We start from the raw sequence: 892,046 nt of genomic DNA, 5'->3' as shown, positions 1-892,046 counted from the left end.
CCAGTCACCGATGATGGTCAGGCCGAAGGCCGCGTAGCGAAGGCTGGTGCCTATCGGCAGGTTGTGGCCATCGCTGACACCGTAACCATTGGTAAAACCCGACAACACAGCACTGTGACAAGGCGTTATTACGGCAAATTGTCCGGTAGCCAGGGCACACAGCATTACGTGAGTGATGCCAGTCACCGATGATGGTCAGGCCGAAGGCCGCGTAGCGAAGGCTGGTGCCTATCGGCAGGTTGTGGCCATCGCTCGCTGTTGGCTACGAGTAGTTTCAATATGCCTATGGCAATTGTACGGGGCGCTTTCAAGTAAGGGTTCTCAGAGGCTTGGAGCAGACTTTTTCCTATGTCATTTATGCCGAGTCTGAATATTTCGTCGGCGGCAATAGCGATGCTGTCGTTTCCGTTTATGTAATCAATGACTCTATGTTTTTCTAGCGAAGCATCAGCTGAGGCCCATTTTTTAATACTTTTGAGGCTGCTGGTTAGCCGAGAGCTATTGGTAGATGTCATGTCGTCACCACGTGTTTATCTGAATTCCGGTTGAGCTGCCTGCGAGCGTACTTAACTGTCCATCATGTGAAAAAAACACTTGAGCGTGCAGGTGTGAGATCTTTCCACTACTCATCGCATTGCGCAGGTGTGCTGCTTTAGCGGCTATATCAGGGGTTACTGTTTTTAGGTCGTCGATATTCCAGCCGCCCTTTTTTCTCGCAATCAGTTTCTGTATTCGCTCGACATTCGCATTGCCGCCAGCCATTTGTGTCTTCAAAAAACCAGGCGTCTTGCTCTTCCCCAACGTCGTCTTCACCTCAATCACCAACAGCGTCCCAGCCTCGAACTTCAGTTCCTCCAGCGGCGCCGTCCCCTTCAGCCCATCAATGTGATGCCGCATTTCCTGTGTCGTCGGATTACGCACCGTCATCGAGGGCGGTGGTGGTACGTACACCAGCATGTCGATGCCCTGGTCGCTCTTGTTCTTCAAACCGAACTGGCTGGGCCGGGAAGGGTGGGTGCTCAGGCCGAGGATGTTCTCCGGCTTGACCTTCCAGTGGCTGACCAGGGCAGCCGCCAGGGCTTCTTCGCCGGCATCGGCGACGACCCGGGTCAGGCTGCCGCCCATGCGCACCGGCCCGATGCTGTGCTGGATCATGGCCACCAGCCGGTCGCGCAGGGTGGTGGCCATGTAGGCGTAGTCGGCCTTGCCGCCGACCACATCGAGCGCGACCAGGCTGGCATTGCGCTCCACCGAGTGCAGTTCATGCGCTGTGACCGGCAGCTCACCCTCGCGGCTGCGTCGCTGGATGCGGGTTTCCAGTACGGTGACTTCGCCGGCGCTGCGGTTGCCAAGGCGCCGGACTTCCTCTTGCGACAGCGCGGCGTTGTCGAGGCGTACGGTGGTCATGCTGCCGGGCTGCAACTTGTGCATCAGCCAACGGGCGCCGCCGATGGCGGCCGGCAGCAGCAGGGCCAGGTTGATGGCCATGAATACCTGCTTGCCACGTGCCTCGGCAGTGTCGGGGTTGGCCAGGCGCGCCAGGTCGGTGAAGAACTGCTCGCCGATACTCAGGCCTTCGCCAGTGATCATGCGGCTGCTGCCGTCGACCATGGCATCGGCGGCCAGCGCGGCTTCCAGGGCGACGAAGGCATAGCGGCCGAGGGTTGCGGCGCCTTTGATACCACGGACCACTGGCACCATCGCCAGCACCCCGAAGGCGAATTCGCCCGCGCCAATGACACCTTGCCAGAAGCGAGCACGGGCCTTGGCTTCGGCGTAGTGCCGGGCCAGCTGTCCACAGGCCTGTTCGATCGGGTACAGACCAGTGGGCGTATGCCAGGTGTAGGGCGGGCTGATGCGCTGGGTGCCGTGTTCGTCGACGTACTCTTCCCGTTGCGCTTCGGCCCACTGCACATGGGTGAAGGTGGCGAAATAGATCTTGTGGTCGGTGAAGAAGAAGTTGCTGTGCAGGGTGAAGCCATAACCGTGCTGGCTGCGCTCGCCCATGTGGTCGAGTACGGGCGGGGGGAGTTCGTCGAGGCGGATCTCGTCGTCGATGCACACCAGCTGCAGCTTTTCGCTGGCGGCAAAGGCATGAAACTCAGCCAGCCAGGCATTGCCCAGCGTGTCGCTGGCATGCTCCAGGACCTGCTGGAGGAAGGTATCGCGGTGGTTGCGTTCCTGGTCGCGAATCCAGGGGTTGTTGCGAAACCAGGCAGGGCCGACGCCGTTCTGGGAGGGGATGCCTAGCAACTGGTCGCAACCGTCGCCGCCGTCGAGGGAGAACAGCGCGCCGGGCAGGGAGCAGGGCACGCAAATGTCGACGGGGATGGGCAGTGCGCCATTGCGGGTATTTTCGAGCAGCGCCTGCAAGCCGGCCATGATCAATTGGCCGAGTTTGTTTGTAGAACGGCTTCATAAAGGCCGTCTGGCATTGCAGCCGGGTCGTGCTTACATACGGCGGCTAAGAACTGCACCAACAGCTCATCAGGTTCGAAACGCATGCCAGGCGGGCAGGTCAGCCTTGCATAGGGCGTTTGCATCAACGGGTGTTCGATGGGCGAGGGGTTGGTTAGCCCCAACGACCGACGCAGGTTGAGGATGGCCAGGATTTCGGCAGGGTAGACGGCCTCGAAGGGGGAGCCGAATTCGAAATTGCCGGAGTCGAGTTCGCGGGATGTCAGCGCGATGCGTTCGACATGGGTGTCGCAGGCGGCCACCAGGATCGGCGCCAGTTTATCGGGATCAGGTTCGCGCCAATGAGCGACCAATTGACCCCAGGCAGGGTCGCGAGGCAGGGCGTGCTTGTCGAGGTCGAGCGGTTTGCCGAGCCAGTCACCGATGATGGTCAGGCCGAAGGCGGCGTAGCGTAGGGTGGTACCTATCGGCAGGTTGTTTCCATCCTCGACGCCATACCCACCCTCCAAAGCGGAGAGTACGGTTTGATGAAAGGGGGCTACGAGTCGGAGTTGCCCTGTTGCAATTGTACATAGTATTACAAGAGTTAAACCATCTTGAATCGCCCCTGGTTTCGTAGACACCTCCAAGCCTCATAATGAGGCCCAAATAGGAGGTGCCATGAGTCGTCAGCGTTACCCCGAAGAATTCAAGATCGAAGCGGTCAAGCAAGTGACCGAGAAAGGCAAACCTGTCGCCGATGTCGCCCAGCGCCTGGGCATGTCCGTGCACAGTCTTTACGCCTGGATCAAGGTCTACAGCAAGCCCCAAGAGCAGCGTCAGCAAGACGACGATCAGCAGGCCGAACTGCGCAAGCTACGCGCTGAACTCAAGCGCGTGACGGAAGAGCGAGACATCTTAAAAAAGGCCGCCGCGTACTTTGCCAAGGAGTGCGGCTGAAGTACGCCTTCATCAAGAAGCACTCGACTGATTACCCGGTGCGGCGCCTTTGCCAAACCCTCAAGGTGCACCCCAGCGGCTATTACGCCTGGCTGGCCGAGCCTCAATCTGCCCGAGCAAAAGAAGATCAACGTCTGCTTGGCTTGATCAAACACGCTTGGCTGGAAAGCGGAGGTGTATACGGCTACCGCAAAATTCACGATGACCTGCGTGAGCTGGGAGAGGAATGCGGCCGAAATCGAGTCAGGCGCTTGATGCAGGCGGAGGGGCTGCGTTCTCAAACGGGCTATCGGCGGCGTCCAGGGTTCTATGGTGGAAAACCAACAGTGGCCTCGCCCAACCACCTCGCGCGGCAGTTCAAGGTAAGTGAGCCGAACAAGGTCTGGGTGACAGATATCACTTACATCCGCACCTATGAAGGGTGGCTCTACCTCGCGGTAGTGCTGGATCTGTTCTCACGCCAAGTAATTGGTTGGTCAATGAAGCCAAGGATGTGCAGCGACCTGGCTATCGACGCGATGTTGATGGCTGTTTGGCGACGCAAGCCTCAGCAGCAAGTTATGATTCACTCAGATCAAGGCAGTCAGTTCAGTAGCTCGGATTGGAAAAGCTTTTTGAAGGCCAACAATGTAATCAGCAGCATGAGCCGGCGGGGAAACTGCCACGACAATGCCGTAGCCGAGAGCTTTTTCCAGCTTTTGAAGCGAGAGCGAATCCGACGAAAGATCTACACAACCCGTGAAGAAGCCCGAAGTGATATTTTCGATTACATCGAGATGTTCTATAACCCTAAACGCCGACACAGCAGTGCTATGCAGCTGTCTCCAGTAGAGTATGAGAAACGCTATTTCCTGAGCTTGGAGAGTGTCTAGAAAACCAGGGGCGATTCATCTAGATCCTCAATGGCCATCTGTCGAGATTTTTCAAGATTCCTGATCAGTATTAGATCGGCGACGAGTCTCTTGGCGATTCCGGAAATGAAATCCAATGATGCGCAGTTGTAAGTGTGCTTGGTCGCATATTGTAACCCGTTGCCAATGCTGTTCATCCCAAACCGGTGTAGTTCGCCGCAAGCAAGGTCAAGTGAACCGCCATTTTCGATGTAGGAGGTTAGGGTTTCGCTCCTTACGATCAAATCGTCAGAAGCCCATAGCTGGATTTGGTTAAGGCTGACTGGTAGCCTGTTTTTCGGTTTTTTGCTCATTTCTAATTCCACAGGTTTATTTGTATTCCCGCGCTATTGCCCGTAAGAGCGCTTGGAACGCCGTTAGGGTCAAAAAATACTTGAGCGTGCAGGTAGGCTGTTTTCCCTGAACTTGTGCTTTCTTTGATGGCTTGTAGTTTTTGTGAAAAATTTGGATCTGCTGTTGATAAGATTTTTTCATTCCATCCTTGTCTCTTGTTTTCAATTAATCTTCGTATGCGTGCAAGGCTGCTTTCGCCTCCTGATTTTTGGGTGTTGATGAAACCAGGCGTCTTGCTTTTCCCTAAAGTCGTCTTCACTTCGATCACCAACAACGTACCCGCCTCGAACTTCAGCTCTTCCACGGGTGCCGTCCCCTTCAGCCCATCAATGTGGTGCCGCATTTGCTGCGTCGTCGGATTACGCACCGTCATCGAGGGCGGTGGCGGCACGTACACCAGCATGTCAATTCCCTGGTCGCTCTTGTTCTTCAAACCGAACTGGCTGGGCCGGGAAGGGTGGGTGCTCAGGCCGAGGATGTTCTCCGGCTTGACCTTCCAGTGGCTGACCAGGGCAGCCGCCAGGGCTTCTTCGCCGGCATCGGCGACGACCCGGGTCAGGCTGCCGCCCATGCGCACCGGCCCGATGCTGTGCTGGATCATGGCCACCAGCCGGTCGCGCAGGGTGGTGGCCATGTAGGCGTAGTCGGCCTTGCCGCCGACCACATCGAGCGCGACCAGGCTGGCATTGCGCTCCACCGAGTGCAGTTCATGTGCTGTGACCGGCAGCTCACCCTCGCGGGGACGTCGCTGGATGCGGGTTTCCAGTACGGTGACTTCGCCGGCGCTACGGTTGCCAAGGCGCCGGACTTCCTCTTGCGACAGCGCGGCGTTGTCGAGGCGTACGGTGGTCATGCTGCCGGGCTGCAACTTGTGCATCAGCCAACGGGCGCCGCCGATGGCGGCCGGCAGCAGCAGGGCCAGGTTGATGGCCATGAATACCTGCTTGCCACGTGCCTCGGCAGTGTCGGGGTTGGCCAGGCGCGCCAGGTCGGTGAAGAACTGCTCGCCGATACTCAGGCCTTCGCCAGTGATCATGCGGCTGCTGCCGTCGACCATGGCATCGGCGGCCAGCGCGGCTTCCAGGGCGACGAAGGCATAGCGGCCGAGGGTTGCGGCGCCTTTGATACCACGGACCACTGGCACCATCGCCAGCACCCCGAAGGCGAATTCGCCCGCGCCAATGACGCCTTGCCAGAAGCGAGCGCGGGCCTTGGCTTCGGCGTAGTGCCGGGCCAGCTGTTCACAGGCCTGTTCGATCGGGTACAGACCAGTGGGCGTATGCCAGGTGTAGGGCGGGCTGATGCGCTGGGTGCCGTGTTCGTCGACGTACTCTTCCCGTTGCGCTTCGGCCCACTGCACATGGGTGAAGGTGGCGAAATAGATCTTGTGGTCGGTGAAGAAGAAGTTGCTGTGCAGGGTGAAGCCATAACCGTGCTGGCTACGCTCGCCCATGTGGTCGAGTACGGGCGGGGGGAGTTCGCCAAGGCGGATCTCGTCGTCGATGCACACCAGCTGCAGCTTTTCGCTGGCGGCAAAGGCATGAAACTCAGCCAGCCAGGCATTGCCCAGCGTGTCGCCGGCATGCTCCAGGACCTGCTGGAGGAAGGTATCGCGGTGGTTGCGTTCCTGGTCGCGAATCCAGGGGTTGTTGCGAAACCAGGCAGGGCCGACGCCGTTCTGGGAGGGGATGCCTAGCAACTGGTCGCAACCGTCGCCGCCGTCGAGGGAGAACAGCGCGCCGGGCAGGGAGCAGGGCACGCAAATGTCGACGGGGATGGGCAGTGCGCCATTGCGGGTATTTTCGAGCAGCGCCTGCAAGCCGGCCATGATCAATTGGCCGAGTTTGTTTGTAGAACGGCTTCATAAAGGCCGTCTGGCATTGCAGCCGGGTCGTGTTTACATACGGCGGCTAAGAACTGCAACAACAGCTCATCAGGTTCGAAACGCATGCCAGGCGGGCAGGTCAGCCTTGCATAGGGCGTTTGCATCAACGGGTGTTCGATGGGCGAGGGGTTGGTTAGCCCCAACGACCGACGCAGGTTGAGGATGGCCAGGATTTCGGCAGGGTAGACGGCCTCGAAGGGGGAGCCGAATTCGAAATTGCCGGAGTCGAGTTCGCGGGATGTCAGCGCGATGCGTTCGACATGGGTGTCGCAGGCGGCCACCAGGATCGGCGCCAGTTTATCGGGATCAGGTTCGCGCCAATGAGCGACCAATTGACCCCAGGCAGGGTCGCGAGGCAGGGCGTGCTTGTCGAGGTCAAGCGGTTTGCCGAGCCAGTCGCCGATAATGGTCAGGCCGAAAGCGGCGTAGCGAAAGGTGGTACCGATTGGCAAATTGTGGCCATCGCTGACACCGTAGCCATTATGAATACCTGTGAAAATAGCTTGGTGAAAGGGCTCAACCAGTTCAAACCGGCCAGTAGCCAGTGCACACAACATTAGGTGAGTGGTCCCATCTAAATTGCTTATGCTACTTTCTTTAGTGTGCGCAAGTTTTTGTATTAAGATTGCTTCAGCGATTAACATCTGTGTAATGCCAGAGACGAAATCCAATGACGCTGGCCCGTATGGGTGCTGTGTTGCAAGCTGTAAACCTTTTCCAATATTGTTCATGCCAGCTTTGAATATCTGATTGCAAGCGATGCCTATGGTTTCGCCAGTCACGATGTAAGACGTCAGCATGTCGCACCTCACGAGTAGGTCCTCTCTCGCCCATTCGTGTATTTTTTTCAAGCTGACTTTGAGTCGATCTTTTGCCTGTCTATTCATGTTGGTTCCAGAGATTAATTTGTATTCCGCTTCGGTCACCGACAATGCTATTAGGGTGACCTTTCGAGTCAAAGAATACTTGTGCATGAAGAAATGAGACTTTTCGCGAATCCAAGCTGTCCTCTACTGCTTGGTACTTTGTAATAAAGGCGGGGTCAGTTTTTGTAAGGGCTTCTCCCCAACCTTGTCTTTTCCTACGAATCAAGTCCTGTATGCGCTGAAGGTTGGCTTTGCCTCCTGCTTTCTGGGTGTTGATAAAAGCAGGCGTCTTGCTTTTCCCTAAAGTCGTCTTCACTTCGATCACCAACAACGTACCCGCCTCGAACTTCAGCTCTTCCACGGGTGCCGTCCCCTTCAGCCCATCAATGTGGTGCCGCATTTGCTGCGTCGTCGGATTACGCACCGTCATCGAGGGCGGTGGCGGCACGTACACCAGCATGTCAATTCCCTGGTCGCTCTTGTTCTTCAAACCGAACTGGCTGGGCCGGGAAGGGTGGGTGCTCAGGCCGAGGATGTTCTCCGGCTTGACCTTCCAGTGGCTGACCAGGGCAGCCGCCAGGGCTTCTTCGCCGGCATCGGCGACGACCCGGGTCAGGCTGCCGCCCATGCGCACCGGCCCGATGCTGTGCTGGATCATGGCCACCAGCCGGTCGCGCAGGGTGGTGGCCATGTAGGCGTAGTCGGCCTTGCCGCCGACCACATCGAGCGCGACCAGGCTGGCATTGCGCTCCACCGAGTGCAGTTCATGCGCTGTGACCGGCAGCTCACCCTCGCGGCTGCGTCGCTGGATGCGGGTTTCCAGTACGGTGACTTCGCCGGCGCTGCGGTTGCCAAGGCGCCGGACTTCCTCTTGCGACAGCGCGGCGTTGTCGAGGCGTACGGTGGTCATGCTGCCGGGCTGCAACTTGTGCATCAGCCAACGGGCGCCGCCGATGGCGGCCGGCAGCAGCAGGGCCAGGTTGATGGCCATGAATACCTGCTTGCCACGTGCCTCGGCAGTGTCGGGGTTGGCCAGGCGCGCCAGGTCGGTGAAGAACTGCTCGCCGATACTCAGGCCTTCGCCAGTGATCATGCGGCTGCTGCCGTCGACCATGGCATCGGCGGCCAGCGCGGCTTCCAGGGCGACGAAGGCATAGCGGCCGAGGGTTGCGGCGCCTTTGATACCACGGACCACTGGCACCATCGCCAGCACCCCGAAGGCGAATTCGCCCGCGCCAATGACACCTTGCCAGAAGCGAGCACGGGCCTTGGCTTCGGCGTAGTGGCGGACCAGCTGTCCACAGGCCTGTTCGATCGGGTACAGACCAGTGGGCGTATGCCAGGTGTAGGGCGGGCTGATACGCTGGGTGCCGTGCTCGTCGACGTACTCTTCCCGTTGCGCCTCGGCCCACTGCACATGGGTGAAGGTGGCGAAATAGATCTTGTGGTCGGTGAAGAAGAAATTGCTGTGCAGGGCAAAGCCATAACCGTGCTGGCTGCGCTCGCCCATGTGGTCGAGTACGGGCGGGGGGAGTTCGTTGAGGCGGATCTCGTCGTCGATGCACACCAGCTGCAGCTTTTCGCTGGCGGCAAAGGCATAGAACTCAGCCAGCCAGGCATTACCCAGCGTGTCGCCGGCATGCTCCAGCACCTGCTGGAGGAAGGTATCGCGGTGGTTGCGCGCTTGGTCGCGGATCCACGGGTTGTTGCGAAACCAGGCAGGGCCGACGCCGTTCTGGGAGGGGATGCCTAGCAACTGGTCGCAACCGTCGTCGCCGTCGAGGGAGAACAGCGCGCCGGGCAGGGAGCAGGGTACGCAAATGTCGGGTGGAACAGGCAGCGCCCCGCTGAGTGCGGCTTGCCCCAGCGTTTGTAAAGCAGATGCTTCAACCATGCGGACTCGGCTCCTTGAGTGCTTGTTGGTGGGCTGCCAGTTGATCTGCCAACACCCTGCAGCGCTCTCGGGGAGAGTCGGTGGCTTCAAGCAACTTCACCCAAGGGGTGAACAATGGGTTGAGGTAAAAGTGTCGACCGAACGCGATCGCCAGGAGCACATGCACCAGCACTTGGCTGCGGGGCAACGGGGGCAGCTTGTACAGGTCATCCGACGGCTGAGGTAGCCGTTTTCCGTAATAGCGGTAGGCGAGGATCTCGTTCCCGTTCAGCTCTTTGTGGTTGATGGCGGGCAGCGCATAGCGGCGGCTGGCATCCGACTCATAGCAGCAATAGCAAGACTGCTGCGCGTCAGCTGGTATGCCGCGCAGGGTCATCAGTTGCTCCAGTGATCGCCACTGCCGGTCGTGGTCGCAATCGTCATCGGGCAGGCGCAAAATCTGCCGTGTGACGTCATGCATAAGGGTAAGTTGCCCCTCCCACTGCATACGGTGGGCTACTGCCCGCACGGTCAGCATGTCGAGTCGCTCATCCTGGGTAAGGCCGGGAACCTGGTGGATTGACCACACCGATACGCTTGCGGGGTCGTTCCACCAGCCCAGACCCAGCAAGAAGTGGCTCAGCACCAGCAAGCTGTATTCCTTGCCGCAGGTGTAGCCCCTGTTGCTGACCAGAGCCCCCGCATTGGCTACCAGCAGGGGAACATCCTCGGGACGGGTATGAAAACGCGCAAGCGAACCGTCCAACGTCCCCAGCAGGAATCGGGACAGTCGACGGTTGGTGGACCGTAGCGAGGCAGCTTGCAGCGCACCCAGATTCAGACTCGGCAGGCTCATGCAGGGACCTCGTGGCGCAATGGCAGCCAGGCCAGGCAGCCTTCCCGTTCGATGCTGCTTTCTGTTTGCTCGAACAGCGGCTGTGCGCCAAGTGCAAGCCCGGTTCGTGAATCGTGGAAGTAGAGCCTGCGTATGCGTCCGTGATCGAACAGCCGGGCCAGGGTGTCTGGCTGCTGCGTCAGTGAGCCGACGTAGAAGCTTAACGACCGAGGATCACCAAGCCTCATGAAGTAACGACGTCGTCCTTCCTGGATTTTGCCAAAGCGGCGCAGGTGCCGCGCGAGGGCTTCGAGGGGCAGTGTGGTCTCGGCGACAGTACAGGCGAAGGCCCCGTCCAGGCCGCCAAGCCAGGCATCCAGTTCGCTGCCTGCTGTCAGCTGGAACAGTAATGGCGCATGCTTCTCCAGCCCGGTGTGATGGTCCAGGTGCCACAGGCATTGGTGTCGGGTGGAATGAAACTCGAGCCTGCCCAGCAGGCCCGGATTGGCCGACGCTTCGGCAAGCACGAACAGGCTTGCACTGACGACACCCGTGTACAGGCTGCCTTCGCTTAATTGCTGGTGCAGGCTCATGCGTCGTCCCTCCCGGCAAAGGGGCATTCTTCGATTAGCGGTGAGCCTTCTCGAATAGCGGCCTCGATGGCTTCGACCTGGGCCTGCACAGGTGTCTGGTAGGTGACATTGCCTTTGAAGCGGATGTTGGGGGCTTCGATGGTTATGCCGTCGGCATCGAAGATGATCTTGCCGCTCGGGCCACGGATGTGAATACGTTCCGTGCCCTGAAGCATGTAGGACCGTGTCAGCAGACGCTGAGCGGTACGGGCTTCAATGGCGCGCGTACCTTCGATGACGAGCGACTGATTGCCGCCGATACTCAGGCTGTGGTCGGCGGCAATGGTGATGCGGCTTGTGTTGCCAATGGAGTGGATATCGTTGCGGTCGATGCTGGTGAATCGGTCCTGGTGAACATGATCGCGGCGATCACGTCCCGTATCGATAGTCTCGTCACGCGCAATGCTGGTGTTTTGGTCGCGGCCTGTCGCAGTGGCGCGATCATTGCCGACGTTCAGGGTCTGGTCATGTTTGACCTTGGTATTCATGTTCCTTTCGGCATGCACGTACACTTCCTGCCGACCCAGTTCATCTTCGAAACGCAGTTCGTTGAAGCCATTACCCTTGTGGGTCTGACTCTTGATGGTCATGCGCGTCTTGTGTTCCGGCAGCTCGTAGGGCGGCAGTTGATCGCCGCAGTAGGTGCGCCCGGTGATCATCGGCTGGTCGGGGTCGGCGTTGACGTACTGGATGATCACATCCTGGCCTATGCGTGGAATAGCCATCGAGCCCCAGCTGCCGCCTGCCCAACCCTGCGATACGCGCACCCAGCAGGAGCTGAACTCGTTGTTTCTGCTCTCGCGATCCCAGGGGAAGCTGACCTTGACCCGTCCCCATTCGTCACAATAGATCTCCTCGCCGGGTGGACCGACGACGGTGGCCATGTGCGGGCCGTCAATGCGCGGTTTGTCCAGCGGCGCAGGTCGCCATTCGATCCGGCCGGGCACCAGCACGGCTTCCTGCGAGTAGCGCGTTCCTTGCTCGGTCCCGGCAGCTTCTTCTTGCAGGCTGGTGAATTGGCTGCCCTCGTGATGCACGCGCATCACGCGCCAGTGTGCGTTGAGGTCTTTGCGCGGGTGTTCGATGAGGTTGAAGCTCAGGCCTGGTTGCAGCCGCACATCGTCGCCCTCTACCTTGGCAATACGGGCGTCATGGCGCAGGGCCGTGAGGCGGGTGGCGGTGAAGGGCACGCCGACCACATCGCGCTTGTAGCGGCCGGGGTAGTCGAAGCGCTCATAGTCCTGGGACTGATGGGTGATGCCACTGTCATCTGCGCGGTGTTCCTGCCGGTACTGCGGGTTGGTGAAGGTGTAGTCCCGCTGTACCTGGCGAGCAGTGCGTACCTGCTCGCTGTAACGCAGGCGGCGCAGGCAAGGCCTCGCCTGATCACCACCGCTGTTGGCGCGGTACAGCACCTGGTCGGGGCCGACGTCGTCCTCTTCAGGAAGCCCTTCATCGTCGTCTTCGGTCTTGATCGCGCCTCGGCTGATCTGCCCCAGCGCCAGCAGCCGGTCGGTGATGACCAGCAGGTGGTGTTTCGGTGTGTGCTCGAAGCGATAGACAAAACCCTCTTCACCCGCCAGGCGGGCGATGAAGTCGAGGTCCGTTTCACCGGCCTGTACGCAGAACTCGCGCACCTGGTGCTCGCCAAAAATGTGCAACTCGAAATGAAGGATGCACTGGCGCTTGAGCATGATTTCGAGAATCTGCGGCACGGTTTTCTGCTGGAAGATTCGCCAGTTCGAACGCAGCCCGCCGCGGGCCAGGAGGGGCTCGACCAGGGCATGGTAACGGGTGCGATAAAAGCCCGTTTCACCTTGGCTGAAGCTGCTTGTCACGCCGTGTACGTAGCGCAGTGGGCGTTCATGCTGCCAGATCGTGAACAGTACCGGCTTGTCGAGCAATTGACCGAAGTCCACTTCATCTTCGTGACTGATCAGCTCCAGCTTCAACTGGAATGGTGCGCTGATGGCTTCGTCGAGTTCGAATGAAAGCACCTCGAATTGAATGTCGCCAGCCAAGGGTTGAAAGCTGAAGCGCAGATCAGATTGTCGGTACATGGCGGGTTTTTCCTTGTGAAGAATTGCTCCGGTATCAGCTGTGGTCTTGGTGCAAAGAGGGCCTGGGGTAAGGTTGATGGTTATGGCGGAGTTGCAGGGTAGGCGGGCTGCGGCGGGATTTAAATAAACAGGGTGTCGTTGTTTTTGGATATAAGTAAGAACTTTCTGAAACTTGTAACTTAGTGTTTTTCTTAGTTGTTGGTTTGGCCATTTGGTTGAGAACAAGTTGTGCTCTGCTTCTGCAGGAGCGGCCTTATGTCCGGTGGGCCGGTGCCGAGTGTCTGGCGGGCGTCTGGGCTTTGTTGAAATCAAGCGACAGCCGTGATTGACCTCAAGGGCCTCTTCGCGGGTGAACCCGCTCCCACAGGTTCAGCGCCAACTCAAAGCCCGCGCCGTCCCTGTGGGAGCGGGCGCGCCCGCGAAGCAGACGACGCGGTGGATGGCACCGGCTTTGCCGGTGTTCGCGGGCATGCCCGCTCCCACAAAGCTCGCGCAAGCTTTCAAACCTTGGGCAAGGCGGTGCTCCTGCGTGTCCCTTTACGTAAACGTCACCATATGCCACCTTCTACCTCAGCCTGATGACGGCCAGGGATTTCTCCCGCACACTGCGGAAAATTCCCAAGCCCGTTCCCCGCCATCTTGCGGGGCACAGCCGGAGTAGAAAATGGCGCGACAACTAATAACAAACGCCCACGACCCGCTGCACGAATCCCGCCAGGCCCGCCTCAAGCTGGCCAGTGAAGGCGAGCTGCCGCTGGGCATGCTGCGCGACGAGATCGACGCCTCCTGGCGCCGCAGCCTGGGCCATGGCCTGGACTGCCTGCAGGGCGAACAAGTCGGCCTGGGCCTGGAACAGGGCCACGACCTGCGCATGCTGCTGGAGCGCAACCGGCTCTTGGTCGACGCCGTTACCCCGGAACTGGACTACCTGGTCGCGCGCCAGGGCAAGGCCGGCATCGTCATCCTCGGCGATGCCCAGGCCAACGTGCTGGCCATCGAAGGGCAGAAGCACGTGCTGCAACGCGAAGGCCTGCGCGACCTGCACCCAGGCAGTTGCTGGAGCGAGTCATTGCGTGGCACCAACGCGATCGGCACGGCAGTGGTGGAAGGCCGGCCGACGCTGATCAACTGCGGCGAACATTACCTCGACCGCCTCAGCCCGTTCTCCTGCACTTCGGTACCTCTACGCGACCCGCGCGGCGAGGTGATCGGCGTGCTCGACATCACCCGTGAAGGGGTGATGGCGCAACCACAGGACAGCCTGTCGACGCTGATGCTGGCGGCCGGCAACATCGAAAGCCGCATGTTCGGCCTGTGCCACCCGGAGCAATTGGTGCTGGCCTTCCATAGCCGCCCGCAATACCTCAACAGCGCCTGGCATGGCCTGCTGGCGCTGAGCCTGGACGGTGAAGTGCTGGCTGCCAACGACGGTGCCTGCCAGCTGTTGCAGGTGCCGCGCCATGAGCTGTTGGGCCGGCGCAGCAGCGACCTGCTGGGTGAACGGTCACCGGCCTTCATCGCCCGCCTGTGGCAGGGCGGGGTGAGCAGTGTGCAGACGGCCAAGGGCGAGTTCTACTTCCGCGCCCTGCAGCTGCCGCGCCATGGCCGGGTCAACGGCAGCACGCCGGTGAGCAAGCCGGCGCCGGGCAAGCAGTCACCCGCCCTCGACGCCCTGGCCGGTGGCGACCCGCGCCTGGCGCGCAACCTGCGCATGGCCCGCCAGGGGCTGGGCAATGGCCTGCCGGTGCTGTTGCTGGGCGAGACCGGTACCGGCAAGGAAGTCGTCGCCCGGGCCCTGCACCAGGCCAGCCCGCGTGCCGACAAACCGTTCGTGGCCGTCAACTGCGCGGCCATCCCCGAAGGGCTGATCGAGTCCGAACTGTTCGGCTACCGTGAAGGTGCGTTCACCGGCTCGCGCCGGGGCGGCATGGTCGGCCGGCTGATGCAGGCCCACGGCGGCACGCTGTTCCTCGACGAAATCGGCGACATGCCGCTAGCGCTGCAGGCGCGCTTGTTGCGGGTACTGCAGGAACGGCGCGTGGCACCGCTGGGGGCGGGCGACGAGCAGGAGATCGACGTGGCATTGATCTGTGCCACGCACCGTGACCTCAAGCGCCTGGTGCAGGAGCAGCACTTCCGTGAAGACCTTTACTACCGGGTCAACGGCGTGTCGCTGCGCCTGCCGGCATTGCGCGAGCGTGATGACCTGGCGGCGATCATCCAGGGGCTGCTGGACAAGTCCGATGCCCGGGGCGTGACCTTGGACCCGGCCCTGACCGCGTTGCTCGAAGGCTTCGACTGGCCGGGCAACATCCGCCAGCTGGAAATGGTCGTGCGCACCGCGCTGGCCATGCGCGAGGACGGCGAGCAGGTGCTGACCCTGGACCACCTCACCGACTGCCTGCTGGACGAACTGGCCAGCGGCACCGCGCCTTCCGGCAGCCTCAAGGACAACGAGCTGGAGCTGATCCGTGGCGCCTTGGCGCGCCATCAGGGCAACGTGTCCGCGGCAGCCGAGGCGCTGGGTATCAGCCGGGCCACGCTGTACCGCAAGCTCAAACAGTTGCGCGGCTGACGTGGGCGGCCTGTTCGCCCGGCTGGTGGAGTCCAGCGACCCTGTACTCATGCGCCAGGCGTTGGCCTGGCTGTATGGTTTCGTGCGCCCCCATCGACGCGCCATCGGCCTGTTGCTCGGTTTGTCGCTGGGCGCCTCATTGCTGGCGCTGGCGCAACCCTGGCTGGTCAAGACGCTGATCGACGAGGGGCTGCTGGCCAAGGACTACCAGACCCTCTGGCACATGGCCGCGACCATGATCGCCGCGGGCCTGCTGGGTACCGTGCTGGCCGGGGTCAACCGCTACCTGCACACGCGCTTGTCGGGGCGCATCCTGTTTGCCCTGCGCGACGACCTTTACCGCCACCTGCAGCAGCTGTCGCCGACGTTCTACGGGCGGCGGCGCATCGGCGACATCCTTTCGCGGCTGGATGGCGATGTGGCGGAAATCCAGCGCTTTGCCGTGGACTCGCTGTTTTCGGCGGTGTCGGCGATGATCGGCCTGGTGGGCGCGGTGGTGTTGATGCTGATGCTGTCGTGGCAACTGTCACTGCTGCTGGCGCTGCTGGTGCCGATAGAAGTGCTGTGGCTGCGCTGGATGCGGCGCAAGGTGGAGCGGGAAGTACGCAACCTGCGCGAACGCTCGGCAGATGTGTCGTCATTCCTGGTCGAAACCCTGCCGGCGATGAAGTTCATCCAGGCCGCCGGCCAGCAAGGCCGCGAGGCGGGGCGCCTGGACCAGCTGGGCCAGGGCTACATGCGCCAGCTGCTCAAGGTGCAGGTGACCGAATTCTTCACCCAGGCCATCCCCGGCACGCTGACCTCCTGGTGCCGCGCTTGCGCGTTCCTGGTCGGCGGTTGGTGGGTAATCCAGGGCACTTGGCAACTAGGTGCGCTGATCGCCTTTTCCACCTACATGGGCATGGCAGTAGGGCCGGTGCAGAGCCTGCTGGGCTTGTACGTGGCGGTGCAGCGAATGGCGGTGAGCCTGGGGCGGGTGATGGAACTGAAGCAGGAGGCCGTGGCCGTGCGCCCGGCAGCCAACCCGCAGCCGGTGCCCGACGGCCCGGGCGAATTGCGTCTCGAGGGGGTGAGTTTTGCCCATGAAGGGCGCCAGGGCGCGGTGCTGAACGACGTGCAGGTGTGCGTGCCGGGTGGCCTGAAGGTGGCCATCAGCGGTGCCTCGGGAGTGGGCAAGTCGACCCTGATCGATCTGCTGCAGCGCTTCTACGACCCGGACGCTGGGCGCATCCTGCTGGACGGCATCGACCTGCGCGAACTGGACCTGGCTGCGCTGCGCCGGCGCATTGCGGTGGTCAGCCAGGATATCGTGCTGTTCCGCGGCACCCTGGCACAGAACCTGGCCTACGGCGTGCCCGAGGCCAGCCGTGAGGAGCTGGAACGGGTGGTGCGCCTGGCGCGGCTGGACAGCCTGGTCGACAGCCTGCCGCTGGGCCTGGACGGCCTGCTGGGTGAGCGTGGCCAGCAGTTGTCCGGTGGGCAGAAACAACGCATTGCCATCGCCCGCGCGGTGCTGCAGGCGCCGGCGATCCTGGTGCTGGACGAGGCCACCTCGGCGGTGGACGAAGCCACCGAGCGCGAAGTGATCGCGGCCATCGACCAGCTGTTCGCCGGCCGCACGCGCATCCTGATCAGCCATCGCGCTTCGACCCTGGCCGATGCCGACCTGCACCTGCAGTTGCACGCTGGCCAGTTGCAGGTGCTGCCCGAGGAGGTGATCAGGCATGGGCACTGACGTGCGTGTTGGCGTGATCGACAGTGGTTGCACGCCGGAGCAGGCCAGCGCCTTGCTGGGCGCGCGCCGTTTCTGGCTGGAGGACGGCCAATTGCGCGAAGGTGACATGCTGCCCGACCAGCTTGGGCACGGTAGCGCGGTGCTCGCCGGCTTGCAGCGGGAGGCCGGGCCGGTGCCCGTGCTGCTGGCCCAGGTTTTCGGCGCCCAGGCCAGCACCAGTGCCTTGCAGGTGGCGGCCGCGCTGCTGTGGCTGGTGGAGGCGGGGGTCACGCTGGTCAACCTCAGCCTTGGCCTGCAGCAGGACCGGCCTGTGCTGCACCAGGCCTGTGCCGAGGCTTTGGCTGCGGGTGTGCTGTTGTGCGCCTCCAGCCCGGCCCAGGGCGGGCCAGTGTATCCGGCCAGCTACCCCGGGGTGATACGGGTCACAGGCGACGCCCGCTGTGCGCCTGGCCAGTGGTCCTGGCTGGGTACCCGGCAGGCGGACTTTGGTGGTTATGTGGGGGCGGGCGGCAGGGCGGGCGCGAGCCTGGGCTGTGCGGCCCTGAGTGGCAGGATCGCTGCGTTGCTGCGTGACGAGCCGGGCATGGGCCAGCAGCAGGTTCATGACTGGTTGCGCCACCACGCGGCGTTTACCGGCCCCGAGCGACGAGGTGTCGGCCATGGCTGAACCGCGCATTGTGGTGTTGGGGGCAGGCCCTGCGGGTGCGGCCACGGCCATTGGCCTGCGGCGGCTGGGTTATGCGGTGACGGTGGTGTCCGAGTGGCGCCGGTTCGCGGCGGTCGAAGGGGTTTCGCAGCGGGTGCTGGACGGGCTGCGCCATGCCGGCCTTGGCGGGGCGTTGCGCCAGGCGGCGATGCCGGCGACTCGGCAAGTGCACTGGAACGGCCAGCAACTGCACCTGAACCAAGAGTTTCTGCTGGATCGGCAAAGGTTTGACCGGGCGCTGCGCGACGACCTTCAGTGCGCGGGTGTGAGCGTGGTCGAGGGACGGGTGCGTGAGGTGGTTCGCGAAGTCGGTCATGGTATTCGCCTGGACGACGGGCAGATACTGCAGGCCGATTTCCTGGTCGAAGCCCGAGGCCGCCAAGCCCCGTTGGCCGCCGACCGCCTGCGCGGGCCGGAGACGGTCAGCTTGCTGAATGCCTGGCAGGCCGCCCCCGGGGGGCCCGCGTCGGCGGTGGAGAGCCTGGCGGATGGCTGGGCGTGGATGGCGCGCCTGGAAGACGGCCGCTGCTACTGGCAAGTCACCTTGGACGCGGCCGGGCTGCCGGGCAAGGCCGGCTTGGCGGATTACTGTGCGGCGCGGCGAGCCGGCAGCGTGCTGGTGGCCGAGCTGTTCGATGCCAGGGCCTTGGCGCCGGCAGAGGTGCATGCGCGCAGCAGCACCGCGATTCTGGCCGGTGAGTGCGTCGGGCAGGACTGGATACGCGTGGGCGATGCTGCGATGGCCGTTGACCCACTATCGGGTAACGGGATCTTCCAGTCGTTGTCTTCGGCGCTGCAGGCACCGGTGGTGATCAATACCTTGCTGCGCAGGCCCGAGCGGGCCGGGTTGGCGCGGCAGTTTCACCAGCAGCGGATCGAACAGCTGTTTTTGCGTTTTGCCCGGATCGGGCGGGATTTTTATGGGCAAGAACAGGGGCGGGTGGGGCAGCCGTTCTGGGCGCGGCGGCAGGGTTGGCCGGACATGCAGGCATTGCACGTGGCGGCGGACTGGAGCGCGGTGAAGGTCGAGCGGCGACCGGTGTTGCGTGACGGGCTGGTGGATGAGGCCGAGGTGGTGGTGACGGCGGATCAGCCGTTGGGGGTGTGGCATTTGCAGGGGGTGGAGCTGGCGCCGGTGGTGCGGGCGCTGCGTAGCGGCCGACCTCTCGAGGCAGTGTTGTCAGGCCTGCCAGGGGAGCAGCAGATGATGGTGCGGCGGTGGTTGTTGGAGCAGGGCTTGGTTTGAGATTGCCGGGGCCGCTTTGCGGCCTTTCGCGACACAAGGCCGCTCCCACAGGTCTGCACAAACCTTGATGGGAGCGCTGTACCTGTGGGAGCAGCCTTGTGTCGCGATGGGCTGCGCAGCAGCCCCAGGATTTCGAATCAGAAGAAAGTCCCGACGATCAGCTGCATATAGGTGCCGGTATCCCGCCCACCCAGCTGCGTCCCGCCATTGGCTGCGCTGCGTTCCGGTTTGTAGAACCCTACCAGCGGGCTGATCAGCAGGTGGTCGTTGACCATCCATTCCACATACAGGTCCAGCTCCCGCCCGCCCAGGTTGCCCTGGTCGGTGTCCAGCGTATCGAAGTCGAAGTACAGCGCGCCGACGGTCAGGTTGTCCCGTGGCTTGCCCTTCAGTGCCACGTGGTGCACCTGGCTGTTGCTGTTGAACGGCCCGGCATAGTTGGCTGCCACTTCACCCTGGAACCAGGTGCCATAGCCACGGCTCAGGCCATAGAACAGCGGGTCGAAGTCTTCGGAAAAGCGGCTGTAGCGGTAGGTAGCGGTGGGTGACCAGGGCAGTTCGGAGAAGGTCCAGTTGCCTTCCAGGTACCAGGCGTTCTCCCGCCCGCCGGTTTTGTCCTGGGTCACGTACTCGGCGGCCAGCTCCAGGTCTTTCACCCCCAGGTTGCCACGCCCGCGCAGGCTGGCGGTGTCCATGCCGTCGCGATGTTCCAGGCCCATGATCTGCGCGTAGCGGTGGTCCACGTCGAGGCCGCGGATCCAGCTCAGGCCGACGGTGCCGGCGTCGGCGACGTGCTCCAGGTTGGCCACCGCCAGTGAGGTGTCGGCCTGGTAGTGGTTGTCGGACTTCAGCCACATCAGGTCGCTGCGCCAGCCTTGCTTGCCGCCAAGGCGCAGCACGGCGGTGCGGTCGAAGGCCTTGCGTGCGGCCAGGTAGTAGGCGCCGCCGCGGTCGAAGTTGGCGCCCAGGTCGACCTTGCCCAGGTTCACCGGGTCGCCCTGGATCAGGAAGCCGTCGCCCAGGGTCACCACCTGGCGGCCGCCGGAAATGTCCACGCCGTCTTCGCCCAGCGCCGGGAACAGGTTGGCCGAGCGCCAGCCCAGGTACAGGTCTTCGATGGCGGTGCGGCGCTCGTCACCCAGGGTCAGGCCGGCGGCATCGCCGTCGCCCCAGGTGGCGGAACTGAGCAGGTTGAAGGCGCCGTAGAGCGCACCGCTGTCGGCCAGGGCCTGGCTGCCGCTGAGGCCATACTTGACGTAGCCTTCCTGCCAGGCGGTACTGCCGGGCTTGCGGTTGCCGGCCAGGTTGAAGCTTTCGTCGCTGTGGAAGGCGCCGAACAGGGCTTCGAGGTCGGCGTTGAGGGTGGTGCCGTCGTGGTTGTACAGCTCGTAGGCCTGGGTGATGGGGGCGGCGAACAGCAGGGCCAATGTGCAGGCGAGTTTGTGCCTCATGGTGTGCTCCATGTTTTTGTTGTTGTTCTCGGGTTGCCTGTGCCGGCCTCTTCGCGGGTGAACCCGCTCCCACAAGGACCCCACAGTGTTCAGGCCTGTGATGATCCTGTAGGAGCGGGTTTACCCGCGAAAGGGCCGGTACAGGAAAATGATCAGAGCTTGATCAACACCGATTTCAGCTCGGTGTAGTGCTCAATGGCAGCCGCCCCCATCTCACGGCCGACGCCGGACATCTTGTAGCCGCCAAACGGCAAGGCAGGGTCGAGGGCGCTGTGGCAGTTGACCCACACCGACCCCGACTTGATGCGCGGGATCATCCGGTGCACGGCGGCCAGGTCGTTGGACCAGATGCTCGCACCCAGGCCATAGGGGTTGTCGTTGGCCATGCCGACCACTTCGTCGATGTCATCGAATGGCATCGCCACCAGCACCGGCCCGAAGATCTCTTCCTGTACCAGGCGGTGGCGCTGGTCGACATCGACGATCACCGTCGGCTTGACGAAGTAGCCAGGCCCGAAGCCTTCGCCACCACAGGCGATGGTCGCGCCCAGCTCGCGGCCAAGCTCGATGTAGCCGGTGACGCGGTCCTGCTGCTTGGCCGAGATCAGCGGGCCCATCTGCACCGCAGGGTCCAGGCCGCTGCCCAGCTTCATGCCGTTGGCGATGCCGGCGATGTCGGCCACCACGTTGTCGAAGTGCTTGCGGTGCACGTACAGGCGGGACCCGGCGCAGCACACCTGGCCCTGGTTGAAGAAGATCGCCGTGGCGGCGCCGGCGGCGGCTTCCTGCAGGTTGGCGTCGGGCATGACGATGGTCGGCGACTTGCCGCCGAGTTCCAAGGTGACGCGGGTCATGTTGTCCATGGCCGCCTTGCCGATCAGCTTGCCAACCTCGGTGGAGCCGGTGAAGGTCAGCTTGTCCACGCCGGGGTGGCGGCTGAGTGCGGCGCCGGCGTTCAGGCCGGTGCCGGTGACCACGTTGAACACGCCCGCCGGGTAGCCGGCTTCGTCCACCAGTTCAGCCAGCCTGAGCACGCTCAGCGGTGTTTCGTCTGCGGGCTTGAGCACGACGGTGCAACCGGTAGCCAGGGCCGGGCCGAGCTTCCAGCAGGCCAGCAGCAACGGGAAGTTCCAGGCGACGATGGCGCCGACCACGCCCACTGCCTCGCGCCGCACGAAACCATGGAACTGGTCGTTGGGCATCAACGGCATCGAGGCTTCGACGGTGCTACCCTCGATCTTGGTGGCCCAGCCGGCCATGTAGCGCAGGAAGTCGATGGCCAGTTGCACGTCCATTACCTGGGCAACGGCGGCACTCTTGCCGTTGTTCAGGCATTCCAGTTCGGCCAGCTGTCGGGCATCGCGCTCCATCAGGTCGGCCAGGCGCCACAGCAGGTTCTGCCGTTCGCGCGGGCGCAGACGGCTCCACGGCGAATCATCGAAGGCCTGGCGAGCGGCGCGCACCGCGCGGTCGACATCTTCGGCCTCGGCGGCGGGCACTTCACCCAGTACCTCGCCAGTGGCCGGGTTGCGGAACGACAGGGTGCGACCGCTGGCGGCGTCCTGCCAGTCGGCGCCGATGCGCATCTTCAGCTTGCGTTCGAGAAAGGCGCGGGTGGCGGGCAGGATGGGCAGTTCGGAAAGCATGGGACGGTGCCTCTTGTCATTGGATGTGACGGGTAGAGGCGCAATGGGCGTGCCAAGGTCGGTAGATGGCCGCAAGCCGTTGAACGGGTTGGGTTTTGTCCTGCTGCAAGGTTGAGCTTGCAGGGTTGCGCTGTTGCACATTGAGACGGTGTGAGACGTTGGTGAAACAGTGGGTTCAAGGGCCTCTTCGCGGGTAAACCCGCTCCCACAGATATAGTCTTGCCTGTGAGCTGGCACCGTCCTTGTGGGAGCGGGTTTACCCGCGAATGACCTGCATGGCAGGCGCTGTCTCAGGATGAAACACCCTGTCGCGAAATGGCACGCTGCAATTGGCCATACCTGCTGCTGCCCAAAGCCCGAAAACCGGCTAAAAGGTTGAAAGAAAACGCTTTTACAGCACCTGGCACAGTTCCTGTATCGCAACCGTCACATGCACACCTGCTGTACCAAAGCGTGCGAAAACGATAAGAACAACAACCGTGGAGGTCTGACCTTGAAGACGACTCGACTCCGGCGGCATGCGGGCAAACTGGCGCTGGTCGCCGCCGCGCTGCTGAGCACCCAGGCCATGGCGGCCGAGCAGGGCCCGAGCCTGTTGCAGAACAAGTGCATGGGGTGCCATATCCCCGAAGGCAACGACACCTACAGCCGTATCAGCCACCAGCGCAAGACGCCGGAAGGCTGGCTGATGAGCATCGCCCGCATGCAGGTGATGCACGGCCTGCAGATCAGCGACGACGATCGCCGCACCTTGGTCAAGTACCTGGCCGACAAGCAGGGCCTGGCGCCTAGCGAGACCGATGGCGTGCGTTATGCCATGGAACGCCGGCTGAACACCGTCGAGCAGTTCGACACCCAGCTCAGCGAAACCTGTGGCCGTTGCCACTCCGGTGCCCGCGTCGCCTTGCAGCGGCGCCCGGCCAAGGAATGGGAGCACCTGGTCAACTTCCATCTTGGCCAGTGGCCGTCCCTCGAATACCAGGCCCAGGCGCGTGACCGCGACTGGCTGCCGATCGCCCTGCAACAAGTGGTGCCGGACCTGGCCAAGCGTTACCCGCTGGAAAGCGCGGCGTGGGCCGAATGGCAGAAGGCCAGGCCCAAGGCCGATGCGCTGCCGGGTCAGTGGGCATTCAGCGGCCACATGCTGGCCAAGGGCGATGTGCGCGGGGTGATGAGCGTCACGCCTGACCAGGGCGACACCTTCAAGGTCGAGGTCAAGGGCGCTTATGCCGACGGCACACCGTTCAATGGCAGCGGTTCGGCGATCCTTTACAACGGCTATGAATGGCGTGGCAACGTCAAGGTCGGCGACGCCAACCTGCGCCAGGTGTTCGCCGCGCTGGATGGCGAAATGAAGGGCCGCATGTTCGAGGCCGAGCACGACGAGCGTGGCCTGGACTTCACCGCGGTGAAGGAGGGCAAGGCGCGCCTGCTGGCGGTACAGCCGGCATTCATCAAGGCCGGTGGCGAAAGCGAGATCACCCTGGTCGGCAGCGGCCTGGCCGGCAAACCGGACCTGGGCGCTGGCGTGGAAGTGACCGAGGTGCTGGAGCAGACCCCGACCCTGGTACGGGTGAAGGCCCGCGCCGCGGCCGATGCCAAGCCTGGCCAGCGCGAAGTCGCCGTAGGGACGCTCAAGGGCGTCAACCTGGCGGTGTACGACAAGGTCGAGGAAGTGAAAGTGGTGCCGGCGTTCTCCATCGCCCGCATCGGCGAAAACGGCGCCTCGGTGCCCAAGGTGCAGGGCCGCTTCGAGGCCGAAGCCTGGGGCAAGGACGCCAATGGCCAGCCGCTGCGCATCGGCTACCTGCCGGCCAGCTGGAAGGTCGAGCCGTTCAACGAGCGTGCGGTCGAGGACGAAGACGTCAAGTTCGCCGGGAAAATGCAGGCCGATGGCGTGTTCGTGCCAGGCGGTGCTGGCCCCAACCCCGAGCGCAAGATGATGACCAACAACGCCGGCAACCTGAAGGTCGTCGCCACGCTGGCCGACGGTGGCCAGACTGGCGAAGGGCACATGATCGTCACCGTACAGCGCTGGAACAACCCGCCGCTGCCGTAACGGCAGGTGGCTTACGGTTTTCCAACGCATCGATTATCGGGAGGTCGCCATGGGCGCGCTACTGAACCTGGTCGAACGCAACCTGCATGAAGTGCAGGTCGACGCCGACCGCATGCTGTTCCATATCCCCAGCAGTTCGCTGTTCACCGCCGACGCGGTGACCGGCGGCATCATCGACACCCTGCGCCAGCAAGGCTGCTCGGCCGAGGAGCTGATGCAGCGCCTTGGCCAGCAGTTTGCCGGCAGCGATATCCAGGACACCCTGCGCGAGCTGATCGCGCTGGAGCTGGTCAGCGACGGCTCGCCGCTGACCCCGGAAATCGCCCTCAAGCAGGTTGAGCGCACGGCGCTGAACACCGTGGTGCTCAACGTCAACACCGGCTGTAACCTCAGCTGCACCTACTGCTACAAGGAAGACCTGGACAAACCGTCCGCGGGCAAGAAGATGAGTACCGCCACTGCCGAGGCTTCGGTGGAGATGCTGCTCAAGGAGTCGCCCGACGAGCAGCGTTACAGCGTGGTGTTCTTCGGTGGCGAGCCGCTGTCCAATCGCCCATTGATCGAGCACATGGTCGCCTACTGCGAGCGGCGCTTCGCCGAGGCGGGCAAGCAGGTGGAGTTCATCATGACCACCAATGCCACCTTGCTCACCGAAGAGATCATCGACTGGCTCAATGCCCACCGCTTCGGCCTGTCGATCAGCATCGACGGCCCCAAGACCGTGCACGACCGCAACCGCATCACCGTGGGCGGGCAGGGCACCTATGACGTGGTGCGGCGCAAGGTCGACATGCTGCTGTCGCGCTACCACAGCCGCCCGGTGGGCGCGCGGGTCACGCTGACCCGTGGCATCACCGACGTCGAGACCATCTGGAACCACCTGTTCAATGAACTGGGCTTCGCTGAAGTCGGCTTTGCCCCGGTCACCTCCGGTGACATGGCCAACTTCAACCTCACCGGCGAAGAACTGGTGCAGGTGTTCGCCAACATGAAGGCGCTGGGTCGCAAATACCTGGAGGCGGCGCTGGAGCACCGCAACATTGGCTTCTCCAACCTGCACCAGCTGATCACCGACATCCACGAAGGCCACAAGAAGGCCCTGCCGTGCGGCGCCGGGCTGAAAATGCTGGCAGTGGACCACGAGGGCGAGCTGAACCTGTGCCACCGCTTCACCGGCTCCAGCCTGCCGACCTTCGGCAATGTGCACCAGGGCGTGAAGCAGGCACAGCTCAACGACTTCCTGTCGCAGCGCCTGGACCGCAGCAACACCGGCTGCGAGAGCTGCCGCATCCGCAACCTGTGCTCCGGCGGCTGCTACCACGAAAGCTATGCCCGCTATGGCGACCCGCAGCACCCGACCTACCACTATTGCGAACTGATGCGCGACTGGGTCGACTTCGGCATCGAAGTCTACAGCCGCATCATGGCCGCCAACCCGGCCTTCATCGATCGCTACATCACCCCGCGGAAGGCGCACTGACATGAAGCACTTGAAGCCCCTGAACAACAAGGCGCGCATCCTCGAGCAGGCCGCCGCCGAAGACCGCGTCGAAGAAGTCATGGCCATGAGCGCAGTGGCGGGCTGCACCGCCACTACCGACCCGGGCTGGGAAGTGGACGCCTTTGGTGGCGTGAGCTCGCTGTGCCAGCCGATGGAGGCCGACCTGTATGGCTGCTCCGACCCTTGCTGGTGGCCGGCCCAGGTGCCGGACATGATGAGCACCTACCAGGACTGGAACGCCCAGGCGAGCAACTCTGCTGAAGACTGGCGCAACCTCGGCACCGTGTTCCCGAAAGACAAGTGACCGGCCCAACAAGAATGACAAGGGGAAACCGCATGAAAGCTGGACGCTGCGCGTCACTCGCGCTCACCATCGCCGCCACGGCCTGTGCCGGGCTGGTACACGCCGCCGCCACCGGGCCGGCGCTGAAGGCTGGCCACGAATACATGATCGTGACCAACTACCCGAACAACCTGCACGTGGTCGATGTGGCCAGTGACACGGTGTACAAGAGCTGCGTGATGCCCGACAAGTTCGGCCCAGGCACCGCGATGATGGCGCCCGACAACCGCACCGCCTACGTGCTCAACAACCACTACGGTGATATCTACGGCATCGACCTGGACACCTGCAAGAACACCTTCCACGCCAACCTGTCGAGTGTGCCGGGTGAGGTGGGCCGGTCGATGTACTCGTTCGCCATCAGCCCGGACGGCAAGGAAGTGTACGCCACGGTCAACCCGACCCAGCGCCTGAACGACCACTACGTGGTCAAGCCACCGCGGCTGGAAGTGTTCAGCACCGCCGATGGCCTTGAGGCCAAGCCGGTGCGCACCTTCCCGATGCCGCGCCAGGTGTACCTGATGCGTGCGGCGGACGATGGCAGCCTGTACGTCGCCGGGCCGGACATCTACAAGATGGATGTGAACACCGGCAAGTACACGGTGGCCTTGCCGCTGCGCAACTGGAACCGCAAAGGCTACAGCGCCCCGGACGTGCTGTACTTCTGGCCGCACCAGAGCGCGCGCCATGAATTCTCGATGCTGTACACCATTGCCAGGTTCAAGGATGACAAGCAGGACCCGGCCACCGCCGATCTGCTGTATGGCTACCTGAGCGTCGACCTTAAGACCGGCAAGACCCACACCCAGGAATTTGCCGACCTGACCGAGCTGTACTTCACCGGGCTGCGTTCGCCGAAAGACCCCAACCAGATCTACGGCGTGCTCAACCGCCTGGCCAAGTACGACCTGAAACAGCGCAAGCTGATCAAGGCGGCGAATCTGGACCACACTTACTACTGCGTGGCCTTCGACAAGAAGGGCGACAAGTTGTACCTGGGCGGCACCTTCAACGACCTGGCGGTGTTCAACCCGGATACGCTGGAGAAGGTGAAGAACATCAAGTTGCCGGGTGGCGACATGTCCACCACTACGCCGCAGGTGTTCATCCGTTAAACCGGTGTTGCTTTCTTCGCGGGTAAACCCGCTCCCACAAGGACCTCCACAGGGGCTGAATGTGGTGCGGTCCCTGTGGGAGCGGGTTTACCCGCGAAGAGGCCCGCTCAATCAACACAAGAACAACAAGAGACCGCCATGCCCCAGCCAAGCTACTCCCAGGGCAACCAGGACAAACCCCTGCTTACCCAGTGCATCGGCGACGCTTTCGACACCACCGTCGCTCGCTTCCCTGCCCGTGACGCCCTGGTGGTCCGCCACCAGGCCCTGCGCTACACCTGGCAGCAACTGGCCGAAGCCGTCGACCAGCACGCCTGTGCGCTGATGGCCCTGGGCGTACAGCCCGGTGATCGCCTCGGCATCTGGGCGCCCAACTGCGCAGAGTGGTGCATCACCCAGTTCGCCAGCGCCAAGGTGGGCGCGATCCTGGTCAATATCAACCCGGCCTACCGCTCCAGCGAACTGGACTACGCCCTCGGTCAGTCCGGCTGCCGCTGGGTGATCTGCGCCGACGCGTTCAAGACCTCCGACTACCACGCCATGCTGCTGGGCCTGGTCCCGGGCCTGGCCGGTGGCCAGCCGGGCGCCCTGATCTGCGAACGCTTCCCCGAACTGCGCGGTGTGGTCAGCCTGGCCGCCGCGCCACCGCCGGGCTTTCTCGCCTGGCACGACCTGCAGGCCCGTGCCGTGGCCATCAGCCGCGAGGCCCTGGCCGAGCGCCAGGCGCAGCTGCACTGCGACGACCCGATCAATATCCAGTACACCTCGGGCACCACCGGTTTCCCGAAAGGCGCGACCCTCAGCCACAGCAACATCCTCAACAACGGCTACATGGTCGGTGAAAGCCTGGGCCTGACCGAGCATGACCGGCTGGTGGTGCCGGTGCCGCTGTACCACTGCTTTGGCATGGTCATGGCCAACCTCGGCTGCATGACCCACGGCAGCACCCTGATCTACCCCAACGACGCCTTCGACCCGCTGGCCACCCTGCGCGCCGTGGCGGAAGAAAAGGCCACTGCGTTGTATGGCGTGCCAACCATGTTCATCGCCGAGCTGGACCACCCCCAGCGTGGCGAGTTCGACCTCTCGAGCCTGCGCACCGGGATCATGGCCGGCGCCACCTGCCCGATCGAAGTGATGCGCCGGGTGATCGGCGAGATGCACATGGCCGAGGTGCAGATTGCCTACGGCATGACCGAAACCAGCCCGGTGTCGCTGCAGACCGGTGCCAGCGACGACCTGGAGCGCCGCGTGACCAGCGTCGGGCGCACCCAGCCGCGGCTGGAGAACAAGGTGATCGATGCCGACGGCAACACCCTGCCACGTGGCGAGATCGGCGAGCTGTGCACGCGGGGTTACAGCGTGATGCTGGGCTACTGGAACAACCCCAAGGCCACGGCCGAGAGCATCGATGAGGACGGCTGGATGCACACTGGCGACCTGGCGGTGATGGACGAGCAGGGCTATGTGCGTATTGTCGGGCGCAGCAAGGACATGATCATTCGTGGCGGCGAGAACATCTACCCGCGCGAGCTGGAGGAGTTCTTCTTCACCCACCCGGCGGTGGCCGATGTGCAGGTGATTGGCGTGCCGTGCAGCAAGTACGGCGAAGCGATCGTGGCCTGGGTGCGGTTGCATCCGGGGCATACGGCCAGTGCGGAGGAACTGCGCGATTGGGCGAAGGCGCGGATCGCGCACTTCAAGGTGCCGCGGTACTTCCGCTTTGTCGATGAGTTCCCGATGACGGTGACCGGCAAGGTGCAGAAGTTCCGCATGCGCGAGATCAGTGTCGAGGAGCTGTCTGCCGGGTGATGTGTCGCCTGTGCTGGCCTCTTCGCGGGTAAACCCGCTCCCACAGGTTCTTCACTGCCCTTGAGACCTGTGTAGTACCTGTGGGAGCGGGTTTACCCGCGAAGAGGCCGGCACAGGCAGTAGATGATTTCAGCCTTGCAGCAACTCCGGGCTGTTGAAGTTGCTCAACCTGCGATCATCGTCGGCACATTCCAGCCCCTGCACCGCCACGCGCAGCAGGGCCTTCTGCAAACTCCGCTCACCCGCCGCCCAGGCTTGTTCCAGCACCGGCAACACCCGGCGTGGCAGCACGCTGAACATCGGCTGCCAGTACCCACCCTGGCGCACCATGGCCGCACTGTCACTGGTCACCGCCAGCCGCAGCAGGTCCTCGATCAACCCCCGGTCGACCAGCGGCGCATCACAGGCCAGCAGCAACACCCATTCATGCCGCGCCACCTTGAGCCCGGCAATCACCCCCGCCAACGGCCCGGGGTAGTCCGCCTCGGCATCGCCCACCAACTGGTCGGCATAGGCCCGGTAGGCATCCTGGTTGCGGTTGCAGGAAATCACCAAATCATCGCTGAGCGGCCGTGCCACGCGCTGCACATGCGCCACCAGCGGTTCGCCCTGCCAGTCGACCAGGCCCTTGTCACGGCCGCCCATGCGCTGGCCGCGGCCACCGGCCAGAATGAGGATGGAGCACGAGGGAAGGGCGTCAGGCATGAAAAAGGGTTCCGGGCAGTCATTGCCGGGAACCCTCCCATTTCACGCGGGGCTTGTCCAGTCAGCTGTCGCTGGTCACGGCCTGCGTGTCGGCATTACCCGCCTGGCGCCGCCCTGCAAGGCGCATCACCACCACGAAGAACACCGGCACGAACACCACCGCCAGGGTGGCGCTGAGCATGCCGCCGATCACCCCGGTGCCGATTGCCTGCTGGCTGGCCGAACTGGCGCCGCTGGCAATGGCCAGCGGTACCACGCCCAGGATGAACGCCAGCGAGGTCATCACGATCGGCCGCAAGCGCAGGCGCGCAGCCTGCACGGCAGCGTCCGCGGCATCGACGCCCTGGTCGACCAGGCTCTTGGCGAACTCGATGATCAGAATGGCATTCTTCGCCGACAGGCCGATCAGGGTGATCAGGCCGACCTTGAAGAACACGTCGTTGGGCATGCCGCGCAGGGTCACCGCCAGCACCGCACCGAGCACGCCCAGCGGTACTACCAGCAGTACTGCGGTGGGGATCGACCAGCTTTCGTACAGCGCTGCCAGGCACAGGAACACCACCAGCAATGACAGCGCCATCAGCATCGGAGCCTGGCTGCCGGACAGCCGCTCCTGCAGCGACAGGCCAGTCCATTCCAGGCCGGCGCCGGCCGGCAGCTGGGCCACCAGGCGTTCGATTTCGGCCATGGCTTCGCCCGAACTGTAGCCGGCCGCCGGCTCGCCCGAGATCGACACCGCCGGGTAGCCGTTGTAGCGGGTCAGCTGCACCGGGCCGCTGACCCACCTGGCCTGGACGAAGGCGCCCAGCGGCACCATCTTGCCGCTGTCGTTGCGCACGTGGATCTTCAGCAGGTCTTCGACCTGGCTGCGCTGGTCGCCTTCGGCCTGCACCACCACCCGCTGCATGCGGCCCTGGTTGGGGAAGTCGTTGACGTAGCTGGAGCCCACGGCCACGTCCAGCACAGAGCCGATATCGGCAAACGATACGCCCAGGGCATTGGCCTGGCGGCGGTCGATTTCCAGCTGCACCTGCGGGCTTTCCGCCAGCGAAGCTTCGCGCACGTTGGTCAGCACCTTGCTCTTGCCGGCGTTGGCCAGCAGTTCGTCGCGCGCGGCCATCAGCTCGGCGTGGCCCATGCCGCCGCGGTCCTGCAGGCGGAACTCGAAGCCGGTCGACTCGCCAAGGCCGTCGATCGGCGGTGGCAGCACGGCGTAGGCCACGGCGTCCTTGAGCTGGGTGAAAGCCATGGTCGCGCGGTCGGCGATCGACTGGGCGCTGTCGTCGGCGCCGCGTTCGGACCAGTCCTTGAGCGTGGTAAAGGCCAGCGCCGCGTTCTGCCCGCTGCCCGAGAAGCTGAAACCCAGGATCAAGGTGGTGTTACCCACGCCCGGCTCTTCGGCGTTGTGCGCCTCGATCTGTGCCGCCACCTGTTCGGTGCGCATGCGGCTGGCCCCGGGCGGCAGCTGGATGTCGGTGATGGTGTAGCCCTGGTCTTCGGTGGGCAGGAACGCGGTGGGCAGTTGGCTGAAGCCGTAGCCCAGCACCGCCAGCAGCACCGCATATACCAGCAGGTAGCGGCCGCTGCGCTTGAGCGCCTGCACGACCCAGCGCTGGTAGCTGTTGCTCATGCCTTCGAAGCGGCGGTTGAACCAGCCGAAGAAGCCCTTGCGTTCGTGGTGCTCGCCCTTGGCTACCGGCTTGAGCAGGGTGGCGCATAGCGCCGGGGTCAGGCTGAGGGCCAGGAACGCCGAGAACAGGATCGACACTGCCATCGACAGCGAGAACTGCTGGTAGATCACCCCTACCGAGCCTTGCATGAAGGCCATGGGCAAGAATACCGCCACCAGCACCAGGGTAATACCGACGATCGCGCCGCTGATCTGGCCCATGGCCTTGCGCGTGGCCTCCTTGGGCGGCAGGCCTTCCTCGGCCATGATCCGCTCGACGTTTTCCACCACCACGATGGCATCGTCGACCAGGATGCCGATGGCCAGCACCATGCCGAACAGGGTCAGCACGTTGACCGAGAAGCCCATGGCCAGCATCACGGCGAAGGTGCCCATCAGGGCCACCGGTACCACCAGGGTCGGGATCAGGGTGTAGCGCAGGTTCTGCAGGAACAGGAACATCACCGCGAACACCAGCAGCATGGCTTCGAACAGGGTGTTGATGACCTGCTCGATCGACACCTTGACGAATGGCGAGGTGTCGTAGGGGATGTCGTACTTGACGCCTTCGGGGAAGTAGCGCGCCAGCTCCTGCATCTTCGCCCGCACCAGGGTGGCGGTTTCCATGGCGTTGGCGCCCGGCGACAGCTGCACGCTGAAGGCGGTGGCCGGCTTGCCGTTCAGGCGCGTGCCGTATTGGTATTCCTGGGCACCGATCTCGACCCGTGCCACATCGCCGATGGTCACCGTGGAACCGTCCGGGTTGGCGCGCAGGACTATCCCGGCGAACTCCTCGGGGGTGCTCAGTTGGCCCTTGACCACCACGTTGGCGGTGATTTCCTGGGTGCCACGGCTGGGCAGGTCACCAATGCTGCCGGGCGCCACCTGGGCGTTCTGCGCGGCGATGGCCTCAGCCACATCGTTGGGCGTTAGGTTGAAGCCGATCAGCTTGCGCGGGTCGATCCAGATGCGCATGGCGCGCTCCGAACCGTACAGCTGGGCCTTGCCGACGCCCTTGAGGCGGCGGATTTCGTCCATCACGTTGCGGGCGAGGATGTCCGACAGGGCGGTTTCGTCGAGCTTGCCGTCTTCGGAGGTGAGGGTGGCCAGCAGCAGGAAGCCGGTGGAGACCTTTTCCACCTGCAGGCCTTGCTGGGTCACCGGGCGCGGCAGGCGCGACTCGACCACCTTCAGGCGGTTCTGCACATCGACCTGGGCCAGGTCCGGGTTGGTACCCGGGGCGAAGGTGGCGGTGATGGTGGCGCTGCCCAGGCTGCTCTGCGATTCGAAGTACAGCAGGTTGTCGGCGCCGTTGAGCTCCTGCTCGATCAGGCTGACCACGCTCTCGTCCATGGTCGCCGCCGAAGCGCCCGGGTACACGGCGTAGATTTCCACCTGCGGCGGGGCCACGTTGGGGTACTGGGCCACCGGCAGCTGCGGGATCGCCAGGGCACCGGCCAGCAGGATGAACAGGGCGACCACCCAGGCGAATACCGGGCGGTCGATGAAGAATTGCGGCATGAATCAGGCCCTCACTGGCCAGTGTGCTGTGCGATGGGCGATGCCCCTGGTGCGTTGTCGACCTGCACCTGGTCACCGGCCTTGACGTGTTGCAGGCCCTCGACCACCACCCGTTCGCCGGGGGCCAGGCCTTCGCTGACGATCCAGCGGTCGCCCTGGGCGCTGCCCAGGACCACCTGGCGGTCGCTGACCCGGGCCTGCGCATCGACCACCAGCACCTTGGGTACGCCGGCGCTGTCGCGCAGGATGGCACGCTGCGGCACGCTCAGGCCCTTGGGTTGCACGGCCTGTTCCAGGCGTACGCGCACGTAGCTGCCGGGCAGCAGGTCGAGGTCCGGGTTGGGGAACTCGCTGCGCAGGGTGATCTGGTTGGTGCTGGGGTCGACGCTGATGTCGGAGAACAGCAGTTTGCCTGGCAGCGGGTAGGTGCTGCCATCGTCCTGGATCAGCGTGGCCCGGGCCTGGCCGTCGCCGACCTGCTGCAGCTCGCCGGCACGCAGGGCGCGGCGCAGGGCGTTGAGCTCGCGGGTCGACTGGGTGACATCGGCGTGGATCGGGTCCAGCTGCTGGATGGTCGCCAGTGGCGTGGTCTCGTTCTGCCCGACCAGCGCACCTTCGGTGACTTGGGCGCGGCCGATACGGCCGGAAATCGGCGCGGTCACGGTGGCGTAGCCGAGGTTGAGCCGGGCGCGCTCCAGCGCGGCCCTGGCCTCGGCCACTGCGGCATCGGCCTGCAGGTAGCTGGCCTTGGCGTTGTCGTATTCCTGGCGGCTGACGGCCTTGTCGTCGACCAGCTCGCGGTAGCGCTGTTCCTGCAGGCGCGCCTGGTACAAGGTGGCCTCGGCCTTGGCCAAGGTGGCGCGGGCGCTGTCATGGTCGGCCTTGAACGGTGCCGGGTCGATCAGGAACAGCACATCGCCCTGCCTGACGTCGCTGCCTTCACGATACACCCGCTTGAGCACCACGCCCGCGACCCGCGCGCGCACTTCGGCGGTGCGCGGCGCCAGGATGCGGCCGCTGAGCTCACTGCTGATGGCCAGTGGCTGCAATTGCAGGGTTTCCACCCGCACTTGCGGGGTGGGGGCCTGTTCTTCCTGTTCGGCGCTGTCGTCGCAGCCGGCCAGGGATAGGCCCAGGAACGCCAGAAGCGCCAATGGGCGCAGGCGTGGGGGGAGGGTAGTAGGCATACGGATCTTCCGATGATGACCCCGGTATGCTACGGCAGGCGTTCCTTGGGTGGCTGTTAATACCTGTAGGACGAGTGTGAAAAAGTGTTAAGAACAATCCTTTCGATCTGTAGGGTTCTATATTCTGCGTATACCTGTACCGACCTCTTCGCGGGTAAACCCGCTCCCACAGGGACCGCACAGCATCTGGAACCTGTGCAGTCCCTGTGGGAGCGGGTTTACCCGCGAAGAGGCCGGCAAGGCCTACCACAACCCAGACTTCCAAGCGCCTATGCCGAATATTTTCCTGGTCGAAGACGACAGCGCCCTGTCCGAGCTGATCGCCAGCTACCTGCAACGCAACGACTTCCATGTCCAGGTGATCGCCCGTGGCGATCATGTGCTGGACGAGTACCGCCGGCAAAAGCCCGACCTTGTCATCCTTGACCTGATGCTGCCGGGCATCGATGGCCTGCAGCTGTGCCGCCTGCTGCGCCAGGAGTCGCAGAGCCTGCCAATCCTGATGCTGACTGCCCGCGACGACAGCCACGACCAGGTCCTGGGCCTGGAAATGGGCGCCGACGACTACGTGACCAAACCCTGCGAGCCGCGTGTGCTGCTGGCCCGCGTGCGCACCTTGCTGCGCCGCAGCAGCGTCAACGAGCCGCGCCTGGACAACGACCTGATCCTGATCGGTGGCCTGCGCATCGACCTGGCCGAGCGCACCGTGAGCTGGCGCGGCGATGAGGTGGAGCTGTCCAGCGGCGAGTACAACCTGCTGGTGGTACTGGCGCGCAATGCCGGCGAGGTGCTGAACCGCGACCGCATCCTGCAGCAACTGCGCGGTATCGAATTCAACGGTACCGACCGCTCGGTGGATGTGGCCATCTCCAAGCTGCGGCGCAAGTTCGACGATAACGCCGGCGAAGCGCGCAAGATCAAGACCGTGTGGGGCAAGGGCTACCTGTTCAGCCGCGTCGAGTGGGAGTGCTGACCGGCCATGCTGAAGATTCTGGTGCGGCTGTACCTGGTGATCATCGTTGCCTATGCCGGTGCGCTGTTGTTCATCCCCGACACCATCGTCGGCCTGTTCCAGGACCGCTTCATGGCCTACAACCTGGACCAGGCCAAGGGCGTGCAGTCGCTGATCGTGCGCCAGTTCCGCCAGGCCCCGCGCGAGCAGTGGCCGGCGGTGGAGCAAGAGCTGGCCAGTGATTTCGCGCCGCTGGAACTGCAGCTGCTGCGCATGGACCAGGCCGACCTGAGCGAGGACGAGCAGGCGCGCCTGGAGCATGGCCTGTACGCCGTGCGCATCGCCGAATGGGGCTACTACGAGACCGTGCTGGCGCCGCTGGACGGGGAATGGCTGGTGCGCCTGCATTCACCACCAGACCCGCTGGATATCAACGTGCTGTCGTGGGGCGTGACCGTACTGATCGGTGCAGCCATGCTCGGTTGCCTGCTGCTGTGGGTTTGGCCGCACTGGCGCGACCTGGAGCGCCTGAAGGAAACCGCCCGGCGCCTTGGCCAGGGGCAGATGTCTGAGCGTACGCACATCTCGCCGCACTCCAACATCGGTGAGCTGGCCGGGGTGTTCGACACCATGGCCAGTGACCTGGAGCGCCATGTCAACCAGCAGCGCGAGCTGCTCAATGCGGTGTCGCACGAGTTGCGCACGCCGCTGACCCGTCTGGATTTCGGCCTGGTGCTGCTGTTCGACGAGGTACCGCCGGCCAGCCGCAAGCGCTTGCTGGAGCTGGTGGGGCATGTGCGTGAGCTGGATGAGCTGGTGCTGGAGCTGTTGTCCTACAGCCGGTTGTACAACGCCGACCAGGCACGCGAGCGGGTCGAGGTGTCGTTGCTGGAGCTGGTCGATAGCGTGCTCGGCGGCTTTGCCGAGGAACTCGATGGCCGGGGTATCCAGTGGGAGGTGCGCGCCGAGGGAGACTTGCCGCGTTTTGTACTGGACCCACGGCTGACGGCACGGGCGGTGCAGAACCTGGTGCGCAATGCCATGCGTTACTGCGACGAGAGCCTGTTGCTGCGCTTGCGCCTGGAGGACGATGGCGCCTGCCTGTTGACAGTGGAGGATGACGGGATCGGTATTCCGGTGGAGGAGCGCGAGCGGATTTTCCAGCCGTTCTACCGCCTGGACCGTAGCCGTGACCGCAATACCGGCGGGTTTGGCCTGGGCCTGGCGATCAGTCGGCGGGCGATCGAGGGGCAAGGTGGGACCTTGACCGTGGCGCAGTCAGCGCTGGGTGGGGCGCAGTTCCGCATTCGTTTGCCTGCCGGTTGATGGATTGCCTGTGCCGGCCTCTTCGCGGGTAAACCCGCTCCCACAAGGACCGCACAGATTTCAAACACTGTAGAGAACCTGTGGGAGCGGGTTTACCCGCGAAAGGGCCGGGCCTGCTAACCCTGGTCCTCCACAGGGACCGCACAGATTTCAAACACTGTGGAGCACTTGTGGGAGCGGGCGAGCCCGCGAAGAGGCCGGGCCTGCTAACCCTGGTCTGCCAGCCGGGCTGACCACAGCACAAACCGGTCCTTGCCACTGTGCTTGGCCGCGTACAACGCCTGGTCGGCACGCACCAGCGCCGTGGTCAGGCTGTCGCCCTGGCCCACCCGGGCCAGGCCGATGCTGACAGTCACCGGGTGCTCGCCAACGTCTTCGCGCACCCGTTGGCACAGCGCCGCCACCCGTTGCTCGGCGCCTTGCTGGTCCAGCCCCTGGAAAAAGATCGCGAATTCCTCACCGCCCAGGCGGGCAAACGTGTAATCGGCCATGCTCGCCTTGATATGCAGGGCCACGCGCTTGAGCACTTCATCGCCCACGTCATGGCCGAAACGGTCATTCACCCGTTTGAAGTTGTCGATGTCGACCATCGCCAGGTACTGCTCGGCGTTGGCCAGGCGCAGTTGGCGGTCGGCCTGGGCCATGAACGAACGGCGGTTGGGAATTTCGGTCAGGGCATCGACATAGGCCTGGTCCAGCAGCACCTTGGAAAGATAGAAGTTATGCAGCTTGGCCTTGCGCATCTGCAGGTAGCTGTAGATGACCAGGCCGCTGAGGAATACTGCATAGCTGATCAGCATGGCGCCTTCGAGTTCGTCCGGCCCGATACGGGTGTGGTAGAACGGATTGAGCACCACCCAGGTGATGGCCATGGCGCAGAAGAACGACCAGCGCCGCACCGGTAGCACCGACACGGCATACAGCACGGTGGAGACCCCGAGCACCAGCCACACCGGGCGCAGGGCTACCGGAATGCCTTCGATCACCAGTCGCATACCCAAGGTGATGGCGGTGATGAACAGCAGGTTGAGCACATCGAAGTGATGGCTGCGCCGGGTGAACCGCAGCACCACGGTGAGGCTGCCGAGCAGGGCGATGAACAGGCCGGACAGCCAGGTGATACCCTGGCCGCCGAGGAAGCTGACGATCAGGTCGAAGACCAGCCAGATCAGGATGCTGAGGCAGAACACCAGCAGGCAGAACGGGCGCATGGCCTCGAATTCGTGCTGGCGAAACTCGGCGCGCAGGGCGGCGGGGGCGACCTGCTTGCGCACGTGGGTTTCGATGGTCTTGAACATCGGGGGGCTCCTGGGAGTACAGCATGACCAGGCCCGGCCCATTCGCGGGTGAACCCGCTCCCACAGAGACCGCACAGATTTTCAACCCTGTGGGGGACCTGTGGGAGCGGGTTTACCCGCGAAGAGGCCGGTACTGGAGACTCAATTCTTGGGCAGAACACCCAGGGCCCAAGGCCGGTAACGCAGGTCGAACACCGCCTCGGCATGGCACCCGCCGCCCAGCTTCGGCTGGGCAGGCTCGGCCCGAAACGCCTGCCCTGGCGCGCTCACCTGGCGGAACGCCTCGCGCACCACGCCCACCCAGCACGGCAAGGCCTGCTCGTAGCCCTGGCGCACCAGCGCGGGCAAGCGCCCGGTCCCGGTGCCATCCTGCCACCACACAGTCAAGCCCAACCCGGCCAGTTGATCCAGCCATGCGGCATTGGCCCGCGGTGAAAGTTTTCCGGCGCTGAAAGCGCTGATATGCAAAGGCTTGTCCAGTTGCCGGTTGAAGGCCTGCAGCTGGCTGTTCAGGGCATCACGGCGCTCGGTCTCGCGAAAATGATGATCGTCCAGTTCCAGGGGCAGGTACCAGCCGTCCACCGGCAACTGCCACGCCTGGCGCAGTTGCCGGTACTGGCTGAGCGAGCGCCCCAACTGCGCCTTCCAGTAACTGTTCAGGCCTTCACCATCCAGTTCGTCGAGACGTTGGTAATAGGCCGGGTCCATGTACAGCCCCAGCACCAGTTGCAGGCCCTGGGCGCGCGCGCTGCGCAGGCTGTCGGCCAGCCAGCCCTGGGCACCGCCGAAATCGCTGTCGCCATAGGCGCTCCACTGCACGATCAGGGTCTTGCCGCCCTGGGCCACGGTGGCGCGCCACAGTTGCTGCCACTGGGCGGGGGTGACATTGGCGTCGCGGTTCAGGGGTTGGTAGAACAGGCGCTGGTCGGCGCTGGCTGGCAGCCACAGGGCAAGCAGGCAGAGGGCCAGGAACGTACGCATCAGAAGGTCATCTCCGCACCGACCAGCACGCCGTTGGCGCGCTCGTATAGATTGCCGCCCAGCGACTGCTGGTATTCGGCACGCACTTTCAGCGAACCGCGGTAGGCGTTGTAGCGGTCGTCATCGAACCACCATTGCCAGCGCACACCAACCCCGGCCCGGGCGTCCTGGCGCCAGTCGTTGCTCGGGTCCTGGCTGGAAAACTCGACAAAGCCATAGGGCATGATGGTTTGCGGCGAGCTGCCCGGCAGTTTCCAGGCGTGGCCCTGCTGGTAGCGCGACAGCCAGGCGTGGTCGCCGGCACGGGTCCACCAGGCGGCGTCGAGGTAGAGGAAGCGCTCGTTCCAGTCGTCTTCATCGACCCGCCAGTCGTTGCGCCAGTCGCCCTGGTCGAGGAACGAGGCGGTGGCACGCAACAGCAGGTCGTTGCTCGATTCGGCGTGGTGACGCAGGTCGCCCCAGTTGCCGCCGACCTTGGCCGGGCTCAGCAGCTGGCCCAGGCTCAGCCCGCGGTAGTGTTCCTCGTCGATCTGGCGCTGGTGGTACAGCTCGGCATACAGGTTGAGGTTGGCCTGGCCGAATGGCTTGTAGCGCAAGCCGACACCGGTGCCCATGCTTTGCGCGTAGTCGGTGCGGCTTTGGCCACCGAACAGCACCCGGCCATACACCGACAGGGTGCTGCCGTTGCGGCTGGGTTCTTCGCCCAGGGCATGGTCCCACATGGCCAGTTGCACGTTCTGCGATTGCGCGCGGCGTGAAGTGCCGGTGCGCTGGCCATTGTCGAGGAACTTGTCGTTGGTCGAGGTGCCGGCCGGCGACCAGGTGCTGGCCAGGGTGATGGTGTCGCGCCGTGACAGTGTTTCGTGGGCGCGGCGCTGGCGGTACTTGCGGGCTTCCAGGCTGCCGTATTCGTCGTCGCCGTCGACCAGGTCCTGCTCCACATCGAGAATGCGGCGCAGTTCGCGGCGCGCCGAAGCGCTGTCTTCAGCTTCGTCGTAGCGCAGGGCCAGGGTTTCGCCGAGGCGGTAGTCCTCGGGGAAGTCGCGGGTGGCGCGCTCCAGGTAGGGAATTGACTGGCGGCGCTGGGCCTTGTCCGTCGAGCCGGCCAGGCGCATGCCGTAGTCGGCGCGGTAGCGTGGCTGGTCGGGGGCCAGGCGCACGGCTTCGGCCAGCCAGGCGCTGCTCTGGGCGCTGTCGCCAGCCAGTTGCGCGGTGCTGGAGGCGGCATAGTAATGGTCTGCCCGCGGGTTGTGCGCCAGGGCCTGGCGCTGGAAGCCCAGCGCCGCTTGGTAATCGCCTTGGCGCTGGGCGATGGCAGCACCGAGGGCCCAGTCGTCGGCGCTGTCGTGCGCGGCGGCGTCCCAGTAGCGCCGGGCTGCTTGTGCGTCGCCAGCGTTCAGCGCGCCACGGGCGGCGGTGAGGCGGGCGTTGTCGGTCCAGGCGCTGTCCGGCTGGGTGCGCCAGATGGGCAGGGCCGCTTCGGAGTCGCCTGCGGCTTCCAGGGCATAGGCCAGGGGCAAGCGACTGCCGCTGTCGCCCAGGCGCTCGGCAGCCTGGTAGTAGACCACCGCTGCGCCTGGCTGGTCGGGCATGGCGCAACGGCCCAGGGCGCGGTACTGGCCAGGCTCGCTCGGGGTGGCCGGTACGGCCTGGCGCACGGCATCGCATTGGCCAGCCTCGGCCAGGCGGCCGAGCAGCTGGGCACGAGTACCGGCATCGACGCGGGGCATCAGGCCGAGCATGCGGCGGCTGTCCAGCGGCCCGTCGTTACGCGCATAGAGGTTGCCAAGGCGCTGCAGCAGCGACGGTGCAAGGCGGCCCTGGTGGCGGTCGTAGGCCTGCTCCAGCAGTTGCCGGGCGTGTTCGCCATGGCCCTGTTGGGCCAGCAGGAAGGTGGCTTGCTCCAGTGCGGCCATATCGCCGCTCTGCCGATAGCGTTGCTCCCATTCGGCAGCGGTGCGTGGTTGCGGCGGCTGGGGCGGGTCGCCGTACAGACGTTGCTTGAGCACGGCGTAGGCCCTGGGGTCGCTGCTGGCGGTGCAGCCTTTGAACTGCTCACGCGCCAGCTCTGGGTCGCGACGCGACAGCCAGTCGACGGTTTCCAGGCAGGGCCGTTGCAGTTCGTTGCTCAGGCGCTGTACCAGCGGCGCGTCGTCGCCTTCGCGGGCCAGTTCCCACAGTTGCTGGCGCTGGTCGGGCTGGTTCAACTGCTCATCCGGCAGTGCTTGCAGCCAACGCTTTGCCTGTTGATTGTGGCCGACGGCGATGGCGCGGTTGGCCATGGCCAAGCGAGCCTGGTTGGCCGCTTCGGGGGACGGGGCGCTGGGCAGCAGCGCGTTCAGCCCTTGTTCATCCACCTGCTGGATGTAGGCATTGGCCAGGCGCTGCCAGTCTTGCGCAGGCAGTTGGCCTTGGTCGGCCAGGGGCTGCAGCTGTTCGATGGTTTCCTTCCAGTTGCGCAGCTGTTCGGCGAAGTTGGCCCGGGCCAGGCGCAGCACTTGGCCATCGCCCTTTGGCGGCAGCTGGTTGAGCCAGTCCAGCGCCTTGGCGGCGCCGCCGAACTTGGCCAGGCTCAGGCTGTAGGCCTGCCACAGGCGCACCCGGTGAGTGCCGTCGCTGCTGGCCAGCCATTGTTCCACCTGGCTGGCCGGCGGCGGGTCCTGTTCGATCCAGGCCAGGCGCAGTTCAAGCAGGGCGTTGGCGTATTCGGGGCTGTCGCCCAACTGTTCGGCAACGGCTTCGGCTTCTTTATAGCGGCGCTGGTGAGCCAGTGCCTCCACCAGCAGCGCACGGGCTTCGTCGTTGTTCGGCACCCGGCCCAGCACGTGGCGGGTCAGGCGTTCGACCTCGGCCCAGTTGTCCTTCTTCGCTTCGCGGTAGCTGCGTTCCAGGAACGGGTAGCTGGTGAACCGCTGAAAGTCGGTCATCGGTGCCGAAGCGGCGCAGGGCAGGGCGGCGGAGCACAACAACAGGCCAGTGAAAGTGAGGGAAAAGCGCGGCTTCATGCCACCTCCCGGATCAGGTCAAAGGCGGCCTGCTGTTCGCTGGCCTGTTCGATCAGGGCCTGCTGCAGCACCTGCTCGGTAATGATGCCGCGGGCAATCAGGTGCTCGCCAAGGCTCTGGTGTTCCGGATCGAAATCGATCAGCGCCTGGTTGAACAGGGTGACCGGGACCATGCCGCGCACCTGCAGCAGGGCACCGAGCATTACCTGGTGGTGGCTGACCCGTTCCAGCAGCGCTTCGTCGTCCTGATGGCGTTCGAGGATGGCCAGCATCTCGCGGGTTTCCGGCTTTTGCCAGGGGCTTGGGTAGTGGTAGCGCAGGCCCAGGGTCACCCGGCCCTGGGGCGCCAGGCGGGCGCTGACCGGGCGCTTCAGTTGGCGACTGATCACCCCGAGCGACACCTGGCTGACCGGGCTTTCGCTGGCCAGGACCAGGGTGTCGCCGTCTTCGCCCACCGGCAGTACGCCGTAGTGCGTCGCCAGCTTGCGCGGCAGTTTGGCGATCAGCTGCGGGTCGAGCTTGAACGGGTTCAATGGTGCCCAGGGCAGGTCCAGTTGCTCGGCCAGGGTGGCGACCAGCTGTTCGCTGTTCAGCCAGCCGCGCAGCAGCAGCTCGCGGCCCAGGCGCCGGCGTACCGGGCTGGTGATCGCCTGTTGCAGCTGTTCGTCGCTGATCAGGCCCTTGGCCACCAAGCGCTGGCCCAGCGGTGTGCGTGCGGGGGCGGCGATGGCGGGGAATTCGTGCGTGGTCTTGTCCCAGGCTACGCGCCGCGAGTCACCCATTTCCATGACCTGGCGCAGCGCACGCAGGTTGGCGAAGAAGTTGACGAAGTTGCTCCACATCATCCGCGGTGCCGACAGCAGCCCTTCGCCGATGCCATAGAAGCGGGTGACGAACCAGGCGCGCTGGAACAGGCGGTTGAACAGCGTCAGCCCGTTCAGCCACAGCAAGGTGGTCAGCAACCAGCTGTCACTGAGGATAGACATGAAGCGCCACGACTCTGGCGCAATCACCGTGACCAGCCACATGGCCAGCAATACCAGCAGCAACAGGTTGACCAGGAAACTCAGCAGGTAGGCGAACAGGCCGCGGCGGTCACGCCAGAGGAAGTAGTTGAGTGCACCTTTGCGGCTCCAGCCGAGGTTGCTGGTGCCCTGGAACACGATGCCCACGATCCATCGCGATTTCTGCCGGATGGCATGCTGCCAGTCGCGCGGGAAATGCTCGCGCACGCAGATCACCTGGGAAAATTCGCGGCTCATGCCTGGGCGCCACTCCTGCTTCAGGGTCAGTGCCGGGTCGGTGATGGAGTAGCGCGCGAAAATGCACTTCATGCCCTTCTGTTTCAGGCGGAAACCGATGTCGTAGTCTTCGGTGAGGCTCTGTACGTCGAAGGCGATGCCGTCGCCGTCCTCGAGCAGCGCGCTGATGGCGCGGCGGCTGAAGCAGGTGCCGACCCCGGCGCTGGGCACCTGGCCGGTCAGGGCCTCGCGCACGATCACGTCCTTGCCGTGGTTTTCGGCGAACTCGTCGACATAGTGGCCTGCCGTGAAGCCTTTCCATTCCGGTGCGTAGGGGTACACCGGGATCTGGATCATGTCCTTGTTCGGCAGCAGGTAGTTGAACAGGCGCAGTTCCATGGGCGAGATCACGTCTTCGGCATCGTGCAGGATGAAACCTGCGAACTGGATGCCGGCGTCCTGCTGGAAGCGCAGCAGCGCGTCGATGATGTTGTTCAGGCAGTCGGCCTTGCTGGTGGGGCCGGGGCGCGCGCAGACCACCTTGTGCACGTTGGGGTAGTGCAGGCACACCGCGTCGACGTCGGCCTGGGTTTGTGGGTCGTTGGGGTAGGTGCCGACGAAGATCTGGTAGTTCTCGTAGTCGATGGTCGAAGCTGCCAGGCGGGCCATCTCACCGACCACGCCCACTTCGTTCCAGGCCGGGACCATGATCGCCAGGGGTTTCTCCGGTACCTCGAACAGGCGTTTCTCGTCGGCTTTTTCGTACTTGTCGTAGATGCGAAAGCGCCGGATCAGCTTGCGGCCCCAGTAGCACAGGTCGATGAACAGGTCATCCAGGCCCAGCAGGAACATCAGCGAGGCCAACGCGATCGCCAGGATCTTCAGGCCGAACAGCACATAGGTGAGAAAATCGATGAATGCCAGGCTCATGTGGCGGTCACCGGCAGGAAGGGGTGGGCCATCGTCTATATCCTCGTTCGATTCCCTGGACGAAGTTGTACGACTTGTCGCCGTTTGTACTGGATAGATACAAGCAGCCGAACGCGGGGTTGTCCAAATTTCAGGCTTTTTCTTGTGGGCCACTTCTTGTAGCTTTACAGGTCGTTTACCCAGGGAGCTGAACATGCAAGGCAAGGCACGCAAGATCGTCCAGGCCATTCTTTACGAAGCCATCGCTGTCGCCTGCGTGGCGCCCGCGCTGGAGCTGGCGTTCGGTGCCGGCATGGCGCAGTCGACCGTGCTGTCGGTGCTGATGTCGGGCATCGCGATGAGCTGGAACATGGCCTACAACTGGGTGTTCGAACGCTGGGAAGCGCGCCAGCACCGGCGTGAGCGCACGTTCCTGCGGCGCCTGCTGCATGCGCTGGGCTTCGAGGGCGGGCTGGTGCTGATCCTGCTGCCGCTGGTGGCGTACTGGCTGGACGTCAGCCTGTGGGCGGCGTTGCTGACCAACCTGGCGTTGTTCGTGTTCTTCTTCGTTTACGCGTTCGTCTTCCAGTGGGGCTTCGACAAGGTGTTCGATGTGCCGCTTTCGGCGCAGCAGGCGAAGTGTTGACTTTGTGCCGCACTAGCGGCTAAGTTGCTACCCATGAATACTTTCCAGCACGTCAACGCCATTATTATTACCGCCATTATCAGCTTGGCGGGCTAGCGCGTACGTGCACCGAACCCGCCCTGGAGGCGGGTTTCTTCTCTCTGACTCCTGGGCAACGTGAATACAGCCAAGGAGTCATCGATGACCAGCTTCGTCAGCCCTCGTTCTACCGTCACCCCCCAGCAACTGCTGTCGGAGCAGGTGCGTCGCATTCTTGCCGCCCCGGTATACGACCTGGCCATCGAAACGCCCTTGCAAGCTGCGCCTGCGTTGTCCGCCAGCCTGGGCAACCAGGTGCTGCTCAAGCGCGAAGACCTGCAGCCTACCTTCTCGTTCAAGATCCGCGGTGCGTACACCCGCCTGTCACGCCTGAGCAACCTGCAGCGCGAGCGCGGGGTGATCACCGCCTCCGCAGGCAACCATGCCCAGGGTGTGGCCCTGGCGGCATCGCACCTGGGCATGAAGGCCACCATCGTCATGCCTACCACCACGCCGTCGCTGAAGGTGGAAGGAGTACGTTCGCGCGGTGGCCATGTAGTGCTGCACGGCGAGAGTTTCCCCCATGCCCTGGCCCACGCGCTGAAACTGGCCGAAAGCGAAGGTGCGACCTTCGTGCCACCGTTCGACGACCCGGATGTGATCGCCGGGCAGGGCACCGTGGCCATGGAGATCCTTCGCCAGCGCCCGGGTGCGCTGGATGCCATCTTCGTGCCGGTGGGTGGCGGTGGGTTGATCGCTGGCATTGCCGCCTATGTGAAGTACCTGCGCCCTGAGGTGAAGGTGATCGGTGTCGAGCCAGAGGACTCCAACTGCCTGCAGGCTGCCATGGTAGCCGGTGAGCGGGTGATCCTGCCGCAGGTCGGCACCTTCGCCGATGGTGTGGCGGTGGCGCAGATCGGCGCCCATTGCTTCGAGCTGTGCCGGCACTTCGTTGACGAAGTGGTGACCGTGAGCAGCGACGAGCTGTGCGCGGCGATCAAGGACATCTATGACGACACCCGCTCGATCACCGAGCCGTCCGGCGCCCTGGCCGTGGCGGGGATCAAGAAGTACGTGGCGCGCGACGGCGTGCAGGGGCAGACCCTGGTGGCCATCGACTCCGGGGCCAATGTCAATTTCGACCGCCTGCGCCATGTGGCCGAGCGTGCCGAACTGGGCGAGCAGCGCGAGGCGATCATCGCAGTCACCATCCCGGAACAACCGGGCAGCTTCCGCGCCTTCTGCCAGGCCCTGGGCAAGCGGCAGATCACCGAGTTCAACTACCGCTATTACCCTGGCAAGGAGGCGCGGCTGTTCGTTGGGGTGCAGACACACCCGCTGCACGACCCACGCGACCAGTTGTTGGCCAGCCTGCGCGAGCAGGGCTACAGCGTACTGGACCTGACCGACAACGAACTGGCCAAGCTGCATGTGCGCCATACCGTTGGCGGCCATGCCGCGCCCGGGGCTGACGAGCGGGTGCTGCGCTTCGAATTCCCCGAGCGCCCGGGGGCTTTGCTGGGCTTTCTGGAGCGGCTGGGCAAGCGCTGGAATATCAGCCTGTTCCATTACCGCAACCATGGTGCGGCGGAGGCACGGGTATTTGCGGCGCTGGAAGTACCGGGGGATGAGTTGGCGGGGTTGCCGCTGGCGCTGGAGGAGATGGGGTACCGTTACTGGGATGAGACCGACAACCCGGCGTACAAGCTGTTCCTGGGTTGATACGCAAACTTCATGATTAGGCCGCTCTCGCAGAACTGCACAAACTCATTGAATTAGCAGGGACCCTGTGGGAGCGGCTTTAGCCGCGAACACCGGCGCAGCCGGTGCCATGCACCGCGTTGGCTTCTTCGCGGCTAAAGCCGCTCCCACAAGGTTTTGTGTGTGCCGGTAGATGGTGCTCAGCGCTCACGCATGAAGAAGCCGGCAACGAATTTGCGGAAGGTTTCCAGGCTCTTGAAGTCGGCGTAGCGCTTGAAATTCTCGGTATCCGGTTCGGGCCCGATTGGCTGTTCCAGCAACGATACCGACAACACCCGGTCCTGGTCCGAGGTCATTACCAGTTCATCCATCACCTGGCCGCCAATCACCGGGCGGCGCATCTGCACTTTCACGCCTTTGCCGGCCATCCAGTCGACCAGCGATACCAGGGCCTTGAGCGGTTCGCGTTCTTCATCGCGATACACCGGGAACAGATGAGCGCGGGACAGCACCGGAACGCTGGCCACATGGATCAACTCGTAGAAATGGCTGCCGGCACTGGTCGGCGAGTACAGTGCCAAGGCCAGCAATGGCCCGGCGGTGCGGTTGCCACCCCAATACAGGTGGTGCCCCTGGAAGTCGAAGCCGTCTTCACTGCGGTTGTTGAACAGCTTGCGCCCTTTTATCTGGTCTACGCAGTCCAGCAGCAGGCCGTGCCGGCGGTGGTTGCCGAACACCGTGGCTTCGCGCAGGCGGGACTTGAGCATCATCATGTGCTTCATGTCCAGGCGGGTTTCCAGGTAGTTGCTGGCGGGCACCCGTTCCAGCAGCGGATAGCGGCTGGCCACGCTGCGCAACTCGGCAAACTGCCCGGTCAGGTCCTTTTTCAGGTGCGTGGCATACAGGTTCAGGCCGCTGGTCTCGATCCAGGTCAGCAACAATGACAGCAGGCGCTGTTGGTCGCGCCGCTCGCTGCCATCACCACCGGCACCAGCGGTGCCGCTGCGGAAATCGCCGATCAGGCGCAACGGTGTGTCGGGCGGTAGCCAGGCAGCAGGTGGCGCGGGGTCGTTCTCGCGCTCGGCCGCTTCCCGCTCGTCCTTGGTGAACGGGCAGCCGAGCGCATGTTCGGCGGTACCCGGGTTGTTCTTGAGAAACAGCGTGCCGGTGTTGCCGTTGAGGGTGACATTGAGCACCGGCAAGGCATCGTTGCGGCAGTCGCAGGCCAGCCAATAGTTGGCGTTGCGCACCTTCATCAGTAACTGGTTGGCCTGCAGCAGGCGCGGGCCGGCGAGGCTGCCGGTGGCAAAGCCGACCAGCAGCTCCTCTTCTGCAGGGGTCAGGCTACGGACCTGTGCGGCGGTTTTGTCGATGATTCGCATGAAGCAGCTCCCAGCTACGAGCCCCAAGCTTCAAGCAAAGTCGCGCCGCTTTCAACTTACTGGGCAGTGCCACCGAACATCTTCGCCGCGCGGGCGCGAATTTCGTCGGGGGTCAGGTCCTCCTTGTGGGTGGACACGAACCAGATGTTGCCGAACGGGTCTTTCAGGGTGCCGCTGCGGTCGCCGTAGAACTGGTCCGTCACCGCATGCAGTTGGGTGGCGCCGGCCGCCAGGGCCTGGGCATAGACCTTGTCGCAGTCCTCGACATACAGGTGCAGTCCTACGCCTGCGCCGTTGAGCTTCTGGCTGGCGGTGAGGCCGCCCTCCATGTCGCAAGGGTCGCCCAGCATCAGCGACGAGTCGCCGATCTTCAGCTCGGCATGGCCGACGCGGCCGCCCGGGGCATCGAGGCGGAACATCTCGACGGCGGAGAAGGCCTTCTTGTAGAACTCGATAGCTTTGGCGGCGTCGTTGATGGCCAGGTAGGGCGTGATGCTGTGCTGGCCTTCGGGGATGGGTTTGGCTGCCATGTTCGACTCTCCTTGGAAGTGGGCGCCGGTTGGCGCCCTGTTGCTTAGAGTCGTTTGCGCGGATGGAAAATCGACAGGGGGGATAGATCGATTCTCTATAAGCGTGGTGGTCAGAAGATGTAGTCGGTGGTCAGGAAACTCGACTGCCGGTTGCGAATGATCTCGCTGATCAATTCCTTGTTGGCTTCCTGGAAGCGCGTGGCGACCAGCGTGCGGATCGAGAACACACGCAGGGCGTCGTGTACCGACAGGGTGCCTTCGGCGCTGTTCTTGCGGCCGTTGAACGGGTAAGTGTCGGGGCCGCGCTGGCATTGCGCATTGATGTTGATGCGCCCGACCTGGTTGGCAAAGATGTCGACCAGGCTGCCGATGGTCGCCGGGTCATTGCCGAACAGGCTCAATTGCTGGCCGTAGTCGGAGTCCAGTACATAGTCGATCACCGTCTGCAGGTCGCGGTAGGGCACAACCGGTACCAGCGGGCCGAACTGTTCCTCGTGGTAGACGCGCATGTCACTCTTCACCGGGTACAGCACGGCCGGGTAGAAGAACGAGCCACGGCTTTGCCCACCGCCTTCGTTGAGCACGCGTGCGCCCTTGACGGTGGCATCGGCGACCAGGCCGTCGAGGTAGTCGACCTTGCCGGGTTCGGGCAAAGGTGTCAGCGCCACGCCTGGCTCCCAGGGCATGCCAGGCTTGAGCGCGGCCAGCTTGCGCTGGAACTTGTCGAGGAAGGCATCGACCACGTCCTCGTGGACGTACAGGATCTTCAGCGCCGTGCAGCGCTGGCCATTGAACGACAGCGCACCGGTGACTGCCTCTTCGACGGCGTTGTCGAGGTCCACCTGGGGCAGCACGATGCCCGGGTTCTTGGCATCCAGCCCCAGCGCGGCGCGCAGCCGGTGCGGGCGCGGGTGCAGTTTTTTCAGGTCGCTGGCGGCCTTGTGCGTGCCGATGAAGGCGAACACATCGATTTTGCCGCTGGCCATCAGCGCACTCACCGTTTCCCGGCCGCGGCCGTAGATGACGTTGATCACCCCCGGCGGGAAGCTGTCACGGAAGGCTTCGAGCAACGGCCGAATCAGCAGTACACCGAATTTGGCCGGCTTGAACACCACGGTGTTGCCCATGATCAGCGCCGGGATCAGCGTGGTGAAGGTTTCGTTCAGCGGGTAGTTGTATGGCCCCATGCACAGGGCCACGCCCAGCGGTGCACGGCGGATCTGGCCCAGCGTGCCCTGTTCCAGCTCGAAGCGGCTGGAGCGGCGGTCGAGGTCCTTGAGGGCATTGATGGTGTCGACGATGTAGTCGCAGGTGCGGTCGAATTCCTTTTCCGAATCCTTGAGGTTCTTGCCGATTTCCCACATCAGCAGCTTGACCACGGCCTGGCGCTGCTCACGCATGCGTGCCAGGAAGGTCTCGACGTGCTGGATGCGCTCGGCCACGCGCATGTTCGGCCAGGTACCGCGGCCTTTGTCGTAGGCCTGCACGGCGGCATCGAGGGCGGTGAGCGCGGTGTCGGCATCGAGCAGCGGGGCGCTGCCCAGTACCACCTGGTGCTCATCGTTACCCTCCTTGAGCCAGACCGGGCTGCGCACCGTGGCCAAGGGGCCGTCCCAGCGCCTCAGCTCGCCGTTCACCAGATAGTCGCGTTGTTCCAGGGGGGCTTCCAGGCGCCAGGCTTGCGGGATGTTCTCGGCGCTGGGGAAGAGTGAATCGAGCAGACGGTCCATGGGTACTGCACCTCACATTGCTGGGCTGATTTCGAGCCAGGTGAATCGCTTCAGCTTGGAGCATGCACCGGCTGCCGGAAAAACACCAGTCTGGCTTAACATGACCGTAAATGCCTGCCTGTTGCGCAGGCAGGCACCTGGGGACTGTCAAAGCGGGAGGTTGAACAGGTCGTACGGTGGGTGCGTCAGCCATTGCTGACGCAGGGCGGGGTTTGCATCGATCAGGGCCAGGCGCCGCCAGAACTCTTCACGCGCGTACCGCGGGTGAGACAAGAACGGTTCCAGATCCAGCAATGGCCTGAGGTCGCGCCGGTACTGCAGCGGTAATCGCTGCCACAGGGCCATTTCGGCCGGGCCGGTCTGTTCAAAGAATTCCAGGTAGTCGCCTTCGCACACCAACAGGTCAACCTGATGCACGGTATTGTAGGCCTCGATCTGCGCAAGCACAGGTGCGCCCAGCCACTCGCTTTCCAGGCGCAGGGCGTTCGCGACTGGCCGTGGTACGTTGAAACCATCTGGCAGCCGCAGCAACTGGTTGTCGCCAATATCCACGATGTTGGGCTCGATCATCTGGCTCAGGCCTTGTGGCAATTCGCTTAGCGCACAGTCATTCAGGAACAACGTCCTCAGGTAGGCCAGTTCGCGCAGGTCCGGGGCCTGCAGCAGCGGGTTGCCCGAAAGGTCCAGCACCACAAGCCCGGAGCAGCGGTTCAATGCCTGCTGGGCCTGGGTACTCCAGGTAATGCGGTTGCCTTCCAGGTCCAGCCAGGCGAGGTGTTCAGGTCTGCCAAGGCGAGGCACGCTGTCGAACCGGCAGTCGGCCAGCAGCAAGCGATTGAGGTTGGGGAAGCGCTCGTAGAACTCGGCCGGCAACTGGCTGAGCGAACGGTTATAGCTGAGTGACAGGTGTTGCACATGGGGGAAGTCGTCTGGCAAGGCCAGGCTGGCCAGGGCCTGGTTGTCCAGTTCCAGGCCGGACAGGTCCAGGCTGTGCAGGCGGCCACCCCCTTCAAGCGCTATGGTCGACAGCCGCCGCCAGGCGTTGATGATGGGGCGGATGGCCAGGTGCCGCTGGTGAGGGCGCTGAGGATCGGGCCTGGCCCATTCATGCAGGTCGCGGCGCAAAGTATCCAGACGCTGCTGCAGGTCGTGCAGCCGCTGTGTGGGTGAGCGAATATCATCGGCGTAGAGGTTGTCCTCATCGTTGCCGAGCCAGTTTTCGAACTCCTGATCGGTGGCGTCCGGGAACAAGCGGCGATAGGCCCCGGCCAGCGAGCCTGCCAGGCGTGGCTGAGGCGGTTCGGGGGCCAACGGCCGCCCGCCGCGCAAGCCCCCCATGGGCTTGCGCAGTGCCGTTCGGTGCCCCCAGAGGCGCTGGGCCAGTGTCTCCCTGTGCTTGTCGACCCAATCCAGTACGTGCTGGCGTAGCGAACTGCCATCGGCGCTCGGAATACCCAGCATGTCGCGGTGCGAGCGTGACAGTGCCTGCTCTACGGCGCGGCAGAGGTCCGGATCACGCAGCGCAGGTGCAGGGCGCTCGCCCTGGTCGACCTCATAGCCTTCGACCGATTTGATCACCCGACGCAGGTGGGTGGCCTGGTCGCTGCCGACCTGCTCCAGCCGCGGGCCTTCAGGGCTGGCGCCGCGCAGCTCCAGGCGCACGTCCCCAGGCCAGTCGGGCATCGCATCCAGTGCGCTGAACAGCAGGCGTTCGCTGTCGCTGCTGGCCCGGGCAGGCTGAAGCACGCCTTCCAGCGCGCGTACCAGGGGCAGCTCGCTGTGCACCTGCTCTAATGTCTGGCGGACCTGAATGGGCAGCTGACCCTGTTGTTGCCATGCCAGTGATTCAGTCTCGCCCAGTGGTGCCAGCAAACGCGTGGCCAAGGCAGGGGATAGCCGCGGATAGGCATCGAGCAGTTTCTGCGATGACGGGGTGATGGTCGCGCTGCCGTCGTAGAGCTGCTGGAACAGGCCCGGCGAGGCCTCGTCGGCCAACGCCTCTACCTCGGCCTGTGCCGCCATGCGTTGCAGAACATCCAGTAACAGGGGCGGCGTTGGCTGGCCTTCCAGGTGCACCCGGCGCAAGCGCGCGGCGTCGACGCCACAGAGGCGGCCGGCCTGCGTCAGCTGTTCTGGGGTGAACGCCGCATATGGCTGGCCAAGACGGCGTACCAGCTTCGCGAATGGCCACTGGCCGGGCTGTTCATGCTGACCACGCCAGGCGCCTTGGCTGTTGTGCGCCAGCGGTGGCTGCCAGGCATCGGGCACCTCGGGGTGAATGGCCCGCCATTGCTGCAAATGGCTGTCGAAGCGTTGCTCGAAGAGTTGGCCGTCCATGCGGATGAAGTACCGGCCCTCGTACAGGTACTGGCCAAGTGCATTGGGCTGCAGGTTTTCGGGCAGTGTGACGGCACTGCGGTAGGGGGGGAGGTCTTCATTCCAGAGCCGGTAGCGGCCGTCGTTGCGGCGTACTTGCTGAAGGTTTTCCATCAACGGGCTGTTGAACAGCTTGGGTACCACCTTGCCCGCTGCCACGAAGGCACCGACAAGGGCCAGGTTCAGGCCTACCGCCTCCAGGTGGCGCAGCGCCAGGTGACGATCGCCTTCATGCCAGGCCTCGTAGCCTTCGAAGGCCTCGCCGAGCAGTTGGCAGGCGGTGACGGCCAGCATCAGGGTGCCTGCACCTGGAATGAAGAACGCGGCGATATTGAGCGCATCCAGGCCAAGGCTTTCCCATTCCTCCAGGCGCCTGGCCCGTGCATTGGCATCGGCCGCCGCTGTCGGCACCGCCAGCAGGCTGGCTTCATGCTTGAGGCGGGCCAGGTGCAGGTCCTGGTAGTGGCCGAATGGCTCGGCCGTGATGGCCACGCGCGTGGGGCGCAGGTCGGCATGCGCTGCGCGCTGCCAAGGGCGGTCGTAGGCAGTGTTGCCTGTGACGTCAAGGTTTTGCCGCAGCAGGTCGAGAAAATGCGTCCGCTCGTCCTGCCTGATGTAGGGCATGAAGGCCTGGCGGGCATCGGGCTCCAGCAGCAAGGTCGCCAGTGTGTCGTGTACCGCGTCCAGGTTGTTGCATTGGCGCAGGGCCGGGTCATGGCCGGGCAAGTACAGCGCCAGCCCCGCACTGCCGGCATCGATCAGCATGACTTCTTGCAGCTCGGTGCCGAACAGCGCCAGTTGCCAGCATCTCACCGCGCCACCCTGTAGCAACTGTTCGACCTGATCGCGCGTGCTGCCGTCAAGCAGGTGCCGCAGATAGGCAAGGTCGGCCGCCAGGCGCAGGCGGTCTTGCTGCACCCTGATGGCCAAGGCTCGGGTAGCGGGTCGGGCGAAGTGCTGCTCCAGGTGGGCCTGGTAAGCGCTACCCAGGTCCAGGTCGCGGCACATTGTGGCAAAGGTGGCCGGGGCAAGTGGCAGGCGGTCAACCTGGTAGCGCTCGGATGTAAGCGCAAAGTGCGCTACCGGTACTTGCATGCCAAGTGGGGCCGAGCCTTGTACTTGGACCGCTGTTACCTGAATGCTGCGGCTTGGGGCAATGGCACTTTCGGAAGTGAAGACCTCATCGTCGGCGAAGTTCTGCAGGGCGGCCTGTAGCAGGTTGTCGCGACGATGGCGGTACAGATAACGCAGGCCAATCCAGTGCCAGTCGCGTTCGACCCGCAGCAGCTCGGTGGAGCGCAACGGCGCATGAAAGCCTAGTGCGGCAAGACTGCCCTGCAGCAATGGTTCTGCGAACTCGGCGATCTGTTTCAGCCCTTTGAGCGCGCGGGCCAAGGCCGCTTGCGAATGTATCAGGCGCGCCTGGCTGGCATGCACCGCCTGGCGCAGGTCGGGAGCTGCATTGGCAAACCAGTCCTGCGTCTGCCATGGGGCGGTCTGGGTTTGCTTCAGCGCGGCCCACTGGTCGGGGGCTGCCTGGCGGGCCCAGTATGGCAGCTGCGCCTCGAGCAAGGGTTGATGGGGGTTGTTGGCCGGCATGACGATGCTCCTTTATGAAAAGGAGGCATCAAACGCTATTCCTTTGAAGCCAAGTGGTAATGGGATAACGCGACTTGCAGATATTGAGGACCTGTTACGGCGATAGGACGTGTACTATCCAGGCGCAGGACAGCGGCGAGCGGGGTGAGGGATGATCGAGGTATCACGGTTCTGGCGCGACCCGGCGTTGCCTTTCGTCGAAGCCCGGCGGGTAGGGGACGGGCGCCAGGTGTGCTACGCCGCGCATTCCCACGAGAGCTTTTCCATCGGGGTGATAACGGGTGGGCGCAGCTCCTACCTGTACGGTGACCGGTGCATCGAGGTGGCGGCTGGTTCCACGGTGCTGATGAACCCGGGTGTGGTGCATGCTTGCAATCCCATCGACGGGGAGCCTTGGTCTTACCTGATGTTGTTCGTCGATATGCCCTGGTTGCAGGCGCTGGGGTTTACCTTGCCGGCCGAGGCCTGGAGCAGCTCGCCGGTGTTGTACCAGGGCCTGTTGCAGGCCTTTGCCGACCTGTTCGACGCCAGCGTGCCAGACCGGGAAGGGCGCCTGGCGGCGCTGTTTGGTGCCTTGCCGGGGTTGCTTGGCGGTAATGCCAGCGTCAACGATGATGGCAACCCGCGGCTGGATGCGGCGGCAGCGTTCATACGCGCCCATCGTGGCGACCCGCTGAGCCTGGACGACATCTGCGCGGCATGCGGGCTGTCGCGTTCCTACCTGATTCGCGCGTTCCGCCAACGCTTCGGGCTGACGCCACATGGCTACCTGCTCGACCAGCGCGTGCAGCTGGCCAGGGCGCAACTGCGCCAGGGCCGGGCAATTGCCGAGGTGGCGCAGGAGGCCGGGTTTGCCGACCAGGCGCACCTGCAGCGGGCCTTCAAGCGGCACCTGGCGACGACGCCGGGGCATTACCGCAATGCACTTGGCTGAGTGGCCATGTTGGCGTCACTGTACCTGTGGGAGCGCCAACTTTTAGAATTTGAGCAAGACAGTTGCTCCCCCCAGGTACTGCGCAGGTCTTGAGGCCAGCGACAGGGTCGGTGCAGCTAGCCTTGAATGACCAGATAAACCGCACTGCCCACGAGCAGCAGCGCCAAGCTCCGATTCAGCAGGCGCATGTGCCGTGGGTTGCCCAGGTACTGGCGAACCACGCTTCCGGCCCACGCCCAGCTGGCCACCGAAATGAAGCAGATCGGTCCGTAGATCCAGGCAAACAGCCACAGCAACTGCTGCTCACCGCCGGTGTAGGCACCGACCCCGGCCACCGCCGCCAGCCATGCCTTGGGGTTGAGCCATTGCATCGCCGCGCCGTGCCAGGCCGAGGGGGCCTGGGAGTGATGTGCAGCAACCAGCTGACCGTCATCGCTGGCCAGCTTCCATGCCATGTACAGCAGGAACGCCACGCCGCCCCAGTGCAACAGCAGGCCAAGCAAAGGCCAGCGCAGCAACAACTGATGCAGGCCCAGCCCGACCAGCACCAGCAACAGGCAGAAACCCAGCGTGGCGCCAGCCACATGCGCAAGGCTCGCACGCAGGCCATGGCGGGCACCGCTGCCCAGCGCGACGATGTTGACCGGGCCGGGGGAGATCGAAGCCGCCAGTGCGAAAGCGGCCATGGATAGAGACAGGCTCATGAGGATGATCCGTTTGGGTGAAGGTGGCCTCAATGTTCGGCCAGCGACAGCCTGCGGTATTGAAGGAAAGTACCCATTGCGGACTGATGCATCTCTTGTGGAGGCAACTGTCTTGTTCAAAAACTAGAAGCTTGCGCAGGCTTTGTGGGAGCGGGCGAGCCCGCGAACACCGGCAAAGCCGGTGGCCATCACTGCGTCGCCTGTTTCGCGGGCACGCCCGCTCCCACAGGGATGCGTGGCTCTGGAGACGTTGTTACAGGTTTTGTAATAGTTTTGCACTATTACGAATAGCTGCTGTGCTTGTAGGATCATTTTCCCAATTTGCAATCAAGGTCTATATGAGCACCTTCGCGGAGCCCCCCAGTCCCCAGCCTTCAAGGCCTTCCTTCTTCCGTCCTCGTGACGCTGCACTCGTGAGTACCCGCTAATGGAATGGCTAGCCGACCCCACGGCCTGGCTGGGCCTGCTGACGCTTATCGTCCTCGAACTGGTGCTGGGTATTGACAACCTGGTGTTCATCGCCATTCTCGCCGACAAGCTGCCACCGCATCAGCGCGACCGCGCGCGGGTCATTGGCCTGAGTCTGGCGTTGATCATGCGCCTGGGCCTGTTGGCCAGTATCTCGTGGATGGTCACCCTGACCGCGCCGTTGTTCGAGGTGTTCGACAAGAGCTTCTCGGGCCGCGACCTGATCATGCTGTTCGGTGGCGTGTTCCTGCTGTTCAAGGCCACCATGGAGCTGCACGAACGGCTGGAAGGCCACGTGGCCCAGGCCAGCGGCGCAGTGCGCCATGCTGCGTTCTGGCCGATCGTCGCGCAGATCGTGGTGCTCGATGCGGTGTTCTCGCTAGACGCGGTAATTACCGCGGTGGGCATGGTCGAACATTTGTCGGTGATGATGATCGCGGTGATCTTCTCGATCGGTATCATGATCGTTGCCAGCAAGCCGCTGACCCGCTTCGTCAACGCCCACCCCACGGTGATCATGCTGTGCCTGGGCTTCCTGATGATGATCGGCTTCAGCCTCACCGCCGAAGGCCTGGGCTTCCATATCCCGAAAGGTTACCTGTACGCGGCCATCGGCTTCTCGATCCTGATCGAGCTGTTCAACCAGTTGGCCCGTGCCCGCCGCAAGCGCAGCCTGCAGCAGCACCGGCCGCTGCGTGAGCGCACCGCGCATGCCGTGCTGCGCCTGCTGGGTGGCCGCCGGGTCGAGGCCGACGAGGTGGGCGAGGAAATCGCCGACCTGGTCGAAGGTGGTGAGGAGCAGGTGCTGTTCGACCGCCGTGAACGCGTGATGATCAGTGGCGTGCTGAACCTGGCCGAGCGGCCGATCCGCACGGTGATGACTGCCCGCACCGAGGTCGATGTGATCGACCTGGCGCAGCCGGCCGACGCCATTGCACAGGCCCTGGCCAATTCGCCGTACTCGCGCCTGCCAGTGATTCGCGACGGGCGCGTGGACGAGCCACTGGGCTTCGTGCACAAGAAGGAGCTGCTCAAGGAGCTGCTGTCGGGCAGCCAGCCTGACCTGGAAGGCATGGCCCGGGTACCGCTGAACCTGCTGGAAAGCTTCAGCATCCTCAATGCCCTGGAGCAGATGCGAAGCCAGTCGACGCACATTGCCTTCGTGGTCAACGAATTCGGTGACTTCACCGGCCTGCTGACCATGACCGATATCCTCGAGTCGATTGCCGGCGAGTTGCCGGATGCCAGCGAGGTCGAAGGCCCGGGCATCGTCCAGGAAGGTGAAGGTTTTGTGGTCAGCGGTGCATTGAACCTGAGCCAGGTGCAGGCCCGTACCGGCTTCAGCGCCCGCGCCACCGAGGACTACCAGACCCTCGCGGGCCTGGTGATGAGCCTGCTCGACCGCTTGCCCATGGTCGGTGACCGCCTGGCCTGGAATGGCTGGACGCTGACCGTGGAGGCGGTCGAGGAGCGGCGGGTGCGCCAGGTTCGGCTTACACCGACCGGCGACGTTGACGCAGCAGGTGCTTGAAGCCCTCGATCACCAGCACCAGCACCGCGGCCCAGATCGGCAGGTAGGTCAGCCACTGATCCGGGCCGATGGTTTCGCCAAGCAGCAGCGCCACGCCTACCAGCAGCACCGGCTCGACGTAGCTGAGCAGGCCGAACAGGCTGAACGGCAGCAGGCGGCTGGCAAGCACGTAGGCGATCAAGGCCGAGGCGCTGATCGCCCCCAGGATCGGGATCAACGCATACAGCCCGGGGTGTGCCTGTAGGTCGGCAGGGGAGAGTGGGCCCTGGATCACGAAGTACAACGCCCAGGGCAACAGCAGGCACATGTCGCACCACAGGCCGCCAAGGTGGTCGGTGCGGCAGCGCTTGCGCAACACGAAATAGATCGGGTAGCCGATCGTTACCAACAGGGTTTCCCAGGCGAAACTGCCATTCTGGTACAGCTCGTGGCCCACGCCCAGCGCGGCGCAGGCCACGGCCACCTTCTGCAGGCGTGACAGGCGCTCGCCATACACCAGCCGGCCGGTCAGGACCATGGCCAGCGGCAGCAGGAAGTAACCCATCGACACTTCCAGGCTGCGCCCGTGCAGGGGCGCCCAGAGAAACAGCCACAGCTGCACGCCCATCAGCCACGATGTGCCGAGCATGCCCAGCAACAGCAGCGGCGTGCGTTTTACCCGGGTGAGCAGTTCGCCCACTCGTTTCCAGTCTTTCGAGACAAGCATGAACAGGGTCAGGCAGGGTAGCGTCAACAGGGTGCGCCAGCCAAAGATCTCTTCGCCATCGAGTGGCGTGAGCAGAGAGGTATAGAAGTACATCACGGCGAACAGACAGGACGCCATGACCGACGAAAGAATGCCTTTTGACACGAATGCCTCGAATAGGAAATTGAGCGGGTGGATCAGCCGCGCATGATCTCAGGGGGCGCGGCTTGCGGCAACCGCGACGCAGCCGGGCGTGCCGCCAGTGCTTCGAGGAACTGGGCAGCCGGCATTGGCCGGGCGAACAGGTAGCCCTGCTGGAAGTCCACCTCGTGACGGGCCAGGTAGTCGCGCTGGGCTTCTGTTTCCACGCCCTCGGCAACGATGCCCAGGCCCAGCTTGGCGGACAGCTCGATGATGGTCTCGAGGATGTGCACCGACAGCGCGTCACCACCGATCATGGCGACGAAGCTCTGGTCGATCTTCAGGTAGTCGACCTTGAACTGGCGCAGGTAGTTGAGGCTTGACTGGCCGGTGCCGAAGTCGTCCAGGGCGATCTTCACACCCATGGCGTCGAGCTTCTCGAACAGTTCCAGAGTCACCGGCGTGGCCTCGATCAGCTTGCGCTCGGTCAGCTCCAGGGTCAGCACCACCCGGCCTGGCGGGAAGTGCTGGAGAAAGGTGCGGCAGTCGTCCAGCAGGCTGAAGTCGCGACAGTGGTCGGCAGTGATGTTGATGCCGATATGGAAACCGTCCTCCAGCAGCCCGGCATAGGGTGCCAGGTTCTGGGCAGTGTGCATCATCAGCGCACGGGTCATGGCAACGATCTGCCCGCTGTGTTCGGCGTAGGGGATGAACAGGTCGGGGCGTACCAGGCCTTCGCGCGGGTGGTTCCAGCGCATCAGCACTTCGGCGCCGGCCCAGCGGTAATCGCCCTTGCGCACCACCGGCTGGAAGTACGGCAGGAACTCGTCGGCCTCCAGCGCCCGGCGCAGTTCGGCACGCGGCGAGTTGGCGCGGCGAACCTGCCAGCGGCACACCAGGGCGGCTACCGCGCCCAGTACCAGCAGCAAGGCGAACAGGGCGGGGTAGTGGCTGCGCCACAGCTGGCCCTGCCTGTCGGCGCCATAGCCGCCCTGCACGCTGAACGGGTAACGGGTCGAGCCCAGCAGTACATTTGCGCTGGCCGCGGCCGGCGGCAAGCCTTTGTGCACGATGCCATCCTTGCCCAGCCAGGCATCGCCCACGCGGATGTGCAGATCTTCATCGGGGCCGATCAGGCGCAGCGCCGTCAGCAGGTGGTCGCCATCCACCGTACTGATTGCGCCGCGGTCGCCGTCGCTGGCTCGATACACCAGCAGCGGGTGGCCGGGGGTGACCGAGTTGCCGTCCATCAGCCACAGCTTGCCGTCAATATAGTCGCCGGGGTTGACCGGCTCGTCGAACGCGCCGAACAGCGAGGTGCAATAAAGGGCGTTGTGCCGGAACAGGTTGGTCGAGCGGACGAAGGCGTTGCGCGTGACCTGGGCGCGCAGCATGAGCTGGGCCTCGTCGCACGGGCTGTCGGCAAGCGGCAGCAGGGCATTGGCAGCGCTGGACAGGTTGTCGAGAATGCGCTCGACATGCTCCACCACTTGGCGCGCGGTGGCCTGGCTGCTGGCCTGCATTTCGCGCTCGATCTGCCAGTTCATCACGGCCAGGCCGCACGCCACCGGCAGCACGCCGACGACCCAAGGCAACAGGGTGCGCCAGCTGAGGCGAGCGCGGCGTTTTACGGAAAGGGGCATGCTGACCTGATCTGTAGGAGGATTACGAGAGGATAGCCGCTTGTCGGAACCCGTGAGCAACTAAAGCGCGACAAACCATTTTACGCAATGTAGAATCGATTTACGAATACAACAATAAGGTCCTTCGATACCGGAGGATCAAGCCCGCCGAGAATGGGTCCATATGACATACCATGGGTTCAAGCTGTTAATAGGTGATTTCCTCGCCCGCAGCGTGCGGGGTATCCCTTGCTCACCACCGTTTCCGTGCCACATCCCGCGCAATCAATAATTTTTCGCTGCAGATGAGGACACGAACATGGCTGATATATTCGACAATCCAATGGGCCTGATGGGCTTCGAGTTCATCGAACTGGCTTCGCCTACCCCTGGCGTACTCGAGCCGGTATTCCAGATGCTGGGCTTCACCAAGGTGGCAACCCACCGTTCCAAGGATGTGCACCTGTATCGGCAGGGTGGCATCAACCTGATCCTGAACAACGAACCCAAGAGCATCGCCTCGTACTTCGCCGCCGAACACGGCCCGTCGGTATGCGGCATGGCGTTCCGTGTGCGAAACGCCCATGAGGCCTATGCCCGCGCCCTGGAACTGGGCGCCCAGCCGGTGGAAATCGAGACCGGCCCGATGGAGCTGCGCCTGCCGGCGATCAAGGGCATCGGCGGTGCGCCGCTGTACCTGATCGACCGTTTCGAGGAAGGCAGCTCGATCTACGATATCGACTTCAAGTTCATCGAAGGTGTGGACCGCAACCCGGTGGGTGCCGGCCTGAAAATTATCGACCACCTCACCCACAACGTCTATCGCGGGCGCATGTCGTACTGGGCCGGCTTCTACGAGAAGCTGTTCAACTTCCGTGAAATCCGCTATTTCGATATCAAAGGTGAGTACACCGGGCTGACTTCGCGTGCCATGACCGCACCGGATGGCATGATCCGCATTCCGCTGAACGAAGAATCGTCCAAGGGCTCCGGGCAGATCGAAGAGTTCCTGATGCAGTTCAACGGTGAAGGCATCCAGCATGTCGCCTTCCTGACCGATGACCTGCTCAAGACCTGGGACGCCCTCAAGGGCTTCGGCATGCGCTTCATGACTGCACCGCCGCAAACCTACTACGAGATGCTCGAAGAGCGCCTGCCGGGTCACGGCGAGCCGGTAGACCAGTTGCAGGCACGTGGCATCCTCCTCGATGGCGCCTCCCAGTCTGACGACAAGCGCCTGCTGCTGCAGATCTTCTCCGAGACCCTGCTCGGCCCGGTGTTCTTCGAGTTCATCCAGCGCAAGGGTGATGACGGCTTTGGCGAGGGCAACTTCAAGGCCTTGTTCGAGTCCATCGAGCGCGACCAGGTACGCCGTGGTGTGCTGAGCACCGACTGAACCAAGGGTACCGCCGTCACGCTCGATGGCGGCGGTATCAACCCTTCTTCTTGCGCGAACTGGTCAGGCCCAGGTACATGATGAACATGCTGGCCACCCCGACCAGTACCAGCGAAGGCAGTACCTGATGCAGGGAGACGCGAAACTCCTGGGCGGCGTACCCTTTGGGGTAGCCACCGATCACCACGTAGCCATATTTCTCGGATACCGTCTGCTCGGTGAATTCGACCTGGGAGGGGCGTTGTGCATCGCGGCTGTCTCCCTCGCTCCAGATATACAGGTCGTTGAATTCCAGCAGCAATGTCAGGCCGTCCTGGAAGGCACGCAGTTCGTCACGCAACTGCCGACCGTACGCTGTTGCGATTATTCCGGGGTCGCTGTCTGGTTTCTGGATCTTTATGATCGCCGCGTTAGGCGATGATGGTGCGTCGAATGCCAGTTGCGTTTGCCGTCCGGACAGGGAAAAAGCCGAGATATGCGCCAAAGGGTCCATGTCCGTCGCACAATACGCTTGTTGGCCGCGGGTGAGTATCAATGAGCGAAGATGCGGGTTGTTGGCAACTCTCTGCTCCAGGATGGCGAGCACTTCCTCACATGGCTTGCCTGCCAATGGCAGGATCGAGTCCAGATCGGCTTCCATGCGGCCCAGTGCCTGATCGATGCTGAAAACAGCCTCTTGAACGGAAACCTTGGCATTTTCCTCAAGTTTTTTGTCCAGCTGATAGTCCATTACCAGTAACCCGGATAGCACCGGTATTGCGCCGATGGACAATATCAACAGTAATTTTCGCCAGTTGATGCCGACACTCGGTATTGCTGCCATAGGACCGCCGCTCCGTTGAACCTTGCTGTTCGGGTTGAACAGGTCAGCGCTGATCCTATGTACTTGATGAAGCTTCGGCTGTAGGCCAAAAGTGTTGCGGTTTTACAGAAAAGCAGAACCTGGTTGTCAGCCTCGCTTCAATCTATCGAGCACTTTTTCCGCCAGCAGGGCCGTGGAAGCCGGGTTCTGCCCGGTGATCAGCCGATCATCGGCCACCACGAACGGCTGCCAGGGGTCATCATGCTTGCTGTAGGTACCGCCGCGGGCGCGCAGCTCGTTTTCGGTCAGGAAGGGGACCACCTTGTCCAGCTCGGCCAATTTCTCCTCGGTATTGGAGAAGCCGGTCACCTGACGGCCCTTGAGCAACAGGCTGTTGTCGCTGAGCTTGATGTTCAGCAGGCCGACAACGCCATGGCAGACCGCTGCGACTATGCCCTTGTGCTCGTAGACCCGACGGGCCAGCTCTTGCAGCGGCTGGTTGTCGGGAAAGTCATACATTACGCCGTGCCCACCGGTGTAGTAGATGACGCTGTACTCCTCGGCCTTCACCTGGCCAGGGCTCGAGGTGTTGCCCAGACGGGCCATGAAGCGCTTGTCGTCATACCACTGCCAATCCAGGTCGGGGGCCATCTGCAGGCTATGCGGGTCGACAGGCACGTAGCCGCCCAGCGGGCTGACGTAATCGACCGAGTAACCGGCTTTTTCGACTTGTTCGACAAAATGCGCAGCTTCCCCCAGCCATAACCCGGTCGCCCGCTTGAGGGCCGGATACTTGGCTGTATTGGTCAGCACCACCAGCATCTTCTTGCTCATGACCATGCTCCCGTCGGCAACCTGAATGGGCCGTTGCTCCGTGGCCCGAGGGAAAACCTAATGAGCATAGCTCTCAGGTGCCAGTACGCCATATTGCGCGGCGTGTGTTGTGCTAACGTGAATCACATCCACGGGGCGCCCGTACTTTCCCTGAACCATGCTGGAGTCACGATAGTGGTCGCAAATGGTACGCCGCCCGAGCCTGCGTCGAAGGTCATCCTGCAGCCGCCTGTGCCGGCACCCGTCGACCTCATGGGCGAACGGATCGTTCGGTTCGATTGGGGCAGCACATCGCTCGGGCCGCTGCCGCGCTGGTCGGCCTCGCTGCGCATTGCCGTCGACGTGATGCACTTGTCGCCGTTACCGTGCGCCGTGGTCTGGGGGCCAGACCTGTGCGTGGTCCACAATGAAGGCTACCGGGCATTGCGGCCGGTTGCCCCGGACGCATTGGGCATGGCCTTCGATGCGCTGTGGAGCGATGTATGGCCGGCGATGGGCCCCTGGGTTTTCAAGGCACTCGATGGGCACTCCAGCTTTGTCGAGGACCCACCACTGCGTATTGTCAGCGGCGAGGGCGGGGAGCCGTTGTGGTGTGCGTTCGGCTTCACACCGTTGCACGATGAGTTGGGCAACGTGGCAGGGTTTCTGCACGCGGTGATCGAGACCACGGCCAGCGTCGAGGCGCACCGCCGCTGGCGGGAGCAGGCGCAAGGCTTCGAGCGGCAGGTCGAGCGACACCAGCTAGAGCGCGAGCAGTTCTGGCAGTTGTCGCGTGATGCGATGATCACGGTTACACCCGAGCTTAAGGTGCATGCCGCCAACCCCGCCTTGTACCGTACTCTGGGCTGGGCCGAGGAGCAGATACGGGGCATACCGGTGCTGGACTTGGTACATCCGGCGGATCGCGCCGAGGTTCAGGTGGCGATTTCCGGGTGCCTGCAATACCGCAATGCCGAGCAGATAGAGACGCGCCTGCGCCACCTCGATGGCCATTACCATTGTTTTCGCTGGAGTGCACGGTTCGATGGCAGCCTGCTGACTGCCGTAGGCCGGGACATTACCGAGGAACGTGAGGAGGCCGCTCGTCAATCCGAAGCCCTGATGCGCAACAACGAACGCCTGGAGTTGGTCGGCCAGTTGGCCGGGGGCATGGGACATGAGCTGAACAACTTGTTGTCCGGCATCGGCGGCAGCCTCGAGTTGCTGCAACTGCGCCTGCAGGAAGGCCGGCTGGAGCGGGTAGAGGCCTATGTCGAGGTGGCGCATGATTCGGTGCAGCGTGCCATGGAGCTGACCCATCGCTTGCTGGCGTTTTCACGTCATCAACCTTTGGCGCCCAGGCCGTTGGACTTCAACCGGCAATTGCGCCTGAGCGAACCACTGCTGCGGAGCACGCTGGGCGCGGAGATGCGTTTGCACTGGCAGCTGGATGTCACGCCGTGGGCGGTGAACCTTGATGTTTGCCAGCTTGAAAATGCCTTGATCAATCTTTGCGCCAATGCCCGCGAAGCGTGCCTGGAACGCGGTAATGTCACGCTGCGCAGCTTCAACCAGCGGCTGACGACGTGGTTCCCGGATGAGGGTGGCCTGCCGCCAGGCGACTACGTTGCCTTGCATGTGGAGGATGATGGCCATGGCATGTCGCCGGTGGACATTGCCAGGGCCTTCGAACCGTTCTTCACCACCAAGCCGATCGGGCATGGCTCAGGCCTTGGCTTGTCGATGGTGTATGGTTTTGTCGGCCAGTCGGGGGGCTACGCCTGGATCGAGTCGGCGCCGAACCAGGGCACCAAGGTCTGCATGCTTTTTCCAAGGTGCCTTGATTCGGTACCTGAGGCGCCCGCGGTGGTGCAGCGCTCGCAGCGCATGGCCGGCGGGCAGCGCCTGTTGCTGGTGGATGACGAACTCGGTTTGCGTGCGGTAATGCGCGAATACCTGACCGAGCGTGGTTTCGAAGTCATTGATGTGGGCGACGCCAATAGTGCACTGGAGCGCTTTCACCATGACGGCCGGTACGACCTGGTGGTTACCGATGTCGGCTTGCCGGGTGGTTTCAGTGGCCATCAGATGGCCAAGGCCATGCGCATGCAGTCGCCGCTGCAGAAGATCCTGTTCATCACCGGTTACGCGGGCCAGCCGATCGATGCGCAGCTGCTCGAACAGCCGGGCACGGCATTGATGAACAAGCCGTTCCCGCTGGCGGACCTTTTTGATGAGGCGCTACGTTTGCTCGAGGCGTGATGTGGTTCAGTGCTTGCCCAGTATCTGGGTCACCTGGGCCTGCAGCTGCTTCAGCTCGAAGGGCTTGCAGATCAAATGCATCCCCGCCTCCAGGAAACCCTCGCGGGCCATGGCCGTTTCCGCATAGCCGGTGATGAACAAGACCGGCAGGCGTGGGCGCAGGCTGCGTGCGATTTCGGCCAACTGGCGGCCATTCATGCCGGGCAAACCGACATCGCTGACCAACAGATCCACCGGTTGGGTCGAGCGCAGTACCTTCAGGCCCTCATTGGCATCGGCGGCACTGTGGCAGGCGAAGCCATCCTCGCGCAGAGCCTGGCACAGCAATTGGCGTACATGCGGGTCGTCCTCGACAACCAGCACGTGATGGCCCTGATAACCTCGCACGGGCTGTACGGGTTTGACCGGTGCCTGGCCCTGGTCGACATGGCGCGGAAGGTACAAGTCCACCCGGGTCCCTTGGCCGATCTGGCTGTGCAGGGTGACATGGCCACGGGATTGCTTGCTGAAGCCGTACACCATCGACAGGCCCAGGCCAATGCCCTGGCCGATCGCCTTGGTGCTGAAGAACGGCTCGAAGGCATGCTCCAGCGTGCTTTGCGCCATGCCCTGGCCGTCATCGATGATGCGCAGGCGTATATAGTCGCCGGCGCACAGGGCACCGCCGGGGAATTGCCCAGCGCCGATGTGCTGGTTACTTGCCTCGATGCGCAATTGGCCACCATTGGGCATGGCTTCGCAGGCATTGAGCAGCAGGTTTTCGAGGGCTTCGTGCAACTGCTGGTCATCGGCTTCTACGGACCACAGGCCCTTGTCGATTTGCACCTGCAGGGTCACGGCCGCGGTAAGGCAAGCCATCAGGCGCTTTGTCTGGAGCAGATCGTGCAGGTCTATCTGCTGGCTGTGCAGCGATTGCCGAGAAGAGAAGGCCAGCAGGCGGTGGGTCAGACGGGCTGCGCGGGACACCGCCTCGCGGCCCATGCGCAGCACGTTCTCCAGGCCATCGCTACGGCCCTGGCGCAAGCGCCGGTCGATCAGCTCGAAGCTGCCGCCAATGCTGGTGAGCAGGTTGTTGAAGTCATGGGCGACCCCACCGGCCAGTTGGCCGATGGCCTCCATCTTGCGCGTCTGGTGGCGGGCAAACTCGCTGCGCTGCTGCGCTTCGCCGGGAGGTGCGGCCTGGGCGTCAAGCCGTTGCTGCAGGGTCTGCAACTGGTCGCGCGCCAGATACTGGCGGCGCCGGTTGCGCAGGGCGGACTGGGTCACGTGCAGCAGCTGGGTGTTTTCGAACGGTGCGGCCAGCAGGACCAGATTGCCCACCGGGTGGTTGGTCGAGCCCTTGGCTGCTGGGTCCCCTTGACCGAGCAGTACGACGGGCAGGTCCGACCAGCACGGTTGCTGGTCGATGAATGCCTGCAGCAATGCGCTTGGGCCCTGCTCGAATACCTGCTCGGCAATGATCGCCAGGCCCGCGCCTTCGGCCAGGCGGGCTTGCAGGTTGGCCAGGTCGACCGCGCACAGGCTGTCTATGCCCGCGCAAGCGAGCAGGCGCGCAATATCCGCGGCTATCGGCGGGGGCGCCAGGATCAATGCACGTTCGTCCAGCGCCAACGAACTGGCCAAAACGACTCTCCTGTAGGGTAGCCCGATATCCACTGGACCTCGGGCATAGCCCCAGGGTTCAACAATTTTCGGATATTGCCTACAGGCCCTGTTGCAGGACGGGGTCGTCCGGGTTCTGCCGCTCCAGCTCGGCCAGCAGCACCTGTACGTTCTGCAACTGGCCGGTTTCCTTCCAGTACTGGATCAGCAGCACCCGTGCGCGGCGATTGGCCGGCTGACGGCTGAGCACGGTTTCCAGTTGCTTTTGCGCGGCGTCGATTTGTTCCAGCTCATGCAGGGTTACCGCCAGTGTATAGCGGTAGTCGGCGTTGTCCGGGTCCAGTTCGACGGCGCGGGACAATGCCAGCAGTGCATACTCGCGCTGTTCGTGGCGGTTCAGCCAGAGCCCCAGTTCGTGCTGCAGAAAAGCCGAGTCGGGGCTCAGCGCCAGGGCTTTGCCTAGTACCTGACGCGAGGCATCGTGGTGGCCCTGGCGTTCCAGCAGGCGTACCTGGGTCGCCAGTGCGTCGAGGTTGCCTGGTGCTACCGTCAGGGCACGTTGCAGGGCAGTGGCGGCCAGGGTGTAGTCGTTTTCGTGCAGGTACAGGCGCGCCAGGTGGACTTGCGCGTCGGCGTCTTCGGGCTGTTGCTCCAGGGCCTGCTGGTATTGCTCCAGGGCGACCTGTAGCGGGCCGAAATACAGGCCGATGTCATCCGGATCGAGGCCGAGCAGGGCATCTACTGCGGCGAAGCGCACGCTTTGTTCGTCGTCGTCCAGCAGTGGGCCGAGCACCAGGCTGCGCTGCGCCGCTGGCAGCAGGCGGCGGATACCGGCAATGGCTGCGCGGCGCACCAGCGGGTCGGCATGCTCGAGGTCCTGGCGGGCGAGTTTCAATGCCTGGGGCGAAGGGTAGTTGGGCAGTTCGGCATACAAGGCCGCACGGCGGATGGGTGGCAGGTCGGTGCGCTGCAGTTGCTGGTACAGCACCCGTGCAGCGCCGGGTTGGCCCTCATGGGCCTGGCGCAGGGCCTTGGCGTAGCTGTGGGCCGGGAGGGTTGGCGGGGCTGGTGGGGTGTCCCGCCACAGGTAGCCGAACAGGGCCGATACCAAGATCAACAGCAGCAGGGCGATCAGGTAGCGGTTGCGTCTGGGCATCGGACGATCCGTGGCGGCGGGAAGGGCAGAGCTTGGGCTAGCTGGGGGGTAAATGCAACCGAGTGAGGGCTGACAGGTGCCTGGCTCGGATTTTTTGGGGGGGGCACAAATCGAGCGCCGCCCGCGCGGCGCTTCGCGGGACAAGCCCGCTCCCACATCTGTTTCGGGCCAGTCACTCCTGCAAGGTCACCTCTGTCCGCCTTGTTTGTTCTATTACATATCGAAGATTGGTTTGCTGCTTTTCATCCATCTCCAGTCATGCACCAAAGCTGCAACCCACCATGCACAGGAGTAATTGGCCCGAAACAGATGTGGGAGCGGGCTTGTCCCGCGAAGCGCCGCGCGGGCGGCGCTCGATCTCACAGGCGCTGAAGATTCAGAGGCATGCACCCTGCACACACCCTCAACAGCATAAAAAAGCCCCGCAAACCAAGGCCTGCGGGGCAAACGGTTGGGGGAGGAGCCAACCAAAGGAGTCGTTGAAACGGGTGTATCAGCGCGCGCTGGCTACAGTCTCCGGTTGCCAGCCGCCGCCCAGGGCCTTGTAGATGGAGACGATGCCGCGGTACAGCTCGACCTCACCCTGGGCCTGGGCATCTTCAGCGCTCAGCCGCTCACGTTCGGCATCGAGCAGCACCAGGTAGTCCACCGTACCCTCGCGATAACGAATCGAGGCCAGTTCCGCCGCCTTGCGGCTGGCGTCGCTCTGGCGCATCAGCGACAACAGCCGCTGCTGGGTCTTGTCGTAGTCGCTGAAGGCGTTGGCCGATTCTTCCAGGGCCAGCAACACCTGCTGTTCATAGTTGGCCAGCGCCCCTTCGGCATCGGCCTTGGCACCGCGCAGGCGGGCGCGCACGCTGCCCAGGTCGAAGGCAGCCCAGGTGATGCTCGGGCCCAGCGCCCAGGCATTGGCTGCCGAGGAGCCTATTTGCGAGCCACGGGCGGCAGTAAAGCCGAGGAAGCCGCTGAGGCTGACACGCGGGAACAGGTCGGCCGTCGCTACGCCAACGTTGGCGGTGGCAGCCGCCAGCTGGCGTTCGGCGCTGCGGATGTCCGGGCGGCGGCGCAGCAGTTCTCCCGGGTCTCCCACCGGTAGCGCCTTGGCAATGGCCGGCAGGGCCTTGGGCGACAGGTCGACGCTGAGCGCCTCGGGGCGCTGCCCGAGCAGGGTGGCGATGCGATGCCGGGCCCGCGCCTGTTCCGCCTGCAGTTGCGGCACGGTGGCTTCGACCCCGGCCAGGCGCGCGTCGGCCCGCACCACGTCAAGGTCGTTGCCCACGCCGGCATCGCGCAGGGTTTCGGTGATGGCCCGCGATTCCTGCTGGGTCTTGAGGTTGGCCAGGGCGATCTTCTCGCGCAATTGCGCGCCGCGCAGCTGGCCGTAGGCATCGACCAGCTCGGCGATCAGGCTGACCTGCAACTGCTGCAGGTCGGCCGCGGCTACCGCTTCCTGGGCTTCGCTGGCCTCGATCTGGCGCTGGATGCGGCCGAACAGGTCAAGCTCCCAGGCCATGTCCAGGCCCAGGTCGTAGCGCTCGCTGTTCACCCGTTGCGTGGTCTGGCCGGGGACCTGGCCCTTGCCGATGTCGCTGCTGGCGCGGCTGGTGACCACCGGGAACTGATCGTTTTCTGCGTCTTCGCGGATCGAACGGGCCGACTTCAGGCGGGCAAAGGCCACGCGCAGGTCACGGTTGCCGTCCAGCGAAGCCTGCACCAGCTGGTTCAGCACCGGGTCGTCGAACTGCTTCCACCACAGGCCTTCGAAACGGCTACGGTCGTAAGCCTTGGCCTGTACATCGCTGGCCAGTTGCGCGGGCTCGGTGGCCGGCGCCTGGTAGTCCGGGCCTACCGCGCAGGCCGCCAGGGCCAGCGCCAGCAGGCTCGGGGTCAAGGGTTTGAGCAGGTTCATGCATGGCTCTCCAGCGAGTGGGCGCGTTCGGCCTTGCGGGCTTGGCGACGCTCGACGAAACGGCGAATCAGGAAGAAGAACACCGGGGTCAGGAACAGGCCGAACACGGTCACACCGATCATTCCCGAGAACACCGCCACACCCATGGCATGGCGCATTTCAGAACCTGCACCGGAGCTGAACACCAGTGGTACCACACCCATGATGAAGGCGATCGAGGTCATCAGGATCGGCCGCAGACGCAGGCGGCAGGCTTCCAGTACCGCTGCCAGCGGGTCGAGACCCTTGGCTTGTTCGTCCTTGGCGAATTCGACGATCAGGATCGCGTTCTTGCACGCCAGGCCCACCAGTACGATAAGGCCGATCTGGGTGAAGATGTTGTTGTCACCCCCCGACACGATCACCCCAGTGATGGCCGACAGCAGGGTCATCGGCACGATCAGGATTACCGCCAGCGGCAGGCTCCAGCTTTCGTACTGGGCCGCAAGCACGAGGAAGGCCAGCAGCACGCACAGCGGGAAGACGAACAGTGCAGTGTTACCCGAGAGGATCTGCTGATAGGTCAGGTCGGTCCACTCGAAGGTCATGCCGTTGGGCAGTTCCTCTTTCAGCAGCTTCTCGATCGCTGCCTCGGCCTGGCCGGAGCTGTAGCCTGGGGCAGCGGCGCCGTTGATTTCGGCGGTGATGAAGCCGTTGTAGTGCATCACACGGTCAGGCCCGGAGGTGTCGCTGACCTTGAGGAAGGTCGCCAGCGGGATCATCTCGCCGAGGTTGTTGCGCACCTTCAGCTGGCCGATCTGCTCGGCATCGAGGCGGAACTGCTGTTCAGCCTGGACATTGACCTGGTAGGTACGGCCAAAGCGGTTGAAGTCGTTGGTGTACAGAGAGCCCAGGTAGACCTGTAGGGTGTCGAAGATGTCGGTGATCGCCACGCCGTGGGTCTTGGCCTTTTCCCGGTCGATGGCGGCATCCACCTGCGGCACGTTGACCTGGTAGCTGGTGAACAGGCCCGCCAGTTCCGGCACGTTGTGGCTCTTGGCGATGATGTTCTGGGTTTCCTTGTACAACGCCTCGTAGCCCAGGTTGCCACGGTCTTCGATCTGCAGGCGGAAGCCGCCGATGGTGCCCAGGCCTTGTACCGGCGGTGGCGGGAAGATCGCGATGTAGGCGTCCTGGATATCGGCGAACTGGGCATTGAGCGCAGCAGCGATGGCTGCAGCCGACTGGCTTGGGTCCTTGCGCTCGTCGAAAGGCTTGAGCGGGGTGAACACGATGCCGCTGTTGGGGCTGTTGGTGAAACCGTTGATCGACAGGCCAGGGAAGGCCACCGAGTCGGCCACGCCAGGCTGCTTCAGGGCAATTTCGCTCATGCGCTTGATGACTGCCTCGGTACGGTCGAGGCTGGCGGCGTCAGGCAGCTGCGCGAAGGCTACCAGGTACTGCTTGTCCTGGGCCGGCACGAAACCGGTCGGGGTGGACGAGAAGCCCAGGTAGGTCAGGCCCATCAGGCCGGCATACACGAACAGCGCGATACCGCTGGAGCGGATGACCCGGCGCACACCGCCGACATAGCCGTGGCTGGCGCGGTCGAAGAAGCGGTTGAACGGTGCGAACAACCAGCTGCCCAGCAGTTTTTCCAGGAACCGCGAGAAACGGTCCTTGGGCGCGTGGTGGTCCTTCAGCAGCACGGCAGCCAGGGCCGGCGACAGGGTCAGCGAGTTGAACGCCGAGATCACCGTGGAAATGGCGATGGTCAGGGCGAACTGCTTATAGAACTGCCCGGTCAGGCCGGAAATGAACGCAGCAGGTACGAACACGGCGCACAGCACCAGCGCGGTGGCGATGATCGGCCCGGTGACTTCGCCCATGGCCTTTTGCGTGGCTTCCAGCGGTTTCAGGCCAAGCCCGATATTACGTTCGACGTTCTCCACCACAACGATGGCGTCGTCCACCACGATACCGATGGCCAGGACCAGGCCGAACAAGGACAGCGCGTTGAGCGAGAAGCCGAACAGGTGCATTACCGCAAAGGTACCGATCAGCGATACCGGCACGGCCATCAGCGGGATGATCGAGGCACGCCAGGTCTGCAGGAACAGGATGACGACCAGTACGACCAGCACCAGCGCTTCGAACAGGGTGTGTACCACGGCTTCGATGGAGCCACGGACGAACACGGTCGGGTCATAGACGATGCTGTAGTCCATGCCCTCGGGGAAATCCTTCTTCAGCTCGGCCATCTTCGCCCGCACTTCGTCGGAGATCTCGATGGCGTTGGAGCCTGGGCGCTGGAAGATCGGGATGGCCACCGCCGGCTGGTTGTTCAGCAGCGAACGCAGGGCATACTGGCTGGAGCCGAGTTCGACCCGGGCGATGTCCTTCAGGCGAGTGATTTCGCCATCGGCACCGGCGCGGATGATGATGTTCTCGAACTCTTCCTCATTGACCAGGCGGCCCTGGGTGTTGATCGACAGCTGGAAGCTGGTCGAGCCCGGGGCGGGTGGGGCGCCCAGCTGGCCGGCGGCCACCTGGCGGTTCTGCTCGCGGATCGCAGCCACCACATCACTGGCGGTGAGGTTGCGCGAAGCGGTCTTGTTCGGGTCCAGCCACACGCGCAGCGAGTAGTCGCCCATGCCGAACAGCTGCACATCGCCCACGCCGCCCAGGCGCGCCAGCTCATCCTTGATGTTGAGGATGGCGTAGTTGGACAGGTAGAGCATGTCGTAGCGGTTGTCTGGCGAGGTCAGGTGCACGACCATGGTCAGGTCGGGCGAGGCCTTGTCGACGGTGATACCGATGCGGGTCACTTCTTCGGGCAGCTTGGGCTGGGTGCGGGTGACGCGGTTCTGCACCTGCACCTGTGCGTTGTCCAGGTCGGTGCCCAGGGCGAAGGTGATGGTCAGCGTCAGCTTGCCATCAGCGGTGGACTGGGAAGACATGTAGAGCATGTTCTCCACGCCGGTAATCGCCTGCTCCAGTGGCGCGGCGACGGTTTCGCCGATGACCTTGGGGTTGGCGCCGGGGAAGTTGGCGCGCACCACCACGGTGGGTGGCACCACTTCGGGGTATTCGCTGATCGGCAGCTGGAACAGCGAGATCGAACCCGCGATCAGCAGCACCAGCGACAGCACCGCGGCGAAGATTGGCCGGGTAATGAAGAATTTCGAGAAGTTCATCGGTGTGGTCCCTTAACCGCGTGGCGCCTGGGCGCTGGCGACTTTCACGTTGTTGCCCGCCACCTTTGGCGCCGGGTTGCTGGCCTCCAGGGCCTGGCGCTGCTGGGCGAGGGCGGCGAGGGTCTGCTCGCTGGCCATCGGTGTCTCTTGCGGGGTGACCGGTGAGCCAGGGCGCACGCGCTGCAGGCCCTTGACCACGATGCGGTCGTCCTTGCCCAGGCCGCTGCGCACGATGCGCAGGCCTTCCAGCTTCGGCCCCAGCTCGACAGCGCGGTAGGCGGCCTTGTTGTCCTTGTCCATGACCAGCACGAACTTCTTGCCAAGGTCGGTGCCCACGGCTTCGTCGTTGATCAGCACGGCCTGGTACTGGGCGCTGCCCACCAGCTTCAGGCGTGCATACAGGCCCGGGGTGAACTGGCCGTCGCTGTTGTCGAACACCGCACGGCCACGGATGGTGCCGGTGCGCGGGTTGACCTGGTTGTCGACGAAGTTCATCTGGCCCAGGTGCGGGTTGCCGGTTTCGTTGGTCAGGCCCAGGTATACCGGGGTGCTTTGGCCACGCTGGCCTTCGCGGGCCAGCTGGGTGTACTTGAGGTACACGCGCTCGTCGGCGTCGAAATAGGCGTACACCTTGTCGGTGGAGACCACGCTGGTCAGCGGCGTGACATCGGCGGTGACGATGTTGCCGGCGGTGAACTGGGCGCGGCTGACGCGGCCGCTGATGGGCGCGGTGACACGGGTGAAGCTGAGGTTCAGGCGTGCCAGGTCGAGCTGCGCCTGGATCGCGTCGACCCCGGCGCGGGCTTCGGCGGCGGCGCTGCTACGCGATTCGGCCAGCTCTGCGGAAATGGCATTGCTGTCACGCAGGCGTTCGCCACGGCGGGCTTCGTTGGCGCTGCGGATGGCGGTGGCCTTGGCTTGCTGTAGCTGGGCTTCGAGGCGGCGGACCTCTGCCTGGAACGGGCGAGGGTCGATCTGGAACAGCAGATCGCCTTTCTTGACCTGGGCGCCTTCAGTGAAGGCCACCAGGTCGATCTGGCCGGAGACCCGTGGGCGTACCTCGACGGTTTCCGGGGCTTCGAGGCGGCCGGTGAACTCGTCCCATTCGTTGATCGGTTGCTCGATCACCTTGGCCACACTGACCTTCGGCGCGGCGGGAGCCTGCACCGCGTCGGGGGTTCGACCGCAAGCGCTGATCACCACCACTGCCAGGGCAGCGAGGGGGAAGCGCAAGGGTTTGAGTGATTGTTCCATGGAGAACTCCGCCAATGTATTAGTAGTGGGCGGATTGTGAGTGTCTTGCGCGTGATGCACGAATCGAACGGGCCGAAGGTTATTATCACGATGAATGATATGTGTGAATCAGTCATCGATCTTGGGCATGTTCGCCGGCGATCCGCTTACCCTGTGGGAGCGGCTTCAGCCGCGAAGAATCCAGCGCGGTGCATGGCCCCGGCTGCGCCGGGGTTCGCGGCTGAAGCCGCTCCCACAGGGTCGCTGCTGATTCAACAAGTCGCATGCAGTTCCGTGACAGCGGCGCGCCTGGTCCCGCAGTGGCTACTCAGTGAATGCTCGAGGCCAGTTCGAAGATCGGCATGTACATCAGGATCACGATCAGGCCGATCAGCAGGCCGATGAAGGTCATCAGCAGTGGTTCGAACAGCTTGACGAACCATTCCACCCAGCGGCCGATTTCCTGGTCATGGAAGTCGGCGCAGCGCTCCAGCATCTCGCCCAGGTTGCCGGACTGCTCGCCAGCCCGCAGCAGGCGCAACGATACCGGCGTGACCAGTTGCCCCGCTTCCAGGGCGTCGGACAGCGGCAGCCCTTCGCCGACCCGCTGGCTGGCGTGCTCCAGGCCTTGGGCCGCCGCGCTGCCGAGCAGGCCGCGGGCCATGCCCATGGCAGTGAGGATGGGGATGCCGCCTTGCAGCAGGATGCCCAGCGAGCGGTAGAAGCGCGCCAGTTCATACATCATCAGGCGTTGGTGCAATGCAGGCAGGCGCCGCAGCTGGCACGCTGCCCAGCGCCGCACCCGTGGCTGGCGACGCAGCAGCCACAGCGTCGCGACCACGCCGACGGTGCCCAGCGCCAGCGGCAATTGCTGGGCATGCAGGAACAGGCCGATCTGCATCAGTAGCCGAGACAGCCAGGGCAGCTCGGTGCCCATGCCCTCGAATACCTGGCTGAAACGCGGCACCACGTAGCCAAGCAGGAACAGCACCACGCCACCGCCCACCAACAACAGCAGCAACGGGTACACCGAGGCGCCCACCAGCTTCTGCCGTACCAGGTCCAGGCGCTGGCGGTAGCTGATGTAGCGGGCAAGGGCGTCGCCCAGCGCGCCGGTTCGCTCGCTGGATTGCACCAGCGCCACGTACAGTGGCGGGAACACCCGTGGCTGCTGGCCCAGGGCCTGGGACAGCGAGCGGCCTTCGTACAGTTGGCGGACCAGTTCGCCGAGCACTTTGCGCGTTGCGGCAGCGGGGGCCTTTTCGGCCAGGCTTTCCAGTGCGTCGATCAGCGGCAGGCCAGCGTTGAGCAGGGTCGAAAGTTCCTGGCTGAACAGCACCAGGTCGAAGCTTGCTTCACGGCGCCAGGCCATGCCGCGCAAGGCGCCGCCGTGGCCACGCAGGGTGAGCACGCGCAGGCCCTGGTCCTCGGCCTGGCGGCGAGCCTGGTCGGCGTCCTCGGCGTCGATCTGCAACTGCACCACACCCTGCCTGCCCAGGGCCTTGAGGCTGTAGCGCATGGCCGTTCTCCCTACTGCCAACTGGTGATTTCGGCGTTTTCCCCGTCGCCACCGGGCTGGCCATCCTTGCCCATCGACAGCAGGTCGTACTCGCCGCCGTTTTCGCCAGGTTGCCGGTAAATGTACGCGCGGCCCCACGGGTCCTGCGGCACGGCCTTCTGCAGGTACGGGCCAGTCCAGCGCGCTTCGCCACTGGGGGCGACCACCAGGGCCTGCAGGCCTTGCTCGCTGCTGGGGTAGTGGCCGACTTCCAGGCGGTACAGGTCCAGCGCCTTGCTCAGGCCCTCTATCTGCGCCCGCGCTACCTTGGCCTCGGAGCGGCCGAGCTGGCTGAAGTACTTGGGCGCGACGATACCGGCCAACAGGCCGAGCACCACCAGGACTACCAGGAGTTCGAGCAGGGTGAAGCCACGTTGGGGGTTGGTTCTGCGCTGCATGGTGAAGCCCTCCGCTGCATGGGGACAAGCTTTTCGCAAGCCCCATGCAACAGCCGTGCACGCCTGCCCTCGCGCCTTGCATCATGCGGCACGCAAAGCGGCACAGTGCTTGCGTCGTGGTCATCGACCTCGGGTTTTCCGGGGTATATCCCCCAACATCGGGGGTACCACGAAGAGGCGACCGACATGCGTGGACTCATTCTCGGTTTGATCTGGCTGGTGGCAGGTGCTGCCCAGGCCGATGTGTACATTTCCATCGACGCCAAGGGCAGCTACATACTGACCAACGTCCATCGACCGGGGCGCCTCTATGAAACGGTGATCAGCGAGCCGAAGGCCCAGGCCGGCCCGGCCAACGCGCAGCTTATCACCGGCCGCCCCTATGCCAAGCTGGTCGCCGCCGCGGCGCGTACCCATGACGTCCCCCCGGCGTTGCTGCATGCGGTGATCAAGGCCGAGTCCGGCTACAACCCCAAGGCCCGTTCGCCGGCGGGCGCGGTGGGGCTGATGCAATTGATGCCGGATACCGCCCGCGAGATGGGCGTGGAAAACCGCCTGGACCCGGAAGACAATGTGCAGGGCGGGGCCCGCTACCTCAAGCGCATGCTCGACTTGTTCGACAATGACATTACCCTGGCCGTGGCGGCCTACAATGCCGGCCCCGACGCGGTACTGCGCCGTGGTGCGGTACCGCCATTCGCCGAGACCCGGCGCTATGTGCCCAATGTGCTGCGCGAGTACCGCAGGTTGCAGGGATTGGTGGGGGATTAGCCTTTATAACTGCCTTTAAATGCTGGCGCGGTCGCTGTGGGAGCGGGTTTACCCGCGAAGAATGCGACGCGGTGGATGGCACCGGCTGCGCCGGTGTTCGCGGGTAAACCCGCTCCCACAGGGGGCGTGGGGGCATTTGGATTTTTGAAGGCAGGTGCATTCACCGCAATGACAGAAACAATACCCTTCGGCGGATGCCACCAAGCCGACCCGATGGTTTCCCCAACTCTGGGCTATAACCTTCTGAAGGTGCCCAGTTGTGGAGTCCGTCATGGACATCGCCCCTCGTTCCGACGCTATTGACGTACCCGCCGGTAACGAACTGGCCACCCCACGCAAGCCGTTCAACCTGCTGCGCTGGTACGCCTGGGTCAGCCTGGCCATCATCCTCTCGGTAGCGGTAGGGCTGGGGTTGATTTCCAGCCGTTTCATCATCGACGAGAGCATCGAACGCGATGCCTTGCTCACCGCACAGTTCATCACCTCCATCGCCGATGCCGAAGTGCGCCATGTGTCGATCCCCAATGTGCGCACCATGGGTGAACTGCTCGACCCGCGCATCGACCGCGCCAACCTGCTCGACGTCGACCCGGACGCCCGGCGCAGGGCGCGTGGCGAGTTTCTCGACCACATCGCCCACCTGCCCGACATGCTGCTGGCCAACATCTATGCCCCGGACCGTACGGTGATCTGGTCCAGCAACCCCGCACTGGTCGGCAAGCTGATCGAAGGTGATGACGACCTGGAGCAGGCCTTCGAGTACAAGATGCGAGTCTCGGCCAGCTACCACAACTTCGAGCAGGCCCGCGCCGAACAGAAGTTCGTCACCCCACCCGAGCAGTTGTTCATCGAGAACTACATTCCACTGTTCGATGCCGATGGCGAGCAGGTCACGGCGATGGTCGAGATCTACAAGGAGCCCCATGACCTGATCGTGCGCATCGAGCATGGCCTGATCCTGATCTGGCTGGCGATCACCGTCGGCGCCGGGCTGGTCTATATCGGCCTGTACGGCATCATGCACCGCGCCGCACGCCTGCTGTCGGTGCAGCAGAAGCGACTGATCAGCAATGAAACCTACGTGGCACTGGGTGAGGTGTCTTCGGCGGTGGCCCACAGCCTGCGCAACCCGCTGGCCAGCATCCGCTCCAGTGCCGAGCTGGCCCAGGCATTCGACGATGGCCCGGCGCAGCGCAATGTCAACGATATCATCAGCCAGGTCGACCGCATGTCGCAGTGGATCCGCCAGATGTTGCAGTCGTTGCGCCCGCTCAACGATGAGGCAGTGGCAGTGGATTTGCCGCTGGCATTGCAGGAAAGCCTGCAGACCTACTCGGTGCCGCTGGCGCGCGGCGGAGTGAGCCTGGACCTGCAACCTGTACCGGCGGTTCAGGTGTTGGGGCACCCGGTGTTGCTGCGGCAGATTTTCAGCAGCCTTATCGCCAACGCCCTGGAGTCGATGGAGCATGGGGGGCGGTTGCGTGTCGAGGTGGTGCGTCATGACCGGCGTAACCTGACCCTGCGCCTGTCCGACAATGGCAAAGGCATGAACGAAGAGCAGCAGCGCATGGCCTTCCGGCCTTTCTTCACCACCAAGCAGGGTGGGCTGGGCGTGGGCCTGGTGTTGGTGAAACGCATCATGGAGCGCTTCGGTGGTGGCGTGCGGCTCAGTAGCAGTGAAGGCCATGGCACCAGGGTTTCGCTGAGTTTCCGGCTGGTCAAATGATGCTATTTTGGATTAGAAAGATGAGTTAACTCATTGTTTATAAAGGGTGTTGTCTTGGTTTGGGTGTAAATCCCCAAATGTGGGGGATTAACCTCCATAACGATTCAAGAAGATTCGGTAACTACATGATTTATAAGAATTAGTTAGATAGGGCGGTTGGCTGGTAGGGTTCTTGCAACGTGGGAGATGGAGCGCAATACACGACAAGTGGCAGCTGCGGCTGCACGGGTGGAGTGCTATCAATTGGCTACTGTTCGTCGCCTTGAGGCTTTTCTGAACGGACGTCCTGCGCGGGAAGCACGCGATGCAGATGCTGGATAATGAAGTTGCCGACAAGGCCAGTACTAGCGCCAGCGGTGTGGCGGTGCCATTGCGCGAATTCAATCTGCTGCGCTGGTTTTCGGTTATCAGCCTGCTGATCATCGCCTCGGTGGCGGGCGGGCTGGGTTATGTGTCGACGCGTTTCGTGGTGCGTGACAGCGTCGAGCGCGATGCCATGCTCACCGCCCAGTTCATCCAGGCCATGGCCCAGGCCGAAGTGCGCCATTCGCAGTTGCCACCCGGCACAACCATGGGCGAGTTGCTTGACCCGCGGCTGGACCAGCAGCATTTGCAATTCACCCCGGAGCTGGCTGAATCGACCCGGGTCGAGTTCCTCGACCATGTCGACCACCTGCCCGACACCTTGCTGGCCAACGTCTATGCACGTGACCGAACCATCGTCTGGTCGACCAACCCGGAGCTGATCGGCAAGCGCATCGAGGCCGATGGCGACCTCGACCGCGCCTTCCACTCGCGCAAGGCAGTGTCGGCCAGCTACCACCAGGCCGATGATGACCGTGAAGAGCAGAAGTTTCAGCGTGAACCGCGCTACCTGTTCATCGAGAACTACATCCCGCTGTTCGACAGCCAGGGCGAGCAGGTGCTGGCCATGGTGGAAATCTACAAGGAACCGCAGGATCTGGTTCGGCGCATCCAGCGCGGCTACGTGTTGATATGGGCATCGACCCTGGTAGGCGGGGCGCTGGTCTACTTCGGCCTGTTCTGGATAGTGCGCCGCGCGGCGCAGCTGCTGCACCTGCAGCAGGACCGGCTGGTTGCCAGTGAAACCTATGTGGCCCTGGGCGAGATGTCCTCGGCGGTGGCCCATAGCTTGCGCAACCCGCTGGCGAACATTCGCTCCAGCGCCGAACTGGCCCAGGAAATCGCCAACCCCGCAGCCCAGAAGAACATCACCGACATCATCAGCCAGGTCGACCGCATGTCGCGCTGGGTGCGTGACCTGCTGGTTTCGCTGCGCCCGACCAGTGACGAAGCCGAGGCCGTGGACTTGGTGACCGCCATCGAGGACACCCATTTGGCCTTCGCCCAGCAGATCGAACGCAACGGTGTACGCTTTTGCTACGAAGGCCCCGGGTCACAATGGGTGGCCAGCCAGCCCCTGCAGCTCACGCAGATTCTCAATACCCTGTTCTCCAATGCCCTGGAAGCCATGCCTGAAGGCGGCATGCTGCGCGCCCAGGTCAATGTGCAGGATGGGCAGCGTGCCGAGTTCGTCCTCAGCGATACCGGCAAGGGCATGAGCAACCAGCAGGAGCGGATGGTATTCAAGCCGTTCTACACCACCAAGCAGGGTGGCCTTGGCGTAGGCCTGGCCCTGGTCAAACGCATCATGGAGCGTTTTGGCGGCTCGGTCAGCCTGAGCAGCCGCGAAGAGGAAGGAACCCGCGTCAGCCTCATATTCAATATCGCAGCGGGAGGGGACCATGGAGCACAGCATCCTGGTAGTCGAGGATGATGAAATTCTCGCCGACAACATTCGCACCTACCTTGGCCTCAAGGGCTTCGAGGTCACCGTGTGCCACAGTGCGGAGCTGGCGCTGGAGCAGATCAAGCGGGGCCAGCCCGATGCGGTGCTGACCGACAACTCGCTGCCGGGCATGAGCGGGCACGACCTGCTGCGTACCTTGGTGGCGCAGGTGCCGGACCTGAAAGTGATCATGATGACCGGCTACGGCAATGTGGAAGATGCCGTGCAGGCAATGAAGGAAGGCGCCTTCCATTACCTGACCAAGCCGGTGGTGCTGGCCGAGCTCAAGCTGACCCTGGACAAGGCGCTGGCTGCCGAGCGCATGGAGCGCACGTTGTCGTTCTACCAGGAGCGCGAGGCGCAGAAGTCCGGGTTGCAGGCGTTGATCGGCGAATCACCGACGATGCTCACGCTCAAGCACACCCTGCGCCAGGTGCTGGATGCCGAGCGGCGCATGGCCAGTGACGACTTGCCACCGGTGCTGATCGAAGGCGAGACCGGTACCGGCAAGGAGTTGGTCGCCCGCGCCCTGCATTTCGACGGTTCGCGCAGCAAGGGGCCGTTCATCGAATTCAACTGCGCCTCGATCCCGGCCAACCTGCTGGAGGCCGAGCTGTTCGGCCACGAGAAAGGCGCCTTTACCGATGCCAAGGAGCGCCGGGTGGGCCTGGTGGAGGCTGCCGATGGCGGCACCTTGTTCCTCGACGAGATTGGCGAGATGGACCTGGTGCTGCAGGCCAAGCTGCTCAAGTTGCTGGAAGACCGCAGTATCCGCCGGATCGGCGCGGTGAAGGAGCGCAAGGTCGACCTGCGGGTGATCAGCGCTACCAACTGCAACCTGGAACAGATGGTGCAACAGGGCAAGTTCCGCCGCGACCTGTTCTTCCGCCTGCGCATCATAGCCCTGAAGGTACCGCGCCTGTACGCCCGCGGGCAGGACGTGCTGCTGCTGGCGCGGCATTTCCTGGCTCATCATGGGCGGCGTTATGGCAAGCCGAACCTGCGCTTTTCCGCCGAGGCGGAAAACCTGATGCTCGGTTACAGCTGGCCAGGCAATGTGCGCGAACTGCGCAACATGCTGGAGCAGACCGTGCTGCTGGCACCGAACGAGGTGGTGCAGGCGCACCAGCTCAACCTGTGCATGACCCTGATCGACGAGCCGCTCGTGCAGCAGGCGACGCCTGCAGTGTTCGAAATGCCCCGGCACGAACCCGAGCCCGGCACCAGCCTGCCGGACATGGAGCGCGACCTGGTATGCAAGACCCTGGATCGCACGGACTGGAACGTGACCAAGTCGGCTCGCATGCTCGGGCTGTCGCGGGACATGCTGCGGTACCGGATCGAGAAGCTGGGGCTGACCCGGCCGGACAAACGCCAGTGGTGAGCAAGGGGCTTGCGGGAGCGGTATTGCCTCGAGGTTGTCGCTGTACCTGTAGGAGCGGCCTTGTGTCGCGAAAGGGCTGCAAAGCAGCCCCAGCAATTTCAACTGTTGCGCATCAATCCTGGGGCCGCGTTGCGGCCCTTTCGCGACACAAGGCCGCTCCTACAGGGATTGCGGCAACTTTTAGAATTTGAGGGCATTGATCAACGCTGATTATCGGCTTCCCCCTGCCGCCCGGTACCTTCCGAACCACTGCCATCCATCCCCGGCAAATCCCGGTTGTCATTCTGTTCAGCTGGCGGGCTGTCCGGGTCGTTGCCTTGTATGCGCGGGTCGGTGTCCCGCGGCATGGGCTTTTCGATCGGGTTGAGGGTACTGTCCGCACCCGGCTTGGGCGCTGGGTTGTGCGGGTCGTCGGGGTAGGTGGGGCCGGTGCCGGCAGCCATGGCAAATGGCGCGGCGAGCAGGGCAATCAGCAGGATGCTTGAACGGGGCATGGCAGACTCCTTTGCTTCGGGCAGGGCTGATACTTCCCTTCGGCCCTACCCGAAGCTTCAAGGTGCCATTACCCCGATCAACGGTTACACCACCAGCGACAGCAACATGATGAAGATGATGCCGACGATCGACAGGATGGTCTCCATCATGCTCCAGGTCTTGAACGTTTCCGCCACGGTCATGTTGAAGTACTGCTTCACCAGCCAGAAGCCGGCGTCGTTGACATGGGACAGGATCAACGAACCGGCGCCGGTGGCCAGCACCAGCAGTTCACGGTTGACCCCCGGCACCAGGTCGATCACCGGTGCCACGATGCCCGCGCCGGTGATGGTGGCAACCGTGGCGGAGCCGGTGGCGATGCGGATTACCGCCGCGACCAGCCAGGCCAGCATGATGGGCGAAATCTCCGCCTGCACGGCCATCTGCCCGATCACGTTGCCCACCCCGGTGTCTACCAGCATCTGCTTGAAGCCGCCACCTGCACCCACGATCAGCACGATCGCCGCAGTCGGTGCCAGGCTCTGGTCGAGCATCTTCATGATCTGCTGGCGGTTGAAGCCACGGGCCGAGCCAAAGGTATAGAAGGCCAGCAGCAGGGCAGCGAGCAAGGCGGTGATGGGGTGGCCGATCAGGTCCATCCACTGGCGCACGATATGCTCGGCCGGCAGTACCACGTCGGCGAAGGTCTTCAGCAGCATCAGCACCACCGGCAGCAGCACGGTGATCAGAGTGATGGTGAAGCTCGGCAAATTGCCCTGGTCGGACTCCTTGGCGATCTGATCCATCAACTCCTGGGACGGGGTGCCCGGGATGTAGCGGGAAATGAAGTTACCGAACAGCGGACCGGCGATGATGGCGGTAGGCAGCGCCACGATCAGGCCATAGAAGATGGTCTTGCCGATGTCGGCGTGGAAGATGCCGATCGCCAGCAGCGGGCCCGGGTGCGGGGGTACCAGGCCGTGCACCACCGACAGGCCGGCCAGCAGCGGAATGCCGATCTTGATCAGCGACACGCCTGAGCGCCGGGCGACGATGAACACCAGCGGAATCAGCAGCACGAAGCCGATCTCGAAGAACAGCGGGATGCCGACCAGGAAAGCGGCGAACATCATCGCCCAGTGCACGTTCTTCTTGCCGAAGGCTCGAATGAGCGTTTGCGCGATCTGGTCGGCCCCTCCGGAGTCGGCCATCAGCTTGCCAAGCATGGTGCCCAGGGCGAGCACGATGCCGACGAAGCCCAGAACGCCGCCGAAACCGTCCTGGAACGACTTCATGACCTTGGCCACCGGCATGCCGGAGGTCAGACCAAGGAAGCCGGCCGCGATGGTCAGGGCGACGAAGGGGTGGACTTTGAAATGGGTGATCAGCAGGATCAGCCCGACGATGGTAACCAGCGCGTCGAGCAGCAGGAAGGTATCAGTAGCCAGTCCGAACATGGTTTGAAGGCCTCGGTCTTATCGTTGTTTTGGCGTAGCTTTTTTGCAACTTTGCTTGCGCTTGCGGGGCAGGGTAGCGCTGTCTTGGGTGAGCCGAGAAAGCCGCCGGGGTCAGGCGGTTTGTGCCAGGCCCGGCTCACCGCGGCCCTTTAGCCAGCGGTCCACCTCATCAGCAAGCGCTTCGATGGGCTTGGTGGCGTCAAGCGCGATAGTCAGCGGTTCGCCGTGTGGCGGCTCCAGGGCAGCGAACTGGCTGTCGATGAGGCTCGCCGGCATGAAATGCCCTGGGCGGGCCAGCACGCGTTTTTCCGCCTCGGCGGGTGACAGCTCGAGGAACACGAACACCAGCCCGGGCATGGCACCGCGCAGGGAGTCGCGATAGCGGCGCTTGAGGGCCGAACAGGTCAGGATTGGACGTTCCCCGGCCTGGGTCGTGGCTTGCAGCTCCTCACCAAGACGCACCAGCCAGCCAGCACGGTCGCTGTCGTCCAGGGGGATGCCAGCGCTCATCTTGCGGATGTTTTCGGCAGGGTGGAAAGCGTCGCCTTCGATCAGGCGACCGCCGCTTCGGGCGGCGATGGCAGCGCCGATGCAGCTTTTGCCGCATCCGGCCACGCCCATCACCACGATGGCGGACAGGGGAGAATTCATCAGTACCTCCTGCGGGGGAGATAGCGCTGTCTCGTCGTCGACGAACAGCCTCCTCCCCGGTGTTATTGATCTTGTCCTTACGCAGTATGGACGCTTGGCGGCGAGCGCGCGGTGGCTGCTACCAAAGATTACATTGCCTGCGTCCTGAGACAGCGCTACCTTAGTGGCCGTTCCCTCTCCTTGCAAGTAGTAAAATTACAACATCCATGTCTCGCACCGGCTCCCGTACCACAGGTCGTCCCACCCTGGCAGAAGTCGCCAGGCTTTCCGGGGTTTCCCCGATTACCGCCTCGCGCGCCCTGCGTGGGGTGAGCACGGTTGCGCCGGCGCTGGTGGAAAAGGTCGTTGCTGCCGCGGCCAGCCTCGGCTATGTGGCCAACCCGGCAGCTCGCGCCCTGGCGTCGGCGCGCAGCCAGTCGGTGGTGGTATTGATCCCGTCGCTGTCCAACCAGTTGTTCATCGACACCCTGGAAGCCATTCATGAGGTCATGCGCCCACGCGGGCTCGAGGTGCTGATTGGCAACTATCACTACGATCTTGCCGAAGAAGAGAACCTCATCCGCAATTACCTGGCCTACCAGCCCTGCGGCATGCTGTTGACCGGTTTCGAGCGCAGCGAGGCATCGCGGCAGATGCTGGCGGCCAGTGGCGTACCCTGTGTGCACATGATGGAACTGAATGGCGAGGCCGGGGCGTTGTCGGTCGGCTTCTCGCAGCAGCAGGCCGGGCGTGCCGCGGCCCGCCACCTGATCGAGCGCGGGCGCAAGCGCCTGGCGTTCATTGCCGCCCAGCTCGACCCTCGGGTGATGCAGCGTGCCGAAGGGTTCCGCCAGGCGTTGGCCGAGGCCGGCTTGCAGGCGGCCGAGCTGGAAGTGCTGGCGCCGGAGCCGTCTTCGATTGCCTTGGGCAGCGCGTTGTTCAGCCAGCTGTTGCAGCAGGCGCCGGATGTGGACGGTATCTTCTTCTGCAACGACGACCTGGCCCAGGGCGCGGTGCTGCAGGCATTGCGCCAAGGGGTGGAGGTGCCTCGGCAGGTGGCGATGGTCGGTTTCAACGACCTGCCAGCTTCGGCGCACATGGTGCCGCGGCTGACCTCGATTCGCACGCCTCGGGCCGCCGTAGGGCGCGGTGCGGCGCAGGCGCTGCTGGCGTTGCTCGATGGCAAGCGGGTACCGAATGCGCAGCAGGACCTGGGCTTCGAGTTGATGGTGCGGGAGAGTTCCTGAGCCCGGGCGCTTGCCCATCCCGGTCAAGAAGCGCGCTCCGTACTACGAATGCAATAATTACAAGGTGATAGCACTGTGCTTGCATGGCGCTAACGGCGATCTATGCTCAGGACACCGCGCATACAGGAGCCCGGCGTCATGTTCGATTTCCACCGCAAGTCCGATCTGGTCGAAATCCAGCGCAGTCATGAGGCCTTGGCCAGCTTGCAGGCCAAGCTGGCGGCGATCAGCCGCTCCATGGCAATGATCGAGTTCACCCCCGACGGCACGATCCTCGATGCCAATGAGCGCTTCTGCCAGGCCATGGGCTACAGCGCCGAGGAGTTGCGCGGCAAGCACCATCGGCTGTTCTGCGATCCGGGCTACGCGAAGAGCGCCGAATACCAGCAACTGTGGCGTGAACTGGGGCAGGGCAAGGCCATCAGCGGTACCTTCGAGCGCATCGACAAGGCCGGCCGCGAGGTCTGGCTGGAAGCCAGCTACATGCCGGTAATGGACGAACAGCGCCAGGTCACCAGCGTGATCAAGGTGGCATCCGACATCAGCCAGCGAGTGATGGAGGAGCACGAGAGCGAAAGCCTGCTCAAAGCCATCAGCCGCTCCATGGCGGTGATCGAATTCACCCCGCAAGGCCGGGTGATCAAGGCCAACCAGAACTTCCTCGACACTATGGGCTATCGTCTGGAGGAGGTGGTTGGCCGCCATCATGGGCTGTTCTGCCTCGCGCATGAGCGCGAATCAGCCGACTACCGCGAATTCTGGGCTTCGCTCAACCGCGGCGAATACCATTCGCACCGTTTCGAGCGCGTCGACAAACATGGCCGGACGGTCTATCTGGAGGCTTCCTACAACCCGATCTTCGACAGCAAGGGCCGCTTGTACAAGGTAGTGAAGTTCGCCAGCGACATCACCCGCCAGGTCAGCACCCAGCAAAGCGCTGCCGATGCCGCCCATGCCAGTTCGGTGCAGACCGATGCCTGCGCGCGCAAGGGCACCGAGGTGGTACAGCAGGCGGTACAGGTGATCGAGCAGATTTCCCATGAGCTCAACGACGCGGCACGCAGCATCGATGCGGTGAGCAAGCAGTCGGATGTGATCGGGCAGATCGTGCTGACCATCCGTGGCATTGCCGACCAGACCAACTTGCTGGCTTTGAACGCGGCCATCGAGGCGGCTCGCGCTGGCGAGCACGGGCGCGGTTTTGCCGTTGTGGCCGACGAGGTGCGCAACCTGGCGGCGCGAACCAGCAAGGCCACCCTGGAGATCGTCGATGTGGTGCGACAGAACCACGACCTGTCGCTGCTGGCCGTGGCCAGCATGCAGTCGAGCCTGAAGCGTACCGGCCATGGTGTGGCGCTGGCCAACGAGGCCGGCACGGTCATCATGGAAATTCAGCAGGGTTCACGGCACGTGGTAAACGCCATCAGCCAGATCAGTTCGACGCTGCAATTGCATTGAGCGCATCGCCCAACTCGTCCAACAGGGTCTGAAGGCTGGCCTGCAATTGCAGGCGCAGGTCAACCGTCGGCAGACCTTGCTCGTGGGCCTGCTCGATGGCTTCGCAATCGTTGACCAGCGTGCGTACCTTGAGCATCTTCGCACCGCCCTTGATCCGGTGAGCCAGGGCACGCACCGCCTCGTCGGGGGCGTCTGCCGCCAGTGCACGCAGGGTGCCCAGGTCTTCGCTGACGCTTTGTGACAACTGTTCCAGCAAATGTCGAGTCAGTTGTTCGTCGTCCTGGGTCAGGTGGCGCAACTCGCCCAGGTTGAACCCGGTGGCGCGCCGCGCTGGCGGCTGTTGCCGGGGGTTAGCGTGGGGAAGGTGGGTCTTGAGCGTACGCAGGCTAATCGGTTTGAACAGGCATTCGTCCATGCCACTGGCCAGGCAGCGGGCACGCTCCTCGGCTTGGGCGTTGGCGGTGACGCCGAGAATGTGGCAGGCCGCCAGGCCGCGTTCGCCCTCCAGGCTGCGGATGCGGCGGGTCAGTTCGTGGCCGTCCATGACCGGCATGCTGCAGTCGGTGATCACCAGGTCGAAGCGCGCGGCCTGCCAGCGTGCCAGGGCGATTTCCCCGTTCTCTGCCAGCGTAACCCGATGCCCAAGGTTATGCAGTTGCCGCTCCAGTAGCAGCAGGTTGGCGGGGTAGTCGTCGACTACCAGTATGTTCAGCGGGCTGTCGCTGTTCTCCAGCACCGGGTCGTGCTGTTCGGCCTGTTCCGGTGCTGAGCAGGCGGGCAGTTGCAGGCTGACTTGCACCTTGGTGCCAACCCCTTCGACGCTCTGCAAGCTCAAGGTACCGCCCATCAATTCGGCCAGGGTGCGGCTGATGACCAGGCCCAGGCCGGCGCCCTGGCGTGCCCGGGGGCCGTCGGCCTGGACGAAGGCGTTGAACAGCCGGGCCTGGTCGGCAGGGCTGATGCCGATGCCGGTGTCTCGCACATTCAGTTCCACTGCCAGGCTGTCAGTGTCGCTGGGCGAGGGCAGCAGCAGGCTGGCCTGGACTTCACCGCGCTCGGTGAACTTGATGGCGTTGCTGATCAGGTTGGACAAGACCTGCTTGAGCCGCAGCGGATCAGCCAGCACCCAGACCGGCGCAGCGGGCAGCTCGCTGTGCAAGTGCAGGCCTTTGGCCCGTGCGTTGCCTTCGAACACCCGCACGGTGGCGCGTAGCAGTTCGACCAGGTTGGTGGGCACCGGCTGCAGGGTGATGTGTCCGGATTCGATACGGGAAATGTCGAGAATGTCGCCAATCAGCTCAAGCAGGCCGATGGCCGAATCGTGGGCGGTCTGCAAGGTCTGGGTGTCGCAGCGGCCGCTGCGGCTGTCTTCCAGGGCCAATTCCAGCAGGCCGATCACGGCATTCATCGGGGTTCGGATTTCATGGCTCATGGTGGCCAGGAAGGTGCTTTTGGTCTGGCTGGCCTGTTCGGCGTCATCCTTGGCCTGGCGCAACTGCTCGAGCAGGCCGCGGCTAAGCGCCAGCTGCGCTTGCAAGGCATGCTGGGCTTCGGTGCGCTGGTTGATCAGCTTGCGCAGGTAGCTGTTCCAGAACACCACCCCGGCCAGCAGCAAGGCCGACAGCACCAGTACCTGCAAGGCCAGGGTACGGTAGTCGCGCCAGGGGCTGTCACTGACCAGGGTGGTGGTGCGCCAGCGGTTGATCAACTGGTCCAGCTCTTCGGGTGGGATGCTCAGCAGCGCCTTGTCGAGGATTGCCTGCAACTGCGGCTGGTCCGCGGCCACGGCGAAGGCGGCGATGGCCGGGTCGTCGTCGAGCACGCTGGCAATGCGCAGGCGGTCCTTGAACACATGGCTGATGTAGTAGGCGGCATTGATATGGCTGCTCAGGGCGACGTCGGCGGCACCGTTGGCCACGGCCTCCATCAGGCCGAGCGGGTTGTCCACCTCGACCATCCTGGCCTGCGGGTAGCGTTGTTGCAGCACGGCCCGTTGCGGCGAACCGCGTACCACGGCGATGCGCATGCCATCCAGCGCCATGGCCTGCGGCGGTGATGCATTGTCGCCACGGGTGACCAGCACTCGCGGGCTGACCAGGTAGGGGCGGGTATAGCGCAGTTGTTTCGAACGGTCTGTGCTGTAACCCAATGCGCCGATCATCTGCGCATCCCCGCGCGCCAGGCGCTCGATCATTGCCTGCGCCGACGGGCTTTCAACCGGCTTGAAATGCAGCCCCGTGCGCAGCGAGATCTGCTTGAGCAGCTCGAGGGTGATGCCGCTGGGGCGGTGCTTGGTGTCGTTGAAGGTCAGTGGCGCCAGCGAAGTGTTGACCAGCACGCTGACGTTGGGGTTGGCAGCTATCCAGGCTTCTTCTTCGGCGGTCAGGGCGGTGAGGTGGCGCTGCAGCAGCAGGCTGGTGTTGCCACTGCTCCAGCGGCGCAGGATATTCAGGCGTTCGCTTTCGCTGATACGCGCCAGCGCCTTGTTGACCAACTGTTGCAGGCGCGGGTTGTCACTGGCCATGGCAAAGGCAAACGCGCCAGGGGCAACCTGACAGAAGTGGTCGATCTTCAGTGTGCCCTGATAACTCTTGCCAATCGCGAAGTCGGTACTGATGGCATCGCCCAGGTAGGCGTCGGCCTCGCCCAGTTCGACGGCGGCCAACCCGGCCAGGGTCGAGCGATACAGGCTCAATTGTGCCTTGGGGTACAGGCTGCGCACGCTGCTGGCCGGCAGGTAATGATCGACCATGGCCAGGCGCAGGCCGGCGAGGTCGGGGGTGTTCTTCAGGCTGCGCCCCTCGCGGGTGACGATGACTGGCAGATCGTCGGCGTAGCTTGAACTGAGGCTGAGCTGGGCATCCGCTGCCTCGAAGGCGTTGGAGCTGCCCAGCAGGTCGATACGGCCGTCGCGTAGCGCAGCGATGGCTTCGTGGCGGCTGTCGAAGCGTCGTACTTCGATGGTGGTACCCAGCTGTTCTGCGATGATGCCAGCGTAATCGGCGCTGAGGCCTTCGTAGTCGTGCTGGCTGACATTGATCTCCAGCGGCGGGTAGTCGGGGCGCGAACTGCCAAGTACCAGGTGCTGGCGTTGCTGTAGCCAATGCCGCTCTTCGCTGGACAGCGCAAGCGGGGCCGCGGCGCTGACCGAGCGTGCCAGCAATTGGCGAGGTTCGCTGTTTGCCAGCAGCGCGCCGGAACCGGCCAGGCCGATGACCAGCAGGGCGCTTGCCAGCAGGCGCTTCATTGTCATCGAGCGCTCAGTAGACGCTGTTGCGCTTGGCCAGGTCGACCATTTCAACCAGTGATTCGGTCTTGAGCTTTTCCATGATGCGGCCCCGGTAGGTGCTTATGGTCTTGGCGCTGAGGTTCATGCAGGTGCCGATATTCTTGTTGTTCTCGCCGCGCGCCAGGCGCCGCAGCACCTCCATTTCCCGGTTGGACAGGCTGGACAGGCGCACTGGCTCGCTTTCCAGCGAGTTGCTATTGACCGACATCTGCGGGAAGGTCGAGTAGCCCTTGACGAGCGCTTTAAGGGCAAACAGCAACGCCTCGTGGTCTTCTTCCTTGGTGACAAAAGCGCCGATGCCAGCATCCAGGCAGCGCCGCACATACAGATCGGTGGCCTGGCCGGTCAGCACCATGATCTTGGGCGCCGGCTCCAGGCATTGCAGGCGCTTTATCACTTCCATGCCATCCAGGCCGGGCAGGCCGATGTCGAGAATTACCACATCCGGTCGCAGGTCGCGGGCCACCTGCGCCACCTCGCTGCCATTGCCGACCTCGCCGACAACACGGAAGCGCTCGCGTTCGAGCAACATGCGCAAGGACAGCCGGACGATGGGGTGGTCGTCGACGATCAGCACGGTAGTCATGAAGAAAACTCCTGTGAGGATGTGGTCCGCTTCCTGGATCACTCAGGAATACGTCTGCAAGTGGGGTTATCGGAAGCGCTGCACGATACGACCATTCCCGAAATTTGGTAATGCCGAGTATAGAAGTGTTGAAAGTCCACGTGCTTGCTGTTGAAAAGTCCTACAAAAAGTGGGAAAGACATCACCCTGGCAAAGCGGCGATGCCTGTTTTTGTAGTCGTCATGCGCAGGCGGAGTGTGATTTGCTCACGCGCTGGGTTGAGGCGGGGTTGTTGGCCAGTGCCTGGCCGACCCGTGTCGGGCGTGCCACCAGCTGGCCGGTGCAGTTCGGGCAGCGGCCCTGGAAACGTGTTTCCGCGCAGGTGCGGCAGAAGGTGCATTCGAAGGAGCAGATCAGCGCATCGGGGCTGTCACCCGGCAGGTCGGTATCGCAGCACTCGCAGTTTGGGCGTAGGTCCAGCATGGGCATGACTCCTGTTTGCAGGCGGGAAACCGGAGTCTGCTACGCCTGCGGCGAACCTGGCAATGCTCAGTCGCCAGGCCGATACAGGTGGGCGTGCCCGGCGCGATACAAGGCCGACTCGGCAAACGGTGTGTCGCCCAGCACATGGCCCACTAGGATCAGCGCCGTGCGCCGGAAATCCTTGGCCGCGACGCGTTCCACGATATCGCCGAGGGTACCGCGCACCCAGTCCTGGTCCGGCCAGGTGGCACGATGCACCACCGCCACCGGGCAGTGCGTGCCGTAGTGCGGCAGCAGTTCTTCGACGATACGCGACAGGTGCTTGACCCCCAAGTGAATCGCCAGGGTGCTGCCATGGCGCGCCAGGTCGCCCAGCTGCTCGCCGGGCGGCATCGGCGAGCTGTCACCATAGCGGGTGAGGATCACGGTCTGAGCTACTTGGGGCAGGGTCAGTTCGCAGCCGAGCAGGGCGGCGCTGGCCGCTGTAGCGGTGACCCCGGGGATGATCTGGTAATCGATGCCCAGCGCTTGCAGATGGCGGATCTGCTCGCCGATGGCGCCGTACAGGCTGGGGTCGCCACTGTGTACCCGAGCCACATCCTGGCCTTGCTCATGCGCACTGCGCATGGCGGCGATGATTTGCTCCAGGTGCAGTTCGGCGCTGTTGATCACGGTCTCGGCCTGGTGGCCCTCGAGCACGGCGGCCGGCACCAGCGAGCCGGCATAGATGATCACCGGGCACTGGCGGATCAGCCGTTGGCCCTTGACCGTGATCAGTTCCGGGTCGCCGGGGCCGGCGCCGATGAAGTAGACCGTCATGGAAAGTCCTTGCAGGAAAGAGGGGGAAACGTTCAACAGGCCAGGGCGAGGGTAGCCGGGCCCAGTACCTGGCGCGTCAGCAGCAACCTGGCGGTGCCAACCCGCTGGCTGGCCAGGGCCAGTGCCGCACTCTCCGCCACGCCCCAGCAGCCACAGTGGGCATGGGCAGCGGCGGAACGGTGGCTGAGTCGGGGTTCGTAGGGTTGCAACTGCGCGGTATCGTACAACACCAAAGGCAGACCGAGGCGTTCGGCCAGTTGCTGCAAGCCGGGTTCGTCGGCCTTCAGGCTGATGCTGGCGATGCCTTGCAGGTCGGCCAACGCCAGGCCCTGGTTGGCCAGGGCCTGGCGTAGCAATGTTTCCAGCGTATCCGCCGGGCAACCCCGGCGGCAGCCGAAGCCAGCGTAAAAGGCAGGCATCAGGCCTGATTGGAGCGCCGGAACAGCCAGGCGCTGAGCAGGCCCAGGGCCAGCCAGAAGGCGGCGTTGGTCAGCCAGGAGGCCACTTTGAACTGGGTTTCCAACGCTGCGGGGGCAAGGCTTTCGTGCACCTCGGGTTGCGGCGCACCGATCACATGAGGAATGACCAGCAACACGGCGCCAAATGCCTTGAGCAACCAGTGGCGGGCGAACACCAGCAGGGCCAGGCCCAGCGCGGTGGCGCTGGCGGTGCCGACCCACCAGGCCTGGCGTTGCCCCAGGTCGGCGGCGGCAGTACCTGGCAATTCCGGCGGCAGGCCCAGGGTCGGGGCCAGGCAGAACACTGCGAAGCCGGCCAGGCCCCATAGTGCACCGGTGCCGGCACGCTTGGGTTCGCGCAGGCTGTACAGGGCGGTGAGGATCAGGGCGAAGCCGACCGCGACCACCAGGTTGCCGCCAGTGGTGGACAGCACCCGCTGCCAGCCGTCTTCCGGCGACCAGGCTTCGGCGCTGTGTTCATGGGCTGCCACTTCGCCGGCATGCTCGTGCTGGCCGACCGGGGCTGCGGACTCGTAGGTTTCTGCCTCGAGAATCAGCGGGGCGACCCAGAAGCTTTGCAGCAGGGTCAGCAGCAAGGCCGCCAGCAACCCGCTGAAGCCCGCGGTACGGGCAATGCGTGTGATCATCGGGCGTACTCAGTGGCAGGGGAAGGCGGCGCTGTGGCGGGTGTCGTGGGCGGCGTTGTGCACGGCCTCGATGTGCGAGAAGCCAGCGAAGTACACCAGGCACAAGCCCAGCAGGCTGGCGCCGACGGCGATGACGACACGCTGGCTGAGGGTAACGGGGGTAGTAATGCTGTGTTGCTTGGTGCTGGTGACGGGCATGACGCGTTCCTCTGCTTTTTGTGGGCAACGGGCAAGCGCGGCAGCCCCGAGCGTGGCAGCCCAGGGGAATGCAACAGCGCCCGCCCACCGCGGGGTGTTCATGAACGCCAGGCCGGTCTCCGGGCTTGCGAGGAGGAGCCAGGCTCCTGGAAGGCGTCACCTTCCCATGCCGGGTGATCGGGCACAGTGGTACAGACGCTTCGCTCGCTTACCGTTGCGGGGGCAGCACCGGCCTTGTCCGGCCCTGCTGGAGGGCCTGGGACGCACCGGTTTCCCGTTTCACCCCCATTGGGGGCACCTGAACGCGAGGCATAAGGAGACCATGGGGCGGGGCTGCCGTCAATTGCCAGAATCGAGTTTGCCGGCGCCTCGGCTACTCCGCACCCACAGGGATTGTGAAGCGGACGCAAAGCGCTCCCGGTCAGCCCCGGGCAAACGCCGCCAGCTTGTCCCCATCCAGCCGGTAACGCACCCACTCATCCTGCGGCTCGGCACCCAGCTTCTGGTAAAAGCCGATCGCCGGCTCGTTCCAGTCCAGCACGCTCCATTCCAGCCGCCCACACTTGTTCGCCACCGCCTCGCGGGCAATGTGCTGCAGCAACTGCCGGCCGGCGCCGTCGCCGCGTTGCTCAGGAGTGATGTACAGGTCTTCCAGGTAGATACCGTTGCGGCCTAGCCAGGTCGAGTAGCTATAGAAATACACGGCGAATCCGATTGCCCGGCCATCGCGTTCGCAAATCAGGCTGTGCACGGTGCTGCCCTCGTCGAAAAGGCTGTGCTCGATATCGGCAACGCTGGCGATTACCTCGTGGCGGGCGCGTTCGTACTCAGCCAGTTCGGTGATGAAGGCCAGGATCTGCTCGGCATCGTTGCGAACGGCAGGGCGAATGGTGAGGCTCATGGTGACGGCTTCCTTGGTCTGGGAGTAGCGGTACAGCGATGTGTATCTACACAATTTAGTGAAACTGTACCGGTTGTAGAGGAGGGGACTCCGTTAGTGTGACAGCACCCATAACGAAAGTGGAATGCCTGCCATGCTTGCCTCTGCCGACCTGCTGACCGCCTTCGTGCTGTTCGCCTTCGTGTCTTCCATCACTCCTGGCCCCAACAACACCATGCTGTTGGCCTCGGGTGTCAATTTCGGCGTGCGCCGCTCCATTCCCCACGCCATGGGTATCAGCGTCGGTTTCATGGTCATGGTGCTGGCCGTTGGCCTGGGCCTGGGGGAGGTGTTCAAGGCCTGGCCGGTGCTGTACACGGTATTGCGCTACACCGGCGCCGCCTACCTGCTGTACCTGGCCTGGAAAATCGCCACCTCCGGGCCGGTCGGCACCGCTTCGTCCAGTGCCCGCAAACCGCTGGGCTTCTGGGGCGCGGCGGCATTCCAGTGGGTCAACCCCAAGGCTTGGGTGATGGCAGTGGGGGCAATCACCACCTACACGCCGGCGCAAGGCTATGTGACCAACGTCATTGTCATTGCCGCCTTGTTCGCCCTGGTCAACCTGCCGAGCGTTGGGGTATGGGTGATGTTTGGCAGTGCCCTGCGCAACCTGTTGCAGAACCCGCGTTGGCTGATGCTGTTCAATGTCCTGATGGCCTTGTTGCTGGTGATTTCACTGTACCCGCTGCTGTTTGTAGAATCGGCATTTTCCTGACCCCGCGAGTACAGTAAGCCGATGCAGTTGATCCCCTGGTCCCACGAATGCGCCGAAGGTTTCACCCTGCGGGGCTGGCGAACCCCGGCCAGTGGCAAGCCGTTGCTGCATTTCCTGCACGGCAACGGCTTCTGCTGCCTGGCCTACCAGCCATTGCTGATGCGGCTGGGCGAACATTTCGACCTGTGGCTCAGCGATGTCCAGGGCCATGGTGACAGCGACCATGGTGGGGTGTTTCGTGGCTGGAACCGGACCGCTGCGCTGGCGGTGGACGCTTTCGCAGCCGGGCGAGGCGAGTATGGCGACGTGCCGCGCTTTGCCGTCGGGCACAGCTTCGGTGGCGTGCTCACCGGCCTGATCCTGGCCAGTGAGCCGCAACTGTTCACGCGTGCCGTGCTGCTTGACCCGGTACTGTTCAGCCGGCGCATGCTGGGTGTGATGGGCGTGGCGGCTCTGGTCGGCTTGCACCAGCGTCATACGCTGGCGCGCAAGGCTGCCACCCGTCGCAGCCACTGGCCCGACCGCGAGGCAGCCCTGGCTTCGCTGCATGGGCGGGGTATCTTCAAGGGCTGGACCGATGAGGCGTTGCGGGCCTACGTAGAGCATGCCATCGGCGACTGTGGCGAAGCGGTGGTGCTCAAGTGCCGGCCCAGCCGCGAAGTGGAAATCTTCAGTTCGTTCCCCAAACGCATGTGGGCGAGCCTGGCGGCGATCCGCACGCCCACGCGGGTGCTTTACGGCGAGCACACTTACCCCTTCGTGCCCCATTCGGTGAACCGCCTGGCGGCGCTCAACCCTCATGTCAGCGGCAGGCAGGTTGCCGGCGGGCATTGTTTCATGCAGGAAGACCCGGTCATGGCTGCCGAACAGGTGCTCGGTTTCTTGCAAGGCTGACTGTTCCATGGGTGGAACGATGAATGCCAAACAAGCCTGCTACCGCCTGATTGGCATCATTGATAAGGTTATCTCAACCAAGAGAGGAGCCTTCTCATGAAAACGATTCTGGGTATTCACCGCAGCCCTCACGCCCACTGGGTAGGTGATGGGTTTCCGGTGCGCAGCCTGTTCACCTACGACAACCTGGCCAGCAAGATCAGCCCGTTCCTGCTGCTGGACTATGCCGGCCCTCACGACTTCACCCCCACCAGTGCGCGGCGTGGCGTTGGCCAGCATCCGCACCGCGGTTTCGAAACCGTGACCATCGTTTACCAGGGCGAACTGGAGCACCGTGACTCCACCGGCGCTGGCGGCTTGATCGGCCCAGGTGACGTGCAGTGGATGACTGCTGCCAATGGCATCATCCATGAAGAGTTCCATTCCCCAGGCTTCGCCCGCACTGGCGGTACCCTGGAGATGGTGCAGCTGTGGGTCAACCTGCCGGCCCGGGACAAGCGCGCAGCGGCTGGCTACCAGACGCTGCTGGCCGAGGACATCCCGGTGGTGGCGCTGGAGGGCGAGGGCGGCAGCCTGCGAGTGATTGCCGGTGACTATCGTGGGCATTCAGGGCCGGCGCAGACCTTTACCGCCATGGATGTCTGGGACCTGCGCCTGAATGCCGGTGCAGCCTTGCAGTTGCCGGTTGCCGCCGGGCGCAATGCGGCGCTGGTGGTGTTGCGCGGCAACGTGCGGATCAACGGCGAGCGCGAAGCCGGCCCATCGAGCCTGGTGCTACTTGACCGCGCCGGTGAGGATGTAGCCGTCGAAGCACTGGAAGGCGCCAGCCTGCTGTTGCTCAGCGGTGAACCGATCGACGAGCCGATCGTGGGTTATGGCCCGTTCGTGATGAACAGCCAGGCAGAAATTGCCGAGTCGTTCGACGACTTCCATGCCGGGCGGTTCGGGCAGATGCAGGATGCACGGGACGGTGCGGCGCATTGATCCTGGTTGATTGAATGGCTTGTCCGGCCTTATCGCCGGCAAGCCAGCTCCCACAGGCACAGCATTGCTCTCTAGGGTGTCGCTGTACCCAGCTCCCAGGCACAGCTTTGCTCTCGAGGTTGTCGCTGTACCCAGCTCCCACAGGTACAGCATTGCTCTCGAGGTTTTCGCTGTACCTGTGGGAGCTGGCTTGCCGGCGATAGGGCCGGTACAGGTACTACATTTGCTGGCATGATGCAGCCATGCCCAAGCTTACAGCCCTGCACGCCGTGCGCCGATCATTGCCCACCCCTGGCCGCCACACCCTGTGGCTGCGCTACCATGCCCCTTACCACTGGCCCTCGACCCTGGCCTTCCTCTCTGCCCGCTGCATCCCCGGCATCGAGACCTGTCTCGACGGCACCTACCGCCGTACCTTGGTAACTGCCGGCCGCCACGCCGTGTTGCACGCTACCCCTTCGGGCAGCCAGTACCTGCGGGTCTGCCTTGAAGGCGTCCCGACCCGCGCGCTGCCCGGCCTGATCGCAAGGCTGAGGCGGTTCTTCGACCTCGATGCCGACCCCGCGCGCATCACTGCCGAACTGTCTCGCGATCCACTGATGGCCCGCCTGCTACAGGAACGCCCCGGCCTGCGCGTGCCGCAAGGCTGGGACGCTTGCGAGCAGGCCATGCGCACTGTGCTGGGCCAGCAGGTCAGTGTGGCCGGGGCCATTACCTTGGCCGGCCGCCTGGTGCACCGCTATGGCGTGCCCTTGCGTTTGCCCGCACCGGGCCTGAGCCACGTGTTCCCGGCGTTACCGGTATTGGCGGCTGCGCAGTTCGTTGGCATGGGCATGCCGCGGGCGCGCGCCGCCACTCTGGGTACGCTGGCCAATGCATTGCTCGCCGAGCCGGGGTTGCTCCGCCGCGGGCAAGTGCTGGATGAACTGCTGCGCAACCTGTGCCAGATCAAAGGTATCGGCCCGTGGAGCGCGCATTACCTGGCGTTGCGCCAGGCCGGCGCGGCCGATGCCTTGCCGCTGGGCGACGTGGCGCTGATCAAGGCGTTGCGCCTGCTCGAAGGCGACGACGCCCAACTGGCGCAACGATCCCTGGCCTGGCGACCGTGGCGGGCCTATGCGGCGCAGCATCTTTGGGCATCGCTGGGGCCTGTCGGGACCGCTCGTCGCTAAGTCTGCCAGTGCGTTCGAACGCGCGGCCTGCCCAGGCAATCTTCCACTAAGGTGCTAGAGGATTCGCTGCATGCTCATTGCCCAGGCGCATGGATGCCTGCCCCGGCATGCGCAATATCAATTGGCGCCTCGCCCGACAAAGGCGTACTCACACAACAGGCCATCCCAAAGAGAGGGTCGTACCATGTCGTTGATAGGAGTTTCGATGCTAGAAATGCGGCAGATGATCGAGCAGGCCTGCCTGCCCGACCGTTGTGAAGTCAGCTGCACGGACGGCGCCAACCTGACCATCCGCCTGGGTCAGGGCCAGAGTCTCGAGGAGGGCGTGACCCTGAGCGGGGTCCCCCTGCAAAGCCTCAACAGTTGCCGCGACCTGGTCAACCTGGTGGGGCAGCTGCATGCGCTGCGTGACAGCCACCCGGCGCCACTCAAGGCGATCGCCTGAGGCGTCTGCCGCGCCCCGGTCAGCCCAGGCTGGCCGGGCGCACATATTCCGGCATCAGGCCGTTGAACCAGAACAGGATCATCGCCACCAGGATGGTCACCAGCAGCAGTAACCCCACCCCCCACACGCAGGTTGCGAACAGCATGGCCTGTTCCTTCTTCAGTCTCAGGAAGGTCTGCAACCCACCATACAGCAACACGCTGGCATACGCCGAGGCTGCCAGCAGGGCCGCCAGCGCCAGCCAGCGGATCGGCAGCAGGCCGACCACCCCGGCAAAGAACCAAGGCGTGGCGCAGTAGGCGGCAAAGCCGATGCACTGGTTGAGGCTGGGCTGTGCATCGAAACCGCGCGACATCCAGCGGATCATCATGCCCATCAACATCACCCCGACGACCGTGGTGGCATACAGCAGGCCCGCCAGTTGCGCTGCGCTGGCCATGCTCAGGCGTACGCGTTCCTCGGCCGCCAGGCTCCAGCCAAAGGTGGTGGTGCCGACGAACAGGCACACCGCGGGGATCAAGGCCAGGGCCAGCAGGCGCGGCAGATATTGCTGCGGGTGGTCTTCCTCGGCCCGACGAATTTCCAGCCAGGCGTCGGCGGGGTGAGTGAAGAGCTTGAGCAACGGGCTGTTCATTGGCGTTCTCCGTTTTCCGGCAGGTCTGGGCCCTTTTGCTATGGAGACATGCCGCGCCGTGCGGGTTCAGCCGGGTTGATCGCCGTTGATCGTCTTACAGCAGTTCCAGCAGCAGGTTCAGGCCGCCATCACCGCATTTGCCTTGATCGCGGACCACACCGTGGTAGCTGCGCCCGTCCCAGACGAAGGCCACGCTGTGGGCACGGTCGACCTTGTCGGGCAGCGGCGGGCAAATGTGCAGGCGCAGGCCTGGGCGGCCTTGCAGGTTGAGGGCCGCGAGCTGGCATTGGCACTCCACGCTTTGTGCCACCGGGCCGAACAGGGTATCGCGTACGTAATCGAGTTGTACTGAGGCATTGGGCGCGCGGCAGGGCATTTTCATCGGCGCGCGGCTCCGCTGTGAGGGGGCGGGAAACAGGGCTGGCAGGGCATGGCGAGCTCCAGGCTGAAGAAGGCGTGGCTTATCGTTTGAAGCTTGCCTGGCCAAGATGTTCAACGCGTTTCATGCGCGTTCATCATTTTTTGCGCCGGGTGGCCGGCCGTTGGTCCGGTTCAGCCACCGGCCTTGCGCAAGGTCAGGTTGATCCGCCGTTCACCCAGGCGCGGATGCACGCCAGGCTTGATCGGGAGCACGCCGTGAAAGCGCAAGCGGTCTTCGCCGCCCCAGACCAGCACATCGCCATGGTTCAGCGGGATGCGCTGGGTCTTGTCGGCGCGCTGCAATCCACCGAACAGGAACACCGCCGGCAAGCCCAGCGAAACCGACACGATCGGCTGGCCGAAGTCCTGCTCGTCACGGTCCTGGTGCAGGCTCAGGCGGGTGCCCGGCAGGTAGTGGTTGACCAGGCAGGCATCCGGTACGAAACCGTCGAACCCGGCCATGGCAGCGGCGCGGGCGGCCAGCTCGAGCAACACCGGGGGCAGGGCGGGCCAGGGTTTGCCACTGAGCGGGTCGCTGGGGCTGTAGCGGTAGCCGTGTTCATCACTGACCCAACCCAACGTGCCGCAGTTGGTCAGCCCTACCGCCATGCGCAGGCCACCCGGGGTATGCATGTGCCGGAACGGCGCGGCACGCAGCACCGGGCGCAGGGCATCGAGCACGGCCTCGATCTCGGCCAGGGCGAAGCCGGGCAGCAGCACGGTGTGGCTGGCCAGGCGTTGCGGCTGGGAGCCGAACAGGTCGAGGTCGGACTGGATCATGGGATTGGGTATCGGCTTTGGCTGGGGACCATTGTAATGCGCTTGGCAGGTTTGGCCTATTCGCGGGCATGCCCGCTCCCACAGGGTTGGCGCAGGCTTTGATGGCAGTGGGGTACCTGTGGGAGCGGGCGTGCCCGCGAACAGGTCGGCAAGAAAACGCCGTTCTGACAGGAATAAAAAGGAACCGCGGCACCAGGGAGAGGAGCACCGCGGTTCAAGGGGGGAGCGATCTATTGCTGGGTCACAGTGGCCACGTTCGCGCTACCCAGCTGGGTAATGGTCGCGGTCTGGGTGACACCGCTCTGGTCGACATACGCCTTGTTGCCCTGGCCTCCCTGGGTCACGTAGGCGATGTTGTAGCTGTCAACCTGCTTGATATTGGCTTCGTTGCCGCCACCGTACAGCTGATTGGTGTAGCTCTGGTTGCTGTAGCCGGACTGGTCCAGGTTGATGACGTTGCCGTTGCCCTGGCTGTTGCCATAGGCATAGTTTTCGGTGCCACGCTGGTCGGCGATCAGGATGTTGTCAGTGCCGTTCTGCTCGAAGTACAGCTCGTTGTTCATGTCGGCCTGCTTGGTCTCCATCTGGTTGCCGGTGCCTTTCTGGGTCAGCGTCGCCAGTTGGTTGTCACCGTTCTGGGTCAGGTTGACGCCGTTGCCATTGCCGTTCTGGTTGATGGTGGCGTTCTGGTTGGTACCGAACTGGCCGCCCATCTTGGCGCCTTTCCAGTTGCTGGCGGTGACGCTGTTGCCATTGCCCTTGGTGTTGATGGTCAGGTTGAGGTTTTCACCGTTCTGGTAGGTGAAATGCAGGTTGTTGCTACCGGTCTGGGTGATGGTGGTGGTCGAGTTGTTGGTTTCGAACTGGTCCGACCAGCTGGCGTTGGCCGTGCCCTGTTGCGACAGGCTGACCGTGTTGTTGGTGCCGAAGCTCTGGTCGATATAGCCTTCGTTCAGCTGGCCGGACTGGGTCACCGATGCCTGGCTGGCGGTCTGGTTGTCCTGCCACACTTCCACCGAGTTGCCGCCACCGTACTGGCCAATGCCGATGGCGCCGCCGGTGCCGTCGCGCTGGTCGCCATACGCCCAGTTGCCCTTGCCCTCCTGGTAGACCTGGATATCGCCATCGACGTAGTTCAGGTGCTCGGCGGCGGCGTAGTTGTCCTGGCCGACCTGGTTGATGCTGCTGCGGTTGTTGCTGCCACCAAAGGTCTGCTCGATGAAGGCTTCGTTGCGCTGGCCGGATTGCCAGGTGGTGGCCTTGCTGCCTTCCTGGCTGTCCTGCCACACGGTCGAGGCGTTTTCGGCGCCTTGCTGGGTTTGCAACGCTTGGTTGCCCAGGCCCAGCGACTGGCTGGCGAATGCATCGTTGTAGCTGCCACCGGCATGCTGGGTGATCTGGCTGCCGTTCTCGAACAGCTGGTCGGCGTAGCCTGCGTTGTACTGGCCGTTGGCGCTCTGCTGGATATCGCTGGTGCTCTCCGACTGCACCGCAAGGTGGTTGTTGCCCTTGCCGGTCTGGGTCTGGGTGGCCGAGGCGAATGGCGCCAGTGACTGGCTGACCTCGGCGATGTTTTCCTTGCCGTCCTGGGTCTGCGACGAGGTGCTGTCAGCAGCCATGGCCTGACCTGCAAGGGCCAGGACGATGGCGGCACTTAACGGAGCGAGCTTGTACATGGGGGTGCCTCCAGGTCTATCGGTATTGGGTGATCTGAACGTGCTGGCCATTGCCGGCCTGGGTCACGGAGCTGGTGAGGCCTGTGCCCGCCTGCACGATGCTGGCGCTGTTGTCGTTGCCGATCTGCTCGATGGCCGCGCTGTTGCTGCTGCCGGTCTGGCGGATCGACGCGGTGTTGCCATTTCCCTGTTGGCTGATGATGGCCATCAGGTCACTACCTTCCTGCAAGATGTACGCTTCTTGCGCGCCACCGGCCTGGACGATGCGGCCCAGCAGGGCCTGGCCGTTCTGGTCGAGGGCGGCGCGGTTGCCCGCGCCTTGCTGCTCGACCACCGCAGCCTGGCCGGCGCCGGCCGGCAGCAGGCGGATGATCACCGGTTCGCCGAGGTCGTTGCCGGGCGCGAGGTCGGCATTGTCCAGCAGGTCCTCGGCCCAGCAGGCCTGGCCCGCCAGGGCCAGGCCGAGCAGCAGGGAATACAGGCATTTCATTGCAACCTCCGGCCTTTACTGCACGGTTACGTTGACGGTGCGTGTGGTGCCCTGGCTGGTGGTGATCGTCGCCGTCGGTGCCGCAGTCGGGATGATCGTGGTGCTATTGCTCACCGCCAGTCGCCAGCGGCCGGTCAGCGCTACCGTGGCAGTGCCAAGGGTCTGCACGCCGGTAGTGGTGGTTACCCGCACGGTGACGGTGTTGCCGGTGGTGACCGACGAGGTGCCGCTGAGGTCCCAGTTGTAACGGTTGTTGGAGCGTGCCGTGACCGTGGCAGCCGTGACCGTGAAGGTTTCGGCGGCAGGCCGTGGTGACACGTTGACGGTAACCGTGCCGGAGTTGGACAGGGCCCCCAGCGAGTCACGAGCCTGGTAGGTGAAGGTGGTAGTGAAGGCCGAGGTCACCGTGGCCGGTGGGGTGTAGGTCACTGCGGTGCCGTCGGTGCTGACGGTGCCCCGGCCGGCAGCCGGCTGGGTGAGGGAGGCAGCGGGGACAGTCAGCGGCAGGTTGCCTTCCGGATCGGTGTCGTTGGCCAGCACGTTGATGGTCAATGGCACGCCCAGGGTAGCGACGGTTTCCGGGTTGGCGGTTGGGGCCCGGTTAGGTGCTACGTTGACGGTGACCGTGGCCGGTTCCGACTTCAGGCCCTTGGCGTCCACCGCCCGGTAACTGAAGGTGGCCACCACGGGTTGCGTGGCCCCGGCTGGCGGGGTGTAGGTGACCGAGGTGGTGCCGTTCATCACCACGCCGCCAAGGCCTGTACCGGGCTGGGTCAGGTCGCTGATGGTCAGCGGCACGTTGCCATCCGGGTCGCTGTCGTTCTGCAGCAGGTTGAGGGTGATCGGGATGCCGACGCTGGTGCTGCCGATATCGGCCTGGGCCAGCGGTGGCTGGTTGGCCGCCTCGACCGGCGCGTTGCCGACCACGACCACCGGTTCGACATCGCTGCCACCACGTGCCGATTTGACCGTGATGGTGGCTGGTGGCTGCGGCACGTCGTTGACGGTCAGGCTCTGCAGCGTGCCCGCCTTGGACAGGCGACCATAGCCCTGGGCGAGCAGGTCGGGGACCGCTACCTCGTCACTGGAACTGGCCTCGATCAGCAGGCGCTTGTTGGCCCAGTCGTAGCGTGCGGTGCTGACCTTGACCACGTCGGTGAGCTTGCTCGACAGCGCGGTCGGCTGGGTTCCGCCGGCGTTGTCGCTGGCGGTGACCACCACCACCGCAGGCGGTGCTTCCTGGCTGAGCTGCTGGTGGAAGAACAGCCCGTTGTTGTCGGTGGTGAGGGTGTACTGGCACGGCGAAGGCGGGGTGCCGACCAGGGCGATGCCATTGCGCATGCACAAGCTGGCTGCGCTAGGCGCCTTTGCGAATACTTCCGTACGGGTGCCGGTGGCATTGCGCGAATAGGTGGCGCGCTCCAGGCTGACCGGGGTCTGGGCACGTTGGTCCAGTACCTTGCCGGAAACGGTGAAGGTGTTGGTCTGGATGATGCCAGCGGGGCCTTGGATGCGCACGAAGTTGGTGTTGAAGGGGCTGCCGGTCACCGCTTCGGTGATATTGGGGTCGCCGATGTAGGTTTCGATGGCGCCGGTATCGGGGTTGACCGCGGTATAAGGCCCACCAACACCCTTCAGCCAGGGGCCGATCGCCCCCGCCAGCGCGCCCCGGAAGTTGCCCGGTGCGCCGATGCCGATGTCGCGGGTGATGTTGATTGCCCGTCGGCCTGGCGTGGTGACGTTGACCGTCTCCACCCCGTAAGGGTGGGTGATGGTGTAGGTACCGGTGCTTGGGACCGAAGCACGGATACGGATCCGGGCGAAGCTTTGCTGGTCACCATCGACCGGGTTTTCGGCGGCGAAGGCTGCCTCCACCCCGGCTACATAAACCTCCAGCTCATAGCCGCTGTTGCCCACCTGTGGGATGTCGGTTTCGGCCAGGAACCAGAACATCTCTGGCGGCCAGTTGTCCGGGAACACCAGCGGCAGGGCATCGTCATAGATGCCAGGCTCGGGTAGCAGGGTACACATGTAGGCTGGTGCCCCTGGCGCGCCCGGCGCACGTGTACTGGTGGCACGGGACTGGCACAGCTCCAGGGACTGGTCGAGGCTGTCCTTGTACCACATCGGATAGCCACCGGTGGCGAAGGTGTAGGGCCCCGGGTCGACATCGGACAGCGCGGCAAACGCGGCGCTGGTAACGGTAAGGGAGAGACCGGCGGCCAACAGCGCACGGCGCGACCAAGTGTTCATGCTGCCTCCTTGAAGGCTGAGCCTTTGTCTGTTCATGGCACCAGCACCACGTCTTCGGTGTCGCTACCGCCGTTGGTACTGGTGACCTGCACCTTGGCCGGCGGGATGGGTGACAGGCTGGTGCTCAGCGTCTTCACGGCGCCAGTGCCGCTCAGATTGCCGATCAGCGCGCCGTTGCCGGTATGTGCGGTGAGCACTGGCGGCGTGGTTTCGTCGCTGGTGCTGGCCACCAGGGTCAGCTCGCCGGTGGACAGGCGGTACTGAGCCTGGGTGATGGTAACCAGGTCGGTCAGCGGCACGTTGGCGGTGGTCAGGCTGCTGGTAGGGATCGCCACGCTGTTGTCGGCGGTCAGCGTCAGGATCGACCCGGCGGCCGGGTCGAGCACCGACTGGGCGTACCAGGCACCGGTACCGTTGGCCTCGGTGAGGTTCAGGTTTGGTGTCTGGCTGGTCAGGGCGACGCTGGCCGGTGGCGGTGGGGCCATCACGAAGATGTCCTGCTGCGCGTGCACGTCGCCGTTCTCGGTATGCCGCGAGTAGGTACTGCGTTGCGGCATCAGCGGGGTTGGCAGGGCCACTTCGGAAAGCTTGCCCGAGACCGCGAACAGCTCGGTGCGCAGGTCGATGCCACCGGGGCCTTCGATGCGTACGTAGTTGGTATTGAACGGGCTGCCGGTCACCCGTTCTTCCAGGTTCGGGTCGCCGATGAAGCGCTCGCTGCCTTCGGTGTAGGGGCCGTTGACGCTGCGCAGGAATGGCCCGACATCGCCTTTCAGGGCGCCAGTGAAGTCGCCAGCGCCGGCAATGCCGATGTCGCGAGTCATGTTGATTGCCCGGCGCCCGCCCGCAGGTACGTCGAACACGTCAACGCCGTATGGGTGAGTGACCACATAGGTGCCGGCGGTTGGTACATCGACCCGGATACGCACCCGGGCGAAGCTGACCTGGTCGCCGTCGACCGGTTCTTCAGCGGCAAAGGCCGCTTCGATGGCGGTGCCGTAGCTGAGGTCGATGCCGCGGGTGGCGTCGACGATGGCGGCATCGGCGGTGAACCAGAACGCCTCGTCAGGGAAGTTGGTGGGGAAGACGATGGGTTGGGTATCGTCGAACACGCCGGGGGTAGGCAGCAGCGTGCACATGTACGACGGTGCGCCGGGCGCGCCAGGCACCCGCGAGCTGACGGCCTTGGTCAGGCACAGGTCGAGGGTACGACCATGGCTGTCCTGGTACCAGGCGGGGAACCCGCCGTTGGCGGGAACATAGGCGCCAGGGTCGACAGCGTTCAAGGCAGCCTGCGCCGGGAGCTGGAGCATGCCGGCGAAAATCGCCACTGCCAGCGGGTGGGGTATCGGTCGGTGCATGAGTCATTTCCTCCTGCAAACGGGCCCATGGACTTGGGGCGTCTGGCAGGAGATCGGCAATAGGCGTGCCAAGCCGGGAAAAACATGCTGTAGCCCTTACAGGGCAAGGGATCCAATTCTCTTGCGAAGGCCTTGGCAAGTATTTGCCGTTGGGCACCGTGCCCCCAAGGTTGGGGACTGGGGCAGGTGGTGCCGACCCATTCGTAGCATCAGCTACTCGGTCGCTACACCTTCGATCTCGGCGTACGTAATTTGCGTGGCTTTTTCTCTGAACGCTTGCCGGGTTTGAGATGCCAGCGATCGGCATTGGCGAGCAGGCGCTCCTGGATCGCAGGTGGGTAGTCGCTCAGCGTTGTCACCGCTGGAACGGGCTTGCCGGGCATTCCAGCTTCGCGGATCACCTTCGGCCAGCGCGGTCGCCAGCACAACAGCAGGCTCAGCCAATGGCCGGTTCCGATGATGACGAAGGCGGGACAAACCAAGAGCAGGACGACTTTGAACAGCCAGCTGCTTTTCCGGAAGAAGCGACCCAATCCTTCGAACTGGGCACCGAATGCCTGGACGAGCGAGGGGAGTTGGGTGCTCAGACGGGGACGGGGGACGGCATGTGGGCCATCTTCCATATAGCGGCGAATGAATTCCCACTCGTCCCGAAGTTCACTACCGCCTTGGCCTTGCTTGCCGAGTAGGGCCATTTCCATGTGAGGGAGGCCGGTGTGGCTGGGGTGCCAGACCAGGCACAGCCTCATGCCCGCGCTGAGGGAGTCGTCTTCGGGTTTGACGCCTGTGCTTCCGGTTGTTCTCCAGGGGAATGTAGCTATACCGCCGCAGCAGCTTGGTCTATGGAGGTGAACTTGCTGGGTTTTTCGATTGAAGCGAATGAGCAAGTGGCGACTGGTAAGCATTTCTAGTCGCGTAAAACGAAATCCGTATTTGGCATAAAAATAATAAACGGCTCCGCCTATTGATAGCATGTATGTGCTGAAAAGGACCGAGAACACAGAAAGGAAGTCGGGTTGAGTTATGTTGGTGTAGACGGAGCTCAATGTTATCTTCAGCCATGCGTAAGTCATCGGAACTAAACTGCCAAGCGTCATTATAGTGATGATGCCGCGTTTTTCTTCTGACCCGCCACAGCGCATTTCCATATATGTATCGTTAAAAGAAAATATCGGGCCGCGTGCATTGGGTTTTTCGCTGACACTGTTGAAGTGTATTTGTTTGCTCATGTCATTTTCATTGGAATCCTTGTCAGCTCGCTTTTCAATCAAGCTTCTCTGCGCGTCAAATACCTTACGCTTCGCTTTTGATTCAATTGCCATCTCCCACAGCCCCCGCTCGATAAGATACATCAAAGGACCTCGCTGAAAGCTGAGTGCAGGGCTGCTAACTCTTCTCGTTCATCGTAAGGTTTAGAGCTTTTATCCAAACGATAGCTGCTTCGCTTGCACCACTTTTCCAGCGCATCGTCCTCGAGCAAGAAAATGATGGTAGTTAGGAGCAAGCCTACCCAGAACGCTCCTAAAATTAATTTGGTTAACAGCAAACGAGCCGCCTGCGTGCCCAGTCTAGTAGCCAGGCTGCTTAATGATCGCCCTACAAGACGTATGAGTTTGCTCTGGTTATTGATCGTGAGGCGATCGAAGAGGGGCTTAGCTATTCCTATGGCAGTTCCCAATTCTCCGACAGATAAAGCGAGTGTAGCCAGTGCGCGCGTAAAATAGGCCCCACTCAATGTCCACGATTTCGTTGAGGCACTAGGTTGAGTGTGACTTTTTACCCCGTCGGCGAAGTCCCACCAAGCCAGTACGAACCCACCCATCCCCGCTAATCCGGCGCCCCAGAGTTTCAGCCTCCCCAAGGTCGCAACTGCACCTCTACCGGTCACGCTATTTGCGCCGTAACGCGTCACCACCTGTTCCACATAGCTGGCCCCAATCTCGAAACCCGCCGCAGCCGTGGTCATGGCGGCTGCCATGAGTTCGGTCTTAATCCGTACATCACTGCCAGGCAGTTCGCGGGCCTTGAACGCCATCAGCATCCCTTCCAGCAGGCATACAAGACTGGAGACACGTACTTTGTAGAAGTCGCTCTTATTGGCTTGCATCAATCCTTCGGCCCAGGCCTGGTCCAAGTAACGTCCTGCCTGGCCAGCGCTGCGCTGCGGATTCAATGGCTGCCCGCTACGAGCCGCATCACTTAGGCGTATGTCGACAGCTGTCTCATGTACCGAAGCAAACAGCGTCAGGCGCAGGCCATGGTGCAGGGCACGGTCCATACTGTTGGGGGCTCCGGTACGCAGTACCTGTCGGCCCAGTGCCACGTACCAGGCGTATAGACCGATGCTAGCGTGGCTGTTTCTGTTCTGCAGTTCTTCATATAAAGCGTTGGCGCGCCCGAAAGCATTCGCCGCAATGTGTGCTTGCCGGACAAGTGACTCACGCAGCACAAACCATGATTCCGACGGTGGTTTGGCCATGGCCGCTTCCCGCAGCGTCGCGAGCGCATCACGAATGTCATCCTGGTTGTACGTGATACCCCGTATCGCCAGGTTGCTCCGATCAGCAACGTCACTGCGCCACCAGTGGTCCAGCACGGTCGTTCCCCATTCACTGAGCTCCATGCCGATCACGCACTGGCCGGTCTGTTCGGCAAAGGCTAGGCCATTGATCAGGTCGGCATTGTCGTAACGGTCCAAGGCCTGTAGCAGGCGTTCACTGATCAACCAGCGGGCATGATCCTTGGCCCGATCCTCTGTCTCCTGTTGGGCCTGTTGCATGGCCTGCTCGAAACTTTCCAGCTGATCGTGCATCGCCTGCCGATCGACCAGATGGCCGTATTTCTGGTCGAACTTCTTGCTGAATTCACCGCTATCCTGACGGGACTGGACCTTGGCGCGGACGTCGCGCTCGAACTTCTCAAGCTGTGGTCTCATCCTCTCATCATGCGCATCGGCCTGTTGCCTAGCCCGATCAGAAAATGCATAGAACTCCACCGGCGTAGCCGGCTGGTTGCGAATGGTCTCGGCCATGACTTCGCGCTTGACGATCCGGTCGGCCATCATCTGCGGGTAGAGCTTTTCGATCTCCAGGAACGATTGTGCGATTAGCAGTCTTCGCTCGTTGTCCACGCCTGGTTCTACGGAGTGCCGCAGCCACTTGGTCTTTACGTCGTCGACGGCAGCATTGCGCCAGGCATTGAGCTCCTGGGTGATACCGATGGCGTCTTCGATGACGATTGCGGCGCCGCGGGGTTTGGTTTGGTTAACCAACGGTGCCAAGGCTTGTCGTGACGCGTGTGGCGAGACGATCTGATCGTTGTTGAAGGGCTGCATGTCCAGCAGCGCTTTCAGGTCTGAATCCTCCTGGGCTTTGAAGTCGGCGACCCAACCAAGCTGATCGTGCTTGAGTACATGGTTTTGCGGCGGCGCATCGGAGGGCTGGATGAATTGGGCGATATCGATGGCCGGTAGACTACTGCGATACTCGTCCTCAAGTAGGCGATAGTTGTCGAGCATGCGTGGGGTCAGTGGGGAAGGGCTGAACAAAGGGCGCAGTTCTTGGATGTCATCCAGATCGTAAAGAGTGATAGTCCAGCCAAAGCCGCGAATGATCTCCTCTAGGTTGGCGGCGTTGGGAGCGGATTCCCAAGGCGCGTCGGCGCGGATGTACAGCAGCGAGCCGTTGGGTGCAACGCGGTACTGGCTGTGCCATTGATAGGCCGGTTCGCTGTGACGCTTGATCAGCAGGTAGAGAAAGCCTTCGCGCAAAGGGCGGATGGCATAGTCAGAATGGGTCAGATCGCCGACATCTTGAAAGGGGCTGAGGTAGCCCGGCAATTTGGGCAAGCGGGCGCGTTGTGCCGGGTTGCCACCGACGGCGGCGTAGCGCAGGGGCAGCAGTTCGAAACGGCGGGTGCAATCCGCGACAGGGCTGTTGCGCAGTGCAGGGCGGTAGCCGGTGGTGATGCGTCTGCAAAGTTCGAGGGTTTCGGTGACCGAGTCCATGGCTGTGTACCTCAATTATTGGCGTGCAGGCGTCGCTGCACGTTGTCCATCAGGGATGTCTGCTGTTCGCGCGTTGCAACAATCGCGTCCTGCCAGGCTTGTGAGCTACTGAGTTGTTCGCCGTGGCGAGCCAGTATGAGCACATAGCTGATGAGGTCTTCCTCACGGTCCAAACCTTGCTCGCGCGCCTGATCTAGGTAGTGCTGGATGAGACCAACCCGTGTTCCATGGCAAGCAGTGGCCAAGGCTGCACAGGACGGCTCGTCCTTGATCAGCTCGGCAAGTTGATAGCTCAGCGGGTCTCCCGCCAATTCAGCCCAACAGTCTTCGTTTAGCGTGATTTGTGGGAGGTGCAGGGACGGAGGCTGATCAGCACCGGATACTTGTAGCCACAACCGCTTGTTCGGGTGCGCTACAGGTGACCACCAGTGATGGATGGGAGCCAACCATTCGCTTATCCCTGGCAGCTCACGATATGTATCCAGCACTCGCAAAGCTGCAGCGTTGTGGAAGCGCAGGAGGTACAAATGGCCGTCAGCTCCCGTCACGATGTTGGCGTGGCTCAGATGCCGGGCAAGTTGGGCAGTTGGTAACGCGCTGACGATCCAGCCGCAAACCGCGCCCGAAGCAAGCTGTTCGAGTTGCCATTGAAAATCGTACTGGGCCGACACATCGGAGCCTGGCCGCGATCCGAATAGCCAAGGGCCTGCTGTTCGCAGATTGTGGAGCTGGGTTTGTTGCAGCAGCGGCCAGCAGCGGTCCTCATAGTGCCGGGTCAACTTTTCCTGCACGCCGGGTGACAGGCTGGCCATTTCCACGATCGCGCTCAGACGATAGCGGTCGGAGGTGCGCAGCACCTCCACCACAGTCCTGATAAATGGGCTTGGCATCAGCTTGTTCCTTCCATGCGAATCATGTTGTGGCCGTCCGCAATCGCTTTCAGCAAGCAGCTCAAGCAAATGGGCTCGCCAGGCTCTGGTACGCCGAAGGTCGATGTCATGCGCTGGCTGCATTTGGCCTGCTGACTGACAGGACCCTTTAAGGCCAGTGCTAGTCCGTCCAACGTGATACCGGCACCATCTATGCGCAGCAACCCGGCCGGACTCCTGATAGTCAGGCTTTCGCTGACCTGGATGTCATAGACCTTGGTTGTGTGGCGGATGGCTTCCCCGGCCTGCAAGGTATTGTGACCGGCCACGCTCTGTTCCAAGTGACCACCGATTTCTATCGTGTGATTGGCTTTGGTGACGTCCTGGCGGTGGTTGCCGACCTGTTCGATGCGGTCCTGGCCAGTGATAATGGTATGGTTCCGGCCAATGGTCAGGGTATCGTCATTGCCGATTTCGTGGGCCCGGTCCTGGCCGATATTGACGGACTCGTCCCGGGCAATCTCTTCCCGACGGTCCTGGCCAATCGAAAGGGTCTCATCCTTCTCGACACGCTCGGTGCGGTCGTTCCCGACTTGCGTGGTTTCATCGTGTTTGACGATGTTGTTCTGGTCTCTTTCTGCGTGGATGAAGACTTCCTGTCGTCCCAGTTCGTCCTCGAAGCGCAGCTCGTTGAAGCCATCGCCCTTGTGGGTCTGGCTCTTGATGGTCATGCGGGTCTTGTGTTCGGGCAGGTCGTACGGCGGCAGCTGGTTTCCGCAATAGGTACGCCCGGTGATCATCGGCTGGTCGGGGTCGGCGTTGACGTACTGGATGATCACGTCCTGGCCGATGCGTGGGATAGCCATCGAGCCCCAGCTACCGCCGGCCCAGCCCTGTGACACACGCACCCAGCAGGAGCTGAACTCGTTGTTCTCGCTCTCCCGGTCCCAGGGGAAGCTCACCTTGACCCGGCCCCACTCGTCGCAGTAGATCTCTTCCCCGGGCGGCCCGACGACCGTGGCCATGTGCGGGCCGTCGATGCGTGGTTTGGGCAATGGCGCCGGACGCCATTCGATCCGACCGGGCACCAGCACGGCTTCCTGTGAGTAGCGCGTTCCTTGTTCGGCCCCGGCAGCTTCTTCTTGCAGGCTGGTGAACTGGCTGCCCTCGTGATGAACACGCATTACACGCCAATGGGCGTTTAGGTCTTTGCGCGGATGCTCGATGAGGGTAAAGCTCAGCCCCGGTTGCAGGCGTACATCGTCACCCTCGACTTCGGCAATACGGGCGTCATGGCGCAGGGCCGTCAGGCGGGTAGCGGTGAAGGGCACACCGACCGCATCGCGCTTGTAGCGGCCGGGGTAGTCGAAGCGCTCATAGTCCCGGGACTGATGGGTGATGCCACTGTCACTTGCGCGGTGTTCCTGCCGGTATTGCGGGTTGGTGAAGGTGTAGTCCCGCTGCACCTGGCGTGCGGTGCGCACCTGTTCGCTGTAACGCAGGCGGCGCAGGCAAGGCCTGGCCTGGTCACCACCGCTGTTGGCGCGGTACAGCACCTGGTCGGGGCCGATGTCGTCTTCATCGAAGAAGTCTTCATCCTCGTCGTCGGCCTTGATCGCGCCTCGGCTGATCTGCCCCAGCGCCAGCAGCCGGTCGGTGATGACCAGCAGGTGGTGTTTCGGTGTGTGCTCGAAGCGATAGACAAAACCCTCTTCACCCGCCAGGCGGGCGATGAAGTCGAGGTCCGTTTCACCGGCCTGTACGCAGAACTCGCGCACCTGGTGCTCGCCCATGCTCTTGATTTCGAAACGGGCAATGCCCTGGCGCCTGAGCATCAGTTCGAGAATCTGCGGTACGGTTTTCTGCTGGAAGATGCGCCAGTTCGAGCGCAAGCCGGCACGGGCCAGCACGGGCTCGACCAGGGCGCGGTAACGGGTGCGATAAAACCCCGTCTCGCCCTGGCTGAAGCTGCTGACCAGGCCATGCACGTAGCGCAGGGGGCGCTCACCGCGCCAGATCGTGAACAGCACAGGTTTGTCGAGCAACTGGCCGAAGTCGACCTCGTCTTCAAAACTGATCAATTCCAGCTTCAGCTGGAACGGTGAGCTGATCATTTCGTCGAGTTCGAACGAAACCACTTCGAAGTCACTCTGGCCAGCCAGCGGCTGGAAGGTGAAGCGCAAATCGGATTGGCCAGGCATGCGGATCCCCCCTGCTACTGCTGCAGAATGCCGTTGAGCGACTCCAGCACTTCGGCGGTAATCAAGCTCAGGCGGTAGCTGTAGTAGCAGTAGGCGCAGACCATGGCGATGGCGGAGATCACCAACGGGCTCCACCAGGGCCATTCCCGGCGCAGCATGCGGTGGGGACGGTGGACCACGTTGGTATACGGATCGCCCGCGAATTGCGGCGTGGGGCCGCGCAGTTCACGAATGACCTTGTGCATTCGCGAGATCAGGGCATTGATGATTTCATCGCACTTCGGGTCCAGGGCGTACTTGCCCTTCAGGCCCAGGCAAAAGCAGAAGTACAGGAACTCCAGCACATCCTGGAACTCCTTGGGCGACTGCATCAAGCGCTCCAGCAACACGAAGATCTTCTCGCCACCCTGGGTTTCGTCATGGAAGATGCTGAGCAGCGGTTCGTGGCTCCAGCATGAATTGTTCCCCCAGGGGCGGCTCATCACGGTCTCGTCCAGATAAAGACACAAGGCATAGGAATAAGCTTCGAGGTGCACAGTGGAGTAACCGTGCTGCTGTATTTCGTCGCGGATGGCGCTGACCTGGATCTGCAGGGCCTTGTGCACCTGTTCGATGTTGGGTAGGTCATCCAGCGTTTGCAGGCGAATGGCCAGGCCGAACAGCGGGTTGGCCGCGTCAAGCATCAGGTTGGCGAAGCCGCCGCGAAGCTGGAAGCCGGGGTCGGCCGGGTAGCCAGGAAGATCCATAGCGTGCCCAGGTCCGGTGCTGGAGCGAGGTTGCTGGCTCCCTTGGATATCCTCCAGCAGGACCGGTTTTTTCTTCCTGTGTACTGCTTTTACAGATACATCGGGCTCATTGGACATCCGTAATCCTCGTTTGTCGGCGCGCCATTGCTGCGTAGTGGCATGAAGTATCCATGCGGATGTCGCAGGCATTTGGCTGAAGCCCGAACCTAAACCAGGAATCAATCTATCGGGAATCCCGAAACGTCCGATGCGATCGTAGGAATTTTCTTCTTTTGTGCATTTAGAATCTGAAGATGCAGCTCAAGGCGTGCTGAGTGTGAAAAATACCTTGGCTGGATGCAAAGGCTTAGGGGCATCCTTAATGACAGGCAAGTACGGCATGAAACCGGTTTCAAAACATTTCTGAACACGCTAGATTATCCGGCTGTTTTCTTGATGGCCCATCAAGACCACCCCCGTATTGAAAACCAGATGGCGCTTTTCAAGGCCGCACACCGCCGATGAGGATTCGCAATGCCTGAGCATGCCCCAGACAACCCGCGCAGGGATTTTCTGCGCAAGACCTTGACCCTGATCCCCGTGGTCACCGTGGCCAGCACGGGGCTTGGCGTGGGTGCCGGTCAGCTGCTTGCGGCCCCGCAACATGAACCCAAAGTGCCGGCAACGCCACCAGCGGGCAACTACCAGCCGACATTCTTCACTGCCGAGGAGTGGGCTTTCGTGCAGGCAGCCGTCTCGCGCATCATCCCGGCCGACGAGCTTGGCCCTGGCGCACTTGAAGCCGGCGCTGCGGAATTCATCGACCGGCAGATGAATACCCCCTACGCAACCGGCGCGCAGTGGTACATGCAAGGCCCGTTCAAGGCCGACGCCGCGCCTGAACTGGGTTACCAGCTGCAACTCAGCCCGCAACAGATCTACCGCCTGGGCATCGCCGCCGTGGACGGCTGGTGCAAGGCCAATTCCGGGAAAGTTTTTGCTGCGCAAGATAGCGCTACCCGGGACCACGTTCTCAGCAAGGTCGAGTCTGGAGAGCTGGTTTTCGACACCGTGCCGGCCAAGGTGTTCTTCAGCTTGCTGGTGCAGAACACCCGTGAAGGGTTCTTCTGCGACCCGATCCATGGCGGCAACAAAGGCATGGTCGGCTGGACCCAGATCGGCTTCCCCGGCGCCCGCGCCGATTTCATGGATTGGGTCGAGCGCAACGAGCCTTACCCGTTCCCGGCTGTTTCGATCCGTGGCGAGAGGGCCTGAGGCATGGCGACCGTGATGAAGAAAGTGGACGCGGTAATCGTGGGCTTTGGCTGGGCCGGGGCGATCATGGCCAAGGAACTGACCGAAGCCGGGCTACAGGTAGTGGCCCTGGAGCGGGGGCCGATGCAGGACACCTACCCGGAAGGCAGCTACCCGCAGGTGATCGACGAGCTGACCTACAGCGTGCGCAAGAAGCTGTTCGTCGATGTGTCGAAGGAAACCGTCACCATCCGCCATGGCATGAACGACGTGGCACTGCCCAATCGCCAGCTCGGTGCCTTCCTGCCGGGCAAAGGTGTAGGTGGCGCAGGCCTGCACTGGTCTGGCGTGCACTTCCGGGTGGACCCGATGGAGCTGCGCATGCGCAGCCACTACGAAGAACGCTACGGGCGCAAGTTCATCCCTGAAGACATGACTATCCAGGACTTCGGGGTCAGCTACGAAGAACTGGAACCGCATTTCGACTTCGCCGAAAAGGTATTCGGTACCTCTGGCCAGGCGTGGACCGTCAATGGCCAGGTCGTTGGCGAAGGGAAGGGCGGCAACCCCTATGCGCCGGACCGTTCCAGCCCGTTCCCGCTGCCTTCGCAGAAAAACGTGGTGTCGGCCAGGCTGTTCGAAAAGGCGGCGGCCAGCCTGGGCTACAAGCCCTACAACTTGCCCTCGGCCAACACCTCCGGCTCTTACACCAACCCCTACGGGGCGCAGATGGGGCCGTGCAACTTCTGCGGCTTCTGCAGTGGCTACGTGTGTTACATGTATTCCAAGGCCTCGCCCAACGTGAACATCCTGCCGGCGCTGCGCCAGGTGCCGAACTTCGAATTGCGGCCCAACGCCCATGTGCTGCGGGTGAACCTGGATGACAGCAAGCGCAAGGCCACCGGGGTGACCTACATCGACGCCCAGGGGCGGGAAGTGGAGCAGCCGGCGGACCTGGTGATCCTGGCGGCGTTCCAGTTCAACAACGTGCGCCTGATGCTGCTGTCCGGCATCGGCAAACCCTACGACCCCATCAAGAACGAAGGTGTGGTCGGGCGTAACTTCGCCTACCAGAACATGGGCACGGTCAAGGCGTTCTTCGACAAGGACACCTACACCAACAACTTCATCGGCGCCGGTGGCAACGGTATCGCCATCGATGATTTCAACGCCGACAACTTCGACCATGGCCCGCACGGTTTCGTCGGCGGTTCGCCGATGTGGGTGAACCAGGCCGGCACGCGGCCGATTGCCGGTGGCGCGACCCCGCCGGGCACACCGGCCTGGGGCAGCGCCTGGAAGAAGGCCACCGCCGACTACTACACCCACCAGGTGTCGATGGACGCCCACGGCGCTCACCAGTCCTACCGCGGCAACTACCTGGACCTCGACCCGACCTACCGCGACGCCTACGGCCAGCCGCTGTTGCGCATGACCTTCGACTGGCAGGAAAACGACATCAGGATGAACCAGTTCATGGTCGACAAGCTCAGCAAGATCGCCCAGGCGATGAACCCCAAGGCTATTGCCGTGCTGGGCAAGAAGGTCAAGGACCACTTCAACACTGCCAGCTACCAGACCACCCACCTGAACGGTGGCGCGATCATGGGCACCGACCCGAAAACCAGTGCGTTGAACCGCTATCTGCAGAGCTGGGACGTGCACAACGTGTTCGTTCCAGGGGCTTCGGCGTTCCCTCAGGGGCTGGGTTACAACCCGACCGGGCTGGTGGCTGCGCTGACTTACTGGTCGGCCCGCGCCATCCGCGAGCAATACCTGAAAAACCCTGGTCCGCTGGTTCAGGCTTGAGGAGCGATGCGCATGAAGACAATGTTGATCGCAACCCTGCTGGGTGCCAGCGTGGCTGCACAGGCTGCGCCAAATGACGATGCGCAGGTGCGTCAGGGCGAGTACCTGGCCCGCGCCGGCGACTGCGTCGCCTGCCATACCGCCGAAGGCGGCAAGCCATTCGCCGGTGGGCTGCCGATGGAAACACCGATCGGCACGGTGTACTCAACCAACATTACGCCGGCGGCCAGTGGTATCGGCCAGTACAGCTTCGAAGACTTCGACCAGGCGGTGCGCAAGGGCATCGGCAAGGACGGCAGCACCCTGTATCCGGCCATGCCATACCCGTCCTATGCGCGTGTCAGCGAGCAGGACATGCAGGCGCTGTATGCCTACTTCATGAAGGGCGTGGAACCGGTCGAACAGCCGAACAAGGCCAGCGACATCCCCTGGCCATTGAGCATGCGCTGGCCGCTGGCGATCTGGCGCGGGTTGTTCGCGCCAGAGGCCAAGCCCTGGCAGGCATCGGCGGCGGCCGACCCGGTGGTCAACCGCGGTGCCTACCTGGTCGAGGGCCTGGGGCACTGTGGTGCGTGCCATACGCCGCGGGCGCTGACCATGCAGGAAAAGGCACTGAGCCCACAGGATGGCGAGCAGTTTCTGGCTGGCAGTGCACCGCTGGAAGGCTGGATTGCCAAGAACCTGCGTGGTGACCACAAGGACGGCCTCGGTAGCTGGAGCGAAGAGCAGCTGGTGCAGTTTCTGAAGACTGGTCGTAGCGACCGCAGCGCCGTGTTTGGTGGCATGAGCGACGTGGTCGAGCACAGCATGCAACACCTGAGCGATGCCGACCTGACTGCTATCGCCCGCTATTTGAAGACGCTGCCGCCAAGCAACCCTGACGACCGGCCGCACGTGTACGACAAACAGGTGGCGGATGCCCTGTGGAAGGGCGACGACAGCAAGCCCGGGGCGGCGGTGTATATCGACAACTGCGCAGCCTGCCACCGTACCGATGGCCAGGGCTATACCCGCGTGTTCCCGGCCCTGGCCGGTAACCCGGTGGTGCAGACGACGAATGCCACATCGCTTATCCACGTGGTATTGGCGGGGGGCACAGTGCCGGCGACGCACGCGGCACCGTCGAACTTCACCATGCCGGCGTTCGGCTGGCGGCTGAGTGACCAAGAGGTTGCCGAGGTGGTGAACTTCATTCGCACCAGTTGGGGTAACCAAGGGGATGCCGTCACCGCCGATGATGTGAAATCCCTCCGTTAACTGCATCCCTCTGTCTGCAACCCCCAATCCACTGTGGGAGCGGGTTTACCCGCGAATGCGTCGGCACATTCGCCATCGCATTCGCGGGTGAACCCGCTCCCACAGGGTTTCTCGTTTACTTTCTATATTTATCAGTTAGTTAAAGCGTATTTTTACTGCATTTACTACGCATGAATATCGCACTCCCGACCAACGGCATGTTGACGAACGCGTGTGATTTTGCTGTATTGAAACCGGTTTCATCGCTATCACAACAATCATAAGGACAGCCCATGACCGACGCGCCTGCCCATGCCCGCGAACGGGTCACCATCAGCGAAGTAGCGCGTGTCGCTGGCGTTTCCAAGGCCACCGTCTCCCGTTACATCGGGGGTGATCGCCAGTTGCTCGCCGAAGCCACAGCCAAGCGCCTGGAAGAGGTCATCGAGCGCCTCGGTTACCGCCCCAACCAGATGGCCCGTGGTCTGAAGCGCGGCCAGACGCGCCTGATCGGCATGCTGGTAGCCGATATCCTCAACCCCTATTCAGTGGCCGTGATGCATGGCGTGGAAACTGCCTGCCGCCAGCACGGCTACAGCCTGGTGGTGTGCAACACCAACCGCGACGACGAGCAGGAGCGTCACCACCTGGTGGCCCTGCAGTCCTACAACGTCGAAGGGCTGATCGTGAACACGCTTGGCCATCACCCCGGCGAATTGCTCCACCTGCAGCGCGACATTCCCATGGTGCTGGTCGATCGCCAGTTGCCCGAACTGAATGTCGACCTGGTGGGCCTGGACAATGCCGACGCGGTCGAGCAGGCCCTGGACCACCTGCAGGCGCAAGGCTACCGCGACATCATGGCGGTCACCGAGCCGCTCGATGGCACCAGCTCGCGCCTGGAGCGGGTACAGGCGTTCGGCACGTCGGTCAGCCGTCGCCATGGCATGCGCCAGCAGGTGCTGGAAGTCGGCCCCGGGCTGGATGACCAGCTGGCTTCGTTCCTCGCCGGCAGGGGCCATGGCCCGCAGGCCATCTTCACCTTCAACGGTGTCGCCACCCTGGCCGTGAGCCGGGCCCTGCACCAGACAGGGTGCAATCTGTTCGCGGACGTCGGGCTGATCGCCCTCGACGACCTCGACTGGTACCCCTTGGTCGGCACTGGCATCACTGCACTGGCCCAGCCCACCGAGCGAATCGGCGTGGCAGCATTCGAGAGCCTGCTTGGCCGCCTGCGCGGCGACAGCGGGGCAGCCCGGCGCATCGACTTCAAGGCCGAGCTGATCATCCGAGGTTCAACCCAGCCACAGTAATCACAGGCAGGCACCTCCCTGCCTGCCTGTTGTCAGCAAAAATGAAACCGGTTTCAAAAGGACAACAACAATGCACTCGAACCCCGTTTCCATCAGCCTCTCCAGCTACGGCGCCGACTTTGTCCGGCAGCGTGGCCAGGAGCACTTCCTTGGCCTGCTGGCTGCCGCCGGCGTCACCCGCGTGGAACTGCGCGAAGAGCTGTTCACCCAGGCGCCGGACACCGCGGTGCTGGCTGCAGCCATTGCCGCACAGGGACTGGAGTGCCTGTACTCCACGCCCCTCGAATTGTGGACCGCACAAGGCGTGCCTGACCCGCAATTGGCGCACAAACTGCAAACCGCCCGAGCCCTTGGCGCGGTAGCGCTCAAGGTTTCCCTGGGCCACTACCACGCCGGCTGTGACGTCGCGGCCTTGGCGACGCTGTTACCGGTGCACGGGCCGTTGCTGCTGGTGGAGAACGACCAGACCACCCAAGGTGGGCGAATTGAACCCCTGCAGCAGTTTTTCCAGCGCGCCGACGAGCTCGGGCTGACCCTGGGCATGACCTTCGACATCGGTAACTGGCAGTGGCAGGGCGAGCCTGCCCGGCACGCCGCACGCCAGCTTGGCCGCTGGGTGCGCTATGTGCACTGCAAGGCCGTGCAGCGCCGGCCCGATGGCCGCCTGGTAGCCGTCCCGCCAGCGACCGCGGACCTGCAGGAATGGGCTGAGCTGATGGCCGAGTTCACCCCCGGCGTGGCGCGTGCTGTCGAGTACCCGTTGGTGAGCGACGATCTGCTGGCGCTGACCCGTGACCAGGTGCGCGACCTGGCGGCGCTGGGGCAGGGCGTATCGAGTGAGGAGCTGAGCCATGCATGAACATGACGTGTTGTGTTTCGGCGAGACCATGGCCATGTTCGTCGCCGAGCAGGCCGGCGACCTGGCCAGTGTCGGCCAGTTCGGCAAGCGCATTGCCGGCGCCGACAGTAACGTGGCCATCGGCCTGGCGCGGCTGGGCTTCAAGGTTCGCTGGCTGAGCCGGGTGGGCGACGATTCGCTGGGCCGTTTCGTGCTCGATAGCCTGCGCCGCGAAGGCCTGGACTGCTCCGGTGTCGAGGTGGATGCCAGCTACCCCACCGGCTTCCAGCTCAAGGCCCGCTGCGATGACGGCAGCGACCCGGCGGTGGAGTACTTCCGCCGTGGTTCGGCAGCCAGCCAGCTGTCGCCGGCGCTGCTGCGCCCGGGCTTTGTGCAAGCCCGCCACTTGCACGCCACCGGCATCCCGCCGGCGCTGTCGGAGGGCTGCCGGGCGCTGTCCCATGCGTTGATGGATGCAATGCGTGCCGCCGGGCGCAGCATCTCCTTCGACCCCAACCTGCGCCCCTCGCTGTGGCCTGACCAAAGCAGCATGGTGCGCGAAGTCAATGCCCTGGCGGCCAAGGCCGACTGGGTGCTGCCAGGCCTGGAAGAGGGCCGCCTGCTGACCGGCCAGCACACCCCGGCAGACATCGCCGCGTTCTACCTCGACCAAGGGGTGGAACTGGTGGTGATCAAGCTGGGCGACGCCGGTGCCTACTTCCGCAGCGCCAAGGGCGAGGGCCAGGTGGCATCAGTACCGGTCAGCCGGGTAGTAGACACCGTTGGCGCCGGCGATGCCTTTGCCGTCGGCGTGCTCAGTGCGCTGCTGGAGGGCCACCCGGTAGCCGAGGCAGTGGCGCGTGGCAACTGGTGCGGCAGCCGCGCCGTGCAGTCGCGTGGCGACATGGAAGGGCTGCCGCTGCGCCATGAGCTGCAAGCCCACGACCTGCGCAGAAGCGCGTGAAAACTTGATCCCGAAACACCTGTTGCAACAAAAACAACAAGCTCAGGAGAAACGAACCATGCAAAGCCAAGGCCTGGCACCTCGCCGCTGGTGGTACATCATCCCGATCGTGTTCTTCACCTATAGCCTGGCGTACCTGGACCGCGCCAACTACGGGTTCGCCGCCGCTTCCGGCATGGCTGAAGACCTGCACATCACCCCCGCACTGTCTTCGCTGCTGGGGGCACTGTTCTTCCTTGGTTACTTCTTCTTCCAGGTGCCTGGCGCCATCTACGCCGAAAAGCGCAGCGTGAAGAAGCTGATCTTTGTCTGCCTGATCCTCTGGGGTGGCCTTGCCACGCTCACTGGCGTGGTCAGCAACGTCTACATGCTGATCGGCATCCGCTTCCTGCTCGGGGTGGTGGAGGCGGCGGTGATGCCGGCCATGCTGGTGTACCTGTGCCACTGGTTCACCCGCGCCGAACGTTCGCGCGCCAATACCTTCCTGATCCTCGGCAACCCGGTGACCATCCTGTGGATGTCGGTGGTGTCGGGTTACCTCGTCAAGCATTACGACTGGCGCTGGATGTTCATCATCGAAGGCCTGCCCGCCGTCATCTGGGCGTTCTTCTGGTGGCGCCTGGTGGATGACCGCCCGGCCCAGGTGAACTGGCTGAGCGAGCAGGAAAAGGCCGCCCTGGAGCAGGCGCTGGCTGCCGAGCAGCAAGGCATAAAGCCAGTGAAGAACTACCGCGAGGCGTTCCGCTCGCCGCAGGTGATCATCCTTTCGCTGCAGTATTTCTGCTGGAGCATTGGTGTGTATGGCTTCGTGCTGTGGTTGCCGTCGATTCTCAAGCAGGCGGCCAACCTCGACATCGTGCAGGCCGGCTGGCTGTCGTCGGTCCCTTACCTGGCGGCGGTGCTGGGCATGGTCGGTGTGTCGTGGGCATCTGACCGACTGCAGAAGCGCAAGCGCTTCGTCTGGCCGCCACTGCTGATCGCCGCCGTTGCGTTCTATGGCTCCTACGCCCTGGGCAGCGAGCACTTCTGGCTGTCGTACGCGTTGCTGGTAGTCGCCGGCGCCTGCATGTATGCCCCCTATGGCCCGTTCTTCGCGATCGTGCCCGAGATCCTGCCGGCCAACGTCGCGGGCGGTGCCATGGCGCTGATCAACAGCATGGGTGCGCTGGGCTCGTTCGGTGGCTCGTGGCTGGTGGGTTACCTCAATGGCGTCACTGGCGGGCCCGGTGCCTCCTACCTGTTCATGTGCGGTGCGCTGCTGACCGCAGTGGCGCTTACCGCCGCACTCAATACTTCCCAGACATCTGGCCGGGCCAAGCGCGGCAACTCGCGTCTGGCCATGAACCATTAGGAGCCTGTGCAATGAAGAAGCGAATCGTGCTGTACAAACGCCTGTCCGACGACTTGATGGCACGCCTGCAAGAACGCGTCGAGGTGACCTGGGTGGATACCTCCGGGCCCGATGGCCTGGCCCGCCTGCGCGATGCTTTGCCCGGCGCGCACGGGCTGCTGGGGGCCAGCCTGCGCCTGGACGCCAGCCTGCTCGACCTGGCGCCACAGCTTGAAGTGGTGTCCAGCGTTTCGGTCGGGGTGGACAACTACGACATCGCCGAACTCAGCCGGCGCGGCGTGATGTTGACCAATACGCCGGATGTGCTGACCGAAACCACCGCCGATACCGGCTTTGCCTTGATCCTGGCCACCGCCAGACGGGTTGTGGAACTGGCGAACTGGGTGCGAGACGGCCACTGGCAGGCCAACCTTGGCCCAGCGCATTTCGGTAGCGATGTGCACGGCAAGACACTGGGCATCGTCGGCATGGGCCGTATCGGCGAGGCCTTGGCCCGACGCGCCGCGGCCGGCTTCGGCATGCGTGTGCTGTATCACAGCCAGCGTGCCAAGCCTGAGGTGGAGGCGCGCCATGCTGCGCGTCAGTGCAGCCTGGACGAGCTGTTGCAGCAGGCAGATTTCGTTTGCCTGACCGTGCCGCTCAGTGCCAGCACCGAAGGCCTGATCGGCGCGCGGGAGCTGGCGCTGATGAAACCACAGGCAATCCTGGTGAACATTTCCCGCGGGCGCGTGGTGGATGAGCCGGCGCTGATCGAAGCGTTGCGTGCCCGACGCATACGCGGCGCCGGCCTGGATGTATTCGCGCAGGAGCCGTTGTCGGCGCAGTCGCCGTTGTTGCAACTGGACAACGTGGTGGCGACCCCGCATATCGGCTCTGCGACCGAAGAAACCCGCCAGGCCATGGCGCGCTGTGCGGTGGACAACCTGCTCAGTGCCCTGGCTGGTGAGCGCCCGGCCAACCTGGTGAATGGCTGACGCCAGATTCACAGGCCTGCGGGGCCCCTGTGGGGAGTGGGCATGCCCGCGAAGCAGGCGACGCGGTGGATGGCACCGGCTGCGCCGGTGTTCGCGGCTAAAGCCGCTCCCACAGATACGGCGCATTCCTTCAGCTGATGGGGAGCTCTGTGGGAGCGGGCATGCCCGCGAAGCAGGCGACGCGGTAGACACCGGCTGCGCCGGTGTTCGCGGCTAAAGCCGCTCCCACAGATACGGCGCATTCCTTCAGCTGATGGGGGAGCTCTGTGGGAGCGGGTCTACCCGCGAAGAATCCAACACGGCGCATGGCACCGGCTGCGCCGGTGTTCGCGGCTAAAGCCGCTCCCACAGATACGGCGCATTCCTTCAGCTGATGGGGGAGCTCTGTGGGAGCGGGCATGCCCGCGAAGCAGGCGACGCGGTAGACACCGGCTGCGCCGGTGTTCGCGGCTAAAGCCGCTCCCACAGGTACGGTGCATCCCTTCAGCTGACGGGGGACTCTGTGGGAGCGGGTTTACCCGCGAAGAATCCAACACGGCGCATGGCACCGGCTGCGCCGGTGTTCGCGGCTAAAGCCGCTCCCACAGATACGGCGCATTCCTTCAGCTGATGGGGGAGCTCTGTGGGAGCGGGTTTACCCGCGAAGAATCCAACACGGCGCATGGCACCGGCTGCGCCGGTGTTCGCGGCTAAAGCCGCTCCCACAGATACGGCGCATTCCTTCAGCTGATGGGGGAGCTCTGTGGGAGCGGGCATGCCCGCGAAGCAGGCGACGCGGTAGACACCGGCTGCGCCGGTGTTCGCGGCTAAAGCCGCTCCCACAGATACGGCGCATTCCTTCAGCTGATGGGGGACTCTGTGGGAGCGGGTTTACCCGCGAAGAATCCAACACGGCGCATGGCACCGGCTGCGCCGGTGTTCGCGGCTAAAGCCGCTCCCACAGATACGGCGCATTCCTTCAGCTGATGGGGGAGCTCTGTGGGAGCGGGCATGCCCGCGAAGCAGGCGACGCGGTAGACACCGGCTGCGCCGGTGTTCGCGGCTAAAGCCGCTCCCACAGGTACGGTGCATCCCTTCAGCTGACGGGGGACTCTGTGGGAGCGGGTTTACCCGCGAAGAATCCAACACGGCGCATGGCACCGGCTGCGCCGGTGTTCGCGGCTAAAGCCGCTCCCACAGATACGGCGCATTCCTTCAGCTGATGGGGGAGCTCTGTGGGAGCGGGCATGCCCGCGAAGCAGGCGACGCGGTAGACACCGGCTGCGCCGGTGTTCGCGGGCGCGCCCGCTCCCACAGGCACGGTGCATTTCTTCAGATGGTGGGGGCGCTGTGGGAGCGGCCTTGCCGGGGCGCCGGACCGGTCGGAAAGGGCTGCAAGGCAGCCCCCGGAGTCAATGCGATTCTGAACGCTGCGCCTGCACTGGCGCAGCAGCCTCCAGCGGCTCCAGCGGCGGGTGCTCCTGCGCCGCATGCATCAGGTCTTCGGTCACACGCAGCTCGGCACCAGTCGGCGAGAAGGTGGTCGAAGCGGTGAACGGCGCCGGGTGTTCTGCCGCCGGGCGCTTGCCACGGCGCCACATGAAGAAGCACACCATGGCCAGATTGACCACGGCAAAGGCCCAGAACAACCCGGCCTCGCCAAACTCGGTCATCATCGGCGAAATCGCCACCGGCGCCATGGCCGAACCCAGCGAGTTGATCAGCAGCAGGCCCTGGATCATTGGCACCAGTGCATCCGATGGTGCCCGATCGGCAGCATGGCTGACCGCCACCGGGTACAGGGTGAACACGCCACCGCCCAGCAGGAACAGCATCGCCGGCAGCAGGATCGAGTCCGACGGCAGGAACACCGTGACCAGCGACAGAAGCACGCACAGCGCGGCCAGGGCGATCAGCACATCCTGGCGGTCCTTGCGGTCGGACCAGCGCCCGACCGGGTATTGCAGCAGCATGGCACCCAGAATCACCCAGGCCATCATGTTGCCGACCTCACCCACATCCAGGCCGATGCGCTGCAGGTACAGCGGCAACAGGGCGTAGATGCCGGCAATGGCCACACCCGAACCGAAGCAGCCGACCAGGCCTGATGGCGCAACGCCCAGCAACTGGCGCGGCTTGAGCGGTTCGACCTGATCCAGCAGCGGTGACACCCGTGGCAGGATCACGATGGGCAGTACCGACAGGGCGGCGAGCACGCCGGCCAGCATGAACGGTGCGGTGTCACCCATGTGGGTGATTTCGCCAAGGCCGGCCTGGGCGATGACCCCGGCGCCATAGAAGGCGATCATGTACAGCGCCAGCAGGCGGCCGCGGATCTTGGCGTCACCGGCCAGCAGCAGCCAGCTTTCGATCACCAGGAACACGCCCACCGCCGCCCAGCCGTTGATCAGGCGCAGCACCGACCACCAGGTGACGTCGTAGAACAGGCCTTGCAGCAGGATGGTCACGGCGATCAGCGAGGCGAAGCTGGTGTAGGCGCGGATATGGCCGATGCGCAGGATCAGCCGGTCGTTGAAGATGGCACCCAGGGTCAGGCCGATGAAGTAGGTCGAGGAGACCACACCGATGGTGGTGGCTGACTCGCCGGCAGCGCCCAGGCGCAGGGTGGTAAGGGAAGACATGAAGCCGTTGCCCAAGGCAATGATGAACAGCCCGAGCAGGGGCGCCAGCGCCATGGCCAGCAAACGCGGAGACATATGTACCTCTAGTTGGATGAGCGGAATGAGCGCCTTTTCGGACGCGCACGCCGGCTCGACCCGAACGGGGCCGAGGGGCTGCACGGATGTGCCTGGGCTGGATGCGACGCTGCCGGTTGCCACCGTTCAAGGCGACGGGCGAAAAGGAAGCGCGATTCTACGGGCTTGCGCGGTTTTGCCCAAGGGGCCTGGGTGTGCGACGAGACGCCGCAGTCTGCGGCATAATGCGGGGCCCACCCCCAAGGAAGGCCCCCATGTTCGCTTCGCTGTTCGCCGTCCTGGCCCCGGTTTTCATCGTCGCCGGCATTGGCTATGCCTGGGCCCGCAAGGGCCTGGACTACCCCACCGAATTCATCGCCCGGGTGGTGATGACTGTCGGAACCCCGTCGCTGGTGCTGTCCACGCTCAGCCGCACCGAACTGGACCCGACCGCCTTCACCAGCATGGCCATGGCCTGCCTGCTGTGCACCCTGGGCATGGCCCTGGCCGGCTTGCTGGTATGCCGCGCCTCGGGCCAGCACTGGCGTGTGCTGCTGCCGGCGTTCATGTTCCCCAACACCGGCAACATGGGCCTGCCAATCAGCCTGTATGCCTTTGGCGAGCACGGCCTGGCCCTGGCGGTGGCGTTCTTCCTGACCCTGTCGATCGTGCAGTTCACCCTCGGCATGGCCATTTCCGGTACTGCGGCTTCGTTCAAGGCATTGCTGCGCAACCCCATCGTGATCAGCCTCGCCGGCGCCATGCCGATCATCTTTCTCGATTTCGAGTTGCCGCGCTGGCTGGCCAATACGGCAGACCTGCTGGGCGGCATGACCATCCCGCTGATGTTGCTGACACTGGGCGTGTCGCTGGCCAGCATTCGCCTGCGCCATGTGGGCAGCGGCATGCTGCTGGGCGGTTTGCGCATTGGCCTGGGGGCTGCCGTGGGCTGGGCGGTGGGGGCGGCGCTGGGCATGGCCAGCCTGGAGCGTGCGGTGCTGGTGGTGCAGTCGGCGATGCCGGTGGCGGTGTTCAACTACCTGATGGCGGTGCGCGCCAACCGCGAGCCGGAGCAAGTGGCGAACCTGGTGATGTGTTCCACGGTGCTGTCGTTTGCCTGGTTGCCGGTGGTGCTCGCCTGGTGGATGTAAGCCATTGCCAGCCTCCTTGCATCAACTTCTGACCTGCGCGGACTAGTGTAGGAGCGGCCTTGTGTCGCGAAAGGGCTGCAAAGCAGCCCCAAGGCATCAGCACAGATGCACAAATTGCTGGGGCTGCCTTGCAGCCCTTTCGCGACACAAGGCCGCTCCTTGTATGTTGTGTCTGGCCTAGCGGGAGAGGTTATTCTCGTCGGGCTGAAGAAGCACTTCCGGGGAGGCCGATCGCTCCTGAAGGCAGGCATTGCCCCTGACCTTGTATGTAGAGAGGCCCCCCGCCTCATTGCCCACTGCGAAGAGTATCGAGAAGCCGACAAGTCGGACTTCGCATTACAAGGTTGCAGCAGCATGAAGTTCGAGGTCGGGGAACCGGAGGCCATTGTTACCTAACTCGCTTGGAGAGGGAAGAAATGAGTGTCTGGGTTGGCGTCGATATCGGCTCACGTACTTCGGTCGTTGCGGTGCGTAAAGATGGGCGTCCGGCCGGACAGTGGGATATCGCTCAAACCCCTGCAGGCCGTAAGGCTGCGGTGAAAAAGCTGCTGGCACTCAAACCCAAGTCGATCGTGATGGAGGCGACCGGAATCTATTACCTGGACTTGGCCCTTGAGCTACATGCGGCTGACCTCCCTGTATCCGTGATCAACCCCAAGAGCTTCCACAATTTCGCCAAACTAATGCTGGTGAACAGCAAGACCGATGCAATAGATGCTCAACTGCTGTCCGAGTACGGCGAGCGTATGACACCGCGCTTGTGGACACCTCCAAGCCTTGTGCAGCTTGAGCTGAGGGCTCTGGGGCGACACATCAATCGTTTGGTGGGGCATCGTACAAGGGCGAAGAACGAACTGCATGCATTGCAGGCGACCGCTACAACCGTGTCGATGCTGATCGAGGATCAGGAGGAAGCGATTGCTTCACTGGATAATCGAATTGAGCGCTTTCGTAAGGCGGGCCGCGAGCTGGTCGCCCAGTGTCCGACGCTTACTCGGCAGTACAAGCAGCTGCTCGCAGGGCCTGGGATGGGAGAAGTCTCGGCACTTGCGGCATTGGCTGAACTGACCATCCTTCCTCAAATACTCAAGTCCTCGCAGGTAGCTCGCCACGCGGGTCTCGATGTTCGACAGACCCAATCGGGAACGAGCATTGATAAGCCCGGCAGACTCGGCAAAAGTGGGAATGCTTATCTACGGGCAGCCATGTACATGCCTGCCTTGACCGCAGTGCGCTGCGACCCTTATGCGAAGGCTTTTTACGAGTCGTTGGTCAACAGGGGCAAGAAGAAAATGCAGGCTATCGCTGCTGTCATGCGCAAGTACCTGACAGGCATCTGGGCATGCATGCGCGGGGATGAGCCATTTGATACGGCCAAGCTTTTCAGCTCTGAACACCTCAGAAAAGCTTGACCGCCAACAGAGTATCTACAAGGTCCAGCATCAACCAACCCGGTGGGGAGGCATGCCCGGCAAACGGCTATTTCTCCTGCAACCGCCACCCCTGGCTGGTCAGCACCATCGCTCGGGTTTCCTTGAGCGGCGCGTCATTGCTGGCCACCGCCTTGCCCAGTTCGGCAATGCTGGCCTTCACTTGTTCATTGGCCGCCCACGCCGGTAACCCGGTGATCTTGTAGGCATAGGTCACATTCGACATCTTCTGCCCGGTCACCTCGCTCGGCTCACTGAACTGCTCGATCGCGGTGACCTGAGCCTTGCCGAAGCACAGCCCGTTATCTGCCTTGTAATACTTTCGGCCTTCGTCGGTGAGGTCATAGGCGTAATAGATGTCCGTGCGTGCCGCTTGCCACAGGCGGGCGGGCACTTCGGTACGCGAGATCTCCTTTTCGCTGACCACACCTACCTGGGCCAGGGCATGCAACGCCTTGTTGGTGCCATGGACGTCGAAGTCCTGGGTTCTGGTGGGGAATGAACTGATGACGAAGCAGTGCGGGTACTGGGTATCGAGGTAGGCCTGGGCGGCCTTCTGGAAACTGGCCTCGCTGATGTCCTCGCTGTTCGAGCAACCGGCCAGGGTTGCCAACAGCGCCAGCGGCACGATCTTCCTGTACATGGTGACACTTCCTTGAGTGGCAAAGGCAAACGGGGTCGTGCGCGATTAGAACCTACGGGCTAGAGCGGCGCAATCATGGCAAGACGGCATCTCTGCATGTGCTTCGCTGGCCTCTTCGCGGGTAAACCCGCTCTCACAGGCATGCACAGCTTTCAAGACCTGTGCTGAACCTGTGGGAGCGGGTTTACCCGCGAAGAGGCCAGTGGCAACAACATCAATCCTGGCTGTGCGTATCGATACTGACCACCACCGACATCCCTGGCCGCAAGTGCTTGGCCTCTGGCTGCCCGGCATCCACGGTGATCCGCACCGGTATGCGCTGGGCAATCTTGACGAAGTTGCCGGTGGCGTTGTCCGCCTGCAGCAAGGCGAACTCCGAGCCGGTGGCCGGCGAGATCTGCTGCACGTGCCCATGTAGCTTCAGGTGGTTCAGCGCATCCACGGTGAAACTTGCCGGTTGGCCAATGCGCACATTCGCCATCTGGGTTTCCTTCATGTTGGCGATCACCCACAGGGTGTCGGGCACCAGCGCCATCAACTGCGCGCCAGAATTGACATAGGCCCCAAGGCGCGTGCCGATCTGCCCCAGCTGGCCGTCGCGCGGGGCGGTGACGCGGGTGTTGTCGAGGTCGATGCGGGCCAGCTCCACGGCGGCCTTGGCGTTTTCCACCGAGGCCTCCAGCGCGGCCCGGTTGACCACCACGGTTTCGCGGTCCTGGCGGGCGATTTCCAGCGCCGCCTTGGCCTGGGCCAGGCTGGCGACCGCTGCGGCTTCGCTGGCTCGGGCCAGGTCCAGGTCGCGGCGCGACACCGAGCCATCGCTGACCAGCGCCTGGTTGCGGCTGAAGTCGGCCCTGGCCTTGGCTGCCTGGGCAGTGGCATCGCCAATGGCGGCCTGGCGCTGGGCAATGGTGGCTTCGGCACTTTTACGCTGTTGCAGGTTGTTGGCCAGGGCCGCCTGTTGTTGCTGCAGTTGTGCGATGGCCTGGGCCAGGCGTTGCTTGTAGATGCGGTCGTCCAGTTGCACCAGCAGGTCGCCGGCCTTGACGAACTGGAAGTCATGCACCGGCACATCGACAATATAGCCGCTCAGCTGCGGCCCGATGATGGTCACCTGGCCGCGCACCAGGGCGTTTTCGGTGCTTTCGATGGCACTGCCGAATGGCGGCAGGCGCCAGGCATACAGCACCAGCAGGATGCCGGCCAGGGCTACGCAGGCGAAGCTGATCGACGACAGGATACGCACCCGCCGCGAGCGCACCGGGCTGGTCGGCTCGCTGGGCGGCGTGGCGCCTTCCGGGGTTTCGGCGATGGCAGTGGTGGTCGTGGTGCGGGTGTCGTCGGTCATCGGGTGGGCGCGCCGGGGTTGGATTCAGGGGAAACGGCCCGGCGTCTGGTGTGCCAGAGCCAGGTGCTGCGGATGCAGATCCAGACCATGGTCAGGATAGCGATGCTGCCGATCAGTACGAACACATCGTTGTAGGCCATGATATTCGCCTCGCGGGTGGCGGCACTGGCCAGCAGGCGCATGCCGGCTTCGCTGCGCAGGGCTGGGTCGGCAATGATGCCGCCGTAGCCGGCACCGCCACTTTGCACGCGGGCCGTGACCAACGGTTCCAGGTAGCTGAGGCGGTCCATCAGGTGACTGGAATGGAATTTTTCCCGCCAGGTCTGGAAGGTGCCCAGCAGCGCCGCGCCAATCAGGCCGCCGAGGTTGTTGCAGATGCCGAACAGCACCGAGAAACTCACCAGGTTGCGCGGGTTGGCGCGCACATGGCTGATGCCAAGGGCCATGGACGGGCCGAGGAAGAAGGTGCTGCCGAACGCCAGCAGGAACTGGCTGAGGTACATCTGCGCCGGGCGGGTGAGGTTGCTCGAACTGCTGTCCATGAAGGCGCCTGTGGCCATGGCCAGCAGCGAGATCAACAGCGGAATCACCAGATGATTGGGGTTGATGGTGAGGGCACTGCTGGCCAGGCCGGCCACCGCGCCCAGCAGCATGACCGCGTACAGCGTACGCATCTGCTCGCTGCCCAGGTTAAGCGCCTGCAGGAAGCCGACCGCCCCGGTGGACTGCTCCGAGGTGACCATGCGGATCAGCACCACGCACAGGGCCAGGCGAATGATCGCGCCGCTACCCAGCCAGCGGGTCATCAGCAACGGGTTCTGGCGGTTGTGCTCGATGGCCAGGCCGCTGAAGATCAGCCCGATCGAGGCCGCCAGGGCCATGCCGATCCAGGGCGCCTCCAGCCACCAGTCGATACGCCCGAGTGACAGCACGGCGCAAAGCAGTGCAGTGCCGCTGGCCATCAGCGAGAAGGTGAGGAAGTCCAGCGGCTCGAAGGTCTTGAAGCGGTCACCGGGGGGCAGCTTGAGCAGCAGCACGCAGCCCAACGCGGCCAGCGCCAGGCCCAGTTCGAACAGGTACAGGCCGCGCCATTCGGCGATCTGCAGCAGGTCTTCGGAGAAGATCCGCGCCAGCGGCAACGCCAGTTGCGAGGCGCCCAGGCCAAGCACCATCGCCTTCAGCCGCCATTGCGCCGGGAACGCCTGGATCATGTAGTACAGCCCCAGCGAGCTGAGCGCGGCGCCGACCATGCCGTGGGCCGCCCGTACGGCGATGGCCGAGTTGAGGTCGTTGACCAGCAGGTGGGCGAAGGTGACCAGGGCATAGAGCACCAGGAACACCTCGGTGAACGCGCGCAGGCCGAACTGCTGGCGAAACTTCACCAGCAGCAGGTTGATGGACACATTGGTCATTACGTAGGCGGCCGGCAGCCAGGCCATCTCCGCCGTGGTTGCGCCCAACGCACCTTGCAGGAACACAAGGTTGGCGGTGACCAGCGCGTTGCCCAGGCCACCGGTGATAGCCACCAGCAGCCCGACCACGCCGTAGGCCAGGCGTTTGGCGGGCGTGTGCAGGGGCGTGGAGGGGGAGCCCGGCAGGCTGGGTTTTTCGTGGGGAAGCCACTGGCGTGGGGCGTATTTGTCCATGGGGCAGACTGTACTTCAGCGGCCATTGCAAAAAAACAATTTACAGCCCGCACCGGCCTCTTCGCGGGTAAACCCGCTCCCACAGCGTCACCACAGATCTTGCAGGCTGTGCGGTACCTGTGGTTGCCAGAGGTTCACCACTGATCTTGCAGCTGTGCAATACCTGTGGGAGCGGGTTTACCCGCGAAGGGGCCAGTGCAGGCGCTACAAGGCCTTCGCCAGAAACTCCGCAGTGCGGCTTTCCGCACACCCGGCCACCACCTGCGGCGTCCCGCTGACCACCACCTGGCCCCCGGCATCGCCGGCCCCAGGCCCGATGTCGATCACCCAGTCGCTCTGCGCCACCACTCGCATGTCATGCTCGACCACCACCACGCTGTGCCCGCCATCGACCAGGCGGTTGAGCTGCACCAGCAGCCGGTCGATGTCCTGCGGGTGCAACCCGTTGGTAGGCTCGTCCAGTACATACAGTGTTGCCCCGCGGGCCATGCGCTGCAGCTCGGTGGCCAGCTTGATGCGCTGCGCCTCGCCGCCGGACAGTTCGGTGGCCGGCTGGCCCAGACGCAGATAGCCCAGGCCGATGTCTTGCAGTACCTGCAGGCAGCGCCGCGCCGCTGGCTGTTCGGCGAACACCTTCAGGGCCTGGTCGACCGTCAACTGCAGCACCTGCGCAATGTTCATGCCTTGCCAGCTCACCGCCAGGGTTGCCGGGTTGTAGCGGGCGCCATGGCAGGTCGGGCAGGGCGCATAGACGCTGGGCATGAACAGCAACTCGACACTGACGAAGCCTTCGCCCTCGCAGTTCTCGCAGCGCCCCTTGGCAACGTTGAAGGAGAAACGCCCGGCATCGAAGCCTTGTGCCTTGGCCTGTTCGGTGGCGGCGAACAGCTTGCGCACATGGTCGAACAGGCCGGTGTAGGTGGCCAGGTTGGAGCGTGGTGTTCGGCCGATCGGCTTCTGGTCGACCTGCACCAGGCGCCTGATGCTGCCAAGGCCAGCGCTCACATGCCCGCCGCTGGCCTGTTCTGGCTCATCTTCCAGGCTCTGTTCTTCGGGCTCGTTGCGCTGTGCGGCATGGCCCAGGTGTGCACCCACCAGGTCCAGCAGCGCCTGGCTGACCAGGCTCGACTTGCCCGAACCGGAAATGCCGGTAACGGCGGTAAAGCAGCCCAGCGGGAATTCGGCACTCAGGTTGTTCAGGTTGTTGCGGCTGATGCCTTCGAGCTTCAGCCAGTCGTGGGCCTGGCGTGGCGTGCGCGTGGTCTGGGCCGGGGCACTGAACAGGTAGGCCCGGGTGCTCGACTGCTCGACCTGGGCCAGCCCGTCGGGCGGCCCGCTGTAGAGGATGGTGCCGCCATGCTCGCCAGCGGCAGGCCCTACATCCACCAGCCAGTCGGCGCGGCGCATGGTGTCCAGGTCGTGTTCCACCACATAGACCGAATTGCCAGCATGCTTCAGGCGCTGCAGCGCCTCGAACAGGGCTTCGCTGTCGGCCGGGTGCAAACCGGCCGAAGGTTCGTCGAGCACGTAGATCACGCCGAACAGTTGCGAGTTCAGCTGGGTGGCCAGGCGCAGGCGCTGAAGCTCGCCGGAGGACAGGGTCGGGGTGCTGCGCTCCAGTGCCAGGTAGCCCAGGCCCAAGTCCAGCAGGGTGTCTATGCGTTCGAGCAGCTCGTTGGCGATGCGTTGGGCAGCCAGGCGCTTTTCCAGGGTCAGGTCGTCCTGCTGTTGTGCCAGGTAGTCTGCTGCCGCCACCTTGCGCAATACCTCGGCCAGCGCCTGCAGCGACAGGTGCGACAGCTCGGCGATATCAAGGCCGGCGAAGGTCACCCCCAGGGCCTCGCGCTTCAGGCGCTTGCCCTGGCACAGCGGGCACGGGCTTGGGCGCATGAACTGGGCAACGCGCTTGCGCATCTGCGCACTTTGCGAGTGCATGAAGGTGTGCAGCACGTAACGCCGGGCACCCATGAATGTGCCTTGGTAGCTGGGCTCCTGCTTGCGCTTGAGGGCGGTGCGGGTCTGCGCCGGGGTCAGCCCGGCGTATACCGGCGCGGTGGGTGTTTCTTCGGTGAACAGGATCCAGTCGCGCTGCGCCTGTGGCAGGTCGCGCCAGGGAGTATCGACGTCATAGCCTAGCGTCACCAGGATGTCGCGCAGGTTCTGCCCCTGCCAGGCCATCGGCCACGCCGCCACGGCGCGCTCGCGGATGGTCAGCGACGGGTCGGGGACCATGGTCGCTTCGTTCACTTCGTAGACCCGGCCCATGCCATGGCATTCCGGGCAGGCGCCCTGGGGCGTGTTGGGCGAGAAGTCTTCGGCATACAGCATCGGCTGGCCGGCCGGGTAGTGGCCGGCGCGGGAGTAGAGCATGCGAATGGAACTGGACAGGGTGGTCACGCTGCCCACCGAGGAACGTGCACTCGGCGTGCCGCGTTGCTGCTGCAGGGCCACGGCTGGGGGCAGGCCTTCGATGGCGTCGACGTCCGGCACCCCGACCTGGTCGATCAGGCGCCGGGCATAGGGCGCGACCGACTCGAAATAACGCCGCTGGGCTTCGGCGTAGAGGGTGGAGAAGGCCAGCGAGGACTTGCCCGAGCCGGACACGCCGGTGAACACCACCAGTGCGTCACGAGGAATATCGACATCGATGTTCTTGAGGTTGTGCTCGCGGGCGCCACGGACGCGGACGAAGCCGGCTGGGGGCGTATGGCGTGGAGGCATTGGGCGGTCCTTGGCTGGGGTCGGTGATGAAGGTAGCAGTAAAGCGCTGTGGGGTCGCCAGGGTATGGCTTGGGTTTTTTGGTGCTCGATCTCACAGCACTGGAGCTTCCAAACCCTGCACTAGTTCCACCCAGCGGAACCACATTCAATTGTGCTCCCCCGTCACTCGCGCTTATCTGTCAGCCAAGCACGACCTGCCTCACCCGTCGTGACCTCAAGGCGAACAACAAGAACGGGAAACCACCCGCGCGAGGAGGCTCTACATGTCCCGACATCAGCACATCCTGGCCTGGCTGAACGATGTGGCCAGCGACCTGCACGCAATCCGTCACGATATCCACGCTCACCCGGAACTGGGTTTCGAAGAAAGCCGCACTTCGGCACTGGTTGCCCAACTGCTCGAAACGTGGGGCTATGAAGTGCACACCGGTATCGGCAAGACCGGCGTGGTCGGCGTACTGCGCAATGGCAACAGCCCACGCCGCCTGGGCCTGCGCGCCGACATGGACGCGCTGCCCATACACGAGGCCACCGGCGCCGCCTACAGCAGCCAGCACCAAGGCTGCATGCACGCCTGCGGCCATGACGGGCATACCACCATGCTGCTCGGCGCAGCGCGCTACCTGGCGGCGACCCGGCAGTTCGACGGCACGCTGACGCTGATCTTCCAGCCGGCCGAGGAGGGCCAGGGTGGCGCCGAGGCGATGCTGGCCGAAGGTTTGCTGGAGCGCTTCCCTTGCGATGCACTGTTCGGCATGCACAACCTGCCCGGGCTGCCGGCCGGGCACCTGGGCTTTCGCGAGGGGCCGATGATGGCTTCGCAAGACCTGCTCACGGTGACCCTGGACGGGGTTGGCGGCCATGGCTCGATGCCGCACCTGACTGTCGACCCGCTGGTGGCGGCGGCCAGTGTGGTGATGGCCCTGCAAACCGTGGTGGCGCGCAATATCGATGCGCAGGAGGCGGCCGTGGTCACCGTCGGCGCCTTGCAGGCCGGCGAAGCGGCCAACGTGATCCCGCAGCAGGCGCTGCTGCGCCTGAGCCTGCGCGCGCTGAACGCCGAGGTACGGGCGCAGACCCTGGAGCGGGTACGGGACATTATCGTCGGCCAGGCCGAGAGCTTTGGCTGCCGCGCCACCATCGAACACCGCCCGGCCTATCCGGTGTTGGTCAACCACGCTGCGGAAAACGCCTTCGCCCGGCAGGTGGGGGTGGAGTTGCTCGGTGCCGAGGCAGTAGATGGCAACACCCGCAAGCTGATGGGCAGCGAAGACTTCGCCTGGATGCTGCAACGCTGCCCGGGCGCCTACCTGTTCATCGGCAATGGCGTATCGCGGCCGATGGTGCACAACCCGGCCTACGACTTCAACGACGACATCCTGCTGACCGGCGCCGCCTACTGGGGCGCGCTGGCAGAGCGCTGGCTCGCGCCCGCCTGACCTTTCCTTTTGACGACTGCCGCTGGAACCCGGGCGCGACCGCGCCTGGGCGATCACCCAATCATTGTGTGGAGTGTTTCCTATGCAGACTTCGAGCACCGGCGTGTCGCGTACCCGGCAAGTGGTCGCCGCCGTCATCGGCAACGCCCTGGAGTGGTATGACTTCATCGTCTACGGCTTTCTGGCCAGCATCATCGCCCGGCAGTTCTTCCCCTCCGACGACGAATACGCCTCGCTGCTGATGGCCCTGGCCACCTTCGGCGTCGGCTTTTTCATGCGCCCGGTGGGCGGCGTGCTGCTGGGCATGTATTCCGACCGCAAGGGCCGCAAGGCGGCGATGCAGATGATCATCCGGCTGATGACCGTGTCCATTGCCATGATCGCCTTTGCCCCCGACTACCTGGCCATCGGCATGGCCGCGCCGATGCTGATCGTGGTGGCGCGCATGCTGCAGGGTTTTGCCACCGGCGGCGAGTACGCCAGCGCCACGGCCTTCCTGGTGGAGAGCGCGCCGGCCCACCGCAAGGGCCTGTATGGCTCGTGGCAGTTGGTGGGGCAGTGCCTGGCGGTGTTCTCCGGGGCGGCGATGGTGGCCCTGGTCACCCACCTGTGCACGCCTGCGGCGCTGGACAGCTGGGGCTGGCGTATCCCGTTCGTGCTTGGCCTGCTGATCGGCCCGGTGGGGCTGTGGATTCGCAAGCACATGGAGGAGCCCGAGGAATTCATCGAGGCGCGCCGCCAGGCCAAGGGCCAGTCGCCCAGCCTGTGGCAGGTGCTGCGTGAGCATCGGCGCAGCCTGTTGGTATCGATGGGCCTGGCCTGTGGCGCGACGGTGTCGTTCTACGTGGTGCTGGTGAACATGCCGACCTTCGCCCACAAGAACCTCGGCCTGCCGCTGGACCAGGTGCTGCTGGTGCAGATGTTTGCGGTTGGGCTGATGACCTTGGTGATCCCGTTGTCCGGGGCGTTGTCTGACCGGCTGGGGCGGCGCCCGGTGCTGATGGCCTTCACCCTGGCGTTCTTCGTCATGGTCTACCCGTTGTATGTGTGGGTGGCTGCCGCGCCGTCGCTGGAGCGCCTGCTGGTGATGCAACTGCTGCTGTGCACCGCCATCGGTGGCTTCTTCGGGCCGGCGCCCACGGCCCTGGCCGAGCAGTTCCCGGTCGAGGTGCGTTCTACCGGTGTGTCGGTGGCCTATAACGTGGCGGTGATGGTGTTCGGCGGCTTCGCCCCGTTGATCGTCACCTGGCTGAGCAAGGTGCTCGGCACCCCGGTGGCGCCGTCGTTCTACGTGCTGTTCGCCTGCCTGCTGACACTGCTGGGCACCTATTGCCTGAAAGAAGCCCCACGTGCGGGCAAGCCTGCCGCTTTCAACCTTGGAGTGAAACCGTGATGCCGCTAGCCATCGACCCCATCGTTGCCCTCGATGCCGAGGCATTGTCCCGGGCCATCCATGCGCGCCAGATGTCGTGCCGGGAGGTGATGCAGGCTTATCTGACGCATATCGAACGCTTCAACCCGCAGGTCAATGCGCTGGTGTCGCTGCGCCCGGCCGAGGCGTTGCTGGCCGAGGCCGATGAGCGTGACCGCGAGCTGGGCCGTGGCCACTCGCGCGGCTGGATGCATGGCATGCCCCAGGCTATCAAGGACCTGGCCGCCACTGCCGGGCTGCGCACCACCTTGGGCTCGCCGCTGTTCGCCGAGCAGGTGCCCGAGCAGGATGCGATCAGTGTGGCGCGTGTGCGGGCCAGTGGTGCGCTGATCGTGGGCAAGAGCAATGTGCCGGAATTCGGCCTTGGTTCGCAGACCTACAACACCCTGTTCGGCACCACCACCAATGCCTACGACCCGGGCAAGGTGGCCGGAGGCAGCAGCGGCGGAGCGGCGGCGGCGCTGGCCATGCGCCTGCTGCCGGTCGCCGACGGCAGCGACATGATGGGCTCGCTACGCAACCCGGCGGCGTTCAACAACGTGTATGGCCTGCGCCCGTCGCAGGGCCGCGTACCACACGGGCCGGCGCCGGAACTGTTCGTGCAGCAACTGGCCACCGAGGGGCCGATGGGCCGCAGCGTGGTGGATGTGGCGCGGTTATTGTCGACCCAGGCAGGCTTCGATGCGCGGGCGCCGCTGTCGCTGAGCGAGGGCCGGCGCGATTTTGCCGCCGGTTTGCAGCGCGATTTCCGCGGCGTGCGGGTCGGCTGGTTGGGCGACTACGACGGTTACCTGGCGATGGATGACGGGGTGCTGAGCCTGTGCGAAGCGGCCCTGGCGGACTTCATCGAATTGGGCTGCCGGGTCGAGGCCTGCCAGCCGGAGTTCGATCTGGCACGTTTGTGGCAGTGCTGGCTGACCCATCGCCACTTCCTGGTGCACGGCAACCTCGCTGCGGCCTATGCCGACCCCGGCAAGCGCGCGCTGCTCAAGCCCGAGGCGCAGTGGGAGGTGGAGGGTGGCCTGCAACTGAGCGCGGCGGCGGTGTACCAGGCATCAGTGGTACGCAGCGACTGGTACCGGGCGCTGGGCAAGCTGTTCGAGCGTTACGATTACCTGCTGTTGCCATCGGCCCAGGTGTTCCCTTTCGATGCACGGCAACCTTGGCCAACGGTGGTCGGGGGGCGGACGATGGACACCTATCACCGCTGGATGGAAGTGGTGATAGGGCCGACCCTGGCCGGCTTGCCGAGCATCAGCGTACCGGTCGGTTTCAATGCTGCAGGGTTGCCCACGGGCCTGCAGATCATCGGCCCGGCCCAGGCCGACCATGCGGTGCTGCAGCTGGCCCATGCCCATGAACAGCTCACCCGTTGGGTAGCGCGGCGCCCACCCGGGAGCCTGCAAGCGCCATGAAACTGCTGGGCAGGCGCGGATCTTGCTGGCTATCCTGACCATCCAGCTACAGGGAGGTCACACTCATGGGCATCACGGCAGACAGTGGCGGCGTGCGTTCGGTGGAGCGGGCGCTGGCCATCGTCGACCTGCTGGGAGAACACCAGGCCCTGGGCCTGGAAGAACTGCATTACCTGACGGCGCTGCCCAAGGCCACGGTGTCGCGCATGCTCGCCACCTTGCAGGAGCAGGGCTGGGTCTACCGCGGCCTCAGCGACCGGCGTTACCGGCTGTGCGCGCGGCGCCTGTTCGGTGACCGCCAGCTGCGTTTCAAGCGGCGCCTGGTGGAACATGCCGCGCCCATGTTGCTGGAGTTGAGCGAGCGCACCGGGCTGGTGGCCGACCTGTCGTGTTTCGACGGCGAGCGGCTGGAGGTGATGGAAAGCGCCATTCCCCAGGTCTTGCGCAAGCGCTATCCGCACACCTGCCAGATCGTCGGCCATCATGCCAGCCTGTTCCATTCGGCGATGGGGCGGGCGTGCCTGGGTGAGTTGGCGGTCGATGAAGTGCAGCGCCTGGCGGCCCATGAGCGGGTGGGCGACGAGACGGTGCTGCGCGATATCGAGGCGGAAGCGAACCAGGGATTCGGCCAGCGCACCGAAGGGCACTGGGAGTACCCGGTGCGCTTGCCGTTCCTGATCCGAGCGATTGCCCTGCCGGTGCATGCCGAAGGGCGCCTGGCCGGGAGCATTGCCTTGCACTGGCCGCTGGACCAGGCACCGGTGGAACGGGTGTTGAACCTGCACCTGAACAGCCTGGCGACCACGGTGGGGGAGGTGCAGCGGGCCTTGGTGGTTTGAGTCAGACTGTACCGGCCTCTTCGCGGGTGAACCCGCTCCCACAGTGAAAGTGGATTGCCCGAGGCTGGCTCGGTACCTGTGGGAGCGGGTTTACCCGCGAAGAAGCCAGTGCAGCAAACAGTTCCGAGGCCCCTCAACGCTCCAGGCTGTACATCCGGCACTCAGCCAGCAACGCCAGCAAATTCGGTTCCCGCTCCCGCGCCTTGAGGAACACCACACCGATATGCTGCTGCAAGCGATATTGCGGCTTCAGGGCAATCAGCCTGACCCGGTTTTCGTACACCGCCGCGATACGCCCTGGCAGCAGGGCAAAGCCCACGCCCGAGCTGACCATGCTCAGCAGGGTGAAGATATCGTTCACCTGCATGGCCACCTTGGGTTCGAAGCCGGCCTGCTGGAACACCCGGGCGCCATCGCGGTGGGTGGCGAAGCCCTGGGTCAGGGTGATGAAGGTGGAGTCGGCCAGGTCGGCCAGGTCCACCTCGGCCTGCTCGGCGAAGGGCGAATCGATGGGCACGGCGAGGAAGATGTCGTCGGAGAACAGCGGCAGCTGCTCGCAGGCCGGGTCGCTGACGCTTTCGTCGAGCGACACGAGGATGGCCTCCAGCTCATGGTTCTTCAGGCGCTGCAGCAAGTCGACGTTGGAGCCCAGGGTCAGGTCGATGTTGAGTTCGCTGCGACGCAGCTTCAGGCCCATGACCAGCTTGGGCACGGTTTTCACCGTCAGCGAGTAGAGCGCGCCCAGGCGGAAGCGCTCGGCATAGAAACCGGCGGCCTCGCGGGTCTGACGGACCATCTGCTCGGCGTCCTGGATCAGCTGGCGGGCTTTCTTTTCCAGCACGTAGGCGCTTTCCAGCGGGATCAACTGGCGGCCTTCATGCTTGAATAGCGGGCAGCGTAGTGCGCTTTCCAGCGAGTGGATGGCGCGGTGCACGCTGACGGCGCTGGTGGCCAGCTCGACAGCGGCGCGGCCGAGGTTGCCGGTGCGCATGAAGGCAAGGAAGGTTTCCAGCTTCTTGAGGGTCAGTTCTTCGTCGATCAGCATGGGTTACCTGGGTGTGCACAATGGCAGGGGCATGCATATTGCCTTGAAATTTTGGGGCCGCTTCGCAGCCCATAGCCGGCAAGCCAGCTCCCACAGGGATGGCGCATGGCTTGAGGCCGATGCGGTCGAGGTGGGAGCTGGCTTGCCGGCGATGGGGCGCGAAGCGGCCCCGTATGCTCATTGCATGGATCCGATCAACGTCCACAACGCTGGGTCGTTGAAATCATCGATCACCAACCCGGCCCCCGCCGCCAGCAATCTCTCCGGCGTCTGCGTAGTGGCCACGCCCACGGTAAAGATCCCCGCGCCACGCGCTGCCGTCACCCCCGGCAGCGAATCCTCGAAGGCCAGTGCCTGCCCGGCCTCGGCACCTAGCCGCTGCAACCCGGTCAGGTAGGGCAACGGGTCTGGCTTGGGCCGTGCCAGTTCCTCGGCCACCAGCACATGCGCGAAGCGCTGGCCCAGGCCCATGGCGTTCAACATGTGCTCGGCGTTCAGCCGCGGCGCATTGGTCACCACGCACATGCCGATGTCGCGAGCCCGGGCATGTTCCAGCAGGCGCACAAGGCCCGGCATCGGCTCCAGAGACGGCGACATGTCGCGGAACAGCGCCTCCTTGCGGTCGGCCAGCACCCGGCACTGCTCGGCGCTGGCACCGGCAAACAGCTCGGCGAACAGCTCGCCATTGGCGCGGCCGCTGACCTGGGCATCGAACTGCGCCTGGCTCAGCTCGCGGCCGTCATGCTCGTGCAGCAGTTGGCGAAAGGCCTGCAGGTGCAAGGTGTCAGTGTCGGTGAGGGTTCCGTCCAGGTCGAACAGCAGGGCAGTCAGCATTGGGTATCCAGGTCCAGAAATCGTGGGCGGGCCAGAAGGAAGATTCTTTTGCCGTTGGCGTCACGTGAACTTCGCGACCTCCCAAGTGTACTGGAGTACGGCAGCCTTGGCAGAGCTGTGCTCGAACTCGGAATAGGCGTCTGCGCGCCATATAGCCTTCGGCATCATTGCGGTAGTTTCGCGATCACCTTGATCTCGAAATCGAAGCCGGACAGCCAGGTCACGCCGATGGCGGTCACCGTCGGATAGGGCGCCTCACCCCAGTATTCGGCCGCCACCTCCCAGATGGTTTCGAATTTCGAGTCGGGGTCGACCATGAAGATAGTGGTGTCAACCACATCCTCGAAACTGCTGCCGGCTTCGGCCAGGATCGCGTTGAGGTTGGTGAAGGCCATGCGAACCTGCGCCGCGAGGTCCGGCTCGGCCGAGCCGTCCTTGCGGCTACCGACCTGGCCGGATACGAACAGAAAACCGTTGGAGCGAATCGCCGGCGAGTAGCGGTGGAGCTCATACAATGCATGGCGGTCAGGCGGGAAAACGACATCACGTTTGCTGGACATTGCATACCTCGTTTGGGGCCCTGGCGGCCCGGTGTTTATGGTGAAGCCACTATAAGAAAGGCCACCGACCTGAATAAACGGGCAGCGCTGGTCATGACTGTTTGTATAATTCAAACAATCCAGGCACGAGCGAGGCGTGGGATGGACCGTTTCGATGCAATGCAGGCATTTGTCCGCGTGGTGGAAACAGGCAGCTTCACCAAGGCGGCAGCCACACTGCACATGAGCAAGACCACCGTGACGCAGCTCGTTCAGCAACTGGAAGCGAGGCTGCGTGTGCGACTGCTCAACCGCACCACACGCAAGGTCAACGTCACCGCCGACGGTGCGGCCTATTACGAACGCGTCGTCCGGCTACTTGGCGACATTGACGACGCCGAGACCAGCTTGTCCAGCGCGTCGATGGCACCGCGAGGGCGGCTGCGAGTGGATGTACCCAGCCCACTGGCGCGGATGCTGCTCATACCGGCCTTGCCGGGGTTCTTTGCACGTTATCCAGAAATTCAGCTGACCGTGGGCGCCAGCGATCGCATTGTCGACATCATTGGTGAGAACGTCGACTGCGTGGTGCGTGGCGGCGAGATCACCGATCAATCCCTGGTGGCAAGGCATGTGGGCGATCTGGAGCTTGGCATCTATGCCGCGCCCGGCTATTTGCACCGCTTCGGTACGCCGCTGCACCCCCGTGAGCTCGAGGAAAGCCGACACACCACCGTCGGCTTCCTCTGGTTCCGTACAGGCAAGGCCTTGCCCTACGCGATGCAGCGGGGTGAGGAGCGCATGGAAGCCCAGGGCCGCTCGCAGCTGACGGTCGACGACGGTAATGCGTACCTTGCCGCCGGCCTGGCTGGCCTGGGTGTAATCTGGCTACCGCAATACATGGCCAAGCCGCACCTGGCCAACGGCGAGCTGCTGCCGCTGTTTGAAGACTGGCGGATGGCGCCAATGCCGATGTATCTGGCATTCCCGCCGAATCGCCATGTCAGTGCAAAGGTGCGGGTGTTTATCGACTGGATAATCGAGTTGATTGCCGAGCATGCGCCTGTGGTTGGGTGAGGCTGGAGTAAAACTCGTTTCAGCACCAGACACTCCTGGGCCGCTTCGGCAAAGCACTGATGGCGTGCGGCTGTTTCGAGGCAAGCAGCACGGAGGTTCTGGGCAGGCGTCGGGGCCTGGATGGCATCCATGGATCAAGGCGGCTACAGGTGACGCATGCGCAAGCTGTTTTGCAAGAAAATCGATGGCGCATCGGCCGGCGGCCCCTCTAGAATCAGGCATTTCGTGAGAGACGGATCGATCACTGCCATGACCAAGGAGAGCTGTGCCGTGGATACCACTGACCAGAGATTGCTGAGCTTGGGGCTACTGATTCCATTCTGGCTCTTCGCTGGAGTGTTGCTTACCTCGTTTGGCTACCCCGGTTACAGCCACTTCGAACAGGCGATGAGCCAGCTAGGAGCGGTTGGGGCTCCCACCCACAGCTATTCTGCATGGGTGAACAATTTTCCCTTGGGGGTACTGTTCGGGCTTTTCGCTTTGGGTCTGGCGCGGCGGTACGCAGGTTCGCGTTTGGCTCTGGTCAGCGCCGCGTTCATATTGCTCCACGGCTTGGCTAGTTTCGCCACAGGTTTCTTCTCCTGTGATGCGGGATGCGTACCTGCGCAGCCTTCACTTTCTCAACAGCTACACAACATTGCCGGAATGGTGATGTTTCTTTCGCTGACGATGGCTAGCGGTCTGTGGTTTTTCTTGAGCAAGAGACTGCTGTCATCGACCGGGTTCAAATGGTTCTCGGCACTCTGTGTAATCCTTGCTCTCGCGACTGTTGCATTGATGGCCAAGGCATTCAGTGACGGTCACGGGTTTGGCCTGTACCAGCGACTCAATTACGGCGTTTCCGTCGCCTGGATCGCCGCTCTGGCCTGGACCGCACTTCGCAGTGAGCCAGCAAGGGGCAGCGTCAACTAGTGGCCGATTGCTATCTTTCCTGAGGGGCCGCAAGGGCGCAAGCAGTCATTCGCGACGGGCTGCTTTCGACCCATTGCGGCCATTCGCGGAGGGCAATGAACGGCCTATAGCGCCCCTTCGACCATACCGCTCGATGGGTGTTCATGGCGTACTTCGATACAGACATGGCCTAGTTCGAAGCTACCATCTTGGCCCTGTGGGGCTATTCCAAGCGTTGCTACAGTGGGCTCCAACAAACTCCACCCACTGCGAGCAACTACCCATGAACAACCGCCTTGATTACTTCAAGCTGTCTCCCCAAGCGTCCAACAAACTGGTGGAACTCACCCTACAACTGAGCAAGAAACCGCCACTGGCCGATCTTGCCCACCTGATCATGTTGCGCGCTTCGCAGCTCAACGGCTGTGCGTTCTGCGTGGATATGCATGTGAAAGAGGCCAAGATCCATGGCGAGCGCGAGCTGCGTCTTCACCACGTGGCCGTATGGCGTGAGTCAGGGCTGTTTTCGCCAGTAGAGCGGGCGGCGCTGGAGTGGACTGAAGCCCTAACCCAACTGCCGCCTCATGGTATCTCCAACAGCCTGTATGCGAGTGCGCTTGAGCAGTTTTCCGAGCAGGAGCTGTCGGATTTGTCGTTCCTAATCGTCGCCATCAATGGCTGGAATCGCCTCAATGTGGCCTTCCAGGCGATCCCCGGCTCGTCCGATGAGCTGTTCGGCCTGAACAAGGCCAACCTCAACTGAGTAACTTGCTGATCAACGCGCCAAGCTGCTCGCCTGGAGCCGTCGTGGCGCAGTTGGTAAAACTCAGGAGCAGACCTGACTGACGCTGCGATGACGCAGCCCAGCGCGACAACGCTTGTACCGACATACCCCTGGCCAGCACCTGCTCGGCCAGGGCGGTGTCGCTTACGTCCTCCGGCAAACGCAGTACTAAGTGCATGCCGCCTGGCGAGCGTTCCACCTGCAGACCCTTCGGCAAACTCCGGTCCAGTGCTTCGATGGTCAATGCCCGTCGCTCGTTGTAGAGGCGGCGCATGCGTTGGATATGCCGAGCGAAGTGTCCCTCGGCAACGAACTCCGCCACCAAAGCCTGGGTAATTGACGGTGACCCGGCAGCAAACAAGGCCCGGCCGACGCGCTCGAACGCTGCCACCTGCGCCTGCGGCACCACCAGATAAGCCAGGCGAATACCGGGAAACAGCACCTTGCTGAAGGTGCCGGCATACAGCACGCGCCCATGGCGATCCAAGCTGGCCAGCGCTGGAAGTGGACGGCTGACGTAGCGGTACTCGCCGTCGTAATCGTCCTCGACAATCCAGCCACCGGTGCGGGCAGCCCAATCGAGTAGCAGTTGCCGGCGTGGCAGCGACAGTGCCATCGACAGCGGGCTCTGATGCCCTGGTGTCACCATGACGACCTGAGCAGTCCGAGAACCCGCGATGGCGTGTTCTACGTTCATGCCTTCGGCATCAACCGGCACCGCTTCCAGGTCCAGGCCGAACTGGCGAAGCACCTGGCGCGTAGTGGGATAGCCCGGGTCTTCCACCCAGGCGCACTCGCCTGGCTGCAACAGGGTATGTGCGACTAAGGACAGGCTATTGCGCCAACCGCTGGTGATAAACACCTGATGGGCACCGCAATCGATACCTCGGGACACCTGCAGATACGAAGCAATGGCGCTGCGCAACGCTGCCAGGCCGTGGGGTGCCGGATAGTCCAGATCTCCAAGACGCATCCCACGGAGATACCGAGCACCGAGACGCGCCCATATCTTGCGCGGAAATGCATCCAGCGCCGGTACCCCCATCTGGAACGGCAACAGCTGCGGTGGACGCCAGAGCGAATCAGGTGCGTCTTCGATCACTTGGCTGCTGACTGGTAATGCGGTGGCCTCCGACACGGGCTTCTGCAGTTCAGGATTGATTACGGTGCCTTTCTGCCCGAGCGCCAGCAGGTAACCCTCGCTGGCCAGCAGCGAATAGGCCAATTCGACGGTGCCACGGGCCACCCCCAGCTCCTTGGCCATGGCGCGCGCCGACGGCAAGCGGTCACCGGGGGACAACGTGCCTGCGGCAACGGCGGCCAGTACGCGGTCGTACAGTTGACGATACAGAGGCAAGGCAGACTGCTCTTCCAAGGGAGCAAAAGGCGGCTTGGGGGAGGTCATCATGGCCTAGTTCATATCCCATTTCTTGGCTCAATCAAGTGGGTCAATGGTAGTCCAATATAGCGCCATCACCTACTCATGAGGGCAACTCCCATGACATCCCCTTTGCACAACTTCATACCCAGCGTGCTCGACCTGGCCGACACGTCCCTGCGCCCCCTGGACAGCACCCATGACCTCTGCAGCGCATTCCCGGTAATGCAGCAATTGCGCCCTCATCTGACGAGCGAAGCTGACTTCGTCAGCCGCATCGAGCGTATGCGCGTTGAAGGCTATCGCCTGATTGGTGCTTATGACTTAGGCGTTCTTGTGGCACTGGCTGGTTACCGCTTACAGGAAAACCTGGTCTACGGCGCATTCCTGTATGTCGATGACCTTGTAACCGCCGAGGCTCAGCGGGGAGGTCAGTGGGGCTCGCGCTTATTGCAAGCCTTGGAGCGACTGGCCCGCGCCAGCGGTTGTGCACGCCTGGTGCTCGACACGGGTTTGGCCAACGCCCGCGCGCAACGCTTCTACTTCCGTGAAGGCCTGTTGACGGGTGCACTGCGCTTTCAGAAACAGTTCGATACGCCATAACCCGCACGCACATCCAAGGAGGCGAACCTCATGACATCGTCACAACAGCCACTTGCTCCTTTGCGCATTCTTCGCCTGGTCGCCAGCCCCAATGCAGAGGATTCGGAAAGTCTGAAACTGTCCCAGCAGATCCTGTTTGCCTTGGCCAGTCAGGCCGGCAGAAGGGGTATCCAGTTGACCGATTTAGACCTCAACTCCTTGGCCCCAGTCGATGCGCCTTACGCCCAGGCGTTAGCCAATCAGCGCGTAGTCATAGCAAGCGGTCAGGAGGGTACGTTGAGCCGTTCCGACGAGTTGATCGACCAACTGCAGGCATGCGACGTACTGCTGATTGCCACGCCGATGCACAACTACAGCGTGCCCGCCCCACTCAAGATGTGGATCGACCAGGTGGTACGCGTGGGCAAAACGTTTCTGGGCACCGCCAAAGGCAAAGTCGGATCGCTGACGGATCGTCCGGTTTACGTCGCAATAGCTTGCGGAGGCTACATCAGCGGCCAGCATGCCCGTCAACCCGACTTTCTGCGACCCTACCTGTCCGCCGTCCTCGCCACCATCGGTCTCAATCACGTGTACTACTTCACCGTTGAAGGTACCGCCAAGGGTGTGGAGTCACTGAATACTGGGAGGGAAACAGGGTACGGTGAGGTGCAGACGTTCTTTGGTAGGGATAGCCATGGTGTGGATCAAGTCTGCAGCCCGCTTTAAGAACATCATCGAATTCAAGCGTATAGGTTTGCACATTAGCTGGGCGGTGTGCCGTCAAGCGGCAATCCGCATGTCACCCTCTTCATTGCTCAAAGACAGGAAAAGAAATCATGAGTCGACTCAATTGGTTTGAAGCTTCGCCTGGTGCAGCCAAGGCCCTTGGCGGGCTGCATCATTTCGTGACCACCGCGACAAATTTGCCAGCCCCGTTGATTCACCTCGTGTTTCTCAGGGTGTCTCAAATCAACGGCTGCGCCCATTGCATCGATCTGCACTCACGCGATCTGATCAAAGCAGGTATTTCAGTGGACAAAGTGCTGTTAGTACCAGTATGGCATGAAGCGCACTATTTGTTCTCGGATCAGGAGCGCTCAGCATTGGCCTGGGCAGAAGAAGTCACGCGGGTAAGCGAGACACATGTATCCGACGAAGCTTACGCAGCAGCATCGGCAATGTTTGCCGAAAAGGACCTTGTCGACCTGACAGCGGCCATTGCCGCAATGAACGCTTTTAACCGTATGGGCGTCAGCTTCCGACTCAAACCTGCCGCTAAAACGTGATGACCTATGACTCAACATGCAAACGCAGTACTTCAGAGACCGCCCTAGTATTGCCTACAGTCTGTTTCAGGCCTTTGCGGCCCCTTCTGAACGACGGGTATGAGCCGAAAGCAGTCTCTGACGGACGTCCGCAATGGGTCGAAAACAGCCGGTCTCGACTGAACGCGATCGCTCATAAACACCATTTGTCCTCGACCGCGCGTAACGTTAGCTGGGGGCGGGATAGCTACCTAACCGCTGACTCTCTTATTCTCTGGATTAACTACGCTGCTGCCATTAATTAGCTGCTTAGCAGAGTCAGCAATCATTAACACGCTTCCTGCCAGCATCAACACATCCTTCAAGACCAGGCGTCCAGCTCCAGAAAGGTATGGGAAGCCGAATTGAGCATCTCCTAGATTCGCCACCCACGCTTCAGGCGTTGTGATCAGGAACGACAGCGTCACGACGGGTGTGAGGAAAGCGAGCACAGCTCCCGCGAGTCCCAGCTTCGGTGAGATAAGGTAAGCCAATACCAACACCCCTATGCTGATCTCGACCACGCCCAGTCCATTGGAGAAGGCATAGGTATGGTTCGCAACTTGCCAAGCACGCTGCGCCAGGTCGAGCTGGCCTTCATGGGTGAAGTGCTCACGATAGGCCTCTGGATGTGCGTAGAGGAACGAGAAAAACGGGCTGTTTGCCACAAATGGAGTGATGCTGTCAGCCTCGTAGGGCACGAATTTCAACGCACCAATCCACAGGAAAACTATGGCCACGCCAAAGCGTACGAGATGAATTCCAAGCTTATCCAGGCGGCTTGCAGTAACCAGCAGTTGATAGGGACTCATGGTGTGATTCCTTGTGGTTTCAAGATGAGTCCATCCTAAGAAGATTCCGCTTCGCGCTTTTGCCGGATGCGCTCCGCCTTTTTGCCAATCGTCTCAAATCATCGCCTCTGGCGACTGCGCTTTCCCTTGGGTTGGTTTAAATTGCGCCCGGATAGCCTTCTGAAGAGATGACCATGACGACGTTAGACAAACTCATCACGCTTGCTGATGTGCGCGGCAGCATGGATCTGCGTTGCCATTTTGCGGGGCGTTGGTCGATTGACCATCAGCCGGATGAGCTCGGTACTGCGCGTTACCACATCGTCCTCTCAGGCCGCTGCCAATTACGCTTGCCTGACCACAGCCTTATTGAACTCAACGCGGGCGACATCCTGTTGCTCCCACACGGTACCGACCACTTGCTTCAAAGTGATTCGGGTGTCGATCAGCCAAATCGTCCTTTGGTCGTTCGCGAGGGGCTTTTACCTTTGCATCGGTTAAAAGGCGAAGGCGAGCCCTTGGATTTGCTATGCGGCAGGTTTATCTACCAGCCAGGCTCATCACTTTTCGAAGCGCTACCTGAGTACATCCATGTCAGCTTGAGTTCGACACAGTCCGCTTCTGCGCTCTCTGCAATGATTGGGCTGATTCGTAGCGAAGCCGAAGCCAACCATCACGGTGCTCGGTCCATAGTCGATGGCCTGACTACCGCTCTGTTCACTATGGTTCTGCGGTCATGGCTGGATACCAGCCCACCTGTTGAAAGTAGCATTGGTCTTCTGGCCGACCGCCGTCTTTCCAAGGTATGGCATGCGTTGTTAGAGGATCCCTCAGATGCCTGGACCGTTGAGCGCATGGCAGAAATGGCCAACATGTCGCGAGCCAGCTTTATGAGAGCCTTTACGCGCATAGCAGGTTGTCCGCCGGGAACCTTACTGGTTCGAATCAGGATGGAAATCGCATGCTTGCTGTTGGCGAAGACGGACTCTGGTTTGAGTGATATCGCTTTGGAAGTGGGGTACCAAACGCAGGCGTCATTCAGCAAAGTCTTCAAGGATGTTCTGGGGCAGACCCCTGGACAATATCGGCGAGAGCGAAAGCTGGGTGAAGTGGAGGCTAGGCTAGCTAAGGATGCGGATTGACTTCGCGGTGGGCCCGGCGCATTGCGACGGGCCAGTCACCAAATCGTATATCAGCTGTCTTGATGAGTTTCAGCGACGCGCTTGTAGTAAAGGTCGTGCTCTACTCCCGCGTGATCACGGTACACCAGCTTCACCGTTTCCAGCGCCTGTGAAGTTTCGGACTGAACCACAACGTCCTGCGAGATTACTTTATCCACGTCAATCACATCACCGTAGCGGTACTGGTGAGCGTCTGCGTCCGGATTGTTGTCTTGTGCCGCCGCGAAAGCGGCTGGGGTCACTAAGGCGAGTGCAACAATGAATTTTTTCATGATCATCTCCAATTTGCATTGAGCGGCGTGTCGCTCGTTTGGTGGCGGGATCTATTCGACTCCCTTGATGACCATGCTATTGGCGAAGCTGCACGAGCTCTTTCGCTTTCGGCTCAGGTTCTTGTCCAATCATCTCAGGTAGGTCAGCACACCGCTTTGTCGATAAGTCCGACCTTACGGAGTGTCTGAAAACACGCCCTTTTTTGTCATTTTTGGATCAATCGATGAGCGGCACGATGTCGGCTCATTTTTGACGCAGCGAAAATTGAGACTATCTAGCCATGCATAGACGATTCATTGAAGTAGACGGTGCCAAGATGAGCTACGTTGACGTAGGCCAAGGTTTTCCGGTTGTACTTGGCCATAGCTTTCTCTGGTCTGCTGACATGTGGCAGCCCCAGATTGAGGCTCTTTCCCAACATTTTCGGGTGATCGTCCCGGAGCTCTGGGGACACGGCTGCTCGGACGCTCCTCCTACTCAAACAGTAGACATGAGCTCTTTGGTTCGTCAGCACGTCGCCCTGCTTGATGCCTTGGACATTGAACAATGTCACCTGGTCGGCTTGTCAGTCGGAGGCATGTGGGGCGCTCAGTTGGCCCTTGAGCATCCCGAGCGCGTCGACCGCCTGGTACTGATGGATACCTTTCTTGGTGCAGAGCCCGAAGAGACTCGATTGAAATACTTCGGCTTGCTGGATGCTGCCAGTGCGGCAGGGGTCTTTCCCGACGCCTTGCTAGATGTGGTTGTACCGATCTTCTTCCACGCAGGCGGAGAGACAGTGCCGGATGTTCGCGAGGATTTCCGTGCATCCCTCAAGGCCAGCAGCGCCGAGCGTATTCGCGATAGCCTTGATCCAATGGGACGGATAATTTTCGGACGACCAGATCTTCTATCGGCAATTGCCGACTTGGAGAGCGATCGAACGATCGTCCTTTGTGGTGATCAGGACATACCTCGTCCGCCAGAAGAAGCAAATCTCATGGCGCGCACCATCAGTTGCTTAGCAGCACAAATACCTGGCGCCGGCCACATCTCCAACCTGGAGAGTCCACAAGTAGTCACTGACTTTCTCCTCAACTGGCTGCCAACCAAGCATTAAGTCGCTAGGGCTGCTACGCAGCCCTTAACCGACCTGCGCTTCAATGATCTGCTGACGGTTGCGCCGGTGGGGCGATTTTGCGCATGAGTGGTACGAGAGTGACCGCGACAATGAAGCAAAGCATTATTGCCAAGAACGCGTCGGCGTATGACAGCGTTTGGGCCTCACGCCAGGTCAGTGCCCAGAGCTGGTGCAGTACGTACGGGGTGGAATCGGAGCTGTTCTGGCCATAAGCCTGGGCATTTTCCTGAAGTTGCCCCAACCAGATGTTCAGGTTTTCATTGCGTACGTTCAGGTGCTCCGCAAGACGCAGGAAGTGAAGGTTGGTCCGGTCGTTGAGCAGGGTGGCGCAGGCCGCAATGCCAATTGCGCCTCCCAGGTTTCTCATCAGGTTGAATAGCCCCGCCGCGAGCTTGAGCCGTGCGGGCGGCAATGCTCCAAGCGTCAACGTTACCGTGGGCGGCACCGTCAGTTGCTGAGCGAAGCCGCGAATGGCTTGTGGTAGCAGCAGTTCCTTGGCCCCCCAGTCATGGGTGATGGGCGAGAAGTCCCACATGGAGATGGCGAACAGCGCGAGCCCCAGCATCATTACCCAGCGCAGGTCGATTCGGTTAGCCAGGAAGGCGTAAACGGGTATAGCCAGTAGCTGAACAACGCCAGTGGAAAAAATTGCCAGTCCGATATCCAACGCGCCATAACCGCGGACCCGTCCAAGGAACAAAGGGGTCAGATAGACCGTAGCGAAAATCCCTATCCCTGTGATGAAGGAGAACAAGCACCCCAAAGCGAAGTTTCGATCCCGTAGCGCTCGCAGGTCAACGATCGGAGCCTGGATTGTCAGGCAACGCCACACAAACAAGGCACCGCTGATGCAAGCAATCCAGGACGTCAACAGAATGGTGCGATCACTAAACCAATTCCATCGCGCTCCTTCTTCGAGCGTGTACTCGAGGCACCCGAGGAACAGTGCCATCAACACAATTCCCACGTAATCGGCACCTTTCAACAAACCTGGATTGGGGCGGTCCACATTGACCAGCAACGGCACGGCGATGGTGACAAAGATGCCCGGAAGCAAATTTAGGTAGAAGAGCCAATGCCACGATAGGGCGTCGGTAATCCAGCCTCCCACTGCGGGCCCAAGAGTGGGAGCCAATGATGCCACCGCTCCAATCACTGAGGCGGCGATCACGCGCTGCTTACCTGTGAAGTAAATGAATGCCGTGGTGAACACCAGCGGAATCATCGAACCGCCCAAAAAGCCTTGCAGGGCTCTAAAGACGATCATGCTCTGGATGTCCCAAGCCAGAGCGCACAAAAGGCTGGTAATCGTAAAACCGGCGGCCGAAGCGGCGAACAACCACCGTGTGCTCATTACTTGAGACAACCACCCTGATAGCGGGATGACGATGATCTCAGCGATCAGGTAAGCCGTCTGTAACCAAGCGGTGTCATCCGCACCTGCCGATAAGCCTCCGCCAATATCCTTGAGCGAGGCCGAGACTATCTGGATGTCAATCAAGGCAATGAACATACCTACGCACATGCACGCAAAAGCAGCGACCTTTTGTGGCGTGCTTAACGCTGGCAGCCCGCTGCTCACAGGGAGCCTACTGATTCGCGTCCGGAGTCAGCCGCCGCAGGTGCGAAGCTGTTGGCGTTGGTGTTGACTTCGGTGATCACCGACAAACCGGGACGGAGTACACCGAACTCTGCATCGCTATCCTGAAGAAGAATTCTTACTGGCACACGTTGAACGATTTTGGTGAAGTTGCCAGTCGCGTTTTCTGGTGGAAGGATGCTGAACTGCGCCCCAGTGGCGGGGGCAATGCTCTCAACACGCCCATGGAACACTCGCCCAGGTAGAATATCGGCCTGAATGCGTGCCGGCTGTCCTACGCGCAAGCTTGATAGCTGATCTTCCTTGAAATTTGCATCCACCCACAAACCTCGGGCTGGTACCACCGACACCACCTGGCTGCCGGCTGCGGCATAGGCCCCCACTTTGGCTCTGCGATTGCCGATGTAACCATCTACAGGCGAGCGTAGTTCGGTGTAGCCAACATCCAGTTGGGCCTGCTCGCGGGCCGCCTCAGCCTGTACAAGAGCAGCTCTGGCCTGCTCGCGCTGGGTCTCGATGACAATGAGTTGCTTCTGCGCAGCCACTACGCCGGCTACGGCATGGTTCTGTTCGGCCTGGGCCGTCTTCCAGATGGCATCGGCATGCTGAGCATTCTCCAGTGAAACCGCATGGCTGTTCAGCAGGACTTGAGCCCGGGATTTGTCCTGCAGAGCTCGTTCAGTTTCCGCCTGGCGCGCCTGAAGCTGCGCCTTGGCTTGGCTAATCAATGAGTGCTGGAGCTGTTCCGTAGCGTTCAAATTGGCCAGGCTGGCACGCTGTGCTGCAACTGCACCCTCGGCCTTTGCCAGAGCAGCTCTGAAATCGCTGGCATCGATACGAACCAGCAGATCTCCGGCTTTCACGAACTGGTTGTCCGCTACAGCTACGTCCTTGATGTAGCCCGGTACCTTTGCACTGATCACTGTCACGTCCGCGCCGACGTAGGCATCGTCAGTACTTTGAAGGAAGCGGCTTATCGTCCACCAATGGAACAAGAACGCTGTTGCTACAGCAATGGCAAACAGCAAAGCGGCCAGCTTGAGCAGCTTTTTGCTGAGTTTTGGTCTCACGCGAGTGGGGGGCGCGGCCTGCGCGTTCTCGATTGGGGATTCGACGGAAGCGTTCATTGCTGTTCGCTCCTGGTCGAGTTTGGTTGCGGGAAAGGACTGACCCAAAGCTTCTCGTGTCGATAACCTTCACCGGCCTCCACGCGCCAGTGAGTCAGGGGGTCTGCATCGGGCGCGATATGCAGACGGTGGTCTTCAACGGTAATCGACTTACCAGTGTTGCTGTCCATCAAAGTCAGTGCGACAGGCTCGCCAGTTTCTACATCGGCCAGATAGACCTTTTTCGAACCCTCGGCATGTTTGGCACCCCACATCATCAAGGTCAGGAGTACCGGGCGAAGATCGCGCCCCGCTTCTGTTAGAAGGTACTCAAAGCGGGGTGGATTGTTTTGATAAGGCCGGCGCTCCATCAAGCCAGCGGCGACCAGATCGCTTAGTCGTCGGGTTAGCGTGTTGCTGGCAATCCCCAGGCTGTGCTGGAACTCATCGAAGCGACGCAATCCATAAAACGCGTCTCTGAGTACCAACAGGCTCCAACCGTCGCCGATGAGTTCAAGTGCGCGTGCCACTGGGCATGGCATCGACTGGAAGCTGGCTTTTTTCATGGTTCGCCCCGAGCGTGGACCGGATGTATGAAATCACTATTCCACTATGACTTTCATTATGCAAGTCACTTTGATTGAAATGTGATCCGGCTTTGGTACCTCCTTGCTTAGGAGCCTGTGATTAAAGCGGCACTGAGCCGCTTTCGCTCCTGGGAGTGTTCGCTTTCACTGCTCTAGAGCGGCCATGGCGATTCTGATGTCATGCTCAGGTGTGTCGCCGCTAACGCCTATAGCACCTACGACGACTCCATTGGATTTAACTGGTAGACCTCCCTTCATCATGACGAAACCTGAGGTGATCGCTGCCGCCCGACCGCTATTCACGCTGGTTTCCAAGTCACCTGAAGAGCGCTTGAAGATTGCCGCAGTCTTTGCCTTTCCTTGGGCCAGTTCTATCCCGGCTACTACTGGAGCACCATCCATTCTTGCGGTGAGGATCGGCCATCCACCGTCGTCAACAATCGCGATGGAACACGGCCATCCATGCTGGGCGGCATAGGCCTGGGCTGCGGCAGATAGCTGCTTGGCTTCCGTTAAGCTAAAGGTCGGCTTTGTAGTGGGGGCTGTTGTCGGTTCTGCAAGCACGCCGGAAGCTGCAAGAGCTGCAGCAACCACAGTCAGTCTCCGGATCATTTTTGATAGTCCTTTTGCTCTCGGTCGAGAAATCAGCTGTCGGAGGAGATGATTGGAATCATTGGTTTGGTTTCATGTTCAGAGTTGGCATGACGCCAGAGTTTGGCAGCGGCCGGCGTAGGTAGATGCCAACGATCAACGCAGCAAGCATTCCCAGAATTCCGGCCACGAATAGCATCTGGGAAAAGCCTTGCATGAAAGCGAGTTCGGCAGCGACGCGGACAACTGCCTTGGATGCTTCCGGAATGGTTTCTAAGGCACTGTGCAAATCACCTGCTGCGGTGCTCAACGCAAGCCTTTCTGCTTCAAAGGACAGTTGAGGGGCTATCGTCCTGAGCGAGTCCTTGAGTGCATCCCTCGTGAACACCACGAGCAGTGCTCCATAGACCCCGATGGCAAGACTGATGGCCGAGAATCGCATTGTTGTGCTCATGCCTGAACCCATGCCTAGGCGATCTGGAGGGATACAAGCCATGATGTTTTTCTGAGTGTCGCCGTTCAACAACCCAGCACCGGCACCAAGCACCGTGCTTGCCATCGCGAAGAGCAGATAGCTACCGGAGGTGGCTACCATGGCGCAAAGAACGTTACCCAGGCCCACCAGCAGCAGGCCTATGCTCATGATCGTGGCGGGGTGAATTTTCTTCGGCAAATAGGCACCGACTCGCGGCATCAGGAACATGGCCAGAGCAAATGGCAGCATCCCGAGTCCCGAGTTTATGGCCGAAAAGCCTAGGCCAGCCTGCAGGTAGAATGGCAGGAGGGTCATCATGACCTGCGCACACGCGGCATACGAAAACATGCCCAGCAGCGCAGCGTTAAAGCGGGCATGCTTCATCAGGTCGAAGTCGACCATGGGGCGTGGATGACGCTTCTCGAAAATTACGAACAGCACCATCAGCAGTAGCCCTGCAGTCAAGCGCAGGGTAGTTGCTGTTGATTGCCACCCCGCGCGGTTGGCTTCAATGAGGCCCCACATGATGCAAGCCAAGGAGGCGCTGAACAGCAACGCTCCAACTGGATCAAGTCGTGACGCCTTTTTGTTGCCAGACTCTGGAATCAGGCGATGCACTGCCCACATGAGCAACAAGCTCACCGGAACGTTCAGCCAGAAAATCCATCGCCATCCGATCGTAGTGGTGATGAGCCCACCAAGGAGCGGAGCGCTAGTAATGACGATCCCCATTGTGGTTCCCCAAAATGCCCATGCTTTGGCACGAGCTGGTTCGTTGGGGAAGCAATGGCCGATGCTTGCCAGTGCAGACGTTAGGAGTAAGGCTGCTCCTACACCCTTGAAAGCGCGGGCTACATCCAGGAGCAACAAAGTCGGAGCAGCTGCACACGCAGCCGATGCCGCGGCGAAAATTGTCAGACCAATCTGAAGCGTTCGTTTTCTACCGAACCTGTCGGCCAGGCTTCCTGCAGGCAACAAAAGAGCTGCGAAGCTCAGTAGGTACGCGCTTACAACCCATTCAATATCGGTAAGGGTGGCATTCAGCTCGCGAGCAATGGTCGGTAAGCTCACTGCGACAATGTTCGTGTCGAGGATGATAAGAGCACATACTGCGGATGCCGTTGCGAGGATCAATCCTGGATGTTTGTAGGTCGGTTCGCTAGCCAATTTTCGCACTCCTGGATGGTCAGTCCTCGATTTTATCTGGCAGTAATCGATCAAGATCTCTCATCGTTGAACGATTTCGTTAGCTAAAAACTAACGTAGGTATGACGGCTGTGGGCTGGCCCGCGATAGAAGGGTTTCCGGGACTTTCGTCAATTTGTTGAAACTGTTTCACTACCCTTTGGGTTTCACGTGCTAGTGGAATTGATCAAGCTAAGGCACCAACAAACTGAGTGCTCGCCATGACTAGTACGATTACCGTTGTAGCGCATATCACCGCAGATCCATCATCAGTAGCAGAGGTTCACAGCGCCCTGCTAATAGCTGTCGAAGCGACGCAGTCAGAGCACGGGTGTCTTCATTATCGTCTTTTTGAAAACATGGACACTCAAGGCCACTGGACCATGCTTGAGCTTTGGCAAAATGATGATGCGCTGACTCAACATACACTCGGTGAGGCGTTTAAAAATTTAAGTGCGGCTATCGACGGCAAAGCGAGTGTACAGGTTTACCGCTTGGCTCCAGCTGCTTCTGCTGTACAGGTGGATTCTGTTGTAAACCCAAACTTCTGGCTTGGAAACGGTTTGCCATGAGCTTTAAGCTAACGTAACGGCTAAGTTTGGTTTCGGACTTGTTTGGTTCTCAGGTGAGACATAAAGTAGTGGAAATCAGACATTTTAAGTATTTTTTGGCGGTCGCTGAAGCCAGTCATTTTACTAGGGCCGCCTTTCGCCTGAATATCGCCGTCCCAACGCTGAGTCGACAGATCAAGGAAATGGAGGAAGCGTTAGGGGTTCAACTTTTCGTCCGCGCGCAGCGCCAAGCGACTTTGACCGAAGCGGGTAAGGCATTGCTTACAGAGGCCCGTGATGTTGTCTATCGATTTGATATCGCTCAAGAGCAAGCGCAACGCGCCGGGCGGGGTGAAAATGGGCATATCGAAATAGGGTATGTTGCCTCGGCAGTCTTCAACGGAGCATTGCAGAGGCATACGACGACGTTTAAGAAGGCTTTCCCCGGCGTGCAATTGTCCTTGCGCGAATATCCTATGGTAGAGCTTCCTCGGCTAGTGGCGGAGGGGCGCATTGATCTCGCCTACGTGCGAGCGCCCATGGTACTTCCGGCTGAGTTGAAGGTCGGGCATCTAGATGAAGAAGGTTATGTGCTTGCGTTACCTTGCTCGCATCCGCTCACCTCTCGTCATTGCATCGATCCTGGTGATCTGGGTGATGAGTTGTTCATATTGCCAGAGCAGGTCTCCGGGACGATCACAGCCGGCAGTTTGGGCGCGTTCGTCCCAAAGCTTGGGCCCCAGCCCGGGAGCTTAGTCGCGGTATTGGCTCTGGTGGCACTGGGCCAAGGGGTCTCTATCGTGCCGAAATCGGCAGCCGTCGCAGTGAGTCTACCTGGAGTTACCTTCCGCCCCGTTAATGGTTTGGAGGAAGTGTCTTGGCTAGGCTTGGTGAGCAGGCGGCACGAGCAAGCTCAGCCAATCAGAAACTACCTTTCACTCCTCGGTTGAGGAGTGAAAGAAAGGATGAACGTTAGTTGTTGCCCGCTGAAGCGCGCCCTCTCAAATGATTCGTGGGCAGTGCAGTCGTATATTTAACTTGGCTAAGTGCGAAACTCGACTTGATGCTTGCCACAACGGGTATGGTGGTCAAACAGTCAAGGAGTAGCGCCTGATACTTTGTCAGGTCTTCGCTTACCACCCTCAGCATAAAGTCCGCCTCGCCGCTCATCAAATAGCACTCCATCACCTCTGGGCGCTCCCTGATTGCGTTCGTAAATACTTCTAGAGACTGCTTGTCCTGGAGTTTGAGCGACACGTGTACGAATACATTTATTGCAAGACCGAGCGCTGCAGGATCAACTAGCGTTACGGCGCCTCGTAAGACCCCACTTTCCTTCATCTCTGAGACACGTCGCCAGCACGGCGAAGTTGAAAGCCCTACAATTTCAGCGAGTTCTGCATTGCTTAACTCCGCATTTTCTTGGAGTGCATCAAGGATGCGCAGGCTAGCGTCATCGAGCTTCGAGCGGCTCATGGTAAATTTTTCCTCTGCATGAGAGCTTTCCAATGAAATGTACCGGTATTTCTACTTCTGAGGAAGAGATAGGTACGTTTTTTCGCTTGCCCAAAAATATCATGGTGCTACGTAACTAGATTGCAACGAGGTGGCACCATGCGCGCTTCAACTGAGCCAGTGTTTAAGACTCGCTCCAAAAATTTCGGGATATCTTCGACTTACGTCTGGCTTGGTGTCATGGTGCTTCTGTGGGGAAGTAGCTGGCCGGTTACCAAGCTTGCATTGCATGACGTGCCTCCGCTCTGGCTGGCTACCATTCGTTTCGCCAGTGCCGCGGTTTGTCTTTTTGCCTATCTGGTCGCGAGAGGACAGCTCAAGCTTCCCGTTAGAGGGGATGTGCCAATCATCGCAAGCGTGGGTTTGTTGCAGATGATGGCTTTCACAGGTCTGGGTATGGTGGCGATGGTTCATGTCGACACTAGCCGCGCTGTGCTCTTGGCATACACAACGCCACTGTGGTGTGTGGTTGTCGCCTGGGTCATGTTCCGTGAAATGCCCTCTAGGTTGCAGATTGCAGGGCTTGTCATAGGAATGTCAGGGGTCGCGGCTGTGTGCTCCCCAGGAGAGCTCGAATGGACAAATCAGGAAACAGTGTTGGGGGCAATATTCCTGCTTCTTGCAGCGGTCAGCTGGGCGATTGTCATCCTTCATGTGAAACGTCATCGGTGGGTGACCCCGCCACTGGCGCTTGCCCCGTGGCAGATGCTCTTGGCTACCATACCGTTGGCGATTGCAGCATATGTCAGCGAAGGCTCACCAACATCCCTTGTCTTGGATAGGAAACTGGCTGAGGAATTGTTTTTCATTGGTCCAATTGCGACATCGGCGTGCTTCGTGATTTCTGCGGAATACGGACGGCGAATTTCGACGTTTGGCATGTCAAATTTCACCCTTGGGGTACCCCTGATTGGAACAGTGTTCTCTTGCTTGGCTTTTGGTGCGACCGTTTCCACCATGTTCCTTGCCGGGCTCGGCCTGGTGGTTTTGGGGGTCGTGGTCTCTGCATTAGCTTCGCGCTCCCGCCGGACCTAAACCATAAAGTTTGGCGGAGGCTTTTCGATAAACCCGTTTCAGAGCTCGGAATGCGTAAGGCATTAGCTCTGAAACGGGTGCAATGAGGTTATTTAGGGTCTATGCGATAGATGCTCAGTGGTCGCTCGACCTTCGATGCGCCATCGTTGAACAAGCCTACTCGATCGACTTGCGCTGCCGGCAAGTACAATCTGCCCTGGTTGTCGAACGCAGGTGCATCGACCCAGTGCAGGCGAGTGTCCTTTGCAATGGTCTGAATGGTGCCGTCAGTGGCGATTCGCTTGACGCTATCTTCAGCTAGGTCACTGAAGTAGAAATTGCCCTTGCTGTCCATGGCTGTCCCACCGACCGGCGGCAGATCTCGCCAGTGCTCGACATGTTTGATGAGCTCAACTTCAGGCAAGTTGGCATCATCCAGCCAGCGCGTTTCAATCTTGTGCCAAGGGCCTTCCAACGGTGCGAAGTAGAGCCATTTCCCGTCCGGGGATACCTCAAGGGGATCGGAATGCACCTTCAATGCTGTCCCATCTGGCGCTCTGACTACTTTGCCGCTCAGGATAATGTCGCGGTTTTTGGGCGCGCGTACAGCAGGACTGGTCGTTAAGACGCGCCGGGCTTTGTTGGTTTCGAAGTCCAAGACAACGATGCCAGGAACGCCAGCGTCCGTCAGGTAGGCATGCTTGCCATTGAGGCGGATATCGTCGATGTAGCTATGTTCTTGAGCGATGCTGCTGTCGAATGGGATGACCTTGATCACTTCGCCGCTTTTTAGGTCAACGACCACGACCTTTGCACCACCTGGAATGACTTTGCCGCCGAAGTCAGTTACGCCTGCATCGACAATCCACAGCCGGCTATTGTCATCAACGCGCATGGCATTGACATTGACGAAGCGCTGTTCGGCTGGAATGGTCGCGTCATTGCTATTCCATCGCTCATTTGGAAAGGGATGGGGCTGGCCAGCTTGGTCTAGCTTCGATACGGATGGCCCCGCTGAGCCAGTCCATTTTGGGCCCGATACGTATAGGCTTCCGGCGCTGTCCACGGCCACCGCATTCCATACAGCATTTGCCGATTGGGCTACCACGTGAAGGGTTGGCGGCAGCTCGGCGTGGGCTACACCGATAAAGCCTGCCATCAGAGCTGTTAGTACAAATCGTTTAGGGAAGGTCATTGCAAGTTCCTGTTTGAAGGGCTGGGCAATGATCATTTTTCCCATTACGCTGAAAAACCTCGCCACCACGTAAAGAATTTCGTCAAAGTGAAGAAAATCATACGAATCGATGATCTGCAGGTCTTCGTATCGACGGCTGCTGCGGGTAGTTTCTCCGCCGCGGCGCGGTTGCTTGACATCTCGCCCGCCTTGGCGAGCGGTGCCATTCAGCGTCTGGAAAGCAACTTGGGCGCGAGATTGTTTGTTCGCTCGACGCGTCGATTGAGATTATCCGATGATGGCGAGCGCTACTTGCCGCACGCGCGGCAAGCCTTGGAAGCACTTGATAATGGCGAGGTAGCGTTGACCCAGGGCCGTGACGAAATCGCTGGCACTATTCGCTTGTCGATGCCATCTGATATCGGCAGGAATGTGTTGCTCCCATGGCTTGATGAGTTTCAGCAAACGCACCCCATGGTACGTCTGCAATTGCGGGTTAGTGATCAGGTGGCCGATCTGGTGGGAGAACATCTGGACGCTAGTATCAGGTATGGACAGTTGAGTGACTCGGGCCTGGTGTCCTTAGCACTCGCACCGATGAACCGCAGAACAGTCTGCGCCTCGCCGGCGTATCTCGCGCGTCATGGTATGCCGGAATCTCCTGAGGCGTTGAGTGGGCATAATTGCCTTAGATATGTAATGGGCGAGCAAACCTACGAGCGTTGGAGCTTCAATTTCCCACAGGGAGTGCGGACGGTTCAGGTGACAGGTGATCGAATCAGCGATGATGCCGATATTGTTCGACGCTGGGCTGTCGCCGGATTGGGGATCGTTTACAAGTCCAGGCTCGATGTTGCTGAGGATCTTCGTAGCGGCCGCCTGGTTGAGCTATTCCCGGAAAGCTATGGGCAGCCGGCACCGCTTCAGCTGGTATGTGCCCATCGCACATCGCTCACGCCGGCCATCCAATCGCTTAGAGCCTTTCTAGCAAAACGTTTCGAAAGCTAGTCGGGGCTCAGTGGCGGGGCACGGGGCCCCGCTACTGATTCAAGCTTCCGCCGGTGCCGACTGACGTGAGAGCCAAATGTCTGCAGCTTCCAAGGCTGAAAGCTTTTTGTGACGGATAAGAAAATCAAGCTCACTGACCGCGGCATTGCCAGGTTGTAGCGAGATTAGGTCCTCAATCAGTTCTTTCGGCATCTCTTGCACAATGTCACTGGCGGCAATGAGCGTTGCTTGATCTTCACCACCCAACAGCCCGAGCGGTTCATCTAGGGCTCGGATTTTGTAGGCATGGTGCAAATATTGAGGATGCCACAGCGGCACGACAAACCATTCCCGTTCGGCATAGGATTGCTCATAACGATTGAAGCAATCAGCCTCGGTGCCATGCGCAAAAAAGTAGCCTTCAGCATCCAACTCGTATTGCGTCACCATGGCTTTGGAAAAGCGACTGATACCAGCACCAGGGTTTATGCCTTGGATGCGGCGGCTCATCCGCTGGGCAACATCCGGCCTCAGCAGGTCTGCAATCGTAGCGACCTGATCCTCCGGTACATAATCAGGCACACCCCAAATGCAGAATGGGTTGTAAAGAACTCCAAGAGAAGTGCTCGGTTTCTTGCAAGCTGCCAGGTAGGCACCGTGGCTGGCTGGCAGCCAGGCAGATACGAGCATCTCTACCTTTCCTTCGCTGTACAACCGGAACATTTCCTCATGAGGAGCTGTGCTGACTTCCACCAGATAACCATGTCGCTCTAGCGTGCGCTGCACAAGCGCTGCGCTAGCGGCATGGAAGCTGAGGTCGATGTAGCCCAAGCGAATGTGCTTTTGCATGTCATTTCCTTATCAATGCGTTTGCGCAGGCTTGGCGTCGATCTTGACGCGCATCAGGCTGTAAGGCTTCACCCGTTTGTCTTGGCCATCGTTGAAGCCAGGTGAGCGGTGCAGCTGGTTGGCAGTGAAATACAGATATCCGTCTGGGCCGATCGACAAGGTATCAGGCCAAAGGACTCGCGAATCCTCAACCACGGTTTGCCAAGTGCCATCGGCAAGGCGTTTGCGGATGGAGTTGTGCTCATAATCCCCCGCATAGACTGCACCGTTAGCATCAGCCTCAAGACCGTCGGAGGCGCCTTTTTCACCAAGGTCTACAACTGCTTGTTCAAGTTCGGCTTCGCTTACATTGGGGTCTCGCAACAAAGCCGTTGGAACCGAATACAGGTGTCGACTCGAAAGCGGACAGAAGTACAGCGTCTTACCATCGCTCGACAGGGCGATGCCGTCCGAGGCTACGGTCAGCAGTCCTGATTTACCCTGCGCGTCGCGGGTGATGAGTGCTGGTTTCCCTTCGATGACAGGTCGGAACTCAGGGTCTACGGAAGTTGATTTGGCCCCGCTAAGGCGACGGGTTGCCGTACCGCTGGCCAGGTCCAGGACGATGATTCCGCCTGGCCCTTTTACCGACGAATCGGTGACGTAAGCGGTACCTTCTTTTCCTACGCGAAAATCAAAACGTACGTCATTCACATAGGTAGTTGGCAGAATCACTTCACGCGGGAACACAACAGTTTTCACGATCTTGTTGGTGTTCAAGTCGATTGCGATCAGCTTGGCTCCACCTGCCTTAGGCTCGGAGAAGGCGGGAGCGGCTGTATCCAATACCCAGACACGTCCTTGACCGTCAGCTACGACGCTCTGCACGCTGATGAACCCGGCGGCCGGATCCTTGGCGTTTTCCACATTCGTTTTCAGGTCCGGGTAAGGAACCAAATGGCCCTGTTTGATCTCCGCCACGGTGTAGGGTACGTCATCTCCCCAACGAGGGAAGTTGATGAAGATCCGACCCGTTTCGGTGACGGTCACGCCTGTAGGCATGGCGCCATTGAAAGCGAAAACACGTTCGGGGTTGGTGCCTGTGCCCGAGGCGGTATCGGCCATGGCCATTGCACTGAGCGAGACCGCGACAGCCAGGCCAGTGGCTTGGAAGAAAGCTTTCATATGCTTGTCCTTGAGCGTATCAGCGGGTTAGAAGCCTTCGAGAACGATCTTGCCTTTGGCTTTGCCGCTCTCGATCAGAGCATGGGCGCGCTTCAGGTTATCTGAGCCGATTTTGCCGAAGTGTTCCCCAATGGTGGTCTGGATGACGCCGTTATCGACCAGCTCGGAAATTCTGTTCAGCAACTCATGCTGTTTGATCATGTCTGCGGTTTGATACAGAGAACGCGTGAACATGAGTTCCCAATGCAGCGAAAGCGATTTGCGTTTGAGTGGCATGACGTCCAGTTGTGCTGGGTCATCAATCAGCGCCAGTTTGCCTTGTGGGCGAAGCACTTCAACGATCTGGGGCAGGTAGGTTTCGGTATGGGTCAGGCTGATAACGTAGTCGACCGGGTTGAGTTTCAGGTTTTCAAGCTGCAGCGGGATCGAGGCGGAGTGATCAATCACATGGTGGGCGCCCAGTTCTTGTACCCAAGACTGAGTCTCTGGCCGCGACGCTGTACCGATGACGGTGAGTTGGGTAAGTTTGCGGGCCAGCTGGACCAGGATGGAGCCAACCCCACCACCGGCGCCGATGACCAGCAGGCTTTGTCCTTTACCACCGTTCTCCTGAACGCCCAGTCGATCGAACAACAGCTCCCAGGCAGTAATGGAGGTCAGCGGCAAGGCTGCGGCACTGGCATTGTCCAGGCTACGTGGTTTTTGGCCGACGATGCGCTCATCCACCAAGTGAAATTCGCTGTAGCTACCAGGGCGATCGATCGCGCCGGCGTAAAATACTTCGTCGCCAACTTTGAACAATGAAACGTCGCTGCCCACTTCACGGACGATACCAACGGTATCCCAACCCAGCACTTGGACCTCTTGGCTGGTACTGCGGGCTCGCACCTTCGTATCTACCGGGTTTACCGCAATCGCCTTCACTTCGACAAGCAGATCTCGAGCACCTGGGGTGGGCTTCGGCAGGTCCGTTTCGAACAGGGAACGAGCGTTTTGGATTGGCAAACCAGCTTCTTGGAAAACTACGGCTTTCATATGAGGTTGTCCTTTACAGGTCAGAGAGTGATGTCAGGCTAACTCCCTTCGTGAGCCTCAAAAACTAGCTAACCCGAGGAAGACTTTCGCCGTTTCGCTGAAGGTTGAGGCGATCAGCCATTCAAGGAATGGCTGATCGTCTTAGAAGGAGCGCACACGTCGCTCAAAGTTAGGCGTCGGATCAGATCGCTTTCGGTGGGAAGTCGATGTCTGTTTTCGCCACGTTGTTCAGGTAGTTCGTCAAGGTCAGCAGGGAGACCTGCGCGATGACGTCGACGATTTTTGCATCGTCCAACCCTGCTTCCCGTGCGATTGAGAGATGCTCGTCACTCACTTGGCCGCGGCTGAGCGTGACAGCCCGAGCCAGTGCAGCGACTCCATTCAGCGTGCCAGCGCGCGCTGCCAGCAAATCATCAGCGTTCAGTCCGGTCTTCCCACCGAAGAAGCTGTGAGCCGCGACGCAATAATCGCATCCGTTAACTTCCGAGGCCGCTAGTGCCGCTACTTCACGTTCGGCAGGTGTCAGGCTGTTCTTGCTAAGCGCCTGTGCCAGAGCGAGATATCCTCCCAAGGCTGCTGGAGAGTGAGCCAGGGTAGCGAAGGCGTTAGGGATAAAACCCAAGCCTTTTTCAATGCCCTGAAGGGCAGTGCGCGCAGCGGCTGGAGCTTGGTCAAGGGTCAAAGCAGCAATTCGGGTCATGATTTTGCTTCCTTCTAGATTGTCCAATGCGTTTCTGTTCAGGCGACAGGGATAGGGTTTTCGGCCAGTGCCTCGTTGAACTGGTTGATCAGTTCATGCTCGTTTGGCCCTTGGTTGGCTCGTACTGGTACGACGCGGTCAACCAGGACTTCGGTTGTCGCTGTTTCCAGTTTTTCCAGGGTCTCTTGGATGAATTCGTCCAGCGGCATGGCGCGTTCATCACCACTTTTGTGGATCAGATCGGTGTCTACCCATGGCGGTGCGATTTCCAGAACCTTGACGCTGGTATCGCGCAGGGCAAAACGTTGCGACAGCGAGTAGGAGTGAATCGCAGCTTTGGTCGCCGAATAGAGGGCTGTCGCGGCCAGTGGCAGATAGGCCAGTACCGAGCTGTTGTTGATGATGTAGGCATCGGGTTGGCGCTTGAGATGCTCTACAAACGCTGCGCTAACACGCACCGGGCCCAGCAGGTTGGTTTGCAGCAGCCCTACAGCCTGCTCATCGTCATAATCGCCAGAGCCTGGGTTGTCGAAAGGCATGATGCCGGCATTGTTGATGATGACGTTCAGCGAGGGATGGCGACGGATAACCTCTTGTGCGACATCCGTGATCTGCTGGTGATCATTGATATCAAGTTGAACGGTGTCGATGCCTGGATTGGAGCTGGCGATTTCATCCAGCAGCGATTGGCGTCGGCCCGCGATGATGACTTTGTTTCCACGCTGGTGGAACGCTTCGGCCAGAGCGCGGCCGATGCCCGAGGTGCCGCCAGTAATGAAGATGGTGTTTGCGCTAGTTTTCATGATTTGTATCCTTTCAATTGATTGATTAAACGTCGTAACGCGGAGCGAGTTTGTTGCTGGAAAGATGTCCGAACAGCGCCTTGCGGCTGCTTTCGTACAGCTCGAAATGCTGTATGTCCTGCATGGAAGGGATGGAGATCAGGACACCGTTGTCGAAGTCTTGAAGGGCGCCATCCACTAGGTCGCTTGCTGACATCACGATGTTGGGATCAAGGTTCTCGACGGGCAGCCCACCGATCTCCCAGAAATCGGTAGCCGTAGCTCCTGGCAGTACCGCCTGAATCTTGATGCCCTGTTCTGCCAGCTCTTTGTGCAGCGACTGAGTGAAGGCTGTGACGTAGGCTTTGCTTCCGCCATACACGCCATTCAGAATTTCCGGTGCCAGGCTGACGATTGATGAGATATTGATGATTGCGCCCTGTTGGCGAGCGATGAAGCCTGGAACTGCGGCGTAGGTCAGTCGAGTGAGTGCCGTGACGTTGAGGCTAATCATCTCGGCCATTCGCTCCACGTCGCTGTCCAGCAAACTGGTGTGAGTACCGATGCCTGCGTTGTTAACCAACAGATTGATGCTGGCGTCTTCGCGCAATTTGCGTTCCACTCGCGCCAGGTCCGCTGCGTTGGCCAGGTCTCCGGGGAAGACTTCAACGCTCTGCTGAGTCTCGTTGGTGATGCGGCTAGCAAGAGCGTTCAGGCGATCACGATTGCGGGCGACCAGAATCAGGTCATAACCACGTTGAGCCAGGCGGTTTGCGAAAATTGCGCCGATGCCTGTGGATGCGCCTGTGATCAGGGCGGTGCCTTTGTATTCATGAGTCATGGTCCAGCTCCGTTGTTTGGGTGTGGAGCCATGATGCAAAAAAACAGATTTGTCTTAAACGACGCATATAGTCATGTTTTAGGACATCACAATCGGAGCACGGTTATGCATCGAATCGGCTACTTGGTCACGGATGGATTTCAGGTGATGTCTCTGGCCACCCAGGCGGTTTTTGAATTCGCGAACATGGTCGCGGGCGAGCCTGTGTACCGGATTCAGAACTACTCGGTGTTAGGAGGGACCATTCGATCATCCTTGGGAATGCACATCGATACGCTGGCTTTGGATGATCCAGGACTTGCAGATAGCTGGATGATCACAGGGACACTCACTCCGCTTACGCCTCCCGCTGCTGAGGTTCTGTCCAGCGTGCGGGGATTTGCCCAGAGCTCTAGGCGCATCGCTGGCATCTGCACAGGAGCGTTCGTCTTAGCTCAAGCGGGTGTCCTCGATAACCGGCGTGCGACTACTCACTGGGCATATGCCAAGACTCTTCAAAGCATGCACCCGAGCATTGAGGTGGAAGAGGATCGAATCTTCATTGTGGACGGCCCTGTTTGGACCTCTGCGGGAATGACCGCAGGCCTCGACATGGCATTGGGGATGGTGGAGAAGGATTTGGGAACGGAGCTTGCCAAATCGGTTGCTCATAAGCTCGTAATGCATCAACGCCGATCGGGAGGGCAGTCTCAGCACTCTGAGTTGCTTGCTCTGGCGCCCAAGTCTGATCGCATTCAGAGCGCTTTGGATTATGCACGTAAGCATTTGAACAGGGCATTGAGTGTTGAAGAGCTCGCGGAGGTTGTTCATCTGAGCCCAAGGCAATTCACGCGCGTCTTCACTGCTGAAACCGGTCAATCACCTGCTAAAGCGGTGGAGAGCTTACGACTAGAGGCAGCTCGGCTAATGATCGAGCAGAGTCGCCATAGCCTGGACACGGTAGCAAGGGAAACCGGGTTCAGGGATCGTCGACACATGCGCGAGGTATTCATCCGAGGTTTTGGGGTTCCCCCGCAAGCAGTTCGCCGCGATGCGAGGCGAGTCGGATAGAAAACGCTTTCCTATTAAACCGAACGGTTCGATACTGGGGTCATGTCGATCGTTTAGGTACCGAAAATGGGACGCCCTCGAAAATTCAATCGTGAGACGGTTCTGGAGAAGGCACTGCCCGTGTTTTGGCAGTACGGCTACTCCGGCACCTCTCTTCATCATCTTGAGCAGGCTACGGGTGTGAATAAGTCAGGCCTGTATTCAGAATTCAAGGATAAGGATGATCTGTTTCTGAGCGCTTTGGCGTATTACTACGCAAACCGCGGAGCACCAGAAATCCTGACTGCTCAGCCGCAAGGATGGGCAAATATCCAGCGTTTTCTTCGGCTTGGCGACCCTCAAGATAACGGGTGTATGGGCTGTTTTTCGGTCAATGCTTTACGGGAGTTTCCCGTGCTTTCCGACCAGGTCCGTCAACTGCTCGTGAATTGTCATCGTCGCTTGCTCCCGGAAATCGCTGACAACGTAAGGGCTGAGAAGACACGACTGGCTCCAGAGGTTGTTGCGGACATCATCATGGTGTTTTTCTCTGGTGTGTGCGTTGAAAGCTGCTTGCCTGCTGATGGGACTGGCGATCGGGTCGACCATTTCATGGCCGCGTTGCGGGCTCTCTAAACGAATTCCATCACCTTTTTGAACTGAATGGTTTTTTTCTCTTGCGCCTGCGTCTGGGTCGCCCTATATTGAACCGATCGGTTCTTAACGGAGCAGAGCGAGACGGCACTTACCCGTTCTGACGCTCTGTCTTAACCCAAGCGTCGCCCCGCAAGGAGAATCACCATGGCACTGAAGATCCATCCTATTAACCTCGGAAACATGCAGATGGATTCGAGTGGTCTGGTCATGTTCCGGAACCCCGGCGAGCAAGTCACCATCCCGGTTCTGGGTTTTCTTATTACTGGAGGGGAGGAACCGATCCTGGTCGATACGGGGTCACGCAATGCCCAGCAGTATGAAGAATATGGACTGACGTACGAAGTGACGCCGCAAATGACGCTTGAATACCATCTGGCCCAGCATGGGTTGCGGATGAAAGACATCCGGCACATCGTCCACACGCATGCTCATATCGATCACGTCGGCATGACTGATCTCTTCCCGATGGCGACTACAGTCGGCATCTCCCGTCGTGAGCTGGAGTTCGCTGCTTCCGGCATCATGGGACCGCTCATGTACACCGCGGCTGATACCAAGCATTTGATTGATCGTCTCCACACTCGAGGCGCAATTCGCCTCTTCGATGTCGACGGTACGTTCGAAGAAGAGGTTATCCCTGGCGTAGCAGTTCGACTGTCAGGGGGACACACGCCAGGCTCGATATCGGTCTTGGTCGAAACTGACGAAGGAATGGCGAATATCTGCGGCGACATCGCCTATGACATCCACGACCAATTGATTGAGCCCATTCTCGATCAAGCGTCCCATGAACCGACGATCACAGCGAACCGGGCCATGTCCACACTGGATGAAAAGAAAGCTCTCAAAAGGGCGCTTGCAGATAGCAAATTTCTGCTTCCAAGTCACGACGCGCCTGCCTTGATCAAGGGCGGAAAAGTCGTAGGGCGTATGCTCGATGCCATTTCTAATCCACAAGCTGACGCTACAAAAGCGATTAACTATTCGCTTGTGGCCTCAGTGTGACGCATGGCTTTCATAACCTTTGCACGCGCTCGCCCTTGGCGAGCCGTGCGCTTCGGGACTGGAACACTGGTATTTGCGATGGGCGTATGCCTGTTGATCAACCGCTTACTGTGAGCACAAGTCATGAACCAGATTGTGATAAACCCTGGAGTAAGCGTTGCCAATGACGACAAGCAGCGTCTTGGCCCGCGGACTCGTTTTGGGCTGCTTGCCTCCATCACAGTGACTTTCCTGGCTGGATCCAGCGTACCTACACCGTTGTATCCGATCTATCAGGACCAGTGGCATTTCACTGCGATGGGCATCAGCTTTATCTTCAGTATTTATGCCATATCAGTACTCGCCGGACTGCTAGTGTTCGGACGGCTGTCCGACTACGTCGGTCGTCGATCAGTACTGTTGTGGACGACTGTTTTGCAATTGGTGGCCATGTACATGTTGGGTGTAGCTGATGGCTTCACGGATCTAGTGCTTGGTAGGCTGATTCAAGGCGTGTCGACAGGGGCTGCAGTTCCAGCGGTAGGCGCAGCCCTGATTGATCTCAACCACAAGCGCGGAGCGGTCGTGAATGCCCTCACTCCCGCCATCGGCAGCGCTGTTGGCGCTCTGATGGGTAGCGTATTCGCACAGGCATTACCGTACCCCACTCATACCGTGTTCGCGGCGCTAGCTTTTATTTTGGTCATTCAGGGCGTTGGTCTACTCATCATGAGGGATGTCCGCGCAAGAATACCTGGGGCTGCTCGGTCACTGATGCCTCAATTCCGCATACCCGTGCATGTGCGCGGACCAATGATCATTGCATCGTCGCTATTCGTTGCTGGCTGGGCTGTCGCCGGTTTTTTTGCTTCGATGGGACCACGGTTAATTGAGCAGCTCTTTGCGCTACCCGCGTCATGGGCAGGAGGATTGGTGTTGGCGGCTTTCGCTGGAAGTGGGGTAGCTGCGATCGGGACATTCGTTAATCGGTCAATGCATACCCTCTCCTGGATTGGTGCGCTGGGGCTGTTGACCGGTATGGCTATGGTCTTAGCCTCATTGATCACCGGTTCGCTCACACCCTTTTTCTTTGGCGTTGTGATTTCAGGAGCTGGCTTTGGTGCTGGTTTTCAAGGTGGCATCCGACTGGTTTTATCCAAGTCACGCGCCGAAGAGGTCGCGGGTGTGTTGTCCGTTGCCTTCCTCTGTTGCTACCTCGGTATGGGTGTTCCGGCGATGATCGCTGGGTACGCGGTAGCTAGCGGATACGGCATCTTCGATACCGCGATAGTTTTTGCCGTTCTGGTAATGAGTCTCTCATTCGTAGCGGTTTACAGGATGATGAGCGGCGGCAGTAAGGTATGACGCTAGTAGAAGAGTAGAAAAGGCCACATAAAGTGGCCTTTTCTGTGTGCGGCTTCTGGTCAGCTACTCCGCGACGAATGCCCCGATGTGCCGGGCAGTGGCGATGGGGTATTGCATGTGAGGGCCATGCCCGGCATTCGGCAAGCTGAGTTGGGTCAGCGATGGAAGTTGCTTGGTCAGCGCCTGCCAGTTCTCTACAGGGAACACGATGTCGTGATCGCCGCCTATGTGAAGAACTGGGATGTTGGTGGTCTTGAGGACCTGCAGTACCGCTTCTACGGGGAATACCGGGTTCTTGGGAGCGTCGCCGAGTTGCTGTGCAGCCCAGGCAACTGGCACCTGCGGACTACGATTTTGGGTTCTAGACGCCAGTCGCGACCAGGCGAGCTCAGCCGCTGTTCGACTCTGATCTGAGGTTGGCTCGAAGAACAGTTTCACAAAATCTTCGAAGTCATTTTCACGTCGTGCAAGCTCATAAAACAGAGGCTCGCCCGTTTTCACCAACTGGCCAGGAGGCGTTGTGCCCAGCAGTACCGCGTGGCTCACCAGCTGCGGGGCTTGCGCCAGAACAATTTGTGCAGCAATACCGCCAAGGGACCACCCTCCAATTACGACGCGGCCCAGGCCAAGGGCGTGAATCAGCTCGATGGCATCCTTTGCCAGAGAGCCTGGGTTATAGCTCGGGTCACCTGTTGACTGGCCCAGACCGCTGTAGTCGAAGACTGTTACCTGGAAGCCTTGCGTGACCAGATTATCGAGGAACAGAGGGTCCCAATCATCCATGGTACCTCTGTAGCGAACGAGCAAAACCAGAGGCTTTCCGTCGCCGATGGTACGGTAAGCAATCCGGCGGTTGCTGACATCAACGAAACGAGTTTCTGCTTGAGCGCTTTTGATCGAGGTGGTCATCGGGGCCTGCTCCTTGGTTTGGTGTCATCCAATCCTGAAGGTTCGTTGTCCGAGGCGGTACGTCGTTTATGGTTGTTTTTCAGGACATAGTGGCATTGTACGCGCATGCGAAAAGCTTGATTTGTCTGACCGCATAGGGTCGTTAGCGGTCAGTCGCGAATGGCTGCTAACGCCCCATGGCGGACGTTAGCGCCATGTAGTCTGATGCCCGGCCATAGCACACTTGCAGTTGACCGCGTTGCCCATTGCCGTAGAATCGCGCGCCCGAAATTCAGCAGGCATGGCTAGAGGGAGCTTCAATGCAACGGGTGATGATCATTGGTCAGCCAGGGTCTGGGAAAAGTACCCTGGCGCGCAAGCTTGGCGAGCGCACAGGCCTGCCAGTTGTGCATATCGACACGATTCATTGGCAGCCAGGGTGGGTGGAGCGGAGCCGGGACGAGAAAACGCGTCTTTGTCATGAGATTGAGGCCCGTGAGCGCTGGATCTTCGAAGGCGGGCATTCGACGACCTGGAACAACCGGCTCGCCCGCGCTGACATGTTGATATGGATTGATCGCTCGGCGCCGCTTCGCTTCTGGCGCGTTCTCCTCAGAACGATGTTGAACCGCGGTCGACCCCGGCCTGACTTGCCGGACAACTGCCCGGAATTACTGGCCAACTTGCCGGAGTTTTTCAGGTTCATGTGGCGGACGAAAACCTCGTCTCGCGAGGCGATGAAGCGACTCGTGGCGACGGCCCCATCGGGCTGTCGCGTGGTCTGCCTGCGGACCAATCAGGATACCGATGTTTTTCTCGCGAGTATGGGCATGCAGCCTGATCAGGTTGTGCAAGATCATTAGATACGAGATCGCGCTTGATTGGCGGCAGGCGCCTGCTGTGAGGGCGCATTTACGCCGCACTGTTGGCGAGATGCTGAACCACAAGATTCACACTTGCAGGCGTGGTCACCATTCAGTCATCCAGATGCACACCTCAAAATCTATGCAATGCCATCAAATATCTGTACATAATGATAATATCGTACAGTATTTAGCGGCGCTTGAGGGTCTGTATGGCGCGTCTTGCTCGTTGGACCGGCCTATGCCTGCTACTGACTGCCCTGTCGACCACGGCGGGCTGGCGAACCGAGCTGCCGGGGGCACAACGGCTGGGTGTCGGTGAGTTCACCTGGTTTGGCCTGCGGCTTTACACCGCCCAGTTATGGGCAGCGGGCCCGGTTCAGGACTGGAACCGACCTTTTGCCTTGGAGCTCGTCTATCACCGGGCATTGTCCAAGGACATGCTGGTACAGACCAGCCTCGAGGAAATGCGCCGCCTGGATGCCGATAGCGTGACGCCGCAGCGGCGCGCGGCGTGGAGCGCGGCAATGGAGCAGGCATTTGTGGATGTGCGTCCTGGCATGCACATCACCGGCTTGTACCTGCCGGGGCAGGGCTGCCGCTTCTATGTCGATGGCAAACTCAGCCGCGCAATCGCCGACCCGGTGTTTGCCCGGGCATTCTTTGCCATCTGGCTTGATCCGCGAGCCAGGGATCCACAACTGCGCCAGCGTCTGCTAGAGGGTAAACCATGAATCTGATCGCGCGTGTCCAACTGGTCTCGACCGGCGAAGCAAAGGAACCTGAACGGCTGGTACCGCAGGTGGTGCAGGATGAAATATGCGTGCACCGTGACGGCCCTGATGCGCCGCTGCGTGTGACGCTGACTCGCGAGTGGTAGCACGAGCGATGCGCCTGGGCCTGGTGCTGGGTGACCAGCTGTCGTTCGACCTGGCAAGCCTGGCCGCTCTCGACCCTGCCCGCGATGCGGTGCTGATGGCGGAAGTTCAGGAGGAAGCCCGGTATGTGCCGCATCATCCGCTGAAGATCGTACTGATATTCAGCGCCATGCGTCACTTCGCCCAGGCACTGCGTGAGCGCGGTTGGCGAGTGCATTATGTGGAGCTCGACGCTGACGGCAACAGCGGTAGCATCGTTGGCGAATTGCAGCGCTGGCATCACGCCTTGGGGGCCACGCACATCCACCTCACCGAGTGCGGTGAGTGGCGCCTGGAGCAGGCGTTGCGCGATGCTGCATTACCGCTTGTATGGCATCGGGACACACGTTTTCTGTGCTCTCGCGAAGCCTTCGCGCGCTGGGCTCGGGAGCGTCGCCAGCTGCGTATGGAGCACTTCTACCGTGGCATGCGCAAGCGAACCGGCCTGCTTATGGAAACTGACGGCCGGCCGGCGGGTGGCGCCTGGAATTTTGATGGCGACAATCGCAAGGCGTTACCCCGCAAGCTGCGTGGGCCGTTTGCTGCGCATTTCGCGCAGGACGGGATCACCGCAGCGGTGGTAGCCCTGGTGCGCCAGCGCTTTCGCGACCACTACGGGGCCATCGACGGCTTCGACTACCCCGTGACGCATGCCGAGGCGCAACAACTCTGGCAGCATTTTCTGGATTTCGGCCTGGCGGCTTTTGGTGACTACCAGGACGCGATGGCGGAGGGCGAGCCGTATCTGTTCCATGCGCGTATCAGTGCGGCACTCAATATCGGCCTTCTGGACGTGCGTTGTCTGTGCAATGAGGTCGACCAGGCCTGGCGCGAGGGGCGGGTGCCGCTCAATGCTGCGGAGGGCTTCATCCGCCAGTTGATCGGCTGGCGCGAGTATGTGCGAGGCATCTATTGGTTGCGCATGCCGGCGTACGCCGGGCTCAATCATCTGGGCAACGAGCGGGCGTTGCCGGCGTTCTACTGGACCGGGCGCACCCGCATGCGCTGCATGGAACAAGCCATCGGACAGACCCTGCGACTGGGCTATGCGCACCATATCCAGCGACTGATGGTTACCGGCAACTTCGCCTTGCTCGCCGGCGTCGTGCCTTCGGCGATTTGCGAGTGGTACCTGGCGGTGTACATGGATGCCTTCGACTGGGTCGAGTTGCCCAACACGCTTGGCATGGTGATGCACGCCGATGGCGGCTATCTGGGCTCCAAACCCTATTGCGCCAGTGGTCGTTACATCCAGCGCATGTCCGATCACTGCAAGGCTTGCAGTTACAGGGTCGATCAGCTGGTCGAGGAGAATGCCTGCCCGTTCAATGCCTTGTACTGGCATTTTCTCATTCGCCATCGCACCCTGCTTTCGGCCAACCCGCGTCTGGCGCTGGTCTATCGTAGTCTCGACAGCATGTCGGCCAGCCGTCGCGATGCGGTATGGCAGCGTGGCCAGTCACTTCTGGCACTGCTCGATGCGGCGCAGGAGGTATAAAAAACCGTTTGCCAGTGCTGGGGCAGCTTCGCGGCCATCGCCGGCAAGCCAGGCTCCCACCTCGACCGCATCGTCCTCACGTCTTCGCTGTCCCTGTGGCAGCCGTGTGCTGCCAGCCAGGGCCTCATCGCTGGCATGGTTTGCGGCCGGCGCGGTGGAAGTGGGAGAGCAGCTGTCTTGAATATCTCTTCAGCCAGTACTGGCCCTTGTAGGAGCGGCCTTGTGTCGCGATGGGCCGCGCAGCGGCCCCGACAATCTTTGGTGCAAAGCTGAAAACCTGGGGCCACTTCGCGCCCCATCGCGACACAAGGCCGCTCCTACAGATATTTGCACATGGCTTGAGGCCGGCGCGGTCGAGGTGGGAGCCAGGCTTGCCGGCGATGGGCTGCGCAGCCGCCCCCGTTCACTATCTGGCAGGCATCAGCCTTTTGCCGCCAGGCGCACAAGCAGCGGCAGGGCGCAGGCCCAAATCGGCACCAGTAGCAGGCCGGTTTCCATCGGGCCCAAAGGCAAGGCGACATCCGTCAGCCTGGCGCCGCCTATATAGGCCAGTGGTCCGCCCAGGGCGCCCAGCAGTGCACCACGGCGCCAATGCCTGCCGGCCCATGCCAGGCTGTGGCGCATGCCGCTGGCCAGCACCAGCCACAGCAGTGCGAGCCAAGGCGGCAGTGGCCAGGTGTCGAAGCCGAACACGCCCAGCGTGCCCAGCACGCTATCGAGCACGCATCCAGCCAACGTTACCCGCAACTGCGCCTTGGCCTCGGTATTGGCGTCCGGGCACAGGCGCAGGTGCATGACCAGGCCCGGAATCACCAGCAGCAACAGCCAGGGGCGTTCGGCGCCCAGCACGCAGGCCCACCAGCCGGCCTGTAACCAGAGGGCATTGGCGACCAGCCAGCGGCCGGGCATCAGGCACTGTCAGGCAAGGGCGAGCGCCGTGCCTGGGGCGCTGCCCAGAGCAGGTGGGCAACGCCGATGGTGCGCTCCTCGAAACCACCTTGGCAGTAACACAGGTAGAATTCCCACAAGCGCTGGAACCTGTCGTCATAGCCAAGGTCGGCCAGCTCTGAGCGTGCCTGGCGCAGGTTTTTCCGCCAGTGCCGCAGCGTGTGGGCATAGTCCAGGCCAAAATCTTCCATGTGCATGAGATTGAGTGCGGTGTGCCGGCTGGCGGTGTCGAGCAATACGCTCAGCGAAGGCAGGGCGCCACCCGGGAAAATGTAGCGCTGAATGAAGTCGACTGACCGCCGTGCCTGGGCATAGCGCTGGTCACGGATGGTGATCGCTTGCAACAGCATCAGGCCTTCGGGCTTGAGTAGCGAGGCACACCGGCGGAAGTACACCGGCAGGTAACGATGGCCGACAGCTTCGATCATCTCGATCGAAACCAGTTTGTCGAAGCTGCCGCGAAGGTCGCGGTAGTCTTCGCGAAGCACTTTCACACGGTGCTCCAGCCCCAGGGCCTGAACGCGTTCCAGGGTATGGCAGTACTGCGCCGCCGAGAGCGTCGTAGTGGTGACCCTGCAGCCATACTGGGTAGCGGCGTGGATTGCCAGGCTGCCCCATCCGCAGCCAACCTCCAGCAAGTGGTCGTCAGGGCGCAGTTCGAGCTTCTGGCAGATGCGCTCCAGCTTGTGCAACTGGGCCTGCTCCAGGCTCTGCCCGGGGTGCTCGAATTGCGCTGCCGAATACATCATGGTCGGGTCCAGCAGCCGTTCGAACAGGGCATTGCCCAAGTCGTAATGCGCCAGGATATTGCGCCGGGCGCCGCGCCGGCTGTTCCTGTTGAGCCGGTGCAGCAGGCGCAGGGCAGGCCGGCCGAAGCGGGCCAGGCCACCTTCAAGCGCATCGAGTGCTTCAAGGTTGGCAGCGAACAGGCGAGTCACCAACGCCAGCTCGGGGCTTCGCCAATAGCCGTGGATGTAAGCTTCGCCAGCACCGATCGAGCCGTTGCCGGCGATCAGGCCCCAGGCGGCGTCATCGAGGATCTCCATCTCGGCCTGCAAGGGGCTGTCGGCATCGCCGAAACTCCATTGCTGCCCGTGGCTGAGCAGGCGCAGATGGCCCTGGCGCAGCTTGCCCAGCTGGGCAAGCACAGCGCTTCGCGCCAGCCCGCCAAGCAATGGCGCAAGGCCTGCGAACTTGCTAACGCTCAAGGTGGGATTCGGCATCATCAAGATCCTCGCAGGTTTGGCCGAGCGCCAGGTTCCCCTGGCTGGCGGTGTGGTCATGAATGGGGGTGCGTTTGCACAACAGGCGTAGCGCTTGCCAGTAAATGGCCGAGAGGGTGCGCAGGCTCATCCAGGGGAAGGCCAGGATGTATCGGTTCAGGGCCGCCCTGTTCAGCGGCTGGCGGTGCAAGGCCAGGTTGGCCTCGAACAGCTTGCGACCGCCTTGCCAGTTCTCCATGTGGATGCGTACATGGTCCGCGTCCAGGCAGAAGTTCAAGCGGTAGTCCATGTCCAGTGGCATGAACGGCGATACATGGAAGGCCTTGGCGACGCTGAAGGGCCTGGCCAGGTTTCCCTGTACCGGCAGCACGTAGTGGTAGCGCTCACGCCACGGGGTGTTTCGCACCTCCAGGAGAATCGCCGTCAGGTGGCCGTCGCGGTCATGGCAGAAATAGAAGCTCACCGGGTTGAACGACAGCCCCCAGCAGCGCAGTTGCGTGAGCAGGTGCACCGGGCCTTCAGGTAACTGGCCCGTGGCCTTGCGCACCAGCAAGCGTGCAGCCTGGGCCAGCGTCTCGCCCCGGCGGGTCTGCGCTGGCAGGTAGTCGGTCTGGCGCCAGCTCAGCGGCGCCAGGCGCCAGCGCCCCAGCCAGCGTGACAGGCCCATCAGCCACGTTTGCTCGTCCAGGTCCAGGTAGAACATACCGATGCGGTAGCGGAACGCGTGGGGCCGCGGCGCCACGCGCCGGTGGCTGACCCAGCCCAGGCACAGGCTGCTGTTCACAGTCGTTCTCCGAAATGCGCGGCCACCTTCAGCGCACTGACCACCCCGTCCTCGTGGAAGCCATTGCCCCAATAGGCGCCACAGAAGTAACTGTGTTGACGGCCTTGCAGTTGCGCCTGGCGCGCCTGCGCAGCGGACGCGGCAAGGCTGTACTGCGGGTGGTCGTAGCGGAAGCGGGCGATGACCTGCGCCGGATCCACCAGCGCGGTCTGGTTGAGGCTCACGCAGAAGGTTGTCGACGACTGGATACCTTGCAGGATGTTCATGTTGTAGGTCAGCGCGGCAGGGGCCTGCTCCGGGCCGCCGAGGCGGTAGTTCCAGCTGGCCCAGGCGTTCCTGCGGCGGGGTAGCAGACGGGTATCGGTATGCAGCACCACGTCGTTGCTGGCATAGCCGATGGCGCCAAGCACGGCCCGCTCCTGCATGCTCGGGCTTTCCAGCAGTGCCAGGGCCTGGTCGCTGTGGCAGGCGAACACTACATTGTCGAAACGTTCGGTGCCGGCAGCACTCACCAGGGTGACGCCACCTTCGTCGCGGCGGACCTGGTAAACCTTGCAGTTGAGGCGGATGCGTTCAACGAATGGTTGGCACAGCGGCCCGACATAGCTGCGCGAACCGCCTTCAAGCACGCGCCACTGTGGGCGCTGGTTGACCGACAACAAACCGTGGTTACGACAAAACCGCACAAAGAACGCGAGGGGGAAACCGAGCATGTCGGCGCGCGACATCGACCAGATCGCTGACCCCATCGGCACGATGTAATGGTCGATGAAGCGCTGCCCATAGCGCTGCGCCTGAAGGTAGGCACCCAAGGTAGCGTTGGCATCGATACGCTGGTTATCCAGGTCGGTGAGCACCTGGCGATTGAAACGCAGAATGTCCCGAAGCATGCCCCAGAAGCCTGGGGACACCAGGTTGCGACGTTGCGCGAACAGCGTGTTCAGGTCGTGACCGTTGTATTCCAGGCCAGTGACCGGGTCATGCACGGAGAAACTCATCTCGGTCGGCCGCGAGGCGACCTGCAGTTGGTCGAGCAAGCGGATGAAGTGTGGGTAGGTCCAGTCGTTGAAAACGATGAAGCCGGTGTCTATCGCATGGTGTTCGCCCTGCCAGGCCACATCGACGGTATGCGTATGGCCGCCGATCCATTGCTCGGCCTCGAACACTGTGATTTCGTGCTTGCGTGACAGCAGGTAAGCGCAGGACAGACCTGCGATGCCGCTGCCGATAATGGCTATGCGCATGGGTCATCATTCCTGTTCATGACGGGCAAGGCGTTGCCCCAGCGCCAGGCGAAATCGCGCCGGCAGTGCGCCGAGCAGGCGCAGTACCAGGGTGAAAAGCCAAGGGAAACTGATTTCCAGCGGGCGTTCGGGCAGGCGCTTGGCAATGTGCCTGGCGGCGCGCTGCGCCGACCAGAGCTGTGGCATGGGGAAATCGTTGCGGCGGGTCAGTGGTGTGTCGACAAAGCCTGGGTTGACGAGGGTGACAGCGATGCCCTCGCGGGCCAGGTCGATGCGCTGTGACTCCACCAGGTAACGCAGAGCTGCCTTGGATGCGCCATAGGCGCCGGCGCGGGGCAAGGCCAGCCAGGTCACCGAACTGCCCATCACCACAAGATGCGGGCGATGGCCGGCGCGGAGCAAGGGCAGGGCGGCGGCCATGCAGTGGCTGACACTCAGGACGTTGGTACGGATCACGCGCTCGACCAAGGCCGGGTCGAAATGGCCAGGCTCCAGGTACTCGCAGGTGCCCGCATTTAGAATCACCCTGTCCAGTGCTCCCCAGGCCTGCTCGATACGGGTTGCGATGGCGGCTACCTGCACAGGGTCGTCAAGATCGCCAACGGCCAGCATTACCTGCCCGGGAAAGCGCTCAGCCAGCGGCGCAAGACGATCTGCATGCCTTGCGCCCAGAGCAACCTGATGGCCTTGTTCCAGCAGGTGTTGCGCAAGTGCGGCGCCGATACCGCTGCTTGCGCCAGTCAGCCAGCAGCGGCTCATGCGAGCCTGCCTTTGAGCCAGCGGATGGCACCGCCCATGAGCGGGACATGTTCGTAAAGCAGGGCTGCAGCGTCGAAATAGTCCTGGTGAAAATGGACCCGGTCATGCCATTGCAAGTAACTGCACCCTTGCAGGGTGAGCTGCTGGCCGCGGGACAGGCGTGGGTGCCGGAACTGCAGGGTCCAACGCAGGTAACCCTGGCCAGGCATCACTTCGTCGATGCTGGAGAAGGCATAGCGGATATCGTGTGAGTTGGCGTACAACTGCGCGAAGTACGCCCGCAGGGCTGGCAGCCCCTGTATCTGGTGCAGCGGATCGCGGAACGTGATGTCCTCGCTGTACAGCTTTTCAAGGGTGTCGAGGTTACTCCCGTCGAGGCTGGCGAAGCATTCGGCGAATTGCTGTAAGTACGCGGACATGCTGAGCTCCAGAAAATCCTGTACAAAAATGACTTGCTGTACAGGTATAACTGAAGCCTAAGCGTAAATCTATACAAGTCAACATTCTTGTACAGGTTTTTTCAGCGCCCGGCCTGGCCCAGTTGCCGGCGCAGTTCCGCCACTTCGGCCTCCAGCTCGCGGACCTTTTCTTCGGCAAAGACCTGCGCTGTGACGTCGCGCTGGATACCGATGTAGTAGGTCAGCTGGTCGGCCTCGTTACGCACCGGCGTAATGGATAACTCGTTCCAGAACAGGCTGCCGTCCTTGCGGTAGTTGCGCAGCACCTGGCAGCAAGGGCGGCCTTCACGGATCGCCTCGCGGATGGTTGCGAGGGCTGCTTGGTCATGATCCTCGCCCTGGAGAAAACGGCAGTCCTGATAGAGGATGTCCTCGGCGCTGTAGCCAGTCAGTCGCTCGAAGGCAGGGTTGACGTAGATAAGGATGCTGTCATTGCCTTCCTGCTCGGCGACGACGATGCCCTCGTTGGAATGCTCGACCATCAGTTGCAGGAGTTTTGCGTTGATCATAGGGCCACCTACAGGCATTTCGTATGCGATGTGCGCAGCTTGGCCTCCGGGCAGAAGGTTTCGGCGCCGTTTGTTGCATGATGAACCAAGCAGGCTCGCCGCAGAAGGTGCCGATGGGTTTAGAATGTGCAACCACCTGGATAAACCCTTGTTATGACTGACGCCACCCCAGCCGATTTGCTCCCCATGCGCGATGTGGTCAGCCTGACCGGCATCAATCCGGTGACCTTGCGTGCCTGGGAGCGGCGCCATGGGTTGATCAGCCCGCAGCGCACCGAGGGTGGCCATCGCCTGTATACGGCCTGGGATGTCCAGCGCATACGCGACATCCTGCGCTGGACCGCCAGCGGCGTGCCCATCAGCAAGGTGGGCGATATTCTCGCAGGCCAGCCAGAGGCATCCGGGCAGCAGCACTCGGCCTTTGACGATTGGCGCGCCGCCGTGGTGCGCGCAACCAAGGCATTTGATACGCAAGCGCTGGAAAGCATCCATGGGCAGTTGTTCACGATCTTGCCCAAGGGCACCGCGCTGCGTGAAGTGTTGATGCCGGTCTGGCATGACCTGGCTGCAGGCACTGCGCCAGGCCAGCGGAGCCAATGGTTGTTTCTGGACATGTTCCTGCGCGCCCGCCTGCTGCTGCGCCTGCAGATGAACCAGGCCGATGCTCCGCGCGTACTGCTGGCAGGCAGCGAGGGGCAAGCCGAACTGCAGCTGTTGTGCGCCGGGCTGCTGTTGAGCGGCGAGCAGCAACGCATCGAAGTGCTTGGTTGCGGGCAGCCGCTGGAAGAGCTGCCCATACTGTGTGCGGCGATGCAGCCTGCGGCACTGGTGATCAAGGTTCAGGCGCAGGTGAGCCCCGCCTTGGCCAAGCGCCTGCGTTTGTTGCAGATGGGCATCACGTGTCCGCTGGCCTTGATGGGCGAGGGGCTGACCGCATCGCAGCTGGCCTGGCAAGGCCTCCCGCTGTGTCTGCTGGACGAGCAACGCGCTGATGCTGCAGCCATGCTCGGCGCCTTGCTCGGTGGTGCCCTGGACCTTTAATCGCTGCCTGTCACTTCGCCTTATAGCCGACGACGAAGGGGGCTGTTCAGCGTGCTCCGAAAAGAGTACAAATGTACCCCATGGACAATCTCACCCCAAAACGTCGCGCCATCTTCGAGTTCATCCGTGAGCGCATCGCCGACCAAGGCCAGCCGCCGAGCCTGGCCGATATCGCCACGCGCTTCGGGTTTGCCTCGCGCAGCGTGGCGCGCAAGCACATCACCGCCCTGTGCCAGGCCGGCTACATCGATGTCACGCCGAACCAGGCGCGCGGCATTCGCCTGGCCGAGCCGCTGCGCCGCCCGGAAATCCTCGAAGTGCCGGTGCTGGGCCAGGTGGCGGCAGGCGCCCCCATCGGCCCGGACCTCGACATTCACGAGCAGTTGCTGCTCGACCCCAGCCTGTTCCGTCGTACCCCCGACTACCTGCTGAAGGTGCGTGGCGACTCGATGATCGACGATGGCATTTTCGACGGCGACCTGGTCGGCATCCTCCAGCAGGCCGACGCTCGCGATGGCCAGATCGTGGTCGCGCGCCTGGACGGCGAGGTGACCATCAAGCGCCTGCAGCGCCAAGGTGGCAATTACCGGCTGTTGCCACGCAACCCGGCCTATGCGCCCATCGATGTGCGGCCTGAACAGGAGTTCTTCATCGAAGGCGTGTTCTGCGGCTTGCTGAGGCGTGACTGATGGGCGCGGTGGTCGACCTCGACAGGTTGCTCGACCAGCGCCGGGTATGGCGCGGTCGGCAGGCCCAGGCGCGGCCGCTCGGCCTGCAGCCCACCGGCCATGCAGCCCTTGATCAATGCCTGCCGGAAGGCGGCTGGCCGGCGGCGGCCCTCAGCGAACTGTTGCTGGCCAGCCCCGGCTGTGGCGAATTGCAATTGCTGTGGCCAACCCTGGCCCGCTTGAGCGCTGAAACCAGTCGAATCGTGCTGGTGGCACCGCCATTCATTCCTTACGCCCCGGCCTGGCAGGCCGCGGGGGTGGACCTGCGCTGGCTGGTACAGGTGGACGCCGAACCTGCCGATGCCCTGTGGGCCGCCGAGCAGTGCCTGCGCTCCGGCAGTTGTGCGGCGGTGCTGTGCTGGCCGGAACGTGCCGATGACCGCGCCCTGCGGCGCCTGCAGGTGGCTGCCGAAACAGGCCAGGCGCTGGCCTTCGCCTGCCGTCCGCAACAGGCGGCGCACAACCCTTCACCCGCAGCCTTGCGCATTGCCGTCGACACCCGTCCGGCACAATGGCGCGTGCTGAAAAGCCGTGGCGGCATGCCACCGGCGCTGCCCATCGCCTGCCCGGGGCGGGGTTGATGCAACATGCTCTGGGCCTGCATCCTGTTCCCTCAGCTGGCGCTGGACACGGTCCTGCGTGAGCGTGACGACCCCGATAGCCCTCTGGTGCTGCTTGCCGGGCCGACCCAGCGACGCGTACTGCAGGCGGTCAACCCGGCGGCGGCCGCGCTCGGCCTGCGGGCCGGGCAAACCCTGACAGCGGCGCGTGCGCTGGCCGATGGCTTCAGCTGCGTCGAAGCCGACCCCAGGCGCATCGACCAGGTGCAACAGTTGCTGGCAGCCTGGGCCTACCGCTTCAGTGCCCAGGTCAGCCTGCACTATCCACGGGCGCTGTTGCTGGAGGTGGGCTCCAGCCTGCAACTGTTCGGCCCCTGGCCGCTGTTCGAGGCACGCCTGCGCCAGGAACTGGCGGAACTGGGCTTGCGCCAACGCATCGTCCTGGCCAGCAACCCGGTGGCGGCGCGCATGCTTGCCAACGCTCACGATGGCCTGGCCGTGAGTGACGCCGATGCCACCCGTGCGGCGCTGCTGGGCATGCCCATCGAGCGTATCGGCCTGCCTGCGCAGGCTGCCGAGGCCTTTGCCCGCATGGGCCTGCGCCAGTTGGGCCAGGTGCTGGCCTTGCCCCGCGACAGCCTGGCCAGGCGCTTTGCGGCCCAGGTGCAGCTGCACCTTGACCAGTTGCTCGGCCTGCGCAACCTGGGGCTGGGCTTCTACCAGCCACCGGACCGGTTCGAGACCCGGCTGGAGCTGAATTTCGATGTCGAATCACACCAGGCCCTGCTGTTCCCGCTGCGGCGCATGCTCAACGACCTTGCCGCGTTCCTCGCCGGGCGTGACTGTGGCGTGCAGCGTTTCTGCCTGTACCTGGAGCACGCCGAAGGGCCGGATACCGTGCTGAAGGTAGGCCTGCTGGCCGCCGAACGCGATGCCGCGATGCTGTTCGAACTGGCGCGCGGGCGCCTGGAGCCGCTGCGCATTGCCGCACCGGTGCGCAACCTGCGGCTGGTTGCCGAGGACCTGCCACCCTTCGTGCCGCAACACCAGGCATTGTTCGACCCGCGTGCGCAACAGGCGCAACCCTGGGAACAATTGCGCGAACGGCTGCGCGCTCGCTTGGGCGATGAGGCGGTCAAGGGCCTGAGCGCGGCAGCCGATCATCGTCCCGAACATGCCTGGCAAGCGGGAGAGCAGGGCGCCCAGGGCAACATGCCGGTCGCCCCAGGCAGCCGCCCTGGCTGGCTGCTGTCGGCCCCTGTGGCACTGGACGAGACCGGCTATCGCGTGCAAGGCCATGCCGAGCGCATCGAATCGGGCTGGTGGGATGGCGGCGATGTGCGCCGCGACTATTACCGCATCGAAACCCGTGACGGCCTGCGCGGCTGGGCCTACCGCGACCTGGGCAAGGCCGGCCCGTTGTGGCTGCAGGGCTGGTTCGCATGAATACCCCGGGTTATGCCGAGCTGCATTGCCTGTCCAACTTCAGCTTCCAGCGCGGCGCGTCGAGCGCCGACGAGCTGTTCCGGCGCGCGCGGGAACAGGGTTACCAGGCTCTGGCGATCACCGACGAATGCACCCTGGCCGGCATCGTCCGTGCCTGGCAGGCGGCAAAGGAACACCAGCTGCGGCTGATCGTGGGCAGTGAAGTGCAGTTGCAGGACGGCCCCAGGCTGGTGCTGCTGGTGCAGGACCTGGCCGGCTACCAGAACCTGTGCGCGCTGATCACCCGGGCCCGGCGGCGGGCGCCGAAGGGCGACTACCAACTGTTTCGCGATGACCTGCAGCAGCACCATCAGGGCCTGCTGGCATTGTGGGTGGCCGATGACAGCGGTGATGCCACTCCCGGGCAATGGCTGCATGGCCTGTTCGGCGAGCGCCTGTGGCTGGCCGTGCACCTGCACCGCGGCAGTGACGATACCTTGCGCCTTGAACGCTTGCGCGGCCTGGCGGCCAGGGTCGGCATCCGCGCCGTGGCCTGTGGTGACGTGCACATGCACGTGCGCGGTCGCCGCGCCTTGCAGGATTGCATGACCGCCATTCGCCAGCACTGCCGGGTGGCCGAGGCCGGGCGCTTCCTGTTTGCCAATGGCGAGCGGCACCTGCGCAGCCAGGCGCAACTGGGCGAACTCTATCCTGCCGACCTGCTGGCCGAGACCCTGGCCATCGCTGCGCGCTGCCAGTTCGAACTGAGCGAATTGAAATATCAGTATCCATGCGAACTGGTGCCCCAGGGGCATACCCCGGCAAGCTGGTTGCGCGAATTGTGCCAGCAGGGTTTGCCGTTGCGCTGGCCAGGCGGGCCGAGCAGCAAGGTGCGGGATGTGCTGGCCAGGGAGCTGGCGCTGATCGAGGAGCTGGGCTACGAAAGCTACTTCCTGACGGTGCATGACATCGTCGCCTTCGCCCGCAGCCAGCGCATTCTGTGCCAGGGGCGGGGGTCGGCTGCCAACTCGGTGGTGTGCTTCGTGCTGGGCATCACCGAGCTCGACCCCATGGAACACCACCTGTTGTTCGAGCGCTTCCTGTCGCGCGAGCGCAACGAGCCGCCGGACATCGACGTGGACTTCGAGCACGACCGGCGCGAGGAGGTGATCCAGTATGTATTCCGTCGCTATGGCCGGCACCGGGCGGCGCTCACGGCGGTGGTCAATACCTACCATGCCGCCGGTGCGGTGCGGGATGTGGCACGGGTGCTGGGGCTGCCCGCCGACCAGGTGGACGCTCTGGCCAAATGCTGTGGCCGCTGGAGCGATCGCATACCCGATGACCAGCGCCTGGCCGAGGCCGGTTTCGAGGCGAGCAGCCCTTCGCTGCGCCGGGTGCTGGTGCTGGCCGGTGAACTGATCGGCTTCCCTCGGCACCTGTCACAGCACCCGGGCGGTTTCGTCATCTCGCAGCAACCCCTGGACGAACTGGTACCGGTGGAGAATGCCGCGATGCCGGAGCGCACGGTGATCCAGTGGGACAAGGACGACCTGGACATGCTCGGCCTGCTCAAGGTCGATGTACTGGCGCTGGGCATGCTCAGCGCCTTGCGCCGTTGCTTCGATCTGCTGCAACGCCACCGTGGTCGTCACCTGACCCTGGCAACCATTCCCGGCGAAGATCGGGCCACCTACGAAATGATCAGCCGTGCCGAGACCATGGGCGTGTTCCAGATCGAGTCCCGCGCGCAAATGGCCATGTTGCCGCGGCTGCAGCCCACAAAGTTCTACGACCTGGTCATCGAGGTGGCCATCGTCCGCCCCGGGCCGATCCAGGGCGACATGGTCCACCCTTACCTGCGCCGGCGGCTGAAGCAGGAGCCGGTGACGTACCCCTCGCCGCAACTGAAGGCAGTGTTCGAGCGCACCTTGGGCGTGCCGCTGTTCCAGGAGCAAGTGATGGAACTGGCAATGGTCGCGGCCGACTACACCCCGGGCGAGGCCGACCAGTTGCGCCGCAGCATGGCCGCCTGGAAGCGCCACGGCGGCCTGGAGCCGCACCGCGAGCGGCTGGTGCAGGGCATGTTGCGCAATGGTTACGACCTGGCGTTTGCCGAGCGCATCTTCGAGCAGATCAAGGGCTTTGGCAGCTATGGCTTTCCGGAATCGCACGCGGCCAGCTTTGCCTTGTTGTGTTATGCCAGCAGCTGGCTCAAGTGCCATGAACCGGCGATTTTCACCTGCGCGCTGGTCAACAGCTGGCCCATGGGCTTCTATAGCCCTGACCAGTTGCTGCAAGAGGCCCGGCGCCAGGGCATCGAGGTCAGGCCGGTCGATGTATGCCACAGTGACTGGGACTGCACGCTCGAGCCTGAGCCTGGAGAGGCCCTGGCCATTCGCATGGGCTTGCGCCTGGTGCGCGGCCTTGCTGAGGCCGACGTCAGGCGCCTGGAGCAGGCGAGGGCGCAGCGGCCATGGCGCGATGTCGAAGACCTGTGCCTGCGTGCCGGGCTCGATCCACGTGCCCGCGCCCACCTGGCCGATGCCGGCGCGCTGCGCGCCTTGGCCAGCGACCGGCACCAGGCGCGCTGGCAGGTGGCGGCGGTGCAGCCGCAACTGCCTTTGTTCGCCGATGTGGATGCTTTGCCGGAAAGCACCGTTGCACTGCCTGTCCCCAGCGTGGCCGAGGACCTGATGGCCGATTACCAGACCCTGGGTACCACGCTTGGGCCGCATCCCTTGACCTTGTTGCGCCCACGCCTGCGGGCGCTGGGCTGTCGCAGTTCGCGCGAGCTGCAGGATGTCGGGCATGGTGACAACATTGCCGTGGCCGGGCTGGTGGTGGGCCGCCAGCGGCCTCAGACCGCCAGTGGGGTGACCTTCGTCACCCTGGAGGACGAGCACGGCATGGTCAATGTAGTGGTGTGGCGGGAGCTTGCCGAACGGCAGCGGCGGGCGCTGGTGGGATCGCAGTTGCTAAAGGTCAGCGGGCGGCTGGAGCAGGAGAAGGGCGTGCGTCATCTGATAGCACGGCGGCTGGAGGATGTGAGCCCGTTGTTGCAAGGGCTGGACGTACGCAGCCGGGATTTCCATTGATCACTGGCACCTCACGCAAAATCCTGGTTTTTGCGCGGGCCCTTGTGGGAGCGGGCAAGCCCGCGAAGCAGCCCACGCGGTGCATGGCACCGGCTTTGCCGGTGTTCGCGGGCACGCCCGCTCCCACAAAAAAGCGATTTCGTGCCAGTCGCTACACCATCGCCAACCGCTGCTTGCGTGTCGGCGCCGGGAACGCCCGGTCGATTGCCCGCAGGTCTTCGCTGGTCAAGGTCAGCGTACCTGCAGCCGCATTCAACCGCACATGCTCGGGCGTCACGGCCTTGGGGATGGCTATCACCCCGTCATCACGGGTCACCCAGGCCAGGCAGACCTGAGCCGCCGTGGCGCCATGGCGCTCGGCGATTTCCGCCAGCACCGGGTGCTGCAGCAGGCGCCCGGCCTGGGCCAGCGGGCAGTAGGCCATGGTCGGCAGCGCGCGCTTTTCGCACCACGGCAACAGGTCGAACTCGATGCCACGCTGGGCCGGGTTGTACAGCACCTGGTTGGTGGCGCAATCGGGGTTGTGCAGTTCGCGCAGGTCGTCGACGTCGAAATTGGAAACACCCCAGCGCTTGATCTTGCCTTGCTCGCGCAAGCGCTCGAAGGCCTCGACGGTTTCCTCCAGTGGGTGCTGGCCACGCCAGTGCAGCAGGTACAGGTCGATGCAGTCGGTGCCCAGGCGAGCGAGGCTGCGCTCGCAGGCCGTCGCCATACCGCGCCGGCTGGCATTGTGCGGGTACACCTTGCTGACCAGGAACACCTGGTCGCGGCGCCCTGCAATGGCCTGGCCGACCACTTGTTCGGCACCACCTTCGCCATACATCTCGGCGGTATCGATCAAGTTCAGGCCAAGCTCGATACCCTGTTGCAGGGCCGCCACCTCGGCCGCCTTGCGGGCCGGATCCTCCCCCATGTACCAGGTGCCCTGGCCAATGGCCGGAACGCTCGAACCTGCCAGTTTCACGTAACGCATGTCACCTCCGGGATGCGGGTATTGGAAAGCAGTACCTCGAGCAGCGCTTGCGCCGCCGTGGAAAGCTTGTGTTCGCTGAGGGCGATCACGCCGATGCGCCGCTCGACCGTGGGCTCGACCAGGGTTACGCAGCGAGCGCCCAGCTCTTGCATCTGGTTGATGCACAGCGCAGGCACGGCACTGACCCCCAAGCCACTGGCAACCATGCGGCCGATGGTCGTCAGCTGGTGGCTTTCGAAAGCCACCGCCAGTTTGCCGTGGCGGGCGGCCACGTTCTGCTCCATCAGCAGGCGCACCGCCGAAGGCCGCTGCAGGGCCACGAAGTCTTCGGCCAGCAACTGGGCCCAGCTGACCTGGGGCAGCCGCGCCAAGGACGAATCGGCGGGCACCACGGCGACGAAGCGGTCCATGTACAACGGGTGGAAATCCAGGCCATCGATGTTGTCCGGTTCGAAGCCGATGCCCAGTTCGACGCGGCGATGGCGCACCAGTTCCTGTACCTGTTCGTTGATCACATCGTGCACCGTGACGTTGACCTTCGGGTAACGCTGGCGAAAGACCTTCAGCGAATGGGGCAGCAGGTTGCCGGCAAAGGCCGGCATGGCAGCCACCGAAACCCGGCCCAGTTGCAGGGTGAAACGCTGGCGCAGCATTTCTTCGGTGTCGTCCCAGTCAGCCAGCAGGCGCCGCGCCAGCGGCAACAGCACCTCGCCCTCGGCAGTCAGGCTGACGCTGCGTGTGGTGCGGCTCAGCAGGGCGCCGCCAAGGTTTTCTTCCAGGGCCTTGATGGTCAGGCTCAGGGCCGGTTGCGAGACATGCAGGTGTTCACCGGCCTGGGCGAAGCTCTGGTACTTGGCCACAGCGACAAAGGCGCGCAGTTGCTTGACGTTCATGACAGGCCTTCTGGTTATTTTGCAAAAGTTATCAATCGATGATGAAAACAAAATTAACAAATCAGTCGCTTGCGGTGAAGATGTCCCCACACGCTCACCGACAGCCTCGTCGGTTCAACAACTACAAAAGGCGGATCAGCATGGCCGGACTGGACAAGCGCGTTGCAACCTATGAACAGGCTCTCGAAGGCCTGACCGACAACATGACGGTACTGGCTGGTGGTTTCGGCCTGTGCGGCATCCCTGAAAACCTTATCAGCGAAATCAAGCGCCGTGGCGTCAAAGGCCTGACCGTGGTCTCCAACAACTGCGGTGTCGATGGCTTTGGCCTGGGCGTGCTGCTCGAAGACCGGCAGATTCGCAAGATGGTCGCTTCCTACGTGGGCGAGAACGCCGAGTTCGAGCGCCAGTTGCTGAGCGGCGAGCTGGAAGTTGAACTGACCCCGCAAGGCACCCTCGCCGAGAAAATGCGCGCCGGTGGCGCCGGCATCCCGGCCTTCTACACGGCCACTGGCTACGGCACCCCGGTTGCCGACGGCAAGGAAGTGCGCGAATTCAACGGCCGCAAGTACATCCTCGAAGAATCCATCACCGGCGACTTCGCCATCGTCAAGGGCTGGAAGGCTGACCACTACGGCAACGTGGTGTACCGCAACACCGCGCAAAACTTCAACCCGCTGGCGGCCACCGCCGGCAAGATCACCGTGGTCGAAGTGGAAGAGATCGTCGAACCTGGCGTGCTGCTGCCCAGCGAGATCCACACCCCGGGCATCTATGTGGACCGCGTCATCGTCGGCACCTTCGAAAAGCGTATCGAAAAGCGCACCGTCAAGGCCTGAGCGCCATCTACCAGAACAACAAAGAGATCCTGACCATGGCACTGACCCGCGAACAGATGGCACAACGCGTTGCCCGTGAACTGAAGGACGGCTACTACGTCAACCTGGGTATCGGCATTCCGACCCTGGTGGCCAACTACGTACCCGCCGACATGGATGTGATGCTGCAATCGGAAAACGGCCTGCTCGGCATGGGCGAATTCCCCACCGAAAGCACCATCGATGCCGACATGATCAACGCCGGCAAGCAGACCGTCACCGCGCGCCGCGGTGCTTCTATCTTCGATTCGGCACAGTCGTTCGCCATGATCCGTGGCGGCCATGTCGACCTGACCGTGCTCGGCGCATTCGAAGTGGATGTGCAAGGCAACATCGCCTCGTGGATGATCCCGGGCAAGCTGGTGAAGGGGATGGGTGGTGCCATGGACCTGGTGGCCGGCGCCGAGAACATCATCGTTACCATGACCCACGCGTCCAAGGACGGCGAGTCCAAGCTGCTGCCACAGTGCAGCCTGCCATTGACCGGCGCTGGCTGCATCCGCAAGGTGCTGACCGACCTGGCCTACCTGGAAATCGAAGACGGCGCCTTCATCCTGCGCGAGACCGCGCCCGGGGTGAGCGTCGAGGAAATCATCGAGAAAACCGCCGGCAAACTGATCGTGCCGGATGATGTGAAGGAAATGACTTTCTAAGGCATTACCACAATCCCTGTGGGAGCGGGTTCACCCGCGAATGCGTCGGTACATTCACCGCCGCATTCGCGGGTAAACCCGCTCCCACAGGGTTTTTGCGTTATCTGGCAGTACTGCTTCCCCCCATAAAACCAATAAAAGGAATTGAACTGTGGCCGCTGAAATCCAAGACAGCCGCTCCGCCCGCTTTGCCTTGCGCTGCTCCAACTGGGCCGAACGCTGGTTCCCCGATTCCTGGGTGTTTGCCGCCCTGGCGGTGCTGCTGGTGTGCATCGGCGCCCTGGCCATGGGCGCCAAGCCGACCGACACCGCCAAGGCCTTTGGCGATGGCTTCTGGAGCCTGATCCCGTTCACCATGCAGATGGCCTTCGTGGTCATCGGTGGCTATGTGGTGGCCAGCTCGCCGCCCGCCGCGCGTCTGATCGACCGCTTGGCGCGCATCCCCGGCAATGGCCGTTCGGCAGTGTGCTGGGTGGCGCTGATCTCGATGCTGGCATCGCTGCTCAACTGGGGCCTGTCGCTGGTGTTCGGCGGCCTGCTGGTGCGGGCCCTGGCTCGGCGCACCGAACTGAAGATGGACTACCGCGCAGCCGGCGCTGCCGCCTACCTGGGCCTGGGCGCGGTGTGGGCGCTGGGCCTGTCTTCATCGGCCGCGCAACTGCAGGCCAACCCGGCGAGCCTGCCACCGTCGATCCTGTCGATTACCGGGGTAATCCCGTTCACCGAAACCATCTTTCTCTGGCAGTCCGGCGTGATGCTGGCGGCATTGGTAGTGGTCTCGCTGGTGATCGCCTACGCCACGGCCCCGGGGCCGAACAGCGCGCGCAGCGCCCAGGACTGCGGGGTAGACCCCAGCTTCACCGCGCCACCGGCACCCCAGCGCACCCGCCCGGGCGAGTGGCTGGAACACAGCCCCATCCTGATCCTGCTGCTGGTGGCCCTGGCCGCCGGCTGGCTGTACCAGGAGTTCGCCACCAAACCGGCGATTACTGCCATTTCCGGGCTGAACACTTACAACCTGTTGTTCATCATGCTCGGTGCCTTGCTGCACTGGCGCCCGCGCAGCTTCCTCGATGCAGTGGCGCGCGCGGTTCCGACCACCACCGGGGTGCTGATCCAGTTCCCGCTGTATGGTTCGATCGCTGCCATTCTCACCCAGGTTAAGGGCGTCGACGAGCAGACCCTGGCCCACCACATTTCACTGTTCTTCACCCAGATCGCCACTCATGACACCTATGCCGTGCTGATGGGCGTGTATTCAGCGGTGCTGGGCTTCTTCATCCCGTCGGGTGGTGGCAAGTGGATCATCGAGGCACCTTACGTGATGCTGGTGGCCAATGACCTGCAATACCACCTGGGCTGGGCCGTGCAGATCTACAACGCCGCCGAAGCCTTGCCGAACCTGATCAACCCGTTCTACATGCTGCCGCTGCTGGGGGTGCTGGGGCTCAAGGCGCGCGACCTGATCGGCTTCTCGTTCGTGCAGTTGCTGGTGCACGTGCCGCTGGTGCTGGTGTTGCTGTGGGCATTGGGTACGACGTTGCAGTACCTGCCACCGGTGATGCCGTAACCCTGGGCCTGCCTGGCTTTTTTTGTAGGAGCGGCCTTGTGTCGCGATAGGGCCGCAAAGCGGCCCCAGGATTTCAGCAATAGTGCACAAATTGCCGGGGCTGCTCTGCAGCCCTATCGCGACACAAGGCCGCTCCTACAAGACTCAGCGCAGCAGCCCCAGCATTTCCTGAGCAGTCCACGTATCATTACCAGGCTGCCTTCGCCTGGGAAACCCGCGTCACATGTCTATCCGATTGAAACTGCTGCGAAAGAAACTGGGGATGACCCTGGAGCTGCTGGCCGACAAGACCGGCATGACCAAGAGTTACCTGTCCAAGGTCGAACGCGGCCTGAATACCCCCTCGATCGCCGCCGCGCTGAAGCTGGCGCGGGCACTGAATGTCAATGTCGAAGAACTGTTCGCCGAAGAGCAGACCGGCAAGAGCCGCTACAGCCTGGTGCGCCATGGCGAGCGCCAGGCCCTGGTGGGGGATGGGGCAGGGCCGGGGTACGCTGCCCTCACCAGCCAGGTCGGGCAGCGCAGCCTGCTGCCGTTCCTGATCCAGCCGCCCACCGAATTCAGCGACCCCACATTCAAGGAACACCTGGGTGAAGAATTCCTGTTCGTCCATGTCGGCCAGGTGGAAGTGGACTTCATGAGCGAGCGGGTGCTGCTGGAGCAAGGTGATGCCTTGCATTTCAATGCCCAGACACCACACCGGCTAAGGTCGGTGGGGCCGCTGCCGGCGCAGTTGCTGGTCGTGGTACACCACGCAGACGAATAAGGCGCCGGGGCGCTGAAGTGCCCCGCAGCCTTGCTTTTCTCAGCGATGAAACTTTGGCGCCACCAAGGCAGCGGGCTATGCTCGACATGTGCGTCGATATTTTGACGATGCTGCCCGATGCTCATTGAATTTTATTATAGTGTCGAATCATTGACGCGATGTCATTGTGTTCATAAGCTCAATTCAACAGTGAAACAACTCCCGAACACCACGCCAACAAATAGTTGATCTTCCTCTTTAAAGGAGGGCGTATGCGCACGGCTCTGATTATCAAGTCGATGACTTTGCTGGCGCTGTTGAGTGGCGCGGCGCGTGCGGCGGATTTGTATATCAATCAGAACAGTATCATCCCTGTTTCAACCGCAGGGTGGTTTTTTGCATTTGCTGTGGTTGGCTTTGTGGCAGTCGCCAACAGGAGAAATATCTAAGTCCGCCAGCCTGGGTTTTTACCCTTGACGCCAGCGGCCCGGGGCCTGGCTTGTCAATTCCCCAGCCGTTGCTATATTGCCAGTAGCCCGTGCAGGTCCACGGTTGCAGGCAGCACAACCCAGGCTGCAAAGCGTCAAGGCAAGGCCTTCGGAAGATCGAGGCCAGCGCGGTTGGCGTATGCCGCGAAGCGGAGCGAGAGTTGGTGTGCTGTTCTCATTCAGTGCTCTTTGTCGGGCCTTTACGGCCGGAGGGACCCTCATGGTGCGTTCAATGTTTGCCGCGTTCTGCATGCTGATGGTGTGGTCTGGTGCCGGTAAGGCCGACCCGAACAGTGCTACCTACCTGCTCAGCCCCGGCGATGTAGTGATGGTTTCGGTGTGGCAGGAAGATAGCCTGCGCCAGGAAGCTACCGTACTTCCCGATGGCAGTATCACTTTCCCCCTGGCCGGGCGCATAGATGTGGCCGGGCTGGATGTAACGGCCGTTGAAAAACAGGTAGCTGCCAAACTCGAGAAGTTTCTCCCCGACCCGAACGTCAGCGTTGTCGTCAAGAGCATCGCCGGCAACCTGGTCTATGTACAAGGCAAAGTGATCAAGCCCGGGCCGGTACAGATGGCAGGCCCCACCGCAGTGCTGCAGGCCCTGAGCATGTCGGGCGGCCTGGACAAGTTTGCCGATGAAAGCGAAATCAAAGTGGTGCGTGGCACCGGCGCTTCCCAAAAAATCCTGCCCGTGCGATATAGAGACCTGGTGTCTGGCCGGGATATGTCCACCAACATCCAACTGCAGGCTGGCGATACGCTGGTCGTTCCTTGATCTTGCCTTTAATAAGAACACTTAATGCCTCTTCTCAGAACAACTAGCATTGCAACGGCAATCTTGGTGTTGCCGTTTGCGGACACAGTCCTGGCAGCAAATTGGCAGTCTACGGTGGTAGTACCGACTTCCGTCGAACATGACAGCAATCCCTTGCTGTTGTCGTCGGGTGAAAAGGGCATAACGCGCACGATCATCGCGCCGGATTACACCCTGATCGGTACCTTCGATCGGGACGAACTGAGGTTGGGGCTGGGCATGAATGTATTGCGCTCGTCCGACACCGCGGTGGTCGACAACCGTGAGGACCCCGACGTAAGCCTGGGCTGGCAGCGCCAGACAGAGCGCGGGCGGTTTGGCCTGCTGGCGCGTTACAACGAAAGTTCGACGTTGTCGGGAACGGTGCTGGATACCGGCGTGGTTACCACCGATGGCACGCAAAAGCTGTATACGCTGACCGGCAACTGGAGCCAGGCGGTTTCCGAACGCAGCACCTTGAGCAACGAAACCACCTACAACCGTGCCCGTTATGACATCAGTACGCTGACGGGTTACGAAGAACTGGGCAACGTGTTCACCTGGACCTACGCCTGGAGCGAGCGGGCTGATCTGTACAGCCGCTTCGGCGCCCGGCGTTATGAGCCCGAGCAGGACCAGACGGCGACGGCGTCCAACAGCTACAGCCCGGCGGTCGGGGTCAAGTACCAGTTCTCCGAACGCCTCAGCGCCGATGCGCATGTGGGGGTTACCGAGGTTTCCGGCGACGAGGGTGGCCGACGCGGGGAGGGTGGAGTTGCGCTGCTGTACACCGGTGCGCGTGCCGACGCCAGCTTCACCGCCGAACGCAGCACTGTGGCCAGCGCCGAGGGCGGCTTCGCCGAGCTGGACCAGGTGCGCGGTGTGTGGAGTTACGCCGTCAGCGAACTGACCCGGGTGGGTACGGACGCTGCCTGGCAAGACAGCAAAGGGCAGACCCCCAACACCCTGCAGACCTACAGCGTGTGGGCCAGCCGCCAGTTTTCGCCGTACTGGGACCTGCGCCTGTCGCTGATGTACAAAGAACGGCAGCAGGATCACGAAGCCGATGCGAACGCTACTATCGTGGGTTTGACGTTGACGTACAGGTACCCCGACATCTGAACTTCAGGCAGGTGGCCCCATGAAGTCCGACTACGAGCTCTCCCTCAGAGATTACATCGCCATAATCAAGGACCGGGCCCTGTTATTGGGGGTGAGCATCGTAGTCATCCTGGCCGCGACCGTCGCAGTCGCAGTGATGGTGCCGCCGATCTACCAGTCGACCGGTACCATCCTGGTGGAGTCGCAGCAGATTTCCCCCGAACTGGTATCGACCAACAACACCAGCTTTGCCGATGAACGCATCGAAGTGATTCGCCAGCGGGTGATGACCCGCGAGAACCTGCTGCGCATCATCGACAAGTACAACCTGTTCCCCGACAAGCGTTTCAGCGATAGTGACAAGATCGACCACATGCGCAGTGCCGTCGTGGTCGAGACCCTCACCACCTATGTACGCGGGCGCGGCGAGGCGACCGTGGCGTTCAATGTGTCCTTCGAGCACAAGCAGCCAGAGGTGGCCAAGGAAGTCGCCGACGAGTTGGTGACGCTGTTCCTCAACGAGAACCTCAAGCAGCGTACCGAGCGGGCCAATGAAACCACCGAGTTCCTCACCCAGGAGGCGAACAAACTGGGGGCGGAGCTTGCCAGCCTGGAAAACCAGCTGGCGGATTTCAAGCAGGCCCACGCCAATGCCTTGCCCGAGCACCAGACCCTGCGCATGAACATGCTGTCACGCTCGGAGCTGGAGTTCCGCGAGGTTGACCGTGACTACAAGGCCGCCCAGGAAGAATTGCGTTACCTTGAGCTGGAACTGTCCGCGGCCAGTGCCGGGCTGGCCACCAAGGTCGGCGAAGGGCCCAGGGCGGCCAGTGCCGACCAGCCCCAGGACCTGCCCAGCTTGAAGGCCGAGTATGCCCGGCTGCTGAGCCGCTACAAGGAAGCCCACCCTGATGTGGTGGCGGTCAAGCGCAGGATTCAGGCGCTCGAAGCCAGTGGCAACCGCACGGCGGCGGCTTCCACGGTCGGCCTCGATGTCGCTCGCGTGCGCGCCAAGATGAGCGCGACGCAGGAGCGCATCGCTTCGCTGGCCGAGCAGAAGCGCGAGTTGACCCGCAAGATGGAAGGCTACGAGGCCGAGATCCTCGAGGCGCCGCAGGTCGAGCGTGGCCTGGTGACCTTGATGCGTGACCACGACAACGCGCGCAAGAAGTACGAGGAAATCCGCGCCAAGGAAATGGGCGCGAAGATTACCGAGAGCCTGGAGCAGGAGAACAAGGCCGAGCGCTTCGTACTGCTGGAGCCACCGCTGATGCCCGAGAAACCGATCAAGCCCAACCGCAAGAAAATCGCGGCGCTGGGCCTGGTGCTGGCACCGGCAGGTGGCGGTGCGCTGGTGATGCTGATGGAAATGTTCAACCAGCGCATTCGCGGCGTCGGTGCCCTAGAAAACCTGCTGGGCAGGCGGGTGCTGGTGGCGCTGCCATACATCGATACCAAGGCCGATGTGGCCAGGCGCAAGCGTTGGCGCAACTGGCTGATCCTGGCGGCACTGGCGCTGGCGGCTATCATGGTGGTGCTGGTGCACGTGTTCTACATGCCACTGGATGTGCTGTTGTTCAAAGTCATGTCTCGGTTTGCATAGGTAAGCAGTGATGGACAGGACCACGTCGGCTGTTGGCAATAATCTTCACCAGGTTACCCCGGGTACCCCGCAGGCCTTGTCACCCGCCCCAGGTACGGCGCTGGCGGAAGTGCCTGGCCAGTTCGATTACGTGAACACCAAGGTGGTGCCGCTACGCGCGGAGCACCTGGAGCGTCACCGTATCGTCGCCTACAACAAGAACTCCAACATGAACGGGCCGATCGACCTGCTGCGCACGCAAGTGCTCAGGACCATGGACGAGAATGGCTGGCGAACCTTGGCCATTACCTCGCCAACCCCTGAAGCGGGCAAGACGGTGCTGTCGATCAACCTGGCCATGAGCATCGCCCACCACACCACCAAGACCGCGTTGCTGGTGGACTTCGACCTGCGTCGGCCCAAGGTCGGCAGCAGCCTGGGCCTGCCAATGGACCAGGCGTTGAACGAGTTTCTGACGGACAAGGCCGAGCTGCAGGACTGCCTGGTCAACCCGACCTTGCCTCGGTTCGTGGTGCTGCCCACGCGGGTACCGGTGCCGTTGTCTACCGAAATGCTGTCGTCGCCCAAAGTGAACAACCTGATAAGCGAACTGCGCAACCGCTACGAGTCGCGCATCTGCATATTCGATTTGCCGCCGTTGCTCAGTTCTGACGATGCGATCACTGTGATACCCAAGTTCGACTGTGTGCTGCTGGTGGTGGCCAACGGTATGAACAACAGGAAGGAAATTGAGGATTGCCTTCATCACCTGGCAAGGGTGAACCTGGTGGGGACGGTATTGAACAAGGCTGATGAGCAACCCCGGACCTATTATTGAGGCTCTTTTGGGGCTGATGGGCACCCTGTGGGAGCGGGCATGCCCGCGAAGCAGGCGACACGGTGGCTGGCACCGGCTACGCCGGTGTTCGCGGGCGCGCCCGCTCCCACAGGTATTGCGCATTCTTTCGGCGGGAGGGGTTCCCTGTGGGAGCGGGTTCACCCGCGAAGCAGGCGACGCGTTGGTTGGCACCGGCTACGCACAATTGCCTGAGCAAGAAAGCGGATGCAAGCAGGGCTGTGGATGCGTACAGTAGGTTGATCGCAACCTGGCAGGAGCCTGCTTATGTCCAGCGCATTCACTTTCATGCAGTCGCCCGTCGGCACCTTGACCCTGGTGGCACGTGGCGAATGCCTGGCCGCCGTACTCTGGGAAGAGGAGCGGGAAAACCGTGTGCGCCTTGGCGCCCTGCACCGTGATGACCAGTGCCCGGTACTGCGGGAAGCCGCCAGCCAGCTCGGCGAGTACTTTGCTGGCAAACGCCAGTGCTTCGACCTGGCGCTGGATTTTGCCGGCACCGAGTTCCAGCGTCAGGTGTGGGCCGCGCTGTTGGCGATACCGTTCGGTGAAACCCGCAGCTACAGCGACATTGCCCGGCAGATCGGCAACCCCAGTGCAGTGCGTGCGGTAGGCGCCGCCAATGGCCGCAACCCGATCTCGATCATCGCCCCGTGTCATCGGGTGATCGGTGCTTCGGGCAGCCTGACCGGCTTTGCCGGCGGCCTGGCGGCAAAGCAGTACCTGCTGGCGCTGGAGGGCCGGCAAAGCCTGGCACTGGACCTGTAAGCGTCAACAGAACCAGCTGGCAGCCAGGCAGACCAGCACGGCCAACGCCGAGCCAGCCAGCAGGGCGTACTGCCGATGGGCCCGGCGTGCATGGGGCCTCACTGTGCGCAGGTATTCGCCGGGTGTCGGCGCATCAGGCCGGTGGCGCAATCCCTCGGCCACATCGGCCAGTTGCCCCTGGATGAGCAGCCCCGTCAGGTAGTAGGTACAGGCATAGCTCAGCAACGCCAGAAACAGATAGATCATGCCGGCTGCAGGGCCAACGGCACCGCCATGGCAGTGCCGTTGGCGGTATCCAGCACGATCAGCCCTTCGCTGTGGTCGTCCAGGCTGGCGAGCAAGCGCCCCTGGCTGTCCCAGGCCGCCGAACCTCCGGCGCCGATGAAGGTGTCAGCCGGCCCCACGCAGTTGGCCAGCAACACCATCATGCCCAGCTCACGAGCCACCTCGGAGTAGTGCTGGTAACCCTCACGGATGCCCTTGGCGGTTTTCGCCACGCTGATCAAGTACAGGTCGGCGCCATGTCCCCGCGCGGCTGCGGCATGGGCCATGAACATCGATTCGTAGCAGATCGCAGGCGCTACCCGGTGCGCACCCACCTGCAGCAGCAAGGCTTGATCGCCTGGGGTGAACCAGGGCAGTTCATCATCATGCAGGCGCTGCTTGGCATAGGCCTGGCGCGGTGCCCCGGGGCTGAGAATTGGCATGCCGATACGGATGCCGTCAGGTGTCGGCAGTGGCAGGCCCACGGCGACAGTGATACCAAGCCGGTCGCAGGCTGCCTGCAGCGGGTCCAGCCGCGCCGCACCGACTGGCAGGGCGGCCTGGCGCGCGAGGGTTGGCTCATAGCCGGTCAGCGACAGTTCGGGAAACACTACCAGTTCGGCGCCAAGGGCTGCGGCCTGTTCGATGCAGGCCAGGTGGCGTTCGAGGTTGGCTTGCACATCGCCCTTGAGCGATGCCAGTTGCACGGCACACGACTTCATGAATGACCCTTCCCTGGTACAGGTTGAAGGGCCGAGCATACTACCGGCACCATCGCCTGTTCCAGTGAAGGGATATTCAGGAAGCCGAGTGGACGGCGAAGCGCTGGCGGAACCAGTCGTCGAGCATGGCCTTTTCGGCATACAACCGGTCGCTGCTGCTCGTGACCCGGCCCGGGCGGCTGAGATACATCTTGTCGCTGACCCGCTCCTGCGCCTGCTGGTCGGGTTTGCCCGGTTGGCTGAGGGTGTAGCTGAGGTCGATGGTCGGCCAGGTGATTTCACGCATGAAACGCACATCGTAGGCCTGGCCGTGCCAGGGCTCGAAACGCCCGGCCAGGTCGATGTCGCGGATATCGATGACCAGTTGCTGGCCGGGTTGCAGGTAGCGTTGGCCAAGCTTCTGCAGGTACTGGGTCAGGGTTTTCATCACATAGGCATCGGCCCCACGCTCGTACCCGTGGCTGTCGAGGCTGGCATCGCGGAATTTTTCCGGATGGTCGAAACGTACCTCGACCTGCGCGGCCGGGGTACCTTGTGCCATGCTGTCCAGTGACAGCGCCATGAGCACGGCACACACTAGGGTGGTACGCATGATGCACCTCCGGGGCAGATTGCGCATGCCTCCATTTTACCCTTGGCATGGCGCTACGGCAGAGGAAGATTGTAATGGCACGGTTTCGGCGTCTGATTGCCAACCTGCGGGGGCGTGACCTTGCGGTTGGCGATATCCATGGTCATTTCCAGCGCCTGCAGCAATGCCTGGATGCGGTGGGGTTCGATCCGGCCGTGGACCGGCTGTTCAGCGTGGGTGACCTGGTCGACCGTGGCCCAGACAGCGAGGCGGCGCTGGAATGGCTGGCGCAGCCCTGGTTCCATGCCGTGCAAGGTAACCACGAGGCCCTGGCAATCACCCGCGTTCGCGGCGGGCGGCTCGACCTGGAAATGTATCGCGCCGCTGGCGGCGGCTGGTTTCTGGACCTGCCGCGGGCCCGGCAGTTGGGTTTCGTGGAGCGCTTCGAGCAACTGCCGATTGCGATAGAAGTTGAAAGTGCGGCGGGCCTGGTAGGCCTGCTGCATGCCGACAGCCCGTATGCCGATTGGACGGTGCTGAGGACTTGGCTGGAGCTGGATGACGACCCCAAGGTACGGGAAGTATGCCAATGGTCACGGCGGCGGCTGAAGGTAGGCGATACCCAGCCCGTGCAGGGGCTGCGTGCCTTGTTGGTGGGCCACACGCCGGTACTGGAGGCCAAGCTGCTGGGCAACGTCTGGCACCTGGACACCGGGGGCTGGGCCAGTGGCCATTTCACCTTGATGGACATGCGGACCCTGCAACTGGTCAGCCCCAGGCCAGATGAAACAACAGTGCCACAGCCAATAGCACCAGCATGACCCCGGAGGCCCGCTCCAGCCTCGGCAGGCAGCGGGCGAAGCGCCGCAGCACCAGCGGGTTGCCGATGGCTATCGCAACCAGCAGGTCCCATAGCAGCACGATGCCGAACATCCACAGGGCACAGGTTGCTTTCCAGGCAACGCTGGCAGTGGCCACCATGCTGACCAGGCTGGCATAGAACAGCGCATTCTTGGGATTGAGAATGCCGGACAGGAACCCCATGCCCAATCCCCGCCACCACCCTTGAACTGTTTGCTTGCCAGCGACTGCGCCCAAGCTGGTTTGCCCGGCATGGCGCAGGAACAGGGTGCCGATGTACAGCAGGTAGCCGGCGCCGGCCAGTTGCAGGATGGTGAACAGCAGACTGCCTTCCTGCAGTACTGAGAGGCCGGTGAAAGCCATGGCGATGAACACGCCATTGGCCAGGGCGATACCCAGGCAGGCACCGCTCGCGATGCGCCAGCCGGCGTTGACCGAGGTGCGTGCGACCAGGAAGAAGTCCGGGCCGGGAGAGAGCAGGGCAAGGAAGTGGGCGAGGGCGATGATCAGGAATTGTTGCATTGGGTGAGGTTGCTCTGGCGTAAAGCCTGACTCTGCCCCTCGGCGCTCATGCCGTATTGAACAATATTGCAGGCCCCTGTAGGAGCGGCCTTGTGTCGCGATGGGGCGCGAAGCGGCCCCAGGTTTTCAGCTCCGCAGCACAGATTGCCGGGGCTGCTGCGCAGCCCTTTCGCGACACAAGGCCGCTCCTACAGAGGCCGCGCAGGCCTTCAATCTCCCCGATACTGCCCCGGCGTCACCCCCACGTGGGCCTTGAACACCCGCTGGAAATGGCTTTGGTCGGCAAACCCGAGCTTATAGGCCACCTCCGCCAGGGCCTGCCCTTCCCCCAGCAACTGGCGCCCACGGTTGACCCGGGCATTGAGCAGGTAGGCATGCGGCGTAAACCCGGTGGCCGCGCGAAATGCGCGAATCAACTGGTAGCGCCCAAGCCCGGCCTGCCGGGCCAGTACCGCCAGGCTCAACTGCGCCGGATCCTGCTCTTCGATGAGCGCGATCAGCCCACTCAGCTCGCTCGCCCCCAGGGCCGGTGCCGGCGCCAGCGGCGCGAGCCTGGCGCAGTCCAGGTCACCCAGAAAGGCAATCAGCGCCGCATCCTTCTCACCATGGCTGGCGTTGGAGAACAGCAGACTGTTCAGTTCGCAGAACAGCCGGTACACCTCCGGCACCTGGCAGATGCGTGCCGGCTCGCCGGGCCCGGCACCCTCCAGCCCGGACTCCAGGTGCAGCTGTGCCAGCCAGTCGGCATTCACATGCAACATCTGGTAGCTCCACGCTTGCCCGGGCTCGGGGTTGCAGGCATGTACCCGGCGGGCCGGGACCAGTACCAGCGAGCCGGGTGTCAAGCGTTGCTGGCCGTTGCCGGCACCGGTGAAATGACTGTGGCCGGCGTCCACCACACCGATTGAAAACGTCGGGTGGCTGTGGGCCTTGTAGCAGGCGCGGCTATGGCAGGCGCGGCGGCTTTCGACATGCGGCAGGGCCGGGTCGCGCCACAGCGCGGCATGGGAACGGGGCATCACAGGGTCCTCGATATGCCCGGCAGCTTATCAGGCGCCGCGCAACCATACAGTTTTTTCCGCTGGCTGTAACTTGACCGCAAGGCCCGCTACCCGCCGAAATAGACGCCTGTTGCCAAAGGAAAACAATAATGGACCTTTCAAGCCTGCTGCTTTTCATCCCCGCCTGTTTCGCCCTGAACATGGCACCGGGGCCGAACAACCTGCTGTCGCTGCACAATGCCAGCCGTTACGGCCTGCGCACGGCCTGCGTGGCCGGTGGCGGGCGCATCGTCGCCTTCAGCGGCATGATCGCCCTGGCGGCCATGGGCCTGGCAGTGGTGCTGCACACCAGCGAATACCTGTTCCTGGCCATCAAGGTAGTGGGGGCGGCGTATCTATTCTATATCGCCTGGCAACTGTGGCGGGCACCGGTGGGCGAGGCGGTGGTGGCAAGTGATCACCCCCGCGGCACCTGGCGCCTGGTACGCCAGGAGTTCTGGGTGGCTGCCGGCAACCCGAAGGCGATCCTGATCTTCACCGCCTTCCTGCCGCAGTTCGTCTCGGTCGGCAGCGCCACCCCGGTGAGCGAGCAGTTCCTCTGGCTGGGTGTGCTGTTCATTTTGCTGGAATGGGCCGCCATCGCCATCTACGCCGGCCTGGGGGCGTACCTGCAGCGCTGGTTCAGCCAGCCCGGCCCACGCCGGCTGTTCAACCGGGTCAGCGCCTCCCTACTGGGCTGCGCCGGCCTCGGGCTGCTGGCTGCGCGCCGCGCTTAGTCGCGGTAGAAGGTCTGCACCAGGTGATAGCCGAACTTGCTCTTGATCGGCCCGTGAACCACGCGCAGAGGTTTTTTGAAGATCACCTGGTCGATGGCGCCGACCATCTGGCCGGGGCGGATTTCACCCAGGTCGCCGCCGCGCTTGCCCGAAGGGCAGATCGAGAACTTTTTTGCGAGCACGTCGAAAGCCTCGCCATTGGCGATGCGCTGCTTGAGCTTTTCGGCTTCGTCAGCGGTCTTGACCAGGATGTGGCGGGCTTGGGCTTTCATGGGGTACCTGTGCTTCGGGAGAGAAAATGGCGGCATTATGCCCAATGCCTGCCAAATAAGCACTTGGGGCTGCTATGCAGCCCATCGCCGGCAAGCCGGCTCCCACATGGACGGCGAAAATCTCGAAATCTGCGCTGTACCTGTGGGAGCTGGCTTGCCGGCGATGGGCCACAAAGTGGCCCCTTGCGACTACGCTGGCCCGCGCAATTCGACACGATCCCGGAACTGCTCCAGCGCCTCGGGGTTGGCCAGGGCATCGGTATTCTTCACCGGCAAGCCATGCACCACATTGCGAATCGCCAATTCCACCAGCTTGCCGCTGATGGTACGCGGGATGTCATCGACCTGGGCGATCACCGCCGGTACATGGCGGGGCGTGGTGTACTGGCGGATCACCTGGCGGATGTGCTGGCGCAGGGCCTCATCCAGCTGCAGGCCGTCACGCAGGCGAACGAACAGCACCACCCGCACGTCGCCTTGCCAGTCCTGGCCGATGGCCACGCTTTCCAGCACCTGCTCGACCTTTTCCACCTGGCGGTAGATCTCCGCCGTGCCAATGCGCACCCCGCCGGGGTTGAGCACGGCATCGGAGCGGCCATGAATCACCAGCCCGCCGTCGGCACGCTGTTCGGCATAGTCGCCCTGGGCCCACACCCCCGGGAATTGGCTGAAGTAGGCATCGTGATAGCGGCTGCCGTCCGTATCCTTCCAGAACCCCAGCGGCATCGACGGGAAGTTGCGCGTGCACACCAGCTCGCCTTTTTCGCCCTGCACCGGCTGGCCATGCTCGTTCCACACTTCCACCGCCATGCCCAGGCCCTTGCACTGGATCTCGCCACGGTGCACTGGCAGGGTCGGGTTGCCCAGCACGAAGCAGGAGACGATATCGGTGCCGCCGGACATCGACGCCAGGCACAGGTCGGCCTTGATCTTGCGGTACACGTAGTCGTAGCTGTGTGGCGACAGCGGCGAGCCGGTGGACAGTAGCAGGCGCAAGCGCGCCAGGCGATGGCTTGCCGCAGGTTCGAGGCCCGCCTGCTCCAGCGCCGCCAGGTACTTGGCGCTGGTGCCGAAGGCCTGGATGCCTTCGGCGTCGATCAGGTCCAGCAGCCGCTCGGGGCCGGGATGGAAGGGCGAGCCGTCGTACAGTACCAGCGTGGCGCCCACCGCCAGGCCGCTGGCCAGCCAGTTCCACATCATCCAGCCGCAGGTGGTGTAGTAGAACAGCACGTCATCGGCCTTCAGGTCGTTGTGCAGGCCATGTTCCTTCAGGTGTTGCAACAACACGCCGCCAGCGCGGTGGACGATGCACTTGGGTACGCCGGTGGTGCCACTGGAATACAGGATGTACAGCGGGTGATCGAAGGGCAGCGGGGTGAAGCGGGGTTCACCGCCGGGCTGAAAGAACTCGTCCCACAGGCTGACGTTGGCGGCCTGGAACTCGTCGGCGCGCGTCCCGCTGCGGGTATGGGGCACCACGATCAGCCGTTCCAGCCCGGGCAGTTGCGCGCACACCTGGTTGACCTTTTCCACCTGGTCGATGGCCTTGCCGGCGTACTGGTATCCGGCGCAGGCGATCAGCAGCTTGGGCTCGATCTGACCGAAGCGGTCGATGATGCCATGTACGCCAAACTCGGGCGAGGAGCTGGACCACACCGCACCGAGGCTGGTGCAGGCAAGCATGGCCACCAGCGTCTGCCAGGTATTGGGCATGACGGCGGCTACCCGGTCGCCGGGGACGATGCCGGCGGCCTTGAAGGCTGTTTGCAGGCCAGCTACCTGGGCGGCCAGCTGGGCATGGGTGAACAGCTGGCGTTGGCCGTCTTCGCGCACTGCGACCAGGGCCGGGCGGTCGTCGCGGCGGCGCAGCAGGTGTTCGGCGAAGTTGAGGGTGGCGTTGGTGAACCACCGGGCATCGGGCATCTGCGGCCCTTCGCTGAGCACCTGGCTCGGCGGGGTATGCCAGTGAACGTGGAAATAGTCGGCAAGGGTTTGCCAAAAGGCAGGGCGCTGCTCGATGCTCCAGCGGTGCAGCGCCTGGTAGTCGTCGAGTTGCAGGTTGTAGCGCAGGTTGACCCGGCGGCGGAAGGCATCCATCCGGCTGGCCTCGATCTGCGCCGTGGAGAGGCGCCAGAGCACATCGTTCATGCCGAACCTCCTGTTGCTGCCGGATGTAGGCCTTCCTCTGTAGGAGCGGCCTTGTGTCGCGATCGGGCTGCAAAGCAGCCCCGGCAATTTCTGCTGTAACGCTGAAATCCTGGGGCCGCGCTGCGGCCCTATCGCGACACAAGGCCGCTCCTACAAGAATCGCGAACGGCTCTGCGCGGCACAGAATGCCGCGCCGTTTACTCTACTTTAGCCTTTTGCACGTCCTGCGACGCGGTCCAGACGCGATAGCGCACTTCGACATCCTTGGGCACATACACCACCACCGGCAGCTTGCTGTTGTAGCGCAGCATGAAGCCTTCACCGACCACCGGCACGAAGGCCTCGGTCTTCTTGGCATCGGGGCAGGCCATCAGTGTGCTGGCCGGGCCGCTGACCTTGTCCAGGCGGTAGTAGCTGTAGCCCCAGCCTTCCAGGGTACGTTCCTCCAGGCTGCCGCCCAGGCGCTGGCGATTGCAGTCCACCTTCAGGGTCTTGCCGGCGAGGATTTCCAGTTGATAGGCCGATTCATCAGCCTGGGCCGGCAGGTGGATGACCTGCCGGATGAAGCCTTTTTCCGCCTCGGGGTAGGGCGCGACGTCCTTCAGGCTGGCTGCCATCGCGGGTGCGGCGGCAGCCAGGGTCAGGGCCAGGATCGCGGTCATCGGGGTTGGGCGCATAGGGCCTCCTTGCAGATAAACGAATGCAAGACCGTCGCCAGGCCCAGGCCGCCCGTCACTGGGCCAACCAGCCACCATCGACGTTCCAGGCGGCACCGCGAACCTGGCTACCGGCCTCGCTGCACAGGAATAGTACCAGCTCACCCAGGTGTTCGGGGGTGACGAAGGCCAGCGATGGCTGTTTTTCTGCCAGCAGATCGTGCTGTGCTTGCAGCGGATCGCCACCGTTGGCAGCACGATCGGCGATCTGCTTCTGCACCAGCGGGGTCAACACCCAGCCAGGGCAGATGGCATTGCAGGTGACGTTGCTGGTGGCGGTTTCCAGGCCTACCACCTTGGTCAGGCCGACCACGCCGTGCTTGGCCGCCACATAGGCCGCCTTGCCGGTGGAGCCGACCAGGCCATGCACCGAGGCGATGTTGATGATGCGCCCCCAGTTGCGCGCGCGCATGCCGGGCAGGGCCAGGCGCGTACCGTGGAACACGGCCGACAGGTTGAGGGCGATGATCTTGTCCCAGCTCTCCAGCGGAAACTGCTCCACCGGCGCCACGTGCTGGATCCCGGCGTTGTTGACCAGGATGTCGACGCCGCCGAACTCGCGCTCGGCCAGGGCGAACAGCGCTTCGATCTGGGCCACGTCCGACAGGTCGGCCGGGTGATGGACTGCCTTCCCCCCGTGCCGGGCGATCTCGGCCAGCGCCGGGGCTGGGTCGCCGAAGCCGTTGAGCACGATGTTGGCGCCTGCGCGGGCCAGCACCTGGGCAATGCCCAGGCCAATGCCGCTGGTGGAACCGGTGACGAGTGCGGTCTTACCTTTGAGGGTCATGCAAAGCTCCTTAGACGATGCCGGTGGCGTAGAACGTGGCAATGACCACGAACACCGCCAGGGTCTTGATCAGGGTAATACCGAAAATGTCCTTGTAGGCCTCGCGGTGGGTCAGCCCGGTCACGGCCAGCAGGGTGATGACCGCACCGTTGTGTGGCAGGGTGTCCATGCCACCGCTGGCCATCGCGGCCACCCGGTGCAGCACTTCGAGCGGGATGTTGGCGGCGTTGGCGGCGGCGATGAAGCTGTCGCCCATGGCCGCCAGGGCGATGCTCATGCCGCCCGAGGCCGAGCCGGTGATACCAGCCAGCAGGGTCACAGTGATGGCTTCGTTGACCAGTGGGTTGGGGATGCCGCGCAGGGCGTCGGCCAATACCAGAAAGCCCGGCAGCGATGCGATCACCGCGCCAAAACCGTATTCCGAGGCGGTGTTCATGGCCGCCAGCAAGGCACCGCCCACGGCGCTCTTGGTGCCTTCGGCCAGGCGGGTACGGATGGCGCCGAAGGCACACACCAGCACCATCAGGATGCCCACCAGCAACGCCGCCTGCACAGCCCAGATGGCCGTGAGCTTGGCCACATCGCTTTGCACCGGCGTGCTCATGCCGGGCAGTTGCAGGCTGTGGCTGGGGCCATACCATTGCGGGATCCAGTGGGTGAACAGCAAGTTCATCACCCCCACCAGCAGCAGCGGCGACAGGGCCAGCCACGGGTTGGGCAGCGCCAGGTCGGCAGCGGTTTCCGGTTCGTTGCGCAAGTCGCTGCCATAGCCTTCGCCGGCGCGCTGGGCCTTGTTGCGCTGGCGCTGCAGGTAGGCCATGCCGGCGCAGAACACGAACAGCGTGCCGATCAGGCCCAGCCAGGGCGCGGCCCAGGCGGTGGTGTTGAAGAAGGTGCTGGGGATGATGTTCTGGATCTGCGGTGTGCCGGGCAAGGCGTCCATGGTGAACGAGAAGGCGCCCAGGGCAATGGTTGCCGGGATCAGGCGCTTGGGGATGTTGCTCTGGCGGAACATTTCGGCGGCGAACGGGTACACCGCGAACACCACCACGAACAGCGACACGCCGCCGTAGGTGAGCAGGGCACAGACCAGCACGATAACCAGCATCGCCTGGCGGGTGCCGAGCACGCGAATGGCGGCAGCGACGATCGAGCGCGAGAAGCCGGACAGTTCGATCAGTTTGCCGAACACGGCCCCCAGCAGGAACACCGGGAAGTAGAGCTTGATGAAACCGACCATTTTCTCCATGAACACCCCGGTGAATGCGGGGGCCACGGCGGACGGGTCGGTGAGCAGTACCGCACCGAGGGCGGCGATGGGGGCGAAGAGGATTACGCTGTAGCCGCGGTAGGCAGCCAGCATCAGCAGGGCCAGAGCGGCGAGGGCGATGAGCACGGTCATCGGGTGGGTCTCCTGGGTGAGTCTTGTTTTTATCGGTGAGCAGGAGATAGCGGGAATCGTGCCAGATCTGTAAGTTGATGATTTTAAATGATTAATTTTGTTTTTCTAAGAATCCTGTCTACATTTTGAGACTGTAGGGGGCTGCTTTGCAGCCCATCGCCGGCAAGCCAGCTCCCACAGGGTTATCCAAAAGTTCTGAAAGCGGTGCGTTACCTTGTGGGAGCTGGCTTGCCAGCGATCGAGGGCGAAGACCTCGCAGCGATCTCAAATCAGAAACATAAGTCTCAAGTTAGAGACGAAATACCCAGCGCTACCATCTTCTTGTACAAGGTCGACCGCCCCAACCCCAATGCCTGCGCGGCCTGCGGCACATTTCCCGCATACTCGGCCAATGCCCCAACAATCAGCTTACGCTCAAACTCTTCACACGCCTCACGGTAAGTCTGGCGAGCAGGCGCAGCCGCTACCGGACTCAACGGCCCCAATGCCGCCCGTAGATCCGCCACCCCCAGCCGCGGCTGATCCGCCAGCAGCGTGGCCCGCTCCAGCACATTGCGCAGTTCGCGAATGTTCCCCGGCCATGCATGCCGCGCCAATAGCTGCTGCGCTTCGGCCTCAAGCTCATACTGGCTGCCCAGTTCGCCCAGGATGGCCTCGCACAGCGCCGGCAGGTCTTCCAGCCGCTGCCGCAGGGGCGGCACCTCGATCGGCAGCACATTCAGCCGGTAATACAGGTCGGCGCGGAATGCCCCGCGGGCGATGGCCGCCTGCAGGTCCATGGAGGTGGCGGCAATGATGCGCACATCACTGCGCAGCATCTGGTTCGAGCCTACCGGCTCGTACTCCTTCTCCTGCAACACCCGCAGCAGCTTGCTCTGCAGGGCCAGCGGCATGTCGCCGATCTCGTCGAGGAACAGCGTGCCGCCTTCGGCCAGCTGCAGCTTGCCGCTGCGGCCCTTGCGGTCGGCGCCGGTAAAGGCGCCGGGGGCGGTGCCGAAGAACTCGGCTTCCAGCAGTGTCTCGGGAATTGCCGCACTGTTGATGCTGACAAACGCCTTGTGGGCCCGCGCCGACGCCGCATGGATGGCATGGGCCAGCAGCTCCTTGCCGGTGCCGGTTTCGCCCAGCAGCAACACCGGCGAATCACTGCTTGCACCACGCCGGGCGCGGCGCTTGGCCTCCAGGCTGGTGGCGCTACTGCCGACAAACTGGGCGAAGCTGTACTTGGCCTGGCGGGCGCGCAACTGCGAGCGGGTCGAGGCCAGTTCCTGCTGCATGCTGGAGTAGCGCTTGAGCAGCGGCGACAGGCTGCGCAACTCATCGAACAGGGCAAAGCCGATGGCGCCGATCAGCGCACCCTGGTCGTCGTGGATGGGCAGGCGCATTACCACCAGCGGCTCGTTCGGGGTGTCGAGCATGTCCAGCAGGATCGGCCGACCATTGCTCACCACCTCGCGCATCAGGCTGCCCGGGATCACCGCCTCGCACGGCTGGCCGATGGCACTGGCGGCGTCGGCCAGGCCAAAGCGCCGGGCGTAGCGTTCGTTCATCCAGACGATGCGCGCCTGGCGGTCGACGATCACCGTGCCTTCGCTGGACTGTTCGATGATCTCGAACAGCGAGCGAATGGCCAGTTGCCGTACCTGGGGGTAGTCCTTGAGGCTGTCGCTGTCGTGCATGGGTAGAAATCCTGAAATCTGTAAAAGCAGGGCCGGCCTCTTCGCGGGCTTGCCCGCTCCCACAGGGTCACCACAAATCCTGAGGACTGCGGGGTACCTGTGGGAGCGGGCAAGCCCGCGAAGAGGCCAGACCTGAAAACCTATCCCCTGGGGTCGAACGCCTCGCGCAAGGCATCCCCGATAAACACCAGCAGCGACAGGATCACCGCCAGCGCAAAGAACGCGGTAAAGCCCAGCCATGGCGCCTCCAGGTGCTGTTTGCCCTGGGTCACCAGCTCACCCAGCGAAGCACTCCCGGCCGGCATGCCGAAACCGAGAAAATCCAGTGCAGTCAGGGTGGTGATCGCCCCGGTCAGCATGAACGGCACATAGGTCAGCGTTGCGTTCATGGCATTGGGCAGGATGTGCCGCAGCATCACCTGGCTGTCTGGCAACCCCAGCGCCCTTGCGGCCTTCACGTACTCCAGGTTGCGACCGCGCAGGAACTCGGCGCGTACCACATCGACCAGGGTCAGCCAGGAGAACAGCGCCATGATCCCCAGCAGCCACCAGAAGTCCGGCTCGACGAAGCCGCTGAGGATGATCAGCAGGTACAGCACCGGCAACCCCGACCACACTTCCAGCAGGCGCTGGCCGACCAGATCGACCCAGCCGCCGTGATAGCCTTGCAGGGCACCGGCCACCACCCCGATCAGCACGCTGACCACGGTCAGGGCGAAGGCGAACAGCAAGGATACCCGCATGCCATACAGCACCCGGGCCAGCACGTCGCGGCCCTGGTCGTCGGTGCCCAGCCAGTTGCTTGCGCTCGGCGGGCTGGGGGTGGGCACCTGCAGGTCGTAGTTGGGGGTATCGGCGCTGAACGGGATCGGTGCGAACAGCATCCAGCCATCTTGCTGCTCGATCAGCTGGCGTACGTAGGCGCTGCGGTAATCAGGCTGGAACGGCAGCTGGCCGCCGAACTGCTGCTCGGTGTAGCGCTTGAGCGCCGGCACGTACAGGTCGCCCTTGTAGCCCAGCAGCAGCGGTTTGTCGTTGGCCACCAGCTCGGCACACAGGCTCAGCAGCAGCAGGGCGGCGAACAGCCACAGCGAAACCCAGCCAAGGCGGTTGCGGCGAAAGCGTTGCAGGCGGCGACGCGAGATCGGCGAAAGCATCAGTGTGCCCTCGTGTCGAAGTCGATACGCGGGTCGAGCAGGGTGTACGACAGGTCACCGATCAGGCGGATCAGCAGGCCCGCCAGGGTGAAGATGAACAGCGTGCCGAACACCACCGGGTAATCCCGCGACACGGCCGCCTCGTAACTCATGCGGCCCAGGCCATCGAGCGAGAAGATCACCTCGATCAGCAACGAGCCGGCGAAGAACACCGTGATCAACGCCTGCGGCAACCCGGCCACCACCAGCAGCATGGCATTGCGCAGCACGTGGCCATACAGCACCCGGCGCTCGCTCAGGCCCTTGGCGCGGGCGGTAACCACGTATTGCCGGGAAATCTCGTCGAGGAAGGCGTTCTTGGTCAGCAGCGTCAGGGTGGCGAAGCCGCCGATCACCAGGGCGCCGACCGGCAGCACCAGGTGCCAGAAGTAGTCGGCGACCTTGCCCAGCAGGCTGAGCTCGTCGAAGTTGTCCGAGACCAGGCCGCGCACCGGGAACCAGCTGAGCGAGGTGCCGCCGGCGAACAGCACGATCAGCAACAGGGCGAACAGGAACGAGGGCAGGGCATAGCCGACCACGATCAGCGCGCTGCTCCAGGCATCGAAGCGGCTGCCATGGCGCACCGCCTTGCGGATGCCCAGCGGGATCGACACCAGGTAGGTGATCAGCGTGGCCCAGAAGCCCAGCGACAGGGTGACCGGCAACTTGTCGAGGATCAGGTCGGTGACCTTGGCGCCGCGGAAGAAGCTGTTGCCGAAGTCCAGCCGGGCGTACTGGCCCAGCATCAACCACAGGCGCTCGGGGGCGGACTTGTCGAAGCCGTACTGGCGCTTGATTTCCTCGATCAGTTTCGGGTCCAGGCCACGGGTGGCTCGTGACTCGCCGTGCACCACCTCGGCCCGGGCACCAGGAGCGCCGCCGCCGATGCCTTGCAGGCGTGCCACCGCCTGTTCCACCGGGCCGCCCGGTGCAGCCTGGACTATGGCGAAGTTGACCAGCAGGATCGCCAGCAGGGTCGGGATGATCAGCAACAGGCGGCGCAGGATGTAGGTGGTCATGGCGAGGACTTCCGGCGTTCGGCCATTTGCGCGTTGGTCAGCGCGGTGGGGCTGACTTCCCACCAGGTGTCCAGGCCTTCGTCATAGGCAGCCTGGACCTTGGGCAGGCCGAAGCGGTTCCACCAGGCGGTGGAGCTGCCGGGTGGGTAGTAGTTGGGGATCCAGTAGTAGTTCCATTGCAGCACCCGGTCCAGGGCATGGGCGTGGTGCAGCATGTCGGCCTGGCTGTCGGCGCGCACCAGGCCGTCGATCAGGTGGTCCACGGCGGGGTCCTGCAGCACCATCAGGTTGTTCGAACCAGGGTCGTGGGCTGCTGCCGAGCCAAAATAGTTGTACAGCTCGGCGCCGGGCGACAGGGTGACCGGGTAGCCGGTCACGATCATGTCGTAGTCACGTGCCATCAGGCGGTTGACGTACTGGGCCGAATCGACGTTGCGGATGTCCAGTGTCACGCCAATCTGTGCCAGGTTGCGCTTCCACGGCAGCAACAGGCGCTCCATGCCTGCCTGGCCGTTGAGGAAGGTGAACGCCAGCGGCGTGCCCTGGCTGTTTACCAGCCTGTCGCCCTCGGGGCGCCAGCCGGCTTGTTCGAGCAGCGCCAGTGCCTCCAGCTGTTGCTTGCGGACGATCCCCGAGCCATCGGTGACCGGGGCGGTGAACACGGTACTGAAGACTTCGTCCGGCACCTTGCCGCGCAAAGGCTCGAGCAATTTCAACTCGCCGGCATCCGGCAGTTGTCGGGCAGCCAGCGGGGTATTGGAGAACACGCTCTGCTGGCGGATGTACATGTTGCGCATCATCTGCCGGTTGCTCCATTCATAGTCCCACAGCATGCCCAGCGCCTGGCGCACGCGGCGGTCCTTGAACTGCGGCCGGTCGAGGTTGAACACGAAGCCTTGGGCCACCTGCGGTTTGGCCGGGCCCAGGTGGGCGCGCTGCAGGCGCCCGTCGTCCAGTTGCGCGCCGTTGTAGCCCAGGGTGTAGGCGGTGGCGGAGAATTCGCGGTTGTAATCGTAGCCGCCGCCCTTGAGCACTTGTCGCGCCACCTCGGTATCACCGAAGTACTCGATGCGCAGCTTGGCGAAATTGTAGCGGCCACGGCTGACCGGCAGATCGCGCGCCCACCAGTTGGCGTCGCGCTCGAAGGTGATGCTGCGGCCGTTGTCGATGCGCCCGATACGGTACGGCCCGCTGCCGACCGGCTTGTCGAAGCCGGCGCCGTTGGCGAAATCGCGCTGCTGCCAGTCGTGCTCGGGCAGTACCGGCAGGCTGGCGAGGTCCAGCGGCAGGGTGCGGCCGTGGTCGGGCTTGAAGTCGAAGCGCACGCTGTGCGGGTTTTCCACGATAACGGCGGCAACATCGGCGAACTGGGTGCGGTACTTGAGGCTGCCCTTGCTCATCAGCAGCTCGAAGGTAAAGCGTACGTCCTCGGCGCGCACTGGCTTGCCATCGGCGAATGTGGCGCGCGGGTCGATCTCGAACCGCAACCAGGCATCCTCCGGACCGCGCTCCATGCGCCGGGCGATCAGGCCGTAGACGGTGTAGGGTTCATCGAACGAGCGCACCGCCAGTGGTGCGTACAGCAGGCCATCGACCTCGCTGACACCGATGCCTTTGTCGATGTACGGCAGAATATGGTCGAACTGGCCGATCTCGATGGCCGAACGGCGCAGGATGCCACCTTTGGGGGCGTCGGGGTTGACGTAGTCGAAATGCTGGAAGCTGGCGTTGTAGCGGGGGGCTTCGCCGTAGACGGTGAGGGCGTGGGTGGAGGCGGCGTCGGCGTTGACGCCAATGCAAAGCAAAAACAGCCAACACAAGACCTGTGGGAGCGGGTTTACCCGCGAATGCGTCCGTCCATGCAACGCCGTTGCCTGATCAGGCGCATTCGCGGGTAAACCCGCTCCCACAAGGGATTTCATCGGCTGCGCGGACTTAGTCCTGGCGGCTGGTCACTTCCAGCAGGTGGTAGCCGAACTGGGTCTTCACCGGGCCTTGCACGGTATTGACCGGGGCGCTGAACACCACGGTATCGAATTCCTTGACCATCTGGCCTGGGCCGAACGAGCCCAGGTCACCGCCCTGGCGGCTGGACGGGCAGGTGGAGTTGGCTTTGGCGATTTCAGCGAAGTCGGCGCCTGCTTCGATCTGGGCTTTCAGTTCGTTGCATTTGTCTTCGCTGCTGACCAGGATGTGGCGGGCGGTTGCACGGGCCATGGATACTGCTCCTTGGGGTAAAAAAGGCAAGCCTAGCGCACTTGTCCGGGGTATGTCTCGCCAGGCTTGCAACCCGCTGCCTAGAGTTTTTGTGCCGCCTCGCGCAACAGGGTTTCGGTCGAGGCCCAGCCCAGGCAACCGTCGGTGATCGACACGCCGTATTTCAGCGCGCCCTTGCCCAGCACCTGGCAGCCGTCGAACAGGTGCCCTTCGATCATCACCCCGACGATCGAGCGGTCGCCAGCCAGGCGCTGCTCCAGCACATCGTTGAATACCGCCGGCTGGCGCGCCGGGTCCTTGCCGCTGTTGGCATGGCTGCAATCGACCATGATCCGCGCCTGCAACCCGGCCTTGGCCAGCGCCTGCCGGGCCATGGCGATGCTGTCGGCGTCAAAGTTCGGGCCCTTGTGGCCGCCGCGCAGCACCAGGTGGGTGTCCGCGTTGCCCAAGGTCTCGATGATGGCCGGGTAGCCTTGCGCATCCATGCCGAAGTGGCGGTGCGGATGGGCGGCGCTGCGCATGGCGTCGCTGGCGATGGCGATGCCACCGTCGGTGCCGTTCTTGAAGCCGACCGGCAACTCCAGGCCACTGACCATTTCGCGGTGGATTTGCGACTCGGTAGTGCGCGCACCAATCGCGGCCCAGGCCAGAAGGTCATCGAAGTAGCCGGCGGCCATTGGCTGCAGCAATTCGGTGGCGACCGGCAGGCCGCGTTCGATCATGTTCAGCATCAGCCCGCGGGACAGGGCGATGCCGGCGTGCATGTCGTCGCTGCCATCGAGGTGCGGGTCGTAGGCCAGGCCTTTCCAGCCGACCGTGGTGCGGGGTTTTTCGACGTAGGCGCGCATCACCAACAGCAGCTTGTCGTCGACTTCGCGGCTGAGGGCGGCCAGGCGGTCGGCGTATTCCAGGGCCGAGCGCGGGTCGTGGATCGAGCACGGGCCAACGATCACCAGCAGGCGCTGGTCGCGGCCTTCGAGGATGTCGCGGATGGCCTGGCGGTGGGCATGGACTTGCTGGGTAAGTTCGCTCGACAGCGGCATTTGCTGCTTGAGCAGGTGCGGGCTGGGCAGGCGCTGGCTGACGGTGGTGTTGGCTGCTTGCGGCTGGGTCAGGGCGAGGCTGGAAGCTTGCATGGCGTTTTTCCCTGGGCGGACGGCGGGTTCTGGCCCGCGTGGTCGGCCCTATCGAGGTGTTCGACAGATCGTTGAATTCGTATTGGTTGCTGCATTGCCACCTGTGCAAGACCGAACGGAGGCGGCAGGCTGGCCCGAACGGGATTGGCTAAATCGCCAGGCGAAGGTGTTGGCGTAGTAATAGGTGGCGTAGTTCATGAATCTGTCCTCAATGTGAATCGGTGTTGTTCAAAGGCCTGAAAAGCAAAACCCCCGGTCGGGGAGCCGACCGGGGGTTTGAGTATTCTCATGTTCGGCGGCCCCTCGAAGGTGGGCGCCGTGTGGGTATCGGCGCCTAGTGGCTAAACCAATACCCGAAGTAATAGCTGGCAGGTGCCACGCAGCCGGCAACGGCCAGCACAGGGCGCAGGGTGCGACCGGTGTGGTTGGCGTGGTTGCGGGTGTGTTTCGGCATGTTGCTCTCCAGTGAATGAGCCCGAGCTTACTTCAGTTCGGCTGAGCCATTCAATGGATAAATGCTATGGCGGTGATCAATTGTTCCTGTACCGCTTGGTTCAATGGCCATAGCGCCCGACCAGGCTCTGCGCCCCTAGCGCGTGGCCTTGCAGCAGTTGCAGCAGGCCGCTGCGGTCCAGGCCTTCGGGCAGGGTGCCCAATGGCAGGTCGGTGGCAATCAGCGTCAGCGCGTAGTGGTGCGGGTTGTCGCCGGCGGGTGGGCAGGGGCCTCGGTAGCTGAGCGTGCCCCGCGAATTGCGCCCCACCGTCACCCCTTGCCCGGTCAGCCCTGCGACGCCTTCCTTCAGCCCATCCTGGGCCGGGTCGATGTTGTAGGCGAGCCAGTGAACCACGCCAATACCTTTGCCGCCGTCTGGGTCGAACATGATCAGTGCCAGCGACTGGGTGCCTGCGGGGAGGTTTTCCCAGCTCAGTTGCGGAGTGCGCTCTTCACCAGCACCGCAGGCCGGGTCCGGGCCAACCTGTTGCAAGGCGATCACGCCACCATCGGTGAAAGAAGATGAGCTGATCGACAGCGCGCCCTGGCCGCCGGCGACGGCCAAGGCGCTGCATGGCAGCAGGGCGGTGAGCAGCCAGGTTTTGAGGTTCATGGTGAATCCTCGGCAGGGCGTTCCGGCGCAGTGTAGCCCAGGCCGGCCTCAATGGCTGTCCTGGTCCTCGGCGGTGCCCCCCGAATGCCCGGCGCCGGAGCCGGTGGCTTCGCCGGTGCTGTTGGAGCCGCCAGCGGCGCCGTCGGCAGCATCGCTGTTGCTGCCGGTGTCGCTGCTGTCGTTGGCTTTGCTGCTGCCAGGGCTGTTGACGCTGCTGTCTTCACCGGCGGTCTTGCCACCCTGCTGGTCGGTTTGCGGGCGGCTATCGGTGTCTGTGTCGGTTGCGGCGAAGCTGGTGCCAGTGACGCTGGCCAGGGCGAGGGCAAGGCACAGAGAGAAGGGGCGAATGCGGATCATGGAACGTCTCCTTAGCGGATGATCTGTCATTCGTTGGGCTGGAGGCGGGAGGTGGGGTGCCGTCTGGGCGACGGGTGGTCATCCCAGGGGGTTGCCGTGCAGCCCGCTCGCGACGCAAGGCCGATTGCAAAGGGGGCCGCGCAGGCCCCGAACAAAGCGATCAGCGGCAGTTGCCCGCCTTGCGATAACCCGCTGCCTGCGCCTCACCCTCGGTGGCGAAGGTGACTTGGTTCTTCGCGGTAACCTGGGTATAGCCCGGGCAGCCGACGGAAAGGTGATAGACGTGGCTGTTGCGGTTGCCAAGCACCGCCCCCACCGACCCAGTACTGGCCAGGCTCGGCTTGGCCTCAGGCTTGGCGGCCTTCGCCGGCACCGCCTGCACCACACCGCCGCCGACCGGCTTGTAGTTGGCAGTCCATTTGCGTTCCCCGGTCACGAAGGGGTTGGCATGCCCCATGATCGCGGCAATGCGCCGGTTACGCTCCTTCTCCCAAGCCGAAACCGGGTGCTGTTTGTCCCAGGCCATCAGCAACTGCTGCTGTTGGCGCGACATGCTCAGCTTGTAACGGTCGTACATGTAGAAGGTGGTGCGGGCGACCAGGCCTTTCACTTCGTCACGTGGTTCGGCAGCACGCTGCACGAAGTCGACCTTGGTGGAGCACTGGCCGTATTGCCCTGCATTGCCGGCAACCATGCCGTAGTTGAAATTGCTGCGGTCGCCGTTGACCTCGCCCACAGCCGGGTACAGGTTGAACAGGTCGGCCTCCATGGCGCGGAACACCGGGTCGTCATCCACGCAATGCTCGCGGCCACCGTTCTTCCAGCACTGGCGCTGGTTGCCGAAGGTATGGGCCGGCACGATGTGTTCCCATTCGGTGCGTTCGGCGCGGTTCTGCTGCTTGCGGGTCTGGTAGCCGCATGATGCAGCATCGATACGCCCGCCAGACTTGCCCACCCAGGCCCATTTGCAACCGCAGTACAGGTCGCCCATGGCACTGCTGGCCTGGTCCATGTACACCTTCTGCTTGGCCACCACCTTGGCTTCGGTGAAGGTCGCCGGTGGGCTGGCAAGGGCGGGTAGGGTAAAGGAAAACAGTAAGGATACGGCGTAAAGCAGTGATTTCATGGGAAAAACATATTTCAGGTTGGGGCATGCATTGTAATCATTTCTTTGGGGCTGGCCAGCTCGCTGATCCACACCAGTGGGCGGCGCGGGTCGTCGCTGCCCATGCTGCTGAACGTGGCCGAGTCGAGCATGGCCTTGAGTTGGGTGGCCATGCGCAGCAGGCGCTCGATGAAGCCGGTGCCGACGGCGCCGGTGTCCTCCAGGGAAACACCGCTCTGGTTGTGCTGGATTGCCAGGTGGTAGTGGCTGACCCCGGCACCGTTGCTACTACCGCCCAGTACCACGGTGAAGCGCGGGCCGAGCAGCCCGGCCAGGCGCTGCTGGACCAGGTCGAGTAGCGCGACCGGGACTTCGTCGGGGCGCAGTGAAGTGGGGAAGCATGGTGTGAAGGGTGGCATGGGCATGTCCTGCTGGGCGGGGTACGAGTCCTGGCCAGCTTAAGCAAGGTCACTGTCAACTTGGGTTAAGCAGGAGTAAAAGCGGGTAATGCTCAACGCCTGCGCGTTACGGCATCAGGGATTAGAAGGTCTGCCCCAGCGAGAACCGATGATCTGGGTTTCTGCCCCGTCCGGCTTCTTCAGCGGTGCCGCCAGGCTGAAACTCAACGGCCCCATTGGGCTGTACCAGGTCACGCCAACCCCCAGCGACACGGCCATCTGTGCCAGGTCCACGCTGCCGCAGGCAAACTCTGCGTGAGCAAGGCCGCTCCAAGGGAACTGCACTTATTGAATTAGCAGGGCCCCTGTGGGAGCGGCTTTAGCCGCGAACACCGGCGCAGCCGGTGCCATGCACTGCGTTGGATTCTTCGCGGCTAAAGCCGCTCCCACAGGGGATCGCAATCGCAATAAAGGCTTCAAGGCGTGAGGGTCGGCACGAACATGCCCGTCTTCACATTGCTCATCGACACCAGCGTCTTGAAGCGCTTGACGTTGTTGCTCTCGAAGAACAGTTCGCGCGTCAGCTGGGTGTACTGCTCCATGTGGCGCACCAGCATGATCAGCACGAAATCGCATTCCCCGGCCACGTAGTAGCACTGCTGCACCTGCGGGCAGGCGAGGAAGGTGCGTTTCATCTCGTCCAGCAGGTCCAGCCGCTCGTTCTCCACTTCAACCTCGGTGATCACCGTCAGCGTGTACCCAAGCTGCTCCGGGTTCACCTGTGCCACCGTGCCACGGATCACGCCGTCGGCCGCCAGCTTCTTCAACCGCCGATTGACCGCAGCCGAGGACAGGTTGACCTGCGCACCGAGGTCCAGCTGTGAAGTACCAGCGTCGCGCTGCATGGCATCGAGCAGGGCCAGGTCGAAGTGATCGAGGGGCATGAAGGGGCCTCTGTAGGTAAACAGCGGTAAACGCCGGGAATGCGTAATAAAAGTGCGTGCGAAGGCCAAAAATCAAGCTTTTCGTACATGGTGAGCGAATAGAATTCTCCCATGAACAAAAACGACGGTGTAGAGCCTAGGCTTTGCACCCCTGGGAGAAACGGTTGATGAATGCGAGTACCCCACTGCAACTGAACGGCGCTTTGCTGCTGCAGCAGATCCGTGCACTCGGCCAGGTAGGCGCTGACGCCACCCACGGCGGGCGTACCCGGATTGCCCTGAGCGATGCCGAAAAGGCCGGGCGCGACCTGCTGGTCGGTTGGATGCGCGAACTTGACCTCGACGTGCAGGTCGACCGCATCGGCAACATTTTCGGTACTTTGCGCGCTGCCGCCGACAGCGGTGAGCAACGCCCACTGATGATGGGTTCGCACATCGATACCGTCACCAACGCCGGAGCCCTGGATGGCTGCTATGGCGTGCTGGCCGGGTTGGCGGTGATTCGGGCCTACCGTGATGCCGGGCGCTTGCCTGAGCGTTCGATCACGGTCGGCGCATTCACCAATGAAGAGGGTGTGCGCTACCAGCCCGACATGATGGGCTCACTGGTATATGCCGGCGGCCTGCCCTTGCAGCAGGCGCTGGACACCCTTGGCACCGACGGTACGCGGCTTGGCGATGAACTGGCGCGCATCGGCTATGCCGGCACGCTGGAGCCTGGCGCCATCGTGCCGCATGAATACCTCGAACTGCATATCGAGCAGGGGCCGATCCTCGACGCCGAGAACACCCTGATTGGCGTGGTCGAGAACCTGCAGGGCATTTCCTGGCAGCAAGTAGAGGTGAAAGGGCACGCCAACCATGCCGGCACCACGCCGACCCACCTGCGTCATGACGCAGGCTTCGTCGCCAGTGCCATCGTTGCCGAGTTGCGCGCCATGGCCGTGGATTCCGGCACGACCCTGGCCACGGTGGGCTGCATGCAGTTCGAGCCGAACGTGATCAACGTCATCCCGCGCAAGGCCACCTTCACCGTCGACCTGCGCGACCCCGACGAAACTTGCCTGGCTTACGCCGAAAACCGCCTGAGCCAATACCTGGAGGCGCTCGCCGAGCGTGAAGGGGTGACCATTACCACCGAACGCCTGGTGCGGTTCGAACCGGTGATCTTCGACGCAGGCTTGGCCGATGCCATAGAAGCCTCGGCGCAGCGTTTCGGCTTCAGCCACCGACGCATGACCTCTGGCGCCGGCCACGACGCGCAAATGATCGCCCGCATTGCCCCCGCCGCAATGATCTTCGTGCCCAGCCAGGGTGGCATCAGCCACAACCCGCGCGAGCATACCGACGACGCACAACTGATCCAGGGCGCCCAGGTGCTGCTGGATGTGGTCAGCCGTCGCCTGACCCACCCCTGATCCCCACTGTAATGCCCCGCCCGCTGAAGCCTGGTTTCAGCGGCATGGGCTTCCTGTTGCCTGCAGAAAGGAGTACCGCATGTTTGTTTCCAACCCCAAGGCTGGCCGCCGGCCTTACCCGCAAGCGTTGCAAGAGGTGATGAGCATTGCCAGGGCTGAAGAAAGCCGCCAGTGGCTGGCCGGCTGGGCGCGCTTGAACGCTGGCGCTACGCCGCTGTACACCCTGCCTGACCTGGCCGCCGAGCTGGGTGTTGCCCAGGTGTCGGTGAAGGACGAATCGGTGCGCTCGGAGCTGGGCAGTTTCAAGGCCCTGGGCGCGCCGATTGCCCTGGTTCGGCTGATCCGGCGTACCTTCCCCGCGCAGCAGTTCGACCCGCGTGGCTTGCTGGAAGGCCAGTACGCCGACCTGCTGGCGCAGTTCACCGTGGTCAGCGCCACCGATGGCAACCATGGCAAGGGCCTGGCGGCCGCCGCGCAAAGCATCGGCTGCCGCTGCGTGATCGTGCTGCATGCCAACGTCAGCATCGAGCGCGAACAGGCGATTGCGGCCTATGGCGCACAGATCGTGCGCATTGCCGGCAATTACGACGCGTCGGTCGAGCATGCTGCGGAGCTGGCGACCAGCAACGGCTGGACCGTGGTTTCCGATACCTCCTATGAAGGCTACGAAGTGATCCCGCGTGACGTGATGCAGGGCTACGGCACCATCGCCGCGGAAATCATCGAAGCCACTGCCGGGCAACCGCCGTTCACCCACGTGTTCCTGCAGGGCGGGGTGGGCGGCCTGGCGGCCGGTATCGTCAGCTACCTGTGGGAGCACTACGGCGCACAGCGCCCGCTGTTGGTCATGGTCGAACCGGAGCAGGCGGACTGCCTGTACCAGAGCGCCTTGCTCGGCAAGCCGGCCAGGGCGACCGGCTCGGTGGACTCGGTAATGGCAGGCCTGGCGTGCGGCGAGACATCGCCGCTGGCCTGGCGCTTCCTGGAGCCGAGCGTCGATTACTTCATGACCATCAGCGATGACCAAGCTGTCGCCGCCATGCGCCGTCTGGCGGTTGGCAGCGCTCGCGACATTCCGCTGGTGGCTGGTGAGTCCGGCGTCGCCGGCCTGGCCGGGCTTGCCCGCCTGGTAACGGATGCTGGCGCAGCTGCCGACCTGGATATCGACGGCAACGCCCGCATCCTCTTCATCAATACCGAAGGCGCCACCGCCCCCGGCGTATATGCCGACCTGCTGGGCGAGTCGGCCAGCTCGGTACTGGCCCGCCAGCAAGCCTGGGTACGTACCTGATCCACCCCTGAGGGCCGGTATTACCGGCCCTCCGTCAGCTCCACACAAGAAAAACAAGCGGAGATTCCATGAACAAACTCAAACGTGACATCAGCCCTTGGTCGCTGATGCTGACCGGCCTTGGCTCCATCATCGGTTCAGGCTGGCTGTTCGGCGCCTGGCATGCATCGGCCATCGCCGGGCCGGCGGCGATCCTGGCCTGGGTCATCGGTGCGGTGGTGGTGCTGGCGATTGCCCTGACCTATGCGGAAATGGGCGCGATGTTCCCTGAGTCCGGCGGCATGGTGCGTTATGCGCGCTATTCCCACGGCTCGCTGGTCGGCTCGGTGCTCATCGCGCTGGTGGTCTACGTGATGTTGCAGGTGGCCTTCATCGGGGCCTTGAGCCCGGCGAGCATCGCTGCGGGCTGGCACAACCTGAACTTCGATTCGCCCTTGGCGCAACTGGCACTGGCGCTGAACCTGAACTGGCTGGCCATGCTGCTGTACCTGGATGCCTTCGTCAGCCCTTCGGGTACCGGCTCCATCTACACCGCCACCACTGCGCGCATGATCTATGCGATGGAGAAGAACAACACCCTGCCGAAAATCTTCGGCAACCTGCACCCGCTGTATGGCGTGCCGCGCCAGGCGATGTGGCTGAACCTGGCGGTGAGCTTCATCTTCCTGTTCTTCTTCCGTGGCTGGGGCGTACTGGCGGCGGTGATCTCGGTGGCCGTGGTGATTTCGTTCCTGACCGGGCCGATCAGCCTGATGTCGCTGCGCGCTACCGCGCCGGAAATCCACCGCCCGCTGCGCCTGAAGGGCATGGGCATCATTGCGCCATTTGCCTTCATCTGTGCCTCACTGGTGCTGTATTGGGCCCGTTGGCCGCTGACTGGCCAGGTGATCCTCCTGGTGATCGGCGCCTTGCCTATCTATTTCTACTACCAGGCCAAAGCCGGCTGGGCGGGGTTCGCTCGCGAGCTGCGCGCCGCTGCCTGGCTGATCGGCTATCTCCCGGCGATTGCCCTGGTGTCGTGGCTGGGCAGCGAGGCGTTCGGCGGTATCGGCCTGCTGCCAGAGGGCCTGGACATGGTCGTGGTGAGCGCAGTTGCCTTCGCGTTCTACCGCCTGGGTGTGGGCAGCGGCTACCGCACGCCTTACCTGAGCGAAAGCGTCATCTGGCACGGCCAAGCGCCTGCGGATGAACCCCAACCTTCCGGTCAACGCCCGACGTTGGCTCAGTAACAGGAGCTTCAAGCATGAGCAACGACCTTGCATTCGAACTGCGCCTCAAGCACTGGCGGCACGCGTTTCACCGGCACCCGGAAACCGGCTTTGAAGAGTTCGACACCGCCGAACAGGTCGCCAGCATCCTCGCCAGCCTTGGCTTGGAGGTGCACCGTGGCATCGGTGGCACCGGCCTGGTTGCCAGCCTCACTGTCGGTGACGGCCCAGGCGTGATCGGCCTGCGTGCCGACATGGATGCCCTGAACATCACCGAACAGGCGCATCAACGGCCGCATGCGTCCTGCAACCACGGCAAGATGCACGCCTGTGGCCACGACGGGCACATGGCGATGGTGCTGGGTGCCGCAGACCTGCTGTGCCGCGAGCGTAACTTCAACGGTACCGTGCGTTTCGTGTTCCAGCCGGCCGAGGAGCATGGGCGGGGGGCCAAGGCGATGATGGCCGATGGGTTGTTCGAGCGCTTCCCGGTCGATGCCCTGTATGGCGCGCACAATATGCCGGGCATGCCGGCCGGCCATATCGCCACGAGGCCCGGTGGGATCATGGCCAGCGAGGACAACTTCGTCATTCACATCCAGGGCAAGGGCACCCATGCCGCCCGGCCGCACATGGGTATCGACCCGATGGTGATCGGCGCCGAGATCGTGCTGGCCTTGCAGACCATTGTCGCGCGCAATGTCGACCCGAGCCTGTCGGCAGTGGTTTCCTGCACCGAGTTCATCACTGATGGCATCCGCAATGCGATACCGACCCATGTCACGATCAAGGGTGACACCCGCAGCTACAGCCCAGAGGTGCAGCGCCTTCTGGAAAAGCGCATGCGCGAGATCAGCGAGGGCATCTGCCACCTGCACGGTGCAACCTGCCGGTTCGAGTACAGCCACGAGTTTGCGCCGACGGTGAACTGGGCGGCGAACACGGAAATTGCCGTGGCGGCGGCGCGCAATGTGGTGGGGGCGCAGGCGGTGAATGCCGAAGTGATGCCGATGATGATTTCCGAGGACTTCGGTGCGTTCCTGCAGCAGGTGCCGGGCAACTTCGTGTTCATCGGCAATGGTGCCGAGGGCGAGGCGGGGGCTACGCCGTTGCACAACGCTTCGTATGATTTCAACGATGCGATCCTGGCAACCGGGGCCCGTTATTTTGCCGAGGTGGCCAGGGTCAGCCTGCCGCGTTGATGCCTGCTGCGATGCGGTGCGATCCCCAGGATTGACGCGTTCTTCTGTAGATACCGTCTTGACCCTCACCCCGCAAGAGCGATTTGAGGGTCAAACGGTTTGCCGGATTTCACTACGCCATACACCAGGTGCAAAAGCTTACGCATAGCAGCGCAGACTATCTGCTTGTAGGCTTTACGCCGATTGCTCAAACGCTCTGCCAGTGCCTTCACGACCGGGTTGTATCTGATCGAGACAGTGCCTGGCATCCACAAGCCGGCGCGCAATCTTGGGGCTCCTGTACGGGAAATGGTCGATTGGCCAATCTTCTCTCCCGATTGATGGATCATCGGGTTGAGGCCTGCAAACGCAACCATGGCTGACGGGCTTTCGTACTTCAGCGGATCACCCAGTTCTGCAAGGATCAGCGCGGCCGTGGTGTCTCCCAGGCCATCAATCGACGTAATCAGTTCTCGTCGCTGGCGCAGGTCTGGATCGTCATCGATCGTCTGCTCAATAGCCTTACGGGTTTTCGCTATTTCTTCGCTGATGTGCCCAATTACAGCTCTGATCGATTCCTGGACAGCGATCTGCGACACATCCAGACGGTTCTGCTCCATCTGCTGCATCTCTTTCAGGTCGTCCAGACGCCGCACCAAGGCCCGCAAGCGCCGCTGAGCTGGCGGCTCAGGCTTCCACTGACGAAGCAAATCTTTTTTCTGCTGACCGTAAGCAGCAATAACCTTGGCATCAGCCTTATCAGTTTTGACGCGTCGAAGGTCCGCTCCGGCAAACTTGGCAATCACGGCGGGATTCAGAATACACACCCGGTAACCCTTGGCATGAAAGCACTCAGCAAGCGCTTCGTGATAAGTGCCAGTGGCCTCCATGATAACCCAGGCACGTGGTTCGGCATGTTGCTCAAGCCAGGTTGCGAATTGCTCAAAACCACTCGGATTATTGGCCAGCTTGGCTTTGGTACGGACTTTCCCATTGGGAAGTGGAGTTGCAATATCGAAAGATCGCTTGGCTACATCGACGCCAACAACAACAGACATGATCTTCTCCCTCAGACAACGAAGTTTCGATCACCCAGCACTCGGTTCAACCTTGCGAATGCGTGCTCACGCCGGGGGGCGGCACTAGATACCGTTCGAACTGTTCGAGTGGGGTTGGAGGGCCAGAGCGTTATCTACAATACGGGCTCGATGCCCTTGGAGCGGCTCCGCTTCATGACCCTCCCTCGATGATCAGTCGAGAACTTTCGCCTCTTGTGAGGCGAAAGTCGAGATACAAGGAGCGGCCTTGTGTCGCGAAAGGGCTGCAAAGCAGCCCAGGGTTTCAGCGTCACCGCATGGATTGCCGGGGCTGCTTTGCAGCCCTTTCGCGACACAAGGCCGCTCCTACAAGGAATCGTGCCAAACCAGAGAGAGGCGCCAGTATCAAGCGAAAAGCCGGGCCTTAGTGCCCACCCTTCATCCGCCGTGCCACCAGGTAGATCCCCAGCCCGACCAGCGCCGTAGCCGCGCCGATGTACCCGGTGCTGGTCCAGCCCATGCCTGCGGTAATCGCCATGCCACCCAGCCACGGCCCCAGCGCATTGGCCAGGTTGAACGCCGCATGGTTCGACGCCGCCGCCAGGCTTGGCGCTTCATGGGCAATGTCCATCAGGCGGATTTGCAACGGCGCCGCCAGGGCAATCATGGTGCCGACCAGGCCAATGCCCAGCAGCAGGCTCCACAGCGCCTGGGCGGCAAAGCTGAAGAACAGCAGCACGGCAATCGACCACATCAGCACCAGCCCGACCGCGCGGAACTGCAGGCGGTCGAACAGCTTGCCACCGGCGATGTTGCCGACAATGCCACCGACGCCGAACGCCGCCAGGCCAAACGGAATCCACTGTGGCGACACCTGGGTCACCTGCAACATGGTCGGCGCCAGGTAGCTGAACACACAGAACATGCCGGCAAAGCCGATCGAGGCGATGCCCAGCGCCATCCACACCTGCGGCAGGGTGAAGGCTTGCAGTTCCTTGCGCGGGTCGCTGCGCACTTCATCGTGGCGCTGGGGTACGAAGCGCCAGACCAGGACGATGGTGCACAGGGCGATCGCGCCAACCAGCACGAACGCCGAGCGCCAGCCGAAGTACTGGCCCAGCAAGGTGGCGATCGGGTTACCGAGCAACATGGCCAGGGTCAGCCCCATCATCACCCGGGCCACGGCCCCCGCCCGCTGGTCCTTGGCCACCATGCTCGACGCCACCACCGCCGCGATGCCAAAGTAGGCGCCATGGGGCAGGCCGCTGATGAAGCGGAAGGCGACCAGGCCACCGAACGAGGGGGCGAAGGCGGTAGCCAGGTTGCCAAGGGCATACAGCGCCATCAACAACAGCAGCATGTGCTTGCGCAACAGCCGGGCGCCGATGATCGCCAGTGTCGGGGCGCCGACCATCACCCCCAGCGCATAGGCGCTGATGGCATGGCCCACCTGGGGCTCGCTCAATTGCAGGTTGCTGGCGATATCGGGCATCAGGCCCATGATGGCGAACTCGCCGGTGCCAATGGCAAAGCTGCCCAGCGCCATGGCGGCTTCCATCTTCGCGACGGTAGTTTTGCTTGGGAGAGGGGGTAATTCCTGAACTGACATCTGGATCCTTGTTGAAACATGCTGAAACGTTCAAGGCGGGATCATAGTCAATCCGTGACGGTGACGTCGAGGAAGCTGGCCGGCTTCCTGGACCTGCGGCATGAACAGCACCTGTGGGAGCGGGCATGCCCGCGAAGAATCCAGCGCGGAGGATGGCACCGGCTGCGCCGGTGTTCGCGGCGGTTCGACGCCTCGACATGCCCGCTCCCACAAGGCCCTGCACAAGCCTGGGAGGGGGGTTACAACGTCAGCTTCTTGCTGAACTTGGTCTCCATGACAATGTGCGACGCCGTATGGGTCACACCCTTGATCATGTTTATACGGGTCAGTTCGGCATTCAGTTCGCCCAAGGTATGGGTGGTCAGGTGGATGATGAAATCCATTTCGCCCGATACCGCGTACACCGCCTGCACCGACTCCATCTTGCGCAAGGTGGTCATCACGTCGGTGTAGCTCTTGTTGCTGCAGGAGGTCATGGTGAAGCAGTTGATCACCTGCTGCAGCTTGTCCTGATCGATGCGCACGCTGTAGCCGGTGATCACGCCGGCGTTTTCCAGACGGTTGATGCGCTCCTGCACCGCCGAGCGCGACACACCCAGTTTGCGAGCCAGCGAGGCGGTGGGCTCGCGGGCATTGGCCTGCAGCAACGCCAGCAGTTGGCGGTCCTTTTCGGTAAGTTTGAACAGCGCGCCGGGGGGGAGGGCGTCCATGGCGATTCCTGGTTGTCGTTCTAGTTGTTGTACTGCGAGCGCGCTTCCTGGAAACGGTCCATCAGTTTCAGCCCGGCATACACCGCTTGTGCCGCAGCAGGCCCAAACGGTCCGCCGTTCCATTCCAGGCCATAGGCATCGAACAGGCGATAACGGTCGGTTTCGCCGCACACCGCCTCGGCGACTACCCTGGCGCCCACGGGTGCGGTGTTCATACCATGGCCCCCAAATGAAGTACAGGCCCACAACCCCGGGCCCAGAGGGCCGATGTGCGGCATTTTGTGGCGGGCGTAGCCCATCAGCCCGGACCAGGCCTTGGCGACTTTCAGGCCTTGCAACTGCGGGTACACGCTGAGGATGTCACGGGACAGCAATTGCCCCAGGCGTTGTTCGTCTTGCAGGTTGCGGGTGGTGATATGGCCCCCCCACAGCAGGCGGTCGCCCTCGACGATGCGGTAGTAGTCCGAGGCGCGACGGTTGTCGCCGATGGCGTCCGTGGTACGTATTACGTCACCCAGGCGCTCGCCCAGGTGTTCGGTGAGTACCACATAGGTAGCGATTGGCAGGAACGCCCGGCGCAGCGGGCCGAACTCGGCGCCGCCGTAGCCGCCGCAGCAGTACACCACATCGGTACAAGTGACCGCGCCGTGGGCAGTGGTCACGCGGTGATGCCCGGCCTTGCGTACTACCCGCAGCATGGGCGACTGCTCGTGGATGCGGCCGCCGGCGAGCTCGACCAGTTCGGCCAGGCCCAGGCAGTAATTCAGCGGGTGGAAGTGAAAACCATGGCTGTCGCGCAGCCCCTGGAAGTACCGGTCGGTGCGCAGGCGGCTGCGCAGTGTCGGGGTGTCCAGGTATTCCATCTCGAAACCGAAGTCACGGGCCATGCGGTCGCGGGTGCGCTGCAGGTTGTCGGCATCGTCATAGCGCACCACGCTGAGTTTGCCGGTGGTCGCGGCACAGCCTGGCAATTGGTGGCGGGCGATGGTGTCGCGTACGATATCGACGCCCTCCAGTGACAGCCGGAACAACTCCGCTGCTGTCTGCTTACCGCAGCGCCGCTCGATGGCCGACAGCCCTTCGGACCAGCCCTGCAGCACGAAGCCGCCATTGCGCCCGGAGGCGCCCCAGGCCACCCGCGCGGCTTCCAGCACTACTACCGAGCGCCCGCGCGCCAGCAGTTCCCGGGCCACGCTGAGGCCCGCCAGGCCGCCGCCGATGACGCACACGTCGGCTTGGGCTTCGCCGGCCAGGGCCGGGCGCTGCGGGGCTGGGCGCATGGTCCCGGTGTAGTAGTTGTTGCTGTAACTGGACATCGGCTGGGTCATCCTTTTGCTGGGCGTTGCGTGTCTTGCGGGCACGAGGGGGCCGCACGCCCTTCAGCGGAAGAGCGCTGGCCTGCGGGTCATGGGGTTACTGCACTTGCGTGAGGTCGGCGCCGTACCACTTCTCGGACAGCTGCTTCAGCGTACCGTCGGCCTTCATGCTGTCGATGGCCTTGGCCAGTTCGGCGTTGAAGGCGTCGTCGCCCTTGTCGGTGGCGATGGCCAGCGGTTCGTAATAGGCGGGCTTGCCCTGCACCGGGGTGATCGGGTAACCCGCCTTGATCGCACCCTTGATAGTCGGCAGCGGCGACAGGACGGCATCCAGACGGGTGCCGTTACCCATGCGCAGGTCATCCAGCGGGCCCATGCTGTCGCCGTAGGTCTGCACATCGCCCGGCTCCACGGTGTAGCTGAACGCAGGCACATTCACCGCGTCGATCTTCAGCCGGCGGTTGATGTAGTCCTCGGAGGTCGTGCCGGCCTCGACGCCGATGGTCTTGCCATTGAGGTCGGCAGCGCTGGTAACGGCGGCATCCTTGTGCACGGCGAACATGTAGGGGGTGTAGTAGTAGATGGCCGGGAAGTCGAGCACGCGGCCACGCTCGGTGGTCGGCGTCATCGAACCGACCGACAGGTCCCAGCGGCTGGCCCAGCGCCCGGCGGTGATGATGCCGTACTCGGGGGTGACGAACTCCACCTTGGTGTCCATGCGCTTGCCGATTTCGTTGGCGACATCGATGTCGAAGCCCTTGAGGGTATTGTCCTCGCCGAGGAACGACTGCGGCGGCCAGTTGGCGGCGGTGGCCACTTTCATGACCTTGCTCTGGTGAATGCGGTCCAGGGTGGCACCTGCCCAGGCAGCGCCGGTCATCAGGGCCAGGCTGCCGGCGACGGCAGTGAGTGCGAACAAGCGTGCGATTGGGTTCATTCGGTAAGTCTCCGGGTATGCGATTGTTGTTGTGTTGGCACAGCGGCAGACACAGGCCTCAGTGGCTGAGGATCTGCGAGAGGAACGCTTTGGCGCGCGCATGGCGCGGGTTGTCGAAGAACTCGTTGGGCGGGCCCTGTTCGATTACCTGGCCTTGGTCCATGAACAGGATGCGGTCGGCGACCCGGCGGGCGAAGCCCATCTCGTGGGTGACGCAGAGCATGGTGATGCCATCCTCGGCCAGCTCACCCATCACATCGAGTACTTCCTTGACCATTTCCGGGTCCAGCGCCGAGGTGGGTTCGTCGAACAGCATGATCCGCGGCTTCATGCACAGCGCGCGGGCAATGGCCACCCGCTGTTGCTGGCCGCCGGATAGCTGGCCGGGGAACTTGTCGGCCTGGCTGGCGATGCGCACCCGCTCGAGGTGCTCCAGGGCCAGGGCACGGGCCTGGGCCTCGCTGAGCTTGCTGACCAGGCGCGGCCCGAGCATCAGGTTTTCCAGCACGGTCAGGTGCGGGAACAGGTTGAACTGCTGGAACACCATGCCGACCTGGCGGCGAATGGCGGCTACGCTGGCGGCATCACGGTTCAGCGGGTTGCCGGCGATCAGCACCTGGCCTTTCTGGAAGTCCTCCAGCAGGTTCAGGCAGCGAATCAGTGTGGACTTGCCCGAGCCGGACGGGCCGCAGACCACCACGATCTCGCCGCTGGCGATTTCCAGGTCGATACCCTTGAGCACGTGGAACTCGCCATACCATTTCTGCAGGTCGCGGATAGACACGGCGGCCTGGGCGGCAGCGGGGGTGACTACTTGATTCATGGTGATGCTCCTCGATCAGCGGTGGGCGCGGTCGAAACGTTTTTCCAGGCGCGACTGCACGGCTTCGAGCAGGATCGACAGCACCCAGTACAGAACGGCGGCGGTAATCAGCATCTCCAGATGGCGGAACTCGGCACGGCCCTGGGTGCGGGCCAGGAACATCAGTTCCCACACGCCAATCACCGATACCAGCGAGCTGTCCTTGAGCATGGAGATGAACTGGTTGCCGGTGGGCGGGATGATCAGGCGCATCGACTGCGGCAGGATTACCCGGGTCATGGCCTGGAAGGGCGTCAGGCCAATCGCCCGCGAGGCTTCCCATTGCCCGCGCGGGATGCTGCTGATGCCGGCGCGGAAGATTTCCGTCATGTAGGCGCCGTAGCACAGCGACAAGGCCAGGATGCCTGCGGGCACTGCACCGACTACATAGCCGAGTTGGGGGATGCCGAGGTAGATCAGGTAGATCTGGATCAGCAGCGGTACACCGCGGAAAAACGAGGTGTAGAAGCTGGCGATGGCGATGGCAAAGCCGTTGGACGACAGCCGTGCGGTCGCCCCCAGCAGGGCCAGGATGAAGGCGATGGTAATGGCGATCGTGGAAACGTAGACGGTGGTGAACACCCCCTGGGTGATCATGAAGCCAACCTTGCTGGCGATGAAGCTGTAGGACAGGTCGAAGGTGTCGAAGAACAGCAGGAACAACAGCAACAGTTCGAACCAGACGGTGATGACCTGGGCCCGCAGCGCAAAGCGCCCGAGGATGAACAGGTTCAGCACCAGGGTAACCGCAAGGGTACCCGCCACGGCGATGTTGCGTAGCAGCGGTGTCTGCAGGTCGAGCACGATCGGGCCCATCAGCCGGGCCAGGCTACCGTCGCCGACGCCGTAGAACAGGGCGAGCGCAAAGATGACGGCGGTGGCCAGGGCCATGAACGCCGGGTTGTCGGTCGCACGCGGTTTGACGATGTGGTCTCTGTACATGGGGGGCGTGCCTCACGGAGCTGGGCTCGTTTGTTGTTGTGAGGCCATTGTAGGGAGGCGAAGCGCAGGCAAGAACCTGACGAATTGCAACGTTTTACAGGTTTTTGCTGGCATTTGAGGCGTGCGGTGCCTGACATCTGCTACCAGCCCCCGTCAAATCGTTTGCCACCGGCGGCGCCGGTATTCGCGGCTAAAGATGCTCCCACAGGTACAGCACATTCCTCAGCTGGCGGGGACCCTGTGGGAGCGGGCATGCCCGCGAAGCAGGCGACGCGGTGGATAGCACCGGCTGCGCCGGTGTTCGCGGGCGCGCCCGCTCCCACAGGTATGGCGCATTCCTTGAGCTGGCAGGGTCCCTGTGGGAGCGGCTTTAGCCGCGAAAGGGCCGGTACAGGCCGGCCTCAACGCTCCAGATAGTGGGTCTGCGCGGCAAAATCGATGAAGCGCTTGCTGGCCAAAGACAGGTATTCCCCCGAGCGCCAGCACAACCTGAAACTCATCTGCTGTGCCGGGCGGAACGGTACGCCGACAATGCCCGGGGTACGCTGCTGTACCGAGCGCAGCAGGGTTGCAACGCCCATGTTGTCCAGCGCAGCCTGCACCACCAGCGAGACGAAGTTGCTCTGCAGCGCCACTTGGTAGGTAATCCCGTGTTCGGCGAAGAAGGCGTCCAGAAGGTGGCGTTGAACGAAGGTGCGGTCGAACACCACCATGTCGGTGTTGCGCAAATCCTCGGCCGTGAGGGAGGCCTTGCCGGCATACGGATGGTCGGGGTGCATGCATGCAAGCATCTCGTCGCTGCCCAGCAGGATGGATTCCTTATCGGGTGGCACGCGCCTGGACTCCAGCAGCGCCAGGTCGATTTCCCGTTGTTCCAGGCGGTGGCCAATGTCTTCGGCACTGCCTTCGAATACGGTCATGGCGATGCCCGGGTACAACTTGCGAAAGGCGTTCATCAACCCGGGCACGTAGTGCAGGCCAAACATCGGCGGAATGCCCAGACGCACTTCACCACGCTTCAGGTCGGCCATATCGCGCAGTTCCTGGCGGGCAATATCCATTTCGCGCAACGCCGAAGCAATCCGCGGCAAGAACTGCTGGCCTTCGGCGGTAAGGATCACTTTGCGCGTGGTGCGGTTGAACAGGGTCACACCCAGTTCTTCTTCCAGCCGGGTCACCGCCATGCTCAGGGCCGGCTGGGCAATGTGCAGGTGCTGCGCAGCCTTGGTAAAGCTGCCTTGGCGGACGATTTCGACGCAGCAGCGCAACGCCTTGAGGTTCATTGAGGGGGACTACCTTTAATGGCTAACGCATTCATAACGAACTGTGATGCTAAGCATCATAACAATATATTTATTATTATTAACCAGAGGGCCTACGATGCGCGCCACTGAGACATCCTGCAACATCTCAGTCACGCAGCTTAATAAATCTGCAATCCCACAAAGATTTTGAGGTAGTACCCCAAATGGCCAAGGCCGCCGATGTCGTTGTGCAATGCCTGGAAAACGAAGGTGTCGAGTATGTGTTCGGCATTCCCGGTGAGGAAAACCTCGACCTGCTCGAATCCCTGCGCAAGTCGAAGATCAAGCTGGTACTGACCCGTCACGAGCAGTCCGCAGGTTTCATGGCTGCCACCTATGGCCGTCTGACCGGCAAGACCGGCGTCAGCCTGTCGACCCTTGGCCCTGGCGCCACCAACCTGGTCACCGCCAGCGCCTACGCCTACCTGGGCGGCATGCCGATGATGATGATCACCGGCCAGAAGCCGATCAAGAAGTCCAAGCAGGGCCGTTTCCAGATCATCGACGTGTGCGGCATGATGGACCCCATCACCAAGTACACCCACCAGTTCGCCTCGGCCGACAACATCCCGGCGCGTATGCGCGAAGCCTTCCGCCTGGCCGAAGAAGAGAAGCCGGGTGCGGTGCACCTGGAGCTGCCGGAAGACATCGCCGCCGAGCAGACCGACGCCCTGCCGATCCCGCGCAGCCTGCACCGTCGCCCGCTGGCAGAGCATGTGGCCATCGAAGCGGCTGTAGAAAAGCTGCTGGCCGCACGTAACCCGATCCTGGTGATCGGCGCCGGCGCCAACCGCAAGATGACCGCCAAGGTCCTCAAGCAACTGATCGACAAGACCGGCATCCCGTTCATCACCACCCAGATGGGTAAAGGTGTGGTCGACGAGCGCCATCCGCGCTTCCTGGGCAACGCCGCACTGTCGTCCGGTGACTTTGTGCACCGCGCCGTCGAAGCTGCCGACCTGATCATCAACATCGGCCACGACGTGATCGAGAAGCCGCCGTTCTTCATGGTTCGTGGCGGTACCGAAGTCATCCACATCAACTTCCGCTCTGCCGAAGTCGATGCCGTGTACTTCCCGCAGGTGGAAGTGATCGGCGACATCGCCAACGCCGTATGGCAGATCAGCGAAGCCCTGAACGACACTTCGCACTGGGACTTCACCCGCCTGATGGCGATTCGTGAAGCCAACGAAGCGCAGATCGCCGAAGGCGCCGACGACAACCGCTTCCCGGTGTACCCGCAGCGCATGGTTGCCGACATCCGTCGCGTGCTGCCGTCCGAAGGCATCGTCGCCCTGGACAATGGCATCTACAAGATCTGGTTCGCCCGCAACTACAAGGCGCACAAGCCGAACACCGTACTGCTGGACAACGCCCTGGCGACCATGGGCGCCGGCCTGCCATCGGCCATGGCCGCGCACCTGGTGCACCCGGACCGCCCGGTGATTTCGGTGTGCGGCGACGGCGGCTTCATGATGAACAGCCAGGAGCTGGAGACTGCAGTACGCTTGGGCATGCACATCACCGTGGTGATCCTGCGTGACGACGGCTACGGCATGATCCGCTGGAAGCAGGCGAACATGGGCTTCACCGATTTCGGCCTGGATTACGGCAACCCGGACTTCGTCAAGTACGCCGAAGCCTACGGAGCCAACGGCCACCGCGTGGAAAGCGCCGAAGGCCTGCTGCCGCTGCTCGAACACTGCATCAAGACCCCGGGCGTGCACGTGATCGACTGCCCGGTCGATTACAGCGAAAACGACCGCATCCTCAACAGCGAGCTGCGTGAGCGCGCGCTGGCGGTGTAATGCCTGAAAGGATCGGCGCCACCTCAAGGCTGGTGCCGATCCCTACCGGATGGTCGGCGCGGAATGATCGATCGCTCGCGCAGGGAGTACAAATGTACCCCCTCGCCCGAATTCAGGCCTCCTCGAAGTGCATCTCGGGGGGCTTGCGCTTGAAACCACTGGTAATCACGGTCAGGTAGAGCACGCCGAGGCAGAGCCAGCCTGCGCCCAGGTAGATCGCCAGGTGATCGAGACTTGCCATCAGCCACAAGGTCGAGGCAAAGCCCACCAGAGGGAACGCGAGGTACATCAGCAGCGCGTTGGCGCCACGCTGCTGCATGGCAACCCAGTAGTGGAAGATCACCGCCAGGTTGACCAGGCTGAAGGCGAGAAACGCACCGAAGTTGATGAACGAGGTAGAGGTCGTCACATCCATGCGCAAGGCGAGCAGGGCGACCACACCGCACAGGATGATGCTGGGTACAGGCGTGCTGAAGCGTTCGCTGAGCTTGCCGAAGAATGACCTGGGCAGCACTCCGTCACGCCCCATCGCATACAGCAGCCGAGAGGCGCTGGCTTGCGCCGACAGGCCCGAAGTGAACTGGCCGACGATCAGCCCCAGCAGGAATATGCTGACGAAGATGTCGCCACCGATGTTCCGGGCAATTTCATAAGCCGCCGCGTCGGCGTTGGCAAAGTCGGTGGACGGGTGAGCGAGCTGAACGAAGTAGCTGCAGGCGATGAACAGCCCGCCGCCAATCAGGGTGATCAGCAGGATGGCTTTCGGAATGGTCTTGCTTGGGTCCTTGGTTTCTTCGGTCAGGGTGCTGACCGCGTCGAAGCCCAGGAATGAATAGCAGGCGATCGCCGCACCGCCCATGATCAGCGGCAATTGGGTACCTTCCTTGTAGAACGGCTCGAGTGTCCACAGCGGCACGGTGGGGTCACCCCAGACATAGCGCACCGCGAGTGCAACGAACGCCGCCAGCACCAGCAGCTGGATGAACATCAACAGGCCATTGACGGTCTTGGCCAGGCGCAGGCCGATCACGTTGATCGTTGTGGTGATGCCGATGAATGCCAGTACCCAGATGGCTTGCGGCACGCCTGGGAACGCAGAGTGCAGATAGGCCGCGCCAATGAGCCAGATCGCCATGGGCAGGAACAGATAGTCAAGCAACACTGCCCAGCCGGTGATGAAGCCCAGCTGCGGGCTGATCGATTTGCGCACGTAGGTATAGGCGGAACCGGCTACCGGGAAGGCGCGCGCCATGTGGCCGTAGCTCAAGGCGGTAAAGAGCATGGCGATGGCGGCAGCGAGGTAGGCTGCGGGCACCCTGCCTCCCGTCGTCTCGGCCAGGATACCGAATGTGCCCAGGACGATGATGGGGGTCATGTAGGCGATGCCGAAAAGCACCACCGGGCCCAGCGAAAGCGTTCGCTTGAGTGTGGCCATTACTGTTTGCTCCAGCTTGTGATTGTTATTCAGAGTCGAACATGCTGCCGTCCCTGGCGGCCTTGCATTCCAGCAACAGAGCCTGGAAGGGGTGGAATATTCAGGAGGGGATGATCAGTTCACGAAGGCCGTCAGCGTGCTCGACCTGTTCACCCGGCAGCCGGATGCGCCGCTGGGCGATGTAGGTGTAGTCGCGCCGCGACTGCTGCAGTTGCTCCATGGCCAGTTCGACGGTCATGCGACACTCGCCACGGCCGGCTTCGCACAGCAACTGGCCGTACGGGTCGACGACGGCACTGCCGCCAGCGAACACCAGGCCGCCATCACCGTCACCCACGCGGTTGACCATGACCGCGAAGGCCTGGTTTTCCATGGCGCGTGCGGTGATGGCGGTTTTGTGGGTGGGGCCGTACGGGTCCATGTTGCCGTTGGTGACGATGATCAGTTCTGCGCCCAGCTGCCCCAGGGCACGCGCGGCTTCTGGGAATTCGATGTCAAAGCAGATCAGCAGGCCGACACGGATGCCTTTGAACAGCGCTGTCGCAAAACGGTCGCCTGGGGTGAAAACCCCGCAGTCCGATGCCCAAAGGTGGGTCTTGCGGTAGGTGAGGGCGACGCCTTCAGGCGTGACCAGCACGGTGGTGTTGTAGAAATGACCGTCGTCTGCAACTTCGGCCATCCCGACGACCACGGCAACATTGCGCGCTTGTGCGGCCTGTTGGACTGCCGTGATGCTTGGGCCATCCAGTGGCTCGGCAATGCGGTTGATGTTTTCTTCGGTAGGGAAGCCCATCAGCTGGGTTTCCGGGAAGACCAGCAGATCGGTATCGGCACCGCAGTTGCCGATCGCCTCGATGGTGCGCTGCAGGTTGTACGCGGTATCGCCATCGCGACCGGCCAGTTGGACAAGCTCTACCTTCATTTCCAATCCTCGACTGACAGCTTCGACCGCCATGCCCTGGCGGCATGGGGTATAAAAAACGATCCCGGTACAGGTTCGCTCAGCGTAAGCTAGCCCGGATTATGGGGTGGTCATCATGGCGGGGGGTATTACGCCCACGTGGTAACCCAACAGGGGTAGAGGATGAATTTTACGCTGCACGACATCGCCTGGCACCGATCGGTAGGCCAATTGATCGAAACCCTCGACAAGGACCACTTCTGGAAAGCCCTGGTGCGGTTGCTGAACGAGTACGTTGCCTGCGACAGCTGGGTGGCGCTGCTGTTCTCCGCAGGGCGCCCGCAGGTGTTCGCCGAATGCCCCAGTGCAGACGGCAACCCTGACCCGCTGTTCCAGGATTACCTGAAGGGCCTGTACCTGCTGGACCCGTTTTACGTGGCCAGCCGAGAGGCTGCGGCGTCCGGCCTGGTGCGCCTGGCGGATGTGGCCCCTGAGTGTTTCGAGCAGACGGACTACTACCAGCGCTATTTCCGGCTTAACGTGGTTGCCGATGAAGTTCAGTTCAACGTGCAGCTGGATGCGCAGCGCACGCTGTGCCTGTCGTTGGGTAGCAAGCGCCGATTCAGCATCGAACAGGTCACCCTGCTGGAACTGGTGCGGCCGTGGGTCACTGGGCTGATGCGCCAGCGGATGACCTTCGAGCGGGAGCTGCTGGAAGAGGCCAGCAAGCCTGCGCCGCACTGGCAAAGCCGCATGGAGGACAGGGTCGAGCAGATGGAGTCGCCGCTGACCGGGCGTGAGCTGGAGGTGGGCCGGCTGATGCTCAGCGGGTGTTCCAGCAAAGAGATCGCGCGCAAGCTTGAAATCTCCGTGGAAACAGTGAAAGTGCACCGCAAGCATATGTACAGCAAGTTGGGTATCAAATCGCAGTCGGAGCTGTTTTCGCTGTTTCTTCAGGCCCAGCTGGGTTGATTGCGGCCAGCTGCATGCCACCACTGGCTTGTGCTGAATACTGTGGGAGCGGGCGTGCCCGCGAACACCGGCATAGCCGGTGCCATCCACCGCGTCGCCTGCTTCGCGGGCATGCCCGCTCCCACAAGGACCGCGCTCGTACCTAGGCCTGCGCTGCATCTTCAGATCTGACTGGTAATGAAAAATGACCCGCCCGCTGTTTGTTTCCATCGATGGGCCCAAGGGCACTGGCAAGACCACGCTTCTGGAGGCCGTGACCAAGGCCCTGCGGGCTGACAACAAGAAAGTGATCCGGCTTTGCGAGAAAAAAAGCGACCCCTATCGGGGGGAAACCATGGCCCTTGTCAATCAACTGGTCAGAAACCCCTCCCGGGACCTGGAATTGAGGGTATGCGAGCGCTTCGCCGAAAGCCGTGCCTGGATTTCCCGGCACGTGCTGCCCAGGCAGCCAGTAGACAGCATCATCCTGATCGATCGCTGGTACCCGTCTGATGCCGCATTTCGCCGCACCGTGGCGTTCGACGAGATCCTGCGCCTGAACCTCGAGCGAAATGTGCAAGTGCCCGATTTGCATGTCGGCGTTGTCACGGCCCCTGATACCTCATGGGCAAGGGCCGCGGCACGAACGCGCGGATTGGGCAGTACGGTGATCCATAGCCTGGACGAGCAGGTTGCCTGTACCGAGGCGTTCGAGCGTGCGGTAGCGGAGCACGGCTGGGTACTATGCCGTAATGAAGGAGCCATCGAGGATGCAACGAGGCAGGTAGTGGCCGCGATCGATAGCGTGTTTCGACCACGCCAGAGCTGACCGCTGGATGTACGTACGCTGGTGGATGCTGCATCATGCCTGGCCATTTACCGCCCCAGGGATACAGCGATGATCAAGACCGGCGATACACTGCCCGACGTAACGCTTTACCAGTACAGCAACGGCGAGGGCGGCTGCGCGATCGGCCCGAACGCGTTTTCCCTGCACGAGCGCTGCAAGCAGAAAAAAGTGCTGATCTTCGGCTTGCCAGGTGCTTTCACGCCTACCTGCTCGGAGCGGCATGTACCGGGCTACGTGGCTGCGGCCCAGGACCTGTTCGCCGCCGGGGTTGCCGAAATTCTCTGTGTTTCGGTCAATGATGCATTCGTCATGAATGCCTGGGGCGCGAGCCTGCAGGTGGGCGGGGCGGTCAGGATGATTGGCGATGGCAACGGTGAATTCAGCGAGGCGCTGGGCCTGATCCAGGACCTATCGGCGCGCGGTTTGGGCCGGCGTTCGCAACGCTATGCCATGTTGGTCGACGACCTGGTGGTCAGGCACATCGCGGTCGAAGCACCCGGCAAGTTCGAGTGCAGCGACGCCGCGAGCATGTTGGCTGTTTGTAAGCTCTGAAGGCATACACCGTTACTGTGGGAGCGGGCGAGCCCGCTACCACAGGGGATGTGACCCGTTCTCGAATATTGTTCCCTGCGCGACAGCGCAGCTCGAAGGGCTGGGCAATCGGCCCGTCAACCTTTACTCGCCGCCTCACGCCGGGATGGTTTCAACTGAACCCCCTCCCAGCGGGCAATCACTAGTGGTGCGATTGCATTGCCGAGCACGTTCAGCGTGGTAGTCCCGCTTTCAATCACTCGGAAGATGCCTGCCACCAGCGCCACAGCGTCGAGGGGAAGCCCGGCAGATGCCAGCGTGGCTGAGAGGATGATGATTGCGAAGCCTGGAACACCGGCTGCGCCCTTGGAGGTGAGCACCATGGTCACGACCAGCAGTATTTGCTGGGACAGTGTGAGGTCTATACCGTAAAGCTGGGCGATGAAGATTGTCGCGACCCCCAGGAAGATCGACGCGCCATCCAGGTTGAACGCATACCCGACCGGTACTACGAAGCTGACGATACGCCTGGGAACACCATAGTGTTCAAGCTTCTCCATCAGCTGTGGCATTACCGCCGCGGATGCCGCACTCGAGCACGCCAGGATCAGCTCATCCTTGAAATAGCGGACAAGCTTCAACAGGTTCTCGCCGATCAACAGGCAGATGCCGCCAAGTACGATCAGTGCGAAGAGGATCAGTGCCAGGTAAACGACCCCGATCAACTTCATCAATGGCAGCAGGGAGGCGAAGCCGAAGGTTGCCACGGTGGAGCCGATCATGCCGAACACCCCAATGGGCGCGTATGCCATGACATAGTTCACCAGCTTGAACATTGCGTCGGCGGTGCCCTGCAGTGTTGCCACGACTGGGGCACTCTTTTCGCGCGGCAAGGCGTTCAGGGCCATGCCGAACAGTACCGCGAAGAACAGGATGGAAAGCAGCTTGCCTTCGGACAGCGACTGGAAGAGGTTGTCCGGCACAATGTTCTGCAGGATCAGCAAAGCGCCTGTGGCAGGTTCCGATTTAATGCTCGCATCGCCTTCGGTCATGCCGGCGATCACTGTACCTGAGCCAGGCTCCAGAAGATTGGCCAGCACGAGCCCGACAATGATGGCCAAGGTGGTGATTGCGAAAAAGTAGCCGAGGGACTTGACCCCCATACGGCCAAACGACTTGTTGTCGCCACCCCCTGCAATGCCGAGCACCATGCAGCAGAAGACGATGGGCACAACAATCATCTTCATCATCTTGATGAAGATGTCACCCAGGGGTTTGAGCACTTCACTGCTGACCCATTGTTGATGTTCCGGGTGTGTATTCAAGAACCAGCCAACGCCGATGCCGAGCAATAAGCCGATAACGATCTGCCAGACCAGTGGGACTTTTTTCATGACGCCAGCCTATTTTTATTGATTTATGGTGTGCTGCGCTGTTGGCAGTAATTGAAGGCGTGAGCGAAGCGCTCACGCCCGGGGCACGCGGGCAAACAACGCTATTTGGCGAAGATCTGCCCCATGTCCTTGAAGGCTTTGAACTCCAGCGCGTTACCACACGGGTCGAAGAGGAACATGGTGGCTTGCTCGCCCACCTGGCCTTTGAAGCGGACGTAGGGCTCGATGACGAATTCGGTACCCAGGTCGGTCAGGCGGTTGGCAAGCGCTTCCCACTCGTCCCACTGCAAGATCACGCCAAAGTGAGGGGCTGGCACATTGTGGCCGTCTACCGGGTTGCTCAGCGCATGTTCCTGGTAGGGCATCTTGGGATGTTCGTGGATGACCAGTTGATGGCCATAGAAATTGAAGTCGACCCATTGGGCTGCGGAACGTCCTTCTTCAAGGTTGAACACCTCGCCGTAGAACTTGCGAGCCGCGGGAATATCGTAAACCGGAATGGCGAGATGGAAGGGGGGCAGGCTCATCAGAAACTCCTTGAGGGCTATGGGTAACGACCTGTGAAGCAACAGGTCATCATTGTGGTGGGTGGCTTGTTTCTCGTTTTTGTCGATTCTAGGAGTGGCAAAACAATAAAAAAATCAATATATTTTTCTTAAAAACACAAAGGAAAATTGTGAATGATCCGCGAGCTCAAGACCCTGATTGCCGTGGCCCGGGAGGGCACGTTCGCTGCGGCCGGGCTCAAGGTGAACCTGACCCAGGCGGCCGTAAGCGCACAGATGCAGAGGCTGGAAGCCGAACTGGGGTATGAGATCTTTGAACGCAAAGGCCGCAACGCCCAGCTGAACAGGCGCGGGCAGCAGATTCTGGAGCAGGCCCAGGAACTCGTCAGGCTCTACAACAGCCTGGGTTCCAGTGCTCAGGGTGTGGCGCCTACCGTGCAGGTAGAGGTCGGCGCTATCGCGTCGGTACAGAGGTCACTGCTGCCACAAGCACTGGCGCAGTTTCATGGCGCCCGGCCTGAATGTCGTACGCGTATCATTCCTGGCCTGTCGCTGGAGCTGCTGAGTGCGGTAGATGCCCGGGAAATCGACATCGCCGTGATCATCAGGCCGCCGTTCGAATTGCAAAGCGATCTTCACTGGACAACGTTGGCAAGCGAGCCTTACAGGCTGATCGTTCCAGCCGGGCTCGCGGATGCCGAGTGGAGCGAAATGCTTTCGACCCAACCCTTCATTCGCTACGATCGCTCGTCATTTGGTGGGCGCCAGGTCGACCGCTTCCTTCGACAATTTCATTTCAATACCAGAGACGTGTGCGAACTGGACGAACTGGATGCCATCACCGAACTTGTCGGGAAGGGTGTGGGGGTAGCGTTGGTGCCACAAACAGTCAGCCGAGACGCCTGGCCTGCCTCCGTGCGCGCCTATGATCTTGGCGGCCACACGTTTCACCGCGACATTGGCCTGGTTCACCCTGCAAACGTTGCCTTGAGCGTGCAGGTTACGCTCTTGGTCCAGCTGATTGTCGAGGCGGCTGTTCAATGCGACTGACAACCTGAACCGGCGCACCCGGTTCAGGTTTGGCAGGCCAGCGACGGGGCTGGTTGCTGCCAGTGCCGTGCACGCCTCATTTCTTGCCCGGCAATACCGAACCGAGAACTTGCCTGGCCGTCTGCACGATGACCCCAGCCTGGTCCGGGTCGCCCTTGAGCAGGCTGCTGGCGAACTTCTTCGCCTGCTCCAGCTTGATGTGCGGTGGCAAGGGCGGTACGTCCGGATCGGTCTTGAATTCGATCAACACCGGCCGGTCAGCCGCCAGGGCTCGCTCCCAGGCGCCGGCAATGTCTTCTTCGCGCTCCACGTAGATGCCTTGCAAGCCGATGGAGATTGCGAACAGATGATAGGGCACATCAGGGATCGCCTGTGAAGCCTCGAACTTGGGGTCGCCCTCCATTACCCGTTGTTCCCAGGTCACCTGGTTGAGGTCTTCGTTGTTGAACACCGCGCAGATCCACTGAGGGTTTTCCCACAGGCGCCAGTACTTGGCGACGGTGATCAGCTCGGCAAGGTTGTTCATCTGCATCGCCCCGTCACCCACCAAGGCCACCACGCTGCGCTGCGGATGGGCGAACTTGGCGGCGATGGCATAGGGTACCGCCGCGCCCATGCTGGCCAAGCCGCCGGACAATGAGCACTGCATGCCCCGGCGTATCTGCAGGTCGCGGGCAAACCAGTTGGCGCAGGATCCGGAGTCACTGGTGACGATGGCGTGGTCGGGCAGGCGAGGGGAGAGTTCGTGCACCACGCGCTGGGGGTTGATCGGGTCGGCCTTGACCAGGGCGCGTTTCTCCAGGGTCTTGTCCCAGTCTGCGCGCCAGCCTTCGACCTTGTCGCGCCAACGGCGCTCGGTCTTGTGTTCGAGCAATGGCAGCAGTGCCCGCAGCGTTTCGCTGGCGTCGCCGACCAGGTTGACCTCCATGGGGTAGCGCAAGCTGAGCATGTCTGGCTGCAAATCGATCTGCACGCCACGGGCCTGGCCTTCCCCAGGCAGGAACTCGGCGTAGGGGAAGCCGGAGCCGATCATCAGCAAGGTGTCGCATTCGCTCATCAACCGATAACTCGGTTCGGTACCTAGAAGCCCGATGGCGCCGGTGACCCAGGGCAGGTCGTCTGGCACTACGGCCTTGCCCAGCAGCGCCTTGGCCACGCCAGCACCAAGCGTTTCAGCTACCGCGATCACCTGTTCGGTGGCTTGCAGTGCGCCGGCACCGACCAGTATCGCCACTTTTCGTCCAGCGTTGAGTACATCCGCGGCACGTTGCAGGTCCTGCTCGAAAGGCACCACGCGGGGCCTGCTGTAGCCGATGCCGGAATGCACCGTGCCGTGGGCTTTCGGTGGTTCGTGGTAGGGCAGGTCCTGCAGGTCGTTGGGCAGGATGATGGCGGTGACCCGGCGTTCGCCGACGGCGGTACGTACTGCGCGATCGAGCAAGTGGCGCACCTGTTCCGGGGTCGAGGCCTGCTGGACGAAGGCACCTGCAACGTCCTTGAACATCGACAGCAGGTCCAGCTCCTGCTGGTAATGCCCGCCGAGCGCTGCTCGCGCCTGCTGGCCGACGATGGCCAGCACCGGCTGGTGATCCATGCGCGCGTCATACAGGCCGGTAAGCAGATGCGAAGCGCCGGGGCCGGAGGTGGCAATGCACACACCCAATTCGCCGGTGAACTTGGCATGGGCGCTGGCCATGAAGGCCGCCATTTCCTCGTGGCGTGCCTGGATGAACTGGATCTTGCCCTCGGCCCGGCTCAACGCCCCGAATACCCCGTTGATGCCGTCGCCGGGGTAGCCGAAGATGCGCCGCACACCCCATTGATACAAACGCTCCACCAGAAAGTCGCCTACCGTGCTGGTCATTGCCTTCTCCCGTCCTGTGACCGATAGGGGTCTGGACTTGGCGCGGTTCGGGAAAGTTTCAAGTGTGTGCGCACTGGTCTACCGACTGGAACCTTGCCGAACACATTCCTTCGGCTGACGAGGGCCCTGTGGGAGCGGGCATGCCCGCGAAACAGGCAGCGCGGTGGATGGCACCGGCTGTGCCGGTGTTCGCGGGCACGCCCGCTCCCACAGGTATGTGCTGCAGCGCCGGTCGTCGTCGGTGCTGAACGGCTGCACTCAAGCCAGGATCAATCAAGCTGAGTCGCCCGATTTCACTCAGCCAGCAGGAGTTACAGCGATGTCCAAGTACCTGTACCTGATCAGCTATATCCTCGACAACCAACCCGGCACCTGCGAGCTGCGCAGCGACCAGGAGGACCTGAGCCGCGATGCGGCGCGTGATTACCTGCAAGGCCTGCACCGCAACGAAGCGTCATCGTTTACTGACGTGCAGGTGCAGCGTCTGCAGCACGATCATGAGCCAAACACATCGCCAGGGCATTATCAGCAGCCATGAAAAGGAGAGGGCTGGCAGATGAAAAGAAGAGGTGAAACCTATAGACAATGGTGCGACCCGATCCTGCACCATCAAACCCATGAGGAAACGCTCGGCTCCGGTACCTGCCTGGAAGTGCAGACGCGCTTGTCACGCACTGGCGGCACCCAGTTGTTCATCGGTGTCTATCGCACCGACGGTACGGTGCTGTGCGAACAGATCTACCACCAGTGTGCGGGGGAAACCATGAGGCGGGCGCTGCTGTGGGGCGTGGGATATGCCAGGCGCGTCGCGGGTGAGGGCGAAGCGTTCCGTGGCGAAGCGGCCGGTAGCTGAATGATCTATCTGGGTTGCGCTGGCTGGAGCCTGTCCAGCCGTCATGCCGAGGCATTTGCGCAGCCCGGCAGCCACCTGCAACGCTACGCCACCCGCTTCAACACGGTGGAAATCAACAGTTCGTTCTACCGCCCCCATCGCCCCGAAACCTATGCCCGTTGGGCTGCGTCCGTACCTGAGGATTTCCGTTTTGCGGTGAAGCTGCCCAAGGCCATCAGCCATGAGCAGCGTCTCGCCGGCTGCGAATACGCACTGGATATGTTCCTTGCACAATGCGGGCAGTTGGGCGATCGCCTGGGTTGCCTGTTGATACAGTTGCCGCCATCGCTTGGCCATGACACCGAGCATGCGCGACGTTTCTTCGAAAGCCTGCGCCGACGGTATGCCGGGCCGGTGGCGCTGGAGCCCAGGCACGCCAGCTGGCAAGCGGCGCAGCAGATGCTGGTCGATTTGCGCATCGCCCAGGTTGCGGCGAGCCCTTCGCGCTTCGTTATCGATGCGCAACCGGGAGGTTGGCCAGGGCAGGTCTACTGGCGCCTGCATGGCGAGCCGAGGATCTACCACAGCGAGTACTCCAACGAGTATTTGCAGCGTCTGGCTGAACGCTTGCAGGCCAGCCGTGCCGCTGGAGTACCCACCTGGTGCATTTTCGATAACACCGCCTCCGGAGCGGCGATGGCCAACGCACTGGCTCTGCAGCAGCTTTTGCGCTGAGAAAGTCGTGGATACAAGGCGATGGAAAAGGGCGATGACCAACCGGTCAAAATAAATGAATCTTTTTACAGGTCGCTGGCTCCATTGGTCTGAATCGCTGAAGGAGAGTCCAATGGCTGGGCAGCAGTTGTATGTGATCGAATATGAGCTTCATGGGGAATTTCGCACCTTCATCATCCGGCTCGAGCGTATGGACAACGCCGAAGCCTGGCACTGGGCAAGTTGCGATGCGGGGGTGGGCATCATTCCACGGTTCGGCCAGCACAAGATCAAGAAGGTCAGCCGGCCGATGGCTGAGCGCTACGGCATCAACAATGTGCGTTGGCGGGCATCAGGCGAAGGGCCCGAGTTCGTCGCTCCGCCCATTGATGTAAAGAAGTTCTCGAATAGCGGTACGGGCAATACCTGAAGCATTTGCGCAGAAGGCCTGCCTGCAATTTGTAGGCAGGCCTTTGCTCATGGGTTCGCCTCTCACGTTTCGAGACACGATCATCCTTGCTTTCAGGAGCCAGCACGTGCCGCGAATCATCACTCCAGCCACCCCTGAACACGAGATCAGCGAGCGCAACGCCCGCATGTTCGGCTCGCCAAAAGAGCGCCTTGATTTCTACCGCCGTGAAATCCAGTACGAGACCAGCATCCTTGCCAACCGCACTGACGCCTATCTCGCTGCCCAGTCGTTTCTGGTGATCGCCTTCGTATCGTCGATGGGCAACCTCAACCAGAGCTGGGGCGAGATGTTTACGCTGGTAGTTCCGCCGTTTCTCGCCTTGCTGGGTGTTTTGAGTTCACTCAATGCCTGGCCGGGCATTCGCGCGGCCTACAAGATCATCGAGCACTGGCAATTGAAACAGAGCCACCTTTTGCGCAGCGAGCCACTGATGGGGCTGGCATATGACGAATCGCCACTGTTCAGCGAGGCGGAAACTTCACTGGCCGGGCACCGCAAGTCGCTGTTGTTCTCGCTGCGTACGCCGTGGATATTCCTGGCCTTCTGGATGATTCTCGGCATCTACGCGGTCTTCATCCAGCTGGCGTGAACCGCGCAATCGCACCCCAATCGTTGCCGACCCTGATTACCACCACCCTCAAAGCCTTTGCTCGGGTACCAATACCCCGGGTTGATCGCGCTGTTTCCTTTGGGCCTCCAGGCAAATGTCATAGATCACAAACGCTGAACTCCTGCCGCCTCACCTGCGTCCCTCGAATGAATGCCCAATAAAGACGGCATTCATCCAACAATCAGCTTCGAGGGCGAAACGATGGACAAGACCGATCAAAGCTCGACCTCTCCACCCGGTAGCACCCAGGAAAAAGCCTTTATCGATGACGCCGGTGCGCTGCTTGGCGAGGCCAGGCACAAAGGCAGTGAGCAGTTCGAGCACTATCGCGATAACGCAGCCGATCAACTTGATTCGCTCGAGGAGGGTGCGCGCTCGGCGGCTGCTGCGCTGCAAGGCAACGATAGTCTCGGGCTGTCGCAGTACCTGACCCAGGCAGCAGAGTGCGTGGGCGAGTTTGCCGAGCAGGTACGCCATCAAAGCGCCGAGAGCCTGCTGCAGCGCGGTGCACAGTTGGCCAAGAACAACCCGGCGCTATTTCTGGCCGGCAGCGTCGCCATCGGGTTTGCTGTGTCGCGGTTCATGCGAGCCAGCACCAGCCATGAATCCACCCCCCCTGCGTCTGCGTCTTCTGGTGATTGGAGCCAGCCCCACCCGGCGCAGCCAGTACCTGATCGTGGTAGCGACGTATCCCCCCGCGAACCTTACACCCCCGTCGACCCGATCGGGCCTGGTGCAGGCACACCGGTCAGCGGCAGCCCGTTCGAGCGCGACCCCCTCAAAGGAGGTGAATGATGAGCAAAGACACTTTGCATTCCAGCCAGAGCCTGCATGCAACGGAAGACGACGCCGTCGGTGTTGGCGGTTTGTTGCGCCAGCTGATGCGTGAAGTACCGGACCTGTTCACCAAAGAGCTGGCGCTGGCCAAGGCAGAGCTGCAGCAGAACCTCGCCACCCTCAAGGCCGGCACGGCTGCGGTTGCGGCGGGAGCGATCGTGATGCTGGCAGGCTTCGTCATTCTGCTGCTGGCGGCCGTCTACGCCCTGGCGATGGTGGTCGAGCCGTGGCTGGCAGCCTTGATCGTGGGCGCGGTCACCTTGGTGATCGGGTTCATCATGTTGCAGTCGGGCAAGAAACAGTTCGAACCCACGCATCTTGCCCCTGACCGCACCTTGCATGCCATGCAGCAGGACAAGGACACGCTGAAGAGGAAACTGCCATGACCACTTCCTTCGAACATGAAGCGCATAAAGACCCTGACTTGCTCGAGCAGGAAATCAACGCCAAGCGCGAGCACATCAGTGATCTGGTGGACGCCCTCGAACAGCGCCTGAGCCCGGGCCAGATGGTCGACCGGGTCCTGGCCTACGCCAAGGGCAATGGCGGCGAGTTCTTCCAGAACCTGGGCACCACCCTCAGGAACAACCCTGTACCCGCTACCCTGACGGTACTGGGCCTGGCATGGCTGGGCCTGAACCAGAACCGCCCCTTCAACCCAGGGCCTGCGCACCATGGGCCGGGGTTGGGCGAAAAGCTCGGCGACGCGGTGGACACGGTGAAAGGCGCTTTCACGCAGGCGGGGGAGGCAGTGCATGACGCCAGCCAGAAGGTGCGCATGAAAGCCCATGACATGCGCGATCGGGCCAGCGAACTTGGCAGCGGCGCGCGCGACTCCATGGGGGCTTCCGCGGACACCCTGCGCCATTCGGCACACAAGGCTACCGATCAGGCCGCGGCATTGAAGGGCCAGTTCGATCACCTGCTTCAGGAGCAACCTCTGGTATTGGCTGCTTTGGGAATAGCACTGGGTGCGGCATTGGGAGCGGCGCTACCCGGTACCCGCAAGGAAGACCAGCTGATGGGCGCCAGCAGTGATCGTTTGACCGGCACGCTCAAGGCCAAGGGCCGCGAGGTGAAGGCGTCGGTCGAAGAGTCGTTCGATCAGGCGGGTGGCAAGGCGTCGACCCAGGCAGAGCGCAGGCCTGGAGACTCCGATCTTTCCTCAGGGTTGGGCTTCAATTCCTGATCCTGCGGGATGTGCGTTGCCAGCCTGTTCTGCCTGGGCAGCGGGCTGGCGGCTATCCGCGAGCTCCTCCAGCCCACTTGATAATGAACGCGTGCCAAGTGGGCCGGTCAACCGCTTGCAACTTTAAACAGGGAGGTTCTGCCTTGAAGATCGACGCGTTGTTGACCGAACTCCTCAATGCCCGCGGGCCAGGTGGGCAAGAGGATGAGGTGCGCACCATTTGCCTGCGAGAGCTCGCCAACTTCTGTGATGACACGCACATCGATTCTGCCGGCAACGTGGTAGGGGTCATTCGCGCCGGGCTTGCATGCAATCCGCAGGCAGCCATACGTGTAATGGCCCACCTCGATGAGATCGCGATGATCGTCAAGAATGTCCACGACAACGGCACACTGGAGGTGCTTGCCCTCGGGGGAGCGCAACCGATCAGCTTTGGTGTCTGCCCTGTCGACATCCTGGGCGATGAGCAGATCCTGCCTGGCGTGCTGTCGTATGGCTCGATGCACAGTAGCAGTCGGACTGCCAACGGAAGAGACGTGCTGACCGGAAACGTCCAGTGGAAGGATGTGCATGTAGTCACACGCAAGACCAAGCAGGAACTGCAGGCATTGGGGGTTCGACCAGGTACGCGGGTCGTGCTCAGCCAGCACTGGCGTCGGCCATTCAAAGTGCAGGACTGTGTTGCCGCTCATTTTCTCGATGACCGTGCTCCCATCAGCGCTGTCATCCTCTGTGCGAAGCTGCTGGGTGAGAGGCGAGCGGCGCTGAAGCAGGATGTGTGGTTCGTGCTCACCACACTGGAGGAAGAATCCAATGCCGGTGCCATGTACGCCGCGTCCCGGTTGCCCGGCGACACCACTATTGCCGTCGAGGTCGGCCCGGTGCTCGAAGAGTATGGTACGCAGCTGTCGGCCGACCCGATCATCAATACCGGTGACCAGAAGGGCTACTACAGCCGCACCGTGGTACAAGGCCTGATCGCCGCTGGCCGCAGGGCAGGGTACAAGCCGCAGGCGGCTTTGCTCGTCGACTTTGCGTCGGATGCGAGTGCGGTATTGAGCGCCGGGATCGATGCCCGGGCAGGTTGCATTGCGATCCCGACAGAGAACACTCATGGCTTTGAGATGGTACTCCTGGATGGCATTTCAGCCTGTGCGGAAACCTTGGCCGAATTCCTGGTGAGCTCCCAGGATGAAAACGACCTTATAGGCCGCTAGCGCTGCAGATTGTCCCGAGCGGCATCGTCTGCCTGTCGCTCGCGAGGGGGCTGTGGAGGCGTTTCGCAGTGTCTGCCCATCGCCTGATACTCTTTGCGAAGTTGATGGATCTCCCGGTTGTCGAGTGATTCGAGGCCTAGTACCGATTGCTCCGCTGATTTTGTAGCGCGGATCAGTTCGTCGAGCTTCACATGGATGATGTCGTTGTCCCGGTTCTGGGTGTTCTGAATCAGAAAAACCATCAGGAAAGTGATGATGGTCGTCGACGTGTTGACGATCAGTTGCCAGGTATCGTTGTAGTGAAACCAGGGCCCGGAGGCAGCCCACATGCTGATAAGCACCACGGCGATCAGGAAGGTACTTGGTTTACCGGCGTGCTTGGCGAGCCATTGACAGAAAAGCGCGAATTTCATGGTGTTATCTCCACTGTGTCTAGGATTCTGACCACAGGGGAGTGCTGAAATCTTTTTACATTTTCGTTTGGTCGACGGGGCACACGCTGATAATCGGATAGCTGTCGCCCTGGTTGAAAGGCCGACAGCTTCACCCGGCGCTGGCGTCAGCAATCGTGATCAATTGGCATTGTAACGCGGGGCCAGCTGATTACTGGACAGCTGGCCGAACAGGGCTTGGCGGCTGGCCTCGTAGCGTTCGAAGGACTGCAGGTCATGCATCGAAGGGATGGAGATCAGCACCTCGTCGTCAAAGTCCTGCAGGGCACCGTCCACCAGATCCTGGGCCGACATCACGATCCCTGGATCGAGGTTTTCGACCGGCAAGCCGCCAATCTGCCAGAAGTCGGTGGCGGTCGCCCCTGGCAGCACGGCCTGGATCCTGATGCCTTTTTCCGCAAGCTCCTTGTGCAGGGACTGGGTAAAGGCGGTGACATAGGCCTTGCTGCCACCGTACACACCGTTGAGCAACTCCGGCGCCAGGCTGACGATGGACGAGATGTTGATCAGGGCACCTTGCTTGCGCGCGACAAATCCCGGGATGGCCGCGTAGGTAAGGCGGGTGAGGGCGGTTATGTTGAGAGTGATCATTTCAGCCATGCGCTCGACATCACTTTCCAGCAGGCTGGTGTGAGTGCCTATGCCCGCGTTGTTCACCAGCAGGCTGATGCTGGCGTCTTCGCGCAATTTGCGCTCTACCTTGAGCAGATCATCAGTGTTTGCCAGGTCTGCTGGAAACACCTCCACGTTCTGCCGGGTTTCGGTGGTCAGCCGGCTGGCCAGGGTGTTGAGGCGGTCCCGGTTGCGGGCGACCAGCACCAGGTCGTAACCCCGACGTGCCAAGCGTTCTGCGTAGATCGAACCGATGCCGGTGGAGGCGCCAGTGATGAGGGCAGTGCCTTTGAATTGCTGCTTCATGGTCAAGCTCCGTGGTTTGGTTGTGGAGCCCATGATGCAGAAGGTCGTGCTTGTCTTAAACGACACATATGGTACGTTTTCAGGACATCCAATGGTGGAGCTTCAACCATGCACCGGGTCGGCTATCTCATAACCGAAGGTTTCCAGATCATGTCGCTGGCAACGCAGGCCGTGTTCGAGTTCGCGAACATTGTCGCTGGCGAAACGGTTTACAAGATCCAGAACTTTTCCGTCGGAGGCGGCACGGTGCGTTCCTCCCTGGGCATGTACATGGACACCCTGCCGTTGGGTGCTCCTGGTCTGGCTGACACCTGGATGATCACCGGCACCTTGACCCCGCTGACTCCGCCTGGCGATGAAGTGCTGGCCAGCGTTCGAGGCTTTGTCGACGGCGCCCGCCGCATCGCAGGCCTGTGTACCGGTTGTTTCGTGCTAGCCCAGGCCGGCGTGCTGGATAACCGGCGGGCTACGACGCACTGGGCCTACGCGAAAAAGCTGCGTGAGCTGCACCCGAAGATCGAAGTGGAAGAAGACCGAATCTTCATTGTCGATGGGCAGATCTGGACGTCCGCCGGCATGACCGCTGCCCTGGACATGGCGCTGGGTATGGTTGAAAGAGACCTGGGCACCGAGATGGCCAGGTCAGTGGCACGAAAGCTGGTGATGCATCAGCGCCGCTCCGGCGGGCAATCGCAGCATTCCGAGCTGCTGGCGCTTTCGCCGAAGTCTGATCGTATTCAGAGCGCCCTGGATTATGCACGCAAGCATTTGAGCCGTCCCTTGAGTGTCGAGGAACTTGCAGAGTCCGTGCATCTGAGCCCACGACAATTTACCCGCGTATTCACTTCAGAGACAGGTCAGTCGCCCGCCAAGGCTGTGGAGAGCCTGCGTCTCGAGGCGGCCCGCTTGATGATCGAGCAGAGCCGTCACAGCCTGGATGTGGTGGCGAAGGAAGCCGGGTTCAGGGACCGTCGGCATATGCGGGAGGTGTTCATTCGTGGTTTTGGCGTTCCGCCTCAAGCGGTGCGAAGAGATGCCCGGCGGGTGGTATCGGCTGAATGACAATGGCCGACTCATGTGTGCTGTTTGTCGGCAATTCACTACACGGGGAGCAGGTGCTCTCGTTCAAGCAGCTCGATGTTGGACGGCTTTACATGCACTTCGTGTAGTTCAGGAGCCGTAAACCAGCGGCATTCCACGATCTCATGGTCTGCAGCAGGTTCTGTCCCGGTTTCGACAGGCAGCTGATAGAGGTAGTGCTCCTCACCTGCGAGCACGTAGTGATTGAGGAATCGAGCACCTTCGAAGGGCAGGCAAGTTTCCGCCATCAGCTCGCGCTGCGCTGCATCCAGGTGATGCTCGCCTGGGTCGATTTTTCCGCCTGGCAGCGACCATTCAGCGCTTTGCTTGCGCACGAAAAGGATGCGTCCTGCCTGTAGGCAAATGACAGTCGCATGCCGTTCTCTGGAGTTGTTCATGATAAGCCTGCTGTACGATAGAGGTGGCATCAGGGTAGAACTCACCCTGATGCCCGCTGCCGATGATCAGCGATCTTTATCCCACTGCTTGTCATCTGCCTGGTTTTGCTGGCCGCCCATGCGGTCTTTGTCTGTCAGGTTCTGGTTCTGCTTTTCAGTCGTACGTTGGCCGCCCTGGCTGCCTTGGCTGCCTGTGTCACGGGAACGTTCCCAGTCCTTGTTCATCTTGTCCTCAGGTTTCTGGCCGGACTGGCTGCCACCTTGCTGCTGACCGGGCACCCGACCGCCCGAACCTTGGCCGCCTTGCTGGCCAGCTCCGGCAGTGTTGTTACCCATGCCGCTATCAGCATTACCTTGGTTGCCACCCTTGTCTTGATTGTTAGCCATGATCGCTTACCTCAGGTCAGACACAGAAAGGTCTGTGTGTAGTGTTATGACCAAGGCCTGTTCACGCGATATGCACGAAATATCTGGAAAGCTGACTAAACGCATTAATTTCGAGGGTACGAAATATTGGTGTCCAGGCAGGATGTGCCTGACGGGAAGCGCACAGTGCTGAATGGTACTGCTCCCATTACCGACAACCTTCAATCTCGAACCGCTCGTGATACTCGATTGTCGGGGTTATCCTGAATAGTGAGGCCAGGAGCCTTTCGGGAACTACCCATGCGCCAGATGACACTGTTGTTCGCGATCGCTGCATTTGCCGGTTGTCAGGCGCCAATGCCTGCTGCAAACCCACAAATGGCTTGGGTCGATCTCTCCATGCCATTCCCGAATGACCGCGTGCTGTTGGCCGAGCGCCTGGATAAACAACGCCTGCGCGACGGCCGCTTCTTCGAGGTCAGCCCCGGCAGCCATGAATTGGTCGTCAGGTTCGACTACGAAGTAAATGGGGGAGGTGGCATCAGCCTGATGGGGGGCACTACGGTAAGGCAATGCTACCTGACCATTGACTATGAGCATTTCAAGGCTGGTCAGCGCTACTTGCTCGAGGCTCGTTCCATGGCGATGACGCCGGAGGCGCGGCTCTATGATGCGAAGGGAGAGATTGTGGCGCAGGTTAAGGAATTTTATTGCCTGATGTGATGGCGCTGCCGTCGCCTGTGTCATTGCAAATGGGAGCAGCGCTATATGTGGCAGATATCGAGGCTACCGGCAATGGCGGAGTAGGGTGCCTCGCTCAGAGTGGTTGAGTTCAACCGTATTTTGTTCTGTGGCGAGCGGCGAAGGCTGTGATAATGGAGGGGAATCACAAGGGCCATGCCATGCTGACCATCTCTGATAACGTCCATCTGCCAGACGCCGACATCGAACTGACATACATCCGCGCGCAAGGCGCAGGTGGGCAGAATGTCAACAAGGTGTCCAGCGCCGTGCACCTGCGCTTCGACATTCCCGCCTCGTCGCTGCCCGAGTTTTACAAAGAGCGGCTGCTGGCGCTGCGTGACAGTCGCATCACCGGCGACGGCGTGTTGATCATCAAGGCACAACAATACCGCACCCAGGAGCAGAACCGCGCTGACGCACTGGCGCGTCTTGCCGAGTTGATCATCAATGCCGGCAAGACCGAGAAGAAACGCCGCCCCACCAAGCCGACCCTAGGCTCGAAGACCCGCCGCCTCGAAGGAAAAGCCAGGCGCAGCACTGTCAAGGCGGGTCGGGGCAAGGTGGAGTTCTAGGCTCTCCGCTTCATTGATCAGGCTTGTACCGCGCCGAACCCGCCAGTGGGCAGAGGGTGGCCGCCATCCCCGCAAAGATGAAGCCCTGGCTTTTCTGGATCAGTCCACGATAAAGAGTTTGGCACCGACGAGGGTAGAAGACCTGTGTGCCTCCGCGTTGTCGGCTACTTGATAGCTCATGCCAGGCCGCAGCGTGAAGGTGCGGCCGTCATCCAGCTCTGTATCCAATTCGCCTTCCATGCAGAGCAGAATATGGCCCTTGTGGCACCAGTGATCGGCCAGGTAGCCAGGCGTGTACTCAACCATGCGAACCCGTATACCCCCGAAATGACAAGTCCGCCAGTACGCGGTGCCGGCCTCTCCGGGATGAGCAATAGTTTCAACTGTCGACCAGTCGGTTGTACTAAAAAAATTGGCTACATCCCTGGCGTAGTCGGCATGTTGTTGCGAGATAGAGCAAACAACGACCTGGACTGGTGATAGCCACGCAGGAAGTTTTCCATAGTGATGCTCTAGCAATATGCCTGTAAAGCGCTCAAGCGATCCGAATAGCGCGCGGTGCAGCATCACTGGACGTTTACGTTGACCGCCTTCATCAACATACTCAATGCCAAAGCGTTCTGGGAGATTCATATCAACCTGCAGCGTGCCACACTACCAATCTCGACGTGCAGAATTCCGACACCATCCGCCTGATTCCCGGCGCGCAAAAGCTGGTGAAGAGCCATGACGCGGCTGGTAAGCCGCTTGAACGACATCAGTGACTCCAGGATGACCTTGTCCGGATCTAGCCACGCGTTGTCGATGCCTGCCTTGATCATCGAGTATTCACCGCGGGCTTGTTGACCGAATGAAGCTCCATCCGACGACCGAAGAGGCGAGGGTAGTGCTTGCTGCAACTCGGTTGCAGCTTGCTGAGCAGTTGGCCGAGATCAAGGATTCGCCGTTCTTGGCTGCCTACAAACCCGATCAGGTTAGACGGCTGCTTAAGGGGGACTGGAGGATCGGCTGGTCATGGGCGGAGGAAGCGGCCAGGGCAGGCTTCAATGAGAAATACTTCCGGAATGTCTACTCGCATTTTTGCGATTACGCACACTGCTCCTACATCAGCTCGTTGCAAATGGAGCAGGCGAACACTCTCGCGGCGCATCGGATGCTTGGTGTAGCTCCTCTGCAAACCTGCGTCCATGTAATCGCTCGGGCAATAGCGTTCTATCAAGAGCTCTTCCCGGGCAGCCAGGCGACAGTGGGCGCTGCAGCTGAAAAGGCTAGGAAGGTAGCTTACTACTGGAGCTTTACGGGTTCTGACATCGATCACCTTTTTGAGGACTCCTCGCAGAGCGAGGAGTGATAAACCTTGATCAGTCCAACACGGAATTGGGGTGATGGCATTTAGCCTTGTAGCGAGATAAGCTCGGGCTTTAGATTATTCAAGGAAGACTATGAACAGGTTCATTGCTGTCATTGGGATGTGCTTCTTGCTCGGTGCATGCGCCACGTCCCACTACACCGCTGGGCGCGACTTCCCATCAGCAAGTGTGGCGAGCATCACCAAAGGAAAGACCACGACGACTGAGCTAAAGGCGCTTTTTGGAGAGCCTTACGCGAAAAGTGCCGTGAGCGAGACCGATGAGAAATGGGTGTACACGTATACGAATGCCTCTGCCCATGCTCAGAGCTATGTGGTGACCATGAAGGTGACCACCACTGGCACGCAGAAGACCCTAGATGTCCTGATCCGTGATGATGTGGTCATCAATTACACCTTCAGTGAAGGCCCCGCACCAGGTAGCAGCACAGCCACCTATTGATGAGGAGGCACCTGATTGGACAAAACATATGCCTATGTTGATGAGTCGGGAAATTCTGACTTAGACACATCCAAGGTTGGGAGCTCTGGCTTCTTCGTGGTTTGCTCCATCCTTGTGGCTGAGAAAGACCTGCAGGACGCTTACCAGCGTGCCGAGGAGCTTCGTCGGCAGCACTTCCAGACAGGTGAAATCAAGTCTAGTAAGGTGCGTGCGAAGGATGCTGAGCGCCGTATTCGCATTTTAACCGACCTGGCAGAGCTTCCGATGAAGCTCTATTTCGTCGTCGTGGACAAGGAGCGCATCTACAAGGATGGGGGGCTGCAATTCAAGACCTCGTTCGTAAAGCATATCAACGGATTGCTCTATGGCCGGCTCTTCAGGAACTGCCGCAATCTGCAGATGACCGTGGATGAGCATGGCGGAGTTGAGTTCCAGGAGAGCCTGAAGGCCTACGTCGAGGATCGCTACGTCGGTGATCTCTTCGGGGACGATCACGCGTTCCAGACGAAATCCAGCAAGGATGATGTCCTGATTCAGGTCGCTGATTTCTTTGCGGGATCCGTGGCCCAGATCTATGAGCAGAAGGCTGTCGGCGATATTGCCGAGGTCTACAAAAAGATCCTCCGCGAGCAGACCCTCGGCGCTCGCGAGCATCAGCTTCATCTGCAGAAGCTGAGTGAAGAGATTCAGCTGAAGGCGCGCTCGAAGGCCAGTAAATTCGATGAGCCTAGCGATGCGATCCGTGGCAAAGAAGGAGCCATAAAGCGCTTGGTCGAATCCTATGGCTTCGTATCTCCCCAGCTATTCGGCTCGACCGTGAGGGGTGATGATCATGAAGGTAGCGACCTCGACATACTCGCCACCATTCCCTCCGGTAGAGCGGGCCCAATCTCGCTGTTCGACATAGCCAGCCTTGAAGATGAACTCCAGGCACTGATCGGCGTACCGGTGGATTTCAACATCGCCAATAACATGCCTGCGCATTTTCGGCATGGGATCGAAGGCGAGCTGGTCGAGCTCTAGCCAGGCGTTGCTCTGGAGAACATGCCGGCGATTATTCTGGCGTCCAGCAGGGCGTGGTGAGGCAGTTCTTCCCCATCGCTCATGGCGGCCAGGGTCGTGGCATCAGTGTGAAAGTTTCTTACGTTCTTGGGCCATTTCCCATTGTCATAGGCGAGCTCGCAAAACAGCGGTAGGGCACTTTTGATTACCCAGAGCGTGCCACAGTTGATCATCTGTCCACGGCTAATCATCCCTCGGCAGTGCTTGCCACGTGTTTTTCTAGAGCATTTGCGGCTCGATCACCGGCCTGAGTGTCCACACTGTCACTCAAGGTTTGACAGAGATGACGTAGCTGCGGAATCGTAACTCCTGTATTTATGCTGATTCGCATGTGTGCCTGAAGCTGTGGCTCGACTCCTGCAAGCGCGGAAAGCATTCCCACTGTGGCCAGCTCACGCGTCTTCCAATCCAAGATATCTCGTTCGAATATGTCACCAAACAGGTGAGTGCGGAGGTATTGGTTAGCTATCGGGGCAAAATCGAACAGTGGCCCCTCAACCGGCGAACCCGACAACTTCGTCTGGTTAGCGGTACCTGCGGCCAACAGGGCGTCACCTTGAAGTATTGGACGGCTAGGTTCGCGACCTGGATCGTCAAAGATGCCGCGCTGTTTGCGTGATTCCAGCACCTGCATCAGCTCCGTCAGCGCGTTCAGAGATCGGGGGAAGCCGGCATAGGCGTAAAGTTGTACAAGCACCTCACGCAGTTCGCTGACCGTTAGTTTCAAATCCAAGGCCTGATCCAGAGCAGTGTTCAAGCGGGGCAAGTCACCAATGGCAGCAAGCGCGGCTACGACGACAACCGCTTGTTGTTGCTCGCTCAGCGACTTGGAATTTGATTGGGATGAAATGGGGTGGCTCATGACATTGCGCGTTCCGATTGGATCAGATGAGGCCATCTCCGTAGCGCCTAGTCCGATCATGAATGTGGTTGCTATCCCGGCATTGATCCACTTACTCAGCACGCGGCCCGCTGTATTGTTCATCGGTCACTTTCTCCAACCAGTGGACATTTTTGCCTTCAGCTGTCGCTGTAACAGCAAGGTGCGTCATGCTCGTTGTGGGGGCAGCTCCATGCCAATGCTTAATGCCTGGAGGGCACCACACGACATCCCCAGGACGAACCTCCTGGATAAGGCCGCCCCATTGTTGAGTCAGCCCTAACCCCGAAGTGACCACCAGCCGCTGGCCAGCAGGATGGGTATGCCATGCAGAACGTGCCCCCGGCTCAAATGTCACGAAGCTTCCCGAGGCGCTAATACCCGAGTCCGCAGGCCACACCGGATCAATCCGGACGTCACCGGTGAAGAATTGAGAGGGGCCAACCATAGAGGCCTGTTTACCCGCTCTGGTTATTTCCTGTTGGCGGGGTGAGGCATTTTCAGCTGCTTCGCTCGATGCGAGTAGCAAAGTAGAGAGGCATATCGCAGCTGTAATGGGGTGAGCATTCATGTTGGAAACCCTCATTGTCAGAGATCTTGGGTAGCACGTGACCTCAGCTCAGCCTTTTTCCAGCGGGCCACTCAGGTAGACAACGTCAGTCACTGGCTCCAGCCAATCGACGGCCTTGCCATCCATGTATTCATTGATCGCGACATGCTGCATAGCCGTAGTATCGGTCGCGCCATGCCAGTGCCGGCGTCCGCAGTTGCACCAGATCAGATCACCTGCGCGGATCTCGGTCTTCGGGCCATCTTCACATTGCGTCCAGCCCACCCCATCGGTCACTAGCAAGGCTTGGCCCAGAGGATGAGTGTGCCAGTGGGTACGAGCACCTGACTCGAAGTTGACCACCGCAACGCCAACTCTAGCGGGGGCAGGCGCTGTGAAGACGCGGTCGATGCGTACTCGCCCCGTGAACCATTCAGCAGGCCCTTGGATCGCATTGGCCGACCCTGCACGGTGGACTTGCATGGCCACGCTGGAAAGGTTGTTGTCCGCCATATTGTTTTAGCCTCCCAAAAATGTAATTGAGACAACTGTAGCGACCGCGCTTTAATTCGTGTATTAGCAAAATCAAGAAATCGGTTTGAAGCTGAGCTTAACAATGAAATCAGACAATCTGAGCGATCTGGTGGTCTTTGTGGCCGTAGCCAGGGAAAGTAATTTCACCCGGGCAGCGGCACGATTGGGTGTGTCACCTTCAGCCGTTAGCCAGACAGTAAGGGGTCTTGAGGAACGTCTCGGTGTTCGCCTCCTCACCCGCACCACTAGGAGTGTCACGCGAACGGAGGCTGGGGAGAAACTACTTCAAGATATCGCGCCGCTATTGGATCAGATCGATGGTCACCTGAATGGCCTGACCGAGTTCGGACAACACGCCTCAGGGACGGTGCGGATCACAGCCGATGAGTTCGCCGCCCGCCATGTTTTATGGCCGAAACTACAGCCGGTGATCGAGTCCTACCCGGATGTCACGATTGAACTTATGACCGATTACGGCCTGACTGACATCGTTGCCGAACGATTCGATGCGGGTGTACGTTTGGGCGGCATCATCGATGCAGATATGGTGGCTGTGCCCATTGGGCCGCCCATGCGGATGGTTACCGTAGCCTCACCCGCCTACTTGAAGCGGTATGGAGTACCCCGCCGCCCCGAGGAGTTGATGGCCCACAGGTGCATCAACCTGCGGTTGCCTACGCACGGCGGCCTTTATCCTTGGGAATTCACCAATGATGGCAGCGAGTTTCGTGTCCGGGTGCAAGGGCCCCTGATCATGAACAGTTCGTTGCAGATACTGGATGCCTGTCTGGCAGGGGTGGGTTTGGCCCAGGTGACCGATGTACACGCGCAGGAGCATATCGGCAGCGGTGCCCTTGAAGAGGTCTTGGCTGATTGGTCAGAATTCTTCCCTGGTTATCATCTTTACTACCCCACGCGCCGGCAGCAAACCGCTGCTTTCAGGGTTGTTCTTGAAGCACTCCGAAGCGAGTAGGAGCTTGCGTGATGTCAGATGTCCAGCTGGCTTTCAGTGTTGGGAAAATTCGACTCGGATATCGTCACTGCCAAGCATCTGCATCAGGCCGTCGGGGTTTTCAATGTTTCCGATAAGGGTGTAAGAGTAAGGCGTTTTGAATGTCTTGTAGAAGACCACCAGGGTCTTCGATCCATACAGCATGACGTCCCCTGCTTTGATCGTTCCTGGAACGCTCGCATCCTTGGGGAGTGATACCGCGAGATCGACATACTTTTCGTTACTGTTGAGATCGGCCATTTCGAGCGTCAGCGGTAACAACGAGGAGAAGGCACGAGCTGCCTCAGTGTCAGCCAACCTGATTTTGTAATGCCGCTCGCCTATTGACATCTGCATGCAGGGTCTCTCCTGTTGAGCTTTCGCTTCGCCGGCCTTCGCCGTTTGGAAATCAGATGCGCTGGCCGGAACTGTCTGAGCTAAACCAAGTGCCAGTAGTCCACCCACCCAAGCAAGGTGCTGCAGACCAGACCATCGATAGAGAGCGGCCTTTTCGGTTATTAGAGGTAAAGGCTTGTGGGGTGTGCTCCTTCTCATTGCATCTCCTAGCATCCTGGGTTGGGCGACGTCTTATAGGCTGGATCAGGGTGCGTTGGGCGTGGAGGCAGCTGACCTTTCCGCACCTAAACGCAGCTCCGCGATATCGCGTTTTGGAGGCGTGCCGAACTGGCGCCCGTACTCACGGCTGAACTGCGATGGACTTTCGTAGCCGACCTTGAATGCGGCGGTCGCTGCATCGAGGTGTTCGTTGAGCATCAAGCGTTTTGCCTCGTTCAACCTCAACCATTTCTGGTATTGCAGTGGACTCATTGCGGTGAGCTGTCGGAAGTGCTGATGGAATGTCGAGAGGCCCATCTGTACCTGAGAGGCCAGCTCGTCCACCCGCAGAGGCTCGGCGTAGTTAAGCTTCATCCAGTCGATGGCCTTTGCGATTCGATGACCCTTGCTGCCAACGGAGGCGATATAGCGCAGGAGAGGGGCTTGGTCACTTAGCAGCAACCGATAATGGATCTCTCGCTGAATCAAGGGCCAGAGTACCGGGATCGCATCGGGCTCCTCCAACAGCTCAATCAGGCGGGTGAAGCTCTCCAACAGCTTCTGGCCCAGTCCACCAACTCCAGCGCTGGTGTGAAAGGACTGACCGCTCACAGGAGGGCGACCATCTTGCGCGATCAATTCGGCCAGTGTGCGCAAATCGAGCTTGAACACCAAGCCAAGACAGGGCGCTTCCTCGCTGGCCATTGTCACCGCCGAGTTGGCGGGAATGTTTAGCGAGGTGACCAGAAAACGAGTCGTGTCGTATGGGAATACGTCACCGCCGATAACCATTTCCTTTGCCCCTTGCGCAACCAAAACAATGCTTGGTTCGACAATGCACGTAATCGGTGGGGCTGGTGCGTTGCGTCGATAGACGCTTAGGCCTGCAATGCTCGTCGCGAAATCTCCAGCGGTGGGCGCGTGGGCACCGATGACCCTGCACAGTGTGGCCATTGGGGTCGTGCGTGAAGGCGGGAGTGCGGTTGCGGGCATGGTGAGCGTTCCGATCAGCGTGTAGCGAAACACTACTCGCGCGTCGCTTTCAGTGTCCATGCCCAGCCAACCAGGTCTGGACAATTGGGCAAGAAAACTACCGGTTTGCTCTACTGATGTGCTGGTTCACGCGAGGAACATAGGTGGCAGATGAGATGACTCTAGCGTCCGTGAGCGATGTCCTCTCACATTCCTTCCATTTCGAGCAGACAGGAAGATGTGCATGAAGTCTTTGTTCGTTGCGTTTGCCTTGATGGTCAGTTCACTCACTGCGGGAGCCGCCGATATGTCTCATGGGGCCAACAATTTCTACCAGAGTGAGCAGGTTTCACTCGAGCGTGTCACCTTCAAGAACCAGTTCCAGATGACCACTGTCGGTAATCTGTATCTGCCCACAAAACAGAGCGTCAACGCCAAGCATCCCGCAATCATCGTCGGGCACCCGATGGGGGCGGTCAAGGAGCAAAGCTCGAATCTTTATGCCCAGAAGCTGGCAGAGCAGGGCTTCGTCACCTTGGCCATCGATCTGTCGTTCTGGGGCGAAAGTGACGGGCGTCCGCGCAATCTAGTGTCGCCGGACATCTATGCCGAAGACTTCAGTGCGGCGGTTGACTATCTCGGTGCTCAAGGTTTCGTTGATCGGAACCGTATTGGCGTGCTGGGTATCTGTGGCAGCGGCAGCTTTGCCATCAGTGCGGCGAAAATTGATCCACGCATGAAAGCGATTGCAACGGTCAGCATGTACGACATGGGTGCCGCCAACCGCAATGGACTCAAGCATGGCGTCTCGGTCGAACAGCGCAAAAAGGCTATCGCCGAAGCAGTAGCCCAGCGTGATGTCGAGTTTGCCGGAGGCGAAACTAAGTACACCAGTGGCACGGTGGATCAGCTAACTGAGAGCTCTAATGCCATCGAGCGGGAGTTTTACGACTTTTACCGCACACCTCGTGGTGAGTTCACTCCCAAAGGGCTGTCGCCGCTTCTGACGACGCACCCGACGCTAACCAGTAACGTCAGGTTCATGAACTTCTATCCGTTCAATGACATCGAGACGATCTCGCCTCGTCCCATGTTGTTCATCGCAGGAGAGGAGGCTCATTCCCGGGAGTTCAGCGAAGAGGCGTATCGCCTTGCCGGCGAACCCAAGGAACTCGTGATTGTCCCGGGCACTGGCCATGTGGATCTGTACGACCGCGTAGAGATGATCCCCTTCACCAAGCTGACAACTTTCTTCCGCGAAAACCTCAAGTAAAAGGGTGTTGTTTCCAGGCCCAGCACCACGCAGGGCGTGGGCATCCGTGTCTTTTGAAATTGCTACAACGAGAATTGCCATGAGCAGCCCAGCAATACCCCTTCAACACTCAAACCGTCAGGTCTGGAGCGCTGTCCTGGCGATGTCGCTCTGTGCTTTTGCCTTGGTGGCTTCTGAGTTTCTGCCTGTGAGTTTGCTCACACCAATTGCATCCGATTTGTCACTGACTGAAGGCCAGGCCGGGCAGGCCATCTCTATATCGGGTTTCTTTGCTGTAATCACCAGCCTGTTACTAGCCACCGTAACCCAAGGGATCGACCGCAAGCCTGTGCTGCTGGCCACGACGGCGCTTATGCTAATTTCCGGGGGCATGGTGGCCTTTGCCCCTGACTACCTGACGTTGATGGTTGGGCGTGCCGTGCTTGGGATTGCCATTGGTGGTTATTGGTCGATGTCCACCGCAGTGATGATGCGCATCGCGCCCGAGGCACTCGTTCCGAAGGCTATTGCTGTGATGCAGGGCGGTACAGCCTTGGCTACGGCAATTGCGGCGCCAGTTGGGAGCTATCTGGGTGGCATGGTCGGCTGGAGAGGGGCATTCTTTTGCGTGGTGCCTTTGGCTGCACTGGCGTTGATCTGGCAAGCCTTCACGCTGCCGGCAATGCCGAGTGAGCGGATTCAAATATCGGCCACTGGCTCGCTGCGCCTGCTTGGGGATAGCAAGGTTGCCCTTGGCATGGCCGCAGTTGCGTTTCTCTTCATGGGGCAGTTCACCCTCTTTACGTATCTGCGGCCCTTCTTGGAGACGGTCACGCATGTAGATGTGCCCACTCTCTCGCTCTTGCTCTTGATCATCGGTGCCGCAGGCTTGGTAGGCACCATGCTAGCCGGCTCTCTTGTTAGTCAAAGTCTGAACAAGGTTTTGGTTGGAATACCGTTGATCATGACTGCCATCGCATTCGCCATAGTCGTCGTTGGTAGCTGGCTTGTTCCAGTCGCCGCAGTGCTGGGGCTGTGGGGGCTGGCCGCGACCTGTGCACCGGTGGGATGGTTTACCTGGTTGGCCAAGGCATTGCCACACGATGCAGAAGCTGGTGGTGGGTTGATGGTCGCAGTAATTCAGTTGGCTATCACTGCTGGTGCAACTGCAGGAGGGATGCTGTACGACGGGATGGGTTATCAGGCTACCTTCATCGCCAGCGGCATATTCTTGCTCATTGCAACCGCACTCAGTGTTGTCACAAGCCGTTGGCGTGGCGCGGCATGCACGTAGAACGGTGGGCCAGCCTACTTAAGCGTGCAGCAAAGACGACAGTAACAATCAGGTACCATGAGTCGGCGGATAAAAGAAAGCCCGCTGCTAGGCGGGCAAGGGAGCTTCTATCACACGTAGGGATAGCTAACGTTCCCACACCGCCTGTGAAAAGTACGTGAATAAACCCGTCGGTGAAGGCGATGCCTGTCCAATCTCCGCGATCTTGAGTGGATGTGCTCTAGCGGTTGCGTATGGTATTCAGTGCAGGTGACCAGACGTTATGTCCGCAGCGTTCACACACGACTGAGTCTTGAGGTTCATAGAAGGTTGGGAAGCCGCAGCTGACGCAACAATGTAAGCCCGCGTTCGGCGGTGCCAGGTACTCTGGACGATGTTCGACTGGGAGCACCGACAGCCCTGGCCAGGTATCATCTGGCCCATAGAAATACAGGCTGATATCGCCATCGGTTTCCAATAGGCCGAGTCGAACTTGGCCGAGATGCTCCACGCCTTGTTGGCGCAGTTCCATGAAGAGCTCGTTGGATGAGATGTTCAAATTTCGCAGCGAATGGATCTCGTACATTCCGTCCTTTACTACCGTGATGGGCAACCCATCGATCCAGGCCTCGCATGTTCTGCTGCGTCTCATCATGTAGACGGTTCCGCGATAGAGCAGCAAATGGGAGGAGGGGTACATCTTCATAAAAGGTAACATCGCCTGCGGCTGAGCCCAAGGTGAGGATCACCACGAGCTCGAATCGGGAAAGCTGCCTAATTCCACGTCGACCACTGAATTTCAGAAAGAAGAACACGGCTAGAAACGCCGCTGAAACGCGGACGGCGACCTCCAAGAGAAAGGTCAGCGGGAACTCGCCAATGAGCATTTGGGAAATTTTCAAGGCACGCATCGACCGACGCACTTGGCTGAACGTTAACTGCTCGATTTTCAGGGCGGTTTCTGAGGCACTCGGAAGCACTTTATCGCCCCTAGCTGCCTCAGCAATTGCGCCACGTAGCCGTCGAATCATTGCCTGGGCAGTTCCTGTCGGCATTCCTTTCGATGATCGATTTTCCGGCAGTGTGTAAGCATCAGGAAGTGCCTCCCTGATCGAAATCCCTCGTGATTGAACGTAGTCTTTCAGGATCAAAACGAATTGAAGGCATAACGGCCTATGGGTTTCCAGAGGTGCTCCAGGGTTGTCGATGAACACCCAGGGGCTGCAGCGAGGCGGATCACCAGGCTCAGGTGATCGCGGATAAGTCATAAATTGGCTCAACAAACCGACATGCTGGGCGTCTGGGGACAAATCGGCCAAAGGAATCGTCGTGAATCTCGCCACAGCCAGTACGAACCTGCAGAGCTGGAGCTCAACATCAAACTGGCACTTGCTCTGAAGATATGCGAATAGCCAATCAATTTCGTGGGACAAAAAGTTAGCGGTTTCCAAGCCCTTGCTATCGGGGACTTCCGGTGATTTAGCCATAGCGGGCGCTGGCTGCTCCCGGACGCCAATTCGATTCAAGTAACTGAGGAAGCCATAGGTGATGCCGCGCACTTGTCGCATCACCGTGCTCACGATCGGAGCGTCAGGATCGCGTCGATAACACGGGCGCCAGGCTGGATTAATTGGCTGGGCAGTGAGCACAGGCTGTCCAGCGGAATTGAATCGACTGCCTGCCGGACTGCGACTGATCCAGTTGCAATCCGGTTGACTAATGAAGCCTAGGAATTCCGTGAAGGCAGCGTTATCCCATTGGGTGATTGGGCGCCGGTCTACGAGAAAGCTCCAGTTTAGGGCCATCTGGAGGACGGCTGAGTAATCCGAGTATCGGCCAGGCCAAGGTGTACGCTTGATACGCATCGACTCCAGAATGAAGTCCGCTGCGTGACGGCACATCTCAACAGGGAGACAGGACTCATCAACCTTCGATAAGCGCTCCAAGACGTGAATGTTTGCAGGGAAATCCAGGCCGTCGTTTATACAGCGCACGAACGTCGGCATGGTAGGAAAGATCGGAAACGGGCTCAGCGTCCGGGTCATGGGCAGTCATGGTTCTGATATGTCGGAGTCAGTGTAGACAATGAATGCTAACGGCCGGCCAGCTCAGAATCCCGGCGATCATTCGAAGAAGGATGGCACGCTTCGGACGTCGTTTGTCGGCAGGCAAGACGCTCCCGATGGGGGGCGCTTGATGGATCGTGAAGAGGAGTATGCTAGGGAATCAGTTGGCTCTGACATTTGGGATTTTCACGCCTAGATCGTCCAGCTTCAAAAAATGGGTCAGAGAAGCGCTGGGTTAGGCGATGGAGGGCAAAGCCTTGATTTTCCGATGCTCACGGTTTCCAGGTTTAGAAAATTTCCGTCCAGGGATTACGAAACGCTGACAGCGTGTACGTTGCTCGCCCAATACGTCATTTAACATAATACACATTATGCGCTAGTCTATATTTGGTCACCAGGCCACGAGTGAGGCACTTTGGGACCAGGTAATGCCCTCTGGTCTAGATTTTAATCTCGATCAATCGACCGCTTACCATCACGAGCATTAGCCTGGTGCTGGACGCGTTGGGCTTGCCTTTGTTGGCTAACGCGGCTGGAGCATCCGAAACCCAGCCATTCCCAGCTGTACCTGAGTACTTGCAAGTAACTTGTAACGTTTACCCTCGGCTTTGTTGACCAGGCCAAGCCAAGCCCGACGCCTGCGTGACCACACCAAGGCTGCTGCCAGCGTCGTTGCGGTTGCCGCGATGGCAATCGCCGGCAAACCAGCCCCTGGTCGATCGGTTGACGCGGTCAATTGTAGGAGCGGCCTTGTGTCGCGATGGGCTGCAAGGCAGCCCCGGCATTTTATGCGTCTGCTTTGAAATCTTGGGGCTGCTGCGCAGCCCATCGCGACACAAGGTCGCTCCTACAAGGGCCCGCAGGGTTCAGACGACAGTTGCTTACACCTCACGCCGACCCTCAAGCCAGGATCCATCCCTGTAGGTCCGTCCTGACTTGAAAGCGATACTTGAGCGCTCAGGTCCCCTCGTGTGCCCATTCTTATATGCAAATAAGATATAACTACACTAAATACTCATTTAGCGTAGTTATATAAACCCAACCTCTGCACCCACCTCTCAAACCAGCCCGCCAAAACGCCTGTAAAAGCCTTCATTCACATCCGGCAACGGCCCATCAGCCGTCTCCAGCGCTGCATTCAGCCATTCTTCCGCCTTGGCAAACACCAGGCGATAGAGGTTACGGCACAGCTGTCGCGCAGCCCTTCCCTCCCAATCCCCAGGCAGCAGCTCGTCCGGCAATTGCGGGTCGCGCAGCAGCAGCCGGCGGTATTCGTGAATCAACAATGTGCGTGCCAGGAAGCAATCCTGGGCATCGAGCTGTTGTTGCTCTTTCAAACCTTGCCATAGCGGCCTGAACAGCTGGATGAACTCGCTGTACTGTTGCCCCAGTTCGTCGATGCGCCAGCTCTCCCGCACCTGGGCGCGCATGGCCTTGGATGCCAGTACTTCCTGGGTGTGGGTCTCGAAGACGATACTGTCGTCGCTGGCCTCCAGGTCACGCAGGGTTGCGGCCAGGTCGGCGCGGTCTGCCCGTGGGCAGCCCAGCAGGTTCGGGGCCATGGCGCCAAACCCCTGCCACTCCAGTTCCTCTCGCAAAGCCTTGCGTTTGCCGGCCTCCAGCTGCGAGAGCAACACCAGCGTCCAGGCGCCGTCCCAGGCTGGCTGGCTCGGGCTGTAGACCCGCTTGAAGGCTTTCTCGAACCTGCGGCGGCCTGTGCCTGTCAGGCTGTAGTAACTGCGGCGGCCAACCTTTTCGGCAGTGAGCCAGCCTTCCTTGGTAAGGCGGAAGATGGATGTGCGGATCAGCCGCTCGTTGATGCCGATAGGCTCCAGCAGGTTGATCAAGCTACCCAGCCAGACGGTACCGCCGTGGGGTTCGATGGCGTCGCCGTACAAAGTGATGATCAAGGAACTGGCGCGGATCGGCGTCTGTTCCTGGAAGCGGGTGATCAGGTGGTTCAGTGGGGCGAGATTGCTCATGGGCGAACTGTGCGCGGATAAAGCACCGACTATACCTGCGCGGCGTGCCGCCTGGCCATTGCGTGACGCTGCCAGGCTCATGCCGATGCCTGGCCTTTGGGCCTGACGCCGGTGTCTTCCATGCGTGGGCGCCGGGGCTCGACTTCGGTCAGCGGCGGGCATTCGACCAGGCTGTTCATGCAGCGTTGCGCCAGGTGCTGATACTCCGCCGTGCCACGTTGCTTCCAGGCCAGCTCCTGTTCGGTCAGTGGGCGCTTGACCTGGGCTGGCGAGCCCATCACCAGGCTTTGTGCCGCACATTCGAAACCCGCCTTGACGAATGCCGTGGCCGCGACGATGCAGCGCGGCGCCACATGGGCACCATCCATCACCACCGCGTTCATGCCGATCAAGGCGTCTTCGCCCACGCGGCAGCCGTGCAGCACGGCGCCATGCCCGACATGCCCGTTGCGTTCGACTACCGTATCGCCGCCCGGGAAACCATGCATCACGCAGGTGTCCTGCAGGTTGGCGCCCTCCTCCAGCACGATACGGCCGAAATCCCCCCGTAGTGAAGCCAGTGGGCCGACGTAGCAACGAGGACCGACGATGACATCACCGATCAGCACGGCGCTGGGGTGCACGTAGGCTGTCGGATGAACCACGGGGGTCAGGCCGTCCAGTCGATAGCAAGGCATGGAAAAGCTCCTGAAATGATTTCAAATGCACGCAGATCTTGTATCACAATATTATTTCGCGTCAATCGCCTGGGTCGTGTATCGCTTTGGAGCGTGTCGCTTGCTTTGCAAAAAAACGTCGTTCCACGCCGAAATCCGCCTAGATAAACGATTCATCACCATCAATGGCGATGAAACGTCGCTTGGCGCTACGACGCAAAGAGATACATGAAACAATTTTGTATGTTGCATTCATGTATCGCGTGATGCATATACTGGTTACACCCGGACGTGATCCCGCATCACGCCCCTGCAAACAATTCCAAGAAATGCCGGCCCCACGATGTGCCGTGCGTGCAGCCAGAGGAACCCGACATGCCGCGATATCTCGATGTGCAGGCGCCGGAACAAGGCGTCCAGCTCATTACCCTGCAACGGCCCGAGGCGCTCAACGCCCTGTGCACCGAGTTACTGGCAGAGCTGGCCACTGCGCTGGAAACGGCCGGGAAGGACGAGCAGACCCGTGCGGTGGTCATCACCGGCAGCCGCAAGGCATTCGCCGCAGGCGCCGATATCCGCGAGATGGCCGAGCGCGACCTGGTCGGCATCCTCAACGACCCCCGTGTGGCTCACTGGCAAAGCATCGCCGCCTTCACCAAGCCGCTGATCGCCGCCGTCAACGGCTATGCCCTGGGCGGCGGATGCGAGCTGGTGATGTGCGCAGACATCGTCATTGCCGGCAGCGACGCCCATTTCGGCCAGCCGGAAATCAACCTCGGGATCATCCCCGGCGCCGGTGGCACCCAACGCCTGCTGCGAGCAGTAGGCAAGCCGCTGGCCATGCAAATGGTGCTGACCGGCGAAGCCATCACCGCCCGCCATGCCTTGCAGGCCGGGCTCGTCAGCGAAATCACCCAGCCGGAACTCACTGTAGAACGCGCGCTGCATGTCGCCCGCGGCATTGCCGCCAAGGCCCCGCTGGCGGTGCGCCTGGCCAAGGAGGCGCTGCTCAAGGCCGGCGATACCGACCTGGCCAGCGGCCTGCGCTTCGAACGCCACGCCTTCACCTTGCTGGCCGGCACCGCCGACCGCGACGAAGGCATTCGTGCATTCCAGGAAAAACGCCAGGCCCGCTTCCAGGGCCGCTGACCATCTTCCCCTCGACTGACGGAGCGAGTCTGTCATGCCTTTCCAGCACATCTTGTTTTCCATCGAGGACGGCGTCGCCCTCCTCTCGTTGAATCGCCCCGAACAGCTGAACAGCTTCAATACCGCCATGCACCTGGAAGTGCGTGAGGCGCTCAAGCAAGTGCGCCAGAGCAGCGAAGCACGGGTGCTGTTGCTGACTGCCGAAGGCCGTGGTTTCTGCGCCGGCCAGGACCTGTCCGATCGCAACGTCGCCCCTGGCGCCGAAATGCCGGACTTGGGCGAGTCGATCGACAAATTCTACAACCCGCTGGTACGCACCCTGCGCGACCTGCCGCTGCCGGTGGTCTGCGCGGTCAACGGTGTGGCTGCCGGCGCCGGTGCCAACATCCCGCTGGCCTGCGACCTGGTGCTGGCCGCCCGCTCGGCCAGCTTCATCCAGGCATTTTGCAAGATCGGCCTGGTACCCGACTCCGGCGGCACCTGGCTGTTGCCGCGCCTGGTCGGCATGGCGCGAGCCAAGGCCCTGGCCATGCTGGGCGAGCGCCTGGGCGCCGAACAGGCCCAGCAATGGGGGCTGATCCACCGTGTGGTCGATGATGCCGCGCTGCGCGACGAGGCCCTTGCCCTCGCCCGCCAGCTCGCCACCCAGCCCACTTACGGCCTGGCCCTGATCAAGCGCAGCCTGAACGCCAGTTTCGACAACGGTTTCGATGAACAGCTGGAACTGGAGCGCGACCTGCAGCGCCTGGCCGGGCGCAGCGAGGACTATCGCGAAGGCGTGAGTGCCTTCATGAACAAGCGCACGCCGGCATTCAAGGGGCGTTGAACATGAGCGCACTCGCAAGCAACGCCCAGGTGGCAGTGATCGGAGCGGGCGCCATGGGCGCCGGCATCGCCCAGGTTGCAGCCCAGGCCGGCCACCCGGTAAAGCTCTACGACAATCGCCCGGGCGCAGCAGCCCAGGCAGTGGCCGGCATTGACCGGCAACTTGCCCGCCTGGTGGAAAAAGGCAAGTTGCAGGCCGTCGAGCGGGAAGCCATCAGCGCCCGGCTGTGCCCGGTGGACGCCCTTGAAGCCCTGGCCGATGCCCGCCTGGTGATCGAGGCCATCGTCGAGAACCTGCAGGTCAAGCAAGCGCTGTTCAGCCAGTTGGAAGCCTTGTGCGCCGCCGACTGCATCTTCGCCAGCAACACCTCGTCGCTGTCCATCACCAGCCTTGCCGCCGGGCTGCAACGGCCGCAACAGGTGGTTGGCATGCACTTCTTCAACCCGGCACCGCTGATGGCGCTGGTCGAAGTGGTCTCGGGCCTGGCCACCGCCCCGGCCGTAGCCGCCTGCATTCATGCCACCGCCCAGGCCTGGGGCAAGCTGCCGGTGCACACGCGCTCCACGCCGGGCTTTATCGTCAACCGCGTGGCGCGGCCGTTCTATGCCGAAAGCCTGCGCCTGCTGCAGGAAGGCGCAGCCGATTGCGCCAGCCTCGATGCGCTGCTGCGCGATGCCGGTGGTTTTCGCATGGGCGCGTTCGAGCTCACCGACCTGATCGGCCACGACGTCAATTACGCCGTTACCTGTTCAGTCTTCGATGCATTCTATGGCGATTTCCGTTTCCAGCCTTCGCTGGTGCAAAAAGAACTCGTGGACGCAGGCCGCCTCGGGCGCAAGACCGGCCAAGGCTTCTATAGCTATGGCGAAGGCGCGGAGCGCCCGCAACCAGCCGAACTGCACAGCGCCGCCATCGTCGATGCGTGCGTCGTCGAAGGCGACCTGGCGGTGATGCAGCCGCTGGTCGAGCGCCTGCGCCAAAGCGGCATCGCCGTGACCCGACGCGCCGGCTGCGGCCTGATCCAGGTGGGCGATGCCACCCTGGCACTGTCCGACGGCCGACTGGCCAGCCAGCGCGCCCGGGAAGATGGCCTGCGTAATCTGGTGCTGCTCGACCTGGCCCTGGACTACGCCACCGCCACCCGCCTCGCCATCAGCTGGTCGGCCGACACCAGCGACCACGCTCGCGACCAGGCCGTGGCCTTGCTGCAGCGTGCCGGGCTGAAGGTAACGGCGGTCGCCGACCTGCCCGGCCTGGTGGTGCTGCGCACCGTTGCGATGCTCGCCAATGAGGCCGCCGATGCCGTGCTGCAAGGCGTCGGCAGCGCCACCGACATCGATCTGGCCATGTGCGCCGGGGTCAACTACCCCTGCGGCCCGTTGGCCTGGGCCACGAACATCGGCATCCCCCACACCCTGCGCGTGCTCGACAACCTGCAGCGCAGCTACGGCGAGAGCCGCTACCGCCCTTCCCTGCTGTTACGCCGCTGCGAAGCCAAAGGAGGCACCCTGCATGACTGAAGTCGAACTGGCACAAGCCTGTGCCGAAGCCATGTACGCACGCGACCAGGCCACCCAGGGCCTGGGCATCCGCCTGCTGGAAGCCGGCCCGGGCCAGGCCTGCCTGCGCATGCCGGTACGCGCCGACATGATCCAGGGGCATGGCACCTGCCATGGCGGTTTCCTGTTCGCCCTGGCCGATTCGGCGTTTGCTTTCGCCTGTAACAGTCACGACCAGGCCACCGTCGCCCTGGGCTGCAGCATCGACTACCTGGCCCCGGCACTGCGCGATGACGTTCTCACCGCCCGCGCCAGCGAGGTCAGCCGCAAGGGCCGCACCGGCCTGTACCACGTCCGCATCGAGAACCAGCGCGGCGAGCTGGTGGCGATGTTCCATGGCAAATCCTACAAAGTGCGCGGCACCGTGCTGGCGCAGGAGACGCAAGATGACTGAACACACCCTGGCCGATGCCTTGATCATCGACGCCGTGCGCACCCCCATCGGCCGTTATGCCGGGGCCTTGAGCGGCGTGCGCGCCGATGACCTGGCCGCCATTCCGCTCAAGGCCCTGATTCAGCGCCATCCCGAACTGGACTGGACAGCCATCGACGACGTCATCCTCGGCTGTGCCAACCAGGCTGGCGAGGACAACCGCAACGTCGCGCACATGGCCAGCTTGCTGGCCGGGCTGCCGATCGAAGTGCCGGGCACCACCATCAACCGCTTGTGTGGTTCCGGCCTGGACGCCATCGGCAATGCCGCCCGCGCCCTGCGCTGCGGCGAAGCCGGGCTGATGCTGGCCGGCGGCGTGGAATCGATGTCGCGCGCGCCGTTCGTCATGGGCAAGTCGGAGCAGGCGTTCGGCCGCGCAGCCGAACTGTTCGACACCACCATCGGCTGGCGTTTCATCAATCCTTTGATGAAGGAAGCCTTCGGTACCGATTCGATGCCGGAAACGGCAGAGAACGTTGCCCAACAGTTCGGCATTTCCCGCGCCGACCAGGACGCCTTCGCCCTGCGCAGCCAGCACAAGGCGGCCGCCGCCCAGGCACGCGGGCGCCTGGCGAAGGAAATCGTGCCGGTCGAGATCCCGCAGCGCAAAGGCCCGGCCAAAGTGGTCGAGCACGACGAACATCCCCGCGGCGACACCACCCTGGAGCAACTGGCCAGGCTGGGTACCCCGTTCCGTGACGGCGGCAGCGTCACCGCCGGCAATGCCTCGGGGGTCAACGATGGTGCCTGCGCCCTGCTGCTGGCCAGCAGCACTGCCGCTCGCCGCCATGGCCTGAAGGCTCGCGGCCGCATCGTCGGCATGGCGGTGGCCGGGGTCGAACCACGGCTGATGGGCATCGGCCCTGTGCCGGCTACGCGCAAGGTGCTGCAGCTTACCGGGCTGTCGCTGGCCGACATGGATGTCATCGAGCTCAACGAGGCCTTTGCCGCCCAGGGCCTCGCGGTACTACGCGAGCTAGGCCTGGCCGACGATGACGAGCGGGTCAACCGCAACGGCGGTGCCATCGCACTGGGTCACCCGTTGGGCATGAGCGGTGCACGCCTGGTCACCACCGCCTTGCACGAGCTGGAAGAAACCGCCGGACGCTACGCCCTGTGCACCATGTGCATCGGCGTCGGGCAAGGCATCGCGATGGTCATCGAACGCCTCTGAGCGGCTCAGGCCATCCGCTTGTTACCGAACCGAACGCAGCCGTATATGCTGCTTCCATGACACTCACCACGCGGCCTGCAACCGTTACCGCGCGGCGTACAAGAACAATTCGAGTGAAGCCATGAACATGTACCATGATGCCGATCGTGCCCTGTTGGACCCGATGGAAACCGCCAGCGTCGATGCCCTGCGCCAGCACCAGCTGGAGCGCCTGCGCTGGAGCCTGAAGCACGCCTATGACAACGTGCCGCTGTACCGCCAGCGCTTTGCCGAGTGCGGCGCCCACCCCGCCGACCTCAAGTGCCTCGAAGACCTGGCGAAGTTCCCCTTCACCGGCAAGAACGACCTGCGCGACAACTACCCCTACGGCATGTTCGCGGTGCCCCAGCAAGAGGTGGTCCGCCTGCACGCCTCCAGTGGCACCACCGGCAAGCCCACAGTGGTGGGCTACACCCAGAACGACATCGACACCTGGGCCAACGTGGTCGCCCGCTCGATCCGTGCTGCAGGTGGGCGCAAGGGTGACAAGGTGCATGTCTCCTACGGTTACGGGCTGTTCACCGGCGGGCTTGGCGCGCATTACGGTGCCGAGCGCCTGGGCTGCACGGTGATCCCCATGTCCGGTGGCCAGACCGAGAAGCAGGTGCAGCTGATTCGCGACTTCCAGCCCGACATCATCATGGTCACCCCCTCTTACATGCTAAACCTGGCCGACGAGATCGAGCGTCAGGGCATCGACCCGCAAGACCTCAAGCTGCGCCTGGGCATATTCGGCGCCGAGCCGTGGACCGACGAGCTGCGCCGTTCTATCGAGCAACGGCTGGGCATCGATGCGCTCGACATCTATGGCCTCTCGGAAATCATGGGGCCTGGGGTGGCGATGGAGTGCATCGAAACCAAGGATGGCCCGACCATCTGGGAGGACCACTTCTACCCCGAGATCATCGACCCGGTCACCGGTGCAGTGCTGCCGGACGGCCAGTTGGGCGAGCTGGTGTTCACTTCGCTGAGCAAGGAAGCGTTGCCAATGGTGCGCTACCGCACGCGCGACCTCACTCGCCTGCTGCCCGGTACTGCCAGGCCGATGCGGCGAATCGGCAAGATCACCGGCCGTAGCGATGACATGCTGATCATTCGTGGGGTCAATGTGTTCCCGACCCAGATTGAGGAGCAGGTGCTGAAAATAAAACAGCTTTCAGAACTTTATGAGATTCATCTGTATCGCAATGGCAACCTGGACAGTGTCGAGGTGCATGTGGAGCTGCGTGCCGAGTGCCAGCACCTTGATGAAGGCCAGCGCAAGCTTGTTGTCGGCGAACTGAGCAAACAGATAAAGACCTACATTGGCATCAGCACCCAGGTGCAGTTGCAGCCCTGCGGTGCGCTCAAGCGTTCCGAGGGCAAGGCCTGCCACGTGTTCGACAAACGGTTGGCCAGCTGATTCATTCGGCTGCGTTTTCAGCCCCGGCATCGTCCGGGGCTTTTTTTTGCGTTTTTTCGGCTGGCCTCTTCGCGGGTAAACCCGCTCCCACAGGAATCGCATCATGCCAGGGGGATGCACACGAACTGTGGGAGCGGGTTTACCCGCGAAAGGGCCGCCAATGTGATACACAAATCTTATTCGATACACCTAAAACTGTTTGACGTTATGTTTTGTATCGCTTACAAATGACTCATGCCTTAGCAGGAGTCGCAGCACATGTACGCACAGCTAGTGGAAACCGGAGTCAAGCGCGTCAAGTCGCTGGAAGAAATGTCGCCCCAGGAGCGCAACTTCCAGGAAAAGATCGACGCCGAAATCAAGATCGAAGCCAAGAACTGGATGCCCGAAGCCTATCGCCAGACCCTGATCCGGCAGATCTCCCAGCACGCCCACTCGGAAATCGTCGGCATGCTGCCCGAAGGCAACTGGGTCACCCGCGCCCCCAGCCTCAAGCGCAAGCTGCAGCTGATGGCCAAGATCCAGGACGAAGCCGGTCACGGCCTGTACCTGTACAGCGCCATGGAAACCCTGGGCGCCGACCGTGACGAAGAAATCGCCAAGCTGCACAGCGGCAAGGCCAAGTACTCGAGCATCTTCAACTACCCCACCCTCAGCTGGGCCGACATGGGCGCAGTGGGCTGGCTGGTCGATGGCGCTGCCATCGTCAACCAGGTGGTGCTGCAGCGCACCTCATACGGCCCGTATTCGCGCGCGATGATCCGCATCTGCAAGGAAGAGAGCTTCCACCAGCGCCAGGGCTACGAAATGCTCCTGACCATGATGCGCCACGGCACCCAGGCCCAGCGGGACATGGTCCAGGACGCGATCAACCGCCTGTGGTGGCCGGCACTGATGATGTTCGGCCCCAGCGACGAGCACTCCCCCAACAGCGCCCAGTCCATGGCCTGGAAAATCAAGCGCCAGACCAACGATGAACTGCGCCAGCGCTTCATCGACCAGACCGTGCCGCAGCTCGAGCTGCTCGGCTGCACCGCCCCCGACCCCGACCTGAAGTGGAACGCCGAGCGTGGCCACTACGACTTCGGCGAAATCCAGTGGGACGAGTTCTACGAAGTGATCAAGGGCAATGGCCCGTGCAACCAGGAACGTGTCGCCACCCGGCGCAAGGCCATCGAGGACGGCGCCTGGGTACGCGAGGCCGCCGTGGCCTACGCGCGCAAGCAACAGAACAAGAACGCCGCCTGAGCGGCGATTGACGCGGAGATCGAAAATGTCTGTCTGGACCCTCTACGAAGTGTTCGTGCGCAGCAAGCACGGCCTTAACCACAAGCATGTCGGCAGCGTGCATGCCGCCGATGCCGCCATGGCCATCGAAAACGCCCGCGAGCTGTACACCCGCCGCAGCGAAGGCGTGAGCCTGTGGGTGGTGCCCTCGGCACTGATCACCGCCTCTTCCCCGGACGAGAAAGACCCGCTGTTCGCCCCGGCAGACGACAAGGTCTACCGCCATGCCAGCTTCTACGAACTGCCCGACGAAGTCGGGCACATGTGAGGTTGGCCATGCATAACGAAGCCCTTGCCCCCTACCTGCTGCTGCTTGGCGACAGTGCCCTGGTTCAGGGCCAGCGCCTTTGCGAATGGTGTGGCCGCGCCCCGGCCATCGAAGAGGAGCTGGCCCTGATGAACGTCGGCCTCGACCTGGTAGGCCAGGCGCGCAACTGGCTGGAGTACGCCGCCGAGCTGCTCGATGATGGCCGTGACGCCGACGCCCTGGCCTTCCGCCGTGACGAACGGGCCTATCGCAACCTGTTGCTGGTCGAGCAGCCCAACGGCGATTTCGCCGTGACCATGACCAAACAGTTCTTGTATGACGCCTGGCATTTCGCCGTGCTGCAGGGCCTGGTCGGCTCGAACGACGAGCGTATCGCCGGTATCGCCGCCAAGGCCCTGAAGGAAGTCACCTACCACCTGCGCCGCTCCAGCGAGTGGGTGCAGCGCCTGGGCGGTGGCACCGAAGAAAGCCGCCAACGCATGCTCGCAGCCATCCCTGCACTGTGGCGCTTCACCGTCGAACTGGTCGCCGGTAGCGACAATGAAGTGCACCTGGCGCAGGCAGGTGTCGCTGCCGACCCCGCTGCCGTCGGCGCGGCCTGGCTCAAGCAGGTTGGCGAGACTTTCACCTCGGTCGAGCTGCCGCTGCCCAAGGCCGCCAGCCATTTTTACCTGGACGGTCGCAAAGGCCTGCACACCGAGCACCTGGGCCTGCTGCTGGCCGAGATGCAGTTCCTGCCGAGGGCGTACCCCGATGCAACCTGGTGAGCTGATTGCCGGCGACCGTGGCGCCCGCGCGCAACAAAGCGACGACCTGGCCCGGGCCTGGGCGGTACTGGCCCAGGTAATGGACCCGGAAGTGCCCGTGGTCAGCGTGGTCGACCTGGGGATCGTGCGTGACCTCGGCTGGCACGGTGGCCACCTGCATCTGGTCGTCACGCCGACCTACTCCGGCTGCCCGGCCACCGAGGTGATCGAAGGGGATATCCGCCAGGCGCTGGAACAGGCCGGCTTCCCCGCGCCGGCCCTTGAGCGTCGGCTGACCCCGGCCTGGAGCACCGACTGGATCAGCGAACTGGGCCGCAAGCGCCTGCGCGCCTATGGCATCGCCCCACCACAGGGCAGCGTCAGCAAGCGCAGCCTGCTCGGCGAGGCACCGCAGGTGTGCTGCCCGCAGTGCGGCAGCGCCCATACCGAATTGCTCAGCCAGTTCGGCTCCACGGCCTGCAAGGCGCTTTACCGCTGTCGCGAGTGCCTGGAGCCGTTCGACTATTTCAAATGCATTTGAGCCGTGGAGAACGCCATGAGCCAGTTTCACAGCCTGACCATCAAGCAAGTGCGCACCGAGACCCGCGATGCGGTATCGATTGCCTTCGACGTGCCCGAGCACCTGCAGGCGCAATTCCGTTTCACCCAGGGCCAGTACCTGGTCATGCGTACCCAGTTGGATAACGAAGAAGTGCGCCGCTCCTATTCCATCTGCAGCGCCGTGCAGGACGGCGAACTGCGTGTGGCGGTAAAGCGCGTGCCTGGCGGGCGCTTCTCGGCATTTGCCAATGACGTGCTCAAGGCCGGCCAGCAACTGGAAGTGATGCCGCCATCGGGCAGCTTCTTCGTGCCACTGGAACCGGCCCGCCAGGGCAACTACCTGGGCGTGGCTGCCGGCAGCGGCATCACTCCGATCCTGTCGATCATTGCCACTACCCTGGCCAGCGAGCCGCACAGCCGTTTCACCCTGCTGTACGGCAACCGCTCCAGCTCTGGCGCACTGTTCCGCGACAAGCTGGAAGACCTGAAGAACCGCTACCTCGACCGCCTGAACCTGATTTTCGTGTTCAGCCGCGAGCAGCAGGATGTCGACCTGTACAACGGCCGCATCGATGCCGATAAGTGCGGCCAGTTGTTCTCGCGCTGGCTGGACGTTCCTGGCCTGGATGCAGCGTTTATCTGCGGCCCGCAGGCGATGACCGAAACCGTGCGCGACAGCCTGCGGGCCAATGGCCTGGCCAAGGAACGCATCCATTTCGAGCTGTTCGCCGCCGCCGGCAGCGAAGCCCGTCGTGAAGCCCGCGAGGCGGCGCGCCAGGTGGACTCGGCGCTCAGCCACATCACCGTGATCAGCGACGGCCGCGCCCTCACCTTCGACCTGCCACGCAATACCCGGAACGTGCTGGACGCCGGCAATGCCATCGGCGCCGAGCTGCCGTACTCGTGCAAGGCCGGCGTGTGCTCGACCTGCAAGTGCCGGGTGATCGAGGGCGAAGTGGAAATGGACAGCAACCATGCCCTGGAGGATTACGAAGTGGCAGCGGGGTATGTGCTGTCGTGCCAGACCTACCCGGTGAGCGACAAGGTGGTGCTCGATTTCGACCAGCTCTGAAACCGCGTTGCCTGCTTCGCGGGTGAACCCGCTCCCACAGGGACTGCACAAGACCCGAGAGCAGCGCCCTACCTGTGGGAGCGGGTTTACCCGCGAAGAGGCCCTAAGCAACACCGCAACACCCGCGTGACCTCAACAAAACAATTACAACACCCAGAGATCGCAACCCATGACACCCGAACGCATCGAAAGCATCGCCAACCACCCCGACTTCCAGCACCTGGTGCAGCGCAAACGCCGCCTCAACGGCAGCCTGACCCTGGCCATGCTGGTGATCTACTACGGCTTCGTCCTGCTGGTAGCGTTCTCGCCCAGCACCCTCGGCCAGTCCCTCAGCGGTGGCGTCACCACCGTCGGCATGCTGGTGGGCGTGCTGATGGTGCTGCTGTCCTTCGCCCTGACCGGTATCTACGTGCACCGCGCCAACAACGTGCTCGACCCGCTCAACGACAAGGTCAAGCAGGAGTGCGCACAATGAACTGGACCGCCATCTCGATGTTCATGGTGTTCGTCTGCTTCACCCTGCTGGTCACCCGCTGGGCTGCCATGCGCACCCGCTCGGCCAGCGACTTCTACACCGCCGGCGGGGGCCTGACTGGCATGCAGAACGGCCTGGCGATCGCCGGTGACATGATCAGCGCCGCTTCGTTCCTGGGCATTTCGGCAATGATGTTCATGAACGGCTACGACGGCCTGTTGTATGCCCTGGGCGTACTGGCCGGCTGGCCGATCATCCTGTTCCTGATCGCCGAGCGCCTGCGCAACCTGGGCAAGTACACCTTCGCCGACGTGGTCAGCTACCGCCTGGCGCAAACCCCGGTGCGCCTGACCTCGGCCTTCGGCACCCTGGTGGTGGCGCTGATGTACCTGGTGGCGCAGATGGTCGGTGCCGGCAAGCTGATCGAACTGCTGTTCGGCATCAGCTACCTGTACGCGGTGATGCTGGTCGGCGTACTGATGGTCGCCTACGTCACCTTCGGCGGCATGCTCGCCACCACCTGGGTGCAGATCATCAAGGCGGTGATGCTGCTGTCGGGCACCAGCTTCATGGCCTTCATGGTGCTCAAGCACTTCGGTTTCAGCACCGAGGCGATGTTCGCCAGCGCCGTGGCCGTGCATGCCAAGGGCCAGGCGATCATGGCCCCGGGTGGCTTGCTGTCCAACCCGGTGGATGCCATTTCCCTGGGCCTGGGCATGATGTTCGGTACCGCCGGCCTGCCGCATATCCTGATGCGCTTCTTCACCGTCAGCGATGCCAAGGAAGCGCGCAAGAGCGTGTTCTATGCCACCGGGTTCATCGGCTACTTCTACCTGCTGCTGATCGTTATCGGCTTTGGTGCCATCGTCATGGTCGGCACCGAGCCGTCCTACCGTGACGCCACCGGCGCGATCATCGGCGGCGGCAACATGGTCGCCGTGCACCTTGCCCAGGCCGTGGGTGGCAATCTGTTCCTCGGCTTTATCTCCGCCGTGGCCTTCGCCACCATCCTGGCGGTGGTCGCCGGCCTGGCGCTGTCCGGTGCATCGGCTGTTTCCCACGACCTGTATGCCTGCGTGGTGCGCCAGGGCAAGGCCAGCGAGCAGGAGGAAATGCGCGTGTCGCGTATCGCCACGCTGCTGATCGGCCTGCTGGCGGTAATCCTCGGCCTGATGTTCGAGTCGCAGAACATCGCCTTCCTTTCCGGCCTGGTGCTGGCCGTGGCCGCTTCGGTCAACTTCCCGGTACTGCTGCTTTCGATGTTCTGGAAAGGCCTGACCACTCGCGGCGCGGTGTGCGGCAGCATGGCCGGCCTGGTTTCGGCGGTGCTGCTGGTGGTACTGAGCCCGGCGGTGTGGGTCAACGTGCTGCATAACGAGAAGGCGCTGTTCCCCTACAGCAACCCGGCGCTGTTCTCCATGAGCCTGGCCTTCCTCGGCGCCTGGGTGTTCTCGGTCACTGACAGCTCCGAGCGCGCCAGCCAGGAGCGTGGCCGCTACCTGGCGCAGTTCATCCGCTCCATGACCGGAATCGGCGCTGCCGGCGCCAGCAAGCACTGACTCTCAGGGAAGAACAACCATGTCGGGTAAAACAACAACAATGAACCGCACGCACTTCATTTCGGCCGCCTGGCTGGCGACCCTCGCCCTGCCGATGCCGGCGATGGCAGATTTCATCGGTGACAGCCACGCCCGGTTGGAGCTGCGCAACCACTACCTCAACCGCGACTTCCGCCAGAGCAACGCACCACAGGCCAAGGCCGAGGAGTGGGGCCAGGGCTTTACCGCCAAGCTGGAGTCGGGGTTCACCGAAGGCCCGGTCGGCTTTGGTGTCGACGCCATGGGCCAACTGGGGATCAAGCTCGACTCCAGCCGCGACCGCCGCAATACCGGCCTGCTGCCTTTCGGCCCGAACAGCCATGAACCGGTCGATGACTACAGCGAACTGGGCCTCACCGGCAAGGTGCGGGTGGCCAAGAGCACCCTGCGCCTGGGGACCTTGCAACCGATCCTGCCGGTGGTGGTGTACAACGACACCCGCCTGCTGGCCTCCACCTTCCAGGGCGGCCTGCTCACCAGCCAGGACCTGGCCGGCCTGACCTTCAACGGCGGCCGCCTGACCAAGGCCAACCTGCGTGATTCCTCGGGCCGCGACGACATCGGCTACGGCGCCGCCAGCAGCGACCACCTGGACTTCGGCGGCGGCAGCTACGCCATCACCCCGCAAACCAGCATCAGCTACTACTACGCAAAGCTCGAGGACATCTACCGCCAGCAGTTCGTCGGCCTGATCGATACCCGCCCGCTGGGCGAAGGCCTGAGCCTGCGCACCGACCTGCGCTACTTCGACAGCCGCAACGACGGCGCCGAGCGTGCCGGCAACATCGACAACCGCAACTTCAACGCCATGTTCACCCTCGGCGTACGGGCCCACAAGTTCACCGCCGCCTGGCAGCAGATGTCCGGCGACAGTGCCTTCCCGTTCGTGAACGGCGGCGACCCCTTCACCGTCAACCTGGTCACCTACAACACCTTCACCCGCGCCGGGCTGGACTCGTGGCAGCTGCGTTACGACTACGACTTCGTCGCCATGGGTATCCCCGGCCTGAGCTTCATGACCCGCTACACCGATGGCCGCCACGCCGAAACCGCCACCGTCAGCAATGGCCGTGAGCGTGAGCGCGACACCGACATCACCTATGTCATCCAGAGCGGCCCGTTCAAGGACGTCAGCCTGCGCTGGCGCAACGTCACCTTCCGTTCCGGCAACGGCCTGACCAACGCCGTGGACGAAAACCGCCTGATCATCGGCTATACCGTGGCGCTGTGGTAACAGCGCCCCTCTACATTGGAGAACAGCATGTCTGCCGCCCCTACCCTGCAAAGCTTCATCGCCGGCCGCTGGCTTGGCCAGCATGGCGCCCAGGCCCTGCGTAGCGCCCTGGATGGCCACGTTCTGGCCTACAGCCACGAAGAGCGCCCGGATTTCGCCGAAGCCGTTGACTTTGCCCGTGCTCGTGGTCTGGCCACGCTGATGGCCATGGACTTCCAGCAGCGCGCCGCGCGCCTGAAGGCACTGGCCCTGTACCTGGCCGAGCACAAGGAGCAGCTCTACGCCTTGTCCCACCACAGCGGCGCGACCCGTGCCGACAGCTGGATCGACATCGAAGGCGGCAACGCCACGCTGTTCTCCTATGCGGGTATCGGCAGTCGCGAGTTGCCGTCGGGCAACCTGGTGCATGAAGGCCCGGCCATACCCCTGGGCAAGCAAGGCCATTTCGCCGGCAGCCACATCCTGGTGCCGCGTGCCGGCGTAGCGGTGCACATCAACGCCTTCAACTTCCCCATCTGGGGCATGCTGGAGAAGTTCGCCCCGACCTTCCTGGCCGGCATGCCGTGCATCGTCAAACCGGCGACCTCGACCAGCTACCTGACCGAGGCCGTGGTGCGCCTGATGAATGCATCCGGGCTGTTGCCCGAAGGCAGCCTGCAACTGGTGATCGGCAGCACCGGCGACCTGCTCGACCGCCTGCAGGGCCAGGACGTGGTGACTTTCACCGGCTCCGCCGACACCGCCGCCAAGTTGCGTGTCACGCCGAACCTGGTGCGCAACTCGGTGCCGTTCACCGCCGAAGCGGATTCGCTGAACTGCGCCATCCTTGGGCCGGACGTGACCCCGGACAGCGAAGAGTTCGACCTGTACATCAAGGAAGTGGTCCGCGAAATGACCACCAAGGCCGGGCAGAAATGCACCGCCATCCGCCGCGCCATCGTACCGGCCAGGCACATCGACGCCGTTGCCACGCGCCTGCGCGAACGGCTGGCCAAGGTGGTGGTCGGCGACCCGTCGCTGGAAGGCGTGCGCATGGGCGCCCTGGCCTCTCACGACCAGCAGCACGATGTGGCCGAGCGGGTGCGTAGCCTGCTGCAGAGCTGCGACCAGCTGTTCGGCGCCAGCGATGGCTTTGCGCCGCGTGGTGAGGGTGTGGCCGAGGGCGCGTTCTTTGCCCCGACCCTGCTGCAGGCCCGCGACCCGCACGCCGAAGGTGGCGCCCACGATATCGAAGCATTCGGCCCGGTCAGCACGTTGATGGCCTATGACGACCTCGATGAAGCCCTGGTACTGGCCGCGCGAGGCAAAGGCAGCCTGGTGGCAACCTTGGTCACCGCCGACCGCAGCGTGGCAGCCAAGGCCATCCCGGTGGCCGCTGCCTGGCATGGCCGCCTGCTGGTACTCGACAGCGAGGCGGCCAAGGAATCCACGGGGCATGGCTCGCCATTGCCGCAGCTCAAGCACGGCGGCCCGGGCCGCGCGGGCGGTGGTGAAGAGCTCGGAGGCCTGCGTGCCGTCAAGCATTACCTGCAGCGTGCCGCAGTACAGGGTTCGCCGAGCATGCTGACGGCGGTTACCGGCGAATATGTGCGCGGTGGCGAAGTGATCGAAACCGAAGTGCACCCGTTCCGCCGCTATTTCGAGCAGTTGCGCATCGGCGAGTCGCTGCTCACCCACCGGCGCACCGTGACCGAAGCCGACCTGGTCAACTTCGGCTGCCTGTCGGGTGACCATTTCTACATGCATTTCGACGAGATCGCCGCCAAGCAGTCGCAGTTCGGCAAGCGCATCGCCCACGGCTATTTCGTGTTGTCGGCAGCGGCCGGGCTGTTCGTCTCCCCGGGGGCAGGCCCGGTACTGGCCAATTACGGCCTGGACACCCTGCGCTTCATCAACCCGGTGGGCATCGGCGACACCATCCAGGCGCGCCTGACCTGCAAGCGCAAGATCGACCAGGGCAAGACCAGCCCACTGGGCCAGCCCCAGGGCGTGGTGGCCTGGGACGTGGAGGTGACCAACCAGTTGGGCGAGCTGGTCGCCAGCTACGACATTCTCACCCTGGTGCTGAAAAAGCCCTGACAGTGCCGTTGGTCAGGGGCGGTGGCAATCCAACCGACCTCCCCTGGCTGTTGCCGCTCTCATTCAATGAGGGGTGGTCAATGGCTTCGCCTCTCACTCCTGTATTGGGCCCGCCTGATCGCGGGCCGTTTTTTTCATCGAGAGCGAGGGTTGCGAGATGAATGGCTTGATGGGAATGGGTGGCGGCAGCGCACAGGATGACTGGCCAGAGCTTGAGCCGGACCAGCGCAATGACCGGGCAGATGACCCGGATGCCGACCCCAATGTGGCTGATGACGAAGAAAACCGCCCGGGTGTACCGGCCAGCGACCCCGAATCCGGTGCCTGACCGTCATACAGACGGTCTGCGCGATCCCCTGTGGGGAGATTGCCCAACCCTTTGGGCCGCGCTGTCGCACAGATAACGGAATTCGCAAGCGATCCTCGTACCCTGTGGGAGCGGCTTTAGCCGCGAAGAATCCAACGCGGTGCATGGCACCGGCTGCGCCGGTGTTCTCGGCTAAAGCCGCTCCCACAGAGGATCGTGCCAACTTTTAGAATTTGAGCAGGACGTTTGTTCCCGCACGGATTGTGCAGTCGGGGAATCACATGGTCGCCGCCGGCCCACCTACCGACTGGTTCGGCTTGCCGCCGGATACCCGCCAGCTCACCGCGGTAATCCCGTAGCGCTCGGCCATCGGCCTGCTGACTTTTCTGATTTTTTCGCGCCCGAACTTGGGGATGATGCCGATGCCCGCATCGCAGCTTGCCCAATGCCAGGCCTCGGCATTGTCCAGCGTCTCCAGACGAATGATGAAACTGCGCGGCTGGCCATGCAGTTGGTAATCGATGATGTATAACTGTGGGCTAGGCATCGCAGGGGCCTCCCTTTCTCCATGGATGACACCCTGATTGATCGGAGCACGGCCAGAAGATTCAAAAAATCGTCGAACAATAGGGATCAAAGGCTATTGCAGCCTCGGTACGCAGAGCTCGGCCGGCACCCGGCCCAGCGGGTGCCGGGTGTCCGGTAACCCTTCAGCTCACTGTTGGCGCCCCCCGCCATGGCTGTTCTGGCCGCCCTTGCGGCCGGCCTCCGATGCCCGTTGGCGGTCATTGGCGAAGTTGCCGCCAGAAGCCTGCCCGCCTTTGTGCCCTGCGCGGGAGGCCCGTTCCCGGTCATTGGCGAAATTGCCTGGGTTGGTTTCCTTGGTGCCGCCGCGCTGGCTGGCTCGCTCTTGATCCTGCGCCATTTGGTATCTCCTTGCGATGGATGGGTCGCATGGATGTTTGCCATGCCTTGGTTCCGAGCCGCCGATCACAAAGTCTGCTCAATGGTTTTACTGGCAACTGACCAGTGGCACCAAACATGGGCCGGCAAAAGGTTTGCGTGGCGGAAGCAGGTGGATCGCACTTTCCTTTGCCGGCGGAGGTCTCAACAACATGGCGACGGCCTATAATCGCGCCACACACACGCCCGATGATGCTGCTTCGGGCGGAACGTTCCGGTCTGTACAAGGCTCCGTCCATGAAGTCGTCCGCCAAACAACCTGCCTCGCCCCAGAACCCGGCGCTCAGCCCCAGCCACCTGGATTTCCCGGTGGTGGGCATCGGTGCATCGGCAGGCGGCCTGGAAGCGATCTGTACGCTGTTCCGGCAAATGCCCGGCGATTGCGGCATGGCCTTCGTCGTGGTCTTGCACCTGTCCCCCGACCACCAGAGCGTCGCCGACCGCATCATCCAGGAGACCACGCAAATGCCGGTGCGCCAGGTGACCGAGCCGGTGCCGATCGAGCGCAACCACATCTATGTGATTTCACCGGCCAATCGCCTGTCCACCAACGATGGCTACCTGCGCGTGACCCCGGCCAACCGGCGCCGTGGCGACCACGTGGCCATCGACCTGTTCTTCCGTGACCTGGCTGACGTGCACAAGGACCACGCCTTCTGCGTGGTGTTGTCCGGTACCGGTGCCGATGGTGCCGTGGGCCTGTCGCGGATCAAGGAGCAAGGCGGCGTGACCCTGGCGCAAACCCCGGACGACGCCCAGTACGACAGCATGCCCCGCGCTGCCATCGAGACCGGCATGGTCGACCTCGTGCTGCCGGCGGCAGAAATGCCGCAGAAGCTGCTGGAGCTGTGGCGCAATGCCCGTCAGGTGAGGCTCCCGGAAATCGAGGACGACACCCTGCCCCCGGCCCTGGGTACCCGTGCCGGCGATGCCCAGGCTTGCGAGCCGATGCTCGAGGAGATCCTGCTGCAATTGCGCAGCAATACCGGCCACGACTTCCAGCACTACAAGCGCGCGACGGTGCTGCGGCGCATCGAGCGCCGCCTGCATGTAACCGGCCAGGCGGACCTGGCGGCCTACCTGCATTACCTGGAACAGCACCCCGCGGAATCCAGGGCGTTGCTGGCCGACATGTTGATTGGCGTGACCAATTTCTTCCGTGATCGCGAAGCCTTCGAAGCACTGGAGCGTCATGTGCTGCCGCAACTGGCCTGCGAACGCGACCCTGCCGAGGGCGCGGACGAGATTCGCGTATGGTCGGCGGGCTGCTCCACCGGCGAGGAGGCGTACAGCCTGGCCATACTGGTTTGCGAGCAGCTGGCACTGGAACAGCGCACGAGCAAGGTACAAGTGTTCGCCACTGACTTGGACGAACGCGCCATCGCCATTGCCCGCAGTGGCTCCTATTCCGAAGCGATCGTCACCGATGTGCCGCCCAGCCGGCTGCGCCAGTTCTTCCTCAAGGAAGACCAGCATTACCGGGTGCGAAAAGAGGTTCGCGAAAAGGTGCTGTTTGCCCGTCATAACCTGTTGTCGGACCCACCGTTCTCGCAGATCGACCTGATTGTCTGCCGCAACCTGCTGATCTACCTGGACCGCGAGGTGCAGCGGGACATCCTGCAGATGTTCCACTTCGCCCTGCGCCCAGGTGGCTACCTGTTCCTCGGTTCGTCCGAGTCGGCCGACGTGGTCAACGAACTGTTCACCCCGGTGGACAAGCGCAATCGCATTTTCCGCGCACTGGATGCCAGCAATGCCGGCCGTAACTCTGGCCATAAACCTGGCCATAAACCTGGCCGTCAGCTGCCCGGTACTTCTGCCGCCAGCATGCCGCAGGAAACACTGGCCAAGGCCAAACCGGGGCGCAAGCCATCCTTCGCCGACCTGCACCATCGTGCCCTGGCGCGGCGCATGCCGCATAGCCTGATCGTCGATATCGACGGCAATATCCTGCACATGAGCGAAGGCGTGGGCCGCTTCCTGCAACTGGCCGGGGGCGAACCGAGCCGCAACCTGCTCAACCTGGTGCTGCCGCCCCTGCGCCTGGCCCTGCGCAGCACCTTGTTCCAGGCGCGTCAGGGTACCGAGGCGGTGACCTCGCGCCCTGTCGACCTGGCGGAATCCATGGGCAGACTGCAGGTGGAGATCACCGTGCAGCCGTACAAGGACGACCTCGGCGCCAGCGATTGCCTGCTGGTGGTATTCGAAGAGCGCGCGCCCGACCCGTCCCTGCCGTTGCCAGGCGTCATCCGCCAGACCGACAGCATGGTCTTGCACAACCTCGAGCGCGAACTGCTGCGCACTCGCCTGCTACTGCAGGAAACCATCGAGCAGTCAGAGGTTTCCAGCGAGGAGCTGACCGCTTCCAACGAAGAGATGCAGGCCATCAACGAGGAGTTGCGTTCGGCCAGCGAAGAATTGGAAACGAGCAAGGAAGAGCTGCAATCGATCAACGAGGAGTTGCTTACGGTCAACTACGAGCTGAAGAACAAGGTCGAAGAAACCGACAAGATCAACGACTACCTCAGCAACCTGATCGCCTGCACGGAGATCGCCACGGTGTTTGTCGACCGCAACCTGCATATCCGCTGGTTCACGCCGCGCGCCACCGACCTGTTCAACATGCTGCCGGTCGATACCGGCCGTTCCCTGCTCGACATCACCCATCGCCTGGATTACCCGGCACTGGCTGACGATGCTCGCGCCGTGGCCCAGGGCGAGGCCATCATCGAGCGTGAGATCGGTAGCCAGGGCGATCACTGGTACCTGGCGCGCCTGCTGCCCTATCGCTCCAGCGAGCAGAAGATCGACGGCACGGTGCTGACCTTCATCGACATCAGCAGCAGCCATGCCGCCGAAGAGCGCGTGCGCCAGGGCGAAGAGCGCCTGAGCAAGCAGTTGGCCGAGACGCAGAACACCAGCCTCATGAAGGACGAGTTCTTCGCCGTCATGTCCCATGAACTCAAGCACCCGCTCAACCTGATCCAGCTCAACGCCGAAATCCTGCGCCGCCTGCCGTCGCTCAGGAACATCAGTGCAGCGAGCAAGGCCGTTGGTACCATCTGCGATGCGGTAACCAGCCAGGCGCGGATCATCGACGACCTGCTGGATGTGGCGCGCATTCGTACTGGCAAGCTCAAGCTCAAGACCGAGCCTGTGGATCTGCTCGCCGTCCTGCAGGGCATCCATGGCGTGGTAGTGAGCGAGCAACATCCCTGCCCGGTTCGCCTGGAGCTGCCCGCCGACAGCCTGCCGGTGGTGATCGAGGGTGACGTAACCCGCCTGGAGCAGATCATCTGGAACCTGCTGAACAACGCGCTGAAATTCAGCCCGGCAGGCAAAGAGATACGCCTGGTGCTGAGCCACGACGAAGACCACGCGCGCCTGCAGGTGATAGACCATGGCGTGGGCCTGAGCCACGACAGCCTGGAGCACATCTTCGACCTGTTCAGCCAGGCTGCGCCGCAACAGGCCAGCCACAGCCGCGAGGGCCTGGGCATCGGCCTGTCCCTGGTACGGCAACTGGCCGAGGCTCATGGTGGTAGCGTACGCGCCACATCACCGGGGCTTGGCCTGGGCTGCACCTTTACGGTCACCCTGCCCCTTTGCGCAATCCAGCACCCGCAGCGTGAGCGGGGCTCGGAGCCACTGAGCGAGGGCCGCCTGAATGGTATTCGCGTGTTGCTGGTGGATGACTCCGTAGAGGTGCTGGCGGTAATGCAGGAGCTGCTGGAAATGGAGAGCGCCACTGTTCATGCCTTCAGCAAGCCGCGTGAGGCCCTGGACGCCGCTTCGGGTGAGGAATACGACATCATCCTGTCCGACATCGGCATGCCGGTGATGGACGGGCATGCGTTGATCAAGGCCCTGCGTGGCCATGCGCACCTGCGCCATACCCCCGCCATCGCCCTGACCGGCTATGGCGCCAGCGCCGACCAGTACAAGTCACGCCAGTCGGGCTTCGACCGGCACTTGAACAAGCCTGTGGGCTATGACGAGCTGGTGGAGGCCATCGAAGCACTGAGCGGCTCGGTGCCTTACTGACCATTGGTCGCATTCAACGCAACGTTCATTGCTGCCAGGGGCCGAATCTTCATGGAATGAGGGATTCGCCCAGGAGCCTGAATGAAGCCAGTCAAGCATCGCGCCACCATCATCTGCCGGCATGGCAAACAAACCCATAAATGGTTGTGGGTAAGAAAGCCCAACGCCGCCTGGACCCTTCCCGGCGGCAAGATCGAACCCGGCGAGACGCCGGTACAGGCGGCGGAGCGTGAATTGCTTGAAGAAACCGGGTTGCAGGCAGAATCACTGACCTTGTTGATGCGCCATGAAGCGGCAGAGCGCATGCATTATGTGTTCGAGGCGGAGTTCATCGAGGCCCCGCACCCCAAGGCCTTGCACGAGATTGCCGATTGCCGGTTCGCTCATCTGGACCAGGTGCCCATGCTCAAGGACGAGATCAAGCTGCTGATCCGCTCGTTGCTGGCGTGTGATCGGGCGACGGCAGCATCGGTGAGATAGGCCTTTTTTGCCTGTGCCGGCCCTTTCGCGGGTGAACCCGCTCCCACAGGTCCAGTGGAATACCTGTGGAACCCCTTGTGGGAGCGGGTTCACCCGCGAAGAGGCCTGCCCTGCAAACTGCTAGGCATGCACACTCCACTGGCAGGCCTCCACCTCGATCGGCATCTCGTCTATGGCATGGATCATCCCGTTCGCCAGTGCCTCCCGGGGCCCGAGTATTCGCGGGTAGGCCATCAGATAACGTGGCACATCCAGCACCTCATCCGCCCCTTCCGTCCGCTCGGCGACGATCTGTGCATACAGCCGCAGGTCGTAGTCCAGGCTCATTGCATATTCGGCCATACGTGAGTGGTCGACCGAGCCATGCAAGGTCCAGTGGAACGGATGGAACAGGAACTTGCTGTAACTGCATGCCGTGCGCCGTTCCCCGGCCAGAAAGAGGATATTGCCCATGGACTCCACAGTGCCCAGGTTGTGGGTATGCACCGCGACCGGTAACGCCCGCAAAAAGTTGTACAAGGTAAACCCGTAACTGCACTCGCCGCCCATGGTGGCGATGTTCAGTTGCAGGACATCGGCGCCTTGCTGCAACGCCCGCGAACAGGTGTTGATCAGGTTGCCGCAGGTGGATGAGTTGATAGGCCCGGTGAAGTGGACGATATGTCTGGCCATGCTTGCCTCCGGTGTTGGCAGATCATTCCTTGGTTTTCTGCGCATCGTCACCCTGCCCGGCCATCTGCCGGTACTGCTTGCGCAGGGCATGCAGCTCGGCCGGATCCATGTCTTCAAGGTCCAGCAGCGCCTTGTGCGCCTGTTGGGTGGTGCGCAACAGTTCATCGATCTTGATGTGCAGTTCGTCGTTGTCGCGGTTCTGGGTGTTCTGGATCAGGAACACCATGAGGAAGGTGATGATGGTGGTCGAGGTATTGATCACCAGTTGCCAGGTGTCGTTGAAACCGAACAACGGCCCGGTCACCGCCCAGCTCAGGATCAGCAGGCAGGCGATGCCAAAGGTCAGCGGGCGGCCGGCCCAATTGGCCAGCCACTGGGCGAAACGGTCGAATTTCATCCTGGCACCCTTCCTCGTAGCAACTATTGGGTGGAAACGTCACGGGCCACAAAGTTCAACGCGGCATCCGCCTTTTCCGTTGGTCAACCGTGCTGAACCCTGGCCGCTGTTCACCAGTCGCACCTTCAGAGTGACCGAACAAGGACCCGGCAATGAGGAAGGCAGCGTGAGCGATATCCGCATCGGCATCTCTGGTTGGCGCTACGGCCCCTGGCGCAAGGATTTCTACCCGAAGGGCCTGCCGCAGGACGACGAACTGGCGTTCGCTTCGCGAGCGGTCAACAGCATTGAAATCAACGGCTCGTTCTACAGCCTGCAAACGCCCGAACGCTATCGGGGCTGGCATGACGAAACACCCCCCGGCTTCGTGTTCGCGGTAAAGGCCCCGCGCTACATCACCCATGTACGCCGGCTCAAGGACATCGAAGAACCCATGGCCAATTTTTTTGCTTCCGGGCCGCTGCTGCTCGGCAAGAAACTGGGCCCGTTCCTGTGGCAGTTTCCACCGAACATGAAGTTCGACGAGGCCCGGTTCGCCCGTTTTCTCGAACTTTTACCGCACAGCCGCAAGGCTGCGCGCGAATGCGCACAGGGCTGTGCTCAACGCCTGCAGGGCAACGGCAGCACAGATATCAAGGGTAATGCTCGGCTGCGCCACGCCGTGGAAATCCGCAACGAAAGCTTTCTGTGCGAAGCCTTCATCAAGTTGCTGCGCAAGCACCGGGTGGCGCTGGTAGTGGCTGACAGCGCCGGGAAATGGCCGTATGTCGAAGACCTTACCGCCGACTTCGTGTACATGCGCCTGCATGGCGATGTCGAGCTGTACAGCAGTGGCTATACCGCCCAGGCGCTGCGGCGCTGGAAGCAGCGCATCCAGCTGTGGAGCCAGGGCGGCCAGGCCGACGATGCCCAGCTGGTCGTGCCCGGGCCGCCGCCACGGCGCGCCGCCCGTGACGTCTACTGCTATTTCGACAACGACCAGAAAGTGCATGCGCCGTATGACGCCCGGCGCCTGTTGCAGAAGCTGTCGCTGGACCATGAGCTGATGACCGAGCCTGGCGTGGTGCCGGAGGTGACCCTGTGAACAGGACACTGCCTGCCCCGCACTGCATCATCGACAAGATCACCGCCGTGCATCGGCTTAATGTACTGACCTTGAACGTGCACAAGGGCTTCACCTTCTTCAACCGGCGCTTCATCCTGCCCGAACTGCGCGAGGCGGTGCGGGCCACCGGTGCCGACCTGGTGTTCCTCCAGGAAGTGCACGGCAGCCACCAGCAACATGCCCTGCGCCACCCAGCCTGGCCGGAAACGCCACAGTACGAGTTCCTCGCCGACAGCATGTGGCCGCAGTTCGCCTACGGCCGTAACGCCGTGTACCCCCATGGTGACCACGGCAACGCGCTGCTGTCGAAATTCCCCATCAGCCGCTTCGACAACCTCGACGTCTCGGTGCAGGGCAAAGAGCAGCGCGGCCTGTTGCATTGCCAGCTGGAGGTGCCGGGCCATGACCAAGTGCATGCGGTGTGCGTGCACCTGGGCCTGCGCGAGGCCCACCGGCAACGCCAGGTGAAGCTGCTGCTGGACCTGCTCGACAGCCTGCCGCCCAAGGCGCCGGTGATCGTGGCCGGCGACTTCAACGATTGGCGGCTGAAGGCCGATGCGGTGCTGTGCGAACACCTGGTAGAAGCCTTCGGCGAGCATTTCGGCACCCCGGCGCGCAGCTTTCCGGCGCGCCTGCCGCTGTTGCGCCTGGACCGCATCTACCTGCGCAACGCCATGCCCGGCAGTGCCCAGGTGCTGTCGAAATACCCGTGGTCGCACCTTTCCGACCACGCCCCTCTGGCATCGGAGATCAACCTGTGAACCGACCCTGGGTAGACGGCAACAGCGTGCAGTTGCTGATCAATGGCGAGCAATATTACCCCCGCGTGTTCGAGGCCATGGCCCAGGCACGCGAGGAAATCCTGCTGGAGACCTTCATCATCTTCGATGACAAGGTTGGCCAGCAATTGCAGCAGGTACTGATCGATGCCGCCCGCCGCGGAGTGCGTGTCGAAGTGGCCGTGGATGGCTACGGCACGGCCGACCTGCCTGCGCCGTTCATCGCGGCCATGACCGATGCCGGGGTCAGTTTCCACGCCTTCGACCCGCAGCCGCGACTGGTGGGCATGCGCACCAACCTGTTCCGGCGCCTGCACCGCAAGATCGTGGTGATCGACGGCGAGCGGGCGTTCATTGGCGGCATCAACTACAGCGCCGACCACCTGGGCGACTTTGGTGCCATGGCCAAGCAGGATTATGCAGTGGAGGTCGCCGGCCCGGTGGTGGCGCAGGTGCATGCCGCCAGCAAGCGCCTGATGTCGCCGGTACTGCAGCCGCCCAGCGCGGTACGGCCGCTGACCGAGCCTGCCGGCACTTGCAGCGCAGTGCTGGTCGAACGTGACAACGGGGTGCGCAGCACCGATATCGAGGCCCATTACCTGCAAGCGTTTCGCAGTGCCCGGCAGCGTATCGTGGTGGCCAATGCGTATTTCTTCCCGGGCTACCGGCTGATGCGCGAACTGCGCAATGCATCCCGGCGAGGCGTGGAGGTGCGGTTGATCCTGCAGGGCCAGCCGGACATGCGCTGGGTGCGGGCGCTGTCGCGGCTGCTGTACAACTACCTGTTGCGCGACGGTGTGGCCATTCACGAGTACTGCCAGCGGCCGTTGCACGGCAAGGTGGCGCTGGTGGACGACCAGTGGGCTACGGTCGGCTCCAGCAACCTGGACCCATTGAGCCTGTCGTTCAACCTGGAAGCCAACCTGTTCATCCGTGATCGCGCCTTCAATCACCAACTCAACCAGCACCTGCAGGCGCTGGCCCGCGAACAATGCAAGCCGGTCACCCTGGAACGCATGGTTCGCGGCTACTGGTGGCGCGCGCCGCTGATTTTCCTGTGCTTCCACGTGATCCGCCATTTCCCGCGGATTGCCGGTTGGTTCCCGGCGCACCGCCAGCACCTGCGTTCGCTGCAACCAGAAGCCGAGGCTCAGGGTGACTATCACGAGGGCAAGACCTGATGGCGCGAAAACACTGGCAAACCTGGGGCAAACGGCTGTTCACCCTGGCATTCCTGATCCTGATCCCTGTGCTGCTGTACCTGCTGGCGCGCAACCTGGACTGGAACGAGGTACGCCAATCGTTGCTGGCCTACAAGCCCGGCACCCTGGCCATCGGCCTGGCGCTGGCCGGGTGCAGCTACCTGACATTCGCCAGTTACGACCTGCTGGCCCGGGCCTACACCGGCCACCACCTGCCGGCTCGCCAGGTTTTGCCAGTGGCCTTCGTGTGCTATGCCTTCAACCTCAATTTCACCACCTGGGTGGGTGGTGTGGCCTTGCGCTACCGGCTTTACAGCCGCCTGGGCTTGGACACGGCAACCATCACCCGCATCATCACCCTGGGCCTGTTGACCAACTGGATGGGTTACATGCTGCTGGCTGGCACGGTGTTCGCCTTGCGCTTGGTCGAGCTGCCTGCCAACTGGGCGGTCGGCGCCAGCGGACTGCAACTGATCGGCCTGGTTTTGCTGGCGATTGCCGCAGGCTACCTGCTGGCCTGTGGTTTCGCCAAAAAGCGCACCTGGCGCTGGCGCGAGCATGAGGTAACGCTGCCATCGCTGCGCCTGGCGCTGTGTCAGGTGGTACTGGGTGCCAGCAACTGGGCGCTGATGGCACTGCTGATCTTCTGGTTGCTACCTGGCGAAGCCTTCTATCCATCGATACTTGGCATCCTGTTGATCAGTTGCGTGGCGGGTGTGGTCGCGCATATCCCGGCCGGGCTGGGTGTGCTGGAAACGGTGTTCCTGGCCCTGCTGCACGGGCAGCTTGCCCAGGGTACGCTGGTGGCGGCCCTGCTGGGGTACCGCACGCTGTACTATCTGGTGCCGCTGTTGCTGGCGGTGCTTACCTACCTGATCCTGGAAAAGCGCGCCAAGGCCATGCGCCGGCGCGACAAGCCTGCCTAGAGCTGACAAGGGCCATTGGCCCGGGAGGTGGCAAATGCGTGGCGCTGTCTTGAAGCCGATGTTCATCCTGATGGTGGCCAGCCTGGTCAGCGGCCAGGCCTTGGCCGAAGCCTGCAATGTGCTCACCCGTTCCTCCAGCGAGGCGGTAACGCCGGTGGAGCGGCACAGCTGTTACAGCTACAGCAACCTGCCCGCCGAAGCGATCAACTGGTCGTGCAGCAACGAGAGCAAGGACATGCTCAACAGCGAAAAGCACAAGGTCGCGCGTTGTGCGGATGGCAGTGTAGGCAGTTGCATCGCGCCGTTGACCCAGGAAGCATTGGCCAACCCCAAGGCCGCCGGCGGTGACAGGCTGGCTTTGCCCAAGGATGCGCGGGTCATCACCTACTACTACGACACCCCCAGCCTGGGCCAGGCCCGCACTGATTGCGAGCGTAGCAATGGCATTTGGCAGACTCATTGAGCCGTCTGTTATGGCCTGTACCGGCCCTATCGCCGGCAAGCCAGCTCCCACACCGACCGCATTGGCCGCAAGGACTGCGTTATCCCTGTGGGAGCTGGCTTGCCGGCGATAGGGCCAGAACAGACATTCAGAACAGCGGCATCAAATGATGTTCTGGCCGCAGGTAGGGTCAGGCATCAGGGCGAAATCGGGTCACTCGCCGGGAAAGTCTCGTCCAGCGCATTGTCCACCGCGCTTTCCTCGGTTTTTTCACCACAGTGGCAATCAGGCATTCGGCACGGCTCGCCATTGCGATGCCCGCTGGCACAGGCCTCGCAGCAATACACCTTGCCTTCGAGCTGCAAGGCATTGGCATCCACGGTGCAGGAACAATCTGCACAGGCACAACGCAGTTCGTTCATGGCTTGCTCTCCTCGTCATCGACTACATCATCGGTCCACGGTTCGCCATCCAGCGGCGCGGAGCGGGCCAGTTCGGCTTCGTCCAGGCCTATGCCGCCGCCAATTTCACTGGCCTCCACCCGCCGCAGGGTCTTGTCTGCCGGGCCGCCGCTGCCACCCGGTTCGTTCGGGTCGCGGGCGCCGGTTTCGTCCAGCAAGGTGTCCGGGCTCAGGTCGTCATAAGTGACATTGTCCTCGTGCAGGCTGTCGCTCAACGCCTCGCCGCCGGTCATGCCGCTTTCGGCTACGCGCCGGGGCGGGAACTCGCGGGCCACGTCCGCAGCTGGTCGCTCGTCACCCACACGCCCCTCGCGCTCATCCAGGCGCTCGTCGAAGTCCAGTTCATGCACGCTGCCCATGCGGTCTTCGGTGTCGTCGATTTCGCTGGGGGTATACGGCTTCGGTTCATCTGCTCGGGCCATGTGCTTTCTCCGTCAGGTGGCTTCATTCGGTCGACTGCACCTGCTGCTGGAAGATTCAGAGTTTTTTTGAACTACCGCCCGGGCCGCTGCCTCCCAGCTTAGGGTTTGTATGAAAAGTCGCCGAGCGGCGATCAGGCAAGGCGAAAACAGGCGAGGAAGCGGAGTTTACGGGTTGTAAATGAGCATTCCGAGCCTGTTTTCAACGCAGCATGATCGTCGCGCAGGCACTTTTCGTACAAAGTCTAGAGACTGCGAACCGCCCGGAGCCCACCATGGCCAAGCCCCTGCAGGAATATGCACGCAAGCGCGACTTCAATGCCACGCCCGAGCCCAGCGGCAAGCGCAGCCGTGGCAAGCGGGCCCACGCACTGCAGTTCTGCATCCAGAAGCACGATGCCAGCCACCTGCATTACGACTTTCGCCTGGAACTCGATGGCACGCTGAAAAGCTGGGCCATCCCCAAAGGGCCGTCGCTGGACCCCAAGGTGCGCCGCCTGGCCGTGCACGTGGAGGACCACCCGCTGGACTACGCCGACTTCGAAGGCCATATCCCCGAAGGCCATTACGGTGCAGGCGATGTGATCGTCTGGGACCGGGGCATCTGGGAGCCCGAAGGCGATGCGCGCGAGGCCTATGCCAAGGGCAAGTTGCGTTTCCGCCTGCAAGGCGAAAAGCTCGGCGGTGTATGGAACCTGTTCCGCACCCACCTGGCCGGCAAGAAGGAACAGTGGATGCTGGTCAAGTCGCACGACGGCCAGGCGCGCAGCGAAGCCGACTACAGCATTGTCGACGCCCAGCCCGACAGCGTGCTCAGCGACCGCACGCTGGTGCCGCGCAAACCGGCAGCAAAAAAGGCCGCCGCGCCACGTCGCAAAGCCCCCAGCAAAGGCCAGAAGGTGCCGTTGCCGGAGCAGTTGCAGCCACAACTGGCGACCTTGGTCGACTCCCCGCCCAATGGTGACTGGCGCTACGAGGTCAAGTTCGACGGTTATCGCATCCTTGCCCGCATCGACGGTAATGATGTGCGCCTGTTCACCCGCAATGGTCATGACTGGAGCAGCAAGATGCCCCGGCAGGTTGCCGCCTTGCGTGCGCTGGGCATCGATTCGGCCTGGCTCGACGGCGAGGTAGTGGTGGCCGACGATAATGGCTCGGCGGACTTCCAGGCGCTGCAGAACGCCTTCGACACCGAGAATGACGAGCACATCACCTATTACCTGTTCGACCTGCCCTTCCTCGGCGGCCAGGACCTGCGCCAGTTGCCGCTGCAGGACCGGCGCAACACCTTGCAGCACTTGCTGGAACACAACGAATCGGACCTGCTCAAGTACTCCGCCGACTTTGACCAGCCCGTCGAATCCCTGCTCGACAGTGCCTGCCGGCTGCAACTCGAAGGCCTGATCGGCAAGCGCGTCGACAGCCCCTACAGTGGGCGCCGCAGCCCCGACTGGATCAAGCTCAAGTGCAAGCAACGCCAGGAGTTCGTGATCGTCGGCTACACCGACCCCAAAGGCAGCCGCAGCGGTTTCGGTGCCCTGCTGTTGGCCTTGCACGACAACGGCAGCGGCGAGTTGCGCTATGCCGGCAAGGTCGGCACCGGCTTCAGTGCCACCACTCTGGCCAGCATCCATGCCCGGCTGAAACCCTTGGAAATCGCCAGGCCGGCCCTGCCCAACCCGCCCACCGGGGCCGAAGCCCGGGGCGTGCACTGGCTGAAACCGCAACTGCTGGCCGAAGTCGCCTATGCCCAGATGACCCGTGACGGCATCGTGCGCCATTCGGTGTTCCACGGCCTGCGCGATGACAAACCGGCTACCGCCATCGACCTGGAGCGCAGCATGCCTGCCAAGACCCTGCCCACGCGCAAGCAGGCCAAGGCCCCCGAGGCCTTGGGCGAGCTGCGCCTGACCCACCCCGAGCGGGTGGTCGACGCCACCAGCGGCGTTACCAAGCGCGAAGTCGCCGAGTACTACGCCGCCGTCAGCCAGTGGATAATGCCCCAACTCAAGGACCGCCCGGTCGCGCTGGTGCGCGCGCCGGACGGCCTGGCCGGGGAGCTGTTCTTCCAGAAGAACGCCGGTCAGCTGCATCTACCCAACGTGCTCAGTTACGACAAGGCCGAGGCCGGCCAGGCGGCGATGGTCATCAACCGCGCCGACACCTTGCTGGGTGCTGTGCAGATGAACATGCTCGAGCTGCACACCTGGAACGCCACCGACAAGGACTTCGACAAGCCCGACCGCTTCGTCCTCGACCTCGACCCGGACCCGGCACTGCCGTGGAAGGCCATGCTCGAGGCCACCCAACTGGCCCTGACGCTTCTGGATGAACTGGGCTTGAAGGTATTCCTCAAGACCAGTGGCGGCAAAGGCATGCACCTGGTCGTCCCGCTGACCCGGCGGGCGGGCTGGGATGAAGTCAAGGCGTTCAGCCACGGCATCGTCGATTACCTGGCCAGGCTGTTCCCCGAAAGGCTCAGTGCCGTGTCCGGGCCCAAAAATCGCATCGGGCGCATCTTCATCGACTACCTGCGCAATGGCAAAGGCGCGACCACCGCCTGCGCGTATTCCCTGCGCGCCCGCGAAGGCCTGCCGGTATCCGTGCCGATCTGGCGCGAGGAACTGCCGCAACTCAAGAGCGCCAACCAGTGGAACATCGGCAACGTGCTTGAACGCCTGGGCGATGTGGACGACCCCTGGGCCGATTATGCCAAGACAAGGCAATCGATCACCGTAGGCATGCGCAAGCAACTGGGGCTGGCCCGGTGACGGCTTGCCTGCAGCGCTACGCCCGCAGCGCCTCACCAAGGAGCCGAGCCCATGAGCATCGTCCAGGATTTTGACCTGACCAACCTCGACCGCCTGCTGCGTGCCTTCGGCGAGCGGCAGCAACCGCTCAACCTGGATACCCAGTTGCCGCAACTGATCCAGGCACTGCAAGCCGACCACCTCGACCTGCTCCCCCTGCCCGGCCAGGGCAATACCCTGCGGCGCTGGCAAACCCTGGCCCGGGTGGCAGGCTGTGACCTGGCCTTGGCCAAGCTGTACGAGGGCCACACCGACGCGTTGGCAATCCTTGCCGAATGCGCTGCGGCACACCACGCCGCTGAGGGTATATGGGGCGTTTGGGCCGCCGAACCGCCGGATGCCCGCGCCTGCATCGTGGCCCGTGAGGGCGACCAGGTTCGCCTGGAGGGTCGCAAGGCCTGGTGTTCCGGCGCATTGCAGATCGACCGGGCACTGATCACGGCCTGGGACCAGCACGACCAGCCCCAGTTGGTGGCCATCGAACTGTCCCATCCTAGCCAGGGCCTTGCCATAGAACGCTGGCAGGCCATCGGCATGGCCACCACCGCCAGTGTTGAAATCGAATTCAACCATACCCCTGGCATCGCCATCGGCCGCCCCGGGCAATACCTCTCCCGCCCTGGTTTCTGGCATGGCGGTGCTGGTATTGCGGCCTGTTGGTACGGCGCCGCGGAAGCTTTGGCCGATTACCTGCGCGAACACTGCCGCAACCCCCGCCCCGATCCACACGCCGATGCTCACCTGGGTGCGGTCGACGCGGCGTTGTACGGCGCCAGGGCGGCACTGCGCGAATGCGCGGCGTGGATCGACCGCCAGCCAGGCGCAGACGCGAGCTTTGAAGTGCGCCGCACCCGCGCCCAGGTGGAACAGGCCGTGGAACAGGTGATCCACCACGTTGGCCGGGCGCTGGGCGCCTCTCCTTTCTGCCGTGACAACCATTTTGCCCGGCTGAGCGCCGACTTGCCGGTGTTCCTGCGCCAGAGCCATGCCGAGCGCGACCTGGCGGCGCTCGGTGAGCAGTTGACCCAAAAGCCGGCAGGAGTCTGGCAGCTATGAGCGAGAACCTGATCCAGGCGAACAGCGGTACACCGTGGGCTGCCTGGCAGCAGGCCGCGCACCTGGCCAGGGCTACCTGGATCACCCCGCAGCAGCTGTGCCCACCGGGCCGTCGCCTGGTAGTGCTGGCTCCCCACCCCGATGACGAGATTCTCATGGCCGGCGGGCTGCTGGCAGGCTTCCAGGGCCGAGAAGACGACCTGGTGCTGATCTCCGCGACCGATGGTGAAGCCAGTCACCCTGGCTCTGCCCACTGGAGCGAACACCGCCTGCGCCGGCAAAGGCCGCTGGAAAGCCGCCATGCACTGCAACAGCTTGACCTCGACCTCGGCCGCCTGGACTGGCGGCGGCTCCACCTCAAGGACGGCGCGTTGCCGCGCAACGAGGCGTTCCTGCTCAACCACCTGAGCCAGTTGCTCAGGCCTGACGACCTGCTGATGGCCACTTGGAGCGGCGACGGCCACTGTGACCACGAGGCAGCCGGCCGGGCTGCGGCGCAGGCGGCCCGGATGCGCAAGGTGCAATGCCTGGAAGTACCGGTATGGGCCTGGCACTGGGCGCAACCGGACGACCCGCGCCTGCCATGGCCACGCGCTCACCGCATCCAGCTGGACGAGGCCAGCCTGGTCCGCAAGCGCAAGGCCCTGGCCGCACATGTCAGCCAACTCGAGCCGGATGGCCCGCGCCCGCCCGTACTACCGCCGAACTTGCTGGAGTGTCTGCTGCAACCTTTCGAACTGGTGTTCCTGTAAATGGAGTTGTCATGAGCCTCGACCCACAGTATTTCGCTGACCTGTACGCCAGCAGTGAAGACCCTTGGGCCTTTCGCACCCGCTGGTACGAAAAGCGCAAGCGCGACCTGGTCATGGCCAGCCTGCCGCGCCAGTGCTACCAGCGGGTGTTCGAGCCGGCGTGCGCCAATGGCGAGCTCAGCGCCTTGCTGGCCGAGCGTTGCGCCAACCTGTTGTGCCAAGACCTGGACCCTACTGCGGTAGCGCTGGCCGGTGAACGCTTGGTTGCACTGCGAAATGTCTCGGTGGAGCTGGCGCGGCTGCCGGCGGACTGGCCGGGTGGAAGTTTCGACCTGATCGTGCTGAGCGAGGTGGGTTACTATCTCGACCCGACCGACTGGCTGCAGGTGATCGAACAGTCGGTGGCCAGCCTGACCTACGACGGCGGGCTGCTGGCGTGCCACTGGAAGCACCCCATCGCCGGTTGCCCGCAAGACGGGCGTGAAGTGCACCGCATGCTGGCCCGGCACCTTCCGCTGCATCTGCAGTTGCAGCATGACGAGGCGGACTTCGTGCTGGAGTACTGGTCCGCTCAGCCCAGCGTGGTCGACCTTGATGAGACTTGCCCATGATTGCCGTGGTGATCCCGGCCCACAACGAGGCCCGGCGCCTTGGGCGCTGCCTGCGGGCAGTACTGGTTGCCGCCCAGCAGGCGCAGCAGGCGGGGTACCAGGTGGAGGTGCTGGTGGTGCTGGACCGCTGCAGCGATGGCAGCGCTGACGTGGCAAGACGCCTCGGTGTACCGGTACTGACGGTGGATGCCGGCAACGTCGGTATGGCCCGCCGGGTTGGCGCAGCGTACATGGTCGAGCGCGGCGCGCAGTGGTTGGCGTGCACCGATGCCGACAGCCGGGTACCAGCGCACTGGCTGCTGTCGCAACTGGCCTGCAGGGCCGAGGTGGTATGCGGAACGGTACATGTCGAGTCTTGGCAACCCTGGCAGACAGCGGCCTTGCGCAAGCTGTACCACAGCCGTTACCAGGCATGTGAAGGGCATCGGCATGTGCATGGGGCCAACCTCGGCGTATGTGCCGACGCCTATGATCGGGTGGGTGGTTTCCAGCCTCTGGCAGCGCATGAAGACGTGCAGCTGGTCAGCGCCCTGCAGGCCAGTGGCGCGCAGATCGTATGGACCGCCAGGCACAGCGTGGCCACCAGCAGCCGGCGCGACAGCCGCGCCCGCGAAGGGTTTGGCGATTATCTGGCGGGGCTGCAGGCGGAGGTTTGACAAGGCTGTACCGGGTAGGCAGAACATGAGCCAGCAACCCTCACGCGCAGCCTGTGGGAGCGGCTTTAGCCGCGAAGAATTCAACGCGGTGCATGGCACCGGCTGCGCCGGTGTTCGCGGCTAAAGCCGCTCCCATAGGGGCCCCGCGTTATGTGCAGTTCCATGCGAGCTGGTTTGCGGTGACGGTTCCTTTCACGACGCTTTGCGTGTCTTCTTCGCCGGCTTCTTGCCACCCAGGCTGCGCTTGAGCAGTTCGGTGAGGTCGAGGATGTCCGCACCTTTCCCCGCTTCGGTCGCCTCGCCCTTCTCCACCGTCTCGATCTTGCCCTTGCTGGCCTTCTCTTCCACCAGGTCCATGATGGTCTGGCGGAATACATCCTGGTAATCCGCCGGTTTCCACTCCCCGCTCATGTCTTCCACCAGCCGCTTGGCCATATCCAGCTCGCGCTTGTCCACCTTGGCCTCGGTCACACTGCTGTCCAGCTCCAGTGTTTCCAGCCCGCGCACTTCCTCGGGCCAGCGCAGGGTGATCATCACCAGCGCGTCGTCCAGCGGCCGCAGCAGCGCCAGGTGCTGGCGGGTGTGCAGCACCACCGTGGCCAGCGCCACCTTGTTGGTCTTCGCCAAGGTTTCGCGCAGCAAGGCGTACACCTTGCCGCCACGACGGTCCGGGGTAAGGTAGTACGGCGTGTCAAAGTACTGCAGCGGGATCTCGCCGGCCTCGACGAAGGAAAAGATGTCGATCGTCTGGGTCGCCTCGGGCCTGGCCTTGCGAATTTCCTCTTCGCTTATTACCACGTAGCGGCCCTTCTCGAACTCGACGCCCTTGACGATGTTGTCCTTGTCGATTTCCTTGCCGGTGACCTTGTTCACCCGCTTGTAGCCGACCGGCTCCATGCTGCGCTTGTCGAGCCAGTCGAAATCGACTCGCTCGGTGCGCACCGCGGTATTGAGGGCCACGGGTATGTGCACGAGGCCGAAACTGATGGCGCCTTTCCAGATTGCCCTAGCCATTGGAGGTGCTCCCAGGGTTGCCTGCCAATACTTGAATCGACTGCAACGGGCGGCGAAGGTTTAGCCGCCCTGCCCTACGGCAGCGGGTTGCCGCCCGTCACGCCGAACACCTCCCCGGTGATGTAGCTGGACTCCTGGCTGGCCAGCAACACATACACCGGCGCACACTCGGCGGGCTGCCCCGGGCGCTTCATCGGTGTTTGCGCGCCGAATTCGGGGATTTTCTCCGGTGGTTGGCCGCCACTGGGCTGCAGTACGGTCCAGATGGGCCCCGGGGCCACCGCGTTGACGCGGATACCGCGCTCGATTACCTGCTTGGCCAACGCCTTGGTGAAAGCGACGATCGCGGCCTTGGTGGTGGCATAGTCGAGCAAGGTGGCTGAAGGCTGGTAGGACTGGATCGAGGCGGTGTTGATGATGGTCGCCCCCGCCGGCATCAGCGGTACTGCGGCCTGGCAAAGCCAGAAAAGCGCGTAGACGTTGGTTTTCAGAGTGTGGTCGAACTGCTCGTGGCTGACCTGGCTGATATCCTTGCGCGCTTCCTGCTTGCCGGCAACGTTGACCAGGATGTCCAGGCCGCCGAGCTGCTCGTGGGCCTGGTCGACGAGTTCCTTGCAGAACTGCTCATCCTTCAGGTCACCGGCAATGGCCACCACCTTGCGGCCCTCGGCTTCGATCAGCTTGATGACTTCACGGGCGTCGGGTTGTTCGATGGGCAGGTAATTGAGGGCAATGTCGGCACCCTCGCGGGCAAAGGCGATGGCCACTGCCCGGCCGATGCCGGAATCGGCACCGGTGATCAGCGCCTTGCGCCCTGCCAGGCGGCCAAAGCCCTTGTAGGTGGTTTCGCCGTGGTCCGGCTCGGGCTGCATGTTGGCATCCAGCCCCGGCGCTGGCTGGCCTTGGGCCGGGAACGGTGGGTGCGGGTACTGGGTCAGCGGGTTCTGCATGCTGAACTGGTCGTGGGGTTTGTTGGGCATGGGGGTCACTCCTCTGGTGAAACCGGTATCGGCCCTTCGCGGGCTTGCCCGCTGCCACAGGTCTTGAAACGGGTGGTAGTCCTGTGGGAGCGGGCAAGCCCGCGAAGGCCGCTCTACCGTTTTCGAGGTGAACCGCCATCGATGGTTTTTTCCGACTGGTCAATACACCGACCAGCGGTCGATACGTCACTCAGAGCGACTAATTCCGTGCCTCGACTGCGTCGACATCCGGTGCGTCCGGTGCATCAGGGGCATCTGGCGCGTCGTCCACATCCGCCTTGGCAGCGTCCCTGGCTGCATTGGCAGCGACTTTGGCTTCGTCCCTGGCAGCATCAGCAGTTGCCCTGGCTGCATCTCTGGCCGCGTCAGCTTCGTTTCTGGCTGCGTCCCGGGCGGCATCTGCCGCGTCCCTGGCAGCGTCTCTGGCTTCATCTGCGCCTGCCAAGCCAGCCGCTTTTGCAGCGTCGCGGGCTGCATCCGCCTCGGCTCGGGCAGCGTCTCTGGCTGCATCCGCAGTAGCTTTGGCCGCATCCCGGGCGGCATCTGCCTCAGCCCTGGCTGCGTCCCGCGCTGCATCAGCATCGTTTCGGGCTGCGTCCCTGGCGGCATCTGCCGCATCGTTGTCGTTGTCGTTGTCGTTGTCATGCGCATCGCCTGGGCCTCTGCCGGCCATGCCACCACGGTCACCATGGTCCCCATCGCCACCACCCGGGCCGCCATGTCCGCCACCACCATCACCACCGTGACCACTTCCAGAGCCACCGCTGCCGCCACCGTGACCGCCACCGCCTCCAGAGCCACCGCTGCCACCACCGTGACCACCGCCGCCTCCAGAGCCACCGCCGCCACTGCCGTGACCGCCGCCACCTCCAGAGCCACCGCCACCGCCACCGCCACCGCCACTGCCGCCGTGACCACCGCCGCCGCCACCGTCCTTGGCATACACGCTGGAGAAACTACCGATGTAGTCGGGCACCAGGACGGTCGATGCCGACAGGACGCCACCTATTGCCAATGCCAACAAACATTTCTTGAGCAACATGATGCACCTCCGCTTGGAGTTGCGTCGTCATCTCCGTATCGAACGCAATGACCAATGAGTTCGCAACCGCTCATGGAGCGGACAGCCAACCGGCGCGGCCATAGATCTGCAGTGTCAGCGAGCAGCTTCGGTTTCGCACGATCCTTCAGAGCCAGTCAGCATCTTTGCGTGGGAAATATTCCCACATATTAAGACTAGTACTGTCTGCCTGAGTTCAAAGGACCGAATATCAGGCCAAGGCACGTTTCAGGACTGTTGGGGCCGCTTTGCGGTCCTTCGCGGGCTCGCCCGCTCCCACAGGTTTGGTGCCATGCTCAGGGGATATGCGTGGTTCCTGTGGGAGCGGGCAAGCCCGCGAAGGGCTGCAAAGCAGCCCCAATCAAGCTAGCAGTCACGCCTGGCTGAACAGCACCCGCCTGAAAGCCTCGGCGGCCAGGTGCACCTGCACCGCCCAGTCCTGCGCTGCGTCACTGCCGGCGTCATCGGAAATGTATTTCAGGCACACGAACGGGATGCCTTCGCTACGTGCGATCAGCGCCAGCACGTAGGCTTCCATGTCGACCACGTCGTAAGGTGCATCGCCATGATTGATTTCGAAGCTGTCACCACTGCCGCAGGTTTCCAGGGGCAAGCCGGGGATCTGCGCCCCGTGCTCCAACACCACCGGGATATCCGACAAAGGCGTCTGGTAGCGGGCAAAGCCCAGCGGGGTCACATCCATGTCGCGCTGCACGAAGCGGGTGCAGCACACCACCTCGCCTTTTCCATGCCGCTGACTGCCGGCCGAGCCAAGGTTGACGATCAGCCTGGGCCTGCGTGCGGCAATGGCCTTGGTCAGGGCGATGGCAGCATTGACCTTGCCGATGCCGCTGAACACGGTGTCGAGGTCAGCGAATACATCGCCGGCCTCGGCTTCGAGGGCGAAGACAAACAACGTGTCGTCCAGGGAGATGTCGGGGAACTGCTTGATCAGCATCATGGCGCGGGTGGTTCCGAGTGGCTGCGAAAGGCGCGGCCATTTTCGGCCAACCCCGGCTAATTGCAAGCCCCGGCGGCCACTACCGCCCGTAACGCCTGCGCCCTGCCCAGGCCGGCAGCGCTGGCCTGGGCCAGGCACTGCAGTTGCTGGTCGGCATGGGTGCCTTGGCGCAACAGGTGTCGTGCATGGTGGAAGGCACGCTCGGCATCTGCCGTATCGACCGGCAATTGCTCCTGCAACTGGGCCAACCAACCTTCTGCCGTGACCGGCTGTTGCTCATGCAGGCCGATGAAATCGCCCTGGCGCCCATGGCGCATTGCGCGCCAGTAGTTTTCCTGGGTGATCCAGCGCTGCTCGCGGCTGCAGGCCACTGGGTCATGCCGGTACATGACGCTATGTTCTACCAGGTGGCGAAACAGCGCAGCGATGCACAGTGCGTCCTCCAGGCGCGGGCAGCCATCGCAGATGCGCAACTCGACCGTGGGGAAGCGCCGCGAAGGCCGGATCGCCCACCAGAAGTCGCCATCCACGGCCAGCGACCCGGTGCGTTGCAGCAATGCGCGGTAGCGCTCGTAGGCGGCCCAGTCCGGCAAAGGCTCAGGCAAGCCCATGTGCGGCCACTCCCCGCAAATCACCCGACGGTAGCTCATGTAGCCCGTGCACTGGCCTGCCCACAGCGGCGATGACGTACTCAGCACCAACAACAAGGGCAGCCAGCCCAGTACACGGTTGATCAGTTGCATGCGGTCGCAGCCTGGCGGTACGCCCACGTGTACATGCAGGCCGTTGAGCAGGCTGCGCCGCGCTACATGCCGGTAGTCAGCGAACAATTGCCGGTAATGCGCCGGGGTAGCCGGTTTCTGCCGCAGCCAGGCAGCATTGGGATGGCTGGCCGCACCGTACAGGCCCATGCCCTCTTCGGCCAGCACCGTGTTCAACCGCTCGCGGCTGTGCTGGAAGAACTCGCGTGCCTCGAACTGGTTGGCGAACACAGGCGAGGCCACTTCGATCTGGCTGCGGAACATTTCCTGGGCAAAATGCTGGCCCAAGGCCTCCCGGCAACGCCCCACTACGGCTGGCGAAGGAGCGGCCGGTACCTGCCCTGTGTCCAGGTTCACCAGCAGGTATTCTTCCTCGATGCCGAATGTGCAGGGTCGGGCCATGCTGCCTCAGCTGTTGCGGGTGACTGTGAGCACCACCGCGGCGATGCGCTCGACCTGTTCGTAACCGGGTTCGTCCAGTTGCTCGCCAAACACATCCGGGTCGATTTCCCGATACACCCAGGACCATTCCGGGCCCGCCAGGCGCAGGCGGATGGCTTCGAGCAAGGCGTCCCGGCCTTCGATTATCGCCACGCCGGTATACAACAGTAGCGTGCCTCCTGAGCCCAGCCGCTCGCAGGCTTGTTCGACGATCCGCAGCGACAGCTGCGCGCCGAGCGAACCACCGCCATGCCGATAGGTACGCTCACCGGCATCCAGCATGTACGGCGGGTTGGCAATGATAAGGTCGAACAGCCCGGTAATGCCGCCGAGCAGATCACTCGGTTCCACGGACACGTTGCTCAGCCCCGCCAAAGCTGCGTTGATCGCTGTGTAACGCAGCGCGAGCGGGTTGATATCCACGGCGCTGACATGGGCATGGGGCGCCGCACGCGCAATCAGCAAGGCGCCCACACCTGTGCCGCAACCAATATCCACGGCATGCTCGACACGTTTCGGGGTGCGTTGCAGATGATCGTGGATGACCTGGGCGAAACGGTAACTGTCCGGGCCGAGAAACACCGCGTCGGCTTCTTGGGTGGGGTACGCAGAGTGCACCAGCAGCAGGTCGTCGATAGTCGACCAGCGCACGGTGCTGATCAGCATGTCCCCGTGCTCCTTGAGCACTTGGGCCAGCCGCATTTGTTCCAGCTCGTCGGCAGAAACCAGTGACGAACGGAACGGACGGCTCCAGCCGAATACATCGCGCACTGTCCTGGCCTGCCCAGCTTCCGGGCGCGCATTAACGCGCGCATGGGTTGCCGGGGTGACACAGGTGAAGCGGTAGCCGTCGGCACGCAGGCGCTTGCCCAACTGCAGCATTGCCTGGTCAGCCTGGATTTGTTGGGGATCGAGCAGCATCAGCGGGTTACCTCCTGGATCAGGCCGGTAGCACGCAAATAGCGCCGGGTGGCCAGCAATCCTTCCGGTGTCGCATGGCGGTTACCGGACATCGTGTCGATCAAAGTTTCGATATCGGCGTCCGGGGCAGGATTCGCAGGCGTATCATCCGATTGCACTTGCACCTCCCAGCTGCCTGGCAGCACGCGACGACCCCGTGCTTGCCAGCCTGCCGCGATCCAGTCGTGCCAGAGTTGTTTTTCATACGCCGTGAACACGCCATACATCGGTGCCGAAGGGCCGTCGATGAGCGCCCACCAGCGGCTGTTGGTGGGCGCTTCACCACGGCGGATCCAGCCTTGCGTCTGCAGAGCCTGCACGAACGCGGGCATGGCGCCGGGCTCGGCCAGCCACTGGTTGACGGTGCGCTTTTGCAAGCGGCAATGGTCGGAATGCATGAATCGGCCAAAATTGCGCTTTTGTTCCAGTGCCGACAGCAGTTCGAATTCAAGGTCGAAGCTGCTGATAAGGCTGGAGGTATCGAGCCCCAGGTCGTTCAAGCGGTACCCGCTGCGCACCCGCTGGTAGAACTGACCAGTGTCGTCGAGCGGGCATAGTTGGCGCAGCGCCTGAATGGACAGATGCGCATGCCCGCTGGCCGCGTTGTCGATGGTCACGTGGAGCTGGAAGTAATGGCCATCGATGCCCAATTCCGCCAGTTCGTAGGTGGTAATCAGCAAATGCAACGGTGGCTGTTCATAGCCCAGGTTGTAGCCGATCACCTCGGGAAGAAATTCATCGCCGTGGCGCCCCAATGCCAATTGCAAGGTGCCTTGCAGGTAACGCTGGTCATCCAGTTCAGGGAGTTCAAGGCAACCCAGCCGGCTCAACAGCCGTTGGTAGATCAGTACATGGTTGCAGCGCGGGTCGCCGCTGCCCAGTTCTTCCATGTAGGTGCGAATCAGGCCGTGATAGCGCGGATCCCGCCAGTGTCGCAAGGTACTGTGCAACCATGCACCGTCCACTGCCTTGGTCGGTGCCACCTGCTGCAGGAACCACAACGCCTGGGCGCGGTTGGCAAAATAGCGCCGTGGTGCGCCTTGGCGGCGTTGCTCGAGGTAACTGGCGTAGGCTTCAGCCACCCCGCTTGCGTGGCGAGCGCTCCAGGCTTCCAGCTCAGCAGGGTCTGCAGGCAAGTCATCTGGCAAACGCTGCGCGTGTGCCAACTGTTCGCCCAGCCATGCAGTGCTCGTGCTGTCGTGGCCCACGAGCAACCTCTGGTAGCGCTCCTTCAGGCTTGGCCCATTTGCCGAAGCCGGTATCACCGCGTCGGTCTTGCGGGTCATTACCGTCATGCCGTAGTCCTTGTCCGCATTTTATTGGCTGGGTTTCTGACCAGGCATCGGTTCAGGGTCTGGCGCAGGTTGTGAAGCAGGTTTGTCGTCGGGTTGCTGCATCTGCAGGGAGGGTTTGCTTTGGTCGGCATCCTTCGCCGGGTGATCGTTGTCCCGGTCAAAACAGCCACCCAGCAAGCCAAGCGCGCCCACCAGGGTTATCAGAGGGATCAATCGCATGGGGTTCTCCTTCTGTGCAAAATCGCAGTGCCCGATCACCCGGGCACTGCGTAGCCTCACTTACGAACGGCCGCCCTTGCGGCCCGATTCGCTGGTACGGCCACCACCGGAGTGCTGGCCGCCCTTGCGCCCAGCTTCGGAGGCTTTTTCGCGGTCATTGGCAAAGTTGCCCGGGTTCTTGTTGCCACCCTGGCTGCCTTGCTGGTTGCCGGTGCGGCTGTTCTCTTTGTTGGCCATGGTCTTAAACCTCGTATGACTTCGGAATGCACGGCATTACCTGCCGTACACCTGTTGGGAGTTCAGTCATTTCGGCGGATTCGGTTTAATGCGAAGCGTTCTGACCAGCGGCATTAAATAAGCGGCATCAGCATATTTGGCGCGCCTGTCAGTCGCGCGATAGCGAGCCAGCTGGATCTGCCGATGGCAACGCAGTCGAGGTGGGAGCAACTGTCTTGGAAATCTCTTCAAGCCAGCACTGGCCCTTGTAGGAGCGGCCTTGTGTCGCGATGGGCCGCGCAGCGGCCCCGGCAATCTTTGCTGCGAAGCTGAAAACCTGGGGCCGCTTCGCGCCCCATCGCGACACAAGGCCGCTCCTACAGGTATTTGCCCATGGCTTGAGGCCGGTGTGGTCGAGGTGGGAGCTGGCTTGCCGGCTTCTGGCGGCCAGCAAGCCCAAGCTGGATGTTTAGCGATCAGGCTTGTAGCAGCAGGCGCAGGTCGACACCCGTCTCGCTCATGGGCGGGCACCAGTAATACCCACCGGTCAGTGGCCGGCTGAAGCGGTACAGGCCGTCGATGATGCCGTCCTCCAGGCCGCTCATGCGCCGCAGCTGTACCTCGAACGCATCGAAGCTGTGCCCCAGAGCCACGAAGGCCAGGCCAGCGCCGCGTTGGTCTGCCCAGGCCACCGAACGACGGACCATGAACGCCTCTGGTTCGAAGCTTTCCTGGGCCGTGCGCTTGACATGGGCCGACTCGGGGGCGTCATCGAGCTCTTCGTTGTCGCTCAGGCGGCGACCGATGATGTTGTCCTGGTCGGCCTGGGGCAGCGACTTGAAGTACTCGAGGTCGTGCTTCCACAACTGGAACGCGGCAAAGCTTGCGCCATCGGCGCCAATGGCCGCCTGCACGGCCGCTTCGTCCACCGGGTTTTCGGTGCCGTCTTCATAGCCGGTCAGGTCATGGCCGCCGCGGTGCAGGAAGCCGTCGACGCTATCGGCCAGGCGCAGGGCCGGAGCCAATGCCAGCTCCAGGGCCTGGGCCCGCAGCAGCAGGTCGCCCCGCTCGTTGCCACGCAGCCACAGCCACAGGGCGTGTTGGGTACTGGGGTTCTCCACTGCAGCATCCAGCTGAGGGAAGGCGCGCAAGCCAGGTACCTCACGGCCCAGGGCCTTGGCCAGCGGGGCGCCGACACCCAGGATCAACTGTACGCCATCGACCTGCGGCAGCAAGGCATCCAGGGCGGCAGGCAGGGCCTCGGGCGACTGCAGGGCGAAGAACAGGTGACGGGCGTGAGCCGGCACCGGGGTGGCAAGCAGACCTTGCTGGAACGGCATGACAGGAAAATCCTTGGTAAAAAAAGGAATGCTACTGCGCCTGCAGGCCCACTGCAACGCGGCATACAGCCTCGCCAGCCGCTGCGCTTGGTAATAAACGGTTACCAAGTGCTGGCGCTTTGCAATTAGCTATCAATCAGGGCCGACCTACACTCCTCCCGATCCTTCGCCCGAGAGACCGCCCATGACCGCCTCGCCTTTGCTCACCGCCTTTCTGCCGCTGGCCCTGGGCATCATCATGCTTGGCCTCGGGTTATCACTGACCCTGGCCGACTTTGCTCGCGTGGTGAAGTACCCCAAGCCAGTGGTGACAGGCCTGGTTTGCCAGATCCTGCTGCTGCCGCTGGTGTGCTTCCTGATCGCCAACGGCTTTGGCCTGGAGTCGGCCCTGGCGGTGGGGCTGATGCTGCTGGCCGCGTCGCCAGGCGGCACCACGGCCAACCTGTTCAGCCACCTGGCCCATGGCGATGTGGCATTGAATATCACCCTGACGGCGGTCAACTCGCTGATCGCTATCCTGACCATGCCACTGTTGGTGAACCTGTCGCTGAGCTGGTTCATGGCATCGGACCAGGCCATACCGCTGCAGTTTGCCAAGGTGATGCAGGTGTTCGCCATCGTCCTGCTGCCGGTAGCGCTGGGCATGCTGATTCGCCGCTTCGCACCCGCTTTTGCCGCGCGCATGGAAAAGCCGATGAAGCTGGTGGCCGCGTTGTTCCTGGCGTTCACCATCGTTCTGGCGCTGGCCAAGGACTGGCAGACCGTGGTTGCGTACGCGCCGGTGGTAGGCCTGGCCGCGCTGCTGTTCAACCTGCTGAGCCTGGGCGTAGGCTACTGGGTGCCGCGCCTGCTGAACATTCCCAAGCGCCAGGCGATTGCCATCGGCATGGAGATCGGCATACACAACGGCACCTTGGCGATTGCCCTGGCATTGAGCCCTTCGCTGCTGAACAACGCCACCATGGCGGTGCCGGCGGCGCTGTACAGCCTGATCATGTTCTTCACCGCAGCGGCGTTTGGCTGGTGGGTGAGCCGCGGGCATGTGGCGGCGCAGCCCAAGGGGGAAACGGTTAACTGATGGCCTTTGCAAGCGCTCCACGTACCCTGTGGGAGCGGGTTCACCCGCGAAGAATCCAACCTTGTGCGTGGCACCGGCTGCGCCGGTGTTTGCGGCTGAAGCCGCTCCCACAGGGTCTGTGCTGACTCAATGGGTCATATGCAGTTCCATCATGGAGGGCTGCTCACACGAGTCAGATGCAAGTCCCTGTCACGACTGGCTGCGCTTACGCCGCAACTGCTGCTTCAACACCTTCAACGGCGGTGCATAGAAAAACCCGAACGACACACTCCCCGTACGCCCTTTCACCGCATGGTGCAACCGGTGCGCGCGGTGCAGGCGCTTGAGGTAGCGGTTGACCGGCCGTGGCTTGCGTGGCCAGTGCCGGTGAAAGAACCCATCATGGGCCACGATATACAGCACGCCATACCCCGCCACCCCGCCGCCCACCCACTGCAAGGGCGCATGACCACCCTTGCCCAGGGCCACCAGCACCGTAGCGATCAGCCCCAGGGCCACCAAGTACAGGTCATTGGTTTCGAGCATGCCCAATTGCGGCTCATGGTGCGAGCGATGCAGCCACCAGCCCCAGCCATGCATGATGTACTTGTGAGCCAGCGTGCCAACGCCCTCCATGGCCACCAGGGTGCCGAACAGTACGGCGAGATTGAACAGCATGGAACGGTCCGGGGGATGGCAAGGGAAGGCGCAAGGGTACCGATTGCCCGCGTTTTTTTCCATGCAGGCGTGACCGGTTGCAGGCCCGGTGCGGATGAACCCATTGTCATGTTTTCACCCTTGACCTGGCCTGCGACGGGGCGTAAGGTCCGCGACGCAATTTTGCATCCCTGAACAGGAGCCCTGCATTGGACAGTAGCCCCAGTCGCATGCGACAGGCCCACGTGGCGCGCTAGTCAGGTAGTGTCCTGCACTGTCTGGCCGGCCTGGCAAGACGGTGGTTTCTTGTAACCCTCCTTTTCTTCCTTCCCCTCCATGGTCCTGCGCATTTTCTGGTTTTTCAACCACGCCAGCTGATGGCGTTCATGCGGGCGCGTGCCCGTGGAAGAGGTTTGCTATGGATTGGAAAGTATTTCTGCTGCGCGTCAGCATCGCTTTGCTGCTAGGGGCGCTGATTGGCGCCGAGCGTCAATTGCGCCAGCGCTTGACCGGGCTGCGCACCAATGCACTGGTTAGCACCGGTGCCTCCCTGTTCGTGCTGATGACCCAAGCGGTGCCGGGCATGGCGCCGACCGACGCATCGCGTGTCGCCGCGTATTTGGTGTCGGGCATCGGTTTTCTCGGTGGCGGCGTGATCATGCGCGACGGGTTCAACGTGCGTGGCCTGAACACCGCCGCCACTCTGTGGTGCACGGCCGCGGTCGGCGTATTGTGCAGCCTTGGGCTGCTGCTGGAAGCGACGCTGGGTAGCCTGGCGGTGCTGTGCGCCAATATCCTGTTGCGCGATATTGCCCAGCGCCTGGACCGCCAGGACGTGGTGCCGGCCAGCGAGGTAGAGCAGCATTTCGAGGTGCGCATCGTCTGCCGCGCCGAGGACGAGATCCAGGTCCGCAGCCTGATGTTGCAAAGCCTGGGCGACCCGCAGCTGAGGCTGCAGTCACTGCACAGCGAAGACCTGGCGAACCCCGCACGCCTGGAAGTGCGCGCCGAACTGCTGGGCACCGCGCAGGCGCCAGCGCAACTGGAGCAGTTGGTCAGCCGGGACAGCCTGGAGAAAGGTGTAAGCTCGGTGCGCTGGCAATTGCAGCCGCAGGTACTGGCTACAGACTAGAACGAAAGGACTTCTTCATGCGCATTCGCCCTACCCTCGATCAAGACATTCAATGGCTACCGGGCGTCGAACGCTCGGCTGCGCAGGCCTTTGCCGCCTGGCCGGCACTGGCCTGGCTGGCGCAGGGTGACGTGATGGATTGCGAGGCACACCGGGCGTTTGTCGACGCAGGCGGTAGCTGGGTGGTCGAAGACCTGGATGGGTGCATTCTGGGGTTTGCCTGTGCCCGGCTCGAGGCTCAGGCGCTGCACCTTCATGAAGTTTCGGTACGCCTGGAGGCCCAGGGGCAAGGTGTAGGGCGCAAGCTGCTGCTGCAGGTGGCCGATGCGGCGCGCCAGGCGGGGGCGCGGGAGCTGACCTTGACCACCTTTGCCGATGTGCCGTGGAATGCGCCGTTCTATGCGCGGTTGGGGTTCGAGGTGATTGATGAGGGGCTGCTGGATGCTCGCTTGCAGCAGATTCTGGCCCGCGAGCGTGCCCATGGGCTCGAGGGCCGTTGTGCGATGCGCCTTGGTGTAGATAACTAGACCCCGGGGCCGGTACAGGCAACCCGGGCTTTCATTCATTTACACCCACTACCGAACTTTCTGCCAGGCAATACCCATCCCGCCCCTGGCGCTTGGCCTGGTACAGCGCCGCATCCGCCGCGGCCATCAGGCGCTCGGCCGTCACCCCCTCTCGCGCCAGGTCACCCACAGCAATCCCCGCACTGAACGACACCCGGCCAAGTGGGCTGCCCACATGCTCCAGCAGCTGCCGGCGCAACAGCTGTTGCACCTCCTGCACCAGCAGCTCCGCCCCGCGAGCATCGGTATCGGGCAGCAGCAGCGTGAACTCCTCGCCACCATAGCGCACAGCCAGGTCGGCCGGCCGCTTCAGCGCCTGCTGCAGCACCTCGGCAAAGCGCCGCAGGCACTGGTCGCCCGCGGGGTGCCCATAACGGTCGTTGTAGGCCTTGAAGTAATCCAAGTCGAGCATCACCAGCGCCAGTGGATAGCCCTTGCGTCGTGCCCTGCGCAGCTCCGACTCGAACACTGCATCCAGCCGTCGGCGGTTACCCAGGCCGGTCAGGCTGTCGGTCAGTGCCAGAGCCTTCAGGGTCTGATGTGCCTGGTGCAGCGCCCGCTCGATGACAATACGCTCGCGCAACTGGCGCAACACCACGCCACCAAAGGCCGCCAGCCCCACCAGCAACAGCAGCAATACCGCCACCGACTTGATCGCATCGTGCCGCCAGGGCGCGACGATCGACTCCCGCGACAAGCCCGCTTCCACCACCAACGGGTAGCTGGCCAGTGCGCGATAGCCATACAGCCGTGGCGTGCCGTCCACCACCGCGACCGCTTCGGCCACCCCTTCGCTTGCATGCGGCAGGTGAATGCGGAAAATCTCACTACTGCTCAGGCTGCGGCCCACCACCTGCTCGACGAACGGCCGCCGTACCAGGATGGTGCCGTCGCGCTTGGCCAACACCAACGCGCCGCGTTCGTCGATCTTGAAGTCACCGTAGTAGCGCACGAACCACTCCACCTTGATGGTGCCCAGCAACACCCCGGCGAAGCTGCCATCGGCATATTGCAGGCGCCGTGAAATGGGGATGATCAGGTCGCCAGTGGAACGGCTGCGCACCACCGAGCCGATGTGTATCCCACGGTCGGGATGGTCGCGGTGGTAGACGAAGTAGTCGCGGTCGGCATTGTTGGCATTGGGCGGGACTACCTCCTGATCAGTAACGATCCAGCTGCCATCCGGACCATACACGAACAACCCGTGCAACTGCGGCATTATGCTTTTCTGTTGGACCAGCAAGGTATGCAGGCGCGGCCGGTCGATATGCTCGAAGCCGTCGCCTTCCAGGCGCTCGGCCAGCGCCGCGGTAATGGCGTCGACCTGGCGGATGGCGTCTTCGGCATGCTGCGCCGTGGCCCGGGCCAGGTTGGTGACCATGTTCTCGGCATTGGTGAAGGCGTGCCGGTAATCGCGCCAGATACGCCAGCCTTCCACCACGACGAAGGCCAGCATCACCACCAGCATGAACGCCAGTACCAGGCGGAAAAGCGCCACGGCGCGGCCCTCGCCGGTTAGCGCGAAGAGCCCGTCTTCATCCTGTTTCCTGGCTGCACACATTGAAATCCCTAGCCATACCGCGTTCGCCGCCTTTCACTATAGTTGAGCACCATCTGCACGCAGCCGGCCAGGAAAAAGATTAAACCTTTGCCCCCCGTTCACCCTCAACCGTACGCGACACTGAGGTCGCGCCACGGTTTAAGGAGTGAAGCATGAGCAGTCTCTTCATCAAGCGCGTCGGTTTTTCCATGGTATTGGGCTTGGCATCGGTACACGCGATGGCGGCAAGTTCCGATGACTTCGTCGAAGCGGCCACCGAGGCCGGTATTGCCGAAGTGGTAACCGGCAAGCTGGCTCTGGAAAAAACTCAGAATGCCGAAATCAAGACCTTCGCCCAGCAGATGGTCACCGACCACACGCAAGCCAACCAGAAGCTTGGCGACATCGCTCGCAAGCTCGACATTTCCGTACCTGACGAAGCGGCCATAACCGACAAGGTCAAGAAAATGATCCTGGAATGGCGGGAGGAGTCGTTTGACAAGTCCTACGTCAACAACCAGGTCGACGCTCACGAAAAGGCGGTGGAGCTGTTCAAGAAGGAAGCGGCATCGTCCGACAAGGCTGAACTGAAGGCCTTCGCCAGTGAAACCCTGCCCAAGCTCGAACAGCATCTGGAGCATGCCAAGGCGCTTCAGGCCAAACACGGCAAGTGAGGCCCGCCATGAGTAACGATGCATTGAAAGCCGAAGTGCTGACTCGCCTGCTGCACGCACACCCCCAAGGGCTGGGCAAGGAGGTGCTGGACAACTACCGGGGCGAGAAAGCCGTTGCCGGCATGCTGAAAACGCTGCAGGAGGCCGGTTTGATCCAGGATGGCAGCGTGGCGGTTGGCAGCGACCACCAGATCAGCGTGAACTATCCGATCAAACTCTCGGCTGCGGGCGTGGAGGCAGCCAGGCAGGCAGAGCCCTGAGTCGTGTGAGCGGGGCTTGCCTGGCCAAGGGCTCGAGCCAGCCTGCCCCGAGCAATGCCGTCTTGATCGCAGGGGCCGCTGCGCGGCCCTTTGCGACAATGCCAACTTCATGGGTGTTTTTCGACGTCCCGCGGTGGCTTGGCAGGCCCTTGCGGGTCGACTTGTGGATCTTCCACATCGGGTGAATCGGGATCGAAACCCAAGTCCTCGCTTCTGTTCGCCTGCTCGGACGAATGAGGTCCTTGGGGATGTTTGCCTGGCTGTTCTGGTTCGGGCATGAGGCTATCTCCGGTGAGTGTCTAGGGAAGAAACCACCGGCGGTGAAAAGTTTGATTAATCTGCATTCACAGCTAGCCGAGCGCGGCATTCAACCAACGCTTGATCACGCTCCTTCAGTTGTTCCTCGAGCCGCTGGAGTTGCCGAGCCTGTTCCGCGCACAATTCGCGCCTGGTCTCCAGGCTCTGTGCCTGCATATCCAGCTGCCGGCGCATTTCCTCGCTGGCACCCTGCGCCTGGGCCAGGATCGTGCGCAAGCCCTGAATCTGCGCATCACGCTGCTCCAGCAATTCATCCTGCGCCCTGCAGGCGCTGGCGGCCTGGCGATGTTCACCCAGCAAGCGCTCGTTGTCGCGGTGCAGGCGGGTCAGCTCGTCCTGTTTGACGATCATGCCCTGCTGCAGTTGACGCACCTCCACCTGCACTTGTTGCAGCTGCGCTTCGTGGCGGCGCTGTTCCTGCTCACGTTGTTCGCGGCTGGCGTTGCGGTAGTGCTCCAGCGCATCGCGGGCATGACGGTGCTTGTCTTCCAGTGACTTGACCTGCTCGTCCTTGTCGGCCAGGCGCACCTGCATCTCGCCCAGCGACTGGTTGAGGCTGGCACTGCGCAGCTGTTCGGCCTGCAGGGTGCTTTGGGTGGAAAGCAGTTTTTCCGATTCGGCGGCCAGTGCGGCCACATCGATCTGATGCTGTTGATGCGCCGCAGCCAGTGCCTGCTGGGCAATGGCCAGTTGTGACTCCAGTTGTTCGCGCTGCCGAGTGAAGGCGCTTTCGGCCTGCTCGATCTTCAGGTCGGCCTCGTCCTGCAACTGGGTGGCCAGTTGCCCGACCATTCGGCTAAGCACGTCGCTCAGCGCAATGCCGCCCTCGGAGGCCACAGGCTGCTGGCCGTTCAACTCTTTCAGGTAGCGGTGAATCGTGGTCTTGGAGCCGGTGTTACCCAGCTCGATACGTATCGCATCGATGCTGGGGTTTTCGCCCCGGGCAATCAGCGCCTGACGCGCCTGCTGCACTACAACCTTGTTTATACCGCCCCGGGCCATGCTTGCTCCTACGATTTTGTACCGTGTTATGTACCATGTAATTACATACCAATTATGGCGACAAGCAATTGCCCGTGCAAACATTTCCTATGGTGGAATAATCACGGCTTATCGCATGTGAGTAGGTCATGGAGGCTGTGCAAGGGGATAAAACAGTACGCCAGACAGCAAAGCGCCCCGCTCGGCTTCAAGCCGGCGGGGCGCTGCAAAACGCTGACGCAGCTAGCGTCAGGTGAAGTGTTCAACCCTGGCAAGCGTTGTACGCATCAGCACCTTGCCACCGCGTACCGACACCAGCGCATGCCCCTGGCTGCGCACCATCTCGTAATCGTCTGGCGCAGACAGTAGCAACAGGTTCGCCGGCCGCCCCACCTCGATGCCGTAGCGCTCACCCAGGTTCAGGGTGCGGGCGCTGTTGTCGGTGATCAGGTCCAGGCAGCGCTGCAGGTCTTCGTAGCCAAGCATGTGGCAGATGTGCAGGCCGGCTTCGAGAATACGCAGGATGTTGCCGTTGCCCAGCGGGTACCAAGGGTCGACGATGGAGTCCTGGCCAAAGCACACGTTCATACCAGCCCGGTCGAGCTCGGCCACGCGGGTGACGCCGCGGCGTTTCGGGTAGTTGTCGAAACGCCCTTGCAGGTGAATGCTCTCGGTCGGGCAGGACACGAAATTGATACCCGACTGCTTGAGCAGGCGAAACAGCTTGTAGCAGTAGGCATTGTCGTACGAGCCCATGGCCACGGTATGGCTGGCAGTTACCCGGGGGCCCATGCCGCGCACTCGCGCCTCTTCGGCCAACACTTCGAGAAAGCGCGACTGCGGGTCGTCGGTTTCGTCGCAATGCACATCCACCAGGCAGCCGGTACGCTCGGCCAGTTCCATCAGGAACTTCACCGACGACACACCCTGGTCGCGGGTGTTCTCGAAATGCGGGATGCCACCTACCACATCGGCACCGATGGCCACCGCCTCGGTCATCAGCGCCCGGCCGTTCGCGTACGATTCGATACCCTCCTGGGGAAAGGCGACGATCTGCAGGTCCAGCAGGTGGCGCACTTCGTCACGCACTTCGGCCATGGCCTTGAGCGCGGTCAGGGTGGGGTCGGTGACATCGACATGGGTGCGCACGTGCTGGATGCCATGCTCCACCAGCATGCCGATGGTCTTTTTCGCGCGGTTCTTGATGTCGTCGTGGGTGGTGATCGCCTTGCGCTCGGCCCAGCACTCGATCCCTTCGAACAGGGTGCCACTCATGTTCCACCGCGGCTCGCCGGCGGTCAGCGTGGCGTCCAGGTGAATGTGCGGTTCGATAAACGGCGCTACCACCAGGTTCTGCCCCGCGTCCAGATCATCGGCAGCGCGCACTGCCACCCCTTCTGCCTGGGGCAGAACGGCGGCGATGCGTTCGCCGCTGAGCTCGATGCGGAACAGGCCAGGCTTGCCGCGCAGGCGTGCGTTGATGATGTTCATGATGCGTCTCCCTGGGCTTTGCGAGTGGCCCTACCAGCATAGTGGCCCAAGCCTTGTGGTATTTGCTACCGGCCCTATCGCCGGCAAGCCAGCTCCCACGTTTTGCGCAGGCCTCAGGGCTGTGGTTTACCTGTGGGAGCGGCTTTAGCCGCGAAGAGTCCAACGCGGTGCATGGCACCGGCTGCGCCGGTGTTCGCGGCTAAAGCCGCTCCCACAGGGTCCCTGCTAATTCAATGAGTTATGTGCAGTTCTATGAGAGCTGGCTTGCCGGCGATAGGGCCGATGCAGGGCAGCAAATCAGGCTCCGTCCAACCCCATCTGCCAGAAATCCGCCTCCAGGCTGGACGCCTGGCCGAAAATCCCCACCAGCTCGGCGAACCGCTGCTCGGTCATGCTTCGTGCCGCCAGTTCATCCAGGTGCTTGCGCGCCGCCGCTGCAACACCTTGGTAGCCCTCCCCGGCATATTCGCCGATCCATTCGCGGTACGGGTGATTGCTCAAATCGCCGATGCGCTCGGCCAGGGTTCGGCCGATCTCGGCATAGCCGATCACGCACGGCGCCAACGCCACATGCAACTCCAGCAGGTCACCCGCTGCACCGCAGTCCAGCACATAGCGGGTATAGGCAACCGTGGCCTGGTGTTCAGGCGCGGCCTCGATATCGGCCTGGGTCAGGCCCCAGCGTGCACACAGCCGCAAGTGCAGCTCGGTTTCATCCAGAATCGCCCCCAGCCCGGCCTGTGCGGCGCGGATGTCGGCCGGGCGACGGCTCTTGTAGGCGGCCAGCGCCCAGGCGCGGGCGAACTGGATGAGGAACAGGTAATCCTGTACCAGATAGGTACGGAAGGCGGCTTCGCTCAGCGTACCCTCGCCCATCTGGCGCACGAATTCGTGGTCGATGTAGCTGTTCCATTGCCGCGTGGCGGCAGCCTTGAGGCGGTCGAAGATATCCATGCTCATTTGTCCTCCGGGTAGACGGCATCGAAGAAGGCAAGCTCCAGTGCCACGGTGCGCTGGTAGAAGTCACCCGCCAGCGCGGCATCCTGCGGCCCGACGCGGTCGAGTTCGGCTTGCAGGAAGGCAACGAAGTCCTGGAATGCCGGGTTGTCGTGCAGGGTGATCCATTCGGCGTGGACGAAGTTGTCCGGCATCGGTTTTGGCGCCTTCAGCGCCCAGTCCAGATACAGGCCTTCGGCGACGTTGAGCACCGCCAGCGCGGCTGCATAGGAACGGGTGGCCGCCGCTTCGCGCATGATCGCCTTGAAACCTGCGGTCGGCACGGTGTCGGCCGGCTCGCTGCGTTGTGCAGCACTAACCCCAAGGGCCTCGAAGGCGCGCAGGAAGTAGGTGTTCTCGTCACTGCAGATCATCCCGGCAAAACGACCGAAGCGCAGGCGCGCCTCGAAGGTGTCGGCAGTGGCGATGGCTGCGCCCAGCAGGGTCAGGAAGCTGTCGAGGAAGCGGTGGTCCTGCACCAGGTAGTCAACCATGATCGGGTCCGGCAGGCTGCCGTCGCACAATTGGGTGACGAAGCGATGGCCAACGGCCGCCGACCAGGTCGGCTCGCTGCGGCGGCGCAGGGACTGGCTGAAACGTTCGGTCATGTTGCTGTCCTTGATGAGGGTGACAGCGAGACCGCGATGGTTGGCATGGACGGGGCCTCGCAGTGAGGCCGGCAAAAAGGCAGGTTTCAAGTCCCATCCCTTCGCCGGCATGATCCGGATCAGGTTCGAAGGGTCACCGCGCTGCAGCATCCAGCGGTTTCTCAGCCCGTTGCCAGGCTCCCCTTGGTGGCGCTCAGGTATACCCCAGGGCGCCGCTGCTGTCACCACCCAATCTGTGGGCAATGGGGGACCCACTAGTGGGGACCTTCACCCGTTTTTGACGCTACGGTATTTAGCGCACATCAGGCGCCACAAGGATTTGTTTAGAAACACATTCCTCGTGTTTGGGTTGGCATACCCATTGCTCCAGCCCCAGAAACGGGCAAAAAGCCATTGATGGCCGCAAGCCATGCTGTCGCGAACGAGGCAAAAGGCAATGAAAACACCTGCCGTGATCCACCCTGCCAGGCACGCATTCCAGCTTTCCACCCTCACCACGTTGATGCTCGGCCTTGGGCTGGTCACGGCTACGGCAGCTCCACTTGACGACAACAGCATGCCACCGCCAACCGACCCGTCGGCCTACACCAACCAGCCGGCTGACCCGACCCAGGCCTTGCTGGACCTGTACAACATGCCAGAGGCAAATCGAGGCTCACTCGAACTGACCGATGGAGCGTATGGCAACCGCGACACGGTACGCGCCAACAACGTGCTGCCGCCGGCCCTGCAGACCGACAACAAATACCCAACCAACGGCAAGCCCAGCCCGCTGTTCGGGGCGCTGCCGTTTACCCAGCAGTTACTGCTGTTCGAGGAGTTCGGCACGGAAAGACTCGACCCCACGCTGCCGGCGCCGCCCCTGACCTTCCCGGTGCCCACCCTCGGCGCAGCACCGACGCAGGACCCTGATGTGGTGGCCCGCAGCGGCCCTAGCGGCACGGCTCTGGAAGCCTTCCTCAAACAACCGGGCCTGTACCCATTCCCGACCCAGTATTCCAACGTGCTCGACCGCAACCCCTGGAAAGCGCAGATCGAGATGTTCCTCAACCGCCAGCCGGTCGGTTCGCCTGCGGAAGGCCGGCCGCCAGGAAAAGGCTGGTCGCACCAGCGCTGGAACGAGTTCTATCCGCAGGCAGGGTTCAAGACTGCCCAGGCCGGTGCGCGCATCAATCTCGGCCTGCGTGACCGCAAGCAACTGCACAACTATGCGGTTGGCGAGTTTGCCCCGGGCGGCCTGTACTACCAGACCTCAGATATCCCGAACACGCTGGGCACCACCAAGGGCATCGACACCCGCTTCCACCCGAAAATGCCACTGCAAAACCACAAATCGCTATGGACCTTCGACGGGACCTTCCCACCCAAACTGCTGATGGCGCGCTATGGTCAGCCGATCCTGATGCGCCATTACAACGCCCTACCGATCGACCCATCGGCCAACAACGGCTTTGGCCTGCACACACTCTCCACACACGAACACAACGGCCATTCGCCGGCCGAGAGCGACGGCTTTGCCAATGCCTATTTCTTCCCCGGCCAGTACTACGACTACCGTTGGCCGTTGCAGCTGGCCGGCTACGACACCATCAACACCCGCGCCCAGGACGCGCGTGCGGCGTTCCCCTGCTCGCCGGGGGAAACCCTGTTCGTCAATGACGCCTCGCCAGGCCTGAAAACCTGCCAGAACGGCAGTATCAAGATCCGTGGTGACTGGCGCGAAACCATGAGCACTCACTGGTTCCACGACCACATGTTGGATTTCACGGCGCAGAACGTCTACAAAGGCAACGCCGTGATGATGAACTACTACAGCGCCCTGGACCGCGGCAACGAGGCCCTGCAGGATGGCGTCAACCTGCGTTTCCCCAGTGGTTCGGGCATGCCGTGGGGCAACCGCGACTACGACGTCAACCTGCTGATCGCTGACAAGGCCTGGGATGCCAAGGGCCAGCTGTGGTTCAACCCGTTCAACACCGATGGCTTCCTCGGCGACCAGATCCTGGTCAACTGGCAGTACCGGCCTGTGCTGAAGGTACGTGCTCGCAGCTACCGCTTCCGTATCCTCAACGGCTCGGTGTCACGCTACTTCAAGTTCGCCGTGGTGCGGGAAATTGCCGGTACCAGTGGCGAGTTCAAAGGCCCTACCGGCTCCAACCTGTCGTATGCGCGGGTGCCGTTCCACATGATCGCCAACGACGGCAACATCATGGAACACACCGTGCCGTTCGACGGCACGCTGGACCTCAACGGTGACGGCAACCTGCAGGACAACAACGGTATCCTGCCGCTGCAAGGCATCGCCGAGCGCTACGACATCATCATCAACTTCGCCAAGAACGGCATCAAGGTCGGCGACAAGCTGTACTTCGTCAATCTTGAGGAGCACCAGAGCGGCAAGGGCCCGGAAGGCGCCATCGCGCTGGCCGACGTGCTGTCGGAAAAGTACAAGCCGGTGATCAAGTACACCAGCAGCGGCCCTCGCTGGGAAAACGGCGACCCGGCAATCGGCAGGTTCCTGCAGCTTGTGGTACAGCCCTACAGCGGCCAGGACCTGAGCATGAATCCAGCAGCCTATGAGCCCGCCAAACCAGGCAAGGCCGCAGGCATGAAGATGCTGCCGCTGCCGATCGACCGCAACTCTGCCGCCGACCAGGCCAAGCTCAAGGCTGCCCGCCACCGCGAGTTCATCTTCGGTCGCTCCGACGGTACCGACACCCAGCCCTGGACCATCAAGACCGACGGCGGCTTTGGCTACGCCATGGACCCACGGCGCATCAGCGCGGCGCCACAGCTGGCCCAGCAGTCCACCGACGGCGGTTTCAGCGGCGACGGCACCCTGGAAGTGTGGAGGATCATCAATGGCGGCAATGGCTGGAGCCACCCGGTGCACGTGCACTTCGAGGAAGGTGTGGTCCTGAGCCGCGACGGCAAGGCACCGCCAGAATGGGAAAAATGGGCACGCAAGGACGTGTATCGCATCGGGCCGGACATCGACTCTTCGGAAGAAGTGGAAGTGGCGATCCGCTTCCGCGAATTTGCCGGTACCTACATGGAACACTGCCACAACACCCAGCATGAAGACTCGTCGATGCTGCTGCGCTGGGACCTGGAGCACCCCGGCCAGTTCCAGGTGATGCCGACCCCGCTGCCGGGCTGGGATGGCGTGGAGTATGTGGCTTCGGTTGGCCTGCCGACCTTCCGCACCCAAGACCATGACGACGACACGGCCAACAAACCTCCGGTCGCAGCCAACGACAGCGCGGCTACCACGGCCGGCAAGCCGATCACCCTGAATGTGCTGGCCAACGACACCGACCCGGAAGGCAACCTGCCGCTGACTGTCGTCGGCCTCAGCCAGCCAGACTCTGGCCAGGGCAACACCAGCACCGATGGCACCAGGGTGACCTACACGCCGCCGGCCTCTGTCCCCACGCCGTTCACCGCCAGCTTCAACTACACGGCGCGTGACGCCAAGGGCGCCGAATCGGTAGCACCGGCCACGGTCAGCATCGCGGTAGGCTCGGCAGTGGTAAGCGACCAGATCCAGGTCACCAGTGCCACGGTACAGGTACTCAGCAGCAACCGTTTCACCTGGGAAATCACTGGCACTACCTCGGTGGCCTCGGGCAACAGCATCACCGTGACCGCGGCCACTACCGGCGGCCCGGTGAACCTGGGCATCGCCACAATGACCGCCACGGGCAGCGGTGCCAGCTGGCGGTTGGTGGCAACCACCTCGGGCTACGGCCCGGCCACGCCAGCGACGGTCACCGTGAAGTCGGCGCTGGGGCAGAGCGTGACCGCGCCAGTCAGATACAAGTGAGGTAAAGCGGGGGCCGCTGTGCGGCCCCCAACCCCGTTATCGACGAGGACTGCTTCATGTCCGGTTCATGGCGCTTCCTGCTGGTGCTCTCGCTGTTCGCCGCCAGCATCCCGTTCTGGCCGTTGCAACCGCAGCACCCCGTGGCCGAGGAAGCTGCAACCCCCTGGGGGGCCGATTACTTCCCCAACATCCCCCTGCTCACCCAGGACGGTGAAAAGGTGCATTTCTTCGACGACCTGATCAAGGACAAAGTGGTTGCCATCAACTTCATCTTCACCGGCTGTTCCGACTCCTGCCCGGTGGAAACCGCCCGCCTGCGCCAGGTGCAGAAAATCCTCGGTGACCGGGTCGGCAAGGATATCTTCCTCTATTCCATCAGCATCGACCCCTACAACGACACCCCCGCCACCCTCAAGCGCTACGCCGAAAAGTTCGGTATCGGCCCCGGCTGGACGCTGCTCACCGGCGAGCCGGCCGATATCGAACAATTGCGCCGCAGCCTGGGCCTGTACATCGATGGACTGGAAAACGGCCGCTCCAAGGACCACAACCTGAGCCTGATCATCGGCAACCAGGCCACCGGCCGCTGGATGAAAGCATCGCCCTTCGAAAACCCGTACATCCTCGCCGACCGCCTGGGCAACAGCCTGCACAACTGGAAACAGGCCAGCGCCATGGCCAATGACTACGCTCAGGCTCCCAAGGTGCGCACCCCCAGCAGTGGCGAGCAGCTGTTCCGTACCCGCTGCTCGTCCTGCCACACCCTGGGCAACGCCGAGCCAGGGCAAGCCGGCATCGGTCCCGACCTGCTGGGCGTGACCCGCCAGCGTGATGCCAACTGGCTGACCCGCTGGCTGAAGGAGCCCGACCAGATGCTGGCACAGAAAGACCCGCTGGCCATGCTGCTGTACGAACAGTACAACCGCGTGGCCATGCCCAACATGCGCCTGGGCGATACCGAAGTCAGCGCGCTGATGAACTACATGGAGGAAGAAACCGCACGCCTGCAGACACCCCTGGCAGATAAGGGAAATCCTTAAAGGCAATTAGCCATCAGTCATTAGGCTGTCATCTTACTGTCGTATTTTTCGACCCATCACCCAGGGTCGGGAACTATCAGCAGTGATTCGCCGTTCGCTTTCATCCGCCAGCCTTCTGCGGCTGCTGATTTTGATGCTCTGTGCAGCCACCCTAGCCTTTCTCTGGGGGCTGCACGTTTCGCAGAAGGCCGCCGCCCGCCAGGATGCGCTGTCGGCCAAGGCCGCCGAGCACCTGAACCTGGCCAGTATCGTCGGCGAAAGCCTGCGCCAGCTGGTAGATCGCGCCCAGGCCGTGGGCCGGGTTACCCAGGACGACATGAAGGTGCTGCGCAAGGGCAGTGTCAGCCTGGCGCGGATGCTTGCCGAAGACCCGGTATTCAAGCGCATGAGCCTGTACGACCGGCAAGGCCGGCTGTTGTCGGCCAGCCACGCCGACGAAGCGGCCGAACTGCCCGAAGACTGGTTGCGCCAGCTGCAGCGGCACGTTGCCCGCTACGGTTTCAAGCCGCTTCTACCCAGCGTGCAGGCGCCCGGCCAGCCAGCCACCCTGCCCAACTGGCGGCTACCCTTCCTGCTGCCGCTGACCAATCTGCCCGGTCGCGAAATCGACAATATCCTGGTGGTGCAGCTGGACATCGGCTACCTGGCGGTGCTGCTACAGCACATCGACCTGGGCAGCAGCGGGCTGGTGCGCCTGTTGCAGGATGACGGCCTGGAGCGGTTGCGCATCGATAGCAGCGGTGTGGTGGTGGCCGGTGACGCACTGCTGCCCAAGCTACCGGAAAGCGGCAGTGAAACAGGCATGCTGACCCAATACGCAGCCGGCGACCCGTACCAGAGCCTGTACCGGCGCCTGCCCGAGCGGGGTTTCAGCGTGGTGGTCAGCCAACGTCAGGACGAAATACTCGCGCCCTCCGCGCTGGCCTATTCCCGGCAGTTCTGGCTGAACCTGAGCATGACCCTGATGATCCTCGCCAGCCTGCTGTGGACCTTGCGCCTGTTGCACAAGCGCCAGGAGGCCTTCTGCGCGCTGGAACAGGCCCAGCAGGTCAACCAGCAGTTGATCGGCCGGCTTGAGGACGAACACCGGCGCAGCAGCCATGCCGCAGCCACCGACCATCTCAGCGGCCTGCACAACCGCCGCCAGTTCGTCGAGGTGGCCGGCCAGGCGCTGACCCGGCAGCGCGGCAAGCGCCGGCTGATGGCGATTTTGTTCATCGACATGGACCGCTTCAAGTCGATCAACGACTCGCTCGGGCACAAGATTGGCGACCTGCTGCTGCAGGCCGTGGCCGGGCGCATCCAGCGCCTGCTCGAGCCCGGCGACGAGGCTTCGCGCTTTGGTGGCGACGAGTTCGTGGTGCTGCTGGCCGGCGAGCGCAGCGAGGAACAGATCAATGCCTGGGTCCGCGTACTGGTGCAGAAGCTGTCGGCCACCTATGCGCTGGACGGCCAGGAGGTCAACACCAGCCCCAGCGTGGGCGTGAGTATCTGCCCACGCGATGGCCAGGACATCGACAGCCTGATCCGCAGTGCCGATGCCGCGATGTACTCGGCCAAGCAGGCCGGGCGCGCGCAGTACCGTTTCTTCGACCCGTCGCTGAACCGGGCCGACATCCACGCCTTCACCCTCGAGCAGGCCTTCGGCAGCGCCCTTGCCGAGCGCCAGTTCGTGCTGCATTACCAGCCACAGATCCGCCTCGACACCCAGCAGGTGCTGGGCTACGAAGCGCTGGTGCGCTGGGACCACCCCGAGTTCGGCCTGCTGTACCCGGACCGGTTCATTGACCTTGCCGAGCGCAGCGGCTTCATTGTCGAGCTGGGTTGGGAGGTGTTGCGCCTGGCTTGCGAGGCCTTGTCGGCTTGGGACGCCCAGGGCCGGGAGACACGGCTGGCGGTCAATGTATCCGCCCTGCAGCTGCGCCAGGCGGACTTCGCTGCACGGCTATTGAGCAAACTGCAGCTGTACGCCCTCGCCCCGCAGCGGCTGGAGCTGGAAATCACCGAAACCACCATTCTCGACGCCGAAGGCACGGCGGTGGCACACCTTCACACCCTGCGCGACGCCGGCCTGGGCATCAGCCTGGACGACTTCGGCCGCGGCTATGCCGGCTTCGCCCACCTGTACTCACTGCCGCTGAGCAAGCTGAAGATAGACCGCTCGCTGATTGCGCCGCTGTCCAACAGCCACGACGATAGCCCGATCGTGTCGTCCACCATCATCCTTGCCAAACGCCTGGGCCTGGAAGTAGTGGCCGAAGGCGTGGAAACCCGCGAACAAGTGGTGTGCCTGAAGCTTGCCGGCTGCGATATCGCCCAGGGCTACCACTTCAGCCGGCCGCTGTCGCCGGCGCAGCTGCGGGAGTACCCGCTGTTCAATGGTGTCGAGGACAAGGCCTGCGTGTAACGCGAGCTCTGGCCGGGAGCAGCGGATGAGTGATGCATCCTTGGCTCGCCAGATTGGGGCGGCTTCGCAGCCCATCGCGACACAAGGCCGCTCCCACAGGCTCAGCGCTGGACCTTCAGGCAGCGCAACCCTCTGGGAGCAACTGTCTTGCCCCATCAGGTTGCCTCATTGGCTGCTCCTACTGATCCTGTGCATGCCTGGAAGTCGGTGCTGATAATGTGGGAGCGGCCTTGTGTCGCGAAAGGGGCGCAAAGCGCCCCCGACAATCCCGCCAGCATCGCAGCCAGGACAGGCAATCCATTTCGGTTTATCGTGTGCCTATCACCCACCGACACCCGCACCATGACCGACATCGAGCGCTACCTCCGCGCCGCCACCCGCGACAACACCCGGCGCAGCTACCAGGCCGCCATCGAGCATTTTGAAACCCACTGGGGCGGCTTTCTCCCGGCCACGGCCGAGAGCATCGCCCGCTACCTGGCCGACCACGCCGACCAGCATGCCGTCAGCACGCTGCGCCAGCGCCTGGCGGCGCTCAGCCAATGGCACGTCGCCCAAGGTTTCCCCGACCCGACCAAGGCGCCGCTGGTGCGCCAGGTACTCCGCGGCATCCGCACCTTGCACCCGACACCACCCAGGCAAGCCGCGCCGTTGTTGCTGCAGCACCTGCAAAGCGCAGTGGAGTGTTTCGAAGAAGAAGCCCGCCAAGCCCGGGAACGCCATGACCTGGCCACCCTGCGCCGGGCGCGTCGCGACGCTGCACTGCTTTTGCTGGGTTTCTGGCGTGGTTTTCGTGGCGATGAACTGGCACGCCTGCGTGTGGAGCACATCCAGGCCGAGGCCGGTGTCGGCATCACCCTGTTCCTGCCGCGCAGCAAGGGCGACCGCGAAGCCCTGGGCGTACAACACCGCACCCCGGCGCTCAAGGCCTTGTGCCCGGTCACGGCCTACCTGCAATGGCTGGAGGTCGCCGGCATCGCCCATGGGCCGGTGTTCCGCAAGCTCGACCGCTGGGGCAACCTCGGCGACACCGCGCTCAACAGCAACAGCCTGGTCGGCCTTCTGCGGCGCATGCTGGAGCGCGCCGGGGTACCGGCGGCGCTGTACACCGGCCACTCGCTACGCCGTGGCTTCGCCACCTGGGCCACGGCCAACGGTTGGGAGCTGAAGGCGCTGATGAGCTATGTGGGCTGGAAAGACGCCAAGTCGGCATTACGCTACATCGACGCAGCGCAGCGCTTTGGCGAACTGGCCGTGCTACCGGCCAGCCAGGTGCAAAAGCTTATTCCTTGAAAGTGTGGCGGCGGATGCCGCCAATTGCCGGGCTGATGGCATACAGGTCGCCTGCATCAGGGTAATGGTGCAGGTCTTCGGCACTCATGCCGAAGCGCGCGGTGCTGATGAACAAGGTATTCATCCCCTCCCCGCCGAAGCAGCAACTGGTAGGGCACGGTACTGGCATCAGCACCTGGTCGGTCAGTTGGCCATGGCGGTCATAACGCAGCAGGCAACTGCCATGGTATTGGCACACCCACAGGCCGCCTTCGCGGTCCAGTGCAAGGCCGTCCGGCCGCCCCAGTTCGGCAGGGGTTTCGGCAAACAGTGTGACCGCGCCAAGCCGGCCTTCGGCCAGATACCTGGCGCGGTAGATCGAGCGCGCCGCCGAATCGACGAAGTACACCGTGTGGCCGTCCTGCGACCAGGCCAGACCGGTGGGCAATGCCATGTCGTCGTGGATCACCTGGTCAGTCAACTTCCCGTCAAAGCGGAACAGCGCCCCGGTGTTGCCGCTCAGGGCATCGTCCATCAGCCCGGTCACGAAGCGGCCCTGCGGGTCGCAGGCGCCGTCATTGAAACGGTAGGTCGACCGCGGGTGAACCGAAACCGAATGCCGGCGCACCCTGCGCAACGACACATCGAAGATGGCCACGCTGGCGTCTTCGGTGAAAATCAGGTTGCCCTGGTCGGTCAACGCTAGCGCGCCGATGCGTGCCGCGGATTCGTACAGGCACTCGGCTTGGCCATCGGGTATCAGACGGTTGATGCGCCCGCCAGAGATATCGACGAAGTACAACGCCCCGCTGCCTTCATCCCAGACCAGGCTTTCGCCCAGGTCGGCGCGGGTGCTGGCGACGTTGACTGGCACGTAGCTGCACGCCTTGAGGCGGTTGCGCAGCTCGTCCACCTCAGCCACCGTCATGGTACAGGCCAATCCCAGGCCCTGTGCGGCGTCGGTGAAGGCCGCGACGTTGTCGTGGAAAGGCTCTGTGACGGGCATTTGCTGATTACCTTCGATTTTCCTCTCTACGATAACAACAAAAAAATCAATGACCAAGCGCGGGCTGCGGCTGACTGCAGCGGTCGATCAGGTTCGCGTTGCGCAGCGCCACAGCCGCCCGATATCACAAGCTCGCGCCTGCAACAGCTCAGCGGCATTGGCGCATGCCTGCTCCAGGCTCATCGGCCCGCTGGCCAAGGCAAAGGCGGCATCGACACCATGGGCATACAGCTGCTGGTAGCCTTCACCCAAGGTCCCGGCCAGCACCACCACCGGTACCCCATGGCGCTTGGCAACCCGGGCCACGCCCATCGGCGTCTTGCCACGCAAGGTTTGGGCGTCGAAGCGCCCCTCGCCGGTCACCACCAAGGCTGCGCCCTGCACCAAGGTATCCAGGCCGGCCAGTTCGGCCACCACTTCCACCCCGGGGCGGAACTGCGCGCCCATGAATGCCCGGGCCGCGAACCCCATGCCGCCGGCAGCGCCGCAGCCAGGGTAGTCGCGCACATCCTCCCCCAGCAGCTGCGCACAATGGTCGGCAAAATGCCCCAGGGCCTGGTCCAGTGCCTGCACCTGCTGTGGGTTGGCGCCCTTCTGCGGGCCGAAGATAGCCGATGCGCCATTGGCACCACACAGTGGGTTGTCGACGTCCGCTGCGACTTCGAACTGCACCTCGGCCAGGCGCGGGTCGAGGTCGCTGGCATCGATGCGGGCCAGCTTGGCCAAGGCCAGTCCACCCTCCTCCAGTGCTTGCCCGTCGGCGTCCAGCAGGCGCAGGCCCAGCGCGCGCAACATGCCGCTGCCCGCGTCGTTGGTGGCACTGCCGCCGATGGCCAGCACTATCCGTTGCGCGCCTGCGGCCAGGGCGGCGGCAATCAGCTCGCCGGTGCCCCAGGTGCTGCTGCGGCAGGCATCGCGCTGGCCGGTCGGCACCAGCTGCAGGCCACTGGCCTGGGCCATTTCAATGATGGCCGTGCGGCTTTGCGGCAGCCAGCCCCAGCCCGCCTCCACGCTTTGCCCCAACGGCCCGCGTACGGTCTGACGACGCAGTTCGCCGTGGCTGGCGGCGAGAATCGCATCCATGGTGCCTTCGCCACCGTCGGCCATCGGGCACTCGACCAGCTCGGCCTCCGGCCAGGCCTCGCCCAGGCCCGCCGCGATGGCGCGTGCGACACCGGCAGCGTCGAGGCTGTCCTTGAACGAGTCGGGGGCAATGACGATCTTCATGGGCTTTCTCCTGTCCTGATGAGCGGCATGCTGACAGGTGACTGGCAAGGAGGCCTCGGTCAAATGCACAAAACGCTCGGCGGGTTGTTTGGGCAGATGCCTTCGTGGCTGCTCCTACAGGTCTCGGTCAGTCTGCTGGCAGCAGTTGCAACCCGAGGTACAGGCTGAGCATCCCTTCCATGCGCAGGGGGTCGACCTCACCCAGTTCGGCAATTCGCTCCAGGCGGTAGCGCAGGCTGTTGCGGTGGATGCCCAGGGCATCGGCACAGGCCTGGCTCTGGCCGTCATGGGCACACCAGGCGCGCAGGGTGGTGAGCAACTGCCCACTGCTGTCCTTGTTGCGAATACGCTGCAACGGCTCCAGCAACTCATCCAGCGCATCATCGTTGCGATGGCGCCACAGCAATGCCGGCAACCGGTAGCGCTGCAGGCTGAGCAGGCGCTCGTCCGGCAGTACCTCGCGTCCATAAGCCAACAGGTCGCGCACCCGGCGATAACCCCGGCGCAGTTGCTCCAGGCTTTGCGCGGCACAGCCCAGGGCCAGCCGCTCCACTTCCCAGCCATGGCGCAGCAGACGCTCCAGCAGGCGAGGTTCGTCCAGCGCCACGCCTGACGGGCGACACCACAACAACGACTGGCGCGCCGGGCTGACGCACCAACTGTCCGGGTAGCGGCTCATCAACCATGCCGCCAGGGTTTCGGCGGCCGACCCCGAGGCCAGTTCGAACAGGCACGGTACTCGCGGCAACTGGGGCTTCAGGCCCAGCTGTCGGGCCTCGTCGAGCAATCGCGGAGAATCGCCGCTGCCGCCCAGCAGCAAGGCCAGCAGATCGTCACAGCGCTGCCGTCGCCATTGCTGATCGGCCTGCAGATGGCGCTGGGCCAGCAGCATTTCGGCGGTCATGCGCACCAGTTCGCCATAGGTACGCACTTGCTGCGGGTCACCGGTCAGGCCTAGTACGCCCATCAATCGGCCATCGAGCATCAGCGGCAGGTTCACCCCGGGCTGCACACCCTTCAGGCATTTGGCCGCGTCGCTATCCAGCTCGACGATGCGGCCGTTGGCAAGCACCAGTTGCGCGCCTTCGTGGCGGGTGTTGATACGCTCCGGTTCGCCACTGCCGAGGATCAACCCCTGGCTGTCCATGACATTGACGTTGCATGGCAGAATGGCCATCGCGCGGTCAACGATATCCTGTGCCAGGTCATGGTCGAGTTCGAACATTGAACGGTCCTTTGGGTGTCAGGGTTTTGGGCTCGGGCACAGCAGCCCGGTGCAAGTGCTGTGCAAAAGCACAAAGACAGGCACGCCGCAGTCCCCGAGACTCGTCAGGGCGAGCGCCGGAACAGGCGACGCGGCGACAACCATAACAACAGAGAACCCGATCATGGCATACAGCCCCGCCCCTGACCAAGGCACGGACACCAACCGCAACGCGCTGTACCGGCGCATCACCCTGCGGCTGATTCCGTTCATTTTCATCTGCTACCTGTTCAACTACCTGGACCGCGTCAATGTCGGCTTTGCCAAGCTGCAGATGCTCGACGCCCTCAAGTTCAGCGAAACGGTGTACGGCCTTGGCGCCGGCATCTTCTTCATCGGCTATGTGCTCTGCGGCCTACCAAGCAACCTGGCGCTCAACCGCTTCGGCCCGCGACGCTGGATCGCGCTGATGATGATCGCCTGGGGCAGCCTCTCCACCTGCCTGCTGTTCGTCACCACGCCCACCGAATTCTACGCCCTGCGCCTGCTGACCGGCGCCGCCGAAGCCGGCTTCTTCCCGGGTGTGGTGCTGTACCTTTCGCGCTGGTTCCCGGCGGCCCGTCGCGGTCGCATCATGGCCCTGTTCATGTCGGCGATCCCGGTATCGGGCCTGCTCGGCGGGCCGTTCTCCGGCTGGATCCTGCAACACTTCGCCGCTGGCCAGCACGGCCTGGCCGGCTGGCAATGGATGTTCCTGATCCAGGGCCTGCCGACCGTCGCCCTGGGTGTACTGGCGGTGTTCCTGCTCAGTGACGGCTACCAGAAAGCCGCCTGGCTGAGCCCGGCCGAACGCCAGCTGATCGCTGCCGACCTCGAAGCCGATGCCGCAGGCAAGCCGAGCACCACCGGCGACAGCGTGCTCGCCGTGCTGACCAACCCGCTGATCTGGACCTTCGGCTTCGTCTATTTCTGCATCCAGAGCGGTGTGTACGCGATCAACTTCTGGCTGCCGTCGATCATCAAGAACATGGGCTTCGACAACCCGCTGCTGATCGGCTGGCTCAGCGCCATCCCGTACCTGCTGGCCGGTGTGTTCATGATCCTCTGCGGGCGTTCGGCCGACCTGCGCAACGAGCGCCGCTGGCACCTTGTAGTACCGATGCTGATGGGCGCCATCGGGCTCTTGATCGCGGTGAACTTCGCCGGCAACCCGGCCATTGCCATCCTCGGCCTGTCGATCGCCACCATGGGCGCGCTCACCGGCCTGCCGATGTTCTGGCCGATGCCCACCGCACTGCTCAGCGCTGGCGCGGCTGTCGCGGGCCTTGCGATCATCAACTCGGTGGGCCAGATGGCTGGCTTCCTCAGCCCGTACCTGGTCGGCTTCATCAAGGATCAGACCGGCTCGACCGATGCCGCACTGTATTCGCTGGCGGCGTTGATCGTGCTGGGTAGCCTGGTGGCCTTGCGGGTTACCCGGGCTGGTGCGCTGAGTACTGCAAGGGCCAGTTGAGGCATTCGCGGGTGAACCCGCTCCCAAAGGATCACCACCAACTTGAAGATTGTGGGATCCATGTGGGAGCGGGTTCACCCGCGAAGAGGCCCGCCCAGACCACACACAATCCACACCCTCCACCGATCGTCAGCTCAACGCATCCCCTCCCCGACCCAGGCGTCAAATGGTTCCAAAGCCCCCTTTGGAGAGCCTTCATGACCCAGCACGCCGTGGCCCGCCTGGCCCAACTTGACGAGCACCGCCCCTTGCGCGTGCAGGCCGGCAGCGAAGAAATCATCCTCATCCGCCAGGGCGACCAGGTGCACGCCTACCAGGGCAACTGCCCCCACGAAGGCGCACCACTCAATGAAGGCATGGTGTGTGGCGGCCTGCTGGTGTGCCCCTGGCACAAGGCCGCGTTCGCCGTGGACGAGGGCGCGGTCTGCGAGCCGCCGGCCCTGGCCGACCTGCGTCGCTATCGAACCTGGGTCAAGGGTGACGAGGTCTGGGTCGACGACCAACCCCTGCCCAGAACCGAGCCGCCCCGCCACAGTGATGCCCGTTGCTTCGTGGTGGTCGGCGCCGGTGCCGCAGGCAGTGCCGCAGTCGCCACCCTGTTGGCCCATGGCTTTGCCGGCCGCCTGGTCTGGGTCGATCAGGAGCGCCAGCCAGCCTACGATCGTACTTCCCTCAGCAAGTTCGTGATCGCCGGGCAGATGCCGCCCGATGAAGTGCCGGGCCTGCTCGAAGCCGACGCGCTGCGCAAAGGCCAGCTGGAACGCAAGCATGGCAAGGTGCGTACCCTGAACACCCAGAAACGCCAGCTCACACTGGCCGACGGCCAGCAGATCGACTATGACGCCTGCCTGCTGGCCACCGGCGGCAAGGCGCTGCGGCCCGATATCCCGGGTGTGGGGCTGCCCGGTGTATTTACCCTGCGTTCACGGGAGGATGCCGCGCTCCTGCTGGACGCTGCCGAGCCCGGCCAGCCGGCAGTGATCGTCGGCGACGGCTTCATCGGCCTGGAAGCCGCCTCGGCCTTGCGCAAGTACGGCGTGCAGGTGCACCTGATCACCCGCCACGAGGTCCCCCTGGCCCGCCAGCTGGGCGAGCGCATCGGCCGTAGCATCCGCGAGTTGCACGAACGCAAGGGGGTCATCTTCCACGGCCCCACCGAGGTCGAACGGATCGAAGGCCAAGGCAAGGTCGAGGCGGTGCTGCTGGCCAACGGTGAGCGGTTACAGACGCCATTGGTGCTGCTGGGCACCGGGGTAAGACCGGCGACCGCTTTTATCCAAGGCGTGCTGCTGAGCGAAGACAAATCGGTGCGAGTCGACGCTGAAATGCGCGCTGCAGATGGCCTGTGGGCCGCGGGGGATATCGCCACCTTCCCGCTCAGCGGGCGCCCGGTGCGTATCGAACACTGGCGCCTGGCCCAGCAACATGGGGTGATCGCCGCCGCCAACATGCTCGGCGAGCAGCGCCGCTACGCCGATGTACCGTTCTTCTGGACCTACCAGCACGGCCGCACCTACGAAGTACTGGGCCATGCGCGGGACTGGAACCGTATCGAGTTCGTCGGCGAGCCGGAAAAAGGCGACTTCATCGCCTTGCAATGCGTAGATGAGCGGGTCGAGGCGGTCATTGCCAAAGGCTATTCCGATGCCATGGCGACGCTGTCGCAGCGCCTGAAGCGTCCGCTGACCTTGCAGGAGGCCTTGGCGCTGATCGGTTGAGGTTGCCTTTCATTGCGCCCCGGTTGTGTGTAAAACGGGTAGCTCAGCCGACCGCACAAGGACCCAAGCGCATGATCTACCGCCCCCTCGGCCACAGTGGCCTGCAGGTTTCCGCACTAACTCTGGGCAGCATGATGTTCGGCGAGCAGACCAGCACCGAGGATGCCCTGCGCATCATCGACAAGGCCTGGGACCAGGGTATCAACTTCATCGACACCGCAGACGTGTACAACTCCGGACGCGCGGAGGAAATCGTCGGCGAAGCGGTGGCCCGCCATCGCCAGGACTGGATCGTGGCCAGCAAGGTCGGCTTTGGCCCGGCCGATGGCCTGCCCAACCGCAGCGGGCTGTCGCGCAAGCACATCTTCAATGCCCTCGATGCCACGCTGACGCGCATGGACATGGACTACCTGGATGTCTACTACCTACACCGCGAAGACCACAAGGTGCCGCTGGAAGAAACCGTGCAGGCCATCGGCGACCTGCTGCGCCAGGGCAAGATCCGCTACTGGGGCGTGTCCAATTTCCGTGGCTGGCGCATCGCCGAAGCCTGCCACATTGCCGAGCGCCTGGGCGTGCCCAGGCCGGTGGTGAGCCAGCCGCTGTACAACATCGTCAACCGCCAGGCCGAGCCGGAGCAGCTCACCGCTGCGGCCGCCCATGGCCTGGGCGTGGTGCCGTTCAGCCCGCTCGCGCGGGGCGTGCTCAGCGGCAAGTATGCGCCAGGCGCAGTGCCGGATGCCGGTAGCCGTGCCGGGCGCCAGGACAAACGCATCATGGAGGTGGAATGGCGCCAGGAGTCGCTGGCCATTGCCCGGCAGATCCAGGCCTATGTAGAGGCCAAGGGCGTGGGTATCGTCGAGTTCGCGATTGCCTGGGTGCTGAACAACCGATCGGTCAGTTCGGCCATCGTCGGGCCGCGGACGGAAGAGCAGTGGGATACCTATGGCGGCGCGCTGGCGGTGAAGATTACCGCGGAGGACGAAGCGTTCATTGATTCACTTGTCACGCCGGGGCATGCGTCGACGCCGGGGTTCAATGATGTGGCGCATTATGTGAGTGGGCGGTTGGCCCGCAGCTGATCGTTCTCCTGTTCGGGCCTCTTCGCGGGCACGCCCGCTCCCACAGGATCACCTATGCCTTCAGGGCCTGTGCAACTCCTGTGGGAGCGGGTTTACCCGCGAAGAGGCCGGAACAGGCGACATCCAAGCTGCTAGAACAAACCATTGGGGAGCCCAATGCCAGGCTTCCGGTCCCCCCTTTCCCCAATCACCTCGGTATCGTGCGCACCATTGGTTTCCCACCTCTGGAGCAGCAATGAAACTCTTGCAACCCCTGAAAGTCGGCCCGCTCACCCTGCCCAACCGCGTGTTCATGGCCCCCCTGACCCGCCTGCGCAGCCTGGAGCCAGGTGACGTGCCTACCCCACTGATGGCCGAGTATTACCGCCAGCGCGCCAGCGCCGGGCTGATCATCACCGAAGCCACGCAGATTTCCTTCCAGGCCAAAGGCTATTCCGGCTCGCCGGGCATCCACAGCGCCGAGCAGATCGCCGCCTGGAAGCATGTCAACGAGGGCATCCACGCCGATGGCGGCCACAGCGCCGTGCAGGTGTGGCACACCGGGCGGGTATCGCATACTTCCCTGCAACCCGGCGGCGAAGCCCCGGTAGCACCTTCGGCGCTGCCGGCAGCTGCCCGCACTACCCTGCGTGACGAGCACGGCAACCTGATGCGTGTGGAAACCTCTGCGCCGCGAGCGCTGAGCGAGGCGGAAATCGCCGGTATCGTCGCCGACTTTGGCCAGGCGGCCGCCAATGCCCGTGAAGCCGGGTTCGACTTCATCGAGCTGCACGCCGCCCACGGCTACCTGCTGCACCAGTTCCTCACCCCCAGCGCCAACCAACGCGAAGACCGCTACGGCGGCAGCGTCGAGAACCGTGCGCGTATCGTGCTTGAGGCAGTGGATGCGGCGATTGCCAGCTGGAGCGCCGAGCGCGTGGGTATCCGAGTTTTCCCGCTGGGTGGTTTCAATGGCGTGGACAATGGCGAGGACCAGGAAGCCGCAGGCCTGTACCTGATCCGCGAACTGGCCAAGCGCAACCTCGCCTACCTGCACCTGTCCGAACCGGACTGGGCCGGCGGCAAGCCGCTGCGTGACGAATTCCGCCAGGCGATTCGTGCGGCCTACCCGGGGGTGATCATTGCTGCCGGTGCCTACACCGCCGAGAAAGGTGAAGACCTGATCGGGCGTGGCTTGATCGATGCCGTAGCGTTCGGGCGCAGCTTCATTGCCAACCCGGACCTGGTAGAGCGGTTGCGGGTGCGGGCGCCGTTGAATGCGCACCGAGCGCAGTTCGATTATGCCAATGGGGCTGAGGGGTATACGGATTATCCGTTCCTGAAGCAGGCTTGATGCTGAAAAAGGGAGCTCATGGGCTCCCTTTTTGTTGCCTGTGCCGGCCTCTTCGCGGGTGAACCCGCTCCCACAGGGGATCCCACAAAGTTCAAGCCTGTGATTATCCTGTGGGAGCGGGTTCACCCGCGAAGAGGCCGGTAGCTTTAAACCAACTGCGCCAGGGCCTGCGCGGCATAGGCATGCGAACGCTGCCGCGCCAGCGGGTCGTAGATGCGGCAGTCGATCATCAGTTCATCCGCGCCGGTCTGCTCGATCAGCGTGCGCAACCCTTCCCTTACCCGCTCCGGCCCGCCGGCCACGGTGCAGGCCATCACCTGCTCAAGTACGGCGCGCTCATGGTCCGGCAGGCTCTGGACATAACCCTCCTGCGGCTTGGGCAGCAGGCCGAAGCGCCCGACATGCAAGTCCAGCATCCACTTGCGATGGGAGCTGGCCAGGTAATCCGCCTCGGCATCGCTGTCGGCGGCAAACAGGTTCATGCCCACCATCACGTACGGTTTGGCCAGTTGGGCCGAAGGTTGGAAGTTGGCCCGGTAGTGGGCAATGGCCTGCAGCAGGTAGCGCGGGGCAAAGTGCGAGGCGAAGGCATAGGGCAGCCCCAGTTTCGCTGCCAGGTCGGCGCCGAAAAGGCTGGAGCCGAGGATCCACACCGGGACGTCGTGCGAGCCCGGCACGCCGCGCACCCGCCGTTTGCCATTGTCAGCCAGGTAGTCGCGCAGTTCGGCGATGTCCTGGCTGAAGTCGCGCTCTGGCGCAGCACCACGCAAGGCGCGCACGGTCGGGCCGGAACTGCCCGGTGCACGGCCCAGGCCCAGGTCGATGCGGCCCGGGTGCAGGGTGTCGAGCGTACCGAACTGCTCGGCCACCACCAACGGCGCATGGTTAGGCAGCATGATGCCGCCAGCGCCAACGCGGATTTGCCGGGTGGCGTTGGCGATTTCGTTGATGACCAGTGACGTGGCGGCCGAGCCGATGCCCGGCATGTCGTGGTGTTCGGCGATCCAGTAGCGGCTGTATTGCTGTTGCTCGACATGGCGCGCCAGTTGGCGGGACTCTTCGATCGCGTCGGCGAAGGTCTTGCCTTCACCGATCATGACCAGGTCCAGTACGGACAGTGCAGTCATGGGGTCTCCACAGGGATTATCAGTGACTGCCAGTTTCCCTGCTGCGCAGCCAGCGATAAACCCGGCTTCTGGCCCGGCACAGGGGCCTGTCAGTCCCCAATCAGTATTCCCAGGGCACACCCGGTTCCCAGCTGGCTACCAGCAGGTCGATGAAACCGCGTACCCGTGGCGACAGGTGGCGCTTGCTTGGGTACACGATGCGAATCGGGTCCGCCGGCGGCCGATAGGCTTGCAGCACCTCCACCAAGGTGCCGGTGCGCAGGTCGTCGCCAGTGATGTAGGTGGGCAGGTGAATCAGCCCGAAACCCGCCCGCGCGCCATCGAGCATCGCCTCGGAGCTGTCGATGTTCAGCCGCCCGGGGTCTTCGCACAGATGCAGCCCCGCTTCGGTATGGAAGCGCCACGGCATGGCCTTCTCGCCGGCCAGGAAGGCGATCTTGTCGTGGCCGTAGAGGTCGCCGGGCACCTGCGGTGCGCCGCGTGTGTCCAGGTACGCGGGCGAGGCGCAGGTGACGAACTGCTGCCAGGCCACCGTGCGGGTCAACAGTTGCGAGTCTTCCTTCGGTGCACCGATACGTACCGCAACGTCAATACCTTCCTCGACCAGGTCGACGAAACGGTCGGTGAAGCGGATATCCGCGCGCAGCTCGGGCCACTGCTTCAGGTACTGGTCGAGAATCGGCAGTACATGGCGCTGGCCGAACGACAGAGGTGCTGTCAGGCGCAGAGTGCCGGTGGGCTTGCCACGGCGCTGGGCCATGGTGCTTTCCACTTCGTCCAGGTCATCCAGAATCTGCCGCCAGCGCTCGTAGGCGACCAGGCCCTCGTCTGTCAGGCTCAGCTTGCGCGTGGTGCGGTTGAGCAGGCGCACGGCCATGCGCGACTCCAGACGAGCGATGCTCTTGCCCACCGCCGAGCGCGTCAGGCCCAAGGTGGCGGCGGCAGCGGTAAAACTACCGGCCTTTGCGGCACTGACGAAGGCGGCGATGTCGCCGAAGCGGTTGGGTTCCATGGGTGGTTCCTGAATCTGATGCGGCCGGCTTAGATGGGGTGTGAGTCTGTGAAATGCAAGCAGGACTGTCGAGGCTGCCAGAGCGATCAAGCGAAGACCTTGATCACCAATAAATGTACCGGATAGAACAGATAACCCCAACGTCCGACTGCTGGCACCCGCCAATCATCATGACGCAGCAACAGCAATCCGACCGGAATGGCCAAGGCTGCAGCAATAAGCGTCAGCACGGTAATTGGCGCCAGCAGATGCTCCTTCAACCAGCTGTTGGTCAGGTTCCCGCCCATGGCCAACAGGCAAGGCAACAACCAGGCCGCCCCTCCTGTTCGGCGGGCCATCAACCATGCGCCCGGCAGCATCACCCCCGGCAGTCCGTACATCAGCTGTTCACTTAGCAGCCACCCTGCAAGCAGACCGGCAACGCCAAGCACTCGCGCCGATCTCGACGGATGATGTATACCCCAGGCAACCAGCAAACCCAACACCAGGGTCGGCATCACGCTGAATGTTGGCGAACCACTGTCCAGCCAACGGTACGCAGGTTCCGACAGCACCGTGAACACCAGCATCAACCCCAGATAACGCAGGTTGCCGCGGGTATGGAGCGCTCCTCCTCTGGAGCGCCCCACATTCACCGCAATCGCCAGGCAAAACAGCGGAAACGCCAACCGGCCCAGTACGAACAGGCCATCGGCAGCAGGCCACAGGAAACGCAGGTGGTCGGCGACCATGGTCAGCATCGCCGTCCACTTGACCAGGTCCAGCCCGGCTGAACGCATGCCTCAGCGCCCGGGCTCGACTGTGGCGGGCCCCAGGTAACGATCGGTCCAGGCAGCCAGCGGCAAAGGTGGTTGCTGTTCGACGATCCGTCGCCAGATCAGCACCAGGTCGCCGCCATTGAACGCCGCCCCTGGCCCCGCGCCCTCCCACATGGACGGCACATCGGCAATCCAGTGCCCCTGGCTGTCAAGGTGGGCCATGTTGAAGCGGAACGTATAGTTCCCCGGGATGCCCATGCGCAGGTCGCTCACCACCAGCGCATCGCCGACCTGGTCGTAGCGCAGCCAGTCATCGGTGAACCAGCGCAAGCGCTGGTGCAATGGGTGCCCGGCCAGCGCTTGCGCCAGTTGCAGGTTACGCGGCAAACGCTGCATTTCGGGCGGTTGCTGGTCGAACCCGCTGCTGATGCCTTCGTAGTAATCGCCATCCGAGGTCTTGGCCAGCACCCGCCAGACCAGGCTGTTGAACGCTAACGGCACGGCACGTACCTCGCTGACGGCGATACCCTGGCGATCGAGTGCAGCCTGGAACCGCTGCTCGGCCGCCATGCGTCCGGCCAGACCGAAACCCAGGTAGGCTGCGCTGAATACCAAGGCCAGGGTCAGTAACCGCGTAGCCCTGCTCGTCAGCCCTCTGATGATTGCGTAAATCACCGTCGCCAGCAGCGGCATGGTGTAGACCGGGTCGATGATGAACACCGCCGCCCAGCTTTCCGGGGTGCCCTGCAAAGGCCAGAACAACTGCGTGCCGTAGACCGTGAAGGCGTCGAGCAACGGGTGGGTGACCAGCACCAGCCAGAACGCCAGGAACAGCCTGGGCAAGGTATAGCCTTTGCCTGGCCAGCACTTGTTGACCAGCCAGGCCAGCAGCAAGGCCAGCCCGGTGAGCACGAACAAGGAATGAGAGAAGCCGCGGTGGTAGGTCATCTGCGACACCGGGTCGGCGTAGCGGATGATCACGTCCAGGTCGGGCAGCGTGCCCAGCGCCGCGCCATACAGCAGCGAGCGGCGGCCCTGGATACGGCCGAGTACGGTACCTTGCAGGGCCGCGCCGAGTACAGCCTGGGTGATGGAGTCCAAGGGTGGCATTCCTGAAAAGGTGGTTTCCAGAAGCTACCTTCATCCAGCCCTGATGCGCAATTCCCTTGGTTATGGCCGCTCCCAAAGAGGTCCCGCAGGCATCCTGTGGATGCGTCAGAACAACTGCCAGGTATACACCAGCGTCAGACGGTTCTCGTCGATGTCGCTGCGGTAGTTGGACCGGGCCATGGCATTGCGCATCCGTATCCCCAACCCCTTCAGCATCCCGCCCTGCACCGCATAACCGATGTCCAGGTCGCGCTCGCGGTCGCGCCCTTCATAACCCAGCCCAGTGTCGACATTGTTACCGGTGATGTAGCGCACGGTCGCCGTCAGCCCCGGCACGCCCATGGCCGCGAAGTTGTAGTCGTAGCGCACCTGGTACGAGCGTTCGTCGGTATAGGCGAACTCATAGGTCGGCACTTCGTTACCCAGCGGCGAGATGTTGGCGAATACCCGTGGGAACGGGCTGTCGCCATAGATGCCCTGGTAGCCAGCATGGAAGCTGTGCCCGCCATGCCGGGCAGTGAACATAGAGAAGAACGCCTGGTTGTCGATGTTGCCGAGCAACGCATCGCCATCCTCCCGTGCGGTGAAATACCCCAGGTTGGCGCTGAGCACCCAGGTGCCTACAGGCTTGCTGTGCTTGAGGCCGACAAAGCCCTGTTCGTAGATGTCCTCCAGCTGCCCGTACCACAGGCTGACGCTGCTCTGGTTGGCATTGAACGCATAGTCCCCGCCCAGGTAGTTGAAGGCATCGCTTTCTGCCTGGCGCATCGGCACATGGCCGAGCATGGCGTTCATCTTGCCGTCTCCGCCTTCGTTGCGCAGGTGGGTGCTCTTCAAGTGCCCAGCCTGCACGGTCAGGCCGTCGATTTCTGCCGAGCTCAGGCTTGCACCCTGGTAGGTCGGTGGCAACAGGCGGATGTCGCTGAAGGTCAGCACCGGCAGGTTGGGTTGCAGTTCGCCGACGCGCAATTCGGTTTTGGACAGCCGGGCCTTGAAAGTGGGCGCCAGGCGGCTGTATTCATCGGCGGCCCGGCCATCACTGTGCACCGGCAGCAACCCGGTATTGGTGCGGTCGGGGCTGCTGTCGAGCTTGATGCCCAGCAGGCCCAGGGCGTCAACGCCAAAGCCGACCGTGCCTGGGGTGTAGCCCGACTTGAAGTCGAGGATGAAGCCCTGGGCCCACTCCTCGGCCTTGGATTGCCGGTTGGCCCCGACGATGTCAGAGAAGTCGCGGCTGAAGTAGTAGTTACGGGCACTCAGTGTGGCCTTCGAATCTTCGAAGAAGCCACCTTCGGCGGCCTGCAACGGTTGGCTGAGCAAAGTCAGGCCCAGGGCGACGCAAGGGGTGTGGTTCATTCCGAAGCTCTCTTGATTTTGTTTTTATGGTTAAAGCGCTGGAAACACGGCGGTTCATGGGGTACGGCTCAGCACCTCCCCGGCACGTGGCTGGCGCAGCCTGAGCAACGCATGGGCCAGCAGGCCGAACAGCAAGCCCCAGAACGCTGCCGAAAGACCCAGGAAGGCCACCCCCGAAGCGGTGACCAGGAAGGTGAACAATCCGGCATCGCGTTCGGCCGGTTCTGCCAGGCTGCGGGCCAAGGCCTCGCTGATTGCGCCGTACAGCGCCAGCCCGGCCAGGGCGGCAATCAGGGCGGCGGGGAATGCTGCGAACAGCGACATCAACGTGGCCCCGGCGATCCCCAACAGCAGGTACAGCGCACTGCCAGCCACCGCCGCGACATAGCGCCGCCGTGGGTCTTCATGGGCCTCATGACCGGTGCACAGGCTGGCGGTGACCGCCGCCAGGTTCAGCCCGTGGCAACCGAACGGTGCCAGCGCGGCGCCGGCCAGGGCGCTGGCACTGATGATCGGGCTGGCCGGCGTGGGGTAGCCGGCGTTGCGCAGCACCGCCATGCCCGGCATGAACTGCCCAGTCAGGGCTACCAGCACCAGGGGCAGTGCCAGGCTGAATACCGCTGCCATGCTGAACTGCGGGGTGACCCACTGCGGCGACGCCAGCTCCAGCACCAACGCCTCGCTGCGAAACGCCCCGCTGGCCATGGTCACTACCGTGCCCACGCACAGCACCGCCGCCACGGCGTAGCGCGGCTGCACCCGGCGCATCACCACGTAGGTGACGAACATTGCCAGTACCAGCAGCGGTTGCACCGGCAAGGCGCGGAACACCTCGATGCCGAAGCTGAACAGGATGCCAGCCTGCATGCCGGCGGCGATGGAACCTGGCAGGCGCGTGATGATGCGGTCGAAGGCCCCGCTGATGCCGATCAACAGCAAAACCAGGTTGGCCACCAGGTAGGCGCCTACGGCCTGTTCCAGGCCCAGTTGCGGCAAGGCGGTGACCAGCAACGCCGAACCGGGGATCGACCACGCGATCACCACCGGCACCCGGTAGCGCAGGCTGAGCAGCGCGCCGAGCACGGCACTGCCCATGGACACTGCCCAGACCCAGGAGGACAGTTGCCGATGGGACAGGCCGGCGGCTTCTGCGGCGTGGAAGATGATCACCAAAGGGCCTGCGTAGGAGATCATCGTGGCAATGCAGCCGGCGACCAGGGCCGACAGGGAGCAGTCCTTGATCAGGGTTTTCATGAATATCTCGCAAGGCGGCGGCCGGCCTTTGTGGCTGGCTCTTGTTTTGTGCTGGCTTCTTCGCGGGTGAACCCACTCCCACAGGGGCTGCACAGGTTTCAGCATTTTCGCCGTACCTGTGGGAGCGGGTTTACCCGCGAAGCGGCAAACCCGCTGGATCAGGCCTCTTGCAAAGCCCGCGGCCGCCCACTGCGCTGCTCATCCGCACCGCCCTGGGCCCGCTGCAACTGGAAGTCGAACTTCAGCTCGGCATACCGCCCCGCCTCGCCCTCGACAAACACCACCTCGCCCACCAGCCCATCGCGCGTGGCATAGGCAAAGTCATCCCACAGGTACTTGTCCCCGGCCAGGTTGATCTGGGTGGTCAGGTGTCGGTGCCCCGGCGCCGAGATGAAGAAGTGCACATGCGCCGGGCGCTGGCCATGGCGCCCCAGCAGGTCCAGGCACTCCTGGGTCGGCCCCTGCGGATCGCAGCCATAGCCTGACGGCACGATGGAGCGCGCGCGGTAGCGCCCCTGGGCGTCGGTAACGATGCGCCGACGCAGGTTGTACTCGGACTGGCTCTGGTCGAAGAACGAGTAAGTGCCCCGGGTATTGGCATGCCACAGGTCAACCGTGGCTCCCGGCAACGGCCGGCCCTGCGGGTCGAGCACCTGGCCCTCCAGGTACATCAGCGTGGCCAGGCCCTCCTCGCTGCCGTCGTCCATGCGTACTTCACCTACGGCGATGGGCGCACCGGCCACGTACAGCGGGCCTTCGATGGTGCGTGGGGTGCCGCCGACCAGGCCTGCCTGCTGGTCCTTGGCATCCTGCAGCAGGTCGAGGAAGTGTTCGATGCCCAGCCCCGCCACCAGCAGCCCGGCCTCGCCATGACCGCCCAGGCGGTTGAGATAGTCGACGGCATGCCAGAACTCGTCCTCGCTGATTTCCAGGTCTTCGATCAGCCGCGCGGTGTCTTGCAGCAGGCGCTGCACAATGCGTTTCAGGCGCGGGCTGCCGGCGTCGTTACCAAAGCCTGCGGCCTCTTCGAAGAACTGCTGCACCTCGGCAGTGTGGGAAATTTTCACGGTCATGGTGGATTACCTCATGTTGTTTTCTGGAGTTACGCTTGCGCCGCAATGGCCTGGGCATGCTGGCGGCCGCTGGCCAGGTGCACGGCCATGGCCAGCGCGGCAATTGCGCCGGGCATGGCGAAGGCGATGAAATTGAGTTGCAGGGGCAGGTTGATGCCCATCAGCGCACCACCCAGCAGCGGGCCGACAATGGCGCCGTTACGGCCGATGCCCGAGGCCCAGCCCAGCCCGGTGGAGCGCACCGATAGCCCGTACAACTGGGCGGCGCCGGCATACAGCAGGATCTGCGTGCCGATGGTGGTAGCGCCGGCAATGAAGATCAGCAGGTACAACACCGGCATCGGGCTGTTGACGCCCAGCAGGCTGATCGACAGCGCGGCGGCAATGAAGAACGCCACCTTGACCTTGACCAGGTTGTAGCGGTCGCCGAGCCAGCCGCCGAGGATCGCCCCGGCCATGCCGCCGAAGTTCAGCGCCAGCAGGAACGACAGGCTCGAGCCCAGGCTGTAGCCGGCGTTGGCCATCAGCTTCGGCAGCCAGGAGCTGAGCGCGTAGACCATCAGCAGGCAGCAGAAGAACGCCAGCCACAGCGCCAGGGTGCGAATGGCCAGGCCGTTGCGGAACAGTTCGACTACACCGGTGAACTTGCCGGCCCTTTCGCGGGACAAGCCCGCTCCCACGGGGGCGACCAGTACATCGTCAGGTTGCACGTCGCAGTCCGGGTCCAGTTGCTTGAGCAGCTTGCGGGCCTCGTCGGTACGGCCCTGGCGCACCAGGAAACCGATCGACTCCGGAAGGTGGTAGAGAATCACCGGCAACAGCAGCAGTGGCACCGCTGCGGCGAAGAACATCGATTCCCAGCCGAAACGCGGCAGCATGAAGATGCCGACACCCGCCGAGAGCATGCCGCCGAGCGAGTAGCCACTGAACATGATCGCTACCAGCGTGCTGCGCAGCCGCTTGGGCGCGTACTCGTTCATCAATGCCACGGCGTTGGGCATGAGGCCGCCACAGCCCAGGCCGGCAATGAAACGGTAGATGCCGAACTCGCTCGGGCTGCTGGCAAACCCGTTGAGGATGGTCGCCCCGGAGAACAAGGCGAAACAGATGGCGATGCCCTTCTTGCGCCCGATACGATCAGCCAGGCTGCCGAACGCCAGGGCGCCGAACATCATGCCGAACAGCGCATAGCTGCCCAGCGCACCGGCCTGCAACGGGGTCAGGCCCCATTCTTTCATGATGACCGGCAGTACCACGCCGTAGATGAACAGGTCATAGCCGTCGAAGATCAGCAGCAGGCCGCACCAGGCCATGACCATCCAGTGGAACGGGGTAAAGCGCGCATTATCGATGATCGGGTGTACGTCAAGGGTTCGCATGGCATCTGTCGCTCTTGTTTTTGTTGTGAAAGAAAGCTCTTTGCCTTGAGGGTCGCTCAGCCGAGGTCGCCGCCCCCTACCGGCAAGGTCACGCCGGTGATGTACGAAGCTTCGTCGGAAGCGAGGAACAGGATCGCGCCCACCTGCTCGTCGATGCTGCCGTAGCGGTGCATCAGGCTGCTGTCGAGGGTCTGGTCGACGATCTGCTGGTACCAGTGCTTTTCCTGTTCGGTCTGCTCGGCACTGTTGCGCGGCACGCGCCGGGGTGGCGCTTCGGTGCCGCCAGGCGCGGTGGCGTTGACACGAATGCCCCGGCCGGCGGTTTCGAAGGCCAGGCACGCGGTCAGCGCGTTGACGCCGCCCTTGGCCGCGCCGTAGGGCACGCGGTTGACGCCACGGGTGGCGATGGACGAGACGTTGACGATGGCGCCGCTGCCGCGTTCGAGCATGTACGGCAGTGCGGCATGGCAGCACCACAGGGTGGGGAACAACGAACGGCGTACTTCGGCTTCGATCTGCTCCACTTCGTAGTGTTCGAAGGGCTTGGCCCAGATAGTGCCACCGACGTTGTTGACCAGGATGTCGAGGCGGCCGAACGCTTCAACGGCGCTGGCCATGACTCGGGCGCAGTCGCCATGTTGTTCCAGGTCGGCAGTGAGGGTGAGCATGCCCTCGCCGGCCAGTTCGTGAACCAGTTCGGAACGGTCTACCGCGACCACTTGCGCGCCTTCGGCCTTGAGCCGCCAGCACACGCCACGGCCGATGCCCTGGGCGGCACCGGTGACCAGGGCGACCTTGCCTTGGAATCGGTTGTTCATATGCAAATTTCCGCCTTCTCGCTGCCCCTGTGGGAGCGGGTTTACCCGCGAATACGTCCGACAAGACAAAGCCGCTGTATCTGCTGGCCTCTTCGCGGGTGAACCCGCTCCCACAGGGGGCGGTGTAATGTTCGAGATAAAAGGAATCAGGCCGCCGCCGCGAACTTCTCGTAGTAGAAGTTCGCCGGGGTGATGCCCTGTTCGCGCACGTACTGGCTGACCGCCTCGACCATCGGTGGCGGGCCGCACAGGTACACATCCACATCGCCGTCGTTGAGGTGGCGCGGCTCGATGTGCTGGGTCACGTAGCCCTTTTGCGGGTACTGGCTGTCCGGGTTGGCCACGCAGGCGCTGAAGGTGAAGTTGGGAATGCGCGCCGCCAGCGCCTGCAGGCGGTCGAGTTCGACCAGGTCGAAGTCGTTGGTCACGCCGTAGATCAGGTGCAGCGGGTGCTCGCTGCCCTGCTCGGCGATCTTCTCCAGCATCGCCGTGAACGGCGCCAGGCCGGTGCCACCGGCCAGCAGCAACAGCGGGCGCTGGATCGGCCGCAGGTAAAAGCTGCCCAGCGGCCCGGCCAGGGTCATGCTGTCGCCGGCCTTGGCCAGGTTGGTCAGGAAGCTGCTCATCAGCCCACCCGGCACGTTGCGGATCAGGAAGCTGACCTCGCCGTTCTTCTGCAGCGAGCTGAACGAATAGGCGCGGCTCTGCTCGCTGCCCGGCACCTTGAGGTTGACATACTGCCCCGGCAGGAACGCCAGGCGGCCAAGGGCTTCACCCTTGATCGACAGGGCAATGGTGCTGGCCGACAGCTGGCGGACATCGCTGATGGCAGCCTCGAAACTGGCCTGTTCGGTCTTGCACAACTGCGACGAGGCCGGAATGCGGATGACGCAGTCGCTTTCGGCGCGCATCTGGCAGGTCAGTACGTAGCCTTCGGCGACTTCATCTTCGCTCAGGGCGTCTTCGATGAAGTTGTCGCCCAGGTCGTAGCGCCCGGACTCGGCCTTGCACTTGCAGGTACCGCAGGCGCCGTCGCGGCAGTCCAGCGGGATGTTGATGCCCTGGCGGTAGGCGGCGTCGGCCACGGTTTCATGGCCGCTGGCCTCGATGAAACGGGTGACCCCGTCTTCGAAATTGAGTGCGATCTGGTAGCTCATGTTGCACCTCGCGGGCGAGCCTGGCCACGGCACGTCGCGGGACGCACCGGGCAGCGCTCGCAAAACCCTGGATCAGATGTGGTAGATGTCGATGACCTGGCGCACGTAGTCGTTCTTCAGCACCACCTTCTTGGCCTTGATCAGCGGCTGTTCGCCGCGCAGGTCGAGGGTGTAGAAGCTGGTGCCGAAGTAACTGTCGGTGGTCTTGTAGCGGAAGCTCAGGGTGTGCCAGTTGAAGCGCACCTGGCAGCTGCCCTCGCCCTGCTCGACGATCTCGATGTTGCTGATGTTGTGCGAGGTGCGGGTGTCGGGCACGGTCGCACTGGAGCGCTCGGTCTTGATGCGAAACACGCGGTCTTCCAGGCCGCCACGGTTGCCGTACCAGATCAGCGAGATTTCGCTTTGTGGGTCTTCGGTAAGGGTGTCGTCATCGTCCCAGCTCGGCATCCAGAAGCTGGCATCGCTGGCGTACAGTTCCAGCCACTGGTCCCACTGGGCATCGTCCAGGTAGCGCGCTTCGCGGTAGAGGAAGTCGCGCACGGTTTCATACAGGCTCATTGCACGGCCTCCACGGGGATCAGTTGCTGTTCGTCCTTCAGGGCCTGGATCATGGTTTCCTGCCAATACTTGTGCTGCAGTACGAACAGGCCTTCGTCCTCGGTGCGTACGCCGGACAGCAGCGGTTTCAACTCGATTTCCTTGGCCGCCTCGTCGGCGCCTTCCACCCAGTGCGCAGCGCCGCGGGACATGTCGTTCCAGCCGGTGCCGCCGCCGTAGCCGGTCTGGCACGAGCGGAACTCTTCCAGGTCATCCGGGGTGGCCATGCCGCTGACATTGAAGAAGTCTTCGTACTGGCGAATGCGCTTGGCGCGGGCATCGGCGCTCTCGCCTTTCGGCGCGATGCAGTAGATGGTGATTTCGGTCTTGTTGACCGAAATCGGCCGGGCGATGCGGATCTGCGAACTGAACTGGTCCATCAGGTACACGTTCGGGTACAGGCACAGGTTGCGCGAGTTCTCGATCATCCAGTCGGCACGAGCCTGGCCGAAGTCGGCGGCCAGCTGGTCGCGGCGCTCGTAGGCCGGGCGGTCCTCGGGGTTGGCCCAGCGGGTCCACAGCAGCAAGTGACCGTGGTCGAAGGAGTAGAAGCCACCGCCCTGCTTGGCCCAGGCGCCGGCACTCATGGTCTTGATCTCTTCACCCGCCTCGCGCTGCTTGCGCTGGTTCTGGGTGGCGGCGTAGTTCCAGTGCACGGAACTGACGTGGTAGCCGTCGGCACCGTTCTCGGCGGTAAGCTTCCAGTTGCCTTCGTAGATGTACGAGCTGGCGCCGCGCAGCACTTCCAGGCCTTCCGGCGACTGGTCGACGATCATGTCGATGATCTTGGCCGACTCGCCCAGATGCTCGACCAGCGGCTTGACATCGGCATTCAGGCTGCCGAACAGGAAGCCCCGGTACGACTCGAAGCGCGCCACCTTGGTCAGGTCGTGGGAGCCGTCGCAGTTGAAGCTGTCGGGGTAGCCGGCGTTGCTCGGGTCTTTGACCTTGAGCAGCTTGCCGCTGTTGTTGAAGGTCCAGCCGTGGAACGGGCAGGTGTAGCTGGAACGGTTGCCGCGCTTGTGTCGGCACAGCATGGCGCCGCGGTGGCTGCAGGCGTTGAGGAAGGCATTGAGCTCACCGTCCTTGTTGCGCGCGATGAAGATCGGCTGGCGCCCCATGGTCAGGGTGAGGAAGTCGTTTTTCTCGGGGATCTGGCTTTCATGGGCCAGGTAGATCCAGTTGCCCTCGAAGATGTGTTTCATCTCCAGGTCGAACAGGCGTGGGTCGGTGAACATCTCGCGCTTGCAGCGGTAGATGCCCTTTTCACGGTCGTCCTCGAGCAAGGCATTGAGGTAGTCGAATCCCAGGGACATGGCCAGGGTCTCCCTTGTTATTGTTTAGACCTGGTCAGGTTAGGGAGACGGGTGGTGGGAGACTATCCGGATTGTGCAGAGTGCTATCCAGCTTTGCCGGGATCTCGCACGTTCGGAATTTGCCGTTTGGGGTCATGTAGCCAGCTGATTGCACTAGGAGTATTTTTGGCGAGCTTCATCTTTTCGTAGAGCGGAACGAGCACGCCGATCGCCTCGCTTAGTCGACTCTGCGAACTGATAGGTGCTGCAGCTTGGCTGACTGCCCAACCCGCTTCCCGTTTCAAGTTTTCTCCATAATTGCTGATCAGTTTCAGCGTGGTGCCTTCCACCAGTAGAATTTGAGGATCAGACCATTCCGCCGATGTCATTATGTGGCTCAACTGATTCCCATAACCACGGCCCAGCTCATTGACCGTTCCCACGATACGTTCGCTTACTACCGGAGAAGTCGTTGTTTTCCCTTTGAATTCTGTATTTCGCATGTGAAACCCTGCCTTAGGGCGAACGCTCGGCAACCGCACTCGGGGAAGCTTGAAGTGACCGCTCGGGTCAGTATTATTAACGGGATCCCCAGCACAGTAGACGTAACAATTCAACCCTCCAGCGCCCATCGGGCTCCAGCTGTCAGGGCTGAGGAACCTCATCAAAACCGGATTGAACGCACGGTATCCATTCCCCAGCAAATAATGCCCTGCAACCGGCGCTTTTCTCTGCCCGCTGAAGCGCAGCACTGGTGCGTATTGACTGCATCCATCATGCCCATAAACGGTGTACTGCAATGAAGTCGACATGATTGCTACCTTTTACCCGCGATAAGGCAAATGGTGTGTTGTGCATGAAATGCAAACAACTGGCAGAAATGTCAGGTGGCCAAGCGGGCGGATGTCATCCCCGCCGCTTGAACGTCTGCGACGGCAACTCACCAAACTGCTGCCGATAGACCTCGGAAAAACGCCCCAGATGAAGGAAGCCGTAGTCCAGGGCCAGTTCCGTCACACTGCGCACGCCACAAGTCGGGTCGCTCAGGCACGCATGCACCCGCTCCAGCTTGCGCTGACGCACGTAATGCTTGGGTGTGGTGCCCAAATGCTGGTCAAACAGCGCATACAACGAACGCAAACTCATACAGGCCTGCTCCGCCAACACCTCAGCCGACAACTCCAGCTTTAGATTGTGCTCGATGTAATCGAGAATTCGCTCAAGGCCTGCTTGAGGGGCGCTCAGGCTTTGGCGACGGACATTGGTACTCATCAGGGTCAGCAATTTGCTGGCTACGATCTGGCTGTAATGGCTCTGTACCCTTGGCAACGAGTCGATTACCTCCGCCTCGTGGCAGACCATGGCCAGCAGGTTGACGAACCCGTCCAGCTCGTCCAGCCGGTAATGGTTGCGCAAGAACCGCACCCCGCCATCGGGTCGGTGCCAGCGCTGTTCATCGCAGATCGAGTCCAGCAACCGGGTCGGCACCTTGAGGATGAATTTCTCGCAGTCTTCCGAGTAGGTCAGGTCAACCGGGTCGTCGGGGTTGATCAGCAACAGCTCGCCTGGCACCAGATGATGCTCGCGCTTGTGCCCGCGCCATAGGCAGTTGCCGTTGAGCAGCACCTGCAGGTGGTAGATGGTTTCCAGTGCCGGCGAGGTAACGCGCACGCTGCCGCCGTAGCTGATGCGGCACAGGTCGAGTTCAGCGAACTTGCGGTGGCTGAGGCTGGCTTGCGGATGAGTGGTGCGGGACAAGCCGATGCAATGCTGGCCTACGTGCTGGTTGACATAATCGGACACAGCATAAGGGTCGGCGTGATGAAACACGCTACTGCGCTCGCTCAGCAGGCGGCTTTCCATAGGCAAGGCACTCGGTATCGTTATTGTTCTGGTTGCCGCTCCCTACGGCCCGGTGGGCTGTGGTTGCGGTCGTCACAGTCATTCTATCGAGCCGGCTGCGGGTCGCGGGGGCAGGCGACAGCCGGTGGATGGGCACACTTAAGCAAAAAGGCGGGGGTTGGGCAATGCGACCTTGGGAATGGATGGGCGGATAGCGGACAGGCAGGACAGGGTCAGTGTTCGTTTATCGAACGGTTGTGCTGGCCTCTTCGCGGGTGAACCCGCTCCCACAGAGATACCACCAGCCTGAAGGGGTAAGGTACCTGTGTGAGCGGGTTTACCCGCGAAGAGGCCAGCCCAATTCACTGCACCGGCAAGAAATTCATCAACAGCAGGCTTTGTGCGTAATTCAAACCAATGCGCCGATAACGCTCATCCAGCAACTCCGCCAGCAAGTCCAGCCGCGCCACGATCTTGCCGAACTCCACGGCAAAACTCAGGTTGCTGCCCTCTTCCGAGATCTCGTTGGAGAACAACAGCAGCACACCATTGGCATCCTGTCGCTGGCTCAACATCCAGGTGGCCTTCTCGATATTGCGCGCCGCGTTGTTGACGAACAGCGGGTCGATGGTATCGGTCATGTAGAACTCGGTACGGCCGCCGTGCGCGGTGATCAGCATGCTGCCGATGGCGTAGATGAAGGCACCGACCCGGTCACCGCGAAACTCGGGGCTCAGGGCGTAGCTCAAGGCTGCAAGATCACGACGGTTGCCCAATTGCGGCAAGGGCTGGCGTTGCTCGATGGCGATACGGATCTGCCGCTCGGCAGTGGCAGCATCCACGTAGCCAGACATCTTCCACTGGTTGGGGTTGCGCAGGTACAGCTTGTTCATCAGCAGGTACAAGCTCTGCAGGTTGTCGCGCATCGACAGCGTGGCCAGGCGGTCGACGCTGGTCTGGAACAGTTCGCTGGGCTTGCCGTTGCCGAACTGGTCGAGCATGTCGCGCCCCTGCTGCTGGGTGCAGGCACACAGGCATGTGAGGGTGCCTGCCAGCAGCAGACGGGAGAGGACATTGGGATTGCTTGCAACCATCGGCACCGGGTCGATATTCGGCGGCCGCACCGAGGATCAGTGTGGCCTGGCCAAGCATAGAGCCCGGAAATCGGAAAAAGTGCGGTGATCGGGGGTTTTGGATACCTGTGCCGGCCTCTTCGCGGGTAAACCCGCTCCCACAAGTTACTAAACAGTTTTCAGCATCTGTGGAGAACCTGTGGGAGCGGGTTTACCCGCGAAGAGGCCGGCACAGGCAACACATGAATCACATGGCGTGCCGCAACATCTCCACCACCAGCGCATGCAGCGCCGGGTCACCACAGGCCACCACACAACCGCCATCCTGCGCACTGCTGCCATCCCAGGCGGTGATCACCCCCCCCGCCCCTTCAATGATCGGCATCAGCGCCTGCACGTCATACGGCTGCAGGCTCGCCTCGACGATCACATCGACAAAGCCCGAAGCCAACATGCAGTAGGCATAGCAATCGCCACCGTAACGCATCAAGCGCGCCTTGCCGGCAACGGCTTCGAACGCGGCCTTGCGCTCGGCAGTATCGAACATGTCCGGCGTGGTGCACATCAGCGTGGCCGAAGCCAGGTCAGTACACGCACGGGTTTTCAGTGGCGTACCGCCGCGCCAGGCGCCTTCCGGGGTGCCGACAAAGCGCTCGCCGGTGAACGGCTGGTTCATCACTCCGACTACCGGGCGCGTGCCGTCATTCAAGGCAATCAATGTGCCCCACAGCGGCAGGCCAGTGATGAAGGCACGTGTGCCGTCGATCGGGTCGAGCACCCAGGTCAGCGGGCTGCTGCCCACTGCAACGCCGGCTTCTTCGCCGAGGATGCCATGCTCGGGATAGCGTGCCTGGATCAGCTCGCGCATGGCGTCCTCTGCGGCCTTGTCGGCCACCGTCACCGGGTCGTACAGCCGCCCCCCCTTGTCCTCGACGTCCAGGCTGGCGCGAAAGTATGGCTTGATCGCCACAGCAGCAGCATCGGCCAGCTGCTCGGCGAAGGCACGGAATTCGCCGATCTGTTCAGCGCTCAGGGACATGGGGCGGGCCTCGTGAAAATGATGGGGCCCGCATCATACCCGACGTCAGGTGCTCATGCAGCCCGGCGCGGTCTAGACTGAACAAGACCAGATCATCGGGGGGCTGCCACACGTGGAGGTGTGAGATGAGCCAGTTCAAGCGTCTGTTCGTCATGCTCGGCCCGCAGATGCGCCACACGCCGGCGCTGCAACGCGCTGCGGCGTTGGCGGAATCCAGCGGTGCCTTGCTGGATATCAACGTGTTCGTCGACGATGTCGACACCTTCGGCTTGATGAGCGATAGCCGCGAGCGTGAGCGATTACTCAGCGACAACCGCCAATGGCTGGCAGATGAAGCCGAACAACTGGCCAACGCCGGCCTGGATGTGTCTACCGAGCTGCTGCTGACCCGCGACCCGCTGGCCAGCGTGCTGGAGCGAGTCGAACAGCTGGGTTGCGACCTGCTGATCAAGGACGTGCAGCATGAACCGGTGCTCAAACGCCTGCTGGTAACGCCACTGGATTGGCAACTGCTCAAGGACAGCCCGGTCGCCGTGCACCTGGTCAGCGATATCCGCCTGCCCCTGCCCCGGCAGATAGCCGCCGCAGTGGACCTGAACAGCCATGGCGCTGGCGAGCATCTGGATGAGCAGGTGATCCACTGCGCCCATGCCCTGGCCCTGCAGTGCAACGCCGAGCTGCACCTACTGCATGTGTGCGATGCGGCCAAGACCCACATAGCCGACTTCGGCGCCGGTACGGTGACCATGCCCGGCTTCGATGTCAGCGTGCGGACCTCGCAGCGGGCGGCGTTCAACCGGCTGGGCGACCATCACCAGATCCCGCTGGAGCGCAGGCACTTCCTCGAAGGGACCGCGATCAAGGCCATTGCTCAGTTCGTCGGCCACAACCGAGTGGATGTGATCGTGATGGGCAGCCACCGGCATGACGCCATGCAGACGTTCCTGGGCGGGACCACGGCGCATGTGCTGGAGCATCCGTTGTGCAATGTGCTGGCGATCAAGGCGGTTCGCTGAGTGCTGGTATACCTGCACCGGCCTCTTCGCGGGTGAACCCGCTCCCACAGGTCCCCCCCTGACCTCAGGCCTGGTGAACCCCCTGTGGGAGCGGGTTTACCCGCGAAGAGGCCAATACGGATTTCACTCTTGGTATCTGGTACACCAGTACCACACAAAAATAATGCTTTTGATAATGATTCGTAGTAGTTTCTCGGCGTTTGCTCACCCTACCCTCAGCGCCCTACTCCAGGATCGTACTGTCGATGCGTCGCACGTTCGTTTCGCTTTGTGTGCTTCATGCTGTCTCCCCACTGGCCTTTGCCGAGCCTGAACCGCTCGGCGAACCCGCCCAGATCGAACTCCAGGCCCTGAACATCACCAGCAGTGCCGACAGCGAGCGTGCCGATGGACCGGTCGAGGGCTACAAGGCCAGCCGCTCGGCCAGCGCCACACGCACCGACACCGCCTTGCACGAAACCCCGCAATCGGTCAGCGTGGTGCCCAAGGATGTACTGCAAGACACTGGCGCCACACGTCTGCAGGACGGCCTGGACTACGCCGGCGGTGTCGGCCGCGCCAACAACTTCGGCGGCCAGGGCCTGACCACCTTCACCGTGCGCGGCTTCACCACCGGCGAGTTCTACCGCAACGGTTTCCCGATCAACCGCGGCTACCCCAACGCCCCCGACGCCAATACCGTCGAGCGCCTGGAAGTGATCCGTGGCCCGGCCAGCAGCCTGTACGGCCGTGGCGACCCCGGCGGCACCTTCAACGTGGTCAGCAAGCAGCCGCTGCCAGAGTCGAAAGTCACCCTGGGCAGCCAGTTCGATGACCAAGGCATGCACCGCGCGACCCTGGACGCCACCGGGCCGCTGAACCAGGACGGCTCGCTGGCCTACCGCCTGAACCTGCTGGGCGAAGGCGGCGAAAGCTTCCGTGACGATGTGGAAAGCGAGCGCTATGACGTGGCGCCGGTGCTCAGCTGGCAGGTCAACGACAGCACCAAGATCGTCTTCGAAGGCGATTTCATGCGCAACAACCACCCGCTGGACCGTGGCCTGACACGCTACCCGACCCAGACCGGCAGCGCCTCGCGTGACACTTACATCTGGGAAAAAGGCAGCGACAACCTGCTGCACAACGACAACAACATGGCGCAGGTGCGCTTCGAGCACCTGCTCAACGACAACTGGACGCTGGGTGGAGGCTTCCAGTACCTCGATGGCTCGCTCAAAGGCAATGCTGTAGAGGCCACCAGTGCCCCCGCAGATGGCCGTACCCTGCAGCGCAACTTCAATTACCGCAAGCTGGAGTGGACCGACCGCGACTGGCAGCTGAACCTCACCGGGCATTTCGATACAGGTGGGTTCAGCCATACCCTGCTGACCGGCGTTGAGTACGAGAATTACCACTACAGTTCGATCATTCGACGTTCCACCGCGCCCTACACGATCGATATCTACAACCCGGTACTAGGCCAGCCGCGGCCGGAGCTGGCAGCGGTACCCACTACCTGGGACAGCGAGAAGCTCGAGACCTGGGCGTATTTCATCCAGGACCAGGTGGCCCTTACCGAGCGCCTGAAGGCGTTGGCCGGTGTGCGCTTCGAACGCTTCGAGCATGATTACGACGACAAGCGGCCCGTAAACCGCGACTTCAGCAAGGGGGAAAACGGCGTCACCCCGCGCTTCGGCCTGATCTACGACCTGACCGACACTGTCGCCGTCTATGCCAATACCGCCCGTTCATTCAAGCCCAACAGCGGCGCCAGCCTGCAAGGTTCGGGCTTCGACCCGGAGAAAGGAAAGTCGTATGAACTGGGGGTGAAATGGGAAGCGCCGGACCGCCAGCTGAGCGTTGACGCGGCGATCTACCACATCGTCAAGGAAAATGTGCTGACACGCGACCCGGCAGACCCCAACTACAATCTTGCCGCTGGCGAAGTACGTAGCCGTGGCCTGGATATCAACATCGCCGGCAACCTGACACCGGAGTGGCGCGTGATCGGTGGTTATGCCTACGTGGACGCTGAAGTGACCAAGGACAACCGCCTGCCCACTGGCACCCGGCTGGCGAACATTCCAAGGAACAGCTTCAGCCTGCTCAACACCTACGAATTCCAGGACGGATTGGCAAAAGGCCTTGGGCTGGGGGTTGGGGTGAAGTACGTCGATGACCGCAATGGCCAGACCGAGGCAGTGACTTACAACATGGACCAGTACACCGTTGTCGACCTGCTGGCCTTTTACAAGGTCAACGACAACATTCGCCTCAATCTCGACCTGAAGAACCTGTTCAACAAGGAATACGACGAGGGAGCATTCAACCTCTACGCCTACCCAGGTGCGCCGCGCACGGTGCAGGCCGGGGTTTCCTATACCTTCTGAATTGCCGGGGCTGCTTTGCAGCCCTTTCGCGACACAAGGCCGCTCCTACAAGGAAACCGCGATTTCCTGTAGGAGCGGCCTTGTGTCGCGATGGGCCGCAAAGCGGCCCCTGGGCCTCAGAACCCCTTGCTATAGAACAGCGAGTACGACTCGATCCCGTCGTTAGGCTGCTTGAGCCCCGCGTTGGAGTAATGCATCGCGCGGATCCCCACCTTCTGCTCCCCCGGCAACTTCAGGCCGAAGCCGATGCGGTCTTCGAAGTTGACCGACGAGCCCAGGCGCTGGTCACCCACATCGGTTTTGGAAAACGCCGCCAGGCCTATGCCGGCCTCGAGGTACGGGGTATAGGTGAAACCGCTGAATTCGTAGGTGAACACCGGGCTGAACGACAGCGAGTGCGCACCACTGGCCTCCCCGCCTTCCCAATAGGTGTACGCCGCATCCCAGTATCCGGTCAGATGGCCGGTACTGCTTTCCAGCCACTTCTTGTCCCAGTCGAACGACAGGCCGATACGGTAGGTCATGTCGCCTTGGCCAGTGGCGCCAACGGCACCGGTCACCTGTGCCGCCTGGGCCAGATTCGTTCCGGCAAAGGCCAGCACTGCAGCAGCCAGCGAGGCTGCTAGACGGGTTTTCATCAATGACTTCTCCTGATGGTCTACACGGCAAGCGGGGGCTCTGGCCCCTCGATCTTATGCGGTGACCGGATGCATCCAGCCCGGTCACACGAAGTAATACTTTTCTGATTATCGTCCAGATAAACAGAAAGTTGAAAGTGTATTGCCACTATCGGCTAATTCCGGACTGCCAGCATCCACCCTTTCAGCCAGCAGGGCTCAGTCGTATTCCGCCTCTTCGTGTTCACCCAGCAGGCGCCTTTGCCTGGGTGTAGCCACCTCCAGCACCTGCGGGTTGAAACGCCAGTTCAGGTACGGCGAAAACTTCTGCGCGACCATGCGCCGGCCATAGTGAACTTGCAGCATGTCGCGCGCGCGTGACTGGGTGCAGTTGGCCCCGCCGCTGTGCCAGACATCGCTGCGAAACACCAGCGCGTCCCCTGCCTTGCACAGCACCGGCTGGGCCTCATGGCCCTGCCAGTGTTGTTCGCCAGCCCGCGGTGGCCGCGCCGCACGATGGCTTCCGGGCACAATCCAGGTCGGTCCGATGTGATGGTCGATATCGCTGAGGTACAACTGCGCAGTCAGAATCTGCGGGGGTTGGGTAAAGTCGCCGCGCTCACTGAGCCAGTCGGGCAACTGCATGGGCAGGTGGTCCAGGTGCAGGGCCATACCGGGATAGCCCGGGTGGCTGCGCCAGGCGGTCTGGCCGATCACATGGCAATCGGCGCCCAATGCCGCTTCGGCCAGGGCAATCAGCGGCGGCAGGTCGAGAAAGGGCAACCACAACGGGTTGCGGTTGAATACGCACTTGTAGTGCTCCAGCAGCCCCTGGTAATCCCAGTGGATCGGCTGCAGGTCATCGATGGCGCAGCGCAGCAAGGCGATACGCAAGGGCTCGAGCACACCGGGGAGCAACACATAGCCCCGCTCGTCCAACATCTCCAGCTGAAGATCCAGGCTCATGGCGATGCGCTCCTTTTCGGCAGGAGTACATCCGTACTCCTGCCCGTTTGCCCATCACCGCCAGTTCAGGTTCACGGTCGTGGGGGTCTTGCCATTCACGGTCACCAATTGCTGCACCGTCTCACCCTGGGCGTTGCCAGTGACTTTGTACTTGCCGGGAGGCAGCTGCACATACAGCAGCGGCCCGGCATCCGTAACGCTGAGCACAGGCTGGCCCTGTGCATTCTGGATGTCGACGGTAGCACCGCTCTGGAACTTGCCTTCCGGGCCGGTGGAGAGTTCCACGTGCAGGTCATAGCCCGGGGTCTTGCGCAGGGCGTTGGCTTCATCCTGGCCGATGCCGCCTTGCAGGTAGCGGACGCCGTTCTGCTCCTGCTGTTGCAGTTGCACGGCCTGCATGTCTATGGGGGCATTGAGGTCGGCGGCGGCCGCCAGGGTCCATGGCAGGGCCAGGGTGATCAGCAGCGCCGCGCCGAGGGCATAGTGATGGTTACGCATGGTACGACCCTCCTTTCGAGGATGGCTTACCTATTATCTGATCCTTCGGGCCTAACGGCGTTCGTGCTGATGCATGGTCGTGTGGATGAAATTCGCTTGATTGACGAAAATAGCTAGCAATAACATCAGCTTGCACGCCACTCTTCGAGCAACTTCACGAACATGCTCAAACTGCGCGATACCGCGCCCCGCCGCCACACCAGCCAGGTTTTCAGGTAACGGAAATCCTCCGACATCGGCCAGGCACTGACGGTGCTGCAACCGGGCATGTTGTCGAGCATGCTGCGCGGCATCATGGCCAGGCCGGCACCAGCGCTGACGCAGGCCAGCATGCCGTGGTACGACTCCATTTCGTGGATCTTGCCCGGCACCGCCTGATCCTGCACGAACCAGTTCTCGAAGTGGTGGCGGTACGAACAGTTGGCGCGAAAGGCATAGATGCTTTCGCCGTTGACGTCCTGGGCGCGGGTTACCGGGGCGTGGTTGAGCGGCGCGATGACCATCATTTCTTCCTCGAACACCGGCATGCCCTCCAGCGTCGGGTGCAGCACCGGCCCGTCGACGAACGCTGCCACCAGGCGCCCGGACAGCACGCCTTCGAGCATGGTCCCGGAAGGCCCGGTGGACAGGTCCAGGTCGACTTTGGGATAGCGCTGGTTGTAGGCCGCCAGCAAGGCCGGAATGCGCACCGCCGCCGTGCTTTCCAGCGACCCCAGGGCGAAGGTGCCCTGCGGGTCTTCACCGGCCACGGTCAGCCGCGCCTCGTGTACCAGGTCGAGGATGCGCCGGGTGTACTCGAGGAAGTTCCAGCCGGCGGGGGAAAGGCGCAGACGGCTCTTTTCGCGGATGAACAACTCCACGCCCAGGTCCTCCTCCAGTTGCTTGATACGCGTGGTCAGGTTCGACGGCACTCGATGGATATGCTGCGCAGCTGCACTGATGCTGCCCTGCTCTGCCACGGCCTTGAAGATCTCGAGTTGCACCAGGTCCACAGCCTTTCTCCAAACGTGAATGTTTCGCTCATTATTATTCAGTTTTCATTAAAGCCATAGCCCACTAGTCTGGCATCACGGTTCAACAACAACGAGAGTGTCCCGCCATGAGCGCGATCAGCAGCCTGACCCACGCCATCTCCCTCGACCCGTACAGCGGCGAGCAGATCGGCGCCTACCCGTTCGACACCGACGCCGCACTGGAAGCGGCGCTGCAACGCGCCAAGGTTGGCTACCGCCAGTGGCGCCAGGTGTCGCTGGGTCAGCGCAGCGAGTACCTGCTTGCCCTGGCCAGCACCCTCGAAACCAAGGCCGAAGCTTTCGCGCAAATGATCAGCCGCGAAATCGGCAAGCCTGTCACCCAGGCCCGGGGTGAAGTCAGCAAGTGCGTCGGCCTGTGCCGCTGGTACGCCGAACACGGCCCGGCCATGCTCGCCCCCGAGCCGACCCAGGTCGAGAAAGCCCGCATCGAGTACCGCCCGCTGGGCCCGATCCTGGCGGTGATGCCATGGAACTTCCCGGTCTGGCAGGTACTGCGCGGCGCCGTGCCGGCGATCCTGGCCGGCAACACCTATGTACTCAAGCACGCGCCGAACGTGATGGGCAGCGCTTACCTGCTGGGCGAACTGTTCAAGGATGCCGGCCTGCCGGAAGGTGTGTTCGAGGTGCTGAACGTGACCCCGGACGGCGTCACCCGCGCCATCAACGACCCGCGCATTGCCGCGGTGACCCTGACCGGTAGCGTGCGTGCCGGCATGGCGATTGGCGCACAAGCTGGCGCCGCGCTGAAGAAGTGCGTGCTGGAGCTGGGCGGTTCCGACCCATTCATCGTGCTGGCCGACGCCGACCTGGATGCCGCCGTGAAGGCTGCCGTGATCGGCCGCTACCAGAACACCGGCCAGGTCTGCGCTGCGGCCAAACGTCTGATCGTCGAAGAAAGCATCGTTGACGAATTCACCCGCAAGTTCGTCGAGGCCACTCGCGAGCTGAAAATCGGCAACCCACTGGAAGACGACACCTACATCGGCCCGATGGCCCGTTACGACCTGCGCGACGAGCTGGATGGCCAGGTCCAGGCGACCCTCGCCGAAGGCGCCACCCTGCTGCTGGGTGGCCACAAGGTCGAAGGCGTGGCCAACTTCTACGCGCCGACCGTGTTCGCCAACGTCACCCCGGACATGACCGCGTTCAAGCAGGAGCTGTTCGGGCCGGTGGCGGCGATCATCAGCGCACGGGATGCGGAGCATGCGGTGGAGCTGGCCAACGACAGCGAATTCGGCCTGGCCTCGACCATCTACACCGCCGACTACGCGCTGGCCGAGCGCATGACCGCGGCGCTGGATACCGGCGGCGTGTTCATCAACGGCTATTGCGCTTCGGACCCACGCGTGGCGTTTGGCGGGGTGAAGAAGAGCGGCTTCGGGCGTGAGCTGTCGCACTTTGGTGTGCGTGAGTTCACCAATGCCCAGACTGTGTGGCTGGACCGTAACTGATTCGATGCTCAGGGGCCGCATTGCGGCCCTGTGGGAGCGGGTTTACCCGCGAATCAGGCGACACGGTGCCCGGCACCGGCTGCGCCGGTGTTCGTGGGTGAACCCGCTCCCACAAGGACTTTGAAGGGCTGAAAAAGCAGCCCGAGCGGCCTCAATCCCGAACCTGGTCCTTGACCCAGTCCAGCATCCCCCCCGGCACGATCAGTTCATGCCGCGCCCGCGAACAGGCGGTATACAACCCCGCCAGCATCCGCGCCCGTTCATTGCGGTTGCCCGCCACCTGCGGCGCTACCATCAGCTCCGGCGACACCATCACCCGGGCGAACTCCATGTTCTTCACATCCCGCACCCGCCCCAGGAACAACTTGGGTGCCTTGTCCCAACGGTAACGGCTCTTGGCCTTGGCAAAGTGCTCCGGCGTGTAGCCCTTGCGCAACATGTTGGCCACCGCGACGAACGCCTTGTCATCACCCTTGTCCTGCTCCAGCGCCTGCCAGCTGGCATAGCGGAACAGCATCGGGTGACGCGGCCGGGTGCCATGACGGTACAACTCGATGCAGTCTTCGACGAACAACTCGAAGTCCTTGCGCGCGCTTTTCAGCAGCACGAACGGCACGCCCTGGTGGGTCAGACGCTGGAACCAGCCAAACAGGCCCCATTCATCGTCGACGATCAGCGCCGTAGGTTGTTCCGGCACCGTCACCGCATCGAAGAAGCTGACCCGGGTGTAATGCTCGGCGCTGCCACTGAAGGCTGCCTGGATCGACGCCGGGTGGGCCTGGATCAGCGGGTTGAGCACGTTGTCCATCGCCGGCCCGGCCCGCAGTGAGTGGTCGATGTAACGCTGGCGGATGAAGCTGCCATGGTGCGCGCTGAGGCCATTGAGGTTCTGCAGCTCGTCACCCAGGGCAATGATCGACTGCGGGCTGCGGTCGAGCACGGCAAGCATCGGTGCCGACAGCTCGTGGGCCTCGTCGACGATGACATGGGTGTAGCGGCTGTCGATCACATGAGCGGTCAGCGACAGCAGTTTGACCCGATGGTAGTCCCGCACTGGCAACTGGATCTCCCGTGCCGACGGGCGAATCAGCTCCTGCCAATACAGGCGCGCCTTCTCCAGCAGCACTTCCTGGTCCAGTGGCGTGGTTCCCGGCCCGGCCCAGGGCAGGTGGTGCAGCTGCAGCTGAGTGTCGGCACTGTGGCAGAACGTGCGTACTGCGCGGATGCACAAGGCAACCACATCACGCGCGGCGAGTGGGCCGATGTCGGGGATGGCCAGCCAACCTACCACCTGCGCATCCTGCGGGCGCCACGACAGCTTGGTGCGATACGGGTCGCGCAAGCGCCAGCCATTGCTGGTGAGGTCGCGGTTGAGCAGCTCGTCGGCCAGCTGGCCAAAGGTCAGCGCGGTGTAGGCTGCAGCGTCCTTGACCCGCGCCTGCAAGGCGCGCAGCTGGCCTTCGGTCAAGGCCAGCAACAGCGTGCGCTGCGGCTCCAGCAGGCGGGCGAACTGGTGAATCAGGAAGGTCTTGCCGGTGCCGGCAAAGCCCTGAACCGCCACCGACTCATCGATGCCACTGAGAAATTCGCGCAGCAGACGGTTCTGTTGGTCGCTGAGCATCAGGTCGCTGGCCAGGGAGGGCAGGAACACCGGGTGCAGCGGGGTTGCTCGCTGGCGGTAGCTGTCGGCGAACTGGAAGTTCCACTGGCCCTCGGCATCCAGCAGCTCGTCGGCCTGGTACGCCACCTCGGTCGACAGCAGTGCGATACCGTTTTCGCCCAGCATGCCCAGGCCCATGGCGAAGGCTTCGCGATCGAAGTGCTGCGCTACCTGGCCCTGGAAGCGCCCCGGTGCAGCGCTTTCGACCTCGTTGCCAATGCGCACTATTTCAGCAAAGCGGCGCTCCTGGGCATCCGCCGAGGCGGTGGCGGGCTGGCGCGGCAGGTTTTGCACGAACAGCACTGCGGCAGCGTCGAGGACGCTGGCTGTGGTGAAGAAATCGGTAGTGGGCTCGCTGGCGAGGCGGTCGGCCTGGTCGCTGGGCAAAGGCAGGTAGAACATCGGCACCTCGGGTGGAATCAGGGCGGCACGATAGCAATTTTCGCGGTGGATTGCTGGGTTGTGTAGTGCCTGGGCCGGCCTCTTCGCGGGTGAACCCGCTCCCACAGGGACCTCACAATAGCTGGCCCTGATGTAGTCCTGTGGGAACGGTGTAGCTTGGTGGTGTAGCTGCCGGCCTCTTCGCGGGCTTGCCCGCTCCCACAGGATTACCTCAGGGCCAGGCATCATGAGGTCCCTGTGGGAGCGGGTTCACCCGCGAAGAGGCCGGCAGCTACACCACCAGATTCAGCCCCTGCCCCGCTTCAAGGTCTCACTAGGAAACTCCTTGAACAACTGCCGATAACTCTCTGAAAACCTTCCCAAATGCCAGAACGACCAGCGCATCGCCACCTCGGCCACGGTCACGCCACCGCCACGCAACAGATCACGCCGCGCACCGTTCAGCCGGCGCAGGCGCAACCAGTGCGCCGGCGGCATCCCGGTAAACGCCTTGAAGGCTTGCTGCAACTGACGCAGGGAAACGCCGGCAACATCCGCCAGTTCCACCAGGTTCAGTGTCTCTTCCGGGCAGTCAGCCGCCCACTCACTCACCCGGCGCATGATCGCCCGTTCCTCGTCACGCCGCTCCAACGCCACGCCCTGCAGGCGCTGGCAGGCGTTGTCGAGGATGAACAGGCAGTCCTCCAGCAGTTGCTCCGCCAGGGCCTGCCCCTGCAGCGGGCAATCGGCTTCGCCCAGGCGGGTCAACGTTGCGCTCAGCCAGCTGCCGAACAGCGCGTTCTGCCCGCTGCCCAGCGGCACCATGAACAACCCCTCCAGGCGCTGCGGGTCAAGCCCATGGCGGGCCAGGAAGGCCTGGTCGAACACAACTGCCACTTCCTGGTAGTTCTCCGGCGTGATCCAGATATTGCGGCTCTGTTCGTTCAGCAGGTACAGGCTGTTCTCGCTGCGGTCGAAGCAGAACGCCAGCGAACCGCTCGGCGCACGGAAAAACTGCTCCACCCGGGTATTCAGCCGCTCCTCGTACACCTCTACCCCGTCCAGCCCCAGGCAACGCAGCTCACCGCTGAAATGCCCGGGCGACATCTGCCGGTACTGCTGCTGCCAGCCAGGGGTGGCACGTACCAGTTCGGTAACGTCGGTGGTGTGGAAAGCCTGGACTTGCAGGGCATTGGCGGTTGTCACGCTCGGTCCTAGTTGCACTCTTTTGGTGCATTCATTGCCGGAGAAAGTGGATAGATCAGCCTTGCGGGCTGCGACCAAGATAGTCTCCAGCGCGTCACCTGGGAAGCGGGACGCCTTCGAAACCATATGACGGTTTGCGCCGGCACGCTCGCTCCCACACTAAAACCCAACCAAGAGGTCTGTATGAACGCCCCCTTCGATCAGCTGTCCACCTGGCTGAAAGAACACCGGATCACCGAAGTCGAATGCGTGATCAGCGACCTGACCGGCATCGCCCGCGGCAAGATCGCACCCACCGCCAAGTTTCTTCACGAGCGAGGCATGCGCCTGCCCGAGAGCGTGCTGCTGCAGACGGTCACCGGCGACTACGTTGACGATGACATCTACTACAACCTGCTCGATGCCGCCGACATCGACATGGTCTGCCGCCCTGACCCGGCCGCCGTGTACCAGATCCCGTGGGCGATCGAGCCGACCGCGATCGTGATCCACGACACCTTCGACAAGCAAGGCAACCCCATCGAGCTGTCGCCGCGCAACGTGCTGAAGAAAGTGCTCAAGCTGTATGCCGACAAAGGCTGGCAGCCGATCGTGGCACCGGAGATGGAGTTTTACCTGACCCAGCGCTGCGAAGACCCGGACTTGCCACTGCAAGTACCGCTGGGGCGTTCCGGCCGTGCCGAAAGCGGCCGCCAGTCGTTCTCGATCGATGCCGCCAACGAGTTCGACCCGCTGTTCGAAGACGTCTACGACTGGTGCGAGATCCAGGGCCTGGACCTGGACACGCTGATCCATGAAGACGGCCCGGCGCAAATGGAGATCAATTTCCGCCATGGCGACGCCCTGGACCTGGCCGACCAGATCACCGTGTTCAAGCGCACCATGCGTGAAGCCGCGCTCAAGCACAACGTGGCCGCCACCTTCATGGCCAAGCCGATCACCGACGAGCCCGGCAGTGCCATGCACCTGCACCAGAGCGTGGTCGACATCGCCACCGGCAAGCCGATCTTCGCCAATGAAGACGGCAGCATGAGCCAGCTGTTCCTGAACCACATCGGCGGGTTGCAGAAGTACATCCCCAAGCTGCTGCCGATGTTCGCGCCCAACGTCAACTCGTTCCGCCGCTTCCTGCCGGACACCTCGGCACCGGTGAACGTCGAGTGGGGTGAAGAGAACCGCACCGCCGGCCTGCGCGTACCCACCTCCAGCCCCGAGGCGATGCGTGTGGAAAACCGCCTGCCGGGCGCCGATGCCAACCCGTACCTGGCAATCGCCGCCAGCCTGCTGTGCGGCTATCTGGGCATGGTCGAGCGCATCGAGCCCAGTGCGCCGGTGCAGGGCCGTGCCTATGAGCGGCGCAACCTGCGCCTGCCGATCACCATCGAGGACGCCCTGCAGCACATGGAAGACTGCGAAACCGTGCAGCAGTACCTGGGCAAGCAGTTCGTCCAAGGTTACGTAGCGGTCAAGCGCGCCGAGCACGAGAACTACAAGCGCGTGATCAGCTCGTGGGAGCGTGAATTCCTGATGCTGAGCGTCTGATCTTTTCGCGGTACCTGTGGGAGCGGGTTTACCCGCGAATGCTGTGGTGCATTCAACGACGTATTCGCGGGTAAACCCGCTCCCACAGGGCACGAGCCCCTGCACCGAACTCGAAGAACAAGACCAACGAGGTGTCCCCATGCGTCATCTGCAAGCCCTGATCCCCGCCGCATTCACCCTGCTGTTCGCCACCACCACCCACGCCACGCCCTCGGTCAGCGTGTACAACTGGACCGACTATATCGGTGACACCACCGTGGCCGACTTCCAGGCCAGCAGCGGGATCAAGGTGGTCTATGACGTATTCGACTCCAACGAAACCCTGGAAGGCAAGCTGCTGGCCGGGCGCACCGGCTATGACGTGGTAGTGCCATCCAACCACTTCCTCGCACGCCAGGCACAGGCAGGTGCCTTTCTGCCCCTGGACCGCAGCAAGCTGCCCAATTGGCAGCACCTGGACCCCAAACTGCTCAAGCAGCTTGAACAGAACGACCCGGGCAACCGGTACGCCGTACCCTATCTGTGGGGCACCAACGGCATCGGCTACAACATCGACAAGGTCAAGGCGGCGCTTGGCGTCGACCATATCGATTCATGGGCGGTGCTGTTCGAGCCCGAGAACCTGAAAAAGCTCAAGCAGTGCGGCGTGGCGTTCATGGACTCGCCCGATGAACTGTTCCCGGCCGTGCTCAACTACCTGGGCATGGACCCGCGCAGCGAAAAACCGGCCGACTACGCCAAGGCCGAAGCCCGCCTGCTCGAACTGCGCCCCTATATCACCTACTTCCACTCCTCCAAGTACGTTTCCGACCTGGCCAATGGCGATGTCTGCGTGGCCTTCGGCTACTCCGGCGACGTGTTCCAGGCCGCCAACCGCGCCGTGGAGGCGAAAAACGGCGTGAAAGTCGCCTACAGCATTCCCAAGGAAGGCAGCAACCTGTGGTTCGACCTGCTGGCCATCCCCAAGGACGCCAACAACCCCGAACAGGCCCTGGCGTTCATCAACTACCTGCTCGACCCCAAGGTAATCGCCAAGGTCAGCGCCACCGTCGGCTATGCCAACGCCAACCCGGATGCACAGGCCTACATGGACACGTCGCTGGTTAACAACCCCGAAATCTACCCACCCCAGGACGTGCTGGACAAGCTGTACATCTCCAGCACGCCGAGCCCTAAGATCATGCGCGTCATGACCCGCTCCTGGAGCAAGATCAAGTCCAACCGCTGAGTCGAGAACGCCCATGTCTTTCACTACCCAACACACCGCTTCGTACTATGCCGCCACGGCACGCGATGCGACGCCCTACCCCAGCCTGGACGGCGAACTGACCGCCGATGTATGCGTTGTCGGCGGCGGGCTGACCGGGGTCAATACCGCCCTGGAACTGGCCGAGCGCGGGCTTTCGGTGGTGCTGCTGGAAGGCCGCCGCATCGGCTGGGGCGCCAGCGGCCGCAACGGCGGCCAGCTGATTCGCGGTATAGGCCATGACGTCAGCGGCTTTGCCCGGCATGTCGGCCAGGACGGCGTGCACTACCTGAAACAGGCCGGCATCGAATCGGTAGCGCTGGTAGCCAGCCGCATCGCCCGGTACGGCATTGCCTGCGATCTGCGCTGGGGCTTCTGCGAACTGGCCAACACCCCTGCGCAGTTCGCTGCCTTCAAGGACGAACAGGACGACCTGGCTGCGCTCGGTTATCGCCCCGAAACCCGTCTGGTGAGTGCCGGCCAGCTGCATGAAATCGTCGCCAGCGACCAATACGCCGGCGGCCTGGTGGACATGGGCTCGGGCCATCTGCACCCGCTTGACCTGGTCCAGGGCGAAGCCCGCGCCGCCCACGGCCTGGGCGTGCGCATCTTCGAGCAGAGCCCGGTGCTGCGCATCGAGCACGGCCCCCGTGTGACCCTGCACACAGCCCGTGGCACGGTGCGGGCAGACAGCCTGGTGTTGGGCTGCAACGCCCACCTCGATGAACTGGAACCACGCCTGAGCGGCAAGGTGCTGCCGGCCGGCAGCTATGTGGTGGCCACCGAGCCATTGCCCGAAGCATTGGCCAGCAGCCTGATCCCGCAGAACATGGCCCTGTGCGACCAGAAGGTCGGCCTGGACTACTACCGCCTCACGGCAGACCGGCGCCTGCTGTTCGGCGGCGCCTGCCACTATTCCGGCCGCGACCCCAAGGACATTGCCGCCTACATGCGGCCCAAGGTATTGAAGGTGTTCCCGCAACTGGCCAACGTACGTATCGACTACCAGTGGGGCGGCATGATCGGCATCACCGCCAACCGCTTCCCTCAGGTCGGGCGCCTCAGCCAGCACCCCAATGTGTACTATGCCCAGGGCTATTCCGGGCATGGGCTGAACGTGACGCACTGGACGGCGAAACTGCTGGCCGAAAGCATTGCGCTCGGCCACAGCCAGGGGCTGGACGTGTTCAGCGCCGTGCCACACCTGACCTTCCCCGGCGGCAAGGCACTGCGCTCGCCACTGCTGGCGCTGGGGATGTTGTGGTATCGATTGCGGGAGGTGCTGGGGTGAGGTGTCAGCGATCTTGCCTGCGAATCGGAAGTTAAACGAGATTTTTCAAAAATCACCGTAATCCACTGTTTTAAAAAGATTTTCAAACCAAACACAGCACTTAAAGAAGAACCTGCAACCCTTTGTTTTTAATGAGATTCAGCAACTTCAAAGCCGGTCCAGACGGGCGCGTCTCGCCCTGCTCCCATTTGCGCACTGTCGATGCGCTCGTGTGCAAATGCATCGCAAAGACCGGCTGGCTGAAGTTGAGTGTTTCGCGCAGACAGCGTATGTCCAGCGCGCTGAAATCCCGGACCGGTGCAGGGCACAACGCTTCGTAATCCCGAAGCGTAACCTTGCCGATCGATCCGGCCTCATGCAGGGCAACAAGGTCCTCGCGTAACGATTCAATCAGTTTGCTGCTCACAACATACCTCCATCAGCACACCCGCTTGCAACGCTCGGCAGAGCGCTAGCGGTGGTAAATCCAGAAAGACTTTGCCCGCGAATCGCAGCGCTTTCTGTTCTTCCAAAGTGATATTTGCCTTGTCACTTTTGGCAAAGCCGTGCAAGAAAACACATCGATTGCCGATGCGGGCGGATAGAAGGGTTCGATAACCGCCGCGCTTGCCTGCACCAGGCGCTGCCACGCGTTTTTTGAACAATTCACCACCCAGACTCGCATCCACCAGTCCCCTGCACATCTCGTCCACTGCTTTACACAGCATTTCATCGCTGAGCCTGTGAGCGGCTTGCCAACGCGCGAAATCCTTGCGCTTGAGAATTTCCATCACCGGACCCCAACCATACCCTTAACGGGCATAGTTTTCCAAGGGCGGTAGTAATTGAAAAGCCAGCGAGGTCCCAAGACACTGTAGGAATTTGCGCGCCTGGGAATATTACCGCAGCCAATTCCCACTACAGATTGAACCAGCCCACTGGCCAACTGTCGCGCACCTGCTAGCGTTGTTCTGGCCGACCTATCATGGATGCATCTTCATCATGAAATCATTGCCCCGCATTACCCTGCTGTGCGCCGCATTGCTTACCGTGGCCGCCTGTTCCAGCAACCGCGTGGACCCAAAGGACTACTCCGGCTTCCTCAAGGATTACAGCCGGCTGCAAGAAACCAAGAGCCCGTCGGGTGACCCGGTGATGCGCTGGATCGACCCCAAGGTCAACGTCAACCAGTACAGCCAGGTGTTCATCGAGCCCAGCCAGTTCTACCCCAAGCCGCAGCCGACGGAGGTCATCTCGACGCAGACGCTGCAGGACATCACCCGCTACTTCAACGAAGCGCTACGCCGGGAAATGGGCAGCGTGGCACCGCTGGCCAAAGGCCCCGGCCCGGGCGTGATCGTGGTGCGCCCGGCCATTACCGCGGTGTCCACCAGCAACGAGGGCCTCAAGCCCTATGAGGTAATCCCGATCGCGTTGATTTCGGCCGGTGTGAACACTGCCATGGGCGGCCGTGACCAGGAGGTGGATGTCGGTGTGGAGGCTGCGTTCCTCGATGGTGCCAGCCAGAAGGTGCTGGCCCAGGTGGTGCGCAAGGGCACGGGGCAGGAACTGGAAAACAAGACCACCAAACTGACTCTGAATGACGTCAAGCCGGTGCTGGACGGCTGGGCCAAGGACATGCGTGCGAGTTTCCTGGAAGCGAAGCAGAAAGCCCGCTGAAGCCTCACTGGCCCATGTAGGAGCGGCCTTGTGTCGCGATGGGGCGCGCAGCGGCCCCCGATCCACTTATTCAAGATGAAAAATCGCTGGGGCTGCTTCGCAGCCCTTTCGCGACACAAGGCCGCTCCTACAGTTGACCGCGTCAACATTCGACGAAGGCAACGGCCAGGCCGCCGCGCGAGGTCTCCTTGTAGTTGGCATGCATGTCCGCCCCGGTATCACGCATGGTGCGGATCACCCGGTCGAGCGAGATGAAGTGCTCGCCATCCCCCCGCAACGCCATCTGCACGGCGTTGATCGCTTTCACCGCAGCAATCGCGTTGCGCTCGATGCATGGCACCTGCACCAGGCCACCAACCGGGTCGCAGGTCAGCCCAAGGTTATGTTCCAAGGCGATCTCGGCGGCATTTTCCAGCTGCGGCGGCGTGGCGCCCAGCACCTGGGACAGGCCGGCGGCGGCCATCGAACAGGCCGAGCCCACCTCGCCCTGGCAACCAACCTCGGCCCCGGAAATCGACGCGTTCTTCTTGCACAGTATGCCGACCGCCGCTGCCGCCAGCAGGAAGTCCACCACATCCGCGTCGCACGCGCCCGGGTTGAACTTCATGTAGTAATGCAGCACAGCCGGGATGATGCCAGCCGCACCATTGGTAGGCGCCGTGACCATGCGCCCGCCGGCGGCGTTCTCTTCATTCACCGCCAGGGCGAACAGGTTGACCCACTCCATGGCACTGAGGGTGGAACCGATCACGTTGGGTTTGCCCAGTTCCTGCAGGCTGCGATGCAGCCGCGCCGCACGGCGCTTGACGTGCAACCCGCCCGGCAGGATGCCTTCGTTGCGCAGGCCATTGTCGACGCACTCACGCATGGCGCCCCAGATTCGCAGCAGCCCCTCGCGTACCTCGGCCTCCGGGCGCCAGGCACATTCGTTGGCCATCATCAGTTGCGCCACGCTCAGGCCATGGTCCTTGCACAAGGCCAGCAACTGCGCAGCGCTATCGAACTCGTATGGCAGCACCACCGCGTTCGCTTCGACTGCTGGCGCATCGATCTCGGCTTGCTCGACGATAAAGCCACCGCCTACCGAATAGTAGGTTTGGCGCAACAGGCTGCCCTGCCCGTCCATGGCTTCCAGGCTCATGGCATTGGGGTGGTACGGCAGATTCTCGTCGAGCAGCAGCATGTCGCGGCTGTACTCGAACGCCAGCGGGTGGCTGCCATCGAGCATCAGGCAGTGCTCCTGCGTCACCTGGCCGATGCGCGACTCGATGGTGGCCGGGTCGATTCGGTCCGGCCATTGCCCCATCAGGCCGAGCAGGCAGGCACGATCGGTGGCGTGGCCAACCCCGGTGGCCGACAGCGACCCATACAGCCGCACCTCGACACGGCTTACCCTGGCCAACAGCCCCTGCTCACGCAGGGCCTGGGCAAAGGTAGCCGCCGCCCGCATCGGGCCGACGGTGTGGGAACTGGACGGCCCGATGCCGATTTTGAAAAGGTCGAAAACACTGATAGCCATGCTAATGCCTGACCGTACCCGGGTATGAAGCCGCAGCACGGTTATCTGGAGAAATTGAGCGGTATTGCGATTTTGCGCGATACTGCCGCGCTGACTCATGGATGACCAACGAAACTTCCTAAGCAAGGCTTTAGTGGTACTAAACGATGCGACGACAACTCAACGGCCAGACGTTCGTCTGGCTACACGTGTTTGCCTGTGCGGCCCGGCACTTGTCCTTCACCCGCTGTGCCGAAGAGCTGCACATCACCCCGGGCGCCGTCAGCCAACAGATGCGCCAGCTGGAGGAACGCCTGGGCTACCGGCTGTTCCTGCGCCGGGCGCGGGGTGTGGAACTGAGCGCCGAAGGGCAACGCCTGGCGCAGACGGTGACCGAAGCCTACGGCAGCATCGAAGCCGAACTGCTGCGCCTGGACGCGGGTGAAATCCGTGGCACCTTGCGCCTGCGCTCGATCCCGTCGTTCCTGGCCAAGTGGCTCACGCCGCGCCTGCCGCGCTTTCAACAACGCTACCCGGACATCGAGCTGCGCCTGGTGGCCGAAGACAGTGCCCAGGCGTTGACCCCTGGCGATTTCGACCTGGCCATCGACCTGAACGATGGCAGCTACCCCGGCATGCTTTCGACGCCGCTGCTGGACGAGCAGATCTTCCCCGTATGCTCCCCAACCTTGCTGCGCGGGCGCCCGCCGCTGCACGGGCCGGCAGACCTTGCGCACTACCCGCTGCTGCACGACATCACGGCCTGGCGTGGCAGTTCGGAATATGCCGAATGGGAGTTCTACCTGGAAGGCATCGGCGCCGCCGGCCTGGATGTGCGGCGTGGGCATACCTTCAATCGCAACCACCTGACCATCGAGGCGGCGATTGCCGGCATTGGCGTGGCGATTGCCCGGCGCACGCTGCTCAACGACGAGCTTGAGCGCGGCGCACTGATCGTGCCATTCGGGGTGCCTATCGCCAATCACAAGCGTTATGTGGTGCATTACCCGCCGGGCGGGCTGAGCCAGCCGGGGGCGCGGGCGGTGCACGACTGGCTGGTGGAGGAAGCACGGGGGTTCAGGGAGTTGCACCCGTTGAACAAGGTATAGATCAGTGAATGCCTTGAGCCTTGTGGGGGGGGCAAAGATCGAGCGCCGCCCGCGCGGCGCTTCGCGGGGCAAGCCCGCTCCCACATTTGTTGCAACGTGCCAAATCTGTCAGGCCATGGTTGCCAGCCTTGTTGCCTTGACTCAATTTCTCGGCTGGCGCTGCTGCGCCCAACCTACCTCAAGCCATGCACCAAGGCGGGCAACACCTCTCCCACAGGCATGGCCACGTTGCAACAAATGTGGGAGCGGGCTTGCCCCGCGAAGCGCCGCGCGGGCGGCGCTCGATCGCATAGGCAATACAATTGTCACGGCAAGCGCCTCGCAGCACTGGATTCAATAAGCCTGCTTGCCAGTAAACGCATTCAACGTACGCACCAGAATCACGAAATCCAGCCACAGCGACCAGTTGTTGATGTACTCGATGTCCGAGTCCACCCGCTGGATCATCTGCTCGATATCCCTGGTCTCGCCCCTGAACCCCCGCACCTGTGCCAGGCCGGTCATGCCAGGCTTGATATTGTGGCGGGCAAAGTAATCGACGATGTCCTGGGAATACAACGTGTCATGCTGCAACGCATGCGGCCGCGGCCCGACCAGGGACATTTCCCCGGTCAGCACATTGAACAATTGCGGCAGTTCGTCCAGGCTGGTGCGGCGGATAAAGGCGCCGACTCGTGTCAACCGCGGGTCATTCCTCTGCGCCTGCTTTACCACGCCCTCCTCCGGCTGATGGATATGCATGCTCCTGAACTTCCAGATGCGGAACGCTTCCCCGGTCCAGCCGGTGCGTTCCTGGCGGAAGAACACCGGGCCGCGGCTATCGAGCTTGATGGCCAGCGCAACGGCCAGCAACACCGGCGATGCCAGCAGCAGGATCAGCGCCGCCAACACCCTGTCCTCGAGGTTCTTCAGGAACAGGCTCATGCCCGTCAGCGGTGTTTCCGACAAGGTCAGCACAGGGATGCCGGCAATTTCCCGCACGCTGTGGTTGATCAGGCGCAACGAGAAGATATCCGGCACCCAGTTCACCGCAATGCACTTGTCGAGCAACTTGAAATACACATCATTGATGACCTCGGAACCGCCCAGCGGGGTCACCAGGTACACCGTGCGGATGCCGTGGCGGGCCACGATATCGTCGAGCGCGGCAATGTGACCGAGCACCGGCATGCGCTGCTTGCCTTCGGCGCTCTCGCGCCCCGGCTCATCGGCATTGTCGACCAGCACGCAACCCAGCACACGCTCGCCGAACCAGGGATTGTTGCTGATTTTCTGGTACAGGAAGTTGGCCAGGTCACCGGCGCCGATGATCAGGGCGTTGTCCAGGCGGGCATGCGCGGTAAAGCGCTTTTGCAATTCACGCACGGCAAAGTGCAGGAACAACTGGGCGATGTAGCCGATGATGAACAACTGCACGACCAGCAGACGCGAATAGGTTTCGCTCTGTTTGGCCAGGAAGGCCATGACCACCAGGAAGCAGAAGGTTGCCGACCAGGCCTTGAACAGCCGAAAAGCCTTGATGGAAAGCCCTACGTTGGTACGGTAGATCGCATAATGATCGTAGATGACTGCCAGTGCGCCAACCAGCAACAGCAGCATGATCACGTAATCGGAAGTGATGTAGCCAAACTGGTCGTAGATCAGATACCAGGCAATACCGGTGACTGCAATTCCATCGAGGCCGGCCTGAATGGCGTTACTTACGCTGCTTCTTCTCTGCAGCACGGAACGACTGCTTCTGGGCTCTAAGACCATTTCAGACCTCATCAATGTGCGCGCAGCAAGTGCCTTCCAGCAACCAGCAAGACTTGACAACGGCTCATGCAAAGCCCGTGAAGCGGAATCGTGCAACCCCAGGCCATTGATCTCACTGTAGCAGCCACCCGCCATCAGTGTCCCCGGAATCACGGTTCTCGCCGCCCCCGCCGTTCATGCGGTGTGCCCAGCCGCCCCTCCGTTGCGGCAGTACAGCAAGGTACGCAGCAGGAACAACGGGTTGCCCACCACATAGCGCATGAACAAACGCTTCGGCTCGCGCGCCAGCCGATACAGCCACTCCCCACCCAACCGCCGCAACCACTCGGGCGCCCGGCTGACCTTGCCGCCGAGAAAATCCAGGATCGCGCCGCCGCACACGATCAGGCATGGCACGCCAGCGGCAGCCAGCCTTGCCGCCACAACTTCCTGCCTGGGCATGCCCATGCCCAGCACGATCAGTTCTGGTTGCAGCTCCCTGGCCAGTTGCAGGTAGCTATCGACGCTGGCAAAGCCATCGTGGACCGACACCGGCACCACCCCGAACATGGCTGCGCTACGCTGCACGGCCTGGTCCAGATAAGGTTGCCGGGTGCCCCAGAACGCGACTCGCCGCCCACGGTAGGCAGCCAGGAGCCGAGGAATGAAGTCGGTGCCATTCATGTTGAGCCCCGGTTCAAGCCCCAGTCGCCGATACAGGATCGCCATACCGGAGCCGTCGCGCAGTAGTACGTCGGCCGCCGACAATGCCTGATGGCAGGCGCCATCGCGAACCACCAGGTTCATTGCATGGGCATTGACGAAGCCCAGCACGGTCGCGGCCTGCGTGGCGGTCAGCCTGTCCAGCAGGCGCTGCGCGGCAGTGGCATCCGCCACCACTTCAAGCTTGCCGACAATGGTGTTCCAGCGTTTCCGCCACTCAGCCATCAGTCTTTATCCCGTTTTGAACGTACCCATTCAATCTGGCGCTTGATCAGGAACCCCAGATACAACGGGACCTTCCTTACCGCATAAAACGGCGCGTACAGCAGCACGGAGAACGGGATCAGTTCGCGACAGAAGCGCGCCCAGGCCAGTGCGACGGCAAAGCCGAGCAATGCCAGCGCACAAAGGGCGATCCAGGCAGGTGCCGCCAGGCCGAACAGCAGGTATGCCAGCCAGGCCACCAGGTTGAGCCCGAGCAAGGCCAGCACCAGCAACGCCAGCGGCGGCACCAGCAGGTCAAGGGTCATGGCCAGCAAGCTGCCGTTACGCTGGGTGATTGCCGTCAGGGCACGCCTGGGCGCATCGGCCAGCATCAGGCTAAGGTGCCCATGCTCCCAGCGGGTGCGCTGGCTGCCCAGGCCTTGCTGGCTGGCAGGGAACCGGCTGCTGACCACCGCTTCGGGGCAGAACACTGGCGGCTTGCCCTGCTGGCACAGGTCCAGGCCCAGCTTCACATCCTCCACCAGGTGCCCGTTGGCCAGGTCGATCAAGGCCAGGTCACGCCAGCCGAATGCCATGCCTGCGCCCATCAACTGGCAAGGCAGGCCCAGCCGTGCCCAACCACGCGGGCGCACCAGGTTCTTGACCCGCCAGGCGAACTGGGCAACCTGCACTGCCAGCCCGGCCCCCGCCGGTGCGTGCATCAGGTACAGTGCCTGCACCGGGCGAGCGACCTCACAGTAGCGCCGCGCCAGGCGCTCGATTGCCCCCTCGCCCACCTGGCAGTCGGCATCCACCACGATCACCACCTCGGGCGGCTGACTGGCCAGATGGTGCACGCCAAAGTCCAGGGCGTAGCCCTTGCCGCGCAACCGCGTAGCGTGGCGCTCCACCACTTCGGCACCCGCCTCGCGCGCCAGTCGCGCGGTGTCGTCAGTGCAGTTGTCCGCCACCACCAGCAAGCGGTCGCCAGGCCGCAACTGCGGGGCAATGCTTGCCAGCGTGGCACCAATCATCGAAGCCTCGTCATGGGCTGGCACCAGCACTGCCACTTGCGGACGAGCGTTCTTGCCCATCGGCTGCACGCGTGCAGGCAAGCAGGCCATGAGTACCTGCACCAACAGCAGCAGCACCGGCAACAGGACGATGGTCGCCAGCATGCCCAGTAACCAAGCCAACACACTCATCATGCGGATGCCTTGAAATAGCTGGCCAACCTGGCCGCTTCGGTATCGATGTCATGCCGTTGCAGCACACGCCGGCGAGCCGCCTCGCCCATCCGCTGCAGCGCCTCGGCAGGTTGCGCCAGGCAGTCGGCCATGGCCGCCACCAGCTCGTCCACCTCGCCGGCAGGGAACAACCAGCCGTTCTCGCCCGGCCGCACCAGCTCGGGAATGCCTGCCACATAGGTGCTCAGCACTGGCCTGCGCAACGCCATGGCCTCCATGATCACCACCGGCAAACCCTCGGCAAAGCTGGGCAGCACCAGCGCACGCGCCGCAAGGATTTCTTCGCGCACCTGTGCGCTGCTGATCCAGCCGGTGATGCGCACCTGCTGCTGCAAGCCATGCCGTGCAATCAACGCCTCGATCTGCCCACGCATCTCACCATCGCCAGCCAGCACCAGCTCGAAGGCTATCGACCGGTCGGCCAGTACCCGCGCGGCCTCGAGCAACAGCAGCTGGCCTTTCTGTTCGCAAAGGCGGCCGACGCACACCAGGCGCGGCGCCATGGGCACGCCGACCGACGCCACCTCATGGAAACTGCGCTCGAGGCCGCAATGCACCACCTTCACCTTTGCCCAATGGTCGTGTGCCACCCAGCGATACAACTGGCTGCGCCCGTACGAGCTGACCGCCGCGACAAATGCGGCACGCCGCACTTTCTCGCCCAGGTGCAGGAACTGCGGCTTGTCGAACTCTTCCGGCCCATGCACGGTAAAGCTGTAGGCTGGCCCGCCGAGCACGTTGGCCAGCATCACCACCTCGGTGGAATTGGTGCCGAAATGCGCATGCACATGTCTTGCCTCACCCGCCTGCAACCATTGCAGCACCTGGCAGGCCTCGGCCAGGTACACCAGGTGGTACGGCCAGGCCCGGTCGGCCCGCCTGCCAAGGCGCAGGGCCAGCCACAGCGCCCGGAAAAACCGGCGCGGCTGCGCGCGCAGTACTCGCCAGGCCGGTGCCAGCAAACCCTTGATGCCACGCTGCAGCACATAGCGGGTCCTGGCCCGTTCGTTCGCATCCTCGGCATCCTGCAATTCGGCGTCCCACCCGCGCAGGGCAATGCGCTGCACCTCTACCCCCTGGCGCTCCAGCGCCAGGATCTCGCGGCGGATGAAACTGTGGCTGACCTTCGGGTACTGGTTTATGAAGTAGGCAATGCGCATAGGAATCCAGATCAAGACCCGCGTGATGAACCTGCAGATCTGCCACTGCAGGGCCGGCCGTTACTCAAGGTTGCCGACTACCGGCGGCCGGCGCGCCGCCGATGCCGGCTCGTCAGGTGCATCCCCCTGTTCCTCTTGTAGTCCAAGGTTGTGACCGCTGCCTGGCAACGCCGCCTGCAAGCGGGCAAAAACGTGGTCGAGCAACGCCTGGCGGCGGCGGTACATCGCCCGTTTCTTCGCCGGGATGTCCTGTTCCGCCCGCTGTGCCGCAGCGAGCGGAAGGGCCAGGAAGTCAGCATGGTTCGATGCGATAGCGCCGTGCTCCAGCCAGATCACGTCGTAATTGGCCGCCAGGTCCTGACCTTTGTGGTTGCCAAAATACGCGTGCCGATGGTGGCGGCAGGCATCAGTTACGGCATACAGGTGCGCCACGCCCAAGGTCCTGGCCAGGCACTTCAATGCCTCGAGCAACAGGCTGCGCGGGCGCAGCCCTTCGAAGTCCTTGGTCAGGTCGCGGTAGATGGCCAGGGAGGTTTCGCTGTCGATCCCCTTGTGGATGCCCTGCACTGCACCGATGAACAGGCACAGCTCGCCCTGGCTGCGGCACAGGCTGAACGCCAGGGAAGCCACGCGCAGGTCAGTCTGGAACAGGTTCAACACCAACTCGCCTTCGCGCTTGAACCAGATCGGCCGGTCCAGGACCAGGCGGCAGCCCGGCGAATAGCCGGACAGCTCGCACAGCGTCAGGCTTTCGTCCCGCCCCAGCAGCAACAGCGCCGGAAACTGCCCGGCCAGCACCTCGAAGTGCGAAGCCAGCACCTCCAGGCGCTGCGGGGCTTCCCAGCATTTGCTGAGGTACGGCCACTGCACGACACCGATGCAATCCACCCCCAGGCGCTGCAAACCTTGCTGGCCCAGCGCCGCCGTCATGCGCTGCAGGAACGCATTCAGTTCAGGCCATTGCCTGGCAATCTGCAGCGTCAACTTGTACTTGTTGTTCAGCGCCCGCAACGAGTAACCCGGTTGCAAGGTAAACACGCTTTTCACGATCGTGCCGAGCATCATGGGCCTCTTTCTCACTAGAACTGCACATAACTCATTGAATTAGCAGGGGCCCTGTGGGAGCGGCTTTAGCCGCGAACACCGGCGCAGCCGGTGCCATGCACCTCGTTGGATTCTTCGCGGCTAAAGCCGCTCCCACAGGGTAAGCGGAGTCCTTGTCACTTGTACTCGATCAACGTCGGTTTGCCGGCCGCGATGCGGTGGCGCAAGAACTTCAGTTGCCCGAGCATTTCCGGGAACTTGCCCAATACCAGAAACACCGCCTGTAGCCAGTTCTCCCGCACCGACTTGCCACCGCGGCGAGCAAGGCGTGCAGCCTGCAGCGGGTACACCAGCAGCAACAGCAGGCCCCAGCCCCCCAGCAAAAGGAAGGCCAGCACGACCACCACGGGGATGCCCAGGCCCCACAGCCAGGCCCGGCGCGATTCGCGCAGCCAGTGCCGCTCGGGTGGCCGACCATGCAGGTAGGCCCCTTCGGCATAGGCATGGCCAGCGCGCAGGCTACGCCGCCACCATTGGCTGAAACGGGTCATGGCGGCATCGTGCAGGGTCATCTCGGCGTCCAGGCGCCAGACCTTCCAGCCCTTTGCCCGCAGGCGCACGCACAGTTCGGGCTCTTCTCCGGCGATAAGCTCGGGGCGAAAGCCACCGACGGCGACAAAGGCGTCTACCCGCATCAGGGCATCGCCACCGCACGCCTTGGCCTCGCCGATGGGGGTGTCCCACTCCAGCTCGCACAACAGGTTGTACACCGACCGCTGGGGGAAGCGCTCGCGGCGGCGGCCGCACACCACTGCCACGTCGGGATGGTCGTCGAGAAACGCCTTAGCCGCAGCCAGCCAGCCGCCATCCACCTCGCAATCGCCATCGACGAACTGCACCAGCTGCATCGAGGGCAGCTGCCGCTGCAAGGCGAAAAAGCCTTCGTTGCGCGCGCGTGCGGCAGTGAACGGAGTGTCCATTCCCAGTGCCAGCACCTCTACCCCCAGGCTGCGGGCCAAATGCGGTGAGCCATCGCTGGAGCCCGAGTCGACGTACAGGACCTTGTCCGCACCCTGCAGCAGCGAACGCAGGCAACGCTCCAGGCGCTGGCCTTCGTTGCGGCCAATCACCACCACACCGATCCCGCTCGCCATGGGCTTCACTCGACGGGCACCGTGGCGGCCGGTTGCCTGGCCTTTATGATGGCCGGCACCCCTACCGCCAGCGAGTTGTCTGGCACATCTACCAGCACCACGGCGTTGGCGCCGATGATCACGTCGTTGCCGATACGGATGCTACCCAGCACCTTGGCCCCGGTGCCGATATCGACGTTGTTGCCGAACACCGGCGCAATCGGCTCGTTGACGTTCTTCAGGCCAACCACCACACCGTTGCGGATGCGGCAGTCATCGCCAAAACGGGCATAGCCGCTGATGACGATGCCGCCAAAATGGTCGATCACGAAGTTGCGGCCGATCACCACTTCGCACGGCAACTCCACACCCGTGATGATCTGCACGAACTTGAACAGCACCTTGTAGATAAGCGACAACAGCTTGCGCAGCAGTGCCGGGCGCACCCCATAGCGCCAGCGGCCGAAGCGGTACACCAGCAGTACCCAGAAACCCTGGGCGCCCCAGTCACCACCGTGGGCACGCAGGTCGGCACGAACATTCTCGAACATGGCTCCACCTACCTTGTCGGTTGGCTGGCGTACCGGGTCTTGAACAACAGAGACCAGGTCGCCCGGCAGTGACGCCAGCAGGCCTGTATCGCGCCCCGGCCGCGTCGTTTCAACAGCGCCTTGAGTGCCAGCACCAGGTCGCCCAAGGTGACCAGCAACATGTGCAGGGCAAGCCCCGCCAGCCCGTGATGCTTGCGGAAGTACAGTAGCTCGCTTTCGATCTGATAGGAGGAGATCTGCCGGCTGGCCGCCTCCAGTTCGGCCACCGATCTGGAGCTTTCCCCACCGATGTGCACCACCGTGGTGTGCGGGTAGAACACCACTTTCCAGCCGGCCGCCTTCACCCGCTTGCAGTGGTCGACCTCCTCGTAATAAAGAAAGTAGCGCGGGTCGAACAGGCCCACCTGGTCGAGCACTTCGCGGCGCACCAGGTAGAAGCAGCCAGGCAGCCAGTCGCACTCGCGGACCGAAGCGTGGTCCCAGTTCATTTCGTCGACCATCTTCAGGCCCGGGAAGAAGCGCCCCAGCCCGGTACGCCCGACGAACACGTTGAGCGGTGTAGGGAAGTAGCGGCAACTGGGCTGCAAGTCGCCGTCGCGGCCCTCCAGGCGTACCCCCAGCACCCCGCACTCCGGGTGGGCTTCCATGTAGTCGAGGGTTTTCTGCAAGGAATCGGCGGCGACGAAGGCGTCGGTGTTCAGCAGCAAGGCGTACTTGCCCTTCAAGTGCGCCAGCAACTGGTTGTTTGCCCGGCCGAACCCCACGTTCTGCCTGTTGCTCAGCAGCAGCGCTTGCGGGCACACCTCGGCCATGCGCTGTAGCGAGTCATCCACCGAGGCATTGTCCACCACCAGGTAGCTGGCCAGCCGCTCGCTGTCGGCAAGGCGCAGCGCATCGAACATCGGCTGCAGCAGCCCGGCCGTGTTGAAGTTGACCACCATGACGTCCACAGGTTTGCTAGCCATTGTTGCTGTCCCTCGAAGAAAGCCCCACGCCTTTGCAGTATCAGCACAACATTCGTCACGCCACGGCTTCCCTGGCCGCGTTCATCCTGGCATCGAGGTGGTCGGCCAGGCGTAACGCAAACTGCAGCAGCGGCATGGTCGGGTTGGAAGCACCGCCGGTGGCAAAGATGCTGCTGCCGGCGACATAAAGGTTTTCGGTGCCGAATACCCTGCAGTTGGTATCCACGACACCGAATTGCGCCGACGACGCCATGCGCGTGGTACCCATGTGGTGGGCATGTGGCGACAACCTCAGCGGTATCGAAGTGTCGTAAACGAAGTCATTGAGCTTGATGAAGCCAAGGTTCATGTCAGCCCACTGCTTGGCCAGTTCGCTGCCAATGCACTTGACGGTGTGCCGGTCATCAGCGCTCAGGGCCCAGTTGACATTGACCTTGGCCACGCCCAGCGCGTCCTTCTCGTCCAGCAGCGAAATGCGGCTGTGCAGGTTGGGGAACTGCTCGATCATGGTGCTGATGACGCCGTCACCGGGGCAACTGAACCTGGCCACGAAGGCAATCTTGCTGGCTACTCCCATGTCGCATGCCAGGTTCTCCAGAAAGTGTTTCACCTCGGCAGTACGACCATAGGTTTGCACATCGGCCAGCAAGGCGGCCCTGACGTTGCCCTTGCCTGCCTTGTATTCGTCAACGAAGGCATCGGTGGTGTAGTACTCGCGCGGTTCCGGGGCCAACCCCGACCTGAGGATGAAGGTGCCAAGATCAATGTTCAGATGCTCCATGAAACACCCGCCGACCAGCCCGCCCTTGCTCACGATCCCCGCCGCCAGCAACGACTCGCTGTTGAGCAGTTGCCGGGCATTCTCGATTGCACCGGTGGCCAGCACGAAGTTTCTTGCAGCCAGGCGCTGGCGATTGCATGCGTAATCGGAGAGTACGACTGCGGCCAGGTGGCCGGAAGACTGGTCGAACTCCAGGTTCACGCAATTGCAATTGATGAATACGTCCAGGCCTGGGGTCTGCTCCAGGGCCGTGGCGTACTTTTGCGCAAAACGCGTTGGCGGGCTGAGCAGAAAGCGGTCGGGCTCGAAGTCTCCGCCGTCGAGGCCGGCATTCAGTGCGTGAAAATCCGCCCCGGGGGGCAGGTCGACGATTTCCATGGCAGCAGGCAAGTAGCCTGCGATCTCCGAATAAGGAATGGGCCAGCCAGGCAACCCGCCAATGGGGGGAACGGCGAAGTCGGAGGGGCTGAATGGCCGGCAACGGCCTGCCCAATGGTTGGATGTGCCGCCCAGGTAACGCAGGCGGGCTTCCCCGGCGTACAGCTCCAGGCCAGTGGATGCACAGGCGTACAAGGCTTGCGAGTTCGCCGAGTATTCGCGCCCGCCACCTTCGGCTAGCAGGACGCTCCAGCCGGCGGCGGCCAGGCGCAGCCCCAGGATGATGCCCGCGGGGCCAGCACCAATGATGCAGACATCGTAACTGTCGCGCAGGGCCTTCTGCTGCTGATAGTCCTTGATCATGGGTGTTTGTCCCGAAAGTAGCGGGACGGCAATACCCAGCCGTTGATCACCACGAACCCGGGCCTGCCGGCAGGTTGGCGGGCGACGGCTGGCGTAGCAGCGAACACCACACCGCCAACGCCCAGCAGGACACAACTCTGGAGAAACCCTCTACGACCCAACTGCGCAGTACAAAAAGTAAGCTTCCCCATGATCCAGTGACCTGCATCTTTGAAAGATTCACCCGGCTAGCCGCATTGCAGCCAGTCATCAATCGACGGCATGACGTCAATCTCTACTGATTGGCTAAAAGGTCACTATAGTTTCAATCAGCCACGATGCTAGCCGTTGCCCACCGACGCAAAGGTGCACATAGCCAATGCCTGAACATTTTCGTGCGTTGATCGTCATCCTGTTTCTGGCGAGCGTGGTCTTCCTGCTGGCGCGGCGGCCTGCCACCGACCTGATTCCGCTGGGCGATTTCAAGCGCCGGCGCAATCTGTGGTTCCTGCTTACCCTGCTGGCCTTCTTTTCGCACAGTTTCTGGCTGTACCTGGGTGCTGGCGCCGTCATCCTGTACATCGCCGGGCGGCGCGAGCACAACCCCATGGCGTTGTTCTACATGCTGCTGTTCCTGATCCCGCCGGCTTCGGTGCAGGTGCCCGGGTTCGGTGTGGTCAATTACCTGGTCGACCTCAACCATATCCGCCTGCTGACCCTGTGCGTGCTGTTGCCGGCGGCACTGGCCCTGCGCCGGCAAGGCGACACCCTGCGCTTCGGCCGCACCTGGCCGGACAGGCTGTTGGCAGCCGGCCTGCTGCTGATGAGCGTGCTCTACCTGCGCGAAACCACCGTGACAGACACCCTGCGCCAGACACTGTACCTGTATGTCGACGTGCTCCTGCCGTATTACGTGGCCAGCCGTGGCCTGCGCCAGATCAGCGACTTCAAGGACACCCTGCTGGCCTTCGTGCTTGCCTCCTTCGTCCTGGCCCTGATCGGCGTGGCCGAGTACGTGCGCCACTGGCTGCTGTACAGTGCCATGGTCGACGCCATGGGCGTGCCGTGGAGCATGTCCGGCTACCTGAGCCGTGGCGGTTCGCTGCGCGCCAGCGTCACCACCGGGCAGGCGATTGCCCTGGGCTATGTGATGAGCGTGGCCATCGGCCTGTTCCTGTTTGTCCAGGGTTATGTGCGCCGCCCCCTGCACCGTGCGATGGGCGCCCTGCTGCTGGCCGCCGGGCTGTTCGCGCCACTGTCCCGTGGCCCGTGGATCGGCGCCGTGGTCATCGTCGTGGTGTTCATCGCCCTGGGCAAAGGTGCGGTCAGGCGCCTGGCGCTGCTCGCTGTGGCCGGCATGCTGGCCCTGCCCTTGCTGGCCATCGTGCCCGGTGGCGACAAGGTACTGGACATGCTGCCGTTCATTGGCAACCTCGAGAAAGAGAACATCACCTACCGCCAACAGCTGATGGACAACTCGTGGATCGTCATTCAGCGCAATCCGCTGTTCGGCTCGTTCGACTTTCGCAACACCCCGGAGATGCAATCGATGATCCAGGGTGAAGGCATCATCGACATCGTCAACACCTATATCAACCTGGCACTACGGGTCGGGCTGGTCGGGCTTGGCCTGTTCGTGGCGTTCTTCGTCACCGTACTGCACGGTATCCGCAAGGCCATGCGCAGTTTCCCCGACAAGGACGACGAGCGACGCCAGCTCGGCCGGGCATTGCTGGCGACACTGATCGGCATCCTGGTGATCATCTTCACCGTCAGCAGCATCACCTTCATCCCGGTGGTGTACTGGACTGTCGCCGGGCTGGGCGTTGCCTACATCCAGATGGCCCGCAGACTGCATGACAGCGAGGCCATCGCGCTGGCCGACCCCGGCCTTCAACCAAGGTGACCCTTATGAGCCTGCTACCCCTGCGCAGCCTGGGTTTTCAGATCCTGCTGCGGGTTTCGGCCATTGCCGGCCTGGCCTTGCTACCGCTCACCGGCTGGGCATCAGCGTGGCAAGTCAGCGTAGATGAACAGAACGGCCTGCCCTTGGTGACCCGCGGTGGTGGGCCGATGATGAAAGCCAAGTTCGACTTCTGGGCGGCCAACTGGAGCTGGACCGGTTTCTCCACCACGTTCAAGGTCAATGGCCCCTACCACTACACGCTGCAGGGAAAGAACAAGGAACTGGACTTCGACCTGGCGGCGGATATCCGCAAGGAGCAGGCGCAAACCCTGAGCTGGGCTTTCGACGTCGACGCTCATAGCCGCCAGGCCGGGGTGATGGGCGGCGGCATGGTCTTCGAGTTCGACCCTGCGCAAATTGCCGGAGACATGGGCGCCCCGCAGCTGCTGCCCGGCAACCGTGGCTGGTCATGGGGCAAGGCTGACCAGGGCCGGCGCATCGAAATGCGCTTCGAGCCACCGCTGGCCAGGATGTATTTCGAGCGCGGCAACCCGTCCGAACTGCGTGCGTTCATCTACAGCGACCCTATCAACGCCGGCCGGCAGCAGATCAAGGCGGTGCTGAACGTTACCGGCGACATCGACCTGGGGCCCACGCCCAGCGAACGCTTCGGCCTGGCCGACCCCGCCGGTTGGCCCGACGACCAACTGGACTGGCGCACCTCGCCAGTGGACCTGTCGTTCCTCAACGCTGCGCAAAAGCCTGCCGGCAAGCATGGTTTCGTCAAGGCTGTCGGCGAGCAGTTGATGTTCGAAAACAACACCCCGGTGCGCTTCTGGGGCACCAACCTGTCCGCCTATTCGTTGTTCAAGAGCCCCGACGAAGAAATCCGTCAACAGGCCAAACGCCTGTCGGCCCTGGGTTTCAACCTGGTGCGTCTGCATCACCACGACTCGCCCTGGGTCAGCCCGAACGTGTTTGGCGACGGCACCCTGGTGCGCGATACCCAGCAGCTCAGTGCCGAATCGCTGCGCAAGCTCGACCTGTGGATCAAGGCGCTCAAGGACGAGGGCATCTATATCTGGCTGGACCTGCACGTGCAGCGGGCGCTTACTGCCAAAGACAACATCGATGACTTCGAGGAACTGGCCAAGGGCGAGAACCATGTCGACCTGAAGGGTTACGCCTATATGAACCGCAGTATCCAACAGGCGATGAAGCGCTTTGCCGAGCAGTACCTGACCCATGTGAACGAATACACCGGCCTGGCCTACAAGGACGACCCGGCCATCGCTGCCGTGCTGCTCACCAATGAGAACGACCTCACCCAGCATTATGGTAATGCCCTGATGCCGAACAAGGATGTGCCGCACCACAGCGAGCGATACATGGAAGCGGCCAAAGCTTTCGCCAAACGCTATGACCTGCCCACCGACCTCACCTGGCGCGCCTGGGAGCATGGCCCCTCGAAGCTGTTTCTCAACGACCTGGAGCAGCGCTTCGACGCCGACATGATCGCCCACCTGCGCGGCCTCGGCGTGAAAGTGCCGATCGCCACTACCAGTACCTGGGGCGGCAATGGCCTGAGCGCGCTGCCGGCACTGACCACAGGCGATGTCATCGACGCCCATGGCTACGGTGCCAATGGCCAACTGGAGAAGAACCCGCTGACCAGCGACGGCCTGATCGACTGGCTCGCCGCCGCCCAGGTAGTTGGCAAGCCGCTGACCGTCAGCGAGTGGAACGCCGAACCCTTCCCGCTGCCCGACCGCCACTCGCTGCCACTGTACGTGGCCGGCACCGCTGCCCATCAGGGCTGGGACGCCATGCTGCAATACGCCTACAGCCAGCAGGCCTTCAACCCAGGTTGGCGCACGGCGGATAACTGGCACGCGTACAACGACCCGGCGATGATCGCCACGTTGCCCGCTGCCGCCCTGCTCTATCGCCGTGCGGACGTGAAGCCCGCCACCACCCGCTACGTGTTCGCGCCGACACCCGCCACCCTGTACAACCAGGAGATCACCCCGCGCAATTCACCGCTGCTGCGCACGGCAATGGAAAAGGGCCAACTGCAGATCGCCCTGCCACAGACACCGGAGTTGCCCTGGCTCAAACCCGCCGCCATCCCTGCCGGTGCGCAGGTACTGCAGGACCCGGGGCAGTCCTTGCTGCCGGCCGACGCCACGGAAGCGGTCAGCGACACCGGCGAACTCAAGCGCAACTGGCAACAGGGCATCTATACCATCGACACACCGCTGACCCAGGCCGCCACCGGATGGCTGGGAGGTCACTCGATCAGCCTGGGCGCCATTCAGGTGCAAGCAAAAACGCCGTACGCCAGCGTCGTGGTGCAAAGCCTGGACGGCAACCCCCTGGGCCAGTCGCGCGAACTGCTGCTGTCGCTAGGTACCCGTGCCGTGCCCAAGGCCGATGCCAAGACACCGTTCAACGTCGAACCGCTTGCCGGCACCTTGAGCATCAAGGCGCCTGCTGGCCTGAAACTGTTCGCCCGGGATGCACAGGCACAGTTGAAACCGTTGCCGATGGCTTACCAGGAGGGGCGCTACACGATCACGTTCGACGGCAAGTACATGTCCAACTGGCTGTTCTTGAAATAGGGTATGTGGCCATCTACCCTCACAACAGACCTGTAGCTGAAAAGCGCGGCTGTACAACAGCAAAGTCCAGGAGGCATGGATGAAGTTTCTTGTTGTCGGTGGCGCAGGCTACATAGGCTCGCACATGGTCAAGCACCTGCTCGGTGCGGGCCATGAGGTGGTGGTGGCGGACCTGGTCGCACCCGGCCCCGGTGTGCAGTGGGCGAAACTGGACATCGCAGACGAGCCCGCCCTGGATGTGCTGTTTGCTGTTTGCCGTTTCGATGCCGTGTTCCACTTTGCCTCGTTCATCCAGGTGGGCGAGTCGGTCAGCGTGCCCGGCAAGTACTACCAGAACAATGTCGCGGCCACCCTTTCCCTCCTGCAGGCCATGGTGAATGCCGGTATCAGGCACCTGGTGTTTTCGTCCAGCGCAGCCGTTTACGGCAACCCGCAGTATGTGCCGATCGACGAAGCGCATGCCAAGGGGCCGATCAACCCGTATGGGCTGAGCAAATGGATGGTCGAGCAGATTCTCGAGGACTTCGATCGGGCCTACGGCTTGAAGTCGGTATGCCTGCGTTACTTCAACGCAGCGGGCGCGGACCCGCAAGGCCAGCTGGGAGAGCGTCATGACCCGGAAACCCACCTGATCCCGTTGATCCTGCAGGCCGCTTCGGGCCGGCGTGATTCAGTAACGGTATTTGGCCGCGACTACGACACGCCGGATGGTACCTGCATACGCGACTATGTGCATGTGGCCGACCTGGCGGTTGCCCATGCACTGGCGGTGGATTACCTGCTGGCGGGTGGCGAGCGAACCGCGTTCAACCTGGGCAATGGGCGGGGTTTTTCGGTGCAGCAGGTGATCGATACGGCCCGCGCGGTGACTGGCCGGCAGATCCGCACCCTCGACGCCCCCCGCCGCCCCGGCGACCCGCCCCGGTTGGTGGCGGATGCTGGCAGGGCCATGCACGTGCTGGGCTGGCGGCCGGAGTTTGCCACGCTGGAGCCGATTGTGCGGCATGCGTGGCAGTGGGAGCTGCAGTATCCTTGGGCTCAGCACCAAAGCTGAGATTGTGGGCCCGCGTAACACCGGCCTAGCCGATACCAAACACCGCATCGCCTGTTTCGCGGGTAAACCCGCTCCCACACCTGCCGAAGGAACGCGCCATACCTGTGGGAGCGGGCGCGCCCGCGAACACCGGCGTAGCCGGTGCCACCACCGCGTCGCCTGCTTCGCGGGCATGCCCGCTCCCACAGAGTCCCTCGTCAGATGAAGGAATGCGCCATACCTGTGGGAGCGGGTTCACCCGCGAACACCGGCGCAGCCGGTGCCAGCCACCGCGTCGCCTGCTTCGCGGGCATGCCCGCTCCCACAGAGTCCCTCGTCAGTTGAAGGAATGCGCCATACCTGTGGGAGCGGGTTCACCCGCGAACACCGGCGCAGCCGGTGCCAGCCACCGCGTCGCCTGCTTCGCGGGCATGCCCGCTCCCACAGGGCCCCCACCAGCTGAGGGAATGCGCCATACCTGTGGGAGCGGGTTCACCCGCGAACACCGGCGTAGCCGGTGCCAGCCACCGCGTCGCCTGCTTCGCGGGCATGCCCGCTCCCACAAGGACCCCACCAGCTGAGGGAATGCGCCATACCTGTGGGAGCGGGTTCACCCGCGAACACCGGCGCAGCCGGTGCCAGCCACCGCGTCGCCTGCTTCGCGGGCATGCCCGCTCCCACAGAGTCCCTCGTCAGTTGAAGGAATGCGCCATACCTGTGGGAGCGGGTTCACCCGCGAACACCGGCGCAGCCGGTGCCAGCCACCGCGTCGCCTGCTTCGCGGGCATGCCCGCTCCCACAGGGCCCCCACCAGCTGAGGGAATGCGCCATACCTGTGGGAGCGGGTTCACCCGCGAACACCGGCACAGCCGGTGCCATCCACCGCGTCGCCTGCTTCGCGGGTAAACCCGCTCCCACAGGGCCCCCACCAGTTGAAGGAACGTGCCATACCTGTGGGAGCGGGCGCGCCCGCGAATACCGGCGCAGCCGGTGCCAGCCAGTCCGGCCAGCATTCAGAGAAATGTCTGCCGGATCCGCTTCTTGTCGATCTTGCCAACGCTGGTCTTGGGGATCTCCTCCACGCAGCGCAACTGCCGTGGTATCGCCCATTTGTTCAGGTGCCCGCTGTCGACAAACGGCTGCAGATGCCCTGCCAATGCCGCCTGGTCGAATTGCATGCCATCACAACAGACGACCAAGGCCAACGGCTGCTCACCCCACTGCGCGTCCGGGATGCCGATCACCGCCACCGATGCGACAGCCGGATGCTGGCTGATCAGGTTTTCCAGCGCCACCGAGCTTACCCACTCGCCACCGGTCTTGATCACATCCTTGATCCGGTCGCGAATACGCACCACACCCACAGGGTCGATGCAGGCCAGGTCGCCAGTGTGCAGCCAGCCTCCCAGCCACAACGCGGCACCCTGCTCCGGTTCATGCAGGTAGCCCTGGGTCAGCCACGGCGCACGCACCACGATTTCACCCAGGCTTTCGCCATCACGGGGCACATCATTGCCTTCTGCGTCGATAATGCGCAGGTCCACCAGGGCAATCGGCACGCCGGCATCGATACGTAGCGGCAGCTGTTGCGCCATGGGCAATGCCAGCAGGTCGGCGCTCAAGTGGGTGATGCTGAGCAGCGGGCAGCTTTCCGACATGCCGTAGCCACAATGCACACTGATGCCGCGCTCGCTGGCACGCTGCGCCAGGCCCAGGGTCAGCGCACTGCCGCCCAGCAGCATCTTCCAGCCGGTCAGGTCGGCGCGGCGCCCTTCCTCGCTGTCGAGCATCATCTGCAGCACCGTGGGCACACAATGGGAGAACGTCACGCCCTCGTCGCGGTACAGGCACACCAGGCGGTTGGGCTCGTAGCGCCCGGGGTAGACCTGCTTGATGCCCAGCGCCGTGGCCACGTAGGGCACGCCCCAGGCATGCACATGGAACATCGGCGTGATGGGCATGTACACATCGCCGCTGCGCAACAGCGGCACCTCGCCGCAGGCAGCCAGGGTGCCCTGCTCGACCAGGGTATGCAGCACCAGTTGCCGGTGGCTGAAGTACACGCCCTTCGGGTTGCCGGTGGTGCCGCTGGTGTAGAACAGCGTGGCCAATGAGTGCTCGTCGAAATCGGCGAAGTCGAACTGCGGCTCGGCAGCCGCCAGCAGCGCTTCGTACTCACCCAGCAACGGGACGTCTTGTGTTGCCGGGCCACCTTCGGCGAGGCGAATGAACCCCTTGACCGTGGGCAAGTCATCGCGCAATTGCGCCATCAACGGCAAAAAATCGTCATGAACCAGTACCAGGCGGTCCTCGGCATGGTTCATGGTGTAGCGCACCTGCTCGGTGGACAGCCGTACGTTCACCGTGTGCAGCACCGCACCCAGCATCGGTACGGCAAAGAAGCATTCCAGCGCCCGGTGGCTGTCCCAGTCGAGCAACGCCACGGTGTCGCCAGGCTTGACTCCGGCGGCGGTCAGCACGTTGGCCAGCCGCTGGATGCGTTCGAGCAGCGTGGTGTAGGTGTAGCGCAGCTTGTCGGCGTAGACGATTTCCTGGTTGGGCTGGTAGCGCACGCCCGACAGCAGCAGGCGCTTGATCAGCAGTGGATAGGCATAGGCCTGCTCGGCCGCGGGCATGACGCGCGTGGTGATCATGTCGGCGGCCTTCACAGTTGCCCAGCCTCGAGCAGATACAGGCTGTCGCTACCGGCCTTCACACTGGCATTCAGCGAATGAATGCGTGGCAGCAGGCGGGCAAAGTAGAACCGCGCGGTGCCCAGCTTGCTCAGGTGGAACGGCTCGGGGGCCGAATGACACTGGCATACCACGGCCATGCGTGCCCACAGGTAGGCGTAGAAGGTGTAGCCAAACACTTGTAGGTACTCCACCGCCGCCGCACCAAGCTCCCGCGGGTTGCCCTGGGCCCGGTCGAGCAACCAGGCGGTCAGCTCATCGAGGTTGCGCACGGCAGCCAGCAGCGGCGCGCCGAACTCCGCGCTCGCTGCAGGCAACGCCTGGGCAAAGGCGGAAATTTCATCGGACACACTGCGATAGGCCTGGCCGCCATCGCCAAACAGTTTGCGCCCCACCAGGTCGAGGGCCTGGATGCCGTTGGTACCTTCGTAGATCTGGGTAATGCGGCAGTCGCGGATCAATTGCTCCTGGCCCCACTCGCGGATATAGCCATGGCCGCCCAGCACCTGTTGGCCGTGCACGGTGGTCTCCAGCCCCATGTCGGTGAGGAAGGCCTTGGCCACCGGTGTGAGCAACGCCACCTTGGCCTCGGCCTGGGCGCGTGCGGCCGGTACTTCGCTGTACCTGGCCAGGTCGAGTTGCAGCGCAACGTAGGTAGAAAAGGCCCGCCCGCCTTCGTTCAGCGCTTTCATGGTCAGCAGCATGCGCCGCACGTCCGGGTGGACGACGATAGGGTCTGCACTTTGCGTCGGCGCTTCGGCGCCCGTCGGCGCACGGCCTTGCTGGCGGTCACGGGCATAGGCGATGGCGCCCTGATAGGAGCGTTCGCCCAGGGCCAGGCCCTGGATACCTACGCCCAGGCGCTCGTAGTTCATCATGGTGAACATTGCCGCCAGGCCCTTGTTCGGCTCGCCGACCAGATAGCCGATGGCGCCGTCGAAGTTCATCACGCAGGTGGCCGAGGCCTTGATGCCCATCTTGTGTTCGATCGACCCGCAACTCACCGCATTGGCCTCGCCCAGCATGCCATCGGCGTCTACCAGTACCTTGGGCACCAGGAACAGCGAGATGCCCTTGGGCCCGGCGGGCGCATCCGGCAGCCGCGCCAGCACCAGGTGGATGATGTTCTCGGTCAGGTCCTGCTCACCGCCTGTGATGAAGATCTTGGTACCGGTGATGCGGTAACGGCCATCGGCGCCTGGCTCGGCACGGGTGCGGATCAGGCCCAGGTCAGTGCCGGCGTGCGGCTCGGTCAGGCACATCGAACCGGCCCAGCGCCCTTGGTACATGGGCGGCAGGTACAGCGCCTTCAACGGCTCGCTGGCATGGTTGAGCAGCGCCAGGCAGGCCCCGGCCGTCAGCATCGGGTACAGGCCGAACGACAGGTTGGCGGCATTGAGCATTTCTTCGAGCTGGGCGCCGATCACTTTCGGCATGCCCATGCCCCCATATTCCGGGGCACCGGCGACGCCCACCCAGCCATCGGCGGCAAATGCCCGGTAGGCATCGGCGAAACCATCGGGGGTGCGTACCCGGCCCGCCTCCCAGCGGCAACCCTGCTCGTCGCCACTGCGGTTGAGCGGTGCGACCACCTGGGCGATCAGCCTGCCGGCCTGTTCGAGCACGGCCCGGGCAGTATCGCCATCGACCTGCTCGGCCAAGGCGGGCGTTTGCGCCCACCAGGCCGGTATGTCGAACACTTCGTTGAACAGAAAATCCATGTCGCGCAGTGGCGGAAGGTAATCAGACATGAGGCGAACACTCGGTTTCTTGGGTTTGCGGAAGCGACGTGGCCTGGGCCTCGGCAGGCACCGGGGCGGCCTGGCCACGCAGGAGGAAATGCGACAACGCAGGGATCAGCACCAGCGCACCGAGCATGTTCCACAGGAACATGAAGGTCAGCAGCAGGCCCATGTCGGCCTGGAACTTGATCGGCGACCAGGCCCAGCCGACCACACCGGCCGCCAGGGTAATACCGACCAGCCCCACCACCCGGCCGGTGAAGGCCACGGCTTTCTGGTAGGCCTGGGCCAGGCTCAGCCCGGCGCGCTGGTAATGCAGTTGCACGCTGAGCAGGTACAGCGCGTAGTCCACACCAATGCCTACGCCCAGGGCGATCACCGGCAAGGTGGCGACCTTGACGCCAATGCCCATGGCTACCATCAGCGCCTCGCACAGTACCGAGGTGAGCATCAGCGGCAGGATCGCCACCAGCGTTGCGCGCCAGCTGCGGAAGGTGAACAGGCAGAACAGCGTGACTGCCAGGTACACCAGCAACAGCATGCGGTGGTTGGCCTCGCGGACCACCACGTTGGTGGCGGCCTCGATACCGGCGCTGCCGGCGGCCAGCAGGAACTGGTGATCGGCGTTGCTGTTGGCCTGGGCAAAACGTTCGGCCACGGCGGCCACCTGGGCCAGGGTGTCGGCCCGATGGTCCTTGAGGTAGGCGATTACCGGCATCAGCGAGCAATCGTTGTTGAACAGCTCGGGGGCGTTGACCGAGGCCTGCTGGGCGGCATAGTTGAGCACGTCCTGGTTGCGCTGCAGGCTGTTCAGGCGCGGGTTGCCTTCGTAGGTGCCGGCGGTGATCTGGCGCACTGCGTTGGCCAGCGACACGGTGGTCTGCACACCCGGCAATTGCTGCAGCTCCCAGGCCAGGCGGTCGGCAAGGACCAGTGTCTGGTATTGCAGGCAGCCTTCCGGAGCGGTCTTGACCATGACCGCGAAAGTATCGCTGGACAACGCGTAGTGCTGGGTGATGTAGGCGTTGTCGAGGTTGTAGCGGGAGTCGGCGCGCAGCTCGGGGGCACCGCTGTCGAGATCGCCGATTTTCAATTGCATGCTGCCCCAGATGCCAAGGGCGCCCAGGGCCAGGGCCACCAGCAGTGTGACGCTGGCCCATTTGCGTTCGGTGAAGCGGTCGAGCACGCGCCATGGATTGATTGGGGCTGCGTTGCAGCCCTTCGCGGGCATGCCCGCTCCCACAGGGACCGCGTCAGCTTCAAGTCTATCGCGATACCTGTGGGAGCGGGCATGCCCGCGAAGGGCCGCAGAGCGGCCCCAACGAGCATCAATCTCCAGGGCCCGCTCGGCAGCCTTGCGGCCCACACCCACATACGACAGCGCCACCGGCATCAGCAGCAACGAGGTGAAAATCAGCACCGCCACACCGATGCTGGCGGTGATGGCCAGGTCCTGGATCACCGGGATGTCGATCAGCATCAGCACGGCAAAGCCCACCGCATCGGCCAGCAACGCGGTCACCCCGGCCACGAACAGGCGGCGGAAGGTATAGCGCGCCGCTACCTGGCGATGGGTGCCACGGCCAATGTCCTGAAGGATGCCGTTCATCTTCTGCGCAGCGTGGGACACGCCAATGGCGAAGATCAGGAACGGCACCAGGATCGAATACGGGTCGATGGCGTAGCCCAGCCAGGCGACGATACCCAGCTGCCACACCACCGCTGCCAGCGAACACAGCACCACCAGCAGGGTGCTGCGCACGCAACGGGTGTAGCAGTAGATGATCACCAGGCTGGTCAGCACCGCCAGGGCGAAGAACGCCATCACCTGGATCAGCCCGTCGATCAGGTCACCCATCAGCTTGGCAAAGCCGATCACATGGATACGGTACTGGCCGCTGGCCTGGTACTGGCTGCGCAGTTGTTCAAGCTTCTGCGAGAAGGCGTGGTAGTCGAGGCCCTTGCCGGTGGCCGAATCCTGGTCGAGCAGCGGCACGACCAGCATGCTCGACTTGAAGTCACGCGCCACCAGGCTGCCGACGATGTTGGCGCGCTCAATGTTCTGCCGCAGTTGCTCGATGTCGCCCGCAGCGCCCTGGTAGCCGTCGGGCATCACCGGGCCGCCCTGGAAACCTTCCTCGGTCACCTCGGTCCAGCGCACCGCCGGGCTCCACAACGACTTCACCCAGGCCCGGTCCACGCCCTGGCTGAGGAACAGCTCGTCGTTGATGTGGCGCAGGGTCTGCAGGTAGCCCGGGTCGAAGATGTCGCCCTGGGTGTTCTCCACCACCACCCGCACCGCGTTGCCCAGGCCACGCAGCGATGGGCGGTTTTCCAGGTAATTCTGGATGTACGGGTGGCTCTGCGGCAGCATCTTGTCGAAACTTGGGCGCAGCTCCAGTCGGGTCAGCGCCATGTAGCCCAGCACCAGGGTCGCCAGCAGCATGCACAGCAGGAACGGCAGGCGATGGTTGAACACCAGGCGCTCCAGGGCATTGCCCGAGCCTGGGTCGAAATCGTCGAGGTTGCGGATTACCGGCAGGGTATCTTGGCGGGTAGCGGCCATCAGGGTCTTCTCTTGTTATGGGTGCAGCGTGGGGTTGCCGGCCTGGTTGCGCACGCCCCGCTCGCCGACCAGTACCAGGCCGTTGCCGGTATCGGTGGCGAGCGCGGTCACCGGGCCACGGGCGCTTTGCGGCACCGGGCTGAAGCTGGCGCCATCATCCCGGCTCAGCAGCAGGTCGCCGGCCTGGCTGGCCAGCCACAGCTGGCCGTCACGGTCGACGCCGGCGGCGGTGAGGCTGGTGTTCACCCCAGTGCTGACCGGTTGCCACTGCCGGCCGCCATCGGTGCTGCGGTAGGCATGCCCACGCAGGCCGTAGACCAGCAGTCCGCCAGGCTTGCCGACAGCACCGAACAGTGTGCCGGCGTAGGGTGTCTCGACACGGCTGAAGCGCTCGCCGTCCTGCTTCAGCAGCAGGCCTTGCTCGCCGGTGATGTACAGCTCGTCACCCACCGCGGCCAGGCTGGTCAGGTGCAGGCCTTGCGGGTTATCGCTGTGGTCGAGCCAAGGTTGCCAGTGCTCGCCGCCATCAACGGTGCGCAACAGCAGGTTGAACACGCCGACCGCATAGCCATTGCGGGCATCGCCGAACCACACGTCGAGCAAGGCATTGTCGCTACCCGTGCCCGGCAGTTGTTCGGCCAGCGCCCGGCCATCCAGCTGCTTCTGCCAGTGCTCGCCGCCATCGCGGCTGTGCAGCACCACGCCATCGTGGCCAACCGCCCAGCCCAGCTCGGGCGTGGCGAAGCTCACGGCATTAAGGTCGGCGCTGACCGGCACCTGGGCCTGCTGCCAGTGCGCGCCGTGGTCGTCGGAGTACAGGATGTGCCCTCGCGGGCCCACCGCGACCAGGCGCTGCCCGGCCAGGGCTACATCGCGCAAGGCGCTGCTGGCGACCAGGGCGCTGGGCATGGCGGGCAGGTCCAGCACATCGGTGAAGGGCGCCGCCTGGGCCGCGCCCTGCAGCGCGGCCAAGGCCAGAACTACCACGCTGCATCGTTTGAAGACAGACATTGCCACCTCTGCTGCGTGCGTTCAGCGAATGCCGTTGCCGGCCAGCGACTCGGGCGACCATTGGGTTTTTGACAGCGGATCGATGTAGCGGATGCCGCCGTAGGCACCCACTACGCCATTGAGGTTGTAGGTGCCGCCGATCAGGTCGTAGATCATGAAAGGCGTGGCGTCGGGGGTCTGTTTGTCGTAGCTCTGGGTGAGGAAGGCGAACGAGCCGCGGTACAACTGGCCACGGGCGTCGTACTGGTCCGAAGCCAGGGCGATCCAGCTGTCTTCGTCGAGGTAGAAGCGGCGCTTGTGGTAGATATGGCGCGCACCGTCCTTGAGCTTGCCTTCCACCACCCAGACCCGGTGCTTCTCCCAGCGCACGAACTGCGGCGCCAGGTGGTTGGGGGTGATCACCTGCTTGACGTCGGTGTTGTAGGTCAGCTGATAGGTGTTGTACGGCACGTACATTTCCTGCTTGCCGACCAGGGTCCAGTCGTAGCGGTCCAGCGCACCGTTGAAGACGAACACGTCATCGTAGGTACCCGAACCCGAGGTGCCCGGGTTGGGCGTGTCGTAGGCCAGGTTCGGTGCCAGCTTGACCCGGCGCTGGCCCGGCAGGTACTGCCAGGCGCTGCGTGGCTGCACCAGCGGGTTGGCGGCATCGCGCAGCATCATCGCTTCGCCGGCACGGCGTGCGGGGCCGGTGTACACCAGTTTCATCTGGTAGTAGGTGTCCTTGGCACCGATCGGCTTGGCCATGTCCTCGTAGATCGGGTAGCTGATATTGGCCTGGCCGGTGGTCGACAGCGATGGCTTGCCAGCGGCGTCGACGTTCCACGAGTCGTACTTGGCAGTCATGCTCACGCCCTGGTAGCGCAGCAGGAAGTTCCACATGGCCTCGGCGCCGTTCTGCGGAATGGGGAACGGGATGCCCGGCAGCACGTTGTCCACCGCGGTGCCACCCTCCTGGCTGTTGGCCGCAGTGGCGTTCTTGCGGGTGTTGTCGAGTACCGCTTGCGGCAGCGCCACGCTACGGTGGGTCGGGTACACATCGACGCGGTAGCTGGGGTAGCGCTTGAGCAGTTCCAGGGTGGTGGCGGTCAGTTGGCTTTTGTACTGTTCGGCGTTCTTGCCATCGATGACCAGCAACGGCTTGTCGCTGGCGAACGGGTCGGGGCGCATGCTGGCGCCGCTCTGGTAGCTGGCTGGCGGCGTCAGCAGGCCGCCCTGGTAGGCCGGGATCGAGCCATCGGCATTGCCGGCCTTTTCCGCACCGATCGCGGTCAGGCTGGAGCCCAGGCGCGCGGCCTGGTCAGTGGAAACGGCGGCCTGGGCAGCGTTCAGGGCGGCCAGTGACAGGCACGAGGCCAGCAGGGTACGTACGAAATTCATGATGGTTGTCTTCCTGTGTAGGCTGTAGGAAACATGATTCAGAAGGTCGTCTTGACGGTCAGGTACAGGGCGCCACGGTCCTCGGTGGTGGCACCACCGCCGGAGAAGGAGGCGTAGCCGCCGCCGTAGCAGGTGTAATCCTGTTCGCCGTCCAGGGCGTTGGGGGTGCTGCCGTCGGTCTGGCCGTTCTTGCAGGCCTTGGTCTCACCGAAACTGTCGACGTACTTGAGGTCGACGAAGTACTGGTTGTAGATCGCGGCGCTCACGCCTACCGCATAGTTGCCGGTGTTCTCGGCGCCACCGCCCTGCACCGGCGACACGCCGTCGAGGCCGACGTTGACCGACAGCGGCATGCTCAGGTCCATGCCGGGCAGCACCTGGTACCAGGTAGGGGTGAAGTTGACGGCGATGCCCCAGTTGTCGCGGGTGGCCTTGTCGATGCCGCGGTAGCTGCTCTTGCCCTTGTACAAGGCCTCGTTGTGGCCATCGAGCTTGAGCAGGTTGCTGTAGAACAGCTCGCCAAGCAGGGTTGCCGAATCGAACAGCGGCGTATCGCCAATGGTCATCAGGCCGTTCAAGGTCCAGTGCAGGGTGTCGCCGGTGGCGCTCAGGCTGTCGCCATCCTTGGGCACGTCGTAGATCACGCCGCTGCTGGGCAGGCGTGTCGGCAGCAGGCCGAAGCCGCCGCCCAGGCCACCCTGGCCGGGTGCACTGACGATGGCCGGGATACTCGCCAGCGGCATGTTGTGGCGGATGTTCAGGTCGCTGCCGACACTGATCCCGCCCACATCCTTGGACAGGCTCAGGCCATAGATGTCGATGTCGTCGGAATAGGCGAACTGGTAGGTAGTGCTTTGCAGCGAGTTGTACAGGTTGCCGACTGCGCCTTGACGGCTGCCCGGCGGGTTGCCGAACGGGCCGTTGGCGACGGTCATGCCGCGCGCGTCGAGCCAGGCTTGCGGGAGGATCTCGGAAGTCTTGCGGTAGTAGAAGCCGAGGGTGCCACCCAGCCACTCGGGCGACCACTTGGCCATGATGCCCCAGTCGCCGCTCTTGCCCGGGTTCAGGTCATGACCACGGCGGATGGTGGTCAGCGCGCCGCGCACAGGGATCAGCCCTGGGGCGCCGGTGTGGCCGAGCAGGAAGCTTTGGGCGCCCTCGCCTACCACGTCCGAGCCACCATAGTAGGTTCCGGCTTCGGGCAGGCGGGCGGCGTCCCAGTCGAAGAAGTATTGGGCGCCCAGGGTCAGTTCCGAGTTGACCAGGAAGGAGGTCGACAGTTGGTTGCGCGGCACGAACAGTTCCTTGGCCTCGGTGCCCGGCGAGGCGGCCAGCTTGGCCAGGTCGAGGCCCGACTGGCCGTAGCTCAGCGAATGCACCGGGTTGAGCAGGGTTTCACCCCAGAACAGGTTGTGCTGGCCAAGTTTGGCGCTGACCTGCGAGGCCTCGCCGACTTCACGGCTGAAGAACACGAAGGCATCCAGCACTTCACCGGACGGGCCGCTGTAGTAGCGCTGGGCGTAGTTACTCAGGTGCGGGCTGCCCAGCGGCACACCGGTGCCAGGCAGGCCATTGAGGCTGGGGTTGATGCCGGATTGGTCGCCGTTGCCGTTGACGAACGGGTTGCTGTTGGAACCGGTGTTGTCATAGGCCTTGTCGTACCAGCTGGCGGTACTGACGCGGAACCCGGTGTTGCCTTGGTAGACCACATCCAGTTCGGACAGCAGGTCGACCCGGTTGGTGATGTTGGTGCCGGCCTTGCGGAAGTTGTAGTCACCGTCGTTGCTGTTGGGCGTGCCGAGCATGCGTTTGTCGGCACTTTCGGTGCGTACGCCGTAGTTGTACTTGACGGTGTTGTCGAAGCGCACGGCCCAGTTTTCATTACCGGTATCGACTTCGAACGCCTGAGCGGCGGGCAGCGTGAGCAGGCCGATGGCGCAGGCGAGCAGGCAGCGCTGTGGTTTCACAGCACGGTGAATGCGGTGTTCTGGCATTACGATGGCTCCACGTATTGTTATTGTTTTTTACGCCGCCCGTCTTTTGCGAGCGTGGCTGGGGCGTCCATGCGCTATTGCAGGTTGGGTTGGTCCAGTCGCTGGATGAAAGCCTCGGCCTGCGGCCAGGGGCCGAAACCGGAGGCCGGGTTGAGGTGGCCGACGGCCCCCAGTGCGGCCAGTTCGCTATCCCAGCCTTGGGCCAGGGTGCTGGCTGCGGCAAAGCTGGCCAGGTGATCGTTGCTGCTGGCCGCGACAATGCTGGGGAACGGCAGCGGCTCCTGGGGCAAGGGCGTCCAGCCGTGCTCGGCCAGGCTGGCCGGGCTTGGGTAGTGGGCCGGCCATTGCGCGTTCAGGTCGGGTGGCGCCGCCAGCAATGCGCCTTTGATCGGCCGCCGGTAGCGCGCCGCCCAATGGGCGACCATCAACACGCCAGCGCTGTGCGCCACCAGAATCACTTCACCCTCAATCTGGTCCAGCTCGCGCTGGATCGCCTCGACCCGAGCTATGCAGCAAAGGCCGTCGACCTGCAGCGGCGGTACGCTGCGCACCTTGGCCAGGCGGCCTGCGAGCAGGGTCTGCCAGTGCTCGGCGACATGGTCGCGCAGGCCTGGGATGATCAGCACGGTGGCAGCGGTTTGCAGTTTTTCCACGGTGAACCTCGTGTGCGGTGTAGCTCTTGAGGTTCACAGTAAACAGCCCTCCCACCGGGTGCTTCACATTGGGCGTCAGGGGCTTTTCATTTGATGACAATGGCCAATACAGGGCTTTGCTTTTCAATTCATGACACGCAGGCTATAACCAATCAGCCGCTCGCTTTTTGTAGGAGCCGTTAGCTTGGAAAACATGGATAACAATAAAAATGCCTGCCCTGGTCCGTGCCGCCAGCTTGACCAATTACCTCGAGGTGTCCCGCCACCTGGGCCTCAATCCCCACGCGCTGTTGGCACAGGTTGGCCTCAGCGCCGCGTTGCTCGATGACCCCAACCGGCGCATCCCGGTTGCCAGCGTCATCAGCTTGCTGGAGGCCTCCGCCAGCGCCACCCGTTGCGAAAGCTTCGGCCTGCGCATGGCCGAGTTGCGGCAACTGTCGGACTTCGGCGAAATCAGCCTGCTGCTCAGCCACCAACGTACCCTGCGTGATGCGCTGCAGGTGATCGTGCAGTACCGTCACCTGCTCAATGACGCCCTGGCCATTCATATCGAGGAAGCTGGCAAGACCGTGGTCATTCGCGAGGAGGTGATCAACGAGCGCGCGCCCTGCAGTCGTCAGGCCACCGAATTGGCCATCGGCGTGATGATGCGCCTGTGCGCGGCGCTGCTAGGTACGCACTGGCACCCGATCAGCGCCAACTTCACCCACGCGCCTCCCGCCGACCTGGCCACCCACCGGCGCATTTTCGGTTGCACGCTGGTGTTCGGCAGCGAGTTCAACGGTATCGTCTGCCCGGCCGCCGATCTCGACAGCGCCAGCCCGCAGGCCAACGAGGCGATGGCGCGCCTGGCGCAGCGTTATCTGGACAGCCTGCCGGCGGGCGGCACGCCGTCCCTGGAGCTGGAGTTGCGCAAGACCATCTACCTGCTGCTGCCCATGGGCCGCGCCACCATCGAGCAGGTGGCGCAAACCCAGGGCATGAACGTACGCACCCTGCAGCGGCGCCTGGAAGAAAGCGGGTTGACCTTCAAGGACCTGATCAACAGCGTGCGCCGCGACCTGGTGATGCGCTACCTGGAAAACCCCGGCTATTCGCTGGGGCGTATCGCCGACATGCTGGGTTATTCGATGCCCAGCTCGTTCACCCGCTGGTTCATCGCCCAGTTCGGCATGCCACCGGCCAGTTGGCGGGCACAGCGGGATGATCAAGGGCTTTAGCTTGATCCTGGCACGGCCCCTGTCGCGACACAAGGCCGCTCCTACAATCGACCGCGTCAAGCAGTCAGGCAAGGCCCCAGTGCATCAACGCCAGCACCAAAAGCACAAGAAACACGCTCTCCCCCACCATCAGCGCAATGGGTTTCACCCCGACCGAGGCCAGCGCCTTGAGTTGGGTTTTCATGCCCAGAGCACTGATCGCCACCACCAGGCAGCCACGCGACAGGTCGTTGATGCCGCCCTGCACCACGGCGGGTACCCAGCCTGTGCTATTGACGCACGCCAGCAGCAGGAAGCCGACCGCGAACCATGGCAGCAAAGGCGGCCTTTGCCCGCCGGCCTCAAGGCCCTGGCGCCGGGTGATCACGGCGGCGCAGACGATGACCGGCAACAGCATGGCCACCCGCATCAGCTTGACCACGGTGGCGATGTCACCGGTCTCGGTAGACATGCTGTAGCCCGCCCCCACCACCTGCGCCACGTCGTGGATGGTCGCACCGAGGAAGACCCCGGCCTGCGCTGGCGACAGGTGCAACCACTGCGCAATCATCGGGTAGAGGATCATCGCCAGGGTCGACAGCGCCGACACGCCGATCACGGTGAACAGCGTTGCATGCTCCTTGCGCGGGTGCTGGGGCAAGGCAGCCGCCAGCGCCAGCGCCGCCGAGGCACCGCAAATGGCCGTGGCACCGCCGGTAAGCATGCCGAATAGCCGTGAAAACCCTAGCGCCTTGGCCACCACCACCGAGACCAGGATCGTTACCACCACCAGGGCGATGACCAGGGCCACGGGCTTCCAGCCCAGGCTGGCGATCTGGTCCAGGGTGATGCGCATGCCAAGTAGCGCCACACCCAGGCGCAGTACCGTGCGGGCGGTGAACTCGATACCGGCCTTGCACGGGCCGTCGACCGCAAGAAAGTTCAGTGCCATCCCCAACAGCAAGGCAAACAGCATGACCGGCGCTGCGTAATGCTCACTGAGGAAACTGGCGGCCGCACCGACGACAAGGCTGACCACCACCCCCGGGGCGAGGGTGCGGATACGCTGATGGGTAGCGCCAAGTGCCAGTGTATTCATTGCCCCACTTCCTCACTGTCAAACACGATATAGACCTGCCCGCCCTGCTGCTCGACCGGGTAGCTGGCAACCTTCAAGGCTCTGGAATTGACCAGGTAGCCGCTGGCCAGGTCGAAGCGCAGGCCATGCGCGCAACACTGGATGACACGGCCTTCCAGCCGCCCGCCGCACAACGACGCGCCCTGGTGCGGGCAGCTGTCTTCGATGGCATAGAGCGAGTCGGCAACGTTGAACAGCGCCACGCTGCGCCCTTCGCAGGCCAACAGCACACGGCTGCCTCGTTCCGGCACTTGATGGGGGGCCAATGCAAACCGCCGGGTCATGCCCGTTCAACCTCTTGCAGTGCTTCGGTCATGGCCGCAAACAGCACCTCGGCAGGCTGCGCACCAGCGATGAGCGGCCCCTGATTGAAGCGAAAACGCGGCACGGCACTGCCTGCGCGCCCCGCCCCATCGAGGAACGGGCTGCCGTCGTCACGCAGGCAGTCGACTACCTGGGCGGCCTCCAGCCCGCAACGCTGGGCGATGTCGAGCAAGGTTAGGCTATCCCCCAAGTCGCGGCCTTGGTGGAAATAGGCGATGAACAGCTGTGCCAGCAAGGCCTCCAGTTGCGCTGCATCGAGCAGCCGGGTGGCCCGTTGCAGCAGCCGATGGGCACTGGCGGTGTTGGGCATGCGGCGGATACGCGAGAAATCGATGTCCTCGCCTACCACACGGGCAGCGGCGCGCACCTGGGCCTGGCGCTCGCGTACTGCCTCCTCGCTACCCAGGCGTTGCAGGTAAAAGGCATGGAACGGCACACCACTGGCTGGCAAGCCAGGCAACAACTGCACACCTCGCCATTGCAGTTGCACCTGCACCTGTGGCTGTTCGCGCTGCAACAGCAACAGGGCGGCCTGCAGGTGCCGCTGGCCAATCAGGCACCACGGGCAGACGAAATCGAAGAACACTTCAACGGACAACAGCTGTTTCACGGTTTCAACTCCCGGAGTGCGGCAGCATCGCCTGCCGGCGCATGCAGACGCTCCATGTCGCGGTGGTAATGTCGTTTGGCAAGGAAAAACACCGCCGCCGCGCCAATGCTCATCAGCGGCACCAGCTGGAAGGCGGCATGCAGGCCGATCAGGTCGGAAACGCGCCCGGTGATCAGCGGCCCGGTGGCCAGGCCCAACAGGTTGTTGGCCAAGGTCAGGGTGGCAAACGCGGTGCCATGCACCGCGGCGTGGGTAAGGTTGGCGACCATGGCACTGGACGGGCCGTTGGTGCCGGCAGCGATCATCATGCCCAGGCAGATCAGCACCAGTTGGGCGCTGCCGGCTGGCAGTGCGAACGCCAGGGACAGCAGTGCGCAACTGCCCAGGCAGTAGGCGATGGCCAGGCTGATCTTGCGGTCCGGGCGCTGCCGCCCGAGGCGGTCGCAGAGCATGGCGCAGAGGATCATGCCAATACCGCTGCACAGCACGATGACGGCGGCAATCGCCCCGGCGCGGTCGGTGCCCATGGCGTAATAGCGGTTCAGGTAGCTGGGCATCCACACGATCACGGTGCCGCCGACGAACAGCTGCAGCCCGCTACCGACGTAGGCCGCGATGACCGAACGGCTGCTGTACAGGGTGCGCAGCGGGCGGCCGGCCTTGCCTTGCGACTGCTGCGCGCATCGAGGCGCAATACGCGCCTCCTTGACGATCAGCGGGTACAGCATCGCCAGCACCAGGCCGAACAGCGCCATGCCGGCAAATGCCCAGCGCCAGCCCAGGTGCTGGGCCAGCACACCGCCCAGGGCCATGCCCAGTACCGAGCCGAACATGCCACCGGCCATGAACGCGCCGGCCAGGGTCGAGCGCATGTCGCGGGGGAACACGGCGACCACCACGGCGATGCCAACACTGCCGTAGGCAGCCTCGCCCACCCCCACCAGAAACCGCGCGATGAACATTTGCGGGTAGTTTTCTGCCAGGGCGCAGCCGAGGGTGGCCAGGCTCCACAGCACCGCCATCAGCACCAGGCTGCGCACCCGGCCGAAACGGTCGGCCAACAGCGACAGCGGGAAGGTCAGCAGGCCGACCATCAGCGCGACGATACCGCTGAGCAGGCCGAGCTGGCTGTCGCTCAATGCCCATTCGCCCTTGAGCAGCGGGAACACCGCGTTGAGCACCTGGCGCGACATGTAGTCGGAGATCAACAGGCCAAAGGTCAGGGCGAAGACCACCCAGGCATAGCGCCGGGGGACGCTGTGGGCGGTGTCGGTGCCGGAATCTTCGGCACTGGCGAGATAGGTGGCCATGTTGCCTCCTTGGTGTGGGGCGTGAGGTTGTTCTTGTTGTTATGGGTTACAGCCAATATTCATGTTGCTTTACGGGCCTCTTCGCGGGCGCGCCCGCTCCCACAGTGACCGCGTCGACCGTTGGGCCAGCGCCGCACCCGTGGGAGCGGGCATGCCCGCGAAGAGGCCGTACCTGCCGCGTCAGGTACGCTGCGGCACGCCCTTCACGCCCGGCTGGCGATTTGGCGCCATGCCGTTGGCCTTGAGTGTCTGCTCGATGCTGTCGTACTGCTGCCCGATGCGGTAGATCGCGCGTGCTTCCTTGCCGTTGGCAATTTCGCGGCCCAGCTCATGGGCCACACGCACGGTCTGCTGGATTTGCTGCACCGAGGTGAAGCGCTTGCCATGCTGGTCGATGATGGTGTCTTCGTTGCCGCAGCGTGGGTGCAGGCCCATGGCCAGGGCCATGGTGTTGAACGGCAGCACGTTCTTGAGCAACGATTCGGCGGTCAGGGTGCAACCGTCCGGCGCGCGGTGGATGAAGTTGAAGAAGTTGAACGGGTTGGGGCCGTCGAAACCGCCGCCGATGCCGATCCAGGTCAGGTTCAGCGGGCCCATGTAATCACCGCGGCGCACGATGCGTTCGAGCGTCTCCAGGGCGTGCATGCCGGTCAGCTGGAAATGCGGCTGGATGTTGCTGGCCTGCAGGCGGCGCAGGTGCTCGCGGACCCAGGCCGGGCCGGCCGGTACGGTCATTTCGCTATAGGCAGCATGAATCGCCGGGCTGGCCAGCGAGGTGCCTTCCAGGTACTCGGGGTACAGCAACTCCATGATGTTCATCTGCGTGGTGTTGATGGCCACGGTCACCTGGTCGGGGCGCGGCGTCAGCTCGGCGAGCATGTGCCGGGTGTCGTCCGACAGCCACTTGGCCGCCTCGCCTTCTCCTTCCGGGGCAAAGGAAATCGACCCGCCAACCTGGATGATCATGTCTGGCACCGCTTCGCGCACCCCGGCGATCAGCTCGTTGAACTTGGACAGGCGCTTGGAGCCCTTGCCGTCCAGTTCGCGCACGTGCAGGTGCAACACGGTAGCGCCGGCCTCATAGCAGTCGACAGCCTTCTGCACTTGCTCGTCCATGGTCAAGGGGATGTCTTCAGGGAAGTCTTCGGGCATCCACTCCGGGCCATAGGGGGCCACGGTGATCACCACCTTTTCCATGTTTTCCGGGTGCAACGAATCGTCGAAGAATTGCATGCTGTAGTCCTCGCTATTGTTATTGTGCGGTTGCCGCCAGCGACGGCGACGAACTCAGAACGTGGGGCTGCCCTTGATCCCGGCACGCTCCATCTTGCGGTGGCACGGTGGGTAGTCCATGACGGCGTAGTGCTGGGTGCTGCGGTTGTCCCAGATCGCCACGCTGTTGGGCTTCCAGCGCCAGCGCACCTGGTACTCCGGCAGGTAGGCCTGACTGATCAGGTAGCGCAGCAGGTCGCTGGCGCCGGGGTTGGCGTCCTGCCCGAAGCGCACCCGCTGCGGGGTGTGGTAATTGCTGAAATGAGTAGTGAAGGCGTTGACGAACAGCACCTGCTCGCCGGTTTCCGGGTGGGTGCGCACCACCGGGTGCTCGGCATCGGGGAACTGCGCCTTCAGCGCCAGGCGCTTTTCCAGCGGCATGGCGGCGCCAAAGCTGGCCTCGATGCTGTGACGGGCGCGCAGGCCTTCGATCTTGGCCTTCACATCGCCTGGCAGGTTTTCATAGGCCAGCACCATGTTCGCCCACATCGTGTCGCCGCCCACGGGCGGGCATTCGATGCAGCGCAGCACACAGCCCATCGGCGGTGCCTCGCGCCAGGTGGCGTCGGTGTGCCAGGCATTTTCATAGCGGTCGCTGGGCTGGTCCGGGCGCTTGTAGATCTGTACCAGGCCCGGATGCTCCGGGTCGCTGCCAGCCACCGGATGGTCCTCCAGGTCGCCGAAGCGGCGGGCGAACGCCACATGTTCAGCGCGGCTGAAGTGCTGGTCACGCAGGAACAGCACGCGGTGGCGGAGCAACTGCGCGCGAAGCTGGGCGAACAGGTCGTCGTCGTGGATCGCGTCGGCCAGGTTGACCCCACTTACCTCGGCACCGATCGCGCAGGTCAGTTGTTCGATGTGCATGCAGTTGCCCTCTTCAGATGACGAAGATCGACGAGCCGGTGGTCTTGCGCGCTTCCAGGTCACGGTGGGCCTGGACGGCATCCTGCAGTGCATAGTGCTGGTTGATCTCGATACGGATGCGCCCGCTGCCGACATGATCGAACAGCTCGCCGGCCAGGTCGGCCTTCTCCGCCGGGTCGGCGATGAAGTCGGCCAGTGCCGGGCGGGTGAGCTGCAGCGAACCCTTGATCGCCAGCAGCTGCGGGTCGAACGGCGGGATAGTGCCCGACGCCGTGCCGACGCAAACCATCAGGCCGCGACGCTTGAGCGAATCGAGCGAGCCCATGAAGGTGCTCTTGCCAACACTGTCGAACACTACATTCACCCCTACCCCGTCGGTCAGCTCACGCACACGTGTGGCAACGTCCTCGACGCTGTAGTTGATGACGTGGTTGCAGCCATGGGCGCGAGCTACCTCGGCCTTGGCCTCGGTGGACACCGTGCCGATCACGCTCAGCCCCATCAGCTGCGCCCACTGCGCGACGATCAGGCCAACGCCGCCAGCGGCAGCATGCAGCAGCACGCTGTCGCCGGGTTTGAACGCATGGAGCCGACGCAGCAGATAGGCGCTGGTCAGCCCACGCATGGTCATGGCAGCGGCGGTTTCGAAGGCGATGGTATCCGGCAGCTTGATCAGCGCGGCCGCGGGGATCAGGCGCTCGGTGCAGTAAGCGCCCAAGGTGTTGAGGAAACCGGTGTAGGTGACCCGGTCACCGACCGCCACCTGGGTCACGCCCTCGCCCAGCGCTTCGACCACGCCGGCCGCTTCCACGCCAATGCCATTGGGCAGCGGGATCGGGTAGGTGCCGTTGCGGAAATAGGTATCGGCGTAGTTCAGGCCTACCGCCACCTGGCGCAAGCGCACCTGCCCCGGGCCGGGCTCGCCGACCTCGGCGTCCTCGTAGCGCAGCACCTCGGGGCCACCGGTCTGATGGAAACGTACGACTTTGGACATGCTTGTCTCTCCAATCATCGATCTGGACGCATGGCGTCAGTTCTGGGTGATTGGACTGTATGCCCTTGGTGTGCGGGGTGCTTCGCATCGGACGACAGCGGGTTTTCATTTGATGACAGGGCGGGCATCGACCTGCCAATCACGAAACCTGGGTTTTATTCATGAGCCTCCTTGATGCTTTCCCATGGTCAGACTAATACTTAAGTCTCTGCCTGGGGAGGCACGAAAAATGCAACCAAGATTCGTTATCGTTCCCGCTGTGCCGATCGAAAAGGAGTCGTTCCGCGTGGGTAGCCGGTATTACGCCGCTACCGTTTGTGGGGGATTCGACATTTACGATAACCAAGCGAAAGAGCGGCTCAAGCCCAGTTATCCAAGCAGGACGGATGCATTGATGCAGTGCGAGCAGATGAACAAGCGCGGTGGTGCAGGCTGATCGTGGGCGCAACTGTCTTACGCAGAATCCAGACGCCTGCGCGATCCCTGTAGGAGCGGCCTTGTGTCGCGATGGGCTGCGTAGCAGCCCCCGGATCTTGCGTTGATGCACAGATCGCCGGGGCCGCTACGCAGCCCATCGCGACACAAGGCCGCTCCTACAAGGGGGTTACGTGTTCGTGGCCTCGCCCTTCTGCCAACCGGCAATCAGGCGCTGGGCGTTCTCCTCGCAATCCATGCCCTGCGGCTTGCCTTCCATGCCCGCAATAACCGCCAGCAATTGCGCGCGGTTCTGTGCCAGCCGCTGCTGCCAAGGCGCTGGATGAAGCCGAGATCGGCGCATTGATCCAGCGCTTCGCCCGCACTGCCGCGCTGGCTGGAGAAGCCGGTTTCAGTGGCGTACAGATCCACGCTGCCCACGGTTACCTGCTGAGTCAGTTTCTTTCGCCACTGAGCAACCAGCGCCAGGACCGCTGGGGGGCAGCCTGGAAAATCGCGCGCGGTTGCTGCTGGAAGTGGTCAAGGCTGTGCGCGAGGTGGTTTCACCCGGTTTCGCCGTGGCAGTGAAACTGAATTCGGCGGATTTCCAGCGTGGCGGTTTCGAACCGGCGGATGCGCGCCAGGCAGTGCTGTGGCTGAATGAGTTGCCGGTGGACCTGGTGGAACTGTCGGGCGCCAGTTATGAGGCACCGGCGATGCAAGGCGATGCCCGCGATGGACGCACCCTGGCTCGCGAGGCCTACTTCCTGGAGTTCGCCCGGGAAATCGCCGCCATCGCGAAGATGCCGGTGATGGTCACCGGCGGTATCCGGCGCTTGCCGGTAGTCGAGCAGGTGCTGGCCAGCGGTGTGGCAATGGCGGGGATTGCCACGGCGTTGGCAGTCGAGCCTGCCCTGCCCCGGCGCTGGCAGAACGGCGAGCCGACGGCAACCGCCGAACTACAACCCATTCGCTGGAAGCGCAAGGCGTTAGCCGCACTGGCCTACATGGCCCTGGTGAAATTGCAGATGCGCCGCCTGGCGGCCGGCAACCGGCCCAAGGCGCATGCATCGCCATTGCGCGCCTTGTTGCTGGAGCAAGGCTGTACGTTACTGCGGGTGCGCCAGTACAGGCGTATGATGAAAAGCCGAGCGGATTGATGGTGTGATCGGCAAAGCCAGGGGGCGCACGTTCGCTCTGGGAGCAACTGCCTTGGATATCTCTTCAAGCCAGCACTGGCCCTTGTAGGAGCGGCCTTGTGTCGCGATGGGCTGCGCCAGCAGCCCCACAATCCGCAGCACCTGCCTTCATCGGCGTTCTCTACCGGAGCACTGCCATGAACAAACCCCTTCACGCACTCATCGTTACACTGATAGCGCTTTCTGCCTGCTCGTCCAATTCCGCGCTATACCATGACCAGCCGCTGGTAGCGAAAGTCGAAAACGGCATGAGCAAAGACCAGGTCATGCAGATCGGCGGCAAGCCTGATGCCCAATCCAGGCGTACCGTGGTGCCCGGTACCTGCTTTGACTACATGCTGACCAAGGCCGACAACCGTCAACCCTATAGCGTCAGCTTCGACGGTGCCGGCGAAGTGGACAATACCGCTTTCATGACCTGCGCAGAGTGGAGTAATGCCCAGCGCAAGGCCCGCCTGCCGAGCATGGGCGGCTCCAGCGGCTCGGGTTACTGAGTCAGTCCAGACATTCCCTGGCAGCCTGGCGCAATTTGTCGCCAGACAGGAAGCTGCCCTTGTAGAAGGTCGCGCGGCTGCCCTCGCGGGAATCGACTACGTCCAGCACATCATCGGATGCTACCGCGCTGGGGGCCGTCAGCCGGTAGCCGTGGGCGATCGATTTCTGCGTGGCCTGAGGCGCCAGTGCTTGCCACTTTGGCAGCACGCAGGCGGCGTACTGCTGGGGCGATTTGTGAGTCAGTTTGCTGGCAGTGGGTTTGCCTGGGGTCGCGCAGCCGGCAAGGCTGCTGACCAGTACAGCGCAAAGAAAGATACGAAAAGTAGACATTTGCAATTGGCCATCAAGGATACGCTGCATTCTAACGGGGGTTGTATTGGCTTACCAATCAACCAAAGTCTCGCTGCACTGGCCGCAACTGATATTACTGCCAGTGGCCTGGATGAGTGAAGGCTGGGAGAGTGAATCTGCCAATAGCTAACCATGCAAAAGAAGCCAACAGAATCTTCTATCAGAATGGAAAACTGATCTCTCCGACGGTTGGTGAACAAGGTCGCAACATTTTCGGGGCACGCACTCCAGCGGCTTGCTGGCGACGGACGACAATGGTCAGTGCTGAACGTGCAGGAAAACACCTGATTTTGGAGAAACGGGTGCTATCGAAAACACTGGCGTATCCGGTATCAGCCATCGCGTCGCCTGCTTCGCGGGCATGCCCGCTCCCACAAGGCCCCCACCTGCCGAAAGAATGCGCTGTACCTGTGGGAGCGGGTTTACCCGCGAACACCGGCGCAGCCGGTGCCAGCCACCGCGTTGCCTGCTTCGCGGGTGAACCCGCTCCCACAGGGACCCCATCAGCTGAAAGAATGCACCGTTCCTGTGGGAGCGGGCGTGCCCGCGAACACCGGCGTAGCCGGTGCCAACCACCGCGTCGCCTGCCGGGGGCTGCTTTGCAGCCCATCGCGACACAAGGCCGCTCCTACAATTGACGGCGCTCGCTGATACCTGCGCCTGAGATCAATCCAGCGCGCCGTTCAACACCTCATAGATGATCCCCGTGGCGACCGCCACCAGGATCAGGTCCGCACCCGCCTGCATCCATTCATAGCCATCATAATGAGGGAGCTGCCCCAGCAGCCTGCCATCCAGCTTCTTGGCGATACCCGGCGGCAGCGGTTTGCCACGGGCCAGATTCTTCTGGATGCCGGGCGGCAGCGCCTGCCCTGCGCTCCAGTAGCTGCGGTGCCCGTCAAGTATGCCAAGCACATCGCCACGATTTATGGACGGGCCACCATACGAGCCCCCGTGACCTTGACCATGCTGGCCCTTGTCCTTGCCATGGCCCTGCCCCTTGCCATTACCCGGGTCGGCATAAGTAAGCGCTGGCCCCGCTGCCAGCACGATCGAGGTAGCGATAACTGCCCATCGACGCTTTGCCATATCTTCTTCCTTGCACCAGTGACGTCCCAGCACTGTAGACCAGAACCCGGTTCAGGGTGAAAGTCCCCAAACGCGGGTCAGGGCTTGGCACTCCGATAGAGCATGATGGCAGCCACATCCAGTGCCAGCACGGCAATGGCGAAGAGAAACATGAAGTACAGGTCTTGTAGAAGCATGGCCGTATCCCCAAATGGGCAGGTTTGCAGGGATCTTGCAATTCCTGTTCCTGACGCCTGGCTGAACGAGCCTGCCTGCCCATCTGACGCTGCAGTTCAGTAGAGACGGGCCTTGATCAGCGGGCGCAGCAAGTAATTGAGCACGCTGCGCTTACCGCTGAGGATATCCACCTCGGCTACCATGCCGGGGATGATCGGCAGCACTTCATCGTCGCGCTTGAGCTGGCTGCCGTCGGTGCGGATCAGCACCTGGTAGTACGACTCCTTGCCGTGGGGCGTGTCCTCTTCGATGGTGTCGGCGCTGATCTGCTCCAGCGTACCCTTGAGGTCGCCATAGATGCTGAAGTCATAGGCGGTGATCTTCACCTTGGCCGGCATGCCCGGCACCAGGAAGGCCACGTCACGCGGCTTGATCCTGGCCTCGACCAGCAGACGGTCCTCCACCGGTATCACTTCCATGATCGCCTCGCCGGGCTGGATCACCCCGCCACGGGTATTGATCAGCACGGTGTTGACCCGCCCACGCACCGGCGAAACGATGCCAGTACGGCGCAACTGGTCCTGTCGCTGCTGGACAATCGGCTCCAGGGCACTGAGGTCGGCCTTGCGCTGTGAGCGCTCGGTATAGGCATCCTGGAAGTAGCTGCTTTTCAGCTCGGTCAGCTTGCCGTTGAGGGTAGCGATGTCCTGGCTCAGCCGCAGCGCCTCCATCTGGCTTACCGCACGCTTGGCCACCAGCGGGCGGACCAGGTCGAGCTGGCTCTGGGCCAGGCTGATCTGCCTCTGGATCGCCTGGCTACCTTCGAGCAGCTTGTCCCGCCGCGACTTGAACAGCTCGCGCTCGGAACGCGCCAGCGGCCCTTGCGGGTCGATGTCCGGCGGGAACTCGATGGTCGCCTTGCCCAGCACTTCGGCGTCCAGCCGGGCGATGGCCGCGCGCAGCACGCCGGCCTGGTTGGCCGACTCCTGGAAATTGGTGAGAAAGCGCGTCTCGTCCAGGCGCAGCAGCGGCTGGCCGACCTCCACCAGGTCGCCCTCCTGCACCAGCAGACGGTCAAGAATGCCGCCTTCCAGGCTCTGGATCTTCTGGATGCGGCTGAACGGCACCACACGCCCGTCGCCGCGCGTCACTTCATCGAGCTCCGCCCAGGCGGCCCAGGCGACGAACAGCACGACGCTGCCGAGCAGGGTCCAGAGCAGCGGGCGATAGACCGGGTGAGTGGTGGCCAGCAAGGGGTCGGCCAGTTGCCGGCGCAGCACTGCAGAACTTTTTTCAGCTGCCATGGCCAGCTCCTTCGGCGACCTGCGGCGCCTGCACCTGATTGCCCAGCACCACCTGGTTCAGCGGGCCGTCCATGATCACCTGGCCGTTGCGCAGTACCACTGCACGGTCCACCAGCGCCAAAACGCTTTTCTTGTGGGTGGTGATGATCAAGGTACGCCGGCCCAGCCATTTCTGCAGGTAATCGATGACCTGTTTCTCGCTGTTCTGGTCGAAGGCTGCGGTCGGCTCGTCGAGCAGCAGGATCGGCGGGTCCTGCAGCAATACCCGGGCCAGCCCCACCGCCTGGCGTTGTCCACCGGAGAGGCTGGCGTTGCCCAGGATCGGCATGTCCAGGCCCAACGGGTGGGCGCGTACGAAAGTGCCCAGCCCCACGCCATCGAGGGCTTCCAGCAATTCCTCGTCGCCCAGCGCGGCGTTCGCCAGGTTGAGGTTTTCCCGCAGGCTGCCGTGAAACAACGCGACATCCTGCGGCAAGTAGCCGATGCCGCGCTGGCGGTCGGCCGGGTCGAGCTGGCTCAGGGCGATGTCGTCCAGCAACAGCCGGCCGGATTGGGCGTCGAGCAGGCCGCTGAGCAGCCGCAGCAGGGTCGACTTGCCGGCGCCGTTGCCGCCGAGCAGCGCCACCCGCTCGCCGGCCTGGATGCTCAGCGCCTGTACATCGACCACCGGCGGGCTGTCGCCATGGGCCAGGCGCAGCGCCTCCAGGCGGTAATGCCCGTGCAGCCGGTCGCGATGCACGAAGCGCTTCCCGGTGGGGCGCTCCTGTTCGGCCGACATCAGCTGGTCCAGGCCTTCAAGCGCCACCTTGGTGTGCTGCCAGCGACCGAGGATGGCAGCAGCCTGGGACAGCGGTGCGATGGCCCGCGAGGCCAGGATCGAACAGGCCACCAGGGCACCAACGGTCATCGCCCCGTCGCTTATGCGGTAGACGCCGAACACCACCACCCCGACATAGCACAACTGCTGGACGATGCTTGCCGAATAGCTGAGGGTCGAGGCCAGGGCATGGGTCTTCATTGCGGTACCAGCCAGTTCCCCGGTGAGCGTCTCCCACTGCTGCCGGCAGCGGCCCTCGGCACGCGTGGCCTTGACCGTCTCCAGGTGTTCGAAGGCTTCCAGCAGCACGCTGTTCTTCATCGCCCCTTCGCGCAGGTTCTGCCGCGACAGGTGCCCGAGCAGGCGCTGGGTCAGCAGCCCCGGCAGCAGCATCAACGCACAGGCCACCAGCGGCACCCAGACCACATGGCCACCGATCACGGCAATGATCGACAGGAAGATCGCCACGAACGGCAGGTCGCTGATCAGTGCGGCGCTGGACGAAGTGAAAAACTCGCGGACCGACTCGAACTCACGCACCTGGGTACTGAACGCGCCCATCGACGCCGGCTTGGCGGCGATCCGGGTGCTTAGCACGCGCGCGAACAGCAGGCTCGACAATTGCAGGTCCAGGCGCTTGCCGAGTACGTTCAGCAGGTGCCCGCGAAGGATCCGCAACACTCCGTCGACGATGATCGCCAGGGCCACGCCGCTGGCGAGTATCCATAGGGTATCGAAGGCGGCATTGGGCACCACGCGGTCGTATACCTGCATGGCGAACAGCGCCGAGGCGACGGCCAGGACGTTGGCTACCAGGGCTGCCGCCGTGACTTCCGCATAGGAGCGCCAGAGCCGCTTGAGTGGCCCGAAGAACCAGTGTTCCGGCAGGCCGCTGGCGTAGTCGCCCACCCGCCCATCGGGGCGGTAGCGGCACTTGGCGAACACCGCAGTGCCACTGTAAAGCGCCTCCAGAGCGGTCAGCGCCATGCACTCACGGCCACCCTCGCTTTGCGGCACCAGCACCTCGTACTGCTCGCCCTCGACGCCAACCAGCAGCAGGCTGCGGCCATCGTCGAGCAGCAGCAGCGCCGGCAGCAGGTAGGCGTCCATCTGCCGCAACGGCAGCTCCGCGACCTTGGCAGTGATGTCTGCGCGGCGCAGGGCGCGAACGACCAGGCGCAGCGGCAGGCGTCCGTGCTCCAGTGCCAGGCCGTCGACCAGTTCGGCGTCGCCCAGCGGCCGGCCCAGTTGCCGACATAGCAGCAACAGGCCCTGGCGCAGCGGGTCGTCGTGGTTCAGGGGCACGACGTTGTCCGGGGATTGTTCAACTTCCATGATTCAACCGATTCTCCAGTAGTGCCCCCAACAGCCCGACCTGCGCGGCCGCGCGGTACTCGATGCGCTTGCGCTCGATGTGCAAGTTGATCAACTGCCGCTCGGCCTCGAAACGTTCGCGCTGCACGTTGAGCAAGTCGATCACGTCGCGGCGGCCGACCTCGAACTGCTCGCGATACAGCTCGCCAACCTGCTCCGACTCTGTCACCTGCTGGCTCAGCGACTGTTCCCGCCAGCGCAGCGTGTCAGCGTTGTCGAACAGCGACTGCAACTGCCGGCGGATGTCCCGCTGCATCGCATCGGCCGTCCATTGCGCCGACTCCAGACGCTGTTGCGCAGCAGTCGGCCGGCGGAAGTTGGAAAGCCCCTGGAAAGTGTCCATGCGAAAGCGCAGCGACATCACCGAGTCGCTTTCCGGGCGACCGCCGATCTCCCGGCGCAACGCGGAGGCCTCCAGGTTCAACTGCGGCAGCAACGAAGCCTTGGCCTCGCGGACTTGCGCCTCGGCGACATTGGCGTCCTCCAACGCCTTGCGCTGCAACGGCGACTCACGGATCACCCGCGCCACGTCGCTGGCAGCCAGGTAGCGCTGCAGCGACATCGGCTCGGGCTCCACCAGTTCGGCGGGGTCCTGGCCAACCAGGATCGCGTACTGGTTGCGCGCGTCCTGCAGGTTGCCCTTCTCCAGCGACAGCTGCTCCTGGGCACGCGCCAGTTCGAGGTTGGCGCGGTCCAGTTCGCTGCGGTCGGCGTAACCATCGCTGCCGCGTGCCTGGGTCATCTCGCGGATGCCGTCCAGGCGCTGAATGTGCTGGCGCACCGTCTCTACCCGGCGCTCCGAGGCAAGTACGTCGAGGTAGGTCTCGACGATATCCAGCGCCGCATCGTCGCGCGCCACCAGCACCGCCTCGGACAGCTTGCGCCGGGTCGCGCTGGCGCTGTCGACCTTGCTCGTCACCCTGCCCCAGTCATACAGCATCTGCGATACGGTCACGTCGTAGACGACCTCGCCAACATCGAATTCCTGCGGCCCCCCGGACATGGTGACGGAGGGGTAGTAACCACCTTTGGCGATTTCCACCTCGGTGCCCGCACGATCCGCCTCGGCCATCGCCGAACGCACCTGTGGGTGAATCGCCAACCCCGCCCGCACCGCCTGGTCGAGCGGGATGCCCGACGCGGACAGCGGTAGCCCCAGGCACAGGAGCCAAAGGGCTCCCGCGCCACGGCGCCTTCCCTTGTGCACGGACAGGCCGCGCATCAGACCACGACCTGTACCGTGTTGTCCTCGATCAGCAGGGTACTGCTGCCAAAGTTGTAGACATCGTAGGTAATGCCGTTGAGCTGCTGGGTGGTCCCTGTGTTCACGGCACCCACCACGTTGAGCGTGTCGTTGCTCTCGCCGGTGATCTGCAGGACGTTGTTGGCATCGGTGATGGCGTCGACCTCCGCCGCGGTCAGGGTCAGCACGCTCCCAGAGTCGCCCCTGCCGAGGTCGATACGCTCGATATTGGAGAGCGTGCCGACGCCGACGGCGTTGTAGTCGAGGTCGATGCCGTCGGCCAGGACCAAAGTGTCGAAGCCCGCGCCGCCGTCGATGCTGACGAAGTTGGTCGCGGTGATCTGGATGGCATCGTTGCCGTTCCCGGCCACCACGTGGTCGCCAGTCCCCACATCGAAGATCAGATCATTGCCATCGCCGGCGTTGATGTGCTCCGAACTGCCGTCCGCCCCGGACATCACATCGTCCCCGGAGGTACCGTTGACGTCGATCTGGCCCAGGTTCAGCGACAGCCCGTTCGGGGTCAGGGTGATGCCGTAGGCCGAACTGTCGTTGCCGTTGGTATCGGTGGCGACGATATTGAACGAGATCTGCGAACCGAGGGTGAGGATATCGGTGATGTTCAACCCCAACTGGGTGAGCACGCTCGGGCTCAGCAGGTTCAGCGAGAAGTCGCCGGAGCTGTCCGCTGTGATCGGCTGCAGCTCGACGTTCAGCGCCGGGGTGATGACACGGATCACCACGCTGGAGTCCGGCTCGGTGGTGCCGCTGAAACCGAACCGTGGGCTCAGCGGGTTGAGGCTGACATCGAGGCCGAAGTTGCCGATGGTCACTGGCTGCTCGATGCTGCTGCCGACGCCGATGGTGGCCACATTGCTCGTGTTACCAGCCGGATCCTCGCCAGTCACCGAAACCTGGGCATTGAGCAACTGGTCCAGGGTGAGGTCGATGTCCAGGTCGGTGAGCAGGTTCAAAGAAGCCAGCCCGCTATTATCGGCAGTCACCGTGGCGGTGGCGGTGACGCCGCCGATGTCCACTTCGACCGTCAGGTCGGTTCCCGGGTCGGTGGAGATGGTCAGGATGCTGCCCACCAGCGACAGCACCGGGGTCGCAGGCGGGATGGTGTCGACGGTGAATGGCACCGCGCTCGACGTAGTACCGCCATTGATGTCCGCGGTGACGGTTGAGGCCCCCTCGGGGAACGGCCCCATGCCACCGCCAGGGGGAATGGTCACGGTGACACTGCCGGCCAGGATATCGCCGGCGGTGATGGTGTGCGTTGCCTGCGTCTCGTAGCCGTTCTGCCCGGCGAAGGCGACCGTGATCACTTGGCCGGCCTGCATGGTCGGGCGGATGGTCACGTCGACCTGGATCCCGTTGCTGATCTCGGCAGCGTTGATCCAGGTATCGGCGGCCTCCGGCACGCTGATGGTCGGCGGTGCCAGGTCCGGCGCGTTGATCGTCGATGGGCCGCTGAGGTTGCCGGCAGCATCGGCGGTGACCCCGCTGATCAGCTCGCCGGTGATCAGCGGCGGCGCAAACGGCAGGCTGAAGTTGCCGCTGCCATCGACATTCACCGTGATCGGGTTGGCGGTATCGCCGTCGATCACGAGACGTACCTGGCTGTTCGGCTCGGCGGTACCGCTCAGCAGCGCACCGTCGGCACTGATGCTCAGCAGCGGCGCCGACGGCGCCACCGTGTCGACCGTGGTACTGGCCGGGCCACTGGTGTTACCTGCGGCGTCCTCGGCCACCGCGTTGACCACCGTGCCATTGGGCAGCGGCGTGGTTGGGGTGAAGCTCCAGTCGCCACTGCCGTCCGCCGTCGTCTCGCCGATCGGGTTGCCGCTACTGTTGGTGAGAATCACCTTGGCCCCGGCTTCGGCGGTACCACTGATCACCACCCCGTTGCTCGGGTTGATGATCGGTGCGGCCGGGGCGATGGCGTCAACGGTGACGCTGGCCGGCCCGCTGGTGTTGCCGGCCGGGTCCTGGGCCACGGCGTTGATGACCGTGCCGTTGGCCAGCGGTGTACCGGGCGTGAACGACCAGTTGCCGCTGCCGTCGGCGGTTGTCTCGCCGATCGGATTGCCGCTGCCGTCGGTGAGAATCACCTTGGCCCCGGCTTCGGCGGTACCACTGATCTCGGTACCGTTGCTCGGCTCGATCGTCGGCTGGCCGGGGGCGATCGCATCCACGGTGGTGCTGACCTGTGGGGCGCTGGTATTGCCGGCGGCGTCCTGAGCCACGGCGTTGATCACCGTGCCGTTGGCCAGCGGTGTGCCAGGCGTGAACGACCAGTTACCGCTGCCGTCCGCGGTAGCCTGGCCAATCGGGTTGCCGCTGCCGTCGGTGAGGATCACCTTGGCGCCAATTTCTGCGGTACCACTGATCACCACTCCGTTGCTCGGGTTGATGATCGGGGCGGCCGGGGCGATGGTGTCAACGGTGGTGCTGGTCGGCCCGCTGGTATTGCCGGACGGGTCCTGGGCCACGGCGTTGATCACCGTACCGTTGGCCAGCGCAGGCGCAGGCGTGAAGGCCCAGTTGCCGCTGCCATCGGCGGTCGTCTCGCCGATCGGGTTGCCGCTACTGTTGGTGAGAATCACCTTGGCCCCGGCTTCGGCGGTACCACTGATCACCACCCCGTTGCTCGGGTTGATGATCGGTGCGGCCGGGGCGATGGCGTCAACGGTGACGCTGGCCGGCCCGCTGGTGTTGCCGGCCGGGTCCTGGGCCACGGCGTTGATGACTGTGCCGTTTGCCAGCGGTGTACCGGGGGTGAACGACCAGTTGCCGCTGCCGTCGGCGGTGGTCTGACCTATCGGGTTGCCACCGCCGTCGGTGAGGATGACAGTCGCGCCCGCTTCGGCGGTACCGCTGATTTCCGTGCCGTTGCTCGGTTCGACCACCGGTGCGGCCGGTGCCACGCCATCCACGGTAATGATCGCTGGTGCACTATCGGTCCCACCGGGGTTGCGTGCCACCACGTTGACCACGGTGCCATCCGGCAGCGGTACGCCGGGCGTGAACGACCAGTTGCCGCTGCCATCGGCGCTGACCTGGCCGATCGGGTTGCCGCTTCCATCGGTCAGGATAATGGTGTTATTCGCATCCGCGGTACCGCTGATCACCGAGCCGTTACTCGGGTCGACCTGCGGAATCGACGGCAGCGACGCGTCCACGGTAGTGCTACCAGGAGCGCCGGTATTGCCGGCGGCATCGGTCACGGTAGCGTTGACCACGGTGCCATCGGGCAGTTGCGTACCGGGGGTGAACGTCCAGTTGCCGCTGCCGTCGGCGGTGGCTTCGCCAATGGGATTACCGCTGCCGTCGGTAAGGGTCACGGTGCTGTTCGGCTCGGCAGTACCGTTGAGCACGGCGCCGTTGCTCGGATTGACCACCGGCGCGGCGGGTGCGATCGAATCCACCGTGGTGCTGCCCTGCGGGCCAGTGTTGCCGGCCGGGTCTTGGGCCACGGCGTTGACTACTGTGCCATTGGCCAGCGGCGTATTGGGAGTGAAGCTCCAGTTGCCGTTGCCGTCGACAGTAGTCTGGCCGATGGGGTTACCGCTGCCATCGGTCAGGATCACTCTGCTGCCGGGCTCGGCGGTGCCGCTGATTTCGCTGCCGTTGCTCGGCTCAACCACCGGTGCGGCCGGGGCCACTGAATCCACCGTAGTGGCGGCCTGCGGACCGGTATTGCCGGTCGGGTCGGTTGCCGTGGCGATGATCACGGTACCGTTGGCCAGCGGCGAACCGGGGGTGAAGCTCCAGTTGCCGCTGCCGTCGGCGGTGATCTGGCCGATCGGGTTGCCGCCGAAGTCGGTCAGGGTCACGGTGGCGCCCGGCTCGGCGGTACCGCTGATGGTCGCGCCGTTGCTTGGATTGATAACCGGTGCAGCCGGCGCGCTGGAGTCGACGGTGACCGTCGCTGCCGGGCCGGTATTGCCAGCCGCGTCGCTCGCCGTGGCGTTGACCACGGTGCCATTGGGCAGTGGCGTGGCTGGCGTGAACGTCCAGTTGCCGCTGCCGTCGGCGGTGGCTTCGCCAATCGGATTGCCACTGCCGTCGGTGAGGTTGACGGTGCTGTTCGGCTCGGCAGTACCGCTGAGGCTGCTGCCGTTGCTGAGGTTGACGGTGGGTATACCCGGGGCCACGCCGTCCACGGTGGTGCTGCCCTGCCCGCCGGTATTACCGGCCGGGTCGGTCGCCGTGGCGTTGACCACAGTGCCATCCGGCAACGGTGTGCCTGGTGTGAACGACCAGTTGCCGCTGCCGTCAGCAGTAGCCTGGCCGATCGGATTGCCGCTGCCGTCGGTCAAGGTGATGGTGCTGCCGGGCTCGGCGGTGCCGTTGATTTCGTTACCGTTGCTCGGCTCGACCACCGGCGCGGCCGGGGCCACTGAATCCACCGTGGTGGCGGCCTGCGGACCAGTGTTGCCGGTCGGGTCGGTTGCCGTGGCGATGATCACGGTACCGTTGGCCAGCGGCGAACCGGGGGTGAAGCTCCAGTTGCCGCTGCCGTCGGCGGTGATCTGCCCAATCGGGTTGCCGCTTCCGTCGGTCAGGGTCACGGTGGCGCCCGCTTCGGCGGTGCCGCTGATGGTCGAGCCGTTACTTGGGTTGATTACCGGTGCAGCCGGCGCGCTGGAGTCGACGGTGACCGTCGCTGCCGGGCCGGTATTGCCAGCCGCGTCGCTCGCCGTGGCATTGACCACGGTGCCATTGGGCAGTGGCGTGGCTGGCGTGAACGTCCAGTTGCCGCTGCCGTCGGCGGTGGCTTCGCCAATCGGGTTACCGCTGCCATCGGTGAGGGTGACGGTGCTGTTCGGCTCGGCGGTACCACTAAGGCTACTGCCGTTGCTGAGGTTGATGGTGGGTACAGCTGGCGCCACGCCGTCTACGGTGGTGCTGCCCTGCCCGCCGATATTGCCGGCCGGGTCGGTCGCAGTGGCGTTGACCACAGTGCCATCCGGCAGCGGTGTGCCTGGCGTGAACGACCAGTTGCCGCTGCCGTCAGCGGTGACCTGGCCGATCGGGTTGCCGCTGCCGTCGGTCAGGGTGATGGTGCTGCCGGGCTCGGCGGTGCCGCTGATTTCACTGCCGTTGCTCGGCTCGACCACCGGCGCGGCCGGGGCCACCGTATCCACTGTGGTGCTCGATGGAGCGCTGGTGTTGCCGGTCGGGTCGGTCGCGGTGGCATTCACCACGGTGCCGTTGGGTAACGGGCTGCCCGGTGTGAAACTCCAGTTGCCGCTGCCGTCGGCGGTGACCTGGCCGATCGGGTTGCCGCTGCCATCGGTCAGGGTCACGGTGGCGCCCGCTTCGGCGGTACCGCTGATGGTCGTGCCGTTACTTGGGTTGATTACCGGTGCAGCCGGCGCGCTGGAGTCGACGGTGACCGTCGCTGCCGGGCCGGTATTGCCAGCCGCGTCGCTCGCCGTGGCGTTGACCATGGTGCCATTGGGCAGCGGCGTGGCTGGCGTGAACGTCCAGTTGCCGCTGCCGTCAGCGGTGGCTTCGCCAATCGGATTGCCACTGCCATCGGTGAGGGTCACGGTGCTGTTCGGCTCGGCAGTACCACTGAGGCTGCTGCCGTTGCTGAGGTTGACGGTGGGTATACCCGGGGCCACGCCGTCCACGGTGGTGCTGCCCTGCCCGCCGGTATTGCCGGCCGGGTCGGTCGCCGTGGCGTTGACCACAGTGCCATCCGGCAACGGTGTGCCTGGTGTGAACGACCAGTTGCCGCTGCCGTCGGCGGTAGTCTGCCCGATCGGGTTGCCGCTGCCGTCGGTCAGGGTGATGGTGCTGCCTGGTTCGGCGGTGCCGCTGATTTCGCTGCCGTTGCTCGGCTCGACCACGGGTGCGGCCGGGGCCACCGTATCCACTGTGGTGCTCGATGGAGCGCTGGTGTTGCCGGTCGGGTCGGTCGCGGTGGCATTCACCACGGAGCCGTTGGGTAACGGGCTGCCCGGTGTGAAACTCCAGTTGCCGCTGCCGTCGGCGGTGACCTGGCCTATAGGGTTGCCGCTGCCATCGGTCAGGGTGACGGTGGCGCCCGCTTCGGCGGTACCGCTGATGCTCGCGCCGTTGCTTGGATTGATTACCGGTGCAGCCGGCGCGCTGGAGTCGACGGTGACCGTAGCTGCCGGGCCGGTATTGCCAGCCGCGTCGCTAGCCGTGGCATTGACCACGGTGCCATTGGGCAGCGGCGTGGCTGGCGTGAAAGTCCAGTTGCCGCTGCCGTCGGCGGTGGCTTCGCCAATCGGGTTACCGCTACCATCGGTGAGGGTGACGGTGCTGTTCGGCTCGGCGGTACCGCTAAGGCTACTGCCGTTGCTGAGGTTGATGGTGGGTACAGCTGGTGCCACGCCATCTACGGTGGTGCTGCCCTGCCCGCCGGTATTGCCGGCCGGGTCGGTCGCCGTGGCGTTGACCACCGTGCCATCCGGCAACGGTGTGCCTGGCGTGAACGACCAGTTGCCACTGCCGTCGGCGGTAGTCTGGCCGATCGGATTGCCGCTGCCGTCGGTCAGGGTGATGGTGCTGCTGGGCTCGGCGGTGCCGCTGATTTCGCTACCGTTGCTCGGCTCGATCACCGGTGCGGCCGGGGCCACCGTATCCACTGTAGTGCTCGATGGAGCGCTGGTATTGCCGGTCGGGTCGGTCGCGGTGGCATTCACCACGGAGCCGTTGGGTAACGGGCTGCCCGGTGTGAAACTCCAGTTGCCGCTGCCGTCGGCGGTGACCTGGCCTATAGGGTTGCCGCTGCCATCGGTCAGGGTGACGGTGCTGCCCGGCTCTGCGGTGCCACTGATCGTGGTGCCATTGCTGGGGTTGACCACTGGTGCGGCCGGGGCCTGCGCATCCACTGTTGTGCTCGTCGGAGCGCTGGTGTTGCCGGCTGCATCCTGGGCGACCACGTTGATCACTGTGCCATCAGCGATTGGCGTGCCCGGGGTGTAGGTCCAGTTGCCACTGCCATCGGCCGTCACCTGGCCGATCGGATTACCATCGCCATCGGTGAGGGTCACGGTGCTGTTCGGCTCAGCGGTACCGCTGAGCTCGGTACCATTGCTCGGGTTGATCAACGGTGCCGCTGGCGCCACGCCATCGATGATGGTGCTGGCGGGCGGGCCGCTGTTACCGGCGGCATCCACGACCACCGCATTGATTACCGTGCCATCGGGCAGTGGGCTGTCGGGGGTGTACGACCAGTTGCCATTGCTGTCGACGGTAGTCTGACCAATGGGGTTGCCATTGCCGTCGGTGAGCACCACGGTGCTGCCCGGCTGGGCGGTACCGCTGAGGCTGGAGCCGTTGCTCGGGTTGATTTGCGGCGCATCGGGGAAGTCGGGGGCCTGCACGGTCGCGGGCGGGCTGCTATTGCCGGCCGGATCGGTCACCACCACGGAAACCGTTTCTCCGTTGGTCAGTGGCGGATCCAGCGGAATCTGGAATTTGCCGTCGGAGCCGACCACCACGCTAACGTCGGTTTGCCCGTCGCCGTTGCTGTCGATGCCCACGGTGGCGCCTGGCTCGGCCGTGCCGCTGATGCTGCTGCCATCCGGGGCAATCTGCAATCCGCTGGCGGGCGCCGGGGCCGTGGTGTCAGGCTGCACACTGCTGTCACCGCCGCCACCGCCACCGCCACCGCCGTTGCTGTTGGCAATCGCGACGCCGCCACCAATGATCGCGGCGCCAGCCAGAAGTGCACCACCAGGGCTGAGCCCGGCAACGGTGCCATCGGTGCCGGTGAGCGACTCGAACCCAGCCGGAGTTTCCTGAGGCACATAACCCGCCACCAGCGGCCCATCGGCAGCGACCGGAGGCAGGTCGACGGCCAGCAGTTTGTCCCGGTCTACCAGATACAACTGGCTTGCAGGCTGCCCTTCGGCATAGAAGTTGGCTATACGCAAGCTTTCGCCCGACTTCAGTTGCACGATCAGGTCGGCGCCACTTTTCTCGTAGCCGGTCACACTTTCTGGAGCAATATCAAGAACAATGTTACTGCTCTGGGTAAGTGTCAGGATTCCGTTGTCGGGGATTGCAATGGGAGCGGCAGAAGTAACACTTTGAGCGAGGGGAGACACCTTGGCCTGAATCGACATACCTGACAGTCCTTTTGTCAATAGCACGACCGAGCGATCGCACGCGTATATCCAGAAATAGCACGCCCCCCATAAAACGCCAGAAGGGTTTTTAAAATATTTTCGGAAGGCCCCTGGCGAAGCGTTTCATCATTAAAACTCGTAAAAAGCTTTTTGACCTATTACTTTTGAATTAGCCCTTGCTGCGCACAGGGGCGCATAACTGCAAGTTGCTCTTATCAGGAAGGTGCTAGTTGAAAAGTACGCGCCCGCCCACGTTGATAGTTGCGAACCAATCGTGTTTGCTTAGATTTCTTGACCATCTATTCAACTTGAACCTGGCCATGTAAGCTCGCCAGCAAGAACGGTTAGCTCGATGATCGGCTCGGAACCGAGCAGCCTGAGGCAGAAGGCCGCCCAGTGCCGGCCTTCAAGCGGTTCGTTCAGCGCTTCCCTAGCTGAACTTGAGCTTGGCCACCTTGCTCAATGCCCATCCGCTGAACACGTAAAAGGCATCCAGGTAGAAGCGGCCTTCGTAGTTGGGGAGCGGTTCACGATTCAACAACAGCTCGGGCATGTCGGGCGAAGGGGGGAACAGTGCATAAAAGCCGTTGGGCAACACCGCCAACGCGATGAGCAGCAGATAGGTCACGGTCCGCAGCAGGGTGGCGCGGTCATGGGATTGCTCGGCCCATTTCAGGCCGAACCAGGCGACCAGGCCGGCAACCGGCAACACCCAGAAATGCGTCGGCATTCCAATAAACATTTCCGCGACAACGCTTCTTGTTTCCAACCTTATACTCTCCGTTCAAATGAGCGGATTATTGCGGCTGGCGTCTGCAAATGCAAAAAACCCGCGCTCGAGCGCGGGCTTTTCGTTCTCGAAGGTTAGTTGATCATGCTTTTGAACACATCAGCGCGGCGTCCAGCAGCCTGCCATGGTCGTACCAGGCATCGCGTTGATAGGCCGCGAACTGGCGCTGGGTACCCGTGCCCCGCACCTCGGCCAGGCCACCCGCCTTGTCGGGGTCGGTACTATCGACAAACAGTCTGACCGAGTTAACGTCATCGACCTGGTAGGTTTTCACGTTCCCTTGAAGTTCGCTTTGGACGCACCCCAGGTATGTCGGCGTACTTCTTTCCGTAGCCCCGGCCACATACCCATGGCCCTCACGTACATCGGGGCCATGTACGCAGCCTGCCATGAACAGTGTGGCAAAGGTGGACATCAGTATTGCACCTGCTACCGATCTTGAGCTTTTCACGCAACACGCTCCTGCCGCCCCATCGAGTAACCTGGAAAGTGTTACCAAGCCGCATGCACCTTTTTTGTTTTTGTTTGTCCATGTTACTGCTCAACGTCAGCCCGGCAATATGCTTGTTAGCTATATCGGTTTCGGGGCGGGCTTTCTCCGTGAAGATACCTTCGTTCATGGGCCATCCGACAAGTTCCAGACCGGGCAGCCTGGGGTGCTTGCGCTATGCCCCGAATCCGGGGGCGGCTGGGCCCACAATCGGGAGTCAGGCAATGGCCTTCAGAAACACCAGGGTCGCCAGCAGATCCAGTAGCAGCACGGCAACCACAACGAAGACCAAGTAGTAGCGGTCATCCTGAGTCATTTTTTGCATTCTCCGAATGATCAATGCCTCAGGGTCCCAGCAATTCCTGTTCCAGAACAGTGGCACATCCGATCATGGTCGTTTCGTCCATGCTCCGCGCCCCCGCAGCCTTGTACCCGGGAACCATGTCCTGGCCTATGCTCATGGTTTAGGAGGAAGCGATCATGTGCGGAAGGCTAAGCCAGTACCGTGGCATACATGACTTCGTTGAAACCCTGAGCCTGCCTGAGGCCTGGCGCAACAACGTCGGCGACCAGCCGCTTGACCGTTACAACATCGCACCGACCACGCCGGTGGCAGTACTGCGGATAGATGACGCAGGCCCACGAGCGGACCTGGTGAGGTGGGGATGGCGGCCGCATTGGGCTGCCGATCGTGCTGCGCCGATCAACGCCCGGGTCGAGAAGGTGGCGCATGGCCCATTCTTCCGGGCGATCTGGCCACACCGGGCCATCACCCCAATCGACGGCTGGTACGAATGGGTTGATGAGGGCGGGCCGAAGAAGCAGCCTTACCATATCCGGCGCCAGGATGGCCGCCCTGCCCTTTGCGCTTCGATCGGCCAGTTCACCGGTACCGAGCACGACGGGTTCGTCATCATTACCGCCGACTCCCAGGGCGGAATGGTCGATGTTCATGACCGCCGGCCTGTCGTGTTGTCGCCAGAACTGGCGTACGAGTGGATCACGGCAACAATGCCGAGCGAGCACGCAGAACAACTGGTGCTCAACCTCAGTGAGCCGGCCGAAGCCTTCGAGTGGTACCGGGTGAGTGTGGCCGTGGGGAATGTGCGTAACCAGGGTGCCGAGTTGATTAACCCGCTTCATTGAACACAGGCAAATCTTTGCGCACGCTCCAGTGCTCTATTCCCACTGATCCCTCCCAACCCACCGGCCTTGCCCGCTGCGCGTCATGTGCAGGGGCACTGCCAGCCCGGAGTTTGCGCAATCCACGCTGACGCTGTTATCGGCCTGACCGATGCTTGCCTGCAATCAAACGATTGGAACGAAACCTGCCCGCCAACGAGCATGGCCGCACCTTCAAACAACAACAAGGAACTGCCCATGTCTGCCTGTTTCCATAATCCTGTCTCGACCGTGTTCGGCGCTGGCAGCCTGGCTCGCGTTGCCGAGCTGTGCACTGGCAAGGTCACTTTGGTGACGTTCCCCGAGGCCGCTCAGTTGGGGCTGGTTGAGCGCGTGCGCGGCCTGCTTGGCGAGCGTCTGGTCTGCGTGATCGACACTGTGCAGCCAAACCCGGACGTGGCCTGGTTGCGCGACGTACACGAACGATTCTGGGCCGAGCACGGTGACTGTGACAGCGTCTTCGCCCTGGGTGGTGGCAGCGCCATCGACACCGCCAAAGCGCTGATCGTCGGGACACAATCCGGAAGCTTCGATGAATTGCTGGAATTGCTCGCCAGTGGCAAATCGTTCACCCCCGCGCGACACAAGCCACTGATTGCCGCGCCGACCACGGCTGGAACTGGCAGCGAGGTGACCCCCTGGGCCACGTTGTGGGATAGCGCCCGGCAGAAGAAATACTCCCTGCACCTGGCGTGCACCTGGCCGCAGGTGGCGTTGATCGACCCACAGCTGATGCTCAGCGTACCGGGCCGGGTGACGGTATCCACCGGGCTGGATGCGCTGTCGCATGCCCTGGAAGCGATCTGGAACCACAACGCCAATCCCATCTCCGACACCTTCGCGGTGTCGGCCATCGAAGACATCCTCGATTGCCTGCCACAGCTGCAACAGGACTTGGCCAACCCCGAGCTGCGCGCGCGCATGGCCCTGGCTGCGCTCAAGGCCGGCATGGCATTCTCGAACACCAAGACCGCACTTGCCCATTCCATCTCCTATGAAATGACCTTGCGCCATGGCCTGCCCCATGGCATCGCCTGTTCGTTCACTTTGCCGATGGTCCTGGGCCTGGCCTGGGGCCGTGATGGGGAGCGCGACCGTACCTTGCAGAAGGTTTTCGGCCCCGACCTCACCAGCGCGCAGCAGCGCTTGAGAGGCTTCCTCCATCGCTTGGGCGTGCACACCGAGTTCGAGGACTACGGCGTGACAGCGGCCGAGGCCGAAGCGATGATCGATGAGGCCATGCAGGGCGCACGCGGGCGCAATTTCATCGGCTCGCAAGCCGCCTGACACCCCACGCCTTTCCTCCAGCACCAAACAAGAGTGCCGACTCGCCGCGCCCCCGTGCCGGCGGCAGCGTACAAAAAGGAACAGCGCCGGGCTTTCGCATCCCAAAGGACTATCGGATGGCTATCACCGAAATTGGCTGCATGGTCCATGCTCGCCGCCCATTCTTCGATCTGCATGTGGCGAACATGTGTTCGTCGGACGCTTACCAAGCACCCGCTAAGGGGTAGTGTTCAATGCGGCACTCATGGGGATGGCCATCGCCTTTACACGTCCCATCCAGATATCGGTAGTTGATATGCATCAACTGGCCTTTTTTGGCCCACTGCCTGCGTGGGAGCGTGCTTTGGTAATCAGCAGTTTCCGGTACGAATGTGATAGTCGCCCCCTTTTCCGGGCACTCTGCCGTGGTTGATGCCTGGCTTACCTTTACGACCTGGGCCTGTAGCTTTGGATAGGGAAGCTTCAACACATCAGTGATATGTAGTTCCATACGGCAAATTTGCCACGTCGATGCTTGCACTGGCTGGCACATTACGAAGAAGGGAACGGCAAATAGGGCGTAGCGAGTTGCACGGTAGTCCATTATTGGCCCTGCGTTGAATGTTGATATCCGAGGCATTATCAGACGTGGACTCACCGAATCATAGGACGATCCTGTCTCGCGCGCATTCAGCCAAGTCGATGCGCGCCCAAGCCATGCAAGGTGACTTCAGCGAACGCTTACGGTTGATACGCACGCCCGCCGCGACCTTGAAGCTTTTCCGGAACCGCAACGCCATGCTCGACTCCTTGAGGAAGGCAATGGGTCTTCATCCCCCAAAGCTGCGGGGTCCGCAATCCTGTCCACCCATCCACCCAGCTGTAACGGCAAAGCCACCCCAGACGCATAAAGCCCAGCGCGGGGCTGGGCTTGATTTAAAAACCACTGGTAGCATTGCTTAAGACTTGTGCCACTCTCTTACCAAGCTAGTGAGTCCTGAGAAGTTTGTTACCTGATGTTCTCGTGAGGTTTTCAGATGGAAAAAACGCCAGCATCCGGATAGACATTGGCCCCAGTCCATCTCAGCGCCCTCGAGATAATCATCGAAACCACTTGAAGGTGTGCAAGTAGTAGTATTTATCACTAGCGCATTGAGCAAAGGCCAATCGTTGTCATTGCAAAAATCACCAACGATACCTGCATAAGAACCTACCATGTTGTGACTAAGCCCAAATACATTCTCTCGTTCATTGTAAGGAACAACACGCCTTGATTGCGCAGCAAAAACAAGATACCGAAGAATACCGGAAAAGAACTTTTCTAATGCCACCTTATATAAATTAACGCACGCAATCTCAGTCCGACACGGAGTAACTAATGTCAATAGAGAACCGATCCAGCAACACCGAGATGGTCAGCGTGCCGCGCGAACGGCTGCAGGCTTGGCAGCAGCGTTTCTCGAAGGCGCAGATGTTTCAGCAGTCGACTGAGATCCAAGCGGCACTGGCCCAGCCGACCCAGCAGCACCACGCCGAGCCTATAGCCTGGATGGTTGGTACTGCCATCTGTTGGACCAAAGAAGAGGCTGAGCGGGATGCGGCCGAGGTTGGCCAGACTGTGGTCGGCCTGGGACCTATGACCGAGTGCAGTTGCGCCAGGCGACAGTGCCGAGGCTGCTCACCTCGACACGACCTTACGGGACGGCGATTGGGCTTCGCTTGCTATTTGGCGAGCACGCCCGACACCCCAAGCCATCGCCCGCGTCATGGTTTCGCCTGGGCGAGAATCAAAGCTTTCTTCGTGGATGAGCGCTCCACTAGGGCCGTAAATACCGATGAACATTTGGGTCGCGCCGATGCTCGAAAGGCGTACCTGGACATCGATTTGCGAACCGTCATTCAACGTTTCGTTGTGGGTTCTGGTATGTAATTTCGGATCGCCCCACTGCCAGAAGCAATCGCCACGCTCCCTTACCATCGTCCATCGGTCCTTAGTTGCTGAGGAAGGTATTTCTTACCCCAACAATTAAATTGACTCAATATATTTGACGTCAAATAAATGGCCGCCAGACGACTGGCATAAGCTTATACAAATCAGCGAATCATGTATAAGTATCCTTGGTTCGCGGCTCACCCGGATCACGGCCTCCATTTAGACTCCCGGACAGATCGGGTGAATCTAGAGTAGCTGCGAAGCGCATCCATCTTTCGAAGGCTTCCCTATGTAGGGCTTGGGTCTCTATCCACGATAGCTCTCCCATACGTCCATAGGCTACTTGGTTCATTATCGATGAGGTCACGGCATCCAGCTCTCTCAGGAGTTGGTATGCGGCAAATTTCTTATCTAATGGCATGTGTCGTCTCGCAAGGCAGCAGAACTCAAACCGGCACTGGTGCTGGGACAGCACTCTTGTGATTTTTGCTCCCTGTCACCGTCGATTGGCATCACCTAAGCGCCTAACATCGGTGAGCATCCTGCTCGACTGCCATCCTACCCCATTCTGCTTATTAACTTGCCTAGTAATAGGGGTCAAGGCGACGACACGCCGCAAAACCATTACATAACAAGTGACCTGCCAGACGGACCCTGGGTATGTTCAAGGTCCGCCAGGCGAATCAGGTCAACTAATAGAACATTTGTACTCTACCCCACTGCTCATTTAGCGCAGGCGACCTTATCGAATTCCGGGTGGGTATCAGTGGCGATCCGACGCGCCCGGCCCACGCCCCAGGCCAGAGCCCTGGTCATGGATTCACCTGGACGCGAATCGAATGCCTCCTCATGAAGGGCCATTCCACTCGCGGCATACACCCCAATGAACATCTGCGTGTTACCCGTGCGCGACAGTCGCACCTGAACATCTATGCACGTTCCATCGTTGAGCGTCTCGTCGTGAGTGCGGTGATGAAGAGTTGGATCAGCCCATTCCCAGAAAACTTCACCACGATTTCTCATGCCGACCTCCTACGACTTTAGTTGTATGAAATTGGTGAACTCTCACCATAGCTAAAGCGAGGCGGCACGCAATCGCGGCATCCCAGTTTGAGAGCTGAATCGGACCACTGGCCGATTTTCTTGTACCAATCCAAACCCCTTGTACAACTCACTGCCGCGAAATGGCGGCCAAGGAATCATCGTGCCCGAAGAAAAGAACCTGAATCACGAACTGCTGAAGCTGGCAGCCAAGGGTTGTCGCCTGGAGATCGAGCCCTGCACCTGCCGCGACCCAAAATGGCCGTTTCGCTTGAAAGGCCAGTCCGGCGTGCGCGCCCACTGGAACCCGCTCCGCTGAGGTGATTGAGTTACCGAAGCGGTCGCGTAAGGAGATCGACCCGTTCACCCTGGCTGAAGCCAACACCATCATCGACAAGCTATACGAACACAAGCATTGGCCGAGCCTCATCTATGCCGCGCTGTTCGAATTCATGTTCTTCACCGGCCTCCGCCTGTCGGAGGCCTTGGCCGTACGCTGGGATGTGATCGATATGGAAAAGAGGACTGTGCACGTTAAGAGGACCGTCGCCTTGGGCGCGGTGGAGGAAAGGACGAAAACAGGGAGGGATCGGTTCGTGCTGCTGAATGATCGCGCTTTGCGCGCGATCCAGTTCGCCAGGGGATACGCGGACCGCCGCCGGCATGGGAAGGGAGCGGTGACCGAGACGCCGTTCTTGTTCCCGCCGTCGAAGAACGCCGAGCACGTGAAACAGACCTCCGATCTGCACAAACAGTGGGTGCCGGTGCTGAATGAGCTGGGCATTCGGCGTCGCCCCCCATATAACTGCCGCCACACCTATGCGACAATATGCTTAATGTCCGGCCTCAACCCCGCATTTATCGCCCAACAGCTGGGTCACAGCGTCCAAATGCTGCTGTCGACGTATGCCCGTTGGCTCAACTCAAGCTCCGACTGGAGCGAGCTGGAAAACTCAAAATTGGTATCAAATCGGTATCAGCTTGAAAGCCAGCTCTGTAAGTGACTGATAGGTAAGCCCTTTGATCTCCACCGCCAACATCACCATGCAGTTCGGCTCCAAGCCGCTGTTCGAAAACGTTTCTGTCAAATTCAACAACGGCAACCGCTACGGCCTGATCGGCGCCAACGGTTGCGGCAAGTCGACCTTCATGAAGATCCTCGGCGGTGACCTCGAGCCGTCCGGCGGCCAGGTCATGCTCGAGCCGAACACGCGCCTGGGCAAACTGCGCCAGGACCAGTTCGCCTACGAGGAATTCACCGTGATCGACACGGTGATCATGGGCCACGGCCAGCTGTGGAAGGTCAAGGCCGAGCGCGATCGTATCTACTCGCTGCCGGAAATGACCGAGGAAGACGGCATGGCCGTCGCCGAGCTGGAAACCGAGTTTGCCGAGATGGACGGCTACACCGCCGAATCCCGCGCCGGTGAACTGCTGCTGGGCCTGGGTATCCCACTGGAACAGCACTTCGGCCCGATGAGCGAAGTGGCACCGGGCTGGAAGCTGCGTGTCCTGCTGGCCCAGGCGCTGTTCTCGGACCCGGACGTGCTGCTGCTCGACGAACCGACCAACCACCTGGACATCAACACCATCCGCTGGCTGGAAACCATCCTCACCGCGCGTAACAGCACCATGGTGATCATTTCCCACGACCGGCACTTCCTCAACAGTGTCTGCACCCACATGGCCGACCTGGACTACGGCGAGCTGCGCGTGTTCCCGGGCAACTACGACGAGTACATGACCGCTGCCACCCAGGCCCGCGAACAGTTGCTGTCCGACAACGCCAAGAAGAAAGCCCAGATCGCCGAACTGCAGACCTTCGTCAGCCGCTTCTCGGCCAACGCCTCCAAGGCCAAGCAGGCCACCTCGCGGGCCAAGCAGATCGACAAGATCCAGCTGGCCGAGGTCAAGCCGTCGAGCCGGGTGAGCCCGTTCATCCGCTTCGAACAGACCAAGAAGCTGCACCGCCAGGCCGTTACCGTCGAGAAAATGGCCAAGGCATTCGACGACAAGGTGCTGTTCAAGGACCTGGGCTTCACCATCGAGGCAGGCGAGCGCGTGGCGATCATCGGCCCCAACGGTATCGGCAAAACCACCCTGCTGCGCACCCTGGTCGGCGAAATGACCCCGGACAAGGGTGAAGTGAAGTGGACCGACAGCGCCGAAGTAGGCTACTACGCCCAGGACCACGCTCACGACTTCGAGGACGACATGACCCTGTTCGACTGGATGGGCCAGTGGACCTCCGGCGAGCAGGTGATCCGCGGCACCCTGGGGCGCATGTTGTTCTCCAACGACGAGATCCTCAAGTCGGTGAAGGTGATTTCCGGTGGTGAGCAAGGCCGCATGCTGTTCGGCAAGCTGATCCTGCAGAAGCCGAACGTGCTGGTGATGGACGAGCCGACCAACCACCTGGACATGGAATCGATCGAGGCGCTGAACCTGGCGCTGGAAAACTATCCGGGCACCCTGCTGTTCGTCAGCCACGACCGCGAGTTCGTGTCGTCGCTGGCCACGCGCATCATCGAGCTGTCTGCTGATGGCGTGGTGGACTTCAGCGGCACCTATGACGATTACCTGCGTAGCCAGGGTGTGCTGGTCTGATTGGGAAGGGCTCGGCCATTTGCACTGGCCGGGCTGCCCTATTCGCGGGTAAACCCGCTCCCACAGGGGACTGCGTAGCATTCGAGGCCTATGCAAATCCTGTGGGAGCGGGTTCACCCGCGAAACATCCACCGCCGATTCCACAGGCTGGCATTCTCCGACGAATAATTCGTTAGCCTGCTTTCATTTCCTTCGCTCAACGGCCATGATGGGGCAACGCCCAACCGCCCGCCCGCGAACGTGCCCATGACCGCGCAACAACCCGCCCCCGCCAGCAATACGCTGCAAATCACCCTGCAGATCCTGTCGATCGTTTTCTACACCTTCATTGCCTTCCTCTGCATCGGCCTGCCGATCGCCGTGCTGCCCAGCCATGTGCACGACCAGCTGGGGTTTGGCGCGGTGGTCGCCGGGCTGACCATCGGCCTGCAATACCTGGCCACCCTGCTCAGTCGCCCGCTTGCCGGGCGCGTGGCCGATACCCTGGGGGGCAAGCAGGCCATTCGCTTCGGCTTGCTGGGGATTGCCGGCTGCGGGGTGCTGACGCTGCTATCGGCCTGGACCCTGACACTACCGCTGCTGAGCCTGGCGCTGTTGCTCGGCGGGCGCCTGCTGCTGGGTATCGCCCAAGGGCTGATCGGCGTGGCCACGCTTAGCTGGGGCATCAGCCAGGTTGGGCCCGAGCACACCGCCAGGGTGATTTCCTGGAACGGTATCGCCTCCTATGGCGCCATCGCCATTGGCGCCCCCTTGGGTGTACTGGCCGTGGATGGGCTGGACTTCGGCGTGCTGGGGCCGGCATTGCTGGTACTGGCGCTATTGGCCCTGCTGGTACTGCGCAAACGGCCGGACGTGGTGGTGGTGCGCGGCGAGCGCTTGCCCTTCTGGTCGGCTTTCGGCCGGGTCGCACCCTGCGGCCTGGGCCTGACCCTGGCCTCCATCGGCTACGGTACCCTGACCACCTTCGTCACCCTGTATTACCTGGAGCGTGGCTGGGTGGGCGCGGCCTGGTGCCTGAGTGCCTTTGGCGTGTGCTTCATCATTTCCCGGCTGCTGTTCGTCAACGCGGTCAACCGTTTTGGTGGCTACAACGTGGCCGTCGCGTGCATGGCCACCGAAGTGCTCGGCCTGAGCCTGCTGTGGCTGGCACCGTCGCCGCCGTGGGCGCTGATCGGTGCCGGGCTGACCGGTTTCGGGCTGTCGCTGGTGTACCCGGCGCTGGGGGTGGAAGCGATCAAGCAGGTGCCCAGCAGCAGCCGCGGCGCAGGGCTGGGCGCCTACGCGGTGTTTTTCGACATGGCCCTGGCCATCGCCGGGCCGGTGATGGGCGCGGTGGCCGCGCACCTGGGCTATGCCTCGATCTTCTGCGTGGCTGCCCTGCTCGCCCTGGCCGGTGTCGGCCTAACGCTGTTGCTGGCGCGGCGCGCCGGTCGCGGCTGAACGCTCGGCCGGCTGCGGCGCACCCAGTGCCTGGCTGAAGAACAAAGCGGCTTCGCGTTGCAGGGAATGGTGGATGTGCCGGCGGTCCACGCCTGCGGCGTCCTTGCACAGCGCCGGCATCCGCACGGACTGCTCGGCATCGCAATGGGCCATGAACACGAAGTGCCCGGCGCCCGCCAACAGGCGATAGTCCGGGGTGACCGGCAACTTGCGAGCCAGGGCTTCGGCGTTGCGGTCGACCGCCACCAGCTGATCGCTGTCGCCACTGTAGATCAGTGCCGGCACCTGTACCCCGGCCAAGGCATGGCGCCCGAAAAGCAGGCTGAGCGGTGCCATCAGCATCACCGCCCCCACCCGCTGGTCGGCCTCGGGCACCAGCTCGCTGCGGTCGGAAATCAGTACCCCGTTGGTCCTGCAGGCGTCGGCGTCGTTCGGGCGATCCAGGCAATACTTGCGCAGGCGGTCCAGGTCGGGGCGCGCCCCTGAGAGGATCAAGGCTGTTTCACCACCGGCCGAATAGCCGATCACCCCCACTTTGCCAGCGTTCAGGTAGGGCCCCAGCAAGGTGTCATCGCGGGCGGTCGTAATCGCGGCACTCACTTGCAGCGGCCGGCCATACAGGTTGCTCAAGGCGCCCAGGCGGCTGTGGTCGCCGGGGTTGTCCCCCGGGTGTACCACCGCCACTACGATAAAGCCCTGCCGTGCCAGCGATGTCGCCAGGTAATGCAAGGCCAGCGGGCTGCCAGTATTGCCGTGGGACAACACCAGCAACGGGAACTGGCCCAATGCTACCGGCGCCTCTTCAGCCACGTCGATCGGGTAGCCGTCCATGCGGCGGGTGTGGGTTTTGCCGCTGGCCGGGTAGAACGCCAATGCCTGCATGGGCCGGTCGTCGACCGGGTCGGCCAGGGTCATGTGGTGCAAGCCGGCAACCCAGGGCGCAGCCTCGGCGTGGGCCAGCAGGCTGCCGAGCAGGGCCAGCGCCAACACGCAGCGTGAGAGAGTCATCGGCCGGCGGCTCCTTGCAGGGCGAAGAGATAGCCCAGCATAGAACCGGCCTGGGCTGCACCGGATGAAACCTGGATGAAACCGGAGTCATGCACTTCACGCCGGCGCCCTATGCATTTGCGCTTCTCGTCGAACCCGTGGCATAGATGCAGGTCCACGTTTCTAGGTGACCGTTTCGCGCCATTGAAGGAGATTCATGCATGAGCAAATCCGCCTACGTGCCACCTAAGGTCTGGCGCAACGACGCAGCGTCCGGTGGCCAGTTCGCCAGCATCAACCGCCCGGTTGCCGGCCCGACTCACGACAAGGACCTGCCGCTGGGCAAGCACCCGCTGCAGCTGTACTCCCTGGCCACGCCCAATGGCGTCAAGGTCACCATCGCCCTCGAAGAGCTGCTCGCCCTGGGCCACCTGGGTGCCGAATATGATGCCTGGTTGATCCGCATCGGCGAGGGCGAGCAATTCTCCAGCGGCTTTGTCCAGGTAAACCCCAACTCCAAGATCCCCGCCCTGCTCGACCGCAGCGTCGAACCACCGGTGCGGGTGTTCGAGTCGGGTTCGATCCTGCTGTACCTGGCGGAAAAGTTCGGTGCCTTGCTACCGAAAGCGCCAGCTGCACGCACCGAAAGCCTGAACTGGCTGTTCTGGCAAATGGGTGCGGCGCCCTACCTGGGCGGCGGCTTTGGCCACTTTTATGTGTATGCGCCGGAAAAGTTCGAGTACGCGATCAACCGCTTCACCATGGAGGCCAAGCGCCAGCTGGATGTGCTCGACCGGCGCCTGGCCGAAAGCCGCTACCTCGGCGGCGAGGAATACAGCATCGCCGACATTGCCGTGTGGCCATGGTATGGCCAGCTGGTGCGCGGCAACCTGTATGGCGCGGCGGAGTTCCTGGCGGTGGACGAGTACCCGCATGTGCAGCGCTGGGCCGAGGAGATTGCCTTGCGCCCGGCAGTGCAGCGTGGTACCCGGGTGAACCGGACCTGGGGTGATGAAGCCAGCCAGGTGCCCGAGCGGCATGCAGCGGCAGACCTGGACTGATCCGCAATCGCAGCACTACGCGGACTCTTGTAGATACCGTCTTGACCCTCACCCCGCAAGAGCGATTTGAGGGTCAAACGGTTTGCCGGATTTCACTACGCCATACACCAGGTGCAAAAGCTTACGCATAGCAGCGCAGACTATCTGCTTGTAGGCTTTACGCCGATTGCTCAAACGCTCTGCCAGTGCCTTCACGACCGGGTTGTATCTGATCGAGACAGTGCCTGGCATCCACAAGCCGGCGCGCAATCTTGGGGCTCCTGTACGGGAAATGGTCGATTGGCCAATCTTCTCTCCCGATTGATGGATCATCGGGTTGAGGCCTGCAAACGCAACCATGGCTGACGGGCTTTCGTACTTCAGCGGATCACCCAGTTCTGCAAGGATCAGCGCGGCCGTGGTGTCTCCCAGGCCATCAATCGACGTAATCAGTTCTCGTCGCTGGCGCAGGTCTGGATCGTCATCGATCGTCTGCTCAATAGCCTTACGGGTTTTCGCTATTTCTTCGCTGATGTGCCCAATTACAGCTCTGATCGATTCCTGGACAGCGATCTGCGACACATCCAGACGGTTCTGCTCCATCTGCTGCATCTCTTTCAGGTCGTCCAGACGCCGCACCAAGGCCCGCAAGCGCCGCTGAGCTGGCGGCTCAGGCTTCCACTGACGAAGCAAATCTTTTTTCTGCTGACCGTAAGCAGCAATAACCTTGGCATCAGCCTTATCAGTTTTGACGCGTCGAAGGTCCGCTCCGGCAAACTTGGCAATCACGGCGGGATTCAGAATACACACCCGGTAACCCTTGGCATGAAAGCACTCAGCAAGCGCTTCGTGATAAGTGCCAGTGGCCTCCATGATAACCCAGGCACGTGGTTCGGCATGTTGCTCAAGCCAGGTTGCGAATTGCTCAAAACCACTCGGATTATTGGCCAGCTTGGCTTTGGTACGGACTTTCCCATTGGGAAGTGGAGTTGCAATATCGAAAGATCGCTTGGCTACATCGACGCCAACAACAACAGACATGATCTTCTCCCTCAGACAACGAAGTTTCGATCACCCAGCACTCGGTTCAACCTTGCGAATGCGTGCTCACGCCGGGGGGCGGCACTAGATACCGTTCGAACTGTTCGAGTGGGGTTGGAGGGCCAGAGCGTTATCTACAATACGGGCTCGATGCCCTTGGAGCGGCTCCGCTTCATGACCCTCCCTCGATGATCAGTCGAGAACTTTCGCCTCTTGTGAGGCGAAAGTCGAGATACAAGGAGCGGCCTTGTGTCGCGATCGGGCTGCAAAGCAGCCCCGGCAACTCATCCAGTGAGGCTGAAATCCTGGGGGCGCTACGCACCCCTTTCGCGACACAAGGCCGCTCCTACAAGAGTCCGCGTAGTGCTCGCGAGGCCCCGACAATGCCCGCCTGCAAAAAACCATTTGCCCCCGCGCAAACCTGCGCCCGCCAAGCCCTTCTTGTACACTCCTCGCATTAGCCCCCACCTGCACATTTTTTTGGTGAACGCATGATCGAGGTAACCGAGGTTTCCATTGCCGAGCTGCGCGACGCGCTCGAGTCGGGCCGCACGACGGCGGTCGAGCTGGTCCAGGCCTACCTGGCGCGCATCGATGCCTACGATGGCGCCGACACCGCCACTGCCCTGAACGCCGTGGTGGTACGCAACCCCGAAGCGCTGAAGGAGGCCGCAGCCTCCGACGCCCGTCGTGCCAAAGGCCAGGTCCTGAGCCCGCTGGACGGCATCCCCTACACCGCCAAGGACAGCTATCTGGTCAAAGGCCTGACCGCTGCCTCCGGCAGCCCGGCCTTCAAGGACCTGGTGGCCCAGCGCGACGCCTTCACCATCGAACGCCTGCGCGCCGCCGGCGCCGTGTGCCTGGGCAAGACCAACATGCCGCCCATGGCCAACGGAGGCATGCAACGCGGCGTGTATGGCCGCGCCGAGAGCCCTTACAACGCCGACTACCTGACCGCACCGTTCGCCTCGGGCTCGTCCAACGGTGCTGGCACCGCCACCGCCGCCAGTTTCAGTGCCTTCGGCCTGGCCGAAGAAACCTGGTCCAGCGGCCGTGGCCCGGCGTCCAACAATGGCCTGTGCGCCTATACCCCCTCGCGTGGGGTGATTTCGGTGCGAGGCAACTGGCCGCTGACACCGACCATGGACGTGGTGGTTCCCTATGCCCGCACCATGGCCGACCTGCTGGAAATCCTCGACGTGGTCGTAGCCGACGACGCCGACAAGCGCGGCGACCTGTGGCGCCTGCAACCCTGGGTGCCAATCCCGGCGGCCTCGACGGTGCGCCCGGCTTCGTACCTGGACCTGGCCGTGGATGCCAGCGCGCTCAAGGGCAAGCGCTTTGGCGTGCCACGCATGTACATCAATGCCGATGCCGAAGCCGGTACCTCCGAGAAGCCAGGCATCGGCGGCCCGACTGGCCAGCGCATCAACACCCGCGCCACGGTCATCGACCTGTGGCAGCAGGCCCGCCAGGCACTGGAGGCGGCTGGTGCCGAAGTGCTGGAAGTGGACTTCCCGCTGGTTTCCAACTGCGAGGGCGACCGCCCGGGCGCACCGACCGTGTACAACCGCGGCATCGTCAGCAAGGAGTTCCTGCATGACGAGCTGTGGGAGCTGTCGGGCTGGGCTTTCGACGACTTCCTGCGCGCCAACGATGACCCCAAACTCAACCGCCTGGCCGACGTCGACGGGCCGCAGATCTTCCCCCACGACCCGGGCACCCTGCCCAACCGTGAAGACGACCTGGCCGCCGGCATGGACGAGTACGTCAACATGGCCAAGCGTGGCCTGAAGACCTGGGACCAGATCGAGACCCTGCCCGACGGCCTGCGCGGCCTGGAGAAGACCCGCAAGATCGACCTGGAAGACTGGATGGACAACCTGGGCCTGGACGCGGTGCTGTTCCCCACCGTGGCCGACGTGGGCCCGGCGGATGCCGACGTCAACCCGGCATCCGCGGACATCGCGTGGAGCAACGGCATCTGGGTGGCCAACGGCAACCTGGCGATCCGTCACCTGGGCGTGCCGACCGTGACAGTGCCGATGGGCGTGATGGCCGATATCGGCATGCCGGTGGGGCTGACCTTTGCTGGCCGGGCTTACAGTGACAATGCGCTGCTGAGCTTTGGTGCAGCCTTCGAGGCGACCGGGTCGCGCCGGATGATCCCGCCGCGTACCCCGCCTCTGGGCTGAGGGTTAAAGGGGCCGCTTTGCGGCCCATTCGCGGGTAAACCCGCTCCCACAGGTTCACCACAGGTATTGAATACCGTGCGGGTCCTGTGGGAGCGGGTTTACCCGCGAATGGGCCTGAAAAAGCAAATCGCCTAATTCAACTTTATGTGTAAAAATACACAAAATGTTGATTTGGTGATCTGTCATGCCTATCACCCCCAGCGAAGAACGCCAGCTAACCCTCACCGTCCTCAAGGCCGCCATCCAGGCCCTGGGCAGTGTTGCCGCGCGCAACATGGAGATCCTCCTGCACGACCTCGACCACCCGGAACACTCCGTGGTGGCGATCATCAACGGCCACCTTTCCGGCCGCAGCGTCGGTAGCCCGATCCTCGCCGCCCCGGAACAGGACCAGGGTTTCAAGGCACTCATGCAGGCCTCGACCGACCAGCACGGCTGTGAGCCGGTGGTGCTGCCCGATTACCCAACGACGCTCAAGGGCCGCACGCTGCGCAGCGCCACGGCGATCTTCCGCGACCGCAACGGTCACCCGTTCGTCAGCCTTTGCGTCAACACCGACGTCACCGGCCTGGATGCCGCCATGAATTTTCTCCAGCAGCTTCAGCCGCTGGGGGCCACGCCTGCCGTCAGTGAGCCCGCCGACATGGAGCTGCTGATGAGCGAGATCATCCAGGAGTCCCTGCAGCGCAGCGGCCAGGGGCGGATGAACAAGCAGGCCAAGGTCGAGGCCGTGCGAATGATGCAGGAGCGCGGTCTGTTCATCGTCAAGGGCGGCGTGGAGAAGGCCGCCAGCGCCCTTGGTGTGACCCGCTACACCGTTTACAACTACCTCGAGCAACTGCGCGGAGCCAGCCAATGACCTTGCATATCCATACCCCCCTGATCGAATCCCGTCCGCTGTCGCTGGCCGCGGGCAGCAACGTCTGGCTCAAGCTCGATGCACTGCAGCCCTGCGGCTCGTTCAAGCTGCGCGGCGTGGGCCATGCCTGCGAGGTGCACCATGCCCGTGGCGCGCGGCATTTCGTGTCTTCTTCGGGCGGCAACGCGGGCCTGGCAGTGGCCTATGCCGGGCGCAAGCTGGGCGTGCCGGTGACGGTGGTAGTACCCGAGACCACCACTGAGCGGGCCAAGGAACTGCTGCGCCTGGAGGGCGCCAAGGTGGTGGTGCATGGCAGCTCCTGGCAGGAGGCCAACGCCCTGGCACAGACCTTGGTCGGCCCGGATGACGCCTTCATCCACCCCTTCGACGACCCGCTGTTGTGGGCCGGGCATGCCAGCCTTGTGGATGAAGTCGCCGAGGCCGGCGTGAAACCGGATGCCATGGTGTTGTCGGTAGGCGGCGGCGGTTTGCTCAGTGGCGTGGTCGAGGGGCTACAGCGCAACGGCTGGGGCGATGTGCCGGTGCTGGCGGTGGAAACCGAAGGCGCCGCATCGCTGCATGCTGCAATGCAGGCGGGGCATTCGGTGGAGCTGGAACGTATTGCCTCGGTGGCGACTTCGCTGGGGGCCAAGCGTGTGGCTGATCAGGCGCTGGCGTGCGTGCAGCAGCACCCGGTGCACAGCCACCTGGTCAGTGACCGCGCAGCGCTGGACGCGTGCGAGCGATTCCTGCTGGACCACCGCGTGCTGGTGGAGCCAGCTTGTGGTGCAGCCTTGGCGTTGGCCTATGCACCGGGCGCCCTGGCGCAGTACCAGAATGTGCTGGTGGTGGTTTGTGGCGGGGCTACCGCCACGCTGGAGCAGATCCAGGCGTGGTTGCAGCAGGTTGATTGAGGTTGCCTGTACCGGCCTCTTCGCGGGTAAACCCGCTCCCACAGAATGAACTGTACAGATTGAAGTACCAACAGGACTGCGCAAGGTTCGAAGAGAACGCAGTCCCTGTGGGAGCGGGTTCACCCGCGAACACGGGCGTAGCCCGTGCCATCCTGCACAGAACGTTGTTCATCGGATTCCCCTTGCGGCACCCGGCTGCTGATTACGATAGTCACATGCCGCTGTTCTACTGAGCCCGCCGCAACCGGAAAAATCACCTCGCAACGGCGTCAACCACGACGAAATGCGTAACCCACCCTTTCGGTCTGCGGCAAGTGAAGGCACAATGCGTGTCCTTTTTTTGGCCGGCCTGGCCGGGGGCCTCTAAATGATCAAGACGCCGTACTACCTCATCGATAAAACCAAGCTGCTGGGCAACATGGAGAAGATCGCCTATGTGCGCGAACACTCCGGTGCCAAGGCGCTGCTCGCCCTCAAGTGCTTTGCCACCTGGTCGGTCTTCGACCTGATGCAACAGTACATGGACGGCACCACCTCTTCGTCGCTGTACGAGCTCAAGCTCGGCCGCCAGAAATTCGCCGGCGAAACCCACGCCTACAGCGTGGCCTGGGCCGACGACGAGGTCGAGGAAATGCTCGAGAACTGCGACAAGATCATCTTCAACTCGATCGGCCAGCTGCAGCGCTTTGCCGAACAGTCCGAAGGCAAGGTCCGTGGCCTGCGCGTCAACCCGCAGGTCAGCAGCTCCGACTACCTGCTGGCAGACCCCGCCCGCCCGTTCAGCCGCCTGGGCGAATGGGACCCGGTCAAGGTCGAACAGGTGATCGAGCAGATCTCCGGCTTCATGTTCCACAACAACTGCGAGAACGGCGACTTCGGCCTGTTCGACAAGATGCTCACGCACATCGAAGAACGCTTCGGTCACCTTCTGCACAAGGTGGAGTGGGTCAGCCTCGGTGGCGGCATCCACTTCACTGGTGAAGACTACGCGCTGGACGCCTTCTGCGCGCGCTTGAAAGCCTTCTCGGAAAAGTACGGCGTGCAGGTGTACCTGGAGCCGGGCGAAGCGGCCATCACCAACAGCGCCTCGCTGGAAGTGACCGTGCTCGATACCCTGTACAACGGCAAGCACCTGGCCGTGGTCGACAGCTCGATCGAAGCGCACATGCTCGACCTGCTGATCTACCGCCTCAACGCCAAGATGGCCCCCAATGATGGCGCGCACACCTACATGGTCTGCGGCAAGTCGTGCCTGGCCGGTGACATCTTCGGCGAATACCAATTCGATCGTCCGTTGGCCATCGGTGATCGCCTGTCGTTCGTCGACGCGGCGGGTTACACCATGGTCAAGAAAAACTGGTTCAACGGTCTGAAAATGCCATCCATCGTGGTCAAGCAACTCGACGGCAGCGTCGAAGTGGTGCGCGAGTTCGGTTTCGAAGACTACGTTTCCAGCCTGTCGTAAGACCGGCTTTCAGTAAGGAGCAAGGGATAAATTGAAGAAGAACGTTCTTATCATTGGTGCAGGAGGTGTCGCCAAGGTGGTGGCCCACAAGTGCGCGCAGCATAACGACGAACTGGGTCGTATCGCTATCGCGTCACGGAACATCTCCAAATGCCAGGCCATCATCGACAGCGTCAAGGCCAAGGGTAGCCTCAAGGTACCCGCCGACATCCAGGCCTTCTCGCTCAATGCCCTCGATGTCGAGGCAACCAAGGCGCTGATCCGCGAAACCGAATCGCAGATCGTGATCAACGTTGGTTCCGCCTTCCTCAACATGTCGGTGCTGCGTGCCTGCATCGATACCGGTGTCGCCTATCTGGACACCGCCATCCACGAAGAGCCGGGCAAGATCTGCGAGACCCCGCCGTGGTACGGCAACTACGAGTGGAAACACCTCGAAGAGTGCCAGGCAAAGAACATTACCGCCATTCTCGGCGTCGGTTTCGACCCGGGTGTGGTGAACAGCTACGCCAAGCTGGCGCAGCAACAGTATTTCGACAGCATTGACTCGATCGACATCCTCGACGTCAATGCCGGTTCGCATGGCAAGTACTTCGCCACCAACTTCGACCCGGAAATCAACTTCCGTGAATTCACCGGGCAAGTGTGGAGCTGGCAGAACAGCCAGTGGACCAGCAACACCATGTTCGAGGTCAAGCGTACCGACGACCTGCCGGTTGTAGGTTCGCAGAACCTGTACCTGACCGGCCACGATGAAGTTCACTCGATTTCGAAGAACCTCAACGTGCCGAACGTGCGTTTCTGGATGAGCTTCGGCGAGCACTACATCAACGTGTTCACCGTGCTGAAGAACCTGGGCCTGCTCTCCGAGCAGCCGGTGAAAACCGCCGAAGGCCTGGAAGTAGTACCGCTGAAAGTGGTCAAGGCCGTGCTGCCGGACCCAGCCTCGCTGGCCCCGGGCTACACCGGCAAGACCTGCATCGGTGATTTGGTCAAAGGCACCAAGGATGGCCAGCCGCGCGAAGTATTCATCTACAACGTGGCCGACCACGAAGAAGCCTACGCCGAGACCGACAGCCAGGGCATTTCCTACACCGCCGGTGTACCGCCAGTGGCTGCCGCCCTGCTGGTCGCCCGTGGCGAGTGGGATGCCAAGCGCATGGTCAACGTCGAGGAGCTGCCAGCCGAGCCGTTCCTCAAGGCGCTGGACGTGATGGGCCTGCCGACCCGCGTCAAGGATGAAAAAGGCGATCGTCCATGGGACGCTGAAGCCTAAGCAGCAACACAGAGAGGGCGCCGATATGGCGCCCTTTCTGTTTTTGCAGGCCTGGCCTCTTCGCGGGTAAACCCGCTCCCACAAGCATTTCACAGGTCTTGAGTATTGTGATGTCCCTGTGGGAGCGGGTTCACCCGCGAAGAGGCCGGTGCAGGCTTCAGCCACCCTGCCCGGCCAATTTGTCCAGCAGCGCTTTGGCCAGGACCTTGTCCGAGAACGGGTTCTGCCCGGTAATCAGCTCACGGTCCACCACCACATTGGGTTGCCAGGCCTTGGCATAGCCCATGTCGCCCCCTGCCATTGCCATGGCGTTGGCCGGGTAGAACAACAGCCGCTGGTCCTCGAGCGAACCTTCGAACACCTGCTCCTCCGGGTCGGAGAAGATGGTCATCTTGTAACCCTTGTACAGCCAGTCATTGGCTGCCGGCTTTTCACCACGCGCCAGCGCCGACTGGTAGCTCGCCGGGTCCTGCTGGGCCGAGAGCAAGGCGATGGGGCCATGGCAGATGGCGGCTGTGGGCTTGCCGGCCTGATGGAAATGCCGCAGCAAGGCGCCCACGTCCGGGTTGTTGGCCAGGTCGATCAACGGCGCATGGCCGCCGGGGATGAAAAGCCCGGCATAACGGCCCAGGTCACCTGCCAATACCTCTTTCACCGACAGGGTATCGTCAATACCCGGCAGGCCTTGCACGACCTTCTCGATCCGGCGCATCTCCACCGCATCGCCGGCAAAGTAGCGCGGGTCGATCGACCGCTGGTCGACGCTCGGCGCATTACCCTTGGGGGTAACCAGCACCAGCTTGTAGCCAGCCTTGAGCAACTGGTCGGCAGGCACGCCGAACTCGTTGAGGTAGTAGCCGGTGGCGTAGCGCTTGCCGTCCTGCAGCGGCAACTGGCTTTCGCTGGACAGCAGCACCAGCACTTCACCCTTGGGTGCGGCATGGGCGCCGGCTGCAAGCAGGGTGCCGGCAACAGCCAGGGCAAGCCGGGATATCTTGGTCATGCAACATTCTCCTGATCAGGCAAATAGAGCTGTCCGCTCATGTTGGCGGGATGCGTTCATGCTAATGGCAAGGCTATGATTCGATAATTCGAAAGCTCTTATGCCTGTGATCCAGAAAATGAATATCACCAGCAAGGACCTCAACCTGCTGTACCTGTTCCATGTGCTGTATCAGGAACGCAACGCTACCCTTGCAGCCCAGCGCATGGCGCTGAGCCAGCCTGCCCTCAGCCACAAACTCAACAAGCTGCGCCATCAGTTTGGCGACCCGCTGTTCGTCCGCGCGCCCAGGGGCCTGACCCCGACACCACGTGCCCACGAACTGGCGCCCGAGGTAGAACGCCTGGTAGAGGGCCTGGAAGGTTTCTATGAGCGCTGCGAAGGGCAGGACTTCCTCGCCCGCCCTGCCCGCCTGCACCTGTACAGCACCGATTTCATGGAGCAGACCCTGTTGCCCAGGCGGCTGCCGATCCTGCGCAGCCAGGCACCGAACCTGACGCTGGTCACCCACAACACTCGCGGCCAACTACCTCGTGAAGAACTGGAGAAAGGCACCTGTGACCTGGCCGTTGCCGGGTTCTACACCGACCTGCCGGAAACCTTCCACCAACAACGCCTGCTCAGCGAACACTTGGTAGTGCTGGCCTCGCGCAGCCATCCAGGCCTGGAAAACGGCCTGGACCTGGATACCTTCCTCGCCAGCGACCACCTGCTCACCACCCTCACCGGCGACCTCGATGGCCTGGTCGACCGCGCCCTGCGCAGCCAGGGCATGCAACGACGGGTCGTGGCTGGCCTGTCCAGCTTTGTAGCCCCCACGCGCCTGCTGCGCGGCACCGACCTGCTGCTCACATGCCTGAGCTCGCTGGCCATCGAAGCCACCGAGCGTGATGACGACCTGCTCATGTACCCGCTGCCGCTGACACTGCCCGCAATCGAGGTGATGCAGATCTGGCATGAACGCACCCACGCCGACCCCTTGCGGCGCTGGTTCCGCCAGCAGCTGTGGAACGTCGCACAAGAGGCTGCGGCCTGCGCAAGTAACAATATCTAAACAACGATGTGACATTTTTTTACAGCTTTCTCGCCAAGGAGCTGTCGAATGAAGGTCACGGTTTTCGGTACCGGCTATGTCGGCCTCACCCAGGCAGTATGCCTGGCCCAGGTGGGGCATTCGGTGTTATGCATGGATGTCGACGCCGAGCGGGTCGCCAGCCTCAATGCAGGCCATTGCCCAATCTTCGAGCCCGGCCTGGCGCCGATGCTGGAGAAGAACCTGGCCTGCGGTCGCCTGCGCTTCACCACCGACGCCAGCGAAGCGGCCAACTACGCCAGGTTGCAGTTCATCGCCGTCGGCACCCCGCCACAGGCCGATGGCAGCGCCGACCTGAAGCACGTGTTCGCCGTGGTCGACAGCATCCTCGAACATGCCGACGGCCCCAAGCTGATCGTCAACAAATCCACCGCGCCGGTCGGCACGGTGCACCGCATCAAGGCGCGCATCGCCCAGGCCGTGGCCGATACCAGCCGCTTCCATGTCGTCAGCAACCCCGAGTTCCTCAAGGAAGGCTCGGCTGTCGATGACTGCATGCGCCCGGAGCGCATCATCATCGGTGGCGCGGAACCCGCCGAGGTAGAACTGCTGCGCGAGCTGTACCTGCCGTTCAGCCGCAACCGCGAAAAGCTCATGGTCATGGATGCGCGCAGCGCCGAACTGACCAAATATGCGGCCAACTGCATGCTGGCGACCAAGATTTCGTTCATCAACGAAATCGCCAACCTGGCCGAGCACCTGGGCGCCGACATCGAAATGGTGCGCCGCGGCATCGGCTCGGACCCGCGCATAGGCTACGACTTCATCTATGCCGGCTGCGGCTTTGGCGGCTCATGCTTCCCCAAGGACCTGCAAGCCCTGCGCCGCAGCGCCGAGGCCGAAGGCTTCGAACCGCAGTTGCTGCGTGCGGTGGAATCGGTCAACGAGCAGCAAAAGGGCCGGCTGTTCAACAAGATCCAGCGCCACTACCCACGTGGCCTGCGGGGCAAGGTCTTCGCCTTGTGGGGCTTGTCGTTCAAGCCCAATACCAATGACATCCGCGAGGCCTCCAGCCGGGTCCTGCTGGAAGCGCTGTGGGCCGCCGGCGCGCGGGTGCAGGCCCATGACCCGCAGGCCATGGAAGAAATCCAGCGGCATTACGGCCCGCGCACCGACCTGCAACTGGTGCCGTGCAAGGACGACGCACTGCACGGCGCCGATGCCCTGGTGATCGTCACCGAATGGCAGGACTACCGCGTGCTCAACCTGGACAAGGTGCCGCAACAGCTGGCCGACCGGGTGGTGTTCGACGGGCGCAACCTGTTCGAACCCGAGCACATGGCCGCCGCCGGCCTGACTTATTACGGCATCGGCCGTGGCCAGGTGCAGCCAGCATGCCCGTATTGATTACCGGCGTGGCGGGTTTCATCGGCTACCACGTTGCACGGCGCCTGTGCGAAGCAGGCATAGAGGTGGTTGGCATTGATAACCTCAATACCTATTACAGCGTCCAGCTGAAACTGGCGCGCCTGCAGCAACTGTTCGGCTTTGCCAATTTCCGCTTCCACACCCTCGATATCGCCCACCCGAACGAACTGCAACAACTGTTCGCCGGCCAGGCGTTCAGTGAGGTGATCCACCTGGCAGCGCAGGCCGGGGTACGCTATTCGCTGGACAACCCCGGCGCCTATGGCCAGGCCAACCTGGTCGGCTTTCTCAACATCCTCGAGGCCTGCCGCCAGCAGCCGCCCCGCCACCTGATCTATGCCTCCAGCAGTTCAGTATACGGCGCCAACGCCAAGCTGCCGTTCAGCGTCGACGACCCGGCCGAGCAACCGCTGTCGCTGTATGCCGCCAGCAAGCGCGCCAATGAACTGATGGCGCACAGCTACGCACACCTGTACCAGCTGCCAACCACCGGCCTGCGCTTTTTCACCGTGTACGGCCCCTGGGGCCGCCCCGACATGGCGCCGTTCAAGTTCACTCGCGCGATGATCGAGGGCCGACCTGTCGAGGTCTACAACAACGGCATGATGGGGCGCGACTTCACCTACATCGACGACATCGTCGAGAGCATTGTGCGCCTGCGCCTGAAGCCGCCACTGCCGGCCGAGGGACAGCCGCCCTGCCAGCTGTTCAACATCGGCCGTGGCCAACCGGTACGGCTGCTGCACTTCGTCGAATGCCTGGAGCGTGCCTTGGGCATCAAGGCCCGACGCGACTACCTGCCGCTGCAAGCGGGTGACGTGCTGGAAACCTGGGCCGACGCCGGCTCGCTGGCGCGCTGGATCGACTACTCCCCGGGCACGTCGCTGGAACACGGCGTCAACGCCTTCGTTGGCTGGTACCGGGATTTCTACCGGGTTTGAGCCGCGCAATCACAATAAGCACAGGTAGCCTCATGACAGATCCACTTGACCTCTCGGTGCTCATTCCCGCCAGGAACGAGGTCGACAACCTGCCATCACTGCTGATGGAAATACGCACCGCACTGGCGGCTGAAGACTTTGAAGTACTGGTGGTCGATGACGGCAGTAGCGACCGCACCCTTAGCGTACTGCTGCAACTGAAAAACCAGGGCTACACGCAACTGCGCATCCTCCGTCACCAGCAGTCGCTGGGCCAGAGCACTTCGCTGTGGCATGCCGCCCAGGCTGCCCGCGGGCGCTGGCTGGCAACCCTGGACGGCGACGGTCAGAATGACCCGGCGGACATCCCCGGCATGCTGACCTTGGTACGCGCCAACCAGGACCTGGCCGGTGGCGTCAAGCTGGTGGCCGGGCACCGGGTCAACCGCCGCGACAGCGCCAGCAAACGCTGGGCCTCGCGGCTTGCCAACGGCCTGCGCAGCCGCTTGCTCAAGGACGCCACGCCAGACACCGGCTGCGGGCTGAAACTGATCGAGCGCGCAGCCTTCCTGCGCCTGCCCTACTTCGACCACATGCACCGCTTCATCCCGGCGCTGATCCTGCGCCACAATGGCCGCATGCTGATACACCCGGTCAACCACCGCCCACGTCGGGCTGGGGTGTCCAAGTACGGCAACCTGGACCGCGCCCTGGTCGGCATCCTCGACTTGTTCGGGGTCTGGTGGCTGATCCGGCGCACCCGCCTGGACACGCGCCCCCAGGAGCTCGAAGGATGACCCGCGAAACCCTGTGGCTGGTCATCGGCTTCGCCGGCCAGGCCGTATTTACCGGGCGTTTCGTGTTGCAGTGGCTGTACAGCGAGTTCAAGCGCCGCAGCGTGATCCCGGTGGGGTTCTGGTACCTGAGCATGCTCGGCAGCGCGCTGCTGCTGACCTATGCCATCTATCGCCAGGACCCGGTGTTCATCATTGGCCAGGGCTTCGGCTTGCTGGTCTACCTGCGCAATCTGCAACTGATCGCCCGACACCAGGAACAGAAGGAATAGCCCTTGCCAAGGTTCAGCACGCTCGGGGCCGAACGCCTGGCCCTGGTTGCCCTCGCCGTGCTGCTGGTGGGCGCGGGTATCGGCTGGCGCCAGCCGATGAATGTGGACGAAGAACGCTTTCTCGGCGTCGCCCTGGAAATGCTGCAGGGCGGCAACTGGTTCATCCCGCACCGGGCGGGGGAAATCTACGGCGACAAGCCGCCGCTGTTCATGTGGACCGTGGCCCTGTTCAGCCACCTCACCGGCTCGCCCAAGGTTGCCCTGTACCTGCCAGGGCTGCTGTCGGCGGCGACCATCACCTGGGTGCTGCATGACCTGGGGCGGCGCCTGTGGACCCGGCGCATCGGTGTGATCGCCGCCTTGCTGTTCCTGGCTACCTACCAGAGCTACAGCATCTTGCGCACCGGGCAGATCGACAGCTTCCTGTGCCTGTGGGTGGCGCTGGGTTTCTACGGCATGCTGCGCCACTTGCTGCTCGGGCCGGCCTGGGGCTGGTTCTACCTGGCCTGCGCGGCCATGGGCCTGGGTATCATCAGCAAGGGCGTGGGCTTTATCCCGGCGCTGCTTCTGTTGCCCTATGCCTGGGCGGTGCGCCACCACTGGCACGGGGTGGTGGCCATGCCCGGCCAGGGTTGGCGCTGGAGCCTGGGGCTGGCGTGGCTGCTGGCCGGTTGCGCGGTCTGGCTGCTGCCGCTGCTGGTATCGATTGCCCATGGCGGTGGCGCGGCAGAGCTGGCCTACCTGAAGGAAATCCTGCTGCGCCAGACCGCCAGCCGCTATACCAATGCCTGGGACCATCGCGAACCGTTCTGGTACTTCTTCGTCAAGGTCATCCCCAAGTACTGGCTGCCACTGGTGCTGGCCCTGCCCTGGCTGATACCGGCCTGGCGCCGGCAGTTGCACAAACACGATGGGCGCTTCCTGTTGCTGCTCGGTTGGGTGGCGCTGGTACTGTTGTTTTTCAGCCTGAGCAGCGGCAAACGCAAACTGTACATCTTCCCGGCGCTGCCGGGCCTGGTGCTGGCCATTGCGCCACTGCTGCCGTGGCTGCTCAAGCGCTGGCTAGGGGGCCGGCCGGCCTGGCGCAAGGCGTTCACTGCCGTGGCCCTGGCATGGTTCGCGCTGTGGTTTGCGCGCGGCTTCGTCGAGCCGCTGAAGGAAGGCCGCAACCCGCATGAGACATTGATGACTGAAGCCGCACGGGCCACCGGCGGCGCCGAGTTGGTGCTGGTCAACTGGCGCGAGGGGCATTGGTTGTTTGCCCGACAACCCATCGTGCACTTCGGTTTCACCGGCCAGTCCAGGGCGGATGCGGCCGTCTACTGGCTGCGCCACAACCCTGCGGCCTTCGCCCTGGTCCCGGCTTCGGAACTGGGCCGCTGCTTCAGTGCAGACAAGGCACGCAGGCTGGGCGAGACCTCGCGCGCCGAATGGTATGTGGTTGGTGCCGATGCCGATAACGGCCAGTGCCAGGCCACCGCCCCCAGCCATGCCTACCACTTCGCCTGGGTGGGCGCTATCCCTTTGGGAGCAACTGTCCTGGATATCTCTTCAAACCAGCACTGGCCCTTGTAGAAGCGGCCTTGTGTCACGATGGGCCGCGCAGCGGCCCCGGCAATCTCTGCTGCGAAGCTGAAAACCTGGGGCCGCTTCGCGCCCCATCGCGACACAAGGCCGCTCCTACAGGAGACCGCGCCAACTTTCAGCATTGGAGCAAATCTTGCTCCTGCCTAAGGCGTAACGGCACTCTCAGGAGGATTCAGTTGCAACACCTCGTTGGTGTATGCCCACTCCTTCTGCACCTGGTCCGGGTGGTCGTTGAGGCGAATGCCATGGGACGGGATTATCTGCCTGATCTTCGCCTGCCACTGTGGGGATGCCATCTTGTCCTTGAACACCTTGCCCAGCACATCGAGCATGATCGGCGGCGCGGTCGAGGCGCCAGGGGAAGCCCCCAGCAATCCGGCAATGCTGCCATCCCTGGACGTCACCACTTCAGTGCCAAGCTTGAGTACACCCCCCAATGCTTCGTCCTTCTTGATGATCTGCACCCGCTGGCCCGCCTGCCACAGCCGCCAGTCTTCCTTCTTCGCCTCGGGGAAGTAGGTGCGCAATGCTTCGAAACGGTCATCGTCAGATTGCAGCACCTGGCCGATCAGGTACTGCACCAGGTCGAATTCGCGCACCCCGACCCTTACCATGGGCCAGGCGTTGTGCACACTGGCACTGGCGAACAGGTCAAGCAGCGAGCCCTGCTTGAGGAATTTGGTCGAGAAGGTGGCGAACGGCCCGAACAGGATCATGCGCTTGCCATCGAGCACGCGGGTGTCCAGGTGCGGTACCGACATCGGTGGCGCGCCGGTGGCGGCGATACCGTAGGCCTTGGCCATGTGACGTTGGGCGATGGCCGGGTTGTCGGTGACCAGGAACGAACCACCGACCGGGAAACCGGCATAGTCCTTGGCCTCGTCGATGCCCGACTTCTGCAGCAGCGGCAGCGCGGCACCACCAGCGCCGATGAACAGGAACCTGGCGTCGGTGGCCGCGTTGCTGCCGTCCTTGAGGTTCTTGTATTCGACATGCCAGGAACCGTCGTCGTTGCGGGTGATGGCCTGCACTTCGGTCGACAGCTTGAGGTCGAAGTTCGGCCGGGTCTGCAGGTAACCCACGTACTGCCGGGTGATCTCGCCAAAGTTGACGTCGGTGCCGATCGGCGTCCAGGTCACGGCCAGTTTCTGGTTGGGGTCGCGGCCTTCCATCATCAAAGGTACCCACTTGCGGATCTGCTCGTGGTCCTCGGAGTACTGCATGGGCTTGAACAGCGGGCTGGCCTGCAGGGCTTCGTAGCGTTTCTTCAGGAAGCGAATGTTGTCGTCGCCCCAGACAAAGCTCATGTGCGGGGTGGTATTGATGAAGGAATGCGGGTTCTTCAGCACGCCCTGCTTCACCTGCCAGGCGAGGAACTGGCGGGTGACCTGAAATGACTCGTTGATCTCCACCGCCTTGCTGATATCGACCTTGCCGTCCTTCTCCGGGGTGTAGTTCAGCTCGGCGAGGGCCGAGTGGCCGGTGCCGGCATTGTTCCAGCCGTTGGAGCTTTCTTCGGCGACCTTGTCCAGGCGCTCGACCATTTCCATCGACCAACCCGGCTCCAGCTCATTCAGCCAGATTGCCAGGGTTGAACTCATGATGCCGCCGCCCACCAGCATGACATCGACCTTCCTGGTTTCCGCGGCCCGGGCACCGAGCATGCCGAATGCCAAGGCCAGCCCGGTCAGTGCCAATACCGGCTTGATGGTGATCTTCATAATTTCTCCCTTGCCTCGTTGCCATCCGTAAGTTCAGCCACAAGCTTAGATGACGGATTTGGTCGGGCATCGCTGTTGCACAATCACTTGCAATCCGTCACATCTCAAAATACTGTATGAATACTCAGTATTACAGGTCAGCCCCATGCAACTCATCGCCAAACTCGGCATCCTTGCCGATGCTGCCAAGTACGACGCATCCTGCGCCAGCAGCGGCGCGCCCAAGCGCAACTCGCGCGGGGCTGATGGCCTGGGCGCTACCAATGGCATGGGCATCTGTCACAGCTACACCCCCGACGGGCGCTGCGTGTCACTGCTCAAGGTGCTACTGACCAACTTTTGCCTCTACGACTGCCAGTACTGCGTCAACCGCCGCTCCAGCAACGTGCCACGCGCACGCTTCACCCCCGAGGAAGTGGTCCGGTTGACGCTGGACTTCTACCGGCGCAACTGCATCAGCGGCCTGTTTCTCAGCTCTGGCATCATCCGCTCGGCGGACTACACCATGGAGCAGCTGATCCGCGTGGCGCGGCTGTTACGCGAGGAGCACGGCTTCCGTGGCTACATCCACCTCAAGACCATCCCCGATGCCGACCCGCTGCTGATCGAGGAGGCCGGGCGCCTGGCAGATCGGCTCAGCGTCAACATCGAGCTGCCGACCGATGCCAGCCTGAAACGCCTGGCACCGGAGAAACAGGCGCACACCATTCGCCAGGCCATGGGCGTGATCCATCAGGGCCAGCAAGCCGTAGCCCACGAGCCCAAGGCGCCGCGCTTTACCCCGGCCGGGCAAAGCACCCAGGTGATCGTCGGGGCCGACAGCACCGACGACAGCACATTGCTGCGCAATGCCGAATCGCTGTACCAAGGCTACGGTCTCAAGCGCGTGTACTACTCCGCCTTCAGCCCCATCCCCGACAGCCCCGGCAGCGTACCCCTGGCCGCACCACCGCTGCTGCGCGAACACCGCCTGTACCAGGCTGACTTCCTGCTGCGTGGCTATGGCTACAAGGCCGGCGAGCTGCTGGGCCAGAGCGGCAACCTGGCACTGGACATCGACCCCAAGCTGGCCTGGGCGCTGGCCAACCGCGAAGTGTTCCCATTGGATGTGAACCGTGCCGAGCCGGCGCTACTGGCGCGCATCCCCGGCATCGGCCTGCGCAGCGTGCAGCGCCTGGTAGCCCTGCGCCGCGAACGGCGCGTTCGCTACGATGACCTGATCCAGTTGCGCTGTGTACTGGAAAAGGCGCGCCCGTTCATTGTCACCAGCGACTACCGCCCAGCCCAGGCCGAGCTGCGCAGCGGCCTGCTGAGGGCGCGCTTGCGTGAGCCGCAGGCGCCGGTGCAGATGGGCTTGTGGGGATGATCGCGCTGGACTGCGACGGCCTGTTCGCCATCTGGCGTGACCAGGCCCGGGTGTTGTTGGGGCATGGCATCGACCCGTCGCAGGTCACCTGGCTGCAGGGGCCGGTGGCAGATTTGCTGGCCGTACCGACCGCGTTGCCGGAAGGCGCCGGTCCTTTTCGCGCCAAGGTGCCAGCGGCGCTGCTCAGCCAGCTGGAACAGGCCGCCCGCTACCGTGGCGAGCACCGCTGGAACCTGCTGTACGAGGTACTTTGGCGGGTGGCCCATGGCGACCGCACGGCAATGCTGGCAGGTGATCGACTGGGCAGTGAGTTGCAAAGGCGGATCAAGCAGGTCAATCGCGAAGCGCACCACCTGCATGCGTTCGTACGCTTCGTGCCACTGCCCGAAGTATTGGCTGAACAGCTGCACCTTGACCTGGTGGCCTATCACGAGCCGGCGCATGACATTCTGGAAAGCGCCAGTGCACATTTCGCCGACCGCCTGGGGCGTTTGCGCTGGATGATTGCCACGGCGCACGACGGCATACGCTTCGATGGCCAGGCATTCGACTACCAGCGCCAGTGCCCCGAACCCTGGCGCCAGTGGGCCCGCAATGCCGAAGACCCTGGCGCCGAGTTATGGCGAACCTACTATCGCCATACCTTCAACCCTGCCCGCCTCAACCCCGATGCCTTGCGCCTGCACATGCCCGGGCGGTTCTGGCGACATTTGCCGGAGGGCATGCTGATTCCGCAGCTCGAAGGCCAGGCCCGGCAAGGCAAGCAACGGGACGGCCAAGCCCTGGAAGTTGCCTCCCGGGCTGGCAAGCAAATCAGCAAGCCCATGCGGTAGTGAGTTCTCAATGTGTGCGGAGGCCCTGTGGGCTGCGCTGTCGTTTAGACAACTGAATGTGCAGGCGGTACGCCTACCCTGTGGGAGCGGGCGAGCCCGCGAAGCAGCCCACACCATTCTCGAGCCGAACGATCAGCCGCCACAGTCGTCATAACCTGAGCCGCTGCCGACACGCAAAGAGGACGCGAAATGACCCAACCCGACCCGTCATACGTCAAATGGCTCGAAGACCGCGCCATGCTCAGGGCCTCCCAGCAACGCACCCATCTGTACTCGGGCCAGTCGCGCCTGTGGCAACAGCCCTACGCAGAAGCCCAGCCCCGCCGCGCCACTGAAATCGCTTCGGTCTGGCTGACCGTCTACCCCGATGCCATCATCGCCCCCGAAGGTTGTTCGGTGCTTGGCGCCCTGGCCCACGAGGCGCTGTGGAAGCGTCTGTCGGAGATCGGCATCCAGGGCCTGCACACCGGCCCTATCAAGCTGTCCGGCGGCATTCGCGGCCGTGAACTCACCCCCAGCGTGGACGGCAACTTCGACCGCATCAGTTTCGACATCGACCCGCTGTACGGCAGCGAGCAGGAGCTGGTCCAGATGAGCCGCATGGCCGCCGCGCACAACGCCGTGACCATCGACGACCTGATCCCCTCGCACACTGGCAAGGGCGCCGACTTCCGCCTGGCCGAGCTGGCCTACGGCCCCTACCCGGGGCTGTACCACATGGTCGAAATCCGCGAGGAAGACTGGCCGCTGCTGCCCGAAGTGCCTGCCGGGCGCGACGCGGTCAACCTGCTGCCGGCCCAGTGCGACGAGCTCAAGGCCCGCCATTACATCGTCGGCCAGCTGCAACGGGTGATCTTCTTCGAACCAGGGGTGAAGGAAACCGACTGGAGCGCCACGCCGCCGGTGACCGGTGTGGATGGCAAGACCCGGCGCTGGGTGTACCTGCACTATTTCAAGGAAGGCCAGCCGTCGCTGAACTGGCTGGACCCGACCTTCGCCGCCCAGCAGATGATCATTGGCGATGCCCTGCACGCCCTGGACTGCCTGGGTGCCCGCGGCCTGCGCCTGGATGCCAACGGCTTTCTCGGCGTGGAAACGCGCGCCAGCGGCACGGCCTGGTCGGAAAGCCACCCGCTGTCGATCGTCGGCAACCAGCTGATCGGCGGCATGATCCGCAAGGCTGGCGGCTTCAGCTTCCAGGAGCTGAACCTGACCCTCGACGACATCGCGCAGATGTCCAAAGGCGGTGCCGACCTGTCCTACGATTTCATTACCCGGCCGGCCTACCAGCATGCGCTGCTGACCGGCGACACCGAGTTCCTGCGCCTGATGCTCAAGGAAATGCACGCCTTCGGCATCGACCCGGCCTCGCTGATCCATGCCTTGCAGAACCATGACGAGTTGACCGTGGAACTGGTGCATTTCTGGACCCTGCATGCCCATGACATGTACTTGTACAAAGGCCAGACCTTGCCGGGCGGCATCCTGCGCGAGCACATTCGCGAAGAGATCTACGAACGGCTGTCGGGCGAGCATGCGCCGTACAACCTGCGTTTCGTCACCAATGGCATAGCCTGTACCACGGCCAGCCTGATCGCTGCCGCCCTGGGCATCCGCGACCTTGGGCAGATCGGGGTGGCAGAAATCGAGCTGATCCAGAAGGTGCACCTGCTGCTGGTCATGTACAACGCCATGCAGCCAGGGGTGGTGGCGTTGTCCGGCTGGGACCTGGTGGGCGCCCTGCCCTTGCCCGCCGAAGCGGTCGCGCAGCGGATGCTCGATGGCGATACCCGCTGGATTCACCGGGGCGGCTACGACCTGGCCGGCCTGGAGCCGCAGGCCCAGTCATCGGTACGTGGCATGCCCCGGGCCCGGGCGCTGTATGGCAGCCTGGACAGCCAGCTGGAAAATGGCGATTCGTTTGCCTGCAAGGTGAAGAAACTGCTGGCGGTGCGCCAGGCCTATGGCATTGCCACCAGCCGCCAGGTGCTGGTGCCCGAAGTCAGCAGCCCCGGCTTGCTGGTGATGGTGCATGAGCTGCCGGCCGGGCGCGGTATCCAGATCAGTGCGCTGAACTTTGGCCAGGAAGTGATTGCCGAGGAGCTGCAACTGAGCGGGTTTACGCCGGGGCCGGTGGTGGACATGATCAATGAAACGGTCGAAGGGGATTTGACCGAGGATGGGCGACTGATGGTAAACCTGGACCCGTATGAGGCGCTGTGCCTGCGAATCGTCAACAGCAGCGGCCATGTCTGAATTGTATTCGCCCCATTGCCTTCGCCGGTGAAGCTCTGAACGGCAGCCACGCGATACCTGTGGGAGCGGGCGCGCCCGCGAATACCGGCGTAGCCGGTGCCATCCACCGCGTCGCCTGCTTCGCGGGTAAACCCGCTCCCACAGAGTCCCCCGTCAGCTGAAGGAATGCGCCATACCTGTGGGAGCGGGCGCGCCCGCGAACACCGGCGCAGCCGGTGCCACCACCGCGTCGCCTGCTTCGCGGGTGAACCCGCTCCCACAGGGGGCCCATCAGCTGAAGGAATGCGCCATACCTGTGGGAGCGGGCGCGCCCGCGAATACCGGCGTAGCCGGTGCCATCACCGCGTCGCCTGCTTCGCGGGCATGCCCGCTCCCACAAGGACCCCGCCAGCTGAAGGAATGCGCCATACCTGTGGGAGCGGGCGCGCCCGCGAACACCGGCGCAGCCGGTGCCACCACCGCGTCGCCTGCTTCGCGGGCATGCCCGCTCCCACAAGGACCCCGCCAGCTGAAGGAATGCGCCATACCTGTGGGAGCGGGCGCGCCCGCGAACACCGGCGTAGCCGGTGCCCTCCATCGCGTCGCCTGCTTCGCGGGTAAACCCGCTCCCACAGAGTCCCCCGCCAGCTGAAGGAATGCGCCATACCTGTGGGAGCGGGCGCGCCCGCGAATACCGGCGTGGCCGGTGCCACCACCGCGTCGCCTGCTTCGCGGGCATGCCCGCTCCCACAAGGACCCCGTCAGCGGAAGGAATGCGCCATACCTGTGGGAGCGGGTTCACCCGCGAACACCGGCGCAGCCGGTGCCATCCACCGCGTCGCCTGCTTCGCGGGCATGCCCGCCCCCACAGGGTGCCGCGGGGGCTCCAAGTGCCCAGACAAATGGCCAGCTTGCTTTTACCGCTCCACGGGCATAGCGTTCGGAAGTTTTCTTTCCCGTGCCCAGGAGCAACTCCATGTACACCGGCATCGTCCAGGCCGTCCGCCCTCTACTTGATGTGACCACCTACCCGGGCCACAACCAGTTCACCATCGACCTCACCTCGGAACTGCTCGACGAGCTGAAGATCGGCGCCAGCGTCAGTGTCGAAGGCACCTGCCTGTCGGTCACCGAGATCCACGGCACCCAGGTCCGGTTCGACGCCATGACCGCCACCCTGGAGCGTACCAACCTGCGCAACTTCAAGGCCGGCCAGGGCGTCAACATCGAACGTTCGGCGAAGATGAACGCCGAAGTCGGCGGCCACCTGATGGCCGGCCACATCGCCACCACCGCCGGAGTCGTCGAGCTGTCGATCAAGGAAACCGGTGCTTTCATCAAGTTCCGCATGCCCCCGGAATGGGGCAAGTACGTGTTCCCGCGCGGTTTCATCGGGGTCAATGGCTGCAGCCTGACCGTAGCCGATGTCGAGGACAACGTGATCACCATCAACCTGATCCCGGAAACCCTGCGCCAGACCACCTTCCCTGACTACAAGGCCGGCGATCTGCTCAATATCGAAGTGGACCACCAGACCATGGTGCTGGTCGATGTAGTAGAGCGCACCATCAAGAGCACCCTGGCCCGCGAAATGCCTCGCTGAGTTCCCGAGCATGCTGCCCAACACCCTTCCCGCGCGCACAGCCAAGCGGCTACGCCTGCAGGTTCTGCGTGGTCGTGTCGGCCTAGGCCTGGTCGCCGGCCTGTCGGTGCTGGCCGGCATGACCGATGCCATTGGCCTGCTGGCGCTGGGCGACTTCGTGTCGTTCATGAGTGGCAACACCACGCGCCTGGCTGTTGCCATCAGCGATGCAGACCTGGCCCTGGTGCTGCGCCTGAGTGCTGCAGTGCTGGGCTTCGTCGTCGGCAACGCCCTGGGCGTGCTGCTGGCGCGCGCTTTCCGCCGCCGGGCCTGGCCGGTGCTGCTGGTGGTCGCCGCCCTGCTGGGCTTTGCAGCCGCATGGCCCTGGGCTGCGACCCTTCCAGCGCTGCTCGCTGCCACACTGGCCATGGGCATGATCAACGCCGTGGTCGAACAGGTGAACGGCCTGCCGATCGGCCTGACCTACGTCACCGGCGCCCTGTCACGCTTCGGTCGTGGGCTGGCGCGCTGGCTGCTGGGCGAGCGGCGCAATGGCTGGCGGGTGCAACTGGTGCCTTGGGCCGGCATGCTGCTGGGCGCCGCGCTGGGTGCATGGCTGGAGCATCACCTGGGCCTGCAGGCGCTGGCCGGCAGCTGCGCGCTGGCCTGCGTGCTGGCCCTGGTGTCGCGGTTCATTCCGCGGACATGGCAGCGTGGCTACATGCCACACTGATCACTCGATGCGCGGGTGCTGCTGCACCAGCAACTTGCGTTTGGCCTCAAGTTCGGCAATCTGCGCATCGATGTCCTCGATCCTTTGCTCGATGTTGTCGTGGTGCTCCTGTAGCAGCTCACGCGCTTCCTCGATATCCGATGCTGCCGGTGCCGCGCCGCGCAGCGGCTTGTTGGCGGTTTCCTTCATGGTCAGGCCGGTGACCAGCCCCACGGCCGCGATCACCATCAGGTAATAGGCCGGCATGTACAGGTTGCCAGTACTCTCCACCAGCCAGGCGGCGATGGTCGGGGTGAGGCCGGCGATCAGCACCGAGATATTGAAGGCGCTGGCGAGGGCGCTGTAGCGGATGTGCGTGGGGAACATTGCCGGTAGCGTGGAGGCCATCACGCCGATGAAGAAGTTCAGCAGCACGGCAATGATCAGCAGCCCGGCAAAGATCACCCCCAGTACACCGCTGTTGATCAGCATGAATGCCGGGATGGCCAGCACGAACAGGCCGACGCTGCCGACGATGATGAACGGTCGACGGCCGAACTTGTCGCTGAGCAGCCCGATCATCGGCTGCACGAACAGCATGCCGACCATGATTGCGATGATGATCAGCACGCCATGGTCTTCGCTGTAGTGCAGGTTGTGCGACAGGTAGCTGGGCATGTACGTGAGCAGCATGTAGTAGGTGACGTTGGTGGCGATCACCACGCCGATGCAGGTCACCAGGCTGCGCCAGTGCTGGGTGGCAACCTCCTTGAAGGACACCTTGGGCCCGGAAGCCAGGCCTTCGCGGTCGCCCTGCTCCAGTTTGTCGACATGCTGCTGGAAGGCTGGCGTTTCCTCCAGCGCATGGCGCAGGTACAGGCCGATGATGCCCAGCGGCAAGGCGAGGAAGAACGGCAGGCGCCAACCCCATTCGAGGAACTTGTCCTCACCCAGGACCGTAGAGATCAACACCACCACACCGGCACCCAACACGAACCCGGCAATCGAGCCGAAGTCCAGCCAACTGCCGAGAAACCCCCGTTTTCGGTCAGGGGCATATTCGGCGACGAAGATCGACGCACCGGTGTACTCGCCCCCCACCGAGAAGCCCTGGGCCATCTTGGCCAGCAGCAACAGGATCGGCGCCCAGATACCGATGCTGGCATAGGACGGTATCAGGCCGATGGCAAAGGTACTGAGCGACATGATCACGATGGTCGCAGCGAGGATTTTCTGCCGCCCGAATCGGTCGCCCAAGGCGCCGAAGAACAGCCCGCCCAGAGGCCTGATCAGAAACGGCACCGAGAACGTGGCCAACGCCGCGATCATCTGCACGCTTGGGTCGGCGTTGGGGAAGAATACCTTGCCCAGGGCGTAGGCGACGAAGCCGTAGACGCCGAAGTCGAACCACTCCATGGCATTGCCCAGCGCTGCCGCGGTGATTGCCTTGCGCATCTTGCCGTCGTCGACAATGGTGATGTCCTTCAGGCCGATTGGCTGGAGGTTTTTCTTGCGAGGTTTCATGTCCGTATCCCTGTCGATGAATGCTCTAAGGGATGAGATACAACGGGACACTAAATAATTCAGCGCTTACTGCTTTTTTGTATTTTTCCTCACCGATTGCTGGGCCGGTAAAGAAAAGCCGCTGCCATGGCAGCGGCTTGCATGGGCAACGGCTCGCGGTCAGATGCCTTCGCGGGCCAGGTCCATGGCGAAGTAGGTGAGGATCAGGTCGGCACCGGCACGCTTGATCGCGCCAATGCTTTCACGCACCACCCGGCCTTCATCGATGGCGCCAGCCAGGCCGCCAAACTTGATCATCGCGTACTCACCGCTCACCTGGTACGCCGCCAGCGGCAGGCGGGACGCGGCACGGATGTCGGCGATCACATCGAGGTAGGCTCCGGCCGGCTTGACCATCAGCACATCGGCCCCTTCCTGCTCGTCGAGCAGCGACTCACGCACGGCTTCGCGGCGGTTCATCGGGTTCATCTGGTAGCTCTTGCGGTCGCCCTTCAGTGCGGTACCACCGGCTTCACGGAACGGGCCATACAGCGACGAGGCGAATTTGGTGGAGTAGGCCATGATCGCGGTGTCATGGAAGCCGGCACCATCCAGTGCGCTACGGATGGCCTGGACCTGGCCGTCCATCGCCGCCGACGGGGCAATGAAGTCGGCACCGGCAGCGGCGGCGATGACCGCCTGCTTGCCCAGGTTGGCCAGGGTGGCGTCGTTGTCCACGCCGTGGTCGTGCAGCACGCCGCAGTGGCCGTGGCTGGTGTATTCGCAGAAGCAGGTGTCGGACATCACCACCATTTCTGGCACGGTGTCCTTGCAGATGCGCGACATGCGCGCGACCAGGCCGTTTTCGTTCCAGGTGTCGCTGCCGACGGCGTCCAGGTTGTGCGAAACGCCAAAGGTCATTACCGACTTGATACCGGCGCGGGCATAGCGCTCGATTTCCTGTGCCAGCAGCTTCTCGGGGATGCGGTTGACGCCCGGCATGCTGGTGATCGGCACGAAGTCATCGATGCCCTCTTCGACGAAGATCGGCAGGATCAGGTCTTCAAGGCGGAACTCGGTTTCCTGGAAGATCGTGCGCAGGGACTCGTTCTGGCGCAGGCGGCGGGGGCGAACGGACGGGAATTGGTTGGACATGACAGCTCCAGGGAATTTGAACGGCGTATACCTTATGCCTGTCGCGCGCCAGTGAAAAGGCCAGATGACGAGATATTGTCTTGCGTCAAAGGCAATGGCTGCATTTTTCCTGTGCCGGCCTCTTCGCGGGTAAACCCGCTCCCACAAGTACAGCGCGATTCCTGTGGGAGCGGGCGTGCCCGCGAAGAGGCCGGCACAGGCAACACATCACTGAAGCCAGGGCGGCGCAGGCTCCTCTGCCCTGGCCTCTCCATGCTCGGCCTCGGCGCGCGCCGCGCGGCGCCGGGCGTCATCCAGCCGGGCTGCGTCAATTTCGCGCATCACGCCACTTACGTCGGCTTCATGTTCGTCATCCTCGAACACGCCGGTCAATTCGCTGTCAGGCAGCAATTTGCCCGCCTCGTACAAGGCCCAAATCTCCTGCGCATAACGGGTACTTTTCAGCTCCGGCGCAAAGCGCCCGAAATAATGGGCCATGTTGGCCACATCACGCTGCAGCATGCTGAAGGCGTGGTTGTTGGCCGCTGCATCCACCGCCTGCGGCAGGTCGATGATCACCGGCCCGTCCGGGCCAAGCAGCACGTTGAACTCCGACAGGTCGCCATGCACCAGCCCGGCACACAGCATCAGCACGATCTGGCGAATGACGAAGGCGTGGAACGCCCGGGCATCCTCGGCCTCGAGGTGCACATCGTTCAGGCGCGGGGCCGCGTCACCGTCGGCATCGGTCACCAGCTCCATCAACAGTACGCCATCCTGGAAATCGTAGGGCTTGGGAACCCTCACACCAGCGCCGGCCAGGCGGAACAGCGCCGCCACTTCGGCGTTCTGCCAGGCGTCTTCGGCTTCCTTGCGGCCGTACTTGCTGCCCTTGGCCATGGCCCGGGCCTGACGGCTGTTGCGGACCTTACGGCCCTCCTGGTACTCGGCCGCCTGGCGGAAACTACGCTTGTTGGCTTCTTTATAAACCTTGGCGCAGCGCACCTGATTGCCACAACGCACGACATACACGGCGGCTTCCTTGCCACTCATCAACGGCCGCAGTACTTCGTCGACCAGGCCGTCTTCGATCAGGGGTTCGATTCTTTTGGGTGTCTTCATCAGGCTGCGTTCGGGGTCCTGGCTGTGATGGCGGACATCCTCTCACAGCCTGATGCGACTTGCTCGTCTGTCTTCAGGCCGAACGGCTCAGGCGCCCTGCCCTACGCGGCCAACCACCACCTCGCGCGCCCGGCGCCGTGTGACCAGAAGGCCCGAACACACCACCAGCACCGCCAGCACCATGGTCGATACCACTTCCAGGCGGTGGTCCGGGCGGAACAGCATCAGCACCAGCACGCCACTGATGAACAGGATCACGCCCCACGTCAGCCACGGGAACAGCCACATGCGGTAGCCCAATGTCTTGCCCTGTGCAGTCAGGCGCTGGCGCAGGCGCAGCTGGGAAACGGCGATAACCAGGTACACCAGCAATGCAATGGCGCCGGAGCTTGCCATGAGGAAGCCGAACACCTTGGCCGGTACCAGGTAATTGGCGATCACGGCCAAGAAAGCTGCGCCAGTGGACAGCAGCACAGCTACCACGGGGGTGCCGCTGCGGCTGGTCACCTGGGCACAGGCCGGCGCATCACCGCGGCGGCTCAGCGAGTAGACCATGCGCGAAGCGGTATACAGCGACGAGTTGAGGCAACTGGTCACCGACGTCAGCACCACGAAGTCGATGATGGCCTTGGCATTCGGCACGCCCAGGGTGTCCAGCACCGTGACATAGGACCCCTCGGTGGCCAGGCGCGGGTCAGTCCACGGCACCAACGCAATGACAATGAAGATCGACAGGATATAAAACAGGGTGATTCGCCAGATCACTGAGTTGGTGGCCTTGGAAATATGCTTGCCTGCTTCGTCCGACTCGGCCGCGGCGATGGTCACCACCTCGGCACCGAGGAACGAGAACATGGTAATCAGCATGGCGCTGAGCACCGCACCAAAACCGTTGGGCATGAAACCGCCATTGTCCCACAGGCGCGACACCCCGCTGACACCAGAGCCTGGCAACAGGCCGAAGATGGCGCACACCCCCAGTGCGATGAAGCCGACAATGGCCACCACCTTCACCAGCGCCAGCCAGAACTCGAACTCACCGTAGTTCTTCACGCTGAACAGGTTGGTGGCGGTCAGCAACAGGGTAATCACCAACGACAAGACCCAGATCTCCAGCTGCGGGACCCAGGAATTGATGATGGTGGCGGCGATATTGGCCTCGATGGGGATGATCAGTACCCAGAACCACCAGTACAGCCAGCCGATGGTGTAGCCGGCCCACTTGCCGATGGCGAGGTCGGCATAGGTCGAGAACGAACCGGTGTCCGGTGAGGCAACGGCCATTTCGGCCAGCATGCGCATCACCAGCACCACCAGCGCACCGGCCAGGATATAGGCCAGGATGGTGGCGGGCCCTGCTTCGGCAATCGCACGGCCGGAGCCGACGAACAGGCCGGCACCGATCACGCCGGCAATGGACAGCATGGTGACATGCCTGGATTTCAATCCATGACTCAAATTGTTCTTGTGGGTTTGCATGGCGCTACCTTGTTGTTTTTGTCATGCCCACGCAGGGGCCGCCGGCTTGCACGTCACCGACGCAGGCGCGAAAAAGCCCGCCCTGCCCCAGATGGTGAGTAGGGCAGTACGGGTTGAGTAAAACGAAACCGCAGAACGTATTACGGGTAGGTCAGCCGCCAGCCCGCTGGCGAGGCGCCAGGTCGGCCTTGGGGAAACTGCCGCCTTGGCGGCCGACCTGCTCGCATACCTTGTCAACGATGTAGGCACCGATCGGGATGGCGGAGGTGGCGGCCGGCGACGGTGCATTGCACACATTGACGCTGCGAGCGGTGTTGACGAACAGGAAGTCGTCGATCAGCTTGCCGTCACGCGAAACGGCCTGGGCGCGGACGCCGGCCGGGTATGGCGTGAGGTCGGCCTTGGTGATGCTCGGGCAGTACTTCTGTACCTGCTTGAGGTAGCCACCCTTGAACAGCGAGTTCTTCATCTCGATCAGGCCAGGGCGGAAGTTCTTCGCCAGCACCTTGAGGATGCCGGGGGTGGTCAGGGTCTGGAACAGGTCGGCCGGGCTGACATCGCTCTTGCGGTAGCCCTCGCGCTTCATCGCCAGCACGGCGTTGGGGCCAACGGTGACCGTGCCGTCGATCATGCGTGTCAGGTGCACGCCCAGGAACGGCATGGACGGGTCGGGAATCGGGTAGATCAGGTGGTTGACGATCTGGTTGTGCTGCTTGGGCAAAAGGTAATACTCGCCCCGGAACGGGCAGATGACGAACTCGGTACGCAAGCCCAGCATGCTCACCACGCGGTCGGCCATCAGGCCCGAGCAGGTCACCAGGAAACGGCTGCGCAACTCGTCGTCACGATGCTCGCCACGCGTGCGCACGATCACTTCGCTGGCCAGCTCCTGCAGGCCGACCACCTCGGTGCCATAGCGGATTTCACCGCCGGCGCGCTGAAACTCGGCACCCATGGCCGCAGTCACTTCGGCGTAATTGACGATGCCGCTGGAGGGCACGAAGATGCCGCCCATGCCAACGATATTGGGCTCGCGCTCGCGCAGCTCCCCCGCAGACAACCAGTAGCGCTCCAGGCCATTGGCCGCAGTGCGCTCCCACAGCGCCTTCATGCGCTGCATTTCCAGGTCGTTGGTGGCCACCAGCAGCTTGCCGCACTCATCGAAGCGAATACCGTGCTGGGTGCAGAAGGCCTTGGTGGCCTTGTTGCCTTCCAGGCAGAAGCGCGCCTTGAGGCTGCCGGGGGTGTAATACACGCCGGCGTGGATCACGCCGCTGTTGTGGCCGGTCTGGTGGCGGGCCGGGCCGGACTCTTTCTCCAACAGGAGAATCTTCGCATCCGGGTAGACCTTGATCAGGTGCATGGCCGTGGACATGCCCACAATGCCACCGCCAATGATGATGAAATCGTACACAGCCTTACCTCACACGCAGGCATTGCCTGACTGGCTCACCACGGCCCGCGCGGGCCCTGGTGGCATCGTTTTGTACAAAGACGCTGGGCGGGCGCCCGCCCCGCGCCCTGTCATTATTGCCCGCGCTGGTACAGCGGCTTGGGGAAGGCCACGTAACCGCGCTGGCGCATCAGCTCGCGGCGCAGGCCTTCGTGCGGCGTGAAGCGGTCGCGGCCATGCAGCCAGAACAGGTTGTTGATCAGCAGGAAGCTACCCACGCCAACCGGTACCGAAAGCTTATTCTCGCTGCCTTCCAGCGATTCGGACAAGGCGTTCAGCCAGATGCCCTCCTCGTAGTTTTCCGGCTGCACGAACTGGTCGATGTAGCGCATGGTCGGGCGGCCTTCGGCATCGGTGTCGAATACCGAGTGGAACACATCCTTGGAGACCTTCTTGCTCGGCGGTGCGGTCCAGCGCATTTCGCGACGGGCCAGCGGGTGGCGGAAAAATTCGTCGCACTGCTCCCAGTCGTCCAGGTGCAGCAGCAGCGAATTGCCGCCTTCCATGTTCTTTTCGTCGATCTTCAGCATCAGCACGTAGTCGGTGATCTGGTCGACGAAGGTGCCATCGTTGTGCAGCTCCATGACCCGGTGCGGCTGGCGCAGGTAGCTGTCGGAGTTGTCGGTGTTGACCACCACGAAGCGGGCATAGAACTGGCCGCTCATGGCGTCGTAGTTGGAGCGCCCGATCAGGTGTGCGCAGGCGGTGGTGAACTTGACCATGTCCTCGGCCTGGCTCACGTCATCCAGGCCGACCGGGGTGATCAGCATGCCGCCGCTGGCGCGGTTGAGGATGGTATTGAGCAGCACCGGCCGCAGGGTGCCTTGGCACAGCTCGTCGAGGATCTCGCCAACCCGGAAGCGCAGGAACGACTTGTACTCCAGCGCCTGCACCGGCCACTGGGCAACCGCCTGGACGAACGCTTCGACCGTTTCACGGGCGAAGGTGAGTTCAAGCAGGCGCGGCGACTGTTTCGAGGGGGCGATGGTGTAACCACGCGGTTCGAGCGGCAGTGGCATCACAAGTTCGTCGATCTGCGTAAAAGCGTTCATGGCTGTGTCCTGGCAGAGAAAGTGAGTGGCGCCGTCCGGTCATGACCTGGATCAGTGCGGGCGAGGTAAAATTATCGCCATAACTACAAAATGTCTACATTTTTATTTAACAACGACAAAAGACGTGTTTGTCCATTGTTTTTCGCCAGCGAACGCTTTCGGTATGATCGACAAAACCGTTTGAGGAACAGGACCTTGGAAGCGCTCGCCCCCCGACAAAACTCAGCATTCAGCGGGTATGAGAGGCTCAAGAAGGACATCATCCGCGGCGTGTTCAAGCCCGGTGAAAAGCTGCTGATGAGCACCTTGAAGGAACGCTACGACCTGGGCGTGGGCCCGCTGCGCGAAGCATTGTCGCAGCTGGTGGCCGAGCACCTGGTCAACGCTATCAGCCAGAAGGGTTACCGCGTGGCGCCCATGTCGCTGGACGAGATGAACGACATCTACGATGCCCGCGCCAACCTGGAGGCGATGATCATCAGCCTGGCCATCGAGCGTGGCGACGACGCCTGGGAAGCGTCGGTACTGGCCCACTCGCATACCCTGGCCAAGGTGGTGGAAGTGAAGACCCGCGAGCAGCGCCTGGATGTATGGGACGAGCGGCACAAGGCGTTCCATACGGCCATTGCCTCGGGCTGCGGCTCCAAGCACCTGCTGCAGGCGCGCACCTACCTGTTCGACCAGGCCGAGCGCTACCGGCATCTTTGGCTGACCCAGACGGTGTTTTCGGAACAGGCCCTGGAGCTCAAGCGCCAGGAGCATGCCGCACTGGTCGAGGTGATCCTCGCCCGCGACGCCAAGCGCGCCAGTGCCATGATGCGTTCGCACCTGATGACCCCGGTGCCGATCATTGCGCAGATCATGCATGCCGAGGGGATTGGCGCGCGCTGAAACAGCGCGGTGCCTGCTTCGCGGGTAAACCCGCTCCACAGGGATGTCACCGCCCTCGGGGGCGACGCTGCACCTGTGGGAGCGGGTTTACCCGCGAAGAGGCCAGTGCAGGCAAAACGCGCCAGATGAATTTTTCTTAAATCGCCGTTTGGCTATTCTTTGGCACAATCAAGTCTCCATTAGATGCCCGGGAACCAGCATGCCTCGCGTACTGACCATCGAAGACGACGCCGTCACCGGCCAGGAAATCGTCGCCGAACTTACCAGCCACGGCCTCGACGTGGATTGGGCCGACAACGGCCGTGAAGGCCTGGCCAAGGCCATTGCCGGCGGCTACGACCTGATCACCCTGGACCGCATGCTGCCCGAGGTCGATGGCCTGACCATCGTCACCACCCTGCGCAGTCTCAAGATCGCCACACCGATCCTGATGATCAGCGCCCTCTCCGACGTCGACGAGCGGGTGCGCGGCCTGCGTGCCGGGGGTGACGACTACCTGACCAAACCGTTCGCCTCCGACGAGATGGCCGCGCGAGTCGAAGTGCTGCTGCGCCGCAACAGTGTGCCTATGACCCAGACTCGCCTGCAGGTCGCCGACCTGCAACTGGACCTGATCAGCCACGAGGCCCGCCGTGGCGAACAGACCCTCAACCTGCTGCCCACCGAGTACAAGCTGCTGGAGTACCTGATGCGCCATAGCGGCCAGGTGATTACGCGGATGATGATTTTCGAGGAAGTCTGGGGCTATCACTTCGACCCGGGCACCAACCTGATCGATGTGCACATCGGCCGCCTGCGCAAGAAAATCGACTCCCCCGGCCAGTCGCCGCTGATCCGTACGGTACGGGGCTCCGGCTATGCCATTGCTGAACCCGTCTAAGGGCTGGAGCTCCTCGACCAGCCGCCTGCTGGCGCTGTACAGCTTTCTGTTCGTGGCCTGGAGCAGCATCCTCATGGGGGTGCTGTATTTCGAGGTGTCCAGCTACCTGAACAAACTTACCCGCCATTCCATGCTGCAGCGCCAACACCTGTTCGCGCACATGAGCGGCAAACAGCTGGACGACGCGCTGGTCGCCAGCCAGGCCTTCGAAGAACGCAGCTTCGACGCCTACGGCCTGTTCGACAGCCAGCTCAACCCGATCGGCGGGCGCATTCGTGCCATCCCGCCAGAGCTGGGGCTGGACGGCAAGGTTCACGAACTCAAGCGCTGCCTGGACGCCGACGACCCGCACATGCCGCGCGACAGCTGCGACGCGGTGGCGATCAAGGTGCAGGATGGCCGTTGGCTGGTGCTGGTGCGCGATAACGGCTCGCTGTTCGTGGTCACCCGGATCATCCTGCATGCCCTGCTCTGGGGGATCTCGCTAACCCTGATCCCGGGCTTTGCCGGCTGGTACCTGCTGAGGCGTCGCCCGCTCAAGCGCATTCGCGCGATCCAGGCCCAGGCCGAATTGATCGTCGCCGGCGACCTTACCCACCGCCTGCCGCTGTCGGCCCGGCGTGACGAGCTGGACATGCTGGCGGCCATCGTCAATGCCATGCTCGACCGCATCGAGCGGCTGATGCACGAGGTCAAGGGCGTGTGCGACAACATCGCCCACGACCTGCGCACCCCGCTCACGCGCCTGCGCGCCCAGCTGTACCGCATTCGCCAGCAAAGTGACGTCGACTCCACCCAGGCCGAGGCACTGGACCAGGCCATCGGCGAAACCGACACCCTGATGGCGCGTTTTCGCGGTTTGTTGCGCATCAGCGAGCTGGAAGACCGCCAGCGACGGGCCGGTTTCGTCCAGCTCGACCCGCACGAACTGCTGGTGGAGCTGCATGATTTCTACTTGCCGTTGGCCGAGGATGGTGGCATTCGCCTGGAACTGCAGCAGCCCGCTGAACTGCCGGCATTGCACGGTGACCGCGAACTGCTGTTCGAGGCATTGGCCAACCTGGTCGGCAACGGTATCAAGTTCACTCCCGAGGGTGGGCAGGTGCGGATTAGCGCGACGCAGGACGAGCAAGGCGTGCACCTGGCCATCGAGGACAGCGGGCCAGGTATTCCGGAAGAGGAGCGCGCTGCGGTGTTGAAGCGCTTCTATCGCAGTGAGGAAGGCCACCGCCATGCGGGGTTCGGGCTGGGGTTGTCGATCGTTGCGGCGATCGTCGACCTGCATGGGTTCGGGCTGGAGGTGGGGCAAAGCGAGCTGGGTGGAGCGAGGCTGGTACTGCACTGCCCGCTCACCGGGCTAGCCAAATAGAAGCTGGGGCCGCTATGCGGCCCATCGCCGGCAAGCCAGCTCCCACAGGGACTGCGCAGTTCTTCAGTATTGCGCTGTTCCTGTGGGAGCTGGCTTGCCGGCGAAGGGCTGCAAAGCAGCCCCAATGGCATCGATCAGTCAGCCAGACGCCAGGTAGTGCCGCCCTTGCTGTCTTCCAGCACCACACCCATGGCGGTCAACTGGTCGCGAATGCGGTCGGACTCGGCCCAGTTCTTGTCCGCACGCGCCTGCAGGCGCGCCTGGATCAAGCCCTCGACCTCAGCGGCATCCACCTTGCCTTCGGCACCGGCACGCAGGAAGTCATCGGCTTCCAGCTGCAGAACACCCAGCACATCACCCAGCTCGCGCAGGCGACCGGCCAGGCCGGCAGCGGCCTCCACGTCGCTGTCGCGCAGGCGGTTGATCTCGCGCACCAGGTCGAACAGCACGGCGCAGGCCTCGGGGGTGCCGAAGTCGTCGTTCATGGCCACGCTGAAGCGCTCGACAAACTCTTCGCCACCCTTGGCCGCCACCCGTGGCAAGCCACGCAAGGCGTGGTAGAAGCGCTCCAGTGCGCCCTTGGCATCGCGCAGGCTGTCTTCCGAGTAGTTGATCGCGCTGCGGTAGTGGCTGGCCACCAGCAGGTAGCGCACCACTTCCGGGTGGTACTTCTCGAGCACGTCGCGAATGGTGAAGAAGTTGTTCAACGACTTGGACATCTTCTCGCCATTGATACGGATCATGCCGCAGTGCATCCAGGCGTTGGCGTACTGCTTGCCGGTGGCTGCCTCGCTCTGGGCGATCTCGTTCTCGTGGTGCGGGAACTCCAGGTCGCTACCGCCGCCGTGGATGTCGAAGCTTTCACCCAGGCAGCAGGTGGACATCACCGAACATTCGATGTGCCAGCCCGGACGCCCCGGCCCCCACGGCGATTCCCAGCTCGGCTCGCCCGGCTTGACGCCCTTCCACAGCACGAAGTCCAGCGGGTCCTGCTTGGTTTCGTCGACCTCGATACGGGCACCGATGCGCAGGTCTTCGATCTTCTTGCGCGACAGCTTGCCGTAACCGACGAACTTGCCAACGCGGTAGTACACGTCGCCATTGCCCGGTGCGTAGGCATAACCCTTGTCGATCAGGGTCTGGATCATCGCGTGCATGCCGGCGATATGGTCGGTGGCACGCGGCTCCTGGTCCGGCGGAAGGATGTTCAGGCGGCGCTCGTCTTCGTGCATCGCGTCGATCATGCGGGCGGTCAGGGCATCGAAGCTTTCGCCGTTCTCATTGGCCCGGTTGATGATCTTGTCGTCGATGTCGGTGATGTTGCGCACGTAGGTCAGCTCGTAGCCGCTCTTGCGCAGCCAACGGGTGACCAGGTCGAAGGCCACCATGCTGCGGCCGTGGCCGAGGTGGCAGTAGTCATATACGGTCATGCCGCACACGTACATGCGCACCTTGTTGCCATCCAGCGGCTTGAAGACTTCCTTCGCTTTGCTCAGCGTGTTGTAGATGGTAAGCACGGCGGTTCCTCAGCTGCCCCAGGAGTCACGCAGGGTGACAGTGCGGTTGAACACCGGGCGACCCGGCTGGCTGTCCTTCAGGTCGGCGCAGAAGTAGCCTTCGCGTTCGAACTGGAAGCGGTCCTCGGGCTGCGCCTGGGCCAACGACGGCTCGGCACGGCAGCCGCTGAGCACTTGCAGCGAGCCTGGGTTGATGTTGTCCAGGAAGCTGCCGCCCTCTTCGGTCTTTTCCGGGTTCGCCGAGCGGAACAGGCGGTCGTACAGGCGCACTTCGCACTCGACGCTGCCCTCGGCCGGCACCCAGTGGATCACGCCCTTGACCTTGCGGCCTTCGGGGTTCTTGCCCAGGGTGTCCGGGTCGTACGAGCAGCGCAGCTCGACGATGTTGCCGTTGGCATCCTTGATCGCCTCGTCGGCGCGGATCACGTAGCTGCCACGCAGGCGCACCTCACCGCCCGGTTCCAGGCGCTTGTAGCCCTTCGGTGGCTCTTCCATGAAGTCGTCGCGGTCGATGTACAGCTCACGGGAGAACGGCAGCACGCGCACGCCCATGTCTTCCTTCGGGTGGCGCGGCAGTTCCAGCTGCTCGACCTGGCCTTGCGGATAGTTGGTGATGACCACTTTCAGCGGGCGCAGCACGCACATGGCGCGCGGCGCGGTGCGGTCCAGGTCGTCACGGATGCTGAACTCGAGCATCGACATGTCGACCACGCCGTCGGAACGGTTGGTACCGATCATTTCGCAGAAGTTGCGGATCGAGGCCGGGGTGTAGCCACGGCGACGGAAGCCGGACAGGGTCGACATGCGTGGGTCGTCCCAGCCTTCGACGTGCTTTTCGTCGACCAGCTGCTTGAGCTTGCGCTTGGACGTGATGGTGTAGTTCAGGTTCAGGCGGCTGAACTCGTACTGGCGCGGGTGTGCCGGCACCGGCAGGTTGTCGAGGAACCAGTCGTACAGCGGACGATGCCCTTCGAACTCCAGGGTGCAGATCGAGTGGGTAATGCCTTCGATCGCGTCCGACTGGCCGTGGGTGAAGTCGTAGTTCGGGTAGATGCACCACTTGTCACCGGTCTGGTGGTGGTGGGCATGGCGGATACGGTACAGGATCGGATCGCGCAGGTTCATGTTCGGCGAGGCCATGTCGATCTTGGCCCGCAGCACGCGCTCGCCATCCTTGAACTCGCCGGCCTTCATGCGGGCGAACAGGTCGAGGTTCTCGTCAACGCTGCGCTCGCGGAACGGGCTGTTCTTGCCCGGTTCCTTGAGGTTGCCGCGGTATTCCTTGGCCTGCTCAGGGGTAAGGTCGCAGACGTAGGCCTTGCCACGCTTGATCAGCTCGACCGCCCAGTCGTGCAGCTGGTCGAAGTAGTTCGAGGCGTAGCGCACGTCACCGGCCCAGTCGAAGCCCAGCCACTTGACATCGCTCTGAATGGCGTCGATGTACTCCTGGTCTTCCTTGGCCGGGTTGGTATCGTCGAAACGCAGGTGGCAGACGCCCCCGAATTCCTTGGCCAGGCCGAAGTTGACGCAGATCGACTTGGCGTGACCGATGTGCAGGTAGCCATTGGGCTCCGGCGGGAAACGGGTGACGATGCTGCTGTGCTTGCCCGAGTCCAGGTCGGCCTGGATGATCGGCCGCAGGAAGTTCGCAGGGACAGCGGGGGCGCCTTTGGCAGCGGCGTTGGGCGCGTTGTCGGCAGTGGGCTTGCTCATAGGATCCTTGAATGCACGTGTCCGGCCTGGGTAGGCCGATTGAATCAAAGGGCCTATCATAGCCGAAGCAGTCAAGCTGCTGACAGTCGGGCCCGGACAAACTGGCGTGATTTATCACGGCTTTTTGCCGCAGCCTGGCAAAATGGCCGGTGCGCGCCATGTGTCGTGATCGCCTGATCCTGCGTCAGGTGATAACCCGCGCCCTGCGCACCCCAATTTCTGATTGCCTTGAAAGAGCGAGTTTCAGCATGTCCAAAGTCAAACTGAGCACCAACCACGGCGATATCGTCCTGCAACTGGACGCCGAGAAAGCGCCACTGACTACCGAAAACTTCGTTCAGTACGTCAAGGAAGGCCACTACGATGGCACCGTGTTCCACCGTGTGATCAAAGGTTTCATGATCCAGGGCGGCGGCTTCGAAGCGGGCATGAACCAGAAGAAAACCCGCGCCAGCATCCAGAACGAAGCTGACAACGGCCTGAAGAACAAGAAGTACAGCATCGCCATGGCCCGCACCATGGAGCCGCACTCCGCCTCGGCGCAGTTCTTCATCAACGCCTCCGACAACGACTTCCTCAACCACAGCGGCAAGAACGTGCAGGGCTGGGGTTACGCGGTATTCGGCGAAGTGATCGAAGGCCGTGAAATCGTCGACGCCATCGAAAAGGTCGCCACCGGTTCCAAGGCTGGTCACCAGGATGTGCCGAAAGAAGACGTAATCATCGAGAAAGCCGAGATCATTGAGTGATCCTGCTGATCTCCGATCTGCACCTGCAAGAAGAACGCCCGGACATTACCCGGGCGTTTCTTGATCTGCTCGATGGCCGTGCCCGCCACGCCAAGGCGTTGTACATCCTTGGCGACTTCTTCGAAGCCTGGATCGGCGACGATGCCATGACGCCCTTCCAGCACTCGGTCTGCCAGGCCATGCGTCGGCTGAGCGACAGCGGCACGGCCATCTACCTGATGCATGGCAACCGTGATTTCCTGATTGGCCAGGCCTTCTGCGACGCTGCAGGCTGCACCTTGCTGCACGATCCCAGCGTGATCAAGCTGGGGGGTGAGCAGGTACTGCTGATGCATGGCGATACCCTGTGCACCCGCGACCTGGCCTATATGAAAATGCGCCGCTTGCTGCGCAACCCGCTGAGTTTGTGGATTCTACGCCACCTGCCGCTGTCGGCCCGCTACAAGCTGGCGCGCAAGCTACGCAGCGAAAGCCGCACGCAAACGCGGATGAAGTCCACCGAGATCGTCGATGTCACGCCGGAGGAAGTACCGAAGGTGATGGCGGCGCATGGTGTACATACCTTGGTGCATGGGCATACCCATCGGCCGGCGATACACAAGCTGGTGGTGGACGGGCAACCGGCACGACGTATCGTGCTGGGCGACTGGGACCGCCGCGGCTGGGCCTTGCAGGTCGACGAGCAAGGGTTTCAGCTGGCGCCGTTCGAGTTTTCCTGACCAACCGAGTCGCCTTCTTCGCGGGTAAACCCGCTCCCACAGGTAATGCACAGGGCTGAATGCGCCGCGATACCTGTGGGAGCGGGTTTACCCGCGAAGAGGCCGGCACAGGCTAACGCCTCAAGGCCGGCTGACCACCGCCCCCGTGTCTCCCTCGCTGATCACCACTTCCCGGTACTCGGGATCAGCCTTGATCTGCGCCTCGGTAAACGGAATCACCGCCAGTTGCCCGGCCGCAAACGCCCTGGTCTGGTCACTGGCATGCACCGAAGCCGCTTCACTCGACTGGGAAAACGCCAATAGCCCACGGGCCTCTGGCCCCTTGTCGGTAAAGCTGACCAGTTGCAGGTAGCTGGTACCACTGACCACCAGTCGCTTGCCCTGCCCATGCGGGACGCTGTAGATCGCGTTGTACACGCCCAACGCCTGCGGGCCACCCGGCACCGGCGTGCCATCACTTGCCTGTTGCACCTGCCCCCAACGCGCCTCCCCCGTTATACCGCTGTCACTCACCTGCTTGAGCGAAGCCAGCGCGGCCTGGTGCAGCAGTTTGCGCACAGCTGCTTGCTCGACCGCCAACCCACGCGGGGTATGCTGCGGATCGGCCGGGTCAAAGGCCACCCGCCAGCTTTCCGGGTGCTCGGCCATGGCATCGAACAGGTTCTGGAAATGCACCAGGCCAATGCCACTATCCACGTCTGCCTTGCCATTCCAGGCCGCCAGGCTGCTGCACACAGCCCGCACATCCGCGTCGGCGCCCTTGCACCACTGCAGCAGGTCAGGCAGTAACAGGCTGGCCAGGTAGACCTCGTCATCTGTCACCATGCGCTGCAGGTCGTCAGCACCCAGGCGGGCCGTACCCTGCAGGCGTTGCAGGGCAAAGCGGCCACGCATGCCCAGCGGCTGGTCATCGCGGCTGACCAGCGGCGAATACCCGGTCAACGGCTGCGCCGGGTTGGCCATCCAGGCCGTGTCGTTGGAATTCTGCACGAAGTCTTCGCGCTCCAGGCTCGGCAGTAGCCGCGCAGGGAAGATCCCCGGCTGTGCGGCCTGCGCATCGACCTTCCACTGGCAGGCGCTGCGTGAGCCATCCAGTACCACCAGGCGCCCTTGTGCCTGCGGGTTGCTGCACTCACTCAGCAGTTGCTGATCCACATAAGGCACCACTGACTGGTTCAGGTACAAGGCCTTGCCTGGCTGGTCCACCGCCAGCGTGTTGACCCAGGGTATGCCCTGCAGCTGTTCGATCGACCCCTTCAACTTCGCAAGGCTGTCGGCGCGGTTGATCTGGTACCACTGCTGCAACACCCGGGTGTTCTCGAGGTTGGCGTCGCGCAGGCTGTAGGCGGCATGCGCATCCCAGTCCAGGCGCCCCGGCCATTGCACCACCGGGCCGAACTGCGAGCTGTAGACCTGGCGCTGGACCTGGCTCAGGCTGCCATCCTCGGCCTTGACCGCAACACTGACGGTTTGCCGGTTCAGCGGCAGCGACTTGCCATCGAGCAGGTAGCGGGTCGGGTCCTTGGGGTCGAGTTGCAGGCGGTACAGGGTAAAGTGCTTCGACGTATCGACGGTGTGCGTCCAGGCCAGATGCTGGTTGAAACCGATGTTGACCACCGGCAGGCCCGGCAATGCCGCCCCCATCACATCGAGCTGGCCGGGAATGGTCAGCTGCATCTGATAGAAGCGCATGCCGCCCATCCACGGGAAGTGCGGGTTGGCCAGCAACAAGCCGCGGCCATTGGCCGAACGCCTGGCGCCGACAGCCACCCCGTTGCTACCGCGCTCCGTGGCAAAGCGTTGCTGCATGGCCAGCGCCGCAGCAAACCCTGCCGGCGCCTGCTGGCTGGCCAGCGTTGGCGGTTGCGCCCCTGCCAGTGCTTCGACGAACTGCCCGACACCGCCTTCGGCAAGTAACCGACGGGTCAGCCTGACCAGATCCTCGCTGCTGATCGGCCGCAGCCACTCGCCGTTGCCACATTCGGCGGGTAGACCCTGGCTGCGGCGCTCGGCCAGCGCCCGGTTGTAGCCACTGGCATAACCTGCCAGCAGCGCCTGTACCGGGGCCGGCTGCGCCTGCAAGAACGCATCGACTGCCGCCGGCGTGTTGAGCCAGGCGAAGAACACATCGCTGGCCAGGTTTTCACGCTGTTCCAGGGTCTTGCCCTTGGCACCGAAGTAGCGTGAGCGCTCGCCACTCACCGTCAGCACTTCATTGGCCAGCAAGCACAGGTTGTCCTGGGCGTAGGCGTACCCGATGCCATAGCCCAGGCCGCGCTCGTCCTTGGCCACGATGTGCGGCACCCCGTAACTGGTTCGGCGAATCTGCGCACTGGCATCGGCTGCGGCGGACTGCACCGGCGCTGCGCCGACGTTGAAGGCTACCAGCGCGGTGGCCAGGCCAACGCAATTCATGGGACGGGAAAGTTGAAACACGGGCACTCCTCGGCTTCGGGGGTCATCCCGATCAGACGAATGGCCAGATGAAAATTTTACGTATTACAAGGCAATGGAACGTCTTGAAATATAACGTCTTGAACAGAGCCAGGCTTTTTTTTGCGACTGGGCTGCAGTTTTTCCGTTCTCATTCGTCCTAGTAAGTGAGGCACCCAAATTTCGGGTTCGTCCACGAAAAGGAGCATTCACATGTACAACCCGCAACCCGAGATCCAGGCTGGGCGCGTCCCAGGCAAAGCGCCCACGGAACAGGACGTTTTGGCTGACGAACGCATCGGCAACGAACAGATTCGCGAGCTGTTGCGCAGTTTCGGCCTGCGTACCAGCTTGATCCGCCTCAAGGTCATCGATGCCTTGCACGCCGCCGACCGCAATGGCCGCAGCATTGGCGTGCGCGGCGTGCACGCACAGCTGGAACAGCTGGATATTCCGCTGTCGTTCCTGAGCGTGCGCGAAGTGCTGAAGCGGCTGTGCAGCGAGGGCGTCATCCAGCTGGGCAGCGACAAATGCTACAGCCTCGACCCGCAGGCACGCGCGGTGCTGGAGCGAACGCCTGTGCGCTGAGCGCATGGCCGGCCATGCCTGGCCGGCCCGCCAGGATCAGGGCTTGACCTTGCGCCGCAGGATGCCGTTGATCACCACGACCACCACGGCGATGGCGATGGCCAGCATCTGGAAGGTCTGCTCACTGATCGTGCCCTGCTTCTGCAGGTGAGACAGGCCCAGCATCAGGCCCAGTACCACCAGGATGATCAGAAGGGAATATTTGAGGCGCTGCACGTGTGTCATCGAAGGTTCCTTGCAACATCAGGGGCAAATGGCTCGCAACGAGCCGCGGCAATGATACAACGGCCATAGGCCCCGGCGCTGCATTTCCTGCTGGGTGGGGCGGCGCCGGCCTGAAAGCATGGGGCTTCCAAGCACCCATGCCGGAGGCACCATGTACAAACCCCTTCTGTTCGCGTCGCTGTTGCTGACCCCCTTTTCCCTCCAAGCGCTGGACACCCGCCAGACCCCGACCGAGCAACTGCTCGAACTGGGCCGCGAACTGGCTGCCAGTGCCGGGGCCAGCCAATGGCAACAACTGTGGCAGCGCGTGCGCCAGGCCGGTTACCTGCAGGCGAACGGTACGTCGGTGCATTTCACTGTCCCCCCGGCGCAACTGCCCGAACTGGCCCGGCAAACCCTGGCCCGGGCCGACCAGGTACAAGCGCAGCAGCAGACCCAGGCACTGTACCGCCGCAACTTTGCCGACCAGGTCATCGGCCACCGTGACGGGCAGCCGCTTCATGCACTGTGCCTGCTGGTCGATTGGCGCACGCTGCCACAAGGCATGCGCAATACCCCCCAGGCGTACCTGCCCAGCGCCAGCCTGCTGAGTAGCTATCCGTGTGATTGAGGGTTACCACACCCAATGCGCAACAGAGGGAGTTCCCTGATGGGAAATCGCCCGCTACAGCCAATTATTGAAGCCATGTCCTACAACACCGGATATCGCTGCCTGCAAAACCTGTTCGCGGAAGCTACAAGCCCCAACCCATATGGCGCCTAGCGACATGACTCGGCCGTCACAGAAAATCCAGTCACACCTTCGACATAACGCCGCTGGTGATCGTGTAGCACAGCCCATCCGTCCCGAAGGAGCGCCATATGCAACTGCCAGACTTGAGCCGCATCGATATCAGCCAACTGCCCCATTCGCTGCAAGCCCTGATCGACTGCATCGGCATCGACAACGCCTACCAGCTGACCTGCGCCTATGGCGGCAGGCCCAAATACATCCCCAAACACCGCGAGCGCACCAAGCTTGCCGACGTGCTGCCGCCCGAAGCGCTCGACGCGCTGATCAAGCGCTTTGCCGGTGTCGCCCTGGAAATCCCCAAGGCTGACCATTTCATGCGCCAGTTGCGCAACCTGCAGATCCAGAAGGAAAGCGCAAACGGCTTGTCCCGCAGCCTGCTCGCCGACAAGTACGGCCTGAGCCTGCGCCAGATCGGCAACATTCGCCGCCAGGAACATTGCGCTCGCTGAAGCGCCGGCATCGTGACCAACACTGACGCCCACGTATAACCCAACCAGAAAGAGACCCCAGCATGTCGATAGATAACAGCCTCATCGGCTCCGTAATCAATGCCCTACCGATGGACCGCATGATCGCGGGCCCTCTGCAGGCCATGGTCCAGGCCCAGGTCACCGCCAGCAAATCCTACGCCGACTTCCTGATGCAGGTGTGCGTCCAGGACGGCAAGGCCGTGGCCATCCAGTTCGACTACGACGAAACCATCGTCGACGAACAAGGCGAGTACAAGGGCGTGGTCAGCAAGACCATGAAAGTGCCGCTTGTCGCGGCAATCACCCACCCAAACATTTCCATCGAAGAAGGTAATGTCGAGTTCGAGCTGGTCATCAACCAGATGTCGGAAGACGTTTCCAGCAAGGACATGAGCGCTGAGGCAAGCGGATCGCTGGGCTGGGGGCCGTTCAGGCTCAACGTGAAAGGCAGCGTCAGCCACAAGTCCACGCAAACCCGCAAGACTGATACCCGCGCACGCTACGCCTTCAATACCACCTTGAAGCGCCAGGACCCGCCTGAAGCGATGATGCGGGTAATCGACTTCCTGACCGACGCCGCGACAAAGCCGACCGTGGTCAAGACCGCCACACTGGAAAGCGAGGACGTGATTTCCCAGGCCGATACTTTGAGGCACCCTGCGGCCGCCAGGGCCCCGGCCCTTGGCACCGAAACCGCTTGAGACGCACCTCCCCGCCCCGAACAGCCCCCCTGACCAGGGGGGCACCACCTGGCCTGAGGAGTCGAACCATTGGATAAATCCCCCGCCCCAATGACTTCCATCGACCTGCGCGAAATCACCCGTGGCCTGCAGGAAGCTGCCAGCGCTACCAACAGCCTGATCGCGCAACAGTACATCAACCTGTTCGACCAGTTCTTCGAGTGCGACACCGAGGTGCTGGGCGGCCCCATGAAAGCCAAGATGGTCGAAGTGGCCATGGACGGCCAGCACATCATGCGCGTGCCGCTGTTCGCGCTGGTGTCGCCCAAGGGCCTGGCCCTCGAGCGCATGCAGGTCGACCTTTCGGTAAGGGTCAAAGGTACCGAAGCACAGCAGGCACTGCTGACCGCAGGCGAAAACAAGGCGGCGAGCTTCAAGGTCACCATCGGCGGCCAGGGCCGTCAGGGCGACAACCGTGACCCCGATGAAGTGCAGATCCGCATGCAGTTCCAGGCCAGCGAGCCACCGGAAGCCCTCAATCGGCTGATCGAGGAATACACCAGCCTGATCATCCCGGTACGCGCCCCCAGCCCGCCGCCCTCGCCCGATACCAATGAATACATCGAGGCGGCCACCGTGCGTTGACGGCCGCCGCGCAGGCTCAGAAGTCGCGCTTGTAGAAGATGTCCAGTGAGCTGGCCAGCCCGCTGGCAGCCTCGAGATACACCTTTTTGCTCAGCTTGTAGCGCAATGCAATGGTATTGGCGGGCTCGAACACCCCCACCCCGTAGCGCAGGCTCAGCTTCTCGGTGAGGTTGCCACTGGCGACCACGCTGGTGGTATTGCCCGAACCTTCGGTGTCCAGTTGGAAGTCGTCGATGCCCAGGCTCGAGGCCAGGCTGCCGGTGATGCCCGCGCTTCCCGCCAGGCCCAGGCCCAAGGCCGCCTCGGCGAGCATGTTGTTGTCTTCGCCGGAAGCGCCCAGAGGCCGCCCCAGTACCAGGTACGAAAGCGCCTGTTCCTGGCTCATGGCCGGCTCCGAGAACACTTTGCTGGTGGGCTGCTCGGCACTGCCGCTCAGGCGGATACCGGCAATCACATCGTCGACCTTGCGAATCGCTTCAATGTCCAGATACGGCTGATCGATCGGGCCTGCGAACAGCAGCCGCGCCCGGCGGATGGTCAGGCGCTGGCCGTAGGCACGATAGCGGCCGTCGGCCAGGCTCAGCTCGCCACGGGTGTCGAGGTTGTCGCCGATGTGCACATGGCCGAGCAGATTGGCCTTGAGACCAAAGCCGCTGAACGAAAGCTTGTCGCGGCCCACTTCCACATCGATGTCCATGGCCATCGCCATGGGTGGCTTGCCCTCTTCGGTCTGGTGACCGACGATCACCGTGTCATCCGAAACCTTGACGGTAGACGGTGGCAGCTCACGCACGGTGATCGTGCCCTTGGGCACCTGTACCTTGCCGGTAACCGCCAGCTTGTCGTCGACCAGGCGCAAGGTCAGGTCCGGGGCGACCTCCAGTGTCGCATAGGGCTCGACCGTGATGGGCAGTTGCTGGCCCTGCAGGCGCAGGTCCATGCCCAGTGCCTGGCCCCAGGTGAGGTTGCCGTTCAACTGGCCGCGCCCCGCTTCGCCACTGTGCCAGCCGCCATTGAGCTGCACCTGCTCGCCGGCAATCACTGCCTGCAATGACAGGTCCTCGAGGCTCACCGGCAGCTCGGCGCCACTGACTTCGCCGCCGCTGAGCATCAGGTTGCCGTTGACCTGCGGCGCCAGCAGGGTGCCCGACAGCCGGCCGCTGCCATTGAGCTGCCCGGCCAGGCGCTCGACCATGGGCACGAACGGGCGCACCACCGACAGGTCAAGGCCGGCCAGGCGAAAATCACCCGAAAGCGGCTTGTTCCTGCCCAGTGGATCGAGGCGGGTGTTGACGTTCAGCTCGCCCAGGCGCTCGCCGCGGAACGACAGGCGAGTATCGACGCGCCGTGGCGCCAGCGTACTGTCCAGGCGCAAGGCCTGGTACGGGAAGTCGACCCAGCGGTCCTTGTCACGCACGCGCAGGGTACCGCCACTGGCATCGACGACGATGTTGCCCTTGGGGCCGCTGGCCGGGATGTCCAGGTTGATGTCGGCATTGAGCAGGCCCTGCCAGGCGAAGTCCTTCGGCAGCCACTGGGCCAGGCTGTCCAGCGGGAACTGCTTGAGGTGGTAACGCAAGCGTGGCTCGGGGGCCAGGCGCTGGTCCTCGCCACACAAGCTGGCCTGGCCGGAGCGCCAGCAGTGCGCAGCAAAGTCCAGTTGGCCGCTGGCCAGCCGCTGCAGGCGCGCCGGTGCCTGCAAGCGCCAGTCCTGGCCGCCGGCCTGGATCCGCCCACTGGCCAGGCGCCCACGCCAGTCCCCCTTGTTCAACTGGCCATCCAGGCCGAGGTCGAGCTTGAGCTGCGGGCCGTCCAGCGCCAGGGTCAAGGCTTGCTGGCGAATGTCACCTTTGCCGTTGGCCTGCAAAGTCCCCAGGGCCGTTTCACCCAGGTGAATGCCGCTGGCCTTGAGTTCGATCACGCCGCGCTGGGCGTTGTCCAGGCGGGCATCCAGGTTCAGCTGCTGCAAGCGGTTTTCCACCTGGGCCAGCCGTTGGCCCTGCAGGGTCAGCGTACCTTGTGGGGCCTGCAAGGTGCCGGCGACGTCCAGCCGGCCCTTGACCTGGCCCTGCAACCTTGGCCACAACTGGCCGAGACGCGGCAGGTCGAGGTCGAGCCGCCCGGCCAGGCGCTGCTGTAGGCTGCCGCTTCCATTGATGCGGTTATCCCCCAGCTGGACTGCCAGCGCGCCCAGGGTCCAGCTCTGCCCTGCCCCCTGGGCCTCGACCTTGAGCATTGCCGGCTGGCCGCGCAAACGGCCTTTCAGGTCTAGCTGGGCATCGAGGCTCAAGGCGTCGCCTTTCATCTCGCCTTTGCTGCGCAGCGGCCCCGCCAGGGTACCCGGCAGCTCGGCCAGCCAATAGGCAGGGTCGAGTGCCGACAACTGCAGGTCGACATCCCATGCCAAGGTATCGGCAAAGCGCACGGCGACACTGCCGGCAGCCTTGCCTTGCCCGGCGGTCAGCGCCAACTGCGGCAGTTTCACCTGGCTCAGGTCACCTTCGAAGGGGCTGGCCAGGCTGAACGCGCCGGCCGGGCCATCCAGGTCGCCATTGAAGGTGCCCTGGTAGTTGCCATCGCGATAGTGCACCTGGGCCATGAACCGCTTCAGGGTGACCTCGGGCGGTGTCTCCAGTGGATACAGGCGCAGCCACGGGAAGTCCTGCCAGTCCAGCTGGGCATCGGCGACCAGGCCTTGCTGCCAGTCAGCGGTGGCTTGCAACTTGACCTGCTGGGTATCGCTGGCGTTCAGGTCCAGGGCATCGAGCCTGGCGCCTTTGCCGTCGACCAGCCCGGACAACAGCAAGGCGATCGGCGACTGCTCGGCCGGCAGGCTGGCCGCCCCCGAAAGTTGATAGCCCTTGCGCAGGTCGCCGCTGGCATCGAGCTTGAGCTGGTTGAACTGCACGGTGTCGGGCAACGAGGCGGCCGGCTTGAATGCCTCGGAGCGGATCTGCAAGGTCGCTGGCAGGTGCTCGGCCAACGCCTGCAATTGCCCGCTCAGCGTGGCGTCGAGGTAACCGCTGCTGGTGCCGGCGAGTTTCAGGGTTTTCTGCAGCTCGCCGGTAGCAGTCAGCGCCAGCTGCCACGGTTTGCCGTCTACCGCTGGCAGTTGCAGCTGCGCCTGGAGCTGCACCGGCCAGTCAGCTTCGGGCTGCAGGTCGCCCTGCAGGTTCAATTGCAGGTCATCGCGCTGCAGGTGCAGGCTGTCGATGCGCAGCCCGGTGCTGGTCCAGTGCGCCGCCAGTTGCAAATTGCCAAGCAGGTCACTGCCATCCAGGCGCAACTGGCCAACCTTGACCTCACCCAGCTCGATGGCCAGCGGCAAGCGCAGGGCCGGCAACTGCAGCGGGCCACTGTCGGCCGATTCGCCGCTGGGCGCAAAGGCCATGTCGATGCGCTGCGCCTGCAACTGGTCAATGCACAAGGTAGAGCGCAGCAGGCATGCCGGCGACCAGGCCAGCAGCGGTGCCTGCACCTCTACCGTGCTGCCGTCATCGGCCCAACTCAGGCGGCTGGCTTGCCAGCTACCTGCCAGGCGGCCCTGGAAGTCAGCCACCTCAAGCCCGGGCACCTTGCCCAGCACCCAGCGGCTGCCAGCTTCGGTCCCCAGCAGCAGGCCGAGTACCAGGCCCAGGCTTGCGGCTACCCCGAGCAGGCCCGCCAGTATGTACTTGATCACGCGTTTCACAGCTCAGGCCCCATGGAAAAGTGCAGGCGAATTCCCCCTTCATCATCCAGCGCCTTGGCCAGGTCCAGGCGCAGCGGCCCGACCGGCGACACCCAGCGCACGCCAAAACCGACACCGGTCTTGAGGCTTGGCAGCTCCAGGTCGTTGAACGAGTTGCCCTGGTCGACGAAGGTTGCCAGCCGCCACTTTTCGGTCAGCGAATACTGGTACTCGACACTGCCGGCGACCAGGTAGCGGCCGCCGATGCGGTCGCCGTCGCTGTTCTTCGGTGACAGGGTCTGGTAGTCATAGCCACGCACGCTCTGGTCGCCACCGGCGAAGAAGCGCAGTGACGGCGGAATGTTGTTCTTGAAGCCATTGGTCGCGCTGCCACCGAACTGCACCCGGCCTAGCAAGCGATGGTCACGGCCAAGCGTGGTCAGGCCCTTGAGCAGCACGTTGCCATGCAGCAGGTTGGTGTCCGAGACCAACCCTTCCTTGGCCACCTGTACATCGAACTGCAGGCGGTAGCCGTTATGCGGATCGATGCGGTTGTCACTGCGCAGGAAGGAGTAACTCACGCCGGGCATCAGCAGGTTGCTCAGCCCGGAGTCATCACCCAGGCGGTACTCCTCGCGCTGGTACTTGAGGGAGATCACCCGCTGCCAGCCGCTTGGCAGCTTGCTGTGCCACTCGGGGCCCACCGTCAGCAGTTTGCTGAGGGTGTCGGTGCCGGCAATTTCTTCGTTCTGGTAGCCGCCAGCAAAGCGCAACTTGTCGGTCAGCGGTGGGTCGAGGGGGATGTCGTACCAAAGCCCGACGTTCTGCCGGGGCGCCGACAGTTCGGTCTCCCAGCCGTAGCTATGGCCCTGCGGGTTGACCCAGTGGCGGGTCCAGTTGGCCTTGCCACGTGGCCCGACGTCGGTCGAGAAGCCCAGGCCCAGGCCCATGGTGCGCGGCTTGCGGGTTTCCAGGCGGACATCCACGGGAATTTCTTCGCCCACGGCGGCGGTGGGCGCCGCATCCACGCGCACGCCTTCGAAGTAGCCGCTCGATTGCAGGTCGTTGTTCAGCTCGGCGATCAGTTCCGAGTCGTAAGGTGTACCCGGCTTGAACGAGACCATGCGCTGCAGCAGGTCGTCGTCCAGCGGTGTGTCGCCACCAAAGGTGACGGCGCCCAGGTGATAGCGCGGGCCGCTCTGGTAGACCAGTTCGATATCGGCCACACCCGCCTGGGGGTCGACCGCCAGGCGCTGGCGGCTGAAGCGCCCACTGAAGAAGCCATAGCGCGATGCCTGGTTCTGGATCAGCCGCTTGGCATCTTCGTAATGGCCGTGGTTCAGTTGTTCGCCCGCGCGCAAGGCCTTGCTGTCGGGAACGCGAAAGGCCTTCATTTCGCTGGCGGGGCCTTCGATGCGTACGGTCACGTTGCGCAGGCGAATCGGCTCGCCGGGGTCGATGGTGATGATCAGTTGCGGGGAACGGTCAGCCTCGCTGGCGGGCTTGACCTCCGTGTCGATCTGCGCCTGGTAGTAGCCAAGTGCCTGCGCGGCTTTGCGCGCCTGCTCCTGGGCGCCGCGTCTGAAGCGCAGCAGCGCTTCTTCATCGCGGTCGCCAAGGGTACCGATATAGCCTTCGACATTGGCCTTGAGCGCCTTGTTGGCCGGTTTGACCTTCACCAACAACTCGCTCTGGCCCCATGCTGCGAAACTGGCGACCCAGATAACCAGGCCCCAGGTCAATCTTCCTGAATACGTCATGCGGCGCATGCTACCAGAGCCGGGCGCTCAAGGGAGCCGCCGCGCAGTCTGCTCAGGCAAAAGCAGAATTGGAAGAGACCGGGTTGGGATGGTAGAACACCCTTTCACGGATTGGTCCTACAGCCACCTCACCAATTTCCTCATAGCCCTGGCGCTGGTAAAAGGCCAGGTAGTGCTCGTTGCCGGTGTCCAGCACCACACCCTGGGTACCAGGGTCGTCTGCGCACCAGTCATGCACAGCTTGTAACAATTGCTCGCCGTAGTGCTTGCCCTGGAATTGCGGGTGCACGCCCAACAGCGGCAGCACATGCACCTCGTCGGTGGGCAGGCAGGTGGCCAGGGCGGCCTGGTAGTCCATGTAACGGCGCGTACAGCGCAAGCCGGTGCCCATCATCATGCGCAGGCGCCAGGCCCAGCTGTCGGCCACGCCCAGCCGGCGCATCGGCGGCACGATCAGGGCCAGGGCGATCAGGCGATCCTCCATGAGCAGGCCGATGGCGGGCAGTTGCAGGTAGAAATGCTGGCGTACCCACTCGCGCACCATCACCCGCAGGCGCCGCTCGTAGCCTGGGCGCTGGGCCTCGAAGATATAGGCAAAGGTAGGTTCGTGACGGTAGGCGTTGTACAGCAGCGAACGCGCCTCGCGGCTGTAGCCGTCATCGAGCAGGCAGACACGGGCCGGAGTGGCAGTGGTTTCGGGCATTGCGGGCAGTCCTCCTGGAATGGGCTTACAGTGCCCTGGCAAGGACGTTAGCAGCAGGCTCCCGAAGCCGCCATGCTGGTGATGGCAAGCGATGTCGGCTAGCATCGCGCCTTTTACCGGGATCATCTTTCCATGAAGATCGTCTGTTTCAACATCAACGGCTTGCGGGCCCGCCCGCACCAGCTGGCGGCGCTGATCGAAAAGCACCAGCCGGACGTGATCGGCCTGCAGGAAACCAAGGTCAGCGACGATCAGTTCCCGCTGGCCGACGTGCAGGCGCTGGGCTACCACGTGCATTACCACGGGCAGAAAGGCCACTATGGCGTGGCCCTGCTGTCGCGCCAGGCACCACTGAGCCTGCACAAGGGCTTTGCCAGCGATGAGGAAGACGCCCAGCGCCGCTTCATCTGGGGCACCTTCGCCGATGCCGATGGCAACCCGATCACCATCATGAACGGCTACTTCCCCCAGGGTGAAAGCCGCGACCACCCCACCAAGTTCCCGGCCAAGCAGCGTTTCTACAGCGACCTGCAGGCGCTGCTGGAAGGCCAGTTCCGCAACGACCAGCCACTGCTGGTGATGGGCGACATGAATATCTCGCCGCAGGACTGCGACATCGGCATCGGCCCGGACAACGCCAAGCGCTGGCTCAAGACCGGCAAGTGCAGCTTCCTGCCGGAAGAGCGCGAGTGGATGGAGCGCTTGAAAGGCTGGGGCCTGGTGGACAGTTTCCGCCACCTGTACCCGGAAGTGACCGACCGCTTCAGCTGGTTCGACTACCGTAGCCGCGGCTTCGAGGACGAGCCCAAGCGCGGCCTGCGCATCGACCTGATCATGGCCTCGCAGCACCTGGTGCCGCGGATAAAGGATGCGGGTGTGGACTATGAACTGCGCGGGATGGAAAAGCCGTCGGACCATGCGCCGATCTGGCTGGAATTAAGCTGAGTTTAGCGGTGAAGCCACAAGGCGCATGCCTTGGATCTTGTATTGCCTGTGAGATCGGGCGCCGCCCGCGCGGCGCTTCGCGGGGCAAGCCCGCTCCCACATCTGTTTCGGGCCAATTATTCCTGTACCAGGTGGGTTGCAGCCTTGGTGCATGGCTGGAGATGGATGAGGAGCAGTTGCCCACCCTTGATATCGAATGGAACAAACAAGGCGGACAGAGGTGACCTCACAGGAGTGACTGGCCCGAAACAGATGTGGGAGCGGGCTTGCCCCGCGAAGCGCCGCGCGGGCGGCGCCCGATCTCACAGGCACCACAAAGCCCAAGGCATGCACCTTAACCCACCACTCACAACCCCAACCGCAACACCTCCCCCACCCCCGCCCCGCGCACATCGTCCGCCGCGCTGACCAGAGCAAAGTTGTAGGCCCCATGCGACCAATACCGTGCCTCCAGCTGGCCATCCACGCGATGCCCGTCCGGCATGCGCCGATACTGATCACCTGGTGAGCGCAGGAACAGGCTGATGCGCTGGCCCTTGCCATCCTCGAACACCAGCAACGCCGCCGGCCCACGCTCATTGCTTAGCAGGCGCGCGCCCACTGGCTTGAAGCCGTAGCCCGCCAGGTCCGGCAACTGGCCCACGCGGCTGAAATGGCGCCCCAGCCAGTCACGCAACTGGCCCGGGTCGCTGGCCTGGATATCCAGTGCCTGGCTGCCGGCAAACAAGCGATGTGCCTGGACGGCATCTGCCATCGGCAGGTCGCCACGCGCCAAGGTCGCGTCGCGTACCTGCCAACCACCCAGGCCACCCACCCCCAACGCCAGCAACAACACCGCTGCCGTGGCCCAGCGGCGCTGGCGGCGTTCTCGCAATTGTCGACGCAACTGCCCCAGATCCAGCTGTGCAGCCCCGGGCACTTCGCCAAGCCCGGCCAACGCTGTACGCAGGCGGCGGGCGTCGGCACGCCAGCCCTCGACCTTGGCCGCAGCCTGCGGGTTGGCCGCCAGCCAGGCCTGCACCTCGGCCCGGCGTACAGACTCCAGGCGTTCGTCGACGTAAGCGTGCAGTTCGTCTTCACTGGGGATCAGGCGCGTCATTTCAGTCTCCGCAAGGCCGGGGGCTGGGGGCTGCCCTCGGTCAGTTCGCGCAAGGCATTGCGGGCGCGCGACAGGCGCGACATCACAGTGCCGATAGGGATGCCCAAGGTCTGGGCGGCCTCCTTGTAGCTCAAGCCTTCGATGCTGACCAGCAACAACAACGCACGCTGTTCTGCCGTGAGCCGGGCGAAAGCCTGCAGGTCGGCCTGGGCCAGGACGATGGCCTCGAGGTTGCCGCCGACCGGTTCGTCGTCGCGCTCACCGCGGCCGAACCAGGACAGCCAGCGCGCGTGCAGGCGCTCGCGACGCTTTCCGTCGAGGAACAGCCGATAAAGGATGGTGAACAGCCAGGCCCGCAGGGCATCGGCGTCGCGTTGCTGGTCGCGCCGGCTCAAGGCCCGCTCGACCGTGGCCTGCACCAGGTCGTCGGCGCTGCCCGGCTCGCGGGTCAGCCACACGGCAAAGCGGCGCAGGCGGGCCAGCAGCTCGCGCCACTGGTGGTCGTCCAGATCATGCATGGCAAAGTCCCGGCGTCTGGGGTTGTCAGTGTAAGAGGCAGACGCCTGTGAAGAAAATCTATTCCCGGCGAAGGAATAAGTTTTTCCCTGCGCCGTCGTACCGGCACCTTCACTGAACCGGACAATGACCATGAACTCACCCCTGCACGGCCCGGCCAAGGCCCTGCGCCTTGCCGCCATCGGCGCCGTGATGCTGGCCGCGGGCGGCGCCTTTGCCTATGCCGCCGGCTGGCTTGGCGAAACCCGCCTGACCCCACAACGCATCATCGACACCTTCGAAGCCCAGGCCGGGCATTACCCGGGTTACCGCAAGAACCACGCCAAGGGCCTGTGCGTCAGCGGCTACTTCCAGCCCAGCGGGCAGGCCGCCAGCCTGTCCACGGCGCGGGCGTTCAGCCAGCCGCGGGTGCCAGTGATCGGCCGCTTCGCCATCGGCGGTGCCAACCCGTTCGCGCCGGATACCGGCATACCGGTACGCAGCCTGGCCATCGAGCTGAGCACCGACGACGGGCAGGTCTGGCGTACCGGCATGAACAACCCGCCGGTGCTGGCGGTAAGCACGCCACAAGCCTTCTATGAGCAAGTGCTGGCGGGGGCGCCAGACCCGGCCACCGGCAAACCGGACCCGAGCAAACTGCAGGCGTTTTTCGCCGCCCACCCGGAGAGCGCGGCGTTTCGCCAATGGGCGGCGGCTTACAAGCCCAGCAACAGCTTCGCCAGCACGCAGTACCACAGCATCAACGCCTTCCGGCTGATCGACGCAAGCGGCGCGGACCACCCCGTGCGCTGGCAACTGGAGCCGCAAACAGCGTTTGTCGCCTTGCCTGCCCAGGTCGATGACAAACAGTTCCTGCAGCATGACCTGCAGCAACGCCTGGCCCAAGGCCCGCTGCGCTGGACACTGCGCCTGGTGCTGGCGGAGCCTGGCGATGCCGTGGACGACCCTGCCAGCCCCTGGCCTGCCGACCGGCGCAGCGTGAACGCCGGCACGCTGGTGCTGGAGCAGGTCGACGGCCCCGAGCAGGGGGCCTGCCGCGACCTCAACTTCGACCCGCTGATCTTGCCCCGAGGCATCCAGCCCTCCGCCGACCCGATCCTTGCCGCCCGTTCGGCCGCCTACTCGGAATCCTTCAACCGCCGCAGCCGCGAATCGCTCGGCACCGGAGCCCACCCATGAAAACCGACGCCTTCCACCCCCTCGCCCGCCTGTTGCACTGGCTGATGGCCGTGCTGATCCTGGCGATGTTGTTCATTGGTGTGAGCATGGTCGCCGACCTTTCGCCGCGACATCCCGTGCTGATCGGGTTGCACAAGGCAACTGGCCTGGCCTTGTTGGTACTGGTGCTGCTGCGCATCGGCGTACGCCTGGCCCTCCCCCACCCGGCCCTGCCGCGCGACCTGCCTGTAGCGCAACGCTGGGCTGCCGGGGCCTCGCATCTGGCGCTCTACGGCCTGATGCTTGCCATGCCGCTGCTGGGCTGGGCCATGCTGTCGGCTGGTGGCTACCCGCGCCCGCTGGGCTTGCCGGCGATCGCGCCTCATGACCTGCAGCTGTACGCCGTGCTGCGCCAGGCCCATGGTTGGGCCGGCTACCTGCTGTTCGCCACGGTGCTGGTGCATGTGGGCGCGGCGTTGATGCACGCGTGGGTGCGCCGCGATGGCGTGTTGCGTAGCATGTGGCCTGGCCCACTGCGCCGTAGCGAATGACGCTCGGCAGCTCAGGGTGTCGACAATCGATAACAATTCCTAACAAGATCGGCTTTCTATTCGCCGTACCACCCTGGACTGCCCTATGAATGTCGCAAAGGATCCTGTCGCACTCGCACCCGCCAGTACCCTGGACTTGCGCCCCCTGCTGCTGGCCAACATGGCCTGTACCATGTCGATGATGGCCTTCGTCGCCCTGATCGGCCCGATCGCCCGCCAGCTCGGCATGGCCACCTGGCAAGCCGGTGCCGCCGTGACCGTGGCGGGCGTGATCTGGGTGCTGCTGGCCCGGCCCTGGGGGCGTGCCGCAGACCGGCTGGGCCGACGGCGCATCCTGCTGCTGGGCAGCGCCGGCTTCACCCTGGCCTACTGGCTGCTGTGCCTGTTTGTCGAAGGTGCGCTGCGCTGGCTACCGGGGGCGACCCTGGCCTTCATCGGCCTGATGGTCGCGCGCGGTTGTATTGGTGCCTTCTATGCTGCTATCCCGGTAGGCTGCAATGCGCTGATCGCCGACCATGTCGAACCGCAACGACGGGCCCGGGCCATGGCCTCGCTGGGTGCGGCCAACGCCGTCGGCCTGGTGGTGGGGCCGGCGCTGGCGGCGCTGCTGGCGCGCCATAGCCTGAGCCTGCCGTTCCATATCATGTCGCTGCTGCCGGCCAGTGCCTTCCTGGTGCTGCTGTTCACCCTCAAGCCGCAGGCGCTGTCGCACAGCCATGCGCCCAGCCCGGTGCGGCTGAACGACCCACGCTTGCGCCGGCCCTTGCTGGTGGCGTTCAGCGCAATGCTCAGCGTCACGGTATCGCAGATCATTGTCGGTTTCTTTGCCCTCGACCGCCTGCACCTGGGCCCTGCCGAGGCAGCCCAGGCCGCCGGCATCGCGCTGACCACGGTAGGTGTGGCGCTGATCCTGGCGCAGGTGCTGCTGCGCCAACTGGAATGGCCGCCGTTGAAGATGATCCGGGTCGGCGCCACGGTTTCGGCCCTGGGTTTTGCCTGTGGCTCGCTGGCGACCACAGCCCCCTGGCTGTGGGCTTGCTATTTCATCGCGGCGGCTGGCATGGGCTTTGTCTTCCCGGCGTTTTCGGCGTTGGCGGCCAATGCCATGCACGCCTCCGAGCAAGGCGCCACGGCCGGCTCCATCGGTGCTGCCCAAGGCATGGGCGCAGTGATCGGGCCGCTGGCCGGCACCCTGGCATATGCGGTCGATCCACGCTTGCCATTCCTGGCAGTGGCGGCGCTGTTGCTGTTGGTCGGGTCATGGCCGATGCCGCGCGATCAGCGGGCCTGACAAGCACAGCGCGCAAGCGTGCAGAGTGTGTTTTAATGCGCATCGCTCATTATTATTGACACCTCTGATTACAAGGCGGCTATGGACACGGGGACGCGACTCAAACTGGTGCGTGAACGCAACAACCTCTCCCAACGGGAACTGGCCCGCCGCAGTGGGCTGACCAATTCGACGATCTCGCAGATCGAGCAGAATCGCGTCAGCCCTTCGGTCAGCTCCCTGAAAAAACTGCTCGAAGGCATTCCGATGAGCCTGGCGGAGTTTTTCAGTTTCGACGAACCGGTGCGCGAAGAGCGTTACGTGTTCCGTGGCGGCGAACAGCCAGACCTGGGCCGCAACGGCCTGCGCATGCTGCTGGTCGGCGCCAGTGTCGAAGGCCGGCAGATGCGCATGCTGCGTGAACTGTATGCACCGGGCGCCGATTCGGGCGAACCGATCGTGCATGCCGAGGGTGAAGAGTGTGGCCTGGTCACCCGTGGCACCGTCGAATTGTGGGTCGATGGCCAGGTGAGCGTGCTCAACTCGGGCGACGGGTACTACATCCCCACTACCCTGCCGCACAGCTTCAAGAATATCGGCCCGGACGAGGCCGAGATCATCAGCGCCAACACCCCGGCGAATTTCTGATTGCCTGATTAGCGGTGGATGGCACCGGCTTTGCCGGTGTTCGCGGCTGAAGCCGCTCCCACAGGGAAAGCGCCAACTCTGTGGGAGGGGGCATTCAGATAGCGCTGTCGGCGCCCTGAAGCAGGGCCTCTTCGACAAAGTCCAGGCGGTCCTGGCCGAAGAACATCTGGCCACCGACAAAGCAGGTCGGCGCACCAAACACCCCGCGCCCCACGGCCTCTTCGGTCGCGTGCCTGAGCGCAGCCTTCACCTCCTCATCAGCCGCCAGTGCGCGAAATGCCTGCGGGTCGAAGCCGTCCTGGCTGAGCGTATCGTCGAGGACTGCGCTGTCGCCCAGGTTGCGGCGCTGCGCAAACAGCCCCTTGAACAGCACCGCCAGCAACGCCTCGAACCGCTCCGGCGAACGCAACTGGGTGCCCACTGCCCCGCGCATCAGGGTCAAGGTATTGACCGGGAAACCCAACGGCAACCCGAACGGTACCCCGTAGCGCTCGGCGAAGCGCGCCAGGTCGGTGAACATGTAACGGCCCTTGGCCGGGATCATCACCGGCGAAGCATTGCCGGTAGCCTGGAAAACCCCGCCCAGCAACATCGGCCGGTAGCGCAGCGTGGCACCCTGGCGGGCACACAGCCCAGGCAATTGAGTCCAGGCCAGATAGCTGGCCGGGCTGCCCAGGTCAAAATAGAAGTCGACAGTCTTGTGCATGGTTACGGTCCTTGCTCTGGGAAAGGGGCTTACCAACGTTCCATCCAGGGGCGCAGGTCCAGCTCGAAGGTCCAGGCGTCGCGGGGCTGGGCATGCAGGAACCAGTAGCTGTCGGCGATGTGCGCCGGGTCGAGGATGCCATCCTGGCCCTTGAGGGCGTAGCGCTCGGGGAAAGTGTCACGGATGAAGGCGGTGTCGATGGCACCATCAACCACCACGTGAGCCACATGGATGTTCCGCGGCCCCAGCTCGCGCGCCATGCTCTGGGCCAGGGCGCGCAAGGCATGCTTGGCCCCGGCGAATGCCGCAAAGCCCGCCGCGCCACGGGTGCCAGCGGTGGCGCCGGTAAACAGGATGGTGCCGCGCTCGCGCTGGACCATGCGCCGGGCCACCGCCTGCGCGGTAAGGAAGCCGGCAAAACAGGCCATCTCCCAGATCTTGAAGTACTTGCGCGGGGTTTCCTCGAGAATGCTGCAGGGCACATTGGCACCGATATTGAACACGAAGGCGTCGATCGGGCCGATATCACGCTCGATGGTTTCGACCAGCGCCGCCACCTCCTCCTCCTTGCGCGCATCGGAGCCGAAACCGTGGGCCTGCCCACCAGCAGCGCGAATTTCGTCCAACAGCGGCTGCAACTTGTCTACCTGGCGCCGGGTAACACAGGCAATGTAGCCCTCGCGAGCAAAGCGCTTGGCGATTTCGCCGCCGGTAGCATCCCCCGCGCCTATCACAAGCACCACTTTTTGTTGTTCTGCCATGCCTGTCTCCATTGATGAATGATCGTTTAGTAAACGAACGCTATGTTATGATCGCTGCCACCGTCAAGCCCGCCTGCAGAGGCAAGTGAATGCGCTACACCAACGAACACAAGCAGCAAACCCGCGAGCGGCTGCTGGCCAGCAGTGGCGCGCTGGCCAAACGCGGGGGTTTTTCCAGCACCGGCGTGGCCGGGCTGATGAAGGCGATCGGCCTGACCGGCGGCGCCTTCTACAACCACTTCCCGTCCAAGGACGACCTGTTCACCGAGGTTGTGCGGCAAGAATTGTGCAACAGTCCGCTGGCGCGCCTGGCCAACCAGGGCGCAAGCCGCGAACGCCTGGGCCGTTGCCTGCAGCAGTACCTGAGCCTGGCCCACCTGCACAATGCCGAGGGTGGCTGCCCGCTGCCGCCATTGGGGGTGGAAATTGCCCGGGCTGAAGCATCCGTGCGTGAAGTGGCCGAGCATTGGCTGGTGGAACTGCACCAGGCCTGGAGCGCGACCCTGGAGGATGACGAGTTGGCCTGGGTGCTGATCAGCCAGTGCGTCGGCGCCTTGCTGGTCGGGCGCATGCTGGCCACGGAAAGCGTGCAGTCGCAGGTACTGGCCGCCAGCCGCCACTTTGTCGAGAAGGCCCTGCATGAAGCGGATTAGTCTACTGCTGGGGCTACTGTCGAGCCTGCCTGCACTCGCCGAACAAGCCTGCCCGCCAGGGCAGTACCAGGTATGCCTGATGGGGTGTTTCTGTGCCCCCATCGACCCCGGGCAGGCCGGGCAGATTTTCAAGGATGTGGAAGTACTGGCTTCCTCCAGCCTGACATACGCATTGCATCAGGCCCGCGACGAAGCCGTCGCCAGCGGCGTCGAGCCGATCCCGATGCATATCCGTGCGCAACTCGAACCCTGGTATGACTTTGCCGTACTCGACGCGGCGCGCTTCCGCGTGGGCGACGAACAGCAAATGAGCGCGGCCAACGCGCTGCTGCAGAACCCAGATGTGAACGCCGTGACGCTGATCGACACGATCATCTTCCGCCGCCTCGCCGACGCCGAGGACAACGTGGCCTTGTGGGCACACGAGCTCAAGCATGTGCAGCAGTATCAGCAGCTGGGCGTGGAAGAGTTCGCCCGGCGCTACACGCGCAACTACGACGACCTCGAAGCGCCGGCCTACAAGATCGAGGCCGAAGTAGGCAAGGCGCTGCGCGAGCGTGGTTCGGTGCAGGCCAGATAATTCCTTGTCATTGCGCGGTCACAGTGTAGGAGCGGCCTTGTGTCGCGAAAGGGTCGCAACGCGGCCCCGGCAATATCTGCTCCAAGCTGAAATCGAGGGGCTGCTTCGCAGCCCTTTCGCGACACAAGGCCGCTCCTACACTGCGACCGCATCAGTGGCCAAACCAGGTGTCAGGACGCCGCAGAAGCTTCTTCAGCCGCCTGCTCACGGCTGGCATAACGCTGCGCCAGCACCGCGCAGACCATCAGCTGGATCTGGTGGAACAGCATCAGCGGCAGGATCATCGCGCCAATCCCACTGCCGACAAACAGCACCTGCGCCATTGGTACCCCGGTGGCCAGGCTCTTCTTCGAACCGGCGAACAGGATGGTAATGCGATCCTCCAGGTCAAAGCCCAGCAGCTTGCCGAGCAGGCGGGTACCGTACAGCACCACCGCCAGCAAGATCCCGCACACGGCAAACAACCCGACCAGGTGTTGCGGCGATACCGTGTGCCACAGCCCGGTGACCACTGCCTCGCTGAACGCGGTGTAGACCACCAGCAGGATCGAGCCCTGGTCCACCACCTTGAGCCAACGCGCATTGCGCTTGACCCAGGCACCGATCCAGCGCCGGGCGACCTGCCCGGCCACGAACGGCACCAGCAGCTGCAGGGTGATCTTCAGCACTGCATCCAGGCCAGAACCGGTATCACCGCTGGCCCCCAGCAACATCATCACCAGCAACGGCGTGAGGAAAATACCGAGCAGGCTGGATGCCGCCGCGCTGCAGATGGCCGCTGGCACGTTACCACGCGCCAGCGAGGTGAAGGCGATGGCCGACTGCACGGTAGCCGGCAAGGCACACAGGTAGAGCACGCCCAGGTACAGTTCGTTGCCCACCAGCGGCACGAACAGTGGCTTGAACGCCAGGCCCAGCAGCGGGAACAATACGAAGGTGCAGGAGAACACCAGCAAGTGCAGGCGCCAGTGCCCGGCACCAGCGATTATCGCCTCGCGTGACAGCTTGGCGCCGTGCAGGAAGAACAGCAGGCCGATGGCCAGGTTGGTCAACCAACCGAAGTACACCGCGCCGTCGCCCGAGCAAGGCAGCACGGTGGCAATCAGCACCACCCCGAGCAAGGCCAGGGTGAAATTGTCGAATAACATTCGCAAATACTTCATCGCAGTTTCCATCTTGTCATTGTGCAAGGGCAGACGATAAGGTTTTCGGCTTTTCGCCGCTAACGCCGGAACCCCCACCGGTGTCGCTCAACGGACACGCTCCAGCACAGGACCCGCTCATGCCCCTCTCCCGCCTGGCTGCACTTGCAGCCGCCATCACGCTCACCCTGGGCCACAGTGCCGCCCAGGCCGACGACCAGTTGCAGGCGAAGGTCGACCAGATCATCCGCCCGCTGATGCAAGAGCAAGACATCACCGGCATGGCCGTGGCTATCTATGCTCGCAACCACGCGCACTACTTCAGCTATGGCGTGGCCAGCAAGGCTGACAATGTACCGGTCAGCCGCGACACGCTGTTCGAGATCGGTTCGCTGAGCAAGACCTACACCGCCACCCTGGCCGCACTGGCCAGTGCCGAAGGCAAGCTGGACCTCGACGCCCCGGCCAAGCGCTATCACCCGGCCCTCGCCGGGGCCCCCATCGGCGACGCGAGCGTGCTGGAACTGGGCGCCTACAGTGCCGACTGCCTGCCATTGCAGTTCCCGGATGCGGTGCAGACGCCGCAGCAGGTGGTCGATTTCTTCCGTCACTGGCAACCCCGCGCCAAACCTGGCACCCAGCGCTGCTACTCGAACCCCAGCCTGGGCTTGTTCGGTGACCTGGTCGCCCGCGCGCAGCATCAGCCGTTTTCCTCGCTGATGAGCGAGGGCCTGCTGAAACAGATGGGCCTGGAAAACACCTATCTGCAGGTCCCGGCCAGCGCCCAGGGGCTGTATGCCCAAGGCTACGACAATGCCGGCAAACCGGTGCGGGTGGCCCCCGGCCCTTACGCCGACGAAGCCTACGGCATCAAGACCAGTGCCAGCGACCTGCTGCGCTATGTGCGCCTGCACATGCAGCCGGAGGGGCTGCCACCAGCGCTGGCGCAAGCCACGGCCATTACCCGGCGGGGCTACTTCCAGGTCGGCGCCATGACCCAGGGGCTGGGCTGGGAGCGCTACCCCTACCCGGTCACGCTGAGCACATTGGTCGATGGCAACGGCCCGCAGCTTGTCCGTGGACCGCAGGCAACCACGCGCTTGCAACCAGCCCTGCCACCGCTGCCGGCAGCCTGGTACAACAAGACCGGTTCGACCAATGGTTTCGGCGCCTACGCCGCGTTCGTGCCCGCCGAACAGCTGGCCGTGGTGTTGCTGGCCAACCGAAATTACCCGAACGAAGCCCGGGTGCGCGCGGCCTTCGAGATTCTGTCCGGGCTGTAGTGCGGGCAGCGATTGTCGAACAAAACGACACAATGTAGTGACCAAAAATATTCACTACAAAATGGTTGACGCCGTTCATCGCCCTTGGGCATGATGAAGCCGTCTCCCTGATCGGGAGCGGTGGCAAGGGTGTTCCAGACGGCCTGCGCGGTAACGCAGGCCGTCCGTGGAGAGGGAAACTGTCCAAAAGGCAGCGTGAGAAAGCCCCTGTTGCGATGCTGCTGTAGCAGCCTTGGTAGTGCGCTACACCGTGGTAGCGCCAACTGTGAAAAATCACCTACGAATGGGTAATGGGGGCTTTATGATGAACTTGAACAACAATCCGACTATCGACCAATTGGCCCAGCTGTTCGCCGTACGCAAGGACAGCCTTGACGACCACCTGCTGTGGGTCAGCCAGACCGGTGAAGTGCGCCTCGACCGCCTGCCACCGAACACCGTCGAAGATGAATTCGAAGAGCACCTGCCCAGCATGCGGGCGCGCTTCAAGGTCTACCGCCGTGGCCAAGGCTACGTCGGCAAGAAGGCCGCCGCCGACACCGAGTTCGTTGGCCGCGTCCTGCAGACCCTGCAACAAGAATGGCCCGCTGCCCGTGAGCAGCAGGCAGTCAAGGTGATCGAACCGCTCAACTGACGGTTCCCACCCTTACCTGAGCCCGGCCTGCATAGGCCGGGCTTTTTCATGCCTGGCGCCGCTGGCTGCCGGGTTTCGGCAGCGGCAAGGCGCCGGTTGCCATCGCCCGGGCGCGGTCAACACCCCACACCAGGGCGCGGGTCATGGTCTCGCCTGGCCGTACGGGGTAATACTCCTCCAGCAATGCTCGGCCATCGGCGGCATACAGCCCCAGGAACAGTTGGGTCGCCCCCAGACGCGACAAGCGCACCTGCACGTCCAGCGTGGTGCCGTCACTGAGCGCTTCGTCGTGGCAGCGGCTGTGCAGCTGGGCATCGGCCCATTGCCAATAGGTCTTTTCCCTGACTCGCATGAGCATTCAATCCTCCGTTGCTGGAATGCCGCGCAAGAAAACCACAGCCTTGGCTATCCCGCGAGCGCTACCCGGCAATGCCATGAGGCGGATCAAGAAAAGTAATAAAAACCCCGCCATTCGGCGGGGTTGTGCTGGAGCGGGATCACTTCTTCAGTGGAACCCGCGGCATGAAGCGGCCTTTTTTGCTGCGCTGCAGGTGTGCAGGCTGGAGCTGTTCGGAATCATCCAGCGTCATGTGGGCAAAGCCCAGGCGGAAGGCCGCCTGGCCGCAACGCACCTGGCTGTTGATCGGGAACGCGTCGTTCAGGTCTTCGAAAAAGGATTCGCTCATGCCCTGTCTCCCTCCAGTGGCGGACGCGTCGGCAACCAGAACAGTTGCTCCACTAAACGCGACCTGTGAAAGTGAGACTAGCTGGTCATTTGCGGACCGCCCGGACCGAGGTCCTGGACCCGACCAGCGGCAGGCGCTCTACTTCAGGCGCACCGCCGTACCGGTAGCAAATACCACGACCATGCCGCCCTGTACCGACGGCATGCTGATCTCGAAATCCACACCCACTACCGCATCGGCTTGCAACTGGCGTGCCCGCGCCTTCAATTCTTCGGTGGCCTGCTCCCGGGCTTCACGCAGTGCGCTTTCCAGCGTTTGCGAACGGCCGCCGAAGAAGTCACGAAAACGTGCGAAAAAATCGCGCACGAAGTTGATGCCCTGCACCGATTCGGAGCTGACCACGCCCAGGTATTCGGCAATCGGGCGGCCTTCGAGCTGGCTGGTGGTGGAAATGATCATGGGGTGCGCTCCATTGGCCTGGCAAAAGAGGCCGATTCTAACAGAGCGCAGCGCTGACCCGCAGACACGCCTCCATTGTGGGAGCAGGCACCGCGTTGTTTGGCACGGGCTTCGCCCGTGTTCGCGGGCGCGCCCGCTCCCACAGGGAACGCGCAAGCTTTCAGATTTTCAGTCAGGCTGAGCGCGTGAAGGCGTCAACTACGCGCTGACCGCGCGCAGCCGTTGCCCAATGCGGGCGCCGAACACGTTGACCAGCAACCCGGCCATGACCAGCAATGCGCCCCAGCCCTGGGTCGCGGTCAAACGCTCACCCAGCAACAACGCCGACGAACTCAGGCCAATCACTGGCACCAGCAGCGAAAACGGCGCCACCTTCCCGGCCGGGTGGCGCGACAGCAGCTTGCTCCACAGGCTGTAGCCAAGCATGGTGGCGACAAACGCCAGGTAGGCCAGGGCCAACACCGAACTCCAGCTGATATTGGCAAGGGCATGGCCAATACGCTGCGGCCCCTCCAGCCACCAGGACAATGCCAGGAACGGCAGTGGCGGAATCAACCCGCCCCAGATCACCAGCGCCACCAGGTCAACCGAGCCAAAACGCCGGGTAATGATGTTGCCCATGCCCCACATCGCACCAGCACACAGGGTCAGCACCAGCGCCAGCATCGGTACATGGCCGCCGTCTTCGCTGCCGATAAGCGCCAGGCCGCTGGCGGCCACCAACAGCCCCAGCACGCTGGCCAGGCGCAGCCGCTCGCCGAGAAACAGCGCGGCGAAGCCGAGGGTGAAGAACGCCTGCGACTGCAGGATCAGCGAGGCCAACCCCGGCGGCATGCCGTTGTACATGGCCTGGAACAGGAAAGCGAACTGGCCCAGCGAAATGGTCGCACCGTAGGCGATCAGCCAGCGCCAGGGCAGCTTGGGCCGCTTGACCAGCAGGATCGCCGGGAACGCTACCAGCAAGAAGCGCAATGCCCCCAGCAACATCGGCGGCAAGCCATCGAGGCCAACCTTGATGACCACGAAGTTGACTCCCCAGGCGACAATCACCACCAGGGCGATGAGCAGGTCCTTGAGCGGCATTGCGACATCCTTCTTCAAGCTTTCTAGACATATTTCGTTACAGCATAAGGCTATTCCTTTGACAGGGACCAGCACAGTTGCGGCATAGAGCTGCGCAACAGTGACTGTTATTGAGCAAATTTTGACGCAGCGATTGCAGGGCGGCGTCAGTTCCGATAGCCGGGTGCAACCCTTTCCAGCATCCGTAGCAATGCCTGCCAAGCCAGCTGCAACGCATCCGGGTCCGCCAGCTCGCCCTGCTTCAACCCCCACCCCGGCTCATTGAACTGCCGCTCGGTATGCGCGCACACTTCGGCCGACGGCAAAATCACTTGCCCGGCACTCTGCGCCGCCAACTGGATCTCGCAGGCCTTCTCCAGGTAATACATGCGCAGGAATGCTTCGGCCACGCTGCGCCCTGTGGTCAGCAGGCCATGGTTGCGCAGGATCATCACCGGCTTGTCGCCAAGGTCCGCCACCAGCCGTCGCTGCTCATCCATGTCCAGCGCTATCCCTTCGTAGGCGTGGTACGCCACCTTGCCGTAAAACTCCATGGACATCTGGTTAAGCGGCAGCAGCCCGCATTCCAGCGCTGCCACCGCACACCCTGCCCGGGTGTGGGTGTGCAGCACGCAGTGGGCATCCTCGCGGGCGGCATGGATGGCGCTGTGAATGACGAAACCGGCCGGGTTGACCGGGTGCGGTGTCGGATCGACCGGCCGGCCCTGCAGGTCGATCTTCACCAGGCTGGAGGCCGTGATCTCATCGAACAGCAGGCCGTACGGGTTGATCAGGAAGTGGTGCTGCGGCCCTGGCAGGCGCAGGGAAATATGGGTGAAGATCAGGTCGCTCATGCGAAAGTGGGCGATCAGCCGATAGCAGGCGGCCAGCTCCTGGCGCAGGCTTTGTTCCGTTGCGGTCATCATCGTTGCCCCTTTGCAGCACGCTATTTGCTGGCCCACGCATTGAAGCGCTGCTCCAGCTCTTCGCCATGGTCGACCCAGAATTCCACATTCATCGCCAACGCCCCCTGCAGGTTCTGCGGCGAAGTAGGCACCCAACTGGCCAGGGACGGGTCGAGCTTCGCTGCCGCCTGGGTATTGGTCGGCCCATAGGGAATCTGCTGCACATAACGCACCTGGGTATCCGGCTGGTTGGCGTAGGCGATCAGCCGCTTGGCCTGCTCGACATGCCGCGAGCCCTTGATGATCGCCCAGTAATCCATCCCATACAGGCTGCCAGGCCAGACCACCGCCAGCGGGCTGCCCTGCTGGGCCGCCACGGCGATGCGCCCGCTGTAGGTCGAGGTCATCACCACATCACCCGCCGCCAGCCACTGCGCCGGTTGGGCGCCAGCGTCCCACCACTGGATATGCGGCTTGAGTTCGCTGAGTTTGGCAAAGGCACGCTCGACCCCGGCCGGTGTGGCCAGCACCTGGTACACATCCTCGACCTTGACTCCGTCGGCCATCAGGGCGAACTCCAGGTTGTACACCGCACGCTTGCGCAGGCCGCGCTTGCCCGGGTACTTGCTCACGTCCCAGAAATCGGCCCACGACGCAGGCGCCTGGGCCAGCTTGCTGCGGTCATAGGCAATGGCCACGCTCCATACCAGCGCCGCCGAGCCGCAGGCCTGCGCGGCATCGGCAATCAGTTCACCCGCATGGCCCATGCGCTGCCAGTCCAGCTGCTCGTAGATGCCCTCGTCGCAGCCGCGCATCAGGTCAGGCCCTTCGATCTGCACCACGTCCCAGTCGACATTGCCGGTGTCGGCCATTACCTGGATCCGGGCCATTTCGCCGTTGTACTCGCTCTGGATCAGCTTGCTGCCATCCTGGGCACTGAACGGTTTGAAGATCGCCTCGTCCTGGGCTTTCTGCCCGGCGCCGCCATAGCCGACCACGACCATTTGCGGTGCCGCTTGCGCACTGCCCAGGCCCATGGCCAGCAACGCTGCGCAAAGGCCGCTTACACGTGGGAATACCTGCATCGTAGTTGCCTCCTGCCGGTGCCCGAGGGGCCCGTTTTCTTGTTGTTGTGAGGTCACGCCCTCGCCATGAGGGTGAGAAAAACCTAGTCGTCGAGCAGTAAAAAAACAAGTTGATTTTTTACTGACGCTACACTTTCATACAAAAACAAGAACAACACCGTACCGGAGCCGCCTGTATGCAGACCGCCTTCCCTCATCTGTTCGAAGCCTTGCAGATCCGCGGCAAACGCTTGAAGAACCGCATCATGTCCACCGGCCACGACACCTGCCTGCCTACCGACAATCTGGTCAACGACAAGCTCATCGCCTACCAGCGCGCTCGCGCCGCCGGTGGCGTCGGCCTGATCGTGCTGCAGGTGGCCGGGGTGCATGACAGCGCCCGCTACACCTCGCATGTGCTGATGGCCACCGACGACGCCTGCATCGACGGCTACCGCCAGCTTGCCGAGGCCTGCCATGAGCATGGCACCGTGGTGCTTTCGCAGCTGTTCCACCCCGGGCGAGAGATCATGGAGACGGCGGACGGTTTGCTGGCGGTGGCCTACTCGGCGTCCGCGGTGCCCAATGAACGCTTCCGGGTGATGCCGCGTGCGCTGGACCAGGCAATGATCGACGAGATCGTCCAGGGCTATGCCAGCGCTGCCCGCCGCCTGCACCAGGCCGGGCTGGACGGTGTTGAAGTGGTCGCCAGCCATGGCTACCTGCCTGCGCAATTCCTCAACCCGCGGGTAAACCAGCGTACGGATGGCTACAACGGTGAGCTGGAGCAGCGCCTGCGGTTCCTGCGCGAAGTGCTGGCCGCCGTACGCGCGGCCACCGACGAGCAGTTCATCGTCGGCCTGCGCATCAGTGCCGACGAGCGCGACAGCCAGGGGCTGAGCGAGGACGAATCGCTGGCGGCAGCGGTTGCCTTGCAGGGCCAGCTCGACTACCTGCACATCGTTGCCGGCACGTCGGCATCCCTGGGCGGCGCCGTGCATATCGTGCCGCCGATGGCCATTCAACCGGCCTACCTGGCCCGGGAGGCCGGCTCCTTCAAGCAACACCTGGGCATTCCGCTGTTCGTCACCGGCCGTATCAACCAGCCTCAGGAAGCCGAACTGATCCTGGCTCGTGGCCAGGCCGATGTCTGCGGCATGACCCGCGCGCTGATCTGCGACCCGCTGATGCCGAACAAGACCGAGCATGGCCAGGTCGAGGACGTACGTGCCTGTATCGCCTGCAACCAGGCCTGCATCGGCCATTTCCATCGCGGTCTGCCCATTTCCTGCATCCAGCGGCCGGAGACCGGCCGCGAATTGCAATACGGGCAACTGACCCCCACCGCCCACCCCAAGCGCATTCTCGTGGCCGGTGGCGGGCCCGCTGGCATGAAAGCCGCCGCCGTGGCCGCTGCGCGCGGGCACCAGGTAACACTGTACGAGGCAGGCCCGCAGCTCGGCGGCCAGGTGCTGCTGGCACAGTTGCTGCCACGGCGCAGCGAGTTCGGTGGCGCCAGCACCAACCTGCAACGGGAAATGGCCCTGGCGGGTGTTGAAGTGGTACGCAATACCCGGGTCGATCGCGCACTGGTCGAGCGAGAACGCCCCGACCTGGTGATCGCCGCCACCGGTGCAACCCCCTACTGGCCGGCCTTCGAGCGCACCGGTGAGCTACAGGTAGTGGATGCCTGGCAGATACTACGCAACGAGGCAAAGCCAGGGCGTTCGGTGCTGGTGATCGACTGGCGCTGCGACTGGATCGGCCCCGGCATCGCCGAACGCCTGGTACGCGAAGGCCACCAGGTGCAGCTGGCGGTCAATGGCACCCATTGCGGCGAAAACCTGCCGCTGTACGTGCGCGATCAACTGGCCGGCGAGCTGCATCGTCTGGGTATTCCCATCACGCCGTATGCCCGCTTGTATGGCAGCGACGACAACACGGTATACCTGCAGCACACTGCCAGCGGCGAGCCGATGATCTTCGAAGGCATCGACACACTGGTGCTGTGCCTGGGCCATCAACCAGAAGACCGCCTGGCCACGGAGCTGGCCGGCCTGGTCGAGGTGCGCCGCATTGGCGACTGCCTGGCGCCGCGTACCGCCGAAGAAGCGATTCATGATGGCCTGACGGTTGCCTGGGCGCTCTGAGGCTGTACATACTGCGGCTTTTACGATGGACCGACGTGCATGAGCCAACTCCCCCAGCCCCCCGCCAGCGAAGCCGGGGGCGCCGCGCCGCAGTTTCTCGGCAGCCGCATTCGCGGCCTGCGCAAGCGCCGTGGCATGACCCTGGCGGAGCTGGCCACGCACAGTGAACTGACCGCCGGCTACATCAGCCAGCTGGAGCGCAACCTCTCCTACCCGTCGATTCCGGCGCTGTTCAACATCGCCCGCAGCCTGGGGGTGACCATCCAGTGGTTCTTCGCCAGCGAAGCCATCACTGCGCCCGAGGACCAGGGCTATGTGGTCCGGCGCAACAGCCGCCTGAGCGTGCATTACGAAGACGGCATCGTCGATCAACTGCTCACGCCCCAGCCCAACCGCCAGCTGGAGATCCTGCATTCACGCTTCCCTCCGGGTAGCTACAGCCAGCAGAGCTACAGCCATGACGGTGAAGAGGCCGGCTACATCCTGAGTGGCAGCTTCGAGCTGTGGGTGAGCGAGCGGCATTTCCAGCTGGGCGAAGGGGACAGTTTCAGCTTCTCGAGCCAGGAACCGCACCGCTACGGCAACCCCGGCGAGGTGGATGCCGTGGTGATCTGGGTGATCACGCCGCCAACATTCTGAAGCAAGCTCGCTCCCCAATATCCGGCAACAGGGTCTACCTTGTTAACCGAACTTTCGAGGAGCACAACCATGAAGCAGATCCTTCCACATCGATGAATCGGCCCGCCGCGTCGGCTACCCGGCTATCCCGGTAGCCTGAGGTTGATTGTGGGAGCGGCCTTGTGTCGCGAAAGGGCCGCGTAGCGGCCCCAGGATGTCAGCGTTTACACAGAGATCTCTGGGGCCGCTTTGCGGCCCTTTCGCGACACAAGGCCGCTCCCACAGAGTTCGCGCAAGCCTTTGACGCTTGTGCAAGACAGCAGGATCAGGCCGCAGCGAACAGCTCGTTGGCAATCTGCGCCTGGGCAGCATCGATCGCCTGGCTGCGGTGCTCAGGGCCATAGGCCAGGCCATGGGCGCGGACGATTTCCAGGTCGGTAACACCGATGAAGCCCAGGAATACCTTGAGGAAGTCCTCATGCCCGGCGCCAGTCGGCTGGCCAGCGTGCAGGCCACCAGCGGTGGACACCAGCACTACCTTCTTGTTACCGCACAGGCCTTCCGGGCCAGCTTCGGTGTAGCGGAAGGTCTTGCCGGCGACGGCAACGCGGTCAATCCAGGCCTTGAGCTGGGTCGGCACGGTGAAATTGTACATCGGCGCACCAATCACCACGGCATCGGCGGCCAGGAACTCTTCCAGGGTTTCCGCGCTCAGCTTGGCTTCAAAGGCCTGGGCTGCGTCGCGCATATCTTCCGGGGTGCCAGCCGCTACCAGGGTAGCCGCAGAGAAGTGGGCGATGGCGTCAGCGGCCAGGTCGCGGTACACCACTTCCACGCTCGGATCGGCGGCTTTCCACGCTTCGACCACTTCGCGGCTCAGTTGGCGGGAGGCGGAATTGTCGCCCAGGATGCTCGAATCGATATGCAACAGTTTCATGGGACTCTCCTGTGAATGAAGACCGCGACGTTGGGCGATCACGATGGAGAGAATCCTACCCACATCAACAATGGCTGATAAGGCGGCAAAAATGCGTTAGTTTGTCCTACACATGGAACAGTGAGACATTCCCATGCAAGACCTCAACGACCTTTTCTACTTCGCCCGCGTGGTCGAAGCCGGCGGTTTCGCCGCAGCCGGCCGCCAGCTGGGCATCCCCAAGTCGCGCCTGTCGCGGCGCATCGCCGAGCTTGAAGAACGCCTGGGCACGCGCCTGCTGCAACGCACTACACGGCAACTGAAGCTCACCGCGGTGGGCGAGCGCTACCTGCACCACTGCCAAGCCATGCTGCTGGAGGCCGAAGCCGCCGACGAAGCCGTGGCCAGCATGAGCAGCGAGCCGCGCGGGCGCTTGCGGGTGTCCTGCCCGGTGGCACTGGCCCACGCCTTCCTGCCGGATGTGATCAGCCGCTTTCTCGCGCAGTACCCGCTGGTGCAACTGGACATGGTGTTGCTCAACCGCCGGGTCGACCTGATTTCCGAAGGGATCGACGTGGCCTTGCGTGTACGGGACCTGGGCGATGAAGACCCGGCCCTGGTCACTCGCCGCCTGCGCCAGGCGCAGATGCAACTGGTTGCAGCGCCCGGTTTCGCCGACCACATTCGCGAACCGGGCCAACTGGCGTCATTGCCGGTGCTGGGCGCTGCCGAGGCGGACCGGCTGGTACACTTCCGCCTGTTCGGCCCCCATGGCAAACAACAGGAAATTGCCCTGGAGCCACGCCTCGCCATCGATGATTTCGTAGTACGTAATGCTGCTGTACGGGCAGGCCTTGGGTTTACTGCGCTGCCCAGCATGTTCTGTGAAGAGGAACTGGAGCGAGGCGAACTGGTGCGCCTGCTGCCGGACTGGTCGCTGCCGGGCGGCTACCTGCAGGCGGTGTACCCGCATCGGCGCGGCTTGCTCCCTGCGGTACGGGTGTGGATCGACCACCTGGCGGCGTCGTTCGAGGCCTGTGGAGAAAAGTATGTCTGAGCGAAACATGAGCGAAGCCCAGGTGGCAGCGTTCTGCCTGAGCCTGCCGGGTGCGCGGGAAGACTACAAATGGGGTGGCATCCGTGTGTTCTCGGTAGCAGGCAACAAGATGTTCGCGGTGCTCAACCTGGCGGGTGCGGGGTTGTCGTTCAAGGTGGCCGACGAACTGTTTCTCGGCTACTGCGATCGCCCGGGGGTGCGGCCTGCGCCGTACCTGGCACGGGCGCGGTGGATCAGCATGGCGTCGCCCTACCCCATGGGGTGTGAGGAGCTGTGTGATCTGTTGCAGCGCTCGCACCAGCTGGTGGTGCGGCGGTTGCCGAAGCGGTTGCAGGTGGGGTTGGTATTGTGAATTCGCTGTGCCGGCCCTTTCGCGGGTAAACCCGCTCCCACAGGGTTCTCCACTGGTCTCAAGACTTGTGCTGTACGTGTGGGAGCGGGTTTACCCGCGAAGAGGCCGGCACAATCAAACATCAATTGAAGGGCAGATACCGCCCCCCAAGAAACAGCCAGTCCGCCCAAAACACCTGGTGCACCAGCACAATCCCCCAGAACACCAGCTGGTACGACACCTTGCGCGTCTTGTGCCGATACAGCTGCTGCGCCAGCAGTGCCCCCGGCCAGCCGCCCAGCAGCTCACTGGCATGCAGCACCTTCTCGGGCGTGCGCCAGGCCTGGGTACGCGCCTGCTGTTTATCCTGCCAATACAGCAACAGGCTGATCAGGCTCATTGCCGGGTACAGCGCCAGCGGCCACCAGGCCTGGTCGACCCAGGCCATGCGCGCCGCGCCCAGGCCCGGCAGCAGGCACAGCAGGCCCAACAGCAGCAGCTTCAGGCGCACGTTGCGTACGCCCTCCTTCCTTTGCCCCGGCGCTGCCTCAGCCATGTGCCGTCGCCCAGTCAACCCAGCCGAACTGCCAGGTCGCCAGGATCAGCAGGCCAAAGGCAATGCGATACCAGGCGAACGCCGCGTAGCTGTGGTTGGCAATGAACTTGAGCAAGCCGCGCACGGCGATCATGGCAAAGATGAACGAAGTGACGAAGCCAATGGCAAATACCGGCAGATCGCCGGGCTGGAACAAGTCGCGGTACTTGTAGCCTGAATACACCGCCGCACCGACCATGGTCGGCATCGCCAGAAAGAACGAGAACTCGGTCGCCGCCTTGCGCGACAGACCAAACAGCAGGCCGCCGATAATGGTCGAGCCGGAGCGCGAAGTGCCCGGGATCATCGCCAGGCACTGGATGAAGCCGATCTTCAGTGCGTGGCTCCAGCGCATGTCGTCCACGTGGTCCACCTCCACACGGTGCTCGCGGCGCTCGGCCCAGAGCATGATCACCCCGCCCACCACCAGGGCAGCCGCCACGGTGATCGGGTTGAACAGGTACTCGTGAATCAGGTCGGCGAACAGCACGCCCAGCACCACTGCCGGCAGGAACGCCAACAGCAGGTTACCGGTGAACCGTCGCGCCGTGGGCTGGCTGGTCAGGCCGAACACCACGTCGAAGATCTTGCCACGAAACTCCCACACCACCGCCAGGATCGCCGCCAGCTGAATGATGATGTTGAAAGCCATGGCCCGTTCGCCACCAAACCCGATCAGGTCGGCGACGATGATCTGGTGGCCGGTACTGGAGATCGGCAGAAATTCCGTCAGCCCTTCGACCACGCCCAAGATGATTGCCTGAAAGGCAGTCCAAAAATCCATCGTTCCCCCGATGGAGCGCTGCTCGTGGCAGGCCCCTTGTTCTTGATTTGCTTGAAATTGCCGCGCGCGGCCCGGCTGTTTTACAGCGACTGTTGGGCGCAATGCCAGTAGAAAAGTTCACGCCGCCTAAAGGTTTCATCTTGCGCGGCCGAAATCCTGTCAGAGCGCCTTTGCAATCGCCTTGTACAACCTGCTGCAGACTATCGGATGTATAGCACTTAGCCATTGGTCGAGTGGGGGGCTGGTGCAAAGCATGCTTGGATGCGCCTATATAAAAAGAACAATGCGGGAGCTGTGGTATGAAAACCCTGAGATCGATGTCTATCAGCCGCCGTTTGTGGCTGATCCTTTTGGTGGCAGTGGCAATGCTGGTGGTATTGGGCCTGCTGATGCTGCGTCAGATCCACGGGGACCTGTACCAGGCCAAAGCTGAAAAGACCCGCCACGTGGTCCAGACCGCAGCCGGTGTGCTGGCCTATTACCAAGGCCTGGAGGCAGCCGGCACGCTCAACCGCGAGGCGGCCCAGCAGCAGGCGCTGCAAGTGGTACGCGCGTTGCGCTACGACCACGACGACTACTTCTGGATCAATGATCTGGGGCCGAAGATGATCATGCATCCGGCCAACCCCAAGCTCGACGGCCAGGACCTGTCGGCCATCCGCGACCCCGACGGCTTTGCCGTGTTCAACGAGATGGTTGCCCTGGCGCGGCAGCAGGATGCCGGGCCGGTCAACTACCGCTGGCCCAAGCCTGGTGCCAGCGAGCCGGTGGCCAAGACTTCCTACATCCAGCTGTTCAAGCCCTGGGGCTGGATCATCGGCTCGGGCGTCTACGTCGACGATGTGCAGGCCGAGTTCACCCGCCAGTTGCGCGATGCCTCGCTGGTGGGCGTGGCCATCGCCCTGCTGATGGCGCTGGTGGTCATGCTGATTGCCCGCAGCATCGCCCGCCCGTTGCAGGAAGCGGTGCAGGCCATGGGCAACATCGCCAGCGGTGAAAGCGACCTGACCCGGCGCCTGGACACTCACGGCCGTGACGAAATCACCCATCTGGGCGAGCACTTCAACCGCTTCAACGGCAAGCTGCAAGGCGTGATCGGCCAGTTGCAAGGGGCGGCCCATGCCCTGGCCCGGTCCGCCGGGCATGTCGGCGACAATGCCGGCGCCGCGCAACAACACAGCGCCCAGCAGTCGCTGCAGATGGACCAGGTTGCCACCGCAGTCAACGAAGTGACCTACGCCGTGCAGGACGTGGCCAAGACCGCCGAACAGGCCGCCGGTGAAATGCGCACCGCGCAACAGCAGGTGGCACACGGCCAGGAGGCCATTCACGGCAGCCTGGCGCAGATCGACCGGCTCTCGCTGACCATCGACCAGGCCGTACAGGTGATCCGCGACCTGGCCGGGCACAGCACGCGCATCGGTGGTGTGCTGGACGTGATCCGCTCCATCGCCGAACAGACCAACCTGTTGGCCTTGAACGCAGCCATCGAGGCGGCGCGGGCCGGCGAGCAAGGCCGTGGCTTTGCTGTGGTCGCCGACGAGGTGCGCCTGCTGGCCCAACGCACGGCGCAGTCGACGGCCGAAATCCATACCATGATCGAGCACCTGCAAAGCCAGTCGGACGCTGCGGTCAAAGCCATCGATACCAGCAGCGAAGCCTCGCGCCAGACGGTCGAACAAGCCCGCGAGGCCGGTGCCAGCCTGGATGCCATCAACCAGGCGCTGAACAACCTCACGGCGTTGAATGCCTCCATCGCCAGCGCCACCTTGCAGCAGTCGCATGTGGTCGAAGAGATCAACCGCAACGTGCTGGATACTGCCGGGTTGTCGCAGCAGACCGCCGATGCGGCGCGCCAGTCCAGCGATGCCGGGATGGCGTTGGGGCAGTTGAGCGAAGAGCTGGAGCAACTGTTGCGGCAGTTCCGGGTATAAGACCAAGCTCCTGTGGGAGATGGCCAAGCCCTTTGGACTGCGCTGTCGCGTAGATAATTGAAATTGCAGGCAATGCGCGTACCCTGTGGGAGCGGCTTTAGCCGCGAAGAACCCAGCGCGGTGCTTGGCACCGGCTGCGCCGGTGTTCGCGGCTAAAGCCGCTCCCACAGGATCCCTGCTGACTCACAGCCATGTGCAGTCCTGTGGGAGCAGCCCCAAAGGCCCAACGCGCTACACCTTCCTAGGCCGACCAGCTACAATCGCGCCCCTCCCCCGTAGTCTCCAAGGATCGCCGATGTCCGGCCTTGAACTCATCGCCGCCGTCCTCGGCGTCACCGCTGTCTGGCTCACGGTCAAGCAGAACGCCTGGTGCTGGCCAATCGGCCTGGTCATGGTGCTGATCTATGGCTGGCTGTTCTACGAGGTGAAGCTGTACTCCGGCATGCTGCTGCAACTGGCCTATGCCATCCTGCAGGTCTACGGATGGTGGCAATGGAAGCGCCCGGGCCATGCAGAAGACGCCCGCCAGGTCACCCGCCTGCAGCCCCCTGCATTGCTCGTCGGCCTGGCCGGTGGGGTGCTGCTGAGCGCCGCCCTGGGCGCGGCCATGGCCACCTGGACCGACGCCGCCCTGCCTTGGCTGGACGCCACCCTGACCGGCTTCAGCCTGGTGGCACAATTGTGGATGGCGCAGAAGCGCCTGCAGTGCTGGCCGCTATGGGTGGTGGTGGATATCGTCTACGTGGGCCAGTACCTGGATCAGCAGTTGTACTTCACCGCAGGCTTCTTCGCCGTGCTCACGCTGATTGCCGTGCGCGGCTGGCTGGAATGGCGCCGTGCCCCGGCGTTGGTGCAGCCATGAGCGCGGCACAGGCCATGAAAGTGCTGGTGTTGTGCGGCCCGGAGTCCAGTGGCAAGAGCTGGCTCAGCGGTGTTATCCAGGCCCATTTCGGCGGCGTGGTGGTGGCCGAATACGTGCGCCACTTCATCGACCAGGAATGCCGCGACACCTGCTATGCCGATATCCCCGCCATCGCTCGCGGCCAGCTGGCCTGGGAAGACCACGCCCGCGAACAGGCACCGCCGCTGCTGATTCTCGACACCCACCTGCTCAGCAACATGCTCTGGAGCCACGCCCTGTTCGGCGACTGCCCGGCCTGGGTGGAGCAGGCGCTGCTGGCGCGGCATTACCATCTGCACCTGTTGCTAAGCCCGCAGGGCGTGGATTGGGTTGCCGATGGCCAGCGCAGCCAGCCCGAACTGCGTGATCGCCAGCGCTTTTTCGACGACAGCCTGCACTGGCTGCAACGGCATGGCCAGGCGTACAAAATAATTGAGGGCAATTGGCCACAACGCCAGTTGCTGGCACTGCAAACAGTGGCTAGGCTCATTGGTAGCGATGCGCCATCCTGCCCAACCGAGTGTTAATCCACTGACACACCCCCGTGCGGCGAAGCCCCCGAAAACATGGAGCCTTCCGCGGCGTCGAAGGTAGTGTCAAGCAGTTGAAACAACCCTGCAAAAACCCTTCCAATCAAGGCCAGCACTGGCTTTGCCTGCACCGCTGGCGACTACCTGTTTCAACCCTGAGACAGAATACGCCGCAGCTTGCCGTGGGGCTCACCTTAAGCGTTTGATCTGCAAACGCTTCTCAAAAGCGGCACACCTTCTGCTCCCTCGTTCGCATCGCTGAACAGGGCCAGCGCTCATTGAAGGAGTTGCCGTCGTGAGGAAAACTGACAAACGCCTTTATCACCTGTTGCTGATGGGCTGTGTGCTGGGCTCGTTGAGCCTGTCGGCCCAGGCCGACAACGGCATCATCGTGATAACCCGTGATGTGCAGACACGCAACGCCGTAGTCCCGCCGTTACGACCCGACCCCAACCCCACCACCGTCAATGCCAACCCTTCCGCCCACATCCTCAAGCAAACCAGCGAACTGAGTGATGGAGACTTTGCCAACATCAGCAGCGGTGCGGGTATCGGCACCCTGATCACCCAGCAGACCAACAACCTGGGCGGCAACCTCGGCAACCCGTCCCAACTGCCCAACCTGGCCGGTGGCCGCGGTACGGGCTCGGGCAACGGCATATCGAACATGGTCAATTCGAGTGTGCAGCGCGGCCTGGCGCCGCTGCAGATCCTGACCGGAGGCAAGTGAGATGAAGCACACGCTGCTGATCCTGGCCACGCTGTGCAGTACCTCGGCCTTCGCGCAATCCCCGGTTCCCGTGATCAACAACGCCGACATCGACGGCTCGGGCAGCCGTTACCAGGGCAACCTGTCGGTCAACCAGGCGGCCGGTGACCAGCAGCAACAGGCCAACGCGCGCGCCTTCGCTGTAGGGCCAGCAGCTAGCGCCAACACGCAGATCCGGCAACGGCTGAACACCCCCGCAGGCCCCGCAATGGACGCACGCTCGACCATACAGGGCGACGCCTTCAGCAACGGTAGCGGCGCCCTGGGGATCAACCAGAGCGCCGGCGCCAACACCCAGCAAGCGAACGCACTGAGCATCAGTATCGGTGCCCATCCGCAAAGCATCGACGACAGCGTCCTCATGCAGCAGAACGTGGCGCTGCTCAACAACTCCGGTCCGATTGACACTTCAACTGGCCATCGCCAGGTCACCACCAGTGACCAGGCCTTCACCGGTAGCCGTGGAGTGATTCAGTTGAACCAGAGTGCCGGGGTGGGAAACCGCATGGCCAACACCCTGAGCATCCGGGTCGCGGATTGACCCTTCCAGTCAAGAACGACACTTAACCCAATAGCGTACGGAGAATCACCATGAAACCCTCGATGGCAATAAAGCCTCTGGTTTTCGCAATTGCTGCGGTCATGGCTGTTGCTGTACAAGCTGATCAGAACGACCGGCGTGGCGGGCACCACAATGGTCACCATAACAACGGGCAGCACACGCCTCCTCCCACCAGGATCCCTGTGTTTGCCACTGCCAATGCCATAGACAGCCAGCGCAGTACCGGCAACACCATCACCAACCAGGGCACCATCAACGAAGCCGAGATGAGCAGCTCGGCCGCGGGTGCCAGCGGCAACGTAGGTGTCAACGTGGCGGCCGGTAACGGCAACCAGCAGGACAACGCTGCGGCCATCGCCAACGCCTCGTCCGAATCCAGCCTGGACAACAGCTTCGTGTTCGGAACCGCCGAAGCCACCGCTGACGTTCGCCAGTTCAGCAACAACAACCGTGTCGACAACTGGTCCACCCAGAACTCGGCGGTCATGACCGGCTCGGCCGATGGTGCGGAGGGTAACGTCGGCGTCAACATTGCTGGCGGCGACCTGAACCAGCAGAAAAACACCATGGCCATCGCCAACACCGGTGCCCCACTGGGCAATGCCACTGCCACCGCCTCTGCCGACCAGAACGGTCCAGGCCTGACGGTGAACAACGGCGCCGACCGCACCTACCGGGTGGATACGCTGACCATCACCACCACCAAGAGCGGTTCCAGTTCGCGTGAGGGCACGTTCAACTCGACTGACGACCGCAGCTCGTCCTCGAGCTTCAGCGTGGCCGGCTCGCAAAGTGCGAGTTCCAGCGGCTCCAGTGGCTGGGCCTCCAGTGGTTCGAGCAGCATGAACGCCAGTGGTTCGCGCAGTTCCACTGCCAGCGGCTCCAATAGCTGGAATGCCAGTGGTTCGATGGCCAGCAACGCCAGTTCGTCCAGCAGTTCCAGCCTGAACGCCACCCTGGCCGCTGCTGCCGATGCGACGCGTACCGTGACCACCGATGACGGCCGTCGCGAGCGTACTCGCACCAACAGCTTCGATGCCTCGCTCAATGCCTCGCTCAACGTGGATGTCGACCGCTCGCAGGAAAGCTCGCACGACGCGTCGTTCGAGAAGGCGTTCGACTCGTCGTACGACAAGGCCCGCCAATCGAGCTACGAAAAGTCTCGCGACTCCTCGTATGAGAAGGCTCACGAGTCGTCCTATGCCAACGCATCGGAATCGGCGTTTGAAAAGTCTGGCGAGAAATCGTCTCAATCGTCGAACGACGTGTCGAAGAGCTACAGCGAAAGCAGTGCTTACGACTTGAGCAATACCGTGTCCTTCCAAGTGCTGACCCCGACCGGCTGGGCCAACCCTGTTACCAACACTGCAACCCTTAGCGGTTCGGTGAACGGTGGCAGCGGCAACCTGGGCGTGAACGTGGCAGCCGGTGTGGGCAACCAGCAGAGCAACTCGCTGGCCATCTCCAACACCTCGTTCTGATCGCTGTGCTTGAGGCCCCCTTCGGGGGGCCTTTCTTCAACAGAACCGGAAGGCATCCGATCATGCGCATCATTGCTCTGGCGTTTTTGCTGTGCCTGGCCAGCGTGAGCGAAGCCGCACAAATGCCGCTGTCCGTCCTGCCGGGCGGCGCCGTGGTGTTCAAGCCCATCCAGAGCCTGCGCGAGCGCAAGTTCGCCGACCTGGTGCAACAGAAGACCGACTTCAGCTGCGGCGCCGCCGCGCTGGCCACCATCCTGCGCCAGGCCTACTGGCTGGACGTGGACGAGCAACAAATCATCGAAGGCATGCTGGCCCACGCCGACCAGGACCTGGTGCGCACGCAAGGCTTCTCGATGCTGGACATGAAACGCTACGTGGAAAGCCTGGGGATGCGTGCCCGCGGCTACCGGGTGGCAGCCGAGACCCTGCACAGCGTACGTATCCCGGTCGTGGTGCTGATGGACGTGCGTGGCTACAAGCACTTCGTGGTCATGCAGAAGGTGGACAAGGGCTGGGTGTATATCGGTGACCCGGTACTGGGCCACAAGCGCTACAAGGTCGACGACTTTCTCAGGGGCTGGAACGGCATCATCTTCGCCGTGATCGGCCAAGGCTACGACAAGAACAACGTCCTGCTCGACCCGCCCCTGCCCCTGACCGCAAAGGGCCGGGTGAACGACTTCACCCCGGTGCAGGATGCAGAGCTGCTGGACTTCGGTTTCATCAAAAGCGACTTCTTCTAACGACTCTTGCAACGACAAGGAGCACGAGGCTCCGGGGAGCACCCCTATGAAGACTGCACCATGGCTCGCAGTGGTTTGCCTGGCAGCCAGCCTGCCGGCCCACGCCGAAACGTTCAAGCCCATCGAACTGAAGGACCAGGAATTGGCGAACTTGCGCGGGCGCTATGTGCTGCCGGGGCGCATCGTCAGTTTCGGCATCGTCATGACCAGCACCTGGCAGAACGCCAACGGTGAAGTGATCGGTGCGACCTCCACCCTGCAGATCCAGCAGTCGACCATCAAGCCGCAGTTTCATGTATCGATGATCGACGAGAAAGGCAGCGGTTCGACCACCAGCGGCGCCGCGCCTGCCGGCAACGGTACGGTCACCGGGGGCAGCGGGCTCAACAGCACCGAAGGGGTGACCCAGGTCGTACGCGCGGCCGGTGACAACAACACCGCCTACAACAATGTCGACATCAAGGTGACCAAGGCCAACCAGGCCCCAGCCACGCAACCGCAAGGCCAGGCACTGGCTGCGGGCCAGACCCTGGTCGGCAAAAACGGTGCCGGCTCGCTCAGCGTGTCGTCCACCGGTGCGGGCGTGCAGCTGAACATCAATGCCAGCAACAACCAGGGCAGCAGCGTACAGCGCCTGGCCCAGGGCGGGCTGATGCAGAACTCGACGCTGCTTGGCAATGGCAACCATGTCAACAACGTCACATCCCTGAATGTGGTCATGCGCGAGAGCGTGCCGACAGCCGCTTCGTTGAACGGCAGCCTCGACCAGCTGAAGGGCCTGCGCACATTCGGCTATTGATCTCCAAGTTCTAAGGCAGTCGAAAGGGACGGCAAATCCATGCACCGATCATTCACGCTCAGCGCCATTGTCTGTTTGACCACCCTGGCTCCGGCCACTTCCCTTTTCGCAGCTGCCGACCCGCAGGTCGAAGCGCTGAAGCAGGAACTGCTCGAGCTCAAGCAGCGTTACGAGGCACAGCAACAGGCGCTGATGGTGCTGGAGCAGCGCGTACGCCAGGTCGAGGAAACCCCGGCAGCAGCGCCGCCCAAACGCCTGGTCAGGTCCCCGGCCGAAGGGGTCAAAGGCGCACAGACGGTGGCATCGGGCGCACCGGGCACCACTGGCAGCTCCTATGGCCAGGCGCTGACCGACGACGCGGAGCCTGCGCAAAGCGTTTCCAACCTGTATGACGAGGCCAGCGGCTTCTTCGGCGGCGGCAAGTTCAGCTTCGAGACCGGTGTCACCTATACCCACTACGATACCCGGGCGCTGGTGCTCAACGGCTTCCTGGCACTGGACTCGATCTTCCTCGGCAGTATCAACCTTGACCGGGTGAAGGCAGATAACTGGACCCTGGACATGACCGCCCGCTACAACCTCGCCCAGCGTTGGCAATTCGACATCAACGTCCCGGTGGTGTACCGCGAATCCACCTACTCTTCCGGCGGTGCAGGGGGCGCCGGGGCGAGCACCTCGGACGAAACCGTGACCCGCGACCCGGAAATCGGCGACGTCAACGTCGGTGTCGCCTACAAGTTCCTCGACGAAGACGAGACCTGGCCTGACGCCGTCGCTACCTTGCGCATCAAGGCGCCGACCGGCAAAGACCCCTATGGCATCAAACTGCGCCAGGTCGAGGGCAACGACAACCTGTCGGTACCGGAAAGCCTGCCGACCGGCAATGGCGTCTGGTCGATCACACCGGGCATCTCGCTGGTCAAGACGTTCGACCCGGCCGTGCTGTTCGGCAGCCTGTCCTACACCTACAACATGCAAGACTCGTTCAGCGACATCAGCCCACAGGTCAACAGCAAGGTGCCGGGCGACGTGAAGCTGGGCGACTCCTGGCAGATCGGTGGCGGTATCGCCTTTGCCCTGAACGAGAAGATGAGCATGTCGTTCTCGGTGTCCGACCAGTTCGCCCGCAAGAGCAAGATAAAACCGGATGGCGGCGACTGGCAGTCGATCTCCAACAGCGACTACAACGCAGCCAACTTCAACATCGGCATGACCTTCGCCGCCACCGACAACCTGACCATCGTGCCCAACCTGGCCATTGGTCTGACCGATGACGCGCCGGACTTTTCCTTCAGCCTGAAATTCCCCTACTACTTCTGATACTTGCCATCGGCCGGGCCTGCGCGAAAGGGCCCGGCTCATGGTTACCAACCTTGTCCCGGACCGCCTTCCATGTCGCGGCCTGTTATCATCAAGCACAGTTGCATGACGATTTAATGGCAAAAGGGATGTTTTCGTGAAGAACCTGTCAGACCACCCACGTACCCGGCTTGTCGCCCTGGCGGCCCTGGTACTGGTGATCCCACTGGGTACGCGCGCCATGCTGGGTTGGTCCAACCCGCTCGGTTACCTGTCCGACCTTGCACTCGGCAGCTTGCTGGTCTTGCTGCTGCACCGTCGGCCATGGTGGCTGGCGCTCCCCGTATTGCTGGCCTGGGCGGCCCTCTGGGTGGCTTCGGCCGAACTGGTGAGCGCGGTGGGCCGTTTGCCCACCAGCGCCGACCTGACGTACCTGCTCGACCCGCAGTTCATGGAGAATTCGACCGGTGGCGGCCTGGCCCATGCCTGGCTGCCGTGGACCATGGGCGCCGGCCTGCTGACCTGGCTGGCCATCGCCTGGCGCAGCCGCACACAACCCGACCAGCCGCTGCCACGCAAGGCCTGGGCCATTCCGTTGCTGCTGTTTGGCGTCCATTGGGGCAGCCAGCAACTGGTACCTTCCGACGCCGACCAATGGCGGCAATACAACCTCACCCACCAGTTGCTGTCGGCCGGGGCCGGCAACCTGCAGCGCCAGGTCGAAGGCTGGATGGGCCAGACAAAAACCTTCACCCCGCTGGCCAGCACTGGCCTGACCCAGTCCGACCTGCATGGCCAGCGCCTGCTCGCCGGGCCAGGCAATGCCCGCAACCTGCTGGTCATCACCGTGGAAGGCATCCCTGGGGCCTATTTGCGGCCCAACCGCCAGGCCCTGCAGAGCCGCTTCGACGAAGAACTGATGCCCAAGCTCAGCCAGTGGGCCGAGCGCGGCATGAACACCCCGGACTACGTGCTGCATACCCATCAGACCATCCGTGGCCTGTACGCGATGCTGTGCGGTGACTACGACAAGCTGGCCAACGGTACGCCCAAGGGCGTGGAGCTGCTGACCCAGAACGAACGCAACCAGGCCTGCCTGCCGGCGCAGTTGCGCCAGGCCGGCTTCACCACCCACTTCCTGCAGGGCGCCGGCCTGCGCTTCATGGCCAAGGACCGCATCATGCCGCACATCGGCTTTGATGCGGTGCACGGCCTGGAATGGTTCCGCAACAAGAACTACCTGGACTTCCCCTGGGGCAAGGATGACCGCGCCTTCTTCGAGGGTGCGCTGGACTACGTCGGCCAGTTGCAAAAGCAGGACAAGCCCTGGATGCTGACCCTGCTCACCGTAGGCACCCACCAGCCGTACTCGGCGCCGGCCGAGTACCTGGAACGCTACGACACGCCGAAACAGGCGGCAGTCGCCTACCTGGACGACGCACTCGGTGCATTCCTCGACAACCTCGAGCGTCAGGGCGTACTCAAGGACACCCTGGTGGTGGTGACTTCCGACGAGTCCCACGGCATCGACGGTGTGCGCCTGGCCTCTTCCTGGGGCTTCAACCTCACCCTGGCGCCGGAGCAGGCGCAGTTGCCACGGATCAAGCACGGTACCTACGGCCATATCGACCTGGCCACCTCCCTGCTCGACTACTTTGCCCTGCCCATCCCCGTGGCGCTCGGCGGTCGCTCGCTTTACCGCGACTACGATAGCGGTCGCGAAATGATCTCCTACACCAACGGCATGCTGCGTTATCACGATGGCCAGGGGGTGTTCACCGAATGCGACTTCCAGCAGCGTTGTCGGCGTTACGCCAGCGTGGGCTTCATCGCCGACCAGGCGCGTTACCTGGGCCCGGGCGACAACCTGCTCGGCCAGCAGATCGGCGCCCTCGCCGGGGTGCTCGACCAGTCCCTGCTGCAAACACCGCTCAACCTGCGCTACCAGTTCGGCGGCCCGTCGCCGATCCAGCTGCGCAAGCGCATCAAAGATGACTGGGCCGACAACCTGATCGGCGCCCAGTATCTGGAGATGCCCGAGGGTTCGCATACCCGCGTACGGGTCAAGGTACGCTCGCTGGACCCCAAGCGCGCAGCCTATATCCAGCTCAAGGCCAAGCAGCTGGAGCAGGACGTACCGCTGGGCTTGCCTGACGAAGTGAAAGTCACCGCCGACGAGCCGCTGGAGATGGAGTTCAGCTTCGACAACCCGACCGCGCGCAAGGCGTTTTCCTTCCATTTGCTTGGGCATGGCGGTGGCCAGGTGGAGGTCAGCGACTTCAGCGTGATCACCGCGCTGCCTGGGGAAGATGAAGCAGCGGATGAACTGGCCGATGGGCATATCGCCCATTCGGGCTGAGCAGTACCACTCATCGCCCGGCCGCCGCGGCCTGTCGATTCAACCCGCCCGTGCTCGACTAGTGTGTGAATCCCCCAATGTGGAGACAGCACCATGAGCACGAGCGAAAGCAGGCACCCGGTGGTTTCCCGCAGCCAGTGGCTGGCGGCCCGCCGCCAGCTGTGGCTGCACGAAAAAGCCTTTACCCACCACCGCGACGCGCTGGCCGCAGCCCGTCGCGCCCTGCCCTGGGTCAAGGTGGAACACGACTATCGCTTCCAGGGGCCGCACGGCGAACTGAGCCTGGCCGACCTGTTCGCTGGCCGCAGCCAATTGCTGGTTTACCACTTCATGTTCGCCGAGGGCTGGAGCGAAGGTTGCCACGGCTGCTCGTTCCTGGCCGACCATTTCGACGGCGCCAACCTGCACCTGGCGCATCATGACGTGTCGCTGGTAGCGGTGTCGCGGGCGCCGTATGCCGAGTTCCAGGCGTTCCGCCAGCGCATGGGCTGGCAGTTCCCTTGGTATTCGTCGAATGGCAGCGGGTTCAACGAGGACTTTGGCGTCAGCGTCGGCAGCGAGGGCCAGCGGCAGTACAACTATGAGCCATATGAGGGCGATGAAAGCGAGCTTCCCGGGCTGAGTGCGTTCTACCGCGAGCCGGATGGCAGCGTTTACCATACCTACTCAACCTATGCTCGCGGGCTGGATATCCTGGTCAACACCTACAACTTCCTCGACATTGCGCCACTGGGGCGCAACGAAGGTGGGACCATGGACTGGGTGCGGCACCATGATCGCTATGAAGGGCAGCCAGACAAACCCCACTGCTGCCATACATAACGTGAGGCAACATTTATCCCTGTGGGAGCGGCTTTAGCCGCGAAGAAGCCAACGCGGTGGATGGCACCGGCTGCGCCGGTGTTCGCGGGTAAACCCGCTCCCACAGGAATTGCGCCATGGTGCAGACTGCGTTCAACTAGTTACATCACCCGCGCACACCCAGCATCCCGCGCTCGACGATGAAGTCGATCACCGCCTGCAGCCCCTCACCCTTCTTCAGGTTACTGAAGGTCCATGGCCGCTGCGGGCGCATGCGCTGGGTATCGCGCTCCATCACGTCCAGCGAAGCCCCCACATAGGGCGCCAGGTCGGTCTTGTTGATCACCAGGAAATCCGACTTGGTAATCCCCGGCCCACCCTTGCGCGGGATCTTCTCGCCTTCGGCCACATCGATCACGTAGATGGTCAGGTCGGCCAGCTCCGGGCTGAAGGTGGCACTCAGGTTGTCACCGCCGCTTTCGACGAAGATCACCTCGAGGTTGCCAAACTTGCGCGCCAGTGCTTCGACCGCCGCCAGGTTCATCGAGGCGTCTTCACGTATCGCCGTGTGCGGACAGCCGCCGGTTTCCACGCCGACGATGCGCTCCGGCTCAAGGGCCCCGGCTTCGGTGAGGATGCGCTGGTCTTCCTTGGTGTAGATATCGTTGGTGACCACGGCGATCTGGTAGTGGTCGCGCATGGCCTTGCACAAGGCTTCGAGCAGCGCCGTCTTGCCGGAGCCGACCGGGCCGCCGACACCGACGCGCAGGGGTTGTTGATAGCTTTGCATGCAGGCAGTCCTCAGGAACGGAACAAACGGGTGTATTGGGTTTCGTGACGCGATGAGGCAATGGCCAGCAACGGCAGGCCGCCGCCTAGCTGGTCGTCGCCCAGGCCCAGTGCCTGGTCGAGGGCCGCGGGCAGCCCTGCCCCCAGGTCATGCAGCAAGGTCTGGGCAGCCTGCTGGCCGAACGGCACCAGCTTGACCCCGGCCATTACCGCGCCCTCCAGCCAGGCAAAACCATGGCCCAGGGCCAACTGGCGCAACGGGATGTTCCAGTGCGCAGCCAGCCAGGCCATACCGCCCAGCTGGGAGAGTTCGAGGCTGGCCCGCCAGGCCGGCGCCTGGCCCAGTTGCCAGCCGTCCAGCAGCCGTGCCAGCGCCGCACCGCGCTGCTGTTCTTCCAGACGCAGCTCGGCGGTTTCGCGGTTGGCCAGCAGAAAGCGGCTCCAATGGCCGAAGGCCTCGGCGTCCTCGGCCTGGCAGGCGTGGTACAGGCGCGCCAGCACCGGCCAGTCGAGGCAGGCCAGGGTGTCGTCGATCTGCTCCCGCTGCCAGGCAGCGAAACCATCCACATCCCGTACCCAGCCCGCCTCGACCGCCCACTCCAGGCCTTGCGAGTAGGTAAAGCCGCCCACCGGCAAGCCAGGGCTGGCCAGTTGCAGCAGGCGCAACAGCGCCAGGTCGCTGGCCATCAACCGGCCAGAACCAGCGCGGCTCCGGCCAGCAGGCCACCGCCAAAGGCCTTCTGCAGGCCGCTGTGCCTGCGCAACAGGCAACCAACCGCAAAGCCGACCGCCAGCAACAGGCCGCTGACCGTGACGAAGCCGGCGCTGAACTGCCAGAACGCACTTGGCGTGGCTTCCACGCCATGGGCCCAGCCATGGAACAGGGCGAACACCGGCATGGCCATGGCCAGCAGCAGCTGGCGGCTGGGCAGCAGCACTGCACCAGCAGCCACCAGCAGCGACACGGCGATCAGGGTTTCCATGCCCAGTACATCGCCGAACAGGTGGCCGCACACCGCACCGCCGAACATCGCCGCCAGGGTTGCCAAGGGTAGTGTCAGGCTACGCCGGGTCAACGCGGCGAGCACACCGGTGCCCAACAGCATCAGCAGGTGATCAAGGCCGGTCAGCGGGTGCAACAGGCCGTCCTGCAGCGGGTTGGCGTCGTGGCCGGGGTGGGCGAAGGCAGGCAGAGCCAGCATCAGCAGAAACAGGGCGAAAGTCTTTTTCATCGGTTGCTCCAGGCAGTTCAGGAATGGGCAGGCAGGCGCACGAACGGGTGATCGTGCCCGTGGGCATGGCTATGGCTGTGCGGCGCGCTTTGGTAGGCACCCGCTTCAGGCTCGAACGGCGCCAGTTCGGCGTCTACCGTCAGGCCCAGGCCACGCAACATGTCGTCCAGCACGTGGTCGTGCTGGAAGCGCAACAGGCCGGGCTCGATCTGCAGCGGCACATGGCGGTTGCCCAGGTGATAGGCCGCACGGGCCAGCAGGTGCGGGTCGGCGCAGCGCACCGTGGACACTGCCTCCGGCGCCGCCAGCACACGGATCAGCTGGGTGCCCTCGGCATCGGCCAGCAGTTCCCCTCCGCGCAGCAGGTGGCCGCGTTCGAGCATCAGCCCTGCCTCGCGGCCATCATCCAGGGTCACCCGCAGGCGGCTCTTGATGCGGCTGTCCACGTCCAGGGTAACGGTGCCGGTTTCGCTCAGCTTGCCGGGCTCGGTGATACGGCGGGTCAAGACAATCATCGGGGCTCCTTCAGAACAGGAAGTAACGCTGGGCCAGCGGCAGTTCGCGGGCCGGCTCGCAGACCAGCAGTTCACCATCGGCACGCACCTGGTAGGTCTGTGCATCGACCTCGATCAGCGGCTGCAGGGTGTTGTGGACCATGTCGGGCTTGCGCACCCGGCGGCAGCCGTGGGCCACGCCGATCAGGCTGCGCAGGTTCAGCTCCTCGGCCAGGCCGCGGTCCATCGCCGCCTGGGGCAGGAAGGTCATGCGCGTGGCATGCCGTGCCGCGCCCAAGGCACCGAACATCGGGCGGTAATGCACCGGTTGCGGTGTGGGGATGGAACCATTGATATCACCCATGGGCGCGGTGACGATCATCCCGCCCTTGATCACCAGGGCCGGCTTGACCGCAAAGAACGCCGGGGCCCACAGCACCAGGTCGGCCAGCTTGCCGACTTCCACCGAGCCCACTTCGTGGCCGATGCCGTGGGTCAGTGCCGGGTTGATGGTGTACTTGGCGATGTAGCGCTTGACCCGGAAGTTGTCGCTGTAGCTGGTGTCCGGCGCCAGTGGCCCACGGCGCAACTTCATCTGGTGGGCCACCTGCCAAGTGCGCAGTACCACCTCGCCAACCCGGCCCATGGCCTGCGAGTCAGACGAGGTCATGGCAAAGGCGCCCATGTCGTGGAGGATGTCCTCGGCGGCAATGGTTTCGCGACGGATGCGCGACTCGGCAAAGGCCACGTCTTCGGCGATGCTCGGGTCCAGGTGGTGGCAGACCATGAGCATGTCCAGGTGCTCGTCCACGGTGTTGATCGTGTACGGCAAGGTCGGGTTGGTCGAGGATGGCAACACGTTGGCCTGCCCCGCCGCGCGAATGATGTCCGGGGCGTGACCACCACCGGCACCCTCGGTGTGGAAGGTGTGGATGGTACGGTCGCCAATGGCCGCCAGGGTGTCTTCGATGCAGCCGGACTCGTTGAGGGTGTCGGTGTGGATCGCCACCTGGATGTCCATTTCCTCGGCCACGCCCAGGCAGCAGTCGATGGCTGCTGGAGTCGAACCCCAGTCTTCGTGCAGCTTGAGGCCCACGGCGCCGGCCGCGATCTGCTCGCGCAGTGCTTCCGGCCGCGAGGCGTTGCCCTTGCCCAGCAAGCCGATGTTGATCGGCAGGCTGTCGGCGGCCTGGAGCATGCGCGCCAGGTACCAGGGGCCGGGCGTGCAGGTAGTGGCGTTGGTGCCGGTGGCTGGCCCGGTGCCGCCGCCGATGAACGTTGTGACACCACTGTTCAGCGCCTCGTCCACCTGCTGCGGGCAGATGAAATGGATGTGCGAGTCGACGCCGCCGGCGGTGACGATCTTGCCCTCGGCGGCGATTACCTCGGTGCCGGGGCCCACCGGCACGTTCACGCCCGGCTGCACATCGGGGTTGCCCGCCTTGCCGATCACCGCGATACGCCCATGCTTGATGCCGATATCGGCCTTGACGATGCCCCAGTGGTCGATGATCAGAGCATTGGTCAGTACCAGGTCCATGGCTTCGGCGGCCAGCATCTGGCCCTGCCCCATGCCATCGCGGATGACCTTGCCGCCACCGAACTTGACCTCTTCGCCATAGATGGTGAAGTCGTGCTCCACCTCGACCCACAGCGCGGTGTCGGCCAGGCGTACGCGGTCGCCCACGGTGGGGCCGAACATGTCAGCATAGGCCTGGCGGGAAATGCGGCTCATGCCCTGCCCTCCAGCGCGCCCATCACCTTGCCCTGGAAGCCATAAACCTCACGTTTGCCGGCGTAAGCCACCAGTTGCACGGTACGCGCCTGGCCGGGCTCGAAACGCACGGCTGTACCAGCAGGGATGTCCAAACGAAAGCCCAGGGTCGGAGCGCGCTCGAACACCAGCGCCTCGTTGACTTCGTAGAAGTGGTAGTGCGAGCCGACCTGCACTGGCCGGTCGCCATGGTTGGCCACGCTGACGCTGACCGTCGCGCGGCCGCTGTTCAGCTCGATGTCGCCAGCGGCGACCTGGATTTCACCTGGGATCATGCGGGGCTCCTGGGCAATGTCAGACGATGGGGTCATGCACGGTCACCAGCTTGGTGCCATCCGGGAAGGTCGCTTCGACCTGCACGTCGTGGAGCATTTCGGCAATGCCAGGCATTACCTGCTCGCGGCTCAGTACTTCGCGCCCCAGGCTCATCAGTTCGGCGACGGTGCGGCCATCACGGGCGCCTTCGAGGACGGCGGCACTGATCAGCGCCACCGCTTCCGGGTAGTTGAGCTTCAGGCCGCGGGCCAGGCGCCGCTCCGCCAGCAGCGCGGCGGTGAACAGCAGCAGTTTGTCTTTCTCTCTCGGGGTCAGCTCCATGGCGCTCTCTCAGGTGGCCCAGATTCGCGGCGGGCAGGCCGGCAGGCCGAGGACGGCCGGGCGCAGCACATGCCACAGGCGTTGCAGGGTGCGTTGCAGGTGTTGGTTGTCATGGTCGAGCACGCGGATCACCAGCAACGACCCGAGCAGGGTCGCGCCGGCCGGGTTGGCCATCTCGTCGAACAGCGGGCGCACCCGCTCCAGCACGGCCTGGTCGGCTGGTGCCGCGCAGAAGGTGGCCAGCAGCGGGTGCCCGCCAAGCTTGTCCAGGCGCCCGCCTTCGATGCGCAGGCGCTCGTGCAGGCCCACTTCATCGGGCAGCTGGATATGCAGGCAGCTATCGACGGCACCGTGGTCGAAACGTTCGCCCATCACCGGACGCCCCAGGCAAAGGGTTTCCCAGGCCAGCAGGCGCGCGCCCGGTTCGAGGGTGAAACGGCTGTCGAGGCTGGCGCGGGCGCCGGAGAAGAAGATGCTGTCCTGCGGCAGCCACTCCAGGGTGCTGTCGGCGCCCAGATGAAAGCGCTGGGCCAGCCGCGCGGTCGGGCCGATGCTGCGGTAGAACTTGCTGGCGCCGGGCATGGTCAGCAGCGCGTGGCTGCCCGGTTCCAGCTGAATGTCCAGCTCCAGGCGGTCGCCGGCGACGATGCCGCCGGGTGGGTGCAGCACGTAGACATGGCACGGGGCACCTTCCGGATAGAACGGCCGCTGCACCAAAAGAGGTCCGAAATGCCGCCACGCACCAAGGCGGGTCACCTCGTCGCGCCTGACGAAGCGCAACTGCAGGTGAGCGCTCCAGCCTGCATCATCGTGTTGTTGTTCGATCTGCTCCGCGAGCGACATCCTGCGGCCCCTGAAATCCGTGGCCTGCTGGCCGTTTAGAGGGTCAGGCAGGCACGGCTACGGCGCGTGCGGCCTGACCACTCGATCAAATTCGCAGGCTGGATATAGCAGGTTGCGGGCCAACTCCGCAGGTAAACGCAGATGAAACTTTTGCCCAAGCCGCTCTGGCATCGGGCATACAGGGGGATGGCGCACAAAGCGGGGGCGTGCTTTGGCCCTGTTTCGGTGCCGGGCCATCTCAAGGAAAAAATTACCCGGTGCTGCGAGACGGCCTCTGTGGGAGCGGGTTTACCCGCGAAGAATCCAACTCAGTGCATGGCACGGGCTTCGCCCGTGTTCGCGGGTGAACCCGCTCCCACAGGGATGGAGCAAGTTTTCCATACAGCGGCAGAGCCTCAGTAATCGAAGCGGTCCACCGCACGCCGACGCTCGTTGTCATCGCGCCGGTCATAAATGGCCGTGGTCTGGATGTTCGCGTGATGCGCCAGCTTCTGTGCAATGGACAGGTCGTGCTCTTCGATAACCCGGGTGATGAACGCCCGACGGAAGTCGTGCGGCATGATCTTCACGCCCACCTGCGCGCCACGCTGGCGGGCGATGTAGTAAATGGCATGCTTGGTGATACGCGCCCGGGTGATATGGCTGCCACGGCGGATGCGGTTGAACAGGAACGGGTCGTCCTCGGCCCCTGCCGGCAAGTCCTGGCGGCGCAGGTCCAGCCAGGCCTGCAACTTCTCGAACGCCCATGGCGGGGCGTACTTGATCAGCTGACGGTTGCCCTTGCCCAGCACCTGCAGGCTGCGCGCCTCGAAGTCGACCTGGTCCAGGTCGATGTCCACCGATTCCGACTTGCGCATGCCGGTACCGTAAAGCAAGGCGATGATCGCCGCGTCACGCACACCCTGCGGCCGTGGATCGGCCGCACACACATCCATCAGCTCGCGAATCAGGCTGCGACGCAGGTTGCGCCCCGGCGGAAGCCGGCTGCCAGTGTCCGGCTTGACCTCGCGAATGCGCAGCAACTGCTCGTGATCGATCAGGCCCTGGCGCCAGGCTTCGTTCATCACACCGCGGATGGCGTTGACGTACAGCGACGAGCTGTTGGGGGCATAACCGTCAGCACGCAGCGCCGCCACCAGGGCGATCACATGGCCGGGCTCCAGCCGATGCCAGGGCACATCGACGATATTGCAGTCGACAAAACCCAGCCGGTCGGCAGCGTCCTGAAGGATGTAGCGCATGGTTTGCTGGCTGGATGGGGCCAGGCGGGCCATGTACTGCAGCAGCGGATTTTTCGAGAGGTCGGACAAAACGTGAATCCTGTAGCGAAGCGTTGGCCAGCGGTGAACGGGCCAAACCCTGAAGCAAGTCAATACGACAAACAAGCAGGTCAAAACAACAGCAGGATACGCATGTCATTCTGACCCGAAGAGGTGCCATCACCTTGATATGCAAGGGGTTTGAAGTTGGCACGGATCGTGATCTTACCCCAATTGAGCCTACTGAACGAACGAAGGTCCGCCCATGCTTGTGCAGCCGGTCGATTCACGCCCACGCCATGCCGTCTGGGGCCTGGGTTTCCGCCCATTCTTCCTGGGTGGCAGTTTGTTCGCGCTACTTGCCTTGCTGTTGTGGGCCGGCGTGCTGGCCGGAGCACTGCAGTCCACGCCCCCCGGCGGCATGCTTGCCTGGCACCGCCATGAGATGCTCTATGGCTTCGCTGTCGCCATCATCGCGGGTTTCCTGCTCACTGCAGTGCAGAACTGGAGCGGTATTCCAGGTTTGAGCGGGCGCGCGCTGCAGGGCTTGTTCCTGCTTTGGCTGCTGGGCCGGGCGAGTTGGTTCCTGCCGTTACCGGGCAGCTTGCTGGTAGTTGTCGAGGGCAGCTTCCTGCCACTGGTGGCACTGGCCCTGGCACGGCCGATCGTGCAGCGGCGCTTGCGTAACAACTACCCGATCGTCGGCCTGGTGCTGCTGATCGCCGCCTGCCAGTGGCTGACCTTGGTCGGTTGGCTGCGCCAGGACGAACTGTGGCAGCGCCGAGGGGTGTTTGCCGGGTTGTGGCTGGTGGTCGCGATGATGACCGTGCTTGGCGGGCGGGTGATCCCGTTCTTCACCCGGCGCGGCCTGGGCAACATGGCCCCGGCCCCTGCCCGCCCCTGGCTGGACCGGGCATGCCTGCTGCTGAGCGTGGCGGTACCGCTGGCCTTTGCCTCGGGCGCGGCCGATACGCCACGTATCGCCCTGGCCGTGCTGTTCGGCGCCTTGTTCGCCCTGCATACGGCCCGCCTGGCCTTGTGGCATGAACGTGGTTTGTGGCGGGTGCCCCTGCTGTGGTCGCTGCACCTGGCCTATGCCTGGATTGCCATTGCCTGCCTGGGCATGGCGTTGTGGCATGCCGGGGTGGCAGTAAGCCCGAGCCTGGTGACCCACGCCCTGACCGTGGGCGCCATGAGCGGCTTGATCCTGGCGATGATGGCACGGGTCAGCCTGGGCCACACCGGCAGGCCGCTGCACGTGCCGACCAGCATTGCCTGGGCCTTTGCCTTGATACAACTGGCGGCGCTGGCAAGGGTGGTGCTGCCGCTGTTCACGCCGCTGGGGGTGAGCCTTTCGGTCGTGTGCTGGAGCCTGGCACTATTGCTGTTCCTGCGCCACTACCTGCCCATTTTGCTGCGGCCACGAGTTGACGGTATGCCGGGCTAGCCTCCCGGCGTCGGCCACCACCCAGGGAACATCTGCTGCACCCGGGGTTCGGCGAAGCGCTCGTCGATCAGAACCAGTACGCCACGGTCCTGGTCGCCCCGGATGACCCGGCCTGCCGCCTGGATGACCTTGCGCACGCCCGGGTAGAGATAGGCGTAATCGAACCCCGCACCAAACTGCCGCCCCAGGCGCTGCTTGAACTGCTCGTTGACCGGGTTGACCTGGGGTAGCCCGAGGGTGGCGACAAACGCGCCGATCAGCCGCGTGCCCGGCAAGTCCACCCCCTCCCCGAATGCACCGCCCAGCACCGCAAAGCCCACCCCGCGGCCATCCGCCACAAAACGGTCGAGAAAGCCCTGACGAGCAGCTTCGTCCATGCCCGGCTCCTGGGCCCACATGGGTATCTGTGCATGCCGTTCGGCCAGCAGCGCGGCCACCTGTTGCAGGTACTCGAAACTGCTGAAGAACGCCAGGTAGTTGCCCGGCATGCGCTCGTACTGCCGGGCAATCAGCTCGACGATCGGCGCCAGCGAAGCCTGGCGTTGCTGGTAACGGGTGGATACCTGGCTGGCGATGCGCACTTCCAGCTGTTCGGCGCGGAACGGCGCAGCCACTTCCAGCCAGGCGGTATCGGCCGGCATGCCCAGCAGGTCGCTGTAGAAATGCCGTGGGCTCAGGGTAGCGGAAAACAGCGTCACGCTGCGCGCCGCCTGCATGCGCGGGCCCAACAGCCGCGCCGGGGTGACATTGCGCAGGCACAGGGTGGCCAGCCGCCGCTTGCGCGGGCCCTGGCGTTGGCTGATGTCGAACAGGAAGTGCTCGTCGAACAGCTCGGCAACCCGGCTGAACTGCAACGCCTGGTAGAAGAACTGCAGCACCTGCGGGTCCACTTGCGCAGGCGCCTGGTTCATCTGCTCCTGAATCAGCCCGATGCATTGCTGCAAGGCACGCAGCAAAGCGTCTGGCAGCGACTCGCTGGCCTGGTACGGCGCACGCTGCTCCTTGTAGAGGGCGTTCCACTGCCGGTTCAGCCGGTCCAGCGCACCGGTCAGCCCGTGCGGTTTGCTCTGGCGCAGGGCCAGCAGCTGGCCCTGGTCGAGGCTGGCGCTGTACATGCCGCGGCCGCGCTCGACCAGGTTGTGCGCCTCGTCCACCAGCACCGCGACCCGCCACTGGTTGGCCTGGGTCAGGCCGAACAACAAGGCATGGGCATCGAAGTAGTAGTTGTAGTCCGCCACCAGCACATCTACCCAGCGCGCCATTTCCTGGCCCAGGTAATACGGGCACACCTGGTGCGCCAGGGCCACTTCGCGCAGCTGGGCGCGGTCGAGCAGCGGCAACGCTGCCGCCGCCGCGCGCGCGGCCGGCAGGCGATCGTAGAAGCCTGCGGCCAAGGGGCAGGACTCGCCATGGCAGGCCTTGTCGGGGTGCTCGCAGGCTTTGTCGCGGGCGATCAGTTCCAGCGTGCGCAAGGCCGGCTGCGGCGTGGCGCCGGTGATCTGGCGCATGGCATCCAGGGCCAAGGCCCGGCCCGGGGTCTTGGCCGTGAGAAAGAACAGCTTGTCCAGTTGCTGCGGCACCATGGCCTTGAGCAGGGGGAACAACGTACCGAGGGTCTTGCCAATTCCGGTACTGGCCTGCGCCATCAGGCAACGGCCGGTGCTCGCCGCCTTGTACAGGGTTTCTGCCAGTTGTCGCTGGCCTTGGCGGAACACCGGATAAGGGAAGCCCAGGGCTTGCAGGCCCTGGTTACGCTCGGCCAGGCGCTGCTCCTGCCCCTGTGCCCAAGCCAGAAAGCGTTGGCACTGGGTTTCGAAGAAGGCTTGCAGTTCGGCAGCCGTGCAGTGTTCACTGATCAGCGTCTGGCCATCGCTGTCGACGTCAAGATAAACCAGCGCCACCTCGATGGCCGGCAGTTGCCTTGCCTGGCACATCAACCAGCCATAGACCTTGGCCTGCGCCCAGTGCAGCTGGCGATGGTTGGCCGGCTGGCGCGACAGGTCGCCACGGTGGGTCTTGATCTCTTCCAGGCGGTTGCAGGCGGGGTCGTAACCGTCGGCGCGGCCACGCACCTTCAGGGTTTGGAACTGGCCTTCGAGGGCAATTTCCGACTCATAGCCCGCACCGCGTCGCGCCACCACCCGCCGATGCCCTTCGATCCCCTCCTGGGCGGTGGGTGATGGGGTGAAGCGCAGGTCCAGGTCACCGACCTTGGCGCTGAATTCGCACAAGGCGCGTACCGCCACGCTGTAGCTCACGGCGTTTCGCTCCAGCGCACATGGCACACCGCGACAGGCAAGCCGTGGGCGCGGCAAAACTCCAGCCAGCGCAACTGGTTGTCCTGCAGGCGGTCGCCTGGGCCCTTGACCTCGACCATGCGGTAGCGCCCCTGCTCGGGCCAGAACTGGATCAGGTCGGGCATGCCGGCGCGGTTGTTGCGAATGTCCTGCAGCAGGCGCAGGAAGCACTGTTTCAAATGGGCCGCCGGCAGGCAGGCCAGGGCTTGCTCAAGCAATTGCTCACTGAGCGTGGACCAGAACACGAACGGCGACTGCAGGCCTTGCTTGGCGGCGTAGCAGTCGAGAATCGCCCGGTGATGGCTGCCATCTTCGAGCCGCCCCAGGCAAAGCTCGAACAGAGCACTGCGGCGTTGCTGGAAGTCGCCGTCGTGCAGGTCCTGTGGGGCGGCCTGGAACGGGTTGAAGAACGCGCCAGGCACCGGGGCGAAGATCGCCTCCCAGCACAGCAGGCCGAACAGGCTGTTGAACAGCGTGTTCTCCACGTAATGCACATGTCCACCGGCTTCGGCCAGGTGCTGGCATACCGCCTCCTCCACACCCAGCGCTGCCAGTTCCCGGGGCAGCTCCAGCTCGATCAGTTCCAGGGGCGCGACACGCTGGCGCCGCTGTGGCGGGCCACCGAGTTTGCGGGCCAGGCGCGGCAACATACGTTCCAGCGCCTGCACTTCCAGGGCATTGGCCGGTGCCGCCGCCAGTTGCAGCGCCAGCGCATGGGCCTGGGGCCACTGCTCGCTGCGCTCCAGCACCCGCACCTGGCGGATGCGCGCCTGGGCATGGCTGCACTGCCTGTATACGGCCATGGCCTGCGCCCAGTCGCCCAGGCGTTCGCATTGCTGGCCCAGGGCGAATTGCAGGCGCGCATGGCGCCGGGCCAGCCACGGGTTGTCGCTGTGCAGGCCCTGCATGGCTGCCAGGATCGACAGCGGGTCGTCACCCTGCTCCAGGCGCTCGGCGCACTGGTGCAAGGCCATGGCCAGGTCGACTTCGGCACGTTGCTGCAAGGCACGCGAGTCGGTGCTGAACGGCACCTGTTCGTAGCGCAACAGGCCGAGGTCGGCGAGAACGAAGTCCGACCAGGACTGGTACAGGTTGCCGAAGAACAGTAGGCGCATGCGGTCGCACAAAGGCTGCAGGCACCACTGGAGGATGCGCATGCCGCTGTCCGGGAACCACTCGGCCAATGACCGGGCTTGCAGGCCCAGGGGTTGCAGTTGTGCAAGCAGGTCATGCTTGGCGGCGCGGGGCCGGCTCAGCTGTGGGGCAAAACAGCGGGCAAGTTCGTCCTTGCGCAGCAGGGCAAACAATTGTTCCAGCGCCAGTTGCGCGGGTTCCCGCACCCAGCCGAGGGCCAGCAGCGGCTGCAGGGCCTGCCCGGTATCGCCGATTTCGGCATAATCGAGGCGGTCGCTGCGAAACAGCTCGCCCTTGCGCATGACCATGCGCACCATCAGGGCCTGTGCCGGGGCGTCCAGTTGGCCGAAGGTGCGGATGAAAGCGAGTTCCTGCTCGTCGAGCAGGTCTTCGTAGCGCTGTTCGACCCACAGCAGCACCTGGCGGAAATTGTGCAGGTAGTAGAACGGGTCGTCGACGGAATGGGCGATCACTGTGTGGGGTCAGGCGGCTGGAATGAATACTGGTTATACATACAGACCAGCATGCCTGGCAAGTGCCGTGGGTCAGCTCAACGATCGGCTATCGGCTTGGGGGCTGCTTTGCAGCCCAATCGCGACGCAAGGCCGCTCCCACAAGGTATTGCAGTGCTGCTGAAACCCGCGCGAGACCTGTGGGAGCGGCCTTGCGTCGCGATTGGGGCGCAAAGCGCCCCCCAGAATTCACACCTGTTCCGTCGCGGCAACCATCTCCGCCGCCTTGACCTTGGCACTGCCAATCGGCGCCTGCAACAGCAGGAAGTAGGCCACCGCCGAACACAGCGCCACCACCGCGCTGATCATGAACGCCGTGGTGAAGGATCCCGAATACTGGATGCTGAAGCCGGTGACGATCGGCGCCACCGAGCCGGCGATGTAGCCGCCGAAGTTCTGGATCGAGCCAAACGAGGCCACGCGCTGGCTGTCGACGATGGTGTTGACGATCATCCAGGCAGTGGCACTGGCCATGTTGATGCTGAACAGCGCCAGGCACAGCAGGATGACGCAACCGGTCAGGCCGGTGACGAACGACAGCGGCAGGGTGAACAGCGCCGCCAGCACCAGGCCGGTGATGACGCTGAACTTGCGGCTGGCCAGCACGCTCATGCCGCGCTTGACCAGCAAATCGCAGAAGCGCCCGGCGACGATCGTGCCCGCGGCACCAAAGCCATAGGCCAGCGACACCACCCAGGCGGTCTTGTACAGGTCCAGGCCATGCTCGCGCTCGAAGTACCCAGGCAGCCAGGTCAGGTGCAGCCAGAGCATGTAGATCACGCCCATGAAGCCCAGCACCGCCCCCCAGGTACTACGGTGCTTGAACAGGTCAAGCCAGCCGGCGAAGTACGAGGCCTTCGGCGCTTGTGCAGCGGCTGCCGGCGCCTGCTGCCCGCTCGGCAACGGCTTGCCTTCGGCAGCCAGCTCCGCCAGGTAGCGTGCCTTGCTTTTGTAGAAGGTCAGCCAGCACAGCGCCAGCACCACACCGATCACACCGGTGATGATGAACATGCCGCGCCAGCCAAAGTTGACCATGAACAGCGTCAGCAAGGGTGGCGCCAGGCACGGGCCGAGGCAGGTCGAGGACCAGACCACGCCGGTCGGGGTGCCGCGTTCGTTGGCATCGAACCACTCCGACAGGGCCTTGGCCGCCGACGGAAACATCGGCGCCTCGCCAATCCCCAGCAGCACCCGCAGGCCCATGAAGCCGGCAAAGCTGTTGACCATGCCGAACGCTGCCTGGGCTACCGACCAGCCCAGCAGCGAGGCACCGAGGGCGATCTTGCTGCCCAGGCGGTCGATGATCATGCCCATCGGCAGCTGGGCGAAGGCATAGGCAATGGAAAACGCCGACAACAGGATGCCCATCTGCGACGGGCTGATCATCATGTCTTTCTGGATCGAGGTGTTGGCGATCGACAGTGCACTACGGTCCAGGTAGTTGACGATGCCGATCAGTAGCAGGAACACGACGGTGATGCGTTGGTACTTCTTCATAGGGTTCATGTGATGACCTTTATTATTATTGTTGCCGCGCTGTCAGCGCCGTGGCGATCCTTCGTTCAAGCTGCGCCCTCCCTGACGCAGCGCGCCGCTCAGGGCAGGCGCGCGGTGGTTGCAACGTCCAGCAGGCCGCGCCGGCCGAGGCTGTCGATCAGTGCACGCAGGCCAAAGTGCCACTGCGGCGCCAGGTCGCTGGTGGTCACGCGGTTGCACAGGGTACCCAGTTGAGGGTTGCTGATGCTCACTACATCGCCCGGCTTGTGGGTGAAGCCGTTGCCCGGTTGGTCGCGGTCCTGTTTGGGGGCGAACAAGGTACCGAGGAACAGCACCAGGCCGTCGGGGTACTGATGGTTCTCGTTGAGGGTTTGCTGCACCAGGTCCTGCGGGTCGCGGCTGATCTGGCGCATGGAACTGCTGCCGGCGAGGATGAAGCCGTCTTCACCCACCACCTGCAACTCCACCTCGGCGGCGCGCACATCGTCCAGGCCGAAGCTTTCGTCGAACAGGCGCAGCAACGGGCCGAGCGCGGTGGAGGCATTGTTGTCCTTGGCTTTGGACAGCAGCAAGGCGCTACGGCCTTCGAAGTCGCGCAGGTTGACATCGTTGCCGAGCATCGCGCCCTTGATGCAACCATCGCTCGACACCGCCAGCACCACTTCAGGCTCCGGGTTGTTCCAGCTCGACTTGGGGTGGATGCCGATGTCGGCGCCGTGGCCGACCGCCGACAGCGGCTGGGCCTTGGTGAACACCTCGGCGTCCGGGCCAATCCCCACTTCCAGATACTGCGACCAAAGGCCCTGCTCCACCAGCACCTTGCGCAGCGCTTCGGCCTGGGCCGAGCCCGGCACGATCTGTGACAGGTCGGCACCGATGCGGCTGGCCAGGGTGTCACGGATGGCATCGGCCTTGGCCGGGTCGCCCTTGGCCTGCTCTTCCACCACGCGCTCCAGCAGGCTGGTGGCGAAGGTCACCCCAGCGGCCTTCACCGCCTGCAGGTCGATGGGAGCCAGCAGCCATGGCTGGTGCGGGTCGCGCCGGGCCGGGTCGCTGTTGCCCAGCAAGGCTGGCAGCCCGATCAGCGGCTCGGCCAGCGGCAGGCTGCGCAGGTAGGCCACCGGGTCGGCCACTTCCAGCAGGGCCGAGACGGTGGCTACATGGGCGCTGATATCGTGCACGGCGCCAGATCTCACCAGCACTACCGCAGGGCCCTGCTCCGGCAGCCACACCCGCCCTACCCAACTGCCGCTGTCGAACGCGCTGGCATCGTGTTTCAGAGGCAGCGGTCGCTTGCCGTTCGCTCGATCAGTCATCTGTGTACCCTTACTGTCATTCATTGGGAAAGTGCCGGCAGTTGCAGCTGCCCGGCCAGGCGGTCAAGGTCGGCCACCAGCTGTGACGAAAGGCTTGCGCCCTGCTCCAGGGCTTGGCGGCGCAAGGCAAGGCCAGCCTGCCCAGGCAGGCGCACTGGGCGCTCGGGGTCCAGCGGCCGGCTGGCCAGTATCAGTCGGCCGAGGAAGCTGGTTTCGTCGGTGAACGCTTGCAGGCCGCCGAAGAATTGCGGGTCGATAACCACGGCGGTGGCCGAGGCCCCCCACTGGTCTGGCGCATCCTTGCGGCCATGGCCGGCCAGCCCCGAGGTCAAGGCTTCGACCAGCAGCGCCAGGGCGAAACCTTTGTGGCCAAAGGCCTGGCCACCCAAAGGCAGGATGCTGCCTTGCGGGCTGGTGAAGAAGTCGCGCGGGTCGTCGCTCAGTTGCCCGTCATTGCTTACCAGCACCGAATGCGGCAGACGGCTACCGGCGTCGCGACACTGGCCGACCAGGCCGAGGGTGACGGTGGACATGCTGACGTCCAGCAGAATCGGCTCGCCTTGGGTCGGGATACCCGCGGCGATCGGGTTGGGGGTATACACCGGATCGACGCCGCCATGGGCGCAGACCAGCCCTACCGACGGGTCCGAGGAATACAGCATGGCCACCAGGCCCTGGTCGGTGTAAGGCTTGAGGTAGGCTGCCAGGCAGCCGATATGCGCGGCGCGGCGTACCACGGCGATGCCGATACCCTGCGAAGTGGCGCCCTTTGCCGCGCAGTCCAGGGCACGGCTGACGCAGTACGGCCCCAACACGTAGTGGCCATCGAACAGGCTGGAAATGCCACTGTCCGACACCTGCTCCAGTACCTGCGCACGGGCCTTGACCTGCCCGCCGAGCATGCCGTCGATGTAGCGGCTGACCAAATTCAGGCCATGGGTGCGATGGCCCAGCAACTCGCCTTCGAGGAGCACCCGGGTCACTACCTGGGCGACTTCGGTATCGGCACCGGCCTTTTCGAACAGCCGCTCGACGAAGGTATTGAGCGCTTGCACGTTGTAATGTGTGGCTTGAGTCATTGCGGTTGCCTCGGAAATGGCACAGGGCTGGCGATCAGGTCACGGCGCCGATCTGCCAGGGCACGAATTCGTTCTGCCCGTAGCCGTGCAGTTCGCTCTTGCTGCGCTCACCGGAAGCGATGCGCAGCATCTGTTCGAAGATGAACGCGCCGCGCTCCTCGATGCTGGTGGAACCATCGGCGATGCCGCCGCAATTGACGTCCATGTCTTCTTCCTGGTGCTCGAACACCCGGTTGTTGGTGGCCAGCTTGATCGATGGCGCCGGGGCACAGCCGTAGGCCGAGCCACGGCCGGTGGTGAAGGCGATCAGGTTGGCCCCGCCCGCCACCTGGCCGGTGGCCGAAACCGGGTCGTAGCCGGGGGTATCCATGAACACCAGGCCCTGGGCGCGCACCGCTTCTGCGTACTGGTACACATCGACCAGGTTGCTGGAGCCGGCCTTGGCCACAGCGCCGAGGGACTTTTCCAGGATGGTGGTCAGGCCCCCGGCCTTGTTGCCGGCCGAGGGGTTGTTGTTCAGCTCGGCGTTCATGCGCTGGCAGTAGTCTTCCCACCAGCGGATGCGGGCCACCAGTTTTTCGCCGACCTCGCGGCTGACCGCACGGCGGGTCAGCAAATGCTCGGCACCGTAGATTTCCGGGGTCTCGGAGAGAATCGCGGTGCCACCGGCGGCCACCAGGCGGTCGACGGCATTGCCCAACGCCGGGTTGGCGGTTATGCCGGAATAACCATCGGAACCGCCACATTGCAGGCCTACCACCAGGTGCCGCGCGCTGACCGGCTGGCGCTGCACCTGGTTGGCCTCGGCCAGCAGTGCCTTGACCTGCTCGATGCCGGCGGCGATGGTTTTGCAGGTGCCGCCGATACCCTGGATGGTAAAGGTGCGCAGCTGGGCGCTGGCCTGCAGGCCCTGGGTTTCCAGCAGGCTTTCGATCTGGTTGGTTTCGCAACCCAGGCCGATGATCAGCACGGCAGCGAAATTGGGGTGTACGGCGTACCCGGCAAGGGTACGACGCAACAGGCCCAGGGCTTCACCGCTGGGGTCCACCGCACAGCCGGCGCCGTGGGTCAGCGCCACCACGCCGTCGATGTTCGGGTAGTCGGCCAGCACTTCAGGGTGGATATCGCGACGAAAATGGTCGGCCACGGCCCGGGCCACGGTCGCCGAGCAGTTCACCGAGGTCAGGATGCCGATGTAATTGCGGGTGGCGACCCGGCCATCGGCGCGCACTATGCCCTGGAACTGCGCCTCGCTGCCGGGCTGGTTGCGGGTGTCGACACCGAAGGCGTAGTCACGGGCGAAATCGCCCATCTGCACGTTATGCACATGTACATGCTCGCCGGCGTCGATGGCCTGCGAGGCAAACCCGATGATCTGCCCGTAGCGACGCAGAGGCTGGCCCTGCTCGACACGTTCGGTAGCGAGCTTGTGGCCTGAGGGGATCGGCTGGCGCACAATAATCGCCTCGGCGTCCAGGCGCAGGCCTTGCGGCAGGGCCTGGCGAGCGATCAGCACGTTGTCCAGCGGGTTGAGGCGGATGACGGCAAGGTCACCGGACTTGGCAATCAGTTGCATGGGACCTCTCAGGGCGGTGCGGCTGGCTTCTTGTTATGGCTGCGACCACTGTAAGAAGCCTTGGGCAACATTCCCAATGAGATGATCCGATCGAACGATAACCCTGAGTTATCAGAAGATGGTCTCAGAGCATGTTTATCAATCACGTTTGAAGACAATCTTGGACCGCTGCACGATCCTTGTAGGAGCGGCCTTGTGTCGCGAAAGGGCTGCGAAGCAGCCCCGGCAATTCGTGCTTCTGCGCTGAAACCCTGGGGCTGCTTCGCAGCCCTTTCGCGACACAAGGCCGCTCCTACAGTTGACCGCGTATCGGCTTTATCTATGCTCCTCCTGGCGACGGCGAGCGCCCTCCAGCAAAATCTCGACAAACGCCCGGGCCGAAGCGCTCAGCGGCTCGTCCTTGCGGGTAACCACGCCGTATTCCAGCGCCGCCAGGTGCAAGGGGCTGCGCAGTTCTTTCAGTTGGCCACTGGCCAGCTGCGCGGCAACCATCGAGCGCGGCAACATGGCGATCATCGGTGCCGCCTGCAGCAATTGCAGGAACATCGGCATGGAAATGGTTTCGACGCTGTCGGCAGGCGTGGCGATGCCGGCAACCCGGAAGGCCTGCTCCAGGCGGTTGCGGATCGGCGTGCCCACCGGGTACAGCACCCACGGCCAGTCGCCCAGCGCCGTCAGCGGCGTGCTTTCCAGCTGGTTGAGTGGGTGTTCGCTGTTGACCACAAGGCTGAACGGTTCTGGCTCCAGTGGCTGGAAATCGAACAGCTGGCTGAAACGCTCTTCAGTGAAGCGGCCAATCATGATGTCGAGCTTGTTCTGCTCCAGCATGGTCAACAAGTGATCGCTGGAATGCTCCACCACTTCGATCGACAGCAACGGGCTGCGTGCCTTGATCGCGGCGATGGCCTGCGGCAGCACCAGCGCGGTGGCGGCAAAAATCCCACCGACGCGGATAAAGCCGTGCCCGCCATTGCGCAAGCGGTTTACCTGGTCAACAAACTGTTGCGACTCGGCCAGCGCGCCTTGGGCATAGCGCACCACATATTCGCCCAGCTCGGTGGGTGGCATGCTCCGCGGCAGGCGCTCGAACAGGGCGAAGCCGAACTGCTCCTCAAGATCACGCAACATTTTGCTCAGAGCCGGCTGGCTCAGGTTCATGCGCGTGGCGGTGGCGTGCATGTTGCGGGTGCGCGCCAAGGTGTCGATCAACACCAGGTGCTTGTAGCGGATCCAGTTGCAAAAGCTGGAATGGGTCATGTCCGGCGGCATTGACGCAGGCCTCAGGCAAATGAAAAGGCGGGGCTATTGCGCCCGCAGGTAGTGCAGCAAGGTGTCCAGGGCAACCGAGTTGGGCCGCGAGCGCAGGGTCAGCACGCCCAGGTTGGCCATGGCCAGCGGCAGCTCCACCGGCAGGATGGCGACCATGCCATAGCGGGCATAATGCTTGGCCACGTCATCGGGCACCACCGCAATCATCTCGGAGGCTTCGAGCATGGCAGTGGTAGCCAGGATCGAGGCGGTTTCGACGATATCCAGCGACTGCACCATGCCGCCGGCTTGCAAGGCGCTTTCGACGCGGCGGCGCATCGGGCTGCCGATGGGGTGCAGGATCCAGGTCAACGCCACCAGGTCGGCCAGTTGCAGGCCGGCGGCATTGGCCAGCGGATGGCCGGCGCGGGCGATAACACGCATCTGCTCACCGCCTTCGAACAGTTCGATGTTCAGGTCCTGGCTGTCGCTCTGGTCTGGCAGCCGACCAACCACCATGTCGAAGTCGCCACGCAGCAAGGCCGGCAGCAAGGTGTCGCTGGTGCCGACCTCCAGGGAAATGCGCACCTTGGGGTGGTCGCGCTTGTAGGCCAGTACCGCCTTGGTCAGCACGCCCGGCACCGGGCCCATGACGCTGCCCACCCGTACCAGGCCCCGTGCCCCGCGCGCCAGCTCGGTAATCTGCGCCTGGGCGTGCTCGAACTCGTGAAGCGCATTCTGCGCATAGCGGATCATCACTTCGCCATACAGCGTCGCTTGCATGCCCCGGGGCAAACGCTCGAACAAGCGTACGCCCAGGCGTTCCTCGAGCTGTTGCAGCAACAGGCTGGCTGCCGGTTGCGTGGTGTGCATCGCCGCGGCAGCACGGCGCAGGTTAGCGAACTCGCCCAAGGCGTTGAGCAGCGTGATCTGACGGCTGGAGATCTTCAATGCGCCGAGGCTGGCAGGCACCTGGGCGCTGTCGGGTGGCAAGCGAGACATATCGAATCCGGTATCGCTGGTTAAGATTTGGCGATTATGCCTGTATCGCTCGACAACCTACAGTCAGGTCTCCCAGTGCTTGAACAGAACAAGAGCCGACCATGAGCATACGTATTACCCACCTGAGCGTTCGCGACATTCGTTTCCCCACTTCGCTGTCGCTGGACGGCTCCGACGCCATGAACAGCGCCCCCGATTATTCGGCAGCCTACGTGGTGCTGCACACCGACGCCGAGGCCCTCGAAGGCCACGGCCTGACCTTCACCATCGGCCGTGGCAATGAGATTTGCGCAGCGGCGGTGCAATCGCTTGCGCCGCTGATCGTCGGCCTCAGCCTGGAGGAAATCACGGCGGACATGGGTGGTTTCTGGCACCGTTTCACCGTCAGCGACAGCCAGTTGCGTTGGCTGGGCCCGGAAAAGGGCGTGATCCACCTGGCCACCGCCGCGATCATCAATGCCGTGTGGGACCTGTGGGCCAAGCACGAGGGCAAGCCGGTGTGGAAGCTGCTGGCCGACATGACACCCGAGCAGTTGGTGCGCTGCCTGGATTTCAGCTACGTCACCGATGTGCTCACCCCCGAAGAAGCCATCGCCCTGCTGCGCCGCAAGGCCCCGGGCAAGGCCGAGCGCGAAGCGCAGATGCTGCGCGAAGGCTACCCCGGTTACACCACCGCGCCGGGCTGGCTGGGCTACAGCGAAGTAAAGATGCGCAAGCTTGCCCGCCAGGCCGTGGAAGATGGCTGGACCCACATCAAGCAGAAGATCGGTGCGGACCTGGAAGAAGACATTCGCCGCGCCAGCATCCTGCGCGACGAAATTGGCTGGGAGCGCACCCTGATGATGGATGCCAACCAGGTATGGGGCGTCGAGGAATCCGTCGCCAACATGCGCCGCCTGGCCGCCTTCGAACCACTGTGGATCGAGGAGCCGACCAACCCGGACGACATCCTCGGTCACGCCACTATCCGCCAGCGCATTGCGCCGATTGGCGTGGCTACCGGTGAACATTGCCACAACCGGGTGATGCTCAAGCAGATGTTTCAGGCCGGCGCGCTGGACTTCTGCCAACTGGACGCGGCCCGCCTGGGTGGCCTGAACGAAGTGCTGATCGTGCTGCTGATGGCGGCCAAGTACGACGTACCGGTGTGCCCGCACGGCGGCGGTGTCGGCCTGTGTGAGTACGTGCAGAACATTGCCCTGTTCGACTACATCGCGGTATCGGCCTCGCTGCACAACCGGGTGCTGGAGTACGTCGACCACCTGCACGAGCACTTCATCGACCCGGTGGTAATCCGCCGCGGGCGCTACATGCCGCCGCAACGCCCGGGCTACAGCATCGAAATGCATGCCGAGACCCTGGAACGCTACCAGTACCCCAACGGCGCGGTGTGGCTAGACATCAACCGTTCCTGACCCACCTACCTGGGTGTGCCGCCTTTGCGCGGCACGCCACCAGCACTTTCAACGGGGAAACAACAATGACAATCCTCACCGGTACTACAGCGGCGCGCGCCCCTGCCGCCACCACCGAACAGCGCCTGAACGGCCTGCTGCTGCGCAAATTGATGCCACTGCTCATCGTTGTCTACGTGATGAGCTTCCTTGACCGGACCAACATTGCCCTGGCCAAGGCCAGCATGGGCATCGACCTCGGCCTGTCGGCAGCGGCCTACGGCCTGGGCGCCGGCCTGTTCTTCCTCACCTACGCCCTGGCCGAAGTACCCAGCAACCTGATCATGCACCGGGTGGGCGCACGCTTCTGGATCACCCGCATCATGATCACCTGGGGCCTGCTCTCGGCGGGTATGGCCTTCGTTCAGGGCGAAACCTCGTTCTATGTCATGCGCCTGTTGCTCGGGGTCGCCGAAGCAGGCCTGTTCCCCGGCGTGATGCTGTACCTGACCTACTGGTTCGACCGTGAACAACGTGCCCGCGCCACGGGTTACTTCCTGCTGGGCGTGTGCCTGGCCAATATTCTCAGCGGCCCGCTGGGCGGTGCCCTGCTGGAAATGGACGGTGTGCTGGGCTGGCACGGCTGGCAATGGCTGTTCGTGCTCGAAGGCCTACCGGCAGTGGCCCTGGCCTATGTGGTATGGAAAAAACTGCCCGATGGCCCGGCCTCGGCGCCCTGGCTGTCGGCCGCCGAAGCCGCGGACATCGAGCGCCGCCTGGCTGCCGAGCGGGCCGCCGCACCGCAGCAGAGCAAGTTGCGGCAGATGTTCCGCGACCGGCAGATCTGGCTGGCGATCGTGGTGTACTTCGTGCACCAGATCACCATTTACACGGTGATTTTCTTCCTGCCAGGCATCATCGGCACCTACGGCGCGCTGTCGCCCTTCCAGGTCGGCCTGCTGACCGCCGTACCGTGGATTGCCGCCGCCATCGGCGCTGCTAGCTTCCCGCGCCTGGCCACCTCACCGCGCCGTTGCCGCACCTTGCTGTTCGGCGGCCTGCTGACCATGGCGGCCGGGCTGCTGCTGGCGTCGCTCGCCAATTCGTTCATCGGCCTGATCGGGTTTTCGCTGACTGCCTTGATGCTGTTCGTGGTGCAGTCGATCATCTTCGTCTTCCCCTCCAGCCGCCTGAGTGGCAGCGCCTTGGCAGCAGGGCTGGCCTTTGTCACCACCTGCGGCCTGTTTGGCGGTTTCGTCGGCCCGTCGGTGATGGGCCTGATCGAGCAGACCACCGGCAGTACCCGCAATGGCTTGTGGATCATCGCCGCGTTGCTGGTGGTTGCAGCGCTGGCCAGTACACGCTTGCGGCAAGGGCAGGAGCAAGCGAATCGCTGACAAGAGGCGTTTGCCTGCCAGGGCCTCATCGCCGGCAAGCCGGCTTCCACCTCGACCACACCGGCCTCAAGCCATGTGCAAATACCTGTAGGAGCGGCCTTGTGTCGCGATGGGGCGCGCAGCGGCCCCAGGGTTTCAGCTTCGCAGCAAAGATTGCCGGGGCCGCTGCGCGCCCCATCGCGACACAAGGCCGCTCCTTGTATCTCGACTTTCGCCTCACAAGAGGCGAAAGTTCTCGACTGATCATCGAGGGAGGGTCATGAAGCGGAGCCGCTCCAAGGGCATCGAGCCCGTATTGTAGATAACGCTCTGGCCCTCCAACCCCACTCGAACAGTTCGAACGGTATCTAGTGCCGCCCCCCGGCGTGAGCACGCATTCGCAAGGTTGAACCGAGTGCTGGGTGATCGAAACTTCGTTGTCTGAGGGAGAAGATCATGTCTGTTGTTGTTGGCGTCGATGTAGCCAAGCGATCTTTCGATATTGCAACTCCACTTCCCAATGGGAAAGTCCGTACCAAAGCCAAGCTGGCCAATAATCCGAGTGGTTTTGAGCAATTCGCAACCTGGCTTGAGCAACATGCCGAACCACGTGCCTGGGTTATCATGGAGGCCACTGGCACTTATCACGAAGCGCTTGCTGAGTGCTTTCATGCCAAGGGTTACCGGGTGTGTATTCTGAATCCCGCCGTGATTGCCAAGTTTGCCGGAGCGGACCTTCGACGCGTCAAAACTGATAAGGCTGATGCCAAGGTTATTGCTGCTTACGGTCAGCAGAAAAAAGATTTGCTTCGTCAGTGGAAGCCTGAGCCGCCAGCTCAGCGGCGCTTGCGGGCCTTGGTGCGGCGTCTGGACGACCTGAAAGAGATGCAGCAGATGGAGCAGAACCGTCTGGATGTGTCGCAGATCGCTGTCCAGGAATCGATCAGAGCTGTAATTGGGCACATCAGCGAAGAAATAGCGAAAACCCGTAAGGCTATTGAGCAGACGATCGATGACGATCCAGACCTGCGCCAGCGACGAGAACTGATTACGTCGATTGATGGCCTGGGAGACACCACGGCCGCGCTGATCCTTGCAGAACTGGGTGATCCGCTGAAGTACGAAAGCCCGTCAGCCATGGTTGCGTTTGCAGGCCTCAACCCGATGATCCATCAATCGGGAGAGAAGATTGGCCAATCGACCATTTCCCGTACAGGAGCCCCAAGATTGCGCGCCGGCTTGTGGATGCCAGGCACTGTCTCGATCAGATACAACCCGGTCGTGAAGGCACTGGCAGAGCGTTTGAGCAATCGGCGTAAAGCCTACAAGCAGATAGTCTGCGCTGCTATGCGTAAGCTTTTGCACCTGGTGTATGGCGTAGTGAAATCCGGCAAACCGTTTGACCCTCAAATCGCTCTTGCGGGGTGAGGGTCAAGACGGTATCTACAAGGGCCAGTGCTGGCTAAGACAGTTGCCCCCACAGGATAGGCGGAACGCTTGCAGGCTCGGTACTCCAAGCGACCCGGCGATGGGTTGCAACGCAACCCCGGCGGCTCAAGGTGTAACCCCGGCAGGCCTGCCGCAGCGTAGCTCAAGCACCTGGGCCAGGCGCTCCACCGCCTGTTGCAGCTCCCCCGGGTGATCACCCAGCCACGCCATCGCCAGGCACTGCTGGTAGCGGCCCTGCAGGCTGAACTGCTCGCCCGGTAGAGCATGCAGTGCTGAGCCAGCCAGCGCTGCAGCAATACCCTCCCAAGGCAGCGGCTGGCGAAAGCGCACCCATAGTGCCCGGCCACCCTCCGGCGTTTCCAATGCCACCCGCTGGCCGAACTGCAGTCGCAACTCACGCGCCAGGCATTGCATGCGCTTTTGCAGGTCCGTGCGCAGTCGTACCAGTTGCGCCTCGATCTCGCCTTTGCCCAGCATGTGCGCCAGCGCTTGCAGGCGAAGCGGTGCAAGCCGAAACGCGCGCTCCGCGAAAGCCCTGGCCAGCCCGGCGTCATGGCCCAGCAGATAGGCATAGGGCGCCTCGCTCCCCACTGCAGCATCGAACGCCCCCATCACCAATAGCCAGCGGGGGTCGACCCAATCACGCAGGCGCGCATTCGGCGGGCCGCTGTAACAGTGTTCACTGTCCAGGTCGTTTTCCAGCAACCATACAGGGTGCTGGCCAAGCAGTTGACCAAGCTGCTGCTGGTAGTGCGGTGAAACCAGCCGCCCCTGCGGCATGCCAAGGCACGACGGCATGACCAGCATGCACACCGGCTCGCTGGCCAGCAGCCGGGCCAGGGTGCGCAGGTCCGGATTGCCGCGGGCATCCAGTGGTACCTCCAGCACTCGCATGTCGGCACGTGCCAACGCGCGTAGCACCTGCCAGCAGCAGGGCGACTGCACCACCACGGTCCCGCCTTGCAGGGCCAGCGCCGCCAGCAAGGTCCCCAACAACGCCTGCACATCCGGGGCCAGCTGCACATCCTCGGCACGCCAGTACTGGTTGGAGGAACGGGTATAGCGTTCGGCGACGGCATTGCGCAGGCGGGCGCTGCCGTGCGAGTCCCACGGGGCAACACTGTGCGTGCGCTGACGTGCCAGGCGCCGCTCGTGGGTGAACAGGGTACGCTCCAGCATCGGCTGTGCTGGCAAGGGCATCTGCCGAGGCATGGCTGCAGCATCCCTCTTGGCAACGCCTTGTACGTAATAGCCCGACCTGGGCAGACACTGCACACGGCCCTCTTCTTCCAACAGACTGTAGGCACACTGCACGGTGGCCAATGACACCCGCAACCGCCGGGCCAACACGCGCAGCGACGGTAAACGGCACGGGCCACTGCGTGGAGCCTGGTCGATCAGGGCTTCCAGGTAGCGATATACCTTGCGATAGGCGAACTCGCCGGCGCCCGATTGCCCCATCAAGGCGGCCCCGCATGACCACGCCGCCGCCCCACCGCCCGCCGTGGCAGCAACCTCAGCTGTATATCGCGACGGGCCAGGTGGCTCATCAGGCGCCACGAGGCCAGCGGCAGGCCCCCGCCGTAGATCAGCCTGAGTTGCCCCAGCGGCAGGCCGCTGGTGTTCACCAGCCAGTTTTTCACCGCATCAGGGCAGGGTTTACCCTGCAAGGCCCGATGCAGGTATGGCAGCGCCACCAGCATATCGACATGCCAGCACTGCAGAAAACGCTCCAGGTTCTTCCCCTGCCTGGCAAACGGGCTGAACAGCAGGCACACCTGCTGGATCTGGTTGATGCCGTATGTCTTGCCGAACTGCAACTGATGCACATCGCGCCGCTTGTTGGCACCCGGCTGGCCGGCCAGCCGCAATGCCGGGCGACTTGCCTGCGGCTCGAGACTGCGTGCGTGCAGTTCCTGCAACTGCGCCGGGGCCAACGGCTCGACGAACGCGGCCAATGGCCAGGCCTCCTGGGCGGCCTCGAAGCGACAACCGAGCATGAGGTCGAGCTGCTGCTCTTCGAGCAACGGTGGCAGCAGATCGTCAATGGCAATTACTCGCACTGGCGTAATCTGCGGCGTGGCCCCGGAAGTCTGTTCGGCCTGGACGCCCGATGAGCCCCCGATGTTGCCGAGCAGGCGACTCAGCCCCTGCGCCAGCGTCGCCAGGCACTGATGCACCACATGCGGACCATGCTCCCCTGCCAGGCGCAGGCTGCGCCGTGCCCAGGCCAGGTACCGGCGGCGCTGGCGCGCGGGGATGGCGGTGATCAATACATCCGCAGGTGAATGGGCCTGCAGCGCAAAGCCCACAGCGGCCGCCAGCTCCAGGTGCAGGCGACTCCCCAACAGTGCTTCGGGCCTGGGGTCGACCAGGTGACCGAACATCAGCATGGCGTCCTTGGCCAACAGCCAGCTCTCGGGCGCGGCAAGGGCATGCCGGCTGAACGGCACCACTTCGCGCCCCTTGATCATCTGCAGTTGCACCCGCGGGTCATCCTGCAAGAACAGCGCATTGAAACTGCGCTCATGGCATTCGAGCGTGGCACTGTCAGCCACGGGCAGGCTCACTACGAGCACCCGAAGCTGGAAAGTAACCGGCGCGCGCAGGGCGATACTCAGTTGTGCGGCACGCAGCATGGCCAACAGCCGGGCGCTGCGGCGATCGTTGCCCTGCAGCACCAGCAAGCGGTAGGTACCGATGTATTCGGGCCCGCCAGCAGCAACCAGTAGCCGTTGTATCAACAACTGCAAGGAAGCACGCTGCGCTTGTGACATATGACTGAGCAAGCGCTCGAGTACCTGCTGGTAGATATAGTGCATTGCCTGGTCGTGAATAGCAGTCACGAAATCACCTCATCAACTTCATGCAGCCAGCGCACGTTGTTCAGAGGACCTGAACATCAACATGCCCTGAACTTTTCCCGAAGAAATTTCCTACAACTAATTGGAAGTAATGACGTAACCAGTCACTGTCGCCATGACATCGAGAAAAACGCATCGTCGCGACGCCCCGCCGCTGCCATACACTGCCCTGGCCTGGGCACAGCCATGCTCATTCCACGCTCCTTGCGCTAAACATCATTGAGCCATTATCAAGGGATGCAAGGCGAATAGAAGATACAGATCAGGGTAAAAAAACCATTCAGCGGAAGTGAGAAAACACATTGACTGCCGGGCAATAACAGTTCAAGACAAAAAGCTTGGCGGAATATTTCGACGAGAAACTGAGCGACTGTTTTAAATATAGTCTGCGTCGTTTTTTATTGTAGGAACATTCTTTTTTTAAACGTCAACCAGTCTGTACCGGGCACAAAAAACCCGGGACTCTGCCCGGGCTTCTGATAATGCAGACCGCTTTCAGTGCTGCGCCATGTCCAGTACCACACGCCCGCCGCACGGGCACTGGTCCATGTAGCGATGCGCCTCGACCACCTGCTCGAACGGGTACACCTTGATGATCTGTGGTGTCAGCAACTGGTCGGCAGTGAACTGGTTGATATCGCGCAGGGCGCGCTGCAACGCCACCTGATCCTGGCTGATGCCCAGTTCCGGCTTGCCGGTGAAGTTACCGATGCAATGCACATAGAACTGGATGTTCTTCTGAAACGCCGCACAGGCCGGGAACGGCGTCTGGTTGCCACCTTGCAGGCCATACAGCACCAGGCTGCCACGCGGTGCCAGCACATCGCCCAACAACGACATCTGCGGCCCGCCCATGCCATCGAGGACCATGTCCACGCCACGGCCATCGGTGTACTTGCCGACCTGCAGCAACAAGTCCTGCTCTTCGGTGACGATCACCTTGTCGGCGCCCAGGCCCAGCAGGTACTCACGCTGTTCCGCCTCCTTGGTGGCAGCGAACACCTTCAGCCCCAGGGCCTTGCCCAACTGCACGAAGGCAGGGCCCGCGCAGTGGCTGGCATCGGTGACCAACGCGGTTTGCCCGGCTTTCGCCCGGGCCAGGTCGACGTAGGCGAAATAGGCGATCAGCAGCGGCGTGTAGTGCACGCTGGCCTCGATCGGGGTGAGCACATCCGGATAGCGGGTAATGGCCGAACGCGGCAGCACGATGACATCGCCATACACCGGGTGGTCGTTGGCACTGGTGGCCGGGAAGCTGGCAACCCGGTCGCCCACCGCAATATCCTCGACCCCTTCACCGACCGCGGTCACCACCCCCGCCATCTCGTGGCCGATCCCCGCCGGCAGGCGTGCCTGGGACGGTGCCAGGTTCTGGCGCCAGAGCACGTCATACCAGCTGACGCCAACCGCCTCGACGCGGATCTGTACCTCGTCGGCAGCAGGTGACGGTTCGGCCTGCTCCTCGCAACGGAGCACATCGGCAGCGCCGAACTTGTGGAAACGGATCATGCGGGACATCGCATACCTCGCCTTTGTGAACCTCTAATTACCACGGACTTTATCCGGGCTTTGCCGGTTAGGCCATCAGTGGTCATTAATAGTCGACATGCCTGTCATCGATTGGGCACCTGACTTTCCCTGCGATTGGTCCCCCTAAACCCGTGCAGGGTACCAGCCTTTGGCCTTAAGATTCACCTCTGCCCCACTTTAGGCGAAGCGCAACGATGAATCGAAACGACCTGCGTCGTGTAGACCTCAACCTGCTGATCGTGTTCGAAACGCTGATGCATGAGCGCAGCGTGACCCGTGCCGCGGAGAAACTGTTCCTCGGCCAGCCCGCCATCAGTGCCGCCCTTTCGCGCCTGCGCAACCTGTTCGACGACCCGTTGTTCGTGCGCACCGGCCGCAGCATGGAGCCCTCGGCCCGGGCCCACGAAATCTTCGCCCTGCTGTCCCCGGCGCTGGACTCGATTTCCACCGCGGTCAGCCGCGCCGCCGAATTCGACCCGGCCACCAGCAATGCGGTGTTCCGCATCGGCCTGTCGGACGACGCCGAGTTCGCCCTGCTACCGCAGTTGCTCAAACGCATTCGCGCCGAAGCGCCAGGTATCGTGCTGGTGGTGCGCCGGGTCAATTACCTGCTGATGCCGACGCTGCTGGCCTCGGGCGAAATCTCGGTGGGGGTCAGCTATACCAGCGAACTGCCAGCCAACGCCAAGCGCAAGGTGCTGCGCCGCAGCATGCCGAAACTGCTGCGCGCCGACAGTGTGCCCGGCGCCATCACCCTGGACGACTTCTGCGCCCGCCCGCATGCGCTGGTGTCGTTTGCCGGGGACCTGTCGGGGTTCATCGACGAGGCCCTGGAGGAAATTGGCCGCCAGCGCCACGTGGTGCTGGCGGTGCCGCAGTTCAACGGGCTGGGGAGCTTGCTGGCGGGCACCGATATTGTCGCTACGGTGCCGGACTACACGGCGGACGCGCTGACCGCGGCGGGTGGGCTGCGGGCCGAGGACCTGCCGCTGGAGGTGCGCAGTTTCGAGCTGCACATGGCCTGGCGCGGGGCGCAGGACAATGACCCGGCGGAGCGTTGGTTGCGGTCGCGGATACAGATGTTTTTTGGGGATCCCGATAGCCTGTGACTGACTTCCACCGGGATCCAGAAATACTAATAGATTCAGCACCTTACCTATTAATCTAATCCAAAGCCGTCCGTCGCATTCCACTCATTTCCGACGCACCTGCGGGTATATTTTTGGGTACTTTTCCTGTTTCGAAAAAAAGTACCCGCACATGACGACTTCCCTCTCTACGCCTGGATTGCGGCGAAAACTCAGCGATGCCTTCCTGCGTGCCATTGCCGAACCCGGCAAGTACGCTGACGGCGAGGTTCCCGGTCTGTATCTTCATGTCCAGGCCTCGCAGAAGTCGAACAAGCCTGCTGCTAAATACTGGCGGATGAGGTATCGCCTGCATGGTAAGGAAAACGTGTACGCGATCGGCCGTTATCCCGACATTGGCTTGAAAGACGCCCGCGACCTGGCCCGAGCCGCGCGCCAGAACGTAGCCCATCACGTCGCCCCGCTGAAGGCCAAACGCAAGAAAATCGCCGAGCAGTTACTCAATGAGGAACGCACCTTCAGTTACGTAGCCGAACAGTGGCTGGCCTTCAAATCGCACGACCTCGTGAGCAAATCCCTCGCGGGTTTTCGCGGCGCGTTGAACAATCACATCCTGCCCACGATCGGCAGTATCCCCGTCAGCGAGATCAAGCTGGACCATATCGTAGAGATCATCGCTACCCTGCGCCGGGCACGCACACTGGCCATGGCCAAGCGCGTGCGGACCATCATCCGTGCCGTGCTCGGTTTCGCCGAGGGTCGAGGCTGGGTGGAACGCAACGTGGCCCTGAGCAACACCGAAGAACTCAAGGTTCGCCATGTGGTGACTAGTAATCCCGCGATCGAAAGACCAGCCGATTTGGGTCACTTTCTGCTGCGCCTGGATCAACTCAGCCCAAGCAGTGTGAGCACAGCGATGCGCTTGCTGGTGATGCTGCCCGTTCGCCCTGGCGAGCTGGTGAAAATGCGCTGGGAAGACGTCGATCTGGTCAGCGCCGATTGGCGTTATATAGTTGGGAAGACCCGCCATCTGGACAAGAGCAAACACATCGTGCCACTGCCGGAGCAGGCCCTTGTGCTGTTGCGTGAACTCCATGAACGGCGGGTAGTGGATGAAGCAGGCAATGGCTGGGTCTTCGTCTCACCAGTCTATCCAGGCTACCCAATTGACGCCACGTCCCTGGCCAAGGCTTATCAGCGGATATGGCCGGACTACCCCATCACCGCGCACGGATTCCGCGCCACCTACCGCACCATCGCCCACGAGCATTTGGGCGTTGATCCGATTGTATTGGAGTTGTCGTTGTCTCACCGAATGCCGGGCGCGCTGGGCTCGGTTTACGCGCGCGCCCAACTGCTGCCACAACGCCGAGAGGCAGCACAGCAATGGGCGAATTACTTGGATCAGCTACGCAAAAATGCCGCGCTTTTAGCGCACACGGAATAAGCCAAATGTCCACATGTCCGGCAAGGACCGTCCGCAGCGATGAAAGCGGAGCGGGAAACGAGACTCGCATCGGGCCTGCGAGCTTTTGAAATCTAAGGGTTTACAGCTATCCCTGAAACAGGGATGGCCTTGATTCTGGACTCATTCTTCAAGGCTTGCAATCCCTTGAGTTGTGGACGAACGGTTCGTCACGTCGGCCTTTTGAAGATCGACACAACGTCGCAGAAATCATATTAACCAATGATCAGATTCCGCAGAATCCTGATCTGCGGCCAACGCAGCCATTCGCGACTAATCGGTTGGCGAATAGCTCTGCCTTGTTGGCAATGCCGTTCGAGTGCTCAGATAACACTCTTACTTTTGAGACAACTAACGCTAAGCACCTGATTTATAAATGAATAAATTTTGGCACCCGTATTGCTGCAAGGTGAATTACCATTTCTCCCCAAGGTGCTTTGCCATGGAAATACCCCGCCCTATTCCTGCAAATCTGGAGTCCCAGCAAGCGTGGTGGCAGTACGATATCGAGACTGCGAGAGGTCAGCCCTCCCCCGCGTTTAAGGGAGGGGCCAGATATGACGTCGTAGTCATCGGCGGTGGCTTCACCGGCCTTTGGACAGCGTTGACCCTCAAGCAGCGCAGGCCGCAGTTGCAGGTCGCGGTTCTTGAAGCCTTCCGCGTTGGAGATGGCGCAAGCACCCGCAATGGCGGAATCGTTCACGGGTACTGGCAGTCGCTAGCGTCCAACGTCAAGACGCTGGGCGTAGATGCCGCCCTTGACCTCGCTTATCTCGGAAGCCGGGCGCAGGATGCGTTTCGGGCTTACGCCAGCGCTTGCGATAACGATGTCGACTGGCGGGAAGCCGGCAACCTGCGCGTCTCGACCTGCCCCGCCCAGGAGCGGCAGCTCGATGAGTTCCACCAGCAATGCCAAGGCTTGGGCGTCGAGCGCTACATCCAGGCGCTGGCGCCCGAACAAGTCAGCGAGATCATCGGCAGCCGCACCTTCGGCAAGGGGCTGTTCTTCCCGGAAGCCGGCAATGTCCACCCGGGAAAGTTGATGCTGGCGCTCAAACGCTCGGCATTGCAGGCTGGCGTAGAGCTGTTCGAGAGGAGTTCCGTACTGCGGATCGATGACACCCAAGGTGTGAAGACCCTACGCTTGCCGGACGGTGTCGTCATGTCGCCCCAGGTGGTCCTGGCGATCAACGCCAACCTTGCCAGGATCCCCGGGCTTGCGTCGCACTTCAGCGTGTTCTCCAGCTTCGCGGCCATGTCCGAGCCTGCCGAGGACGCCCTGAAGAGCCTTGGTTGGCATCGGCCCGTGGGCGTCAACGATGCGCGGATGTTTTTGCACTATTTTCGCAAGACGGCTGACGATCGGGTACTGATGGGTTCGGGCTCCGGGCCGATCGGCTTTACCGGGGGAGCTGATCACCCGCGGCTGCGCTCGGACCCGCAGAGTATCCAGCGGGCACAGGCCGGGCTGGCACATTTGCTTCCGTCCTTTGCCTCGACCCCCATCGCGAAGAGCTGGGGCTGGCCCATCGATGTCTCGGCTGACCGCATTCCGTTTTTCCGGACCTTGCGACCGGGCATCCACTATGGCGGCGGTTACTCGGGACACGGTGTTCAAGCGACCTGGATTGCCGGGCAATGCCTATCGTCGCTTGTGCTGGGCCAGCAGGACGAATGGAGCCGGTCGCTGTTTTGCACCCGGCCACTACCGTCACTGCCGCCGGAGCCCATCAAGTATCTGGGAGCCAACGCCATTCGCTGGGGCATCTTGAGCTGCGAGGAAGCAGAACAGCGTCGGGAGCGGGCACGGTGGACCGCGAAAGGCGTCGCTGCGCTGCCGAAATTGCTGGGGTTGCGAATCGGGGTTCGCTGATGCAGAAGGGGCCGCAGCGCGGCCCCTTTTTGGTGGGTTACTTGACGTAGCCGACTTTGATGTTCAGGTCGACCTTATGTGGCTTGCGTACCTTGAGCATGTAGTCGACAAAGAAGTAACCCGTCAGAGCCAGTGGCAGTACCGAGAACATGACGAAGGATCGGGTGGCTGCATAAGCGTTGGCTTCCAGCCAGGCCGGGGACTCCGTCGCCAGAGCCCGGAACGCGTCGCTGCCACCTGCCGCTGCAATCTTGAAGCCGTCATACAGCTCGCCCATCCACGGCACCACGACATAACCGGAAGCCATGCCGGCAGCACACATCAAGCCGATCCCCAGCGAACCGGTGTTCGGATAGCGCTCGGAAACGACCGCCAGCATGTTCGGCCACAGCAATGCGGCGCCAATGCCCAGCAAGGCCGTGGCGGCCATGGTCACGTAGGGGTTCTTGGCGTAGGCCAGACCGAGTACCGAGACGAAGATGGCCAGGCAGGCGAACAACAGGATGGTGACCGCATGCACGCGCTTAAGGGCGAACTCCGCCAGGCCACGGGCAAACAAATAGGCAATGGCCACGTAGATCAGCAGCCAGGTGCCCTTGATCCCGGAAATCTGCCCGACCACGATATCCAGCCAGTTCTGCGGCACGGTTTCGCAGGCCAACGCGAAGAACATGACACCGACCATCACGAAGATCCCGGGTTTGACGAACAACTCCTTGAACATGCCTTTGAAGCTGACGCCGTTACTGACGCGCTCGGTAGGCGGGAAATCAACGAAAAACAGCATTAGCAAAGCCACCGAAGCCGGTAACAGCGACAGGGCAAACATATAGCGCCAGTCAAAGCTCGCCGATTCCAGCCCCACCGCCAGCAGACCCGCCAGCATCCAGCCAAGCGGCCAACTGGTGTGCAAGCGATTGAGCTTGGCAGCCTTGTCGGCCGGGTACAACGAAGGCACCACCGGATTGACCACAGACTCGATGCAGCCCCAGCCGACGCCATGCAGCAATGCCCCGAGCCACAAGGTGTCGTAGGCCTGCGCACTGCCCGGCACGGCCATGATCATGACGATTAGGCCGGCATTGAAGATGACCAGGCCAGCGAACAGGACACGCTTGATCTTCAGCGCATCGATGAAAGGCGGCAACACAGTATTGCAGATCGTGAATCCCAGATAGGTGACCCCCAGAATACCGCCGATCAGCGCCGCGGAGGTCAAGGGTGAGGTGGTATCGAAGAACACCGCCTTGAGCGTTCCCGCGAACGAAAGCTTGAGCATCATGGCGAATCCGGCCGCGAACAGGGCTATCCAGCACACTAGGAATGCTCGGGAAATATTTTTTTGCGCATACACCGGGTCGAACGATTTATCGGTCATCTTGTTGTTCTCATTTACACGCACTGCTGATGCAGAATGCCATTAGCCATGGAGGGCGCCCTGTACATTCCGTCGGATACTCCGCCGTCTATCGCCAGCGGAAAGGACCTGCCGGGCCAACAGCCTGGCAGGCTAGTTCAGAAGCCTGCGCGGAACGATGCCCAGGCCTGCAACCAGTCGTCATAGGTGGCATACAGCTCCGATTCGCGAGGTGGCTGGCCCTTGAGCGGCGACTGCTGCAAGACCTCGTCAATCCGCTCGTAGTCGAACAGCGAACGGGTTGCCGCATCCATGTACTGCACAGCCTTGCGGTTGACCACGGCCGAGCTGGCCGCCTTGCTCATCTCGGCCTGCACCTGCGGGTCCAGAGCCTGATTGATGAAGGCGAGCGCCGATTCGACGTTCACCGAGGTCACCGGGATGAACCAGGCATCCGCCCATACAGCCCCACCCTCCTTGGGGAACACGTACTCGGTTTTCACACCTTGCTTGGCTGTCTGCAAGGTCGCCGCTGTCCAGGTGCAGAAGCACGCGGAAATTTCCTTGGCGACGAACAGCGAGGCGACGTCCCCGTTACTGGAGGCGAAGGTACGGCACTGCTCGCGGTAGGGCATCATCTGTTCCCAGATGTCCGCCAGGTCCTCGCGGGAAACATTGGGGAACTTGTCGCCATGCCCGGTCACCTTGGCCGCAAGCGGCCAGACAGTCAGGGGATTGTCGAGGAAGGTCAGGCGTCCCTTGAATTCGGGGCGCAGTAGGTCCTTGAAGCTGGTGACCGGTTCCTTTACTTCCTGCGGGTTGATGACGATGGTGTCGACGCCCCAGGTCCAGGGAATACCGAAGCGCTGGCCGTCCCAGAACCACATGTCGCCGTCGTAGAAGCGGGAAATGATGTCGGTGGGGTTGTAGTTGGGCACCTGCGCCACATCGATCGGCTTGAGCAGTCCGAGCCCTTTGTAAAGTTCGTTGTAGCCGTTGGAGTACTCCGAAAGGTCCAGCCGGACGCCACCGCCCATGAGCTTGGCGGTGACGTCGTCCTGGCTGCCCATGATGCTCGCGTTGACCCGCAGATTGTTCTGCTTGATCCACTGCGCCGCTTCGTTCTGCAGCGTGTAGCCTTCCCAGGTCATGATGTCCAGTTGTCCACCAACCGCTGCGCGAGCCTCGGGAACCCAGCGTGCTAGCGTTGCACCAGCGGCTACTGCTGCGGCACCCAGCATCAGCGCGCGCCGGCTCAGGTGGGGATTGAGGGGTGATATCCCGGAAAGACCGGTCGGATCTCTGTGATCTGCTGACATTGGCGCATTCCTATCCTGAAGAATTGTTGTTGGCAGGATTGAAGCTGTTCGTCACGCTCTGGCGTCAGCGCGCCTCTGGTGGGCCGATCTGATCGCCATAAACCGAAGGAGCAAGACCGGTGCCAAGTTCACGAGTATTTGCAAGATACTGAATTAAATGACTTTTTATTAAAACCGGAGTCACCACTTACGAGCTTTCTCAGGAATGCGAGCTGAGGCTTTCATTGCTGAGAAAGCAAGATGAAAAAACCCGCCGGTGGTTACCACGGGCGGGCTCTGATGACGCATTGTCGAGTCAGACCAGGCGTGCCTGCTCGTCGGCATGGTATGAGGAGCGCACCAGCGGTCCTGCCGCGACATTGTCGAACCCCATCTCCCGGCCGATCTGCGCAAAACGGGCAAACTGATCGGGATGCACATAACGCTGCACGGGAAGATGATTGCGGCTGGGTTGCAGATACTGGCCCAAGGTCAACATGTCGACCTGATGTTCGCGCATCCGCGCCATCACTTCGATCACCTCATCGTCGGTTTCACCCAACCCCAGCATCAGGCCAGACTTGGTCGGCACCTGGGGCACTCTCGTCTTGAAGCCCGCGAGCAGGTCCAGTGACCATTCGAAGTCCGATCCCGGGCGCACTGCGCGGTAGAGCCGTGGCACGGTTTCCAGGTTGTGGTTGAACACATCCGGCGGTGTTTCGGCGGTCACTGCCAGAGCGATATCCATTCGCCCACGATAGTCCGGCACCAGGGTTTCGATACGGACCTCCGGGCAACGACTGCGGATTTCCCGCAGGCAGGCGGCGAAGTGTGCCGAGCCGCCATCGCGCAAGTCATCCCGGTCCACCGAGGTGATCACGACGTACTTGAGGTGAAGCTCGGCAATGGCGATCGCCAGATTGCGCGGCTCGTCCACGTCCAGCGGCTTGGGCCGTCCATGACCGACATCGCAGAACGGACAGCGCCGGGTACAGATGTCGCCCATAATCATGAAGGTCGCCGTGCCACCGTTAAAGCACTCGCCCAGATTCGGACAGGCGGCCTCCTCACAGACGCTGTGCAACCTGTGCTTCCTGAGCAGGGCCTTGATCCGCGATACTTCCGGCGACGCCGCGATGTCCACGCGGATCCACTCCGGCTTGCGGGGGATGTCCTCGGTTGGCAGGATTTTGACCGGAATGCGCGCCACCTTGCCGGCGCCGCGCAGTTTTACCCCGGTCATTACCGGCCGGGCGAATTCGTTTGCGACATCAGGTCGGGTCATCGTCGCCTCGTCAGCCACGGTAGTAGCGCTGTGGCACGAACGGCGTCTTGCACACGCGCATGGGCACGGCCTTGCCCCGCACTTGGGCATAAACCACCGTGTCCAGCCCCGCGTACGGCGCCGCCAGCAGCCCCATTGCCAGAGGGCCTTCGAAACTTGGGCCGAAGCCGCCACTGGTCACCCTGCCGATCAACTCGCCATCCTCCCTGAAGAGCTCGACACCCTCGCGAACCGGCATGCGCTCCAGCGGCACCAGGCCAACGCGCTTGCGATAAGCGCCTTCGCGTTGCTGGGCGAACACTTGCTGGTATCCGGGGAAGCCCCCAGCACGCACGCCGCCTTCCCGCCGCGCCTTGGAAATCGCCCAGCCCAGGCTGGCCTCGATGGGCGAGACACTGCTGTCCATGTCGTGCCCGTACAGGCACAGCCCCGCTTCAAGGCGCAGCGAATCGCGGGCCCCAAGGCCGATGGGGACGACTTCCGGTTGATCCAGCAACAGCCGCGCCAGGGTTTCCGCATGCTCGACCGGCACGGAAATCTCGTAACCATCCTCGCCGGTGTACCCCGAACGACTCACCTGGCAGACGATTCCGCGAATCTCGACGGCCGCGAACTGCATGAAGGTCATCTGCGCCACAGCTGGCGATAGTCGCGCCAGCACCTGCGCGGCCAGCGGCCCCTGCAAGGCGAGCAACGCATGGCTGTCGAACAACGATACGACTTCACACTGATCCTGCAACTGCCGCAGGTGAGCAAGGTCTTGGTCCTTGCAGCCGGCATTGACCACCAGGAACAGGTGATCTCCGGCGTTGGCGACCATCAGGTCATCGAGGATCCCACCCTGCTCGTTGGTGAACACCGCGTAACGCTGCATCCCCACGGGCAAGTCGACGATGTCCACCGGTACCAGGGTCTCCAGGGCCTTGGCCGCGCCCTCCCCGACCAGGCGGATCTGACCCATGTGGCTAACATCGAACAGGCCTGCCCGGGCCCGGGTATGCAGGTGCTCCTTGAGCACGCCCAGCGGGTATTGCACCGGCATGTGGTAGCCGGCAAAGGGCACCATTTTTGCACCCAGGGACAGGTGCAGGTCATGCAAGGGGGTTTGCTTGAGTGTCATGGCATCATCCTCGGTTTCACAGCCCGTAGACCGGGAATGCGCAGCACAGGCGTGCTACCTGTTGCGCCACATGGGCTTCCACATCGGCGTCGCCGAGGTGATCGAGGATGTCGCAGATCCAGCCGGCCAGCTCCTGGCTTTCGCTGACGCCCAGGCCCCGGGTGGTGATCGCCGGCGTGCCGATGCGGATACCGGAGGTCACGAAAGGCGACTGCGGATCGTTGGGCACTGCGTTCTTGTTTACCGTGATGCGCGCCCGGCCGAGCGCAGCGTCCGCGTCCTTACCGGTGATCCCCTGGCGGATCAGGCTGACCAGGAACAGATGGTTGCGGGTGCCATCGGAGATGACTTCGTAACCTCGCGACTTGAACACCTCTGCCATGGCCACGGCGTTGTCCAGCACCTGCTGTTGGTAGACCTTGAACTCGGGCGTCAGCGCCTCCTTGAAACACACGGCTTTCGCTGCGATCACATGCATCAGGGGACCACCCTGTGCCCCAGGGAACACCGCCGAGGCCAGCTTCTTCTCGATATCGGGGTTGCTACGGGCCAGGATCAGGCCACCGCGCGGACCGCGCAGGGTCTTGTGGGTAGTGGTAGTGACCACGTCCGCCAGACCGACCGGGTTGGGATAGAGCCCAGCAGCGACCAGCCCGGCGACGTGGGCCATGTCGACGAACAGGTAGGCCCCCACCCGGTCGGCGATATCGCGGAAACGCTGGAAGTCGAGGACCTGCGAATAGGCCGAAAAACCCGCGACGATCATCTTCGGACGATGCTCGAGCGCAAGGCGCTCGACTTCGTCGTAGTTGATCAGTCCCTTGGCATCGATGCCGTACTGGACAGCGTTGTACAGCTTGCCGGAAGAGCTGACCCTGGCCCCGTGAGTCAAGTGACCGCCATGGGCCAGGCTCATGCCCAGGATGGTATCTCCCGCGCTGAGCAGCGCCAGGTAGACAGCCGCGTTGGCCGAGGAACCCGAGTGCGGTTGCACGTTGGCGTAGTCGGCACCGAACAGCGCACAGGCACGGTCGATGGCCAGTTGTTCGACGACGTCGACGTGCTCGCAGCCACCGTAGTAGCGCTTGGCCGGATAACCCTCGGCGTATTTGTTGGTCAGGGCTGTGCCTTGAGCGGCCATCACCTGGGGACTGGTGTAGTTTTCTGACGCAATCAGCTCAATGTGATCTTCCTGGCGCCGGGTCTCGCTGTCGATCGCGGCGGCCAGGACGGGGTCGAAGTCGTTGAGGGTCAGACTTTTGTGGAACATGGGATTCTTCCTGGATGAGGGGGAACCCGGCGGGGGCAGCACCGGCGCCGGTGTTCCGAAGCTGATTCAGACGTCCTGATAGCTTTCGATCGAAGGGCAGGCGCAAGTCAGGTTGCGGTCACCGTAGACATTGTCAACACGCCCCACCGGGGGCCAGTACTTGTCATTCGAATGCCCGGCAGGGAAAACCGCCTGGTCACGGTCGTAACCGTGATTCCAGGAACCGGTCAACTCATGGGCCGTGTGCGGTGCATTGCGCAGCGGGTTGTCATCACGGTGCAGCAGGCCACTTTCGACCGCATGGATTTCTTTGCGAATGGCGATCATCGCCTCGCAGAAGCGATCGAGCTCCTCCAGCGATTCGCTTTCGGTCGGTTCGACCATCAACGTACCGGCCACCGGGAAGGACATGGTCGGGGCATGGAAACCGAAGTCGATCAGGCGCTTGGCAACGTCCTCGACGCTGATTCCGCTGCTGTCCTTGAGCGGACGCAGATCAAGGATGCACTCGTGGGCGACCAGGCCGTTTTCACCGGTGTAGAGCACCGGGTAATGCTCCTCCAGGCGCCGGGCGATGTAGTTGGCATTGAGTATCGCCACCCTCGAGGCCTCGCGCAGCCCCACGCCGCCCATCATGCGGATGTACATCCAAGTGATTGGCAGGATGCTCGCGCTACCGAAAGGCGCAGCGCACACGGCGCCCCCCTTCTGCTGCAAATGAGCGTGTCCCGGCAGGAACGGCGCCAGGTGCGACTTCACACCGATAGGGCCAACCCCCGGCCCGCCACCGCCGTGGGGAATGCAGAACGTCTTGTGCAGGTTCAGGTGCGAGACATCGCCGCCGAACTGCCCTGGTGCGCACAGCCCGACCATGGCGTTCATATTCGCCCCGTCGATATATACCTGACCGCCCGCAGCATGGATGATGTCGCAGATCTCGCCGATACGGCTCTCGAACACGCCGTGAGTCGAGGGATAGGTGATCATCAGCGCCGCCAGCTTGTCGCTGTGCTGCAAGGCCTTGGCCTGCAGATCGTCGACATCGACGTTGCCTCGGCTATCACAGGCGACGACCACCACGCGCATGCCGGCCATCTGCGCGGTAGCCGGGTTGGTGCCATGAGCGGACGAGGGAATCAGGCAGACGTCCCGCCCACCCTCGCCACGCGACTGGTGATAGGCACGAATGGCCAGCAACCCTGCATACTCGCCCTGCGAGCCGGCATTGGGCTGCAGCGATACGGCGTCATAACCGGTGGCCTGGCAGAGCATGGTCTCCAGCTCGTCCAGCATCGCCTTGTAGCCCTCGGCCTGATCGGCCGGCGCGAAAGGATGCAGGCTGCCGAACTCAGGCCAGGTCACCGGAATCATCTCGCTGACGGCGTTGAGCTTCATGGTGCAGGAGCCCAGCGGGATCATGCTGCGGTCCAGGGCCAGGTCCTTGTCGGCCAGGCGGCGCATGTAACGCATCAGCTCGGTTTCGCTGTGATAGCGGTTGAACACGGCGTGGGCCAGAATCGCCGAGCGGCGGTGCAACTGCTCGGGTAAGCGCCCGCCCGCCAGATCGGCCATGTCGTCGAAATCCGGAACGTTGTTCGCCTGGCCAGCGAACAACGCCCACAACCGCTGCACCGAAGCCGGTGTGCAGGTCTCGTCCATCGAGATGCCGACGCGCTGATCGTCGATGAAGCGCAGGTTGATGCCAGCCTTGGCGGCACGTTGGTGCAGTTCGCTGGCCGGCAGGGTCGCCATCACGCTGAGGGTGTCGAAGAAATGGTATTGCTCGACCGTCTGCCCCAGGTGTTCGAGGCCTTTTGCCAGGATCGCGGTCAGTCGGTGGGTGCGCCGGGCGATGTCTTTCAAGCCCTGCGGGCCGTGATAGACGGCATACATGCTGGCGATGTTGGCCAGCAGCACCTGGGCCGTACAGATGTTGCTGGTAGCCTTCTCGCGACGGATATGCTGCTCGCGGGTCTGCATGGCCAGGCGCAAGGCCGATGCCCCGTGGCGATCCACCGAAATGCCGACCAGGCGGCCGGGCATGTCACGCTTGAAGCTGTCACGGGTGGCGAAAAATGCCGCGTGAGGGCCACCATAGCCCAAGGGCACGCCAAAGCGCTGGGCGCTGCCGATTACCACATCGGCGCCAAACTCGCCAGGTGGGGTCAGCAGGGTCAGGGCCAGCAGATCGGCTGCCACCGCGAGCAACCCGCCAGCAGCCCGCACATGGCCCGCCAGCTCGGCATGATCATGAACCGCGCCAGTGCTGGCCGGATATTGCAGCAAGACACCGAAATAGGCACCAAGGTCTTCCGGAGCCAGTTCACACTCATCCCCCACTACCACCTCGATAGCCAGCGGCGCGGCGCGGGTGCGCAGTACATCGATGGTCTGCGGATGGCAGTGGGAAGAGACGAAGAATGCTGGCGCCCTGTTGCGCGCCAGACGTCTGCAGAAGGTCATGGCTTCAGCGCAGGCGGTCGCCTCGTCCAGCAGCGACGCGTTGGCGATGTCCATCCCGGTCAGGTCGCTGACCAGGGTCTGGAAGTTCAGCAACGCTTCCAGGCGCCCTTGGGAAATTTCCGGCTGATACGGCGTGTAAGCGGTGTACCACGCCGGGTTTTCCAGGAGATTGCGCAGGATCGGCGCTGGCGTGAAGCACGGATGGTAGCCCTGGCCGATGTGTTGGCTGAACAGCTTGTTCTTGCCAGCGATCTGCTTCAGGTCGGCCAGGGCCTCGGCTTCGCCCTGCCCCACGGTCAACGGCAGCACGCTGGTGCCGCTGATGGTATCCGGCACAACGCTGGCGATCAATTGGTCCAGACTGTCGTAGCCGACGACCTGGAGCATGACCTGGGTCGCCCGCTCGTCCGGCCCGATATGACGCCCTACGAACTCACCGCGGGTGTCGAGTTGTACTTTATTGCTCATAAGCACTGTCACTCCTGCTGGCGCAGATAATCCTGATAACCCGTTTCATCCATCAGGTTGGCCAGGCCACTGGCGTCGGTCGGCAGGAAACGGAAGAACCAGCCCTGGTCGAGGGGAGAGGCGTTGACCAGCTCCGGCTCCTGGGCCACAGCCTCGTTAACGGCAACCACCTGGCCGGTAAGCGGCATGGTGATGTTGCTGGCGGCCTTGACCGATTCAAGCACCACCACTTCCTGGCCGGCCTCGTAGGTTTCAAGGTCCGGCAACTGGACGAAAACCACGTCGCCCAGTGCCGATTGCGCATAGTCGGTGATGCCGACGGTCAGCTCGCCGTTGTCTTCCAGGCGCAGCCATTCGTGATCGGGAGTGAAACGCACGCTCATGGGGTCTTTCCTTTTGGAGTTGTTGTTGGTCAGGTACTTGGCTTCAAACGCTCAGCGCTACGCGCAGAGCCGGGACTTCGGCCTGTTCGATCCGGGTGCCCATCTCCATGTCCAGGCGGCAGGCCACCAGGTCGGCGATGGTCAGGATCGGCAGGTTGTACCGTGCTGCGTAAGCATTGATGGCCGCGCCGCGCATCATCGTGCCGTCGGGGTTCATCAGTTCGCAAAGCACGGCGGCCGGCCGCATGCCGGCCAGCACGGCGATCTCCACACTGCCTTCGGTGTGTCCCCGGCGCTCGAGCACCCCGCCCCGTCTGGCCCGTAGCGGAAACATGTGTCCAGGACTGACGATGCGGCGATGCAACGCGGTCGAGGCCAGTGCCGCCTGCACGGTGGTGAGGCGATCCTGGGCCGACACACCGGTGGTGATGTTGTCCGCCGCCTCGATGCTTACGGTGAAACCTGTGGTGTACCGCGACTCGTTGTGCGGGACCATGGGTTTGAGCCGTAGCATGTCGACCGTGGCCTCGTCCAGGCAGAGACAGACGATGCCACTACCGTCGCGGATCATCATGGCCATGCTCTGCACCGTCATGTTTTGTGCCGCGACCACAAGGTCGGCCTCGTTCTCGCGATCGTCGTCGTCGAGCAGGATAACGGGCAGGCCGCGTCGATACGCGTCGACGGCGGCCTTGACGTTACGGTGGCGAGAAAGGATCGAGCTCATCATGTCGTTATCTCCGAAGGTTGCATCGGGCGCTCGGGTCTCAATAGCCGCGCTCGAACCCGACCTGCCCGTCGAGGGGCTGGCCGGATTGGTACTTGCGCAGGTTGCACAAGAAGAAATCGATCATTGCCGCAGCGTCGGTGGGGCCGGCGACATGGGGGGTGAGCATCAGGTTGGGAGTGACCCAGAACTGGTGCGAGGGCGGCAGTGGCTCTTTGCGGAACACGTCCAGCACGGCGCCGGCCAGTTGCCCCTGTTCGAGCGCGTGGACCAGATCCCGGTCGACCACTGCGTTGCCACGACCGATATTGATAAACAGCGCATTGCCAGGCAGCGCGCTGAAAAAGGCGCTGTCGAATAGATCCCTGGTCTGCGGGGTGTCGGGCAGGACGTTGACGACATAGTCCGCTTGCGCCGCCATTGGCAGTAGCGCTTCCAGGCTTCCCACACGCTCCACGCCGACCACTGCGCGCGGGCTGCGCTGGATACCGGATACCTGCATGCCCAAGGCGCTCAACCCGGCGGCAATATGGGCACCGATACTGCCAAGCCCGGCGATCAGCACGCGTTTGCCGGCGAGCCGAGGCGAACTTGCCGGTTGCCAACTGAAGCGACTCTGGGCGAACGGATAATCAGCAGCCTTCCAGGCATGGGCCAGCATGTGGTGCAGGACGTACTCGAGCATCGCTGCGCCAAACACCCCGCTGGCACGGGTGAGCTGATAACCACGCGGTACGCGGGGATCGAGCATGGGCGTCACCCCAGCCCAGGTCAGTTGGACCCAGCGCGGCCGCAGGCCGCGGTCCAGCAATTCGATGACATGTTCCGGCGCGCCCAGCCAGACATCGCAGTCGCCTTGGGCATCGACTTCATCCCGTGTGCGCAGCGGCAGTTGTGCATGGGCCTGGCGAATCAAGACATGCAGCTCGGCGCTGTCAGGGTCTGCCAGCAGAACCGTGGGCAGCGAGGCGTTGGTCATTGCGCTCTACTCCGAAAGTGAACTCCAAGTCACTTGAGCAAGCGCCGTGCCATAAAGAAAAAATCAATAAAATCAGAAAGTTGAACACAAAAAACCTGCTGTCTTTCAGGATTGAGACAGCAGGCTCATTTTTGCAACGCCAGATTCGCTACAGGCTAATACCGTAGCGCTTGATCTTGCGATAGAGCGTCGCCTTGCTCATACCAAGCGCCTTGCAGGCCGACTCGACATTGCCTGCGCTAGCGGCCAGGGCCTGGCTGATGGCCTTGCTTTCTACCTGGTCCAGGGTGGTCCGGGCATTCACGCCGGTAACATGCACAACCAGGTCGGCGGCATCGTCCAGTGCTTCGGTATCGATTGCTGGCCTGTCCGGCGCGGGCTGCTCTGGTACCGCCCGCTCCGGCGCGACAGGCGCCAGGCGCTCGGCGAAGGGCCTGATTCGGTTCTCGAACGGCAACACGATGTCGCTGGCACGCAGCTCACCACCGTCGGCGAACAACGAGGCACGGTGCAGCACGTGACGCAGCTCGCGAACGTTGCCCGGCCATGAGTACTCAAGCAGCTTCTTCCAGGCGGACGGCTTGAGCACCGGCACCGGATCGTCACCGCATACACCCTGCAGCACCGTCTCGATCAGTTGCGCTTTGTCTTCCCGCTCACGCAGCGCAGGCAAGTCGATGATCATCCCGGCCAGGCGGAAGAACAAGTCTTCGCGAAATTCGCCGGCCGCCACTTTCTCATGCAGGCGCTGATTGGTTGCGGCGATGATCTGCACGTCCACCCGCACCGCTTTGCCACCGCCCAGTGGTGAAACTTCGCCACTTTCCAGCACACGCAGAAGGCGAGTCTGCAGGGCCAATGGCATATCGCCGATCTCGTCGAGGAACAGCGTGCCGCCGTCGGCTTCCATGAAACGCCCCTGACTGCCATCCTTGTTGGCCCCGGTGAAAGCGCCCTTGCTATAGCCGAACAGCTCGCTATCAATGAGCGATTCAGGCACCGAAGCGCAGTTGAAGGCGACGAAGGGCGCCGCACTGCGCTCGCCTTCCTGATGGATGGCCTTGGCCAGGGTGTCCTTGCCGGCGCCAGTTTCGCCAAGCAGCAGCAACGGCAGGTTCTTGTTCATCACCTTGCGGATCAGGCGCACGTTGTCCTGCATTCGCGAATCCTGTCCGGCGCAGCGTGCCAGGGAGCCCGCCACCTCCCGTGGCGCACGTGAGCGCGCCTTCGCCCTCTCAGCTTCGGCGCTGCGCATGGGCTGCGCTGGGCTGGCGATCAGCAGGAAGTCCAGGCGTTGAGCCGAGTGGAGCAGTTGCACCGTGGCCACGCTGCGGAAAATCTCCAGGGATATGGCCGACTGCGGGCAATCGATGACCTCCCACAGGCGGCGCCTGCCCAACTGGTTCGCTTCCACGCCAACCAGGCGCCGCGCGCCATGGGTGGCGCCAACGATCAGCCCACCGGCGTCGACCGCGATCCACGCCGCAAGGCCGGCGGTACCGCACACTTGAAGGATGAAACAGTCCTCAAAACGCAGGCGGAACAGGCGCTGCTCCAGCTTGTTCGAACTCTGGATTGCCAGCTTGTAGGCGATATGATGGGCATTGATATCGACGTGAGGGTTGCATGTGGTCAGGTTGAGCACGCCTTGCAACTGGCCGTCAGGATTGTAGAAGGGCGCTGCGACGCACGCCTGGCCAGAAAGGTCGTAGTAGAAGTGGTCATCGCGAAAAACCGCGACCGGGCGTTGCTCGGCGATACTGGTACCGATCCCGTTGGTACCACCCACCTCCTCGCGCCAGATCGAACCAATACGGTCGCTCTCGCAGTAATACACATGGGAAGGCTTGATACTCTCTGCGATGATCACACCATCGGCATTGGCCAGGCTGGCGTGATAGCCGACGTCACTGAGCACGCTCATCAAGCCGTTCAGCGTACTCAGCGCATGTTCGAACGCGCGCTCGCCAAAGGCCTGCTGCAACCGGCGGACCTCGGCGGCATCGACCACCGGCACCAGCGGTTCTTGGTCGGGGCGCAGGCCGACCTCCAGGCAACGTCGCCAGGATTGCCCGCAATGCTCTCGAAGCAACCCGGACTGGCCACCCGACGCGTCACGATCCAGCTCATGTGAATCTCCATCGGCACCGGAGCTAATCCGGGCCAGGTGTTGCTGCACGCTCATCATTTTTATTGTACCTGCTCGACATCCAGGGATTGTCGGCCTGGTTCATGGCCGGTTTTACCGAAATTTAATGCAAGATTGAAACCAGTAAACCTGCCTGTTTCAGTCTCCACGGTTTCCGATCCCGAGATGCCTGCCAGGCCCTTGGCACGGGCACGCGCGAGCCCCCCCCCTGACACCGCCACCTTATCCTTGAGGATGCCGCCAGCGGACGGGCGTTACCAGAGTATCGGACATTTTCCTGCGAGCGGCGCACAGCTCGTCGCCCGCACCCACTGTCTCATTATCGAGAAGCTTGCCCGCGACCTTGTCTCAGCAATGCGGCAATCGTTAAAAAACAAAAATAAAACGTTATATATCAATTAGTTAGATGATAAAAAACTCTTGGCATCCTTGTTGCTAAGTCCTGTTACGGATGGCTGCCAGCGACCACGCATCGCCAGCTTGCCCTGACGTCGACACCACCAATAACAAGCGAAGCCAGGAGATACTATGGAACTCGGTCTGTTCATGATGCCGCTGCACGACCCGCGGCGTAACTATACCGAAATGCTGCAACAGGACCGCGAGGCCGCGATCCTCGCCGACCAACTTGGCTTCAGCGAAGTCTGGGTCGGTGAACACTACAGTTGCAGTTCCGAGCCAGTGGCCAACCCGTTGCAGTTCTTCGCCACCCTGCTCGACGCCACCAAGAACATCAAGTTCGCCACGGGCGTACTCAACCTGCCCCAGCACCACCCGGCCACCGTCGCCGGTGACGTCGCCCAGTTCGACCACCTCAGCGGCGGCCGTCTGATCATGGGCGTAGGCCCTGGCGGCCTAGTTTCGGATATGGAACTGTTCGGCACGCAAGACCTCAATCGCGCTGAGATGACCACTGAGTCGGTCGACATCATCCACAAGATTTGGGCCTCGGACCCGCCTTACAACATCCAGGGCAAGTACTGGAATGTGAAGCTGGAGAAAAACATCATCCCGTCGCTGGGCTTCGGGCCGATGCTTAAACCGTTCCAGCAACCGCACCCACCACTGGCCATCTCGGTGATGAGTCCATCGTCGAGCAGTGCGCGCCAAGCCGGCGAACGCGGCTGGGGCATCGTCAGTGCCAACTTCATCCCTGAAGTGCACGTCAAATCGCACTGGGAACAGTACGTCATCGGTTGCGAGAAAGTCGGACGTCGCCCAGACCCGGCCATGTGGCGTATCGCCCGTTCGATCCTGGTGACCGATACCGACCAGGAAGCCGCCGACTACCTGGCCCGCCCCGACAGCACCTACGGCTGGTACTACGACTACATCGTCGAAGACATGGCAGCGTTCAACATGCAGCGCATCCTCAAACCGTCGGCAGAAATCCCGGACAGCGAAGTCACCCGGCAAAACTGCCTGGACTGGATGGTCATGTCCGGCTCGCCGAAAACCGTGCTCGACAAGCTGGTGGCCTTCGTAGACTACGTCGGCGTACCGTTCGGCACCCTGCTGACCACCCAGAAAGACTGGGAAAACCCAGCTCTGCACCAGAAGTCGCTGCGTCTGCTCAGTGAGTCGGTCATGCCGAAACTGCGCGACTACTGCGCCACGCTCAAGCACGTAGCGTGACAAAGGCCGGGCCCTTGAGCCCGGCCATGGCGACCGGAGCAGTCGCCCGATCGGTTTCACCTTGAACTGCCGAAGAAGCACGGTGCTCCCCCTCACCGGGGAGCACTCATTACAACAATGAGGTTTCGATCAATTCGCCCGCCCGGGCGAGGCTGCTGTGGCCTTGCGGCCGAGGAGTTGCCATGGCTTTGAACATTACCCAACGCCAGACAGCGCTGAGTACGGTGCTCGCCGCGCCGTCGATGGCGTTCATGCTGGTGTTCTTCGTGTTCCCCTGCATCCTGTTGTTGCTGTACAGCTTCTGGACCGCGCGGTCCTTCGTGATAGAACCGACTCTCAATCTCGATAATTACATCCGAACCCTCACCGCAGCGGGCTTCTGGCGCACCGGTCTCACCGGCTTGAACAACGGGCTGTGGACGGCCATCATCTCGGTGGTGCTGAGCTTTCCGGCGGCCTATTACATCGTTTACCGTGCCCGCGGCAACGCCGCGTTCTACCTGATCCTGTTGTCCTGGTTTTCCAGTTACCTGGTACGGGTCTACGCCTGGCGAACCATCCTCGGCACCAACGGGTTGATCAACAGCACGCTGATACAGTGGGAATTGATCCAGCAGCCGCTGGAGTTCCTCCTTTTCAGCCCTTTCGCCTCGATCATCACCTTGGTTCACATCATGTTTCCCTTCGCCTTGCTGTTGTTGGTGTCAGCGCTGCGCGACGTGAAACAGGACTACCTCGATGCTGCCCGCGACCTAGGGGCGACACGCACCCAGGTGCTGCTGCGGGTGATCGTGCCAATGGCCTATAAAGGCATCGTCTCGGCCTTCATGTTCACCTTCATCCTGGCAGCCGGCGACTACATCACCCCGCAGTTGCTCGGCGGACGTGACGGGGTGACCAACGGCCTGTTGATCGCCAACCAGTTCCGCAGCGCCGGTAACTGGCCGCTGGGTGCGGCGATGGCGTTCATCACCCTGGCCCTGTTTATCGGCATCTACGTCGTCTTCACCCAACTGCTGCGGGCACTGCGCCTGGCGCCGGGACTACGTTTCCACGAGCAGGAGCACGCATCATGCTGAGGCTCTATCTTTGGTTCTACCTGCTGTTTCTGTATGCGCCGATCGTGGTCATCGGGATGTTCAGCTTCCATAGCTCGGCGTCCCTGGTGTTTCCTTTCGAAGGCTGGAGCCTGCGCTGGTACGAGCAGATCTTCGCCAGCCAGACCTTCCGCAGTTCGCTGTACAACAGCCTGCTGGTGGCGAGCATGGCCTCGCTGGCAACCACGGTGCTGGGCGCCAGCGTGGCGCTGGCGTTGATCCGCATGAAAGGCAAGGTTCGCGAAGCGGTGGCAACCCTCTGCGCCGCGCCCATCGCCCTACCCGGCCTGTTCCTGGGTATCGCGCTGCTCAGCGCCTTCGCGCAGATGGGCCTGAACCGCTCGCTGCTCACGGTGACCATTGCTCACACGCTGTACGCGCTGCCATTTTTCGTGGCCACGCTGCGTTCGCGGATCGACTACTTCGACCCCTCCCTGGAGGAGGCCGCCCGCGACCTTGGCGCGAGCCCCATGCAGACGTTCCGTATGGTGACCTTGCCCATCCTGCGGCCCAGCCTGATCGGCGCGGCCATCCTGGTGTTCGCCCTGTCGTTCGATGAGTTGATCATCACCGTGTTCGTCAGCGGCAATGAAACCACGCTGCCGATGATGGTCTGGTCAATGATGCGGCGTACCGTCGACCCCACCATCAACGCCGCCTCCATGGTCGCCTTTGCCCTGTCGCTGATCGTGATCCTTGCCGCCGGCGCCGCCTTCTGGCTGCAGCGCCGCGCAAAAACTTCCTACCGTACCTCGTCCTCAGGAGTCGATGCCCATGAACCGTCCGATCGTGCAACTGCAGAACGTGCACAAGTCGTTCGGCCCCTTCAAGGCCTTGAATGACATCAACCTCGATATCCGCCAAGGTGAGATTCTGACCCTGCTGGGGCCCAGTGGCTGCGGCAAGACGACTCTGATGCGCATCATCGCCGGCTTCGAGGCGCCGACCAGCGGCAGCCTGCTGATCGCTGGCAACGACGCCGTGGCCTTGCCACCGGAGAAGCGCAGCGTGAACATGGTGTTCCAGCGCTATGCGCTGTTCCCGCACCTGGATGTGTTCGACAACGTCGCCTTCGGTTTGCGCTTACAAGGCGTGTCCAAGACACAGATCAAGGAGCAGGTGAATGCCATGCTGCACCTGGTACAGCTGGACAGCTTCGCCAACCGCTGGATCAACGAACTCAGTGGCGGCCAATGTCAGCGGGTAGCACTGGCTCGCGCCTTGGTCAATCGCCCCGACGTACTGCTGCTCGACGAGCCGCTAGCAGCGCTTGACCTGAAGATCCGTCATCACATGCTCAAGGAACTTAAGCGCATCCACGAGGAAACCGGCACCACCTTCGTCTACGTCACCCACGACCAGGACGAAGCGATGATCCTTTCCGACCGGGTGGTCTTGATGAACAAGGGTGAGATCGAACAACTCGGATCACCTCAGGATCTCTATGCCGCACCGGAATCGCTGTTCTGTGCGCGCTTCTTCGGCGACACCAACATCGTCGAGGGCCAGGTTGGCGGGGTTAGCGATGGCCTTGCAGATATATCCACCGCGTTCTTCAGTGCCCGCGGGGCCGTGCGCCGGGCCAGTACCGGCGCCAGCGTGTCACTGTCGATCCGCCCCGAAGCCATTCGCCTCGACGCCGCTGCCTCAGACGATACCTCGCCCAGCCACAACGCCATTACCGGCGACATCGAAGATGTCATGTTCATCGGCAATCGCGTGGTCTACCAGGTCAAGCATGGCGACAGCCTGTTCACCTGCCAGCAGGCCCGTCCGGTCGCCTGCATCGAGCATGCGCCCGGCAGCCGGGTGCGCCTGTCGTGGCCCGATGAGGCCGTGGTCGTGCTCACCCATTGATCGCCCCTATTACAGCAATAAAAAGGAGTACCCAAGTTGGTTGATTACATCGTGGTAGGCGGAGGCCCGGCAGCTTGCGCGGCAGCTTCCCGGCTTACGGAAGATTCGAACGTTTCGGTCACCCTGCTCGAACAGGGCTCACGTGACTGGAACCCCTACATCCACATGCCCGTGACCTACTTCAAGACGGCCAAGGGCAACCTGCTGACCCGCTACAAACTCGAACCGCAGCGCGAACAGAACGGCATCGAGCCGGAAATGGTCCAGGGGCGCGTACTCGGCGGCGGCAGCTCGGTCAACGCCATGGTCTATATGCGCGGCTGCCCCGAGGACTACGACAACTGGGAAGCCATGGGCTGCCCAGGTTGGTCGTACAAGGAAGTTTTGCCCTACTTCAAGCGCAGCGAGGACAACGAGCGTTTCGCTGGCGAAGCCCATGGCCAGGGCGGACCACTGGGCGTATCAGACCAGCGCGCCACCCACTACCTGACCAAGAGCTGGGTCAAGGCCGCGCAGCAACTGGGTATCCCCTTCAACGCGGACTTCAACTCCGGCAAACAGCAAGGCGTCGGTTTCTACCAAGTGAAGATGCGCAACGGCCTGCGCTGCAGCGCAGCGGTGGCCTACCTCAACCCGGCACGCAAGCGCCCCAACCTGAAAATCCGCACCGGCTGCCAAGTCTTGCGGATCCTGGTCGAAAACGGCCGCGCCTACGGCGTGGAATACCGCCAGGGCGGCCAGGTCAAGGTGCTGCGCGCCGAGAAAGAAGTCATCGTCAGCGCAGGCGCTGTTGGCTCACCGACCCTGCTACTGCGCTCAGGTATTGGCCCTGCCGAACACCTGCGTTCAGTTGGCATCCCCGTAGTGCACGACCTGCCGGGCGTGGGGGAAAATTTCCAGGACCATGTGGACATGTTCCTGATCTATGAGCTGACCGGCGCGCACAGCTACGATAAGTACAAGAAACTGCACTGGCAGGCCTGGGCCGGACTGCAGTACCTGTTATTCCGCAATGGTCCCATCACCTCCAACATATGCGAAGGTGGCTTGGTGTGGTACGGCGACAAGAACGATCCATTGCCGAACCTGCAATTCCACTTCCTGCCTGGCGCCGGTGTCGAGGAAGGCGCGGAGACCACCCCGAGCGGCAACGGTTGTACGGTTAACGTCTACCAGACCCGACCACGCTCACGTGGCACCGTGCGCTTGCGCGACGCTAACCCGGACAGCCCTCCACGGGTCGACCCGAATTACCTGTCCGATCCCTACGATGTTGAACAGCTCGCTGAGGCGGTCCGCCTGGGCATGGAGATCATGGAACAGTCGGCACTCAAACCCTACGTGGCGCATGTGCATCGCCCCCGCCAGCCGTTGTCGACCCACGAGGAACGTGTACGCTTCGTTCGCGAGACAGCCCAGGGTGCCTTGCACCCCTCGGGTGCATGCAAGATGGGCACCGACGCCATGGCGGTGGTCGATCCGGAGTTCCGTGTGCACGGCCTGCAAGGCCTGCGGGTATGCGACACCTCGGCGATGCCAGCGCTCATTTCGGGCAACACCAGCGCGCCCTCGATGATGCTCGGCGAGCGCCTGGCCGACTTCATCAAGGGCCGTCGCTCGCTGCTCCCGCAGGCGCCACAAGGTGCAAGCCTGACGCAGGCCGAGCCGGTCAAGGCGCACGTCTGAACTCGATCATTCATTGACGAAGGCCACCCTTGGGTGGCCTTCTTTCTTTAAGGAAGCCCCATGCAATCGATATTCGGAAGCCCCGCCTATCAACGCGCGACCCGCCTGACGTTCTTCGCCGTCGGCTTCACCATGGCCGCCTGGGCGCCCCTGGTGGCCTACGCCAAGCAACGCCTGATGCTCGACGACGGCCTGTTCGGCAGCCTGTTGCTGTGCATCGGCCTGGGCTCGCTGTTGAGCATGCCCTTCGCTGGTCGAATCGCCCAACGCATTGGCCTGAGGCGCCTCATGCAACTTTCCGGAGTGTGCTTTAGTGCCGCTCTGGTCGCTCTCGCGGTGCTTTCCTCGGCCTGGCAGTTCGCCTTGGCGCTGTTCATCTTCGGCGCTTGCCTAGGCCTCGGCGACATCTGCGTCAACCTGCAAGGCGCCATGGTGGAGAAAGCTGCCGGTAAACCGCTGATGTCAGGCTTCCATGGACTGTTCAGCGCCGGAACCTTCGCCGGCGCGGCAGGCGTGACCCTCCTGCTCAACCAGGGTGCCACGCCCCTGTGGGCCGCACTCACAGCAGCACTGGTGACCTTGATGATCCTGTTACTGGCGCGCAACCATCAGATTCGCGAGCTCGACGCGCTGGACAGCGCATCCTTCCTGTGGCCCAAGGGCGTGGTACTGCTGCTCGCGGCACTGGCATTCATCTGCCTGTTGATCGAAGGCGCCATGCTCGACTGGAGCGCGCTTTACCTCGAAGGTGTCCACAGCGTGCCGCTGGAGTCAGCCGGCATCGCCTACAGCGTGTTCACCCTGGCCATGACCTGTGCCCGCCTGGTTGGAGACCGGCTAGCCCGCTGGCTCGGCGACAGCGTGCTGCTGATCGCCGGCAGTGCCTTCGCCCTACTCGGCTTGGTGCTTGCCCAGACCCTGTCGCTAACAGGCGCTTTAGTCGGCTTTGCGTTCGCCGGGTTGGGCATGGCAAACGCGGTACCCATCCTGTTCCGTGCCGCACTGACACAGAATCGTATGCCCGCAGCGGCCAGCTTAAGTACGGTCGCGACCATCGGCTACCTGGGCATCCTACTGGGGCCGGGCTTCATCGGCCATCTGTCCGAGCTGACGTCATTGCACACCGCGTTCTGGTGCCTCACCGCTACCCTGGTGGTGCTCTGTCTTTTCTCCCGACCGGCTGTGACACGCGGCCTTAGCATTGGATGAGAACGCCTTCTCATTCTTGAGAAAGCGCTGACAGGAACTCATAGGTCATTGATTTTAAATGATAAAAAAAATGGCATAGCGATTGCTATCTCCTGACTAAACAAGAAATCCCGCGATTCCCGGGGATGCACTGAACGGTCAGGAGATGCCATGAGTTATCCAGAAGTCAAACTGCTCATCAACGGTCAATGGCGCAACGGCGGCGATGGCGTGAGGGGCGACGTGAGCAACCCCGCCAGCGGTGACATCATTGGCCGCTTCGCCCATGCCAGCCGCGCCGACCTTGACGAAGCGCTCCTGGCCGCCCAGGCCGGCTTCAAGGCTTGGCAGGCGATCTCGGTGTTCGAGCGCAGCAAAATCATGCGCAAGGCCGCCGGCCTGATGCGCGAGCGCAGCGAAGCCATCGCCACCCTGATCACCGTCGAGGAAGGCAAGCCACTGGCCGAAGCGCGCATGGAAGTCAATGGTGCTGCCGACCTGGTCGACTGGTTTGCAGAGGAAGCACGTCGCACCTATGGCCGGGTAATCCCGTCCCGCGCCAGCAACGTGACTCAGCAGGCGATCCGCGTGCCCGTAGGCCCGGCGATTGGCTTCACCCCGTGGAATTTCCCTGTCAGCCAGATCCTGCGCAAGATCGCCCCGGCGCTCGCCGCAGGCTGCTCAATGCTCATCAAAGGGCCCGAGGAAACCCCCGCAGCTCCCGCGGCGATGTTCGCTTGCTTTGTCGACGCCGGGGTGCCCGCAGGCACCCTGCAACTGGTGTATGGCGTACCGTCGGAGATTTCCGCGCACTGCATCCCCAACCCGATCATCCGCAAGGTCTCGTTCACTGGCTCGGTACCGGTGGGCAAGCACCTCGCCGCCCTCGCCGGCCAGCACATGAAGCCGGCCACCATGGAACTGGGCGGCCATGCGCCGGTGATCATCTGCAATGACGCCGATCTGGAAGCCGCCTGTGCTGCACTGATTGCCTTCAAGTTCCGCAACGCCGGTCAGGTGTGCATCTCCCCGACTCGTTTCTTGGTGCAGGACGGCGTACATGACCGTTTCGTCGAGATGTTCCGCGATGCGGCGGCCTACCTGAAGGTAGGCGACGGCCTCGATCCATCGACCCAGGTCGGCCCGCTGATCAACGAGCGCCGCCTGCAAGCCGTGGAGCGCCTGGTGGACGATGCCGTGGCCAAGGGCGCCCGCGTGGAAACCGGCGGCGCGCGCCTGGATCGACCGGGGCACTTCTATACGCCGACCGTCCTGAGCAATGTCAGCAGCGATATGGCCATCATGAACGAAGAGCCGTTTGGCCCGGTAGCCCTGTTCATCCGGTTCCATCATCTCGATGAGGCCATCAGCGAAGCCAATCGCCTGCCGTTCGGCCTCGCGTCCTATGCCTGGACCCGACGCCAGGCCGACATCCATGCCCTGACCCAGGGCGTAGAGGCCGGAATGCTCACCATCAACCACCTGGGCCTCGCCCTGCCAGAGACCCCGTACGGCGGCATCAAGGACTCCGGGCATGGCTCCGAGGGTGGCAGCGAAGCCCTCGACGGCTACCTGCACACCCATTTCGTTTCCTGCCTGCACGCCTGACCCACGGGCCGGTGGCGGTCGCTGCCGGCCCTTCATCGAGGACAACGCCATGATCGAACAACAATTCAAAGAAGCCATGGGCCGGTTCGCCGGCGCCGTCACCGCCATCACCACCTTCGCCAACGAGCAACCGGCGGGGCTGATCGCCACCGCCGTGTGCAGCCTGTCGTGCGAGCCACCGTCGGTCATCGTGTGTGTCAACAAGACGGCTTCGGCCCACGACCTGATCCTCAACAACGGCTACTTCGGCGTCAGCCTGCTGGCACCGGCCCATGCCCACGTCGTCAGCCGCTTCAACAGTGCCAAGGGCGCCGAGCGCTTCGAACGCGACGATTGGGTCCTGGATAACGGCAAGGCCCCGGTACTGAACAATGCACCCGTTGGCCTGGTCTGCCGGATCGGAAACTGCTTCGACGGCTTCTCCCACACGATCTTCGTCGGCCTGATCGAGTCGATCGCCCTGTGCGAAGCGGACCTGAACGAATGCCTGCTGTGGAAGGGCCGCGGCCTGCACCAGGCGGTCGAGTATGTGGCCAGTCGTTGATCACCTGGGAGCACTGAGCATGAGCCTGATGGCCACCCCGCTCCACGGGTTTATGCAGGAATTGCTGTGTACCGTGAAGATCGGCTGGCGCGCCGAGCGCGGTCGGCTTAACCTCGGCCCGTCGGACAGCCTGGCACAGCGCGAGTTGTTCAGCGATGTTCACTGCATGCCAGGGCAGCGGGTGTACCGCCTGGGGCCAGAAGAAACCACGCGCGAGCTACGGGCACTGGCCCGGCATCTGTTCGAGGCGCCGTTCGCCAGCTTTGCCCCCTGCAGCGGCGCCCAGGCCAACCAGGCGGTGTTCCGAGCCCTGCTGCAACCGGGGGACAGGGTGCTGTGCCTGCCCGACGCAGAACTGGAAAGCACCCTTGACACGCTTTACGTCTCGGCTACCACGCCACGGCTGGTACGCCAGCGTGCAGTGTTCCAAGGCAACGGCCTGGTGGACTACCAGACCTTGGTCGACCAGGTGCTGGCAGCGCCGCCCCGATGCATCGTCGCGGGCTATTCAAACCATACCCGCATGCACGACTACCGGGCACTGCGTCATTTGGCCGACCGTGTCGGCGCGCTGCTGATCATCGACATCTCACGGATCGCCGGGCTGGTCGCCGCCGGACTGCATCCCAACCCCCTTGGCTGGGCCGACGTCCTTACCGGCGCTACCCACAAATCCCTGCAAGGTCCACGTGGCGGCTTTTTCATGACCCGCGACGAGGCGCTGTTCGGCCGGCTCCAGGCGGTGTTCGAGCAACGCCGTGGCGTCAGCATGCCGCAGCGGGTACGGTTGGGGCTGCTGCGCTGCCTGCAACAGGCGAGATCACCGTTGCAGGTCGCCCGGCAACAAATGGCTCTGGACAACGCCCGCGCCATGGCCGAGGTTTTCAACAAACAAATGCTACAGGTGTTTTCCGGCGGCACCGATACCCAGACCGTGATGCTGGAGCTAACGCCTCTTGGGTTGACCAACCGCCAGGCCCAAGTGGCGCTCGGTCGCCTAGGCATTACCTTGGAACGGCGCTTAGACCTCCACAACACGCACCTTGTCCTCAATACCCTTCCGGCCAGCATGCGGGGCTTGGATCCCCAGGCCTGCGCACGCCTGGCCAGTGCCATCGGCACCACGCTGCAACAACCCAACGACCTGAAAACCGTGAGTCTGGCCATAGCCAGCGTGGACCGGCTGTGTGCCGACCATCCGCCCTTGCTCAGCGCCATGGATCACATACTTCTCCAATAACCCCTTGCAAGCCCGCCTTGCAGCGCAAACAACAAACTGGAGCTCACATGAAAGTCATCGCAGCAAAAGTCTTCCTGGTGGAAAGCGGCTACGTCAAACCGATCATCGTCGAACTGACCACAGATCAGGGCATCACCGGCATCGGTGAAGCCGCCATCGCATACGGCCTTGGAGCCACCGCCGCGGCCGGCATGATCAAGGACCTGTGCGAGCGCGTCATCATCGGCGCGGACCCGTTCCGCATCGAAGAGCTGTACTCGAAGATGTACGACAATTCCTTCTGGGCCAAGGGTGGCGGCGCCATCGTCTTCGCCGGGATTAGTGCCATCGAGACCGCCCTGTGGGACATCAAGGGCAAGGCCAGCAACCTGCCGATCTACGAATTCTTCGGCGGCAAGGTCTTCGACGAGGTGCCGGTTTACGCCAACGGCTGGAACTATCACTGCTTCGACGCCGCCTCATGGGCTCAGGCCGCCGAGCGCCCGATGAAGGACGGCTACAAGGCGCTCAAATGCTACCCGCTGGCCACCCAGGACGACAAAGGCCGCCTGCAGCACGTGCAGCGCCGCGCCCATGACCGCGAGTTCACCGAACTGGCCTACCAGCGGGTCAAGCAACTGGTGGAAGTCACTGGTAACGCGGCCGAGGTGTACATCGACCTCAGCGGCGGCATGACCACTGCCGAAACCATCCGCCTATGCAAACGCTACGAGGACCTGGGCATCACCTGGATCGAAGAGCCGTGCGATGCCTTCGACGTCGGCGCCATGGAAAAGATCGCCAACGCTACCCAGGCCTCGATGGCGGCCGGTGAGCGGCTGTACACCCGCCAGGGTTTCCGTCGCCTGATCGAGAAACAGATCGTCGATATCGTCCAGCCAGACGTCGGCAACACCGGCGGCCTGGGCGAAACCAAGAAGATCGCTGCCATGGCCGAGGCCTACAATATGCGCGTCGCCCCGCACAACTGCGCCAGCTCGCTGTGCACCGCCGCGACCATGCAGGTTGGCGTGACCCTGCCGAACTTCATGACCATGGAGATCTACCCGTACTTCAGCGACTCGCCGAAATACGTGCAGATCCTGAACAACGCCCCGGAAGATCGTATTGCCGACGGCAAGCTGGGCATCACCGCCGAACCTGGTCTGGGGGTCACCCTCGACCAGGCTGCCATCGCCCCCTTCCTCTGGGCCGAATGCAAAGCGCAGTAATTTCCCACCGTTGACGAAAAAGGCCGCGTTCGCGGCCTTTTTCATGCTCGCCAGCCATCACCCTAACAGAGCCCGCGGGGGCTCAGTGGAACACGCTCATGGAAGTTTTCAGCAGTCTTTCGATCAGAACACGGATCTGTCTGTTGGCCGGTCTCTGCATCACCGCCACCGTTGCCGCCTTGATCGGCAGCGCCTTGTATCTGTCCGATCGCTCGGTACTCATGGTCAAGCAGGCCAGTGAGCAAATGCTTCAGCAGGATGCACAAACCTACCTGAGCGAGGTCGGGCGCGCCCAGGCCAGGCAGACCCAGGCATTCTTTCTCCAGGCGACGGAGTTCGGCACGACATTGAGCCAGCAGCTCATGCTTGAACGCCAGAACCAGACGGCCAGGCAGTCGAGTGAGAGCCAGATCCGCGCCGATATCGGCCATGCCCTGGACATGCACGTGAAAGCGAATCCCCTGCCCTTCGGCGTGGGCGTGGCGCTACAACCGGCCGAGGGGGACAAGGCCTTCGTCGACAAAAGCGCCGAGGGAAACGAACGCGGCCGGTTCGCGGTTTACCGCTCGACCCACATTCCTGGGTACACCATCCCCGAAAAGGAGATCATCGACGACGGCACGACTGCGACGTACTGGTATACCTGCGCCATCGAGCGTTCTGCTGTCTGTCTTACCAATCCCTACACCTACACGGATGCCTCGGGCGTCAGCACCTTGATGGCCACTGTCGCCGTGCCGCTGCGCACCACCGGACGTGCCGAGGGTGTGATGAGCGTCGACATCAGCCTGGCCAGCCTGCAAAGCCACGTCACAACCGCATCTCGCCAGCTGTATGGCGGCTACGGCAGGGTATTGCTGGTCAGCCCGGACGGCCAGGTGGCCGCCGATAGCCTTTCCGCAGATCACCTGGGCAAGCCCCTGGCAACGATCGATGCCGGCGTCGACGCGTTGCTGAAGGGTGAGCATGAGGCAGACAAGGCCAGGATCGTCAGCCAGGCGGACAGCATCTTTGCCGTGGCTCCCTTCCAGGCGCCCGACGGCACCTGGTGGACCTCGCTTGTCTCCGTCCCCATAAGCCACCTCCTGGAACCCTCCCGGGTGCTGGGGCAACGACTGGACGACGTTTCCGCGCGCAGCATGCAGATCCAACTGCTGCTCGGTGGCTGCATTACCCTGGCCGCATTGCTGTTGATCGCCTGGTTGGGCCATTCGATCAGTCGACCGATCACGCGGGTCGCACTCGCACTCGATGAGATCGCCGACAGCGACGGAGACCTGACCCACAGGCTGAGACACCACCAGAACGATGAAATAGGCCGGCTTGTGATTGCGTTCAACCGCTTCCTGGACAAGTTGCAACCGGTCATTGCAGCGGTCACCCGCTCGGTGAACGACACACGGGCGACCGCGGACCAGGCCGCGTCCGTAGCGGCCTCGGGTCTATCCGGCATGCAACAGCAGTTCAGGGAAATCGACCTGGTCGCGACAGCCTCCCAGGAAATGACCGCCACGTCCCACGAAGTGGCCCAAAGTGCCGCCCAGGCCGCCAACGCCGTGGCGGATGTGGACGCAGCAACCCAGGAGGGACTGCGGGCCATCAGCCATACCAGCGACGTGATCGTCCAGCTCGCACGGCACCTCGACCAGGCGCAACAGGATGTCTCGGGGCTGGCGAGCAGCAGCGATGAAATCGGCGGGGTACTGGAGGTCATTCGCTCGATCGCCGAGCAGACCAACCTGCTGGCGCTCAACGCGGCGATCGAGGCAGCGCGGGCAGGAGAATCCGGCCGGGGGTTTGCCGTGGTGGCCGACGAGGTCCGTCATCTGGCCCGGCGCACCCAGGACTCCGTCAGCGAGATTCGTGTCGTGATCGAACAGTTGCAAGCAGGCACGCAGGTGGTGGTCAAGGCTATGCAGCGCAGCCATGCCCAGGCCACCAGCAGTGTCGAGGAGGTACGACGGGCGAGTAAAGTGCTGGATGATATCAACACCGCGGTGGCCGTCATCAACGACATGAATCTGCAGATCGCCAGCGCCGCCGAGGAACAGAGCGCCGTATCCGAGGAAGTGAGCAAGACAGTCATCGCCATCAGGGACGTGACGAAGGAGCTGGCGAACCATTCGGAACATGCTGCGACCATCAGTAGCAGCCTCAATGGACTTGCCAATGATCAGCAGCGCCTGATGTCTGGCTTCAGGACTTGACGATGACCGCGATGACACTACGGCAGGGATCCTGTCACCTGCTGCACGTCGCTATTTCAGGTCGGGGCATAAAGACGGAAACGCCGAGCATTGTGCTTCAAAGACGCGCATCCGTGGACTAATGGCCAGGTCGAGCGCATCTACCGGACGATAAAAGAAGCGACAATCGAGGCGCTCCACTACCGCAGTATCGAGGCCCTAAAGGCGCATGTGCTGGCTTTCGTAACGGCCTACAACTTTGCCAGGCACCTGAAGACTTTGCGCTGGTGCACGCTATTCAAGGTCATCTGTGAGGTCTGGACTCAACATCCAGACCGCTTCACTATTAACCCGCACCACCTCATTCCGAGACCAAACACCTAGGGCGGTGAGGCTGCCGGTGTTTTTTCGAAAATGAACAGGCTTGGGTAAAGGCAGACTTTATCGACTTTGCTGTCGGGGCTCATGATGGCGCGCTGGCTCCAGAAATGAAACGGGAGCGCAGCATCGGTGTTCAGTTAGGCGCTCACTATATGTTTTTATGGGGGTGGACAGATATAAATTTACATGTTATACGAAACTCGCCTAAAGCTGAGCCAGCTTGCAATCACCCTAGAATTAAAAGCCCAGATCAATCTCCCTGGGTCATTAATGAGAAATCTGCGCACTTACTCAACTCAGAGCACCCACATTCAAAAAAATGGGTAACCTTGATAGACTAAGACTGTAAATCCTGCGCCAACTATCCGAGACAACACGAGGAATCCCTACTCAAGAAACTTGAAGAAAGGTGAAACTATCAAAAGCACACCATAGGCAAAGACATAGCAGGCTGCCTTTCCAGGCAAGTGACTCAAACCATCAATTTTATAAACCAAATAACACGGCACCAAGCACGTTGCAACTCCAAAAATTGGGCCCACCACTTGAATAAGTAACAGAGTGGAGAAACCACCTAGCAACCAGCCCCAAAGAAACGCAACTATCGTAACCGACAATGCAATTGCAAGCCTCCTTGTATCATTGGCTCCCAGATTAAACCTTCGAGAAAGCAAATTAAGCACAATACCTTTGAGCGCTTCATGAAAGCCCAAATAAATCCCAAAAAAAGCGCTTACAATGGCAAATACTTTAAGCATAACCGACATGACCTGTATGCCAGCGCCAGGCATTACCTTGGCAGCAATAGCCAAGGCAGAGATATTTTGCTTTAAAGCTATTTCCGCTTCATTTTTGCTAACAGAAAAAGAAAATGAGAGCGCAAAGAACAGAACTGCCACCACCAATATAACGTATGCAATCCTATTGACCCTAATACTTCTATAAGCAGCAACACACCAGTCGCGCTCTATACTTTTAAAAGCAACGTTCATGGGGCTCAGTATTTGCACAAATATAATTGACGACAGTGCAAATGGCAGCGTCAGTAACACATCACGAAAAAATATACCCACTTCGGGAAAAGCTACAACATTCGAAAAATCCCAGTGCGGGATCATAATCAGTGCCAAGACGACTACGATACCAAACTTAATCATAATCATTGGACCTGCCACTTTGAAAATCAGGCGTTCCCCTTGCGATGATATGGCAACCAACACAGTCATCACGACCAGCCCATACCACCATTCATTTACTAATGAACGATCAATCAGCCCAAAAGTTTGCAAATAAGATGCACTATCGTGGGCAACTGTGCTCGCATACGTGACTATGCCGCTCAGCAGCATGATAAAATACACACATCCTAGCGCCACCCCCAATTTTTACCTAAGTAGTAACTAACGGCACCAGTGTAATCACCGCCACCCTCTGAATTAATTAAAGTCCGAAGAAGAAGACTCTGTAAATGATAAACAGCAGGATACGATAGGATTACAGCAACAAGAAACACCCATAACCCCTTAAGCCCCAGTTGCACGGGCATAAATACAATTCCCGACCCTATAGCCATACCGATGCAAAGCACGAGCCAACCAAAATCATAGGATGTAAAAGGTGGCTTCTCTAGCAGTTTTTCTTCACGATAATTAACGACAGACAACATAAAAAACCCTATACCATCTATGATTGTAATTATACTATTAACTGGCATCACCAAAGCATCATCCGCCTTCGAACAACACCATGCACCTTTTAACGACTTAACATGTTCCGCACAAGGAAACAAATCCACCCTTGCAAGTTCATATTAGTCAAGACAGAGCATTTCGAGAGCTAGCTAAACTATATAATTTCGCAAAATCAACTGCATCCCGAGGACATGATCCGCAGGATGCTAGGAACGGCTAATGATTACTGCCATAGTAATGCTTCACGCTGACAGTAGCTTTCCCTCACGAAGAACGTCATCGCCTGCAATGTAAGCTAAATCCATCCCCGGCATCGCATAACGGCGGTTTTGTCGGGCAAAAAGCACGCCCGTGACGCTAGCGTTGTAGCGTTGGCTTTTTCCAGTTACCGGGTCGACGACGTCAACAACAGGATCGCCTGGTAGGAGAAGCTGTCCACACTCAGCGAGATAAACGATTATCCCTGCCGCATCAGCGAAGAGAACCTCGGTTCCACCAAGCGGGGTCGCTTTATGCAAAAGCTTGGGGAGATGAATCTTATGCTGACCAGCGATAACCCCCTGAAGGCGCAGATACTCCACGATGCGGGTAGCATCTTCCTGTGCCTGATGATGGCTGACCTCCAACTGCCCTCGCAGCTCGATACAGATGCTGATGGTTGGGAGAGGAAGACTTACTTCCGGAAGAAGCTCTTGAAGCTTTACCCAAAATGATGAACATACTTCATCAAAGGGCGTATTACCTTGCTCAGCGGCGTAAAGCGTAGCGTGTGAGCCCATTAGGGCTGCAAGTGGCATGACCTCGTCGAGTGATAAAGGGTGAGCATAGAGGTGGAGAACTGACTCACAATCACAGTGCAGATCCAAGACGATATCGGCATCGCATGCCAATCTCAGCAGCAGGACACGCAGGGAGTCAGATTGCTTCTGGCAGCTAAGCTTAGTCAAATGCTGTCGGAGCGCAGCTCTGACCAATTCGATATTAGCTTTGGCATCGCTACTGAACTGGTCTTTCAGTTGTGACGCGATGACAAGCGCTAGGTCAGGGAAGCGGCGATTGAAATTCTCACCGCTTGCAAGATCAAATCGCCCCATTTGATACGACAGAATTGTCTGATCAAGACCGATCGGATTAGCTACTGGCACAACAACAACTTCACCAAGCATGGTGCCCAGCGACTCTTCGACTGACAGCATATCACGCAGATAATGGCAGACCAGCATACCTGGGAGTTCGCTGGCGTGTAAGCCAGCCTGTACATAGACCTTCCGCCCACCAGCAACCCCAAAATGAAAGCTATGGACGACCCGCGAGGTTCCAATAGATCCGTCACCCAGCAAATGTTTTTGTTCAATCATATTGAAACTCCGATTTGCGGCATCAGGGGATGCCGCAAATCAATGGCAGTTAAGAAAATTGAAGCTTTTTGACCCGGCGATTGTTTAACGCCATATATATTATGCCGAGTCCCAACCATACAGCACCCATCTTAAGTGAGTGTGCACTGAGACTCATCCACACATACCCAATAACCATCAGCCCCATCAGTGGAATCAGGCCGTCCTTAATCCAACGGTGCGATGGAGTTTTGACCATGAACTGATTCAACACACACAGGTGTAGGACGAAGAAAGCTGACAGAGCGCCAAAGTTAACGAGGGACGTCAACGAGTCAACGTGAGCCATGAACAACACACTCACTACCAGTGATACGGCGGCGACGAACAGCGTGCTTACGAACGGCGTCTGATATGAAGGGTGCAGTTTGGAGAGCACCTTCGGAAGTTGGCCATCCCTTGCCATGCTCAGGAGGATGCGAGAAATGGCTGTTTGAGCCACCAATGCGCACGAGAAGCCCCAGGAGACCGCTGTGGCTACTGCACACGCTACCTTCAACGGCGTCCCTCCCACCGCATAAGCGATGGTGTAGAAAGCGTTATCTTTATCCTGAGCCAGCGCGCCAAAGTCTGGCCAGGCCATCCCTGCCACCCAGGTTTGCAGGATAAAGAGCCCACCCATGATAAAAAGAACCGTGATGGTTGCTTTACCCACGTCGCTTGCCTTCCCAGAGTTTTCCTCCGCAAGCGTGCTGATGGCGTCGAAGCCCAGGAAGCTCAATGCAGCAATCGAGACTGCGCTCATGATCAGCCCAGGGCTAAAGGTCTCCGGGTTGTAGAGAGGCGCAATACTGGGCTCTCCGAGGTATCCACCAAACACCATGTAGAGACCAAGCGTAACAAACCAGACCAAGACACCCATCAGGCAGATGGCAAAGAAATCGTTCGTCTTAGCGGTGATATGGATTCCTCGCACGTTGACCGCAGTATTGAAAACAATAAATGCGACCAGCCATATCCATTTAGACAGCCCCGTAACAGCCTCTAGAGCTAATGCCGAGACAATATAGCAAAGAGCAGGCAGCAGAATATAATCCAGCAGCACCAACCAGCCAACCAAGAAACCTACTCTAGGCCCCAGCGAGTGACTAGCGTAGGCATAGATCGAACCTGCTTTTGGGCAGGTCGATGACATTCGTGCGTAACTGAGTGCCGTAAAAATCATGGCAATCATTCCTACCAGGTAGGCCATTGTGGCCATCCCTTTTGATTCAGTCACGATGTAACCATAAATACCCATCGGCGCAATGGGTATCATGAAGATCATTCCATAGATCACCATATGGCGCACGGTCAATGTACGCTTGAGCTCAACGTCGTTACCAGAATGCATGTCTTTTCTCCTAGACTCAGAAGAACGGCTTAAGCCGCCTTCTGAAACGGCTTTTAATTAGTAGACAGCAGAATAGGAATCTCGGATTTCGTTGTCTTTCTTATCGCGCATCAGCGTGATCTCGCTCTGTTTGATTGCTCGATAGCAGTCAAAGAGCATTTCTCCCATACTGGATCTCATCACTTCATCGTTACCCAGTGCCTCTAGGGCCTGGCTGAGGGACGAAGGCAATGGATGCATCCCATATTTATGGTGTTGATCCTCAGGAATGGACGAAGGGTTCACGGCAACTAGATCCGGCATGGCCAGTTTCTTGTTGATGCCGTCTATACCTGCCGCCAAGATGGCGCCCAACGTAAGGTGGGGAGATGCCAGAGCGTCGGCGGCACGGTACTCAATGTTCGCTTGCTTCGCTGCATCGCAGCCATCCAGGTGGGTAATCGGCGCAATCCGAATCGAAGCCTCTCGATTCTGTTGACCGATACAAGCATAAGCCGCGCTCCAACTATCAGGACGCAAGCGCTGGTAGGACACGACGCTAGGTGCAGTCAAAGCAGTGAGAGCCGCCATATGCTCAAGAATACCAGCGGTGAACTGGCTCGCGAGGTCAGACAATTGACCTGGTCGATTAGGATCGTAGGTCAGTGGCTCCCCCGCCATGCTCCACAACGAAACGTGGACATGTACGCCATTCGTCCCAGGATTCAGAGAAAGAATGGGCGAGAAGGACACGGAGCGCCCTTGACGACGGCAAATTTCGCGAACGATCTCGCGCACGTTCACTGCGCGATCGGCAGCTTGCAATGCTTCGGTCGGGCTGCAGGTCACCTCATACTGCCGAGCTGCATATTCAGGGATACACATCTCGGGATCTACTTTTCCTTCAATCAGCGCCTCGGTGATGGCATTGCAGAGCTTCTCCTCCGACCGCGCTGCTTGCAGCGAGAAACACGCAGCAGGCGTGGCGACATCGGTTAGCATGAATTCGTGCTCAAACGACGCGATTGCTTTGATACCGAGCAGTTCCAGCTTTTTAAGCTGCCGCTTCAAAAACTGCCTAGGACATGCTTCCCAAGGTGAACCGTCCATGTTCAAAAAATCTGCATGAAAATAACGAAGCGGACTGACCGATTCACTACCGGACACGCTTACCTCAGAAGAGGCATCGGGCAGCATGATCAGGTCGCCTAGCGCGCCCCATTCGTTTTCCACAATCTGACCGAATGGGTTCAACGCCAAATTCGCCGGCGTCCAGCAGAGCCCTTTTTTAAGGTTAGAGTCCAATCGATGCTCAGGAAACGATCTAGCTCGGGTAATGCCGCAGTAGTCGTGACTGATAAAATGGGCAAGGTTGCTGCTTATATTCTTGTTTTGCATCGTCTTTTCACTCTTCGAATCGCGCTTGGCCTGGCGTCAGCCGACCGGCCAATCACGTGAAAAAAAGCCACTTGGTTTGACGGATTTCCTTGCTAGCCCAAAGGGTTCGACCGCATCGACATCGTAATTTCCATTTCACGATTACGACACTGTCGATTCTCTGAAACTGGTGTTACAGTAGCAGCGGTCTCGGTTCTCCGCAACAGGCAGATCGGTCAGCAGTCGAATGGCCATCGTGTCGAGGGTGAACAGGGATGACATGGCGTATTCAGGCGGCGCGAGTGTTAGCTCGCGAGGGAATCGATCGCCGAGACGCTTTGAAAAATGCTCAAGAAACGCACATCCACAACAAGAGGAAGAATGATGAAAGGTACCTACCCGGAAGGTCTGTCACGCAGCACGCTGGTCGATCCCAAGCGCACCGCTCTGTTGGTTGTCGATGTCCAGAACGCTGAGGTTTCGCCGTACATCCAGGAAAACCAACCGGATTACTACCGGCAGGTGACCCAGCACGTCGTACCCCAAATCAGAAAGCTGATTGACGCCGCCCGGGCGGCGGGGAGCGAGGTTGTGTACACCGTGATCGAAAGCCTCACTAGCGATGGTCGCGACAGATCGCTTGACCACAAACTGTCCGGGCTTTTCGTGGCTAAAGGGTCTTGGGAGGGCAAGGTCGTTGAAGCTATTGCACCAGAAGCGGATGACATCCTTCTCCCCAAAACCTCGTCCGGAGTCTTCAACTCTACGAATCTGGATTACGTGCTGCGTAACTTGGGTGTTGAGGCCGTTGTCGTAGCAGGAGTGTTGACCGATCAATGCATCGACATGGCTGTCAGAGACGGGGCGGATAAGGGCTATTTCATGATCTGTGTATCTGACGCTTGCGCAAGCTATACCACTGCTCGACACGAGCAGGCGTTGTCCGCGTTTGGCGGATATTGCCGGGTCTCGACCACACAAGAAATCGTTACAGAACTGGGAAGATAAACGGGCGCGACGAGCTAAAGGCTGCCCTATCCCGATAGAGGTGATAGGGCAAATCTCAAGGTCGCAGATTATGGGAATGCTCTATCCGAACACTGCCCACTTTTCGCTCCCTCCTCAAAATATGCTAGCTTGCCGTTGCCATACGCCAACCGTCGATTTCGTGCTACGCATCACTCACTAGGCCAACCATGACCTCCCCCAAGACCATTCGACAGCTGATTCAAGCCAATAAACCCAGCTTCACTCCGAGTGAACGCAAGCTTGTCAAACTCTTGACCGGGGCCAAACCCATACTGGCCCTGGGTACCATTCATGAGTTGGCAAATCATGCACATGTCAGCGCACCAACGGTTTTGCGTTTTGCCGTAAAGCTGGGCTATTCGGGATTTCCTGAGTTTCAAAAAGCATGGCTTAACGAGCTCGAACTGAAGCTAAGCTCGCCCCTTACAATGATCAATCAGCCTCATGAAGATGAAGCACATACGTTCTCAAAGGGTTTAGGCTCGATGGTTGAAGACGCTATTGCGGAGCTGTCAGCGGGATTTGATCTTGTAAAGCTGCTGTCGGACAGTAGACAACGCGTATATGTCCGTGGAGGAAGATTCAGTCAAACCTTGGCTGAATACCTATACGCCCACTTAAAAGAAATGCGCGGCAACACTGAAATTTTAGGCAGGATACCTGCGCACGACCTCGATACCATAGTTGACATTGGAAAGAAAGATATTCTAATCGCCTTTGACTACCGTCGCTACCAAGAAGACACCGTACGACTAGCCAGATTGGCAGCGGAGCAAGGCGCTCAAATTGTACTATTCACCGATAAATGGCTATCCCCGATATCGGAGCTGACCAATAATGTAGTTATCTCAGATATTTCTTCAGGGTCGGCATACGACAGCTTAGTGCCCGCCATGGCACAACTGGAGTATCTTTCGATGCTTCTGCTTAAGGAGCTCGGCGAAACCGCCTCAACCCGACTCAAGAGGCTTGAGGTTATTCGATCATACGGTCGAGATTGACATTTATTTTAAAAGCCCAGGCTCGCTATCGTCTGGGCCCCCTACACTAGATTTTAAAGCCCCGAGCTAGCTGCTGTAGTTCCGACACTTGCATATCCATCTGATTACAAGCCGCTAGGGTGCGTTTCAAGATTCTAGCCGCGCCCTGATTAAGCTCGTTCTTTTGAGCGATGTCTTAACTTATTGTATCAATCACCGCCGTCTGCTCCTCGGTTGCAGCAGCGATGGAATGATTCATTGCATCCATAGATTCGGTTTTGGCTGCGACGCTAGCAAGATCCTTACCCTAGCACACCTCCTGTAAACGCCAATCAGTAAAATTCTTGAATATGGGGTAAATCTCGGCAGGTGGCTTTTCTACCAAACCTGAATCAGGGTGCATCAAAATATCTGCTCGACCGCTTACCAAAAAAGCATGGCGCATGCCCTTCAAATCGAGAGAATTAAGAATTGTGACTGCATGTCCAATATAGAGGTCACCCCTGACCACATCTAGGGTTCGATTATTCGCCCTAAAGGCAGTGGCGACTATAATGGTCAATCCATTGGTAATAGATTCGACATAGGGCGCTGTTAGAACAGTTGGACTACTAACACTGGCAAGCTTGTACCACGGACGCTGCCGTGGGACATAGCCATCTAGCATGGGCTCATCAGGGATCTGCGTAAACTGCCCTTGGTCAGAACCATAATATATATCTAAAATTAGACGTGAGGATCCTATTATTTAAGAGCCCTGTGAGGTAGCCTGGACGGGAGCCGGCCGATTGTGCAAGGTGCTCTACCAGGGAGCATGCGCCCTCCCATCCAACTGTAAATATTGCTTGTCGCCAAAGCACCGACATCATCCAAATATTTTTCTACATCGCTGGAAATCCAATCTCGCTGCTGATGATATACCAACACACCAAATGTTCCAAATGATAGAACCAGCACGATGCTAGCAACAGCCAGTATCTTGCTAATGAAACCAAACCTCAGCGTTTCTCAACCCCTAGTCTCCGCAAGGAAAGGGGTATTAGTGTTCATGGCACTGATCAAATTTACTCGGCGAAACGGGCATTATACGATCAAAAACAGCGTTATCTACACGAATAACGCAGAAAAACTGACGAGCGTTTTTTACATTATACGACTAGGGTAGCCACATGGTGAGATTTTAAACGCAGTGATTAGTGCCCTGCTACTTTCCACTCTCACATAAAATCGCGACCCCAGTTTTACCCATTTTCATCATAAAAATTAGGCAATATCTCTGACCAATCACACTTATAATTTCTCGAGTATTTTTTCTGCGCCCTACATATCGCAGCTTTAAAATATCAACCCCACAAAGCAGGGTGAGCTTTCCGCTCGCTTTTCAATTCAATACAAGCAAGGAATTCGCCAAATGGCCATCACGCGACTACACGCGAACAAGCGCTTGAGCAATACAGTAGTTCACAATGGGGTAGTCTATCTTGCTGGACAGTTGGCCAACCAACACAGTGCCGACATCAAGATCCAGACTCGCGAAACGCTGCACAATATTGATACACTACTCAAGGAAGTAGGCAGCGATAAAACGCGTATCCTTTCGGCCACCATCTATCTCGCCGATATCGATGCAGATTTTGATGAAATGAATGAAATATGGGAAGACTGGGTGGCCGCTGGCCATGAACCAGCACGCGCTTGCGTCCAGGCTGCGATGTTCAAGCCTAGCTTACTGGTCGAAATTTCGATTGTAGCTGCAGTAGACTGAAAGCGTATCAGCTAGTAAGCGCTTTCGCTGGGCGGTATTCACACACCGCCCTCAGGGACTTTCAAAGGCTTTCTTCGATAGGGATAGTAAATCCGGCTTTGACCCTATCCATAACCACCATGGTTTTGAAGCTTTTGATATCGCAATTTTCGTAAAAGAAGCGCCTTGTGAAATTTTCGTAGTCTTCCATATTCTTACAAGTCACTACGATCACAAAGTCGGCATCCCCAGTCACGTAGAACCCGCTCATTACCTCAGGCGTGTTACGTATAGCATGCTTGAACTTGTCGATGATATCTGTCCGCTCTCGTTCAAGGGTAACCAAGACGAGCATCGTTACGTGGCGTCCCACTGCTTTCGGGGAAACAATGGAAACATCACCCTCGATCACCCCCTCAGCCCTCAGGCGCTTAAGCCTACGCTGGCAGGCAGTCGGTGATAGTCCAGCTAACTCACCAATCTCATCAGATGTCAGCCGATTGTTTACTTGAACAGCGCTTAAAATTCTTACATCAATTCTGTCAAGTTCAATCATAAGACACACTCCTAGCCGTTTATCAGGTTTGCGCCTGAGACGCAGATCACCCTATCCCACCACATATAAACCCAGTCGAAGTCGCTGTCAACCGCAAGATTGCACTTCCCACCATTTATTCGGCTATTTAAGCAATTAAAGATAATTTAGGCAATGCGAGCACAAGCTGCGTGAACCGCCAATCAATTTACTTAGATCTTTCTCTGGACTGAGCACATCGGAATTCACTGAATGATAACGCACAAAAAAGCGCATTGAGAAAGACGACCAGACCCAACTCAATGCGCAAAACACCCAACGACAGGTATCAGAAAATCAGCTAGTGATATTAATTTGCCCCAGCATCAAGACCATAATCTGCATCCTGAAATTTTGGCTTAGCGATGGGTGAGCGGCGATACTTCACAAGGTAGGCAATTGTCAGCCAGCCAAACCATAAAGGCATAAAGTAAAGCGCCGATAACGTATCAGGTTCCAGGGCCAACAACGCGACGATGAAGACAAAGAATGCCAGAGAGAAGTAGCTGAGCGGAATACCCAATGGCATCTTGAAGGTAGAAGCAGCGTGCAACTCAGGTTTTTCCTTGCGATAAACCAGGTAAGCAATCAGCACCAGCGACCAGATAAAGATGAGCAATACCGAAGCGACCGTACTTACGATGGCGGCGCCCATGAACAGACCCGATCCGATTGCACCACCCAACGCAATGAATTGAATGTGACGATTCGAGAGTCCTCGATGCAATCCTTGCACTTCTTCAGAGCCAGATTCCTTCTGCGCTCCAGTTGTGGCAACATCAACCATTGCTACACCCATCAACGTTTTTTAATTTTATAACTTTTGTAATAAATTGGTTGAATCATCAGCATCAGCCCAACGACTTTTAGCTGAGACCAAACTTTAATTGGTAGCCATTAAAAAACGGGCCTGTTTGGAGCCGGCCCGTTCTTCACTGCTAAACAATGTTTAGCGTAGAGCACCTTCAGCGGTGAGCTCGTTGATAACCTTGTTAACAGCTTTGCTGGCGATATCAACGATCTTATCGATATCATTATTGGTTGCGACCAGCGGAGGCGCGAAGCCCAAGATCTCACCATGCGGCATCGCGCGCGCGATCAAATTAAGGTCGCGGGCAGCTTTGGAAATGCGAGCACCAACCTTCAGAGCTGGGTCAAGGCGGGTTTTGGTGGCTGGGTCAGCTACGAACTCCAGTGCAGCCATCAGGCCCACACCACGCACCTCGCCAACAATCGGCAGACCCTCGAAGACTTCTTTCAGACTCTTCTGGAAGTACTCACCTACACGCGCGGCATTACCAGGAATATCTTCACCTTCAACGATGTCCAGAACAGCATTCGCCGCTGCGACACCAATCGGGTGACCCGAGTAGGTGTAGCCGTGGGAGAAGGCGCCAACTTTATCTGCGCCCTCTTCCATGACTTTGTAAACCTTCTCGCCCACAATCGACGCCGACAGCGGCGCGTATGCAGAAGTCAGGCCTTTGGCAACGGTGATGAGGTCAGGCTCGATACCGTATTTGTCACAGCCAAACATTGCGCCAGTGCGACCGAAGCCGGTGATAACCTCGTCAGCGATCAGCAGGATGTCGTATTTCTTCAGGATCGGCTGGATTGCTGCCCAGTAACCGGCTGGAGGCGGCGTGATACCGCCAGTACCCAAAACAGGCTCAGCGATGAAGGCGCCGATAGTGTCAGGGCCTTCGCGCAGGATGAGCTCTTCAAGCTCAGCGGCGCGACGTGCAGAAAACTGTTCCTCGCTCTCACCTGGCTCAGCGCCCCAGTAGTAGTGCGGTGCACCGGTGCGCAGGATGCCGCTAACCGGGAGATCCATGTAATCGTGGTAGAAGCTCATGCCAGTCATCGAGCCAGATACGACCGAGCAACCGTGGTAGCCACGATCACGGGTGATGATCTTTTTCTTTTTCGGCAGACCACGCAGGTTGTTGTAGTACCACACCAGCTTCGCCTGTGTTTCGTTGGCGTCGGATCCAGACAGGCCGTAGAAGACCTTGCTCATTTTACCTGGAGCCATCTTCACCAGACGATCAGACAGGCGTGCCAGCTCGTCAGTGGTGTGCGCCGCATAGCTATGATAGTAAGCGAGCTTGTGGGCCTGACGTGAAATGGCTTCAGCTACATCAGTACGACCATAACCGACGTTCATGCAGTAAAGGCCAGCGAAACCATCAATGTACTCACGACCAGTCGAGTCGGTGATGCAAAGACCCTTGCCGGACTCAACGATAGTTGGATCCCCAAGTTTACCAGAAGCAAAATCTTTCAGGTTGGTGAAAGGGTGTAGTACGGAATTGCGATCCTGAGCAGAGATCAGATCATGTTCTTGTTTGTTCATTTTTGACTCCTAGAAATTACAGGCCGCCGAAACAGACGTATTTGATTTCCATGTACTCGGACAATCCATGCTTGGAACCTTCACGGCCCAAACCAGACTGTTTCCATCCCCCAAAAGGAATAGGGGCACCGGTGAACTTTGGCGTATTCAGTGCCACCATGCCATACTCCAAACTATCGGAAAGACGCAGCGCCTTTCGCAAGTCGTTGGTGTACACATACGCCGCTAGACCGTATTCGGTGTTATTTGCGCGGGTCAGGACTTCAGCTTCCGTGTCGAAAGGAAGAATTGCCGCAACCGGACCGAAAGTTTCTTCGTACGCGATAGCCATGTCGTCAGTAACATCGGACAGGACTGTTGGCACAACGAAGTTACCCTGAGTCACAGGGCTGCCAACTACCAAGCGAGCACCCTTAGCCAAGGCGTTGGTGATGTGTTCCTGGCACTTCTGTGCCACGCTTGAACGAGTCATTGGGCCGATATCAACACCCGCCTCGAAACCATGACCGACTCGAAGCTTGGCGGTCGCTTCCCCGAACGCCTTGACGAACTCGTCATACTTGGAGCGCTGTACATAGATGCGGTTAGCACCCAAGCAGTCCTGACCCGAGGTGGCGAACTTAGCGCCAATGCAGCCTTTCACTGCTTCTTCGATGGAAGCGTCATCGAAAACAATGAAAGGAGCGTGACCGCCCAGCTCCAGCGATACCTTCTTGACGGTGTCGCCCGCTTGCTTGAGCAGAATCTTCCCGATTTGGGTCGAGCCAGTGAAGCTGAAGGCTCGTACCTGAGGGTTCTGCAGCAGGCGTGCGGAATGGGTGATCGGATCACCCGTAACTACCTGGAACACACCTGCGGGGATACCTGCTTCCTCTGCTAGCTTGGCCAAAGCCAACGCGGACAGCGGAGTTTCAGGGGCTGGCTTAACGATCATGGAGCAGCCCGCAGCCAACGCGGCAGCTGCTTTGCGGGTAATCATCGCACTCGGAAAGTTCCAAGGCGTGATGGCGCAGGTCACACCAATAGGCTGCAGTTTAGTCAGCAGCTGGCTGTTAGGCAGATGGCTAGGGATTGTCTCCCCGTAGCAACGCTCACCCTCAGCGGCGAACCAATCAATGAAATTGGCGCCATATGCGATTTCACCAACGGAGTCAGCCAGAGGCTTACCCTGTTCTGCAGTCATGATCACAGCCAGGTCTTGAGCATGCTCACGAATCAGAGCAGCCCATTTGCGAAGGATAGCGCCACGCTGAACGGGTAGCAGATCGCGCCATGCAGGGAATGCGGCGCTGGCAGCTTCAACGGCGCGGTCAACCCAGACGATATCGCAATGGCTGACTTCTGCAATTTTCTCGTCAGTACCCGGGTCAGTAACATCCAATCGATTCCCATCATCGATCCACTCCCCATTGATATAGGCACGCGTTTCCAGAAGATCTGGCCGCTTGAGCTGACTCAAAGCATTCTTGGCAAGGTTTTTCATAGCTACCACTTCAGATGTGTTGTTCTGTTTGAATAGCTTATGCATCTTGCGCGCTTAAAAACGTACTTCAAAACCCATTAAGCGCAGCAATACTGCTTTGTTATTCATAACACGCATAATTACTGCGCATTTTTGGAAAAGCCCGTCGTAGACCGGCTAAATCAATCAGATTTTTCAAATTCCCTCAATTTCCAGCTATCAGGCCTCTGGGGGCGACCGCACATCACCCACTGGTACGGCCCAGCCTCAAGTACCAACCGCAGTGGGCTTCAAGATCGGCAGGGTGCTCCAGAGTTTTAACCGTTCCCGCACAGGAACACGCTGCAGCGTGTAATCGGTGTCCGGTCCAAGTACTCCCAATCAGAAAATAGGAAGTCAGTGGCCACGCCCGAGAATTGCTCGACCTCGGGGATCAAGCTCGAACACTGTCCGTCTCAACGAAGAGCTTGACCCAGCGTCAGGCACTCGCCTGCCTGGACCTCGCAGTTTCACCGGGTATCAAGGTCACCACTCAGGAGAGCCTCGCTTTCTCCCGCTTGGCCGAACACTGGCCGCTGTTGCTGAAGCTCGCGGTACATTGCAGCAGCTGTGCAGGCCTGGCGCGCATTAGAGTCGCGAGATCGTCTACAACGCTATCGATGTGTTGCCGGTGGGAGCGCTGCGCTAAGCGCTGGTCATCTGCCTGCGTCAGGAAACTCCCAACCGTAGTCCACGCTCGGGCGATGTGGGTCGCCGTAATCAGCCTTCCCGATCCGGTGAGTATCCATGCACGTCCGCCTGTGGCGGAGGATCGCCAGACGCTGATGAGCCATTCGGAACATGCTGCGACCATCAACACCAGCCTCAATGGGCCTGCCAATGATCAGCAGCGCCTAATGTCTGGCTTCAGGACTTGACGACTACCGCGATGACACGGCGGTAGGGATCCTGCCGCCTGCTCCACGTCGCGATTTCAGGCTGGGGTATAAAGACGGAAACGCTGAGTAGTGTCCTTCAAAGACGCGCATCCGGATTTCAACCTCGTCGCTACACCGTTTACTTCACGGGCGCTCTCCAGAATCTGCATCGAAGCCTCGTCGACCCGCAGGATATTCGAACTGATCGCTTGCGCCGTTTCAGCCTGCTCATCCGCCGCTGCCGCAATCTGTTCAAGCATATCCCCAACTTGCCGCGACGCGCCGGCAATCAGTTGCAATTGCTCGCCCAGACGAACCACTTCGCCAGCATCGCCCTTGGATTGCTCGCATGCGCTCTGCATGAAGCTGGCCGTCACCCGCACGCCTTCCTGCAACGCTGCCACCGTACTGCCGATCTCGGCGGTCGAGGCCTGGGTCTGCGCCGACAGCTCGCGCACCTGATCGGCCACCACCGCAAAGCCCCGACCGTGCTCCCCCGCCCGGGCCGCCTCGATGCTGGCGTTGAGCGCAAGCAGGTTGGTCTGCTCGGCAATGTTCCTGATCACCGCGACCACCACGTCAATCCGCTGGGTCCGCTCGCGCAGTTGCTCAAGGGCAACCGCCGCTTCGTCCAGGCGTCCAGTCAGTTGCTGCATGCCCTGGGTAGTCTGCAGGCTGCGCAACTGGCCGGCACTGGCCAGGTTGCGCGCTTCGGCGGAATGAACGACCGCCTCGCTACAGGTCTGCGCCACGCTGCGCGCAGTGCTGGCCAGTTCCACGGCAGCAGCGGCGATCAACGCCACCTGCTGACGCTGATTGTCCGCTGCCTGGAGCGAGGCGCCAGCCTGCTCATCCAGCACCGAGACCGTGGCGGTGACGCCATGTGTCTGCTGGATGATCCCATGGATCGTACTCTGCAACTGCTCCTGGGCGGCGTTGAGGCCATGCCCGATAGTGGCCAGTTCGTCTCTGCCGAGCACACTCACTCGGGAACGCAGATCCCCCTCGCTGAGCGAATGCGCCATCCGGGTGATGCCTGCGGTGGTTCGCCGGATCGAGACCTGCACACACAGCAATCCGTACAAGGCCAGGAGCGTCATCACGCTGAACAGCGACAGTGCCAGCAATCCACCCTGCCAGGCTCGTGCCTGATAAAGGCTCAAGCGTTGGTCAAGGTAGCGCTGCGTGCTGGCCTGCAAGCTGTTTGCCAGCGTCAGTGCCTGCGCTATCTGATTGCTGACGGCCATCGGCTGCAATGAGGTGATATCACGTCGGAAGAAGTCCTGTTCCAGTTTCCTGACCACACTGGCTATCTGCTCCAGCCCGGCCTGAGTGGCGTGCTGCCAGTCCTCCTCCTGCTCCTGGGCAACGGCGGTGCTGGCTGTGCTCTGCGCCAGCGTGTCGAGCGTCGCCTGGGTGGCGGCGAGTGCGTCACGAAGTTGCGAGCGGGTCAGCAGGTTGAAACCGCCGGAGCCGATCACCCCCTGCCCGGTGCTGCCCACTGCGGTCAACTGGCGGGTGAGATCCGGCACCTGAAAGGTGATGATATCGATCAGTTCCGAGGTGTCCGCCCAAGTATCGCGCCGCAAGCCATGGTCACTGGCGGCGAGTTCGATCAGCTTGCCCGTGGCCTGCAGCGAACGGGTCGCTGCGTTGTGTGCATCGGCCCACCAACTGGCCAGCGCTTGTGGGTCCTGGCGGGCACGCTCCAGCCGCTGGTGCTCGCTGGACAGCGACTCGACTTCGCTGGCCAGCGCCCGCTCCAGTCTCCCGGACGCATCTAATGCCCCTTGGTCCAGCAGCGCCTGCAATTGCTCGCGGCGCTCGTCCTGATCACCTAGCCACACTGTCATGTCGTTCAGCGACGCACCATCACCACGGGCGGCTACATCCGTAGCACGCCAGCGCGCCGCCAGGTTGCGCCCGGACGCCGCCCCGGCCTGCCCGGCACCCAGCGTCGCCAGCAAGGCCACTCCCCGGCGCTCCGCCTCGATGCGGCTCAATTCGCTGCGGTAACCGCTGCACAACGCCCACAAGCCGTACCCCAAAGGGATCAGGAACACCAGCATGAGTACCTGGAACTTTCGCGAGAACGAAAACCGTTCCATCGCGGAAATCCCCCACTGCAAAACTTTCATCGGTTTGCTCCGTCTCTTGCGCAGATTTCTGCTTTAATATTGTTATACTAATATATTAGTAGCAATTTCAGTCCTTCCTTACAACTGCCCCGGAGCCTTATCCATGCTAGCCACCGCAGCCATCCACGCCGTCAATATCAATGGCCTCCCCGCCTGGCGCCTGGAACTGGGCGACGCTTTCGCGTTGATCAGCGCTCAGGGCGCGCAGTTGCTCGAATACGGCTTTCACGGCGAACCCGCAGTGATCTGGAACAACCCGCACGCCAGCTTTATCCCAGGCCAGCCAATCCGTGGCGGGGTACCGGTGTGCTGGCCCTGGTTCACCGCGCTGGAAACCAACCCGCAGGCAGTGCGCGACGCCTGGCAATGTGCCGAGCCACCCTTCCACGGCTTGGTCCGGCAAGTCGATTGGCGGCTCGAATGCACCTCACTGGAGCCACAGGCCCTGCGCCTCACCCTGCGATCCCCGGTCGATCACCACGGTCTGACTACCCGCCTCCACTTGAGCCTGGAGCCCCTGGCACTCGAACTGCACCTGGAGATCAGCAACGCGGGCTCCCGGAGCATCGCCATGGCCGCCGCGCTGCACAGCTACTACGCGGTCAGCGATGTCCGCGAAGTCAGCCTTCAGGGCTTCGCCGGTACCCGCTACCAGGACAATCTCAAGGACCGCGTCCTGTGCCAGCAGGTTGATGAACCGCCTATCGCCGGCCTGACCGAACGGGTCTATCAGGGCCTGCCAGATCGCCTGACCCTCGAGGACCCAGCCTGGCAACGGCGCATCGTGATCGAACCCCGTGACAGCCGCTCCGCCGTCCTCTGGAATCCGGGACCGGAACGCGCAGCCAGCCTGGACCAGTTCCACCCCGAGGCCTGGCACGGCATGCTGTGCATCGAAACCACGCGGGTCCAGGAGGATCTGCTGGAGGTTGCCGCTGGCACACAAGGCGGATTCGGCGTGCGGATTTCCCGGGAACCTACGACCCGCACCTGAACAATCGGCACCGCCCAGGGAAACTAGCCCCTCAACGAATGCCTGCATTTTCGCTAATATACGAGTACATCTTTCCAGCCCCTCCGCGGAGTCCTCTCATTGAATGCCCCCGTTTTCCATCCCGAGTTGCTCGACCACCGCCTGCCCAAGACAGCCCAGGTCTACGAGTTGCTGCGCTCGGCGATCATTTCCCTGCGCCTGCAACCGGGGGACGTGATCAGCGAAAAGGAGCTGTGCGCGCAACTGGACATCTCGAGGACACCGCTGCGTGAAGCGGTATTGCAACTGGCCAACCAGAAGCTGATCACCATCAAGCCCAACTCGAGCACCAGCGTCAGCCTGATCAAGCTCAAGGACGTGATCGAAGGCCAGATCGTGCGCGAGAGCATCGAGTACCGCACCGTGCGCCTGGCTGCGCGCTTCTACGAGAAGGACCGCATCGACCCCTTCACCACCTTGCTGATGCGCCAGAAGTTCGCCTCCGAGCACCGCAGCGTCGACGAGTTCTACGCCCTAGACGAGGAGTTTCACCGGATCATCTGCGAATGCTCCGGCTACCCCAACCTGTGGCGTCTGCTCAACGGCGCCAAGGGGCAGTTGGACCGGGTACGGCGCATGGCCTTCCCGGCGCAGAACCAGTTCGCCGAGGTGATCGAGGAGCACGAGCGCATTGCCGATGCGATCCGCGCCAGCGACGAGGAAGCCGCAGTTGAAGCCATGCGCGTACATATCGACAGCATCTACGAGACCCTGAAAGTCCTCTCGGTGAAGCATCCGGATTTCTTCGCCGAAGACTCGGCGACCATCACCAACTGCGACTCCCTGGAAGACTTCAAGCGTCTCTATGCCTAAGCCGAAAAACGCCAGCCGGAGCAATCCGGCTGGCGTTTCCTGGTGCACTCAGTAGATCGAGAACGGGAAGTACTTCTGGTTGATCTTCTCGTAGGTGCCGTCGGCCCGCAGTTCGGCGATGGCCTTGTTGAACTGCTCGCGCAATGCAACTTCGCCCTGGCGCACACCGATACCCTTGCCGACCCCGAAGTATTTCTCGTTGACCACATCACCACCGACGAAGGCGCAGCAGGCGCCATCCTTGGTCTTCATCCATACGTAGAGCAGCGCGGCATCGGAGAACACCGTGTCGATGCGACCGTTGGCCAGGTCCATGGCGGCGTCGTCGACCGTCTTGTACTGCTTGATGTCCGAGTCCTTGTAGTTCTCTTCAAGGTAGTTGGACTGGGTGGTGGAGACCTGCACGCCAATGCTCTTGCCCGCCAGGTCGGCCGGGGTGATGGCGCTCACGCCGCCATCCTTGACGGTGATGAAGCGCGCCGGGGTGGCGTAGTACTTGTTGCTGAAATCGATCTTCTTCTTGCGCTCCTCGGTGATGTTCATCGAGGCGACGATGGCGTCGTACTTGCCGGCGACCAGGCCTGGAATCATGCCGTCCCATTCCTGGGCGACGATCTCGCACTTGATCTTCATCCGTTCGCACAGTGCATTGGCGATATCCACGTCGAAGCCGGTCAGCTTGCCCTTGTCCAGGTAGCTGAAGGGCGGATAGGTCCCTTCCGTGGCGATGCGGATTTCCTTGAGCTCATCGGCCGAAGCAATCCCCGCCATCAGGGCAGAGCCCAGGCCGAGGGCCGCGAGGAGAACACATTTAGCAAGTTTCATAGACACCACCTTATTTTGCCGTACATTAATATATTAGTTTTGTTGCAACATACAGGCCATTGTTCGAGTGCTGGTCAGGTGCGGGGGTTACTCCCTTGGACAGTGGTTGGACATCAGAAGATCGCCGGCTCGCCGCTGGCTTCGCCGAAGCCGGTCTCGAGGAAATCGAAGTCGCAGCCCTTGTCGGCCTGGAGGATGTGTTGCGCGAACATCCAGCCATAGCCGCGACCGAAGCGCGGTGGCGGTGGTGGCAAGGCCTCGCGGCGTGCAGCCAGTTCGGCATCGCTGACCAGCAGCTCGATGCTGCGCTGATCCACGTCGACGCGGATCAGGTCGCCGTTGCGCACCAGGGCCAGGGTGCCACCTACGTAACTTTCCGGTGCAACATGCAGGATGCACGCCCCATAACTGGTCCCGCTCATGCGCGAATCGGAGATCCGCAGCATGTCGCGCACGCCCTGCTTCACCAGCTTGCCGGGGATCGGCAGCATGCCCCACTCCGGCATGCCCGGGCCGCCTTGCGGGCCGGCGTTGCGCAGGATCAGCACATGGTCGGCAGTGACCTCGAAGTCATCGCTGTCGATCACCGCCTTCAGCGCCGGGTAGTCGTCGAAGACGATGGCCGGCCCGGTGTGCCGGAGCAGACGCGACTCCATGGCGCACGGCTTGATCACGCAACCGGCGCTGGCCAGGTTGCCCTTGAGCACCGCCAGGGCGCCCTCGGCATAAATTGGGTTGTCCAGCGGACGGATCACATCGTCGTTGTACACCTCGGCCTCGGCGATGTTCTGCCCGAGGGTACGACCATTGACGGTCATCTCGTCGAGAGACAGGTACTTGCCGATCACCCGCATCAGCGCCGGCAGGCCGCCCGCGTAGAAGAAGTCCTCCATCAGGTACTGGCTGCCACTGGGCCGCACGTTGGCGATCACCGGCACATAGCGGCTGACCGCATCGAGGTCGTCGAGGGTCAGGTCATGCCCTGCCCTGCGCGCCATGGCAACCAGGTGGATCACCGCATTGGTCGAGCACCCCATGGCCATGGCCACGGCGATCGCGTTGTCGTAGGCGCCGCGGGTCTGCACCCGGGCCGGCACCAGGTCCTCCCAGACCATCTCCACCGCGCGGCGCCCGGCTTCGGCGCACATGCGGATATGGTTGACGTCTGCGGCGGGAATCGATGACGCCCCCGGCAAGGTCATGCCGATGGCCTCGGCGATGGCGGTCATGGTCGAGGCGGTGCCCATGGTCATGCAGTGGCCATGACTGCGGGCAATGCCGCCCTCGATGTCCTGCCAGTCCTTGTCGCTGATCATGCCGGCGCGGCGCTCGTCCCAGTATTTCCAGGCATCCGAACCCGAGCCGAGGATCTTGCCTTTCCAGTTGCCACGCAGCATCGGCCCGGCAGGCACGTAGATCGCCGGCAGCCCGGCGCTGGTGGCGCCCATCAGCAGGCCAGGCGTGGTCTTGTCGCAGCCGCCCATCAGCACCACGCCATCCACCGGGTGGGAGCGCAGCAGTTCCTCCGCTTCCATGGCCAGCATGTTGCGGTAGAGCATGGTGGTGGGTTTGACGAAGTTCTCCGACAGCGACAGTGCCGGCAACTCTACCGGGAAGCCGCCGGCCTGGAGAATGCCGCGCTTGACGTCATCGACCCGGGTCTTGAAGTGGGCATGGCAAGGGTTGATGTCCGACCAGGTATTGAGAATCGCGATCACGGGTTTCCCCGCCCAGTCGGCCGGGGCATAGCCCATCTGCATGATCCGCGAGCGGTGGCCGAAGCCGCGCAGGTTGTCAGGCGCGAACCAGCGCGCGCTTCTCAGGTCTTCGGCTTTCTTCTTGTTCATGGTGTTCATCCGTCAGGCGTTGGGCATCACGTCGGGTTGTTGAATCCATAGAGCGCGGCCGGGTTGTCCACCAGGATCCGGGCGAACAGGGTGTCGTCCTCCAGCCAGCGGGCCAGGCGCTGCAGGGCTGCGCCGTCGTCGATCTCACGGAACATCGAGACCGGCCCGCGGGTGATATCACCGACGCCACCCAGCGGATGCGGCCAGTTCGAACCCCACAGCAGACGCTGCGGTGCCACGGCCACCAGGCCACGCAGCAACGGCGCGACTTCGTCCAGGGACGGCTGCTCCGAAACCAGGTAAGGCGCCGAGACCTTCACATGGCAGTGGCCGCTATCGAGCAGGCCGACCAGCACCTTGAAGCCCTCGCTCTTGACCCCGGCACTGGCATGCACCCCGGCGAAGTGGTCGAGCACCAGGGGCACGTCCAGTTGCCGCAGTTCACGACGCAGGGCCTGGATCACCTCGATGGGCGCGAACACCTGGATGTGCCAGCCGAACTGCGCCGCCACCTCGTTGGCATGCTTGAGCACCCGCAGCGCGGCAGGGGCATCCGCCGCCGCCGCCGCCAGGTTCAGGCGGAGACCGCGGATACCGGAACGGGCCAGGGTTTCCAGGTCGCCGAGGGAGGTCTGCGGGTCGATCACCGCCACGCCCCGGGCGCCCTCGCCGAGACGAGCGATGGCGTCCAGGGTGCAGCGGTTGTCGCTGCCATACACGCTCGGCTGCACCACCACCACCCGTTCCAGGCCGAGGATGCGCTGGTGCGCCATCAGGTCCTCGACCAGCGCTGGCGCCGGGGTATAGGGCCGCGACGACGAATAGGGAAAACGCTCGGTGGGGCCGAACACATGGACATGGCAGTCGCAGGCGCCGGGCGGAATGGTGATCGCGGGACGCTGGTGCACGACCCGGAGAATGCTGACGCGGGTATCGTCTGAAGAGTGCTCGGCCATTAGGGTTGTCCTGTTGATGGCTAGGGAAGTTGCGCCTGTTCTACCTGCTGCAGCAGGCGCATCGCCGGCAGTACGGAACGGGCCGGCACCTGCGGCTCGCGCCCTTCGCGCAACGCCGCGACGAAGTCCCGGGCGACCTGGGCGTTGTTGTCCTGTTCGCTGTCCACCTCCAGCAGTTGCGTCCCCTGCCTGAGGGTGCCGGCGAGGATGTCCAGGCGATAGGAATCGCGATCGGTGACGACGAAGATGTCGAAGATCCGTTCCGGCGAGTTGTACGAGCCCGTGCAGACCAGGGCCTGGCGTTGTTCGGTGTGCATCAGCAGCGCCAGCTCCATGGGAATGCCGGTGACCGGGTCGGCGGCCGGCAGCGAAGCGTTCAGCGCCGCCACCTGCGCGGCAGCCGGATCGCCCTTGCCGGCCAGCCACAGCGCGACATCCACCAGGTGCGCGCCGTGATGCCAAAGCAGGTTGTCGGTCCAGCAGCGCTTGAGGCCGGTGGAGCCGATGTTTTCCCGGCGGTGGAGGAACAGCCGCGAATGCACCTGGAGCAGGGTTTCCGCACCGGATTGCAGGCGCTCCAGCAACTGCCGGTGTTCGCGGCGAAAGCGCATCGGGTGCACCACGCCCACCGTCAGCCCCCGCCGCGCGGCAGTGTCGACGATGCGTTCACAGTCTTCCAGGTTCAGCGCCAGGGGGATTTCCACCAGCACGTGCTTGCCCTGCTCCAGGGCGGCCAGGGCCATTTCCGCGTGGCTCTGGCTGGGGCCGGCGACAATGACGATGTCGATTTCCGGCGAGCGCAGCGCTTCGCGGTAGTCCACGTACCAGTGGCGGTAGCCGTATTCACGGGCAAAGGCTTCGGTGGCAGCCGGCTCGCGGCCGACCAGGCTGTGCAGCACGCAGTCGGCATCGCGCAGGCTCTGCGAATGCCAAGTGCCCATCATGCCGTGGCCGATCATGCAGATATTCAATGTGTGCTCCTTGAGTGCGAGGTGGCGGGTTGGGAGCGCGTTGCGGCCCTTCGCGAGCCAGCGCCCACAGTCGACGGTTTGCGTGGAACCGTCCGGGGAACCGGCTTGGCGAAGGGCTGCAACGCGACCCCGTGCACTCAGCCCTGGATCGCCGCCATGGTCTCGGCGAAGGTTTCGAGCAACTGGTCGGCCTGGGCCTGCTTGAAGCACAGCAGCGGCCGGATCTTCAGCGAGTTTTCACCCACGCCGGTGGTACTGATCAGTACCTTGCGCTCGCGCAGGCCGCTGACCACCTTGCTGGTCATGGCCGCGTCGGGGGCCTTGCTCTCGGGATCAGTGACGAACTCCACGGCGTGATAGAGACCGGCGCCGCGCACATCGCCGATCTGCGGGTATTCCCGGGCGATGGTCTTGAAGCCGTCGAGCAGGTAGTTGCCCAGGTCATGGCAGTTCTGCTGCAGGCCCTCGTCGCGGATCACGTCGAGCACCGCCTGGGCCGCCGAGATGCACACGGCGTTGCCGCCGAAGGTATTGAAGTACCGCACCTTGGGCCCGAAGTCGGCGAGCAGTTCGGGCTTGACCGCCACACCGGCGATCGGCAGGCCGTTACCCATGGGCTTGCCCATGACCACCATGTCCGGCTGGATGCCATGGCGCTGGTAGCCCCAGAAGTTCAGGCCAGTGCGGGCAAAGCCCGGCTGGACCTCGTCGGCGATGTACAGGCCGCCGTGCTTGTGCACCACCTCGATGGCTTTCTTCAGCATGCCGGCAGTGCCTGGCAGCAGGCCGTCGGTGGAGAAGATGCTGTCGGCGATGAAGCCGGCGAAGCGGATCCCGTGGCGCTGCATGTCGGCGATCGCCGCCTCGATATCCGCCGCCAGGCGCTCACCCACATCCACGCCCTCGCCGGCATGGTAGGCATCCGGTGCGCGCACGGTACGCACGTGCTGGTCCACCGGCACGTACTTGCCCATGGTGGTGGAAATGGCGGCGACCGTGGTGGTGATGCCGTGGTAGGCGAAGTCGGTGACGATGATGCCGGTGCCACCGGTATGGAACTTGGCGATGCGCAGGGCCAGGTCGACCGCCTCGGAGCCGGTGCAGGTGTACATCACGCTGCCGATGCCACCTCCGAAGGTGTCCACCAGTTGCTCGGAGTAGTTGAGGATCTTCTCGTCCATGTAGCGGGTATGGGTGTTGAGGGTCGCCAACTGGCGTGATACGGCCTCGACTACACGCGGGTGGCAATGCCCTACCGACGGAACGTTGTTGTAGCAGTCCAGGTACTGCTCGCCGTTCGGGCCGTACATATAGGCACCCTCGGCACGCACGAACTCCACCGGGTGCTGGTACATCAGCTTGTAGCAAGGGCCCAGCAGACGCTGGCGGCGCTCGACCAGGGCTTGCTCGTGGGCGCTCAGGGTCGGCAGCAGGGCCAGGTCGAAGCCGTTTTGCATGCCGGCAGTGGCGGAATAGTTCTCAGACATCTCAACCTCCAGAAAATCGATTGTTGTAGGGCCTTGGCGGCCTGGTATCCGGGTGTCACGAAACGGTGTCGGCGGGTGGCTTCAGGCGCGCCATTCAATGGCCCGGGCGCTGAGCCCGCGCTCGCCGAACAGGGCGCTTTCGACCTGCTCGCGGGACAGGCCGCGCAGCTGCTCGAACTGGGTCCAGGTGCGCGGGGTGTTGCGCAGGATGTAGTCGCGGTTTTCCGGGAAGCGGCTGGCACGCCACTCGGTCAGGGTCAGGCGCAGGGCCATGCGCACCATGAGCAGGTCGTGGAAGATCTCCAGCTCGTCATCGGTCAGCGGCGTGACCGACTGGTAGCCGTCGACGAACGCCCGTGGCGCGTCCAGCAGTTGCTCGCCATCACCCAGCGCATAGGCAACCGCCACCACCACGTCGTTGACCAGCGCGGTACGCACCATGTCGCCGAAATCGAGGATCGCTGCCACGCGGGAGGGATCCTGCGGATCGACCAGGGCGTTGTCGGAGTTCAGGTCGTTGTGCACCACCTGCCGGCGCAAGCCGGAAAGGATCGGCTTGGCATGCTCCACATAACGCGCCAGGGCCTCCTCGACCCAGGCCCGGTGCAGCGGCTCGAAAACATCGAACATCGGACGCAGGCGCTCGACGTGCTGGATGTCCCACAGCAGCATGTGATCGGCCGAAGGATGCTCGAAATCGCGCAGGGCCGCGCCCAGGCGGGCCAGCTCGACACCGAGGTTGAACTGCTGCTCGGGCGAGACCGGGGCGTGGCGCAGCAAGGTGCCTTCCAGGTAGCTGACCATGCGCACGATGCGGGTCTGCCCCTCGAACTCCAGGGCCAGTTCGCTCTGGCCGCCCAGCGCCCGGATGACCCGCTGCACGTGCAGGCCGGGATCGCGCTGCTCGACATGCAGCAAGGCCTCGCTCTGGAAATTGGCCAGCAGGCGGTCTTCCGCCGGGTGGGCGATCTTCAGCACGAAGGCGCCCTCGGCAGCCTGCAGGTGGAAGTTGTGGTCGCGCTCGCTGATCAGGCGCTTGACCGCCCCGGCCTCGACCCCGAACCAGGTGGCGGCGATCTGCCTGGCCTGCTCGCAGCTGATCTCCCCCGCTTCGGTGGTCAGGCTGGCATGGCTGTCGCCTGGCTTGTGTTCATTGCTCATAAGAGGAAATCCTCGCTTTCGAAATACTAATATATTAGTTGCCAGAAAAAAAACAAGCACCTCAACGGACACGATGACCCAGTTCCCGCAAAGACTGCTCGCCCTCCTGGGCCAGGCCTTCGATAAACAGCCCGCGCTGATCCTTCACCAGGTGTTCGAGCGACTCGAAGATGCTGTTCACGTGCAAGGTCATCAGGCGTTCGGCGCCCTCCTCGTCATGCGCCCGGATCGCCCGGTACATCTGCCGGTGCTCGTCGATCACCTCGTCGAAATGTTCCTGCACCGGAAACGCCAGGCGTCGCACCCGGTCCAGCGGGCCCATGGCGCCCTGCATCACCTGCCACAGGTGCGCATACCCCGCACACTCGCAGATCAGCCGGTGGAAGGCCTCGTCCAGGGCGTAGAACTCGTTGCACTCCATGCGCTCGTAGGCTTTCTGCTTGCGCAGGAACAGAGTTTCGAACTCATCCTCGTAACGCGGCTTGAAGAACCTCGCGGCCAATCGTACGCAGCGGGTTTCCAGGGTCTCGCGCACAAGTTGACCTTCCAGCACGTCGCGCAGGCGGATCGCGCTGACATAGGTCCCGGCGTTGGGCCGCACCACCAGCATCTGCTCGCCGACCAGACGCAGGATCGCTTCGCGAACCGGTGTCCGCGAAACACCCAGTGCCTCGCAGATGTCCTTTTCGCCGAGCACGTCGCCCGGGGTGTACTGCAACCCGACGATGGCCGAGCGCAGCAGTTGATAGACCTGGGCCGCTTTCGGCCGCCCCTGGTCGATCATGTCCTGATGAAAGATGCCTCGCATACCCTGCCCCGCTCCGCACGCCGTTGCGCCCGATCAGTGCAGTATCTGGCTCAGGAACTGCCGTGCCCGCTCGCTCTTCGGTGCCTTGAAGAACTCGTCCGGCGCCGCCTGTTCGACGATCTGCCCACGGTCCATGAAGATCACCCGGTCCGCCGCCTGGCGGGCGAAACCCATCTCGTGGGTCACGCACAACAGGGTGATGCCGCTTTCGGCCAGGCCCAGGACCACGTCGAGCACTTCCTTGACCATTTCCGGGTCGAGCGCCGAGGTCGGCTCGTCGAGCAGCATGATCTGCGGGTTCATGCACAGCGCCCGGGCGATCGCCACCCGCTGCTGCTGGCCACCGGACAGCTGGCTTGGGTAATGCCCGGCCTTGGCCGCCATGCCGACCCGTTCCAGCAAGGCCTGGGCCTGCTCACGGGCCTGGACCTTATTCTTTTTCAGCACGCGCATGGGCGCCAGCATGCAGTTCTCCAGGGCGGTGAGATGGGGAAACAGGTGAAAGCCCTGAAACACCATGCCGGTTTCCTTGCGCACCGTGTCCACGCCGCTGCCGTTGGTGCCGATTTCGGTGCCGTTCACGATCAGCTTGCCGGCCTGGTACTCCTCCAGGCCGTTGATGCAGCGGATCAGGGTCGACTTGCCGCTGCCGGACGGCCCGCAGACCACGATGCGCTCTCCCTTGCGCACCTCGAGATCGATGCCGTTGAGCACGGCGAAATCGGCGTACCACTTCTTCAGGTCACGCATCACCACCACGGGTTGTCCGGTCGCGGCCTGCGCTGCGGGCGCGCTGCCCATTCCGACCTGTTGTTCTGCGCCCATGCTTCGCGCCTCCGCTTGCTTGTTCAGGTTGTTGTCGATGGGGAGTGATCGCATCATCGCGCGGCCCTCAATGAGTGATGTGTCGGGTGATGCGGTTGCTAATCCAGCCACACAGCCGGCGAATGCTCTCCACCAGGCTCAGGTACAGCACCGCCGCCCACAGGTAGACCTGGAAATCGAAGGAGCGCGAGAACGCCAGGCTGGTCATGCCCATCAGCTCGGGCACGGCAATGACGCTGGCAATGGCCGAGGACTTGAGCATCAGGATCAGCTCGTTACTCAGCGGACGCAGGGCCACGACGAAGGCCTGGGGCACGATCACGTCCTTGATCCCGGACAGTCGCGACAGGCCCAGGGCATGCGCCACTTCCCACTGCCCCTGGGGCACCGCCTGGACCGCACCTCGCCAGATCTCGGCCTGATAGGCTGCGGTATTGAGGGTGAAGGTCAGCACGGTGCACCAGTAGGCATCGCGGAAGAACCACCAGACACCCAGTTCCTGCAGTTCGGGACGCAACTGGCCGGCTCCGTAGTAGACCAGGAAGGTCTGGGCCAGCAGCGGCGTGCCGCGGAACAGGTAGGTGTAGCAGAACGCCAGGCGCCGCAACCAGCCGATCCGGCTCATCCGCGCCGCCGCCAGCGGCAGCGACAGCAGCGCGCCGAGGGCCACCGAGAGCAGGACGATCTTCAGGGTCATGCACAGGCCGGCGAGCATGCGCGGGCCGTAGGTCGAAAGCAGTTCCAGTTCCATGCTCAGCTCCGCACGTAGAATCGGTTGGCGCGCTTCTCCATCAGGTGCAGCACCTGGCCGGAGACGATGGAGAACAGCAGGTAGATGCTGCAGGCCACGGCATAGAAGAAGAACGGTTCCTTGGTGTTGCTCACCGCCAGGTAGGTCTGGCGCATCAGGTCGGTCAGGGCGATCACCGAGAGCAGCGAGGTCTCCTTGAGCAGTACCAGCCAGAGGTTGCCCAGGCCCGGCAAGGCGATGCGCCAGAGCTGCGGTGCGGTGACGAAGCGGAACATGTCGACCCGCGACAGCCCCAGGGCGAATGCCGCCTCACGCTGCCCCTTGGCGATGGCGCGGATGGCGGTCAGGAACACCTCGCTGGAAAAGGCGCCGAACACCAGCCCCAGGGCCAGCATCCCGGCGAAGAAGCCGTTGACCTGGAAAGGCTTGAAGCCCATGGCCTCGGAGGCTTCCTTGACCAGCAACTGGACGCCGTAATAGATGATGAAGATGGTCAGCAGCTCCGGCAGACCGCGGAATACGGTGACAAACACCGTGGCCGCACGACTGGGGAAACGGCGCTTGCTGTCCATGCACAGCGCCAGGGTCAGGCCCAGCGCCAGGCCCAGGGGCAAGGTGGCCAGGGCCAGTTGCAGGGTCAGGATGGCGCCGGACAGCAAGGCCGCGCCCCAGCCTTCGGGTGAAAAGGAAAGCAACTGCAGGTATTCGCTCATGATCAGGCCCTCCCCCGTGCTCGGAGCACGGGGCTATCAGTGGGTTGAGAGGCGCGTCGGGGGCGCGTTCTTAATAGATAGCGAAAGGGAAGTACTTCTGGTTGATGCGCTGGTAGGTGCCATCGGCCAGCAGGGCCTTGATCGCCGTATCCAGCTCGCCACGCAAGGCCTGATCCTCCTTGCGCACGCCGATACCCTTGCCGACCCCGAAGTACTTGTCGTCGCGCACTTCCTGGCCGACGAAGTCACAGCACGTACCGAGGCTGGTCTGCAGCCAGGGATAGAGGATCGCCGAGTCGGAGAACACCGCATCGAGACGCCCGTTGGCCAGGTCCATTGCAGCATCGTCGACGGTCTTGTAGACCTTGATCTCGGAGTCCTTGTAGAAGTCCTCCAGATAGCTGCCCTGGGTGGTGGAGCCCTGCACGCCGATGACCTTGCCGGCCATGCCGGCGACCGAGGTATCGCTGATGCCTGCGCTCTTCTCGGCGATGAAGCGGGCTGGAGTGGCGTAGTACTTGTCGGTGAAATCGATCTTCTGCTTGCGCTCCTCGGTGATCGCCATGGAGGCGACGACGGCATCGTATTTGCCAGACATCAGCCCGGGGATCATGCCGTCCCAGCCTTGGGAAACGATCTCGCAACGGGCCTGTATGCGCTCGCAGAGGGCCTTGGCGATATCGACGTCGAAGCCGGTCAACTGACCGTTTTCAAGGTAACTGAAAGGAGGATAAGTGCCCTCGGTGGCGATCCGCAGCGACTTCTGCTCCGCGTGCGCACCGGCACCGAAAAGAAGGGTCAGGACCACAGCCGAACAGGCGAGGTATTTCGAGCTATTCATTGTTGGTTTTCCTCGAATTACGGTATTCCTGCATACCAATATATTGGTATGCGAATCACGATAACAGGATTTGGCAGCTTATCAAGGGTGTTTCAGGTTTCTTTTCTGGAATGGGGAACAGCGGTTTTATGCCGTGCAGGGCCCTGGAACAAGACATGACGCCTTGATTTACGCGGACCTTGTGGGAGCGGGTTTACCGCGATAGCGGTAGTGAGCCCACCCGCGTAATCGCGGATAAACCCGCCCATAGTGTCCGCTTCGTCCTTTAGCACCTTTCTGCGCGAGCCAACAGCCAGGTCTCGATGACACGCGCCAGCTCCGCAGGCGCCTCACGCATCGGATAGTGACCGACTGCTGGCAGAATCTCCAGCCGGGCCGTCGGCAACCAGCGCATAAGCGTGTTGTTCATCGAGGCCACGGTGCAACCCGGGTCGCGTTCGCCCACCAGTACCAGCGTGGGCACCCTCACCCCCTTCACTGCCTCGGCGAAATCATCACCGCTCCAGGACTCAAGGTACCGGCTCATCGCTTCCACCCAGGTAGTGCGCAGGCTCAGTTGCAGCATGCCGCGCAGCCATTCCTCGTCCTGGCAATGCCCGACGTTGGCCGAGATCAGCAACTGACGCGCCAGCGGCTCGTGCAAGGCTTCGCCCAGCAAGGCCCTGCGCTCCGGGGAAAGCGTCGCGCCACTGGCGGGTACCGAGGCCAGCAGCACCACCGACACCAGACGCTCGGCAGCGTGGGCCTGCAGCCATTGCGCTGCCATGCCAGCCATGGAATGGCCGACCACGCTGAAGTGCGACCAGTCCAGCAGGTCGGCCAGGTTCAGCATATCCCGGGCGATCTGCTCCACGGTGAATGGCCCTGGCGCCTCGCGCCGCGCGCCATAGCCGCGACAATCCATGAAGGCATAGGTGAAGCGCTCAGGGTCAAGCCAGCCGTGCAACGGATCGAACAGCGCGGCACCGGCCATCCAGCCGTGCACCACGATCACCTTGTGCGGCCCGTGGCCGAACTGGTGCACGGTCTCCAGCAGGCTCATCAGTACTGGCTCCCGACCGGCTGTCCCGTTCCGGCCAGATCGCCAAGTCCGCTGCGCACCTGTTTCAGGGCAGCCCCGGCTGCGTTGGTCAACATGCGCACGTCATTGGCCAGGGTGACCATATCGAAGCCCCACTGCAGCGCCCGCAACGCATAGGCCGGCGAACCACAATGCAGCGCAGCCTTGATGCCATGGGCATGGGCGGTGGAGAGAATATGCTGGATGGCCTCGAGGATTTCCGGCTCCTCGCGGTCGAAGCCGGTGGGATAACGCATGCCGGTCAGGCCGATGGTCAGGTCCGCCGGGCCGATGTACAGCCCGTCCAGGCCCGGGGTCGCAGCGATTTCGGCGAGGTTGTCCAACGCCTCGCGGGTCTCGATCATGGCGAAACAGAGCATGTTGTCATTGGCTTCGCGGCCATAGTCGGCGCCGGCGGAAATGCTCGCCCGGGTCGGCCCGAAACTGCGCACCCCGGCCGGCGGGTAGCGCATGTAGGAGACCAGCCGCGCCGCCTGTTCCGCCGTGTTGATCATCGGGCAGACCACTCCGTAGGCCCCGGCATCCAAGGCTTTCATGATGCTCGCCGGCTCCAGCCAGGGCACCCGCACCATTGGTGTCACGCCACTTGCGCGCAAAGCCTGGAGCATGCCAACGGCAGTCTGATAGTCCACCACACCGTGCTGCAGGTCGATGGTCAGCGCGTCATAGCCCTGCTCGGCCATCAGTTCACTGACGAACGCACAGGGAATCGACAGGAAACCGTTGACCACCGGCTGACCGTCGCGCCAGAGCGCCTTGATCTTGTTGGGCTGCATAGTCCGTACCTCTCGTTACGCCGCGAGCTCAGCCGCGGCGGTACTTGTTCATCACGTCATAGTCGGGCTCGAAACCCAGGCCCGGCACCTGCGGCACCTTGATCAGGTCGCCGCTGCGCAGCCCTTCCACATCCGCCAGCCAGGCGTCGGGTTGCACGAAGTTGTATTCCAAGGCCTGGACCGAGGCGTTGGCCGCCGCCAGGTGCAGGCTGGCGAAGAAGCCCGGGCCGAAATACGGCGAGTGGGGCATCAACTGGCTGCCGGCCTTGCCCGCCTGCTCGATGATGGCAAGGAATTCGGAAATGCCGCCGACCTTGGTCACGCTGGGTTGCACGATATCCACCGCGCCCGCCTGGAAGGCCTGGGCGAACTGGAACGAAGTGGTCCAGTTCTCCCCGGCGGCGATCGGCAGCGAACCACGCAGGCTGGACAGTGCGGCGAAGTCCTCCGGCGGGTACACCGGCTCCTCCACCCAGGTCAGGTTGAGGGCTTCGAGACGCTCCCGGTTGCGCTCGACGAACTCCACCGACCAGGCGCAGTTCACGTCGACGCAAATATTCTTGTCCGGCCCGGCGACACGGCGGCAGGCCTCGATGATGTCGAGGTCGATCTCGTGCAGTTTGATACTGTTGAACCCGGCGGCGATCACCTCTCGACAGGTCATGGTCGCCAGTTCCTCGGTGCCGTAGCGCACCATGCTGGCGTAGAACGGGATCTGCTCTCGGCGGCCCTCGCCGAGCAGTTGGTAGAGCGGTTTGCCGGCGCGCTTGGCGGCCAGGTCCCAGAGGGCGATATCCACCCCGCCGATGGCGAAGATGGTGATGCCGTAGCGCCCGAACATGTGGATCGAGCGCTGCATCTGCCGGTTCCACGCCGGGATGTCGTCGATGGTGCTGCCGATCAGGCTGGGCAGGATCAGGCGATCGATGATCGCCTTGGTGGCATCCACGGTGAAGTAGCCGAACCCTTCGCCCCAGCCGACATTACCCAGTTCGTCCTCGAGACGGATCAGGGCGAACTCCAGGCTCTTCCAGGCGGTGGGCATGATCCCGACCCCGGTACCACGCAGATGGAAGGGAATCTCGACGATGGAGACTTCAGCCTTGACGATCTTCATCAGTTTTTCCTCGGATCAGGGAGCGAACTCTTGGCGAAGAAGCCGCCGACAAAACCGGCGCCCTCCTCCTCGGTCAGGTAGGTGAACGGGCGGAACGTGGCGCTGTGGTTGCGCGGCGAGTGGTCTACCGGGCGATAGCGGCGCTCGAAGGCTTCATCGTTCTTCAGCAGCGGCTGCGGGCAGTTGGAAATGCCGTAGACCACCCGGAACGGCTCGCCTTGGCCTTCCAGGCCGAGGCGAATCATCTGTACCAGGTCGGCGGCGCTGACCCACAGGCGTTCGCGGCGACCGTCCACCACCTGCGGGTCGGCATTCCCGATGCGGATGGCCAGGCATTCGATACCAAAGCGGTGAGCGTACAGGGCGCAGGCCGCCTCGCCGAAAGCCTTGCTCAGGCCGTAGAAACCGTCGGGGGCGATCGAGGCGCTGGCGGTCCAGGGCTCGTTCCTGACCGGGTGCAGCCCCACCGCGTGATGGCTGCTGGCAAAGATGAAGCGCCCCACAGCGAACTCGCGGCAGGCCTCCAACAGGTTGAGAACGGCGACGTAATTGGGCGCCAGGGTCGCGGCAAAGGCGATGTCCGGCGCCACTGCGGCGGCCAGGTGGATTACCCCTACGGTGCCGCGCACGGCGGCATTGGCGATGGCCGGATCGGCCAGGTCACCGACTACGGCCTGCTCGCCGTCGCGTAGGCCCTCGATGGGATTCAGGTCGCACAGGCGCAGGTCGTAGTCGTCGAGCAGGATCGGACGCAACAGGGTCCCGACCCGGCCCGCTGCGCCGGTAATCAGCAGCTTGGGTTTGCTCATGGCAGTGCTCGCTGTCTTGTTGTTGGAAGGCACGCCGACAGCCGCCGGCGTGCCGGGTCATCACTTGGCGGTGGGCATGCTGAACTCGGGGCCCTTGGCGATGCTGTCTGGCCAGCGCTGCATGACGCTCTTGTAGCGGGTGTAGAAGCGCAGTGCTTCTTCGCCGTAGGCGTGGTGTTCACCGAACAGCGAGCGCTTCCAGCCGCCGAAGGAATGCCAGGCCATGGGCACCGGGATTGGCACGTTGATACCGACCATGCCGACCTGGATGCTGCGGGCAAAGGCCCGGGCCACGCCGCCGTCGCGGGTGAAGCAGGACACGCCGTTGCCGAACTCGTGGGCGTTGATCAGCTTCACCGCACTGGCGAAGTCCGGCACCCGGACGATACCCAGCACCGGGCCGAAGATTTCTTCCTTGTAGATAGTCATTTCCGGGGTGACCTGGTCGAACAGGGTCGCACCGACGAAGAAGCCCTGCTCCGCCCCCAGCACCTGCAGGCCGCGACCATCGACGATCAACTTCGCCCCTTCCGTGACCCCGCTGTCGATATAGCCCTCCACCTTGCCCTTGTGCAGTGCCGTGACCAACGGGCCCATATCGGCCTGCGGGTCGACACCGTTGCGCACCCGCAGGGCATCGATACGCGGCAGCAGCCGGGCGATCAACTCATCGGCAACATCGCCTACCGCTACGGCGATGGAGATCGCCATGCAGCGCTCGCCGGCCGAGCCGTAGGCCGCGCCGATCAGCGCGTCCGCGGCCTGGTCGAGGTCGGCATCCGGCATGACAATCATATGGTTCTTCGCCCCGCCCAGGGCTTGTACCCGCTTGCCACGAGAGGTCGCCTCGCGGTGGATGTACTCGGCGATCGGCGTCGAACCTACGAAGGAAATCGCCTCGACGTCGTCATGCTGGAGCAGTGCGTCGACCGCCACCTTGTCGCCCTGGACCACGTTGAACACGCCGTCCGGCAGGCCGGCTTCCTTGAGCAGGCGGGCCATCAGCAGACTGGCCGACGGATCGCGCTCGGAAGGCTTGAGGACGAAGGTATTACCGGTAGCCAGGGCCATCGGGATCATCCACAGTGGCACCATCACCGGGAAGTTGAATGGCGTGATGCCGGCGCACACGCCCAGGGCCTGGCGCAGGTTCCAGTTGTCGATACCGCCACCGATATTGTCGGTGAACGCGGTTTTCAGCAGATAAGGCGCGCCGCAGGCAAACTCGACGATCTCGATGCCGCGGGTCACTTCGCCCATGGCGTCGGAGAGCACCTTGCCGTGTTCGGCGGTAATCAGCCGGGCCAGTTCCTCATGGTGCTGGTCGAGCAGTTCCTTGAAACGGAACAGGATGCGCGAGCGACGCAGCGGCGACAGCTCCGACCAGGCCGGGAACGCCGCCCGGGCCGCAGCCACAGCTTCGTTGACAGTCATCGCCGAGGCCAGCGCGACCTGCGCCTGGACCTGGCCGAGCGCCGGGTTGAACACATCGGCCTGGCGCTCGCCTTCGAACGAAACGACCTCACCATCGATGAAATGCCCGATAAGGCCGGACGTCTCGTGCTGGGTAGAACTGCTGCTCATGTACTCACCTATTAGTTGTGGTTTAGGCCCCATTGATGGAGCACGACTCAATGCCGAGGTACGGCAGCGCTTGCCTTACAAGAAAACCAATCGAAGCAGAACACTAATATATCAGTATATTTCTTACAAGACTTATCGCTACAAACCTCCATGAACCACCGTCCCGCTGAGAAATTGCGACGGTGATCGGCCCCTAAGACGAAGCAGCAGCCATGACAGCCCTTGCCTGAAGGCTTCAGGCACAGCAAAACGCCCCCCCAGCTAGGGAAATCCTGAAGAAGACTTCCTGATTTTGGCAAAATGTCCGGACTCTACCCCCGAGTTTTCCGATGAAGCAAATGACCTTCGCCGATGCCGAGTACGCCGGCAAGCGTAAGCAGACCCGCAAAGAGTTGTTCCTGATCGAGACGAATCAGGTGGTGCCGTGGCAGGGTTTGATTGCCCTGATCGAGCCACATTACCCGAAAGGTGATGGTGGCCGTCCGGCCTACCCGTTGATGGCGATGCTGCGCGTACATCTGATGCAGAACTGGTTTGGCTACAGCGATCCAGCGATGGAGGAAGCGCTGTACGAGACCACCATCCTGCGCCAGTTCGCCGGACTGAGGCTGGAGCGCATTCCCGACGAAACCACGATCCTCAACTTCCGTCGTCTGCTGGAGAAACACGAACTGGCTGCTGGCATCCTGGTCGTGATAAATGGCTATCTGGGTGATCGAGGCCTGTCGTTGCGCCAAGGCACCATCGTCGATGCCACGCTGATCAATGCGCCGAGTTCGACCAAGAACAAGGACGGCAAACGCGACCCAGAAATGCACCAGACCAAGAAGGGTAACCAGTACTACTTCGGCATGAAGGCGCACATCGGTGTCGATGATGAGTCGGGTCTGGTGCACAGCGTGGTGGGCACGGCGGCCAATGTGGCGGATATCACCCAAGTCGACAAACTGCTGCACGGCGAGGAAAACATGGTCGGCGCCGACGCGGGTTACACCGGCGTCGAGAAACGCCCTGAACATGAAGGCCGAGAGGTCACCTGGTAGATCGCCGCCCGCCGCAGTACATACAAGAAGCTGGGTAAGCGCAGCCCTTTGTACAAAGCCAAGCGCAAGATCGAGAAGGCCAAAGCCCAAGTGCGCGCCAAGGTCGAGCACCCGTTCCGGGTGATCAAACGGCAGTTCGGTTATGTGAAGACGCGCTTCCGTGGTCTAGCGAAGAACACCGTGCAACTGGTGACACTGTTTGCGCTGTCGAACCTGTGGATGGCACGCCGACACTTACTGAGCAATACGGGAGAGGTGCGCCTGTAATGCGGGATATGGCTGCCGCGAGGTGCTCGTGGCGGCTAAAAACACAGAAATGAGCGGGTGACCTGATCGTTTTTGATCGATTCGTCGCTTTCAAAACCGGCGGGGGCTGAAGTCAGCCAGAAATACATGGCTACTTCAGACCATCCATAGGTGCCAGCAATGACATCAACGCCGAAGTCATTCACAAATTGATGCCACTTTTCCTCAAACAGTCTGCTGCAGCTTTGCAAGCCCCAATACCGACCAAGGCGAAAGCCAAACAACCAACTTACGGTGCCGTGTCCGTCGAGTTGCCTTTCGGTGAGCAAGTCGTGACCCTGAACTGGCCCGTCTCTGACCCAGATGGATGCGCCCGATGTGTCCGTAAGCTGCTCCAGTATCAGAAGCGATGTCATTTAGCCCGCTGCTGATCTATAGCCACGACACCGCTCCGGTTGATAACTTCGAGCAGTTGAATTCAACTGATGTCGTAGACCGCATCTCACCGCCAGGGCAAGCGGAGCTTGCGGTTGGGAGATCTGAATGGGAACGAGTGACAGAATGGAGCCACCCCGATAATCTACGCCTCCTGCCAATGCATAGAGGCTCACTGGAGCCACGTTGAACGCGAAGGAGCCATGGCTAGGATGTGCGAAAATGAATACCAGTCAGGGGGCTTAACGATACCTGCTCTCTGAGGATTACTATTCGGCGTCGCAGAATAATACGTCTGATCACCCCTACCCTTTTCGATCTGACGCGGTAACATGTAGAAATGTTGCTTGGCTTTTTGATTACGCACCTGTATGGAAATTCTATCTGGAGGTCTTGTCCATGGCTTCATCTGATTACCTATCCGCCAACCTACGAACACTGTGCGAAAAGTCGGGATCTGTAACAGAATTCTGCAGGAAAGTTGGTCTCAACCGGCAACAGTTCAACAAATATCTTGCTGGCACTCACGAGCCTTCCAAGAGCAACCTTAGGGCTATTGCCAATCATTTTGGCTTATCAACCGAAGTTCTTTTTTCATCTCCTAGTGACTTTAGATCCATAATTGACGGCAGCCACTTTCATCTATTTCGAAGTCTGATCCAAGCGCCCAAGATGATCAACTTCATCGACGAAATCACTGCCAGCGCAACCCCCTTACCTAGCAGTATAATTGGAGTCTATGAACGCTATCACTACTCGTCAATTTACACCGGCCAGATCGTTCGCTCGATTTTCTGTATTTACGAAGCGGAGGGATCCCTAAGGCATTACTATGTTGAGCGATTTCCTAGCGCCGATGGCACAGGTAAAAACGATTACCACTTTAAATATCATGGATTGTGCTTCCCTGTTGCAGGCCGAATTTTCGCAATAGACTTTGAGACGATTCAGCGCAATGAACTGACATTCAGCAACCTGGCGTCTGTGAACCGCAACTCAAAAAGATTTATCTTCGGAGTCACCAGCGGGATAGCCGCTTCAATGATGCGGCAACCGGTAGCAGCCAAGGTCGCAATGGCATTTGTGGGCAAAGGCTTAATACGCAAAACCCATATAAAGCGAGCAACAGTGCTTTCCCCCACAGATCCTTCCATCCCCAAGGAAATCATTACTTACCTAGACAGTGATAACTCCTTCATCGATTCTGCCCGTATATGACGTAGAAAATGCTTCTTAAGGCTCATCATCACCTCGCAGCTGCCAGCCTCCCCATTCCAAATCCAGCCTGCGTCACAGTGCGTCACTTTTCGTCCTTATGAGAAATTGTGGCGACTCAGATAAACGATTAATTTCTTTACTAGGCAGGGCATTAAGCCTTCTGGTCGTTAGGCTTAGCCGCTCTGCCGGGAGCGTCGATCTCCGCATCCGCACGAACTAGCGGAAGCGATTGACTCACATTTGGTTTGGTCAACCAATGTAAACAAACAAGGCGTTTTGCCTGAAACTATTTATTTCAGAACTACGCGTCGGAGTATGGCGAGACGCTAGGGTTCTGATACCTACAATAAAGGTGATGAGATGGCTGAGTGGATCAAAAAAGCGAACCCTACGGAGCAGCAAGTAGCCTCGAACGAGAAAGTAAAATCGGACGTTTCCCGTATTCTCCTGGACATCGAGAAGCGCGGTGATGCCGCCGTCCGCGAGCTATCGACTCAATTCGATGGTTGGGATCGCACTGACTACCGCCTGACACCTGCGGAAATCCAAGAGTGCATGAATAAACTGACTGATCGTGAGCGTGATGACATTCTGTTTGCTCAAGCTCAGGTACGTCGCTTCGCTGATGCTCAACGTGCCTCTATGCTGGATTGCGAAATCGAAACCATTCCAGGTGTTATCCTAGGTCATAAGCACATCCCAGTAAGCGCTGCCGGCTGCTATGTTCCAGGCGGCAAATACCCATTGCTGGCTTCGGCCCACATGTCCATCGTCACGGCTAAGTCGGCGGGCGTCCAAAACATCACCACGGCAGCCCCTCCCTTCCAAGGCAAGCCCGCCCCTTACATTGTGGCAGCTCAATACCTTGCAGGCGCAGACTCGATTTACTGCCTCGGAGGGATCCAGGCCGTGGGTGCGATGGCTATCGGCACCCAGAGCATCGATCCGGTGGATATCATCGTCGGCCCAGGTAATGCCTATGTGGCTGAAGCCAAGCGTCAGCTTTTCGGTCGAGTGGGCATCGACCTCTTCGCCGGCCCCACCGAGACTCTGCTGATCACTGATGACAGCGTGGACGGCGAGCTTTGTGCCACTGACTTGCTCGGCCAGGCAGAACACGGTAAAGATTCTCCTGCCGTCATGCTGACGACTTCCCGCGAGTTGGCGGAAGACACGCTGAAGGAAATCGCACGCCTTCTGGAGTTACTGCCAACTTCTGCCATCGCCGGGGAGGCTTGGGAGAACTTTGGTGAAATCATTCTCTGTGAGTCCTATGAGGAGATGGTCAAGTTTTCGGACGAGTACGCCTCTGAGCACGTTCAGATTATGACTCGAGATGACGACTATTTTGTTAAGAACTTGCGGAATTACGGCGCTCTGTTTGTGGGTGCTCGCACTAACGTCTCCTATGGCGACAAGGTAATTGGCACCAACCACACGCTGCCAACTAACAAAGCAGCTCGCTACACAGGCGGCCTATGGGTTGGTAAATACATCAAAACTTGTACTTACCAGCGCGTCCTCACTGATGAAGCATCAGCCCTCATCGGTGAATACTGCTCTCGCCTGTGCCTCATGGAAGGGTTTGTCGGTCACGCTGAGCAAGCCAACATCCGAGTCCGTAGATATGGGAAAAAGGATGTAGCTTTCGGGGCGCCTGCTTTGTAAACACATAAAGGGAGCGAAGTGTCTCTTCGCTCCCTGCCGGGGTGTTTAATTTAACCCCTCATAAATATTCCCACCCAGACTACAACCCCACATTTTTATGTCATTTGAGAAATATAGACAACCTCTGCTCTCCGGCGCAATGCCCGTAAAACTACTGCACCATACCTGATCAGTTCTCACATACAGCTACGCCAATCACATCAAACATTTTCTGCCCTTAGCATAGTAGCCTATGAAACCACTCCTCGGACTACATCTTGCGTTACTGGAAAGCCTTTTCAGCGAACCGGGCCATGGGCATCTAACAAAATTAAGTCTCATGACACGCACCAGAAACAGCATAATATAACTAGATATTATCGAAAATTAATGGACCTGGATCTTGAACAGCGCCGTTACATTTAGTATCACCTAAACATCGCAACATGCTATGTTGACCCTACCGCTAGAATTCGTGGAGACAATGTGCTCAGCGCTTCGACACGGCAGAATCAGGCTTTAAATTTTTATTCCATTTCCACATAACGGAATTGTCAGAATATCGGATTTCCCATTAAATATTTGACAATCGATACCAAGTTGCTCAAAGACGTACTGGGAGGATGGCGCTGGCATAAAAATTGCTGGAAATTAGGCACAATCAACCCAGCATGGTAAACAGGAGGAAAGCGATGGACCTTGATAAGAACCATAAAGTACGTTTTTCTAGAGATGTACACTCCCAGGCACAAGTTATATCGCAGTGGCAGCAGCAATATGCGCAGATTTCTCGTGGCGTATTCAAGGGTGTCGGAATTGACCTATCGTTAGATCAGGCAGATTTTTACTTTGAGCAAATGAATAAGGCCACGTACCAGAAGGGCTGTATACCAGACAACTCAATCGGCCTCGTCGTTGCACTCAAATGTGATGAGCAGATGGCAACTTGCGGAAGATCAGTAAGCCAAGGGGACGTGGTACTGATATCAGGACGGTGCGGATACGAATTCAAAAGCGCGGAGAACATGAAGGCACTGATGATCAGCATCCGTAAGGGATCAGAACTCGAAAAACACTTAACAAATGATTTGCTTTTAAATCTTGAATCGTCACCGAGAGTGTTGGCAACAATCTGCGAACCAAACTTGAAAAGACTCGAAAATTCATTCTATCTGTCCAGCGATGCGAACACACACTCTGCCTCCACATCAGTCAACTTGATAGACGTATTCACCGACTCGCTATATGAATGGCGCAAACAAACGAACTCAACTAAATCCCACATCGAAAGCTACATCGTTAATCATTACTGGGAAATCATAAAAAGGGCTTACTCGATAATCATTTCCCAGCCTTATGAGATCCGTTCTATATCGCAACTGATTGATGAATTACACATTTCACGTGGAACGCTTCAAAACGCAACTCATCAAACGGTAGGTATGAAAGCCGCCGAGTTCATGAGAGCAATCCGGTTAAATCAAGTCCTGAAAAACATGTCATCAGGAGAATCGGTAACTACGGCTGCTACTAACTGGGGCTTTCTACACCTCAGCCATTTTTCCAGAGAATACAAAAAGCTATTTGGTGAACTACCTTCGCAAACACTAAAGGCAAAACTCGAAAATCTTTATACTAAACCTAAACATAGGTAAGTTAGGCTGGCAACCAGTCCAGCCTAACAACCTCTTAGCCAGTTTAATACACAGATTCAAACCCGCTCACACACCTGAACCAGCCGCAACGGCGATAAACATTTGAGATACAAACCGCGTGTTGCCCCAATCACAAATGTGCCTACCACCACCGCAACTATCGAAATATTTACAAAATTCCAACCTTGACTTCCTGTCAGGGCGGAAATATTCACAAGAGCTAGGTGCAGGAAACCAACAAGGCAGATCAAAGAGAGGTACGGTGCAATTTTGGAGTTCCACACCGGAACTGCGCGTGAATCCTTCCTGAAGAACAGAATGACTGAAAGAGCAGTTAGGGTAATGATGAGCATGTAACCCAGGGTACCTGCTGCAGACCCCCAAGTATATACCTCTTTGATAGGGTCGAGGTTGAATACAACCGAACCGACAACCAATGCCAAAGCCGTTAGAGTTTGTGTAAACGAAGCTCGATGTGGAGACCCATGAACATGGTGTACGTCAGAGAATCTTGGATTAATAACAGATGAACGGCCCAAAACATATTTATACCGAGCTATCACATTGTGATTTGCCAGTGCAGCGGAGAACAAGCTGGTAATCACCAGGATATTAGCTATATCTTGGGCAACCTTCCCCATATAATGACCTACAAAATCAATATACATATATTCTGTATTACTTAGCGCCTGCTTTACTACATCATCAACACCAACACCAATGATAGTAAGATAAAACGACACACAGTAAAGCACGACAATGATAATGATAGAGTAGTAGGTAGCCAGAGGTATCGTCCGATTCGGATCTTTGACCTCTTCTCGGTAAACGACTGTTGCCTCAAAACCTACAAAGCACAGCACGGTGAAGAGGATGCCAATACCAGGATTACCAGACATGAAGCTGGAGGGTAGTAGAGGAGTGGGATCCAGGCCTGCTAAGCCGTGCTGCCAAAAAACAACAATATCCGCAACAATTATGATAGCGATCTCCGCCACCAGTGCCACACCTAAAACCTTGGCGCTCGCCTCAATATTTCTGTAACCAAGGACACCGATAACTAGGATGATAGCACTGGTGTATATACTCCAGTGTAAATTCACATCCACCCAGCGCTCGACTGCATCCTTTACAAGAATAGATAAGAACACTTCAAGTGCGAGCAATACCAATGTATATGAAACCACAGCAACGGCTGCGCCGCCAATTCCTGTAACTGGCCCCATTCCCTTGAGAATATAAGCGTAGAATGCGCCTGACCCTTCAATATATTTGGACATAGCCACAAATCCAAATGCAAACAGAAGCAAAGCACAACCAACCACCACCGAAGTCATCGGAACACCGATACCGTTACCCAACCCGATCATCAGTGGCCCAGTACCAGCCATTACCGTCAAGGGAGCTGCTTGGGCTAGCACCATCAATACAACGCCCATCACACCAAGGCTGCCTTGCAAACCGGCCATCTTGTTTTGAGTTTCCATTATATTTCACCTTTAACCCTGCAACCGAAGCACTACGTCAGCTAGATAACAGTCCTGAACGCATGTATCGGATATAGAGCTGTTAGATAACGTTATTATTTTAAAATTTTTAGCACTGGCAGCTTTAAGGAAACACTTTGTTATGCAAATCTATTACTTTACACACTTGAACGGAAAGGATGGCCGCTCCACTTGAATGTAGACACTCTTTACTTGAGTATACTCTTTAAGAGCGTAAGCACCATTCTCCCTTCCTAATCCGGAATTTTTATACCCACCGAAAGGGAGTTCAGCAGGCACGACATTGTACGTATTTGTCCAGCAAACACCGGCCTCAAGGTTCTTCGTCATACGTAATGCGCGACTAATATCCTGGGTGAATACCCCAGCAGCCAATCCGAAAAGAGTGTCATTAGCACGGGCAAGCACCTCTTCCTCGGTTTCAAATTTCAAGATCGACATAACAGGGCCGAAAATTTCCTCTCGGACGATATCCATCTCGTCAGTGCAGTCACAGAACACTGTTGGGAATACAAAGCTACCACCCTCCAGCCCCTCAACAACGTATACACCACCACCTACAAGTAAAGTTGCGCCCTGCTGAACACCACTCTCAATGTACGAACACACCGAATCCCTATGCTGAGGAGAAATGAGCGAACCGATCTCGGTTTCCAAATCCATAGGATTGCCAACCTTGAGCGCTTTTGTAGCCTTAGCCACCTTCTCGCAAAACTCATCATAAATCGAAGCTTGGACGAACACTCGTGTTCCATTACAGCAGTTTTCACCTTGTGATGAAAAGTTTGAACACAGGGCCGCCTCCACTGCAACATCAATCTCAGCATCAGCAAAAATGATTAGCGGTGACTTCCCACCAAGCTCCAGAGTAGTTTTCTTCATCATTTGGGCGGTGCTAGCAGCTACCTTTAGACCGCTAGCGACTGACCCGGTGAATGAAACTTTAGCCACTTGCGGATGCTCAGCCAGGTATCGACCAACCTGACCATCACCTTGTACGACATTGAATACACCTGGCGGTAGACCAGCTTCGCTCAGTATCTCAGCGAACAAGACTGCATTAGAAGGCGTCATCTCAGATGGCTTAAATACCATTGAGTTTCCTGCTGCCAGGCACGGCGCCGCCTTCCAAGCTATGAGCTGGATTGGATAGTTCCACGCACCAATACCTACGCATACACCAAGCGGTTCGTGTCGCGTGTAAGCCATATTTGCCCCCAGATCATACTGCTGGGCATGTACTGTTGCCGCTTGCGCGCTCATGTACTCCAAGCAATCGATAGCCGATACTACGTCATCGGCCCTTGCTTCACGCAACGGTTTACCAGTATCAAGCACTTCAACTTCAGCAAGAACGTCTAATCGCTCACGCATCAACTGGGCCGCTTTACGCAGCACTGCCGCCCTCTGCCCCGGGGGAGTAACTGCCCACTTTTTAAAACCCTCGCTAGCCGCAGCAATAGCGTTATCGCAATCCTGCTCTGCTGCGAAACTAACCTTGAGCAATAACTCCCCGCTAGCCGGATAGAATTTATCAAAGAGCTTCCCGCCCCCTTCAACCTGAGCACCATTAATGTAATTCAGCACAGTTTTCATATAATTCACTCTTGTTGTATCAACGTTGTTTCGACTGCCAATTTTCGACAAATATTGGTTGCCGGGTTGCCGGGGCGATAGGCGCAATGCCCAACACATGATCCGCGCCTTTTTCTCCTATCATGATAGAAGGAGCGTTAATATTTCCCATTGGAACAAGCGGAATAATGGAAGAGTCTATGACACGTAGATTCATTAGCCCTACTACCCTGCATTCAGGATCAACCACGGTCATCGGATTAGCCGGATCGCCCATAACACAGGTTCCACAAGGGTGATACGCACTACCAGTATGCTCGAGGATGAACTGATCGATCTGCTCGTCAGTTTCATAACCGGCTCCCGGCAAAAGCTCTTCTCCAGCAAATTGATTCATAGCCGGCATCCCAATCACTTCCCTAGCGAGCCTAATACCATTGCGAATTTCTACAATATCATCTGGGTGATCGTAGAAATTATAATCAATGCTTGGTGATACATCGGGATCACTCGACTGAATGTGAGTTGATCCTCTGGAAAGAGGCCGAGCAGAAGCAACCATAATTTGGAAACCATGTTTCTGCTCAATGGCAGTACCATCATACTGTATGGCAGCCGGCATGAAGTGAAACTCTAAATTAGGATACTCAATACCCGCTCTATCTCGAATAAACGCACAGGCTTCGAAATGATTCGTAGCACCTAGACCTTCCTTGGTGAGCAGCCATTGAGCGCCAATGAATGCCTTTGATAGAACATTGTTGTGTTTATTGAGAGTGATTGGCTTTTTACAATGCCATTGCATGATCACCTCAGGATGATCCTGCATGTTTTCTCCGACGCCAGGCAATTCGTGCACTAGATCGATTCCGTTTCTTAGCAATACATCAGCTCTGCCAACACCGGAAAGCTCAAGTAATTTCGGTGTATTGATCGACCCTGCACAGAGAATAACTTCTTTATTCGCAAAAACTTCGAAGCTATCGCCCCCCTTAGAGTAAGCGACACCTCGAGCAGTTTTTTCCGAGATAATAACTTTATTTACCAACGCGTGCTTAATTAAGGTAACGTTTCCTGTCTCAAGAGCTGGTCGCAGATACGCGCTAGCTGTAGACCAACGACGACCATTATAAACTGTGCGCTCCATAGCGCCGAAACCTTCACCACATGAACCGTTATAGTCTTGGGTTCGATTGTATCCAGCTTCCACTCCTGCATCGATGAAGGCTTTGTACAAAGGGTTTTCCAGCGTACCTCTCGTTACATGCATTGGCCCATCTGTACCCCTCCATCCTTCTTCCCCGGCATGAGATTTTTCCATTCTCATGAAATAGGGAAGGACATTTTTATAAGACCAACCTTGGGCGCCTAACACTTCCCAACTGTCAAAGTCGCGCGCATGCCCACGCACATAGACCATACCATTAATTGAAGAAGACCCACCTATTACCTTACCGCGCGGACAGAAAAGCACACGATTTTTAAGATTTTTTTGCGGAACACTAGAATAATCCCAGTTATATCGCTTAATGCTCATCGAGACTTGAAGGGCTGAAGGCATCTGGAGAATAGGCCCCCAGTCACTTCCACCAGCCTCCAGAACCAACACTTTATGACCTGCAGCCGCTAGTCGGTAGGAAACAACCGCCCCTGCCGATCCTGAACCAACTATTACGTAATCATACTGACTAGTTTTTTTATTAAGCTCTGCGTTCACAATTATCACTCTACGAAATTCCTGAAGCGCTATAAGCGACCGCTTGAGTCACTTTGCCGGTAGCATCAGTATGATTTTCGAGAGAGGTGGTCACTATCCATTTTTAGCAAGCAAAGCACCGCACGTCCGCACCCAAGGAGCGGATTGAGAGCGCTTTGCGTTTGCGAACGCTTGCAGTTTCAGCGTCCATACACATGGCCTCGCCAAGGAGATCGACCGAATCCTGAGTGCGCGCAGGGCCGTCAGGAGCCGGGACAGAGCAGCTACCAAAGCACCGTATGATTCGGCTTTGAGGATGATGCCATGGCCCTTCTGATGCCAACCTGTTGCAGTAATTAAGGTGTCTATACGCTGTTCGGTAGCACTTCAGAACTCCACCACCATCCACCTTTCGCTAGCCGTAGAACCCGTCAGGGGCTCCGGCTTTACATTCCCAAAGCCGATGGCAGGCAACGCCCGTTGGGTATTGCTTCTTTGGAGGACAAGATCGTACAGCAGGCGGTTGTTACCGTTCTGAATGCGATCTATGAGGAAGACTTTCTTGGGTTCTCGTATGGGTTTCGACCGGGCCGCAGTCAGCACGATGCGCTGGATGCGTTAACGGTCGCGCTGAACAGCCAAAAGGTGAACTGGATACTTGATGCGGATATCACGTCGTTCTTTGATGAGATCGATCATGAGTGGATGCTGATGTTTCTAGGGTACCGGATTGCAGACCGGCGCTTGCTCGGGCATATCTGCAAGTGGCTTAAAGCAGGTGTCATTGAGGATGGCCGTAGGGTGGCTGCGACCAAGGGTACGCCCCAAGGCGCAGTGATATCGTCGTTGCTGGCGAATATCTATCTTCACTACGTGCTGGATTTATGGGCAAGGCAGTGGCGCGAGCGCCACGCTCGCGGTGATGTGATTGTCGTGCGCTACGCGGACGACAGTGTCGTGGGATTATCAGTTAGTCAACGTCCAGATCGCCCCCGCGCTGCACGCGACGGTCGGGGAAGCACTGCGCCACGTGCTCCAGCGTTCGGGCTACTCCCTCTGTCCCGACAGCCCTGCCGTGGCACGGTTGTTCCACCGCCCCTTGCCGGCCGTGCATCACGACCTCGGGCCGATCTCGCTGCTGGATGCCTTGACCATCGTTGGCGGCCCCGCCTGGCGCCTGGACATTGACCCGGTCGAGCGGAGCGTGTGCTACGCCCTGCGTCTGCCCCCGCCCGAACCACCCTTCTCGACACTGGAGACCGCACCATGAAGGTTCACCATTTTCAGGCCTTGGTAATCGGCGCCCTGTGCCTGGGTGCTGCCGTCCTCGCTGCCGAAAGCTACAACCAGCACCAACAACTGGCTGAACTGCAGACCGCCGCACGCAATGCGCCGGCCGCCCCCAGCCCGTCACTGCGTCGCGACATCGGCGAATTGCACACAACGCTGTCCACGCTGTCGCCACAAGTCGCGGCCCTGAAAGACGCCCAGCACCAGCACACCAGTGCACAGGCAACGCTCGGCCAGCAACTCGACGAATTGGCGGCGTCCGTCAGGATCCTGCAAGCGGTACCGCCAGGACCGAGCAGCGCCGATCTGACCACCCTGGCGCAACGCATGAGTGCGGCAGAAGCGGCACTCGGGAAGCTGTCGACCGCTCACAAGGTGCCGGCCGCCTCTGCATCCCCAGCGTCCCCCGTCAGCGATCAATCAAAAGCCAAGGCGCCGCAGCCGCCCTTCACCCTGCAGGGTATCGAGACGCGCGGCACCATCAGGTTTGTGACCGCATTGCCTGCCGGCACCCATGCACTGTCCACCGTGCACCTGCTCCAGCCCGGTGACAGCTTGAACGGCTGGCAACTGCGGGCGATTCGCGAGGGCCAGGCCGTGTTCCATGTCCCGGGCCACGGCGATCGCACCCTGCCCATCCCATGAGGAGGTGAACGTGTATAAGTTCTCCGCGGTTGCGCTCATCCTGTTGCCGACTTACGTGTTCGCCGACCAGGGCTCGAGTGTCGCCAAGCATGTCGACGCTCAGGTGCAGTTTAGCGAGCAGTCGCCACTATCACGGCAGGCATCTGCAGCAAACCAGGCCAAGGCGTGGGGCCTGACAGATGACGAATGGGCTACGTTTGAGCGCCTGCAGACCGGCCCTCGCCATTACTGGTCGCCACGGCTTGACCCGCTCACCACACTAGGTGTCGAGGCCGACTCGGATCAGGAGCGGCAGCGCTATGCCGAGCTGCAGGTCCGCCTGGAAGCCAGGCGTGCCGAGCGCGAACTGGCTTACCAGAAAGCCTACACCGCAGCCTGGGCGCGGCTATTCCCGGGTCTGCCGCCCGTGCAGGGGATGAGCGACGATGCCGGCCCATCGAGCAGCAGTCGTACGGCGTTTTTCGTGGAAGACCACTGCGCCGCCTGCGTGACCAGCCTCCAGCAGTGGCTACAGGGTGGTGCGCGCCTGGATGTGTACCTGGTCGGAAGCCAGGGCAACGATGAGCGCCTGCGCCAGTGGGCCAAGGCCGCAGGCATCACCGCCGCCCAGGTCTCCGGCGGACAGATCACCTTGAACCATGACCGCGGCCGCTGGTTTGCCCTGGGTACCAGCCGGCCCCTGCCAGCCCGCTATCAGCAGGTGGACGGAAAATGGCAGCGCATCGACTGATTCTCGCCCTGGCGATGGTCGGGGCGGGCAGCGTTCATGCAGGCACACTTCCGCCGCCGGCCTATCAATTGGCGGCCGCGCGTGCCGGTATCCCCGCCTCGGTGCTGTTCGCCATCGCCCTGCAGGAAAGTGGTACACCGCTGCGCGGACAGCTTATGCCCTGGCCGTGGACCCTGAATGTGGCGGGTTCCCCACTGCGGTTTGCCCGACGCGACCAGGCCTGTGCCGCACTGAGGGAAGCGCTCAGTCGCCACAATCCCAAGCGCATTGATGTCGGGCTGGGACAGACCAACCTGGGTTATCACCCGGACCGCTATGCCAACGCTTGCGATGCCCTCGATCCCCGCGCCAACCTCGCAGTCACCGCCGAGCTGTTGCGCGCGCACTATGCCGACACCGGTGACTGGGTTATCGCCGCGGGCCGCTATCACCGGCCTGCCGGTGGTCCTCCTGCGGCGCACTATCGCCGTCAGTTCACCCGTCACTGGCAGCGCGTCCAGCCCATCGCGACGGCACCCGGACTGACACAGCCATGAGCAGTTTACGCTGGGTGGCCCTGGCCCTCTGCACCTGGTTGGTGCTGACAGCGAGCGCTGAGTCCGGCAGTCCACCCGCTCCCACCACGCTGAACTGGGTGCTGCCAGTGCACAGCGCTCGCCTCTCGCCAGGCGCCGTGCTACCCAGGGCGTTGAGCCTGCCCGGCTCGACGCCGCTGTTCCTGGTAGGCCAGGACACCAGTTCCCTGGAGTGGCTGTCGCGGCACGCCCAGACGCTACAACAGCTAGGTGCCAACGGTTTGGCAGTCGAGGTCGACGACGCGCGCGCTGCGCCGTATCCAGACGGCAGCACCTGGGCTCAAAATCTGCCCGGTGAGTGGTGACGACATCGCCGAACGATTGGAGCTGGAGCACTACCCGGTGCTGATCACGCCCACCGGTCTGGAACAGTGAGGGCACTCCATGGGCGAACATGCGATGGAATCCCTACTGCGCCCAGCGGTGGAGCTGTACACCGTAGGTATCTGCGCCGGTGCCAGTGCCCTGTGTCTGCATTCACCCTGGGCCGTGGCCCTGTCGCCTGAGGTAGGGGCTGGCATGGCCCTGGCCTATACCGCGTTCGGCCTGAAGCGGCTCAACGAAGCGCGGATCGTCCTGCGCTACCGGCGCAATATCCGCCGCCTGCCGCGCTACTCGCTGACCAGCCGGCAGATTCCGGTGAGCGGCAAGCGCCTGTTCATGGGCCGTGGCTTTCGCTGGACCCGCCTGCACACGCAGCGCCTGCTCGAGGCTCAGGACCCGGCGCTGGCCCGCTATATCAACCAGTCGGCTGCCCACCTATGGGCGCGACGGATGGAACAGCTGCTGGAGAAGGCCCCACCGGTGCTGTCGCTGCTGCCTCTCCTGACCGCGTGGGACAGCCCGTTCAATCCGGTGCGTCCATTACCGCCGGTGGGCGGCTCGCCGTTGCTGCACGGCGTCGAACCGAAGGAGCAGGAAGCCAGTCTGCCGCTCCGCGAACGGGTCGGACATACCCTGGTGCTGGGCACCACACGGGTGGGCAAGACGCGCCTGGCCGAGGTGTATATCACCCAGGACATCCATCGACCGAGCCGCGAAGTGGTCATCGTCTTCGACCCCAAGGGCGATGCCGACCTGCTCAAGCGCATGTACGTCGAGGCCCGTCGCGCCGGCCGTGAGCACGAGTTCTATGTGTTCCACCTGGGCTGGCCGGAAATCTCTGCACGCTACAACGCCATCGGCCGCTTCGGGCGCATTTCGGAAGTGGCCACCCGGATCGCCGGCCAGTTGAGTGGCGAGGGCAATTCGGCGGCATTTCGCGAATTCGCCTGGCGCTTCGTCAATATCATCGCCCGGGCGCTGATCGAACTCGGCCGGCGCCCGGACTACCTGCAGATCCAGCGCCATGTGGTGAACATCGATGCGCTGTTCATTGAATACGCCCAGCACTTCTTCGCCCGCCATGATCCGCTGGCCTGGGAAGCCGTCGTGCAGATAGAAGGCCGCTTGAACGAGAAGAACATTCCGCGGCACATGGTTGGCCGGGAAAAGCGCGTGGTGGCCATCGAGCAGTACCTGACCGCCAAGCGCATTTTCGATCCAGTGATGGACGGCCTGCGTTCGGCCGTGCGTTACGACCGCACCTACTTCGACAAGATCGTGGCGTCCCTGCTGCCGCTGTTGGAAAAACTCACCAGCGGCAAGACCGCACAACTGCTGGCGCCAAACTATTCCGACCTGGACGACCCGCGGCCGATCTTCGACTGGCTGCAAGTCATCCGTAAACGAGGCGTTGTCTATGTCGGCCTGGACGCGCTATCGGATGCCGAAGTGGCGGCGGCCGTTGGCAACTCGATGTTCGCCGACCTGGTCTCCGTCGCCGGCCACATCTACAAGCACGGTATCGATCACGGCCTGCCAGGCTCCTCCAGCGCAGCGGACAAGGTACCGATCAACCTGCACGCCGACGAGTTCAACGAGTTAATGGGCGACGAGTTCATCCCACTGATCAACAAGGGCGGCGGTGCCGGTATCCAGGTCACCGCCTACACCCAGACCTTGAGAGATATCGAGGCGCGCATCGGCAGCCGGGCCAAGGCCGGCCAGGTCATCGGCAACTTCAACACTCTGCAGATGCTGCGCGTGCGGGAAAGCGCGACGGCTGAACTGCTGACCAACCAGTTGCCCAAGGTCAACGTGCAGACACGCACCTTGGTCTCCGGGGCGACGGACACCGCCGATCCTGATGCCCGTACTGACTTCACCTCGTCCTCGCAGGATCGGGTCACGACCACTGCCGTACCGCTGATCGAACCTGCGCACATTATCGCCTTGCCCAAGGGCCAGATGTTCTCGTTTCAGGAAGGCGGGCAACTGTGGAAGGTGCGCATGCCACTACCGAAGCCAGCCAGCGACGATGCGATGCCTGCGGATCTGCAGACCCTGGCTGCGCGCATGCGTGAGTCCTACAACGACAGTGCAGGCAGTTGGTGGACGAGCGCTGGCGGAGCCCCAACGGTGGACTTTGATCCTGAGAAGCCCCCACCGGGTCGTAACCACACACCATAAGAGCCCCTCCGGCAACCGAATTCTGTGGAGAATCTATGCCTACTCCTCCCGCTAGCCTACCAACGACACCAAGGCGCCCGGGGTTGCTCTTCGGTACGTTCGAGCTGTGCCTAAGCTTGCTGGGCCTGCTATTCGCTTCTCTGATCTTCTCCGTCGTGCTGGAGTTCGTGGGCATGCTGTGGTTCTGGCCCGAACAGGGTTGGCATCACAGTCATGCCATGTGGCTCACTGAGCTGGGATGGCTCAGCGATCACTTCAAAAATTCGCTGCTCGTGAAGGAACCCGCGCGAGCCACCGCCAAAGTCCTTCAGCACCTGAACGAATGGGTCGTGGTCCGCTCTGGCTGGGCGCATTCTGACACTCAACTGAGGCTCCTGAGTCAGGAAGTGTCGGTGCAGGGTCAGTTTGCTCAAGCCTATGTCGTGCTGCAGGACTACCTATTGGCCGCCCTGTTCACCATTTTCACCTTGGTCGTGCGTCTAACCATCCTCACCCTAGCCACACCACTATTCCTGCTCGCCATAATCACAGGCGCTGTCGATGGCTTGATGCGCCGCGACCTTCGCAAGTTCAGCGCCGATCGCGAGAGCAGCTATGTCTACCACCGAGCGAAGCGAGCCCTATTGCCCCTCATAATCAGCCCATCGATGATCTATCTCTCTTTTCCATCGTCTTTCGATCCTGTTTGGATACTGCTTCCCTCCGCAATTTTGTTGGGATGCACAGTTGCCATAACAACGAGCACATTTAAAAAATATATTTGAGTGTATAGTCGTCAATGCAGCATTTTGGATCTGTAAAGAATACCCCTTTTCGTTTTCCTCTTCTCACTAGTTAAGCCGGGTTAAGCATCGCTCCGTAGGCTGGTCTAAAGTGCAGTCCTGCTATGAACAAGCTGATTACGTCAGCCTCTATCGTTGTCCTTGGCGGGTCAGTCTCGATGCCATGCGTCTAGAGCACTTGCCTTGGGGAAGCTGGCAACCATTCTTGAAAACCCGCACCCGACTCCCCTCAGAAGCGTAGAACACCATACCGCCGGCCAGGTACTCCACATCGAAGGTGGCCGGCACATTGGCACCTTCAAGGAGGATTTTCACGGTGGCACGGCTTTCAATCCAGAACTCGCTGGAGGTTGGCTCGATGATAAGGAGCAGCCGCTTGGGAGCCCCATTGATAAATTGGAATTCTTGGCTGTTGTTCATTTAATTGCCTTCAAAGTGGTCTGACTCATCGCACAACTCCAACCTCTGCGCTGAGTCTGCGCGTGCCTCGTCTTACGGTCTCGAAGCAGAGCAAACCGCCTAATGCTGAGAATGCCATTAGCACAAGGAACATGCTGGTGGGTGCAGAGTAGGTAAGGAAGAACCCGCACAGAATCGGGCTGAGAGCGCCACCCAAGGCCGCGAGGTTTTGGGCGCCGTAATAGCTGCCACGAAGATGCTCTGGGGCGATGGTGTCGATGAACAGGTATTCGCCCGGCAGCACGATCATTTCACCCAGCGTGAATACAAACATTGCAATGCACCAACTGACGCTGTTCTCGGCGTACATGAAACCCAGTAGGCCACTGATGAAAAGCACCGAGCCGATGCCCATCCAGAATGCCAGGTGCTCTCGCTTGAGCAGGCGACCGAACTGATACTGCAAGACGATCACCGTGATCGCGTTACAAGCCAGCACCGCAGAGAGAATACTCATGGCATCGTCGGACGAATATTCAACCAGCAGATACTGCGACAGGTAGATGGTGAATCGGCCATGAACCACCGCATTGAGAAGGCTTCCCAGCGTGAACAGGATCAGGATGCGATCGCCTCTGAGGGTGGCTAACGTGGCGAGGAAGCTGGGAGGCTGAAGGGTGGCAGCTGCGTCTGAACGCTTGCTGGTGGGAACACCCTTCATCAGGAAGATGCTGAGAAAGGCGATGGCACTGGCTGTCCAGAAGGGGGCCATCGGCTGAACGCCAGCCAGGATTACGCCAAGCATCGGGCCAGTGGCATAACCGATATTGGTCAGGGTGTAACGCAGGGAAAAGGCCTTCGCTCGCTGCTCCACAGGCAGGTTGTCACTGAGAATGGCCTTGGAGCCAATGACGAACAATGCTGAGGCTGACTCGGTGATGATCAAGGCCAGCGCCGCGACATGCAGGTCATTGGCGAACGTCAACAGCAGGAATCCGATGGCGCCGGAAAGCATCGACAGGATGAGAAGCCGACGTTTCTCCAAACGATCCACTACGTAGCCGCCATACAGCCCCAGAAACGTACCAATGAACGCAGCAATGCCCACCAGCAGACCAACGTCATTCTGATTCAGCCCAAGCTGGGTGCTGATGAAAAGTGCCAGCAGAGGGCTTGTGACGGCGCGGCTGATAACGATGGTCAGCGAGCACACCATCAGGCGGCGAATGGCGAGCGGGTAAGTAGTCACAGAGATCATGCACGTCCTTGCGGTCATGGGTGGGGGCAAGACAACGCGGTGTTATCCGACCGAAAGCAATTCAGGAAGCTGCTCGGTGGTGTGCAGGTCTTCGAGGCTCAAAAGAAGATTGGCTAAGTGCGTGGCCTTCGGCAAAGGGAGCACGCGCACAGCCAAGCTATAAAATTTGTCCAACAGCGCCACATCGCTGATGGGGTTGCCTGGTGCGCCCAGCGCCAGCTCGACACACAGGCTGGCCTCGCGACCGTCATGAGTACGAAGGGTGACGATAGGTTCCCCGTCTTCGGACAGTGCGGAGTTCACGCTCAGGTGGATGCGCTCGAACCAGTGGCTAATCATCGAATGCTCGCGACACTTGTCTTCGTAAGCGTCCAGCCCTGCGTGGCCATAGGTGAGCCTCGCCGCGAGCGCATACGGTAGGCTCATTTGTGCGCTGGCCAGCGTTTCTATACGGGTATGGCCACACATGTCTTTGAGGAACGCGCACATCTCCACGCGCACCTCAGTGATCTCGTGAGGTGTGATCTCCAGTTGCTCCATGAGCAAACCCACAGCATCGATTGCAGCATGGGTGCCACGGCAGGAAGCATGGGGTTTGATGGAGCAACGCCCCAGTTTCCAGACCTTGCCCAGGGTTTCGTCCAAGGCTTGCGGTTCGGCATCGTCGCCAGCCAGGGTTTTAAGGAAGCCTCCCCACACGTCGTCGAACAAATAGGCCGGCCCAGTGATGCCTTGTTCGGCAAGCATGACCGCCAGCAAACCGCCTTCTGCTGCTCTGCCGGTATGCAGCTTTTTGGTTTGCGAGCCATCGTGGATGAACGCCCACAGTCCGCCGCTGAAACTGCCAGCGATGCCCAGTGCGCAGAGCGTCTGCGCCTGATCCAACCCGAAGATCCGCGCGCAAGCCGCTGCGGCACCAAAAACGCCGCAGGTGGACGTGGAGTGCCAACCGGCACCATTGTGTGCGGAGTAGCTCCCGCAGGCCTCGAGTACACGTCGGCCGACTTCATAGCCGATAACCACGGCCACCAGTAACTCTTTGCCGGAGACAGCCCTGTTGCTGGCCTGCAAGGCAGCCATTACGGCGGGCAACACAACAGCGCCGGAATGATCACAGCCACCGGCATCGTCCAGTTCCAAAGCATGGGCCGCTATACCATTCAACAAAGCTGCATTGCGTGGGCTGGCGCGGTGGTGGGTGCCCCAGAGCACGGTACTGCCTGAGGCTTCGTGCTGAATGAAAAGCTGGCAGGAGGCCTTGAATATGTCACTGGTGGCGCCCGCCAGAGTCGCCCCGAAGGTGTCCAGGATATGGCGTTTGGCTTTTTCTACCAGGGGCGGTGGTAGATCGTCGAACAGGGTCTCGACTACAAAACGGGCCAGTTTCTGTAGGCGCTCAGTCACAGTTGATGCTCCGTATAATGGCGTGCGTAAACAGCGGCAGGGTGGTCAAGGGGCAGCGCGGGGCCGGATTGCGCCCACCACTGCGCCACTTCTTCGGCAGTGGCGAACCAGACGTCCGGAAGCTGCTGAATCCCTTCCAGCAACTCGCGCAGGAGCCCGATGCGGCCCGGTGTTGCGATGATCTCCGGGTGCAGGCGCAGCACGTAGCAGAGGCCATAGCGATGAAACCCGGCGAAGTCCATCTGCAGGTTCTTCAGGGTGTGGCTGTAGGAGGCGATGCGCGATTGAGCGGGCGGCACTGCCGGGCTCAGGTTGAACGCGAAGTAGGGCTCGTCCTCCAGTTCGTAATGCAGGGGTAACTCAATTAACGGCGCGCCGCCGGGCGCCGACTGCAGGTGCGCATACGGCAGATCATCACCACGCAGGGACGACGACCAACGTATTCCTTGGCGGCGCATGGCTTCGGGGAAACCGGGAGCCCAATTGCCCGCAGGCACACGGAAACCTCGCGGCTTTTGCCCGCAGAGGCTGGCCAAGACGCTGCAGCCTCGCTCCAGTTCGAACGCCTGCTCGCAGAGGCTGAGCGAGTCATAGTCCTGATGTCGGTATCCGCAACAGGCGATTTCATGCCCGCCTTCGAGAATCGCATCGATCCGCTCAGGGTTCTGCTCGGCGACGATGCCGGGAATGCACCAAGAGCTACGAACCTGCAGATCGGCGAGGGTCTGCAGCAGGCGTGGCACACCACGTGTGGTGCCGTAGCGCCAGACTGACAGTGTTTTGTCCCGACCTGCGACAGCAGGTGCTTGGGTGAGAATGCCGTGGGTATCGTTGTAGTCGACGGTCACGACTACGGCGCAGCGGTAGGGTGCCGGCCAGACTGGCAGCTCAGTCATTTCCGTGCTCCTTGAGCGTCCATTGGGCAACGTCGCGGCAGGTGGAGAACCAGACATCCTGACGTTGGCGCATATGTTCGAAAAGCTGCTCCAACAGTAAAAGCCGGCCAGGTTTTCCGGTGATCTTCGGATGCAACAGCGTGGTCAAGCACAGACCTTCATCCATGGCACCGTCGAACTCGCGGCACCAGTTGTCGAGGGTCAGCTCATAGCTCGCCGTCCGGTCCAGACCGCAGGGAAAGTCTGGGCGCTTGGTGTAAGCCAGGGAGGCGTAATCGTCGAGCTCCCAGTGGCCTGGGATTTCCACCAGCGGGCGAGCGTGGCCGGCAACGTTGATCAAATAGGGGCGATCATCGCCGCGCATACTACTGGAGTAGGTCACGCCGGCCTCCAGGAGCACTGCTGGGGTTTGGGCGTGCCAATCGCCGGAAGGGGTACGAAACCCTTCTGCACGCACGCCCAGCACGTTCCAGAAAACTTCCCGGCACTTGTCCAGCACTTGGCGTTGTACTTGCGGCTCCAGCGCAAAAAAGGATTCGTGCCTGTAGCCGTGGTAGGCCACCTCATGTCCCCTTTCGACAATCGCTTGGCACTGTCTGGGCCAATTCTCCACCACCCATGCGGGCACGAAGAACGTTGCCGGTATGCGCACGGCATCAAGCAGATCGAGGATACGTGGCAGGGCGCGATAGGGCCCGTAACTGCCAAAGCCGAAATATTCGGGCTTGCGCCAGATCGATCCGTCGAGCATTGCATCGCCGGTCGGACCGTCGACGTCGAAGGCCAGGGCCATGCAGGCCCTGCTTTCGCCGGGCCACTGAAGTGTTGTCGGAGAGGACATGGGTGGGCTCTTGGTTACTGGCCGTTGATAGTCACGCGCTCGACAGCGCCTTTCTCAAGGTCCCACTTCTTCAGGATGGCGTGGTAGCTGCCGTCGGCGATCATGCTTTGCAAAGCCTCGGCCACGGCTTTCGTCAGTTCAGGGTTGGCATTGCTCACGCCGAGCCCGGTGAACTGGGTGGAAATGGCAGGGCCCAGGGTCTTAAGGGAGTTTTTGTCCAGGGACATGATGTAGGGCAAGGTCTCACTGCCCTGCATGGCGGCGTCTATGCGACGTTGACGAAGTTGAGTACGAGCATCAGCGCTCCCTTCTGATCCCATCACAACAACCGCGGGCTTTCCTGCTGCTTCGCAGTTCGCTTTGCTCCACTCAGCGATCTCGTCTGGCCATGTTGTGGCTCGGCTCGTCCCCACTTTCTTCCCGCACAAGTCGGTTGTCTCGTTGAGGTCGGTGCGGCTCTGCAGGGTGTAAAACTGTGGTCCACTGACGAAGTAGTCAACGAACGTGATCGCCTTTTGCCGCTCCTTGGTGTCGGTCATGCCGGACAGGATGATGTCAACACGTTTTGTAGTCAGCGCGCTGATCATCTGTTCGAACGAGGTTTCCTGCCACTTTATCTTCACGCCAAGGCGCTCAGCCAGTGCGGTGCCCAGGTCATAGTCGAAACCGGTCAGCTCGTTGGTGGCCGGGTCTCTGAAGTCCATCGGCGGATAGTTGGGCTTGATCGCTGCAACGATTTCGCCTTTGGCTTTGATGGCTGCGGGGAGTTCTGCGGTTGCCTGTGCACAAACGGCAATGCCCATCAGTACGGAGGAGAGGATCAGCTTTTTCATGTACGACGTTCTCTTGAATTATTATTGGCGCCTAGGCGCGAACGGCAGAAATGAAGTTTTGAGTGCGTGGATTTTGTGGGGTTAACAGCACCTCTTCTGGGCTTCCGACCTCCACGACTTGGCCGGCATCCATGAACACCACGCGATTGGAAACCTCGCGGGCGAAACCCAGTTCGTGGGTTACAACAACCATGGTCATCCCCGTTTTAGCGAGATCACGCATGACCGAGAGCACCTCACCGACCAATTCCGGGTCGAGTGCGGAGGTGGGCTCGTCGAACAACATCAGCTTTGGCCGCATGGCCAGCGCCCGAGCGATGGCAACCCGCTGCTGCTGACCGCCGGAAAGCTGGATCGGGTAGTGATCGCGTTTATCAGCCAGCCCGACACGCGCCAGCAACTCAATGGCACCCTCTGTGGCCTCCTTGGGCGAGCGCTTCAAAACCTGGCACGGACCTTCAATGATGTTCTCCAGCACGGTCAGGTGCGGAAACAGGTTGAAGCGCTGGAAGACCATCCCGGTAACCAGGCGTTGGCGGGCGATCTGGGTCTCGTTCAGCTCGTAGAGCTTGCGGCCTACCATGCGGTAGCCCACCAGTTCGTCATCGACCCAAAGTGCGCCACTATCGACTTTTTCCAACTGGTTGATGCAGCGCAAGAAGCTGCTCTTGCCCGAGCCAGAAGGGCCGATGACACAGAGCACTTCACCTTGTTCGATTTCCAGGTTGATGTCTTTGAGGGCGTGGAAATCGCCGTAGTGTTTGTTCAGGCCGACGGCCTTGACGATGCTTCTCATAGGGATATCTCTCTGTGCGTGGCCGGTTAGGAGCGCTTACCTGCGCCTTTGGCAAAGTGACGTTCCAGGCGGCTCTGACCAAACGACAGGACAGTGACGACGGCGAGGTACCAAATACCCGCGACGATCAGCAGTTCCATTACGCGCGCGTTGGCGAAATAGATGTTCTGGGCGTTGTGCAGCAGTTCGGAGTACTGAATGACACTGGCCAGACTGGTCATCTTCACCATGCCGATGAACTCGTTACCCACTGGCGGGATGATGATCCGCATGGCCTGCGGCAAAATGATCCGTTTGAGTGCCTGAAGGCGCGGCATGCCGATGGACTTCGCAGCCTCATACTGGCCGGTGTCGACGGAGAGCAGGCCGGCGCGCACCACTTCGGCGGTGTAGGCGCCTTGGTTGATGCTCAGGCCGAGCAGGGCCGCAACAAATGGCGTCATCACACTCACAGTGTCGATCTGGAAGACGCCGGGAATGCTGATGACCGGGAAGATCAACGCAAGGTTGAACCAGAGTAAAAGCTGCAGAATCAGCGGTGTGCCGCGGAACAGCCAGGTGTAACCCAGGGCGACGTACTGCAGAATGGGGTTTTGCGACATTCTCATGATCGCCGTGATGACCCCGAAGATGATCCCCAGCGTCATGGCGAGCAGGGACATCAGAATGGTGTTCATCAGGCCGAACAGAATCGCTTTGGACGTCAGGAACTGGCCGACATAGGACCATTCGATCTGACCTTTGGCGAAGGCATTCCCAAGGCCGATTAACAGGACCACGAGCAATGTGGCGAAGAACATGCGCCCGTAGTATCGGCGTGGCACGTGTTCGTAATGGGCGATGTCGAATTGGTTTTCCTGTTGCTTGCGCTCGGCGGCAAGACGTTGTGCTTGTAATTGACTCATGGTGTTGCTCCGAAGGCAGCACTGGAGGGCTGCGGCTAATCGGTCGATCTGGAAAGCACTACCCTGGGGTCGCGCTCCGTTTGGGCAAAACTCAGATGCGTGGGCCGGTGTAGTTGGCCGTCCACTCGCGCTGACCTTCCAAGGCCGATTTCAGCCGGGTGATTTGCTCCCGGACACGCTCTGGCGCTGTGCCGCCCCAGCCACTGCGAGCGGCGATGGCAGCCTCCAGAGTCAGGCTCTGCTTCACATCGGGGGTCAGTCGCCCATCGATGTCCGCCAACATGCTCGGGCTGGCTTCCCACAACTCGATGTCTTGCTCTTCACAGGCTCGTACCAGAGCACCGGTGATCTCGTGAGCTTCTTTGAAGGGCACGCCGCGTACCGCCAGCCAGTCGGCGACCTCGGTGGCCAAGGTGAAGCCCAGCGGCGCCTGGCGGCGCAGTTCGTCTGTGCGTACGCGCATGGTGCGGACCATACCCGCCATGGCGGGCAGGACCAGGCTCAGGGTTTCGACAGTGTCCAGGACTTCGTTCTTGTCTTCGGCAAGGTCCCGGTTGTAGGAAAGCGGCAGAGATTTCAGCGTAGAGAGCAACCCAGTCAGGTTGCCGATCAGACGGCCAGCCTTGCCGCGGGACAGCTCGGCGATATCCGGGTTCTTCTTCTGCGGCATGATCGAGCTACCGGTGGCATACGCGTCATCCAGGTCGACCCAGCGGAACTGGCGAGAGGACCACAGGCAAAACTCTTCCGATACTCGGGAAATGTTGATGCCCAGCATAGCGGTCACGAACAGGAATTCAGCGACATGGTCGCGGCTGGCCACGGCATCGATGGAGTTTTCACAGGGCGCGGTGAACCCCATCTCAACGGCGGAATGCTGAGGCTGACGGGCGATCGCCGAACCTGCCATGGCCGCTGCTCCCAGGGGCGACAGCGCAGTGCGCGCATCCCAGTCGACCAGGCGCTGGATGTCACGCAGCATGGCTTGAGCGTGCGCCAGCAACTGATGAGCAAAGGTAATCGGCTGGGCCTGCTGGAGGTGGGTAAAGCCAGGGCAGATGGTTTCGACGTGCTGTTCAGCTTGCTCAACCAAGGCGTCTTGCAGGTCCAGCACCTGCGATGCCAACTTGCGGGCGTGGTCACGCAGGAACAGCCGCAGATCATTGGAGGCTTGGTCATTGCGAGAGCGACCGGCGCGGATCTTGCCGCCAAGCGGCCCCAGGCGCTCAGTTAGCACGCGCTCGAGGAAGGTGTGCACGTCTTCGTCATCCAGCGAAGGGCTGAGCCGGCCGCCGCGAAATTCTTCTTCGATGGTATTGAGCGCTTCGAGCATGCGCTGGGTTTCAGTCTCGTCCAGCAACCCTGCACGTTGCAGTTCGCGGGTGTGTGCTCGAGAGCCTGCCAGGTCGTATGGGGCGAGCTGGAAGTAGCGCTCAGGGCAACGCGAGAGGGCTGCCAACGCCTCCGAAGGACCACTCTTGAAACGAGCACCCCAAAGGCGATCAGTAGGTTGAGTCATTATTATTGTTCCTCACTTTTTGAAATAGAACGGGCGAGATTAATACGGATAAGTACTATTCAGCGCGCGCAAATACCTGGGAATTACTGTGGAAGCAAGACGTGTTTGGCGAGAGTTTTTTGGCCGATAGGGCAGGATAAAACCTATTTAAATCAGTCGCTTGTGAAATAAACGGCTGATGTGAAGTTTGTTGCAATGCGCCGCTGCATGTGTTCATGATGATTAGGCCGGCTGATTTCTTGTTGTGGTGATCTAGCCTGTTGTATGCCGACTACGAGGTAAATAATCATCATGGAAACCTCACTTTCCACGCCCGGAAACCTGCCCGGAAAGACAGGAATCAGAGCGCCGATGGCGCTGAGCGGACAAGATTTCAAACTGCTGAAAGTCTTCAAAGCTGTTGTAGAAGCCGGGGGCTTTAGTGCAGCCCAGAACGAGCTGAATGTGGGCCTCGCGGCGATCAGTAAACAGATTTCGGACCTTGAAATTCGCATCGGAATGCGCCTGTGCAGCCGCGGTCGAGAGGGCTTCAGCCTGACGGACGAGGGCAAGGTGGTTTATCAGGCGTCCATCGACTTATTCAATTCGGTGGAAAACTTCCGAGACAGGATAAGTTCCACGAAAAATGAATTGATTGGGGACCTGAGTATCGGTGTCATTGATAACACGATATTTGATTCAGGCTCTCCGCTGATTGCGGCGATCAGAACGATGGCCGATGAGGCACCCAAGGTGAGGGTGCGATTGAGTGTTTCGCAGTTGGATGAAGTGGAGCGGGGCGTTGTCGAGGGGAGATTTGTTTCGGGTATCGTTCCAGTTTACCAGCGAAGGGAGGAATTTGATTATTTTGAAATGTACGAAGAAAAGTCGACACTGTATTGCGCTGTAGGGCATGAATTGTTTGAGAAGGTGGATGAAGAAATTGAGTTGGAACAGTTGAAAAAGTACAGCTTCGTCAATCATCGCTATGCCATACATGCAGCAAAAAGAGAGTTCTTTGACTACGATGAAAGTTCAACGTCTGCCACGCAGGTCGAAGCCGTCGCGATGCTGATCCTGACCGGCAGGTTCATCGGTTTTCTTCCATGCCATTATGCCAGTCAACTCGTCAAAGACGGGCGTTTGCGGGCTATTCGCCCAGATGTCGTTAAATTGTTGACGCCCTTCAGCCTAATCTTGCGCCATAACGCGCCACGCAGTCCGCTGGTCAAAGCATTTGCGGACTTTATGAACATTGACCTAAAACTCGCGATAACAGGGTAATGCTTTCGATGACTACCAACTCCAACCCCCAGAGCAACGTTTCAATTACGTCGACGTCCTCGACACTATGCGACAGGCCGAATATTGTTCTGATCGGAACAGGCGGCACCATCGCTTCGTCAGCGGGAAGTGCTACGGAACTACAGGGTTACAAGGTGACCGCCTCAATCGATGAGGTACTGGCTGCTGTTCCAAACGTCAATGATTTGGCCAAGATCCGCTGCGAACAGGTGGTCAATGTTGAAAGCCACCAGATCGATAACCTGATACTGTTGCACATTGCCAAACGAGTCGACGAACTGCTGAAACTGCCAGACGTCGACGGAGTGGTGATTACCCACGGTACTGACACGCTGGAAGAAACCGCTTACTTCCTGAACTTGACGCTTAAGAGCACGAAACCCGTGGTCATGGTCGGCGCAATGCGGCCCGCAACCGCATTGAGCGCAGATGGCCCACTTAATCTGTATAACGCATTTCGTCTGGTCACTACACCGTGTGCTTCTGGCAAAGGTGTCCTTATAATGCTCAATGACCGAATCGGCTCGGCACGTAGTATGACCAAGGCGAGCACTACCGGCGTCGACGCGTTTCGTTCTGTCGGGCAGGGCTATCTTGGAGAAATCGTAGGAAATGTCGTGCATTTCTACAGTGGTCCTACGCATGCGCATACAGGGGAAAGCGAATTTTTCCTCGATGCGATCGAAAGTTTGCCTCAAGTCGATATCATTTATGACCACCAAGGTGCCGGCGCGCATCTGTACCATGCTGCAATCGCTGCGGGGGCACAGGGAATTGTTTTGGCAGCGACGGGCAATGGCAGCCTCTCACCATCGGCTCGCGCGGGGGCTGAAGAGGCTGTTCGTAATGGTGTGCTATTTGTACGTTCCAGCCGGGCTGGAGACGGGATCGTAACAGGCTCGGCTGATGATGAGACTCTTGGGCTCGTTACCGCGAACTCCCTTAACCCGCAGAAAGCGCGAATACTTTTGATGCTTGCCTTGGGCAAAACCCGTGATTTTCGGATCGTCCAAGGCTATTTTGATCGCTACTAATTGAGATGTGGCAATCCGAAAGTAAGGGGCCGGCGAACACAACTTCCGAATCCAGGCATTAAGGACGATGGTGGCCACATAAACGTGGACACCATCGCCCTTATCGCAAGGATCACCAAGCGCCAGCGCAACTCTTATCCAAAATCGTTCAAGGCCCAGGTCGCTCAGGAATGCCTACAGCCCGACGTATCGATTGCCAGCATCGCTTTACGTCACGGCATTAACGCGAACCTGGCCCGCAAGTGGATACCGCTTTACCGCGATCATCCACCATCTGCACTGCCGGCGTTCACTCCAGCTTGAAAGACATCTGGCGAAACAAGCCAAGCTCGAATTTGCCCTCAGTGCGCTCGAGTAATTGCAGCTATCTTACACTGCCACCGCTGGTGATGTGGCAGACCTCTCCACGCTCAACGACAAGCTGAAAACGCCACTGGATTCCTCAACATCACATCCGAGGCCTCTGAAGTCATCCACAACGTGCTGATCGGCCGAATGCTCGAGACCACATATCGCTCCACAACGCTCACATAACCTCCCCGAATACGATGACCCAGACTGCTCGCAATGGCTCTGGGTATCGGAGGGGCGTTTTCAAAGCGTAATGATGCAAGGAGGGATCGCGTCAAAACCCGTCGCTATCGTGTATTTACACCGGAACCATCAACTGGAACCGTTGTCACCAACATTGGATACGTAAATTGGAACCCGGCTCGCTCGACGGGGCCTATACGCACGCCTCCGCCAGCGATTCTAGGACGAACGCAGCTGGAGGCTGTGTGCCATGATTTCAATCAGAAGCTCCTACCACCCGATTGATGCCGCAATTTTGTGGTGTGGCCTTGCCGCCTACCAAGACGAGATCTTGCGCGTCGACGCGTCCCAACCGGGTTGCCTACGAAAGCATTTTCCGCAGTGGCCGTCGCTGCAAAGACACCTTGAGTGCATCTGCGATGCGATCATCTGTGGCGAGCTCCCCGCGACTTATTTAGGGCGCCCGATCACTTCTGACCACCAAGTGCATCATGAGTATTGCTCAGTACGGCGTGCTGACCTAGTGGCCTGGTTCCTACGTAATTTCCCTGATCAGAGACCTGCATTCCTGTTCCCTCCAAATCTGGATCATTCAGAATGCATCAGCTTGAACGCTCACTTGGTGCAGGAAGCAGAAATTGACGCTTCCCAGCGCACCATTGAAAAGCTGCGCCAAGAGCTCGCAGCCACTACGGAAGAAATGGCAACGCTTGTGAGCGCCAACAGAGAGCTGTCAGAACGGTTGGAGGCCTGCGGCATACCCTCTGAGACCTCCGAGTGTATGCATAACACGCTCGTGGGCGCCGTACTGGAAGTCACGTTGGGCAAATCGAACAGCGGCCAGGTGCAGTCCATCTATCCAAGCCAGGCAGCCTTGGTCGAGGAGATCACCCGCCGTTTCCCGGGAGTCAGCGGCCTGAGCAAAAGTACCCTTGATCGGAGATTTGCCGAGGCTCGCCGCCATTTCGCCCAGGCTTTCCGGGCATGACGCAGCATTGTCAGGCAATGCCCGCCATTGCCTGACAATGCTTTTTCGCCTCGATGAGCCTTCACTGACTGTCACATCCCACCACGCACCACCCGGCGCTAAGGAGTGACATCATGCAACCGACCTGCCCTTCCCCCCTCAATGCCGACCGCCACATCATGCGCCGCGATGAAGTGGAGCAGAAAACCGGCTTCAAACGTTCGCACATCTACAACCTGATGAAGGCCGGCCAGTTTCCGCAGTGTCGACGCATAGGCACCCGCGCCGTAGGCTGGGATTCGCTGGAAATCGAGCAGTGGGTTCAAGACCGGCTGTCCAGCGGGAACTGAATGATGGACGTCCTTTCGCTCATCTCAACCAAGGGCGGGGCGGGCAAGACCACCGTCGCCGCTAACCTGGGTGGATTGCTCGCCGATGCCGGCCTTCGTGTATTGCTGCTGGATTTGGACAGCCAGCCCACCCTGTCCAGTTACTACAGCTTGAGGGAACCCCGTGAAGCGGGTAGCTACGAACTCATCGCACAGGGGCTTACGACGGCAGACTTGGTGATTTCCAGTACCGTCATTCCACGCCTGGACTTGATCGTATCCAACGACCGCGCCGGGCACATCAGCACTCTGCTGTTACACGCAGCCGATGGCCGCCTGCGGCTGCGTAACCTGCTGTCCGCATTCGAGGATGAGTACGATGTGTTGATCATCGATACCCAAGGTGCACGCAGCGTCGTGGTCGAGATGGTGATCCTTGCTACCGACTGCGCGCTGTGCCCGGTACCACCGGAAATGCTTGCTGCACGCGAACTGCGCCGCGGCACGCTGGGTCTGTTCGAAGAATTGGAGCCCTACCGCTACCTGGGGGTCGCCTTGCCGTCAGTAAAGCTGCTGCTCAACCAGGTCAATGCCAATCGCCGCGACACCCGCTTGATCATGCAGAGCCTGCAAGCTTCCTTTCAAGCGGATCCGCATGTCACCGTTTGCACCACGACGATTCCCGACCGCGTGGCCTACACAAATGCCGCCTCGCTGGGGCTTCCTGTGCACCGAGTGGAACCCACGCCAACTTCTGGTAGCCGCAGTCCTTGCGCTGCCCAGGTAATGCGCGCACTGGCAGTCGAGCTCTTTCCTCAGAGGGCCGAACATCTTCTGGCCTTGGAAGTGCACGTGCCAAACCAAAAGTCTGCTGGGCACGACCTCGTACGTCGCGGATAAACGGAGGATGGGTAATGAAACCGCCAACGTCCGAAGACATTACGCGTCAGCTGCAGCAGGCACATTTTCCACAAAACCCCGGCCGCGAGGTTTCGTCCGTACCAATCGCTGATACCCCGATGGTGGTCAGCCTTGAGCAACTGCGCCCGTACGAGCTGAACCCACGCGTGGTGCGCAACCCTCTTTACGACGACATCAAGGCTTCGATCCGCGAACGTGGGCTGGACCAGCCACCGTCCATCACACGCCGCCCTAGCGAACCGCATTTCATCATCCGTAACGGTGGCAATACGCGCCTGAGTATCCTTGGCGAACTCTGGCAGGAAACCCGCGAAGAACGTTTTTTCCGCATCCACTGCCTGTTCCGGCCTTGGCAGTCCGAGGCGCATACATTGCTCGGGCACCTGGCCGAAAGCGATCTGCATGGACAGCTCACCTTCATTGAGCGGGCGCTGGCGGTGGCGCAACTGCAGGGCATGCTTCAGGGGAGTGATGAATCACTGAGTCAACGCGAGCTCTCTTTACGCCTGAGCCAAGGCGGCTATCCGATCTCACAATCGCAGATCAGCCGCATGTTCGACACGCTTGAGTACCTGCTCCCTGCAATCCCTCAAATTCTGTACGCCGGTCTCGGCAAACCTACCATCGCACGGCTCATCAGCTTGAGACGGCGGGCGGAATCAATCTGGAACCAGCACTTCGGCGACGCCCTACAGTTCGTGCAGCTCTGGCTCGAAGTACTGTCGATGTATGACAGTGATAAGCCAGAGCTGGATACGGGCGAGTTGCAGGACGAACTGCTGGCCAGGATGTCGGAGATCCTCAAGCAGACACCTCGACTGCTGGCCCTGGAGTTGCACCAGGAACACCAACCCTCGCCGCTTCAGTCGAGTACCGCCCCGCGCCTGCTCCAGGACCTACCCCCCGATGCAACGCCAGAGTCATTGTTCATGGAAGAGGTCCCCAAACCAGCGTCCGAATTTCCCAGCGCTGATAAGGAAGATAGTGACGGCGACCCACCCCCGTTTCAAACGCCACGTCTTCCCCACATCCGCCAGGCACTGATTGACGAACCGCCGCGGGGTGAAAAGTCAGACGCACCTGAACTTGTTCATGTACCGGTTGACTCGGCACCACTCCAGACTTTGGCAGAGGATGACCTTATCACTTTGCGTAAGCGCTGCGCCACGCTGGCCTCCGAACTAGCCGCGTATGCCGATGCCCATGCCATGGTCAGCCCACATGCGGATGGCCTGGGTTTCACACTGGCACCCGAACACCGCGAACAGATGAGTGCCCGTCACACCGGCATTCAACTGCTGCTATCAGCGCTGCTACGGCTGCAGGAAGACGTCAGCTGGAAAGAGCGCCAACAGTTACCCTCCGCCCTCTTCGGACAACTGCTGATTGGTGCCTATGACCTCCCCTGTGCCGAGCGACCTGCGCTCACGGTGGGTCTCGAGCGACTCCCCGACGCCCAACTCGAGCAACTGTTCACACTGATTCGCCACGCCCGGCAGCTCATTCAGCTGACGCTGTCGACCACTCGTTAACGTGAGGAGTTGCCTCATGAGCACGACCTTCAATCTGTTGAACCATGCCATGTTGAACCAGGTGCTGCATGAGCTGCGCCATGGCCGGCTGCAGCGCTGCAAAGCCCTGGGGCTGGCCGATGAGGACATCGAGGTGTTGCAGTCTCTGCCGCCGACCACCCTTTCGCACCTGGCGCATTCGTCGATCGCCTGGGTGGAAGTAAAGGTCGATACCACGGTGCTGCGTCGCCTGATCGCCCAGGCCGAACGTGACGAGCAGAACGAACGGCTGATCAACCGGGCGCTTAAGCTCGGAGCGAGCTCCAACATCATGTACCGCTGCTTTGGTCTGGACCACTCGGAAACCGCCTTGCGCCGACGCGTGCTGAAGATCGAGACCCACCGCGGCCGACCGGTTCAGCTGAGCGAAGCCCAAGAGCATGCGGTGTGGAACCGATGGAGCCAACTGCGGGCGGAGGACCCTGACAATGACCCTCTGGACACGATGATGATGCTGGCCGAGGAACAACACATCACGCTGACCCTGGTCTGGCAGCAGGTCGAACTGTACGGAGGTGCACCGTGCTGAGTTTCTACGAAGTCGACTGGCAGGACGTGGTGCGCCAGTGCTACGACGCACTGCGCCGGCGAAATGAATGGCAAGCGGCGCAGGCCAAGCTGGCCGAGGCCGATGAGACGCCAGCGGTGCGCACCATCTACTACGGCGACAACAATCCGCTGCCGATGGCGCTGCTGCTGGATCGTCGACTGACACCCCTGGAACGCAATACCTGGCAGGTGCTGCGCTGGCTCATCACCGAGCGCAAGGTCAGAACCCCGCGCTACCAAGACCTGCAACCGTATCTAGCCACCAGTCCGTGCGGCACCCAAGCCTCACGCGAGACCATCGCCCGCGCACTCAATGTCTTGCGCACCACTCGCTGGCTTAGCCTGGTCGACCGCTCACGTGATGCCCAGGGCTGCCTGCGTGGCTGTGTCTACGTGCTGCACGGCGATCCGTTGACCCCGGCCGAGCAGCTCGAACTCGACAACGGCTATGCGACACTGCTGCAGCAGAATCTCAGCCACGCCACCAAAGGCGTGCGGGATGTGACACAGCACGTCATTGAAGAAATCCAGGCCGATACGCAGGTGGCCCGGGTCGACAAGGATCGGCTAGTAGCAGCTGAACCGCCGGTGCAACAGCAGACGCTGCCGCTGACGTGTAGCGATATGGGAAATTCCGAACCTGGCGAGCGTCACACCGTTCGGGATTTTGGCGCCGCAGTAACTGATTCCGAACCCTGCGGCAAAGCACCGGTTTCAGCTGATGTTCGGAATGCCGACGCTGGCCGTACAGTACAGAAAGACAAAAGCAAAAAAAGTACGGTACTGGGGCAAGTGGAATTTGGTCGAGCGCGATGGCCCGAAGACTTACCGCTAAACCCGACCGAGCGACGCATGGCCTCCCAGGCGATGCGTCAGCTCGAGCCGGAACAGCAACAAGCGGTAATCAACGAAGCAGCGGTGCGCTGTGCCCGCGGAGAGATCCGCAAACCGGTCGCCTACCTGATGGGTTTGATCAAACGCGCTTGTCAGGGTGAATTCACCTTGTGGGCCGCCCGCGCTGAAGCGTCGGCCTCGGCGCCCGCCTCTTCGCGGACGGCGATGTTCGAACGTTTGTCGCAGCCATCCAGCGAACCACCTCGCCGCAGCGGTCAGCGTACTGCCTCTCCCCTGGCCCTCTCCTGCCTCGAGGAGCTGAAGCAACGCTGTCGCGGGGTCAGTGCGCCGACGTAGGCTGGACGTCGGTGGAATCAATGCCAATGCGATCATTTCCAGCGACGTCCACAGCCGGAAAAATGTGACCTGATCATCTTCGTGTTGATGCTCGTAGACCTTCACGGATTAGGCCATCGTCGGCGTCATTCCGACGGCGAGGTACTGGCGATGGCCGATCACTACCAACTCAACCTGGGGTCCCTGCGTAGCAGCATCACCCTGACCCTGCACACCCATCATGCGGCGCGGCTGTGGCAGGGTCGCTCCCGGCGCGAGGGCGTGCATCCCATCCTCGGCATGCCTGGCTACATCGCCGTCACCAATCTGCTCAAGCAAGCCAGCAGCCAGGATGACCCCTACGCCGACTGGTTCATGCTGCAGCTGGAAGAAAAGCTGCTGCAGACCAAGGCCGAGGTGCGCAATTTGGTCCACCAGGTCAGCCAGGTGGAGCGCGACCTGCCCACCCAGGTCGATGTCGGTGACAACCTCAATATCCACCCGGTGACGCTGCCGCTGTACATCGGCAGCCAGCTCGGTTTTCTCGCGGTCTACCTGCTCACCGATTACGACACCCTGGTCCGTCGTGTTCTGCTCGCCCACCACACCGCGCTGATCGGCCGGGTCGACATGGAAAGCTGGATTGATGGCGGGGCCCATCACCTACGCAGCCTGCTCGGCCTGGCCCAGAACTACCGCCTGGCGGGCGTCACTCGGGGTGATATGGCCGCCAACAACGCCCGGGCCCGTGAAGCCCTCGAGAAGTTTGGCACGCCGCCCTTGGATATTCTGGAAGGCACCCGCCGCTCCCAGTTCGCGCCTCCGATTGTGCGCACCAGCGCGGGCTCTCTAACTGAGCCGCCTGAATCGCTGGAGGCCGAGGCCCCACCTCTACCGGATGTCTCCGACGAAGGGGGTGAGGCATGACCTTGGCTGAGGCGATTGCCCGACGCTTGTCGACGGATGCCTATCGCGAGTTCGCACAAGGTGCCTCCCTAAAAGGCCTTTTAAAGCCTTTTAAGGGTAAGGGGGAGCTGCAGCAGTTCGCCGACACGATCCTGCGCCTGCGCACCCAGGTCGCCGAGCTGATGGGGGTGATGCTGGCGATCATGGCGCAACCGCCATTCGTTTTGCTGGACCTGCGACTGGTCATCCAGCACAGCGCGACGGGCACCGACTTCCTGCGCTGGCGCAGTCCGGACTTTCAGCGCATGGGCGTGCAGGTGTGGCAGGCAGCAGTGGTTCATCCGAACCTGCACCCGGAGCTGCGGCAGGCGCTGTATCAACTGGAGACCAACCGCGTGGTGCTGAACCTGCAGATGAGCAGCCTGCAATCGCTGTATCGCCAAGCCAGTAGCGGGGTCTGCAAGCTCGAGGCCGCCGAACACGCCCTTTCCTGTTCCCCCACCGAGGAGTAGCCCCATGAGTACGTTATTTGTTGGCGAAGGCAACATCGGCAACGTGCCGGAATTTCAGGAGTTCAACACCAACCCGGATGAACCGCGGCGCTTGCTGCGGTTAAACGTCTACTTCGACAACCCGGTGCCGCGTGAAGGTGGTTACGAAGACCGCGGCGGCTACTGGGCCCCGGTCGAGTTGTGGCACCGCGACGCCGAGCACTGGAGCACCTTGTACCAGAAAGGCATGCGGATCCTGGTTGAGGGCCGCACGGTCAAGGAGGAATGGGAGGACAGCGAGGACAACGCGCGGGTGACCTTCAAGGTGGAGGCTCGGCGCATCGGCATCCTGCCGCACCGCCTGGCGTCGGTGTCCATGCGTGAAAAAGCGCAGGAAAACGCCGGTTCCGGACGCAAGGGGGGCGGCAAGAAAGCCCCACGCAAGGCCGGTTGATCAGGTGGTACTCATTGGAGCAAGCGCCCGCCGCGCGATACCACTGGGGTTCGTACGCCCTGCTCGGCGGGCAATCCCGGCTATCGGCCGCTGTTCAGTTCCGTCGCGACCTCCCTTCCCCATCGCCGTGCAACACGTGCGATACCTCTGCCAGGTACTGGTCCAGGGCAAGGAACGCCTGCCAGTGCTCCGGGCTCTCCTGAACCCAGGCGATCAACGTGGCACGCGCCTCGGCATTGTCCGGTTCCAGGTGGGTGGCCATGAATAACTCGTAGGCCTTGATCGCTAGCGCATCCGTCTGACTCTGGTTTGATCCGTGCAAGGGCTTGCCTCCGTAGTGACGGGCGGGTCTTACAGGTATTTTCGGTGATACGCCTCATAGGGTTGGCAGTCAACCTTTCAGGTCGTTCATATCTTTGGGTGGCTGGTCGACCATATGGGTCGAATTGGAGAGTGCCCCCATTGCCAGTGAAAGAGCCTAGCCCACATCACATTGGTCGCCAGCTGGCGAAGTATCGTCGCGCCCGCGATCTGACCCAGGCGAAGGTGGGCGAGCACCTGGGGATCTCCGGTGAAGCCGTGTCGCGGCTCGAACGTGGCGAGGTCGAGCTCTCAGTCAGTAAGCTGCTGCGATTGGCCGACCTGTATGGCTGCCCTGCCGATGAGTTGCTGTTGGCCATCAGTCCGCGCCCGCAGGATCAGGGTCAGCAGATCACCTCGATCATCAAGGAACTGAGCGAAGCGGATAAGCAGTTTGCCCTGCAGTTTCTGCAAACGCTGGCCAGCCACCTCGCACAGCGCAAATAGCCCTTTCCCCGCCGATATGAGCGCGGCGCCATCGTATTTTTGCTAGTAGTCCCTAGTCACCCCGCCACCCTGTCGGTATTCACCGAGAGGGCCAAGCCATGCGCCTGTTTATTTGCGAGAAACCATCCCAAGCCCGGGACATTGCCCGCGTCCTACAGGCCAATCGTCGCAGCGACGGCTGCCTGCTGGGGCAAGGCATTACCGTGACGTGGTGCGTCGGGCATCTGCTGGAGACCGCGCCACCGGAAGCCTATGGCGATTACAAACGCTGGTCGCTTGAGCATCTACCCATCATCCCCGCGCGCTGGAAAGTAGTGGTCAAACCCAAGGTCGCCAGCCAGCTCAAGGTGATCAGCCAACTGCTGCGCACCTGCAGCGAGGTGATCATTGCCACAGACGCAGACCGCGAGGGCGAGATGATCGCCCGTGAGATTCTCGAACGCTGCCAGTACCAGGGATCGATCTCGCGTCTGTGGCTGTCCGCACTCGACGATGCCTCAATCCGCCGCGCCTTGGCCGCATTACGCCCGGGTGAGCAGACATTGCCGCTGTACCACTGCGCATTGGCCCGCTCTCGAGCCGATTGGTTGGTGGGCATCAACCTGAGCCGGCTGTTCACCCTCCTCGGCCGTCGCGCCGGCTTCGAGGGATTGCTGCCGGTGGGGCGGGTGCAGACGCCGACACTGCGCTTGGTGGTGGAGCGAGACCGGGCGATCGCGAGCTTTGTGCCACAGCCGTTCTGGGTTGTCGATGCCCAAGTGGAGACTGAGGGCGTCACCTTCAAAGCGCGTTGGCAGCCGCCGAAGACAGCCTGTGACGCCGATGGCCACTGCACTGAAGAGCTCGCGGCGCAGCAAGCGGCTCGACGTCTGAACCAGCAGGCGACGGCGCGCGTTCAGAGCATCGATGTCGAGCACGTTCGCGAAGGTCCGCCGCTACCGTTCGACCTGGGCACCTTGCAGGAGATCTGCTCCGCTAAACTGGGTCTGGGCGCCCAGGAAACATTGGCCACCGCACAAGCCCTGTACGAGACCCACAAGGCAACGACCTACCCGCGCACCGACTGCGGTTACCTGCCCGAGAGCATGCTCGACGAGGTGCCACGAATCCTTCGAGCCTTGGCCGCCGCCAGCCCATCCCTGGGTAAGGCACTGCAAGAGGTCGAACCCTGCCGCCGTTCTCGCGCCTGGAACAGCAGCAAGATCACCGCGCACCACGGCATAATCCCCACTGCCGTCTCCCTAGACCTGGCCCAGCTCACCGAGCGCGAGCAGGCGGTCTACGCGCTGATCCGCGCCCGCTACCTGGCGCAGTTTCTGCCGGAGCACGAATACTTGAAATCACAGGTGCTGCTGCAGAGCGGGACCGAAGCTCTGCTGGCTCGTGGCAAGCAGATCCTGGCGCGTGGCTGGAAGGCGGTGATCGACGAAAACCACGGCGACGAGGTCGGCGAACAGGCCCAGCGTTTGCCCACGCTACGCGAATCCGCCGTGGTGGCGTTGAAAGATGCCACGGCCGTGGCCCAGCGTACGCAGCCGCCCAAAGCTTACACGGAGGGCACGTTGGTCAAGGCCATGAAAACCATCGCCAACCAGGTGGCAGACCCACACCTCAAGCAGAAGCTCAAAGACAGTTGCGGGCTGGGTACCGAAGCGACCCGCGCGGCTATTATCCAGGGGCTGATCGACCACGGGTATCTGACCAAGAAGAAACGCAGCCTGGCGGCATCGGCCGCAGCCCACACCTTGATTGAAGCAGTGCCGCCGGAGGTGGCTGACCCGGTGCTGACGGCACTGTGGGAGCAGGCGCTGGACCGCATTGAAGCGGGCCAATTGAGCGTCGACACCTTTCTCGCCAAGCAGGCGGAGTGGTTGACGCGCCTGGTCCGCTCACACGCCTCGCTGGCCCTGCGCCCACCTCCCGTCAAAGGGCCGAACTGCCCGGTCTGCCGCAGCGCCATGCGCCAGCGCAAGGGCCGCACCGGCAGCTTCTGGTCGTGCACCCGCTACCCGGATTGCAAGGGCACCAAGCCGGTGGCCAAGTCCAAACGCTCGAAGGACGCATAACTTGACGCGGGACAGCGCCGCTGGTGTAGTGATCAGGCACCTCGCCGCTTGGCGACCAAAGACCGATTCGCTCCGGGCAGCTCGGTCGGACTCGTAGAGTTCGGAGCCACACTACTCAGCGTCCTCGGATCGCTTCTCAGCGTTTTCAAGTTACCCAGGCGGATGACCTGTACGACTTATGCCAGGTCGTACAGGTCATCCGCTTCGGCGACGATGCTCAGCTCCGGTGCCCGCCGGCGAAATACTGGGCACCTTTTGTGCGCGGATGCGTGCCAGTTGATTCCGACCCAGGCCACGACAAGGGTCGGTTGATTCAGGCGGATCGATAGCGGTGGTTTTGCGACGAACCCCGGTATCCGATTGCCGGGTCAAGCGTGGTCCATCTCCTCCTAGCCTGACGACCGTCGGGCTATTTTTTCGCCGCTTAGAATCCACTGAGCACCAACCACTTCCGCTTGCCTAGAGCCCGTCGAATCTGCAGTTGACGGGCCTTTCCCGGGGTTGTATAGATGGGCTGCACACCGCTGTCGTTGACCGCGTCCAGGTAGCCAGAACCTTCAAGGCTACGCCCATTTCGGGTGGTTCTCCCCAAGTGCGATCCGCGTTCGGTAGCTCGCACGGTTACTGCCTCCGGCAGTGATGAGCGCCCTCTAAACGATCACGTTCGTGTACGTCCCCTTGCGGAATTCACCAGCCGCCAGGGCCGGTGGCTGTCCGCGTTTCTGCTCACCAGGAGATCAATCATGACTACTGCAAGCAACAACGCCCCTACCACCTACTTCAATCTGCACACCCAAGGCATCGGTTACCTGAACCGTGTGCGCGAAGTCCCGGTTCGCCGTGGGCAAGCGTTCATGGCGTGTGACATTGCCGCCTTGCACGGTGCCGCTGACGACGTCGAGTACACCCGCTTCGACTGCAAGGTTGCCAGCGGTGAAGCCGACCGGCTGATCCGTGAGCACCTGGAAGACGTCCGCGCGGAACGCAAAGTTCTCATCGCGTTTCGCATTGGCGACCTCTGGGTTGATCCGTTCATGTACGAGAAAGGCGAGCGCAAGGGGCAACCCGGCGCGAGCCTCAAAGGCCGATTGATCTTCATCGAATGGATCAAGGTCGATGGCCAATTCAGCTACCGTGCACCCGCTCGCACCGAGTCCGCTGCTGCCCCTGAGGCTGTAGCGGAAGTGGACGAGGCAGTTACTGACGCCGAACAGCGTCAGCCTGCCCCGGCTGCTGCACGTAAATCCACCGCCGCTCGCCAGCCTGCCTGAGGCAGCTTGACCGGCAACCATAGGCGTTCTCCCGAACGCCTTTGGTTCATCTACGTCGGAGGCCGCCATGGAAAGCTTCTGGCTGTGCGAGGACTGCTTGCAGGCAGTCGCGTATGACGACTTCAGTGCACTGTCGCTCTACTACAGCGAGGCTGAGGTCGACCAACGCATCGCCCATCTGCGCAGCGAACTGCAAACCTTGTTGCCACTGAGTGCTGATTTCGATCCCCGCACTGGCACCGGCATCGAGGTCTTTTCCACCCGACCATGTGAGGGCTGCCACAGCCCACTGCATGGAGCTCGACATCGCTTTACGCGTCTGTGACTCACCACTCTCTCACCAGCCTGGGGCTCTCCCCCTGGGGGCGCTCCGTCTCCCACGAGGAATTGCCCATGAACACTGCCCAGAACCGAGTCGAGCGTCTTGACCCTGCATTGGCCCAGCGTGCCCGCGAGGATGCGTTGCTGACCGCAGCGCTGGAATTGCTGGATCAACGTTACTTCCAGCGCGGCGAGCAACTGATCACACCGTGCGATGCAGCGTCCTATCTGAAGTTGCAGCTCGCACCCTATCACCATGAGGTGTTTGCCCTGCTCTGCCTGGATTCGCGCCACCGCGTGCTGAGCTTCGACATCCTCTTCACCGGCAGCATCGACGGTGCCTCCGTGTACCCGCGCCAGGTCGTCGTTAAGGCACTCGAGCACAACGCCGCTGCGGTGATTTTCAGCCACAACCACCCCTCTGGCTGCTCGGAGCCGAGCGGCGCCGATCGGGTGCTCACTACCCGCCTGATCGAAGCCTTGGCCCTGGTTGAGGTACGTGTGCTGGACCACATCATCGTGGGTGAAGGCACGCCGCTGTCGCTGGCCGATTACGGCTGGATCTGACCACCCCCACCACTTGGAGGGTCACTGCCTGTACGGGGTGCCCTTCGCATTCTTGGAGCACCCCATGTCCACTTCCCCTCGCAATCCCTTCCTCCGCGGCTTTCAGGACCTGAGCTTCGAACGTGTGGTGCAAATCAGCTACGCCGACGATTGCCCGCCCTGCTACCGATCCCTTCACCCTGCGCTGCATGACCTGCCGGATGACGGCATTAATTTCCAGCCGTGCCTGTTCGATGATGACTTCGCGGTGATCACCGACGGCAAAAGCGTGCCCGAGTTTGTCCGTATGCCGTTCCCTGCCGACGGTACCGTGAGCCAGGTGCTCTACCAGGTCACAGGGCTGCACCATGGCCGCCGGCAACACGTCAGCGATCTCCCCAACGAGGAAGCCGCACAGCACTTGATTGAGCAGCTGTCATTCACCAACGGGCACTACAGCCGCAGCTGGGAAATCAGCAGTGCGCACCTACCAGCAGATGAGTTCGAGTTCCTGCAGATGTGCGCCTGGTGTCGCTCACCGTCGAGCTTCTTCGAATGCTTCGTGCTGACTAGCAACAACGCGGTGGGCTGCAAGCTGTACTCGACGCCCTGGCTCAGAAACATTGCCGCCAGCGGCAGCTACTGCCGCATTGAGGAAGTGACTGCACGTCTGCGCGCAGATCATGTGCCACCGGTCCTGCTGCGCCTGCTCTTGATGGCCGGTGAAGCAGACACCCGTTTGCTGATCTTCGCCCCTGATGCGCGGCCGCTCCCCGAACTGCCGTTGTTCACCGAAGATTGACCTCAAGGCGCCCTCCGGGCGCCTTTTTCATGGTTGCGCCAGCGTAAATCGGCCGGGGAGATTCGATTTTTCGGTAGGGGCGCGCTCTGGCTTTTCGACAAGGTGTCGGCATCTTTTGTCGAGATCTGGTCATGCATACCCCCACGCTCCTCACACTCGGACTGATGCTCACGTTGCTGGGCTGCAGCACGCCTCAACCGGCGCCCACCCCTACGCCACCTGCACCGGCCCCGACCGCAATGGCCAAGCCAAAATCCCCGGTACCCGCCTGGGTCCGACAGGACCGCTACACCTTGGCCAGCACCCGGCCAACGCTGGAGCAGCGCCAACCGCTGTATCAGCTGATCAACGTCCAGATCGCTCCAGCGCTGCACGCGACGGTCGGTGAAGCGCTGCGCCACGTGCTGCAGCACTCGGGCTACTCCCTCTGTCCCGATGACCCTGCCGTGGCGCGGTTGTTCCACCGCCCCTTGCCTGCCGTGCATCACGACCTCGGGCCGATTTCACTACTGGATGCCTTGACCGTCATCGGCGGCCCCGCCTGGCGCCTGGACATTGATTCGGTCGAGCGGAGCGTGTGCTACGCCCTGCGCCTGCCCCCGCCCAAGCCGCCCTTCTCGACACTGGAGACCGCACCATGAAGGTTCACCATTTTCAGGCCTTGGTGATCGGCGCGCTATGCCTGGGGGCTGCCGTCCTCGCGGCTGAAAGCTACAACCAGCATCAGCAACTGTCAGAACTGCAGACTGCTGCACGGAATGCGCCGGCTGACCCTGGCCCGTCACTGCGTCGCGACATCGGGGAATTGCGCACCACACTCGCCACACTTTCGCCACAAGTCGCGGCCCTGGAAGACGCACAACACCAGCAGACCACTGCGCAGGCAACGCTCGGCCAGCAACTCGACGAGCTGGCGACCTCCGTCAGGGTCCTGCAAGCGGCACCGCCAGGACCGAGCAGCGCCGATCTGACCGCCCTGGCGCAACGCATGAGGGAGGCAGAAGCGGCACTCGAGAAGCTCTCGACCTGTCCTAAGGTGCCAGCAGCTACCGCCGCATCCCAACCTGCCTCCTTCCGCGAAAAATCAAAAGCCACGGCGCCGCAGCCGCCTTTCACCCTGCAGGGTATCGAGATGCGCGGCACCATCAGGTTCGTGACTGCGTTGCCTGCCGGCACCCATGCACTGTCCACCGTGCACCTGCTTCAGCCCGGTGACAGCTTGAACGGCTGGCAACTGCGGGCGATTCGGGAGGGCCAGGCCGTGTTCTACGTTCCGGGCCATGGCGATCGCACCCTGCCCATCCCATGAGGAGGTGAACGTGCATAGGTTCTCTGCGCTTGCGCTCATCCTACTGCCGGCTTACGTGTTCGCCGATCAGGGCTCGAGTGTCCCCAAGCATGTCGACGCTCAGGTGCAGTTCAGTGAGCAGTCGCCGCTGGCACGACAGGCGTCTGCTGCAGACCAGGCCAAGACCTGGGGCCTGACGGATGACGAATGGGCCACGTTTGAGCGCCTGCAGACCGGCCCCCGCCATTACTGGTCGCCGCAACTTGACCCGCTCACCACCCTGGGTGTCGAGGCCAACTCGGATCAGGAGCGGCAGCGCTACGCCGAGCTGCAGGTCCGTCTGGAAGCCAAGCGTGCCGAGCGCGAACTGGCCTACCAGAAGGCCTACTCCGCGGCCTGGGCACGGCTGTTTCCAGGTCTGCAGCCCATGCAGGGCATGAGCGACGATGCCGAACCCTCGAACAGCAGCCGTACGGCGCTTTTCGTGGAAGACAAATGCGCCGCCTGCGTGACCAGCCTCCAGCAATGGCTGCGGGCCGGGGCGCGGCTGGATGTGTACCTGGTCGGCAGCCAAGGCAACGATACGCGGTTGCGCCAATGGGCGCAGGGTGCAGGTATTACCGCCACACAGGTCAGCGGCGGCCAGGTCACCTTGAACCATGACCGCGGCCGCTGGTTTGCCCTGGGCGCCAGCCGGCCCCTGCCAGCCCGCTATCAGCAGGTGGATGGAAAATGGCAGCGCGTCGACTGATTCTCGCCCTGGCGATGGTCGGGGCGGCCAGCGTTCACGCAGATACTCTGCCGCCGCCGGCCTATCAATTGGCGGCCGCGCGTGCCGGTATCCCCGCCTCGGTGCTGTTCGCCATCGCCCTGCACGAAAGTGGTACACCGCTGCGCGGACAGCTTATGCCCTGGCCGTGGACCCTGAATGTGGCGGGTTCACCACTGCGGTTTGCCCGACGCGGCCAGGCCTGTGCCGCACTGAGGGAAGCGCTCAGTCGCCACGACCCCAAGCGCATTGATGTCGGGCTGGGACAAACCAACCTGGGTTATCACCCGGACCGCTACCCGAGCGCTTGCGATGCCCTCGATCCCCGCACCAACCTCGCTGTCACCGCCGAGCTGTTGCGCGCGCACTTTGCCGATACCGGTGATTGGGTTGTCGCCGCCGGCCGCTATCACCGGCCTGCCGGTGGTCCTCCTGCGGCGCACTATCGCCGTCAGTTCACCCGTCACTGGCAGCGCGTCCAGCCCGTCGCGACGGCACCAGGGCGGTCCCTGCCATGAGACGTTTGCACTTGGTCGCCATAGCTCTCTGCCCCTGGCTGTCACTTGCCGCGAGCGCTGAGTCCAAAAGCCCACCCGACCCAGCCACGTTGAATTGGGTGCTGCCGGTGCGCAGCGCTCGCCTCTCGCCAGGTCCCGTGCTGCCCAGGACGTTGAGACTGCCCGGCATGACGCCGTTGTTCCTGGTTGGGCAGGACCCTGCTTCCGTGGAGTGGCTGTCGCGGCACGCCCAGGCGCTACAAGACTTGGGCGCCAACGGGCTGGCGGTCGAAGTAGACAATGTGCAGGCGCTGCGTCGCATCCAGACGGCAGCGCCCGGGCTGAACATCTGGCCAGTCAGTGGTGACGACATTGCCGAACGGTTGGAGCTGGACCACTACCCGGTGCTGATCACGCCCACCAACCTGCAACAGTGAGGGTACTTCATGGGCGAGCATGCGATGGAATCCCTGCTGCGACCGGCGGTGGAACTGTACACCGTGGGTCTCTGCGCCGGTGCCGGTGCGCTGTGCCTGCATTCACCCTGGGCCGTGGCCCTGTCGCCTGAGGTAGGGGCTGGCATGGCCCTGGCCTACACCGCGTTCGGTCTGAAGCGGCTCAACGAAGCGCGGATCGTCCTGCGCTACCGGCGCAATATCCGCCGCCTGCCGCGCTATTCGCTGACCAGCCGGCAGATTCCGGTGAGCAGCAAGCGGTTGTTCATGGGCCGCGGCTTTCGCTGGACCCGCCTGCACACGCAGCGCCTGCTCGAAGCTCAGGACCCGGCGCTGGCCCGCTATGTCAACCAGTCGACTGCCCACCAGTGGGCGCGACGCATGGAACAGCTACTGGAGAAAGCCCCACCGGTACTATCACTGCTGCCTCGCCTGACCGCGTGGGACAGCCCGTTCAATCCGGTGCGTCCATTACCGCCGGTGGGCGGCTCGCCATTGCTGCACGGCGTCGAACCGAAGGAGCAGGAAGCCAGTCTGCCGCTCAGCGAGCGCGTTGGACATACCCTGGTGCTGGGCACCACACGGGTGGGCAAGACTCGCCTGGCCGAGGTGTATATCACCCAGGACATCCATCGACCGAGCCGGGAAGTGGTCATCGTCTTCGACCCCAAGGGCGACGCCGACCTGCTCAAGCGCATGTACGTCGAGGCGCGGCGCGCTGGCCGCGAGCACGAGTTCTATGTCTTCCACCTGGGCTGGCCGGAGATCTCCGCACGCTACAACGCCATCGGCCGCTTCGGGCGCATTTCGGAAGTCGCTACCCGGATCGCCGGCCAGTTGAGCGGTGAAGGCAACTCGGCGGCTTTTCGCGAGTTTGCTTGGCGCTTCGTCAACATCATCGCGAGGGCGCTGATTGAGCTCGGTCGCCGCCCGGACTACCTGCAGATCCAGCGCCATGTGGTGAACATCGATGCGCTGTTTATCGAGTATGCCCAGCATTTCTTCGCCCGCCATGATCCGCTGGCCTGGGAAGCGATCGTGCAGATCGAAGGCCGCTTGAACGAGAAGAACATTCCGCGGCATATGGTTGGCCGGGAAAAGCGCGTGGTGGCCATCGAGCAGTACCTGACCGCCAAGCGCATCTTCGACCCGGTAATGGACGGCCTGCGCTCGGCCGTGCGCTACGACCGCACCTACTTCGACAAGATCGTGGCGTCGCTGCTGCCACTGTTGGAAAAACTCACCAGTGGCAAGACTGCACAACTGCTGGCCCCGAATTACTCCGACCTGGATGATCCGCGACCGATCTTCGACTGGCTACAGGTCATCCGCAAACGCGGCATCGTCTACGTCGGCCTGGACGCGTTATCGGATGCCGAAGTGGCCGCCGCAGTCGGTAACTCGATGTTCGCCGACCTGGTCTCCGTCGCCGGCCACATCTACAAACACGGCATCGATCACGGCCTGCCCGGCTCCTCAAGCGCAGCGGACAAGGTGCCCATCAACCTGCACGCTGACGAGTTCAACGAGTTGATGGGCGACGAGTTCATCCCGCTGATCAACAAGGGCGGCGGTGCCGGTATCCAGGTCACGGCCTACACCCAGACCTTGAGCGACATCGAGGCACGTATCGGCAACCGGGCCAAGGCCGGCCAGGTCATCGGCAACTTCAACACCCTGCAGATGCTGCGCGTACGGGAAACCGCCACCGCTGAACTACTGACCAACCAGCTGCCCAAGGTCAACGTGCAGACACGCACTTTGGTCTCCGGAGCGACGGACACCGCCGATCCGGATGCCCGTACCGACTTCACCTCCTCTTCGCAGGACCGGGTCACCACCACTGCCGTACCACTGATCGAACCGGCGCACATTATCGCCCTGCCCAAGGGCCAGATGTTCTCGTTTCAGGAAGGCGGGCAACTGTGGAAGGTGCGCATGCCGCTACCGAAACCGGCCAGCGATGATGCTATGCCAGAAGACCTGCAGACCCTGGCGGCGCGTATGCGAGAGTCCTATAACGCCAATGCGGGGAGTTGGTGGAGTAACGCGGGAGGCGCACCCACGGCAGATTTCGATCCCGAGATGCCTCCACCAGGGCGCAGGCACGCGCCGTAAGCGACCAAGTACTGCGGAGCCCCTATGCCGACCACTCCAGTCAGCCAACCTCCTGCGCAAAAACGTCCGGGGCTGATCTTCGGCACGCTTGAGCTTTGTCTGCGGCTGCTCGGTCTGCTGTTCGCTTCGCTGATTTTCTCCATCATCCTGGAGTTCGTGGGCATGGTCTGGTTCTGGCCCGAGCAGGGCTGGCATCACAGCCATGCCATGTGGCTGAGTGAGCTGGGATGGCTAAGCGATCACTTCAAAAACTCGCTGCTCGTGGAGGAACCCGCGCAAGCCACCGCTAAAGTGCTTCAGCACTTGAGCGATTGGGTCGTGGTCCGCACCGGCTGGGCGCATTCAGACACTCAACTGAAACTCCTAAGTCATGAAGTCTCGGTGCAGGGTCAGTTTGCTCAAGCGTACGTTGTGCTGCAGGACTACCTATTGGCCGCCCTATTCACCGTATTCACCTTCGTCGTGCGCCTCGCCGTCCTCACCCTAGCCACGCCGCTATTCCTGCTCGCCGTGATCACCGGCGCTGTCGATGGCTTGATGCGCCGAGACCTTCGCAAATTCAGCGCGGATCGCGAGAGCAGTTTTGTCTACCACCGAGCGAAGCGGACATTATTTCCATTGATGGTTAGCCCATGGGTGATCTACCTTTCCCTACCTTGGACACTCAACCCCATCTGGGTCTTAGTGCCTTGTGCAGCACTGCTCGGCTGCATGGTGGCGATCACAGCTGCTACCTTCAAAAAATATCTCTGATAAATGGACTGCAGTATCAGAGCTCGCACTATCCCACAAATTCGGATTTTTCCACTCACTGTTCGATGATCCATTCAATGTGGGACGTGCTTTGCATACCTACTATTCCAGCGTTAACAAAACACACTTCAGTGTGTGCTGGCCACAACGCTAGAAAGACAGTGCTGGAACTTCTCCACCAACACGTCGATTTCCTCGGCACTGATCGTCAATGGCGGCAGGAACCGAACCACCGCACCATGCCGCCCGCCCAGTTCGAGGATGACGCCCTCGCGCAAACACTGCTGCTGCAGGGCCTTGGCCAGTGCGCCATCGCCAGCCGGCACCCGTGCCTGGCCCGGCGCCGTGCAAACGAGCTCCACACCGACCATCAGACCGCGCCCACGGACATCGCCCATGCAGGCAAAGTCGCGCTGCACCTCGCGCAGTCGCGCCATCAGATGCTCGCCCAGGCGCTCGGCATTGGCCACCAGGCCCTGCGCCTGGATGTAACGCAAGGTCGCGGTACCGGCGGCCATCGCCAGCTGGTTTCCGCGGAACGTTCCGGCGTGGGCCCCTGGTTTCCACACATCGAGGCTGTCGCGGTAAACCACTACCGCCAACGGCAGGCCGCCGCCGACAGCCTTGGAAATCACCAGGATGTCCGGCTCGATGCCGGCGTACTCGAAGGCGAACATCCGCCCGGTGCGCCCGATGCCGCTCTGCACCTCGTCGATGATCAGCGCGACACCGTGCGCCTGGGTCAGCTTGCGCAGGCCCTGGAGCCAGCGCGTCGGCGCCGGAATGACGCCGCCCTCGCCCTGCACCACTTCCACCACCACCGCCGCCGGCAGCGATACGCCGGACTCCGGATCGGTCAGCAGTTGCTCGATGTAGCTGAGGCCGGCGTCCACCCCAGCCTCACCGCCAATACTGAACGGGCAGCGATAGTCATAGGGGTAAGGCAGCACCTGCACATCAGGCATCAGCGAACCCGGCAGTTGCTTTGGCCCCAGGTTGCCCATCAGGCTCAGGGCGCCGTGGGTCATCCCATGGTAGCCGCCAGAGAAGCAGAAGATCCCCTTGCGGCCAGTGGCGATCTTCGCCAGCTTAATCGCCGCCTCGATGCCGTCAGCGCCGGTCGGCCCACAGAACTGGATGCGTGCCTGGGCGGCGAAGGCCGGCGGCAAGGCATTGAACAGGGTCTCGACAAACTCGTCCTTGACTGCGGTGGTCAGGTCGAGGGTGTGCAGCGGCACACCGCTGTCCAGGGTCTCGCGCATCGCCGCCAGGGTGCACGGATGGTTGTGGCCAAGCGCCAGGGTTCCAGCGCCCGCCAGGCAGTCCATGAACAGTTGCCCACGGCTGTCGAGAACATAGAGACCGTGCGCCTCCTTGAGCGCCAGCGGAATGCGACGCGGGTAGGAGCGAGCATTCGACTCGCGCGCAGCCTGCCGCTCCAGCATTGGCTCAGCCTCGAAACTGCGGGCGGGTTGCTGGCGAAAATGCGCCAGGCTGAACAGAGGGAACTGAACATCTTCCATGGATGAACTCCTCGTCTGCATGTAATCAGCGCTGGCCGCCGGATTGAAGGGCAACGCGCAGACTCAGCGGACGCATGTCCGTCCAGTGCTGCTCGATCCAGGCCAGGCACTGGGCCTTGTCCCCCTGCTGGCCAACCACGCGCCAGCCTTCAGGCAGGGCCTTGTAATCCGGCCAGATCGAATATTGCTCCTCATGATTGACCACCACTACGAACCCGCTTTCAGCCTTTTCCCAACTCATTTTCTATTCCTTGGACAAGAGTTTTTTCATGGATCCCGGCTGCCCGATTAAGGCCCAGTCGAGGCGCGCTACGAAACGTGCGAATGCTAATAAATAGCATTAACACTTGCTATATCTTTCGTATATATTTCGCCGGCGCCCGGTGGTCTACCCACGATGGCATTTGGCTGTGACAACTAAGAGAACAAAGGAGCAAGCTCATGGGACGAGGTGTCGGGCAGAACAATGGCCTGTCGGTGCAAGCGCTCATGCCAGACCGCAATCTGCCGCTGCTGGTCAAGCCGGAGCAGCCCGGCGCATGGAGCATCGAGGCATTGCATGCACTGGCCGACGAGTGCCTACATGAAAGTGGCGCCCTCTTGCTGCGGGGTTTCGATGTGCTGGGTGAACAGTCGTTCCAGGCACTGGTACGCAGCTTTGGCCACCCGTTGCTCAACTACGAATTCGGCTCCACCCCGCGCAAGGCAATCGAGCAGGGGGTGTACACCTCCACCGAATACCCCGCGCACCAGGTCATCCCGCTGCACAACGAGCAGTCGTATACCTTGCAGTGGCCGATGAAGATCTGGTTCCACTGTGTCCAGCCCAGTGCAGAGGGTGGCGAAACACCGATCGCCGACAGCCGGCAGATCTACCAGCAGCTCGACCCCACCCTGCGCCAACGTTTCAGCGACAAGCGCCTGATGTACGTGCGCAACTACGGCAATGGCCTCGACCTGCCCTGGGAACAGGCCTTCAACACCGAGGACCGCGCCGTCGCCGAGGCTTACTGCCGGGCCAACCAGATCGCCTTCGAATGGAAGGACGACGGCGAGCTGCGCACCCGCCAGGTGTGCCAAGCCACCGCTCGCCACCCTGTCACGCAAGACTGGGTATGGTTCAACCAGGCCCACCTGTTCCACGTCTCCAACCTGCCGCCAGCGGTGCGTGAAAGCCTGCTGGCCGTGGTCGACGACCCGCTCGACCTGCCGCGCAATGTGTATTACGGCGATGGCAGCGAGCTGGAGGAAAGCGCGCTGGCAGAAATCCGCGGTGTACTGGAGCAATGCACCGTGCGCTTCCCCTGGGAACAAGGCGATGTGCTGATGCTCGACAACATGCTGGTGGCCCATGGCCGCGCCAGCTTCAAAGGGCCACGGCAAGTGATCGTGGCCATGGCCGAACCGGCTCAGGAGTGACCCAGGATGACGACCTCCCATTCGCAGCACGCCGCCAGCACCGGCCAGCAGGCGCTGTGGCAGTACCACCAGCTCAACCCAACCAGCCCGGCATACAACATGGTCGCCGCCCGCGAACTGCGCGCCGACCTCGACCCCGCCACCCTGTGCCGGGCGTTCGCACGGGTGGTCGAGCACTGTGAAACCCTGCACTGCGGCTACCGCGAGCAGAACGGCGTTGTGTTCATGTACCACCCCGGGCAGGTCCGGGTGAACGCCAGCGTCGAGCACAACGATAGCCTGGACAGCAAAGGCGTCGCCGACTGGATCGAACAACACGCCGACCAGCCGTTCGACCTGGCCGCGGCGGACATCTGCCGACTGCGCCTGCTGCAGTGCCAGGGGCGTCTGTACCTGTGCATGGCCGCCCACCATATCAGCGGCGACTTCCTCAGCGTCGAATGGATGCTCAAGCTGACCTTCGCCGCCTACCATGCCGAACTCACCGGCGAGCCGCTGGTGCTGCCCCAGGCCGGGCTGTACTTCGACTGGCTGGACGAGCAACGCGAACTGCAGGCCGAGCACAAGCTCGGCGCGGCCGCCGCCTACTGGCGCGAGCAGCTCACGGGCAACCCGACGGCGCTGACCCTGGCCGCCGACCGCCCTCGCCCACGCACGCCCGGCTTTGCCGGCGGCGAAGTCGAATTACTGCTGGACCAGGCCCGCAGCGACCAGCTGCGCCAGTTGGCCGAGGCGCATGGCGTCAGCCTGTACGTGGTGCTGGCGACCCTGTTCCAGGTATTCATGCACCGCTACACCGGCCAGGACGATTTCCTGATCGGCACGCCGACCATGGACCGCCACAAGGCCCGCTACAAGGAACTGATCGGTTTCACCCTCAACAGCCTGCCGCTGCGCGCCCGTTTCGGCCATGCCCCGAGCCTGGCCGACTGCCTGCGCGACACCGCCCAGCAACTGCGCGAAGCCCTGCGCCATCGCCGCTACCCGGCGGCGCTCCTGCAACAGGAGGTCGCCAGCGGCCCCCTGTTCCACTGCATGATGACCTACATGCCAAGCCGGCGTGACGATGCCTTCGCCGACTACAGCGTACGCGAGCACCTGTTCACCCAGCGTGGCGCCGCCAATGAACTGAACCTGCGCTGGCAGGACGACGGCGTACAATTGCTGGCGCAGTGGCGCTATCGCAGTGACCTGTTCGATGCCGAACGTATCGCCCGCCTGGCTGAAGACTTCGCCTGGTTCGCCGGCAACGCCCTGGCGCACCTGGACGCCCCCGTTCACCAGTTGCCCGCAGCGCCACCGGCCAACAGCGCGCGTCGCGCCGGTGCCTGCCAACCGCCGGCCTTCGCCACTGCCACGGCCGCCTTCGATCACCAGGTCCGCAACCACGGCCAGCGCACCGCCCTGCGCGATGCCGACGGCAGCCTGAGCTACGCCGAACTGGACCAGGCCGCCAGCGCGCTGGCCGAGCGCTTGCGTGAAGCGGGCGCCGGCGCCGGTCAGATCATCGCCATCACCCTGCCCCGCAGCCGCGCACTGATCACCGCCATGCTGGCCAGCTGGAAACTCGGCGCGGCCTACCTGTGCCTGGACCCAACCCTGCCCACCGCACGGCAGCGGCAATTGCTCGAAGACAGCGCCGCCAGCGTGCTGATCGACCCCACCCACACGCTGCACGGCCTGGCCCGCAACGCCAGCGTCGCAAGCGCTGATGCGCATCCGCTGCAACTGGCCTACCTGATCTACACCTCCGGCTCCACCGGCACGCCCAAGGCGGTGCGGGTGACCCAGGGCAACTTGATCCACTACGCCGAGGCCGTGCTCAAGCCATTGGCCCTGAGCCCTGACGCCAGCCTGACCGCACTGGCCAGCGTCGCCGCCGACCTGGGCTACACCGCCTGGTTCGGCGCACTGCTCAGCGGCCGCACCCTGCAGTTGATCAGCGACGAGCTGGCCAGCGCTCCGGAGGAACTGGCCCAGTTCCTGGCGAGCAACCCGGTCGACTGCCTGAAGATCGTGCCCTCGCACCTCGGTGCCCTGCTCGCCGTGGCCGAACCGCAACGCCTGCTGCCCCACCAGTGCCTGGTACTCGGCGGCGAAGGCCTGGACCTGGCCCTGATCAGGCGCATCCAGGCCCTGGCCCCGGGCTGCCGGATCGTCAACCACTACGGTCCCACGGAAAGCACGGTCGGCTGCCTGACCCACGCCGTGCAGGACGACGCCCCGAGCCTGTCCGGGTTCGCCCCGGTCGGCCAGCCGCTGGACAACGTCCAGGCCCAGGTGCTCGACCAGCACCTCACGCTGCTGCCGCTGGGCAGCATCGGCGAGCTGTACATCGGCGGCGCCGGGGTGGCCGACGGCTACCTGGGCCAACCGGGCCTGACGGCCCGCCAGTTCATTCCCGACCCGTTCTCAGGCTTGGGCCAGCGCCTCTACCGCACCGGCGATCGCGTGCGCATGCTGGCCAGCGGCGCCATCGAATTCCTCGGCCGGATGGACGACCAGGTCAAGATCCGCGGTTTCCGTGTCGAACCCGGCGAGGTCGAGGCCTGCCTGCGCGCCTGTGCCGGGGTGCGCGAAGCGGCGGTGCTCGCCCGTGCCCTCAACGAAGGCGAAGCACCACGGCTGATCGCCTACCTGGTGGCCGAGCCCGGGCTGGACCATGATCGACTGCGCCGGCAACTGGCCGAACAACTGCCCGAGCCGCTGGTGCCCAGCCTGTACCTGGAGCTCGACCGCCTGCCCCGCCTGGGCAACGGCAAGGTCGACCGCCACAACCTGCCACTGCCGACCCCGGGCCAACCCGCCGCGCAGCAGCAAGACGCCCCACGCGACCCGGTCGAAGCAGTGTTGCTGACACTGTGGCGCGAAATTCTGGACAAGCCGACACTGTCGATCCATGACGATTTCTTCGCCCAGGGCGGCGACTCGATCATGGCGCTGCAACTGATCGCCAAGGCACGCAAGGCCCAGCTCAAGTTCACCCCCAAGCATTTCTTCGCCCACCCCACCATCGCCCGCCTCGCGGCCACCCTGGACTCGCCGCTCAAGGCCCTGGAGGCGCAATTGCTGGCGGTCTGGCGCGAGGTGCTGGAGCGCCCGGACATCGGCCGCGAGGATGACTTCTTCGGCGTTGGCGGCGACTCCATCATCGCCCTGCAGGTGATCGCCAAGGCCCGCAAGCTGGGCGTGAAATTCAGCCCGAAGGAACTGTTCGCCCACCCGCGCATCGACGCCCTGGCCCTGCTGGTCAGCCAGCGCCAGCCGACACAGCCCGCCCCCGTCACGCCAGCGCCGGCAACACCAGCCAGCGTCTCGGTGTCGCTCGGCGCCGACCAGCGCCAAGCCTTGCAACCGCTGGTCGGCACAGCCCTGGAAGACGCCTACCCGCTCTCGCCGTTGCAGAAAGGCCTGCTGTTCCACAGCCTGCTCGAAGGCGCCAGCGGGGTGTACGTGAACCAGCTGCAGGCCGAGCTGCAAGGCCCACTGGACGCCGAGCGCTACCTGGCCGCCTGGCACGCCACCTTCGCCGCGCACCCGCTGATGCGCACGGCGATTCTGTGGCAAGGGCTGGACGAACCGATGCAAGGCGTGTGCAGTGAACTGACCCTGCCGGTGCAACGCCTGGACTGGAGCGCCCTCGACGCGACGCAGCGCCAGCAGGCCCTGGACGCTTACTGCCAGGCCGACCGCGCACAAGGCTTCGACCCACAGCGCCCACCGCTGCAGCGGGTGGCGCTGATCTACCTCGACGCGCAGCACAGCTGGCTGATCTGGAGCCGCCACCACCTGATTGCCGACGGCTGGAGCTCGGTGATGCTGATGGAGGAAATCCTGGCCCGCTACAACGGCCTCGCCGTGCCATCCCGCCCGCCCTACCGCGACTATATCGCCTGGCTCGCGGCGCAACCGGCCGAGCACAGCCTGCAGTACTGGCAGCAGCACCTGGCGAACTTCGAGGGCGTCGGCAGCCTGCCGGCCCTGAACCCGGCCGAGCCCGTCACCCCGCGCTACCACAGCCACAGCCTGCGCCTGAGCGAGGCCCACAGCCGCCGCCTGAATGACCTTGGCAAGGCCTGCCGGGTCACCCTCAACACCTTGATGCAAGCCGCCTGGGGCCTGCTACTGGCCCGCGGCAACAACCACACCGAGGTCATGTTCGGCGTCACCAGCAGCGGCCGCCCGGACGCACTGGCCGATGCCGGGCAAATGCTCGGGGTGTTCATCAATACCCTGCCGCTGCGCCTGCGCACGGCCCCCGACATGGCCCTGTGCGACTACCTGCAACAGGTGCAGGCGGTCAGCGTGGCCATGCGTGAGCACGAGCAGACGCCACTGGCGCAGATCCTCCAGCAGCACCCTCGCGGTGCCGGTCTGTTCGATACCCTGCTGGTGTTCCAGAACCTGCCGGCGCTCAGCGAACGGCAGTTGCAGGCTGGCGAACTGACCTTCAAGGTCCTCGACAACCTTGAGCAGACCAGCTACGGCCTGACCGTCGAAGTGCTGCCAGGCCGTTGCCTGGAAGTGCTGTTCAGCGCCGACGCCCAGCGCCTGCCCGCCGTCGCGCTGGAGCGCCTGGGCGATGACCTGCTGAACCTGCTGCAGGCGCTGGACTGCCCGCCGGACACCCGCCTCGAGCAGCTCACCACGCTCAGCCCGGCACAGCATCGACGCCTGCTGGACTGGGGGCTCAACCCGGCCGACTACAGCCTCGAACACAGCTGGGAAGCGCGGGTGGCCGCCCAGGTCGCGGCCCACCCCGAGCGCATTGTCGCCCGCTGTGCCGAGCAGTCGCTGACCTACGCGCAACTGTGGCAGCACTCCGAACGCCTGGCCCGCGGCCTGCAGGCCCTCGGCGCGCGGCCCGACCAGCCGGTGGCACTGCTGGCCGAGCGCGGCATCGAATGGTTCTGCCTGATGGTCGCGACCCTGCGTGCCGGCTGCGCCTGGCTGCCGCTGGAGCCCTCGCAGCCGCCGGCACGCTGGCAACAGGTACTGGCGCGCCTGGAAGCGCCACTGGTGGTCTGCAGCCAGGCCTACGCCGAACCCCTGGCCTCGGTCTACCAGGGCCACCGCGCACTGCCTGCCGACCTGCTGGAGATGAGCGCCACCGGCATGCTGCCGAGCGAGCCGGCGCGCGCCGACCAGCTGGCCTACGTGCTGTTCACCTCCGGCTCCACCGGTCAACCCAAAGGCGTGATGGTGCCTCGCGCCGGCATGCTCAACAACATGCTGGCCAAGCTGCGGCCCCTGGGCCTGAACGCCGACGACGTGATCGCCCAGACCGCCCCGGCCTGTTTCGACATCTCGGTCTGGCAGACCCTCACCGCACCGCTGTTCGGCGCCTGCGTGGAGATCATCGGCGATCATCTGGTCCGCGACCCGCAGGCGCTGCTGCAGCTGGTGCGCGAGCGCCGGGTCAGCCTGCTCGAACCGGTGCCGGCGCTGCTGCAGGCGATGCTCGAAAGCCTCGATGGCCAGCCGCTGCCACTGCCGCACCTGCGCTGGGTACTGCCCACCGGCGAGGCGCTGCCGGTCGCCACCGCTCAGGAATGGTTCCGTCATTACCCGCAGATCCCGTTGATGAACGCCTACGGCCCGGCCGAATGCTCCGATGACGTAGCCTTCCAGCCGCTGTACCAGGCCCCTGGCCAAGGCGCCAACGTGGCCATCGGCCGGCCCACCGCCAACAGCGAGCTGTACGTGCTGGGCCACGACCTGCAACCGGTGGCCGACGGCGTGGTCGGCGAACTGGCCATCGGCGGTATCGGTGTCAGCCGCGGCTACCTGGCCGACCCGGCACGTACTGCCGCCAGCTTCATCCCCAACCCGTTCGGCGCGCCGGGCAGCCGCCTGTACCTGAGCGGCGACCTGGCCCGCTGGGACGCCGACGGCGTCCTGCAGTACCTGGGCCGCAAGGACTTCCAGCTCAAGCTGCGGGGCTTCCGTATCGAGCCCGGCGAGATCGAGGCGCACCTGGAGCGCCACCCGGATGTGCTGCGCGCCATGGTCAGCCTGCAACACCTGGGCGGCAGCGACATGCTGGTTGGCTACTGGCAGGGACGCAGCGGCCATCAGCTCGATGACAACCTGCTGGCCCAGCACGTGCGCGACAGCCTGCCGGCGTACATGGTGCCGTCGCTGTGGGTCGCCATGGACACCTGGCCGACCAACGCCAACGGCAAGGTCGATCGCAAGGCCCTGCCGCCACCGTCGCTGCAACAGGCCGAGGTCGAACCCCTGGCCAGCGAAAACGAGCGATTGCTGGGCGAGCTGTGGGCGACGCTGCTGCCCGCCCAGCCACTGGGGCGCAACAGCCACTTCTTCGAGGCCGGCGGCCACTCGCTGCTGGCCACCCGGCTGATCGCCCGGGTTCGCCAGCGCTGCGCCCTGGAGCTGCCGCTGCGCGGCGTGTTCGAGGCACCGCTGCTGTGGCAACTGGCCGCCCGCCTGGATGCCCTGGCCGCCGAGCCGGCCCAGGCCACGGCGGGCCCGCAACTGCTGCCGGTAGCGCGCCAGGCGCACATGCCGCTGTCGCTCAGCCAGCAACGGCTGTGGATGGTCGATCGCCTGCACGGCCCGTCGGCGGCCTACAACATGGCCGCCAGCCTGACCCTGGACGGGCCGCTGGAAATGCCCGCGCTGCGCGCCACCTTCAATGCCCTGCTGGCGCGCCACGAAGTGCTGCGCAGCAGCTACCAGGACATCGACGGCGAGCCGATCACCCTGATCGCCGAACAGCTGGAACTGGACGTCACCCTGCGCGATCTCAGCGCGCTGGACGACGCCCAGCGCCAGCAGGTGGCCGAACAGGAAAGCCTGGACAACCTGCGCCTGCCATTCGACCTGCGCCAGGCCCCGCTGATCAGGGCCCGGGTGCTCAAGCTCGGTGAACAACAGCATCTGCTGTTGCTGGCCCTGCACCACATGGTCGCCGACGGCTGGTCGGTGGGCGTGCTGGTCAACGAGTTCAGCCAGCTGTATGCCAACCTGCGCGAGGGGCGCCAGGCACCGTTGCCGGCGCTGCCGGTGCAGTACGCCGACTACGCGGCCTGGCAGCGCCAATGCCTGCAAGGCGCCGCACTGGAGCGCGAGGTCGACTTCTGGCAGGGCCAGTTGCACGACGCGCCCCAGGTGCTGGCCCTGCCCAGCGACTGGCCGCGCCCGGCCCAGGCCGACGCCCGCGGCGCCGCCAGGGCGCTGGAAATTCCCGCGCCACTGCTGGCCCGCCTGGAAGCCCTGGCCCTGGCCGAAGGGGTGAGCCTGTACATGCTCCTGCTGGCCAGCTTCGAGCTGCTGCTGCACGCGGTCACCGGTGCCGACGACCTGCTGCTGGGCACCGACGTCGCCGGCCGCGAGGAGGCCAACCTCGAAGGCCTGATCGGCTTCTTCGTCAATGTCCTGCCGCTGCGCTCGCGCCGGCTGGCCGGCGAAAGCCTGCGCGCGTTCCTCGGCCGCACCCGCGACACCTGCCTGCAGGCCCTGGAGCACCAGGCGCTGCCGTTCGACCGCATCGTCGAGGCGCTGCAGGTCCCGCGCGAGCGTAGCCGCAACCCACTGGTGCAGGCGCTGTTCGTGCTGCAGAACACCCCCGAGGGCGACTTCTCGATCCCAGGGCTCGAGGTGCGCATGCGGCCTGCCGCCGAACGCACCAGCAAGTTCGACATGGCGCTGTTCCTCGAGCGCCACGGCGAGGTCATGCGCGGCGACTGGGTTTACGCCCGCGCCCTGTTCAAGGGCGAGCGCATCGACGCACTGATCGACGCCTGGCTGAACCTGCTGCAACAGGTGGTCGACCAGCCCCACGCCGCCCTTGCCCATTTCACCGTCACGCTGCCCACCGTGGAGACACCGGCCTTGGCAAAACCAGCCCCATCGTCCAGCAAGCTCGACAAACTGAAGAAACTCCCGGCCCGCGCCGCCGCGCCCCGGCCACTGATCCGCACCTCGGCGCTGCAACCCGGCCGCGAGTTCCCGCTGCTGATCGAGCCCGTGGCCCCGGACCTGGACCCGGTGGGTTGGGCGCAGAGCTCCCGCGACCTGATCGACACCCTGCTGTGCCAACACGGTGGCCTGCTGTTCCGCGGTTTCGCCCTGGACGACCCGAAAGCCTTCGAAGCCTTCGCCGAAGCCATTCACCCCGGCCTGTTCGGCGGCTACGGCGACCTGCCGAAGAAGGAAGGTGGGCGCAACATCTACCGCTCCACGCCTTACCCGGAGCGGGAAATGATCCTGTTCCACAACGAGAGCTCGCACCTGCCCCGCTCGCCGCGCAAGCAGTGGTTCTACTGTGAGCAACCGTCGCCGGTCGGCGGCGCCACGCCGATCGTCGACTGCCGCGAGCTGTACCGGCAACTGCCGCCGGAGCTGGCCGAAGCCTTCGAACGCAAGGGCCTGCTGTACGTGCGCACCTTCACCGAGCGCCTGGACGTCAATTGGCGGGAGTTCTTCAAGACCGACAGCCGCGAGCAGGTCGAGGACCTGTGCCGGGCCAGCAACACCGAGTTCCGCTGGCTGGCCAACGACGAACTGCAAACCCGTACCCGTTGCCCGGCGGTGATCCGCCACCCGCTGAGCGGCGAGCGCAGCTTCTTCAACCAGTTGCAGCTGCACCACACCTTGTGCCTGGAGCCCCAGGTACGCGAAGACCTGCTCAACATGGTCGGCCAGGAGCGTATGCCGCGCCAGGTGTACTTCGGTGACGGCAGCCCGATCGACGACGCCAGCATGGCCCTGATCGGTCGCCTGTACGAAGCCTGCGCGGTGCGTTTCGACTGGCAGCGCGGCGACGTGGTGATGCTCGACAACCTGATCGCCGCCCACGCCCGCGACCCGTACGAAGGCCCGCGCAAGATCGCCGTCGCCATGGGCGACATGCATGAACCGGCCCAGCTGGCCGCCCGACACACCGCAATGGAACTGCAGGATCAGACCGCGCAATGAACCACACCCTGGATTTGAGCCACGACCTACCCCTCAGCGCCGAACAGGCCCTGGCCGTGCAGCACGGCCGCGCGCCCCTGCAGCTGGGCGTCAACCTTGCCGGGCCCCTGCAGCCGGGCCGCCTGCACGAAGCCTTGCTGCAGGTGATCGAGCGCCACACCAGCCTGCGCGTGGCGCTGCGCCCATCGACCCTCTACCGCAGCCTGCGCCAGAGCGTGGTCGCCAGCACCCTCGACTGGCACCTGCTGGACGCCGGGCAGCACGCCGAGGCCCAGGCCCTGGCCGCCCAGCCGCTGGCCATCGACCAGGGTGCCCTGGTGCGCGCTGTCCTGCGCCAGCAGGGCCCCGAACAGTGGCGGCTGGACCTGTACGTCGCCACCTGCGCCAGCGACCGGCTGAGCCTGCAGAACCTGCTCGGCGAGCTGGCCGCGCTGTATGCCCAGCCCGATGCGCCACTGGAGGAAGCCTTCCAGTACAGCCAGTACGTCGAGTGGCGCAACGACCTGGACGCCGATGAGGAAGCCCCCGCCGGGCGTGCCTACTGGGCCGGCCTGCGCCTGGAACACCTGGCCCCGGTACGCCTGGGCAGCCTCGCCGAGGCCTCGCCGCAGGCCCCTGGCAACGCCGTGCAACAGGCCCTGCCCGAAACGCTGCAGGCACAGTTGCAACAACTGGCCGAAAGCGCCGGGCAAGCACTGGATACCGTGCTGCAGGCAGCCTGGTGGGCGCTGCTGGCGCGCATCGGCGGCAACGCCGAGTTCATCGCCGGCTGGCAACAGGACTGCCGCTTCGACTATGAGACCCTGGCCAACGGCATCGGCGTCTACGAGAAGATCCTGCCCCTGGCCCTGGCACCTGCGCTCGACCAACCCTTCAGCGCCTGGCTGCAACGCCTGGCCGAACAGCTCGAAAGCCATGCCCAGCAACAGGAGTACTGGAACGTCGCCGACACCACGCTGACGCTGCAGCGCACCGTCGGTTTCAACCTGGTGCGCCACAGCGCGGCGTTCGCCAGCGGCGGCCTGCGTTGGTCGGTCGATACCCTGCCCGGCGCCGATTCGGGCTTCGAACTGGCGCTGCAGGTAACCCTCGACGCCCAGGGCCAGCTGCAGCCACTGAGCCTGCAGTCACCCACCGCGCAGTACCCCGAGGCCGACCTGCGCTGCCTGCTGGAGCAGTATGCACAGCTACTCGAAGCACTGGTCGAACAGCCACGCCAGCGCGCCATCGGCGAACTGCCACTGAGCCCGGCGGCGCATCAGCGCCTGCAGCAAAGCCTGCGCGGCCCACAGCGCGACTTCGGCAGCCGCCCGCTGATCGAGCGCCTGGCCCACTGGGCGCAGCACAGCCCCGACGCCCCGGCGCTGATGGCCGCGGGGCAGACCTTGAGCTATGCCCAGCTGCATGCGCAGGTCGAGCACCTTGCCGGGGTGCTGCAGGCGCGCGGCATCGGTCGCGGCGCCAACGTCGCGCTGCTGCTGCCACGCTCGGCCGAGCTGCTGCTCGGCCTGCTCGCCGTGCTGCGCGCCGGCGCCGCCTACGTACCACTGGACCCGGCCTGGCCACAGGCGCGCGTCGAGCGGATCCTCGCCGACGCCCAGCCGCAGCTGTTGATCGGCGGCCCGCAGGGCAACGCCCTGGCCGAGCTGCTCCAAGCCCCCGCCGCCGCACCGGCCGACCCTGACATCAGCCTGGCCGATGCCGCCTACCTGCTGTACACCTCCGGCACCAGCGGCGAGCCCAAGGGCGTGCTCATCGAGCACGGCCAACTGCTCAACTACACTGCCGCGGTCAGCGAAGCGCTCAGCCTGGCGCAGTGCCGGCGTTTCGCCCTGATTTCCTCGGTGGCCGCCGACCTTGGCAACACCACCCTCTACGCCGCGCTGTGGACCGGTGGTTGCCTGGTGCTGGCCGACGACCAGGCCAGCCGCGATGCCGCCGCCTTCGCCCGCTATCTCGAAGCCGGGCAAGTCGACTGCCTGAAGATCGTGCCTTCGCACCTGGCGGCGCTGCTCGAAGGCCAGCAGGCCTGCAGCCTGCCCCAGGTGCTGATCCTCGGCGGCGAGGCCTGCCCCGGCAGCCTGCGCCAGCGCATCGAACAGCTGGCGCCGGGCAGCCGCGTGCACAACCACTACGGCCCCACCGAAACCACCGTGGGCGTGCTGTACAGCCTCGACCAGGGCTACAGCCCACGCGCCCCGCTTGGCCTCGAACACGCCCTGGCCAACACCTGGGTGCGCCTGCTCGAAGCCACGCCGGCCGGCCTGCAACCGGCCCCGCTCGGCGCCCTGGGCGAGCTGTACATCGGCGGCGCCCAGGTCTGCCGTGGCTACCTGAACCGCAGCTCCGATGCCTTCATCGACGACCCGCTGCAACCCGGCCAGCGCCTGTACCGCAGTGGCGACCTGGCGCGCCTGTCGGCCAGTGGCCAGCTGCAACTGGCCGGGCGCAGCGACAAGCAGATCAAGATCCGCGGTTTCCGCGTCGAGCCCGGCGAACTGGAAGCGGCCCTGGCCGCCCTCGAAGGGGTCAGCCAGGCCGTGGTGCAGTTCCACAACGCCAGGCTGCTGGCCTATGCCGTCAGCCAGCGCGACAGCGCCGCGTTGCTCGGCGAACTGCGCACTCGGCTGCCCGACTTCCTGGTGCCGGCGCAACTGCTGTGCCTGGCCGAGCTGCCACGCCTGGCCAACGGCAAGGTCGACTTCGGCGCGCTGCCGAGCGCCGACAGCCAGGCCAGCGAGCGGGTCGAGCTGCCACCGCGCGACGCCCTCGATGCGTTGCTCGTCGACCTCTACAAGGAGCTGCTCGAACGGGCGGCCCTGAGCATCGACGACAGCCTGTTCGACCTCGGCGGCCATTCGCTGATCGTCATCAAGCTGTGCACTCGCCTGCGCAGCCTGCTGCAACTGGAAGTGGCCCCGGCGCTGGTGTTCGACCACCCCAGCGTGGCGGCGCTGGCAGATGCCCTGCGCGCCCAGGAAAGCCAGCCAGGCAAGCTGCTGAAGATCGCCGAGCTGCGTCGCATGCTGGCGGCGATGTCGCCCGAGGAACGCGCCGCCCTGCAGGCCCGCGCCCAATCCGCCGCTGCGCCAAGGAGCTGATGCCATGCAACTCGACCCCCAGCAACTGGCCGAGCGTATCGCCAGGCTCGCCCCGGAAAAACGCCAGGCCTTCGCCGCGGCCCTGGCCGCCCAGGGCTTCGCCCTCAGCCGCCTGCCAATCGTCGCGGCCAGCGAACCTGGCCCGCACCCACTGTCGTGGGCGCAGCAGCGCCTGTGGTTCCTGCATCGCCTGGAGCCGTCCAGCAGTGCCTACAACATGCCGGCGGCCCTGCACCTGCGCGGTCACCTGGACAGCGCGGCGCTGCAACGCAGCTTCGACCAGCTGATCGAGCGCCACGCGATCCTGCGCAGCACCTTCGACGAAGTCGACGGCCAGGCCCGCCAGACCGTCCACCCGCAGTTGCCGATGCCCCTGGCCCAGGTGGACTTTTGCGCGCTGCCCGCCGAGCAGCGGGCCGTGCGCCTGCAACAACTGATCGACGCCGAGAGCAACCGCCCCTTCGACCTGCGCCAGGCGCCGCTGCGCGGCCTGCTGGCGCGGCTGGACAGCGATGAGCACGTGCTGATCCTGTGTGCCCAGCACATCGTCGCCGACGGCTGGTCGCTGGGCATCCTGGTCAAAGAACTGACCGCCCTCTACAGCGCCGCCCTGCAAGGCCGCGACAGCGACCTGCCGGGCTTGCCGATCCAGTACCACGACTACGCGGTCTGGCAGCAGACCAGCCTGAGCGACAGCGCGCTGGCGACCGACCTTGCCTACTGGCGCGAGCAGCTGGGCAGCGAACAGCCGACCCTGGAGCTGCCCACCGACCACCCACGGCCCCGGCAGCCGAGCGGGCGCGGCACGCGTCACCAGCTGCGCATCGAGGCGCCGTTGTGCCAGGCCCTGCGCGAGCTGGCCCAGGCCCGTGGCACCACCTTGTTCAGCGTGCTGCTGGGCGCCTTTAACGTGCTGCTGTACCGCCTCAGCGGGCAGACCGACCTGCGCGTCGGCGTGCCTGTGGCCAACCGTACCCGGGTCGAGACCGAGGGCCTGATCGGCTGCTTCATCAACACCCTGGTGCTGCGCTGCCAACTCGACGGTCGCCAGCCCTTCAACGCCCTGCTCGACAGCATCGAGCAGACCCGCCGCCAGGCCCTGGCCCACCAGCAATTGCCCTTCGAGCGGCTGGTCCAAGCCCTGGAACCCGAGCGCCAGCTGCAGCACTCGCCGCTGTTCCAGGTGATGTTCAACCTGCTCGACGGCCAGACCCCGCGCCGCCTGCAACTGCCCGGCCTGGAGATCGACGAGATCGAGCGCGAGCAGCTGACCGCGCATTACGACCTGGTGCTCAACGTCGTCGAGCGCAGCGACGCCCTGGAAGTCACCTTCACCGGCAATGCCGACCTGTTCGAACACGCCACCCTGGTCGGCCACGGCCACAGCTATGCCACCCTGCTGCACAGCCTGGTGCAGGCGCCCACGGCTCGTATCGCGCTATTGCCGCTGTACGACGGCGAGCAACAGCAGCGCCTGCTGGCCGACTGCCAGGCTTCGCTGGCGCTCGGCCCACTGCCGGAGCTGGTGCACCTGCGCCTGGCCGCGCAGGCGGCCGAGCAGCCCGAGCGCATCGCGCTGATCCACGACGACAGCACCTGGAGCTACGCCACCCTGCAACAGCGTGTCCAGCTGATCAGCCGCCACCTGCTGGCCCTGGGCCTGCCCGCCGAAGCGCGCATCGGCCTGTGCCTGCCGCGCGGCCTGGACATCGTCGCCGCGGTGTTCGGCACGCTCAATGCCGGGCTGACCTTCGTGCCACTGGACCCACAGTTCCCCGGCGAGCGCCTGGCGCACATGATCGACGACGCCGATATCCGCCTGGTGCTGGTCACCCCAGAGACCCAGGCGGTCATGGCGCCCTACCAGCGCCCGTGCCTGGACGTCACCGCCCTGGACGCCACGGCGCCAGCACTGGCCGGGGTACCGAGCACACGCCCGGTGCAGCGCGAACAACTGGCCTATGTCATCTACACGTCCGGCTCCACCGGCAAGCCCAAGGGCGTGGCGGTCACCCACCGCTCCCTGGCCGGCTACAGCGAAGTCGCGCGCGCCTACTACGGGGTCGCTGCCGACGACCGGGTGCTGCAGTTCTCGACCTTCAACTTCGACGGCTTCGTCGACCAGCTGTTCCCGCCGTTGGTGTGCGGCGCGGCCCTGGTGGTGCGCGGCCCGGAGCTGTGGGACAGCGCCGAGTTCCATGCACGCCTGTACCGCCACCGGATCACCGTCGCAGCCTGCCTGACCACTGCATACTGGTTCCAGCTGGCCCAGGATTTCGCCCGGCAGCCGCACGCGGCCTACGGCGAGCTGCGCCTGGTCAGCGTCGGCGGTGAAGCGATGCCCAGCGCCGGCCTGGATGCCTGGCGCAAGGCCGGCCTGGCCGCGGTGCGCCTGCTGAACATCTACGGCCCCACGGAAATCACCGTGGTCTCCAGCATCCAGGACTGCAACGCGCTGCTGCAGCGCGACCCACTGCCACTGCAACTGCCGATTGGTGCGCCGCTGCGCGGGCGCGCCTACTACCTGCTGGACCGCGACGACAACCTCACCCCGCCGGGCGTCCCTGGCGAGCTGTGCGTCGGCGGCGAGCTGCTCGCCCGCGGCTACCACGACGTGCCCGGCCTCACCGCCGAGCGCTTCTGCCCCGACCCCTACGGCCCGCCCGGCAGCCGCATGTACCGCACCGGCGACCGTGCCCGGCGCCTGGCCGACGGCACCTACGAGTACCTCGGGCGCATCGACCAGCAGGTCAAGCTGCGCGGCTTCCGTATCGAACTGGGCGAGATCGAGTCGCGCCTGCGCAGCCACCCTCAGGTGCGCCAGGCCCTGGCGCTGGTACGCGAGGACCGTCCCGGCGACCGCCGCCTGGTGGCTTACCTGGTGTACCACGAGCAGGCCCCGCAAGCCGCCGAGCTGCGCCAGCATCTGGCCGCGCAGTTGCCCGACTACATGGTGCCCGCCGCCTTCGTGACCCTGGCGCAGATGCCCATGACCCCCGGTGGCAAGCTCAACCGCGCCGCCCTGCCGGCACCGGACTACAGCGCCCAGGGCAGCAGCCAGCGGGCGCCGCAGAGCGAGCGCGAGCAACAGTTGCTGGCGCTCTGGCAGAACGTGCTGGGGCAGCAGGCGATCGCCATGGACGACAACTTCTTCGCCATTGGTGGCCACTCGCTGCTGGCCGCGCAACTGGTTGCGCGCATTCGCCTGGAGCTGAACCTGGAACTGCCCCTGCGCAGCCTGTTCGAGGCGCCGACCATCGCCCAGCTGGCGTTGCTGCTGGACAACGCCGCGCCCAGCCGCCAGGCACCGATCACCGTGGCCGCGCTGCCGGCCGATGGCCGCCGGGTGCTGTCCCACGCCCAGCAGGGCATGTGGCTGGTACAGGCGATGCAGCCGGACAGCGCGGCCTATCACATCCCCAGTGCCGCGCGGCTGCTCGGCCAGCTCGACCTGCCCGCCCTGCGCCAGGCCTTCCAGCACCTCGGCCAGCGCCACGAAGCGTTGCGCAGCAGCTTCCACGAACAGGACGGTACGCTGCATGTGCGCGTACAGGACACCCTCGAACTGCCGTTCGAGCTGCATGATCTGGGCCCTGTGCCCGAGGCCGAACGCGAGGCCAGCGCCAAGCGCCTGCTGATCGAACTGGCGACGCGCCCCATCGACCTGCGCCAGGCACCGCTGCTGCGCCTGCACCTGGTCCGCCTGGACGAGCGCCAGCACCTGCTGTTGCTGGTGATGCACCACATCGTCTCCGACGGCTGGTCGATGGGCGTGCTGGTGCGCGAGCTCAGCCAACTCTACAGCGCGGCCCTGAGCGGCAGCGCGACGACCCTGGCGCCACTGCCGATACAGTACAGCGACTACGCCGCCTGGCAACGCCAGCAGCTGGCCAGCACCCAGCAAGCCCACCTGGGCTACTGGCAACAGGCCCTGGGCGAGCCCCTGCCGCCGCTCGAACTGTTCAGCTATCGCCCGCGCCCGCAGGTGCTCAGCGGCCAGGGCGCACGGTTGTCGTTCCAGGTCGCCGCGGCCCCGGCCCAGGCACTGAAACAGCTGTGCCTGGGCCATGGCGCGACCTTGTTCATGGGCCTCTTGGGGGTGCTGCAACTGAACCTGTACCTGCACAGCGAACGCGCCCAGGCGGTGATCGGCACCGACGTGGCCAACCGCGAGCACAGCGAGACCGAGGGCCTGGTGGGCTTCTTCATCAACCAGCTGGCGCTGCGCGTCGATGTCGGCGGCAACCCCAGCTTCAACGCCCTGCTGCAACGCCTGCGGCCTCAGGTGCTGGAAGCCTTCAGCCATCAGGCGTTGCCGTTCAACACCTTGGTGGAGGTGCTCAACCCGCCGCGCAGCCTGGCCTGCAACCCGCTGTTCCAGGCCAAGCTGGTGCTGCAGAACCACCCGGACGGCGCCCTTGAGCTGCCGGGCCTGACGATCGCGCCCGAACGCATCGAGCATGGCCAGTCGCAGCTGGACCTGCACCTGAGCGTGGAAGAAAGCCAGGGCAGCCTGGCCTGCACCCTGAAATACAGCACCGACCTGTTCGAGGCCCACAGCGCCGAAGCGTTTGCCGCAGCCTTCGTGAGCCTGCTCGAACAGCTGGTCGCAGCCCCTGAAGTACCCGTGCAGACAGTGGTCGAACCGCTGCGCCGGCAGCTTCAGGAACAACGCATGCAGCACGTGAGCGCACGCAGCGAACAGAGCCTGGCCCGCCTGGGCAGCAGCCGTCGCCGCGCCCGCATCAGCACCGACTCTATGGAGGGATAAGACATGAACGGCCCCGCGATTGCCAAACTCGGCGGCATGCGCCGCAAAACCATCCGTGTGGATGAAGACGCACTGGTCCATTTCACCCCGCTCAACCCGGGCAGCACCTACACCGCGGTGTGCGAACCGGCCGGCCCCGGCATCAGCCTGGTGGCCTGGGCCGAGGCCAACCGTGAGCTGATCGAGCGCAAACTGCTCGAACACGGTGCGCTGCTGTTTCGCAACTTCCAGGTGGACAACGCCGAAGCCTTCGACAACTGCATCAGCGCACTGTCAGGCGGCGCCCTGGAATACAAGTTCCGCGCCTCGCCGCGCACCCAGGTGGACCCGCGCCTGAACATCTACACCTCCACCGACTACCCCAAGGACCAGCGGATCTTCCCGCACAACGAACACTCCTACTCGCCGGTGTTCCCGCTGAAGATCTTCCTGTGGTGCGATATCGCGCCGCTGTCCCGCGGCGAAACGCCGATCGGCGACACCCGGGCGATCAGCCAGGCCATCGACCCCGAGGTGCGCGAGCGCTTCGCCCGCCTGGGCATCATGTACGTGCGCAACTATGGCGACGGCTTCGGCCTGCCCTGGCAGACCGTGTTCCAGACCGAGGACCGCGCCCAGGTGGATGCCTACTGCGCCAGCGTCGGCATCCAGACCGAGTGGAAAGCCGACGGCCGCCTGCGCACCCGCCAGGTAGGCCCGGCCCTGGTGCGCCACCCGCGCACCGGCGAGACGCTGTGGTTCAACCACGCCACCTTCTTCCACGTCAGCACCCTGCCGGCCAGCGTGCGCGATGCGCTGCAGGCCGACTTCGCCGATGATGACCTGCCGCAGAACACCTTCTATGGCGACGGCAGCCCGATCGAGCCGCAGGTGCTGGAACACCTGCGCGGTATCTACCTGCAGCACATGACCGAGTTCCCCTGGCGCCACGGCGACGTGCTGCTGCTGGACAACATGCTCTCGGTGCACGCACGCAACGAATACGACAGCCCCCGACGCATCCTGGTGTCGATGGCCGAAGCCCTGAACAGCACGGACGTGGCGCTCAAGCCCTGACGCGCCCCCACACGGTTCACGGTTTTCGACTCTGCCCCCTATTCAAGGCCTCCACATCATGTCCAGCATCGCCATCGAGGGCTTTCGCCCCGCCCTGCAACAAAACGCTCACTGGTCCCATGCCAGCGGGCGCGACGCCACCCTGTTCCTGACCTTCAGCCTGCCTGAGGGCACCGACCCCAGCCGCCTGCGCACGACCCTAGAGCAGGTGCTGGAGCAGCACGAGATCCTGCGCACCCGCCTGGTGGCCAGCCCCGGCATGCAACTGCCGGTACAGGTCATCGCCGAGCAACTGCTGATCGACTGGCGCGAGGTCGCCGACGACCTGCCCCAGCACGCCCTGCACAGCTTGCTGGGCGCGGCATTGGCCGAGGCCAGCCTGGCCGTCGCGCTGACCCAGGCAACGCCGCCACGGGCCTGCCTGGCGCTGCCGGCGGCCAACGCCGACCACACCACCCTGCAGCTGCTGTTGCAGCAATGGCAGGCGCTTTACCAGGGCCTGCCAGCGGACGAGGAAGCGGTGCAGTTCGCCGATTTCGCCGAATGGCAGTTCGAGCACCTGGGCAGCAGCGACAGCGACGCCGGGCGGGCCTTCTGGCAGCGCCAGCAGGCCGACGCCGCCGACCAGTACCTGGTGCAGCACCCGTTCCAGCGCGGCGAGGCCGCGCTGCCGGCACAGCCAGCCTGCCTTGCGCGCACCCCGGACGCGGCCTTCCAGGACCACATCGGCAGCGCCCTGGCCGGGCTCGACGCTCCGGCCGAGGCGCTGTTCGGCTGGTGCTGGGCACTGCTGCTCAAGCGCCACCTGGGCCAACCACAGGTGCTTCTGGGCTGGGCCCACGATGGTCGCAACAGCGCCACCACGAACGCCCAGGGCCCCTACGGCAAACGCCTGCCGCTGCACCTGCAGCCGGACGACCAGGACACCCTGGCCAACGCCCTCGCCGGCTTCACCCAGCTGCTCGAACAGGCCCGCACCTGGCAGGAAGAATGGCCGGCCCAGGCCCAGGACACGCCCTTCGGCTTCCGCCTGCGCCAGCCGCTGGCCTCGGCCTGGCCGGTGCTGGCGGTGCACGGTGAAACCTGTGCCCATGCCCTGTTGCTGGAAGTCCTGGAACAGCCCGAAGGCTTTGCCTTCCACCTGCACTACGATGCCGCCCGCCTGGACGCCGACGCCGCCGGGCTGCTACTCGACCAGTTCCTCACCCTCGCCCTGCAGGCCAGCGCCGCCAGCCAGCGCGCACTGGGCGAGGCCTCGGGCATCAGTGCCGCGCACCAGGACTGGCTCGCGGCGCTGAACCGCACCGAGGTGCGGCAACAGACCCCGGCGCTGCTGCACCAGCTGTTCGAACAACAGGTCGCCGCCCGGCCAGAGGCCATTGCCGTGCGCCACGGTGATGCGCAACTGAGCTACCAGGCACTGGAGGCGCGGGCCAACCAGCTGGCGCACCGGCTGCGCGACGCCGGCCTGGCGCCGGGGCAGGCCGTGGGCCTGTTCATGGGCCGCGGCCTCGACGCGATCGTCGGCATCCTCGGCATCCTCAAGGCCGGCGGCGCCTACCTGCCGCTGGACCCAAGCTACCCGGCCGAACGCCTGAGCGACGTGCTCGAGCAGACTCGCGCCAACCTGCTGCTGAGCCTGAGCAGCCTGGAGACACAGCTGCCCAAGGGCGACTACCGCACCCTGTGGCTCGACCGCCTCGCCGAGCACGACCTGCCCACGCAGCGTCCGCAACCGCTGAACGACGGCGACAGCCTGGCCTACCTGATCTTCACCTCCGGCTCCACCGGCCGGCCCAAGGGCGTGATGGTGTCGCACCGCAATGCCGTGCACTCCACCGCCGCACGCCTGCTCGCCTACCAGGAGCCGCTGCAAGCCTTCCTGCTGGTGTCGGGGCTGGCCTTCGACAGCTCGGTGGCCGGGCTGTTCTGGACCCTGGCCCAAGGCGGCGAACTGTGCCTGCCCCAGGACGACCAGGTGCAGGACGCCCTGGCCCTGGGCCGACTGATCGGCGCCCGGCGGATCAGCCACACCCTGATGCTGCCGTCGCTGTACGGGCAGGTGCTGGAACAGGCCGCCGACCAGCTGGGCAGCCTGCGCTGCGCCATCGTCGCCGGTGAAGCCTGCCCGGCCAGCCTGGCCCGCCAGCACCGCCAGCAGTGCGCCCAGGCGCAGCTGTACAACGAGTACGGGCCGACCGAGGGCACGGTGTGGTGCAGCTACTACCGCGCCCAGGGCGACGAACAGGGCGTACTGCCGATCGGCAAGGCGATCGCCAACATGCAGCTGTATGTGCTCGACGCCCAGCTGCGCCCGGTGGCCGCCGGCGTCAGCGGCGAAATCTACCTCAGCGGCGCCGGCATCACCCAGGGCTACCTGGGCCGCCCCGACCTCACCGCCGAGCGCTTCCTGGACAACCCGCTGAACCCGACCGGCAGCCTGCTGTACCGCAGCGGTGACCTGGGCCGGGTCAACGCCCAGGGCGACATCGAGTTCCTCGGCCGCATCGACGACCAGGTGAAGATCCGCGGTTTCCGCATCGAGCTGGGCGAGATCGAGGCGCGCCTGCTCAACCACCCTGGCGTGCGCGAGGCCGCCGTGGTGGCACGCGCCAACGACGCCGGCGACAACGAGCTGGTCGCCTACGTGGTCGCCCGCGATGCCTGCCCGGGCGCCATCGCGCTGCAAGCGCACCTGGGCCTGCACATGCCGGAGCACATGGTGCCGAAAACCTATGTGATGCTGGCGGCCTTCCCCCTGACCCCCAACGGCAAGCTCGACCGCAAGGCCCTGCCGGCCCCGGTGCGCGAACGCCGGGCCAGCTACCGGGCACCGGGCACCGAACGCGAAGCCACGCTGGCGGCGCTGTGGGCCGAGGTACTCGGCGTTGAACAGGTAGGGCTGGACGACAACTTCTTCGAACTCGGCGGCCACTCGCTGACCGCCACCCGCCTGGTTTCACGCCTGCGTAGCAGCCTGGGCCTGGAAGTGCCGGTGCGGGCGCTGTTCCAGCACTCGACCCTGGGCGCGTTCGTCGAGCAGGCCCTGCCCCGGGCCGAGGCCTCGACCCTGCCGCCGATCCAGGCGCAACGCCGCGAGGCGCCAGTGCCGCTGTCCTATGCCCAGGAACGCCTGTGGCTGTTCGACCGCCTGCACCCAGGCAGCACCACCTACAACGTGCCCGAGGCGGTACGCCTGCGTGGCGCCCTCGACCTGCCGGCCCTGGAGCGCAGCTTCAGCGTGCTGCTGCAGCGCCACGAAAGCCTGCGCACCACCTTCGCCCTGGACGGTGACCTGCCGGTGCAGCGGGTGCAAGCAGCCGAGGACTTCGCCCTGGGCCTGATCGACCTGGGCCGTCTACCCGAGGCGCAGCGCAGCCTGCGCTTGAGCCAGGAGCTGCAGGCCCAGGCCGCGCACCGTTTCGACCTGGAGCACGGGCCGCTGTTGCGTGCCGGCCTGGTGCGGCTGGCGGACGACGAACACGTGCTGTGGCTGACCCTGCACCACATCGCCTTCGATGGCTGGTCGATGCGCGTGTTCACCCGCGAGCTGATCGCCCTGTACAGCGCCTTCAGCCATGGCCAGGACTCGCCGCTGGCCGAGCCACAGTTGCAGTACGCCGACTTCGCCCAATGGCAGCGCCGTGAGCTGAGCCAGGCGGCGCTCAAGCCGCAGCTGGACTTCTGGCTGGAGCACCTGGGCGAGGACCGTAGCCTGCTGCAACTGCCGTGCATGCTGCCGCGCCCTGCCCTGCCCAGCCACCGTGGCGCCGAACACAGCCTGGTGCTGGGCCCGCAACTGGCCCAGGCCCTGCACGCCTACAGCCGCGAACAGGGCTGCACGCTGTTCATGACCTTGCTGACGGCATTCAACGTGCTGCTGGCAGGCCATAGCCAGCAATCGGCGATCCGCATCGGCATTCCTATCGCCAACCGCCATCACCAGGAGCTGGAGGGGCTGGTCGGCTTCTTCGTCAACACCCTGGCGCTGCGCACCGACCTGGCCGGCAACCCACGTTTCGACAGCGTGTTGCACCAGGTGCGCGACAACCTGCTGCACGCCCACGCCAACCAGGACCTGCCGTTCGAGCAACTGTTGCAGGCCCTGCCTGGCGCCCAGCAGCACAGCGTGCCGCTGCTGCAGGTGATGTTCGACCTGCACCAGGAGCGCAACCTGCGTTCGTCGGCGTTCGGCGACCTGAGCATCGAGCCGCTGAACGAAGACCACGGCAAGCGCAACACGCTGTTCGACCTGATGCTGGACGTCAGTGAGCGTGAGCAAGGGCTGATCGCCACCTTCACCTACAGCACCGACCTGTTCGAACACGCCAGCATCGTGGCCCTTGGCGAGGACTTGCAGGCCCTGCTCGAAGCCCTGCCCGGCCAGCCGGCGCCGTCGTTCGAAGCGCTGGTGCAACGCCTGCGGCCACAACCGGCGGCGCACGCCGGGCAGCGGCCGGAGGCGCGGGAGCAAGTGGCGCAGCTGGTGCGCGAGGTGCTGGAACTGCAGACGCTGGATGAGCAGGCGCACTTCTTCGAGGTAGGCGGCAGCTCGCTCAAGGCCGTGCTGCTGTGTGCCCGCGTGCAACAGCTGTGGGGCACCCAGGTGCCGGCCCACCTGGTGTTCCTCAATCCGCGCCTGGGCGACCTGCTGAACGTGCTGAGCCGCTACAGCCACGCCTGACCCTGAACCGCCTGCTGGCCTCGCCAAGGCCAGCGGGCGGGATCAGCGGCAAAAGCACCGGCCCAGCCGGTGCATCCAAGGCTTGCGCCAGCACAACAACAGGGTCACGCCCAGGCCACACGGCACCAGGGCCAGCACCCAGAACAACGTCCCCATCGCCAGCCCCAGGCCGGCCTGCCCCACCAGCCATGCCAGGCCCGACGCCAACAGCGCTGACAGGCGCAGCGTCCGAGTACCGGGGAACGCATGCGGCTGCATCACCTGCCGCCAATGGCCGGCCTGACTCAGGGCCAGCAACGCCAGGCCCAGCGTCTGCAAGCCCAACCCCACCCCGCTCGCCAACCACTCAGGCATCCTTGACCTCCGCCAACCTGTGCCCGGTCGCGACGCGCCGCCGCAGGCGCCAGGCCACGCCGCCGGCAAGCAGGGCGCAGGCCAGCAGTGCCAGATCGACACCGGCCACCGCCCACAAGCCCTGGCTGAGCGCTCGCCACGGATGATCGCCCGTGCTCCAGGCGTTGGACAGCACGGCCAGCAGCGCCAGCGCGCTGATCGCCATGCACTGCGCCGCCCAGGGCGCACGGGCCTGCGCGGAACGGCCAATCACCCACAGCGCGTGCAGCCCGGCCAGCAGCCAGGCGGCGAAGAACACCCGCACCTCCCACTCGGCACGCCCGCTCAAGGTCAACGGCAACCAGCGGTTGGCCACCAGCATCGCCAAGGTGGCCAGGGGCATGCCGGTGATCAGCACGCTGCACAACAGGGTCACCGACATCCCGCCCGGCTCCCGGGCAGGCTGTTGCAGGCGGCGCTTGGCCAGCCAGTACAGCAGGCCGCTGGCGAGCATCACGCAACCGCTCAGGCCTGCGAAGAAGTACAGGGCGCGCAAGGCGGGCTGATGGAAGTGCGCCACATGCAGCCCGGCCAGCACATCCAGGGTCGCGGCCGCGGGCGGCAGCCGCGATTCGTGCAGCAACCGTGCGCTGGCGCCGTCGAAGTACAGGGTCTGGCCATCCAGGCTCAGGCGGTCCGCCAGGCTGCGGCTGACCTCGACATAGGCATTGGCGTCACCAGGGTGCCAGACCCTGAGGAACGCAGGCTCACCACCGCCCCAATGCTGGCGGGCCTGGGCCAGCATGCCGTCGAGCGAGGCCATTGGCCCCGGTGTGTCCGCCGCCGGGCGGCTGTAGGCGGCGTTGGCCTGCACCGCGAACTGCCCGGCCTGGCCTGGATACAGCGCATCGATGGCCGCCGGCAGGTACAGCGGGAACAGGATCAGCAGGCCGCTCAGCAGGATCAGCGCATGAAACGGCAAGGCGAACACGCCCGTCAGGTTGTGCAGGTCGAGCAACCGGCGGGGGGCCTTGTCGGCACGCAAGGTGAACAGGTCCTGGAACAGCCGCGCATGGATGCACACGCCGGCGATCAGGGCGATCAGCCCGACCATCGCGGCCAGGCCCAACAGCCGGGCACCGAGGTTCCAGGCATGAATGTTGAGGGTGTAATGAAGACGGTAGAAAAAGTCGCCGCCACGGCTACCGGCGGCGGCCAGCACGCCGTCGCCGCCAGGCAGCAGGAAGCGGCTGAAGCCTTCGCGCTCGACGCTCCAGGCCTGGAAGCGCAGCAGCGGGCGGCGCGCATCGGGCAACTCGACGTACCACTGCAGCAGCGCCTTGCCCTCGCTCAGGGCAGCCACCCGTGGCAGCACCTGCTGGTCCAGCGACAGCGGCGCGGGCGCCGGCGCCACCCGTAGCGCCGGCAGCATCCAGCTGTCCAGCTCGCGGTCGTACAACGCCAGGCTGCCCATGAAAAACGCGATCAGCAATAGCGCGGAAAACCCCAGGCCCAGTACCCGGTGCGCCCACAGCATGGCCTGGCGGACACTGTCGAACATCAGCTCGCCCCCGCCAGCGCGCGCAGCGCCGCCAGCATCAGCAGCGACACGCCGGCCAGGCACAGGCTGTTGCGCACCAGCCGATGCGCGCACAACAACCAAAGCACCAGTGGCGGATAAAGCACGAAAGCGGCGATAGAGCTGCTCAGCACCGCCTCGCTGGGCGCCTGCCCAAGCCAGGCCAGGGCCAGCGCGGCCAGGGCGCTGAGCGGCCAGATGAACAGGTAGGCCAGCAGCAAGGCCAGCAGCAGCCACAACCCGCGCTGTCGGCCCCGGACGCTTGCCTTGTGTGACGCCGGTCGTTTCACCCTGTTCTCCTCGTTGCTTTACAGTGTTTCGACGCCTCAACAAGCACGCCCCCGCCGCGGCCCTGCTGGATCAGCAGGGTCGCGGCGGGGGCGTGCTGGCCGAGCACTGATGCTCGGCAGCGGCGCCGACGCAGTATGCCGGGCGACGCCGCCGCTGTCGCGGGTCAGAACTTGGCGCGCAAGGTCAAAGATACCGCGCGAGGGTCACCGAAGATGTTCCCGTCCTGGAAGGTATTGATGCGCTGGTAGTACTTCTTGTTGGTCAGGTTGGTGCCGAGCAGGTCCGCCGACAGGTTCTCGTTGATCTGGTAGCCGATACCTGCGTCGTACAACGCGTAGCCGCTCTGCTGCAGCTTGGTGCCTTCCATGCCGATGCCGGGAACGTGCAGCTTGTTGTAGGTCTCGCTGACAACGCTCACGCCGCCCTGCACGCTCCACTTCTCAAGCTCGCCAGGCAGCTTGTACAGGGACCAGACCCGCAGCATGTTTTTCGGAAGGTAAGTCTGCAGCTGCTCGTTGGGGCTGTCGTAGCGCTTGTAGGTGTGGGTGAAGTTGGCGGTGAGGAACCAGTCAGGCGTCATCTGCCCGCTCACTTCCACCTCGTAGCCACGGGTGCGCGCCTTGCCACCGGCCACCACGGCCCGCGAGTTCGGGTCGTTCATGTCGGGGATGGCACGGTTCTCTTCCTCGATCTGGAAGGCCGCCAACGAGGCGTTCACCGCGCCGTCGAGGAACTCACCCTTGATGCCGAGCTCATGCTGCTTGCCTTCGATCGGATCGATGATGTTGTTGTTGATGTCCAGGTTGCTGACCGGCTGCGGGTTGAACACCTCGGCGTAGTTGGCGTACAGCGAGTAGTTTTCGTTCAGCTCGTAGATCAGCCCGTAGAACGGGGTGAACTTCTGCGACTCGCTCTGGCTGGCCTTTTCCGACGGCGAGCCGGCCTCTGGCTGGTGCTGGCTGCGGTGCATGTCGAGCCAGGTGACACGGCCGCCCAGGACCAGGGTCAGCGGGTCGGCCAGGCTGATGCGCATGTTGCCGTAGACCGCCTTGGAGCGGGTGTTGGCGACGTTGGTCGGCAGACGGTCGGCATCCGGGAACGCCGGGTAGCCGAAGCTCGGCTGCGGGTCGTAGAGGTCCACGTCACCGAGGAAGCTGGAGAAGTAGCCGCCGTTGGAGGCGAACTCCGAACGCGAATAGTTGGTCCCCACCAACAGCTTGTGTTCACGACCGAACAGGCTGAACGGGCCGTCGGCGTACAGGTCGACTTCGTCCTGTTTCTCGCGGTAGTCGAACATGATCGAGTTCATCGACACCAGGTTGTCGGCCGGGTCGATGCCACCGCCATTGCGGGCGTAGGCCTGGGTCAGGTCGTAGTTGTTGTCGGCGTGGCGCACCGACAGTTTGGTCTTCCAGTCGCCGCCGAGCTGATGCTCGAGTTCGGTGAACACCGCGGTGCTCCAGAAGTAGTCGCGGTTCCAGTTGGCGCCGTAGAAGTTCTTGCGCGAGACGTCCGGCAGCGACATGGCCGCTTCGCCGGCGGCGTTGGTGTAGCGGAACGCCGGCAGCGAGCGCTGGGCGCCACGGATGTCGGTGTTCTGGTTGCTGGCACCGATGGTCCAGACGGTGTCCGGGGTCAGGTCGATGTCGACGATGCCGTAGGCCTGGCTGGTCTCACGCTTGCCGCTGCCATCGTAGGGGAACGCCGTCTTGTTCTCGCTGAGCACCAGGCGGCCACGGATGTTTCCGGCTTCGGTCAACGGCCCGGTGACATCGACCATGCCACGGTAGGCGTCCCAGGAGCCGGCGCTGATTTCGGCCGATACCGCCGCGTCAGCCTGCGGGCGCTTGCGCACCAGGTTGATGCTGCCACCCGAACCACCGGCGCCGGTCAGGCTGCCGGACGGCCCCTTGAGCACTTCGACGCGGTCGTACATGGTCAGGTCCGGCGACAGGAAGATCCGGTTGTCCATGGTGGTCGGCGTGCCGTCCAGCTGCAGCGAGGTGATCTCGAAACCGCGCGAGAAGAAGCTCAGGCGGCTGGCGTCGATGCGCTGCACGGTCACACCGCCCACTTTGCCCAGGGCATCCTCGAGGGTGTAGAGGTTCTGCTTCTGGATGCGTTCCTGACCGATGACGTTGATGGTCTGCGGCACTTCCTTCAGGCGCAGCGGCACCTTGGTGCCCACCGAGACCGTCGGCGCTTCGGTCTGCATGCCGACGATGGTCTGGTCAGGCAGTGTGATGGACGCCGGCGGCGCCTTTTCCTCGGTGCTTTCCTCGGCCCAGACCGCCGGGGCGAGCAGCATGCCGCTGCTCACCAGCGGCACCAGCAGCCAGTTACCCGCCTTGCCTGGCTGGCGCCCCTTTTCAACTTGACTCATATCGCAAGCTCCTGTGCATGGCCTTTTTCGGGCCATTATTTTTTTAAGTGTTGTGCTATGAAAATCGCGCGCCGGTCACACCGGCGCCGGCAGTTCGCTGGACGCGCCTGCCCCGCTGCCGAGGGCAACAGGGTCATAGGGATAGAGCTGGCCGCCGTCGCACTTGAGCACGCGGTCGGCAATGGCGAAGTAGTGATCGTCGTGGCTGATGGCGATGATGGTCTTGCCCTGCGCCTTGAGCTCGGGCAGCAGCTCGCGGTAGAAGAACGCCCGGAAGCCCGGGTCCTGGTCGGCGGCCCACTCGTCGAGCAGCAGGATCGGCCGCTCCTCGACCAGCGCCACCAGCAGGGCCAGGCGCTTGCGCTGGCCCTGGGACAGGCGGGTGGTGGACAACCCGCCCTGGGCGTCGATGCTGACCTTGCGCTGCATGCGCAGGCGCTCAAGCCAGGCCTGGGCCAGTTGCGGGTCGAAATCGCCCTGGGGGCCGACCAGGCGCTCGAACAGGTAGAAGGTGGAGAACACCGTGGAGAAATGCGCGCGGTACCAGTCGCGCAACGCCGGGGTGATCGCCACGCCTTGCAGCTTGAGGGTGCCGGCACTGGGTTCGTAGAGGCCGGTGAGCAGCTTGGCCAAGGTCGACTTGCCGCTGCCGTTGCCACCGACGATGAACAGGATCTCGCCCTTGGCGATACTCAGGTTCACCGGCCCCAGACGGAAGCCATATTCGTCGGCCTGGTGCGGGTAGTCGTAGCTCAGGGCCTGCAGCTCGAGCATCGGCTGGCCGCTATCGACCTCGCCGCCGCTGGCCGAGGGTGCCTCGCGGTAGTCGGCGAAGGCCAGGGTCTGGATCTTGGCCAGGGACACGTTGCCGGCCACCAGGGTCGGCAGGCTGCCGATCAGGTCGTTGAGCGGCATGCGCAGGAACATCAGCACCAGCACGAAGGCGCCGATCACCCCATTGCTCACCCCCAGCCAGGTGCCCGCGGCGAACAGCCCGCCGGCCAGGGCGAGGATCAGCGCCACGGTCCAGTTCAGGCTCAAGGTCCAGTAGCGGTCGGCGTGCACCTCGTTGCGCCGCGCGTATTCGGCCGCCGGTTGCAGGTCGAGGGTGTAGAAGCGCTCCTTGCGCTGGGCATTGAGGGCCAGCTCGAATCGCCCCTCGATGGCACCCTGGTAAGCGGCATACAGGCGATCGTCGGTTTCCCGCACGCGCGTCATCAGTTGGCGCATCTTGGCGAACCAGCCATGGGCCAGCCAGGTGCCCAGGCCCAGGCCAACCGCGCAGATCAGCAGCAACTGCCAGGACAGCCAGGCCATGTACAGGCAGCCCCCCAGCATCAGGACCAGGTTGTAGAACACGAACGGCATGCGGTTGAAGGCCTGGCCAATACTGACGATGTCCTTGCTCAGGGTCGCGTACAGGCTGGCTTCGCCGATCTTTTCCAGTTGCTCGATGGAGGTGTCCAGCAGGCGCTTGACCATCTGCAGGCGCAGTTCGTAGACCACCCGGTGGCCCAGGGCCGTGAGCAATGCCTGGGAACCGAAACCGCAACCGAACAGCAGCACCAACAGGCCGAAGAACTTGGCCCCCAGGGCCGGGTTCATGCTGACGCTGCCGGCGATCAGCCGGTTGATCTCGTTGATCAGGCCGATGCCGGCCGCCGCGCTGATCAGGCTGGCCAGCAAGCCCAGGCTGAGCAGGGCGCGATGACGCTTGAGTAGTGATAGAAACAGGGTCATGCGAAATCCTCGGGGTGGCCTGTGCAATGGCCCAAATGGTTCACTCGAAGGCGAGCAGCAGCTTTTCGATCTCGGCCAGCTCATCGACGACCGGCGTGGCGCAGGCCTGCTCGATCACCGTGGCCATGTCGGCCAGCACCGGATTGGCGAACAACTGGGCCAGGGCGACCTCACAGGCGAAGTGCTGGCGGATGCGCGCCTGGATCCTCACCAGTTGCAGGGACTGCGCCCCCAGGCGGAACAGCTCGGCGCGCGGGGCGATGGGCCAGATACCGAGCACCTCGCGCCAGATATGCGCCAGGCCTTCCTGCCATGGACCGGCCAAGGCTTCGTCATCAGCTTCGCCGGCACCCTCCCACTCGGGCTCGGGCAAGGCCTTGCGGTCAACCTTGCCATTGGCATTCAGGGGCAGGCTGCCCAGGATCACGAACGCGCTCGGCACCATGTAGGCCGGCAGGCGCTCGCGCAGCTGCTGCTGCGCCCAGGCGCTGTCGAACGCGCCCGCGCCGTGGCACAGATAGGCCACCAGCAGTTCCTGGCCTGCCGGCGCCCGGCACAGGGTGACCACCGCCTGGGAGACACCCGGCAGGGCCACCAGCGCGCTTTCGATCTCACCCAGTTCGATTCGGAAACCGCGCAGCTTGACCTGGAAGTCGCTGCGCCCGAGAAACTCCAGGCTGCCATCTTCGCGCAGGCACGCCCGGTCGCCGGTGCGGTACAGGCGGCTGCCGGCCCCGCACCCCGGCGCCAACGGCTGGACGAAGGGGTTGGGCACGAAGGCGGCGGCGGTAAGCTGCGGACGGTCGGCGTAGCCACGGGCCACGCCGGCGCCACCGATGTACAGGTCGCCCGCCACACCCACCGGCTGCGGCTCGAGGTAGTCGTCGAGCACATACAAGCGGTTGTTGGCCAGCGGTCGGCCGATGGGCAGGATCGCGCGGGTGACGGCTTCGACGGCCTGTACCGCCGACCACACAGTGGTCTCGGTCGGGCCATAGACGTTCAGCAGGCGTACCTGGCGGGCCAGCAGGCGCTCGGCCAGCTCGGCCTTGAGCGCTTCGCCGCCGCACAGCAGGCGCAGCCCGGCCCAGGCCGGCGAGTCGTGCTCGACCAGCATCTGCCAGGTGGCTGGCGTGGCCTGCATGACATTGATGCCGTGGCGCTGCATCAAGCCGAGCAATGCGCCCGGGTCGAGGCTATCCGCGCGGCTGGCCAGCACCACGGCAGCGCCATGCACCAGCGGTAGGAACAGCTCCAGCCCGGCGATGTCGAAGCCCAGGGTGGTCACCGCCAGTAGCCGGTCGGCGGCGCTCAGTTGCACATGGGCCTGGATGCCATGGAGGAAGTTGACGAACGCCTCGCGCTCGATGTCGACGCCCTTGGGGCGCCCGGTGGAGCCGGAGGTATACAGGGTGTAGGCCAGTTGCCGAGGGTGTACCGGCAGCCCGAGGCCGCTCTGGGGCAGCCGTGCAAGCTCGCTGTCCAGGGTTTCCAGCAGTACCACCCGGGCCGTGCTGCCCACCACCTGCCGCAGGTTCGCCCGGGTCAGCACCAGCCGAGGACGGGCCTGGCCAATGATGTCGCTGTTGCGCGCGGCCGGTTGGCCGGGGTCGATCGGCAGGTAGGCGCCACCGGCCTTGTGCACTGCCAGCAGCGCCACCAGCAGGTCGGGCTCGCGCTCCAGGCAGATCCCCACCCGCTCGTCGCAACCCACCCCATTGGCCACCAGCCAATGGGCCAGGCGGTTGGCCCGGGCATCGAGGTCGGCGTAGCTCAGGGTCTGCTCGCCGCAGATCAGCGCACAGCGCTGCGGCGCGGCCGCGACCTGGCGCTCGAACAGCGCCAGCATGTCCTCGCCCGGTACCAGTGCCTGCTCGCTGGCGTTCCAGCCGTCGAGCTGGCGGGTGCGCTGGGCCGGATCGAGCAGCGGCAACTGCCACACCGGGGTGTCGGGCTGGTTCATCAGGCCGTCGAGCAGCAGGCTGTAGCCGGCCGCGAGGCGTTCGATGGTCGCCGGGGCGAACAGCTCCAGGCTGTATTCCAGCTCACAGAAGATGCCGTCGGGGCGTACCGCGGCATCTAGGGTCAGGTCGAACTTGGCGCTGTCCTGCGCCGGCAGGACACGCTCGATCTGCAGCCCCGGCAAGCTGAAGTTCACCGCCGCGCCGCTGCTGAGGTTGAACATGGCCTGGAACACCGGGGTACGGCTGGCGTCGCGCTCGACGTCGAGGTGTTCGAGCAGCAGCTCGAACGGCATCTCGGCGTGCTGCAGGGCGTCGAGGGACTCCTGGCGCAGCCGCTCGCACAGCATGCGGCCGGTCAACCGCGGGCCCAGGTCAACGCGGTAGACCAGGGTGTTGACGAAGAAGCCCAGCAGCTCGTCGAGCTCTTCACGGTTGCGCCCGCCATGGGGCACGCCCACCGCGAAGGCCTGCTGGCCGCTATGGCGAGCCAGCAGCAGTTGCCAGGCCGCCAGCAGGATCACCAGGGCGCTGCTGCCGCTGCTGCGGCAGAAGGCCTGGACCTGCTCGGCCTGCGCCTCTGGCAGTTGCCAGCGCAGGCGCTGCCCGCGCAAGCCCTGCTGCGCGGGGCGAGGGAAATCGGTGGGCAGTTCGAGCACCGGTACCTGGCTGCCCAGGTAGTGTTTCCAGTAGTCAAGGTCGGCCTGGGGCCCGGCGCCCCCCAGGCGCTCGCGCTGCCACAGCGCGTAATCGATGTATTGCACCGCCAGCGGCGGCAGGCGCGGGGTGTCGCCGCGCAGCGCCTGGGCATAGGCGCTGGCCAGGTCGGCCACGAGGATCGGGTTGGACCAGGCGTCGCTGACGATGTGGTGCATCTTCAGCAACAGCCCGTGACAGGCGGCGTCATAGCGGATCAGCTCGACCTTGAGCAGCGGCGCCTGGGACAAGTCGAAGGCAATGCCATCCTCGATGCTCAGCAAGCCCTGCAGATGTTCGCGCCGCTCGGCTTCAGCCACACCTGGCATGGCCCGCTCGTGCAGGACGAACACGGCCTCGGCCAGCAACTCCTGGCGCGGCTCGCCATCGACCTCGATGAAGCGCGTGCGCAGCACACCATGCCGCTCGACCAGGGCGCTGAACGCCTGGCGCAGGGCCTGGACGTTCAGCTCGCCGTTGAACAGGAAGGCACGGGCAAGGTTGTAGGCAGTGGAAAGCGGCGCCATGCGCTGCAGGAACCACAGGCGTTGCTGCGCGAAGGAAAGGAGCTGCGGACCGTCATGGGCGCGCGATACGAGCGGGTCTGGCTGCGCCTGGACATCGCTTTGCAGGAGGGCAAACAACGCTTCATCAAGATTGTCCATCGGCGCTCATACTTCCTTATAAAAACCGACCAGCTATTTGTGCGCGAGATGTTATTCGCAAATGATAATTGATGTCAATTGAGTAAAATACTCACTAGCTCTGCTGCCGCGCAAGGCGCTTCTAGCCACTCCTGCATCGTATACAACCACCTAGACGAGTCCTGTGCCTCGCCTATCACCATCATCACATTTAAAAATGAAGGGACCGTTTTTCATTTAACGCATGTCTGAAAGCAGTCTGCCAACTCAAGGTAAATACCAGATCCCCAGAAGGATTTTGCCATGAGACCTCCCTGCCTATTGCTCATATGCTCAGTACCACTTGGCGCCTTCGCTCAAGACATTCGTGAAAATTCGGATTTTGGCTTGATGCAGCGGCAGATCGATGCCATCGAGCTGTTGGCCGATCGAGCTCGTAGCAGCGCTACCGGTGCTGACCGAGTTCGTTATCGCTTCGACTATCCCAGGTTGACTGCGGACTTGGAGCGCGTGCGGGACGGTATCAACAACTATCTGTCGCCTTCCCGCGCGCAGCCAGCTGACCTGGTCGAGCTGAGCGGCGATTACCGTGCCGATGCGCTTCATTCGAGTAACTCCGATGAGCATGAGTGATGCCCAACTTAGCGCGTTCTCTGCCGTGGCCGGGTTTACGCCGCAACTCAGCTCGGCGCTATGGCGCTCATCGGTGTTGGTGCTCGCGTTGCTCTGGTGCACCTGGGCGCTGTGGACCGGCTACCGCGGTTGGGCGGCCGGCAACCTCAATTTTGGCGCACTCGGCGGCAGCACGCTGCGCCTAGCACTCGCCCTGATCGTGCTGATGTTTTTCATGCTGTCGTAATCCGGAGGCCCTGCCATGAAACTCTTCCACCATCGCCACCGCCCGCTTCTCCTGCTGCGGGAATTCTGTTCGAAAGTCCTGTTCGGCGGCCTGGTTTTGCTGAGCTCGACATTTGCCAGGGCCGACCTGCCGACCATGGAGGCCCCCTCTCGGGGTGAAGGTTCGGGGTTGATCGATACCATCAAGAACTACGCCTACGACGGCGGGATCCTACTCGGACTGTTGATCGCCACCCTCGCCTTCCTTGGCGTGGCCTGGCATTCGCTCACGGTTTACGCCGACGTACAGAACCAGCGGAAGACCTGGAAGGACCTCGGAGCCGTGGTCGGGGTCGGCGCGCTGCTGGTGGTGGTGATCCTGTGGTTCCTCACTAAAGCCGCGACTATTCTGTGAGGTCCGCATGTCCGACACCCCTGCCACGCTGCCTGACGGCACGCTGACCTTCCTGCCGGAGCGCCTTAACCGTGACCCAGCGGTCCTGCGCGGCCTCACCAACGACGAGATGTGGGTATCCCTGATCGTCGGTGCCGGGCTTGGTGTGATCTTCGGTGCGCCGCTGGCGGTGGCTACCGCCTCCATCGCCACCCTCCCCACCTGCATGTTCGTCTGCATGGCGTTGGTGTTGCTCGGCGGCGGCAAGCTGCTGCGCCGGGCCAAGCGCGCCCGCCCGGAAACCTGGTTGTACCGGCGCCTGCAGTGGCACCTGGCGGTGCACTGGGGCATCAGTTCGCACCAACTGATCCTGCATTCGGGGCCGTGGACCGTGCGTCGGACGCGCCGGCATAGGAGGGCCAACCCATGAGCCGCTTCCGCAACAAGGTGGATGCGCAGCAGGCGCATATTTTCAGCCTGCGCCTTGCCGTGGCCATCCTGGCACTGCTGTGCTGCGGGCTGTGGTACGGCTGGCAGGCAGCGCCCTCCGAACTCACCATTCACGTACCGCCCGATCTGCGCTCCGGCAGCACGCGCAAGTGGTGGGATGTGCCGCCCGAGAACATCTACGCCTTCGCCCTGTACATCTTTGGTCAACTCAACCGCTGGCCCACCGACGGTGAAGTCGACTACCACCGCGCGATTTTTGCCCTGCAGCCCTACCTGACGCCCGCGTGTAAAACGTTTTTTGACGGTGACTTCGACTATCGCAAGGCTGCTGGCGAACTGCGTGGCCGGGTGCGAGGGGTGTATGAGGTGCTCGGCCGCGGCTACAGCGACGACCCAGACCTGCGGGTGAAGCAGCTGGATAAGCACAGTTGGCTGGTCAAGCTCGACCTCAACGCCGACGAGTACTACGCCGCCGAGCCGGTAAAACGCGTGGTAGTGCGCTATCCGCTGCGGGTGGTGCGCTTCGACGTCGACCCTGAACGCAACAAGTGGGGCCTGGCGCTGGACTGCTACGAAGGCACACCGCAGAAGCTGACGCTGCCGGGAGGTGCGTAATGATGCGTGTCTTGATCCTGATTCTGGTGATGGCCAGCGGCTGGTGTTCAGCGGTCGGCGCCGTCGAGGTCAAATACTGGGACCGCCTGCCCTTGGCCGTTCCGCTCACGGTGGGCCAGGAGCGGGTCTTGATGCTGGACGAAGACGTTCGCATCGGGCTACCCAGTGCGATCGCCAGCAAGCTTCGCGTACAGTCGGTCGGCGGGACAGTTTATCTACGCGCCGCCGAAGCACTCCCCCCTACCCGGCTCCAACTGCAATCAGTAAAGTCGGGCGACATCATCCTGATCGATATCGAAGCGCTCGAGGGCAGCGAGTCGCTGGAACCGGTCAAGATCGTGGCCCAGGCTCAGGCGCCGGACACGGAGCCCCAGAAAGATGCAGCACCCGAAGCGACTCCGGTGCCGGTGGTGCTTACTCGTTATGCGGCGCAGAACCTCTATGCGCCTCTGCGTACCGTGGCGCCATTGCCCGGTGTGCGGCGTGTGCCTTTGACCGACTCCATCGCATTCAGCACCTTGCTACCGACCGAGCGAGTTTCGATCAAGGCGCTTGCAGCGTGGCGGCTGGGCGATTACTGGGTAACGGCGGTGAAGATCGTGAACCGCGGCCCCGGCAAAGTCGCGCTGGACCCGCGTCACCTGCAGGCCACGCTGTACGCTGCGACGTTCCAGCACGCAGACCTCGGCCTCGCTGGTACGCCTGAAGACACCACCGTCGCCTACTTGGTTACCCGCGGCGGGGACTTGAAGCACGCGCTGCTGTTGCCTCCACCAAAACCGGAGGCTGCCGGTCATGAAAGCTAACAGCCTGCTGAAGTGGTTGGTGCCCGGGGTCCTGCTGGGCATCGTGCTGATCATCGGCAGATCCTGGATGGCCTCGCCGGAAAGCCAGACCGCGCACGATCCGGACAAGACCACACTTAGCGCGGAACAAGCCAAGGCCCTGGGCATCGCGGGCGACACCCCACGCGACACCGTGGCCACGCTGATCGGCCAAGTCAAGGCGATGCGTAGTGAGATGCAGACGCTGAAGAAAGGCAACGATGCGCTGCAAACCGAAAACAACCGGTTGCGCTCGCGCGAAGGCAATATCGACACGCGCATCCAGAGCACCTTGAGCAGCGTCACCCAGCAGGTCACCGAGCAGCGCCAGCAAGCCAACGATGCCCGGCAAAAGGCCGAACAGCAGCACCGCGAAACACAGGGTCTGCTGTCCAGGCTCAAGGACCAGCTCACCAACAAGCCGGCCGCGAAGTCGGATCTCCCCGCAGGCTTTGGCCTTGAGCCCGGCGACGAGCAACAGTTTTCGGGTGCGCAATCAGCGCCTGATGCAGTGCAGTGGATCGAGCCGTCAAATGTCCGCGTCGGCCAGGATGACGCGAGCAAAGCTGATGGTCCGCTGTCATCGCTGACGTCGACATTCAAGGACCTGCACGGCCTGGACAACAACGCCATTGATCGAGGCCAGGACCGTTTGCGTGCCGTCGCCAAAGGCGAGCGTGATCTGGAGAACGCTCAGGATCGCGCCGAGGGCGCCAAGCCTGTTTACACCCTCCCTGAAAACTCGACGCTGATGGGCTCGATCGCCATGACCGCGCTGATTGGCCGGGTCCCGGTGGATGGCACGGTGAACGATCCTTACCCGTTCAAGGTGCTGGTGGGCCCGGACAACCTCACCGCCAACGGCATCGACTTGCCGGATGTGGTCGGCGCGGTCATGAGCGGCACCGCCGCCGGCGACTGGACGTTGTCCTGCGTACGCGGCCAGGTCGAGTCGATCACCTTTGTCTTCAGCGATGGCACCGTCCGCACGGTGCCACAGCCGCAGAAGGTCGTCAGCCGCAATCGCAGCAGCACCCAGACCTCCGACACCGAGAAGATCCGCGGCGGGCTGGGCTACATCTCCGATTCCTACGGCATTCCCTGCATTTCTGGGGAGCGCAGCTCCAACGCCCAGCAATACCTGGGCAGCCAGAGCCTGATCACCGCGGCCGGCGCCGGCTTCGCTGCGGCCCTGGGCAGCGAGCAGACCAACACCTCGTTCATCAACTCGGCCGGCGGCAGCCTAGGCATGACCCAGAGCAACGGCAACAGCGCACTGAACTCAGTCATCAGCGGTGGTATTGGCGATATCCGGGAGTGGATCAACAAGCTCTATGGAGAAGCCTTTGCCGCCATCTACGTGCCGCCGGGGGCCAAGGTTGCCCTGCACTTGGATCACGAAATCAGCATCGACTACGAGCCGAAAGGCCGGAGAGTGAACCATGAAAACCCATCCGTTTCAGTACTGGATCTGGATTAGTCTGCTGCTCGCCCTGCACCTGAGCGGCTGCTCCACGAGCAAGGAGGAAATGCTGCCCCACGGCGATCAAACCATGCTGGACATCTGGAATGGCGGTGGCTCCGTCGGTTCCCAGCAGCAGTTGCAGGAAGCTCGTGGCGAATTGCGCCGTCCGGTGCTGGATCCCGAACGCCTGATAGGCGACCAAAGCGCTTACACGCGCACCGCCGCCAACGAGATCCGCGCCCAGTTCCCGCGCCTGCCCAATCCGGATCTGGTCATGTACGTGTACCCGCACCTGGCCGGTACTCAGCAGACCCCGGTGCCAGGCTACTCGACCGTGTTCCCGCTGTACGAGAAGGTCCAGTACGCGCTGCCCGGCGAACGCCTGGACGATCTGTGATGGCCGATGACGCAAGTAGCAACCCGCCACGCTGGAAACCCTGGCGCGCGGCGCAGCGTCGGCGCGCCACGCTAACCGATGAGGCCGCCCAGTATGCGCACAATCCCAGCTTCACCGATCACCTGCCCTGGGTCGAATACCTCGAGGACGAGCAGTGTTTTCTGCTCGACGACAACCGGTCAGTAGGCGCGGTGTTCGAGCTGCAGCCGATCGGGACCGAGGGTCGTGAGCCTGACTGGTTGATGGCGGCCCGCGACGCCCTGGAAGATGCGCTACAGGACAGCTTCGACGAATTGGACCAGGCGCCCTGGGTGGTGCAGTTCTTCTGCCAAGACGACTGTGACTTTGCCCCATATCTGGAACGCCTGGAGCGCTATATCGCGCCCCGCGCCCGCGGCACACCGTTTACCCAAGCCTTCTTCACGTCGATGCAGCGTCACCTCGACGCCATTGCTAAACCGGGTGGACTATTCGACGACCAGGTCGTGTCACATCTGCCGTGGCGCGGCAGCAATCGGCGGATTCGCCTGGTGGTCTACCGCTGGCTCGGGGGCCAGGGTGACGAAGACGGGCAGAGCCCCACTCAGCTGCTGAGCCGCACCTGCGACCGCCTAGTCGCCTCGCTGCAGGCCTGCGGGGTCAACCCTCGACGGTTGAACGGCCGCGACTTCTACGCCTGGTTGCTCCCCTGGTTCAACCCTTCTCCAGCCCTCACCGACGAATCTCCCGCGGCGTTCTATCGACGCGTGCCCTATCCGGAGACGGACGACGGCGAGGAGCTGCCGCTGCCATTCGACCACGATTTTGCTGAGCGGCTGTTTTTCCAGGAACCGCGCTCCGATAGCGAACAAGGTCTCTGGTACTTCGATCAACAGCCTCATACGGTGATGGTGGTCGACAAGCTGCGCAGGCCGCCACATATCGGCCAACTGACCGGCGAGACGCGTAAAGGCGAGGCGTTGAACGCCTTGTTCGATCAGTTACCCGAGCAGGCGGTGATGTGCCTGACTTTGGTGATCACGCCCCAGGATGTGCTCGAGGAGCAGCTCAACCGCCTCGCGCGTAAAGCCATCGGCGAGAACCTCGCCTCGACCCAGACCCGCCAGGACGTGGAAGAAGCGCGCGCGCTGATTGGGCGCCAGCACAAGCTGTACCGCGGCACGCTGGCGTTGTACCTGCGCGGTGCGGATGAACAACAGCTGCGCCAGCGCTCGCTGCAGGCCGCCAACGTGCTGCTCGGCGCTGGCCTGCAGCCGGTGCGCGAGGGCGACGAAGTGGCGGCTTGCAACAGCTATTTGCGCTGGTTGCCGATGATCTACAACCCGGTCCGAGACACGCGTAACTGGTACACCCGCCTGTTGTTCGCACAGCACATAGCCAACCTGCTGCCACTCTGGGGCCGTAGCGTCGGTACCAGCAATCCAGGCATCACCTTTTTCAACCGCGGTGGTGCACCGCTTTCGTTCGATCCACTGTCCCGCTTCGACCGCTCCATGAATGGCCACCTGCTGCTGTTCGGGCCGACTGGCGCCGGCAAGTCGGCCACCTTGGTCTCGATCCTGATGCAGGTCATGGCCGTGTACCGGCCGCGGCTGTTCATCGTCGAAGCAGGCAACTCCTTTGGCCTGCAGGGCGACTACTTCGCCACGCTCGGATTGTCCGTCAACAAGGTGCAGCTCAAACCTGGCAGTGGCCTGAGCCTGGCGCCGTTCGCCGATGCTCGGCGGCTGATCGAGCACCCGGATCAGGTGGCCAGCCTGTCAACCGAAGACCTGGATGAAGCCACGCCGGACAGTGATGAGCAGCGCGATGTGCTGGGCGAATTGGAGATCACCGCACGGCTGATGATCACCGGTGGTGAAGCGAAGGAAGAGGCACGCCTGACCCGCGCGGATCGCAGCCTGATCCGCGAGTGCATCCTCGATGCCGCCCAGCACTGCGCCGCGACCGAACAACAGGTGCTGACGCGCCATGTGCGCGATGCCCTGCGCCAGGTCGCCAGCGACGCCCATTTGCCTGAAAAACGCCGGGAGCGCGCCCAGGAGATGGCCGAGTCCATCGACCTGTTCTGCCAGGGTTTTGAGGGCGCCCTGTTTGACCGGCCCGGCACGCCCTGGCCGGAGAGCGATGTGACGATCGTCGACCTCGCCACCTACGCCCGTGAGGGTTACGAGGCGCAGATGTCGATCAGCTACATCAGCCTGATGAACACGGTGAACAACCTTGCCGAACGCGATCAGTACCTGGGTCGGCCGATCATTATGGTCACCGACGAGGGTCACATCATTACCAAGAACCCGCTGTTGGCCCCCTTTGTGGTCAAGGGCACGAAGATGTGGCGCAAGCTGGGCGCCTGGTTCTGGCTGGCCACGCAGAACCTGGCCGACTTCCCAGACGCGGCGCAGACCATGCTCAACATGATCGAGTGGTGGATCTGCCTGAACATGCCGCCGGCGGAAATCGAGGAAATCGCTCGCTTCAAGAAACTCACGCCGGCGCAGAAGGCGCTGCTGCTCTCCGCGAGCAAGGCCTCGGGCAAGTACACCGAGGGCGTGGTCCTGTCGAAGAATCTGGAGACACTGTTCCGCGCAGTGCCGCCGAGCCTGTACCTCGCTCTGGCCATGACCGAACCCGAGGAAAAGGCCCAGCGCTGGCGATTGATGGAAGAGCACCAGCAGTCCGAGCTGGAGGCCGCCCTGCAGGTCGCGACGGACATCGATCGCCTGCGCGGCATGTAGTGACCGATACCGCCAGGACTGTTCGCAATCCCTTAGTTCAGCAAAAAATCGAAAAGAGCACATTTGTACTCTTTCGCTATTTTGCCTGACTCGCTCTGCCAAATCAGCTCGCCAGACGAAATCGATAAACCCAGGCTCAGTTTGTCTCCCCTCCTCCAGCACCGGATCCGGGATGCTGAGACTTGGCGCATGGACGCACACCGCTGCCACCTGCCGAGCGTTGCCCATGAACGTGACCGCCTCCACCCGCTGCAGATCACCGATGCCCAAGAAGACTGGTCGAAGTCGTGCATTCATTGCGGCCGTTCTGCTCATCGCTACCGAGCAGTGCCTGGCACTGACCACCTCAACCATCATCGCCTCCGTCACTTCGCTGCAGTGCCTGGAGTACCGGATCGTCGGGATCTGCTACTGGCTGCTGTGCACACCGTTCGGCTGCACGGTGCGCACCTCGCCGAAGATTCGTCATTTCATTCCCGAGCTAGTGGTGTCGAGCTACGCCGACACCGGCGCCAACCCCTGGAGCGAGATGTCGGCACTGTCGACACCGACGCCAGCGTCACAAGGAGGTGGCAACCTGATCACACCGTCACCGCAGCGCGATAACCTGCCACGGTTCAAGAATGTCGACGGCATCGGGCACCCCGGCGGGGCTGCCCTTACCGCCCTGGCGCATACGTTCGGCTATGCGTGCCCAAGCGGTGCCGTGCCGTTTGCGCCCTACTACCTCAGTACCCTCGACCCGCTGGCGTGGCGCCAGGCCATTCCCGAATCCGTCTACCCGCAGGCACTGGTGCCGGGAATGCGCGAGATCGGCAACCAGGCACTCGGCGACATGTGGGGTAGTGTCTACCCACGCCACGGATTTCTGGTGCAGCCCGACGATTTCAAGGCCGGTGCCGTGATGGCTCAGCGCGCCAGCGACTTCATCACCCGCGCTGGCCAGCCGCATGTCTACCTGCCGCTGCAGCCGATGCCTGCGCCCGGCTACTGGCCGCCGCAGCCGGTGCTGGAAAACGACGTCAACAACCACCGCTGGCAGCTGCTCGTCCCGCTGATCCAGAACACCTGCGCCATCTTCCCCAGCCCAACGATCCAGAGCGCCGACGGCGCCTATGCCTGGTCGCTGTGGCGGCCCTACCGCTGCTGCCAGCGCATGGGCCAGACCTTCCTGTTCAGCATTGATTTTGACGGAGGCCAATGATGAAGACCCTCTCGCTCAGTCTGCTGTGTTTCCTCGTCTATGCCGTGGGCCACGCCGCCGAGAACGGCTACCACCTTGGTGACCAGGCTCCGGTGCTGGACGACCGGGTGATGTACACCATCGGCGGCGGTTCGGCGGCAGGGGCGCCCTCCTCACTCTACCGACCCAATGGCCTTGGCGTGGGCATGTCTTGGCGCGCCAACATGATGTGCGGAAACATGAACCTCTCGAACACCCTGCAGAACCAGCTCAATGGCGCCACCCAGGGCTTCCAGCAGATCATGGGCAACGTCATCCAGAATGCCACGCAGGCGGTGATGTCGCTGCCGGCGATGATCATCCAGCGGGCCAATCCCGGGCTGTATGAGCTGCTCAACAATGGAGTGCTGCAGGGACGGATCGACTTCGACCGCTCCAAGCTCACCTGCCAGGCAATGGCCGCGAAGATGGCCGACAAAGTCGACCAGGCCGGCTGGGGTGCGCTGGCGCAGAACCAGGAGATGCAGCACAACCTCGAGCAGTCCGGCGGCGACGCTGTGACGGCAGTGAAGGACACCGAAGCGAACAACGGCAACAACGGCGTCAGCTGGGTCGGTGGGCAGAAAGCCGGAGGCAACGGCCAGCAACCCATCCGGGTGACCTCGGATGTGGTCAAGGCCGGCTACAACCTGCTGCACAACCGGGCGGTCGAGGATACCTCGGCCCTTGGTTCGGATTGCCAGAATGGTGCCATCTGCCAAGCGTGGTCGAGTCCTGTTGAGGCCTCCGAGTGGGCGACGCGTGTGCTCGGGGAATCCGAGGTTCAGACCTGCGACGACTGCGAGACGCTGCGGGTAACTGCCGGTACCGGCCTGTCGCCGCTGATCCAGGAAACCTACACGGAAAACCTGGAAGGCTTACAACGCATGGTCTCAGGTGCCGAGCAGCCGACACCAGAGAACCTGGACAAAGTCTCTAGTCCGTTGCTGCAGGTCTCCCGAGGTGTCATCGAGGGGCTGCGCGACGATCCCGACCAGAATCTGCTGGCCCGGCGCCTGGCCAGCGAGACCGCACTATCGAGTGTGATCTACAAAGCGATGCTGTTACAGCGCACGCTTTTTGCCGGCAGCCACGAGCCCAACGTGGCTTCCGCACAGCCCGCCACCAACGCCCTCAACAGCAACATCGAAACGCTTGAACGCGAGATCCGCCTGCTGCAAACCGAGCTACAGGTACGCCAGTCGCTGGCCACCAACACCGCCAGCCTGGTCCTCGATCGCCACGCCGGCGGTGCCGACGCCTCGCGTAGCATCGATCAGCGTGATCCGGAGCCGGACCGTTTGCGCCGAGCCGAACAGGAGAGGAGCACGCCATGATCTCATTATCTGTGAGGTTCACGCTCGCGCGTGTACTGCTGGTGCTCGGTGCCATGCTGGCCATGTTGTTGATTGCTTGGATGGCGCTGCACCTGTCCGCCACTCAGCTTGATTGGGTCCAAACAGCACGCTCAAGTACACCCTACTTCGCATGCTGGCGCGCGCTCTTGTACACCCTGATGTTCGCCGGTTGGGCCGCAGCGTTGCGCAGGCGGCCCAAGCCTGAAGATGAGCAACGGCTGAAGCGCCTGGGATTGGTCGGCTTCAGCTCGATCATCCTGGTCGAACTGTATCGCGTGTGAGGTGCAACCATGAACATGAGCACCAACAGCTATCTCGAGTACTACCTGTCGCTGCTGGCCTGGATCATCAACAACGGCATCTGGAACACATTGGCAGACACCGGGCTGTTCGCCGCCCCCTTCGGTGCGATCATCCTGCAGGAGTGGCTGTCGGCCCGCCAACAGGGTGCCGACGAGGGCAACAAGGGTCTGCTGTCGATCCCCCGCGTCGAGAACCGACTGTGGATGAGCTACGTGGTCATCCTGTTTGGCTGCATGCCGTTTTTTCCGCTCAACCTGTCATCGGTGAGCTTCGACGATGCCGCGAGCCAGCGCTGTGGCGTTTCCATGGCTAAGCCAGCAGACACCGCTTGGGGCACAACCTTCAACACTATCGGCGAGAAGTCAGCGAATGTCCCGGTGTGGTGGTTCCTGGTGCATGCCATGAGTAAAGGCATCACCGCCGCCGCCACGGCGTCGATCCCCTGCGCACCCGACATCCGTGCGATGCGCATGGAGATAGACAGCTCGCGGATCAACGACCAGGTGCTGCTGCAGGAGGTCGCCGACTTCACCCGGGACTGCTACGGCTTTTCGCGCTCGCGGCTGTTTACCAATCGACCTGAATTGGACGAATCGCAGAGCTACGACGCGTCCTGGATTGGCTCGACTTACCTACTCAACACACCGGGCTACTACGATACCGATCGCTCGCGAATGCCCAGGGTCGATTGGCCATACGATGAGACTCGGGATACCTCGCTGCCCCAGCTCGACAACGGTGCGGGCTATCCCACCTGCAAACAGTGGTGGAGCGATGGCACGATCGGACTGCGAGACCGCTTGGTGGCCGAGGTCAATCCGTCGCTGATGTCGCAGCTGCGAGGTTGGCTCACCGGGCGCACTTCTACTGAGATTGAAGACGCCACCCTGCGCGAATTGGTTAGCCCACGGCAGCAATCGTTGAGCATGGCACCTGGGCAGGTGTTCCAGGACTACGGCAGCAGCGCCCGAGGCGGCTCCCTGACACAAGGTCTCAACAACCTAGCCACCAACACCGGTCTGGCCCTGGGTTCATTCAGCAATTTCCCGGCGATGAATGCGCTGCGTGCCGCCTTACCGATGGTCCAAGCCTTCCTGATCATGGGCACTATCATCAGCTTGCCACTGGTGCTGCTGATTAGCACCTACCAGCTCAAGGCGCTCATGACGATCACGTTCGCGCTGTTCACCCTGCATATGCTGACATTCTGGTGGGAGCTCGCGCGCTGGATCGATTCGAGCATGCTCGAAACCCTGTACAACCAAGTCTCTGCCACAGATCAGGCGTTGTTGTCGCTACCGACAGCCGGATTCATGGATGGAACACTCACTGCTCAGGTTATCGAATATGTGATGGGCGCGATGTTTGTGCTGTTGCCAATGTTTTTCATCGGAGCTATGAGCTGGGCAGGCTACAACGTAGGGAGCGGCATCCAAACCCTCCTCACCAGAGGGACAGAAGCTGCCCAGACACAAGCCGGAAAAGGTTCATCACACCTCATGACTGGTGTTCAGAAAATGAAGTAGCGGCTCATCTGAGCGAGCCATATTCATCATACAGCTCTGGGTACTTTTGCTGATGCTGAGGGTGACTAACTTCATGCACCTCGGGTTCATCATCACAAGATTCAGAAATGGACAGTGCGGCTAGGGCCCATATCGCAATCATCCCAATCGCCAAGAACAACGCAACAGATGCAACGGCAAGCACCAGCACTAACTTGATAATATGGATACCTACCTTTCGATACTGAAACGGTACAAAAGCCAATAACGACGATCGCAGAATGCGGGTTTCGAGATGATTTGCCACGCGTCCTGTGCGAACAGCAGCGCGAATTAAATGCCTGCCAAGAGTAGTACGACCGGCAATCGAAAAGGCTTGATGAGTCATTCAGCACCGCCCTTCTCTGCTCATTATTACGAGCTAGTGAGAATTTGGATCCAAGCTAAAGCTTACTCCTGTTCCGCCGATTTCGATTACCGCTGATCACCTCGTTTGGTAGTGGTGATCACTGGTGGCACTCCCCGGACTCACATCGCTCTGACTCACATATAACGCCCTTGACGCTCCGCCGGTCCGCTTGTTAAACCAACTATGCAATCGCTGGTTATCCAGCATCCCAGGTAGCCATGACCTTCGAGGCTACGTCACACATGTGATGGTTGTCCCAAGTGCGATTCGCGTTCGGCAGCTCGCATGGTCACCGCTCCCGCGGTGATGAACGCCCTCTAAATCCCCGGGCTCCCAAAGCCTGCACCCTCGACGCGCCTACTCAAACATTCCAGTGCTGGGAATTCTCCCGCACGGGTGGCATTCCTCTGCACCTTTTGGAGGATTTCATCATGCTGCGCTTCACAGGCTCTGAACTTCACGCGGTGTTAGCCGAGGCCGGTATCAATGGCTGCAAAGTGATGCTGGTAAAGGACCACGGCGTTTACCTGATGGCGGAGATCGGCGAGAGCAAACCCGATGGAAGTGGCCGCAAGCGAGTGGCGTATGCCATTGGCTGCAACCCCGAGGTCGACGACTTCGATACCTGGTGGAATCGCGCTAAAGACGAATTCGGCGGTGACGATTTCGCTGAGTACTTCGACATCGAAGATCCTGTCCTGGCCAGTCTTCGCGGGACAGCAGGATCTTTGGTGGTTGAAGCCACTTCCACTCACCTGTACTTGGCCGCCGAGGTCGAGCCCACGGGAAAATCTTGACCACCTGACCTAAGTCACAGGCGCTTCCAGAGGGCTCGCTGTCGGGACCTCTGGAAGCGCCTTTCCGGGTGCCTTCCGTTCCATCCGAGGTCGCCATTTATCAGAAAGCTAAAGCGCCCAGCCTTCCTTGGAACGCTCTGGATAGGCGTATTTGCGATGTTCCTGAGTGGCCATTGACCACCGCTCAACACAGGTTTTTTACTGCTTAGGCACTCCCAGCTCGCGGCAATATTTACAGCGACTAAGCCCCGCCACACTTCGACTGAGGTGCTCGCGCGATCTACTCTGGAGGTACTCATGTCAAGCCACTGCAGCCTCTCCACGGCCGTCGTGCTCAGCCCTGGCGTATGGCAGCAACTCATGGAGCCTGGCCCAGGAGACGTCTCCGCAGATCAGGTAGCACAACGTCTGGCCATCCTGCTCACCAGTGCTCTGGCGGCTGCTACTCATTCGTCACCCTGTCCAACTGATCTGCACATTCAGTTGCCACAGGACGGCGTGCCATCTGCGGCCGAACAACTTTCGCTGTTGCGTTTGGCCCACATCACGCCACGTAGCGCCCCTTCTTTCCTGCACATCCGCTTGCCAGCTGAACATTCCGTGGATCTCACAATCCTCTGACACGACCAGCACTTCCTCTGCCCTTACCCCAACCGGGAACACCTCCCGGATGGGGTGGCGTTCCCCTTCACAATCGGAGAACGTCATGTCCGACATCTATCTGGACGTCACCAATAAGATCCTCAACGCCCTTAGCCAAGGTGTGATCCCCTGGATCAAGCCCTGGACCACCACAGGTTCAAGCGCTGACGGCCCTTTTCCCATCAACGCCATCACTCGGCGCCCCTACGCCGGCATCAACGTTCCGCTGCTGTGGGCGGAGGCGCGACTGCGAGGCTTCACCCAAGATCGCTGGCTGACCTACAACCAGGCGCGCAAAGCCGGAGGCCATGTGCGCAAGGGCGAGCAATCCACCCTCGCGGTACTTTATAAACCGATGAGCAAGGAGGCGCATGACGAGAACGGCCAGGTCGTTCGTGATGAACAGGGCAATATCAAGATGGTGCAGTTTGCGCTGCTTCGGACGCACTGCCTGTTCAACATCGAGCAGACCGAAGACTTGCCTGACGAGGAGCCAGCCTCCACCGAGCACACTGAGCCGGCGACCTTCATCGATCATGAACCGGCCGAGCAACTGCTGGTCGCCAGCGGTGCGCGCATCGAGCATCGATACAGCGATGACGCGTTCTATCTGCCGATTCGTGATCTGATCCAACTACCTACGAAGGCGCAGTTCGAAGACGTCGGCAGCTACTACGCCACGGCGCTGCATGAGCTGACGCACTGGTCGGGCCACCGTACTCGTCTGAACCGGGAAGGTATCACCGGCGGGCATGCATTCGGCTCTACGGCGTATGCCTTTGAGGAGCTGGTCGCAGAAATGGGCGCCGCGTTTCTCTGCGCACTCACCGGTACCACAGGTGAGTTGCGTCACGAGGAATACCTGGCGTCCTGGCTGAAGATACTCAAGGAAGACAAACGAGCCATTTTCCGCGCCAGTGGTCAGGCCCGGGAAGCCTCTGAGTACCTGTTGGCCTTGCAGTCTGATCAAATCACGGATATGCCAGCTCGTCTCACCGCGTGATTCCACTCATCCAGCAAAAAGGCCCCTTTCCGGGGCCTTTATTTTATCTGCAGCGCAGCATTCGCCGCAGTCATGAAGCCTGTGATTACTTTACCCAGCTCTCAACGGTGTCCGAGCCGTACTCTTGTTTCCACTGCTTGAGGGTCTTGTGATTACCGCCTTTGGTTTCCACCACCTCGCCGTTATGCGGATTCTTGTAGCGCTTCACCTCACGAGGTTTGCGCTGAGCGGTGCTGGACGCACTTACGGTGGCTACTTTGAGGGCCTTGGCTGGGTCCAGGATGCTGATTACCTGGCGCAGGCCCATGCCGTACTGTTCCAGCAACGCTCTGAGTTTCTGCTCAAACTCGATTTCCTGCTTCAAACCGGAGTCGTTTTTCATGGCATCCAGCTGTTGCAGCTGCGCGGCCAGTTGCGCTTCCAGTGCTTTGAACTCGGCAAGTTTGGACATGAATGATGTTCCTAGGTGTGGGACAAGTGCTGGGATAATAACTGAAACTGCGGATTTATCCGAGGGTTTACTTGAGGCGCACGCACTCTTGCGAGGTGCCGGTTAAAACGACCTCGCTTGGTCGCTCAATCAGACAAGTGCTGACACAGGTGCGCCACAAGTTGCCGAGGATTTGCGCTGTTTCCAATCTTGAACACGATATCGCGCTGGCTGCGGGGCAGCTTTTTAGCACAGCGTTTGGCCGCTGACCGGATGGCCGTATCCGTGCCATGAATCCGATCGGCCAACAACACGATCAATACCGCATCACTCAACGTCATCCGCACCCCTGATCTAGCAATGGTGCCGGGCAGTCTACGCCCTGAACAAAGGGACCGCTATTCCGAAAGGCCGCCGATCCCGATGGACCTGGCTTCGAATTATCACACACGCGAAAAAGGCCAAGGCGGTAAAGGGTAACGGCGGCAATGGAAGGGGGCGCAAGGGTAAGAGCTCTATCCGAAAAGGCAAAAGGACCTCCCGAACGAACAGCAGGTCATGCGATGAAACGCTGGTGGCTAACATCTCAAAAAGGTGAGGCGGCAGAGCCCACCCCCACGCCCATCGCCGAGGGCTTCCTGCTTCCCCAGTCGGCCGAATCTCTACTCGCCGCCGATCACCGGAGAAAGCTGCTCGAACGCATCTGGCAGTACACGGCCCTCTCCGAAGCGCAGTTTGATAGGCTCTACCTCGAGCCCATCCGTCGCTACGCCCGCTACGTACAGCAACTCCCGGCGAGTGAAAGCCATCATCACGCTTATCCTGGGGGGATGCTCGATCACGGGTTGGAGCTGATGGCCTGCAGCTTGAAGCTACGCCAGTCCTACCTACTCCCCAGCGGCGCGGCACCGGAAGACCAGGCGGCACAAGCCGATGCCTGGAGCGCCGCGATTGCCTACGGTGCCCTGCTCCATGACATCGGCAAAATCGCCGTCGATTTGCAGGTGGAGTACCAGAACGCAGTGCGCTGGCACCCCTGGCACGGTCCCATAAACCAGCCCTACCGTTTCCGCTACAACCCCGACCGCGATTACAAGCTGCACGGTGCTGCGGCCGGGCTGCTCTATACGCAACTCTTGCCGCCAGCCCTGCTCGACTGGCTCAGCAGCTTTTCCGAATTGTGGAGCCAATTGCTGTTTCTGCTCTCTGACCACTACGAGCACGCTGGGACCCTCGGGGAATTGGTGCTGAAGGCTGACCGTGTCTCCACCGCGCAAAACATCGGTGGCAATCCCGCAAAGGCCTTGCAGGCGCCCAAGCACTCGCTGCAGCATCATCTGCTGACGGGTCTGCGCCACTTGGTCAAGAACGAGCTCAAGCTCAACCAGCCCGGCGCGGCCGGCTGGCTCACCGAAGACCACCTCTGGCTGGTCAGCAAGACCACTACCGACAGGCTGCGAGCGCATCTGCTGGCTCAGGCTGTGGACGGTATCCCCTCCTCCAACATCGCTCTATTCGATGAACTGCAGTCCCATGGACTGGTGGAGGCGACACCGGAAGGCAAAGCGGTGTGGAGCGCCACTGTCACGGACAGTGACTGGCAGTATCGCTTTACCTTTCTCCGCCTGCAGCCAAGCCTGGTCTGGGCAGATGAGCCCCGCCCCGAATATTTCCGTGGCACCGTTGAGCCGACCATGGACCCACCCCTGCCGTCTGATGAAGCCAGGCAGTCGGCCCTGGCTGGGCCGCAGATTGCAGTGGTAGAACAACAGCCCGCCGCTGTGCCGCTGAATCAGGAGTTCGACTACCTCGACGATCTGATGGGCATGCTCGAGGAGCCGGCCGAGCTTCAGGCGGGACCAACTGCAGCAGGTCTCCCGCCTACCACTTCACCGGAGCAGGACGCCGAGGGATTAGCCTTTATCGAATGGCTGCGGGAGGGCATTCGCAGTCATCGGTTAGTGGTCAACGATAGTAAAGCTAAAGTGCATACCGTGGATGGCACATTCTTCCTAGTCACACCGGGCATTTTCCAACGCTACGTTGCTGACCATCCAGGGCACCCTGAAGGAAGCGCTCAGGAAGAACCCTGGCGGCGAATTCAACGCCATTTTGAGAAGCTGGGCATGCATGTAAAGCGGCCAGGCGGGCAAAATATCTGGTCGTGCTCTGTAAAAGGACCACGCAAAAAGTCCCTCCTCAATGGCTACCTCCTGCATAGCGCCCAGGGGCTGCAGGATCCGGCACCTACGGACAACCCTTTCCTGAGCCTAAATCATTAGCAACAAGTTAGAGGTGCCTCCGGATACGTCCGCGTGAAGGTTCGAAAGAGCTAAGAAGACGTTTACTGATAGCGTTTTGCTACTTATGATGCTTGAGCTCAGAACGGACAAGGCCTGGGTATCAGGGCCAATTGCAGCGGATGCGATCTTCCATGCCACCTTTTTTCTTATCCCCAACGCGCAGCTCACCAGCACACGCTGATACGTTAGCAGTACGCCTCTGCAAGGCTTGCCCCAATTCAGGCGCCTGTAAGCTGACTTTTTCCTTTCCTAGCCAACCTGGGAGGGAGTTCATCGCTCAACCTCTTTCCAGTGCTAACCGTCTCAGTCCGGCTCCTGAAAAGCGCTGAGCTATTGAGTGCCCTCTATGAAACTTCATGACGTAAAAGCCCGCGAGCTCAACGGGCGAGATACAATTCATCGCTTTAAAGCACAATTCAGAGCAGCTAGCCTAGAATGCCTGGCGCTTTTGGAAAGCAGTTCTGTCGACCGGGTGTTCTGTGACTTCCATGAGGACTATGTAGTCAAGCTGGTTGACGAGACTGGCACTCGATACCGATTCGTTCAAGTAAAAACAAAGACCAAACAAAACCACCTGTATAATATCCTGGAAATATTCGGGATCAAAAAAAGACCAAGAAATGCTGAGCACGACTTAGCGAATAGTTTTGCAGGAAAACTACTACTACACATTGAAAGCTTTGGGGATGCCTGCTTATCCGTGGTCATATGTACCAATGTAAATTTTGACGACGAGGTAGAAGCCCTGATTGCAGATGCAAACTCGGGGATCTCATCCAGCAAAATTACCCCAACGCTGATCAGCGAAACAAAAAAACTGATTCCCAGCCTATCTGCAAAAACGGACAAAGAAATTCTAGGTTTTTTGTCCCATCTTTCACTAGAGCCCAGAAAGCAGATACTCAACGAAGAAGACGATTCATTTTTATCGAACGCACACAGCAAAATCTACAAATATAGCGAAATCAATCTTCACCCCAAAGAAATTCAGAAAATCATCATTCAACTCCTCTCTCTTATTGAAGACAAGTCCTCATATCAGCTTGATGGCACGATCACCGAGGAGATCCTGAATGAAAAGGCCAGCATTGCAGTTGATGACCTTTTGGACATCCTCGCACTTTCACGATCTGCGTACCATCTACTAAAATCTGGGGGCGACCCTAACGCGGTAAAAAGCGTATCCATTCTTCAGCGAATGCTACAACGCAACAACTTCAAAGAGGAAACCATAAACAGCTTTGCAGAATTTAAGTCTCAATGGGAGGCTTGGTATAGAGTAAACCGTCACTCCATACAAGAGTTCACACTTTTAAAAATGCAGAGCAAGATCGGCGAGCTTGCGGAAAAGCTATCCAGCGGTAGGGTTGACATGGATACAATCACATGCGCCGTCGAAAATCTCAGGTCAGAGCTATGCAAAATATCTGGGCGGACGGATCTAGAGGACGGGCTGGTATTCGGAGCGGTGTTATCTGACATGGTCAAGGAAGAGCTGCTATGAATTTTCAAGAAGTTATGAGGGTCGCGCGGGCGGAATCGCAGCACCTTAGAACATCCTACTCCACCAGGCCCTACCGAGACGTATTGGGTAACGAGACGCTTTTTCATATCCCGCTAATTGCCTTAACCATCGTGATGTTAGCTGGTAGCCGTGCAAAACCAAAACGAGATGACATAGGCATGCTCATAGGTACCTGTTTTGAGCAAAGCATTGCGAGCTTTAAAGGCTCAACTCAAGAGCTTGGCTGGTCTGCAAACCTTCGTGTGAGAACGGTTAAAGCCCTCACCTTCTTGGAAGATACCGGTCTGGTGTCCGTAAACAAGAGCACCTCGCGGATCGAGACAAGTGATTCCGGCAAAAAATTCATTGACAAAGTACTCAACCAAGAGAGCCAGCTTTGCTTAGCGCTTTTGACTATAAAACGGTCGTACCGCAACATCTGTAAAGAACGTGACATTGAGGCCAAGCTTGATGAAATTTGAATCCCTCCAGTTTTCTCCAAGCCATGGCGCAGGCTGGGCTTCCGAAGAGCTAGTTTTTGGCCGAGCCGTGACACAGCTTTACGCCCCTAACGGTAGCGGAAAAACCCCTCTCATTCAGTCGATTATGTTCTGCCTCGGGCTGGAGGTTCAATTCCGAGAGGACGTCGTCCGTAACACGTCGAAAGTCACTCTTAAAACACTCATCAAAGGCCAGATCTTATCATTCAGCAGAAGGCTTGATGGAAAGTTTGACCTTACCGTAAGCAACGCTGAGAAAACCATTAATCGATTTTACAACGAAGAAGACTTTTCTAGGTTCATGCTTAAAGTCTTGGGCCTTCGTGATGACAGACTCACCACCAACGGCAACACCAGCACCATCCCTTATTTCTCAGCCATTCTGCCCCTTTTTTATCTTGACCAAGATACTGGCTACTCAGACTATTATGTACCTGCACGCCAAAGCTTCATCAAGGGCCAGTACGCTGAAATGATTCGCCTGGCAGTAGGACTGCCAGCCAGAAGCTCGTTCGATAGCGCGAAAAAATCAATTGCTCTAAAACAAGAACTTGAATACTTAGACAAGACAATCAATGACAGCCGAAAACTCATTGATCGTCTTCGACAAGATCTTTCTCCAACCAAAAAAAACGAGACGGATACAGATCGCGAAATCTCAGCGCTTAAATCAAGGCTCGATGAACTTAAATCTACCAAGGATATCAGGAGCGAGACCATAAACAGCTTCGATCATCTTATCACCGAGATGAGACGCCAACACCGCGATATGACGACCCAACAACTGGCGCTTGAGGCGAAAATAAAGAGCTCTGCACAAATCCGGCAGGAAATCGAAAGCGAGATCGAAACACTAGACTTGAATGAGGAAGCTCGCCGAGCATTCATGTCTTTCAGCGAAATTTGCACTACCCCATCGTGTGGGATGTTCTTGGTAAGCGCGGACTCATATGGAAAGAGCCTGCTCTACCTACGCGACCAAATTAAAGACCTCGACACTGTCAGCACTGCAAATATACAGCAGGCCGAGGCCATTGCCACCCATAAATCCTGGGTTGAACGACAAATCTCTGAGCTCTCGGAAAAGCGTGGCTTAGCAGAACGCGAAGCTGGCATCGAAATGTTTATCGAAGCGATCAGCAAAATTGCGTCTGAGATTTTCGAGCTTGAACTGGAAAAAACCAAATTCAAAAAATACCAAGCGCAAGAACAGTCGCATTTTGAACTTCAAAATCGCCGCAACAAAACGTTAACGGAACAGGAATCACTAGGCCCACAACGAGAGCAATCGCTTGAAGTGGTAAGATTTAAGCGAAACCTGGCCGAAAAAATGGCCGACTGGCTTAACACGCTGAACTCAAAAAATATATCTAGAGACATCCGTATCGACTCAGACCTCAAGCCAGTTCTCGGAACAGAGAAAATTGGGATCATCAAAGGCAGCTCCAAAGCCCGTACGGTCCTGGCCTTTCATGCCGCTCTGTTTGAAATTTGCACTTCCGATCCAAGCTCGCCATTTCGCACGCTAATCTTTGACACGCCACGCCAACAAGAAATCCACTCAGAAGACTTGGACGCTTACTTTAAACGCCTGAAATTAATCGCTACTCAAAACGATGCGCAGATTGTATTCTCAACAACCAGCTATCGATTTGAAATTGATCCAAATCTGGATGCAGAGTGGCTCCCACGATTCGGCGGTTTCGAGCAACCGATGTATCTGGGCGATTTTCAGAACCTGATGGATTAAAAGGGATTGAAGGCATCCATGCCCGAGGGATTTGGCCGGCCATGGTGCCTAGGCTGCCCTCTACGTACTCGCGAAACTGCGCGGCACTATCGCCTCTATGCGCATGGCAAAGATCCCTCGGTCAAAGCTCACTGAGGGAGTCTTTTTTCTGGCGGCTTCGCTGGAGTTCTCTGTGCTGGCACCGGTTTCAGTTGGCGTGGCGGTTCGTTGGCTGCGGGCTTGCGGGGGCTGTTGCTGCAGCAGGGACTGCCAGTGTTACCGCGGATGGAGCGTTGTAAACGAAGGCGAAGACTGCGATTCTCAGCGCCGCAGCGCCGAGCATCGTTAGACCTTTGCAACTGACCCTGTAAAAGAAGCTCTCGGTCTGCTCAATAGGATCGCCCACTATTTTCTTGAATTCCGTTTCCGAGAGGAACCGATATTGGACAACGTAGAACTGGCTGGAAGTGCCAGCCAGAACCTACTCGACCTAGCTTCAACTACGGAGCTCGCAGTCGTAAGGCATTCATGGTCTCCAGCAACTGCACGACGTCCTCAACCACACCCGCATCAAAATCCTCTCGGTCAGCTTCTTCATGTGTGCCTTTGTTCAGGTATCTCCAGACCAGTGTCTGCTCGCCGATACCGAGGATCCGAACCAGCGCATCGATTAACGGCTGCTTGTCTGCGTGCTCAAACGTGTTGGCTCCTCGCAGCTTTGAACAGATCGAAGCGCAGAGGTTACTCAAGCCAGGTTGATCTCCATCCCGAGCAAGCTGAACGGTTAAGCCCCCCCTGACTGCATCTTCCCAACCACTTCCAGATTTTCAGCGTGAGCATTTCCAATGCCTGCCGGGAGAACTGGAGTGCGGCTCGGTGATCGCCACGATTCACTGCAGCCCTGGCCAACAAAAGGTAGGCCTGTGGTGGGACGTTGCGGATCACTCTCGGATGATAATTCCCCTGATGGTGCATGAAGGCATAGGCCAACCAGTGATTCTGATCGACGTGATTCTGGATGTCCTTGATGAATTCGTTGCTGTGGCACGTGACGATGATCTGGGTATTCGCGAAGCGCTCGCTCTCGAATAGAGCCTCCCGGATCCCTTGCCGATGCTCGTGGTCGATCGCATTGATTGCATCGTCAAAGATCACAGTAGGTGCCTGGATGCTCGATGCCTTGGCCAGCAGGATTGCAAGGACGATTACCCCTTGGCAATTCAAATACGTCTCAACCACCGGCTAGCATGAAAGCGCCAAACGGAACGCGCGCCCACGAGGATGAGCCCCCCCTGAAGCGGCGACCTTCGTTCGCGGTTAACCAATGCCCTAACCAGTGAACGGGTTCTCTGCTTCCGGGGGTAGTTAACTCGGCGTTCATGAAATCGCCCGTACAGCCGATCTGGTTACTGCGTGAGGCCCCCTACCACGAAAACACGGTGGCCCAACTGCGCGTACAACGGACAATCCCTAAAAGGAATAGGTTGTGGCAGCATTTAAAGTTTTTGAAACGGCAGCTTCGCTGGTTATTGCGTACGAAACTCTCGGCTTAGAACACCGAAGGCAATGGAGCCTGGAGGGCTATCGTGCTCAAGACAAGAAGGAAGACCCAGTTGTCTGGGTCAACTACAAAAACGCGTTCGCAATCCTCATCCTCAATGCGTCAATCATCGAGGGTACGCTTCGCAGCATCCTCACTCACAAGCTTCGTCACGACGTCAATGAAGCAGTCGCTCAGGGCAAGGCAGCTGGCCAGACCGCCCCAAATAAAATGGAGCAATTGTTAGCGAAATTTCAAGCCGAAGTCGAAATGAGTGGAGGCTGGGAAGCGTTGAAGCGACACATCGAACTGTACCTCGATGTGTCCGTCGACAAGGCCGTTAAGCCGGAGACAAAAGAAGCTATCACGGTGCTTTTTGCACTGAGAAACGTCCTATCTCACGGAACAGCCATCATTCAGCCCTCGGTGAAAATGTCGGACGAAATGAAAGATGTTTATCCGTGGAATTGGCAATCCAAACTCCATGGGGTAGCTATGTACCTGGAGCGGACTTTTGGCAAAGGTGGGGTGTTCGAGAATCTGGCAGATCACGAAATGCCAGGGCATTTCTGGGAAGTCACACAAGACTACTTTACCCAGCTGGAGACGATTTTTACCTCGTTGCCAGATGCCGTAAAAACGACGATCAAAATGATCAAAGATCTCAGCTTTGGCTACCGAATGCACACATGATTCCGCAGCCTAGTCTCGCTATCACTAGGTGATGTCGGCATGGTATAGCCACCCAGGCTTTCGCCGCGCGCAATGCGAAAAGGGCGCGGCGCACTAGGAGCGGGGTGGGATGGTTTAAATTTCCGACGATCCCAACAATCGCTGCCTGATTCGTCTCCAGACTTGAGCGCCGCGTCCCTGTAGAGTGGCCTCCCTGCAGCGCTGCTGAAAGCCCCATGCGTCATCACAGCTTGAGCTGGCGGTGCTGTAGTTGAATGGCCCACGTATACTCGAAGCGGAGACTATCTAGGGCGGTGCTCCAAGCCCACTGCGGCGAGATCGAGAATGCAGGAATCGGAAGAATTCATCACCCTTTCAGCCTTTGCTAACATGATGCACGGCCAGGTTCATCCGGTCATCATCAGCAGGGAAAGCGAGGACGAATATTACTCACACCATGGGGTAGGGACAGCTTTCGTTCTGGAATACGCAGGCGAAATTTTCGTCGTCACAGCCCAGCATGTGCTGAACGCCCAAAATGCAACCCACGACGATTTGCGGATCCTGCTCCGCAATGCTCCCATCTCGGTCATCTTTGACCAGCGGGCAGTCTTTCGCGACGAACATGATCCCGATCCAGACTCAGATCTTGCCATTTTTCGGGTGGTGAGATCTCAGCACGCAGCATTGTTCCAAGCAGGACTCACTACCCTGGATGCCGAGAACTGTGTCGAAGACGCAGACATGGACGCCGTCGATACGTTTCATATTTTCGGCTACCCCGATGTAGGCCGGGGGTACGACTACGAGGAAAAATCACTGGAGGGTGATCTGCGGTGTCTCAGTGGACAGCTCGTTGATCCAGCTCTTCCCGGCCTTATGAGCATCAAAATTCAAGGTGAGCGCCCCGAAAAATTTCGTGGCATGAGTGGCTCAGTGGTAATCGCAGACATCGATGACATTTGGAAATTTGCTGGCATGGTCACACTCGCAAGCGATCCAAAAGGAATTTTGAGCTTCATTCCAGCAGAGAAAATTGCGTTTTACCTGAACAAAATGGTGCTGATGGAGATGACGGGGATGCTGCTTCCAGAGCAACCTAGCAACCCGCCCTAACCCATTGGCACGTCGTGTGGGCGGGGCCTGCGATCGCCTCGATACGACTGTGCAAATGCCGTCGAAAATGCTTGGAAATTCTGACGCGATTTCGCCAAACCCAGTGATTCCCAGGAAGGGCCTGCAAGAATGAACTCACCGCTTTGGATAGCCCCACGTGAGGGCCAAGATTGGATCGACCAGCCATGCCTGGATGTGATTGAGTGGTTTCGCTCAATGCTTGAGCAGCGAGCGTGGGAGGCCCGTATGGACACGGTGCAAGCCAATTACGAGGCTGCGCTGTCCAAGTGGGCACAAGGCAAAAAAGTCCCGCTGTATGACGAGGACGATGCCATTTTCTGGTACATCCACCAAGCTAATGCATTCGCGCAGGATCGACGGAATTTCTTCGTGCCCGAAGGGTTCCGCATCGCACCAGTGATTCATCGTGTTGGTCACCTCCTGAGCCACCTCAGGCAGGTCAAGGGTGTGAGCGACAGAATCGAAACCCTGCTAAAAAAAGGACGTAAGACACCTGATGCCGGGCTTTATGAAATCCTTGTAGCGGGAGCCTACAAGAGCCGGGACTGGGCAAACGTCGAGTTCGTCACCGAAACCAGTTCCAAAACCCCTGATCTCATGGTCAGCGGAAATCGCCGAAGGTGGCAAGTGGAATGCAAGCGCATCAACCGGTCGGGATATGAAGCGGAAGAGCACGCGTTCGCCGAAGCTTTGGCCAAACCCGTGCACGACCTGGCGCGTCGGATACGCCGGAGGCTCGTTGTAGATGTGCACTACCTTCAGGAGCTTAAGCATTATCCGAGCGATACCCTGTTAAAACATGTGGAGCGATACATTGAAAATCCGCATGAACGCCTGGTTAGGGAAGAAGGTAGTCTCATCGCTCACATACGGGATGCCGATTGGACAATGCTAGACACGGTCATGGCGCATGACGACGTCTTCTATGGCTCAAGTCGAATGATTGAGCTCATCAAAGGAGAATATGATCTTGCCTACGACCATAGTTTCAGCGCCGACTGGACACCATCAGCGCAGATGCCTCTGCACGCTCACCTGGTACATCACGCAAGCATAGTGAGCTGGCAAAGCACGTCATTCGACTCCGCAATGGCCAAGGCCAGGCATTTTCGGAGCACTGTGGGACGAGCAACTCAGCAGTTAACCCTGGAGATGCCTGCAGCTGTCCATGTCGGCTACGAAACTCTGGGCGGTTCATCAGCCGATGAGCTTCGTCATTATCTGAACAGGATGGAGATGCTCAATTTCGATACTGAAGGATCCAGGCTGAGGTACGTCTACGCCAACTACTTGCGCCCCGAGCATTCAACGGCTCAGATGGAATCCTGGGCAGTGAGTGAAACCACGGCCTTTTACCGCGCGGGCGAACATCAAACACCTCAATCACTACCTCATCACCTCCTTTTGGAGGACGGTGATGGAACGCCTGGAGATCACTGGTAATGCACCCAGGGCTTGGGGCTCAAATGACGCCCCAAACCTATACAGATCGGTTCTCAAGTCCAGCAACTCAAAGGCCAGGGCTTACCCAGACGGAGGCTGCCAGGTAGCTTGGACTACCGAGATCAACGGTTCAGAGGCATAGCAGTAAGCCATTGACCACCATTTACGATCTAACGCACGTCCTTCGGACGCCCTTGAACCTATAAGACAGGTAGAGGGAACTGAAGGATGGGATTGGACGACGCAATCGAGAGCGAATGCCTCGCGCGCGAAATTGCGACGTAGAAAAGCTTGGCTGACGCAAAGCGCTCATTGAGAAAATGCGCAGCATCAGGGACAAGCACATGGTCGAACTCCAAGCCTTTCAATAGTAGGGGCGTAGAGACCACTCGTTTGATGGGAGGACGACCGGTATGGCTCAAACGTAGTCGAGCGTGCTGACATGCCTGGGTCAAAGAATCGTTTCGGCCATTAGCCAATTCAATGAGTGCACGCCTCGCATCGTTGAGCAGCTCCCCCCTGAAAGTGCGCGATTGAGGATGTCCCCGCTCAAAGCCAATCACATCGCTTCCGCTTTGAGCGCTTCCTGTTTCAATCAGCTCATCCCACGCCAGTTGCCGGCGGGCATCGAGCACATAGATGTTATCGGGAGGAGTTTCTTGAGGCTGATTGCGCAGCATCGTGTCACCCAGCAGTGACCACAATGCTTCAGCTCTTTGCCGGTTTGTCTGAGCCGCGTCCCACTGAACCGCGAAGGTCATCAGGCGTGCGGCTGCTATTTCCTCGATAGCCTGAAACGCTCCTCGCGAGGCACTAGCCAGACCATCGCAGATTTTCCGACGGCAATGGATCGCAGCCGTAGAACCCACCCTGTCATCGAATCCGTTGAAAAAAAGCCCCATGTCGAACGCGTTATCCACCGAGTGGTAGGTGATAGGCCCCTCTCGCAAATCAATAGGCTGACCTGCAAGAAGCCGAGCACGCGTGTCCGCAATCCACTGACCCAGTGAAGGGTTAGATTCATTCCATCGATGCGGCTCAGTGAGCTCCGCAGCCACTGGAAAATCGGGAGTGACGCGCTCGCACCAGCTGATCTTGCTCTCGACGAATTCGAAAATCCCTTGCATGGGATCACCAAAAACGACTGTGGGTAAAATTCGAGCCAGCGTTACCGCAATGGCGTGCTGATACCCCTCACAATCCTGATACTCATCGATGAAAATCCGGTCGTAGGAAGCCTGAACGATCCGCTGCGCGGTCGGGTTCGACAAGACGTTAAGTGCGCCTTGGTAGACTTGATTCCATTCTGCAGGCTGCTTTGGGTTTCGAGGTGGATGGCCTGCCAGTTTTGGAAAAGCGTATGCGTAGCGGCTGGCCCAGCTGGCAATGGTGTCAATCGTGACAGAGTCCTTCGCTACCCCTAAACGCCGTATACGGGCAGCGACAGCATGCACACCAGCATGGGTGTGAGTGAGGATTAATGTTTGCTGGCCTAGAGCGGCAGCCCTGGCCAACAATTCGGTTTTGCCATGACCTGCGGGAGCTACAACCGATTGAGTGCTGAGCCGCATCAGCCAATCGAACTCACTGGCCATAGACCCACCGCTCTATCCCATTGATACAGCCAGATAGGTAAGAAGGCTGGCCCTGCTGCACGATCTGATCGACGATGACGGATATACCCCGTCCACGCTCCTCGGACTTAAACCACTTGAAGTGGACTGAAAGCTTGGCCACGCGCAGCCAATTAGCGTCCGCTCCTGGAATCGACGGCAACCAGGTTGCAAATGGTGCTGCCACATTTACGTTAGGAAACTCGGGTCGCAACTGAGCAAAGATTGTTGCCTCACCTAGAGAGGCGATGGCGGCCTGAATGAGCTTGTCCATCATATCGGGCCAGCACGCTTCAAATACAGCAAGCTCTGTACAATGCAATGAGCCGTACTCAAACACCTGAACATTCTGAGCTTGCAGTGCAGCCGCCACGCCCGCTTTCAGCGCCTGATCCGAATCTCTAAACAACGCGGTCACATAGCCAAGGCTCGCCAGCGACATGGCCAGCCCCGGCGCTGCTGCCCCATTCCCGTCCACGACAGCAACGCCTAGATGCTCTATTGGTACATCAGCGTGCCGAGCTCGGAATAGCTCGCGAAGCCCCATCATGAGCCCAAGCTCCGTCGCGCCCTCACAGACAAGGACCCGGCGTGCAAACAGTGCCCTGGGGGCATGTTTGAGAATCCTGGAGAACGCGTCAGCGGGCACCGAATTGATGAAAGCATCACCGTCTCGGCTACGGCGCATGATAAACAACGAGTCGCTCTTAAGCTCGGAGAGCACCACCTCTGAATGGGTGGTGATCACAAGCTGCCCGGTAGGTGTGTTACTCGTTTTTGCGAGCTCCTGGGCACTACGCAGTGCCGAGACAGCCCCTAGCACTCGATGGGGTTCAAGCCCTTGCTCAATCTCGTCTACCAGTACGATCGCGCCCTCCTTGATCGACGCGCGCTGGATAGCCAAGGTCGCGAGTCGTCTCGTGCCAAGCCCGGACATCCGCAAGGGCGTGGTGCCGTCGTGCAGAGCGATCGAGCCGGAGCTAAACCCGCCTCTTCCCAATTCAAGGTCAGGGCCATAGCCGTAATTCACATAAGCACCCAATTGCTTGGCGAGCTGCTCGGCACGAGTCGCCGTTTCAACCAGTGAAGGAATCGCAGATAGGTTCGCGGTCTGCTTCGCCACTCGATAGGCATCTGCCAACTGATTGGTAGCGCCTTCGGTATCGCCCGTCATCCTGGCGAGCACTGACCCCTGCCCCCAAGTCAGATGACGAGCCTCTTCCCCGGCCAACCTAACCACGCCGAACAAAGACCGATCCCGATTAGAGAGCACACGAGGAGTGGGGTAGCGATCACAGATGAGTTCCCAGACTGGCTCCATGGTCGCATCTACCGTGAGCCTAATAGTTAAAGCCGGATCGTCATGCGCCTCAGGTTCATCATGGACAGTGCCATCATCGGCCAGGCCTCGAATGTACAGACCAAAGCGCTGATCAGAGAGCAACGACCTTGAAAGCTCAGCGATGGTCACCTCAATTGTGATGGGGGTCTGGCTGTTTCCAAGATGGAAATCCGCCTCGCTGAACGTGATCCACCTAGGTGACAACGTCGCCTCGATTGCATCGAGGACGGTGGTCTTCGCGCTGTCCCCAGGGCCGATGATGCAGCTCATTGCCTGTGACCCAGGCTGCCATGTCAAAGACCGGATGCCTCGGAAGTTCTGTACAACCAATTTGACTATTCGCATCAGTCGTTCCTTGGCGATGAAGCATTCCAGTGGAGAAGCTGTAGCTTCTGCTGCCTAGACCGAGGACGTCAACTGCCGATCGAATGACCGCCAAATTCCAGCCTATGAAGCTTTGCCCCCAGCATCCATGGATACTTTAAATCTCTTTGCACAACTCAAGAATAGGCCGATAACTTCCTCGAAAAGAGGTTATATATCATCATTTATCTGCATTTTTGCCGTTTTATCGTCAATGGCCCTGTGGACAGACTGCCACCACCCAACATTTCCTGGGCAAGAATCACGACAAATCCAATTCTTGAAATTCGCTGATCCCCGCTTCACCCATCACGCAGTTTTGCATAAATTGACTCCTTCCCTGGGCGCCATGAGCCCAGCTGAGCTGCTGCAGGGGTAGATTGCCTCACAGCGCTAGCCATCAACCATTTAACCAGGTCGCTTTTACATGGCAGTTGAGCTTGATTTTCTAACCACAGATCCAGAAGAGATGGAGCTGCCTTGAACAGCAATTGCTGGAAAAGCAGGCAAAGGAGGCTGCCGACCGGGCCGAACTCGAAGCGAAGCTGGCACCGCATATTGAATGGATGAAGAATCGAACGTTGGCGTACCGAGACTTGGCAGACGATTCGGTGCTATTGCTACAGGCTTTGTACGCCTCTGTGGGGCCTCGGTTGTGGGAGGGGCGATTCACTCATGACGACTGCGGTGACTTGTCGCCCTACGACAGCGGGAAATTCGCCAATCGCCTCTACAGGGCAGGTGTGCTAGGGGATGACCCAGAAGCAGCGTGGCAAGGCACTTACTATCAGAGTGAGGGCGAGGTTCGAATTCGTCTGGAATACGCCAAACTATTCTTGCCGCCAGACGTTGAATTCGGTAGCGGTGAGGAAGCGTTCAGCTTACTCATAGACAGGGATTTCAAGAACTCCGAAGCGCTCAGCAAGCTCTGGCTCGATTACGCCTGCGATGACGTGATCCGGTACTTGATGGATCAGTGCGAACTGCACAACCAGTTCATCGAACCTGACGCCCTTGTGAAAATCCAGGACACCATTCGTCATGGCTTGCGCACCTACAGCGTTTCTCAGCTCTGGTTTATCGTCTGGAAAGTGGTGCGTGACGCTGCCGCCCTGTCCCGGCGCTCCTACTATAGCCAAGAGCGCGCCACCGCAACCATCCCCACGAAAATTCGCAAGCAACTCGAATACGCCGACCAAACGGGCGAGCTCCGCGACACCTGGAGTCGTCCTCCGGCTCACATCGTCGGAACGCTCGGCATGGTACTCAATGAGCTGTTTGGCATTGATGAGCGCTCACGGGGCGAATCAGTGCTCTACATGTTTTCTCAAATGGGTAAGCAGCAAGTGGCCAATAGCGATGCCCACGAGCTCGCGGCTGCATTCATGAGAGATACTCTAGATCTGGACACTCCTCTGCAAGCCTTGGAAGCGTTTGCGGAGCTGATCAGATCTGGACTGACCACTGAAGATGCATTAGTAGAAGCTGTGCAACGTAACCCAGAGCTTTTTACAAGCTGATCTACGCATAGCTGCGTGAGGGAGTCAGCCGATGGGCTACTCCCACCTCTCCACCTCCACCCTTATGCCCGTCACACGCAGCGTTGATCTCAGTCAAGGAGGTTTTTCCCCAGCTCGCCACTCTGCGCAAGCTGCAGTTTGATCCTGCTGCTCCTGTTAGCTGGCGGGAAATCATCTACCCGAAATACACCCATAATGCGTTCGAGGCGCAGGACTGCACGGGTCAATAACTGAGTTCCCTCAGCGAGGGCCATCAAGCCCTCCGGACTTTTGATGAGGTAGGCACATTGGACGTAGATTTTTTCCTCAAGGAGCGCACTGCATTCATCAAACACTACTTTGATGAGGCTTCAGCTCCCTTCATCGAAACCATGCGCAAGATCGACGCGGAAGAGCCACCGTTTGAACCGCCATACTTCAATCCTGAAACCATGCCAACAGAGCCTGCTTTCCAGGAGGAGTGGCTGCGCGCGCAGACCGGACTTGAGGTTGTGGGTCAGACCTGCGTGTCCATGCTCTCAGAATCCTTGAAAATTTTTTTTGTCACCCATGAAAAAATTGCTGGTTTGGATTGCGAAAAATCGTGCGGAGAAAAAAATTTCAGCAAAGGGTTCATCAAAGGCTATCGAACCTGTTTCGCTAAGCATGGCGTTGACTGGAACCAGTGCCCTGTGAACTTCTCCATTCTGGAGCAGGTGGTGCTCGCTAGGAATGCTAGTCAGCATGCAACGTCTATAACGTCCACGCGGGCAATCCACAATGAAAGAGCCCTTCGGAAGCACCCAAGCCCTCTATTTGTCAGTAGCTACGAGAAGAGTCTTTTGGCTAGCAGAGGCGGCAGCTGGATGATGGCGCCAACTGTTCATGTAACCCGCGATGCGCTTCATGCCGCGATCGATGAGGTGGAGAAACTTGCTGAATGGCTGGAGCAAGACTGAAGCCTGGGCAAGCATCACTGAACAATGAGAAGTCGCGAAAAGTCACACAGCTTGTCAGCCATCGCTGTGATCTGCTCGGATTCGGGAAGCGCTAGAACCGCTCGCTGCAGCACTGGAGCACGGCGTGCGGATCAGCCGGCACAGGGCCCCACAAACACTTCTCCATCTGAGCAACCTCCCCCGCAGTGAAAACGTTGCTATGGATAATTACCTGCGTTGAGTTGCCCTTCGCCTGCAATCCATTGCGAACTGGCTATCTCGGTACCGCCGCCCTCACCATGGAGGTACACTGAGTTCCATCTGGCTCCCCTCTCGGCATCCGTCAGAAATCGCCGTTCTAGATCGCGCATCCATGTGAGGGTATCGAGGGTATTTTTGCGGGTATATTTCTGTATTTTTGAGTCGCAACCAGCGTTCTAGAGCCATAGCCGAATGTTCTTTGGCGACCCGGACAGTCTTTAGGGGCTTCGTCCTCGACCGACTGAAGTCGGCCGATTGCTGCCTTTGGCCATAGGCAGAAATCGGCCAAATGCAGGAGTCTGAGAACGCCCGAGGCGATTCTAAATCCTCGGTCAGTGAGTGCTTGCTCGCCGTTTCAGCTCTTCCAACCTCCCCGACAACGCATCCCTATACTTCCCCGCCTGGCACGACTCCAGCGCTGCCTCCGTTTGCGCGATCGCAGAGTCTGTCGCACCCAATGCTTCGTGACATTTACTGAGCAACTCATGATAACTAGCAATGCGCTCAAGCCCTTTCTTATCATCTTTAGCAAGCGCAAGAGCACGTTCAGCGGTGCTCAGTCCATCCTCCAGCTTGTGAACTCCCAATTCTGCCTCAGCCTTGCGGTACAGGAGCCAATGGTCCTTATTGAGGGCTTCAGTCGGAATCTTCATGATTACATCCAGCGCCTCCGCCGGCATCCTTGCGAAAAGGAACATTTTGGCTACTGCGCGTGCGTCAAAGCTCCTAATTCCAGGCTTGCTCCCCAGAGCCGTGGCAAATACAACGCCCGCCGCCGTGATTCGGTCGCGCAAATTAGTCTTGCCTGCACTGTCGGCAGCTGCTGCAGTATTACCAAGCGACTCGCACGCGCTACTCCATTGGCCCTTATCAACCAACTCAGGGGGCGTGGAAAGAATCTCCGGGAACCCCTCGGCCAGCGCCACGCAAATCTCTGGGTGCTGATAGGCAAAAATCGAGGTGAAGGACAGGTAGGCCTCATAAAATTGGTCTAGACCCTCTAGAGCCGACAGAGCAATCACGTCTGCGAGAGCCCGCACCTGCTCAGTATTGCTCACCGTCTCGTCGGCGACTTGCCTGTAAGACCTGAATCGCCCCTGGTTTCGTAGACACCTCCAAGCCTCATAATGAGGCCCAAATAGGAGGTGCCATGAGTCGTCAGCGTTACCCCGAAGAATTCAAGATCGAAGCGGTCAAGCAAGTGACCGAGAAAGGCAAACCTGTCGCCGATGTCGCCCAGCGCCTGGGCATGTCCGTGCACAGTCTTTACGCCTGGATCAAGGTCTACAGCAAGCCCCAAGAGCAGCGTCAGCAAGACGACGATCAGCAGGCCGAACTGCGCAAGCTACGCGCTGAACTCAAGCGCGTGACGGAAGAGCGAGACATCTTAAAAAAGGCCGCCGCGTACTTTGCCAAGGAGTGCGGCTGAAGTACGCCTTCATCAAGAAGCACTCGACTGATTACCCGGTGCGGCGCCTTTGCCAAACCCTCAAGGTGCACCCCAGCGGCTATTACGCCTGGCTGGCCGAGCCTCAATCTGCCCGAGCAAAAGAAGATCAACGTCTGCTTGGCTTGATCAAACACGCTTGGCTGGAAAGCGGAGGTGTATACGGCTACCGCAAAATTCACGATGACCTGCGTGAGCTGGGAGAGGAATGCGGCCGAAATCGAGTCAGGCGCTTGATGCAGGCGGAGGGGCTGCGTTCTCAAACGGGCTATCGGCGGCGTCCAGGGTTCTATGGTGGAAAACCAACAGTGGCCTCGCCCAACCACCTCGCGCGGCAGTTCAAGGTAAGTGAGCCGAACAAGGTCTGGGTGACAGATATCACTTACATCCGCACCTATGAAGGGTGGCTCTACCTCGCGGTAGTGCTGGATCTGTTCTCACGCCAAGTAATTGGTTGGTCAATGAAGCCAAGGATGTGCAGCGACCTGGCTATCGACGCGATGTTGATGGCTGTTTGGCGACGCAAGCCTCAGCAGCAAGTTATGATTCACTCAGATCAAGGCAGTCAGTTCAGTAGCTCGGATTGGAAAAGCTTTTTGAAGGCCAACAATGTAATCAGCAGCATGAGCCGGCGGGGAAACTGCCACGACAATGCCGTAGCCGAGAGCTTTTTCCAGCTTTTGAAGCGAGAGCGAATCCGACGAAAGATCTACACAACCCGTGAAGAAGCCCGAAGTGATATTTTCGATTACATCGAGATGTTCTATAACCCTAAACGCCGACACAGCAGTGCTATGCAGCTGTCTCCAGTAGAGTATGAGAAACGCTATTTCCTGAGCTTGGAGAGTGTCTAGAAAACCAGGGGCGATTCAAAGCTTCAGAATGATGACGTGCGACAGAAGCTCGCCGAGCATGCCGATCCGGGTTTCCCAGGGCTTTTTGCAGTAGCGCTCGTTCCAGAAATGCCTGATCGTCGCAGGGTATTTGTAGATGGCCCTGTCCTTGCTGGCCTGGTCGGCGCCGTGGCAGATTCGCGTGAGGTTCTCCCTCAGCGCGAGCTTGAGCTCCTCAGAGAAATCCTCGACACAACACAGGGCATATTGATCTACCTGCTTGAAGCTCACGCCATCCATAACACTTCCCACAAACACGAAACCGCAGAATCCTCATACGGTTGCTGCGCACGATCAATGATCCCGCCCTGTTTAAGGGTAGGCACCAGCTGAGCAGCAGTGTGCGCATGCGAGGACTAGTCGAAGGACGACCGATAGCGGCACTGTGCCAGCGTTTCCGCAAATTAGCGTGATTGATGGGGAGCGGTAAACAAGATTGAGGACAATTTTGGTGCAAATCGTCTGAGAATGCGTAAAGACTGGATATATAACCAACCATTTGTGGATCAATCCGCGTCAGTCTCAAAACTCGCGGCACCGTATAAAGCTCCTATCGTGTCCTAAGGGATGGTGTAACTCATGCTGCGGTGCGTCTGAGCTTTCATTCTGCTTATGCTTAATCAGCAGAAAACCAAGATTGACCAAGTAAGGATTATTCCTTACCATTCAATCAATACATCCGGGAGAACGCCCATGCCTGCCATCCACGAAATCGCAACGCTAACCTCGAAGGGACAGGTCACACTGCCCAAATCCGTTCGCCAGCTTTTGGGCATTGACACTGGTGGCAAGATCGCATTCGACGTACGCGGGGGTGAAATCGTGGTCAGCCGCGTAGAAACCACCCACGAAGACCCTGCCATCGGTGCGTTCCTAAGTTTGCTGGAAGCTGATATTCGAAGCGGCCGCAACCTCACCACCCTGCCGGAAGACTTGGCGCAAACCCTGCTCGCCAACGCAAACCACCCTGTAAACCTGGACGAAGATATCGATGGTGAGGTCGCGATCTGATGCTGCGACATGGCTGGACACTGTTGTTCCATGAAGGTGTGACTTTACAGCTACGCAAATTGCAAGAAGCCGCCGCCCGGGCCGAGCAGAACGACCCGCAAGGTTTTGAGAGCAACGCCAACGTCAAGCTGTTTCGGGCATTGAGCCATCTGATCATGGAGGCTGTGCCTGCCGATCCGGGCCGTGATGAGTTCCGCCAAGGCAACACGCTGGGCACCGCCTACAGGCATTGGCGGCGGGCAAAAATCGGTAGGCGCTTTCGGCTGTTCTTTCGCTACGACTCAAGGTCCAAGGTCATCGTCTATGCATGGGTCAACGACGAAACTACCCTACGGTCCGCAGGCAGCAAATCCGATCCCTACGCCGTATTCGAGAGGATGTTGGGACGCGGCAACCCTCCTGATGACTGGGATGCGCTGACTACCGCAACACGTAGCGACTGGGACGAGCCCAAAGCATAAGTTGCGCAAATGGTGAGGGATTGCATGTTCTGCACCAGCCCCGCCCCGGTGCGTCCACTGTAATCCACTCGCATTTTTTTTTGGTTATGACCCAGTCACGCATGACCCTAAAATAGCTCAAATGGTGCGATTTTGATTCAATTGCTGCACAATGATCAAAATCAAACAACAGAGACGCTTTCATGAACCTCTCAGCAACCGACGAACGACTGCTAAAGGCACTCGCTGCAGCAATCGTTATCCACCCCAGAGCCACGCTGAAAGAGCTGGCCGAAACGGCTGGCGTCAGCAAGGCGACCCTGCATCGCTTTTGTGGGACTCGAGACAATCTGGTCAGCTTGCTGGAAGGTTACGGTGAGCAGGTTCTGCGTGAAGTGATCGCCGATGCCGATCTTGAAAACAGTGAACCGCTGACGGCATTGCGCCTGTTGATCGCCGAGCATCTCAAGCATCGCGAAATGATGGTGTTCCTGCTCTTCCAGTACCGCCCGGACACCTTTGACGGCAGTGAAGCCAACCAGGGTTGGCGGGCCTATGCCGACGCTCTGGACGACTACTTCCTGCGTGGTCAGCAGGCCGGTTTTTTCCGCATCGATATCAGTGCTGCGGTGTTCACCGAGATGTTCCTGAGCCTGGTCTACGGAATTGTCGATGCCGAACGACGCGGTCGCGCGGCCAGTGCGACATCTGCATTGACGCTCGAGAATCTGTTCCTCAATGGCGCCGTGGCGGCAGCTCGCTAGTTTACCGATGCCCAGATAAAAAAAGCCCCTGATCACTCAGGGGCAAAAGCGGTTGGCCAGACCAACCAAAGGATCGATGAGCTATCCCCGCGCAGGCCAGCCACCACCAAGGGCGCGGAACAGGTCGACGAGCGATTTTTGCCGCTCGATACTCGCATCGATAGCAGCCGCTTCGTTCAGGTAGGTGTTGCGCTGCGCATCCAGATACCGCAGATGGCTGTCCACACCACCCTCATAGCGAGCCTTCGCCAGTACCAGACTCGCGCGGCTGGTGTCGGCCAACGCTTTGCGTGCAATCTCCTCACGCCGCAAGGTATCGCTGGCGGCCAGTGCATCGGCCACTTCCCGGAAGGCGGTCTGGATCGTGCCTTCGTAGGCTGCAACCGCCGAGTCCTTGCGCGCCTCGGCCAGGCTCAGGGCAGCCTTGTTGCGCCCGGCGTCGAACAGCGGCAACGACAGTTGCGGCATGAAGCCCCAACTGCGCGAGCCACCCTCGAACAACCCGGACATCTGCGCGCTGGAGGTACCGAAGCTGCCGGTCAGGCTGATCCGTGGAAAGAACGCCGCCCGTGCCGCGCCAATATCGGCGTTACGCGCCCGCAGTCGATGCTCGGCGGCAAGAATGTCCGGACGCCGCTCGATCAGTGCCGACGGTGCACCCGGGGCGATGTCCTGCAGCAGCATCGGTGCCTCGGGCCGTTCGGCAGGGATCACCCTGGCCGCGCTGGCGCTGCCGAGCAGCAGCACCAAGGCGTTGTATGCCTGCTGCTGCTCTCGCAGGACGGACTCCAGCTCCGCTCGCGACTGCTCGACCAGCCCCAATGCCTCCTGATGATCCAGCGCCGTCGCGGTGCCTACGGTGCGGCGCTGGCCGATCAGGGCCAGGGAGTCTTCCCGACTGCCCAGGGTATGGCGGGTCAGCGTCAGGCGACGCTCGGCGCCATCCAGGGTCAGGTAAGCCTGGCTGACCTCGGCGATCAGGGCAATGTGTGCAGCCCGGCTGACTTCCTCGGTTGCCAGATACTGCTCGAGCGCTGCGTCGCTCAGGCTTTTCACGCGGCCGAACAAGTCGATTTCGTACTCCGGCAGCGATAGCCCTACCTGATAAGTGCTGTTGACGCCTTCGCGGCCATCGCTGGAGAGGTCCGACGGCAAGTGCTGGCGATTGCCCGAAGCGCCGGCGTTCAGCCCCGGCACGCGATCGGCACGACGAATGCCGTATAACGCACGGGCCTGCTCGATGTCGAGCAAGGCCTGGCGCAGGGAACGGTTGTTGCCCAGGGCGGTGCCGATCAGCTGGCGCAGCGTAGGGTCAAGGATGAACGCCTGCCAGTCCCGCTGCGCCACCGCCTGGCCCTGCTGCCCGGTGGCATTGCCCCACTGCGTCGGCACCGGTGCCTCGGGGCGCTGGTAGGTCGGCGCCAGCGAACAGCCGACCAGGGCACAGGCCAGCGCCAACGGCATTGCAAGTTTACCCATGACCATCACTTCACCACCTCGACAGCGTGTTGCATGGGGGCCGGCTTGCGTTTGAGCAGCTTCAGCACCCAGACGAAACAGATCGGCACGAACACCACGCCCAGCAAGGTTGCGCTGAGCATGCCGCCGATTACTCCGGTACCAATGGCGCGCTGGCTGGCCGCGCCAGCGCCAGTGGCGATGGCCAGCGGCACCACGCCGAGGATGAAGGCCATGGAGGTCATCACGATCGGGCGGAAGCGCAGGCGCGCAGCCTCGATGGCAGCGTCACTCAAGCTGTAGCCCTTCTCCCATAGTTCCTTGGCAAACTCGACGATCAGGATCGCGTTCTTCGCCGCCAGGCCGATGATGGTGATCAGGCCGACCTTGAAGTACACATCGTTGGGCAGGCCAGTAAGCAGCACCGCCCACACCGCGCCCAGCGCACCGATCGGCACGATCAGCATCACTGTCAGCGGGATCGCCCAACTCTCGTAAAGCGCTACCAGCAGCAGGAACACCACCAGGATGGCGAGGGCGAACAGGCCCACGGCCTGGCCACTGGACACCTTCTCCTGGTACGACAGGCCGGTCCAGGCATAGCCGATCCCCGGCGGCAGCTCACTGACCAGGCGCTCCATCTCGGCCATGGCCTGGCCGGTACTGTGGCCTGGCGACGCGTCGCCAGCGATACGGATAGACGGGTAGCCGTTGTAGCGCACCAGTTGCACCGGCCCTTCTTCCCACTGGGTGGTGACGAAGGCACTGAACGGCACCTGCTCGCCCTGGGCGTTCGGCACATACAGGCGCAGCACGCTTTCCGGGGTCATGCGCTCGCCCTGCTCGGCCTGCACCACCACGCGCTGCTGGCGCCCGGCGTTGCTGAAGTCGTTGATCACCGCAGAACCGAAGGCGGTGGCCAGGGTGTTGTTGATCGACTCGAAGTTCACGCCCAGGGCGCGGGCCTTCTCGCGGTCGATCTGCACGCGCAACTGCGGTGCCTCAGCCAGGCCTTCCATCATCGCGTAGAGAATCACCGGGTTTTCATTGGCGCGGGCCAGCAGTTGGTCGCGGGCAGCCAGCAACGCCTCGCGCCCCAGGCCGCCACGGTCCATCAGGCGCAGGGCGAAACCACCGGAGTTGCCCAGGCCGTCGATCGGCGGCGGCATGACCGCGGTAATGGCCCCGTCGCCGTTAGCGGCGAACTGCTCATTGACCACGGCAGTTTCAGCTGCTGCGGATTGCTCCTTGCCACGCAACGACCAGTCCTTGTAGGTCGGGAATGCCAACGCGGCATTCTCACCCTGGCCCGAGAAGCTGAAACCAGTCACGACAATGGTGTTGGCGACAGCTTCCCGGGACATCAGGAAACCTTCCAGTGCCTGTGCAGTGTGATCAGTACGCACCCGGCTGGCACCCGGCGGCAACTGCACGTCGACGATGCCATAGCCCAGGTCTTCGGCGGGGACAAACGCCTCCGGTACTCGTACATAGGAGTAACCCAGGACCACCAGGATGCCGACATAGGCCAGCATCCAACGCCCGGCACTGGCCACCAGGGCACTGTTCATTACCGAGTAGCGTTCGGTCATGCGGGCGAATGTGCGGTTGAACGCCCCAAAGAAGCCGCCCTTTTCATGATGCCCATGTGCGACCGGCTTGAGCAGTGTGGCGCACAACGCCGGGGTGAAGGTCAGGGCCAGGAAGCCAGAGAACAGGATCGACACCGCCAGCGACACCGAGAACTGCTGATAGATCACCCCCACGGAGCCGGACATGAACGCCAGCGGCAGGAACACCGCTGCCAGCACCATGGTGATACCGATGATCGCCCCGGATACCTGCCCCATCGCCTTGATGGTTGCGTCTACCGGCGACAACCCTTCCTCAGCCATCAGACGCTCTACGTTCTCCACAACCACGATGGCGTCGTCCACCAGGATGCCGATAGCCAGCACCATGCCGAACATGGTCATCATGTTCACCGAGAACCCGAGCAGCTTCATGATCATCAGCGTGCCGAGCAGGCACACCGGTACCACGATCGACGGGATCAGGGTATAGCGCACGTTCTGCAGGAACAGGAACATCACCAGGAACACCAGCACCATGGCTTCGATCAGGGTGTGAATCACCTTCTCGATGGCCACGTCGACGAAGCGCGAGGTGTCGTAGGGCACCGAATACTCGACGCCCTCGGGGAAGAACTGCGCAAGCTCCGCCAGGCGTTCCTTGACCAGCGTCGCGGTCTGGATGGCGTTGGCCCCGGGCGCCAGTTGCACTGCTGCTACCACTGCCGGTTTACCATCCAGGCGCGCAGACAGGTTGTAGTTCTCGCTGCCGATGGCCATGCGCGCGACATCACCCAGGCGTACGCTGGAACCGTCCGGGTTGGCACGCAGGACGATAGCGGCGAACGCTTCCGGGGTTTCCAGGGTACCTTGCACGGCCAAGGTCGCGGTCAGTTCCTGTTCGCTGGCGCCCGGCGTGCTGCCGAAGCTGCCAGCCGGTACCTGGACGTTCTGACCACGGATGGCATTGCTGATGTCGTCGATGGAAAGGCCGTAGCCCACAAGTTTCTGCGGGTCGACCCAGACGCGCATGGCCGCTTCGGAGGCAAAGAACTGCAGCTTGCCCACACCGGGTACGCGCAGCAGTTCGTTGTTGATGTTACGCGCCGCGTAGTCTGACAACGCCGTTACATTGTCGCGCCCACCTGTCGCACTGGTCAGGGCATACATCAGCAGGAAGCCCGAACTGGCCTGCTCCACCTTCAGCCCCTGGGTCAGCACAGCCTGGGGCATGCGCGCCTCGGCCTTCTTCAGGCGGTTCTGCACATCGACCTGGGCCATGTCCGGCAGGGTACCGGGCTGGAAAGTCACCATCACCTCGGCGACACCGTTGGAGTTGTTGGTGGACTCGTAGTACAGCAGGCCCTTGGCGCCGTTGAGCGACTCCTCGATGATGCTGGTTACCGACTCCACCAGCACCTTGGCCGATGCACCCGGGTAGGTGGCGGTGATGGAAATTTGTGGCGGCGCCACGCTGGGATACTGGGCCACCGGCAGCGCCGGGATCACCAGCAAGCCGGCCAGGGAAATGAACAACGCCAAGACCCAGGCGAAATTCGGCCGATTGATGAAGAACTTGGACATCTCGCTAACCTCGCCTTAGTGCGCCGCGGCCTGTTGCGCCTGAGCCGGCGCCACGGGCATGCCAGGGGCCAATCCGGCCGGGCTGCCGACAATGACCTGGTCACCGGCACGCAGGCCTTCGCTGATCTGCCAGCGCGAGCCTTGCATCACGCCGGTACGCACACTGCGTACCTCGGCCAGGTTGTCGGTCCCCACGACCATCACCCGTGCCATGCCGTCGCTGCCACGCTGCACTGCCCGTTGCGGCACGAGGATGGCCTGCTGGTCGGTGCCCTGCGGGGTGCGCACGCGCACATACATGCCAGGCAGGAGGATGCCGTCGCGGTTGTCGAAGCGCCCGCGCAAGGTGACCTGACCGGTGCCACGGTCGACCGCCACATCGGTGAACATCAGCGCGCCCTGGCGCTGGTAATCGGTGCCTTCCACCTGGGCGCTCAGAGCCTTGTCTTCGCCACCTGTCAGGGCACCTTCCTTGAGCGCCTGACGCAAACGCAGGGCATCGGCGGCAGACTGGGTGAAGTCGACATAGATCGGATCAAGCTGCTGGATACGCGCCATCAACGTGGCGTCGCCCTGCCCGACCAACGCGCCTTCAGTGGTCAGGGCGCGGCCGATGCGGCCGGAAATGGGCGCGGTTACCGTGGCATAACCAAGATTCAGACGTGCGGTCTGCACATCGGCCTGTGCCGTACGCACAGCGGCTTGAGCACTACGCAGCTCGGCGGTAGCGCTATCGAAATCCTGCTGGCTGACAGCTTCGATCTTGACCAGTGGCTCGTAGCGCTTGACCCGTGCCTGAGCCTCTTGCTGTACCGCCTGAGCACGCGCCAGATCGCCTTCGGCGCGCGCCAGGGCCACCTTGAATGGCGCCGGGTCGATCTGGAACAGCACATCGCCGGCCTTGACGTCGGCACCTTCTTCAAAGCGCTTGTGCAAGACGATACCGGCCACACGGGCACGTACCTCTGCTACCCGCATCGGCTCGACTCTGCCAGGCAGCGTCGAGGCCAGCGCCAACTGTTCGGTCGTCACCGTCACGGTCTCCACGGGCACAACCGCTGCAGAGGCGGCCTGTGGCTCCTCACCCGCTCCGCAACCGGCCAACGCCACCGCAACAGCTAGCAGCCCACCCATCCCTATCGTATGTATCTTGCCCATCACTCACCACAGCCTTGATTGAAAACGACCCGAATGATATCTTCGAATCACTAATGAGTCAATAATGTCTCATTAGAGCCACAAAAGAACATGCGTATCTGATCGCGGCGTGCCACGTTGCACCGCCTCTCTCTATGGGTCGCGAGTTGATCACCGGCTCTCCTCCAAGGCGCAGCGAGCCGCCTACAGAGCACTGCAAACTCAACAGAGGTATTGGATGAACAACCTGTTTAGAGGCGATGTCGTCACCATCAAAAGCGGTGGCCCGAGAATGACCATCACGAACATCAGGCAACAGCGTTCCATCTCCGGCTTTCCCGCAACGGCATTTGCGCTATGTCAGTGGTTCGAAAATGACGCCTTCATGGAGAAATGGTTTGACACCATCGTTCTGCAAGCCGCGAAAGAAGCATCAGGTGGCAACACGCGATAAAGCGACGCGAAACCGGCAACGGCCCGTAGAACACGATAACCAAGGTTGAACCTTGGTTATCGATGTTATCGGCGCCGGTATCTTTAGGGGCTGGATGCCAGCTCGTTCAGATGGCCAATCCGCCGACCCTAGTTGTGCTCTTGCAACACCACTGGATGTTCCGCGTGTCGAGGTTGACCATTTCGATGTTCCCATTGCAGCAAAAGCAACAAGGCACAGGGTAGAACCGTCAACGTAATGATCGTGGCAACGGCAAGCCCGCCGATGACCGCAAAAGCCATGGGCCCCCAGAAAATCTGAGGCGCGATTGGAATCATCCCGAGAATTGCCGCACAAGCCGTCAACACAATGGGGCGCGCCCGGTGAATGGCGGCATGCGTGATAGCCTCACGCGGCGACTGGCCGGTACTGATGTTGATATCCACTTCTTCGATCAGGATAACGGCATTGCGGACGATCATACCGACAAGTGCAATTACACCAAGCTGTGCGACGAACCCCATAGGTGTCCCGGTCGGCAACATCGCCATGACCACACCGATCAAGCCGAACGGCGCCATCGCCAGCGCCAGGAACATCCGCGAGAAACTACGCAACTGCACCATCAACAGCACGCACATCACCAACGCCGTAATAGGCAGAACAGCAGCCAGTGACGCACTGCCTTTCGCAGCCTCCTCGACTGCTCCGCCTGTCGCGATGTTGTAGCCCTTGGGTAGCTGCGCAGCAAAATCCGTTACCGCTGGCGCCAGTGCCTGCACGACCGTTGCAGCCTCTAGCCCTTCGCGAACATCCCCTTGCACAGTGATCAGAGGAAGACGCTGCCGTCTCCAGATGATCGGGTCTTCAACGCCATAGCTGAGGACAGCAATCTGGCTCAAGGGAATGGTATGGCCTTGAGGTGTACGTATCTGCAGGTTCGCAAGGGTCGCAAGGTCGGTTCGCTCACCGCTTTGCGCCCGTACGATCACGTCCACAAGACGGTCCTTGTCACGCACGCTGGTCACCGCAGAGCCAGAGAAAATCGTCGCCAGGGCACTGGCAACGTCCTCTGAAGACAGGCCCAATGCTCGTGCCTGGGTCTGGTCAACCTTGACCAGGACGCTTCTTTGCGGCTCGCCTGATAGAAGATGGACCTCACGGGTGTCGGAGTTGGCAGATAAAATGTTGGCCAGGCGCGACGCCAAATCACGCACCGTAGCCTGATCCGGGCCGGTGACACGGTACTTCAACGGCCAGCCCACCGGCGGGCCCAATTCAAGCGGAGTCGCGCGCGCGATGAGGCCGGAAAACTCTGTTTTGAAACTCTCAGCCAGGCGCGCCTGCAGGGCATCCCGTTCTTTGACCCCTTTGGCGATCACGACAGTTTGCGTGATGTTCTCGTTCTGCAGCAAAACTTCCATGGGCAGATAGAAACGGATAGCCCCAGAGCCGATATAGGTGGAAAAACGCTCGACAGCAGGGTCAGCTTTAAGCAACTTCTCGAGTTTTGCCGCTTCGCGCTCCGTCGCATCCAGGGAAGCATTTTGCGGCAGCGTCAGGCTTACCAGCAGCTCTGGCCTGTCCGAGGGCGGAAAGAACTGCTGCTCAAGATAAGATGCAGCGCCGAGGGAGGCGACAAAAGCCGTGACTGCAGCGCCGAGCGTTATTGCGCGATGCTGCAGAACCCAGCCCAAGGCCCGCCGGTAGGCGCCCATGAGTTTACCTCCGCCATGCTCATGGTGCGGCAGAGCCTCAGGTAGAATCATGGTGCCAAGCAAGGGTGAAAACAGAACCGCTACCACCCAGGATGCTGATAATGAAATCAATACCACCATGAACATCGAGTAGCAGTATTCGCCGGCACTTGAAGCCGCGAAGCCAACTGGAATGAACCCGGCAATCATGACAAGCGTGCCCGTCAACATTGGAAACGCTGTTGACTCGTAGGCAAAGCTCGCCGCCCGCGACAGGTTCCAGCCTTCTTCCAGTTTCCCGACCATGGCCTCGACGGTGATCATCGCGTCATCGACAAGCAGCCCCAACGCAATAATCAACGCGCCCAGAGAGATTCGCTGAAGACCGATACCCATGATCTCCATCCCGATGAACGTCAACGCCAACACGAACGGGATCGAAATACTCACAACCAGGCCGGCACGCACACCGAGTGACAGAAACGACACTGCCAGGACGATCGCAACTGCCTCAGCCAACACCGTCAGAAACCCGCTAACCGCCTGCTTCACGACAGTAGACTGGTCGGCTACCTGCGCCATTTCGATACCGTAGGGAAGGGTCGCCCCGACCTCATTCATACGGGCCCGCACCGCCTCTCCAAACTCCAGGAGATTGCCGCCCGCAGCCATCGAAACGGCAAGGCCGAGCGCTTTTTCGCCGTTCACCCGGAACAATGGCGCTGGCGGGTCGGCCGGGATTCTGCGGATATCGACAAGCTCGGTCAGTGGCACAAACCGGTTGTCAGCTCGCAACGTCAAACTGCGCAAACTTTCCTCGGAGGCAAACCCTCCGCTGACTCGCAGCGCGATCTTGTCATCAGGCAACCGTACCGTTCCGGAAGGAATGACAGCGTTTTGCGCCTTCAGCGCGTGCAGGATCGCCTCTTCGTCCAAGCCAAAAGCCGCAAGCCTGGCAGGTGAAAATTCCACGACGATCTGCTCCTCTTGCACACCGAGCAGTTGCACCTTGCCAATGCTGGGAAGGCGCAGTAGCTCCGCACGCACGCCCTCAAGGTAGTCACGCAGCTCCCGGTCGGAAAAGCCTTCGCCGGTAAAGCCGAAAATCTGGCCATAGGTATCGCCAAACTCGTCGTCAAAAAATGGCCCTTGAACACCCGCCGGAAGCGTTGCGCCGATATCTGCCATTTTCTTGCGAACCTGGTACCACGCATCAGGGACGATCTGCGACGGAGCATCATCGCGCAGGTTGACCATGATGACGGTTTCGCCTGGACGGGTGTAGCTATCGAGTCGGTCGAGATAGGGTATCTCTTCCAGTTTCTTTTCCAGCCGATCAGTCAGCAGATTGGTCGTGTCTTCAATGTTCGCGCCGGGCCAGCGCGCAGCGACCACCATGGTTTTGATGGTGAACGCAGGATCTTCGTTTCGACTCAGGTTTTCATAGCTGATCATTCCGCCAACGAGCGTAATGAGCATCAGGAAAAACATCAGAGGCTTTTGACCGATCGACCACGCCGAGAGGTTGAAGCCGGCCTGCTCTTTATCGAGTTTTGGCTTCGAACTCATTTCATCACCTGCTCTGCGTCATACGCGACTTTTTGACCAAGTCTGAGTTTGCTCACCCCTGCGGTTACAACCGCCTCACCTTCCGTCAGCCCGGATTCGATGATTGTCTGGCCAGCCGTGTAGCGCGCTACCACGACTGGTTTGCGCACCAGCTCATGCGTGGTGGGCTGGACGACATAAACAGCAGGCGTCGCACCGTCACTGGTCAATGCGGAGGCTGGCAGGATGACCAGGGGCTTGCCACTCAAAACAAGGCGCCCGGTCACGGTAGCCCCCAGCGTCATGACAGGAGGCGCATCCGGTAAAGCAACACGAACCCGGTAAGTACGTGTTGCCACATCAGCAGTAGGGCTTGCATCGCGAATTGAGCCGATGACTTTGATCGACGGGTCAGATACGAGTGCCACTTCCACTTTCACATCGGACGGAACCGATGTGTAAAGCCGCTCGGACACGTTGAAGACTGCAACGCGGTCGTTTGTCGAGGACAGCTTGATCGCCAATTGCCCCGCATCGACGACTTGTCCTGCGTTCACAGCGACAGCGCTGACGATGGCTGCGCTTGGTGCACGCAGCTCCGTGTAGGAAAGCTTGTCGCGTGTCGTAAACAATCTGGTTTTCGCAACATTCAGTCTTGCGTTCGCGGCTCGCCAGTTTGCCTCGGCCTCTTCAACACGTACACGCGCGACGAACTGCTTGTCAAACAGCGTGCGTTGTTGGCTCAACTGAGACCTGGCAAGCTGCTCGGTCGCTTCGGCGCTTGTCAATTCGGCTTCCGCAGCCCGCAGTTCGTTTTGCACATCATTAGGTTCGAGCGTCGCCAGAACCTGCCCCTTGGCAACGCTCATTCCGACTTCCGCGGTTCGAGTGGCTACGCGCCCGCCGATGCGAAAGCCGAGATCGGTCACGACCTGAGCTTGTACCTCTCCCGTCTGGGCAACCTCCTCACCGATGGTGGCGGCCTTTACGATCTGGGTCCGAACGGCGCGTAGCGGTTCCTCTGAACGAACCTCCTCCCGACACCCGACAAGCGCAAGGCCCAGACTGCCCAATAAACCGCATGCCAGTACCGACTTGAGCAGCGTCATGTCAAATGCCCTCTTCATGAAATGGTTCCGCACGGCCGATGCCCCAAGGGCGCACTCGCAGCCGGTCTCTCGATACATTCCCTGCTCCTGCAGGGGCTTGCCTCAAGCGCAAAGCAAAACAGCGTTCTGCTCGTCACTACCTCCTTGTCCAGGCTCAGCAGGAGCTGTCACAGCATGGGCGAGGTACGCAATCCAAAGACCGTGACTGAACGCAAGGCAATTACCGCTGTTCAACCGTTGCCTCAGCACGACCCAAGCATTAGCATATCGCCCGTTATTGTAAATGCAGTCCTATCCATGTGCATAGAGGGCAAGGGCCTATGCGCCGTGTGTGCGCCCTCCGGCAGTTCGAAAAAGCGGCTGCCAGAGGCGGGACAAGCCAGGCTGAATACCTATCCACAAATCAGTATTGAAGGATTACCTCTATGCTGCGCAAATTCTCACTGGCGATAGCCGTGTCTTGTGCGTCCAACGGAGTGGTCTGGGCAGCGGACGTGCCCCAAACAGTCAAGACCGACCTGGTCAGCGTCTATCAGGAAGCGGTCGACAATAACGCTGACCTGGCTGCGGCCCGCGCCGATTACGGCGCCCGCCGCGAAGTGGTGCCACAGGCTCGCGCCGGGTTGCTGCCTAACCTGTCGGCCGGTGCCGAGATGCTGAACACCCGCACCAAGCTGGACGAACCATCGGCCACCAGCAACCGCAGCGGCAATACCTGGAGCGCTACCCTGGCGCAACCTATCTTCCGCGCCGACCGCTGGTTCCAGTTGCAGGCGGCCGAAGCGGTCAACGAACAGGCGGCGCTGGAGCTGTCGGCGACCGAACAGAACCTGATCCTGCAAACCGCGCAGAATTACTTCGCCGTGCTTCGCGCCCAGGACAACCTGGCTGCGACCAAGGCCGAGGAAGCTGCCTTCAAGCGCCAACTGGACCAGTCCAACGAACGCTTCGACGTTGGCCTGTCCGACAAGACCGATGTGCTGCAATCCCAGGCCAGCTACGACACGGCGAGGGCCAACCGGATCATTGCCGAGCGCCAAGTACAGGATGCCTTCGAGGCCCTGGTGACCCTGACCAACCGGGAATACACGTCGATTCAGGGCGTGGTCCATACCCTGCCGGTGCAGGTCCCTGCGCCCAACGACGCCAAGGCCTGGGTCGAAACCGCCGGGCGTCAGAACCTCAACCTGCTGGCCACCAACCATGCGGTGGTCGCTGCCGAGGAAACCCTGCGCCAGCGCAAGGCCGGCCATGCGCCGACCCTGGACGCAGTCGCCAAGTATCAGAAGGGTGACAACGACAACTTCGGTTTCACCAACCCCGCACCGGCCCCCGTCACGCGCTATGGCGGCGACGTCGAGCAGACCAGCATCGGCCTGCAGTTGAACATCCCGATCTACAGCGGCGGCCTGACCAGCTCGCAGGTGCGCGAGGCCTACCAGCGCCTGAGCCAGAGCGAGCAGCAGCGGGAAAGCCTGCGCCGCCAGGTGGTGGAAAACACCCGCAACCTGCACCGCGCGGTGAACACCGATGTGGAACAGGTGCAGGCGCGCAAGCAGTCGATTATTTCCAACCAGAGCGCGCTGGAAGCCACCGAGATCGGCTATCAGGTGGGTACTCGCAATATCGTCGACGTGCTCGACGCCCAGCGCCAGCTGTACACCTCGGTGCGCGACTACAACAACAGCCGCTATGACTACATCCTCGACAACCTGAGCCTGAAGCAGGCGGCCGGCACCTTGAGCCCGCAGGACCTGCAGGACCTCAAGCGGTACCTGAAGCCGGACTACAACCCGGACAAGGACTTCCTGCCGCCGGATTTGGCGGCTGCAGCGCAGAAGAATCTCGAGCGCAGCCGCTGAGGCGTCTTGCTTGCGTATCGGGGTGGTGATAAATTCGACCCTAATGAGTCATTATCGCCTCATATGACCCCATAAAGACCCTTTCCAGGTATCTCGCTACACGTGAGGGGCTCACCTGGAAAGGGTAATCACGAAAGACTTCGCCCCTCACGAAACTACCTAAAGCCAGCACAGCTGTTTTCCCAGGACTTACTTCGCGAAAAATCGATCAGACGCTGACACAGCACTGTTCAAATAAAGCGCCGCCCTCCCCGGGCAATTGCCAAGGAATAGAAATGCTTTTAAGAACCACCGCTATGCTACTTGCATTTTGCAGCCTGCCATTGTTGGCTGCCGGGCACGAACTTCCCTCGGGCAAGGACGTCATGCGACAGAACCAGGCACAGATACAGAACAACCTGGATGATGCCGACTACAAACGCAAAATCGTGGTTAAAAACAACATGGGCCTGGAGGGTCAGGAAAACGAAAAATTCTGGCCGATCTACAACACTTACCGTGCAGAAGCGCTGAAAATCAACAAGAACATCCTGGAAACCATGATCGACTACGGCCAGGCCTATAACAAAGGCTATGTGACCGATGAGCTGGCCACAGAGTTGCTCGATCGAATTTACACCCTCCAGGAAGAGCACATAGAACTGCGTGAGAAGTACACACGGCGCATCGCTAGTGCTGTTTCCCCTAAACGCGCCATGCGCTTCCTGCAGATTGAGACACAGCTGGATGCGCTACTCGAACTTGATATCAGCCGGAAAACTCCATTAGCGGAGTAAGTCAGCATAGTGATGCCCGCCCTGCACAAGATGCGTAGCAACTTCGCAAGCCAGGCGCGAGCGCTATAACAATATCCCTTATCTAAAAACAACATCTTGAGAGCATGACCATGAAAAGCGCCTTGGTATCGATATTTTCCGTCTGTGTGTCACTCACCTCCCTGGCCCATGCGACACAGCCCCCAGAGAGCGTGTTCAATCGCAGTTGCCAGATGTGCCATAACGGCCAGCTACCGATGGCGCCGAAAAAAGGTGACGCCGAAGCTTGGAAGCCGCGGCTCGCTCAAGGCAAGGATGTGCTGGTCAAGCATGTCACGGAAGGTTTCAACGCCATGCCTGCCCGCGGCTTGTGCACGGATTGCACAGCAGAGGACTACGCAGCGGTGATCGACTGGATGTCCAAGCCTTGAGCTGATTGTTCTCGGAAACACATATTCACATAACTGTTGTTGTCATATATGTGGCTGCTTGCTAGCCTCCTGGTTACCTACAAAAAAAACGGTCCGGGAGGACGCTCATGCAAGACTCGATAAGCAGGGCTTTTCATGAAGATGGCGCCGTGTTGGTCAAGGGGCTTCTGAACCAGGAGCAACTGGCGCGCTGTCGTGAAGCGTATGACTGGGCCGTGGAAAACCATGGCCCCCATGCAACCCGAATGTTCGCTGGCACCACGCAGCAGTCGCATGTCGACAATGCTAACCCGGTGGCCAAACAGCGCCTCGAAGCGCTCGTCGAAACCCTGCCGCTGGGCAACCTCTTCGCCCGAATCTGGGGTTCGCGGAATGTCTGGTATTTTGCTGAAGAGGTCTTCCTGAAAGCCGGCGGGCAAGGCTCCCGGACCCTCTGGCACCAGGACACCTCCTACCTGCCCTGGGCCGGCGAGCATTGGGGCAATGCCTGGATCAGCTTCGAATCCATCCCGCAACGCAACGCGCTGGAGATCATCCGAGGTTCGCATCGCGGGCCACGCTACGATGGCACCACATTCGCCGACCCTGACGATCCGACCCAACCGCTGCACGACAACGGCGCCCTTCCCCGCCTGCCCGATATCGAAGCCGAGCGCAAACTCAATCCACAGGCCTACGATGTGCTTTCGTGGGCCACCGAACCGGGTGATGTGATCTTGCTGCATCCGGCATCCTTACATGGCGGTGCTCCGGTCGACAGTGCCTTCCCCAGCCGCCACACCTTCGTTTTCCGCTTCTTCGGTGACGACGCCACCTTCAAGCCGCTACCGCAGGACAGCAAGGCGGGATACCCACCGCAAGGCGTGCTGTTCACCGAGGAGCTCAAGCAGCTCACGGCCGGTGCCGCGTTTCGCCATCCCACCTTCCGCCAGGTTGTCTGAACAGGAGGCACCATGAACACCAACCCCTTGAAACGGCTATCGATCAATCCACCGCCAACCCAGCTGTTCTATGATCAGTTTCATTACTCCCAGGCCACCCGCGTTGGCGACCTCATCTGGGTATCGGGGCAGGTCGGCATCGACAGCGAAATGAAACCTGAAAGCGACGTGGCAGCCCAGACACACCTGGCATTCCAGTCGCTGGCCAAGGTGCTGCAAGCAGCTGGTGCAGGCCTGGAGGATGTGGTGGAACTGACCACTTTTCACACCCGGCTAAGGGCTGACATGCCAGTATTCGCGAGTATCAAGGATGAATACTTCCCCTCACGGTATCCTTCCTGGACTGCGGTCGGTATCACAGAGCTAGCCCTGCCAGAGCTGGTAGTGGAGATTCGCGCGGTGGCCGTAGCAGGAAGCGGTAGCGCCTGACTCGGCGGTGGTTGGCAAAGGCCCGGCTGCCGTTTCAATCGGCGTGGAGAATCATTCCTGCCTTCAGGCAGGTGTAATCCACGCTCGATTTCTCTATGCTGGGCCAACCGTGGAAACCAGCCACCTGATCCAGAAACGTTTTCGTCCTGAAATCCTGAGACCCCATGCCTGATTCCAAGTCACCTTCCAGAATAGCCACCACTTCTGCCGGTACGAATGCACCTCGCAGTTCGGCACGCCGGGGACGGCCCGTGGGCGACCGCGACGCCAAACGTGCAGAACTGCTGGAGGCGGCCATTACCGTGATCGCGCGGGATGGCTACGCCGGGGCTTCGATGCGCAATGTCGCAAAACACGCAGGCTGCACCACAGGCGCGGTGACCTATTACTTCGCCAACAAGGAAGAGATGATCACCGAGGTCGCCCAGAGCCTGTTCGACCAGGTCGACACGATGCTGGCAGCGAACCAGGCAGAGATGAACATTCCCGCGCTGCTCCGGCAGTGGATGGAGTGGGTCAACGACGGCGAGTCGACGCTCTGGCTTTCCTGGTTGCAATTGCTCACCCATGCCCGGCACGAACCGGCGTTCGCGCATGTCATAAAGCAGCGCTATGCCAGATTCCGCCAGGTGTTTACCGTGGTGATCGAGGCAGAGCAGCGCCAGGGAAAAATCCGCGACGACATACCGCCCGATGTACTGGCTGACCAGATCAGCACCATCTGTGACGGCTGGCTGATGATGATGCCGATCGAGCCCGAGCGCTTCAGCGCCGAGCGCGGGAATGCCCTGCTCGATGCGCTCATCACACTGATAGCGCCACCTGCAAAGGGCGGTACCACGCGCAAGGCCAAGTGATCGAACCTGATCTGTAGCTCATGGGCCGGACAACAAGTCGTCCGGCCCTGGCCAATCGCGCCCCGCTTTGGCCGGTGAGACACTCTACTTGGATGCGTTCTTGTACACGCTCAGTGCCCTGTTGGCTGCGGCCAGGCACCCTTTTCCATCGCCCTTTTCCCGAGCTTCCTTGGCCTGCGCAATCAGTTTGCGAATATCCGTGGCCACTCCACCGTGTTGGCCGGCGCCCTCGGAACGCTCGATAGCGTCGAGCTGGTCGATCTTGGCAGTACAGTTGTCAGTTTCGGTCTTGTCCGCGGCATAGACCACTGGCGCGCAGATGATCGATGCAACGGCTATCACTTTCAACATGTTCATGGGTAGCTCCTTGGGTTGTGTGCAGCAAATTTAGATAACACCGACTATTTAATATAGGTCGCGTAGCGATCGACGCCCGATTTTCGGGGCTGAAACGATGACTGGACGCTCGCTCCCTCTTTGCACGACGATCGCGCTACGCTATTTTACATAACTGCGGTTATTTAAATACAACAATAGCGTGCCGAGGCAAAAATGAACACTGAAGACACGTCTTCGCCGGCATGCCGCCGGCGTCTGCTTCTGCAGGCGCTCGCTGGCGTGGCGTTGGCAGGTGGTACGGGGCTCGCCGGGCGAGCGCTGGCCCAGACGGTAGAGGCAACCCCGCCAGATGTACTGGACGTGATTGTCATCGGCGCCGGGCTTGCCGGCCTCACCGCAGCCAGAGATCTGCATCGCGCTGGCTGCACCTCCTTCGCCGTACTGGAGGCTCGGGATCGAGTAGGCGGACGGACCGTCAACCATCAACTCGGCGGCGGTGTGATCGCGGAGGCCGGAGGGCAATGGGCAGGCCCCGGACAGACGGCCATCTTCGACCTGGCACGCGAATTGGAAGTCGAGACCTTCCCGAGCTACTACCAGGGCCGCAATGTCTATCTGGCGGGCAACGCCCGATACGAGGAAGATCTCAGCGCCGCCCATGGCAACCCTGTCACTGCGAAGCTCAACCAACTCTCGCGCAAGGTTCCGAGCAAGGAGCCGTGGACCGCAGCCGATGCGGTCGAAATCGACAAACTGTCGGTAGCCCAATGGCTGACGAACCAAGGCATCGACAATGCCAGCCGTTTCAGCTTTGACACCTCCATAGGCCTGACCACCGGTACGCCGCCAGCCAGCCTGGCCCTGCTCCACTACCTCTCGCTTATCAACTCGGCCGACTGCAGTATGGAAAGGCTGGAGGGCTTCCATGGCGGCGCCCAGGAGACCCGCTTCGTGGGCGGTTCCCATGTATTGAGCACGCGCATGGCAGAGGCGTTGGGCGATCGCATGAGGCTGTCCAGCCCGGTACGCAAGATCGCCAACTGGGACAGGGACATCGTCGAAATCTACACAGACCAGGGGCTGGTCCGCGCCCGCCAGGCGATCGTTGCACTGCATCCCGCACTGTGCCACCAGATTGTCTTCGAGCCGGCTTTGCCCGAGGGGCGCGCGCAACTGCAACGGCTGTGGCCTGCCCATGCACCGATGCGCAAGACGGTGCATGTCTACGACCGGCCATTCTGGCGAGACAAAGGGCTCAATGGGCAGATCAGCCAGGCCGATGGCCCCCTGATCTTCTCTTGCGACAACTCGCCCGCCGATGGCAGCGTCGGCATCCTTTCGGCGTTCGTGCGCAGCGCCCAGCTGACACATGAAGCCGAACGGGCGAGCCAGACGCTGGCTGGCATTTTTGCCCAGGCATTGGGTGATGAAGCCTTGCAGTTCAGGCAGTACCACGATCACGACTGGGCCAAGGTCGACCCCTGGACCTTGACCTGTGTCGGCGCCATCCCTCCCGGTTTTCTCACCCGTTGGGGCCGCTACCTGAAACCTGCCGTCGGTCGGCTGATCTGGTCGGGCACCGAAACCGCTGACATCTGGGCCAGCAGCATGGATGGCGCAGTGCGCTCCGGCCACCGAGCTGCCCTGGAAGCATTGCAGGCGCTGGTTGCCAATCGGAGGAACGCATGATGAAACGCGCTTTGCTGATAGGTGTTGCGGTCGGCGTTACCGGGCTTGTGCTGGCGGCAGTCATTGCCGGCCCGCAGATGCTGGCGGGCTATCGATTCATGAGTGCACTGGACAGCCACTACGCCCGCTACGACGCCGATGTCGGAACCTGGCCGCAACTCCAGGATACCTGCAACGCATGCCATGGGGCTTCCGGGCAGTCACAGAACGAGCAGTACCCATCCCTCGCAGGGCAGCAAGCCAGCTACCTCCAGGCACAACTCCAGGCATTTGCACAGGGCAAACGGCACAGTGCGCAAATGGAGCCACTGGCCGCCACATTGAGCGACGACCAGATCGCGTCGCTGGCGCAGTATTTTGCCCGACAGACGCCGCTGCGCACCGACACACCGGCGGCAGATGAGCGGTTGTCGGCCGAGGGCCAGGCGAGTGCCGCAGCGCGGGGCTGTAGCGCCTGTCATGGCAGCGATTTCATGGGCGGGGCAACTGGACCGCGACTCGCCGGGCAGGGACAAGCTTATCTGCTCAGCCAGCTCCTGGCGTTCAAGCAGGGCACGCGGACGGACCCAAGTGGGGCCATGAACGCGACCGCCGGTCTGCTTTCACCAGCCGAGGCACAAGCGCTGGCGCACTACCTCGCAGGCCTCGCCGCCGCCAGCCGCTGACCTGTCGAAGGGCGGATGCTCTGCCTCCGCCCTTGTTTCAAGGCGTGATCACGCAAGCTTGGCTCCGCAGGCAAAAATCGTTTCGGTCTTAAACATAACAGCCGTTGCGTTAAAGCCGACAGCGGATTACAGTGCAGTAAAACAACAACAATCAACGGAGCTCATCGCATGCACGACTCCATTGCCCCATCCGCTGCCGTCCACGCCCCTCCGGGCCTCAGCACTGCCGTCTCGCGGCTGCCGAACGACTGCCGCGTGATCGCCTGTGCGCTGATACCCACCTTTCAATCAACGACCCGGTCAGACCCCGAAGGCGCGGAGATTCCATGAGCAACCTTCATTTCGATACCTTGATCATCGGTGCAGGCCTGTCCGGCATCGGCACGGCTTGCCATCTGATGGACGAGTTCCCCAACCGTAATCTCGCCATTCTGGAACGGCGTGAGTGCATGGGCGGAACCTGGGACCTGTTCCGCTATCCAGGCATCCGCTCCGACTCCGACATGCTCAGCTACGGCTACAAGTTCCGCCTTTGGGACAGCCCCAAGGTGCTGGCTGACGGTGCCTCGATCCGGCGCTACATCCAGGACACCGCAAAGCAGTACGGCCTTGCCGACAAGATCCATTACGGCCTCAGGACCCTCGGTGCGAACTGGTGCAGCCAGCAGCGCCTGTGGCAATTGACGGTGCTGCACGAAGCCAGCGGGGATATCCGGCATTACACCTGCCGATTCCTGCTCTGCTGCACCGGCTACTACAACCATGACGAGGGTTTTCTGCCCACCTTTCCAGGGGAGAACGACTTCAAAGGTGTGCGGATCCATCCCCAGCATTGGCCCGAGGACCTGGACTATCGCGACAAGAATGTCGTGGTCATTGGCAGCGGGGCCACCGCTGCCACGCTGATTCCGGCGATGGCCGACAAGACCCGCCATATCACCATGCTGCAACGCTCACCCTCGTACATCTACTCGCTGCCTTCGACCGATAAGCTCACGGGCGTGCTCTCCCGCATCATGCCTGCAAGCTGGGCGCTCGGCCTGGCACGTAAACGCAACATCATGCTGTACCGCGCCGTGTACATTGCCTGCCGGCAATGGCCTCGCCTTATGCGCAGGATCATCCTGGCACACGTGCGCCGCCAGGTAGGCCCGAATGCCGACATGCGCCACTTCACCCCGAACTACATGCCTTGGGACGAACGCCTGTGCGCAGTACCCGACGGCGACCTGTTCAAGTCCATTCGCAACGGCCAGGCGTCGGTGGAGACGGACCAGATCGAGCATTTCACCGAGCATGGCATTCGCCTCAAGTCGGGCAAGGAACTGCCAGCCGACATCATCATCACTGCCACCGGGCTGCGCTTGCAGTTGCTGGGCGGCATGACCGTCTCGGTCGACGGCACGCCGTACCCGATCGGCGAGCAGATGACCTACAAGGGTGTGCTGCTGGAAAACCTGCCGAACATGGCCTGGATCTTCGGCTACACCAACGTGTCGTGGACACTCAAGGTCGGCTTGGCCGCCACTTACCTGTGCCGCCTGTTCCGCTACATGGAACAACGCAACCTGGATGTCGTGACCCCTTACGACAACGGCAACAACGCGTTGAGCGACGGGATCCTGAATTCGATGAAGTCCGGCTACATCCAGCGTGACCAGCACTTCCTGCCGCGTCAGGGCCGGTCGCACCCCTGGTTCGTCTTCATGCACTACGGGCGCGACAAGAAGATGTTGCTCAAGGACCCGATCGAAGACCACCACCTGGAGTTCCAGCGCGCCCAGCAACAAGCACTCACCCCGCGGCCCGCCAAGGTCACCGGTTGAACCACGACGCCCACGGCCTCGCCGCCAGTGTGTGAAAAACAAGAAAGGTAAAAGGCTGAATATCATGCTAGGTCAAATGATGACGCTCCCGCTGACCATTCCTTCACTGCTGGAGCATGCGCAGCGGTATCACGGCGATACTGAGATCGTTTCCTGCCTCCCTGGTGGCGCCCTGCACCGCTACACCTATGCCGACGCTCATCAGCGTGCCAGGCAAGCGGCCAACGCTCTGACCCGCCTGGGCGTCAAACCTGGCGACCGGGTGGGCACCCTGGCCTGGAATGGCTACCGTCATTTCGAGCTCTACTATGCGATTTCGGGCATGGGGGCGATCACCCACACCATCAACCCGCGACTGTTCCCGGAGCAGGTGGCGTGGATCATCGGGCACGCCGAAGATGAGGTGGTCTGCTTTGACGAAAGCTTCGCCCCGCTGGTCGCCCAAATCGCGGCGCAGTGCCCGAGCGTGAAGCACTGGATCGCCTTGTCGGACGCTGCGCAGATGCCGACCGCAGGCGAGACCCGCCTGCTGTGCTACGAGGAGCTGCTGGCTGCCGAACCCGCGACGTTCGTCTGGCCGACACTCGATGAGCATGCGGCCGCAGCGCTGTGCTACACCTCCGGGACCACCGGCAACCCCAAGGGCGTGCTCTACTCCCACCGCGCCACGCTGCTGCACGCGCTGTCCAGTGCCCTGCCCGACTCGCTCTCGCTGTCGGCCCGCGAGATCGTCGCACCGATTGTGCCGATGTTCCATGTCAATGCCTGGGGGCTACCGTATTCGGCGGCCCTGGTAGGCGCCAAGCTGGTGCTGCCCGGTGCCGGCCTGGACGGTGAAAGTGTCTTCAGGCTGTTCGAACAGGAAGGTGTCACCTTCTCGGCCGGCGTTCCTACCGTGTGGCTGAGCCTTCAGCAGTACATGCAGCAGACCGGCAAGCGCCTGCCCAGCCTGCAGCGCCTGGTGGTCGGTGGTGCCGCCTGTCCGCCTGCACTGATGCGCAGCTTCGAACAGGAGTTCGGTATACGCATCCAGCACGCCTGGGGCATGACTGAAATGTCACCGACGGGCACCGTGAATACCCTGAAAGCGTCGCACCTGGGCCTGAACGAAGAGGCGCGTTTCGCCATCAGCATCAAGCAAGGCCGGCCACCATTCGGCATCGACCTGAAAACCGTGGACGATAACGGCAACGAGGTGGCGCGTGACGGCAAGACCTCGGGGGCGCTGGTCGTACGTGGCCATTGGGTGGTCGATCGCTACTACCGCAGTGATGAAACGCCGCTGGTGAACGGCTGGTTCCCGACCGGCGACGTCGCCAGTCTCGACCAGGACGGGTTCATGCAGATCACCGACCGGGCCAAGGATGTGATCAAGTCGGGCGGTGAGTGGATCAGTTCAATCGAGCTGGAGAACATCGCCATGGGCCACCCTGCCGTCGCTGAAGCTGCCGCGCTGGGCATCGCCCATCCGAAATGGGACGAACGCCCGCTGCTGGTAGTTGTCGCCAAGCCTGGAGAGGCGCCGACCCGTGAGGCGATCCTCGCGCTCTATACCGGCAAAGTGGCACGCTTCTGCATCCCTGACGACGTGGTGTTCGTCGAGGCACTGCCGCACACTGCCACCGGCAAGGTCAGCAAGATCCAGTTGCGCCAGGCGTTGCGTGACTACCAATGGCCGGGCTCACCAGCGCGCGAGGTGGCGTCATGAACGCCCCTGCAGGAAGCCGGGCCGATACCCGTGTCATCGACCCGAGCGAAGGTCGCTGGAAGCGCAGGCTGCTCAACCTTCTGTTGCGCCTGTCGGTGAAGTCCCGCCACGGCATGGGTATCGATATCCAGCGCCTGCGCAAGCAGTTCGCGCAGCTGGATCGCCAAGGCCAAGCGCTGCCAACGGACGTGCTTCGGACCAGAGTCTCTTGCAACGGTACCCCTGCGCACTGGCTGTCGCCGGCCAGTTTCAGGCAGGAACGCGTGCTGTTGTACATCCACGGTGGTGCGTTCGTCGCCTACACCCCGCAGATTTATGCCGCGATGGTGGCGAACTGGTGCAGACCGCTCAAGGCCAGGGCGCTGATGGTGGACTACAGCCTCGCGCCCGAGTGCCCCTTCCCCACGGCGCTTGACCAGGCTCATGTCACCTACCGATGGCTGCTCGAACAGGGGACCAAGCCCGAACACATCGTGATCGCTGGCGACTCCGCCGGCGGCAACCTTGCGCTGGCGCTGCTGCAGCGGCTCCGGGACGAGGGAGCGCAGCTGCCAAGCTGCGCAGTGCTGTTGTCACCGTTCCTCGATTTCACCCTCAGTGGTGCGAGCGCGCTGGGCAATGCCCGTCACGACCCGATCTTCACCCTGCCTTTCGCGATCGCGATCCGCGGCTTCTACGCATCGGCCGAAAAGCACTCGTCGCCTGAAGTGTCGCCCTTGTTCGGCTCCTTCGCCGGCTTGCCACCACTGCTGTTGCAAGTAGGCAGCACCGAGATGCTGCTGGACGACTCGGTCCGCGCGGCGGCCAGCGCGGCGGCGGCCGGAGTGCCGGTTCGCCTGGAAATCTGGCAACAGCTGCCACACGTGTTCCAGATGATTGCGGCGCTTCCGCAAGCCCTCCAGGCACAGCGCCATATTCTGGACTTCGTCAACGACCACACGAACTGGGATGGCTAGCGAACCTGTTCCTGTCCTGTTCAGACCTCCCAATGATTCCCTCGAGAACAACAACATGGAATTCGATTATCTGATCGTGGGTGCCGGCTCTGCCGGCTGTGTCCTTGCCAATCGCCTCAGTGCCGATCCCAGTGTCACCGTCTGCCTGCTCGAGGCTGGGCCGGAGGACCGATCACCACTTATCCATACGCCCCTGGGCCTGGCTGCCATCCTGCCAACGCGCCACGTCAACTGGGCATTCAAGACCACCCCTCAGCCTGGTCTGGGCGGGCGGGTAGGCTACCAGCCCCGAGGCAAGGTGCTCGGAGGCAGCAGTTCGATCAACGGCATGATCTACATTCGCGGCCATCATGACGACTTCAATGACTGGCAGGCGCTGGGCAACGAAGGCTGGGGCTTCGACGATGTTCTGCCGTACTTTCGCAAGAGCGAAATGCACCACGGCGGAAGTAACGAGTATCACGGAGGCGACGGCGAGCTCTACGTCAGCCCGGCCAATCGCCACGCTGCCAGCGAAGCCTTCGTGGAGTCCGCGCTGCGTGCCGGGCACAGCTATAACCCCGACTTCAACGGCGCCACTCAGGAAGGCGCTGGCTATTACGATGTGACGATTCGCGACGGCCGCCGCTGGAGCACCGCGACGGCGTTCCTCAAGCCGGTCCGCCATCGCAGCAACCTTACCGTGCTCACTCATACCCATGTCGAAAGTATCGTCCTGCAGGGCAAGCAGGCGACCGGGGTCCAGGCGCTGATCAAGGGCTCGCGCGTGCACCTGAGGGCGCGCAAGGAGGTCATAGTGTCAGCAGGCGCCTTTGGCAGCCCGCACTTGCTGATGCTCTCCGGCATTGGTTCGGCAGCCGAACTCGAGCCCCAGGGCATCGCCCTGCGCCATGAGCTCCCGGGCGTTGGCCAGAACCTGCAGGATCACGCCGACGTAGTGCTGTGCTACAAGAGCAACGACACTTCGCTGCTGGGCTTTTCCCTGAGCGGCGGCGTGAAGATGGGCAAGGCCATGTTCGACTACGCTCGCCATCGCAATGGCCCGGTTGCAAGCAACTGCGCCGAGGCCGGTGCGTTTCTCAAGACCGATCCAGGCCTGGAGCGCCCGGATATCCAGTTGCATTCGGTGATCGGCACGGTGGATGACCATAATCGCAAACTGCACTGGGGCCATGGCTTCAGTTGCCACGTGTGCGTGCTTCGCCCCAAGAGCATCGGCAGCGTCGGCCTGGCCTCGCCAGACCCGCGCAAGGCGCCGCGTATCGACCCCAACTTCCTTGCCCACGACGACGATGTCGCAACACTGCTCAAAGGCTACCGCATCACCCGTGACATCATTGCCCAGACGCCCATGGCCAGCTTCGGCCTCAGGGATATGTACAGCGCCGGCCTGCACAACGATGAACAGTTGATCGAACTACTGCGCAAACGCACCGACACCATCTACCACCCGATCGGCACCTGCAAGATGGGGCAGGACGAGATGGCCGTGGTGGATAGCCAGTTACGTGTTCATGGTATCGAGCGGCTGCGCGTCGTCGATGCCTCGATCATGCCGACACTGGTCGGCGGCAATACCAACGCGGCCGCGATCATGATCGCCGAACGCGCCGCTGAGTGGATTGCCCACGGCTGACACGCCCCCGAACTGAAGCCGCCCTGCAGAGTGCATGGGCGGTTTCTGGATACCCGCCCCCCCTCCTCCCGCACTTCCTGCCCCACCTTGTGGAGCAACTGTCCTGTTCAACATCTGAAAGCTTGCGCAGTTTTTGTGAAGATCGCCCAGCCCTCAGAACTGCGCTGTCGCGCAGAGAACCCAGTGCGCAAGCGGTGTGGGAGCGGGCGAGCCCGCGAACACCGGCAAAGCCGGTGCCATCCACTGCGCCGCCTGTTTCGCGGGCACGCCCGCTCCCACAGGTGCGCGAATGACTTGTGAGCTGAACATAAAAAAAGCGCCCCGAAGGGCGCTAAAAAGGGCATGACGATCGTAGCGTCGACTCGATGTAGCCTCGTCAGCCCTACCCAGCAAACGCTTTCTCAACGCAACATCAGGCGCATCAGGGCCTGGGTCAGGCGACCATAGGGCGGTTTGAGCAGGAAGCTGCCATTGAACTTCGCCTGGTAGAACACCGGCCGCATCTTGCTGAACGTCTGGAACCCTTCCTCGGCGTGATAGTGCCCGAGCCCTGAATTGCCCACGCCACCGAACGGCAGGTTTTCCTGCAGCACATGCAGCATCACGCTGTTGACCGAAACGCCTCCGGACAATGTCTGGCGCAGCACTGTCTCGACCCGGCCGGCGTCTTCGTCGAACAGGTAGAGCGCCAAGGGCCGTTCATGGGCGTTGATGTAGCCAATTGCGTCCTCGAGCTTGCGATAAGCCAGTACCGGCAACACGGGCCCGAAGATCTCCTCCTGCATGATCAGCATGTCGTCGCGCACATCGAATACCAGGTGCGGTGTCAGCTTGCCCGCCCGACGCGCACCTTCCACATCCGCCAGCGCCACCACGCGCGCGCCCTTGTCCCGGGCGTCCGCCAGCAGCGCCTCGACACGTGCCAGTTGGCGCGCATTGATCATGCAGCTGTAGTCGGGGTTGTCAGCCAACGGTTGCGGGTAATTTCGAGCCACCGCCGCCCTGGCATGCGCGAGGAATTCTTCCTCGCTGCCGGCAGGCAGGAACAGGTAATCAGGCGCGACGCAGGTCTGCCCGGCATTCAGGCATTTGCCCCAAAGAACGGTCTCGGCAGCCTGCTTCAACGAGTAACCCGGGGCGACGATGGTAGGCGACTTGCCGCCGAGCTCCAGCGTCACCGGGGTAAGATTTTCGCTGCAATTGCGCATGATCTGCCGGCCGACCGCAGGCGAGCCGGTGAAGATCAGGTGATCGAAAGGTAGCCGGGAGAAACCGTCGTTGATACCTGCACCTGGCTGTATCACCGCCACCAGGTCCTGGTCGAAGCGCTTGCCCAGCAACTCGGCGAGCAAGCGACCATAGTGGCTGGAGTCGCTGGCCACTTTGATCATGGCCCGGTTACCGGCAGCCAGGGCGCCGCATAGCGGGCCCAACGTCAGGTAAAGCGGGTAGTTCCACGGCGCCGCAATACCGATAACCCCGAGCGGCTGGGCCAGCACCGCAGCACGCGCGGGCTTGAACCAGATCCCGACACCGCGCTTGCGCGGTTTCATCCAGCGCTTCAGGCAGCGCACGGCGTGGTTGATTTCGCTCACCAGGCCGAAGATATCGAGCATCTTGGTCTCGTGCTCCGAGCGGTGGCCGAAATCGTTGGATATGGCGGCTGCGATCCGCTCGGCGTTCTCCAGCACCAGCGCCTTGAGCGCCAGCAGGTTGGCCCGCCGGGTCTGATAGGACGGGTAGCGTTCCTCGGCGAATGCCTGGCGCTGAAGCGCGAAAACTTCACGCATCCGCTCTACTGCTGGCGCGACTTGCTCGATCGACATTGTGTAAGTACTCCTGGTGGATCTCTTGGATCACTGCGACTGCAAACTGCGGCCGCGCAGGCGGCCCCAGCATGGAAACCGACGCGTGTCAGCGCGCTGCCACCGCCTGGTGCTTTGCCCGCTCCAGGGCGAAGAACGCGTAGTACAACTGGATCATCATGAACGACCAGCTGGCCAGCGCTATCGACATGAACACGGCCTTCGTGTCGTCCCCGGGTATGGGGTAGAAGTCATAGATGCAGGCCACCAGCAGCCCCAGCATCGCCGCCACCGTGACCCCGAAGGCGTGCAGGTACTCGCCGACCAGCGCCAGGCGGCTGATGAAGTACGCCAGGTAGACCGTGTAGCCAGCCCACATGATTACGTAAAAGTAGGGAAGCGGCTTGATCATGAAATCAGCCTTGATCATCACGAACGTGCAGACAAAGGTGACGGCGAAAATCAAAGCGTCCTTGCCCGCCGAAGGCCGGAAGCCATGGGTGACGGCCATCAGGCCAAGCACCGTGACGATCGGGATGCCGAAGCCGCGGGAAAACGCATCGCAGAAATACGAAATACCGTAGGAGATTTGCGACTGGGTCAGCAGGTAGATCAGGAAGTTGGTACCGGAAAATGCCACGATCAGCCACTCCAGGCCCAGCAGGAAGTTGCCTCTGCGCAGGAACTTGATGCCGTAAGTGCTCCCGGAAACCACCAGGAGGACGCAAGTGAGCAACGCAAGAACATCTTTGGTTTCCATAGCTCAGGTCTCTTTCTTGTAGGTATGAAGGCTTTACTTCGGGGTGGCCGCCAAGGCGGCAAGGTAATGCGCCAGCGCCTTGCGGTCCTGTGCCGAGAGGGTCTGGGTAACCGCCTTCATCGAACCGGTTGGATCGACCCGGCTGCCTTGGGCAAAGGCGTCCAGCTGAACCAGCAAATAGTCGGCACCTTGGCCGGCCAGACGCGGGAATGCGCCCTGGCCCATCAGCTTTTCGCCATGACAGGCAGCACACGCGCCCACCTTGACCAGTTTCTCGCCTTGCTGGCGCAGGCCAGGATCAGGCTGGAACGTGTGGTTATCCACGGGCGTCTGGCGGGCGTAGTAGTTGGTCAGCTTGTCGATTTCAGCGTCACTGAGGCTCATCGCCAGTGGCTGCATGTTCGGGAAATGACGGGTGCCATTGGCAAAGCCGTGCAACTGCGCCTTCAGGTAATCGGCGGGCTGCCCTGCCAGGCTGGGATAACCCTGGTGCTGCGAGCTCCCGCGCTGCCCATGGCAGCCGTAGCAGGCATCGGCCGTCTGGGGCCACGGCCCGTCCGCTTCATAGGCCTGGGTGGTGCTGTCGATATAGGTGACGAGATGGTAGAAGCCCAGCAGGTCACGCCCGAACAAGGCCAGCAGGGCGACCAGCAACACTGCCGTACCCCACAACAATTTCTTTTTCATCACTGCCCCCTATGCCCGACGCAGCGAAGCAAGCGCCTGCAGCGCACTTTGATGACCTGAACGCACGGCGCCATCCATGTATCCGGCCCAGATATCGGCCGTTTCAGTGCCCGACCAGATCAGGTTGCCGCACGGCGGACGCAACGATTCGCCATGCTCGCTCCAGAAACCGGGCGGAATCGCCGACACGCAGGTCAGGCTCCAGGGGTCTGCCAGCCCCCAGTCATGATCGTGGTAGGCGACCGGCTGCAGGGCTTCATCGCCCAAGGAACGGGCGTAGATTTCGGTGAGGACCTGCTGCGCAGCCTGGTGATCGGAGGGCAGCATTGCATTGACGACGAAGGCGTTGATCACACCGATTTCGCCATTGAGTGGGGAATTGTCCCAAGCCCATAGCAGCGGCCCCTTGACCTGCATGGTGTGGCCGTTCAGGCCCTTCTCGCGCCAGAACGGCCGCTTGTAGACCATCGCTGTCTTGCGCGCCGGGCTGTGTGCCGGCCAGGCGCGCTGCAGCGCCGCGCGCCCTTCCGGCAGCGCGGGCTCGAAGCGTACCTGGTTGCACAGGGCTGGATGGATCGCGACGATAACCCGGCGGGCGCGTATCAACCCTTGGTCAGTGTGCAGCGTGACGACGTCGCGGTCCCACTCGCTGATCGCGCGCACCGGGCAGGCCAGGCGCAGCCGGTCGCCCAACTGCTCGGCCATGCGGGTGCACAGGATCTGCGAGCCACCAACGAAGCGGGTGCCCTGGGCGCTGTCCTTGATCGAGTCCAGCTTCATGTAGTCGCAGCTTGCCGAATTGATCATCGACAGGAAGTGCAGCAGGCTCATCTTGGCCGGCGCCACGCCACAGGTGAGCATGAAGCTTGTGTCCCAGCCAGACCTGTCCTCGGGCTTGATATCCTGTTGCGCCAGCCAGTCACCCGCCGAGAGCTTGTCCAGTTCGTCGACCTTGGAAGATGCCCAGGGTTTACCGGACGGTACCAGCCTGGAAAGCTCACTGAGCTTGGCACCAATGCGTTCATCGGTGCCGAAGGTGCCGTGCAGGTCGAGCTCCAGTCGCCCTTCCCCGCCTAGCACCACGGTCTTGCCCTGGTAGTAGGTCGGGAACGTGTCCACCTCAAGCTCACGGGCCAGGTCGGCGACGGCCGTCTGGCCGGGCCCGATCCACTGCCCACCGACCTCGGAGATGTAGCCCGAGCCCAAGTCGTAATTGAGCACCCGCCCGCCGACCCGCTCACGGGCTTCCAGCACCTGGAACGAGCGGCAGCCGGCGTTCAGCAGATCACGGGCCGCCGTGAGCCCGGCCATGCCGGCGCCAATGATGGCGACATCCAGGATGCCCTCTTCGTCGCCATGCGCAGCCGCCACAGGTTCGGCAGCGCTGGCCAGGCCGACATGCAGGCCGAGGCCGCCTACGGCGGCGGTGGCGCCAGCAAACTTCAGCAACTGCCGGCGCTTGAGATCCAGTGAATTGGAGGTAGGCTTTTCAGCCATAAAAGGAGCCTCACGCTATTGTTGTTCGATTGTGCTGCGCCACTGCGTGGCGCTTCAGGTCCAGCGAGCAAGGGGTGGAGCGTTATCGTTCAGGCGCCCAGCGGCAGGCGCAGGGCCCGGCGTCGCAACTGCAACCCGAACAACACCAGCCAGAACGGGAAGATCAGTACCACGAGCACCAGCAGGGCATTGGTCAGCGGATCAAGGGCCGCAAAGAAGCCAGAAACGAAGTACAGGCCGAAGCACCAGCCCACCACCTTCAGCGGCAGCAGGACCGAGCTGCCCCAACCGGCATTCTTCAAATAGCGCCCCACGACGATGCCCCAGAACAGGACGACAGGGCCTTCGCACCACCAGAGCCCGCGCTGGCTACCCACGGCAATGGTCGTCCATGCTGCCTCGGCGCCAGCACGCAGGGCCTCGCTGCCCGTCAGCTGCAGACCCGCACCGGTTACGCCAAGCACCACATAGGTGGCGATGGCCAGGAGGGCCATGTCCCCGAGCGCCCCCGCCTCATCGCGAAACTCGCGCCAGAAATACGCCCCTACAGCCAGCACTGGCAGGTAGAAACCCAGGATGTCGGCGAACATCGACAGCCTGAAGTACTGCCTGGCTTCAGCCGGCAGGGTCAGCATGGTCGCACCCTGCAACGTCACGGCCATGTCACCCTGAGTGACCATGAGCATGAAACCGACATTGAGGTAGGCGAACAGTCCGCCGATGATCGAAGCCCACGCGGTGAATCGCATGGCCTCATTCGAATAATTGTTCATTGCAACTCCGGGGTGATAGATCGGCAAGGCGCCGCGCCGCGAGCGGCCAGCGCCTGATCGCAGTTACGACGCTCGTGCCCGTCGATTGAGGGCGTTGTCGAGCAGGTTTACACCCGCAAGGGCGGCCTTCACCGCGCACCACTGCAAAGGTTCGGGAAGCGTCGAGGGGGTCTTGTGGCGCAGTGCCGTGAGCAAAGGCTGCTCGATGCCGCCGATACGCTCCGCCAGCAGGAAGCCGATCAGCGATTGGGTGCCAACGCCATGCCCCGAGCAACCAGCCGTGTAGTAGATATTGCTGTGCGGCCCGGTTTCACCCACCACCGGCAAGGCGTCGTAAGCAAGGCTTATATAGCCGCTCCAGCACTTGTCGATCGCCACGTCGCGCAATGACGGGAATCGGTCGTCCAGGGCTTGCCGCAACGCGGCGTACGCCGTCCGGTCCGGCTCGTTCGGGGTCTGCGAGCCGTAGGCGTAACCCAGTTGCTTGGTGGTTATCAGGAGGGTGTTGCGCGCGGTCAGGCGATGGCTTTCCATGGTCCAGTGGGGGGTCACGATGCCCTCCCGGCCCTGCCAACCCAATGACTGCAGTTGCGCAGCGGACAGCGGCTGTGTCTCGATGGCCGAGACCCGCAGTGGCGTGACCTTGTCCCGCAGCAAACCCAGTTGCGGCGTGTAGGCATTGGTGGCCAGGACCATGACCGGCGCGCTTGCCGAGCCTTTCCTGGTTCGGCAGGTAACTGTTGGGCCGTCACTGTAGGACAGCAGCTTGGTCTGCTCGAACAAGCGAACACCAGCCCGCAATGCCGCCCGGCGCAAACCCATCACGTACTTGCCGGGATCGAGCGTGCCACCGTGCTGGATGCAACCGAAAAGGAACGCAGGCGGGATACCGCGAGCACGCATTTCATCGCGATCCACAAACCGTGTGACCGAACCCAGCTGCTGGCCCAGCGCCATGCTGTGGCGCAGTCTCTTTTCCTGCGAGGGATGGATGACGGCACGGATGACACCGCTGGGCAGGTAATCGCAATCGATGGCCAGCTCACCCAGCCGTCGTTCCACGTAAGCCACGCCTTCATCGTAGAAGGACACGACCTTGCTGGCTTGGTCCGCGCCGAGCCGTTTGTGAAACAGTTCGAACTCGACGCCCATGCTGCCGGCAAGGTAGCCGGCATTCCGACCACTGGCTCCGAAGCCTGCAAAAGCCTGTTCGAGCACCACCACGCTGGCACCGAGCGCGGTGAGCTCCAGGGCAGTGGACAGCCCGGCGAAGCCCGCGCCCACGATGATCACATCGGCATCGATGTCATCCTCGAGCTCCGGCTGCAGATCGTCTGGTTGTTCGACCCATCCGCCGAGAAGGCGGAACTTGTCAACGTTGCTGCTGAGCTCGGACATGGTTTGCCTCCGAAATCTGTTGTTGTTTTGGCAGACTCTACTGCTGCGCCCTATTTAACGCAACATCTGTTATGTTGTTTTTTACACGTATTCGTCATCACATATGGAACGCTATTCGCAGGCTTGAATAAGCCCGGCCGCACCACTTGAAGACGATGCGGCCGAGCGGGTCAGCGAGGGTTTCGACCTGCAGGAGGTTCGCTCACGCCATGGCGGGAAAACAGTAACGGCTGGCCGTCACCCTGTAGCAGCGCAGCAGTCAGCGAGACGCCGTCGCCACTGCGCGTCTCGTCGAAGCTGGCGCCGCCGTCCTGGCTGTTCACCAGCAGGCCATCAAGACCTGCCACCAGTACGTGCTTGCCCTCTGCCTGTATGGCGGTAATCGAGCTACGGCTGGTCAGAGGTATGCGCTGCCAGGCACTTGCGTCCGGTGTGCCGCGCAACAAGGTACCGCGTTGCCCGCCTACCAGCAGACGGCCATCCGGCAGCACGGCACCACTCCACAGCGAGCCCTGGTAGCCGGTGTCCAGGTAACGCCAGGTCTTGCCCCGGTCATCCGAACGCAGCAACTTGCCACGCTCTGCGGTGGCATAGACTGCCCCCTGCCCATCACTGAACAGGCTCAACAGGTTGAGGTCGGCGCGACTGGCTCCAGGCTGGGGTTGCAAGGTGCGTTCGGTCCAGGTGACCCCGCCGTCGTCGGTTGTCAGTATCAACGACCACAGCCCCACCGCCACGCCTTGCTGGCGATCGAAGAAGTGCACGGCGAACAGCGGGCGGTCGACATCGCTGTCGATGCGCTGCACCGCCCAGGTTTCTCCGCCATCACCGCTGGCCAGGATCGCGCCCCAGTGGCCAACGGCCCAGCCGTTGCTGGCATCGACGAAGCTGACACTGGTCAACGTGCTCGACAAGGGTACGCCGCGGGCCTGCCGGTAGCTGCGGCCCTGGTCGTCCGAAAGCAGCACGATGCCATGGTCGCCAACGGCCACCACCCGCTCCCCCGCTTTGCCCGCACCCAGCATCATGGCCTGCACGGCATTGCCAGCAGGTGCCGCCGGCACCGCTTCCAGCCCCGCGGCCCAGGACGCGGCCATTGGCATGGCCGCTAACAGGGCGATGCCCATGACCCGTTTCAGGTAGTGCATGTCATTCTCCTCAATGGGTCAGCGCGCCGACCATGCGCACCGGGCGCTTGCGTGGGAACACCCGTTCCAGCCAGACGGCGAACGCGGGCAGCACCGTCATGGCCATGACCATGTTGACCATGAACATGAAGGCCAGCAGCTTGCCCATGTCGGCCTGGAACTTGAGTTCGGAAAACGACCAGGTCGCCACGCCGACTGCGAGCGTGAGTGCGGTAAAGATGGTCGCGATACCGACTTCGCGCAGGGCACAGGCCACAGCGGTGGCGATGGGCTGGCCATGGGCCTGGTGCAACTGGATGCGGTTGTAGATGTAGAACGCGTAGTCGACACCGATGCCCACCGCAAGGACCATCACCGGCAGGGTGGCGATGGTCAGGCCGATCTGCAGCTCCTTCATGAACCAGTAACCGATGAAGGTACCGAGCGTCAGCGGCAAACAGCACACCAGCACCGCCCTCAGGTCGCGATATACGATGAACACCAACAAGGCGATCGCGGCGTAGACATAGAGCAGCATTGGCGTTTCACTCTTCTCGACCTCCTCGTTGATCGCCGCAATCACCCCGGCATTGCCTGACGCCAGGCGCACGGCAATGCCATGCTGTGGGTAGGCAGTGCGAAACGCCTTCACTGCATCGATCACCCGGGAGATGGTGGTGGCCTTGTGGTCAGCAAGGTACAGGTGTACCGCGGTCATGCTGCAATCGGTGCGCATCAGGCCGGGCAGGCGCCCCACCTCGGCGGCCAGAGACGAATAGTTCATCGGGTCGATGGGCACCGCGCTCATCTTCGGGTTGCCCTCGTTGTAGCCCTCGTTGAACTGGCGCATCGCTGATGAGAACGACGCCACCGAGAGCACCCCGGGTACCCCCTCCATGGCCCAGACGAAGCGGTCCTGGTACTGCCCCAGCGCAACATCCTCACAAGCGTTGGCGCTGCCATCCGGCCCTGGCCGTACCTCGAAGACCACGCTCAGCCAGTCGAGGCCGATGTCATAATTGCTGGCAATGGCCACTGCATCGCGATTGAAGCGTGAGTCCTCCCGCAGCTCCGGCGCCCCTGCCTGAAGCGAGCCGACCACGCGATCATGGCTTTGCCACACAGCCATGACGAATACGGTCACGGCAACCAGCAGCACCCAGCGGGCGTTGCGCCACTGCGCCAACCTCGCCAGGCCTTCCAGCCAGCGCGACCGCCGTTGGCGCGACACTTCCTCGGCAGCGGCATAGCGGGCATCGACCTTCAACATCGAAGCCACCAACGGCAGCATCACCAGGTTGGTGACGATCTTGTAGGCGACGCCGAGCGAGGCGGTGATCGCCAATTCACGGACCATGGGGATCGGGATCAACAGCAGGGTGACGAAGGACACGAGGGCGGTAACCAGCGCCAAGGTGCCCGGTATCAGCAACCCGCGGAAGCTGGAGCGGGCAGCCTGCGCGGCTGGCTTGCCATCGGCGATCTCGCGGACGATGTAGTTGATCTGCTGTACACCATGGGAAACGCCAATGGCGAAGACCAGGAACGGCACCAGCACCGCCAGCGGATCGAGGCCATAGCCCAACAGGCGCAAGCTACCGAATTGCCAGATCAGCGAGGTCAACGAGCAACCCAGCGCGAGCAGCGTGAAGCGCACCGAGTGGCAGTACCAGTACACCGCCGCCGCCGTCAGTAGCAGGGCCAGCAAGCAGAACTCCAGCACCGCTGCCGCACCATCGGCGATATCGCCAATCTGCTTGGCGAAACCGATCAGCTGGATCTCGAAGTCGGCATCCTCGAACGGCTGTCGCAATTGCTGCTCCAGCACGCGGTTGTAGGCCACATAGTCCAGGCGCTGCCCATGGACATCGTATTCGTTGAGCTCGGCAGTGATCATCGCACTGGTCTGGTCCCTGGAGACCAGGGTGCCGATATAGCCGCCCTGAGCGGTGGAATCAGCAATGCGCCCGATGATGGCGGCATCCAGCCGCTCTGGGGTCACCGTTCCCGGCACCAGCGGATCGGCACGAAAGCCCTCCTCCGTGATTTCGTTGACAAAGGCGTTCGGTGTCCAGAGCGAACGCACACTGCTGCGCGAAACACTGGGCAGAAACGTGACTGCCTGGGTCACCTCAGCCAGCCGCCGCAAGCCTGCTTCGCTCCAGATGGTCCCGTTGCGCGCCTTGACCACGATGGTGAGACGGTTCGCGCCAAGCAGATCGGCGCGGTATTGCTTGAATGTCTCGACGTACTCATGGCCAATCGGCAACTGCTTCTCGAACCCAGCGTCCATGCGCAGTTGCACGGCGAACCAGGCCATACCCAGGGTAAACAGCGCGAGTATTGCCAGCACCCAGCCGCGGTGCCCGAACAGCCAGGCCTCGGTGCACGCCAACGGGCCGCGCGATTGTGTTTCCTTGATTTGAATAGACATGTTCACAGCAGGCCTCACAGGGTGCGCGAAACGACGACACCTACGTAATCGCGATCACGGAACAACTGGTCATAGGGGGTATCGCCGCCCATGAACTTGGCGTAGTTGAACGACACCTGCCAACTGGCCGGGTTACGCACGAAGTTGAGGTAAAGGTTCATGCTGCTGGCGTCTTCGGTGAACGTCGCCGAGAGGTTGGGAGTCCGCCCCCCGAGGGAACGCGAATAGAAGACCCCTGGCGTCACCTGCCAGCCTGGAAGCAAGGTGCCGTCGTAGGTGAGGCTGAAGTCCAGGTTGATTCCGGATGAAGTCTTGTCACCGTGAGCCTTCGGCGCCGTCGCAGGGTCCAGCTGCCAGGTATTGCCACCGGCGGCGATGATTTCACCGTCATAGCTGCGGTGCAGCCCCGGGTACTTGATGACCACCAGCTCGGTCAGCAATGTGCCGGTGCTGGCGCCGGTGAAATCGAGCAGTGTGGGCGAGTTGGACGGCGTCATGCTGTAAAGCCCGGTGAGGTGCCACTGGAACTTCTTCTCGTCCTTCCAGCACTTGCCGCGATTGTTGCTGCATAAATCCAGCACCGGGTTGAGCGGCACTGCGTCCTTGGGCCGGTAGGACAGCTCGGTACCCACCGCCCAGTCGCCGATCGGCATGTTCGCGCTGATGCCATAGAGCATGCGGTCTTCCGGATACTCCCACTTCTGCGCCACGGCGAAGGTGTCCGGGTCCAGCAGACGCATCGTCAGCGATGGCAGCTTGTCGTGGTAGCGCATCACGTACAAGCCGACGTTCAGGTCGCTGTCCTGGGGCTGCCAGCGTAGCGAAAGGCCCCATTGCCCGCTGTCGCGGGCGTCCTTGTCATCGAACCCGTAGGTCTTCATCCCGCTGCCCAGCGCCGAGGTGTAGGACCAGTAGCTGCCAACCGGAGGCACCTCGCTCTTGTTCCAGGCGAACTGGTAATAGGCCTCGATGTTGACCCCGCTACCGAGGCCCGATGCCAGGCTCAGCATCGGTGCCGGAAGCACCGCTTCCTTCAATTGCACGCCCGGGCGCGAGAGCGCCTGGATGTCGTAGGCGTTGGTGTTGTTGATACCGCCGAGCACGAACAGGCTCTCACCCCAGTTGATCACCTGGTTACCCAGGCGGGCGCGAACCCGCTGCTCGCCGACATCGAAGCCCTTGCTCACCCAAAGGTCGAGCAGGCGCGCTTTGAATTCCAGGTCATCGCGGGCGGCGCTGGTCAGCCCGTCCTTGCCAACGCCATCAGGGGTGTAGAACGACAGAGCGCCGCTGGTATCGGTGGCTGCGAAATCCCGGATCCAGCTGCCGCGAGCCATGAAGGTAAAGTCTTCCGGCATTTTCAGCAGCAGTTCATGGGTGCCTTTGAGGTAATGGGTAAACAGGTCACCCTTGTCGTAGTTGAGGTCGCCCTGGTCGCCGATACCGGAGGTCTGTGCCAGGCAGCCGCTGGGTGGATGATGCCCGCTGGTACCCTGGTTGATCAGATTGCAACCCTGGGACTCGGTGCGGATACCCATACCGTAGGAAATCGTTGAATCGAACGAGCCCCTGATGGACTCGGTCTCGAAAGTGAACCCCATTGCCAAGGGAGTCATGCACGCAATAGCAAGGCCTGAAGCTTTTGTGATTGTTGTTTTCATGTCGGCGCTCGAAGTGGGAAAGTTCAACGTTCGCTGATGGCACGCAGGTTGTCCGAGGTGTAGAAGTCACGCTTCAGACGTGGGTTGCCAGCATCCTCGGTGAGCCAGCGATGATCTTTCTTGCCAACGCCGATGGAGGTCATGTCGTAGAGGTAGCGGCCGTCGACCAGGTTGTACTGGACCTGGGCTTCCATATCGCAGGTGCCGGTCTCGTAGACAGGGATGGGGTAGCCCTCGCGAACTTTCCAGATCTGCCCCTGCTTGTCGTAGTCGACCGCAACCAGACCGTTCCAGCTGTCCTCGTCGATGTAGAACACACGCTTGGGTGCCTGGTGGCGCATGCCCTGGCGTACGGTCGCCTCAACGACCCAGACCCGGTGCAGCTCATAGCGACGATACTGCGGCGCAAAGGCGTTCTGCTGCGCAACATCCTCGATACGGGCGGATGAGTCATAAGCACCGAACGAGTTGTAGGGCACCAGAAGCTCCTGCTTGCCGACCAGCTTCCAGTCGAAGCGGTCCATCGGGCCGAAGAAAATGTTCGACTCGTCGATGGTGTACTGGTTGTCCAGGCCGATCTGCGGCGAGTCATAGGAATAGGACGGCATGCGACGCACCCGGCGCTGGCCTGGGAAGTAGTAGAAGGTGCTCGCCTGCTCGCCGGCCTTGGTCGTGACCACCCCGGCCTGGCCAGCCAGTGCAGCCGGCTCGTTGTAGGAGAAATAGGTAGCGACCTCGAGTCGGTCGAACGAGGAGAACAGCGCACTGCCCTTCTGCCCCCACGGCGTGTACATGAACCAGTCGGTCGAGGTCTGCAACCAGCTCCCGCCGCCGGGACGCGGTGAAATGCCGGACACCGTCTTGGCCATGTCGAAGCCTACGCCGCGGTAGCGCATCTTCATGTTCCACATGACCTCGGCGCCGGTGGTCGGCATGGGGAACGGAATGCCTGGAACATGAGCGTCCTGCAGCGCAACCCCGTCGGCGTCGAGCGTGGCGAAACCGACATTCTTGCGCGTATTGTCGACGACGAAGTCTGGTGCACCGCAGGTGCGTCGGGTCGGATAGACATCCATGCGGTAGTCGGGAATTTTCTTGAACAGCTCCAACTGCCCTGGAGAAAGCTGCTTGGCGTACTGCGCTACGTTTGCTGCGGTAATGCTATAGAGCGGCTTGTCGTCCTTGAACTTCCAGGACTGCCCACGCACCTGCCCATGACTCCAGCCTGTGTCCTGCTTGCCAGGTGGCGCCCAGGCGGGAATCACGCCATCGGCGCTGGCAGCGACTTCAGCGCCCAGGGGCGTCAGTTTCGTTCCCAATTGCGAAGCATCGTTCTGCGCAGCCTGCACTGCGCCACAGGCGGCCAGCGCCGCAAGCGCCAGTGCCAATGACCTCCCTCTGCAGGCAATGGAAGTTCCAACATCAAGGCGCTGATTCACATCTTTCATGCGAGGTTCCTCACGAGCTCTTGGCGACCGCTCGGCGTGCCTCGTTCGAGGCAGGACTGACGGCTGGGTTTGTTTCGAAGGCATGGTCAGATGACGACCACGCAAGGGTAAAAAAGCAATTTACTTGCCAATATTTTTTTACGTTTACTCTCAATATCTTACAATTTTTATAACAACTGATATGTGCTACCTGGCGACTCAAATGCCCTCCTTTGCAGCAGGCAGAACGGCGAGATGTGCAATTACGGAACACTTGTTACTTTAAATCAATGGAGGATGATTTCGCCCGCTGCCCCAGGGCGAGTCCGAGCCGGGGCAGGCAGCGTTATCGAGAAAAGAAGAACAGCGGATGCACGCAATGGACGCTGAAGTACGTAGACAGGCTTTGGTCAAGGCAACGTTGAACGAACCTGTTGCCCTAATGCCGAAAGACATCGCCGATGCCGGCAACGGGATGAACGTGAGGGGTAATGCCTGGGCTCGCATTGGCGCGCACAGTCGACAGGTAGACACTGCCTGCACCCAGCACAACGAACACAATGACAATAAGCATTCGAGTCATGACGATCTCCGTAATCGGCGCTTCGCCGCAGCAGAGTTTGTTTTTGTTGGTGCGTCCTCTCCGAGTCTGACGGCCGGCATGCTCGAATGCTTCACATATCGCGCCACTAAACAGGCTTTTCATGACACCCTGGAAAGCCATGTTCCAGGGTGGTGGACAGCTGTTACGATGACTCATCACCACCCCGGCCACTGCATGCGCACTGCCAGACCAGAACCTTCGACATGACTTCTTTCGTCCTCGACATCGCCCTGCTCGGTTTCGACGAGTTTTCGACCCGCCAGGGCCTGGATGCCCGCACACTGCTCGAAGAGGCAGGCGTGATGGAAGGCCGGACCGACCTGCCGCTCAGTGGCGAGCGCTTTGCCGCACTCCTGGAGCTGGCGTCGCGCAGGTCCGGCAATGCGCTGTTCGGCCTGCAGCTTGGATTGCAGCAAGGGCTTTCAGCGCTGGGCACGCTGCACTATGTGATAAGCAGCGCTCATACGGTCGGTGATGCGTTGCAAGCTTTGATCCGCTATTTCCCTACCCACAGCAATGGCGCAGAGCTCAGACTTGAGCAACGGGGTAACCAGGCCTGGCTGCTCTATGATGTGATAGACGCAAACGTGTCAGTCACCCGGCAGACCGTCGAGCTTGCCATGGCGCTCGGCACCAAGATCATGGAGAGCCTCTTGGGGCGGGCCTGGAAACCCCAGGAGCTTCTGCTTCGCCACGCTGCCGGCGCCCGTCTGAACACATACCGTAGCTTGCTGGACATCACTCCGCGCTTCGACAGTGCGGTCAATGCCTGGGTATTCGATCACGCTCTGCTGACCCATTCACTCGGTGAGCGTGATGCTGGCCTGCAGGTGTTGATGAAAAACCATTATGACGAGCTTGCGTACCTCACCCTGCGCGAGCTACCCGCCCATGTACAACGGCTAATGCGGCACGGCCTTTGCGATGGGCAAGCCAGTGTTGAACACATAGCCGGGCAGCTTGCGCTCAGCCCGCGCACTCTGCAGCGCTACCTGCAAGCCGAGGGTACCCACTTCCAGGCTTTACTGGACGATACCCGGCAGGCCATGGCCAAGCGTTATCTCTGTGATTCCACCTTGAACCTGACACAGCTTTCCGCGTTGCTTGGCTACACCAGCCTGGGTGCCTTTTCCCGCGCATTTACACGCTGGAACGGCATCAGCCCGCAGAAATGGCGGCAACATCATCGCAATGGGCTACTGGCTGCACCGGAAACCCACGAGGTTTCGCCGCCATGAAAGCGGTATCCACCGCGGCCAGCGAGCGCAGCACGACCACTGGCTCGTTCATCCGTGTGCTGGCGCTCAGCAAATTTACCGAATTCGCCAGCAATGAAGGGCTCAGGCCAACGGCGATGCTCCGGCTGATGGCTTTGCCTGTGGACGTGGAACAATTCCCCCAGCGGATCCTTGCCTACCAGCGCTACTGCGGGTTGCTGGATTTGTGCGCACAACAGGCCGAGCAGCCGCTGTTCGGTTTGCGGTTCGGGATGCACCAAGGGCTGGCAGTATTCGGTGACATGCTCTATCTGGTCGGCAGCACCCACTCGGTAGGCGAAGCGCTGCTGGAGCTCAAGGACAACTATGCAGTCTTCAATGGTGCGGTCAGCATGCAGCTCATACCTGCACGCGATCAGGTCTGCCTTGAGTTTTCAACGCCTCGGCAGTACGGCCCCGGGCAGTTCCACGCCGCAGAGCTGATGTGCGCCGTGGCCCTGAAGCTGTTGCGCGCAATGATCGGTGACGAATGGCAACCTGATCATGTGGCCTTCTCCCACGCGCCACTTGGCAGCGAGCTGGACTACAGGAGCATCCTTGGCTCACCTGCGATGTTTTCCTCGGCGTTTACCGGCCTGGTCTTTCCACGGGATGCCCTGTCGCTGCCACTGAACGCCAAGGACACAACGTTGCACCAGCTGCTGGAAACGCACATAGGCCGGATGGAGCGGTTGTCCAGCGCGGCACTCCCTGGATCCATCAAGCAACTGCTTCGCCACCTGCTTCCCAGCGGCCGTGCGACAGTGGACAAGGCCGCCAGCTGGATGGTCGTGAATCCACGGTCGCTGCAACGCCAACTCTTCGCCGAGGGCACGTCATTCCAGCAGCTTCTGGACGAAGTGCGCCAGGAATCAGCCCAGCACTACCTGCAGGATCCTGCCATCAGCATGAGCAGGCTGGCGAAGCTTCTGGGATATGCAGACTCGAGCGGCTTCAGCCGCGCCTTTCATCGCTGGTTTGGCCTCACCCCGCTCCAATGGCAACGAAAAACCGGGCTGGCCAGGCAACCGCGCCTGCTCCGAGGTCGAAAAAACTACAACGGCCTTGCCGAGTAATGCTGCCTGGCAACAAGGTTGCCAGGCACATGGCTCAAAACTGCGAACTGTCCAGCAGATACAGCGATTCACTCCCGGCTTTCACGGAGGCTATCAATGAATGGATCCGAGGTAGCAGGCGGGCGAAGTAAAAGCGCGCGGTACCCAGCTTGCTGGCGTAGAAGTCGTCTTGACCTGCCTTGGGCAGCGCCGCATGAGCCATTCGCGCCCACATATAGGCGTAGACGGTGTAGCCGAACACATGCAGATACTCGACCGAGGCAGCACCCACTTCGTTGGGATCGCCCTTGGCGCGGTCAAGGATCCAGGCCGTCAATTCCTCAAGATTGAGGACCGCAGCCTTCAATGGTGCGGTAAATTCGGCCAGTGCTGGTGGCGCCGAATGGATGAAACCCAGCACCTCGTCGATCAAGGTTTTCGCGGAGGCACCACCCGTTCCCAGGACCTTGCGGCCGAGCAGATCCAGAGCCTGAATGCCATTCGTACCCTCATAGATCTGGGTGATACGGCAGTCACGTACCAATTGTTCCTGGCCCCACTCGCGAATATAACCATGCCCGCCAAACACCTGTTGGCCGTGCAACGTGGCTTCCAACCCCATGTCGGTCAGGAATGCCTTGGCGACCGGCGTCAGCAAAGCGACGAGTTCTTCTGCACGCTTGCGCGCCTCGGCGTCTTCGCTGTACCTGGACGTGTCCAGTTGCATGGCGACATAGCTGGAAAATGCACGCCCGCCTTCGTTCAAGGCTTTCATGGTGAGCAGCATGCGGCGTACATCGGCGTGGACGATAATCGGATCGGCAATCTGCTGCCCTTCGGCAGGTCCACTCGATGCCCGTCCCTGGACACGCTCACGGGCATAGCTGATCGCACTCTGATAAGAACGCTCGCCGGTAGCCAACCCTTGGACGCCCACTCCGAGCCGTTCGTAGTTCATCATGGTGAACATTGCAGCCAGGCCTTTGTTCGGCTCGCCGACCAACCACCCCGAGGCACCATCGAAGTTCATCACACAGGTCGCTGACCCCTTTATGCCCATCTTGTGTTCAAGGGATCCGCAGCTCAGGCTGTTCTTCTCGGCCAATGTGCCGTCGTCATTGCTCAACACCTTGGGTACCAGGAACAGCGAGATACCCTTGGGACCGGCAGGGGCGTCAGGCAGCCGAGCCAATACCAGGTGCACGATATTTTCGGTCAGGTCATGCTCACCGCCGGTGATGAAGATCTTGGTGCCGCTTATCGCGTAGCTGCCATCCGCTTGCGGCTCGGCACGAGTACGGATGATGCCCAGGTCAGTTCCGGCATGCGGTTCGGTCAAGCACATGGTGCCTGCCCACTGACCGCTGTACATCCTCGATAGATACTGGCCCTTTAGCGTTTCGCTCGCATGCGCATTGATTGCCATGCACGCGCCAGCGGTGAGCATGGGGTACAGACCAAATGACAGGTTGGCCGCATTGACGATTTCATCGACCAGTGTCGAGAGCATCTTCGGCATCCCCATCCCGCCATGGCTGGCATCGCCGGCGACCCCGCCCCACCCGCCCTCGGAAAAGGCCCTGTAGGCTTCCACAAACCCTTGAGGTGTCGTTACCCGCCCGTCTTGCCACTGGCAACCTTGCTCATCACCGGGACGATTCAGCGGTGCCAGTACCTCGGCTGCGAGCTTGCCTGCCTCGTTCAGGATCGCCTCGGCTGTTTCCGAGTCGATAAAGTCGTGCAGAGCAGGAAACTGGCCCCACAGTTTACTGGCCTCGAATACTTCATTGAGGATGAATTGCATATCCCGCAGGGGTGCTTGGTAATCAGACATGGCATTTCTCGAAAATGAGTTGGGTGATGCGCATCCCGGGAGCGAAGTGCACACAGGGCAACCGGATTACTGCTATTGCTGGAACGGGCGACAATTAAAGAAAACCATCGTTATGCTAATTCGTGGAATTGCTCGTTGGCAATGCCCTTTCGGCTGTGCTGTCGCTGCCCCATTGGTGTGCAGGCTCACCGCCCTGACGTGTAGAAAGCCGTCGGCGCCTGCCTGAGAACGGCAATGCGTGCCGAGATTCAGGTGTGCATCACACAGCCAGATCGATAGCCAGAAAGCCCCACGGTGTCTCAACACCTCGAACGCAAATTCATGAATTGCACATTTTCTGGCGTGATCTGTTAAATCTCTGCCGCGCGGAGCCTTTAGACTTCAAATCACCAACAACAAAAACCGGCAACCAGCCAATCGCTGGACTCGGAGAGATTCATGCGCCGAATTGCGTTCATCGGCACGGTCACGCTTTTGCTCACAGGCACGTTGTATGCGGCAGAGCAAATCGTGCAGACCAGCCCCCTTTACCCTTGGCCTGTCTACCTGATGTCCAGTTTCGCGGACATCCTCAAACCCCTGCGCGATGCATTGGCAATCTAATGCTGATGTGCCCACATCCTTCATCCGACAAGCACGACTTCCAGTCGTCAAAGCCAGGGGCTTTGCGGTCGGTAATGCACTGGCGCATGAACCCTGCCCGCTTCCAACCCCCGTCAACGCAACACGCCCCCGCGTCCTATCGAGGAATACAGCATGCACTTTGAATACAGCCCTAAAGTTCGAGACCTTCTCGGGCGGCTTGAGCGTTTCATGGAAGATCACGTATACCCGGCCGAGCACGAATACCACGACTTCATCGAGCGCTCCGACAACCGTTGGGTCATTCCTCCGGTGATGGAGCAACTCAAGGCGCGTGCGCGCAGCGAAGGCCTGTGGAACCTGTTTCTGGCGAAGTTCGACGACTACGGCTCGGGCCTGACCAACCTGGAATATGCGCCGCTGGCCGAGGTCATGGGCCGCTCGTTCATCGGCCCGGAAGTGTTCAACTGCAATGCGCCGGATACTGGCAACATGGAACTGCTGGCCCGCTATGGCAGCGAAGCGCAGAAACAACAGTGGCTGCTGCCGCTGCTCAACGGTGAAATCCGTTCAGCGTTCGCCATGACGGAGCCAGCGGTCGCTTCCTCCGATGCCACCAATATCGAATGCCGCATCGAACGGGACGGTGATGACTACGTGATCAACGGGCACAAGTGGTGGACCACCGGCGCCCCCGATCCGCGTTGCGCGTTCCTGATCGTGATGGGCAAGACCGATCCCGATGCCCCGCCTCATCACCAGCAGACGCAGGTGATCGTGCCGATGGATACCCCCGGCCTCAAGCTACTGCGCCCCCTGCGCGTGTTCGGTGACGATGATGCCCCGCACGGGCATGCCGAGATCCTGTTCGAGAATGTACGCGTTCCGGTTGGCAACCGGATCGGCGGCGAGGGGCAAGGTTTCGAAATTGCTCAAAGCCGGCTGGGTCCAGGCCGGATTCATCATTGCATGCGCCTGATCGGATCCGCTCAACGTGCATTGGAATTGATGTGCGCCCGGGTCGAGCACCGGGTAGCGTTCGGCAAGAAGCTCTCCGAGCAAGGTTCGATACGCGAGGACATCGCGCGCTCGCTGTGCGAAATCGAGCAGGCACGCCTGTTGACCTTGAAGGCTGCCGACAAGATGGACCGCACCAGCTACAAGGACGCGCGCGATCTCATCGCGATGATCAAGATCATTGCCCCGACCATGGCGCAGCAGGTCATTGACCGCGCCATCCAGGCCCACGGCGCACTGGGCCTGTGTCAGGACAGCTTCCTGCCGCGCGCCTTTGCCAATGCCCGGGCCATTCGCCTGGCCGATGGCCCCGATCAGGTGCACATGGCCTCACTGGGCAAAGCGGTGATCAAACGCTACACAGCTTGAGGAACGACTACATGACCCACATTGAAAACCTCGACAGCGAGCGCCTGGGCGCCTATCTGGAAGCCGTTCTGCCCGGTTTCAACGGCCCCGTCGCGTTGGAAAAGTTCGCTGGCGGGCAGTCGAACCCGACATACCGGCTACGCGCTGGCGGTACCGATTACGTGTTACGCAGCAAACCACGGGGCGCACTGCTGAAGTCCGCTCACGCGATCGACCGTGAGTTCCGCGTCATGCAAGCCCTGCGCAACACCGAGGTCCCGGTAGCCCACCCGTACCACCTCTGCGAGGATGCCAGCATCATCGGCAGCGACTTCTACCTCATGTCGTTCGTGGAGGGGCGGATTTTCTGGGACCCTGCACTGCCGGAGATCGAGCAAGCCCACCGCGCTCCCTACTACGACGAAATGAACCGCGTACTCGCAGCTATGCACCGCCTGGACGTCGAAGCCATCGGCCTCGGCGATTATGGTCGAGCGGGTAACTATTTCGAGCGGCAACTCGTGCGCTGGACCCAGCAATACCAAGCCAGCGAAACCGATATCAACCCTGCCATGAACCAGCTCATCGAGCGGCTACCGGGGCTGCTGCCACCAGACGACGGACGCGTCAGCCTGGTCCATGGCGACTATCGCCTGGACAACTTCCTGTTCCACCCTACCGAGCCGCGCATCCTCGCGGTAGTCGACTGGGAACTGTCCACTCTAGGCCATCCCTTCGCCGACCTGGCCTATCAATGCATGCAGTGGCGCATGCCGAATGACGGCCTGATCCGAGGGTTGGGCGGCCTCGACCGCCACGCATTGGGCATACCAGACGAAGATACCTATGTCGCCGACTATTGCGCGCGCATGGGACTGGAAAAGATCGAAAACTGGAACTTCTACCTGGCATTCAGTTTTTTCCGGCTTGCGGCGATCGCCCAAGGTGTAAAAAAACGCGCCCTGGAAGGCAACGCTTCCAATACGCGGGCGCACGAAACGGGTGAGCTGGCCCGGCCGCTCTCGCAAATGGGCTTGGACCTCATTGCCCCTGGAAACTGAAATTTCCGTTGTTTGGAGAAGATACGATGGTTAATGAACGTTTTTCGCTGGCTGGTAAAGTCGCTCTCGTCACCGGGGCTTCGAGCGGTATCGGTTATTGTCTCGCCCGCGGCCTGGCGCAGGCTGGCGCCACGATCGTGGCTTCGGCTCGCCGGCTCGACCGGATCGAGGCGCTGGTGCACGACATCCATAACAGCGGTGGCAAGGCCATCGCTGTCGCCATGGATGTGACCTCCAGTGACAGCGTACGTGCCGCGTTCGACGCTGCGGCAGCCCAGGTCGGCGTGTGCGACATCATTATCAACAATGCCGGTATCGCGGCCCCTGCCCCCTTCCTGGAGACCGACGAAATCTCGATGGATGCGGTGCTGGACACCAACTTCAAGGGGATCTGGCGTGTATCCCAGGAGGCCGCACGTCGGCTTGCCGAGGCAAAGCGCCCGGGAGCGATCATCAACATCGCCTCGATACTCGGCCTCGGGGTGCAGCCCGGTTACAGTGTTTATGCAGCGTCCAAGGGCGCAGTTGTCCAGTTGACCCGCGCACTTGCCAATGACCTGATGCGCTTTGGCATACGGGTCAATGCCATTGCCCCCGGCTGGTTCGAAACAGAAATGAGCCAGGCATTTTTCGCCAGCGAAAAGGGGCAGGCAGCCATACGCTCGATGCCATCTCGACGCCTGGGCCAACTGGACGAACTGCTTGGCCCGATGATCATGCTCGCTAGCGAGGCGGGCTCCTTCGTCAATGGCGTGGTGTTACCGGTAGACGGAGCCCATCACACTCGTTTGGCATAGGCGTATTCCAGAACGACACCCTGACGCTCAACGGCACCCTCGGCCACACTTATGTCGCCCTCAATGCCAACAGTACCCTCGCCGTCGATCTGGAGGCGCAAGCCATGCAAGCCGGTTGGCGCTTGCAGGTGCGAGTGCGGGCTCAACGCACATTGCGTTTCTGGGCCCGCTCATTCGACGCTTTGCCGGACTACACCCGAGCGCTGCTGGACTGTTTGTCTCTACCGCTAACCGGCAAGGCTTGACTCTACCGTAAGGGGCAGACTTTACCCTTGGCACTTCATTACCTGGAGTTTGTCATGAAGAGCAAACGCATGCTCGTAATCCTCGGCCACCCTTCGAACGACAGCTTTTGCGGCGCTGTGTCCGAACGTTATGTCGAGGCTGCCAAGGAAGCAGGCCACGAGGTGCGCCTGCTGCGCCTGGACACCCTGGATTTCGATCCGGTCTTGCACGATGGCTATAACCAGATCCAGTTGCTTGAGCCCGATTTGATCGACGCACAGAACGACATTACCTGGGCCGAACACCTGACGTTGGTGTACCCGATCTGGTGGGGCGGCATTCCGGCGTTGCTCAAAGGGTTCTTCGACCGCGTGTTTCTGCCCGGTTTTGCCTTCAAGTACCGCAAGGGCTCGCCCTTCCCGGATAAGCTGCTCAAGGGCCGCACGGCTCACCTTTTGGTGACCATGGACACGCCGCCATGGTACTACCGGTGGGTGTATCGCATGCCGGGCCTGCACCAAATGCGCAAGACCACCCTGGAGTTCTGCGGCATAAAACCCCTGAAAACCCTGACCTTCGGTCCGGTATTGGGCTCCAAGCCGGAACAGCGTGAAGCCTGGCTCAAACAAGTCCAGGCAGTCGCAAGCCGCTGATCGGCCCCGGTCGGGCCGCGCCCCTGCGCTGCCCAGCCGAGCCTCCCTGCTGTGACACCCTTTCCAACCTGGCTTCCCACCCCTTGACGCTTGTGCAAAGATTTGCGCGCCTGTAAGAGCGCGCGACATCTTTTTGCTTCTGATGCGTCAAAAAAAGGGATTTCCATGTACATCGGCAAAGCCGCCCAGCTGTCGGGCACCACCGTCAAAAGCATTCGACATTACGAAGAAATCGGCCTGTTGCCACCCCCGCAACGCGAAGGCAAGTACCGCATCTACAGCCAGCAAAGCGTAGAGCTGCTGACCTTCATCAAATGCGCTCAGCAACTCGGTTTCAAGCTCAAGGAAATGCAGGCCATTCTGCAGGATCATCGCGGCCAGGAGCTGCCTCGGGATCTGGCCATGCAGGCCATCGCTAACAAAAAGCAGGAATTGATGGGGCAGATCCAGGCCCTGCAGCAAGTGCATGACGGCTTGGTTGAGTTTGAGCTGAGCCTCAAAGATGCTCAGATGCAATGCCAGTTCCAACACCTGGAAAAAGCCCGCTGAATCCGCACCGCCGCCTCTGAACGGCCATGGCGCCCCGGCGGTTTAGCCTGGCACAGTCTCCCCCCCCCCAACTGTTCGCCCTCTTGCACTGCTGGCTGCGGCACAATCGAGGCAATTTTTCAGTACCGCCGGACTTGTTGGTCTGAACTTTGCTGTCCGCCCGGGCTTCCCCTGCATACCTGGCACGCAAACATGCGGCTGAAGGCAATCCACCTACAGGGGTTCGCAAAATGATCGATCAAGCGACAGGCATGAAAGCAGGTGAACGCTATCGCGTGGAAAACATCGAGCGGGCGCATCAGTTCCCAGGCTTCTTTCAAGACGGCAAGTATTACCTGGGCCCTGAGCTTTTGACCGCCGTTGGGTGGATCGAAGGTACGCGCTTCATCTACGACAGCGTGGATGCCGAAGGCGAACCGGTGTTTCCGAACCGGGAGGCAGGCACGATTGAAGGGCTGACGTTGACCTTGGTCGATGGTACCGCCCTTGAAATCTCCAGGATCGAGGCCAGCGAAACGTTCGCGCCACTTGACGAGCACAACAAGTCTGCCACGGAGCGGGAATCGCCCCGCGGGGGCTACCCGAGCAGAGGGCCGCTGCGTGGCAAAGTCGTGGTGATAACTGGCGCTTCCAGCGGTATCGGCCGTGCCACCGCGCACGCATTTGCCTGCAAGGGGGCTCGCCTGGTGCTCGCTGCGCGCGATGAAGAAGCGTTGTTCGACGTCCTGGATGAATGCACCGACTGCGGTACGGATGCCATAGCGATCACGACCGATGTCACCCGCAACGACCAGGTGCAAGCGCTGGCCGCCCGGGCAGCAGAATTTGGCCACGGACGGATCGATATCTGGATCAACAACGCCGGCGTTGGCGCGGTGGGCAACTTCGAGGCAACACCACTGGAGGCCCATGAGCAGGTGATTCAGACTGACCTGTTGGGTTACCTGCGCGGCGCTTTTGTAGCCCTTCCTCTCTTCAAGCGCCAAGGCAGCGGCATCCTGATCAATACGCTGTCCCTGGGCAGTTGGGTGGCCCAACCCTATGCAGCCGCGTACTCGGCGAGCAAGTTCGGCTTGCGTGGCCTGACCGAGGCACTGCGAGGGGAATTGACGGAGTTTCCCGACATCCACGTGTGCGATATCTATCCGGCAGTCATGGACACACCGGGCTTCCGAGACGGCGGCAACTACACAGGACATGCGCTGACACCTCCAGGCCCTGTATATGATCCCGAACTTGTGGCAAAGGCCATGGTGGCCTGCGCAATCTCACCTCGAGCTCACACCACGGTCGGCGCCACGGCTCGCCTCGCGCATCTGGCCAGCTACCTGGTACCAGGCCTGCCGCTGTTATCGGGGTGGCTGACGCGTTGGGGGATAAACCGCAGCCCCAAAGCCGAAACCTCATCAGGCAACCTCTTTGAGCCGCCGAGTGGCAGGAGGAGTATCGACGGCGGCTGGAGGAAGCCAAAAAAAGACACGACGCCTCTAGTGATCGGCGCAGCGGCGCTTGCGGTCATCATAGGTTTTGCGATCACCCATTCACGCCGCAGGAGCTGAACAACTGTGCTGTCAAACTCGACGCAAGGCAAATCAGTTCCAAAAGTTGGCGAACAAAGCTCTGCGGCGCCACAAATGCCCGCACGAGTTCTTTCGTGCAACCCGTCGGCCCAAGCGCAAAGCCGGGGAGCAAATCGCTGTCTGCTTGAAGTCGGAGTTGAACACAGACTTTCCTGTGTGACGACATGAGGTGAAAGATCATGGCTGACAATCAAAGCAATCGTGGCCGCCAAGGTGGTTCCGCCCAGAACAATCCAGGCAATTTCGCCAATGACCGTGAGAAGGCGTCGGAGGCAGGTCGCAAAGGCGGCCAGAGCTCCGGGGGCAACTTTGCCAACGACCGTGAACGCGCCTCCGAGGCTGGGCGCAAAGGCGGAGAGAACAGTCACGGCGGCGGCCGTGGTAGCGAAAACCGCTAACTTGAAATGAGTTCGGCCAGGGTGCATGGCACCCTGGCCTCTTTTTTGAAATCTTCAACCTTTGCTACGGCGTGGGTCAGCCGAACGTGGATAGGTGCGTTCCTCTTCGAGGGTGCCATCCGCCCTGTGGATCTTCACTGATGCGGTCTTGCCATCGAAGAAATCCGCAAGGGCATTGATTAGTTCCTGCTTCGTCGCCGCTCGTTTGGAAGCTCGTTCAGCACCGACTTTCTTCAACTCCCAACCATCCGATGTCGGGCTGAGGTGATAATTGTCCATCGTCCACTCCTCATGGCCAAATGGATTCGCCGTCATCCTGAATCTCTTCCTCCGCCTCGGCAGCATCCGTGGCATCAGCGTCGTTCAAGGGCGGCGAGGTGGGCTTTTCCGGATCGTTGATGAACGGTACGTCGCTTGGCCCCTTTTCCTCAGAGCCTTCAGTTTCCGGCTGCATGGCAATACCTCCGAACAAGTGGACTGGATGCAGATTCCACGTACTTTTGCCAGTACCCAAACAATCCCGGCATCGCTAGTTCATGCGCTATTGAGCATACAGGGCGGGAATAATTCCATCGGAGTGGCAGGTGGCAATGCGGCAGACTCAGTGTCGACCATAACCTGCGCAAGACTGGTCGGCGCTGCTCATGGCATCACTCCATGCGCCTCGAAATATCGGCTCAAGGTACTAACCTCCCCCTCTGGATCAGCCAGCGCGACATGGTTGTCAGGCCGCAACAGGTAAGCAGCATTTCTGGCAACGCCGGCTTTCTCGTACGCATGCTCCCAAGCGAAAACATGCAGTGCAATGCCCTGCCTTGCACACCATCGGGTCAAGTCGGCCTTGGCTTCACCGTAAACATGCACTTGCCACTGAATGGCTGCGAGTGAAGCGTAGTTGTCCTCGGTGCCGACAGACAGCCAAGGCAGGCGATCACCGCCCTCAACGCCACCGGCCTTGCCCTGGCTCAGCGGGCTTTCGCGGTAATCGAGTGTGGTTTGCGAAACCATTCGGAACAGGTACTCACGGACGTTTTCGCTCTTGTACGCAACACTCGCGAAGAGCGGCGCGATGCGAGTACGTACAAAGTCGGCAAATCCGCCCTGAGCGGTAACGAAGGTGAACAGTTTGTCAGTTGTCTCCACCAGCGTGCGGGCAAATGCCTGGCGTTCGATCTGGTAGCTGTCGAGCAATGTGTCGGGCGCTTTCCCTTTCAACACCGCGGCCAACTTCCATGCCAGGTTGATCGCGTCCAGAATGCCGGTGTTCATGCCCTGCCCTCCCGCCGGGCTATGCACATGCGCAGCATCGCCGAGCAGAAACGCCCGGCCACGGCGGAAATGGTCCGCAACGCGATGGTGAACACGGTAGGTGGAAAACCAGTTCACGGCGGTAATCTTCAGGTTCAACCCGTTGATGGCATCATGACCAACGTCCGCGAACGTCAGATGTTCAGGATGCTCGGCTCGCTCGTCACGCACAGTGCCAATCAGGCGGTACTGGTCCTTTTCGCCATAGCACAAAAGCAGCACGAAATCGGATTTGTCAAAAGCGATATGCCCCTCACCCGCCGGCTCGACACCATTGACCCTGACATCCGCAACATAGAAAAGCTGTTTGTAGGTGCCGCCCTCGAAACCGCTGCCGATCGCTTGCCGAACAAGCGACCGAGCGCCATCGCACCCGGCCACAAAAGCCGCAGTGAAGGATTCCTCTCGGCCATCAGCATGTTTCAGGAGGGCCGTGACATGGCTTTCACCCTCCTCGAAAGACAGCAGTTCGGTCTGCCGTTCCACATCCACGCCGAGTGACTGGAGCTGCTGCACCAGCAGGCGCTCATGGCGGTCCTGGGGATAGACCAACACGAAAGGATACGCAGAAACTTCTCTGCCTGCGTCGCCCAAGGGTATACGCGCCCTGTGCCGGCCGCGTGCCCACATGTTCATGGCTGGGGTTTTATAGCCGGCCTCTATCACTGGCTCGGCCAGATCGAGCTGGCGATAGAGCTCCAGCGTGCGGGCTTGAACAGCCATGGCACGAGAAGCTTCACCCGGCCCACTGCTCTTGTCGATGATCCTTACGCCGACGCCTTGCCTGTTGAGCCAAAGAGCAAGAACCAGCCCGGTCGGGCCGGCTCCGACAATGAGTACGTCGGTCTGCGCCATGATCTCACCTCGAACATCAATGCCTCTGGGATCATGAATGTTCCTGGGCGCGCGCAAAGTCAACGTTTTATTGGTCGTACGCAATCAGGGGGCATTTACCCCCCGATTGCACAGGTTTCGACCCTCACGATCCGAAGCCATGAGTGACCCTTGCATCGGTCATAGCAGCTCGGGGAATGCAGCGCCAAGCAGGCCCGGATCCTTCAGGATCGATGCGCTGCTGGCAATATCCGGGGCCAGCCAACGGTCCTGGGCATACGCGGGGACCCGTTCGCGCAACAACCGCCAGGCAACGCTGGTACCTGCGCCAAAGCGCTGCTCCTTGAGAAATTCAAATGCCTGGGCCGCCAGCAGGTATTCGATGGCGAGGATCTGCGTGCAGTTCTCCAGGGCGCGGTGCAACTTCAACCCGGCATTGGTGCCCATGCTCAGATGATCCTCCTGCAGGCCGGAGGTGACGTAGTTGTCAACGACTGCCGGTTGTGCCAGCTGACGGTTTTCCGCACACAGTGAAGCGGCCACGTACTGAACGATCATCATGCCCGAGTTCACCCCCGGCTGGCTGACCAGAAAGGCCGGCAAACCGCTGACCAACGGATTGATCAGGCGATCGAGACGACGCTCGGCAATCGCCCCGATCTCGGCCACCGCGATAGCCAGCAAGTCGGCCGCCATGGCCACCGACTGGCCGTGCGGGTTCGCCTGGGAAACCACCCGATACGACTCGGGCGTACCCAGCAGCATCGGGTTGTCGGTGGTGGAATTGAGTTCGGTTTCGATCTGCCGCGCAGCGTGTTCCAGCTGATCGCGCGCGGCGCCATGAACCTGCGGAATCGAGCGAATGCTCAAGGCGTCCTGGGTGCGAATGCCTTGGCTGCTGGCAATGATTTCGCTGCCGTCGAGCAGGCGCCGCAGGTTACTGCCCACGCGCTGCATGCCGGGGTGCGGTTTCATCGCGATGATTTCAGGATCGAAGGCATCGACTTGACCGCGCAAGGCCTCGAAGCTCATGGCGCTGATGACGTCCGCCCATTGGCTCAACCGGGTGGCGTCATCCAAAGACAGGCAGCTCAGGCCGGTCATGCAAGGGGTACCGTTGACCAGGCACAGGCCATCCTTGGCACCCAGTTTGACCGGCGCCAGGCCGACCTCGGCCAAGGCCTGCTGCGCCGGCATGATCTGGCCGCGATAGCTGACCTGGCCGACGCCCAGCAAGCTGATGCTGATATGCGCCATGTGGGTCAGATAGCCCACCGACCCCTGTTTCGGCACCTGCGGCGTGATGTGCTGGTTGAGCAGGGTCAGCAGTGCCTCGACCACCTTGCGCTGCAGGCCGGAACGGCCCTGGCAGAAGTTGATGATCGCCGCACACATTATCGCCCGGGTCTGTTCGTCCGACAGCGCCGTACCCACGCCACAGGCATGGCTGAGCAAGGTGTTGTGCGACAGCTTGCTGAGTTGTTCGTCCTGCAACGAGACATTGCACAAGGCACCAAGCCCGGTGTTGACGCCATAGGCGCGGTCACCGCTGGCAACGATGCGCTGGACGATCGCCTGGGCGTTCTCGATCCGCGCCCAGGCCGATGGGGCCAGCTCAAGCTTCGCGCCATGCCGGGCCACAGCTACCACATCCTGCCAACGCACGGGCGCTTCGGCGATGATGATTCTTTCAGCAAACGACATACACGCGGTTCCTTAAAGCGAAGCTACGCGACGCTGCACGAAACGATCGACGTATTCGTCCGCAGGCTGGTAGAGGATTTCTTTCGGCGTGCCGACCTGGACCAGGCGACCGTCCTTGAGAATGGCAATCCTGTTGCCGATACGCACCGCCTCGTCCAGGTCGTGGGTGATGAACACGATGGTCTTGTGCAGGGTCTTCTGCAGTTCCAGCAACTGGTCCTGCATTTCGGCGCGAATCAGCGGGTCAAGCGCACTGAAGGCTTCGTCCATCAGGATGATGTCGGTGTCGGCAGCCAGAGCGCGGGCCAGGCCGACACGCTGACGCATGCCGCCCGACAACTGGTGCGGGTACGACTTTTCGTACCCCTTCAGGCCCACGGTGTCGATCCAGTGCAGGGCGCGCTCTGTGCACTTGGCCTTGTTCTCGCCACGGACTTTCAGGCCGTAGGCGACGTTGTCCAGCACGGTGCGGTGCGGCAACAGGCCAAAACTCTGGAACACCATGCTGATCTTGTGCCGGCGGAATTCGCGTAAGGCTTGCATGTCGTACTGCAGAATGTCTTCGCCATCGACCAGGATCTCGCCGCTGGTCGGGTCGATCAGGCGGTTGAAGTGGCGCACCAGGGTCGACTTGCCCGAACCCGAAAGCCCCATGATCACGAAGATCTCGCCGCTGCCGATGGACAACGAGAGATCGTTGACCCCTACCACGCAGCCGGTTTCGACCAGGACCTGGTCCTTGGCCTTCTTCTGGCGGATCAGTTTCAGGGCATCTTCGGCGCGAGCACCGAAGATCTTGAAGACATTCTTGACTTCGATCTTGTTCATCGTCTGTTTGGCGCTCATTTGCCCACCCCATGCCGTGGTCGGCCATAGGCCTGGGTAATACGGTCGATCACGACCGCCAGAATCACGATGGCCAGGCCCGCTTCGAGGCCGCGGCCCACATTCAACGTCTGGATGCCGACCAGGACGTCTTCACCCAGGCCACGGGCACCGATCATCGAGGCGATGACTACCATCGACAGGGCCATCATGGTGGTCTGGTTGATACCGGCCATGATGCTCGGCAACGCCAGTGGCAGCTGCACGCCGAACAGTTGCTGCATGCGGTTGGCACCGAAAGCGTTGATCGCCTCCATGACCTCGCCGTCCACCTGGCGAATGCCCAGGTCGGTCAGGCGAATCAGCGGCGGCGCGGCATAGATGACGGTGGCGAAGATCGCCGGCACCTTGCCCAGGCCGAACAGCATGAGGACCGGTATCAAGTACACGAAACTGGGCATGGTCTGCATGATGTCGAGCAGCGGCATCAAAACCGCCCGCAGGCGATCGTTGCGCGCCGACAGCACACCCAGCGGAATGCCGACCAGGACCGATATCAGCGTTGCTACCAGCATCAGCGCCAGGGTCTGCATCAGCTTGTCCCAGAGGCCGACCGCACCAACCAGGAACAGTAAGCCGACGATCACGGCAGTGGTCGCGACTTTACGGGTGGCATGCCAGGCAATACCGGCGACGACTGCCAGCATCAGCCACCAGGGCATCGCGCGCAGCAGGCCTTCGAGGTTGACGATGGCCCACAGCAGGGTGTCGGAGATGTGCCGGAACACGTCACCGTAGTTGGTTACCAGCGCATCGACCCAGCCATTGACCCAGTCGGCAATGGAAAACGTGAAGTTCTTGGGAAACATGGAATTCTCTCGAGCAAGTGCATGAAACGGACTGTCGCGTGCCTTGTCCGGCAGGAGCCGGACCAGCCCACACGCTCAAAGTGCCGCGTCCACCTTTTTGGCTGCGTCTTCGCTGACCCAGCCATGCCAGACCTCGGGGTGCTCCTTGAGGAACAACTTGGCCAGTTCCGGCGACTCGATACGGTCTTTGCTCATGCGCGCCAGGTTCTGGTTCAGCAGGTCGATCGGCAGATTGACCTTTTCCAGCACCGCCACCAGCTCCGGCGCCTGCTCGTGGAAGGCCTTCGACAGGCCCACTTTGATGGTCAGGGTTTTATCCACGCCTGGCTTCTCATCCAGTTTGACCAGGTCGACCAGGCCCATCAGCGGCGTCGGCGACCAGTAGTAGAACAGGATCGGCTCACCACGCTTGTAGCTCGACAATACGGCGGCATCCAGTGCCGGGCCGGTGCCCGGGCGGAAGTTGGTGTAGCTGCTTTCCAGGCCGTAGCGCTTGAGCATCTCGCTGTTGTCCAGCTCGCAGGTCCAGCCGGCCGGGCAATTGTAGAAGCGCCCCTTGTCCGGTTCTTCCGGGTCCTTGAATACCTGGGCGTATTGCCCAAGATCGGCGATGGTCTTGAGGTTGGGTGCCTTGGCTTCGAGTTTGCGCTTGGCGTCGCCTTCGATCACATAACGCGGCACGTACCAGCCTTCGACCGCGCCAACGACCGGGGCGCCGACGCCAACGACCTTGCCGGCAGCCGCAGCCTTGTTCCAGACCTCGCTGCGCCCTACCCACTCTTCGGCAAACACCTGGATATCATTGCTGCTCAGGGCGTTTTCCATGGAGATGGAGTTGCCCGGCAGGCTGTCGGTATCACAGCCATAACCATTTTTCAGCACGAACTGCATCACATCCGTGAGCAGCATCCCGCTTTCCCAGTTCAACCCGGCGAACTTCACCGGTTTGCCAGACTCGCACCAGCCGGCCGCCTGGCTGGCGCCAGCGGCCGCCAGCAGCCCGAAAGATAGTGTCGTGGTCAGCAGAGCCTTTGTAATTTTCATTGTGATGCTCCCAAACAAGAACATGGTTTGCAGTAGTCGAGGGCATCCGGCCCAGAGAGGGTCGCCAAACTGGCTGATGAGCCTTGCAATCGGCATCGGCGTGGCGCCTGTGAGCGGCGGCCACTGCGCAGGAGAAATATTTCACAACCTCAAAAAAGGATAAAATAATATGTCCTGATGTATCACAACGGAAAAACCTATGAAGTTCACACTGCGGCAACTGCGCTATGCACTCGCAGCGGCCAAGCACGGTAACCTGACGACTGCCGCCATGGAGCTTCATGTTTCACAGCCCTCCATTTCGGCGGCCATCAGCGAACTGGAAGAGGTGCTGGGCCAATCGATTTTCGTGCGCCAACGTGGCCTCGGCATTTCGTTGACCCCGTTCGGTCGTACCGTCATGGCCCAGGCCCGTCGCGTCCTGACCGAGGCTCGGACCTTTGCCGAGATCAATGCCAATGCAGGAGAGTGTGTCGGAGAGCTGGTGGTTGGATGTTTTGAAGACCTGGCGCCCTATTGCCTGCCACAGATCGTGCGGCGGATGCAGGAGTCCTGCCCCAGGGTCACGGTTGATATGCGCGAAGGCAGCTTCGATTATGTCGGGAAGCGGCTGGGTGAAGGCGCGATAGAGCTGGCAATCACCTATGATCTGGGCCTGCCGCCGAACACTCGATGCATCCAGCTATGCCAGCTGACCGCTCAGGTACTGCTGGCGGCCGATCACCCGTTGGCCAAGGAGTCGCGCGTCAGCCTCAAAGCGCTATCGGAATACACCCTGGTAGTCACCGATCAGGTCCACAGCTGGCAGCATGTGCTGGACCTGTTCAGTTTCTACGATCTCTCACCCGCCGCTGTGCACCGTGTGCGCACCTTCGAGTTGCAGCGTAGCCTCGTCGCCAACGGGTTTGGCGTGGCGCTGATCTATACCCGGCCATTTGGTGACCGCAGTTATGATGGCCAAGCGCTGGTTTGTCGGCCGACCGAGGAGAAACTGCCAACGCACAGCATCGTACTGGCACATGATCAGCGCTATCCGCTGACGCCTTCGGCTGAAGCGTTCAAGGAGCTGGCGGTGGCATGGTTCAGGGAACACCCATCGTTTGCATCCGAATGAAACTGCCCCTGGGAAGCGTCATCGCGCTAACGCTACCTGGTCTTTCATCATTCCCATCAACGCTTCGTTTTCCAGCGGTTTGCTGAGCAGGAAGCCTTGTACTTCATGGCATTGGTCATCGCTGAGCAAGGCCAGTTGCTCAGCGGTCTCGACACCTTCGGCAGTGACCGTCATGCCCATTGCGTTGCCAAGATTGATGATGGCCTGGACAACGCTACGGTCGCTGCCGCTCTTGCCCAGGTGCTGCACGAAGCGCTTGTCGATCTTGATGCTGTCGAACGGGTAGGTACGCAGGTAGCCCAGCGAGGAGTAACCGGTGCCGAAGTCGTCCATGTTCAGGCGCACCCCCAGCTCCTTCAGCGCAAGCATGGTGTGCAGCGCGCCTTCAACATCGTTGAGCATGACATTCTCGGTAATTTCCAGCTCCAGGCGATGGGCCGGCAGCCCGGTGGCGCGCAATGCATCGCCGACGTCGCGGACCACATCGCTGCGGCTGAACTGGGCCGGGGACATGTTGACCGAGACCATCACCGCCTGCGGCCAGCCCCGCGCCTTGATACAGGCTTCGTGCAGCACCCAGTTGCCAAGCAGCACGATCAGGTCGGACTCTTCGGCGAGCGGGATGAAACGATCCGGTCGGAGCAGGCCCAGGCGCGGGTGCTTCCAGCGCACCAGGGCCTCGGCCGATGCGATCGAGACCCCATCGACCTTGAAGCGCGGCTGAAAATGCAGCACCAGTTCACCACGCGGTATGCCCTCGCGCAGTTCGCTTTCCAGCACACGCTTCTCCATCAATGCTGCGTTCATCTGTGCCGAAAAGAAGCGCCAAGTGTTCTTGCCCGCCTGCTTGGCGCTGTACAAGGCCACGTCGGCGTGCCGGATCAGGTCGCTCGGCGTACCGGGGTACTCGGCCGACAGCACTACACCCAGGCTTACCCCCACTTGCACGACATGCCCTTCGACCTGAATGGGGCGTTTGATCGCCTCGATCACACGCATGCAGAATCGGTCCATGTCTGCGTGATCGCCTGGCCGGGTGAGCACGACGATGAACTCGTCGCCTCCCAGACGGGCGACCAGATCACTGTCACGGGTAACCTGGCCGAGGCGGATCGCTACCTCCAGCAGCACCGCGTCGCCGGCCGGATGCCCAAGGCTATCGTTGATCGGCTTGAAGTTGTCCAGATCCAGCATCAGCAGCGCCACCTGGGGTTGGTCGGCGCCAGGAGCCGATTGCTCGAGGAAACGGAACAGCTTGTTGCGATTCGGCAGGCCGGTCAGGGCGTCGTGCAAAGAGAGGTGCTGGATCTGGGCATGGGCGGCCACTTCGTCGGTGATGTCGCTGCAAGTGCCACGAAAGCCGGTACAGACGCCCTCGGCCACGATCGCGCGAGAAGCGATCCTGCAGATACGCTGTTGGCCGAGATGGTCCTGGTACTGGCAGCGCAGCGTGCCGGAAGAGCCTGCCGCGGCCAGGCTGTGCAGGCAGGTGCGGAGGTTATTGGTATCACACGATAGCAACTCGGTGATCGAGCGCTGTCGCCACGCTTCGACGGGGTGCCCGGTGAGCTCGGTGAACCGGTCCGAAAGGTAGGTCAGGCGAAGCAGCACATCCGTTTCCCAGATCCAGTCCGACGCGGCTTCGGCCACGGCCTTGAAGCGCTCTTCGCTCGATTGCAGGGCAGCCCTGGACGTCATCAGGGCACGGTGGCTGCGATCGATCCTGGTGCTGGCCCGGATCGCATAGCGTGCAAACAATGCCATGCTCAGTGCGATGAGCAGTACCGCAATAGCCAAGGGTGCGATTACCGTCTGGATCAGTTCGGTGCCGGGTTGCGGTATATCCCACGTCAAGGCATGGCCGCTGCCTTCGAGTGGCAGGGCACCGCGCCCATGGCGCTGATCGGCCGAATCGACCACGGCCAGGCCGGACAACCCCGCCGACTGGCCCAGCGGCAAGAGCACCTCGGGCGAGAGAACCCGAATGAACACCATCACCGCGGTGGGTCCCGGCGGTTGGGCGGGCTGGGTCTGCGGGCGGATCAGCGCGGCGACGTACACCGCCGGCTGGCCACGAAACACGAGGTAGCCTGAAGACGCCTGTTCGTGCTGCGCTGCTTGACGAGCCTCCTGCAGGATCTTGCCAGCACTGGCGGTATGACGCTCCAGCCCCTGTTGGCTGAGCTTACCGTCCAGGATTGCGTACCGAGTCCCGTCATCATCGAGCACATATACACCGTCATACCCATCGGAGGTATAGAGCGTGGCACCGACGTTGTCCTCGTCGTATGCCCAATGTGTATCGACCTGCCCGCCCAAGTGATCATAGGCAGCCTGCCAGTTGGCATGGGTCAGCAGGAACGTCTTGTCATTCTTCTGTAACTGGGCCATGGCGGACCCAGCATAGAAGCGGCTTTGCTCCACTTGTCGGGCGTCCAGCGCCTCGGCGAGGCGGTAGAGGGAGAACAGCCCCAGCAGCAGGGCCAACAGCAGAATCAGGGAAAACACCACGATCAATTGCCCGACCACATTTCTACGGGTCGACATTTCATTGTCAGCAGAGACGTCCATTGGTTCATCTTCGCGGCCTAGGGTCTTCCAGTTGACCGGGCAGCAGGATTGGAGGTCGATGGAGCTGACGACCGGCAAGCCGGCTCCCGCAGGAATATATTCCTGTGGGAGCAACTGTCTTGGGTATCTCTTCAGCCAGCACTGGCCCTTGTAGATACTCTGTTGGCGGTCAAGCTTTTCTGAGGTGTTCAGAGCTGAAAAGCTTGGCCGTATCAAATGGCTCATCCCCGCGCATGCATGCCCAGATGCCTGTCAGGTACTTGCGCATGACAGCAGCGATAGCCTGCATTTTCTTCTTGCCCCTGTTGACCAACGACTCGTAAAAAGCCTTCGCATAAGGGTCGCAGCGCACTGCGGTCAAGGCAGGCATGTACATGGCTGCCCGTAGATAAGCATTCCCACTTTTGCCGAGTCTGCCGGGCTTATCAATGCTCGTTCCCGATTGGGTCTGTCGAACATCGAGACCCGCGTGGCGAGCTACCTGCGAGGACTTGAGTATTTGAGGAAGGATGGTCAGTTCAGCCAATGCCGCAAGTGCCGAGACTTCTCCCATCCCAGGCCCTGCGAGCAGCTGCTTGTACTGCCGAGTAAGCGTCGGACACTGGGCGACCAGCTCGCGGCCCGCCTTACGAAAGCGCTCAATTCGATTATCCAGTGAAGCAATCGCTTCCTCCTGATCCTCGATCAGCATCGACACGGTTGTAGCGGTCGCCTGCAATGCATGCAGTTCGTTCTTCGCCCTTGTACGATGCCCCACCAAACGATTGATGTGTCGCCCCAGAGCCCTCAGCTCAAGCTGCACAAGGCTTGGAGGTGTCCACAAGCGCGGTGTCATACGCTCGCCGTACTCGGACAGCAGTTGAGCATCTATTGCATCGGTCTTGCTGTTCACCAGCATTAGTTTGGCGAAATTGTGGAAGCTCTTGGGGTTGATCACGGATACAGGGAGGTCAGCCGCATGTAGCTCAAGGGCCAAGTCCAGGTAATAGATTCCGGTCGCCTCCATCACGATCGACTTGGGTTTGAGTGCCAGCAGCTTTTTCACCGCAGCCTTACGGCCTGCAGGGGTTTGAGCGATATCCCACTGTCCGGCCGGACGCCCATCTTTACGCACCCCAACGACCGAAGTACGTGAGCCGATATCGACGCCAACCCAGACACTCATTTCTTCCCTCTCCAAGCGAGTTAGGTAACAATGGCCTCCGGTTCCCCGACCTCGAACTTCATGCTGCTGCAACCTTGTAATGCGAAGTCCGACTTGTCGGCTTCTCGATACTCTTCGCAGTGGGCAATGAGGCGGGGGGCCTCTCTACATACAAGGTCAGGGGCAATGCCTGCCTTCAGGAGCGATCGGCCTCCCCGGAAGTGCTTCTTCAGCCCGACGAGAATAACCTCTCCCGCTAGGCCAGACACAACATACAAGGAGCGGCCTTGTGTCGCGATGGGCCGCGCAGCGGCCCCGACAATCCATGCGGTGACGCTGAAACCCTGGGCTGCTTTGCAGCCCTTTCGCGACACAAGGCCGCTCCTTGTATCTCGACTTTCGCCTCACAAGAGGCGAAAGTTCTCGACTGATCATCGAGGGAGGGTCATGAAGCGGAGCCGCTCCAAGGGCATCGAGCCCGTATTGTAGATAACGCTCTGGCCCTCCAACCCCACTCGAACAGTTCGAACGGTATCTAGTGCCGCCCCCCGGCGTGAGCACGCATTCGCAAGGTTGAACCGAGTGCTGGGTGATCGAAACTTCGTTGTCTGAGGGAGAAGATCATGTCTGTTGTTGTTGGCGTCGATGTAGCCAAGCGATCTTTCGATATTGCAACTCCACTTCCCAATGGGAAAGTCCGTACCAAAGCCAAGCTGGCCAATAATCCGAGTGGTTTTGAGCAATTCGCAACCTGGCTTGAGCAACATGCCGAACCACGTGCCTGGGTTATCATGGAGGCCACTGGCACTTATCACGAAGCGCTTGCTGAGTGCTTTCATGCCAAGGGTTACCGGGTGTGTATTCTGAATCCCGCCGTGATTGCCAAGTTTGCCGGAGCGGACCTTCGACGCGTCAAAACTGATAAGGCTGATGCCAAGGTTATTGCTGCTTACGGTCAGCAGAAAAAAGATTTGCTTCGTCAGTGGAAGCCTGAGCCGCCAGCTCAGCGGCGCTTGCGGGCCTTGGTGCGGCGTCTGGACGACCTGAAAGAGATGCAGCAGATGGAGCAGAACCGTCTGGATGTGTCGCAGATCGCTGTCCAGGAATCGATCAGAGCTGTAATTGGGCACATCAGCGAAGAAATAGCGAAAACCCGTAAGGCTATTGAGCAGACGATCGATGACGATCCAGACCTGCGCCAGCGACGAGAACTGATTACGTCGATTGATGGCCTGGGAGACACCACGGCCGCGCTGATCCTTGCAGAACTGGGTGATCCGCTGAAGTACGAAAGCCCGTCAGCCATGGTTGCGTTTGCAGGCCTCAACCCGATGATCCATCAATCGGGAGAGAAGATTGGCCAATCGACCATTTCCCGTACAGGAGCCCCAAGATTGCGCGCCGGCTTGTGGATGCCAGGCACTGTCTCGATCAGATACAACCCGGTCGTGAAGGCACTGGCAGAGCGTTTGAGCAATCGGCGTAAAGCCTACAAGCAGATAGTCTGCGCTGCTATGCGTAAGCTTTTGCACCTGGTGTATGGCGTAGTGAAATCCGGCAAACCGTTTGACCCTCAAATCGCTCTTGCGGGGTGAGGGTCAAGACGGTATCTACAGGTGTTTGCACATGGCTTGAGGCCGGAGTGGTCGAGGTGGTGCAGCTTGCCGGCGATGAGGCCGGGACTGACTACAGCGCTTTGGATCGCTGTCCGGGGTCGAGTGTGGTCAGCCGTAACCTGCGGCCAGTAAGGAAATCCCCTGTCTCGCCCTACAGTGAACGCTCGACACAATCGAATCCATCCGTCTGGCCGGCGCAGGCATTGAACCAAGCCATTGCAAGCAAGCCTGAAGGTGCCATAGGCTGCTTCCCATGAATCGGCCACTGACACTGGATAAACGATGATCGAACTACAAGGACGTGCAGAATTTTCAGGCTTGGAGTGCCGGCCCGTCGGGCCCGCTGACGCAGAAATGATCTGCTCGCATCGCCAGGAGATGTTTCTTGAGGCAGGTGGCGACCCTGAAAAACTGCTAACCATGACTCAGCACTTTCGCCCATGGTTGGAGGAGCGGCTCGGTGACGGTCGGTATTACGGTTTCAAGCTCCTGGATGGCGACCAACCGGTCGCAGCCATTGGCCTGATGAGCATTGACTGGCCTCCCCATCCATCGCACCCGACCGTAGACAAGCGTGGGTACGTGCTGAATGTGTTCGTCCAGCCGGCCTACCGGCGCCGCGGCCTGGCGTCGGCCTTGATGCAGGCTGCCGACGCCGAGTTCGCTCGCCGAGGTATCACCTTCGCTGTCCTGCACGCCACCGAAACGGGTAAACCGGTCTATGAGCAAGCCGGCTGGACGGGTACGTCGGAAATGGCCAAGCCCATTACCTGATGGTTACCGCTATCGGCCGAAGGCGGACATGGAAAGAACCGGTATCAACCACGCAACACATGGACCGCCACACCGGCCAAGGCGCAGCTGAACAGTACCTGGATCACGCCACGCCTGAAGCGGAACAGGGCCACGGCGGCAGCAACGGCGATCAGCGCCGAAGGCCAGTCGAACGCCCCGCTGAAACCGTTTGGCCAGAGCACGTGGTAGCCGAAGAACATGGCAAGGTTCAGGATCACCCCCACGACTGCGGCCGTGATCCCCGTCAGCGGTGCAGTGAACTTCATCTCGTTGTGGGTCGACTCCACCAACGGGCCGCCGGCCAGGATGAACAGGAACGATGGCAAGAAGGTGAACCAGGTGACGAGGCTCGCCGCGACTGCACCGGCCAGGAACGGGGTTTGCTCACCGAACATCGGATGCACATAGCCACCGACAAAGCCGACGAAGGCTACCACCATGATCAATGGCCCTGGCGTGGTTTCTCCCAAGGCAAGGCCATCGATCATCTGGGTGGGTGACAGCCAGCCATAATGCCCGACGGCACCTTGATAGACGTAGGGCAGCACGGCGTAGGCCCCACCAAAGGTCAGCAGTGCGGCCTTGGTGAAGAACCAGCCCATTTGCGTCAGGGTGCCGGCCCAGCCAAATGTCAGGGTCAGCAGCCCCATGGGCAAGGTCCAGAGGACTGCGCCGATCAGGGCCAGACGCAGCAAATGCCCGCCCCGAAAACGCGCATGCTCAGGTGTTGGTGTGTCGTCGTCGATCAGGGCCGGGCCGTAGCTGTTCCTGGCAGCCCCGTGACCACCACCAACCACGAACTTGTCGGGGGCGACGCGACCGCCCACATAGCCAATGATGCCGGCAACCAGCACGATCAGCGGGAACGGCACATCAAGGGCGAAGATGGCCATGAACGACGCTGCGGCCATGGCCCACAGCCAGCCGTTCTTCAACGCGCGCGAGCCGATGCGGTGAGCCGCGTGAACGACAATGGCCGTTACTGCGGGCTTGATGCCGTAGAAGATCCCTGCCACCACCGGGACCTCGCCAAAGGCGATGTAGACCCAGGACAAGCCAATCAGGATGAACAGCGAGGGCAATACGAACAATGCGCCGGCAATTACCCCACCCCAGGAGCGGTGCATGAGCCAACCGATGTAGGTGGCCAGCTGCTGTGCCTCGGGGCCTGGCAACAACATGCAGTAGTTCAGCGCATGGAGGAACCGCTTCTCGCTGATCCAGCGCCGGCGCTCAACCAGCTCCTGGTGCATGATCGAGATCTGCCCGGCAGGCCCACCAAAACTGATGAAGCCCAGCTTGAGCCAGAACAGGAATGCTTCGAACAGTCCGATCGGCCGCTGTACCGCTTGCGATGGTGGCTGTTCGCCCACTGCCGAGGTGCTATCAACCATTTTGCGCTTCCTCACTCGCGAAAGCCGTCAGCAGGCCATCGAAGATGCCCCCGGCGACCCTTGTCAATTGATCGTCATCGCCAATGCTTTGTCTCAAGCCCGCGAGGACACGTTCGATGCCTGGTGCTTCGGAGGGTTGGTTGCCTCCCACATCCAGGTAGTGAATGACAGCGGCCAGGCGTGCCAGGCCTGGCTGCTGTACGGCAAAGCTCTCGATGAGGGTTTCGAACGACACCCGCTGCCCGACATGGCTGAACCTGGCCCCATCAAAATCGAAGCCCAGCGCATCGCCCGGGCAGTCTTCAGGGCTGTCCAACCAGATGAACCGGGCGTCGGCATCGATGAAGCGACGAATCAGCCAGGCACAGGCCAGCCGATCCACCCATGGGCGCTTGCGGGTGGCCCAAGTGCGGCCCTGGTAGTCGTTGCGTTCCAGTCGGACGATGGCCTCATCGTGGGCGCTCGGCTCATCGCAAGACAGTGCGCGGCCAATCGCGGCTTCGAGCTCCTGCAGCGCCGAGTCGGCTCGCGCCTTGGGCTCACCCGGGAAAAAATCGATCGCCGCCAACTGGCTGAAAGCCTTCCTGAGCTTGCGCACCTGCCGGGCTGTCTGCAGCGCATTGTCTGGCACCAGCTCAGCCGTGCAGCCGGCAATTTTTTCCATCAGCCTGGCGTACTCGTCGCTCCTGTCGAACAGCCTGCTGAAGCGCTCCTCACGTTCAGGCAGCGACAGGAGAAATGCCGTGCCGTTGATGGCCAGCACATCTCGCTCGACCGCTTCGAAAACTTCCCGACCTGCGCACTGTGCGGGCAGCAGGTAAACACCATCCCTCAGCACTGCTGCGCCCGAGGCCTTCAGGCTTCTCCAGGCACGCATGCGCTCGGTGGCATTGGCCGTCGGCAAACCGAGAATCAGTAGCGACCAATCGATCATGTAGAAAGCTCAACATAATATGTTTACTTCTCTACATTAAATGAATATTGGCTAAAATCAACAGCTATGCATCCAGGCGCGGATGGGCTCGCTCCAATTCGGGCCAAAAGTTGCAGCCCGGAGCATGACGCGCCTTTTTTTGAGGCACGGCTGCGCGCTGAGCAGTTGTTGAATGCACCCGAAAATCTTGCAATTTCAATAATTTACTAACCAATCCCTGCTATTGCGCAGCTGCGCGGGCTTTCGGCACCTTCATTGCAACGGCCCCTTTGGTGCACAACGCACCAGCACTTGATCGGATTCGAGGCTTGCCACAGACACAGCACCCACCGACCCGCAAGGCCACACCCTGAATTACGTAGATGAACCGCAATGAAGCTGCCGGCAACGGTGGCAAGGAGTGGGTATGTCCCGGGCATTTTTCAATGAAATGTACGATACGAACGGAAGTTGCCGACCGCATTACCAGGAGTTCGCCCGCTGGCTGGCAAACACCCCGCTGGAGTTGCTGGAGCAACGCCGACGTGAAGCTGACCTGCTGTTTCACCGGGCCGGTATCACCTTCACCTTGTACGGTGACAAACAGGACACCGAGCGCCTGATCCCCTTTGACATCATCCCGCGCAGTATTCGCGCCAGCGAATGGCGCATGGTCGAGCGCGGCTGTATTCAGCGGGTGCACGCCCTGAACCTGTTCCTGCAGGATATCTACCACGACCAGCGCATCCTCAAGGCCGGCATCATTCCGCCGGAGCAGGTGCTGGCCAATGAAGGCTACCAGATCGCCATGCAGGGCCTGGGCCTGCACCGCGGGCTCTATGCTCACATCGCCGGCGTCGACCTTGTCCGTGACGGGGATGGCAGCTACTTCGTGCTCGAGGACAACCTGCGAACCCCCAGTGGGGTCAGCTACATGCTCGAAGACCGCAAGATGATGATGCGGCTGTTCCCCGAGCTGTTCGCCGCCCAACGTATCGCCCCTATCGACCACTACCCCAACCTGCTGCTGGACACACTCAAGAGCGCCAGCCCACTGGAAAACCCCACTGCCGTGCTGCTCACCCCTGGCCGCTTCAACAGTGCCTATTTCGAGCATGCCTTCCTGGCCCGGGAAATGGGCATCGAACTGGTAGAGGGTGCGGACCTGTTCATCCGTGACGAGCACGTCTACATGCGTACCACCGCCGGCCCACAACAGGTGGACGTGATCTATCGCCGCCTGGACGACGGCTACCTCGACCCGCTGTCGTTCAACCCTGATTCGATGCTGGGCGTGCCGGGGCTGATCTCGGTGTACCGCGCTGGCAACGTGGTGCTGGCCAACGCGGTCGGCACCGGGGTGGCGGACGACAAATCGATCTACCCCTATGTCGACGACATGATCCGCTTCTATCTGGGCGAAGAGCCGGTCCTGAACAACGTCCCTACCTGGCAGTGCCGCAGGCCTGCAGAGCTGTCCCACGTCCTGGCCCACCTGCCCGAACTGGTGGTCAAGGAGACCCAGGGTTCCGGTGGCTATGGCATGTTGGTCGGGCCAGCGGCGACCAGCGCACAGATCGAGGACTTCCGCGCCCGCATCAAGGCCCGCCCACATGCCTACATCGCACAACCTACCCTGTGTCTGTCCACATGCCCGACCTTCGTCGACAGCGGCATCGCGCCGCGCCACATCGACCTGCGCCCGTTCGTGCTGTCGGGCAGCGAAACCCGGCTGGTACCCGGCGGCCTGACCCGCGTGGCCCTTCAAGAAGGCTCGCTGGTGGTCAACTCGTCGCAGGGCGGCGGTACCAAGGATACCTGGGTGGTGGAGGACTGAACCATGCTTTCGAGAACTGCTTCCGACCTGTACTGGATGTCGCGCTACCTGGAGCGTGCAGAGAACCTTGCGCGCATGCTCGAGGTCAGTTACTCGCTGTCGCTGATGCCCCAGGCCGGCCGCAGTGACGGCCATGCCGAGCTGGCCATGTCACTGCTGGCATCCGGCACGCTGGACGACTACCGCCGCCGGCACACCGAACTCGATACCGAGCGCATGCTGCACTTCTTCGCCCTCGACGCGACCAACCCCGGCAGTATCTATTGCTGCCTGCAGGCGGCCAGAACCAATGCCCACGCAGTGCGTGGCCGCATCACCGCCGACATGTGGGAAAACATCAATGCTACCTGGATCGAGATGCGCAACATTGCCAGCAATGGCCTCGGCCGTTATGGCATCAGCCAGTTCTGCGACTGGGTCAAGGAACGCTCGCACCTGTTCCGCGGTGCAACCTCTGGCACCATCATGCGCAACGACGCCTACAGTTTCATCCGCCTGGGGACCTTCCTGGAGCGGGCCGACAACACCCTGCGCCTGCTCGATGCCCGCTATGAGATGTTCGGTGAGGCCTCCGAGGAGGTCAGCGACAATTCTGCCCGCGGCTATTACCAGTGGAGCGCCTTGCTGCGCGCGCTGACCTCCTACGAAGCCTTCAACGAACTCTATCGCGCCGCACCCAGTGCACGGCCGGTGTCCGAGTTGCTGTTGCTGCGGGTCGATGTGCCCCGCTCGCTGCATGCCTGCATCGAGGAGCTGGACCAGATCCTTGCCAGCCTGCCGGGCAGCACCGGGCGCGCCGCCCAGCGCATGGCCGCCGAACTGAACGCTCGTCTGCGCTACACCGCGATCGACGAAATCCTCGAAGCGGGTTTGCACCCATGGCTGAGCGACTTCATCGGGCGCATCAATCAACTGGGCCAGGCGGTCCATCACTCCTATCTGGAGGTCGTATGAAACTGTCCATTCGCCACGACACTACCTACAGCTACGCAAGCGATGTCTGCAACAGCATCCAGTTCCTGCGCCTGACGCCACGCAGCAGTGAGCGCCAGCGCATCAACGAATGGCAACTGGACCTGCCCTGCAGGGTCAAAGGCCAGATCGACCCGTATGGCAACATCCTCCATGTGCTGACCCTGGACAAACCCCACGGGCATCTGGCACTGACCGCCAGCGGCCAGGTAGAGATCGACCCGGAGCGCGAGCAGGAGGCTGGCGAACAATCTCCCCTGCCATTTCTGCGCAGCAGCCACCTGACCCAGGCCGATGACACACTCAAGGCCTTCGCCAACCGGCACTGCGGCGAACACCGCGACCGGGCGGCGCTGGTCGGGCTGATGCAGGGCCTTGCCGAGCACATGCCATACAGCCCCGGTGCCACGTCGGTGGGCACCACCGCCATCGAAGCGTTCAACGGCGCTGCCGGGGTCTGCCAGGACCATACCCATGCATTCCTCGCCTGCGCACGTAGCCTGGGTATCCCGGCACGCTATGTCTCCGGTTACCTGTGCACCGAGGACGAGCAGCACCTGGCCAGCCATGCCTGGGCCGAGGCCTGGGTCGACGACGCCTGGTACAGCTTCGACATCACCAACCGCCTTACCCGGCCAGAGCGTCACCTGAAGCTGGCAGTGGGCCTGGACTACCTCGATGCCTGCCCGGTCAGGGGCGTGCGCCGCGGAGGTGGCGCCGAGTCGATGCAGGCCAGCGTGCATGTGCACCGCCAGTAACTGGCGCTGCATCCGTTCATAGAGCAATCAAGGGAAACAGCATGACCTATTGTGTCGCCATGCACCTGGCGGACGGGCTGGTCTTCATCAGCGACTCACGCACCAATGCGGGTATCGATCAGATTGCCAGTTTTGCCAAGCTGTTCGTGTTCGGCGTGCCGGGGGAGCGCCTGATCGTCCTTCAGACCGCCGGCAATCTGGCGACCTCGCAATCGGTGGTGAACCTGCTGCAGCAACGCACGCGGGGCCCCGGCCCCCACCTGTTGAACGTTGCCACGCTCTACGATGCAACGGTACTGGTCGCCGACACCCTGCGTGAGGTGGTCAGCCGTGATCGTAGCAAGCTGTCTGCCGGCATCGACCTCAGCAGCTCGTTCATCGTCGGTGGCCAGATAGCCGGTGGCCCCATGGGCATATACAACGTCTATGCACAGGGCAATTTCTTCCAGGCCACGCCAGACACACCGTTCCTGCAACTGGGCGAAAGCAAGTACGGGCGGCCGATCCTCGACCGTAACCTTGGTTACCACATGCCTCTCGATGAAGCGTTGCGCTGTGGGCTGATTTCGTTCGACTCGACCATTCGCAGCAACCTGTCGGTGGGCATGCCGTTGGACCTGCTGGTCTACCACAAGGACAGGCTGGAAACACCGAAGCGCCAGCGCATCGCCAGCGACGATGCCTATTACGAGCAGATACGCAGGCAGTGGAGCGACGGGCTTAAAAGACTGTTGGCCGAACTGCCACCGCCGCCCTACTGATTGGCAGGGGCCCCTGTGGGAGCGGGCATGCCCGCGAACACCGGCACAGCCGGTGCCAGGCACCGCGTTGGATTCTTCGCGGGCATGCCCGCTCCCACAGTAGATCGCTTGTGCAGCCCTCAGTTGCAGGGGCTACTCCAGGGGAATGGTCAGGCGATCGATCACGGCACGGGTTTCAGGCCGCACCCCGCGCCACCAGGCGAACGCCTCCGCCGCCTGCTCGACCAGCATGCCGACACCGTCGGCCAGGCGCGTCACCCCCTGCGCCTGGGCCATGCGCAGGAACGGCGTCAGGCCTTTGCCATACGCCAGCTCGTAAGCCAGCCGCGTCTCGCCGAGCACACCTTCAGGTAGTGGCGGCAGCTCGCCGGTGAGGCTCGCGGAGGTGGCATTGACCACGATGTCGAAAGACTGCCCCTCCAGCTCCTCATAACGGCTGATGCGCAGGCTTGGGTGATCCAGCTCGTTGCGCAGGGTGAGCGCCTTGGCCATGTCTCGGTTGGCAAGCACCAGCTCGCTCGGCCCCGCCTGCAGGAACGGCAGCAACGCACCACGCACCGCGCCACCGGCGCCGAGCAACAGTACCCGGCGATTGCCCAGCGGTTCACCGAGGTTCTCCTCGATATCCCGCAACAAGCCGATGCCGTCGAAGTTATCGGCAAAGATCCGACCCTCCTCGAACTTCAATGCATTGGCCGCACGCGCCAGCTGTGCGCGCTCGCTGCGCTGGTCGGCCAGTTCGAAGGCACGCAGCTTGAACGGCGCGGTGATGTTCATGCCCAACCCGCCATCATTGCGAAACTGCAGTACCTGGGCCTCGAAGCCCTCGAGTTCGCCCTCGAGGGCGCCGTACTCCAGGCACTGGCCGCTGGCCTGGGCGAACAGGCCATGAATCAACGGGGACTTGGTGTGGCTGATCGGCCGGCCGATCACTGCATAGCGGTCGCTCATCGTGCATCTCCATGGGTGAACAGCACACCGTCTGCCTGCATGGCGGTGATTTCTTCAGGGCTGAAGCCAAGCCCGGCGGCGACTTCGGCATTGTGCTGGCCGAGGTCCGGGGCTACCTGGCGGATCGTGGTGTCACAATCCGAAAAGCGGAACGGCAGGTTGGGCAGGCGCAAGGTACCGTAGCGCGGGTGCTGCTGCTCGATGACCATGTTGCGCGCCTGGATCTGCGGGTCGGCCACGACCTCGTCGATGCGCTGCACCTTGGCGCTGGGAATGTCGATGTCATCGAGCAACTGCAGGATATCGGCCACCCGGCGCGCTCCGACCCAGTCGCGAACCACGGCCAGGATTGCCTGGCGGTGGGCGTTGCGGCCATTGAGGCTGTGGTAGCGGCTGTCGTTGCCGAACCCGGGCGGGCCACCGTTGGCTTCGAGCATCGCGGCAAAGCGCTTCCAGGCGTCGTCGACCTGGGCGGCGATTACCAGGTCGCCATCGGCAGCGCGAAACACGCCGTACAGGGTGGAGGTGGGCATGTCATGGCCGGTCTGCTCGGGCAGGACGGTGCCGTCGGACAAGGTGTAGCACTGCACCGCGTATTCATGCATCGACACCAGCGTGTCGTACAGGGCCATGTCGATGTGCTGGCCACGGCCGCTGTTCACACGGCCCAGCAGCGCCGCATTGATCGCTGCCACGGCATGGATCCCGGTGTACATGTCGCCCAGGGAAATGCGCAGCAACGGCGGCGCTTCGCCCGGCACGCCGACCATCTGCATGATCCCGCTCTTGGCCTCGGCGATCAGCCCGAAGCCGGCACGGTGGGCATCTGGCCCGGTGTGGCCATAGGCGGAGATCGAGCAGTACACCAGGCGCGGGTTGCGCGCCGACAGCTCGGCGTAGCCCAGGCCCAGCTTGTCCAGGGCGCCGGGGCGATAGTTTTCGATGAACACATCGGCCGAGTCGGTCAGGCGCTGCATGAACGCTTTACCACGCGGGTCCTTCATGTTCACGCTGACGCCCTGCTTGCCCATGTTCAGCTGCAGAAAGTAACCGCTCTGCTGCTCATCAAGGGTAAACGCGTGCTGGCGGCCGGCATCGCCGTTACCCGGCCGTTCGACCTTGATCACTTCGGCGCCCAGTGCTGCCAGGCAGCGGCCCACGTAGGGCCCGGCCAGGAAGTGGCTATAGTCGATGACGCGGATACCCGCCAATGGCAATGCCTGGCTCATGCCTGCACCCTCCTCGGCACCATCAGACGGTGCTCGCCACGCTGCACGACTTCGCCGTGCTGGTTGATCAGCTCCGACGGCAAGACCACGATGCCCCAGCCCGGTCGGCTGTTGCTCGGGCGCATCGCCCCCACACGCATGCGCACGTGCAGCACATCGTCGACCTTGATCGGCAGCACGAAGTCCCAGGTCCAGCCCAGCGACATGCCCGGTACAAAGCGGTATTCGCACTGGGTCTTCAGGCCGTCGGCGATCGACAGGCCGAACAGGCCATGGGCAACCAGGCAGCCGAAGTGACTCGCGTTGGCGTATGCCTCGTCGACATGCACCGGGGTGTGGTCGCCAGTGAGTTCGGCGTAGGCCAGGATGCGTTCGCGGGTCACGGTGTAGCTGGGGCTGATGCACTCATCGCCTTCGCGGGCATCGTCCCAGTATCTTTCCACCACGCTCATGCCGTCACCTCTGCGCGTGGGTCGATCGCCAGTGCCTGGGCGACGCATTTCAACGGCACTGCCTGAATGAACTCCACCGCCAGGCCGTCAGGCAGGCGCAGCCAGTTGCGGCCCTGGGGCATTTCGCTGACGCCGAAACGATGTGCGGCGGCCAGGGCAGCTTCGAGGTCCTCGCACATGATGCCCAGGTGCGCCAAGCGCCCTTCCGGCCCGGCAAAGTCCGGCTGGTGGATGAACTGCAGGCCACCGAGGGTCCAGTACTGCGCGGGCTGCTCGACCTCGCCCTGCATCTCGCGCATGGTCATGCCGCACACCTCGCTGAAAAAGCGGATGTGCCACTGGATGTCCCGCACCCAGAACGCAACGTGTTCAAGGTAGGCTTTCGGCTGGCTCATGGATGATTCCCCTTCTGCTGATCGGCCATGGCGCGCTCGATACCCTTGATGCAGGCCACCAGGGTCGCGTTGACCGGCGTAGCCACGCCATGGCGCTGGCCCCAGCGCACGACGGAGCCGTTGATGAAATCGATCTCGGTGACCGAGCCCTTTTCCAGGCTCTGCAGCATCGAGGTGCGAAAGCTCGCTGGCAGGCCTTCAGCTGCCAGACGCCATGCGGCGTCCGGGCTGGTGAGGCTCAGGCGGATGCCGGCCCGCTCGGCGACGGCGATGGCCTCGCTCACCGCTGCCTTGGCGGTGCTTTCCAGCAGTGGCTCGCTGTACAGCTGGCCATAACTGAGCATGGTGATGCCGCTGAGCGCGCCTGTCGCGACGTTGACTAGCAGCTTGTCCCACATGCTGCCGAGAATGTTGTCGCTGACTGTGGTGGCGAGCCCGGCGCCATTGAAGACCTCGGCAATGGCCTGCACTCGCAAGGTACATTGGCCGTCGAGCTCGCCGATGAAGGTCTGCTTGCCCGCTACACCGGCACGGATCGAACCCGGCGCCAGCAACACGCCACCGACGTAGGTCTTGCCGGCCAGTACCCGCTCACGCCCCACGGCCTCGGCCAGGATGTCTTCATGGCCAAGACCGTTCTGCAGTGACAGCACCAGCGTTTGCGGCCCGATCAGCGCCTTGGCACCGGTAATCGCCTCGCGGGTGTGGAACGACTTGACCAGCACCACCACCAGGTCGGCCACGCCCACGGTTGCCGCGTCGCAGGCCGCCTTCACCCTGACCTGCCGCTCGCCGCGTTCGTCCTGCACCCGCAGCCCGTGCAGGTTCATCGCGTCGACATGCGCACGGCCACGGTTCAACAGCCAGGTTTCGTGCCCCGCTTCGCTCAAGGCTGCACCAATGGCACAACCCAAGGCACCGGCGCCCAGAATGCAGATTTTCAAATCGCAGACCTCCTGTGGTTTGCGACTACCTTATGCAGCGGGTCTTATTCCGGCTATACAATGGGCTCAATACAGTTATTGAGTTTCGCAATAATGAGCACGCTCGATGCCTTGCCCGATCCAAAGCTGCTGCAGCTGTTCGATGTGCTTTACCACTGCCGTAGCGTGACCCGCAGCGCTGAACAGCTCGGCCAGAGCCAACCTACGGTGAGCATCTGGTTGGGGCGCTTGCGTGAAGAATTGAACGACCCGCTGTTCGTGCGCACCCCTGGCGGCATGGCCCCTACCCCGCGAGCAGACCAGCTGATCGGGCCCTGCCGCGAGGTGCTGGAATCGCTGCGGCGCCTGACTACCTGGGAACCGCAATTCGTTCCGGCCACGGCGCAGCGGCGCTTTCGCCTGTGCGTCAGTGATGCCAGCCATATCACCCTGCTGCCCAGCATTCTCAACCACCTGCGCACCCATGCGCCGGGCATTCGCCTGGAGGCGGCGCGCATCGATGGCAATACCGAGAGCGCGCTGGAGTCGGGCGAGGCGGACCTGGCCATCGGTTTTGTGCCTTGGCTGGGTGCGGGGATGTATCAGCAAGTGTTGTTCGAACAGGACTGGGTCTGCCTGAGCAACCCACGACACCCTCGCCTGGGCAAAGGCATGAGCGTGGCGCGCTACCAGGCCGAGGGGCATGTACAGATCAGTGCCGGTACCGGGCAGAAGTTGCTGGAGGCAGGCCTGGCTCGAGCCGGCATCGAGCGCAGGATAATGCTCGAGCTGCCGGCGTTTCTGGGGTTAGGCATGATTGTCGGGTCGACCGACCTGGTGGCTACGCTGCCACGGCACATCGGGCAGACACTCGCCGACATGCATGGTCTGCAGGTGCACGATTGCCCGTTTGCAGTGGAGGGCTTCACGGTCAAGCAGCATTGGCACGCGCGGTACCAGCAAGACAGCGGGAATCGCTGGATGAGGGAGGTAGTTCGGACCTTGTTTCAGGCAGGTGCCGGTTAGCACAGAAGACGAGCCCTTCCCTCGCCGAGCTTCCTTCCCTGGAAGCATCGGTGTACGGATCAAGCAGCAGGCTTGAGCACCACCTTCGTCCAGCCATCATCCCGCGCATCAAAGTGCCTGTAGGCATCGGGGCCTTCGGCAAGCGTCAAACGATGGGAAATGATCTGGGAAGGCTTTGCGCGCCCATGATGAATGAGCTGCGCCAGACGACGATTGTAGGCCTTCACGTTTGCCTGACCTGTGCGGATGAATTGGCCTTTGAACCAGAACGCTCCAAAATCGAAGGCCATCTTGCCCTGCTTCGCCAGCTCATTCTTCGCACCCGGATCTTCTGGCACGAACACACCCACGACGCCTATGCCACCGGTAGCCTTGGTTGAGGCAACCAGATTGTTCATGGTGAGGTAGTTCGCTTCATGACCATGCTTGTCGCAGCACTGGTAACCCACACATTCGCATCCACGATCGGTGCCTTTGCCATGGGTCAGGTTCATGATTTCCTCCACTGCCTTTTGCTCGACCGCGTTGATGGGGGTTGCCCCAAGCTGCGCGGCCAGCCTCAGGCGATCTGGCTGGTTGTCGATCACGAACACCTGGGAGGCACCCTTGATGATTGCCGAATAGGCCGCCATCAGCCCGACGGGGCCCGCTCCATAGATCGCAATGCTCTCGCCCGGCTGTAGGCCGGCCAGCTCTGTCGCATGCCAACCGGTGGGAAAAATATCCGAAAGCATGACGTAGTCGTCTTCACGCTCCTGGGCGTCCTCCGGCAGCACCAGGCAGTTGAAATCAGCGTACGGTACACGCAACAGCTCGGCCTGGCCGCCTTGATAGGGCCCCATGTCGGCAAAGCCGTATGCGGCCCCGGCAGCACCCGGGTTGGCAGTGAGGCAGAATCCTGTAAGGCCTTTTTCGCAGTTTTCACAGAACCCGCAGCCGATATTGAAAGGCAGGCTGACCCAATCACCGACCTTGACCCGGTCTACCCCTGCACCCACCTCGATCACCTCACCGAGGTTTTCATGACCGAACACGCGCCCGGCCTCGAACGATGTGCGCCCCTCGTACATGTGAAGGTCGGATCCGCAGATGTTGGTAGTGGTTATGCGCACCAGCGCGTCTGTAGGTTTCTCGATCCTTGCATCCGCGACATTGTTGACGGCGACGTCGCGCGGGCCGTTATAAACGATTGCTTTCATGCTGAACTCCCAGAAGTCAGGGGCGATGGAAAAGCGCCCTACCCTGTTGGGGTAATGGCCTTACCCCAAGTGTTCAGTGCCATACGTGAATAGCAGATCAGTGGCGCTAATCATCGTCGCTCCATGGATCTCGACTGACTCGCGGTTCAACGGGCCTAGCGTGCCGCCTATCCGCCAAGCGCAGCGACCGCCGTTCCGTTCAAGACTGCGGCCTTGATGCAGCGCGTCGATCGGCCCGATAACGGAAATATATTTTGCGCACTAACTATTATCGCGCAACATACCAGTCAGGCAGTAACCAATCGCTGATCCCCTACCCAAGCCAACGGAGCATGACCATGAACTTCAGCAAAGCAATCACCATCGCCACCTTGACTTTCGGCGCCAGCGTCAGTGCCTTCGCCCAGACCGCCTCGCCGTACCAGTACGGCATGCACCTGGACATCGCCCAAGTCATCGCCGTGGACGCCCCGGCCAACGCCACCGGGCACGCCAGTACCGCCACCCTGACCTACCGTGACAGCGACGGCAAGTTGCAGAAGGTCAGCTACCTGCGCCCGACCACCTACGCCAACCAGAACTGATCACCCTACCCAGCGCCCCAGGAGCTTGACCATGAAACTCTCCCGCCCCCTCGCCGCCGGCCTGCTCGCGCTCGCCGTCAACAGCGCCTTCGCCGCCGGTAGCCCCGGTGTGGAAACCACCACCCAGGCTTTCCTCCAGGCCCTTGAAGCCGGTGGTGGCAAACCGCTGGAAACCCTGTCGCCGAAAGACGCCCGTGGCGTGCTCACTGGCGCACAGGCCAGCGTGAATGTGGACGTATCCGGCATCCAGGTCGAGCGCCGCACCATTGCTGTCGACGGGCAGGTCCTGGAGATCCGCGTGGTACGTCCACAAGGGGCGAAAGGCGAGCTGCCTGTGTTCATGTTCTTCCATGGCGGTGGCTGGGTGCTGGGGGATTACCCGACCCATGAACGCCTGATCCACGACCTGGTGCTCGGCTCCGGTGCAGCGGCCGTCTATGTCGACTACACGCCATCGCCGGAAGCAAAATTCCCCACCGCCATCAACCAGGCCTATGCCGCCACCCGCTGGGTTGCCGAGAACGGCAGGCAGATTGGCGTCGATGGCAAGCGCCTGGCGGTTGTCGGCAACAGCGTCGGCGGCAACATGGCGGCGGTTGTGGCGCTCAAGGCCAAGGAGGCCGGCACGCCAAAGCTGCGCTTCCAGGCCCTGCTGTGGCCGGTGACCGATGCCAACTTCAACAACGGTTCGTACAACCAGTTCGCCGAAGGCCATTTCCTGACCCGCAACATGATGCAGTGGTTCTGGGATAGCTATACCAGCGACCCCAGGCAGCGTGACGACATCCACGCCTCGCCGCTGCGCGCCAGCCTGGAGCAGTTGAAAGGCCTGCCACCCGCGCTGGTACAGACCGCCGAGATGGACGTGCTGCGCGATGAAGGCGAAGCCTACGCCCGCAAGCTTGGCGCTGCCGGCGTACCGGTGACCGCCGTGCGCTACAACGGCATGATCCACGACTTCGGCCTGCTCAACGTACTCGGCCAGGTGCCCGGTACCCGCAGTGCGATGGACCAGGCTGCCCAGGCGATCAGACAGCATCTGCAGTGATAGTGGTTCACGACCGGTGCGGCTTGGCCGCATTGGTCGTGGTTGCGTGCCTCGCGCCTACTATGCGTGCAAGAGGATCACGAAGTTCTTTTTCATGTCTTCCAGCACGGTCCATTTGCCCTTGGCGCCCGGTTCGATGATGAACGTGTCGCCAGCGGCCAGTGTTACGGGGGCGCAACCCTCAAGCTCGATGACGCAGCGTCCACTCAGGACATGGCAGAACTCCCAGACTTTGTAGTCGATGCGCCACGCTCCGGTGCTGGCTTCCCATTCTCCGGAAATGCGACCTTGCTGTTCATCGTGATAGTACTTGGACGTCAGCGTATGAGGGGTGCCTTCCACGACCTCTTCAAAAAAGGGCAGGTCGCGCACCGGTTGGATATCCAGTTCGCGGAACACGGTCAGTTTCTTGTTCATGGTTTTTTCTCGAGCACGTTGTGGGTAGGGCGATACATCAAATAGGCTTCACCGGTTACGCCCAGCATCGGGTGCGGAACGATCTGGCAGGTTTTAACAATCTGAAAACCGTGACGTTCGTAGAAGCGGCGTGCACCGTGGTTTTCTGCATAATCGATCAGGCATAGCCCATCCAGGCCAGAGTCCTCGGCGCGCTGCTGGGCGTGGCGAAGAAACTGGACGCCCAGCCCCTGGCTGCGCCACGCCTCATCCAGGGCCAGGCTGGAAATGTACAAGGTGTCGGGTATTTCCATGTCGGAATAAGGTGCGAGGACCGGGTCTGTCTCGACAGGTCTGTCAGGTGTCTCGCGCAAGGCATAGCTGTGCATCATGCCGATGACGCGCCCTTCGGAAGTGGCCATCAGGCAGTTCTTGTAGGAAAAGTCGCCCTGTTCCCTGGCATAGCGAGACGCACCGACACTCAGCAACGCTTCTCCAGGTGCGGCAAGCTTGCTCCATATGTAATCGGCCATGCCTTCCGATGTCAGTTGAAAGAAGCGCGCAATATCTTGCGCGTCCGAGGCTTGAGCGGGTCTGAAATCGACAGGCATGTACAGTGCTCCCATGGGATCGGGTGGTCAGTTTTCAAGGATTACGCCTTTGACTGGGTGGCAGGGTAGCCGGATTGAACGGCCCCCATCATGCTCCAGGCGAACACCGTCAGCACGGCGAGCGACGCTGTCCCACTCTCGAAGTCACGTGGGGACGGTCTTTGCCCAGCATGTTTCGAAAATCACCAGCCATCAGGCATGCGCTGTACCTGTGGGAGCCGCGCTTGCCGGCGATGGGCCGCGAAGCGGCCCCGGTTACAGATGTTCGCTATGGGTCGAAAGCGGCGATTCAATTGGTCAGCCGCTTCTCCATCGGCTGATAGACCAACCCGGCAATTTCGCCCACTCCCCTTGCCAACGCAAAACCGTAACGTTCATAAGCTGCTACCGAAGGAGATGCGACTTTCAACAGGCAGCTTTTGAGGTTAACTTCCCTTCAAAATCACGCCGAGGCCATCTCCCTATGTCAATTGCTGACAACCTTCTTGCGTTCACCTTCGCAGCAACGCTGTTAACACTGACGCCCGGCCTCGACACTGCTTTGATATTGAGAACGGCCACCGTGGAAGGAAAGCAGCAGGCTTTTCGCGCCGCGCTGGGCATCAACACAGGTTGCTTGCTGTGGGGCGCCGCTGTGGCATTTGGACTAGGCGCACTGATTGCCGTATCAGAGTTGGCGTTCAACGTCTTGAAATACTGCGGTGCCGTCTATCTAGCCTGGCTCGGGCTGAATATGCTTTTACGTCCGCGTAAATCATTGTCGCCTGTCCAAGCGGCAGCAAAGCCAAGCCGTGACTGGTTCCTGAAGGGAGTGATGGGAAATATCCTCAATCCCAAGATTGGTATTTTCTACGTCTCTTTCTTGCCCCAATTCATTCCCCAAGGCCAGCCATTGATTACTTGGACGTTCGGCTTGGTAAGTATTCACGTGGTAATCGGGTTGCTATGGTCAATTATTCTGATCGCCGCAACCCAACCGCTGGCCGGTATATTGCGGCGTGAGAAGGTGGTTGCGTGGATGGATCGTGCAACAGGAATGCTCTTCGTTCTTTTTGCTGCTCGTCTCGCCTTCAGTAAACGTTAAGCCATTCAGTAAGGCGCCGGTGTATTGCCCGGAGGTTTACCCATGAACAACCTTCCGCGAAGGACAGCAATGGGGTGGATCGCGACCGTCCACCGTATCGAGTTCACCCTTGTTCTCCCCTGACGCGAGGACAACCCATGAGCCAGCTCCCACAGGAATATCATTAGCCTTCAGACATGCGCTGTACCTGTGGGAGCCGCGCTTGCCGGCGATGGGCCGCGAAGCGGCCCCGGTTACAGATGACCTCTTCGGGTTGATAGCGGTCAGCTCGCGAATGGCTGTCAATGGCCCTTGGCTATAGACGGCAAACGGCAGCATTCGGCCCGAAGCGGACACTTGAGAATAACCGGCTTCGTGAGTGCGACACACACTCTGTGGGAGCGGGTTTACCCGCGAAGCAGGCGCCGCGGTGGATGGCACCGGCTGTGCCGGTGTTCGCGGGTGAACCCGCTCCCACAAAGTCCGCTGTAAGACGCAACGTCGGCTATGGGTCGGTTAGCGACCGTCCACCGTATCGAGTTCACCCTTGTCCTCTTCTAACGCGGAGGACAATCCATGAAAACCGCTGCTACCTACACCCATCGCCCGTGGAACAAGGGAAAACTAATCGGGCAGAAAGCCCCGCTCCGACTTAAAGATATCTGGGCCATCCGGGTAAGGCTCCAGATCGCGGAGAAATCTAGGGATCTAGCGTTGTTCAACTTGGCCATCGACAGCAAGCTGCGAGCCTGCGACTTGACCAAGCTTCGTGTACGAGACGTAGCCCATGGAGAGCATGTGTCGTCACGAGCGATCGTAATGCAGCAGAAGACTCATCATCCAGTGCAATTTGAGATCACCGAGCAAACACGTATGGCTTTGGAAGCCTGGATGCATCAGGCTCACCTCCGTAGCGAGGACTGTCTGTTTCCGAGTCGGCTACATGGTTCAGATCATCTCTCCACTAGGCAATACGCTCGAATAGTGAAAGCCTGGGTGACAGCCATTGGCCTTGATCCAGCGCTGTACGGCACCCACACGCTGCGGCGAACGAAAGCCTCATTGATCTATCGCAGAACCAAGAATCTGAGGGCAGTGCAACTCCTGCTTGGCCATACGAAGCTTGAAAGCACCGTCAGATATCTGGGGATTGAGGTCGACGATGCCTTGGAGATGGCAGAGCAGACGGAGGTCTGACCATCCAAAGCGACGGTCGAGGGTAGACCGTCGCTAACCGACCCATAGCAGCCGATAAGTTGCCGCAGCACCTTCTGCTCGGCGTCTGCCATCAGGGTTGTTTTAGCCGAGCCCTCAGCAGCACCTTACCCGAAAGACCGAAGCTTCGCGATATCTCGGCTCGGTGGGGCCCCAAACATCCGGCTGTATTCACGGCTGAACTGTGAGGGACTTTCATAGCCCACCTTGAATCCGGCTGTAGAAACATCCAGACCCTCTGAGATCATCAACCTGCGTGCATGCTGCAGGCGAAGTTGTTTTTGATACTGCAAAGGACTCATTGCGGTGACAGCCTTGAATCGATGGTGAAGCGTCGAGTTACTCAGATTGACATAGCTCGCTAGCTCATCAATGTGCAACGGCTCTGCATAATTGTTGTTCAGCCACTCAATGGCCCGAGTAACGCGATGGGTCTGGCTATCGGTTATGGCTATCTCATGTAAACGCTGACCCTGCTGGCCTTTCAGCAGCCGGTAGAAAATTTCTCTGAGTGCTAGCGGCGCCAACGCAGGTATATCCGATGGCACATCCAACAGACGTACCAATCGCAGCATTGCATCGAGCAAGGAGCTATCGATCTTATCCAGATATAGCCCTCGGTGGGGCTGTTGGCTCGGAACGCCGATAGGACTGACGTCTGCAATTAGCTGAGCTATTTCTGCCGGGTCAATATCCAGGCGGATGCAGAAATAGGGCTTTTCTGAGGATGCCTCTGTCACTTGACCCGCGAGAGGTAGGGTTACCGAGACGACCAGATAGTTCAAAGGGTCGTAGACGTAGCTTTCTTCCCACAGCTGCACCTGTTTACGGCCCTGCACAACGATACATAGCCCCGGCTTATGTACAGTGTGGATCACATCGGTTGGAGCATCACTGCGTATGAAATGCAGCGGAGCAATCCCCGTCTCAAACACGCCGTAGGTGGGAGCATAACGATGCATGGTTGATGCTAGCTCGGCTCTCAGACGCGTCAGCTCTTCGTCCCTATCATCCATTGCCATTACCTCCCGTTAGGCTTGTTCTATTGCAGAGAATAAATTGGTCCGCAGCCTTTTGGATAGATGCTAATGGACACCCTTCAAATGCAAGAGCCCGGCAGGCCGGGCTCTCGGTAGGATGGGCTATATACGTCAGGCATAGGTGACGCAATCTGTATCGAATTTAGCCACTCTACGGGCATTAAGAGGTTCCGCACCATCTTCAGCCACACGGCGATCATTCAGGCGATCCGAACCATCCTCAGCCACACGGCGGTCATTCAGGCGATCCGAACCATCCTCGGACACGCGGCGGTCATTGAGACGATCCCCACCACCCTCGGCCACGCGGCGGTCATTGAGACGATCCCCGCCACCCTCGGCCACGCGGCGGTCATTGAGACGATCCCCACCACCTTCAGCCACACGGCAGTCATTCAGCCGATCAGCACCACCCTCAGCCACACGGCGGTCATTAAGGCGATCCGCACCACCTTCAGCCACACGGCGGTCATTAAGGCGACCCGCACCACCCTCCGCCACAAGGGGAGCCATCACTTCTTTGCAGGTCCGATCGGTCCAACCACCAATTTCTTTGGCTGGCAGTGCCATCGAACCTGCGCTGAGAGCAGACAAGGCGATTCCAATCATCATGGTATGTACAGTTTTCATGACAGCGACTCCGTAATTTGCGATGGATTCGTTGCCGGTTGTCAGTGCAAAGCGTGACGTGGATTCCTGTTTTTTGCAGGCTCGGTCGCTCTGATGGCCGGCGGCAGTAGCGGGCTCGCTTTCTGCTTGGGCTTAGATTACGGCGGCGATAAGCAGGCCGTTATTTGGTTCCTGCGAGGCTTTTGCATATTTCTGCACAGGGCCGCCTTCTGGCAGATTTACTCGAGCGCAGGGCCTTCGAGGTTAATCACCGATTCACATCGAACACCAGTTTGCCGCGAGTATGTCCTCCACGGCTTAGCATCAAAGCCTCAGCCGCGTTGGAAAGCGGAACGACCTCAACCTCGGCGTGTAGCTTCTTCTCAGCAAACAATTTCGCTATAACCGCTAACTGGCGCCCATCCGACCGGGTTGCGAAGTTTTTGCCGACTACGCCGTACTCAAGAGCTTTCTGCGCGTTGGGTGTGCTGACAGGCGAGACTAACGCCCCACCGCGCTTGATCACCGTCCAGGACCGATCCTGAGTTTCTCCGCCGATCAGATCAATCACCATATCGACATTGCTGACGAGGTTCTCGAACTGTTGTGCGGTGTAATCAATGAACTGATGGGCGCCGAGTGATCGGAGGTAGTCTCGGTTTCTGGCCGAGCCCGTTGCCACTACATGAGCGCCGGCCAGCCGTGCTAACTGGACCGCGAAACTACCCACCCCTCCTGCGGCACCGTGAATCAAAACAGTCTGGCCTGGCTTGATTTCGGCGTGTTCGTGCAGCGCCTGCCAAGCAGTAAGCGCTGCGGCAGGAATTCCACCGGCGTGAAGAAGTGATAGCCCATCGGGTTTGTGCGCAAGCCTATCGGGCGTTGCAAGAGCCTGAGTGGCGTAACCACCGACTATTCCAATGAATCCGAACACCTCATCACCCACAGCGTATTCATGAATATTCTTTCCAACAGCTGCAATGGTGCCAGCAACCTCGACACCCGGCGTATAGGGGAAGGACATTGGGATGAACTGCTTCATGGCCCCCGAGAGAATTTTCCAGTCGATCGGATTGATTCCGCTCCCAGCAACGTCAATCAGAACCTGATCATCGTTGGGCACCAGCTCTTCAAGCTCTATCAGTTCAAGCCGCTCAACCTGACCGTACTCTGCCACTTGTATAGCTTTCATGAACTTCCCCGTCTGTAGGTAATGGTTTATCTAAGTCGATGGTTGACAGCGCGCGTCAGTTAATGGCGACGCGAATCCAAGCTGAAGCGGCCTGCGCCGTAGGCCACGATCTGCAGCAAACCGCCGGCCATCGCGATGTTCTTGAAGAAGTGAATGAATTGATTTTGATCGGCCAGAGCACTGTGGAAGATCACCGCGGTGAGGACACTGAAAAGCGCCAAACCTGCTGCGACAACACGGGTCTTATAGCCGGCGACTAGAGCTACACCGCCGGCTATTTCCACAAGAATGGCAAGCGTCAGCGCTAAGGAAGGAAACGGCAGACCCACTGAACTGATGTAGCCGATCATCATGGCCGGCGCGTTTACCTTGGATATGCCGGAGAGGATGAAGATCGCGCTCAGAAAAACGCGACCTACTAGTGCGGCGGCACCAGCTGTCGCAGCCGAAGGATGAGAGGCTGAGCTTGAAACGGTGGTGGCGTGAGGCATGGCATACGTTCCTTAATGTACGCATTCCGGAATGGAACGCTGGTAGGAGTAAGTTTGGAACAGCCTCACATAACTGAATAGCCGGTTAATTTCTTGGTTTATGTTCGATTAAATTGAAAAGTATCTTCCCTTTTGCCCACTGATAACGCGATGACCTCCAACCCCGACCACTAACGCAGGATCGTGCATGTTGGCCATAGGAATGGGATAACCCAGCCCAACTCAGGCTTCTTACTCTTGCTTCACCACCTGCCTGTCGGCGGTGGCCCCTCAAGCCAGAAACAGGAGTACGAAAAAATGCACGGCATCGAACAAAAAGTCATCGTGATAACCGGCGCCAGCAGTGGTATCGGCGAAGCAACAGCCCGCCTGCTAGCCAGCAAAGGCGCTCGCGTGGTCCTGGGCGCCCGCCGCACCGATCGCCTGGGAACTCTGGCCAAGGAGATTCGTTCAGCAGGCGGTATCGCTGATGTCCTGGCGCTGGATGTCACCAACCTGGATGACATGCAGTCCTTTATAGACTTCGCTGTCGAACTGCACGGACGCGTCGACGTGCTGATCAACAATGCCGGCGTCATGCCGCTTTCGAAACTCGAAGCGCTCAAGGTAGATGAGTGGAATCGGATGATCGATGTGAACATTCGCGGGGTCCTGCACGGCATTGCCGCAACGCTGCCGCTCATGCAAGAACAGCGCGCCGGTCAGATCATCAATATTGCCTCGATCGGAGCCTACGCGGTGAGCCCGACCGCTGCTGTGTACTGCGCTACCAAATATGCCGTACGAGCCATTTCCGAAGGTTTGCGCCAAGAGGTGGGGGGTGACATCCGGGTCACCGTCATCGCCCCAGGCGTCACCGAGTCCGAACTGGCCGACAGCATTTCCGATGAGGGCGGGCGGGCCGAGATGCGCGAGTTTCGCAAAATCGCGATTCCTGCCTCGGCGATTGCCCGGGCGATCGCCTACGCCGTAGAACAGCCTGCGGATGTCGATGTCAGCGAACTCATCGTGCGTCCAACCGCAAGTCCATTCTGAATGTCGGGTCGACAGCGAGGAAAATGCCATGGGTGAACCATCTGGAGATCAGGACAAATACGTTGGCATGTGGGTGACGGCTGACGGACGCATTCGCCATGAGCTCTTGCCTGGCGGCCGCTATGACGAAGCCCGCGGAGGGCAACAAAGCGCGTACCAAGGTCGATACTGGCTAGAGGGTGATCACATCGAGTATGTGGATGACAGCGGATTTACTGCCGACGGGGAGTTTCGTAGCAACGTGCTGTATCACGCAGGGATGATTCTATATCCCGAGCGTTGAAGGCCCGGCCGGAATGGAGACATTCCGGCTTTTTTTCGACCTTTACCTTTCAGAACACGCATCCAGAGCGGGTTCTTTACATCCCCAAACGGGTCCGCGATGGGCCTTCACCATTGAAAGCCTAGGCTTGAACTTCAAGTCCACCCTGTGAGACCAATGTCCGAGGTGGCTCGTTTGAGCAGGCGTACTGACTGAGGCGACGATTCCCATGGATGTCATAGAGCGGACTTCAGCCCATGGTTTGGAGGCTTACATTCGGGGTGAGCGGCTTGCCGCCTCGGACGTCCTGGCCGACAGGGATATGTTGGTGCAGATCTTTAACCGGGAGCGTAAAGAAGAGAGCTTTATCGTGCCCGCCGTAGCTGAGCCCTTGCTCGTGTGGATCATCTCCGGGAATGCTGCCGTTCAGGAGCGTGAGCTTGACGGCGACTGGCAATGTAGCCAAGTGTCCAAAGGTGATTTCTTCTTGACTACTTCGGCACGGCCTTACGAGATGCGCTGGAACGTAGACGGTGTAGAACCATTTGAAGTCATGCATATCTACCTCGGCATCCCGCTTTTGGAAAAAGCCATCCATGAGGTCTTGGGCGGGTCTGTGGAAGCGGTTCGACTACGTGAAGTCTCAGGCGGGCGTGACGATGGGTTGTCCGTTCTACTGGAGCAAGTTCGCCTGGAGCTGACGGGGCACAGGGCTAGTCCTCTTTATCTGCAGGGCCTGGCCCAGTGCATCGCCATTCACCTAGCCCGCAGCTACCTAGACAGCTCAGCGGACGATATCGTGCGCCGCAACGCATTGCCTGCTTACAAGCTGCGCCGCGTGCTGTCGGCGATGGAGGCGAATCTGGCTGAGGATTTCAATCTCGGGCACTTGGCCGAAATAGCTGGGATGAGCGAGTACCACTTCAGCCGGCTGTTCAAAAAAGCCGCTGGTTATTCACCGTCGCAGTTCTTTATCAGACTGAGGATGGCAAGAGCCCGGCAGCTCCTGGTCGAAACGGATCGGAACGTAATCGATATAGGCTTGGAGGTCGGATACAGCAGCCCAAGCCATTTTTCGCAGGTGTTCAAACGTGAGGTTGGCGTCACGCCCACTCAATACCGTAAATAGTGAGTGGGCTACGCCAGTCAGAGGTTCTGCGGACGAAATTGCTGGCGAAAATCCAAGGTTTCCCCAGCCACCATGAATTGACCGCCTCCCCTGTAGTGCAGCGTTCTGGGCTGCTTCACGGAGCGATCTACGTGCGCTTTGACGACTTCCCAAATGAACAAGCCGTAATCGCCAATCAGCTTCGAGTCGTACAGCTGGCATTCGAAGCTGGCATAACATTCGGCTATCAGCGGCGCTGCAACCCGCGTCGCCGCTGTCGCGGTAAGTCCGAATTCACCAAACTTGTCTACGTCACTGCCCGTACTGTTGCCCACCGCGACTACCTGGTCCGCCAGCTCCAGGGTGGGTACGTTAATCACACATCCCTGGCTGTTGCGGATCAGTTCGTAGCTGTGGTTCCCCGACCAGATGTAGCAGCCAAAAAGGGCTGGATCGAACTGCATCATCATGTGCCATCCCATGGTCATGATGTTGCTCTCGCCCTTCCAGGCTGAGGTCACGAGGACGATGGGCCCGGTTTCCAGATGCTGGCGAACGTCGATGAGGGGAAAGTCGGATTTTCGAGGTGCGGTCATAACGCCTCCGCTGAAAAGGTCTGCTAGCAAGAAAACGCGTTGTGCTGCCAATGCAGCACAACGCGGACAACGCGAAGGATTAACCTACCGGGACGCTCATGCCGCCATCGGCCATGACCACCGAACCGACAATGAAGCTAGCGCGCTCGGAAGCCAGGAAAGAGACAATCTCGGCGATCTCTTCCGGTGCTGCAGCTCGACCGATCGGCGCGGACTTGCCATGCTCTTGTAGGAACCCACGACCGTCTTCCATGAAGTGGTTCAACAGGTTGGTAACCACATCTCCCACGCCAATGGCATTGACCCGAATGCCATGCTCAATCGCTTCCAGCGCCTGGGTACGAGTCAACTGTGCCAAGGCGCCTTTGGACGCGGTATAGGCCGCGATACCGGGAAATGCGAAGTAGGACGCGTACGAGGCGATGTTCACGATCGCGCCGCTCTTGTTCTTCATCATCTCCTTCATCGCCTCTCGGGAATGAAGAAAGGCCCCCGTAACGTTGGTTTGCATCTGCCATTCCCAATCTTCACGGGTCATTTCGACGAGGGGCTTGTATAGGATGCGACCGGCGTTATTGACCAAGACGTCCAGCTTGCCAAACTTCTCTACCGCCAACGCCACCGCTTGCTCGGCAGAACCGTCAACGGTGATATCGGCGATGAAAGGAACCAGGCCGGGACGCTCAAGGGCGTTGACTTTCGGGTCGATATCCTCGGCGATGACTTTCGCTCCACGGCTGTGAAGGAGCTCGGCGATGGCCTTCCCGATGCCGCTAGCCGCGCCGGTTACCAGCACCACTTTGCCTGCCACTTCATTTGGGGTTGGGATGAAGTCAGTCATTTTGATGTCTCCAAGTCAGGAATTGGTTGTCGCTTTCGACGGTCCCAATCTCTCTCTTTTTGACATCCGACTCCTTGGCGACCTTGCTTTGCCTGTCGGAGTTTTGCTTCTTTCGTGTACTAGGCAGGGGCGCTAGCCCGGCATCACAACGGGGGAGTCCAAGGCGTAAGATGCCTGGACAGGATCGAAGTACTCACGAATATGCGTCAGCTTTCCCTCAGAAACGCTAACGAAAAGGACATATTCTTGTGAGTAGGTTTTACCCGTCTCAGTGATGATCCCCTGCGCCTTGACTTGCGCGACGGCGGACAGTGAATCAGCGAATTGCTGAATACGTATATCGTGGAATCGAAACGATTCAACCGCTCCGACAAACCAGGCGACGTGATTGAGCACTTGCTCGCGGCCGACCAGCTTTTCCGGGTGACCGAGACTCGGGGCGAAGGGCAGCTCCCAGACGATGTCTGGGGCGATTAGGGATTTCCATTTTTCATGGTTATCAACAAACGTTTCGAAATGGTGTTTGAGAAGCTCGGCTGCCGAATACATAGGTTCACCTCGTGGTACCGGAAAATTGTGACCATTGAGGCCAGGCACCGAAGCGCAGGTCTGGTCTATGAGCACAGCCTAACAGGGGGCTACCTGGCTAAAAACCAGAAGAATATCGAATGTTTTATTCGACTTATTCGACAAGTCTAGAGAGCTTCGGCTTGCTGACCGAAGCGTTGGATGAGCCATAGACCAGCCGGCCCAGGCGGCGAATCAGTAAGGTAAATAGCGTCAAACGCGTAAGAGCCGCCTTTGCAATCGGGCAGGTCGAGATGGATAAGATGTCCCGAATTGAGGTCCGCTTGGACCATAGGTAAGGGCATGTTGCCCCAGCCAATGCCTTCCTTAAGTAGCATATGTTTTGCGCCTAAGTCCGCAAGCCGCCAGGTGCGGGGGCTTACTACGGCAAAATCTCTGTCCCCGGTAAGCGTTGAGCGATCTGACAACACCAATTGGACGTGATTTCTTGCCGCCCCAGGCTCGTTGCGGCCGGCGAGGGCGAGTGGGTGGGCCGGGGCTGCAACGGGTACTAACTCAACACTGCCTACGCCGACACGCTCAAGGCCATCCCTCCCCGTATCCAGGGGCCCACTGATCCCAATGCCGGCTTTTTTCTCAAGTACTAGTTGCGTGACCGCCCCGAGCGCTTCCATGTGTAGATGCAAAGCCACGGTTGGGAACACCTGCCTAAAAGTACTAAGCGCGTCGACGACCCGCTCCGCTGGCAGCATTACATCCAGAACAAGATGCACCTCTGCTTCGAGACCATGCAGCAGTCCAGACACCTTCGATCGCAGCCCGTTGACCCCGTTGATGATGGTTCGTGCTTCGGCCAATACTGTACGGCCAGCCTCTGTCAGCTGTGGTTTACGTGTCGTCTTGCGGTCAAAAAGTGATACGCCGAGCTGCACCTCCAGATTGGAAATGGCATAGCTCACTACTGACGTTGCACGATGCAATTTCCTTGCAGCGCCAGCGAAGCTTCCCACTTCTACGACCGTCAAGAGAACTTTCAGCTGGTCTAGAGTTGGTGTACCGGGGTCTGAGATCATTTTACCAGCTCGGCATATTGGATTGAGGCATGCTATTTGGGACGCGTCACTATGTCGACAGGTGAGTCGATCCTCGGCCGATGATGGTTGAAGCGCCTGTCGTTCTACTGAGGCCATGAGCGGCAGCTATGGGTCGAAGGCAGCCGTTCGCGAATGGCTGCAACCGACCCGAAGCGGACACTTGAGAATAACCGGCTTCGTGAGTGCGACACACACTCTGTGGGAGCGGGTTTACCCGCGAAGCAGGCGCCGCGGTGGATGGCACCGGCTGTGCCGGTGTTCGCGGGTGAACCCGCTCCCACAAAGTCCGCTGTAAGACGCAACGTCGGCTATGGGTCGTTAGCGGTCAGTCGCGAATGGCTGCTAACGCCCATGGCTGCCTTTCGCGGCCAGCAGCTTCAACCCAGCGATGATTGGCTTGGCTCCGCCTCCTCCTGCTTGAAAATACGCAATCCACGCGCCTGATAATTTTGCAGTGCGGCAGGATGGTCAAATGTGCAGGTGTGTACCCATACCCGCTCTGTACCATGCCATTCCCACGCAGATCGAACAGCGTGGCTCAATAGCGCTCCGCCGAATCCACACCCCAGAAACTGAGGCGCCAAGCCAAAGTAGCGGATTTCGCAGTTACGGCCGTCAGGGCGATAAAGCTCGTAATAGCCGGCTATCGCACCACGGTGATAGGCAACCCAGGTACGGTGGCACTCCTGTTCAACCAGCGCCTGCCATTGGGAACTACTCCAGCTATCAAGATCGCCCCACTCCCAGGGCGTTCCTACCAGCTTGTAGAGAAACCGATTGAATTCCGCCTGAGGCACTTCACATTCGATGATCTGGAGGTCGTGACGCTGTGGCTTTTCCTTCAACTCGGAAGCCGAGGTCATTTCCAGGTAATAAGTGATGCAAGACCGTTCCATCGTAGACTCCCTGCGTCTTCCCGCTAGCGATCAGACAAGCATGCCAGCTACGGCTCGACCGCGGCTACAGCAGATGTCTGCTTCGGCTAGAAAGCAGTCCTATCAACGCTGACCCTACGCTCATCGTCTTCAGCTGTTGCTCCTTCCTGGCATCCTGCAAGTGTCCATCGCCCATCAACTCCACCGGACATTGAGTACGACGAAGTGCAGCAGGATCCAGACCATCAGCAGCAGATGGGTCAGTTGCAACCCCTCCTGACGGATCCAGTAGCCGAACCATATCCCGCCCAGCAACATGGCGAGCAGGAACCCGAGCGCCGCGCTCAAGGCCAGGTTCAGCCAGGGCAGCGAAGCTTCCAGGCCGGCGCCAAGCACCAGTTCATAGCACCCGACCCAGGCAGTGAGCACGGCAGCTGCCTGTATCAGCACGATGATCGCCAAGGCCAGGCGATGGAGGGAGGGAGAGGTCATCGCTCGCCCCAGCAGAGGGAAGCTGATTGCGGGAGGTTGGGCCAGCGGCGCCATCGACATGGTCGCCCCGATCGCCCCGGCCGAGCTGGCGAAGGCATGAAGGTTGTTGATCAGGCTGATGCTCAGCCACAGGCTCAAGCCAATGCAGCAGGTTATCTGGAAAATCAGCAGTGAAGTCGAAGCGTCCATTCCTGGTCCTTTGCGAGTTCGTTTCCGGAAGTAGCGGGAGAGTCCGGACGACACTCTAAAACCTTGACTTAACTTGAGGTAAATACCGGGCTGGCGTGGTAATGAGCAAGTTCATGTGCGCTCTCCTTGGCTTCGCCATTTGTTCGTGACATTTGGCCTGGAGCACGCAAAGCGACAAGCCTCGTCATGGTTCGAGCATCAAGCCAAAGCGGGTTATCGCAAGTGGTTCACTGTCCTCTTCAACGACGCGCTGGCTTGCAGCCTGCGCAGTGAAACCGTGCTTGAGGTAAAAGCGTGTGGCGCGCTCGTTGCCATCGAGTACCCATGCGCAGACCTGCTGATACCCGTTGCTCCTTATCGCCTGCAGGGCCTCTGCCCACAGCGCCGTACCTATACCCCGCGCCCAGAAAACCGGGTCCAGGTAGATCGCCATCAGTTCGGCAGTGCACTGGGCAGCGTCAACATCGCGGCTAGGGCCGAAGGAAACCCAGCCAACCACCTGCCCATTCAATTCGGCTACGCGAATGGAAGGATTGCCAGATTCGATTGCCTGGCTCAGGAATCCCACACGGCGTTCCACACTGCTGTCCAGAGCGCTCAGGTAACGGCTCGACAACAGCCCTTCATAGGCGCTCTGCCAACTGCGGATGTGAAGGGTGGCAATGGCAGCGGCATCAGCGCTGACGGGCTTGCGAACGAGGGGCTCGGGTAGCACGCTGACGGGACCCATGTGATCAGACCTCAAAGGGGTATTCAACACAGCTACTGCACCTGCCATGCCACCAGGCATGCAACGATCAACTGCCGCTTTCAGCGAGTAGCCCGAAGGCTTGACCTGTACATAAGCAACACAAACTGTCTGGACCCTGTCCCCAGTTCAACAGCATTGGTGCTGATCGCTATCTACACAGTATGGACTCCGTCCCACCTTCCTCATGCCTGGTGAAGTGGAACATGTAAATGGCCACCGGGCCCGATACCGGCCCGGTGATTGCTCACCACCTTACCAATTGTGCGTATAGCTGGCAGTCAACACAGTGCCGGGTGCCGGCAAGTGGCTGGTGTTGTTGTTATTGCGCAGCAATTGGCTGTAGAGCGGGTAGTAGTCGCGGTTGAACAGGTTCTGAATGCCGACGCTTACCTTGTCGTCAGCGGAAATCTGGTACTGGCTGACCAGGTCCACTGTCGTATAGGTACTCACCTGATGCCGACCAAAGCTGTCCACCCCATCGAGCCTGTAGTCCTTGCTATCGAAGAACGTGGCTTGCAAGCGGTTGCTCCAATCCAGGGTCGGCTTGTACTGAACGTAGGCGGTCAGCTTCAGGGGCGGGACGCGATAGCCGGTCATGTCCTGCCAACCTTTGCCGTCCGGTTTTTCTCGCCCGCGCATCCAGGTCGCACTACCCCCTGCGCCCCACACCGCATCATCCGACAGCCAATCGGCACTGGCTTCGGCACCGTAGATACGCTCCTTGGTGCGGGTCAGAATCAGGCCATTGTTGAAACTTTGCACGTCACCCAGTTTGGAGGTGGTGTAGAACAGCGCCAGGGTGCCGAGGGTGTTGCTACTCAGCTCTCCTCGCCAGCCAAGCTCATAGTTGTTGGTTTTGACCGGTTCCAGGTTCGATGCGTCGATGTCGAAACCACGGCGCGCATTGCGCAACTGAATACCCACGTCAGGCAGTTGGAAGCCCTGGCTGAAGGAGGCGTAGATTTCCTGGCCGAGTACCGGTGAGTAGACGATGCCCAGGTTCGACAGCACCGCATCGTAATGAATGTCGCCACCCTTCACCGCAACCGGGGAGGCAGCCGCGGATTCGGACAACGGGATGAAGTCATCGAATTCGGCGGTGGAGTACTCGTAGCGCAGGCCGCCGTCGACAGACCAATGCTCATCGAAGCGATGCTGTAGCTGGGCGAACGCACCGGCGCTTCGCGTCCTCAGCGGGGGCATGTAGGTGAGCTTGCCGATCTTGTCGAATACCAGGCCGCCACTGCCGTCATAAGCCGCAGGGTCGAAGACATCGAGCGGCATGTCGCTGCGCTCCTGGTTATAGTCGCCCCCCCACACCAGCTCGGTACTGCCGCTTTCGCCAAGTGGCGTGCGCAGGGTCAGGCGGCTGCCGAAGACCTCACTGTTCTGCATGATCTGGTCGACGTTGCCGCCGCGGGTGGCAACGGCCCGGGCGTCGAACGGGGTAAAACGGGTGAAGTAGTCCCGGTAGTACATCTGGGCAGAAAGCCGGCTTCCGAGAATGTCGAGATTCTCGTACTCCAGGTTCACCAGCGTGTTGCGAATGCGGTTCTGTTCGTCGAGATCCAGCCCTTTGATCGCATTGGCCGGCACGGAGCCTGCGGGGAGCCTGGCGACGCTTGGGTCGGTTGCGTAGTCGGTGTCCTGGCGGGCGTCGTAGTGGCTGACTGCGAGCTGGATTCGCTGGTCTTCGTCGATGTGCAGCCCCAGCTTGCCGCCAATGTTGTAGATGTTCGAATCGAACAGGTCGCCTTGGCTGGGCTCCGGGGCGATCCGGTCGCCGTGCGCATCGTACGAGGCACCGATGTGGCGGGTACCGAAGTCGAACGAATAGTCCACCGCGCCCTGAGAGCCTGCGAAATATTGCTGGAACTGGCCACCCAGGCCATCGCTGCCCAGGCGGGTAAGTGGCGAGGTGGCGCTCAGGCTGGTTTCGGCACGGTTTTCGCCACCTGCAGGCCGTGTGGTGATGGATATGATGCCCCCCGTGGCGCCGCTGCCGTAGATGGCGCTGCTGCCACGAATGACTTCGACCCGTTCGATCAGTGCCGGGTCGATGTTGGCCAGGTTGCGCGAAGAGTCGCGGTTGGTATTGAGCGGCACCCCGTCAACCATGACCAGCATGCTGCGCCCGCGCAGGGTCTGGCCATACTCGGTGACGGTACGGCTGGAGTCAGACATGCCGGGAATCGCCTTGGCCAGTACCGTGGCCAGGCTCTCCGAACCCTGGCGCAGTTCCTGCAGTTGTTCATGCTCGAGAACGGTGGATTGCCGCGTTGCGGAAACCAGGCTGCTGCTGGTGCGCGAGGCGGTGATTTCCATCTGCGCCATTTCCACGGGCCCGCTCTGGATTTCCGGGCTTGATGCAGGGGCACCCTGCGCGACGATGACGAACGTGCGCTCATCCTTGGCCTGTACCTGCAAGCCACTGTCCTTGAGCAGCGTTTGAAGTGCTTCCTCGGGTGTGAACCGCCCCTTCAGCGCAGGTGCGTTTCGGCCTGCACCGAGATCGCTGGCAAAAATGATCTGTACCGAAGACTGCTGTGCAAGCGCGTTGATGGCCTCGCCCAACGGTGCGGCGGGGAGATCCACGTTCACCTTTTCCCGGCCCTGGGCCGACATTGCGATGAGCAGGCTACTGGCAAGCAATGACAGGCGTAGCTGGCGACTGCGGAGGGGAAAGAGCACTTCTCGAGTTCCTTTTTATAGGTGGGCTTTTTCAGTAGCCGCCACGAGAATCGAGAAACCCTACCTGCGCCTGAGAATTATTTTGTTATCGGTTTGCGTTGAATCCGGACGCTGCCATCCCCTTGTTGCAGCACGGCGACGGGCAGGATGCTCGGTAGCAAGCCCAGTAGCAGGTCGACATTGTGCGCCTCGAATACCCCTGTCACCTTGAGCGCGGCCAGGCCTGGGTCGCTTAGCTCGATGGGAGCCTTGCGATAATGGCGCAGCAACGACACCGCTTCATCCAGCGGCGTCTGCTCGAACACGATGCGATCATCTTTCCATGCCATCGCCTTGGAAGCGTCGGCCTTCGCAACCGGCATCAGTTGCCCGCCAATCGAGTCGACCTGTTGCCCTGGCTTGAGTGTGACAGGCGCTTGTGCTGCAGTAGCCACGGCGACGTCCACGCGCCCACGGGCCAGGGTCACACGCACCGCGTCGTTATCCAGGCGCCTGACATTGAACAGCGTACCGAGCACCTCGACTTTCGCCAGGCCAGCGGACACCACGAAGGGGCGGTACACGGCCGCGGATACATCGAAAAGGGCCTGCCCTGCGCGCAGATCGACTTCGCGGCTGAGCAGACGCCAACTGATATCGACATGCGTGCCACTGTCGAGCAGCAGCTTGCTGCCATCGCTCAACAGCACAGCGCGCCGCTCGCCAATGGCGGTAGCGAAACGCTCGCTCTTGTAGGCAGGGTTCAGCCAGGCCAGGGCTGCAAAGGCGATCGCGACCGCTAGCGTGATACCGGCGGTCTTTACCGCTTTCGAAGGCGCTGGCCTGGACGGCGGCATGGGGAACAGCTGCTTGAGTTCGTCACGATGGCGCCCCAGAGCCTCGTCCAATGGCGCCTGTTCGGGCTGCTTGGTCATGGATGCACCTCATCGCGCCCAAGCCGTTGCCTGCACGCTGCCAACCCCAGGCGCAGGTGCTTTTCCACAGTCTTGATGGAAATACCGAGGCGAGCGGCTACTTCTGCCTGGGGGATTTCGTGAATCTTGTGCATGACGAAAACAGCCTGGCAGCGAGGTGGGAGGCCTGCGATAGCGTCGACGAGCAGTTGAAACTCGCGCGCGGTGTCATACCTGGTCATCGGGGTGGCTGCCGGGCAGGCCACTTCAGGCAGCTCGGAGATTGCCTCTACCCACGCGCCTCGGCGGCGATCGCTACGATAGCGACTCACGGCGGCGTCGTGGGAGATTTTTCGCAGCAGGGCCAGTGGGGTGCGAACGTCTTCTTTCTCGCCGCGCTCAAGCAACTGCACGCACACGTCGTGCACTACATCGCGCGCCATGCTTCTGTCGCCGAAGCGTCGGCGAATGTGGTCCACCAGCTCGTCATAGTGACGTACCAATGTAGACAGCAGCGTCGGTTTGGCGGGATCGAACGACACGATGCATCCTGAATGAGAGGTAGGCCCCGAAACAAGACACAAGTGTAAATGAGAAATAATTGCGAATAAACAAGCTACAGCGTCGAGCCATGCTAAATCTCGGGAAAGCGAGTAATGGTCAGCCCGTTGGCAATGGCACTTTCCTCCAGCTTCGCACGCTCTGTGTCCAACAAGGCATAGGCGGCTTGCAGCGTGGTGATCTTCGCTTGAATTTCGGCCATCTTGCTAGTCACCAAGGCCGCACCTTGCGCGCAATCGATCGTATTACCCCGCTTGGCCGCAAGGATGTCGCCGATCTCGGCGAGTGAAAAACCGCCGCTCTGGGCACTCTGGATAAAGGCCAGGTCAACCACGGTCTGGTCGCTGTAGCTGCGGTAGTTGTTGGCTTGGCGATGGGCCACGATCAGCCCGAGTTGCTCGTAATAGCGCAATGTATGGCGGCCAACTCCACTCCTGCGCTCCAACTCTCCAACATTCACAGTAAAAATTCCTTGACTGTAGAGTACGCTCGACACTTTAGCCTGCGCCCATCATCCAGACAAGGATTCAGATATGAGCGTGGAATGCTTCGTCACAGGCGGCAGTGGGTTTGTGGGTCAACATCTATTGGCCCGTCTTACTGCGACAGGGCACAAGACCTGGGTGCTCATGCGCAACCCTGAAAACATCGAGCGCCTCAAAGAGCAGGTAGGCCGACTGGGAGGTAACCCTGCATATATCCATGCAGTCGAAGGAGATATCAGCCGGGAAGAACTTGGACTCAGCGAAGCAGACAAGCAATGCGTGTCTTCGGCCGCTGTATTCTTCCACCTCGCGGCGCAGTTTACCTGGGGCCTGACAATGGAGCAGGCCCGCGCAGTCAATGTACAAGGGGCGCTGAGAGTCGCCAGGCTCGCGGCGAGCCAGGATATCCGCTTGCTGATGGTGGGCGGTTACATGGTGCAGAATCTTGCCCACCTGGCGAGCATCGGGGTTGATAACGAGTGCCCTGAGAACACCGATTGGCCCGAAGTCTACGGCCGCGTAGGTGGCTACGAAGGCAGCAAGCTGGAGTCCCATTTCGCAGTCATCCGTTACATGCAGGAGGTAGGTGCGGATTACACGATCGTTCATCCTGCTACGGTGTGTGGCCACAGCGAGAGCGGGCACATCCCTGAAGGGCAGCCTCTGGCCGACCTCATTCGCAATCTGGCACTGGGCCGGTTCAAGGCTATCCCTGGTTCCGCCAGGCACTGGTTGCCCTTGGTCAGCGTCGATTACCTGGTAAAGATGATGACCTGCGTGGCATTCGACCCTTCGATGGCCAACCGGCAAGTACTGGCGCTCTACGAGAACACCCCGAACCTGCAGGGAATGCTCGGGCAGTTGGCAACAACGCTGGATATCAAGGCACCCCGGCACCATGTACCCATAGGGCTGCTCAAGTGGCTACTGGCGATTCCCGGGCTGGCCACCCGACTCTCGATCAGCGCCGAGTCATTGAACTTCATCCAGACGCAGCGCTTTGACATGAGTGACAGCCAGCAACTGGAACGAAAGTATCAACTGGCACATCCCGATATGGTGCGAACCCTGGAAAAGACCGTGCGCCACGTCCAAGGTTACTTGCCCAATCGTCATGTTCAAACTTCTGAAAACCCTGCCGGAAGATAAGAGACGAGATTTTCCAGAGCGCGTAATTCTGTCGGACATTCCAGCAATTTAGCTGTTATATTATTGCACGTGAACCAGATAGTTACTTCCTGACCTTCCAGTTAGTCAAAGCGTGTCGACGCTCAACTTGGTCTTTAAGGGAAAAAGGCGTGTGAATTGACGTGAAGCGTGACATCCACCTCGTTGTGCTACTGCTATCGGTCATCGGTTGCTCACTCGCCTCGTTGACGCTGTGGAAGGTCATGGCTTCGCGAGAGCGCGCCCTGGAAGACGTCAATGTCCATGGCCTGAACCTGACCCAGGCATTGTCCACCTATTCGGAAGGTATCGTCCGGCAGAGTTCGATGCTGCTGCTCGGCCTTGTCGAGCGCCTGGAAACCGAAGGCGCCGGGCCTGCACAGATCGAACGCCTGAGTCAGCTGGTCAAGCGTCAGCAACCGTTGATGCCGCCGATGAGCGGCATCACGATCTACGCCAGGGATGGACGCTGGCTGATGTCGTCCAACCGTCCGATGCCCGATGGGGCCAACAGCAGCGACCGGGCCTTTTTCATACATCACCGTGACGACCCATCCCGCGACCCCTTCATCGGGCTGCCAATCCGTAGCCGCGTCAACCAGGAATGGGTGATCACCATCAGCCGGCGATTCAACGATGACCACGGCGAGTTTGCCGGCGTCGTTGCCATGACGCTTGGCGTGGAGAACTTCCTGCAGCTTTTCGGCAAACTGGATGTCGGCCATGAGGGGGCCATCGGGCTGGCCTATACCGACGGTTCCATGCTGGTGCGCTACCCGTTTCGGGAACAGGACATGGGGCGCAACTTCTCCAAGTCGCCCATCTTCACCAAGTATCTCGTCGACCAGTCAGCGGGCACTGCATCGTTTACCTCCAGCCTGGACGGCGTGGAGCGCCTCTATGCGTTTCGCAAGAGCGACAAGCTACCCCTGGTGACAACGGTCGCGCTGGGCAAGCAGGAAGCACTCTCGGCCTGGCGGCTCGAGGCGCTGCTGTCGTCGCTGGTGGTCGCTGCGCTGCTGGCATTGATCGGAGCCATTGGCTGGCTGCTGATCCGTGCCATGAGCCGGCGAAGCGCAGTCGAAAACGAACTTCGACTGACCCAACAGCAGTTGCTGGACAGTAACCAACGGCTCGAAAGCCTGGCGATGCACGATGCGCTGACGGGGCTCGCCAACCGGCGCTGCTTTGACGAGGCACTGACCCAGGAAGTGCGCACGGCCCATCGAAACGGCACCACGCTGGCCTTGCTGATGATCGACATCGACCATTTCAAACGCTACAACGACACCTATGGGCACCCGGCTGGCGATGCCTGTCTGCAGCAGATCGCTTCCCTGCTCTCTTCCTGCATCCGTCGCCCTCGCGACCTGCTGGCACGCTACGGGGGTGAGGAAATGGCGGTGATCCTGCCCGATACCGACAACGACGGAGCAGCCGTCGTTGCCAGGCTGATGCTCGAGCGCCTGGCCTTGCAGGCCATCCCTCACCAAGGCAGCCCTTTCGGGCATGTGACCGCCAGTATCGGCATCGCCTGCGCCGATGGAACGGTCCTCGACAACCCGCCATCGCTGATTGAACGCGCCGATCAGGCGCTCTATATCGCCAAGCAGGCGGGCCGCAACCGCCTGCATGTCGACCGGGCAAAGGCATAAAGCCAATGACAAGGAATGTACAAATGCAATCTCATTTCGGCAAAGGCGTACTCTTTGCACTCTGCGCCGCTGCACTGAATGCAACGATCGGTGTACTCAGCAAAGTGTTGATGAACAGTGGGTTCAGCTCCAGCAGCATCGCCCTGATAAAAACAGTCCTCGGCTGCCTGTTGCTGTCAGCATTGCTCCTGTTTCTAAAGCGGCCCCTGCGTACGGCCAAGTGGTTCCATGCCGCCGTTTGCGCATTTCTCGGCATTTTTGTGTTGTTCCACTTTGAAACCTCGGCTTATAGCCATTACGCCGCAGCAGGCGTCGTGGTGATCCTGATGGCAAGCGCGTCCATTTCTTCGATATTGCTGGGACGGATAGTCCTGAAGGACCCGATCACCGCCAACGCGACGGTAGGCGCCGGTTTGACCATAGCTGGCATTGCCGTGATTTTTGGCGCCGACCTGGAACAAGGCTTTACGCTGCAAGGTGCAGTACTCGCTTCGATCGGAGGCTGCGGTTATGGCGCATTTTCGGTTGCCATGAAGCACATGGGCGTTTCCGGGGGGCTGCATTTCACTCGGCAACTCTTGTTTTTCGGCAGCCTCTACCTGCTGATGCCGGCTGCAACCGATGGGTTCATCATTGGTGAACTGTCGCTGGGAGCGGTCCTGGCATTGCTGGCGCTGGCTGCGTTGCCGACTATCCTCGGCTTCTTCTGTACCACCAGGGCCATCGAGTACCTGAAACCCTCGCAAGTCCAGGCGCTGGAGCTGACCGAGCCGCTGTTTGCCGCACTGCTGGCGTTCGTGGTGCTCAATGAAGTACCGCGGGACACGTTGTACCTGGGGGCCGGGCTGATTCTCTTCGGCCTGTGCTTCTCCAATGAGCTGATCCGACTGGGCAAGAAAGCGCCACAGCCGTCCAAAGCATGAAACGCATGCGAGCAAGCACCTCGAGGCATGCATGCTCGCATGGCCGCATTACCAGATCGCAATATCGTAGGTCAGGTAGATCCGGTTGCTGTCGCGCCCTCGGGAAAAGTCAGAGCGGTAGACGTAGTTGCGAAGCTTCACACCCAGACCTTTCACAGGCCCGGATTGCACCACGTAGGCAAGCTCCACGTCACGCTCCCACTCGCTCAGCCCGGCATCAGCCGAGCGACCGTTGTCACCGCTCAGGTAGCGCGCCATGAAGGTCAGCCCGGGGATACCGGCCGCTGCAAAGTTGTAGGCATAGCTCGCCATCCAGGTTTTCTCTTCCTCCTCGATGAACTTGCCGATGCCAACGTTGCTGAACGAGTAGACCGTCGCGCCGCTGATGTATGGCAACCCAGCCTCGCCGTCGAGAATCTGGTAACCGGCGCCGAAGGTGTGCCCGGAATGAGCGTAGGACAGCTGCCCACTGAACATGTCGTTATCGATCTGACCACCATGAGCGGCCCCGCTGTCGCGGCTCTTGAAATAGCGCAAGTCGGTGGTCAACACACCGCCGGCCAACGGCAGGTCGTGGACCAGGCCTAAGTAGTCCTGACGATAGAAGTGTTCGAGCTGGCCGTGGAAATAGCTCAAGCGCAGTTGCTTGCTGGCGGCATAGTCGGCCCCGGCAAAACTGAAATCGCCAGACTCGCTGCCACTGTAACCATCCAGGAACAGGCCGGTGCTGTCGGAGGAGTCCCGCTGCTTGAAGCGGTCCAGGTGGCCGGCTGTCAGGGTCAGGCCATCGACATCGGTACTGGTCAGTTGCGTGCCCTGGTAGGTCTGCGGCAATAAACGCGCATCGTTGTAGACCAGCACCGGTGTCTTCGGCAGCAAGGTGCCATGCTTGACCACGGTCTGCCCCAGTCGCGCCTTGGCCGTCACCCCGGCACTGGCGAACTCGTCCGCGGCACGGCCATCGTCATGCACCGGCAGCAAGCCGGTACCGCTGCGTCCGCGGCCCGAGTCGAGCCTTACGCCTACAAGCCCCAGGGCATCCAGCCCCAGACCCAGCGGGCCTTGAGTGAACCCTGACTGGTAGTCGAGCAGGAAACCCTGTGCCCATTCCACCCGCTCGCTCTTTGCATTTGCAGCAGCGCGGGCGCTCATGCCTTGTTCGTCGCGGAAGTTTTCGTTGAAGTAAACGTTGCGCAGCTGCAGCTTGAGCTTGCCGTCGTCGATGAATCCGGCAGCGCCGGCCACAGGCAGCCAGCCGCAGAGCAGGCCACAGGTGGCCCCACGGAAAACAGTTCGGGACATGTTCGATACTCTGTTGTTGTTCTTGGATGAGGTGGGCGCCAGCAGCGCCCGAGGCAGGTCAGACGAAGAAGGACAACGCACCCGTGAGCAAGGCCAGTGCGGTGATCACCAGTGACGTCAGCACCGCCCATTTCACGGTCGCCTTCTGGAAGTCGCCGATGTCGCGATCAACCATGCCCACCAGCAGCAAGGTCGAGGCCACCAGAGGGCTCATCAGGTGCACCGGCTGCCCCAGCACCGAGGCGCGGGCGATTTCAACCGGGTCGATGCCGTAGGCGGCCGCGGCGTTGGCAAGGATCGGCACCACGCCAAAGTAGTAAGCGTCGTTGGACAGTACGAAGGTCAGTGGCATGCTGGTCAGCGCCACCACCAGCGGGAACCAGTGGCTCCACGCCTCCGGGATCCAGTCGACCAGCGTCTGCGCCAGCGCATCGACCATCTTGGTACCGGAGAAGATCCCGGCGAAGATGCCTGCGGCGAATACCAGCAGTACCACGGTCATGGCGTTGCCCGAATGGGCGAGGATGCGCTCTTTCTGCAGGTCCAGCTGCGGGTAGTTGATCATCAGCGCCAGCACGAAACCGATCATGAACAACAATGCGGAGTGCATGACGCCCATCACCAGCGCCACCATGACGGCAATCACCAACACCAGGTTCACGTACGCCAGGCGTGGGCGCTTATGCGGGTTGTCGCCGAGGATTTCCTTGATGTAGCAGTTGCCGCCACCCGACTCCAGGGCGATGTTGCCGATGCGGCGGCGCTCGGCACGGCCCAGCAGGTAGGCGGTGAATACCACCCAGGCGGCACCGCCGATCACGGTCGGCAGCATCGGGATGAAATACTCGGTGGCATCCAGCCCAAGCGCGGCGATGGCCCGGGTGGCCGGCCCACCCCAAGGGCTCATGCCACTCATGATGCTCAACGACAGCATGGACACCGTGGCCAGGATCATCGGGTTCATGCCAATGCGCTTGTACAGCGGCAGCATGGCCGCGCAGGTAATCATATAGGTAGTGGTGCCGTCACCGTCGAGTGCCACCAGCAGCGACAGCAGCGCCGTACCGATGGCGATCTTGACTGGGTCGCCATTGACGCGCTTGAGGATCTTGCGGATCAGCGGGTCGAACAGGCCGGCATCGATCATCAGGCCGAAGAACAGGATGGCGAACAGCAACAAGGCCGCCGAGGGCGCCACCATTTTCAGGCCATCGAGCATCATCTTGCCCAGTTCGGGGGCGAAGCCGCCGATCACTGCGAAGACGATGGGTACCACAGTGAGCGCAACGATTGGCGACAAGCGTTTGCTCATGATCAGGTAGGTGAAGGTCACCACCATGATCAGGCCCAGGAGTGCGAGCATGGTCTTTTCTCTTGTTTTTATTCTATTGCGGCCATCGGCAAGGCAGACGGCCCCCTACCCCACTCGGCATCGCTGGGATGCTGAGTGGGATTCTAAGTCAACAATGGGTGTGGAAGAGGCTTTTCAGCCGTGATGACGAGGCTCGGCAGACCAGTCGGCCTGCGCACTATCCGCCTTGTCCGGTACAGCCGGAATGCCGTTCAGGCGGCGCAGCAAGGTTTCCCGTTCACAGGCATTCTCCGACAGCGAGATCACCACGGTGGCCACGGCGTTGCTGGCCAGGCTGGTCAGGGCACGCGCCTCGGACATGAAGCGATCGATGCCGATCAGCAAGGCAAGCCCTGCCAACGGGATGTCGTGAATGACAGTCAAGGTCGAGGCCAGCGCAACGAAGCCACTACCGGTCACACCCGCTGCGCCTTTTGACGACAACAGCATGATCGCCAGCATCGTCACCGTCTGACCCAGGCTCAGGTCGATGTTGCAGGCTTGAGCGATGAAGACCGCCGCCAACGACAGGTAGATGGCAGTACCGTCGAGGTTAAAGGAGTAACCGGTTGGCAGCACCAACCCGACCACACCTTTCTTGCAGCCCAGTTTCTCCAGTTTTTCCAGCATGCGTGGCAGCACGGGCTCGGTGGACGAGGTGCCGAGCACCACCAGAAATTCCTCGCGGAAGTAGCGCAGCAGCTTCCACAGGCTGAAGCCGTGGGCACGGCAGATACCACCGAGCACCACCAGGACGAAAAACGCACAGGCGATGTAGAGCGTACCGACCAGCTTGGCCAATGCTCCCAGGGACGTCACGCCGTACTGCCCGACGGTGAAGGCCAAGGCACCGAAGGCACCGACCGGGGCGAAGCGCATCAGGTAGCCGAAGATGCGAAACACCATGGTCGAGGCAGACTCCAGCACATCGAGTACCGGCTTGCCCTTCTCGCCCATCGACGACAGGGCAAAACCGCTGAGCACCGCGATGAACAGCACCGGCAATACTTCACCCTTGTTGAACGCCCCGATGAACGTGTCGGGAATGATATGCATGAAGAAGTCGACCACGCTCAGCTTCGCCGCAGACGCGGCGTACTGGCCGAGCCCCTCGGTGCTTAGCGTGGCCGGGTCGATGTTCATGCCGACACCAGGTCGGAACAGGTACACCGCTGCCAGGCCGATCATCAGGCTGATGACGGTCAATACCAGAAACAGCAGCAAGGTCTTGCTCATCAAACGCCCCAGGGAGCGCTTGTCGGTCATTCCGGCAATGCCGGTGACGATGGTGCAGAAGACCACCGGCGCAATCATCATCTTGATCAGCTTGATGAAAGCATCACCCAGCGGCTTGAGCGCAACGGCCTGTTGCGCCCAGAAGTGACCGACCACCACGCCCAGCAGGACGGCGCAGAGGATCTGGAAGTACAGCGATTTGGCGAGTCTCATGAGGCATCACCCATTGTTGAAATTGTGCGGATGCGCTTGTTGCGAATGTACAGGTCTGGACTAACGCCTGGGCCTACCCCGCCAACCTGCGGAATGTAGGGGCATAAACGAAGCCAGAGAACAGCCGCCGTGCAGTTCGCACCACCGAGGCCTGGATCGTCTTGCCATCGGCACCGCTGCGTGACAGCGCGACATCGATACCACCGCCGGGATGTTCCAGGCGCACCTCGGTCAGTTGCTCGGCGCCCTCACCCAGTAAATCGCCGATTACCGTACCTGGGCTGACGCAGGCAGTCGCCAACCCTATCGCTCCGGTGATGGCCAGGGCGCGGTGGCAGTTGTGCGGCATGAAGTAGCGAACCTGCAATGTGCCGTCATAGCGGGGCTTGGACACCAGCACAGGCTTGGGGATGACCATACCGCTGACATCGCCCAGGCCCATGGCCTTGCCGGCCTTCAGGCGCAATGCCTCGAGGCGCTCGAGCAATCCGCCGTTGGCATCGAGTTCGGCCGGGGTTTCCGAGCCGGTGACGCCCATCTGGCTGGCCTCCACTACCATCATCGGCATGGCCATGTCGATGCAGGTAACCGTTACACCGTCGATCACATCCTTGGCCTTGCCAGTCGGGAACAGCTTGCCGGTCTTGCTGCCGACCGCATCGAGGAAGGTCAGGTGCACCGGGGCGGCAGTGCCCGGTACGCCATCGATCGCCGTGCGGCCTTCGTAGCGCACGATGCCGCCGGGGGTTTCCACCAGCGAATTGACGAAAGTGCCGGTGTTGAGGTTGCGGATACGCACCAGCGTCTTGCCGTCCTGGCCTTTTACAAGACCTTGCTCGATGGCGAACGGGCCAACGGCGCACAGCATGTTGCCGCAATTGGGTGCGGTATCGACCCGGCGCTGGGCGACCATGACTTGCACGAACAGGTAGTCGACGTCAGCGTCGGCATGCAGCGAAGGGCTGACAATCGCAACCTTGCTGGTCTGCGGGCTACCGCCACCGATGCCGTCGATTTCCAGTTCATGCCCGGACCCCATCAGGTTGATCAGCAATTCGTCGCGTTCGACCACATTGGCAGGAAGGTCCCATGCATGGAAAAACGGGCCCTTGGAGGTGCCACCGCGCATGAGTACGCAAGGAATTCGTTGCATGATTTCGCACTCTTGTTGATCAATGGACATCATTGATGCTGTGGACAAAAGATTGACAGGGATGGATAAATCAATCCAATGCAAATATCGTAGCTATTGTTCCGATTCAAGCATCAATACCGAACCAGGACCGAAGAGCGATCCGAGATGGAATATGAGCTGCAAGACATACGATCTTTCGTGAAAATCGCCGAACTCGGTAGTTTCCACGAGGCTGCAGAAGCGTTGCACCTGTCGCAACCCGCCCTGAGCCGGCGGATTAAAAAGCTCGAGGAAGGGTTGGGCACTTCGCTGCTGGAACGCACTACCCGTCGCGTCAGCCTTACCAGCGTCGGGCGTGACTTCCTGCCCAAGGCCAGGCGCCTGCTGGATGACTTCGAAGACTCGATCCTGAGCATTCGCGAACTCGCAGAACGCCAGACCGGGCAGGTCACCCTCGCCTGCATCCCGACCGCGGCGTTCTATTTCCTGCCGTCGGTGATCCGCGACTACAACGAGCAATACCCGAAGATCCGCATCCGCCTGCTGGACCTCAGCGCCAACGACGGGCTCGAAGCCGTGCTGCGGGGTGAGGCCGATTTCGGCATCAACATGATGAGCGGCCAGCACCCGGACATCGAGTTCGTCTCCCTGGTACAGGAGCACTTCGTGCTGGCCTGTCGCAGGGACCACAAGCTGGCGAACCGTGACGCCGTCACCTGGACAGAACTGGCCGACTACCGCCTGATCGGCGTAGGCCGGTTGAGCGGCAACCGGATGTTGCTGGACCATGCGCTGTCCGGGCTCAACCTGCGGCCCAAATGGTTTTATGAGGTTCAGCACCTGTCCACCTCGCTGGGCATGGTCGAAGCCGGGCTGGGCGTGTCGGCCATGCCCAGCCTGGCCATGCCCAACGCCGACCACCCGACGTTGGTCAGCGTGCCGCTGATCGAACCCCAGGTCACCCGCACCCTGGGGCTGGTCTATCGCAGAGGGGCGTCGCTGTCGCCAGCAGCGGAGAAGTTCGTGTCGATCCTGCTGGACAAGTGGCCCAACCGGTAAGCGAAACACCTTGCATCTCGCGCGTTGCGGCACAGAGGAAAAACCGGCTGCGTGCATGGTTCACTCCCCTCCCAGACCCAGCTCGTTGGGCCGGCGTTTCTCGATCGCGAACTTCAGCAGTGCCGCGCTGCGGAACAGGCCATGGGCAAACTTGCCATAGGGCAGCGTGATGAACAGCGCCATCACGGTGCCCAGATGGATCGCCAGCAGGATCGCCATCGCTGCGGTATCACGCAGGCCCAGCAACGCAAGGCCTGTGGCGCTGACCAGCAGCAGAAGCAGGATGAACGCCCGATCCATGGGCCGCTGGGCAACATCGCCCTGCTCCGGCGCCCTGCGCAGGTTCAGCGCCAACAGCCCGGCCGGCCCGACGATCAAGCCAATTCCGCCCAGGGTGCCGAGCAACACCGGTGCGCTAAACAGCGGGTACGGCGCCTGCTGGCCCAGCAGGTAGTGATACCCGGTGGCGACCACCGTGGCGGCAAAGCACAGCATGAAGCCGTAGAAGGTGAAGTGATGGAAGCGACGGCGCCAGAGCGTGTAGCGATCATCGGCATTGTTGCAACCTTGGCCATGCCCACCGTCCAGGTACTTCAGGCTCAACACCGCGCTCGATGCCTCGAACAGCGCCCCTTTGGCGGGTTGCGCCAGCGTCTCGGCAGGCGAGACCGAGCGCCAGAAGCGACGTACTGCCACCGCCAAGGCCAGAGCTGCAGCGGCAAACACGCTACCGAACATCAACGCGAGGGTGTTGTGCGGGAAAACCGCATAGAAATTACCCGCCAATCGCCCCGGCAGCAGCGTGCCGTTGACGAACAAGGTCAGCAGCAGGAACAGCGACAAGGCTACAGCCAATGCGGTGGCGACATAGGTGCCGTTGTGCCTGTACAGCCGCCCGAAGACGGCCGGCCAGGCGTACTCGGCGTAGGTCTGCCCGCGTACCTTGGCCATCGCCTGGGGCACGTTGACGGCGAATTCGTGGGGCTGTGCGTACTGACAGGCATGCAGGCAGGCGCCGCAGTTGTGGCACAGGTTGGCCAGGTAATGGATATCGGCCTTGCCGAACTCCAGCCTGCGGGTCATTGCCGGGAAAACTGCGCAGAAGCCTTCGCAGTAACGACAGGCGTTGCATATCCGCATTTGCCGGTCCACTTCCCGCTCCTCGACGTTCAACACCGGGATCAGTTCGAGGGCCGACCCGGCGGCATCAGGCTGGCGTGGTTCAGGCAGTTGCGCAGTCATGACGATTCTCTTTTTCTGGATGTTGGTAACCCGCCGCTGCAGCGGCGCTGGTCCCGGCGATACGGCCGAAAGCGGTACCGATGGACATGCCGACACCCGCGGTGTAGCCCTTGCCCAGTACATTGCCCGCCATCATCTCGCCAGCAACGAACAGGTTCGGGCTGGGACGCCCGTCGAAATGCACGGCGGCGGTTTCGTCGGTGCGCAGCCCCAGGTAGGTGAAAGTCACGCCAGGGCGCAGCGGGTAGCCGTAGTAGGGAGGCGTATCGATCGGGCGCGCCCAGTGGCTTTTCACCGGATCCAGGCCAACGGTGTGACAGTCGTCCAGCCGGGTGTGGTCGAACGTGCCCACCTGGCAGGCTCGGTTGTAGGCATGCACGGTTTCGAGGAACGCCTGTACAGGCAAACCGAGCAGGCCGGCCAACGCCTCCAGGCTATCGGCGGTGGCGCCCGGGAAAACCGGTGGCATGAAGCGCCCGAGGGCCTTCCGGTCGATGATCGAGAACCCCACCTGCCCGGGTTGATGCGCCACCAGGCGCCCCCAGATGGCATAGCGCTTGGGCCAGAAATCCTCGCCCTCATCGTAGAAGCGCTGGCCGTCGCGGTTGACTACCACGCCCAGCGACACACAATCGATGCGCGTGCAGATGCCGCCATCGTAAAGCGGTGCGCGGGCATCGATCGCCACCATGTGCGCCTGGGTCGGGTCGCCAATCGTGTCGGCGCCCTGTTCGGTCATGCGGCGCAACAGCACACCGTCATTGAAACGCGTGCCACGGACAAGAAAGTTGTCCGAAGGCCACTCCCCTCGCTCGTTCTGCCCCCACGCCTCGCGCAACCATTGGCGGTTGGACTCGAAACCACCGGCGGCAAGCACACAGGTACGCGCCTCGATGCGCTCGGCTGGCAGGTGTCGCCCCTGAACTTCACGTGCCGGCACATGGGCCGCGACGAAGCGCCCGTCCTGTAGCTCGATGTCGGCTACCGGTGTGTCGTAGCGTATCTGTACGCCAAGGTTTTCGGCGCTGCGAAAGTAGGCATTGACCAGCGCCTTGCCGCCGCCCATGAAGAAGGCATTGGTCCGTGCGGTGTGCAGCGCACCCGACAATGAAGGCTGGAAATACACGCCATGGCGGCGCATCCACCCACGGCAGCGGGAGGATGCGCGAATCACCAGGCGTGCGAGCTTTTCATTGGTCTGGCCACCGGTGACCTTCAGCAGGTCCTGCCAGAACTCTTCTTCCGGGTACGCCTCGAGCAGTACGTCCTGGGGGCCATCATGCATGCACCGCAGGTTACGCGTGTGTTGTGAGTTGCCACCACGCCAGGCGCGGGGTGCGGCCTCGAGCAGCAGCACGCTGGCTCCGGCCTCTCGCGCCATCAGCGCGGCACAGAGGGCGGCATTGCCCCCTCCGATGACTAGCACATCGATCATTTCGCCTCCAGATCACGAAGAGCCGAATGTTCGGTGGCTCCTCGTGATCACGGACTTTAATGAGAGCCCGGAGGGTGCGAAACGCGATCGTCGGGGGGAGGCATTCAGTTTTTCTAAAGGGCTGGGGTGAACCCAGAGTCTGGGTCAAAGCAGCCGGGCCCCAGGCCATCGGCCCTGTTCCACCAGATCCCGAGCGACCTCCTGCAGTACGATCCGTGTCGCCAACGCGGCCGGCGAGAGCTCGTCATCGGTCAGGCTGACAATCACGTTGCGACGCTGCGCCTGAGCTTCATCGATGGCAAACACGCGCAGGCCCGCCTGATGCGCCCGGGCCACTGTCGCGCCGGGCTGGATGGTGGCGGCATGGCCCGCACACACGCAGTCCATCAACAATGACAAACCATCCACTTCCATGACGATGCTGGCCTCCAGCCCTGCCCGCTCGAAAATCGAGCGCAACGTCGTGCGCAGGCCATGTTGCGTGCTGGGCATCACCAAGGGGAGCGTCGCGATCTGCTGCAACGTGAGCGACTCGCCCCACTCTGCCTTGACCAGCGGGGCGGGAACCAGCACGAAAAGCCGCTCCGTCAGAAGCGTCCGGACATCCAGCCGCGGTCCCGTTTCTGCCTGGAACAGCACCGCCAGGTCAAGGTGCCTGGCATTGAGTTGGTTCATCAGATAACCGGACAGCATTTCCACCAGGTGCAGACGGATGTCCGGGTAGCGTTCGCGCATCCTGTCGATCAACGCCAGGCCAAGAATCGATGCAGTGGTCGGTGCCAGCCCCACGCTGGCATAGCCGCTCATGCGGCCACTTTGTGCCGCCAGCACGGCGTGTTCCGCCTGGCGAAGCGCCAGGCGCGCATGGTATTCGAAGGCCAGGCCCGCCGCCGTCGGCGAAACGCCGGTGCTCGAACGTGTCAAAAGCCGGGTACTCACCTCGCTCTCCAGCTTCGACAGTTGTTGGCTCAATGCCGAGGCGCCAACCCCTAGCTCGAGCGCAGCCCTGCCAAGACTGCCGTACTCCAGAACACTGAGGAAATAGCGAAGCTGACGTAACTCCATACAGATCTCTTTCAACGATGGGGCGGGCCTGGAGCATGTTAAACGTATTTGCACAGCCTGGATCGACAGAACGCTACCGTGCCTCATCAAGTTGACGGGGAACCTGTGGGAGCGGCCTTGTAATACATTCGAAAATACGTATATTCAGAAAAACATATATTCTGAATACCCCGCCATAGGCACCCGCTGCCCGCGCCGAGAACGCCCATGACTGACTCGCTGACCCCGACCCAGGTCTTCAAATGCCTCGCCGACGAGAACCGCATTCGGATGATGCTGCTGATCGCTCGCGAGGAAGAGCTGTGCGTCTGTGAACTGATCTGCGCCCTGGAAGAAAGCCAACCCAAGGTTTCCCGCCACCTCGCACAACTGCGCACCTGCGGCCTGCTGGAAGACCGCCGGCAGGGCCAATGGGTTTACTACCGCCTGCACCCAGAGCTGCCCGCCTGGGTACGCGATGTCCTGGTAACAACGCTGCAGGCCAATCGCGAATGGTTGAGCACCAGCGCCAAACGACTGGACACCATGGGTGACCGCCCTCAGCGCGTCGCTGCCTGCTGCTGACCACAGCCGAGAAATACACTTGAGAACGAGACCATGGCAATCAAAGTAGGCATCAATGGGTTTGGCCGTATCGGTCGCCTGGCGCTGCGGGCATCCTGGGGCTGGCCGGAATTCGAATTCGTCCAGATCAATGACCCGGCCGGCGACGCCCAGACCCACGCCCACCTGATCAATTTCGATTCGGTCCACGGCCGCTGGCAGCGTGAAGCCGGGGCAGAAGGCGACTCGGTGGTGATCGAGGGCAAGCGCATCAAGGTCACCGCGAACACGGCGATCGCCGACACCGATTGGTCGGGCTGCGACCTGGTCATCGAGGCCAGCGGCAAGATGAAGTCGGTAGCTGTGCTCCAGGCTTACCTGGACCAGGGTGTCAAACGCGTGGTGGTCTGCGCTCCGGTGAAAGAGCAAGGCGCGCTGAACGTGGTGATGGGCGTCAACCAGCACCTGTTCGACCCGGCGCAACACCGGATCGTCACCGCCGCTTCCTGCACCACCAATTGCCTGGCCCCGGTGGTGAAGGTGATACACGAGAACCTGGGCATCCGCCACGGCTCGATCACCACCATCCACGACCTGACCAATACCCAGAGCATTCTCGATACGCCGCACAAGGACCTGCGCCGCGCCCGTGCCTCGGGGATGAGCCTGATCCCCACCACCACAGGTTCGGCTACCGCAATCGCCGAGATCTTCCCTGAGCTGCGCGGCAAGCTGAATGGCCACGCCGTGCGTGTACCGCTGGCCAACGCCTCGCTGACCGATTGCGTGTTCGAGGTGGCGCGCGAGACCACGGCTGATGAGGTCAATGCGTTGCTGAAGGCGGCTGCCGACGGCCCGTTGAAGGGTATTCTGGGTTACGAAGAGCGACCACTGGTGTCCATCGACTACCGCACCGACCCGCGGTCCTCGATCATCGATGCGCTATCGACCTTGGTGGTCAATGGTACCCAGGTGAAAATCTACGCCTGGTACGACAACGAGTGGGGCTACGCCAACCGTGCAGCGGAACTGGCCCGAATGGTCGGCATGGCGAAGTAACCGGCAATCATGAAGGCGTTGTCAGCCCTGCCCGCACCAGTGCGTCAGTACCTGCTGGTTACCGGCAACTACTGGGCCTTTACCCTCACCGACGGTGCGTTGCGCATGTTGGTGGTACTGCACTTCCATTCGCTGGGCTACTCGCCGCTGCAGATCGCTGCGTTGTTCCTGTTCTACGAAGTGTTCGGCGTGATCACCAACCTGGTGGGTGGCTACCTCGGTGCCCGCCTGGGGCTCAACCGCACCATGAACATCGGCCTGGGCATGCAGGTGCTGGCCTTGCTGATGCTCACGGTGCCGGCAGCCTGGCTGACAGTACCCTGGATGATGACGGCCCAGGCGTTGTCCGGCATCGCCAAGGACCTGAACAAGATGAGCGCCAAGAGCTCCATCAAGCTTCTGGTGCCGGACAGCCAGCAAGGCACCCTGTACAAGTGGGTAGCCATTCTCACCGGTTCGAAAAACGCGCTCAAGGGTGTCGGTTTCTTCCTTGGCGGCGCCCTGCTCGCCCTGCTCGGCTTCACCCTGGCGGTGCTGGCCATGGCAGCGGTGTTGGCATTGATCTGGATCGGCAGCCTGTTGCTGCTGAAGAAGGACCTGGGCAAGGCCAAGGCCAAACCGAAGTTTCGCGACCTGCTGTCCAAGAGCCGAGCCATCAACATCCTCTCGGCCGCTCGGCTGTTTCTCTTTGGCGCCCGTGACGTCTGGTTCGTCGTGGCATTGCCGGTATACCTGAGCACGGCTTTTGGCTGGGACTTCTGGCTGGTCGGCGGTTTCCTGGCTACGTGGATTATCGGCTACGGCATCGTCCAGTCGCTTGCCCCCCGCATCACTGGCAAGAATCGCGGCCATATGCCCGACGGTCGCGCGGCCTTCATCTGGGCGATCGCCCTTGCCGGGCTGCCGGCGCTCATCGCCGTGGGCCTGTCGGCAGGCTGGTCGGCGCAGGTGGTGCTGCTCGGTGGGTTGATGCTGTTCGGTGTGCTGTTCGCGGTGAATTCTTCGCTGCACAGCTACCTGATCGTCAGCTATGCCAAGGAAGACGGGGTATCGCTGGATGTGGGCTTCTATTACATGTCCAACGCGCTAGGGCGGCTGGTCGGTACGCTGCTTTCCGGTTGGGTATTCCAGGCTTATGGGCTGGGAGCCTGCCTGTGGATCTCCACAGCGTTTGTTCTGCTGGCTGCGCTGATTTCTATCGCATTGCCAAAGCATGCTGCAGGGGTGCTTCAGGCTAGCGAAGAGAAAAGGTAAAGGGGTGATCCAGGATAGACACTTGGAGTAAATGGACCGTGCTGGAAGACATGAAAGAACTTCGTGATTCTCTTGCCCGCGAACCAGGCGCGGCAGGCCACAACAACCCTCTACCTCATGGCTGCGCTTTCGCGCATGGAACAAAGCCTTTGTGGGAGCGGCCTTGTGTCGCGAAAGGGCCGCAAAGCGGCCCCAAGCAGGGAAAGAAAACAGCGTAACCGCCTCGGCGGGGTCAGTCGTCGTGGCGGTGTTTGTTGCGCCAGCCGTAGTGATGACCACGGTCGTGGCGGTGACGACGCCAGCCCCGATCATCGTCATCGTCGTCATCATCACGATAACGATGCCCACTCTCGTCATCGTAGTCCCGGCCCATGTGGTTGCCCAAGGCACCGCCCACACCGCCACCGGCTGCCGCGCCGATCATGCTGCCAGTGGTGCCGCCCATCTTGCGACCCACCACGTTGCCGCCAGCTGCACCCAGTGCGCCGCCAATGGCCGCCTCGCCACGGCTGTGTTTGTTGGCGCCCACTGCACTACCGGCTGCACCACCCAGGCCGGCGCCGATTGCCGAGCCGGTGCTGCCGCCGATCGACTGGCCGACTACCGAGCCCAATACTCCACCCAATGCGCCACCTATACCTGCTTCGGTATTGCCGCCTGCCGATGCAGCGCCGCTCAGCAGGCCAAGTGACAACAAGAGAATCGAGGAGTACTTCATATGTGAAAGCCTCAAAGGGATACGGCGGCGATCCTGAGGCTCTGGGCAGGGGCTTACAATGGAAATCCGACGAATGACACGACCTGGAAAAATTCTCCAAGTTACTGTTTTCCCAGTGGAAACTTTAGCGTTTTTCGACGGTCACAGGCTGATTGCGAAAGGCCTTTCCAGCGATGGAAAAGGCCTTTTGAAGTTCTGATCGCGCTGGATACTACCTGCCGCTCCTACACAGCGATAAGTCCTGCCCCGTCAGCCGTGCCTGTCCTTCAGACACACTACCCTTCTGCCCCAAAGCTTGCGTAACCCAAACCACTGGATCAACAAGGTGACAAGTGCGCCGAGCAAAGCCAGGGCCATGTCCTTTTGCGCATCCCAAGGGTCTTGCTGAGTCGCGAGAAAGGCTTGTGCCTGGTCATCGCCCAGGTATTGGCCGCCTATCCACTCCAGCAGTTCGTACAGCGCCGATGTCGCAAGCACCAGCGAAACAGTGCACAACGCCAACCACACGCCTCGCAATAAGGCCTGGCGCTGGAGCAATTCCCTGATCGGCAAGACGAACAGAAGGCCGTAGCTCAGATGCACCAACCGATCGAACTGGTTGCGCTGCCAGCCCATCCAGGCATTCAGAGAGTGGTCGGTAAGCGCACGCAGCCAAGCGTCATAGGGCACCTTGGCATAGGTGAAATGCGCGCCTAGCTCATGGATCGCCAGCATCATCACGATTGCCAGGTAGGCATGCCACGAAAAGCGCCAATAGCGGCTGGTTGCGGCCAAGGTGAGCAGGAGCGCCAGCGGCAGAACGTTTTCGAGCCACCAATCTGCACGGTCAAGCGGCGCAACCCCCGAGGCAAGCACGATCAATGCGGCCGATGCGAGCAAGCCCGCAGCCTGCCTTGGCGTGGCCGACGGGGCAAAGTTTGCTTGCAGCGCTGGATGCTTGGTCATGGCTTTACGCTCGGCTTGAGCACGGTTGAGCCTGGCAGGGCAGCTAAAGTTTCCTTCGGCACTGAAACCTGCCACTGGATGATTCCACCTGAACTTTACCTCCCCCCCTGGCTTCCCCTGCATAGACCAGCCGGTCCCCCCCTCTGCAGGAGATGAACCCATGAGAGCATTGACATACCACGGAACCCAGGACGTCAGGGTCGACAATGTCCCCGACCCGCTCATCCAGGACGAGGACGACATCATCCTCCGGGTCACCGCCACCGCCATCTGCGGCTCCGACCTGCACCTCTACCACGGCAAGATTCCACAGACCGAGCCGGGTGATATCTTCGGCCACGAGTTCATGGGCATCGTCGAGGAAACCGGTCGCGGGGTCACCAATCTGCAGGTCGGTGACCGCGTGGTGATTCCTTTCGTGATCGCCTGCGGCAGCTGCTTCTTCTGCCAACTCGACCAGTTCGCTGCATGCGAAACCACCAACACCGGCCGTGGCGCAATAATCAACAAGAAAGCGATTCCGCCAGGTGCCGCCTTGTTCGGCTACAGCCATCTGTATGGCGGCGTGCCCGGCGGCCAGGCCGATTTCGTGCGGGTGCCCAAGGCCAACGTTGGCCCGTTCAAGGTGCCTACCGCCCTGCCGGACGACAAGGTGCTGTTCCTCTCGGATATCTTGCCCACTGCCTGGCAGGCCGTCACCAATGCCCAGGTCGGTCCAGGCTCGACAGTGGCCATCTATGGCGCCGGGCCGGTCGGCCTGCTGAGCGCAGCCTGCGCACGCATGCTGGGCGCCCAGACGATCTTCATGGTCGACGACAACGACTACCGCCTGGCGTATGCCCGCGACGCCTACGGTGTGGTGCCGATCAACTTCGAGCAGGATGACGACCCGGCTGACAGCATCATCCGCCTTACCCCCGGCATGCGCGGTGTGGATGCTGTCATCGATGCGGTCGGTTTCGAGGCCAAAGGCAGCACCACCGAAACGGTGCTCACCACACTGAAGATCGAGGGCAGCAGCGGCAAGGCTTTGCGCCAGAGCATCGCCGCGGTGCGCCGGGGCGGCGTGGTCAGCGTGCCTGGGGTCTATGCGGGATTTATCCACGCCTTCATGTTTGGCGATGCCTTCGACAAGGGGCTGACGTTCAAGATGGGCCAGACCCACGTGCAGAAGTTCCTTCCGGAACTGCTCGAGCATATCGAGGCCGGACGCCTGGAACCGGAACTCATCGTCACTCACCGCCTTGCCCTGGAAGAAGCGGCCCTGGGCTACAAGTTGTTCGACCAGAAGCAGGACGACTGCCGCAAGGTCATCCTGGTGCCGGGCGCTGCCGCTGGCACCTTGGGCGCTGACCATGCGTTCGGGGGAATCCAGCGCTGATCGATCCGGTAATCGGGTTTACCCGCAAAGCAGGCAACGCGGCTCGGGGCACCGGCTTCGCCGGTGTTCGCGGGCTTGCCCGCTCCCACAGAACTGCACATGACTCATCGAATCAGCAGGGACCCTGCGACAGCAACTGCCTTGCTCAATTTCCAAACGCTGGCGCGATCCCTGTGGGAGCGGCTTCAGCCGCGAACACCGGCGCAGCCGGTGCCATGCACCGCGCTGGATTCTTCGCGGCTAAAGCCGCTCCCACAGGGTCCGCAGACCGCTTGCCAATTCACTTTTCCAAGCGACAGCGCAGCCCAAAGGGCTGGGTAATCTCACAGAACTGCAAATAACGCATTGAATAAGCAGGACCCCTGGGTAGCAACTGCCTTGCTCAATTTCCAAACGCTGGCGCGATCCCTGTGGGAGCGGCTTCAGCCGCGAACACCGGCGCAGCCGGTGCCATGCACCGCGTTGGATTCTTCGCGGCTAAAGCCGCTCCCACAGTGTACGCAGACCGCTTGCCAATTCAGTTCTTCACGCCGGCCCGTTTAACGCTTGTGTCGCGTTTCATCACGAGCTGTTTTCTGCGCAGTGGAATCATGCGACGTGCCAGTGGAGCCATCAGGACGTTGCGCATCATTGTCCCGTTCTTCTTCACCCTGGGTTCCGCTACGAGGTGTCTGCGACTCTTTGCTCATCCCCCCTCCTAACCCTTGCTATGTTCAGGCGAAGACGGCCCGGTACCGCGCTTGATTCCACGCGGCCCAAGCACGCCCCAGATGGCCAGGCCGATAACGGGCAGCGCCAGCAGCAGCAGTGCCCACATCGCCTTGGTCACATCGCTCTTGTCACTGCGGAAAACACTGACGATGGCCCATACATCAAGCAACAGAATGATCGCTGCAACAGCGATCCAGAAATACGTCACTGGCTCGGTCATGACCGCTTCTCCTCTGCATGTTCCGGCAGCAGCGCGTGCTCCGCGCCACCTACCTCCTATCCAGAGGAAGCCAGCAGGTGGGGCAAAGTTCAGGAAGCTTTTCCCGCCATTGATGGGTGGCGCACAAGTAGTGAACCAATCCCGCAGGAAACACGTCCACCTCAAAACAACGCACGAGTGACCGACCATGGCAACCGACCCTGTTATCGAGGCCCTTGAATACCTCAAGGCCCACAAGCTGGTGCTGACCACTGCAGAATCCTGCACGGCCGGTGCCATGGTTGCGCTGCTGGCAGCCGTACCCGGGACCGGCGAGGTACTGGAAAGCGGCTACGTGGTGTACTCGCCAAGTGCCAAGAAACGCCTGCTCGGCGTCAACCCACAGACTATCGAACGCTATGGCCTGACCAGTGAGGCGGTAGCCTGGGAGATGGCGCTCGGCGCATTGAAAGACAGCGACGCCACCGTTGCCATCGCCAGCACGGGCGTCGCCGGGCCGCAGCCACAGGACGCCATCCCCCCGGGCACCGTGTGCTTTGCCTGGGCCTTTGCCGGCGAGCCCTTTGCCGTATTCACGCGCAGCCAGCGTTTTTTTGGCGAGCGCGCGGATGTAATCCGCCAGGGCGCGCTCTACGGGTTGTCGCACCTGGCCCATTACCACCAGCGCTGGCTGCGCGGTGAGCGCGCCTGAGGGGTCAAGACCATGGACGAAGAGGAGCTGGCTTCAAGGCACCACCCCGTCGAGGAAGACATGCGCATGCAGCAGCGGGTCTGGCGTTTCGAACGGCTGGGGTGGTATGCCCTGGTGCTGGTCGTGCTGCTGGCCCTGGCCGGGGTGTTCGGCAATGGTCCGCTCAGTGATGCCCAGGTCATGAGTGAAGACGGCCGCGTGCATGTGGAATATCAGCGCCTCAGCCGCAGCGGCACTACCGACAACCTGCGCATCACGGTGCGCGGCACTGCCGGTGAGCCTGTGATGTTGCTGCTCGGGGGCACCCTGCTACGCGAAGCCAGCATCGAAACGCTGCAGCCAGAGCCGCAAGTATCGCGTTCCCATGGCAGGTCGCTTCTGCTCCAGCTCGGCACCAGCAAAGAGGGTATCGCCACGCTCTACCTGACCCTGCGCAGCGAATACGTCGGCACTCTGGAAGGTGTTGTCAGCGCCGGCCCGGACAGCGCAGTGCATTTCTCGACCTTTCTCTACCCCTAGGAGCGCGACATGGACTCCATTCTTCGTGCGACAGGCATGTACATCGCGCTGATGCTGCTGTTTCGCGTGGCCGGCAGACGCTCGCTGGCAGACCTCACCACCTTCGACTTTGTCCTGCTGCTGATCATCGGCGAAGCAACCCAGCAGGCATTGCTCGGCGAGGACTTTTCGTTCACCAACGCCATGCTGGTGATCGCCACGCTGATCGTCCTGGATGTCGGCCTGTCGCTGGCCAAGCTCAACTCCAGGCGTCTTGCCCGGCTGGTCGACGGCCATGCGACGCTGGTCGTGGAGCAGGGGCGCTTTCTCCACCACCGCATGCGGCGGGCACGGTTGACCGAAGACGACATCCTCGAATCCGCCCGGGACAGCCAGGGTATCGAAAGCGTCGGGCAGATCAAGTTCGCCATCGTCGAGCGCAACGGCAAGATTTCGATCATCCCTCAGGAATGACCCTGCGTGGCCGGTGCAACCTGCTTGGGTCCTTGTGGGGCCGATCTTTCGCGACACCGGTACGTTGATCATCCGCTTTGAACCTTGACGCGCGCGTCCTACTCCATCGAAGGCAACCGTGATTTTTCCGTCCCTGAAGAGGTGCAGCATGAACGCTATCGAACTGTTGATCCAGGACCATGAGCTGGTGAAGAAGCTGCTGGAGGAACTTTCCTCCACCACTGAGCGCGCGGTGAAGAAGCGCGCCGAGTTGCTCGAACGCATCAAGCAGGAAGTGAGCATCCACACCGCTCTGGAAGAGGAAATCCTGTACCCGGCCATCAAGCAGGCCGGCGGCAAGGAAGAAGCGAAGATGTATTACGAAGCCAAGGAGGAGCACCGTACCGTCGACTCGCTGGTGCTGCCGGACCTGCTGCAAACCGACACCGGCACCGTCGAGTTCGCGGGGCGGGTCAAGGTGATGAAGGAACTGCTGGAACACCATATCGAGGAAGAGGAAAGCGAGCTGTTCCCGACCGCCCGCAAACTGCTGGGCAAGCAGCAGCTGGATGAGCTCGGCCAGGCCATGGAAGCGCAGAAGAAACTGCTCAAGGGCGAACAGCGTGCCGCGTGATGGAGGCCTGGATCGACTTTCTTGAATGGCCCGCCATGGCCCTGACGGTACTTGCCGCCTGGTGCATCGGCTCACGGCGCCCAGGCCGGCGCAAGCTGGGTTTCTGCTGTTTCATTGGCAGCAACGTGCTGTGGGCCGTGTGGGGGTGGCAGGCGCAAGCCTGGGCGCTGATCCTCCTGCAGGTTTGCCTGTGCGCCATGAACCTGCGGGGCTGGAAGAAAAACACTGCAGCGGAGTCGGGCTGAATGCCCGGCATCATGCCTGAACGCCAGACAGCGAGGAACCAGACCATGATCGACCCCAACCACCCCGACCCTTACCTGGACGACATACCGCACAACCCAGGCGAGCCTGTGCCCGAGCAGGAAAAGGAGCAGGAAGCACCCGACTGGCCCGAAGGCCAGGTGCCGCCAGAAGAGCAGTCCGACGGCTGAGGCTCGCCTGCGCAGTGGCGTTGCCTGCCTTGCCGGCAATGCCGCTTTCCCAGTCACCCAATCCTTGCGCAAGGAGGCACGTGTCTCATGAGTGATCGCATCATCGCGTTGTTCACCGATACCACACTGTTCGGAGTTTCCGTTCTCAATTTGTTGCTGGCACTGACGGTAGCCCTGCTGACATTCCTCGTGGCTCGAGCGGCCATCAGTTTCATGCTGCGTCGGGTCAAACGCTGGTCCGAGCATGACGGCGCGCTCAGCCAGGTACTGGCCAAGGTGCTTGCCGGTACCAGCAATTTTCTGCTGTTCCTTGCCTCGCTGCTGGTAGGCCTGAGCATGCTCGACCTGCCCGAGCGCTGGCTGACCCGGGTCGGTAGCCTGTGGTTCGTGGTCGCGGCATTGCAGATCGGGCTGTGGGCCAACCGCGCCATCGGCCTGGGCCTGAACCGCTATTTCGCCCGGCACCGCACCGACGGATTGAACCAGGGCAGCGCGCTGGCCACGCTGTCGGCATGGGGCGCGCGGGTGCTGTTGTGGTCAGTGGTGCTGCTGGCGATGCTCTCCAACCTGGGCGTGAACATCACCGCCTTCGTCGCCAGCCTGGGCGTTGGCGGTATCGCTGTTGCGCTGGCCGTGCAGAACATCCTCGGCGACCTGTTCGCCTCGTTATCCATCGCCGTGGACAAACCGTTCGAGGTAGGCGACTTCATCGTCATCGGCCCGCTGGCCGGCACGGTGGAACATGTGGGGCTGAAGACCACGCGCATCCGCAGCCTGGGCGGCGAACAGATCGTCATGGCCAATGCCAGCATGATCAGCAGCACCATCCAGAACTACAAGCGCCTGCAGGAACGACGGATCGTGTTCGAGTTCGGCCTGTCCTACGACACGCCAACCGAAGCAGTGAAGAAAGCGCCCGTCATCGTCGAGGAAGCGATCAAGGCGCAGCAGCAGGTGCGCTTCGACCGCGCGCACCTGCGCGGCTTCGGCAAAGAGGCGCTGGAATTCGAGTGCGTGTATATCGTCAAGGACCCCGGCTACAACCTGTACATGGACATCCAGCAAGCGATCAATTTCCACTTGCTCGAGCGCTTCTCGAAGGTCGGTGCCAAATTTGCCGTACCGGTACGGGCGATCAAGGTCACGGCCTTGCCAGAGGAATCAAAGCGCGGGCCTCAAAGTATTCACGTGGGATAGCCCCCGTGCATGTCAGCGCTCCATGCATTCCGTCGATTTCACGGCACGGCCGTGGGCAATGCTGGCCGAACGAAAGGTAACCAATACGCAAAGGAGTATCGCCATGAAGATCATGCTGCCTCACTCGTTACTGCTCGCGCTGTGCCTGGGGGCCAGTGCACCTGTGGTGCTGGCCGCCACCGACCTGAACGATCAGCGTGCCCCTGGCACGCAGCCGCATGACAGCGGGCATATGAACGGCCAAGGCGGGGCAACAGGCTCCGGTACACCTGCGGACGCCATGGGGTCGGGCTCTGGCGGAACCGATAACAATGATACCGACAAGACTGGAGGCGATGGCACCACCGACCAATCGGGTAGTGACCGCAGTGGCTCGGAACGCGGCAGCGGGACGGGTAGCGGAACCGGAGGCTCTGGTGGTTCGGGCTCCAGCGGTGGCTCCGGTAGTTGAAGGCGGTCGCCCACCCTGCCACGGTGCAGGTTTCTCTAAATGCCCTACGGCTTGCGACGCGTGCCCAACTCGATCCACACCGGCGCATGGTCGCTGGCCTTGGGTTCGTTACGCACCCAGGCATCGACGCCAGCCCGCTTCAGGTAAGGCGCCAGTTCGGGGTTGAGCAACAGGTGGTCGATACGTAAACCGGCGTTGCGTGCCCAGTGGTTGCGGAAATAATCCCAGAAGGTGTAGATGCGTTCGTCCGGATATAGATGGCGAAGGGCATCGACCCAGCTTTGCCGCAGCAGTTTCTGGTAACACGCGCGTGATTCGGGCTGCAGCAGTGCATCCTTCATCCAGGAGCGCGTGTCGTAGATGTCCATATCGGTGGGCACCACATTGAAATCGCCCGCCAGCACCACGGGATGGCCACTGCCATGCAGCCCTTTCGCATGCTCGATCAGGCTCTCGAACCAGCGGAGCTTGTAATCGAATTTCGGCCCCGGTTGCGGGTTGCCGTTCGGCAGATACAGGCAGGCCACCACTATCCCCTGCACTGCGGCTTCAAGGTAGCGGCTCTGGTTGTCATCCTCCATGCCAGGCAGGCCACGCCGTACTTCCAGTGGTTCGCTGCCTCGCGACAGAATGGCCACGCCGTTCCACGAAGGCTGCCCTTGGTAGAGGCTGCCATAGCCCGCCGCTTCGAGTGCCTGACGAGGGAACTGCTGATCAGCCGCCTTGAGCTCCTGCAGGCAGGCGATGTCGGGCCTTTCCCGCTCCAGCCAGGCCAGCAGTGCCGGCAGCCGGCTACGAATGCCGTTGATGTTGAACGTGGCAATCTTCAGCGCTTTCATGCGTCGGGGTCGCTGACATGGGCCTGCACGGCATCTTCCAGAGCGCGCACATGGGCGTCATCGGCCAAGGCCTTGAGTGCCAGCCAGTCGTCCCAATCGATGGCGCCATCGTCACGCAGGGCCTCGGCGGTACGCAGCAGTTCATGGTGGTAGGCATCCGGCGACTCACGGCGGTAACTGATATCGTCGTACTGGGCGTACCAGGCCTCGAGTTCGGGGATGCTGCGTTCAATGCTCATGATGGAGCCCTCACGGTGTCCTTTGCATTAAGAGCCCCACCATTGAGCGACGTTCAAATTCAACGCCACGGCCTGTCGCGCCGCCCAGATGCTGCGCATGAAACGAGCTCGCCGCGAACCAGGTTGCCCGGTTCGCGGCGTAATCGAAGCGTTACTCAGGCAGTCAGACAGGAATGCCTGCCAGCCGCCAGACAGGCGCTGGAACCGGTTCGGCCTGGCTGCGGCTGCGGGCCCACTGGGTCAGGGCAGCCATCATGGCAAAGCCGAGCAGGATCAGTACCGGATAGGCCAGCAGCAACTCGGTCAAGGAGTATTTCCAGGCCAGTGGTCGACCGACGCCCAGCATCGCCGCATACAGCCAGGACACACCCGACAGTGCGCCGGAGAACAGCGCGAACATCCTCACGCCAAAGTTCAGGTCGAGCAAGTTGCCCGCTTTGAGCAGGGCAGGCAATACATAGCGATGCAACAACATGCCGTTGAAGGTCAGCAACATGACAATAATGACCTTCGCTTGAAGTTTCGGATTGGCAAAATAGTTCATACCTTTATCAAGGTAGTCAATTCCAATCACTGCGGCACCCGTGAGCCACAGGAATATCAGGGCATTGCCCACGGATTTCTGCAAGCTCGTCATATGCTTGCTGTCATGCCCGGCCTCTTTATGACCTTTCAACAAGTTCCTGACCATCTCGGCGTCGCTGGCGAATACCAGGCCAATGGCAATGCAACAGGCCAGTAAATGAACGTAAATCACCGACAACCGCACCAGCTCCATGGATTCTTTCTGCCCGAACAGGCTAATAATTGTATTAATCTCCACGACGTTTTCTCCACGTAATGCGTTAGCACTAGATGACCCTGCAATAGGCGTGCGAACGATTTAATCGCAGCGGCAAAGTCAAATTCGAATCGTTAAATGAAAAAGCAGATAGTTATTCAATACACACGGTGGCTCACCCGAAGAGCCTCGGTTTGGCATGGCATTGCTCCAGTATTCAGGAAAAAAAAAGCCCCATGAGCATCCCTGCGATGCCGATGAGGTTGAACGTCCATATGTTCTGGGGAAAGGCGCGAGGTGCAATCACATTGAAGGCACCTGCTGGCAAATAGGAGTCAGCGTCACCCAAATCGTTCATTTCTCGAGTAAAACGACCGACAGGCGGCACACCAAAAGAAGTTAGTTAGTTTGCTAAGTTATTGTAATTTGACCGAATGGAAAGTTTTACCAGGCAACTGGATCCAAACTTCGCAAGTGACTTTGAATGCTCTATTTCGCCGTTTTGCAGTACTCGTTTTTGCCAGTGGCGGTGGCTGAAGTGCCATCAACCAGGCCAGGGCCAGCCCCAGTCCGATCGCCACGCACTGTCAGCCCCCGTCTGTCGCCTTCAGCCTGCCAGCACCCTCAATTTGCCCTGGGTGATGGCAGGCTGTGCAAATACCCTCAAGGATTGCCCACAGCCACAGACGCCACGTGCCCCGGCGCTTCCTCATCGATCTGCGCCATGCTCAACCGCGCTGTCTCGCGCAGCATGAGCGAACATACCGCCACCAGTGCCAGGGCCCCCGCGCCATACAGCGCCACGCCCAGCGGGTCATGGTCGGTGAGGATAAGGATGGCCGTGGCAATGCTCGATGCAGTGCCGCCGCCCAGCGCGGCGCCGATCTGGTAGCTGGCCGAGATGCCCGAGTAACGCATGCTGCGCGGGAACTGCTCGCCGAGGAAGGCCGGGATAGGCCCTTGGGTCGCCCCCATCAGCAGGCCGGTCAGGCTGTAGGCGCACAGGGCGACGGCGAAGCTCTTCATGCCCACCAGGGAAAAGAACACGAACAGCCCCAGGGCCATGGCCAATGCGCCGAAGGCCATTACCGTACGCCGCCCCAAACGGTCCGACAGGTAACCGAAAAACGGCGCCGACAGCACGATGGCGACCGACAGCGCCAGGTCGAACATCAACGCGTCGGTACTGCCAAAGCCCACCTGCGTGGCGTAAGTCAGGAAAAAGGTGCTGCCGATATAGGCGATGGTGCAGTAACCGAAGGCGATCCCGGTGCACAGCAGCAGCTGCCGCGGACGTTGGCGCAAGGCCGCGGCCAACGGCGCAGGTACGGGCTTGGTCAAGGGCGCGGTGACCGCTGCCGGTGCCTTCAGGCGCGCGTACAGGCCGATCAGCACCAAGGTGCCGCCCAGCCAGAACGGGATGCGCCAGGCGAAATCGACCAGGTTGTCGTCGAAGGCCGCACTGACGATGGCGAACACTCCAGCCCCGAGGATGCCACCCACACCGATCCCCATGCTTGTGAAACTACCCCACAGCCCGCGCCGCCCTGGTGGCGCAGACTCGATGCCGAACAGCGCGGCGCCACCCCACTCCCCGCCTGCCGCAAAGCCCTGGACCAGGCGCAGCAGCACCAGCAGCACCGGCGCAGCCACGCCGACGCTGGCATGGCCGGGCAGGCAGCCGATGAGGAAGGTACTCAGGCCCATCAGCAGCAAGGTGGCGACCAGCACCTTCTGCCGGCCGATGCGGTCACCGAAGTGGCCGAATACCAGGCCACCCAACGGTCGGGCAAGAAAGCCCGCACCGAAAGCGCTGAAGGCCACCAGCGTTGCGGTCAGGTGGTCCATCTGCGGGAAGAACACCTGGGGAAACACCAGTGCGGCGGCGGTGCCGTAGATGATGAAGTCATAGAATTCCAGCGCCGTCCCCAGGCCGGAGACGCAGAAGGTTCGCAGGGCGGAGCGGGATGACGCAGGGCGGGAATGTTGCGCATGCATTGTTGTTGTTCTCGTTCAGCGGTGCCGCCTTGGGCTGGCGGCACCGGGTTGGCTCAGAAGGTGTCGAAGCCGGCCTTGGCCAGTTGCACAGGCGTGCCGGCCACGTACTGCAGGGCACAGCGTTCGGTGTCGATGCCGACGCTGAGCAAGGTTTCCCAGCGCTCGGTATCAGGCATGGCCAAGTCCGGGTGGAAGCAGATCGGCGCCCTGTCGCCCTCGGCGCCACACATGGCCTGGGCCCGGGCACGCAGGTCAGCGCTGGCCATCTGGCCGACCACCTGCTCAAGGTGGCCCAGGCGGCATTGGGTATCGGCGCGGTCGGCGACCTGCTCGCCCAGGCTCAGTTGTGGGTCAAGGAAGTGGTTGGTGTGCAGCAGCCAGCCGTCTTCTCGTGGCAGGACCAACGCTGTGCGCGCGGGGCTCAGTTCGATGCTGGCCGCCCGCGGGCTGCTGTCCTGGCGGGAGAACACTGTCAGCACGGTAGAGGCACTGACCCGCGCCGACCGGGCAAGCTCGATGGCCTCCTCGACACTGCTGGCTTCCTCCAGCAGACGCCGGGCGATGGCGTGCACCGGCACACCACCACTGTCGTTGTCACTGGCGTGGTGGAGGATATTGAAGTGCAGGCCGAGGCCCGCGCTGTTCACACCAAGCTTTGCAAGCATGCCGAACTCGCAGAACAGCTTGACGTTCATGCCGCGCTCGGTGTGCAGCGCCAGCATCAGGCCATGGGGGCACAGGCTGTCATGCCAATCCCAGGTCTGCAGGGTCTGCGGCGCACGTGCGCCACGGGGTGCATGCACGGTGGTCGAGCATTCGCTGTGGCGGGTTCGGGCCGCCAGCACTTCGGTGCGGGCGTTCAGACTCGCCAGTTGCCACAACGGCAGTTCGGCACCGCTGGCCATGCCGACCACTTCAGCGGCCAGGCCCGGGCTCCAGGCCTCCAGGGCGGCCAAGCTGTTTTCGCCGATGCGCTGCGCCTCACTCAAGGGCACGCCTACCCGCGGAAAAAAGTCCAGATACAGTGCAGTGGTGGTACGGATCTGCTCGGCGAAGCGCGTACCTGTCTGGTGGCCTCGCTCGAGGGGGTTGCGGATGTCGCTGACATGGGTGTGGATCTTCAAGGCGGGGAACTCCTGGTACAGGCCGGGGTGGTCAGGCAAGTACCGCTAGCCTAGCGAGGCCCCCCCAGTCGATCATCGCCACAACCCGCACAACTTTTGTGCCCCGATGGAAAAACTCAGCCCCGCACCAGTGTTTGCACTTCCTGCCCATGCAAGTGCTCATGCAGCAAGGCAATGAACGCCTGTACCTTGCGGGTATTGCGCCGGTGCGGCAGGTACAGCACGTGCACCCAGGGGCCGAACGCGCTCAGCGCCCGCCAGTAATCGGGCATTACCTCCACCAGTTGTCCATTGGCCAGGTAGGGGGCGGCACACCAGGTGGGTACGAACTGCAAGCCCTGCCCATCGAGCAGGCAGGCCAGCAGGAAGTCGAAGTTGTCGCTCACCAGTCGGGGGGTGGGCTGGCGCACACGCAGCGTCTGGCCGCCGTGTTCGATCCACCAGAAGCTGCGGTTGAGCAGCGGGTGGCGCAGCAGCAGCCAGTCGTGCCGGGCGTAGTTCTCCAGGGTAATCGCCTCGCCGTGTCGGGCCAGGTAGGCAGGGCTGGCGCATAGGATCACGCGGTTTTCGATCAGCGGCTGGGCGATCAGCTCTGGCTGATCGGTGGGGCCGTCGCGCAGAGACAGGTCGTAGCCGCCATCGATCAGGTCCTCGTTGGCATCGTTGAGGTTGACCTCCAGGCGCACCTGCGGGTGCTCGCGCATGAAACGGCAGCACACCTGGTTGAGAAACGCAGGGCCGAACGACGGTGGCGCGGTGATGCGCAGGGTACCGCGCAGCGCGTGCTGCAACTGCTCCACTTCCTCCGTCACCCGTTGCAGGTGCATCAACGCCTGGCGGGCGCCTTCCAGGTACAAGGTACCGGCCTCGGTAAGGGCCATGCGCCGGGTTGTGCGTTCGAACAGGCGCACGCCCAGTTCGCTCTCCAGGTGCGCAACAGCCTTGGTGATGGCAGACGGTGTTTTGCCCAGTTGCTCGGCCGCACGGCTGAAGCTGCCGTGTTCGGCAGCAGCGACGAAGATGGTCAGGGCCATCATCTTGTCCATGGTTTCTTCCTGTTCGGCACAAACGGTGGGGGCAATGCGAAGGTGGCGAGTATCTGCCCCTCGCTATCAAACCCGCAAATGCGGGCAATTTGAATAGGCACGGCGAAGGCCGCTGTTTGCGCCTTGGCAATCGATGGCTGGGGATTGTTTCCCGATGGCAAAAAAAGTTGTGCCTGCCCTCGCCTTTTTCCGCCCTTGCCCCCTTGGCTAGGCTGCGGCGCCATCACGACAAGAACGAGGCACAGCATGAAGCAGCTCCTGAAAATGGCAATCAGCGCCGGCCTGGCCTGCACGTGCACACCGGGTTTCGCGGCAGTGGACCTGATCCTGCACAACGCCAAGGTCTACACCGCCGAGCCCGGCCAGCCCTTGCAGCAGGCCGTGGCCGTCGAAGGCGAGAAAATCGTCGCGGTAGGTTCCGATCAGGCCGTGCTACGCCTGAAGGCTGAAGGCACCCGGGTCATCGACCTGGGCGGCAAGGTACTGATGCCTGGCATGCTCGACGCCCACTCGCATGCCATCAAGGGTGGCCTGCAACTGGTGCTGGCCGACCTGGCAGGCGAGCAGGTCGCCCTGGACGAACTGGAGCGGCGCCTGAAGCAATGGCGCAGCGACGGCAAAGCCGTGCGCGGCGAGTTCCTTGTCGTCGGTGGTGTACCGGGCACCTACTGGAATGACATCCCTGCGCTGGAACAGCGCTTCAACCACGGCGAATGGGCCGCGCAACCGATCCTGTTCGCTGCCAACGACATGCACACCGGCTGGGCTAACCAGGCCATGCTCAAGCGTGCCGCAATCGATGCCGATACCATCGCTGCCCTGCCTGCCGAGGCACGCAACACCATTGGCCAACACCCGGACGGCACACCAAACGGTTTCCTCGCCGATGCCAGCTACTACCCGGTGACCGACCTGCTGCCCCCGCTGCCCCACGCTACCCTGCTGAGCGCAGGGCGCATGGCCCTTGACCACTACAAGCAGCTGGGCATCACCGGCTGGATGGACCCGCTGGCCAACGAGCTGCCGGGGGCCGATGTGAACAACCATTCGCTGGGCGTGCTGCCGGTGTACAAGGACCTCTCCGCGCGTGGCGAGCTGACCGCCCATGTCGCCGCCCTGCTGATGGCCGATTCCAGGGCCCGCGCTGCCGACCTGGACGAACTGGACAAGGTTCGTCAGCAATTTCTCGGCGTTCGCAACCTTACCCTGCCAGGCATCAAGGTGTTTGCCGACGGCGTTGCCGAAGCGCCAGCGCAGACGGCGGCGATGCTCGAGCCCTACAGCAACTCCGGCAAGCACGGTGAACTGCTGCTGGACCCGCAACACTTTGGCGAACTGGTCAGCGCCGCCGATGCCCGTGGCTGGTTGGTGCATGTGCATGCCATCGGCGACCGCGCCGTGCGCGAGGCGCTCAACGGCATCGAGCAGGCCCGGCGTGATCGCCACAGCGGCATCCCCCACTCCATTACTCACTTGCAGATGGTCAACCCCAGGGAATACGCCCGTTTCAAACAGCTCGATGTGATTGCAGCAATGCAGCTGTACTGGGCCAGCGCCGACCAATCGAACATGGAACTGGTCAAGCCGTACGTGAATGCCATGGCCTTCATGCACACCTTCCCGGCACGTTCGCTGCTCAAGCATGGCGCTACCATTGCAGGCGCCAGCGACTGGCCGATCACCACCCCGGACCCTTGGCAAGCGATTTACCAAGCCATCAGCCGCAAGGGGCCCAAAGGCGTGCTCAACGCCGCTGAAGCCATCGACCGCCAGGTGATGTTCCAGGCCTATACCCTCAACGCCGCCCGCACCATGCGCCTGGAGCAGCAGATCGGTTCGCTCAAGGTTGGCAAGCAAGCCGACATGATCGTGGTTGACCGCGACGTGCTCGACGTCGATGCCGAAACACTGCGCGATACCCAAGTGGTGCAGACCTGGTTTGCCGGGAAACAGATTTACGCACGCTGATTGGCGAACGTCATCGACACGATCTATCAGTTCATCCATCCCATCGATTTGACCGCGTCAAATTGCCTCATGTAGCTTGCCGCCCTCTTCGAAGTTGGCCCAAAGGTGTGCGTTACACCGCTGGGCCGACTGCGCAGTCTATCCCCGTACTGTTAAAGCCCCACCACGGCGAGCCTACCCGCTGTAGTCGCCGTCACTGTGTTCGAGTTTCCGAAATGTCCGTCAATAGCCCCACCCGTATCACCGAGCTTGTCATCGAGAGCGGCGTCAAAAAAGCCCATCTATCCACCCAGGCGACACTGGTCCTGGGGTTTCTCGCAGGTGCATTCATTTCGCTGGGGTTTCTCCTGGCTATCCACGTCAGCACCATGATCCCGGCACAGTGGGCCTCGTTCGGCACACTGCTGGGCGCCGCGGTATTCCCCATCGGCCTGATCCTGGTGATTCTGGCCGGTGGAGAACTGCTCACCGGCAACATGATGAGCTTGCCCTTGGCGATGTTCGCCCGACGTATCGGCCCAGGCGCCGTGGCGCGCAACTGGCTGCTGGTGACGGTAGCCAACATGTTGGGTGCACTGTTCGTTGCCGGGTGCTTCGGGCACCTGCTGGGCCTGACCGAGGGGGCCTACCTGAACAAGGTGCTGGCGGCTGCGACCAGCAAGACCAACGCCGACTTCCTTCACGCCTTCGTCTCCGGCATCGGCTGCAACTGGCTGGTGTGCCTGGCAGTGTGGCTGTCGTATGCCAGCCGAGAAATGAGCGGCAAGATTCTCGGCATCTGGTTCCCGATCATGGCGTTCGTCGCCATCGGTTTCCAACACGTGGTTGCCAACATGTTCCTGATCCCGGCTGCGATTTTTGCCGGGTACTTGAGCTGGGGGCAGTTGGCGGAGAACCTGGTGGCCGTGTTCCTGGGGAATGCGGTGGGTGGGGCGATCTTCGTGGGGTTGGCGTATTACGTGTCCTACGGTGTGCCTTCGCAGGAGTCGTGCGAGGCGCAGTGAAGCATTACGCGACCGAGGTGCCCTGGAACGGGCCTGTGCGTCGTGGTCGACGCTCATCACGCAATCAGAACAGGCTGATCGGGTAATCGACGATCAACCGGTACTCATCGGCGCTGGAGTTGCCGCGGGTATTACCGGGCGCGGTATAGCCATCACCCTCGCGATGCGTTGCCCAGCGCAGGGTCAGCGACAGGTCCTTCGCCGGGCCGGCTGGTACCTGGTACTTGAGAGCAAGGTCGCGCTCCCAGTGCTTGTGCGCCCCGGTAAGGTAGCCAGCCAGGCAGAGCCGCGACAGGCTGACATCCGCAACACTGAGTCCCATTTCGGGAACAGCCACCTGGCACTATGCCCCCCTGTAGGAGCAGCACAAGGATGCTCTCATGAAACTGCACATAACTCATTGAGTCAGCAAGGACCCTGTGGGAGCGGCTTTAGCCGCGAACACCGGCGCAGCCGGTGCCACGCACCGCGTTGGATTCTTCGCGGCTAAAGCCGCTCCCACAGGGTACGAGGATCGCTTGCGAATTGAGTTATCTGTCGCGCAAGGCCGTGGATTGAGGCTTCAGCCCAGCAACTGGCTCAATACCGCACGCAACTTCCCCGGTTTGACGGGCTTGTTCAGCAACGGCGCGCCAAGTTTGTTCAGGGAGCGTCGGCACTGATCGCTGCGGTCGGCGGTGATGATCACCGCCGGAATGGCGGTGCCAAAGTGCTCGCGCAAGTGCCTGACCACCTCGCAGCCGACAACACCGTGGTCCAGGTGAAAATCCGCCAGGATCAATTCCGGTGCCCGCCCCTGCAAGGCCAGCAAGGCCCCGGCCTGGTCGGTCGCGGTAACCACTTCGCAGCCCCACTGCCCGAGCAGCGCGCCCATGCTCTCGAGGATGCTCACTTCGTTGTCCAGTACCAGCAGGCGGCGGCCCGGCAATGGGTTGCCGGCGCCCGGCTGCGGCGCGGCCTGGTGGATAGGCAGCGGCATGGCTTCGCCGATCGGCACGTCGATGCTGAACATCGAGCCACGCCCCGGCCACGAACGCACCTCGATGCGGTAGCCGAGAATCTTGGCGATCCGCTCGACGATCGCCAGCCCCAGGCCCACGCCCTTGCGGTCGGCGGCGCGGCCTACGTCCAGTTGGTTGAACTCGAGGAAAATGGCCTGCAGCCGATCCGCCGCGATGCCCCGCCCGGTATCCCACACCTCCAGGCGCAAGTGATCGCCGCGGCGCCTGGCCCCTAGCAGGATCCTGCCCTCGTCGGTATAGCGGCAGGCGTTGCTGAGAAAGTTGCGCAGGATACGCGTCATCAGCCGCAGGTCGGTACTGATGGCGTAGTCGCCAATGCGCGCGCGCAGCTTCAGGCCTGCCGCATCGGCCACCGTGCGGAACTCCGAGACCAGTGGCCCGAACAGTTCGTCGAGGCGGTACAGCGCCACATCCGGCTTGACCGCCGCCTGGTCGAGCCGGGAAATGTCCAGCAGGTCGGTCAGCAGATCTTCGGCGCCCTCCAGGGCCTGATGGGTACGCTCCACCAGCACCTTTTCCGCTTCTGCCAGTGGCCTTTCGCGCAGGGTCGAAATCAGCAGCCGCGCGGCATTCAGCGGTTGCAGCAGGTCATGGCTGGCGGCAGCGAGGTACTTGTCCTTGCTGCGGTTGGCGGTTTCCGCGGCATCGCGGGCATCGCGCAGGGCGCGGGCGATCTGTTTGCGCTCGGCGATCTGCTGTTGCAGGTTGCGGTTGGCCTCAAGCAGTTCATCGGTGCGGGCGGCCACTCGTTGCTCGAGTTCGTCATTCAGTTGCTGCAGGCGCTGCTGGGCCAGCTTGCGTTCGGTGATGTCGGCGACAAACCCTTCCACCAGCCCTTCCTGCCCGGGCTTGAGCAACAGGTTCATCAGCACATCGAGGTGGCTGCCGTCCTTGCGCCGCAAGCGGGTTTCATAGCCGTGCAGGCTGCGTTCACGGGCGAGGGTCGCGGTTATGGCGTGCAGCTCTTCGGCCCCGCCGACAAACAGGTTGGCGGCAAGGTCCGTCAGCGGAAACAGCAACGCTTGCGGGTTATCGTAACCGAGCATGCGTGCCAACGCCGGGTTGGCGGCACGCATGCCATCTTGCAGGCTGGCCTGGAAAATCCCGTGCACGGCGTTTTCGAACAGCCATTTATAGCGGTTGCGTTCGGCCTCCAGCTCGTCCAGGCGCGCCGCCAGCTCTGGGTAATGGCTCTTGCGCGCCGAGTGGTCGCCCAGCCCCAGCAGCCCGGCCAGCGCCCGTTGCTGCTCGTCAGAGGGCCTCGCCATAAACCACCTCGACATCACGCTGGCTCGACGCACGCGGGTTGGTGAGGATGCACGGGTCATCCATCGCATGTTGCGACAGGAACGGGATATCGGCCGTGCGCACCCCATGCAGGCCCAAGGTTTCGTGGAAGCCAATGGCATGCTTCAGCGCGATCAGGTGCTCGACCAGGCGCGCGCAGATCTGCCGATGGTTGAGGCCGCGGCAGTCGATACCCAGCACTTCGGCAATCACCTTGAAACGCTCCGGCGCCGAGCTGTAGTTGAACGCCACCACGTGCTCCACCAGCACCGCATTGCACAAGCCATGCGGCAGGTCGAGGAACCCGCCCAGGCTGTGCGACATGGCATGGACCGCACCCAGAATCGCATTGGAAAACGCCAGCCCTGCCTGCATGCTGCCCAGCATGATTTTCTCGCGCAGGGCGATATCGGTCGGGTTGGCGATCATTTCCACCAGGTTGCCGTTGATCAGGCGCATGGCCTCCAGCGCATGGGGATCGGTGAGCGGGCCGTGGCCGGTGGAAACGAAGGCTTCGATGGCATGCACCAGCGCATCGATACCGGTGCAGGCCGACAGGAACGGGTCCATGCTCAGGGTGGTTTGCGGGTCGATCAGCGACACATCCGGCACCACCGCCTTGCTGACGATGGAGAACTTCATGCGCTCCTGCTGGTTGGAGATGATCACGAACTGCGACACGTCCGCCGAGGTGCCGGCCGTGGTCGGGATCAGAATCAGCGGCGGGCTGGGCACGCGGATCATGTCCACGCCTTCGAATTCGAGGATGCTGCGCCCGTGGGCCACCACGATACCGATGGCCTTGCCGCAATCCATCGGGCTGCCGCCGCCGACCGCGACGATCACATCACAATGGTTTTGCCGGTAGATCTCGGCACCGAGCATCACCTCTTCGACCCTCGGGTTGGGCGATACGGCGCTGTACAGGCAGTAGTCGATGCCCTGGGCCTGCAGGCTGGCCTCCACGTCGGCCACCCAACCGGCGGCAATCACACCGGGGTCGCTGACCACCAGCACCTTGCGCGCACCGAAGGTCTTGGCGTAATTGGCAACATTGTGCCGGCAGCCGGCACCAAAGATGATCTCGGGCGAAACGAACTTGCGAAGCGGGCTGAAACTCTGGCTCATCGGGAAGCCTGTTCTTATTGTTCTGGAAGGTAACCGCCAGCGTAAAGCATCCCGTAGCGAAAGCAACCAGACCAAAGCGTGACCACGGCTCATTCGATCCAGTACTTGGCACGGGCCACCTCCAGGAACGCCAGGATGTCCTCGTCGAGCCCCGGCACACCGGGAAAACGCTGGGCCAGACGGTCGATGACAGCCGCCACGCTGCGCTGGCCGTCCAGCAATTCGAGCACCCAGCCGGCGCTGGCGTTGAGCTCGATGATGCCCTCGGGGTACAGCAGCACATGGCACGCCTGGTGCGGCTCCCAGCGCAGGCGAAAGCCCTTGCGCAAGGCCAGGGCTTGTTCGCGATCGATCAGGTTCACAACAGGCTTGCTCAGTGAAGACCCGGCCATCGTGGTGATGGCCGGACAGGCATCAACGATTGGCGAAGTACATCGTCACTTCGAAGCCGATGCGCAGGTCGGTAAAGGCGGGTTTAGTCCACATGGGGCATTCCTCTTCTTGGTGCCGGGCGATTCCGGTAGAGGCATTAATGCACGAGGGGCGACGGGGCCGAATGCTACTTTGGGACAGGTTTGCGGGGTGCGTTGGTAGGGGGCAGCGGATCACTGTGGATTTGGCTGTTGCAGTGCCGGCCTCTTCGCGGGCTCGCCCGCTCCCACAGGGACTGCACAAGTTTCAAGACCAGTGCAATACGTGTGGGAGCGGGCGAGCCCGCGAAGGCCGCGACGCGGTTTAGAAGAAGCCCAACGGGTTGATGTCGTAGCTCACCAACAGGTTCTTGGTCTGCTGGTAGTGATCGAGCATCATCTTGTGGGTCTCGCGGCCCACCCCGGACTTCTTGTAGCCACCGAACGCGGCATGCGCCGGGTACAGGTGATAGCAGTTGGTCCACACGCGCCCGGCCTTGATCCCACGGCCCATGCGATAGGCACGGTTGATGTCACGGGTCCACAGCCCCGCGCCCAGGCCAAACTCGCTGTCGTTGGCGATCGCCAGCGCTTCGGCTTCGTCCTTGAAGGTGGTCACGCCCACCACCGGGCCGAAGATCTCTTCCTGGAACACGCGCATCCTGTTGTTGCCCTTGAGCAGGGTCGGCTGGATGTAGTAACCGCTGGCCAGGTCGCCGTCGAGCCGTTCGGCTGCGCCACCGGCGAGCAGCTGCGCGCCCTCCTCCCGGGCAATCTGCAGGTAGGAAAGGATCTTGTCGTATTGCTGCTCAGAGGCCTGGGCGCCGACCATGGTCTCGGTGTCCAGCGGGTTGCCACGGGTGATCCTGGCGATCTTCTTCATCACCTCGGCCATGAACGGCTCGTAGATCGACTCCTGGATCAGCGCCCGCGACGGGCAGGTGCACACTTCGCCCTGGTTGAAGAACGCCAGCACCAGGCCTTCGGCTGCCTTTTCGATGAACGCGGGCTCGGCCTGCATGATGTCTTCGAAGAAGATGTTCGGCGATTTGCCGCCCAGCTCGACGGTGGACGGGATGATGTTCTCGGCCGCGCACTTCATGATGTGCGAGCCCACCGGGGTGGAGCCGGTGAAGGCGATCTTGGCGATGCGCTTGCTGGTGGCCAGGGCTTCGCCAGCTTCGCGGCCAAAGCCCTGGACGATGTTCAGCACCCCTGCCGGCAGCAGGTCGGCGATCAGCTCGGCGAAAATGGTGATCGACAGTGGCGTCTGCTCCGCTGGCTTGAGCACCACGCAGTTGCCGGCGGCCAGTGCCGGGGCGAGTTTCCAGGCGGCCATCAGCAGCGGGAAGTTCCATGGGATGATCTGCCCGACCACGCCCAGCGGCTCGTGGATATGGTAGGCCACGGTGCCTTCGTTGATCTCGGCGGCGCCGCCTTCCTGGGCGCGGATGCAGCCGGCGAAGTAGCGGAAGTGGTCCGCCGCCAACGGTACGTCGGCGTTGAGGGTTTCGCGCACGGCCTTGCCGTTGTCCCAGCTTTCGGTAACCGCCAGTACTTCAAGATTCTGCTCGATACGGTCGGCGATCTTCAGCAGCGCCAGGGCACGGTCCTGCACCGAGGTCTTGCCCCAGGCCTCGGCAGCGGCATGGGCGGCGTCAAGGGCCTGCTCGATGTCCTCGGCGCCAGAGCGCGGGAACTCGGCAATCGGCTGGCCGTTGACCGGCGAGCTGTTGGTGAAGTACTGGCCGCCCAGCGGCGGCACGAATTCACCATTGATGAAATTGCCGTAGCGTGGCTTGAAGGACACGATGGCGCCTGGGGTTCCGGGTTGTGCGTAGATCATGCTGAGCCTCTGTGGGTCGATGCCTGTCCGGCGACAGGCGATGAGCCGATGGTAAAAAGCCCCGCCTGCCGGGCGAATGCATCGTTGGCAGCGGGGCTCTCGTCATTTGGTAGTAGGGCCGCTTGCCCCAAGGTCGCTGGCAACAAGCGGCAGGTGATCGGCTTAGCGGCTGGCACTTGCCGTTTGCAGTTGCTTGGGCAGCTTGAAGGTCCAGAGCATGCCGCCCTGGTTGAAGTCCTTGACCCGCTTGGCCACTTCGCCGCCCCACAGCGGCACCGCGCCGCCCCAGCCGGAAACCACCGAAACGTACTGTTCGCCGTCCATTTCCCATGTCACTGGCGAGCCGAGCACGCCGGAGCCGGTCTGGAACTCCCAGACCTTGTCACCGGTCTTGGCGTTGAACGCCTGCAGGAAGCCTTCCGGCGTGCCGGTGAACACCAGGTTGCCCTTGGTGGTCAGCACCCCGCCCCACAGCGGTGCGAAGTTCTTGTGGCGCCACACCTCCTTGCCGCTGACCGGGTCGATGGCGCGCAGCACGCCAATGTAGTCTTCGTTGAGCGGCTTGATGGTGAAGCCGGCACCGAGGAACGCCGCGCCTTTCTTGTAGGCGATGCCTTCGTTCCAGATGTCCATGCCCCACTCGTTGGACGGCACGTAGAACAGCCCGGTGTCCTTGTTGTAGGCCATCGGCATCCAGTTCTTGGCACCGAGGAACGCCGGGGCCACGAACACCGAGCTGCCCTTGGCCTCGCTACCCGGTGCACCCGGCCGGCTGGCCTCGTTGTAGATCGGCCGGCCGTCCTTGTCCAGGCCGGTGGCCCAGGTGATCTTGTCGACGAAGGGGAAGCCGCGGATGAACTTGCCGTTGGTGCGGTCCAGCACGTAGAAGAAGCCGTTGCGGTCAGCGGTGGCGGCGGCCTTGACCTCTTTGCCGCCATCCTTGTAGTTGAACGAAATCAGCTCGTTGACACCGTCGAAGTCCCAGCCGTCATGTGGCGTGCTCTGGAAGTGCCACTTGATGGTGCCATCGTCGGGGTTCAGGGCCAGGCGCGACGAGGAATACAGGTTGTCGCCCGGGCGCAGGTGCGAGTTCCACGGTGCCGGGTTGCCGGTGCCGAACAGGATCAGGTTGGTTTCCGGGTCGTAGTAACCGCCCAGCCAAGGCGCCGCACCACCGGTCTTCCACAGGTCGCCGGGCCAGGTCTTGCCTGCCTCGCCGCCGGAAATGCCATTCTCGATCGCCTTGCCGTCCTTGTACACGTAGCCCATGTGCCCTTCCACGGTCGGGCGCATCCACAGCAGCTCGCCGTTTTCCGGGTTGTAGGCCTGGATCTTGCCCACCACGCCAAACTCGCCGCCGGCAACGCCGGTGATCAGCTTGCCGTTGACGATCATTGGCGCGGCGCTGATGGAGTAGCCTTCCTTGTGGTCGGCCACCTTCTTGCTCCATACCACCTTGCCAGTGTCCTTGTTCAGCGCCACCAGCTTGGCATCCAGGGTGCCGAAGAACACCAGGTTGCCGTACAGCGCCACGCCGCGGTTGATCACGTCGCAGCACGGGCGGATGTCATCGGGCAAGCGCGCATCGTATTGCCACAGCTTCTTGCCGGTACGGGCGTCCACGGCGAACACCCGCGAGTAGGACCCAGTCAGGTACATCACCCCGTCCTTGACCAGCGGCTGGGCCTGCTGACCGCGCTGCTTCTCACCACCGAAGGAAAACGCCCAGACCGGCCGCAGGTCCTTGACGTTGTCGGTATTGAGCAGGTTCAGCGGGCTGTAGCGCTGGCCCTGCACGCCCAGGCCATTGGTCACGATCTGCTGCGGGTTCTTCGGGTCCTGGAGAATTTCTTCGTTGCTGACAGCGGCGTGGGCTGCACCGGCAAGCAGCATGGCGCTGAGCACCAGGCTCAAGGCGAACACGGGACGACGTGTGGATCGGGTCATGACGGCTACCTTTGGTTTTTTTGTTGTATCCGGGAAAACTTCCCGGTGTGTCGGGAATTCTTGGTCCCGACCTGCTTGCCAACAATTGCACGCAGTGCGGAGTTTTCTAGTTCCTTGGTATCGGTGAACTTGCGCGGCCCCCTGTAGGAGCGGCCTTGTGTCGCGATAGGGGCGCGAAGCGGCCCCAGGATTTGTGCCATAGCTGAAATCGCCGGGGCTGCCTTGCAGCCCCTTCGCGACACAAGGCCGCTCCTACAGGGGCCGTGTCAGCCCTTGCTATCCACGCGCCGCAGCTGCTGGCGTTCATAACGCGGATACAGGTGGCTGACACTGCGAATCAGCTCGTAACGGGTCAGGCTGATACGGGAAAACCGCTCGGGTATCGGGCTGCGGATCATCTCGGCCATGTCATCGCCACGCGCCGCACCGTCACGCATCAGCCCATCCAGCCAGCCCAGGTAATCACGCATCTGCGCAAACGGCCGGGCATCGCTGGCCAGCGGGCCGTGACCGGGTACCAGTTGCTTCCAGGGCAGCGCTTGCAAGGTGTCCAGGTCCTTCAGCCACACCTCCAGCCCCGGGCTGTTGGGCGTGGTCAGCGCGCGCTGGTAAAACACCAGGTCGCCGGCGAACAGCACGCCGGTGGTTTCATCCAGAATCGCCAGGTCGGCACCGGTATGCCCGCCCAGCGCCAGCAGCCGCAGGCGGTGCCCGCCCACCTCGTGGATACCCGGCTCCAGCACCCGTGTCGGCAGTACCACCTCGGTACCGCGCATCCAGTCGCCGACCAGGCGGTACATGTTCTCGGCCATGGCCTCGCCCTGCTGCTGCAACAGCTCGCCGGTAGCGGCCAGGGCACCGATGGGCACATCGGCAAACGCCTGGTTGCCCAGCACATGGTCGGGGTGGTGATGGGTCAGCAGCACTTCGAGCACCGGCTTGTCGGTGGTGGCGGCAATGGCCTGGCGCAAAGCCTCGCCGTAACGTTTCGATGGCCCGCTGTCGATCACCACCACCCCGCTGTCGGTGACGATGAACGCGGTGTTGACGATATTGCCGCCGTTATCCTTGGCGAAATTGTCGGTGCTACCCTCCAGCAGCCAGGTGCCCTCGGCGATCTGCCGGGGCTTGAGCCGATAGTTCAGGTCTGCCCAGGCCGGCAGGCCCAGGCACAGCAGCAACAGCAGAATGCAACGCATGACGGGCGCCTCTGGTCAGGGATGGAGTCGGGTAACGCGTTCAGGGCACTGCCGCCTCGAACTGGTTGCCGCTGTTGTCCTGCAACACCAACCGGGTCGGCCCGGGGCCCTGGATGTCGAAGCCCAGGTTGGGGTTTTCGCTGACCGCCGGGTACAGCTCCAGGCTGGCCAGGCGCTGGCCGTCCGCGCCTTGCAGCTCGGCATGGTTGAGGAAGAATTCGGGAATGCCGCTGACCAGGCCGTTGTCCATCGGGTGGGCCACCTGCAGGCGCAAGCGGCTGCTGTCGCCGCGCGGGTAGCGCCCGCCCAGGACTTCACCGAGGTGCTCCTCCCAGCCAGGCTGGGTGCGTACCACACTAGGCGCGGTACATCCGCCGCCAGCGGCATCGATCAACGCCGAGCCCACGTGCCACAGGCCGTCGCGCGTCAGCACCGCAGCGCGCAGCGGTGTGGCCTGTTCGATGCGGATGCGGATCGACAACCAGGGCAGCACGCGCTCGCCGGGCTGGAAGTCGACAATGCGCGGCAGCGGGTTGAGTTCGGCCCAGGCAACAATCCGCACCACCTCGCCGCCGAACGCCCGGGCGTCGATCTCCAGCGGCACCTGACGGGCGTCCTCGGCAAAGGGTGGCGCCAGCAGCTTGACCCGGTCGTCGAACACGAATGCGGCCTGGCCCAGCAGCTGCTTGTGATAGAAGTCCCACATCACTGACGGCACCGGGTCCTTGTGGTTACTTGGCTCGCTGGCCAGGGCCTGTGCGGCCCAGGGCATCCAGCAGGCCAGCAGCAAAGTTGCTCGCCAGTTCATCGCCCACCCCCTTTGATCAACGCAAATCTGGCTGACATTGCACGGTCCTTGTGGGAGCGGGTTCACCCGCGAAGAATGCAACGCGGTATATGGCACCGGCTTCGCCGGTGTTCGCGGCGGTTCGACGCCTCGATGAACCCGCTCCCACAGGGACCGCGCCAGTGCTACTGATACATTTCCGGGACTTGATAGCGCAGGCCGTAGTGGACATAAATCGCCTTCATCCGCCCATCGCGAATCAACGCCTCAAGCGCCTCCTCCACCGCATAGGCCAGCTGCCGGTTGCTTTCATGCACCGCCATGCCGATCTCCCAGGCCTGCTTGCCAAGATTCGGGTAGGCGTTTTCCGCCAGGGCCAGTTGCGGGTCGGCAGCCTGGTGCAGTTGCCAGTCGACCTCGCCGCGCATCGCCATCACCGCGTCAACCTGGCCGGCCTGCATGGCACCGAACGCCTGCTGCACATTGGGGTAATGATGGGTCCTGGCGCTGAGCATGCCGTTGAACACGGAAGTCAGGTAGAACGACGGCACGCTGTCCACCTCGACCCCGATCGGGTGCTGCTGGAACACCGCGACACTGGCCACCGAGGCCAGGCGGCGGCGATCGTAAGCGACCTGCCAGCGCTCCTCCTGATAGGGGCCGAACATGACCACCTGGGCGTTCTCCAGCTCGCCCACCTCGTTGCGCCGCTGCGCGTAGGCATGGTCGTACGGCACCCGCATCATCAGGTCGGCCAGTTGCTGGTGGCGCAGCGGGCTGCCGCGCCAGATGTAGTCGCGCAGATCGTCGTCGAGCTTTTCCCCTGGTGGGGCCCAGATCAGCTGCAGGCGTACCCCCAAAGCCGTGGCCAGGGCCTGCGCCAATTCCACGTCGACACCGCGCGGCTGGCCGTGGTCTTCGAAACTGTAGGGCGCAAAGTCCTTGTACACCGCCACCTTCAGTTCGCCGGCGGCAATGATCGCGTCGTAGCTGCGCACCTGCGCCTGCGCCGCCGCGCAACACAGCAGCAAGCCACTCAACAGCGCCACCAACAGACGCATGGCCGTCACTCCTCGACGTGCACGCTGTCCAGGTAGGTGCGCACTGCCCACAGGGCCTCCTGGCTCAGGTAATCAGCCATCTTCGGCATGTACACCCGGCCATCGCGCACCGCACCATGGCGTACGCGCTCGACGAACCATTCATCCCCGGCCTCGCCAGCATCGAGCATGCGCAAATCCGGTGCGATACCCCCGGACTTGGCCTCCAGGCCATGGCAGGCGGCGCAGTTCTGGTTGTAGGCCGAGGCGCCGATTTCCACGGCCTTGTCGCGCTCGGGAGAGCTGCGGTACGGGTTGACCGCCGCCCAGCCGTCGCCGTCCAGGCTTACGCCAGCGTCCTTGATCGGGGTCAGGCCCTTGGTTTCCACGGCCTGGGGTACCACATTGCCATGTGCCCAGGCCGTGCCGGTCAGCACCGCACTGGCAAGCAGCCCGGCAGCCAGCAAGACGTTGCGTTTTGTTGTCATTCTTATGCCCTCACGGTTGCACGCAAGGCCTCAACCACAGAGGCCGTGTCGCCATCTTAAAAACAGCCCGCAGGCGGCCGAATGCTGCTTTGGTGGCCGCACCTTACTCCCTTGGTAGTAGGGCTTGTGGCGAAGGGCCAAATGAGGTGCCCTACGGGAACTATTCCCGGCAAGGGCGGGACTTTTTCCGTATCCCGCAACACCCGCCCCGTCCCACCCTGTGCAGGCCAAAACCTCCACTGGGAACTGCAACCATGACAACAAGAACGCTACCCGCCCTTTCCCCTCTGGCCCTGAGCGTGCGGGCCTTGCTGCTGGCCGGTAGCCTGGCCCTGAGCAACGCGGCCATAGCCGCCACCGCCCCAGCTGCACCTGCCGGCAACAACGTCACCTGGGAAGACATCGCCAACGACCACCTGACCACCCAGGACGTGCTGCAGTACGGCATGGGCACCAACGCCCAGCGCTGGAGCCCGCTGGCCCAGGTCAATGACCAGAACGTGTTCAAGCTGACCCCGGCCTGGTCCTATTCCTTCGGCGACGAGAAGCAGCGCGGCCAGGAATCCCAGGCCATCGTCAGTGACGGCGTGGTCTACGTCACCGGCTCCTATTCGCGGGTGTTCGCCCTCGATGCGAAAACCGGCAAGCGCCTGTGGACCTACAACCACCGCCTGCCGGACAACATTCGCCCCTGCTGCGATGTGGTCAACCGCGGCGCGGCGATCTACGGCGACAAGATCTACTTCGGCACCCTCGACGCGCGGGTCATTGCGCTCGACAAGCGCACCGGCAAAGTGGTGTGGAACAAGAAGTTCGGCGACCACGCCGCCGGCTACACCATGACCGGTGCCCCGGTGCTGATCAAGGACAAGACCAGCGGCAAGGTATTGCTGATCCACGGCAGCTCCGGCGATGAGTTCGGTGTGGTCGGCCAACTGTTCGCCCGCGACCCGGACACCGGCGAAGAGGTGTGGATGCGGCCCTTCGTCGAGGGCCACATGGGCCGCCTGAACGGCAAGGACAGCACGCCGACCGGTGACGTCAAGGCACCGTCCTGGCCGGACGACCCCAGCACCGAAACCGGCAAGGTCGAAGCCTGGAGCCACGGCGGCGGCGCGCCTTGGCAAAGCGCCAGCTTCGACCCCGAGACCAACACCATCATTGTCGGCGCAGGCAACCCCGGCCCCTGGAACACCTGGGCGCGCACCTCGAAGGACGGCAACCCGCATGACTACGACAGCCTGTATACCTCAGGGCAGGTCGGCGTCGACCCGAGCACCGGTGAAGTGAAGTGGTTCTACCAGCACACACCCAACGATGCCTGGGATTTCTCCGGCAACAACGAGCTGGTGCTGTTCGACTACAAGGACAAGGAAGGCAAGCTGGTCAAGGCCACCGGCCACGCCGACCGCAACGGTTTCTTCTATGTGGTGGACCGCAGCAACGGCAAACTGCAGAACGCGTTCCCCTTCGTCGACAACATCACCTGGGCCAGCCACATCGACCTCAAGACCGGGCGCCCGGTGGAAAACCCCGGCCAACGCCCGCCCAAGCCGCTGCCAGGTGAAACCAAGGGCAAGCCGGTTGAGGTCTCGCCACCGTTCCTGGGTGGCAAGAACTGGAACCCCATGGCCTACAGCCAGGACACCGGCCTGTTCTACATCCCCGGCAACCAGTGGAAGGAGGAGTACTGGACCGAGGAAGTGAACTACAAGAAGGGCTCGGCCTACCTGGGCATGGGCTTCCGTATCAAACGCATGTACGACGACCATGTCGGCACCCTGCGCGCCATGGACCCGAGCACCGGCAAGCTGGTGTGGGAGCACAAGGAACACCTGCCGCTGTGGGCCGGCGTGCTGGCGACCAAGGGCAACCTGGTGTTCACCGGCACCGGCGATGGCTTCTTCAAGGCCTTCGACGCCAAAACGGGTAAGGAACTGTGGAAGTTCCAGACCGGCAGCGGCATCGTCTCGCCGCCAATCACCTGGGAACAGGACGGCGAGCAGTACATCGGCGTGACCGTGGGCTACGGCGGCGCGGTACCGCTGTGGGGCGGCGACATGGCCGAGCTGACCAAACCGGTAGCCCAGGGCGGTTCGTTCTGGGTGTTCAAGATCCCCAGCTGGGACAACAAGACTGCACAGCGGTGACTGCCTGAGTTGATGCATCACTGGGGCTGCGTTGCAGCCCCAGGACGCACACCCGACTTCACATCGAGAGCCTTCGCCATGAACTACCTGCCATTTGCCTTGCTGATCGTGCTGTCCCCTGCCGTTGCCAAGAATGCCGACGACGCTGGCAACGATCCCCCCCTGGCCATCAACGGCTGCGTGATTGCCGAAGCCAGCCAGTGCCCGGGGGCCGACCTGCGTGGCGCCAACCTGGCCAACCAGGACCTGCGCAAGATGAACCTGGCCGGCGCCGACCTGCGCGGTGCCGACCTGCGCCATGCCCGGCTGGACCTGGCCAACCTGGAAAAGGCCAGCCTGCAAGGCGCCAACCT

785 protein-coding genes, 18 pseudogenes and 2 riboswitches (1 of these 805 cut by a window edge) are annotated in these 892,046 nt (G+C 62.1%); of the genes and pseudogenes, 378 read left to right on the top strand and 425 right to left on the bottom strand.

Annotated elements, in window-relative coordinates; genetic code table 11:
• Nucleotides 1-192 (top strand): hypothetical protein (locus tag RIN61_RS26660; protein ID WP_313855140.1); only part of this gene is annotated, 192 nt, incomplete at its 5' end.
• Nucleotides 193-519: 327 nt separating this feature from the next.
• On the opposite strand, the gene RIN61_RS26655 is transcribed toward RIN61_RS26660, so the two are convergent.
• Both RIN61_RS26655 and RIN61_RS26650 read right to left on the bottom strand, forming a co-directional pair.
• Entirely contained in the window at nt 520-2,382 is a 1,863-nt protein-coding gene (locus RIN61_RS26655; protein WP_313855138.1) for a hypothetical protein, read from the bottom strand.
• A gap of 2 nt (nt 2,383-2,384) precedes the next feature.
• A complete protein-coding gene (locus RIN61_RS26650; protein WP_313855136.1) occupies nt 2,385-3,041 on the bottom strand; it encodes a hypothetical protein in 657 nt (218 codons plus the stop codon).
• A gap of 37 nt (nt 3,042-3,078) precedes the next feature.
• Between RIN61_RS26650 and RIN61_RS26645 the strand changes: the two genes are divergently transcribed.
• Nucleotides 3,079-4,229, top strand: a protein-coding gene (locus tag RIN61_RS26645) for an IS3 family transposase (RefSeq protein ID WP_087535084.1) whose coding sequence is annotated in 2 segments (ribosomal slippage) — nt 3,079-3,313 and nt 3,313-4,229 — 1,152 coding nt in all. Because the reading frame shifts where the segments join, the coding sequence is not laid out codon by codon here.
• On the opposite strand, the gene RIN61_RS26640 is transcribed toward RIN61_RS26645, so the two are convergent.
• The 7 genes from RIN61_RS26640 to RIN61_RS26610 all read right to left on the bottom strand — a co-directional run bounded on the left by RIN61_RS26640 (nt 4,226) and on the right by RIN61_RS26610 (nt 12,752).
• On the bottom strand, nt 4,226-4,561 hold the full coding sequence (locus RIN61_RS26640; RefSeq protein ID WP_313855134.1) for a hypothetical protein: 336 nt from the start codon (nt 4,559-4,561) through the stop codon (nt 4,226-4,228). The two genes, RIN61_RS26645 and RIN61_RS26640, sit on opposite strands and share 4 nt — an antisense overlap.
• Nucleotides 4,562-4,563: 2 nt before the next feature.
• A complete protein-coding gene (locus RIN61_RS26635; protein ID WP_313855132.1) occupies nt 4,564-6,429 on the bottom strand; it encodes a hypothetical protein in 1,866 nt (621 codons plus the stop codon).
• Between the two features lie 2 nt (nt 6,430-6,431).
• Nucleotides 6,432-7,286 carry a hypothetical protein gene (locus RIN61_RS26630; protein ID WP_313855130.1) on the bottom strand — a complete coding sequence of 285 codons (855 nt, stop codon included), beginning with the start codon at nt 7,284-7,286 and terminating at the stop codon, nt 6,432-6,434.
• Nucleotides 7,287-7,365: 79 nt separating this feature from the next.
• Complete coding sequence (locus tag RIN61_RS26625; protein WP_313855128.1) at nt 7,366-9,246, bottom strand: hypothetical protein; 1,881 nt, start codon at nt 9,244-9,246, stop codon at nt 7,366-7,368.
• Nucleotides 9,239-10,081, bottom strand: a complete 843-nt coding sequence (locus RIN61_RS26620) for a hypothetical protein (RefSeq protein WP_112252518.1) — start codon at nt 10,079-10,081, stop codon at nt 9,239-9,241. The genes RIN61_RS26625 and RIN61_RS26620 overlap by 8 nt, the downstream gene beginning before the upstream one ends.
• Complete coding sequence (locus tag RIN61_RS26615) at nt 10,078-10,653, bottom strand: DUF4123 domain-containing protein (RefSeq protein WP_112252517.1); 576 nt, start codon at nt 10,651-10,653, stop codon at nt 10,078-10,080. Before RIN61_RS26615 ends, RIN61_RS26620 begins: the two co-directional genes overlap by 4 nt.
• On the bottom strand, nt 10,650-12,752 hold the full coding sequence (locus RIN61_RS26610) for a type VI secretion system Vgr family protein (RefSeq protein WP_313857706.1): 2,103 nt from the start codon (nt 12,750-12,752) through the stop codon (nt 10,650-10,652). The genes RIN61_RS26615 and RIN61_RS26610 overlap by 4 nt, the downstream gene beginning before the upstream one ends.
• A gap of 664 nt (nt 12,753-13,416) precedes the next feature.
• Here RIN61_RS26610 and RIN61_RS26605 point away from each other — a divergent pair.
• From RIN61_RS26605 to qhpG, 4 genes are read left to right on the top strand one after another with little or no spacing between them, the layout of a single operon-like run.
• A complete protein-coding gene (locus tag RIN61_RS26605) occupies nt 13,417-15,327 on the top strand; it encodes a sigma-54-dependent Fis family transcriptional regulator (protein ID WP_252379193.1) in 1,911 nt (636 codons plus the stop codon).
• A 1-nt stretch (nt 15,328) separates the two neighbouring features.
• Nucleotides 15,329-17,062, top strand: coding sequence for an ABC transporter ATP-binding protein (locus RIN61_RS26600; protein ID WP_215521339.1), 1,734 nt, complete (start codon nt 15,329-15,331; stop codon nt 17,060-17,062).
• Nucleotides 17,052-17,729 carry a subtilisin-like serine protease QhpE gene (qhpE, locus tag RIN61_RS26595; RefSeq protein WP_061552597.1) on the top strand — a complete coding sequence of 226 codons (678 nt, stop codon included), beginning with the start codon at nt 17,052-17,054 and terminating at the stop codon, nt 17,727-17,729. The genes RIN61_RS26600 and qhpE overlap by 11 nt, the downstream gene beginning before the upstream one ends.
• The gene (gene qhpG / locus RIN61_RS26590; protein WP_112252512.1) at nt 17,722-19,014 is read left to right on the top strand and encodes a flavin-dependent monooxygenase QhpG; all 1,293 of its coding nucleotides are present in this window, start codon (nt 17,722-17,724) and stop codon (nt 19,012-19,014) included. Before qhpE ends, qhpG begins: the two co-directional genes overlap by 8 nt.
• A gap of 137 nt (nt 19,015-19,151) precedes the next feature.
• Here qhpG and RIN61_RS26585 read toward each other — a convergent pair whose 3' ends face one another.
• Together RIN61_RS26585 and RIN61_RS26580 are read right to left on the bottom strand one after the other, a co-directional pair.
• Entirely contained in the window at nt 19,152-20,465 is a 1,314-nt protein-coding gene (locus RIN61_RS26585; protein WP_112252511.1) for an alginate export family protein, read from the bottom strand.
• 152 nt (nt 20,466-20,617) lie between these two features.
• Nucleotides 20,618-22,111 carry an aldehyde dehydrogenase family protein gene (locus tag RIN61_RS26580; RefSeq protein ID WP_112252509.1) on the bottom strand — a complete coding sequence of 498 codons (1,494 nt, stop codon included), beginning with the start codon at nt 22,109-22,111 and terminating at the stop codon, nt 20,618-20,620.
• A gap of 493 nt (nt 22,112-22,604) precedes the next feature.
• Between RIN61_RS26580 and peaA the strand changes: the two genes are divergently transcribed.
• The 5 genes from peaA (at nt 22,605) to RIN61_RS26555 (ending at nt 28,941) form a co-directional block, all read left to right on the top strand.
• Complete coding sequence (gene peaA, locus RIN61_RS26575; protein WP_313855122.1) at nt 22,605-24,170, top strand: quinohemoprotein amine dehydrogenase subunit alpha; 1,566 nt, start codon at nt 22,605-22,607, stop codon at nt 24,168-24,170.
• Nucleotides 24,171-24,219: 49 nt separating this feature from the next.
• The gene (gene peaB, locus RIN61_RS26570; RefSeq protein WP_112252507.1) at nt 24,220-25,650 is read left to right on the top strand and encodes a quinohemoprotein amine dehydrogenase maturation protein; all 1,431 of its coding nucleotides are present in this window, start codon (nt 24,220-24,222) and stop codon (nt 25,648-25,650) included.
• 1 nt (nt 25,651) lies between these two features.
• On the top strand, nt 25,652-25,975 hold the full coding sequence (qhpC, locus tag RIN61_RS26565; protein WP_004375838.1) for a quinohemoprotein amine dehydrogenase subunit gamma: 324 nt from the start codon (nt 25,652-25,654) through the stop codon (nt 25,973-25,975).
• A gap of 32 nt (nt 25,976-26,007) precedes the next feature.
• A complete protein-coding gene (peaD, locus tag RIN61_RS26560; protein WP_313855120.1) occupies nt 26,008-27,129 on the top strand; it encodes a quinohemoprotein amine dehydrogenase subunit beta in 1,122 nt (373 codons plus the stop codon).
• A gap of 138 nt (nt 27,130-27,267) precedes the next feature.
• Nucleotides 27,268-28,941 carry a fatty acid CoA ligase family protein gene (locus tag RIN61_RS26555; protein ID WP_252379191.1) on the top strand — a complete coding sequence of 558 codons (1,674 nt, stop codon included), beginning with the start codon at nt 27,268-27,270 and terminating at the stop codon, nt 28,939-28,941.
• Nucleotides 28,942-29,070: 129 nt separating this feature from the next.
• Here the strand turns inward: RIN61_RS26555 and mobA are convergent, their stop codons facing one another.
• From mobA to RIN61_RS26540, 3 genes are all read right to left on the bottom strand, one after another.
• Nucleotides 29,071-29,646, bottom strand: coding sequence for a molybdenum cofactor guanylyltransferase MobA (gene mobA / locus RIN61_RS26550; RefSeq protein ID WP_313855116.1), 576 nt, complete (start codon nt 29,644-29,646; stop codon nt 29,071-29,073).
• Between the two features lie 61 nt (nt 29,647-29,707).
• The gene (locus tag RIN61_RS26545; RefSeq protein ID WP_112252503.1) at nt 29,708-32,836 is read right to left on the bottom strand and encodes an efflux RND transporter permease subunit; all 3,129 of its coding nucleotides are present in this window, start codon (nt 32,834-32,836) and stop codon (nt 29,708-29,710) included.
• 11 nt (nt 32,837-32,847) lie between these two features.
• Nucleotides 32,848-34,023: an efflux RND transporter periplasmic adaptor subunit gene (locus RIN61_RS26540; RefSeq protein WP_112252502.1), complete on the bottom strand. Its 1,176-nt coding sequence runs from the start codon at nt 34,021-34,023 to the stop codon at nt 32,848-32,850.
• A gap of 271 nt (nt 34,024-34,294) precedes the next feature.
• On the opposite strand from RIN61_RS26540, the gene RIN61_RS26535 reads away from it, so the two are divergent.
• Entirely contained in the window at nt 34,295-34,996 is a 702-nt protein-coding gene (locus tag RIN61_RS26535; RefSeq protein ID WP_112252501.1) for a response regulator, read from the top strand.
• A gap of 6 nt (nt 34,997-35,002) precedes the next feature.
• Nucleotides 35,003-36,301 carry an ATP-binding protein gene (locus RIN61_RS26530; RefSeq protein WP_112252500.1) on the top strand — a complete coding sequence of 433 codons (1,299 nt, stop codon included), beginning with the start codon at nt 35,003-35,005 and terminating at the stop codon, nt 36,299-36,301.
• Between the two features lie 206 nt (nt 36,302-36,507).
• Here RIN61_RS26530 and RIN61_RS26525 read toward each other — a convergent pair whose 3' ends face one another.
• The 4 genes from RIN61_RS26525 to nfrB form a co-directional block, all read right to left on the bottom strand.
• A complete protein-coding gene (locus RIN61_RS26525) occupies nt 36,508-37,599 on the bottom strand; it encodes a GGDEF domain-containing protein (RefSeq protein ID WP_112252499.1) in 1,092 nt (363 codons plus the stop codon).
• Between the two features lie 141 nt (nt 37,600-37,740).
• The gene (locus RIN61_RS26520; RefSeq protein WP_313855111.1) at nt 37,741-38,580 is read right to left on the bottom strand and encodes a DUF4434 family protein; all 840 of its coding nucleotides are present in this window, start codon (nt 38,578-38,580) and stop codon (nt 37,741-37,743) included.
• Nucleotides 38,580-41,585, bottom strand: a complete 3,006-nt coding sequence (locus RIN61_RS26515) for a phage receptor (protein WP_215521346.1) — start codon at nt 41,583-41,585, stop codon at nt 38,580-38,582. The genes RIN61_RS26520 and RIN61_RS26515 overlap by 1 nt, the downstream gene beginning before the upstream one ends.
• Entirely contained in the window at nt 41,582-43,756 is a 2,175-nt protein-coding gene (gene nfrB, locus RIN61_RS26510; protein WP_313855108.1) for a cyclic di-3',5'-guanylate-activated glycosyltransferase NfrB, read from the bottom strand. The genes RIN61_RS26515 and nfrB overlap by 4 nt, the downstream gene beginning before the upstream one ends.
• Nucleotides 43,757-43,949: 193 nt before the next feature.
• On the opposite strand from nfrB, the gene RIN61_RS26505 reads away from it, so the two are divergent.
• Both RIN61_RS26505 and ilvA read left to right on the top strand, forming a co-directional pair.
• Nucleotides 43,950-44,381, top strand: a complete 432-nt coding sequence (locus tag RIN61_RS26505; protein ID WP_003259966.1) for a PACE efflux transporter — start codon at nt 43,950-43,952, stop codon at nt 44,379-44,381.
• A gap of 180 nt (nt 44,382-44,561) precedes the next feature.
• Nucleotides 44,562-46,121, top strand: a complete 1,560-nt coding sequence (ilvA, locus tag RIN61_RS26500) for a threonine ammonia-lyase, biosynthetic (protein WP_112252495.1) — start codon at nt 44,562-44,564, stop codon at nt 46,119-46,121.
• 179 nt (nt 46,122-46,300) lie between these two features.
• On the opposite strand, the gene RIN61_RS26495 is transcribed toward ilvA, so the two are convergent.
• The 4 genes from RIN61_RS26495 to RIN61_RS26480 all read right to left on the bottom strand — a co-directional run bounded on the left by RIN61_RS26495 (nt 46,301) and on the right by RIN61_RS26480 (nt 53,717).
• Complete coding sequence (locus RIN61_RS26495; RefSeq protein ID WP_313855105.1) at nt 46,301-47,482, bottom strand: DUF8534 domain-containing protein; 1,182 nt, start codon at nt 47,480-47,482, stop codon at nt 46,301-46,303.
• 56 nt (nt 47,483-47,538) lie between these two features.
• The gene (locus tag RIN61_RS26490) at nt 47,539-48,012 is read right to left on the bottom strand and encodes a VOC family protein (RefSeq protein WP_133978858.1); all 474 of its coding nucleotides are present in this window, start codon (nt 48,010-48,012) and stop codon (nt 47,539-47,541) included.
• A gap of 110 nt (nt 48,013-48,122) precedes the next feature.
• Complete coding sequence (locus tag RIN61_RS26485; protein WP_313855100.1) at nt 48,123-49,742, bottom strand: NADP-dependent glyceraldehyde-3-phosphate dehydrogenase; 1,620 nt, start codon at nt 49,740-49,742, stop codon at nt 48,123-48,125.
• A 147-nt stretch (nt 49,743-49,889) separates the two neighbouring features.
• Nucleotides 49,890-53,717 (bottom strand): dermonecrotic toxin domain-containing protein, encoded by a 3,828-nt coding sequence (locus tag RIN61_RS26480; protein ID WP_313855098.1) that lies wholly within the window; start codon nt 53,715-53,717, stop codon nt 49,890-49,892.
• 151 nt (nt 53,718-53,868) lie between these two features.
• On the opposite strand from RIN61_RS26480, the gene RIN61_RS26475 reads away from it, so the two are divergent.
• Entirely contained in the window at nt 53,869-54,651 is a 783-nt protein-coding gene (locus RIN61_RS26475) for an AraC family transcriptional regulator (RefSeq protein WP_313855095.1), read from the top strand.
• 116 nt (nt 54,652-54,767) lie between these two features.
• Here RIN61_RS26475 and RIN61_RS26470 read toward each other — a convergent pair whose 3' ends face one another.
• On the bottom strand, nt 54,768-55,355 hold the full coding sequence (locus tag RIN61_RS26470; protein WP_207878518.1) for a LysE family translocator: 588 nt from the start codon (nt 55,353-55,355) through the stop codon (nt 54,768-54,770).
• 427 nt (nt 55,356-55,782) lie between these two features.
• Here RIN61_RS26470 and RIN61_RS26465 point away from each other — a divergent pair, with 427 nt between their 5' ends.
• On the top strand, nt 55,783-57,354 hold the full coding sequence (locus RIN61_RS26465) for a TerC family protein (RefSeq protein WP_207878521.1): 1,572 nt from the start codon (nt 55,783-55,785) through the stop codon (nt 57,352-57,354).
• On the opposite strand, the gene rarD is transcribed toward RIN61_RS26465, so the two are convergent.
• On the bottom strand, nt 57,317-58,204 hold the full coding sequence (gene rarD, locus RIN61_RS26460; RefSeq protein WP_207878524.1) for an EamA family transporter RarD: 888 nt from the start codon (nt 58,202-58,204) through the stop codon (nt 57,317-57,319). The genes RIN61_RS26465 and rarD overlap by 38 nt on opposite strands.
• A gap of 32 nt (nt 58,205-58,236) precedes the next feature.
• Entirely contained in the window at nt 58,237-59,823 is a 1,587-nt protein-coding gene (locus tag RIN61_RS26455) for an EAL domain-containing protein (RefSeq protein WP_112252485.1), read from the bottom strand.
• Between the two features lie 298 nt (nt 59,824-60,121).
• Here RIN61_RS26455 and hppD point away from each other — a divergent pair, with 298 nt between their 5' ends.
• Nucleotides 60,122-61,198, top strand: coding sequence for a 4-hydroxyphenylpyruvate dioxygenase (gene hppD, locus RIN61_RS26450; RefSeq protein ID WP_112252484.1), 1,077 nt, complete (start codon nt 60,122-60,124; stop codon nt 61,196-61,198).
• A gap of 37 nt (nt 61,199-61,235) precedes the next feature.
• Here the strand turns inward: hppD and RIN61_RS26445 are convergent, their stop codons facing one another.
• Nucleotides 61,236-62,021, bottom strand: a complete 786-nt coding sequence (locus tag RIN61_RS26445) for a CSS-motif domain-containing protein (protein WP_243432346.1) — start codon at nt 62,019-62,021, stop codon at nt 61,236-61,238.
• Between the two features lie 126 nt (nt 62,022-62,147).
• The gene (locus tag RIN61_RS26440; RefSeq protein WP_112252483.1) at nt 62,148-62,834 is read right to left on the bottom strand and encodes a type 1 glutamine amidotransferase domain-containing protein; all 687 of its coding nucleotides are present in this window, start codon (nt 62,832-62,834) and stop codon (nt 62,148-62,150) included.
• Between the two features lie 174 nt (nt 62,835-63,008).
• Here RIN61_RS26440 and RIN61_RS26435 point away from each other — a divergent pair, with 174 nt between their 5' ends.
• Complete coding sequence (locus RIN61_RS26435) at nt 63,009-65,075, top strand: ATP-binding protein (protein ID WP_252379180.1); 2,067 nt, start codon at nt 63,009-63,011, stop codon at nt 65,073-65,075.
• 6 nt (nt 65,076-65,081) lie between these two features.
• Here RIN61_RS26435 and RIN61_RS26430 read toward each other — a convergent pair whose 3' ends face one another.
• From RIN61_RS26430 to gspG, 7 genes are all read right to left on the bottom strand, one after another.
• Complete coding sequence (locus RIN61_RS26430; protein WP_252379179.1) at nt 65,082-66,698, bottom strand: response regulator; 1,617 nt, start codon at nt 66,696-66,698, stop codon at nt 65,082-65,084.
• A 79-nt stretch (nt 66,699-66,777) separates the two neighbouring features.
• Nucleotides 66,778-67,833, bottom strand: coding sequence for a tetratricopeptide repeat protein (locus tag RIN61_RS26425; RefSeq protein ID WP_112252480.1), 1,056 nt, complete (start codon nt 67,831-67,833; stop codon nt 66,778-66,780).
• Between the two features lie 493 nt (nt 67,834-68,326).
• Nucleotides 68,327-69,742, bottom strand: coding sequence for an efflux transporter outer membrane subunit (locus tag RIN61_RS26420; RefSeq protein ID WP_112252479.1), 1,416 nt, complete (start codon nt 69,740-69,742; stop codon nt 68,327-68,329).
• Nucleotides 69,739-72,918 carry an efflux RND transporter permease subunit gene (locus RIN61_RS26415; protein ID WP_112252478.1) on the bottom strand — a complete coding sequence of 1,060 codons (3,180 nt, stop codon included), beginning with the start codon at nt 72,916-72,918 and terminating at the stop codon, nt 69,739-69,741. Before RIN61_RS26415 ends, RIN61_RS26420 begins: the two co-directional genes overlap by 4 nt.
• A 12-nt stretch (nt 72,919-72,930) precedes the next feature.
• Nucleotides 72,931-74,172, bottom strand: a complete 1,242-nt coding sequence (mexE, locus tag RIN61_RS26410) for a multidrug efflux RND transporter periplasmic adaptor subunit MexE (protein WP_112252477.1) — start codon at nt 74,170-74,172, stop codon at nt 72,931-72,933.
• 307 nt (nt 74,173-74,479) lie between these two features.
• Entirely contained in the window at nt 74,480-75,670 is a 1,191-nt protein-coding gene (locus RIN61_RS26405) for a type II secretion system F family protein (RefSeq protein WP_112252476.1), read from the bottom strand.
• 11 nt (nt 75,671-75,681) lie between these two features.
• Complete coding sequence (gene gspG / locus RIN61_RS26400; protein WP_112252475.1) at nt 75,682-76,107, bottom strand: type II secretion system major pseudopilin GspG; 426 nt, start codon at nt 76,105-76,107, stop codon at nt 75,682-75,684.
• Between the two features lie 186 nt (nt 76,108-76,293).
• Here gspG and RIN61_RS26395 point away from each other — a divergent pair, with 186 nt between their 5' ends.
• The 4 genes from RIN61_RS26395 (at nt 76,294) to RIN61_RS26380 (ending at nt 81,798) form a co-directional block, all read left to right on the top strand.
• Nucleotides 76,294-76,878: a lytic transglycosylase domain-containing protein gene (locus RIN61_RS26395; RefSeq protein WP_112252474.1), complete on the top strand. Its 585-nt coding sequence runs from the start codon at nt 76,294-76,296 to the stop codon at nt 76,876-76,878.
• Nucleotides 76,879-77,149: 271 nt separating this feature from the next.
• Complete coding sequence (locus RIN61_RS26390) at nt 77,150-78,604, top strand: sensor histidine kinase (RefSeq protein WP_313855080.1); 1,455 nt, start codon at nt 77,150-77,152, stop codon at nt 78,602-78,604.
• 304 nt (nt 78,605-78,908) lie between these two features.
• Nucleotides 78,909-80,402 (top strand): sensor histidine kinase, encoded by a 1,494-nt coding sequence (locus RIN61_RS26385; RefSeq protein WP_207878529.1) that lies wholly within the window; start codon nt 78,909-78,911, stop codon nt 80,400-80,402.
• Nucleotides 80,371-81,798, top strand: a complete 1,428-nt coding sequence (locus tag RIN61_RS26380) for a sigma-54-dependent transcriptional regulator (RefSeq protein ID WP_112252470.1) — start codon at nt 80,371-80,373, stop codon at nt 81,796-81,798. The genes RIN61_RS26385 and RIN61_RS26380 overlap by 32 nt, the downstream gene beginning before the upstream one ends.
• 200 nt (nt 81,799-81,998) lie before the next feature.
• Here the strand turns inward: RIN61_RS26380 and RIN61_RS26375 are convergent, their stop codons facing one another.
• From RIN61_RS26375 to RIN61_RS26365, 3 genes are all read right to left on the bottom strand, one after another.
• The gene (locus RIN61_RS26375; protein ID WP_112252469.1) at nt 81,999-82,292 is read right to left on the bottom strand and encodes a hypothetical protein; all 294 of its coding nucleotides are present in this window, start codon (nt 82,290-82,292) and stop codon (nt 81,999-82,001) included.
• 84 nt (nt 82,293-82,376) lie between these two features.
• A complete protein-coding gene (locus tag RIN61_RS26370; RefSeq protein ID WP_112252468.1) occupies nt 82,377-83,729 on the bottom strand; it encodes a GntP family permease in 1,353 nt (450 codons plus the stop codon).
• Nucleotides 83,730-83,840: 111 nt separating this feature from the next.
• On the bottom strand, nt 83,841-84,380 hold the full coding sequence (locus RIN61_RS26365; protein WP_112252467.1) for a gluconokinase: 540 nt from the start codon (nt 84,378-84,380) through the stop codon (nt 83,841-83,843).
• Nucleotides 84,381-84,586: 206 nt separating this feature from the next.
• Here RIN61_RS26365 and RIN61_RS26360 point away from each other — a divergent pair, with 206 nt between their 5' ends.
• The 3 genes and pseudogenes from RIN61_RS26360 (at nt 84,587) to RIN61_RS26890 (ending at nt 87,064) form a co-directional block, all read left to right on the top strand.
• Nucleotides 84,587-85,606, top strand: a complete 1,020-nt coding sequence (locus RIN61_RS26360; RefSeq protein WP_112252466.1) for a transcriptional regulator GnuR — start codon at nt 84,587-84,589, stop codon at nt 85,604-85,606.
• Between the two features lie 102 nt (nt 85,607-85,708).
• Nucleotides 85,709-86,527, top strand: a pseudogene (locus tag RIN61_RS26895) (PAS domain-containing protein); the annotation flags it as partial.
• A 42-nt stretch (nt 86,528-86,569) separates the two neighbouring features.
• Entirely contained in the window at nt 86,570-87,064 is a 495-nt protein-coding gene (locus tag RIN61_RS26890; RefSeq protein ID WP_258392824.1) for a methyl-accepting chemotaxis protein, read from the top strand.
• Here RIN61_RS26890 and RIN61_RS26350 read toward each other — a convergent pair.
• From RIN61_RS26350 to RIN61_RS26315, 8 genes are all read right to left on the bottom strand, one after another.
• Nucleotides 87,039-90,311: a transporter substrate-binding domain-containing protein gene (locus tag RIN61_RS26350; RefSeq protein WP_313857704.1), complete on the bottom strand. Its 3,273-nt coding sequence runs from the start codon at nt 90,309-90,311 to the stop codon at nt 87,039-87,041. The genes RIN61_RS26890 and RIN61_RS26350 overlap by 26 nt on opposite strands.
• A gap of 13 nt (nt 90,312-90,324) precedes the next feature.
• Complete coding sequence (locus RIN61_RS26345) at nt 90,325-90,939, bottom strand: response regulator transcription factor (protein ID WP_015270527.1); 615 nt, start codon at nt 90,937-90,939, stop codon at nt 90,325-90,327.
• Nucleotides 90,940-91,158: 219 nt separating this feature from the next.
• Complete coding sequence (locus RIN61_RS26340) at nt 91,159-91,401, bottom strand: DUF1272 domain-containing protein (protein WP_013972792.1); 243 nt, start codon at nt 91,399-91,401, stop codon at nt 91,159-91,161.
• Nucleotides 91,402-91,467: 66 nt separating this feature from the next.
• The gene (cobM, locus tag RIN61_RS26335) at nt 91,468-92,220 is read right to left on the bottom strand and encodes a precorrin-4 C(11)-methyltransferase (RefSeq protein ID WP_024087197.1); all 753 of its coding nucleotides are present in this window, start codon (nt 92,218-92,220) and stop codon (nt 91,468-91,470) included.
• 32 nt (nt 92,221-92,252) lie between these two features.
• The gene (locus RIN61_RS26330; protein ID WP_112252462.1) at nt 92,253-92,639 is read right to left on the bottom strand and encodes a cobalamin biosynthesis protein; all 387 of its coding nucleotides are present in this window, start codon (nt 92,637-92,639) and stop codon (nt 92,253-92,255) included.
• A complete protein-coding gene (locus RIN61_RS26325; protein WP_112252461.1) occupies nt 92,639-93,325 on the bottom strand; it encodes a CbtA family protein in 687 nt (228 codons plus the stop codon). The genes RIN61_RS26330 and RIN61_RS26325 overlap by 1 nt, the downstream gene beginning before the upstream one ends.
• A gap of 9 nt (nt 93,326-93,334) precedes the next feature.
• A complete protein-coding gene (locus RIN61_RS26320) occupies nt 93,335-93,523 on the bottom strand; it encodes a CbtB domain-containing protein (RefSeq protein ID WP_207878541.1) in 189 nt (62 codons plus the stop codon).
• Between the two features lie 93 nt (nt 93,524-93,616).
• A riboswitch (cobalamin riboswitch) is annotated at nt 93,617-93,840 on the bottom strand.
• A gap of 104 nt (nt 93,841-93,944) precedes the next feature.
• Complete coding sequence (locus RIN61_RS26315) at nt 93,945-94,424, bottom strand: GNAT family N-acetyltransferase (protein WP_112252460.1); 480 nt, start codon at nt 94,422-94,424, stop codon at nt 93,945-93,947.
• 124 nt (nt 94,425-94,548) lie between these two features.
• Here RIN61_RS26315 and RIN61_RS26310 point away from each other — a divergent pair, with 124 nt between their 5' ends.
• From RIN61_RS26310 to RIN61_RS26290, 5 genes are all read left to right on the top strand, one after another.
• A complete protein-coding gene (locus tag RIN61_RS26310; RefSeq protein ID WP_181457345.1) occupies nt 94,549-95,178 on the top strand; it encodes a LysE family translocator in 630 nt (209 codons plus the stop codon).
• Between the two features lie 21 nt (nt 95,179-95,199).
• Nucleotides 95,200-96,072: an alpha/beta fold hydrolase gene (locus RIN61_RS26305; RefSeq protein WP_112252459.1), complete on the top strand. Its 873-nt coding sequence runs from the start codon at nt 95,200-95,202 to the stop codon at nt 96,070-96,072.
• A gap of 96 nt (nt 96,073-96,168) precedes the next feature.
• Nucleotides 96,169-97,056 carry a pirin family protein gene (locus RIN61_RS26300; protein WP_313855068.1) on the top strand — a complete coding sequence of 296 codons (888 nt, stop codon included), beginning with the start codon at nt 96,169-96,171 and terminating at the stop codon, nt 97,054-97,056.
• Nucleotides 97,057-97,298: 242 nt separating this feature from the next.
• Nucleotides 97,299-98,228 (top strand): DNA-3-methyladenine glycosylase family protein, encoded by a 930-nt coding sequence (locus RIN61_RS26295; protein ID WP_313855066.1) that lies wholly within the window; start codon nt 97,299-97,301, stop codon nt 98,226-98,228.
• Between the two features lie 184 nt (nt 98,229-98,412).
• Nucleotides 98,413-98,673 (top strand): DUF1652 domain-containing protein, encoded by a 261-nt coding sequence (locus RIN61_RS26290; RefSeq protein ID WP_112252456.1) that lies wholly within the window; start codon nt 98,413-98,415, stop codon nt 98,671-98,673.
• Nucleotides 98,674-98,692: 19 nt separating this feature from the next.
• Here the strand turns inward: RIN61_RS26290 and RIN61_RS26285 are convergent, their stop codons facing one another.
• From RIN61_RS26285 to icmH, 12 genes are all read right to left on the bottom strand, one after another.
• A complete protein-coding gene (locus RIN61_RS26285) occupies nt 98,693-99,307 on the bottom strand; it encodes a Yip1 family protein (protein WP_112252455.1) in 615 nt (204 codons plus the stop codon).
• A 94-nt stretch (nt 99,308-99,401) separates the two neighbouring features.
• Entirely contained in the window at nt 99,402-99,689 is a 288-nt protein-coding gene (locus tag RIN61_RS26280) for a hypothetical protein (RefSeq protein ID WP_085624798.1), read from the bottom strand.
• A gap of 170 nt (nt 99,690-99,859) precedes the next feature.
• Nucleotides 99,860-100,507 (bottom strand): DNA oxidative demethylase AlkB, encoded by a 648-nt coding sequence (alkB, locus tag RIN61_RS26275; protein ID WP_112252454.1) that lies wholly within the window; start codon nt 100,505-100,507, stop codon nt 99,860-99,862.
• Nucleotides 100,508-100,737: 230 nt separating this feature from the next.
• A complete protein-coding gene (locus tag RIN61_RS26270) occupies nt 100,738-102,183 on the bottom strand; it encodes a curlin (RefSeq protein ID WP_207878551.1) in 1,446 nt (481 codons plus the stop codon).
• A 16-nt stretch (nt 102,184-102,199) separates the two neighbouring features.
• Complete coding sequence (locus tag RIN61_RS26265; protein WP_112252452.1) at nt 102,200-102,673, bottom strand: curlin; 474 nt, start codon at nt 102,671-102,673, stop codon at nt 102,200-102,202.
• A 15-nt stretch (nt 102,674-102,688) separates the two neighbouring features.
• Entirely contained in the window at nt 102,689-104,926 is a 2,238-nt protein-coding gene (locus RIN61_RS26260; RefSeq protein ID WP_313855061.1) for an Ig-like domain-containing protein, read from the bottom strand.
• A gap of 32 nt (nt 104,927-104,958) precedes the next feature.
• Nucleotides 104,959-106,287 carry a hypothetical protein gene (locus RIN61_RS26255; RefSeq protein ID WP_313855059.1) on the bottom strand — a complete coding sequence of 443 codons (1,329 nt, stop codon included), beginning with the start codon at nt 106,285-106,287 and terminating at the stop codon, nt 104,959-104,961.
• Between the two features lie 224 nt (nt 106,288-106,511).
• Nucleotides 106,512-107,639, bottom strand: a complete 1,128-nt coding sequence (locus RIN61_RS26250) for a DUF6708 domain-containing protein (protein ID WP_207878555.1) — start codon at nt 107,637-107,639, stop codon at nt 106,512-106,514.
• Nucleotides 107,639-110,293 carry a T6SS effector BTH_I2691 family protein gene (locus RIN61_RS26245; protein WP_313855057.1) on the bottom strand — a complete coding sequence of 885 codons (2,655 nt, stop codon included), beginning with the start codon at nt 110,291-110,293 and terminating at the stop codon, nt 107,639-107,641. The genes RIN61_RS26250 and RIN61_RS26245 overlap by 1 nt, the downstream gene beginning before the upstream one ends.
• 11 nt (nt 110,294-110,304) lie before the next feature.
• Nucleotides 110,305-111,183 carry a DUF4123 domain-containing protein gene (locus RIN61_RS26240; protein ID WP_207878559.1) on the bottom strand — a complete coding sequence of 293 codons (879 nt, stop codon included), beginning with the start codon at nt 111,181-111,183 and terminating at the stop codon, nt 110,305-110,307.
• On the bottom strand, nt 111,183-113,363 hold the full coding sequence (locus RIN61_RS26235; RefSeq protein WP_313855055.1) for a type VI secretion system Vgr family protein: 2,181 nt from the start codon (nt 113,361-113,363) through the stop codon (nt 111,183-111,185). The genes RIN61_RS26240 and RIN61_RS26235 overlap by 1 nt, the downstream gene beginning before the upstream one ends.
• Before the next feature lie 14 nt (nt 113,364-113,377).
• Entirely contained in the window at nt 113,378-114,226 is an 849-nt protein-coding gene (gene icmH, locus RIN61_RS26230) for a type IVB secretion system protein IcmH/DotU (protein ID WP_313855053.1), read from the bottom strand.
• Nucleotides 114,227-114,622: 396 nt separating this feature from the next.
• Here icmH and RIN61_RS26225 point away from each other — a divergent pair, with 396 nt between their 5' ends.
• The 8 genes from RIN61_RS26225 to RIN61_RS26190 all read left to right on the top strand — a co-directional run bounded on the left by RIN61_RS26225 (nt 114,623) and on the right by RIN61_RS26190 (nt 123,827).
• Nucleotides 114,623-115,363 (top strand): gluconate 2-dehydrogenase subunit 3 family protein, encoded by a 741-nt coding sequence (locus RIN61_RS26225; RefSeq protein ID WP_313855051.1) that lies wholly within the window; start codon nt 114,623-114,625, stop codon nt 115,361-115,363.
• Nucleotides 115,364-115,366: 3 nt separating this feature from the next.
• Nucleotides 115,367-117,151, top strand: a complete 1,785-nt coding sequence (locus RIN61_RS26220) for a GMC family oxidoreductase (RefSeq protein WP_112252449.1) — start codon at nt 115,367-115,369, stop codon at nt 117,149-117,151.
• A gap of 12 nt (nt 117,152-117,163) precedes the next feature.
• The gene (locus RIN61_RS26215) at nt 117,164-118,408 is read left to right on the top strand and encodes a cytochrome c (protein WP_112252448.1); all 1,245 of its coding nucleotides are present in this window, start codon (nt 117,164-117,166) and stop codon (nt 118,406-118,408) included.
• 272 nt (nt 118,409-118,680) lie between these two features.
• Entirely contained in the window at nt 118,681-119,700 is a 1,020-nt protein-coding gene (locus RIN61_RS26210) for a LacI family DNA-binding transcriptional regulator (protein WP_112252447.1), read from the top strand.
• Nucleotides 119,701-119,770: 70 nt separating this feature from the next.
• The gene (locus RIN61_RS26205) at nt 119,771-120,559 is read left to right on the top strand and encodes a TIM barrel protein (protein ID WP_112252446.1); all 789 of its coding nucleotides are present in this window, start codon (nt 119,771-119,773) and stop codon (nt 120,557-120,559) included.
• Complete coding sequence (locus RIN61_RS26200) at nt 120,552-121,502, top strand: sugar kinase (protein WP_112252445.1); 951 nt, start codon at nt 120,552-120,554, stop codon at nt 121,500-121,502. Before RIN61_RS26205 ends, RIN61_RS26200 begins: the two co-directional genes overlap by 8 nt.
• Before the next feature lie 58 nt (nt 121,503-121,560).
• On the top strand, nt 121,561-122,853 hold the full coding sequence (locus RIN61_RS26195; protein WP_112252444.1) for an MFS transporter: 1,293 nt from the start codon (nt 121,561-121,563) through the stop codon (nt 122,851-122,853).
• An 11-nt stretch (nt 122,854-122,864) separates the two neighbouring features.
• On the top strand, nt 122,865-123,827 hold the full coding sequence (locus tag RIN61_RS26190; protein ID WP_112252443.1) for a 2-hydroxyacid dehydrogenase: 963 nt from the start codon (nt 122,865-122,867) through the stop codon (nt 123,825-123,827).
• 1,391 nt (nt 123,828-125,218) lie between these two features.
• On the opposite strand, the gene RIN61_RS26185 is transcribed toward RIN61_RS26190, so the two are convergent.
• Complete coding sequence (locus RIN61_RS26185; RefSeq protein ID WP_112252442.1) at nt 125,219-126,523, bottom strand: MFS transporter; 1,305 nt, start codon at nt 126,521-126,523, stop codon at nt 125,219-125,221.
• Nucleotides 126,524-126,777: 254 nt separating this feature from the next.
• On the opposite strand from RIN61_RS26185, the gene RIN61_RS26180 reads away from it, so the two are divergent.
• Together RIN61_RS26180 and RIN61_RS26175 are read left to right on the top strand one after the other, a co-directional pair.
• Complete coding sequence (locus RIN61_RS26180; RefSeq protein WP_112252441.1) at nt 126,778-127,653, top strand: AEC family transporter; 876 nt, start codon at nt 126,778-126,780, stop codon at nt 127,651-127,653.
• 416 nt (nt 127,654-128,069) lie between these two features.
• Nucleotides 128,070-129,065, top strand: a complete 996-nt coding sequence (locus tag RIN61_RS26175; RefSeq protein WP_313855045.1) for an IS110 family RNA-guided transposase — start codon at nt 128,070-128,072, stop codon at nt 129,063-129,065.
• Between the two features lie 67 nt (nt 129,066-129,132).
• Here RIN61_RS26175 and RIN61_RS26170 read toward each other — a convergent pair whose 3' ends face one another.
• The 4 genes from RIN61_RS26170 to RIN61_RS26155 all read right to left on the bottom strand — a co-directional run bounded on the left by RIN61_RS26170 (nt 129,133) and on the right by RIN61_RS26155 (nt 135,441).
• Complete coding sequence (locus RIN61_RS26170) at nt 129,133-129,726, bottom strand: hypothetical protein (protein ID WP_112253349.1); 594 nt, start codon at nt 129,724-129,726, stop codon at nt 129,133-129,135.
• Between the two features lie 214 nt (nt 129,727-129,940).
• Nucleotides 129,941-131,074, bottom strand: coding sequence for an HlyD family secretion protein (locus RIN61_RS26165; protein ID WP_112253350.1), 1,134 nt, complete (start codon nt 131,072-131,074; stop codon nt 129,941-129,943).
• The gene (locus RIN61_RS26160) at nt 131,071-132,720 is read right to left on the bottom strand and encodes an MFS transporter (RefSeq protein ID WP_112253351.1); all 1,650 of its coding nucleotides are present in this window, start codon (nt 132,718-132,720) and stop codon (nt 131,071-131,073) included. Before RIN61_RS26160 ends, RIN61_RS26165 begins: the two co-directional genes overlap by 4 nt.
• Nucleotides 132,721-132,924: 204 nt before the next feature.
• Nucleotides 132,925-135,441 (bottom strand): excinuclease ABC subunit UvrA, encoded by a 2,517-nt coding sequence (locus tag RIN61_RS26155; protein WP_313855042.1) that lies wholly within the window; start codon nt 135,439-135,441, stop codon nt 132,925-132,927.
• 263 nt (nt 135,442-135,704) lie between these two features.
• Between RIN61_RS26155 and RIN61_RS26150 the strand changes: the two genes are divergently transcribed.
• The 4 genes from RIN61_RS26150 to RIN61_RS26135 all read left to right on the top strand — a co-directional run bounded on the left by RIN61_RS26150 (nt 135,705) and on the right by RIN61_RS26135 (nt 140,566).
• Nucleotides 135,705-136,880 (top strand): M20 aminoacylase family protein, encoded by a 1,176-nt coding sequence (locus RIN61_RS26150; protein ID WP_313855040.1) that lies wholly within the window; start codon nt 135,705-135,707, stop codon nt 136,878-136,880.
• 82 nt (nt 136,881-136,962) lie between these two features.
• On the top strand, nt 136,963-138,273 hold the full coding sequence (locus tag RIN61_RS26145) for a citrate-proton symporter (RefSeq protein ID WP_112253354.1): 1,311 nt from the start codon (nt 136,963-136,965) through the stop codon (nt 138,271-138,273).
• Nucleotides 138,270-139,727 (top strand): amidase, encoded by a 1,458-nt coding sequence (locus RIN61_RS26140; RefSeq protein ID WP_112253355.1) that lies wholly within the window; start codon nt 138,270-138,272, stop codon nt 139,725-139,727. The genes RIN61_RS26145 and RIN61_RS26140 overlap by 4 nt, the downstream gene beginning before the upstream one ends.
• A 65-nt stretch (nt 139,728-139,792) precedes the next feature.
• Nucleotides 139,793-140,566 carry an IclR family transcriptional regulator gene (locus RIN61_RS26135; protein WP_112253356.1) on the top strand — a complete coding sequence of 258 codons (774 nt, stop codon included), beginning with the start codon at nt 139,793-139,795 and terminating at the stop codon, nt 140,564-140,566.
• Between the two features lie 133 nt (nt 140,567-140,699).
• Here the strand turns inward: RIN61_RS26135 and RIN61_RS26130 are convergent, their stop codons facing one another.
• The 3 genes from RIN61_RS26130 to RIN61_RS26120 form a co-directional block, all read right to left on the bottom strand.
• Nucleotides 140,700-141,611 carry a LysR family transcriptional regulator gene (locus RIN61_RS26130; RefSeq protein ID WP_013972731.1) on the bottom strand — a complete coding sequence of 304 codons (912 nt, stop codon included), beginning with the start codon at nt 141,609-141,611 and terminating at the stop codon, nt 140,700-140,702.
• A 177-nt stretch (nt 141,612-141,788) separates the two neighbouring features.
• Nucleotides 141,789-142,445: an HAD family hydrolase gene (locus RIN61_RS26125; protein ID WP_313855034.1), complete on the bottom strand. Its 657-nt coding sequence runs from the start codon at nt 142,443-142,445 to the stop codon at nt 141,789-141,791.
• 164 nt (nt 142,446-142,609) lie between these two features.
• Nucleotides 142,610-143,005, bottom strand: coding sequence for a RidA family protein (locus RIN61_RS26120; RefSeq protein ID WP_112253358.1), 396 nt, complete (start codon nt 143,003-143,005; stop codon nt 142,610-142,612).
• A 141-nt stretch (nt 143,006-143,146) separates the two neighbouring features.
• Here RIN61_RS26120 and RIN61_RS26115 point away from each other — a divergent pair, with 141 nt between their 5' ends.
• The 3 genes from RIN61_RS26115 (at nt 143,147) to RIN61_RS26105 (ending at nt 145,715) form a co-directional block, all read left to right on the top strand.
• Nucleotides 143,147-144,061, top strand: coding sequence for a LysR family transcriptional regulator (locus tag RIN61_RS26115; RefSeq protein WP_112253359.1), 915 nt, complete (start codon nt 143,147-143,149; stop codon nt 144,059-144,061).
• A gap of 249 nt (nt 144,062-144,310) precedes the next feature.
• Nucleotides 144,311-144,973: a DUF998 domain-containing protein gene (locus RIN61_RS26110; RefSeq protein ID WP_256474741.1), complete on the top strand. Its 663-nt coding sequence runs from the start codon at nt 144,311-144,313 to the stop codon at nt 144,971-144,973.
• Between the two features lie 262 nt (nt 144,974-145,235).
• Nucleotides 145,236-145,715 carry a carboxymuconolactone decarboxylase family protein gene (locus RIN61_RS26105; RefSeq protein WP_023532684.1) on the top strand — a complete coding sequence of 160 codons (480 nt, stop codon included), beginning with the start codon at nt 145,236-145,238 and terminating at the stop codon, nt 145,713-145,715.
• On the opposite strand, the gene pdxR is transcribed toward RIN61_RS26105, so the two are convergent.
• Nucleotides 145,708-147,144 carry a MocR-like pyridoxine biosynthesis transcription factor PdxR gene (gene pdxR, locus RIN61_RS26100; RefSeq protein ID WP_033728313.1) on the bottom strand — a complete coding sequence of 479 codons (1,437 nt, stop codon included), beginning with the start codon at nt 147,142-147,144 and terminating at the stop codon, nt 145,708-145,710. The two genes, RIN61_RS26105 and pdxR, sit on opposite strands and share 8 nt — an antisense overlap.
• Before the next feature lie 90 nt (nt 147,145-147,234).
• On the opposite strand from pdxR, the gene RIN61_RS26095 reads away from it, so the two are divergent.
• The 3 genes from RIN61_RS26095 to RIN61_RS26085 all read left to right on the top strand — a co-directional run bounded on the left by RIN61_RS26095 (nt 147,235) and on the right by RIN61_RS26085 (nt 148,985).
• Complete coding sequence (locus tag RIN61_RS26095) at nt 147,235-147,717, top strand: GNAT family N-acetyltransferase (protein ID WP_023532427.1); 483 nt, start codon at nt 147,235-147,237, stop codon at nt 147,715-147,717.
• Nucleotides 147,718-147,747: 30 nt separating this feature from the next.
• Nucleotides 147,748-148,425, top strand: coding sequence for an FMN-dependent NADH-azoreductase (locus RIN61_RS26090; RefSeq protein WP_023532703.1), 678 nt, complete (start codon nt 147,748-147,750; stop codon nt 148,423-148,425).
• A 110-nt stretch (nt 148,426-148,535) separates the two neighbouring features.
• Nucleotides 148,536-148,985: a carboxymuconolactone decarboxylase family protein gene (locus RIN61_RS26085; RefSeq protein WP_023532827.1), complete on the top strand. Its 450-nt coding sequence runs from the start codon at nt 148,536-148,538 to the stop codon at nt 148,983-148,985.
• Nucleotides 148,986-149,215: 230 nt separating this feature from the next.
• On the opposite strand, the gene rclC is transcribed toward RIN61_RS26085, so the two are convergent.
• The gene (gene rclC / locus RIN61_RS26080) at nt 149,216-149,815 is read right to left on the bottom strand and encodes a reactive chlorine resistance membrane protein RclC (protein WP_313855028.1); all 600 of its coding nucleotides are present in this window, start codon (nt 149,813-149,815) and stop codon (nt 149,216-149,218) included.
• A 173-nt stretch (nt 149,816-149,988) separates the two neighbouring features.
• Between rclC and RIN61_RS26075 the strand changes: the two genes are divergently transcribed.
• Nucleotides 149,989-150,936, top strand: a complete 948-nt coding sequence (locus RIN61_RS26075; protein WP_313855026.1) for an AraC family transcriptional regulator — start codon at nt 149,989-149,991, stop codon at nt 150,934-150,936.
• Nucleotides 150,937-150,986: 50 nt separating this feature from the next.
• On the opposite strand, the gene RIN61_RS26070 is transcribed toward RIN61_RS26075, so the two are convergent.
• Nucleotides 150,987-151,247, bottom strand: a complete 261-nt coding sequence (locus RIN61_RS26070) for a DUF2790 domain-containing protein (RefSeq protein ID WP_313855024.1) — start codon at nt 151,245-151,247, stop codon at nt 150,987-150,989.
• Nucleotides 151,248-151,528: 281 nt separating this feature from the next.
• Here RIN61_RS26070 and RIN61_RS26065 point away from each other — a divergent pair, with 281 nt between their 5' ends.
• Nucleotides 151,529-152,347 (top strand): alpha/beta fold hydrolase, encoded by an 819-nt coding sequence (locus RIN61_RS26065; protein WP_313855022.1) that lies wholly within the window; start codon nt 151,529-151,531, stop codon nt 152,345-152,347.
• Between the two features lie 40 nt (nt 152,348-152,387).
• Here the strand turns inward: RIN61_RS26065 and RIN61_RS26060 are convergent, their stop codons facing one another.
• The 5 genes from RIN61_RS26060 to RIN61_RS26040 all read right to left on the bottom strand — a co-directional run bounded on the left by RIN61_RS26060 (nt 152,388) and on the right by RIN61_RS26040 (nt 157,894).
• Nucleotides 152,388-153,893, bottom strand: a complete 1,506-nt coding sequence (locus RIN61_RS26060; RefSeq protein WP_313857701.1) for a DHA2 family efflux MFS transporter permease subunit — start codon at nt 153,891-153,893, stop codon at nt 152,388-152,390.
• A gap of 53 nt (nt 153,894-153,946) precedes the next feature.
• Nucleotides 153,947-155,095 carry an HlyD family secretion protein gene (locus tag RIN61_RS26055; protein ID WP_313855020.1) on the bottom strand — a complete coding sequence of 383 codons (1,149 nt, stop codon included), beginning with the start codon at nt 155,093-155,095 and terminating at the stop codon, nt 153,947-153,949.
• Nucleotides 155,092-155,640: a winged helix-turn-helix transcriptional regulator gene (locus RIN61_RS26050; protein WP_085601726.1), complete on the bottom strand. Its 549-nt coding sequence runs from the start codon at nt 155,638-155,640 to the stop codon at nt 155,092-155,094. Before RIN61_RS26050 ends, RIN61_RS26055 begins: the two co-directional genes overlap by 4 nt.
• A gap of 165 nt (nt 155,641-155,805) precedes the next feature.
• Nucleotides 155,806-156,273, bottom strand: a complete 468-nt coding sequence (locus tag RIN61_RS26045; protein ID WP_313855018.1) for a GlcG/HbpS family heme-binding protein — start codon at nt 156,271-156,273, stop codon at nt 155,806-155,808.
• Between the two features lie 58 nt (nt 156,274-156,331).
• Nucleotides 156,332-157,894 (bottom strand): MFS transporter, encoded by a 1,563-nt coding sequence (locus RIN61_RS26040; RefSeq protein WP_313855016.1) that lies wholly within the window; start codon nt 157,892-157,894, stop codon nt 156,332-156,334.
• 239 nt (nt 157,895-158,133) lie between these two features.
• On the opposite strand from RIN61_RS26040, the gene RIN61_RS26035 reads away from it, so the two are divergent.
• Nucleotides 158,134-158,484 (top strand): putative quinol monooxygenase, encoded by a 351-nt coding sequence (locus tag RIN61_RS26035; RefSeq protein ID WP_313855014.1) that lies wholly within the window; start codon nt 158,134-158,136, stop codon nt 158,482-158,484.
• 68 nt (nt 158,485-158,552) lie between these two features.
• On the top strand, nt 158,553-159,413 hold the full coding sequence (locus RIN61_RS26030; RefSeq protein WP_313855012.1) for a LysR family transcriptional regulator: 861 nt from the start codon (nt 158,553-158,555) through the stop codon (nt 159,411-159,413).
• Nucleotides 159,414-159,435: 22 nt separating this feature from the next.
• Here RIN61_RS26030 and RIN61_RS26025 read toward each other — a convergent pair whose 3' ends face one another.
• Entirely contained in the window at nt 159,436-159,939 is a 504-nt protein-coding gene (locus RIN61_RS26025; RefSeq protein ID WP_313855009.1) for an Lrp/AsnC family transcriptional regulator, read from the bottom strand.
• A 138-nt stretch (nt 159,940-160,077) separates the two neighbouring features.
• Here RIN61_RS26025 and RIN61_RS26020 point away from each other — a divergent pair, with 138 nt between their 5' ends.
• Nucleotides 160,078-161,013, top strand: a complete 936-nt coding sequence (locus tag RIN61_RS26020) for a DMT family transporter (protein WP_313855007.1) — start codon at nt 160,078-160,080, stop codon at nt 161,011-161,013.
• Nucleotides 161,014-161,101: 88 nt separating this feature from the next.
• On the opposite strand, the gene RIN61_RS26015 is transcribed toward RIN61_RS26020, so the two are convergent.
• Nucleotides 161,102-162,232 carry an L-dopachrome tautomerase-related protein gene (locus RIN61_RS26015; RefSeq protein ID WP_313855005.1) on the bottom strand — a complete coding sequence of 377 codons (1,131 nt, stop codon included), beginning with the start codon at nt 162,230-162,232 and terminating at the stop codon, nt 161,102-161,104.
• Nucleotides 162,233-162,283: 51 nt separating this feature from the next.
• Between RIN61_RS26015 and RIN61_RS26010 the strand changes: the two genes are divergently transcribed.
• Nucleotides 162,284-163,174, top strand: coding sequence for a LysR family transcriptional regulator (locus RIN61_RS26010; protein WP_112899535.1), 891 nt, complete (start codon nt 162,284-162,286; stop codon nt 163,172-163,174).
• 39 nt (nt 163,175-163,213) lie between these two features.
• Here RIN61_RS26010 and RIN61_RS26005 read toward each other — a convergent pair whose 3' ends face one another.
• From RIN61_RS26005 to RIN61_RS25980, 6 genes are all read right to left on the bottom strand, one after another.
• Nucleotides 163,214-164,002 (bottom strand): glycine betaine ABC transporter substrate-binding protein, encoded by a 789-nt coding sequence (locus tag RIN61_RS26005; protein WP_313855000.1) that lies wholly within the window; start codon nt 164,000-164,002, stop codon nt 163,214-163,216.
• A gap of 12 nt (nt 164,003-164,014) precedes the next feature.
• A complete protein-coding gene (locus tag RIN61_RS26000; protein ID WP_313857699.1) occupies nt 164,015-165,112 on the bottom strand; it encodes an L-dopachrome tautomerase-related protein in 1,098 nt (365 codons plus the stop codon).
• 81 nt (nt 165,113-165,193) lie between these two features.
• Nucleotides 165,194-166,201, bottom strand: coding sequence for a zinc-binding alcohol dehydrogenase family protein (locus RIN61_RS25995; protein WP_313854998.1), 1,008 nt, complete (start codon nt 166,199-166,201; stop codon nt 165,194-165,196).
• Nucleotides 166,202-166,382: 181 nt separating this feature from the next.
• The gene (locus RIN61_RS25990; RefSeq protein WP_099813499.1) at nt 166,383-166,901 is read right to left on the bottom strand and encodes a carboxymuconolactone decarboxylase family protein; all 519 of its coding nucleotides are present in this window, start codon (nt 166,899-166,901) and stop codon (nt 166,383-166,385) included.
• A 38-nt stretch (nt 166,902-166,939) separates the two neighbouring features.
• Nucleotides 166,940-167,704: an SDR family oxidoreductase gene (locus RIN61_RS25985; RefSeq protein WP_313854996.1), complete on the bottom strand. Its 765-nt coding sequence runs from the start codon at nt 167,702-167,704 to the stop codon at nt 166,940-166,942.
• 25 nt (nt 167,705-167,729) lie between these two features.
• A complete protein-coding gene (locus tag RIN61_RS25980) occupies nt 167,730-168,524 on the bottom strand; it encodes an SDR family NAD(P)-dependent oxidoreductase (protein WP_313854994.1) in 795 nt (264 codons plus the stop codon).
• 105 nt (nt 168,525-168,629) lie between these two features.
• Here RIN61_RS25980 and RIN61_RS25975 point away from each other — a divergent pair, with 105 nt between their 5' ends.
• The 4 genes from RIN61_RS25975 (at nt 168,630) to RIN61_RS25960 (ending at nt 172,559) form a co-directional block, all read left to right on the top strand.
• Nucleotides 168,630-169,574: a GlxA family transcriptional regulator gene (locus RIN61_RS25975; RefSeq protein WP_262108366.1), complete on the top strand. Its 945-nt coding sequence runs from the start codon at nt 168,630-168,632 to the stop codon at nt 169,572-169,574.
• A gap of 66 nt (nt 169,575-169,640) precedes the next feature.
• Nucleotides 169,641-170,189, top strand: coding sequence for a TetR/AcrR family transcriptional regulator (locus tag RIN61_RS25970; protein ID WP_313854992.1), 549 nt, complete (start codon nt 169,641-169,643; stop codon nt 170,187-170,189).
• Nucleotides 170,190-170,354: 165 nt separating this feature from the next.
• Nucleotides 170,355-171,215, top strand: a complete 861-nt coding sequence (locus tag RIN61_RS25965; protein ID WP_313854990.1) for an N-acyl homoserine lactonase family protein — start codon at nt 170,355-170,357, stop codon at nt 171,213-171,215.
• 123 nt (nt 171,216-171,338) lie between these two features.
• A complete protein-coding gene (locus RIN61_RS25960; protein WP_313854988.1) occupies nt 171,339-172,559 on the top strand; it encodes an MFS transporter in 1,221 nt (406 codons plus the stop codon).
• Between the two features lie 63 nt (nt 172,560-172,622).
• Here the strand turns inward: RIN61_RS25960 and RIN61_RS25955 are convergent, their stop codons facing one another.
• Nucleotides 172,623-173,468 carry an alpha/beta fold hydrolase gene (locus RIN61_RS25955; RefSeq protein ID WP_313854986.1) on the bottom strand — a complete coding sequence of 282 codons (846 nt, stop codon included), beginning with the start codon at nt 173,466-173,468 and terminating at the stop codon, nt 172,623-172,625.
• Nucleotides 173,469-173,767: 299 nt separating this feature from the next.
• Here RIN61_RS25955 and RIN61_RS25950 point away from each other — a divergent pair, with 299 nt between their 5' ends.
• The 4 genes from RIN61_RS25950 to RIN61_RS25935 all read left to right on the top strand — a co-directional run bounded on the left by RIN61_RS25950 (nt 173,768) and on the right by RIN61_RS25935 (nt 176,725).
• The gene (locus RIN61_RS25950; RefSeq protein ID WP_313854984.1) at nt 173,768-174,310 is read left to right on the top strand and encodes an AAA family ATPase; all 543 of its coding nucleotides are present in this window, start codon (nt 173,768-173,770) and stop codon (nt 174,308-174,310) included.
• A gap of 212 nt (nt 174,311-174,522) precedes the next feature.
• Nucleotides 174,523-175,044, top strand: coding sequence for a chalcone isomerase family protein (locus RIN61_RS25945; protein ID WP_112253362.1), 522 nt, complete (start codon nt 174,523-174,525; stop codon nt 175,042-175,044).
• A complete protein-coding gene (locus tag RIN61_RS25940) occupies nt 175,041-175,190 on the top strand; it encodes a hypothetical protein (RefSeq protein ID WP_181457379.1) in 150 nt (49 codons plus the stop codon). The genes RIN61_RS25945 and RIN61_RS25940 overlap by 4 nt, the downstream gene beginning before the upstream one ends.
• 8 nt (nt 175,191-175,198) lie before the next feature.
• Nucleotides 175,199-176,725, top strand: coding sequence for a cryptochrome/photolyase family protein (locus RIN61_RS25935; RefSeq protein WP_207877916.1), 1,527 nt, complete (start codon nt 175,199-175,201; stop codon nt 176,723-176,725).
• Between the two features lie 420 nt (nt 176,726-177,145).
• On the opposite strand, the gene RIN61_RS25930 is transcribed toward RIN61_RS25935, so the two are convergent.
• The 7 genes from RIN61_RS25930 to RIN61_RS25900 form a co-directional block, all read right to left on the bottom strand.
• Nucleotides 177,146-177,634: a DUF2878 domain-containing protein gene (locus RIN61_RS25930; RefSeq protein ID WP_207877887.1), complete on the bottom strand. Its 489-nt coding sequence runs from the start codon at nt 177,632-177,634 to the stop codon at nt 177,146-177,148.
• A complete protein-coding gene (locus RIN61_RS25925; RefSeq protein WP_112253365.1) occupies nt 177,634-178,896 on the bottom strand; it encodes an SAM-dependent methyltransferase in 1,263 nt (420 codons plus the stop codon). The genes RIN61_RS25930 and RIN61_RS25925 overlap by 1 nt, the downstream gene beginning before the upstream one ends.
• Nucleotides 178,871-179,680 carry a DUF1365 domain-containing protein gene (locus RIN61_RS25920; protein WP_112253366.1) on the bottom strand — a complete coding sequence of 270 codons (810 nt, stop codon included), beginning with the start codon at nt 179,678-179,680 and terminating at the stop codon, nt 178,871-178,873. Before RIN61_RS25920 ends, RIN61_RS25925 begins: the two co-directional genes overlap by 26 nt.
• Entirely contained in the window at nt 179,677-180,924 is a 1,248-nt protein-coding gene (locus RIN61_RS25915) for an NAD(P)/FAD-dependent oxidoreductase (RefSeq protein ID WP_313854978.1), read from the bottom strand. Before RIN61_RS25915 ends, RIN61_RS25920 begins: the two co-directional genes overlap by 4 nt.
• 6 nt (nt 180,925-180,930) lie before the next feature.
• A complete protein-coding gene (locus RIN61_RS25910; RefSeq protein WP_207877881.1) occupies nt 180,931-181,683 on the bottom strand; it encodes an SDR family NAD(P)-dependent oxidoreductase in 753 nt (250 codons plus the stop codon).
• Nucleotides 181,680-182,102 (bottom strand): nuclear transport factor 2 family protein, encoded by a 423-nt coding sequence (locus RIN61_RS25905; protein WP_112253369.1) that lies wholly within the window; start codon nt 182,100-182,102, stop codon nt 181,680-181,682. Before RIN61_RS25905 ends, RIN61_RS25910 begins: the two co-directional genes overlap by 4 nt.
• A 101-nt stretch (nt 182,103-182,203) precedes the next feature.
• Entirely contained in the window at nt 182,204-182,650 is a 447-nt protein-coding gene (locus RIN61_RS25900) for a PAS domain S-box protein (protein WP_207877877.1), read from the bottom strand.
• Nucleotides 182,651-182,803: 153 nt separating this feature from the next.
• Here RIN61_RS25900 and RIN61_RS25895 point away from each other — a divergent pair, with 153 nt between their 5' ends.
• The 5 genes from RIN61_RS25895 to RIN61_RS25875 all read left to right on the top strand — a co-directional run bounded on the left by RIN61_RS25895 (nt 182,804) and on the right by RIN61_RS25875 (nt 189,502).
• Nucleotides 182,804-183,691, top strand: coding sequence for a MerR family transcriptional regulator (locus RIN61_RS25895; RefSeq protein ID WP_207877875.1), 888 nt, complete (start codon nt 182,804-182,806; stop codon nt 183,689-183,691).
• A gap of 71 nt (nt 183,692-183,762) precedes the next feature.
• Nucleotides 183,763-184,380, top strand: coding sequence for a transcriptional repressor LexA (lexA, locus tag RIN61_RS25890; RefSeq protein WP_181457380.1), 618 nt, complete (start codon nt 183,763-183,765; stop codon nt 184,378-184,380).
• Nucleotides 184,380-185,000: a translesion DNA synthesis-associated protein ImuA gene (imuA, locus tag RIN61_RS25885; protein ID WP_112253372.1), complete on the top strand. Its 621-nt coding sequence runs from the start codon at nt 184,380-184,382 to the stop codon at nt 184,998-185,000. Before lexA ends, imuA begins: the two co-directional genes overlap by 1 nt.
• Before the next feature lie 6 nt (nt 185,001-185,006).
• The gene (locus RIN61_RS25880) at nt 185,007-186,425 is read left to right on the top strand and encodes a Y-family DNA polymerase (RefSeq protein ID WP_215521359.1); all 1,419 of its coding nucleotides are present in this window, start codon (nt 185,007-185,009) and stop codon (nt 186,423-186,425) included.
• Nucleotides 186,422-189,502 (top strand): error-prone DNA polymerase, encoded by a 3,081-nt coding sequence (locus tag RIN61_RS25875; RefSeq protein WP_313854966.1) that lies wholly within the window; start codon nt 186,422-186,424, stop codon nt 189,500-189,502. The genes RIN61_RS25880 and RIN61_RS25875 overlap by 4 nt, the downstream gene beginning before the upstream one ends.
• Before the next feature lie 151 nt (nt 189,503-189,653).
• Here RIN61_RS25875 and RIN61_RS25870 read toward each other — a convergent pair whose 3' ends face one another.
• The gene (locus RIN61_RS25870) at nt 189,654-190,475 is read right to left on the bottom strand and encodes an aldo/keto reductase (protein WP_313854964.1); all 822 of its coding nucleotides are present in this window, start codon (nt 190,473-190,475) and stop codon (nt 189,654-189,656) included.
• A complete protein-coding gene (locus RIN61_RS25865; RefSeq protein WP_207877869.1) occupies nt 190,463-191,368 on the bottom strand; it encodes a LysR family transcriptional regulator in 906 nt (301 codons plus the stop codon). The genes RIN61_RS25870 and RIN61_RS25865 overlap by 13 nt, the downstream gene beginning before the upstream one ends.
• A 140-nt stretch (nt 191,369-191,508) precedes the next feature.
• On the opposite strand from RIN61_RS25865, the gene RIN61_RS25860 reads away from it, so the two are divergent.
• From RIN61_RS25860 to RIN61_RS25815, 10 genes are all read left to right on the top strand, one after another.
• Nucleotides 191,509-192,207, top strand: coding sequence for a CoA transferase subunit A (locus RIN61_RS25860; RefSeq protein ID WP_015270421.1), 699 nt, complete (start codon nt 191,509-191,511; stop codon nt 192,205-192,207).
• Nucleotides 192,208-192,242: 35 nt separating this feature from the next.
• Nucleotides 192,243-192,899, top strand: coding sequence for a CoA transferase subunit B (locus RIN61_RS25855; RefSeq protein ID WP_112253377.1), 657 nt, complete (start codon nt 192,243-192,245; stop codon nt 192,897-192,899).
• A 151-nt stretch (nt 192,900-193,050) separates the two neighbouring features.
• Nucleotides 193,051-194,469, top strand: a complete 1,419-nt coding sequence (locus RIN61_RS25850) for a short-chain fatty acid transporter (RefSeq protein WP_013972720.1) — start codon at nt 193,051-193,053, stop codon at nt 194,467-194,469.
• A 223-nt stretch (nt 194,470-194,692) separates the two neighbouring features.
• Complete coding sequence (locus tag RIN61_RS25845; RefSeq protein ID WP_112253379.1) at nt 194,693-195,235, top strand: helix-turn-helix domain-containing protein; 543 nt, start codon at nt 194,693-194,695, stop codon at nt 195,233-195,235.
• A gap of 251 nt (nt 195,236-195,486) precedes the next feature.
• A complete protein-coding gene (gene eppA, locus RIN61_RS25840) occupies nt 195,487-195,663 on the top strand; it encodes an EPS-associated small membrane protein EppA (RefSeq protein ID WP_181457381.1) in 177 nt (58 codons plus the stop codon).
• Nucleotides 195,664-195,922: 259 nt separating this feature from the next.
• Entirely contained in the window at nt 195,923-196,480 is a 558-nt protein-coding gene (locus RIN61_RS25835; RefSeq protein ID WP_112253380.1) for a polysaccharide biosynthesis/export family protein, read from the top strand.
• 24 nt (nt 196,481-196,504) lie between these two features.
• A complete protein-coding gene (locus tag RIN61_RS25830) occupies nt 196,505-197,620 on the top strand; it encodes a hypothetical protein (RefSeq protein WP_112253381.1) in 1,116 nt (371 codons plus the stop codon).
• Nucleotides 197,621-197,639: 19 nt separating this feature from the next.
• Nucleotides 197,640-199,202 carry a GumC family protein gene (locus RIN61_RS25825; protein WP_207877865.1) on the top strand — a complete coding sequence of 521 codons (1,563 nt, stop codon included), beginning with the start codon at nt 197,640-197,642 and terminating at the stop codon, nt 199,200-199,202.
• Between the two features lie 10 nt (nt 199,203-199,212).
• Nucleotides 199,213-200,019, top strand: coding sequence for a CpsD/CapB family tyrosine-protein kinase (locus RIN61_RS25820; protein ID WP_112253383.1), 807 nt, complete (start codon nt 199,213-199,215; stop codon nt 200,017-200,019).
• Between the two features lie 285 nt (nt 200,020-200,304).
• Nucleotides 200,305-200,805, top strand: coding sequence for a methylated-DNA--[protein]-cysteine S-methyltransferase (locus RIN61_RS25815; RefSeq protein WP_112253384.1), 501 nt, complete (start codon nt 200,305-200,307; stop codon nt 200,803-200,805).
• A gap of 3 nt (nt 200,806-200,808) precedes the next feature.
• Here RIN61_RS25815 and RIN61_RS25810 read toward each other — a convergent pair whose 3' ends face one another.
• From RIN61_RS25810 to RIN61_RS25800, 3 genes are all read right to left on the bottom strand, one after another.
• On the bottom strand, nt 200,809-201,051 hold the full coding sequence (locus tag RIN61_RS25810) for a hypothetical protein (protein WP_112253385.1): 243 nt from the start codon (nt 201,049-201,051) through the stop codon (nt 200,809-200,811).
• Nucleotides 201,048-201,791, bottom strand: coding sequence for a carbon-nitrogen hydrolase family protein (locus RIN61_RS25805; protein WP_112253386.1), 744 nt, complete (start codon nt 201,789-201,791; stop codon nt 201,048-201,050). The genes RIN61_RS25810 and RIN61_RS25805 overlap by 4 nt, the downstream gene beginning before the upstream one ends.
• Before the next feature lie 76 nt (nt 201,792-201,867).
• Entirely contained in the window at nt 201,868-202,383 is a 516-nt protein-coding gene (locus RIN61_RS25800) for a DUF3016 domain-containing protein (RefSeq protein ID WP_112253387.1), read from the bottom strand.
• A 74-nt stretch (nt 202,384-202,457) separates the two neighbouring features.
• Here RIN61_RS25800 and RIN61_RS25795 point away from each other — a divergent pair, with 74 nt between their 5' ends.
• Entirely contained in the window at nt 202,458-203,183 is a 726-nt protein-coding gene (locus RIN61_RS25795; RefSeq protein ID WP_112253388.1) for a metallophosphoesterase, read from the top strand.
• Here the strand turns inward: RIN61_RS25795 and RIN61_RS25790 are convergent.
• Together RIN61_RS25790 and RIN61_RS25785 are read right to left on the bottom strand one after the other, a co-directional pair.
• Nucleotides 203,131-203,745: a LysE family translocator gene (locus tag RIN61_RS25790; RefSeq protein ID WP_207877863.1), complete on the bottom strand. Its 615-nt coding sequence runs from the start codon at nt 203,743-203,745 to the stop codon at nt 203,131-203,133. The two genes, RIN61_RS25795 and RIN61_RS25790, sit on opposite strands and share 53 nt — an antisense overlap.
• A 209-nt stretch (nt 203,746-203,954) precedes the next feature.
• Entirely contained in the window at nt 203,955-204,764 is an 810-nt protein-coding gene (locus RIN61_RS25785; protein ID WP_112253390.1) for a helix-turn-helix transcriptional regulator, read from the bottom strand.
• Nucleotides 204,765-204,895: 131 nt separating this feature from the next.
• Between RIN61_RS25785 and RIN61_RS25780 the strand changes: the two genes are divergently transcribed.
• The gene (locus RIN61_RS25780; RefSeq protein ID WP_215520856.1) at nt 204,896-205,522 is read left to right on the top strand and encodes a LysE family translocator; all 627 of its coding nucleotides are present in this window, start codon (nt 204,896-204,898) and stop codon (nt 205,520-205,522) included.
• Here RIN61_RS25780 and RIN61_RS25775 read toward each other — a convergent pair.
• From RIN61_RS25775 to RIN61_RS25695, 17 genes and pseudogenes are all read right to left on the bottom strand, one after another.
• Nucleotides 205,519-205,794 (bottom strand): peptidylprolyl isomerase, encoded by a 276-nt coding sequence (locus RIN61_RS25775; RefSeq protein ID WP_016715601.1) that lies wholly within the window; start codon nt 205,792-205,794, stop codon nt 205,519-205,521. The genes RIN61_RS25780 and RIN61_RS25775 overlap by 4 nt on opposite strands.
• Nucleotides 205,795-205,983: 189 nt before the next feature.
• Nucleotides 205,984-207,942, bottom strand: a complete 1,959-nt coding sequence (locus RIN61_RS25770) for an acetoacetate--CoA ligase (protein ID WP_313854950.1) — start codon at nt 207,940-207,942, stop codon at nt 205,984-205,986.
• A gap of 197 nt (nt 207,943-208,139) precedes the next feature.
• Nucleotides 208,140-208,619: a serine protease inhibitor ecotin gene (gene eco / locus RIN61_RS25765; RefSeq protein WP_313854948.1), complete on the bottom strand. Its 480-nt coding sequence runs from the start codon at nt 208,617-208,619 to the stop codon at nt 208,140-208,142.
• A gap of 55 nt (nt 208,620-208,674) precedes the next feature.
• Nucleotides 208,675-209,445: a 3-hydroxybutyrate dehydrogenase gene (hbdH, locus tag RIN61_RS25760; RefSeq protein WP_313854946.1), complete on the bottom strand. Its 771-nt coding sequence runs from the start codon at nt 209,443-209,445 to the stop codon at nt 208,675-208,677.
• A gap of 10 nt (nt 209,446-209,455) precedes the next feature.
• Nucleotides 209,456-210,847: a GntP family permease gene (locus RIN61_RS25755; RefSeq protein ID WP_112253395.1), complete on the bottom strand. Its 1,392-nt coding sequence runs from the start codon at nt 210,845-210,847 to the stop codon at nt 209,456-209,458.
• 284 nt (nt 210,848-211,131) lie between these two features.
• The gene (locus RIN61_RS25750) at nt 211,132-212,526 is read right to left on the bottom strand and encodes a sigma-54 interaction domain-containing protein (RefSeq protein WP_313854943.1); all 1,395 of its coding nucleotides are present in this window, start codon (nt 212,524-212,526) and stop codon (nt 211,132-211,134) included.
• A gap of 140 nt (nt 212,527-212,666) precedes the next feature.
• A complete protein-coding gene (locus RIN61_RS25745; RefSeq protein WP_112253397.1) occupies nt 212,667-213,683 on the bottom strand; it encodes an ABC transporter permease in 1,017 nt (338 codons plus the stop codon).
• Nucleotides 213,683-214,741, bottom strand: coding sequence for a microcin C ABC transporter permease YejB (locus RIN61_RS25740; protein WP_112253398.1), 1,059 nt, complete (start codon nt 214,739-214,741; stop codon nt 213,683-213,685). The genes RIN61_RS25745 and RIN61_RS25740 overlap by 1 nt, the downstream gene beginning before the upstream one ends.
• Complete coding sequence (locus RIN61_RS25735; RefSeq protein ID WP_313854940.1) at nt 214,738-216,663, bottom strand: extracellular solute-binding protein; 1,926 nt, start codon at nt 216,661-216,663, stop codon at nt 214,738-214,740. Before RIN61_RS25735 ends, RIN61_RS25740 begins: the two co-directional genes overlap by 4 nt.
• A 13-nt stretch (nt 216,664-216,676) precedes the next feature.
• The gene (locus RIN61_RS25730; RefSeq protein WP_003248318.1) at nt 216,677-216,958 is read right to left on the bottom strand and encodes a peptidylprolyl isomerase; all 282 of its coding nucleotides are present in this window, start codon (nt 216,956-216,958) and stop codon (nt 216,677-216,679) included.
• Between the two features lie 80 nt (nt 216,959-217,038).
• Nucleotides 217,039-218,094: a 3-deoxy-7-phosphoheptulonate synthase gene (locus RIN61_RS25725; protein ID WP_207877851.1), complete on the bottom strand. Its 1,056-nt coding sequence runs from the start codon at nt 218,092-218,094 to the stop codon at nt 217,039-217,041.
• Between the two features lie 554 nt (nt 218,095-218,648).
• Nucleotides 218,649-219,200, bottom strand: coding sequence for a YbhB/YbcL family Raf kinase inhibitor-like protein (locus RIN61_RS25720; protein ID WP_207877849.1), 552 nt, complete (start codon nt 219,198-219,200; stop codon nt 218,649-218,651).
• 48 nt (nt 219,201-219,248) lie between these two features.
• Nucleotides 219,249-219,557, bottom strand: a complete 309-nt coding sequence (locus RIN61_RS25715; RefSeq protein ID WP_112253401.1) for a hypothetical protein — start codon at nt 219,555-219,557, stop codon at nt 219,249-219,251.
• Between the two features lie 160 nt (nt 219,558-219,717).
• Complete coding sequence (locus RIN61_RS25710; RefSeq protein ID WP_207877847.1) at nt 219,718-220,683, bottom strand: endonuclease; 966 nt, start codon at nt 220,681-220,683, stop codon at nt 219,718-219,720.
• A gap of 14 nt (nt 220,684-220,697) precedes the next feature.
• Complete coding sequence (locus tag RIN61_RS25705; RefSeq protein ID WP_112253403.1) at nt 220,698-221,081, bottom strand: hypothetical protein; 384 nt, start codon at nt 221,079-221,081, stop codon at nt 220,698-220,700.
• Nucleotides 221,082-221,202: 121 nt separating this feature from the next.
• Nucleotides 221,203-221,363 (bottom strand): annotated as a pseudogene (locus RIN61_RS25700) (BamA/TamA family outer membrane protein); the annotation flags it as partial.
• A 173-nt stretch (nt 221,364-221,536) separates the two neighbouring features.
• On the bottom strand, nt 221,537-222,004 hold the full coding sequence (locus RIN61_RS25695; protein WP_112253404.1) for an Lrp/AsnC family transcriptional regulator: 468 nt from the start codon (nt 222,002-222,004) through the stop codon (nt 221,537-221,539).
• Between the two features lie 167 nt (nt 222,005-222,171).
• Here RIN61_RS25695 and RIN61_RS25690 point away from each other — a divergent pair, with 167 nt between their 5' ends.
• The 4 genes from RIN61_RS25690 to RIN61_RS25675 all read left to right on the top strand — a co-directional run bounded on the left by RIN61_RS25690 (nt 222,172) and on the right by RIN61_RS25675 (nt 227,123).
• Nucleotides 222,172-223,422, top strand: a complete 1,251-nt coding sequence (locus RIN61_RS25690; RefSeq protein ID WP_112253405.1) for a Zn-dependent hydrolase — start codon at nt 222,172-222,174, stop codon at nt 223,420-223,422.
• Nucleotides 223,423-223,501: 79 nt separating this feature from the next.
• On the top strand, nt 223,502-224,713 hold the full coding sequence (locus RIN61_RS25685) for a diaminopropionate ammonia-lyase (protein WP_112253406.1): 1,212 nt from the start codon (nt 223,502-223,504) through the stop codon (nt 224,711-224,713).
• A gap of 68 nt (nt 224,714-224,781) precedes the next feature.
• The gene (locus RIN61_RS25680; protein ID WP_112253407.1) at nt 224,782-225,942 is read left to right on the top strand and encodes an APC family permease; all 1,161 of its coding nucleotides are present in this window, start codon (nt 224,782-224,784) and stop codon (nt 225,940-225,942) included.
• Between the two features lie 14 nt (nt 225,943-225,956).
• Nucleotides 225,957-227,123 (top strand): M20 aminoacylase family protein, encoded by a 1,167-nt coding sequence (locus RIN61_RS25675; protein WP_112253408.1) that lies wholly within the window; start codon nt 225,957-225,959, stop codon nt 227,121-227,123.
• Between the two features lie 65 nt (nt 227,124-227,188).
• Here RIN61_RS25675 and RIN61_RS25670 read toward each other — a convergent pair whose 3' ends face one another.
• The 8 genes from RIN61_RS25670 to RIN61_RS25635 all read right to left on the bottom strand — a co-directional run bounded on the left by RIN61_RS25670 (nt 227,189) and on the right by RIN61_RS25635 (nt 235,798).
• The gene (locus RIN61_RS25670) at nt 227,189-228,160 is read right to left on the bottom strand and encodes an IS110 family RNA-guided transposase (RefSeq protein WP_207880112.1); all 972 of its coding nucleotides are present in this window, start codon (nt 228,158-228,160) and stop codon (nt 227,189-227,191) included.
• A gap of 403 nt (nt 228,161-228,563) precedes the next feature.
• Entirely contained in the window at nt 228,564-229,748 is a 1,185-nt protein-coding gene (locus RIN61_RS25665) for an MFS transporter (protein WP_112253410.1), read from the bottom strand.
• 239 nt (nt 229,749-229,987) lie between these two features.
• Nucleotides 229,988-230,458, bottom strand: coding sequence for an Lrp/AsnC family transcriptional regulator (locus RIN61_RS25660; RefSeq protein WP_046614108.1), 471 nt, complete (start codon nt 230,456-230,458; stop codon nt 229,988-229,990).
• A 20-nt stretch (nt 230,459-230,478) separates the two neighbouring features.
• On the bottom strand, nt 230,479-231,774 hold the full coding sequence (locus RIN61_RS25655) for an NAD(P)/FAD-dependent oxidoreductase (RefSeq protein WP_313854932.1): 1,296 nt from the start codon (nt 231,772-231,774) through the stop codon (nt 230,479-230,481).
• A gap of 97 nt (nt 231,775-231,871) precedes the next feature.
• Nucleotides 231,872-232,711, bottom strand: a complete 840-nt coding sequence (locus RIN61_RS25650; protein ID WP_112253412.1) for an ABC transporter substrate-binding protein — start codon at nt 232,709-232,711, stop codon at nt 231,872-231,874.
• A 58-nt stretch (nt 232,712-232,769) separates the two neighbouring features.
• The gene (locus RIN61_RS25645) at nt 232,770-233,534 is read right to left on the bottom strand and encodes an amino acid ABC transporter ATP-binding protein (RefSeq protein WP_112253413.1); all 765 of its coding nucleotides are present in this window, start codon (nt 233,532-233,534) and stop codon (nt 232,770-232,772) included.
• 15 nt (nt 233,535-233,549) lie between these two features.
• Nucleotides 233,550-234,515, bottom strand: coding sequence for an amino acid ABC transporter permease (locus RIN61_RS25640; RefSeq protein WP_112253414.1), 966 nt, complete (start codon nt 234,513-234,515; stop codon nt 233,550-233,552).
• Nucleotides 234,516-234,916: 401 nt separating this feature from the next.
• Entirely contained in the window at nt 234,917-235,798 is an 882-nt protein-coding gene (locus tag RIN61_RS25635) for a LysR family transcriptional regulator (protein ID WP_112253415.1), read from the bottom strand.
• A 185-nt stretch (nt 235,799-235,983) separates the two neighbouring features.
• Between RIN61_RS25635 and RIN61_RS25630 the strand changes: the two genes are divergently transcribed.
• Nucleotides 235,984-237,627: an acetolactate synthase large subunit gene (locus tag RIN61_RS25630; protein WP_133972439.1), complete on the top strand. Its 1,644-nt coding sequence runs from the start codon at nt 235,984-235,986 to the stop codon at nt 237,625-237,627.
• Between the two features lie 112 nt (nt 237,628-237,739).
• Here the strand turns inward: RIN61_RS25630 and RIN61_RS25625 are convergent, their stop codons facing one another.
• Nucleotides 237,740-239,062, bottom strand: a complete 1,323-nt coding sequence (locus RIN61_RS25625) for an APC family permease (protein WP_112251609.1) — start codon at nt 239,060-239,062, stop codon at nt 237,740-237,742.
• Between the two features lie 100 nt (nt 239,063-239,162).
• Entirely contained in the window at nt 239,163-239,984 is an 822-nt protein-coding gene (locus tag RIN61_RS25620) for a carbon-nitrogen hydrolase family protein (RefSeq protein WP_313854925.1), read from the bottom strand.
• A 162-nt stretch (nt 239,985-240,146) separates the two neighbouring features.
• Between RIN61_RS25620 and RIN61_RS25615 the strand changes: the two genes are divergently transcribed.
• From RIN61_RS25615 to RIN61_RS25605, 3 genes are all read left to right on the top strand, one after another.
• On the top strand, nt 240,147-240,935 hold the full coding sequence (locus RIN61_RS25615; RefSeq protein ID WP_215520861.1) for a helix-turn-helix transcriptional regulator: 789 nt from the start codon (nt 240,147-240,149) through the stop codon (nt 240,933-240,935).
• 184 nt (nt 240,936-241,119) lie between these two features.
• Nucleotides 241,120-241,743: a dTMP kinase gene (locus tag RIN61_RS25610; RefSeq protein ID WP_112251615.1), complete on the top strand. Its 624-nt coding sequence runs from the start codon at nt 241,120-241,122 to the stop codon at nt 241,741-241,743.
• Between the two features lie 69 nt (nt 241,744-241,812).
• Nucleotides 241,813-242,316, top strand: a complete 504-nt coding sequence (locus RIN61_RS25605; RefSeq protein WP_207877842.1) for a peroxiredoxin — start codon at nt 241,813-241,815, stop codon at nt 242,314-242,316.
• 116 nt (nt 242,317-242,432) lie between these two features.
• Here the strand turns inward: RIN61_RS25605 and RIN61_RS25600 are convergent, their stop codons facing one another.
• Entirely contained in the window at nt 242,433-243,689 is a 1,257-nt protein-coding gene (locus RIN61_RS25600; protein ID WP_112251620.1) for a cation:dicarboxylate symporter family transporter, read from the bottom strand.
• 101 nt (nt 243,690-243,790) lie between these two features.
• A complete protein-coding gene (locus RIN61_RS25595) occupies nt 243,791-244,216 on the bottom strand; it encodes a VOC family protein (RefSeq protein ID WP_112251622.1) in 426 nt (141 codons plus the stop codon).
• A 153-nt stretch (nt 244,217-244,369) separates the two neighbouring features.
• Between RIN61_RS25595 and RIN61_RS25590 the strand changes: the two genes are divergently transcribed.
• Nucleotides 244,370-245,245, top strand: a complete 876-nt coding sequence (locus tag RIN61_RS25590) for a LysR family transcriptional regulator (protein WP_112251624.1) — start codon at nt 244,370-244,372, stop codon at nt 245,243-245,245.
• A gap of 76 nt (nt 245,246-245,321) precedes the next feature.
• Here the strand turns inward: RIN61_RS25590 and RIN61_RS25585 are convergent, their stop codons facing one another.
• Nucleotides 245,322-247,109 carry a thiamine pyrophosphate-requiring protein gene (locus tag RIN61_RS25585; protein ID WP_112251625.1) on the bottom strand — a complete coding sequence of 596 codons (1,788 nt, stop codon included), beginning with the start codon at nt 247,107-247,109 and terminating at the stop codon, nt 245,322-245,324.
• Between the two features lie 319 nt (nt 247,110-247,428).
• Here RIN61_RS25585 and RIN61_RS25580 point away from each other — a divergent pair, with 319 nt between their 5' ends.
• From RIN61_RS25580 to RIN61_RS25540, 9 genes are all read left to right on the top strand, one after another.
• Nucleotides 247,429-247,647 carry a hypothetical protein gene (locus RIN61_RS25580; protein WP_112251627.1) on the top strand — a complete coding sequence of 73 codons (219 nt, stop codon included), beginning with the start codon at nt 247,429-247,431 and terminating at the stop codon, nt 247,645-247,647.
• An 18-nt stretch (nt 247,648-247,665) separates the two neighbouring features.
• Nucleotides 247,666-247,962, top strand: coding sequence for a hypothetical protein (locus RIN61_RS25575; protein WP_207877840.1), 297 nt, complete (start codon nt 247,666-247,668; stop codon nt 247,960-247,962).
• Entirely contained in the window at nt 247,963-248,676 is a 714-nt protein-coding gene (locus RIN61_RS25570; protein ID WP_112251629.1) for a DUF72 domain-containing protein, read from the top strand.
• 112 nt (nt 248,677-248,788) lie between these two features.
• Entirely contained in the window at nt 248,789-249,085 is a 297-nt protein-coding gene (locus RIN61_RS25565; protein ID WP_112251630.1) for a DUF6555 family protein, read from the top strand.
• A gap of 106 nt (nt 249,086-249,191) precedes the next feature.
• Nucleotides 249,192-249,716 (top strand): hypothetical protein, encoded by a 525-nt coding sequence (locus RIN61_RS25560; RefSeq protein ID WP_112251631.1) that lies wholly within the window; start codon nt 249,192-249,194, stop codon nt 249,714-249,716.
• 222 nt (nt 249,717-249,938) lie between these two features.
• Complete coding sequence (locus RIN61_RS25555; RefSeq protein ID WP_112251632.1) at nt 249,939-250,532, top strand: hypothetical protein; 594 nt, start codon at nt 249,939-249,941, stop codon at nt 250,530-250,532.
• A complete protein-coding gene (locus RIN61_RS25550; RefSeq protein WP_370290114.1) occupies nt 250,529-250,960 on the top strand; it encodes a phage holin family protein in 432 nt (143 codons plus the stop codon). Before RIN61_RS25555 ends, RIN61_RS25550 begins: the two co-directional genes overlap by 4 nt.
• Nucleotides 250,957-251,763: a DUF3618 domain-containing protein gene (locus tag RIN61_RS25545; protein ID WP_313854916.1), complete on the top strand. Its 807-nt coding sequence runs from the start codon at nt 250,957-250,959 to the stop codon at nt 251,761-251,763. Before RIN61_RS25550 ends, RIN61_RS25545 begins: the two co-directional genes overlap by 4 nt.
• A gap of 143 nt (nt 251,764-251,906) precedes the next feature.
• Nucleotides 251,907-252,980 (top strand): zinc-binding metallopeptidase family protein, encoded by a 1,074-nt coding sequence (locus RIN61_RS25540; RefSeq protein WP_215520863.1) that lies wholly within the window; start codon nt 251,907-251,909, stop codon nt 252,978-252,980.
• Here the strand turns inward: RIN61_RS25540 and RIN61_RS25535 are convergent.
• Both RIN61_RS25535 and RIN61_RS25530 read right to left on the bottom strand, forming a co-directional pair.
• Entirely contained in the window at nt 252,977-253,393 is a 417-nt protein-coding gene (locus tag RIN61_RS25535) for a low affinity iron permease family protein (protein WP_112251635.1), read from the bottom strand. The two genes, RIN61_RS25540 and RIN61_RS25535, sit on opposite strands and share 4 nt — an antisense overlap.
• Nucleotides 253,394-253,552: 159 nt before the next feature.
• Entirely contained in the window at nt 253,553-254,350 is a 798-nt protein-coding gene (locus RIN61_RS25530) for an SDR family NAD(P)-dependent oxidoreductase (RefSeq protein ID WP_112251636.1), read from the bottom strand.
• Nucleotides 254,351-254,458: 108 nt separating this feature from the next.
• Between RIN61_RS25530 and RIN61_RS25525 the strand changes: the two genes are divergently transcribed.
• Nucleotides 254,459-255,412 (top strand): GlxA family transcriptional regulator, encoded by a 954-nt coding sequence (locus tag RIN61_RS25525; protein WP_207877836.1) that lies wholly within the window; start codon nt 254,459-254,461, stop codon nt 255,410-255,412.
• Between the two features lie 38 nt (nt 255,413-255,450).
• Here RIN61_RS25525 and RIN61_RS25520 read toward each other — a convergent pair whose 3' ends face one another.
• Complete coding sequence (locus tag RIN61_RS25520) at nt 255,451-255,828, bottom strand: NUDIX domain-containing protein (RefSeq protein WP_313854912.1); 378 nt, start codon at nt 255,826-255,828, stop codon at nt 255,451-255,453.
• Between the two features lie 66 nt (nt 255,829-255,894).
• A complete protein-coding gene (locus RIN61_RS25515) occupies nt 255,895-256,215 on the bottom strand; it encodes a hypothetical protein (protein ID WP_112251639.1) in 321 nt (106 codons plus the stop codon).
• A gap of 279 nt (nt 256,216-256,494) precedes the next feature.
• On the opposite strand from RIN61_RS25515, the gene RIN61_RS25510 reads away from it, so the two are divergent.
• Nucleotides 256,495-256,917 (top strand): PA0061/PA0062 family lipoprotein, encoded by a 423-nt coding sequence (locus tag RIN61_RS25510; protein ID WP_112251640.1) that lies wholly within the window; start codon nt 256,495-256,497, stop codon nt 256,915-256,917.
• A gap of 179 nt (nt 256,918-257,096) precedes the next feature.
• Complete coding sequence (arfB, locus tag RIN61_RS25505; RefSeq protein WP_207877834.1) at nt 257,097-257,510, top strand: alternative ribosome rescue aminoacyl-tRNA hydrolase ArfB; 414 nt, start codon at nt 257,097-257,099, stop codon at nt 257,508-257,510.
• A 99-nt stretch (nt 257,511-257,609) separates the two neighbouring features.
• Here the strand turns inward: arfB and RIN61_RS25500 are convergent, their stop codons facing one another.
• Together RIN61_RS25500 and RIN61_RS26885 are read right to left on the bottom strand one after the other, a co-directional pair.
• Nucleotides 257,610-257,963 carry a DHCW motif cupin fold protein gene (locus RIN61_RS25500; RefSeq protein WP_313857693.1) on the bottom strand — a complete coding sequence of 118 codons (354 nt, stop codon included), beginning with the start codon at nt 257,961-257,963 and terminating at the stop codon, nt 257,610-257,612.
• 111 nt (nt 257,964-258,074) lie between these two features.
• Nucleotides 258,075-258,143 (bottom strand): annotated as a pseudogene (locus tag RIN61_RS26885) (hypothetical protein); the annotation flags it as partial.
• A 35-nt stretch (nt 258,144-258,178) separates the two neighbouring features.
• Here RIN61_RS26885 and RIN61_RS25495 point away from each other — a divergent pair.
• From RIN61_RS25495 to RIN61_RS25480, 4 genes and pseudogenes are all read left to right on the top strand, one after another.
• Nucleotides 258,179-258,259 (top strand): annotated as a pseudogene (locus tag RIN61_RS25495) (protease); the annotation flags it as partial.
• Between the two features lie 101 nt (nt 258,260-258,360).
• Nucleotides 258,361-258,861 carry a hypothetical protein gene (locus RIN61_RS25490; protein WP_207877832.1) on the top strand — a complete coding sequence of 167 codons (501 nt, stop codon included), beginning with the start codon at nt 258,361-258,363 and terminating at the stop codon, nt 258,859-258,861.
• Nucleotides 258,862-258,952: 91 nt separating this feature from the next.
• Nucleotides 258,953-259,321: a hypothetical protein gene (locus RIN61_RS25485; protein WP_207877831.1), complete on the top strand. Its 369-nt coding sequence runs from the start codon at nt 258,953-258,955 to the stop codon at nt 259,319-259,321.
• A 15-nt stretch (nt 259,322-259,336) separates the two neighbouring features.
• Nucleotides 259,337-260,344, top strand: a complete 1,008-nt coding sequence (locus RIN61_RS25480; RefSeq protein ID WP_313854908.1) for a nucleotidyltransferase family protein — start codon at nt 259,337-259,339, stop codon at nt 260,342-260,344.
• Nucleotides 260,345-260,570: 226 nt separating this feature from the next.
• Here the strand turns inward: RIN61_RS25480 and RIN61_RS25475 are convergent, their stop codons facing one another.
• From RIN61_RS25475 to RIN61_RS25465, 3 genes are all read right to left on the bottom strand, one after another.
• Complete coding sequence (locus RIN61_RS25475; protein WP_207877824.1) at nt 260,571-261,368, bottom strand: carboxymuconolactone decarboxylase family protein; 798 nt, start codon at nt 261,366-261,368, stop codon at nt 260,571-260,573.
• A complete protein-coding gene (locus tag RIN61_RS25470; RefSeq protein ID WP_243432263.1) occupies nt 261,337-261,711 on the bottom strand; it encodes a (R)-mandelonitrile lyase in 375 nt (124 codons plus the stop codon). The genes RIN61_RS25475 and RIN61_RS25470 overlap by 32 nt, the downstream gene beginning before the upstream one ends.
• A gap of 171 nt (nt 261,712-261,882) precedes the next feature.
• Complete coding sequence (locus RIN61_RS25465; RefSeq protein WP_207877820.1) at nt 261,883-262,326, bottom strand: (R)-mandelonitrile lyase; 444 nt, start codon at nt 262,324-262,326, stop codon at nt 261,883-261,885.
• A gap of 103 nt (nt 262,327-262,429) precedes the next feature.
• Here RIN61_RS25465 and RIN61_RS25460 point away from each other — a divergent pair, with 103 nt between their 5' ends.
• Nucleotides 262,430-263,320, top strand: coding sequence for a LysR family transcriptional regulator (locus RIN61_RS25460; protein ID WP_207877819.1), 891 nt, complete (start codon nt 262,430-262,432; stop codon nt 263,318-263,320).
• A 33-nt stretch (nt 263,321-263,353) separates the two neighbouring features.
• On the opposite strand, the gene RIN61_RS25455 is transcribed toward RIN61_RS25460, so the two are convergent.
• Nucleotides 263,354-263,893 carry a cyclophilin-like fold protein gene (locus tag RIN61_RS25455; protein WP_243432259.1) on the bottom strand — a complete coding sequence of 180 codons (540 nt, stop codon included), beginning with the start codon at nt 263,891-263,893 and terminating at the stop codon, nt 263,354-263,356.
• Between the two features lie 45 nt (nt 263,894-263,938).
• Nucleotides 263,939-264,886 (bottom strand): AraC family transcriptional regulator, encoded by a 948-nt coding sequence (locus RIN61_RS25450; protein WP_112251795.1) that lies wholly within the window; start codon nt 264,884-264,886, stop codon nt 263,939-263,941.
• Between the two features lie 223 nt (nt 264,887-265,109).
• On the opposite strand from RIN61_RS25450, the gene RIN61_RS25445 reads away from it, so the two are divergent.
• Together RIN61_RS25445 and RIN61_RS25440 are read left to right on the top strand one after the other, a co-directional pair.
• On the top strand, nt 265,110-266,138 hold the full coding sequence (locus RIN61_RS25445; protein WP_112251792.1) for an alpha/beta hydrolase: 1,029 nt from the start codon (nt 265,110-265,112) through the stop codon (nt 266,136-266,138).
• A 79-nt stretch (nt 266,139-266,217) separates the two neighbouring features.
• Nucleotides 266,218-267,411 (top strand): MFS transporter, encoded by a 1,194-nt coding sequence (locus tag RIN61_RS25440; RefSeq protein WP_112251791.1) that lies wholly within the window; start codon nt 266,218-266,220, stop codon nt 267,409-267,411.
• A 220-nt stretch (nt 267,412-267,631) separates the two neighbouring features.
• Here RIN61_RS25440 and RIN61_RS25435 read toward each other — a convergent pair.
• The 3 genes and pseudogenes from RIN61_RS25435 to paaY all read right to left on the bottom strand — a co-directional run bounded on the left by RIN61_RS25435 (nt 267,632) and on the right by paaY (nt 272,115).
• Nucleotides 267,632-268,301: pseudogene (locus RIN61_RS25435) on the bottom strand (DUF421 domain-containing protein).
• Between the two features lie 2,213 nt (nt 268,302-270,514).
• Nucleotides 270,515-271,438: a phenylacetic acid degradation operon negative regulatory protein PaaX gene (gene paaX / locus RIN61_RS25430; RefSeq protein WP_181457324.1), complete on the bottom strand. Its 924-nt coding sequence runs from the start codon at nt 271,436-271,438 to the stop codon at nt 270,515-270,517.
• Between the two features lie 77 nt (nt 271,439-271,515).
• A complete protein-coding gene (gene paaY, locus RIN61_RS25425) occupies nt 271,516-272,115 on the bottom strand; it encodes a phenylacetic acid degradation protein PaaY (protein WP_112251789.1) in 600 nt (199 codons plus the stop codon).
• A 354-nt stretch (nt 272,116-272,469) separates the two neighbouring features.
• On the opposite strand from paaY, the gene paaF reads away from it, so the two are divergent.
• From paaF to RIN61_RS25345, 16 genes and pseudogenes are all read left to right on the top strand, one after another.
• Nucleotides 272,470-273,243, top strand: coding sequence for a 2,3-dehydroadipyl-CoA hydratase PaaF (gene paaF / locus RIN61_RS25420; RefSeq protein WP_112251788.1), 774 nt, complete (start codon nt 272,470-272,472; stop codon nt 273,241-273,243).
• Nucleotides 273,244-273,277: 34 nt separating this feature from the next.
• Nucleotides 273,278-274,069 (top strand): 2-(1,2-epoxy-1,2-dihydrophenyl)acetyl-CoA isomerase PaaG, encoded by a 792-nt coding sequence (paaG, locus tag RIN61_RS25415; RefSeq protein WP_112251787.1) that lies wholly within the window; start codon nt 273,278-273,280, stop codon nt 274,067-274,069.
• A 2-nt stretch (nt 274,070-274,071) separates the two neighbouring features.
• Nucleotides 274,072-275,589, top strand: a complete 1,518-nt coding sequence (gene paaH / locus RIN61_RS25410) for a 3-hydroxyacyl-CoA dehydrogenase PaaH (protein WP_313854897.1) — start codon at nt 274,072-274,074, stop codon at nt 275,587-275,589.
• Nucleotides 275,582-276,022: a hydroxyphenylacetyl-CoA thioesterase PaaI gene (gene paaI / locus RIN61_RS25405; protein WP_013972610.1), complete on the top strand. Its 441-nt coding sequence runs from the start codon at nt 275,582-275,584 to the stop codon at nt 276,020-276,022. Before paaH ends, paaI begins: the two co-directional genes overlap by 8 nt.
• Nucleotides 276,015-277,235 carry a 3-oxoadipyl-CoA thiolase gene (pcaF, locus tag RIN61_RS25400; RefSeq protein WP_215520868.1) on the top strand — a complete coding sequence of 407 codons (1,221 nt, stop codon included), beginning with the start codon at nt 276,015-276,017 and terminating at the stop codon, nt 277,233-277,235. Before paaI ends, pcaF begins: the two co-directional genes overlap by 8 nt.
• Before the next feature lie 121 nt (nt 277,236-277,356).
• On the top strand, nt 277,357-278,676 hold the full coding sequence (gene paaK, locus RIN61_RS25395; RefSeq protein WP_112251784.1) for a phenylacetate--CoA ligase PaaK: 1,320 nt from the start codon (nt 277,357-277,359) through the stop codon (nt 278,674-278,676).
• A 258-nt stretch (nt 278,677-278,934) separates the two neighbouring features.
• Nucleotides 278,935-279,924 (top strand): 1,2-phenylacetyl-CoA epoxidase subunit PaaA, encoded by a 990-nt coding sequence (gene paaA, locus RIN61_RS25390; protein ID WP_112251783.1) that lies wholly within the window; start codon nt 278,935-278,937, stop codon nt 279,922-279,924.
• 25 nt (nt 279,925-279,949) lie between these two features.
• Nucleotides 279,950-280,231 (top strand): 1,2-phenylacetyl-CoA epoxidase subunit PaaB, encoded by a 282-nt coding sequence (gene paaB, locus RIN61_RS25385; protein WP_013972614.1) that lies wholly within the window; start codon nt 279,950-279,952, stop codon nt 280,229-280,231.
• Nucleotides 280,232-280,239: 8 nt separating this feature from the next.
• The gene (gene paaC / locus RIN61_RS25380) at nt 280,240-280,998 is read left to right on the top strand and encodes a 1,2-phenylacetyl-CoA epoxidase subunit PaaC (protein WP_112251782.1); all 759 of its coding nucleotides are present in this window, start codon (nt 280,240-280,242) and stop codon (nt 280,996-280,998) included.
• The gene (gene paaD / locus RIN61_RS25375) at nt 280,985-281,518 is read left to right on the top strand and encodes a 1,2-phenylacetyl-CoA epoxidase subunit PaaD (protein ID WP_313854891.1); all 534 of its coding nucleotides are present in this window, start codon (nt 280,985-280,987) and stop codon (nt 281,516-281,518) included. The genes paaC and paaD overlap by 14 nt, the downstream gene beginning before the upstream one ends.
• Before the next feature lie 15 nt (nt 281,519-281,533).
• Nucleotides 281,534-282,610, top strand: coding sequence for a 1,2-phenylacetyl-CoA epoxidase subunit PaaE (paaE, locus tag RIN61_RS25370; protein WP_215520871.1), 1,077 nt, complete (start codon nt 281,534-281,536; stop codon nt 282,608-282,610).
• Nucleotides 282,611-282,779: 169 nt separating this feature from the next.
• Entirely contained in the window at nt 282,780-283,088 is a 309-nt protein-coding gene (locus tag RIN61_RS25365) for a DUF485 domain-containing protein (protein WP_004376242.1), read from the top strand.
• Nucleotides 283,079-284,647, top strand: a pseudogene (locus RIN61_RS25360) (cation acetate symporter); the annotation flags it as partial. The gene RIN61_RS25365 and the pseudogene RIN61_RS25360, both read left to right, overlap by 10 nt.
• A gap of 40 nt (nt 284,648-284,687) precedes the next feature.
• Nucleotides 284,688-285,920: an OprD family porin gene (locus RIN61_RS25355; RefSeq protein ID WP_112251778.1), complete on the top strand. Its 1,233-nt coding sequence runs from the start codon at nt 284,688-284,690 to the stop codon at nt 285,918-285,920.
• 27 nt (nt 285,921-285,947) lie between these two features.
• A complete protein-coding gene (gene paaZ, locus RIN61_RS25350) occupies nt 285,948-287,999 on the top strand; it encodes a phenylacetic acid degradation bifunctional protein PaaZ (protein ID WP_313854884.1) in 2,052 nt (683 codons plus the stop codon).
• 157 nt (nt 288,000-288,156) lie between these two features.
• Nucleotides 288,157-288,327, top strand: a complete 171-nt coding sequence (locus tag RIN61_RS25345) for a hypothetical protein (RefSeq protein WP_313854882.1) — start codon at nt 288,157-288,159, stop codon at nt 288,325-288,327.
• A 256-nt stretch (nt 288,328-288,583) separates the two neighbouring features.
• Here the strand turns inward: RIN61_RS25345 and RIN61_RS25340 are convergent, their stop codons facing one another.
• Complete coding sequence (locus RIN61_RS25340; protein ID WP_046614159.1) at nt 288,584-288,853, bottom strand: DUF6555 family protein; 270 nt, start codon at nt 288,851-288,853, stop codon at nt 288,584-288,586.
• 168 nt (nt 288,854-289,021) lie between these two features.
• Nucleotides 289,022-289,231, bottom strand: a complete 210-nt coding sequence (locus tag RIN61_RS25335) for a con-10 family general stress protein (protein WP_085625071.1) — start codon at nt 289,229-289,231, stop codon at nt 289,022-289,024.
• A gap of 275 nt (nt 289,232-289,506) precedes the next feature.
• On the opposite strand from RIN61_RS25335, the gene RIN61_RS25330 reads away from it, so the two are divergent.
• Together RIN61_RS25330 and RIN61_RS25325 are read left to right on the top strand one after the other, a co-directional pair.
• On the top strand, nt 289,507-293,313 hold the full coding sequence (locus tag RIN61_RS25330; RefSeq protein WP_207879330.1) for a CheR family methyltransferase: 3,807 nt from the start codon (nt 289,507-289,509) through the stop codon (nt 293,311-293,313).
• Nucleotides 293,314-293,394: 81 nt separating this feature from the next.
• Nucleotides 293,395-293,793, top strand: coding sequence for an NUDIX hydrolase (locus RIN61_RS25325; protein WP_215520875.1), 399 nt, complete (start codon nt 293,395-293,397; stop codon nt 293,791-293,793).
• Between the two features lie 120 nt (nt 293,794-293,913).
• Here the strand turns inward: RIN61_RS25325 and RIN61_RS25320 are convergent, their stop codons facing one another.
• Complete coding sequence (locus tag RIN61_RS25320; RefSeq protein ID WP_112251773.1) at nt 293,914-294,465, bottom strand: ATP-dependent Clp protease proteolytic subunit; 552 nt, start codon at nt 294,463-294,465, stop codon at nt 293,914-293,916.
• 22 nt (nt 294,466-294,487) lie between these two features.
• Entirely contained in the window at nt 294,488-294,862 is a 375-nt protein-coding gene (locus RIN61_RS25315; RefSeq protein ID WP_112251772.1) for a low affinity iron permease family protein, read from the bottom strand.
• Between the two features lie 166 nt (nt 294,863-295,028).
• On the opposite strand from RIN61_RS25315, the gene RIN61_RS25310 reads away from it, so the two are divergent.
• Genes RIN61_RS25310 through RIN61_RS25290 form a run of 5 tightly spaced genes read left to right on the top strand, consistent with a single transcriptional unit; the run spans nt 295,029 to nt 299,337 of the window.
• Nucleotides 295,029-295,946, top strand: coding sequence for a DUF72 domain-containing protein (locus RIN61_RS25310; RefSeq protein ID WP_112251794.1), 918 nt, complete (start codon nt 295,029-295,031; stop codon nt 295,944-295,946).
• Nucleotides 295,943-296,728 (top strand): endonuclease/exonuclease/phosphatase family protein, encoded by a 786-nt coding sequence (locus tag RIN61_RS25305; protein ID WP_112251771.1) that lies wholly within the window; start codon nt 295,943-295,945, stop codon nt 296,726-296,728. Before RIN61_RS25310 ends, RIN61_RS25305 begins: the two co-directional genes overlap by 4 nt.
• Nucleotides 296,725-297,927, top strand: a complete 1,203-nt coding sequence (clsB, locus tag RIN61_RS25300) for a cardiolipin synthase ClsB (protein WP_112251770.1) — start codon at nt 296,725-296,727, stop codon at nt 297,925-297,927. The genes RIN61_RS25305 and clsB overlap by 4 nt, the downstream gene beginning before the upstream one ends.
• Nucleotides 297,927-298,874: a lysylphosphatidylglycerol synthase domain-containing protein gene (locus tag RIN61_RS25295; RefSeq protein WP_112251769.1), complete on the top strand. Its 948-nt coding sequence runs from the start codon at nt 297,927-297,929 to the stop codon at nt 298,872-298,874. The genes clsB and RIN61_RS25295 overlap by 1 nt, the downstream gene beginning before the upstream one ends.
• A 34-nt stretch (nt 298,875-298,908) precedes the next feature.
• Nucleotides 298,909-299,337 carry a hypothetical protein gene (locus RIN61_RS25290; protein ID WP_313854869.1) on the top strand — a complete coding sequence of 143 codons (429 nt, stop codon included), beginning with the start codon at nt 298,909-298,911 and terminating at the stop codon, nt 299,335-299,337.
• A gap of 176 nt (nt 299,338-299,513) precedes the next feature.
• Here RIN61_RS25290 and RIN61_RS25285 read toward each other — a convergent pair whose 3' ends face one another.
• Nucleotides 299,514-299,738, bottom strand: coding sequence for a metallothionein (locus RIN61_RS25285; RefSeq protein ID WP_313854867.1), 225 nt, complete (start codon nt 299,736-299,738; stop codon nt 299,514-299,516).
• The gene (locus RIN61_RS25280; protein ID WP_215520877.1) at nt 299,735-300,199 is read right to left on the bottom strand and encodes a phosphotransferase system, HPr-related protein; all 465 of its coding nucleotides are present in this window, start codon (nt 300,197-300,199) and stop codon (nt 299,735-299,737) included. Before RIN61_RS25280 ends, RIN61_RS25285 begins: the two co-directional genes overlap by 4 nt.
• Nucleotides 300,200-300,471: 272 nt before the next feature.
• Here RIN61_RS25280 and ligD point away from each other — a divergent pair, with 272 nt between their 5' ends.
• Genes ligD through RIN61_RS25255 form a run of 5 tightly spaced genes read left to right on the top strand, consistent with a single transcriptional unit; the run spans nt 300,472 to nt 306,081 of the window.
• Nucleotides 300,472-302,967 (top strand): DNA ligase D, encoded by a 2,496-nt coding sequence (gene ligD, locus RIN61_RS25275; RefSeq protein ID WP_313854864.1) that lies wholly within the window; start codon nt 300,472-300,474, stop codon nt 302,965-302,967.
• Nucleotides 302,968-303,018: 51 nt separating this feature from the next.
• Complete coding sequence (locus tag RIN61_RS25270; RefSeq protein ID WP_112251764.1) at nt 303,019-304,062, top strand: acyl-CoA dehydrogenase family protein; 1,044 nt, start codon at nt 303,019-303,021, stop codon at nt 304,060-304,062.
• On the top strand, nt 304,059-304,814 hold the full coding sequence (locus tag RIN61_RS25265) for a PIG-L deacetylase family protein (protein ID WP_112251763.1): 756 nt from the start codon (nt 304,059-304,061) through the stop codon (nt 304,812-304,814). The genes RIN61_RS25270 and RIN61_RS25265 overlap by 4 nt, the downstream gene beginning before the upstream one ends.
• A gap of 11 nt (nt 304,815-304,825) precedes the next feature.
• Nucleotides 304,826-305,425, top strand: a complete 600-nt coding sequence (locus RIN61_RS25260) for a class I SAM-dependent methyltransferase (RefSeq protein ID WP_313854861.1) — start codon at nt 304,826-304,828, stop codon at nt 305,423-305,425.
• Nucleotides 305,422-306,081 carry a glycosyltransferase family 2 protein gene (locus tag RIN61_RS25255; protein WP_313854859.1) on the top strand — a complete coding sequence of 220 codons (660 nt, stop codon included), beginning with the start codon at nt 305,422-305,424 and terminating at the stop codon, nt 306,079-306,081. Before RIN61_RS25260 ends, RIN61_RS25255 begins: the two co-directional genes overlap by 4 nt.
• A 192-nt stretch (nt 306,082-306,273) precedes the next feature.
• Here the strand turns inward: RIN61_RS25255 and ku are convergent, their stop codons facing one another.
• From ku to RIN61_RS25205, 10 genes are all read right to left on the bottom strand, one after another.
• Nucleotides 306,274-307,095: a non-homologous end joining protein Ku gene (gene ku, locus RIN61_RS25250; protein WP_112251760.1), complete on the bottom strand. Its 822-nt coding sequence runs from the start codon at nt 307,093-307,095 to the stop codon at nt 306,274-306,276.
• 74 nt (nt 307,096-307,169) lie between these two features.
• Nucleotides 307,170-308,075: an SDR family oxidoreductase gene (locus RIN61_RS25245; RefSeq protein WP_207879312.1), complete on the bottom strand. Its 906-nt coding sequence runs from the start codon at nt 308,073-308,075 to the stop codon at nt 307,170-307,172.
• A 186-nt stretch (nt 308,076-308,261) separates the two neighbouring features.
• Nucleotides 308,262-309,017 carry a hypothetical protein gene (locus RIN61_RS25240; protein ID WP_313854855.1) on the bottom strand — a complete coding sequence of 252 codons (756 nt, stop codon included), beginning with the start codon at nt 309,015-309,017 and terminating at the stop codon, nt 308,262-308,264.
• Nucleotides 309,018-309,508: 491 nt separating this feature from the next.
• Nucleotides 309,509-310,096 (bottom strand): 5'-methylthioadenosine/S-adenosylhomocysteine nucleosidase family protein, encoded by a 588-nt coding sequence (locus RIN61_RS25235; RefSeq protein ID WP_313854852.1) that lies wholly within the window; start codon nt 310,094-310,096, stop codon nt 309,509-309,511.
• A 56-nt stretch (nt 310,097-310,152) separates the two neighbouring features.
• On the bottom strand, nt 310,153-311,259 hold the full coding sequence (locus tag RIN61_RS25230) for a carboxylate-amine ligase (RefSeq protein ID WP_215520880.1): 1,107 nt from the start codon (nt 311,257-311,259) through the stop codon (nt 310,153-310,155).
• A gap of 6 nt (nt 311,260-311,265) precedes the next feature.
• A complete protein-coding gene (locus tag RIN61_RS25225) occupies nt 311,266-312,219 on the bottom strand; it encodes a methyltransferase (RefSeq protein WP_112254020.1) in 954 nt (317 codons plus the stop codon).
• A complete protein-coding gene (locus tag RIN61_RS25220) occupies nt 312,219-313,553 on the bottom strand; it encodes an iron-containing redox enzyme family protein (RefSeq protein WP_252378525.1) in 1,335 nt (444 codons plus the stop codon). The genes RIN61_RS25225 and RIN61_RS25220 overlap by 1 nt, the downstream gene beginning before the upstream one ends.
• 21 nt (nt 313,554-313,574) lie before the next feature.
• The gene (locus tag RIN61_RS25215) at nt 313,575-313,772 is read right to left on the bottom strand and encodes a hypothetical protein (protein ID WP_112254018.1); all 198 of its coding nucleotides are present in this window, start codon (nt 313,770-313,772) and stop codon (nt 313,575-313,577) included.
• A 60-nt stretch (nt 313,773-313,832) separates the two neighbouring features.
• Entirely contained in the window at nt 313,833-314,009 is a 177-nt protein-coding gene (locus RIN61_RS25210; RefSeq protein WP_085625022.1) for a con-10 family general stress protein, read from the bottom strand.
• Nucleotides 314,010-314,464: 455 nt separating this feature from the next.
• The gene (locus RIN61_RS25205) at nt 314,465-315,328 is read right to left on the bottom strand and encodes a Dyp-type peroxidase (protein ID WP_112254017.1); all 864 of its coding nucleotides are present in this window, start codon (nt 315,326-315,328) and stop codon (nt 314,465-314,467) included.
• Nucleotides 315,329-315,512: 184 nt separating this feature from the next.
• On the opposite strand from RIN61_RS25205, the gene RIN61_RS25200 reads away from it, so the two are divergent.
• On the top strand, nt 315,513-316,406 hold the full coding sequence (locus RIN61_RS25200) for a bile acid:sodium symporter family protein (protein WP_112254016.1): 894 nt from the start codon (nt 315,513-315,515) through the stop codon (nt 316,404-316,406).
• A 189-nt stretch (nt 316,407-316,595) separates the two neighbouring features.
• Here RIN61_RS25200 and RIN61_RS25195 read toward each other — a convergent pair whose 3' ends face one another.
• The gene (locus RIN61_RS25195) at nt 316,596-317,063 is read right to left on the bottom strand and encodes a sterol desaturase family protein (RefSeq protein ID WP_215520881.1); all 468 of its coding nucleotides are present in this window, start codon (nt 317,061-317,063) and stop codon (nt 316,596-316,598) included.
• 397 nt (nt 317,064-317,460) lie between these two features.
• On the opposite strand from RIN61_RS25195, the gene RIN61_RS25190 reads away from it, so the two are divergent.
• Both RIN61_RS25190 and RIN61_RS25185 read left to right on the top strand, forming a co-directional pair.
• Nucleotides 317,461-318,174, top strand: a complete 714-nt coding sequence (locus tag RIN61_RS25190) for an MgtC/SapB family protein (RefSeq protein ID WP_313854841.1) — start codon at nt 317,461-317,463, stop codon at nt 318,172-318,174.
• A gap of 17 nt (nt 318,175-318,191) precedes the next feature.
• Entirely contained in the window at nt 318,192-318,701 is a 510-nt protein-coding gene (locus RIN61_RS25185; RefSeq protein WP_112254013.1) for a GNAT family N-acetyltransferase, read from the top strand.
• Between the two features lie 31 nt (nt 318,702-318,732).
• On the opposite strand, the gene RIN61_RS25180 is transcribed toward RIN61_RS25185, so the two are convergent.
• Entirely contained in the window at nt 318,733-320,301 is a 1,569-nt protein-coding gene (locus tag RIN61_RS25180; protein WP_207879005.1) for a sensor domain-containing diguanylate cyclase, read from the bottom strand.
• Nucleotides 320,302-320,453: 152 nt separating this feature from the next.
• Here RIN61_RS25180 and RIN61_RS25175 point away from each other — a divergent pair, with 152 nt between their 5' ends.
• Together RIN61_RS25175 and RIN61_RS25170 are read left to right on the top strand one after the other, a co-directional pair.
• Nucleotides 320,454-320,954, top strand: a complete 501-nt coding sequence (locus tag RIN61_RS25175) for a DUF4142 domain-containing protein (RefSeq protein WP_085692579.1) — start codon at nt 320,454-320,456, stop codon at nt 320,952-320,954.
• 8 nt (nt 320,955-320,962) lie between these two features.
• A complete protein-coding gene (locus RIN61_RS25170; protein WP_112254011.1) occupies nt 320,963-321,214 on the top strand; it encodes a hypothetical protein in 252 nt (83 codons plus the stop codon).
• 107 nt (nt 321,215-321,321) lie between these two features.
• Here RIN61_RS25170 and RIN61_RS25165 read toward each other — a convergent pair whose 3' ends face one another.
• The 5 genes from RIN61_RS25165 to RIN61_RS25145 all read right to left on the bottom strand — a co-directional run bounded on the left by RIN61_RS25165 (nt 321,322) and on the right by RIN61_RS25145 (nt 325,608).
• Nucleotides 321,322-321,492: a DUF6021 family protein gene (locus RIN61_RS25165; protein ID WP_220087594.1), complete on the bottom strand. Its 171-nt coding sequence runs from the start codon at nt 321,490-321,492 to the stop codon at nt 321,322-321,324.
• A 55-nt stretch (nt 321,493-321,547) separates the two neighbouring features.
• Entirely contained in the window at nt 321,548-322,534 is a 987-nt protein-coding gene (locus RIN61_RS25160) for a DNA-binding protein (RefSeq protein WP_215520882.1), read from the bottom strand.
• Between the two features lie 228 nt (nt 322,535-322,762).
• On the bottom strand, nt 322,763-324,004 hold the full coding sequence (gene codA, locus RIN61_RS25155) for a cytosine deaminase (protein ID WP_313854832.1): 1,242 nt from the start codon (nt 324,002-324,004) through the stop codon (nt 322,763-322,765).
• Nucleotides 324,005-324,301: 297 nt separating this feature from the next.
• A complete protein-coding gene (gene tenA / locus RIN61_RS25150; RefSeq protein WP_313854830.1) occupies nt 324,302-324,964 on the bottom strand; it encodes a thiaminase II in 663 nt (220 codons plus the stop codon).
• On the bottom strand, nt 324,961-325,608 hold the full coding sequence (locus tag RIN61_RS25145) for a TenA family protein (protein WP_252378528.1): 648 nt from the start codon (nt 325,606-325,608) through the stop codon (nt 324,961-324,963). Before RIN61_RS25145 ends, tenA begins: the two co-directional genes overlap by 4 nt.
• 79 nt (nt 325,609-325,687) lie before the next feature.
• Nucleotides 325,688-325,802: riboswitch (TPP riboswitch) on the bottom strand.
• A gap of 242 nt (nt 325,803-326,044) precedes the next feature.
• Between RIN61_RS25145 and RIN61_RS25140 the strand changes: the two genes are divergently transcribed.
• The 4 genes from RIN61_RS25140 (at nt 326,045) to RIN61_RS25125 (ending at nt 334,174) form a co-directional block, all read left to right on the top strand.
• On the top strand, nt 326,045-329,434 hold the full coding sequence (locus RIN61_RS25140; protein WP_313854827.1) for an Ig-like domain-containing protein: 3,390 nt from the start codon (nt 326,045-326,047) through the stop codon (nt 329,432-329,434).
• 56 nt (nt 329,435-329,490) lie between these two features.
• Nucleotides 329,491-330,474, top strand: coding sequence for an SCO family protein (locus tag RIN61_RS25135; RefSeq protein WP_112254006.1), 984 nt, complete (start codon nt 329,491-329,493; stop codon nt 330,472-330,474).
• A gap of 82 nt (nt 330,475-330,556) precedes the next feature.
• Nucleotides 330,557-332,881, top strand: a complete 2,325-nt coding sequence (locus tag RIN61_RS25130; RefSeq protein ID WP_313854824.1) for a putative bifunctional diguanylate cyclase/phosphodiesterase — start codon at nt 330,557-330,559, stop codon at nt 332,879-332,881.
• A gap of 342 nt (nt 332,882-333,223) precedes the next feature.
• The gene (locus tag RIN61_RS25125; protein WP_207878988.1) at nt 333,224-334,174 is read left to right on the top strand and encodes a site-specific integrase; all 951 of its coding nucleotides are present in this window, start codon (nt 333,224-333,226) and stop codon (nt 334,172-334,174) included.
• Here the strand turns inward: RIN61_RS25125 and RIN61_RS25120 are convergent.
• From RIN61_RS25120 to RIN61_RS25110, 3 genes are all read right to left on the bottom strand, one after another.
• Entirely contained in the window at nt 334,164-335,081 is a 918-nt protein-coding gene (locus RIN61_RS25120) for an SMP-30/gluconolactonase/LRE family protein (protein WP_243432404.1), read from the bottom strand. The genes RIN61_RS25125 and RIN61_RS25120 overlap by 11 nt on opposite strands.
• Nucleotides 335,082-335,246: 165 nt before the next feature.
• The gene (locus tag RIN61_RS25115; protein ID WP_112254002.1) at nt 335,247-336,386 is read right to left on the bottom strand and encodes a glycerate kinase; all 1,140 of its coding nucleotides are present in this window, start codon (nt 336,384-336,386) and stop codon (nt 335,247-335,249) included.
• A gap of 127 nt (nt 336,387-336,513) precedes the next feature.
• Nucleotides 336,514-337,611: a sugar diacid recognition domain-containing protein gene (locus RIN61_RS25110; protein ID WP_207878986.1), complete on the bottom strand. Its 1,098-nt coding sequence runs from the start codon at nt 337,609-337,611 to the stop codon at nt 336,514-336,516.
• A 163-nt stretch (nt 337,612-337,774) separates the two neighbouring features.
• On the opposite strand from RIN61_RS25110, the gene RIN61_RS25105 reads away from it, so the two are divergent.
• The 4 genes from RIN61_RS25105 to nemA all read left to right on the top strand — a co-directional run bounded on the left by RIN61_RS25105 (nt 337,775) and on the right by nemA (nt 343,236).
• Complete coding sequence (locus RIN61_RS25105; RefSeq protein WP_112254000.1) at nt 337,775-339,103, top strand: MFS transporter; 1,329 nt, start codon at nt 337,775-337,777, stop codon at nt 339,101-339,103.
• 197 nt (nt 339,104-339,300) lie between these two features.
• Nucleotides 339,301-340,821 carry an FAD-dependent oxidoreductase gene (locus tag RIN61_RS25100; RefSeq protein ID WP_207878984.1) on the top strand — a complete coding sequence of 507 codons (1,521 nt, stop codon included), beginning with the start codon at nt 339,301-339,303 and terminating at the stop codon, nt 340,819-340,821.
• A 71-nt stretch (nt 340,822-340,892) separates the two neighbouring features.
• Entirely contained in the window at nt 340,893-341,903 is a 1,011-nt protein-coding gene (locus tag RIN61_RS25095) for an aldo/keto reductase (RefSeq protein ID WP_313854818.1), read from the top strand.
• 235 nt (nt 341,904-342,138) lie between these two features.
• On the top strand, nt 342,139-343,236 hold the full coding sequence (gene nemA, locus RIN61_RS25090) for an alkene reductase (protein WP_112253997.1): 1,098 nt from the start codon (nt 342,139-342,141) through the stop codon (nt 343,234-343,236).
• Nucleotides 343,237-343,382: 146 nt separating this feature from the next.
• On the opposite strand, the gene RIN61_RS25085 is transcribed toward nemA, so the two are convergent.
• The 16 genes and pseudogenes from RIN61_RS25085 to hisN all read right to left on the bottom strand — a co-directional run bounded on the left by RIN61_RS25085 (nt 343,383) and on the right by hisN (nt 360,126).
• The gene (locus RIN61_RS25085) at nt 343,383-344,363 is read right to left on the bottom strand and encodes an LLM class flavin-dependent oxidoreductase (RefSeq protein WP_112253996.1); all 981 of its coding nucleotides are present in this window, start codon (nt 344,361-344,363) and stop codon (nt 343,383-343,385) included.
• Nucleotides 344,364-344,463: 100 nt separating this feature from the next.
• The gene (locus tag RIN61_RS25080; RefSeq protein ID WP_207878980.1) at nt 344,464-345,375 is read right to left on the bottom strand and encodes a LysR family transcriptional regulator; all 912 of its coding nucleotides are present in this window, start codon (nt 345,373-345,375) and stop codon (nt 344,464-344,466) included.
• A gap of 86 nt (nt 345,376-345,461) precedes the next feature.
• Nucleotides 345,462-346,154 carry a TraX family protein gene (locus RIN61_RS25075; protein WP_112253994.1) on the bottom strand — a complete coding sequence of 231 codons (693 nt, stop codon included), beginning with the start codon at nt 346,152-346,154 and terminating at the stop codon, nt 345,462-345,464.
• 3 nt (nt 346,155-346,157) lie between these two features.
• Nucleotides 346,158-347,234 (bottom strand): metal-dependent hydrolase, encoded by a 1,077-nt coding sequence (locus tag RIN61_RS25070; protein WP_112253993.1) that lies wholly within the window; start codon nt 347,232-347,234, stop codon nt 346,158-346,160.
• Between the two features lie 114 nt (nt 347,235-347,348).
• A complete protein-coding gene (locus RIN61_RS25065; protein ID WP_313854812.1) occupies nt 347,349-348,599 on the bottom strand; it encodes an OprD family porin in 1,251 nt (416 codons plus the stop codon).
• Between the two features lie 54 nt (nt 348,600-348,653).
• Complete coding sequence (locus tag RIN61_RS25060; RefSeq protein ID WP_207878978.1) at nt 348,654-349,853, bottom strand: benzoate/H(+) symporter BenE family transporter; 1,200 nt, start codon at nt 349,851-349,853, stop codon at nt 348,654-348,656.
• Nucleotides 349,854-350,011: 158 nt separating this feature from the next.
• Nucleotides 350,012-350,926 (bottom strand): catechol 1,2-dioxygenase, encoded by a 915-nt coding sequence (gene catA, locus RIN61_RS25055; protein ID WP_207878976.1) that lies wholly within the window; start codon nt 350,924-350,926, stop codon nt 350,012-350,014.
• A 29-nt stretch (nt 350,927-350,955) separates the two neighbouring features.
• Entirely contained in the window at nt 350,956-352,305 is a 1,350-nt protein-coding gene (locus tag RIN61_RS25050) for an MFS transporter (RefSeq protein ID WP_313854809.1), read from the bottom strand.
• Nucleotides 352,306-352,361: 56 nt separating this feature from the next.
• Nucleotides 352,362-353,123, bottom strand: a complete 762-nt coding sequence (locus RIN61_RS25045) for a 1,6-dihydroxycyclohexa-2,4-diene-1-carboxylate dehydrogenase (protein WP_112253988.1) — start codon at nt 353,121-353,123, stop codon at nt 352,362-352,364.
• A 146-nt stretch (nt 353,124-353,269) separates the two neighbouring features.
• Complete coding sequence (gene benC / locus RIN61_RS25040) at nt 353,270-354,280, bottom strand: benzoate 1,2-dioxygenase electron transfer component BenC (protein ID WP_112253987.1); 1,011 nt, start codon at nt 354,278-354,280, stop codon at nt 353,270-353,272.
• Between the two features lie 72 nt (nt 354,281-354,352).
• Complete coding sequence (benB, locus tag RIN61_RS25035; protein WP_004374327.1) at nt 354,353-354,838, bottom strand: benzoate 1,2-dioxygenase small subunit; 486 nt, start codon at nt 354,836-354,838, stop codon at nt 354,353-354,355.
• Nucleotides 354,835-356,193, bottom strand: a complete 1,359-nt coding sequence (gene benA, locus RIN61_RS25030) for a benzoate 1,2-dioxygenase large subunit (RefSeq protein WP_112253986.1) — start codon at nt 356,191-356,193, stop codon at nt 354,835-354,837. The genes benB and benA overlap by 4 nt, the downstream gene beginning before the upstream one ends.
• Nucleotides 356,194-356,729: 536 nt before the next feature.
• A pseudogene (locus RIN61_RS25025) lies at nt 356,730-356,975 on the bottom strand (RHS repeat-associated core domain-containing protein); the annotation flags it as partial.
• A gap of 103 nt (nt 356,976-357,078) precedes the next feature.
• Nucleotides 357,079-358,035 carry a benABC operon transcriptional activator BenR gene (benR, locus tag RIN61_RS25020; protein ID WP_112253984.1) on the bottom strand — a complete coding sequence of 319 codons (957 nt, stop codon included), beginning with the start codon at nt 358,033-358,035 and terminating at the stop codon, nt 357,079-357,081.
• A 341-nt stretch (nt 358,036-358,376) separates the two neighbouring features.
• The gene (locus RIN61_RS25015) at nt 358,377-359,108 is read right to left on the bottom strand and encodes a hypothetical protein (RefSeq protein ID WP_313854803.1); all 732 of its coding nucleotides are present in this window, start codon (nt 359,106-359,108) and stop codon (nt 358,377-358,379) included.
• Between the two features lie 226 nt (nt 359,109-359,334).
• The gene (gene hisN, locus RIN61_RS25010; protein ID WP_313854801.1) at nt 359,335-360,126 is read right to left on the bottom strand and encodes a histidinol-phosphatase; all 792 of its coding nucleotides are present in this window, start codon (nt 360,124-360,126) and stop codon (nt 359,335-359,337) included.
• Between the two features lie 125 nt (nt 360,127-360,251).
• Here hisN and RIN61_RS25005 point away from each other — a divergent pair, with 125 nt between their 5' ends.
• Nucleotides 360,252-361,142, top strand: a complete 891-nt coding sequence (locus RIN61_RS25005; RefSeq protein ID WP_112253981.1) for a universal stress protein — start codon at nt 360,252-360,254, stop codon at nt 361,140-361,142.
• Between the two features lie 245 nt (nt 361,143-361,387).
• Nucleotides 361,388-363,511 carry a TonB-dependent siderophore receptor gene (locus tag RIN61_RS25000; protein ID WP_207878962.1) on the top strand — a complete coding sequence of 708 codons (2,124 nt, stop codon included), beginning with the start codon at nt 361,388-361,390 and terminating at the stop codon, nt 363,509-363,511.
• Nucleotides 363,512-363,627: 116 nt separating this feature from the next.
• On the opposite strand, the gene RIN61_RS24995 is transcribed toward RIN61_RS25000, so the two are convergent.
• From RIN61_RS24995 to ptrR, 4 genes are all read right to left on the bottom strand, one after another.
• Complete coding sequence (locus tag RIN61_RS24995) at nt 363,628-364,149, bottom strand: acyloxyacyl hydrolase (protein ID WP_112253979.1); 522 nt, start codon at nt 364,147-364,149, stop codon at nt 363,628-363,630.
• Nucleotides 364,150-364,347: 198 nt separating this feature from the next.
• Nucleotides 364,348-365,094: a phytanoyl-CoA dioxygenase family protein gene (locus tag RIN61_RS24990; RefSeq protein ID WP_313854798.1), complete on the bottom strand. Its 747-nt coding sequence runs from the start codon at nt 365,092-365,094 to the stop codon at nt 364,348-364,350.
• Nucleotides 365,095-365,148: 54 nt separating this feature from the next.
• Nucleotides 365,149-365,592 (bottom strand): carboxypeptidase regulatory-like domain-containing protein, encoded by a 444-nt coding sequence (locus RIN61_RS24985; RefSeq protein WP_112253977.1) that lies wholly within the window; start codon nt 365,590-365,592, stop codon nt 365,149-365,151.
• A 125-nt stretch (nt 365,593-365,717) separates the two neighbouring features.
• Nucleotides 365,718-366,584, bottom strand: a complete 867-nt coding sequence (ptrR, locus tag RIN61_RS24980) for a putrescine utilization regulator PtrR (RefSeq protein WP_112253976.1) — start codon at nt 366,582-366,584, stop codon at nt 365,718-365,720.
• A gap of 107 nt (nt 366,585-366,691) precedes the next feature.
• Between ptrR and RIN61_RS24975 the strand changes: the two genes are divergently transcribed.
• Nucleotides 366,692-368,077, top strand: coding sequence for an aldehyde dehydrogenase family protein (locus RIN61_RS24975; protein WP_112253975.1), 1,386 nt, complete (start codon nt 366,692-366,694; stop codon nt 368,075-368,077).
• A gap of 151 nt (nt 368,078-368,228) precedes the next feature.
• Here RIN61_RS24975 and RIN61_RS24970 read toward each other — a convergent pair whose 3' ends face one another.
• Both RIN61_RS24970 and RIN61_RS24965 read right to left on the bottom strand, forming a co-directional pair.
• On the bottom strand, nt 368,229-370,139 hold the full coding sequence (locus RIN61_RS24970; protein ID WP_313854794.1) for a DEAD/DEAH box helicase: 1,911 nt from the start codon (nt 370,137-370,139) through the stop codon (nt 368,229-368,231).
• A 285-nt stretch (nt 370,140-370,424) separates the two neighbouring features.
• Nucleotides 370,425-371,324, bottom strand: a complete 900-nt coding sequence (locus RIN61_RS24965) for a helix-turn-helix domain-containing protein (protein ID WP_313854791.1) — start codon at nt 371,322-371,324, stop codon at nt 370,425-370,427.
• A gap of 183 nt (nt 371,325-371,507) precedes the next feature.
• Here RIN61_RS24965 and RIN61_RS24960 point away from each other — a divergent pair, with 183 nt between their 5' ends.
• The 3 genes from RIN61_RS24960 to RIN61_RS24950 all read left to right on the top strand — a co-directional run bounded on the left by RIN61_RS24960 (nt 371,508) and on the right by RIN61_RS24950 (nt 375,403).
• Nucleotides 371,508-372,866 carry a glutamine synthetase family protein gene (locus RIN61_RS24960; protein WP_112253972.1) on the top strand — a complete coding sequence of 453 codons (1,359 nt, stop codon included), beginning with the start codon at nt 371,508-371,510 and terminating at the stop codon, nt 372,864-372,866.
• 139 nt (nt 372,867-373,005) lie between these two features.
• Nucleotides 373,006-374,094: a polyamine ABC transporter substrate-binding protein gene (locus RIN61_RS24955; protein ID WP_112253971.1), complete on the top strand. Its 1,089-nt coding sequence runs from the start codon at nt 373,006-373,008 to the stop codon at nt 374,092-374,094.
• Nucleotides 374,095-374,107: 13 nt separating this feature from the next.
• Nucleotides 374,108-375,403, top strand: a complete 1,296-nt coding sequence (locus RIN61_RS24950; protein ID WP_112253970.1) for an NAD(P)/FAD-dependent oxidoreductase — start codon at nt 374,108-374,110, stop codon at nt 375,401-375,403.
• A 100-nt stretch (nt 375,404-375,503) separates the two neighbouring features.
• Here RIN61_RS24950 and RIN61_RS24945 read toward each other — a convergent pair whose 3' ends face one another.
• Together RIN61_RS24945 and RIN61_RS24940 are read right to left on the bottom strand one after the other, a co-directional pair.
• Nucleotides 375,504-375,809 carry a helix-turn-helix domain-containing protein gene (locus RIN61_RS24945; RefSeq protein ID WP_215520901.1) on the bottom strand — a complete coding sequence of 102 codons (306 nt, stop codon included), beginning with the start codon at nt 375,807-375,809 and terminating at the stop codon, nt 375,504-375,506.
• Nucleotides 375,790-376,173 (bottom strand): type II toxin-antitoxin system RelE/ParE family toxin, encoded by a 384-nt coding sequence (locus RIN61_RS24940; RefSeq protein ID WP_449301168.1) that lies wholly within the window; start codon nt 376,171-376,173, stop codon nt 375,790-375,792. Before RIN61_RS24940 ends, RIN61_RS24945 begins: the two co-directional genes overlap by 20 nt.
• Before the next feature lie 211 nt (nt 376,174-376,384).
• Here RIN61_RS24940 and RIN61_RS24935 point away from each other — a divergent pair, with 211 nt between their 5' ends.
• Nucleotides 376,385-377,062, top strand: coding sequence for a DUF3313 domain-containing protein (locus RIN61_RS24935; RefSeq protein ID WP_112253969.1), 678 nt, complete (start codon nt 376,385-376,387; stop codon nt 377,060-377,062).
• A gap of 142 nt (nt 377,063-377,204) precedes the next feature.
• Here RIN61_RS24935 and RIN61_RS24930 read toward each other — a convergent pair whose 3' ends face one another.
• Nucleotides 377,205-378,581, bottom strand: a complete 1,377-nt coding sequence (locus tag RIN61_RS24930; RefSeq protein ID WP_313854786.1) for an L-serine ammonia-lyase — start codon at nt 378,579-378,581, stop codon at nt 377,205-377,207.
• Nucleotides 378,582-378,727: 146 nt separating this feature from the next.
• Here RIN61_RS24930 and RIN61_RS24925 point away from each other — a divergent pair, with 146 nt between their 5' ends.
• The gene (locus RIN61_RS24925; RefSeq protein WP_207878077.1) at nt 378,728-379,669 is read left to right on the top strand and encodes a LysR substrate-binding domain-containing protein; all 942 of its coding nucleotides are present in this window, start codon (nt 378,728-378,730) and stop codon (nt 379,667-379,669) included.
• A gap of 333 nt (nt 379,670-380,002) precedes the next feature.
• On the opposite strand, the gene RIN61_RS24920 is transcribed toward RIN61_RS24925, so the two are convergent.
• The 9 genes from RIN61_RS24920 to RIN61_RS24880 form a co-directional block, all read right to left on the bottom strand.
• Complete coding sequence (locus RIN61_RS24920) at nt 380,003-381,424, bottom strand: undecaprenyl-phosphate glucose phosphotransferase (RefSeq protein WP_112253966.1); 1,422 nt, start codon at nt 381,422-381,424, stop codon at nt 380,003-380,005.
• A gap of 174 nt (nt 381,425-381,598) precedes the next feature.
• On the bottom strand, nt 381,599-382,351 hold the full coding sequence (locus tag RIN61_RS24915) for a WecB/TagA/CpsF family glycosyltransferase (protein ID WP_112253965.1): 753 nt from the start codon (nt 382,349-382,351) through the stop codon (nt 381,599-381,601).
• Nucleotides 382,351-383,538 carry a glycosyltransferase family 2 protein gene (locus tag RIN61_RS24910; RefSeq protein WP_313854783.1) on the bottom strand — a complete coding sequence of 396 codons (1,188 nt, stop codon included), beginning with the start codon at nt 383,536-383,538 and terminating at the stop codon, nt 382,351-382,353. Before RIN61_RS24910 ends, RIN61_RS24915 begins: the two co-directional genes overlap by 1 nt.
• Nucleotides 383,535-384,737, bottom strand: coding sequence for a glycosyltransferase (locus tag RIN61_RS24905; RefSeq protein ID WP_313854781.1), 1,203 nt, complete (start codon nt 384,735-384,737; stop codon nt 383,535-383,537). Before RIN61_RS24905 ends, RIN61_RS24910 begins: the two co-directional genes overlap by 4 nt.
• 60 nt (nt 384,738-384,797) lie before the next feature.
• Nucleotides 384,798-385,802 carry a VirK/YbjX family protein gene (locus RIN61_RS24900; protein WP_313854779.1) on the bottom strand — a complete coding sequence of 335 codons (1,005 nt, stop codon included), beginning with the start codon at nt 385,800-385,802 and terminating at the stop codon, nt 384,798-384,800.
• A 155-nt stretch (nt 385,803-385,957) separates the two neighbouring features.
• On the bottom strand, nt 385,958-386,935 hold the full coding sequence (locus tag RIN61_RS24895; RefSeq protein ID WP_207878081.1) for a glycosyltransferase family 2 protein: 978 nt from the start codon (nt 386,933-386,935) through the stop codon (nt 385,958-385,960).
• Nucleotides 386,936-386,940: 5 nt separating this feature from the next.
• The gene (locus RIN61_RS24890; RefSeq protein WP_112253960.1) at nt 386,941-387,465 is read right to left on the bottom strand and encodes a serine O-acetyltransferase; all 525 of its coding nucleotides are present in this window, start codon (nt 387,463-387,465) and stop codon (nt 386,941-386,943) included.
• Nucleotides 387,466-387,473: 8 nt separating this feature from the next.
• Nucleotides 387,474-388,430, bottom strand: a complete 957-nt coding sequence (locus RIN61_RS24885; RefSeq protein ID WP_215520907.1) for a glycosyltransferase family 2 protein — start codon at nt 388,428-388,430, stop codon at nt 387,474-387,476.
• A 55-nt stretch (nt 388,431-388,485) separates the two neighbouring features.
• Nucleotides 388,486-389,952 carry an FAD-dependent oxidoreductase gene (locus RIN61_RS24880; protein ID WP_112253958.1) on the bottom strand — a complete coding sequence of 489 codons (1,467 nt, stop codon included), beginning with the start codon at nt 389,950-389,952 and terminating at the stop codon, nt 388,486-388,488.
• 358 nt (nt 389,953-390,310) lie between these two features.
• Here RIN61_RS24880 and RIN61_RS24875 point away from each other — a divergent pair, with 358 nt between their 5' ends.
• From RIN61_RS24875 to galE, 3 genes are all read left to right on the top strand, one after another.
• The gene (locus RIN61_RS24875; protein WP_313854776.1) at nt 390,311-391,837 is read left to right on the top strand and encodes an O-antigen ligase family protein; all 1,527 of its coding nucleotides are present in this window, start codon (nt 390,311-390,313) and stop codon (nt 391,835-391,837) included.
• Between the two features lie 5 nt (nt 391,838-391,842).
• Nucleotides 391,843-394,458 carry a cellulase family glycosylhydrolase gene (locus tag RIN61_RS24870; RefSeq protein ID WP_313854775.1) on the top strand — a complete coding sequence of 872 codons (2,616 nt, stop codon included), beginning with the start codon at nt 391,843-391,845 and terminating at the stop codon, nt 394,456-394,458.
• Between the two features lie 79 nt (nt 394,459-394,537).
• Nucleotides 394,538-395,512, top strand: coding sequence for a UDP-glucose 4-epimerase GalE (gene galE, locus RIN61_RS24865; protein ID WP_252378549.1), 975 nt, complete (start codon nt 394,538-394,540; stop codon nt 395,510-395,512).
• 992 nt (nt 395,513-396,504) lie between these two features.
• Here the strand turns inward: galE and RIN61_RS24860 are convergent.
• From RIN61_RS24860 to RIN61_RS24830, 7 genes are all read right to left on the bottom strand, one after another.
• Entirely contained in the window at nt 396,505-398,145 is a 1,641-nt protein-coding gene (locus tag RIN61_RS24860) for a fatty acid--CoA ligase (RefSeq protein ID WP_313854773.1), read from the bottom strand.
• A gap of 11 nt (nt 398,146-398,156) precedes the next feature.
• Nucleotides 398,157-399,935 carry an acyl-CoA dehydrogenase C-terminal domain-containing protein gene (locus tag RIN61_RS24855; RefSeq protein WP_313854771.1) on the bottom strand — a complete coding sequence of 593 codons (1,779 nt, stop codon included), beginning with the start codon at nt 399,933-399,935 and terminating at the stop codon, nt 398,157-398,159.
• On the bottom strand, nt 399,928-402,492 hold the full coding sequence (locus tag RIN61_RS24850; protein WP_313854770.1) for an efflux RND transporter permease subunit: 2,565 nt from the start codon (nt 402,490-402,492) through the stop codon (nt 399,928-399,930). The genes RIN61_RS24855 and RIN61_RS24850 overlap by 8 nt, the downstream gene beginning before the upstream one ends.
• Before the next feature lie 15 nt (nt 402,493-402,507).
• Complete coding sequence (locus tag RIN61_RS24845; protein ID WP_112253951.1) at nt 402,508-403,503, bottom strand: WD40/YVTN/BNR-like repeat-containing protein; 996 nt, start codon at nt 403,501-403,503, stop codon at nt 402,508-402,510.
• 21 nt (nt 403,504-403,524) lie between these two features.
• Nucleotides 403,525-404,883, bottom strand: a complete 1,359-nt coding sequence (locus RIN61_RS24840) for a DUF1329 domain-containing protein (protein WP_207878089.1) — start codon at nt 404,881-404,883, stop codon at nt 403,525-403,527.
• A gap of 38 nt (nt 404,884-404,921) precedes the next feature.
• Complete coding sequence (locus RIN61_RS24835) at nt 404,922-406,877, bottom strand: DUF1302 domain-containing protein (protein ID WP_112253949.1); 1,956 nt, start codon at nt 406,875-406,877, stop codon at nt 404,922-404,924.
• Nucleotides 406,878-406,951: 74 nt separating this feature from the next.
• On the bottom strand, nt 406,952-407,530 hold the full coding sequence (locus RIN61_RS24830) for an RBBP9/YdeN family alpha/beta hydrolase (protein ID WP_313854766.1): 579 nt from the start codon (nt 407,528-407,530) through the stop codon (nt 406,952-406,954).
• Nucleotides 407,531-407,739: 209 nt separating this feature from the next.
• Here RIN61_RS24830 and RIN61_RS24825 point away from each other — a divergent pair, with 209 nt between their 5' ends.
• A complete protein-coding gene (locus tag RIN61_RS24825) occupies nt 407,740-408,750 on the top strand; it encodes an AraC family transcriptional regulator (protein WP_207878091.1) in 1,011 nt (336 codons plus the stop codon).
• Nucleotides 408,751-408,814: 64 nt separating this feature from the next.
• Here RIN61_RS24825 and RIN61_RS24820 read toward each other — a convergent pair whose 3' ends face one another.
• From RIN61_RS24820 to RIN61_RS24790, 7 genes are all read right to left on the bottom strand, one after another.
• Nucleotides 408,815-409,828 (bottom strand): YeiH family protein, encoded by a 1,014-nt coding sequence (locus tag RIN61_RS24820; protein WP_112253946.1) that lies wholly within the window; start codon nt 409,826-409,828, stop codon nt 408,815-408,817.
• A complete protein-coding gene (locus tag RIN61_RS24815) occupies nt 409,825-410,151 on the bottom strand; it encodes a Rieske (2Fe-2S) protein (protein WP_112253945.1) in 327 nt (108 codons plus the stop codon). Before RIN61_RS24815 ends, RIN61_RS24820 begins: the two co-directional genes overlap by 4 nt.
• Entirely contained in the window at nt 410,148-410,801 is a 654-nt protein-coding gene (locus RIN61_RS24810; protein WP_112253944.1) for a DsbA family protein, read from the bottom strand. Before RIN61_RS24810 ends, RIN61_RS24815 begins: the two co-directional genes overlap by 4 nt.
• The gene (locus RIN61_RS24805; RefSeq protein ID WP_313854760.1) at nt 410,798-412,111 is read right to left on the bottom strand and encodes an MFS transporter; all 1,314 of its coding nucleotides are present in this window, start codon (nt 412,109-412,111) and stop codon (nt 410,798-410,800) included. The genes RIN61_RS24810 and RIN61_RS24805 overlap by 4 nt, the downstream gene beginning before the upstream one ends.
• Before the next feature lie 180 nt (nt 412,112-412,291).
• A complete protein-coding gene (locus RIN61_RS24800; protein WP_112253942.1) occupies nt 412,292-413,344 on the bottom strand; it encodes a beta-keto acid cleavage family enzyme in 1,053 nt (350 codons plus the stop codon).
• Nucleotides 413,345-413,398: 54 nt separating this feature from the next.
• Entirely contained in the window at nt 413,399-414,247 is an 849-nt protein-coding gene (locus RIN61_RS24795) for a TauD/TfdA dioxygenase family protein (RefSeq protein ID WP_112253941.1), read from the bottom strand.
• Between the two features lie 13 nt (nt 414,248-414,260).
• A complete protein-coding gene (locus tag RIN61_RS24790; protein WP_207878095.1) occupies nt 414,261-415,241 on the bottom strand; it encodes a quinone oxidoreductase family protein in 981 nt (326 codons plus the stop codon).
• A 229-nt stretch (nt 415,242-415,470) separates the two neighbouring features.
• Here RIN61_RS24790 and RIN61_RS24785 point away from each other — a divergent pair, with 229 nt between their 5' ends.
• Nucleotides 415,471-415,677: a hypothetical protein gene (locus RIN61_RS24785; protein WP_112253939.1), complete on the top strand. Its 207-nt coding sequence runs from the start codon at nt 415,471-415,473 to the stop codon at nt 415,675-415,677.
• Between the two features lie 168 nt (nt 415,678-415,845).
• Here RIN61_RS24785 and RIN61_RS24780 read toward each other — a convergent pair.
• Nucleotides 415,846-415,986 (bottom strand): annotated as a pseudogene (locus tag RIN61_RS24780) (MerR family transcriptional regulator); the annotation flags it as partial.
• Between RIN61_RS24780 and RIN61_RS24775 the strand changes: the two are divergent.
• Nucleotides 415,980-416,815 (top strand): annotated as a pseudogene (locus tag RIN61_RS24775) (oxidoreductase); the annotation flags it as partial. The pseudogenes RIN61_RS24780 and RIN61_RS24775 sit on opposite strands and share 7 nt — an antisense overlap.
• Before the next feature lie 176 nt (nt 416,816-416,991).
• The gene (gene osmE, locus RIN61_RS24770) at nt 416,992-417,348 is read left to right on the top strand and encodes an osmotically-inducible lipoprotein OsmE (protein ID WP_112253569.1); all 357 of its coding nucleotides are present in this window, start codon (nt 416,992-416,994) and stop codon (nt 417,346-417,348) included.
• Between the two features lies 1 nt (nt 417,349).
• On the opposite strand, the gene RIN61_RS24765 is transcribed toward osmE, so the two are convergent.
• From RIN61_RS24765 to RIN61_RS24730, 8 genes are all read right to left on the bottom strand, one after another.
• Entirely contained in the window at nt 417,350-417,709 is a 360-nt protein-coding gene (locus RIN61_RS24765) for a hypothetical protein (protein WP_112253568.1), read from the bottom strand.
• A 657-nt stretch (nt 417,710-418,366) separates the two neighbouring features.
• Entirely contained in the window at nt 418,367-418,789 is a 423-nt protein-coding gene (locus tag RIN61_RS24760) for an anti-virulence regulator CigR family protein (protein ID WP_112253567.1), read from the bottom strand.
• Between the two features lie 272 nt (nt 418,790-419,061).
• Nucleotides 419,062-420,249 (bottom strand): beta-barrel domain-containing protein, encoded by a 1,188-nt coding sequence (locus RIN61_RS24755; protein ID WP_112253566.1) that lies wholly within the window; start codon nt 420,247-420,249, stop codon nt 419,062-419,064.
• A complete protein-coding gene (locus RIN61_RS24750) occupies nt 420,239-422,401 on the bottom strand; it encodes a type I secretion system permease/ATPase (protein WP_313854752.1) in 2,163 nt (720 codons plus the stop codon). The genes RIN61_RS24755 and RIN61_RS24750 overlap by 11 nt, the downstream gene beginning before the upstream one ends.
• Complete coding sequence (locus tag RIN61_RS24745; protein WP_112253564.1) at nt 422,391-423,662, bottom strand: TolC family protein; 1,272 nt, start codon at nt 423,660-423,662, stop codon at nt 422,391-422,393. The genes RIN61_RS24750 and RIN61_RS24745 overlap by 11 nt, the downstream gene beginning before the upstream one ends.
• The gene (locus RIN61_RS24740) at nt 423,662-431,797 is read right to left on the bottom strand and encodes an Ig-like domain-containing protein (RefSeq protein WP_313854749.1); all 8,136 of its coding nucleotides are present in this window, start codon (nt 431,795-431,797) and stop codon (nt 423,662-423,664) included. Before RIN61_RS24740 ends, RIN61_RS24745 begins: the two co-directional genes overlap by 1 nt.
• 433 nt (nt 431,798-432,230) lie before the next feature.
• Nucleotides 432,231-432,542 (bottom strand): hypothetical protein, encoded by a 312-nt coding sequence (locus tag RIN61_RS24735; RefSeq protein ID WP_207878097.1) that lies wholly within the window; start codon nt 432,540-432,542, stop codon nt 432,231-432,233.
• Nucleotides 432,543-432,672: 130 nt separating this feature from the next.
• Complete coding sequence (locus RIN61_RS24730; RefSeq protein ID WP_313854746.1) at nt 432,673-433,005, bottom strand: hypothetical protein; 333 nt, start codon at nt 433,003-433,005, stop codon at nt 432,673-432,675.
• Between the two features lie 555 nt (nt 433,006-433,560).
• On the opposite strand from RIN61_RS24730, the gene RIN61_RS24725 reads away from it, so the two are divergent.
• Complete coding sequence (locus tag RIN61_RS24725) at nt 433,561-434,226, top strand: SOS response-associated peptidase (protein ID WP_313854743.1); 666 nt, start codon at nt 433,561-433,563, stop codon at nt 434,224-434,226.
• A 234-nt stretch (nt 434,227-434,460) separates the two neighbouring features.
• The gene (psrA, locus tag RIN61_RS24720) at nt 434,461-435,549 is read left to right on the top strand and encodes an iron-containing alcohol dehydrogenase PsrA (RefSeq protein WP_313854741.1); all 1,089 of its coding nucleotides are present in this window, start codon (nt 434,461-434,463) and stop codon (nt 435,547-435,549) included.
• 1,657 nt (nt 435,550-437,206) lie between these two features.
• On the opposite strand, the gene RIN61_RS24715 is transcribed toward psrA, so the two are convergent.
• Both RIN61_RS24715 and RIN61_RS24710 read right to left on the bottom strand, forming a co-directional pair.
• A complete protein-coding gene (locus RIN61_RS24715; RefSeq protein ID WP_252192142.1) occupies nt 437,207-437,506 on the bottom strand; it encodes a hypothetical protein in 300 nt (99 codons plus the stop codon).
• Nucleotides 437,507-438,184: 678 nt separating this feature from the next.
• The gene (locus RIN61_RS24710) at nt 438,185-438,484 is read right to left on the bottom strand and encodes a hypothetical protein (protein WP_207878101.1); all 300 of its coding nucleotides are present in this window, start codon (nt 438,482-438,484) and stop codon (nt 438,185-438,187) included.
• Between the two features lie 181 nt (nt 438,485-438,665).
• Here RIN61_RS24710 and RIN61_RS24705 point away from each other — a divergent pair, with 181 nt between their 5' ends.
• From RIN61_RS24705 to RIN61_RS24690, 4 genes are all read left to right on the top strand, one after another.
• Nucleotides 438,666-438,821 carry a hypothetical protein gene (locus tag RIN61_RS24705; protein WP_252378557.1) on the top strand — a complete coding sequence of 52 codons (156 nt, stop codon included), beginning with the start codon at nt 438,666-438,668 and terminating at the stop codon, nt 438,819-438,821.
• Between the two features lies 1 nt (nt 438,822).
• The gene (locus tag RIN61_RS24700; RefSeq protein WP_375149876.1) at nt 438,823-439,506 is read left to right on the top strand and encodes a tyrosine-type recombinase/integrase; all 684 of its coding nucleotides are present in this window, start codon (nt 438,823-438,825) and stop codon (nt 439,504-439,506) included.
• Between the two features lie 16 nt (nt 439,507-439,522).
• Nucleotides 439,523-441,109 (top strand): ABC-F family ATPase, encoded by a 1,587-nt coding sequence (locus tag RIN61_RS24695; protein ID WP_075045122.1) that lies wholly within the window; start codon nt 439,523-439,525, stop codon nt 441,107-441,109.
• A gap of 246 nt (nt 441,110-441,355) precedes the next feature.
• Entirely contained in the window at nt 441,356-442,549 is a 1,194-nt protein-coding gene (locus RIN61_RS24690; RefSeq protein ID WP_112253516.1) for an MFS transporter, read from the top strand.
• Here the strand turns inward: RIN61_RS24690 and RIN61_RS24685 are convergent.
• Nucleotides 442,511-443,557, bottom strand: a complete 1,047-nt coding sequence (locus tag RIN61_RS24685; RefSeq protein WP_313854736.1) for an alpha/beta hydrolase family protein — start codon at nt 443,555-443,557, stop codon at nt 442,511-442,513. The two genes, RIN61_RS24690 and RIN61_RS24685, sit on opposite strands and share 39 nt — an antisense overlap.
• A 200-nt stretch (nt 443,558-443,757) precedes the next feature.
• On the opposite strand from RIN61_RS24685, the gene yghU reads away from it, so the two are divergent.
• The gene (yghU, locus tag RIN61_RS24680) at nt 443,758-444,597 is read left to right on the top strand and encodes a glutathione-dependent disulfide-bond oxidoreductase (RefSeq protein WP_313854734.1); all 840 of its coding nucleotides are present in this window, start codon (nt 443,758-443,760) and stop codon (nt 444,595-444,597) included.
• A gap of 48 nt (nt 444,598-444,645) precedes the next feature.
• Here yghU and RIN61_RS24675 read toward each other — a convergent pair whose 3' ends face one another.
• Nucleotides 444,646-445,617 (bottom strand): IS110 family RNA-guided transposase, encoded by a 972-nt coding sequence (locus tag RIN61_RS24675; protein WP_207880112.1) that lies wholly within the window; start codon nt 445,615-445,617, stop codon nt 444,646-444,648.
• Between the two features lie 491 nt (nt 445,618-446,108).
• Between RIN61_RS24675 and RIN61_RS24670 the strand changes: the two genes are divergently transcribed.
• The 5 genes from RIN61_RS24670 to RIN61_RS24650 all read left to right on the top strand — a co-directional run bounded on the left by RIN61_RS24670 (nt 446,109) and on the right by RIN61_RS24650 (nt 452,326).
• The gene (locus RIN61_RS24670; protein WP_112253513.1) at nt 446,109-447,812 is read left to right on the top strand and encodes an amidase; all 1,704 of its coding nucleotides are present in this window, start codon (nt 446,109-446,111) and stop codon (nt 447,810-447,812) included.
• Nucleotides 447,813-447,996: 184 nt separating this feature from the next.
• Entirely contained in the window at nt 447,997-448,671 is a 675-nt protein-coding gene (locus RIN61_RS24665; protein WP_313854732.1) for a helix-turn-helix transcriptional regulator, read from the top strand.
• Nucleotides 448,668-449,585 (top strand): pyridoxal-phosphate dependent enzyme, encoded by a 918-nt coding sequence (locus RIN61_RS24660; protein ID WP_112253511.1) that lies wholly within the window; start codon nt 448,668-448,670, stop codon nt 449,583-449,585. The genes RIN61_RS24665 and RIN61_RS24660 overlap by 4 nt, the downstream gene beginning before the upstream one ends.
• A gap of 367 nt (nt 449,586-449,952) precedes the next feature.
• Nucleotides 449,953-451,050, top strand: a complete 1,098-nt coding sequence (locus RIN61_RS24655) for a carboxynorspermidine decarboxylase (protein ID WP_112253510.1) — start codon at nt 449,953-449,955, stop codon at nt 451,048-451,050.
• Nucleotides 451,051-451,081: 31 nt separating this feature from the next.
• Nucleotides 451,082-452,326 carry a saccharopine dehydrogenase family protein gene (locus RIN61_RS24650; protein WP_003248123.1) on the top strand — a complete coding sequence of 415 codons (1,245 nt, stop codon included), beginning with the start codon at nt 451,082-451,084 and terminating at the stop codon, nt 452,324-452,326.
• Between the two features lie 157 nt (nt 452,327-452,483).
• Here the strand turns inward: RIN61_RS24650 and RIN61_RS24645 are convergent, their stop codons facing one another.
• Complete coding sequence (locus tag RIN61_RS24645) at nt 452,484-453,329, bottom strand: type 1 glutamine amidotransferase domain-containing protein (protein ID WP_313854728.1); 846 nt, start codon at nt 453,327-453,329, stop codon at nt 452,484-452,486.
• Between the two features lie 118 nt (nt 453,330-453,447).
• Here RIN61_RS24645 and RIN61_RS24640 point away from each other — a divergent pair, with 118 nt between their 5' ends.
• Genes RIN61_RS24640 through RIN61_RS24615 form a run of 6 tightly spaced genes read left to right on the top strand, consistent with a single transcriptional unit; the run spans nt 453,448 to nt 459,351 of the window.
• A complete protein-coding gene (locus tag RIN61_RS24640; protein WP_313854726.1) occupies nt 453,448-454,383 on the top strand; it encodes a LysR family transcriptional regulator in 936 nt (311 codons plus the stop codon).
• Between the two features lie 48 nt (nt 454,384-454,431).
• Complete coding sequence (locus RIN61_RS24635) at nt 454,432-455,769, top strand: UDP-glucose dehydrogenase family protein (RefSeq protein WP_112253508.1); 1,338 nt, start codon at nt 454,432-454,434, stop codon at nt 455,767-455,769.
• On the top strand, nt 455,757-456,731 hold the full coding sequence (locus RIN61_RS24630; RefSeq protein WP_215520970.1) for an NAD-dependent epimerase/dehydratase family protein: 975 nt from the start codon (nt 455,757-455,759) through the stop codon (nt 456,729-456,731). Before RIN61_RS24635 ends, RIN61_RS24630 begins: the two co-directional genes overlap by 13 nt.
• 32 nt (nt 456,732-456,763) lie before the next feature.
• On the top strand, nt 456,764-457,507 hold the full coding sequence (locus RIN61_RS24625) for a glycosyltransferase family 2 protein (RefSeq protein WP_207878107.1): 744 nt from the start codon (nt 456,764-456,766) through the stop codon (nt 457,505-457,507).
• Complete coding sequence (locus tag RIN61_RS24620) at nt 457,504-457,776, top strand: lipid-A-disaccharide synthase N-terminal domain-containing protein (RefSeq protein ID WP_112253505.1); 273 nt, start codon at nt 457,504-457,506, stop codon at nt 457,774-457,776. The genes RIN61_RS24625 and RIN61_RS24620 overlap by 4 nt, the downstream gene beginning before the upstream one ends.
• Nucleotides 457,777-457,779: 3 nt before the next feature.
• Nucleotides 457,780-459,351 carry an ArnT family glycosyltransferase gene (locus RIN61_RS24615; RefSeq protein WP_313854720.1) on the top strand — a complete coding sequence of 524 codons (1,572 nt, stop codon included), beginning with the start codon at nt 457,780-457,782 and terminating at the stop codon, nt 459,349-459,351.
• A gap of 155 nt (nt 459,352-459,506) precedes the next feature.
• On the opposite strand, the gene mqo is transcribed toward RIN61_RS24615, so the two are convergent.
• Nucleotides 459,507-461,084 (bottom strand): malate dehydrogenase (quinone), encoded by a 1,578-nt coding sequence (mqo, locus tag RIN61_RS24610; protein ID WP_112253504.1) that lies wholly within the window; start codon nt 461,082-461,084, stop codon nt 459,507-459,509.
• A gap of 145 nt (nt 461,085-461,229) precedes the next feature.
• Here mqo and RIN61_RS24605 point away from each other — a divergent pair, with 145 nt between their 5' ends.
• The 5 genes from RIN61_RS24605 (at nt 461,230) to RIN61_RS24585 (ending at nt 467,833) form a co-directional block, all read left to right on the top strand.
• Nucleotides 461,230-462,450 carry a putative DNA modification/repair radical SAM protein gene (locus RIN61_RS24605; protein WP_112253503.1) on the top strand — a complete coding sequence of 407 codons (1,221 nt, stop codon included), beginning with the start codon at nt 461,230-461,232 and terminating at the stop codon, nt 462,448-462,450.
• Complete coding sequence (locus tag RIN61_RS24600) at nt 462,441-463,283, top strand: TIGR03915 family putative DNA repair protein (protein ID WP_313854717.1); 843 nt, start codon at nt 462,441-462,443, stop codon at nt 463,281-463,283. Before RIN61_RS24605 ends, RIN61_RS24600 begins: the two co-directional genes overlap by 10 nt.
• 189 nt (nt 463,284-463,472) lie before the next feature.
• Nucleotides 463,473-465,539, top strand: a complete 2,067-nt coding sequence (gene treS / locus RIN61_RS24595; protein WP_112253501.1) for a maltose alpha-D-glucosyltransferase — start codon at nt 463,473-463,475, stop codon at nt 465,537-465,539.
• 955 nt (nt 465,540-466,494) lie between these two features.
• Nucleotides 466,495-467,121, top strand: coding sequence for a riboflavin synthase subunit alpha (locus RIN61_RS24590; protein ID WP_252378561.1), 627 nt, complete (start codon nt 466,495-466,497; stop codon nt 467,119-467,121).
• 10 nt (nt 467,122-467,131) lie between these two features.
• A complete protein-coding gene (locus RIN61_RS24585) occupies nt 467,132-467,833 on the top strand; it encodes a YoaK family protein (protein WP_112253499.1) in 702 nt (233 codons plus the stop codon).
• Here the strand turns inward: RIN61_RS24585 and proP are convergent, their stop codons facing one another.
• From proP to glaH, 6 genes are all read right to left on the bottom strand, one after another.
• Nucleotides 467,834-469,336 carry a glycine betaine/L-proline transporter ProP gene (proP, locus tag RIN61_RS24580; RefSeq protein WP_112253498.1) on the bottom strand — a complete coding sequence of 501 codons (1,503 nt, stop codon included), beginning with the start codon at nt 469,334-469,336 and terminating at the stop codon, nt 467,834-467,836.
• 159 nt (nt 469,337-469,495) lie between these two features.
• Nucleotides 469,496-470,470, bottom strand: a complete 975-nt coding sequence (hemB, locus tag RIN61_RS24575) for a porphobilinogen synthase (protein ID WP_013972900.1) — start codon at nt 470,468-470,470, stop codon at nt 469,496-469,498.
• A gap of 207 nt (nt 470,471-470,677) precedes the next feature.
• Nucleotides 470,678-471,571: a PA4780 family RIO1-like protein kinase gene (locus tag RIN61_RS24570; RefSeq protein ID WP_112253497.1), complete on the bottom strand. Its 894-nt coding sequence runs from the start codon at nt 471,569-471,571 to the stop codon at nt 470,678-470,680.
• A gap of 87 nt (nt 471,572-471,658) precedes the next feature.
• The gene (gabP, locus tag RIN61_RS24565) at nt 471,659-473,050 is read right to left on the bottom strand and encodes a GABA permease (RefSeq protein WP_112253496.1); all 1,392 of its coding nucleotides are present in this window, start codon (nt 473,048-473,050) and stop codon (nt 471,659-471,661) included.
• 151 nt (nt 473,051-473,201) lie between these two features.
• A complete protein-coding gene (gene lhgO, locus RIN61_RS24560) occupies nt 473,202-474,464 on the bottom strand; it encodes an L-2-hydroxyglutarate oxidase (RefSeq protein ID WP_112253495.1) in 1,263 nt (420 codons plus the stop codon).
• A 113-nt stretch (nt 474,465-474,577) separates the two neighbouring features.
• The gene (gene glaH / locus RIN61_RS24555; protein ID WP_313854711.1) at nt 474,578-475,555 is read right to left on the bottom strand and encodes a glutarate dioxygenase GlaH; all 978 of its coding nucleotides are present in this window, start codon (nt 475,553-475,555) and stop codon (nt 474,578-474,580) included.
• A 195-nt stretch (nt 475,556-475,750) separates the two neighbouring features.
• On the opposite strand from glaH, the gene csiR reads away from it, so the two are divergent.
• The 3 genes from csiR (at nt 475,751) to RIN61_RS24540 (ending at nt 478,695) form a co-directional block, all read left to right on the top strand.
• Entirely contained in the window at nt 475,751-476,446 is a 696-nt protein-coding gene (csiR, locus tag RIN61_RS24550) for a DNA-binding transcriptional regulator CsiR (RefSeq protein ID WP_313854709.1), read from the top strand.
• Nucleotides 476,447-476,645: 199 nt separating this feature from the next.
• Nucleotides 476,646-477,326, top strand: a complete 681-nt coding sequence (locus RIN61_RS24545; protein WP_112253493.1) for a response regulator transcription factor — start codon at nt 476,646-476,648, stop codon at nt 477,324-477,326.
• Nucleotides 477,304-478,695: a sensor histidine kinase gene (locus RIN61_RS24540; RefSeq protein ID WP_112253492.1), complete on the top strand. Its 1,392-nt coding sequence runs from the start codon at nt 477,304-477,306 to the stop codon at nt 478,693-478,695. Before RIN61_RS24545 ends, RIN61_RS24540 begins: the two co-directional genes overlap by 23 nt.
• 134 nt (nt 478,696-478,829) lie before the next feature.
• Here RIN61_RS24540 and cysS read toward each other — a convergent pair whose 3' ends face one another.
• Nucleotides 478,830-480,212 (bottom strand): cysteine--tRNA ligase, encoded by a 1,383-nt coding sequence (gene cysS, locus RIN61_RS24535; protein WP_313854706.1) that lies wholly within the window; start codon nt 480,210-480,212, stop codon nt 478,830-478,832.
• 9 nt (nt 480,213-480,221) lie between these two features.
• The gene (locus RIN61_RS24530; RefSeq protein ID WP_313854704.1) at nt 480,222-481,925 is read right to left on the bottom strand and encodes a glutamine--tRNA ligase/YqeY domain fusion protein; all 1,704 of its coding nucleotides are present in this window, start codon (nt 481,923-481,925) and stop codon (nt 480,222-480,224) included.
• Nucleotides 481,926-482,173: 248 nt separating this feature from the next.
• Here RIN61_RS24530 and RIN61_RS24525 point away from each other — a divergent pair, with 248 nt between their 5' ends.
• On the top strand, nt 482,174-482,674 hold the full coding sequence (locus RIN61_RS24525) for a peptidylprolyl isomerase (RefSeq protein WP_112253488.1): 501 nt from the start codon (nt 482,174-482,176) through the stop codon (nt 482,672-482,674).
• A complete protein-coding gene (locus RIN61_RS24520; RefSeq protein ID WP_112253487.1) occupies nt 482,671-483,393 on the top strand; it encodes a UDP-2,3-diacylglucosamine diphosphatase in 723 nt (240 codons plus the stop codon). The genes RIN61_RS24525 and RIN61_RS24520 overlap by 4 nt, the downstream gene beginning before the upstream one ends.
• A 120-nt stretch (nt 483,394-483,513) precedes the next feature.
• Here the strand turns inward: RIN61_RS24520 and pvdQ are convergent, their stop codons facing one another.
• A complete protein-coding gene (pvdQ, locus tag RIN61_RS24515) occupies nt 483,514-485,829 on the bottom strand; it encodes a bifunctional acylase PvdQ (protein ID WP_445677337.1) in 2,316 nt (771 codons plus the stop codon).
• A gap of 210 nt (nt 485,830-486,039) precedes the next feature.
• On the opposite strand from pvdQ, the gene RIN61_RS24510 reads away from it, so the two are divergent.
• A complete protein-coding gene (locus RIN61_RS24510; protein ID WP_112253485.1) occupies nt 486,040-486,414 on the top strand; it encodes a fe2+ zn2+ uptake regulation protein in 375 nt (124 codons plus the stop codon).
• Between the two features lie 36 nt (nt 486,415-486,450).
• Here RIN61_RS24510 and RIN61_RS24505 read toward each other — a convergent pair whose 3' ends face one another.
• Entirely contained in the window at nt 486,451-486,639 is a 189-nt protein-coding gene (locus RIN61_RS24505; RefSeq protein ID WP_003248064.1) for a hypothetical protein, read from the bottom strand.
• A gap of 151 nt (nt 486,640-486,790) precedes the next feature.
• Between RIN61_RS24505 and RIN61_RS24500 the strand changes: the two genes are divergently transcribed.
• The 4 genes from RIN61_RS24500 to RIN61_RS24485 all read left to right on the top strand — a co-directional run bounded on the left by RIN61_RS24500 (nt 486,791) and on the right by RIN61_RS24485 (nt 489,227).
• A complete protein-coding gene (locus tag RIN61_RS24500) occupies nt 486,791-487,249 on the top strand; it encodes a hypothetical protein (protein ID WP_112253484.1) in 459 nt (152 codons plus the stop codon).
• 251 nt (nt 487,250-487,500) lie between these two features.
• Nucleotides 487,501-487,881: a Mor transcription activator family protein gene (locus RIN61_RS24495; RefSeq protein WP_112253483.1), complete on the top strand. Its 381-nt coding sequence runs from the start codon at nt 487,501-487,503 to the stop codon at nt 487,879-487,881.
• Between the two features lie 62 nt (nt 487,882-487,943).
• Nucleotides 487,944-488,603 carry a DUF2589 domain-containing protein gene (locus RIN61_RS24490; RefSeq protein ID WP_112253482.1) on the top strand — a complete coding sequence of 220 codons (660 nt, stop codon included), beginning with the start codon at nt 487,944-487,946 and terminating at the stop codon, nt 488,601-488,603.
• A 69-nt stretch (nt 488,604-488,672) separates the two neighbouring features.
• Nucleotides 488,673-489,227: a DUF2589 domain-containing protein gene (locus RIN61_RS24485; protein ID WP_112253481.1), complete on the top strand. Its 555-nt coding sequence runs from the start codon at nt 488,673-488,675 to the stop codon at nt 489,225-489,227.
• Nucleotides 489,228-489,243: 16 nt separating this feature from the next.
• Here RIN61_RS24485 and RIN61_RS24480 read toward each other — a convergent pair whose 3' ends face one another.
• The 3 genes from RIN61_RS24480 to RIN61_RS24470 are packed head-to-tail and all read right to left on the bottom strand — an operon-like array spanning nt 489,244 to nt 495,360.
• Nucleotides 489,244-492,918 carry a translocation/assembly module TamB domain-containing protein gene (locus tag RIN61_RS24480; protein WP_313854697.1) on the bottom strand — a complete coding sequence of 1,225 codons (3,675 nt, stop codon included), beginning with the start codon at nt 492,916-492,918 and terminating at the stop codon, nt 489,244-489,246.
• Entirely contained in the window at nt 492,915-494,657 is a 1,743-nt protein-coding gene (locus RIN61_RS24475; protein WP_313857686.1) for an autotransporter assembly complex protein TamA, read from the bottom strand. The genes RIN61_RS24480 and RIN61_RS24475 overlap by 4 nt, the downstream gene beginning before the upstream one ends.
• A 52-nt stretch (nt 494,658-494,709) precedes the next feature.
• A complete protein-coding gene (locus RIN61_RS24470) occupies nt 494,710-495,360 on the bottom strand; it encodes a GNAT family N-acetyltransferase (RefSeq protein WP_112253479.1) in 651 nt (216 codons plus the stop codon).
• A 132-nt stretch (nt 495,361-495,492) separates the two neighbouring features.
• Here RIN61_RS24470 and xthA point away from each other — a divergent pair, with 132 nt between their 5' ends.
• Nucleotides 495,493-496,305 carry an exodeoxyribonuclease III gene (xthA, locus tag RIN61_RS24465; RefSeq protein WP_112253478.1) on the top strand — a complete coding sequence of 271 codons (813 nt, stop codon included), beginning with the start codon at nt 495,493-495,495 and terminating at the stop codon, nt 496,303-496,305.
• Between the two features lie 346 nt (nt 496,306-496,651).
• Here the strand turns inward: xthA and RIN61_RS24460 are convergent, their stop codons facing one another.
• Nucleotides 496,652-497,404 (bottom strand): anti-sigma factor family protein, encoded by a 753-nt coding sequence (locus tag RIN61_RS24460; RefSeq protein WP_313854693.1) that lies wholly within the window; start codon nt 497,402-497,404, stop codon nt 496,652-496,654.
• Nucleotides 497,401-497,922 carry a sigma-70 family RNA polymerase sigma factor gene (locus tag RIN61_RS24455; protein ID WP_112253937.1) on the bottom strand — a complete coding sequence of 174 codons (522 nt, stop codon included), beginning with the start codon at nt 497,920-497,922 and terminating at the stop codon, nt 497,401-497,403. The genes RIN61_RS24460 and RIN61_RS24455 overlap by 4 nt, the downstream gene beginning before the upstream one ends.
• Nucleotides 497,923-498,046: 124 nt before the next feature.
• Between RIN61_RS24455 and RIN61_RS24450 the strand changes: the two genes are divergently transcribed.
• The 4 genes from RIN61_RS24450 (at nt 498,047) to RIN61_RS24435 (ending at nt 501,547) form a co-directional block, all read left to right on the top strand.
• The gene (locus tag RIN61_RS24450) at nt 498,047-499,099 is read left to right on the top strand and encodes a catalase family peroxidase (RefSeq protein WP_112253936.1); all 1,053 of its coding nucleotides are present in this window, start codon (nt 498,047-498,049) and stop codon (nt 499,097-499,099) included.
• Nucleotides 499,096-499,629 (top strand): cytochrome b, encoded by a 534-nt coding sequence (locus tag RIN61_RS24445; RefSeq protein ID WP_112253935.1) that lies wholly within the window; start codon nt 499,096-499,098, stop codon nt 499,627-499,629. The genes RIN61_RS24450 and RIN61_RS24445 overlap by 4 nt, the downstream gene beginning before the upstream one ends.
• A gap of 85 nt (nt 499,630-499,714) precedes the next feature.
• Entirely contained in the window at nt 499,715-500,920 is a 1,206-nt protein-coding gene (locus RIN61_RS24440) for an MFS transporter (RefSeq protein WP_313854690.1), read from the top strand.
• Between the two features lie 81 nt (nt 500,921-501,001).
• Nucleotides 501,002-501,547 carry a cupin domain-containing protein gene (locus tag RIN61_RS24435; protein ID WP_003248033.1) on the top strand — a complete coding sequence of 182 codons (546 nt, stop codon included), beginning with the start codon at nt 501,002-501,004 and terminating at the stop codon, nt 501,545-501,547.
• 94 nt (nt 501,548-501,641) lie between these two features.
• Here the strand turns inward: RIN61_RS24435 and RIN61_RS24430 are convergent, their stop codons facing one another.
• A complete protein-coding gene (locus RIN61_RS24430) occupies nt 501,642-502,253 on the bottom strand; it encodes a 2-hydroxychromene-2-carboxylate isomerase (RefSeq protein ID WP_112253933.1) in 612 nt (203 codons plus the stop codon).
• Between the two features lie 29 nt (nt 502,254-502,282).
• On the bottom strand, nt 502,283-503,014 hold the full coding sequence (locus RIN61_RS24425) for an SDR family oxidoreductase (RefSeq protein ID WP_112253932.1): 732 nt from the start codon (nt 503,012-503,014) through the stop codon (nt 502,283-502,285).
• An 89-nt stretch (nt 503,015-503,103) separates the two neighbouring features.
• On the opposite strand from RIN61_RS24425, the gene RIN61_RS24420 reads away from it, so the two are divergent.
• Together RIN61_RS24420 and RIN61_RS24415 are read left to right on the top strand one after the other, a co-directional pair.
• On the top strand, nt 503,104-503,667 hold the full coding sequence (locus tag RIN61_RS24420; RefSeq protein ID WP_252378567.1) for a TetR/AcrR family transcriptional regulator: 564 nt from the start codon (nt 503,104-503,106) through the stop codon (nt 503,665-503,667).
• Nucleotides 503,654-504,247 carry an eCIS core domain-containing protein gene (locus RIN61_RS24415; RefSeq protein WP_313854686.1) on the top strand — a complete coding sequence of 198 codons (594 nt, stop codon included), beginning with the start codon at nt 503,654-503,656 and terminating at the stop codon, nt 504,245-504,247. Before RIN61_RS24420 ends, RIN61_RS24415 begins: the two co-directional genes overlap by 14 nt.
• Nucleotides 504,248-504,417: 170 nt before the next feature.
• Here RIN61_RS24415 and RIN61_RS24410 read toward each other — a convergent pair whose 3' ends face one another.
• Entirely contained in the window at nt 504,418-505,410 is a 993-nt protein-coding gene (locus RIN61_RS24410; protein WP_370290160.1) for a bile acid:sodium symporter family protein, read from the bottom strand.
• 119 nt (nt 505,411-505,529) lie between these two features.
• On the opposite strand from RIN61_RS24410, the gene ampC reads away from it, so the two are divergent.
• Both ampC and RIN61_RS24400 read left to right on the top strand, forming a co-directional pair.
• On the top strand, nt 505,530-506,672 hold the full coding sequence (gene ampC, locus RIN61_RS24405; protein WP_112253928.1) for a class C beta-lactamase: 1,143 nt from the start codon (nt 505,530-505,532) through the stop codon (nt 506,670-506,672).
• Nucleotides 506,673-506,973: 301 nt separating this feature from the next.
• Entirely contained in the window at nt 506,974-507,306 is a 333-nt protein-coding gene (locus RIN61_RS24400; protein ID WP_003253895.1) for a hypothetical protein, read from the top strand.
• 46 nt (nt 507,307-507,352) lie between these two features.
• Here the strand turns inward: RIN61_RS24400 and RIN61_RS24395 are convergent, their stop codons facing one another.
• From RIN61_RS24395 to RIN61_RS24370, 6 genes are all read right to left on the bottom strand, one after another.
• A complete protein-coding gene (locus tag RIN61_RS24395; RefSeq protein WP_252378568.1) occupies nt 507,353-507,664 on the bottom strand; it encodes a hypothetical protein in 312 nt (103 codons plus the stop codon).
• Nucleotides 507,665-507,803: 139 nt separating this feature from the next.
• Complete coding sequence (locus RIN61_RS24390) at nt 507,804-507,992, bottom strand: hypothetical protein (RefSeq protein WP_003253897.1); 189 nt, start codon at nt 507,990-507,992, stop codon at nt 507,804-507,806.
• 138 nt (nt 507,993-508,130) lie between these two features.
• Nucleotides 508,131-508,451: a YbjQ family protein gene (locus RIN61_RS24385; RefSeq protein ID WP_003258990.1), complete on the bottom strand. Its 321-nt coding sequence runs from the start codon at nt 508,449-508,451 to the stop codon at nt 508,131-508,133.
• Between the two features lie 198 nt (nt 508,452-508,649).
• Nucleotides 508,650-509,534, bottom strand: coding sequence for an EamA family transporter (locus tag RIN61_RS24380; protein WP_313854681.1), 885 nt, complete (start codon nt 509,532-509,534; stop codon nt 508,650-508,652).
• Nucleotides 509,535-509,680: 146 nt separating this feature from the next.
• Nucleotides 509,681-510,436: a class II aldolase/adducin family protein gene (locus RIN61_RS24375; RefSeq protein ID WP_207879098.1), complete on the bottom strand. Its 756-nt coding sequence runs from the start codon at nt 510,434-510,436 to the stop codon at nt 509,681-509,683.
• A gap of 23 nt (nt 510,437-510,459) precedes the next feature.
• Nucleotides 510,460-511,503, bottom strand: a complete 1,044-nt coding sequence (locus RIN61_RS24370) for an ABC transporter substrate-binding protein (RefSeq protein WP_112253925.1) — start codon at nt 511,501-511,503, stop codon at nt 510,460-510,462.
• A gap of 176 nt (nt 511,504-511,679) precedes the next feature.
• Between RIN61_RS24370 and RIN61_RS24365 the strand changes: the two genes are divergently transcribed.
• Together RIN61_RS24365 and RIN61_RS24360 are read left to right on the top strand one after the other, a co-directional pair.
• The gene (locus RIN61_RS24365; protein WP_112253924.1) at nt 511,680-513,632 is read left to right on the top strand and encodes an oxidoreductase; all 1,953 of its coding nucleotides are present in this window, start codon (nt 511,680-511,682) and stop codon (nt 513,630-513,632) included.
• Nucleotides 513,633-513,671: 39 nt separating this feature from the next.
• Entirely contained in the window at nt 513,672-514,271 is a 600-nt protein-coding gene (locus RIN61_RS24360; RefSeq protein ID WP_112253923.1) for a helix-turn-helix domain-containing protein, read from the top strand.
• A 304-nt stretch (nt 514,272-514,575) separates the two neighbouring features.
• Here RIN61_RS24360 and RIN61_RS24355 read toward each other — a convergent pair whose 3' ends face one another.
• Entirely contained in the window at nt 514,576-515,187 is a 612-nt protein-coding gene (locus tag RIN61_RS24355) for an FMN-dependent NADH-azoreductase (RefSeq protein ID WP_049277030.1), read from the bottom strand.
• 133 nt (nt 515,188-515,320) lie between these two features.
• Between RIN61_RS24355 and RIN61_RS24350 the strand changes: the two genes are divergently transcribed.
• Nucleotides 515,321-516,223 (top strand): LysR substrate-binding domain-containing protein, encoded by a 903-nt coding sequence (locus RIN61_RS24350; RefSeq protein WP_015270172.1) that lies wholly within the window; start codon nt 515,321-515,323, stop codon nt 516,221-516,223.
• Nucleotides 516,216-516,575 carry an MmcQ/YjbR family DNA-binding protein gene (locus RIN61_RS24345; protein WP_112253922.1) on the top strand — a complete coding sequence of 120 codons (360 nt, stop codon included), beginning with the start codon at nt 516,216-516,218 and terminating at the stop codon, nt 516,573-516,575. The genes RIN61_RS24350 and RIN61_RS24345 overlap by 8 nt, the downstream gene beginning before the upstream one ends.
• Nucleotides 516,576-516,696: 121 nt before the next feature.
• Here RIN61_RS24345 and RIN61_RS24340 read toward each other — a convergent pair whose 3' ends face one another.
• Together RIN61_RS24340 and RIN61_RS24335 are read right to left on the bottom strand one after the other, a co-directional pair.
• Nucleotides 516,697-517,110 carry a DUF1294 domain-containing protein gene (locus RIN61_RS24340; RefSeq protein ID WP_207879063.1) on the bottom strand — a complete coding sequence of 138 codons (414 nt, stop codon included), beginning with the start codon at nt 517,108-517,110 and terminating at the stop codon, nt 516,697-516,699.
• On the bottom strand, nt 517,103-517,933 hold the full coding sequence (locus RIN61_RS24335) for an undecaprenyl-diphosphate phosphatase (protein WP_003258998.1): 831 nt from the start codon (nt 517,931-517,933) through the stop codon (nt 517,103-517,105). Before RIN61_RS24335 ends, RIN61_RS24340 begins: the two co-directional genes overlap by 8 nt.
• A 299-nt stretch (nt 517,934-518,232) precedes the next feature.
• Between RIN61_RS24335 and mcpP the strand changes: the two genes are divergently transcribed.
• From mcpP to RIN61_RS24280, 11 genes are all read left to right on the top strand, one after another.
• Nucleotides 518,233-519,867, top strand: coding sequence for a methyl-accepting chemotaxis protein McpP (gene mcpP / locus RIN61_RS24330; RefSeq protein WP_112253920.1), 1,635 nt, complete (start codon nt 518,233-518,235; stop codon nt 519,865-519,867).
• 295 nt (nt 519,868-520,162) lie between these two features.
• Nucleotides 520,163-520,729 carry a nicotinamide riboside transporter PnuC gene (gene pnuC / locus RIN61_RS24325; protein WP_313854672.1) on the top strand — a complete coding sequence of 189 codons (567 nt, stop codon included), beginning with the start codon at nt 520,163-520,165 and terminating at the stop codon, nt 520,727-520,729.
• On the top strand, nt 520,726-521,295 hold the full coding sequence (locus RIN61_RS24320) for an AAA family ATPase (RefSeq protein ID WP_112253918.1): 570 nt from the start codon (nt 520,726-520,728) through the stop codon (nt 521,293-521,295). The genes pnuC and RIN61_RS24320 overlap by 4 nt, the downstream gene beginning before the upstream one ends.
• Before the next feature lie 298 nt (nt 521,296-521,593).
• On the top strand, nt 521,594-522,028 hold the full coding sequence (locus tag RIN61_RS24315) for a functional amyloid chaperone FapA (protein ID WP_112253917.1): 435 nt from the start codon (nt 521,594-521,596) through the stop codon (nt 522,026-522,028).
• Between the two features lies 1 nt (nt 522,029).
• Nucleotides 522,030-522,608, top strand: a complete 579-nt coding sequence (locus RIN61_RS24310) for a fibril amyloid subunit FapB (protein WP_313854668.1) — start codon at nt 522,030-522,032, stop codon at nt 522,606-522,608.
• 50 nt (nt 522,609-522,658) lie between these two features.
• Complete coding sequence (locus tag RIN61_RS24305) at nt 522,659-524,110, top strand: amyloid-like fimbrin subunit FapC (RefSeq protein ID WP_112253915.1); 1,452 nt, start codon at nt 522,659-522,661, stop codon at nt 524,108-524,110.
• A 62-nt stretch (nt 524,111-524,172) separates the two neighbouring features.
• Nucleotides 524,173-524,853, top strand: coding sequence for a fibril amyloid maturation endopeptidase FapD (locus RIN61_RS24300; RefSeq protein ID WP_112253914.1), 681 nt, complete (start codon nt 524,173-524,175; stop codon nt 524,851-524,853).
• A 46-nt stretch (nt 524,854-524,899) separates the two neighbouring features.
• Complete coding sequence (locus tag RIN61_RS24295) at nt 524,900-525,652, top strand: fibril amyloid subunit FapE (RefSeq protein WP_112253913.1); 753 nt, start codon at nt 524,900-524,902, stop codon at nt 525,650-525,652.
• Nucleotides 525,653-525,691: 39 nt separating this feature from the next.
• Nucleotides 525,692-526,972 carry a fibril amyloid transporter FapF gene (locus RIN61_RS24290; RefSeq protein ID WP_112253912.1) on the top strand — a complete coding sequence of 427 codons (1,281 nt, stop codon included), beginning with the start codon at nt 525,692-525,694 and terminating at the stop codon, nt 526,970-526,972.
• Nucleotides 526,973-527,108: 136 nt separating this feature from the next.
• Entirely contained in the window at nt 527,109-529,310 is a 2,202-nt protein-coding gene (locus tag RIN61_RS24285) for an LTA synthase family protein (RefSeq protein WP_207879065.1), read from the top strand.
• Between the two features lie 93 nt (nt 529,311-529,403).
• Nucleotides 529,404-530,132: a DUF899 domain-containing protein gene (locus RIN61_RS24280; RefSeq protein ID WP_112253910.1), complete on the top strand. Its 729-nt coding sequence runs from the start codon at nt 529,404-529,406 to the stop codon at nt 530,130-530,132.
• A 145-nt stretch (nt 530,133-530,277) separates the two neighbouring features.
• Here RIN61_RS24280 and ureG read toward each other — a convergent pair whose 3' ends face one another.
• The 9 genes from ureG to RIN61_RS24235 form a co-directional block, all read right to left on the bottom strand.
• Nucleotides 530,278-530,901, bottom strand: coding sequence for an urease accessory protein UreG (gene ureG, locus RIN61_RS24275; protein WP_207879067.1), 624 nt, complete (start codon nt 530,899-530,901; stop codon nt 530,278-530,280).
• Nucleotides 530,902-530,912: 11 nt separating this feature from the next.
• Entirely contained in the window at nt 530,913-531,587 is a 675-nt protein-coding gene (locus tag RIN61_RS24270; protein ID WP_112253908.1) for an urease accessory protein UreF, read from the bottom strand.
• Nucleotides 531,587-532,132: a HupE/UreJ family protein gene (locus RIN61_RS24265; RefSeq protein WP_112253907.1), complete on the bottom strand. Its 546-nt coding sequence runs from the start codon at nt 532,130-532,132 to the stop codon at nt 531,587-531,589. Before RIN61_RS24265 ends, RIN61_RS24270 begins: the two co-directional genes overlap by 1 nt.
• 17 nt (nt 532,133-532,149) lie before the next feature.
• Complete coding sequence (gene ureE, locus RIN61_RS24260) at nt 532,150-532,647, bottom strand: urease accessory protein UreE (protein ID WP_112253906.1); 498 nt, start codon at nt 532,645-532,647, stop codon at nt 532,150-532,152.
• 10 nt (nt 532,648-532,657) lie between these two features.
• The gene (ureC, locus tag RIN61_RS24255; RefSeq protein WP_112253905.1) at nt 532,658-534,361 is read right to left on the bottom strand and encodes an urease subunit alpha; all 1,704 of its coding nucleotides are present in this window, start codon (nt 534,359-534,361) and stop codon (nt 532,658-532,660) included.
• Nucleotides 534,358-534,675, bottom strand: coding sequence for an urease subunit beta (locus RIN61_RS24250; RefSeq protein ID WP_015270155.1), 318 nt, complete (start codon nt 534,673-534,675; stop codon nt 534,358-534,360). Before RIN61_RS24250 ends, ureC begins: the two co-directional genes overlap by 4 nt.
• Nucleotides 534,676-534,694: 19 nt before the next feature.
• Nucleotides 534,695-534,997: an urease subunit gamma gene (locus tag RIN61_RS24245; protein ID WP_003256923.1), complete on the bottom strand. Its 303-nt coding sequence runs from the start codon at nt 534,995-534,997 to the stop codon at nt 534,695-534,697.
• A gap of 9 nt (nt 534,998-535,006) precedes the next feature.
• Nucleotides 535,007-535,840: an urease accessory protein UreD gene (locus RIN61_RS24240; RefSeq protein WP_112253904.1), complete on the bottom strand. Its 834-nt coding sequence runs from the start codon at nt 535,838-535,840 to the stop codon at nt 535,007-535,009.
• A 395-nt stretch (nt 535,841-536,235) separates the two neighbouring features.
• Nucleotides 536,236-537,150 carry a site-specific integrase gene (locus tag RIN61_RS24235; protein ID WP_087500663.1) on the bottom strand — a complete coding sequence of 305 codons (915 nt, stop codon included), beginning with the start codon at nt 537,148-537,150 and terminating at the stop codon, nt 536,236-536,238.
• A gap of 214 nt (nt 537,151-537,364) precedes the next feature.
• On the opposite strand from RIN61_RS24235, the gene RIN61_RS24230 reads away from it, so the two are divergent.
• On the top strand, nt 537,365-538,546 hold the full coding sequence (locus RIN61_RS24230) for an NnrS family protein (RefSeq protein ID WP_207879071.1): 1,182 nt from the start codon (nt 537,365-537,367) through the stop codon (nt 538,544-538,546).
• On the opposite strand, the gene RIN61_RS24225 is transcribed toward RIN61_RS24230, so the two are convergent.
• The 8 genes from RIN61_RS24225 to RIN61_RS24190 all read right to left on the bottom strand — a co-directional run bounded on the left by RIN61_RS24225 (nt 538,543) and on the right by RIN61_RS24190 (nt 550,207).
• Entirely contained in the window at nt 538,543-540,804 is a 2,262-nt protein-coding gene (locus RIN61_RS24225) for an ATP-dependent DNA helicase (protein ID WP_112253901.1), read from the bottom strand. The two genes, RIN61_RS24230 and RIN61_RS24225, sit on opposite strands and share 4 nt — an antisense overlap.
• On the bottom strand, nt 540,801-542,450 hold the full coding sequence (locus tag RIN61_RS24220) for a VRR-NUC domain-containing protein (RefSeq protein ID WP_112253900.1): 1,650 nt from the start codon (nt 542,448-542,450) through the stop codon (nt 540,801-540,803). The genes RIN61_RS24225 and RIN61_RS24220 overlap by 4 nt, the downstream gene beginning before the upstream one ends.
• A gap of 228 nt (nt 542,451-542,678) precedes the next feature.
• On the bottom strand, nt 542,679-543,986 hold the full coding sequence (locus tag RIN61_RS24215; RefSeq protein WP_181457406.1) for an MFS transporter: 1,308 nt from the start codon (nt 543,984-543,986) through the stop codon (nt 542,679-542,681).
• Nucleotides 543,987-544,084: 98 nt separating this feature from the next.
• Nucleotides 544,085-545,302 carry a fumarylacetoacetate hydrolase family protein gene (locus tag RIN61_RS24210; RefSeq protein WP_313854649.1) on the bottom strand — a complete coding sequence of 406 codons (1,218 nt, stop codon included), beginning with the start codon at nt 545,300-545,302 and terminating at the stop codon, nt 544,085-544,087.
• A gap of 20 nt (nt 545,303-545,322) precedes the next feature.
• Nucleotides 545,323-546,381 carry an Ldh family oxidoreductase gene (locus tag RIN61_RS24205; RefSeq protein ID WP_207879075.1) on the bottom strand — a complete coding sequence of 353 codons (1,059 nt, stop codon included), beginning with the start codon at nt 546,379-546,381 and terminating at the stop codon, nt 545,323-545,325.
• A 34-nt stretch (nt 546,382-546,415) separates the two neighbouring features.
• Complete coding sequence (locus tag RIN61_RS24200; RefSeq protein ID WP_112253896.1) at nt 546,416-547,957, bottom strand: UxaA family hydrolase; 1,542 nt, start codon at nt 547,955-547,957, stop codon at nt 546,416-546,418.
• A 315-nt stretch (nt 547,958-548,272) separates the two neighbouring features.
• Nucleotides 548,273-549,226 (bottom strand): LysR family transcriptional regulator, encoded by a 954-nt coding sequence (locus tag RIN61_RS24195; RefSeq protein ID WP_112249294.1) that lies wholly within the window; start codon nt 549,224-549,226, stop codon nt 548,273-548,275.
• 33 nt (nt 549,227-549,259) lie between these two features.
• Nucleotides 549,260-550,207: a LysR family transcriptional regulator gene (locus RIN61_RS24190; protein ID WP_112249295.1), complete on the bottom strand. Its 948-nt coding sequence runs from the start codon at nt 550,205-550,207 to the stop codon at nt 549,260-549,262.
• A 101-nt stretch (nt 550,208-550,308) separates the two neighbouring features.
• Between RIN61_RS24190 and RIN61_RS24185 the strand changes: the two genes are divergently transcribed.
• From RIN61_RS24185 to RIN61_RS24175, 3 genes are all read left to right on the top strand, one after another.
• The gene (locus RIN61_RS24185) at nt 550,309-551,622 is read left to right on the top strand and encodes an L-fuconate dehydratase (RefSeq protein WP_313854645.1); all 1,314 of its coding nucleotides are present in this window, start codon (nt 550,309-550,311) and stop codon (nt 551,620-551,622) included.
• A gap of 65 nt (nt 551,623-551,687) precedes the next feature.
• A complete protein-coding gene (locus RIN61_RS24180; RefSeq protein ID WP_313854643.1) occupies nt 551,688-552,998 on the top strand; it encodes an MFS transporter in 1,311 nt (436 codons plus the stop codon).
• A 435-nt stretch (nt 552,999-553,433) separates the two neighbouring features.
• Nucleotides 553,434-554,405, top strand: coding sequence for an IS110 family RNA-guided transposase (locus RIN61_RS24175; protein ID WP_207880112.1), 972 nt, complete (start codon nt 553,434-553,436; stop codon nt 554,403-554,405).
• Between the two features lie 126 nt (nt 554,406-554,531).
• Here RIN61_RS24175 and RIN61_RS24170 read toward each other — a convergent pair whose 3' ends face one another.
• The 3 genes from RIN61_RS24170 to RIN61_RS24160 all read right to left on the bottom strand — a co-directional run bounded on the left by RIN61_RS24170 (nt 554,532) and on the right by RIN61_RS24160 (nt 558,808).
• Nucleotides 554,532-555,887 (bottom strand): aminotransferase class I/II-fold pyridoxal phosphate-dependent enzyme, encoded by a 1,356-nt coding sequence (locus tag RIN61_RS24170; protein WP_215520987.1) that lies wholly within the window; start codon nt 555,885-555,887, stop codon nt 554,532-554,534.
• The gene (locus RIN61_RS24165; protein ID WP_112249299.1) at nt 555,887-557,272 is read right to left on the bottom strand and encodes a hypothetical protein; all 1,386 of its coding nucleotides are present in this window, start codon (nt 557,270-557,272) and stop codon (nt 555,887-555,889) included. Before RIN61_RS24165 ends, RIN61_RS24170 begins: the two co-directional genes overlap by 1 nt.
• Nucleotides 557,273-557,785: 513 nt before the next feature.
• Complete coding sequence (locus RIN61_RS24160; protein WP_112249301.1) at nt 557,786-558,808, bottom strand: zinc-dependent alcohol dehydrogenase family protein; 1,023 nt, start codon at nt 558,806-558,808, stop codon at nt 557,786-557,788.
• A gap of 206 nt (nt 558,809-559,014) precedes the next feature.
• Here RIN61_RS24160 and RIN61_RS24155 point away from each other — a divergent pair, with 206 nt between their 5' ends.
• The 3 genes from RIN61_RS24155 (at nt 559,015) to RIN61_RS24145 (ending at nt 563,246) form a co-directional block, all read left to right on the top strand.
• A complete protein-coding gene (locus RIN61_RS24155; RefSeq protein ID WP_243432407.1) occupies nt 559,015-559,929 on the top strand; it encodes a LysR family transcriptional regulator in 915 nt (304 codons plus the stop codon).
• 151 nt (nt 559,930-560,080) lie between these two features.
• Nucleotides 560,081-561,355, top strand: coding sequence for a tyrosine-type recombinase/integrase (locus tag RIN61_RS24150; RefSeq protein WP_313854637.1), 1,275 nt, complete (start codon nt 560,081-560,083; stop codon nt 561,353-561,355).
• Nucleotides 561,356-561,815: 460 nt separating this feature from the next.
• On the top strand, nt 561,816-563,246 hold the full coding sequence (locus RIN61_RS24145; RefSeq protein ID WP_313854635.1) for an NAD(P)/FAD-dependent oxidoreductase: 1,431 nt from the start codon (nt 561,816-561,818) through the stop codon (nt 563,244-563,246).
• Between the two features lie 37 nt (nt 563,247-563,283).
• On the opposite strand, the gene RIN61_RS24140 is transcribed toward RIN61_RS24145, so the two are convergent.
• The 10 genes from RIN61_RS24140 to RIN61_RS24095 form a co-directional block, all read right to left on the bottom strand.
• The gene (locus tag RIN61_RS24140; protein WP_313854632.1) at nt 563,284-564,624 is read right to left on the bottom strand and encodes an MFS transporter; all 1,341 of its coding nucleotides are present in this window, start codon (nt 564,622-564,624) and stop codon (nt 563,284-563,286) included.
• A gap of 137 nt (nt 564,625-564,761) precedes the next feature.
• Complete coding sequence (locus tag RIN61_RS24135; protein WP_313854630.1) at nt 564,762-565,754, bottom strand: ABC transporter substrate-binding protein; 993 nt, start codon at nt 565,752-565,754, stop codon at nt 564,762-564,764.
• Between the two features lie 463 nt (nt 565,755-566,217).
• On the bottom strand, nt 566,218-567,186 hold the full coding sequence (gene lipA / locus RIN61_RS24130; protein ID WP_313854628.1) for a lipoyl synthase: 969 nt from the start codon (nt 567,184-567,186) through the stop codon (nt 566,218-566,220).
• 10 nt (nt 567,187-567,196) lie between these two features.
• On the bottom strand, nt 567,197-568,306 hold the full coding sequence (gcvT, locus tag RIN61_RS24125) for a glycine cleavage system aminomethyltransferase GcvT (protein WP_313854625.1): 1,110 nt from the start codon (nt 568,304-568,306) through the stop codon (nt 567,197-567,199).
• A gap of 16 nt (nt 568,307-568,322) precedes the next feature.
• Nucleotides 568,323-569,576, bottom strand: coding sequence for a serine hydroxymethyltransferase (glyA, locus tag RIN61_RS24120; RefSeq protein WP_313854623.1), 1,254 nt, complete (start codon nt 569,574-569,576; stop codon nt 568,323-568,325).
• A 66-nt stretch (nt 569,577-569,642) separates the two neighbouring features.
• Complete coding sequence (gcvP, locus tag RIN61_RS24115; RefSeq protein ID WP_313854621.1) at nt 569,643-572,507, bottom strand: aminomethyl-transferring glycine dehydrogenase; 2,865 nt, start codon at nt 572,505-572,507, stop codon at nt 569,643-569,645.
• Between the two features lie 8 nt (nt 572,508-572,515).
• Complete coding sequence (gene gcvH, locus RIN61_RS24110; protein ID WP_274094604.1) at nt 572,516-572,890, bottom strand: glycine cleavage system protein GcvH; 375 nt, start codon at nt 572,888-572,890, stop codon at nt 572,516-572,518.
• 43 nt (nt 572,891-572,933) lie between these two features.
• Complete coding sequence (ribB, locus tag RIN61_RS24105) at nt 572,934-573,620, bottom strand: 3,4-dihydroxy-2-butanone-4-phosphate synthase (RefSeq protein ID WP_313854617.1); 687 nt, start codon at nt 573,618-573,620, stop codon at nt 572,934-572,936.
• Between the two features lie 37 nt (nt 573,621-573,657).
• Nucleotides 573,658-574,596 carry a D-2-hydroxyacid dehydrogenase gene (locus tag RIN61_RS24100; RefSeq protein WP_313854615.1) on the bottom strand — a complete coding sequence of 313 codons (939 nt, stop codon included), beginning with the start codon at nt 574,594-574,596 and terminating at the stop codon, nt 573,658-573,660.
• A 148-nt stretch (nt 574,597-574,744) separates the two neighbouring features.
• Entirely contained in the window at nt 574,745-576,784 is a 2,040-nt protein-coding gene (locus RIN61_RS24095) for a sigma-54-dependent Fis family transcriptional regulator (protein WP_313854613.1), read from the bottom strand.
• A 489-nt stretch (nt 576,785-577,273) separates the two neighbouring features.
• Here RIN61_RS24095 and RIN61_RS24090 point away from each other — a divergent pair, with 489 nt between their 5' ends.
• The 13 genes and pseudogenes from RIN61_RS24090 to RIN61_RS24035 form a co-directional block, all read left to right on the top strand.
• A complete protein-coding gene (locus RIN61_RS24090) occupies nt 577,274-578,380 on the top strand; it encodes an LLM class flavin-dependent oxidoreductase (RefSeq protein ID WP_274094600.1) in 1,107 nt (368 codons plus the stop codon).
• 182 nt (nt 578,381-578,562) lie between these two features.
• Entirely contained in the window at nt 578,563-579,459 is an 897-nt protein-coding gene (locus RIN61_RS24085; protein ID WP_313854611.1) for an ABC transporter permease, read from the top strand.
• Nucleotides 579,453-580,319: an ABC transporter permease gene (locus RIN61_RS24080; RefSeq protein WP_274094598.1), complete on the top strand. Its 867-nt coding sequence runs from the start codon at nt 579,453-579,455 to the stop codon at nt 580,317-580,319. The genes RIN61_RS24085 and RIN61_RS24080 overlap by 7 nt, the downstream gene beginning before the upstream one ends.
• Complete coding sequence (locus RIN61_RS24075) at nt 580,252-581,334, top strand: ABC transporter ATP-binding protein (protein WP_313854608.1); 1,083 nt, start codon at nt 580,252-580,254, stop codon at nt 581,332-581,334. The genes RIN61_RS24080 and RIN61_RS24075 overlap by 68 nt, the downstream gene beginning before the upstream one ends.
• Nucleotides 581,335-581,370: 36 nt before the next feature.
• The gene (locus RIN61_RS24070; protein ID WP_274094596.1) at nt 581,371-583,020 is read left to right on the top strand and encodes a GMC family oxidoreductase; all 1,650 of its coding nucleotides are present in this window, start codon (nt 581,371-581,373) and stop codon (nt 583,018-583,020) included.
• Nucleotides 583,021-583,080: 60 nt separating this feature from the next.
• Nucleotides 583,081-584,229 carry an MFS transporter gene (locus RIN61_RS24065; protein ID WP_313854605.1) on the top strand — a complete coding sequence of 383 codons (1,149 nt, stop codon included), beginning with the start codon at nt 583,081-583,083 and terminating at the stop codon, nt 584,227-584,229.
• 150 nt (nt 584,230-584,379) lie between these two features.
• Nucleotides 584,380-585,816, top strand: a complete 1,437-nt coding sequence (locus RIN61_RS24060; protein WP_313854600.1) for an NAD-dependent succinate-semialdehyde dehydrogenase — start codon at nt 584,380-584,382, stop codon at nt 585,814-585,816.
• 49 nt (nt 585,817-585,865) lie between these two features.
• Nucleotides 585,866-586,360, top strand: coding sequence for a flavin reductase family protein (locus tag RIN61_RS24055; RefSeq protein ID WP_274094593.1), 495 nt, complete (start codon nt 585,866-585,868; stop codon nt 586,358-586,360).
• Complete coding sequence (locus RIN61_RS24050) at nt 586,344-587,600, top strand: beta-eliminating lyase-related protein (RefSeq protein WP_313854597.1); 1,257 nt, start codon at nt 586,344-586,346, stop codon at nt 587,598-587,600. Before RIN61_RS24055 ends, RIN61_RS24050 begins: the two co-directional genes overlap by 17 nt.
• Nucleotides 587,601-587,647: 47 nt before the next feature.
• Complete coding sequence (locus RIN61_RS24045; RefSeq protein ID WP_274094591.1) at nt 587,648-588,811, top strand: mandelate racemase/muconate lactonizing enzyme family protein; 1,164 nt, start codon at nt 587,648-587,650, stop codon at nt 588,809-588,811.
• A 98-nt stretch (nt 588,812-588,909) separates the two neighbouring features.
• A pseudogene (locus RIN61_RS26880) lies at nt 588,910-590,160 on the top strand (HAMP domain-containing protein); the annotation flags it as partial.
• Between the two features lie 102 nt (nt 590,161-590,262).
• Nucleotides 590,263-591,018 carry a methyl-accepting chemotaxis protein gene (locus RIN61_RS26875; protein ID WP_390899156.1) on the top strand — a complete coding sequence of 252 codons (756 nt, stop codon included), beginning with the start codon at nt 590,263-590,265 and terminating at the stop codon, nt 591,016-591,018.
• Nucleotides 591,019-591,117: 99 nt separating this feature from the next.
• Nucleotides 591,118-591,381 (top strand): annotated as a pseudogene (locus RIN61_RS24035) (integrase core domain-containing protein); the annotation flags it as partial.
• A 383-nt stretch (nt 591,382-591,764) separates the two neighbouring features.
• Here RIN61_RS24035 and RIN61_RS24030 read toward each other — a convergent pair.
• The 4 genes from RIN61_RS24030 to RIN61_RS24015 form a co-directional block, all read right to left on the bottom strand.
• Nucleotides 591,765-592,727, bottom strand: a complete 963-nt coding sequence (locus RIN61_RS24030) for an SLC5/6 family protein (RefSeq protein ID WP_313854592.1) — start codon at nt 592,725-592,727, stop codon at nt 591,765-591,767.
• A gap of 584 nt (nt 592,728-593,311) precedes the next feature.
• A complete protein-coding gene (locus RIN61_RS24025) occupies nt 593,312-594,427 on the bottom strand; it encodes a succinylglutamate desuccinylase/aspartoacylase family protein (protein ID WP_313854590.1) in 1,116 nt (371 codons plus the stop codon).
• Nucleotides 594,428-594,476: 49 nt separating this feature from the next.
• Nucleotides 594,477-595,799, bottom strand: coding sequence for an APC family permease (locus RIN61_RS24020; RefSeq protein ID WP_186553622.1), 1,323 nt, complete (start codon nt 595,797-595,799; stop codon nt 594,477-594,479).
• A 57-nt stretch (nt 595,800-595,856) separates the two neighbouring features.
• Complete coding sequence (locus tag RIN61_RS24015; protein ID WP_313854589.1) at nt 595,857-597,176, bottom strand: type I glutamate--ammonia ligase; 1,320 nt, start codon at nt 597,174-597,176, stop codon at nt 595,857-595,859.
• Between the two features lie 360 nt (nt 597,177-597,536).
• Between RIN61_RS24015 and RIN61_RS24010 the strand changes: the two genes are divergently transcribed.
• The 3 genes from RIN61_RS24010 (at nt 597,537) to RIN61_RS24000 (ending at nt 600,929) form a co-directional block, all read left to right on the top strand.
• Nucleotides 597,537-598,163, top strand: coding sequence for a cysteine hydrolase family protein (locus tag RIN61_RS24010; RefSeq protein ID WP_186553624.1), 627 nt, complete (start codon nt 597,537-597,539; stop codon nt 598,161-598,163).
• Between the two features lie 188 nt (nt 598,164-598,351).
• A complete protein-coding gene (locus tag RIN61_RS24005) occupies nt 598,352-599,185 on the top strand; it encodes a MurR/RpiR family transcriptional regulator (protein ID WP_313854586.1) in 834 nt (277 codons plus the stop codon).
• Between the two features lie 1,390 nt (nt 599,186-600,575).
• A complete protein-coding gene (locus RIN61_RS24000) occupies nt 600,576-600,929 on the top strand; it encodes a RidA family protein (RefSeq protein WP_186553626.1) in 354 nt (117 codons plus the stop codon).
• A gap of 61 nt (nt 600,930-600,990) precedes the next feature.
• Here the strand turns inward: RIN61_RS24000 and RIN61_RS23995 are convergent, their stop codons facing one another.
• The 7 genes and pseudogenes from RIN61_RS23995 to RIN61_RS26950 form a co-directional block, all read right to left on the bottom strand.
• Nucleotides 600,991-601,464 (bottom strand): Lrp/AsnC family transcriptional regulator, encoded by a 474-nt coding sequence (locus RIN61_RS23995; RefSeq protein ID WP_186553627.1) that lies wholly within the window; start codon nt 601,462-601,464, stop codon nt 600,991-600,993.
• 328 nt (nt 601,465-601,792) lie between these two features.
• Entirely contained in the window at nt 601,793-602,137 is a 345-nt protein-coding gene (locus tag RIN61_RS23990) for an amino acid permease (RefSeq protein ID WP_390899155.1), read from the bottom strand.
• Nucleotides 602,119-602,269: pseudogene (locus RIN61_RS26870) on the bottom strand (hypothetical protein); the annotation flags it as partial. The gene RIN61_RS23990 and the pseudogene RIN61_RS26870, both read right to left, overlap by 19 nt.
• Nucleotides 602,270-602,431: 162 nt before the next feature.
• Nucleotides 602,432-603,838 (bottom strand): aspartate aminotransferase family protein, encoded by a 1,407-nt coding sequence (locus RIN61_RS23985; protein WP_186553628.1) that lies wholly within the window; start codon nt 603,836-603,838, stop codon nt 602,432-602,434.
• 16 nt (nt 603,839-603,854) lie between these two features.
• Complete coding sequence (locus RIN61_RS23980; protein WP_186553661.1) at nt 603,855-605,321, bottom strand: NAD-dependent succinate-semialdehyde dehydrogenase; 1,467 nt, start codon at nt 605,319-605,321, stop codon at nt 603,855-603,857.
• Nucleotides 605,322-606,273: 952 nt separating this feature from the next.
• Nucleotides 606,274-606,996, bottom strand: coding sequence for a methyl-accepting chemotaxis protein (locus RIN61_RS26865; RefSeq protein ID WP_437182253.1), 723 nt, complete (start codon nt 606,994-606,996; stop codon nt 606,274-606,276).
• A gap of 147 nt (nt 606,997-607,143) precedes the next feature.
• Nucleotides 607,144-607,242: pseudogene (locus RIN61_RS26950) on the bottom strand (HAMP domain-containing protein); the annotation flags it as partial.
• A gap of 1,216 nt (nt 607,243-608,458) precedes the next feature.
• On the opposite strand from RIN61_RS26950, the gene RIN61_RS23970 reads away from it, so the two are divergent.
• Nucleotides 608,459-609,349: a D-hexose-6-phosphate mutarotase gene (locus tag RIN61_RS23970; RefSeq protein WP_186553630.1), complete on the top strand. Its 891-nt coding sequence runs from the start codon at nt 608,459-608,461 to the stop codon at nt 609,347-609,349.
• A gap of 99 nt (nt 609,350-609,448) precedes the next feature.
• On the top strand, nt 609,449-610,201 hold the full coding sequence (locus tag RIN61_RS23965; protein WP_019098962.1) for a GntR family transcriptional regulator: 753 nt from the start codon (nt 609,449-609,451) through the stop codon (nt 610,199-610,201).
• Between the two features lie 48 nt (nt 610,202-610,249).
• Here RIN61_RS23965 and RIN61_RS23960 read toward each other — a convergent pair whose 3' ends face one another.
• The 16 genes from RIN61_RS23960 to RIN61_RS23885 all read right to left on the bottom strand — a co-directional run bounded on the left by RIN61_RS23960 (nt 610,250) and on the right by RIN61_RS23885 (nt 626,753).
• Nucleotides 610,250-611,026, bottom strand: coding sequence for a lysine/arginine/ornithine ABC transporter substrate-binding protein (locus tag RIN61_RS23960; RefSeq protein ID WP_313854573.1), 777 nt, complete (start codon nt 611,024-611,026; stop codon nt 610,250-610,252).
• A gap of 113 nt (nt 611,027-611,139) precedes the next feature.
• Nucleotides 611,140-612,873, bottom strand: coding sequence for an L-arabinonate dehydratase (gene araD, locus RIN61_RS23955; RefSeq protein WP_313854570.1), 1,734 nt, complete (start codon nt 612,871-612,873; stop codon nt 611,140-611,142).
• Between the two features lie 26 nt (nt 612,874-612,899).
• On the bottom strand, nt 612,900-613,829 hold the full coding sequence (locus tag RIN61_RS23950; RefSeq protein ID WP_186553633.1) for an amidohydrolase family protein: 930 nt from the start codon (nt 613,827-613,829) through the stop codon (nt 612,900-612,902).
• 20 nt (nt 613,830-613,849) lie between these two features.
• Nucleotides 613,850-614,800, bottom strand: coding sequence for a Gfo/Idh/MocA family protein (locus RIN61_RS23945; protein WP_225915589.1), 951 nt, complete (start codon nt 614,798-614,800; stop codon nt 613,850-613,852).
• A 137-nt stretch (nt 614,801-614,937) separates the two neighbouring features.
• Nucleotides 614,938-616,287 (bottom strand): aspartate aminotransferase family protein, encoded by a 1,350-nt coding sequence (locus RIN61_RS23940; RefSeq protein WP_186553634.1) that lies wholly within the window; start codon nt 616,285-616,287, stop codon nt 614,938-614,940.
• Nucleotides 616,288-616,368: 81 nt separating this feature from the next.
• Complete coding sequence (locus RIN61_RS23935) at nt 616,369-617,448, bottom strand: phosphotransferase (protein WP_186553635.1); 1,080 nt, start codon at nt 617,446-617,448, stop codon at nt 616,369-616,371.
• 61 nt (nt 617,449-617,509) lie between these two features.
• Complete coding sequence (locus RIN61_RS23930) at nt 617,510-618,256, bottom strand: GntR family transcriptional regulator (RefSeq protein WP_019098969.1); 747 nt, start codon at nt 618,254-618,256, stop codon at nt 617,510-617,512.
• Between the two features lie 33 nt (nt 618,257-618,289).
• Nucleotides 618,290-619,057, bottom strand: coding sequence for an amino acid ABC transporter ATP-binding protein (locus tag RIN61_RS23925; RefSeq protein WP_313857678.1), 768 nt, complete (start codon nt 619,055-619,057; stop codon nt 618,290-618,292).
• Between the two features lie 91 nt (nt 619,058-619,148).
• Nucleotides 619,149-619,832, bottom strand: coding sequence for an ABC transporter permease (locus RIN61_RS23920; protein ID WP_313854563.1), 684 nt, complete (start codon nt 619,830-619,832; stop codon nt 619,149-619,151).
• A gap of 2 nt (nt 619,833-619,834) precedes the next feature.
• On the bottom strand, nt 619,835-620,545 hold the full coding sequence (locus RIN61_RS23915; protein ID WP_019098972.1) for an ABC transporter permease: 711 nt from the start codon (nt 620,543-620,545) through the stop codon (nt 619,835-619,837).
• A gap of 70 nt (nt 620,546-620,615) precedes the next feature.
• Nucleotides 620,616-621,386, bottom strand: coding sequence for a lysine/arginine/ornithine ABC transporter substrate-binding protein (locus tag RIN61_RS23910; RefSeq protein ID WP_313854559.1), 771 nt, complete (start codon nt 621,384-621,386; stop codon nt 620,616-620,618).
• Nucleotides 621,387-621,651: 265 nt separating this feature from the next.
• On the bottom strand, nt 621,652-622,428 hold the full coding sequence (locus RIN61_RS23905) for an alpha/beta fold hydrolase (protein WP_313854556.1): 777 nt from the start codon (nt 622,426-622,428) through the stop codon (nt 621,652-621,654).
• Nucleotides 622,428-623,243, bottom strand: coding sequence for an HpcH/HpaI aldolase family protein (locus RIN61_RS23900; protein WP_186553640.1), 816 nt, complete (start codon nt 623,241-623,243; stop codon nt 622,428-622,430). Before RIN61_RS23900 ends, RIN61_RS23905 begins: the two co-directional genes overlap by 1 nt.
• Before the next feature lie 28 nt (nt 623,244-623,271).
• Nucleotides 623,272-624,360, bottom strand: a complete 1,089-nt coding sequence (locus RIN61_RS23895) for a mandelate racemase/muconate lactonizing enzyme family protein (RefSeq protein WP_313854554.1) — start codon at nt 624,358-624,360, stop codon at nt 623,272-623,274.
• On the bottom strand, nt 624,360-625,169 hold the full coding sequence (locus tag RIN61_RS23890) for an NAD-dependent epimerase/dehydratase family protein (protein WP_104961257.1): 810 nt from the start codon (nt 625,167-625,169) through the stop codon (nt 624,360-624,362). Before RIN61_RS23890 ends, RIN61_RS23895 begins: the two co-directional genes overlap by 1 nt.
• Nucleotides 625,170-625,229: 60 nt before the next feature.
• Entirely contained in the window at nt 625,230-626,753 is a 1,524-nt protein-coding gene (locus RIN61_RS23885; RefSeq protein WP_274094582.1) for a CoA-acylating methylmalonate-semialdehyde dehydrogenase, read from the bottom strand.
• A gap of 329 nt (nt 626,754-627,082) precedes the next feature.
• Here RIN61_RS23885 and RIN61_RS23880 point away from each other — a divergent pair.
• Nucleotides 627,083-628,063: pseudogene (locus RIN61_RS23880) on the top strand (IS5 family transposase).
• Nucleotides 628,064-628,098: 35 nt separating this feature from the next.
• Here the strand turns inward: RIN61_RS23880 and RIN61_RS23875 are convergent.
• Nucleotides 628,099-628,458: a hypothetical protein gene (locus tag RIN61_RS23875; RefSeq protein WP_313854549.1), complete on the bottom strand. Its 360-nt coding sequence runs from the start codon at nt 628,456-628,458 to the stop codon at nt 628,099-628,101.
• A gap of 418 nt (nt 628,459-628,876) precedes the next feature.
• Between RIN61_RS23875 and RIN61_RS23870 the strand changes: the two genes are divergently transcribed.
• The 3 genes from RIN61_RS23870 to RIN61_RS23860 all read left to right on the top strand — a co-directional run bounded on the left by RIN61_RS23870 (nt 628,877) and on the right by RIN61_RS23860 (nt 632,997).
• Nucleotides 628,877-629,695 carry a helix-turn-helix domain-containing protein gene (locus tag RIN61_RS23870; protein WP_258641788.1) on the top strand — a complete coding sequence of 273 codons (819 nt, stop codon included), beginning with the start codon at nt 628,877-628,879 and terminating at the stop codon, nt 629,693-629,695.
• A 360-nt stretch (nt 629,696-630,055) separates the two neighbouring features.
• Entirely contained in the window at nt 630,056-631,363 is a 1,308-nt protein-coding gene (hisD, locus tag RIN61_RS23865; RefSeq protein WP_258641789.1) for a histidinol dehydrogenase, read from the top strand.
• Between the two features lie 671 nt (nt 631,364-632,034).
• On the top strand, nt 632,035-632,997 hold the full coding sequence (locus RIN61_RS23860; protein WP_313854546.1) for a helix-turn-helix domain-containing protein: 963 nt from the start codon (nt 632,035-632,037) through the stop codon (nt 632,995-632,997).
• A 56-nt stretch (nt 632,998-633,053) separates the two neighbouring features.
• Here RIN61_RS23860 and RIN61_RS23855 read toward each other — a convergent pair whose 3' ends face one another.
• From RIN61_RS23855 to RIN61_RS23845, 3 genes are all read right to left on the bottom strand, one after another.
• Nucleotides 633,054-634,484: an APC family permease gene (locus RIN61_RS23855; protein WP_258641792.1), complete on the bottom strand. Its 1,431-nt coding sequence runs from the start codon at nt 634,482-634,484 to the stop codon at nt 633,054-633,056.
• A 153-nt stretch (nt 634,485-634,637) separates the two neighbouring features.
• Nucleotides 634,638-636,101: a betaine-aldehyde dehydrogenase gene (gene betB, locus RIN61_RS23850; protein WP_186556059.1), complete on the bottom strand. Its 1,464-nt coding sequence runs from the start codon at nt 636,099-636,101 to the stop codon at nt 634,638-634,640.
• Nucleotides 636,102-636,120: 19 nt separating this feature from the next.
• On the bottom strand, nt 636,121-637,806 hold the full coding sequence (locus tag RIN61_RS23845; RefSeq protein WP_313854542.1) for a choline dehydrogenase: 1,686 nt from the start codon (nt 637,804-637,806) through the stop codon (nt 636,121-636,123).
• Nucleotides 637,807-638,148: 342 nt separating this feature from the next.
• Here RIN61_RS23845 and RIN61_RS23840 point away from each other — a divergent pair.
• From RIN61_RS23840 to RIN61_RS23800, 8 genes and pseudogenes are all read left to right on the top strand, one after another.
• Nucleotides 638,149-638,727 (top strand): annotated as a pseudogene (locus RIN61_RS23840) (reverse transcriptase domain-containing protein); the annotation flags it as partial.
• Between the two features lies 1 nt (nt 638,728).
• Nucleotides 638,729-639,046, top strand: a complete 318-nt coding sequence (gene pilL2, locus RIN61_RS23835; RefSeq protein ID WP_313854540.1) for a PFGI-1 class ICE element type IV pilus protein PilL2 — start codon at nt 638,729-638,731, stop codon at nt 639,044-639,046.
• Nucleotides 639,043-639,711 carry a hypothetical protein gene (locus RIN61_RS23830; RefSeq protein WP_313854538.1) on the top strand — a complete coding sequence of 223 codons (669 nt, stop codon included), beginning with the start codon at nt 639,043-639,045 and terminating at the stop codon, nt 639,709-639,711. Before pilL2 (RIN61_RS23835) ends, RIN61_RS23830 begins: the two co-directional genes overlap by 4 nt.
• A 55-nt stretch (nt 639,712-639,766) precedes the next feature.
• On the top strand, nt 639,767-640,441 hold the full coding sequence (locus RIN61_RS23825; RefSeq protein ID WP_390899152.1) for a TIGR03759 family integrating conjugative element protein: 675 nt from the start codon (nt 639,767-639,769) through the stop codon (nt 640,439-640,441).
• The gene (locus RIN61_RS23820; protein ID WP_313854534.1) at nt 640,423-640,977 is read left to right on the top strand and encodes a lysozyme family protein; all 555 of its coding nucleotides are present in this window, start codon (nt 640,423-640,425) and stop codon (nt 640,975-640,977) included. Before RIN61_RS23825 ends, RIN61_RS23820 begins: the two co-directional genes overlap by 19 nt.
• Nucleotides 640,974-641,391: pseudogene (locus RIN61_RS23815) on the top strand (integrating conjugative element protein). Before RIN61_RS23820 ends, RIN61_RS23815 begins: the two are co-directional and overlap by 4 nt.
• Before the next feature lie 9 nt (nt 641,392-641,400).
• Nucleotides 641,401-643,527 carry a type IV conjugative transfer system coupling protein TraD gene (traD, locus tag RIN61_RS23805; protein ID WP_313854532.1) on the top strand — a complete coding sequence of 709 codons (2,127 nt, stop codon included), beginning with the start codon at nt 641,401-641,403 and terminating at the stop codon, nt 643,525-643,527.
• A 35-nt stretch (nt 643,528-643,562) separates the two neighbouring features.
• The gene (locus RIN61_RS23800; protein WP_313854530.1) at nt 643,563-644,291 is read left to right on the top strand and encodes a TIGR03747 family integrating conjugative element membrane protein; all 729 of its coding nucleotides are present in this window, start codon (nt 643,563-643,565) and stop codon (nt 644,289-644,291) included.
• 147 nt (nt 644,292-644,438) lie between these two features.
• Here the strand turns inward: RIN61_RS23800 and RIN61_RS23795 are convergent, their stop codons facing one another.
• From RIN61_RS23795 to argH, 9 genes are all read right to left on the bottom strand, one after another.
• Entirely contained in the window at nt 644,439-644,729 is a 291-nt protein-coding gene (locus RIN61_RS23795) for a hypothetical protein (RefSeq protein WP_186556062.1), read from the bottom strand.
• Between the two features lie 25 nt (nt 644,730-644,754).
• Nucleotides 644,755-645,957 (bottom strand): MFS transporter, encoded by a 1,203-nt coding sequence (locus RIN61_RS23790; protein WP_186556137.1) that lies wholly within the window; start codon nt 645,955-645,957, stop codon nt 644,755-644,757.
• A gap of 51 nt (nt 645,958-646,008) precedes the next feature.
• Nucleotides 646,009-647,370, bottom strand: a complete 1,362-nt coding sequence (locus RIN61_RS23785) for an MmgE/PrpD family protein (protein WP_186556063.1) — start codon at nt 647,368-647,370, stop codon at nt 646,009-646,011.
• On the bottom strand, nt 647,367-648,266 hold the full coding sequence (locus RIN61_RS23780) for a polysaccharide deacetylase family protein (protein ID WP_186556064.1): 900 nt from the start codon (nt 648,264-648,266) through the stop codon (nt 647,367-647,369). Before RIN61_RS23780 ends, RIN61_RS23785 begins: the two co-directional genes overlap by 4 nt.
• Nucleotides 648,259-649,107, bottom strand: a complete 849-nt coding sequence (locus RIN61_RS23775) for a polysaccharide deacetylase family protein (RefSeq protein ID WP_186556065.1) — start codon at nt 649,105-649,107, stop codon at nt 648,259-648,261. The genes RIN61_RS23780 and RIN61_RS23775 overlap by 8 nt, the downstream gene beginning before the upstream one ends.
• 14 nt (nt 649,108-649,121) lie before the next feature.
• On the bottom strand, nt 649,122-649,940 hold the full coding sequence (locus RIN61_RS23770; protein ID WP_186556066.1) for an ABC transporter substrate-binding protein: 819 nt from the start codon (nt 649,938-649,940) through the stop codon (nt 649,122-649,124).
• 31 nt (nt 649,941-649,971) lie between these two features.
• Entirely contained in the window at nt 649,972-650,736 is a 765-nt protein-coding gene (locus tag RIN61_RS23765; protein WP_186556067.1) for an amino acid ABC transporter ATP-binding protein, read from the bottom strand.
• Nucleotides 650,737-650,762: 26 nt separating this feature from the next.
• Nucleotides 650,763-651,641, bottom strand: coding sequence for an amino acid ABC transporter permease (locus RIN61_RS23760; RefSeq protein ID WP_274094579.1), 879 nt, complete (start codon nt 651,639-651,641; stop codon nt 650,763-650,765).
• Between the two features lie 91 nt (nt 651,642-651,732).
• Nucleotides 651,733-653,160: an argininosuccinate lyase gene (gene argH / locus RIN61_RS23755; RefSeq protein WP_313854524.1), complete on the bottom strand. Its 1,428-nt coding sequence runs from the start codon at nt 653,158-653,160 to the stop codon at nt 651,733-651,735.
• A 291-nt stretch (nt 653,161-653,451) separates the two neighbouring features.
• Between argH and RIN61_RS23750 the strand changes: the two genes are divergently transcribed.
• The 12 genes from RIN61_RS23750 (at nt 653,452) to RIN61_RS23695 (ending at nt 663,370) form a co-directional block, all read left to right on the top strand.
• Nucleotides 653,452-654,423, top strand: a complete 972-nt coding sequence (locus RIN61_RS23750; protein WP_186556070.1) for a LysR family transcriptional regulator — start codon at nt 653,452-653,454, stop codon at nt 654,421-654,423.
• Nucleotides 654,424-654,431: 8 nt separating this feature from the next.
• On the top strand, nt 654,432-655,478 hold the full coding sequence (locus RIN61_RS23745; protein ID WP_202885262.1) for an asparaginase: 1,047 nt from the start codon (nt 654,432-654,434) through the stop codon (nt 655,476-655,478).
• A gap of 84 nt (nt 655,479-655,562) precedes the next feature.
• Nucleotides 655,563-655,781 (top strand): transposase, encoded by a 219-nt coding sequence (locus tag RIN61_RS23740; protein ID WP_258641799.1) that lies wholly within the window; start codon nt 655,563-655,565, stop codon nt 655,779-655,781.
• A gap of 481 nt (nt 655,782-656,262) precedes the next feature.
• Complete coding sequence (locus tag RIN61_RS23735) at nt 656,263-657,000, top strand: hypothetical protein (protein ID WP_186556072.1); 738 nt, start codon at nt 656,263-656,265, stop codon at nt 656,998-657,000.
• Between the two features lie 113 nt (nt 657,001-657,113).
• The gene (locus tag RIN61_RS23730; protein WP_186556073.1) at nt 657,114-657,329 is read left to right on the top strand and encodes an AlpA family transcriptional regulator; all 216 of its coding nucleotides are present in this window, start codon (nt 657,114-657,116) and stop codon (nt 657,327-657,329) included.
• Between the two features lie 3 nt (nt 657,330-657,332).
• A complete protein-coding gene (locus RIN61_RS23725) occupies nt 657,333-658,208 on the top strand; it encodes a ParA family protein (protein ID WP_258646653.1) in 876 nt (291 codons plus the stop codon).
• A 14-nt stretch (nt 658,209-658,222) separates the two neighbouring features.
• Nucleotides 658,223-659,761 (top strand): ParB family protein, encoded by a 1,539-nt coding sequence (locus RIN61_RS23720; RefSeq protein ID WP_274094577.1) that lies wholly within the window; start codon nt 658,223-658,225, stop codon nt 659,759-659,761.
• A 16-nt stretch (nt 659,762-659,777) separates the two neighbouring features.
• A complete protein-coding gene (locus RIN61_RS23715; RefSeq protein WP_089230149.1) occupies nt 659,778-660,329 on the top strand; it encodes a DUF2857 domain-containing protein in 552 nt (183 codons plus the stop codon).
• Nucleotides 660,323-661,540 (top strand): STY4528 family pathogenicity island replication protein, encoded by a 1,218-nt coding sequence (locus RIN61_RS23710; protein ID WP_258641803.1) that lies wholly within the window; start codon nt 660,323-660,325, stop codon nt 661,538-661,540. The genes RIN61_RS23715 and RIN61_RS23710 overlap by 7 nt, the downstream gene beginning before the upstream one ends.
• A 150-nt stretch (nt 661,541-661,690) precedes the next feature.
• Nucleotides 661,691-662,446 (top strand): PFL_4669 family integrating conjugative element protein, encoded by a 756-nt coding sequence (locus tag RIN61_RS23705; protein WP_186556076.1) that lies wholly within the window; start codon nt 661,691-661,693, stop codon nt 662,444-662,446.
• Nucleotides 662,443-662,937 carry a DUF3158 family protein gene (locus RIN61_RS23700; protein ID WP_313854508.1) on the top strand — a complete coding sequence of 165 codons (495 nt, stop codon included), beginning with the start codon at nt 662,443-662,445 and terminating at the stop codon, nt 662,935-662,937. Before RIN61_RS23705 ends, RIN61_RS23700 begins: the two co-directional genes overlap by 4 nt.
• A 4-nt stretch (nt 662,938-662,941) precedes the next feature.
• On the top strand, nt 662,942-663,370 hold the full coding sequence (locus RIN61_RS23695) for a single-stranded DNA-binding protein (protein ID WP_186556078.1): 429 nt from the start codon (nt 662,942-662,944) through the stop codon (nt 663,368-663,370).
• 94 nt (nt 663,371-663,464) lie between these two features.
• Here the strand turns inward: RIN61_RS23695 and RIN61_RS23690 are convergent, their stop codons facing one another.
• A complete protein-coding gene (locus tag RIN61_RS23690; protein WP_258641808.1) occupies nt 663,465-663,632 on the bottom strand; it encodes a hypothetical protein in 168 nt (55 codons plus the stop codon).
• Nucleotides 663,633-663,832: 200 nt separating this feature from the next.
• On the opposite strand from RIN61_RS23690, the gene RIN61_RS23685 reads away from it, so the two are divergent.
• The 13 genes from RIN61_RS23685 (at nt 663,833) to RIN61_RS23625 (ending at nt 675,063) form a co-directional block, all read left to right on the top strand.
• Complete coding sequence (locus RIN61_RS23685; RefSeq protein WP_186556140.1) at nt 663,833-664,177, top strand: helix-turn-helix domain-containing protein; 345 nt, start codon at nt 663,833-663,835, stop codon at nt 664,175-664,177.
• A 98-nt stretch (nt 664,178-664,275) separates the two neighbouring features.
• Complete coding sequence (locus RIN61_RS23680; RefSeq protein ID WP_313854503.1) at nt 664,276-666,243, top strand: DNA topoisomerase III; 1,968 nt, start codon at nt 664,276-664,278, stop codon at nt 666,241-666,243.
• 743 nt (nt 666,244-666,986) lie between these two features.
• The gene (locus tag RIN61_RS23675; RefSeq protein ID WP_186556080.1) at nt 666,987-667,514 is read left to right on the top strand and encodes an STY4534 family ICE replication protein; all 528 of its coding nucleotides are present in this window, start codon (nt 666,987-666,989) and stop codon (nt 667,512-667,514) included.
• A 67-nt stretch (nt 667,515-667,581) separates the two neighbouring features.
• The gene (locus RIN61_RS23670; RefSeq protein ID WP_186556081.1) at nt 667,582-667,839 is read left to right on the top strand and encodes a hypothetical protein; all 258 of its coding nucleotides are present in this window, start codon (nt 667,582-667,584) and stop codon (nt 667,837-667,839) included.
• Nucleotides 667,840-667,907: 68 nt separating this feature from the next.
• Nucleotides 667,908-668,402 carry a JAB domain-containing protein gene (locus RIN61_RS23665; protein ID WP_313854500.1) on the top strand — a complete coding sequence of 165 codons (495 nt, stop codon included), beginning with the start codon at nt 667,908-667,910 and terminating at the stop codon, nt 668,400-668,402.
• A gap of 64 nt (nt 668,403-668,466) precedes the next feature.
• A complete protein-coding gene (locus RIN61_RS23660) occupies nt 668,467-669,183 on the top strand; it encodes a DUF5983 family protein (protein ID WP_313854498.1) in 717 nt (238 codons plus the stop codon).
• Nucleotides 669,184-669,422: 239 nt separating this feature from the next.
• Entirely contained in the window at nt 669,423-669,824 is a 402-nt protein-coding gene (gene pilL2 / locus RIN61_RS23655) for a PFGI-1 class ICE element type IV pilus protein PilL2 (protein ID WP_225915588.1), read from the top strand.
• Complete coding sequence (locus tag RIN61_RS23650) at nt 669,821-670,492, top strand: hypothetical protein (RefSeq protein ID WP_313854495.1); 672 nt, start codon at nt 669,821-669,823, stop codon at nt 670,490-670,492. Before pilL2 (RIN61_RS23655) ends, RIN61_RS23650 begins: the two co-directional genes overlap by 4 nt.
• 10 nt (nt 670,493-670,502) lie before the next feature.
• The gene (locus RIN61_RS23645) at nt 670,503-671,222 is read left to right on the top strand and encodes a TIGR03759 family integrating conjugative element protein (protein WP_186556085.1); all 720 of its coding nucleotides are present in this window, start codon (nt 670,503-670,505) and stop codon (nt 671,220-671,222) included.
• Nucleotides 671,204-671,758 carry a lysozyme family protein gene (locus RIN61_RS23640; protein WP_313854491.1) on the top strand — a complete coding sequence of 185 codons (555 nt, stop codon included), beginning with the start codon at nt 671,204-671,206 and terminating at the stop codon, nt 671,756-671,758. Before RIN61_RS23645 ends, RIN61_RS23640 begins: the two co-directional genes overlap by 19 nt.
• Nucleotides 671,755-672,174 (top strand): integrating conjugative element protein, encoded by a 420-nt coding sequence (locus tag RIN61_RS23635; RefSeq protein ID WP_186556087.1) that lies wholly within the window; start codon nt 671,755-671,757, stop codon nt 672,172-672,174. Before RIN61_RS23640 ends, RIN61_RS23635 begins: the two co-directional genes overlap by 4 nt.
• Before the next feature lie 9 nt (nt 672,175-672,183).
• Nucleotides 672,184-674,310, top strand: coding sequence for a type IV conjugative transfer system coupling protein TraD (gene traD, locus RIN61_RS23630; protein WP_258641820.1), 2,127 nt, complete (start codon nt 672,184-672,186; stop codon nt 674,308-674,310).
• A gap of 24 nt (nt 674,311-674,334) precedes the next feature.
• The gene (locus RIN61_RS23625; protein ID WP_125859228.1) at nt 674,335-675,063 is read left to right on the top strand and encodes a TIGR03747 family integrating conjugative element membrane protein; all 729 of its coding nucleotides are present in this window, start codon (nt 674,335-674,337) and stop codon (nt 675,061-675,063) included.
• A 128-nt stretch (nt 675,064-675,191) separates the two neighbouring features.
• Here RIN61_RS23625 and RIN61_RS23620 read toward each other — a convergent pair whose 3' ends face one another.
• Nucleotides 675,192-676,607, bottom strand: a complete 1,416-nt coding sequence (locus RIN61_RS23620) for a diaminobutyrate--2-oxoglutarate transaminase (RefSeq protein ID WP_125859229.1) — start codon at nt 676,605-676,607, stop codon at nt 675,192-675,194.
• 4 nt (nt 676,608-676,611) lie between these two features.
• Nucleotides 676,612-676,827 (bottom strand): MbtH family protein, encoded by a 216-nt coding sequence (locus RIN61_RS23615; RefSeq protein WP_313854486.1) that lies wholly within the window; start codon nt 676,825-676,827, stop codon nt 676,612-676,614.
• 200 nt (nt 676,828-677,027) lie between these two features.
• Between RIN61_RS23615 and RIN61_RS23610 the strand changes: the two genes are divergently transcribed.
• Genes RIN61_RS23610 through RIN61_RS23585 form a run of 6 tightly spaced genes read left to right on the top strand, consistent with a single transcriptional unit; the run spans nt 677,028 to nt 700,560 of the window.
• A complete protein-coding gene (locus RIN61_RS23610) occupies nt 677,028-678,005 on the top strand; it encodes a TauD/TfdA family dioxygenase (RefSeq protein WP_125859231.1) in 978 nt (325 codons plus the stop codon).
• Between the two features lie 6 nt (nt 678,006-678,011).
• Nucleotides 678,012-686,948 carry a non-ribosomal peptide synthetase gene (locus RIN61_RS23605; protein WP_313854483.1) on the top strand — a complete coding sequence of 2,979 codons (8,937 nt, stop codon included), beginning with the start codon at nt 678,012-678,014 and terminating at the stop codon, nt 686,946-686,948.
• Nucleotides 686,945-690,049, top strand: a complete 3,105-nt coding sequence (locus RIN61_RS23600; protein WP_186556091.1) for an amino acid adenylation domain-containing protein — start codon at nt 686,945-686,947, stop codon at nt 690,047-690,049. Before RIN61_RS23605 ends, RIN61_RS23600 begins: the two co-directional genes overlap by 4 nt.
• A 4-nt stretch (nt 690,050-690,053) precedes the next feature.
• Nucleotides 690,054-694,820, top strand: coding sequence for a non-ribosomal peptide synthetase (locus RIN61_RS23595; RefSeq protein ID WP_313854480.1), 4,767 nt, complete (start codon nt 690,054-690,056; stop codon nt 694,818-694,820).
• Between the two features lie 3 nt (nt 694,821-694,823).
• The gene (locus RIN61_RS23590; RefSeq protein ID WP_125859235.1) at nt 694,824-695,876 is read left to right on the top strand and encodes a TauD/TfdA family dioxygenase; all 1,053 of its coding nucleotides are present in this window, start codon (nt 694,824-694,826) and stop codon (nt 695,874-695,876) included.
• A gap of 58 nt (nt 695,877-695,934) precedes the next feature.
• On the top strand, nt 695,935-700,560 hold the full coding sequence (locus RIN61_RS23585) for a non-ribosomal peptide synthetase (protein ID WP_313854476.1): 4,626 nt from the start codon (nt 695,935-695,937) through the stop codon (nt 700,558-700,560).
• Between the two features lie 42 nt (nt 700,561-700,602).
• On the opposite strand, the gene RIN61_RS23580 is transcribed toward RIN61_RS23585, so the two are convergent.
• From RIN61_RS23580 to RIN61_RS23555, 6 genes are all read right to left on the bottom strand, one after another.
• Nucleotides 700,603-700,914, bottom strand: a complete 312-nt coding sequence (locus RIN61_RS23580; protein ID WP_313854475.1) for a DUF3325 family protein — start codon at nt 700,912-700,914, stop codon at nt 700,603-700,605.
• Nucleotides 700,907-702,454 carry a PepSY-associated TM helix domain-containing protein gene (locus tag RIN61_RS23575; RefSeq protein ID WP_313854473.1) on the bottom strand — a complete coding sequence of 516 codons (1,548 nt, stop codon included), beginning with the start codon at nt 702,452-702,454 and terminating at the stop codon, nt 700,907-700,909. Before RIN61_RS23575 ends, RIN61_RS23580 begins: the two co-directional genes overlap by 8 nt.
• Nucleotides 702,454-702,762 (bottom strand): hypothetical protein, encoded by a 309-nt coding sequence (locus RIN61_RS23570; protein WP_313854471.1) that lies wholly within the window; start codon nt 702,760-702,762, stop codon nt 702,454-702,456. The genes RIN61_RS23575 and RIN61_RS23570 overlap by 1 nt, the downstream gene beginning before the upstream one ends.
• 164 nt (nt 702,763-702,926) lie before the next feature.
• Nucleotides 702,927-705,146 carry a TonB-dependent siderophore receptor gene (locus tag RIN61_RS23565; RefSeq protein WP_313854468.1) on the bottom strand — a complete coding sequence of 740 codons (2,220 nt, stop codon included), beginning with the start codon at nt 705,144-705,146 and terminating at the stop codon, nt 702,927-702,929.
• Nucleotides 705,147-705,221: 75 nt separating this feature from the next.
• Nucleotides 705,222-706,886 carry a cyclic peptide export ABC transporter gene (locus RIN61_RS23560; RefSeq protein WP_104961192.1) on the bottom strand — a complete coding sequence of 555 codons (1,665 nt, stop codon included), beginning with the start codon at nt 706,884-706,886 and terminating at the stop codon, nt 705,222-705,224.
• A 40-nt stretch (nt 706,887-706,926) separates the two neighbouring features.
• The gene (locus tag RIN61_RS23555; RefSeq protein ID WP_313854466.1) at nt 706,927-710,208 is read right to left on the bottom strand and encodes an amino acid adenylation domain-containing protein; all 3,282 of its coding nucleotides are present in this window, start codon (nt 710,206-710,208) and stop codon (nt 706,927-706,929) included.
• Nucleotides 710,209-710,490: 282 nt separating this feature from the next.
• On the opposite strand from RIN61_RS23555, the gene RIN61_RS23550 reads away from it, so the two are divergent.
• The 13 genes from RIN61_RS23550 to RIN61_RS23490 all read left to right on the top strand — a co-directional run bounded on the left by RIN61_RS23550 (nt 710,491) and on the right by RIN61_RS23490 (nt 722,316).
• On the top strand, nt 710,491-710,820 hold the full coding sequence (locus tag RIN61_RS23550; RefSeq protein ID WP_186556097.1) for an integrative conjugative element protein, RAQPRD family: 330 nt from the start codon (nt 710,491-710,493) through the stop codon (nt 710,818-710,820).
• Entirely contained in the window at nt 710,807-711,046 is a 240-nt protein-coding gene (locus tag RIN61_RS23545) for a TIGR03758 family integrating conjugative element protein (RefSeq protein WP_186556098.1), read from the top strand. Before RIN61_RS23550 ends, RIN61_RS23545 begins: the two co-directional genes overlap by 14 nt.
• Nucleotides 711,047-711,061: 15 nt before the next feature.
• Nucleotides 711,062-711,439, top strand: a complete 378-nt coding sequence (locus tag RIN61_RS23540; RefSeq protein WP_186556099.1) for a TIGR03745 family integrating conjugative element membrane protein — start codon at nt 711,062-711,064, stop codon at nt 711,437-711,439.
• Nucleotides 711,440-711,446: 7 nt separating this feature from the next.
• A complete protein-coding gene (locus RIN61_RS23535) occupies nt 711,447-711,848 on the top strand; it encodes a TIGR03750 family conjugal transfer protein (protein WP_186556100.1) in 402 nt (133 codons plus the stop codon).
• Complete coding sequence (locus RIN61_RS23530) at nt 711,845-712,483, top strand: PFL_4703 family integrating conjugative element protein (RefSeq protein WP_258641841.1); 639 nt, start codon at nt 711,845-711,847, stop codon at nt 712,481-712,483. Before RIN61_RS23535 ends, RIN61_RS23530 begins: the two co-directional genes overlap by 4 nt.
• Nucleotides 712,483-713,289 (top strand): TIGR03749 family integrating conjugative element protein, encoded by an 807-nt coding sequence (locus RIN61_RS23525; protein WP_313854459.1) that lies wholly within the window; start codon nt 712,483-712,485, stop codon nt 713,287-713,289. Before RIN61_RS23530 ends, RIN61_RS23525 begins: the two co-directional genes overlap by 1 nt.
• Nucleotides 713,279-714,787 (top strand): TIGR03752 family integrating conjugative element protein, encoded by a 1,509-nt coding sequence (locus RIN61_RS23520; protein ID WP_313854457.1) that lies wholly within the window; start codon nt 713,279-713,281, stop codon nt 714,785-714,787. Before RIN61_RS23525 ends, RIN61_RS23520 begins: the two co-directional genes overlap by 11 nt.
• Nucleotides 714,750-715,169 (top strand): TIGR03751 family conjugal transfer lipoprotein, encoded by a 420-nt coding sequence (locus RIN61_RS23515; RefSeq protein ID WP_313854454.1) that lies wholly within the window; start codon nt 714,750-714,752, stop codon nt 715,167-715,169. The genes RIN61_RS23520 and RIN61_RS23515 overlap by 38 nt, the downstream gene beginning before the upstream one ends.
• Complete coding sequence (locus RIN61_RS23510) at nt 715,169-717,907, top strand: conjugative transfer ATPase (protein WP_313854452.1); 2,739 nt, start codon at nt 715,169-715,171, stop codon at nt 717,905-717,907. Before RIN61_RS23515 ends, RIN61_RS23510 begins: the two co-directional genes overlap by 1 nt.
• Nucleotides 717,908-718,133: 226 nt before the next feature.
• On the top strand, nt 718,134-719,111 hold the full coding sequence (locus RIN61_RS23505; RefSeq protein WP_313854450.1) for a TIGR03756 family integrating conjugative element protein: 978 nt from the start codon (nt 718,134-718,136) through the stop codon (nt 719,109-719,111).
• Nucleotides 719,111-720,466 carry an integrating conjugative element protein gene (locus RIN61_RS23500; protein ID WP_313857670.1) on the top strand — a complete coding sequence of 452 codons (1,356 nt, stop codon included), beginning with the start codon at nt 719,111-719,113 and terminating at the stop codon, nt 720,464-720,466. Before RIN61_RS23505 ends, RIN61_RS23500 begins: the two co-directional genes overlap by 1 nt.
• Complete coding sequence (locus RIN61_RS23495) at nt 720,463-720,768, top strand: hypothetical protein (RefSeq protein ID WP_089230093.1); 306 nt, start codon at nt 720,463-720,465, stop codon at nt 720,766-720,768. The genes RIN61_RS23500 and RIN61_RS23495 overlap by 4 nt, the downstream gene beginning before the upstream one ends.
• 9 nt (nt 720,769-720,777) lie before the next feature.
• Nucleotides 720,778-722,316, top strand: coding sequence for a conjugal transfer protein TraG N-terminal domain-containing protein (locus RIN61_RS23490; RefSeq protein WP_313854448.1), 1,539 nt, complete (start codon nt 720,778-720,780; stop codon nt 722,314-722,316).
• 4 nt (nt 722,317-722,320) lie between these two features.
• On the opposite strand, the gene RIN61_RS23485 is transcribed toward RIN61_RS23490, so the two are convergent.
• Nucleotides 722,321-722,683 carry a hypothetical protein gene (locus RIN61_RS23485; protein ID WP_313854446.1) on the bottom strand — a complete coding sequence of 121 codons (363 nt, stop codon included), beginning with the start codon at nt 722,681-722,683 and terminating at the stop codon, nt 722,321-722,323.
• 452 nt (nt 722,684-723,135) lie between these two features.
• Here RIN61_RS23485 and RIN61_RS23480 point away from each other — a divergent pair, with 452 nt between their 5' ends.
• Nucleotides 723,136-723,501 carry a DUF3085 domain-containing protein gene (locus RIN61_RS23480; RefSeq protein ID WP_085663843.1) on the top strand — a complete coding sequence of 122 codons (366 nt, stop codon included), beginning with the start codon at nt 723,136-723,138 and terminating at the stop codon, nt 723,499-723,501.
• Between the two features lie 300 nt (nt 723,502-723,801).
• Here RIN61_RS23480 and RIN61_RS23475 read toward each other — a convergent pair whose 3' ends face one another.
• A complete protein-coding gene (locus tag RIN61_RS23475) occupies nt 723,802-723,951 on the bottom strand; it encodes a hypothetical protein (RefSeq protein ID WP_313854444.1) in 150 nt (49 codons plus the stop codon).
• Between the two features lie 256 nt (nt 723,952-724,207).
• Between RIN61_RS23475 and RIN61_RS23470 the strand changes: the two genes are divergently transcribed.
• Complete coding sequence (locus RIN61_RS23470; protein ID WP_313854442.1) at nt 724,208-725,146, top strand: ArdC family protein; 939 nt, start codon at nt 724,208-724,210, stop codon at nt 725,144-725,146.
• Between the two features lie 85 nt (nt 725,147-725,231).
• Here RIN61_RS23470 and RIN61_RS23465 read toward each other — a convergent pair whose 3' ends face one another.
• Together RIN61_RS23465 and RIN61_RS23460 are read right to left on the bottom strand one after the other, a co-directional pair.
• The gene (locus tag RIN61_RS23465; RefSeq protein WP_313854441.1) at nt 725,232-725,597 is read right to left on the bottom strand and encodes a histone-like nucleoid-structuring protein, MvaT/MvaU family; all 366 of its coding nucleotides are present in this window, start codon (nt 725,595-725,597) and stop codon (nt 725,232-725,234) included.
• A 125-nt stretch (nt 725,598-725,722) separates the two neighbouring features.
• Nucleotides 725,723-725,917 (bottom strand): DUF7740 domain-containing protein, encoded by a 195-nt coding sequence (locus RIN61_RS23460; protein WP_130905569.1) that lies wholly within the window; start codon nt 725,915-725,917, stop codon nt 725,723-725,725.
• 222 nt (nt 725,918-726,139) lie between these two features.
• Here RIN61_RS23460 and mobH point away from each other — a divergent pair, with 222 nt between their 5' ends.
• From mobH to RIN61_RS23440, 4 genes are all read left to right on the top strand, one after another.
• The gene (gene mobH / locus RIN61_RS23455; RefSeq protein ID WP_313854436.1) at nt 726,140-727,858 is read left to right on the top strand and encodes a MobH family relaxase; all 1,719 of its coding nucleotides are present in this window, start codon (nt 726,140-726,142) and stop codon (nt 727,856-727,858) included.
• 367 nt (nt 727,859-728,225) lie between these two features.
• The gene (locus tag RIN61_RS23450) at nt 728,226-729,383 is read left to right on the top strand and encodes a dsDNA nuclease domain-containing protein (RefSeq protein WP_313854434.1); all 1,158 of its coding nucleotides are present in this window, start codon (nt 728,226-728,228) and stop codon (nt 729,381-729,383) included.
• Entirely contained in the window at nt 729,380-729,865 is a 486-nt protein-coding gene (locus RIN61_RS23445; RefSeq protein ID WP_085663849.1) for a hypothetical protein, read from the top strand. Before RIN61_RS23450 ends, RIN61_RS23445 begins: the two co-directional genes overlap by 4 nt.
• Nucleotides 729,855-731,633 carry a hypothetical protein gene (locus RIN61_RS23440; RefSeq protein ID WP_313854431.1) on the top strand — a complete coding sequence of 593 codons (1,779 nt, stop codon included), beginning with the start codon at nt 729,855-729,857 and terminating at the stop codon, nt 731,631-731,633. The genes RIN61_RS23445 and RIN61_RS23440 overlap by 11 nt, the downstream gene beginning before the upstream one ends.
• A 479-nt stretch (nt 731,634-732,112) precedes the next feature.
• Here the strand turns inward: RIN61_RS23440 and RIN61_RS23435 are convergent, their stop codons facing one another.
• On the bottom strand, nt 732,113-732,361 hold the full coding sequence (locus tag RIN61_RS23435) for a hypothetical protein (RefSeq protein ID WP_313854430.1): 249 nt from the start codon (nt 732,359-732,361) through the stop codon (nt 732,113-732,115).
• The gene (locus RIN61_RS23430; protein WP_313854429.1) at nt 732,354-732,851 is read right to left on the bottom strand and encodes a hypothetical protein; all 498 of its coding nucleotides are present in this window, start codon (nt 732,849-732,851) and stop codon (nt 732,354-732,356) included. The genes RIN61_RS23435 and RIN61_RS23430 overlap by 8 nt, the downstream gene beginning before the upstream one ends.
• A 247-nt stretch (nt 732,852-733,098) precedes the next feature.
• Here RIN61_RS23430 and RIN61_RS23425 point away from each other — a divergent pair, with 247 nt between their 5' ends.
• The 3 genes from RIN61_RS23425 (at nt 733,099) to RIN61_RS23415 (ending at nt 736,404) form a co-directional block, all read left to right on the top strand.
• A complete protein-coding gene (locus tag RIN61_RS23425; RefSeq protein ID WP_313854427.1) occupies nt 733,099-733,845 on the top strand; it encodes a hypothetical protein in 747 nt (248 codons plus the stop codon).
• A 324-nt stretch (nt 733,846-734,169) separates the two neighbouring features.
• Nucleotides 734,170-734,940 (top strand): S1 family serine peptidase, encoded by a 771-nt coding sequence (locus RIN61_RS23420; protein ID WP_313854425.1) that lies wholly within the window; start codon nt 734,170-734,172, stop codon nt 734,938-734,940.
• A 246-nt stretch (nt 734,941-735,186) separates the two neighbouring features.
• Nucleotides 735,187-736,404: a hypothetical protein gene (locus tag RIN61_RS23415; protein ID WP_313854422.1), complete on the top strand. Its 1,218-nt coding sequence runs from the start codon at nt 735,187-735,189 to the stop codon at nt 736,402-736,404.
• A gap of 200 nt (nt 736,405-736,604) precedes the next feature.
• On the opposite strand, the gene RIN61_RS23410 is transcribed toward RIN61_RS23415, so the two are convergent.
• On the bottom strand, nt 736,605-737,999 hold the full coding sequence (locus tag RIN61_RS23410) for a UvrD-helicase domain-containing protein (protein WP_313854420.1): 1,395 nt from the start codon (nt 737,997-737,999) through the stop codon (nt 736,605-736,607).
• Nucleotides 737,989-739,629: an ATP-dependent nuclease gene (locus RIN61_RS23405; RefSeq protein ID WP_313854418.1), complete on the bottom strand. Its 1,641-nt coding sequence runs from the start codon at nt 739,627-739,629 to the stop codon at nt 737,989-737,991. Before RIN61_RS23405 ends, RIN61_RS23410 begins: the two co-directional genes overlap by 11 nt.
• A 584-nt stretch (nt 739,630-740,213) precedes the next feature.
• Between RIN61_RS23405 and RIN61_RS23400 the strand changes: the two genes are divergently transcribed.
• Nucleotides 740,214-741,242: a hypothetical protein gene (locus RIN61_RS23400; RefSeq protein ID WP_313854416.1), complete on the top strand. Its 1,029-nt coding sequence runs from the start codon at nt 740,214-740,216 to the stop codon at nt 741,240-741,242.
• Between the two features lie 287 nt (nt 741,243-741,529).
• Nucleotides 741,530-742,180, top strand: coding sequence for a hypothetical protein (locus RIN61_RS23395; protein WP_313854414.1), 651 nt, complete (start codon nt 741,530-741,532; stop codon nt 742,178-742,180).
• A 572-nt stretch (nt 742,181-742,752) separates the two neighbouring features.
• On the opposite strand, the gene RIN61_RS23390 is transcribed toward RIN61_RS23395, so the two are convergent.
• Nucleotides 742,753-743,478 carry a hypothetical protein gene (locus RIN61_RS23390; RefSeq protein WP_313854412.1) on the bottom strand — a complete coding sequence of 242 codons (726 nt, stop codon included), beginning with the start codon at nt 743,476-743,478 and terminating at the stop codon, nt 742,753-742,755.
• A 92-nt stretch (nt 743,479-743,570) separates the two neighbouring features.
• On the opposite strand from RIN61_RS23390, the gene RIN61_RS23385 reads away from it, so the two are divergent.
• A protein-coding gene (locus RIN61_RS23385) for an IS3 family transposase (RefSeq protein WP_087535084.1) occupies nt 743,571-744,721 on the top strand; the annotation gives its coding sequence in 2 pieces (ribosomal slippage) (nt 743,571-743,805 and nt 743,805-744,721; 1,152 coding nt in all).
• A gap of 15 nt (nt 744,722-744,736) precedes the next feature.
• Here RIN61_RS23385 and RIN61_RS23380 read toward each other — a convergent pair.
• On the bottom strand, nt 744,737-745,000 hold the full coding sequence (locus tag RIN61_RS23380) for a hypothetical protein (protein ID WP_313854410.1): 264 nt from the start codon (nt 744,998-745,000) through the stop codon (nt 744,737-744,739).
• A 453-nt stretch (nt 745,001-745,453) separates the two neighbouring features.
• Between RIN61_RS23380 and RIN61_RS23375 the strand changes: the two genes are divergently transcribed.
• The 3 genes from RIN61_RS23375 to RIN61_RS23365 all read left to right on the top strand — a co-directional run bounded on the left by RIN61_RS23375 (nt 745,454) and on the right by RIN61_RS23365 (nt 746,975).
• Nucleotides 745,454-745,771, top strand: coding sequence for a type II toxin-antitoxin system PrlF family antitoxin (locus tag RIN61_RS23375; RefSeq protein ID WP_085626649.1), 318 nt, complete (start codon nt 745,454-745,456; stop codon nt 745,769-745,771).
• Nucleotides 745,771-746,232, top strand: a complete 462-nt coding sequence (locus RIN61_RS23370; protein WP_313854407.1) for a type II toxin-antitoxin system YhaV family toxin — start codon at nt 745,771-745,773, stop codon at nt 746,230-746,232. Before RIN61_RS23375 ends, RIN61_RS23370 begins: the two co-directional genes overlap by 1 nt.
• 182 nt (nt 746,233-746,414) lie before the next feature.
• On the top strand, nt 746,415-746,975 hold the full coding sequence (locus RIN61_RS23365) for a TetR/AcrR family transcriptional regulator (protein ID WP_112253707.1): 561 nt from the start codon (nt 746,415-746,417) through the stop codon (nt 746,973-746,975).
• An 81-nt stretch (nt 746,976-747,056) separates the two neighbouring features.
• Here the strand turns inward: RIN61_RS23365 and RIN61_RS23360 are convergent, their stop codons facing one another.
• The 3 genes from RIN61_RS23360 to RIN61_RS23350 are packed head-to-tail and all read right to left on the bottom strand — an operon-like array spanning nt 747,057 to nt 752,746.
• Nucleotides 747,057-748,460 (bottom strand): efflux transporter outer membrane subunit, encoded by a 1,404-nt coding sequence (locus RIN61_RS23360; RefSeq protein WP_313854405.1) that lies wholly within the window; start codon nt 748,458-748,460, stop codon nt 747,057-747,059.
• Nucleotides 748,460-751,588 (bottom strand): efflux RND transporter permease subunit, encoded by a 3,129-nt coding sequence (locus RIN61_RS23355; protein ID WP_215521427.1) that lies wholly within the window; start codon nt 751,586-751,588, stop codon nt 748,460-748,462. The genes RIN61_RS23360 and RIN61_RS23355 overlap by 1 nt, the downstream gene beginning before the upstream one ends.
• Nucleotides 751,589-751,603: 15 nt before the next feature.
• Nucleotides 751,604-752,746 carry a MexC family multidrug efflux RND transporter periplasmic adaptor subunit gene (locus RIN61_RS23350; protein ID WP_215521426.1) on the bottom strand — a complete coding sequence of 381 codons (1,143 nt, stop codon included), beginning with the start codon at nt 752,744-752,746 and terminating at the stop codon, nt 751,604-751,606.
• Nucleotides 752,747-752,963: 217 nt separating this feature from the next.
• On the opposite strand from RIN61_RS23350, the gene RIN61_RS23345 reads away from it, so the two are divergent.
• Nucleotides 752,964-753,179: a YodC family protein gene (locus RIN61_RS23345; protein WP_085626654.1), complete on the top strand. Its 216-nt coding sequence runs from the start codon at nt 752,964-752,966 to the stop codon at nt 753,177-753,179.
• A 128-nt stretch (nt 753,180-753,307) separates the two neighbouring features.
• Here the strand turns inward: RIN61_RS23345 and RIN61_RS23340 are convergent, their stop codons facing one another.
• Together RIN61_RS23340 and RIN61_RS23335 are read right to left on the bottom strand one after the other, a co-directional pair.
• Nucleotides 753,308-756,424, bottom strand: coding sequence for an efflux RND transporter permease subunit (locus RIN61_RS23340; RefSeq protein ID WP_313854398.1), 3,117 nt, complete (start codon nt 756,422-756,424; stop codon nt 753,308-753,310).
• Entirely contained in the window at nt 756,421-757,512 is a 1,092-nt protein-coding gene (locus RIN61_RS23335; RefSeq protein WP_313854396.1) for an efflux RND transporter periplasmic adaptor subunit, read from the bottom strand. Before RIN61_RS23335 ends, RIN61_RS23340 begins: the two co-directional genes overlap by 4 nt.
• Before the next feature lie 425 nt (nt 757,513-757,937).
• Here RIN61_RS23335 and RIN61_RS23330 point away from each other — a divergent pair, with 425 nt between their 5' ends.
• The 6 genes from RIN61_RS23330 (at nt 757,938) to RIN61_RS23305 (ending at nt 762,787) form a co-directional block, all read left to right on the top strand.
• On the top strand, nt 757,938-759,374 hold the full coding sequence (locus RIN61_RS23330; RefSeq protein WP_215521424.1) for a TolC family outer membrane protein: 1,437 nt from the start codon (nt 757,938-757,940) through the stop codon (nt 759,372-759,374).
• A gap of 275 nt (nt 759,375-759,649) precedes the next feature.
• The gene (locus RIN61_RS23325) at nt 759,650-760,150 is read left to right on the top strand and encodes a transcriptional regulator (protein ID WP_112253731.1); all 501 of its coding nucleotides are present in this window, start codon (nt 759,650-759,652) and stop codon (nt 760,148-760,150) included.
• Nucleotides 760,151-760,260: 110 nt separating this feature from the next.
• Nucleotides 760,261-760,560 (top strand): c-type cytochrome, encoded by a 300-nt coding sequence (locus RIN61_RS23320; protein WP_112253732.1) that lies wholly within the window; start codon nt 760,261-760,263, stop codon nt 760,558-760,560.
• A 107-nt stretch (nt 760,561-760,667) separates the two neighbouring features.
• Complete coding sequence (locus RIN61_RS23315) at nt 760,668-761,501, top strand: phytanoyl-CoA dioxygenase family protein (protein ID WP_112253733.1); 834 nt, start codon at nt 760,668-760,670, stop codon at nt 761,499-761,501.
• 12 nt (nt 761,502-761,513) lie between these two features.
• Nucleotides 761,514-761,930 carry a RidA family protein gene (locus RIN61_RS23310; protein WP_112253734.1) on the top strand — a complete coding sequence of 139 codons (417 nt, stop codon included), beginning with the start codon at nt 761,514-761,516 and terminating at the stop codon, nt 761,928-761,930.
• Between the two features lie 251 nt (nt 761,931-762,181).
• On the top strand, nt 762,182-762,787 hold the full coding sequence (locus RIN61_RS23305; protein WP_112253735.1) for a TetR/AcrR family transcriptional regulator: 606 nt from the start codon (nt 762,182-762,184) through the stop codon (nt 762,785-762,787).
• Between the two features lie 84 nt (nt 762,788-762,871).
• Here RIN61_RS23305 and RIN61_RS23300 read toward each other — a convergent pair whose 3' ends face one another.
• Nucleotides 762,872-763,144: a PA2433 domain-containing protein gene (locus RIN61_RS23300; protein ID WP_112253736.1), complete on the bottom strand. Its 273-nt coding sequence runs from the start codon at nt 763,142-763,144 to the stop codon at nt 762,872-762,874.
• A 195-nt stretch (nt 763,145-763,339) separates the two neighbouring features.
• Between RIN61_RS23300 and RIN61_RS23295 the strand changes: the two genes are divergently transcribed.
• The 6 genes from RIN61_RS23295 to RIN61_RS23270 all read left to right on the top strand — a co-directional run bounded on the left by RIN61_RS23295 (nt 763,340) and on the right by RIN61_RS23270 (nt 771,606).
• Nucleotides 763,340-764,815 carry a flavin monoamine oxidase family protein gene (locus tag RIN61_RS23295; RefSeq protein WP_112253737.1) on the top strand — a complete coding sequence of 492 codons (1,476 nt, stop codon included), beginning with the start codon at nt 763,340-763,342 and terminating at the stop codon, nt 764,813-764,815.
• Nucleotides 764,812-765,480: a c-type cytochrome gene (locus tag RIN61_RS23290; RefSeq protein ID WP_313854391.1), complete on the top strand. Its 669-nt coding sequence runs from the start codon at nt 764,812-764,814 to the stop codon at nt 765,478-765,480. Before RIN61_RS23295 ends, RIN61_RS23290 begins: the two co-directional genes overlap by 4 nt.
• A gap of 326 nt (nt 765,481-765,806) precedes the next feature.
• On the top strand, nt 765,807-767,306 hold the full coding sequence (locus RIN61_RS23285; RefSeq protein ID WP_252379374.1) for a flavin-containing monooxygenase: 1,500 nt from the start codon (nt 765,807-765,809) through the stop codon (nt 767,304-767,306).
• A 76-nt stretch (nt 767,307-767,382) separates the two neighbouring features.
• A complete protein-coding gene (locus RIN61_RS23280) occupies nt 767,383-769,014 on the top strand; it encodes a 3-(methylthio)propionyl-CoA ligase (RefSeq protein WP_313854388.1) in 1,632 nt (543 codons plus the stop codon).
• On the top strand, nt 769,011-769,970 hold the full coding sequence (locus tag RIN61_RS23275; RefSeq protein ID WP_313854386.1) for an alpha/beta hydrolase: 960 nt from the start codon (nt 769,011-769,013) through the stop codon (nt 769,968-769,970). Before RIN61_RS23280 ends, RIN61_RS23275 begins: the two co-directional genes overlap by 4 nt.
• Before the next feature lie 55 nt (nt 769,971-770,025).
• Entirely contained in the window at nt 770,026-771,606 is a 1,581-nt protein-coding gene (locus tag RIN61_RS23270) for a GMC family oxidoreductase (protein WP_112253741.1), read from the top strand.
• A gap of 401 nt (nt 771,607-772,007) precedes the next feature.
• Here RIN61_RS23270 and RIN61_RS23265 read toward each other — a convergent pair whose 3' ends face one another.
• The 10 genes from RIN61_RS23265 to RIN61_RS23220 form a co-directional block, all read right to left on the bottom strand.
• The gene (locus RIN61_RS23265) at nt 772,008-773,432 is read right to left on the bottom strand and encodes a coniferyl aldehyde dehydrogenase (RefSeq protein WP_313854383.1); all 1,425 of its coding nucleotides are present in this window, start codon (nt 773,430-773,432) and stop codon (nt 772,008-772,010) included.
• A gap of 88 nt (nt 773,433-773,520) precedes the next feature.
• Complete coding sequence (locus tag RIN61_RS23260; protein WP_215521417.1) at nt 773,521-774,171, bottom strand: hypothetical protein; 651 nt, start codon at nt 774,169-774,171, stop codon at nt 773,521-773,523.
• 33 nt (nt 774,172-774,204) lie between these two features.
• On the bottom strand, nt 774,205-774,858 hold the full coding sequence (locus tag RIN61_RS23255; RefSeq protein WP_313854379.1) for a c-type cytochrome: 654 nt from the start codon (nt 774,856-774,858) through the stop codon (nt 774,205-774,207).
• A gap of 9 nt (nt 774,859-774,867) precedes the next feature.
• Nucleotides 774,868-776,355, bottom strand: coding sequence for a flavin monoamine oxidase family protein (locus tag RIN61_RS23250; RefSeq protein ID WP_313854376.1), 1,488 nt, complete (start codon nt 776,353-776,355; stop codon nt 774,868-774,870).
• Between the two features lie 89 nt (nt 776,356-776,444).
• On the bottom strand, nt 776,445-777,128 hold the full coding sequence (locus tag RIN61_RS23245) for a hypothetical protein (protein ID WP_313854374.1): 684 nt from the start codon (nt 777,126-777,128) through the stop codon (nt 776,445-776,447).
• Nucleotides 777,129-777,191: 63 nt separating this feature from the next.
• Entirely contained in the window at nt 777,192-778,526 is a 1,335-nt protein-coding gene (locus RIN61_RS23240; protein WP_112253747.1) for an NAD(P)/FAD-dependent oxidoreductase, read from the bottom strand.
• Between the two features lie 170 nt (nt 778,527-778,696).
• Complete coding sequence (locus tag RIN61_RS23235; RefSeq protein ID WP_313854372.1) at nt 778,697-779,674, bottom strand: WD40/YVTN/BNR-like repeat-containing protein; 978 nt, start codon at nt 779,672-779,674, stop codon at nt 778,697-778,699.
• A gap of 10 nt (nt 779,675-779,684) precedes the next feature.
• Entirely contained in the window at nt 779,685-782,087 is a 2,403-nt protein-coding gene (locus RIN61_RS23230) for an efflux RND transporter permease subunit (protein WP_252192237.1), read from the bottom strand.
• A 14-nt stretch (nt 782,088-782,101) separates the two neighbouring features.
• Nucleotides 782,102-783,748 (bottom strand): DUF1302 domain-containing protein, encoded by a 1,647-nt coding sequence (locus RIN61_RS23225; protein ID WP_313854369.1) that lies wholly within the window; start codon nt 783,746-783,748, stop codon nt 782,102-782,104.
• Between the two features lie 23 nt (nt 783,749-783,771).
• Complete coding sequence (locus RIN61_RS23220) at nt 783,772-785,196, bottom strand: DUF1329 domain-containing protein (RefSeq protein WP_085622617.1); 1,425 nt, start codon at nt 785,194-785,196, stop codon at nt 783,772-783,774.
• 358 nt (nt 785,197-785,554) lie between these two features.
• Between RIN61_RS23220 and RIN61_RS23215 the strand changes: the two genes are divergently transcribed.
• The 3 genes from RIN61_RS23215 to RIN61_RS23205 are packed head-to-tail and all read left to right on the top strand — an operon-like array spanning nt 785,555 to nt 788,111.
• Nucleotides 785,555-785,986: a hypothetical protein gene (locus RIN61_RS23215; protein ID WP_146742866.1), complete on the top strand. Its 432-nt coding sequence runs from the start codon at nt 785,555-785,557 to the stop codon at nt 785,984-785,986.
• Nucleotides 785,983-787,017: an AraC family transcriptional regulator gene (locus tag RIN61_RS23210; RefSeq protein WP_313854364.1), complete on the top strand. Its 1,035-nt coding sequence runs from the start codon at nt 785,983-785,985 to the stop codon at nt 787,015-787,017. Before RIN61_RS23215 ends, RIN61_RS23210 begins: the two co-directional genes overlap by 4 nt.
• Nucleotides 787,014-788,111 (top strand): AraC family transcriptional regulator, encoded by a 1,098-nt coding sequence (locus RIN61_RS23205; protein WP_313854362.1) that lies wholly within the window; start codon nt 787,014-787,016, stop codon nt 788,109-788,111. Before RIN61_RS23210 ends, RIN61_RS23205 begins: the two co-directional genes overlap by 4 nt.
• A 34-nt stretch (nt 788,112-788,145) precedes the next feature.
• Here the strand turns inward: RIN61_RS23205 and RIN61_RS23200 are convergent, their stop codons facing one another.
• Nucleotides 788,146-789,924 carry an acyl-CoA dehydrogenase C-terminal domain-containing protein gene (locus tag RIN61_RS23200; RefSeq protein WP_313854360.1) on the bottom strand — a complete coding sequence of 593 codons (1,779 nt, stop codon included), beginning with the start codon at nt 789,922-789,924 and terminating at the stop codon, nt 788,146-788,148.
• Between the two features lie 438 nt (nt 789,925-790,362).
• On the opposite strand from RIN61_RS23200, the gene RIN61_RS23195 reads away from it, so the two are divergent.
• From RIN61_RS23195 to RIN61_RS23160, 8 genes and pseudogenes are all read left to right on the top strand, one after another.
• A complete protein-coding gene (locus RIN61_RS23195) occupies nt 790,363-790,527 on the top strand; it encodes a hypothetical protein (protein ID WP_190288806.1) in 165 nt (54 codons plus the stop codon).
• Nucleotides 790,528-790,680: 153 nt separating this feature from the next.
• Nucleotides 790,681-791,892: an acyl-CoA dehydrogenase family protein gene (locus RIN61_RS23190; RefSeq protein WP_215521409.1), complete on the top strand. Its 1,212-nt coding sequence runs from the start codon at nt 790,681-790,683 to the stop codon at nt 791,890-791,892.
• 11 nt (nt 791,893-791,903) lie between these two features.
• A complete protein-coding gene (locus RIN61_RS23185; protein WP_313854354.1) occupies nt 791,904-792,932 on the top strand; it encodes a phosphotransferase in 1,029 nt (342 codons plus the stop codon).
• A 26-nt stretch (nt 792,933-792,958) separates the two neighbouring features.
• Complete coding sequence (locus tag RIN61_RS23180; RefSeq protein WP_313854352.1) at nt 792,959-793,729, top strand: SDR family NAD(P)-dependent oxidoreductase; 771 nt, start codon at nt 792,959-792,961, stop codon at nt 793,727-793,729.
• Between the two features lie 299 nt (nt 793,730-794,028).
• Entirely contained in the window at nt 794,029-794,607 is a 579-nt protein-coding gene (locus RIN61_RS23175) for an NAD(P)H-dependent oxidoreductase (RefSeq protein WP_313854350.1), read from the top strand.
• Nucleotides 794,608-794,772: 165 nt separating this feature from the next.
• The gene (locus tag RIN61_RS23170) at nt 794,773-795,156 is read left to right on the top strand and encodes a MerR family transcriptional regulator (protein ID WP_215521406.1); all 384 of its coding nucleotides are present in this window, start codon (nt 794,773-794,775) and stop codon (nt 795,154-795,156) included.
• Between the two features lie 230 nt (nt 795,157-795,386).
• Entirely contained in the window at nt 795,387-796,715 is a 1,329-nt protein-coding gene (locus RIN61_RS23165) for an SDR family oxidoreductase (RefSeq protein WP_112253759.1), read from the top strand.
• Between the two features lie 224 nt (nt 796,716-796,939).
• Nucleotides 796,940-797,134 (top strand): annotated as a pseudogene (locus RIN61_RS23160) (general stress protein); the annotation flags it as partial.
• 54 nt (nt 797,135-797,188) lie between these two features.
• Here RIN61_RS23160 and RIN61_RS23155 read toward each other — a convergent pair.
• The 7 genes from RIN61_RS23155 to RIN61_RS23125 form a co-directional block, all read right to left on the bottom strand.
• A complete protein-coding gene (locus RIN61_RS23155) occupies nt 797,189-797,413 on the bottom strand; it encodes a DUF2188 domain-containing protein (protein ID WP_207877986.1) in 225 nt (74 codons plus the stop codon).
• A gap of 10 nt (nt 797,414-797,423) precedes the next feature.
• Nucleotides 797,424-797,588, bottom strand: coding sequence for a hypothetical protein (locus tag RIN61_RS23150; protein WP_207877988.1), 165 nt, complete (start codon nt 797,586-797,588; stop codon nt 797,424-797,426).
• 188 nt (nt 797,589-797,776) lie between these two features.
• Complete coding sequence (locus RIN61_RS23145) at nt 797,777-799,297, bottom strand: FAD-dependent monooxygenase (protein WP_313854347.1); 1,521 nt, start codon at nt 799,295-799,297, stop codon at nt 797,777-797,779.
• 159 nt (nt 799,298-799,456) lie between these two features.
• Complete coding sequence (hutH, locus tag RIN61_RS23140) at nt 799,457-800,980, bottom strand: histidine ammonia-lyase (protein ID WP_313854345.1); 1,524 nt, start codon at nt 800,978-800,980, stop codon at nt 799,457-799,459.
• Nucleotides 800,981-800,992: 12 nt separating this feature from the next.
• Nucleotides 800,993-801,826 carry a quaternary amine ABC transporter ATP-binding protein gene (locus tag RIN61_RS23135; RefSeq protein ID WP_112253764.1) on the bottom strand — a complete coding sequence of 278 codons (834 nt, stop codon included), beginning with the start codon at nt 801,824-801,826 and terminating at the stop codon, nt 800,993-800,995.
• Entirely contained in the window at nt 801,823-802,674 is an 852-nt protein-coding gene (locus RIN61_RS23130) for an ABC transporter permease (protein ID WP_112253765.1), read from the bottom strand. The genes RIN61_RS23135 and RIN61_RS23130 overlap by 4 nt, the downstream gene beginning before the upstream one ends.
• Nucleotides 802,675-802,749: 75 nt before the next feature.
• The gene (locus RIN61_RS23125; RefSeq protein WP_133973335.1) at nt 802,750-803,718 is read right to left on the bottom strand and encodes an ABC transporter substrate-binding protein; all 969 of its coding nucleotides are present in this window, start codon (nt 803,716-803,718) and stop codon (nt 802,750-802,752) included.
• 199 nt (nt 803,719-803,917) lie between these two features.
• Between RIN61_RS23125 and RIN61_RS23120 the strand changes: the two genes are divergently transcribed.
• A complete protein-coding gene (locus RIN61_RS23120; protein WP_112253767.1) occupies nt 803,918-804,832 on the top strand; it encodes a LysR family transcriptional regulator in 915 nt (304 codons plus the stop codon).
• Between the two features lie 18 nt (nt 804,833-804,850).
• On the opposite strand, the gene RIN61_RS23115 is transcribed toward RIN61_RS23120, so the two are convergent.
• Nucleotides 804,851-807,403 carry a bifunctional diguanylate cyclase/phosphodiesterase gene (locus RIN61_RS23115; RefSeq protein WP_207877994.1) on the bottom strand — a complete coding sequence of 851 codons (2,553 nt, stop codon included), beginning with the start codon at nt 807,401-807,403 and terminating at the stop codon, nt 804,851-804,853.
• 169 nt (nt 807,404-807,572) lie between these two features.
• On the bottom strand, nt 807,573-808,568 hold the full coding sequence (locus RIN61_RS23110) for an IS110 family RNA-guided transposase (RefSeq protein WP_085627414.1): 996 nt from the start codon (nt 808,566-808,568) through the stop codon (nt 807,573-807,575).
• Between the two features lie 602 nt (nt 808,569-809,170).
• On the opposite strand from RIN61_RS23110, the gene RIN61_RS23105 reads away from it, so the two are divergent.
• Nucleotides 809,171-810,142 carry an IS110 family RNA-guided transposase gene (locus RIN61_RS23105; protein WP_207880112.1) on the top strand — a complete coding sequence of 324 codons (972 nt, stop codon included), beginning with the start codon at nt 809,171-809,173 and terminating at the stop codon, nt 810,140-810,142.
• A gap of 303 nt (nt 810,143-810,445) precedes the next feature.
• Complete coding sequence (locus tag RIN61_RS23100) at nt 810,446-810,937, top strand: GNAT family N-acetyltransferase (protein WP_112253769.1); 492 nt, start codon at nt 810,446-810,448, stop codon at nt 810,935-810,937.
• A 44-nt stretch (nt 810,938-810,981) separates the two neighbouring features.
• Here RIN61_RS23100 and chrA read toward each other — a convergent pair whose 3' ends face one another.
• Together chrA and RIN61_RS23090 are read right to left on the bottom strand one after the other, a co-directional pair.
• Nucleotides 810,982-812,352, bottom strand: a complete 1,371-nt coding sequence (chrA, locus tag RIN61_RS23095; RefSeq protein WP_215521403.1) for a chromate efflux transporter — start codon at nt 812,350-812,352, stop codon at nt 810,982-810,984.
• Nucleotides 812,345-813,286, bottom strand: a complete 942-nt coding sequence (locus RIN61_RS23090; RefSeq protein WP_112253771.1) for a chromate resistance protein ChrB domain-containing protein — start codon at nt 813,284-813,286, stop codon at nt 812,345-812,347. Before RIN61_RS23090 ends, chrA begins: the two co-directional genes overlap by 8 nt.
• Nucleotides 813,287-813,692: 406 nt before the next feature.
• On the opposite strand from RIN61_RS23090, the gene RIN61_RS23085 reads away from it, so the two are divergent.
• The 4 genes from RIN61_RS23085 to RIN61_RS23070 are packed head-to-tail and all read left to right on the top strand — an operon-like array spanning nt 813,693 to nt 817,593.
• Nucleotides 813,693-815,102: a circularly permuted type 2 ATP-grasp protein gene (locus RIN61_RS23085; protein WP_313854329.1), complete on the top strand. Its 1,410-nt coding sequence runs from the start codon at nt 813,693-813,695 to the stop codon at nt 815,100-815,102.
• Nucleotides 815,103-815,105: 3 nt separating this feature from the next.
• Nucleotides 815,106-816,056 carry an alpha-E domain-containing protein gene (locus RIN61_RS23080; protein ID WP_252379315.1) on the top strand — a complete coding sequence of 317 codons (951 nt, stop codon included), beginning with the start codon at nt 815,106-815,108 and terminating at the stop codon, nt 816,054-816,056.
• On the top strand, nt 816,053-816,832 hold the full coding sequence (locus RIN61_RS23075; RefSeq protein WP_112253774.1) for a transglutaminase family protein: 780 nt from the start codon (nt 816,053-816,055) through the stop codon (nt 816,830-816,832). The genes RIN61_RS23080 and RIN61_RS23075 overlap by 4 nt, the downstream gene beginning before the upstream one ends.
• A 41-nt stretch (nt 816,833-816,873) precedes the next feature.
• Nucleotides 816,874-817,593, top strand: coding sequence for a proteasome-type protease (locus RIN61_RS23070; protein WP_112253775.1), 720 nt, complete (start codon nt 816,874-816,876; stop codon nt 817,591-817,593).
• 132 nt (nt 817,594-817,725) lie between these two features.
• Here RIN61_RS23070 and aroE read toward each other — a convergent pair whose 3' ends face one another.
• From aroE to RIN61_RS23045, 5 genes are read right to left on the bottom strand one after another with little or no spacing between them, the layout of a single operon-like run.
• A complete protein-coding gene (aroE, locus tag RIN61_RS23065; protein ID WP_112253776.1) occupies nt 817,726-818,544 on the bottom strand; it encodes a shikimate dehydrogenase in 819 nt (272 codons plus the stop codon).
• Nucleotides 818,541-819,773, bottom strand: coding sequence for a CaiB/BaiF CoA transferase family protein (locus RIN61_RS23060; RefSeq protein ID WP_112253777.1), 1,233 nt, complete (start codon nt 819,771-819,773; stop codon nt 818,541-818,543). Before RIN61_RS23060 ends, aroE begins: the two co-directional genes overlap by 4 nt.
• A complete protein-coding gene (locus RIN61_RS23055) occupies nt 819,770-820,225 on the bottom strand; it encodes a MaoC family dehydratase (RefSeq protein WP_112253778.1) in 456 nt (151 codons plus the stop codon). Before RIN61_RS23055 ends, RIN61_RS23060 begins: the two co-directional genes overlap by 4 nt.
• Nucleotides 820,222-820,620 (bottom strand): VOC family protein, encoded by a 399-nt coding sequence (locus RIN61_RS23050; RefSeq protein WP_313854323.1) that lies wholly within the window; start codon nt 820,618-820,620, stop codon nt 820,222-820,224. Before RIN61_RS23050 ends, RIN61_RS23055 begins: the two co-directional genes overlap by 4 nt.
• The gene (locus RIN61_RS23045; protein WP_313854321.1) at nt 820,617-821,564 is read right to left on the bottom strand and encodes a ketopantoate reductase family protein; all 948 of its coding nucleotides are present in this window, start codon (nt 821,562-821,564) and stop codon (nt 820,617-820,619) included. Before RIN61_RS23045 ends, RIN61_RS23050 begins: the two co-directional genes overlap by 4 nt.
• A 93-nt stretch (nt 821,565-821,657) precedes the next feature.
• Between RIN61_RS23045 and RIN61_RS23040 the strand changes: the two genes are divergently transcribed.
• Nucleotides 821,658-822,569, top strand: a complete 912-nt coding sequence (locus tag RIN61_RS23040) for a LysR family transcriptional regulator (protein WP_112253781.1) — start codon at nt 821,658-821,660, stop codon at nt 822,567-822,569.
• Nucleotides 822,570-822,628: 59 nt separating this feature from the next.
• Here RIN61_RS23040 and RIN61_RS23035 read toward each other — a convergent pair whose 3' ends face one another.
• Nucleotides 822,629-823,768, bottom strand: a complete 1,140-nt coding sequence (locus RIN61_RS23035; protein WP_112253782.1) for a glutathione-independent formaldehyde dehydrogenase — start codon at nt 823,766-823,768, stop codon at nt 822,629-822,631.
• A gap of 338 nt (nt 823,769-824,106) precedes the next feature.
• On the opposite strand from RIN61_RS23035, the gene RIN61_RS23030 reads away from it, so the two are divergent.
• Nucleotides 824,107-824,352: a DUF2790 domain-containing protein gene (locus RIN61_RS23030; protein WP_252379312.1), complete on the top strand. Its 246-nt coding sequence runs from the start codon at nt 824,107-824,109 to the stop codon at nt 824,350-824,352.
• 31 nt (nt 824,353-824,383) lie between these two features.
• On the top strand, nt 824,384-825,400 hold the full coding sequence (locus RIN61_RS23025) for an alpha/beta hydrolase (protein ID WP_313854316.1): 1,017 nt from the start codon (nt 824,384-824,386) through the stop codon (nt 825,398-825,400).
• 60 nt (nt 825,401-825,460) lie between these two features.
• On the opposite strand, the gene RIN61_RS23020 is transcribed toward RIN61_RS23025, so the two are convergent.
• From RIN61_RS23020 to RIN61_RS26860, 3 genes and pseudogenes are all read right to left on the bottom strand, one after another.
• On the bottom strand, nt 825,461-825,817 hold the full coding sequence (locus RIN61_RS23020; RefSeq protein ID WP_252379311.1) for a cupin domain-containing protein: 357 nt from the start codon (nt 825,815-825,817) through the stop codon (nt 825,461-825,463).
• Entirely contained in the window at nt 825,814-826,407 is a 594-nt protein-coding gene (locus RIN61_RS23015; protein WP_243432278.1) for a GNAT family N-acetyltransferase, read from the bottom strand. Before RIN61_RS23015 ends, RIN61_RS23020 begins: the two co-directional genes overlap by 4 nt.
• A gap of 289 nt (nt 826,408-826,696) precedes the next feature.
• Nucleotides 826,697-826,798 (bottom strand): annotated as a pseudogene (locus RIN61_RS26860) (GNAT family N-acetyltransferase); the annotation flags it as partial.
• Between the two features lie 72 nt (nt 826,799-826,870).
• On the opposite strand from RIN61_RS26860, the gene RIN61_RS23010 reads away from it, so the two are divergent.
• A complete protein-coding gene (locus tag RIN61_RS23010) occupies nt 826,871-827,491 on the top strand; it encodes a LysE family translocator (RefSeq protein ID WP_313854312.1) in 621 nt (206 codons plus the stop codon).
• A gap of 555 nt (nt 827,492-828,046) precedes the next feature.
• Nucleotides 828,047-828,667 (top strand): tyrosine-type recombinase/integrase, encoded by a 621-nt coding sequence (locus RIN61_RS23005; RefSeq protein ID WP_112253789.1) that lies wholly within the window; start codon nt 828,047-828,049, stop codon nt 828,665-828,667.
• A gap of 125 nt (nt 828,668-828,792) precedes the next feature.
• Here the strand turns inward: RIN61_RS23005 and RIN61_RS23000 are convergent, their stop codons facing one another.
• From RIN61_RS23000 to RIN61_RS22985, 4 genes are all read right to left on the bottom strand, one after another.
• The gene (locus RIN61_RS23000) at nt 828,793-829,701 is read right to left on the bottom strand and encodes an AraC family transcriptional regulator (protein ID WP_112253790.1); all 909 of its coding nucleotides are present in this window, start codon (nt 829,699-829,701) and stop codon (nt 828,793-828,795) included.
• A gap of 135 nt (nt 829,702-829,836) precedes the next feature.
• Entirely contained in the window at nt 829,837-830,238 is a 402-nt protein-coding gene (locus RIN61_RS22995; protein WP_370290623.1) for a phage infection protein, read from the bottom strand.
• 364 nt (nt 830,239-830,602) lie between these two features.
• Nucleotides 830,603-831,526: an NADP-dependent oxidoreductase gene (locus RIN61_RS22990; protein ID WP_112253811.1), complete on the bottom strand. Its 924-nt coding sequence runs from the start codon at nt 831,524-831,526 to the stop codon at nt 830,603-830,605.
• 59 nt (nt 831,527-831,585) lie between these two features.
• Nucleotides 831,586-832,017, bottom strand: coding sequence for a DoxX family protein (locus RIN61_RS22985; protein WP_112253812.1), 432 nt, complete (start codon nt 832,015-832,017; stop codon nt 831,586-831,588).
• Nucleotides 832,018-832,314: 297 nt separating this feature from the next.
• Between RIN61_RS22985 and RIN61_RS22980 the strand changes: the two genes are divergently transcribed.
• The 3 genes from RIN61_RS22980 to RIN61_RS22970 all read left to right on the top strand — a co-directional run bounded on the left by RIN61_RS22980 (nt 832,315) and on the right by RIN61_RS22970 (nt 834,443).
• The gene (locus tag RIN61_RS22980) at nt 832,315-833,052 is read left to right on the top strand and encodes an SDR family oxidoreductase (protein WP_112253813.1); all 738 of its coding nucleotides are present in this window, start codon (nt 832,315-832,317) and stop codon (nt 833,050-833,052) included.
• Between the two features lie 28 nt (nt 833,053-833,080).
• Nucleotides 833,081-833,335, top strand: coding sequence for an Atu4866 domain-containing protein (locus tag RIN61_RS22975; protein WP_112253814.1), 255 nt, complete (start codon nt 833,081-833,083; stop codon nt 833,333-833,335).
• A 208-nt stretch (nt 833,336-833,543) separates the two neighbouring features.
• Nucleotides 833,544-834,443 (top strand): AraC family transcriptional regulator, encoded by a 900-nt coding sequence (locus RIN61_RS22970; RefSeq protein ID WP_112253815.1) that lies wholly within the window; start codon nt 833,544-833,546, stop codon nt 834,441-834,443.
• 17 nt (nt 834,444-834,460) lie between these two features.
• On the opposite strand, the gene RIN61_RS22965 is transcribed toward RIN61_RS22970, so the two are convergent.
• From RIN61_RS22965 to RIN61_RS22915, 11 genes are all read right to left on the bottom strand, one after another.
• Nucleotides 834,461-835,018, bottom strand: coding sequence for a flavin reductase family protein (locus tag RIN61_RS22965; protein ID WP_112253816.1), 558 nt, complete (start codon nt 835,016-835,018; stop codon nt 834,461-834,463).
• Between the two features lie 79 nt (nt 835,019-835,097).
• A complete protein-coding gene (locus tag RIN61_RS22960; RefSeq protein ID WP_207878017.1) occupies nt 835,098-835,859 on the bottom strand; it encodes an SDR family NAD(P)-dependent oxidoreductase in 762 nt (253 codons plus the stop codon).
• A gap of 132 nt (nt 835,860-835,991) precedes the next feature.
• The gene (locus RIN61_RS22955) at nt 835,992-836,408 is read right to left on the bottom strand and encodes a nuclear transport factor 2 family protein (protein ID WP_112253818.1); all 417 of its coding nucleotides are present in this window, start codon (nt 836,406-836,408) and stop codon (nt 835,992-835,994) included.
• Between the two features lie 146 nt (nt 836,409-836,554).
• On the bottom strand, nt 836,555-837,460 hold the full coding sequence (locus tag RIN61_RS22950) for a LysR family transcriptional regulator (protein WP_112253819.1): 906 nt from the start codon (nt 837,458-837,460) through the stop codon (nt 836,555-836,557).
• Between the two features lie 398 nt (nt 837,461-837,858).
• Nucleotides 837,859-838,377: a GNAT family N-acetyltransferase gene (locus RIN61_RS22945; RefSeq protein ID WP_112253820.1), complete on the bottom strand. Its 519-nt coding sequence runs from the start codon at nt 838,375-838,377 to the stop codon at nt 837,859-837,861.
• A gap of 174 nt (nt 838,378-838,551) precedes the next feature.
• Complete coding sequence (locus RIN61_RS22940; protein WP_207878019.1) at nt 838,552-839,037, bottom strand: DUF2165 domain-containing protein; 486 nt, start codon at nt 839,035-839,037, stop codon at nt 838,552-838,554.
• Between the two features lie 184 nt (nt 839,038-839,221).
• Nucleotides 839,222-839,767 carry a GNAT family N-acetyltransferase gene (locus RIN61_RS22935; RefSeq protein ID WP_313854301.1) on the bottom strand — a complete coding sequence of 182 codons (546 nt, stop codon included), beginning with the start codon at nt 839,765-839,767 and terminating at the stop codon, nt 839,222-839,224.
• Between the two features lie 273 nt (nt 839,768-840,040).
• The gene (locus RIN61_RS22930) at nt 840,041-842,479 is read right to left on the bottom strand and encodes a TonB-dependent receptor (RefSeq protein ID WP_313854298.1); all 2,439 of its coding nucleotides are present in this window, start codon (nt 842,477-842,479) and stop codon (nt 840,041-840,043) included.
• Nucleotides 842,480-842,556: 77 nt separating this feature from the next.
• Nucleotides 842,557-843,393, bottom strand: a complete 837-nt coding sequence (locus RIN61_RS22925; protein ID WP_112253824.1) for a FecR family protein — start codon at nt 843,391-843,393, stop codon at nt 842,557-842,559.
• Nucleotides 843,390-843,914 carry an RNA polymerase sigma factor gene (locus RIN61_RS22920; RefSeq protein ID WP_112253825.1) on the bottom strand — a complete coding sequence of 175 codons (525 nt, stop codon included), beginning with the start codon at nt 843,912-843,914 and terminating at the stop codon, nt 843,390-843,392. Before RIN61_RS22920 ends, RIN61_RS22925 begins: the two co-directional genes overlap by 4 nt.
• 92 nt (nt 843,915-844,006) lie before the next feature.
• On the bottom strand, nt 844,007-844,393 hold the full coding sequence (locus RIN61_RS22915; protein WP_252379307.1) for a MerR family transcriptional regulator: 387 nt from the start codon (nt 844,391-844,393) through the stop codon (nt 844,007-844,009).
• Nucleotides 844,394-844,466: 73 nt separating this feature from the next.
• Here RIN61_RS22915 and RIN61_RS22910 point away from each other — a divergent pair, with 73 nt between their 5' ends.
• From RIN61_RS22910 to RIN61_RS22900, 3 genes are all read left to right on the top strand, one after another.
• A complete protein-coding gene (locus RIN61_RS22910) occupies nt 844,467-845,567 on the top strand; it encodes an SDR family oxidoreductase (RefSeq protein WP_313854294.1) in 1,101 nt (366 codons plus the stop codon).
• A 161-nt stretch (nt 845,568-845,728) separates the two neighbouring features.
• Nucleotides 845,729-847,240 (top strand): GGDEF domain-containing protein, encoded by a 1,512-nt coding sequence (locus tag RIN61_RS22905; protein ID WP_313854292.1) that lies wholly within the window; start codon nt 845,729-845,731, stop codon nt 847,238-847,240.
• 23 nt (nt 847,241-847,263) lie between these two features.
• Complete coding sequence (locus tag RIN61_RS22900; RefSeq protein WP_215521390.1) at nt 847,264-848,163, top strand: DMT family transporter; 900 nt, start codon at nt 847,264-847,266, stop codon at nt 848,161-848,163.
• 48 nt (nt 848,164-848,211) lie between these two features.
• Here RIN61_RS22900 and RIN61_RS22895 read toward each other — a convergent pair whose 3' ends face one another.
• The 4 genes from RIN61_RS22895 to RIN61_RS22880 all read right to left on the bottom strand — a co-directional run bounded on the left by RIN61_RS22895 (nt 848,212) and on the right by RIN61_RS22880 (nt 853,418).
• Complete coding sequence (locus RIN61_RS22895) at nt 848,212-849,465, bottom strand: OprD family porin (protein WP_215521389.1); 1,254 nt, start codon at nt 849,463-849,465, stop codon at nt 848,212-848,214.
• Between the two features lie 58 nt (nt 849,466-849,523).
• Nucleotides 849,524-850,828 carry a CitMHS family transporter gene (locus RIN61_RS22890; RefSeq protein WP_112253831.1) on the bottom strand — a complete coding sequence of 435 codons (1,305 nt, stop codon included), beginning with the start codon at nt 850,826-850,828 and terminating at the stop codon, nt 849,524-849,526.
• Nucleotides 850,829-850,951: 123 nt separating this feature from the next.
• The gene (gene dctA / locus RIN61_RS22885) at nt 850,952-852,265 is read right to left on the bottom strand and encodes a C4-dicarboxylate transporter DctA (protein ID WP_112253832.1); all 1,314 of its coding nucleotides are present in this window, start codon (nt 852,263-852,265) and stop codon (nt 850,952-850,954) included.
• A 73-nt stretch (nt 852,266-852,338) separates the two neighbouring features.
• Nucleotides 852,339-853,418, bottom strand: a complete 1,080-nt coding sequence (locus RIN61_RS22880) for a 4-oxalomesaconate tautomerase (protein WP_112253833.1) — start codon at nt 853,416-853,418, stop codon at nt 852,339-852,341.
• 147 nt (nt 853,419-853,565) lie between these two features.
• On the opposite strand from RIN61_RS22880, the gene RIN61_RS22875 reads away from it, so the two are divergent.
• Nucleotides 853,566-854,459, top strand: coding sequence for a LysR family transcriptional regulator (locus tag RIN61_RS22875; protein ID WP_085622438.1), 894 nt, complete (start codon nt 853,566-853,568; stop codon nt 854,457-854,459).
• A 60-nt stretch (nt 854,460-854,519) separates the two neighbouring features.
• Here RIN61_RS22875 and tcuB read toward each other — a convergent pair whose 3' ends face one another.
• From tcuB to RIN61_RS22860, 3 genes are all read right to left on the bottom strand, one after another.
• The gene (gene tcuB, locus RIN61_RS22870) at nt 854,520-855,701 is read right to left on the bottom strand and encodes a tricarballylate utilization 4Fe-4S protein TcuB (protein ID WP_313854281.1); all 1,182 of its coding nucleotides are present in this window, start codon (nt 855,699-855,701) and stop codon (nt 854,520-854,522) included.
• Nucleotides 855,682-857,136, bottom strand: coding sequence for an FAD-dependent tricarballylate dehydrogenase TcuA (gene tcuA, locus RIN61_RS22865; RefSeq protein ID WP_313854278.1), 1,455 nt, complete (start codon nt 857,134-857,136; stop codon nt 855,682-855,684). Before tcuA ends, tcuB begins: the two co-directional genes overlap by 20 nt.
• A 144-nt stretch (nt 857,137-857,280) precedes the next feature.
• The gene (locus RIN61_RS22860) at nt 857,281-858,201 is read right to left on the bottom strand and encodes a LysR family transcriptional regulator (protein ID WP_112253836.1); all 921 of its coding nucleotides are present in this window, start codon (nt 858,199-858,201) and stop codon (nt 857,281-857,283) included.
• Between the two features lie 207 nt (nt 858,202-858,408).
• Between RIN61_RS22860 and RIN61_RS22855 the strand changes: the two genes are divergently transcribed.
• Genes RIN61_RS22855 through arsJ form a run of 3 tightly spaced genes read left to right on the top strand, consistent with a single transcriptional unit; the run spans nt 858,409 to nt 861,057 of the window.
• The gene (locus RIN61_RS22855; RefSeq protein WP_112253837.1) at nt 858,409-858,765 is read left to right on the top strand and encodes a metalloregulator ArsR/SmtB family transcription factor; all 357 of its coding nucleotides are present in this window, start codon (nt 858,409-858,411) and stop codon (nt 858,763-858,765) included.
• A 33-nt stretch (nt 858,766-858,798) separates the two neighbouring features.
• Nucleotides 858,799-859,803: an ArsJ-associated glyceraldehyde-3-phosphate dehydrogenase gene (locus tag RIN61_RS22850; RefSeq protein ID WP_313854275.1), complete on the top strand. Its 1,005-nt coding sequence runs from the start codon at nt 858,799-858,801 to the stop codon at nt 859,801-859,803.
• Nucleotides 859,804-859,812: 9 nt separating this feature from the next.
• Entirely contained in the window at nt 859,813-861,057 is a 1,245-nt protein-coding gene (gene arsJ, locus RIN61_RS22845; RefSeq protein WP_313854273.1) for an organoarsenical effux MFS transporter ArsJ, read from the top strand.
• Nucleotides 861,058-861,289: 232 nt separating this feature from the next.
• On the opposite strand, the gene RIN61_RS22840 is transcribed toward arsJ, so the two are convergent.
• Together RIN61_RS22840 and RIN61_RS22835 are read right to left on the bottom strand one after the other, a co-directional pair.
• A complete protein-coding gene (locus tag RIN61_RS22840) occupies nt 861,290-861,775 on the bottom strand; it encodes a glycine zipper domain-containing protein (RefSeq protein ID WP_313854270.1) in 486 nt (161 codons plus the stop codon).
• Nucleotides 861,776-862,024: 249 nt separating this feature from the next.
• Nucleotides 862,025-862,720, bottom strand: a complete 696-nt coding sequence (locus RIN61_RS22835) for a DUF2238 domain-containing protein (protein WP_313854267.1) — start codon at nt 862,718-862,720, stop codon at nt 862,025-862,027.
• A gap of 160 nt (nt 862,721-862,880) precedes the next feature.
• Here RIN61_RS22835 and RIN61_RS22830 point away from each other — a divergent pair, with 160 nt between their 5' ends.
• Nucleotides 862,881-864,101, top strand: coding sequence for a zinc-dependent alcohol dehydrogenase (locus tag RIN61_RS22830; RefSeq protein ID WP_112253841.1), 1,221 nt, complete (start codon nt 862,881-862,883; stop codon nt 864,099-864,101).
• Between the two features lie 697 nt (nt 864,102-864,798).
• Here the strand turns inward: RIN61_RS22830 and RIN61_RS22825 are convergent.
• Nucleotides 864,799-865,032: a PLDc N-terminal domain-containing protein gene (locus RIN61_RS22825; protein ID WP_112253842.1), complete on the bottom strand. Its 234-nt coding sequence runs from the start codon at nt 865,030-865,032 to the stop codon at nt 864,799-864,801.
• Between the two features lie 187 nt (nt 865,033-865,219).
• Here RIN61_RS22825 and RIN61_RS22820 point away from each other — a divergent pair, with 187 nt between their 5' ends.
• From RIN61_RS22820 to RIN61_RS22785, 8 genes are all read left to right on the top strand, one after another.
• Entirely contained in the window at nt 865,220-865,723 is a 504-nt protein-coding gene (locus tag RIN61_RS22820) for a CinA family protein (RefSeq protein ID WP_112253843.1), read from the top strand.
• Between the two features lie 12 nt (nt 865,724-865,735).
• A complete protein-coding gene (locus RIN61_RS22815; RefSeq protein ID WP_112253844.1) occupies nt 865,736-866,242 on the top strand; it encodes a hypothetical protein in 507 nt (168 codons plus the stop codon).
• A gap of 9 nt (nt 866,243-866,251) precedes the next feature.
• Entirely contained in the window at nt 866,252-866,695 is a 444-nt protein-coding gene (locus RIN61_RS22810; RefSeq protein ID WP_112253845.1) for a DUF421 domain-containing protein, read from the top strand.
• A 148-nt stretch (nt 866,696-866,843) separates the two neighbouring features.
• Nucleotides 866,844-867,308: a PA2171 family ribosome-binding persister protein gene (locus RIN61_RS22805; protein WP_112253846.1), complete on the top strand. Its 465-nt coding sequence runs from the start codon at nt 866,844-866,846 to the stop codon at nt 867,306-867,308.
• Complete coding sequence (locus tag RIN61_RS22800; RefSeq protein ID WP_133973432.1) at nt 867,308-867,553, top strand: hypothetical protein; 246 nt, start codon at nt 867,308-867,310, stop codon at nt 867,551-867,553. The genes RIN61_RS22805 and RIN61_RS22800 overlap by 1 nt, the downstream gene beginning before the upstream one ends.
• Nucleotides 867,554-867,598: 45 nt before the next feature.
• Nucleotides 867,599-867,742 (top strand): hypothetical protein, encoded by a 144-nt coding sequence (locus RIN61_RS22795; protein ID WP_181457403.1) that lies wholly within the window; start codon nt 867,599-867,601, stop codon nt 867,740-867,742.
• An 87-nt stretch (nt 867,743-867,829) separates the two neighbouring features.
• A complete protein-coding gene (locus RIN61_RS22790; RefSeq protein ID WP_313854258.1) occupies nt 867,830-868,939 on the top strand; it encodes a mechanosensitive ion channel family protein in 1,110 nt (369 codons plus the stop codon).
• A gap of 22 nt (nt 868,940-868,961) precedes the next feature.
• Complete coding sequence (locus RIN61_RS22785; RefSeq protein WP_112253849.1) at nt 868,962-869,390, top strand: hypothetical protein; 429 nt, start codon at nt 868,962-868,964, stop codon at nt 869,388-869,390.
• Between the two features lie 44 nt (nt 869,391-869,434).
• Here the strand turns inward: RIN61_RS22785 and xth are convergent, their stop codons facing one another.
• From xth to RIN61_RS22750, 7 genes are all read right to left on the bottom strand, one after another.
• Nucleotides 869,435-870,229, bottom strand: a complete 795-nt coding sequence (gene xth / locus RIN61_RS22780) for an exodeoxyribonuclease III (RefSeq protein ID WP_313854255.1) — start codon at nt 870,227-870,229, stop codon at nt 869,435-869,437.
• The gene (locus tag RIN61_RS22775) at nt 870,226-870,468 is read right to left on the bottom strand and encodes a hypothetical protein (RefSeq protein WP_003257678.1); all 243 of its coding nucleotides are present in this window, start codon (nt 870,466-870,468) and stop codon (nt 870,226-870,228) included. The genes xth and RIN61_RS22775 overlap by 4 nt, the downstream gene beginning before the upstream one ends.
• A 163-nt stretch (nt 870,469-870,631) precedes the next feature.
• Nucleotides 870,632-871,246, bottom strand: coding sequence for a hypothetical protein (locus RIN61_RS22770; RefSeq protein ID WP_112253851.1), 615 nt, complete (start codon nt 871,244-871,246; stop codon nt 870,632-870,634).
• A gap of 666 nt (nt 871,247-871,912) precedes the next feature.
• Entirely contained in the window at nt 871,913-873,247 is a 1,335-nt protein-coding gene (locus RIN61_RS22765; RefSeq protein ID WP_112253852.1) for an MFS transporter, read from the bottom strand.
• A gap of 53 nt (nt 873,248-873,300) precedes the next feature.
• Entirely contained in the window at nt 873,301-874,371 is a 1,071-nt protein-coding gene (locus tag RIN61_RS22760; protein ID WP_112253853.1) for a C45 family autoproteolytic acyltransferase/hydrolase, read from the bottom strand.
• A 116-nt stretch (nt 874,372-874,487) separates the two neighbouring features.
• The gene (locus RIN61_RS22755; protein ID WP_112253854.1) at nt 874,488-875,417 is read right to left on the bottom strand and encodes a LysR family transcriptional regulator; all 930 of its coding nucleotides are present in this window, start codon (nt 875,415-875,417) and stop codon (nt 874,488-874,490) included.
• A complete protein-coding gene (locus RIN61_RS22750) occupies nt 875,405-875,665 on the bottom strand; it encodes a hypothetical protein (RefSeq protein WP_112253855.1) in 261 nt (86 codons plus the stop codon). Before RIN61_RS22750 ends, RIN61_RS22755 begins: the two co-directional genes overlap by 13 nt.
• On the opposite strand from RIN61_RS22750, the gene RIN61_RS22745 reads away from it, so the two are divergent.
• A complete protein-coding gene (locus RIN61_RS22745) occupies nt 875,664-877,385 on the top strand; it encodes an amidohydrolase (protein ID WP_112253856.1) in 1,722 nt (573 codons plus the stop codon). The genes RIN61_RS22750 and RIN61_RS22745 overlap by 2 nt on opposite strands.
• 215 nt (nt 877,386-877,600) lie before the next feature.
• On the top strand, nt 877,601-878,389 hold the full coding sequence (locus tag RIN61_RS22740) for a formate/nitrite transporter family protein (protein ID WP_112253857.1): 789 nt from the start codon (nt 877,601-877,603) through the stop codon (nt 878,387-878,389).
• 64 nt (nt 878,390-878,453) lie between these two features.
• Here RIN61_RS22740 and RIN61_RS22735 read toward each other — a convergent pair whose 3' ends face one another.
• The 11 genes from RIN61_RS22735 to pedF form a co-directional block, all read right to left on the bottom strand.
• Nucleotides 878,454-878,726, bottom strand: coding sequence for an OprD family outer membrane porin (locus RIN61_RS22735; protein WP_370290615.1), 273 nt, complete (start codon nt 878,724-878,726; stop codon nt 878,454-878,456).
• A gap of 225 nt (nt 878,727-878,951) precedes the next feature.
• Nucleotides 878,952-880,679, bottom strand: coding sequence for a PAS domain-containing hybrid sensor histidine kinase/response regulator (locus RIN61_RS22730; RefSeq protein ID WP_207878056.1), 1,728 nt, complete (start codon nt 880,677-880,679; stop codon nt 878,952-878,954).
• Nucleotides 880,663-881,826 carry an alcohol dehydrogenase-like regulatory protein ErcA gene (gene ercA / locus RIN61_RS22725; protein WP_025339550.1) on the bottom strand — a complete coding sequence of 388 codons (1,164 nt, stop codon included), beginning with the start codon at nt 881,824-881,826 and terminating at the stop codon, nt 880,663-880,665. Before ercA ends, RIN61_RS22730 begins: the two co-directional genes overlap by 17 nt.
• Before the next feature lie 89 nt (nt 881,827-881,915).
• On the bottom strand, nt 881,916-882,188 hold the full coding sequence (gene pqqD, locus RIN61_RS22720; RefSeq protein ID WP_112253859.1) for a pyrroloquinoline quinone biosynthesis peptide chaperone PqqD: 273 nt from the start codon (nt 882,186-882,188) through the stop codon (nt 881,916-881,918).
• A 52-nt stretch (nt 882,189-882,240) separates the two neighbouring features.
• Nucleotides 882,241-882,312 (bottom strand): pyrroloquinoline quinone precursor peptide PqqA, encoded by a 72-nt coding sequence (gene pqqA / locus RIN61_RS22715; RefSeq protein ID WP_003253598.1) that lies wholly within the window; start codon nt 882,310-882,312, stop codon nt 882,241-882,243.
• A gap of 249 nt (nt 882,313-882,561) precedes the next feature.
• Complete coding sequence (gene exaC, locus RIN61_RS22710; protein WP_112253860.1) at nt 882,562-884,082, bottom strand: acetaldehyde dehydrogenase ExaC; 1,521 nt, start codon at nt 884,080-884,082, stop codon at nt 882,562-882,564.
• A 162-nt stretch (nt 884,083-884,244) separates the two neighbouring features.
• Nucleotides 884,245-886,029, bottom strand: coding sequence for a PQQ-dependent alcohol dehydrogenase PedH (pedH, locus tag RIN61_RS22705; RefSeq protein WP_025339553.1), 1,785 nt, complete (start codon nt 886,027-886,029; stop codon nt 884,245-884,247).
• A gap of 266 nt (nt 886,030-886,295) precedes the next feature.
• A complete protein-coding gene (locus tag RIN61_RS22700; protein WP_313854246.1) occupies nt 886,296-887,228 on the bottom strand; it encodes a quinoprotein relay system zinc metallohydrolase 1 in 933 nt (310 codons plus the stop codon).
• Between the two features lie 40 nt (nt 887,229-887,268).
• On the bottom strand, nt 887,269-888,036 hold the full coding sequence (locus RIN61_RS22695) for a quinoprotein dehydrogenase-associated SoxYZ-like carrier (RefSeq protein ID WP_112253862.1): 768 nt from the start codon (nt 888,034-888,036) through the stop codon (nt 887,269-887,271).
• Between the two features lie 164 nt (nt 888,037-888,200).
• On the bottom strand, nt 888,201-889,076 hold the full coding sequence (locus RIN61_RS22690) for a substrate-binding periplasmic protein (RefSeq protein WP_112253863.1): 876 nt from the start codon (nt 889,074-889,076) through the stop codon (nt 888,201-888,203).
• A gap of 5 nt (nt 889,077-889,081) precedes the next feature.
• Nucleotides 889,082-889,543, bottom strand: coding sequence for a cytochrome c-550 PedF (gene pedF / locus RIN61_RS22685; RefSeq protein ID WP_112253864.1), 462 nt, complete (start codon nt 889,541-889,543; stop codon nt 889,082-889,084).
• A 254-nt stretch (nt 889,544-889,797) separates the two neighbouring features.
• Between pedF and exaA the strand changes: the two genes are divergently transcribed.
• Complete coding sequence (exaA, locus tag RIN61_RS22680) at nt 889,798-891,693, top strand: quinoprotein ethanol dehydrogenase (protein ID WP_112253865.1); 1,896 nt, start codon at nt 889,798-889,800, stop codon at nt 891,691-891,693.
• A 78-nt stretch (nt 891,694-891,771) separates the two neighbouring features.
• Nucleotides 891,772-892,046, top strand: the 5' end (the start) of a protein-coding gene (locus tag RIN61_RS22675) for a pentapeptide repeat-containing protein (RefSeq protein WP_112253866.1). The gene runs 385 nt beyond the window's last position; 275 of the gene's 660 nt are visible here — the first part of the coding sequence; its start codon is at nt 891,772-891,774; its stop codon lies off the right edge, out of view.

Source organism: Pseudomonas inefficax, from assembly GCF_032164165.1.
Lineage (GTDB): Bacteria > Pseudomonadota > Gammaproteobacteria > Pseudomonadales > Pseudomonadaceae > Aquipseudomonas > Aquipseudomonas inefficax.
Note: the sequence above shows the minus strand (reverse complement) of the source record. Positions and strands in the feature narration are given on the sequence as shown.

Excerpts from the sequence above, each read along its gene's own strand:
- RIN61_RS25785 (WP_112253390.1), bottom strand. The coding sequence starts at position 204,764 with ATGCCCCGTTCCCATGCCGCGCTGTGGCGCGACCCGGCCCTGCCGCAT.
- RIN61_RS24360 (WP_112253923.1), top strand. The coding sequence starts at position 513,672 with ATGAGCCAACTCCCCCAGCCCCCCGCCAGCGAAGCCGGGGGCGCCGCG.
- RIN61_RS23760 (WP_274094579.1), bottom strand. The coding sequence starts at position 651,641 with ATGAGTCAATTACAAGCACAACGTCTTGCCGCCGAGCGCAAGCAACAG.
- RIN61_RS22820 (WP_112253843.1), top strand. The coding sequence starts at position 865,220 with ATGGCAACCGACCCTGTTATCGAGGCCCTTGAATACCTCAAGGCCCAC.
- RIN61_RS25160 (WP_215520882.1), bottom strand. The coding sequence starts at position 322,534 with ATGGCCCGGGGCGGTATAAACAAGGTTGTAGTGCAGCAGGCGCGTCAG.
- RIN61_RS26610 (WP_313857706.1), bottom strand. The coding sequence starts at position 12,752 with ATGTACCGACAATCTGATCTGCGCTTCAGCTTTCAACCCTTGGCTGGC.
- RIN61_RS25335 (WP_085625071.1), bottom strand. The coding sequence starts at position 289,231 with ATGGCGCAGGATCAAGAGCGAGCCAGCCAGCGCGGCGGCACCAAGGAA.
- RIN61_RS24890 (WP_112253960.1), bottom strand. The coding sequence starts at position 387,465 with ATGTTCGAGAATGTTCGTGCCGACCTGCGTGCCCACGGTGGTGACTGG.
- RIN61_RS25645 (WP_112253413.1), bottom strand. The coding sequence starts at position 233,534 with ATGAATCAAGTAGTCACCCCCGCTGCCGCCCAGGCCGCCGTGTCTATC.
- tcuB (WP_313854281.1), bottom strand. The coding sequence starts at position 855,701 with ATGACTGCGCAACTGCCTGAACCACGCCAGCCTGATGCCGCCGGGTCG.
- paaY (WP_112251789.1), bottom strand. The coding sequence starts at position 272,115 with ATGCCTTGCTATCGACTGGACGGCCTGACCCCCGTGGTTCATCCGACA.
- RIN61_RS23765 (WP_186556067.1), bottom strand. The coding sequence starts at position 650,736 with ATGAGAAGCATCGTCAAGGCCGTCGGCCTGAACAAACACTACGGCGAT.
- RIN61_RS25320 (WP_112251773.1), bottom strand. The coding sequence starts at position 294,465 with ATGGCCAGACATATCGTCCACTTCACCGGGCCTATCAACTCATCCACC.
- RIN61_RS24190 (WP_112249295.1), bottom strand. The coding sequence starts at position 550,207 with ATGTCTCGCTTGCCACCCGACAGCGCCCAGGTGCCTGCCAGCCTCGGC.
- RIN61_RS23490 (WP_313854448.1), top strand. The coding sequence starts at position 720,778 with ATGAACATGAGCACCAACAGCTATCTCGAGTACTACCTGTCGCTGCTG.
- RIN61_RS25985 (WP_313854996.1), bottom strand. The coding sequence starts at position 167,704 with ATGAAAACTAGCGCAAACACCATCTTCATTACTGGCGGCACCTCGGGC.
- RIN61_RS24155 (WP_243432407.1), top strand. The coding sequence starts at position 559,015 with ATGAATCGAAACGACCTGCGTCGTGTAGACCTCAACCTGCTGATCGTG.
- RIN61_RS24430 (WP_112253933.1), bottom strand. The coding sequence starts at position 502,253 with ATGCACAAGACTGTCGACTTCTATTTTGACCTGGGCAGCCCGGCCAGC.
- RIN61_RS24790 (WP_207878095.1), bottom strand. The coding sequence starts at position 415,241 with ATGTCCAAAGTCGTACGTTTCCATCAGACCGGTGGCCCCGAGGTGCTG.
- RIN61_RS24725 (WP_313854743.1), top strand. The coding sequence starts at position 433,561 with ATGTGCGGAAGGCTAAGCCAGTACCGTGGCATACATGACTTCGTTGAA.
- RIN61_RS23665 (WP_313854500.1), top strand. The coding sequence starts at position 667,908 with ATGAACACTGCCCAGAACCGAGTCGAGCGTCTTGACCCTGCATTGGCC.
- proP (WP_112253498.1), bottom strand. The coding sequence starts at position 469,336 with ATGAAACCTCGCAAGAAAAACCTCCAGCCAATCGGCCTGAAGGACATC.
- RIN61_RS24990 (WP_313854798.1), bottom strand. The coding sequence starts at position 365,094 with ATGAGCCTGGATCTTCAGCTGGAGATGTTGGACGAGCGGGGCTATGTG.
- RIN61_RS24215 (WP_181457406.1), bottom strand. The coding sequence starts at position 543,986 with ATGAAGAAGTACCAACGCATCACCGTCGTGTTCCTGCTACTGATCGGC.
- qhpC (WP_004375838.1), top strand. The coding sequence starts at position 25,652 with ATGAAGCACTTGAAGCCCCTGAACAACAAGGCGCGCATCCTCGAGCAG.
- peaD (WP_313855120.1), top strand. The coding sequence starts at position 26,008 with ATGAAAGCTGGACGCTGCGCGTCACTCGCGCTCACCATCGCCGCCACG.
- RIN61_RS25680 (WP_112253407.1), top strand. The coding sequence starts at position 224,782 with ATGAACAAACTCAAACGTGACATCAGCCCTTGGTCGCTGATGCTGACC.
- mexE (WP_112252477.1), bottom strand. The coding sequence starts at position 74,172 with ATGGAACAATCACTCAAACCCTTGCGCTTCCCCCTCGCTGCCCTGGCA.
- RIN61_RS25330 (WP_207879330.1), top strand. The coding sequence starts at position 289,507 with ATGAAGTCGTCCGCCAAACAACCTGCCTCGCCCCAGAACCCGGCGCTC.
- RIN61_RS23540 (WP_186556099.1), top strand. The coding sequence starts at position 711,062 with ATGAAACTCTTCCACCATCGCCACCGCCCGCTTCTCCTGCTGCGGGAA.
- RIN61_RS26255 (WP_313855059.1), bottom strand. The coding sequence starts at position 106,287 with ATGCACCGACCGATACCCCACCCGCTGGCAGTGGCGATTTTCGCCGGC.
- paaF (WP_112251788.1), top strand. The coding sequence starts at position 272,470 with ATGCCGCGATATCTCGATGTGCAGGCGCCGGAACAAGGCGTCCAGCTC.
- RIN61_RS24310 (WP_313854668.1), top strand. The coding sequence starts at position 522,030 with ATGAAGCACACGCTGCTGATCCTGGCCACGCTGTGCAGTACCTCGGCC.
- RIN61_RS26075 (WP_313855026.1), top strand. The coding sequence starts at position 149,989 with ATGACGACGTTAGACAAACTCATCACGCTTGCTGATGTGCGCGGCAGC.
- RIN61_RS24570 (WP_112253497.1), bottom strand. The coding sequence starts at position 471,571 with ATGAAGACACCCAAAAGAATCGAACCCCTGATCGAAGACGGCCTGGTC.
- RIN61_RS24335 (WP_003258998.1), bottom strand. The coding sequence starts at position 517,933 with ATGGATTTTTGGACTGCCTTTCAGGCAATCATCTTGGGCGTGGTCGAA.
- RIN61_RS26210 (WP_112252447.1), top strand. The coding sequence starts at position 118,681 with ATGACCGACGCGCCTGCCCATGCCCGCGAACGGGTCACCATCAGCGAA.
- RIN61_RS25750 (WP_313854943.1), bottom strand. The coding sequence starts at position 212,526 with ATGCACGACAGCGACAGCCTCAAGGACTACCCCCAGGTACGGCAACTG.
- RIN61_RS23800 (WP_313854530.1), top strand. The coding sequence starts at position 643,563 with ATGCCTACTCCTCCCGCTAGCCTACCAACGACACCAAGGCGCCCGGGG.
- araD (WP_313854570.1), bottom strand. The coding sequence starts at position 612,873 with ATGAACAAGAAGAAAGCCGAAGACCTGAGAAGCGCGCGCTGGTTCGCG.
- RIN61_RS26875 (WP_390899156.1), top strand. The coding sequence starts at position 590,263 with ATGCAACAGCAGTTCAGGGAAATCGACCTGGTCGCGACAGCCTCCCAG.
- RIN61_RS25740 (WP_112253398.1), bottom strand. The coding sequence starts at position 214,741 with ATGACCACCTACATCCTGCGCCGCCTGTTGCTGATCATCCCGACCCTG.
- RIN61_RS22740 (WP_112253857.1), top strand. The coding sequence starts at position 877,601 with ATGTCCGTCAATAGCCCCACCCGTATCACCGAGCTTGTCATCGAGAGC.
- RIN61_RS23150 (WP_207877988.1), bottom strand. The coding sequence starts at position 797,588 with ATGCAGCCGGAAACTGAAGGCTCTGAGGAAAAGGGGCCAAGCGACGTA.
- RIN61_RS23100 (WP_112253769.1), top strand. The coding sequence starts at position 810,446 with ATGATCGAACTACAAGGACGTGCAGAATTTTCAGGCTTGGAGTGCCGG.
- RIN61_RS23750 (WP_186556070.1), top strand. The coding sequence starts at position 653,452 with ATGGAAACCTCACTTTCCACGCCCGGAAACCTGCCCGGAAAGACAGGA.
- RIN61_RS25280 (WP_215520877.1), bottom strand. The coding sequence starts at position 300,199 with ATGGCCCGAGCAGATGAACCGAAGCCGTATACCCCCAGCGAAATCGAC.
- RIN61_RS25945 (WP_112253362.1), top strand. The coding sequence starts at position 174,523 with ATGGCGCGTCTTGCTCGTTGGACCGGCCTATGCCTGCTACTGACTGCC.
- RIN61_RS24500 (WP_112253484.1), top strand. The coding sequence starts at position 486,791 with ATGTACAAACCCCTTCTGTTCGCGTCGCTGTTGCTGACCCCCTTTTCC.
- RIN61_RS24460 (WP_313854693.1), bottom strand. The coding sequence starts at position 497,404 with ATGACGCGCCTGATCCCCAGTGAAGACGAACTGCACGCTTACGTCGAC.
- RIN61_RS26445 (WP_243432346.1), bottom strand. The coding sequence starts at position 62,021 with ATGGCAGCAATACCGAGTGTCGGCATCAACTGGCGAAAATTACTGTTG.
- RIN61_RS26110 (WP_256474741.1), top strand. The coding sequence starts at position 144,311 with ATGACCAAGGAGAGCTGTGCCGTGGATACCACTGACCAGAGATTGCTG.
- RIN61_RS23365 (WP_112253707.1), top strand. The coding sequence starts at position 746,415 with ATGAACCTCTCAGCAACCGACGAACGACTGCTAAAGGCACTCGCTGCA.
- RIN61_RS22825 (WP_112253842.1), bottom strand. The coding sequence starts at position 865,032 with ATGACCGAGCCAGTGACGTATTTCTGGATCGCTGTTGCAGCGATCATT.
- RIN61_RS25970 (WP_313854992.1), top strand. The coding sequence starts at position 169,641 with ATGGGACGCCCTCGAAAATTCAATCGTGAGACGGTTCTGGAGAAGGCA.
- RIN61_RS23530 (WP_258641841.1), top strand. The coding sequence starts at position 711,845 with ATGAGCCGCTTCCGCAACAAGGTGGATGCGCAGCAGGCGCATATTTTC.
- RIN61_RS24170 (WP_215520987.1), bottom strand. The coding sequence starts at position 555,887 with ATGGGGCAATCGGGCGCCGGCGAGTTCGCCTATCGCAAGGTATATCGC.
- RIN61_RS23290 (WP_313854391.1), top strand. The coding sequence starts at position 764,812 with ATGATGAAACGCGCTTTGCTGATAGGTGTTGCGGTCGGCGTTACCGGG.
- RIN61_RS23670 (WP_186556081.1), top strand. The coding sequence starts at position 667,582 with ATGGAAAGCTTCTGGCTGTGCGAGGACTGCTTGCAGGCAGTCGCGTAT.
- RIN61_RS23505 (WP_313854450.1), top strand. The coding sequence starts at position 718,134 with ATGAACGTGACCGCCTCCACCCGCTGCAGATCACCGATGCCCAAGAAG.
- RIN61_RS23660 (WP_313854498.1), top strand. The coding sequence starts at position 668,467 with ATGTCCACTTCCCCTCGCAATCCCTTCCTCCGCGGCTTTCAGGACCTG.
- RIN61_RS24195 (WP_112249294.1), bottom strand. The coding sequence starts at position 549,226 with ATGCCGCCGGACATGACCCATTCCAGCTTTTGCAACTGGATCCGCTAC.
- RIN61_RS23040 (WP_112253781.1), top strand. The coding sequence starts at position 821,658 with ATGAGCACGCTCGATGCCTTGCCCGATCCAAAGCTGCTGCAGCTGTTC.
- RIN61_RS23015 (WP_243432278.1), bottom strand. The coding sequence starts at position 826,407 with ATGCCTGTCGATTTCAGACCCGCTCAAGCCTCGGACGCGCAAGATATT.
- RIN61_RS24345 (WP_112253922.1), top strand. The coding sequence starts at position 516,216 with ATGTCTGAGCGAAACATGAGCGAAGCCCAGGTGGCAGCGTTCTGCCTG.
- RIN61_RS22855 (WP_112253837.1), top strand. The coding sequence starts at position 858,409 with ATGACTGACTCGCTGACCCCGACCCAGGTCTTCAAATGCCTCGCCGAC.
- RIN61_RS24365 (WP_112253924.1), top strand. The coding sequence starts at position 511,680 with ATGCAGACCGCCTTCCCTCATCTGTTCGAAGCCTTGCAGATCCGCGGC.
- RIN61_RS25990 (WP_099813499.1), bottom strand. The coding sequence starts at position 166,901 with ATGACCCGAATTGCTGCTTTGACCCTTGACCAAGCTCCAGCCGCTGCG.
- RIN61_RS26035 (WP_313855014.1), top strand. The coding sequence starts at position 158,134 with ATGACTAGTACGATTACCGTTGTAGCGCATATCACCGCAGATCCATCA.
- RIN61_RS25490 (WP_207877832.1), top strand. The coding sequence starts at position 258,361 with ATGAAGCTCCATCCGACGACCGAAGAGGCGAGGGTAGTGCTTGCTGCA.
- RIN61_RS24605 (WP_112253503.1), top strand. The coding sequence starts at position 461,230 with ATGCAACTCATCGCCAAACTCGGCATCCTTGCCGATGCTGCCAAGTAC.
- RIN61_RS23420 (WP_313854425.1), top strand. The coding sequence starts at position 734,170 with ATGCAGGAATCGGAAGAATTCATCACCCTTTCAGCCTTTGCTAACATG.
- RIN61_RS23890 (WP_104961257.1), bottom strand. The coding sequence starts at position 625,169 with ATGAGCAAACCCAAGCTGCTGATTACCGGCGCAGCGGGCCGGGTCGGG.
- RIN61_RS22750 (WP_112253855.1), bottom strand. The coding sequence starts at position 875,665 with ATGCTGTGCCTCGTTCTTGTCGTGATGGCGCCGCAGCCTAGCCAAGGG.
- RIN61_RS24175 (WP_207880112.1), top strand. The coding sequence starts at position 553,434 with ATGTCTGTTGTTGTTGGCGTCGATGTAGCCAAGCGATCTTTCGATATT.
- RIN61_RS23035 (WP_112253782.1), bottom strand. The coding sequence starts at position 823,768 with ATGAAAGCAATCGTTTATAACGGCCCGCGCGACGTCGCCGTCAACAAT.
- RIN61_RS25630 (WP_133972439.1), top strand. The coding sequence starts at position 235,984 with ATGGCCAAGGCCGCCGATGTCGTTGTGCAATGCCTGGAAAACGAAGGT.
- ilvA (WP_112252495.1), top strand. The coding sequence starts at position 44,562 with ATGACCAGCTTCGTCAGCCCTCGTTCTACCGTCACCCCCCAGCAACTG.
- RIN61_RS25875 (WP_313854966.1), top strand. The coding sequence starts at position 186,422 with ATGAATACCCCGGGTTATGCCGAGCTGCATTGCCTGTCCAACTTCAGC.
- RIN61_RS23405 (WP_313854418.1), bottom strand. The coding sequence starts at position 739,629 with ATGAGCTGCATCATCGGCCCTGGGGACAGCGCGAAGACCACCGTCCTC.
- RIN61_RS23410 (WP_313854420.1), bottom strand. The coding sequence starts at position 737,999 with ATGGCCAGTGAGTTCGATTGGCTGATGCGGCTCAGCACTCAATCGGTT.
- benB (WP_004374327.1), bottom strand. The coding sequence starts at position 354,838 with ATGAGCCTGTATGAAACCGTGCGCGACTTCCTCTACCGCGAAGCGCGC.
- RIN61_RS24860 (WP_313854773.1), bottom strand. The coding sequence starts at position 398,145 with ATGATCACCACGCGCGTCATGCCCGCGGCCGAGCAGGCCTATGCCTAT.
- tcuA (WP_313854278.1), bottom strand. The coding sequence starts at position 857,136 with ATGATCGATGTGCTAGTCATCGGAGGGGGCAATGCCGCCCTCTGTGCC.
- RIN61_RS22695 (WP_112253862.1), bottom strand. The coding sequence starts at position 888,036 with ATGAACTGGCGAGCAACTTTGCTGCTGGCCTGCTGGATGCCCTGGGCC.
- RIN61_RS24135 (WP_313854630.1), bottom strand. The coding sequence starts at position 565,754 with ATGACCTGGGAAGGCTACACGCTGCAGAACGAAGCGGCGCAGTGGATC.
- RIN61_RS25530 (WP_112251636.1), bottom strand. The coding sequence starts at position 254,350 with ATGAAGCAGCAATTCAAAGGCACTGCCCTCATCACTGGCGCCTCCACC.
- nfrB (WP_313855108.1), bottom strand. The coding sequence starts at position 43,756 with ATGAGCCTGGCATTCATCGATTTTCTCACCTATGTGCTGTTCGGCCTG.
- RIN61_RS24380 (WP_313854681.1), bottom strand. The coding sequence starts at position 509,534 with ATGCCGCTCAAGGACCTGCTCATCGCCCTGGTGGTGATTGTCGCCTGG.
- RIN61_RS26490 (WP_133978858.1), bottom strand. The coding sequence starts at position 48,012 with ATGGCAGCCAAACCCATCCCCGAAGGCCAGCACAGCATCACGCCCTAC.
- RIN61_RS25775 (WP_016715601.1), bottom strand. The coding sequence starts at position 205,794 with ATGAAAGCCCAAGCCCGCCACATCCTGGTCAAGACCGCTGACGAAGCC.
- RIN61_RS26505 (WP_003259966.1), top strand. The coding sequence starts at position 43,950 with ATGCAAGGCAAGGCACGCAAGATCGTCCAGGCCATTCTTTACGAAGCC.
- benA (WP_112253986.1), bottom strand. The coding sequence starts at position 356,193 with ATGTCCCTGGGATTCGACTACCTCAATGCCTTGCTCGAGGACGACCGT.
- RIN61_RS25525 (WP_207877836.1), top strand. The coding sequence starts at position 254,459 with ATGCACCGGGTCGGCTATCTCATAACCGAAGGTTTCCAGATCATGTCG.
- RIN61_RS26130 (WP_013972731.1), bottom strand. The coding sequence starts at position 141,611 with ATGCTGATCGACGAAGAACTGACCCTCAAGAAGCTGGAAACCTTCCTT.
- RIN61_RS24670 (WP_112253513.1), top strand. The coding sequence starts at position 446,109 with ATGATCGAGGTAACCGAGGTTTCCATTGCCGAGCTGCGCGACGCGCTC.
- RIN61_RS25465 (WP_207877820.1), bottom strand. The coding sequence starts at position 262,326 with ATGGCGGACAACAACCTTTCCAGCGTGGCCATGCAAGTCCACCGTGCA.
- RIN61_RS23360 (WP_313854405.1), bottom strand. The coding sequence starts at position 748,460 with ATGGTCATGGGTAAACTTGCAATGCCGTTGGCGCTGGCCTGTGCCCTG.
- RIN61_RS23650 (WP_313854495.1), top strand. The coding sequence starts at position 669,821 with ATGAAGGTTCACCATTTTCAGGCCTTGGTGATCGGCGCGCTATGCCTG.
- RIN61_RS26630 (WP_313855130.1), bottom strand. The coding sequence starts at position 7,286 with ATGCTGACGTCTTACATCGTGACTGGCGAAACCATAGGCATCGCTTGC.
- RIN61_RS23240 (WP_112253747.1), bottom strand. The coding sequence starts at position 778,526 with ATGTCCGAGCTCAGCAGCAACGTTGACAAGTTCCGCCTTCTCGGCGGA.
- RIN61_RS26055 (WP_313855020.1), bottom strand. The coding sequence starts at position 155,095 with ATGAACGCTTCCGTCGAATCCCCAATCGAGAACGCGCAGGCCGCGCCC.
- RIN61_RS24385 (WP_003258990.1), bottom strand. The coding sequence starts at position 508,451 with ATGATCATTTCCACCACCAGCCAGCTCGAAGGCCGCCCGATTGCCGAA.
- RIN61_RS25225 (WP_112254020.1), bottom strand. The coding sequence starts at position 312,219 with ATGCTGCTCGATCCCCAACAAATCCAGGCTGACCAGGCAATGCTGCAG.
- RIN61_RS22775 (WP_003257678.1), bottom strand. The coding sequence starts at position 870,468 with ATGAGCATTGAACGCAGCATCCCCGAACTCGAGGCCTGGTACGCCCAG.
- RIN61_RS26120 (WP_112253358.1), bottom strand. The coding sequence starts at position 143,005 with ATGTCCAGCAAACGTGATGTCGTTTTCCCGCCTGACCGCCATGCATTG.
- RIN61_RS24440 (WP_313854690.1), top strand. The coding sequence starts at position 499,715 with ATGAATGTCGCAAAGGATCCTGTCGCACTCGCACCCGCCAGTACCCTG.
- RIN61_RS25800 (WP_112253387.1), bottom strand. The coding sequence starts at position 202,383 with ATGCGTACCACCCTAGTGTGTGCCGTGCTCATGGCGCTGTCACTGGAC.
- RIN61_RS23050 (WP_313854323.1), bottom strand. The coding sequence starts at position 820,620 with ATGAGCCAGCCGAAAGCCTACCTTGAACACGTTGCGTTCTGGGTGCGG.
- RIN61_RS25295 (WP_112251769.1), top strand. The coding sequence starts at position 297,927 with ATGGCGCGAAAACACTGGCAAACCTGGGGCAAACGGCTGTTCACCCTG.
- RIN61_RS24145 (WP_313854635.1), top strand. The coding sequence starts at position 561,816 with ATGGAAATACCCCGCCCTATTCCTGCAAATCTGGAGTCCCAGCAAGCG.
- RIN61_RS25845 (WP_112253379.1), top strand. The coding sequence starts at position 194,693 with ATGTCTATCCGATTGAAACTGCTGCGAAAGAAACTGGGGATGACCCTG.
- RIN61_RS24825 (WP_207878091.1), top strand. The coding sequence starts at position 407,740 with ATGCCTGCCCTGGTCCGTGCCGCCAGCTTGACCAATTACCTCGAGGTG.
- RIN61_RS22755 (WP_112253854.1), bottom strand. The coding sequence starts at position 875,417 with ATGGACAAGATGATGGCCCTGACCATCTTCGTCGCTGCTGCCGAACAC.
- pcaF (WP_215520868.1), top strand. The coding sequence starts at position 276,015 with ATGACTGAACACACCCTGGCCGATGCCTTGATCATCGACGCCGTGCGC.
- RIN61_RS24065 (WP_313854605.1), top strand. The coding sequence starts at position 583,081 with ATGCAATCGATATTCGGAAGCCCCGCCTATCAACGCGCGACCCGCCTG.
- RIN61_RS23315 (WP_112253733.1), top strand. The coding sequence starts at position 760,668 with ATGCAAGACTCGATAAGCAGGGCTTTTCATGAAGATGGCGCCGTGTTG.
- paaE (WP_215520871.1), top strand. The coding sequence starts at position 281,534 with ATGAGCCAGTTTCACAGCCTGACCATCAAGCAAGTGCGCACCGAGACC.
- RIN61_RS23445 (WP_085663849.1), top strand. The coding sequence starts at position 729,380 with ATGAATTTTCAAGAAGTTATGAGGGTCGCGCGGGCGGAATCGCAGCAC.
- RIN61_RS24295 (WP_112253913.1), top strand. The coding sequence starts at position 524,900 with ATGAAGACTGCACCATGGCTCGCAGTGGTTTGCCTGGCAGCCAGCCTG.
- RIN61_RS23610 (WP_125859231.1), top strand. The coding sequence starts at position 677,028 with ATGGGACGAGGTGTCGGGCAGAACAATGGCCTGTCGGTGCAAGCGCTC.
- RIN61_RS24080 (WP_274094598.1), top strand. The coding sequence starts at position 579,453 with ATGCTGAGGCTCTATCTTTGGTTCTACCTGCTGTTTCTGTATGCGCCG.
- argH (WP_313854524.1), bottom strand. The coding sequence starts at position 653,160 with ATGACTCAACCTACTGATCGCCTTTGGGGTGCTCGTTTCAAGAGTGGT.
- RIN61_RS24510 (WP_112253485.1), top strand. The coding sequence starts at position 486,040 with ATGTACAACCCGCAACCCGAGATCCAGGCTGGGCGCGTCCCAGGCAAA.
- RIN61_RS24410 (WP_370290160.1), bottom strand. The coding sequence starts at position 505,410 with ATGAAGTATTTGCGAATGTTATTCGACAATTTCACCCTGGCCTTGCTC.
- RIN61_RS25485 (WP_207877831.1), top strand. The coding sequence starts at position 258,953 with ATGAACAGGTTCATTGCTGTCATTGGGATGTGCTTCTTGCTCGGTGCA.
- RIN61_RS24200 (WP_112253896.1), bottom strand. The coding sequence starts at position 547,957 with ATGCAACTGATTGCCAAGTCCGGTGACCTTGCCGTCATCCGCCTCAAC.
- RIN61_RS25905 (WP_112253369.1), bottom strand. The coding sequence starts at position 182,102 with ATGTCCGCGTACTTACAGCAATTCGCCGAATGCTTCGCCAGCCTCGAC.
- RIN61_RS23210 (WP_313854364.1), top strand. The coding sequence starts at position 785,983 with ATGACTTCTTTCGTCCTCGACATCGCCCTGCTCGGTTTCGACGAGTTT.
- RIN61_RS23070 (WP_112253775.1), top strand. The coding sequence starts at position 816,874 with ATGACCTATTGTGTCGCCATGCACCTGGCGGACGGGCTGGTCTTCATC.
- hbdH (WP_313854946.1), bottom strand. The coding sequence starts at position 209,445 with ATGACCCTCAAAGGTAAGACCGCACTCGTCACCGGTTCCACCAGCGGC.
- RIN61_RS23725 (WP_258646653.1), top strand. The coding sequence starts at position 657,333 with ATGGACGTCCTTTCGCTCATCTCAACCAAGGGCGGGGCGGGCAAGACC.
- RIN61_RS23720 (WP_274094577.1), top strand. The coding sequence starts at position 658,223 with ATGAAACCGCCAACGTCCGAAGACATTACGCGTCAGCTGCAGCAGGCA.
- RIN61_RS25720 (WP_207877849.1), bottom strand. The coding sequence starts at position 219,200 with ATGAACCTCAAAACCTGGCTGCTCACCGCCCTGCTGCCATGCAGCGCC.
- paaB (WP_013972614.1), top strand. The coding sequence starts at position 279,950 with ATGTCTGTCTGGACCCTCTACGAAGTGTTCGTGCGCAGCAAGCACGGC.
- lipA (WP_313854628.1), bottom strand. The coding sequence starts at position 567,186 with ATGACCCGACCTGATGTCGCAAACGAATTCGCCCGGCCGGTAATGACC.
- RIN61_RS26060 (WP_313857701.1), bottom strand. The coding sequence starts at position 153,893 with ATGTGCGTAGGTATGTTCATTGCCTTGATTGACATCCAGATAGTCTCG.
- RIN61_RS23370 (WP_313854407.1), top strand. The coding sequence starts at position 745,771 with ATGCTGCGACATGGCTGGACACTGTTGTTCCATGAAGGTGTGACTTTA.
- RIN61_RS23735 (WP_186556072.1), top strand. The coding sequence starts at position 656,263 with ATGATTTCAATCAGAAGCTCCTACCACCCGATTGATGCCGCAATTTTG.
- RIN61_RS23075 (WP_112253774.1), top strand. The coding sequence starts at position 816,053 with ATGAAACTGTCCATTCGCCACGACACTACCTACAGCTACGCAAGCGAT.
- paaK (WP_112251784.1), top strand. The coding sequence starts at position 277,357 with ATGAACATGTACCATGATGCCGATCGTGCCCTGTTGGACCCGATGGAA.
- RIN61_RS23245 (WP_313854374.1), bottom strand. The coding sequence starts at position 777,128 with ATGAACAATTATTCGAATGAGGCCATGCGATTCACCGCGTGGGCTTCG.
- RIN61_RS25770 (WP_313854950.1), bottom strand. The coding sequence starts at position 207,942 with ATGAACGATGTGCTCTGGCGCCTCTCCACGGCGCAGATCGAGGCCAGC.
- RIN61_RS25595 (WP_112251622.1), bottom strand. The coding sequence starts at position 244,216 with ATGAGCCTGCCCCCCTTCCATCTCGCCATTCCGGTTTACGATATTCCC.
- RIN61_RS26150 (WP_313855040.1), top strand. The coding sequence starts at position 135,705 with ATGTCCCGACATCAGCACATCCTGGCCTGGCTGAACGATGTGGCCAGC.
- RIN61_RS26385 (WP_207878529.1), top strand. The coding sequence starts at position 78,909 with ATGCAGATGCTGGATAATGAAGTTGCCGACAAGGCCAGTACTAGCGCC.
- RIN61_RS23105 (WP_207880112.1), top strand. The coding sequence starts at position 809,171 with ATGTCTGTTGTTGTTGGCGTCGATGTAGCCAAGCGATCTTTCGATATT.
- RIN61_RS24815 (WP_112253945.1), bottom strand. The coding sequence starts at position 410,151 with ATGACCCGGCGGTTTGCATTGGCCCCCCATCAAGTGCCGGAACGAGGC.
- RIN61_RS22955 (WP_112253818.1), bottom strand. The coding sequence starts at position 836,408 with ATGTATTCGGCAGCCGAGCTTCTCAAACACCATTTCGAAACGTTTGTT.
- RIN61_RS23920 (WP_313854563.1), bottom strand. The coding sequence starts at position 619,832 with ATGGAACTGGAACTGCTTTCGACCTACGGCCCGCGCATGCTCGCCGGC.
- RIN61_RS25950 (WP_313854984.1), top strand. The coding sequence starts at position 173,768 with ATGCAACGGGTGATGATCATTGGTCAGCCAGGGTCTGGGAAAAGTACC.
- mcpP (WP_112253920.1), top strand. The coding sequence starts at position 518,233 with ATGAAAACCCTGAGATCGATGTCTATCAGCCGCCGTTTGTGGCTGATC.
- RIN61_RS24300 (WP_112253914.1), top strand. The coding sequence starts at position 524,173 with ATGCGCATCATTGCTCTGGCGTTTTTGCTGTGCCTGGCCAGCGTGAGC.
- RIN61_RS25440 (WP_112251791.1), top strand. The coding sequence starts at position 266,218 with ATGAGCAGCCCAGCAATACCCCTTCAACACTCAAACCGTCAGGTCTGG.
- RIN61_RS26580 (WP_112252509.1), bottom strand. The coding sequence starts at position 22,111 with ATGCTTTCCGAACTGCCCATCCTGCCCGCCACCCGCGCCTTTCTCGAA.
- RIN61_RS23055 (WP_112253778.1), bottom strand. The coding sequence starts at position 820,225 with ATGAGCGTGGTGGAAAGATACTGGGACGATGCCCGCGAAGGCGATGAG.
- yghU (WP_313854734.1), top strand. The coding sequence starts at position 443,758 with ATGAGCAAATCCGCCTACGTGCCACCTAAGGTCTGGCGCAACGACGCA.
- RIN61_RS24010 (WP_186553624.1), top strand. The coding sequence starts at position 597,537 with ATGATGAAAGGTACCTACCCGGAAGGTCTGTCACGCAGCACGCTGGTC.
- RIN61_RS25000 (WP_207878962.1), top strand. The coding sequence starts at position 361,388 with ATGCGTCGCACGTTCGTTTCGCTTTGTGTGCTTCATGCTGTCTCCCCA.
- RIN61_RS24690 (WP_112253516.1), top strand. The coding sequence starts at position 441,356 with ATGACCGCGCAACAACCCGCCCCCGCCAGCAATACGCTGCAAATCACC.
- RIN61_RS25855 (WP_112253377.1), top strand. The coding sequence starts at position 192,243 with ATGGCACTGACCCGCGAACAGATGGCACAACGCGTTGCCCGTGAACTG.
- RIN61_RS25675 (WP_112253408.1), top strand. The coding sequence starts at position 225,957 with ATGAGCAACGACCTTGCATTCGAACTGCGCCTCAAGCACTGGCGGCAC.
- hemB (WP_013972900.1), bottom strand. The coding sequence starts at position 470,470 with ATGTCCAACCAATTCCCGTCCGTTCGCCCCCGCCGCCTGCGCCAGAAC.
- RIN61_RS24320 (WP_112253918.1), top strand. The coding sequence starts at position 520,726 with ATGAGCGCGGCACAGGCCATGAAAGTGCTGGTGTTGTGCGGCCCGGAG.
- RIN61_RS25205 (WP_112254017.1), bottom strand. The coding sequence starts at position 315,328 with ATGCCGTTCCAGCAAGGTCTGCTTGCCACCCCGGTGCCGGCTCACGCC.
- RIN61_RS23255 (WP_313854379.1), bottom strand. The coding sequence starts at position 774,858 with ATGAAAAAGAAATTGTTGTGGGGTACGGCAGTGTTGCTGGTCGCCCTG.
- RIN61_RS25215 (WP_112254018.1), bottom strand. The coding sequence starts at position 313,772 with ATGCGATTGATCCCTCTGATAACCCTGGTGGGCGCGCTTGGCTTGCTG.
- RIN61_RS24085 (WP_313854611.1), top strand. The coding sequence starts at position 578,563 with ATGGCTTTGAACATTACCCAACGCCAGACAGCGCTGAGTACGGTGCTC.
- RIN61_RS24855 (WP_313854771.1), bottom strand. The coding sequence starts at position 399,935 with ATGTCTGATTACCTTCCGCCACTGCGCGACATGGATTTTCTGTTCAAC.
- RIN61_RS26285 (WP_112252455.1), bottom strand. The coding sequence starts at position 99,307 with ATGAACAGCCCGTTGCTCAAGCTCTTCACTCACCCCGCCGACGCCTGG.
- RIN61_RS24875 (WP_313854776.1), top strand. The coding sequence starts at position 390,311 with ATGCCTGAACATTTTCGTGCGTTGATCGTCATCCTGTTTCTGGCGAGC.
- RIN61_RS26125 (WP_313855034.1), bottom strand. The coding sequence starts at position 142,445 with ATGCTGACTGCCCTGCTGTTCGACCTGGACGGAACCCTCACCGACACT.
- RIN61_RS25065 (WP_313854812.1), bottom strand. The coding sequence starts at position 348,599 with ATGAACCACACCCCTTGCGTCGCCCTGGGCCTGACTTTGCTCAGCCAA.
- mobA (WP_313855116.1), bottom strand. The coding sequence starts at position 29,646 with ATGCCTGACGCCCTTCCCTCGTGCTCCATCCTCATTCTGGCCGGTGGC.
- RIN61_RS26050 (WP_085601726.1), bottom strand. The coding sequence starts at position 155,640 with ATGAAAAAAGCCAGCTTCCAGTCGATGCCATGCCCAGTGGCACGCGCA.
- RIN61_RS24835 (WP_112253949.1), bottom strand. The coding sequence starts at position 406,877 with ATGCCAGAACACCGCATTCACCGTGCTGTGAAACCACAGCGCTGCCTG.
- RIN61_RS22815 (WP_112253844.1), top strand. The coding sequence starts at position 865,736 with ATGGACGAAGAGGAGCTGGCTTCAAGGCACCACCCCGTCGAGGAAGAC.
- RIN61_RS24355 (WP_049277030.1), bottom strand. The coding sequence starts at position 515,187 with ATGAAACTGTTGCATATCGATTCGAGCATCCTGGGCGACAATTCCGCC.
- RIN61_RS25710 (WP_207877847.1), bottom strand. The coding sequence starts at position 220,683 with ATGAAATCACTGCTTTACGCCGTATCCTTACTGTTTTCCTTTACCCTA.
- RIN61_RS24025 (WP_313854590.1), bottom strand. The coding sequence starts at position 594,427 with ATGATTGAACAAAAACATTTGCTGGGTGACGGATCTATTGGAACCTCG.
- RIN61_RS23980 (WP_186553661.1), bottom strand. The coding sequence starts at position 605,321 with ATGAAAAACCTTGCCAAGAATGCTTTGAGTCAGCTCAAGCGGCCAGAT.
- RIN61_RS25895 (WP_207877875.1), top strand. The coding sequence starts at position 182,804 with ATGACTGACGCCACCCCAGCCGATTTGCTCCCCATGCGCGATGTGGTC.
- RIN61_RS24370 (WP_112253925.1), bottom strand. The coding sequence starts at position 511,503 with ATGCAGGTATTCCCACGTGTAAGCGGCCTTTGCGCAGCGTTGCTGGCC.
- RIN61_RS25200 (WP_112254016.1), top strand. The coding sequence starts at position 315,513 with ATGACCGCCTCGCCTTTGCTCACCGCCTTTCTGCCGCTGGCCCTGGGC.
- RIN61_RS24955 (WP_112253971.1), top strand. The coding sequence starts at position 373,006 with ATGCGTCATCTGCAAGCCCTGATCCCCGCCGCATTCACCCTGCTGTTC.
- RIN61_RS22945 (WP_112253820.1), bottom strand. The coding sequence starts at position 838,377 with ATGGAACGGTCTTGCATCACTTATTACCTGGAAATGACCTCGGCTTCC.
- RIN61_RS26545 (WP_112252503.1), bottom strand. The coding sequence starts at position 32,836 with ATGCCGCAATTCTTCATCGACCGCCCGGTATTCGCCTGGGTGGTCGCC.
- RIN61_RS24050 (WP_313854597.1), top strand. The coding sequence starts at position 586,344 with ATGTGGCCAGTCGTTGATCACCTGGGAGCACTGAGCATGAGCCTGATG.
- RIN61_RS23705 (WP_186556076.1), top strand. The coding sequence starts at position 661,691 with ATGGCCGATCACTACCAACTCAACCTGGGGTCCCTGCGTAGCAGCATC.
- RIN61_RS25045 (WP_112253988.1), bottom strand. The coding sequence starts at position 353,123 with ATGAACAACCGATTCCAAGGCAAGGTCGCCCTGGTCACCGGTGCCGCC.
- RIN61_RS24850 (WP_313854770.1), bottom strand. The coding sequence starts at position 402,492 with ATGGCCGCTACCCGCCAAGATACCCTGCCGGTAATCCGCAACCTCGAC.
- RIN61_RS24805 (WP_313854760.1), bottom strand. The coding sequence starts at position 412,111 with ATGGCCACCTATCTCGCCAGTGCCGAAGATTCCGGCACCGACACCGCC.
- RIN61_RS24240 (WP_112253904.1), bottom strand. The coding sequence starts at position 535,840 with ATGTCGCTCGCGGAGCAGATCGAACAACAACACGATGATGCAGGCTGG.
- RIN61_RS23300 (WP_112253736.1), bottom strand. The coding sequence starts at position 763,144 with ATGAACATGTTGAAAGTGATAGCCGTTGCATCGATCATCTGCGCGCCA.
- RIN61_RS24490 (WP_112253482.1), top strand. The coding sequence starts at position 487,944 with ATGTCGATAGATAACAGCCTCATCGGCTCCGTAATCAATGCCCTACCG.
- RIN61_RS25870 (WP_313854964.1), bottom strand. The coding sequence starts at position 190,475 with ATGCGTTACGTGAAACTGGCAGGTTCGAGCGTTCCGGCCATTGGCCAG.
- RIN61_RS26480 (WP_313855098.1), bottom strand. The coding sequence starts at position 53,717 with ATGCCGGCCAACAACCCCCATCAACCCTTGCTCGAGGCGCAGCTGCCA.
- RIN61_RS24925 (WP_207878077.1), top strand. The coding sequence starts at position 378,728 with ATGCGACGACAACTCAACGGCCAGACGTTCGTCTGGCTACACGTGTTT.
- RIN61_RS23600 (WP_186556091.1), top strand. The coding sequence starts at position 686,945 with ATGAACCACACCCTGGATTTGAGCCACGACCTACCCCTCAGCGCCGAA.
- RIN61_RS25635 (WP_112253415.1), bottom strand. The coding sequence starts at position 235,798 with ATGAACCTCAAGGCGTTGCGCTGCTGCGTCGAAATCGTCCGCCAAGGC.
- eppA (WP_181457381.1), top strand. The coding sequence starts at position 195,487 with ATGCGCACGGCTCTGATTATCAAGTCGATGACTTTGCTGGCGCTGTTG.
- RIN61_RS23480 (WP_085663843.1), top strand. The coding sequence starts at position 723,136 with ATGCTGCGCTTCACAGGCTCTGAACTTCACGCGGTGTTAGCCGAGGCC.
- RIN61_RS25625 (WP_112251609.1), bottom strand. The coding sequence starts at position 239,062 with ATGGCCACACTCAAGCGAACGCTTTCGCTGGGCCCGGTGGTGCTTTTC.
- ureE (WP_112253906.1), bottom strand. The coding sequence starts at position 532,647 with ATGATTGTCTTGACCCGCCGTATCACCGAGCCCGGCAAGCTGAGCGAA.
- RIN61_RS26295 (WP_313855066.1), top strand. The coding sequence starts at position 97,299 with ATGCCCAAGCTTACAGCCCTGCACGCCGTGCGCCGATCATTGCCCACC.
- RIN61_RS25915 (WP_313854978.1), bottom strand. The coding sequence starts at position 180,924 with ATGCGCATAGCCATTATCGGCAGCGGCATCGCAGGTCTGTCCTGCGCT.
- RIN61_RS26320 (WP_207878541.1), bottom strand. The coding sequence starts at position 93,523 with ATGCCCGTCACCAGCACCAAGCAACACAGCATTACTACCCCCGTTACC.
- RIN61_RS24905 (WP_313854781.1), bottom strand. The coding sequence starts at position 384,737 with ATGCGCATTGCCTACTTCATAAACCAGTACCCGAAGGTCAGCCACAGT.
- RIN61_RS24400 (WP_003253895.1), top strand. The coding sequence starts at position 506,974 with ATGATGAACTTGAACAACAATCCGACTATCGACCAATTGGCCCAGCTG.
- RIN61_RS23640 (WP_313854491.1), top strand. The coding sequence starts at position 671,204 with ATGGCAGCGCGTCGACTGATTCTCGCCCTGGCGATGGTCGGGGCGGCC.
- RIN61_RS26495 (WP_313855105.1), bottom strand. The coding sequence starts at position 47,482 with ATGCGAATCATCGACAAAACCGCCGCACAGGTCCGTAGCCTGACCCCT.
- RIN61_RS23320 (WP_112253732.1), top strand. The coding sequence starts at position 760,261 with ATGAAAAGCGCCTTGGTATCGATATTTTCCGTCTGTGTGTCACTCACC.
- RIN61_RS23415 (WP_313854422.1), top strand. The coding sequence starts at position 735,187 with ATGGACACGGTGCAAGCCAATTACGAGGCTGCGCTGTCCAAGTGGGCA.
- RIN61_RS23175 (WP_313854350.1), top strand. The coding sequence starts at position 794,029 with ATGAAGAGCAAACGCATGCTCGTAATCCTCGGCCACCCTTCGAACGAC.
- RIN61_RS25780 (WP_215520856.1), top strand. The coding sequence starts at position 204,896 with ATGGACCTTTCAAGCCTGCTGCTTTTCATCCCCGCCTGTTTCGCCCTG.
- paaI (WP_013972610.1), top strand. The coding sequence starts at position 275,582 with ATGACTGAAGTCGAACTGGCACAAGCCTGTGCCGAAGCCATGTACGCA.
- RIN61_RS24340 (WP_207879063.1), bottom strand. The coding sequence starts at position 517,110 with ATGGCTGAGGCAGCGCCGGGGCAAAGGAAGGAGGGCGTACGCAACGTG.
- RIN61_RS26215 (WP_112252448.1), top strand. The coding sequence starts at position 117,164 with ATGAAGACAATGTTGATCGCAACCCTGCTGGGTGCCAGCGTGGCTGCA.
- RIN61_RS25575 (WP_207877840.1), top strand. The coding sequence starts at position 247,666 with ATGAAAAGAAGAGGTGAAACCTATAGACAATGGTGCGACCCGATCCTG.
- RIN61_RS24375 (WP_207879098.1), bottom strand. The coding sequence starts at position 510,436 with ATGACCGCAACGGAACAAAGCCTGCGCCAGGAGCTGGCCGCCTGCTAT.
- RIN61_RS25355 (WP_112251778.1), top strand. The coding sequence starts at position 284,688 with ATGAACCGCACGCACTTCATTTCGGCCGCCTGGCTGGCGACCCTCGCC.
- RIN61_RS24735 (WP_207878097.1), bottom strand. The coding sequence starts at position 432,542 with ATGTTTATTGGAATGCCGACGCATTTCTGGGTGTTGCCGGTTGCCGGC.
- RIN61_RS22770 (WP_112253851.1), bottom strand. The coding sequence starts at position 871,246 with ATGGAGCTGGTGCGGTTGTCGGTGATTTACGTTCATTTACTGGCCTGT.
- RIN61_RS26305 (WP_112252459.1), top strand. The coding sequence starts at position 95,200 with ATGCAGTTGATCCCCTGGTCCCACGAATGCGCCGAAGGTTTCACCCTG.
- RIN61_RS26370 (WP_112252468.1), bottom strand. The coding sequence starts at position 83,729 with ATGTTCGGACTGGCTACTGATACCTTCCTGCTGCTCGACGCGCTGGTT.
- RIN61_RS23085 (WP_313854329.1), top strand. The coding sequence starts at position 813,693 with ATGTCCCGGGCATTTTTCAATGAAATGTACGATACGAACGGAAGTTGC.
- RIN61_RS25240 (WP_313854855.1), bottom strand. The coding sequence starts at position 309,017 with ATGCCAAGGACGGTGGCGGCGGCGGTGGTCACGGCGGCAGTGGCGGTG.
- RIN61_RS24740 (WP_313854749.1), bottom strand. The coding sequence starts at position 431,797 with ATGTCGATTCAGGCCAAGGTGTCTCCCCTCGCTCAAAGTGTTACTTCT.
- RIN61_RS23345 (WP_085626654.1), top strand. The coding sequence starts at position 752,964 with ATGAACAACCTGTTTAGAGGCGATGTCGTCACCATCAAAAGCGGTGGC.
- RIN61_RS24030 (WP_313854592.1), bottom strand. The coding sequence starts at position 592,727 with ATGCTGCTGAGCGGCATAGTCACGTATGCGAGCACAGTTGCCCACGAT.
- pilL2 (WP_225915588.1), top strand. The coding sequence starts at position 669,423 with ATGGCCAAGCCAAAATCCCCGGTACCCGCCTGGGTCCGACAGGACCGC.
- RIN61_RS23375 (WP_085626649.1), top strand. The coding sequence starts at position 745,454 with ATGCCTGCCATCCACGAAATCGCAACGCTAACCTCGAAGGGACAGGTC.
- codA (WP_313854832.1), bottom strand. The coding sequence starts at position 324,004 with ATGAACATCATCAACGCACGCCTGCGCGGCAAGCCTGGCCTGTTCCGC.
- qhpG (WP_112252512.1), top strand. The coding sequence starts at position 17,722 with ATGGCTGAACCGCGCATTGTGGTGTTGGGGGCAGGCCCTGCGGGTGCG.
- RIN61_RS26095 (WP_023532427.1), top strand. The coding sequence starts at position 147,235 with ATGACATCCCCTTTGCACAACTTCATACCCAGCGTGCTCGACCTGGCC.
- paaC (WP_112251782.1), top strand. The coding sequence starts at position 280,240 with ATGCATAACGAAGCCCTTGCCCCCTACCTGCTGCTGCTTGGCGACAGT.
- RIN61_RS22940 (WP_207878019.1), bottom strand. The coding sequence starts at position 839,037 with ATGGACGCTTCGACTTCACTGCTGATTTTCCAGATAACCTGCTGCATT.
- RIN61_RS24655 (WP_112253510.1), top strand. The coding sequence starts at position 449,953 with ATGATCAAGACGCCGTACTACCTCATCGATAAAACCAAGCTGCTGGGC.
- RIN61_RS26425 (WP_112252480.1), bottom strand. The coding sequence starts at position 67,833 with ATGCCCAGACGCAACCGCTACCTGATCGCCCTGCTGCTGTTGATCTTG.
- RIN61_RS26325 (WP_112252461.1), bottom strand. The coding sequence starts at position 93,325 with ATGATCACACGCATTGCCCGTACCGCGGGCTTCAGCGGGTTGCTGGCG.
- eco (WP_313854948.1), bottom strand. The coding sequence starts at position 208,619 with ATGCGCCCAACCCCGATGACCGCGATCCTGGCCCTGACCCTGGCTGCC.
- RIN61_RS26145 (WP_112253354.1), top strand. The coding sequence starts at position 136,963 with ATGCAGACTTCGAGCACCGGCGTGTCGCGTACCCGGCAAGTGGTCGCC.
- RIN61_RS23250 (WP_313854376.1), bottom strand. The coding sequence starts at position 776,355 with ATGGCTGAAAAGCCTACCTCCAATTCACTGGATCTCAAGCGCCGGCAG.
- RIN61_RS23010 (WP_313854312.1), top strand. The coding sequence starts at position 826,871 with ATGTCAATTGCTGACAACCTTCTTGCGTTCACCTTCGCAGCAACGCTG.
- RIN61_RS23970 (WP_186553630.1), top strand. The coding sequence starts at position 608,459 with ATGCTAGCCACCGCAGCCATCCACGCCGTCAATATCAATGGCCTCCCC.
- RIN61_RS22805 (WP_112253846.1), top strand. The coding sequence starts at position 866,844 with ATGAACGCTATCGAACTGTTGATCCAGGACCATGAGCTGGTGAAGAAG.
- pedF (WP_112253864.1), bottom strand. The coding sequence starts at position 889,543 with ATGACAACAAAACGCAACGTCTTGCTGGCTGCCGGGCTGCTTGCCAGT.
- RIN61_RS22795 (WP_181457403.1), top strand. The coding sequence starts at position 867,599 with ATGATCGACCCCAACCACCCCGACCCTTACCTGGACGACATACCGCAC.
- RIN61_RS25605 (WP_207877842.1), top strand. The coding sequence starts at position 241,813 with ATGATCAAGACCGGCGATACACTGCCCGACGTAACGCTTTACCAGTAC.
- RIN61_RS26265 (WP_112252452.1), bottom strand. The coding sequence starts at position 102,673 with ATGAAATGCCTGTATTCCCTGCTGCTCGGCCTGGCCCTGGCGGGCCAG.
- xth (WP_313854255.1), bottom strand. The coding sequence starts at position 870,229 with ATGAAAGCGCTGAAGATTGCCACGTTCAACATCAACGGCATTCGTAGC.
- arsJ (WP_313854273.1), top strand. The coding sequence starts at position 859,813 with ATGAAGGCGTTGTCAGCCCTGCCCGCACCAGTGCGTCAGTACCTGCTG.
- RIN61_RS24760 (WP_112253567.1), bottom strand. The coding sequence starts at position 418,789 with ATGGCAAAGCGTCGATGGGCAGTTATCGCTACCTCGATCGTGCTGGCA.
- exaC (WP_112253860.1), bottom strand. The coding sequence starts at position 884,082 with ATGATCTACGCACAACCCGGAACCCCAGGCGCCATCGTGTCCTTCAAG.
- RIN61_RS25140 (WP_313854827.1), top strand. The coding sequence starts at position 326,045 with ATGAAAACACCTGCCGTGATCCACCCTGCCAGGCACGCATTCCAGCTT.
- RIN61_RS23195 (WP_190288806.1), top strand. The coding sequence starts at position 790,363 with ATGCGCCGAATTGCGTTCATCGGCACGGTCACGCTTTTGCTCACAGGC.
- RIN61_RS26025 (WP_313855009.1), bottom strand. The coding sequence starts at position 159,939 with ATGAGCCGCTCGAAGCTCGATGACGCTAGCCTGCGCATCCTTGATGCA.
- RIN61_RS23565 (WP_313854468.1), bottom strand. The coding sequence starts at position 705,146 with ATGAGTCAAGTTGAAAAGGGGCGCCAGCCAGGCAAGGCGGGTAACTGG.
- RIN61_RS23985 (WP_186553628.1), bottom strand. The coding sequence starts at position 603,838 with ATGAACAAACAAGAACATGATCTGATCTCTGCTCAGGATCGCAATTCC.
- RIN61_RS24620 (WP_112253505.1), top strand. The coding sequence starts at position 457,504 with ATGACCCGCGAAACCCTGTGGCTGGTCATCGGCTTCGCCGGCCAGGCC.
- RIN61_RS25660 (WP_046614108.1), bottom strand. The coding sequence starts at position 230,458 with ATGGACGCCCTCCCCCCCGGCGCGCTGTTCAAACTTACCGAAAAGGAC.
- RIN61_RS24455 (WP_112253937.1), bottom strand. The coding sequence starts at position 497,922 with ATGCATGATCTGGACGACCACCAGTGGCGCGAGCTGCTGGCCCGCCTG.
- RIN61_RS26225 (WP_313855051.1), top strand. The coding sequence starts at position 114,623 with ATGCCTGAGCATGCCCCAGACAACCCGCGCAGGGATTTTCTGCGCAAG.
- RIN61_RS26090 (WP_023532703.1), top strand. The coding sequence starts at position 147,748 with ATGACATCGTCACAACAGCCACTTGCTCCTTTGCGCATTCTTCGCCTG.
- xthA (WP_112253478.1), top strand. The coding sequence starts at position 495,493 with ATGAAGATCGTCTGTTTCAACATCAACGGCTTGCGGGCCCGCCCGCAC.
- RIN61_RS23000 (WP_112253790.1), bottom strand. The coding sequence starts at position 829,701 with ATGGATGATAGGGACGAAGAGCTGACGCGTCTGAGAGCCGAGCTAGCA.
- RIN61_RS23855 (WP_258641792.1), bottom strand. The coding sequence starts at position 634,484 with ATGGAAACTCAAAACAAGATGGCCGGTTTGCAAGGCAGCCTTGGTGTG.
- RIN61_RS24055 (WP_274094593.1), top strand. The coding sequence starts at position 585,866 with ATGATCGAACAACAATTCAAAGAAGCCATGGGCCGGTTCGCCGGCGCC.
- RIN61_RS23340 (WP_313854398.1), bottom strand. The coding sequence starts at position 756,424 with ATGAGTTCGAAGCCAAAACTCGATAAAGAGCAGGCCGGCTTCAACCTC.
- RIN61_RS25880 (WP_215521359.1), top strand. The coding sequence starts at position 185,007 with ATGCTCTGGGCCTGCATCCTGTTCCCTCAGCTGGCGCTGGACACGGTC.
- RIN61_RS23690 (WP_258641808.1), bottom strand. The coding sequence starts at position 663,632 with ATGGCCACCCACCTGGAACCGGACAATGCCGAGGCGCGTGCCACGTTG.
- RIN61_RS23770 (WP_186556066.1), bottom strand. The coding sequence starts at position 649,940 with ATGAAAAAGCTGATCCTCTCCTCCGTACTGATGGGCATTGCCGTTTGT.
- RIN61_RS23940 (WP_186553634.1), bottom strand. The coding sequence starts at position 616,287 with ATGTCTGAGAACTATTCCGCCACTGCCGGCATGCAAAACGGCTTCGAC.
- RIN61_RS25695 (WP_112253404.1), bottom strand. The coding sequence starts at position 222,004 with ATGCCCCTCGATCACTTCGACCTGGCCCTGCTCGATGCCATGCAGCGC.
- RIN61_RS23745 (WP_202885262.1), top strand. The coding sequence starts at position 654,432 with ATGACTACCAACTCCAACCCCCAGAGCAACGTTTCAATTACGTCGACG.
- RIN61_RS26525 (WP_112252499.1), bottom strand. The coding sequence starts at position 37,599 with ATGTTCAAGACCATCGAAACCCACGTGCGCAAGCAGGTCGCCCCCGCC.
- RIN61_RS24185 (WP_313854645.1), top strand. The coding sequence starts at position 550,309 with ATGAGCATACGTATTACCCACCTGAGCGTTCGCGACATTCGTTTCCCC.
- RIN61_RS25340 (WP_046614159.1), bottom strand. The coding sequence starts at position 288,853 with ATGCCTAGCCCACAGTTATACATCATCGATTACCAACTGCATGGCCAG.
- RIN61_RS25515 (WP_112251639.1), bottom strand. The coding sequence starts at position 256,215 with ATGGCTAACAATCAAGACAAGGGTGGCAACCAAGGTAATGCTGATAGC.
- RIN61_RS22970 (WP_112253815.1), top strand. The coding sequence starts at position 833,544 with ATGGATGTCATAGAGCGGACTTCAGCCCATGGTTTGGAGGCTTACATT.
- RIN61_RS23555 (WP_313854466.1), bottom strand. The coding sequence starts at position 710,208 with ATGGACAATCTTGATGAAGCGTTGTTTGCCCTCCTGCAAAGCGATGTC.
- RIN61_RS25960 (WP_313854988.1), top strand. The coding sequence starts at position 171,339 with ATGAACCAGATTGTGATAAACCCTGGAGTAAGCGTTGCCAATGACGAC.
- RIN61_RS24635 (WP_112253508.1), top strand. The coding sequence starts at position 454,432 with ATGAAGGTCACGGTTTTCGGTACCGGCTATGTCGGCCTCACCCAGGCA.
- RIN61_RS24230 (WP_207879071.1), top strand. The coding sequence starts at position 537,365 with ATGCTTGTGCAGCCGGTCGATTCACGCCCACGCCATGCCGTCTGGGGC.
- RIN61_RS24005 (WP_313854586.1), top strand. The coding sequence starts at position 598,352 with ATGACCTCCCCCAAGACCATTCGACAGCTGATTCAAGCCAATAAACCC.
- RIN61_RS25265 (WP_112251763.1), top strand. The coding sequence starts at position 304,059 with ATGAGCGAGAACCTGATCCAGGCGAACAGCGGTACACCGTGGGCTGCC.
- RIN61_RS24970 (WP_313854794.1), bottom strand. The coding sequence starts at position 370,139 with ATGTTCTACCTGCCTTTGCCCAGCGACCAGGCCGACCGCCTCGCCAGC.
- RIN61_RS23030 (WP_252379312.1), top strand. The coding sequence starts at position 824,107 with ATGAACTTCAGCAAAGCAATCACCATCGCCACCTTGACTTTCGGCGCC.
- RIN61_RS23285 (WP_252379374.1), top strand. The coding sequence starts at position 765,807 with ATGAGCAACCTTCATTTCGATACCTTGATCATCGGTGCAGGCCTGTCC.
- RIN61_RS25550 (WP_370290114.1), top strand. The coding sequence starts at position 250,529 with ATGATGAGCAAAGACACTTTGCATTCCAGCCAGAGCCTGCATGCAACG.
- RIN61_RS23875 (WP_313854549.1), bottom strand. The coding sequence starts at position 628,458 with ATGACATCGCTTCTGATACTGGAGCAGCTTACGGACACATCGGGCGCA.
- RIN61_RS23895 (WP_313854554.1), bottom strand. The coding sequence starts at position 624,360 with ATGAAGATCGTCAAGGCTGAAGTCTCCATCGTCGAGATTCCCTTCCAT.
- RIN61_RS23130 (WP_112253765.1), bottom strand. The coding sequence starts at position 802,674 with ATGTTTCCCAAGAACTTCACGTTTTCCATTGCCGACTGGGTCAATGGC.
- glaH (WP_313854711.1), bottom strand. The coding sequence starts at position 475,555 with ATGAACGCTTTTACGCAGATCGACGAACTTGTGATGCCACTGCCGCTC.
- RIN61_RS23995 (WP_186553627.1), bottom strand. The coding sequence starts at position 601,464 with ATGATTGAACTTGACAGAATTGATGTAAGAATTTTAAGCGCTGTTCAA.
- RIN61_RS26345 (WP_015270527.1), bottom strand. The coding sequence starts at position 90,939 with ATGACTACCGTGCTGATCGTCGACGACCACCCCATCGTCCGGCTGTCC.
- RIN61_RS23485 (WP_313854446.1), bottom strand. The coding sequence starts at position 722,683 with ATGACTCATCAAGCCTTTTCGATTGCCGGTCGTACTACTCTTGGCAGG.
- RIN61_RS23350 (WP_215521426.1), bottom strand. The coding sequence starts at position 752,746 with ATGGGCAAGATACATACGATAGGGATGGGTGGGCTGCTAGCTGTTGCG.
- paaH (WP_313854897.1), top strand. The coding sequence starts at position 274,072 with ATGAGCGCACTCGCAAGCAACGCCCAGGTGGCAGTGATCGGAGCGGGC.
- RIN61_RS23830 (WP_313854538.1), top strand. The coding sequence starts at position 639,043 with ATGAAGGTTCACCATTTTCAGGCCTTGGTAATCGGCGCCCTGTGCCTG.
- RIN61_RS26155 (WP_313855042.1), bottom strand. The coding sequence starts at position 135,441 with ATGCCTCCACGCCATACGCCCCCAGCCGGCTTCGTCCGCGTCCGTGGC.
- cobM (WP_024087197.1), bottom strand. The coding sequence starts at position 92,220 with ATGACGGTCTACTTCATCGGCGCCGGCCCCGGCGACCCGGAACTGATC.
- RIN61_RS25955 (WP_313854986.1), bottom strand. The coding sequence starts at position 173,468 with ATGACCACCTCGATCAAAAGCGCTCAAGCAGAAACTCGTTTCGTTGAT.
- RIN61_RS26615 (WP_112252517.1), bottom strand. The coding sequence starts at position 10,653 with ATGAGCCTGCACCAGCAATTAAGCGAAGGCAGCCTGTACACGGGTGTC.
- RIN61_RS26220 (WP_112252449.1), top strand. The coding sequence starts at position 115,367 with ATGGCGACCGTGATGAAGAAAGTGGACGCGGTAATCGTGGGCTTTGGC.
- RIN61_RS26170 (WP_112253349.1), bottom strand. The coding sequence starts at position 129,726 with ATGTACAGGAAGATCGTGCCGCTGGCGCTGTTGGCAACCCTGGCCGGT.
- RIN61_RS26205 (WP_112252446.1), top strand. The coding sequence starts at position 119,771 with ATGCACTCGAACCCCGTTTCCATCAGCCTCTCCAGCTACGGCGCCGAC.
- RIN61_RS26635 (WP_313855132.1), bottom strand. The coding sequence starts at position 6,429 with ATGGCCGGCTTGCAGGCGCTGCTCGAAAATACCCGCAATGGCGCACTG.
- icmH (WP_313855053.1), bottom strand. The coding sequence starts at position 114,226 with ATGTCCAATGAGCCCGATGTATCTGTAAAAGCAGTACACAGGAAGAAA.
- RIN61_RS26250 (WP_207878555.1), bottom strand. The coding sequence starts at position 107,639 with ATGTATCTTATCGAGCGGGGGCTGTGGGAGATGGCAATTGAATCAAAA.
- RIN61_RS24540 (WP_112253492.1), top strand. The coding sequence starts at position 477,304 with ATGCCATTGCTGAACCCGTCTAAGGGCTGGAGCTCCTCGACCAGCCGC.
- RIN61_RS25175 (WP_085692579.1), top strand. The coding sequence starts at position 320,454 with ATGAGCAGTCTCTTCATCAAGCGCGTCGGTTTTTCCATGGTATTGGGC.
- RIN61_RS23355 (WP_215521427.1), bottom strand. The coding sequence starts at position 751,588 with ATGTCCAAGTTCTTCATCAATCGGCCGAATTTCGCCTGGGTCTTGGCG.
- RIN61_RS26420 (WP_112252479.1), bottom strand. The coding sequence starts at position 69,742 with ATGAACCTGCTCAAACCCTTGACCCCGAGCCTGCTGGCGCTGGCCCTG.
- RIN61_RS23900 (WP_186553640.1), bottom strand. The coding sequence starts at position 623,243 with ATGCAGCCCAACAAGATCAAGGCGCTCTGGCGCGACGGTCAGCCGGTG.
- RIN61_RS25820 (WP_112253383.1), top strand. The coding sequence starts at position 199,213 with ATGGACAGGACCACGTCGGCTGTTGGCAATAATCTTCACCAGGTTACC.
- RIN61_RS23380 (WP_313854410.1), bottom strand. The coding sequence starts at position 745,000 with ATGGATGGCGTGAGCTTCAAGCAGGTAGATCAATATGCCCTGTGTTGT.
- RIN61_RS24930 (WP_313854786.1), bottom strand. The coding sequence starts at position 378,581 with ATGGCTATCAGTGTTTTCGACCTTTTCAAAATCGGCATCGGGCCGTCC.
- RIN61_RS22730 (WP_207878056.1), bottom strand. The coding sequence starts at position 880,679 with ATGGCGAGGCCCTCTGACGAGCAGCAACGGGCGCTGGCCGGGCTGCTG.
- RIN61_RS24445 (WP_112253935.1), top strand. The coding sequence starts at position 499,096 with ATGAAAACCGACGCCTTCCACCCCCTCGCCCGCCTGTTGCACTGGCTG.
- RIN61_RS22990 (WP_112253811.1), bottom strand. The coding sequence starts at position 831,526 with ATGAAAGCTATACAAGTGGCAGAGTACGGTCAGGTTGAGCGGCTTGAA.
- RIN61_RS24960 (WP_112253972.1), top strand. The coding sequence starts at position 371,508 with ATGAACGCCCCCTTCGATCAGCTGTCCACCTGGCTGAAAGAACACCGG.
- RIN61_RS23500 (WP_313857670.1), top strand. The coding sequence starts at position 719,111 with ATGAAGACCCTCTCGCTCAGTCTGCTGTGTTTCCTCGTCTATGCCGTG.
- RIN61_RS25365 (WP_004376242.1), top strand. The coding sequence starts at position 282,780 with ATGACACCCGAACGCATCGAAAGCATCGCCAACCACCCCGACTTCCAG.
- RIN61_RS22980 (WP_112253813.1), top strand. The coding sequence starts at position 832,315 with ATGCACGGCATCGAACAAAAAGTCATCGTGATAACCGGCGCCAGCAGT.
- RIN61_RS24645 (WP_313854728.1), bottom strand. The coding sequence starts at position 453,329 with ATGACCAAGATATCCCGGCTTGCCCTGGCTGTTGCCGGCACCCTGCTT.
- RIN61_RS24845 (WP_112253951.1), bottom strand. The coding sequence starts at position 403,503 with ATGTCTGTCTTCAAACGATGCAGCGTGGTAGTTCTGGCCTTGGCCGCG.
- RIN61_RS26455 (WP_112252485.1), bottom strand. The coding sequence starts at position 59,823 with ATGCCCCTTTCCGTAAAACGCCGCGCTCGCCTCAGCTGGCGCACCCTG.
- gabP (WP_112253496.1), bottom strand. The coding sequence starts at position 473,050 with ATGCAAACCCACAAGAACAATTTGAGTCATGGATTGAAATCCAGGCAT.
- RIN61_RS23950 (WP_186553633.1), bottom strand. The coding sequence starts at position 613,829 with ATGGCCGAGCACTCTTCAGACGATACCCGCGTCAGCATTCTCCGGGTC.
- RIN61_RS23215 (WP_146742866.1), top strand. The coding sequence starts at position 785,555 with ATGGACGCTGAAGTACGTAGACAGGCTTTGGTCAAGGCAACGTTGAAC.
- RIN61_RS26350 (WP_313857704.1), bottom strand. The coding sequence starts at position 90,311 with ATGAAGCGCCTGCTGGCAAGCGCCCTGCTGGTCATCGGCCTGGCCGGT.
- RIN61_RS23910 (WP_313854559.1), bottom strand. The coding sequence starts at position 621,386 with ATGAATAGCTCGAAATACCTCGCCTGTTCGGCTGTGGTCCTGACCCTT.
- RIN61_RS24090 (WP_274094600.1), top strand. The coding sequence starts at position 577,274 with ATGGAACTCGGTCTGTTCATGATGCCGCTGCACGACCCGCGGCGTAAC.
- RIN61_RS25220 (WP_252378525.1), bottom strand. The coding sequence starts at position 313,553 with ATGACGGTAATGACCCGCAAGACCGACGCGGTGATACCGGCTTCGGCA.
- RIN61_RS23715 (WP_089230149.1), top strand. The coding sequence starts at position 659,778 with ATGAGCACGACCTTCAATCTGTTGAACCATGCCATGTTGAACCAGGTG.
- RIN61_RS23990 (WP_390899155.1), bottom strand. The coding sequence starts at position 602,137 with ATGGGCGCCGCCATCGTAAGTACGGTCGCTTCGGTATTGCTCATCTTT.
- RIN61_RS23220 (WP_085622617.1), bottom strand. The coding sequence starts at position 785,196 with ATGAAAGATGTGAATCAGCGCCTTGATGTTGGAACTTCCATTGCCTGC.
- RIN61_RS25235 (WP_313854852.1), bottom strand. The coding sequence starts at position 310,096 with ATGATGCTGATCAAGCAGTTCCCCGACATCTCCCTGGACGACACGTTG.
- RIN61_RS22965 (WP_112253816.1), bottom strand. The coding sequence starts at position 835,018 with ATGACCGCACCTCGAAAATCCGACTTTCCCCTCATCGACGTTCGCCAG.
- RIN61_RS26280 (WP_085624798.1), bottom strand. The coding sequence starts at position 99,689 with ATGAAAATGCCCTGCCGCGCGCCCAATGCCTCAGTACAACTCGATTAC.
- osmE (WP_112253569.1), top strand. The coding sequence starts at position 416,992 with ATGAACAAACCCCTTCACGCACTCATCGTTACACTGATAGCGCTTTCT.
- RIN61_RS26520 (WP_313855111.1), bottom strand. The coding sequence starts at position 38,580 with ATGCGTACGTTCCTGGCCCTCTGCCTGCTTGCCCTGTGGCTGCCAGCC.
- RIN61_RS22835 (WP_313854267.1), bottom strand. The coding sequence starts at position 862,720 with ATGACCAAGCATCCAGCGCTGCAAGCAAACTTTGCCCCGTCGGCCACG.
- RIN61_RS25590 (WP_112251624.1), top strand. The coding sequence starts at position 244,370 with ATGATCCGCGAGCTCAAGACCCTGATTGCCGTGGCCCGGGAGGGCACG.
- RIN61_RS26485 (WP_313855100.1), bottom strand. The coding sequence starts at position 49,742 with ATGGACCGTCTGCTCGATTCACTCTTCCCCAGCGCCGAGAACATCCCG.
- RIN61_RS25815 (WP_112253384.1), top strand. The coding sequence starts at position 200,305 with ATGTCCAGCGCATTCACTTTCATGCAGTCGCCCGTCGGCACCTTGACC.
- RIN61_RS25050 (WP_313854809.1), bottom strand. The coding sequence starts at position 352,305 with ATGCGAACCCTTGACGTACACCCGATCATCGATAATGCGCGCTTTACC.
- RIN61_RS26375 (WP_112252469.1), bottom strand. The coding sequence starts at position 82,292 with ATGCCCCGTTCAAGCATCCTGCTGATTGCCCTGCTCGCCGCGCCATTT.
- RIN61_RS25735 (WP_313854940.1), bottom strand. The coding sequence starts at position 216,663 with ATGAAATCCCTTGTGGGAGCGGGTTTACCCGCGAATGCGCCTGATCAG.
- dctA (WP_112253832.1), bottom strand. The coding sequence starts at position 852,265 with ATGAGACTCGCCAAATCGCTGTACTTCCAGATCCTCTGCGCCGTCCTG.
- RIN61_RS22935 (WP_313854301.1), bottom strand. The coding sequence starts at position 839,767 with ATGGGTCCCGTCAGCGTGCTACCCGAGCCCCTCGTTCGCAAGCCCGTC.
- RIN61_RS24675 (WP_207880112.1), bottom strand. The coding sequence starts at position 445,617 with ATGTCTGTTGTTGTTGGCGTCGATGTAGCCAAGCGATCTTTCGATATT.
- RIN61_RS25345 (WP_313854882.1), top strand. The coding sequence starts at position 288,157 with ATGAATGGCTTGATGGGAATGGGTGGCGGCAGCGCACAGGATGACTGG.
- RIN61_RS25095 (WP_313854818.1), top strand. The coding sequence starts at position 340,893 with ATGATCTACCGCCCCCTCGGCCACAGTGGCCTGCAGGTTTCCGCACTA.
- RIN61_RS24045 (WP_274094591.1), top strand. The coding sequence starts at position 587,648 with ATGAAAGTCATCGCAGCAAAAGTCTTCCTGGTGGAAAGCGGCTACGTC.
- RIN61_RS25585 (WP_112251625.1), bottom strand. The coding sequence starts at position 247,109 with ATGACCAGCACGGTAGGCGACTTTCTGGTGGAGCGTTTGTATCAATGG.
- paaD (WP_313854891.1), top strand. The coding sequence starts at position 280,985 with ATGCAACCTGGTGAGCTGATTGCCGGCGACCGTGGCGCCCGCGCGCAA.
- RIN61_RS23110 (WP_085627414.1), bottom strand. The coding sequence starts at position 808,568 with ATGAGTGTCTGGGTTGGCGTCGATATCGGCTCACGTACTTCGGTCGTT.
- RIN61_RS23520 (WP_313854457.1), top strand. The coding sequence starts at position 713,279 with ATGAAAGCTAACAGCCTGCTGAAGTGGTTGGTGCCCGGGGTCCTGCTG.
- RIN61_RS25615 (WP_215520861.1), top strand. The coding sequence starts at position 240,147 with ATGAATTTTACGCTGCACGACATCGCCTGGCACCGATCGGTAGGCCAA.
- RIN61_RS26465 (WP_207878521.1), top strand. The coding sequence starts at position 55,783 with ATGGAATGGCTAGCCGACCCCACGGCCTGGCTGGGCCTGCTGACGCTT.
- RIN61_RS26530 (WP_112252500.1), top strand. The coding sequence starts at position 35,003 with ATGCTGAAGATTCTGGTGCGGCTGTACCTGGTGATCATCGTTGCCTAT.
- RIN61_RS25620 (WP_313854925.1), bottom strand. The coding sequence starts at position 239,984 with ATGAAGGTAGAGCTTGTCCAACTGGCCGGTCGCGATGGCGATACCGCG.
- RIN61_RS23525 (WP_313854459.1), top strand. The coding sequence starts at position 712,483 with ATGATGCGTGTCTTGATCCTGATTCTGGTGATGGCCAGCGGCTGGTGT.
- RIN61_RS25165 (WP_220087594.1), bottom strand. The coding sequence starts at position 321,492 with ATGCCCGAACCAGAACAGCCAGGCAAACATCCCCAAGGACCTCATTCG.
- RIN61_RS22910 (WP_313854294.1), top strand. The coding sequence starts at position 844,467 with ATGAGCGTGGAATGCTTCGTCACAGGCGGCAGTGGGTTTGTGGGTCAA.
- RIN61_RS24800 (WP_112253942.1), bottom strand. The coding sequence starts at position 413,344 with ATGCAATTCTTCGACGATTCGTTGCACCCGGAAAACATGGAAAAGGTG.
- RIN61_RS24530 (WP_313854704.1), bottom strand. The coding sequence starts at position 481,925 with ATGAGCAAGCCCACTGCCGACAACGCGCCCAACGCCGCTGCCAAAGGC.
- RIN61_RS25270 (WP_112251764.1), top strand. The coding sequence starts at position 303,019 with ATGAGCATCGTCCAGGATTTTGACCTGACCAACCTCGACCGCCTGCTG.
- RIN61_RS22840 (WP_313854270.1), bottom strand. The coding sequence starts at position 861,775 with ATGAAGTACTCCTCGATTCTCTTGTTGTCACTTGGCCTGCTGAGCGGC.
- gcvP (WP_313854621.1), bottom strand. The coding sequence starts at position 572,507 with ATGAGCAATAAAGTACAACTCGACACCCGCGGTGAGTTCGTAGGGCGT.
- RIN61_RS25100 (WP_207878984.1), top strand. The coding sequence starts at position 339,301 with ATGACCCAGCACGCCGTGGCCCGCCTGGCCCAACTTGACGAGCACCGC.
- paaX (WP_181457324.1), bottom strand. The coding sequence starts at position 271,438 with ATGAGCAATCTCGCCCCACTGAACCACCTGATCACCCGCTTCCAGGAA.
- RIN61_RS25860 (WP_015270421.1), top strand. The coding sequence starts at position 191,509 with ATGGCCGGACTGGACAAGCGCGTTGCAACCTATGAACAGGCTCTCGAA.
- RIN61_RS25080 (WP_207878980.1), bottom strand. The coding sequence starts at position 345,375 with ATGGAACCCAACCGCTTCGGCGACATCGCCGCCTTCGTCAGTGCCGCA.
- RIN61_RS26365 (WP_112252467.1), bottom strand. The coding sequence starts at position 84,380 with ATGAATTCTCCCCTGTCCGCCATCGTGGTGATGGGCGTGGCCGGATGC.
- RIN61_RS23450 (WP_313854434.1), top strand. The coding sequence starts at position 728,226 with ATGAAACTTCATGACGTAAAAGCCCGCGAGCTCAACGGGCGAGATACA.
- RIN61_RS23700 (WP_313854508.1), top strand. The coding sequence starts at position 662,443 with ATGACCTTGGCTGAGGCGATTGCCCGACGCTTGTCGACGGATGCCTAT.
- RIN61_RS24525 (WP_112253488.1), top strand. The coding sequence starts at position 482,174 with ATGTCCAAAGTCAAACTGAGCACCAACCACGGCGATATCGTCCTGCAA.
- RIN61_RS25940 (WP_181457379.1), top strand. The coding sequence starts at position 175,041 with ATGAATCTGATCGCGCGTGTCCAACTGGTCTCGACCGGCGAAGCAAAG.
- RIN61_RS24210 (WP_313854649.1), bottom strand. The coding sequence starts at position 545,302 with ATGACTGATCGAGCGAACGGCAAGCGACCGCTGCCTCTGAAACACGAT.
- RIN61_RS24075 (WP_313854608.1), top strand. The coding sequence starts at position 580,252 with ATGAACCGTCCGATCGTGCAACTGCAGAACGTGCACAAGTCGTTCGGC.
- RIN61_RS26475 (WP_313855095.1), top strand. The coding sequence starts at position 53,869 with ATGATCGAGGTATCACGGTTCTGGCGCGACCCGGCGTTGCCTTTCGTC.
- RIN61_RS26175 (WP_313855045.1), top strand. The coding sequence starts at position 128,070 with ATGAGTGTCTGGGTTGGCGTCGATATCGGCTCACGTACTTCGGTCGTT.
- RIN61_RS24840 (WP_207878089.1), bottom strand. The coding sequence starts at position 404,883 with ATGAATTTCGTACGTACCCTGCTGGCCTCGTGCCTGTCACTGGCCGCC.
- RIN61_RS22880 (WP_112253833.1), bottom strand. The coding sequence starts at position 853,418 with ATGCAACGAATTCCTTGCGTACTCATGCGCGGTGGCACCTCCAAGGGC.
- RIN61_RS25315 (WP_112251772.1), bottom strand. The coding sequence starts at position 294,862 with ATGAAATTCGACCGTTTCGCCCAGTGGCTGGCCAATTGGGCCGGCCGC.
- mqo (WP_112253504.1), bottom strand. The coding sequence starts at position 461,084 with ATGAAGATCACCATCAAGCCGGTATTGGCACTGACCGGGCTGGCCTTG.
- RIN61_RS26360 (WP_112252466.1), top strand. The coding sequence starts at position 84,587 with ATGTCTCGCACCGGCTCCCGTACCACAGGTCGTCCCACCCTGGCAGAA.
- RIN61_RS26290 (WP_112252456.1), top strand. The coding sequence starts at position 98,413 with ATGTCGTTGATAGGAGTTTCGATGCTAGAAATGCGGCAGATGATCGAG.
- RIN61_RS23585 (WP_313854476.1), top strand. The coding sequence starts at position 695,935 with ATGTCCAGCATCGCCATCGAGGGCTTTCGCCCCGCCCTGCAACAAAAC.
- RIN61_RS25655 (WP_313854932.1), bottom strand. The coding sequence starts at position 231,774 with ATGTCCAGTTACAGCAACAACTACTACACCGGGACCATGCGCCCAGCC.
- RIN61_RS23675 (WP_186556080.1), top strand. The coding sequence starts at position 666,987 with ATGACTACTGCAAGCAACAACGCCCCTACCACCTACTTCAATCTGCAC.
- RIN61_RS26200 (WP_112252445.1), top strand. The coding sequence starts at position 120,552 with ATGCATGAACATGACGTGTTGTGTTTCGGCGAGACCATGGCCATGTTC.
- RIN61_RS25685 (WP_112253406.1), top strand. The coding sequence starts at position 223,502 with ATGTTTGTTTCCAACCCCAAGGCTGGCCGCCGGCCTTACCCGCAAGCG.
- RIN61_RS24630 (WP_215520970.1), top strand. The coding sequence starts at position 455,757 with ATGCCCGTATTGATTACCGGCGTGGCGGGTTTCATCGGCTACCACGTT.
- RIN61_RS25005 (WP_112253981.1), top strand. The coding sequence starts at position 360,252 with ATGAGCCAGTTCAAGCGTCTGTTCGTCATGCTCGGCCCGCAGATGCGC.
- RIN61_RS25825 (WP_207877865.1), top strand. The coding sequence starts at position 197,640 with ATGAAGTCCGACTACGAGCTCTCCCTCAGAGATTACATCGCCATAATC.
- RIN61_RS22985 (WP_112253812.1), bottom strand. The coding sequence starts at position 832,017 with ATGCCTCACGCCACCACCGTTTCAAGCTCAGCCTCTCATCCTTCGGCT.
- RIN61_RS22700 (WP_313854246.1), bottom strand. The coding sequence starts at position 887,228 with ATGCGTTGCATTCTGCTGTTGCTGCTGTGCCTGGGCCTGCCGGCCTGG.
- RIN61_RS22960 (WP_207878017.1), bottom strand. The coding sequence starts at position 835,859 with ATGACTGACTTCATCCCAACCCCAAATGAAGTGGCAGGCAAAGTGGTG.
- RIN61_RS24350 (WP_015270172.1), top strand. The coding sequence starts at position 515,321 with ATGCAAGACCTCAACGACCTTTTCTACTTCGCCCGCGTGGTCGAAGCC.
- RIN61_RS24415 (WP_313854686.1), top strand. The coding sequence starts at position 503,654 with ATGAAGCGGATTAGTCTACTGCTGGGGCTACTGTCGAGCCTGCCTGCA.
- RIN61_RS23925 (WP_313857678.1), bottom strand. The coding sequence starts at position 619,057 with ATGGGCAGCGCGCCCGCAGCGCAGGCCGCGACCGGACAACCCGTGGTG.
- RIN61_RS26065 (WP_313855022.1), top strand. The coding sequence starts at position 151,529 with ATGCATAGACGATTCATTGAAGTAGACGGTGCCAAGATGAGCTACGTT.
- RIN61_RS24950 (WP_112253970.1), top strand. The coding sequence starts at position 374,108 with ATGTCTTTCACTACCCAACACACCGCTTCGTACTATGCCGCCACGGCA.
- RIN61_RS26190 (WP_112252443.1), top strand. The coding sequence starts at position 122,865 with ATGAAGAAGCGAATCGTGCTGTACAAACGCCTGTCCGACGACTTGATG.
- RIN61_RS24390 (WP_003253897.1), bottom strand. The coding sequence starts at position 507,992 with ATGAGCGAATCCTTTTTCGAAGACCTGAACGACGCGTTCCCGATCAAC.
- RIN61_RS23180 (WP_313854352.1), top strand. The coding sequence starts at position 792,959 with ATGGTTAATGAACGTTTTTCGCTGGCTGGTAAAGTCGCTCTCGTCACC.
- RIN61_RS25105 (WP_112254000.1), top strand. The coding sequence starts at position 337,775 with ATGGCATACAGCCCCGCCCCTGACCAAGGCACGGACACCAACCGCAAC.
- RIN61_RS22975 (WP_112253814.1), top strand. The coding sequence starts at position 833,081 with ATGGGTGAACCATCTGGAGATCAGGACAAATACGTTGGCATGTGGGTG.
- RIN61_RS24915 (WP_112253965.1), bottom strand. The coding sequence starts at position 382,351 with ATGGCTGAGTGGCGGAAACGCTGGAACACCATTGTCGGCAAGCTTGAA.
- RIN61_RS25730 (WP_003248318.1), bottom strand. The coding sequence starts at position 216,958 with ATGGCCCGTGCAACCGCCCGCCACATCCTGGTCAGCAGCGAAGACAAA.
- RIN61_RS23590 (WP_125859235.1), top strand. The coding sequence starts at position 694,824 with ATGAACGGCCCCGCGATTGCCAAACTCGGCGGCATGCGCCGCAAAACC.
- RIN61_RS25115 (WP_112254002.1), bottom strand. The coding sequence starts at position 336,386 with ATGAAGATCGTCATTGCCCCCGACTCGTTCAAGGACAGCCTCGACGCT.
- RIN61_RS23205 (WP_313854362.1), top strand. The coding sequence starts at position 787,014 with ATGAAAGCGGTATCCACCGCGGCCAGCGAGCGCAGCACGACCACTGGC.
- RIN61_RS25325 (WP_215520875.1), top strand. The coding sequence starts at position 293,395 with ATGAAGCCAGTCAAGCATCGCGCCACCATCATCTGCCGGCATGGCAAA.
- RIN61_RS24715 (WP_252192142.1), bottom strand. The coding sequence starts at position 437,506 with ATGGTAAGGGAGCGTGGCGATTGCTTCTGGCAGTGGGGCGATCCGAAA.
- RIN61_RS25640 (WP_112253414.1), bottom strand. The coding sequence starts at position 234,515 with ATGTACAGAGACCACATCGTCAAACCGCGTGCGACCGACAACCCGGCG.
- RIN61_RS24425 (WP_112253932.1), bottom strand. The coding sequence starts at position 503,014 with ATGGCAGAACAACAAAAAGTGGTGCTTGTGATAGGCGCGGGGGATGCT.
- RIN61_RS22690 (WP_112253863.1), bottom strand. The coding sequence starts at position 889,076 with ATGCGTCTGTTGGTGGCGCTGTTGAGTGGCTTGCTGCTGTGTTGCGCG.
- RIN61_RS26585 (WP_112252511.1), bottom strand. The coding sequence starts at position 20,465 with ATGAGGCACAAACTCGCCTGCACATTGGCCCTGCTGTTCGCCGCCCCC.
- RIN61_RS24885 (WP_215520907.1), bottom strand. The coding sequence starts at position 388,430 with ATGGCTAGCAAACCTGTGGACGTCATGGTGGTCAACTTCAACACGGCC.
- RIN61_RS23580 (WP_313854475.1), bottom strand. The coding sequence starts at position 700,914 with ATGCCTGAGTGGTTGGCGAGCGGGGTGGGGTTGGGCTTGCAGACGCTG.
- nemA (WP_112253997.1), top strand. The coding sequence starts at position 342,139 with ATGAAACTCTTGCAACCCCTGAAAGTCGGCCCGCTCACCCTGCCCAAC.
- RIN61_RS22875 (WP_085622438.1), top strand. The coding sequence starts at position 853,566 with ATGGAATATGAGCTGCAAGACATACGATCTTTCGTGAAAATCGCCGAA.
- RIN61_RS25865 (WP_207877869.1), bottom strand. The coding sequence starts at position 191,368 with ATGAACGTCAAGCAACTGCGCGCCTTTGTCGCTGTGGCCAAGTACCAG.
- RIN61_RS24640 (WP_313854726.1), top strand. The coding sequence starts at position 453,448 with ATGAATATCACCAGCAAGGACCTCAACCTGCTGTACCTGTTCCATGTG.
- RIN61_RS24250 (WP_015270155.1), bottom strand. The coding sequence starts at position 534,675 with ATGATCCCAGGTGAAATCCAGGTCGCCGCTGGCGACATCGAGCTGAAC.
- ku (WP_112251760.1), bottom strand. The coding sequence starts at position 307,095 with ATGGCTAGGGCAATCTGGAAAGGCGCCATCAGTTTCGGCCTCGTGCAC.
- RIN61_RS24305 (WP_112253915.1), top strand. The coding sequence starts at position 522,659 with ATGAAACCCTCGATGGCAATAAAGCCTCTGGTTTTCGCAATTGCTGCG.
- RIN61_RS24880 (WP_112253958.1), bottom strand. The coding sequence starts at position 389,952 with ATGATCAAGGACTATCAGCAGCAGAAGGCCCTGCGCGACAGTTACGAT.
- RIN61_RS23680 (WP_313854503.1), top strand. The coding sequence starts at position 664,276 with ATGCGCCTGTTTATTTGCGAGAAACCATCCCAAGCCCGGGACATTGCC.
- RIN61_RS24985 (WP_112253977.1), bottom strand. The coding sequence starts at position 365,592 with ATGCGTAACCATCACTATGCCCTCGGCGCGGCGCTGCTGATCACCCTG.
- paaZ (WP_313854884.1), top strand. The coding sequence starts at position 285,948 with ATGTCTGCCGCCCCTACCCTGCAAAGCTTCATCGCCGGCCGCTGGCTT.
- RIN61_RS24660 (WP_112253511.1), top strand. The coding sequence starts at position 448,668 with ATGACCTTGCATATCCATACCCCCCTGATCGAATCCCGTCCGCTGTCG.
- RIN61_RS23155 (WP_207877986.1), bottom strand. The coding sequence starts at position 797,413 with ATGGACAATTATCACCTCAGCCCGACATCGGATGGTTGGGAGTTGAAG.
- RIN61_RS23170 (WP_215521406.1), top strand. The coding sequence starts at position 794,773 with ATGTACATCGGCAAAGCCGCCCAGCTGTCGGGCACCACCGTCAAAAGC.
- RIN61_RS25110 (WP_207878986.1), bottom strand. The coding sequence starts at position 337,611 with ATGTTCGAACTCGACCATGACCTGGCACAGGATATCGTTGACCGCGCG.
- RIN61_RS26160 (WP_112253351.1), bottom strand. The coding sequence starts at position 132,720 with ATGGACAAATACGCCCCACGCCAGTGGCTTCCCCACGAAAAACCCAGC.
- RIN61_RS23310 (WP_112253734.1), top strand. The coding sequence starts at position 761,514 with ATGAACACCAACCCCTTGAAACGGCTATCGATCAATCCACCGCCAACC.
- RIN61_RS26300 (WP_313855068.1), top strand. The coding sequence starts at position 96,169 with ATGAAAACGATTCTGGGTATTCACCGCAGCCCTCACGCCCACTGGGTA.
- RIN61_RS26005 (WP_313855000.1), bottom strand. The coding sequence starts at position 164,002 with ATGCAAAAGCACATTCGCTTGGGCTACATCGACCTCAGCTTCCATGCC.
- RIN61_RS22800 (WP_133973432.1), top strand. The coding sequence starts at position 867,308 with ATGGAGGCCTGGATCGACTTTCTTGAATGGCCCGCCATGGCCCTGACG.
- RIN61_RS25185 (WP_112254013.1), top strand. The coding sequence starts at position 318,192 with ATGCGCATTCGCCCTACCCTCGATCAAGACATTCAATGGCTACCGGGC.
- RIN61_RS24730 (WP_313854746.1), bottom strand. The coding sequence starts at position 433,005 with ATGTCCACCTTTGCCACACTGTTCATGGCAGGCTGCGTACATGGCCCC.
- RIN61_RS23475 (WP_313854444.1), bottom strand. The coding sequence starts at position 723,951 with ATGAGTAGCAGCCGCCAGAGCACTGGTGAGCAGGATGGCCAGACGTTG.
- RIN61_RS24000 (WP_186553626.1), top strand. The coding sequence starts at position 600,576 with ATGGCCATCACGCGACTACACGCGAACAAGCGCTTGAGCAATACAGTA.
- alkB (WP_112252454.1), bottom strand. The coding sequence starts at position 100,507 with ATGATCCAGTCCGACCTCGACCTGTTCGGCTCCCAGCCGCAACGCCTG.
- rclC (WP_313855028.1), bottom strand. The coding sequence starts at position 149,815 with ATGAGTCCCTATCAACTGCTGGTTACTGCAAGCCGCCTGGATAAGCTT.
- RIN61_RS26540 (WP_112252502.1), bottom strand. The coding sequence starts at position 34,023 with ATGCCTACTACCCTCCCCCCACGCCTGCGCCCATTGGCGCTTCTGGCG.
- RIN61_RS23905 (WP_313854556.1), bottom strand. The coding sequence starts at position 622,428 with ATGAGCCTGCTGGAGACCGTGCACCAGTTCGGCCACGGGCCGCACAAG.
- RIN61_RS26395 (WP_112252474.1), top strand. The coding sequence starts at position 76,294 with ATGCGTGGACTCATTCTCGGTTTGATCTGGCTGGTGGCAGGTGCTGCC.
- RIN61_RS25810 (WP_112253385.1), bottom strand. The coding sequence starts at position 201,051 with ATGATCTATCTGTTTCTGGCGTTGCTGAGCTATGCCTGTACCTACTAC.
- RIN61_RS26270 (WP_207878551.1), bottom strand. The coding sequence starts at position 102,183 with ATGTACAAGCTCGCTCCGTTAAGTGCCGCCATCGTCCTGGCCCTTGCA.
- RIN61_RS25995 (WP_313854998.1), bottom strand. The coding sequence starts at position 166,201 with ATGAAAGCCGTAGTTTTCCAAGAAGCTGGTTTGCCAATCCAAAACGCT.
- RIN61_RS23185 (WP_313854354.1), top strand. The coding sequence starts at position 791,904 with ATGACCCACATTGAAAACCTCGACAGCGAGCGCCTGGGCGCCTATCTG.
- RIN61_RS23885 (WP_274094582.1), bottom strand. The coding sequence starts at position 626,753 with ATGAGCAGCAGTTCTACCCAGCACGAGACGTCCGGCCTTATCGGGCAT.
- RIN61_RS22895 (WP_215521389.1), bottom strand. The coding sequence starts at position 849,465 with ATGTCCCGAACTGTTTTCCGTGGGGCCACCTGTGGCCTGCTCTGCGGC.
- RIN61_RS26310 (WP_181457345.1), top strand. The coding sequence starts at position 94,549 with ATGCCTGCCATGCTTGCCTCTGCCGACCTGCTGACCGCCTTCGTGCTG.
- RIN61_RS23550 (WP_186556097.1), top strand. The coding sequence starts at position 710,491 with ATGAGACCTCCCTGCCTATTGCTCATATGCTCAGTACCACTTGGCGCC.
- hisN (WP_313854801.1), bottom strand. The coding sequence starts at position 360,126 with ATGTCCCTGAGCGCTGAACAGATCGGCGAATTCCGTGCCTTCGCCGAG.
- RIN61_RS26235 (WP_313855055.1), bottom strand. The coding sequence starts at position 113,363 with ATGCCTGGCCAATCCGATTTGCGCTTCACCTTCCAGCCGCTGGCTGGC.
- ercA (WP_025339550.1), bottom strand. The coding sequence starts at position 881,826 with ATGAGCCAGAGTTTCAGCCCGCTTCGCAAGTTCGTTTCGCCCGAGATC.
- RIN61_RS26045 (WP_313855018.1), bottom strand. The coding sequence starts at position 156,273 with ATGATCCGGAGACTGACTGTGGTTGCTGCAGCTCTTGCAGCTTCCGGC.
- RIN61_RS24290 (WP_112253912.1), top strand. The coding sequence starts at position 525,692 with ATGCACCGATCATTCACGCTCAGCGCCATTGTCTGTTTGACCACCCTG.
- RIN61_RS24245 (WP_003256923.1), bottom strand. The coding sequence starts at position 534,997 with ATGGAGCTGACCCCGAGAGAGAAAGACAAACTGCTGCTGTTCACCGCC.
- RIN61_RS25600 (WP_112251620.1), bottom strand. The coding sequence starts at position 243,689 with ATGAAAAAAGTCCCACTGGTCTGGCAGATCGTTATCGGCTTATTGCTC.
- RIN61_RS26185 (WP_112252442.1), bottom strand. The coding sequence starts at position 126,523 with ATGTCTCCGCGTTTGCTGGCCATGGCGCTGGCGCCCCTGCTCGGGCTG.
- RIN61_RS23775 (WP_186556065.1), bottom strand. The coding sequence starts at position 649,107 with ATGTCCTCTCCGACAACACTTCAGTGGCCCGGCGAAAGCAGGGCCTGC.
- RIN61_RS26605 (WP_252379193.1), top strand. The coding sequence starts at position 13,417 with ATGGCGCGACAACTAATAACAAACGCCCACGACCCGCTGCACGAATCC.
- RIN61_RS26015 (WP_313855005.1), bottom strand. The coding sequence starts at position 162,232 with ATGGGAAAAATGATCATTGCCCAGCCCTTCAAACAGGAACTTGCAATG.
- RIN61_RS23795 (WP_186556062.1), bottom strand. The coding sequence starts at position 644,729 with ATGAACAACAGCCAAGAATTCCAATTTATCAATGGGGCTCCCAAGCGG.
- RIN61_RS26260 (WP_313855061.1), bottom strand. The coding sequence starts at position 104,926 with ATGAACACTTGGTCGCGCCGTGCGCTGTTGGCCGCCGGTCTCTCCCTT.
- RIN61_RS24920 (WP_112253966.1), bottom strand. The coding sequence starts at position 381,424 with ATGGTCTTAGAGCCCAGAAGCAGTCGTTCCGTGCTGCAGAGAAGAAGC.
- RIN61_RS23295 (WP_112253737.1), top strand. The coding sequence starts at position 763,340 with ATGAACACTGAAGACACGTCTTCGCCGGCATGCCGCCGGCGTCTGCTT.
- RIN61_RS22890 (WP_112253831.1), bottom strand. The coding sequence starts at position 850,828 with ATGCTCGCACTCCTGGGCCTGATCATGGTGGTGACCTTCACCTACCTG.
- RIN61_RS25450 (WP_112251795.1), bottom strand. The coding sequence starts at position 264,886 with ATGCCCGCAACCGCACTCCCGCCTTCACGCACGACCCCAATGGCCACA.
- RIN61_RS24420 (WP_252378567.1), top strand. The coding sequence starts at position 503,104 with ATGCGCTACACCAACGAACACAAGCAGCAAACCCGCGAGCGGCTGCTG.
- RIN61_RS25170 (WP_112254011.1), top strand. The coding sequence starts at position 320,963 with ATGAGTAACGATGCATTGAAAGCCGAAGTGCTGACTCGCCTGCTGCAC.
- gspG (WP_112252475.1), bottom strand. The coding sequence starts at position 76,107 with ATGCAGCGCAGAACCAACCCCCAACGTGGCTTCACCCTGCTCGAACTC.
- RIN61_RS25135 (WP_112254006.1), top strand. The coding sequence starts at position 329,491 with ATGTCCGGTTCATGGCGCTTCCTGCTGGTGCTCTCGCTGTTCGCCGCC.
- RIN61_RS23545 (WP_186556098.1), top strand. The coding sequence starts at position 710,807 with ATGAGCATGAGTGATGCCCAACTTAGCGCGTTCTCTGCCGTGGCCGGG.
- RIN61_RS25570 (WP_112251629.1), top strand. The coding sequence starts at position 247,963 with ATGATCTATCTGGGTTGCGCTGGCTGGAGCCTGTCCAGCCGTCATGCC.
- RIN61_RS24150 (WP_313854637.1), top strand. The coding sequence starts at position 560,081 with ATGACGACTTCCCTCTCTACGCCTGGATTGCGGCGAAAACTCAGCGAT.
- RIN61_RS23935 (WP_186553635.1), bottom strand. The coding sequence starts at position 617,448 with ATGAGCAATGAACACAAGCCAGGCGACAGCCATGCCAGCCTGACCACC.
- RIN61_RS25445 (WP_112251792.1), top strand. The coding sequence starts at position 265,110 with ATGAAGTCTTTGTTCGTTGCGTTTGCCTTGATGGTCAGTTCACTCACT.
- RIN61_RS24160 (WP_112249301.1), bottom strand. The coding sequence starts at position 558,808 with ATGTCCCGCATGATCCGTTTCCACAAGTTCGGCGCTGCCGATGTGCTC.
- RIN61_RS24975 (WP_112253975.1), top strand. The coding sequence starts at position 366,692 with ATGAGCGCGATCAGCAGCCTGACCCACGCCATCTCCCTCGACCCGTAC.
- RIN61_RS23695 (WP_186556078.1), top strand. The coding sequence starts at position 662,942 with ATGAGTACGTTATTTGTTGGCGAAGGCAACATCGGCAACGTGCCGGAA.
- RIN61_RS26380 (WP_112252470.1), top strand. The coding sequence starts at position 80,371 with ATGGAGCACAGCATCCTGGTAGTCGAGGATGATGAAATTCTCGCCGAC.
- RIN61_RS26105 (WP_023532684.1), top strand. The coding sequence starts at position 145,236 with ATGAACAACCGCCTTGATTACTTCAAGCTGTCTCCCCAAGCGTCCAAC.
- RIN61_RS24910 (WP_313854783.1), bottom strand. The coding sequence starts at position 383,538 with ATGATGAGTGTGTTGGCTTGGTTACTGGGCATGCTGGCGACCATCGTC.
- RIN61_RS23005 (WP_112253789.1), top strand. The coding sequence starts at position 828,047 with ATGAAAACCGCTGCTACCTACACCCATCGCCCGTGGAACAAGGGAAAA.
- RIN61_RS24205 (WP_207879075.1), bottom strand. The coding sequence starts at position 546,381 with ATGACTCAAGCCACACATTACAACGTGCAAGCGCTCAATACCTTCGTC.
- RIN61_RS23440 (WP_313854431.1), top strand. The coding sequence starts at position 729,855 with ATGAAATTTGAATCCCTCCAGTTTTCTCCAAGCCATGGCGCAGGCTGG.
- RIN61_RS25075 (WP_112253994.1), bottom strand. The coding sequence starts at position 346,154 with ATGCGTTCAGCCGGGCTGGACCTGGTCAAGTGGACGGCGATGCTGACC.
- RIN61_RS25965 (WP_313854990.1), top strand. The coding sequence starts at position 170,355 with ATGGCACTGAAGATCCATCCTATTAACCTCGGAAACATGCAGATGGAT.
- RIN61_RS25245 (WP_207879312.1), bottom strand. The coding sequence starts at position 308,075 with ATGCCCAACAAACCCCACGACCAGTTCAGCATGCAGAACCCGCTGACC.
- RIN61_RS24435 (WP_003248033.1), top strand. The coding sequence starts at position 501,002 with ATGGACACGGGGACGCGACTCAAACTGGTGCGTGAACGCAACAACCTC.
- RIN61_RS26440 (WP_112252483.1), bottom strand. The coding sequence starts at position 62,834 with ATGAGCAAGAAGATGCTGGTGGTGCTGACCAATACAGCCAAGTATCCG.
- RIN61_RS26535 (WP_112252501.1), top strand. The coding sequence starts at position 34,295 with ATGCCGAATATTTTCCTGGTCGAAGACGACAGCGCCCTGTCCGAGCTG.
- RIN61_RS23625 (WP_125859228.1), top strand. The coding sequence starts at position 674,335 with ATGCCGACCACTCCAGTCAGCCAACCTCCTGCGCAAAAACGTCCGGGG.
- RIN61_RS25665 (WP_112253410.1), bottom strand. The coding sequence starts at position 229,748 with ATGTCAGTTCAGGAATTACCCCCTCTCCCAAGCAAAACTACCGTCGCG.
- RIN61_RS25935 (WP_207877916.1), top strand. The coding sequence starts at position 175,199 with ATGCGCCTGGGCCTGGTGCTGGGTGACCAGCTGTCGTTCGACCTGGCA.
- pedH (WP_025339553.1), bottom strand. The coding sequence starts at position 886,029 with ATGACCCGATCCACACGTCGTCCCGTGTTCGCCTTGAGCCTGGTGCTC.
- RIN61_RS25715 (WP_112253401.1), bottom strand. The coding sequence starts at position 219,557 with ATGATCCGCATTCGCCCCTTCTCTCTGTGCCTTGCCCTCGCCCTGGCC.
- RIN61_RS24795 (WP_112253941.1), bottom strand. The coding sequence starts at position 414,247 with ATGCACATCGAACAACTGACCTGCGCGATCGGTGCCGAGGTAAGTGGG.
- ureG (WP_207879067.1), bottom strand. The coding sequence starts at position 530,901 with ATGCAAAGCTATCAACAACCCCTGCGCGTCGGTGTCGGCGGCCCGGTC.
- RIN61_RS24870 (WP_313854775.1), top strand. The coding sequence starts at position 391,843 with ATGAGCCTGCTACCCCTGCGCAGCCTGGGTTTTCAGATCCTGCTGCGG.
- RIN61_RS26405 (WP_112252476.1), bottom strand. The coding sequence starts at position 75,670 with ATGCGCTACAGCCTCAAGGCCCTGGGCAGGCAGGGTGTGGTGCAGTTG.
- RIN61_RS25120 (WP_243432404.1), bottom strand. The coding sequence starts at position 335,081 with ATGACGGTGGCTGAGGTGGACGAGCTGCGCAACCGCCTCAAGGCGTGC.
- RIN61_RS24100 (WP_313854615.1), bottom strand. The coding sequence starts at position 574,596 with ATGACCAACGCCTCGCTGCCCACGGTTCTGCTGGCAGACCCTGACAGC.
- RIN61_RS23560 (WP_104961192.1), bottom strand. The coding sequence starts at position 706,886 with ATGACCCTGTTTCTATCACTACTCAAGCGTCATCGCGCCCTGCTCAGC.
- RIN61_RS24935 (WP_112253969.1), top strand. The coding sequence starts at position 376,385 with ATGAAATCATTGCCCCGCATTACCCTGCTGTGCGCCGCATTGCTTACC.
- RIN61_RS26415 (WP_112252478.1), bottom strand. The coding sequence starts at position 72,918 with ATGAACTTCTCGAAATTCTTCATTACCCGGCCAATCTTCGCCGCGGTG.
- RIN61_RS23235 (WP_313854372.1), bottom strand. The coding sequence starts at position 779,674 with ATGCACTACCTGAAACGGGTCATGGGCATCGCCCTGTTAGCGGCCATG.
- RIN61_RS25290 (WP_313854869.1), top strand. The coding sequence starts at position 298,909 with ATGCGTGGCGCTGTCTTGAAGCCGATGTTCATCCTGATGGTGGCCAGC.
- RIN61_RS24585 (WP_112253499.1), top strand. The coding sequence starts at position 467,132 with ATGCTGCCCAACACCCTTCCCGCGCGCACAGCCAAGCGGCTACGCCTG.
- RIN61_RS25190 (WP_313854841.1), top strand. The coding sequence starts at position 317,461 with ATGGATTGGAAAGTATTTCTGCTGCGCGTCAGCATCGCTTTGCTGCTA.
- RIN61_RS23860 (WP_313854546.1), top strand. The coding sequence starts at position 632,035 with ATGGACCTTGATAAGAACCATAAAGTACGTTTTTCTAGAGATGTACAC.
- chrA (WP_215521403.1), bottom strand. The coding sequence starts at position 812,352 with ATGGTTGATAGCACCTCGGCAGTGGGCGAACAGCCACCATCGCAAGCG.
- benR (WP_112253984.1), bottom strand. The coding sequence starts at position 358,035 with ATGGAAAGCCGCCTGCTGAGCGAGCGCAGTAGCGTGTTTCATCACGCC.
- RIN61_RS24745 (WP_112253564.1), bottom strand. The coding sequence starts at position 423,662 with ATGCGCGGCCTGTCCGTGCACAAGGGAAGGCGCCGTGGCGCGGGAGCC.
- RIN61_RS24015 (WP_313854589.1), bottom strand. The coding sequence starts at position 597,176 with ATGCAAAACAAGAATATAAGCAGCAACCTTGCCCATTTTATCAGTCAC.
- RIN61_RS22900 (WP_215521390.1), top strand. The coding sequence starts at position 847,264 with ATGCAATCTCATTTCGGCAAAGGCGTACTCTTTGCACTCTGCGCCGCT.
- RIN61_RS24900 (WP_313854779.1), bottom strand. The coding sequence starts at position 385,802 with ATGATGCTCGGCACGATCGTGAAAAGCGTGTTTACCTTGCAACCGGGT.
- RIN61_RS25725 (WP_207877851.1), bottom strand. The coding sequence starts at position 218,094 with ATGCAAGCTTCCAGCCTCGCCCTGACCCAGCCGCAAGCAGCCAACACC.
- RIN61_RS24995 (WP_112253979.1), bottom strand. The coding sequence starts at position 364,149 with ATGAAAACCCGTCTAGCAGCCTCGCTGGCTGCTGCAGTGCTGGCCTTT.
- RIN61_RS24785 (WP_112253939.1), top strand. The coding sequence starts at position 415,471 with ATGCAACCAAGATTCGTTATCGTTCCCGCTGTGCCGATCGAAAAGGAG.
- RIN61_RS23020 (WP_252379311.1), bottom strand. The coding sequence starts at position 825,817 with ATGAACAAGAAACTGACCGTGTTCCGCGAACTGGATATCCAACCGGTG.
- RIN61_RS24710 (WP_207878101.1), bottom strand. The coding sequence starts at position 438,484 with ATGAGAAATCGTGGTGAAGTTTTCTGGGAATGGGCTGATCCAACTCTT.
- RIN61_RS24280 (WP_112253910.1), top strand. The coding sequence starts at position 529,404 with ATGAGCACGAGCGAAAGCAGGCACCCGGTGGTTTCCCGCAGCCAGTGG.
- exaA (WP_112253865.1), top strand. The coding sequence starts at position 889,798 with ATGACAACAAGAACGCTACCCGCCCTTTCCCCTCTGGCCCTGAGCGTG.
- RIN61_RS25580 (WP_112251627.1), top strand. The coding sequence starts at position 247,429 with ATGTCCAAGTACCTGTACCTGATCAGCTATATCCTCGACAACCAACCC.
- RIN61_RS25475 (WP_207877824.1), bottom strand. The coding sequence starts at position 261,368 with ATGAACAATACAGCGGGCCGCGTGCTGAGTAAGTGGATCAATGCCGGG.
- RIN61_RS26115 (WP_112253359.1), top strand. The coding sequence starts at position 143,147 with ATGGACCGTTTCGATGCAATGCAGGCATTTGTCCGCGTGGTGGAAACA.
- RIN61_RS26070 (WP_313855024.1), bottom strand. The coding sequence starts at position 151,247 with ATGAAAAAATTCATTGTTGCACTCGCCTTAGTGACCCCAGCCGCTTTC.
- RIN61_RS23260 (WP_215521417.1), bottom strand. The coding sequence starts at position 774,171 with ATGGAAACCAAAGATGTTCTTGCGTTGCTCACTTGCGTCCTCCTGGTG.
- ampC (WP_112253928.1), top strand. The coding sequence starts at position 505,530 with ATGCCCCTCTCCCGCCTGGCTGCACTTGCAGCCGCCATCACGCTCACC.
- arfB (WP_207877834.1), top strand. The coding sequence starts at position 257,097 with ATGCTGACCATCTCTGATAACGTCCATCTGCCAGACGCCGACATCGAA.
- RIN61_RS26625 (WP_313855128.1), bottom strand. The coding sequence starts at position 9,246 with ATGGTTGAAGCATCTGCTTTACAAACGCTGGGGCAAGCCGCACTCAGC.
- RIN61_RS23515 (WP_313854454.1), top strand. The coding sequence starts at position 714,750 with ATGAAAACCCATCCGTTTCAGTACTGGATCTGGATTAGTCTGCTGCTC.
- gcvT (WP_313854625.1), bottom strand. The coding sequence starts at position 568,306 with ATGACACTCAAGCAAACCCCCTTGCATGACCTGCACCTGTCCCTGGGT.
- RIN61_RS25520 (WP_313854912.1), bottom strand. The coding sequence starts at position 255,828 with ATGAACAACTCCAGAGAACGGCATGCGACTGTCATTTGCCTACAGGCA.
- RIN61_RS24895 (WP_207878081.1), bottom strand. The coding sequence starts at position 386,935 with ATGGCGAGCGGGATCGGTGTGGTGGTGATTGGCCGCAACGAAGGCCAG.
- RIN61_RS25925 (WP_112253365.1), bottom strand. The coding sequence starts at position 178,896 with ATGCCGAATCCCACCTTGAGCGTTAGCAAGTTCGCAGGCCTTGCGCCA.
- RIN61_RS26330 (WP_112252462.1), bottom strand. The coding sequence starts at position 92,639 with ATGCCTGCCTTTTACGCTGGCTTCGGCTGCCGCCGGGGTTGCCCGGCG.
- RIN61_RS25545 (WP_313854916.1), top strand. The coding sequence starts at position 250,957 with ATGACCACTTCCTTCGAACATGAAGCGCATAAAGACCCTGACTTGCTC.
- RIN61_RS23325 (WP_112253731.1), top strand. The coding sequence starts at position 759,650 with ATGCTTTTAAGAACCACCGCTATGCTACTTGCATTTTGCAGCCTGCCA.
- RIN61_RS26085 (WP_023532827.1), top strand. The coding sequence starts at position 148,536 with ATGAGTCGACTCAATTGGTTTGAAGCTTCGCCTGGTGCAGCCAAGGCC.
- RIN61_RS25470 (WP_243432263.1), bottom strand. The coding sequence starts at position 261,711 with ATGGTTGGCCCCTCTCAATTCTTCACCGGTGACGTCCGGATTGATCCG.
- RIN61_RS25805 (WP_112253386.1), bottom strand. The coding sequence starts at position 201,791 with ATGAAGTCGTGTGCCGTGCAACTGGCATCGCTCAAGGGCGATGTGCAA.
- RIN61_RS25975 (WP_262108366.1), top strand. The coding sequence starts at position 168,630 with ATGCATCGAATCGGCTACTTGGTCACGGATGGATTTCAGGTGATGTCT.
- RIN61_RS23265 (WP_313854383.1), bottom strand. The coding sequence starts at position 773,432 with ATGTCGATCGAGCAAGTCGCGCCAGCAGTAGAGCGGATGCGTGAAGTT.
- RIN61_RS23510 (WP_313854452.1), top strand. The coding sequence starts at position 715,169 with ATGGCCGATGACGCAAGTAGCAACCCGCCACGCTGGAAACCCTGGCGC.
- RIN61_RS23230 (WP_252192237.1), bottom strand. The coding sequence starts at position 782,087 with ATGTCTATTCAAATCAAGGAAACACAATCGCGCGGCCCGTTGGCGTGC.
- RIN61_RS24685 (WP_313854736.1), bottom strand. The coding sequence starts at position 443,557 with ATGACTCTCTCACGCTGCGTGTTGGCGCTGGCCCTGCTCGGCAGCCTG.
- RIN61_RS25705 (WP_112253403.1), bottom strand. The coding sequence starts at position 221,081 with ATGCCACCCTTCACACCATGCTTCCCCACTTCACTGCGCCCCGACGAA.
- RIN61_RS23120 (WP_112253767.1), top strand. The coding sequence starts at position 803,918 with ATGAAGTTCACACTGCGGCAACTGCGCTATGCACTCGCAGCGGCCAAG.
- RIN61_RS23535 (WP_186556100.1), top strand. The coding sequence starts at position 711,447 with ATGTCCGACACCCCTGCCACGCTGCCTGACGGCACGCTGACCTTCCTG.
- RIN61_RS24060 (WP_313854600.1), top strand. The coding sequence starts at position 584,380 with ATGAGTTATCCAGAAGTCAAACTGCTCATCAACGGTCAATGGCGCAAC.
- RIN61_RS23270 (WP_112253741.1), top strand. The coding sequence starts at position 770,026 with ATGGAATTCGATTATCTGATCGTGGGTGCCGGCTCTGCCGGCTGTGTC.
- lexA (WP_181457380.1), top strand. The coding sequence starts at position 183,763 with ATGTACCCCATGGACAATCTCACCCCAAAACGTCGCGCCATCTTCGAG.
- RIN61_RS23495 (WP_089230093.1), top strand. The coding sequence starts at position 720,463 with ATGATCTCATTATCTGTGAGGTTCACGCTCGCGCGTGTACTGCTGGTG.
- RIN61_RS25930 (WP_207877887.1), bottom strand. The coding sequence starts at position 177,634 with ATGCCCGGCCGCTGGCTGGTCGCCAATGCCCTCTGGTTACAGGCCGGC.
- RIN61_RS24590 (WP_252378561.1), top strand. The coding sequence starts at position 466,495 with ATGTACACCGGCATCGTCCAGGCCGTCCGCCCTCTACTTGATGTGACC.
- RIN61_RS26245 (WP_313855057.1), bottom strand. The coding sequence starts at position 110,293 with ATGGACTCGGTCACCGAAACCCTCGAACTTTGCAGACGCATCACCACC.
- RIN61_RS26655 (WP_313855138.1), bottom strand. The coding sequence starts at position 2,382 with ATGGCCGGCTTGCAGGCGCTGCTCGAAAATACCCGCAATGGCGCACTG.
- pnuC (WP_313854672.1), top strand. The coding sequence starts at position 520,163 with ATGTCCGGCCTTGAACTCATCGCCGCCGTCCTCGGCGTCACCGCTGTC.
- RIN61_RS24765 (WP_112253568.1), bottom strand. The coding sequence starts at position 417,709 with ATGCAGCGTATCCTTGATGGCCAATTGCAAATGTCTACTTTTCGTATC.
- galE (WP_252378549.1), top strand. The coding sequence starts at position 394,538 with ATGAAGTTTCTTGTTGTCGGTGGCGCAGGCTACATAGGCTCGCACATG.
- RIN61_RS25790 (WP_207877863.1), bottom strand. The coding sequence starts at position 203,745 with ATGCAACAATTCCTGATCATCGCCCTCGCCCACTTCCTTGCCCTGCTC.
- RIN61_RS26340 (WP_013972792.1), bottom strand. The coding sequence starts at position 91,401 with ATGCTGGACCTACGCCCAAACTGCGAGTGCTGCGATACCGACCTGCCG.
- RIN61_RS23115 (WP_207877994.1), bottom strand. The coding sequence starts at position 807,403 with ATGGACGTCTCTGCTGACAATGAAATGTCGACCCGTAGAAATGTGGTC.
- RIN61_RS23615 (WP_313854486.1), bottom strand. The coding sequence starts at position 676,827 with ATGAGTTGGGAAAAGGCTGAAAGCGGGTTCGTAGTGGTGGTCAATCAT.
- RIN61_RS24265 (WP_112253907.1), bottom strand. The coding sequence starts at position 532,132 with ATGAAAAAGACTTTCGCCCTGTTTCTGCTGATGCTGGCTCTGCCTGCC.
- RIN61_RS25830 (WP_112253381.1), top strand. The coding sequence starts at position 196,505 with ATGCCTCTTCTCAGAACAACTAGCATTGCAACGGCAATCTTGGTGTTG.
- RIN61_RS25795 (WP_112253388.1), top strand. The coding sequence starts at position 202,458 with ATGGCACGGTTTCGGCGTCTGATTGCCAACCTGCGGGGGCGTGACCTT.
- RIN61_RS24450 (WP_112253936.1), top strand. The coding sequence starts at position 498,047 with ATGACCATGAACTCACCCCTGCACGGCCCGGCCAAGGCCCTGCGCCTT.
- RIN61_RS25460 (WP_207877819.1), top strand. The coding sequence starts at position 262,430 with ATGAAATCAGACAATCTGAGCGATCTGGTGGTCTTTGTGGCCGTAGCC.
- RIN61_RS23125 (WP_133973335.1), bottom strand. The coding sequence starts at position 803,718 with ATGAAAATTACAAAGGCTCTGCTGACCACGACACTATCTTTCGGGCTG.
- RIN61_RS22995 (WP_370290623.1), bottom strand. The coding sequence starts at position 830,238 with ATGGCTCCCCTTGTGGCGGAGGGTGGTGCGGGTCGCCTTAATGACCGC.
- RIN61_RS25060 (WP_207878978.1), bottom strand. The coding sequence starts at position 349,853 with ATGAAAACCCTGATCAAGGACTGCTCCCTGTCGGCCCTGGTCGCCGGC.
- RIN61_RS25180 (WP_207879005.1), bottom strand. The coding sequence starts at position 320,301 with ATGTGTGCAGCCAGGAAACAGGATGAAGACGGGCTCTTCGCGCTAACC.
- imuA (WP_112253372.1), top strand. The coding sequence starts at position 184,380 with ATGGGCGCGGTGGTCGACCTCGACAGGTTGCTCGACCAGCGCCGGGTA.
- RIN61_RS23335 (WP_313854396.1), bottom strand. The coding sequence starts at position 757,512 with ATGACGCTGCTCAAGTCGGTACTGGCATGCGGTTTATTGGGCAGTCTG.
- RIN61_RS26180 (WP_112252441.1), top strand. The coding sequence starts at position 126,778 with ATGTTCGCTTCGCTGTTCGCCGTCCTGGCCCCGGTTTTCATCGTCGCC.
- RIN61_RS22810 (WP_112253845.1), top strand. The coding sequence starts at position 866,252 with ATGGACTCCATTCTTCGTGCGACAGGCATGTACATCGCGCTGATGCTG.
- paaG (WP_112251787.1), top strand. The coding sequence starts at position 273,278 with ATGCCTTTCCAGCACATCTTGTTTTCCATCGAGGACGGCGTCGCCCTC.
- RIN61_RS23470 (WP_313854442.1), top strand. The coding sequence starts at position 724,208 with ATGTCCGACATCTATCTGGACGTCACCAATAAGATCCTCAACGCCCTT.
- benC (WP_112253987.1), bottom strand. The coding sequence starts at position 354,280 with ATGAGCTACCAGATCGCACTCAATTTCGAAGACGGGGTCACCCGTTTC.
- RIN61_RS25230 (WP_215520880.1), bottom strand. The coding sequence starts at position 311,259 with ATGGCCCGACCCTGCACATTCGGCATCGAGGAAGAATACCTGCTGGTG.
- RIN61_RS23575 (WP_313854473.1), bottom strand. The coding sequence starts at position 702,454 with ATGTTCGACAGTGTCCGCCAGGCCATGCTGTGGGCGCACCGGGTACTG.
- RIN61_RS24820 (WP_112253946.1), bottom strand. The coding sequence starts at position 409,828 with ATGAATACACTGGCACTTGGCGCTACCCATCAGCGTATCCGCACCCTC.
- RIN61_RS22745 (WP_112253856.1), top strand. The coding sequence starts at position 875,664 with ATGAAGCAGCTCCTGAAAATGGCAATCAGCGCCGGCCTGGCCTGCACG.
- RIN61_RS26470 (WP_207878518.1), bottom strand. The coding sequence starts at position 55,355 with ATGAGCCTGTCTCTATCCATGGCCGCTTTCGCACTGGCGGCTTCGATC.
- paaA (WP_112251783.1), top strand. The coding sequence starts at position 278,935 with ATGTACGCACAGCTAGTGGAAACCGGAGTCAAGCGCGTCAAGTCGCTG.
- RIN61_RS24495 (WP_112253483.1), top strand. The coding sequence starts at position 487,501 with ATGCAACTGCCAGACTTGAGCCGCATCGATATCAGCCAACTGCCCCAT.
- RIN61_RS26640 (WP_313855134.1), bottom strand. The coding sequence starts at position 4,561 with ATGAGCAAAAAACCGAAAAACAGGCTACCAGTCAGCCTTAACCAAATC.
- RIN61_RS24505 (WP_003248064.1), bottom strand. The coding sequence starts at position 486,639 with ATGACACACGTGCAGCGCCTCAAATATTCCCTTCTGATCATCCTGGTG.
- ureC (WP_112253905.1), bottom strand. The coding sequence starts at position 534,361 with ATGAGCCGCATTTCCCGCCAGGCCTATGCTGACATGTTCGGCCCCACC.
- RIN61_RS25535 (WP_112251635.1), bottom strand. The coding sequence starts at position 253,393 with ATGAAATTCGCGCTTTTCTGTCAATGGCTCGCCAAGCACGCCGGTAAA.
- RIN61_RS22830 (WP_112253841.1), top strand. The coding sequence starts at position 862,881 with ATGAGAGCATTGACATACCACGGAACCCAGGACGTCAGGGTCGACAAT.
- RIN61_RS25910 (WP_207877881.1), bottom strand. The coding sequence starts at position 181,683 with ATGAGCCGCTGCTGGCTGACTGGCGCAAGCAGCGGTATCGGCGCCGCA.
- RIN61_RS25755 (WP_112253395.1), bottom strand. The coding sequence starts at position 210,847 with ATGACCGTGCTCATCGCCCTCGCCGCTCTGGCCCTGCTGATGCTGGCT.
- RIN61_RS23605 (WP_313854483.1), top strand. The coding sequence starts at position 678,012 with ATGACGACCTCCCATTCGCAGCACGCCGCCAGCACCGGCCAGCAGGCG.
- RIN61_RS23635 (WP_186556087.1), top strand. The coding sequence starts at position 671,755 with ATGAGACGTTTGCACTTGGTCGCCATAGCTCTCTGCCCCTGGCTGTCA.
- mobH (WP_313854436.1), top strand. The coding sequence starts at position 726,140 with ATGAAACGCTGGTGGCTAACATCTCAAAAAGGTGAGGCGGCAGAGCCC.
- RIN61_RS25510 (WP_112251640.1), top strand. The coding sequence starts at position 256,495 with ATGCGCCAGATGACACTGTTGTTCGCGATCGCTGCATTTGCCGGTTGT.
- RIN61_RS26165 (WP_112253350.1), bottom strand. The coding sequence starts at position 131,074 with ATGACCGACGACACCCGCACCACGACCACCACTGCCATCGCCGAAACC.
- RIN61_RS25085 (WP_112253996.1), bottom strand. The coding sequence starts at position 344,363 with ATGACTGCACTGTCCGTACTGGACCTGGTCATGATCGGTGAAGGCAAG.
- RIN61_RS23930 (WP_019098969.1), bottom strand. The coding sequence starts at position 618,256 with ATGCGAGGCATCTTTCATCAGGACATGATCGACCAGGGGCGGCCGAAA.
- RIN61_RS23620 (WP_125859229.1), bottom strand. The coding sequence starts at position 676,607 with ATGCAGACGAGGAGTTCATCCATGGAAGATGTTCAGTTCCCTCTGTTC.
- RIN61_RS24755 (WP_112253566.1), bottom strand. The coding sequence starts at position 420,249 with ATGGCAGCTGAAAAAAGTTCTGCAGTGCTGCGCCGGCAACTGGCCGAC.
- RIN61_RS26135 (WP_112253356.1), top strand. The coding sequence starts at position 139,793 with ATGGGCATCACGGCAGACAGTGGCGGCGTGCGTTCGGTGGAGCGGGCG.
- RIN61_RS26240 (WP_207878559.1), bottom strand. The coding sequence starts at position 111,183 with ATGCCAAGCCCATTTATCAGGACTGTGGTGGAGGTGCTGCGCACCTCC.
- gcvH (WP_274094604.1), bottom strand. The coding sequence starts at position 572,890 with ATGAGCGTGCGTTTCACTCCCGATCACGAATGGCTGCGCCTGGAAGAC.
- psrA (WP_313854741.1), top strand. The coding sequence starts at position 434,461 with ATGTCTGCCTGTTTCCATAATCCTGTCTCGACCGTGTTCGGCGCTGGC.
- RIN61_RS23280 (WP_313854388.1), top strand. The coding sequence starts at position 767,383 with ATGATGACGCTCCCGCTGACCATTCCTTCACTGCTGGAGCATGCGCAG.
- RIN61_RS25555 (WP_112251632.1), top strand. The coding sequence starts at position 249,939 with ATGGACAAGACCGATCAAAGCTCGACCTCTCCACCCGGTAGCACCCAG.
- RIN61_RS25610 (WP_112251615.1), top strand. The coding sequence starts at position 241,120 with ATGACCCGCCCGCTGTTTGTTTCCATCGATGGGCCCAAGGGCACTGGC.
- RIN61_RS22765 (WP_112253852.1), bottom strand. The coding sequence starts at position 873,247 with ATGCATGCGCAACATTCCCGCCCTGCGTCATCCCGCTCCGCCCTGCGA.
- hutH (WP_313854345.1), bottom strand. The coding sequence starts at position 800,980 with ATGTCGTTTGCTGAAAGAATCATCATCGCCGAAGCGCCCGTGCGTTGG.
- RIN61_RS23595 (WP_313854480.1), top strand. The coding sequence starts at position 690,054 with ATGCAACTCGACCCCCAGCAACTGGCCGAGCGTATCGCCAGGCTCGCC.
- RIN61_RS22785 (WP_112253849.1), top strand. The coding sequence starts at position 868,962 with ATGCATTCCGTCGATTTCACGGCACGGCCGTGGGCAATGCTGGCCGAA.
- ligD (WP_313854864.1), top strand. The coding sequence starts at position 300,472 with ATGGCCAAGCCCCTGCAGGAATATGCACGCAAGCGCGACTTCAATGCC.
- RIN61_RS23460 (WP_130905569.1), bottom strand. The coding sequence starts at position 725,917 with ATGACGTTGAGTGATGCGGTATTGATCGTGTTGTTGGCCGATCGGATT.
- RIN61_RS22790 (WP_313854258.1), top strand. The coding sequence starts at position 867,830 with ATGAGTGATCGCATCATCGCGTTGTTCACCGATACCACACTGTTCGGA.
- ribB (WP_313854617.1), bottom strand. The coding sequence starts at position 573,620 with ATGATGAGCTCGATCCTTTCTCGCCACCGTAACGTCAAGGCCGCCGTC.
- betB (WP_186556059.1), bottom strand. The coding sequence starts at position 636,101 with ATGAAAACTGTGCTGAATTACATTAATGGTGCTCAGGTTGAAGGGGGC.
- RIN61_RS26000 (WP_313857699.1), bottom strand. The coding sequence starts at position 165,112 with ATGGCCATGGCCGATACCGCCTCGGGCACAGGCACCAACCCCGAACGT.
- RIN61_RS26020 (WP_313855007.1), top strand. The coding sequence starts at position 160,078 with ATGCGCGCTTCAACTGAGCCAGTGTTTAAGACTCGCTCCAAAAATTTC.
- RIN61_RS25285 (WP_313854867.1), bottom strand. The coding sequence starts at position 299,738 with ATGAACGAACTGCGTTGTGCCTGTGCAGATTGTTCCTGCACCGTGGAT.
- RIN61_RS25565 (WP_112251630.1), top strand. The coding sequence starts at position 248,789 with ATGGCTGGGCAGCAGTTGTATGTGATCGAATATGAGCTTCATGGGGAA.
- RIN61_RS25900 (WP_207877877.1), bottom strand. The coding sequence starts at position 182,650 with ATGATCAACGCAAAACTCCTGCAACTGATGGTCGAGCATTCCAACGAG.
- RIN61_RS23780 (WP_186556064.1), bottom strand. The coding sequence starts at position 648,266 with ATGACTGAGCTGCCAGTCTGGCCGGCACCCTACCGCTGCGCCGTAGTC.
- RIN61_RS23960 (WP_313854573.1), bottom strand. The coding sequence starts at position 611,026 with ATGAAACTTGCTAAATGTGTTCTCCTCGCGGCCCTCGGCCTGGGCTCT.
- RIN61_RS24940 (WP_449301168.1), bottom strand. The coding sequence starts at position 376,173 with ATGGAAATTCTCAAGCGCAAGGATTTCGCGCGTTGGCAAGCCGCTCAC.
- RIN61_RS25670 (WP_207880112.1), bottom strand. The coding sequence starts at position 228,160 with ATGTCTGTTGTTGTTGGCGTCGATGTAGCCAAGCGATCTTTCGATATT.
- RIN61_RS23145 (WP_313854347.1), bottom strand. The coding sequence starts at position 799,297 with ATGGCGCAGACCGACGTACTCATTGTCGGAGCCGGCCCGACCGGGCTG.
- treS (WP_112253501.1), top strand. The coding sequence starts at position 463,473 with ATGACCCAACCCGACCCGTCATACGTCAAATGGCTCGAAGACCGCGCC.
- RIN61_RS23275 (WP_313854386.1), top strand. The coding sequence starts at position 769,011 with ATGAACGCCCCTGCAGGAAGCCGGGCCGATACCCGTGTCATCGACCCG.
- pdxR (WP_033728313.1), bottom strand. The coding sequence starts at position 147,144 with ATGATGACCTCCCCCAAGCCGCCTTTTGCTCCCTTGGAAGAGCAGTCT.
- RIN61_RS22850 (WP_313854275.1), top strand. The coding sequence starts at position 858,799 with ATGGCAATCAAAGTAGGCATCAATGGGTTTGGCCGTATCGGTCGCCTG.
- RIN61_RS26620 (WP_112252518.1), bottom strand. The coding sequence starts at position 10,081 with ATGAGCCTGCCGAGTCTGAATCTGGGTGCGCTGCAAGCTGCCTCGCTA.
- hisD (WP_258641789.1), top strand. The coding sequence starts at position 630,056 with ATGGCTGAGTGGATCAAAAAAGCGAACCCTACGGAGCAGCAAGTAGCC.
- RIN61_RS26195 (WP_112252444.1), top strand. The coding sequence starts at position 121,561 with ATGCAAAGCCAAGGCCTGGCACCTCGCCGCTGGTGGTACATCATCCCG.
- RIN61_RS26315 (WP_112252460.1), bottom strand. The coding sequence starts at position 94,424 with ATGAGCCTCACCATTCGCCCTGCCGTTCGCAACGATGCCGAGCAGATC.
- RIN61_RS23730 (WP_186556073.1), top strand. The coding sequence starts at position 657,114 with ATGCAACCGACCTGCCCTTCCCCCCTCAATGCCGACCGCCACATCATG.
- RIN61_RS26515 (WP_215521346.1), bottom strand. The coding sequence starts at position 41,585 with ATGAAGCCGCGCTTTTCCCTCACTTTCACTGGCCTGTTGTTGTGCTCC.
- hppD (WP_112252484.1), top strand. The coding sequence starts at position 60,122 with ATGGCTGATATATTCGACAATCCAATGGGCCTGATGGGCTTCGAGTTC.
- RIN61_RS23165 (WP_112253759.1), top strand. The coding sequence starts at position 795,387 with ATGATCGATCAAGCGACAGGCATGAAAGCAGGTGAACGCTATCGCGTG.
- RIN61_RS23080 (WP_252379315.1), top strand. The coding sequence starts at position 815,106 with ATGCTTTCGAGAACTGCTTCCGACCTGTACTGGATGTCGCGCTACCTG.
- RIN61_RS24020 (WP_186553622.1), bottom strand. The coding sequence starts at position 595,799 with ATGCATTCTGGTAACGACGTTGAGCTCAAGCGTACATTGACCGTGCGC.
- RIN61_RS24475 (WP_313857686.1), bottom strand. The coding sequence starts at position 494,657 with ATGACGTATTCAGGAAGATTGACCTGGGGCCTGGTTATCTGGGTCGCC.
- RIN61_RS23330 (WP_215521424.1), top strand. The coding sequence starts at position 757,938 with ATGCTGCGCAAATTCTCACTGGCGATAGCCGTGTCTTGTGCGTCCAAC.
- RIN61_RS26555 (WP_252379191.1), top strand. The coding sequence starts at position 27,268 with ATGCCCCAGCCAAGCTACTCCCAGGGCAACCAGGACAAACCCCTGCTT.
- aroE (WP_112253776.1), bottom strand. The coding sequence starts at position 818,544 with ATGAGCGACCGCTATGCAGTGATCGGCCGGCCGATCAGCCACACCAAG.
- RIN61_RS23915 (WP_019098972.1), bottom strand. The coding sequence starts at position 620,545 with ATGAGCGAATACCTGCAGTTGCTTTCCTTTTCACCCGAAGGCTGGGGC.
- RIN61_RS23870 (WP_258641788.1), top strand. The coding sequence starts at position 628,877 with ATGGCTTCATCTGATTACCTATCCGCCAACCTACGAACACTGTGCGAA.
- RIN61_RS25455 (WP_243432259.1), bottom strand. The coding sequence starts at position 263,893 with ATGAGAAGGAGCACACCCCACAAGCCTTTACCTCTAATAACCGAAAAG.
- RIN61_RS22860 (WP_112253836.1), bottom strand. The coding sequence starts at position 858,201 with ATGGAGTTACGTCAGCTTCGCTATTTCCTCAGTGTTCTGGAGTACGGC.
- RIN61_RS25260 (WP_313854861.1), top strand. The coding sequence starts at position 304,826 with ATGAGCCTCGACCCACAGTATTTCGCTGACCTGTACGCCAGCAGTGAA.
- RIN61_RS25650 (WP_112253412.1), bottom strand. The coding sequence starts at position 232,711 with ATGAACCCAATCGCACGCTTGTTCGCACTCACTGCCGTCGCCGGCAGC.
- RIN61_RS23025 (WP_313854316.1), top strand. The coding sequence starts at position 824,384 with ATGAAACTCTCCCGCCCCCTCGCCGCCGGCCTGCTCGCGCTCGCCGTC.
- traD (WP_258641820.1), top strand. The coding sequence starts at position 672,184 with ATGGGCGAGCATGCGATGGAATCCCTGCTGCGACCGGCGGTGGAACTG.
- RIN61_RS24665 (WP_313854732.1), top strand. The coding sequence starts at position 447,997 with ATGCCTATCACCCCCAGCGAAGAACGCCAGCTAACCCTCACCGTCCTC.
- RIN61_RS22950 (WP_112253819.1), bottom strand. The coding sequence starts at position 837,460 with ATGATCTCAGACCCCGGTACACCAACTCTAGACCAGCTGAAAGTTCTC.
- RIN61_RS23200 (WP_313854360.1), bottom strand. The coding sequence starts at position 789,924 with ATGTCTGATTACCAAGCACCCCTGCGGGATATGCAATTCATCCTCAAT.
- RIN61_RS26390 (WP_313855080.1), top strand. The coding sequence starts at position 77,150 with ATGGACATCGCCCCTCGTTCCGACGCTATTGACGTACCCGCCGGTAAC.
- RIN61_RS24625 (WP_207878107.1), top strand. The coding sequence starts at position 456,764 with ATGACAGATCCACTTGACCTCTCGGTGCTCATTCCCGCCAGGAACGAG.
- RIN61_RS25745 (WP_112253397.1), bottom strand. The coding sequence starts at position 213,683 with ATGCTTTCGCCGATCTCGCGTCGCCGCCTGCAACGCTTTCGCCGCAAC.
- RIN61_RS23465 (WP_313854441.1), bottom strand. The coding sequence starts at position 725,597 with ATGTCCAAACTTGCCGAGTTCAAAGCACTGGAAGCGCAACTGGCCGCG.
- qhpE (WP_061552597.1), top strand. The coding sequence starts at position 17,052 with ATGGGCACTGACGTGCGTGTTGGCGTGATCGACAGTGGTTGCACGCCG.
- RIN61_RS22925 (WP_112253824.1), bottom strand. The coding sequence starts at position 843,393 with ATGACCAAGCAGCCCGAACAGGCGCCATTGGACGAGGCTCTGGGGCGC.
- RIN61_RS25980 (WP_313854994.1), bottom strand. The coding sequence starts at position 168,524 with ATGACTCATGAATACAAAGGCACCGCCCTGATCACAGGCGCATCCACA.
- RIN61_RS24180 (WP_313854643.1), top strand. The coding sequence starts at position 551,688 with ATGACAATCCTCACCGGTACTACAGCGGCGCGCGCCCCTGCCGCCACC.
- RIN61_RS24470 (WP_112253479.1), bottom strand. The coding sequence starts at position 495,360 with ATGCCCGAAACCACTGCCACTCCGGCCCGTGTCTGCCTGCTCGATGAC.
- RIN61_RS24750 (WP_313854752.1), bottom strand. The coding sequence starts at position 422,401 with ATGGAAGTTGAACAATCCCCGGACAACGTCGTGCCCCTGAACCACGAC.
- RIN61_RS25690 (WP_112253405.1), top strand. The coding sequence starts at position 222,172 with ATGAATGCGAGTACCCCACTGCAACTGAACGGCGCTTTGCTGCTGCAG.
- RIN61_RS23225 (WP_313854369.1), bottom strand. The coding sequence starts at position 783,748 with ATGAAAACAACAATCACAAAAGCTTCAGGCCTTGCTATTGCGTGCATG.
- RIN61_RS24270 (WP_112253908.1), bottom strand. The coding sequence starts at position 531,587 with ATGGCCAGCGACCTGGCGCTGTTGCGCCTGCTGCAACTGGCCAGCCCT.
- RIN61_RS23090 (WP_112253771.1), bottom strand. The coding sequence starts at position 813,286 with ATGATCGATTGGTCGCTACTGATTCTCGGTTTGCCGACGGCCAATGCC.
- RIN61_RS23190 (WP_215521409.1), top strand. The coding sequence starts at position 790,681 with ATGCACTTTGAATACAGCCCTAAAGTTCGAGACCTTCTCGGGCGGCTT.
- glyA (WP_313854623.1), bottom strand. The coding sequence starts at position 569,576 with ATGTTCCACAAAAGTCTGACCCTCAACGACTTCGACCCCGTCCTGGCC.
- RIN61_RS23060 (WP_112253777.1), bottom strand. The coding sequence starts at position 819,773 with ATGAGCCAGGCATTGCCATTGGCGGGTATCCGCGTCATCGACTATAGC.
- RIN61_RS24140 (WP_313854632.1), bottom strand. The coding sequence starts at position 564,624 with ATGACCGATAAATCGTTCGACCCGGTGTATGCGCAAAAAAATATTTCC.
- RIN61_RS25195 (WP_215520881.1), bottom strand. The coding sequence starts at position 317,063 with ATGCTGTTCAATCTCGCCGTACTGTTCGGCACCCTGGTGGCCATGGAG.
- RIN61_RS25125 (WP_207878988.1), top strand. The coding sequence starts at position 333,224 with ATGACCGACATCGAGCGCTACCTCCGCGCCGCCACCCGCGACAACACC.
- RIN61_RS24545 (WP_112253493.1), top strand. The coding sequence starts at position 476,646 with ATGCCTCGCGTACTGACCATCGAAGACGACGCCGTCACCGGCCAGGAA.
- RIN61_RS24095 (WP_313854613.1), bottom strand. The coding sequence starts at position 576,784 with ATGATGAGCGTGCAGCAACACCTGGCCCGGATTAGCTCCGGTGCCGAT.
- RIN61_RS23820 (WP_313854534.1), top strand. The coding sequence starts at position 640,423 with ATGGCAGCGCATCGACTGATTCTCGCCCTGGCGATGGTCGGGGCGGGC.
- tenA (WP_313854830.1), bottom strand. The coding sequence starts at position 324,964 with ATGAGCATGGATATCTTCGACCGCCTCAAGGCTGCCGCCACGCGGCAA.
- traD (WP_313854532.1), top strand. The coding sequence starts at position 641,401 with ATGGGCGAACATGCGATGGAATCCCTACTGCGCCCAGCGGTGGAGCTG.
- RIN61_RS25835 (WP_112253380.1), top strand. The coding sequence starts at position 195,923 with ATGGTGCGTTCAATGTTTGCCGCGTTCTGCATGCTGATGGTGTGGTCT.
- RIN61_RS25015 (WP_313854803.1), bottom strand. The coding sequence starts at position 359,108 with ATGGTTGCAAGCAATCCCAATGTCCTCTCCCGTCTGCTGCTGGCAGGC.
- RIN61_RS23135 (WP_112253764.1), bottom strand. The coding sequence starts at position 801,826 with ATGAGCGCCAAACAGACGATGAACAAGATCGAAGTCAAGAATGTCTTC.
- catA (WP_207878976.1), bottom strand. The coding sequence starts at position 350,926 with ATGACCGTGAAAATTTCCCACACTGCCGAGGTGCAGCAGTTCTTCGAA.
- RIN61_RS25210 (WP_085625022.1), bottom strand. The coding sequence starts at position 314,009 with ATGGCCAACAAAGAGAACAGCCGCACCGGCAACCAGCAAGGCAGCCAG.
- RIN61_RS24395 (WP_252378568.1), bottom strand. The coding sequence starts at position 507,664 with ATGCTCATGCGAGTCAGGGAAAAGACCTATTGGCAATGGGCCGATGCC.
- peaB (WP_112252507.1), top strand. The coding sequence starts at position 24,220 with ATGGGCGCGCTACTGAACCTGGTCGAACGCAACCTGCATGAAGTGCAG.
- RIN61_RS25145 (WP_252378528.1), bottom strand. The coding sequence starts at position 325,608 with ATGACCGAACGTTTCAGCCAGTCCCTGCGCCGCCGCAGCGAGCCGACC.
- RIN61_RS25255 (WP_313854859.1), top strand. The coding sequence starts at position 305,422 with ATGATTGCCGTGGTGATCCCGGCCCACAACGAGGCCCGGCGCCTTGGG.